The 676342-nt window shown below is 37.0% G+C and carries 668 protein-coding genes, 22 tRNA genes, 5 rRNA genes, 2 other RNA genes, 33 pseudogenes, 6 riboswitches and 3 other annotated features (2 of these 739 cut by a window edge); of the genes and pseudogenes, 554 read left to right on the forward strand and 176 right to left on the reverse strand.

Features of this window, described 5'->3' with window-relative positions; genetic code table 11:
- The 4 genes from BkAM31D_RS03340 to perR all read left to right on the forward strand — a co-directional run.
- Nucleotides 1–234 carry the 3' portion of a potassium channel family protein gene (locus BkAM31D_RS03340; RefSeq protein ID WP_066157654.1) on the forward strand. The gene continues 186 nt to the left of window position 1, outside the view, so 234 of the gene's 420 nt are visible here — the last part of the coding sequence; its start codon lies off the left edge, out of view; it ends in the stop codon at nt 232–234.
- Between the two features lie 63 nt (nt 235–297).
- Complete coding sequence (gene bcp, locus BkAM31D_RS03345) at nt 298–765, forward strand: thioredoxin-dependent thiol peroxidase (protein WP_066157651.1); 468 nt, start codon at nt 298–300, stop codon at nt 763–765.
- A gap of 132 nt (nt 766–897) precedes the next feature.
- Nucleotides 898–1197 carry a cyclic-di-AMP receptor gene (locus BkAM31D_RS03350; RefSeq protein WP_066157648.1) on the forward strand — a complete coding sequence of 100 codons (300 nt, stop codon included), beginning with the start codon at nt 898–900 and terminating at the stop codon, nt 1195–1197.
- A 90-nt stretch (nt 1198–1287) separates the two neighbouring features.
- Nucleotides 1288–1725 (forward strand): peroxide-responsive transcriptional repressor PerR, encoded by a 438-nt coding sequence (gene perR / locus BkAM31D_RS03355; RefSeq protein WP_066157645.1) that lies wholly within the window; start codon nt 1288–1290, stop codon nt 1723–1725.
- 72 nt (nt 1726–1797) lie between these two features.
- Here perR and BkAM31D_RS03360 read toward each other — a convergent pair whose 3' ends face one another.
- On the reverse strand, nt 1798–2157 hold the full coding sequence (locus BkAM31D_RS03360; protein ID WP_066157642.1) for a YgzB family protein: 360 nt from the start codon (nt 2155–2157) through the stop codon (nt 1798–1800).
- Between the two features lie 182 nt (nt 2158–2339).
- Here BkAM31D_RS03360 and BkAM31D_RS03365 point away from each other — a divergent pair, with 182 nt between their 5' ends.
- The 36 genes from BkAM31D_RS03365 (at nt 2340) to BkAM31D_RS03535 (ending at nt 22527) form a co-directional block, all read left to right on the forward strand.
- Complete coding sequence (locus tag BkAM31D_RS03365) at nt 2340–3224, forward strand: nucleotidyltransferase-like protein (protein ID WP_066157639.1); 885 nt, start codon at nt 2340–2342, stop codon at nt 3222–3224.
- Between the two features lie 265 nt (nt 3225–3489).
- Nucleotides 3490–5044: ribosomal RNA gene (locus tag BkAM31D_RS03370) — 16S ribosomal RNA — on the forward strand.
- A 266-nt stretch (nt 5045–5310) separates the two neighbouring features.
- Nucleotides 5311–8248 (forward strand): 23S ribosomal RNA (locus tag BkAM31D_RS03375).
- Nucleotides 8249–8349: 101 nt separating this feature from the next.
- Nucleotides 8350–8465 (forward strand): 5S ribosomal RNA (gene rrf, locus BkAM31D_RS03380).
- The 16S, 23S and 5S rRNA genes sit together here with 17 tRNA genes alongside, the layout of an rRNA operon.
- A gap of 6 nt (nt 8466–8471) precedes the next feature.
- A tRNA-Asn gene (locus BkAM31D_RS03385) sits at nt 8472–8546 on the forward strand.
- Nucleotides 8547–8549: 3 nt separating this feature from the next.
- Nucleotides 8550–8643, forward strand: a tRNA-Ser gene (locus tag BkAM31D_RS03390).
- Nucleotides 8644–8661: 18 nt separating this feature from the next.
- A tRNA-Glu gene (locus tag BkAM31D_RS03395) sits at nt 8662–8736 on the forward strand.
- A gap of 19 nt (nt 8737–8755) precedes the next feature.
- A tRNA-Val gene (locus BkAM31D_RS03400) sits at nt 8756–8831 on the forward strand.
- Nucleotides 8832–8856: 25 nt separating this feature from the next.
- A tRNA-Met gene (locus BkAM31D_RS03405) sits at nt 8857–8929 on the forward strand.
- A 9-nt stretch (nt 8930–8938) separates the two neighbouring features.
- Nucleotides 8939–9015, forward strand: a tRNA-Asp gene (locus BkAM31D_RS03410).
- 11 nt (nt 9016–9026) lie between these two features.
- Nucleotides 9027–9102, forward strand: a tRNA-Phe gene (locus BkAM31D_RS03415).
- Between the two features lie 3 nt (nt 9103–9105).
- Nucleotides 9106–9178 (forward strand) — tRNA-Thr (locus tag BkAM31D_RS03420).
- Between the two features lie 72 nt (nt 9179–9250).
- Nucleotides 9251–9335 (forward strand) — tRNA-Tyr (locus tag BkAM31D_RS03425).
- 7 nt (nt 9336–9342) lie between these two features.
- Nucleotides 9343–9416, forward strand: a tRNA-Trp gene (locus BkAM31D_RS03430).
- A gap of 19 nt (nt 9417–9435) precedes the next feature.
- Nucleotides 9436–9511, forward strand: a tRNA-His gene (locus BkAM31D_RS03435).
- A 12-nt stretch (nt 9512–9523) separates the two neighbouring features.
- Nucleotides 9524–9598 (forward strand) — tRNA-Gln (locus tag BkAM31D_RS03440).
- 2 nt (nt 9599–9600) lie between these two features.
- A tRNA-Gly gene (locus BkAM31D_RS03445) sits at nt 9601–9675 on the forward strand.
- 11 nt (nt 9676–9686) lie between these two features.
- Nucleotides 9687–9761 (forward strand) — tRNA-Cys (locus BkAM31D_RS03450).
- A 14-nt stretch (nt 9762–9775) separates the two neighbouring features.
- A tRNA-Leu gene (locus BkAM31D_RS03455) sits at nt 9776–9861 on the forward strand.
- 23 nt (nt 9862–9884) lie between these two features.
- Nucleotides 9885–9961: transfer RNA gene (locus BkAM31D_RS03460), tRNA-Arg, on the forward strand.
- A 6-nt stretch (nt 9962–9967) separates the two neighbouring features.
- Nucleotides 9968–10052, forward strand: a tRNA-Leu gene (locus BkAM31D_RS03465).
- Between the two features lie 129 nt (nt 10053–10181).
- Nucleotides 10182–11108 (forward strand): tyrosine-type recombinase/integrase, encoded by a 927-nt coding sequence (locus BkAM31D_RS03470; protein ID WP_066161012.1) that lies wholly within the window; start codon nt 10182–10184, stop codon nt 11106–11108.
- Between the two features lie 157 nt (nt 11109–11265).
- Nucleotides 11266–12165, forward strand: a complete 900-nt coding sequence (locus BkAM31D_RS03475) for a hypothetical protein (RefSeq protein WP_066161009.1) — start codon at nt 11266–11268, stop codon at nt 12163–12165.
- Between the two features lie 138 nt (nt 12166–12303).
- Nucleotides 12304–12453, forward strand: a complete 150-nt coding sequence (locus BkAM31D_RS23870) for a hypothetical protein (protein ID WP_169801174.1) — start codon at nt 12304–12306, stop codon at nt 12451–12453.
- Nucleotides 12454–12540: 87 nt separating this feature from the next.
- The gene (locus tag BkAM31D_RS03480; RefSeq protein WP_066161006.1) at nt 12541–12897 is read left to right on the forward strand and encodes a hypothetical protein; all 357 of its coding nucleotides are present in this window, start codon (nt 12541–12543) and stop codon (nt 12895–12897) included.
- Between the two features lie 451 nt (nt 12898–13348).
- Nucleotides 13349–13747, forward strand: coding sequence for a replication initiator protein A (locus tag BkAM31D_RS03485; protein WP_066161003.1), 399 nt, complete (start codon nt 13349–13351; stop codon nt 13745–13747).
- A gap of 17 nt (nt 13748–13764) precedes the next feature.
- Nucleotides 13765–13983, forward strand: a complete 219-nt coding sequence (locus BkAM31D_RS03490) for a hypothetical protein (protein ID WP_066161000.1) — start codon at nt 13765–13767, stop codon at nt 13981–13983.
- 635 nt (nt 13984–14618) lie between these two features.
- Nucleotides 14619–15839, forward strand: a complete 1221-nt coding sequence (locus BkAM31D_RS03495) for a phage portal protein (RefSeq protein ID WP_066160997.1) — start codon at nt 14619–14621, stop codon at nt 15837–15839.
- The gene (locus tag BkAM31D_RS03500) at nt 15817–16920 is read left to right on the forward strand and encodes a phage major capsid protein (RefSeq protein WP_066160994.1); all 1104 of its coding nucleotides are present in this window, start codon (nt 15817–15819) and stop codon (nt 16918–16920) included. The genes BkAM31D_RS03495 and BkAM31D_RS03500 overlap by 23 nt, the downstream gene beginning before the upstream one ends.
- Before the next feature lie 82 nt (nt 16921–17002).
- Nucleotides 17003–17305, forward strand: a complete 303-nt coding sequence (locus BkAM31D_RS03505) for a head-tail connector protein (RefSeq protein WP_066160989.1) — start codon at nt 17003–17005, stop codon at nt 17303–17305.
- Nucleotides 17306–17318: 13 nt separating this feature from the next.
- Nucleotides 17319–17651 carry a phage head closure protein gene (locus BkAM31D_RS03510; protein WP_066160986.1) on the forward strand — a complete coding sequence of 111 codons (333 nt, stop codon included), beginning with the start codon at nt 17319–17321 and terminating at the stop codon, nt 17649–17651.
- 22 nt (nt 17652–17673) lie between these two features.
- Entirely contained in the window at nt 17674–18075 is a 402-nt protein-coding gene (locus BkAM31D_RS03515; protein WP_066160983.1) for a phage major tail protein, TP901-1 family, read from the forward strand.
- Between the two features lie 62 nt (nt 18076–18137).
- A complete protein-coding gene (locus tag BkAM31D_RS03520; RefSeq protein ID WP_066160980.1) occupies nt 18138–18344 on the forward strand; it encodes a hypothetical protein in 207 nt (68 codons plus the stop codon).
- A gap of 469 nt (nt 18345–18813) precedes the next feature.
- Entirely contained in the window at nt 18814–20112 is a 1299-nt protein-coding gene (locus BkAM31D_RS03525; protein WP_066160976.1) for an SIR2 family NAD-dependent protein deacylase, read from the forward strand.
- On the forward strand, nt 20090–20581 hold the full coding sequence (locus BkAM31D_RS03530) for a hypothetical protein (protein ID WP_066160973.1): 492 nt from the start codon (nt 20090–20092) through the stop codon (nt 20579–20581). Before BkAM31D_RS03525 ends, BkAM31D_RS03530 begins: the two co-directional genes overlap by 23 nt.
- The gene (locus BkAM31D_RS03535; protein WP_066160970.1) at nt 20578–22527 is read left to right on the forward strand and encodes an AAA family ATPase; all 1950 of its coding nucleotides are present in this window, start codon (nt 20578–20580) and stop codon (nt 22525–22527) included. Before BkAM31D_RS03530 ends, BkAM31D_RS03535 begins: the two co-directional genes overlap by 4 nt.
- Nucleotides 22528–22610: 83 nt before the next feature.
- On the opposite strand, the gene BkAM31D_RS03540 is transcribed toward BkAM31D_RS03535, so the two are convergent.
- Entirely contained in the window at nt 22611–22832 is a 222-nt protein-coding gene (locus BkAM31D_RS03540) for a hypothetical protein (protein WP_066160967.1), read from the reverse strand.
- A gap of 264 nt (nt 22833–23096) precedes the next feature.
- Here BkAM31D_RS03540 and tnpA point away from each other — a divergent pair, with 264 nt between their 5' ends.
- The 3 genes from tnpA to tnpC are packed head-to-tail and all read left to right on the forward strand — an operon-like array spanning nt 23097 to nt 25396.
- Complete coding sequence (tnpA, locus tag BkAM31D_RS03545; protein ID WP_034751745.1) at nt 23097–23414, forward strand: IS66 family insertion sequence element accessory protein TnpA; 318 nt, start codon at nt 23097–23099, stop codon at nt 23412–23414.
- Nucleotides 23411–23767 (forward strand): IS66 family insertion sequence element accessory protein TnpB, encoded by a 357-nt coding sequence (tnpB, locus tag BkAM31D_RS03550; RefSeq protein WP_066161164.1) that lies wholly within the window; start codon nt 23411–23413, stop codon nt 23765–23767. The genes tnpA and tnpB overlap by 4 nt, the downstream gene beginning before the upstream one ends.
- A gap of 48 nt (nt 23768–23815) precedes the next feature.
- Complete coding sequence (gene tnpC / locus BkAM31D_RS03555; protein ID WP_066161162.1) at nt 23816–25396, forward strand: IS66 family transposase; 1581 nt, start codon at nt 23816–23818, stop codon at nt 25394–25396.
- 723 nt (nt 25397–26119) lie between these two features.
- On the opposite strand, the gene BkAM31D_RS03565 is transcribed toward tnpC, so the two are convergent.
- Entirely contained in the window at nt 26120–26779 is a 660-nt protein-coding gene (locus BkAM31D_RS03565) for a DNA alkylation repair protein (protein ID WP_066156172.1), read from the reverse strand.
- Between the two features lie 434 nt (nt 26780–27213).
- Between BkAM31D_RS03565 and BkAM31D_RS03570 the strand changes: the two genes are divergently transcribed.
- Nucleotides 27214–27618, forward strand: coding sequence for an integrase core domain-containing protein (locus tag BkAM31D_RS03570; protein ID WP_084372270.1), 405 nt, complete (start codon nt 27214–27216; stop codon nt 27616–27618).
- A 63-nt stretch (nt 27619–27681) separates the two neighbouring features.
- Here BkAM31D_RS03570 and BkAM31D_RS03575 read toward each other — a convergent pair whose 3' ends face one another.
- The gene (locus tag BkAM31D_RS03575) at nt 27682–28443 is read right to left on the reverse strand and encodes an IclR family transcriptional regulator (protein ID WP_066156170.1); all 762 of its coding nucleotides are present in this window, start codon (nt 28441–28443) and stop codon (nt 27682–27684) included.
- Nucleotides 28444–28971: 528 nt separating this feature from the next.
- On the opposite strand from BkAM31D_RS03575, the gene BkAM31D_RS03580 reads away from it, so the two are divergent.
- The 14 genes and pseudogenes from BkAM31D_RS03580 to srtD all read left to right on the forward strand — a co-directional run bounded on the left by BkAM31D_RS03580 (nt 28972) and on the right by srtD (nt 41728).
- Complete coding sequence (locus BkAM31D_RS03580; RefSeq protein WP_066156167.1) at nt 28972–29913, forward strand: fumarylacetoacetate hydrolase family protein; 942 nt, start codon at nt 28972–28974, stop codon at nt 29911–29913.
- 5 nt (nt 29914–29918) lie between these two features.
- A complete protein-coding gene (locus BkAM31D_RS03585; protein WP_066156164.1) occupies nt 29919–30407 on the forward strand; it encodes a DinB family protein in 489 nt (162 codons plus the stop codon).
- A gap of 18 nt (nt 30408–30425) precedes the next feature.
- Nucleotides 30426–31537 (forward strand): annotated as a pseudogene (locus BkAM31D_RS03590) (cupin domain-containing protein).
- A gap of 40 nt (nt 31538–31577) precedes the next feature.
- Entirely contained in the window at nt 31578–32786 is a 1209-nt protein-coding gene (locus BkAM31D_RS03595; protein ID WP_066156160.1) for an FAD-dependent monooxygenase, read from the forward strand.
- A 207-nt stretch (nt 32787–32993) separates the two neighbouring features.
- Nucleotides 32994–33734 (forward strand): GntR family transcriptional regulator, encoded by a 741-nt coding sequence (locus BkAM31D_RS03600; protein WP_066156156.1) that lies wholly within the window; start codon nt 32994–32996, stop codon nt 33732–33734.
- A 483-nt stretch (nt 33735–34217) separates the two neighbouring features.
- On the forward strand, nt 34218–35432 hold the full coding sequence (locus BkAM31D_RS03605) for a NupC/NupG family nucleoside CNT transporter (RefSeq protein ID WP_066156154.1): 1215 nt from the start codon (nt 34218–34220) through the stop codon (nt 35430–35432).
- A 62-nt stretch (nt 35433–35494) separates the two neighbouring features.
- Nucleotides 35495–36799, forward strand: coding sequence for a pyrimidine-nucleoside phosphorylase (locus BkAM31D_RS03610; RefSeq protein ID WP_066156151.1), 1305 nt, complete (start codon nt 35495–35497; stop codon nt 36797–36799).
- A 97-nt stretch (nt 36800–36896) separates the two neighbouring features.
- On the forward strand, nt 36897–37070 hold the full coding sequence (locus BkAM31D_RS03615; protein ID WP_066156148.1) for a XapX domain-containing protein: 174 nt from the start codon (nt 36897–36899) through the stop codon (nt 37068–37070).
- Nucleotides 37071–37100: 30 nt separating this feature from the next.
- A complete protein-coding gene (gene deoB / locus BkAM31D_RS03620; RefSeq protein WP_066156145.1) occupies nt 37101–38276 on the forward strand; it encodes a phosphopentomutase in 1176 nt (391 codons plus the stop codon).
- A 62-nt stretch (nt 38277–38338) separates the two neighbouring features.
- Entirely contained in the window at nt 38339–39115 is a 777-nt protein-coding gene (locus BkAM31D_RS03625) for a purine-nucleoside phosphorylase (RefSeq protein WP_066156142.1), read from the forward strand.
- Nucleotides 39116–39143: 28 nt separating this feature from the next.
- Nucleotides 39144–39524: a cytidine deaminase gene (cdd, locus tag BkAM31D_RS03630; RefSeq protein WP_371807194.1), complete on the forward strand. Its 381-nt coding sequence runs from the start codon at nt 39144–39146 to the stop codon at nt 39522–39524.
- A gap of 36 nt (nt 39525–39560) precedes the next feature.
- A complete protein-coding gene (gene deoC / locus BkAM31D_RS03635) occupies nt 39561–40238 on the forward strand; it encodes a deoxyribose-phosphate aldolase (protein ID WP_066156137.1) in 678 nt (225 codons plus the stop codon).
- Nucleotides 40239–40436: 198 nt separating this feature from the next.
- Nucleotides 40437–41009: a hypothetical protein gene (locus BkAM31D_RS03640; RefSeq protein WP_066156135.1), complete on the forward strand. Its 573-nt coding sequence runs from the start codon at nt 40437–40439 to the stop codon at nt 41007–41009.
- A 152-nt stretch (nt 41010–41161) separates the two neighbouring features.
- A complete protein-coding gene (srtD, locus tag BkAM31D_RS03645; RefSeq protein WP_066156132.1) occupies nt 41162–41728 on the forward strand; it encodes a class D sortase, LPxTATN-specific in 567 nt (188 codons plus the stop codon).
- 253 nt (nt 41729–41981) lie between these two features.
- On the opposite strand, the gene mobA is transcribed toward srtD, so the two are convergent.
- Both mobA and BkAM31D_RS03655 read right to left on the reverse strand, forming a co-directional pair.
- Nucleotides 41982–42557: a molybdenum cofactor guanylyltransferase gene (gene mobA / locus BkAM31D_RS03650; RefSeq protein WP_066156130.1), complete on the reverse strand. Its 576-nt coding sequence runs from the start codon at nt 42555–42557 to the stop codon at nt 41982–41984.
- Complete coding sequence (locus BkAM31D_RS03655) at nt 42554–43048, reverse strand: MogA/MoaB family molybdenum cofactor biosynthesis protein (protein WP_066156125.1); 495 nt, start codon at nt 43046–43048, stop codon at nt 42554–42556. Before BkAM31D_RS03655 ends, mobA begins: the two co-directional genes overlap by 4 nt.
- A gap of 132 nt (nt 43049–43180) precedes the next feature.
- On the opposite strand from BkAM31D_RS03655, the gene moaA reads away from it, so the two are divergent.
- From moaA to moaD, 5 genes are all read left to right on the forward strand, one after another.
- Entirely contained in the window at nt 43181–44197 is a 1017-nt protein-coding gene (moaA, locus tag BkAM31D_RS03660; RefSeq protein WP_276565216.1) for a GTP 3',8-cyclase MoaA, read from the forward strand.
- A 122-nt stretch (nt 44198–44319) separates the two neighbouring features.
- Nucleotides 44320–45612, forward strand: a complete 1293-nt coding sequence (locus BkAM31D_RS03665; RefSeq protein ID WP_066156122.1) for a molybdopterin molybdotransferase MoeA — start codon at nt 44320–44322, stop codon at nt 45610–45612.
- Nucleotides 45576–46094 (forward strand): molybdopterin-guanine dinucleotide biosynthesis protein B, encoded by a 519-nt coding sequence (mobB, locus tag BkAM31D_RS03670; protein ID WP_066156120.1) that lies wholly within the window; start codon nt 45576–45578, stop codon nt 46092–46094. Before BkAM31D_RS03665 ends, mobB begins: the two co-directional genes overlap by 37 nt.
- Nucleotide 46095: 1 nt before the next feature.
- The gene (locus BkAM31D_RS03675; RefSeq protein WP_066156117.1) at nt 46096–46569 is read left to right on the forward strand and encodes a molybdenum cofactor biosynthesis protein MoaE; all 474 of its coding nucleotides are present in this window, start codon (nt 46096–46098) and stop codon (nt 46567–46569) included.
- Nucleotides 46562–46798, forward strand: a complete 237-nt coding sequence (moaD, locus tag BkAM31D_RS03680; protein ID WP_066156114.1) for a molybdopterin converting factor subunit 1 — start codon at nt 46562–46564, stop codon at nt 46796–46798. Before BkAM31D_RS03675 ends, moaD begins: the two co-directional genes overlap by 8 nt.
- A 43-nt stretch (nt 46799–46841) precedes the next feature.
- Here the strand turns inward: moaD and BkAM31D_RS03685 are convergent, their stop codons facing one another.
- Nucleotides 46842–47066, reverse strand: a complete 225-nt coding sequence (locus BkAM31D_RS03685; RefSeq protein ID WP_235820479.1) for a group-specific protein — start codon at nt 47064–47066, stop codon at nt 46842–46844.
- A gap of 17 nt (nt 47067–47083) precedes the next feature.
- Nucleotides 47084–47875 carry a formate dehydrogenase accessory sulfurtransferase FdhD gene (gene fdhD / locus BkAM31D_RS03690; RefSeq protein ID WP_066156109.1) on the reverse strand — a complete coding sequence of 264 codons (792 nt, stop codon included), beginning with the start codon at nt 47873–47875 and terminating at the stop codon, nt 47084–47086.
- 386 nt (nt 47876–48261) lie between these two features.
- On the opposite strand from fdhD, the gene BkAM31D_RS03695 reads away from it, so the two are divergent.
- The 9 genes and pseudogenes from BkAM31D_RS03695 (at nt 48262) to BkAM31D_RS03740 (ending at nt 59537) form a co-directional block, all read left to right on the forward strand.
- A complete protein-coding gene (locus tag BkAM31D_RS03695; RefSeq protein WP_066156107.1) occupies nt 48262–49515 on the forward strand; it encodes an L-lactate MFS transporter in 1254 nt (417 codons plus the stop codon).
- 68 nt (nt 49516–49583) lie between these two features.
- Nucleotides 49584–49949: a Na-translocating system protein MpsC family protein gene (locus tag BkAM31D_RS03700; protein WP_066156104.1), complete on the forward strand. Its 366-nt coding sequence runs from the start codon at nt 49584–49586 to the stop codon at nt 49947–49949.
- Nucleotides 49950–50163: 214 nt separating this feature from the next.
- The gene (locus BkAM31D_RS03705) at nt 50164–52524 is read left to right on the forward strand and encodes an FdhF/YdeP family oxidoreductase (protein ID WP_066156102.1); all 2361 of its coding nucleotides are present in this window, start codon (nt 50164–50166) and stop codon (nt 52522–52524) included.
- Between the two features lie 220 nt (nt 52525–52744).
- Nucleotides 52745–53302 carry a glycerol-3-phosphate responsive antiterminator gene (locus tag BkAM31D_RS03710; RefSeq protein ID WP_066156099.1) on the forward strand — a complete coding sequence of 186 codons (558 nt, stop codon included), beginning with the start codon at nt 52745–52747 and terminating at the stop codon, nt 53300–53302.
- 176 nt (nt 53303–53478) lie between these two features.
- Nucleotides 53479–54306, forward strand: a complete 828-nt coding sequence (locus BkAM31D_RS03715; protein WP_066156095.1) for an MIP/aquaporin family protein — start codon at nt 53479–53481, stop codon at nt 54304–54306.
- A 26-nt stretch (nt 54307–54332) separates the two neighbouring features.
- Nucleotides 54333–55826: a glycerol kinase GlpK gene (gene glpK / locus BkAM31D_RS03720; RefSeq protein ID WP_066156092.1), complete on the forward strand. Its 1494-nt coding sequence runs from the start codon at nt 54333–54335 to the stop codon at nt 55824–55826.
- Between the two features lie 617 nt (nt 55827–56443).
- Nucleotides 56444–58122 (forward strand): annotated as a pseudogene (locus BkAM31D_RS03730) (glycerol-3-phosphate dehydrogenase/oxidase).
- Between the two features lie 89 nt (nt 58123–58211).
- The gene (locus tag BkAM31D_RS03735; RefSeq protein ID WP_066156087.1) at nt 58212–58718 is read left to right on the forward strand and encodes a ferritin; all 507 of its coding nucleotides are present in this window, start codon (nt 58212–58214) and stop codon (nt 58716–58718) included.
- Nucleotides 58719–58928: 210 nt separating this feature from the next.
- Nucleotides 58929–59537, forward strand: a complete 609-nt coding sequence (locus BkAM31D_RS03740; RefSeq protein WP_066156084.1) for a DUF3298 and DUF4163 domain-containing protein — start codon at nt 58929–58931, stop codon at nt 59535–59537.
- A 79-nt stretch (nt 59538–59616) separates the two neighbouring features.
- On the opposite strand, the gene BkAM31D_RS03745 is transcribed toward BkAM31D_RS03740, so the two are convergent.
- Both BkAM31D_RS03745 and BkAM31D_RS03750 read right to left on the reverse strand, forming a co-directional pair.
- On the reverse strand, nt 59617–60057 hold the full coding sequence (locus BkAM31D_RS03745) for a Dps family protein (RefSeq protein WP_066156079.1): 441 nt from the start codon (nt 60055–60057) through the stop codon (nt 59617–59619).
- 122 nt (nt 60058–60179) lie between these two features.
- Nucleotides 60180–60848, reverse strand: coding sequence for a B3/B4 domain-containing protein (locus BkAM31D_RS03750; protein WP_066156076.1), 669 nt, complete (start codon nt 60846–60848; stop codon nt 60180–60182).
- Nucleotides 60849–60923: 75 nt separating this feature from the next.
- On the opposite strand from BkAM31D_RS03750, the gene queG reads away from it, so the two are divergent.
- From queG to BkAM31D_RS03780, 6 genes are all read left to right on the forward strand, one after another.
- Nucleotides 60924–62063 carry a tRNA epoxyqueuosine(34) reductase QueG gene (queG, locus tag BkAM31D_RS03755; protein WP_066156073.1) on the forward strand — a complete coding sequence of 380 codons (1140 nt, stop codon included), beginning with the start codon at nt 60924–60926 and terminating at the stop codon, nt 62061–62063.
- 71 nt (nt 62064–62134) lie between these two features.
- Entirely contained in the window at nt 62135–62665 is a 531-nt protein-coding gene (locus BkAM31D_RS03760; protein WP_066156071.1) for a methylated-DNA--[protein]-cysteine S-methyltransferase, read from the forward strand.
- 168 nt (nt 62666–62833) lie between these two features.
- Complete coding sequence (locus tag BkAM31D_RS03765) at nt 62834–63709, forward strand: amidase domain-containing protein (RefSeq protein WP_174521920.1); 876 nt, start codon at nt 62834–62836, stop codon at nt 63707–63709.
- Nucleotides 63710–63898: 189 nt separating this feature from the next.
- Nucleotides 63899–64372 (forward strand): tRNA (uridine(34)/cytosine(34)/5-carboxymethylaminomethyluridine(34)-2'-O)-methyltransferase TrmL, encoded by a 474-nt coding sequence (gene trmL, locus BkAM31D_RS03770; RefSeq protein WP_066156066.1) that lies wholly within the window; start codon nt 63899–63901, stop codon nt 64370–64372.
- A gap of 296 nt (nt 64373–64668) precedes the next feature.
- Entirely contained in the window at nt 64669–65226 is a 558-nt protein-coding gene (locus BkAM31D_RS03775) for a DUF5366 family protein (RefSeq protein WP_066156063.1), read from the forward strand.
- Nucleotides 65227–65391: 165 nt separating this feature from the next.
- Complete coding sequence (locus tag BkAM31D_RS03780) at nt 65392–66042, forward strand: hypothetical protein (protein WP_066156060.1); 651 nt, start codon at nt 65392–65394, stop codon at nt 66040–66042.
- Between the two features lie 45 nt (nt 66043–66087).
- On the opposite strand, the gene BkAM31D_RS03785 is transcribed toward BkAM31D_RS03780, so the two are convergent.
- The gene (locus BkAM31D_RS03785; RefSeq protein ID WP_235820477.1) at nt 66088–67959 is read right to left on the reverse strand and encodes a transglycosylase domain-containing protein; all 1872 of its coding nucleotides are present in this window, start codon (nt 67957–67959) and stop codon (nt 66088–66090) included.
- 182 nt (nt 67960–68141) lie between these two features.
- Between BkAM31D_RS03785 and BkAM31D_RS03790 the strand changes: the two genes are divergently transcribed.
- The 19 genes from BkAM31D_RS03790 (at nt 68142) to BkAM31D_RS23445 (ending at nt 88745) form a co-directional block, all read left to right on the forward strand.
- The gene (locus BkAM31D_RS03790) at nt 68142–70037 is read left to right on the forward strand and encodes a PrkA family serine protein kinase (RefSeq protein WP_066156057.1); all 1896 of its coding nucleotides are present in this window, start codon (nt 68142–68144) and stop codon (nt 70035–70037) included.
- Nucleotides 70038–70219: 182 nt separating this feature from the next.
- Nucleotides 70220–70759 carry a signal peptidase I gene (gene lepB / locus BkAM31D_RS03795; protein ID WP_066156054.1) on the forward strand — a complete coding sequence of 180 codons (540 nt, stop codon included), beginning with the start codon at nt 70220–70222 and terminating at the stop codon, nt 70757–70759.
- A 290-nt stretch (nt 70760–71049) separates the two neighbouring features.
- The gene (yhbH, locus tag BkAM31D_RS03800; protein ID WP_066156051.1) at nt 71050–72219 is read left to right on the forward strand and encodes a sporulation protein YhbH; all 1170 of its coding nucleotides are present in this window, start codon (nt 71050–71052) and stop codon (nt 72217–72219) included.
- 322 nt (nt 72220–72541) lie between these two features.
- Entirely contained in the window at nt 72542–72820 is a 279-nt protein-coding gene (locus BkAM31D_RS03805) for a PilZ domain-containing protein (protein ID WP_235820475.1), read from the forward strand.
- A 137-nt stretch (nt 72821–72957) separates the two neighbouring features.
- A complete protein-coding gene (locus BkAM31D_RS03810) occupies nt 72958–75216 on the forward strand; it encodes an MASE3 domain-containing protein (protein ID WP_066156045.1) in 2259 nt (752 codons plus the stop codon).
- Nucleotides 75209–76204: a Gfo/Idh/MocA family protein gene (locus BkAM31D_RS03815; protein WP_066156042.1), complete on the forward strand. Its 996-nt coding sequence runs from the start codon at nt 75209–75211 to the stop codon at nt 76202–76204. The genes BkAM31D_RS03810 and BkAM31D_RS03815 overlap by 8 nt, the downstream gene beginning before the upstream one ends.
- Before the next feature lie 241 nt (nt 76205–76445).
- Nucleotides 76446–77363 (forward strand): proline dehydrogenase family protein, encoded by a 918-nt coding sequence (locus BkAM31D_RS03820; RefSeq protein WP_066156039.1) that lies wholly within the window; start codon nt 76446–76448, stop codon nt 77361–77363.
- A 94-nt stretch (nt 77364–77457) separates the two neighbouring features.
- Nucleotides 77458–78363: an arginase gene (gene rocF / locus BkAM31D_RS03825; protein WP_066156036.1), complete on the forward strand. Its 906-nt coding sequence runs from the start codon at nt 77458–77460 to the stop codon at nt 78361–78363.
- Nucleotides 78364–78404: 41 nt separating this feature from the next.
- Nucleotides 78405–79781 carry a YjiH family protein gene (locus tag BkAM31D_RS03830; RefSeq protein ID WP_066156034.1) on the forward strand — a complete coding sequence of 459 codons (1377 nt, stop codon included), beginning with the start codon at nt 78405–78407 and terminating at the stop codon, nt 79779–79781.
- Between the two features lie 140 nt (nt 79782–79921).
- On the forward strand, nt 79922–80365 hold the full coding sequence (locus BkAM31D_RS03835; RefSeq protein WP_066156031.1) for a MarR family winged helix-turn-helix transcriptional regulator: 444 nt from the start codon (nt 79922–79924) through the stop codon (nt 80363–80365).
- Between the two features lie 355 nt (nt 80366–80720).
- Entirely contained in the window at nt 80721–81674 is a 954-nt protein-coding gene (locus tag BkAM31D_RS03840) for an ABC transporter permease (protein ID WP_066156028.1), read from the forward strand.
- Nucleotides 81664–82614 carry an iron chelate uptake ABC transporter family permease subunit gene (locus tag BkAM31D_RS03845; protein WP_066156025.1) on the forward strand — a complete coding sequence of 317 codons (951 nt, stop codon included), beginning with the start codon at nt 81664–81666 and terminating at the stop codon, nt 82612–82614. The genes BkAM31D_RS03840 and BkAM31D_RS03845 overlap by 11 nt, the downstream gene beginning before the upstream one ends.
- Complete coding sequence (locus tag BkAM31D_RS03850; protein WP_066156022.1) at nt 82608–83366, forward strand: iron ABC transporter ATP-binding protein; 759 nt, start codon at nt 82608–82610, stop codon at nt 83364–83366. Before BkAM31D_RS03845 ends, BkAM31D_RS03850 begins: the two co-directional genes overlap by 7 nt.
- A 225-nt stretch (nt 83367–83591) precedes the next feature.
- Nucleotides 83592–84578, forward strand: coding sequence for a siderophore ABC transporter substrate-binding protein (locus tag BkAM31D_RS03855; protein ID WP_066156019.1), 987 nt, complete (start codon nt 83592–83594; stop codon nt 84576–84578).
- Between the two features lie 192 nt (nt 84579–84770).
- The gene (nfsA, locus tag BkAM31D_RS03860) at nt 84771–85511 is read left to right on the forward strand and encodes an oxygen-insensitive NADPH nitroreductase (RefSeq protein WP_066156016.1); all 741 of its coding nucleotides are present in this window, start codon (nt 84771–84773) and stop codon (nt 85509–85511) included.
- A gap of 222 nt (nt 85512–85733) precedes the next feature.
- Entirely contained in the window at nt 85734–86921 is a 1188-nt protein-coding gene (locus tag BkAM31D_RS03865) for a pyridoxal phosphate-dependent aminotransferase (protein ID WP_066156013.1), read from the forward strand.
- A 61-nt stretch (nt 86922–86982) separates the two neighbouring features.
- Nucleotides 86983–87894, forward strand: a complete 912-nt coding sequence (locus BkAM31D_RS03870) for a manganese catalase family protein (protein WP_371807180.1) — start codon at nt 86983–86985, stop codon at nt 87892–87894.
- A gap of 93 nt (nt 87895–87987) precedes the next feature.
- A complete protein-coding gene (locus tag BkAM31D_RS03875; protein ID WP_180319892.1) occupies nt 87988–88578 on the forward strand; it encodes a glycerophosphodiester phosphodiesterase family protein in 591 nt (196 codons plus the stop codon).
- Complete coding sequence (locus BkAM31D_RS23445) at nt 88575–88745, forward strand: hypothetical protein (protein ID WP_157108274.1); 171 nt, start codon at nt 88575–88577, stop codon at nt 88743–88745. Before BkAM31D_RS03875 ends, BkAM31D_RS23445 begins: the two co-directional genes overlap by 4 nt.
- Nucleotides 88746–88877: 132 nt before the next feature.
- On the opposite strand, the gene BkAM31D_RS03880 is transcribed toward BkAM31D_RS23445, so the two are convergent.
- From BkAM31D_RS03880 to BkAM31D_RS03895, 4 genes are read right to left on the reverse strand one after another with little or no spacing between them, the layout of a single operon-like run.
- Nucleotides 88878–91322, reverse strand: a complete 2445-nt coding sequence (locus BkAM31D_RS03880) for a glycogen/starch/alpha-glucan phosphorylase (protein ID WP_066156005.1) — start codon at nt 91320–91322, stop codon at nt 88878–88880.
- On the reverse strand, nt 91258–92754 hold the full coding sequence (gene glgA, locus BkAM31D_RS03885; protein ID WP_066156002.1) for a glycogen synthase GlgA: 1497 nt from the start codon (nt 92752–92754) through the stop codon (nt 91258–91260). The genes BkAM31D_RS03880 and glgA overlap by 65 nt, the downstream gene beginning before the upstream one ends.
- A gap of 24 nt (nt 92755–92778) precedes the next feature.
- Nucleotides 92779–93885 (reverse strand): glucose-1-phosphate adenylyltransferase subunit GlgD, encoded by a 1107-nt coding sequence (gene glgD, locus BkAM31D_RS03890; protein ID WP_066155999.1) that lies wholly within the window; start codon nt 93883–93885, stop codon nt 92779–92781.
- A 31-nt stretch (nt 93886–93916) separates the two neighbouring features.
- Nucleotides 93917–95065, reverse strand: coding sequence for a glucose-1-phosphate adenylyltransferase (locus BkAM31D_RS03895; protein WP_066155996.1), 1149 nt, complete (start codon nt 95063–95065; stop codon nt 93917–93919).
- Between the two features lie 238 nt (nt 95066–95303).
- Here BkAM31D_RS03895 and BkAM31D_RS03900 point away from each other — a divergent pair, with 238 nt between their 5' ends.
- The 9 genes from BkAM31D_RS03900 (at nt 95304) to BkAM31D_RS03940 (ending at nt 106617) form a co-directional block, all read left to right on the forward strand.
- Complete coding sequence (locus BkAM31D_RS03900) at nt 95304–95567, forward strand: chemotaxis protein CheC (protein WP_257391631.1); 264 nt, start codon at nt 95304–95306, stop codon at nt 95565–95567.
- Nucleotides 95568–95616: 49 nt separating this feature from the next.
- Nucleotides 95617–97158, forward strand: a complete 1542-nt coding sequence (locus BkAM31D_RS03905) for a bifunctional GNAT family N-acetyltransferase/carbon-nitrogen hydrolase family protein (RefSeq protein ID WP_066155991.1) — start codon at nt 95617–95619, stop codon at nt 97156–97158.
- 61 nt (nt 97159–97219) lie between these two features.
- Nucleotides 97220–97744: a FixH family protein gene (locus BkAM31D_RS03910; protein WP_084372264.1), complete on the forward strand. Its 525-nt coding sequence runs from the start codon at nt 97220–97222 to the stop codon at nt 97742–97744.
- Nucleotides 97745–98021: 277 nt separating this feature from the next.
- Nucleotides 98022–99758 carry a phospho-sugar mutase gene (locus BkAM31D_RS03915; protein ID WP_066155986.1) on the forward strand — a complete coding sequence of 579 codons (1737 nt, stop codon included), beginning with the start codon at nt 98022–98024 and terminating at the stop codon, nt 99756–99758.
- A 198-nt stretch (nt 99759–99956) separates the two neighbouring features.
- Nucleotides 99957–101372, forward strand: coding sequence for a SpoVR family protein (locus BkAM31D_RS03920; protein ID WP_066155983.1), 1416 nt, complete (start codon nt 99957–99959; stop codon nt 101370–101372).
- Between the two features lie 190 nt (nt 101373–101562).
- Nucleotides 101563–102264: a response regulator transcription factor gene (locus BkAM31D_RS03925; RefSeq protein WP_066155979.1), complete on the forward strand. Its 702-nt coding sequence runs from the start codon at nt 101563–101565 to the stop codon at nt 102262–102264.
- On the forward strand, nt 102261–104384 hold the full coding sequence (locus tag BkAM31D_RS03930; protein ID WP_085449731.1) for an ATP-binding protein: 2124 nt from the start codon (nt 102261–102263) through the stop codon (nt 104382–104384). Before BkAM31D_RS03925 ends, BkAM31D_RS03930 begins: the two co-directional genes overlap by 4 nt.
- 189 nt (nt 104385–104573) lie before the next feature.
- On the forward strand, nt 104574–105170 hold the full coding sequence (locus tag BkAM31D_RS03935) for a PepSY domain-containing protein (protein ID WP_066155971.1): 597 nt from the start codon (nt 104574–104576) through the stop codon (nt 105168–105170).
- Between the two features lie 238 nt (nt 105171–105408).
- Nucleotides 105409–106617, forward strand: a complete 1209-nt coding sequence (locus BkAM31D_RS03940) for an aminotransferase-like domain-containing protein (protein ID WP_066155969.1) — start codon at nt 105409–105411, stop codon at nt 106615–106617.
- Between the two features lie 103 nt (nt 106618–106720).
- On the opposite strand, the gene BkAM31D_RS03945 is transcribed toward BkAM31D_RS03940, so the two are convergent.
- The 3 genes from BkAM31D_RS03945 to BkAM31D_RS03955 all read right to left on the reverse strand — a co-directional run bounded on the left by BkAM31D_RS03945 (nt 106721) and on the right by BkAM31D_RS03955 (nt 109725).
- Nucleotides 106721–108013 carry a sodium-dependent transporter gene (locus tag BkAM31D_RS03945; protein WP_066156209.1) on the reverse strand — a complete coding sequence of 431 codons (1293 nt, stop codon included), beginning with the start codon at nt 108011–108013 and terminating at the stop codon, nt 106721–106723.
- A gap of 234 nt (nt 108014–108247) precedes the next feature.
- Nucleotides 108248–109123: a zinc metalloprotease HtpX gene (gene htpX, locus BkAM31D_RS03950; protein ID WP_066156207.1), complete on the reverse strand. Its 876-nt coding sequence runs from the start codon at nt 109121–109123 to the stop codon at nt 108248–108250.
- 50 nt (nt 109124–109173) lie between these two features.
- Complete coding sequence (locus BkAM31D_RS03955) at nt 109174–109725, reverse strand: LemA family protein (protein ID WP_066155966.1); 552 nt, start codon at nt 109723–109725, stop codon at nt 109174–109176.
- 202 nt (nt 109726–109927) lie between these two features.
- Between BkAM31D_RS03955 and iadA the strand changes: the two genes are divergently transcribed.
- From iadA to BkAM31D_RS04005, 10 genes and pseudogenes are all read left to right on the forward strand, one after another.
- Nucleotides 109928–111097 (forward strand): beta-aspartyl-peptidase, encoded by a 1170-nt coding sequence (iadA, locus tag BkAM31D_RS03960; RefSeq protein ID WP_066155963.1) that lies wholly within the window; start codon nt 109928–109930, stop codon nt 111095–111097.
- Between the two features lie 229 nt (nt 111098–111326).
- On the forward strand, nt 111327–112469 hold the full coding sequence (locus tag BkAM31D_RS03965; RefSeq protein ID WP_066155960.1) for an acyl-CoA dehydrogenase family protein: 1143 nt from the start codon (nt 111327–111329) through the stop codon (nt 112467–112469).
- A 16-nt stretch (nt 112470–112485) separates the two neighbouring features.
- Nucleotides 112486–113829 carry an acetyl-CoA carboxylase biotin carboxylase subunit gene (locus tag BkAM31D_RS03970; RefSeq protein ID WP_066155957.1) on the forward strand — a complete coding sequence of 448 codons (1344 nt, stop codon included), beginning with the start codon at nt 112486–112488 and terminating at the stop codon, nt 113827–113829.
- A 6-nt stretch (nt 113830–113835) separates the two neighbouring features.
- The gene (locus BkAM31D_RS03975) at nt 113836–114051 is read left to right on the forward strand and encodes an acetyl-CoA carboxylase biotin carboxyl carrier protein subunit (RefSeq protein WP_066155954.1); all 216 of its coding nucleotides are present in this window, start codon (nt 113836–113838) and stop codon (nt 114049–114051) included.
- 14 nt (nt 114052–114065) lie between these two features.
- Nucleotides 114066–114986 (forward strand): hydroxymethylglutaryl-CoA lyase, encoded by a 921-nt coding sequence (locus BkAM31D_RS03980; RefSeq protein WP_066155951.1) that lies wholly within the window; start codon nt 114066–114068, stop codon nt 114984–114986.
- Entirely contained in the window at nt 114983–115762 is a 780-nt protein-coding gene (locus tag BkAM31D_RS03985; RefSeq protein ID WP_066155948.1) for an enoyl-CoA hydratase, read from the forward strand. Before BkAM31D_RS03980 ends, BkAM31D_RS03985 begins: the two co-directional genes overlap by 4 nt.
- Before the next feature lie 12 nt (nt 115763–115774).
- Nucleotides 115775–117303, forward strand: a pseudogene (locus tag BkAM31D_RS03990) (acyl-CoA carboxylase subunit beta).
- Between the two features lie 16 nt (nt 117304–117319).
- Nucleotides 117320–119266: an AMP-binding protein gene (locus tag BkAM31D_RS03995; protein WP_066155942.1), complete on the forward strand. Its 1947-nt coding sequence runs from the start codon at nt 117320–117322 to the stop codon at nt 119264–119266.
- Between the two features lie 295 nt (nt 119267–119561).
- Complete coding sequence (locus BkAM31D_RS04000; RefSeq protein WP_034631054.1) at nt 119562–119771, forward strand: alpha/beta-type small acid-soluble spore protein; 210 nt, start codon at nt 119562–119564, stop codon at nt 119769–119771.
- A gap of 97 nt (nt 119772–119868) precedes the next feature.
- A complete protein-coding gene (locus BkAM31D_RS04005; RefSeq protein ID WP_066155939.1) occupies nt 119869–120114 on the forward strand; it encodes a hypothetical protein in 246 nt (81 codons plus the stop codon).
- Between the two features lie 89 nt (nt 120115–120203).
- Here BkAM31D_RS04005 and BkAM31D_RS23875 read toward each other — a convergent pair whose 3' ends face one another.
- The 3 genes from BkAM31D_RS23875 to BkAM31D_RS04015 form a co-directional block, all read right to left on the reverse strand.
- A complete protein-coding gene (locus BkAM31D_RS23875; protein WP_169801122.1) occupies nt 120204–120374 on the reverse strand; it encodes a hypothetical protein in 171 nt (56 codons plus the stop codon).
- A 50-nt stretch (nt 120375–120424) separates the two neighbouring features.
- Nucleotides 120425–120640, reverse strand: coding sequence for a YheE family protein (locus BkAM31D_RS04010; RefSeq protein ID WP_066155936.1), 216 nt, complete (start codon nt 120638–120640; stop codon nt 120425–120427).
- Nucleotides 120641–120743: 103 nt separating this feature from the next.
- Nucleotides 120744–121211, reverse strand: coding sequence for a hypothetical protein (locus BkAM31D_RS04015; RefSeq protein WP_066155934.1), 468 nt, complete (start codon nt 121209–121211; stop codon nt 120744–120746).
- Between the two features lie 152 nt (nt 121212–121363).
- Here BkAM31D_RS04015 and BkAM31D_RS04020 point away from each other — a divergent pair, with 152 nt between their 5' ends.
- On the forward strand, nt 121364–122509 hold the full coding sequence (locus BkAM31D_RS04020; RefSeq protein ID WP_235820467.1) for a DUF445 domain-containing protein: 1146 nt from the start codon (nt 121364–121366) through the stop codon (nt 122507–122509).
- Between the two features lie 85 nt (nt 122510–122594).
- Nucleotides 122595–122945, forward strand: coding sequence for a YlbF/YmcA family competence regulator (locus BkAM31D_RS04025; protein ID WP_066155931.1), 351 nt, complete (start codon nt 122595–122597; stop codon nt 122943–122945).
- A gap of 82 nt (nt 122946–123027) precedes the next feature.
- Here the strand turns inward: BkAM31D_RS04025 and BkAM31D_RS04030 are convergent, their stop codons facing one another.
- Nucleotides 123028–123225 (reverse strand): hypothetical protein, encoded by a 198-nt coding sequence (locus tag BkAM31D_RS04030; protein WP_157108275.1) that lies wholly within the window; start codon nt 123223–123225, stop codon nt 123028–123030.
- Between the two features lie 181 nt (nt 123226–123406).
- Here BkAM31D_RS04030 and BkAM31D_RS04035 point away from each other — a divergent pair, with 181 nt between their 5' ends.
- Nucleotides 123407–124249, forward strand: coding sequence for a Cof-type HAD-IIB family hydrolase (locus BkAM31D_RS04035; protein WP_066155926.1), 843 nt, complete (start codon nt 123407–123409; stop codon nt 124247–124249).
- Between the two features lie 232 nt (nt 124250–124481).
- Nucleotides 124482–126329: an LTA synthase family protein gene (locus tag BkAM31D_RS04040; protein WP_066155923.1), complete on the forward strand. Its 1848-nt coding sequence runs from the start codon at nt 124482–124484 to the stop codon at nt 126327–126329.
- 107 nt (nt 126330–126436) lie between these two features.
- Here the strand turns inward: BkAM31D_RS04040 and BkAM31D_RS04045 are convergent, their stop codons facing one another.
- Nucleotides 126437–126619: a YhzD family protein gene (locus tag BkAM31D_RS04045; RefSeq protein ID WP_066155919.1), complete on the reverse strand. Its 183-nt coding sequence runs from the start codon at nt 126617–126619 to the stop codon at nt 126437–126439.
- Between the two features lie 182 nt (nt 126620–126801).
- On the opposite strand from BkAM31D_RS04045, the gene BkAM31D_RS04050 reads away from it, so the two are divergent.
- The 6 genes from BkAM31D_RS04050 to BkAM31D_RS04075 all read left to right on the forward strand — a co-directional run bounded on the left by BkAM31D_RS04050 (nt 126802) and on the right by BkAM31D_RS04075 (nt 131911).
- Entirely contained in the window at nt 126802–127074 is a 273-nt protein-coding gene (locus tag BkAM31D_RS04050; RefSeq protein ID WP_066155916.1) for a M14 family metallopeptidase, read from the forward strand.
- Between the two features lie 66 nt (nt 127075–127140).
- Nucleotides 127141–127869, forward strand: coding sequence for a membrane protein insertase YidC (yidC, locus tag BkAM31D_RS04055; RefSeq protein ID WP_157076844.1), 729 nt, complete (start codon nt 127141–127143; stop codon nt 127867–127869).
- A 366-nt stretch (nt 127870–128235) separates the two neighbouring features.
- Nucleotides 128236–128919 carry a response regulator transcription factor gene (locus BkAM31D_RS04060; protein WP_066155911.1) on the forward strand — a complete coding sequence of 228 codons (684 nt, stop codon included), beginning with the start codon at nt 128236–128238 and terminating at the stop codon, nt 128917–128919.
- Nucleotides 128916–130283 (forward strand): sensor histidine kinase, encoded by a 1368-nt coding sequence (locus BkAM31D_RS04065; protein WP_066155909.1) that lies wholly within the window; start codon nt 128916–128918, stop codon nt 130281–130283. The genes BkAM31D_RS04060 and BkAM31D_RS04065 overlap by 4 nt, the downstream gene beginning before the upstream one ends.
- 171 nt (nt 130284–130454) lie before the next feature.
- On the forward strand, nt 130455–131414 hold the full coding sequence (yhaM, locus tag BkAM31D_RS04070) for a 3'-5' exoribonuclease YhaM (RefSeq protein WP_066155906.1): 960 nt from the start codon (nt 130455–130457) through the stop codon (nt 131412–131414).
- A 218-nt stretch (nt 131415–131632) separates the two neighbouring features.
- A complete protein-coding gene (locus tag BkAM31D_RS04075; RefSeq protein WP_084372261.1) occupies nt 131633–131911 on the forward strand; it encodes a sporulation YhaL family protein in 279 nt (92 codons plus the stop codon).
- A gap of 85 nt (nt 131912–131996) precedes the next feature.
- Here the strand turns inward: BkAM31D_RS04075 and BkAM31D_RS04080 are convergent, their stop codons facing one another.
- Nucleotides 131997–132893: a peptidylprolyl isomerase gene (locus BkAM31D_RS04080; RefSeq protein ID WP_066155904.1), complete on the reverse strand. Its 897-nt coding sequence runs from the start codon at nt 132891–132893 to the stop codon at nt 131997–131999.
- Nucleotides 132894–133087: 194 nt separating this feature from the next.
- On the opposite strand from BkAM31D_RS04080, the gene BkAM31D_RS04085 reads away from it, so the two are divergent.
- Nucleotides 133088–133171, forward strand: coding sequence for a YjcZ family sporulation protein (locus BkAM31D_RS04085; RefSeq protein ID WP_084372259.1), 84 nt, complete (start codon nt 133088–133090; stop codon nt 133169–133171).
- A 278-nt stretch (nt 133172–133449) separates the two neighbouring features.
- Here BkAM31D_RS04085 and BkAM31D_RS04090 read toward each other — a convergent pair whose 3' ends face one another.
- Complete coding sequence (locus BkAM31D_RS04090) at nt 133450–133629, reverse strand: hypothetical protein (RefSeq protein WP_066155901.1); 180 nt, start codon at nt 133627–133629, stop codon at nt 133450–133452.
- A gap of 114 nt (nt 133630–133743) precedes the next feature.
- On the opposite strand from BkAM31D_RS04090, the gene BkAM31D_RS04095 reads away from it, so the two are divergent.
- Nucleotides 133744–134337 carry a YpmS family protein gene (locus BkAM31D_RS04095; RefSeq protein WP_066155898.1) on the forward strand — a complete coding sequence of 198 codons (594 nt, stop codon included), beginning with the start codon at nt 133744–133746 and terminating at the stop codon, nt 134335–134337.
- A gap of 61 nt (nt 134338–134398) precedes the next feature.
- Here the strand turns inward: BkAM31D_RS04095 and BkAM31D_RS04100 are convergent, their stop codons facing one another.
- The 3 genes from BkAM31D_RS04100 to BkAM31D_RS04110 form a co-directional block, all read right to left on the reverse strand.
- On the reverse strand, nt 134399–134944 hold the full coding sequence (locus tag BkAM31D_RS04100) for a DUF3267 domain-containing protein (RefSeq protein ID WP_066155894.1): 546 nt from the start codon (nt 134942–134944) through the stop codon (nt 134399–134401).
- 150 nt (nt 134945–135094) lie between these two features.
- Nucleotides 135095–135685, reverse strand: coding sequence for an HTH-type transcriptional regulator Hpr (locus BkAM31D_RS04105; RefSeq protein ID WP_085449732.1), 591 nt, complete (start codon nt 135683–135685; stop codon nt 135095–135097).
- Nucleotides 135686–135872: 187 nt separating this feature from the next.
- Nucleotides 135873–136220, reverse strand: coding sequence for a YtxH domain-containing protein (locus tag BkAM31D_RS04110; RefSeq protein ID WP_066155888.1), 348 nt, complete (start codon nt 136218–136220; stop codon nt 135873–135875).
- Between the two features lie 75 nt (nt 136221–136295).
- On the opposite strand from BkAM31D_RS04110, the gene BkAM31D_RS04115 reads away from it, so the two are divergent.
- Nucleotides 136296–136487: a hypothetical protein gene (locus BkAM31D_RS04115; RefSeq protein ID WP_066155885.1), complete on the forward strand. Its 192-nt coding sequence runs from the start codon at nt 136296–136298 to the stop codon at nt 136485–136487.
- 29 nt (nt 136488–136516) lie between these two features.
- Here the strand turns inward: BkAM31D_RS04115 and serC are convergent.
- Both serC and BkAM31D_RS04125 read right to left on the reverse strand, forming a co-directional pair.
- A pseudogene (gene serC, locus BkAM31D_RS04120) lies at nt 136517–137601 on the reverse strand (3-phosphoserine/phosphohydroxythreonine transaminase).
- A 137-nt stretch (nt 137602–137738) separates the two neighbouring features.
- Nucleotides 137739–138175: pseudogene (locus BkAM31D_RS04125) on the reverse strand (HIT family protein).
- Between the two features lie 279 nt (nt 138176–138454).
- On the opposite strand from BkAM31D_RS04125, the gene BkAM31D_RS04130 reads away from it, so the two are divergent.
- The 3 genes from BkAM31D_RS04130 to BkAM31D_RS04140 all read left to right on the forward strand — a co-directional run bounded on the left by BkAM31D_RS04130 (nt 138455) and on the right by BkAM31D_RS04140 (nt 141360).
- Nucleotides 138455–139201 (forward strand): ABC transporter ATP-binding protein, encoded by a 747-nt coding sequence (locus BkAM31D_RS04130; RefSeq protein ID WP_066155877.1) that lies wholly within the window; start codon nt 138455–138457, stop codon nt 139199–139201.
- Nucleotides 139198–140409 (forward strand): ABC transporter permease, encoded by a 1212-nt coding sequence (locus BkAM31D_RS04135; protein WP_066155874.1) that lies wholly within the window; start codon nt 139198–139200, stop codon nt 140407–140409. The genes BkAM31D_RS04130 and BkAM31D_RS04135 overlap by 4 nt, the downstream gene beginning before the upstream one ends.
- 219 nt (nt 140410–140628) lie before the next feature.
- Complete coding sequence (locus BkAM31D_RS04140) at nt 140629–141360, forward strand: EcsC family protein (protein WP_066155871.1); 732 nt, start codon at nt 140629–140631, stop codon at nt 141358–141360.
- 70 nt (nt 141361–141430) lie between these two features.
- Here the strand turns inward: BkAM31D_RS04140 and BkAM31D_RS04145 are convergent, their stop codons facing one another.
- Entirely contained in the window at nt 141431–142147 is a 717-nt protein-coding gene (locus BkAM31D_RS04145; RefSeq protein ID WP_066155868.1) for a cytochrome c biogenesis CcdA family protein, read from the reverse strand.
- Nucleotides 142148–142425: 278 nt separating this feature from the next.
- Here BkAM31D_RS04145 and BkAM31D_RS04150 point away from each other — a divergent pair, with 278 nt between their 5' ends.
- The 6 genes from BkAM31D_RS04150 to BkAM31D_RS04175 all read left to right on the forward strand — a co-directional run bounded on the left by BkAM31D_RS04150 (nt 142426) and on the right by BkAM31D_RS04175 (nt 146781).
- Nucleotides 142426–142845 carry a hypothetical protein gene (locus BkAM31D_RS04150; RefSeq protein WP_066155865.1) on the forward strand — a complete coding sequence of 140 codons (420 nt, stop codon included), beginning with the start codon at nt 142426–142428 and terminating at the stop codon, nt 142843–142845.
- Complete coding sequence (locus BkAM31D_RS04155; protein ID WP_066155862.1) at nt 142826–143395, forward strand: PspA/IM30 family protein; 570 nt, start codon at nt 142826–142828, stop codon at nt 143393–143395. The genes BkAM31D_RS04150 and BkAM31D_RS04155 overlap by 20 nt, the downstream gene beginning before the upstream one ends.
- A gap of 102 nt (nt 143396–143497) precedes the next feature.
- The gene (locus tag BkAM31D_RS04160) at nt 143498–144334 is read left to right on the forward strand and encodes a DUF4097 family beta strand repeat-containing protein (protein ID WP_066155860.1); all 837 of its coding nucleotides are present in this window, start codon (nt 143498–143500) and stop codon (nt 144332–144334) included.
- A 14-nt stretch (nt 144335–144348) separates the two neighbouring features.
- Entirely contained in the window at nt 144349–145107 is a 759-nt protein-coding gene (gene liaF / locus BkAM31D_RS04165; RefSeq protein WP_066155857.1) for a cell wall-active antibiotics response protein LiaF, read from the forward strand.
- Nucleotides 145104–146171 carry a sensor histidine kinase gene (locus tag BkAM31D_RS04170; RefSeq protein WP_066155854.1) on the forward strand — a complete coding sequence of 356 codons (1068 nt, stop codon included), beginning with the start codon at nt 145104–145106 and terminating at the stop codon, nt 146169–146171. The genes liaF and BkAM31D_RS04170 overlap by 4 nt, the downstream gene beginning before the upstream one ends.
- Nucleotides 146149–146781 carry a response regulator gene (locus BkAM31D_RS04175; protein ID WP_066155851.1) on the forward strand — a complete coding sequence of 211 codons (633 nt, stop codon included), beginning with the start codon at nt 146149–146151 and terminating at the stop codon, nt 146779–146781. The genes BkAM31D_RS04170 and BkAM31D_RS04175 overlap by 23 nt, the downstream gene beginning before the upstream one ends.
- 82 nt (nt 146782–146863) lie before the next feature.
- Here BkAM31D_RS04175 and BkAM31D_RS04180 read toward each other — a convergent pair whose 3' ends face one another.
- Nucleotides 146864–147337, reverse strand: a complete 474-nt coding sequence (locus tag BkAM31D_RS04180) for an antibiotic biosynthesis monooxygenase family protein (RefSeq protein ID WP_066155848.1) — start codon at nt 147335–147337, stop codon at nt 146864–146866.
- Between the two features lie 139 nt (nt 147338–147476).
- Between BkAM31D_RS04180 and BkAM31D_RS04185 the strand changes: the two genes are divergently transcribed.
- From BkAM31D_RS04185 to hemY, 4 genes and pseudogenes are all read left to right on the forward strand, one after another.
- Nucleotides 147477–149618: a transglycosylase domain-containing protein gene (locus BkAM31D_RS04185; protein WP_066155845.1), complete on the forward strand. Its 2142-nt coding sequence runs from the start codon at nt 147477–147479 to the stop codon at nt 149616–149618.
- A gap of 230 nt (nt 149619–149848) precedes the next feature.
- Nucleotides 149849–150889, forward strand: a complete 1041-nt coding sequence (gene hemE / locus BkAM31D_RS04190; protein ID WP_066155842.1) for a uroporphyrinogen decarboxylase — start codon at nt 149849–149851, stop codon at nt 150887–150889.
- A 13-nt stretch (nt 150890–150902) separates the two neighbouring features.
- A pseudogene (gene hemH, locus BkAM31D_RS04195) lies at nt 150903–151834 on the forward strand (ferrochelatase).
- A gap of 6 nt (nt 151835–151840) precedes the next feature.
- A complete protein-coding gene (gene hemY / locus BkAM31D_RS04200; RefSeq protein WP_157076838.1) occupies nt 151841–153247 on the forward strand; it encodes a protoporphyrinogen oxidase in 1407 nt (468 codons plus the stop codon).
- Nucleotides 153248–153316: 69 nt separating this feature from the next.
- On the opposite strand, the gene BkAM31D_RS04205 is transcribed toward hemY, so the two are convergent.
- From BkAM31D_RS04205 to BkAM31D_RS04225, 5 genes are all read right to left on the reverse strand, one after another.
- Nucleotides 153317–153454 carry a YrzI family small protein gene (locus BkAM31D_RS04205; protein WP_084372257.1) on the reverse strand — a complete coding sequence of 46 codons (138 nt, stop codon included), beginning with the start codon at nt 153452–153454 and terminating at the stop codon, nt 153317–153319.
- A 130-nt stretch (nt 153455–153584) separates the two neighbouring features.
- Nucleotides 153585–153719, reverse strand: coding sequence for a YrzI family small protein (locus BkAM31D_RS04210; protein WP_084372255.1), 135 nt, complete (start codon nt 153717–153719; stop codon nt 153585–153587).
- Between the two features lie 406 nt (nt 153720–154125).
- The gene (locus BkAM31D_RS04215; RefSeq protein WP_066155834.1) at nt 154126–155130 is read right to left on the reverse strand and encodes an aliphatic sulfonate ABC transporter substrate-binding protein; all 1005 of its coding nucleotides are present in this window, start codon (nt 155128–155130) and stop codon (nt 154126–154128) included.
- A 52-nt stretch (nt 155131–155182) separates the two neighbouring features.
- Entirely contained in the window at nt 155183–155938 is a 756-nt protein-coding gene (locus BkAM31D_RS04220) for an ABC transporter permease (protein WP_066155831.1), read from the reverse strand.
- A complete protein-coding gene (locus BkAM31D_RS04225) occupies nt 155871–156716 on the reverse strand; it encodes an ABC transporter ATP-binding protein (RefSeq protein WP_066155828.1) in 846 nt (281 codons plus the stop codon). Before BkAM31D_RS04225 ends, BkAM31D_RS04220 begins: the two co-directional genes overlap by 68 nt.
- A 230-nt stretch (nt 156717–156946) precedes the next feature.
- Between BkAM31D_RS04225 and BkAM31D_RS04230 the strand changes: the two genes are divergently transcribed.
- From BkAM31D_RS04230 to pheA, 4 genes and pseudogenes are all read left to right on the forward strand, one after another.
- Nucleotides 156947–157477 (forward strand): Spo0B C-terminal domain-containing protein, encoded by a 531-nt coding sequence (locus BkAM31D_RS04230; protein ID WP_066155825.1) that lies wholly within the window; start codon nt 156947–156949, stop codon nt 157475–157477.
- Nucleotides 157478–157488: 11 nt separating this feature from the next.
- Nucleotides 157489–158772: a GTPase ObgE gene (gene obgE / locus BkAM31D_RS04235; protein ID WP_066155822.1), complete on the forward strand. Its 1284-nt coding sequence runs from the start codon at nt 157489–157491 to the stop codon at nt 158770–158772.
- A gap of 165 nt (nt 158773–158937) precedes the next feature.
- Complete coding sequence (gene thrR / locus BkAM31D_RS04240; protein WP_066155819.1) at nt 158938–159384, forward strand: transcriptional regulator ThrR; 447 nt, start codon at nt 158938–158940, stop codon at nt 159382–159384.
- A gap of 14 nt (nt 159385–159398) precedes the next feature.
- Nucleotides 159399–160258 (forward strand): annotated as a pseudogene (gene pheA, locus BkAM31D_RS04245) (prephenate dehydratase).
- 54 nt (nt 160259–160312) lie between these two features.
- On the opposite strand, the gene BkAM31D_RS04250 reads toward pheA, so the two are convergent.
- Together BkAM31D_RS04250 and BkAM31D_RS04255 are read right to left on the reverse strand one after the other, a co-directional pair.
- The gene (locus BkAM31D_RS04250) at nt 160313–160849 is read right to left on the reverse strand and encodes a transcription repressor NadR (protein WP_066155815.1); all 537 of its coding nucleotides are present in this window, start codon (nt 160847–160849) and stop codon (nt 160313–160315) included.
- Nucleotides 160850–160856: 7 nt separating this feature from the next.
- Complete coding sequence (locus tag BkAM31D_RS04255) at nt 160857–161984, reverse strand: cysteine desulfurase family protein (protein ID WP_066155810.1); 1128 nt, start codon at nt 161982–161984, stop codon at nt 160857–160859.
- A 123-nt stretch (nt 161985–162107) separates the two neighbouring features.
- Here BkAM31D_RS04255 and nadB point away from each other — a divergent pair, with 123 nt between their 5' ends.
- The 12 genes and pseudogenes from nadB to yajC all read left to right on the forward strand — a co-directional run bounded on the left by nadB (nt 162108) and on the right by yajC (nt 173850).
- Entirely contained in the window at nt 162108–163682 is a 1575-nt protein-coding gene (gene nadB, locus BkAM31D_RS04260) for an L-aspartate oxidase (protein ID WP_066155808.1), read from the forward strand.
- Nucleotides 163683–163693: 11 nt separating this feature from the next.
- Nucleotides 163694–164520, forward strand: a pseudogene (nadC, locus tag BkAM31D_RS23880) (carboxylating nicotinate-nucleotide diphosphorylase); the annotation flags it as partial.
- A 9-nt stretch (nt 164521–164529) separates the two neighbouring features.
- Nucleotides 164530–165633, forward strand: coding sequence for a quinolinate synthase NadA (gene nadA, locus BkAM31D_RS04270; RefSeq protein WP_066155802.1), 1104 nt, complete (start codon nt 164530–164532; stop codon nt 165631–165633).
- 284 nt (nt 165634–165917) lie between these two features.
- Nucleotides 165918–167114, forward strand: coding sequence for a SafA/ExsA family spore coat assembly protein (safA, locus tag BkAM31D_RS24650; RefSeq protein ID WP_066155799.1), 1197 nt, complete (start codon nt 165918–165920; stop codon nt 167112–167114).
- Between the two features lie 196 nt (nt 167115–167310).
- Nucleotides 167311–168507, forward strand: coding sequence for a YhcN/YlaJ family sporulation lipoprotein (locus BkAM31D_RS04280; protein ID WP_066155795.1), 1197 nt, complete (start codon nt 167311–167313; stop codon nt 168505–168507).
- A 202-nt stretch (nt 168508–168709) separates the two neighbouring features.
- The gene (locus tag BkAM31D_RS04285; RefSeq protein WP_157076837.1) at nt 168710–169270 is read left to right on the forward strand and encodes an intercompartmental signaling factor BofC; all 561 of its coding nucleotides are present in this window, start codon (nt 168710–168712) and stop codon (nt 169268–169270) included.
- A 99-nt stretch (nt 169271–169369) separates the two neighbouring features.
- A complete protein-coding gene (gene ruvA, locus BkAM31D_RS04290; protein WP_066155792.1) occupies nt 169370–169975 on the forward strand; it encodes a Holliday junction branch migration protein RuvA in 606 nt (201 codons plus the stop codon).
- Nucleotides 169976–169990: 15 nt separating this feature from the next.
- Nucleotides 169991–170992 carry a Holliday junction branch migration DNA helicase RuvB gene (ruvB, locus tag BkAM31D_RS04295; protein ID WP_066155789.1) on the forward strand — a complete coding sequence of 334 codons (1002 nt, stop codon included), beginning with the start codon at nt 169991–169993 and terminating at the stop codon, nt 170990–170992.
- A complete protein-coding gene (locus BkAM31D_RS04300) occupies nt 170989–171207 on the forward strand; it encodes a DUF2905 domain-containing protein (protein WP_066155786.1) in 219 nt (72 codons plus the stop codon). Before ruvB ends, BkAM31D_RS04300 begins: the two co-directional genes overlap by 4 nt.
- A 101-nt stretch (nt 171208–171308) precedes the next feature.
- A complete protein-coding gene (gene queA, locus BkAM31D_RS04305; protein WP_066155783.1) occupies nt 171309–172334 on the forward strand; it encodes a tRNA preQ1(34) S-adenosylmethionine ribosyltransferase-isomerase QueA in 1026 nt (341 codons plus the stop codon).
- A gap of 45 nt (nt 172335–172379) precedes the next feature.
- Nucleotides 172380–173518 (forward strand): annotated as a pseudogene (gene tgt / locus BkAM31D_RS04310) (tRNA guanosine(34) transglycosylase Tgt).
- 68 nt (nt 173519–173586) lie between these two features.
- Nucleotides 173587–173850, forward strand: coding sequence for a preprotein translocase subunit YajC (yajC, locus tag BkAM31D_RS04315; RefSeq protein ID WP_066155776.1), 264 nt, complete (start codon nt 173587–173589; stop codon nt 173848–173850).
- Nucleotides 173851–173911: 61 nt separating this feature from the next.
- On the opposite strand, the gene BkAM31D_RS04320 is transcribed toward yajC, so the two are convergent.
- Nucleotides 173912–174289 carry a TIGR04086 family membrane protein gene (locus BkAM31D_RS04320; RefSeq protein ID WP_066155773.1) on the reverse strand — a complete coding sequence of 126 codons (378 nt, stop codon included), beginning with the start codon at nt 174287–174289 and terminating at the stop codon, nt 173912–173914.
- A gap of 152 nt (nt 174290–174441) precedes the next feature.
- Between BkAM31D_RS04320 and BkAM31D_RS04325 the strand changes: the two genes are divergently transcribed.
- Both BkAM31D_RS04325 and BkAM31D_RS04330 read left to right on the forward strand, forming a co-directional pair.
- Entirely contained in the window at nt 174442–175731 is a 1290-nt protein-coding gene (locus BkAM31D_RS04325) for an ArsB/NhaD family transporter (RefSeq protein ID WP_066155771.1), read from the forward strand.
- 78 nt (nt 175732–175809) lie between these two features.
- A complete protein-coding gene (locus BkAM31D_RS04330; protein ID WP_066155768.1) occupies nt 175810–176463 on the forward strand; it encodes a DUF421 domain-containing protein in 654 nt (217 codons plus the stop codon).
- A gap of 202 nt (nt 176464–176665) precedes the next feature.
- Here the strand turns inward: BkAM31D_RS04330 and spoVB are convergent, their stop codons facing one another.
- Nucleotides 176666–178237, reverse strand: a complete 1572-nt coding sequence (gene spoVB / locus BkAM31D_RS04335; RefSeq protein ID WP_066155765.1) for a stage V sporulation protein B — start codon at nt 178235–178237, stop codon at nt 176666–176668.
- 193 nt (nt 178238–178430) lie between these two features.
- Between spoVB and BkAM31D_RS04340 the strand changes: the two genes are divergently transcribed.
- The 15 genes and pseudogenes from BkAM31D_RS04340 (at nt 178431) to BkAM31D_RS04400 (ending at nt 194035) form a co-directional block, all read left to right on the forward strand.
- Complete coding sequence (locus tag BkAM31D_RS04340; RefSeq protein ID WP_066155761.1) at nt 178431–178916, forward strand: COG2426 family protein; 486 nt, start codon at nt 178431–178433, stop codon at nt 178914–178916.
- Nucleotides 178917–178929: 13 nt separating this feature from the next.
- Complete coding sequence (locus BkAM31D_RS04345; RefSeq protein WP_066155759.1) at nt 178930–179205, forward strand: post-transcriptional regulator; 276 nt, start codon at nt 178930–178932, stop codon at nt 179203–179205.
- Nucleotides 179206–179308: 103 nt separating this feature from the next.
- Nucleotides 179309–180121 (forward strand): SecDF P1 head subdomain-containing protein, encoded by an 813-nt coding sequence (locus BkAM31D_RS24790; protein WP_371807181.1) that lies wholly within the window; start codon nt 179309–179311, stop codon nt 180119–180121.
- Nucleotides 180079–180612 (forward strand): MMPL family transporter, encoded by a 534-nt coding sequence (locus BkAM31D_RS24795; RefSeq protein ID WP_371807182.1) that lies wholly within the window; start codon nt 180079–180081, stop codon nt 180610–180612. The genes BkAM31D_RS24790 and BkAM31D_RS24795 overlap by 43 nt, the downstream gene beginning before the upstream one ends.
- On the forward strand, nt 180602–181546 hold the full coding sequence (gene secF / locus BkAM31D_RS04355; protein WP_085449734.1) for a protein translocase subunit SecF: 945 nt from the start codon (nt 180602–180604) through the stop codon (nt 181544–181546). Before BkAM31D_RS24795 ends, secF begins: the two co-directional genes overlap by 11 nt.
- A gap of 177 nt (nt 181547–181723) precedes the next feature.
- Nucleotides 181724–182635 (forward strand): cation diffusion facilitator family transporter, encoded by a 912-nt coding sequence (locus BkAM31D_RS04360; protein ID WP_066155755.1) that lies wholly within the window; start codon nt 181724–181726, stop codon nt 182633–182635.
- Nucleotides 182636–182639: 4 nt separating this feature from the next.
- Nucleotides 182640–182957 carry a LapA family protein gene (locus BkAM31D_RS04365; protein WP_066155752.1) on the forward strand — a complete coding sequence of 106 codons (318 nt, stop codon included), beginning with the start codon at nt 182640–182642 and terminating at the stop codon, nt 182955–182957.
- A gap of 55 nt (nt 182958–183012) precedes the next feature.
- Nucleotides 183013–185382 carry a single-stranded-DNA-specific exonuclease RecJ gene (gene recJ, locus BkAM31D_RS04370; RefSeq protein WP_066155749.1) on the forward strand — a complete coding sequence of 790 codons (2370 nt, stop codon included), beginning with the start codon at nt 183013–183015 and terminating at the stop codon, nt 185380–185382.
- 2 nt (nt 185383–185384) lie between these two features.
- Nucleotides 185385–185899 (forward strand): annotated as a pseudogene (locus tag BkAM31D_RS04375) (adenine phosphoribosyltransferase).
- 191 nt (nt 185900–186090) lie between these two features.
- Nucleotides 186091–188277, forward strand: a complete 2187-nt coding sequence (locus BkAM31D_RS04380) for a RelA/SpoT family protein (protein ID WP_066155742.1) — start codon at nt 186091–186093, stop codon at nt 188275–188277.
- A 32-nt stretch (nt 188278–188309) separates the two neighbouring features.
- Nucleotides 188310–188750 carry a D-aminoacyl-tRNA deacylase gene (dtd, locus tag BkAM31D_RS04385; protein WP_066155738.1) on the forward strand — a complete coding sequence of 147 codons (441 nt, stop codon included), beginning with the start codon at nt 188310–188312 and terminating at the stop codon, nt 188748–188750.
- An 80-nt stretch (nt 188751–188830) separates the two neighbouring features.
- A complete protein-coding gene (locus BkAM31D_RS23885) occupies nt 188831–189007 on the forward strand; it encodes a hypothetical protein (protein ID WP_169801121.1) in 177 nt (58 codons plus the stop codon).
- Nucleotides 189008–189066: 59 nt separating this feature from the next.
- Nucleotides 189067–189295, forward strand: a binding site (T-box leader).
- 159 nt (nt 189296–189454) lie between these two features.
- Nucleotides 189455–190735: a histidine--tRNA ligase gene (gene hisS / locus BkAM31D_RS04390; protein WP_066155735.1), complete on the forward strand. Its 1281-nt coding sequence runs from the start codon at nt 189455–189457 to the stop codon at nt 190733–190735.
- A 1-nt stretch (nt 190736) separates the two neighbouring features.
- Nucleotides 190737–192524, forward strand: coding sequence for an aspartate--tRNA ligase (gene aspS, locus BkAM31D_RS04395; protein WP_066155732.1), 1788 nt, complete (start codon nt 190737–190739; stop codon nt 192522–192524).
- Between the two features lie 63 nt (nt 192525–192587).
- Nucleotides 192588–192703, forward strand: a riboswitch (SAM riboswitch).
- A 90-nt stretch (nt 192704–192793) separates the two neighbouring features.
- The gene (locus BkAM31D_RS04400) at nt 192794–194035 is read left to right on the forward strand and encodes a homoserine dehydrogenase (RefSeq protein WP_066155729.1); all 1242 of its coding nucleotides are present in this window, start codon (nt 192794–192796) and stop codon (nt 194033–194035) included.
- On the opposite strand, the gene BkAM31D_RS04405 is transcribed toward BkAM31D_RS04400, so the two are convergent.
- Entirely contained in the window at nt 194007–194312 is a 306-nt protein-coding gene (locus tag BkAM31D_RS04405) for a hypothetical protein (RefSeq protein ID WP_169801120.1), read from the reverse strand. The genes BkAM31D_RS04400 and BkAM31D_RS04405 overlap by 29 nt on opposite strands.
- 199 nt (nt 194313–194511) lie before the next feature.
- Here BkAM31D_RS04405 and ssrS (BkAM31D_RS04410) point away from each other — a divergent pair.
- The 6 genes from ssrS (BkAM31D_RS04410) (at nt 194512) to BkAM31D_RS04435 (ending at nt 200891) form a co-directional block, all read left to right on the forward strand.
- Nucleotides 194512–194693, forward strand: a non-coding RNA gene (gene ssrS / locus BkAM31D_RS04410) — 6S RNA.
- Nucleotides 194694–194830: 137 nt separating this feature from the next.
- Nucleotides 194831–195592 carry a tRNA threonylcarbamoyladenosine dehydratase gene (locus BkAM31D_RS04415; RefSeq protein ID WP_066155720.1) on the forward strand — a complete coding sequence of 254 codons (762 nt, stop codon included), beginning with the start codon at nt 194831–194833 and terminating at the stop codon, nt 195590–195592.
- A 502-nt stretch (nt 195593–196094) separates the two neighbouring features.
- A complete protein-coding gene (locus tag BkAM31D_RS04420) occupies nt 196095–197873 on the forward strand; it encodes an L-lactate permease (protein ID WP_066155717.1) in 1779 nt (592 codons plus the stop codon).
- 134 nt (nt 197874–198007) lie between these two features.
- Nucleotides 198008–198730, forward strand: coding sequence for a (Fe-S)-binding protein (locus BkAM31D_RS04425; RefSeq protein ID WP_066155714.1), 723 nt, complete (start codon nt 198008–198010; stop codon nt 198728–198730).
- A gap of 14 nt (nt 198731–198744) precedes the next feature.
- Nucleotides 198745–200175: a LutB/LldF family L-lactate oxidation iron-sulfur protein gene (locus BkAM31D_RS04430; RefSeq protein ID WP_066155711.1), complete on the forward strand. Its 1431-nt coding sequence runs from the start codon at nt 198745–198747 to the stop codon at nt 200173–200175.
- Nucleotides 200172–200891, forward strand: a complete 720-nt coding sequence (locus BkAM31D_RS04435) for a LutC/YkgG family protein (protein ID WP_066155708.1) — start codon at nt 200172–200174, stop codon at nt 200889–200891. Before BkAM31D_RS04430 ends, BkAM31D_RS04435 begins: the two co-directional genes overlap by 4 nt.
- Nucleotides 200892–201075: 184 nt before the next feature.
- Here the strand turns inward: BkAM31D_RS04435 and BkAM31D_RS04440 are convergent, their stop codons facing one another.
- A complete protein-coding gene (locus BkAM31D_RS04440; protein ID WP_066155705.1) occupies nt 201076–201702 on the reverse strand; it encodes an RsfA family transcriptional regulator in 627 nt (208 codons plus the stop codon).
- Between the two features lie 193 nt (nt 201703–201895).
- A pseudogene (locus BkAM31D_RS04445) lies at nt 201896–203166 on the reverse strand (replication-associated recombination protein A).
- 231 nt (nt 203167–203397) lie between these two features.
- Here BkAM31D_RS04445 and BkAM31D_RS04450 point away from each other — a divergent pair.
- The 21 genes and pseudogenes from BkAM31D_RS04450 (at nt 203398) to BkAM31D_RS04550 (ending at nt 223531) form a co-directional block, all read left to right on the forward strand.
- Nucleotides 203398–204033, forward strand: a complete 636-nt coding sequence (locus BkAM31D_RS04450; protein ID WP_066155699.1) for a YczE/YyaS/YitT family protein — start codon at nt 203398–203400, stop codon at nt 204031–204033.
- The gene (gene cymR, locus BkAM31D_RS04455; RefSeq protein WP_066155697.1) at nt 203978–204397 is read left to right on the forward strand and encodes a cysteine metabolism transcriptional regulator CymR; all 420 of its coding nucleotides are present in this window, start codon (nt 203978–203980) and stop codon (nt 204395–204397) included. Before BkAM31D_RS04450 ends, cymR begins: the two co-directional genes overlap by 56 nt.
- Nucleotides 204398–204610: 213 nt before the next feature.
- Nucleotides 204611–205771, forward strand: a complete 1161-nt coding sequence (locus BkAM31D_RS04460) for a cysteine desulfurase family protein (RefSeq protein ID WP_066155695.1) — start codon at nt 204611–204613, stop codon at nt 205769–205771.
- Between the two features lie 20 nt (nt 205772–205791).
- Nucleotides 205792–206894 (forward strand): annotated as a pseudogene (gene mnmA / locus BkAM31D_RS04465) (tRNA 2-thiouridine(34) synthase MnmA).
- Between the two features lie 65 nt (nt 206895–206959).
- Nucleotides 206960–207613, forward strand: coding sequence for a tetratricopeptide repeat protein (locus tag BkAM31D_RS04470; RefSeq protein ID WP_066155688.1), 654 nt, complete (start codon nt 206960–206962; stop codon nt 207611–207613).
- Between the two features lie 12 nt (nt 207614–207625).
- Nucleotides 207626–209947 (forward strand): SF1B family DNA helicase RecD2, encoded by a 2322-nt coding sequence (gene recD2, locus BkAM31D_RS04475; protein ID WP_066155683.1) that lies wholly within the window; start codon nt 207626–207628, stop codon nt 209945–209947.
- Nucleotides 209948–209975: 28 nt separating this feature from the next.
- The gene (locus BkAM31D_RS04480) at nt 209976–210449 is read left to right on the forward strand and encodes a PRC-barrel domain-containing protein (RefSeq protein WP_066155679.1); all 474 of its coding nucleotides are present in this window, start codon (nt 209976–209978) and stop codon (nt 210447–210449) included.
- 16 nt (nt 210450–210465) lie between these two features.
- Nucleotides 210466–210672 carry a YrzR-like zinc ribbon domain gene (locus tag BkAM31D_RS04485; protein ID WP_174521918.1) on the forward strand — a complete coding sequence of 69 codons (207 nt, stop codon included), beginning with the start codon at nt 210466–210468 and terminating at the stop codon, nt 210670–210672.
- Between the two features lie 133 nt (nt 210673–210805).
- Nucleotides 210806–211870: an AI-2E family transporter gene (locus BkAM31D_RS04490; protein WP_066155673.1), complete on the forward strand. Its 1065-nt coding sequence runs from the start codon at nt 210806–210808 to the stop codon at nt 211868–211870.
- A gap of 43 nt (nt 211871–211913) precedes the next feature.
- Nucleotides 211914–212119, forward strand: a binding site (T-box leader).
- 54 nt (nt 212120–212173) lie between these two features.
- Nucleotides 212174–214813 (forward strand): alanine--tRNA ligase, encoded by a 2640-nt coding sequence (alaS, locus tag BkAM31D_RS04495; RefSeq protein ID WP_066155671.1) that lies wholly within the window; start codon nt 212174–212176, stop codon nt 214811–214813.
- A 96-nt stretch (nt 214814–214909) separates the two neighbouring features.
- A complete protein-coding gene (locus BkAM31D_RS04500) occupies nt 214910–215182 on the forward strand; it encodes an IreB family regulatory phosphoprotein (RefSeq protein WP_034746893.1) in 273 nt (90 codons plus the stop codon).
- Nucleotides 215179–215598 (forward strand): Holliday junction resolvase RuvX, encoded by a 420-nt coding sequence (gene ruvX, locus BkAM31D_RS04505; RefSeq protein WP_066155668.1) that lies wholly within the window; start codon nt 215179–215181, stop codon nt 215596–215598. Before BkAM31D_RS04500 ends, ruvX begins: the two co-directional genes overlap by 4 nt.
- A gap of 63 nt (nt 215599–215661) precedes the next feature.
- Complete coding sequence (locus BkAM31D_RS04510; protein ID WP_066155665.1) at nt 215662–215952, forward strand: DUF1292 domain-containing protein; 291 nt, start codon at nt 215662–215664, stop codon at nt 215950–215952.
- A 126-nt stretch (nt 215953–216078) separates the two neighbouring features.
- A complete protein-coding gene (gene mltG, locus BkAM31D_RS04515) occupies nt 216079–217218 on the forward strand; it encodes an endolytic transglycosylase MltG (RefSeq protein WP_066155661.1) in 1140 nt (379 codons plus the stop codon).
- A gap of 67 nt (nt 217219–217285) precedes the next feature.
- Nucleotides 217286–217924, forward strand: coding sequence for an O-methyltransferase (locus BkAM31D_RS04520; protein ID WP_066156194.1), 639 nt, complete (start codon nt 217286–217288; stop codon nt 217922–217924).
- A 17-nt stretch (nt 217925–217941) separates the two neighbouring features.
- Nucleotides 217942–218874 (forward strand): peptidase U32 family protein, encoded by a 933-nt coding sequence (locus BkAM31D_RS04525; RefSeq protein WP_066155658.1) that lies wholly within the window; start codon nt 217942–217944, stop codon nt 218872–218874.
- Between the two features lie 14 nt (nt 218875–218888).
- Nucleotides 218889–220151, forward strand: coding sequence for a peptidase U32 family protein (locus BkAM31D_RS04530; protein ID WP_066155655.1), 1263 nt, complete (start codon nt 218889–218891; stop codon nt 220149–220151).
- Entirely contained in the window at nt 220151–220786 is a 636-nt protein-coding gene (gene udk, locus BkAM31D_RS04535) for a uridine kinase (protein ID WP_066155651.1), read from the forward strand. Before BkAM31D_RS04530 ends, udk begins: the two co-directional genes overlap by 1 nt.
- A gap of 139 nt (nt 220787–220925) precedes the next feature.
- Nucleotides 220926–221402: a transcription elongation factor GreA gene (gene greA / locus BkAM31D_RS04540; protein WP_066155648.1), complete on the forward strand. Its 477-nt coding sequence runs from the start codon at nt 220926–220928 to the stop codon at nt 221400–221402.
- 152 nt (nt 221403–221554) lie between these two features.
- Nucleotides 221555–222160, forward strand: coding sequence for a YrrS family protein (locus tag BkAM31D_RS04545; protein WP_066155645.1), 606 nt, complete (start codon nt 221555–221557; stop codon nt 222158–222160).
- 75 nt (nt 222161–222235) lie between these two features.
- Nucleotides 222236–223531 carry an amidohydrolase family protein gene (locus BkAM31D_RS04550; RefSeq protein WP_066155642.1) on the forward strand — a complete coding sequence of 432 codons (1296 nt, stop codon included), beginning with the start codon at nt 222236–222238 and terminating at the stop codon, nt 223529–223531.
- A 75-nt stretch (nt 223532–223606) separates the two neighbouring features.
- On the opposite strand, the gene BkAM31D_RS04555 is transcribed toward BkAM31D_RS04550, so the two are convergent.
- Nucleotides 223607–224857, reverse strand: coding sequence for an adenosylhomocysteinase (locus BkAM31D_RS04555; protein ID WP_066155639.1), 1251 nt, complete (start codon nt 224855–224857; stop codon nt 223607–223609).
- Nucleotides 224858–225039: 182 nt separating this feature from the next.
- Here BkAM31D_RS04555 and BkAM31D_RS04560 point away from each other — a divergent pair, with 182 nt between their 5' ends.
- A complete protein-coding gene (locus BkAM31D_RS04560; RefSeq protein WP_066155636.1) occupies nt 225040–225276 on the forward strand; it encodes a YrhC family protein in 237 nt (78 codons plus the stop codon).
- Nucleotides 225277–225322: 46 nt separating this feature from the next.
- On the opposite strand, the gene BkAM31D_RS04565 is transcribed toward BkAM31D_RS04560, so the two are convergent.
- Entirely contained in the window at nt 225323–225943 is a 621-nt protein-coding gene (locus BkAM31D_RS04565; RefSeq protein WP_066155634.1) for an NUDIX hydrolase, read from the reverse strand.
- A 425-nt stretch (nt 225944–226368) separates the two neighbouring features.
- Between BkAM31D_RS04565 and BkAM31D_RS04570 the strand changes: the two genes are divergently transcribed.
- Nucleotides 226369–227517, forward strand: coding sequence for a M20 family metallopeptidase (locus tag BkAM31D_RS04570; RefSeq protein WP_066155631.1), 1149 nt, complete (start codon nt 226369–226371; stop codon nt 227515–227517).
- 102 nt (nt 227518–227619) lie between these two features.
- Here the strand turns inward: BkAM31D_RS04570 and BkAM31D_RS04575 are convergent, their stop codons facing one another.
- Nucleotides 227620–228009, reverse strand: a complete 390-nt coding sequence (locus BkAM31D_RS04575) for a YusW family protein (protein WP_066155628.1) — start codon at nt 228007–228009, stop codon at nt 227620–227622.
- A gap of 167 nt (nt 228010–228176) precedes the next feature.
- Nucleotides 228177–228725 (reverse strand): DUF3270 family protein, encoded by a 549-nt coding sequence (locus BkAM31D_RS04580; protein ID WP_257391632.1) that lies wholly within the window; start codon nt 228723–228725, stop codon nt 228177–228179.
- A 368-nt stretch (nt 228726–229093) separates the two neighbouring features.
- Between BkAM31D_RS04580 and sigK the strand changes: the two genes are divergently transcribed.
- Complete coding sequence (gene sigK / locus BkAM31D_RS04585) at nt 229094–229801, forward strand: RNA polymerase sporulation sigma factor SigK (protein ID WP_066155623.1); 708 nt, start codon at nt 229094–229096, stop codon at nt 229799–229801.
- 176 nt (nt 229802–229977) lie between these two features.
- Here the strand turns inward: sigK and mgtE (BkAM31D_RS04590) are convergent, their stop codons facing one another.
- The 3 genes from mgtE (BkAM31D_RS04590) to mgtE (BkAM31D_RS04600) form a co-directional block, all read right to left on the reverse strand.
- On the reverse strand, nt 229978–231342 hold the full coding sequence (gene mgtE, locus BkAM31D_RS04590) for a magnesium transporter (RefSeq protein ID WP_066155620.1): 1365 nt from the start codon (nt 231340–231342) through the stop codon (nt 229978–229980).
- Between the two features lie 31 nt (nt 231343–231373).
- The gene (locus tag BkAM31D_RS04595) at nt 231374–232084 is read right to left on the reverse strand and encodes an MgtC/SapB family protein (RefSeq protein WP_066155618.1); all 711 of its coding nucleotides are present in this window, start codon (nt 232082–232084) and stop codon (nt 231374–231376) included.
- 208 nt (nt 232085–232292) lie between these two features.
- Nucleotides 232293–233654: a magnesium transporter gene (gene mgtE, locus BkAM31D_RS04600; protein ID WP_066155615.1), complete on the reverse strand. Its 1362-nt coding sequence runs from the start codon at nt 233652–233654 to the stop codon at nt 232293–232295.
- 238 nt (nt 233655–233892) lie between these two features.
- Nucleotides 233893–234059, reverse strand: a riboswitch (M-box (ykoK) riboswitch).
- Between the two features lie 225 nt (nt 234060–234284).
- A riboswitch (M-box (ykoK) riboswitch) is annotated at nt 234285–234451 on the reverse strand.
- Between the two features lie 171 nt (nt 234452–234622).
- On the opposite strand from mgtE (BkAM31D_RS04600), the gene BkAM31D_RS04605 reads away from it, so the two are divergent.
- Together BkAM31D_RS04605 and crcB are read left to right on the forward strand one after the other, a co-directional pair.
- Nucleotides 234623–235039 carry a fluoride efflux transporter FluC gene (locus BkAM31D_RS04605; RefSeq protein ID WP_235820465.1) on the forward strand — a complete coding sequence of 139 codons (417 nt, stop codon included), beginning with the start codon at nt 234623–234625 and terminating at the stop codon, nt 235037–235039.
- Nucleotides 235036–235422, forward strand: a complete 387-nt coding sequence (gene crcB / locus BkAM31D_RS04610) for a fluoride efflux transporter CrcB (protein WP_066155610.1) — start codon at nt 235036–235038, stop codon at nt 235420–235422. Before BkAM31D_RS04605 ends, crcB begins: the two co-directional genes overlap by 4 nt.
- Before the next feature lie 75 nt (nt 235423–235497).
- On the opposite strand, the gene BkAM31D_RS04615 is transcribed toward crcB, so the two are convergent.
- The 8 genes from BkAM31D_RS04615 to pssA all read right to left on the reverse strand — a co-directional run bounded on the left by BkAM31D_RS04615 (nt 235498) and on the right by pssA (nt 243828).
- Nucleotides 235498–236262, reverse strand: coding sequence for a YibE/F family protein (locus tag BkAM31D_RS04615; RefSeq protein ID WP_066155607.1), 765 nt, complete (start codon nt 236260–236262; stop codon nt 235498–235500).
- Nucleotides 236259–237353 carry a YibE/F family protein gene (locus BkAM31D_RS04620; protein ID WP_066156191.1) on the reverse strand — a complete coding sequence of 365 codons (1095 nt, stop codon included), beginning with the start codon at nt 237351–237353 and terminating at the stop codon, nt 236259–236261. The genes BkAM31D_RS04615 and BkAM31D_RS04620 overlap by 4 nt, the downstream gene beginning before the upstream one ends.
- A 261-nt stretch (nt 237354–237614) precedes the next feature.
- On the reverse strand, nt 237615–238739 hold the full coding sequence (locus BkAM31D_RS04625) for a histidine kinase N-terminal domain-containing protein (protein WP_066155604.1): 1125 nt from the start codon (nt 238737–238739) through the stop codon (nt 237615–237617).
- Between the two features lie 187 nt (nt 238740–238926).
- Nucleotides 238927–239805 (reverse strand): SDR family oxidoreductase, encoded by an 879-nt coding sequence (locus BkAM31D_RS04630; protein ID WP_157076835.1) that lies wholly within the window; start codon nt 239803–239805, stop codon nt 238927–238929.
- Nucleotides 239806–239986: 181 nt separating this feature from the next.
- Nucleotides 239987–241426: a carbon starvation CstA family protein gene (locus tag BkAM31D_RS04635; RefSeq protein ID WP_066155598.1), complete on the reverse strand. Its 1440-nt coding sequence runs from the start codon at nt 241424–241426 to the stop codon at nt 239987–239989.
- Nucleotides 241427–241767: 341 nt separating this feature from the next.
- Nucleotides 241768–242574, reverse strand: a complete 807-nt coding sequence (locus BkAM31D_RS04640; protein ID WP_066155593.1) for a DUF2935 domain-containing protein — start codon at nt 242572–242574, stop codon at nt 241768–241770.
- A 109-nt stretch (nt 242575–242683) separates the two neighbouring features.
- Nucleotides 242684–242959 carry a non-specific DNA-binding protein Hbs gene (gene hbs / locus BkAM31D_RS04645; RefSeq protein ID WP_066155591.1) on the reverse strand — a complete coding sequence of 92 codons (276 nt, stop codon included), beginning with the start codon at nt 242957–242959 and terminating at the stop codon, nt 242684–242686.
- 329 nt (nt 242960–243288) lie between these two features.
- Nucleotides 243289–243828, reverse strand: coding sequence for a CDP-diacylglycerol--serine O-phosphatidyltransferase (gene pssA / locus BkAM31D_RS04650; RefSeq protein WP_066155583.1), 540 nt, complete (start codon nt 243826–243828; stop codon nt 243289–243291).
- 148 nt (nt 243829–243976) lie between these two features.
- Here pssA and BkAM31D_RS04655 point away from each other — a divergent pair, with 148 nt between their 5' ends.
- The 4 genes and pseudogenes from BkAM31D_RS04655 (at nt 243977) to BkAM31D_RS04670 (ending at nt 248794) form a co-directional block, all read left to right on the forward strand.
- A complete protein-coding gene (locus tag BkAM31D_RS04655; RefSeq protein WP_066155580.1) occupies nt 243977–244774 on the forward strand; it encodes a phosphatidylserine decarboxylase in 798 nt (265 codons plus the stop codon).
- Entirely contained in the window at nt 244771–245892 is a 1122-nt protein-coding gene (locus BkAM31D_RS04660) for a CdaR family transcriptional regulator (RefSeq protein ID WP_066155577.1), read from the forward strand. The genes BkAM31D_RS04655 and BkAM31D_RS04660 overlap by 4 nt, the downstream gene beginning before the upstream one ends.
- Nucleotides 245893–246036: 144 nt before the next feature.
- A pseudogene (gene glcD, locus BkAM31D_RS04665) lies at nt 246037–247448 on the forward strand (glycolate oxidase subunit GlcD).
- Nucleotides 247445–248794 (forward strand): (Fe-S)-binding protein, encoded by a 1350-nt coding sequence (locus BkAM31D_RS04670; protein ID WP_066155571.1) that lies wholly within the window; start codon nt 247445–247447, stop codon nt 248792–248794. Before glcD ends, BkAM31D_RS04670 begins: the two are co-directional and overlap by 4 nt.
- Before the next feature lie 81 nt (nt 248795–248875).
- Here the strand turns inward: BkAM31D_RS04670 and mnhG are convergent, their stop codons facing one another.
- The 7 genes from mnhG to BkAM31D_RS04705 are packed head-to-tail and all read right to left on the reverse strand — an operon-like array spanning nt 248876 to nt 254647.
- Nucleotides 248876–249235, reverse strand: a complete 360-nt coding sequence (mnhG, locus tag BkAM31D_RS04675) for a monovalent cation/H(+) antiporter subunit G (protein WP_066155568.1) — start codon at nt 249233–249235, stop codon at nt 248876–248878.
- Nucleotides 249222–249497, reverse strand: a complete 276-nt coding sequence (locus BkAM31D_RS04680) for a Na(+)/H(+) antiporter subunit F1 (RefSeq protein ID WP_066155566.1) — start codon at nt 249495–249497, stop codon at nt 249222–249224. The genes mnhG and BkAM31D_RS04680 overlap by 14 nt, the downstream gene beginning before the upstream one ends.
- Nucleotides 249497–249973, reverse strand: coding sequence for a Na+/H+ antiporter subunit E (locus tag BkAM31D_RS04685; RefSeq protein ID WP_066155565.1), 477 nt, complete (start codon nt 249971–249973; stop codon nt 249497–249499). Before BkAM31D_RS04685 ends, BkAM31D_RS04680 begins: the two co-directional genes overlap by 1 nt.
- Before the next feature lie 5 nt (nt 249974–249978).
- Entirely contained in the window at nt 249979–251460 is a 1482-nt protein-coding gene (locus BkAM31D_RS04690; protein WP_066155562.1) for a Na+/H+ antiporter subunit D, read from the reverse strand.
- Nucleotides 251453–251791 (reverse strand): Na(+)/H(+) antiporter subunit C, encoded by a 339-nt coding sequence (locus BkAM31D_RS04695; RefSeq protein WP_066155561.1) that lies wholly within the window; start codon nt 251789–251791, stop codon nt 251453–251455. The genes BkAM31D_RS04690 and BkAM31D_RS04695 overlap by 8 nt, the downstream gene beginning before the upstream one ends.
- A 1-nt stretch (nt 251792) precedes the next feature.
- Nucleotides 251793–252200, reverse strand: coding sequence for a Na(+)/H(+) antiporter subunit B (locus BkAM31D_RS04700; protein ID WP_066156185.1), 408 nt, complete (start codon nt 252198–252200; stop codon nt 251793–251795).
- 26 nt (nt 252201–252226) lie between these two features.
- Nucleotides 252227–254647, reverse strand: coding sequence for a Na+/H+ antiporter subunit A (locus tag BkAM31D_RS04705; RefSeq protein WP_066155558.1), 2421 nt, complete (start codon nt 254645–254647; stop codon nt 252227–252229).
- 336 nt (nt 254648–254983) lie between these two features.
- Between BkAM31D_RS04705 and BkAM31D_RS04710 the strand changes: the two genes are divergently transcribed.
- Nucleotides 254984–255208, forward strand: a complete 225-nt coding sequence (locus tag BkAM31D_RS04710) for a hypothetical protein (protein WP_066155556.1) — start codon at nt 254984–254986, stop codon at nt 255206–255208.
- A gap of 209 nt (nt 255209–255417) precedes the next feature.
- Here BkAM31D_RS04710 and BkAM31D_RS04715 read toward each other — a convergent pair whose 3' ends face one another.
- Nucleotides 255418–255558 carry a sporulation histidine kinase inhibitor Sda gene (locus BkAM31D_RS04715; protein WP_066155553.1) on the reverse strand — a complete coding sequence of 47 codons (141 nt, stop codon included), beginning with the start codon at nt 255556–255558 and terminating at the stop codon, nt 255418–255420.
- Nucleotides 255559–256075: 517 nt separating this feature from the next.
- Here BkAM31D_RS04715 and yqeH point away from each other — a divergent pair.
- The 8 genes from yqeH (at nt 256076) to BkAM31D_RS04755 (ending at nt 261560) form a co-directional block, all read left to right on the forward strand.
- The gene (gene yqeH, locus BkAM31D_RS04720; RefSeq protein WP_066155551.1) at nt 256076–257185 is read left to right on the forward strand and encodes a ribosome biogenesis GTPase YqeH; all 1110 of its coding nucleotides are present in this window, start codon (nt 256076–256078) and stop codon (nt 257183–257185) included.
- A gap of 35 nt (nt 257186–257220) precedes the next feature.
- On the forward strand, nt 257221–258066 hold the full coding sequence (gene aroE / locus BkAM31D_RS04725) for a shikimate dehydrogenase (protein WP_066155549.1): 846 nt from the start codon (nt 257221–257223) through the stop codon (nt 258064–258066).
- Entirely contained in the window at nt 258060–258353 is a 294-nt protein-coding gene (gene yhbY, locus BkAM31D_RS04730; protein WP_066155546.1) for a ribosome assembly RNA-binding protein YhbY, read from the forward strand. The genes aroE and yhbY overlap by 7 nt, the downstream gene beginning before the upstream one ends.
- Before the next feature lie 89 nt (nt 258354–258442).
- Nucleotides 258443–259057 carry a nicotinate-nucleotide adenylyltransferase gene (locus BkAM31D_RS04735; protein ID WP_066155544.1) on the forward strand — a complete coding sequence of 205 codons (615 nt, stop codon included), beginning with the start codon at nt 258443–258445 and terminating at the stop codon, nt 259055–259057.
- Entirely contained in the window at nt 259011–259583 is a 573-nt protein-coding gene (gene yqeK / locus BkAM31D_RS04740) for a bis(5'-nucleosyl)-tetraphosphatase (symmetrical) YqeK (RefSeq protein ID WP_066155542.1), read from the forward strand. The genes BkAM31D_RS04735 and yqeK overlap by 47 nt, the downstream gene beginning before the upstream one ends.
- A gap of 6 nt (nt 259584–259589) precedes the next feature.
- Entirely contained in the window at nt 259590–259943 is a 354-nt protein-coding gene (rsfS, locus tag BkAM31D_RS04745) for a ribosome silencing factor (RefSeq protein WP_066155539.1), read from the forward strand.
- Nucleotides 259943–260797: a CvfB family protein gene (locus BkAM31D_RS04750; protein ID WP_066155536.1), complete on the forward strand. Its 855-nt coding sequence runs from the start codon at nt 259943–259945 to the stop codon at nt 260795–260797. Before rsfS ends, BkAM31D_RS04750 begins: the two co-directional genes overlap by 1 nt.
- 19 nt (nt 260798–260816) lie before the next feature.
- Entirely contained in the window at nt 260817–261560 is a 744-nt protein-coding gene (locus BkAM31D_RS04755) for a class I SAM-dependent DNA methyltransferase (RefSeq protein WP_066155534.1), read from the forward strand.
- A 90-nt stretch (nt 261561–261650) separates the two neighbouring features.
- Here BkAM31D_RS04755 and comER read toward each other — a convergent pair whose 3' ends face one another.
- Nucleotides 261651–262484, reverse strand: coding sequence for a late competence protein ComER (gene comER / locus BkAM31D_RS04760; protein WP_066155531.1), 834 nt, complete (start codon nt 262482–262484; stop codon nt 261651–261653).
- Nucleotides 262485–262567: 83 nt separating this feature from the next.
- Complete coding sequence (locus BkAM31D_RS04765) at nt 262568–262822, reverse strand: DUF2533 family protein (protein ID WP_066155528.1); 255 nt, start codon at nt 262820–262822, stop codon at nt 262568–262570.
- 83 nt (nt 262823–262905) lie between these two features.
- Between BkAM31D_RS04765 and BkAM31D_RS04770 the strand changes: the two genes are divergently transcribed.
- The 4 genes from BkAM31D_RS04770 to BkAM31D_RS04785 all read left to right on the forward strand — a co-directional run bounded on the left by BkAM31D_RS04770 (nt 262906) and on the right by BkAM31D_RS04785 (nt 266496).
- Nucleotides 262906–263529 (forward strand): helix-hairpin-helix domain-containing protein, encoded by a 624-nt coding sequence (locus BkAM31D_RS04770; protein ID WP_066155523.1) that lies wholly within the window; start codon nt 262906–262908, stop codon nt 263527–263529.
- Nucleotides 263530–263600: 71 nt separating this feature from the next.
- Entirely contained in the window at nt 263601–264179 is a 579-nt protein-coding gene (locus BkAM31D_RS04775; RefSeq protein WP_066155519.1) for a ComE operon protein 2, read from the forward strand.
- Between the two features lie 80 nt (nt 264180–264259).
- Nucleotides 264260–266134: a DNA internalization-related competence protein ComEC/Rec2 gene (locus BkAM31D_RS04780; protein WP_085449736.1), complete on the forward strand. Its 1875-nt coding sequence runs from the start codon at nt 264260–264262 to the stop codon at nt 266132–266134.
- A gap of 47 nt (nt 266135–266181) precedes the next feature.
- On the forward strand, nt 266182–266496 hold the full coding sequence (locus BkAM31D_RS04785) for a ComEC/Rec2 family competence protein (RefSeq protein WP_085449737.1): 315 nt from the start codon (nt 266182–266184) through the stop codon (nt 266494–266496).
- Between the two features lie 57 nt (nt 266497–266553).
- On the opposite strand, the gene BkAM31D_RS04790 is transcribed toward BkAM31D_RS04785, so the two are convergent.
- Nucleotides 266554–266688, reverse strand: a complete 135-nt coding sequence (locus tag BkAM31D_RS04790) for a YqzM family protein (RefSeq protein ID WP_084372241.1) — start codon at nt 266686–266688, stop codon at nt 266554–266556.
- A gap of 403 nt (nt 266689–267091) precedes the next feature.
- Here BkAM31D_RS04790 and holA point away from each other — a divergent pair, with 403 nt between their 5' ends.
- Nucleotides 267092–268120 (forward strand): DNA polymerase III subunit delta, encoded by a 1029-nt coding sequence (gene holA / locus BkAM31D_RS04795; RefSeq protein WP_066155513.1) that lies wholly within the window; start codon nt 267092–267094, stop codon nt 268118–268120.
- Nucleotides 268121–268184: 64 nt separating this feature from the next.
- Here the strand turns inward: holA and rpsT are convergent, their stop codons facing one another.
- On the reverse strand, nt 268185–268451 hold the full coding sequence (gene rpsT / locus BkAM31D_RS04800; RefSeq protein ID WP_066155510.1) for a 30S ribosomal protein S20: 267 nt from the start codon (nt 268449–268451) through the stop codon (nt 268185–268187).
- 202 nt (nt 268452–268653) lie between these two features.
- Between rpsT and gpr the strand changes: the two genes are divergently transcribed.
- From gpr to BkAM31D_RS04815, 3 genes are all read left to right on the forward strand, one after another.
- Nucleotides 268654–269769 (forward strand): GPR endopeptidase, encoded by a 1116-nt coding sequence (gene gpr, locus BkAM31D_RS04805; protein WP_066155508.1) that lies wholly within the window; start codon nt 268654–268656, stop codon nt 269767–269769.
- A gap of 188 nt (nt 269770–269957) precedes the next feature.
- Nucleotides 269958–271130, forward strand: a complete 1173-nt coding sequence (gene spoIIP / locus BkAM31D_RS04810) for a stage II sporulation protein P (RefSeq protein WP_066155505.1) — start codon at nt 269958–269960, stop codon at nt 271128–271130.
- A gap of 13 nt (nt 271131–271143) precedes the next feature.
- Nucleotides 271144–271350: a hypothetical protein gene (locus BkAM31D_RS04815; RefSeq protein WP_085449738.1), complete on the forward strand. Its 207-nt coding sequence runs from the start codon at nt 271144–271146 to the stop codon at nt 271348–271350.
- Nucleotides 271351–271571: 221 nt separating this feature from the next.
- On the opposite strand, the gene BkAM31D_RS24800 is transcribed toward BkAM31D_RS04815, so the two are convergent.
- On the reverse strand, nt 271572–271685 hold the full coding sequence (locus BkAM31D_RS24800) for a YjcZ family sporulation protein (RefSeq protein WP_157076841.1): 114 nt from the start codon (nt 271683–271685) through the stop codon (nt 271572–271574).
- A 371-nt stretch (nt 271686–272056) separates the two neighbouring features.
- Between BkAM31D_RS24800 and lepA the strand changes: the two genes are divergently transcribed.
- The 10 genes from lepA to deoC (BkAM31D_RS04870) all read left to right on the forward strand — a co-directional run bounded on the left by lepA (nt 272057) and on the right by deoC (BkAM31D_RS04870) (nt 284224).
- Nucleotides 272057–273880, forward strand: a complete 1824-nt coding sequence (gene lepA, locus BkAM31D_RS04825; protein ID WP_066155496.1) for a translation elongation factor 4 — start codon at nt 272057–272059, stop codon at nt 273878–273880.
- Between the two features lie 84 nt (nt 273881–273964).
- On the forward strand, nt 273965–275110 hold the full coding sequence (gene hemW, locus BkAM31D_RS04830) for a radical SAM family heme chaperone HemW (RefSeq protein WP_066155493.1): 1146 nt from the start codon (nt 273965–273967) through the stop codon (nt 275108–275110).
- Between the two features lie 180 nt (nt 275111–275290).
- Nucleotides 275291–276322, forward strand: a complete 1032-nt coding sequence (gene hrcA, locus BkAM31D_RS04835; RefSeq protein WP_066155491.1) for a heat-inducible transcriptional repressor HrcA — start codon at nt 275291–275293, stop codon at nt 276320–276322.
- A 109-nt stretch (nt 276323–276431) separates the two neighbouring features.
- The gene (grpE, locus tag BkAM31D_RS04840) at nt 276432–276953 is read left to right on the forward strand and encodes a nucleotide exchange factor GrpE (protein ID WP_066156181.1); all 522 of its coding nucleotides are present in this window, start codon (nt 276432–276434) and stop codon (nt 276951–276953) included.
- Nucleotides 276954–277083: 130 nt separating this feature from the next.
- Nucleotides 277084–278916, forward strand: coding sequence for a molecular chaperone DnaK (gene dnaK / locus BkAM31D_RS04845; RefSeq protein ID WP_066155488.1), 1833 nt, complete (start codon nt 277084–277086; stop codon nt 278914–278916).
- A gap of 163 nt (nt 278917–279079) precedes the next feature.
- Nucleotides 279080–280189 carry a molecular chaperone DnaJ gene (gene dnaJ, locus BkAM31D_RS04850; RefSeq protein ID WP_066155485.1) on the forward strand — a complete coding sequence of 370 codons (1110 nt, stop codon included), beginning with the start codon at nt 279080–279082 and terminating at the stop codon, nt 280187–280189.
- Nucleotides 280190–280218: 29 nt separating this feature from the next.
- A complete protein-coding gene (gene prmA, locus BkAM31D_RS04855) occupies nt 280219–281154 on the forward strand; it encodes a 50S ribosomal protein L11 methyltransferase (RefSeq protein WP_066156178.1) in 936 nt (311 codons plus the stop codon).
- A 101-nt stretch (nt 281155–281255) separates the two neighbouring features.
- Complete coding sequence (locus BkAM31D_RS04860; protein ID WP_066155482.1) at nt 281256–282008, forward strand: 16S rRNA (uracil(1498)-N(3))-methyltransferase; 753 nt, start codon at nt 281256–281258, stop codon at nt 282006–282008.
- Nucleotides 282009–282013: 5 nt separating this feature from the next.
- Entirely contained in the window at nt 282014–283363 is a 1350-nt protein-coding gene (mtaB, locus tag BkAM31D_RS04865; RefSeq protein ID WP_066155479.1) for a tRNA (N(6)-L-threonylcarbamoyladenosine(37)-C(2))-methylthiotransferase MtaB, read from the forward strand.
- A 186-nt stretch (nt 283364–283549) separates the two neighbouring features.
- The gene (deoC, locus tag BkAM31D_RS04870) at nt 283550–284224 is read left to right on the forward strand and encodes a deoxyribose-phosphate aldolase (protein ID WP_066155476.1); all 675 of its coding nucleotides are present in this window, start codon (nt 283550–283552) and stop codon (nt 284222–284224) included.
- Nucleotides 284225–284287: 63 nt separating this feature from the next.
- Here the strand turns inward: deoC (BkAM31D_RS04870) and BkAM31D_RS04875 are convergent, their stop codons facing one another.
- Both BkAM31D_RS04875 and ymzB read right to left on the reverse strand, forming a co-directional pair.
- A complete protein-coding gene (locus BkAM31D_RS04875; RefSeq protein WP_066155472.1) occupies nt 284288–285574 on the reverse strand; it encodes an ATP-binding protein in 1287 nt (428 codons plus the stop codon).
- A 142-nt stretch (nt 285575–285716) separates the two neighbouring features.
- On the reverse strand, nt 285717–286073 hold the full coding sequence (gene ymzB / locus BkAM31D_RS04880; RefSeq protein ID WP_084372239.1) for a protein YmzB: 357 nt from the start codon (nt 286071–286073) through the stop codon (nt 285717–285719).
- A 353-nt stretch (nt 286074–286426) separates the two neighbouring features.
- Here ymzB and BkAM31D_RS04885 point away from each other — a divergent pair, with 353 nt between their 5' ends.
- On the forward strand, nt 286427–286918 hold the full coding sequence (locus BkAM31D_RS04885) for a hypothetical protein (protein WP_066156175.1): 492 nt from the start codon (nt 286427–286429) through the stop codon (nt 286916–286918).
- 54 nt (nt 286919–286972) lie between these two features.
- Here the strand turns inward: BkAM31D_RS04885 and BkAM31D_RS04890 are convergent, their stop codons facing one another.
- Nucleotides 286973–287905, reverse strand: a complete 933-nt coding sequence (locus BkAM31D_RS04890; RefSeq protein ID WP_066155467.1) for a Na/Pi symporter — start codon at nt 287903–287905, stop codon at nt 286973–286975.
- 208 nt (nt 287906–288113) lie between these two features.
- Here BkAM31D_RS04890 and BkAM31D_RS04895 point away from each other — a divergent pair, with 208 nt between their 5' ends.
- The 29 genes from BkAM31D_RS04895 to BkAM31D_RS05025 all read left to right on the forward strand — a co-directional run bounded on the left by BkAM31D_RS04895 (nt 288114) and on the right by BkAM31D_RS05025 (nt 313982).
- Nucleotides 288114–288677 (forward strand): TetR/AcrR family transcriptional regulator, encoded by a 564-nt coding sequence (locus BkAM31D_RS04895; RefSeq protein WP_066155464.1) that lies wholly within the window; start codon nt 288114–288116, stop codon nt 288675–288677.
- 221 nt (nt 288678–288898) lie between these two features.
- On the forward strand, nt 288899–289072 hold the full coding sequence (gene rpsU, locus BkAM31D_RS04900; protein WP_003323311.1) for a 30S ribosomal protein S21: 174 nt from the start codon (nt 288899–288901) through the stop codon (nt 289070–289072).
- A 22-nt stretch (nt 289073–289094) separates the two neighbouring features.
- Complete coding sequence (locus BkAM31D_RS04905) at nt 289095–289538, forward strand: GatB/YqeY domain-containing protein (protein ID WP_066155461.1); 444 nt, start codon at nt 289095–289097, stop codon at nt 289536–289538.
- Nucleotides 289539–289794: 256 nt separating this feature from the next.
- On the forward strand, nt 289795–290808 hold the full coding sequence (locus BkAM31D_RS04910; RefSeq protein WP_306807443.1) for an NfeD family protein: 1014 nt from the start codon (nt 289795–289797) through the stop codon (nt 290806–290808).
- Nucleotides 290805–291137, forward strand: coding sequence for an NfeD family protein (locus tag BkAM31D_RS24660; protein WP_306807444.1), 333 nt, complete (start codon nt 290805–290807; stop codon nt 291135–291137). The genes BkAM31D_RS04910 and BkAM31D_RS24660 overlap by 4 nt, the downstream gene beginning before the upstream one ends.
- 18 nt (nt 291138–291155) lie before the next feature.
- Entirely contained in the window at nt 291156–292157 is a 1002-nt protein-coding gene (gene floA, locus BkAM31D_RS04915) for a flotillin-like protein FloA (RefSeq protein ID WP_066155453.1), read from the forward strand.
- 36 nt (nt 292158–292193) lie between these two features.
- The gene (locus tag BkAM31D_RS04920) at nt 292194–292724 is read left to right on the forward strand and encodes a YqfB family membrane protein (protein ID WP_157076833.1); all 531 of its coding nucleotides are present in this window, start codon (nt 292194–292196) and stop codon (nt 292722–292724) included.
- A 145-nt stretch (nt 292725–292869) separates the two neighbouring features.
- Nucleotides 292870–293160 carry a sporulation protein YqfC gene (yqfC, locus tag BkAM31D_RS04925; RefSeq protein ID WP_066155447.1) on the forward strand — a complete coding sequence of 97 codons (291 nt, stop codon included), beginning with the start codon at nt 292870–292872 and terminating at the stop codon, nt 293158–293160.
- Nucleotides 293161–293214: 54 nt separating this feature from the next.
- Nucleotides 293215–294414, forward strand: coding sequence for a sporulation protein YqfD (yqfD, locus tag BkAM31D_RS04930; RefSeq protein WP_066155444.1), 1200 nt, complete (start codon nt 293215–293217; stop codon nt 294412–294414).
- Nucleotides 294415–294419: 5 nt separating this feature from the next.
- Nucleotides 294420–295388, forward strand: coding sequence for a PhoH family protein (locus BkAM31D_RS04935; protein WP_066155442.1), 969 nt, complete (start codon nt 294420–294422; stop codon nt 295386–295388).
- Between the two features lie 238 nt (nt 295389–295626).
- Nucleotides 295627–297822 carry an HD family phosphohydrolase gene (locus BkAM31D_RS04940; protein ID WP_066155437.1) on the forward strand — a complete coding sequence of 732 codons (2196 nt, stop codon included), beginning with the start codon at nt 295627–295629 and terminating at the stop codon, nt 297820–297822.
- Nucleotides 297806–298279, forward strand: a complete 474-nt coding sequence (gene ybeY, locus BkAM31D_RS04945) for an rRNA maturation RNase YbeY (RefSeq protein WP_066155434.1) — start codon at nt 297806–297808, stop codon at nt 298277–298279. The genes BkAM31D_RS04940 and ybeY overlap by 17 nt, the downstream gene beginning before the upstream one ends.
- Nucleotides 298280–298337: 58 nt before the next feature.
- Complete coding sequence (locus BkAM31D_RS04950) at nt 298338–298673, forward strand: diacylglycerol kinase family protein (protein WP_371807183.1); 336 nt, start codon at nt 298338–298340, stop codon at nt 298671–298673.
- A gap of 132 nt (nt 298674–298805) precedes the next feature.
- Nucleotides 298806–299546, forward strand: coding sequence for a DUF502 domain-containing protein (locus tag BkAM31D_RS04955; protein ID WP_066155428.1), 741 nt, complete (start codon nt 298806–298808; stop codon nt 299544–299546).
- Nucleotides 299543–299941 (forward strand): cytidine deaminase, encoded by a 399-nt coding sequence (locus BkAM31D_RS04960; protein ID WP_066155425.1) that lies wholly within the window; start codon nt 299543–299545, stop codon nt 299939–299941. Before BkAM31D_RS04955 ends, BkAM31D_RS04960 begins: the two co-directional genes overlap by 4 nt.
- Nucleotides 299934–300848: a GTPase Era gene (gene era / locus BkAM31D_RS04965; RefSeq protein ID WP_066155419.1), complete on the forward strand. Its 915-nt coding sequence runs from the start codon at nt 299934–299936 to the stop codon at nt 300846–300848. Before BkAM31D_RS04960 ends, era begins: the two co-directional genes overlap by 8 nt.
- 335 nt (nt 300849–301183) lie before the next feature.
- On the forward strand, nt 301184–301330 hold the full coding sequence (locus BkAM31D_RS04970) for a YqzL family protein (RefSeq protein WP_084372237.1): 147 nt from the start codon (nt 301184–301186) through the stop codon (nt 301328–301330).
- 40 nt (nt 301331–301370) lie between these two features.
- A complete protein-coding gene (gene recO / locus BkAM31D_RS04975) occupies nt 301371–302120 on the forward strand; it encodes a DNA repair protein RecO (RefSeq protein WP_066155416.1) in 750 nt (249 codons plus the stop codon).
- A 307-nt stretch (nt 302121–302427) separates the two neighbouring features.
- Nucleotides 302428–303318: a glycine--tRNA ligase subunit alpha gene (glyQ, locus tag BkAM31D_RS04980; protein WP_066155413.1), complete on the forward strand. Its 891-nt coding sequence runs from the start codon at nt 302428–302430 to the stop codon at nt 303316–303318.
- Nucleotides 303311–305392, forward strand: a complete 2082-nt coding sequence (gene glyS / locus BkAM31D_RS04985; RefSeq protein WP_066155410.1) for a glycine--tRNA ligase subunit beta — start codon at nt 303311–303313, stop codon at nt 305390–305392. Before glyQ ends, glyS begins: the two co-directional genes overlap by 8 nt.
- A gap of 146 nt (nt 305393–305538) precedes the next feature.
- Nucleotides 305539–306174, forward strand: coding sequence for a transcriptional regulator CcpN (gene ccpN / locus BkAM31D_RS04990; RefSeq protein WP_084372235.1), 636 nt, complete (start codon nt 305539–305541; stop codon nt 306172–306174).
- A 31-nt stretch (nt 306175–306205) separates the two neighbouring features.
- Nucleotides 306206–307021: a pyruvate, water dikinase regulatory protein gene (locus tag BkAM31D_RS04995; RefSeq protein ID WP_066155401.1), complete on the forward strand. Its 816-nt coding sequence runs from the start codon at nt 306206–306208 to the stop codon at nt 307019–307021.
- 349 nt (nt 307022–307370) lie between these two features.
- Complete coding sequence (locus tag BkAM31D_RS05000; RefSeq protein ID WP_066155398.1) at nt 307371–307886, forward strand: YaiI/YqxD family protein; 516 nt, start codon at nt 307371–307373, stop codon at nt 307884–307886.
- A gap of 7 nt (nt 307887–307893) precedes the next feature.
- The gene (dnaG, locus tag BkAM31D_RS05005) at nt 307894–309681 is read left to right on the forward strand and encodes a DNA primase (protein ID WP_066155395.1); all 1788 of its coding nucleotides are present in this window, start codon (nt 307894–307896) and stop codon (nt 309679–309681) included.
- Nucleotides 309682–309736: 55 nt separating this feature from the next.
- Nucleotides 309737–310855 (forward strand): RNA polymerase sigma factor RpoD, encoded by a 1119-nt coding sequence (gene rpoD, locus BkAM31D_RS05010; protein WP_066155391.1) that lies wholly within the window; start codon nt 309737–309739, stop codon nt 310853–310855.
- 121 nt (nt 310856–310976) lie between these two features.
- Complete coding sequence (locus BkAM31D_RS23455; protein ID WP_157076832.1) at nt 310977–311123, forward strand: hypothetical protein; 147 nt, start codon at nt 310977–310979, stop codon at nt 311121–311123.
- A 520-nt stretch (nt 311124–311643) separates the two neighbouring features.
- Nucleotides 311644–312021 (forward strand): cytochrome c550, encoded by a 378-nt coding sequence (gene cccA / locus BkAM31D_RS05015; RefSeq protein ID WP_066155389.1) that lies wholly within the window; start codon nt 311644–311646, stop codon nt 312019–312021.
- 135 nt (nt 312022–312156) lie between these two features.
- Entirely contained in the window at nt 312157–312864 is a 708-nt protein-coding gene (locus BkAM31D_RS05020; protein WP_066155384.1) for a tRNA (adenine(22)-N(1))-methyltransferase, read from the forward strand.
- Nucleotides 312861–313982 (forward strand): Nif3-like dinuclear metal center hexameric protein, encoded by a 1122-nt coding sequence (locus BkAM31D_RS05025; protein WP_066155381.1) that lies wholly within the window; start codon nt 312861–312863, stop codon nt 313980–313982. Before BkAM31D_RS05020 ends, BkAM31D_RS05025 begins: the two co-directional genes overlap by 4 nt.
- Before the next feature lie 367 nt (nt 313983–314349).
- Here the strand turns inward: BkAM31D_RS05025 and BkAM31D_RS05030 are convergent, their stop codons facing one another.
- The 4 genes from BkAM31D_RS05030 to vrrA form a co-directional block, all read right to left on the reverse strand.
- Nucleotides 314350–315291 carry a 4-hydroxy-3-methylbut-2-enyl diphosphate reductase gene (locus tag BkAM31D_RS05030; protein ID WP_066153646.1) on the reverse strand — a complete coding sequence of 314 codons (942 nt, stop codon included), beginning with the start codon at nt 315289–315291 and terminating at the stop codon, nt 314350–314352.
- 129 nt (nt 315292–315420) lie between these two features.
- Nucleotides 315421–315636, reverse strand: coding sequence for a hypothetical protein (locus BkAM31D_RS24665; RefSeq protein WP_306807447.1), 216 nt, complete (start codon nt 315634–315636; stop codon nt 315421–315423).
- A complete protein-coding gene (locus BkAM31D_RS24670; RefSeq protein WP_306807448.1) occupies nt 315633–315914 on the reverse strand; it encodes a CarD family transcriptional regulator in 282 nt (93 codons plus the stop codon). Before BkAM31D_RS24670 ends, BkAM31D_RS24665 begins: the two co-directional genes overlap by 4 nt.
- A 138-nt stretch (nt 315915–316052) precedes the next feature.
- A complete protein-coding gene (gene vrrA / locus BkAM31D_RS05040; RefSeq protein ID WP_066153652.1) occupies nt 316053–316697 on the reverse strand; it encodes a VrrA/YqfQ family protein in 645 nt (214 codons plus the stop codon).
- 223 nt (nt 316698–316920) lie between these two features.
- Between vrrA and BkAM31D_RS05045 the strand changes: the two genes are divergently transcribed.
- Together BkAM31D_RS05045 and BkAM31D_RS05050 are read left to right on the forward strand one after the other, a co-directional pair.
- Nucleotides 316921–318273, forward strand: coding sequence for a DEAD/DEAH box helicase (locus tag BkAM31D_RS05045; RefSeq protein ID WP_066153656.1), 1353 nt, complete (start codon nt 316921–316923; stop codon nt 318271–318273).
- 30 nt (nt 318274–318303) lie between these two features.
- Nucleotides 318304–319197 carry a deoxyribonuclease IV gene (locus BkAM31D_RS05050; protein ID WP_066153659.1) on the forward strand — a complete coding sequence of 298 codons (894 nt, stop codon included), beginning with the start codon at nt 318304–318306 and terminating at the stop codon, nt 319195–319197.
- 127 nt (nt 319198–319324) lie between these two features.
- Here the strand turns inward: BkAM31D_RS05050 and BkAM31D_RS05055 are convergent, their stop codons facing one another.
- Nucleotides 319325–319588 (reverse strand): DUF2624 family protein, encoded by a 264-nt coding sequence (locus BkAM31D_RS05055; RefSeq protein ID WP_066153662.1) that lies wholly within the window; start codon nt 319586–319588, stop codon nt 319325–319327.
- Between the two features lie 167 nt (nt 319589–319755).
- Here BkAM31D_RS05055 and BkAM31D_RS05060 point away from each other — a divergent pair, with 167 nt between their 5' ends.
- From BkAM31D_RS05060 to BkAM31D_RS05070, 3 genes and pseudogenes are all read left to right on the forward strand, one after another.
- Nucleotides 319756–320892 carry a two-component system sensor histidine kinase NtrB gene (locus BkAM31D_RS05060; protein WP_066153665.1) on the forward strand — a complete coding sequence of 379 codons (1137 nt, stop codon included), beginning with the start codon at nt 319756–319758 and terminating at the stop codon, nt 320890–320892.
- Nucleotides 320893–321199: 307 nt separating this feature from the next.
- Nucleotides 321200–321951, forward strand: a pseudogene (locus BkAM31D_RS05065) (metal ABC transporter ATP-binding protein).
- Nucleotides 321952–321962: 11 nt separating this feature from the next.
- Nucleotides 321963–322816: pseudogene (locus BkAM31D_RS05070) on the forward strand (metal ABC transporter permease).
- Nucleotides 322817–322932: 116 nt separating this feature from the next.
- Here the strand turns inward: BkAM31D_RS05070 and BkAM31D_RS05075 are convergent.
- Entirely contained in the window at nt 322933–325047 is a 2115-nt protein-coding gene (locus BkAM31D_RS05075) for an RNA degradosome polyphosphate kinase (protein ID WP_066153671.1), read from the reverse strand.
- Nucleotides 325048–325121: 74 nt separating this feature from the next.
- Nucleotides 325122–326675, reverse strand: a complete 1554-nt coding sequence (gene ppx / locus BkAM31D_RS05080) for an exopolyphosphatase (protein ID WP_371807184.1) — start codon at nt 326673–326675, stop codon at nt 325122–325124.
- Nucleotides 326676–326837: 162 nt separating this feature from the next.
- Here ppx and BkAM31D_RS05085 point away from each other — a divergent pair, with 162 nt between their 5' ends.
- From BkAM31D_RS05085 to BkAM31D_RS05105, 6 genes are all read left to right on the forward strand, one after another.
- Nucleotides 326838–327614, forward strand: a complete 777-nt coding sequence (locus BkAM31D_RS05085) for a metal ABC transporter ATP-binding protein (protein WP_066153677.1) — start codon at nt 326838–326840, stop codon at nt 327612–327614.
- A gap of 3 nt (nt 327615–327617) precedes the next feature.
- Nucleotides 327618–328475: a metal ABC transporter permease gene (locus BkAM31D_RS05090; protein ID WP_066153681.1), complete on the forward strand. Its 858-nt coding sequence runs from the start codon at nt 327618–327620 to the stop codon at nt 328473–328475.
- Between the two features lie 19 nt (nt 328476–328494).
- Nucleotides 328495–329322, forward strand: coding sequence for a metal ABC transporter permease (locus BkAM31D_RS05095; protein WP_066153684.1), 828 nt, complete (start codon nt 328495–328497; stop codon nt 329320–329322).
- A gap of 17 nt (nt 329323–329339) precedes the next feature.
- Nucleotides 329340–329750, forward strand: coding sequence for a Fur family transcriptional regulator (locus BkAM31D_RS05100; RefSeq protein ID WP_066153685.1), 411 nt, complete (start codon nt 329340–329342; stop codon nt 329748–329750).
- A gap of 276 nt (nt 329751–330026) precedes the next feature.
- On the forward strand, nt 330027–330191 hold the full coding sequence (locus tag BkAM31D_RS23460) for a hypothetical protein (RefSeq protein WP_157076799.1): 165 nt from the start codon (nt 330027–330029) through the stop codon (nt 330189–330191).
- A gap of 70 nt (nt 330192–330261) precedes the next feature.
- The gene (locus BkAM31D_RS05105; RefSeq protein ID WP_066153689.1) at nt 330262–330480 is read left to right on the forward strand and encodes a DUF1540 domain-containing protein; all 219 of its coding nucleotides are present in this window, start codon (nt 330262–330264) and stop codon (nt 330478–330480) included.
- A gap of 48 nt (nt 330481–330528) precedes the next feature.
- Here the strand turns inward: BkAM31D_RS05105 and BkAM31D_RS05110 are convergent, their stop codons facing one another.
- Nucleotides 330529–331107 carry a 5' nucleotidase, NT5C type gene (locus tag BkAM31D_RS05110; RefSeq protein WP_066153692.1) on the reverse strand — a complete coding sequence of 193 codons (579 nt, stop codon included), beginning with the start codon at nt 331105–331107 and terminating at the stop codon, nt 330529–330531.
- A 164-nt stretch (nt 331108–331271) separates the two neighbouring features.
- On the opposite strand from BkAM31D_RS05110, the gene BkAM31D_RS05115 reads away from it, so the two are divergent.
- Nucleotides 331272–331727 carry a DUF4190 domain-containing protein gene (locus tag BkAM31D_RS05115; RefSeq protein WP_157076800.1) on the forward strand — a complete coding sequence of 152 codons (456 nt, stop codon included), beginning with the start codon at nt 331272–331274 and terminating at the stop codon, nt 331725–331727.
- Nucleotides 331728–331776: 49 nt separating this feature from the next.
- On the opposite strand, the gene ispG is transcribed toward BkAM31D_RS05115, so the two are convergent.
- A complete protein-coding gene (ispG, locus tag BkAM31D_RS05120) occupies nt 331777–332871 on the reverse strand; it encodes a flavodoxin-dependent (E)-4-hydroxy-3-methylbut-2-enyl-diphosphate synthase (protein ID WP_180319901.1) in 1095 nt (364 codons plus the stop codon).
- Between the two features lie 143 nt (nt 332872–333014).
- Nucleotides 333015–333368 carry a protein YqfZ gene (yqfZ, locus tag BkAM31D_RS05125; RefSeq protein ID WP_066153697.1) on the reverse strand — a complete coding sequence of 118 codons (354 nt, stop codon included), beginning with the start codon at nt 333366–333368 and terminating at the stop codon, nt 333015–333017.
- Between the two features lie 125 nt (nt 333369–333493).
- Here yqfZ and BkAM31D_RS05130 point away from each other — a divergent pair, with 125 nt between their 5' ends.
- The 3 genes from BkAM31D_RS05130 to BkAM31D_RS05140 all read left to right on the forward strand — a co-directional run bounded on the left by BkAM31D_RS05130 (nt 333494) and on the right by BkAM31D_RS05140 (nt 336488).
- Entirely contained in the window at nt 333494–334564 is a 1071-nt protein-coding gene (locus BkAM31D_RS05130; RefSeq protein ID WP_085449739.1) for an MFS transporter, read from the forward strand.
- Between the two features lie 283 nt (nt 334565–334847).
- Nucleotides 334848–335723: a DUF1002 domain-containing protein gene (locus BkAM31D_RS05135; protein ID WP_066153703.1), complete on the forward strand. Its 876-nt coding sequence runs from the start codon at nt 334848–334850 to the stop codon at nt 335721–335723.
- A 117-nt stretch (nt 335724–335840) separates the two neighbouring features.
- Nucleotides 335841–336488: an NfeD family protein gene (locus tag BkAM31D_RS05140; RefSeq protein WP_066153704.1), complete on the forward strand. Its 648-nt coding sequence runs from the start codon at nt 335841–335843 to the stop codon at nt 336486–336488.
- A 9-nt stretch (nt 336489–336497) separates the two neighbouring features.
- Here BkAM31D_RS05140 and BkAM31D_RS05145 read toward each other — a convergent pair whose 3' ends face one another.
- The gene (locus BkAM31D_RS05145; protein WP_066153707.1) at nt 336498–337286 is read right to left on the reverse strand and encodes a DUF1189 domain-containing protein; all 789 of its coding nucleotides are present in this window, start codon (nt 337284–337286) and stop codon (nt 336498–336500) included.
- A 206-nt stretch (nt 337287–337492) separates the two neighbouring features.
- On the opposite strand from BkAM31D_RS05145, the gene BkAM31D_RS05150 reads away from it, so the two are divergent.
- The 6 genes from BkAM31D_RS05150 (at nt 337493) to BkAM31D_RS05175 (ending at nt 339799) form a co-directional block, all read left to right on the forward strand.
- On the forward strand, nt 337493–339118 hold the full coding sequence (locus tag BkAM31D_RS05150) for a Na/Pi cotransporter family protein (protein ID WP_174521906.1): 1626 nt from the start codon (nt 337493–337495) through the stop codon (nt 339116–339118).
- A 234-nt stretch (nt 339119–339352) separates the two neighbouring features.
- A tRNA-Asn gene (locus tag BkAM31D_RS05155) sits at nt 339353–339427 on the forward strand.
- Nucleotides 339428–339434: 7 nt separating this feature from the next.
- Nucleotides 339435–339508: transfer RNA gene (locus tag BkAM31D_RS05160), tRNA-Met, on the forward strand.
- A gap of 29 nt (nt 339509–339537) precedes the next feature.
- Nucleotides 339538–339613 (forward strand) — tRNA-His (locus tag BkAM31D_RS05165).
- A gap of 4 nt (nt 339614–339617) precedes the next feature.
- Nucleotides 339618–339694 (forward strand) — tRNA-Ile (locus BkAM31D_RS05170).
- Between the two features lie 12 nt (nt 339695–339706).
- Nucleotides 339707–339799, forward strand: a tRNA-Ser gene (locus BkAM31D_RS05175).
- A gap of 69 nt (nt 339800–339868) precedes the next feature.
- Here BkAM31D_RS05175 and BkAM31D_RS05180 read toward each other — a convergent pair.
- Entirely contained in the window at nt 339869–340681 is an 813-nt protein-coding gene (locus tag BkAM31D_RS05180) for an undecaprenyl-diphosphate phosphatase (RefSeq protein WP_169801104.1), read from the reverse strand.
- Nucleotides 340682–340948: 267 nt separating this feature from the next.
- Here BkAM31D_RS05180 and BkAM31D_RS05185 point away from each other — a divergent pair, with 267 nt between their 5' ends.
- From BkAM31D_RS05185 to BkAM31D_RS05200, 4 genes are all read left to right on the forward strand, one after another.
- Entirely contained in the window at nt 340949–341557 is a 609-nt protein-coding gene (locus BkAM31D_RS05185; protein WP_066153711.1) for a superoxide dismutase, read from the forward strand.
- A gap of 172 nt (nt 341558–341729) precedes the next feature.
- Nucleotides 341730–343049, forward strand: a complete 1320-nt coding sequence (locus BkAM31D_RS05190) for an MFS transporter (protein ID WP_066153714.1) — start codon at nt 341730–341732, stop codon at nt 343047–343049.
- Between the two features lie 61 nt (nt 343050–343110).
- Nucleotides 343111–343293: non-coding RNA, 6S RNA (ssrS, locus tag BkAM31D_RS05195), on the forward strand.
- 78 nt (nt 343294–343371) lie between these two features.
- On the forward strand, nt 343372–345459 hold the full coding sequence (locus BkAM31D_RS05200; protein WP_066153718.1) for a peptidoglycan D,D-transpeptidase FtsI family protein: 2088 nt from the start codon (nt 343372–343374) through the stop codon (nt 345457–345459).
- A gap of 47 nt (nt 345460–345506) precedes the next feature.
- Here the strand turns inward: BkAM31D_RS05200 and BkAM31D_RS05205 are convergent, their stop codons facing one another.
- Nucleotides 345507–345953, reverse strand: a complete 447-nt coding sequence (locus tag BkAM31D_RS05205) for a hypothetical protein (protein WP_066153721.1) — start codon at nt 345951–345953, stop codon at nt 345507–345509.
- A complete protein-coding gene (locus BkAM31D_RS05210) occupies nt 345946–346320 on the reverse strand; it encodes a hypothetical protein (RefSeq protein WP_066153724.1) in 375 nt (124 codons plus the stop codon). Before BkAM31D_RS05210 ends, BkAM31D_RS05205 begins: the two co-directional genes overlap by 8 nt.
- Nucleotides 346321–346718: 398 nt before the next feature.
- Between BkAM31D_RS05210 and BkAM31D_RS05215 the strand changes: the two genes are divergently transcribed.
- The 11 genes from BkAM31D_RS05215 to BkAM31D_RS05265 all read left to right on the forward strand — a co-directional run bounded on the left by BkAM31D_RS05215 (nt 346719) and on the right by BkAM31D_RS05265 (nt 358924).
- On the forward strand, nt 346719–347351 hold the full coding sequence (locus tag BkAM31D_RS05215; protein WP_066153725.1) for a DUF4912 domain-containing protein: 633 nt from the start codon (nt 346719–346721) through the stop codon (nt 347349–347351).
- Between the two features lie 10 nt (nt 347352–347361).
- Nucleotides 347362–350151: a 1,4-alpha-glucan branching protein domain-containing protein gene (locus BkAM31D_RS05220; RefSeq protein WP_257391633.1), complete on the forward strand. Its 2790-nt coding sequence runs from the start codon at nt 347362–347364 to the stop codon at nt 350149–350151.
- Nucleotides 350152–350169: 18 nt separating this feature from the next.
- The gene (locus tag BkAM31D_RS05225) at nt 350170–352584 is read left to right on the forward strand and encodes a sugar phosphate nucleotidyltransferase (RefSeq protein WP_066153728.1); all 2415 of its coding nucleotides are present in this window, start codon (nt 350170–350172) and stop codon (nt 352582–352584) included.
- Nucleotides 352547–353230, forward strand: coding sequence for a hypothetical protein (locus BkAM31D_RS05230; RefSeq protein WP_066153731.1), 684 nt, complete (start codon nt 352547–352549; stop codon nt 353228–353230). Before BkAM31D_RS05225 ends, BkAM31D_RS05230 begins: the two co-directional genes overlap by 38 nt.
- A 125-nt stretch (nt 353231–353355) precedes the next feature.
- The gene (gene rpmG / locus BkAM31D_RS05235; protein WP_066153733.1) at nt 353356–353505 is read left to right on the forward strand and encodes a 50S ribosomal protein L33; all 150 of its coding nucleotides are present in this window, start codon (nt 353356–353358) and stop codon (nt 353503–353505) included.
- 125 nt (nt 353506–353630) lie between these two features.
- Nucleotides 353631–354191, forward strand: coding sequence for a 5-formyltetrahydrofolate cyclo-ligase (locus BkAM31D_RS05240; protein WP_066153736.1), 561 nt, complete (start codon nt 353631–353633; stop codon nt 354189–354191).
- Nucleotides 354188–354976 carry a DUF92 domain-containing protein gene (locus BkAM31D_RS05245; protein ID WP_066153742.1) on the forward strand — a complete coding sequence of 263 codons (789 nt, stop codon included), beginning with the start codon at nt 354188–354190 and terminating at the stop codon, nt 354974–354976. The genes BkAM31D_RS05240 and BkAM31D_RS05245 overlap by 4 nt, the downstream gene beginning before the upstream one ends.
- A 34-nt stretch (nt 354977–355010) precedes the next feature.
- A complete protein-coding gene (locus tag BkAM31D_RS05250) occupies nt 355011–356027 on the forward strand; it encodes a ThiF family adenylyltransferase (RefSeq protein ID WP_066153746.1) in 1017 nt (338 codons plus the stop codon).
- A 36-nt stretch (nt 356028–356063) separates the two neighbouring features.
- Nucleotides 356064–357008, forward strand: a complete 945-nt coding sequence (locus BkAM31D_RS05255) for an L-lactate dehydrogenase (protein ID WP_066153749.1) — start codon at nt 356064–356066, stop codon at nt 357006–357008.
- A gap of 73 nt (nt 357009–357081) precedes the next feature.
- Nucleotides 357082–357285, forward strand: coding sequence for a protein YqgO (gene yqgO / locus BkAM31D_RS05260; RefSeq protein ID WP_066153752.1), 204 nt, complete (start codon nt 357082–357084; stop codon nt 357283–357285).
- Nucleotides 357286–357421: 136 nt separating this feature from the next.
- Nucleotides 357422–358924 (forward strand): rhomboid family intramembrane serine protease, encoded by a 1503-nt coding sequence (locus tag BkAM31D_RS05265; protein WP_066153757.1) that lies wholly within the window; start codon nt 357422–357424, stop codon nt 358922–358924.
- Here the strand turns inward: BkAM31D_RS05265 and BkAM31D_RS05270 are convergent.
- Nucleotides 358917–359792 (reverse strand): hypothetical protein, encoded by an 876-nt coding sequence (locus BkAM31D_RS05270; RefSeq protein ID WP_066153761.1) that lies wholly within the window; start codon nt 359790–359792, stop codon nt 358917–358919. The two genes, BkAM31D_RS05265 and BkAM31D_RS05270, sit on opposite strands and share 8 nt — an antisense overlap.
- A gap of 126 nt (nt 359793–359918) precedes the next feature.
- Between BkAM31D_RS05270 and BkAM31D_RS05275 the strand changes: the two genes are divergently transcribed.
- Nucleotides 359919–361382, forward strand: a complete 1464-nt coding sequence (locus BkAM31D_RS05275; protein WP_066153764.1) for a spore germination protein — start codon at nt 359919–359921, stop codon at nt 361380–361382.
- Between the two features lie 227 nt (nt 361383–361609).
- Here BkAM31D_RS05275 and BkAM31D_RS05280 read toward each other — a convergent pair whose 3' ends face one another.
- Nucleotides 361610–362008 (reverse strand): YueI family protein, encoded by a 399-nt coding sequence (locus BkAM31D_RS05280; protein ID WP_066153767.1) that lies wholly within the window; start codon nt 362006–362008, stop codon nt 361610–361612.
- Nucleotides 362009–362145: 137 nt separating this feature from the next.
- Between BkAM31D_RS05280 and BkAM31D_RS05285 the strand changes: the two genes are divergently transcribed.
- The 13 genes and pseudogenes from BkAM31D_RS05285 (at nt 362146) to BkAM31D_RS24680 (ending at nt 372651) form a co-directional block, all read left to right on the forward strand.
- Nucleotides 362146–362658 carry a hypothetical protein gene (locus tag BkAM31D_RS05285; protein WP_066153769.1) on the forward strand — a complete coding sequence of 171 codons (513 nt, stop codon included), beginning with the start codon at nt 362146–362148 and terminating at the stop codon, nt 362656–362658.
- 29 nt (nt 362659–362687) lie between these two features.
- Entirely contained in the window at nt 362688–362870 is a 183-nt protein-coding gene (locus BkAM31D_RS05290; RefSeq protein ID WP_306807469.1) for a YqgQ family protein, read from the forward strand.
- A 12-nt stretch (nt 362871–362882) separates the two neighbouring features.
- On the forward strand, nt 362883–363842 hold the full coding sequence (locus tag BkAM31D_RS05295; protein ID WP_066153778.1) for an ROK family glucokinase: 960 nt from the start codon (nt 362883–362885) through the stop codon (nt 363840–363842).
- Nucleotides 363843–363927: 85 nt separating this feature from the next.
- A complete protein-coding gene (gene aspA, locus BkAM31D_RS05300; RefSeq protein WP_066153781.1) occupies nt 363928–365346 on the forward strand; it encodes an aspartate ammonia-lyase in 1419 nt (472 codons plus the stop codon).
- A gap of 212 nt (nt 365347–365558) precedes the next feature.
- Nucleotides 365559–366674 (forward strand): YqgU-like beta propeller domain-containing protein, encoded by a 1116-nt coding sequence (locus BkAM31D_RS05305; RefSeq protein WP_066153784.1) that lies wholly within the window; start codon nt 365559–365561, stop codon nt 366672–366674.
- Between the two features lie 85 nt (nt 366675–366759).
- A riboswitch (TPP riboswitch) is annotated at nt 366760–366866 on the forward strand.
- A 149-nt stretch (nt 366867–367015) separates the two neighbouring features.
- A complete protein-coding gene (thiE, locus tag BkAM31D_RS05310) occupies nt 367016–367642 on the forward strand; it encodes a thiamine phosphate synthase (protein WP_066153787.1) in 627 nt (208 codons plus the stop codon).
- 3 nt (nt 367643–367645) lie between these two features.
- Entirely contained in the window at nt 367646–367843 is a 198-nt protein-coding gene (gene thiS, locus BkAM31D_RS05315) for a sulfur carrier protein ThiS (RefSeq protein ID WP_066153790.1), read from the forward strand.
- A 4-nt stretch (nt 367844–367847) separates the two neighbouring features.
- On the forward strand, nt 367848–368627 hold the full coding sequence (locus tag BkAM31D_RS05320) for a thiazole synthase (protein WP_066153793.1): 780 nt from the start codon (nt 367848–367850) through the stop codon (nt 368625–368627).
- A gap of 23 nt (nt 368628–368650) precedes the next feature.
- Nucleotides 368651–369760, forward strand: coding sequence for a glycine oxidase ThiO (thiO, locus tag BkAM31D_RS05325; RefSeq protein ID WP_066153795.1), 1110 nt, complete (start codon nt 368651–368653; stop codon nt 369758–369760).
- 152 nt (nt 369761–369912) lie between these two features.
- Nucleotides 369913–370719 (forward strand): bifunctional hydroxymethylpyrimidine kinase/phosphomethylpyrimidine kinase, encoded by an 807-nt coding sequence (gene thiD, locus BkAM31D_RS05330; RefSeq protein ID WP_066154526.1) that lies wholly within the window; start codon nt 369913–369915, stop codon nt 370717–370719.
- A 181-nt stretch (nt 370720–370900) separates the two neighbouring features.
- Nucleotides 370901–371536, forward strand: coding sequence for a hypothetical protein (locus tag BkAM31D_RS05335; RefSeq protein ID WP_157076801.1), 636 nt, complete (start codon nt 370901–370903; stop codon nt 371534–371536).
- A 23-nt stretch (nt 371537–371559) separates the two neighbouring features.
- A pseudogene (locus BkAM31D_RS24675) lies at nt 371560–372195 on the forward strand (DUF1385 domain-containing protein); the annotation flags it as partial.
- 123 nt (nt 372196–372318) lie between these two features.
- Nucleotides 372319–372651 carry an MTH1187 family thiamine-binding protein gene (locus BkAM31D_RS24680; protein ID WP_066154529.1) on the forward strand — a complete coding sequence of 111 codons (333 nt, stop codon included), beginning with the start codon at nt 372319–372321 and terminating at the stop codon, nt 372649–372651.
- 155 nt (nt 372652–372806) lie between these two features.
- On the opposite strand, the gene BkAM31D_RS05345 is transcribed toward BkAM31D_RS24680, so the two are convergent.
- From BkAM31D_RS05345 to BkAM31D_RS05355, 3 genes are read right to left on the reverse strand one after another with little or no spacing between them, the layout of a single operon-like run.
- Nucleotides 372807–373235, reverse strand: coding sequence for a GNAT family N-acetyltransferase (locus BkAM31D_RS05345; protein ID WP_066153801.1), 429 nt, complete (start codon nt 373233–373235; stop codon nt 372807–372809).
- A gap of 6 nt (nt 373236–373241) precedes the next feature.
- Nucleotides 373242–373757, reverse strand: a complete 516-nt coding sequence (locus BkAM31D_RS05350; RefSeq protein WP_066153804.1) for a YjcG family protein — start codon at nt 373755–373757, stop codon at nt 373242–373244.
- 18 nt (nt 373758–373775) lie between these two features.
- A complete protein-coding gene (locus BkAM31D_RS05355) occupies nt 373776–374507 on the reverse strand; it encodes an esterase family protein (protein ID WP_066153807.1) in 732 nt (243 codons plus the stop codon).
- A gap of 210 nt (nt 374508–374717) precedes the next feature.
- Between BkAM31D_RS05355 and BkAM31D_RS05360 the strand changes: the two genes are divergently transcribed.
- Nucleotides 374718–374903, forward strand: coding sequence for a hypothetical protein (locus tag BkAM31D_RS05360; RefSeq protein WP_066153810.1), 186 nt, complete (start codon nt 374718–374720; stop codon nt 374901–374903).
- Nucleotides 374904–375051: 148 nt separating this feature from the next.
- On the opposite strand, the gene msrB is transcribed toward BkAM31D_RS05360, so the two are convergent.
- The 3 genes from msrB to BkAM31D_RS05375 all read right to left on the reverse strand — a co-directional run bounded on the left by msrB (nt 375052) and on the right by BkAM31D_RS05375 (nt 376572).
- Nucleotides 375052–375489, reverse strand: a complete 438-nt coding sequence (msrB, locus tag BkAM31D_RS05365; protein ID WP_066153813.1) for a peptide-methionine (R)-S-oxide reductase MsrB — start codon at nt 375487–375489, stop codon at nt 375052–375054.
- The gene (gene msrA / locus BkAM31D_RS05370) at nt 375486–376025 is read right to left on the reverse strand and encodes a peptide-methionine (S)-S-oxide reductase MsrA (RefSeq protein ID WP_066153816.1); all 540 of its coding nucleotides are present in this window, start codon (nt 376023–376025) and stop codon (nt 375486–375488) included. The genes msrB and msrA overlap by 4 nt, the downstream gene beginning before the upstream one ends.
- 67 nt (nt 376026–376092) lie before the next feature.
- Complete coding sequence (locus tag BkAM31D_RS05375; RefSeq protein WP_066153819.1) at nt 376093–376572, reverse strand: hypothetical protein; 480 nt, start codon at nt 376570–376572, stop codon at nt 376093–376095.
- Nucleotides 376573–376877: 305 nt separating this feature from the next.
- Between BkAM31D_RS05375 and BkAM31D_RS05380 the strand changes: the two are divergent.
- A pseudogene (locus BkAM31D_RS05380) lies at nt 376878–378634 on the forward strand (BCCT family transporter).
- 45 nt (nt 378635–378679) lie between these two features.
- Here the strand turns inward: BkAM31D_RS05380 and BkAM31D_RS05385 are convergent.
- On the reverse strand, nt 378680–378982 hold the full coding sequence (locus BkAM31D_RS05385) for a hypothetical protein (RefSeq protein WP_066154532.1): 303 nt from the start codon (nt 378980–378982) through the stop codon (nt 378680–378682).
- Between the two features lie 186 nt (nt 378983–379168).
- Between BkAM31D_RS05385 and BkAM31D_RS05390 the strand changes: the two genes are divergently transcribed.
- From BkAM31D_RS05390 to BkAM31D_RS05405, 4 genes are all read left to right on the forward strand, one after another.
- Nucleotides 379169–379495 (forward strand): hypothetical protein, encoded by a 327-nt coding sequence (locus BkAM31D_RS05390; RefSeq protein WP_066153825.1) that lies wholly within the window; start codon nt 379169–379171, stop codon nt 379493–379495.
- 171 nt (nt 379496–379666) lie between these two features.
- Nucleotides 379667–380056: a spore coat protein gene (locus BkAM31D_RS05395; protein WP_066153828.1), complete on the forward strand. Its 390-nt coding sequence runs from the start codon at nt 379667–379669 to the stop codon at nt 380054–380056.
- A 166-nt stretch (nt 380057–380222) separates the two neighbouring features.
- Nucleotides 380223–380687, forward strand: a complete 465-nt coding sequence (locus BkAM31D_RS05400) for a spore coat protein (RefSeq protein WP_066153831.1) — start codon at nt 380223–380225, stop codon at nt 380685–380687.
- A 134-nt stretch (nt 380688–380821) separates the two neighbouring features.
- On the forward strand, nt 380822–381670 hold the full coding sequence (locus BkAM31D_RS05405; RefSeq protein ID WP_066153834.1) for a manganese catalase: 849 nt from the start codon (nt 380822–380824) through the stop codon (nt 381668–381670).
- A 275-nt stretch (nt 381671–381945) separates the two neighbouring features.
- On the opposite strand, the gene BkAM31D_RS05410 is transcribed toward BkAM31D_RS05405, so the two are convergent.
- Complete coding sequence (locus BkAM31D_RS05410) at nt 381946–382818, reverse strand: sulfite exporter TauE/SafE family protein (RefSeq protein WP_066153836.1); 873 nt, start codon at nt 382816–382818, stop codon at nt 381946–381948.
- 292 nt (nt 382819–383110) lie between these two features.
- Between BkAM31D_RS05410 and BkAM31D_RS23890 the strand changes: the two genes are divergently transcribed.
- From BkAM31D_RS23890 to BkAM31D_RS05435, 6 genes are all read left to right on the forward strand, one after another.
- Nucleotides 383111–383260 (forward strand): hypothetical protein, encoded by a 150-nt coding sequence (locus BkAM31D_RS23890; RefSeq protein WP_169801105.1) that lies wholly within the window; start codon nt 383111–383113, stop codon nt 383258–383260.
- A gap of 248 nt (nt 383261–383508) precedes the next feature.
- Nucleotides 383509–384327: a transporter substrate-binding domain-containing protein gene (locus BkAM31D_RS05415; protein WP_066153838.1), complete on the forward strand. Its 819-nt coding sequence runs from the start codon at nt 383509–383511 to the stop codon at nt 384325–384327.
- Between the two features lie 82 nt (nt 384328–384409).
- Entirely contained in the window at nt 384410–385066 is a 657-nt protein-coding gene (locus BkAM31D_RS05420) for an amino acid ABC transporter permease (RefSeq protein ID WP_066153841.1), read from the forward strand.
- Nucleotides 385059–385781 carry an amino acid ABC transporter ATP-binding protein gene (locus BkAM31D_RS05425; protein ID WP_066153844.1) on the forward strand — a complete coding sequence of 241 codons (723 nt, stop codon included), beginning with the start codon at nt 385059–385061 and terminating at the stop codon, nt 385779–385781. The genes BkAM31D_RS05420 and BkAM31D_RS05425 overlap by 8 nt, the downstream gene beginning before the upstream one ends.
- Before the next feature lie 153 nt (nt 385782–385934).
- The gene (locus BkAM31D_RS05430; RefSeq protein ID WP_066153847.1) at nt 385935–386903 is read left to right on the forward strand and encodes an aromatic acid exporter family protein; all 969 of its coding nucleotides are present in this window, start codon (nt 385935–385937) and stop codon (nt 386901–386903) included.
- 39 nt (nt 386904–386942) lie between these two features.
- Nucleotides 386943–387455 (forward strand): L,D-transpeptidase, encoded by a 513-nt coding sequence (locus BkAM31D_RS05435; RefSeq protein WP_066153850.1) that lies wholly within the window; start codon nt 386943–386945, stop codon nt 387453–387455.
- Between the two features lie 79 nt (nt 387456–387534).
- Here BkAM31D_RS05435 and prli42 read toward each other — a convergent pair whose 3' ends face one another.
- Nucleotides 387535–387624, reverse strand: coding sequence for a stressosome-associated protein Prli42 (gene prli42, locus BkAM31D_RS23465; RefSeq protein ID WP_157076802.1), 90 nt, complete (start codon nt 387622–387624; stop codon nt 387535–387537).
- Nucleotides 387625–387771: 147 nt separating this feature from the next.
- Between prli42 and mce the strand changes: the two genes are divergently transcribed.
- The 10 genes from mce (at nt 387772) to BkAM31D_RS05485 (ending at nt 398027) form a co-directional block, all read left to right on the forward strand.
- On the forward strand, nt 387772–388185 hold the full coding sequence (gene mce / locus BkAM31D_RS05440) for a methylmalonyl-CoA epimerase (RefSeq protein ID WP_066153853.1): 414 nt from the start codon (nt 387772–387774) through the stop codon (nt 388183–388185).
- Nucleotides 388186–388270: 85 nt separating this feature from the next.
- Nucleotides 388271–389392 (forward strand): M20/M25/M40 family metallo-hydrolase, encoded by a 1122-nt coding sequence (locus BkAM31D_RS05445; RefSeq protein WP_066153855.1) that lies wholly within the window; start codon nt 388271–388273, stop codon nt 389390–389392.
- Between the two features lie 136 nt (nt 389393–389528).
- Entirely contained in the window at nt 389529–390719 is a 1191-nt protein-coding gene (locus BkAM31D_RS05450) for a DNA polymerase IV (protein WP_066153858.1), read from the forward strand.
- Nucleotides 390720–390782: 63 nt separating this feature from the next.
- Nucleotides 390783–392909, forward strand: a complete 2127-nt coding sequence (locus BkAM31D_RS05455) for a hypothetical protein (protein ID WP_066153862.1) — start codon at nt 390783–390785, stop codon at nt 392907–392909.
- A complete protein-coding gene (locus BkAM31D_RS05460) occupies nt 392906–393202 on the forward strand; it encodes an EscU/YscU/HrcU family type III secretion system export apparatus switch protein (RefSeq protein ID WP_066153865.1) in 297 nt (98 codons plus the stop codon). Before BkAM31D_RS05455 ends, BkAM31D_RS05460 begins: the two co-directional genes overlap by 4 nt.
- A 61-nt stretch (nt 393203–393263) precedes the next feature.
- Complete coding sequence (fliS, locus tag BkAM31D_RS05465) at nt 393264–393689, forward strand: flagellar export chaperone FliS (RefSeq protein WP_174521907.1); 426 nt, start codon at nt 393264–393266, stop codon at nt 393687–393689.
- Nucleotides 393690–393706: 17 nt separating this feature from the next.
- Complete coding sequence (locus BkAM31D_RS24685; protein WP_085449740.1) at nt 393707–395671, forward strand: flagellin N-terminal helical domain-containing protein; 1965 nt, start codon at nt 393707–393709, stop codon at nt 395669–395671.
- The gene (locus BkAM31D_RS05475) at nt 395668–396120 is read left to right on the forward strand and encodes a flagellin (protein WP_085449741.1); all 453 of its coding nucleotides are present in this window, start codon (nt 395668–395670) and stop codon (nt 396118–396120) included. Before BkAM31D_RS24685 ends, BkAM31D_RS05475 begins: the two co-directional genes overlap by 4 nt.
- A 106-nt stretch (nt 396121–396226) precedes the next feature.
- Nucleotides 396227–396664 carry a YaaR family protein gene (locus BkAM31D_RS05480; RefSeq protein ID WP_066153871.1) on the forward strand — a complete coding sequence of 146 codons (438 nt, stop codon included), beginning with the start codon at nt 396227–396229 and terminating at the stop codon, nt 396662–396664.
- 124 nt (nt 396665–396788) lie between these two features.
- A complete protein-coding gene (locus BkAM31D_RS05485; RefSeq protein WP_066153875.1) occupies nt 396789–398027 on the forward strand; it encodes a benzoate/H(+) symporter BenE family transporter in 1239 nt (412 codons plus the stop codon).
- A gap of 67 nt (nt 398028–398094) precedes the next feature.
- On the opposite strand, the gene BkAM31D_RS05490 is transcribed toward BkAM31D_RS05485, so the two are convergent.
- A complete protein-coding gene (locus tag BkAM31D_RS05490; protein ID WP_235820403.1) occupies nt 398095–398700 on the reverse strand; it encodes a CPBP family intramembrane glutamic endopeptidase in 606 nt (201 codons plus the stop codon).
- Nucleotides 398701–398741: 41 nt separating this feature from the next.
- Here BkAM31D_RS05490 and BkAM31D_RS05495 point away from each other — a divergent pair, with 41 nt between their 5' ends.
- The 10 genes from BkAM31D_RS05495 (at nt 398742) to BkAM31D_RS05535 (ending at nt 406335) form a co-directional block, all read left to right on the forward strand.
- Nucleotides 398742–399173 carry an SRPBCC family protein gene (locus BkAM31D_RS05495; RefSeq protein ID WP_066153878.1) on the forward strand — a complete coding sequence of 144 codons (432 nt, stop codon included), beginning with the start codon at nt 398742–398744 and terminating at the stop codon, nt 399171–399173.
- 60 nt (nt 399174–399233) lie between these two features.
- Complete coding sequence (locus tag BkAM31D_RS05500; protein ID WP_066153881.1) at nt 399234–399485, forward strand: hypothetical protein; 252 nt, start codon at nt 399234–399236, stop codon at nt 399483–399485.
- A gap of 89 nt (nt 399486–399574) precedes the next feature.
- The gene (locus tag BkAM31D_RS23470) at nt 399575–399724 is read left to right on the forward strand and encodes a hypothetical protein (RefSeq protein WP_157108276.1); all 150 of its coding nucleotides are present in this window, start codon (nt 399575–399577) and stop codon (nt 399722–399724) included.
- A gap of 71 nt (nt 399725–399795) precedes the next feature.
- Nucleotides 399796–400344, forward strand: coding sequence for a DUF4097 family beta strand repeat-containing protein (locus BkAM31D_RS05505; protein ID WP_085449742.1), 549 nt, complete (start codon nt 399796–399798; stop codon nt 400342–400344).
- Between the two features lie 290 nt (nt 400345–400634).
- A complete protein-coding gene (locus tag BkAM31D_RS05510) occupies nt 400635–401342 on the forward strand; it encodes a phosphoadenylyl-sulfate reductase (protein ID WP_084372164.1) in 708 nt (235 codons plus the stop codon).
- A 52-nt stretch (nt 401343–401394) separates the two neighbouring features.
- The gene (gene sat / locus BkAM31D_RS05515) at nt 401395–402537 is read left to right on the forward strand and encodes a sulfate adenylyltransferase (RefSeq protein WP_066153892.1); all 1143 of its coding nucleotides are present in this window, start codon (nt 401395–401397) and stop codon (nt 402535–402537) included.
- An 18-nt stretch (nt 402538–402555) separates the two neighbouring features.
- On the forward strand, nt 402556–403632 hold the full coding sequence (gene cysP / locus BkAM31D_RS05520; RefSeq protein ID WP_066153895.1) for a sulfate permease: 1077 nt from the start codon (nt 402556–402558) through the stop codon (nt 403630–403632).
- Between the two features lie 192 nt (nt 403633–403824).
- Nucleotides 403825–404418: an adenylyl-sulfate kinase gene (cysC, locus tag BkAM31D_RS05525; protein ID WP_066153898.1), complete on the forward strand. Its 594-nt coding sequence runs from the start codon at nt 403825–403827 to the stop codon at nt 404416–404418.
- Between the two features lie 100 nt (nt 404419–404518).
- Complete coding sequence (locus BkAM31D_RS05530; protein WP_066153901.1) at nt 404519–406138, forward strand: nitrite/sulfite reductase; 1620 nt, start codon at nt 404519–404521, stop codon at nt 406136–406138.
- Nucleotides 406138–406335 carry a DUF3906 family protein gene (locus BkAM31D_RS05535; RefSeq protein ID WP_066153904.1) on the forward strand — a complete coding sequence of 66 codons (198 nt, stop codon included), beginning with the start codon at nt 406138–406140 and terminating at the stop codon, nt 406333–406335. The genes BkAM31D_RS05530 and BkAM31D_RS05535 overlap by 1 nt, the downstream gene beginning before the upstream one ends.
- Nucleotides 406336–406407: 72 nt before the next feature.
- Here BkAM31D_RS05535 and BkAM31D_RS05540 read toward each other — a convergent pair whose 3' ends face one another.
- From BkAM31D_RS05540 to BkAM31D_RS05555, 4 genes are all read right to left on the reverse strand, one after another.
- Entirely contained in the window at nt 406408–408270 is a 1863-nt protein-coding gene (locus tag BkAM31D_RS05540; RefSeq protein ID WP_235820405.1) for a S8 family peptidase, read from the reverse strand.
- A complete protein-coding gene (locus tag BkAM31D_RS05545) occupies nt 408267–408833 on the reverse strand; it encodes a GNAT family N-acetyltransferase (protein WP_235820407.1) in 567 nt (188 codons plus the stop codon). The genes BkAM31D_RS05540 and BkAM31D_RS05545 overlap by 4 nt, the downstream gene beginning before the upstream one ends.
- The gene (locus tag BkAM31D_RS05550) at nt 408817–409641 is read right to left on the reverse strand and encodes a divergent polysaccharide deacetylase family protein (RefSeq protein WP_066153909.1); all 825 of its coding nucleotides are present in this window, start codon (nt 409639–409641) and stop codon (nt 408817–408819) included. The genes BkAM31D_RS05545 and BkAM31D_RS05550 overlap by 17 nt, the downstream gene beginning before the upstream one ends.
- Before the next feature lie 123 nt (nt 409642–409764).
- The gene (locus BkAM31D_RS05555; RefSeq protein ID WP_066153913.1) at nt 409765–410070 is read right to left on the reverse strand and encodes a MerR family transcriptional regulator; all 306 of its coding nucleotides are present in this window, start codon (nt 410068–410070) and stop codon (nt 409765–409767) included.
- 284 nt (nt 410071–410354) lie between these two features.
- Between BkAM31D_RS05555 and cobA the strand changes: the two genes are divergently transcribed.
- Genes cobA through cobT form a run of 4 tightly spaced genes read left to right on the forward strand, consistent with a single transcriptional unit; the run spans nt 410355 to nt 414334 of the window.
- Nucleotides 410355–411824 (forward strand): uroporphyrinogen-III C-methyltransferase, encoded by a 1470-nt coding sequence (cobA, locus tag BkAM31D_RS05560; RefSeq protein WP_066153916.1) that lies wholly within the window; start codon nt 410355–410357, stop codon nt 411822–411824.
- A gap of 4 nt (nt 411825–411828) precedes the next feature.
- On the forward strand, nt 411829–412638 hold the full coding sequence (locus BkAM31D_RS05565; RefSeq protein WP_066153919.1) for a sirohydrochlorin chelatase: 810 nt from the start codon (nt 411829–411831) through the stop codon (nt 412636–412638).
- Nucleotides 412639–412648: 10 nt separating this feature from the next.
- A complete protein-coding gene (locus BkAM31D_RS05570) occupies nt 412649–413275 on the forward strand; it encodes a precorrin-2 dehydrogenase/sirohydrochlorin ferrochelatase family protein (protein ID WP_066153922.1) in 627 nt (208 codons plus the stop codon).
- 39 nt (nt 413276–413314) lie between these two features.
- On the forward strand, nt 413315–414334 hold the full coding sequence (cobT, locus tag BkAM31D_RS05575; protein ID WP_066153925.1) for a nicotinate-nucleotide--dimethylbenzimidazole phosphoribosyltransferase: 1020 nt from the start codon (nt 413315–413317) through the stop codon (nt 414332–414334).
- Between the two features lie 68 nt (nt 414335–414402).
- Here cobT and folE2 read toward each other — a convergent pair whose 3' ends face one another.
- Nucleotides 414403–415287, reverse strand: coding sequence for a GTP cyclohydrolase FolE2 (gene folE2 / locus BkAM31D_RS05580; protein WP_066153928.1), 885 nt, complete (start codon nt 415285–415287; stop codon nt 414403–414405).
- 209 nt (nt 415288–415496) lie between these two features.
- Between folE2 and BkAM31D_RS05585 the strand changes: the two genes are divergently transcribed.
- Complete coding sequence (locus BkAM31D_RS05585; RefSeq protein ID WP_066153930.1) at nt 415497–415784, forward strand: hypothetical protein; 288 nt, start codon at nt 415497–415499, stop codon at nt 415782–415784.
- A 257-nt stretch (nt 415785–416041) separates the two neighbouring features.
- A complete protein-coding gene (locus BkAM31D_RS05590; protein WP_066153932.1) occupies nt 416042–417412 on the forward strand; it encodes an aspartate kinase in 1371 nt (456 codons plus the stop codon).
- A gap of 173 nt (nt 417413–417585) precedes the next feature.
- Here the strand turns inward: BkAM31D_RS05590 and BkAM31D_RS05595 are convergent, their stop codons facing one another.
- The gene (locus tag BkAM31D_RS05595; RefSeq protein WP_066153936.1) at nt 417586–418407 is read right to left on the reverse strand and encodes an ion transporter; all 822 of its coding nucleotides are present in this window, start codon (nt 418405–418407) and stop codon (nt 417586–417588) included.
- A 149-nt stretch (nt 418408–418556) separates the two neighbouring features.
- Between BkAM31D_RS05595 and BkAM31D_RS05600 the strand changes: the two genes are divergently transcribed.
- The gene (locus BkAM31D_RS05600) at nt 418557–418784 is read left to right on the forward strand and encodes a hypothetical protein (protein WP_066153939.1); all 228 of its coding nucleotides are present in this window, start codon (nt 418557–418559) and stop codon (nt 418782–418784) included.
- A gap of 322 nt (nt 418785–419106) precedes the next feature.
- Here the strand turns inward: BkAM31D_RS05600 and proC are convergent, their stop codons facing one another.
- The 3 genes from proC to proB are packed head-to-tail and all read right to left on the reverse strand — an operon-like array spanning nt 419107 to nt 422314.
- On the reverse strand, nt 419107–419943 hold the full coding sequence (gene proC / locus BkAM31D_RS05605; protein WP_084372166.1) for a pyrroline-5-carboxylate reductase: 837 nt from the start codon (nt 419941–419943) through the stop codon (nt 419107–419109).
- Nucleotides 419944–419954: 11 nt separating this feature from the next.
- The gene (locus tag BkAM31D_RS05610) at nt 419955–421202 is read right to left on the reverse strand and encodes a glutamate-5-semialdehyde dehydrogenase (RefSeq protein WP_066153942.1); all 1248 of its coding nucleotides are present in this window, start codon (nt 421200–421202) and stop codon (nt 419955–419957) included.
- Nucleotides 421199–422314 (reverse strand): glutamate 5-kinase, encoded by a 1116-nt coding sequence (gene proB / locus BkAM31D_RS05615; RefSeq protein ID WP_066153944.1) that lies wholly within the window; start codon nt 422312–422314, stop codon nt 421199–421201. Before proB ends, BkAM31D_RS05610 begins: the two co-directional genes overlap by 4 nt.
- A 61-nt stretch (nt 422315–422375) precedes the next feature.
- Nucleotides 422376–422577 (reverse strand) — a binding site (T-box leader).
- 131 nt (nt 422578–422708) lie between these two features.
- Between proB and BkAM31D_RS05620 the strand changes: the two are divergent.
- Nucleotides 422709–423484 (forward strand): annotated as a pseudogene (locus BkAM31D_RS05620) (SDR family NAD(P)-dependent oxidoreductase).
- Between the two features lie 184 nt (nt 423485–423668).
- On the opposite strand, the gene BkAM31D_RS05630 reads toward BkAM31D_RS05620, so the two are convergent.
- Entirely contained in the window at nt 423669–423875 is a 207-nt protein-coding gene (locus BkAM31D_RS05630; protein ID WP_066153953.1) for a YqzH family protein, read from the reverse strand.
- 227 nt (nt 423876–424102) lie between these two features.
- On the opposite strand from BkAM31D_RS05630, the gene BkAM31D_RS05635 reads away from it, so the two are divergent.
- The 4 genes from BkAM31D_RS05635 to BkAM31D_RS05650 all read left to right on the forward strand — a co-directional run bounded on the left by BkAM31D_RS05635 (nt 424103) and on the right by BkAM31D_RS05650 (nt 429340).
- On the forward strand, nt 424103–425011 hold the full coding sequence (locus tag BkAM31D_RS05635) for an EamA family transporter (protein WP_066153956.1): 909 nt from the start codon (nt 424103–424105) through the stop codon (nt 425009–425011).
- 287 nt (nt 425012–425298) lie between these two features.
- Complete coding sequence (gene asnB, locus BkAM31D_RS05640) at nt 425299–427146, forward strand: asparagine synthase (glutamine-hydrolyzing) (protein ID WP_066153959.1); 1848 nt, start codon at nt 425299–425301, stop codon at nt 427144–427146.
- Between the two features lie 121 nt (nt 427147–427267).
- A complete protein-coding gene (locus BkAM31D_RS05645) occupies nt 427268–428272 on the forward strand; it encodes a DUF3231 family protein (RefSeq protein ID WP_066153962.1) in 1005 nt (334 codons plus the stop codon).
- A 330-nt stretch (nt 428273–428602) separates the two neighbouring features.
- Nucleotides 428603–429340 carry an SDR family NAD(P)-dependent oxidoreductase gene (locus BkAM31D_RS05650; protein ID WP_066153966.1) on the forward strand — a complete coding sequence of 246 codons (738 nt, stop codon included), beginning with the start codon at nt 428603–428605 and terminating at the stop codon, nt 429338–429340.
- Between the two features lie 72 nt (nt 429341–429412).
- Here BkAM31D_RS05650 and BkAM31D_RS05655 read toward each other — a convergent pair whose 3' ends face one another.
- The 4 genes from BkAM31D_RS05655 to BkAM31D_RS05670 all read right to left on the reverse strand — a co-directional run bounded on the left by BkAM31D_RS05655 (nt 429413) and on the right by BkAM31D_RS05670 (nt 432386).
- On the reverse strand, nt 429413–430933 hold the full coding sequence (locus BkAM31D_RS05655) for a SulP family inorganic anion transporter (RefSeq protein ID WP_066153969.1): 1521 nt from the start codon (nt 430931–430933) through the stop codon (nt 429413–429415).
- Between the two features lie 12 nt (nt 430934–430945).
- Nucleotides 430946–431539, reverse strand: a complete 594-nt coding sequence (locus BkAM31D_RS05660) for a xanthine phosphoribosyltransferase (RefSeq protein WP_066153972.1) — start codon at nt 431537–431539, stop codon at nt 430946–430948.
- 99 nt (nt 431540–431638) lie between these two features.
- Nucleotides 431639–431740, reverse strand: a riboswitch (purine riboswitch).
- 95 nt (nt 431741–431835) lie between these two features.
- Nucleotides 431836–432012, reverse strand: a complete 177-nt coding sequence (gene sda, locus BkAM31D_RS05665) for a sporulation histidine kinase inhibitor Sda (protein ID WP_084372170.1) — start codon at nt 432010–432012, stop codon at nt 431836–431838.
- A gap of 290 nt (nt 432013–432302) precedes the next feature.
- A complete protein-coding gene (locus BkAM31D_RS05670) occupies nt 432303–432386 on the reverse strand; it encodes a YjcZ family sporulation protein (RefSeq protein ID WP_066153975.1) in 84 nt (27 codons plus the stop codon).
- Nucleotides 432387–432797: 411 nt separating this feature from the next.
- Here BkAM31D_RS05670 and BkAM31D_RS05675 point away from each other — a divergent pair, with 411 nt between their 5' ends.
- From BkAM31D_RS05675 to BkAM31D_RS05695, 5 genes are all read left to right on the forward strand, one after another.
- Complete coding sequence (locus BkAM31D_RS05675) at nt 432798–433316, forward strand: PTS sugar transporter subunit IIA (protein WP_066153977.1); 519 nt, start codon at nt 432798–432800, stop codon at nt 433314–433316.
- A 112-nt stretch (nt 433317–433428) separates the two neighbouring features.
- Nucleotides 433429–434280 (forward strand): PRD domain-containing protein, encoded by an 852-nt coding sequence (locus BkAM31D_RS05680; protein WP_066153980.1) that lies wholly within the window; start codon nt 433429–433431, stop codon nt 434278–434280.
- Nucleotides 434277–435218 carry a carbohydrate kinase family protein gene (locus BkAM31D_RS05685; RefSeq protein WP_066153984.1) on the forward strand — a complete coding sequence of 314 codons (942 nt, stop codon included), beginning with the start codon at nt 434277–434279 and terminating at the stop codon, nt 435216–435218. The genes BkAM31D_RS05680 and BkAM31D_RS05685 overlap by 4 nt, the downstream gene beginning before the upstream one ends.
- 301 nt (nt 435219–435519) lie before the next feature.
- On the forward strand, nt 435520–436041 hold the full coding sequence (locus tag BkAM31D_RS05690) for a DUF8052 family protein (protein ID WP_066153989.1): 522 nt from the start codon (nt 435520–435522) through the stop codon (nt 436039–436041).
- Between the two features lie 4 nt (nt 436042–436045).
- Complete coding sequence (locus tag BkAM31D_RS05695; RefSeq protein WP_066153992.1) at nt 436046–437662, forward strand: carbon starvation CstA family protein; 1617 nt, start codon at nt 436046–436048, stop codon at nt 437660–437662.
- A gap of 141 nt (nt 437663–437803) precedes the next feature.
- Here the strand turns inward: BkAM31D_RS05695 and BkAM31D_RS05700 are convergent, their stop codons facing one another.
- Together BkAM31D_RS05700 and BkAM31D_RS05705 are read right to left on the reverse strand one after the other, a co-directional pair.
- Nucleotides 437804–438778, reverse strand: coding sequence for a TIGR03943 family putative permease subunit (locus tag BkAM31D_RS05700; protein WP_066153995.1), 975 nt, complete (start codon nt 438776–438778; stop codon nt 437804–437806).
- A gap of 16 nt (nt 438779–438794) precedes the next feature.
- The gene (locus tag BkAM31D_RS05705) at nt 438795–439820 is read right to left on the reverse strand and encodes a permease (RefSeq protein ID WP_066153999.1); all 1026 of its coding nucleotides are present in this window, start codon (nt 439818–439820) and stop codon (nt 438795–438797) included.
- A gap of 209 nt (nt 439821–440029) precedes the next feature.
- Here BkAM31D_RS05705 and BkAM31D_RS05710 point away from each other — a divergent pair, with 209 nt between their 5' ends.
- The 4 genes from BkAM31D_RS05710 to BkAM31D_RS05725 all read left to right on the forward strand — a co-directional run bounded on the left by BkAM31D_RS05710 (nt 440030) and on the right by BkAM31D_RS05725 (nt 443494).
- Complete coding sequence (locus BkAM31D_RS05710; RefSeq protein ID WP_066154002.1) at nt 440030–440584, forward strand: DUF2179 domain-containing protein; 555 nt, start codon at nt 440030–440032, stop codon at nt 440582–440584.
- A gap of 130 nt (nt 440585–440714) precedes the next feature.
- Nucleotides 440715–441668 carry a CobW family GTP-binding protein gene (locus BkAM31D_RS05715; RefSeq protein WP_066154005.1) on the forward strand — a complete coding sequence of 318 codons (954 nt, stop codon included), beginning with the start codon at nt 440715–440717 and terminating at the stop codon, nt 441666–441668.
- A gap of 70 nt (nt 441669–441738) precedes the next feature.
- The gene (locus tag BkAM31D_RS05720; RefSeq protein ID WP_066154008.1) at nt 441739–442377 is read left to right on the forward strand and encodes an SDR family oxidoreductase; all 639 of its coding nucleotides are present in this window, start codon (nt 441739–441741) and stop codon (nt 442375–442377) included.
- A gap of 181 nt (nt 442378–442558) precedes the next feature.
- Nucleotides 442559–443494, forward strand: coding sequence for an AEC family transporter (locus BkAM31D_RS05725; RefSeq protein WP_066154011.1), 936 nt, complete (start codon nt 442559–442561; stop codon nt 443492–443494).
- 58 nt (nt 443495–443552) lie between these two features.
- Here BkAM31D_RS05725 and BkAM31D_RS05730 read toward each other — a convergent pair whose 3' ends face one another.
- On the reverse strand, nt 443553–444386 hold the full coding sequence (locus tag BkAM31D_RS05730) for an undecaprenyl-diphosphate phosphatase (protein WP_066154014.1): 834 nt from the start codon (nt 444384–444386) through the stop codon (nt 443553–443555).
- A 171-nt stretch (nt 444387–444557) separates the two neighbouring features.
- On the opposite strand from BkAM31D_RS05730, the gene BkAM31D_RS05735 reads away from it, so the two are divergent.
- Nucleotides 444558–445073 carry a TlpA disulfide reductase family protein gene (locus BkAM31D_RS05735; RefSeq protein WP_066154017.1) on the forward strand — a complete coding sequence of 172 codons (516 nt, stop codon included), beginning with the start codon at nt 444558–444560 and terminating at the stop codon, nt 445071–445073.
- A 91-nt stretch (nt 445074–445164) separates the two neighbouring features.
- Nucleotides 445165–446238, forward strand: a complete 1074-nt coding sequence (locus BkAM31D_RS05740) for a DUF3866 family protein (protein ID WP_066154020.1) — start codon at nt 445165–445167, stop codon at nt 446236–446238.
- Here the strand turns inward: BkAM31D_RS05740 and mciZ are convergent.
- Nucleotides 446157–446381 carry a Z-ring formation inhibitor MciZ gene (gene mciZ / locus BkAM31D_RS24805; RefSeq protein ID WP_369692313.1) on the reverse strand — a complete coding sequence of 75 codons (225 nt, stop codon included), beginning with the start codon at nt 446379–446381 and terminating at the stop codon, nt 446157–446159. The two genes, BkAM31D_RS05740 and mciZ, sit on opposite strands and share 82 nt — an antisense overlap.
- A 70-nt stretch (nt 446382–446451) precedes the next feature.
- Here mciZ and BkAM31D_RS05750 point away from each other — a divergent pair, with 70 nt between their 5' ends.
- The 9 genes from BkAM31D_RS05750 (at nt 446452) to BkAM31D_RS05790 (ending at nt 454412) form a co-directional block, all read left to right on the forward strand.
- Nucleotides 446452–447000, forward strand: coding sequence for an NUDIX hydrolase (locus tag BkAM31D_RS05750; protein ID WP_066154023.1), 549 nt, complete (start codon nt 446452–446454; stop codon nt 446998–447000).
- The gene (locus BkAM31D_RS05755) at nt 446994–448151 is read left to right on the forward strand and encodes an endonuclease Q family protein (RefSeq protein WP_085449743.1); all 1158 of its coding nucleotides are present in this window, start codon (nt 446994–446996) and stop codon (nt 448149–448151) included. The genes BkAM31D_RS05750 and BkAM31D_RS05755 overlap by 7 nt, the downstream gene beginning before the upstream one ends.
- A 143-nt stretch (nt 448152–448294) precedes the next feature.
- Nucleotides 448295–448933: a stage II sporulation protein M gene (gene spoIIM / locus BkAM31D_RS05760; RefSeq protein ID WP_066154543.1), complete on the forward strand. Its 639-nt coding sequence runs from the start codon at nt 448295–448297 to the stop codon at nt 448931–448933.
- Nucleotides 448934–449083: 150 nt separating this feature from the next.
- On the forward strand, nt 449084–449536 hold the full coding sequence (fur, locus tag BkAM31D_RS05765) for a ferric iron uptake transcriptional regulator (RefSeq protein WP_066154029.1): 453 nt from the start codon (nt 449084–449086) through the stop codon (nt 449534–449536).
- Between the two features lie 254 nt (nt 449537–449790).
- Nucleotides 449791–450024 carry a YqzK family protein gene (locus BkAM31D_RS05770; RefSeq protein ID WP_066154032.1) on the forward strand — a complete coding sequence of 78 codons (234 nt, stop codon included), beginning with the start codon at nt 449791–449793 and terminating at the stop codon, nt 450022–450024.
- A gap of 30 nt (nt 450025–450054) precedes the next feature.
- A complete protein-coding gene (xerD, locus tag BkAM31D_RS05775) occupies nt 450055–450945 on the forward strand; it encodes a site-specific tyrosine recombinase XerD (protein WP_066154035.1) in 891 nt (296 codons plus the stop codon).
- Between the two features lie 135 nt (nt 450946–451080).
- Nucleotides 451081–452223 (forward strand): phosphopentomutase, encoded by a 1143-nt coding sequence (deoB, locus tag BkAM31D_RS05780; RefSeq protein ID WP_066154546.1) that lies wholly within the window; start codon nt 451081–451083, stop codon nt 452221–452223.
- Nucleotides 452224–452235: 12 nt separating this feature from the next.
- Nucleotides 452236–453054 (forward strand): purine-nucleoside phosphorylase, encoded by an 819-nt coding sequence (locus BkAM31D_RS05785; protein ID WP_066154038.1) that lies wholly within the window; start codon nt 452236–452238, stop codon nt 453052–453054.
- Nucleotides 453055–453110: 56 nt separating this feature from the next.
- Complete coding sequence (locus BkAM31D_RS05790) at nt 453111–454412, forward strand: pyrimidine-nucleoside phosphorylase (RefSeq protein WP_066154041.1); 1302 nt, start codon at nt 453111–453113, stop codon at nt 454410–454412.
- Between the two features lie 47 nt (nt 454413–454459).
- Here the strand turns inward: BkAM31D_RS05790 and BkAM31D_RS05795 are convergent, their stop codons facing one another.
- The 5 genes from BkAM31D_RS05795 to BkAM31D_RS05815 form a co-directional block, all read right to left on the reverse strand.
- A complete protein-coding gene (locus BkAM31D_RS05795; protein ID WP_066154044.1) occupies nt 454460–455470 on the reverse strand; it encodes a sodium-dependent bicarbonate transport family permease in 1011 nt (336 codons plus the stop codon).
- 168 nt (nt 455471–455638) lie between these two features.
- On the reverse strand, nt 455639–456010 hold the full coding sequence (locus tag BkAM31D_RS05800; protein WP_066154047.1) for a Na-translocating system protein MpsC family protein: 372 nt from the start codon (nt 456008–456010) through the stop codon (nt 455639–455641).
- A gap of 296 nt (nt 456011–456306) precedes the next feature.
- Nucleotides 456307–456663 (reverse strand): staygreen family protein, encoded by a 357-nt coding sequence (locus tag BkAM31D_RS05805; RefSeq protein ID WP_235820409.1) that lies wholly within the window; start codon nt 456661–456663, stop codon nt 456307–456309.
- A gap of 466 nt (nt 456664–457129) precedes the next feature.
- Entirely contained in the window at nt 457130–458278 is a 1149-nt protein-coding gene (locus BkAM31D_RS05810) for an acyl-CoA dehydrogenase family protein (RefSeq protein ID WP_306807452.1), read from the reverse strand.
- Between the two features lie 77 nt (nt 458279–458355).
- Nucleotides 458356–458850, reverse strand: a complete 495-nt coding sequence (locus BkAM31D_RS05815; RefSeq protein ID WP_066154052.1) for a L,D-transpeptidase family protein — start codon at nt 458848–458850, stop codon at nt 458356–458358.
- Nucleotides 458851–458996: 146 nt separating this feature from the next.
- Between BkAM31D_RS05815 and BkAM31D_RS05820 the strand changes: the two genes are divergently transcribed.
- The 5 genes from BkAM31D_RS05820 (at nt 458997) to BkAM31D_RS05840 (ending at nt 463253) form a co-directional block, all read left to right on the forward strand.
- Nucleotides 458997–459143 (forward strand): YycC family protein, encoded by a 147-nt coding sequence (locus tag BkAM31D_RS05820; RefSeq protein ID WP_084372174.1) that lies wholly within the window; start codon nt 458997–458999, stop codon nt 459141–459143.
- Between the two features lie 333 nt (nt 459144–459476).
- A complete protein-coding gene (locus BkAM31D_RS05825; RefSeq protein ID WP_066154055.1) occupies nt 459477–459977 on the forward strand; it encodes a DUF6773 family protein in 501 nt (166 codons plus the stop codon).
- Nucleotides 459974–460168 (forward strand): helix-turn-helix transcriptional regulator, encoded by a 195-nt coding sequence (locus BkAM31D_RS05830; RefSeq protein ID WP_066154058.1) that lies wholly within the window; start codon nt 459974–459976, stop codon nt 460166–460168. The genes BkAM31D_RS05825 and BkAM31D_RS05830 overlap by 4 nt, the downstream gene beginning before the upstream one ends.
- A gap of 198 nt (nt 460169–460366) precedes the next feature.
- Entirely contained in the window at nt 460367–461056 is a 690-nt protein-coding gene (locus BkAM31D_RS05835; protein ID WP_066154061.1) for a response regulator transcription factor, read from the forward strand.
- Entirely contained in the window at nt 461034–463253 is a 2220-nt protein-coding gene (locus tag BkAM31D_RS05840; RefSeq protein WP_066154064.1) for a sensor histidine kinase, read from the forward strand. Before BkAM31D_RS05835 ends, BkAM31D_RS05840 begins: the two co-directional genes overlap by 23 nt.
- A 151-nt stretch (nt 463254–463404) precedes the next feature.
- On the opposite strand, the gene BkAM31D_RS05845 is transcribed toward BkAM31D_RS05840, so the two are convergent.
- Nucleotides 463405–464367 (reverse strand): D-2-hydroxyacid dehydrogenase, encoded by a 963-nt coding sequence (locus BkAM31D_RS05845; RefSeq protein ID WP_066154067.1) that lies wholly within the window; start codon nt 464365–464367, stop codon nt 463405–463407.
- Between the two features lie 156 nt (nt 464368–464523).
- On the opposite strand from BkAM31D_RS05845, the gene BkAM31D_RS05850 reads away from it, so the two are divergent.
- From BkAM31D_RS05850 to sigF, 7 genes are all read left to right on the forward strand, one after another.
- Nucleotides 464524–464730, forward strand: a complete 207-nt coding sequence (locus tag BkAM31D_RS05850; RefSeq protein WP_066154070.1) for an alpha/beta-type small acid-soluble spore protein — start codon at nt 464524–464526, stop codon at nt 464728–464730.
- 122 nt (nt 464731–464852) lie between these two features.
- The gene (locus BkAM31D_RS05855) at nt 464853–465275 is read left to right on the forward strand and encodes an organic hydroperoxide resistance protein (RefSeq protein ID WP_066154073.1); all 423 of its coding nucleotides are present in this window, start codon (nt 464853–464855) and stop codon (nt 465273–465275) included.
- A 170-nt stretch (nt 465276–465445) separates the two neighbouring features.
- A complete protein-coding gene (gene hmpA / locus BkAM31D_RS05860) occupies nt 465446–466666 on the forward strand; it encodes an NO-inducible flavohemoprotein (protein WP_066154076.1) in 1221 nt (406 codons plus the stop codon).
- A 386-nt stretch (nt 466667–467052) separates the two neighbouring features.
- Complete coding sequence (locus BkAM31D_RS05865) at nt 467053–468213, forward strand: D-alanyl-D-alanine carboxypeptidase family protein (protein ID WP_066154549.1); 1161 nt, start codon at nt 467053–467055, stop codon at nt 468211–468213.
- A 146-nt stretch (nt 468214–468359) separates the two neighbouring features.
- Nucleotides 468360–468710 carry an anti-sigma F factor antagonist gene (spoIIAA, locus tag BkAM31D_RS05870; protein WP_066154082.1) on the forward strand — a complete coding sequence of 117 codons (351 nt, stop codon included), beginning with the start codon at nt 468360–468362 and terminating at the stop codon, nt 468708–468710.
- Nucleotides 468711–468713: 3 nt separating this feature from the next.
- Entirely contained in the window at nt 468714–469154 is a 441-nt protein-coding gene (spoIIAB, locus tag BkAM31D_RS05875) for an anti-sigma F factor (protein WP_066154085.1), read from the forward strand.
- A 12-nt stretch (nt 469155–469166) separates the two neighbouring features.
- A complete protein-coding gene (gene sigF / locus BkAM31D_RS05880; RefSeq protein WP_066154088.1) occupies nt 469167–469931 on the forward strand; it encodes an RNA polymerase sporulation sigma factor SigF in 765 nt (254 codons plus the stop codon).
- A gap of 140 nt (nt 469932–470071) precedes the next feature.
- Here sigF and mtnA read toward each other — a convergent pair whose 3' ends face one another.
- Complete coding sequence (gene mtnA, locus BkAM31D_RS05885; protein WP_066154091.1) at nt 470072–471112, reverse strand: S-methyl-5-thioribose-1-phosphate isomerase; 1041 nt, start codon at nt 471110–471112, stop codon at nt 470072–470074.
- Nucleotides 471105–472325, reverse strand: coding sequence for an S-methyl-5-thioribose kinase (gene mtnK / locus BkAM31D_RS05890; RefSeq protein WP_066154552.1), 1221 nt, complete (start codon nt 472323–472325; stop codon nt 471105–471107). The genes mtnA and mtnK overlap by 8 nt, the downstream gene beginning before the upstream one ends.
- A 91-nt stretch (nt 472326–472416) precedes the next feature.
- Nucleotides 472417–472527, reverse strand: a riboswitch (SAM riboswitch).
- A gap of 236 nt (nt 472528–472763) precedes the next feature.
- Here mtnK and BkAM31D_RS05895 point away from each other — a divergent pair.
- The 35 genes and pseudogenes from BkAM31D_RS05895 (at nt 472764) to BkAM31D_RS06065 (ending at nt 511757) form a co-directional block, all read left to right on the forward strand.
- Nucleotides 472764–473957, forward strand: coding sequence for a 2,3-diketo-5-methylthiopentyl-1-phosphate enolase (locus BkAM31D_RS05895; protein ID WP_066154094.1), 1194 nt, complete (start codon nt 472764–472766; stop codon nt 473955–473957).
- Complete coding sequence (locus tag BkAM31D_RS05900) at nt 473954–474607, forward strand: 2-hydroxy-3-keto-5-methylthiopentenyl-1-phosphate phosphatase (protein WP_066154097.1); 654 nt, start codon at nt 473954–473956, stop codon at nt 474605–474607. The genes BkAM31D_RS05895 and BkAM31D_RS05900 overlap by 4 nt, the downstream gene beginning before the upstream one ends.
- Nucleotides 474604–475227, forward strand: coding sequence for a methylthioribulose 1-phosphate dehydratase (locus BkAM31D_RS05905; protein WP_066154100.1), 624 nt, complete (start codon nt 474604–474606; stop codon nt 475225–475227). The genes BkAM31D_RS05900 and BkAM31D_RS05905 overlap by 4 nt, the downstream gene beginning before the upstream one ends.
- Before the next feature lies 1 nt (nt 475228).
- Nucleotides 475229–475768, forward strand: coding sequence for an acireductone dioxygenase (mtnD, locus tag BkAM31D_RS05910; protein WP_066154104.1), 540 nt, complete (start codon nt 475229–475231; stop codon nt 475766–475768).
- A gap of 292 nt (nt 475769–476060) precedes the next feature.
- Nucleotides 476061–477965 carry an asparagine synthase (glutamine-hydrolyzing) gene (gene asnB / locus BkAM31D_RS05915; protein WP_066154107.1) on the forward strand — a complete coding sequence of 635 codons (1905 nt, stop codon included), beginning with the start codon at nt 476061–476063 and terminating at the stop codon, nt 477963–477965.
- Nucleotides 477966–478108: 143 nt separating this feature from the next.
- Nucleotides 478109–478567 (forward strand): stage V sporulation protein AC, encoded by a 459-nt coding sequence (gene spoVAC, locus BkAM31D_RS05920; protein ID WP_066154110.1) that lies wholly within the window; start codon nt 478109–478111, stop codon nt 478565–478567.
- 13 nt (nt 478568–478580) lie between these two features.
- Nucleotides 478581–479585 carry a stage V sporulation protein AD gene (gene spoVAD / locus BkAM31D_RS05925; protein WP_066154113.1) on the forward strand — a complete coding sequence of 335 codons (1005 nt, stop codon included), beginning with the start codon at nt 478581–478583 and terminating at the stop codon, nt 479583–479585.
- A gap of 2 nt (nt 479586–479587) precedes the next feature.
- On the forward strand, nt 479588–479941 hold the full coding sequence (gene spoVAE / locus BkAM31D_RS05930; RefSeq protein WP_066154116.1) for a stage V sporulation protein AE: 354 nt from the start codon (nt 479588–479590) through the stop codon (nt 479939–479941).
- A 6-nt stretch (nt 479942–479947) separates the two neighbouring features.
- Entirely contained in the window at nt 479948–480523 is a 576-nt protein-coding gene (spoVAEA, locus tag BkAM31D_RS05935; RefSeq protein WP_066154119.1) for a stage V sporulation protein SpoVABEA, read from the forward strand.
- Complete coding sequence (locus tag BkAM31D_RS05940; RefSeq protein WP_066154122.1) at nt 480507–482000, forward strand: spore germination protein; 1494 nt, start codon at nt 480507–480509, stop codon at nt 481998–482000. Before spoVAEA ends, BkAM31D_RS05940 begins: the two co-directional genes overlap by 17 nt.
- A 371-nt stretch (nt 482001–482371) precedes the next feature.
- Nucleotides 482372–483691, forward strand: coding sequence for a diaminopimelate decarboxylase (lysA, locus tag BkAM31D_RS05945; protein WP_066154125.1), 1320 nt, complete (start codon nt 482372–482374; stop codon nt 483689–483691).
- A gap of 185 nt (nt 483692–483876) precedes the next feature.
- Nucleotides 483877–484646 (forward strand): annotated as a pseudogene (locus BkAM31D_RS05950) (DeoR/GlpR family DNA-binding transcription regulator).
- A 107-nt stretch (nt 484647–484753) separates the two neighbouring features.
- Nucleotides 484754–485512 carry a 2-dehydro-3-deoxy-D-gluconate 5-dehydrogenase KduD gene (gene kduD / locus BkAM31D_RS05955; protein ID WP_066154132.1) on the forward strand — a complete coding sequence of 253 codons (759 nt, stop codon included), beginning with the start codon at nt 484754–484756 and terminating at the stop codon, nt 485510–485512.
- A gap of 39 nt (nt 485513–485551) precedes the next feature.
- A complete protein-coding gene (kduI, locus tag BkAM31D_RS05960; RefSeq protein WP_066154135.1) occupies nt 485552–486382 on the forward strand; it encodes a 5-dehydro-4-deoxy-D-glucuronate isomerase in 831 nt (276 codons plus the stop codon).
- 169 nt (nt 486383–486551) lie between these two features.
- Nucleotides 486552–487955 carry a glucuronate isomerase gene (gene uxaC, locus BkAM31D_RS05965; protein ID WP_066154138.1) on the forward strand — a complete coding sequence of 468 codons (1404 nt, stop codon included), beginning with the start codon at nt 486552–486554 and terminating at the stop codon, nt 487953–487955.
- Nucleotides 487956–488104: 149 nt separating this feature from the next.
- Nucleotides 488105–488848, forward strand: a complete 744-nt coding sequence (locus BkAM31D_RS05970) for an NAD-dependent epimerase/dehydratase family protein (RefSeq protein ID WP_066154140.1) — start codon at nt 488105–488107, stop codon at nt 488846–488848.
- 185 nt (nt 488849–489033) lie between these two features.
- Nucleotides 489034–489714, forward strand: a complete 681-nt coding sequence (locus BkAM31D_RS05975; protein ID WP_066154143.1) for a rhamnogalacturonan acetylesterase — start codon at nt 489034–489036, stop codon at nt 489712–489714.
- Between the two features lie 11 nt (nt 489715–489725).
- Nucleotides 489726–491276, forward strand: coding sequence for a glycoside hydrolase family 28 protein (locus tag BkAM31D_RS05980; protein WP_066154145.1), 1551 nt, complete (start codon nt 489726–489728; stop codon nt 491274–491276).
- A gap of 11 nt (nt 491277–491287) precedes the next feature.
- Nucleotides 491288–492133 (forward strand): sugar phosphate isomerase/epimerase family protein, encoded by an 846-nt coding sequence (locus BkAM31D_RS05985; RefSeq protein ID WP_066154147.1) that lies wholly within the window; start codon nt 491288–491290, stop codon nt 492131–492133.
- A gap of 213 nt (nt 492134–492346) precedes the next feature.
- The gene (locus tag BkAM31D_RS05990) at nt 492347–494644 is read left to right on the forward strand and encodes a helix-turn-helix domain-containing protein (RefSeq protein ID WP_066154150.1); all 2298 of its coding nucleotides are present in this window, start codon (nt 492347–492349) and stop codon (nt 494642–494644) included.
- Between the two features lie 315 nt (nt 494645–494959).
- Nucleotides 494960–495901 (forward strand): pectinesterase family protein, encoded by a 942-nt coding sequence (locus BkAM31D_RS05995; protein ID WP_235820411.1) that lies wholly within the window; start codon nt 494960–494962, stop codon nt 495899–495901.
- A gap of 64 nt (nt 495902–495965) precedes the next feature.
- Nucleotides 495966–497519 (forward strand): extracellular solute-binding protein, encoded by a 1554-nt coding sequence (locus tag BkAM31D_RS06000; RefSeq protein WP_066154153.1) that lies wholly within the window; start codon nt 495966–495968, stop codon nt 497517–497519.
- Between the two features lie 404 nt (nt 497520–497923).
- Nucleotides 497924–498817: an ABC transporter permease gene (locus BkAM31D_RS06005; protein ID WP_371807195.1), complete on the forward strand. Its 894-nt coding sequence runs from the start codon at nt 497924–497926 to the stop codon at nt 498815–498817.
- Nucleotides 498818–498871: 54 nt separating this feature from the next.
- Complete coding sequence (locus BkAM31D_RS06010) at nt 498872–499747, forward strand: carbohydrate ABC transporter permease (protein WP_066154158.1); 876 nt, start codon at nt 498872–498874, stop codon at nt 499745–499747.
- 124 nt (nt 499748–499871) lie between these two features.
- Nucleotides 499872–500975, forward strand: a complete 1104-nt coding sequence (locus BkAM31D_RS06015) for a prenyltransferase/squalene oxidase repeat-containing protein (RefSeq protein ID WP_066154160.1) — start codon at nt 499872–499874, stop codon at nt 500973–500975.
- A 53-nt stretch (nt 500976–501028) separates the two neighbouring features.
- Nucleotides 501029–502231 (forward strand): MFS transporter, encoded by a 1203-nt coding sequence (locus tag BkAM31D_RS06020; protein WP_066154163.1) that lies wholly within the window; start codon nt 501029–501031, stop codon nt 502229–502231.
- Between the two features lie 15 nt (nt 502232–502246).
- On the forward strand, nt 502247–502567 hold the full coding sequence (locus BkAM31D_RS06025; RefSeq protein WP_066154166.1) for a cupin domain-containing protein: 321 nt from the start codon (nt 502247–502249) through the stop codon (nt 502565–502567).
- Between the two features lie 72 nt (nt 502568–502639).
- A complete protein-coding gene (locus tag BkAM31D_RS06030; RefSeq protein ID WP_066154168.1) occupies nt 502640–504169 on the forward strand; it encodes a glycoside hydrolase family 28 protein in 1530 nt (509 codons plus the stop codon).
- 38 nt (nt 504170–504207) lie between these two features.
- Nucleotides 504208–505227 carry a dienelactone hydrolase family protein gene (locus BkAM31D_RS06035; protein ID WP_066154171.1) on the forward strand — a complete coding sequence of 340 codons (1020 nt, stop codon included), beginning with the start codon at nt 504208–504210 and terminating at the stop codon, nt 505225–505227.
- 45 nt (nt 505228–505272) lie between these two features.
- Nucleotides 505273–506829, forward strand: coding sequence for a glycoside hydrolase family 43 protein (locus BkAM31D_RS06040; RefSeq protein ID WP_066154174.1), 1557 nt, complete (start codon nt 505273–505275; stop codon nt 506827–506829).
- 40 nt (nt 506830–506869) lie between these two features.
- A complete protein-coding gene (locus BkAM31D_RS06045; protein WP_066154178.1) occupies nt 506870–507979 on the forward strand; it encodes a glycoside hydrolase family 88/105 protein in 1110 nt (369 codons plus the stop codon).
- Nucleotides 507980–508109: 130 nt separating this feature from the next.
- Complete coding sequence (locus BkAM31D_RS06050; protein ID WP_066154181.1) at nt 508110–508643, forward strand: hypothetical protein; 534 nt, start codon at nt 508110–508112, stop codon at nt 508641–508643.
- Nucleotides 508644–508672: 29 nt separating this feature from the next.
- On the forward strand, nt 508673–509332 hold the full coding sequence (locus tag BkAM31D_RS06055; RefSeq protein ID WP_066154184.1) for a YesL family protein: 660 nt from the start codon (nt 508673–508675) through the stop codon (nt 509330–509332).
- A 161-nt stretch (nt 509333–509493) separates the two neighbouring features.
- Complete coding sequence (locus BkAM31D_RS06060; protein WP_066154187.1) at nt 509494–510783, forward strand: Gfo/Idh/MocA family protein; 1290 nt, start codon at nt 509494–509496, stop codon at nt 510781–510783.
- A gap of 20 nt (nt 510784–510803) precedes the next feature.
- Nucleotides 510804–511757, forward strand: coding sequence for a sugar kinase (locus tag BkAM31D_RS06065; RefSeq protein ID WP_066154190.1), 954 nt, complete (start codon nt 510804–510806; stop codon nt 511755–511757).
- A gap of 64 nt (nt 511758–511821) precedes the next feature.
- Here BkAM31D_RS06065 and BkAM31D_RS06070 read toward each other — a convergent pair whose 3' ends face one another.
- Nucleotides 511822–512808, reverse strand: coding sequence for a LacI family DNA-binding transcriptional regulator (locus tag BkAM31D_RS06070; protein ID WP_066154194.1), 987 nt, complete (start codon nt 512806–512808; stop codon nt 511822–511824).
- 135 nt (nt 512809–512943) lie between these two features.
- On the opposite strand from BkAM31D_RS06070, the gene BkAM31D_RS06075 reads away from it, so the two are divergent.
- From BkAM31D_RS06075 to spoVIF, 10 genes are all read left to right on the forward strand, one after another.
- A complete protein-coding gene (locus tag BkAM31D_RS06075; RefSeq protein WP_066154196.1) occupies nt 512944–513912 on the forward strand; it encodes a bile acid:sodium symporter family protein in 969 nt (322 codons plus the stop codon).
- A gap of 89 nt (nt 513913–514001) precedes the next feature.
- Nucleotides 514002–515498: a UxaA family hydrolase gene (locus BkAM31D_RS06080; protein ID WP_066154199.1), complete on the forward strand. Its 1497-nt coding sequence runs from the start codon at nt 514002–514004 to the stop codon at nt 515496–515498.
- A gap of 57 nt (nt 515499–515555) precedes the next feature.
- Nucleotides 515556–517079, forward strand: coding sequence for a tagaturonate reductase (locus BkAM31D_RS06085; RefSeq protein ID WP_066154201.1), 1524 nt, complete (start codon nt 515556–515558; stop codon nt 517077–517079).
- Nucleotides 517080–517106: 27 nt separating this feature from the next.
- On the forward strand, nt 517107–517742 hold the full coding sequence (locus BkAM31D_RS06090) for a bifunctional 4-hydroxy-2-oxoglutarate aldolase/2-dehydro-3-deoxy-phosphogluconate aldolase (RefSeq protein ID WP_066154204.1): 636 nt from the start codon (nt 517107–517109) through the stop codon (nt 517740–517742).
- Between the two features lie 133 nt (nt 517743–517875).
- On the forward strand, nt 517876–518310 hold the full coding sequence (locus tag BkAM31D_RS06095) for a peptidylprolyl isomerase (protein WP_066154208.1): 435 nt from the start codon (nt 517876–517878) through the stop codon (nt 518308–518310).
- 127 nt (nt 518311–518437) lie between these two features.
- Complete coding sequence (locus BkAM31D_RS06100; protein WP_066154211.1) at nt 518438–519346, forward strand: NAD(P)/FAD-dependent oxidoreductase; 909 nt, start codon at nt 518438–518440, stop codon at nt 519344–519346.
- A gap of 140 nt (nt 519347–519486) precedes the next feature.
- Entirely contained in the window at nt 519487–520188 is a 702-nt protein-coding gene (locus tag BkAM31D_RS06105) for a hypothetical protein (RefSeq protein ID WP_157076805.1), read from the forward strand.
- Nucleotides 520189–520319: 131 nt separating this feature from the next.
- Complete coding sequence (locus BkAM31D_RS06110) at nt 520320–520598, forward strand: hypothetical protein (protein WP_066154217.1); 279 nt, start codon at nt 520320–520322, stop codon at nt 520596–520598.
- A gap of 341 nt (nt 520599–520939) precedes the next feature.
- The gene (locus BkAM31D_RS06115) at nt 520940–521038 is read left to right on the forward strand and encodes a YjcZ family sporulation protein (protein WP_084138710.1); all 99 of its coding nucleotides are present in this window, start codon (nt 520940–520942) and stop codon (nt 521036–521038) included.
- A gap of 74 nt (nt 521039–521112) precedes the next feature.
- Nucleotides 521113–521373 (forward strand): sporulation-specific transcription regulator SpoVIF, encoded by a 261-nt coding sequence (spoVIF, locus tag BkAM31D_RS06120; protein ID WP_371807185.1) that lies wholly within the window; start codon nt 521113–521115, stop codon nt 521371–521373.
- Nucleotides 521374–521568: 195 nt separating this feature from the next.
- On the opposite strand, the gene BkAM31D_RS06125 is transcribed toward spoVIF, so the two are convergent.
- Together BkAM31D_RS06125 and BkAM31D_RS06130 are read right to left on the reverse strand one after the other, a co-directional pair.
- Nucleotides 521569–521943: a hypothetical protein gene (locus tag BkAM31D_RS06125; RefSeq protein ID WP_066154220.1), complete on the reverse strand. Its 375-nt coding sequence runs from the start codon at nt 521941–521943 to the stop codon at nt 521569–521571.
- Between the two features lie 280 nt (nt 521944–522223).
- Nucleotides 522224–522310 (reverse strand): YjcZ family sporulation protein, encoded by an 87-nt coding sequence (locus tag BkAM31D_RS06130; protein ID WP_084372178.1) that lies wholly within the window; start codon nt 522308–522310, stop codon nt 522224–522226.
- A 168-nt stretch (nt 522311–522478) separates the two neighbouring features.
- On the opposite strand from BkAM31D_RS06130, the gene BkAM31D_RS06135 reads away from it, so the two are divergent.
- The 11 genes and pseudogenes from BkAM31D_RS06135 (at nt 522479) to BkAM31D_RS06185 (ending at nt 538339) form a co-directional block, all read left to right on the forward strand.
- On the forward strand, nt 522479–524236 hold the full coding sequence (locus BkAM31D_RS06135) for a sensor histidine kinase (protein ID WP_066154223.1): 1758 nt from the start codon (nt 522479–522481) through the stop codon (nt 524234–524236).
- On the forward strand, nt 524229–524963 hold the full coding sequence (locus BkAM31D_RS06140) for a LytR/AlgR family response regulator transcription factor (protein WP_066154226.1): 735 nt from the start codon (nt 524229–524231) through the stop codon (nt 524961–524963). Before BkAM31D_RS06135 ends, BkAM31D_RS06140 begins: the two co-directional genes overlap by 8 nt.
- Nucleotides 524964–525091: 128 nt before the next feature.
- A complete protein-coding gene (locus tag BkAM31D_RS06145; RefSeq protein WP_066154229.1) occupies nt 525092–526534 on the forward strand; it encodes a carbon starvation CstA family protein in 1443 nt (480 codons plus the stop codon).
- 388 nt (nt 526535–526922) lie between these two features.
- Nucleotides 526923–529652, forward strand: coding sequence for a hypothetical protein (locus BkAM31D_RS06150; RefSeq protein WP_066154232.1), 2730 nt, complete (start codon nt 526923–526925; stop codon nt 529650–529652).
- A gap of 182 nt (nt 529653–529834) precedes the next feature.
- Nucleotides 529835–530059 carry a hypothetical protein gene (locus BkAM31D_RS06155; RefSeq protein WP_066154235.1) on the forward strand — a complete coding sequence of 75 codons (225 nt, stop codon included), beginning with the start codon at nt 529835–529837 and terminating at the stop codon, nt 530057–530059.
- A gap of 54 nt (nt 530060–530113) precedes the next feature.
- Nucleotides 530114–532714 (forward strand): annotated as a pseudogene (adhE, locus tag BkAM31D_RS06160) (bifunctional acetaldehyde-CoA/alcohol dehydrogenase).
- Nucleotides 532715–532918: 204 nt separating this feature from the next.
- Nucleotides 532919–533395 (forward strand): hypothetical protein, encoded by a 477-nt coding sequence (locus tag BkAM31D_RS06165; protein ID WP_157076806.1) that lies wholly within the window; start codon nt 532919–532921, stop codon nt 533393–533395.
- 12 nt (nt 533396–533407) lie between these two features.
- Nucleotides 533408–534178, forward strand: a complete 771-nt coding sequence (locus BkAM31D_RS06170; RefSeq protein WP_066154241.1) for a hypothetical protein — start codon at nt 533408–533410, stop codon at nt 534176–534178.
- Between the two features lie 148 nt (nt 534179–534326).
- A complete protein-coding gene (gene sigI / locus BkAM31D_RS06175; protein ID WP_066154244.1) occupies nt 534327–535037 on the forward strand; it encodes an RNA polymerase sigma-I factor in 711 nt (236 codons plus the stop codon).
- Entirely contained in the window at nt 535034–536161 is a 1128-nt protein-coding gene (locus BkAM31D_RS06180) for an anti-sigma-I factor RsgI family protein (RefSeq protein ID WP_066154247.1), read from the forward strand. Before sigI ends, BkAM31D_RS06180 begins: the two co-directional genes overlap by 4 nt.
- Before the next feature lie 165 nt (nt 536162–536326).
- On the forward strand, nt 536327–538339 hold the full coding sequence (locus tag BkAM31D_RS06185) for a methyl-accepting chemotaxis protein (protein ID WP_066154252.1): 2013 nt from the start codon (nt 536327–536329) through the stop codon (nt 538337–538339).
- Nucleotides 538340–538715: 376 nt separating this feature from the next.
- Here BkAM31D_RS06185 and BkAM31D_RS06190 read toward each other — a convergent pair whose 3' ends face one another.
- The 4 genes from BkAM31D_RS06190 to BkAM31D_RS06205 all read right to left on the reverse strand — a co-directional run bounded on the left by BkAM31D_RS06190 (nt 538716) and on the right by BkAM31D_RS06205 (nt 541321).
- A complete protein-coding gene (locus BkAM31D_RS06190; protein ID WP_066154255.1) occupies nt 538716–539141 on the reverse strand; it encodes a DUF2383 domain-containing protein in 426 nt (141 codons plus the stop codon).
- A gap of 79 nt (nt 539142–539220) precedes the next feature.
- Nucleotides 539221–539889: an NAD-dependent epimerase/dehydratase family protein gene (locus tag BkAM31D_RS06195; protein WP_066154258.1), complete on the reverse strand. Its 669-nt coding sequence runs from the start codon at nt 539887–539889 to the stop codon at nt 539221–539223.
- A gap of 88 nt (nt 539890–539977) precedes the next feature.
- On the reverse strand, nt 539978–540475 hold the full coding sequence (locus BkAM31D_RS06200) for a TIM barrel protein (RefSeq protein WP_066154261.1): 498 nt from the start codon (nt 540473–540475) through the stop codon (nt 539978–539980).
- A 135-nt stretch (nt 540476–540610) separates the two neighbouring features.
- Nucleotides 540611–541321, reverse strand: a complete 711-nt coding sequence (locus BkAM31D_RS06205; RefSeq protein WP_066154263.1) for a DsbA family oxidoreductase — start codon at nt 541319–541321, stop codon at nt 540611–540613.
- 176 nt (nt 541322–541497) lie between these two features.
- Between BkAM31D_RS06205 and BkAM31D_RS06210 the strand changes: the two genes are divergently transcribed.
- The 3 genes from BkAM31D_RS06210 (at nt 541498) to BkAM31D_RS06220 (ending at nt 544344) form a co-directional block, all read left to right on the forward strand.
- The gene (locus tag BkAM31D_RS06210; RefSeq protein ID WP_066154266.1) at nt 541498–542253 is read left to right on the forward strand and encodes a Cof-type HAD-IIB family hydrolase; all 756 of its coding nucleotides are present in this window, start codon (nt 541498–541500) and stop codon (nt 542251–542253) included.
- 301 nt (nt 542254–542554) lie between these two features.
- Complete coding sequence (locus BkAM31D_RS06215) at nt 542555–543760, forward strand: L-lactate MFS transporter (RefSeq protein WP_066154269.1); 1206 nt, start codon at nt 542555–542557, stop codon at nt 543758–543760.
- 395 nt (nt 543761–544155) lie between these two features.
- A complete protein-coding gene (locus BkAM31D_RS06220; RefSeq protein WP_066154272.1) occupies nt 544156–544344 on the forward strand; it encodes a hypothetical protein in 189 nt (62 codons plus the stop codon).
- A 144-nt stretch (nt 544345–544488) separates the two neighbouring features.
- Here the strand turns inward: BkAM31D_RS06220 and BkAM31D_RS06225 are convergent, their stop codons facing one another.
- Nucleotides 544489–545355, reverse strand: a complete 867-nt coding sequence (locus BkAM31D_RS06225; protein WP_066154275.1) for a 3D domain-containing protein — start codon at nt 545353–545355, stop codon at nt 544489–544491.
- Nucleotides 545356–545902: 547 nt separating this feature from the next.
- On the opposite strand from BkAM31D_RS06225, the gene BkAM31D_RS06230 reads away from it, so the two are divergent.
- From BkAM31D_RS06230 to BkAM31D_RS06240, 3 genes are read left to right on the forward strand one after another with little or no spacing between them, the layout of a single operon-like run.
- Nucleotides 545903–546172, forward strand: a complete 270-nt coding sequence (locus tag BkAM31D_RS06230; RefSeq protein ID WP_235820412.1) for a YkvA family protein — start codon at nt 545903–545905, stop codon at nt 546170–546172.
- Between the two features lie 47 nt (nt 546173–546219).
- Entirely contained in the window at nt 546220–546912 is a 693-nt protein-coding gene (locus tag BkAM31D_RS06235; RefSeq protein WP_066154278.1) for a protein kinase family protein, read from the forward strand.
- 54 nt (nt 546913–546966) lie between these two features.
- Nucleotides 546967–547434: a hypothetical protein gene (locus BkAM31D_RS06240; RefSeq protein WP_066154282.1), complete on the forward strand. Its 468-nt coding sequence runs from the start codon at nt 546967–546969 to the stop codon at nt 547432–547434.
- A 79-nt stretch (nt 547435–547513) separates the two neighbouring features.
- Here BkAM31D_RS06240 and BkAM31D_RS06245 read toward each other — a convergent pair whose 3' ends face one another.
- From BkAM31D_RS06245 to BkAM31D_RS06265, 5 genes are all read right to left on the reverse strand, one after another.
- Complete coding sequence (locus BkAM31D_RS06245) at nt 547514–548200, reverse strand: sporulation protein (protein ID WP_066154285.1); 687 nt, start codon at nt 548198–548200, stop codon at nt 547514–547516.
- 253 nt (nt 548201–548453) lie between these two features.
- Nucleotides 548454–549593: a dicarboxylate/amino acid:cation symporter gene (locus BkAM31D_RS06250; protein WP_066154288.1), complete on the reverse strand. Its 1140-nt coding sequence runs from the start codon at nt 549591–549593 to the stop codon at nt 548454–548456.
- 330 nt (nt 549594–549923) lie between these two features.
- A complete protein-coding gene (locus tag BkAM31D_RS06255) occupies nt 549924–550718 on the reverse strand; it encodes an ABC transporter ATP-binding protein (RefSeq protein ID WP_066154291.1) in 795 nt (264 codons plus the stop codon).
- Nucleotides 550705–551724, reverse strand: coding sequence for an ABC transporter permease (locus BkAM31D_RS06260; RefSeq protein ID WP_066154294.1), 1020 nt, complete (start codon nt 551722–551724; stop codon nt 550705–550707). Before BkAM31D_RS06260 ends, BkAM31D_RS06255 begins: the two co-directional genes overlap by 14 nt.
- An 80-nt stretch (nt 551725–551804) precedes the next feature.
- Entirely contained in the window at nt 551805–552851 is a 1047-nt protein-coding gene (locus BkAM31D_RS06265) for an ABC transporter substrate-binding protein (RefSeq protein ID WP_066154296.1), read from the reverse strand.
- 495 nt (nt 552852–553346) lie between these two features.
- On the opposite strand from BkAM31D_RS06265, the gene mbcS reads away from it, so the two are divergent.
- The 4 genes and pseudogenes from mbcS (at nt 553347) to BkAM31D_RS06280 (ending at nt 557233) form a co-directional block, all read left to right on the forward strand.
- Complete coding sequence (mbcS, locus tag BkAM31D_RS06270) at nt 553347–554933, forward strand: acyl-CoA synthetase MbcS (protein ID WP_066154298.1); 1587 nt, start codon at nt 553347–553349, stop codon at nt 554931–554933.
- A 173-nt stretch (nt 554934–555106) separates the two neighbouring features.
- Nucleotides 555107–556230: pseudogene (locus BkAM31D_RS06275) on the forward strand (NAD(P)/FAD-dependent oxidoreductase).
- 112 nt (nt 556231–556342) lie between these two features.
- Entirely contained in the window at nt 556343–556483 is a 141-nt protein-coding gene (locus tag BkAM31D_RS23895; protein WP_169801106.1) for a hypothetical protein, read from the forward strand.
- A 114-nt stretch (nt 556484–556597) separates the two neighbouring features.
- The gene (locus BkAM31D_RS06280) at nt 556598–557233 is read left to right on the forward strand and encodes an FMN-dependent NADH-azoreductase (RefSeq protein WP_066154304.1); all 636 of its coding nucleotides are present in this window, start codon (nt 556598–556600) and stop codon (nt 557231–557233) included.
- 92 nt (nt 557234–557325) lie between these two features.
- Here the strand turns inward: BkAM31D_RS06280 and BkAM31D_RS06285 are convergent, their stop codons facing one another.
- Nucleotides 557326–557679 (reverse strand): hypothetical protein, encoded by a 354-nt coding sequence (locus BkAM31D_RS06285; protein WP_066154307.1) that lies wholly within the window; start codon nt 557677–557679, stop codon nt 557326–557328.
- A gap of 117 nt (nt 557680–557796) precedes the next feature.
- Between BkAM31D_RS06285 and BkAM31D_RS06290 the strand changes: the two are divergent.
- The 4 genes and pseudogenes from BkAM31D_RS06290 (at nt 557797) to BkAM31D_RS06305 (ending at nt 560550) form a co-directional block, all read left to right on the forward strand.
- A pseudogene (locus BkAM31D_RS06290) lies at nt 557797–558788 on the forward strand (zinc-binding dehydrogenase).
- Nucleotides 558789–559066: 278 nt separating this feature from the next.
- Nucleotides 559067–559375 (forward strand): hypothetical protein, encoded by a 309-nt coding sequence (locus BkAM31D_RS06295; protein WP_066154313.1) that lies wholly within the window; start codon nt 559067–559069, stop codon nt 559373–559375.
- Between the two features lie 197 nt (nt 559376–559572).
- Entirely contained in the window at nt 559573–560154 is a 582-nt protein-coding gene (locus BkAM31D_RS06300; protein WP_066154316.1) for a YusW family protein, read from the forward strand.
- A gap of 108 nt (nt 560155–560262) precedes the next feature.
- Complete coding sequence (locus BkAM31D_RS06305; protein WP_066154318.1) at nt 560263–560550, forward strand: transposase; 288 nt, start codon at nt 560263–560265, stop codon at nt 560548–560550.
- Nucleotides 560551–560627: 77 nt separating this feature from the next.
- Here the strand turns inward: BkAM31D_RS06305 and BkAM31D_RS06310 are convergent, their stop codons facing one another.
- Nucleotides 560628–560876, reverse strand: coding sequence for an HPr family phosphocarrier protein (locus BkAM31D_RS06310; protein WP_066154319.1), 249 nt, complete (start codon nt 560874–560876; stop codon nt 560628–560630).
- A gap of 171 nt (nt 560877–561047) precedes the next feature.
- On the opposite strand from BkAM31D_RS06310, the gene BkAM31D_RS06315 reads away from it, so the two are divergent.
- Nucleotides 561048–561800, forward strand: a complete 753-nt coding sequence (locus BkAM31D_RS06315) for a DNA polymerase beta superfamily protein (RefSeq protein WP_257391665.1) — start codon at nt 561048–561050, stop codon at nt 561798–561800.
- A 62-nt stretch (nt 561801–561862) separates the two neighbouring features.
- Here BkAM31D_RS06315 and BkAM31D_RS06320 read toward each other — a convergent pair whose 3' ends face one another.
- Nucleotides 561863–563131, reverse strand: a complete 1269-nt coding sequence (locus tag BkAM31D_RS06320) for an L-lactate MFS transporter (protein WP_066154326.1) — start codon at nt 563129–563131, stop codon at nt 561863–561865.
- Between the two features lie 527 nt (nt 563132–563658).
- On the opposite strand from BkAM31D_RS06320, the gene BkAM31D_RS06325 reads away from it, so the two are divergent.
- The 10 genes and pseudogenes from BkAM31D_RS06325 to BkAM31D_RS06370 all read left to right on the forward strand — a co-directional run bounded on the left by BkAM31D_RS06325 (nt 563659) and on the right by BkAM31D_RS06370 (nt 570981).
- Entirely contained in the window at nt 563659–564471 is an 813-nt protein-coding gene (locus BkAM31D_RS06325) for a coiled-coil domain-containing protein (RefSeq protein WP_066154329.1), read from the forward strand.
- Between the two features lie 389 nt (nt 564472–564860).
- Nucleotides 564861–566113: pseudogene (locus BkAM31D_RS06330) on the forward strand (MATE family efflux transporter).
- 167 nt (nt 566114–566280) lie between these two features.
- On the forward strand, nt 566281–566838 hold the full coding sequence (locus tag BkAM31D_RS06335) for an HPP family protein (RefSeq protein WP_066154334.1): 558 nt from the start codon (nt 566281–566283) through the stop codon (nt 566836–566838).
- Between the two features lie 159 nt (nt 566839–566997).
- A complete protein-coding gene (locus BkAM31D_RS06340) occupies nt 566998–567561 on the forward strand; it encodes an FAD-dependent oxidoreductase (protein WP_066154337.1) in 564 nt (187 codons plus the stop codon).
- 59 nt (nt 567562–567620) lie between these two features.
- On the forward strand, nt 567621–567977 hold the full coding sequence (locus BkAM31D_RS06345; RefSeq protein WP_066154340.1) for a DUF2935 domain-containing protein: 357 nt from the start codon (nt 567621–567623) through the stop codon (nt 567975–567977).
- Nucleotides 567978–568011: 34 nt separating this feature from the next.
- On the forward strand, nt 568012–568329 hold the full coding sequence (locus BkAM31D_RS06350; RefSeq protein WP_066154343.1) for a DUF2935 domain-containing protein: 318 nt from the start codon (nt 568012–568014) through the stop codon (nt 568327–568329).
- Between the two features lie 197 nt (nt 568330–568526).
- Nucleotides 568527–568889: a TolB family protein gene (locus BkAM31D_RS06355; protein ID WP_157108277.1), complete on the forward strand. Its 363-nt coding sequence runs from the start codon at nt 568527–568529 to the stop codon at nt 568887–568889.
- Between the two features lie 113 nt (nt 568890–569002).
- Entirely contained in the window at nt 569003–569836 is an 834-nt protein-coding gene (locus BkAM31D_RS06360; protein WP_157108278.1) for a TolB-like translocation protein, read from the forward strand.
- 37 nt (nt 569837–569873) lie between these two features.
- Nucleotides 569874–570071 carry a hypothetical protein gene (locus tag BkAM31D_RS06365; protein ID WP_157076808.1) on the forward strand — a complete coding sequence of 66 codons (198 nt, stop codon included), beginning with the start codon at nt 569874–569876 and terminating at the stop codon, nt 570069–570071.
- 190 nt (nt 570072–570261) lie between these two features.
- Nucleotides 570262–570981, forward strand: coding sequence for an HAD family hydrolase (locus BkAM31D_RS06370; protein ID WP_174521908.1), 720 nt, complete (start codon nt 570262–570264; stop codon nt 570979–570981).
- Between the two features lie 76 nt (nt 570982–571057).
- Here the strand turns inward: BkAM31D_RS06370 and BkAM31D_RS06375 are convergent.
- Nucleotides 571058–571893 (reverse strand): annotated as a pseudogene (locus BkAM31D_RS06375) (manganese catalase family protein).
- A gap of 173 nt (nt 571894–572066) precedes the next feature.
- On the opposite strand from BkAM31D_RS06375, the gene BkAM31D_RS06380 reads away from it, so the two are divergent.
- Nucleotides 572067–573083: a DUF1835 domain-containing protein gene (locus BkAM31D_RS06380; RefSeq protein WP_066154351.1), complete on the forward strand. Its 1017-nt coding sequence runs from the start codon at nt 572067–572069 to the stop codon at nt 573081–573083.
- Between the two features lie 259 nt (nt 573084–573342).
- Here BkAM31D_RS06380 and BkAM31D_RS06385 read toward each other — a convergent pair whose 3' ends face one another.
- Nucleotides 573343–574248, reverse strand: coding sequence for a DMT family transporter (locus tag BkAM31D_RS06385; protein WP_066154353.1), 906 nt, complete (start codon nt 574246–574248; stop codon nt 573343–573345).
- A 179-nt stretch (nt 574249–574427) separates the two neighbouring features.
- Between BkAM31D_RS06385 and BkAM31D_RS06390 the strand changes: the two genes are divergently transcribed.
- The 9 genes from BkAM31D_RS06390 (at nt 574428) to BkAM31D_RS06430 (ending at nt 581762) form a co-directional block, all read left to right on the forward strand.
- Nucleotides 574428–575867 (forward strand): DHA2 family efflux MFS transporter permease subunit, encoded by a 1440-nt coding sequence (locus tag BkAM31D_RS06390; RefSeq protein WP_066154355.1) that lies wholly within the window; start codon nt 574428–574430, stop codon nt 575865–575867.
- Nucleotides 575868–576044: 177 nt separating this feature from the next.
- Entirely contained in the window at nt 576045–576383 is a 339-nt protein-coding gene (locus BkAM31D_RS06395; protein WP_066154358.1) for a DUF4181 domain-containing protein, read from the forward strand.
- Nucleotides 576384–576404: 21 nt separating this feature from the next.
- A complete protein-coding gene (locus BkAM31D_RS06400) occupies nt 576405–576971 on the forward strand; it encodes a GNAT family N-acetyltransferase (RefSeq protein WP_066154361.1) in 567 nt (188 codons plus the stop codon).
- Between the two features lie 118 nt (nt 576972–577089).
- On the forward strand, nt 577090–577416 hold the full coding sequence (locus BkAM31D_RS06405; RefSeq protein ID WP_066154363.1) for a hypothetical protein: 327 nt from the start codon (nt 577090–577092) through the stop codon (nt 577414–577416).
- 180 nt (nt 577417–577596) lie between these two features.
- On the forward strand, nt 577597–578361 hold the full coding sequence (locus BkAM31D_RS06410) for a polyphosphate polymerase domain-containing protein (protein WP_066154366.1): 765 nt from the start codon (nt 577597–577599) through the stop codon (nt 578359–578361).
- 1 nt (nt 578362) lies between these two features.
- A complete protein-coding gene (locus tag BkAM31D_RS06415) occupies nt 578363–579043 on the forward strand; it encodes a DUF4956 domain-containing protein (RefSeq protein WP_066154369.1) in 681 nt (226 codons plus the stop codon).
- Nucleotides 579044–579147: 104 nt separating this feature from the next.
- Complete coding sequence (locus tag BkAM31D_RS06420; RefSeq protein WP_066154372.1) at nt 579148–579330, forward strand: hypothetical protein; 183 nt, start codon at nt 579148–579150, stop codon at nt 579328–579330.
- Between the two features lie 137 nt (nt 579331–579467).
- The gene (locus tag BkAM31D_RS06425; protein WP_066154375.1) at nt 579468–580616 is read left to right on the forward strand and encodes a winged helix-turn-helix domain-containing protein; all 1149 of its coding nucleotides are present in this window, start codon (nt 579468–579470) and stop codon (nt 580614–580616) included.
- Nucleotides 580617–580760: 144 nt separating this feature from the next.
- Entirely contained in the window at nt 580761–581762 is a 1002-nt protein-coding gene (locus BkAM31D_RS06430) for an SIR2 family NAD-dependent protein deacylase (RefSeq protein ID WP_306807454.1), read from the forward strand.
- A 230-nt stretch (nt 581763–581992) separates the two neighbouring features.
- On the opposite strand, the gene BkAM31D_RS06435 is transcribed toward BkAM31D_RS06430, so the two are convergent.
- The gene (locus BkAM31D_RS06435; RefSeq protein WP_066154377.1) at nt 581993–582319 is read right to left on the reverse strand and encodes a hypothetical protein; all 327 of its coding nucleotides are present in this window, start codon (nt 582317–582319) and stop codon (nt 581993–581995) included.
- Nucleotides 582320–582580: 261 nt separating this feature from the next.
- On the opposite strand from BkAM31D_RS06435, the gene BkAM31D_RS06440 reads away from it, so the two are divergent.
- The 3 genes from BkAM31D_RS06440 (at nt 582581) to BkAM31D_RS06450 (ending at nt 584649) form a co-directional block, all read left to right on the forward strand.
- Nucleotides 582581–582997, forward strand: a complete 417-nt coding sequence (locus tag BkAM31D_RS06440) for a MarR family winged helix-turn-helix transcriptional regulator (protein WP_066154379.1) — start codon at nt 582581–582583, stop codon at nt 582995–582997.
- A gap of 66 nt (nt 582998–583063) precedes the next feature.
- Nucleotides 583064–584275 carry an MFS transporter gene (locus BkAM31D_RS06445; protein ID WP_066154382.1) on the forward strand — a complete coding sequence of 404 codons (1212 nt, stop codon included), beginning with the start codon at nt 583064–583066 and terminating at the stop codon, nt 584273–584275.
- 29 nt (nt 584276–584304) lie between these two features.
- Nucleotides 584305–584649, forward strand: coding sequence for a DUF1904 family protein (locus BkAM31D_RS06450; RefSeq protein ID WP_066154384.1), 345 nt, complete (start codon nt 584305–584307; stop codon nt 584647–584649).
- Nucleotides 584650–584709: 60 nt separating this feature from the next.
- On the opposite strand, the gene BkAM31D_RS06455 is transcribed toward BkAM31D_RS06450, so the two are convergent.
- Nucleotides 584710–585000: a hypothetical protein gene (locus BkAM31D_RS06455; RefSeq protein ID WP_066154386.1), complete on the reverse strand. Its 291-nt coding sequence runs from the start codon at nt 584998–585000 to the stop codon at nt 584710–584712.
- A 131-nt stretch (nt 585001–585131) separates the two neighbouring features.
- Between BkAM31D_RS06455 and BkAM31D_RS06460 the strand changes: the two genes are divergently transcribed.
- Nucleotides 585132–585461: a toprim domain-containing protein gene (locus BkAM31D_RS06460; RefSeq protein ID WP_066154388.1), complete on the forward strand. Its 330-nt coding sequence runs from the start codon at nt 585132–585134 to the stop codon at nt 585459–585461.
- A gap of 69 nt (nt 585462–585530) precedes the next feature.
- On the forward strand, nt 585531–585674 hold the full coding sequence (locus BkAM31D_RS23475) for a hypothetical protein (protein ID WP_157076809.1): 144 nt from the start codon (nt 585531–585533) through the stop codon (nt 585672–585674).
- 160 nt (nt 585675–585834) lie between these two features.
- Here BkAM31D_RS23475 and ybaK read toward each other — a convergent pair whose 3' ends face one another.
- Nucleotides 585835–586317 carry a Cys-tRNA(Pro) deacylase gene (gene ybaK, locus BkAM31D_RS06465; RefSeq protein ID WP_066154391.1) on the reverse strand — a complete coding sequence of 161 codons (483 nt, stop codon included), beginning with the start codon at nt 586315–586317 and terminating at the stop codon, nt 585835–585837.
- 138 nt (nt 586318–586455) lie between these two features.
- Between ybaK and BkAM31D_RS06470 the strand changes: the two genes are divergently transcribed.
- Entirely contained in the window at nt 586456–587928 is a 1473-nt protein-coding gene (locus tag BkAM31D_RS06470; protein ID WP_066154395.1) for a nicotinate phosphoribosyltransferase, read from the forward strand.
- A 100-nt stretch (nt 587929–588028) separates the two neighbouring features.
- Nucleotides 588029–589408, forward strand: coding sequence for a Glu/Leu/Phe/Val family dehydrogenase (locus BkAM31D_RS06475; protein WP_066154398.1), 1380 nt, complete (start codon nt 588029–588031; stop codon nt 589406–589408).
- A gap of 111 nt (nt 589409–589519) precedes the next feature.
- Here BkAM31D_RS06475 and BkAM31D_RS06480 read toward each other — a convergent pair whose 3' ends face one another.
- Nucleotides 589520–589954, reverse strand: a complete 435-nt coding sequence (locus BkAM31D_RS06480; protein ID WP_066154401.1) for a universal stress protein — start codon at nt 589952–589954, stop codon at nt 589520–589522.
- Nucleotides 589955–590201: 247 nt separating this feature from the next.
- On the opposite strand from BkAM31D_RS06480, the gene BkAM31D_RS06485 reads away from it, so the two are divergent.
- Both BkAM31D_RS06485 and BkAM31D_RS06490 read left to right on the forward strand, forming a co-directional pair.
- A complete protein-coding gene (locus BkAM31D_RS06485; RefSeq protein ID WP_066154404.1) occupies nt 590202–591056 on the forward strand; it encodes a hypothetical protein in 855 nt (284 codons plus the stop codon).
- A gap of 105 nt (nt 591057–591161) precedes the next feature.
- Nucleotides 591162–592574: pseudogene (locus tag BkAM31D_RS06490) on the forward strand (Na+/H+ antiporter NhaC family protein).
- 72 nt (nt 592575–592646) lie between these two features.
- Here BkAM31D_RS06490 and guaC read toward each other — a convergent pair.
- Both guaC and BkAM31D_RS06500 read right to left on the reverse strand, forming a co-directional pair.
- On the reverse strand, nt 592647–593630 hold the full coding sequence (gene guaC, locus BkAM31D_RS06495; RefSeq protein WP_066154408.1) for a GMP reductase: 984 nt from the start codon (nt 593628–593630) through the stop codon (nt 592647–592649).
- Nucleotides 593631–594000: 370 nt separating this feature from the next.
- Nucleotides 594001–594927: a S66 peptidase family protein gene (locus BkAM31D_RS06500; RefSeq protein ID WP_066154411.1), complete on the reverse strand. Its 927-nt coding sequence runs from the start codon at nt 594925–594927 to the stop codon at nt 594001–594003.
- A gap of 251 nt (nt 594928–595178) precedes the next feature.
- Here BkAM31D_RS06500 and BkAM31D_RS06505 point away from each other — a divergent pair, with 251 nt between their 5' ends.
- The 7 genes from BkAM31D_RS06505 (at nt 595179) to BkAM31D_RS06530 (ending at nt 602831) form a co-directional block, all read left to right on the forward strand.
- A complete protein-coding gene (locus BkAM31D_RS06505) occupies nt 595179–595568 on the forward strand; it encodes a GntR family transcriptional regulator (protein WP_066154414.1) in 390 nt (129 codons plus the stop codon).
- Complete coding sequence (locus tag BkAM31D_RS06510) at nt 595561–596460, forward strand: ABC transporter ATP-binding protein (RefSeq protein ID WP_066154417.1); 900 nt, start codon at nt 595561–595563, stop codon at nt 596458–596460. The genes BkAM31D_RS06505 and BkAM31D_RS06510 overlap by 8 nt, the downstream gene beginning before the upstream one ends.
- Nucleotides 596435–598441, forward strand: coding sequence for a DUF6449 domain-containing protein (locus tag BkAM31D_RS06515; protein ID WP_066154420.1), 2007 nt, complete (start codon nt 596435–596437; stop codon nt 598439–598441). The genes BkAM31D_RS06510 and BkAM31D_RS06515 overlap by 26 nt, the downstream gene beginning before the upstream one ends.
- Nucleotides 598442–598788: 347 nt before the next feature.
- Entirely contained in the window at nt 598789–598953 is a 165-nt protein-coding gene (locus BkAM31D_RS23480) for a hypothetical protein (RefSeq protein ID WP_157076810.1), read from the forward strand.
- Between the two features lie 29 nt (nt 598954–598982).
- Nucleotides 598983–601025 carry a CD3337/EF1877 family mobilome membrane protein gene (locus tag BkAM31D_RS06520; RefSeq protein ID WP_169801108.1) on the forward strand — a complete coding sequence of 681 codons (2043 nt, stop codon included), beginning with the start codon at nt 598983–598985 and terminating at the stop codon, nt 601023–601025.
- An 11-nt stretch (nt 601026–601036) separates the two neighbouring features.
- Entirely contained in the window at nt 601037–601666 is a 630-nt protein-coding gene (locus BkAM31D_RS06525) for a hypothetical protein (protein WP_066154425.1), read from the forward strand.
- Complete coding sequence (locus BkAM31D_RS06530; RefSeq protein ID WP_084372182.1) at nt 601653–602831, forward strand: C40 family peptidase; 1179 nt, start codon at nt 601653–601655, stop codon at nt 602829–602831. The genes BkAM31D_RS06525 and BkAM31D_RS06530 overlap by 14 nt, the downstream gene beginning before the upstream one ends.
- A gap of 1836 nt (nt 602832–604667) precedes the next feature.
- Here the strand turns inward: BkAM31D_RS06530 and BkAM31D_RS06540 are convergent.
- The 3 genes and pseudogenes from BkAM31D_RS06540 to hxlA all read right to left on the reverse strand — a co-directional run bounded on the left by BkAM31D_RS06540 (nt 604668) and on the right by hxlA (nt 607212).
- Nucleotides 604668–605655 (reverse strand): annotated as a pseudogene (locus tag BkAM31D_RS06540) (Gfo/Idh/MocA family protein).
- Between the two features lie 358 nt (nt 605656–606013).
- Entirely contained in the window at nt 606014–606571 is a 558-nt protein-coding gene (hxlB, locus tag BkAM31D_RS06545; RefSeq protein WP_066154431.1) for a 6-phospho-3-hexuloisomerase, read from the reverse strand.
- Nucleotides 606572–606573: 2 nt separating this feature from the next.
- On the reverse strand, nt 606574–607212 hold the full coding sequence (hxlA, locus tag BkAM31D_RS06550; RefSeq protein WP_066154434.1) for a 3-hexulose-6-phosphate synthase: 639 nt from the start codon (nt 607210–607212) through the stop codon (nt 606574–606576).
- Between the two features lie 204 nt (nt 607213–607416).
- Between hxlA and BkAM31D_RS06555 the strand changes: the two genes are divergently transcribed.
- Nucleotides 607417–607782, forward strand: a complete 366-nt coding sequence (locus BkAM31D_RS06555; protein ID WP_031538335.1) for a winged helix-turn-helix transcriptional regulator — start codon at nt 607417–607419, stop codon at nt 607780–607782.
- A gap of 197 nt (nt 607783–607979) precedes the next feature.
- Here BkAM31D_RS06555 and BkAM31D_RS06560 read toward each other — a convergent pair whose 3' ends face one another.
- Nucleotides 607980–610946, reverse strand: a complete 2967-nt coding sequence (locus tag BkAM31D_RS06560) for a Tn3 family transposase (RefSeq protein ID WP_066154437.1) — start codon at nt 610944–610946, stop codon at nt 607980–607982.
- Nucleotides 610947–611087: 141 nt separating this feature from the next.
- Between BkAM31D_RS06560 and BkAM31D_RS06565 the strand changes: the two are divergent.
- A pseudogene (locus BkAM31D_RS06565) lies at nt 611088–611660 on the forward strand (recombinase family protein); the annotation flags it as partial.
- 256 nt (nt 611661–611916) lie between these two features.
- Here the strand turns inward: BkAM31D_RS06565 and BkAM31D_RS06570 are convergent.
- The gene (locus BkAM31D_RS06570) at nt 611917–612369 is read right to left on the reverse strand and encodes a hypothetical protein (RefSeq protein ID WP_000701227.1); all 453 of its coding nucleotides are present in this window, start codon (nt 612367–612369) and stop codon (nt 611917–611919) included.
- Nucleotides 612370–612733: 364 nt separating this feature from the next.
- Here BkAM31D_RS06570 and BkAM31D_RS06575 point away from each other — a divergent pair, with 364 nt between their 5' ends.
- The 6 genes from BkAM31D_RS06575 to BkAM31D_RS24170 all read left to right on the forward strand — a co-directional run bounded on the left by BkAM31D_RS06575 (nt 612734) and on the right by BkAM31D_RS24170 (nt 615918).
- The gene (locus BkAM31D_RS06575; protein WP_000475617.1) at nt 612734–613432 is read left to right on the forward strand and encodes an N-acetylmuramoyl-L-alanine amidase family protein; all 699 of its coding nucleotides are present in this window, start codon (nt 612734–612736) and stop codon (nt 613430–613432) included.
- A 248-nt stretch (nt 613433–613680) separates the two neighbouring features.
- The gene (locus BkAM31D_RS24165; protein ID WP_235820415.1) at nt 613681–613845 is read left to right on the forward strand and encodes a hypothetical protein; all 165 of its coding nucleotides are present in this window, start codon (nt 613681–613683) and stop codon (nt 613843–613845) included.
- Nucleotides 613842–614753, forward strand: coding sequence for an endospore germination permease (locus BkAM31D_RS06580; RefSeq protein ID WP_257391634.1), 912 nt, complete (start codon nt 613842–613844; stop codon nt 614751–614753). The genes BkAM31D_RS24165 and BkAM31D_RS06580 overlap by 4 nt, the downstream gene beginning before the upstream one ends.
- 9 nt (nt 614754–614762) lie before the next feature.
- The gene (locus BkAM31D_RS06585) at nt 614763–615116 is read left to right on the forward strand and encodes a hypothetical protein (RefSeq protein WP_066154440.1); all 354 of its coding nucleotides are present in this window, start codon (nt 614763–614765) and stop codon (nt 615114–615116) included.
- Entirely contained in the window at nt 615104–615568 is a 465-nt protein-coding gene (locus BkAM31D_RS24940) for a Ger(x)C family spore germination protein (protein ID WP_439951165.1), read from the forward strand. Before BkAM31D_RS06585 ends, BkAM31D_RS24940 begins: the two co-directional genes overlap by 13 nt.
- Nucleotides 615508–615918 carry a Ger(x)C family spore germination C-terminal domain-containing protein gene (locus BkAM31D_RS24170; RefSeq protein WP_235820423.1) on the forward strand — a complete coding sequence of 137 codons (411 nt, stop codon included), beginning with the start codon at nt 615508–615510 and terminating at the stop codon, nt 615916–615918. Before BkAM31D_RS24940 ends, BkAM31D_RS24170 begins: the two co-directional genes overlap by 61 nt.
- 412 nt (nt 615919–616330) lie before the next feature.
- Here the strand turns inward: BkAM31D_RS24170 and BkAM31D_RS24810 are convergent, their stop codons facing one another.
- Nucleotides 616331–616423, reverse strand: a complete 93-nt coding sequence (locus BkAM31D_RS24810; RefSeq protein WP_371807186.1) for a DUF421 domain-containing protein — start codon at nt 616421–616423, stop codon at nt 616331–616333.
- A gap of 359 nt (nt 616424–616782) precedes the next feature.
- Here BkAM31D_RS24810 and BkAM31D_RS06595 point away from each other — a divergent pair, with 359 nt between their 5' ends.
- The 10 genes from BkAM31D_RS06595 to BkAM31D_RS23900 all read left to right on the forward strand — a co-directional run bounded on the left by BkAM31D_RS06595 (nt 616783) and on the right by BkAM31D_RS23900 (nt 621290).
- Nucleotides 616783–616989: a DUF1657 domain-containing protein gene (locus BkAM31D_RS06595; RefSeq protein ID WP_066154443.1), complete on the forward strand. Its 207-nt coding sequence runs from the start codon at nt 616783–616785 to the stop codon at nt 616987–616989.
- 132 nt (nt 616990–617121) lie between these two features.
- Nucleotides 617122–617559, forward strand: a complete 438-nt coding sequence (locus tag BkAM31D_RS06600; RefSeq protein ID WP_066154447.1) for a hypothetical protein — start codon at nt 617122–617124, stop codon at nt 617557–617559.
- Nucleotides 617560–617573: 14 nt separating this feature from the next.
- Entirely contained in the window at nt 617574–618053 is a 480-nt protein-coding gene (gene spoVAC / locus BkAM31D_RS06605) for a stage V sporulation protein AC (protein ID WP_066154450.1), read from the forward strand.
- A 1-nt stretch (nt 618054) separates the two neighbouring features.
- A complete protein-coding gene (spoVAD, locus tag BkAM31D_RS06610) occupies nt 618055–619071 on the forward strand; it encodes a stage V sporulation protein AD (protein WP_066154453.1) in 1017 nt (338 codons plus the stop codon).
- Nucleotides 619072–619127: 56 nt separating this feature from the next.
- Nucleotides 619128–619418, forward strand: coding sequence for a stage V sporulation protein AE (gene spoVAE / locus BkAM31D_RS06615; RefSeq protein ID WP_235820426.1), 291 nt, complete (start codon nt 619128–619130; stop codon nt 619416–619418).
- A 10-nt stretch (nt 619419–619428) separates the two neighbouring features.
- Nucleotides 619429–619638 carry a DUF1657 domain-containing protein gene (locus BkAM31D_RS06620; protein ID WP_084372187.1) on the forward strand — a complete coding sequence of 70 codons (210 nt, stop codon included), beginning with the start codon at nt 619429–619431 and terminating at the stop codon, nt 619636–619638.
- A 14-nt stretch (nt 619639–619652) separates the two neighbouring features.
- On the forward strand, nt 619653–619946 hold the full coding sequence (locus tag BkAM31D_RS24175) for a hypothetical protein (RefSeq protein WP_257391635.1): 294 nt from the start codon (nt 619653–619655) through the stop codon (nt 619944–619946).
- Nucleotides 619943–620512: a DUF421 domain-containing protein gene (locus BkAM31D_RS06625; protein WP_257391636.1), complete on the forward strand. Its 570-nt coding sequence runs from the start codon at nt 619943–619945 to the stop codon at nt 620510–620512. Before BkAM31D_RS24175 ends, BkAM31D_RS06625 begins: the two co-directional genes overlap by 4 nt.
- A gap of 86 nt (nt 620513–620598) precedes the next feature.
- On the forward strand, nt 620599–621087 hold the full coding sequence (locus BkAM31D_RS06630; RefSeq protein ID WP_180319894.1) for a DUF421 domain-containing protein: 489 nt from the start codon (nt 620599–620601) through the stop codon (nt 621085–621087).
- Between the two features lie 44 nt (nt 621088–621131).
- Nucleotides 621132–621290, forward strand: coding sequence for a hypothetical protein (locus tag BkAM31D_RS23900; RefSeq protein WP_169801110.1), 159 nt, complete (start codon nt 621132–621134; stop codon nt 621288–621290).
- A 308-nt stretch (nt 621291–621598) separates the two neighbouring features.
- On the opposite strand, the pseudogene BkAM31D_RS06635 reads toward BkAM31D_RS23900, so the two are convergent.
- From BkAM31D_RS06635 to BkAM31D_RS06650, 4 genes and pseudogenes are all read right to left on the reverse strand, one after another.
- Nucleotides 621599–622049: pseudogene (locus BkAM31D_RS06635) on the reverse strand (Pycsar system effector family protein).
- Between the two features lie 79 nt (nt 622050–622128).
- Nucleotides 622129–622683, reverse strand: coding sequence for a CBO0543 family protein (locus BkAM31D_RS06640; RefSeq protein WP_085449859.1), 555 nt, complete (start codon nt 622681–622683; stop codon nt 622129–622131).
- A 303-nt stretch (nt 622684–622986) separates the two neighbouring features.
- Nucleotides 622987–623457, reverse strand: a pseudogene (locus BkAM31D_RS06645) (Tn3 family transposase); the annotation flags it as partial.
- On the reverse strand, nt 623427–623618 hold the full coding sequence (locus tag BkAM31D_RS06650) for a hypothetical protein (protein ID WP_066154473.1): 192 nt from the start codon (nt 623616–623618) through the stop codon (nt 623427–623429). The gene BkAM31D_RS06650 and the pseudogene BkAM31D_RS06645, both read right to left, overlap by 31 nt.
- 332 nt (nt 623619–623950) lie before the next feature.
- Between BkAM31D_RS06650 and BkAM31D_RS24815 the strand changes: the two genes are divergently transcribed.
- The 10 genes from BkAM31D_RS24815 (at nt 623951) to BkAM31D_RS06695 (ending at nt 633533) form a co-directional block, all read left to right on the forward strand.
- Nucleotides 623951–624367 carry a recombinase zinc ribbon domain-containing protein gene (locus BkAM31D_RS24815; RefSeq protein ID WP_369692323.1) on the forward strand — a complete coding sequence of 139 codons (417 nt, stop codon included), beginning with the start codon at nt 623951–623953 and terminating at the stop codon, nt 624365–624367.
- A gap of 190 nt (nt 624368–624557) precedes the next feature.
- Nucleotides 624558–624995, forward strand: coding sequence for an Hsp20/alpha crystallin family protein (locus BkAM31D_RS06660; RefSeq protein WP_010891078.1), 438 nt, complete (start codon nt 624558–624560; stop codon nt 624993–624995).
- Between the two features lies 1 nt (nt 624996).
- On the forward strand, nt 624997–625170 hold the full coding sequence (locus BkAM31D_RS23905; protein ID WP_169801111.1) for a hypothetical protein: 174 nt from the start codon (nt 624997–624999) through the stop codon (nt 625168–625170).
- A 244-nt stretch (nt 625171–625414) separates the two neighbouring features.
- The gene (locus tag BkAM31D_RS06665; protein WP_066154479.1) at nt 625415–626779 is read left to right on the forward strand and encodes a spore germination protein; all 1365 of its coding nucleotides are present in this window, start codon (nt 625415–625417) and stop codon (nt 626777–626779) included.
- Nucleotides 626780–626798: 19 nt separating this feature from the next.
- Nucleotides 626799–627881 (forward strand): GerAB/ArcD/ProY family transporter, encoded by a 1083-nt coding sequence (locus tag BkAM31D_RS06670; protein ID WP_066154482.1) that lies wholly within the window; start codon nt 626799–626801, stop codon nt 627879–627881.
- Complete coding sequence (locus BkAM31D_RS06675) at nt 627874–628956, forward strand: Ger(x)C family spore germination protein (protein ID WP_066154484.1); 1083 nt, start codon at nt 627874–627876, stop codon at nt 628954–628956. Before BkAM31D_RS06670 ends, BkAM31D_RS06675 begins: the two co-directional genes overlap by 8 nt.
- Before the next feature lie 77 nt (nt 628957–629033).
- A complete protein-coding gene (locus tag BkAM31D_RS06680) occupies nt 629034–629465 on the forward strand; it encodes a cell wall hydrolase (RefSeq protein ID WP_066154487.1) in 432 nt (143 codons plus the stop codon).
- An 820-nt stretch (nt 629466–630285) separates the two neighbouring features.
- A complete protein-coding gene (zwf, locus tag BkAM31D_RS06685; protein WP_085449748.1) occupies nt 630286–631788 on the forward strand; it encodes a glucose-6-phosphate dehydrogenase in 1503 nt (500 codons plus the stop codon).
- 167 nt (nt 631789–631955) lie between these two features.
- Nucleotides 631956–632849 (forward strand): phosphogluconate dehydrogenase (NAD(+)-dependent, decarboxylating), encoded by an 894-nt coding sequence (gnd, locus tag BkAM31D_RS06690; RefSeq protein ID WP_031538333.1) that lies wholly within the window; start codon nt 631956–631958, stop codon nt 632847–632849.
- A 345-nt stretch (nt 632850–633194) separates the two neighbouring features.
- Nucleotides 633195–633533, forward strand: a complete 339-nt coding sequence (locus tag BkAM31D_RS06695; RefSeq protein WP_174521909.1) for a hypothetical protein — start codon at nt 633195–633197, stop codon at nt 633531–633533.
- Nucleotides 633534–633569: 36 nt separating this feature from the next.
- On the opposite strand, the gene BkAM31D_RS06700 is transcribed toward BkAM31D_RS06695, so the two are convergent.
- On the reverse strand, nt 633570–634907 hold the full coding sequence (locus tag BkAM31D_RS06700) for a glucose-6-phosphate isomerase (RefSeq protein WP_066154493.1): 1338 nt from the start codon (nt 634905–634907) through the stop codon (nt 633570–633572).
- Between the two features lie 561 nt (nt 634908–635468).
- On the opposite strand from BkAM31D_RS06700, the gene BkAM31D_RS06705 reads away from it, so the two are divergent.
- Nucleotides 635469–636035: a recombinase family protein gene (locus BkAM31D_RS06705; RefSeq protein WP_066154495.1), complete on the forward strand. Its 567-nt coding sequence runs from the start codon at nt 635469–635471 to the stop codon at nt 636033–636035.
- A 102-nt stretch (nt 636036–636137) separates the two neighbouring features.
- Nucleotides 636138–639059: pseudogene (locus tag BkAM31D_RS06710) on the forward strand (Tn3 family transposase); the annotation flags it as partial.
- 185 nt (nt 639060–639244) lie between these two features.
- Here the strand turns inward: BkAM31D_RS06710 and BkAM31D_RS06715 are convergent.
- The 3 genes from BkAM31D_RS06715 to BkAM31D_RS06725 form a co-directional block, all read right to left on the reverse strand.
- The gene (locus tag BkAM31D_RS06715; protein WP_066154501.1) at nt 639245–640384 is read right to left on the reverse strand and encodes a zinc-dependent alcohol dehydrogenase; all 1140 of its coding nucleotides are present in this window, start codon (nt 640382–640384) and stop codon (nt 639245–639247) included.
- 317 nt (nt 640385–640701) lie between these two features.
- The gene (locus BkAM31D_RS06720) at nt 640702–642024 is read right to left on the reverse strand and encodes a DUF4179 domain-containing protein (protein ID WP_066154505.1); all 1323 of its coding nucleotides are present in this window, start codon (nt 642022–642024) and stop codon (nt 640702–640704) included.
- On the reverse strand, nt 642017–642541 hold the full coding sequence (locus tag BkAM31D_RS06725; protein ID WP_066154509.1) for an RNA polymerase sigma factor: 525 nt from the start codon (nt 642539–642541) through the stop codon (nt 642017–642019). Before BkAM31D_RS06725 ends, BkAM31D_RS06720 begins: the two co-directional genes overlap by 8 nt.
- A gap of 315 nt (nt 642542–642856) precedes the next feature.
- On the opposite strand from BkAM31D_RS06725, the gene BkAM31D_RS06730 reads away from it, so the two are divergent.
- The 4 genes from BkAM31D_RS06730 (at nt 642857) to BkAM31D_RS06745 (ending at nt 647436) form a co-directional block, all read left to right on the forward strand.
- The gene (locus BkAM31D_RS06730; RefSeq protein ID WP_066154512.1) at nt 642857–643408 is read left to right on the forward strand and encodes a recombinase family protein; all 552 of its coding nucleotides are present in this window, start codon (nt 642857–642859) and stop codon (nt 643406–643408) included.
- A gap of 31 nt (nt 643409–643439) precedes the next feature.
- Complete coding sequence (locus tag BkAM31D_RS06735) at nt 643440–646388, forward strand: Tn3 family transposase (RefSeq protein WP_066154515.1); 2949 nt, start codon at nt 643440–643442, stop codon at nt 646386–646388.
- Nucleotides 646389–646565: 177 nt separating this feature from the next.
- Nucleotides 646566–646757 (forward strand): TetR family transcriptional regulator, encoded by a 192-nt coding sequence (locus tag BkAM31D_RS24065; RefSeq protein WP_218017031.1) that lies wholly within the window; start codon nt 646566–646568, stop codon nt 646755–646757.
- Nucleotides 646758–647004: 247 nt separating this feature from the next.
- Nucleotides 647005–647436, forward strand: a complete 432-nt coding sequence (locus BkAM31D_RS06745) for a cell wall hydrolase (RefSeq protein WP_085449749.1) — start codon at nt 647005–647007, stop codon at nt 647434–647436.
- A 242-nt stretch (nt 647437–647678) separates the two neighbouring features.
- Here the strand turns inward: BkAM31D_RS06745 and BkAM31D_RS06750 are convergent, their stop codons facing one another.
- Genes BkAM31D_RS06750 through BkAM31D_RS06760 form a run of 3 tightly spaced genes read right to left on the reverse strand, consistent with a single transcriptional unit; the run spans nt 647679 to nt 649422 of the window.
- Nucleotides 647679–648815: a zinc-dependent alcohol dehydrogenase gene (locus tag BkAM31D_RS06750; protein WP_066161124.1), complete on the reverse strand. Its 1137-nt coding sequence runs from the start codon at nt 648813–648815 to the stop codon at nt 647679–647681.
- 25 nt (nt 648816–648840) lie between these two features.
- Complete coding sequence (locus BkAM31D_RS06755; RefSeq protein ID WP_066161127.1) at nt 648841–649200, reverse strand: spore coat protein; 360 nt, start codon at nt 649198–649200, stop codon at nt 648841–648843.
- 15 nt (nt 649201–649215) lie between these two features.
- Nucleotides 649216–649422, reverse strand: coding sequence for a spore coat protein (locus BkAM31D_RS06760; RefSeq protein ID WP_066161129.1), 207 nt, complete (start codon nt 649420–649422; stop codon nt 649216–649218).
- Nucleotides 649423–649595: 173 nt separating this feature from the next.
- Here BkAM31D_RS06760 and BkAM31D_RS06765 point away from each other — a divergent pair, with 173 nt between their 5' ends.
- The 8 genes and pseudogenes from BkAM31D_RS06765 to BkAM31D_RS06805 all read left to right on the forward strand — a co-directional run.
- A complete protein-coding gene (locus BkAM31D_RS06765) occupies nt 649596–649802 on the forward strand; it encodes a hypothetical protein (protein WP_066161131.1) in 207 nt (68 codons plus the stop codon).
- On the forward strand, nt 649799–650095 hold the full coding sequence (locus BkAM31D_RS06770; protein WP_066161133.1) for a spore coat protein: 297 nt from the start codon (nt 649799–649801) through the stop codon (nt 650093–650095). The genes BkAM31D_RS06765 and BkAM31D_RS06770 overlap by 4 nt, the downstream gene beginning before the upstream one ends.
- An 873-nt stretch (nt 650096–650968) precedes the next feature.
- A complete protein-coding gene (locus BkAM31D_RS06775; RefSeq protein ID WP_066160830.1) occupies nt 650969–651673 on the forward strand; it encodes an SAM-dependent methyltransferase in 705 nt (234 codons plus the stop codon).
- A 160-nt stretch (nt 651674–651833) separates the two neighbouring features.
- Nucleotides 651834–652190 carry a hypothetical protein gene (locus tag BkAM31D_RS06780; protein WP_066160833.1) on the forward strand — a complete coding sequence of 119 codons (357 nt, stop codon included), beginning with the start codon at nt 651834–651836 and terminating at the stop codon, nt 652188–652190.
- A 120-nt stretch (nt 652191–652310) separates the two neighbouring features.
- A complete protein-coding gene (locus tag BkAM31D_RS06785) occupies nt 652311–652739 on the forward strand; it encodes a hypothetical protein (RefSeq protein ID WP_066160837.1) in 429 nt (142 codons plus the stop codon).
- A gap of 1145 nt (nt 652740–653884) precedes the next feature.
- Nucleotides 653885–655555 carry a tetratricopeptide repeat protein gene (locus BkAM31D_RS06795; RefSeq protein WP_066160842.1) on the forward strand — a complete coding sequence of 557 codons (1671 nt, stop codon included), beginning with the start codon at nt 653885–653887 and terminating at the stop codon, nt 655553–655555.
- Nucleotides 655556–655714: 159 nt separating this feature from the next.
- Nucleotides 655715–656929 carry a hypothetical protein gene (locus BkAM31D_RS06800; protein ID WP_066160845.1) on the forward strand — a complete coding sequence of 405 codons (1215 nt, stop codon included), beginning with the start codon at nt 655715–655717 and terminating at the stop codon, nt 656927–656929.
- 208 nt (nt 656930–657137) lie between these two features.
- Nucleotides 657138–657464 (forward strand): annotated as a pseudogene (locus tag BkAM31D_RS06805) (recombinase family protein); the annotation flags it as partial.
- A gap of 36 nt (nt 657465–657500) precedes the next feature.
- Here BkAM31D_RS06805 and istB read toward each other — a convergent pair.
- Together istB and istA are read right to left on the reverse strand one after the other, a co-directional pair.
- Nucleotides 657501–658265: an IS21-like element helper ATPase IstB gene (gene istB / locus BkAM31D_RS06810; RefSeq protein ID WP_025909801.1), complete on the reverse strand. Its 765-nt coding sequence runs from the start codon at nt 658263–658265 to the stop codon at nt 657501–657503.
- Between the two features lie 261 nt (nt 658266–658526).
- Nucleotides 658527–660083: an IS21 family transposase gene (gene istA, locus BkAM31D_RS06815; RefSeq protein WP_235820576.1), complete on the reverse strand. Its 1557-nt coding sequence runs from the start codon at nt 660081–660083 to the stop codon at nt 658527–658529.
- A gap of 135 nt (nt 660084–660218) precedes the next feature.
- Between istA and BkAM31D_RS06820 the strand changes: the two are divergent.
- The 3 genes and pseudogenes from BkAM31D_RS06820 to BkAM31D_RS06830 all read left to right on the forward strand — a co-directional run.
- Nucleotides 660219–660503: pseudogene (locus BkAM31D_RS06820) on the forward strand (recombinase family protein); the annotation flags it as partial.
- Between the two features lie 286 nt (nt 660504–660789).
- Nucleotides 660790–661482, forward strand: coding sequence for a dCTP deaminase (gene dcd / locus BkAM31D_RS06825; RefSeq protein ID WP_066160847.1), 693 nt, complete (start codon nt 660790–660792; stop codon nt 661480–661482).
- Nucleotides 661483–661836, forward strand: coding sequence for a hypothetical protein (locus BkAM31D_RS06830; RefSeq protein WP_066160850.1), 354 nt, complete (start codon nt 661483–661485; stop codon nt 661834–661836).
- 569 nt (nt 661837–662405) lie between these two features.
- On the opposite strand, the gene BkAM31D_RS23910 is transcribed toward BkAM31D_RS06830, so the two are convergent.
- Nucleotides 662406–662933, reverse strand: coding sequence for a hypothetical protein (locus BkAM31D_RS23910; protein WP_085449750.1), 528 nt, complete (start codon nt 662931–662933; stop codon nt 662406–662408).
- A 170-nt stretch (nt 662934–663103) separates the two neighbouring features.
- Nucleotides 663104–663379 carry an Eco57I restriction-modification methylase domain-containing protein gene (locus BkAM31D_RS23915; protein WP_085449751.1) on the reverse strand — a complete coding sequence of 92 codons (276 nt, stop codon included), beginning with the start codon at nt 663377–663379 and terminating at the stop codon, nt 663104–663106.
- Between the two features lie 69 nt (nt 663380–663448).
- Here BkAM31D_RS23915 and BkAM31D_RS06845 point away from each other — a divergent pair, with 69 nt between their 5' ends.
- A complete protein-coding gene (locus tag BkAM31D_RS06845) occupies nt 663449–663757 on the forward strand; it encodes a hypothetical protein (RefSeq protein ID WP_066160856.1) in 309 nt (102 codons plus the stop codon).
- Nucleotides 663758–663814: 57 nt separating this feature from the next.
- Here the strand turns inward: BkAM31D_RS06845 and BkAM31D_RS06850 are convergent, their stop codons facing one another.
- Genes BkAM31D_RS06850 through BkAM31D_RS06855 form a run of 3 tightly spaced genes read right to left on the reverse strand, consistent with a single transcriptional unit; the run spans nt 663815 to nt 665666 of the window.
- Nucleotides 663815–664588: a HipA family kinase gene (locus BkAM31D_RS06850; RefSeq protein WP_066160859.1), complete on the reverse strand. Its 774-nt coding sequence runs from the start codon at nt 664586–664588 to the stop codon at nt 663815–663817.
- Nucleotides 664585–664845 (reverse strand): glycosyltransferase, encoded by a 261-nt coding sequence (locus BkAM31D_RS24185; RefSeq protein WP_257391637.1) that lies wholly within the window; start codon nt 664843–664845, stop codon nt 664585–664587. Before BkAM31D_RS24185 ends, BkAM31D_RS06850 begins: the two co-directional genes overlap by 4 nt.
- A complete protein-coding gene (locus BkAM31D_RS06855) occupies nt 664824–665666 on the reverse strand; it encodes a glycosyltransferase (RefSeq protein WP_257391638.1) in 843 nt (280 codons plus the stop codon). The genes BkAM31D_RS24185 and BkAM31D_RS06855 overlap by 22 nt, the downstream gene beginning before the upstream one ends.
- Before the next feature lie 186 nt (nt 665667–665852).
- Between BkAM31D_RS06855 and BkAM31D_RS06860 the strand changes: the two genes are divergently transcribed.
- Both BkAM31D_RS06860 and BkAM31D_RS06865 read left to right on the forward strand, forming a co-directional pair.
- Entirely contained in the window at nt 665853–668054 is a 2202-nt protein-coding gene (locus BkAM31D_RS06860; RefSeq protein ID WP_066160866.1) for an RNA degradosome polyphosphate kinase, read from the forward strand.
- 156 nt (nt 668055–668210) lie between these two features.
- A complete protein-coding gene (locus tag BkAM31D_RS06865; RefSeq protein WP_066160868.1) occupies nt 668211–669923 on the forward strand; it encodes a sensor domain-containing protein in 1713 nt (570 codons plus the stop codon).
- An 80-nt stretch (nt 669924–670003) separates the two neighbouring features.
- Here the strand turns inward: BkAM31D_RS06865 and BkAM31D_RS06870 are convergent, their stop codons facing one another.
- Nucleotides 670004–670189 (reverse strand): alpha/beta-type small acid-soluble spore protein, encoded by a 186-nt coding sequence (locus tag BkAM31D_RS06870; protein WP_066160871.1) that lies wholly within the window; start codon nt 670187–670189, stop codon nt 670004–670006.
- A gap of 151 nt (nt 670190–670340) precedes the next feature.
- On the opposite strand from BkAM31D_RS06870, the gene BkAM31D_RS06875 reads away from it, so the two are divergent.
- The 5 genes and pseudogenes from BkAM31D_RS06875 to BkAM31D_RS06895 form a co-directional block, all read left to right on the forward strand.
- Nucleotides 670341–670931 (forward strand): histidine phosphatase family protein, encoded by a 591-nt coding sequence (locus tag BkAM31D_RS06875; protein ID WP_235820577.1) that lies wholly within the window; start codon nt 670341–670343, stop codon nt 670929–670931.
- 188 nt (nt 670932–671119) lie between these two features.
- On the forward strand, nt 671120–672121 hold the full coding sequence (locus tag BkAM31D_RS06880) for an LLM class flavin-dependent oxidoreductase (RefSeq protein ID WP_066160873.1): 1002 nt from the start codon (nt 671120–671122) through the stop codon (nt 672119–672121).
- 61 nt (nt 672122–672182) lie between these two features.
- Nucleotides 672183–673234: pseudogene (locus tag BkAM31D_RS06885) on the forward strand (LLM class flavin-dependent oxidoreductase).
- A 459-nt stretch (nt 673235–673693) separates the two neighbouring features.
- Nucleotides 673694–675249 (forward strand): 16S ribosomal RNA (locus BkAM31D_RS06890).
- A gap of 402 nt (nt 675250–675651) precedes the next feature.
- Nucleotides 675652–676342 (forward strand): 23S ribosomal RNA (locus tag BkAM31D_RS06895); it runs 2262 nt beyond the window's last position.

Raw genomic sequence — 676342 nt, forward strand, 5'->3', positions numbered from 1 at the left:
CTTTTAGGAATTCATGTATTGAATGAGGGAAGTACGTCTGTAGAAGGAACTGTTCCCCATCTATTAGAAGATATTATTTACTTTAGTGCTGTTACAATGCTTTCAGTAGGATATGGTGATGTTGTGCCAATTGGAATTGGGCGTTTTGTAGCTATCATTCAAGCTTTAATTGGTTTCCTTTTACCTGCAGCTTTTGTTGTTACATCCTTTTTACAGACGAAGAGGGGAGATTAGTTGTTTTTCTCAGAAAGTTAAGCTACGCTTACATAAACAAGGTATGGAAGGATGAGAAAAACAATGCGTAAAGAAGGACAAGAAGCACCGATATTTACATTACCAGCAAACGATGGAGAAAACGTGTCATTGGAATCATTCCGTGGGAAAAATGTAGTATTATACTTTTATCCGAAAGATATGACGCCTGGATGTACGACACAAGCGTGTGATTTTAGAGATAAAATTGAGGATTTCACGGCACTGAATACGGTTATCATCGGGGTAAGTCCAGATCCGGTTGCTAGACATGAAAAATTTATTGAAAAATATCAACTTCCATTTCTATTACTTGCTGATGAAGACCATCAGGTTGCAGAAGCTTATGGAGTTTGGAAATTGAAAAAGAATTTTGGTAAAGAATACATGGGCATTGAACGCTCCACTTTTATTATTGATAAAGAAGGAAAGATTGCTAAAGAGTGGAGAAAAGTTAAGGTGAAAGACCATGTAGAACAAGCTTTACAATTTGTGAAAGACGAGCTAGAGTAGCTTTTAGCAAGTTTAATTCCTAGAGGTTTCCAAATTAGTGCAGTTCGTTCTTTGGAAAACATCTATAGAAAAGGAACATCGGTCTTTCAAATCGAATATTTGTATAGTAAAAGATTTGCGGGAGGTGTGTTTGTGAAACTTCTAGTTTGTATTATAGATAACTTTTATGCGGATGAAATTGAATTAAAACTAAAAAAGAAGGGTTATCGAATGACGGAGCTAGCTAGTTCGGGTGGTTTTTGGAGAAAGGGGAATACAACGTTCCTTTTTGGTGTAGAGGAAGAAGATGTGCAACAATTAAAAGGAGTATTAAAAGCTACTTGCTTAGACTATGAAAAAAGAAAAAGACGTAAAAGTCAACAAGCTCATCGCTATACTTCTTTTTTGTTAGATGTAAAAGACTCTGCTCCCTTTTTAGGGTTACAAACATAGGAATAGTGGATACATTGACAGTTTTATTTGGTATATATTATACTAATTATAAAGTAAGAATGGTTTTTTCTGAAAGTGAGGTGCATGGCAATGTCTGATCATCGCTTACAAGATGCGCTTGATGCTTTAAAGAGCACCCGTGTGCGTATGACTCCGCAACGTCATGCGATACTGGAATTCCTATATGAATCAATGACCCACCCAACAGCTGATGATATATATAAAGCGTTAGAGGGGCGTTTTCCGAATATGAGTGTCGCTACAGTTTATAATAACTTGCGTGTATTCAAGGAAGCTGGGATCGTAAAAGAGTTAACATATGGTGATGCATCCAGTCGTTTTGATTCAGTAACATCTGATCATTATCATGTAATTTGTGGGGATTGTGGAAAGATTGTTGATTTCCATTATCCTGGATTAGATGAGGTTGAGACTTTAGCAGAGCATGTGACGGGGTTTAAAGTTCATAACCATCGAATGGAGATCTATGGAACTTGTCCAAAGTGTCAAAATGAAGCAAAGCATTAATGGGACGTGAGTCATTTCTAATAATGGAAGTGATTCACTTTTTTTGTGTTTTAAAGAAGTAGGCATCTTTGCCTACTTCTTTGCATTTCTCTTGCGATTGTAATTTTCATCAAATTCTTTACCTTCGAGTGTTTTGTCCATAGTGAGCGGCTCGTTACAATGCATGCAGGCATCTACGCGTCCTAACATTTTTGTAGCGCCCCCACAATTTGGACAGACAACTTGAATCGTTTTTGTGGAAAGCATCCCTATCCAAAAATAAACGACAGTACTTCCGATGATAAAAAGGAACCCGAGTAACATTGCAATTGTCATAACGACATAAGATTCTCTGAAGAAGATTCCGATATACATAATAAGAATTCCGACAAAAACAAGGGAAAGAGCGAAGGTTCTTATTTTGTTGATTTTGTTTGTATACTTTAGTGCCATTTTCGTCCCTCCTAAATCTAGTAGTAGTATAGCATAGTCTATTATAATTCTCTCAAGTAGGATGTTAACAGCTAATGAAGTTTTCTCATAATAAATTAAAGCAGGAGAAACACTCCTTTTGTAGAATTTGTATTCTACATTCCTATGAATGTTAGGGTTTTATAGGAGAGAGGGGTTGTAATATGGATGTATTAATACGTCAGTTATACCAAGATCGGGCTAGTCAGCCTGATACACTTGCTATTTTGGTTGTACAAAAAGATTTGCTGCCGTTATCAATTACAGATGGCTTCGATATAGTGATTCTTCTTATTAATAATAATCAAGATATTTACTGGCAAGTAAAGCATTATAAAATAGGTGAAAAAAGAGTTTCATTCCATTCATTAAGCCAGGCTATGATGCATCAAACTTTAATAGTGGGGAACCATCGTCGTTTAGTTGATTGGCTTGTTAACGGAAAGATTGTATTTGATCGAAATGAGTACTTGCAAGAAGTAAAAGAGCGAATTGAAACTTTTCCACCTGGAGATCGTAGTAAAAAAATGACCATCCAGTTCACCAAGACATTGAGAAGGTTTGAAGAAGGGAAAACCCTTTTTCAAAATGGTCATTTACTTGATGCGTTTAGTAATATGATGCATGCGCTTCATCATTTAGCTAGATTATCTGTAATCGAACATGGTTTTTATCCAGAGGTAACTGTTTGGGAACAGGTGAAACATATTGAACCTTCTACTTACAAGCTTTATCAGGAATTGCTTAAAAGTGAAGAATCTCTTGAACAGCGAATTGAATTATTAATTTTAGCTACAGAGTTAGCGGTTCATTCCAAAACGTTATCTGGAGCAAATCATTTTCTATCTTTAATTAGTGATTCTGAGCGGAGGTATTCAATTTCGGATTTAATGGATATTGTCGAAACGGAAGATTATCGTGTTGATTTAGAGCTATTAGTGCGCCACCTAGTTAGTAGAGGGCTAATTAATTGCTACAAAGAAGACACGAAAGCTCCAGGGATTATGAAAACCTATTATCAGTTCAAAAAAAATGAAAAAATACGTTGACGAAAAGAAATATAGATGATATATTATTACTTGTCGCTGACGAGGCGATTTACTTCCAAAAAACATTCCGAAAAAAAACATTTGACTTTATACGTTTCGAAATGTTATACTAGAAAAGTCGCTGTTGAGTGACAAGTAGTTCTTTGAAAACTGAACAAAAGCCAAGCGAAAAGAGAAAACATGATTTTCTCGTCAATTTTAAGTGATTTCGTAAAATCACAACGAAGTATCGTTAGCGATACGATTTGAGCACAAATCAAACACCTTTATGGAGAGTTTGATCCTGGCTCAGGACGAACGCTGGCGGCGTGCCTAATACATGCAAGTCGAGCGGACTGATTAAGAGCTTGCTCTTAATCAGTTAGCGGCGGACGGGTGAGTAACACGTGGGCAACCTGCCCTGTAGACTGGGATAACATCGAGAAATCGGTGCTAATACCGGATAATATCTGAGACCTCATGGTCTTAGACTAAAAGATGGCTCCGGCTATCACTGCAGGATGGGCCCGCGGCGCATTAGCTAGTTGGTAAGGTAATGGCTTACCAAGGCGACGATGCGTAGCCGACCTGAGAGGGTGATCGGCCACACTGGGACTGAGACACGGCCCAGACTCCTACGGGAGGCAGCAGTAGGGAATCTTCCGCAATGGACGAAAGTCTGACGGAGCAACGCCGCGTGAGTGATGAAGGATTTCGGTTCGTAAAGCTCTGTTGTTAGGGAAGAACAAGTATCGTTCGAATAGGGCGGTACCTTGACGGTACCTAACCAGAAAGCCACGGCTAACTACGTGCCAGCAGCCGCGGTAATACGTAGGTGGCAAGCGTTGTCCGGAATTATTGGGCGTAAAGCGCGCGCAGGCGGTCTTTTAAGTCTGATGTGAAAGCCCACGGCTCAACCGTGGAGGGTCATTGGAAACTGGGAGACTTGAGTACAGAAGAGGAGAGTGGAATTCCACGTGTAGCGGTGAAATGCGTAGATATGTGGAGGAACACCAGTGGCGAAGGCGACTCTCTGGTCTGTAACTGACGCTGAGGCGCGAAAGCGTGGGGAGCAAACAGGATTAGATACCCTGGTAGTCCACGCCGTAAACGATGAGTGCTAGGTGTTAGGGGTTTCGATGCCCTTAGTGCCGAAGTTAACACATTAAGCACTCCGCCTGGGGAGTACGACCGCAAGGTTGAAACTCAAAGGAATTGACGGGGGCCCGCACAAGCAGTGGAGCATGTGGTTTAATTCGAAGCAACGCGAAGAACCTTACCAGGTCTTGACATCCTTATGCCCTCCCTAGAGATAGGGATTTCCCTTCGGGGACATAAGTGACAGGTGGTGCATGGTTGTCGTCAGCTCGTGTCGTGAGATGTTGGGTTAAGTCCCGCAACGAGCGCAACCCTTGATCTTAGTTGCCAGCATTTAGTTGGGCACTCTAAGGTGACTGCCGGTGACAAACCGGAGGAAGGTGGGGATGACGTCAAATCATCATGCCCCTTATGACCTGGGCTACACACGTGCTACAATGGATGGTACAAAGAGCAGCAAAACCGCGAGGTCGAGCCAATCTCATAAAGCCATTCTCAGTTCGGATTGTAGGCTGCAACTCGCCTACATGAAGCCGGAATTGCTAGTAATCGCGGATCAGCATGCCGCGGTGAATACGTTCCCGGGCCTTGTACACACCGCCCGTCACACCACGAGAGTTTGTAACACCCGAAGTCGGTGGAGTAACCCTTTTGGGAGCTAGCCGCCTAAGGTGGGACAGATGATTGGGGTGAAGTCGTAACAAGGTAGCCGTATCGGAAGGTGCTGCTGGATCACCTCCTTTCTATGGAGTAATACTCTAGTCGATGTATGGTTTTAGAACCATATAACGCTTTGGTCTTTTGTTCAGTTTTGAAGGAACTCCCTTCAATTAATAGAAACTAACTTTGTAAGAAAAAAGTTAGTGACTTTGGTTCTTTGAAAACTAGATAATGCAATAGAAACAATGTTAGTTTTATCGGTATCTTATTTATAAGAGAAGATCAAACGAGCATGTCAAGAATTCAAGTGATTTTTGAAAAATCACATCCGAAATACCTTTTTTAATTTGGTTAAGTTAGAAAGGGCGCACGGTGGATGCCTTGGCACTAGGAGCCTAAGAAGGACGCGACGAACGGCGAAACGCCTCGGGGAGCTGTAAGTAAGCTTTGATCCGAGGATATCCGAATGGGGGAACCCACCATCCGTAATGGGATGGTACCCATACCTGAATACATAGGGTATGAGGAGGCAGACCTGGGGAACTGAAACATCTAAGTACCCAGAGGAAGAGAAAGCAAATGCGATTTCCCAAGTAGCGGCGAGCGAAACGGAAACAGCCCAAACCAAGAGGCTTGCCTCTTGGGGTTGTAGGACGTCTCATACGGAGTTACAAAAGACGAGCATAGGTGAAGCGATCTGGAAAGATCCGCAGTATAAGGTAACAGCCCTGTAGCCGAAATGTTCGTCTCTCCGAGACGTATCCTGAGTACGGCGGGACACGTGAAACCCCGTCGGAATCCGGGAGGACCATCTCCCAAGGCTAAATACTCCCTAGTGACCGATAGTGAACCAGTACCGTGAGGGAAAGGTGAAAAGCACCCCGGAAGGGGAGTGAAAGAGATCCTGAAACCGTGTGCCTACAACTAGTTGGAGCCCATTTACGGGTGACAGCGTGCCTTTTGTAGAATGAACCGGCGAGTTACGATATGTTGCAAGGTTAAGCTGAATAGGCGGAGCCGCAGCGAAAGCGAGTCTGAATAGGGCGCTTTAGTAGCATGTCGTAGACCCGAAACCGTGTGATCTACCCATGTCCAGGGTGAAGTTCAGGTAACACTGAATGGAGGCCCGAACCCACGCACGTTGAAAAGTGCGGGGATGAGGTGTGGGTAGGGGTGAAATGCCAATCGAACTCGGAAATAGCTGGTTCTCCCGAAATAGCTTTAGGGCTAGCCTCGAGGGAAGAGTATTGGAGGTAGAGCACTGATTGGACTAGGGGTCCCCACAGGATTACCGAATTCAGTCAAACTCCGAATGCCAAATACTTATCCTCGGGAGTCAGACTGCGAGTGCTAAGATCCGTAGTCAAGAGGGAAACAGCCCAGACCATCAGCTAAGGTCCCAAAGTATACGTTAAGTGGAAAAGGATGTGGAGTTGCCCAGACAACCAGGATGTTGGCTTAGAAGCAGCCACCATTTAAAGAGTGCGTAATAGCTCACTGGTCGAGTGACTCTGCGCCGAAAATGTACCGGGGCTAAACGTATCACCGAAGCTATGGATTGACACCTTCTGGTGTCAGTGGTAGGGGAGCGTTCTAAGTGCAGCGAAGTCAGACCGAGAGGACTGGTGGAGCGCTTAGAAGTGAGAATGCCGGTATGAGTAGCGAAAAGAGGGGTGAGAATCCCCTCCGTCGAAAGCCCAAGGTTTCCTGAGGAAGGCTCGTCCGCTCAGGGTCAGTCGGGACCTAAGCCGAGGCCGAAAGGCGTAGGCGATGGACAACAGGTTGAAATTCCTGTACCACCTCCTCACCGTTTGAGCAATGGGGGGACGCAGAAAGGTAGGGTAAGCGCGCTGATGGATATGCGCGTCCAAGCAGTTAGGCTGGAAAGTAGGCAAATCCGCTTTCCATAAAGGCTGAGCTGTGATGGCGAGGGAAATATTAGTACCGAAGTTCCTGATCCTACACTGCCTAGAAAAGCCTCTAGCGAGGTGAGAGGTGCCCGTACCGCAAACCGACACAGGTAGGCGAGAAGAGAATTCTAAGACGCTCGGGAGAACTCTCGTTAAGGAACTCGGCAAAATGACCCCGTAACTTCGGGAGAAGGGGTGCTCTATTAGGGTGCAAGCCCGAGAGAGCCGCAGTGAAAAGATCCAAGCGACTGTTTAGCAAAAACACAGGTCTCTGCGAAGCCGCAAGGCGAAGTATAGGGGCTGACACCTGCCCGGTGCTGGAAGGTTAAGAGGAGGGGTTATCGTTCGCGAGAAGCTCTGAATTGAAGCCCCAGTAAACGGCGGCCGTAACTATAACGGTCCTAAGGTAGCGAAATTCCTTGTCGGGTAAGTTCCGACCCGCACGAATGGTGTAACGATTTGGATACTGTCTCAACGAGAGACCCGGTGAAATTATAGTACCTGTGAAGATGCAGGTTACCCGCGACAGGACGGAAAGACCCCATGGAGCTTTACTGTAGCTTGATATTGGATGTTGGTACAGTTTGTACAGGATAGGTAGGAGCCTTGGAAGCGTGAGCGCCAGCTTACGTGGAGGCGTCGGTGGGATACTACCCTGACTGTGCTGACATTCTAACCTCGAGCCGTGATCCGGTTCAGGGACAGTGTCAGGTGGGCAGTTTGACTGGGGCGGTCGCCTCCTAAACAGTAACGGAGGCGCCCAAAGGTTCCCTCAGAATGGTTGGAAATCATTCGTAGAGTGCAAAGGCAAAAGGGAGCTTGACTGCGAGACCTACAAGTCGAGCAGGGACGAAAGTCGGGCTTAGTGATCCGGTGGTTCCGCATGGAAGGGCCATCGCTCAACGGATAAAAGCTACCCTGGGGATAACAGGCTTATCTCCCCCAAGAGTCCACATCGACGGGGAGGTTTGGCACCTCGATGTCGGCTCATCGCATCCTGGGGCTGAAGTAGGTCCCAAGGGTTGGGCTGTTCGCCCATTAAAGCGGTACGCGAGCTGGGTTCAGAACGTCGTGAGACAGTTCGGTCCCTATCCGTCGCGGGCGTAGGAAATTTGAGAGGAGCTGTCCTTAGTACGAGAGGACCGGGATGGACACACCGCTGGTGTACCAGTTGTTCCGCCAGGAGCATAGCTGGGTAGCTACGTGTGGACGGGATAAGTGCTGAAAGCATCTAAGCATGAAGCCCCCCTCAAGATGAGATTTCCCATGGAGTTAATCCAGTAAGACCCCTTAGAGATGATGAGGTTGATAGGTCTGGTGTGGAAGCGTGGTGACACGTGGAGCTGACAGATACTAATCGGTCGAGGACTTATCCAATATATTCTTGAGTTTCTATTACGCATTATCTAGTTTTGAGAGAACCATTTCTCAAATGTGAACGAAGATACTCTAAGGAGAATCCGATGTTCAATAAATAGTCTGGTGGCGATAGCGAAGAGGTCACACCCGTTCCCATGCCGAACACGGTCGTTAAGCTCTTCTGCGCCGATGGTAGTTGGGGGCTTCCCCCTGTGAGAGTAGGACGTTGCCAGGCAGATTTTCCACAGTAGCTCAGTGGTAGAGCAATCGGCTGTTAACCGATCGGTCGTAGGTTCGAGCCCTACCTGTGGAGCCATATGGAGAGCTGTCCGAGCTGGCCGAAGGAGCACGATTGGAAATCGTGTAGGCGGTGTAAAACCGTCTCGAGGGTTCGAATCCCTCGCTCTCCGCCAGGTACTTTTCCATAGGTTGGCCCGTTGGTCAAGCGGTTAAGACACCGCCCTTTCACGGCGGTAACACGGGTTCGAATCCCGTACGGGTCACCATATAACTTTAATATATAATGGAGGATTAGCTCAGCTGGGAGAGCACCTGCCTTACAAGCAGGGGGTCGGCGGTTCGATCCCGTCATCCTCCACCATTATAATATTTCTTATTTTTAGCGACGCGGGGTGGAGCAGTCTGGTAGCTCGTCGGGCTCATAACCCGAAGGTCGGTGGTTCAAATCCGCCCCCGCAATACCAAATTGGTCCGGTAGTTCAGTTGGTTAGAATGCCTGCCTGTCACGCAGGAGGTCGCGGGTTCGAGTCCCGTCCGGACCGCCATTATTATTAATGGCTCAGTAGCTCAGTTGGTAGAGCAATGGACTGAAAATCCATGTGTCGGCGGTTCGATTCCGTCCTGAGCCACCATTTGCCGGCCTAGCTCAATTGGTAGAGCAACTGACTTGTAATCAGTAGGTTGGGGGTTCAAGTCCTCTGGCCGGCACTCTATTAAAATACCTAAATTATTGATTGACATTCTTATGTGGTTTATATATTATAGGTATTGTGCTTGCGTGGAGGGGTAGCGAAGTGGCTAAACGCGGCGGACTGTAAATCCGCTCCCTCCGGGTTCGGCGGTTCGAATCCGTCCCCCTCCACCATTTATTTAGGGGCATAGTTTAACGGTAGAACAGAGGTCTCCAAAACCTCCGGTGTGGGTTCGATTCCTACTGCCCCTGCCAATTCATAATTAATATAATGGCGATTGTGGCGAAGTGGTTAACGCACCGGATTGTGGTTCCGGCATTCGTGGGTTCGATTCCCATCAGTCGCCCCATTTTTATTATAATGGGCTATCGCCAAGCGGTAAGGCAACGGATTTTGATTCCGTCATGCGGAGGTTCGAATCCTCCTAGCCCAGCCAATGCGGAAGTAGTTCAGTGGTAGAACACCACCTTGCCAAGGTGGGGGTCGCGAGTTCGAATCTCGTCTTCCGCTCCATTTTTATATATGGCGGCATAGCCAAGTGGTAAGGCCAAGGTCTGCAAAACCTTTATTCACCGGTTCGAATCCGGTTGCCGCCTCCATATTTTCCTGCCGTGCCGGGGTGGTGGAATTGGCAGACACACAGGACTTAAAATCCTGCGGTAGGTGACTACCGTGCCGGTTCAAGTCCGGCCCTCGGCACTTTTCTTATTTAAATAAAATGTGCGCCCTTAGCTCAGCTGGATAGAGTGTTTGACTACGAATCAAAAGGTCGGGAGTTCGAATCTCTCAGGGCGCGCCATTATATGCCGGTGTGGCGGAATTGGCAGACGCGCACGACTCAAAATCGTGTTCCTTCTGGAGTGTCGGTTCGACCCCGACCACCGGTACCACTAATTACATAAAAACCTAGTAAATACAAGGCTTCAACAGTAATGTTGAGGTCTTTTTTTGCGTTCTCTTAACACGACAAAAATAAGCCGAAATCGTGTGCTTCGAATCGTGTGCTTAGGAGGAAATAAATGAAAAGAAGAGGACAATTAACGGAAGAAGAATTGATGATTATTAGGAAAAAAGTCAATGATACGGAAGCTTTTGAGAAGTTCTTTAAAGACTGCTATTTGAGAAACTTGAGACCAGCAACAATTGAATATTATCAAAATGAGTTTCATGCAGCAAAGAAATTTAGTGACAAACAGTTGGTAGATTGGAAACAGTCAGACATTGAAAATCTGATTCTAGAAAGTAAAAAGATAATGAAAATTACAACTATCAACACTCGTTTGAGGGCACTTCGTTCGTTTTACAACTTTTTATTTAGAAATAAGTTAATTAGTAAAAACCCAATGGCAAATATTAAGTTGCTTCGTGACAGACAAAAGACCATTGAGACGTTTGATAGCAAAGAAATTGAAAAGTTAATAAGCACTATTAGAAAACAAAAGACATTTGTTGGTTTTAGGGATGAAGTTATTGTGCTTGTATTTCTTGATACAGGAGTAAGATTATCAGAGTTGGTGGGCATAGAGGTTATTGATGTAAAAGAAAATAAAATAATAATTAGAAAAACAAAAAACTTATTTGAGAGAATAGTTTATTTATCTGAGACAACTCAAGAACAACTGAAAAGATACATTAAAATTAGAGGAGAAATAGATACAAACAAATTGTTTATTAGTATAGATAATAAACCATTGAACCCTCATAGCATTCAAACAAGGCTCACTAGGTATGGAAAGGAAGCAGAAATTAATAAAAGAGTTAGTCCTCATACATTTAGACACACAATGGCAAAAAGAATGATCGTTTCAGGCGTTGATGCTTTTTCTTTAATGCACTTACTTGGACATACAGATATTACAGTTACAAAAAGGTACGTTAATTTATGGGGGCAAGATTTGGAACAAAAACATAAATTACATGGAGCATTAAAAGGGTTAAAATTATAATTTACGAACGTGTGTTTGTGTTATAAAATTATTAAAAGAGATGGCATTTGAGTTTGGCGGCTCTACCATCTCTTCATAAAAACCCGCAGAAGAATTAACTTCTATAATAAGATGATAGCAAGTCTTTTTCTTCTGTGTCAAGAAGGAGAGAAGGAAAATGAGTTTAATTTCAATCTTAAGTGGTAAAGGATTTGTAATGTTTAATAAGGATTTAGCACATGAAGTATCAGTTAATGGGGCAATTCTTTTTGGTCAGTTATGTTCAAGTTACGAGAGTTTTAAAAATAAGGACATGCTGACAAAGAAGGATGGAAAAGAATATTTCTTTCTAACAGGAGAAACTGTTGAAGAAGAAACAGCTCTAACTTACAAACAACAACTAAAAGCATTTAAAGAGTTGGAGGAAGCTGGTTATATAGAAACTGTTCTCATGGGTCAACCGAGAAGAAAATATTTTTATATTACAGATAAAATTTTTACTCTTTTCAGATCTGACAAAAGGGAAGAACTGAAAGCTGATATTAATACAAATGAACCTAAAGAACACCTAGAACAGCAACGTGATAATGACCAAAAGGGAAAATTGTTAAATGACAAAAGGGAAACACTAGATATGACAAAAGGGAATAACAAGCGTTTACCTTTGGGCATAGCATATAAAAATAAAAATAAAAAAGAACAATATAATAATAAAGAAATTTTTGTTAACAAAGGAGTTAACAACAAATTAAATAATATAGACGATACAATTCATAAATTATCTAATGAATATAGGTTAAAAGGTTTGAATAAAAAAGTCTGTGAACTAGTAGTTAATGAAGCATTGGAGAAAATTGACACAATTAATAATTTTGGAGCTTATTTAAGAATATGCTTTGAAAACACTCTATACAAAAGTAAACTTAAAAAAGGCGAAATTGATTTTGAAGAGAGATTTGGAAGAATGCCATTCTTTAACTGGCTAACTAAAGGAACGGAAGAAAATAATTTTGAAAAGGTATTCTTTCAAGCTGATTTGAATGACAATGTTGAGGGATATCAAAAGGAAAACAGATAAATAATAAAGACTTACCTTGGTAACATTATAATAATCATCAGAAGCCCCAGATTGTACCGTGTGGAATAGAAATCTAGTTTAAATATTAACACTTAGTAAATATAAAATTTAATCATATGGAAAGCGAGGTTTAACTAGATGAGTAGAGAAAAAAAGACAGCAATAGATGTTATAGAAGCTATTGAGTATATGGATAATGAGGAAAGATGGAAATTAATACATGAACTATATTTTAAATATTTCAATAAAGAAGGTCATGATTATCAACCGTTAGATTTAGATTATTAAAAAATTTTATATTTTGATTTACATTTTCTTTTTAGACGATATAACAACTCCGTAAGATGAATTCAAACTTATGGAGGTAATTGAATTATGTACATGAACGAAATAATTAAAGAAACTGATACTTTATTTAAGGGATGGCTATCGCAATTAACTGAAAAAGAAGAAGGTATAATGCAATTGCTATTACAAGTGGGGATAGATTCACGATATGAAACCTATACAACAGGAAATAAGAAAGCGTTTATGAGAAATTTAAAGTCTAAAATTAAGAAAATAAAACTACAAGGACCAACTATTACTTTTCAGCCAACTTGGAATGAAACATTAAGAACAATCAAGAAACTTGAACGCATCGGAATGATGAAAATTGATGAGGAAGGACTTCCAGTTTGGATGTACCAAGATATAGATAGAATTTTAGAGATGATTGAAGATCGGGCTTAAAGCTTGGTCTTTATTATTATCTTTTTATTAAATTTCATGTTGGAGGTCGACCACTTTATGAATATTTAGAAGTTCTAAGAAAGATTAAATCACTAGGTGGTACTGAATTTGATGAATACTGGGATGATGACCGAGCTTAGTGCTTGGTCTTTTTACTTAATAGTCCTAAATAAGAATAAATAGTTGTTCATTTATAGAACATCTCCAAGAATACAAACATGGTTTAAAATGAAACAACACTTGTTTTAATATGGTACTCACGACATGTTTCAAAATTGTACTCTATCTATACTTATAACTATACTTATTATAAAAACTTAATTTTGTTTCAAAGAAACAAGTTTCTTCGAAAAGAAAAAATATTCTTTATGTTGTTTACAAATGATACAAGTCAGATATAAAAAAAATATCAATTAGAAATTTTTCATTTAGTAAACAACGGAGGAATTATATGGAGAATAAATTTATAAAAGTTTATAAAGAAATATATCAACATGATAAGTATAGATGCTTAGACGGTGATTGTATAATTTATTATTCTTGGCTGCTTGATTTAAACGAACTCTCAAAGAAGAATGCAATAGATTATACAGACAGTAATGGTAGGGTATTCGTAATCTTTACAGAAGAAGATGCTTACAAATACTGTAATATAAAGAAAGGTAAGTTATATAGAATAAAAAAGAAGTTAAAAGAAGTAGGTTTAATTGATTATGAGGAACAAAAAGTAAAAAAATATGGAGTCTCAACACCAATTTATGTGACACCATATGAGCACTGGAAAAGAAAGTATGAAAATGAAGAATACAATTATACAAGAGTTGCTTTTGAAATGCCAGACTTTAACTAGTAAAAGGAAGTGATTAGGTGTTTAAACCAATAAATGCACATGGTTTTGGACAAAGGGTTAAATTAGATAAAACTTTAGAGTTGAAAAATCAAGTGACATTCATAAGAGTAGAAGTAGTCAAAGAAGTAGAAAATGAGAATGTAAAGAGGTTAAGAAAAACTTGGGAAGAATTGAAAAAAACGCAGCCTCCCGAACGTAAAGCGGGGACTTTAATTGACATGGACTCTTTAATCTAATCAAAAATTAATTTCTATATTTTGTTTCAAAACTTCTAGTTGTATATATATATTATAGAGGTTGCTAGATTAAGCAAAAAAAATTGGTAAAAACTGTATAAAAACTTCTAGTTGTATATATATATTATAGAGGTTGCTAGATTAAGCAACTCTCCCATTTCAACTTTTTCCATAAATTTTTTCTCCTTATTTTAAATCATTTGATATAATCATCAAAACGAATTACTTTTTTGGTAAAATCACCTCCGATTTGAGCTGGCTAATATCAGTTAGCTCTTATTTTTTTAATAAGACTACAATAGTAGTTATTATAAATTTGAATTAAATCTCTTTAATCTTATCTCTTTTAATCACTTTAGGGCATTGGCGGTCAAGGAGTTAGCTGATTTATTTCAGCTAACTTACATAAAGTAAATTACGCCTTATGGCGTGTAAATAAATAACATGTTTCATCTCCTTTCCCCTTTATAGTAGCATGAGTATGGTTGTTACATTGCATAAGTTCAGGAACCTAGTAATAGCTCCTGGACAATACATATTGGTGTACCCAATTGGGTATGCCTTTTTTATTTGCTCTTAAATTGCTAAATCTAGCAATTTTAAATATAAATCATTTCATAAAGGAGAGAAAATAAATGGCGAGTTTATTTAGATGGGGAAGTAAAGAAAAAGGTAAAGACTACTTCTCAACTGCTTTCTTTAATACCACTCCCACTGTTTTTCTTACAGAAGAACAAGTTATGAAAATTCCTGCTGTTAAAGCTTCTGTTGAGTTAATTAGTTCGTCTATTTCTCAACTACCTATTTATTTATACATTGAGCATGATGATACTTCTACTGAAAAAATGGACGATCCTAGAATTTCAGTTCTAAATCATGAAGCTAATGATTTTGATACTGCACAGGTTATAAAGAAGAAAGTTGTTCAAGATTACTTACTTCGAGGAAAAGCCTATTTATATCATAAAGATAATAAACTTCATCATCTTCCAGCTAAATCAGTTAAAGAAGAATTATATACCGAAGATGGAATTACAGTGGCTAAGAAACAATTCAACTATACTGGAATGAGTAATGTCACTCTTGAAGAAGATGAAGTAATAGTGATTGATAGTGGAACAGATGGACTATTAGTAGACGCTGGAGAGCTTCTAAAATCTGCATTAGCGCAACAAGAATATAGTCAATCTATTTTAAGCAACGGAGCACTTCCAGCTGGCATTTTACAAACAGCTACTCGATTAACTGAGAATGCAATGAGCCGATTACGAGAGTCTTGGAAGTCTCTTTATCAAGGAAGCAAACAAGCTGGAAAAACAGTTATTTTAGAAGAAGGCTTAGAGTTTAAGCCAATAACTCTTAAACCTGATGAAATGCAAATGACTGAAACTCATAAAATCTTAGTTTCTGAAATTGCTAGAGTTTTTAATATACCAGAGTCAATGATAAACAGTGCTGCTAATAAATATAACAGCTTGGAGCAAAACAACTTACAATTCTTACAAAATTGTGTTGGTCCTATTATTACTGCAATTGAAAGTGCCCTTGATAAGAACCTACTAACTCGTATCGAAAAAGATACGGGTTTTTATTTTAGATTTGATACTTCTGAACTTCTAAGAACTACTGAAAAAGAAAAAGTTGAAACAGTATCAAGTGCTTTAAAAGGTGGCTTAATCAGCTTTAATGAAGCTCGTCACAAATTAGATATGAGTCCTGTTGAAGAAGATTATTTTGTTCTTTCATTAGGAAATGTTCTTAAGTCAGCCAAAACAAACGAGCTGACTATTTTAAATTTAAACCAGACTTCTAATGGAGGTGAGATCAACAACAATGGACAAGAAGGAAAAGATTAAATATTTGCAAGAGCAAGCTGATAAAAAGTTGGAGTACCTCGAAACTCTTGAAGCAAGAGGTGTTCTTAAAAAGAACAAACAAGCTCGTTTAATTTATGAAAGAGAGAAAATTGCTCTCAGAGATATAGTTGATGAACTTGAATTGCTAACTCAACAAACAAAAGAAGAAGAAAGAGGTAATGAAGAAATGAAGAAAATGGAAGTAAGAAATAACGATTTTGAAGCTATTCTACGTGGTGAAACTCGTTCTCTAAATACTACAAATGATGGCGCTTCAGTTATTCCGGAAAATGTTCATGGTGAAATTATTGTAAAGATGGAAGAAATTTCACCAGTGTTCGCAAAAGCTAAAAAAATCAACTCTGTTTCTGGAACTTTAAAAGTTGCTCGTGAAGATGATAAAGTTCAAGCTGGATTTGTTGGCGAAGGAGAAAAAGTTCTTGAAGGTGCTTTAGGATTTACACATGTTGAATTAAAACAAAAACGTGTTGGTGCTGCAATTACTCTAGCAAATCAGCTAATCAATGACTCTGCTGTTAACATTCAAGATTATACTAAAAATCTATTAGCTCGTCGAACTGTTAAAGCTATTGAAAAGTCAATGTTAACTGGTCAAGGTGGAGTAGAATTCAACGGAATTATTCACGATGCTGATGTAGAAGCAGTTAATGTTGCTAACACTATTGAAATTGATCAATTACAAGCTCTTTACTTAGCAATCCATCCTGAGTTTTTAAGTGGAGCAAGTTTCGTAATGGCTCGTAACTTCTTTAATGAGATTGCTAAACTTAAAGATGGAAATGAGCACTATTACATTCAAAATGGTGTTGTTAACGGAAAACTAACTTACACTTTATTCGGTATGCCAATCGATATTACTGATGCTCTTCCTGCTGAAACTCCAGTAGTATTTGGAAATATCGAAGAAGCTTACTCTGTAATGATTAAGCAAGAAAGTGGAATTCAAGAAATTGTTGACTCTCAACAAGCTCTACGTGGTAGCAAAATGTTTGTATTCGATATGTATGCAGACGGAGTTGTAGTTAATCCTCAAGCTGTTGCAAAATTAGTTGTGGGTTAATTTGTGAATTTTTTCACGATTTAAGAAGTCGGAATATTCTGTATTCTGACTTCTTCTATTTTATTCAAAGGATGTATGTCTTATGAAAGACATTTTAATAACAGAACTTGATTTAGATTTAGTTAAACAGTATTTGAGAATTGACCACAACGAAGATGATGTTCTTCTAACTACCATGCTGTACTCAGCTAAAAGTTTTATCCAATCTTACTTAAATAAGAGATTTGAAGAATTCGAAACAATTCCAGATGAGTTTACTATTGCTTGCTTAGCTATTTTAGCGCATTGGTATGAACGACGAGAGATACAAGGTGACAAGGATACTCGTGGAGAGCTAAAGTACGTTTTTTCTGGACTACTGGACTTACATCGAAATTGGAATTAAAGAGGTATCTAACATGAGAAAAAACAAATATAACCCTGCTAGATTTGATAAAAGAATTCAAATTTTAGAATACACCAAGACTTCGGATGGTGGTGGTGGTTATGAAGAAGTCCTTATTCCAATTTTGAATGTTTGGGCTAATATCCACCCTCTTCATGGTCGAGAACTGTATCAAGCTCAACAAATTCAAGCACAAGTATCTCATAAAATTACTATTCGTTATTCAAACAAAGTTAATCGATCACATGTAGTTTTCTTTAATGATAAGTACTACAACATCCAATATATAGTGAACGTCAATGAGGCAAACAAAACTCTAGAGCTTCACGTTTTAGAAAGACAGTAATAATAGAAAGGAAGTAATATAAATGGCTAAGATGACAGGAATGAAATGCCTTGTAAAGATTTTAAAAGAAGGTACTGATCTTGTACTTGCGGGGCAAAGAAATGCAAGTCTTACTCGTTCTGCAGAGTCTATTGATGCTACTTCAAAAGATACTGAAGGCTTCTGGAAAGAGAGTTTACAAGGTTTCAAAGAATGGTCAATTGATGCAGATGGTGCTTATGTAAGTAATGATGCAGCTTATACTGAGTTAGAACGTTCATTCATTAATTCCGAGAATGTTGACGTACTAATCGAACTGCCAAGCGGAACAAAGTATGTTGGTAATGCGACTATTACTGATTTCTCTATGGAATTTCCATATGACGATCTCGTTACGTATTCTATCTCATTACAAGGTAACGGTGCTTTAGATATTGTCGAGTAATATTGGCTGAGAGTAACCCTCTCAGTCTGTATTACATACTTTTAAAAAGGAGCTGAAAAATTATGAAGGCAGAATTAGAAGCAGTCGAAAAAATTAAAGATACGTTTTCAGAAGATGACTATAAATCCATGGTAGCAAAAATTGCTATTCGATATTTAAAAGATGATGCTAAAAACAGAGTTGATCTTTATAAGAAAGTTAATGAGTTGCTAAAAGAAAAAGGGTTAGGTTCTGTCAGCTATAGTTTTGTCAGATATTACGAAAACTAAATAATTCACAATAAGATTTAGAGAGATAATTCCGTACTGCTTTTGAGATTAACTGCCAATGCTCCAATATATTTTTTATATCTGATTTATTTATCATAAGAAATTAAAGGAATGAGATTGAAAGTAAGTATTTTATTTTATTTATATCTTTAGTAAGTAGGCAATTCAATTCATTCAAATACTTCTCATCAATCCTCAAAGTATTTTAATTAGTAATACTTCACTTCTAAACTCCACAACTTATACCCGCCTACCTTTTTATAAAAAAACACCTCTAAAATAGAAATAACTGGCCACGGTGCGTTTTTTTTCACCGACCCAAAACGCCCAAATGGTGTTGAAACTTAAAGAATAAGGTACCAAATGGCCCAAAACTCGTTGTGAAATTGTTTTAATAGATATCATAATGAAAAGTTTGAATATTTAAGTTAAAATAGAAATAATAAACATATACAAAGAGGAGTAAATCATGAGTGCTCATATAGAAGAATTGAGAAAAGAATATCATGACGGAAATATAGTCCCTTTTATTGGTGCAGGTCTTTCTATCCCGTTTAATGTACCTTCCTGGGGAGAACTAATTGAAGCTATTGCGCAAAAGTATTCAATAGGAGAGTTGGAATGGTTAAAACAGGCTATCAAACTTGATTTAACGAAGTATGATTATTGGGGCGCAATTGATATGTTAAAAAAATATGGTGTTTTAGAAGAGGATATTCAAGAGGAAATTGTAGAACTAATATTACAAAAACAAATAAAAGTGAGTGACAAACTAAAGCATAATTATTATGACCTTAGTGAAATGAACTTTAATTTATATTTAACTACTAACTATGAAAATCTTCTTCAAAATCATCTTAATTTTGACCTTCAACCAATACTTTTAAAAGATATTGATTTTAACACACAAAAATTATTTAAGCAGAGAAGGGTTTGTCATTTACACGGAGTTATATCAAATGCTGGTTCTATTGTAATAAGTAAATCAAGTTATAATAAATTATATGATGATAAGAAGTATGATGAATTATTAAAATTAGTTACAGGGAATAGAACAATCTTGTTTATGGGCTTTTCTTTCGATGACCAGTTCATAAAGACTTTAATTAGAGAACATAAAGAGTCTTTTAAAGGTGTCCATTATATTCTATTAAATAATCCGGAAACTGCTACAGTAGATGAATTAAGGAAGGAATATGGATTACGCACTATTGAATATGATGCCAATAAATCCTCTCATTCAAATGAAATAAGGAAGATCCTTAAAGCCATTGCTGAACCAATAAAAAAAAAGAGTGATTTAGGTAAAAATATCGAATCATCAGTTATAAAAGGAGCGGGTCTAAAAGATTTTAAAAAAAGCTTAGAAGGAAACTTATTTTATAAAAAATTAAAGTTAGAAAATATAAATTCAGATTTAATTGAATTAAGCTCTGCTTTCTATGTGGCAGCAGAAGAGTACATCCGTGAAATGAAAAAATTAGGCATGCCAATAGATGTCATTGATATTATATTAGGGCAAGTCTTTATAGAATATAAAGACAAGTATATTGATACATATAAAGAAAGAGGCAATAGCGAAGAATTTCTAAAAGTTGTTCATAAGAGTCTGGAAACAATAGAATTGGGGCGGTATCAAGAATTATTGACAAATAATAAGTCAAACAAGAATGAAAATAGAGGGTTTGTTCATATTTTAGCTGATGACGAAACTGAAGAAATATGGTGGGGGAGGGAACGCTTTAATGGAAGAGAAGAAGAAAGGTAATATTCCCACCCCAATTTCAATACAATTACTATTTGAAAATCAAAAGCTAGAAATTATGAAAATATTATGTTTATTGAATACCTTATCTACACAGAGTAACAAACAAAGAAAAATAGAGGAAATACTGTTCTATTATAGTCTTGTAAACTATGATTTGATTAAAATATTTAATATTTCTTCTGATGAAAAAGTGGGTACTATTCCATCTCCAAATCAGTATTTTAGATTCCAAACAAGGGTTAGTGATATTTTAATTATTATGAGTAACTTAGGATTTATTGAAGTTAAGGGTAAATTGTCAAATAAATTTGATGATTTGAAAGTGAAATTATTACAACACGGAAGAGATTTTTATTCTGAGAATAAATCTGACTACTTAGATTCATTAAATCAAAACTATTTTGAAGTACTAAGAAATGTAGCTTACTCCAGAGAGAATCTACAAAAAATTAAGGAGGGACACTATTGAGCCGACTTATTCTCCTAAATTTAATAATTCAAGGTAATAATTATAAAAGAACAATCGAATTTAATAAGGGTCTAACAATAATAAGTGGAGAAAAGACTTCAGGAAAGTCACTTATACTAAGCTTAATAGATTATTGTTTAGGGAAGTCAAGTAAAATTGATTTGAACGTTCAACGCGAATTAGATGAAAAGTGCGACGAAGTATTTCTTGAATTGAAAATTGGTAATGAAGTACTTACTCTAAGAAGACTATTAAAGCAAAAACAAACTAAGATTAGTATTTATTTTTGTAATTATAATAATCTAGATGAATATACACCTAAAATACTTGATATTAAAGATGCAATGAAAATATTAATGAATAAATTAAATATTAACGAATATAAATTAATACGTCATCAAAAGCATAGTAATCAAAAAGAGATAGACACTGTTTCTTTTAGAGACATTTTTAGGTTTGTTTATATTCATCAGCATGAATTAGGAACAGGTGATTTTTTAGAGAAAAAAAGCACGTTTAAGGCAGTAAAAAATCCTCATGCTTTTAAAATGATGTTTAATCTAGTAGATGTGGATAAAGAAACTTTAAATGAACAATTGGTGAAAGTGCAAAATAACATAGACAAAACAAAAAGGGAGTTATTTGGATTAAATTCTTATCTTGAAGATTTAGATGCACTTGATAGAGTAGAGCTTCAATTAAAGGTGAAAAAACAACTTTCAGATATAGAAGATAAAAAGAAGTTTAAAGCTGACGTTTTAAATAAAAGTATTTCCAAAAGTAATGAGAACAACGAAAATAAGATGTATATAAAACTAAAAAATGATTTCAAAGATATTTCTAATAAGATTTATGAGTTACAAAATAAAAAGAGACATCTTCAAATTTCAGTACAGTCAAAACAAATATTAATCAAAGAATATGAGGATGAATATAAAGAAATAGAAGAAACTTTGGAATTGAATTATAAACTTATAATTCCAAATCAGAGCATAGAATGTCCATTATGCAGTTCTAAAGTATCAGGACATGTACATAACCAAAATGTTGCCCACAATGAGAATGCTGAAAAAACACTAAATAAAGTAAAAAAACAAATAGTAAATAAAATAAATCTCGTAGAAGATTTAATTGAAAAAGAATTAAAGCAAACAGAGGAAATCAATAAAGAAATTGTTATATTAACAGAAAAACAATCCATCTTTAATAATGCTTTAAAACAATACTCAAAAAAAACAGAGGTGCCTTACTTATCACAGATTGATAGTATAAACTCAATTATTACTAAATTATCTAAAGACTTAGAGTCACTAAAAGAGGGTTTAAGAATTCATAATAAAGTTGATGAAAAAGAGAAATTAATAACTGACCTAGAATTGGAAGAGACTCGATTACTAAAGGATATAGCAGCCCTACAGGTAAGCAATGAGAAGAAAGATAAAGTATTTAAATACCTTAACAAAGAATATAAGGCCTTTATGGAAAGATTAAAGTATGAAACAAAAAATGAAACTTTTATTCATCAGGAGCAAATGATACCATACTATAATGGAGCCAGTGTTTATGCTCATGAAAGTGGTGGATTATTAGAGTGTATGCAACTCTCTTTCATTGGAGCAATTTTGAAAAGTAAAACTGAAGGTTATTCCCCAGGTCACCCTGGATTACTACTTCTAGACTCACTTAGCAAATACGTGGGTACTTTGGCAAATAATGAAACTAAAAAAGAAGAATCTGTTTCAAATGAAAAAATTAATGACCCTGAAGTTTACGACGAATTTTTTAAGATTCTTATAGAGTTAAGCTCTGACCATCAAATTATTCTAGTCGAAAATACCCCACCCGTAAAATATGGTTCATCATATACAAAATATACATTTTACAGTGGTAAAAAAGGATTGATTGATGAAGAAAAGAACGAAATAAAAGATATCTTTAGTGAATAATATTAATTATAAAATATAAATTTTATAACATTAAAAGATCACCTTAAACAAAACAGGTGATCTTTTTTATATACCTCTATTTACTATTTAAGTCGACTTAGGTACATATCATGTACACCTAATTTGCTAGAACAATACTCTACATCTTGTTTTAACTTTTTTAATTCTTTATGTAGATTAACAATTAAGTCGATCTCTTTTTCAGTATGTTTGTCTGGATAATTTTTTATTGTTGTTACAAGCTTCCACCGTTCCGCGCTTTCCATTTCTGCAATTTCACTAATCATATCTTCTGCTGTTTTCATTAATTAATCTCCTTTAGATTGTTTGAAAATATTTTATCACCGCAATTGTCATTTGGAAATAAGGGGATATAAGAATGAAGAGGTGATTTGTATGTATCCAACTAAGCAACAACTAATAGAACATTTATCAGATAAAATGACAAATCAAGATATAGCGAATATTTACGACTTATCATTCCAAAAGTAAGCGTCAAATAATACACACATTCCATTAGCCCTGGTCCCATGCGATACTCTAATCAATAATGATGAAAGGGTGTCGCTATGAAACGTAAAGAAAAACACGATTTGTGGAAAAAACGCATGGAGGCATACGAAGCCAGCGGGGAGACGATCCCAAAATGGGTATCTAAACAAGATGACATTACAGAATATCAATTCCACTATTGGCGAAAGAAGATCAAGGAAGAAGGAAACTCAGATTCAAGTGATGAGGTAAGCCGCACCTGGACATCTTTTGATGTCCCTACCTTCACCACCACATCCATTGAAGTGAGACTAGATGATCTGTCTGTCTATATTCCTGAAAATGTGAGTGAAGAACATTTGTCTCGTGTACTACGCGTGTTGAGAAATGGATGATCAATCAACGCTCCATTGATAAAGTCTACCTTGCAAAAGGGAGTACAGACTTACGAAAATCCATTGATGGACTTGCGGCTATCGTACAAGAAAGCTTTCAATTAGATCCCTTCTCCCCATGTCTATTTGTTTTCTGTAATAGACAACGAGATAAGATCAAAATCCTTCACTGGGAACATAATGGATTTTGGCTCTATTATCGCCGTTTAGAAAAAGGTACGTTCCCTTGGCCAGAAGATTCATCTTCTTCTCCGCAAATGATTAGCCACCGTCAGTTCCGTTGGTTACTTGACGGCCTTTCTATTGATCAAAAATCTGCACATCCAAAAGTTACCGCACAGCGAGTCATTTAATGAATAAATGATAAAGCAAATCGATGAGAGGTGATGTATAATTAAGCTATGAAAACTACAGAAACCACCTCTCAACCTACAACTGAAGAATTAGAAGAACGTGTCTCATCACTTGAGGAACAAAACGCAGAGCTGACGGCAAAAATTAAATGGTATGAGGAACAATTCCGTCTTAGTAAGCAACGCCAATTTGGTACTTCAAGTGAGAAGACAAATGCTGATCAGTTAGAATTGCCTCTTTTTAATGAGGTAGAAATTACTGCTGACCCATCGATTGAAGAACCTACGGTTGAAACCATTACGTACGAACGTAAAAAAACCAAAGGTCAACGTGATAGTAAACTTGAGAACCTTCCGAAGGAAGTTATTGAGTATCGATTACCTGAAGAAGATCAGGTTTGTTTGTGCTGCAATGGAAAGCTACATGAAATGTCAACAGAAGTACGACGTGAATTAAAAGTCATCCCAGCGGAAGTGAAGGTCATTGAACATGTTCAACATGTTTATGCGTGTCGCCGTTGTGAACGTGAAAGCACTGAGACTCCTATTGTTAAAGCTTCTATGCCGAAATCTGTTTTTCCAAAGAGTCTTGCTTCGCCATCTGCGATGGCCTACATCATGAATCAAAAATATGTAGAAGGGCTTCCATTATACCGTCAAGAACAGCAATTTGCTCGTCTTGGTATCTTTTTGTCACGCCAAACATTAGCTAATTGGGTTCTTTATGGTGCTAATACATGGTTAAACCTCATCTATGATCGAATGTATCAATATCTGATGAATCTTGATATTGCTCATGCTGACGAAACGACGCTGCAAGTGCTACGAGAGCCAGATCGTCCATCAACAGCTACCTCTTACTTATGGCTTTATCGTTCAGGACAGGAAGGCCATCCGATTGTATTGTTTGATTACCAGCAAACACGAGCAAGTAAACATCCTAGAAAGTTTTTATCTCCTTTCCAAGGATACTTACATGTAGATGGATATGCTGGATACAATGGAATTCCAAACATAAAGTTAGTTGGTTGTTGGGCACACGCTCGTCGAAAATTTGATGAAGCTTTAAAGGCTTTGCCTAAAGAACAACAGTCGAAAGATGTCACAGCCAAAGAAGGCTTGAAGTTCTGTAACCAACTATTTGCGATTGAACGAGAAATCAAAGATTTGTCGTTCTCTGAACGTCATCAAGTACGTCTAGAAAAAAGTCGACCACTTCTTGACGCTTTTTCAGCATGGCTTCGCATGCAAACGCCAAAAGTATTACCAAAGAGTGCACTAGGACAAGCGATCAAATACTGTCGAAATCAATGGGATAAGCTAGAGGCTTTCTTAGATGATGGCAGACTGGAAATTGATAATAATAGAAGTGAGAGATCCATTAAGCCGTTTGTGATTGGCAGAAAGAACTGGATTTTTGCCAACACTCCGAAAGGAGCAAAGGCAAGTGCTGTGACTTATAGTATTGTAGAAACTGCCAAAGAAAATGGCCTCAACCCTTATCAATACTTAATGCACTTGTTTGAGGAGCTTCCCAATATAGATGTGAGTGATGAAAAAGCCATTGATCAATTGCTTCCTTGGTCAAACAGTCTTCCGGCTCACTGTCGTATTCAACATGATAAGTAGATTATAAGTTAATCCCCATCTCTATAATAGGTGGGGATTATTTGACGCTTACTTCCAAAAAGTGATACAACTTATTAAGAAGTATCAACTAAATCCTAACGAACTTAGAAGAGTTGATAAATTCGTTGTTTATGAACATTTGCTGAATAACGAAGTGATCTATGTGGGGAGTGGTGTTTGGTATCGTTGTAGAAGGTATACAAATAGGAGGAACGAAGAGCATAGGCAGTTAATGAAGGAGGGAAAGCTAAAATATAAATTTGTAGGGGAGTATGTGAGTGAAAAAGACGCAAGAAGAGCTGAAGCTAAGCTTATAAGAAAGTATAAACAATTAGGGCAAGCAAAGTTCAATAAACATACTCAATAAAACTTGACGTTTTATTCATCTGTAGGCATAATTTATAGTAATCGTGTTAACAGAAAAAACAAAAAGTCCAACAAACTGTTGTTGCAGTTGTGTTTTTTAGGATAATTGTCATTTTTGGTACTCAAAATCGTGTTCCTTCTGGAGTGTCGGTTCGACCCCGACCACCGGTACTTGAAAAGCCCATCAGGGCAACGGAAATCGCTTATTAGAGCGATTTTTTTATTTGTTTAAAAACATTCATAGTACAATTTGAATCAATCACCTTCTAAAATAAAAAGGTAGCTGTTAGCTACCTTTTTTTAATTTCTGGCGTAATACCAATGCCTGTTAGATAGGTGGGAGTTTCGCAGCTCTTTCTATTTCAAATGTTTGAGTGCTTCACGCTTGCTAAGGTTTTGAATTGCTGTTCTTTCAACAAATTCAATAACCGATTGTGGGTTGGTTTTGCCATGTTGTCTTAATGCCCAACCTATAGCTTTTGCGATAAAAAATTCTGTGTCATTTGCATGCTTTTCACAATAATAAAACAGCCGTTCTTCATCGGTATATTCCTTAAAGGATAATTGGTGCAAAATGGCTGTTCTCTTTACCCACATGTTATCATCTTTAATCCAACCATCCATTACCTTAGCTTGTTCAGGAAATGTTCTTACAATATATCCAACCACACCACTTGCGATTAAGTCGACCGTGTCCCACCATGATTTTACAGTTATTATCTCCTTAATTTGTGTTAAATCATCAGCAAATAAGTAGTTCTTTGATTTCCTTAAATAATCAACTCCAACATATTGATATTCCCTCTCGCTTTGTTCCCAAAGATCAAAAATGAATTTCCAGTCAATAGGTTTTTTACCTACTTCCCACTTTTTGAATAATTGGGCAGAAATCCTTCTTCTTTCAGGAGTTTGAATTCCTAAAAATTGAAACTGATTTTTCATATAGGCAGACATCACTGTTGCCTTTTCTTTATTCTCTATTTCTCTAAATTGAATGGTTAAGTCTTGAACTTGCACCGATTATCACTCCTGTATTTTTGATATGATTCCCAAACCAATACAACAGTTAGCATCTGAAATTTTATCCACTTTTTTTGATGTTATATTTTTTGAGCTTTCAAAAACTTTTTAAAAGCTCTACTTCGGTCGGATCAAAAGGTATCAAGATAAGTAAATATTGTATTCTGTATGGTTTAATTATAACCATAACAGAGATGGAACATCGCTGCTTGTGTCTTTTGTCTGACCAATTAAACCGTTCTATAGAAGAGAGAGTGGGGATTGTTATAAGGAAGCAAAATATAAACTTCCATGAGAAAGATTATGTAAATGAGGTTTACTATTGATTGTAATGGTACACTTAAACAAAGTACTTATTCGGAGGTGTTTTTGCATGGGCAAAAACGTATATCAACTGAGGTTACATTTTATACTTATCAACGATCATAGACTTGTTTAATAATCAAATCGTTGCTTATAAGCTTTATACTCATCAACAAATCCCTTTAGTGATTGATACCTTGGATGAAGCACTAGAAAAGCGAGGAAACCCTACTTATCAAAATCGGATTAAAGAAAAGAATTTAGTCAGTAGTATGTCACGCCGGGGAAACTGTTGGGGCAACGCAGTCATTGAGTCTTTCCATTTGAACCTAAAATCAGAAGAATTTCAGTATGTAAAATTCAATTCTTTGTTTTTAGAACAAGTAAAGGATCGTTTAGATCAATTTATGAGGTATTATAACAATGATCGTATCCAAGAAAAACTAGGCTGCCACACACCAATAGAGTTTGGTGAAATGGCAGCCAAGGAAGGTGTTTTATTACTGTCTCATATGATTAGGTCAGTCTATTAATTCAAAATATTAAAGCGGTGTTTAAACGTTTCTATTTGAATGGTTATTATTATTGTCTGAAAACTATGACTTGTAACCAAAAGTTGCAGAGATCTCTTTACTTAAGCGAATTAAGTACTGACTAAGTTCATCTTCTTCACCATTAGGGATCATATCAGAGAATCCTACAACTGTGACGGTTCCTAGAAGTTGTTTCTTATAATTAAAGACGGGGAAAGCAACAGAGGACACATTAGATACTAATGGTTCTCTAGCAAAAGCAATTTCTCTTTGTTTAATTGTTTGACACTCTTTTTTGAAATTTTGCATCTGTTCTTCTGATAAGTGTACAAGTTCTTTTTCAATCCATTCATCTACGACTTTATCCTCTAGGAATGAAGCGAATACTTTTCCATTTGCAGATAGAACGGGAAGTAATGTCCCGACTTGAGCTCCGATATTATATCCTTGTTTTAGATTTACCTCTTTAACAATCATTGGCCCACTATTAGTCCAGATAGAATAAAGTACAGTACTTAAGCATTTTGCATTTATTTCTTGCATATAAGGTGTAATTCGATCAATTACATTTTCCTCTGCAGTAGCAGCCATCCCATATTCTATCAATTTACTTCCTAGCACGTATGAGCCTGTTTCCTTGTCACGATATAGAATACCTGTTTGTGTTAGCGTATTCAAATATTTATAAAGATTGCTTTTTGTAATTTTTGTTAATTCGCAAATCTCGGTAAATTTAAGTGGTCTTCCTTCTTTAGCAATTAAATCTACGATACCAATACCAATTTGTAATGATTGAATCGTCGTTCCCTTTTTTGCTATCTCCATATGTATCCTCCTTATCCCACAGCGCGTTACCTAAAAAATATAGAATATACAGAAATCCCGTATTTTATTCAAATTTAAAATCGATTGTAAAGAGTATAACACTAGTATTTCATGTACCGCCATTACAATTTTAAGATTTAGACTTAGTCTATTAGATTAATGATAAAATCGATTGATAAAATACTGCTCCTTTAATCATAGATAAATCATTATGTAAATGACAGTTAAATTTTTAAAAATCAAATTAACAAATTTTATTGACAATTCGAAACAAAGAGATATATTATATAAATAGAGAACAGAGTTATCTATAAAGAGAACCTTTACTCGAGCTGTAATCCACTTATAAACCATTGTAGTTCCATTGAGATATGGTTGATTAAGAATGTTAAGGTGGCAAGGGTTGGTTCAAGAAAATATCAAGGCTATTGTAAATGTAGATTCAATGAAGCTAGAAAATGAATACGTTTACAGCTTGTGATAGTAGTTACTCTATAATGAAATTAAAGTAAAAGGAGTTTTTGGATAATGAAATTAATTACGTTTAAGCAAGCTGGAGTGTCACGTGTAGGGGCAATTGTTAATGAGGAAGTAATTGATTTACATGCATCTTATAAAGCATTACTTAAATCTGAAGGGAAGATCCGTGCTGAGCAAATTGCAGAGGCATTTGTTCCTTCTGAAATGACTGGTTTCTTACAGGGTGGTAAAGAAAGTTTGGAGCTAGCTAGGAAGGCGATTGATTTTGCGTTAACAATTAAAGAAGATGATGGATATAAGCTTGTTTATCCATACGAAGATGTAAAAGTAGAAGCACCTGTTCCAAAGCCAGGAAAAATCTTCGCTGTAGGACACAACTATAAAGAGCATATTTTAGAAATGGGACGTGAACTTCCTTCAAATCCAGTTGTGTTTGCTAAGTTTGCTAATACACTTGTTGGTCCACAAGATGATATTCCATTCCATCCTGTTTCAGAACAGTTAGATTATGAGGCGGAATTTGCATTTGTGATTGGAAAGCGTGCGAAAAATGTATCAGAAGAAGACGCACTTGATTATGTTGCTGGTTATGCGGTTGCAAATGACGTGACATACCGTGACATTCAACGTCGTACACTTCAGTGGTTACAAGGTAAAACAGTAGATGGTAGTTTACCGATGGGACCTTGGATGGTAACTGCAGATGAAATTAAGGATCCACAAACATTGGAAATGGTCCTAACAGTCAATGGAGAAGAACGTCAACGTACAAACACTGCTAACCAAGTGTTCACTGTTAAACATTTAGTATCGTTCTTATCTAACCTAGCAACATTAGAGCCAGGTGATATCGTTATTACAGGAACTCCTGGTGGTGTCATCCAAGCAATGGAACCTCAAGTTTGGTTGAAAGATGGAGATGTAGTTCGTGTAGAGATTGACCAAGTCGGTGTGTTAGAAAATACAGTACGTAATGTAAAAGGAGAGTAAGAAGCATGACACAAAGCAATATTACTTCCGTAAATGAATCTATTGATCGAATCATTGAAACCGTGAATGGCTTATCTGAAGAAACAATTCGCTGGAATCCTACAGAAGACGAATGGTCAATCATGCAAATTATGGCGCATATTGTTGAAGCATTGCCATATTGGGTTAATGAGATCCAACTACTTGTTGAAACACCTGGTAGAGAATGGGGACGTAATCATCTTCATGAGCCACGTTTGGAAGCGGTTAAACCAGAGACTGTTGATGCGATTAGTGTAGAGAAAATGGTTAAAGATTTAGAGCAAGTTAAAGAAACGGTTAGATCTGGAATTGAACATTTAACTTCTAAGCAATTAGCGGCCGTAGCGACAAGTGTTAATCCAAATTTCGGAACGAAACCAATGCAATTTATTATCGATCACTTAATTGATCAACATGTTAACAAGCATGAAGGTCAAATTCAGCGTAACTTGTCAAAAGTAGCAACGAATTAAACGAAAGGTGGGGTAAAAATGGCAGAGCAAAATGATTTCTTTAAAAGTAAAATCGTTAAAGATTTTACAAAGGATATTAGACAATATAACCTTGGACCACTTTGGGAAGCGATTCCAGAACTAATGCATAAAACACCTGAACCACATGCCCAAGCATATTTGTGGAAATGGGATTTATTAAAGAAGAAATTAGATGAAGCATCACAGATTTTCACTCCAGAGCGTGGTGGAGAGAGAAGAGCAATTTACCTTCAAAATCCAGGTCTTGATTACCGACAACCATGGGGTTGGGCTTCAACTAGCCAAACACTCTATGCTGCTGTTCAGTTGCTACAACCGGGTGAAGAAGCACCATCTCATCGTCATACGCAAAACGCTTTGCGTTTTGTTACACACGGTGAAGGGGCATACTCAATTGTTCAAGGTGAACGTATTTTCATGGAAGAAGGAGATTTCCTAATTACTCCAAAAGATCTATGGCATGGTCATGGACACTTAGGGACTGAACCTATGATTTGGATGGATGTTCTTGATATTCCTACTAAGTATATGCTAGGGGGAACATTCTTTGAGCCTTATCCAGAAAAGATTGAGCAACCGAGTGTTCCGGACAACTACGGTGCACAGCGTTACATGGGGGAATGGTTCGCCCAATCTCAGACCGTCATCCAATGAAGGCGCCACTTGGCTCATTTAAGTGGAATCAAACATTGGCAGCAATTGATGGATTGAGTCGTTTCGAGCCGGATCCATATGATGGATATGCTGTTGAATTTATTAACCCATCAACCGGTAAGACTGCTAATCCTACGATTGCAGCTTGGATGCAAAAGCTACCAAAGGGATTTCATTCAAAAGCACATCGTCACACACATTCTACAATTTATCAAGTACACAGAGGTTCTGGTTATTCCATTATTAATGGTGAGCGTTTTGACTGGTCACAAGGAGATTACTTTATTATTCCGAACTGGGCATGGCATGAGCATGTTGCAAGCGAAGATACTTTCTTCTTCTCAGTAAGTGACTTACCAATTATGGAACACTTTGATGTAGAGAGAGTAGAAGCATTAGAGCAAGGAAATGGACATCAAGTAGTTAAGAGTGAGTTTAAACCTGTACTAGTTTAATAGATTATTAAGATAACATATATACATGGGGGGTATAACAATGTTAAAAAAAGATTCAATGATTATTGTTGGTGGAGGAATAGGGGGGCTTGCAGCGGCTTTAGCAGCTGCCGAGGCTGGTCAAAAAACAACAATACTTGAGCAAGCACCTGAATTTGGAGAAGTTGGTGCAGGAATTCAAATGGCTCCTAATGCAATGGCTGTTTTGGATCGCTTTGGTGTAAGTGAGGAAATTGCTAAAATTGCTGTTTTTCCAAAACGATTAGTATTAAAAGATGTGTATACAGCTGAAGAGTTAACAACGTTAGACTTAGGAGACGAATTTAAAGAAAGATACGGTTTCCCGTATATCGTTCTACATCGGTCAGATTTGCATCGTGTCCTACTAGAAGCTTGTGAGAAGAGTCCTTTAGTTGAACTTGTTACAAACCAACATATTGAAACAGTTGAAGAGACAGCAGATGGTGTCGTTGTTACGAATGCTAGCGGAGAACAAATGATTGGTAAGGCACTAATTGGCGCTGATGGACTTAAATCTAAAACACGTTCGCTCTTCGTAGATGATGAACCGATTTGCTCAGAATATGTTGCTTATCGTGGAACGATTCCAATTGCTGAAATTAGTGATGATGCTAATATGGATGACGTCATTATGTGGATTGGGCCAAATCTTCACGTTGTACAATACCCAGTTCGTCGTGGCGAGCTTTATAATCAAGTGGTTGTATTCAAGAGTTATAACTACAAAGAGGGTATCGCTGATAGTGAGTGGGGTACTCCTGAGGAGATGGATAAAGTATTTGAAGGAGCTCATCCAAAAGTGGAAAAAGCTTTGTCATATATTTCTCGTCAAATCCGTTGGCCAATGTACGATCGATTACCGATTCCTAACTGGACAAAAGGCAATATTACACTTCTGGGCGATGCTGCTCACCCAATGCTTCAATATTTGGCACAAGGTGGAGTTCAAGCACTAGAAGATGCATCTTATTTAGCTGACATGCTCAATGAACATGGTAACAACTATGAGAAGGCATTTAAAGCATTTGAACAAGAACGTCAACCACGTACAGCGAAGGTTCAAAGAACTGCGCGTACATGGGGAGAAATTATCCATGCTGAAGATGAAGTTTCGATTTTGCTTCGTAACACAATCTTTAAACAACGTGAAGCAAACGATTTCAGTTACACGGATTGGTTATATGGCCAAAAGTACGGTCAAGGCACGAAAAAAAAAGTAACTAATTAATCTTTTTAAAAACCGTTATTCAAAGGTCTAAAGCCTAGGGTAACGGTTTTTTGACTTGTCTTACAATTGAATAAACTATACAATAATAAACTTTATACATAAAGGATCTTACAAACCTTCTAATAGAAAGCCCTATTGCCAGCTTTTAAAAAAGCTTGAAAGGGCTTTACTTAAACTGTAAAATAACCTCATACGGGAGGGCAAAGTATGAATTATAATTATCAAACGCCACGTTATTTAATTGTTATTGATCAAATAAAGAGTAAAATTAGAAGCGGAGAACTTGAGTGTGGGAAGAGGTTACCATCAGAAACCGATTTTGCAAAAGAATTACAGGTTTCTAGAAATACATTAAGAGAAGCGCTCAGGATATTAGAAGAAGAAAATATTATAATCCGTAAGCATGGGGTAGGAACCTTCGTAAATAGTAGGCCTGTTTTTTCTGGAGGAATTGAAGAACTATTTAGCATTACGGAAATGATTGAGCATGAAGGTAAAAAGCCTGGAACTGAATTAATGTTTTCTGGACTTGTTGAGCCACATAGCGATGATATTGAAGAATTAAACCTATCAAATCATGAACAAGTACTTCTTGTGAAACGGGTTCGTACGGCTGATGAGACTCCTTTAGTTTATTGTATTGATAAGATTCCAGGTAATCTGTTAAAAGCCGATTATAAGTTTGCTGAAGAATCTATGCTTCACTCTCTTCAAGAGGAAGCAGGGGTCACAATTAGTTATGCAAAAGCAGCTATTAGGACAATTGGCTATCACGATGAAATTTCAGAAATATTAAATTGTGATAAAAATACACCTTTATTAATATTAAGGCAAGTACATTATGATATGAATGATAAACCAGTGCTTTATTCTTTAAATTTCTTCAAATCAGATCAAATTAGTTTTAATGTTTTTAGAAAGCGCTCTTTTAAAGAATTTTCTTCATAAGCAAGAACGTAGTTAATGCAATCTTTTACTAGCATAAGTCAATATTTATTATAGTTGAACGTCTTTAATTATGGATGTTTTGTGACTACAATTATCAAAATCCCTTTAACTATTGGGATTTTATTTTTTTGGGAATATTAGGTTGTCGGTAAACGGTTAAAAACAGTTGACTTGTAAGACGTCCAACCTTATATTGATAGTGTAGACGATTTGCAAAGGCTTACAGTCTACATTAGATGTTGGACATCCTACAGATATTCCGGTTTTAAATGATGAGATTTTATTCTTTTGAGCGATTAAGTTGTAGGACATCCTACGAAATATCTTGACCGGTCAATGCACTGTCCTTGTCTTAGAGACTAACGATATTACTAAAGGGAGTTTGATTTATAGAAATTAAGATTATAAACGTTCAAGTGGTTGTAGAGAAATTTTTTTTGTGAGAAAGCAAGCGTTTTCAAAAAAGAAGGGTGAGTGACGTAGATGAATTTATTATGGGGGATCTTTGGGGTATTTGTTGTGTTATTCATTGCTTTTCTCTTTTCCAATAAAAAGAGCGCAATCAAACCAAGAACCATTTTGGGTGGCTTAGCGATTCAACTGTTGTTTGCATTTATTGTATTGAAATGGGAAACAGGGAGAATGGCATTACAGTGGTTTACTTTGCAAGTACAAAATATCATTGATTATGCCAATGAGGGAATTGGGTTTTTATTCGGTTCATTAGCAAATGGAGACGAATTTGGAACCATTTTTGCTTTTCATATTTTACCAGTAATTATCTTCTTCTCTGCATTGATCTCAGTCCTCTATTACTTAGGAATTATGCAATGGTTTATTAAGATCATTGGAGGAGGACTTTCGAAGTTATTAGGTACAAGTAAGTCTGAGTCAATGTCTGCAGCTGCAAATATTTTTGTTGGACAAACAGAAGCACCTCTTGTTGTTCGTCCGTTCTTAGGAAAAATGACAAACTCAGAGTTGTTCGCTGTTATGACTGGGGGATTAGCATCTGTTGCAGGTTCTGTATTAATTGGTTATTCGATGCTAGGTGTACCGCTTGAATATTTACTTGCAGCTAGTTTCATGGCAGCTCCTGCTGGATTGATCATGGCGAAAATGATGATGCCAGAAACAGAACAATCAGAGACTTCCGATGAGATAGTATTAGAGAGAGATACTGATACAACGAATGTAATTGATGCAGCAGCTAAAGGTGCATCAGATGGTTTGAAACTAGCATTAAATGTTGGTGCTATGTTACTTGCCTTTATCGCACTCATTGCTTTGATCAATGGGATTTTAGGTGGAGTAGGTAATATATTTGGGTTTGAAGGGATTACGCTACAAGGCATTTTAGGTTATATTTTCGCACCTATCGCATTTGCAATTGGGGTTCCATGGTCTGAGGCAGTAGTAGCTGGTAGCTTTATAGGGCAAAAACTAGTCTTAAATGAATTTGTTGCCTATGCAGCTTTTGCTCCTGAAATTGCGGTACTATCTGAGAAAACGGTCATTGTAGTCAGCTTTGCATTATGTGGATTCGCGAATTTAAGTTCTATGGCAATTTTATTAGGTGGTTTAGGAGGAATTGCTCCAAACCGACGTAGTGACATTGCAAGACTTGGACTTCGTGCTGTAGCAGCTGGAATGCTAGCATCGCTATTAAGTGCTTCTATTGCAGGTATGTTCTTTTAGAGATAACAGTAGATGATGTCAATAAATTAAAATAATATGTTCACTTTAAAGGATGATATAAGATGAGAATGGTAGATATTATCGAGAAGAAGCGAGATGGACACGAGCTCTCAAAAGAAGAAATTTACTTTGTAGTGAAAGACTATACAAAAGGTGAAATTCCAGATTATCAAATGTCTGCATTAGCAATGGCAATTTATTTCAAAGACATGACAACAACTGAAAGAGTGCATTTAACGATGGCGATGGTAGAATCGGGTGACCAAATTGATCTATCAGATATTAATGGGATAAAAGTAGATAAGCATAGTACAGGTGGAGTTGGTGATACGACTACTTTAATCTTAGCACCTTTAGTTGCAGCGGTCGGTGTTCCGGTTGCAAAAATGTCAGGACGAGGCCTTGGACATACGGGAGGAACAATCGATAAGCTTGAATCAATTGATGGATTTAAAGTAGAGATCGATAGCGAGACCTTTAACCGTCTAGTAAATGAGAATAAAATTGCAGTTGTTGGCCAAAGCGGGAATTTAACACCAGCAGACAAAAAGCTTTACGGCTTACGTGATGTAACTGCAACGGTGAATTCGATCCCATTAATTGCAAGTTCAATTATGAGTAAAAAAATAGCTTCTGGTGCTGATGCAATTGTTTTAGATGTTAAAACGGGATCAGGTGCTTTCATGAAGGATTTAGAAGAAGCGAAAGCGTTAGCTGAAGCAATGGTTCAAATTGGAAAAGGCTCAGGTAGAAATACAATTGCAGTTATTTCTGATATGAGCCAACCACTTGGATTTGCAATTGGAAATGCTCTCGAGGTTAAAGAAGCAATTGATACATTAAAAGGTGAAGGGCCAGCAGATCTTCATGAACTATGTTTAACATTAGGTAGTCAAATGGTTTATTTATCAGGTGTAGCTTCTTCTATTGAAGAAGGTCGAACAATGTTAGAAGAAGCGATTACAACTGGTAAAGCTTTAGAAACATTCAAAACCTTTATTTCCGCACAAGGTGGAGATGCTTCGGTTGTAGATAACCCAACGAAATTACCGACTGCTGCCTATACATTTGAAATTGAAGCAAAAGAAGATGGGTATGTTTCTGAAATTGTGGCAGACGAGATAGGAATTGCCGCGAGTATTTTAGGAGCAGGACGTACAACAAAAGAATCCACGATCGACCTAGCAGTTGGGTTAGTGTTGAATAAAAAAGTAGGAGATAAGGTTCACAAAGGAGAATCGCTCGTTACTGTATATAGCAATCATGAGTCCGTTGCTAGTGTGGTGGAGAGAATTGATCGCTCTTATCACATCGTAAAAAATAAGGTTGAATCCAAGCCATTAGTTTATGACATTATATATGGCTAATTCATAAATAGGGTCCAAAACTAGGACCCTAGTTTTTCAATCATAGAGGTTGGACGTCTAACGACAATGAGGATTTATAGAAAGAAGGAGAATAAATATGAAAGAAGTTATCTTAAGTTTATTTGCAGGAATTATTATTGGGATCGTTTTTAAATTTTTGAAGTTGCCTTTACCGGCACCACCAGTCCTAGCAGGTGTAATTGGAATTGTGGGTGTTTATTCAGGTGGATTAATTGCTGATTGGTTGTTTAAAACATTTTTTAACGCTTAAATACGACTGTATAGAAGGAGTGTGATAGGTATGAAATTTAAACGTGTTTTCTTAATAGTATTAGATTCGGTAGGAATCGGTGAGTCTCTTGATGCAGATCGATATAATGATCAAGGTGCTGATACATTAGGGCATATTGCCGAAGCTAGAAGAGGTCTTGCGATGCCTGTCATGGGGAAATTGGGACTTAGTAACATACGTGATATTGAGGGGATACTGCCAGCAGCTAATCCGTTATCCTATTTTACGAAAATGCAGGAAGCCTCAGCCGGAAAAGACACGATGACAGGTCATTGGGAATTAATGGGGCTGCATATTGATACACCTTTTCGAACGTTTCCGAATGGTTTCCCTGAGGAGCTAATCAAACAAATTGAAGAAAAAACAGGGAGAAAGGTGATCGGCAACAAGCCGGCATCAGGTACGGAGATTATTGAAGAGCTTGGACAGAGACATGTTGAGACAGGTGACTTAATCGTTTATACGTCAGCAGATTCAGTCTTACAAATATGTGCTCATGAAGAAGTAATTCCATTAAAAGAGTTATACGACATTTGTAAATACGTTCGAGAATTAACGAAAGCACCTGAGTATATGATCGGTCGTGTGATTGCTCGCCCATTTATTGGAGAAAAGGGAAGTTTTCAGCGAACCCCTAACCGTCATGATTATGCATTGAAACCTTTTGATCGAACAGTGATGAATGAGTTGCAAGATTCAGGATATGATGTCATTTCAATTGGAAAGATTTCTGATATTTATGATGGAGAAGGTGTTACAAAATCACTTAGAACGATTTCTAATATGGATGGAATGGATAAGCTGCTGGAGACACTAGACGAAGACTTTCAAGGGCTTAGCTTCTTAAATTTAGTAGACTTTGATGCAATTTACGGACATCGTCGCGATCCGCTTGGATATGGGGATGCATTAGAAGAATTTGATCAAAGACTTCCTGAAGTGCTTCAAAAATTAAATGAAGAAGATCTTCTTATTATCACAGCCGATCATGGGAATGATCCTGTTCATCATGGAACCGATCATACTAGGGAATATGTTCCATTACTCGTTCATTATCAAGGAATAGAAAAGGGGGAGCAGCTCCCAATTAGAGAAACATTTGCAGATGTTGGTGCGACAATTGCGGAGAATTTCAAAGTGAAGATGCCGAAATTTGGTAACAGCTTTTTAAAGGACATTTTATAAAAGGGATAGGTGAGAACGATGACAGCAATTAAACAAGCTGCTGATTTTATAAAAAAAAAAAAATAAATGATGCTCCTAAATTAGGTCTTGTCTTAGGTTCGGGACTTGGTGTTTTAGCAGATGAAATACAACAACGTGTTACGATTAAATATGAAGAAATACCGGGTTTTCCAGTTTCGACAGTAGAAGGACATGCAGGACAACTTGTTGTTGGGGAACTTAGTGGCATGAAAGTATTAGCGATGCAGGGAAGGTTTCATTTTTATGAAGGGTATCGATTAGACGAAGTGACTTTTCCTATCCGAGTAATGAAGGAATTAGGAATTGATTCCGTTATTGTGACAAATGCAGCTGGTAGTGTAAACCCGTCATTTGAACCTGGTGACTTAATGTTGATAACCGATCACATTAATAATGCTGGCGTAAATCCCCTTATTGGGACTAATGACAGCAAGTACGGCGTAAGATTTCCTGATTTGTCCAACGCATATTCAGAAGAGCTACAATTGTTAGCTAAGGATGCAGCTAAAAAGATACAAGTTGACCTAAAAGAGGGTGTATATGTTTGGAATAGTGGTCCAAGTTATGAAACACCAGCAGAAATACGGATGATGCATAAGCTTGGAGGAGATGCAGTAGGAATGTCTACTGTACCAGAAGTTATTGTAGCCCGTCATGCAAGTATGGACGTAGTTGGGATCTCTTGTATAACGAATATGGCAGCAGGAATCTTAAATCAGCCGCTCTCTCACGAAGAGGTTATTGAGACAACAGAAAAAGCGAGAGAAACTTTCTTACTATTTGTAAAAGAACTCGTGCAGCTTATTGCAGAGAATTAGGGAGGACGAACACTTGGTGGAAAAAGAGATGATTACAGAAGCTCTTAAAGCTAGAGAATTGGCTTATGCTCCGTACTCGAAATTTAAAGTAGGAGCTGCATTGAAAACAAAATCAGGGAAAATATACCACGGTTGTAATATTGAGAATGCGGCTTACTCTATGTGCAATTGTGCTGAGCGAACAGCTCTTTTTAAGGCATACTCTGACGGAGAAAGAGAATTTGAATTATTAAGTGTTGTAGCAGATACACATAGGCCAACTCCCCCATGTGGGGCTTGTCGTCAAGTCATAGCCGAGCTTTGTTCAAAAGACATGAAAATTGTTCTAACTAATTTAAAGGGTGATATACAAGAGACGACCGTAAACGATCTGTTACCTGGAGCGTTTTCACCAGCTGATTTAAAGTGAATAATAGATTGAAAAGATACAAAAGGTGGTTTTAAAATGGATATAAATTTGGCGAAGATGATTGACCATACATTACTAAAAGCAGAAACAAGAAGGGAACAAATTGTAACAGCTTGTGAAGAGGCGATAAAATATAACTTTTATTCTGTATGCTTGAATCCAACGTGGATAGAAGAAGCGTCTAATTTACTTAAAAATAAAGATGTTAAAGTATGTACGGTAATAGGATTTCCTCTAGGAGCAGCAACAACAGCGGTAAAAGCATTTGAAACAAGAGATGCTGTTGATAAGGGTGCAGACGAAGTTGATATGGTTATTAATGTTGCAAAACTTAAAGATGGGGATTATGTTGCTGTGGAGAAAGATATAAGAGCTGTTGTAGAAGCGGCAAAGGGCAAAGCTCTTGTAAAGGTCATTATTGAAACAAGTCTGTTAACCGACGATGAAAAACGAAAAGCATGCCAGTTGGCAGTAAAAGCAGGTGCAGATTTTGTGAAAACATCGACCGGATTTTCAACTGGTGGAGCTACGGCAACAGATATTCAACTAATGAGAGAAGCGGTAGGTCCAGGTATTGGAGTAAAAGCATCAGGGGGAGTTCGAGACAAGAAAACAGCAGTAGAAATGGTTGCAGCAGGAGCAACACGAATTGGAGCAAGTGCAGGTGTGGCAATCGTTTCGGGAGAAGAAACAAGCGAAGGAATTGATTATTAAGTATTTAAGGAATAATTGAAAATCAATTTTTAAATCCGTACCAATTACGCTTTCCAATAGGAAGGCGTTTTATTGATTTAGATGAGTAATTCTTTTTATTAATAGTAGGTTTCTAAGTGCTAAAACATAAAAACTATGATTAAATTAGAATACATTAACAATTATGTAAAAGCTATGAAATGATAAAGGCGGTAATGTATGATGAAGAAAGTTATCTCAGTTTTTATGATAGTGGTAATCTTAATAATTGGCACTTTTTTATTTAGTAAAGGTGAAGGGAATACAGAAGAAGCCGATTTAAATGAAACATTAATTGAAGAGGAACAACGTGAATTCGGTGTAGTCGAAGAAGAATTGAATGAAGTCACGGATAGTATCTATTCAGAGGTTTCAAAGATCGTTAATGGGGTTCATGACGTTCTAAATAAAATTACTGGCTTTGATTCACATGAACGGTATATTGATCCTGACAGTGAATTCTGGGATAGTGCTGTTTCACGTATGGAAACACAAATCAGAGCAATTGAACGGACGATTGAATTCGCAGAAGGAGATGTAAAAGCAGATCTAGAAGACTTTGTGAAAATTACTAAAATAGCTATAGCGAATCACGATCACCAGGCGCTCATATACTCACATAGAATTATTCATGATGTTGATACGATGTATAATGGATTAAACAAAAAAGTTTTTAATGCTGCTCGATTATCGAATCGAAATGAAGAAACAAGTACTATCATTCAATCTATTATTGACGAAGCTAGTTTGTAACTATCTGAACGATTATCCTAGTATAAGTGTTATGTAACTTGGCTTATTTAAAAAGTTAGTAAGGAGAGAGTTAAGAAGAAATAGACAAATATAGAAAAACGAAGAAATGTATAGATTATATCAAAATAGAAAGATCTGAAGGGGCGGTCTAGGTGAAACTTATAGCTCGAATAATAATTTTAGTAGGTATTGGTTTCTTGGCATATGGCGGGTATGAACTCTATCAATCCTCTAGTAAACAAAATCAATCAATGGCGGAAGCTAAGCAGATGCTTGAGAAAGCACAACCTGGTCAAATGTCAGCTGACGATATGGTTATTAAAGACGGTGATGTAATTGGTACTTTGTATATCCCTCGATTGGAAAAAGAAATACCTATTATTTCAGGAACGGATGAAGAAGAATTAAGTCGAGGAGTTGGGCACTACACATCAACCGTTCTTCCGGGGCAAAGCGATCAAATTTTATTATCGGGTCACCGCGACACGGTTTTTCGTAATTTTGGACAGCTAGAAAATGGAGATGAATTTATTGTGCATATGCCGTATGGTTCTTTTACTTACGAAATGTTTGAATCAAAAGTAGTGGATGCCAATGATCGTACTGTTATTCGATCAACAGCACCAAATGAAATCCTTACCCTATCAACATGCTACCCTTTTCATCTAGTAGGAGCCGCACCAGACCGTTATATTATCTATGCAAAGCCAGTTTATTAAGAAAAATCCCATTTGCGCAGAAATAGGTCAACCTTCTGTTCCCTATCAAATCATACAAAATAAAAATACAGACGGAGATTGAGATGTTCCGCCTGTATTTAGTTTGTCATAATGTTTGAGTAGATATGGTAGTTGCCGAAAAATATAAAACGAACCTTTAGAATCGCTTCTTGGACATGAACGATTTGTCTGTGAGGTAAATAACTTTCTTTTTGGCTATTTTTTGTTAACATGTTTAAGTAACTGCATAATACTATCTTTGCTCGTTCTCCCAGTCTATCTGGTAGTTTATATTTATGAAATCTTTCTGATCTTCTGGAAAGGAAAGAGATTTTGTCTTTACCTTTTGTAAAAGTGGTTTCATACTTTTTTCACCTTTAGAAAGCAGATCTTTGGCAACGTGATAGCAACGTTTATGATATAGAGCTAAGAGTGGTTGTAATCTGTCACCACTAACTGGAATAATTGCATCAACTTCTGAACGAGATATTTGATTGAGTAATGTATTAACGAATTCTTTTGACACAAAAGGAATATCTGCTGCAAGGACGAATAGCCAATCAGCATGATTAATCTCTTCAAATGCATAAGATAGCGCATATAGTGGACCTTTGTGCTGTTCCTTTTCAAGCAAGACTTCGGCTTGAAGAGGTTGGAAATGGGATGCTATTGATTCATTTGTCACAATGTAGACAGGTGACACGCCGCTAGTCACTAGTGCATTTACACTATGTTGATAAAAGGGGACACCGTTATATTGCTCAAACATCTTTGGTTTTCCATACCGTGAAGATTGGCCTCCTGCTAATACGACACCTGAAATCTTCATTTTTTCACCAGTTCCGCGGCAAAGTGAGGAAGAGTTGGTAAAATTAATTTTTCAAGCGCTAATGTAACGGCATTTGTTGAACCAGGTAGAGCATAGATGGCTGTTGCTCCGATACTTCCAGCAACAGCACGGCTAAATAAAGCTTTTGGGCCGACTTCCTCATAACTGAGCATGCGGAAAAGTTCACCAAATCCGTCCATTTGTTTATCTAGAAGTTCGGTTACGGCTTCATATGTAACATCTCGTGGAGAGAAACCAGTACCACCATTTAGAATAATTGCTTCGATTCTAGGGTTATCTACCCAACTTTTGATGGAATTTTGAATCTCACCAATTTCATCTTTTTTTATTTGATAATCAATAATGCTGTAATCTTTCGTTTCAAGTAACCTTTTAATCGTTTGTCCACTACGGTCATCTTCAAAATTTCTCGTGTCAGAAATCGTCAGCAACGCAATATTTACACTTTTGGAATCATTTATATGATGCATACTATTAATTCACCCTTCTTTTTTGTGTTAGAATGATTAATTATATCTAATAGTAACAGTTTTTTTTAAGTAGAACCAATATTCGTAAATACATCTAGATGAGTGTGGAGATAAGTTGATGAAGGGATGTGAATGGAAATGAACGAAATAACAGATCATTACTTGCGTCCATTGCAAGATTTGCGAATATCGATTATGGACAAGTGTAATTTCCGCTGTTCCTATTGCATGCCTGCAGATGTATTCGGCGAAGATTATGTTTTTATGAGAGAAGAAGAATTGCTCTCTTTTGATGAGATAGAAAGAATGGTAACTCAATTTACAACTTTGGGGGTAAAGAAAGTTCGACTGACTGGCGGCGAGCCTTTGTTAAGAAAGAATGTTTCCACTCTTGTGGAAAAGTTGGCTGCCATTAAAGAGATTGGGGATATTGCTCTTACGACAAATGGTGTTCATTTGGTGAAACAAGCACGAGCTTTAAAAAAGGCTGGGCTGATGCGAGTAAATATTAGTTTAGATGCCCTAGATACAACGATCTTTCAAGAAATGAATGGTCGAAAAGTATCTTCAGCTGTAGTGTTAAAAGGCATTGATGCAGCACTAGAAGCTGGTCTTCATGTGAAGATCAATATGGTTGTAAAAAAAGGAGTTAATGAAGGCGAAGTAGTTAAGTTAGCGTCTTATTGCAAAGACAAAGGCATTACTCTTCGTTTTATCGAGTTTATGGATGTTGGTCAAACAAATGGCTGGAACTATTCACAAGTTGTTACGAAGAAAGAGCTGTTGGAAAAAATTTCTACAATTGCTCCGCTTGAACAAGTGAAAAGAGATTATCTTGGTGAGGTAGCTGACCGATATCGATATAAAGGAACGAACACAGAAATTGGCATTATTTCTTCTGTATCTGATACCTTTTGTGGAAGTTGTACGAGAGCCCGGATTTCTGCAGATGGGAAAATGTACACATGTTTGTTTGCGGAAGAAGGGTTTGACTTACGTGCTTTAGTTAGGTCAGGTGCATCTGATCTTGAAATTAGAGCAACCATTGAAAACATTTGGCGTAAGAGAACGGATAAGTATTCTGAAGAAAGAACAGAACAAACGGTCAGAAAAAGAAAGAAAATTGAAATGTCTTATATTGGTGGATAGATTTAGTACTACAGTAGGATAGTCAATGTTCTGAGGTTGTCTCAAAAGGTCAAAGGACGATCTTTTGTGACAACCTTTTTAAGCTGTTAGATCATAAAAGAATGCTTAAGTGGAGGGATAACATGGTTGAAAGAAGAAAACCAATTTCAGTTGAAGATGCAGTAGCAAAGGTCAGTGCTAATTCGGTAATCAAGCAAAAAGAAACCATTGCGATTGAGGAGGCTTATGGAAGGTTTCTAGCTGAAGATTTAATCGCTTCGCATGATGTTCCAGCATTTGACCGTTCCCCCTATGATGGTTTTGCAATTCGTGCAGAAGATACGAGCCGAGCATCTGCAAATCATCCAGTATGCTTAGATGTAGTAGGGGCCATTGGAGCGGGGTTTGTATTTGAAGAAGAAGTCCAGGCTTTACAAGCAGTTCGTATCATGACAGGTGCTCCTATCCCAAAAGGTTGTAATGCAGTTGTGATGCTTGAATTAACAAAAGAGGTTACTAGTGAGAATGGTCAGCAGCAGATTCAAATTAAGCGTTCCTTTAATCAGGGAGATAACATTTCTAGGCAAGGAGAAGACACACAAAAAGGAACGATTCTAGTTGAAAAAGGGACTCAAATTAATCCAGGAATTGTTGCTTTATTAGCTACGTTTGGATATGCACAGGTAGAAGTAGCAATAAAGCCAAAAGTAGGAGTTATTGCAACTGGATCTGAACTGTTAAACGTCGAAGAACCTCTTGCTCCAGGCAAAATTCGTAATAGTAATGCTCATATGATTATGGCGCAGATTGCTAGAGCAGGGGGAGAAGCTATTTATTACGGTAAACTAAATGATGACTTTGATGAATGCCTTGTTGCAACGAAAAAAGCTCTCACTGAGGTAGATATGCTCATTACGACAGGTGGTGTTTCAGTTGGTGATTTTGATTATGTTCCAGCAATATTAAACGAGCTAGGTGCTAATGTACTGTTTAATAAAGTCGCTATGAGACCGGGAAGTGTCACAACCGTTGCTAATTTAGGAGAGAAAATGATCTATGGACTATCTGGTAATCCATCAGCTTGTTATGTTGGCTTTGAACTTTTTGTTAGGCCAATGGTCCGTAAATCATTATATAGTCATCTTCCTCATTTAAGAAAAGCCCAAGCGACTCTTGGTGTGGACTTCCCGAAGCCTAATCCTTTTATGAGGTTAGTAAGGTCTAAGGTAGATTTCATAGATGGCCAATTAGTTGCCTCGCCATCGGGTGTTGATAAGTCGGGGATTGTTAGCTCTTTAGGAGGAGCAGACTGTTTCATGGTGTTGCCAGGTGGCACAAGAGGGTACGAAAAGGGCATGACAATTGATGTGCTTTTGTTAGAAGATACTCAAGGAAGTGAGTGGCCGTGGAGCAATATTGTCGCATCTTACAAGTAGTCGGTTATCAGAATAGCGGGAAAACTACATTGATGGAAAAGGTAATAAAGGAATGCACCTCTTTAGGGTGGGATACCGCTACAATTAAACACCATGGTCATCATACGTCTCTAAAAAAAGAAATTGTCTTAAAAGATAGTGAGAGGCATGAGCAAGCTGGGGCTAGTATGACAGCGGTAGAAGGTGGAGGAGCGTTACAACTCCATATTAAAAATCAAACATGGTCGTTAAAAAAGCTCATTTTGTTGTATCAACATTTTTCTCCTGATGTCATTCTCGTAGAAGGCTTTAAAAAAGAGTCCTATCCTAAAGTAGTTCTAATAAGGGGAATAGAAGATGTAAAATTATTAGAGAAGTTAGAGAATATTGTTTGTGTCATCACTTGGAAGCCTGTTCAGCTTGAAACGAGACATTATCCCATCTATAATTTAGATGATTCTTCGGATTACCTTAACTATATAATACAGAAATTGAGTGATTAACATGGTTCAACTATTTGAGATTCAAGAGACCCCATTAGTTCTAGATGAGGTTGTCCAAAAAGTAGTTCGTAGAGAGTGTGGGGCTATTGCTACTTTCATCGGGACCGTAAGAGAGTTAACACACGGGAAACGAACATTGAAGCTTGAATATCAAGCTTACAAGCCGATGGCAATTAAAATGCTTGAACAAATTGGTAAAGAAGTTGAAGAAAAATGGCCAGGAGCAACGGTTGCTATAACTCATCGAGTTGGGACATTAGATATTACGGATATTGCCGTTATTATTGCCGTATCTACTCCACATCGTAAGGCGGCATATGAAGCGAATGAATATGCTATGGAGCGTATTAAACAAATTGTTCCAATTTGGAAGAAGGAATTTTGGGAAGATGGGACAAAATGGATTGGCGATCAACTTGAGAAAACTCCTTATCCAGAAGGTGTACCGAATTTGGGAGGGAAGAAAAATGATTAACATTTTACTATTTGCCGAACTTCAGGAAGAGGCAGGGGTTAATGAAATAAACGTCGAAAAAGCAGGTGTGACAGTAAGTGCGCTAAAGGATTGGCTAATAAAAGAATTTAAGCTTACATCTTTAAATGATACGATGATGATTGCGATTAATGAAAGCTATGCAAATGAATCCGATGTTTTAAAAGACGGTGATACAGTTGCATTTATTCCTCCCGTGAGCGGAGGATGAGAATAACAAATCCCCTTACCAATAGGTGAGGGGATTATTTAAATTAGACTAACTTGTTAAGTTGTTGATTTCTATTTTCTTTCTCTTCGGTTGACGCTAGGTCATATTTTTTTAATAAATGAAATAATTCATTTAACAGACTTTGCGATCGTGGTTGTGTTAGAAATTTCTCACAGCGCTTGTATAGGTCAGCTGGAAGAAAATCCTTTTGTGATTCAAGTTTCCTTTGCACATCCTCTAAAGGGTGATCAATTTTACAATGACTCAAAGTAATCTCTCCTTTCATCAGTTGAGAACGATTCGTTCGGGATGAGAATAAATATTAAATGATTGCCCGCGAATAAATCCTACTGCTGTAATATTAAGATCTTCGGCGAGTTTAATCGCGAGGTCTGTTGGTGCCGACTTCGATAAGACGACCCCGACACCGATCTTTGCAGCTTTTGTTAAAATTTCAGACGAGATCCTTCCGCTGAATACAAGTATCTTATCTTTAACAGGGATCCCATTTAAAAGAGAGTAGCCATATAACTTGTCTAAAGCATTATGTCTACCAATGTCAGAACGACTTACAATCAGTTGTTCTGCTGTACAAAGTGCAGCATTGTGAACGCCACCAGTATTCTTAAATACAATGCTATCATTTTGCATTTTTTTCATCAACTCAATGCATTGTTTGGCAGTAAGAGTAGTTTTGACCATGGAAGTTTTTGCCGTTCGTACATCATTCTGAAAATAAAACTGTCTACTTTTCCCACAACAGGAGCCTATGAATCTTTTTGAAAAATCTTGTTGGTTTCTTACTTCTTTTTTGTGCAATTCAATATAAGCAAATCCACAGTCTGCATCAATTTTCATTTCTTTAATTTCTTTTTTAAAACGGATGACGCCTTCAGAAGCTAAGAAGCCGATAACCATTTCATCAAGGTTTTCTGGGCTGCATACCATTGTGGCGAACTCTTCATTATTTATATAAATAGTTAAAGGGAACTCAATGACAATCTCATCTTCAGTTTCAACAAGTTGCTCAAGCTGATACTTATAAATAGATCTATTAATGCTTAAACTTTCTTCCATTAGTAAGTCTCCCTTCCGGTTCAATGCTTTAAATATAAACATAGATTTCATTTAGTGACAAGTAAGTAAGATCACAATAACTAATAGAAAAATATAAAAGTTTTGGCTGAAGTAACTATATAAATATATTGAAAAAATGTGAAAAACACGTTATGATTTATGTGTATTCATAAATTTGTAACATTTAAAGATATGAGATAGCGAACCTGTCATCAGTTTTAATTGTTACAAGTCTGTAAGCGATTTCTATTGGTATGAAAGTAGCGTAACCTGCTTGAGACTAATCGTCGCAGCTTTTTTGAGAGATACTTATGCATTCTTTGTGTGAGGATGACTCTTAAGAAAGTAGCGACGTTTTTTTTGTGGGGAAAAAGAGGAGTGAGAAAATGGGGAAAGTAAAGAATCGCTGGTTGATTGCATTATCAGCAGTCGGCATTCATATTTCAATTGGCTCTGTCTATGCGTGGAGTGTTTTTACAAATCCGATGATGGAGCAGTTTGGATGGGAACTAAGTTCCGTTTCTTTTACATTTAGTATTGCGATATTATTTTTAGGTCTTTCTGCAGCTTTTATGGGACATTTTGTTGAGAAATATGGACCGCGTAGGTCGGGGATTGTTGCCGCAATTTTCTTTGGAATTGGTTTGATTGGTTCTGGGGTTGCTGTTTCACTTGAGTCGATTTGGTTATTATATTTCACTTATGGAGTGTTAGGAGGCATTGGAACGGGAGTTGGTTATATTACACCGGTTTCAACTTTAATTAAATGGTTCCCAGACCGCCGAGGGCTTGCAACTGGCCTTGCGATTATGGGGTTTGGCTTTGCTGCCATGATAGCTAGCCCGATTATGGCAAATTTAATTGGGTCTGTTGGCATATCTAATACATTTTATATTTTAGGTACTATATACTTTATCATAATGATTAGTTCTGCCTTATACATTGAGAGGCCACCAGCAGGATACATGGAAAACATTCAAACATCAACTGGTAAAAAAGTTGTTAGCGATCTGTCGCAATTAACAGCGAACGAAGCTGTTAAGACTAGACGTTTTTGGTATTTATGGATCATGCTCTTTATTAATATTACTTGTGGAATTGCTATATTGTCAGTGGCTTCACCAATGGCGCAAGAGATCGCAGGTTTATCTGCAGCGGCAGCAGCTACCATGGTAGGGATCATGGGCGTGTTTAACGGCCTAGGCAGAATTGGTTGGGCATCGATTTCGGACTATATTGGGAGAGCGAATGTTTACACTGCCTTCTTTGCAATTCAGATCGGATCATTTTTCTTATTGCCAAGCATTACGCACGCCATAATGTTCCAAGTAGTGTTGTTCTTAATCTTGACTTGTTATGGAGGTGGATTTGCATCGGTACCAGCTTATATAGGAGATCTGTTTGGAACAAAACAATTAGGTGCTATTCACGGGTATATTCTAACCGCATGGGCAGCCGCTGGTCTAGCAGGTCCAATTATTGCATCATGGGTACGTGAAACAACTGATAGTTATGCAGGCACACTTTACATCTTTGGCTTTATGTTTATCGCTGCTTTAATTGTTTCTCTTCTCATTCGCATTGACATTAAACAGTTAAAGCAAGCTAACGAAAATAAAGAAAAAGCAATGGCGAGTTAAAGATTTGACTTTTGTTGTTCCTCCATCTACTCTTTAAAGGAATAAGAAGTAAGTGAGGGTAAACAAAGATGAATAAATATGAGGCGGAATTTAGCAATCTTGTACGCTCATTTCGAAAGAAGCATATGGGTAAAGGCCCGAGTAAGGTAAGTACAACTTTCTGCAAAAACTGGGCTATTTGTGAAATGGAAGGGAATTTATCACCTGTTGAAAAATTTATTGCAACAGCTGATGAAGGAAAGCAAATGCTTCGTGCAGCACGAACAGAGATGGTGAAAGACATGTATCGAAAAAATCCTCCAGCTGAGATGGAGGAGTTCTTACAGTGCAAGTTCCTAGATCTGTTTGTTGATATTGATCTTGAACGTGATTTTGGGATGTCCATTTTTGTTTTTGATGAAGACATCGAGGCCAAATTCTCTATCAAAAAGTAATAGCTGGTTCTGGCACTTAGCAGCGACCCTGCCAAAGACTAAACCACCGGATAATCCTTATTTTGTGTTGGGGATAAACGGTGGTTTTTTTAATGGAACATATATTTTTTGGAAATTGAAATACAAGTGAATTGTACTTCCGTCTTATATTTTCAACATGAATATTTTAGGGAAAACATAGATATGAAAAGAAATGAACAAGGAGTGACTTATCATGGGGAAAACAAAACACACTGGACCTATTAAATTGCCTAGCACACCAGCTCCTAAACATTGGGTAAGTAAGGTTCCGTTTGGACTTGGAAAAGTGAAGCCGAAACATATTAGAGAAACTATGAAAGTGGTTTGGAATAATAAAGATAATCTAAACTATGCAAAAAATATTATTACAAAGGGTGTTTGTGATGGATGTGCGCTTGGGGTAGCAGGTCTGTATGATCAAACTCTTGCAGGACCCCATGTCTGTACGACACGCTTAAATGTGTTACGTTTAAATACAATGCCAGCGATGAAAGAAGAAATTGTTCATGCTGATATTGATGAACTTCGTAAATATACAAGTGCAGAGCTACGGGAGCTAGGCCGTGTTCCATATCCATTGATTCGTAGACCAGGAGAGCGAAGATTCTCTCGAATTGAATGGGATGATGCGATGGAAATGATCGCGAATAAAATGAAGAAGTTAGATCCTAAAAACTACGGATTCTTTTTAACTTCACGTGGGATTACGAATGAATCTTATTATGTTGCAGCGAAAGTTGCTCGTTTTCTTGGAACTAATAATATTGATAATGCTTCTCGTATTTGTCACTCTCCATCTAAAACTGCGCTGAAACGTTCTGTTGGAATTGGAGCATCAAGCTGTAACTATAAAGATTGGATTGGTTCGGATGTCATCGTATTCTGGGGCTCTGTAGCGGCTAATAACCAACCGGTATCAACGAAATACATGTACGCAGCTAAACGTAAAGGAACAAAAATTATCTGTATTAACCCTTACCGTGAGCCTGCAATGGAAAACTACTGGATTCCATCTGTAGGGGAATCAGCCTTGTTTGGAACGAAACTAGCTGATGATTTCTACCAAGTTAATATTGGTGGAGATATTGCTTTCATGCATGGAATTATGAAGCACTGGTTCGAAATGGAAGAAACCAAACCAGGATCTGCTGTTGATCATCAATTTGTAAAAGAGCACGTTAATGGCTATGAGGAGTTAAAAGCAAAAGTACAGGAGCAGTCTTGGGATGACATTGTTCAATCTGCGGGAGTATCAAAAGAGAGAATCGGTGAATTAGCAGAGTTATTAGCGAATAGCAAATCAGGTGTATTTGTATGGTCGTTAGGGTTAACGATGCATACATTCGCGTCAGATAATATTTCACAAGTGGCCAATCTTGCATTACTACGTGGATTTTTAGGTCGTGAACACTGTGGTGTGATGCCGATCCGTGGACATTCAAGTGTTCAAGGAAGTGGAGAAATGGGGGCTGATCCATTTGTATTACCTGGTGGAGACTTTGAACCTAACAACATTGAGCGCATGGAGAAGCTATGGAACTTTAACATTCCTAAATGGCAAGGAGATGTACTAGGAGTTTCTCTTGAAAACTGCTTATTACCGGATGATCATGAACGTAAAATTAAGATGTATTATTTATCAGGTGGTAACTTCTTAGAAACAATGCCAGATCCACAATTTGTAGAGAAGGCATTATCAGAACTCGATATTCGCGTTCATCAAGATATTATTTTCAATACTTCGACACTGGTAGATGCAAAGGAAGCTGTAATTGTTCTACCTGCTAAAACGAGGTATGAACAAGACGGGGGCGGAACGTCTACTTCAACTGAGCGAATGGTATATTTCTCACCGAAGATCGAAGGGAATAAACAAATTGTTGAAGAAGCACGATCAGAATGGCAAATCTATATTGATCTTGCCAAACGTGTCAAGCCTGAAGAAGCTCATTTAGTAGAATTTAAAGATGGTCAAGCGATTCGTGACGAGATTGCTCTAGCCAATCCAAATTATGATGGAATTCAACACTTGAAGAAACAAGGAGATGTTTTCCAGTGGGGTGGAGCATGGCTCTGTGAAGATGGTATTTGTCCAACGCCAGACGGCAAAGGGAACTTAATTCCTGTTGATATTCCTGATTTAAATAAAGTGGCTGGAGATTTCTACGTCACAACAAGACGTGGCAAGCAATTCAACTCGATGGTATATAGTGAGCATGACCCATTTAATGAAGCGGACCGTTATGATGTTTTAATGAATGCAGAAGATGCCAAAGATTTGAGCATTACAGAACGTGAATTAGTTGTAGTTTATAACCAACATGGTGTATTCACTGGTAAAGCTAAATTTGTCGATATTGCAAGAGGAAACTTAGAGGTTCATTTCCCAGAAGGAAACTTTTTGCTTCCAAAAGGTGTTTATGAGAAACTCGCTAAGATTCCTAGCTATAACGTTGCGGTAAAAGTAGAAAAGGCTGAACGATTTAATGCACGTAAAGATACTCAGTATTTAGAGAAACGTATTGAAGATTTAGAGATGTCAGCTGAAGGTTAAAAATAGTGAAAAGAAACACTGCAATCTCCTGTGATTGCAGTGTTTCTTTAGCTTGAGATAAGCCAGTCCCATATATTCAAGCTTGCCGATTCGATTAGTATATTAGTCGATTGATAGAGGAATCTCAAAATCTCAATAATTTCTAATGTCGTACGAACTCTGTTTTGACAGCACGAATGAAAGTTGCTTTAATAAACAAATAGTGGAAGGAGATGAGGATATGACACAACATCATTTCATCAATCAGAAGATTTTTCCTGCGGCTAGGTCATTGAAGGAGTTTGAAAAATTACTCAAGAGTAAATTTGATGTGATTATTTTATTGAATAGTCATGTTAGTCAGCTTAAAAGTCTAATGAGAATGGCGAATCATGCTGGTAAAAAGGTACTTCTACATGCAGATCTTGTACAAGGATTAAAAACGGATGAATATGCAGCTCAATTTTTGTGTCAGGAAATTAAACCAGCTGGAATTATCTCTACTAGAAAAAATGTCGTACTCACAGCCAAAAAAAATTCAATTATTGCTGTTCAACGCCTATTTTTACTAGATTCAATTGCTTTAGAAACAAGTTACAAATTACTAGAAACTACGAAACCTGATTATATTGAGGTGCTGCCAGGAGTGATGCCTCACATTATTAAAGAGGTATATGAACGGACTAAAATTCCGATCATTGCAGGAGGATTAATTAGGGGAAAGATTGAAGTATTAAATGCACTGGAAGCAGGGGCTATTGGGGTAACAACGTCTAGGCGTGAATTATGGGATCTCTAAATGACTAAGAAAAAAGGTAGAAGGTGTAATTGACACCGTTTTCATATTGTGTTTTAATAGACTACAAGTTAATAGTTTGTGACGGAGATTTGGAGACGAGCATATTTGCCTATTTTTATATAGTAGGTTTATTTGCTCGTCTTTTTTTGTTGCAAAAAGAGAGGTAGGGGTTGTAGATGATGCCGTTTATCGGTGAGTTAATTGGGACAATGATTCTCATTATTTTTGGAGCTGGTGTCGTTGCCGGAAGTGTCTTAAACAAGACGAGCTCTCAGCAAGGCGGTTGGATTGTGATCACATTTGGATGGGGACTTGGCCTCTCTATTGCCATTTATGCAGTTGGAGGGATCAGTGGAGCTCATCTGAATCCGGCTGTTACGATTGGATTTGCCTTAATAGGTGAATTCCCTTGGACTAGTATCGCTCCTTATATCTTAGCTCAGCTATTAGGTGCTTTTATCGGGGCTGTACTCGTTTGGCTGCATTATTATCCGCATTGGAAGCAGACAAATGATAAAGGAGCAAAGTTAGCTGTTTTCTCGACATCGCCATCTATTCAACACAAGCCTTCAAACTTTTTCAGTGAAGTGTTTGGAACATTTATTCTTGTGATGGGCTTGCTAGCTATCGGTGCTAATGATTTTACAGAAGGATTAAATCCATTAATCGTTGGGTTATTCGTTGTTGTCATTGGTATGTCTTTAGGGGGAACAACAGGTTATGCAATTAATCCTGCACGCGACCTTGGACCAAGGATTGCCCATTTCTTATTACCCATTGATGGGAAAGGGAAATCAGGATGGACCTATGCTTGGGTTCCTGTTATTGGTCCTATAATCGGAGGGGGACTTGGAGCTTTAACGTATGCAGCTCTTTTTGAAGGTGTTGTTTCCTCTGCTTTATGGATCATGATCGTCTTATTTATGGTAACTTTGTATATATGTATTAGAACAGAAAGAAAATCACAATTACGTTTAAAGCATGTGCAAAAGTCTGCAATATGAAAACACTGAATAATGGGGGAAGCAATATGGAAAAAAAGTATATTCTTGCGTTGGACCAAGGTACAACAAGTTCTAGGGCCATCATATTTGATCGGCAAGGAAAGGTTGTCGGAGTGGAACAAAAGGAAATTGAGCAAATCTTTCCTCAGCCGGGATGGGTTGAACATAACGCAAATGAAATATGGGCTTCGATTCTTGCTGTTATATCTGGTGTTATGCTTAAGTCAAATATAAACCCAAAGGAAATTGCAGGGATTGGAATTACAAACCAGCGTGAAACAGCAATTGTATGGGATAAGCATACTGGAAAACCAGTGTATAATGCGATTGTTTGGCAGTCGAGGCAAACAGCTGATATATGTGAAGAACTTAAACAGAAAGGATACGAACAAATTGTAAAAGAGAAAACAGGCTTGCTAATTGATGCATACTTTTCTGGTACAAAGGTTAAGTGGATATTAGATCATGTGGAAGGTGCTCGAAAAAAAGCAGAGAAAGGAGATCTATTATTTGGAACCGTTGACACTTGGTTGATTTGGAAACTATCTGGAGGGAAAGTTCACGTAACAGATTATTCGAATGCATCGAGAACATTGCTTTATAACATTTATAATTTAAGCTGGGATGATGAATTACTGACCATGCTCCAAGTGCCCAAATCTATGCTTCCCGAAGTGAGACCGTCTTCGGAAATTTATGGGACAACAGTTGATTATCATTTCTTTGGAGCCGAAGTTCCGATCGCAGGGGCTGCAGGAGATCAGCAAGCGGCATTGTTTGGTCAAGCTTGTTTTGAAGAAGGAATGGCAAAGAACACGTATGGTACAGGATGCTTTATGTTAATGAATACAGGAAGTAAGGCAGTAACCTCTAATCATGGTCTTCTGACAACACTTGCATGGGGAGTGAATGGAACAGTAGAGTATGCATTGGAGGGGAGTATTTTTGTTGCTGGTTCTGCAGTTCAATGGCTACGAGATGGCTTAAGGATGATCAAGTCAGCAAAAGATAGTGAACAATATGCTAAAAGGGTAACCTCGACTGAAGGAGTGTATGTTGTTCCAGCTTTTGTTGGATTAGGAACTCCGTACTGGGACAGTGAGGTGAGAGGGGCTGTATTCGGTTTAACGAGGGGAACAGAGAAAGAACACTTTATTCGGGCAACACTTGAATCACTAGCTTATCAAACGAAGGATGTACTAACAGCAATGGAGGCAGACTCAGAGATTTCTGTAAAAACACTAAGAGTCGATGGTGGTGCCGTTGCAAATAATTTTCTAGTGCAGTTCCAAAGTGATATGCTTGGTGTTCCTGTTGAAAGACCAAAAGTACAAGAGACAACAGCGTTAGGAGCTGCGTATTTAGCAGGTCTAGCAGTTGGGTTTTGGGCAGATAAAGAGGAGATTAAGCAGCAGTGGGCCCTGGATCAGCGTTTTGAAGATGCGATGGATAAAGCAGAACAAGAGGACTTATATAATGGTTGGAAGAAAGCTGTAGAGGCTAGTCGGATTTTCAAATAACATTGAATAGTAATATAGAGAGAAGGTGACTGCTAGGCAGCCTCCTTCTTTTTAGTTATTTTCATAAATCCTCGTTATTTTCGACTTGAAGTCTTCTAAGTGTACAAATCTAGCTTCTCGCAAAACTTCTTTCCCGTTAACATGAAAAACTAAAACTGGTGCAGTAAATGCCATAAGGTAACCTGCAATCTCAGGAATCTTTTCACCATTAACTAGGAGAGATTGTATTCGCGGAAATTCCTTTAATACTTCCTCAACCTGAGGAAGGAGTGTGTGACATACTGTTCAATTGGGCAAATAGATGTAAATGAAACTTAATTCATTATTCTTTATAAACTCTTTAACTTCTTCAAGTGACTGAGCTTGCTTCATGAAGCGGCACACCCTTTCCTTTCTTATAAGTATACACTGTCTTTCTTCTTATAATCGTCTGTTGAAGATAAAATGAATTTACACAATATATCCCTTTATAAAAGCTTAACTATAAGTTATAATGATGGTAAGTTAATATTTGGTCGGAGATCAGGAGAAGACCACAACACTCTTTTTAGCAATTATGTTATTAAGAGATGTTGTGGTCTTCTTTTTTTTCTATTATGACCAATTAAAGAGGAGAGATTATGATGGGGAATTTTTCAAGTGATAATCGTCAAGCGATTTTAGAAGATATGAGTGAAAAAACGTTAGACCTACTTGTTATCGGAGGTGGAATTACAGGTGCTGGAATTGCACTAGATGCAAAAGTGAGAGGGTTGGGTACGGGTTTGATTGAAATGCAAGACTTTGCTTCTGGGACATCGAGCCGTTCGACCAAATTGGTTCATGGAGGATTACGATATTTAAAGCAGTTTGAGGTGAAGCTTGTAGCGGAAGTGGGCAAAGAACGAGCAATTGTTTATGAAAATGCACCACATGTAACGACGCCTGAGTGGATGTTACTGCCTTTAATTAAAGGTGGTACATTTGGCAAATTCACAACTTCAATAGGGTTGAAAGTGTATGATTATTTAGCAGGAGTAAGAAAGCATGAAAGAAGGAAAATGCTATCGAAGAAGACTGTCTTAAGTAAGGAGCCACTTATACGTAAAGAAGGTTTAAAGGGTGGTGGAATCTATGTAGAGTATCGAACCGATGATGCTCGATTGACGCTTGAGGTATTAAAAGAAGCTGTGAATCGGGGGCGAAAGCAGTCAATTATGCACAAGCAGTCGGCTTTATATACCGGGATGGAAAAGTTGTGGCGGTTAAGGTAAAGGATGTTTTGTCTGGTACTGTTTATGAGATTTATGCAAAGAAAATTGTTAATGCTGCAGGACCTTGGGTTGATACATTAAGAGAACAAGATGGCTCTAAAAAAGGAAAGTTTCTGCATTTAACAAAAGGTGTTCATTTAGTTGTTGATCAAAATCGTTTTCCTTTGAAGCAAGCGGTATACTTTGATACAGAAAAAGATGGACGCATGGTCTTTGCGATTCCTAGAGATGGGAAAACTTACGTAGGTACAACCGATACGTTTTATAAGGACGATCTTGTGAATCCTCGTATGACAAAAGAAGATCGAGATTACATCATTGCTGCTATTAACTATATGTTTCCTCAAGTGCAGTTAACAGCAGAAGATATCGAGTCTAGTTGGAGTGGGTTACGTCCTCTCATTCATGAGGAAGGGAAAAGTGCTTCGGAGATTTCAAGAAAAGATGAAATCTTCTTCTCAGATAGTGGCTTAATTTCTATTGCCGGTGGAAAACTAACTGGTTACAGGAAAATGGCTGAAAGAATTGTTGATATTGTCGCAAAGCAGTTAGGCAACAATCAACCTTGTACAACCGATTCAATTAAGTTGTCCGGAGGCGAAGTTGGTGGTTCTGTAAAGTATGAGTCTTTTGTAACGCGTAAGGCACTTGAGGGAGTAAAGTTAGGTCTTGAAAAACAAGAGGCAGAAAAAGTTATAAGACTTTACGGATCCAACATAGATTCTGTGTATCGATTCATAAGAGAAGACAAAGGAGAAGCAGAACAATATCAGCTTCCACCTTTATTGTTAGCTCAGTTAAAGTATGGGATGGAGCATGAGATGGTGACAACGCCTAGTGACTTTTTTAATCGAAGAACATCAGCGATCTTTTTTAACATTGCTTGGGTATTGAAGTGGAAAGATGCTGTTATTCACTATATGGCTAATATGAAAAAATGGTCAAGTGAAGTAAAAAAGCGTCATGAAAATAATTTAAATAATGAGCTTCAATGGGCTCAAAGTCCTTTAGAGGAAGAACGCCCTGAGAGTAGAGTCGGATAAAGAAGAGATGGTTCTTTGAGTTAAGAATATCATAACAAATCATGGTAATGTTATAATATAGTTAGACTTTATAAAAAAGGGTGATGAGTATGCTAAGTGATGAACTAGTTAAAGGGCTTAATGATCAAATGAATTATGAATTTTATGCGGCACATTCTTATTTAGCAATGGCAGCCTATTGCTCTGCAGAAAGTTATGATGGCTTTGCGAATTTCTTCTTAGTTCAAGCTGAAGAGGAACGGTTTCATGCAATGAAGTTCTATAACTTTATCAATGCATTAGGTGAGAGAGCAAAGATTCAAGCACTGCCAGAGCCTAATAATAGCTTTTCTTCTATTCTTGATGCATATGAGAAAGCATTGGTACAAGAGAAAGAAGTTACGAAAAAGATTTATCACTTATCTGACTTGGCTCTTGATGCAAGAGAGCATGCAACCATCAATTTTTTAAAGTGGTTTATCGATGAGCAGGTTGAAGAAGAAGATCTATTTGATAGCATTATTCAGAAGTTAAAACGAATTGAAAATGACAGCAATGCCTTTTTTATGCTTGATGATGAATTTTCTAAACGGTCATTTACACCTGAAGCAGAATAATAAAAAAAGTGGATCATTTGTGAGCAATCTCATAATGGTCCATTTTTTTTTGCTGTGTTATAAAAGGTAATTTTATTGCTAATGTTTAACGAAGCTTAAAGCAACAACCTCCGGAAAGGATTGTTTCATTTGTGCCTAAGGAAAAACAGTTTTTTTAGATAAATAATTAGTGGTGTTCGTTGCATATAGATTCTTAAGAGGGGGGATACGATGAACATTTCACAATTGCCAGCTGATATTATCTCCAGGCATATCGTATCAAATCGTTTAGATGTTTATTATCCACAGCTTCATCGATTGAAAGATTATACAGTACAAATGATGTTGAATGAGCGAATAAAAAAGCAAGTCATGACTATGATGAAAAAGCAGGGTTACAAAGAGAATCCTCAAACAACTATAACCGGAGGATATGAAATTAAGACTAATCAACGAGATATTGTAAGCCTTACCAATAGTCATTATTCTTATTCTGGTGGAGCGCATGGTGTTACCCTCTTAAAGTCTTTGACGATGAATATAAAGAACGGTTTCGTCTATTCATTAAAAGATTTATTTAAGCCAAGTACTGATTATAAGAATAGGCTCAACTTTTTAATAAACGAACAAATTAAAGAACGTGAATTGCCATTAATTGCTCCTTTTGAAGGCGTTTCATCCAACCAATATTATTATATTTCGGATAAAGCGCTTATTATTTACTTTCAACTATATGAATTGCTTCCTTATGCATGGGGATTTCCCTATTTTGTTATATCCGTATATGACATTCAAGACTTATTAATAGAGGATGGTGCACTCGGAAGAATGGTTTATTAACTAAGAGGTTTAGGCGATATAGGGAAAGAGGTCAAACCTTGTTAGGTTTGACCTCTTTCTAACTTTCCGTTAGGAAGCTTTATTTTAAGAATGAACGTAGCATCCAATTATGCTTTTCTAAAGATTGATGAATAGCTAATAGCATGTCCGCTGTTGTTTCGTCGCCTAAAGAATCAGCTGCTTCCATTCCATCTTTTAACTCATCGATAATTGTATTGAAATCTTCTACTAGTTCTCCAACCATAGATTCAGCGTCTTGGCTGCCTGTAGCTTCTTGGATGGATGAAGTTTCTAGAAATTCTTTCATAGTAGCAACAGGATGCCCTTTTAGAGCTAATAATCGTTCCGCTAATTCATCAATATGGGTAGACGCTTCATTGTATAATTCTTCAAATTTGTCATGTAATGTAAAGAATGCCGGCCCTTTGACATACCAATGGTAGTTGTGTAATTTAACAAAAAGTACACTCCAGTTTGCAATTTGCTTGTTTAAGATTGTAGAAACTTTTTCTTGGCTCATATCATAACCTCCTCAAATTCGCTTCACTTTACTTTTACCCATTTCATGAAAATTATAAACCATTTTTTTCATTTTCTTATAATTAAAGTTGGTAAAGTCTGTGAAAATGGCTGAGGTTTCCTTTAAGTGACAATAGTAAAAGTGGAAGTTCCGCCATGAACCTGTGTAAACATATTAGCAGCTGCTTGAAGGAGTTTATTTGCTTCATCTACATTCATCTCTGGTCGTAAATAGAATATATGTACGGCAGAGGTTGTCTGAGTCGTTACTTTTGTTCGATCTGAATCGACAATTGGACTACCGAAGGCCCCTTCGTTGTCAGCAACAATTAGCTTTCCGCTCATATCATTATTTCGACCATTAACACCTAAATAAGAGTCGCTTTCTTTTCCTAATCGTAATGAAATGTTCCCACTAATATGATCGCGATCATAAATCCCCATTGGAATACAATACTGCAAAGAAAAGAATGTATTTAAATCAACGGCAGAATGGACAAGCGGTAAGGAGTTACCTTTTTTAATTCGTCTAAAAAGTGATTCTTGAGAAGGGCGGTATCTCCCTGGATTCATATTAAGCGTTTTGAATATGTTTCTCCATTCTGCAATTCCTTTATAATCAATGAGCTCTTTAGTTTCTAATTCAAATCTTAATGTTTCTTGAAAAAACTGTAAACGTCCTTTTAACATTTGAGGTGAATCACTAATCACGATATGATTGTATAAGATTACTCCTAATTTAAACGTTGGAAGTTTAGAGGAGATGGATTGATCAATAATTACGTTTACCATATATAGGCCTCCTAGCATGTATTGCTTTACATTTTAGCATAAGGGAGGAAAAGGGAGAAGAAAGGTGATTGACCAATGACACTTGCCCAATTAAAGGATGAGCTTATTGCATATAGTAAAACAATAGGAGTCGATAAAATTGGTTTTGCATCTGCAGATCCATTTGCCGAATTAAAAAATCGACTACTAACTCAGCAACAGCTTGGGTATCAATCTGGTTTTGAAGAATCCGATATTGAAAAGAGAGTTTATCCTGAGAAGTTGCTTCAAGGTGCAAGAACCATAATATCGATCGCTCTTGCATATCCATCTAAGATGTCTAACTCACCTAGAAATACGAAAGAAGAACGGAGAGGGATATTCTGTCGTGCCTCGTGGGGAAAAGACTATCACGATATTTTAAGAGATAGATTGAAGAAACTTGAAATTTTTCTCAAGGAACGTGCTCCAGAAGCGAAGACCATTTCAATGGTTGATACAGGAGAGCTTTCAGACCGTGCTGTTGCAGAACGAGCCGGAATTGGCTGGAGTGGCAAGAACTGCGCCACTATAACTCCAGAATTCGGTAGTTATGTTTATTTAGGAGAGTTAGTAACGACTCTTCCCTTTGAACCTGATACACCAATGATAGAACAATGCGGGTCTTGTACGAAATGTATTGATGCTTGTCCAACTGGAGCCCTCGTTCAAGGTGGCCAGTTAGATTCAAATAAATGCATTGCTTTCTTAACACAAACAAAAGATTTTCTTCCAGACCAATATCGAAAAAAGTTAGGAAATCGACTATATGGTTGTGATACATGTCAGCAAGTATGTCCTGAGAATAAAGGAAAAGATTTTCATAACCACCCGGAGATGGAACCAGATCCCGAGATTGCTAAGCCCAAACTAATCCCTCTTCTTACAATAAGTAATCGTGAGTTTAAAGAGAGGTTTGGACACATTTCTGGTTCATGGCGTGGGAAAAAGCCAATTCAAAGAAATGCAATCATTGCCCTTGCTCATTTCAAAGATCAGCAAGCTTTGCCTATTTTAGCGGATCTCCTAAAGAAAGATCCTCGCCCCGTTATAAGAGGAACGGCTGCCTGGGCTATAGGTGTAATAGGGAGCATCGAAGAGAAAAGGCTGCTTGATGAAGTGAAAAACACCGAAAAAGACGATAAAGTGCTACGAGAGATCGATAAAGGACTAAATATAATGGAATATAAGGAATAGTCGTCTAGCACAAAACTGGTTTAATAATGTAAGATGAGGAATAGATTGGACAATCGGAAGGAAGGGATTAGATGACAACGCAAATACCTCATTATGTCACAGAAATGAATAGTCCCCTAGGTGCTCTTACGATCGTTGCAACAGATAAAGGCGTTTGTCATATTCATTTTGGCGAATTAACTAAATGTATGGCAACTTTAAAAGCCTGGCTAACAAAACAAGGCAGAAAAGGCGATCTTATTCCCTGTGAGAATACTTTAAAGCCTATCTGTGAGCAGTTACAACAATACTTCTCAGGTGAGAGAACAAGATTTAGTGTTCCACTTGATTTGTGTGGAACTGAATTCCAAAAGAAAGTTTGGAATACGTTAAGCGAAATTGAATATGGTGAAACGAAATCATACAAAGAAATTGCCCAAAAAGTAGGTGCTCCTAAAGCAGTTCGTGCGATAGGTGGAGCCAATAACCAAAATCCAGTCCCTATTATTATCCCATGTCATCGTGTGATAGGGAGTAACGGAAATATGGTTGGATATGGTGGAGGGCTTGATAAAAAAGAACTTCTGTTAAGTTTAGAAGGTGCAATTGAAAAAATATCGTAAGAAGAGTGAGCGAGTGAGCGCATCACTCCTTTTTTTATTTGTAAGGACTGCTTCTTCTAGAGATATTGTCGTTGATTGATGTAACTCCAGACCCTTTCTCTGCTTAGATTAGGATTACTAAAAATACCTAGGAAAGCATAGGTTTTTTAGTGGAAGGGGAAGTGATCTATGAAGAAAAACATAGTAAAACAATTACATGATCTTATTGAGAAACGAAATAGACAATATGTTGAAGAAAGCAGAGACGAAAAGGATGAAGTGGTTGAACGAAAAATTAGAATGCATAGGAAGAGAGGAGCTGAAATTGTTAAAGCGCGTGTAGAAGGAGATATTTTACGTAGTTCACGTATAGGCGATGAGCTTGTAGTCGATTATGGTCTACACTCTGAGTTTCTTATACAATTACATGATCAGTTGTACATTGAAGAACTAAGAGAAGGGAGGAGAGCTTCTTTTAAGAATGATGAACTAACATTGGATCAAGCTCATCACCATTATGAGGAAGAGAAACAAGCGTTAAAGTCACCAAGACAAAATATAGAGCACCGAAGTCAAGCTCTAAGAGCTTATAATCGAAGAGACGCGGTTAGATATGCAGAGCGTTGGTGGGATGATTATAATCCAGAATATAGGAAATTCACCGATAACTGTACCAATTTTATTTCTCAGTGTCTAAGTGCGGGTGGTGCGCAAATGGCTTGGCACTCAGATAGAGCAAAGGGTTGGTGGTATAGTGGTGACAATTGGAGTTTAAGTTGGGCAGTGGCTCATTCGTTTAGATGGTATTTAAGTGGTGCGAAAACTGGTTTCCGCGGTGAGGAAAGACAAAGTGCCTTGGAACTTGTACCAGGAGATATTATTTGCTATGACTTTGATGGTGATGGACGTTGGCAACATACAACCATCGTAGTCGCTAAAGATGCAAACGGGGAGCCGTTAGTGAATGCACAAACGGCTAATAGTAGAATGCGCTATTGGAAATATGAAGATTCAACAGCTTGGACCCCGAATATCAAATATAAGTTCTTTCATATAATAAATTAAAAATGAGGAATGCTTTAATAAAGTTTGTCATGAAATGCTTAAGAGAGCAATTTATGTGAACGAGCTGAATTAGAGCATTCCTTCTTTACGTTTCTTCTTTTCCTAAGAGGTGTTATAATGGATTTTGTCGTATTATAGGTAGGATGTAATAGCAAGAACAAAGTATGAGAGAAATTGAGGTGTATGCACGTGGGTTTACATATCGTGCTTTATCAACCAGAAATTCCAGCGAATACAGGAAATATCGCTCGAACATGTGCGGGGACTAATACAACTTTGCACTTAATTCGTCCTCTAGGCTTTTCTACTGATGATAAAATGTTAAAGCGAGCTGGTTGTGATTATTGGCCAAGTGTTACTATTAAGTATTATGACTCAATGGACGAGCTTTTCACATCATATCCAAATGGTGAGTTTTATTTTATTGAAACGTTTGGAACAAAGAACTATAGTGAATTTGATTATTCTAACAATGATCTAGATCATTTCTTTGTATTTGGGAAAGAAACAACTGGAATACCAAAGGAGATTGTTGAAAAGCGGATTGATCGTTGTTTTCGGATTCCTCAAACAGATAAGATTCGCTCATTGAATTTATCTAATACAGCAGCAATCGTCATTTATGAAGCGATTCGCCAACAAGGCTTTCAAAATTTATCATAATGTAAAAATCGACCAGACTCATAAGAGCTTGGTCGATTTTCAAAAAAATAAAGAGGTTGTTAGTTCTTGTGCGGATTGTCTTCATAGCCTGCAGTGAAAATAGCAGTCAAGAAAACAATACTAACACCAAGGATGAGTAATGTACCCATTTAAATTCCTCCTTGTCACAAATCATAAATTTATTATAAAGCAATTCTCTTCAGAAAGAAATGGGAAGAAGAGATTTGTATCTGATTAGTCATATTTCCACTGTGAAGGAGTTCGCTTCTAGTAATAAGTAGATAGGAGAAATATCTATGTCAAATCGCTATATCACAAGCCATTTTCCTCTAATATCTATTCTTCTCTATAGTTTGGCGTTTGCTATTTTTTCTCAAGGATTTATTTTAACACAATTGGTCGACCTAGGGATCTACAATGGAATGCTTGAATTTATTTCAGAGAGTGGCATAAAAATAACAATACTTTTTTTAATGCAATTATTTTTCTTTATGGTGTTTTCAGCGTTAAAATTAATTGCCGATACAATGATTGAGCTATCAATGCTCTTTTTTTCAAAGGATGAAGAAGGCAATGAATTAAATAAAGTGAGAGCAGGATCATGGATCTTTCTCGCCTCAAGTATTATTGCTCTTTTTCTTGCCCAGTATCTCTTGGTGCTAGTCGTTGTGTTTGTTATAGCGACCTTGGCGTACTTTATCTTCCTTGTATATAAGATCAGCGATACTTTGACTTTAGCTGGTTTAATAGGGTTTATCTTCTTTCAAATCATCTTTTGGAGCGTTTTTATCTTAGCTATTGTTCTTGCGATGGTAAAACTTTATAACAGCTTTATGGCTAGTTTGCCATTTTAGCTAACGTGATCAGGATGAAACCATTGGTTTCATCCTTTTTGAATATACAAATGATACATTCTTATTCTAAAGCCTTTTTTTGAAAGTTTGAGGACAAGCGCCAATTCAAAGTACATGCAATTATCATATCTTACTATTAAACGACAAATAGGGAGTGATAGTAGAATGGGAAAAAAGAAACACCATAAAAAAAAGGTAAAGGATCTTGGGAATATTAGTATAAATCAAGTTGTTAAAGTAAATTGTGGATGTAGTTCGAGAAAGAAAGTTGAAACGAAAGACAAAGAAGACAAAAGAGGAAAAGTTTGTAAGTGTAGTGGCTTTGTAAATGGAGAGTTTATCGTTGCTAATATATGTCCTGGTTGTAAACTTGATGGGAGTTTTGTTACGTTCACGTTTGACGAAGTTAACTTTACAGCTACAAGCATAAGTAAACCGGAATGTTTTACAATACAAAATGAAACCTATTTATCTACTTCTGGATTAGGAGTAGTTCAATTCAACGGAGAAATGTTTGACGTATTTTATACTTTTTCATTATCAGACTTACCCTCTGAGCCGGAAATAGCTTCTCTAATACTGACAGGTACGGATTCAACAGGCAATACTTTTCTCTTTGGGATCTTAGAAGAGATCTTTGGTGATGATTTATTGAATGTGACTCCTTGCCATGGTTCTAATTGCTCTTCTAAACATAGTCGTCCATCACACTATAAAATGACAAGAAGCTTTAAAAGAAATACAACAAATAAACCATGCGCGAGAATGGTTATTAGTCAGGGTGGGCAAATTGAAGAGTTTGATTTAACGAAATAGACAAAAGGCAAGCCGGCGAAAAGGCTTGCCTTTTGAATTAAATACCTAGTTCATTAACTCTCTCCAAATTTCCAAATGTGGGGCTCGATCAGAAATATGAGCAATACTCGACCATTTATCTTTTCCGACCCAAACGCCGGTTGTGTATTGATCGGTTAGGCCAACAAACCATAGATCAAAGTAATCGCTTGAAGTACCTGTTTTTCCACCTGAATAAGGTGTGTTGACTTGAGCCCTTCTAGCAGTACCAGTTGTCATAACTTCAGCTAATAACTTTCTCATTTTGTCATTTGTTTGTTTACTCCATACCTCTATTTCTTTTTGGTCCCAACTATAAAGCAGATTTCCTTCTTTGTCCGTTACTTGTTTGATTCCATATGCTTTGTGGTAGGAACCCTCATGGGCGAAAGTGGTATAAGCTCTTGTAAGTTCTAGAGGGGTTACTCCATACGTAAAGCCTCCTAATCCAGAAGCGAGTCGGTGTTCATCAGAATCAACTTTTGCGAAAGCAAACGGTTCTAGATAGGAAAAAGCAGTGTCAATTCCAACTCTGTCCATAATACGAACAGCAGGGGTGTTATAGGAATGTTTTAGAGCGGTTGAAAGTGGGACCACTCCGTATTGACCGCCTCCATAATTTTGTGGACAGTACGGTTTACCGTTCTCTTCTATACATAAGTTATCTGCATTGATCGTACTTTGAATAGGAACTTGATATTCTTCTAAATATGGTGCATACACAAGCAATGGTTTAATTGCAGAAGCGGGTTGCCGATACATTTGAAATCCGCGATGGAAATCAAATTTTTGATACTCTTTTCCTCCTGTTAAGGCAATGAGTTCATTCGTTTGATGATCAATGACTACAGCAGAAGATTGAATATCATGCTCTGGTACGTGACGATGAATGGCTTTAATAGCTAAGTTTTGAACAAATGGGTCCAGTGTTGTTTCGATGTGGATACCTTGTTGAAGTAGATCCTGGACACGTTCATTCAACGATTGCTCAATAAGACGTTTTTCATCGTCTGAATTTGTGCTGTTGAACTTGTGATTGAACCCTTCGCTTTCGCCAATTAAGTCAATAAATTCTTGATGAATGTATGTGACATAATCAGAATGTAAATCAATTTTTTGTCTGACAGTCAAAGTAACATTTTCCATAAGAGCTGCTTCGTATTGTTCTTCTGAAATAAAGGTTAACTCTAACATTTTTTGTAAGATCCAAGCTTGTCTTAAAGAAGTACGATCACTATGCTTAATTGGGTCATAATGGCTTGGGTTGTTAGGAACAGCACTTAAAAATGCAGCTTCAGCAAGTGTTAAACGTTCACTTGGTTTGTTAAAATAATATCTACTAGCAGCTTCAATGCCATAAACCCCATTACTGAAATAAACGGAATTTAAATAAAGCTCTATAATCTCTTGTTTTGAGTAATTTTTTTCAATTTCATGAGCGTATAGAATTTCACTCATTTTGCGGTTATAGGATTGTTCATGGGTAAGAAAAAGATTACGTGCAAGTTGCTGGGTCATCGTACTAGCGCCTTCTTCAATATTTTCATGTTTAGCATTAGAAGCAATTGCTCTTACAATGGCTATAGCATCATATCCTTTATGTTCAAAGAAGCGTTGATCTTCCGTAGCGATGAAGGCATCAATGACTAATGCCGGAAGTTCATCATAAGGCAGATACACTCGATTTTCGTCTCGGAAAATTTCGCTAATTACATCTCCATTACGATCTAGCATGAGACTGTTGCTTGAAAGAGTAATGTCTCTTACATTAACATGGTCATCTATAACATCTGATAAAGTTCTGATGTTTTTTACCTCTGCACTTACTTCGATAATTAAAAAGATATAAACTACAAATATAAGGCCAATAATTGTCCAACCTGTTGAAGATTTCATCATTTCACACACTCTTTTCGACATTTACTACACGTATTGTACCATTAAAAAATTTTTTTAGGTTATGGAAACAGTAAGGAAAGTCAAATTGTGAGGAAGAAATCAAAAAGTGATGCATGTTCACTTTCCTTTTTGCATATGGTTTATTAATCTCGCTCTTGACCACGAGGATGGAGGTACCTTACATGACTATATTAAAAAAGATTGAGCATTTCAGAGAAGAAGAGGAACGTTTAAAGTGGGAAGGAACATTTGCTGACTATTTAGACCTGTTGAAGGAGAAGCCGTGGGTTGCCCAAACTGCTCACTCCCGTGTTTATAATATGATTAAAGATGCTGGAGTTGAAGAAGTAAACGGTAAAAAAGAGTATACGTTTTTTAAAGATCAACTTTATGGTGTGGAAGAGTCGCTTGAGAAGCTAGTAGAGGAATATTTCCACTCTGCAGCAAAGAGATTGGATGTAAGAAAACGGATCTTATTATTAATGGGACCCGTTAGTGGTGGTAAATCAACACTTGTCACAATGTTAAAACGTGGGCTAGAGCAGTATTCAAGAACAGAAAATGGGGCTGTTTTTGCCATTAAAGGCTGCCCAATGCATGAAGACCCTCTTCACTTAATACCGAACCACCTTCGCAAAGATTTCTATGAAGAGTATGGAATTAAGATTGAAGGTAATCTATCACCGTTAAATATGATGCGGGTAGAAGAGGAATATGGTGGAAGAATTGAAGATGTTATCGTTGAGCGAATTTTCTTTTCTGAAGATAAGCGCACGGGGATTGGAACGTTTAGTCCTTCTGATCCGAAGTCTCAAGATATTGCCGATTTAACTGGAAGTATTGACTTTTCGACAATTGCTGAGTATGGTTCTGAGTCAGATCCAAGAGCGTATCGATTTGATGGTGAGTTAAATAAGGCGAATAGAGGGATGATGGAGTTTCAGGAAATGTTAAAGTGTGATGAAAAGTTCCTTTGGCATTTACTCTCGCTTACACAGGAAGGGAATTTTAAAGCGGGCCGTTTTGCTTTAATTAGTGCAGATGAGTTAATTGTCGCTCATACGAATGAATCAGAGTATAAATCTTTTATTGCTAATAAGAAAAATGAAGCTTTACATTCACGGATTATAGTGATGAAAGTCCCTTATAATTTGAAGGTTAGTGAAGAAGAAAGAATTTATAAGAAGATGATTGAAGAGAGTGATCTAGCTCATGTTCATATTGCTCCACATGCTTTAAAGGTTGCCGCCATCTTTACCATTTTAACAAGATTAAAAGAACCGAAGAAACAAGGAATTGATCTTTTAAAGAAAATGCGTCTTTACAATGGCGAAAGTGTAGAAGGCTTTAACTCACAAGATTTAGCTGAATTAAAGGTTGAAGATCCGGATGAAGGAATGAGTGGAATTGACCCACGTTACGTGATTAACCGTATTTCTTCAGCGATTATTAGAAAGCAGCTCACGTCTATCAATGCACTTGATGTGCTTCGGTCTATTAAAGAAGGATTAAGTGAACATGCTTCTATTACGAAAGAAGATCGTGAGCGTTATATGGACTTTATTGCAGTTGCAAGAAAAGAATATGATACGATTGCTAAGAAAGAAGTACAGAAAGCTTTTGTCTACTCTTATGATGAGTCTGCTAAAACATTGATGGATAACTATCTTGATAATGTTGAAGCTTATTGTAATAAGAATAAGCTTCGTGATCCTCTAACGGGTGAAGAGATGACTCCAGATGAAAAACTAATGCGTTCAATTGAAGAACAAATTGGTATTTCTGAAAATGCTAAGAAGGCTTTTCGTGAAGAGATCTTAATTCGTATTTCGGCTTATGCAAGAAAAGGAAAGAAATTTGATTACAATTCGCATGAGAGGTTAAGGGAAGCGATTCAGAAGAAACTATTTGCGGATCTAAAAGATATCGTGAAAATCACTACTTCAACAAAGACTCCTGATGAGTCACAGTTAAAGAAAGTCAATGAAGTTATTGCGAGATTAATTGATGAACATGGGTATAACTCAACATCTGCTAATGAGCTTCTTCGTTATGTTGGAAGTCTACTAAATAGGTAAACGAAAACAGACAGTTTCAAAAGTCTGTTCGGGAGCGTCTCAAATGGTCAATATCAGACCTTTGAGACGCTCCCTTTATTTAAGTGCCATGACTAATGGAAACATGTTACAATGATTGAAAGATAGAAGTGTCTCTTATTGATGAGATATCTGTACTATTTTTAGTCGGAGGGTAAAAAAACGTGAAAGAGAATAGTAAAGTTGTGTGGTGGGAATGGGTTAAAATATTCCTCATTGCCTTTACTTTTGCGACCGTTATACGAATGTTTTTATTTACGAGTTATGAAGTACAAGGCGAATCAATGATGCCTAATGTATTTGATGGAGAGCGATTCATTGTAAATAAGATTGGTTATGAATTTAAAGAGCCCGAACGATTTGATTTAGTTGTTTTTCATGCAAATGAACAAGACGATTATATTAAACGCGTGATCGGGTTACCAGGAGATACAGTTTATTATAAAGATGATATTTTGTATATTAATAATGAGGCGATTGACGAGCCATTTCTACAAGAAAAGATTGAAGAGTATAAATGGGGACCGTATACTCCTAACTTTGCTTTTCCAATGACTATCCCAGAAGGATTTGTTTTTGTCCTAGGTGACAATCGTCAAAATAGTCTTGATAGTAGAAGGTTTGGGCCGATTTCTTATGAACAAATAGTTGGCAAAGTTGATTTGCGTTTTTGGCCTCTGAATGAAGCAGGTGTTATTCAATAATAAGATGAGGGGATTGTCGTACTTTTTCGGCGATCTTTTTTTGTTTTTTAAAGAACTTTCTATTAAGATTTATTATTTTGCTTGTCCAATTTATGAAATCAGAAGATTTGTCAGAATTTATTAGCAACTCTCCTCCCTGTCTGCATAGGATAAAGTAAGCCACTTTATTAAAAGCTTACTTCTCTACCGCGACTCGAGACCATCTTATGCTAGTAAACTGAATTATGTGAATGTATTTACGTGAAAACTTTGAATAGGTGTTGGATAAGAAATAAAGGGAGGGGAATCACATGGCGAACAATAATCAACGTCAATTTGTCGTGTCACAAGAAAACTGGTCTCTTCATCGAAAAGGACATCAAGACCAGCGACGTCATCAAGAAAAGGTTCAAGAAGCAATCAAAAGAAACTTGCCAGATCTTGTCAGCGAAGAGAATATTGTCATGTCGAATGGTCGAGATGTGATTCGGATTCCAATTCGTTCTTTAGACGAATACAAAATTCGTTATAACTATGATAAAACGAAACATGTAGGCCAAGGCCAGGGGGACAGTAAGGTAGGCGATGTAGTTGCAAGAGACCCGAACGCAAAGAAACAACAAGGCCCTGGGAAAGGGCAAGGGGCAGGAGACCAAGCAGGAGAGGATTATTCGGAGGCGGAAGTTTCGATTATGGAGCTTCAAGAAATGCTTTTCCAAGAATTAGAGTTACCTAATCTCCAGAAGAAAGAAGAAGATGAAATTATTATTGAAGATATTGATTTCAATGATATTCGTAAAAAAGGTTTAATGGGGAATATTGATAAGCGTAGAACGATCTTATCTGCTATTAAAAGAAATGCGCTTGAAGGAAGACCAGGATTAATTCCAATTTATAATGATGATCTTCGTTTTAAAACGTGGAATGAAGTGACCAAACCAGAATCGAAAGCAGTCGTTATTGCTATGATGGATACAAGTGGCTCAATGGGACGTTGGGAAAAATATATGGCGCGCAGCTTTTTCTTTTGGATGACACGTTTCTTAAGAACAAAGTATGAAACAGTTGATATTGAGTTTATTGCACACCATACAGAAGCAAAAGTCGTATCTGAAGAAGACTTTTTCTCTAAAGGTGAGAGTGGAGGGACTATTTGTTCTTCTGCTTATCGAAAAGCTTTAGAAGTAATCGATAACAAGTATGATCCTAAACGATACAATATTTACCCATTCCATTTTTCTGATGGAGATAACTTAACATCTGATAACGCGCGTTGCTTAAAGTTAGTCGAGCAACTCATGGATGTTTCGAGTATGTTTGGCTATGGTGAAGTGAATCAATACAGTCGCCATTCGACATTAATGAGTGCTTATAAAAACATTGATGATATTCGCTTCCGTCATTACATCCTGAAGGAAAAAGGCGATGTCTATCATGCGATGAAGACATTCTTTAAGAAGGAAGAAGAAGCTTTGGCTTAAGAACTAACAAATAAAATACAGGGATGGATCAAAGTTGATCTGTCCTTTTTTCTTTTATTCGTAATCTTCTATGCGTTTGGATCTTTCTAAATGAATTGGTTCAAAACAATCTTTTAAAAAAGATCTATCATGGAGACTTCACAGTTTTGTTCGAACAAAAAAGTTTGATAAACTAAAAAGTAGGGAAACTTGTTAACAATTATTATGACATTAATAATTTGAATAGAAATGAAAGGAATTTTGTACGATGCTAAAGAGATATAATCGTAATGAACCTTTTAGGTATGAATTTGGGAAGCCTATTCGCTGCGAAGTGCTCGTTATGAATGAACCAGAACGTGTATATGATGCAGAGGTAATAAATATGAGTCCTAAAGGGGTGCAACTTTATATAAACAAGAATGTACTTGAAAGTGATCGTGTCAAAGCTATAAAAATCAAAGTTCAACTAAATTCAAATCTGTTACTTTTAGCGGGTGAGATTGTTTGGAGAAAAAATTACTTGAAAGGTCTTTTGTATGGAGTATCTTTAGAAAAAGGAGATACCGAACAAATCATTATTGAAGAACTGAAAAAGTACAGTAAAAGCGAAGGGAAATAATAAGAATGTCCATTATTAACACTCTATCCACTAAGGTAGAGGTTTTTTTATGTTCTTAATAGAGCCATTTTCTCATTGTAAAAAATGCCTATTCCTGTAATGATATAATAGTAGTACATTAGAGTCGGGGTGGAATCATGCAGCTAACAAAGAGTGAAAGATATACGGTGAGTTTAGTCCTGTTAGGTGGAGGAGGATTGTTTTTATTAGTTTTTCTCCAAGGGTTATATGCAGGGACATTTGAGGTGCAGAATCACCTAGTTCTACATACATTATTAGAATTAATCAGTATTGCTGTTTCCGTTTCCATTTTCATTTATGGTTGGTTAACCTATCCTTTTACTCAATCGAGAGTATTGCTATTTTTCGCTTTAACTTTTTTAATGGTTGCCATTTTTGATGTTCTTCACACTTTTATTTTTCCGGGAATGCCTTTTTTTCCTGATGAAAATACACAGGCGACAATTTGGTTGTGGATGCTAGCGAGGTTAACCGAATCTATTGCCTTTATTGTAGGTCTTTATTTATTAAAGAAAAGTAAGGCGTTAAGTAGGAAGTATCAGAAGTATACATGGTTAATGCTTTTTAGTTTTGTACCACTGATCAGTTCCTATTTCATAATTGTTTACGCTGAATATTTACCAATATTAATAACAAATGAAGGAACAACACTAGTAAAAAAAGCGTTAGAATTAGCTGTTGTCATTGTCCACTTAGGGGCAATTATTTTTATTTGGCGTGATTATAAAAGAAACAAAAGTATCTTTTTATTAAATTTAATGAGAGCTTGCTTCTTCCTAATCTTTTGTGGGGTTACTATGGTGTTGTATTTAACAATTGAAGATCTTACACACCTTGCTGGTCATGTATATAAAGTGGTAGGATACTTCTTTATTATGAAAGCCTTTTATTATGCCACTATAAAGTTGCCTCTTGAACATAAAAAGCAGACAGAAGAGAAACTGCAAGACATCGAAAGCGAATTAGAATCGCTTTTTAAAAATACCGATGATGCTATTTTTATCTATAATTTAAATGATAAAGTGTTGGTAAGGAGGAATCCTGCTTTTACAAAGATGTTCGGTTATGATGAGCATGAACCATTGACAGTGAATGAACTTATCCCTGAAGAACGAAACGAAGAATTTTTCCAATTAATTGAAGTGCTAAAGAGCGGAAAATCAATTATTGATTATAAGACTGTTCGTCAAGATAAAAAGAAAAGGCTAATTGATGTTAGTATGACTGTTTCTCCAATAAAAAGATTTGAGGGTGAAATACTATGCGCTTCCATTTTGCGAAATATTACAGAACAAACTAAAGCGCAAAAGGCTCTTCAAGAAGCGAGACAAGAGCTTCAAGAAACAATAGCGCAACATCACGGCATTATTTACAAATTCAAAAAAATAGACAATGAATTTATTATTACTTTAATTGATGGGAAACTACTCTCCGAGAATAATATTTTACCAGGTAAATTAATAGGGAAACCAATTGACATTTTATATAATGACTATGAAGCTGAGAGGTTATCTACATATAATGAAAGAGCTTGGCAAGGTGAGAAATTAGAATATCAATTTGAGCTTCCTTCAGATGACTTAATCTTTTTAGCAACTCTCGAACCGATCACACGAAATGGAGAGATTGTTGAAGTACTTGGAAATGTAATAGATATTACAACACTAATCAAAACGGAAGAACTACTTCGAAGAACGGAGAAACTATCAGTAGTAGGTGAACTTGCTGCAGGATTTGCTCATGAAATTAGAAACCCTTTAACGACGATTAAGGGATTCATTCAACTAATCGAAAAGGAAAAAAATGAGAAGAATGCAGAATATATTAACATTATGTTAAATGAAATCGATCGCCTTGAAATGATCACGAATGAATTTATGGTTGTTGCAAAGCCGCAAGTGATTAATTATCAAATGGAGTGTGTACAAGCTTTTATCAAAGATGTTACCCAGTTTCTTCAGCCGCAAGCGCTTTTAAAAAATGTAGAAATGAAACTAGTTGTTGATCAAGAAATTCCGCATATCTATTTTGATCGAAATCAAATGAGGCAAGTACTTATAAATCTCTATAAGAATTCAATGGAAGCAATGAAAAGTGGTGGTATGATTACAACACATGTAACAATTGTAGAGCAATTTGTATCAATTGCCATTGCAGACGAAGGAGCAGGCATTCCTGAGAACTTAATTCCACGGTTAGGAGAACCTTTTTATACGTTAAAAGAAAAGGGTACAGGCTTAGGGTTAATGGTTAGCAAAAAAATTATAGATACTCATCAAGGGAGTTTGTTAATAAAAAGTGAATTAAATGTCGGAACAACGATGACAATTATGTTACCGATAAATCGAAAAGCAACGGAGGTTAACGATGATTAGATTTGCAGTCATTGGAACAAACTGGATCACTGAAAATTTTATTAAAGCAGCAAGGAAAGTAGAAGGCTTTGAGTTAACGGCTGTTTATTCAAGGACAAAAGAAAGAGGGCAATTATTTGCAGACCAATATAATGCGCCTTTTGTCTATACAAGTTTAGAAGAAGTAGCGACAAGTAGTGAAGTAGATGCCGTATACATAGCGAGTCCTAATTCCCATCATGCAAATCAAGCGATTTTGATGATGAATAATGGTAAGCATGTCCTTTGTGAGAAGCCACTTGCTTCTAATACAGCCGAAGTAGAGAGAATGATTACCTGTGCAAAGGAAAATGACGTACTATTAATGGAAGCATTAAAGACAACGTTTGTTCCAAATTTTAATGAAATCAAAAAACATATCAAGAAAATTGGAACGGTTAGGCGATATGTTTCTAGCTATTGTCAATACTCTTCACGATATGATCGTTATAAAGCTGGTGAACAGCTAAATACATTTGATCCTCAATTTTCTAATGGTGCTCTAATGGATTTAGGCGTGTATTGTGTATATCCTTTAGTTGCTCTATTTGGAGAACCTAAGCAAGTTCTTGGGCAATCGTACATGCTAGAATCGGGGGTTGATGGTGAAGGAAGTTTACTATTGAAATATGATCAGATGGAAGCTGTAATCATGTACTCGAAAATTTCAAACTCTTATCTTCCTTCAGAGATACAAGGTGAGGAAGGAAGTATTCTGATCGATCATATGAATCCGCCTAAGGGACTGAAGATTCAATATCGTAATGGTACGTCTGAGCAAATTAGTTTGCCTCAAGATGAACATTCAATGTTGTATGAAATAGAGGAATTTATTTCATTAGTAAAGAATAATGAAAAGGAATCAAATATTAATACTTATGAGAATTCACTCATAACTGCTCGCATTTTAGAAGAGGCTAGAATGAAAATGAACATTGTTTATCCAGCAGATCGAGCCAATAAAGATTAATTACTGAAGCATTTTTTAGAGGAGGATAATTTTTAAAAGAGTAACTAACTTTTTTGAAATTATTCTCTTTTTCTATAGTCTAGAAAAGGCATGGTGATTGTTTAGAATACTAGAGCATATATTTATATTGAGCACCTTTAGTGTAATTTACATGAACTGATGACGTCGGGAACTTTTAGATACTTAGCGAATTGTATAAGAATCTGATAGCCTTTCTAAATAAGAAAAGGAGGGATTTGCGTTGGTTGAAAAGCTTACCAAGAACTTCTTTCTCTACTTATCAAAAAGCAAAGTACTGAATAAAGGTGCAAAGCGATGGGGATTACGATTGGGAGCTTCTCAAGTCGTTGCTGGAGTTTCTATAGAGAGCGTCATCAAATCTGTAAAAGAGCTCAATGACAAAGGATTAGTCTGTACGGTTGATCATTTAGGAGAATTTGTATTTAAGAAAGAAGAAGCAGTGCAGGCAACAACCGTTTGTGTGGATACACTTGAAGCAATTTCGGAAGCCGGTGTCAAATGTAATTTATCTGTAAAGTTAACCCAGCTTGGGTTAGATATCGATAAAAGGCTCTGTTTGGACAATATGAATCGTATATTAGATACGGCAAGACGGACAAATAATTTTGTGAGAATTGATATGGAAGACTATACCCATTACCATCAAACTCTAGAAATGCTTAAAGAGCTTCGTAGAAAGTATAATAATGTTGGAACTGTCATACAAGCTTATCTATATAGTGCTAAAGATGATTTGGAAAAATTAAAGGGGATTCCATTGCGCCTTGTGAAAGGCGCTTATAAGGAATCTGCTAAAGTGGCCTTTCAAGATAAGAAGAAAATTGATGCTAACTATATGAAGATTATTAAGCAACATTTATTAACAGGAAGCTATACGGCTATTGCGACACATGATCACAGAATCATAGAACAAGTAAAAGAGTTTTGCCATCAGAACAACATTCCTCGCAATCAATTCGAATTCCAAATGTTATACGGGTTTCGGAAGGAGTTACAAGAAGAGATTGCACGGCAAGGATATACAATGAGGGTGTATGTACCTTTTGGGAAAGACTGGTATGGGTATTTTATGAGGAGATTAGCAGAAAGACCACAGAATGTTTCGTTTGCTCTAAAAGGATTTCTTTCAAGAAAGTAGAATGATCATGAAAAAAGTTGTAACGATTGTTACGACTTTTTTCAAAATATGTATACGTACAAAGACGTTGTAGTTAACCGGAAGGGGATACGTTATGAATAAACATACTAAAGTTTCAGTTGTAGGAGTCCCGATGGATTTAGGACAAGTTCGTCGTGGAGTTGATATGGGACCTAGTGCAATGCGATATGCAGGATTAATTGAGGGAATCAAAGAATTAGGTTTTGATGTAGTAGATTATGGAGATATTACGATTCATCGTTCTTCGAATGGGAGTAAGCAAGAGCAGAACTTGAAGAACTTACAGGAAGTAATTAAAACAAGTGAGGAACTATGTAGAGATCTTGACCAAATTCTTTCAAAAGGAGGTTTCCCGCTTGTTTTAGGTGGTGACCATAGCATGAGTATCGGATCAATTGCAGGGATAAGTAAGCATTATAAGAATTTAGGTGTCATCTGGTATGATGCACATACCGACTTAAATACAGCAGACACGTCACCATCTGGTAATATTCATGGAATGCCACTAGCAATTAATTTAGGCTTAGGACATCCACTGTTGACTGAAATTGGAGGATATTCACCTAAGGTTAAGAGAGAGAATATCGTTATTATCGGGGCAAGATCGATTGATGAAGGTGAGAGGGAATTAATTAAACAAGAAGGTATAAAAGTTTTTACAATGCATGAAATTGATCGTAAAGGAATGACAGCTGTCATGGAAGAAGCAATCTCCTACTTGAAAGATCGAACAGATGGTGTTCACTTAAGTCTTGATCTAGATGCTTTAGACCCTGTCGATGCACCAGGTGTAGGGACACCGGTATTGGGGGGAGTTACATATCGTGAAAGTCATTTAGCAATGGAGATGTTAGCTGAGTCAGGGATGATAACATCAGCAGAGTTTGTTGAAGTGAACCCCATTTTGGACAATAAAAATCAAACCGCTGACATCGCTGTAGAATTAGTGGCTTCTCTACTAGGAAAAAAATTAATTTAAGTGTATAATTATGTTTCTTGTAAAGTGGAGGAGGTTTTATTTTGACAGGAAAAAACAGACAAAAGGTAAATACATCAGCGCAGAATAGGACTATCGCTAATTATTTACGATTCATTATTCCTTCCTTAGTGGGAGTATTTTTATTCATGGTTCCTTTAAAGGTGAACGGTGATATAACGATTCCTGTTGCCTTTTTGGCAAAACAAGTTGAAGGATTGTTACTACATGCTTTGCCGACAGTAATGACAGTCATTTTACTAATAGTAGCATTATTAACTGCATGGATGACTTTACTAAAGCCTTCTTTCATAGAAGATAAGCCTTTCATGAAAAGTCTTTTTCAAGTCCATCCATCATGGCTTTTCATTCGAATTCTAGGATTTATATTTGCGGTAATGACATTGCTTAAATTAGGTCCAGAGTGGGTCTGGTCAGGCGATACAGGTGGGCTTTTATTATTTGAATTGATACCATTATTGTTTACCATCTTTCTCTTTGCGGGATTATTCTTACCTTTGTTATTAAACTATGGGTTGCTTGAATTCTTCGGTGTCATGCTTAATAAGGTTATGAGGCCAGTATTCACGTTGCCAGGTCGTTCTTCCATTGATTGCTTAGCTTCTTGGATGGGAGATGGAACAATAGGTGTTCTGCTTACAAATAAACAATACGAAGAAGGTTTTTATACAAAACGAGAGGCCGCTGTTATAGGGACAACTTTCTCTGTTGTATCCATTACCTTTAGTATCGTCATTTTAACATATATGAATTTAGAACATTTATTTATCCAATATTATTTAACGATAGTATTAGCGGGTTTTGTCGCTGCTGTTATTTGTCCGCGGATTCCTCCTTTATCGAGAAAGCCAAATACTTATATCGTTGAAGGCAAACAAACGGAAACCAATGATTTAGGAGAGCTAAACTTGTTTCAATATGGTTTGAAGTTAGCGGTACGACGTGCGAGTGCAAATACAGGGGTTGCTAGTACTGTTAAAGGCGGAGTAAAAAATGTTTTCGATATGTGGTTTGGTGTTATCCCAGTTGTAATGGCTTTAGGTACCCTTGCTTTAGTCGCAGCTGAGCATACAATCATATTCGAGGTGTTAGGAGCACCATTTGTGCCAATCTTATCTGTTTTGCAAGTACCTGAAGCAGCACAGGCAGCGCAAACAATGGTAGTAGGATTTGCAGATATGTTTTTACCAGCTGTTATTGGCAGCGGAATCGAAAGTGATTTTACTAGATTTGTGATTGCTTGTGTTTCTGTAACTCAGTTAATATATATGTCAGAGGTAGGAGGGTTACTGCTTGCTTCTAAACTTCCGGTTACATTCCTCGATTTAGTAATCATATTTTTAGAGCGAACAATTATTACACTCCCAATTATCGTGTTAATGGCTCATATTATTTTTTAAAAGAGGTATTTTCAAAAGGCAAACATTGTCATTTTGGAAATGCCTTTATTGATAAGGGGTTTTAGCATGAATGCATCTTGCCTTATTCAAATTGTTCATGTACGATTTTGATTAGATGACTTGACATAAGGGGTACTCAGATGGCTTATGATAAATATATATTAGCAGAATCCGTAGGTTATAAAATTACAAACACGGCTAGGTTAGTTACTAACAGGCTAAATAACAATTTCAAGCAAAATGATTTACCGGTAACGAATGAACAATGGGCCATTATGATACGGTTATGGGAAGAAGATGGTCTAACACAAAATCGCCTCGCTTCTCTAACGAATAAAGATTCAGCTAGTGTTTCTAGGCTAATTAACAATATGATAAAAAGAGATCTCGTAACTCGCATTCCTCATCCTGTCGATAAAAGAACCAATTTAATTTTCTTAACAAATGCCGGAAAAAGTTTACAAGTAGCAATGATTGAACAGGCCCAAAAGACAGTAGAACAGATATCACAGAATATAAGTGATGAGGATATGAAGACATTTTTAAAAGTTTTATATCAAATAGATGAAAATTTATCAGATTAATCAACAAAGCACTTATTCTAATTGAGAATGAAGTGCTTTTTGTTTTATTGATACGGAATGCTATTGGTCCTTTGTTGTTTAAACAATTATATTGAATGTATATTTATATTGTAATATTTGACTTGCATGCCTTAAAAAATCTTTTTCGGAAATATAGTTGTTTAAACAATTATTTAATTAGATAGTATTGACAATCATTATCGACTAGCTTTAAAATGAAATTAGAGCGATAATCATTATCAATTTAATTGCTCTATTCTTTTGTTTCTTATTGAATATGATTATCATTTACGCTATTTATGAGGCTTATAGGAAACGAGATAAATCTGTAGAGATAGAAAGAGTAGGCCCAGTTATGCGAAAACGTTATCTAGTCATTATTTTGATTCTTTTATCAATTGCTTCTTTGTTCATAGGAGTGAGAGATATATCACCCTTGGATATTTTTCGGTTAAGCGAAGAGCAAATTCAAACACTTTTGATTGTTCGATTTCCAAGACTTATAAGCATTATTATTGCCGGAGTTGGGATGAGTGTCTGTGGTCTAATCATGCAGCAACTGACAAGAAATCGATTTGTTTCTCCAACAACTGCTGGTACATTAGATTCTGCTAGGCTCGGAATCTTAGTATCTTTGATCCTATTTACTTCTGCTAGCCCCCTTCAAAAAATGCTTGTTGCTTTTGCTTTTGCATTAATAGGGACGTTTATTTTCATGAAGATATTGGAGCGAATTAAATTCAAAGATACGATTTTTATTCCGCTTGTTGGTCTTATGTTCGGGAACATTGTTAGCTCAATTACAACTTTTTTCGCCTACCGTTTTGACTTAATTCAAAACATGTCTGCATGGCTACAAGGAAACTTTGCTGGAATTGTACGAGGAAGTTATGAACTTTTATACATAAGTATTCCCGTATTATTAATTGCCTATTTCTTTGCTAATCGCTTCACTGTTGCTGGAATGGGTGAAGAATTTTCAGTGAATCTTGGATTGAATTATAAACAGGTTGTGAATATTGGGTTAATTATTGTTGCATTAATAACATCCGTTGTTGTATTAACCGTAGGGATGATTCCATTCCTTGGATTAATTATTCCGAATATCGTTACGATTTATAAAGGTGATAATTTAAGAGAAAATCTTCCGTATACAGCCCTTTTAGGAGCAATATTTGTTCTGTTCTGTGATATTTTAGGGCGTTTAATTATATATCCTTATGAGATAGCGATTGGTCTCACTGTTGGAGTTATTGGTAGCGGTATTTTTCTTTATTTATTGTTAAGGAGAAAACGTTATGGGTTTTAAAGGGAAGTTAATATCGTTACTCGTTATAGCAGTTGGACTGACTGTTCTATATATGACGGTTGGGGCAAATGGTAACTGGGAATATGTCCTGCCAAGAAGAGGATATAAAATCGCAGCAATTATCTTAACTGGAGCAGCAATTGCATTTTCAACTATGGTGTTTCAAACAATCACCAATAACCGAATATTAACACCTAGTATTATAGGTTTAGATTCCCTATATATGTTAATTCAAACATTTATTATTTTCACTTTTGGATCATTGAGCATTGTGATGGTAAATAAGCATTTAAATTTTGCTGTATCTGTAGGGTTAATGATTTTATTTGCCGGTGTGTTCTTTAAACTACTTTTCAAAAGAGAAGGAAGTAACATTTACTTCTTATTATTAATAGGATTGATTTTTGGTACTTTATTCGGGAGTTTAACGACTTTTATGCAAGTTCTTATTGACCCGAATGAATTTCTAACGGTACAAAATCGTATGTTTGCAAGCTTCAATAACGTTAATACAGACATATTAGGAGCTTCATTGATTCTCATGATTCTCTTAACTCTATTCTTTTATAAAGATTTAAAGTATTTAGATGTATTAGCTCTTGGGAAAGAGCATGCGGTGAACCTAGGTGTCGATTATGACAAAGTGGTGAGAAGATTACTCGTTGTCGTTGCCATTCTTGTATCAATTGCGACAGCATTAGTTGGACCAATTACGTTCCTTGGCTTGCTTGTAGCGAATGTAGCTCATGAATTTATGAAGACGTATAAACATAATTATCTTATCGTCGGCGCTATTTTAATTAGTGTTATAGCTCTAGTTGGTGGACAGTTACTTGTAGAGAGAGTGTTTGCTTTTTCAACACCACTAAGTGTCATCATTAATTTCGTCGGTGGTGTGTACTTCTTATATCTTTTATTAAAGGAGACGAGAAAATGGTAGAAGTGATTAATGTTACAAAGCAATACGCATCTAAAAGTGTCGTGGAGAATGTCTCGGTTAAAATTAATAAAGGGAAAATAACTTCATTCATTGGACCGAATGGAGCTGGAAAAAGTACATTACTATCTATTGTTAGTCGATTGATTGCTAAAGATTCTGGTGAAGTTAAGATTGATGACATTGATATAAGCCAAACAAAAAGCAGTGAATTAGCTAAGAAAATTTCAATTTTAAAACAATCTAATCATTTATCTATTCGTTTATCAGTAAGAGATTTAGTATCATTTGGTCGTTTCCCTTATTCGCAAGGCAATTTAACAAAAGAAGATATTAAACATGTAGATGAAGCCATCCGTTATATGGAACTTGAAGATATTCAAGATAAGTTTCTTGATCAATTAAGTGGTGGACAAAGACAACGGGCTCATATTGCAATGGTTATAGCTCAAGATACAGAATATGTTCTTTTAGATGAACCATTAAATAATTTAGATATGAAGCATTCTGTTCAAATTATGAAAGTTCTTAGAAGAATGGTTGATGAGTTAGGAAAAACGGTTGTCATCGTTTTACATGATATTAATTTCGCTTCCTGTTATTCAGATTTTATCGTTGCGTTAAAAGATGGAAAGATTGTAAAGGAAGGACCAGCACAAGAAATTATCACGCATGACGTTTTAAAAAAGATTTATGACATGGATATCCCAATTAACTGTGTTGGAGATAAAAAGATTTGTGTTTACTTTGCCTAGATTAAACGATGTGATTAAAAATCCCTTTGTTGGGGGAAGGTCATCTCTTTAATAAATAGTTTTATAGAGGCTGGGACTTAACAGTTTTATTAAAAACAAGCTGTTTTGTCCCGGCTTCTAACAATGGGATCATCTCTTTTTTTTGTTTGATCATGATAATCTTTCTCATGATGATTGTCCTGTTGTAAGTCTACTTTAATCAAAATTATAGGAGTGAATTAAGAAATGAAGAAGTCATTGTTATTCGTTCTAATGACAGGATTGTTAGCATTATTTATCGCAGCATGTAGTTCAGAGACAAGCACAGAGCCTGAAAATGGAACTCAAGAAGAGCCAGCAGCTGAAGCTGAGACTGTAAATGAAGAAGACGCAGAGATAACAGTAACTCATCAATTCGGTGAAACTGTTGTTCCAAAGAATCCTGAAAGTGTTGTTGTTTTTGATTTAGGTGTTCTTGATGTGTTAGAAACTCTAGAAGTAGATGCTGTAACAGGTATTGGTGAACCAAGCGGTGGACTTCCTGAGTATTTAGCTGCATTCGGAGGAGAATATGAAGGAGCTGGCACATTGCATGAGCCTGATTTCGAGAAAGTTTATGATCTCCAACCAGACTTAATTATTATTTCTGGTCGTGCTCAAGAAGCGTATGATGAGTTAAGTGAAATTGCACCAACTTTATTTATGGCTGTTGATACAGCAAATTATATTGAGTCAATGACTGATAATGTTACTCTTCTGGCTGAGATTTTCGGCAAGGAAGCAGAGGCTGAAGAAGAACTTGCTCAAATTAGTGAATCACTTGATTCATTACAAGAAGAAGCTTCTACAAACGATACTGAAGGTTTAATCATCTTAGCAAATGATGGTTCAATTAGTGCGTATGGTCCTGGTTCAAGATTTGGAATTCTTCATAATGAATTTGGAGTAAAAGCAGTTGATGAGAATATTGAAGTCTCTAATCACGGACAAAATATTTCTTTTGAATATATTGCTGAGAAAAACCCAGAATATTTGTTTGTAGTTGATAGAGGGGCTATTGTTGGTGGCGAATCATCTGCTCAACAAACAATTGAAAATGAAGTAGTTAAAACAACGCAAGCTTATGAAAGTGGAAACATTATTTACTTAGATCCTGTCTACTGGTACATCACAAGTGGTGGTTTAACATCAACAGTTGGGATGATTGATGAAGTTAGTGCAGCATTACAATAATAACCGAGACTAGGTTATCAAATAACACATAGAGGGACAATAATGTGTTCTTCCTTTGAGGTCATCGCAATGCGATGGCCTCTTTAGTTGGATCTATTCCACGTGAATCCTTATGAATGGAGCTCAAACTTTCATTCATGAGACAAATCTTGTAAACTTATTATAGATTATCAAATAAGTGGAGGTATAAAAGTGGAACATAATACGGTTACTGATTTAATAAAAAGTCATCGATCTATTAGATCTTTTACGGAAGAAGATATTGCTGAATGGAAAGTAAATGAGATTGTGGATTCTGGACGATGGGCTCCTACTTCACATCATGTTCAAGCTTACAGTATTCTTGTTATAAAAGACAAAGAAATGAAAAAGAAGCTTGCTACATTAGCTGGTAATCAAACTTATGTAGAAACATGTCCTGTTTTTTACGTAATATGTGCTGATTACTATCGCTTGAAAATGGCAAGTGATATGCATGAGCAGCCTTTTGAAATAGGAGAACAAGAGCAAGTCATAGTTGGTGCGGTTGATGCTGCTCTCGTTGCACAAAATATGTTGCTAGCAGCCAGATCAATGGGACTTGGTGGCGTCATGATTGGCGGGATTCGTAATGAGCCCCAAGCGGTTTCGGAAGTGTTAAATCTACCAGAGTTTACATTTCCAGTTATGGGCTTGTGTGTTGGTTACCCGAATCAGGATCCGGCTCAAAAGCCTCGGTTACCGAAAGCGGCGGCAATTCATTATGAAAATTATGATCAAAGCAAAATAGAAAAGGCGCTCACTGAATATGATCAAATAATGGAACAGTATTATTATGAGCGAACAAATGGAAAACGGTCTGATAAATGGACTAGGCAAATGGCGGAGTTTACTTCAACAGCAAAACGCCCACAAGTAGGAAACTTTATAAAAAAACAAGGGTTCTTAAAATAAGAAGCTTTACTTGACAGAAGTGATGTCATCATCTAAGCTGTGAAAATAATAGGTGGATTTAGTACGAGAATTCTGAAAAGAGAGAATAGTCAAAGAGTCTATTTCTAATTAGAAATGGCTCTTTTTTAAGGTACTGTAATGAGTTACCGAAGAAACTAAGTAACGATCCTTACAGATAGCTTTTCGGTTTTCTTATATAAGACAAGAAGGTGGCCAGTAAAAGTGAAAACATTTAAACAATCGGATGCTTTAGAGCGTCTGCCAGAACAATTCTTTTCAAACCTTGTAAATAAAGTAATGAAAATAAAGGAAATGCATAATGATGTGATTAATTTAGGTCAAGGAAACCCTGATCAACCTACTCCTAAAGGTATTGTAGATAAACTTGAACAGTCAGCAAGTAATCCACACTATCATAAATACCCTCCGTTTGCCGGGTTTCCGTTTTTAAAAAAAGCTGTTGCAGATTATTATCAAAGGGAATATGGAGTAGAGGTTGATCCAGATACCGAGGTTGCCGTTCTAGCAGGGACAAAAACAGGGTTAGTTGAAATAAGCCAATGCTTTCTAAACAAAGGAGATATAGCTTTAGTTCCAGATCCAGGTTATCCTGATTACTGGTCTGGAATTGCTTTAGCTGGCGCTAAGATGCATGCGATGCCGCTTTTGGAAGAAAATCATTTTCATCCTGACTTTTCGATAATTGATGAGAATACATGGCAAGAAGCTAAATTAATGTTCTTAAATTATCCTAATAACCCGACAGGAGCAGTTGCAACGCCAGAACTCTTTAAGGAAGCAATTGAAGTTGCAAATAAATATGATGTTTGTGTGGTCCATGATTTTGCTTATGGAGCGATTGGCTTTGATGGTAAAAAACCTCTTAGCTTTCTTCAAACTCCTGGAGCGAAAGAAGTTGGTGTTGAGATGTTAACACTTTCTAAGACGTATAATATGGCTGGATGGAGAGTTGGTTTCGTTGTAGGAAATCCAAGTGTTGTTAAGGCAATAGAACTTATTCAAGATCATTATTATTGCTCTATATTTGGTGGAATTCAAGAAGCGGCTGCTTATGCTCTTTCAACGGACCAATCAAATGTTGAACAATTGATCAAAATGTATGAAAAACGTCGAAATACACTCGTAGAGGCAGCTAAAAAGATAGGATGGAATGTCAACGCACCAAAGGGGTCTTTCTTTGCTTGGTTCCCTGTACCAAAAGGCTATGCTTCAGCAGAATTTGCAGATTTATTACTTGAAGAAGCACGAGTTGTAGTAGCTCCAGGTATCGGGTTTGGTGATCATGGAGAAGGGTATGTTCGAATTGCTTTGTTAAGCGATGATGATATTTTGAAGGAAGCGATCAATCGTATTGGGAAACTAGAACCTTTTACTCAAACCCACAAATAATTATTAGGTATAGGACAATCGTTTTTCAACATATGAACATATTGAGTCCTAATTTGTTTGAATGGGGGGAAAACGATTGATTTTACGTCTTGATCGGTTACTTATTGATTTACCGAAGCCTGAACATCCTGATGCAAATGCGGCTGCAGCAGTTCAAGAATTACTTGGCGGTAAATTTGGCGAGATGTCGACATTAAATAATTATATGTATCAGTCTTTTAATTTTCGAAGTAAAAAGAAGTTGAAGCCATTTTATGATTTAATTGCAAGTATTACAGCTGAGGAATTTGGTCATGTTGAGCTTGTAGCTAACACAATTAATCATATGATTGAAGGAACAACTTTCCCTGGTGACCCTGACATTACACCAATGCAAAACGCGAAGGATAAGAGAATCACTCGACACTTTATTGAAACTGCGCAAGCGTCATATCCAATGAATTCAATGGGAGCTCCTTGGACTGGAGAAAATGTATTTAATAGTGGGAATCTAATATTAGATTTACTCCATAATTTCTTTCTTGAATGTGGAGCTAGAACACATAAGATGAGAGTTTATGAGATGACTGATAATCCGGTAGCAAGAGAAATGATAGGTTATCTTCTCGTTCGTGGTGGTGTACATGTCGTTGCTTACGCAAAGGCACTTGAAGTCGCTACAGGAGTAGATATGACAAAGATGGTACCAATACCATCTTTAGAAAACAAAGCATTTGATTATGCACGAAAATTTGAAGATCAAGGTATTCATCGGAAGCTATATACCTTTAGTCCGACCGATTATCAAGATATTGATAAAATTTGGAAGGGAGTGCACCCTGAAGACGGGCAGCCGGTAGAAGTCGTTCGGGGAGCGCCTCAAGGGGCTCCAATGCCAGACTATCCTGAAATACCTGAAGAGTTTGCACCAGGAATTTCTCATGACGATTTCTTAGAAATTGCGAAAAGACTACAGCGATCTGCAGGAATTTAGTAATTTCATTCTAGTTTGATTGAAAGATGAAGCGAAGAGGCTTCATCTTTTTTTCTACAAATTATCTAGGCAACGATGGAAGGGGAATGGCTTTTGATAAAAATATATGCTCATAGAGGATATTCAGACAAATACCCTGAAAATACTATGGTTGCTTTTCAAGCAGCAGTTGACTACGGAGCCGATGGCATTGAATTTGATGTGCAACTAACGAAAGACAATGTACCAGTTGTCATTCATGATTTAACTGTTGATCGCACAACGACAGGCTCTGGTAGAGTTAGAGACTTAACAGTAAGGGAATTGAAAGAGTTTAGCGCAGGGGCTTGGTTTGGGGAGCGATTTGACTCGCAGAAAATCTCAACTCTTGAAGAGGTACTAGCATGGGCAATGGGGAATTCTATCATGTTAAATATTGAACTCAAAGGAGTAGTTACAGATAGAGAAGAAATGATAGCCGCGATTCTCTCTATTTTGAAGAAATTCGACTGTGAAGATCGGCTTATTCTATCATCCTTTGACCATCCAACCATTCAAAGTCTCACAGAAGAGGCTCCTCTAATAGAAATGGCAATTATTGTAGCTTCTGCTTTATTTAAACCAGAGGAATATTTGAGAAGACTTAAGATTAGAGGTTATCATTTTTCGCATATTAGTTTAAGAGAAGAAGAGATAAGGGAATGATTTATAATGGTTTTCGTTTAAGGCCTTATACAGTGAATGAGGATCAGTTAATTAAACAGTTTATTAATAGTGGTTGTGATGCTCTATTCACTGATAAAGTAGAGAGAGCTGTTAAGATTAGAAATCGGTGGATCAAAAATAGAAGTTTTGTTAGAAGGAAAGATTGAAAAGAGTCTGCTATACTGTCTTTTTATAATGGCTATTTTCAAATGCCTCATGCTTAATTAATGATCCAATGTTAGCAATAAGTAAAAAGGGATTCGGAGTACTAATTTCAACTGTTCTCCGAATCCCTCTTTTTAGTTAATAATTAGGTTTCCAATTTTGGTAGGTTTAATTTGCCATATTTCCTCAGCGTATTCTTGAATAGTGCGGTCGCTTGAAAAGTTACCGGAATAGGCAATATTAATAATGCTTTTTTGTAACCAATCAGATTGTTGTTGATAAGTTTCTTGCACATTATTTTGTGCTTCTGTGTAATTGTCGAAATCTCTTAAGACGAAATACTCGTCGTTATTGTATAAAAGAGAATAAAAGATATCTTTAAATTCAACATCATCATCTGAGAAGTGCTGATTAACAAGTAAATCCATTACATTTCTTAACCGCCTGTCATTATTATAATAATCACGAGCCCGATACTCACCAGCTTGTTGATAACGGAATACTTCGTCTGATGTTAAGCCGAATGTGAAAATATTCTCATCTCCAACAAGTTCTCTAATTTCTACATTTGCACCATCTAGTGTTCCGATTGTAAGAGCACCGTTCATCATTAGTTTCATGTTACCTGTTCCAGAAGCTTCTTTGCTGGCAGTTGAAATTTGTTCGCTTAAATCGGCTGCTGGAATAATACGTTCTGCTAAACTTACAGAGTAATTTTCAAGAAATACAACTTTGATTTTCTTACTGACTTGAGGGTGGTGGTTTATTTTTTCTGCAACGGCGTTAATGAGTTTAATAACTTGTTTTGCAAAGAAATAACCAGGTGCAGCTTTTGCACCAAAAATAAATGTTCTAGGCGTTAACTCCAAATATGGATCTTCAATGCAGCGATTGTAGAGATGAATAACATGAAATAAATTAAGTAATTGCCGTTTGTAGCCATGTAGCCGTTTGATGTGAACATCAACGATTGAATGGTCGTCAATTGTAATATCATAGTGTCTCTTAATAAAAGAAGCCAACTTAAGTTTATTATCATGCTTTACTTTGGCTATTGCTTGTTGAAAAGAAGCATCTTCGGCAAATGGAAGTAATTTTGTTAATTCATTTGGAGTTCGAATCCAATTAGTACCAATTGCTTCTGAGATTACATTGGCTAACTCAGGGTTTACATTTAATAACCAGCGTCTGTGGGTGATTCCATTTGTTTTGTTGTTAAAACGTTCTGGAAATACAGTATAAAAGGGTTTCATTACGCGATCTTTTAGTATATTTGTATGTAACTTCGCAACCCCATTAATACTAAAGCTTCCAACCATAGCTAAGTGAGACATGTGTACGTGTTCGTAAGAGATGATCGCCATTTCAGAAATCTTCTCCCGTAACTTTGGATAATCATACCAAAGCATTTTACAGAAACGCTCATTGATTTCATGGATGATTAAATAAAGCCTTGGAAATAAGGTCTTGATCATTTCTTCAGGCCATTTTTCTAAAGCTTCACTTAATGTAGTATGGTTTGTGTATGCAACCGTCTTTTCAGTGATGGCCCAAGCTTCATCCCACCCGAGTTTCTCTTCATCAATTAACAATCTCATTAATTCAGGTACGACAAGGCTCGGGTGTGTATCATTAATTTGTACGACAACGTGCTCTGACAGTTGAGCTAAGGGCTTATTTCGTTTCTTAAATCGTTGTAAGATGCTTTGGAGACCTGCAGACACTAAGAAATACTGTTGTTTTAACCTTAGTATTTTTCCTTCATAGTAGGAGTCATCCGGATAGAGAAATTCAGAAATTTTTTCAATTGATCTTTTGTAGTCGAGATAGTGATAATAATCATGTCCGCGACTTGAGTGGAAGTGAAAGGAATTCGTAGTTGATTCAGCACTCCATAGTCTGAGTGTATTGACTGTATTATTATCGTATCCGACAATAGGTACGTCGTAAGGAACTGCCAGTACTCGTTCATAATCTTGGTGATGGAAGTGGAGGTGACCGTTTTCCATTGTTGTCTCAACAGTCCCTCCAAAACGAACTTCAATGGCTTTGTCACCTCGTTTTGTCTCCCACATATATTCATCTTTTAACCAATTGTCTGGTAACTCGACTTGATACCCATTCACAACCTTTTGTTGAAACAAGCCATATTTATAGCGAATTCCCATTCCGTATCCAGGTAACTGAAGGGAGGCTAAAGAATCTAAAAAGCAGGCGGCAAGTCTTCCAAGACCACCATTCCCAAGACCGGCATCATGTTCTTCTCTGAATACTTCTTCAGGATCAAAGCCAAGAGAAGTTAAGGTATCTTTATATAGGTCTAATAACCCCATATTTAGGAGGTTCGATTCAATTAACCTTCCTAGTAAAAATTCCATAGAGAAGTAATAAACTTGTTTACTCTCATTTTCATCGTATGTTTCTTGAGTCATTCTCCAATTAGCATTGATCGATTCTTTCATTGTGAGACAAATTGACTGAAACATTTCTTTGGTCGTAGCATCTTCTAAACTTTTACCGAATGACGAGGTGAGTTTCTCGCGTAACATCTGACTTAGCTGTTCTACTGTCATTGCCATAGTGTTCCTCCTCATATTTGGGGTTCAGTAGTTTCTTATAAATGTTCTCATATTTTGCGGCCGAATGTTCCCAGTTCAATTTGCTTTTGTAAACATTTTTTAAGATTTGATTCCAATGCTTTGGTTGGTGATATAAGTGAATCGCATAACGAATCGTATTTAAAAAGTCGTCTGCATTATAATTCGTGAAAGAAAAGCCATTTCCTTCTCCAGTGTATTCATTGTATGGTTTGATTGTATCTTTTAGCCCTCCTGTTTCCCTTACAATCGGTACACTCTCATAACGAAGCGCGATTAATTGGCTTAGTCCACAAGGCTCAAACCGTGAAGGCATTAGGAAAAAATCAGAAGCGGCATACAACCTTCTTGCCAGTCCTTCTTGAAAAACATTCATAAAACGACAAGTATTTGGGTAACGGTTAGAAATATCCTGGAAATGATCTTCGAACCCTGTTTCTCCAGTCCCCATAATAACTACCTGAACCGACTCAGTTGTTAACAATTCATCAATGATATGAACGAGTAAGGGGAGTCCCTTTTCTTCAACTAGACGGCTAATTACTACAAACATTGGGATTTCTTTTGAAACAGTAAGGTCCAACTCTTGTTGCATAATTCGTTTATTTTCCTTTTTGCGGCCATAGTGCTTTTTATAAGGGATAGAAACATACAAGTCTGATTCTGGATTATAGATTTCTTCATCAATTCCGTTAACGATCCCAGTTAAACTCGTTTGTCGTTCGTGAAGAAAGGTTTCTAATCCTTCGCCATAATAAGGGTCTAGTATCTCATTTGCATAGGTTGGACTTACTGTTGTAACCCAGTCAGCGTGTACGAGAGCTGATTTCATAAAATTAATGGTGCCATTAAACTCTAACCCTCCAAGATGGATCTGGTCTAAATGGAGCAACTCATCAAAGATAGTCAATGGGAAGATGCCTTGATATTTCAAATTATGGATTGTAAATACGGTTTTTACGTTTCTCTGAACAGCACCGGCTTTTATATAGGTTGGAATTAATGCAGTTTGCCAGTCATGGCAATGGATTAAATCTGGTTCAAGGTTTAAACGGTCTAATGCTTCAAAAAAGGCATGAGTAAAGAAGGCATAACGTTCTGCATCATCCATTTCTCCATACATTTGCATTCTGTCAAAATAGTATTCATTATCAATAAAGTAATAGGTAACTTCCTCAGTTTCATATGCCAAAATACCACAATATTGCTTTCTCCATCTAACATAAACATCAAATGAGCAGATGAATTTCAATTTAGACTGTATTTCATCTGGAAGATTACGATGTTTTGGTAAAACAACAGTAAGTGTATGGTCGTTATTTGCAAGAGCTTTTGGGAGGGCAGCAACTACATCTGCTAACCCTCCTGTTTTAAAATATGGTGCACACTCTGAAGCAGCCATTACGATATTCATAAGCAGAACTCCTTCTCTAGTAAATTACATTACTTTTCTTTTGGCAAAAACATAAGGGTTTTCGGGGGCTCCAATAAACGTTCGCTTTGGAGAAATAACAATGTCTTTATCTAATATGACATTTTCTAGAATTGTTCCTTCTTGAATTTCACAGCGTTGCATGATAATGCTGTTTCGGACAACTGCATTTTTATGGACATGAACACCGCGGAACAGAATACTATTTTCGACAGTTCCTTCAATAACACATCCATTAGCCAACAAGGAGTTACTTGTTTGTGCTGTTTTCATATACTTTGTAGGGGGTTCGTCTTTAGGTTTTGTATAGATTGGTTTACGGTTTAAGAAGAGCTGGGTGTAAACATCTATGTCTAGTAAAGAAATACTGTGTTTATAATAACTTTCAATGGAATTAATAACGGCTAAATACCCCTTATATTCGTATGTCTTAACGGAAAGGGTATTAAGGTTGGCTATAATGCCATCAATTAATAAATTCTCCTTTTGGCGTGCGATGCAATAGTCTACAAGTTCTAGTAGAAGAGACTTTTTGATAATATACATATCCATAAATAAGTTTGGGTTGTTTACATCAGTTGTTAGATTGGTTACTTCGCCTTTAGTATTGATTTCGAGCTTCTTTTCTAGAGCGTGCTCAGTTTCCAATGTATTAATGGGTTGGTAGATTGCTGTAACATCTGCTCCAGAACGGAGATGTTCCTGAAATACTTTCTCATAATTAATGTTACATATATGATGTGTACCCGTAATTAGAACATAATCTGCTATGCCGCGGTCAAAGAAATCACGATTATTATGAAAATGCTGTAATTCGCCTCTGGATAAATCTGTAGGATCATTCCAATCTGGGGGGAGAATAAACAATCCTCCTCGTTTACGATCTAGGTCCCATGCTTTGCCGTTTCCTAAGTGATCCATTAAAGAACGGTATTTTTCCCTTGTAAATACAGCTATATCCCGAATTTGAGAATTAACCATGTTTGAAAGGGCAAAATCAATTAATCGGTATCGACCGGCAAACGGTACGGCAGCTCCACAACGGAAATACGTAAGTTCTTTCAATAAATTTTGTTCACTATCTAAATGTATGACGCCCATCAATCTTTCCATTTACTTCTTCCTCTCACTATATAATTTGTTATTAAATAGAAACCTGCTTTTTTAGAGGAGTATCTTTATCAATGACAAGGATTTCGTCTTCTGATGAGGAAATCTCAGTATTGTCCGGTATCGTAACTCCTTCAGCAACAATAACTTTATTCAATTTCACATTCTGGCCAATTTTAGCATTTGGCATGATTACAGATTGCTCTATAACACTCTCGCAGCCGATTCCTACTTGATGAAAAATAATTGATTGAGAAATGCTGCCGTAAATTAAGCAACCTTCGCTAATAAGAGAGTTTGTGATTTTAGCATAGGGTGAAATATATTGAGGTGATTGACAAGCATTTACTGAATAAATACGCCAATTATATTCGTGGAGTTTGAGAGAAGGTTGTTTGGCGAGTAAATCCATATTAGCCTCCCAAAAGCTTTCTACTGTACCAACATCTTTCCAATATCCTGAAAAGGGATAAGCGAAAAGCCTTCTTTCATCTTGTAACATAGCAGGAATAATATCTTTTCCAAAATCATGACTAGATTCTAGTTGTTGTGCATCTTCAATTAAATATTCTTTTAAAACAGACCAGTTAAATATATAAATACCCATAGAAGCAAGATTGCTTTGAGGGTTAGAAGGCTTTTCTTCAAATTCAGTAATATGTCCACTGTCTGTTGCGTTCATAATTCCAAAACGGTTGGCTTCATTCCAAGGGACTTCTATGACTGAGATGGTAGCCTCTGCACCACGTTCTTTGTGATAATCAAGCATTAAACTATAATCCATCTTATAAATATGATCTCCTGATAAGATTAAGACATGTTCAGGGTCATACTGGTCAATGAAATGTCGATTTTGATAAATAGCATCAGCTGTTCCGGCATACCATGAGCCGCCTCTTTTCTCAACAAACGGAGGAAGGCAAGTTAAACCACCGCTATGTCGATCTAAGTCCCAAGGAGTTCCAATCCCTAAGTGTGAATTTAGGGCAAGTGGTTCATATTGGGTAAGCACTCCAACTGTTTCAATTCCTGAATTTATGCAGTTGCTTAAAGGGAAATCAATTATTCGATACTTCCCTCCAAAGTATACAGCAGGCTTGGCTAATTTTTTTGTTAGATTCCCTAGTCTCTTCCCTTCTCCGCCCGCAAGCAGCATAGCGACACATTCTTTACCTTTATTCATATTATTTACAGCCCCTGTCTAATTAGGTTTAAAAAATAAAAGAGAGCCCTTTTGGACTGAATCGTCTGATGTAGGAGCAGCTCCCTTACGTGGTCATGCCACTTTATTGATAACAGTCTATGCTTACAGGAGAGTAACATTCCTAAGAAATTGCCTTTCTAACTAATTCGTGTCTGTGAGTAAGAGATATTTTGATAGGACTAGAACAACAAAGCTCATTGGGACAATCATGGGTGGAATGGAAATTAATCAAATTGATGAATTAGGTTGGAGTGCTGTTCAAGAATTTGGGAATTGGATTGCTAGAACAACCGCTACTGAGTTATCAAAACTAGCATGTATCATTGATGTCACAACTCCAGTAGTAAGTGAAGGTGAATCTCGACTTCATTGTGGCAACCCATTTATCACCGTTCCGTTAGATTCAGAAATTGGAACAATAAATGTACATACTTCAATTCAGTATCAATGTAGTTTTCTTTGCAAAAGTGTGTTCATTTAAGCTGAAAACGGGTAAACTTCTTGAATGAAAGGGTAAAGGAGATGGTTACATGTCTAAGAAGATAGATATTTCTAAGTTTGAAAAAAAGATGATTATTCGTAACATCGAAGAGAAGGACTTTGATGCAATCATAGAAATGCAAAAAATATGTTTTCCTAATATGGAGCCTTGGGAACGGGAGCATTTACAAAGTCACCATGATATTTTTCCAGAAGGACAATTTTGTGTTGAATTTGATGGGGAGATTATAGGTTCTTGCGCCAGTTTAATTATAAACTTTGATGAGTATGATGACCAGCATACATGGGATGAAATAACAGACAATGGATATATAACAAACCATGATTATGAGGGTTACAATCTATATGGAATAGAGGTAATGGTACACCCTGAATATCGTCGAATGAAGATCGGGCATAGATTGTACGAAGCTAGAAAGGATTTGGCACGTCAATTTAATTTAAAGAGTATCATTATCGGAGGCAGAATACCTAACTATTATAAGTACGCCAAGGAAATGACACCGCGCCGCTATGTGGAAGAAGTGACTATGCATAATATATATGATCCAGTTCTTACTTTTCAGGTGATGAATGGATTCACTTTAAAGCGGATAAATCCAAATTACTTGGATGATGACCGTGCTTCGCTTAAATATGCAACGTTAATGGAATGGAATAATATTGATTACCGTCCAACAGTACCTAAACGTCAATTTAAGACCTCGTTTCCTGTCCGCATTACTACGATCCAGTATGCAATGAAGAAGATTTCCTCTTTTGAAGATTTTGCTGTCCAATGTGAATATTATACGGACGTAGCAGCAAGCTATCAGTCAGATTTCGCTGTGTTCCCTGAGATATTTACATTGCAACTATTATCTTTTTTACCGGAGAAAAGTCCAAGTCTAGCAATTAGGCGTTTGACTGAATTTACTGAGGATTATATTGAGTTGTTTACAAGCTTAGCTGTTAAATACAATGTCAATATAATCGGAGGATCGCACTTTGTAGAAGAGGAAGGGAAAATCTATAATATTGCCTACTTATTTAGAAGAGATGGTACGATTGAAAAGCAGTACAAACTTCATATTACTCCAAATGAACGCAAATTTTGGGGAATTTCAGGTGGCGATCATGTAAATGTATTTGATACAGACTGTGGAAAGATTGCCATACAAATATGCTACGATATTGAGTTCCCTGAATTGGCGAGAATAGCGGTAGATAGAGGAGCAAACATAATCTTTACGCCATTCTGTACAGATGATAGGCAAGGTTATTTAAGAGTCAGGTATTGTTCCCAAGCTCGTGCAATAGAAAATCAGGTTTACACTGTTTTATCTGGAACAGTAGGGAATTTAACAGATGTAGAAAATATGGATATTCAATATGCGCAATCAGGGATATTCAGTCCGTCTGATTTTACATTTGCTCGAGATGGAATAGTGGGAGAATGTCAGGCTAATATTGAGACGGTTGTTGTTGGAGATGTCGATTTGGAGAGTTTGCGACGTAACCGTAGAGCAGGAAGTGTGAATCAATTACGCGATCGTAGACACGATATTTACCAAATCAATTACAAGCAGTAATTCCAGACGTTTACCTCCTCATTAGTTTGGCAAAGCTGATGATGTAAAAGAGGAGGCAAACATGATGAGACTGGAACAACAGAATTCGTTAACCCGATCATTGCTTATGATTGCCATTGTATACTGTGTAAGTAGTATTATATTCTTTACTATTGCCATATTTGATAAAGAGGAGTTAGAAACAGATTGGTCGATATCTCTTGTTGACTCAGGTTCAATTTGGACTGGAGATGCAGTAGATTTTCACTTATACCTAGAAGATGAGCAGGGGAACCCTATTAACGAAGCAAACATGAAAGCGGTCTTTGATCGACCAGGTACGGTCCACCAAATTGAGAAAAGATTTAGTCGGTTAGAAAATGGGCTATATGAGACGGAAATTATCTTTTCAGTACCAGGTACATGGATTGCGATGGTTGAGAGTTCTAAAAATGATAAGATCTATCGAAATCAGCTGTTATTTGAAGTGCAGGGTACGATTGTATCGGATGTTGATCGTGACCCAAAGGATCTATTCCATTTAGAACAACCGTTGCCTCAAGATTTACAATTTGAAATAGAACGAATTCAAAATGTAAACCGTTAACGAGATAAAAATTCTTTATATCAATACAGGTGTTAAAGAACTTTTTGTGTCTCAAGGTTCCTGAAGTAGCTGCAGAACAATGCCGCAAAGCCTGGCACGAGAAGCTTAACGTACGAGGTTGTCATATAATATATTGCATAGAAGTCACTGGGGATAGGTGGAAACCGCACCTTTTTCAGTGGCTTTTATGTCTTCTTTTTTTGTGTGAAAAAAGGAAATCGCAGCAATGCCTAGAATGATATAATATATCTTTTTAGAGACAACAGGAGGAGATAAGATGAGTTGGAAGGAAGTTTACAACAAATGGGCTAGCTTTTCTGCATTAGAAGCAGAGTGGAAGGAAGAGTTAGAAAATCGAAAAGGTAATGACACTGAATTAGAAGATTGCTTTTATAAAGATTTGGAATTTGGGACAGGTGGCATGCGAGGGGAAATTGGCCCTGGTCCAAACCGAATGAATACATATACGATTCGTCGTGCAGCAGAGGGACTTGCGCGTTTTCTAAATAACAAAGGGATTGAAACAAAAGAACGTGGAGTGGCCATCGCCTTTGATTCACGTCATAAATCTAGAGAATTTGCATTAGAGTGTGCCTTAACGTTAGGCAATCATGGGATCCGTTCGTATTTGTTTCATGATTTGCGTCCTACTCCAGAACTGTCGTTCGCAGTGAGATATTTGAATGCATCTGCTGGAATTGTTATTACAGCGAGTCATAATCCACCAGAATACAATGGGTTTAAGGTGTATGGGGAGGATGGAGGACAATTACCACCTGGCCCTGCGGAGGAATTAATTAACTTTGTTAATGAAGTTGAAGATGAACTTCTCATAGAAGTAGCTGATGAATTAGAGCTTAAAGGAAATCGAACATTAAAAATCGTATCTGATGAAATTGATGAAGCGTACAATAATGAATTAAAAAGTATTCTTATTCAAAAAGAAGTAATTGAGCAGCATGGTAAAGATGTTAAAATTGTTTTCACTCCTTTACATGGAGCGGCAAATATTCCAGTAAGACGTGTTTTAGAAACGAGTGGCTTTACAGAAGTTACGGTCGTACTGGAACAAGAGTTACCAGATCCTAATTTTTCAACCGTTAAATCTCCTAATCCAGAAGAGCATGCAGCATTCTTATTAGCAATTGAGGAAGGGAATAAGATAGATGCTGACGTACTCTTGGCAACAGACCCTGATGGCGATCGGGTTGGAGTTGCAGTGAAAAACCCTTCTGGTGAATATGTCGTTTTAACAGGAAATCAGACAGGTGCATTAATGCTTGATTATATTCTCTCCCAGAAAAAGGAACAAAACATACTACCTGAAAATGGAGTTGTTCTGAAGACAATTGTAACATCAGAAATTGGTCGGGCAGTAGCCGAACATTACAATTTAACTACTGTTGATACATTAACTGGATTTAAATTTATCGGAGAAAAGATTAAGCAATATGAACAAACAGGGGAGCACAGTTTCCTATTTGGATATGAAGAAAGCTATGGCTATTTAATCGGTGATTTTGTTCGAGATAAGGATGCAGTTCAAGCTTGTTTATTAGCTGCTGAGTTGGCTGCATATTATAAATCACGCAAAATGAATCTTTATGATGGCTTAATAGAGCTGTTTGAAAAGTATGGTTATTATCAAGAAGGCCTTGAATCGCTAACCTTAAAAGGGAAAGCGGGAATTGAACAAATTAACCAGATTTTAACTTCATTCCGTGACACGCCACCTACTTTAATTGCAAACAACAAAGTAGTGTTAGCTGAAGATTATCAAGCTGGTGTTTCAACCAATGTCTTAACGAATGAAAAAACGAATATTTTGTTACCGAAATCGAATGTATTAAAGTATAAATTAGAGGACGGATCATGGTTCTGTATTCGTCCATCTGGCACAGAGCCGAAAATCAAGTTCTATTTTGGGGTAAATAAAGAAACTCTACAGACTAGTCAACAATCACTTCATGAGCTGAAGCAAGCGGTTATGGCACTTGTAAACGATCTTCTATAATAGACTAAAAAAGTTGAAATCAAGACGATTTCAACTTTTTTTCTATTCTAGCTGCTGAAAAAGGGTTAGATAAACGCTATTTAGAAGTCTATCTGCGGTTAAATAAACGGAAGATCTTATTGAAATATCAATTGTTGTACTCATCATTTCCGACTCCTTGTCATAAATTGAAAGAAAGCAGTTCGAGGAGGGGATCAAGTGTCAGCAGATAAATGGAAAGAACTTGAACATTCGATTGCTGAAATTACCGAGATAGCAGAGGGGTTTGGATTGGATTTCTATGAAATGCGCTATGAAATATGTCCAGCAGAAATTATTTATACATTTGGTGCGTATGGAATGCCAACAAGATACAGTCATTGGTCTTTCGGAAAGCAGTTCCATAAAATGAAGTTACAGTATGATTTAGGACTTAGCAAAATATACGAGCTTGTTATTAATTCAGACCCTTGTTATGCGTTTTTATTAGATAGTAATTCATTAATACAAAACAAGTTAATTGTTGCCCATGTACTAGCACATTGCGATTTCTTTAAGAACAATGTTCGTTTTTCTAATACTCGTCGTGATATGGTTGAAAGCATGAGTGCAACAGCAGAAAGAATAGCCCATTATGAGCACCTTCATGGTAAGGAAGAAGTAGAAAGCTTTTTAGATGCAGTATTAGCTATTCAGGAGCATATAGACCCTAGCATATTAAGGCCAAAATTGGATTGGAGTATAGAAGATGCAGAAGAGGAAATGAAACCAGTCAAAAAATCTGAATATGATGACCTTTGGGCTCTTGATGAAAAACAAACTGTAAAGCGCGAAAAAATAAAGAGGAAAAAGAATTTCCCTCCAAGTCCTGAGAAAGATATCCTTTTATTTATTGAAGAATATAGTCGCGAGTTAGAACCGTGGCAACGCGATATCTTAACAATGATGAGAGAGGAAATGCTTTATTTCTGGCCACAGTTAGAAACAAAAATTATGAACGAAGGCTGGGCATCTTATTGGCACCAAAGGATATTAAGAGAGATGGATTTAACAAGTGAAGAAACCATTGAATTCGCCAAGCTTAATGCGGGTGTCGTGCAGCCTTCAAAAACGACTATTAACCCTTATTACCTAGGGTTAAAGATCTTTGAGGATATTGAGGAACGCTATAATAATCCAACAAAAGATATGCAAGAGCGACAAGGTGTTAAGCCTGGAAGTGGACGAGAGAAAATCTTTGAAGTAAGAGAAATTGAATCAGATCTTTCTTTTATCAGAAACTATTTAACGAAGGATCTTGTTATGAGAGAAGATATGTACCTTTTTCAAAAGCAAGGAGCAGATTATAAAGTAGTGGACAAAGAATGGGAGCATGTCCGAGACCAACTAGCGCTATCGAGAGTGAATGGTGGTTTTCCTTACTTAGTCATTACAGATGGCGATTACTTAAAAAATGGAGAGTTATATATTAAGCATAACTTTGAAGGGACAGAGCTGGATGTTGGTTATTTAGAGAAAGTACTTCCATACCTTCACCAGCTTTGGGGACGCCCGGTTCATGTAGAAACAGTGATTAATGAAAAAGAGATATCATTTGTCTATGACGGAAAAAAGGTGCATAGGAAGTATCTATAAGATGAAGGAAAAAGAGACGGGAATCTAGATCTTCGTCTCTTTTCCATTTGTTTAGATTGAACATGTTAATGGAAACAATGTTATATTGAGAATGCGGACGTATTGGTAGTGGATCCAATGCGCTTTTTGTTGTGAAGAGAACAGTTATTATGTAAACTTGAAGCAAATAAACAGAGGAGATTAAACTACTATGGACTCTACTAGAATTTTAATTGTAGAAGATGAAGCGAAGATAGCTCGTGTAATCCAGTTGGAGTTGCAATATGAAGGTTATGAAACAGAGATTGCTGTTGATGGAGGAAGGGCCTTAGAATTATTGGAGAATCAAGAATGGTCCCTGGTTTTGTTAGATATTATGATCCCTATATTTAGTGGAATAGAAGTTTTGAGAAGAATGCGAGCGCAAGGTAATTTAACGCCAGTTATTTTGTTAACAGCAAGGGATACAATTGTTGATAAAGTTTCTGGTCTAGATCAAGGGGCTAATGATTATGTGACGAAGCCGTTTGAAATTGAAGAACTACTTGCGCGAATAAGAGCTTGTTTAAGGTCAACTCAAACGTTAAAAGTCAAAAAGGATACTGATGACTTGGAATTAGGAGGGTTGTTTGTTAACGAGAAAACGAGAATAGTGAAGAGAGAGAGTCAAGTAATTGAATGTACACCAAAAGAGTTTGATTTACTCGTCTATTTGTTGAAGAATGAAAATCAAGTTTTAAGTCGTGAGCAAATTTTAGAGAAAGTTTGGGGCTTTGACTATTATGGAGATACGAATGTAGTAGATGTCTATATTCGTTATCTACGTCAAAAAATTGATAAGCCTTTTGACTCACCTGCTCTTATCCAGACAGTAAGAGGAGTAGGATATGTGATGAGGGAAATAGCCAAATGAGTATAGCACGTCGAATTACCTTGTTTTCCTCTTTGTGGTTATTAGTTTTATTAATTGTCGTGAATAGCGGAATCTATTTGTTGTTTGGACAAATGACTGCTCGAGCAGAATTAGAAAGGGTAGGACTACAAACTCAAACAATTGCTGAAACAATTAGACCAGATCGTCTAGGAGTCGGGAACCCTGGGGATATTTTACGTGCTTACACGCCCAGTAATGGAATCATTCGAGTGATTAACGAGGATTCTCAACCTTTCATTGAAGCAACTAAATATCCTGAACTAAGAGAGATTCCTGTAACGTATTCTAGTAAGCAAGAGACTGAACAAATTCGTTTTGCAGACGATCGTTACGTTATTTCACGATTTCCCATTATTTGGAGTGATGGATCTGTTGTTACTCTCGAATATAGTGAACAAATGGTCACATATGATTCTACGATGGCAACTTTAAGACTAGTGTTATTTATTGCTTCCATTAGTTTATTACTGCCTGCCATCTTTGCTGGAAGAGCGTTATCTCGTATTATACTTTTGCCAATTAAAACGTTAACAAAAACAATGGAGAATATTAGACAAGATGGTACGTTTGAGCGAATTCAAGTACCTGAACAATCAAAAGATGAACTTGATCAGATGGGACAGACATTTAATCGTATGATTGAATTATTAGAAGAAAATTATAAAAAGCAGCAACAATTTGTCTCAGATGCATCACATGAATTACGAACGCCTCTAACCGTCATAGAAAGTTACACTAGTTTATTAAAGCGTTGGGGAAAAGCCAAGCCAGAATTATTAGAAGAGGCGGTAGAGGCTATTTATGAGGAATCTGGAAGAATGAAAGGTTTGACTGAGCAAATGCTCGCATTAGCAATAGGGAGAAATGATCAACCGACGAAGCTAAGTGAATTTGAACTTGGGAAATTGGTACACGATATTGCTAAGCGATTAGAACAAACCTTTAACAGAAAGATTCATGTCAATGTCAACGAACATTATTTTATATCGGCTGATGAAGCGCAGATCAAACAATTAATTTTTATTCTTTTAGAAAATGGATTAAAGTATAGCGACGATTCCTTGAGTGTAGATATCGTTGATGAAGATAGAGAAATAAGGTTAGATGTGAGAGATAAGGGGATTGGAATTCCAGAGAATGACCTTCCATATGTGTTTGAACGTTTCTTTAGAGTCGATAAAGCGAGAAGTAGACAAACTGGAGGAAGTGGTTTAGGTCTTGCAATCGCAAAATCTATTATTCAAGCTCATAGTGGTGAGATTACCGTACGTAGTTTGGAGAATATTGGTACTACTTTTACAGTGATCTTACCTAAAGGGAATAAAAGTGCAAAGGGGAGGATTATGCTGGAAAGTAAAAGGAAATGGGCGTTTGTATCAATTGCAGTGGTAGTTCTATTAATAGTTGTCTTAATTTTATCCTTTACAAGAACTGGAGCAGAGCCATTAGATGAAATTGAAATTAGAGACTTAATTGAAGGTCAATTTGGAGGTTCAATTCAATCAATAGCCCAAACGAACGTAAATGGAAAGACTGTTTATGAAGTCGAATTATTAGAAGCTGCTGGCTTGTATCAAGTCATTGTAGACCCTACAACGGGGGAAATTCTTTCCTTAGAACATGTTTTAGAGCGGGGGGAAGTTTCGGTTAAGCCCGAAGAATCAGTCGTAAATACGATATCTGTAGACGAAGTAGAGGAAAAAATTGAAGATTCATTTGGAAAAAACTATTCGGATCTGCATATTAATCTTGGAGAAAAAGCAGGAAAGCTGATCTATGAAATAACGGTTAGTCAAGAAAATAGCTATAGTGATGTTGAAATGGATGCACAAACGGGTGAAATTTTACTGATAACCTCTAGGGATAAAAAAGAGAGGGAATCTGAGACTGATTCTTCGCAACGTGCAGAGGTAATTGGAGAGCAAGAAGCGGTTAGGATTGCTTTGACACATGTTGCTGGTACTGTCGATGATGTTGAATTAGATGAGGAAGATGGCAGACTTATTTATGAAATTGAAATTGAGGTTGGTGATCTTGAAGCTGAGGTATACCTAGATGCGTTTACTGGTGAATTAATTACAATTAAGTGGGAAGATTAAAGCGAAAATGTCTCAGTCTAATTTAAGGCTGGGACATTTTTGTTATAGATAAGAGTTGATTTAGCGTAAAAAGCCTTGTAGCTTATAAAATAACAGTCACTATTTTCTCATCAATTTCTCATTTTTCTCTTTTCTATTCTTAAGATTCGTTGGGTAAGATGGAGTCAAAGATAACGAGGAGGAATTGAAATGAAAAAAATAGCGTTAATCACAATTAGTCTATTGCTTGCAGGTGGAGCAGTTATTGGAGTGTCCGCAGCAGATAATGAAAATGAACAAGTACAAGAGCCAACGCTCGTTGCTACCTATTCTATAAATGAAACAGGAGATGTAGTCGGAGGGGACAGTCAGGAAGAAATGATTACAGCCGAAAGAGCAAGTGAAATTGCACTCGATTTTTTAGGTAACGGAATCGTCGATGAAGTTGAATTGGAAAAGAAACAAGGGCGCTTAGTATATGAAGTTGATATCGATACCGAAATTGAAGATGGTGACATTTATGTTGATGCAATGACAGAAGAAATTTTATATGTAGATGATGACTTAATGAAAATGGTAAACAAGGCAAAGAGTGATGATCAAAAGGTAGCAGTAATAACAAAAGAGAGTGCAGGTGATATCGCACTCAATCATATTGGCGAAGGGGTCATTGATGATATTGAATTAGAAAGTAAACATGATTTACTGTACTTCGAAATAGAAATTGAGTTAGAAGATGATCGTGATGTAGATGTAAAAGTTGATGCGGTAACTGGAGAGATTTTAACTGTAACATGGGATAATTAAGAAAAGTGGACTGTGCTAGTCGGTGATGAGAACCTTCCAGTGCAGTCCTCCTTTTTTTGAACAAAGTATAATCAGATAGAGAAAAGGTACATTAATAACATCAAAAAGTTCTATCTTATTAAGAAAAGGAATATCTATTTATTTTTTCTTAATACTAATTTGTTGACTTTTCAAAGAATTAAGGTAGTATAAATATAATATTCTAAATTTTATAACAAGTAGATAGAGGTGCCAAATCATGAAGTATGCTTTTGCAAATCGCGTCCGTCATTTGCAATCTTCTGCAGTAAGAGATATTTTGAAAATTGTTGGTCAAGGAAATGTTATTTCGTTTGCTGGCGGTTTACCTGATGATGACTTGTTCCCGCTAGAAGGTTTGGAAGATGCATTTTCTAGAGTGTTCAAAAGTGGAAAAAAGTCACTACAATATACAGAAACAGAAGGATACCGCCCGCTGAGAGAAGTAATATTAGAACGTATGAGTAAGAAAGGTATATCAGGTTTTCATTCAGATGAGGTTCTGATTACTACGGGTTCTCAACAGGCTATTGATTTATTTTCAAGAGTGATGTTAAGTCCTGGTGATGTTGTTCTAACGGAAGATCCAACGTATTTAGCTGCACTTCAAGTATTTAAATCTTATGAAGCAGAAGTTGCTGCTGTTCAATCAGATGATGATGGGATGTTACCAGAGGATCTTGAGAATAAATTAAAACAATATAATCCTAAATGTATTTACGTCGTACCTACCTTTTCCAATCCGGCAGGTCGTGTCTGGTCATTAGAAAGGCGCAAGAAGTTAATTGACTTAGCTCATAAATATAAAGTTGTCATTTTTGAAGATGATCCTTATGGAGAATTGCAATTCACTGAGAATGAAGAATATACTCCACTGGCTGCTCTTGATGATGGAACGCGTGTATTATACACGAGTACCTTTTCAAAAACAGCAGTTCCAGCCTTGAGGACTGGTTGGATTACAGGGCCATATCAAATCATCCGTATGATGGCTCAAGCGAAGCAAGCTAATGATTTGCACTCTAATTCATTATCCCAACAAGCGCTTTATGAACTTTGTACTCATTTTGACCTTGATGCACATATTAGTCATTTAATTAAAGTATATAGAAGTCGAATGGAAATCATGGTAGATTGTCTTGAACGAGCTAACATTCCTAACTTGCAATACGTTAAACCAAAAGGGGGAATGTTTCTCTGGGTGCAAGTAGATGAGAGAATTGACCTTACTTCACTGTTGAATACGGCAGTGGAGCATGGAGTTGCATATGTTCCTGGAGAGCCTTTCTACGCAGGGACACCAAAGAAAAATACAATGAGATTGAATTTTACCCATTCTACTCCAGAGAAGATTGAGCAAGGTATGAATTTGCTTATGGATGTATTATCAAAAGAGATGGACAAACAATTAGTTAAATTAACCGATTAAATAAAGTGAAAAAAGAGTGATCTAAATGGTATGATTTAGATCACTCTTTTTTGGATGTAATGAAACAGGTAAAGAACATTCTCTTCTTGGTTCTGTGCTAATTCTAATTAAAAAGACCAATGGAACTTAAGAACACTAGTAAAATAGCAATCGGTGCTACAAACCGTAAAAGGAATAACCATATGTGTCCTAGAGCAGTGTCACCGAAATCTGAGTCGCGTAGTGCGTCCACCTTCTTAAAACCCCAGCCCATGAATAAGGCAATCATTAAACCACCAAGGGGGAGGAAGATGTTTGATGCAATAAAGTCAATGGAATCTAATATATCGCGATCGCCAATAATACGGATATTAGAAAGGGCCCCTTGACCTAATGAGGAAGGAATTCCTAAAACAAAAATAATTGAACCAATAATAACTGTTGCCTTCTTTCTCGACCAATCAAATTTTCGGATAAAGTAAGCAACCGCAACTTCCAAAAGAGATACTGCTGAGGATAGAGCAGCAGCTGTTAATAAAAAGAAAAATAACAAACCAAAAATTCCGCCAAAGCCAATATTATCAAAAACGTTTGGCATAACCATAAAAACAAGACCAGGGCCATCTGCTGGGTTCATTCCTAATGCAAAGACAGCAGGGAATATCATCAAACCAGCAATAATGGCGAAAAGTGTATCTAGCGTTGCAACGCTAGCAGCAGCTCCTGGTAAACGATCTCTCTTTGATAGATAACTTCCATAAGTAATTAAGGCACCCATACCTAAGCTTAATGAGAAAAAGGCTTGACCTAATGCAGCTAGATAAATTGAAGGATCTTTTAATGCAGACCAATCTGGCGTAAATAAAAAGGCTAGTCCTTCTTGAGCCCCACCAAGCGATAGACTATAGATTGATAATAAAATTAAAAGTACTCCTAATAATGGCATTAAAATTTTATTCGAGCGCTCAATTCCTTTTTTTACTCCGATGTAAACAATTCCAATAGTGAAACCCATAAATATAAATTGCCAAAACAATGGTTTAACAGGATCTGTAATAAAGGAAACGAAGAAAGACTCATATCCATCTGCCGGGGCGCTCCATAAAGAACCTGTTAAATAATTAATAAAGTAATAAGAGATCCAACCAGCGATTACTCCATAAAAAGATAAGATTAAAAATGCAGCCGAAACTCCTAACAAACCGGCAACTTTCCACGGCTTTCCTGGAGCTAACTTCTCAAATGAGCCAACCGCATCACTTTGCGCTTTTCGACCAATGGTGAATTCCGCCATAATAATAGGGATACCAATGAGAAGGATAAAAGTAATATAAATAAGTAAAAATGCAGCTCCTCCATTTTCTCCGGTAACATATGAAAAACGCCATACGTTTCCTAGCCCGACAGCAGATCCCATTGCAGCTAAAATAAACCCTAGCCTAGAAGCCCACTGCTCGCGTCCTGGTTCTAGCGACACGTTACATTCCTCCTTTAAATTGCTAAAATATTTTGTTAATATACTATATCACACAAGGTTTGAATTGAATAGGGAATTTTCAGATAAAGCAGATTTTTCGATAAGTTTGGAAGAAATTGTTTTGTTTTGTCGAAAAATGGCTACTCAAAAGGTGGAGTGCCTTTTGAGTAGCCATTACATTTGTCGCAAACGATGAATTCTTTCTTGTGGTTGTGGGTGTGTAGAGAAAAGATTTGCTGCTCTTTTTTTTAGGGGATCTGCAAAGTATAAAGGAGCAGACGTACTGGAAGCTTCTTTAACAGGAGTAGATATTCCTGTGATTTTCTCCAGAGCTGAAGAAAGTGCAATAGGATTTCGCGTTAGTTCAACAGCACTAGCATCCGCTAAGTACTCCCTATTTCTTGATATTGCAAGGCGAATAAGTGTTGCAACAATAGGTGATAAGAGTAACAGCACTAGAGCCAATAGGAGCAGGGCTGGATGTTGTTTTTGATTTCGGTTACTTCTAGAAAAAAACATCATTCTAGTTCCAAGGTCACTTAAAATAGCAACAGCAGAAACAAGTGCTACGGCAATTGTAGCCAATCGAACATCGAAATTACGAATATGAGCTACTTCATGTGCAAGGACCCCTTCAACCTCTTCGCGATTTAAGAGGCTCATTAATCCTGTAGTAACCGCTACAGCTCCACTTTTTGGAGAAATACCAGTAGCAAATGCATTTGGACTCGAGTCTTTGATAATATATATTTTAGGCATAGGTATTCTTGCTGCCATAGCTAAATTCTCAACTGTATGCCATAGAAACGGATCTTCATCCTTAGAAGTGATTTCTTTGGCATGGTTCATTCTCATGACAACCTTCGTACTTGATAAGAGCATTAAGATTGTATAGAATCCACCAATTACAAGAGCTATAATCATACCGCTATAAAAGTCTCCAGATGTGATATAAGTTAAGGAGGCACCAACTACTAAAATGAAAACAATAAATCCTGCAACAATAAAAGCAGTATTCCGTTTATTCCGTTCAATTTGCTTATAGAGAATCATTAACGCTTCCCCGTTTCTATAAATAGATCATTGTCTTTTGCTTATCTTTAAAACGTCACTTTTACATTTTCACGTTCTGCAGCAGGGGTTTCTAGCATGTCACGACTTGTAAAGTTGTGAACCGAGGCAATGATATTTGTTGGAATCGATTGAATCTTTGTATTGTATTCCATTACTGTCTTATTATAGAGCTGTCGTGCATATGCAATTTTATTTTCTGTTCCAGCGAGCTCTTCTTGTAACATATTAAAGTTATTACTCGCTTTTAGATCAGGATATGCTTCTCGTAACGCAAACAGCTGTCTTAAAGCGCCTGATAATTCATTATTAGCATGAATTTGTTCTTGTCGGCTATTTTGTGGAGAAGTAATTTGATTTCTGAGTTCAACGACTTTTGCTAACGTTTCTTGTTCATGTTTAGCATATCCTTTTACTGTTTCTACAAGGTTAGGAATCAGATCAAATCTTCTTTTTAGTTGAACATCAATTTGTGCCCAAGACTCCTCAACCCAATTTCGATATTTTACAAGTCTGTTATAGCTAGTGATCCAGAATATTCCGATCAGTACAATTAGTCCCAAGCCAATCAATAAACCCATAAGAACACCTCTCTAATGTTATTTATTACTATTACGAATAGGAAAGCGTATGGTTTCAAAAGTTTTTGGTACAATGGTTTTACATCCTGTTATTATTATGAACTTTATAAAGGATGAATACTTTTCTTTTTTACTCCTTTTTAAATTGAAAAAAAGTGGTTTAATCAATTAATGGATTACAAAAGTAGGAGGAATTAATAAAATGCTTACTGTGATTAGAAATGGTGAAGTTTATACACCAACATACATAGGTAAAAAGGATTTGCTAGTAGCAGGTGAGAAGATTATTGCAATCGAGAATTGTATTGATACGTCTTCTTTAAATATCGACATACAAGAAATTAACGCAGAAGGTCATTGTGTTGTTCCTGGCTTTATCGATAGTCATGTCCACATTATCGGAGGTGGTGGAGAAGGAGGGTATAAAACTCGCACACCAGAATTAATGCTTACACAAGCAACTACAGCGGGAGTGACAACTGTTGTTGGAGTAATTGGAACAGATGGTACTACGAGAACGATGAGTGACTTAATTGCGAAGGCGCGAGCACTGGATGAGGAAGGAATTACATGCTTCGTCCATACAGGTTCATATCAAGTTCCTATTAAGCCATTAACGGGTACGATTCAAAGTGATTTACTTCTAATCGATAAAATTATTGGTGTAGGAGAAGTCGCAATTGCGGATCATCGATCTTCACAGCCAAGCGCATTTGAACTTAGTCGAATAGCTGCTGAAGCTCGAGTTGGTGGGATGTTAGCGGGAAAAGCTGGGATTATCAATGTTCATCTTGGTGATGGAAAAGATAAGCTATCATTACTAGAAGAAATAATTAATACAACGAATATTCCTGTTAGCCAATTTGTTCCCACTCACATTAATCGAAATCCAGGTTTGTTTAAGGAAGGAATTACCTATGCTAAAAAAGGAGGTTTTGTTGATTTTACAACGAGTACAATTCCCCAGTTTCTAGAAGAAGGCGAAACAAAGTGCAGCAAAGGACTGAAGATCATGTTAGAAGAGGGGGTTCCTTTACAGCAGATTACATTTACTTCAGATGCTCAAGGAAGCTTGCCAGCCTTTGACGAAGAAGGTCAAATCAAGGGTTTAAAGATAGGGGATATGAAATCTTTATTCAATGAAATACGTGATGCAGTTATAGAAGAGAGTATTCCATTAGACATTGCCCTTCATGTTATTACGAAAAACCCAGCAGAACAATTAAAATTACAATCCAAGGGCGAACTTGTCGTTGGAAAGGACGCTGACATAGTATTTTTAACAAAAGAGTTAGAGATATCAACAGTTATCGCACGGGGAAAAGTGATGATCGAAAAACAAGAAGTTAAAGTGAAGGGAACTTTTGAATAAGAGGACTAGCACATTTGGCCAGTAGCTGAATGTGCTTTTTGTTTTAGATTTAGGTTGCTTTATATAATTAGGTTCTGCTTCTTAATTATCAGATTAGTTAGGTGAAAATACCCCATTATTGACAGCGCTTACATAGTTGTCATGAATATTCAAAATGTAACGTATGATGAATAGAGATCGTTATCTTGGAACTGAGCGAGCGTTCATTACTTGCGAAGGAGGAAGCTAAATGGACTTTAGCTTGTCGAAGGAACAACAAATGGTAAAAGAAATGGTAAGGGAATTTGCCAAAAAAGAAATTGCTCCTAATGCTGAAAAGTGGGATAAAGAATCTTTTTTTCCAGAACATGTTTTTAAGAAAATGGGTGAGTTGGGCTTACTTGGTTTACCTTTTCCAGAACAATATGGAGGAGCTGGAGCTGATACAATTTCGTATGCATTAGCTGTTGAAGAGGTAGGACGCGCTTGTGGTGGAACAGGTCTTAGCTATGCTGCTGCCGTCTCACTTGGGGCTAGCCCTATTTATTATTTTGGGACAGAGCAGCAGAAGAAAGAATTTCTTGTTCCTTTGGCACGTGGTGAATCGTTAGGTTCTTTTGGTTTAACAGAGCCTAATGCTGGGTCTGATGCCGGGGGGACTAGAACAACGGCGGTGTTAGATGGCGAAGAGTATGTAATCAATGGAGAGAAATGTTGGATTACAAACGCTGGATTTGCTAAATGCGTAATCGTCACAGCTAAAACAGGTGTGGATCATAATGGGAAAAATATTATTTCTGCCTTAATCGTTCCTACAGGAATCCAAGGTTTTTCCATTCGCTGTGACTATGACAAAATGGGAGTTCGTGCGTCAAATACTTGTGAACTCGTATTGAATAATGTAAGAGTTCCTAAAGGTAATATTTTAGGCGATCCGGCAAAAGGGTTTAAGCAATTCCTTCATACATTGGATGGTGGAAGAATCTCGATTGGAGCCCTTGCAGTTGGAATTGCCCAATCAGCTTTTGAGAAAGCGCTTGTTTACTCTAAAGAACGGAAACAGTTTGGCAAAGCCATCTCAAATTTTCAAGCGATCCAATTTAAATTAGCTGATATGGCCATGGAAATTGAGTTAGCGAGAACGATGGTATTGAAAGCAGCATGGTTAAAGGACAATGGGAAGTCTTTCTCAAAAGAAGCGGCCTTCGCAAAACTATTCGCTTCTGAAACCGCAACAAGAGTATGTAATCAATCTCTCCAAATTCATGGAGGCTATGGATATATGAAGGAATACGGAATTGAGAGAATGTTAAGAGATGCTAAGTTATTAGAAATTGGAGAAGGTACTTCAGAGATTCAACGTCTTGTTATTGCAAGACAATTAGGGTGTTGAGTAGGAAGGTGAAAAGATGTTCAAACGAATATTAATTGCAAATCGTGGTGAAATTGCTTTACGCATTCTTCGAACATGCAAGCGATTAGGTATTGAAACAGTTGCCATTTTTTCTGAGGCCGATAAAGAGGCATTACATGTAAAAGAGGCAGATTATATATATTATATTGGCCCTTCTAAAGTAAGTGAGAGTTATTTAAATATTAGAAAAATCATTGAAGTGGCAAAGGAAAGTGGAGCAGAGGCTATTCATCCGGGGTATGGATTATTATCTGAAAATGCAGAATTTGCAAGGCGTTGTAAGGAAGAAGAGATCGTATTTATTGGCCCGGAAGCTGAATTAATTGAGCTAATGGGGAATAAAGTTGCTGCAAGAAAGGCAATGCAAGCTGCTGATTTTCCGATTATTCAGGGGACTGACAAACCGTTAGCAAATGCTGAAGAAGCAATTCGTGCTGCAGAAAATATGGGGTACCCTGTTATGCTCAAAGCTTCTGCTGGAGGTGGAGGAATCGGGATGCAACTTGTTTCAAATGATGAAGAACTGTCGAAAGCATTTGAAACGAACCAAAAACGCGCTGAGATGTTTTTTGGAAATGGAGAAATGTTCCTTGAAAAAGCAATTGAAAATGCACGTCATATTGAAATACAGTTATTAGCCGATCAGTTTGGCGGAATGGTTCATTTATGGGATAGAGATTGTTCAATCCAAAGAAGAAATCAAAAAGTAGTCGAAGAGGCTCCGTCTCCTTTTTTGAGTGAAACACTTAGAGAAGAGATGGGAAAGATGGCAGTGAAAGCTGCAAGCTCTTTACAGTACACCAATGCCGGTACAATGGAGTGTTTAGTAGATGAGCATGACAATATTTATTTTCTTGAGATGAACACTCGCTTACAGGTCGAGCATCCTGTAACAGAAGAAATAACCGGAATCGATCTAGTTGAGTGGCAAGTAAGAATTGCATCAGGAGAACGATTGGGGTTTAGACAAGAAGACATAAAAAAAGAGGGCCATGCAATAGAAGTCCGTATATATGCTGAAGATCCAAAAACATTCTATCCCTCTCCGGGAACGATAAAAGAATTAAACCTACCTTTTGCTAGAAACTTTCGACATGAGTGTGCTGTAGAAAAAGGAAGTATAGTCACTCCTTTTTATGATCCGATGATTGCTAAGTTAATTGTCAGTGGTCGAACAAGAAGAGAAGCAATCGATCATTTGTTAGAAGCCTTATCGGTATATCAAGTAGATGGAATTAAAACGAATATTCCAATGTTAAAAGAAGTGATTAGTCACAAATCGTTTCAAGCTGGTACTTTTACAACGTCTTTTATACGAAATCATTATAAAAAAGGATGATAAAGAATGAATGTGATTAGAACGACAATGGCAGGTAACATATGGAGGATATTGGTTTCGGTTGGGGATGAGGTCCAAGCGGGTCAAGAAGTAGCAATATTGGAATCTATGAAAATGGAAATTCCTGTGGAAGCTTACAAAACAGGAACAGTAAAAGTGATCTTAAAAGGTGAGGGCGAGTTTATAGATGAGGATGAAGTGTTAATGGAATTAGACGGATAAGGCAGGGGACGTCATTGAATGAAAAAAAAGTAAAAATTCGCGAAGTAGGTCCAAGAGATGGCTTGCAAAATGAAAGACAGTGGATTGAAACGGAAGATAAAATCAATTGGATAAACCAATTAGCAGAAACGGGTTTAAGCTATATTGAATTAACTTCCTTTGTCCATCCAAAGTGGATACCAGCACTTGCTGATGCTAATGAGGTCGTAAAAGGGGTTAAAAGAAATAAATCCGTTTCATTTGGTGCACTTGTTCCGAATGAGCGTGGGTTGGAACGAGCACTACAGGTAGGCATTGATGAAGTGGCGGTTTTTCTATCTGCTAGTGAAACACATAATCGAAAAAATATAAATAAATCAATAAAAGAAACGATCAATATTTTGAAGCCTGTGGTCTATCAAGCTAAATTAGCGGACAAATCGGTTAGAGGATATATTTCAACTGTGTTCGGTTGTCCTTACGAAGGCAATGTAAATGTTCAACGAGTAATAGCCATTGCTCAAAGCTTGCTTGAGCTTGGAGTAGATGAGGTTTCTTTAGGAGATACGACGGGAATTGCTACACCAAATCAAGTCGAAGCTGTTTTACAAGAACTTGCTAGGAAGATCTCGTTAGAAACCATTGCTCTTCATCCACATGATACTAGAGGGACGGCTTTAGCAAATGTGTTTGCCGCCTATCGGTTAGGTGTTCGGACGTTTGATGGAGCAACGGCAGGGTTAGGAGGTTGTCCCTACGCACCTGGAGCATCTGGAAATGTTGCAACAGAGGATCTAGTTTACCTTTTAGAAGGGCTCGGTGCGCAAACCGGAATTCATTTAGAACGTCTAGTAAATTGCGGGAAATGGATTCAGAACAAGCTTAAGCGAAATTTACCTAGTCATCATTTACAAATAGCATTAGCTAGTGAGAATAAGGAGGGTTTCCATCAATGAAAACACTGCTTATTGAAAACAAAGGGAACGGCATTGTTGTCGCCACACTTAACCAACCGAAAAAAGCTAATGCGTTATCTTTACAGATGATCCGAGAGTTAAACGATTTTTTAGCAAGTGTAGAGAACGATGATTCCATTAGAGTTATTGTTTTTACAGGGAATGGCGATCGTGTTTTCTGCGCGGGAGCGGACTTAAAGGAACGAAAAGAAATGAATATGCAAGAAGCGAAATTTGCGGTACAAAAAATCAAACGAACAATTAATCGAGTTGCTTCGTTAAAGCAGCCTACAATAGCAGCTATGAATGGTACGGCGTTAGGTGGGGGTTTAGAGTTTTCATTAGCCTGCGACATTCGGATTGCAAGTACAGATGGAACATATGGACTAACAGAAACTTCACTTGCTATTATTCCAGGAGCAGGAGGGACGCAACGTTTATCACGTTTAATCGGAACGGGTAAAGCAAAAGAATTAATTTTTACAGCTGCTAAAATATCAGGGATTGAAGCGAAGGAAATCGGTTTAGTTGAACACGCTGTAAGGTTGAATGAAGTGAAACAGAAATCGATTGACCTTGCCCAAGTGATTGCAAGTAATGGTCCAGTCGCGGTACAAGAGGCGAAAAAAGCCATTAATTTAGGGATTGATGTTGATCTGAAAACATCTTTAACGATTGAATCGAATGCTTATGAGCAAACATTGATCACAAAGGATCGACTTGAAGGTCTACTCGCCTTCGAGGAAAAAAGAAAGCCGGAATATAAAGGTCAGTAAAGGAGGTAGAAAATGAGTTCAGATAAATCATACGAGAAATATGTTGAACAAATTTCACAAGGTGGATCCGAGAAGTATCACAGGATAAATAAGGACAAAGGAAAATTGTTTGTTCGTGATCGACTCAAGCTTTTATTTGATTTAGATATAGAAGCAGAAGATGGCTTTTTTGCTAACTCAATGGCTGAAGGGCTTCCAGCTGATGGAGTTGTAACTGGCATTGGAACTATTAATGGACAGAAGGTTTGTGTGATGGCTAACGATTCAACCGTTAAAGCGGGCTCTTGGGGGCTAGGACGGTCGAAAAAATTATTAGGATACAGGAGTCCGCAGAAAAGCTCCAGATCCCAATGTTGTATTTAGTTGATTCGGCTGGTGCAAGAATAACTGATCAAATAGAGATGTTTCCAGGAAGAAGAGGAGCCGGTAGAATTTTTTATAACCAAGTTAAATTATCAGGTAAAGTACCACAAATATGTTTATTATTTGGTCCTTCTGCTGCTGGTGGGGCATACATTCCAGCTTTTTGTGATTTAGTCATAATGGTTGACGGAAATTCATCTATGTATCTAGGGTCTCCTAGGATGGCTGAAATGGTCATAGGAGAAAAGGTATCACTTGAAGAAATGGGTGGAGCTCGTATGCATTGTTCGGTGTCAGGATGTGGTGATGTTTTGGCGACATCTGAACAAGAAGCCATTTTGCTTGCACGTGAGTACCTTCAATACTTTCCACCAAGTTACCGAGAAAAGCCTCCTATGGTTGAAGCGAAAAAGGTAAAGAACTTTGAAAAAAAAGTGGAAGATATCATCCCGCATAACCAAAATACTCCTTTTAATATGCATGACTTAATTGATCGATTAGTAGATGAGGATTCATTCTTTGAAATAAAAGCACTTTTTGCCAAAGAGTTGGTTACGGGATTGGCACGAATAGATGGAAAGACAGTCGGCATTATAGCAAATCAGCCAAAAGCAAAAGGAGGAGTTCTTTTTCCAGACTCGGCTGATAAAGCAGCTAAATTTATTACTCTTTGCGATGCTTATCATATTCCTCTTTTATTTTTAGCGGATATTCCTGGCTTTATGATTGGCACAAAGGTAGAACGTGCAGGCATTATTAGACATGGAGCAAAAATGATTGCAGCGATGTCAGAAGCAACCGTTCCTAAAATTTCAGTTATTGTTAGAAAAGCTTATGGTGCTGGACTGTACGCAATGGCTGGGCCAGCCTTTGAACCAGATTGTTGTTTGGCTTTGCCCCAAGCTCAAATTGCGGTGATGGGACCTGAAGCTGCTGTGAATGCAGTATATGCAAATAAAATTTCAGAGCTTAAAGAAGAAGAGCGTTCTGCATTTATTCAAGCAAAAAGAGAGGAATATAAAGAAGGTATTGATATATACCGATTAGCATCTGAATTAGTTATTGATGGCATTGTTGAAGGGAATAAGCTGAGAGAGGAACTTGTTAACCGTCTTAAGGCATATGAATCAAAAGATGTTAAATTTACCTCTCGAAAACATCCTATTTATCCCGTTTGATAAAGGAGGGAATCAAATGGCACAATGGAACCCTTCTGAAGAATATATTGAAAATACTAGGCTTTATAAATGGATGCAAAAATTAGGCTATAGTGAGTATGATTTATTTCATCAACAATCCATTAATGATGTTGAGTGGTTTTGGAGAAGAGTAGAGAAAGAACTTGGAATTCCTTGGTTAAATCATTATGACCGGGTATTAGATGTTGAGAAAGGAATCCAATGGCCAAAGTGGTATGTGAATGGAAAGTTAAATGCTTATGAGTTAGCACTGGGGCAATGGGCAAAAGACCCAATAATGACGCAAAAAGAAGCATTGATTTGGGAAGGTGAAGATGGAGAGGTAAGACGCTACACGTTTTCTTCATTAGCAACCGAAGTAAACAAAGTTGCTGCAGGTCTAAAGAAGTTGGATGTTAAACGAGGAGATGTAGTCGCTTTATATATGCCTATGATCCCAGAAACGATAATGGCACTTATGGCAGTCTCAAAGATCGGAGCGATTTTCACCCCTGTTTTTTCTGGTTATGGGCAGGAGGCTATTGCTACAAGGATAGCAGCTTCAAGGGCGAAGCTTGTAATAACGGTTGATAGCTCACAAAGAAAAGGGAAAGAAATCATGTTGAAAGATGAGCTGGATAAAGCTTTGTTGAATTGTCCTGAAGTAGAAAGTGTCGTTGTTGTAAGAAGAACAAAGACGAAAGCAGTACAATTGAAAGAAAAGCACATAGCATGGGAGGAGTTGTTAAGCCATCAGCCTTGTTTGGAAATAGAACCAATGAATAGTGATGAACCATTAATGCTTCTTTATACTTCTGGCACAACTGGAAAACCAAAAGGAACGGTCCATACTCATAGTGGTTTTCCTATTAAGGCGGGTTTTGACGCGGGAATTTGCATGGATCTGAAGCGTCAAGATACATTATTTTGGTATACCGATATGGGATGGATGATGGGCCCATTTCTAGTGTATGGTGGTTGGGTTAATGGTGCTACAATTATGCTATATGAAGGGAGCCCAGATTTTCCCAATGCTGATCGGCTATGGCAGTTGATTGACCGCTATCATATTTCTCACTTAGGAATTTCTCCGACACTGATCCGAAGTTTAATGAGACATGGTGATAATTGGCTTACGCAAAAATTGTCAAGTTTACGTGTGATTGCTTCGACAGGAGAGCCATGGAATGATGATGCTTGGTACTGGCTGTTTGAAAAAGTAGGAAAAGAGAAAATACCGATTTTTAATTATACTGGTGGAACAGAGATCGCAGGTGGGATCCTTGGAAATGTTCTCGTTCGGCCAATAAAAGTGAGTATGTTTAATGCCGCATTACCTGGGATGTCTGCTTATGTAGCAGACTGTTGGGGGAATCAAATGGAAAATCAAGTTGGTGAACTTGTTCTAACGAAGCCTTGGGTTGGAATGACGAATGGTTTTTGGGAACAACCAAAACGGTATTTAAAAACCTATTGGAGTAGATGGCCCAATATGTGGATACATGGGGATTGGGCTATCACTGATGAGGATGGATATTGGAAAATAACAGGACGTTCTGATGATATTATCAATGTTGCCGGAAAAAGAGTTGGTCCGAGTGAAGTTGAAACGATTTTGGCAAGTCATCATTATGTTCATGAAGCTGGGGCAATTGGTATACCTGATCATAGGAAAGGTGATGCTTTAATTTGTTTTGCCGTCTTACAAGAAAGTATAGAAATGACTAACACAGTGAAAGAAACGCTTCTCGACTTTCTAAGTGTAAAACTTGGAAAATCGCTAAGACCTAACGACATTCATTTTATTAGTGATTTACCAAAGACAAAGAATGGAAAAGTGATGAGGAGATTAATAAAAAATGCTTATCTTCACTTAAAACTCGGTGATATATCTTCAATTGAGAATCCTAATGTTCTTGATGAAATTGCGCAATTAAAAAGACCGGGACAAAAGAATCTTTAATGCAAAATCAGAATGGAATAATTGTCAATGCATAGCATCCGCTCCGGAAATATACTTCGGTTCCGCAGGCGACTGGTGAGCCTCCTCGTGCTAACGCACTGTGAGGTCTCACCCTTGCCTTTAACCCCTCAGAAGTCTACATATCGCTAAGGTAATTATAGTCCGTGCTTTTAATAAAACACTCCCAACCTCCTTCCTGCTTACCCTTTCCTTATTACCAAATATTTTCAATAAATAATCTACATAACAAATTTGAAATAAACCACACTATAAGTACACAAGGAGGTGAGACACAATGGCAAGTAACAACAACAGCAATTCAAACCAATTGCTTGTACCTGGTGTACAACAAGCACTTGACCAAATGAAGTATGAAATTGCTTCTGAATTCGGTGTTAACCTTGGAGCTGACTCTACATCTCGTGCAAACGGATCTGTAGGTGGCGAAATCACGAAACGCCTAGTTCAAATGGCTGAACAACAAATGGGTGGAACACAACAATAATAATTTGGCTTAAAGGGGTGAGCTCGCTCACCCCTTATTTTTCGTAAGAAGAAAAACAACGGTGAAGCATAGAGTATATGATACAAGGAGCAGAAAAATGGGAATGTGTTCAGTTTGCAATGGATTAGATGGATTGAATGAAACTTGTCAAAAGTGTCACCAAGCACTAATTGATTATGGACGAGTCATGGACTACTACGAAAAATATGAAGCGTATATGCCCATTGACTTAAATAAGATGAGCAACGGTATTGACCAAGATTTTGAAGACGAGCTTTGTCCTCACTATGTAATTTGCAGCCAGTGTGGAGAAACATCTGTTTATTTAGTACAAGAACAATAACTACTAGTTACAGATCTCCAATTAAAAAGCATGTCCTACTCAATGAAAAAAGAGTGAGTCATACTCACTCTCATCCATTTCATAATAGGTTAATTCTCGTTTGGCGGTGATTCATTTTCAAGGTCTCCACGTGACTCTTCAATTACCCCAGATTGCTGACCGTGTACAGTTCCTCCGCCAAGGCCTTCGTTAATCATACGATCAACATCAACATATTTTTTGTCACGTCCTTCATAATTTGAACCATTTTGTTTCTTCATTAAACCACCCCTTTTTTCATAGAGTGGCTGAGTAACACGAAATTATTCATTTAATGTTGTTCATATACATGGTAAAGCATCAAATCATGGATTTGAGGTTCTAGAATTTCTTTTTGGTTAGAAGTAAGGTTTGCTTCACCCCAATCAATCTCTCCATTTTTATGATAGATGCCCGTAATGTAGTTTCCATCAAAGAAAAAAGAAAAGGCCCATTCACGTCGAACTAAATTATTTCGAAGTTCCTTCCATTGAAAATGAGATAACAATTTGTTGTTCCCCCTCAGAATTAAAGCGCTTTCTAATATAGTATCATGAGGTGGGAGATTTTTGATATAGAAGTTACGGTTACGTTCAACAGGACATGCAGAACTAAGCTTCTTTTTCTGTAATGTCATTTGTGTGCCAATGACCGCCACCAAACCATAGGAATGTTTCATCTAAGGTGTTCTTAACATAAGCGAAGCAAACAAGACCTGCTCTTAGAGCATATTTGATTTTTAATTGATCATCATATTTAATTTTTGTATAGCATACACCGAGTTCATCAATTAATGAACGATATAAATTTATCTGCACTTGTGTTTTTGTATACTTTGGGGAAACAATTAAGGTTGAATGGGTGGTTCCATAATCACACACAGCAGCCACAGCTATTATTTTTCCTTCCCACAGTGCAACTTGAATACTTGTTCCGGGTTGGTCTAAATAACTTTTATTAAAATGAAAGAGCCAAGAGTAATTCGATTTATCGCTGCAAGCATCATAGCGCTTGACAAAGTTTAAAATTGACCTACGATATTTTTCCCATTGTTGGTTTTTTAATGAAATGATTTTCATGTTTTACCTCCTCTAGGGGACAGAAGCCCAATTTTAAAGCAAACTACAACCTCTGCTTTCTACAATAAAATGAGTGGGAAGTAGCGAGGAAAAACGACGTATCGTATACTATGTGATAGATGCCTAATTGGTGAAAGATAGAAGGAGTGTTAATGACATTGCAAACATTGTATCTTATTGGATTTATGGTATTAGTTGGTGCAATTATTGGAGGGTTGACCAACTCATTAGCTATAAAAATGCTATTTAGACCTTATCGTGAAATAAAATTGGGTTCTTGGAGGGTACCGTTTACTCCTGGTCTGATTCCTAAAAGACATGAAGAGCTCGCTGGACAGTTAGGGAAAATGGTTGTTGATTATTTAATAACAGCAGAAGGATTAGGAAAAAAATTAAAAAACCCTGTATTTACTGATGGTATGACCAAATGGCTAAGAATAGAAGTAGAAAAAATATTAAAGAGCGAAAAAAGTGCTGCTAATCTAATTGAAGAAAGCATAGGGTTAAAACAACCTAAACAAATCGCTTTAGCGAAGACAGAAGAACTTGTTCAAAAAAGTATGTCTACTTTTTTGACAAACAATAGGGAAAAAACGTTAGAGCAAGTGTTGCCAGAAACTTTGCTTAGAAAGGTTGACGAAACGCTAGAGCCTGCAACAACGTATATTTTGGAGAGAGGACAAGCTTTTATCGGAAGTGCGGAGGGAAAAGAAAAATTAAGCGTTATGATTGATCGTTTCCTTATTCAAAAAGGTACATTTGGAAATATGATATCAATGTTTCTAGGTAATGATCGACTTGTTGACAAAGTACAGCCAGAGTTGTTGAGGTTTTTACAAGATTCAGGAACGAAAAAATTGGTTTTTCAGTTATTAGAACAAGAATGGGTAAAGGTTAAGCAGAAACAATTAAAAGAGGTTGAAGAATATCTTAATGAAGAAGAGTTGGTCTCTGCAATCGTTCGTGGGTTAGAATCGAACGTAGCGATTTTCCAATGGATTGACCAACCGATGAAACAATGGAGTGGAACGTATCAAGAAACAATAATGAATACCTATATCCCAAAGGGTGTAGAGGTTATTTTAGATTTGCTTTCAAGCCATTTAGAAGAACTCTTAAAACGTTTCCATTTAGATGAAATCGTTAGTGAGCAAGTGAAGGGTTTCTCTGTGGAAAGATTGGAAGAATTAGTTCTCTCTATTTCGAAACGTGAATTTAAAATGATCACGTATTTAGGAGCGTTACTTGGTGGAATTATTGGGTTCATACAAAGTTTAATAGTAGGGATTATTGGATAACTTACTATAAGATGGGGATATTGGATGAAATGTTTACTGGAACATGTTATAGTCGGTTAGACAAATTTTTTAGGAGGACGTATTTATGTCTAATGTTTATGATAAGGCGCATGAATTAAAAAGAACGATAGCGGAAAGTGAAGAGTTCCAAACTCTTAAGTCTTTACATGTTGAGATTCAAGCGGATGAAGTAGCAACAAGAATGTTGAATAACTTCCGTCAGCTTCAGCTTGAACTACAACAAAAACAAATGCAAGGTATTCAAATCACTGAAGAGGAAGCTCAAAATGCTCAACAACAATTTGAACTTGTTCAACAGCATGAGTTAATTTCTAAATTAATGGAAGCAGAGCAACGTCTAAGTGTGATTATTGGTGATGTTAATAAAATCATTACAGAGCCATTAGAAGAGATCTATGGTACACCGGGTCAATAATTAAAACTTAATCTGAAAAAAGCTACATTTGATCATTTGCAATCATCTGTAGCTTTTTTGTATTAGTGGATAAAGCACCTACTTATTCTTCTTTTTGTGAGATGTTCTTCATAATAATTGTTACTAAATGCAGGACAAAACCACAAAAAAGACCGATCGCAACAGAAGCAAGTATTGTAACTAAAAAAGCAGTCAATGTAAATTCTGTTAATTGGGCTAAAGATAACAGTAGAAAAAAAACAACAGGCAAATAATAATAAGATAATACTTTTTTCATCATTTACTCCTTATTAAATAATAGAACTAGGGAAATTATCTTGAATACAGTGAGGTTAGTATAAAAGAGTTTTAACATTTCGTCTAGGTTCTAATCGTTCTTCAAGGTTCATAGTCTTATGTATAAAGAGCAAGCCCTTAGTGGTGCTCGAGTAGGACAACATGAAAAAAGGGGGACTTATACAATGTCATACAAACTGTTAGCCCTAAACATCGATGGAACGTTATTAAGAACGAATGCGAAGATTACAAAGCAAACAAAAGATGCAATTGAGTATGTTAAGGATAAGAGGGTGCACATTACCCTTGCAACTTCTAGACCCTTTCCTGCTGCAAAGAAAGTAGCGAAAGCTTTAAAAGTAGAAGGGCCATTGATAACTAGTGATGGAGCTTTTGTTGCAACTGCGGCAGATGAACCAATATTCGTTAGAAGAATTAAAGAAGAGAAAGCATTACAAATAGCTGATATATTAGAAAGGTACGAATGCCATATACGGATTATGCATGATTCCTATTCCATAGGGAATAAAGTGAGACAAAGAAATCAGCTCATTGCTCGAATGACAATTGGAATTGGTGACCCTTTATTTTATCCAATCACATTTGTAGACTCTATTTGTGATCAATTAATGCAACAGCCGATCGCTCCACCTAAAATTCAGGTTCAGTTTTTTAACAAAGAAGAAGAAAGAAAAGCGCAACAACAGCTAGAAGAAGTTGTAACAGGGATTAGGCTATATGAGTCGGCTCCAGGTAGAATGGAAATTGTTAGTGATGGAGTTTCAAAAGCAAGAGGATTACAAACATTGGGTAACTATTTAGGTATTCAACCGGGTGAAATGGTGGCGGTCGGCTCCCATGAATCTGATGTAGATATGATCAATCAAGTCGGACTCGGTGTTGCAATGGGAAATGCTCCTGCTTCTGTTAAAGAGGTTGCGAATTGGATAACACGGTCAAATGAACAAAATGGAGTTTCCTATATGATTAAAGAAGTCTTTAGAAAGCAATTACGTCTACACAGCTAAGATTGAGAATATTAATTTACCTTGCTATGTTTCAACCCATAGCAAGGTTTTGTTTTTCGATTTTTAAGTTGTCTTAAACGCAAGATTTTTATATAGATTGTGTTTTAAAGGCTTCACCTCACGAAAAGGTCAGTATGAAATTTTTCATTGACTTGCTAGAAGAAAGGTTTAAGATATTAGAAGGGAACATTTATAAATTGTAATTTTTTTGTAAATTGAGAGGGGAAGAAAGATGGCAGTCATTAAAGCTCAACTGGCTAAGCATAAATTCTTCTTGCTAGCAGTCTTGTTGTTAAGTGTCAAAACTTATCTTGTTTATAAAGTTGGATTTAATATTTCATCAGAAAATGTACTACAAGAGTTTTTGTTGTTCATTAATCCAATTAGTTCTGCAGTGTTTCTGATTGGTCTTAGTTTTTTCTTTACCGGTCTCAAGCGTAATGTGGTGATTGTAGTAACAAGTCTATTTGCCACGTTGGTGTTATATTTTAATTTACTCTACTTTCGCTTTTTCTCGGACTTTCTTACATGGCCCGTCTTATTTCAGACGAGTAATGCAAAAGATTTAACAGGAAGTATTACTGAGTTGATAAGGACTATCGATTTGTTGTTAATAATTGATCTTGTTATCCTCAGTTATTTAATCTTAAAGAAAATCGCACCGATCCAAGTGAAAGCAAAAAGAGAACCATTAATCGTTCTAGGTCTTTCATTTGTCATTTTTATCGTTAATTTAGGTATTGCACAAATTGAAAGACCACAATTATTGACCCGTTCTTTTGATAGAGAAATGCTTGTCAAAAATATTGGATTGTTAAATTATCATGTATATGATGGATATATCCAATCTCAATCAAGAGCGCAACGGGTGTTTGCAGATAGTTCGGATATGACTGAAATTCTTGATTATAGGAAAGAGAATTATAAGGAAGCTGATCAAGACTTATACGCAATTGCAGAAGGGAAAAATGTTATTGTCATTTCATTAGAATCTCTTCAAACATTTGTAATTAATGAAACTTTAGATGGAGAGGAAATTACTCCCTTTTTAAATAGCCTAATAAATGAAAGTTACTATTTTGATCATTTCTATCATCAAACAGCTCAAGGAAAAACGTCTGATTCTGAGTTTCTATTAGCTACTTCGTTATTCCCACGTGATAGTGGGTCTGTTTTCTTTACGCATGCTGGAAATGAGTATCATAGCTTACCAGAAATTTTAAACGAAGCGGGATACTACACATCTGTATTACATGCAAACAATAAGAGTTTTTGGAATAGAGATGTGATGTACGATTCATTTGGGTACGACCATTTCTTTGATATTGAATCTTATGAGGTAAATGAAGAGAATTCAGTTGGTTGGGGATTGAAAGATGTTGATTTCTTTAAGCAATCGATTGAACTATTAAAAAGCCAGCCTCAGCCTTTCTATTCTAAATTTATCACATTGACAAATCATTTCCCTTTTGAGTTAGGGGAGGAAGATAAATTTATTAATGAATTTAATTCCAATAGTAATACTTTAAATCGGTATTTTCCAACTGTGCGCTACATGGACCATGCTCTTGAGTTGTTCTTTGATGAATTAAAAGAAAATGGGTTATATGAAGATTCTATTTTTATTATGTATGGAGATCATTATGGAATTTCAGATTATCATAATCGCGCTATGAGCTTGTTTCTAAATAAAGATGAAATTACTGACTTTGATCAAATACAATTACAAAGAGTACCGATGTTTGTGCATATTCCTGGTCATTCTGATCATGAGTTAAAGCATACAGTAGCTGGCCAAATAGACCTGAAACCAACTATTATGCATTTACTCGGGTTGGAGACAAAAGACGATATACAGTTTGGCACAGATTTATTCTCGCCAGAGCGTGATTCGTTTGTTGTATTAAGAGATGGAAGTGTGATAACAGACGAATACGTCTTTACAAAAGGAAGCTGTTATCAAAAAGCTGATGGGGCAGAAGTGGACATAGAAGAGTGTGAATCTTTTAGAGAAAGAGGAGCACAAGATCTATATTTTTCTGATAAAGTCATTTATGGAGATCTCTTAAGGTTTTATTAATTTGATTGTTAGAGGCTGTACAAAGCATCATGCTTTGTACAGCCTCTTATCTATTTGCCCGTACCGTACAAAAGTAGTCAATAAGCATTCTCTAGAGGCTATAGCTTTTAGCGGTGAAAGAGTAGTAGCTTTCCTGAACGAGTCAATCGATGAGTAGTATCAATAAGTTGTTTTTCCGCTAGAATTGCTTCCCCTTTTTTCTTAGCCTGCTCGTCGCTTTCAGCTTCAAATCGTTCTTCATGAATGGTTTCACCATTATGCGAAAATACTGTTAAGTAATATTCATGCATATTGCATCACCTCTTTTACAGTGTAATTACTAATTAGCTTACTTTAAAGCGCTTACAATGACAAGAGTAGAATAATATAGAAAACAGTAAAATTTTCATTTCCTTGGATAAAATGTACAATTGGTAATGAGTGCATTTTATGTTATGATCTATTTACTAAAAGAGCAAAGGAGGTGGATGAGTTGATTGAGATCATTACGGATTTAACGTCATTATGGGTTAGTGTGGTTATGACAGTCTTACTTGTTGCTGCTATGACTAAGGCGAATATTCTTAGGTTTGAATGGGAACTTCATACTGGCTGGAAAAGAAAGTTTGTAGATGTTTCTGAGCAAGAGCCTGAAAACCCAATGCTCATCCATCTTAGTAGAATGAAATGTAAACCGAAAATTCCATCTACTAATGATCACAAAAATCAAGATGATGATGATGCTACTTCTATTGTTTTCATATAAAAATTGAAAACAATAGGGAGGAATTAGGAATTGAAAAAGCACTTTATTTTCTTGATTATTATTAGTATGACGTTGTTTCTAACAGCTTGCGGAACGGTGGAAAAGGTTCCAATTACGGCAGAAACAGAAGGAATTTGGAATCATTTTTTTGTATATCCAATGTCCTGGCTATTGATCAATGTGGCAGAGTTATTTAATGGTAGTTATGGATTATCAATTGTTGTTGTAACAATTGCGATTCGCTTATGTCTTCTGCCTTTAATGTTAAAGCAGCAGAAAAGTACTCGAGCAATGCAAACGTTAAAGCCTGAGATGGAGCGTCTTCAAGCAAAGTATAAAGAGAGTGTAAAAAAAGATCCGAAGAAACAACAAGAAATGCAAAAGGAACTTATGGCTCTGTATCAAAGTAACGGTGTTAATCCGTTGGCAGGGTGTTTGCCTATGTTTGTGCAATTACCGGTTTTAATGGCCTTTTATTTTGCAATAATGAGAACAGAGCAAATTGCTCTTCATACGTTTCTTTGGTTTGATTTAGGAAATCCAGACCCTCTTTATTTATTGCCTTTAGTTGCTGGATTGACGACGTTTTTGCAAGTTAAGATGACATCTTCGCAATTAAATGATCAAATGAAGCTCATTATTTATATAATGCCCGTGATGATTATTGTTGCTGGAATCACTTTGCCAGCAGCTTTATCGTTATATTGGGTTGTTGGAAATGTATTTATGATCATTCAAACATATTTTACCGTCACAAAGTTTGAACAAAGCTCAACAGAAATTAGTAAATCATAATCAGCAATTGCTAATGGGTTGGGTAAGTTCAAAAAGCTTCATCAGAGATTTGAGGATTGAGAGAAGGAACTTACTTCTTAAGGCTTCTAAAAAGATGTAGAGACTTCACTAATTGCTTCGAGGGCATCTCAAAAGGTCAAAAAATAGACCTTTTGAGATGCTCTCTCTTTTTTCGACATTTTTACCCGGGAAATACAAAAATTCAAAAGAAATTATATAAATGTTGTTGATTGAATATGAGAAACCATGTAAATATACTCGATAGTTGTGATAGTTAAGGGTTATAACTCGTGTCAGAGGTTAAAATAAGATACAATATGCGTAAATAGTTAAAAAATTGAGGTTCTTTATAAGGAGGAAAGAGGTATGAATGAATATCTCGTTTATCTCGTTGAAGATGAAGAAAATCTTTCTGAGGTTCTGAAAGCATACTTAGAAAAAGAAGGTTGGAAAGTTCGTGTTTTTAATGATGGAGACTTAGCTAGAGAGGCAATAAGTGATAAGCCTCACCTTTGGATTCTTGATATCATGCTTCCTGGAACAGATGGATATCAGTTATTAAAAGGGATAAAAGAACAAGAAGATACACCAGTTATCTTTATCTCTGCAAGAGATCAGGATTTAGATAGAGTACTTGGTTTGGAAATGGGAAGTGATGATTATCTAGCTAAGCCGTTCCTGCCACAAGAGTTAATTATTAGAGCAAAGAAACTATTAACCCGTGTTTATGGAACAACTTCTCAGGAACAGAAGAAAATTGAATTAAACCAATATACAATTGATCCAGTAGGTCGAACGGTTGTTGATGAAGAGGCTGAAGACGATTCATTAGTTGATTTAACAACAAAGGAAATGGACTTGATACTCCTCTTAACAGGTGATATTGGAAAAGCCTTCTCAAGAGAGAAGATCATTGAACATGTTTGGGGAGAGAATTATTTTGGTTCTGAGCGAGCGGTTGATGATGTGGTTCGTCGTGTTCGGAAGAAAATGCCTCGTATTCATTTAGAGACTTTATATGGATATGGATATAGGATTCTATCTTCATGATTAATGTGAATTTAACGCAGCGAATATGGCTTGCGTTTATTTCAATTATTGTCTTAGTTGGTCTTTCAATCATCATTATTTATCCGATTTCTATAAAAGGCACTTTAACAGAAGAAACATATCGAATTATAGAAACAGAACAAATTCGTATTGCGTATCCTTTATGGGATTTAATTAACCCTAGGAGTGAAAGTGAGTTTACTGATAGAGAGGCGGGTTCTGTAGGACATTTCTTTATATATGAGTCTCCACGAATTCCACCAGAGGGCAATCCCCCTCCTAAGGAAGTATTACAGGAAATGGCACAGAATGCGTATAAACAAGAAGGTTCAAGAGGCCGTTATGAAATTCAATATGGTGGGGCAACTGTTTTTTATGTAATAGCAAAAGCGCAAATTGATGAATACCCTGCATTCCATATCTCATATATGTGGGATACATATCGAGATGAAATGGTGAACCGTTTATGGGAAAGGTTATTGTATATACTTCTATTAACAAGTGCTTTGAGTTTATTACCAGCAATGTGGTTAAAGCACTATTTGAGACAACCGCTTATTGTACTTGGAAATCACTTAGAGCAAATTGCAAACCGCGAATGGAAAGAACCTCTTAAGTGGCAAGGGGATGAGGATTTTCAAAGGTTATCCGATCAATTTGAGAGGATGCGTCAAAACTTAAATTTATATGATCGTGCACAAAAAACGTTTATTCAACATGCATCCCATGAATTAAAGACACCTATCATGGTCATTAAAAGCTATGCTCATTCAGTGAAAGATGGCATTTTGCCTAAAGAGAATATGGAACAGACAATGGATGTTATTATTGAAGAAGCGAACCGAATGGAACGAAGAGTAATTGATATGCTTTATTATACGAAGCTAGATTCTTTAAAAGAAGAAACTCCTAAACATGAGGAAATTATGTTTGGGCAGATTGCTTTTAAAATAGAAGAAAGGTTTCGAGTTCAGCGGGAAGATGTAAAAATCTTAGTTGATGGAGCAAATACACATATTTCGTGTGATCCTGAACAATTTGAAGTTCTTCTGGAAAACTTAGTTGAGAATGCATTGCGATATGCGAGAGATCGAATTTGGATGTCTGCAAGTGCAACTGATGATGGTGCAGTTATTACTGTTGAAAACAATGGTGATGAGATTCAAGACAAAGACCTTCCACAATTATTTAATCCATTTTATAAAGGAAATAAAGGCAAGTTTGGCTTAGGTCTTGCTATAGTAAAAAGAATTGCTGAATTACATGGTGGAAGCCCAAAGGTTGAAAATACTGATGTTGGTGTTAAATTTACAATCAATTTTCCAAACAAAAAGCAAGGCAATAAACCGAGGAAAAAAAGATAAGATAGAGGTTGTCTAGCGGTCCCAAAGGGCACTTAGGCAGCCTCTTCTTCTATTCGATGTTATGAAACATTTATCTTATGCTATACTTGTAAGAGGTTGTTATTAGTGGATATCACCTCTTTTTACAACCTTACATTAACAATGAATCTAGTAAGTTGAGGTGACAATAAAATGAGCAAAGGAATTAAGTTCCAACAAGTTGGAGACCGTGTCGAAACTTATTATTTGATTAAATCAGCAACAAAAGCAATTGCTAGTAATGGTAAGCCATTTTTAACATTGATTTTAAGTGACCATACGGGAGATATAGAGGCAAAGCTCTGGGGCTGCTCACCAGATGATGAAACGACATTTACAAGTCAAGTAATTGTGTTTATTAATGGTGAAGTTAGTGATTATAGAGGCAGATTACAACTTAAGATTAGCAGTATTCGCCCGACGACAGCAATGGATCAAGTTAAGGTAGCTGATTTTATTCGATCTGCTCCTATTTCGCCATCCGATATGTTAGAAGAGATTACACAATATATCTTTGATATGAAAAATCCCAACATACAGCGGATAACTCGTCATTTATTAAAAAAACATCAGGAGGCTTTTTTAGAATCACCTGCTGCAACGAAAAACCATCATGAATTTGTTTCAGGACTTGCTTATCATGTGGTATGTATGCTTAAAGTTGCAAAAAGTTTAGCAAACTTATATCCAACGCTAGATACGGACTTGCTTTATTCCGGAGTGATTCTTCACGATCTAGGGAAGGTAAGAGAACTTTCTGGTCCAATTGATACTGCGTATACGTTGGAAGGAAAGCTACTTGGGCATATTTCAATTATGGTGACTGAGATTGCAGAGGCAGCAAAGGAATTAGCAATAGAGGGTGAAGAAATTCTAATGTTGCAACACCTAATCTTAAGTCATCATGGCAAAGGTGAGTGGGGAAGTCCAAAAGTTCCTGTCATTCGAGAAGCTGAAGTGTTACACATGATTGATAATATTGATGCAAAAATGAATATGATGGATCGTGCTTTAGAACGGGTACAGCCTGGTGAATTTTCTGAAAGAGTCATGGCGATGGACCACAGAAGTTTTTACAAGCCAAGCTTTCATGAACCGCCATTAGATTACTAGAGGCAGTAAATTGATTGTGAAAGCAACCAGAAGAACAATTGTTGAATGCGTAATTTACTCTTCTTAAGAGATGAGCGCTTATAAAAGCCATAATGGAGTGAACAATGCATAGAGTCAGGAAAAAAAGTTGAAGTTTAGCCTTTTTTTCCTGGCTCTTGTTCTATTTTTAGGTGCTTGTACATATGTATAGAGTAAAGTTTAAGCATGGAGGGGTAATAATGAAATCAAGTCAATCTCGTAAACGTTTAGCCTTTTTTCTACTAGCCGTCCTTGCCATTGGATTTGTGTTAACTCAAACTACCGTAGGGAGTTTCTTATTATCTAGTCCTTGGTGGGTGTATTTTGTTGTAGCCGGAATCATTTTTAGTGGGTATTTATCAGTGAAGTATGCACTTGAAGATAAGCGTACAGAGCAAGAATGGATTGAGAGCGAAGGGCAAGTGTATATGGAAAGAATCGCAGAGGAGCGGGAGAAACGAAATCTACATCGTGGATAAATGACAAAGAGGTTCGTTTCAAAATATTAGGGGCGCCACAAAGGTCAATAAATGACTTTTGTGGCGCCCCTTTAAAAGCTTTGGTTTATTCAGTTTCAGTTGAGAACAAGTCAGCAAAACGACTGTCCTTAACTTCAATATTAGCTTGTTCAAATAATTCGTTCATTACAGCTTCTGTTGATTTTGATTGTTGAGCAATCAGAGCTTGTTCAATTTCCTCTTCAAAATCTTCATAAGAATCTTTACGATCCGTCAGTTGGATAATGTGATAACCAAAATCAGACTCTACAGGATCACTGATTTCCCCAATTTCTAATGCGAATGCAGCTTTTTCAAAAGGCTCGACCATTTGTCCTTTTCCAAAAAAGTCAAGATCGCCACCACGTGCAGCAGAGCCATCTGTGGAATATTCTTGTGCTAAATCAGCAAAATCTTCTCCTGCTTCTAACTTATCTAAAACTTCTAAAGCAGTTTTTTCATCTTCCACCAATATATGACTAGCGCGTATTTGTTCGTCATATAATGCTTCGTTTTCTTCATAATAAGCCAGCTTTTCTTCTTCCGTAACTTCAACATCTTCTGTTGCTAACTTTTGTAGTACTAAATGCGGGCGTAGGTTTTCTTCAATAAACTCATCAACTGTCTCGAATGGTAAATTAAATTGCATTTGTAGCATATTTAATAACTCATCATTGTCTTGAACGCCTAATTCCGAGCGTAACGTACTTAGTTCTTCTTCTACCTCTTCATCTGTAACGCCAACCGTTTCAATTGCTTGATCTAACACGATCTCCTGTACAAGAAGTTGAAGAGTTTGTTCGCCATAGTGTTCTTTTAATGTTTCAACAAATTCTGCTTCAGTTATTTCCTCTCCTGCAACAATAGCTACAGTAGAACCGTTTGCCGTTGTGTCATCGTTGTTGCATGCTGCAAGCAATGTTATACAGGCAAGGCCTGCTGCAGCAAAAATCTTTTTGTTCATCGTATTCACTCCTCAGTATCATGCTCATTTTAGAGCCCGTATCATTCATAGAGATAACTATACCATATATTTGTTTTAGAGAGAAAGATAATCAAAGCTTTGTATATGGAAAATGAATAATTTATGTATTTGCCCAGTACGAAATAGAGATAAGTGCATAGAATATCGTAACAAAGCAATGAGGAGGTGTTAGTATGACTCATGTACACCACGGTGGATTTGCGTTAATTGTCGTGCTGTTTATCTTATTAATTATTGTAGGTGCAGCTTGGTTATAAAACCGTGAATCAACATCTCTTTTTCGGTAGTTTCAGAATAGAAAGGATAAAATGGCACCAAGAACGTGACGCTTATCCTTTTACTTGTGTAATACGAAAAGGAAGAGTGAGGAATATACGTCTCTCGCTCTTCCTTTGAATCGTTTTTTTCAAGTATTGTTCTTAGGGATAACATGAAGGGTTTTAAATATAAATTAGCCAGATGGACAAATGAATTTGTCCATCTGGCTAATTTACATTAAAAAACGGTCAATAACAAAAAAAGTTTAGAAAACAGCCTATGTAAATAAGATTTTTACATAAGTAGAAGTTAATAATATGGTCATTAAGATATTTATTGTACGAAAAAGCTTAGGTTGTTTTTCAACAGGGATTTCACGCTTTAAACATAAAGCATCTGTCATTGAGTTGATCATAAATAAGATAAATAATGCAAATAAAATAATAAAGAAGAGCATGTGGTTGCCTCCTGACAAGCAATGATAATTAAACTTTATCAAAACTTTTGAAAAAAAGATAGGTAAATGCTTAAATTAATTTAGGTATATTTACTTGAGGAAAGGTGTGAAGGAATGAAAGACCAAAATTTCGTTGGTTGGAAGGTGGCTTTTTTTTCTTTATTAAGCGTTATTCTGTTGCTAGTATTCATTACATTCCTTCTTTTCCAAAGAAATTTTCCTGAAGTATCGGAAGAACACTTTAACCAACAAGCACCAGGAACCGAAGACGCTATTTTTCTTATCCGAACTGATAAAGCAAAGTTAAATGCACTTATTCAGAAATATATCGAACAGGAGGACCCAGATCACCCTTATATAGTTGAAATACTAGTAGATAAAGTACAAATGAGGTCATTTGTAAAAGTATTAGGGAGGCATGTTCCCGTAACGATTAATTTTGCTCCAGAGGTTGTAAATACAGGAGATTTACTTCTAAAGGTCGAGACGTTTTCTTTAGGAAACCTTCATTTGCCAGTAGAACAAGTCCTTCAATTTCTAAGTGGTTGGATTGAACTCGCTGATTGGATTGTAACGTACCCTAAACAAAAATTAGTTGAAGTAAAGCTTAGTGAAATTACTGTAAATGAACATAATACGATACAATTTAGATTTACTATTTTTGATTTAGAACAAGATATTATTGAACTAGAAATGGCTTTTTCGTGACTTAAGAAACGATAAGAAAATGGGAGTGACATTGTCACTCCCGTGAAACGATGACATACACTTACATAGCTTGTTGTTTAATAAGAATGTGAAAGCCTTCATCATGGTCTTCGACGAAGCTTTTCTTTGGAGCTTTTATCAAATAGGAAGCATAGATCACGTCGTAAAAAGCAATTCCAAAATGAATAGAGCTTAAAATTGAAATAAGAGCTAAATACATTGGAAAGACAGTTATAGCTAATGCTCCGATCGAAGTCATAATAAATATTGGAGTGAGTAAAGCCAATAAGTATAAATTACGTGGCAAAGGCTTAGTTGTCTTAATAGATAAAATAGGGATTATATATAGCCAATGTACTTTTATAGTAGCCTTTTTACCACATAGCCATATAGGAAGTAAGTGAAGGCATTTATGAATATACACAATTGAAATTATACTCGTAATGAGAGCAAAAAAGCTAATATTTGTAAGTTCATTTGTAGGAATTACTGTACTAACAACTAAATAATAAAACAAAAATGATAAAAGCATTGTAGTTCCTGAATACATCATTAGGCGCAACGAACCGTAATCACGGGTTACACGTATAGTTTTCCAGCAGTTCATTGAAGTGCTGCACCTCCAATCTAAGTGATAAATTTACTCTCATTTTGAATAAAAATCAATAGAATCGACAAAAATAAAATGATTTCGACAATATCAATTTTTTCATACAGCAATTGAGATTTAAAGAATAGAAAAAAGAAGCCTAAATAATTAGGCTCCTTCTGTCGAGTAGCTCTTTTGGGCTTCCTCATTAAGCTTCGTTAAACGACCATTTACGTCGTTAAATTCATCATTAAACTTTTCTAGTGATTGTTCAAAAATATCAATAAAATCTGGTCCGTAAATATGTCTCAGTATACTAGTTATTTCTGACAATTCCGGGAATTTACCATAAAGGTCACGTATAGGTAAAGCACCTTCAAAAACTCCGTATGTGTCTGGCTGGTAAGCCTCTAGGGTTTTTAAAAATAAATCATGCCCGTCTTTTGTAAGACAAACATAAGTATTACGTTTGTCATTTTCTTTTTTAGAAAAATGAAGTAAGCCGCGTTCCTCTAATTTCTTTGAAAAGTTAAATGCTGTAGATACATGCATGACACCAAATTTGGCAATGTCAGATATAGATGCACCATCTAAATGATAGGAAATCCAAAGAATATGGTGTTCATTAATATTAAGGTCGAATGGCTTAATCCATGTTTGCCAATCTTTTTCTACAGATTTCCATAGAGCCTTACTCAACTGAGCTACCTTATGGCTAAACATAACAGATTGTTTCAATGAGCTTGGTAGTTGATCCATCTCTCTCCCCCTAGTTTTTCCATTTATTCACATCTCTCTCTATTTGGTGAACAATAATACTATTTCTGAATATTTTTTCTTCCCTATATTATGACAACAAATCGATAAAAAGAAAAGAGAAAAATTAGTTTATTAAAAACTTTTTGAAAATTAAGTAAGCGTATGAAGAAAGAAGATAAGCCTAAAATTAGGTTATCTTCTTCGTTTGATCAACAGATCTTTGCAATGCATCTATATCTTCTTTTAGTTGGATCAGCGTAGGTTCTATATCTTGTCTATAATCTTCAATGGTCTCTTTAATTTCTTCTCCTACTTTTGAAAAGGTTTCTTTACTTTCATTCACAGTTTGTTTAACTTGCAAGGAAGCATGTTTCGTATCGGTTGTTAGTTGATTAAGATTGCTTCGAAACTTGAGCATACCTGTTTTGCAGTTTTCTCTAAGCTCCTCACCAGACTTGGGTGTTGTTAGTAATGTTAATGCACCAAATATAGCAGAGCCCGCTACAATACCAGAAAATAACGCTTTTGCATTCATTTTATCAACTGCCTTTCATTATTGTTCTATTACCTCCTAAACTAACATATATATAGCGGATAAGGAGGGGGACTAATGGAGGCACTAATCCTGTTGTTAATCTCTGTATGCTTATTATCCTTGTACGGTCTTGTTTATGTTAGCTTTCGGTTGGTTGGCAATTCTAAAAATACAGTAGAAAAGAAACAATTTCGAAATTCTCTCGTTGCCATGTTAGCTTTGTTTGTCGTTAGTGGTATCTCTGTTATTTTGTTAGTTACATCTTAATGTGGTTAGGAATCTAAGATCCTAACCTCTTACGAATGCTCTTTACGATAAGAGTCCATAAATTCACGAAGAGCTATACAAGCTTCCATTGGCACTGCATTGTAAGTTGAAGCACGGCATCCTCCAACAGAACGATGTCCATTTAACCCGACAAAGCCAAGTTCTTTCGCTTTTGTAAGAAAACGTTTATTTTGCTCTTCATTTGGTAAATTAAATGTGATGTTCATCAAAGAGCGGGCTTCTTTTTCTGCATGTCCTTTATAAAATCCTTCACTTTCATCAATTGCATCATAAATTAATTTTGCTTTTTCAATGTTCTGTTTTTCGATTTCTTTTACACCACCTTGTTGGTTAACCCAGCTCAATACTTCATTGAGCATATAAATCGCAAAAGTAGGTGGAGTGTGATAAAGCGAATTTGTTTCAGCGTGAGTTTGATAACGAAGCATAGTTGGAACGTGGTCAACATTTTCGTTAAGTAAATCGTCACGTATGATTGCTACAGTTACACCTGATGGACCTAAATTCTTCTGAGCCCCCGCATAGATCAATCCGAACTTGCTTATATCGATTGGACGAGAAAGGATATCGCTAGACATATCAGCAATAAGCGGTGCATGTGAGATGTCCGGGAACTCGGTCCATTGTGTTCCGAAGATCGTATTATTTGATGTAAGATGAACGTATGCATCATTATTATTTAATTGTATGTCTGATAATGTTGGAATTGATTTATATTGATTCTCTTTCGTTGAAGCTGCAATTTTTGTTTCCCCGATTAGTTTCGCTTCTTTTAATGCTTTTTCTGACCAAGCCCCAGTTAAAATATAATTAGCTACTTTGCCTTTTTTTAAAAATTGAAGAGGTAGCATTGAAAATTGTAAGCTAGCTCCACCTTGAAGAAATAATACTTGATAATTGTCAGGAATATTTAGCAATTGTTTCAGATGGTTTATTGCACTTTGATGAACCTCTTCATATTCTTTACTTCTGTGACTAAGTTCCATCACAGACATTCCTGTCCCTTGAAATTTAGTAATTCTGCTTGTGCTTTCTCTAATACCGCTTTAGGCAAAGCAGAGGGTCCAGCATTAAAATTATAAATATTATTCACTTTCTCTACACTCCTTTATCTCTTCACCACGTTAATAACTTATATTGTCATTATCGTACCATAACTCAAATCTGAATGGCTTATTTTTTTTGTGTTTTCTGAAATTTAGCATTTGTAAAGAAGGATGATTCAATGAATCATCCTTTTTTAATGAAGGTTGAAATCTCTTTAGCTATTTGCTGTAAGTCCTCACTTTTATATTCGGAACTATGATCTTTCCAAACCGCTCCAAACCCATCTCCATTTCCATAACGTGGAATGAGATGAACATGGTAATGGAAGACTGTTTGTCCAGCTACTTCGCCATTATTGTTAACGAGATTTAACCCTCAGCTTCATATGTTTGTTTAATTGCTGTTGCTAATTTAGGTACAACTGAAAAAATGTGCTTTGATGCCTCTTCAGGAAGGTCAAATACATTCGTGTGATGATCTTTAGGAATTACGAGTGTGTGGCCTTTTGTTACTTGACTGATATCTAGAAAAGCAAGTACATGATCATCTTCGTATACTTTTGAAGTAGGAATATCGCCTTTTATGATCTTACAGAACACGCAATTTGAATCAATTGTCATCAAAATCACCTTTCCCAATTATTAATATAGACTCACTATACATTAGCGAGTGATAGCATTCAAGTTACAAAAAGGGAGGTGAATACGATCTTCACAAATTTGCCGTAATTACCAAACTTTATAAAAGTAATAATGAAAAATAGCTATTAGGTTATCTGTAATAGCTAGATTAAGATGCAGAGAGTAGAAAAGTGTGTCGAAGGAAGCAAGCCTTTGTCAATACAGTAGAGATTAATTCCTTTTTTTTGATATTATAAGGACATAAAAGGAGTTGTTATTATGGATGCTGAAGTGTTAAAGATTAAAGAATTGACTGGCGGTTATCATCCAAAGAAGCCTGTATTACATAACATTAACTTTTCTGTAAGGAAAGAAGAGATTGTTGGACTCATTGGTTTGAATGGAGCTGGAAAAAGTACAACGATTAAACATATTCTTGGATTGTTACAATCTGAGAAAGGTTATGTAAGTATTAATGAAATGACGTATCAAGATAATCTAAATGAATATAGACGTTCATATGCTTACATCCCTGAAACGCCAATTCTGTATGATGAATTGACATTATGGGAGCATTTAGAATTAACTGCACTGGCATATGGGTTAGAGAAAGATCTTTTTGAGCAAAGGGCAAATAGACTTCTAGAAGAGTTTCGGATGCAAAAGATGAAAAAGTGGTATCCGAGCCACTTTTCAAAAGGGATGCGTCAAAAGGTTATGATTATGAGTGCATTTTTAATTGAACCACCTGTCTACATTGTGGATGAGCCCATTGTTGGTTTGGATCCAATTGGAATACAATCGTTCCTAACTTTCTTAAGTGACATGAGAAAGAAGGGAGCTGCCATTTTGATGTCAACGCATATATTAGCTACTGCTGAGCGTTATTGTGATCGATTTGTTATTCTACATCAAGGAAGAGTTGTCTTAGAGGGGACTCTTGAAGAAATGCGTCAAAAGACCAAACTTCCCAATGCGACACTGGATGATATATATATTGAGATGACAAAGGAAGAACTTGTATGAATGATGGCATGACTTTATGGAGAGAACGTGTGAATGCGTATTGGAATATGGCAATTCGTTATTTACGTTTAATAGGAAATAGCGGCTTTTTATTCACTGTTTATGTGTTAATTATAATTGGAAGTTATTATTATAGTGTGTTTTTAGATTGGCTTCCTCATTCTTTCCCAGCTGTTTGGGTGTTTGTCGCCGTATTTGCGCATCTTTTAACAAGAAGTGACGTTCGTACCTTTGTTAAGCCGGCAGATGTGGTATTTCTCTTGCCATATGAATCGAAACTAGGAACTTATTTTAAAGCTTCTAAATGGTATACGACTGTCCTTCAATGTGCGGTTATCTTGTTAGTTCTAGTCATTCTATCACCACTATTTTCACAATACTTAGCAAGTGAAGCAGGGAGTCTTTTCCTCATCTTTGTCTTTCTAACAGTGGCAAAGATATGGAATGTGTTCGCCAGTTGGGAGGAGCAAAGATTTCAAGGAGACAGTGAAAGGCACTCTCACTTTTTATTGCGAGGGATCGTGAATATTACATTTACGTTCTTCTTATTCTCAGGTTCACATAGTTTGTTTATTGTAGCGACTTTATTTATTATGCTTGGCCTTTGGTTTCTCTATTATAAAAGGTTATCAGAGCGTCTAACTATTAAGTGGGATCATCTTATTGAAGTCGAGCAAGCAATGCTTTTGTCATTTTATAGAGTTGCAAATGCCTTTACTGATGTTCCTCAACTGAAAAATAAAGTACGACCGAGGCATTATCTAAACTGGTTGATTAATGGGTTGACCGATTCTAATAAGTCTGTTTATCACTATTTATTTTCTAAATCTTTCATACGCTCGAATGATTATGGAGGCATTTATATTAGGTTGGTATTCATAGCAGCCATTGTGATAATTGCTCTGCCGAGTGGTTGGCTGCAACTCGTTGTGCTACTTTTGTTTTTGCACATGATGACGACACAATTATCTACCCTTTGGTACCATTATGATACAAATATGTGGGTTGACCTTTACCCCGTTGACATCGATATGAAAAAAAATGCCTTAAGCCAACTTACTTTTCGCTTACTTATTATCATGTCAGGAGTCCAAGTAGGAGTCCTTCTTGTTACATCAACCTGGCAGATCACAGCAACGGGTCTTGTCATTGCAATAGCATACGCCTACATCGGCAGTCAAAAACTTGTTCATAAAAGAAGAAAGTGAAAGAGTCGCAGCTTGCTGCGACGGCATCCGACCAAAGGGAGGATCAGGGTTTAGAAAGAGTCGCAGCTTGCTGCGACGGCATCCGACCAAAGGGAGGATCAGGGTTTAGAAAGAGTCGCAGCTTGCTGCGACGGCATCCGACCAAAGGGAGGATCAGGGTTTAGAAAGAGTCGCAGCTTGCTGCGACGGCATCCGACCAAAGGTCACGTGGAAGGAGCGATGTTCATGTATGAATCACAGGTTGCAGAAGAAGTCATAAGGTGGAAACGAAAGTTAGAGAAGCGACCTTCCCTAACTGGGCGTTACACAAAGGGATTACAAGCAAAAATGAATAAAATGATTCCTGAAAAGCTACATACGGTTGTAACTACTAGTATAAAAAATATGGTTCACGCAACATTAGTAGGTTCCGAATATACGACGAAAAAGCAACCTGAACTTGCATTAAGTTTAAAGGAGAGAGAAGAGAAAGTTTATAGTTTAATAAAATCTTATAAAAGAACAGCAGCACTCGAGGGAGCAGGAACAGGGGCTGGAGGAATACTATTAGGAATGGCTGATTTTCCTCTTTTACTGAGTATTAAAATGAAATTTCTTTTTGATACTGCTTCGGCTTATGGATACGATGTAGGTGATTACAGAGAGCGCTTATTTGTCCTTTACTTGTTCCAGCTTGCTTTTGCTAGAGAAGAAAAACGGCCAATGCTAATTGAGAAGTTGGAATGCTGGGAGGATGAAAAAGAAAGATTGCCGGATAAAGATCAATATTTGGCTGAGTTTGATTGGAAAACATTCCAGCTTGATTACCGTGATTATATTGATTTACCGAAGATGCTTCAACTTATACCAGGATTTGGTGCGTTTGTAGGGGCAGCGGCCAATTATCGCTTTCTAGATATTCTAGGAGAAACAGCCATGAACGGGTATCGAATGAGATGGTTATCTGAATAATGATCGTAAATAAGATAGAGAAAAGCGCAGTGGTAAGTCACATTCCACTGCGCTTTTTTTATGCGATAAATCAAATAGTAAATGGTACAAATCGTGCCAAATAGGCAGAAATGATTGCAAATTGTCCAGTGAATAGCAAAATCCCAAGTGCAACCATGATGGCTCCGCTAACTTTTTGAATCTTTGGTAGCCATCTGTTTAGTCTTCTAATTTTATCAAGTGAGCGTGACCAAAGGAGAGCCACTCCAATAAAAGGGAGTCCTAGACCGATAGAGTACACAAGGAGCATAAACATCCCAGCCCATAATGTTTCCTCCCTACTTGCCAAAAGTAAAATAGAAGATAAAACGAGCCCAATACAAGGTGACCATCCGGTTCCAAATAAAAAGCCTAAAAGAACTGAATTTGCAAAGCTCTTTGTTTTCTTAGGTTTTACTTGTAGTTTCTTTTCACTTAAAAGCATTCGTATTGAAATAATCCCCATCATTTGTAACCCGAAAACGGTAATAATGATTCCGCCAATTTGTTCAAATAGTTGTCTGTTGCTCCAAAATGCTTGACCAATAACTGTTGAAGATGCTCCAAGTAAAAGGAAAATGGATGTGAAACCCATTACGAAGCCGAGGCTTCGAGACAATATCAAACGACGGTCTGCGGTCACTTGGTTATCAACAACATTGCTTCCAGTCAACTGTGCTAAATAGGCGGGAAGCAGCGGAAAGACACATGGTGATAAAAAGGAAACAACCCCTGCTAAAAAGGCCAACCATATCGTAACTTCAGTCATACCTAACACATCCTTAATCGTGGTTCAATCAAAAGCATAAAATCGATTCTATACATTCTATTCTAGTCCACTCGTAAGTTATGAATCAAATGTAATTCATTTTCTCATTATAGCTAAATCAAAATATTTAAGCAGTCGATAATGGAAAAGTTCACGGAAAGGACAAAAGAATGAGATTCATATCCGTCTAGAGGAGGAGAAAAAAACATGCTTGAGGTCGTCTTCAAAGACAGTTCTATTCTTTACAATAAAGATAGTTCAAAAAGGAGGAAAAAAACATGAATAATATAGGAAAGTTCATTGGTGGAGTGTTACTTATGTTTATAGGTAGCAGCATACTTCTTGGAATGTTAGGAATTAACATTGGAGGGTTACTCGGCTTGGTCATTGGAGGGTGTTTTCTTTACTGGGGATACACGAAGTATCAGGAGAAAAGGAAATGGACATTCAGCAGTATTTTGTTATTTGGGCTAGCATTTGTTTTTTTACTAGGGGGCCTAGGTGGGGTTATTAGTATAGCCATAGGGGCTTTACTCTTATATTTTGGCTATAAATTACTAGTACAAAATGATAATGACAAGGAGAATACAGTAAATGTTGTTTCAACTAAGAAAAGTTCAACTTATGAAGTAATCGATGAAGAGTTTGATCGTTTAATAAAAGAAGGAGGCTATTTTAATGGTCATGACAAGAATTAGTAATTTGGTGAAAGCATATGTTTATGAGGGGTTAGAAAGATTAGAAGATCCAAGCATTATGGTTAAACAATATATTCGAGATGTAAAAGATAAGATGATACAACTAGAAGATAGCCTTCAGCAGAAAAGAAAGCATGAAACGGAATTAATCTACAAAGTAAGAACAGCTAAGGAACTTATTTCACGAAGAGAACAACAAGCAATGATGGCTGTTGAAAAGAATGATGATGAGCTAGCACGTAAAATTTTAGTGAGTAAAAAGGAAATTGGGGAGCAACTAGTTTGTAGTGAGCAGCATCTGAAGGAAAATAGAGAGGAAATAAAGGGGAAGGAAGAAGAGTTAGAACGTTTAAAAGTGAAGTATGAACAATTAAAGGAAAGAAGCCTAGAGTTAATTGTACGTGTTCAAGGTATAAAAACAGAACATCTAGAGGGTCACTCCATTAGAACAATGCATTCTGTAACAGATGAATTTGATGAAGAATTAAATGAACGAAAAAGATCAGATGAAATAGAAAATGAACTTCAGTTGCTAAAAACAAAAAAATAATAATAAGTAAGAAGGCAAGGGAATGTAAAATATAATTCATTCCCTTTTTCCTAGGTTTAAGTAAAATGGACTATGTAGACAAAAGGAATAGGAGGGGGATAAATGAAGAAGCTATTAGGGATTTTTTTAATTATTGTTGGTTTAGGCTTTTTAATTGTGACAATCACTTCATGGTTTACAGCTAGTAATACAGTAAATCAAGGAAAAGATTTTTCCCAGGAAGTTGGATCGATTGAAAAATTAGAATTAGCAAGTACGAGTACTGATTGGTATATAGAAACAACAAATAGTGATGAAATCGTTATTAAATTAATAAATGCAGATAACCAAATGGACATCCATTCATTGCAAAGAGGAAACACACTTAAGGTGGAAGTTAAAGAGAGGAAATTTAAATGGTTGTCTTTTAATTTTAAAGGTCAGACGAAAGCAGTTGTTCAACTTCCAGTAGAATATAAAAATCATCTAGCAATTAATGCAATATCAGGTAATATTGGAATAGAAAATGAAATGTTAGCACAAAGTTTAACACTTAAATCGGTATCTGGTGATATAAGAGCAGAGAAACTTGAGTCTTCTAAGGTAAATGCATCAACGACTTCAGGAGATTTAATGTTTGGCGAAATGGATGTCAGAGAAAGTCAGTTCAATACTGTTTCTGGGAACCTTTCTGTCTCGCAGCTAAAGGGGGAAATCGAAGGGGAATCAGTTTCTGGAAATATGACAATTGAATTTTCTGAAGAAAATCAGCGTACAAAACTAAAATCAGTCTCAGGCGATGTAACGGTAGCGCTTCAGACAGGAAATCCTGAGGTGAAAGTGAAGAGTGTTTCTGGAAAGTTGCTTGTGGCTCCTAATTTTACTGGGAAAATAAATGAAGGGTCCGTCGGAATTGAAATTGAAACCGTTTCAGGAGATATACAAATTACTCAAAAATAGAAAGGGGTGGGAGCATGAAGAAGCAAATGTTATTTGGAATCATTATTGTCATCATTGGCCTTAACCTGTTATTTAACGCGATAAATTTATCAATAGGCAACTTCATTGCTCCATTAATCTTTTTCATTTTAGGTTTGTATTTTTATAAGAGAAAGCATACGTTCATTAGCTTACTTTTCTTTATCATTAGTGTAAGTATCTTTTTTGATCATCTGTTAGGTGTGAACTTCATCTCTCTACTCATCGCCGTTGTAGCTCTATATTACGGAATTCGCTTAGTTCGCGCTCCTTCAAGTATAGAAAAAAGGCGTAATAGGAGAAGGAAGGAAAAAAGAGAAGAACATAAGGAGGAAGTAGTTGATGAAGTTGTCTCGGTAAAAGGAGAAGAGCAAGTTGTATACACACCAACGATGCGTCGTAGCTTCATCGGTGATATTCATTATATGGGAGAGTCTTACGAGTTGAATGATTTGACCATTTGGAATGGGATAGGTGATGTTCGAATTGATCTATCTAAGGCGATTATTCCAGAAGGAGAAACGGTTGTCATTGTTCAATGTATGATTGGTCAAATTGACTTTTTCGTGCCTGAAGATCTAGCTGTCACCATTCAAGCATCAACGATCGTCGGAGAGATTTATTTGTTTCATGAGAAACATGAAGGGATTAATCAACAACTCAGTATAGCTACTCGTCACTACAAACAATCGCCTAGACGTGTCAAACTTGTTTTATCAACTGTGATTGGAGAAGTGAAGGTGAGAGCAGTATGAAGAAACAAGTAGCGAGGTTGCAATGGCAATTTATTCGACATAGTTTAGTTGTCACCGGACTGATCTCTTTTTTTATTTTGTTCTTTATTACGTATGGAGATCATAGAGGGATATTGCTTGTGATTGATCGGAAATTATTAGATATTCCTATTTTAATTTGGATACTGAGTGCGGTTTTTATTACTGGAGTGATAAGTGGTTATATTCAAACTGTTCCAATAAGGAAAAAACTGGATCAACTCATGCATGGGACTTTGCGATATGAACGAGGGACTTTTTCACATCGTGTTGAAGTAGAAGGTGATGATGAGATTGCAGAACTAGCTAGGCGTTTAAATGGAATGGCGCAAAACATTGAAAAGCAAGTAGCTTCATTGCAACGTCTTTCAACTGAACGAGCAGAGATGCAAGAGACGATAAAGAAGGCTGCTGTATCTGAGGAAAGACAACGCTTAGCAAGGGATTTACATGACGCTGTTAGTCAACAATTATTTGCTATTTCAATGATGACTGCAGCAATTAAACAGAATATTCAAGGTGATGAAACGGAAAATCAAGTAATAATGGTTGAAAAGATGGCGAATACGGCTCAAGCAGAGATGAGGGCACTGCTGCTGCATTTAAGGCCAGCACATCTTGAAGGAAAGAGTTTAGAAGACGGGGTTACACATTTATTTGATGAATTAAAGCAAAAGTATAATATGGATATACATGTTCTTTTCCAAGAAAATCTGTCACTACCAAAGGGAATTGAAGATCAATTGTTTCGGATGATTCAAGAAGCAATTTCAAATGTCCTACGCCACTCAAAAGCTAACCAATTAGAATTTCAGATAAAAGAAACAAAACAAGATGTGAAGGTTAAGCTGATTGACAATGGAGTTGGATTTGACCCGAAAGGTATTCAGCAAAATTCTTACGGGTTACATACAATGAGAGAGAGAATAACGGAGATTGGGGGAACGTTACAAATTGTTTCAGTTCCTAACAAAGGTACGCAAATTGAAGCAACGATCCCAATAACGTGGAAGGGGAGAGAAAATGATTACTGTGCTTTTAATTGATGATCATGAAATGGTTAGGATGGGCTTATCTGCTTATCTCTCAACTCAGCCAGATATTAAAGTCGTCGGTCAGGCAAGTAATGGGCTAGAAGGTGTGAAAATGGCAAGTGAACTTAAGCCTGACATTATTTTAATGGATTTGGTAATGGAAAAAATGGACGGGATTGAAGCAACCTCAGCGATCATGAAAGAGCTACCTTCTACAAAAGTAATCGTGCTTACTAGTTTTATTGATGATGAGAAGGTTTACCCCGTCATTGAGGCAGGAGCCTTTAGTTACCTGCTAAAAACATCTATGGCAGTTGAAATTGCTGATGCAATACGAAGTGCTTCTGACGGCAAACCAGTTGTTGAGGCTAAGGTCACAAACAAAATGATGGACCTCGTACGAGGAAAGAAGCAAAAACAATTGCACGACGCATTAACACCTAGAGAAAGAGAAGTTCTTGAATTAATTGGCGAAGGAAAGAGTAACCAGGAAATTGCCAAAACTTTGTTTATCGGGGTTAAAACAGTAAAAACTCATGTAAGTCATATTTTACAAAAACTAGAACTTGAAGACAGGACGCAGATTGCTGTTTATGCACATCGTTACGGTTTAGTTAAATAAAAGAGTAGGGCTGCTCGAAGGTAGAGAAACTCCCTTGAGACAGCCTCTTTATATTGCAATTGAATCTTTAAAAACTTCTATACTATTCGCTTAAAGTCGCAGAAAAAGTGGTTACAAATGATTTGCGCGGAAAGATAGTTGGTGTCAATGCTTGTTGAGTGCCACGCTTTTTATGTGCATTTTCATACGACTTTGATTTCTGCCAGTTTTGAAAGGACTCTTCGTCATCCCAAACGGTCATTACGGCATAGGTATCATCATTTAGAGGTCGTAAGATTCGAATAGCTTGAAAACCAGGTTCAGTCTCTACTAATTGAGCTCGATTTTGAAAGCGTTCTTCAAAATCTCCTCTGCCCTCTTCAGTCACTGGTATATTATTGATTACGACATACCCTGTCTCACTAAATTCACCAGTCTCGCTAAAGATTACATAGTGTTTGGCAGCTGGGTGAGCAATCTTTTCTTCTATATATTGATGTTTGTTAGTTTCCCCTTGCATAATAAGCCCTTTGACTGCTAATGGTTCAATTATTTCAACGATACTAGCTTCTCTCATTGAACACCCTCCTAAAAATGAATGTGAAACAAAATTGTACGTGTTACGTATATAAGTGTAGCCTACTATTGTTTTAAGCTGCAAGTGTTATGAACGGTTCCGAAAGGGTATAGTAGGAGGGAAGGAGGGTGAAAAGGATTTGAAAAAGAAAATACTGATTGCAGTTTCTAGTTTATTAAGTTTTGTCCTATTTGCTCTTATTATTTATTTATTTGTTATTTTAATTGGAAACTATGCAATTGATAATGAAAAGCTCGTTATGAAAGCAACTACGTCTTTAACCGATCAAAACGGAGAAGTACTAACACATCTTTTTATCGAAAACAGAGAACCGGTCTCCATTCAAGAGATTCCTAAGCATGTTCAGGATGCTTTTGTTGTCATTGAAGATGTGAGATTTAGAGAACATCAAGGGGTTGATTTCCGAGCAATTGGTCGAGCTCTATACAGAGATATTTTAGCTGGAGCAAAGGTTGAAGGAGGCAGTACGATTACGCAGCAACTAGCTAAAAATGTATTTTTAACGAATGAAAAAACATGGCTAAGAAAAACAAAAGAAGTTTTAATAGCGATGAATCTAGAACGGCGTTATAGTAAAGATCAACTGTTAGAAAAATATTTAAATAGTATTTATTTCGGACATGGTGCATACGGAATTCAAGCAGCTTCTACTCTTTATTTTAATAAAGATGTAGCGGATTTATCAATCGAAGAAGGTGCTCTTCTTGCCGGTCTACCGAAAGCGCCTAACTCATACTCTCCCATTAATAACCCTGACCGAAGTAAAGAAAGAAGAGATCTGGTCTTAACGGTGATGCAAAGGCACGAAGTTTTAGAGGCTGAGGAAGCAAAGCGCTTAAAAGGCAAGACTGTAGCGACTAATGTGAACCGCTTCGAAGAAAAAGAAGCTTTTTTAACCTACATTGATATGGTAATGGATGAAGCAGAAAGTAGGTATCACTTAACACAAGAGGAATTGTTAACAGGAGGATACCGCATTGTCACTCCCATTGATCTTCGGATGCAAGAAGTCACATATAAAAAGCTGAAGGAAAACCGCTATTTTCCAACCGAGAATGAGGATGCTGAGGCTGCGGTTGTATTAATAGATGCTCACACAGGAGGAGTCATTGCTGTACAGGGAGGAAGGGATTACGTAAGAAGAGGGCTAAACCGTGTTAATGTAAAGCGCCAACCAGGTTCAGCTTTTAAACCGTTAGCTGTGTATGCTCCAGCGATAGAAAACGGAAGGCATCCTTATACAATGTTGGTAGATGAGCTATTAGATTATAATGGGTATACCCCTCGTAATTATAGTCATCAGTACACAGGGTACATGACAATGTATGATGCGCTAACAATTTCAGCGAATGCACCAGCTGTCTGGTTACTAAATGATATTGGAATCGAGCGATCGCTTGAAGTATTAAATAGATTTAACATCACTATTGAAGATCGTGGACTTGCAATTGCACTTGGTGGGTTAACAGAAGGAATTACCCCACTTCAATTGGCTTCTTCCTATCACGTTTTTGCGAATGAAGGAGTTCGGGTTGAACCATACTTTATTAAAGAAATTTATGATAGAAATGGAAAGAGACTTGATGGCGAACCGTTAGTAGAAGAAGAGGTTATCGAGCCGCAAACAGCATGGTACATGACAAGAATGCTTGAGTCTGTTATCCAGAATGGAACGGGCAGGCATGGAGATGTTCAAGCGATGGTAGCTGGAAAGACAGGGACGACATCTTTTCCAGGAGTAGAAGGGGCAATTATGGATGCTTGGTTTGTTGGCTACAGCCCAGATGTTGTTGGTACGGTTTGGATGGGGTATGATCAAACGACAAATGAACGATATCTTCATGGTGGAAGTGCGTATCCAACTGTATTATTTAAAGACATTATTAATGAGCTTCCTGCTTCTTTACGCCAAACCACTTTTCAGAAACCAACCGCGGTAACCGAATTAGAGTCTCCTATTGAATTACCTGTTGTTACTGATCTTAAAGCGACATTTTCTATTGGAGGGAGAGGGATTTCTAGTATTCATTTAGATTGGACGGGACCCGAAGAGGAAAGAGTTTATTATCAAATTTATGAAGTAAATACCGATGGTCGTAATCACGTTGCAACCGTAGTTGGAGACACTCAATATTATATTGGGAGTTTGAACCCATTCACATCGAAAAGGTATGAAATTGTTCCATATGATGAAATTACAAAGCAGCCAGGCTTACCATCAAATATTGCTGAAGTGAAATTTAAGTTCGGGTTGCATTAAAAGTACTTTTCAGAGGGAAATTGATAATAAGTACTTGGATTTTGGTGATTTTGCACTGAAATAACTTTTTTTGGAAGTGTTTAGTCTTTAACATTCATCAAATTTATGACAGTTTAAATGATAGTCTATACACTTCACTAAACGGTCACTATAGTAAAAGTTGTATAATATGCATTTTCAAACGTAATCAAGTAAAATATGAGTATGTAGAAGGAAAAAGGAGTGGCAGAATGAATCAGAATGAATTTAACGATACATTTTTAAAAGCATGTAAAGGTGAAGCGCACGAACATGTACCTGTCTGGTACATGCGCCAAGCAGGGCGCTCTCAACCAGAATATAGAAAAATTAAAGAGAAGTACTCGCTGTTTGAGATTACCCATCAACCGGAGCTATGTGCTTACGTGACAAAATTACCAGTCGATCAGTACAACAATGACGCAGCAATTCTATATAAGGACATTATGACACCGTTGCCAGCTATCGGTGTAGATGTAGAAATTAAATCGGGGATTGGTCCGGTCATTGACAATCCAATTCGATCAAAAGCAGATGTCGAACGATTAGGAACGATCACACCTGAAGAAGATGTACCTTATGTTCTAGATACAATTAAACTTCTCCGTGAACAGTTGACAGTTCCACTTATTAGCTTTGGAGGAGCACCATTTACGCTTGCAAGTTATATGATCGAAGGAGGTCCTTCTAAAAATTATAATAAGACAAAAGCGTTTATGTATGCTGAGCCGGAAGCTTGGTTTCTATTAATGGACAAACTTGGGGAAATGACAATTACATATGTTAAATCGCAAATTGCAGCCGGGGCGCAAGCGATTCAAATCTTTGATTCGTGGGTTGGAACGTTAAACGTTGCTGACTATAGAACGTTTGTAAAACCAGTGATGAATAGAATTTTCGCTGAATTAAAACAAGAAAACGTCCCGTTAATTATGTTTGGAGTAGGTGCAAGTCACCTTGCTAATGAATGGAATGACTTACCGCTTGATGTTGTTGGTTTAGATTGGCGTTTATCTATCCAAGAGGCAAGGGACTTAGGCATTAAGAAAACCGTTCAAGGAAACTTAGATCCCGCTATCCTTTTAGCTCCTTGGGAAGTAATTGAAGAGCGAGCAAAAGCGATATTAGATCAGGGTATAAAAAATCCTAATTTCATTTTCAATCTTGGGCATGGCGTGTTCCCAGAAGTAAATCCAGATACATTAAAGCGTCTTACAGCTTTTGTACATGAATATTCTATGAACAAAATTTAAGAGGGTGGAAGAGATGACGAAGAGAAAAGTAGGATTACTTGTAATGGCATACGGAACTCCTAGAAGCAAAGAAGAAATCGAGCCTTACTACACTCACATCCGTAGAGGGAGAAAACCTTCAGATGAAGCTTTAGAAGAATTAACGGACCGTTATGAAGCAATTGGTGGAATTAGTCCCTTGCTAAAATTACAGAAGACCAAGCGTATGGTCTTCAAGATCAATTAAATAAAGAATTTAGCGACATTGAATTTAAAGCTTATTTAGGATTAAAACACATTGATCCTTTTATTGAAGATGCAGTTAAGCAAATGAAGGAAGATGGAATTACAGAGGCCGTTAGTCTTGTGTTGGCCCCTCACTTCTCTACTTATAGTGTGAAATCCTATAACGGAAGAGCAAAAGCTGAATCAGACAATATATCAGGACCTGAGATAGCAAGTATAGATAGTTGGTATGATGAGCCGTTATTTATTGATTATTGGGTCAAACAAGTACAGAAAACAATGAAGCGAATTGAGGACAAGGAGAAAGCATGTGTGATCTTCTCGGCACATAGTTTGCCAGAGAAGATCACACAAATGGGTGACCCTTATCCTCAACAATTACAAGATACGGCAGATTTAATTGCGACAAAAGCGGGGATTAAAAACTACACAATTGGTTGGCAGAGTGAAGGAAATACCCCTGATCCTTGGTTAGGGCCCGATGTACAGGATTTAACTAGAGATCTTTTTGCACAACATGGCTATACGTCAATGGTTTATTGTCCAGTAGGATTTGTAGCCGATCATTTAGAAGTCCTTTATGACAATGATATTGAATGTAAAGTAGTTACAGATGAATTAGGGATCAACTATTACCGCCCAGAAATGCCTAATGCTAAGCCTGAGTTTTTAGAATGTCTAGCGACAATTGTGAAAAAAAAGCTTGCGGAGAAAGAGTGAATACTTGTGGGTATTAAAGGAAAAAGAATTGCTGTCATTGGAGGCGGAATTTCAGGACTTGCAGCTGCTCATAGATTAGAAAAGGCAAAGAAAGATGGGGAAATCGGCGATTATGATCTATATGAAAAAGCAAACCGTCTTGGAGGAAAAATCCAAACAGAGAGAATGAATGGATTTGTGATTGAACGTGGTCCAGATTCGTATTTAGCAAGAAAGGAAAGTATGACTCGTTTAGCTAGAGAGGTCGGTATGGAGCAAGACTTGCTGTCAAATGATACAGGTCAATCGTTTGTATTAAAAGGTGATACACTTTATCCGATTCCGGGTGGGGCAATTATGGGAATTCCGACTGAGATTAAACCATTTTTGAATACCCGTTTATTATCACCTATTGGAAAAGTACGAGCTGCCGGCGATTTCTTCTATCCGAGGATTACGAGCAAAGATGAGGACATTTCTTTAGGGCATTTCTTTCGCAAACGCCTTGGAAATGAAGTGGTCGATCATTTAATCGAACCATTACTCTCAGGTATTTACGCCGGCAATCTTGATAAATTAAGCTTAAAAGCTACATTTCCTCAGTTTCAGCAAGTTGAACAAAAACACGGAAGTTTAATTCGTGGAATGAAAGGTTCAAGGCCGAAAAAGCAAGAACAGAAGGCTGATACGACGAAATCAAAAGGTCAATTTTTAACTTTTCGAAAAGGCTTAGGCTCATTTGTTGAAGCAATTGAAGCTAAGTTAAATCCTGACTCGATCCATAAGAATAGTCGTTTGATTAAGGTATACAAAGAAGATGGTCAATTCCAGTTATCTTTCGAAGATGGCACGATTAAAACATATGATCAAGTAATTGTTACAGCCCCTCCTAAAGTAACAGCACAATTACTTTCCGATTATCCATACTTTTCTTACCTTGAAAATATGGAGGCGACAACTGTCGCAACTATAGCAATGGCTTATAAGGAAGAGGACGTTGAAATCCCTCAAAATGGGACTGGTTTTGTTGTTGCTAAGAAGAGTAATCATGCCATAACGGCTTGTACATGGACACATAAGAAATGGGAGCATTCAACGCCTGACGGTTATGCCTTATTAAGGGCTTATGTCGGAAGGGCAGGAGACTCTGCTATCGTTTCACGATCAGATGAAGAAATATTAAGTGCAGTCTTATATGATTTAAAACAATTAATGAAAATTAAAGGAGAACCAGAGTTTTTTATCGTCACTCGCTGGAAGGAAGCAATGCCACAATATAATGTAGGGCATACCTTTAAGTTGAATAAAATTAAAGAAGATATTGCTAGAAATCTTCAAGGCTTATATTTAGCGGGTGGAGGTTACGAAGGCATTGGTTTGCCAGATTGTATTGATCAAGGGGAAGCTGCAGTTGAGCGAATTTTGAAAAGGTAATGATAGAGCAAGTTATTTAGGGATGATTCAAAGGCTAAGTTATATTAGACCTTGAATCATCCCTTTCGTTTACTTATTCTGTAGTTGCTGAATGCGTTCCTGACGTTCTTGTTCATTCTGTTGTTGTAAAACAAACTGTTCTAGTTGTTCACCACTGTATGTGCGTTTTTTAATCGTAATGGTAAATAGAATAAAATGAAATGTCATTCGTTATGGCCCTCCTAATCGTTATTCGTTAGTCAGGTGAGACCTTTCACCTGTTCATACCATCCTTGTAACATTAATCCTTTAAGAAAAATCATCATCATTACCTCCTTGTAAGTAAATTATGGTCCAGTTACATCCAGAACTTATGCTTTTGTTGATCGTAATGTTCTTCTAGTTTTTGTTGTCGTACGAGGCGTTCTAACTCTTCGCCGCTATAAGTACGTTTTTTGATTGTGATTGTAAATAATAAAAATGTAAATGTCATAGTATTTCTCACCACCTTTCTTTGGTAAGTTAGGAATTCCATTAATTGGTAATTGAAAAGAGCACAAAAAAACACAGGAGACGTTCCTGTGCCATGTTCGATAACTAGCCACAGGTTATACGTTCACCTGCGCTTATAGTAGTCAATTAATGAGATTACTAACTAGCAGCTTGGATTGAGGCTGGCAGGATATGAACGAATGAATGATGAAATTGTACTTGTGTTAGAATTGCAGTATTCATTGTTCAAACCTCCTTTTCACTCAATTTGCTTTCATTAGGAATTATATCCAAGTAATGGGAAAATGTAAACAAGAAATGTGAATTTTTTTTGCCTAATTAACCACTTTTATTGACATAGATAAAACCCGATATGATTCAACAGAATCTTATCGGGTTAAAACTAATTATTGGTTTAAGATAGCATCAAGACGAGATGTGTCTACAAATCCGTCTAAGTTCGGTTCTTTGTCCATGAATTTCAACTCATAAGAAGCATCTGCCCATGCTTGTAATGCATCAGCATGTGTTTCTGTTGTTACCGCCATACGAGACCAAGCATTTTCAAGTACTGTTTCAGGTAAACGGTTTTGAGTTAAGTCATATAAGTGATTATTAATTGTTTCAAGTGTATCTTCTGTATTTCCTTGAGTATAATCAACTGCTTGTTTATGAGCTCGTAATACAGCATCAACTGCTTCAGGATTTTCTTCTAAAAACTGTGTTGAAGTTACAACAACAACACTAGCTAAAGTTTGACCTAAAAAGACGTTATCCCACTCTGTTACTACATGTGCATTTAATTCTTCTACTAGATAAGTTCCCCAAGGTTCTGGAGCTGCAGCAGCATCAATCTGTCCTTGTTCAAACATAGCTACCATATTTGCAGGTGCAATTCTAGATTGGTGCTCAACTGTTCCACCGACACGATTAGATTCAAGACCTAATTCTTTAAGCATCATTTCAAGCTGAACATTATGTGTGCAACCGTTTCCTGGTGTACAGAATGATTTACCACCAAAGTCTTCAAGTGTTTCAATACCAGATCCTTCACGAGCGACTATTAAAGTAGCTCCGTTTGCTGCAGCTCCAAGAACGACGATATCGCCGCCAGTAAGAAAATAGTTAATAGCAGGACCTGGCCCTACATACCCAATATCTAAATTTCCAGTTTCAAGGGCTTCAATAAAATCATTTCCGTTTGGAAAATGAGTGAATTCAGCTCCTCTTTCTCCTAATTCTTCTTCAAAGTAACCTTTTTCTTTAGCTACAATGGCAGCTGCATGATCAAGGTTAGGAAAATACCCAATTCTTACTTCATCTTCTGTATTCGAACCACTTGTTGATGTTCCACAAGCAGTTAAAGCTCCAAGTACTAAGGCAATTCCTGTTGCTTTTAACCATTTTTTCATGTTTCTCTCTCCTTTGTTTTTAGAGTTTAATAGAAACTTAATAGAGTATTGCTTATTTTGCATATCCCCAGCGAGTCAGTACTTTGCGTTCAATAGGATTAAAAATACAATATTCTACAATTAAGCCAATCACAGCAATGATAATCATAATGGCAATGACTAATTCCATGTTGAAAAAGTCACGAGCATCTAATAATGTTCGACCTAGCCCGCCTCGGCCAAGTAATTCGGCTGCCATAAGTGCGCGCCACCCAAATGCCCAAGAAAGACGAACTCCAGTTAAAGCTGATGGGATTGAGGCTGGAATCATAACTTTCCATATTAATTCATAACCTTTATATCCCATCGTTCTTGCTGCCCGTATGAGCAGTGGCTGAACGTTTTTAATGCCCATTCGGACGTTCATGGTCATCGGCCATGTACCACCTAGAACAATAACAAATAGTATCGCAGTAGTTCCCCCTTGGAACATAACAAGCGCTAGTGGAAGCCAAACGATACTTGGTACAGATTGTAATGCAACGACAAGGGATCCAAGTGTTTCATCGGCTAATTTAGAAGTAGCTAAAATAATTCCAAGAATCGAACCGATAATAACAGCTAAGGCAAACCCTAATCCAATTCGTCCTAAACTAGTTGTTAATGCGACGGTTAGGATTCCAGTCTCGAAAAATCCTTTATACAACTCAATGAAGGATAGAATGGGAGACGGAAACATTCTTGTACCAAAGACATCAAGTCTATATATGATCTCCCATATTGCGATGAGAGCTGTAAAGAAGAGTAGCCTTCTGACTATGGTAATCATCACCCATTTCCTCCTTCATCACTTTTTCAATTTCACCAGCTAATTGCTGGCTAATTTCTTCTTCAAGTTGAGCAAATTCCTTATCTGCGGGCTTCCTAGGACGAGGGAATGCGACGTCAAAGATATTAATAATTCCCCCTGGTCTTACGCCCATTAGCACAATTCGATCCGATAACAAAATCGATTCACGAATGTTATGGGTAACGAAAATAATTGTCTTTCCAGTCTGTTCCCAAATGTATTGAACTTCTTTGTGGAGCATCGAACGGGTTTGCTCGTCTAAAGCACCGAATGGTTCATCCATTAATAATACTTCAGGGTCCATCGCTAATGCTCTTGCAATTGAAACACGTTGTTTCATTCCCCCAGATAGTTCATGGGGATAAGAATCAATGAACTTACTAAGATGAACAAGTTTCAAATATTCAATTGCTCGCTTTTTCGCTTCTTCCTTGCTGTAACGTTTCTTAATGGCAAACATTACATTTTCAAGTACCGTCATCCAAGGCATTAAAGCAGCTTCTTGGAAGACGACACCACGGTCGACCCCTGGCCCTTGTACTTCTCTATTACCAACAAGCACAGTTCCTGTACTTGCTTTATCTAGTCCAGCTACAATGTTAAGCAATGTTGATTTTCCACATCCAGAAGGGCCTAGTAATGAGACAAACTCACCAGATTTCACATGTAAGTCAATGTCTTCAAAAACGGTATAAGAAGTTTGTTCTTGTTTATTTTCAAATGTTTTTCCGACGTGATTGATTTTAACTTCTGACATTTTTACCCTCCTTAACAAAAAATAGTAATTTTATAATTCGCATCATTTTAGTTGGTTTTAACTGTATTTAGTATATGTAAGAGAAAGATATCTGTCAATCCTTAATCAAAACTAGAGAAGAAGAAGTAGATCTATTGCTTAGAATGGTTTATACTACGAAGTTTGTGGTAAGATAATCCATGTAAATAACATGAATGAGATTTTCTTTTAGGAACGAGGAGAGAACTGAAATGAAGAACCAATTAGATGTAATACAAGCGCTTAGGCAATCACGTCATGATTGGTTGAACATTATGCAGTTAATAAAAGGTAACTTAGCACTTAAACGATATGACCGCATCGAAGAAATTATTGAACAGGTGACGCAACAATCGATTTGCGAAAGTAAAATCTCCGAAATACAAGCATCAAGTGTTGCGTATTTTCTATTAACGTATAATTGGTTCAGCAATAAAATGAAGTTAGAAATAGATGTAGCTGGTGAAGTATTTTCACTTGAAAAAGAAGAAGTACGTCTTCTACGGTTATGTGAAGAAATAACGGAGAAACTAACAAATGATTGCACAATTGAAAACGAGAATAATTTACTCATTACATTTTTATTTACAGACTATGATTGTGAAGTGACTTTTGATTTTCAAGGTACATTAACGAAGAAAGAAGATTGGCATTCATTTTTAAAGCAATGGGAGTCAACGGTGAAACTTGTCGAGTTGAACGAACGTGAATGTGTGTTAACGGCAAGTTTTCCGAGAAATTGAGGTGAAAGTAGATGTTTGTAGATAAGGTAAAGATTTATGTAAAAGGTGGAGACGGTGGAAATGGTCAAGTTTCTTACCGAAGAGAGAAGTATGTTCCGGATGGAGGCCCTGCTGGAGGTGACGGTGGGCGCGGAGCAAGTGTTATTTTTGAAGTAGAAGAAGGCTTGCGTACATTAATGGACTTCCGTTACAAGCGACATTTTAAAGCAACGCGCGGAGAACATGGTCGTCCTAAAAATCAGCATGGGAAAAATGCAGAAGATATGATTGTGAAAGTTCCACCAGGTACGACTGTGATAGATGAACAAACAGGTCAAGTGATTGCCGATTTGACTGAGCATGGTCAAAGAGCTGTAATCGCGAAAGGGGGACGAGGAGGCAGAGGAAATACACGCTTTGCAACACCTAATAACCCAGCTCCAGAAATTGCTGAAAATGGTGAACCTGGACAAGAACGTGATGTAATACTTGAACTGAAAGTGTTAGCAGATGTTGGCTTAGTAGGTTTTCCGAGTGTAGGAAAATCGACGCTGCTATCGGTTGTATCTGCTGCGAAACCGAAAATTGCTGATTATCATTTTACGACGATTACTCCTAATCTTGGTGTTGTCGAAACAGATGATGGCCGAAGCTTTGTAATGGCTGATTTACCAGGTTTGATTGAAGGGGCCCATGAAGGTGTGGGATTAGGACATCAATTCCTAAGACATATCGAACGAACAAGAGTCATTGTACATGTGATTGATATGTCAGCTTTAGAAGGAAGAGATCCGTATGAAGATTATTTACTAATTAATGACGAGCTTAAACAATATAATCTACGTTTAATGGAACGTCCGCAAATTATTGTTGCCAATAAGATGGACATGCCTGGATCTGAAGAAAACTTGTCAGCTTTTAAAGAAAAATTAGAAGATAATTATCCTGTATTTCCGATTTCTGCGATTACAAAGCAAGGTTTACGCGACTTACTTTTAACAGTAGTTGATAAAATTGAGGAAACTCCTGAGTTTCCACTCCATGAGGAAACAGAGGAATCACAGCGTGTTATTTATAAACATGAAAAAACAGAAGTACCTTTTGTGATCACAAGGGATGACGACGGTACATTTGTATTATCAGGAGCCCCTTTAGAGAAGTTATTTAAAATGACCGATTTTTCTAGAGATGAATCGATTAGACGTTTTTCTCGTCAATTACGGGGAATGGGTGTAGACGATGCCCTAAGAGAAAGAGGAGCAAAAGACGGTGACCTCGTTCGAATTATGAAATTTGAGTTTGAATTTATTGATTAAACCGTGACTATGTTCGTAGATATCTTTAGTAAATTGAAACTGTCTCTCTAGAAGGGACAGTTTTTCGTTGTAAAAAGACATTTTTTTGTTAGGATGTGTTGTCAAAAAGTTCGGTCAATTTTATAATGAAAAGATAGTGCATCTTGAAAGAAGGTGAATATAATAATGACATCTCGTAAATCCTTTTATTTAGTTCGGGAAGATATGTTAACAGATGCTATGGAAAAAACATTAGCAGCAAAAGAACTTCTTCAATCAGGTAAAGTGAAGAAAATTAATGAAGCAGTTAATCAAGTGGGATTAAGCCGTAGTGCTTTTTACAAATATAAAGATGGTATATTTCCTTTTCATAAGATGGCAAGAGAGCAAATTATTACTCTTTCAATTATTTTAGTTGATCGTTCAGGTGCTCTTTCTCAGCTTTTAGGTAAAGTAGCTGAAACAGGTGCTAACGTGTTAACAATTAATCAAACAATTCCATTACAAGGAAGAGCGCATATGACATTATCCATTGATACAGCTCCGATGAAGTTAGAACTTCATGAGTTAATGGAATGGCTTGAACAAGTAGAAGCAGTGAAAAAAGTAGAACTAGTAGGAACGGGTTCTTAGGAGGAGTACTAGAAATGAAAATTGGTTATTTAGGTCCAAAGGGAACATTCACAGAAATGGCTGCTAGAGGGCTCTTTGAAATTGGAGAACTTGTTCCATATCGTACAATTCCCTCTTGTATGGATGCAGTAGAATCAAAAGAAGTGGATGTCGCTGTTGTTCCAATTGAAAATGCAATTGAGGGATCTGTTAATTTAACGATAGACTATTTAATCCATAAACAAAGGATTCCTATTGTAGGTGGGATTACAGTCCCTATTGAACAGCATTTATTAATAAATAGGGATGGTAGTCAGGAAGTAAACAAAATTATGTCGCATCCACATGCTATTGCACAGTGCCATGAATTTTTACAGAAAAAATATCCTGATGCAGAGTGGGAGTACATGAATTCAACAGGTGCAGCTGCAGACTTTGTGAAAAAAAATCCAGAACTTAAAGTGGCGGCAATTGCAAATGAATTAGCGGCAAAGGAATATGGGCTGCATATTAAACATGAGAATATCCATGACTTTTCTAACAATCGTACGAGCTTTGTCGCATTGAGTAATGATTCAGTTACATTAACTTGTAACGGGCCTCACTCTGAAGATAAAACGATGTTAATGGTGACATTGCCTTCTGACTTCCCAGGAGCACTACACCAAGTTTTATCAGCATTTGCTTGGAGAAAGCTAAATATGACGAAAATTGAATCTAGACCGACTAAAACAGGTTTAGGTAACTATTTCTTTATTATTGATGTACAAGGGCTAATGGATGATGTACTAATCCCGGGGTTGTTTCCGAGCTTAAAGCACTTGGGTGTGGAGTGGAGATTCTGGGCAGTTATCCATGCTATACGTTAAACAAAGCAAAAGTATCGACAAGATAAATGAGAGAAATAAGAGGTTGATTCAAAAGGGGTTCCCCTTTTGAATCAACCTCTTTAGTCTTTTAAGATGAATTGTTTCTGTTCTAGTGATTCGATTGCTTTTTCTAATTGGTGTAGGTTGTCTGCTTCAATTGTATGAAGGTGCACTCCGTTCGTCAACTCTGATAGCAAGGAAGAATTCGTTGTCTCAAGCTTTTCAAAAAACATTTCTACTTCTTTGCGAGTAGAAAGCATTAAGTTAGCGGTAATCTCCCCATAAATAGCATGTTCAACAATAACATCTCTAATCGTAACGCCGTGATCCACTAAAATAAACAATTCCTCTTTAGTTTGTTCGGGCGAATGCTTACAAGCAATAATACGAGTTACTTTTGTAGAAGGAGTGCTTTTAACTAAGATATATCCTTGTGCTGTGGCGATAATAGGGTGTTTTTTCGCCTTTAATATCGAAATGTCCTGAACGATGACTTGGCGACTAACATTTGTTCTTTTTGCTAGCTCTCCACCTGTTAACGGTTCATTACTAGTTGACAGCCATTCAACGAGTAGATTTCTTCGTTTATCGCCTAAAATCTTTTTTGTTTCGCTCACGGTTTTATCACTCTCCTTTTAAATCTGTTACGATTTGTTTTAATGCATCAATAAGTTTTAATACATCGTTTTCTGTAGTCCAACGTCCAAAGGTAATTCGAACTAGCTCGTGAGCCTCTTCTGTACTTCGACCAATACTTAACATGGTATGAGAAGGGTGAGTGTCGCCAACACGACATGCTGAACCAGTAGAGATAGCAAATCCTTTGCGATTACATTCTAGCATGACTAACTGACCTTCGACTCCTTTCAATCTGAAACTAATATGAAAAGGTAACCGATCAGTAGGGTGACCCTCAAAAAAGATTTCATCTTCATTTTCAAATGCGGTCATAACAAGGTCTCGCAAGAAGTTATATCGTTTTTTTTCACTAAGGGAAATAGATTGGTATTCTTCTACAGCTGCCGCAAAGGCTGCTATCCCAGGAACATCAACCGTTCCTGCCCGAAAACCTGCTTCATGAGTTGTTCCTTGAAGAAAGGGTCTCCAAGGGATGTTCTCTTTAATATAAGAACCGCCAACTCCTTTAGGTCCGTAACATTTATGCGCAGAAAATGTTGCGCTTGTTAATACATTAGCAGGAATGTCCATTTTTCCAAACGTTTGTACACAGTCACTATGAAAAAGTATACCATATTCTGACAAAACATTAGCCAAAGAGTTCAAGTCCTGAACGGTTCCGATTTCACTGTTAGCATGAGCTATGGAAACTAGTATTGTATCCTTTGTTATTGTTGAACGTAAAGCATCACAGGTGACTTGACCAAATTGGTTCACTGGAACATATTTTATCGTAAAACCATAATTGGTTAAATAATTCATTGTTTGATGAACGGAATGATGTTCTCCCTTTGTTGTAATAATTGTTTTTCCTTTATGGCTATGTCCAAATGCCAATCCAATCAAAGCTAGGAATGTTGCTTCTGAGCCGGAACCAGTAAAATACAGTTCGTTAGTCTTGACAGACAATAGATTTGCAATGGCTTGTCTACTTAAATTTAGTACATCCTCACTTTCTAGTCCTCTTGAATGCAAACTTCTGCTATTAGCAAAAAAATCAGTTGCAACTCGATGATAGGTTTCCAATGCATATGATGACATAGGTGTAGTCGCGCTATAGTCTAAATAAATCATTGATCGTTTCCCCCGCAACATCCAATATTTTCTTTCAATACTCATAAAAAAGCGCTTGTCACAATTATTATTTTATGTAAAGATAGGTGACAAGACAACTGTAAATATTATGGAGGAATGAAAATGGCTGATAAATCAGTGGATGTTATCGTCATTGGGAGCGGGATTGCTGGACTTATGACAGCTCATCTTTTAGCTGACCATTTAAATGTGATGGTTATCACAAAGTCTGATGTGCAAAATAGCAACTCAAGCTGGGCACAAGGAGGCATGGCAGCTGCAATAGGACCCAAAGATCATTGGCAAAAGCATTTAGAGGATACGATTAGAGCTGGCCAACACCATCATAATTACGAACATCTTAAGTTATTAGTCAAGAAAGCTCCGCAAATCGTTCACGCATTAAGTAGGTTAGGTGTCTCATTTGACCGAAATGAAGATGGATCGCTAGTACTTGGGATGGAGGGAGCCCATCAGCAGAGAAGGATCGTTCATGTGAATGGTGATCAAACGGGTGAAGCTTTTACTAAAGTATTATTACGTGCCGTTCAACAAAGAGCTACAGTCCTACAACATTCTCCAGTCTATGAACTTATTAATCATAAAGATAAAGTGATAGGTGTTAAAACAAATAAGCAAGTAATCCATGCAAAAGCAACCGTATTAGCAACGGGAGGCTTAGGACAGTTGTATCAATCTACCTCAAATGTAAAAGAAGCTACTGGAGATGGCTTTGCTTTAGCGTATCGCGCTGGTGCTGTCTTAACAGATATGGAGTTTATACAATTTCATCCAACATTACTGACGAAGGACGGCGTGAGTTTTGGTTTAATTAGTGAGGCGGTAAGAGGTGAAGGAGCAAAGTTAATTGATGAAGATGGTAATAGGTTAATGAAAGAGCATCCATTAAAGGATCTGGCTTCAAGAGATGTCGTTAGTAGAGAGATTCACCGTAAGTTGCAAGGAGGGACAAAGGTCTTTCTTGATTGTAGAGAACTTAATCATTTTGATCAAAAATTTCCTGGGCTTTCTAAGCGATGTGAGCTTGCAGGTATTACTCCAAAAGAGTCTCCACTTCCTATTGCTCCAGGAGCTCATTTCATTAGTGGTGGAGTTCAAACAGATGTAAATGCGCAAACAACTATTAAAGGACTTTATGCAGTCGGAGAAGTAGCTTGTACAGGAGTGCATGGAGCCAATCGGCTGGCTAGTAATTCATTGTTAGAAGGACTAGTCTTTGCAAACCAAGCAGCTAATCATATCTTATTACAGGAAAGTGCAAGTGAACCTAGAGTTGATACTCAAAGTATGGTGATTAAACGATTTAGCATACATTGTCATCTGCCTAACAAAGAAGAAATTCAATCAAGAATGACAAAATGGGTAGGGATTGAAAGAAGTGCTAAAGGATTAAAAGAGATGAGAAGGTGGCTTCAACCATTCTTGTTTGCAGCTCGTCATGTTCGTGATGATGATACTTATGCAGAAATTGAATGCAAGAATATGCTGTTAACTGCTGCTGTCATTACGGAATCAGCATTGAAAAGATTAGAAAGTCGCGGAGGTCATTACAGAGTTGATTATTCTGAAAGAGATGACCGCCACTGGCTAGGACGTCATATAATTTGTTCAAAGTCTCGAGGGTTCGTTACTGAATTTGAACCAATGCCAGAGCAAATAGCAATAGAAAGCCGATAGGGGGAAAAGAAATGAACACGATATTGTTAAAGGAAAAGCTTCAACAATTTTTTAATGAAGATTTAGGAGAAATTGATATTACATCTGAATCATCTTTTCCGTCGGATCGAAAAGGTAAAGCATATATTAAAGCGAAGGAAAGTGGTGTTATTTCTGGAACAAGCCTTTTGAAATATGGTTATGAAATTCTTGATCCGAATATTAAAGTAACCGTTCCAATTAAGGATGGAGAAGAGTTCAAAAAGGGAGACGTTGTAGCTGAATTCGAGGGTAACGTGAGAAATCTACTTGCGGGAGAACGGGTATTGTTAAATCTCTTACAAAGAATGTCCGGGATTGCAACGATGACAAATAAAGCTATAGGATTATTAGACGATTCTAAGATAAGAATTTGTGATACGAGAAAAACGACTCCTGGATTAAGGATGTTTGAAAAATATGCAGTACGTTGCGGTGGAGGATTCAACCATCGGAGGAGCTTAAGTGATGCTGTTCTTTTAAAAGAGAACCATCTAGTTGCCTGTGGGGAATTCGTGAAGCAGTGAACGTTGTACGTGAACAAGTAGGACATATGGTGAAGATTGAAGTAGAAACAACTAATGAGTTGGAAGTACTTCAAGCCATTGAGGCTAAAGTAGATGTAATTATGTTTGATAATGCTACACCCGATCAAATAAAACACTACATCAATTTGGTACCGAGTGAAATTGTAACTGAGGCTTCGGGTGGAATTAATCTTGAGACATTGCCTCTTTATAAAGGGTGCGGCGTGAATTATATCTCGTTAGGTTGTTTAACTCATTCAGTAAAAGCGATTGACTTAAGTTTTTTATTAGAGGGGATTATCATGAAGTTTCTTACTAAAGTTCAGTCTATAGAAAGTTTACCTGAAGTGTACAGAGAGATGACAACAGAAGAAAAGCGTTCTCGTATTTACGAAATTAAAAAACAACTTGGCAGGCGCTTATTTATTCCAGGTCATCATTATCAAAGAGATGAGGTTATTGAGTTTGCAGATGTGACTGGTGATTCGCTTCAATTAGCGCAATTATCAAAGGCAAATAAGGAGGCCGAATTTGTAGTTTTTTGTGGAGTGCATTTTATGGCTGAAACAGCCGATATGCTAACAACAGACAAACAAAAGGTAATTTTACCTGACTTAAAAGCTGGTTGTTCAATGGCTGATATGGCTGATATTTCACAAACTGAATATGCGTGGGGTGAGCTACAGAGTCAATTTGGCGATACTATATTGCCATTAACTTATGTAAATAGTACAGCTGCAATAAAAGCATTTTGCGGTAGAAATGGTGGAGCTACAGTGACATCATCGAATGCGAAGGCAATGGTAGAATGGGCATTTACTCAAAAACAGAGGTTGTTGTTTTTACCTGATCAACATTTAGGAAGAAATACAGCGTTTGATTTAGGGATAGAGCTAGAAGAAATGGCCATCTGGGATCCAATCCAACGCGAGTTAATTTATGATGGAAATAAAGAAAACATAAAAGTAATTTTATGGAAAGGGCATTGTTCAGTTCATGAAAAATTCACGGTAGCTCAAATTGAAGATTTGAGAAAAACGTCTCCAGATACAAATATTATCGTTCATCCAGAATGTACATTTGAAGTAGTGCAAGCAGCTGATTTAAGTGGATCAACTCATTTTATTATCGAAACGATACGTAACGCAGCTCCTTGGACTTCGTGGGCAGTTGGGACAGAAATGAATTTAGTTAATCGATTAGCTCAACAATTTTCTGATAAACAAATTATTTCATTAAATCCAAATATGTGTCCTTGTTTAACAATGAATAGAATTGATTTAGATCATTTACTTTGGTCGCTTGAAGAACTAGTTGAAGGGAAGCTACATTATCCGATTACTGTAGATCCCAAAACAACAGAGGAAGCAAATTTGGCATTAAAGAGAATGTTAGAGCGTGTCTAAAAATGTAAAATATGTAAAGAGGTGACTTAAAAGTTTTTGATTTAAGGGCACCTCCTTTTGTTTTTTTGAGATAGTGGACATGTCTTTCCCCTTTTTTCTTGGTAACACAGGCTTTTTCTCTTTCGTTAGGCATAAACCTATTTTTTCCGACATAAGCTGTGCTGAGAACCCTTGAATCTATAGTCTTTTCCTTTTTATTAAAAGCGTTGATTAGGTAAGTTTGCGTGTCAATTGGCCTAATGACACATAGGATGTAAAGAACGGTTTGAGGAGGGAAAATAAACGTGAAGATTCATATTGTACAAAAAGGTGATACGCTTTGGAAGTTAGCTGAGAAGTATGGTGTTGATTTTGAACAGCTTAAAGCAGCAAATACTCAGCTATCAAATCCTGATATGATTATGCCGGGAATGAAGATTAAAATTCCTACTGCAAGCGTTCCTGTTAAAAAAGAAGCACAGGTAAAAGAACAGCCAAAAAAAGAGGTGCAGGTTGCACCGCAGCCAAAAGAACAACCAAAAATGGAAATGCCGGTTATGCCACAAGTAGAAATGCCACCAATGCCTCAGCCAGTACAACAACCTGTAAAGAAAAAAATTGATGTGAATGCTTATCAGACAAATGTGTTTTTTCAACCACAGATTAAAGAAAAACCTAAAATGCCTACCGTTCAAAAGCCGCCTGTGAAGAAAAAGCCTACACCACCAAAGGAAATGCCTAAAGCAAAAGAGGTTAAACCAATAAAGAAAGAAACATATGTACCGAAACACTATGCGCCAAAACAACTAATGCCAGAAGTAAAGCCAGCGATGATGCAGCCGCAGCCAAGTATGAAGCCGATGCCTCAACCAATCATGCAACAGCCGTGCCCTCCTCCTTTTATGAAACCAGTTAGTCCATTAATGCCAGGTTGTGGGCCAACTCCGCAACCATGTGGACCAATGACGCCTTTCTCTCATGGTGGGCAACCGTATCATCAAGGCCAAATGCCAGATCAAGGTCAAATGCCAATGCAGCAACCATATATGCCAAACCAAGGTCAAATGCCAATGCAGCAACCATATATGCCAGATCAAGGTCAAATGCCAATGCAGCAACCATATATGCCAGATCAAGGTCAAATGCCAATGCAGCAACCATATATGCCGGACCAAGGTCAAATGCCAATGCAGCAACCATATATGCCGGACCAAGGTCAAATGCCAATGCAACAACCATATATGCCAGATCAAGGTCAAATGCCAATGCAGCATCAGCCGTATATGCCAGATCAAGGCCAAGCGTCATTTTCACCAATGCATCATCAACAAGCGTTTCCAACACAAGACTTAATGCCGTTTCAACCTCAGCAACAATCTAACTCAATGAATTGTTGTGGACCTTCTCAACCAATTACTTATGGGCCAAATGGACAGTTAATGAATGCTCAAGATCAATTCTTTATGCATGGGTATCATGAATCGGACGATTATGATGATTAAATAGAGGTTTTATGAAGATGCTTTGTAGCTCCTTTAAAGATTAATGTAGCTCTTTTTATACCTTGTTTGGGTTTTCCGACGGTCAAAATTAGACCTTATGGAAAACCCTTTTTTGATATGGAATCAAAACCAAGAACTAACAGAGTAAAGGTGAGCGCTAGAAGCCATGATAAATGGTGAAAGGGGGAAACAAAATATGAAAAAAATCGCGATGTCAGTAGCAGCAGCTACAATGCTTTTAGGTGGTCTTGCTGGTTGTGGGACCGATAATCAGGCAACAGATATGGGAGCAAATAATTATCAAGGTGCACGAGCACAAGATATGCGTGATGGAGGGGCTGTCACTGGCCGTCATCAGGGAGAAGGACCTATTACAGATATGATGACACGAGATGACCGTCGAGGAACGACTGGTTTAGGTACAAATCGTGCAGGGCGTACTGGTGATGGTGGATTATACGGCGGTCAAGGGCGTACTGGTCAGACAGGCCAAGGTTTATTTGATGGCACTGCTACAGACCGTGGCTTATTCAATGGCCGTGCAGGACAAACTGGTCAAGGTTTAACGGGACAAGGGCTAGACACAGGTCAAGGAAGAGCAGGTGGATTCTTTGGACTTGAACGAGATGGTGCTAGACAATCTCGTACACATTTAAATAATTATCCGACACGTGAAACAAACCAAGGTGGCGTTCATTATGGAGCTACTGGCCGTGATGCAAGAGGTACCGCTGATGGGTTATTTGGGACTCGTGGTGCACAAGGGATTCGTGGTCAAGGAGCAACAGATGAGCGAGCAGGTTTAACTGGTGGAAACCGTTCTGGTATGGTTGATGAAGACGGAATTCTACGAGGTCGAGCACGTGGAGGTACAGGTGCGTTAGGGACAACACCTGGTCATAACCGCCAAGGTCAAGGAGCTATGAATTTAGAAGGCCGTGATCGTGGTACAGCTGGTCAAACTGGACGTTATGGTACTGCAGAACCTGGGAACCGTACGGGTGTTAACAGGGCTCAACAGCGTACCGATAATCAAATCAACTACCATAAAGATTATGATGGGAAAACCGTTCGAAGAATGGTTGATCGTATCGAGGACGTTGAAGGAGTAAGGGAAGCACGTGTAATTGTACACAATGATGATGTTGTAATTGGGATCACGGCTAATGATGATGTTAATGATGTGAAAAAAGATGTAGAACGTAAGGCTAAACGTTTGGCTGATGGAAAAAATGTTCGTGTTGTAACGGATAACGATGCAGTTGGCCGAATTCGTACAATGGATAATCAGTTACGTGCAGGTACTGCCTTTGAGGAGATTGGTGCGACATTTACTGATATGTTGCGTGATTTAGGACGAGCAGCAGGCAGACCTTTTGAACGTTCGCGTTAATGAATGAACGAATGGAAAGAGCAGTGAAATTCACTGCTCTTTTTTTATTGCTATCATACTTATAACTTTGATGCCTTATTTCTGGAAAAGCTTCTTTATTTAAGCGAATGAATCCTTCCAAAAGTGGGCAAGATTAGTTTATGAATGGAAGTAGAATTAAATCAAGTGAAATTAAATTTTAAAACATGGTGGTGACGAGCTGATGAAGAAACTATATCATATTCAGCGAAGCATGTTTACCTTATTTGTAAGTGTTTTTTTTGTAGTTACGGGATCACTTATTTGGAATACAACGGTAATCGAGGGTAAGCTAAACACTAATAGTGAGGAGCAAGAAGCGATGCCTGCAGTGAATCCTCATACCATTGATGTGATTTTAGAACGTGTTTATTTAGATGGAGAAATGAGTCAAGAACGAATTAAGGAAACAATTTGGTCTATTGAGGATTTCTGGGCTTTTTATGACGACTGGGTACTAATTGACCAAAATGAAAATGAAATGATCTTTAGAAAAGAAATAAATGATATTTCTCCTTTGTTGAAAATGAATGGTTACTTTGGAATTACAGAAGATGGAACGTTATCGATTTATGAGGGAGAACCAAATAAAGACAAGATAATCCAATCTTTTTTTCAATTGGATACGACCAAACTTAAAAGCAAACAACGGATGGAACTAGTTAGAGGGATACCCGTTCAAGATTTAAAACATTATGAAGAAGTATTACAGGTATTCGCAGAATACAAATCAAAGCAGATGTAAAGAAAGGGTGGCTCATATCGTAAAGAATGAGTCACTCATTTTTTTGTTCTTATGCTAAAATAGAAATAAATGTTCGTATTAGAGAGGGAGAGCACACAATTGATTGAATATGTAAAGGGAACGTTAATCGATATAAGTACTCAATATGTAGTAATAGATCATCAAGGATTAGGCTATCAAATTTATTGCCCGAATCCATATGTATATCAAAGTGATCTTGAGAAGGATTGCTTAATTTATACGTACCACTATGTAAGAGAAGACTTAATTCGATTATACGGTTTTAAGACTAAGGATGAACGAGCTTTGTTTGAAAAATTACTAAATGTATCAGGGATTGGTCCAAAGGGGGCACTAGCTATTTTAGCTTCGGGGCAGCCTGAACATGTGGTTCAGGCAATTGAAGAAGAAGATGAAGCATTCCTTATTAAATTTCCGGGTGTTGGTAAAAAGACTGCACGACAAATTATTTTAGATTTAAAAGGGAAACTTGATGAGTTTGCACCAAACTTACTGAAACAAGAGGCCCTAACGTTTAAACCTTCTACAAAGGAAAATAACGAATTGTTAGAAGCGTTAGAAGCACTACGAGCCTTAGGATATGTGGAAAAAGAACTGAAAAAGGTGAAGCCGAAATTAGAAGAAGAAGAGATGACTATTGACGCTTATATTAAGAAGGCCCTGCAATTAATGTTAAAGGGGTAGCAAGGAGGGAGACACTTGGAAGAACGAATGATTTCAGCTGAAGCTCAGGGCATGGAAGACACACTTGACCAGTCGATTAGACCAAATAACCTTAAACAATATATAGGGCAAGAAAAAGTGAAGAGTAACCTTCATGTCTTTATGGAAGCAGCGAGGATGCGTGAAGAATGCTTAGATCATGTGCTTTTATACGGTCCTCCAGGTCTAGGAAAAACGACTTTGTCCAGTATTATTGCAAATGAAATGGGCGTTCAAATGCGTACTACATCAGGTCCTGCAATTGAGCGTCCCGGTGATTTAGCTGCCATTTTAACAGCGCTAGAACCAGGTGATGTGTTATTTATTGATGAAATCCACAGATTAAATCGGATGGTGGAAGAAGTACTCTATCCAGCAATGGAAGACTTTTGTCTTGATATCGTAATAGGGAAAGGACCTACTGCAAGGTCAGTTCGATTAGATCTTCCACCCTTTACGCTTGTAGGAGCAACGACAAGAGCTGGGATGTTATCTGCTCCTTTGCGAGACCGTTTTGGAGTTTTAGCGCGACTTGAGTATTATACTGAATCAGAATTGGCCATTATAATAAAAAGGACTGCTGAGATTTTCGAAACGGAAATAGACGAGAAAGCTGCAGTTGAAATTGCAAGAAGATCGCGTGGTACCCCTCGTATCGCAAACCGCTTACTTAGAAGGGTTCGTGATTTTGCACAAGTTAAAGGAGATGGAATCATCACGCTTGAACTAGCACAAAATTCTTTGGAACAACTACAGGTGGACCGTCTCGGTCTTGACCATATCGACCATAAATTACTTTTTGGCATGATTGAGAAGTATCGCGGTGGACCAGTTGGAATTGAAACAATTTCGGCTACAATTGGTGAAGAACCTGATACAATCGAGGATGTTTATGAACCATATTTACTTCAAATTGGGTTTATCCAACGAACTCCTAGGGGGAGAATTGTAACACCAGCATGTTATCAACATTTTAACATGGAGGTGCCAGGTCCATGAGTTTCTTCCCGAAGGTATTAATTGCAGTGGGTGCTCTTTGTATAATTATTGGCGTGCTATGGTTAGTGATTGGAAGGGTAATTCCTCTTGGAAAGTTGCCTGGGGATATATTAATTAAGCGAGAAAATTCGACCTTTTACTTTCCGATTATGACAAGCATTATAATTAGCATTCTTTTGTCATTGTTGTTCTTGATTGTTGGTCGATTTCGCTAATTTGTTGCATCATGAATAGAGTTCCGGTATGATAACAAAGATATGATTATGGACGGTTATTTAAGATTTTTAAAAATGAATTATAAAAGGTGAATTAAAACATGAATGTAGAAGACTTTTCTTTTGACTTACCAGAGGAATTAATTGCCCAGACGCCGCTCCCAGACAGGACGGCGTCTCGTTTGCTTGTACTTGATAAAAAGACAGGCGAGACAAAAGACTGCCAATTTGTTTCTATTATTGACGAGTTAAATGAGGGAGACTGTTTAGTTTTAAACGATACAAGAGTATTACCAGCGAGGTTATACGGAATTAAAGCAGATACAGGCGCTAATATTGAAGTCTTATTATTGAAGCAAGTAGAGGGAGATCTATGGGAAACTCTTGTTAAGCCTGCTAAAAGGGTAAAAAAAGGGACGAAGATTCAGTTCGGAGATGGAAGACTAGTTGCAGTGTGTACTGGAGAAGCAGATCATGGTGGACGCATTCTCCGGATGGAGTATAGTGGAATCTTTCATGAGGTATTAGATGCACTTGGTGAGATGCCATTGCCGCCTTATATAAAGGAAACACTCCCAGATCAGGAGAGATATCAGACTGTATTTGCTAAAAATAGGGGATCTGCGGCTGCTCCCACAGCAGGATTACATTTTACGAACGAACTACTTGAGAAAATTAAACAAAAGGGAGTACATATTGCCTTTATCACTCTTCATGTTGGACTTGGGACATTTCGACCGGTAAGTGTGGAGAAGATAGAAGAACACGAAATGCATTCTGAGTTTTATCAAATGAGTGCTGGAACGGCACAACTACTTCAGTCAGTAAGGGAAAATAATAAACGTGTCATTGCAGTAGGCACGACATCGGCAAGAACTTTGGAAACCATTGTGAGCGAGCATGGAGACTATAAAGAAGCATCAGGTTGGACATCTATTTTTATTTATCCAGGATACGATGTTAAAGGTTTCGATGGATTGCTTACAAATTTCCATTTGCCGAAATCGACTTTAGTTATGCTTGTAAGTGCGGTTGCAGGAAGAGAGCATATTTTGAATGCTTATCGTCATGCTGTGAAAGAGCGATATCGTTTCTTCAGTTTTGGAGATGCGATGTTCATTCGATAAAATAACAAATTTATATGCGGCAATGAATAAAAGGAGGTTTTCCAGTTGGCAGCTATAACGTATGAACATATTAAAACATGTAAACAATCTGGTGCTCGTTTAGGACGAGTTCATACCCCGCATGGTTCTTTTGAGACGCCTATTTTTATGCCAGTAGGAACATTGGCAACGGTTAAAACGATGAGCCCAGAAGACTTATATGATATGAATGCTCAAATTATCTTAAGTAACACTTATCATTTATGGTTACGCCCTGGTCACGATATTGTAAAAGAAGCTGGTGGACTACACAAATTTATGAATTGGAATCGACCTATTTTAACGGATTCGGGTGGATTTCAAGTCTTTAGTCTAAGTGACCTTCGTAAAATAGAAGAAGAAGGAGTTCACTTCCGTAATCATTTAAATGGGGATAAGCTATTCTTGAGTCCAGAAGGAGCAATGGAAATTCAAAATGCACTTGGATCTGATATTATGATGGCATTTGATGAGTGCCCTCCGTATCCTGCAGAATATGATTACATGAAAAACTCAGTGGAGCGGACAAGCCGATGGGCGGAACGTTGTCTTTCTGCACATGCTAGACCTGAAGATCAAGGATTATTTGGAATTGTTCAAGGTGGAGAATATGAAGATCTGAGAAAACAGAGTGCTAAGGACTTAGTGTCATTAGACTTCCCAGGATATGCGATAGGGGGCTTTCTGTAGGAGAGCCAAAAGATGTGATGAATCGGGTTCTTGAATTTACAACCCCCCATTTGCCAAGTGATAAGCCACGCTATTTAATGGGAGTAGGATCAGCTGATTCACTTATTGATGGTGCTATTCGTGGGGTTGATATGTTTGATTGTGTATTGCCAACTCGGATCGCAAGAAATGGAACGTTAATGACTAGTAAAGGAAGACTTGTGGTGCGTAATGCTAAGTATGCACGAGATTTTAGACCACTAGATGAAAATTGTGATTGCCATGTATGTAAAAATTACTCAAGAGCCTACATTCGTCATCTAATAAAATGTGAAGAAACGTTCGGATTTAGACTAACCTCTTATCATAACTTGTATTTCCTGTTAAACTTAATGGAGCAGGTAAGACAAGCAATTCGTGAGGATCGACTGCTCGATTTTAGAGAAGAGTTTTTTGAAATGTATGGTTTTAATAAACCAAATGCAAAAAATTTCTAAAAGAGAGTATCACAATAATCGTACGAATGAGGTGTCTAAACGTTTTATTAATGAAAGGGGGAAATTTAATGGAGCTTTTTGGAACTCTACTTCCGCTGATCTTAATGTTTGCGATCTTTTACTTCTTACTAATTCGTCCACAACAAAAGAAGCAGAAGCAAATCCGTGAGATGCATAGCTCACTACAGCGTGGAGATAAGATTATTACAATTGGAGGGCTTCACGGAACGATTGATTCTGTTGATGAAGATGTGATGGTCATTCTTGTTAATGATAATCGTAAGCTAACGTTTGATCGTGCAGCGGTTCGTGAAGTAGTTAATCCTGATTGATAATACATAGAAAAGCGCAAGCTATTAGCTTGCGCTTTTCTGTTGTTGTAGAACTTCTATTTTATTTATTACTCGAAAGGTTCACCCCGATGATACCTCCAATAGCAGCTGCAACAATGTAACCCCCGTGATACATATACTGCTCACTTGTAAAACTGTTGTTGTAGCCTAAATATTGAATTAAGAATGTCAAAAGTGAAAACAACAGTGCTGTTACTGCTCCAGCAATCCACCCTTTCTCCTTAGCTTTTCCACCAGAAATCATACCACCTATAAACATTGTGACAAATGCAACGACTGTAATGAGCCAGCTCACGGACTGTTCAGTAAGAGAAGTAAATGTTAAAACGAGAGATACAATCAAACTAAAAGAAAGGGCCACTACAAGAATTGTTGTTAAGCCAAATAATACTGCAGGAAGAAAACCTCTGTAAGCCATGCCTCCATCTCCTTTCAAAATTAAAAGTAGGCTTACTACAGCTTATTCGGGCTTGTTCATAATAGACTTATTATTTGTTTGTCTACTGAAATAGGACATGTTTCCAATTAGCTTGTCATAGAATGTAGAAATGCGAGGAGAGGAGAACAGACATGGGGGTAACCTTAGCTTTAATCATTTTTCTTTGCAGTTATTTTTTTATTATTACTGAAAAGTTAAATCGAGCAGTCATCGCCTGTTTTGGTGGTGTCCTTATGCTCGTTTTTAATGTGTATGAGATAAATGCTGCGTTCTTACAACATATTGATTGGCATACAATCACTCTTTTGCTTGCAATGATGATTCTTGTTTCAATTACAAGTCAAAGTGGTTTCTTTGAATATGTCGCTGTGTCTTTGGCTAAAAGTGTTCGTGGTCGGCCAGTTCCATTATTAGTAGCCATTTCATCTTTAACAGCATTTGGGTCTGCGTTCTTAAATAACGTTACAACGGTTTTATTAATTGTTCCAATCGTCTTTACATTAACATCATTATTAAAGCTTCCGGCGGTCCCATTTTTAATAACGATCGTGATGGCTTCAAATATTGGTGGAACGGCAACATTAATTGGAGATCCGCCAAATCTGATGATTGGTCAAGCTGTCAGTCACCTAACATTTAATGATTTTCTTATTCATTTAAGTCCTGTTGTTCTTATCATATTTGCGGTTGTTATTACGGGTTTGGTTGCTTTGTATAGAAAGCAGTTAATTGTTTCAAGAGAAGATCAAGCGAAAATACTTGCAATTGACCCAGCTACATATATTAAGGACTACAAATTACTCATAAAATCCGTATCTGTTTTAGCGTTAACAACACTTGGATTTATCATTCAGCCGTTTATTATGGTAGAGCTAACAAGCATTGCAATGGTAGGGGCTTTACTTCTTATGTTACTTACACATGAAGAGCAAGATATGGAAGAAGTGTTTAAATCGGTAGAGTGGGTAACGTTGTTTTTCTTTATTGGATTGTTTATGTTAGTGGGAGGATTAAAAGAAGTTGGAATTATTGATGAAATATCTAAATCGATCATTTATTACACAGAAGGAGATTTACCTAAGACAGCTCTTTTCATTCTATGGGGGTCTGGTATTCTTTCCGGGTTTGTCGATAATATCCCGTTTGTAGCGGCAATGATTCCAGTAATTTTAGAGTTTCAGGAGTTCGGTATGAATAATTTGGAACCTTTATGGTGGGCTCTTGCTCTTGGTGCGTGTTTAGGTGGGAATGCTACGATTATTGGAGCCACGGCTAATGTTATCGTTGCTGGGATGGCTGTGAAAGCCAAACATCCTTTTAGTTATTGGGAGTTTTTAAAAGTAGGTTTGCCGGTTGCGATTGTATCCTTTATTATCTCTACTGTGTATTTGTATATTCGTTATTTAAACCAGTTTATTTAATTGTCAAAAGCTTCAAATCATGTGTTCGTCTCCTTCGGTCATACTATGCTTAGATATGTCACAAGGAGGAGAATAACGATGGATTATATGACAATTATGCTCAGAACGATATTCATCTATTTTATCATTCTCTTTGTGTTGCGATTTATGGGGAAACGAGAAATTGGCCAATTATCGGTGTTAGACTTTGTTGTTTCCATTATGATTGCAGAGCTTGCAGTGGTATCAATAGAAAATATAGATGTCCCCATGATGTATTCAATTATCCCGATTGGCATTCTATCGGCCATTCAAATTATATTAGCCTTAGTCTCATTAAAAAATAATCAATTAAGAAAGTTAATTGACGGTAAGCCCTCAGTACTTATTAATGAAGGGAAGATAGACGAGCGTGAAATGAGAAAGCAAAGATACAATTTTGATGATCTTCTTGTCCAGCTAAGGCAAAATAAAATAAGTAAGCTTTCAGATGTCGAATTTGCCATATTAGAGCCTTCAGGTAAATTATCTGTTATTGAAAAGCAAGATAATGACAATCAACAGCCGATGATGCCATTGCCACTAATATTAGATGGTAAGGTACAAGAAGATCACCTGAAGCAAATTAATCAAACATCACTGTGGTTACGCCAACAAATGAGAAAGTTAGGCTATCGGGATATAAAGAAAATTTCTTACTGTGCATTAAAGGATCAAGATACCTTTTTTGTCGATTTAAAAGATGAAAGGTGATTAAGCTCTTCTCAAAAAAATGAGGAGAGCTTTTTGTGTTTCAAACCTCTCCCTCATATATGTTTGTTATAAGGCTATTGATTGTGAATTACACATGATGTCATCGACATGGTATGAATACGCAAAAAAAAACGCAAAAAAGGTGTCTCTCCAATAACTTGTTGAGACAACCTTGGGTCATATAGGATTGTTAAAAAGATACTTATGAACGCGGGAGTAAGGAGCTAAGCCATTTGCCAAACAGTGGAACGCGACTGACCTCTTCTTGTTTTAATAAACCGAGTACGAGCATTAATGTGCTATAGAAAACGGTTGTAACAATAATACCTAAAAGTGTTTGCCATAATTGTGGAAGTGATGTAAAAGCATAACCAGCCACTAGGAAACCAACCCATGTAGAAGCTGCGATGAGAAGAATGGATTTTACTATCATCTTAGTGTCTACAGTAAAGCTAATTGTTTTAGCAATCGAAGCAAAATGAAGCAGTGTCACTAAGACAAAACCAATAACAATAGCTAATGCCGCACCCATTATACCTAAATCAGGTCGAGAAGCAAGTACAAATATTGCAGTAATTTTAATAACATTGCCAAATAAGCTATTCATCATGGCTGCTTTGGCTAAATCTAATGCTTGTAAAGCAGCTTGGAGCGGGCTTTGAAAATATAGAAAAATGCTAAAAGGTGCCATTAATTTTAAATAAGTGGCTACAGTAGGAGTATCGTACATTAAATCCATTATCGGTTCTGCGTAAACATATAGGATTACTGCAGATATTCCACCTGATAACAAAGCTAAACGTAGTGCTTGATTAAGACGGTAATGAATCGTTTTATAATGTTTTTTTGCAGCAGCTTCACTAATGGCAGGAACGAGTGAAACTGATAAAGAATACGTAATAAAGGTTGGTAACAAAAGAACAGGGATAACAAAGCCAGCTAGCTCTCCGTATTGTTTGGTGGCAATAACGGTAGCGACACCTGCTAGGGCCAAACTTTGAGCAACTACTATTGGTTCAAAAAACAATGAAATTGAACCAATTAACCTGCTCCCGGTTGAGGGCAAAGCGATTGACATAAGGTCACGAAACGTTTTCTTTCCACCTTTTGCATAAGCGAAAAAGTCGCGGCGTAATTTAAATCGTTTTTTTCTTTTAAACATAAATATCATATAAATTAAGGAAGCAAGTTCTCCTATTACAACTGATAGCATCGCACCTGCGGCTGCGTATTCAATTCCTAAAGGTAAGAAGGCGGTTGTCATCACAGCAACTAAAGTAATCCGAACGATCTGTTCAATTACTTGTGAATATGCCGTTGGCTTCATATTTTGCCTTCCTTGGAAATAACCGCGCATCACGGATGACAGCGCAACAATTGGTACGATAGGAGTAATCGCGATTAGTGGATAATAAGCTCTAGCATCTGTTAAGAAGTTATTTGCAACTATTGGCGCAAATGCTAGCATTGCAATCGTGAAGAAAATGCTAAGTACACTAGTTACCGATAGAGATACAACTAGGATTCGTTTAATACGTTGTCGGTCATTGGAAGCTTCTGCCTCGGCAACTAGTTTTGAAATTGCAACTGGTAAGCCGAGTTGTGTCAGGGTGATAACAAGCATTAAAGTCGGGATTGCCATCATGTATAGGCCTACCCCTTCAGCCCCCATAATTCTTGCAACTACAATTCTATTCACAAAACCTAGAAATCTAGTAATTAGTCCGGCGATAATTAATATCAATGCTCCTTTGAGAAAAGTTTGCTTCGTCATGTATATAGCCCCTACCTTCATAAAAAAATGATGGATATTTTGCGTTATTATTTATATGCTTATTAGTGGGTCAAGCATGACAAGTACTTATTGATTATTAAAAGCAATGTAATTATTTAAGTTAACGTAATTAAGATGAAATTTACACACTAGGGGCTATTACACAAAACTTATGAATAGAGGGGATGGAAATATGAAAGAAACAATTAAACAGTTTATATTTGATCATTTTGGGTTTTTACCACCTGAGTTGCTCGTTGTATTTATTTCAGCTTTACCAATTTTAGAATTACGAGGTGGGATCCCAGTTGCTCACCAACTTGGTTTTAGTTATTGGGAAGCTCTTATTTATGGAATTGGGGGAAACTTACTTCCGATTGTTCCAATTCTTCTTTTGTTTCAACCGATTAGCAAATGGATGCTGCGCTTTGAGTTTTATAAACGTTTTTACGATTGGCTATATAATCGCACGATGAAGAAGAGCGATAAAGTTGAGAAATTTGGAGCGATTGGGTTAGTTTTATTCACTGCAGTTCCGTTGCCGACTACGGGTGCATACTCTGCTTGTTTGGCTGCGTTGCTCTTTTTTATTCCGTTTCGTTATGCTTTTTTCGCTATTACAACAGGAGTATTTATTGCAGGCTTTGGGGTTGCCAGTCTAATGTATTCAGTGTTCTAAAGGAGGAAGGAATATGGGGGAGAAACAACAGTTTGAAGTGTGGCGTATAGAAGTTGAACCTGCATTAGAGAGTAAGGTGGATGAATTCCACTTACTTGGTTATAACCGAGCAACTCCCGATGATGTGTGGGAGTGTGTGTTGTATCAATTAAGAAAAAAAAAGGAATTTACTCATCTTCATGAATTTGTTAATGAAATATTGACACTCCAATCTCATTCGTTTATGAATTGGTTAACAATTCGATCATATCAGGACCCTAAAGATTGGTTTGCTGAGTTTGAATCTTAGTAAAAATTGACAGAGATTTTTTTAAAAAGCTATAATGGATCTATTGTGTTAATAAGAGTTCGGGTAAGAAGTGTTGTTTTACATAAGGAGGAAGATAAGGAATATGGTAAAGAAAGGGCGGATTATTGCTTTTTTTCTTATTGTTGCAATATTAGCAGGGCTAATTAGTACAACTGTTTTTGGAGTTGCTAAGGAAATAAAATTAGGTCTTGATCTTCAAGGTGGGTTTGAGATTTTGTATCAAGTTGAACCTGCAAATGAAGGCGATACAATTAATAATGATGTGTTAAGGGCAACAGTAAGTGCATTATATCAAAGAGTTAATGTTTTAGGTGTTTCAGAACCGAATATTAGAATTGAAGGAGATGACCGAATTAGGGTTCAGTTAGCTGGTGTAGCTGATCAACAGACTGCACGTGAACTTCTTGCAACTGAAGCTAGCCTTACAATTCGTGATGTTTATGATGAGGTGTTAGTGGATGGATCAGATTTACGCCAAAATGGTGCTGGTGCGAGCTTCCATCCTGATACAAATGATCCAATTGTAACATTAACTTTAAATGATGCTCGTCAAATGGAACAAATTTCTAGAGATATGCTTGCAAGGGATCCAGCTGAAAACCTACTAGTTATGTGGCTTGATTTTGAAGAGGGTGTTGATTCTTATGCTGAAGAAGCAATGAAACAAGATCCAAAGTATTTATCTGCAGCCACAGTTGTAGATGTTATTCCTGGAAATACTGCTACAATAACAGGAAGTTTTACAGTTGAAGAAACTCAGTTTCTTGCAGAAGTACTAAATGCAGGATCACTTCCGGTTAAGCTTGAAGAGATGTATTCCAATTCGGTTGGGGCTTCTTTAGGGAACAAGCGATGCAAAAAACAGTTTATGCTGGCTTTATCGGGGTTGCTTTAATATTTATCTATATGTTGTTCTATTATCGCTTTATGGGACTAATTGCTGTCATTACATTAAGCACATATATTTACTTAGTTTTACTCGTATTTAATTGGATGAATGCAGTATTGACCTTACCTGGAATAGCTGCGTTAATTCTGGGCGTAGGAATGGCTGTTGATGCCAATATTATTACGTATGAACGTATAAAAGAAGAAATCAGATCAGGTAAATCTATTATGTCTGCGTTTAAAGCAGGAAGTCGTAGATCACTTTCAACTATTTTAGATGCAAACATCACGACCATTTTAGCCGCGAGTGTTTTATTTGCTTATGGGACAAGCTCGGTTCAAGGTTTTGCTGTTATGTTAATTGTAAGTATTTTAACAAGCTTTATTACAGCTGTTTATGGATCAAGATTGCTTCTTGGTCTATGGGTTAATAGTAAGGCTTTGAATAAGAAATATCGATGGTTCGGTGTAAAGGAGGGTGAAATCAATGAACTTTAATTTTCAAAATAAAGAAATCGATTTCGTCAAACACCGAAAAAAGTTTTTCATTTTTTCTGGGGCATCGATCATTATAGGGATTATTTTGCTTCTAACGCTCGGGTTAAATTTAGGAATTGACTTTGAAAGCGGATCGCGTGTAGATCTTTTAGCGCCTGAGCCAATAACCGCCGATGAAATTTATGAAGATTTCGCACAGATTGGTGCGGGATATACGCCGGATGATGTACAACTCGCAGGCGACAATAACCAAATGGCAAGTGTAGGATTTATCGGTGTATTAAACCCTACGGAAATTGCTGAAATACAGGCTTATTATAATGAAAAATATGGTGCAGAACCTAGTATAAGCACTGTTGATCCTATCATTGGACATGAACTTGCTCAAAATGCTTTGATTTCTGTTTTGATTGCTTCTGTTGGGATCATTATTTATGTCAGCATTAGATTTGAATTTCTATATGGACTTGCTGCTATCGTTGCTTTATTGCATGATGCGTTCTTTATTATCGCTGTTTTCAGTTTGCTTCAAATAGAAGTTAATGTCCCTTTCATTGCCGCGGTTTTGACAATTGTTGGTTACTCTATTAATGATACAATTGTTACATTTGACCGAATAAGAGAAAATATGAATTTAGCAAAAAGAGTGAAAGGGTTTGATGACTTAGCGGCCATCGTGAATAAAAGCTTAGTACAAACACTTGCTCGATCGATTAATACTGTATTAACCGTTGTTTTTGCTGCAGCAGCTATCTTTATTTTTGGTGGTGAGGCGATTCGCTCTTTTGCGTTTGCCCTCCTCGTTGGACTTGTTGCAGGAACATATTCTTCAATGTTTTTGGCCTCTCAACTATGGTTGATTTGGAAAACGAAGCAACTTAACAAAAAGAAATTCAGCTCAAAACAACAACCGGAAGGTGAACCGACGGTTTAAGAACGAGCTTAGCTCTAAACATCAAACACACTTGAGAGAACCTTCAAGTGTGTTTTTGATAAGGGAAGGAAAGCTGAAACAGAGTTTTTCTTGAAAAAGCGAATGGTGTTTGGGGTTGATGGTAAAATAAAGAGAGATTAATGTATTTAAATTAATGAATGTAAAGTAGGTGTTCGTGTGTCAGAAGCAGATGTACGTTATCAAAAGGTTCGATTTGCTGCCTGGGTGGGAATCATCGGTAATATCATTTTGGCTGTTATTAAAGCAGTTATTGGTGTAATGGCTAATAGTAGAGCTTTAGTGGCTGATGCAGTGCATTCAGCTTCTGATGTCGTTGGTTCTGTTGTTGTTCTAATAGGGGTTCGAGCTGCTAAGTTGCCTCCTGATCGGGATCATCCTTATGGTCATGGGAAAGCGGAATCAGTAGCTGCCATTATCGTAGCTGTATTATTATTTATCGTTGGCTTCGAAATTGCTTTAGGTGCATTTAAGTCTTTCTTTGAACCGGTGCAAGTTCCTAAGGTAATTGCAATCTATGCCGTTATTTTCTCGATAGTTGTTAAAGAATTAATGTTTCGATACAAGTATAACTTGGGTAAAAAGTACAAAAGTGAGGCTTTAATGACGGACGCGTGGCACCATCGTTCAGATGTTTTCTCTTCTCTAGCCGCATTAGTAGGTATTGGAGCTGCCTTACTAGGTGGATACTTAAATATTTCTTGGCTTGTCTATGGTGATGCTCTTGCTAGCTTATTTGTTGCAGTGTTAATTGGAGAAATGGCTTGGTCTCTTGGAAAGCAGTCTATACATAATGCACTAGATCATGTCCTTCATGAAGAGGATACTGTAGATATGGTTCAAGCTGCTCATGAGGTTGAAGGTGTATTAAATATTGATGAATTCTTTGCAAGAGAACATGGACATTATGTGATCATTGATATAAAAGTGGCGGTTGATCCGTTTATTACAGTGGAAGAAGGCCATGCAATAGGGAAAAGGGTGAAAGAGAGATTATTACAAGAGAAGCATGTTCATGATGTGCTAGTCCATATTAATCCTTACAAAGAAGGAGAGAAGAAGGAGGGCTAGAAAAATGAGGGGGCAATGGAGTTTAATAATTGGATTAATTGTAGCAATTTTAATAGCCGTATTTGCTGTCATAAACGTTGATCCTGTAAGAGTCAATTATTTATTTGGTACAGCAGATTGGCCATTAATTCTTGTTATTTTAGGTTCTGTTTTTATGGGAGCAATTGTAGCCGGAACGATTGGAATTTTACGGGTTTATCAACTTCAAGCTGAGATAAAGCGATTAAAGAAAGAAAAGCTGAATCTGGAAGGGGAAGAAATAAATAAAACGGGAGAACTTCCTTCTGCAAGTAAAAAGAAAGAAAAGGAAACGAAGCTCTAGTCGTTGTAACCCCTTGATAGCTCCTGTATAATGAGTTAGTTAAGGGGTGTTTTTGATGTTAAAATCTAAAGCGAGATGGAAAATAAAAGAACAAGCATCCAATCAAGTAGACCTACTAGTAAATGAGTTAAAGATCGATCCGTTAACAGCCAAGTTGTTAATCAATAGAGGGTTAGAAACGATAGAATCCGCTAGAGGATTTTTAAATAAAGAAGAAATGTGTTATCATGATCCCTTCTTATTAGATGATATGGATCTCGCTGTTCGGCGAATTCATGCGGCGGTGAGTAGAAATGAAAAAATACTCATATTCGGAGATTATGATGCCGATGGGGTTAGTAGTACAGCTGTTATGTACCTGGCGTTAAAATCAATAGGTGCAGAAGTAGATTTTTATATTCCAAATAGATTTACTGAGGGATACGGTCCCAATGAACCTGCTATTCGTAAAGCAAAGGAAGAAGGTTATCAGTTGGTTGTAACAGTTGATACAGGCATTGCAGCGGTTCATGTTGCTAATGTTGCCAAGGAAATTGGACTTGATTTCATTGTTACAGACCACCATGAGGCACCACCAGTTTTACCTGATGCTTATGCTATTATTAATCCAAAGAAGCCTGGTTGTCCTTATCCATTTAAAGGGTTAGCTGGAGTTGGAGTTGCCTTAAAAGTAGCACATGCTTTAATAGGAAGAATTCCAAGTGAATGGTTGGATATAGCAGTTATTGGAACCGTTGCAGACCTTGTTCCACTTGTAGATGAAAATCGCTTGCTTGTTATGGAAGGACTCCATGCCTTGCAATCAACCGATAAACCAGGCTTAGTTGAACTGAAAAAGAAGTGTGGAATTTTATCTCAGGTTATTCAAGCTGATCATGTAGGGTTTGGAATTGGACCGAGGATAAATGCGGCAGGACGGTTGGACTCAGCTGATCCTGCTGTTGCTTTGCTTTTAACTGAGTCTCATGAGGAAGCTGAGTTACTTGCTTCGGAAATCGATGATTTAAATAAAGAACGTCAAGCGGTTGTGAGTGAAATAACAGAAGCTGCTATTCAAGTCGTTGAAGACCATTATCCTCCTGATGAGAATGAAGTACTTGTTATTGCGGGAGAAGGATGGAATGCAGGGGTAATTGGAATTGTCGCTTCTCGACTTGTAGAAAGGTATTATCGACCAACAATTGTTTTAAGTATTGATAATGAAAAAGGACTTGCTAAAGGATCTGCAAGAAGCATAGAAGGTTTTGATATGTTTGCTGAACTATCTAAAAGCCGCGATATTCTTCCGCATTTTGGTGGACATCCAATGGCTGCAGGACTAACAATGAATGCTTCTGACTTAGGTGAATTACGAAAAAGGTTGTGTCAGCAAGCAAAGGAAGTTCTTACTGCTGATGACTTTACTCCAATTACAGCAATTGATTTAGTGGCTAGTGTCGATGAGGTTTCAGTTACTGTCATTAAGCAAATGGAGAAACTTGCTCCCTTTGGAGTAGCTAACCCAACACCTAAAGTACTTATTCAAGACGTCCATTTAGAGCAAATGAGGAAAATTGGAAGTGACGCAAATCATTTAAAAGTGGGTTTTAATCAAAATGGAGCTACATTAGATGGGATTGGGTTTCACCTAGGCTACTTATGTGAAGAGATCACATCAGCAGCTAAAGTTTCAGCAATTGGAACTTTGTCAATTAATGAGTGGAATGGGCATGTGAAACCACAATTAATGATAGAGGATGTTGCTGTTTCTGAATGGCAACTATTTGATTGGCGCAGTATCCAGCGCAATCGAATTGTTGAGAGGCTATTAACAATTCCAAAAGAAAATAGGATGTTAATTGCCTTTAAGGAAAACACTAAAATGAGCTTAGGTCTTGAGCAGTTTGACATTACTCATGTTTCAACTAACATGAGTAACACAACGGACCTTTCTGGTAAGTATGTTGTGTTATTAGATACGCCTGAGGAGAGACAACAGTTGAAAGGTTTATTTTCAATGAGTGAAACACCAAATCGTATATATACGATTTTTCACCATGAAAGTGATTCTTTCTTTACAAGTAATCCAAATAGAGATCATTTTAAGTGGTTTTACGCCTTTCTTTTAAAGCGAAAAATGTTTAATATGAAACAGCATAGTGAGGATTTGGCGAAGCATAAAGGTTGGTCAAAACAAACGGTTGATTTCATGTCACACGTGTTTTATGAGCTTGGATTTGTTACAATAGACGATGGAATCTTAACTGTAACTGAAAATCCAGAAAAGAAGAACCTGGATGAATCTAAAACATACCGGATGAAACAAGAGCAAGTATATATAGAAAATGATTTTGTATACTCTTCGTACATGGATTTAAAGCAGTGGTTCTCACAAATACTTCAAGAAAAAACAAGAGATGAAAAGTCGAGCAAGGAGACGGTGTAAAAATGGATTTTAAGAAATACATTCAAATTGTAGAAAACTATCCTAAAGAAGGTATTCGTTTTAAAGATATTACAACTTTAATGCAGGATGGTCCAGCTTATAAAGCGGCTATTAATGAAATGGCTGACTTTGCTCGTGACAAACAAGTAGATGTTGTAGTAGGACCAGAAGCAAGGGGATTTGTCGTTGGCTGCCCGATTGCTTATGCGTTAGAAACAGGTTTTGTTCCAGTCCGAAAAGCAGGCAAGCTTCCACGCGAAGTTATTTCTGTTGACTATGGTTTGGAGTACGGAAAAGATAGCTTAACCATTCATAAAGATGCCATTAAAAAGGGACAGCGTGTATTAATTGCAGATGATCTATTGGCAACAGGCGGAACAATTGAAGCGACTATTAACATGGTTGAACAGCTTGGGGCGAAGTCGTAGGCATTGCCTTTATGATTGAGTTAGGTTACCTTGATGGACGTGATCGTTTAGATAAGTATGATGTGTTCTCGTTAATGACATATAATTAATAGTCAAAAGGGTGACTCAAGTAAGGCTATGCTCTAAGTTAGAGGTCTATTTAGATCTTCTTTGTAGGGTATTTGGTCTAAAAAGAGTCGCCCTCTTTAATTATTCACATATTTTTCTTTCATTTCCCTTTACATAGGTGAGAAACTTACCCATAATATAAAGAAATATTGAATCGTAAATAGGTGATTCCATGACGATAGATCAAGTATTAGAAAATGCTAGCCGGTATTTGAATGATGAAGATGTGGCTTTTTTAAGAAAAGCTTATGATTTTGCCGAGCAAGCTCATGAAGGGCAGTACCGTAAATCAGGTGAACCATATATTTTACATCCGATACAAGTAGCAGGCATAATCGTAGGATTAGAACTCGATCCCAATACGGTCGCAGCTGCTTTTTTACATGATGTTGTTGAAGATACAGATGTCACGGTTGAAGAGCTAGAACGAGCATTTAATGACCAAGTTGCAATGTTAGTGGATGGCGTTACAAAACTTAAGAAATTCAAGTATAAATCAAAAGAAGAGCAACAAGCTGAAAATCACCGGAAGATGCTTATTGCAATGGCTAAAGATATAAGAGTTATCCTTATTAAGTTAGCAGACAGATTGCATAACATGCGCACGCTCAAATTTATGCCGCCAGAAAAACAACGAGTTACGTCAAATGAAACACTGGAAATTTTTGCACCTCTTGCTCACAGGTTAGGTATCTCTACAATTAAGTGGGAATTAGAGGATACTGCGCTTCGGTATCTAGATCCACAACAATATTACAGAATTGTTAATCTAATGAAAAAGAAGCGGGCTGAACGAGAGAAATACTTATCTGAGGTAATGGACACAATTAATGAGCATTTAACTGATGTGAATATTGAGGCGGAGTTGTCTGGACGACCAAAACATATTTACAGTATCTATCGAAAGATGATTATGCAAAATAAACAGTTTAATGAAATCTACGACCTCCTTGCAGTAAGGATAATGGTAAAGAGCATTAAAGACTGTTATGCCGTACTTGGTGTAATTCATACATGCTGGAAGCCGATGCCAGGTCGCTTCAAAGATTATATTGCGATGCCTAAAGCCAATATGTACCAATCTCTGCATACGACGGTTGTAGGTCCATTAGGTGACCCGTTAGAAGTTCAAATTCGTACTGAAGAAATGCATCGTATTGCTGAATACGGGGTAGCAGCTCACTGGGCATACAAAGAAGGGAAACAGGTTTCTCAAAATAAGAATACATTTGAGGACAAGCTTAGCTGGTTCCGTGATGTGATTGAATCCCAGACTGAGACGAATGATGCTCAAGAGTTTATGGAGTCACTTAAGTTGGATTTGTTCTCTGACATGGTTTTTGTCTTTACACCTAAGGGAGATGTTATCGAACTGCCAGCAGGTTCAGTTCCATTGGACTTCGCTTATCGTATTCATAGCGAAATTGGCAATCGCTGTATAGGAGCAAAAGTAAATGGCAAAATGGTACCTCTAGAGCATCGTTTGCATACAGGCGATATTGTTGAGGTATTGACATCAAAACATTCCTACGGTCCAAGTCAAGATTGGTTAAAGATCACAAAATCTTCCCATGCCAAAAATAAAATTAGGCAATGGTTCAAAAAGGAAAGACGAGAAGAAAATGTGGAGAAAGGGCGTGAACTAGTTGAAAAAGAAATTCGCGCACTTGACTTTGAGCCAAAAGAGGTACTAACAGCAGAGAATATTTCAGATGTAGCTCATAAGTATAGCTTTGCTGGTGAGGAAGACATGTTTGCAGCAGCTGGTTATGGTGGAATTAGTGTTAAACAAATCGTGAACCGTATGACGGAAAAGTTAAGAAGACAGCAAGATCAAGAACAAGAAGAAAAGAGTCTTGCAGCTGCGTTATCTGATGTCCAAACACATAGACCGAAGAAGAAAGTGAATTCAGGTGTAACCGTAAAAGGAGTCGATAATCTTCTTATTCGCTTATCACGTTGCTGTACACCTGTTCCAGGAGATGAAATCGTCGGATATATTACAAAAGGACGTGGAGTTTCCATTCATCGTTCGGATTGTGCAAATGTTCAAAATGAAGAAGCGCAAGGAAGGTTGCTCGAAGTTGAGTGGGAAGGCGATACGTATCAAAGCAAATCTTATAATGTTGATATAGAAATTTCGGCATACGATCGCAATGGTCTTTTAAATGAAGTGCTTCATGCGATAACTGAATCTAGAACAGTGATTAATGCTGTGTCAGGTAGAAGTGATCACAGACAGAAAGTAGCGACGATTCATTTAACAATTTCCATTCATAATATAGATCACCTTCACAAGGTCGTAGAAAAAATAAAGCATTTGAAAGATATTTATTCAGTACGAAGAGTGATGCATTAAGTTGTGCGCTTTTAAAGTAGTGAGGTGAAGAGATGAGAGTTGTTTTACAAAGAACGAAGAACTCTTCCGTAACAGTAAATGACAAGATTGTTGGTCAAATTGACTTTGGGTTGACATTACTTGTTGGCATTACCCATGATGATACAATTGAAGATGTTGAGTATGTCGCTGACAAAATAGTTAATTTACGTATCTTTGAAGATGAGAGTGGTAAGATGAACCATTCTCTTCTAGAAGTAAAGGGGCAGATTCTTTCGATTTCCCAATTTACGTTATATGGTGAGACAAAAAAAGGAAGGCGGCCTAATTTTATGGCTGCAGCTAAGCCGGACTTTGCAGAAAAGCTTTATAATCAGTTTAACGAAGTATTACGTTCGAAAGACATAAAGGTCCAAACAGGTATATTTGGAGCTATGATGGATGTGTCTATCGTTAACGACGGACCTGTTACACTAATCGTTGAAAGCAAATAATTAGAAAAAGCTCTTTCTAGATGTAAGTTTTTCTCCTTGTTTGGTCAAAATAGGAGAAAAGGCTAGAGAGGAATGGTTATATGCGTTCAAGTATGCGTCAGCAACTGCATCATAATAGTTTGAACCCACTTTTTAATATGGATTATCATAACTTTGTCGAAAGGGAAGGTCAGAATACAAACTTAGAATTGGCGTCTGAATTCGGACTTTCGTTAAGAGACGTAAAATTATTAAAAAGCAAACTTAATCGTAATTAAGCTATTGACAGTTGGCTTGAACATTCGTATGATTAGAAGCAACTAATTGCAAAACAAAGACAATTCCGACGAAGAGGCATAGTAATTAAGGTAGCAGATAGAAAGAGAGGAGAGGCCGTGGCTGAGAGCCCTCCATATTTGTCTTAATGAATGAACACCTCAGAGGAGTTTTTCTGAACATCATTGACTAGTAGGAAAAGACGTATACAGGCGTTAACTGTACAAAAGTGGAAGCAGCGTTTTGCTTCAATTTAGGGTGGCACCACGGGTTTAACTCTCGTCCCTGATGATTTTTCATCAGTGGCGGGAGTTTTTTAATTTCCAAAAGAAATCCATTCTCTTTGGAAATGAGTTTTTGCTCGTTCTAAGAGCTTCTCAATTAACGATGTTTGATATGGTGATAAGCTTTAAAGGTTAAATTTTAGAAGGAAGTTTGGAGGAAAGAACATGAGTATTCAAATCCCGCGTGGAACGCAGGATATATTACCAGGTGAAGTTGAGCTTTGGCAGTACATTGAAGATAAGGCTAAAGACATATGTCGGAGATTTAACTATCAAGAAATTCGAACACCGATTTTTGAACATACAGATTTGTTTCAAAGAGGCGTTGGCGATACAACGGATATTGTTCAACGAGAAATGTATACATTTGAAGATCGTGGTAAACGAAGCATTACACTAAGACCAGAAGGTACAGCTGGAGTAGCTAGGTCGTATGTGGAGAAAAAAATGTATGGACAAGCTAACCAGCCAACGAAACTTTTTTACAATGGTCCAATGTTCAGGTACGAACGTCCTCAATCAGGACGTATGCGTCAATTTGTTCAGTTTGGAGTGGAGGCAATAGGAAGCTCTGATCCAGCGATTGACGCCGAGGTATTAGCATTAGCTATGAGTATATATGAAGAGCTTGGTTTAAAAGAAGTAAAGCTTGTATTAAATAGTTTAGGCGACAAAGAAAGCCGTAATGCACACCGTCAAGCATTAATCGATCATTTTAAACCTAGTATAGGTGAATTCTGTGAGGATTGTCAGAATCGTCTAGAGAAAAACCCTCTTCGTATTCTCGATTGTAAAAAAGATCGAGAGCATCCATTAATGACAACAGCGCCATCTATTCTTGACTACTTAAATCAGGAATCAAAAGATTATTTTGAAAGAGTGAAAGGACATCTAGATCAGTTAGGAATTCCTTATGTTGTAGATCCTACTCTTGTGCGTGGTCTCGATTACTATTTCCATACTGCGTTTGAGATTATGGCAGAAGGAGAAGGATTTGGTGCCATTACAACTCTTTGCGGTGGCGGAAGATACACAGGTTTGGTTGAAGATTTAGGTGGACCATCATCTCCTGGAATTGGATTTGCTTTTAGCATTGAGCGCCTAATCATGGCACTTAAGGCGAAAGAATTGGCAGTTCAAAAAGCTCCTAGACTTGATTGTTATGTTGTCTCTTTAGGGGAAGCAGCTAAGGACAAGACAGTAGAGCTTGTTTATCAGCTTAGAAGAGCAGGTATTAGTGCTGATAAGGATTATTTAGATAAGAAGATGAAAGCTCAATTTAAAGCTGCAGACCGCCTTCAGGCACGTTATACAGCTGTATTAGGTGATGATGAACTTTCACAAGGCAAGATTAATGTGAAAGATATGGAAACTGGTGATCAGGTAGAAGTTGAACTTGCAGCATTTATAGATTATGTCAAAAGTAAAACTATGGGAGGTAAGTAACATGATAGGTAGAACACATCATTGTGGGACGCTTGGAGAAGAGCAAGTAGGGGAGAAAGTACAATTAAAGGGTTGGGTTCAAAAGCGTAGGGATTTAGGACAGGTTATTTTCCTTGACGTCCGTGATCGCTCTGGGATCGTTCAAGTTGTCTTTAGCCCTGAAGTGGCTCAGGAAGCACTAAGTGTAGCAGAACGAATTCGTAATGAATACGTCATTGAATTGGAGGGGGAAGTAGTAGCCCGTAACCCAAAAACAGTTAACGATAAACTAGCAACTGGAACTATTGAGGTTCATGCGCAAAAAGTGAACATTATCAACGCGTCAAAGCCATTGCCATTTCAAATTGAGGCGAATACAGATGCTTCGGAAGATGTTCGTTTAAAATATCGTTATTTAGATCTTCGTCGTCCAGATATGCAAGAAACGTTTAAATTACGTCACCAAACAACGAAATTAATTCGTAACTTCCTTGATGAAGAATTGTTCATGGAAATTGAAACACCAATGTTAACAAAAAGTACACCAGAAGGAGCGCGTGACTACTTAGTTCCTAGTCGTGTACATCATGGTGAGTTTTATGCATTGCCACAATCACCACAGCTTTTCAAACAATTGTTAATGGTATCTGGATTTGAGCGCTATTATCAAATTGTTCGTTGTTTCCGTGATGAGGATTTACGTGCAGATCGTCAACCAGAGTTTACTCAAGTCGATATCGAAACATCATTTATGGGTAAAGAAGATTTACTTGCAATGACGGAAAAAATGATGGCTAAGATCTTGAAAGAAACAAAAGGAATTGAACTTTCATTGCCGATACCTCGACTAACGTATGATGAAGCTATGAATCGCTTTGGTTCTGATAAACCAGATCTACGTTTTGGAATGGAATTAATTGAGTTATCGGAGGTCGTGAAGGATTCTGACTTCAAAGTTTTCCAAAGTGCATTAGCGAGCGGTGGAACCGTGAAAGGGCTAAATTTAAAAGGTGGAGCAGATAAGCTTTCTCGTAAAGAGATTGATGCTTTGACTGATTTCGTTAAGCAATATGGGGCAAAAGGATTAGCTTGGTTAAAAGTAGAAGAGGGCGGACTTAAAGGACCAATTGCAAAATTCTTTGAAGGCGAACTAGCAATAGCACTAATTAAAGCTTTAGATGCTGAAGTGGGAGACCTGTTATTCTTTGGAGCAGACAAAAAGCAAGTTGTGTTTGATAGCTTAGGAGCTCTACGATTGAAGTTTGGAAAGCAGTTTGATCTGATCGATCAAAATCAATTCAACTTCCTTTGGGTCGTTGATTTTCCACTAGTTGAATATGATGAAGAGGCTAAACGATTTGTTGCCTTGCACCATCCATTCACTAATCCTAAAAAAGAAGATATTGAATTATTAGCTACTGATCCTGCTAGTGTGCGTGCTGATGCCTATGATCTAGTTTTAAATGGATATGAGCTTGGCGGTGGATCACAACGGATTTATCAGCGAAATATCCAAGAACAGATGTTTAGTGCGTTAGGGTTTACTGAAGAGGAAGCACGTGAAGAATTCGGGTTCTTATTGGAAGCATTTGAGTATGGAACACCGCCTCATGGAGGAATTGCACTAGGATTAGATCGATTAGTTATGTTATTAGCTGGACGTAGTAATTTACGTGACACAATTGCTTTCCCGAAAACGGCTAGTGCGAGTGACTTGCTAACAAATGCACCGAGTGAAGTGAGTGTTGAACAATTAATAGATCTAAATTTATCGATTATCGGTAAAAAAGCAGAAAAAGTTAACGTATAATTGACAAAAATTAACTAATACCGTATAATCACGATAACTTAATAGGAACGTTTGAACAATTCAAACTTATCTAGAGAGGTGGAGGGAACTGACCCTACGAAGCCCAGCAACCGTTTTGCAAGCCATGTAAAAAAAGGTGCTAATTTCAGCAGAATGATGTCCATTCTGAAAGATAAGTAAAGGCAGCCAAAACCTTTCCTTATCGGAGAGGTTTTTTTGTTTTTATTTTCTTTTTGAAGAGGTCGGATAGAAAGTAGGAGGGGAAAGTGATGATAAATATAGGTTTAATTGGGTATGGAACTGTAGGTAGTGGGGTATATGAGAGGCTAATAGAAACGAAGGAGCAAATAGAAACATTATTGGGTAGTCAGATTCGAATTGCCTCTGTGTTAGTTAAAGACAAACAAAAAAAGCGTATAGTAGAGACGGATGCAATGGTAACAAGTGATTGGCATGAATTTTGTCAAGCCGCTGAGTTTGACATCATCTTTGAGGCAATTGGTGGTGTTGAACCAGCTTTTACATATACGTCGGAGTTGTTAAAAAAAGGCGTACCTGTAATTACAGCTAATAAGAAACTAGTTGCTGAAAAAGGGAATGTATTAGAAGAAATGGCAAAAGAACAATCAACCTATTATGGATATGAAGCCGCGGTTGCAGGGGGAATACCAATCATTAATGCCTTAAAAGGAACGTTAATGACGACCTCTATTACGAGAGTTGCTGGTATTTTAAATGGGACAACAAACTATATCCTGACAGAAATGATTGATAACCATCGTGCCTTTTCTGATGTGTTACTTGATGCACAAGAGCGAGGTTACGCAGAATCTGATCCTAGTGATGATATTGATGGCTTTGATGCATGGTATAAAATAAGAATCTTAAGTCGTCTCTGTTTTGGCGAATGGCCAAATGTGCTAGATATTCCACGAGTAGGTATTACAGAATTGGAAGATTGGCATGTAGAAATAGGAGAAAGATTTGGATTCAAAATTAAATTAATGGCTGAAGCTGTTCAAGAAGATAAAAAAATAATTGGGCGTGTTACACCTGCCTTTTTAACTCAAACAGAAGCATTAGCTAATGTTCAAGGTGTCTTGAATGCCGTTGTTCTTCAAGGAGATGCAATTGATCAACTGCTTTTTGTAGGTCCTGGTGCAGGAAAAAAGGCAACAGCAAATAGTATGGTAGAGGACTTTCTATACCATGAAAGATCGAAAGATACAACTAGACGATCAATCTTAAATAACGAAAAGTTATCAGCAAGCTCAATTGTTCATGAGTTAATGTTTATTAGACATGATCAAAGAGAACAAGCGTTAAAATGGGTAAAGTTAATGAACGTACATGTGTTAGATACATGTGACCACTATGAGGGTGAAGGTTGGATTATATGCAACAGTAACTCTCCTTCACCTTTCAAACATTACCCTATTTATGGTGACATCTCTAGTCGTAAGAGGTTGGAAGCAGTACATTTTAGCGAAGCTCGGGACGCTTTAATTTAAGTTGTTGGTAAGCACTTACTAAAGGTTTGGCATCTTCTTTAATGTAAAACGTTCGAACACCACGGTTTGTATGGAGATAAAGAAAACCCATAGCATTTCTCTCTTGTTTTTTACGATAGGAGATATCAAAAATCGAGGTTAATGGGAAAACTTCATCTTTAACATTTAGTTGATTATCAAACAGCTTTATATCGAAGGTCGTTTCAATGATACGCTTTTGTGTCCAACCAATTTCTTGATGAACCTCTACACATGTTTGAGTAGCTAGAAGCTTCAAAAAGGCACATCCTTTCATACACATAATTTTATAGTAAGTCTAACATAGAGATAGGGATGTTTCCAAAGCGCACTTAGAAATAGTCGATATTTATTGTTCAGTTAATTGTGGAACAAACATCGTTGAAAATAATGTTTCAATATTCAGATATATATATTGACCAAGAAAATGGTTTTTGTTAAACTGAATATAACAAGTAAGATTCCTAAGATGTACGTAGACATTTACGTTTTGAGCCAACAGTTTTTGTAAGGGAGTTCGAGTTGAAATTGTGATTACAAGCCTTCATTGTGTAGAGGAAGTAAAATCAATTTCGCAGGGCACCCACCTGCTTAGGAGCAGGTTCAAAACAATAAATAACACGGCATCATTGGGTTTCTTACGCTACATAGTATGAAAAAGCGACTTCTGACTAGGAAGTTGCTTTTTTAATGTCCTTACGAACCAAGCGCTTTTAGACTTTTGCTGATGGCTATGGTATATTCAATCCGTAAACCAGTTTGGAAGGGGTATAATGTATGCTGCATCAATTTTCACGTAATGAACTAGCAATTGGTCATGATGGACTAGATAAGTTAAAAAACAGCACAGTAGCCGTTTTAGGTGTTGGAGGAGTAGGCTCCTTTTCTGTAGAAGCATTAGCACGCTCAGGAGTAGGCCGTTTAATCCTTGTAGATAAAGATGATGTTGATATTACGAATGTAAATAGACAAATCCATGCTTTATTATCCACAGTTGGGAGACAAAAAGTAGAATTAATGAAAGAGCGGATAGAAGATATTAATCCTGACTGTGAAGTAATTGCTTTGAAAATGTTTTATACAGAAGAAACATATGAGCAATTTTTCAGTTATGATTTAGATTATGTAGTCGATGCAAGTGATACAATTGGCTACAAAATACATCTAATGAAACAATGCTTAGAAAGAAAAATTCCAATCATCTCAAGTATGGGCGCTGCCAATAAAATGGACCCGACTCGCTTTAGAATTGCAGATATTTCTAAGACAAGTTATGATCCGATAGCAAAAGTGATACGGACGAAGCTTCGAAAGGAAGGGATACATAAAGGAATAGAAGTCGTTTATTCTGATGAACAGCCGATTAAGATTAGAGAAGAAATTCGGAAAGAAATTGTGTCAGAAGCGGCTGAAGCAGGGAAAATTAGAAAAGCTAAAATGCCTCCTTCTTCTAATGCTTTCGTTCCATCAGTTGCAGGGTTAATTATGGCTGGTCATGTCATTACGAAACTGTTAAAAGATATTACGATAGAGCGGTAAATTGGCGGTATAACATGACTAAATAGTTATAAAGTAATAGTGATAGAATCTATAAAAGCAAATCTTCATTGTGAGTGAAAAATGAGGCTGGGGCTGGGACATGAATAAAGAGTTTTAATGAAAGTACGAACGATGACAAGCTATTAGGAGCGGATGCTATTATGCATCTACGGTCATTGCGTTCGGATTTTGTTAATTAAAACTCTTTTGTTTCGGCCTCATTTTTCATTACGTACCTATAGTCTCTATATTGGCGGCTTTCACATATTTTAAAATAATAGGAAAAACAGAGCTATGTACTTCCTATAAAGAGTATCAAAGTCTATAAATAAGATTATATTTTTGTGTATTCATACAAAATATATTGTTATTTATCTAAAACAGCTAGAAAAAGTTGAATATTTATTGAACATTTTATTATAATGAAAGCACTTACAGTTCAGGTCGTCTGATGACCTGAACGTTAGATATTTTAAGAGTTTGATCTTAGGGGGAGTATCAGATGAGTTTAGGAGCTTTAGCGTTATTAGCACTAGTTCCAATTCTATCAGTTTTTTTATTTTTAGTTTTATTAAAATGGCCTGCTAAACGAGCGATGCCATTAGCATTTTTAATTACAGTTATTGTGTCATTTTTTATTTGGGGAGTACCTGGAAATCAAATCGCGGCTGCGAGTATTCGCGGTGTCACGACTGCATTAGAAGTACTATTAATCGTTTTCGGAGCAATTCTGCTCTTGAATGCGTTAAAAGAAAACGGAGCGATACATACGATCCGTCAAGGATTTACCAATATTTCACCTGACCGCCGAGTTCAAGCCATCATTATTTGTTGGTTATTTGGCTCATTTATTGAAGGAGCATCAGGCTGGGGAACACCAGCTGCAATTGTAGCGCCGTTACTAGTTGCAATTGGATTTCCCGCAATGGCTTCAGTAGTCGTTGCCCTCATTATTCAATCAACACCGGTTTCATTCGGGGCTGTTGGAACACCTATTTTAATTGGTGTTAATTCTGGTTTAGGAGAATCTGCTCTTGTCCATGAAACGGCGGCCAACTTAGGGATGACCTATGATGCTTATATTCGTTCAATTGGAGGAGAAGTAGCAATTATTCATGGGATTGTCGGCATTTTTATCCCATTATTTATGGTTACAATGTTAACAACTTTCTTTGGAAAGAATAAATCAATTACTGAAGGATTAGCGATTTGGCCGTTTGCGATTTTTGCCGGTCTATCATTTACAATTCCTTTTGCTTTAGTAGCTAATATTCTAGGGCCGGAATTTCCATCTATGTTCGGTGGATTAATTGGTTTAGCAATTGTTATTCCAGCGGCAAAAAGAGGATTCTTAATTCCAAAAAACGTTTGGGATTTTGATTCAAAACAAAATTGGGATCCGGAATGGGTTGGAAGACTTAAAGTCTCAAATGCGAAACCACCGCGTAAGATTAGTACTTTTATGGCATGGTTACCATATGTAATTGTTGGAGTAATTCTAGTCCTAACACGCGTGAATGCGCTTCCTTTCGGTGATTGGCTAAAAGTTGTAAAAATCAATGTCACTGAGTTATTTGGTACGACCATTTCTTTTACAAGTACACCGTTACATTTACCTGGAACCATCTTAATATTTGTTTCTATCATTGTTTACTTTATGCACAGAATGAAGCCTGATGAGTATAAGAGGGCTACAAAAGAATCCTTTGGTACAGTCGTAAGTGCAGCGCCTGCTTTGTTATTTGCCGTACCGATGGTTCAAGTATTCTTAAACTCGGGTGTCAATTCTAGTGGATTTGAAAGTATGCCAATTGTCCTTGCGGAAAGTGTTTCTCAGTTACTAGGAGATAACTGGCCTGCAGTGGCACCAGCAATTGGTGCATTAGGAGCTTTTGTAGCTGGGAGTAATACAATCAGTAATATGATGTTTTCATTATTCCAATTCGGAGTAGCAGAAAATATCGGTGTAACAGGATCAACGATTGTTGCTCTTCAAGCAGTTGGTGGAGCTGCAGGAAATATGATCTGTGTCCATAACGTAGTAGCAGCCTCGGCTGCAGCAGGGTTGTTAGGTAAAGAAGGCTTAATTATCAGAAAAACCATTATTCCAACTATTTTCTATGTGTTTTTAGCTGGCGGTATTGGGTTTATTATATTAAATGGCGTTGGGTTTAATTTAGGTACAATAATGGTAGCAATCGTGATTGGTATTGTTGTATACGCATTCTCAAAAGGGAGTAAAAAGCGTAAAGAAATGGACAACTATGACCAAGCTGCTTAATTAGGTATTTGTAATCTATTTAAAACATATTATACTAGTGATAGATAAAAGTAAGCGGGTAACATATATGTTGCCCTCTTGCATTTTAATTAAGTCATCAGATGACCTGATCTGATTTAAGGGGAGAGAGATAGATGAACGTCTCATTATTTATAACTTGTTTATCCGATGTCTTTTATCCGGGAGTTGGAAAAGATGTTGTTGAAGTATTAGAGCGATTAGGTTGTAAAATAGATTTTCCTGCTTCGCAAATTTGCTGTGGTCAGCCAGCTTATAATAGCGGGTATCATCGTGAAACAAAGGAAGTTGCTAAAAATATGATTCGTGCTTTTGAACATTCAGAGTATGTGGTAACACCTTCTGGATCATGTGCATCGATGCTTCTTGAATATCCACATTTGTTTAAAGATGAACCAGAATGGAAAGAGAAAGCAGAAAAGCTTGCAGCCAAAACATATGAGTTCACTCAATTTATTGTTGATGTACTAAAGGTTGAGGATGTAGGTGCAAAGTTCCCTGTAAAGGCAACGTATCATACTTCCTGTCATATGACTCGTCTTCTTGGAGTAAAAGATGCCCCGTTAACATTATTAAAGAATGTACAAGGACTAGAATTTACTGACTTACCAAATAAAGAAAATTGCTGTGGGTTCGGAGGAACTTTTTCAGTGAAAATGGTACCAATTTCAGAACAAATGGTAAATGAAAAAATTAGCCATATAGAAAGCACTGAGGCTGAAGTTCTAGTTGGAGCTGATTGTGGATGCTTAATGAATATTGGTGGACGTATAAATAGGCAAGGGAAGCCTATTAAAGTAATGCATATTGCTGAAATTTTAAATAAACAAGCAAACTAGGAGGTGGCTTTAGTATGGCGATGAAGATTGGCAATGAAGAATTTTTTGGTCGAGTTGATAAAGGACTAAAAAATGATTTTATGAGAAATGCAATGGTATCTGCTCAAGAAAGGTTAAAAAACGCCCGCTTAAATGCCGCAGAAGAACTTGGAGATTGGGAAGATTGGCGAGAACTATCGGAAGAAATCCGTCAACATACATTAGAGAACCTTGATTTTTATTTAGAACAATTGACCTCAAATGTGACAGCACAGGGAGGGCATGTTTTCTTTGCAGAGACGGCGGAGGAGGCAAATGAATATATTAAGCGTGTAGTGAAAGAAAAAGAAGCAAAGAAGATTATAAAATCGAAATCAATGGTTACAGAAGAAATCAGTATGAATGAAGCTTTAGAAAGCATGGGCTGTGAAGTGATTGAATCCGATCTTGGGGAGTACATTTTGCAAATTGATGACCACGACCCACCTTCACATATCGTTGCGCCTGCCTTACACAAAAACAAAGAGCAAATTCGAAATACGTTTCATGATAAAAAAGGTTATCAACACTCATCGAAACCCGAGGAATTAGCGCTATTTGCTCGAGAACAATTGCGCCAGGAATTCCTTCAAGCAGACTTAGGAATAACAGGCTGTAACTTTGCTGTAGCTGAATCGGGCAGTATTTCCCTTGTGACAAATGAAGGGAATGCTAGACTTGCTACGAGTTTACCTAAAACACAAATTTCTGTCATGGGAATGGAGAGAATTGTTCCTACGTGGGAAGAGCTAGAAGTACTTGTCAGTATGCTCTGCCGCAGTGCAGTTGGTCAAAAGTTAACAAGTTATATAACCGGTTTAACAGGTCCAAAAGAAGAGGGCGATGTTGATGGACCGGAAGAGTTTCATTTAGTCATAGTTGATAATGGCCGTTCAAAAATTCTAGGAACAGAATTTCAATCTGCGCTTCAATGTATTCGTTGTGCAGCGTGTATTAATGTTTGTCCAATTTATCGTCATATTGGGGGACATTCCTATGGTTCGATATATCCGGGACCAATTGGTGCTGTACTTTCGCCTTTATTAGGCGGCTATGACGAGTATAAGGAACTGCCGTATGCTTCTAGTTTGTGTGCAGCATGTACGGATGCGTGTCCGGTGAAAATTCCTCTCCATGAATTATTAGTGAAGCATCGCCGTAACATGGTAGAAGAGCAAGGGAAGGCTGCATTTGGAGAGAAATTAGCAATGAAAGGCTTCGCATTAGCTGCTAGTTCACCTAAACTTTATAATGTAGGAACGAAAGTGGCGCCACAAGTAATGGGACCTTTGGTGAAAGATGGGAAAATCTCTAAAGGACCAGGACCTGTGAAGCCGTGGACAGATATTCGCGATTTTCCAGAGCCAAGTAAAGAATCCTTTAGAAAGTGGTTTAACAATCGTGATAAAGGAGGGGATTCAGAGTGACAACAAAAGGTACTGTTCATAATCAAGAATCCTTCCTAAATAATATAGCTAAAAGTTTAGGGAGAGAGCGACGTAAGCAGGTTAGCCGTCCAACTTGGAAAAAGCAACCGCAATATAATGTATTTAAAGGTGAGACCCAAGATCAATTAGTAGAAAGATTACGTGAACAATGTGATAGAATTCATACAAGTTTTCAAAAAACTACTATGAACGAACTGCCTCGTGTATTAGAGAATGTTATTTCTTTATTTGATGGAGAGAAAATAATCAATTGGAAAGATGAACGGTTCACACAATTTGGCTTAGACGAGTTGTTTGAGTCATTAAATCGAGAAGGTAAACAAATTCATACTTGGGATCCGGCACGTGGAGAAGAGAATGTTGTTCAAGCAGAACAAGCAGATATTGGAATTACTTTTTCAGATATGACCTTAGCGGAATCTGGGACTGTTGTCTTATTAAGTAATTCGGATAAAGGGCGCTCAGTGAGCCTTTTGCCAACAAGTTATATTGCCATTATTCCTAAAAGTACAATTGTTCCAAGGATGACGCAAGCTGCTAAACATCTTCATGATTTAGCCCAGCAAGAAGGAAGATTCCCTTCTTGCGTTAACTTCATATCAGGTCCTAGTAATAGTGCTGATATAGAAATGAACTTAGTTGTAGGCGTTCATGGTCCTATTAGAGCATGTTATATTATAGTGGAAGATAAATAGTTAGTTTAAGTTTTTAAGCAAAAAGTAATGTGGACTGTCTCAAAGGTGCAAAAGTGGCGCCTTCTGAGACGTTTTTTGTTGGCGTTAGAACAGAGTAGCTTGATAATGAATTCAAGTGAAAGGCGTCTCAAGGAGGGGAAGCAAACCTCCTGAGACGCCTCTTTTTCTTTATTCAAGATTACTATTATTTAGCTAGTTTCTCTAAATTGCCATTCTTGTCCATTTTGAATGCAGCATTAGAAAGGGAATCTTCATCTTCTAATATCGCCATTCTTCTAGCACGATTCATAATTTGAATAAGAGATTGATAATCCTCTTCAATGATACTATTATCCTGTTTAATTTTCTTTAGCTCGCGTTCTAATTCTTGATTACGCAATTGTAATTCTTTATTCTCCATTACTAACTTTTCATTTTCACGTTGTAGAGCTGGAGTTTTCGCATTTGATTGTACCAAAGTTTGTAAATACTGTACTACAGATTCTAACGACATCTCACTATCTAGCGATTGGTTCATCGTTTCCAAAGTAGGTTGCGGTGTCCACATTGGTCTCATCTGAGGATAATAAGAAAAAGTAGCTGCCCTTTTTCTTTCTTTGCGCTCTTTTTTAGCATCAGCTATCTGTTTCATATAACGGTTTCTAACGACAGCATTCCACCTGAAACCACATGCAGCAGAGGTACGATTTAATTCGTCTCCAACTTCATCGAATGCACGAAGTTGAGTGCTTCCTTCTTTAATGTGTTTCAAGACGGTTTCCGCTAATAATACATCATCTTCATGTGACCATGCATCTTGTCTTACTTTCATATTTTATCAACTCCTAATGGTTATTGTTTAGTTGATAAAAATTCTAACCAGATCTAACTATATTTATACAAGGATGATAGAAAAAGATGAAAGTAAATGATAAGAAGCTATTAAAGTCACAGTAAATCTAGAAAAATATAATTTCTCTTCAGAACAAGGATCCCATTAATCTGTTGAATAGAAAATGAGTTTATTACATTTTATTTTGAAGCCGTTCGTATATATCAGCTAACGTTTGTTCAAACTTTCCTGTTCGTTTTGGTTCATAATACTTTTTATTTTTAATTGTATCTGGTAAATACTGTTGTTTGACCCAACCATGCTCAAAATCATGTGGATATTTGTAATCTATCCCTCGGCCTAGTTGGGCGGCGCCTTGATAATGAGCATCTCGTAAATGTTTTGGTACAGTACCGACTTTTCCACTGCGGATATCAGCAATCGCAGCATCAAGTGCCTTATAGGCAGAATTTGATTTGGGTGAAAGACAAAGTTCAATGACTGCATTGGCTAAAGGGATCCGAGCTTCAGGAAAACCGAGACGTTCCGATGCCTCAATTGCTGATAAGGTTCTTGGTCCAGCTTGGGGGTTTGCAAGACCAATATCTTCATAGGCAATTACGAGTAATCGTCTACTAATACTTGTTAGATCACCTGCTTCAATTAATCGCCCAAGGTAATGCAAAGAGGCGTTAACGTCACTACCTCTAATCGATTTCTGAAAAGCAGAAAGGACATCGTAATGAGCATCACCATCTTTATCATGGTGAAAGCTTTTCTTTTGAATACTCGATTCGGCAGTGGAAAGTGAAATGAATTTTTCTTCGTTTTCATTTGGATAGGTTGAAAGTATTGCTAGTTCTAAGCCGTTTAATGCCGAACGCACATCTCCTCCACATGCATGGGATAAGTGAGTAAGAGCCCCTCTTCAAACGTAATCTTTTGCTTTCCAAAGCCATTGACTTCATCTTCTACTGCTCTTTCTAACGCTCGCTTGATTTCCTCTGGAGTTAGAGGCTCTAACTCAAAGATTTGGCAGCGACTTCTAATTGCTGGATTGATTGAATGGTATGGATTTGATGTTGTGGCACCTATTAAAATAATTAGACCATTCTCTAAATGAGGCAGTAAGAAATCTTGTTTGCCTTTGTCTAAACGATGCACCTCATCAAGAATTAGAATCAGTTGACCGTGCATTTTTGCTTCTTCAACAGCTATCTCCAAATCTTTTTTGTTGTTCACTACAGCATTTAATAATTTTGAAGGAGTACCTGTGGATCCAGCAATTGCACTTGCTATTGATGTTTTACCAATACCAGGTGGTCCATATAAGATCATCGAGGACAGCTGAGAAGCATCAACCATGCGTCTCAATAACTTTCCCTCACCGATAAGATGTTGTTGACCAATTATTTCTTCTATTTTCCGAGGACGCATTTTAAATGCGAGTGGCTGCTTTTTCATTTTAGACCTCCGTCATCAATGCTACTGTAAGTGTAATAGAAGAAATGCTAAATGCCAACTGATCAGAGTGTTATTGAGTTTTTCATAAAGGTATCAGTTTCAAGTGTCTTATACGCAAAAATGAGATGTTTCATGCTATAATGGCAAAGACTTAGTAGAGAGAAGGGATATCTCTTGGAATATGGTTTTGATAATAGAAAACGTACGTTTTTCCTTCGGTGGAGTACGTTTATGCTTGGGCTTATGGTAATGGCGTTTGGAATTGCTATGATGATCCGAGCGGAGTTAGGAGGAGCTCCTTGGGATGTCCTTCATTTAGGATTAACGATGCAATTTGGGTTAACAGTTGGAACATGGTCGATTATTATGGGGGCTATTGTATTAGGAGTCTCCGCGCTATTGACAAAGATATGGCCAAAGTTAGGGGCCTTCCTTAACATGCTGTTTCTTGGAATTTTTATTGATCTTTGCTTGTGGATGATTTCGACACCTGTAAATAGCTACTTACAATATTTAATGCTTGGAATCGGAATTATTCTAATTGGATATGGGATTGGAATTTATATAGCACCTAGGTGCGGCGCTGGACCACGGGATAGTTTAATGTTAGCTTTACAAGAAAGAACGGGTTGGAAAGTACAGTATGTACGGGGGACAATGGAAGTAATTGTTTTAACCGTCGGTTGGCTAATGGGCGGTAAGGTGTTTATCGGCACAGTATTATTTTGCTTTGGGATTGGTTCAGTTGTCGGTATAACGATGCCACAATGTCAAAAACTATTTGATTTTATAATGAAAAGAGGGAATGTAGATGAAAATATCAACGAAGGGTCGATACGGACTTACCATCATGATGGCATTGGCTAAACGTACGGGAGAAGGGCCAATTTCATTAAAATCAATTGCGAAGGAATATGACTTATCAGAGCATTATTTAGAACAATTAATTGCGCCACTCAGAAACGCAATGCTAGTTAAAAGCGTACGAGGTGCCTATGGTGGATATATGTTAGCAAAAGAAGCAAAAGATATTACTGCTGGTGATATTATTCGTGTGCTCGAAGGCCCTATAAGTCCAGTAGAAGTAATGGACGACGAAGAACCAGCCAAACGTAATCTATGGATAAAAATCCGTGATGCTGTCAAGGATGTACTAGACAACACAACCCTAGATGACCTAGCTAACTACGAAGACAAAGGCGAACAAGAATATTATATGTTTTATATTTAAGAGTCATTAGAAAAAGGGCGCACTTCCCTTTTTCTAGTGACTCGAAGCAATGAGCGAAGCCCCTGCAAGGTTTTAAGGTCTTTATGAGCGGTTTTCTCATAAGACCGCGCAGGGAGAGAAGCCATTGCCGGAACGAAGGAAAGCTAAAAAGATATTAAGGAAAAAAAGGGCGCACTTCCCTTTTTAAATAACTATTAAAAGAAGGTGAGTAACGTGGAGATGATCTATGTCGACCACGCTGCAACGTCTCCTCTACATCCAGAAGTTATTGAGGCGATGCTCCCATACTATCAAACAGTGTTTGGAAATCCATCTAGTATTCATCAGATAGGTAGACAAGCAAGACAAGCGATCGACCAGGCTAGAAGAACGATTGCCAAAAAGCTTGGCACTTCTGATCAAAATCTTGTTTTTACAAGCGGGGGAACAGAAGCGGATAACATGGCTATTTTAGGCTATGCTCTTGAACATGAATTAAATGGCAAACATATTATTACATCACAAATTGAACATCATGCTGTATTACATGCTTGTGAAGAGCTTGAAAAGCGTGGATTTGATGTTACTTATTTACCAGTGGATGAAACTGGGAGAGTGAGTGTAAATGATGTACAAGAGGCACTAAGAGATGATACGATTCTTGTTACGCTGATGTTTGGAAACAACGAAGTAGCAACTGTTCAACCAATTAAGGAAATTGGAGATGTTTTGAAGGGGCACCAAGCTGCTTTTCATACAGACGCGGTTCAAGCTTGTGGGGTTATTGAGTTGAATGTATCGGAGTTACCAGTAGATATGCTTTCAATTTCAGCTCACAAAATAAATGGTCCAAAAGGTATTGGTCTTCTATATGTACGTAATGGAGTGAAACTTCGTCCGGTTCTTTTTGGAGGCGAACAAGAAAGAAAGCGAAGAGCAGGGACTGAAAATGTCGCTGCCATTGTTGGCTTTGCTAAAGCAATGGAGATCGCTGTAGATTCTATTGAAGAAAGACAAGAGCTTTATCAACAATTTTCAAAGATATTAATCGATACTTGGACAAAGGAAGAAGTCATTTTCTCTATAAATGGACATCAACATGAGCGGTTGCCACATGTTGTGAACGTAAGTTTTAGAGGAGTTAATATTGAGTCATTGCTGATGAATCTAGATTTAACAGGAATTGCAGCCTCGAGCGGTTCTGCTTGTACAGCGGGATCAATTGAGCCGTCCCATGTACTTGTAGCGATGTTTGGTAAAGCAGATGAACGCATTCAATCAGCCATTCGATTTAGTTTTGGCCTAGGTAATACGGTTGAACAGATTCAACGTGTGGCCAATGAAACGGCTCAGATAGTAAAACGGCTTGGACAACAAAGTGAATTTATCAGCTAGATAAAGGTGGTGGGTGAAAAATGAATAAACGACCAGAAGATACAAGAGTTGTTGTTGGAATGTCAGGTGGGGTTGACTCGTCTGTAACAGCGTTGTTGCTCAAAGAGCAAGGCTATGATGTAATCGGTATTTTCATGAAGAACTGGGATGATACAGATGAGAATGGTTTCTGTACCGCTACGGAAGATTATGAAGATGTCATTCGAGTTTGTAACCAAATTGGTATCCCATACTACGCGGTTAATTTTGAAAAGCAATATTGGGACAAAGTGTTTACTTATTTTCTTGAAGAATATAAGGCTGGACGAACTCCTAACCCTGATGTCATGTGTAATAAAGAAATTAAGTTTAAAGCCTTTTTAAACCATGCGATGACTCTAGGTGCCGATTATGTTGCAACGGGGCATTATGCTCGTGTTGAAGAAAAGAATGGAGAATTTTTCTTACTACGTGGTGTTGATGATAATAAGGATCAAACGTATTTCTTGAATGCATTGTCGCAAAAACAATTATCTAAGACAATGTTTCCGATCGGTCATATCCCGAAAAAAGAAGTAAGGGAATTAGCGTTGAAAGCTGATTTAGCAACAGCAAAGAAAAAAGACAGTACGGGTATTTGTTTTATTGGTGAACGGAATTTCAAAGAATTTTTAAGTGAGTTTTTACCTGCACAACCAGGTGAAATGCAAACATTGACAGGAGAAGTCAAAGGAAAACATGATGGGTTAATGTATTACACACTAGGTCAACGTCAAGGGCTTGGCATTGGTGGTGCTGGGGAACCTTGGTTTGTTATTGGTAAAGATTTAGAGAAAAATGTCTTGCTTGTGGGGCAAGGTTTTCATCATGAAGGTTTATATTCTGAGGGCTAGATGCCATTGGTATGAATTGGATTGGCGGGAATCCGGTTGAAAAGGAAATAACGTGTACAGCAAAGTTCCGTTACCGACAAGAAGACCAAGAAGTGACAGTCTACCCTGGAGAAGATAATACAATTAAAGTGTATTTCCACGAGCGCCAGCGTGCAATTACACCTGGACAAGCAGTCGTTTTATACGATGGCGATGTTTGTCTTGGTGGAGCAACAATTGATCATGTAATTAAGAAGTGGGAAAATGCCTAGTGAGGCGTTTTCCTTTTTCAATTCGTGTCCGTTGTATGATAAGTTGATGAAATGAGGGATTATTTATGTTAAATGAAAAAGGCATAGCATATATGAATGAGCAAAAGTATGAAGAGGCTGCTAATATGTTTAATCAAGCGATTGAAGAAAACCCGAAAGATCCAACAGGGTTTATTAATTTTGGAAATTTGCTTGGACTATTAGGCGATTATGAACGTGCTTTAGTATTTTTTGATAAGGCAATTGGTCTTGATGAGCACGCAGCAACGGCTTATTATGGAGCTGGAACGATTTATTATAATCAGGATCAATTTGAAGAAGCTGCTAAGATGTTTAAGAAAGCACTAATGGAGAAGTTAAATGAAGTAGATGTCCATTTTATGTTAGGGATGAGTTATTATCAGTTGAGTGCTTTGCCACATGCCTTAGCTTCTTTTAAGACAGCGGTAGAACTTCAACCTAAAGACGTTGACGCTCGATTTCAATATGGCTTATGCTTAGCTCAATTAGAACAAATTGATGAAGCAATATTAGAGCTTGAACAAGTTGTTAAACTGGATGATCAACATGCAGATGCGTACTTTAACTTAGGTGTTGCTTATGCTTATCAAGATCGAACTGATGATGCATTAGAGGCATTTAAGCAAGCGCTTGTCATTCAACCAGATCATGCTTTAGCAGCGAATGGTAAGAAAACGATTGAACAAGCCATCAAGTAAGGATGATGACGTGTGAATGAGGAATCGATCTTGGAAGAAGAGAGAACTATTGAACGTGGGTTTATAAAAGGAAACGTTAATCATATTGTATTTCGTAATGAGGAAAACTTTTATACAGTAGCGCTTATTCGGGTCCAGCAAACGAATGAAGAATTCAAAGAGAAAACAATTACGGTAGTTGGAGTTTTACCTAAATTAGAACAAGATGAAACGTTTTTGTTTTTTGGTCAAATGATTCAACATCCTAAGTTTGGTGTTCAATATCAAGTTGAACAGTTTAGAAGGGATCTGCCACAAACGAAGCATGGAATTATTCAATATTTGTCTAGCGGCCGTTTTCCTGGTATTGGGTTGAAAACCGCTGAGTCGATTGTTGATGTGTTGGATGAACGAGCTATTACACGGATTGTGGAGGACCGTTCTGTTTTAAGTGATATTCCAAAGTTATCAAAGGAAAAAGCAGATAGCTTATATGAACAGCTTGTTGATCAGCAAGGGGTCGAGCAAGTATTGATGATGTTATCGAAGCACGGATTTGGAGTAGAGCTATCATTAAAAGTGTATCAAGCATATGGATTACAAGCTATTGATATTATTCAAACAAACCCTTATCAATTAATTGCTGATGTTGAAGGGATTGGTTTTAGAAAAGCTGATTTATTAGGCGCAGCAATTGGAATAACCGGGAATCACCCGGATCGGATTCGTGCAGGTTGTCTTTTTTTAATACAGGAACTTTGTCTGCAAGAAGGGCATGTTTTCATTGACAAATCGAGTCTTACCCCACATGTCATATCTCTGCTTTCTTCTTACGAATTTAAGGTTGAAGCACACGAAGTTGAACAACAAATTGAAGTGATGCACGAAGATGATCTCATCTTTTTAGAGGAAGAGAGAGTTTACCTCAAATCATTATATTTTGCTGAAAAAGGGATTGTATCAAGTGTTCGAAGACTACTTAGTGAAGAAATCGAGGAGGAATTTCCGGAAGCTGAATTTCTAAAAGCATTAGGTAAATTGGAAGAAGAATTCAATATAGAGTACGCACCGTCGCAAAAGCAAGCGATTCAAACGGCACTTAGTTCACCATTAATGATCTTAACGGGAGGTCCTGGAACAGGAAAGACGACTGTAATTAAAGGAATTGTTGAGTTATATGCAAGATTACATGGAATTTCATTAGATGAAAAGGCATATACGAAACAAAATCCCTTTCCGATCTTGCTTGTTGCTCCAACAGGGAGAGCTGCTAAGAGGATGAGTGAAGCAACAGAATTACCCGCTACAACCATTCACCGACTACTTGGTTGGAAGGGTGGGACTGGTGGTTTTGAAAAAGGAGATCATGAACCTCTTGAAGGTGATTTACTAATTGTTGATGAAAGCTCAATGGTGGATATATGGTTAATGAATCAGCTTTTGAAATCTGTTCCTAAAGGAATGCAGGTCGTACTTGTAGGCGATCAGGATCAGCTTCCATCAGTCGGACCTGGACAAGTATTACGTGACTTTTTAGATGCAGATGTTATTCCGATGGTACCTTTGGTCGATATTTATCGACAAGCAGAAGGGTCTTCTATTATTGAGCTTGCTCATGCGATGAAACAAGGGAAAATGCCTGAAAATCTGCCCAATCCTCAAAAAGACCGTCGCTTTTTTCCTTGTCAAATGGATCATGTACAACAAGTCGTTTCACAAATATGTGAAAATGCATTGAAGAAAGGCTATACTGCGAAGGATATTCAAGTATTAGCCCCGATGTATAAAGGTAGCGCAGGGATTACTGAGTTAAATCGGATGCTCCAACAATTATTTAATCCTCACTCGGATCAACGCCGTGAAATTAGCTTCGGTGACGTTGTTTATCGAACAGGTGATGTTGTTTTACAATTGGTGAATAATCCAGATGAAAATGTTTATAACGGAGACCGTGGAGAAATTGTTGCCATTTTTTACGCCAAAGAAAACCAAGAAAAGCAAGATCAGGTCGTGATTTCTTTTGATGGAATTGAAGTCATCTATCAGAAAAAAGATCTCAATCAAATCACTCATGCCTATTGTTGTTCTATTCATAAAGCACAAGGAAGCGAATTTCCAATTGTTGTGATGCCGGTAGTAAGGAGCTATGCGAGAATGCTAAGAAGAAACTTATTATATACAGGGATTACTCGAGCTAAGCAATTTCTTCTATTATGCGGAGATTTAAAAGCTATACATTCTGCTATCACACAAAAAGAAGAATTGCATAGAAATTCAATGCTTCAAATGAAATTACGAAATTTAACAGTGGAAAAAGCTAACCAACATAACTTAGAGGAAAAAGCCACAAACTAAAAGTGTTCGAAAAAGGTGGCGATTTGCTTTGCGAACATTTTCTACTGTTGAAGGATTACCAGTGATATCTTTGGCAAATGGACACGAATATGGTCATGTCATAGACCTTCTTTATGACGAAGGAACAGCCAAAGGGTTTGTTATTGATCCGAAAGGCTGGTTTGTTAAGCATCAGTTTCTCCCGATTAAATCAATTATGAGTATCGGGACAGCTGGAGTCATGATCGGGAATTCCCATGTTTTAAAACCACTAAGTCTTAATGAAAAAAAAGCAATTCCTCTTAAAACGGGGAAGCGACGTCTTCATGGGACTGCGCTACTTTCGGCTGAGGGGGAAAAATTAGGGCTATTGGAAGATGTATACTTCATGGAAGAATTGGGCACGATTATAGGGTATGAAGTGACGGAAGGGTTGGTAGCAGACCTAGTAGAAGGTCGTAAGGTCGTCAAAAGTCAGGGGAAGCTGACAGTTGCTGGTGGCCGGGCCATCCTAACGGAATAGAAGGGAGCCTATAATCATGCGTTGTCCAAATTGCCAAAGCAAAGATATCGGGAAAATTGGTACAAATCAATACTATTGCTGGAATTGTTTTGTAGAAATGAGTTTATTAAAGGGGCGACTTTCAATGCATCAAGTTGAAGAAGACGGTTCATTAAGCTCATTGGATGATCTGTTTGAAGAGAAGGACCTTCAAGTTGGGATGCAATCAACCGATGCGGTATAAAGAAGGGCCTCGTCTAAAGAAGGGAGTTACGAATTTTGATTCGTTCAAATTATGACTGAATCATTTCTCGTTTCCCTTCTTTTTTGTATGGATAAAAAATACCTGCACACACTAAATTTTGGGGTGTGTATGGATGAACAAGGAAATTCAGCAAAGATGGTTACATAGACTTATCCTGAGCTTATTGGCTCTATTAATTATATTCATGATTGTTCAACTAGCACCGTTATTATCGCCATTCGCGAACGTTATTAGAGCTTTAAGTTTGCCTGTTGGAATTGCAGCTCTACTTACTTATTTACTCCATCCATTGGTCGAAAAGCTGCATGAACTTGGTATGTCACGAGCTTTGGCTGTATTATTAATCTTTTTCTTTGTCGTTTTCCTGCTGGTTTTCTTAGCAATGATTGGATTACCAGCATTCATAAAGCAAATTCAACATGCATTCGAAACATTACCAGAACAATTTACTCAAATAGAAAGAGAAACCGATAAGATTCAGGACCAACTTAGTACGTTACCAGGACCACTTCAGGAGCAATCTCAAGAATGGAGATTGCAGCTTGAGCAAATAGGAAAAGGAATTTTTGATCAAATAGAAGAGATGGCCTTATTCTTAATGAAGTCCATGTTCTCATTTATTGTCATTCCATTTTTGGTGTTCTTTTTTCTAAAAGATCATGATCTTCTCCAAAAAGCAGCTTGGTATCTTACTCCTAGAAAATGGAGAAGCGGATTAAAACGCTATATGAGGGATGTAGATTATACATTTGGGAGTTATATTCGTGGACAGTTGCTCGTCTCGTTATCTGTTTTTATTATATCAACGATTGGCTTATGGATTTTAGGAGTTCCGTATCCAATTGTATTAGGTTTTTTCATGGGTGTCATGGATTTAATCCCATACTTTGGTCCGTTTATTGGTGCGATTCCAGCGGTAATTATTGCTTTCCTACAATCCTGGCAATTAGGCTTGCTTACGATCCTTTTAATTTTTATCATTCAACAAATTGAAGGGAATATTTTATCCCCTGTTATAGTAGGGAAAACATTGCACCTACACCCGGCTTTAATCATTTTAGCTTTGTTGGTTGGAGCTGAAGTTGGTGGTTTTCTCGGCATGTTAATTGCTGTTCCAATTTTAGCAATAGGAAAGGTAACTTTGCTGCATACTCGCCTGCACTTTATGAAAGATTGACATTTGCTGGTTCAATTTCTATAATATAAGGGCAAATACCGAAGTGAAAACGTAGAAGGAACAAGTATGAAGCAGTCCACTTTTAGAGAGGGATACCCATGGCTGGAAGGTATACTAAGTGAAGGGCTTCAGAAAGCTACTCCGGAGTGCAGATAATCTCTGCCGTGCGCCGCGTTAAGGCAGTTAAGTGATAGACAAGTTTGTCTATAATTAGGGTGGTACCGCGTGATGTTAACTCTCGTCCCTTTTTTGGGATCGGGAGTTTTTTGTTTTTTATTATACATAAATAAGGAGATGACTTTAATGAAAAAACTGACGTCTGCTCAGGTAAGACAAATGTATTTAGATTTCTTTAAGGAAAAGGGACATGACATTGAACCAAGTGCTTCTCTTGTCCCTCACGAAGATCCTTCCTTACTCTGGATTAATAGTGGAGTTGCGACATTAAAGAAATATTTTGATGGACGTGTCATTCCAGATAATCCACGTATTACAAATGCGCAAAAATCCATTCGTACAAATGATATCGAAAATGTCGGAAAAACGGCACGTCATCATACATTTTTTGAAATGCTAGGAAATTTCTCAATTGGGGATTACTTTAAAGAAGAAGCGATTGAATGGGCATGGGAATTTTTAACTAGCGAAAAGTGGATTGGATTTGAAGCGGAAAAATTATCTGTGACAGTTCATCCAGAAGATAATGAAGCTTACGATTATTGGAGAGATAAAATCGGAATCTCTGAAGAAAGAATTATCCGCTTAGAGGGTAATTTCTGGGACATTGGAGAAGGGCCAAGTGGACCTAATACTGAAATTTTCTATGACCGTGGTCCTAGTTACGGGAATGATGAGAATGACCCTGAGCTATATCCAGGTGGAGAAAATGAACGTTACCTAGAAGTATGGAACTTAGTATTTTCTCAATTTAATCATAATCCAGATGGTAGTTACACTCCATTACCGAAAAAGAATATTGATACCGGTATGGGGCTAGAACGAATGGTTTCGGTTATCCAAGATGTTCCAACAAACTTCGAGACAGACTTATTTATGCCAATTATTCAAGCGACAGAAGAAATCTCTGGTGTGACATATGGACAAGACAAAGAGAAAGATGTTGCTTTTAAAGTGATCGCCGATCATGTTCGTACGGTTACTTTTGCAGTTTCAGATGGTGCACTTCCTTCAAATGAAGGAAGAGGATATGTGTTAAGAAGATTACTTCGCCGCGCGGTTCGTTATGCAAAATTAATTTCGATTCACCGTCCTTTCATGTACGAGTTAGTGCCAGTTGTTGCTGAAATTATGGTTGACTTTTACCCAGAAGTTAAGGCGAAAACTGATTTTGTCCAAAAAGTACTAAAGAATGAAGAGGAACGTTTCCATGAAACGTTAAATGAAGGATTAGCGATCTTAGGTAAAGTATTAGATGAAGCTTTAGCAGCAGGAAAAGTTAAAATTGATGGTGCTGATGTATTTAGGTTATACGATACGTACGGGTTCCCTGTTGATTTAACAGAAGAATATGTTCAAGAAAAAGGGTTAGAAATCGACCGTGAAGGTTTCGAAACAGAAATGGAAGCTCAGCGGGAGCGTGCTCGTTCTGCACGTCAGGAATCTGGATCAATGCAAGTTCAAGATGAAATACTAGGCCAAATTACCGTGGAGAGTCAATTTGTTGGATATGATCATCTACAGATAGAGTCGAAGATCGAAGTCATTATTGCTGAAAAAGAAGTAAGAGATTCTGTAGCAGCTGGAGTTACAGCGCAAGTGATCTTAGATCAAACTCCTTTTTATGCGGAAAGTGGTGGCCAAGTAGCAGATAAGGGATTGATTCGCGGTAGCAATCTATTAGCAGAAGTGACAGATGTATCAAAAGCTCCAAATGGTCAGCATTTACACACAGTTGTCATTAAAGAAGGTGTACTAGAAAAGGATGATTATGTTACTTGTACTGTAGAAGAAACAGAGAGAACGTCAATCGTCAAAAATCATACAGCGACACATCTTCTTCATCAAGCCTTGAAAGATGTATTAGGCACACATGTTAACCAAGCTGGTTCATTGGTATCAGAAGATCGTCTACGCTTTGATTTCTCTCATTTTGGCCAAGTAACTGTTGAAGAGTTATCGAAAATCGAAGACATTGTCAATCAACAAATTTGGAATGCGCTAGAAGTAGAGATTTCATTGAAAAATCTTGATGAAGCAAAAGAAATGGGGGCAATGGCGTTATTTGGTGAAAAATATGGAGAGACTGTAAGAGTAGTTAAGGTTGGAGAATACAGTTTAGAGCTTTGTGGAGGTTGTCATGTCCGTAATACAGCTGAAATTGGACTATTCAAGCTTGTCTCGGAATCCGGAATTGGTGCTGGAGTACGCCGAATTGAAGCTGTAACTGGAAGAGGAGCATATGAACATATGAATGCTCAAATTCAGCTATTAAAAGATGTTGCTGTTAATTTAAAGGCGAAACGTGTACAAGACGTTCCGGCAAGAATTGAAGCTACGCAACAACAAATCAAAGATTTACAAAGAGAAAATGAATCTTTAACGGCAAAATTGGGTAACATGGAAGCTGGAAATCTTGTTAATGAAGCTGTGGCAATAAACGGTGTTAGTGTCCTTGCTAAAAAAGTTGATGCTGCTGATATGGATGGATTAAGAGGTATTGTTGATAAGCTAAAGCAAGATTTAACATCAGGTATTATCGTACTTGGAGCGGTAGCTGGTGAAAAAGTAAACATCGTTGCAGGGGTTACAAAAGACTTGAACGCAAAAGGATACCATGCCGGTAAACTTGTGAAAGAAGTTGCATCACGTTGTGGCGGTGGCGGTGGTGGCCGTCCTGATATGGCACAAGCTGGTGGGAAAAACCCAAGTGAATTAGAAGAAGCTTTAGCATTTGTAGAAGAATATGTAAATTCAATTTCCTAATTGAAACGTTATAGTGTACAATGAAAGTAGACAAGCTATTTGGAAATGTAATGAAAAAGAATAGTCAAATAGCAATGAATGAAAGAGGTGTTTGTGATGAGCTCTATGGACAAAACGATGCAATTTAATTTTCATGATGACACGGTTGATGTTGATGTCCAAGAGGTGCTTCTCTCTGTTTATGAATCACTTGAGGAGAAAGGCTATAACCCCATTAACCAGATTGTAGGATACTTGCTTTCAGGAGATCCAGCGTACATTCCTCGTCATAAGGATGCACGTACGCTCATTCGTAAGCTAGAACGTGATGAATTAATTGAAGAGTTAGTGAAATCCTATTTATCACAGCACCGTAAGGAGAATGAATGAGAGCACTTGGATTAGATGTTGGTACAAAAACAATTGGTGTAGCAATAAGTGATGAACTCGGATGGACAGCCCAAGGTCTTTCTACACTTAGAAGAGACGAAGAAAGTCCAGAGAAGGATTTTCAAGCAATTGTAGCATTAGTAGAAGAAAATAATGTTGATACAGTTGTCATTGGGTTACCTAAAAATATGAATGGTACAATAGGTCCGAGTGGTGAAAGAAGTCAGGCTTTTGCTGATACATTAAGTGAGCATGTAGCGTGCACGATAAAGATGTGGGATGAGCGCCTAACGACTGTCGCTGCAGAACGAATGCTAATTTCTGCAGATGTTAGTCGAAAGAAAAGAAAAAAAGTGATTGATAAGATGGCTGCAGTTATGATCCTACAAGGGTTTCTTGATCATAAAGGAAATTAAACTAAAAATAAGTCAACTTCCTTTGTGTCATACCCTATATTATTAAAATGAGGTGCAATTTAAATGGCAGAACAAGAAAAAGAACGTATTGTAATTCCTGATGAAAATGGTGATGAGCATCTATTTGATGAATTATTTAGATTCCATGTTGATGCGACGAATAAGTCTTACATTTTAGTTACTCCAGTTGGAGCTGATGAAGACGAAGAGGAAGAAGTAGAAGTATTTGCTTTCCGTTTTGAGGATCGTGAAGGGGAAGAAGATGATATTGCGCTATTCCCTGTTGAGACGGATGAAGAGTGGGAAATGGTTGAAGAAATGTTAAATACGTTTCAACCAGAGGATGAAGAGTAAGTTTTATCAAAACCAATTCCAAAACCAGGAATATTTTAAAAAAACCAATTCCAAAACCAGGAATTGGTTTTTTTCTTTATCTTTTAGAGAATTATAGTATAATTAGACGGTGGAAGGAGGAGAAAAATGTCTGATTCCAACGAAAAACCACGAAATGAATTATATGAAGAGCGGGTTTCACAGGCTCGTGTCGTTAGGAGAATTGTTTTTTTAAGCTTAATTGGTTTGGTTGTTATTGGTGCGATCGCTCTTATTAGTGTTTATTTTTATATAAATAATGCAATTGGACCAATGGATGAAAATAATCCAGAGGAGATTGAGGTTACAATTCCTATTGGGTCAACGGCTAATCAAATAGGTACAATCCTTGAGTCTGAGGGTCTTGTTCGTAATGGAACGATTTTTCGTTATTATGTTCGTTATCAAAATGAGTCCGGTTTTCAGGCAGGAGATTATTTATTATCAACTGCAATGTCTATGGATGAGTTAATTGAGGCTCTTAAGGATGGGAAGGTTCTTCAAGAACCAGAACTAATGTTTACGATTCCCGAAGGTAGATGGTTAGAAGATATTGCAGAAATCATCGCTAAAGAAACAGATCATTCTGAAGAAGAAGTTATTGACCTATTAACGGATCGAGATTATATTAATGGTCTAATTAGCCAATACTCAATGTTAACAGATGAAATTTTAAATACCGAACTTCGTTATCCTCTAGAAGGGTATCTATTTCCGGCTCGATATGATTTCATGGAAGGCAAGCCTTCTATTGAAATGATCATTCAGGAAATGTTAAACAGTACGCAAACGGTATATGACGAATTTCAAATTGAAATTGACCGAAGTGAATATAGTTTTCATGAATTATTAACACTTGCTTCTATTATTGAAAGAGAGGCACAAAAATCAGAGGATCGTTATTTAATTTCCGGTGTCCTTCATAATCGCCTTGAGCGAGGAATGAGATTGGAAGTGGATCCAACAGTTGCTTATGCTCACGGTGAGCATAAATATATGACGACGTATGAGATGTTAAGAATTGATTCACCTTATAATACTTATATGTATGCGGGAATTCCTGTTGGACCTATTGCCAATCCAGGGAAAGACTCTATTCAAGCAGCCTTAAAGCCTGGGGAGACATCAGCACTATTCTTTTATGCTCGGTACGGTGGGGAAGTTCTTTATAGTGATACGTATGAGGAACACAACCGTATTCACCAACAATATCGAAATGAATGGGTAGATGCGCAAGAAGAGAATTAAGACTAAAGGGGGAGGTGTTTACACACGCCCTCTTTTCTATGTTATGAAAAATGAATGGAGTGGAAAAATGATAAATGAATCTGTCGAGCAGTATTTAAAGGAACTAGTTCCTTTACGCTGTAAGTATATAGAAGCAATGGAGCAATATGCCAAAGAACATGAAGTGCCTATTATGGATTTAGTTGGAATGGAAAGTCTCCTTCAATTATTGAAGCTTCATCAGCCAAAAAGAATTTTAGAAATAGGAACAGCTATTGGTTATTCAGCGATACGAATGGCAGAAGCTCTACCTGATGCAAAGATTCTTACAATTGAACGTGACCAAGAGCGTTATAACGAAGCAATTAAAAACATTGGCCATTTGCAAATGACAGAGCGAATTGATGCGCGCTTCGGTGATGCCCTTGAATTAGTTCAAACACTTGAATCGGAACCCCTTTTTGATGTATTATTTATTGATGCTGCTAAAGGACAATACAAACGTTTCTTTGAATTGTATGGTCAGTTTGTTAAAAGTGGTGGCGTGATTTATTCTGATAATGTACTTTTCCGTGGCTTAGTAGCTGAGGAAGGCATTGAAAATAAAAGGCTACGAAAGTTAGCTCAAAAGATAGATGGCTACAATCAATGGTTAATGGAGCTTGAGGGTTTTGATACGAGAATTTTACCAGTTGGTGACGGGTTAGCTATTAGCTTGAAACAATAGAAGGAGGAAAGAGCAGAATGGGGAAAAAGCCAGAACTTTTAGTAACACCTAAAGATTTAGAAGCAGTCCAAACGCTTTTTCAAGCCGGGGCAGATGCGATCGTCATTGGAGAACAAAAATTTGGTCTTCGTTTAGCAGGAGAATTTAAACTTAATGATATAAGACAAGCAACAGAAATGGCACACAAAGAAAATAAAAAAGTGTATGTGTCTATGAATGCCCTTTTTCACAACGATAAAGTCGGTGAATTAGCAGGATATATTGAAATGTTAAAAGAGATCAAAGTTGATGGAATCATTTTCGGTGATCCGGCTGTGTTAATGGTAGCACGTGAAGTAGCGCCCGATATGAAGTTACATTGGAACACAGAGCAAACAGCAACCAATTGGTTCACAGCTAATTACTGGGGAACAAAAGGAGCAAAGAGAGCTGTTTTAGCACGTGAGATCAACATGGATGCGATCGTTGAGATTAAAGAAAATGCAGAAGTTGAGGTTGAAGTTCAAGTTCACGGAATGACAGCGATGTTTCAATCAAAACGAACACTTATTGGGAATTATATGCAGTTCCAAGGTAAAAGCTTAGAAGTGGAAAAGCGTGATAAAGAGCGTAATTTACATCTTTATGATGCTGAAAGAGAAGCTAGATATCCTATCTTCGAGGATGAAAATGGTACTCATATAATGAGTCCTAACGATATTTGTATCATTGATGAGCTTGAGGAAATGATTGACGCCGAAGTTGATAGCTTTAAAATTGATGGTTTATTGAAAACAACTGAGTATATGGAAGTCGTAACGACTCTTTATCGTGAAGCGATTGATTTATGTGTTGAGGATCGCGATGCATACGAAGAGCAAAAAGAAGAATATTTAAACAAAATAGAAGAGATTCAGCCGGTACATCGGAAGTTGGATACAGGATTCTTCTTTAAAGAAACGGTATATTAGGAAGGAGGCTTATAATGACGACAATTGCTGAACGTACAAAAGAGGGAAAACGAATCATTACAAAAAAACCTGAGTTACTAGCACCAGCTGGGAATCTGGAAAAGCTCAAAGTAGCTGTTCATTATGGTGCTGATGCTGTATTTATTGGCGGCCGTGAGTTTGGACTTCGTTCAAATGCTGATAACTTCTCACTTGAAGAAATGAGAGAAGGGGTTGAGTTTGCTAATAAGTATGGAGCAAAAGTATATGTTACAACAAACATCTTTGCTCATAATGAAAATATGGACGGACTTGAAGAGTATTTAAAATCTCTTCAAGATGTAGGTGTAACAGGCATTATTGTAGCTGACCCATTAATTATAGAAACATGTAAGCGGGTTGCGCCAAAAGTAGAGGTTCATTTAAGCACACAACAATCATTAAGCAACTGGCTTGCAGTGAAGTTCTGGAAAGAAGAAGGGTTGCACCGTGTTGTTTTAGCTCGTGAGGTTGGGCTCGAGGAAATGCTTGAAATGAAGAAAAATGTTGATATTGAAATCGAAGCTTTTGTTCATGGAGCAATGTGTATTTCTTATTCTGGCCGATGTGTATTGAGTAATCATATGACAGCTAGAGACTCTAACCGTGGTGGTTGCTGTCAATCATGTCGTTGGGAATATGATTTGTTTGAAACCAATGAAAATGGTGACAAAGCTTTATTTGAAGAAGGCGATCCTCAATATACAATGAGTCCTAAGGATTTAAATCTGATTCAAGCGATTCCTAAGATGATTGAAGCTGGAATCGACAGCCTAAAAGTTGAAGGAAGAATGAAATCAATTCACTATATCGCTACAGTTACAAGTGTATATCGAAAAGTAATTGATGCCTATTGTGAAGATCCTGATAATTTTCAAATCGATAAAGCATGGTTAGATGAACTAGATAAATGTGCAAACCGTGATTTTGCACCTCAGTTCTTTGAAGGAGCACCATCTTTTGAAGATCAAATGTATGGTCAACATCCTAAACGTACGAAATATGATTTTGCTGGCTTGGTACTTGATTATAACGAAGAGACTTCCGTCGTTACGTTACAACAACGTAACTATTTCAAACCTGGAGATGAGATTGAGTTTTTTGGACCAGAGATTTCAAACTTTATCCAGAAAGTCGGGACGCTTTGTGATGAGGACGGTAACGAAATTGATGCAGCACGTCATCCATTGCAAATTATACGATTTAAAGTGGATAAACCTGTCTATCCAAATAACATGATGCGTAAAGAGGTAAGGTAATGTCAAAGAAACCTATTGTTATTGGAGTAGCCGGAGGAACTGGTTCTGGTAAAACAACGGTAGCGAAAGAGATTTTCTATCAATTTAATGAACAATCAATTGTATTGATTGAGCAAGACGCCTATTATAAAGACCAAAGTCATTTAAGCTTAGAGGATCGCTTGAAAACCAATTATGATCATCCATTAGCATTTGACAATAATTTATTGTTAGAGCATTTGCAAAAGTTATCTGCCGGCTATGCGATTGAGAAGCCGGTATATGATTATGCTGCTCATACGCGTTCCGAGGAAGTTATTGACATTCAGCCAAAAGATGTCATTATATTGGAAGGGATTCTAATTTTAGAAGATGAACGTCTTCGAGACATGATGGATATAAAGCTATTTGTTGATGCTGATGCAGATATTCGGATTATTCGTCGCTTAGTAAGAGATATTGAAGATCGTGGGCGATCAATTCAGTCTGTAATAGATCAATATACATCAGTTGTGAGACCGATGCATTTGCAGTTTATTGAGCCAACCAAACGGTATGCCGATGTAATTATTCCAGAAGGCGGGCAGAATCGTGTCGCTATTGATCTAATGGTGACAAAAATTCGCGCAATTATTGAAGAGAAGGCAATTTTGTAATAGCATAAGAAGAAGGTCTAAAAGATTAGACCTTCTTCGCTAGATAAAAAAACTCGGATTTCCGAGTTTTTAGTCTACATAGAATATGAATTTGTAATAATTATTTTATCTTTATAGTAGCAGATGAGGAGTGAGTCAAATGGCAGAAGAAAAAAAGCATTATATGACGATGGATGGTAAGCAAAAGTTAGAAGAGGAATTGGAATATTTAAAAACGGAGCGACGTAAAGAAGTCGTTGAACGTATAAAGATCGCTCGTAGCTTCGGAGACCTTTCAGAGAACTCTGAGTATGATTCAGCCAAAGAAGAGCAAGCATTTGTTGAAGGCCGAATCGCTCAACTTGAAAAGATGATTCGCAATGCAGTAATGATCGAAGACGAGGAAGGCGCTGCTAATGTAGTTTCACTTGGGAAAACGGTTAAATTCATTGAACTTCCTGATGGTGACGAAGAAGAGTATACAATTGTTGGAAGCGCGGAATCTGATCCTGCAGAAGGTAAGATCTCCAATGATTCTCCGATGGCCCAAAGCTTACTTGGACGAGCGGTGAATGAAAAGGTAGTCGTAAATACTCCTGGTGGAGAAATGGAAATCAAAATTATTGATATTCGCTAGGTTCAAATGAAAGCTGCTCCATTGTAGAGCAGCTTCTTTGTATCGTTTAAGAGAAATGTCATGTAGCCGTCAAAATCTAGGTCGATCGTTTCTCGCTTAATGAGAAAAGATCTTGTATAATGACTGAAAGAAAGATTAAAGGGAGTGGGAGTATGCAAGGATTTCGTTATGAGCAACGTAAGAAAAAACGAATAAACAAAATATTAAATGTAGCGATAAGTATTGTAACCATTCTTATTTTATTTTTTGCTTATCAAATCATTTTTGATAATGACTCTAGTGAAGAGGCAATGACTGAAGAGGTAGAGGAAGCTATTGATTCTGATTCTAGTCGTGATACATCAGATGTAAGTCAAGAAGTTCCTATTACAACAGAAGATACAGAAGAAGAGAATATAGAAGAAGAAGGAAGTAATGAGGAGCAGGAAGAAGATGAACTAGCTGATGAAGAACTTGAACCTGTTCCTGATGGTGAGTGGCAGCCAGTAGGCACAGAGCAGACTGAATTCAGCCCAAATTTCTCAAGTGGTAGTACTAATCGTAATGAAATGGAAAAGGCATTACGATATGCGACTGGACTTGATCATAATATGACAGTATGGAGAATTGAAAATGGTGGATCCGAGACAAGAGCAAGAGGTGTTGTAAGTGGTGAGCATAACCACAACCAACCATACGAAGTCTATATTGAATGGATTGATGGTGAGGGTTGGATGCCAGTTGAAAGGAATCAACTATCTTCAAACCCATACAGATAAATTGTGAATGTATTAAAGTAAGTAGTTTAGAGGACGGTGACGTTGTTTGCTGTCCTCTACAAAAAGGAGTAAATCATGTCAAAGAAGATAATTGTTAACGGTACCATTATCACAATGGATCGAAGCAACACGTTAATTAAAAATGGAGCTGTCGCTTTTGAAGACGGAAAAATTACATATATAGGCGAAGAGCTCAATGACCTATCTATTTATGATGAAGTAATAGATGTAAAGGGAGATTATGTAATACCAGGGTTAGTAAATACTCATGGACATGCTTCAATGTCATTGTTAAGGGGTTATGCTGATGATCTGCCATTAAAGCAATGGTTAGAAGAGAAAATGTGGCCGGTTGAAGCGACATATACGAAGGACCATGCAAAATGGGGGACTTATTTATCGATCATTGAAATGCTACGCACAGGAACAACCACATTTGTTGATATGTATGATAACATGGATGAAGTTGCCATGGCAGTTGATCATTCGGGGATGCGAGCAAGACTTTGCCGTGGAATGATTGGTTTTGGTTCTGAAGAATTACGACAAAGTAAATTAGAAGAAGCGTCAAACTTTGTAAAGAATTGGAACAATCAAGCAGATGGTCGAATTACTACAATGATGTCTCCACATTCCCCGTACACATGTGGACCTGATTTCATTAAGAAAATCGTAGATAAGGCTGCTGAGTTGGACTCCCCGATCCACATTCATATGTCAGAAACAAGAGCTGAAGTAGAATTGAACGTAAAAGAGTATGGTGAACGTCCTGTTAAACATTTAGAGAATTTAGGAATGTTTGAACAGCCAACATTGGTTGCTCATGCAGTTCATGTTGAAGATTGGGAAATGGATATACTGGCAAAATATGATGTAAAAGTATCAAATAATATTATTAGTAATTTGAAACTTGCGAGCGGGATTGCACCGGTTCCAGAGATGTTAAGCAAAGGCATAACTGTTTCTTTAGGGACAGATAGTTCAGCATCCAATAATAATTTGGATCTGTTTGAAGAACTTAAGCAGGTTGCATTGCTTTATAAAGGGGTTCATAATGATGCCACTTTAATTCCAGCTGAAAAAGCATTGAGACTGGCTACAAATCATGGGGCTGAGGCAATCTGGTTAGAAAACCAAATTGGTAGCCTTGAAGTTGGAAAACAAGCGGATATAGTTGTAATAAACACTAAGCAAGCCTTTTATCAGCCTGCACATGAACCCGTTTCTCATTTGGTATACTCTGGAAGCGGCAGAGATGTGAAAGATGTGTATGTACAAGGCAAGCAAGTAATCAAAAATGGAGAGTGCCTAACGGTAGACGAAGAGCGGGTAATCTTTGAAGTCAATCGTTTAAGTAAAGAATTTGCCTAATCATTTCTAATGATAGAAAAAACAAGCGCATTGGGAAAACCATTACGCTTGTTTTTTTAAGATAAAGACTCCATATTAGTCAATTTTCCAACTTTCTAAATATACTTCTTGTTGTTCTGTTAATGAATCAATTGCAATTCCAAGTGCTTCTAATTTTAATTTCGCTACTTTCAGATCAAGTTCATAAGGAACTGTTACAATTTCGTTGTTCATTTCTTTGTAGTGCTCATTGATATAGGCAAGAGAAACCGCTTGTAATGAAAATGTCATGTCCATTATTTCAGCTGGGTGGCCATCGCCAGCGCCAAGGTTAACAAGTCTACCTTCTGCTAATAGATAAAGCTTACGTCCGTCTTCTAATACGTACTCTTCGATGTTTTGACGAACTTCACGTTTTGAGATAGCTAATGAGGCTAGGTCATGTTTATTGACTTCAACGTCAAAGTGTCCTGCATTTGCTAGAATGGCACCATCCTTCATATTTTCCATATGTTCTCGACTGATCACGTACTGATTTCCTGTTACAGCAATAAAATAATCTCCTCTTTTAGCAGCTTCAGTTAGAGACATTACCTCAAAGCCGTCCATATACGCTTCGATTGCTTTAATGCTATCAACTTCAGTTACGATTACCTTTGCACCTAAGCCTTTTGCACGAAGAGCCACGCCTCTGCCGCACCAACCATAACCTACAACGACAACTGTCTTACCAGCCACAACTAAGTTCGTCGTACGATTAATGCTATCCCAAACAGATTGACCTGTACCATAACGATTATCAAATAAATGTTTACAATAGCCGTCATTAACTGCAATCATTGGAAATGGAAGATCTCCTGTTTTTTGTAGTGCCTTATCTCGAATGACTCCAGTAGTTGTTTCCTCGCAACCACCACGAATATTTTTAATCAAGTCAGGACGTTCAGCATGAAGGAGTGTAACGAAATCACCGCCGTCATCTATGATAAGATCTGGTTCAACCTCGAGTGTCATTAGTAAATGCTGCTTAAATTCCTCTGGGTCTGGTTTATGTTTAGCAAAAACGGTAATGCCGTCTTCCACTAGGGCAGCACAAACGTCATCCTGGGTTGAAAGAGGATTACTTCCCGCGATATACACATCCGCACCAGCTGCTTTTATCACTTTTGCCAAGTAGGCTGTTTTTGCTTCTAAATGAAGACAAATGGCGACCTTTAAACCTTTAAATGGTTGAGTTTTTTCAAATTCTTCTCGAATTCGATTTAATACAGGCATATGTTCCTTTACCCAGTCAATTTTCAAATGACCACTTTTAGCAAGACTCATGTCGCGTACAATGCTTTTCATAGTATGAAATTCCTCCAATATATGTAGTTAAGCTCTTTACATATGATAACGTATAATTTATAGAGATGGAAGGACAGTTGTCTTCTTCCATTATGGCTAGGTTCTTCCTTAATTAGTGTACTTTACATCAGCTTTCATTCTAGTAAAGATGATAGAATAAAAGGAGATTAGGAGGAAGATAAATGGAAGATAAAATAAAACAACTTGAAGCAAAAGTTAGTGACTATAAGCAATATGGGTTTATTTTATTGTCATTAAGTATCTTCCTGTTTATAGGGCTAGTTATCCCAACAGAAAGTTCAGTTATGACAATGCCAGGTCTATTTATTGGTGGTATATTTGTTACATTAGTGGCTGCCGTTCTATGTCATCGATTAGCAATGAAGGCACAAAAAGAACTCTATGAAGAAAAGCAGTAATAGATAATGAAATAAAAGGGTAAAGGATCAGGCACCAGCCTATCTTTTACCCTTTCACTGCTTCAAGAAAATGAGTTAAAATTTTAGCTGTTAAACCCCAAATGACATAATCCTCAAAGTAATAAAACGATTCATATAAGTCGAAATGACGTGCTGAATAAGATTCGTTGTTGGCGATCTTTTTAAAAGGAAAATCATCTCCAGGCTGCATATTCATACGCATTAAATGTTTTTGGGGTTGGTAGTTTTCAAAGAAAGATAATGGAACAGTGAAGATGTGATCAACTTCATTTTTGTTTATTGCTAAGTTGTCCAGATCTTTGATTTTTCCTAAAAATGGATAAATGATACCTCTGAATGGTGTAACCAATACATCGAGAGGAGCGATTATTTCAATCTCATCTTTGACACCGATCTCTTCGGTTAGTTCACGAATAGCAGCTGCTTCAGCTGATTTATCATCAGGATCAATTTTACCGCCAGGAAAACAAATTTCTCCAGGTTGTTTATTTAGCTTTTTTGAACGTACTTCAAAAAGGATTGATAGTTCATTACGTTCGTTAAATACAAGGGGAACAATAACAGCTGACTGCATTGCCTCCGATGCACCTAAAATGCCTGGTTCTCTCTTTTGAAATTGCCTTTCGATTTGTTTTAAGTTTCTCATAATCATACTCCCCTTCATTATGATTAAGACAATAGGTTTAGTTTCTAATAAAAGACTAGCAGTAAGTGATCTTTTAAGTGTAAATAAGCAAATACAGTATATCATATATTAAAAAGGCAGTTTAGAAATGGAATCCTTATATTCCTTGTAAGATGATTTAACAAAGTTACTGTTAATTTTAACAGAGTACGGTACATTAATAACAGGAAAGGTCATTGACCTAGCTTCCAAAATGTTCTCTCTACTCTCCCCCCATTGCGAGTGGTTCATTTAATGAACTGCTCATTTTTTTTATTTATTTCCATGGAAATGACAAAATGTGACAAAGGAGTTAGATTACTTGTATTATCTAAAACGGTACTTGCAAATTTCTACAAAATCCTTAACAATTATATAAAGTAAGAAGGAAGAAGGTTAAGGGTAAGATGGAAGTTAATTTGAATGAGATGCTTACACTATTAGAAAAATTGGTAAACATGGACAGCGGTTCAAATGATAAAGAAGGAGTCGATCGAGTGGGAAGAGAACTGCTTCCCTATTTTGAACAACTCGGTTTTCAAGTGAAAAGAATCAGTCAAAAAGAAGTTGGAGATCATTTCGTTATTAAACACCTTAAGAACCCCCACCCACCAATTTTAGTTGTTGCTCACATGGATACTGTGTTTGAAAAAGGAACAACAAAAGAACGACCTTTTACAATCAACAATGGAAAAGCCTATGGTCCTGGTGTCATTGATATGAAGGCAAGTCTTGTAGCAGTCATTTATGCTCTTCGTTATTTGAAAAATAAAGGTTCTAGTGCCTATCAACAAGTAGAAATAATTTTAAATAGTGATGAAGAGATCGGTTCTGTGACCTCGCGAGAATTAATCGAGAAAGAAGCGCTAGGAAAGTCGTTTGCTTTAGTTATGGAACCGGCAAGACGTGACGGTTCAGTTGTGACTGAGAGAAGAGGAAGTGGACGATTTACTATTGAAGTTCATGGGAAAGCAGCCCACTCAGGTATAGAACCTGAAAAGGGAAGAAGTGCCATTGAAGAGTTGGCTCATAAGATAGTAAAGTTACATGAATTAAACGATCATGAGCATGGGATTTCTGTGAATGTAGGCATGATAGAAGGTGGAGATGCAGTGAATACAGTTTCTGCTACGGCAACGGGACATGTAGATGTGCGTGTTGCAACACTAGAACAAGCAGAACAAGTCGAGCACAAAATTGAGGAGGTTTGTTCTTCCTCCGATGTAAAAGGAACGGAAATTGAACTCACTGGTGATATGAGGAGACCTCCTATGTTAAAAGATGAAAAGATTGAATCACTCTTTCACATAATTAAAGAGGTCGGTGCAGAGTTAGGTATAGAAATTAAAGATACGAAAACGGGTGGGGGATCAGATGCATCGTTTACTTCGGCGATGGGAATCCCGACTGTTGATGGGCTTGGACCAATTGGAGGGAATGCGCATAGCGATCGAGAGTATTTAGAAATTTCCTCATTAACAGAGCGGACATTGCTTTTAGCTAAAGTTATTGAACGGTTAGCACTTGAAAAGGAAGTTTATGTTCAGAGTGAATAGCAAGAAAAGATTACAACATAGGCAGGATAACAATGCTGAACAGTTATCCTGCCTATTTCTATAAATTATACTATAGCCAAGAAGTAATAAATGAAACAACTATCAATCAATTTTTACTTTTTGACCATTATCAAATTTTATTTCTAATTCAAACTCATCAATATCATTTACATTTACCTCAAAGATTGAGAGGGTTTGCGTTTTTAATTCTGCCCCATTGACATTTGGGGTTAATTTTAATTCTTTCAATAATGGTTCAATCATGACTAGTGCATCTTGTCCATATTTTGTAGCGGAACCTGGTACTTTATATTTTGCTTCAATTTTATTGTTTTCAACCTCATATTCAATATCAATCTTAGTATGATCCTTCAATTCAATTTCTAATTCAAAATCAATGACATTTGGTGCTGCATCAACTTTAGTAACCCCGATAGTACCTAACACTACTAAACAGCTAACAAAAGCGGTAAGGATAAAACGCATTTTCATTTTTTATTCCTCCAATTTAATGTTGATATGGTTACTATATCCAAAAGCAGTTAAAGCATTCAAAATGTTGGTATTTTAGATAGTAATAAAACCAAGAATCAATAGTAAGGCAGTTTCGAGAATACACCAAAGGAAAAGTGATGGAGTAAGAGGAACGAATGAAACAGTTACCACTGAAAAAAGAACTTTAGCGACATTGTGATCGTTGTGTAGACGATCACACCAGTAGCGAAAGTCGGAAAGTGTGCTTCATCATCTGGAGGTAGTTCATATTTTAAGACATTTAAAATCATAGCTCCTGAAATGAAAGCAAAAATAATGGATTCTGTTAGAGGAGTTAAGTTAACGGCTACTCCCATTATCCAGCCTGCTACGATTCCCAGTGCAAGAACATAGCGACCTACTTGATTATAAATATCTGAGTATTCTCTCCATAGGTCATGAGCGACTGCGATAAAATGCAGCCCGACTGCTAACCCGTAAAATACGGCCTGTACACCGAAAACATTATGTGAGATGACCGTGTATGCAACCAACATATTGTATAGACCAAAAAAGGCAATCTGTAACCAAAATAATGTTCGGGCCTTATGAGTTTTATCATTAAGTTGAGCTTTTCGGACAACTTTCTGAACGCCATAAAACATTAAAACCCCAAGCAAACCAATAAAGTATAATTCAGATTCCATTGTGAAATAGTCACCATATTTTTTCACTAAAATTTGTTCCTTATGTAAGGTAGGAAGAACATAGACAAAAACATAAGAAACTGCTAGCCCTCCAGAAAAGGAAAACCATTTTAAGCGATGAATTCGATTTGAAGGAATCAATTCATTTGCGAATAAATGAATGAATATAAAGACTCCCCCATGATAAAAACATCAATAGACATATGTGTGGCTCCTTCAACATTAATTACGCTTAGATTATCCAACTTGTAAAAGAAGCACTCATTAGATCATTTCCGTTGTGAAGAATGATTGTCGGCAAATAATTAAGAAAGAATCACTTTATTTTAGTCGTACAGACACGACCAAGCCCAAGTTGACATAAGGATGAAGTAACGACATTTGGGGGTGATTTCGTGTCAGCTTTAATTGCAGCTATTTCTTATTTATTTAAAGAAGTAATTGTTTTTGTATCCTACGTTAAGAATAACGCCTTCCCACAGCCACTCAAAAAAGATGAAGAAAGAAAATACTTAAAACTGATGCAAGAAGGCGATGAAAAAGCACGTGACCTTCTAATTGAACATAACCTAAGGCTAGTTGCTCATATCGTAAAGAAGTTTGAAAATACGAGGGAAGATACAGAAGATCTTATCTCAATAGGTACAATTGGCTTAATTAAGGCGATTGAGAGTTATTCTGATGGAAAAGGGACAAAGCTAGCAACCTATGCAGCTCGGTGCATTGAAAATGAAATTCTCATGCACCTTAGAGCATTAAAAAAGGTTAAGAAGGATGTTTCCTTACATGACCCAATTGGAACGGATAAAGAAGGAAATGAGATTACTTTAATTGATGTGCTGCAAGAAGAAGGCGAAGATATTGTAGATGTAATACAAACGAATATGGAGAAAACACAGATATACAAATTTATTCATGTGTTGGATGATAGGGAAAAAGAAGTGATTGTAGGACGATTCGGGTTAAATTTAGAAGAAGAGCGAACCCAGCGGGAGATTGCAAAAGAGCTTGGAATATCGAGAAGTTATGTTTCAAGAATTGAGAAAAGGGCGTTAATGAAGCTATTTCATGAATTTTATAAGCAGAGTCAAGGGAAAGGTTAGTAAGATTCGGGCATCTTTTGAATGTTAAACAGGGGATGCCTGTATATCCTGAGATAATAAAAAGTAAAATAAGGTTGCTAAAATAAACATTCCAACATAACTTACTAATTGAAATGTAAATGATTTAAAAAGGGAGAAGAAGAGCTTCAGTATGACTAGCTACTTCTTCTCTTAGTTTATAAGTAATGAAGCAGAGAGGTAGCAATGGAAAAATAAACAAATAAACCAATAAAGTCATTGATCGTTGTGATAAAAGGTCCAGATGCGACAGCTGGATCGATCTTGAACTTATTAATTACTAAAGGGATGATTGTACCAGATAAGGTTGAGAAAAGGATTGTTACAAAAAGTGATACACCAATGGTAAAACCGAGGATTGGACTACCGTTTGGAATAAGCATTCCAATACCTGAAACGAATACTCCACATACAAATCCCATCATTAATCCAGTGGCCGTCTCTCTTTTTATTAATTCTAAAACGGTCTTTTGATCGAATTTATCTAACGCTAATCCCCTAACAACAACGGCAAGTGATTGAGTACCAGTATTCCCTGCCATGTCTGCTATAAGTGGTATAAAAACAGCTAAAATAGCTACTTCAGCTAATGTTGCTTCAAAGGTACCAATCAGTCCTGCTGTAATCATACCGATAAATAACAATAGTATTAACCAAGGTAACCTTTTTTTAGTCGCAACAAAAGAACTAACGTCAAGGTCTAGAGCTCCTTTAACAGCTGCAAATTCACCAATATCCTCAGTTGTTTCTTCTTCCATTACGTCCATTACATCATCGACTGTGACAATGCCAATGATTTTTTCTTCTGATGAAATGACAGGTACAGCTAAAAGGTTATAATTCTTGATTATTGTAAATACCTGTTCTTGATCAGTTGTTGGAAAAACAGAAACGACTTGTTCTTTCATTACTTGATCAACGGTTATTTCTGGTGAAGTTATTATCAATTCTCGTAAGGAAACGACGCCAATTAGTTTGTCTACATCATTGACAATATAAATATAATAAATGGTTTCGGCATCTATCCCTTCTAAACGTAATAGATTCATTATTTCTGATATCGTGTCGTTAGGTGCAACTTTAATAAATTCCGTTGTCATAAGGGAACCAGCAGAATCGTCCTTATACGTGCGGAGAAGCTTAATGTTATCGGCTTCGCTCTTTTCCATCTTCTTTAACAAATAAGTTGTTATGTGATTAGGAATCTCATTAAAGAAATCGGTGATCTCATCAGCTGGTAATTCACCTAACATTTCGAGCGCAAAGTCATCTTTGAGTTCTGTGAAAACTTGTTTTTGTTCATGTAATCTAAGCCCTATAAATAGATTGGCAAATTCGTTAGCGGTTAAATAGTGATAAACCCTCTTTCGTTTGTCTTCGCTCATTTGTTTGAAAATCTCAACTTGATCGGTAGGGTGTAAGTCTAAAAATTCCTCTCGAAATAGATTCTTTTGTTTGTTTTTTAAATACAAAAATAAATAATATGTGTATTCTTCTCGATTTTTCATGCTTATTTTTTTCATGAGCGGTACCTCCTTTCTAAATTAGGAAGGATTAATGTTCAATTTCAACTGAGATGACATTATCAATTTTTTTTAACAGATAATAAATCTCTGTCGTATATTGCTTTTCAGGTGCAGATAGCTTTAAGTCTATTTGTTGGTTGCCATTATCTAGATCTTTCAATTTTAAATTCCGAATGATAATATCGCTCTTTTCATGATGATTAAGACCTTGCCCTTTGCGCTCAATAGCTTTTACCAACTCGGTTATTTTAAAATTAGGCTCCATCACAACTTTTACAAGAACATCACGTTTGCTTAAGGCTGCGGGCCCTACTTTTTTGATAACCAATGGTATAAAGTTAATCGCTAAAATAAATAAAATGACCGCAACTGAAGGCAATAAATAAAACCCAGCACCAACAGCAATCCCAAGTCCAGATGCTGCCCAGATCACAGCTGCACTTGTTAATCCAGAAATAACATCATTATTTCTACGTAAGATTACTCCTGCTCCTAGAAAACCAACACCACTTACAATTTGTGCAGTTAGACGCATTGGGTCCATTGCGTGATAAGTTGGAGTTGCGAACTTATGAAATGATTCTATTGAAACGATCGTAATCATACAACTGGCAACGCAAATGATCATACTTGTTTTTAAGCCAAGTGGCTTGTGTTTAAGTTGGCGATCAATGCCAATTAACATCCCAAAAAATAACGCAAGGGATAACTTTAGCACTAATTCAAATTCATTCATCATTATGTTCACCTTCTTTGCTTTTGACATGTTTATATTGCCCATAAAAGCGAAAGACACCCAAAAGCAAAAGAATTAAGGGTGTCTTTCTAACGATACTTTATACATTTTCAATGCCCTATAGTACTAGCACTGTATGTCAGAGGAAACATCCCGTTAAAACCACCACAACCTATTCAATCAAGAGCTCACAAAATGAGTCTATATTTAATTACAAGTAGTCAAGTAACGCTGTTGCGATAGAGAAGTAGATCAGTAAACCAAGAATGTCATTAACGGTTGTTATGAATGGGCCTGATGCAATAGCAGGATCTAACTTTAACTTATTAATAACAAGTGGTACAGTTGCACCAATAACTGTTGCGATACTAAGTGTACAAAAGATAGAGAAACCAACAATTAAAGCTAACATCCAATGACCGTGAATGATTGTTACGGTAATCCCTAACACAACCATACAAATTAACCCTAACATTAATCCCGTTCCAAACTCGCGTCGTATCATCTTTCCTACGCTACCTTTTTTAATCGTACCAAGTGCCAAACCACGGACAGCTACAGCTAAAGACTGTGTACCTGTGTTTCCTGCTGAGTCCATAATTAGAGGAATAAAGGCTGCAAGCAAGACAATTGCTTCTAAAGTATCTTCGAATTGGCCAATTACTTCAGCTGTGATAAGTCCAAAGAACATTAGCATAATAATCCATGGTGAACGTTTTTTTGCAGCTGTAAATGCACTAACATTAACATCAGTTGCCCCTTTTGCAGCGGAGATCTCACCTAAATCTTCTGTTGCTTCCTCTTCGAGAATATCAATGACATCATCAAACGTAACAATTCCAACTAAATGATTTTGTTTCGATACAACTGGAGCAGCCAAGAAGTCATATTTTTTAATTAGTTTTGCTACATCTTCTTGGTCCATATCATCTTGTACAGATACGACTCGAGTGCTCATGATGTTTTCAATGACTTCAGTTGGTTGAGCTGTAATGAGATCTCTTAGTGAGATAACACCAACTAATTTCTCTAATTCGTCGACTACATACAAATAGTAAATGGTTTCTGCATCAGGTGCCTCATTTCTTAATTTTTCAATAACATTTGAAACGATATCAGTTGAAGAGATACTTACATATTCCTTTGTCATGACAGCTCCGGCTGTTTCTGGAGCGTATGACATTAATTCTTTGACGTCTTGTGCTTCTTCTTGATTCATCTTTAGTAAAATGTCTTCCGCTTTTCCGCCTTTCAATACAGCTAAAAAGTCAGCAACATCGTCTGCAAACATATTGTTGAACATCTCTGAAGAATAGTTCTCGTCTAGCTCATAATAAATGTTCTTTTGCTCATCAATTTCCAAGCCTTCAAAAATATGTGAGAAATCTTCTGGAGATAAATAATCATATATTCTTTTACGAGATTCTTCGTCGATCTTTACAAAAATATCGATTTGATCGGTTGGGTGAAGTTCTAAAAATGTCTCACGAAATTGCTTTCGATCTTCAGCTTGAAGTGTATCTAAAATCAATTGCTCATATTGTTCACGGTTTTGTTCATTTAATTTAACCATTATGAATCCTCCTCAAATTGAGAGTCCACATAAGTTGAAGTTAGTGGAATGGACTCCCATCATTCGTATTGTTTTTCTAAGTGATTGACTTATACATTTCGACTCAGGTTCAGGACCACTATCCTTTTCCATTCCACATCACCTCCTTAAAAACTAAATAGAAAAAACACCTTACATGAATGGAAGGTGTTAAAAGTGCGTATAAGGGCACGCTTAATTAGCGATGCTTTCAATCCGCAACATTCCTCCATTCGTAGAGCTTTAGCACTGTGCGGCATAGGATTAAATCCAGCTACATTAAAAACCACCTTATGTCGATGGTTCCTGTTGACCCATTGGCGTCTTTGGACGTTTTTGGGCAGCAGCGTATCTCCAGCACAGGAGCCTCACCTAACGAGGACCTATTAAGTTAGTTCAATTAGCTTGATTAAAAGTTGTACTTGATAAAATATATGTCGCTAATACAAATTTGTGAATCTGATAGCTTAAGGTAAGAAAGGGCTAACCTACATTGATAGAAAACTATTAAAGATGGCATGAAAAAAGACACCTTCATGAATGAAGGTGTCTTTAATAAGCTAAATTAGGCAGTATCGTACTATAAAAGTACAGACACAGCAAAAAAGCGTCCAGTTTCCTCCATTCGTAGAGCTTTAGCACTGTGCGGCATAGGAACAAATCCAGCTACATTAAAAACCACCTTATGTCGATGGTTCCTGTTGACCCATTGGCGTCTTTGGACATTTTTGGGCAGCAGCGTATCTCCAGCACAGGAGCCTCACCTAACGAGGTATTCAATTAACAACAATTACGAGGTTACAGGATAGGGTGTAATTTGTCAACAGTTATTTCTCCTAAGTACAAAAAAAATTTTTGGATGTCTACGCTGTTGTTCTTAGAGGAAAGGTCATTTACACTATGATGTAAATCAACTTATTTTGGACTTTTAAAAAAAGGGAGTAATGAGCGTGACAGAACACTGGAAAACTCTTATTGCTATTGGGGTTGGTTCAGCCATTGGGACCATTGGTCGTTATTCATTGAACCTTCTTACGTTAGAGACCGGTTATCCATTTGGAACCATTATCGAAAATCTTTTTGGAAGCCTTCTTTTAGGATTTTTAACAGCGTGGTTTCTCGTCTATGTCCCAAAGGAGTGGTTAAAAGCAGGCTTAGGTGTAGGTCTTTGTGGAGGTTTTACAACAATGTCGACACTTGCAGCGGACGCAACATTTTTATTTCAAACCTATAAACCATTTGAAGCGGTTATGTACGTAATAGGATCGGTGTTAGGCGGAATATTGCTTGCTTTAGTTGGATACTTTGCTGGAAGCTTTTTAGCTAAGAAAATAAAAGAGAGAAATAAAGAGGTGAATTCAGCATGAATCTAATCTTACTTGCACTTGGTGGCTCGATTGGCGCAATATCGCGCTACTTACTTGGATTAGCCATTATGAAGCGATTTCCGTCTCCTCCTTTTCCGATCGCGATGTTAATTGTTAATTTACTAGGGGCGGGCGGCCTAGGAGGCTTTTTTGGAATTTATTATAAGTCGATTCCTTTAGCAGCTTATGAGGATCCACTCTATCTAACTATAGGAATTGGCTTTTTTGGCGCATTTACAACTTTTTCAACCTTTAGTGTGGAAGCAGTACAACTCTATAACAAAAAGAAATGGGCTAAACTAGGTACATATGTATTCGTTAGTATAGTTGGATCGATTATTTGTTTCTTAATTGGTTTCAAGTTGGGAAAATTGATTGTCTAACTCAGATAAATCTATGATTAACCAAAACAAAGCGAAAGTCCCTCATATAGTTGGAGGAGGACTTTCGCTTTCATTTTACGCTTTTTCTCTTGCTTTCACTAAAACATAGGCTGTAATCCAAGAGGTAATAGGGATGATAAGAGCTACTCCTATTCCAGCGCAAAGAATTGTAATCATCTCAGCACTAAAAATCTTGGAATTGACGATTTGACCAGCTGTGTAAGATAAATCTTTATACCAAATGAGTAAGGCCATATATCCACCAAAAAAAGCAAAAAATAACGTATTCGTACTTGTTCCTAAAATATCTCTGCCTATACTTAATCCTGATAAGAACAACGCTTTCCTAGTAATGTCAGGGTTGTGATTAGATATTTCACGCATAGGGGAAGAAATGGATATTGCTACATCAATAATGGCACCAATTGTACTCATAATAATCATAGCAGCACCAATTTTAACAAAGTCAACTCCGACATAGAGTGAAAAGATGCTAAGCTCCTCAATTTCTTCTTCACCAAAACCTTGTATCATAGCATGGTCTGTAATCATGACAATCAAGATAAGGAGAATAACTGTAGTTATAATCGTTGCAACAAAAGCTGTAGCCGTCTTAATGTTAACATTATTAATATAAAATAAGTTAATGCAACTAATGACTGTACATGCAAACAATGTCAGAGCAATTGGACTTGAACCAGGGTTAGACATAAAAAGAACGGTTAGAAACAATACACCAAAATTAAAAAATAATGCAATGAAAGAACGTGCTCCTTTTTTTCCACCGACCCAAACCATTAACAAAAATAAAATAATGGCTAGTACTAATAAAGTATTCATCGTTTTGCCCTCTTCCGATTAATAAAGAAAATAGTAATGTATAGGCCGATTGGAATGGCTAATACAATTCCAATCCCGCCAGCTAGAGCTCGAGCCAATTCCAATGAAAGATTAATTGAGAAAGTATAGCCAAGCGGAGAGGCATTATTTAGATAAAGGATAAGCATAGGGATAGAACCACTTATATAGGCAAAAAACAAAATATTTGTCATCGTACCCATGATGTCTTTGCCGATTTCCATCCCTGATTTTTTCAGAGCTTTATTCGAAATAGTATTGTTTTTTTCATAGAGTCCGAAGAGAGAGGAAGACATTGTAATTGCTACATCCATGACAGCACCTAACGATCCAACGAGCACACCTGCCATAAACACCATTTCATGAGGTCGAGTGAGAAATTGCATTTCTTCATATCGTAGTCCTCTTCCGGAAGTAAACGATATAACAATATAGGTGATTAGAAGTATGCTAAATGTTCCTAGTAGTGTAGCAACAATGGCTGCATAAGATTTTTCATTAAAACCATTTACAAGTAATAAGGAGATAATGGTAAATAATATGACAGCAATTCCGCAAATGAGAACTAAACTAATGTTCGATGTCCTAACATATAGATCTAATGCCAGAGATAATAATAAAGCAATAATGATGAGACTTATGATCGAATAAAGTCCTTGCTTTTTTCCAACGAGTAATAAAGTAAATATAAAAATCCATGTTATCAGTAAAAGGTACTTATCCCTTTTTACGTCCTCAATGGTTCCATTTAAAATGTCGCTGTCTAAAGTGTTAGGATCAATCCAGACAAACAATTCATTCCCGATTTGATATTGCTGGTCATAAGCACCAGAAGAAGAATATTGATTTGTTAACTTAAGACGTTCTCCTTTGTGTTCTCCATTCTTTACTTCTGCGGTTATTTCTTGAATAAATAATTGATCTTCATTAGAATACAAATCTATTAATTCAGTAGTTTCCACTAAACTTGTCTCGAACACTTGTGCTATCGTACGATCATAAAAAGAATGATTATGGTGAACAAAGAAAAGAGAGGAAGCAAAAAGTAAAAACAAGATGGTGTATCCGATCATTTGTTTATAAGTTATTTTTTTTAAGTAGTTTAATAATAAAATCAAAATAAATCCTCCAACAGTTGTTGACGTTCTGTAGGCTATTAATTTTTTAACAAAAGGCATTTTACCATTAATTCTATGAAAAGTGTATGGTTCTATTATAAACAGATAATTTCACATACTAAATTATGTAATGGAATTTCGTGCAGTGTAATAAAAAGAGGTGACTAAATGAAAAATCACATTTAGCCACCATATTTGAATATGAGGGATTAGTATTTATTTAGACTTTGCAGGCAAAGAGATCAGAAAAGTCGTTTCTTCTTCGTTTGAATCACAAGTCATAATTCCTTGGTGTTTTTCAATAATATTTTTACATACATATAATCCAATACCAGTTCCAAGGTCTTTCGTTGTAAAGAAGGGTTCGAAAATGGTTTCGCGAACTTCTAAAGGGATAGTAGGTCCGTTATTTGATATTTTAATAATGACCTCTTCGTGTGTATTTTGTTCAACGGAAATATTAATGATTCGGGGCTTCACTTTTTGTCTTAGGGCTTCTATGGAGTTCATCAATAAATTAACAAAGACTTGTTTGATTTCATCTTTATTGGCTTCGATTTCAATGTCCTCACTAATAGATAAGTTCGTTTGAACATCAACATCAACAAAACTAGGGTAAAGGAAGTTTAAGATGTCTTCAAGTAGCTCTCTTAACTTCATCTTTTTATTGCTGTCACCTAGAATATCCATTTTAGAGGTGTGTAGAAATTGTGTAATCCTAAATTTAAGCTGATCTAATTCGAGTTCCATAATATCTAAGTATTTTAAGTTTGGATATTCATTTCGTAATAATTTGTTAAAGCCAATAATAGAAGTTAACGGGTTGCGAAATTCATGAACGAAACTTGAAGACATTTGCCCAAGGATAGCTAATTTATCTTTATGAACTTGGTTAATATGGAACTTCTTTTGTTGCAATTCTTCATTTTTTATATCTGTATACATAGTGACGGCTTGATAACAAAAGTCATCAAATAAATTATTTATTTTAGTGATGGTTAGACTTAAATTTTCTAGGTCAATTCCTGATTTAAGAATAAATTTAATGATAATACTTCTTCCGACATTTACGTTGTAGACAAAACTTCCAATGTTAATGTTTGCTTCTACTCGCTCATTCGCAACCTTACCGGCTAACGTAATCATATGTTCTTTAACGTCTTTACCTGTAATTGTTTGTTTAACAAGTTCAAACATTTTAAAGCCATTTTGGCTGACATTGTCTTTAAAAGGGTCTTCGGGATCTAATAAAATTTGACTGGTCCACTCTTCAATGAAGCGAGATTCCTGTTGTTCAAGGTAATCATATAATTCGCTGTTTGATTGAATGGAAGGTTGCATGTCATCACTACTTTCTACCTTAAATAATTATATTATATAGTTATTTGACAAAATGAACTCTAATCCCTTTATTTCTGACAAGGAAGAATTTGAAAATTCTCTAATAATGACTAAAGGTAAAGAAAGAGGGCGTCTCAAAAGGTCTGGTTTAACCTTTTGAGACGCCCAAACTTTTGAAACATTTTCGTTACCCGTTGATGATGCTTCCGCCATTAACATGTAAGACTTGCCCTGTCACATAGGAAGAGTCATCAGAAGCTAAATAAACATAACTCGGAGCTAATTCACAAGGTTGACCTGGTCTCCCCATAGGGCTTGTTGTTCCGAAAGAGGCAACTTGATCGGCAGGAAAGGAAGATGGAATTAATGGAGTCCAGATCGGGCCAGGTGCCACAGCATTGACTCTTATGCCTTTTGAAACAATGCTTTGAGATAGCGATCTCGTCAGGGCAATCATGGCACCTTTTGTTGAAGAATAGTCCATTAGTACAGGGTTCCCTTTATAGGCAACAATGGAAGCCGTGTTGATTATCGTACTGCCCTTTTTAAGATGAGACATGGCAGCTTTTATTAAATAAAAACATGAAAATATATTTGTTTTGAAAGTACGTTCAAGTTGAGATGCGCTTATATCCTCAATGTTTTCTTGATAATATTGCACAGCTGCATTGTTGATCAGGCAATCCAATTTCCCGAACGTATCGATCGTTTGTTTGACGGCTTGTTGACAAAATGACTCGTCTCCAATATCGCCTGCAATCAGTAAACATTCACCTCCATACTTTTCAACTTCCTCTTTGGTTTGATTAGCATCTTCATGTTCGTTAAGATAGATAATTGCAAGCTTTGCTCCTTCTTTTGCAAAAGCAATGGCGACGGCTCTACCAATTCCACTATCTCCGCCGGTAATAAGAGCGATTTTTCCTTTTAGTTTATTACTCCCTTTATAATTTGCGTCATCGTAAATAGGGAGCGGCTCCATTTGACTTTCAATACCTGGTTGTTGATTTTGTGTTTGTGCGGGCTGCCCATTCGATTGAATAGATTCTGCTCTTTTATAATCCAAGTTGATCACTCCTTGTTTGTTCTCTGTAATAGGATTTCAAAAAGAAGTGGAATTAATCATTTTTACTAAAAGAGAAGGCTGCTTCAAAAGGAATATATACTTTTGAAGCAGCCTCATAAGGTGAAAAAAGGATGCTGATGTTTTTTATTTGGTAGGTTTTATTTAAGCTTCCTTTTATGAATTAAGCAACATGGTCTACATTTTCATTTTCAATAAATCTTTGTTTGCTCTTTTTGATTTTAACTACGTACCAAAGTGCAACAATGGTCGTAATGATAGCCCCGATTAGTAAAGAAAGGTTATAGGATAACGCTAATCCTTCTGGAGCGTAAAGAAAATAAGTAGAAACAACTGCTGTCATAAAGAGAGCTGGAATTCCACAAATCCAATGGAACCTGCGCGCTTGTAGCAGATAAATAGCACCTGTCCAAAGCATAACAGTGGCTACTAATTGATTAGTTCCACCAACATATCTCCAGAGGAAAGTGTAATCGATTGTTGCTAGGTAAAAGGCAGGAATCGTAACAGGGATAGTTGTTAGGAATATCCCTTTTAGTCCCCTTACCTTAAAGTATTTGTTAAATAGTTCTGTAACCATCATTCGAGAAGAACGTAATGCTGTGTCACCAGTCGTGATCGGAAGAATAATTACACCAAGGATCGCTAGGATTCCTCCTAAAGTACCAAGTAAGGATACGGAAATTTCATTGACAACTCCTCCTGGTCCTCCTGTTGCTAATGCTTCTTGAAGACCACCTGTACCACCAAAGAATGTCATACCAGCAGCCGCCCAAATTAATGCAATAATTCCCTCTGCAATCATCGCGCCATAGAATACTTTTCGACCATCAGATTCCTTTTTTATCGTACGAGCAAGAATTGGGCTTTGTGTGCTATGAAAACCAGAAATCGCTCCGCAAGATATGGTTACCATTAACAATGGCCAAATAGGCAAATCACCAGGGTGTAAATTTTCGAGCGTTAGGTTAGGGATAGATTGGTCTGTAGCAACTAATGCAATAGCAATCGATACAGCCATGAAAATCAAAATAGCTCCAAAAATTGGATAGATTCTACCGATGATACGATTAATCGGTAAAACAGCTGCAATTAAAAAGTAAATGAAAATACCAATGAGGGCAACTGTATAGGACAAAGGCGTAAGACTTGAAATTAATTGGGCAGGTCCTGCAGTAAAGGCAGCTGCTACAAGAACCATGAGAATGATTGTCACTACATTAATAAACATTTTCATTGCTTGTCCTAAATATCGTCCTACTAGGCTCGGAAACTGTGCGCCGTTGTGACGCAATGACATCATACCTGAAAAATAATCATGAACAGCACCAGCAAAGATACACCCAAGAACAATCCAAATAAATGCGACAGGACCATAAAGTGCTCCAGCAACAGCACCAAAGATTGGGCCTAATCCTGCGATGTTTAATAATTGAATTAAACTTGCCTTCCACCAAGGCATCGGCGAATAGTCAATGCCGTCCTGATTTGTATAAGCGGGTGTTGTAGTTTGATCGTTAATAACAAATATACGTTCGACCACTTTAGAATAAATGAGATATCCTACAATGAGTAAACCAATTGAAAGAAAAAATGTTAACATAATAAAGCCTCCAACTATTCAGAAAAATCTAATCATGAATAGTATTGTAACAATATCTTACAAATGAATCAATTTATTTTTCTGAAAAAACAACCAATTCTATTAATTTAACCGCTTCCAATTTATAGATCTCATAATAATAATGAAAATACCTATGTGTGAAAAACATTCTCCGATTGTCTCGCTAAAACTTTATTCTAATACAACTATTTACATTCAAATCTATGGAAAAAAGAATTTAGAAGTCAAAATGGTAGGGGAAGTCAGAAATTATCTAGATAAAGTAAAAAAGACACCTCGATCTCTAGAGTGAAGAAGGTGTCTTGTGCAGATTGCCTCGTTTAATCTTTAGAACGAGGTTCTGTAGGATCGCAATCAGGTGTTTCTTGATGAGAAGATTGGGCGAGTTTCAGCAAATAATAACACTCTTCTCGAGCCATATGATCGGCCATTAATGCATCTAGAGTACCAAGTAAGCGATTGTTCATTTCCATTTCTTCAAGTTCATCTAAGAATGTCTTAAATAAGACAATCTCAATTTTTACATTCTCATTAAAGCGATCTAAGGCAGGGAAGAGATGGGCGTTTGAGCGCAGATAGCCGGTCATTTCTACTGCTTTAATATAGAACTGTTCAAAGCGTTTTGTGAAAGCCTCACTTTTTTCTTTTAGTTCTTTTTCAACTAAGTCAAGGTCATCTGTGATTCCGCCTGCATGTCCGGCAGCGTCCAAAAGCCATACTAAATGATGATGCAGGGGATGCGATAAAGGTGGAGATTGTTGTTTCAATAAGTATGATAAGACGCGGATATATTCTTCGACTTCATTTACCATATGATTTAAAAAAGTAGGAGACAGACCAATACTTATATCGCCCGTTAGATGTTCTCGAATGATCTCAAGTTTAAATAAACGGATTTCTTTCGCTTGTGTATCCGCGACTTCAGTAAGTTTTATAAGATCTTCCATGGAAAGCTCTTGTCGACTCTCCTGTAAAAGAGAATCAAAAACTTCAATGAATTGGACGGCTTTTTTTACAAACAATGTCTCAGTAGGAGAAAGTGTATCGCGGATAAATCTAGCGTGGTCACCAAGTACTTGTAGCCAAAAGCGGTGTTCGAATAATGCATTCTCATAATAGGAATTCATGATGTCCCCCAATCAAGCATAGTCTTTCCAATTTATGATTCGATTTGGGCTATTATGAATGGAAAAAAATAAAAAACGATGAGAGCTTGTCTCATCGTTCCGAAAAATATTACTCGTTTACAGCATCTTTAAGTTGTTTACCTGGCTTGAATGCTGGATTTTTAGTAGCTGGAATCTCAATTTCTTGCCCAGTTTGAGGATTACGACCTTTACGAGCAGAACGCTCACGTACTTCGAAACTTCCAAATCCAACTAATTGAACTTTGCTACCTTCAACTAGTGCAGATGTAATGCTGTCGAATACAGCGTCAACTGCTTTAGAAGCATCCTTTTTAGAAAGGTCTGCTTGCTCAGATACCGCATTAATTAAATCTGTTTTGTTCATGAAAAAAACTCCCTTTCATACCTTGTTTTGAAAAACACGTCATCTGTTAGACAAAGTGTTCGTTCTTCATTTTTGATACGTCTTGTCTTTTCGACAAGCTAAAAATAAAGCTGCCAACTTAATTTAATAATGAAACCCCAGTGGTGTCAAGACTTTCCACGGAAAATAAACCTTGTAAACCCATATTTTTCACTCTTTTTGACAATCTAACGTCAATTTTTGTAATCTTAATGCGAGAATTGTCACATTTATAACGAAGTATGTACGCTAGAGAAATAAAAAAGGTGAATCAATTGCATCAATTTCGCATTTCATTCACCATACCAATATTACATTTTATTAACTTTGAATGAACTGATCATACAAATACCTAGAATTAGGGGAACAAACATGAAAAATGGAGCTGGTATAAATGGAACTAATAACATATGAAATGTTAAAATACACCCAGCAGCCGTAATTGGAAGCCCTATAAAAAATCCTGGATTTTCAGAGATGTTAAATCGAGCGAGTCGTATAGCGCCGCAAGCAATAAAGAAGATAGTGAGAAGCATTCCAGGTAAACCGAATAGAAAAAGAACTGCTTGATAAAGTAAAAAAGCTGGTGCAACTCCAAATGAAATAATATCGCTCAAAGAATCCAACTGTTTTCCGAATTCAGAAGTACTATTAAAGCGTCTAGCAGCTGCACCATCTAAGCGATCGGTTAGTGCAGCAATCGTAATAAAAAGGAGTCCTAATCGTAATTCATTTTGTAAGATAAACATAATTGCAAAAGCACCTAGGCCTAAGTTCAAGATTGTTAAAGCATTCGCGATTTGCCCTTTTACTTTTTTGAGGGTATGATCCAAATGATGCAATAGGAACATGACATCGACTCCTTGCACGATTGTAAGTGGATATACAAATCGAATTTTTATCTTCTTAAATAAATATCATATCATACGTTTTCCGATACGACTAGAGGCTAGAGAGCTCTTCCTTCTAGAACGTGTCACGTAATTGGAGGAATATAAATTGAAAAAAGCTTTATATAGATCCTGTATTGAATTAACGAATCACCGTCTATCTTCGTACCTTCTTAGAAGCTTCTCAAGATCAAGACTAAGCAAGCCTTTTATTAAACCTTTTGTTAAAACATTTCAATTAAATGAGTTAGAAATGGACAAATCAATAAAGCAATACAGCCACCTACATGAATTATTTATAAGAAATCTTAAAGAAGGAGCTAGACCGGTTGATTCAAGTTCAAGGGCTTTTGTTAGTCCTGTAGATGGTGTTGTTGCCCAATATGGCGTACTAGAGAATGAAACACTCTTCCATGTTAAAGGTCAAACTTATAACATAGAAGAAATGCTTGGATCAAAAGAAGCCAGTAAGCCATATTTGAATGGTCGATACTTTATCTTATACTTAAGTCCGAGTCATTATCATCGAATTCATAGTCCAGTTGCTGGAAGCATTATAAGGCAATGGCAATTAGGTGGTAAATCATACCCAGTAAATGAATTAGGTCTCCGGTATGGCAAGAAGCCTTTGTCAAGAAATTATCGCCTTATTACTGAGCTTGAAGTGAGTCAACGCCAGTTGGCTCTAGTAAAAGTTGGAGCAATGAATGTCAATACAATTGAGGTGACTCATTCAGATAATGAACTTCAAAAAGGAGACGAAATCGGCTATTTCTCTTTTGGTTCAACGGTAGTCTTGCTTTGTGAACATGGTCTCATTCAAGACGTCTCAGTCCATGAAAATGCAGAGGTCAAAGTCGGTCAGAAAATTGCTGAACTCATGGAAGTCGAAGGTGAGAAGAAATGAGGTTGCTTAAACATGTTGCTCAAAGAATCGTGAATGAGGTTTCAAAGGTAATTGAAGAAGAAGTCATTGTCATAAATACAGAGGGAATTATTATTGCGAGTAATGATACAAGTCGAGTAGGCTTCTTTCACGAAGGTGGAAAAGAAGTCGTTAAACATAAAAAAAAGCTTATCATTACAGAAAATGAGCTAAAGAGGTTAAAAGGGGTTAAAATTGGCTTGAATTTGCCTATCCGGTTCCAAGATCATGTTATTGGTGTCATTGGTATTACGGGTTCACAAGCTTCAACGGTTAGATACGGGGAATTAATCCAAAGGTTAACGGAATTAATTATTCAAGAGTCGTATGCAGCAGAGCGGCTTGATTCGAAGTTGAGAGGGTTTGAAACATATGTCTATGAATGGCTCCATACAGAAACATTTTCAGATGAGTTCAAAGAGCAGGGGGAAATTCTTGGCATTCATATGAATGAGGGGCGTTATTGTGTCTTGATTCAACTAGAAAAAGACGAGGATGTCTTCCCAGCCTCTGGGATAGAGCATGATGTGTTAGAAAGAATACGTAGCTTTTTACCGAATGAAAGCAGCGATGTTGTTGTTAGGTGGGGCAACGATCGATTTGTATTGCTCCTCTCATCTATACTTCATAATGAAAAGGAAATTCATCATCTCCTACTAAGACTCTCATCACAATTGGAACAAGCATATTCTACAACTGTTAAAGCTGGGATAAGTTTAAAGCACGATCATCCTAGCACACTGCACCTTGCTTATAGAGAGGCATCACAAGCTCTTAATGTAAAAAATTCCAAACTAAAGATTATATTTTATGATTCTTTAACTTTAGAAATTGCACTTGGAGAAATTAGTTTAGAAACTCGAGCAAAAATTGTTAAAGAAGTATTAGGTAGGCTAATGGAAGAGCCCGAATTACTAGAAACACTTCAATCTTACTTTCATCATCAGTTATCAGTCAAAGAAGCAGCGGCATCATTGCATATTCATATAAATACTCTACATTATCGATTGAAACGTATTCAAGAACTGACAGGAATGCAACTTAAAGAAACGAAAGAATTAGTAACTATGTTTATCGCATTATGGTATCTTCAAGAATAAATTAGATAAAAGCATAAAAAAACAGAACGGAAACGTATTTATTTTGTGTATTTATACATAGAATAAGCCGTTTCTTTTTTTTATACTTAGATAAGTGAATAAAGCGCACTTTATATTAATTCAAGCGGGAGAGTGAGTGAAAGCATGTTAACAAGTGAAGTCAGGAACAGGCTAGCAACGATCGTAGGGGAAAAAAACGTTCTTGATTCAGAGGAGAATCGAGTAGTTTATTCATATGATGCTACACCTAATTATCAAGCAATGCCTGATGCTATTATAAAACCTCATAATACGAAGGAAATTCAACAAATTGTTAAAGTGTGTAATGAGTATAAAATACCTATTGTTCCAAGAGGGTCAGGTACGAATTTATGTGCAGGTACATGTCCATTAGAAGGTGGAATTGTCCTTCTATTCACACATATGAACAACGTGCTTGAAATTGATGAAGACAACTTAACAGCTACCGTTCAGCCTGGTGTAATTACACTTGATTTGATTCAAGCCGTTGAGGAGAAAGGATTATTCTATCCACCTGATCCAAGTTCTATGAAAATATCGACAATAGGTGGGAATATAAATGAAAACTCAGGAGGACTTCGTGGGTTAAAGTATGGAGTTACTCGTGATTATGTAATTGGTTTAGAAGTTGTCCTACCAAATGGCGAAGTAATACGGACGGGGGGAAACTAGCAAAAGATGTTGCTGGATATGATTTTACAAAGCTGATGGTAGGTTCTGAAGGAACGCTCGGTATCATAACTGAAGCCACCTTAAAGCTGATCCCCATTCCAGAAACGAAAAAAACAATGCTTGCCATGTTTGATACTTTAGAAGGTGCAGGAAAAGCAGTATCTTCGATTGTAGCTCATAAAATTATTCCTGCCACTCTTGAATTTCTCGATCAAGCGACACTAGAAGTAGTTGAAGACTTTGCTCAAATTGGTTTGCCAACGGACGTCGGAGCTGTTCTATTAGTCGAGCAAGATGGCCCGATTGAAGTGGTTGATCGAGATATTAAAGAAATTGCAGATATTTGCACTCGGGCAGATGCCAAATCAGTCCAGATTGCTCAGACAGTTGAGGAGGGAGTAGCTCTTACATCAGCAAGAAGGTCTGCACTGTCGGCCCTTGCGCGGAAAAAACCTACAACTATTTTAGAAGATGCTACTGTTCCTCGTTCTAAAATAGCAGAAATGGTCAGAGCGATTAATGAGATAGCCCAAAAACATAATGTTGAGATTTGTACTTTTGGTCATGCGGGTGACGGGAACCTTCACCCAACATGTATGACAGATGCTAGAAACACAGAAGAGATGCATCGTGTTGAAGAAGCATTTGCAGAAATATTCGCCAAAGCCATTGATTTAGGTGGAACGATAACAGGAGAACATGGAGTAGGAGTTATGAAGTCACCTTATTTAGCGTGGAAACTTGGAGAAGAAGGGGTTAATGCAATGAAGACATTAAAGTTTGCATTTGACCCTAATAATATTATGAACCCGGGTAAATTATTTGCAAAAGAAACGAAAAAACGGGTGGTGGTTCAAAAATGAAAAACAAGGTAAACCACAACATAATAGCTGAAGATTTTAAGGATCGTATGGATTATGATGAATTAATGAATTGTATGCGCTGCGGGTTTTGTTTACCTTCATGTCCAACTTATGGAGAATCGGAACAAAGTGAAGCAGCATCTCCAAGAGGAAGAATTGCTTTAATGAAAGCTGTTGTGGATGGCAAAAAGGCCCCTGACGAAGATTTTGAAAAGCAACTTAACCTTTGCCTAGGTTGTAGAGCTTGTGAACCCGCATGTCCTTCTGGGGTTAAATACGGTCATTTGCTAGAAGAGGCACGTGATATATTAAATAAACATAAAAAACATAGTCTTCCAGTTAAAGTAATACGAAAATCCGTGTTTAATGGTTTGTTTCCATATCAAAACCGTATGAGGACTTTAAATGGGATGTTATGGCTCTATCAGAGATCGGGTGTTCAGAAGGTCGTTAGAGGTTCCAAAGTATTACATTTAATGCCGGGCAATATGGGAAGGATGGAAAAGATCCTACCCGAAATCCCCTCACCAAACGAGATGAAACAACGCCCAAAACATGTAAAACCAACTGGAATAGTTAAAAAGAGAGTGGCTTTCTTTTCAGGTTGTCTTATGGATACAATGTTTATGAAGACAAATGATGCGACGCTTTACTTGCTTGAAAAAGCAGGCTGTGAGATTGTCATCCCAGAGGAACAAAATTGTTGTGGCGCCTTACATGCCCATTCAGGAGAAAAGGAAAAAGCTCGTGAGTTGGCGAAACGTAATATTTTAGCCTTTGAAAAAGCTGAGATTGATTACATTATTTCTAATGCAGGGGGATGTGGAGCCTTACTGATTGAGTATGACCATCTGTTAAAGGATGAGTCAGCAGAGTGGCAAGAAAGAGCTCGTCATTTTGCTAGTAAGGTAAAGGATATTGCTACAGTTTTGTTAGAAGTCGGTTTGCCTAAGATGAAACTGACTGAACAAATAGTTACGTATCAAGATTCATGCCATTTAAGGAATGTCATGAACGCAGGAAAAGCTCCTCGGCAGTTGCTTAAGCAAATAGAAGGAGTGGAATTTACAGAAATGAAAGAATCGGATCGCTGCTGTGGTTCGGCAGGTGTCTATAACATTATTCAACCGGACATGTCTACTCAAATTCTAGACCATAAGATGGTACATGCAAAAGCTACAAAGGCGACAACGATTGTCACATCCAATCCAGGTTGTTTGCTACAAATGAAGTTAGGGGTGGAGCGTGAAGGCCTCTCTGAAGTCATTCGCTCTGTTCACATTGTTGATTTATTGGCAGAGGCGGTGAAATACGCCGAGTTAGACAACAGTAAAGCAATAGACTAAGAAAAGCCTTCTATGAGAATTCTCATAGAAGGCTTTTGGTGTAGGCTATACAATAATTATAGCCAGGTTAGAAAATAGTAACTATTGAGGTTCATTTAGTTTCTTTTCATAAACTTCCTTCAAATCATCTTGCACACTTTTCTCCCAAAGTGGAACCCCAGTCCTGTAAGCAGAGCGTCCGATCATTAAAGCCGCTACAGGTGCTGTTAAGAACACGAATAAAATAGCGAGTAAGATCTTTCCAACAAAGAGTCCCTCAATAAGGAGGAAGAACAGAAAAGTTGCAACCATAATGGAAATAACGCCGAGTGTTGCGCTTTTTGTTGCTGCATGTGTACGGCCATACACATCTGGGAAGCGAATTAACCCGATCGATCCAAGGAGACTAAGAAAAGCTCCTAATAGAATAAAGATACTTAAGATGATCTCAATCGCGGTCAAAAACAACACCCCTTTCAATGAACTTAGATAATGCGATTGTTCCGATGAACGCTAGAATACTAATAACAAGGATAACCTCAGAATAAGCAATTGTTTCTTGAACAATCATGAGGATTCCAATAAATCCAATTAAATTAATTCCAAGAGCATCAAGTGCAACAATACGGTCTGGCATACTAGGTCCAATAACAGTACGTATGAAGCAGACGAATAATGAAATCGACATAACTGCTAAAGTTATCATTAAAATCGTATGAAACATTATTTCGTCACCTCCAGAATGGCACGTTCAAACGTATCTTGAATTTGCTTGATCATTTCTTCTTTATCTGGAACATGGATTGCATGGATGTAAATAAACTTGTTATCGTCTGAAAAATCCATTGATAGCGTTCCTGGTGTTAAAGAGACTAATGCGGCAAGCAAAGTTAATTCCCAATCCGTCTCAAGTTTCGTGGGCACAGCTACTATACCTGGTTTAATGTTTAACTTTGGGCTTAGGATGATTTTAATTACATCAATATTAGCCTTAATTAATTCTTTAAAGAATAGTAGCGTTAACTTGATAAACGCCCACACACGACGGAAATAAAAATCAAATTTAAGAAATCTCCTTAATACAAATAGAATCAGGATCCCTATTACATAACCAACAAGAAAATCAACGCCGGTATAACTATTTTGAAGAAAGGCCCAAATGAGCGCGATGACGATATTTAATAATATTTGATAGGCCATAGCAACTACTCCTTAAGAACAGATTCGATGTAGATCGATGGATCTAGGATTTGTTCTGCCACTTGCAATGAATAGACGAAAATTGGCTCTGCAGCGAATCCGAGTATAATTGTCAGCGCAACAAGTGGTACGATAGGTAATAATAATTTTCCAACTTTAAAGTTGGCTTGCTCTTCTGTATGCTTTTGCTCTCCCCAAAACGCATAAATGAAAATTTTCATCATGGAGAAAAGGGTAAGAAGTCCAACGGCAAGAGCGACACCAGCGATTACATAATTTCCTTCTTCAAAACCAGCTAATATAATTGGAAACTTACTAAAGAATCCACTTAAAGGTGGAATACCAGCAAGAGAAATAGCAGAAATAAAGAACATCCACGCTAATAACGGGTGTGTCTTCAGTAAGCCGCCCATCTTCTTCAGGTCTGTTGTTCCCGTTATTTTTTGGGTTGCACCAGCAAATAAGAATAAGGCTGACTTAACAATAATGTGATGGGCAATGTAATAAATTGCACCAGCAATAGCAAGTTGTGTGTAAATTCCAAGGCCCATTACCATGTAACCGACCTGGCTGATAATGTGATAGGAAAGGATACGTTTAAAGTCAAACTGTGATACGGCTCCAAGTACCCCGAAAATCATCGTAAAACCAGCAATCGTTACAATTAGGAAATGAGTAAAGCCTGGATCGTGGGTGAAAATTAATGTAAACGAACGAATAATGGCATAAATCCCAACCTTCGTAAGTAACCCACCAAATAACGCTGCAATCGCTGCAGGAGGTCCAAAGTATGACCTAGGTAGCCAGAAATAAAGAGGGAATAAACCACCCTTCATCGCAAATACAACAAAGAAAAGTACAGCAATTACATTTATAACTCCAACTTGCTCAAGTTCAGCTACTCGTTCAGCAATGTGAGCCATATTTAGAGTCCCTGTGACAGCGTAAATATACGCTACACCAACGATAAACAAGATTGAAGCGAATATATTTATGGCAACATATTTAAACGATTCACGAAGCTGATATTTCGTTCCACCCATAACAATCAGGATGTATGAAGAAATTAGCATAACTTCAAAGAAGACAAACAAATTAAATAGATCACCTGTTAGAAAAGCTCCATTAACCCCTGCTAGTAAAAAGAAATAAAACGGGTAGAAGAAAAACTTTTCTCGTTCTGCTGAAATTGTTTGAAAGGCAAAAAACAAACAAACAACGCCAACTATACTTGATAAAATAACCATCATAGTTGCAAACATATCAGCAACAAAGACAATTCCAAATGGAGCTGACCAGTTACCAAGTTCTAAAACGGTAATTCCGTTTTGATAAACAAAGACAGCTAAATAAATCGAAAGAGCAAGCATACCGATAGCAGTAATTCCACTAATTACGCGCTGAATCGTATGTTGTTTATTAAATAAGATCAATATTGTTCCAATAATAAATGGGATTAGAACCGGTAGTATAATTAAGTTATTCATCAGCAGATCCCCTTAATTGGTCTAAATCATCTGTTTTGTGCTCTTTGTACGTTCGATAAGCAAGAACAAGTAAGAATGACGTGACCCCAAAACTAATTACAATCGCTGTTAAAATAAGGGCTTGAGGTAGTGGATCGCTATAAGCTTCAGACCCTAAACTTAACAACGGTGGTGTTCCTCTTTGTAAGCCTGCCATTGTCAATAATAACAAGTGGGCACCGTGTGATAGTAACATAAGCCCAATGACAACACGTAACAAGCTTTTCGTTAAAATCATGTACGTTCCAACCATAAAGAGGACACCGACAACGATGGACATTAAAATTTCCATTTTATGCATCATCCTCCGCAATCGTTAGAATGATCGTTAAGGCAATGGCCACAACGACTAAGTAAACACCAAGATCAAATGGCAAAGCAGTAGTTAGTTCTGTCTCGCCTAAAATTGGAATTTGATAATACTCAAAAAATTGAGTTAGAAATGGATAACCAAATAGCATACTCGATACGCCTGTCGCAATGGCGATTAATAAACCTACTGCTATCATCGATGTATAGTTAAATGGCAAAGCTTTTTTCATGCTTTTCATGTCAAAGCCTAAATACATTAATAGAAGAGCACTGGCCGTCATTAACCCTCCAATGAATCCTCCGCCGGGATTGTTATGGCCGGCGAAGAATAGGTATACCGAGAAGGCGAGGATGATGAAGGTAACAACACGTGTTAATGTATGAAGCATTACATCATTTGATTTAATTTGTTTCTTCACACATCTTCCCTCCCTGTCATACGTAATTTAATCATTGCTACAACCCCTAGTGCAGCAATTCCTAAAACTAATACTTCAAGTAAAGTATCAAGTCCACGGAAATCAACAAGGATAACGTTAACCATGTTGTATCCACCAGCAAGTTCTTTTGAGTTTTGGATAAAGTATTCTGCAATGGATTCAAAACCAGCTTCATTTCCAAGAGCAGAAGCGCTAAAAGCAATAACGGTTACGAATAGACCAACAGCAACCGAAATAATTAAATTGACAATATTAAAGCTTGGCTTAAACTTCTCTTTACGCAATTCTGGTAAGTGATAGAAAGCAAGCATTAATAAAACAACTGTAACAGTTTCCACAAGAAGTTGTGTAAGAGCTAAATCTGGAGCTCGGAACACAACAAAGAATAATGCTAATAAAAATCCAATTACACCAACGACAATTACTGAAGTCATACGGTTATTTAGAAATGGTATAACAAGTGTTGCTGCGATGAATACAATTGATAGGATCCACATAAACGGATCAATTCCGGTTACATTGACGGTATCAATCGCAAATGCATCGTAACGATACATTGTATAGCCGAATAAAAGAATCATAAACACGCACATATATACAAAGTAATCACGAAGTAACCCAGTCATTTGAATACGTGTTACGAACTGAGAACCACTAATTAACCCAGATAATGAATTATCATAGAATAAGTTGAGTGGATCGCGTTCTTTTAAATAAATGGCTGTTTTTGACCATTTCTTCATTGAAAGGAAGATAATAGTACCGACTAACACAACTCCAATAGTCATAAACAATTCTGCATTGAAGCCATGCCAGTGGTAAATATCGACATAGAAAAATTGGCCTTCAGCAAGTAGATTTGGCAATATCGCCGCCATAGCAGGTTCGATTAATGTATAAGCAAGTAAATTAGGGAACAAGCCGAACACAACAACAAGTGATCCTAATATGATTGGACTGATTAACATTCCAATTGGAGCTTCGTGTACATGAACGTCATAGTTTTCAGGTTTAAATTTTCCTGTAAAGGTTCTGAAGAACATGATCATACAGTAAACAAATGTAAACACACTCGCGATCCATGCTATAACTGGGAATAATAACCCCCATGTTTCCATGTTGAAAATTGATAGCTCAGTTGCTCTTAGTACTCCTGTAAAGAACATTTCTTTACTTAAGAAACCATTGAATGGAGGCAAACCTGCCATCGAAGCAAGACCAATCAAAGAAATTGTAAATGTGATTGGCATAATCGTCATTAATCCACCAAGCTTACGAATATCCCTTGTACCTGTTTCATGATCAATAATTCCAGCAGTCATGAATAGGCTACCTTTAAACGTTGCATGGTTAATTAAATGAAAGACAGCTGCAAGTATTGCCAGTGTAAAATATTCGCCAGTCTCTGATCCAAACCCATAATAGAGCGATGCTGACCCGAGTCCTAATAAACTCATAATTAAACCGAGCTGACTAACTGTTGAAAAGGCAAGAATTGATTTGAGGTCTTTTTGCCGCACTGCAGAAATGGAACCCCAAAACAAGGTGACAATCCCGAAAATGGATAGAATCCAAAACCATTCAGCAGACCCTCCAAATACTGGAGTAAGTCTAGCTACTAAGTAGATCCCAGCTTTAACCATCGTTGCAGAGTGTAAATAAGCACTGACTGGTGTAGGAGCTTCCATCGCATCTGGTAACCAGATGTGAAATGGAAATTGTGCAGACTTAGTAAATGCACCTAACAAAATTAACAGCATTGCAGGTAAAAAGAGTGAGCTTGTTGTGACTAAATCCACACTAGCAATGATCTCACGGATACTAAACGTACCGGTCATTACGTAAAGAAGTGAAAAACCACCAAGCATAGATAAACCACCGAATACAGTGATCAACATTGATTTTTGCGCACCGTACGTTGATTTTTCACGGTGGAACCAATAACTAATTAATAATGCAGAAGCTAAACTCGTTAATTCCCAGAATACATAAAGTACGATCAGGTTATCTGATAATACAACCCCGAACATCGCACCCATAAACATGAGTAAATAGACATAAAAATTGTTTAACTTCTCTGTTTTCTTTGACAAGTAGTAAATAGAATAAAGTACTACTAACGTACCGATACCTGAAATAAGTAAGGCAAACAGTAAACTTAGTCCATCAACATAAACAGTAAAATTGATCCCAAGAGAAGGGACCCAAGGGACGGTGTACTCTACTACTCCACCACCAGATGTAATTGGCAAGTAGCGAATAAAGTAAATAAATAAACCGAGCGGGAGTACAAGGACGAACCACCCCGTATGTATCGGTCTAGCGTACTTATACAAAAAAGGAATCAAAATGGCTAACAAAAATGGGGAGATTGTAGCCCAATGTAAAACCGTCAAAATACATACCTCCTTCTTTCTTTCATTGTTCTTAAGTTGTGAATATTATCCTCTTTTTACCCTTTTGCTTTTTAGTTCTGTAATCCAACAAAATTACAACATAAAAAATTATAACCTAATTTTCAGACATGTGCATCCTAGACGCCTTTAGCTTTCACCGTTTTTCCAAAACTTATTAAATATGTAGAAAACGAGTGAAAATGGGCAAAAAAATTTTTTTATTTTGTATAAGCACAAGTGAAAATGGAAAAAGTATGTATATTTTCTTCATTGGTACGACACTCTATAAATAACAAACCTCTTTCCATACGAAAGAATGTTGCAGGAGTGACTACAATGAATAATAAACAAAAGGGGCTAGCGGGGATCTGTATTTTCCTTATTCTTTTTTCAGGTGGTTGGTACGCAAATGAGTTTAACAATCGCACGATACATGAAAAAGGATTGGATCAACCAGATGCTTTTAATGTCCAGCAAGTAGATGATCATCATATTATTGAACCTATGGCACCATTTCAACCAAGAGAATATATACGAATTGGAAATAGAGTTCCAAATTAGACAGAACAATAATTACAAGAAAACGTATATATGTGATTTGTTACAGCACTTAATTTTAAAATAAGAGAGGTTGTCCTTTAATATAAAAGGAACAAACCTCTCTTATTTTTCTTGTGCAATCTTAACAAAAAAATAAAAGCCCCCAAGCAAGAGGTGTTAGAGGTAACAGATAGTTACTCTAGTAAGACCTCTACTGGAGACTAGGTTATTTAAGAAGATAGTTTTATTTTGTCTAAGAGGGAGCGTTTGGCAATCTCTAGTCGGATTAGTTCGATGAAATCATGGTTTAAATTTAATTCTACAGCCTTATAGTATGTTTCAATTAATAGTTCATCTGATAGATTTTGCATATGGGCCTGTCTAGTAAACGACAGGTTCACCTCCTCCTACTTTGTTTGTCGAATTTTTCTTGCATATTCATTAGTTTATAGGAATATTTTAGTAAGTTATTTTGTGTGAATTCATCGTAACACGTCTTTTAAAATAGAACAACTGTTCTACTTATCCACACTTACTAGTGGATAAGGTGTTGATTCCCTGTTTATTACCAGATGAAACCCCTTTGTTTATGAGGGGATAACGTGTATAAAGTTATCCACAGCTGATGAGAGGTGTGTCTTTTTGTCGAAAACTTTTTTAAATTGAGGAAAATGGTTGAATCAGTGACAAGAGGCGGCAAAAAGTGACAATGATTTCTACCACGTATTGAAAAAAAGAGGGAGGAAATGTATAGTTAAAGTTTGGTAAGTAGCGATAATAAATAGACATTGGAAAGTCCGTTTAAACTAAGTGATATTTGGAACATCAAAATAAGATAAATAGAAATAACTACAATTAGAATTAAGGTAGAATAGATGGAGGTATAATATGGAAGAAAGAGAACCGATTTGTTCTGGCTGTGGGATTGCCATTCAAACTGAAAATAAAGAAGGGTTGGGTTATGCGCCACCATCAGCATTGGAAAGGGACGTTATTACATGTCAACGATGTTTTAGGTTAAAACATTATAATGAAGTGCAAGATGTCTCCTTAACCGATGATGACTTCTTAAAGATCTTAAATGGGTTAGGGGAAAAGAAAGCTTTAATTGTAAAGGTTGTTGATATTTTTGACTTTACGGGGAGTTGGTTACCTGGACTCCATCGTTTCGTAGGAAACAATGAAGTATTGCTTGTTGGAAACAAGGTTGATTTACTACCGAAATCATTAAAACAATCTAAATTAATTAATTGGATGAAAAAGTCAGCCAAAGAACTTGGGCTAAAGCCAGTTGACGTTATGTTAATGAGTGCAGAAAAAGGACTCTCAATTAAAGAGGTTGCATCAGAGATTGATCGTTTAAGAAAGGGAAAGGACGTTTATGTAGTTGGGTGTACCAATGTTGGAAAATCAACCTTTATTAATCAAATGATAAAGACATTTGGTGGAGATACAGAACAATTAATTACTACTTCGCACTTTCCTGGAACAACTTTAGATATGATTGATATTCCTTTAGAGGATGGAAGAGCGCTTTTTGATACTCCAGGAATTATTAACCACCATCAAATGGCGCACCATATCGACAAGCAGGAGTTAAAAATAATTACCCCGAAAAAAGAAATTAAGCCAAAGGTGTTTCAGTTAAATGAAGGACAGACATTATATTTTGGAGGCTTAGGCCGCTTCGATTTCTTGCAAGGAGAACGGACGTCATTTACTTGTTTTTTCTCAAATGAGCTAACTATCCATCGTACCAAACAAGAAAAAGCAGAAGAGCTATATCAAAACCATCTAGGAGAATTGTTGACACCTCCAGGTCCGCAAACGAAAGAATCACTTCCTCCATTAGTGAAACACTCGTTTCAAGTTAAGTCTAATAAAGTAGACATTGTTTTTTCAGGACTTGGGTGGGTCACTGTTAATGGACAAAATTTAAAAGTAGAAGGTTATGCTCCTAAAGGAGTTAGTGTCACAATTCGAGAATCTATTATATAAAGAGTTAAATTTGCATGCTTGGGAGGAGAAGCTAGATGGAGAAAGTGTTTGGGATCCTAGGACACCCGGTTGGACATTCAATGTCACCAATTATTCATAATGATGCATTTGAAAAAATAGGAATTGAAGCAAGGTATCATGCTTTTGATGTTGATCCAGATCAAGTGAAAGAAGCGATTGAAGGCATAAGAGCATTGAAGATTACAGGATGTAATGTAACGGTTCCGCATAAAATAGCGGTAATGAAGTATTTAGACGAAATTGATTCAGAAGCTGAGCAAATTGGAGCTGTGAATACAATTGTCAACCAAAATGGTAAGCTAGTCGGATATAATACGGACGGCCGAGGGTATGTGAAGTCATTGCTTGATGAAACCTCGATTGACTTAGCGAATATGAAGGTATTAGTCATCGGAGCCGGTGGTGGTGCTAGAGGAATTATCACTGCGTTACTGCGACAAGGAATAGGGCACCTTACTATTACGAACCGTACGATATCAAAAGCTGAGCTTCTTATAGATCTTGCTGCGACTTTTGATACCCCAGCTGAAGCATTAGAAAAGCAGGTAGTGGAAGAAAAGTTAAATGAGTTTGACGTTATTATTAATACAACATCAGTAGGAATGAGCCCAAATGTAGACGAATCGCCTCTCTCGCTAGACCGTCTAAAGGAAGAAACCATTGTAAGTGATTTAATTTACAATCCACTAGAAACAAAGCTGCTTAAAGAAGCGAAAGCGAAAGGTGCACAAACATTAAATGGAATTGGAATGTTTGTCAATCAAGCAGCTCTATCTTTTGAACATTGGACTGGACAAAAACCAGATGAAATACAAATGAGAAAAATCGTGTTACAACAATTAGGAGGACCATCATGTTAACTGGTAAACAAAAAAGATTCTTACGTTCGAAGGCACATCATTTAAACCCTATATTTCAAGTTGGAAAAAGTGGGGTTAATGAAAATATGGGATTACAAATTGAAGAAGCTCTTGAAGCAAGAGAGTTACTTAAAGTAAGTATTTTACAAAACTGTGAAGAAGATAAAGATGAAGTAGCTGAAAAGTTAGTTGCATTGACCGGTGCAGATCTCGTACAAGTTATTGGTCATACCATCGTCTTATATAAAGAATCAAGAGAAAATAAGCAACTTGTTTTACCGTCTTAATCGTTAGCAATATCTTTATAGGAGAGAATCATTTCAATTGATTCTCTTTTAAATTTAGATCTTATTAGACGAAAGGAGGAGGGAATTCGGTGAAAAAAGTCGGATTGTTTGGTGGTACTTTTAACCCGCCACATATTGGTCATTTATTGTTTGCTCAAGAAGCATTGGTGTCTTTTGAATTAGATGAAATTTGGTTTATACCAGTGAATGTACCTCCTCATAAAGAGAATAATGAACTAGCTTCTAATAATGACCGAGTCGATATGTTAATTAGTGCAACCAAACATAACGAACGTTTTCATGTATCCACGATTGAACTTGAAAGAGGAGGCCCCTCCTATACAATTGATACGATAAAGCAATTAAAGCAATTGTATAAAGAACATCAATTTTATTTCTTAATTGGTGGAGATATGGTGGAATATCTTCCTCATTGGCATAAAATAGATGAACTCCTTGATTTAATAACATTTATTGGGGTTCATAGACCTGGAAGTACGGTGAAAGCATCTCGTTATGCGGATCAAGTTCTTTTAATGGAGATGGTACAAGTTGGCTTTTCTTCATCCCTTATTCGGAAGCGAGTTCAAGAAGGGAAGCCGATAACGTTTATGGTTCCGTTTGAAGTGGAAGCATTGATGAAAGAGAGGTCATTATATGAACCAAGAACAAGCGTTGTTAAAGGTCAAACCCCACCTTACTGAACATCGTTACCAACATACGTTAGGCGTTGTAGAAGCTTCACTGGAACTTGCAGAGCGTTATGGAGCAAATAAACAGAAAGCGATGTTAGCAGCTGTCTTTCATGATTATGCGAAGTTCCGTGAAAAGGAAGAAATGAAACAGCTCGTTCTGGAAAAACTAGAAGATAAGACATTCCTGGATTATGGTGATGAGCTTCTTCATGCTCCATGTGGTGCCTATTATGTCGAACATGAGCAAGGAATTACGGATCAAGACATATTAAATGCCATTCGTTTTCATACGACAGGGCGTCCAGGCATGACTTTGTTGGAAAAAGTTGTTTTTCTTGCTGATTATATTGAACCTAATCGGCAATTTAAAGGAGTCGAAGACGTCAGGCAGATAGCCCGAGTAAATTTAGATGATGCCATTATTGAAGCGTTGAAAAATACAACTATCTTTTTAATGAAGCGAAATCAACCGGTTTTTCCAAAAACAATCGCAACGTATAATCAATTGATTCAAGATAAGAAAAAGGAGAAGTGATGTGTAGTGAATGAAACACCTATTTTAGAGTTGGCGGTTAAAGCTATAGATGATAAAAGAGCAGAAAATATTGTTGCATTGAATATGAAAGGTGTATCTTTAATTGCCGATTATTTTGTCATTTGTCATGGTAATTCAGACAAGCAAGTACAGGCGATTGCATATGAGCTTAAGAAGGTAGTACAGGAAAAAGGAATTGAAATTAAACGACTAGAAGGTTTTGATCAAGCACGTTGGGTACTTATTGATTTAGGTGATGTCGTTGTTCATGTGTTCCATAAAGATGAACGTGCTTATTATAATTTAGAAAAATTATGGGGAGATGCTCCTGTAGTCGAATTAGCAGGAGTTTTAGGTTAATGGAGCTTAAACCAGGCTATAGTGTTAATCTTGAAGTGGTTCGAAAGGCGAGTTTTGGTTACTTTGTTAGTGATGGCAAAACAGATGTCTTGCTTCATCAACGGGAAGCTCAGGAAGGCATAGAGATTGGTCAACGAGTTGAAGTATTTTTATATCATGACCATCAAGGTAGATTGGCAGCAACAATGGAAGAGCCTTTATTAAAAATAGGAGAAGTTGCTTGGTTAGAAGCTGTTGAAGTAAAAACTGGACATGGTGTCTTTTTTAATAATGGAATTTCACGTGATCTCTTTTTATCGATGGATGAGCTTCCTTATGATCGCTCACAGTGGCCGCAGCCAGGAGACAAACTTCCTCTTTCCTTAACTTGGGATAAGCGAGGGCGCTTAATGGGAAAACTGGTCAAAGGTGAGCCGGTTGAACGTCATGCAAAAAAAGCTGGGGCAGAATTAATGAATCAGGACGTAAGCGGCTATGTCTATCATTTTTTAGATGAAGGTGCACTTATTATTACAGATGAAGGCTTTATTGCGTTTCTTCATAACGATGAAATGGATGATGTGCCACGTTATGGTGAGCATGTAAACGTTCGAGTGCATTTTGTTCGTGAGGATGGGCGTATTAATGTCACAATGAAGCCGAAACGTTCTGAACAACAAGAAGAAGATGCAGAACGGATTTATCGTTTTCTTGAGGAGCGAGGCGGATCAATGCCTTACTGGGATAAAACACCACCAGAAGACATAGAATTACGTTTTTCAATTAGTAAAGCAAAGTTCAAACGGGCATTAGGGAAATTAATGAAAGAGAATAAAATTGAACAACGAGATGGTTGGACACATATAAAAAAATAGAGCCACTAAAGGAGTTATTATGAATTATCAAGCTTTTGCTGCTCTATATGATTCTTTGATGACAGACGCCCCATATGACAAATGGATTGCATACCTTCAAAGAAACGTAAAACAGGATTTAAAAGGTGTTTCGATCTACGATGTCGGTTGTGGTACAGGAGAATTTCTAGTTCGTTTACACAATAGTGGTGCAATAGTATCAGGAGTGGATTTATCTGCTGATATGCTCTCTTTAGCTCAAAAAAAATGTGAGCAGGCAGGTTTTTCCCCTCCTTTATATCAGCAATCTATGACAGAACTTGAGTCTGTTATGAAATTTGAAATTGTAACGATCTTTTGTGATTCCTTAAATTATCTAGAAACAGAAAAAGACGTTCTTGAGACATTTAAGCATGTTCATCAACTGTTAGAAGAAGGTGGGGTATTCATATTTGATGTGCATTCTATTTCGAAAATCAACGATGGCTTCATAGGGCAAACATTTGCGGAAGATGCAGAGAATATGGCCTATATTTGGAACTCTTTTCAAGGTGAGCACCCCAATAGTGTAGAACACGAAATGACTTTTTTCTTAGAGGAAGAAGAGATAGGGATGTTTCAACGCTTTTTTGAGTTGCATAAGCAACGTACATACTCAATTGATCAATATAGAGAGTGGCTACATGATGCAGGCTTTTCGAATATAGTCGTTAATGCCGATTTTGAAGATGTAGAACCAACAGATGAAAGTGAACGAATTTTTTTCTGTGCAAAAAAGAGATAGAAGCAGGACTTTTTAGAAAAGGTGCGAATTAAAAAGAGAGTGAACCGACATTTATACTGGTTTCACTCTCTTTTTAAGTATAGTACTTGACTATTTCAATGACTTGTTAGAAAAAGCATCAACGATTAGTTCTTGATCTTCATAGTATTTTGCATGAGTTTTCTGGAACAAATGATCAAACATCGATCCGATTTCATCTTCTAAGACTTTAATCCCTTCTCCAGTAATTCCTCCCGGTACACATACACGCTTTTGCAGTGTAGGCAGTGTATAATGCCCTTTTTCAAGGAGTTTTCCCATCCCGATTATCATGTTGGTAGCAAGAGTTGTTGCATCTTCCTTAGAAATATTGGTTTGTCGAACGGCTCCATCAATGAATTGTTGAATGATGTAACTGAAGAAGGCAGGTCCGCAACTGACAATGTCTGAAGAAACACGTGTAATATTTTCTTCAATTACAAGTGGTTCTGAAATGGCAGACATCAATTTCTTTAATACCTTTTTATCTTCATCCTGGCATCGTGAGCCAAAGCTTAATAAAGAAGAACCGGTTAGTGCTCGGTTAAGAATGCTAGGTATCGCTCTAGCTACTTTGCATTCAGTGACTTCTTCTAATTGATCTACTGAGATAGGGCTCGTAATAGAAATTAAGAATTTACCCGAGTGGCAAGCAGGTTTGATTTGATTGAGAACTTCTGGGAATTGTAAAGGCTTTGTGCAAATGAAGATAACTTCAGATTCATGAGCTACTTCAAGTGCATTTTCTCCAATGGTTACCTCTGGAAAACGCTTCTTCAAAACCTCAGCTTTTGTTCTATTTCGATTTGTGATCATAAATTGGTCTGGAGAAATTTCACCAGATTCAATAAAGGATTCAAGTAAAATCGTTCCCATACTTCCCGTTCCGATGATGCCTATTTTCAATGTAGCCCCCTCCTTTTCATGTCTAAACGCGAAAACACTCGTTATGACTAAACGTATGTAGAAAGGGACAGTGTTATGACTTTTTAGCGCATGTTTACGTAATCTTCTATCATTTCTTGTGTCACGAGCTTACGTGGTGGAAATTGAAACTTCATTGCAATCTTATTCATTTCTTCTGTAATTTGGTTAATTTCCGTTATCTGAAACTCTTTTCCACTTTTTGCTAAATCTAATACTGTTTCAATTGCACGTTCTCTCGCAGCATCTAAGCTTAAAAATTGTTTTTGTGCTTCTCTGTGCTTTTTAACTTGTTCAGCAATTTGTAAATGTACAGCCATTTTGTCATTCGACTCCTTTTGTTCTCACTTGAAGTGGTGGTTTATCACTTATTATAACTCAAAATTAGAAAAGGGTGTGCCTGATGAAAACAATATTCCGAAAAAAACAACTAATGACAGCTGTAATCATTGTTTTTTTAGTTTTGATCATTTTATTTATGCATTTTCGGAGCGCGAAGGAAGAAGTTGAAGTAGCTCATTTTTATGAACAAAACCAAGAGTTTTTGAATGGAGGATCGGAGGAATCTATGAAAGTTGTGGAAGAAGTTAGGGACATTGTTATCGATGTTAAAGGAGCGATTGCTCGTCCAGGTGTTTATAAGTTGCAAGAAGGGGATCGTATTCATCAAGCGCTAGAGAAAGCTGGGGGGCTATTAGAAGGTGCTGATGAAACAAAGTTGAATTTTGCACAATTGTTACATGATGAAATGGTTGTTTATGTTCCTTTGGTCGGAGAGGAAGAAGGTAGCGTAGAGGTGGGAAATCTCACAACGCCTCAGGGTGAAGAAAATGGGAAGATCCCAATTAATCGAGCAGAAGCTGGTCAATTGCAGCAACTTCCGGGTATTGGTCCCGCTAAAGCAGCGGCAATTATTAGTTATCGTGAGGAGCATGGTGCGTTTAAAGATATAAATGACTTACTCAATATTTCGGGTATTGGTCCTAAATCAATTGAAAAATTGGAGGAAGCTATAAGTTTCCATTAAATTAATTTTGAAATTGACGATACAAAAGCTTTTCTCTAAACTGACAGTATAGTAGGTAGGAGGAATTAATGATGGAAAGAATTTCATGGAATCAATATTTTATGGCGCAAAGCCACTTGTTGGCACTAAGAAGTACTTGTACACGATTAATGGTAGGAGCTACGATTGTTCGAGACAAAAGAATCATTGCAGGTGGTTATAACGGTTCGGTCTCAGGAGGGGCTCACTGTATTGATGATGGATGCTATGTCGTAGATAATCATTGCATTCGGACGATTCACGCTGAAGTTAATGCATTATTACAATGTGCAAAATTTGGTGTTCCGACAGAGGGCGCTGAGATTTACGTCACTCATTTTCCTTGTGTACACTGTACTAAAGCAATCATCCAAGCAGGCATTAAGTCTATGTATTATGCTAAGGATTATAAAAACCATCCTTATGCCAAACAAATGTTGGAAGACGCAGGTGTCGAAATCATGCAAGTTGAATTGGATGAGGAAAGTCTTGACCAAACACACCATCAAAAGAAACAATTTGTTGAACACTTGTTGACTAAACTTGAACACCTTACAATTGAACAAGAAGAAGTTCGTCAATTAAAAGAGCAAGCAAATCATTTATTTACTCAAAGTTTCTTAAAGGGGTGAGGGAGATCAGTCCGCTGTTCTTCTTCATCCCCATTTCAGCAACCCTCGGTCTATTCCTCGCGCTTCGAGAGCCGAATACTATGTATTTTGGTATCTTGATCACTTTCTTAATTTTTTGTTTTACTCATCGTACATTTTTTAAGGAGAAGGTTCTGCTCGTAACGATCCCGTTTGTTTTATACTATCTCATAGGGTTGAATGCAGTTGAGCAAAATCAAACGAGCTACGAAGAAGGAAGTCAGAATGTTTACGGAGTTATTCAGACGATTCCGACCATTGATGGTGACTCTATGTCAATGAGATTGAAAAGTAATACAGGTGAGATGATTCAAGTTCAATCTTTTATCTATCATCAAGAAGATCAGCTAAAAATGAAGACTTTGGCTCCTGGTGATGCTTGTATGATTACGGGAGATCTTTCTAAACCACTTCCGCCAACAAACTTTAGTCAGTTCAATTATAAGCAATATTTGTTAAATCATAATATCATTTGGATTTTGAGACCTGAGCAGGGTGGGATCGCTTGTATCCAGGGACGCGCTGAATTACTCAATTTATTTCAACGTTTTAGACAAAAGCATATGATGCGAATAGTTGATGAAGTGGATCCGAGCTTTAGTGGAATTATGAATGCATTAGTGTTTGGGGACCGTAACAACTTAGATGGTGATCTTCTCAAGGCGTATCAGCATCTTGGGATTATTCATTTATTAGCTGTATCAGGTTTGCATGTTGGAATGCTTGTATCTATCCTCTTTTATGTATTGATCCGATTTGGTCTGGCAAGAGAAAGAGCTATGGAGATTATGATTGTGATTTTACCTGTCTACATTATTTTTGCTGGTGCCGCTCCTTCCGTAATAAGAGCTTCAATAATGGCTATGGTTGTTTTGCTTAGCATGCGATTTAGAAAAAAACTTTCGCCGATAGCAGGAATTTCCCTTGTGTATCTAGGATACTTAGCAATTAATCCATTAACCCTTTTTCACCTGGGTTTTCAGTTGTCTTTTTTAATCTCGTTTGGTCTTATCATCTCAGCACCAACTATTATACAGAAGTATCAACACCCAATTTCACAATTGATAGTCATAACATTTTTAGCACAATTGCTTTCATTTCCACTGATCTTGTATCATACATTTGAATTTTCATTGTTGAGTCTCCCCCTAAACCTTGTTTATATCCCCGTGATCACAACAGTTGTATTACCTTTAACCCTTTTAGCATTTTTGCTTTCTTTCTTCCTTCCAGCTGGTATTAATTTGCCCTTACTCGTTCTTGAACTCGTGTATTCTACTTTTCACCCTCTGTTACTTGAGGTTTCGGATTGGTCTTTGGCAACTATTGTTTTTGGAAGACCTTCTGTGATTTTCGTTGCTGCTTTCTACGGTGTCATTCTAATTGGATGTATAAAGTGGGAGAATGGAACACGAAATTGGTGGGTAGCTCCAGTTACAATTTTTGGTCTTTTGTGTTTTTGGCAATTGAGTTCGCCTTATTTCAATCCAGAGGCAAAAGTAACGGTTATTGATGTCGGGCAAGGAGATAGCATTCTAATTGAATTACCTTTTAGAAGAGCAGTTTATTTAATTGATGCAGGTGGTACAGTTTCGTTTACAAATGAGGATTGGCGAAACAAGAGAAAGCCTTTTGATGTAGGGGCTGATATTGTCATCCCTACCTTGACAGAAAGGGGGATAAAGAAGTTAGATAAGTTAGTCTTAACGCATGGTCATTTAGATCACATTGGTGGTGCGATGGCTTTGGTTGATGCGATTAAAGTAAAGGAAGTTTTATATGGGAAAGGACCTGTTGAAGGAGAATTTGAGCGTGATCTCCTTCTCCGTTTTATAGAAAAAGGTACGCAAATCCATTTTGTTGAAGATGGAATGAGTTGGAGCAAGGGGCGGCCTATTTTTCAATCCTTTCCCCAAAAGGACAAGAACATGATTTGAATGAGAGGTCGATCGTTATATATAGTAATATCGAAGGGATCTCTTTTTTGTTTACAGGAGATCTTGAAGAGGAAGGCGAGAGGCGTCTGCTTTCGAGGTATCCGGGGTTAGAAGTCGATATATTGAAAGCTGGTCATCATGGGAGTCGGACTTCGACAACAGAAATTTTTGTTAAGCAATTAGAACCACAACTAGTGCTCATATCTGCCGGTAGACAAAATAGATTCGGACATCCACATCCAGAAGTAACCGATCGGTTACAGGAGTTTGAAATTCCCGTTTTACGAACTGATTTAAATGGAGCTATTGAATTAAGGCTAAACAAAGAGCAACTAAAAGTTCGAAGTGCTTTAAACCCTTAAGAAAAAGGAGGATGACATCTGTCATCCTCCTTTTCTAAGAGTGTCAGGCTCTTTTGATTACATAGCACTAAATACATCAACAATATTCGCGATAATAAATAGTGTAGCAAAGAAACCAAAAGGAATGATAAACCCGACAGCAGAATCAATAGCATCGTTTCGTTTACATTGTACTTCTTTTTCAAAATGCATCAGACATTCCTCCTTTATCAAATTAAGTATACGGGATCGGTCGAAAAAATACTAGGTAGATTCACTTGTTCCTGAACAAAATCTAGGATGTTCAAGAAATTGTTAGAAAGTGACTTTTTGATTGGTATGACTGTAAAGAGTTGTCACCTATAGTTTTGAACTGCATAGGATATTATAAATAGTGAAGGCGGTCATGATTATCGTCATAAATAAGAATACCTGGGGTCTTATTTTATGGCGTTTATCATAAATGGGATCTGGCATTTTCGGGCTAGATCCTTTTTCATTTCTCTTGTCAAGTGCTTTGAGATTGTCTATTCTTAAGTGGGTAGACAAGCAATAATCTAAAGCGTAGCTTGCCCATATTTAATGTAGTTATACCAAATAAATGAGGAATGAGAATATGTCATATATTGCTATAAAAAAAGAAGTAAAACGGGGCGATGTCAGACCTGTCTACTTTATGTATGGAACGCAAAGTTTTTTGATGGAAGACTTACTGTTGGACATAATTAGGCAAACAGTTGGTTCGCAAGATGATCCAAATGTTATAACATATAGTTTACAAGATGTGTTATTAGATACTGCGGTTGAAGAAGCGGAAACCTTCCCATTCTTTGGAGGAAAAAAAATCGTTATCGTTAAAGAATTCTCTCTTGTAACGGCTCAAAAACAAGACTCTAAATTAGATCATGATGTAAATCGTTTATTACAATACATAGCAAGCCCGGCGCCTGAATCTATTCTGATTTTATTAACACCATTTGAGAAATTAGATGAAAGAAAAAAATTGACAAAAGAGCTAAAAAAAAGAGCGGCTGTAGTAGATTGCTCCCCTTTTGATGACAAATTATTGTTGCAGTGGTTGGATGCACAAGCTCATGCTAAAGGTTTTACCTTTTCTCCAGGTGGAAAAGAGCGGTTGCTTGAACGTTTAGGGCCACAATTATTACAGCTTGTTTCTGAGATGAATAAATTAGCATTGTATGTTGGCGATGGTGGAGTTGTGGATCAAGAAGTAGTGGATTTATTAGTTGCGCGTTCCCTTGAACAAGATGTCTTTGCACTCATTGACTATGCAGTAAAAAAACAACTTGATAAAGCTTTGGTAATATACCATGACTTGTTAAAGCAAAAAGAAGAGCCGTTAAAGTTACTTGCTCTCATAGCGAGGCAACTTCGAATCTTCTATCAAGTGAAGGAGATGGGGCGTCGCTCCTATTCTCAGAAGGATATAGCATCACAATTAAAGCTTCATCCTTATGTGGTAAAGTTGGCTAGCCAGCAAGTGAATAAATTCCAAGATAAACAATTACTGCATTTGCTTGAATCAGCCGCGGATGCAGATTATGCTATTAAGTCAGGAAAAATGGAAAAGACTCTGGCTGTAGAATTGTTACTAATGAGGTTATCATCTTTGGATCAAAGTTAACCCAAATATAATAGTAAAGAAAAAAACACACGAGTCGATCGTGTGTTTTTTTCTATCAGGCTTATTATGCAGAAAGACCGTTTAGCTTTTTAGCAAGACGAGACTTTTGACGAGATGCTGCATTTTTATGGATAAGGCCTTTGTTAGCTGCTTTATCAAGCTTTTTGCTAGCTTCAACGAAAGCTGCTTTAGCTACTTCAACGTCACCAGCTTCAACTTTTGTTTCAAAGTTTTTAATTGCAGTACGTAGAGCAGACTTAACAGAAATGTTCTGTGCACGACGCTTGTCAGTTGTTTTAACGCGCTTAATTGCAGATTTAATATTTGGCATATCATTCACCTCCTAAATAAATGTGTTTGAGGTTTGATCCCGGTCCATCTATTATGAACGGTTTCGTTTCTTGTTCATGTATCATACATACAACAAATTGCATTCTACCAAATCCAAGAGGAAAAAGCAATACCAGAATGAAAACAAGCATGCTCGGAAACACTACAATCACAAGAGATTCTAAAGTAGGAGAGTGGATTAAATGTCTGAAGAACTTAATTTAGAACAATATCAAATACGAACGGATTTAGCGGTTGAAGCTCGTCAAATGGTGTTAGAACAAGAAGAAAGGAAAGGCAACCCTGTTAAAGATGTAAGTGGCGTACAGGTAAAGGAAGAAGAAATTGACGGAGTTTCTGTTACTCGTGTGTCGATAGATGAAGTTGGGGCAAAAAGACTTGGTAAGAAAAAGGGGAATTATCTAACCTTTGAATCACTTGGAATACGTAAAAAGGATACAGAAATCCAAGAGAAAATGGAACGAGTTTTTGCTCAGAAGTTTCATGAATTCATGGTTGAAATTGGAATTAAGGATACAGATACTTGTCTAGTCGTCGGCCTAGGTAATTGGAATGTAACTCCGGATGCATTAGGACCGATTGCAATTGAAAACTTACTGATCACAAGACATTTATTTCAATTGGCGCCAGAACAGGTGCAAGAAGGTTTTCGACCAGTAAGTGCTGTTACACCAGGTGTTATGGGATTAACGGGGATTGAAACAAGTGATGTTATCTATGGAATTATTGAAAAAACGAAACCTGATTTTGTCATCGCGATAGATGCATTGGCTTCCCGTTCAATTGAACGCGTTAATGCAACCATTCAAGTGTCGGATACAGGGATTCACCCAGGGAGTGGTGTTGGAAACAAACGAAAAGAACTAAGTCAAGATGCCTTGGGTATTCCGGTTATTGCTGTTGGAATACCAACTGTCGTAGACGCAGTTTCGATTACAAGTGATACCATTGATTATGTATTAAAGCACTTTGGGCGTGAAATGAAAGAAGGAAAGGCACCTTCGCGTGCTCTTGCTCCTGCAGGCATGACATTTGGCGAGCAGAGAAAACTTACGGATGATGATTTACCAGATGAAACAAAACGAGAAACGATTATGGGGATGGTGGGGAACTTACCAGATAATGAAAAGCGCCAACTTATTCGTGAAGTGCTCGCTCCATTAGGTCACAATTTAATGGTAACACCTAAGGAAGTAGATGTATTTATTGACGATATGGCTAACGTCATTGCTACTGGCCTGAATGCAGCATTGCACCATAGTATTAATCAGGATAATGTAGGTGCCTATACTCACTAGAAATTATCGCTTAAAATACACAAAAACTTAATGGTCACTAAAAGCGCTTCGTATGAGGCGTTTTTTTCTTTTTTTTGTTCTATTACTCTTTATCCCGGCATACAACTGGTTTAGAAGCTCCTAACAATCTAATAGTGGACAAGTATAAGAATTGAACTCAACTTAAAAGTAGGAGAAGGGATGAGGCCATGAAAAAGAAACAATTTCGCAGCTTCACGGTTTCAATTAATCGGACGAGCTTAAAAAAACTAATCGTCATGACAATTATCGCAATCATGGCATTGTTTATTTTTACTGGCATGCTAACATCATTTGAGCCTGGTTATGGACTCGCATCAAACCAAGTGCATGAGTGGGCAACAGGTATTAAAGGAGAAGACTTTGTTCATGTACTGGGGATGGAGAATAAATATTTTACTGAGGCTTTACCTGATGGGAGTAAGCCACCAAGTTTATCCAATATAGCTTTTCAAGTAGCGACTAGTATCAATCCTGATGATCCCCGAAGTTTACTAGGGAGAGAGCTACCTGGATTTGCGTTATTTGATGGACAGATTCTAGTAGCCGGGGAAGGGACAGACTATACGAATTTACCTGTAGAGTCAGCTCCTCCAATGGACGTAATTATGGCAGAAAGAGAAGCAACAAAAGAAAGTTTAGCTAAATTAGAGCAACTTGAAAAAGAAGGGGAGCAAGTTCATGGTTCTACAGATGGCAAGCAAGTTGTCCATATCATACATTCACATAACTATGAATCTTTCTTACCGGAGTTAGAAACAAATAATCCTGATGAAGCTCATCATAGTAAAATCAATATCACTCTAGTAGGGGAGAAATTATCTCAAGAATTAGAAAAGCGTGGAATTGGGGTTGAAGTAGAGAAACGAGATATACAAGGAAAGTTAAGGGACCGCGGTTGGCAATATAACAAATCCTATGATGCTTCTAGAGAACTTGTTGAGGAGGCGATGGGCAAAAACGGAGATTTAGAGTTCTTCTTTGATTTGCATCGGGACTCCTTGCCTAGAGATCGAACAACCGTAACGATTAATGGAGAAGAGTTCTCCAGAATTGTATTTGTTATTGGAGGCAATCACGATAACTATGAACAAAATTTCAAATTAGCTGAGGATCTTCATAATTCATTAGAAGAGAAATACCCAGGATTAAGTCGTGGTGTTATTTTAAAACAAGGACGCTTAACAAATGGACGCTTTAATCAAGATTTATCAGATCGGGCCATTTTAATGGAGTTTGGTGGAGTTGGAAATACGCTAGAAGAAAATTATCGGTCGGCAGAAGCTGTTGCTGAAGTATTCTCTGAATACTATTGGAATGCTCAATCAGTAGACGGTCAATAAGGAGAGGAAAACAATGAAAAAGCTGGTTGTGAGAACTCTGTTAATAGGTGTTTTGTTATTACTTGGCGCATTATTTGGCGTACAACAAATAAATGAAACGCTGGGAATATCACAGCCAGAACCTCTTTTAACAGAAACGAAAGAATCAATTGAATCCAATCAAGGAGAAGGGGAAATCAAAAAAAAGAAAAGTACATTCCTAATATTCAAGCTGAACTAGCAGAAAAAAAACAAAAAGTTCAGGACTCGGAACGATTTAACTTTTTTTCAGATATGGGCAGTCAATTGGCTGAAGGGTTTAATTATGCTAGTAGAAGTTTATTGACTCAGATTATGTCGTTTGTACACAATGTGTTAAATGGAGAAGGAAATGAATAAACTATAAAATTTTGGCTGTTGAAAAGCGACTCCACCTTTCAACAGCCTTTTCTTTGATTAAGATTAATCGAGGGGAGAGACCCAAGTAGAGCCAATAATAATTAACAAAATAAATAGAACGACGATTAAGGCAAAGCCTCCTCCTGCAAACTGGGCACAATGTCCTGTAGTGGGCATTCCATATCCGTAAACAGGAGCAATATGACCAGTTCCGCAACCACAATCTCCTATTGGACCCATATGATCCATTCCATATCCGTATTGTGTCATCGGCATTGAATGCCCAGCTTCATATCCATAATCAGTCCCTGCTGCACCGGTTCCAAATGAAGCTCCAGTCATAGAGTCTCCAAAATATAACATTTAGTAAAACCACCTTTCAAGAGGATACTTTACTCTATGCAAATGCCCGTTATCGGAGATTGGGAATCAAGCCCAAATTAAAAGAAGTGAAATAAGAGTGAAACTACGAGGAATTGTTGCCTGAGTCTACTCAGATTGGTATAATCAACAATAGTGTACATTGTACGAGAATGTAGGAGTGATCAATTATGAATAAAGAACAAAGACTAGCGCGCCAGGCGAAGATTCGTAACTTTTCAATCATCGCTCATATTGACCACGGTAAATCAACACTAGCCGATCGGATATTAGAAAAAACGGGTGCATTAACGGAACGAGAAATGAAAGAACAAACGCTTGATGCTATGGACCTAGAGCGTGAACGTGGAATAACAATTAAGTTAAATGCTGTTCAGCTTACTTATAAAGCAAAAAATGGTGAAGAATATATTTTTCATCTAATTGATACTCCGGGGCATGTGGACTTCACTTATGAGGTTTCACGTAGTTTAGCGGCTTGTGAAGGGGCGTTGTTAATTGTTGATGCAGCTCAAGGGATTGAGGCGCAGACGCTTGCAAATGTTTATTTAGCTCTTGATAATGATTTAGAGATTTTACCAGTGATTAATAAGATTGATTTGCCAAGCGCTGAACCAGAACGTGTTAAACAAGAAGTAGAAGATGTGATCGGACTTGACGCTTCAGATGCTGTATTAGCTTCTGCTAAAAATGGAATAGGAATTGAGGACATCTTAGAGCAAGTTGTTGAGAAAGTACCAGCACCAACTGGGGACCCTGAAGCCCCTTTAAAAGCGTTGATTTTTGATTCGCTCTATGATCCATATCGTGGAGTTGTAGCGTATATCCGAATTGTTGAAGGAACAGTTAAACCAGGACAAAAAATTAAAATGATGGCAACTGGCAAAGAGTTTGAAGTAAATGAAATTGGTGTGTTCACACCGAAAGCAGAAAAAAGAGATGAATTAACAGTAGGGGATGTTGGTTTCCTTTCAGCTGCAATTAAAAATGTTGGCGATACACGTGTCGGGGATACGATTACTAGTGCAGAGCGTCCGGCTGAAGAGCCATTACCTGGTTACCGCCGGATGAACCCAATGGTTTACTGTGGTCTTTACCCTGTTGATACGAATGAATACAATGACTTACGAGAAGCATTAGAGCGCCTTGAATTAAACGATGCCTCATTACAATATGAACCTGAAACATCACAAGCTTTAGGGTTTGGTTTCCGTTGTGGATTTTTAGGTCTTCTCCACATGGAAATTATTCAAGAACGAATTGAACGTGAATTCGGTATTACTTTAATTACAACTGCGCCAAGTGTTATTTATAAAGTGACGACAACAAGTGGAGAAGAAGTCCAGATTGATAATCCAGCAAACATGCCAGAAGCACAAAAGATTGAATCTGTTGAAGAGCCTTATGTTAAAGCGAAAATCATGGTTCCAAATGATTTTGTTGGTTCTGTTATGGAGCTTTGTCAGAAGAAACGAGGAATTTTTGGCGACATGCAGTACTTGGATGAGAACCGAGTACAAATTGTTTATGAAATCCCATTATCTGAAATTGTTTATGATTTCTTTGACCAATTAAAGTCAAATACAAAAGGATATGCTTCATTTGATTATGAATTAATTGGCTATAAGCCATCGAAGCTTGTGAAGATGGACATCTTATTAAATAGTGAAAAAGTTGACGCATTATCAGTCATTGTTCACCGTGATTTTGCCTATGATCGTGGCAAGATTATTGTTGAAAAATTAAAAGAATTAATACCGCGTCAACAATTTGAAGTGCCAGTTCAAGCGAGTATTGGTCAAAAGATTATCGCCCGATCTACAATCAAAGCTATCCGTAAAAATGTGTTGGCTAAATGTTATGGTGGAGATATTTCTCGTAAACGTAAGTTACTTGAAAAGCAAAAAGAAGGTAAGAAGCGTATGAAAGCTGTAGGGAATGTGGAAGTTCCACAAGAAGCCTTTATGGCAGTTTTACGTATGGATGATTAAGTTGAATGAAACCGCAGGACTACTCCTGCGGTTATTACTTTTTAATCCTTATATTATAATTTACAAAAGTTGGAGGGACGAATATTGGTTAAAGCAGCTTATGTCCACATCCCATTTTGCGAGCATATATGTCATTACTGCGATTTTAATAAAGTTTTCTTAAAAAATCAGCCAGTCGATCAGTATGTCAACTCGTTGCTTCTAGAAATGGAACGAACGTTAAAGAGAGAGCCGACTCGTGCGTTAACTACAGTTTATATCGGTGGGGGAACACCAACGGCCCTATCAGCTAAACAATTAGATGTATTACTTGAAGGTATGAGAAACATCTTGCCGATTGAAGAGGTCATTGAATTTACGATTGAGGTTAATCCAGATAGCATCGAAGAAGATAAGTTGGCGGTATTAAAAAAACATGGTATTAATCGATTGAGTATTGGTGTTCAATCATTTGATGAAGAGCTTTTAAAAGGGATCGGGAGAACTCATTCTCGTACGAGTGTATTAGATGCTGTCACAAGAAGTAAATCTCTTGGCTTTGAGAATATATCGCTAGATTTGATGTTTGGTTTGCCAGGTCAAACACCGGAGGCTTTTAAAGAAACGATTCATGAAGCGATTGATCTTGGGGTAGAACACCTATCAGCTTATTCATTGAAAGTAGAAGAGAAAACAGTCTTTTATAACCGGCAACGTCAAGGGAAATTAATCTTACCGCAAGAAGATGATGAGATATCGATGTATGAAATATTATTAGAAGAAACGAAAAAGGCTAATTTCTCACAATACGAGATTAGTAATTTTGCGAAGGCAGGTTTTGAAAGTAGGCATAACCTCGTTTATTGGAATAATGAAGAATATTATGGTTTCGGTGCAGGAGCTCACGGTTACGTTAATGGCATTCGTTATCAAAATCACGGTCCTTTGCCAAAATATTTAAAGGCAATTGATGCGCATACAGCTCCTATTTTGAACCAACATGAAGTTTCTCCTGTTGAACGAATTGAAGAAGCAATGTTTATGGGGCTACGGAAACGTAATGGGGTTAACCGTGATGAATTCAAAGGTTTATATGGAAGATCGGTTGACGATTGCTTCGGTGAACAAATTGACATGCTTCAAAAACGAGGGCTGTTAGTTGTAGAGAATAACCGAGTGAAGATAACTGAAGAAGGCTTATTGTTAAGTAATGAAGTTTTTGAACAGTTCATTGCCGTTTTAGATGAGTAATGAAGCGACAGTCAGCTAGGAAATAATTGATTTGATCGTTCACGGGTAAATTCCATATTTTGTGCTTTTATTTTTAGAAAGAATAGAGCTTCGATTAGTTGACAAAGCGCCGCCTTTTTGATAATTTATCATTAGATTTAGCACTCGGATGCGGTGAGTGCTAACAGAGGTGGTGAGGGGATGTTAACAGATAGGCAATTGTTGATTCTACATGCTATTGTTGATGATTATATCCGTTCTGCAGAGCCTGTGGGCTCAAGAAGCATTTCCAAAAGAGATGATATTACGTTTAGTCCGGCAACGATTCGTAACGATATGGCAGACTTAGAGGAATTAGGCTTTTTAGAGAAACCGCACAGTTCGGCTGGTAGAATTCCATCACAAAGAGGGTATCGCTACTATGTCGATAATCTATTATTGCCACACCATTTAACTGCTGACGAAGAGTTGGACATAAGATCTATTTTCTCAGAGCGAATTCGAGAGGTTGAGGAAGTCATTCAACACTCAGCTCGAGTACTTTCAAATATGACAAGTTATATCTCTCTCGTATTGGGACCCGAAATGTTTGAATCAACATTAAAAAATATTCAGATCATCCCTCTTGGGAAAGGATCGGCTATCCTTATTCTAGTAACAGACACAGGACATGTTGAGAATCAAACGATTGTTGTTCCCGAGTCGATTGATGCTTCTGACTTAGAAAGAACTGTTAATATTCTTAATGAACGATTAATGGGTGTGCCACTTTATAAGTTAAGAGATAAGCTTCAATTTGAAATCAAAGATGTACTACGTGAACATGTAGGGAATTATGAGCAAGTTGTTAAGATGATTGACCCTTCTTTGCATATTGAGAAAGAGGAAAAAGTATTCTACAGTGGGAAAACAAATATCTTGTCTCAACCTGAATTCCGCGATGTTGAAAAAGTACGAATGCTACTTAATATGTTAGAAGAAGATAAAACGATGAACCAAATTCTTCGAACACCGGTAACAGGAATACAAGTCAAGATAGGCCAAGAAAATAAATTAGAGGCTTTTGACAATTGCAGTTTGATCACTGCATCTTATTCAATTGCTGGCAAGCATATGGGTACGATTGGTATATTAGGTCCAACTCGTATGGAGTACCGAAGGGTGATTGGAGTTGTTGACACATTGTCAAAGGATCTTACGAAACTATTAACAAACTTGTATCAGCAAGGTTAGAAATGGTAATATTGACAATTAGTTGTAGTTTACTAATTGTCATGCTACATAGAGCTAGTTTAATTTTACTAGGAGGTGAAATGAGTTGACAGAAAAAGAAACACAAACAATGGAAGAAGAAGCAATTGAACAAGAGCCGAATGCAGAAGAGATCAGTGAGGAAGCTGAGCAAACTGAGGAACTGTCTACTGAAGAATCTCATCAAGCAGAAGTTACTGAACTTAACAATCGTCTTTTACGTGTTCAAGCAGATTATGATAATTTCCGTCGTCGTTCTCGTGAAGAAAAAGAATCGGCTGCGAAATATAGATCACAAACCGTTATCGAAGCTTTGCTTCCTGTCATCGATAACTTTGAGCGTGCTTTACTTGTAAAGCCAGAAACTGAGGAAGCAAAGGCGCTATTACAAGGCATGGAAATGGTTTATCGTCAATTCCAAGAAGCATTGAAGAGTGAAGGCGTTGAAGTGATCGAGACGGTTGGTCAAACGTTTGATCCTCACTTGCACCAAGCGGTCATGCAAGTTGAAGAGGAAGGGTTTGAATCAAATCAAATCGTGGAAGAATTACAAAAAGGGTATAAGTTAAAGGATCGCGTAGTAAGACCATCTATGGTTAAAGTAAATGCGTAATCCTACATAACCTATTTTGGGAGCGATGAGAAGCTCGTTCTATTAGTTTTAGGTACAATTATGTGATACTTAACTTCACTTATTATAAAAAAGAGCTGGTTTAAGCAAAACTTGAATTGGAGGAAGAATCATGAGTAAAATCATTGGTATTGATTTAGGTACAACAAACTCTTGTGTAGCCGTTATGGAAGGCGGAGAAGCAACAGTTATTCCTAATCCAGAAGGTAACCGTACAACTCCATCTGTTGTAGCATTTAAAGATGGTGAGCGTCTTGTAGGGGAAGTGGCAAAGCGTCAAGCGATCACTAACCCAAATACAGTTATGTCTATTAAAAGACATATGGGAACGGATTACAAAGAGGCAGTTGAGGGCAAAGACTTTACACCTCAAGAAATTTCTGCAATTATCTTACAAAAGTTAAAATCAGATGCTGAGGCATACTTAGGTGAGAAGGTTACAAAGGCTGTTATTACTGTGCCGGCTTACTTTAATGACTCACAACGTCAAGCAACAAAAGATGCTGGTAAGATTGCTGGTCTTGAAGTTGAGCGTATTGTCAACGAGCCAACGGCAGCTGCACTTGCTTATGGTTTAGAAAAAGAAGAAGATCAAACAATTCTTGTTTATGACCTTGGTGGCGGTACTTTTGATGTATCTATCCTTGAATTGGGAGATGGGTTCTTCGAAGTTAAAGCAACTTCTGGAGATAACAAGCTTGGTGGAGATGACTTCGACCAAGTAATCATTGATTACTTAGTCGATCAATTTAAGAAGGACAATGGCATTGATCTTTCACAAGATAAGATGGCTATGCAACGTCTGAAAGATGCAGCTGAAAAGGCAAAGAAAGATTTATCTGGTGTAACACAAACACAAATTTCTCTACCTTTCATCACAGCTGATGCAACTGGCCCTAAGCATTTGGAAGTGAGCATGAGCCGTGCAAAGTTTGAAGAGCTATCTGCTGATTTAGTAGAGCGTACACTAGAGCCAACTCGTCGTGCTCTATCTGATGCTGGACTTTCAGCAAGTGAAATTGACAGAGTCGTATTAGTTGGTGGATCTACTCGTATCCCTGCTGTTCAAGAAGAAATTAAGAAATTAACAGGAAAAGAACCGCATAAGGGAGTAAATCCAGATGAGGTAGTTGCATTAGGTGCGGCTGTTCAAGCTGGTGTCCTTACAGGTGATGTAAAAGACGTTGTTCTTTTAGATGTAACACCACTTTCATTAGGTATTGAGACAATGGGTGGAGTATTTACAAAGTTAATTGAACGTAATACAACAATCCCGACGTCAAAATCACAAGTTTTCTCTACAGCTGCTGATAATCAGCCATCGGTTGATATTCATGTACTTCAAGGTGAGCGTGAAATGGCAGCATACAATAAAACATTAGGACGTTTCCAATTATCTGATATTCCACCAGCACCACGTGGTGTACCTCAAATCGAAGTATCTTTTGATATTGATGCGAACGGTATCGTGAATGTAAAGGCAAAAGATCTTGGAACGAATAAAGAACAATCTATTACGATTACTTCATCATCAGGTCTTTCTGACGATGAAATCGAAAAAATGGTTAAAGACGCTGAAGCAAATGCAGAAGAAGACAAAAAGCGTCGTGAAGAAGTTGAACTTCGCAATGAAGCCGATCAACTTGTTTTCCAAACGGAAAAGACACTTAAAGACTTAGGTGAAAATGTCGATGCGGCAGAGAAAGAAAAGGCTGAAGCGGCAAAAGATAAACTAAAAGCAGCGATTGAGTCTGATAACACAGACGAAATTCGTACGGCTAAAGATGAGCTTCAAGAGATCGTGATGGCATTAACTACAAAGATGTATGAGCAAGCGGCACAAGCGGCTCAAGGAGCAGAAGCAGGGGATGCTGGCGCGAAGCAAGCAGACGATAATGTTGTAGATGCTGAATACGAAGAAGTAAAAGAAGAAGAAAAGAAATAACATAGAACATTTGTAGAAAAGTCAAAGTCAGCGTTTATGGCTTTGACTTTTTCTACGAATGTCTACCAAAAAGAGGATATTGAATCTTCAATTGTGTTTGTTGCGAAGTACAATAAAATGATGATAAGATGAACGTTATGGAATAGAGTCGGGAGTGGATGACATGAGTAAACGAGATTACTATGAAGTCCTTGGTGTCGATCAAAATGCTTCTGTTGATGAAGTGAAAAAAGCGTATCGTAAATTAGCGCGTAAATATCATCCAGATGTAAATAAAGAAGCTGATGCTACGGATAAATTTAAAGAAGTAAAAGAGGCGTATGACACGTTAAGTGACCCTCAGAAAAAGGCGCACTATGATCAATTTGGTCATACAGACCCTAACCAAGGCTTTGGTGGAGCTGGAGACTTTGGTGGGGGTTTTGGGGACATCTTTGACATGTTCTTTGGTGGTGGCGGACGTAGAAATCCAAATGCACCTCGTCAAGGAGCCGATCTGCAATACACGATGACTCTTGAGTTTAAAGAGGCTGTCTTCGGAAAAGATACAGAAATTGAAATTCCTCGTGAAGAGACATGTAACACTTGTACCGGTAGTGGGGCAAAGCCTGGAACTAAACCAGAAACTTGTTCTCATTGCGGTGGGGCAGGCCAATTAAACGTAGAACAGAATACACCATTTGGACGGGTTGTAAATCGTCGCGTTTGTCATCACTGTGATGGAACAGGTAAGTTTATTAAAAACAAGTGTACGACATGTGGTGGAAAAGGAAAAGTACGTAAACGTAAAAAAATAAGTGTGAAAGTTCCAGCGGGTATTGATCACGGTCAACAATTACGTGTTTCTGGTCAAGGAGAAGCTGGGGTTAACGGTGGGCCTCCTGGAGACCTATACGTTGTCTTTAATGTGAAAACTCATGAATTCTTTGATCGTGATGGTGATGACATCTACTGTGAAATGCCTTTAACTTTTGCGCAAGTAGCACTTGGTGATGAAATTGAAGTACCGACATTGAGTGGCAAAGTAAAACTGAAAATTCCTGCTGGGACACAGACTGGGACTAATTTCCGCCTTCGTGGAAAAGGGGTTCCGAACGTTCATGGACGTGGTCAGGGCGATCAGCATGTTAAGATCAGAGTCGTTACACCTAAAAACCTAACGGACAAGGAAAAGGATTTAATAAGAGATTTTGCTCAAATGTCTGGCGGACAGCCTGATGAGCAAAATGACAGCTTTTTTGCAAAAGTAAAACGCGCCTTTAAGGGAGAATAGCAATCTAAGGATGGAGTTGGAGATTTATGATGAAATGGTCGGAATTTAGTATTCATACGACAGAGGAAGCGGTAGAGCCGGTTTGTAATATATTACATGAAGCTGGTGCAAGTGGTGTCGTTATAGAAGATCCCTTAGATCTAGTAAAGGATTGGGGAGATAAATTCGGTGAGATCTACCAACTCTCTCCAGATGATTATCCTGAAGAAGGAGTTATTATTAAGGCTTATTTCCCTGTTAATAGCTTTTTATCTGAAACTATTGAGGAAATCAAAGAATCAATCAATGGCTTGCTTTTATATGATATTGATCTTGGTCATAATAAAGTTCAATTGATAGAGGTTCACGAAGAAGAGTGGGCAACTGCGTGGAAGAAGTATTATAAGCCTGTGAAAGTGTCAAGTTCGATTACTATTACTCCTACTTGGGAGGAGTATCAACCTACAGTTGGTGAAATGGTAATAGAACTTGACCCTGGAATGGCTTTTGGGACAGGAACACATCCAACGACCGTTCTATGTATTCAAGCTTTAGATAAATATTTAAATGGTGGAGAAACGGTTGTAGATGTTGGAACTGGCTCAGGGGTATTAAGCATCGCTGCGGCAAAGTTAGGTGTGAAAAGTGTATTAGCGCTTGATCTTGATTATGTTGCAGTTGAAAGTGCTGCGTTAAATGTCAACTTAAATCGTGTTCAAGACGTCGTAACAGTCAAACAAAATAACTTACTAGAAGATGTTGATGGACAATATGATATTGTTGTAGCGAATATCCTAGCGGAGGTCATTGTTCGGTTTGTTCAAGATGCGGCAGCGGTTCTTAAACCAAATGGATTATATATAACTTCTGGTATTATTAAACGTAAGAAACAAGAGGTTAAAGATGCTCTATTAGCTGGTGGATTTAACATTGAAGAAGTAATTGAAATGGATGATTGGGTAGCGATTATTGCTCGTAAGCAATAAAAGTCTAGAATATGCTTTTTTGAAAAATTAGCTCACTCAGTTCGTCATGTAGCTATTTTACGTAGTATTCACTACATTAATAAAATGTGAGGAAGATGAACATGCAGCGTTACTTTGTTGCGAAAGAGCAAATGACTAAACATGAAGTTGTGATTACAGGTGAAGATGTTAAACATATCTCACGTGTAATGCGAATGAATATTAATGATGAAATCATTTGTAGCAATAATGAATCTCGTACGGTTAAATGTGTCATTACAAGGCTAGCAGATCAGGAAATTGTAGCTAAGATTGTACAAGAAATCACACCCAATACGGAGCTACCAATAGAGGTAACGATTGCTCAAGGGTTACCTAAAGGGGATAAATTAGATTTAATTATCCAAAAGGGGACGGAGCTCGGAGCCAGTGCGTTTATTCCTTTTTCTGCTTCCAGGTCAATTGTAAAATGGGATCGTAAAAAGGCTGGAAAAAAAATCGAACGTCTAGAGAAGATTGCTAAAGAAGCTGCGGAGCAATCCTATCGAGAAAGAATTCCTGTAGTTCACCAAGTCCTTGCTTTACCAAAATTATTAAAAGAAATGGCTACCTTCGATCGTGTGATTATAGCTTATGAAGAATCTGCGAAAGAGGGCGAACATGCTCAACTTGCACGGGTATTAAATGAATTGTCTCCAGGTCAAAAGCTTCTGTGTATCATTGGACCTGAAGGTGGTCTATCTGAAGAAGAAGTAAATCAATTAAAACAAGCAGGTGCCATTCCTTGCGGATTTGGTCCAAGAATATTGCGTACCGAAACAGCTGCATTATATGCACTTGCTGTAAGTTCGTACCATTTTGAATTAATGAGGTGAAGACAATGCCTACAGTGGCGTTTCATACATTAGGCTGTAAAGTGAATCATTATGAAACAGAAGCGATTTGGCAGCTGTTTCAAAAAGAAGGCTATGAAAAAGTAGAGTTTGAATCGACGTCGGATGTCTATGTAATTAATACGTGCACAGTGACGAATACAGGTGATAAGAAAAGTCGTCAAGTCATTCGTAGAGCCGTTCGTAAAAATCCTGATGCTGTCATATGTGTAACCGGTTGTTATGCTCAAACATCACCAGCTGAAATTATGGCAATTCCAGGAGTCGATATTGTTGTTGGTACGCAGGATCGAGTGAAGATGCTGGAATATATTGAGCAATTTAAGCGTGAACGGGAGCCTATTAATGGTGTAGGAAACATTATGAAGTCTCGCGTATATGAAGAACTGGATGTTCCTGCTTTTACAGATCGTACACGTGCTTCTTTAAAGATTCAAGAAGGTTGTAACAACTTTTGTACATTCTGTATCATTCCTTGGGCTCGTGGCTTGATGCGCTCGCGAGATCCAAAAGAAGTAATTAAGCAAGCGCAACAATTAGTTGATGCAGGCTACAAGGAGATTGTTTTAACGGGAATTCACACTGGTGGTTATGGTGAAGATCTTAAAGATTATAGCTTGGCTCGTTTACTAGAAGATTTAGAGCAAGTTAAAGGCTTAAAGAGAATTCGTATATCTTCAATTGAAGCAAGTCAATTAACAGATGAAGTCATTAATGTAATTGACCGTTCTGAAAAAGTAGTCCGTCATTTGCATATTCCACTTCAATCAGGGTCGAACACGGTTCTTAAAAGAATGCGCCGTAAATATACGATGGAGTTTTTTGGAGAGCGTCTAGACCGATTAAAAGAAGTGCTACCTGGACTAGCTGTTACATCTGATGTTATCGTTGGGTTCCCGGGCGAAACAGAAGAAGAATTTCAGGAAACATTTGATTTTATCGCTAAACATAAATTTAGTGAACTTCATGTCTTTCCATATTCGAAGCGTACGGGAACTCCAGCTGCGCGAATGGAAGATCAAGTTGACGAAGAAGTGAAAAATGAAAGAGTGCATCGTTTAATTGAATTATCGAATCAATTAGCGAAGGAATATGCTTCATTGTTTGAAGGAGAAGTTCTTGAAGTGATTCCAGAGGAACAAGATAAAGAGAATCCTAATAGCGGTCAATATATTGGATATACAGATAATTATTTAAAAGTGAAAGTACCAGCCACTAATGATATGATTGGAAAGCTTGTAAAGGTTAAGATTACAAAGGCTGGCTATCCTTATAATCAAGGTGAATTTGTTCGTGTAATGGACGATGTTCCTTTAAAAGCAGTTGTGGGTAGATAATAAAAGCATCAAGGTGCCACTTTTTAAAGTGGGCCTTGATGCTTTTTTATAAAGGCATGTAAAAGAAAATAGTGGGAAGAATAAGTACAGGTATGGAAAGGTATTGAAGCGTGATGTATCTTTTGCAATTTTGTGATACGATAAGAGAGGTACGGACAACTTACATATTAGAGAGGATGTTTTAACTTGATTCAATCAATTGCAAATTATATTGACCATACAGCATTAAAAGCAGATACAACTAAGGAACAGATCTTAACATTATGTGATGAAGCGAAACAATATAAGTTTGCGTCAGTTTGTATTAACCCTACTTGGGTAAAAGTAGCAGCTGAACAATTAAAAGATGTTGAAGAAGTGAAAGTTTGTACAGTGATTGGCTTTCCATTAGGAGCCAATACACCTGAAGTGAAAGCATTTGAGACAAGCAATGCGATAGCAAATGGAGCAACAGAAGTTGATATGGTAATTAATATCGCGGCACTAAAAGATCTAGATTATGAATTTGTTGAACGTGATATTCGTGCTGTCATTGATGCAGCAAAAGGCAAAGCACTAACTAAAGTTATTATTGAAACAAGCCTTTTGACGGATGAAGAAAAAGTGCGTGCTTGTGAGATTGCGGTTAAAGCAGGCGCTGATTTTGTCAAGACGTCAACAGGTTTCTCGACTGGTGGAGCGACGGTTGAGGATATAACTCTTATGAGAAAAACGGTCGGACCTACGATTGGCGTTAAAGCTTCAGGTGGAGTCCGTGATCTAGAAGGAGCAAAAGCGATGATTGAAGCAGGAGCAACACGAATTGGTGCTAGTGCTGGTGTTTCAATTGTAAATGGTGAGACGGCAACAACAGATTATTAATGAAAGGGAGAGGGTGTATCAAAAGGCTTATTAATGACCTTTTCATACACCCTCTCTTCACCCTTATTGTTGGATTGTTTCTTCTTTTGTTACGAGTGGTATGGAGATATTAAAAGTGGTACCATGACCAGATTGACTTTGTATAAAGATTTCCCCCCTCATTGCTTTTATAATACTAAAGGAAACCATTGTACCAAGGCCTGTACCAGTCGTTTTAGTGGAATAATATGGAGTCCCTAATCGTCGAATTTGATCCTCGCTCATTCCAATCCCATCGTCAGTTATCGAAATTGAAACGGTACCCTCCAACTTCTTCACTGAAAATGTTAATGTTCCACTTTCTAGCATTGCTTCAATGCCATTCTTCGCTATATTGATTAAACTTTGATGTAGTTTCTGTTTCTCCCCAGCAATAAAAGCTTCGTCAGATCTTTCAAATTCAATATGTACATCCTTCATTGTGGCATAAGGAGTTATGACTTTTAATACGTATTGAAGTTCCTTATTAATCTCTAAAAGTTCGATGTTCTCCAAAGATGGTTTGGCGAATGTTAAATAATCAGAAATAATGACCTCTGCTCGTTCTAGTTCTTCTAAGGAGAGTTTAATATAAAATTCTTTTTTCTCTTGTGATAAACTATGGTCTTGTAACAACTGAAGAAACCCTTTCGTAACTGTAAGAGGATTCCTTACTTCATGTGAGATGCTAGCTGCGATCTCACTGACAACTTTTAACTTTTCTAATTCTTTTAATTCGCTCAAAATGATACTTTCTTTTTTTGCTCGTTCAATGAAATGAATGAATAAGAACATAACAATAAGTTGCATAAAGTAGAAACTAGAAAGAGAAAGCCATTCATTCCTCGATAAGTTGATGCCAAATAGATAAATTACTGACAATAATATTAATACGCCAATAAAATGAGTCGTTAAGGCAAGAGTTAATTTTCTTTTCTGTTGTGTTGATTTCGTGAAAAGTGGAGATACGAAAAATAAAATGAAATAAAGTAAGCTATAAATAACAAGTGAAGAATAAAAGCCACTATCATAACTAATCATGAAGCGATACGTTAGGATAACAAGAAGAAGGAATAATCCAACTCTCCTCCCGCCATATAGGGCACCGATGATTAAAGGAATTAGGCGATAATCGAATATAAAACCAGGATGTGGTGAAAACGTAAAAGACATACATAGGATAATGGATAAGGATGATATAATTGCAATCAAAATTTCATTTGAAACTCGATTAATTTTTCCCTCCATGTATTTATGGTAAATAAAAAAAAGAAGAAATATAAATGTAAGGTTTAATAAAAAGATTTGTAGATCGAATAATAGCCCGTTCATATTTCCCCTCTTTTTGTCGAATTAAAGTATTACTTAGACATTCTCTATTTTTGGATTAATCCCTTCTTAACTTTCGAATTATTTTTTAAATAAAAAAGATAAAGGTGGTTAGAATATAACTCCTTTATCTGTAAGTTTGTTGCTAGATCGTTTTTATAATATTATATATTGCTTTTTCTGTTTCAACTTTTAATCCGCTTGTCCCCTTTGAAGTAGTAACGTTTCCAGTAAGAGGTATTTCATATGCATTTTGGGGCAAATTTGCTGTTCCTTCAGTACTTTGAATAGTTCCTTCGCCGTGGAGGATTAGTTCGTTACCGGGAATATAATCATCAATACTACCTTCATTCGTTACAAGTGAAATATGGTCAAGGTTAAGAGTTACTTGATCTATATCACTTATGTGTTGTAGGCCTGTTGCTAACTCTTCCTTTCGAATTTGCAAGGTTGATCCTTTATGAGTTTCTAACCATTGTGTTAGTTGTTCGATCTGTTCCACGTTCATCTACCTCCTTATATCTATTTGTACTGTTCCCATTCAAGATTACGATCATTCACAGGCGGCAATTACCTTTTGGTTGGCTAGATAATATTGGCATGGTCTAAATCAAATATAATGATGAATTAAGATTATAATAACTCGTGTCCTATAAATTTCATTTAGGATAGGGCTTTTTTTGGAGGTGCATTACCATCGATGGAATGTTATTCTTCCTTATGCTTGGACTTGTTGCCGTATTAGCGTTGACTATTTTCATGAAAACGAAACGCGTTCCGGCACCGGCACCAGTTCCTATTGATCGACCTAATCAAAATGTACCTAATCAGAATGCATTTAAGGAGGAGTTTGCTATGGAAAAAACGACAAAAGACGTTGTGGAAGCTGTTGCAGAGCGCAAAGCGGAAGAAGAGATTGGTGAAGAATTAAACCCTTTAAGAGGACACTTAGAAACAATGCAGTCGACATTAAGTCAACTTCAATCAAGTCAGCAACAAGCTAGCTCTATTATGAATGCATCGAACCAAGATCAACAACAAACGGATCAATTGCTTCAACAAATGCAACAAATTAGCACACAAGCACAACAACAGCAACAAAAGGCCTTTCAACAACTGCAACAGTCTATTCAGCAAGCTACACAGATGTTAGGCGGAGTCAGCCAATCGATTCAATCCATTAATGTATTGAATCAAATGCAGCAACAAATTAATCAATCACAGCAACAATTACAACAACAAACGCAACAACAGCAACAGCAGCAACAAGAACTTCAAAAGTTACAACAAATGCAAACTCAACAAGGGATGGACATGAGTAACCAATCTCAATCATATCAGAACTAACGGAAAAGGGGCGTCCCAGAAGGTTAAAACATACCTTATAGGACGTCCCCTATTTTATGCCTTTTCTACATGCAACCATTCCACAAATCTTGCAAAATATGTAGCAACTGGAAGCATTAAAAAAGAGCAAACTACATTGAAAATTAAGCTTGCGTGTGCAAGTTGCATCATAGGAGAGGAAGTGAGGCTAATTGCAACAGAACTTAACCAGCCAATAAGTGGAATAAATAAAAGAACTCCAAAGACATTTAACCAAATATTTGCATAAGCAACAAGTTTTGCACTTCGTCCTGACCCGATGCTGGCTAAATACGCAGTAATACATGTTCCTATATTAGCACCTAACATAATAGCAATACCGGCTTGAAGATTTAAGACGTGATCGGTCATAAATCCCATAGCGATAGCGGTCGTTGCTGTACTTGATTGAATAATTGCCGTTAGAATTGTTCCAATACCAACTCCTAACAATTGATGTTCGTTTGTAAGATCGAAGAACGAATGAACAGAAGGAATAGAAGCTAGTGGATAGGCTAATTTTTCAAGTCCATCCATTGCTATAAATATGCATGCCAAACCAAAAGATAGACAACCAAGTGAATAAGCCTTTGTACTTGGCATTAACAGGGCAATTAACCCGATTAACAATAACGGGATGATGAACATAGATAAATCAAGAGCAAGTAACTCAGTCGTCATAGTTGTTCCAATATTCGCTCCTAAAATGATCCCGATCGAGTGTCTGAAAGCAAGAAGTCCTGTTGCAACCAGTCCTACCGTCATGATAATAATAGCTGAACTACTTTGAAGAATAGCTGTTGCAATGGCTCCGACAATCATACCTTTCCACGCTGAATTCGTTAATCGATGTAGAAACTCCTGAAAGCGCGCTTGTCCTAATTGAAATAGACCTGCTCTCATCACAACCATACCGAATAAGAATAGTGCGATAAAAACAGCTAATAATGAAAATAGTTCTTTGACCACTGTGATTCACCTCTCATAATCAATCTATGGACAAATGGATACAAGCATGACTAAATTCAAATATTTATTGTGGAATATTAGACTATACTAAACTTTTTAAAGGAAAACAGGGGGAAACTCTAACTCTTTCTTGAATCGATAGAAAGTGATTCGGCCATTTATGTTATACTAAAGCGGATGATTTTAGAGAGATTGTGAGGAATGCAGCATGAAGGAGAAAATTGTTGAAACAAGTATAGACTTGTTTGGGAAAAATGGATTTACAGAAACGTCTATTCAAGACATTGTAGAAGCACTTGGTGTTACAAAAGGTACATTCTATTATTATTATAAAAGTAAAGAAGAGCTTCTAATGGAAATCCATCTCCGTTATATAGATGACTTAATACTAGGTCAAAAAGAAATACTAGAAAAGAAATTATCAACAGAGGAAAAGTTATATCAAATTGTTTACATGATTATGAAATATATAGAAGGGCACGGACAAAGTGCGAGAGTATTTTTCAGAGAGATGCAACATCTGAATGAAGAGCATCTAAAAGATATTTTTAGTAAAAGAGATAAGTTTAGAAAAGGGTTAAACAACGTGATTCAAGAAGGTATTGACACAGGTGAATTCAGGCAAGACTTAAATGTTAACATTGTCTCATTAGCGATTCTTGGTGCTGTGAATTGGAGTTATCATTGGTTTGATCCTAAAGGTGAACTGGACGAAAAAACAGTTTCGACGATTTATATTGATTTTATGTTGAATGGATTAAAAGCAACTTAGTCTTTCGCATGAAGACAAATGATTCAAAGTTATGAGTGGTTATCAAATAACAAGAGGAGGTTTACCAGAGCAATTTAGCCGCTAATAGGCATCTTGTTCAAAATAACGGAATCGTAGTTTTTTGGTTGACCTTTTTAAAGCTATATATTATAATTCAAAAAGACGTGCAATCACATAGACTGTACGTCCTGAGTTGGTTGTTTCGGAGGGAGGGAAATTAAATGGCAGAAACTCGTGTTCGCAAAAACGAATCGATTGATGCTGCACTTCGTCGCTTCAAGAGATCACTCTCTAAAGAAGGAACGTTGGCTGAGGTTAAAAAGCGTAAGCACTATGAAAAGCCTAGTGTTAAGCGTAAGAAGAAATCTGAAGCAGCAAGAAAACGTAAGTTCTAATTGAAGTGAGAGGGTGCTTTCATTGAATCTTCTTGAACGTTTAAATCAGGATATGAAGACTGCGATGAAGAACAAGGAAAAGGATAGACTCTCTGTCATCCGTATGGTAAAGTCGTCATTGCAAAACGAGCAAATTAAGCTTGGACGTGAGTTGACGGACGATGATAGCCTTACGGTGCTTAATCGCGAGCTGAAACAACGCAAGGATTCCCTCCATGAGTTTGAACAAGCTAACCGTGAAGATTTAGCTTCCAAGTTGCGTGCAGAAGTTGCCGTACTTGTGGACTATATGCCAGAACAGCTTTCTGAAGAAGAGGTATCGACAATTGTAAAAGAAACAATTGTTGAAGTAGGCGCTTCAACCAAAGCAGACATGGGTAAGGTCATGGGAGCAGTCATGCCTAAGGTTAAAGGAAAAGCTGATGGTGGTCTTGTGAATCGTCTTGTACAACAACATTTATCATAATGACATAAACGTCTCATCTCTGACTTATAGAGATGAGACGTTTTTTTATTGAAGATAGTTGTTTATCATTATTTCTAAATTGGCATTATAATAGGGACTTTCGAGTTTACAGTAGATTATTAACAGCTTTACTAGTGTTTCGGTCTACACTCATGATAAGATTTATATGAAAAAGTTATAAATTTTTTGGGAATTAGTGAAACCATTCGACGCTAATTTTCGTAAAAAGGACATAGCAATAGAGGGGAGGTTTCGTATGGCAACTAGACGTTGGAGGTTATTTTTTTCCTTTACGTTTGTGATCTTAGCTTTATTACTGATTCCGCTACAAACGATGGTACACAGTGAAAGGGAAGCATCGGGTGAGGAGCTAATTTATTATATTCCAGTTGAACAAACGGTTGAAAGAGGCCTTGAGGCATTTATGGCCCGCTCGTTTGCAAATGCAATCGAGGAAGGTGCTTCTCATATTATTCTCGAGATGGATACACCAGGAGGAGCAGTAGATGCTGCTGGTAATATTGCACTTCTTATTCAAGAAACAGATATACCGGTCATTACTTATGTAAAGAACAAAGCTATTTCAGCTGGTGCATATATCGCGTTAAATACAGATGAAATTGTGATGGCTCCTGGTGCGACTATGGGATCTGCAGCGGTAATTGATGGAGCTGGAAACGCGGCTGAAGAAAAAACTCAATCCTATTGGCTTTCAGAAATGCGCAGTGCTGCTGAATTAAATGGTCGCGATCCGCAATACGCATTAGCGATGGCTGATAATCGTATTGACCTACCGGAATTAAATGCGCCTGAAGGGGAGTTACTTACCTTAACGGCCCAACAAGCGATGCAAGTAGGTTATGCAGAAGCGATTGCTTCTAATCGAGGAGAACTGCTTGAATATTTAGAGCTTGAAAATGCAGTTGAAATAGAAATGCAAGTTAGCTTTTCTGAGCAAATTGCACGTTTTGTAACCCATCCCGTTGTGATTCCGATATTATTATCAATTGGTAGCCTAGGTCTTGTTCTTGAGCTGTATTCACCTGGATTTGGTGTGCCTGGTATTATGGGTATTTCTGCATTGCTGCTATTTTTCTTTGGTCATATGTTTGCAGGGTTTGCAGGTTGGGAATCGATGATCTTGTTTGTAGTTGGCTTTTTGTTAATTATAGTTGAAATATTTGTCCCGGGTTTTGGAATTTTTGGTTTGCTTGGAATCGGAGCAATCATTGGGGGATGCTTCTCGCATCTTTTTCGACGGCTTCAATGATAATTTATATAGCGATTGCATTAGTCATTACCACAGTAGCGGCGATTCTGATATTCCGTTACTTTGGTCATCGTGGCCCGATGCGCAAAGTCATTCATACTGATTCAACAAGTACTGAAAAAGGCTATATTACTAATGAAACAAGAAAAGAACTTTTGGGGCAAATAGGAGAAACTTTAACCCCTCTTCGACCATCAGGGTCAGCCGTTTTTGTAAAGGAACGCCTTGACGTTATCTCTGAGGGAGGCTATATTGAACAGGGTAAGAAAGTTGAGGTTGTGTATACAGCCGGTTCTCGTATTGTTGTAAGAGAAGTAAAAGAAGATTAAAAAGGGAGGAAATGAATTATGGCATTAGATGCTGGGAGCATTAGTTTGTTGATTGGTCTTGCGGTTTTATTAATTTTACTTGCGGTATTATTTACGTTTGTACCAGTAATGCTTTGGATCTCCGCTTTAGCAGCAGGAGTTCGAATTGGGATTTTTGAATTAGTTGGGATGAGGTTACGTCGTGTTATTCCTGCACGTGTTGTTAACCCATTAATTAAAGCTGTTAAAGCAGGTCTTGATTTAAGTACTTCGAAATTAGAGGGGCACTATCTTGCAGGTGGTAATGTTGACCGTGTCGTTAACGCGTTAATTGCTGCTCAACGTGCTAATATTGATCTTAGCTTTGAACGTGCAGCGGCAATCGACTTAGCGGGTCGTGATGTACTAGAAGCGGTACAGATGAGTGTAAACCCGAAAGTAATTGAAACTCCATTTATTGCGGGGGTAGCGATGGATGGAATTGAAGTGAAAGCAAAGGCTCGTATTACTGTTCGTGCCAACATTGATCGTTTAGTCGGTGGTGCGGGTGAAGATACAGTTATTGCTCGTGTTGGTGAAGGGATTGTATCTACAATCGGTTCAGCTGAAAACCATAAAAGGGTATTAGAAAATCCTGATATGATTTCTCAAACTGTCTTGTCAAAAGGACTAGATGCAGGTACTGCATTTGAAATTCTATCAATTGATATTGCAGATATTGATATCGGTAAGAATATCGGTGCAGAACTTCAAACAGACCAAGCGGAAGCAGATAAGAAGATTGCTCAAGCGAAGGCTGAAGAACGCCGTGCGATGGCTGTTGCGAAAGAACAAGAAATGAAGGCGAAGGTTGAAGAAATGCGTGCTAAGGTTGTAGAAGCGGAAGCGGAAGTTCCAATGGCACTTTCAGAAGCACTTCGTCAAGGACATATGGGTGTTATGGATTATATGAACTATCAAAATATCATGGCAGATACGGATATGCGTGGGTCGATTAGCAAGGCGACTGATGAGGACTCAAGTAATCCAAAAAATAATTAATTATGAATCCTCCCAAAGGTTTGAAAGGAGGAATGGATGATGTCATTAGATCAGATTATTGATCTTATCATGCAGAATATTGTATTTATCGCAGTTGTGATAGGTGGTCTTATAAGTATGTTCGGTAGGTTAAGTGGCGCCAACCAGCAAGAGAGTCAAGATCAGCGAAAAAGGCGTCCCCATTCACCACCTTTAAACGAGCAAAGAGAAGAGCAGGTTGATTGGCGTGAAATTTTCAAGCAAGAAGAAAGAGAACCTGAGCCGCAACCGACTCAAACAGCTAAATCAATTGAACCTTCTTTATCTACAGTTTCTGAAGAAGTTTCGAGTAGACAACAACAACTACAGGAACAATATGAAGAAATGCGTCGTAAAAGGGAAAGATCATCTAGACAAACTAAGGAAATACGTAATGTTCCAAAAACAGAGGTCACTTCTGATGATAAGCTAGATTTAGGTTTAAATCGATTATCAAATAAAGAGGCGATGAAAGCTGTTGTATGGGCAGAAGTGCTTGGAAGTCCACGAGCAAAGCGTCCGCATCCGACTTTTTCAAAAAGAAGATAAAAGTAAGCAGTACCTATTAGGTACTGCTTTTTTGTGTCTTATTTTTGAAAAGGTTACCAAGATTAATAAATTCTTTCTTTCTCAACGATTCGTTGTGATAACGAGGAATTGTTGAACATAAAGATTAAAGAGAGGGGGTCACAACATGAAAAAAGTGAGACAACAAATGAAAGATTGGATGACAAAGCAAATGCAACTTCCTGCTGATGTCATGATGGACCTGCCGCGAATTACAATGATTGGTCAACTACATATATATATTGAAAACCATCGCGGTGTTTTACGATTCTCGAATCAAGAGCTCCGCTTGTTATTAAAGCAGGGTCAATTGTTAATTAAAGGTGACCACTTTGTTATTAAAACAATATTGCCTGAGGAATTGTTGCTTGAGGGACGTATTGACGAGGTGGTGTATTTAGATGAAAAACAAAAGTAGACAAAGAATAACTTGTTTAAGTATACAGGTGTTTGGAAGGGGGAAAACATAAAAATGAATAATTATTGGACTAACCATCTAAATGGTTATGTGCGAGTACGAATTGATGGGGATTATCCGGAACGCTTTTTAAATAGGTGTATTGAACATGATATTTCAATTTGGCAAATTAAAAGAATTGGTGATAAACGAATTGTATGTTATATGGATGTTGAAGATGCCAAGCGAATCCGTCCATTATTAAGACAAACGAGTTGTAAAGTAACTTTTGTACAAAGGCGAGGGGTGCCCTTCTTACTCAAACGGATACTAAATAGGTCCGGTTTTGTTGCAGGAATTGCTGCTTTTTTAGTTGTGATGTTTGTGTTATCAAATATGGTATGGAATGTTGAAATTAAAGGGGCCTCTCCTCAAGTGGAACACGAATTGAGGCAAGTTGTGTCCGAAATGGGGATCAAAAGAGGTACCTTTCAATTCTCGTTACCAAGTGTAGAGTTAATTCAGCGTGATGTAACAGAGCTAGTTCAAGGAGCTACTTGGGTTGGAGTACGTCAAAAAGGGACGACCTATGAGTTTGAGGTTGTTGAACAGCAGTTACCTGAGGAAGCTGATCGTTACAGTCCAAGGCACCTAGTTGCATCAAAGAAAGCAATCATTCATAAAATATTTGTTGAACACGGGCAAGCGGAAGTTAAGCCTAATGATTTTGTTCGAAAAGGAGATAGGCTTGTTTCGGGCTATATTGGAAAAAAAGATGCAGAAGATGAAGAAAAACAATTAGTACCAGCCCAGGCAGTCGTTCTTGGCGAGATTTGGTACAAGTCAGACGTGTCTGTTCCACTTGATACTCTTTTTACAACTCTTACTGGGGAAAAGAAAGTCAAAAGTTATGTTGAATTATGGGGACTAGATATACCTATTTGGGGGTTTGGGAAAACAGAGTTTCCGGAGTTCACCGAATTCACTCATCAACGTCCTTTTCAATTTTTTAAGTGGACTATGCCTATATCTTACAAAAGGGTTGAATTACTTGAAACTTCACAATATGAGAGAACGTATACAAAGGAAGAAGCAGTTCGAGCCGCAAGAGAAAGAGCGCGTGATGATCTTAGGAAACATTTACCGAAGGATGCGGAAATCATTGGTGAAAAAGTTTTGCACGAAGACGTGGAGAATGGTAAAGTTAACTTAAGGATACATTACCAAGTAATAGAAGATATTACATCGGAGCAGCCGATTATTCAAGGAGACTGAGTCTATTGACAGAAACGAAAACAATACAGCTAGAAGTCAAGAATGCCAATGAGACACAAGCGCTGATTGGACCTCATGACAGACACCTTAAGAGAATGGAAGAATTGCTAGGCGTTACAATTGTCACACGAGGTGAAGAGGTACAAGTTACTGGAGAAGATCAGAAGACGGAAATCGTTGGCAATGTTATTGCTACCTTAATTCAGTTAATCCGAAAAGGTATCTCAATATCTGAGCGTGATGTAGTATACGCAATTCAATTAGCAGAACAAAACAGACTTGAAGAGTTATTGGAATTATATGATGAAAAAGTAGCAACAAATGTAAAAGGTAAACCGATTATTGCAAAAACACTTGGCCAAAGGCATTATGTAAGTGCTTTAAGAAAGAAAGACATGGTTTTTGGTATCGGACCAGCCGGTACTGGTAAAACGTATTTGGCTGTTGTTATGGCTGTTACAGCGTTAAAGGAAGGGCATGTCAAACGTATTGTACTTACAAGACCTGCGGTTGAAGCGGGAGAGAGTTTAGGCTTTTTGCCAGGTGACCTTAAAGAGAAAGTTGATCCTTATTTACGACCGTTATATGATGCACTGCATGATGTGTTGGGAGTTGAGCAAACAGCCCGTCTAATGGAAAGAGGAACGATTGAAGTTGCTCCTCTAGCCTATATGCGTGGTCGTACGCTTGATGATGCATATGTTATTTTAGATGAAGCTCAAAACACGACAAAAGAGCAAATGAAGATGTTTATAACTAGATTAGGATTTGGCTCAAAGATGGTTATAAATGGTGACTTGACACAAATTGATTTACCAAGAGGAAAGAAGTCAGGTTTAAAGGTAGCGATTGAAATCTTATCTAATATCCGAGAAATTGCCTTTATTTATCTGCAGCAATCGGATGTTGTCCGCCATACACTTGTACAGCAGATTTTACAAGCATATGAAGAGGATCCAAATGAGAACGAGTAGAAAGTAACGTAAGTAAGGAATGGATGATAAGCCTTGACCAAGAGGCGATAATAGGAGGGGCTGTCCCAAAAGCATGATAAAGCGTAGTACAGGCACCTTTATGAGAGAAAATCATAAACGGTAATGAAGCGGCTACACTTATTGCTTCGAGGTTGTCTCAAAAGGTCAAACAAGCGACCTTTTTGAGACAGCCTCTTCCTTTATAAATGAAAAAGTTGACGATTGTGAGGTGAAAACATTGAGAAGACAGTCATCCATTGATCAACAAATTTGGTGGAAGCGTGTCAGGGATCATCGTTACATAAGGAGTATCCTCTTTTTTACGATAGGGATAGTTCTCTATATTTTATTGGTTGGCAATGTGATTCCTGAGAAATTAGAAATTGAATTATCACAAGTGGCTGACCATGATATAAGATCTCCCATAACGGTTGAACATAAAACAGCTACAGAAGAACGGAGAAGTGCTGCTGTAGATGAAGTAGGTCCTGTTTATGAATTAAAAAGAGAGTATTCTCAAAATCAAGTAAGAAAAATTCATGACATTTTTGACTTGGTCAACCAAGTTCGAACAGAGGAATTAGTGGATGAAGATGAAGAGACCGGCGCTAGTCCTGAAGAAGAGAGAGAGGCAGATGATGCTTTGTCAGATCAAGTTGAGTTTGTCAAAGAAGTTTTATCTCCTAGGACAAGCAATGATATATCTGATCAAACATTAGAAACATTTTTACAAGCAAGTGATTCACAGTTGCAAATTGCGCGTGAAACAACAACGAATGCTGTGTATGAAATCATGAGTGAAAGAATCTCTACTCGTGATTTACCGGAAGCTAAAGAAGAAGTCAGAAACCAAATCTCAATATCAACTGTTAGTAATAATCTCCTGGAAGCGATGCAAGAGGTCGCTGAATTTGCAATTATTCCTAACTATATATATGATGCCAATGCGACTGATCAATTAAGACAAGAAGCGGCTGAAAGTGTTGAACCAGTTCTAATAAGAGAAGGTCAACTTCTTGTAAAAGAAGGGGAAATGATTAATCACGACATTTATGAGCAATTAAGAGTTGTGGGTCTATTGGATGATTCGTTTAATGTGTTTCCTTATATAGGTCTAGCGATTCTAATAGGACTAATCATAAGCATGCTTTCGTACTACCTTAATGAAGCGCAAACGTCGGTACAAAAAAATAATAGTCATCTGCTGATGTTTACAATTATTTTTATCTTGACCGTTATAATAATGAAAATCACAAGTCTGCTAGAAGGGCTAGAGGTTCAAGGCGTAGGCTTTGTTGTACCAGTATCAATAGGAGCTATGCTCATAACCGTTTTAATTCATACACGTGTAGCTTTGTTTACGAGTATCATGTTTGCTGTCATAGGGAGTATTGTATTCAACAATGAAACAGTAGGTACTTTTCATTTCAGTTATGGGTTCTATATTCTTTTTAGCTCATTTGCTGGAGCGTACTTTCTTAGTAAATCAAACCGGTTGTCTCGGATTTTAAGGGCTGGACTATTTATTTCATTTGTGAATATGATTGCGGTTTTATCGCTATTGTTTATGCGAATGGTGCAAATCGGTTGGGTGGAAATTGGGATGCATATGGCGTTTGCTTTTCTCTCAGGATTTATTGCAGCTGTTTTAACGATAGGATTGTTGCCATTTTTTGAAGCGGGCTTTGGGATATTATCAACCTCTCGATTAATTGAGCTATCAAGTCCCAATCACCCTTTGCTTCGAAAGATTCTTGTTGAAGCTCCGGGAACGTATCACCATAGTGTTGTTGTTGGGAACTTATCAGAAGCTGCATGTGAATCTATAGGTGAAAATGGCTTATTAGCTCGTGTCGGATCTTATTATCACGATTTAGGTAAAACGAAACGACCGCACTTTTTCATTGAAAATCAAATGAAAATGGAAAATCCGCATGATAAGATTTCTCCTCAGTTAAGTAGAACCATTATTATTGCTCATCCTTATGATGGGGCAGACTTATTAAGAGAATATAAAATGCCAAAGGAAATAATTGATATTGCTGAGCAACATCATGGTACTACTTTATTAAAGTACTTTTATCATAAAGCAAACAAAGAATCTGAACAGGAAATACCAGAGTCACAATTTAGGTACCCAGGACCAAAAGCGCAAACAAAGGTTTCTGCGATCGTAGGAATTGCAGATAGTGTTGAAGCGGCAGTACGTACTATTCAAAAACCGACTCCGGATAAGATTGAAACACTAGTAAGAAAAATCATTCAAGATAAACTAGAAGATGGACAATTTGATGAATCAGATTTAACTCTAAAGGAGTTAGACCAGGTGGCTGTGTCAATCTGTGAAACACTTAAAGGTACATTTCATCAAAGAATTGAGTACCCGGAGGACGTTAAAGGTAAAGGAGATAAGAAGCATGAACGTAACAGTTGATTTTCATGATGAAACGAATGAACTTTCAAACGAGCAGCAAAAACTTGTAGAAGAGGTAATTATAAAGGCAGCAGAGCTTGAAGGATTAAAAGGTGAAGTTGAGGTTTCTATTACCATTGTAGATGAGCGCCGAATTCAAGAAGTCAATCGAGATTATCGAGGAAAAGATACACCGACAGATGTGATTTCCTTTGCTTTAAATGAACAAAGTGAAGATGAACTTGCAATCGAGACAGATCCAGACATGCCCAACGTTCTAGGAGATATTATTATTTCATTAAGTCATATTAAATCTCAAGCTGAAGAGTATGGACATACATTTAATCGTGAATTAGGCTTCTTAACTGTTCATGGGATGTTACACTTACTTGGCTACGACCATTTGACAGAAGCCGAAGAGAAGGAAATGTTCTCAAGGCAAGAGGACATCTTATCAGCTTATGGGCTTACAAGATAGGAATAAAAAAGGGTTCAGAAGATTATTAAGGTCATTTAAATATGCAACAGAAGGATTAATGTATGTTTTGAAGAACGAACAGAACATGCAAATTCACCTGATAACAGCGGTATGTATTCTTGTAGCAGCCTACTTTTTTCAATTACCTTTGAATCATTGGCTCATTTTACTTTTAGTGATTGCAGGAATGTTTTCACTGGAAATAATGAATACAGCTATTGAACGAACGGTAGATTTAGTTACAAAAGATTTTCACCCATTAGCTAAACGAGCCAAAGATATTGCTGCTGCAGCAGTATTTGTTTATTGCTTATTTGCCGTCATTATAGGCTTACTCTTATTCCTTCCACCAATATTACAATTCTTTCAAAAAGGTCAATTATTGCCTTTTTGAAAGAATTAAAGCAGAGAGTGTAGCCGATACCCGTAGGTAAGTCATTGTTTCTTATAGCGTCCTAGAGGGCGAATTATGTTAATAACCGTTTTGAACGAATATTGAGATTGGTTGAGAGGAGCTCCCACGAATATGTGGAAAAGATTTCAGAAGAATATCATAGCTGGGATTATCTTCTTGTTACCGGCTATTGCAACAATCTATGTTATTCAATTCTTATTTGGCCTAGTTGACGCCTTTCTCGGCTCATTTATAACTGATTTCTTAAAAGCCATTAACGTTATTACCGTTGAGGAAGGACGAATTTATTTTCTTGGTGTGTACACACCTTTTTCTGAACGCTTACTTGGAATTGGATTTGTTTTGACGATTTTGTTAATTACATGGGTAGGAGCGATGAGAATTCAAGGGAGAGGGATTAAAATTTTTGGCACAATAGATCGGACGTTCCGACGAATCCCTATTGCAAATTCTATTTATACATCGGTTGAACAAGTTATTCACGCATTTGCTCAAGAGCGCTCATCATTTAAGAATGTTGTATTAGTTGAGTATCCTAGAAAAGGACTTTATACCGTCGGTTTTCAAACAGGTGAATCAAAAGGTGAAGTACAAAGAGTGACATCCAAAGAATGTATTAATGTATTTCTTCCGACGACTCCTAATCCTACTTCTGGTTGGTTAGTTCTTGTTCCGCAGCAAGATGTTATTGTCTTAAATATGACCGTTGAACAAGGATTGAAATTTATTATATCTGGTGGTGTGGTTGTTCCTCCAGATCCGGAAGCAATAATGGATAATATTGAAACAGAAGTGGACCATAACAATATGGTTGTACATGTTCGTTCAAGAAGAAAGGATGAAAATAATTGAGAAAAGAACAATTGATTGAAGAAGCTAAAAAAGCAAGAGAACAGGCCTATGTCCCGTATTCAAAATTTCCAGTAGGTGCAGCATTGCTAATGGAAGATGGAACGGTCTACTTGGGAGCTAATATTGAAAATGCTTCTTATGGGTTAACGAATTGTGCAGAGAGAACAGCATTGTTTAAAGCTTATTCAGAAGGTAATCGTAAGGTGAAGATGGTTGCAGTTGTTGCAGGGACAGACCGACCAGTACCGCCTTGTGGGGCATGTCGCCAAGTAATGGTTGAGTTGTGCGGGGCAGATACAAATGTTATACTTACTAATTTAAAGGGTGATATAGAAGAAATGACGGTAGCAGATTTGTTACCGGGAGCATTTACAGCGGAGGATATGAATGAATAATAATCAAAAAGGCTTTAAGTCAGGTTTTGTTTCAATTATTGGGCGACCTAATGTAGGGAAATCAACTTTATTAAACTATGTGATTGGTCAAAAAATTGCAATTATGTCGGACAAGCCCCAAACGACAAGAAACAAAATTCAAGGTGTTTTTACTAATAATGAAGCACAAATTGTGTTTATAGATACCCCAGGAATTCATAAACCTAAGCACAAATTAGGTGATTTCATGATGAAAGTCGCTCAAAATACTTTAAGAGAGGTTGATCTAGTTCTTTATGTGGTAGATGCTGCTGAAGCATTTGGAACTGGAGAAGAGTTTATTATTGAGCGATTGAAGGGAACAAAAACCCCTGTTTTTTTAGTAATTAATAAAATCGATAAAATCCATCCAGATGAGTTACTTAAAGTTATTGAAACGTATCGAAATAAACATGAGTTTAAAGAAGTTATTCCTATTTCAGCTCTACAAGGGAATAATGTTCCGACATTAATGGAACAGATTACAGAATACTTAGAGGAAGGCCCGCAATATTATCCGAGTGATCAAGTGACAGACCACCCAGAAAGATTTGTTGTCAGTGAGCTTATTCGTGAGAAGGTATTGCACCTAACAAGAGAGGAAATTCCTCATTCAATTGCTGTGAATGTTGAGCAAATGAAACGACGTGACAATAGTGATACAGTTTATATTGGTGCGACAATTATCGTTGAACGCAGTTCTCAAAAAGGGATTATTATTGGTAAGCAAGGTTCAATGTTAAAAGAAGTAGGAAAAAGAGCTAGGGGCGATATTGAAGCTTTACTTGGCTCAAAGGTGTTTTTAGAAATATGGGTTAAGGTTCAAAAAGATTGGCGGAATAAAGCTGCTCATTTACGTGATTTTGGTTTCCGTGAAGATGAATATTAAAAGGTATTTCAAAAGGGTTTCTGACCCTTTTGAAATACCTTTTTTATTTCTCTCACTAAGCTAAGGTAGCAGTTGAAAGATTATTGCTGTAAGGTTACTACCCTTAATAAAATTGAACATAGTAAGTCGATGTTAGTCCTGTCGTCCATTGGGCGTATATCCATTGTTTTTTTTACTTTGAAAGCTTATGATAATGATAACAACATGTTTTGGAGATTGTGAAAAAGTCAAGGGTTTTTAATTAGCAATTTTTCCATAACATGATTTCAGAAAAGAAGGTCATCATACAAGTATAGAGCGTTGCAGTCTTATGAAGAAGAAAGGTGGATTCTGATATGCTCGATTTTTCATGGAAAGTCTTTTCAATGACAGGTAATGTGGATACGTATTTATTGTTGAAAGAACTAGAGCGCGATTCAGAGGAACAATTCGGACAAGAAGACGTACAGGAGATGGAAATATCAGACGCTCCGACGCATTAGTCGTATGTTGACACCTCACAAGGATGTGTGGTGAAAGAAAATGATTCATAAAGTTGAGGGAATAGTAATTCGGACTACGGATTACGGAGAGTCAAATAAAATAGTTACTTTATTCACAAGAGAATTAGGAAAAATTGGTGTTATGTCAAGAGGAGCAAAAAAGCCGAAAAATCGCTTTTCGGCTGCTTCTCAACTATTCATGTATGGAACTTTTGTATTTCAGAGAGGTTCTGGCTTAGGACAGTTAAATCAAGCGGATATAACAAACTCATTTCGAGAGGTACGAAACGATCTATTTTTAGCCTCTTATGGATCGTACATAGTTGAGTTAACAGATAAGTTAACAGAAGAGAGTCAAAGAAATCCTTTCCTTTTCGAATTGCTTTATCAAACTCTTCATTATTTGGATGAAGGGATAGACCCGGAAGTGTTGTTAAGAATATATGAACTTAAAATGCTAGCTGTTGCTGGAATCAAACCAGAATTAGATCAATGTGTAAGTTGTGGTTCTCAAGAGTTACCTATAGCGTTCTCGATTCGACATGCAGGTTTTTTATGTAGAAGCTGCTTATATAAAGATGAAAGAGCATTCAAGCTTTCAAGTCATGCTGCTCGTTTATTAAGATTGTTCTATTACATTGATTTAACAAGGCTTGGCCAAATTTCGTTAAAAAAAGAAACGAAGCAAGAGCTAGAGAAAGTAATTTCTGCTTACTACGATGAATATTCTGGGCTGCGTTTAAAATCAAAAAGATTTCTAGAACAAATGCAAAGAATGGGGTTTGATTGATCGTGTGTTGACAGTGAAGTTGAATTTAAGTATGATGCTAATAATAGTATATGGTGCATAGAAGGAAAGGAGTATTTACACATCTTTGAGAAAGCGAACCTAGGGTGGTGAGAGCTAGGGCTCAAACGTGTAAAGAAGGCATTCTGGAGCACATTCGTTGAAAGTGATTGAAGCTAACCTTCAATAATTAGGGTGGAACCGCGGGAAAAACTCTCGTCCCTATGTCTTTTTGGACATAAGGATGAGGGTTTTTTTATGCTTTTAACATGTGAATGCATCATATCAAGAATTGAGGAGGTAGGAAATAGTGAATGTTCAAAATATGATTTTGACTTTACAAGAATTTTGGTCGAAACAAAATTGTATGATTATGCAAGCGTATGATACGGAAAAAGGGGCTGGAACGATGAGCCCATTTACTTTATTGCGTACGATTGGTCCGGAGCCTTGGAATGTTGCATATGTCGAGCCGTCTAGAAGACCAGCGGATGGAAGGTATGGAGAAAATCCAAATAGACTTTACCAACATCACCAATTCCAAGTCATTATGAAACCTTCTCCAATTAATATTCAAGAGCTGTACTTAAAAAGCTTAGAAGCTCTTGGAATTAACCCTTTAGAGCATGATATTCGCTTTGTAGAGGATAACTGGGAGAATCCAACACTGGGCTGTGCAGGCTTAGGGTGGGAAGTTTGGTTAGATGGAATGGAAATAACGCAGTTTACGTATTTTCAACAAGTTGGTGGATTGGAAGCAAACCCTGTATCGGCAGAGATAACATATGGCCTTGAAAGACTTGCTTCATATATCCAGGATAAAGAAAATGTATTTGACCTTGAGTGGGTAGAAGGTTTTACGTACGGTGATATTTTCAAACAACCTGAATATGAACATTCAAAATATACATTTGAAGTTTCTGACAGTCAAATGCTCTTCTCTCTTTTTGGGACATACGAACAAGAAGCCAAAAGAGCGTTAGACGAAAACCTGGTTTTTCCAGCGTATGATTATATCTTGAAATGCTCACATACTTTTAACCTTCTTGATGCAAGAGGAGCAATTTCGGTTACAGAACGTACAGGGTACATTGGACGTGTAAGAAATTTGGCGAGAGCAGCAGCGAAACTTTACTATGATGAGCGTGAAAGACTTGGTTTTCCTATGTTGAAAAAGAAGGAGGGAGAAATCAATGGCTAATAAAGACTTTTTATTAGAAATTGGGCTCGAGGAGTTACCAGCCCGCTTCGTAACAGATTCAATGAATCAATTAGAAGAAAAGGTAAAGGCTTGGTTATCGGCAGAACGCCTACAATATGAAGGTATTGAAGCATTCGCAACACCAAGGAGATTGGCAATTTTAATAAATGGCCTTGAACAGAATCAATCAGATATTGAAGAAGAAGCAAAAGGTCCAGCAAGAAAAATAGCATTTGATGAAGAAGGAAATTGGTCTAAAGCGGCAGTTGGTTTCGCGAGAGGCCAAGGGGTAAATACAGATGATTTATTCTTTAAAGAAATAAAAGGTGTTGAATATATCTTTGCAAAGAAATTCATTAAAGGGAAGAAAACGAAGGAACTTCTCCCTGCCTTAAAAGATATAATCACATCTTTGCATTTCCCTAAAAACATGCGATGGGGAAGCAATGATCTTCGTTTTGCTCGACCAATTCGATGGCTAGTTGCCTTGTATGGTACGGAAGTAGTTCCTTTTTCAATTACATCAATTGAAACAGGTGCGAAGACGTATGGACATCGATTCTTGGGAAAAGAAGTAGAAATCTCAGAACCGAAAGAATACAGCTTAGCTTTATTGGGCCAATATGTACTAGTAAATCCTGATGAACGAAAGATAGCAATTCGGAATCAAATTGAGGCAATGACTGAAGGAAATGGATGGATTGTCCCAATTGATGAGGATCTACTAGAGGAAGTTACACATCTTGTAGAATACCCGACTGCGCTTTCTGGGAGTTTTGACGAAGATTTCCTGACGCTTCCGAAAGAAGTCTTAATTACATCAATGAGAGAGCATCAACGTTATTTCCCTGTCGAGAATGAAAAAGGTGAGTTATTGCCTTATTTCATTACTGTTCGTAATGGTGATCATCAGCATTTAGAAAACGTCTCAAAGGGTAATGAAAAGGTTTTAAGAGCGAGATTATCGGATGCTGCATTCTTTTATAGTGAAGATCAAAAATTAGCTATTAACGATGCTCTTAAGCGTTTAGAGCAAATTGTTTATCATGAAGAATTAGGTTCAATTGGAGACAAAGTACGCCGTGTTGGAGAAGGTGTAAATAAGCTTACTGAATTGCTTTTGGTTGATGCTAACACTAAGCAAACCGCTAGTCGCATTGCTGAAATAGGAAAGTTTGACCTTGTCACACAAATGGTGTACGAGTTCCCAGAACTGCAAGGCCGAATGGGTGAGGTTTATTCGGAGCTTGCAGGAGAACCGAATGAAGTAGCAAAGGGAATTAATGAGCACTATCAACCTAGATTTGCAGGCGACAATAGCCCTTCAACATTAGCGGCTACCATTGTAAGTTTAGCTGAAAAATTAGATACAATTGTTACATGTTTCGCAATTGGTTTAATACCGACGGGCTCTCAAGATCCTTATGCTTTAAGAAGGCAGGCAGCTGGAGTAGTTCAGATGGTTAAAGATTACTCTCTTGATGTAAAAGTAGAGCAACTGCTTGAAATTAGTTTAGAAGTTGCAGAAAGTCGAAATTTATTAAAAAGAGAAACAGAAGAAATCAAAGTAGATCTTATTGATTTCTTTAGATTAAGAGTTAAAGCTTTGTTACAAGAAGAAGGGGTACAATACGATGTCATTGATGCAGTGTTAACTAATGAAATTGGTCATGTACCGACAATCATTAAAAAAGCATTGTTAATTTCTGAAGTGAGAGAGCAGGAATCGTTCAAAAAGGTTGTAGAAGCATTAAGTCGTGTTACGAATATATCCAAAAAAGTTACTGATAAAGGAGAAATCAATCCAAAGTTATTCGAGAAAAACGAGGAAAACGAACTTTATCAGCTGTATATTGATTTGTCTTCTAAGGTTAAGCAAGCTTTAAAAGAAAATAATGTACAGGAAGCGTATGATGCACTTGCAAGTTCTGAACCTGTGATTAATCAATACTTTGATCATATTATGGTAATGGCTGAAGATGAAAAATTACGTAATAACCGCTTAAATCAGATGAGTGCCTTGGCTGAAATCATTCGATCATTTGCTCAATTTCAAGCGATTGTTTTTGCTTAATCGTACATTAAGTTCATCCTATTTAAGCTATACTAAATTAATAAAAACAAAAAAATGAGTGATATCACTTTTCATAGGGGCTTTCATTCGTATATAATAATCTCGTATTAGTATAGCACTTTGGGTGCTAAGGATGGTGAAATCCAATCGAACTGACAAGCCGGCAAGAACAAATTATTGAAATTGTAAAGCATAATGGTCCAATTACGGGTGAACAGATAGCAGAACAGCTATCTCTTACTCGTGCTACGTTAAGGCCCGATTTAGCAATTCTTACTATGGCGGGATATCTAGATGCAAGACCGCGTGTTGGATATTTTTATACCGGAAAATCTGGTAGTCAACTATTAGCAGATAAAGTTAAACATATTACAGTTAATGATTATCAGTCACGTCCTGTTGTCGTACAGCAATCTGTTTCAGTTTATGATGCGATTTGTACGATGTTTCTTGAGGATGTCGGCACGCTATTCGTAGTCGATGCAAATAATACGTTAGTTGGGGTACTCTCAAGAAAAGATTTATTACGTGCAAGTTTAGGAAAGCAAGCGCTTGAATCTATCCCTGTAAGTATTATTATGACGAGAATGCCTAATATAACTGTATGCAAGAAAGAAGATTTAATAATTGAAGTGGCCAATAAATTAATTGATAAACAAATTGATGGTTTACCAATTATTGAAGAAGTTGACCGTGGATCTGGATTTGAAGTAATTGGTCGTATTACGAAAACGAATATTACAGCGCTACTTGTTGATTTAGCTAACGACGAAGTGATTTAAGGAATTTGAGTAGTAAGGAGGGGGAAGGTGAATGGAAGAGTTTAAGCAGCGTCCTGTAGTGTATGTCGTTTCTGATTCAGTTGGAGAAACTGCTGAACTCGTTGTTAAAGCAGCTGCTAGTCAATTCAGTAGTGCAGGACTCGAAGTTCGAAGAATTCCATATGTAGAAGATAAGCAAACAATTGAAGAGGTGGTCATTCTGGCAAGCAAAGCGAAGGCACTAATCGCCTTTACTCTAGTTGTTCCAGAGATTAAAGACCACCTGACAGCTTTAGCTAAAGAGGCTGAGGTAGAAATAGTAGATATAATCGGTCCAATGATAGAAAAGATTGGACAGTTAACAAATAAATCAGCTCGATATGAACCGGGATTAATTTATCGTCTTGATGAAGATTATTTTCGAAAAGTTGAAGCTATCGAGTTCGCAGTGAAATATGATGATGGTCGAGACCCAAGAGGGATTGTGAGAGCAGATATCGTACTTATTGGTGTTTCTAGAACTTCCAAAACACCATTGTCTCAATATTTAGCTCATAAGCGTTTAAAGGTAGCGAATGTCCCACTAGTACCAGAAGTTGAACCTCCAAAAGAGTTGTTTCATGTTTCACCGAAAAAGTGCGTAGGGTTAAAGATTAGCCCTGAAAAGCTTAATGATATTCGGGCTGAACGTTTAAAGGCTCTTGGTCTAAAAGCACAGGCTAATTATGCTAATCTTGATAGAATTAAAGAAGAATTAGCTTATGCAGAGAAAATTATGGATAGGATTGGTTGTCCTGTTATTGATGTCTCAAATAAGGCAGTAGAGGAAACGGCTAATCTAATCTCGAGTATGTTCTTGAAAAAATAATCATTGATTAGAGTATCTTGTGCAAACAAGGTGCTCTTTTTTAGTGAAAACAAAATCAGGAAAAGTAATTTATCTCTAAGTATGTGATAAACCATTTTACTTCATAAAATGACCAAGAATGACTAAATGCTTTGCAAGAAAGCAAAACTTGCGTATAATAAAGAATTGTGATTCTAGAGAATTTTTTTTGTCATAAAGAAAAAAAGAACAAATAAATTTTAAAAGTCAAGACTTTTTCTTCGTTTTTTGGTAATGATAGTAAGGATAAAAAAACAAATCAAGTGGCATTTGTTTCGTTCGACAAATATCTACGAAATTCTTTAAAATGATAGCAGGATTTTTGAGAGGGATGTTGAATTCAACTAATATGAATCATATAGTTCGAATAGTATATGTTGATGCTGACGCATGTCCGGTAAAAAATGAAATAGTGGAAGTTTGTGAGCAATTCAAAGTAAAGATGGTCTTTGTGTCTTCTTACTCCCATTTCTTAACATTGCCGTCTTCAGTAAAAGTTGTCACTGTCGATAATGAAAAAGAGGCTACAGATCTTTATTTGATGAATCATGTCAAAAAAGGGGACGTATGTGTGACCCAAGATCATGCTCTTGCTTCGATTTTGTTATCAAAAGGGGTTGAAACATTATCTCCTAGGGGATTACTCTATAACGAAGATACAATCGTTCAAATGCTTGATGCACGGTATTTATCACAGAAACAGCGGAGGATGGGTGGAAAAACAAAAGGGCCTAAAGCCTTTCAACAAGAGGATCGTTTAAAATTTATTAACCAATTGTCAAAAATTCTCTCAAAAAAAGAAGGATCTTCGCAAAAAAGCTCGAATTTTAAAGACTTAAGATGGTGATGACATAATGAGCATAAGGATACCAGATGAGAAGGTTGATCTAATTAGACGCTCATCAGATATTGTCGAAGTAATAAGTGATTATGTACAACTAAAAAAGCAAGGTCGACAATATATTGGATTATGTCCCTTTCACGGTGAAAAATCACCTTCATTTTCTGTCTCACCTGATAAGCAGTTATATCATTGCTTCGGCTGTGGGGCAGGCGGTAATGTTTTTTCCTTTTTAATGGAAATTGAAGGGATTACCTTTATTGAATCTGTTAATAAATTAGGTACAAAATTGAATATCGAGTTGCCTGAATCAGCTAATTCGGCAACAAAGCCTGCAGATGGGCCTCGCGAACGAATGAAATCTGCTCATGAGATTGCTGCAAAGCTGTATTATCATGTTCTTACATTAACGGAGCAAGGAGCAGATGGACGTAATTACGTGAAAGAAAGAGGATTTACTCGGGAACAGATTGAGCGATTTCAAATTGGATTTGCTCCTGATCGCTGGGACTCTCTTACAACGATTTTAAGTAAGCGGCAATATTCTCTTGATTTAATGGTTGAGGCGGGGTTAGTAGGAGAAAGAGAATCCAAGGATGGATATTTTGATCGCTTTAGAAACAGACTTATGTTTCCGATATGGGATGGTCAAGGAAGGGTAATTGCTTTTGGGGGCCGAACTATATCTGATGAGAAACCAAAGTATTTAAATAGTGCTGATACACCGATTTTCCATAAAGGACAGACGTTATACGGCTTGCATCTAGCACGACCTTCTATACGTAAGGAAGGTACGGTCATTTTATTTGAAGGATATATTGATGTAATAGCTGCTTGGGGAGCTGGCTTTTCAAACGCTATTGCTACTCTTGGTACTGCTCTAACGGAAGAACAAGCTAAAATAATAAGGCGAAATGCTGAAACAGTTACCATTTGTTACGATTCCGATCAAGCTGGAATTAATGCAGCTTTTAAATCTGCAAATATTTTAGAACAGGCAGGCTGTGTAATTAAAATTGCTGATATGCCTGAGGGCTTAGACCCCGATGACTATATCCGTACATACGGTGCTAATCGATTTAAATCGGATGTAATAGGGGCAAGCTTGACATTTATGTCTTTCAAAATGCGTTACTTACGTCGCGGGAAAAATTTAGCAAATGAATCGGAGCGAATGCGCTATATTGAGGAGGTTCTTTCTGAAATCTCATCGCTTCCTCGAGCGGTAGAAAGAGACCACTATTTGCGTCAAATTGCTGATGAATTTTCATTGTCTCTTGAAGCTTTAAAACAAGAACAATACCAAATTTACCGGGCTAATAGGAAAGAAAAGACTTACTCTTCCGAAAAGAAAGTTACACCCCGCAGGTCGTTTGAGACTAAAAAGTTATTACCAGCTTATCAAAATGCCGAACGATTGTTGCTCGCGCATATGATGAGAAATGTTGAGGTAGCCGAAACTGTTCAAGAGCAGATTGGTGGTGCGTTTAACATTGAGGAACATCAAGCAATTGCTGCTTTTCTTTATGCCTTTTATGGAGAAGGGAATGAAGCTAACCCTAGTCTGTTCATCCAAAGCTTAAAAGATGAAAAGCTGATTCGAATAGCGGCAGAGCTTGGAATGCTTTCGGTAAATGAAGAATATCACGAGAAAGAAATTCAAGACTATATGAAACAGATTGAAACTTATCCAAAGCGGGTACAAATACAGAAGAAAGAACTTGAAATGAAACGGGAACAAGATCCACTGCAAGCGGCAAAGTTGTTAATGGAGATCAACCGTATGAAACAAGAACTTTAACAGAAATGTACGAGGCAAGAGGCTTTGGTTTTGAACAATGGAAGGAGGGGATCGAATGGCAGATAAACCACTACGCCCATTAGCAGAAGGTGAATTGTCCATCGATCAAGTAAAAGAACAATTAGTGGAGATAGGTAAAAAGCGTGGGGTCCTATCATATGCAGAAATTACAGAGAAACTAGCTGCATTTGATCAGGATTCAGATCAAATGGATGAATTTTTCGAATACCTTGGTGAACAAGGGGTTGAAGTTCTGAATGAAACAGACGATGTTCCGAATCTCCAGCAAGCAGCAAAGGATGAAGAAGAGTTTGACCTAAATGATTTAAGTGTACCGCCAGGAATAAAAATAAATGATCCTGTTCGTATGTATTTAAAAGAAATTGGTCGTGTTCCCCTTCTTTCAGCTGAGGAAGAAATTGAGCTTGCCAAACGTATAGAACAGGGAGACGAAGAAGCGAAGAGAAGACTAGCTGAAGCTAACTTACGTCTTGTTGTATCGATCGCAAAAAGGTATGTAGGTCGTGGGATGTTATTCCTGGATTTAATCCAAGAAGGAAATATGGGGCTTATTAAAGCTGTTGAGAAGTTTGATTATGAAAAAGGATATAAATTTAGTACGTATGCTACATGGTGGATAAGACAGGCGATTACTCGTGCAATTGCCGATCAAGCCAGGACAATTCGTATTCCGGTTCATATGGTTGAAACGATTAATAAATTAATTCGAGTTCAGCGCCAGCTTCTACAAGATTTTGGTCGTGAGCCTACACCGGAAGAAGTAGCTCAAGAGATGGACTTAACTCCAGATAAAGTGCGAGAAATCTTAAAGATTGCTCAAGAACCAGTTTCTCTTGAAACGCCAATCGGTGAGGAAGATGACTCCCACCTAGGTGATTTTATCGAGGATCAGGAAGCTCTTGCTCCTTCAGATGCAGCTGCTTATGAATTGTTAAAAGAACAATTAGAAGATGTTCTTGATACTTTAACAGATAGAGAAGAAAATGTATTACGTTTACGTTTTGGTCTTGATGATGGACGGACTAGAACTTTAGAAGAAGTTGGGAAAGTATTTGGAGTTACTCGTGAACGAATTCGTCAAATTGAAGCGAAAGCTTTAAGAAAACTTCGTCACCCTAGCCGAAGCAAGCGATTAAAAGACTTCCTTGAATAAAATTTAGAGCTTTATTTAAACGTTTTAGATCGCTAGCTATTAATTCAAATTGGTCTTGTTCAATATAAATCATTTTGATTTTGAGAACAGGCCTTTTGATTTTTTTTGTGCGGAGGCAAGGATGGACAAGCATAGAAAAGAGATTATTATTAGAGAAATTCAATATTGGAAAAAGTCTAAGCTCTTGCCAGACCATTACTGTGATTTTCTTCTCACGCTTTATTCCGAAGGAGAACAATACAAGATGAGTCAAATCAATCTAAGATAAACGTTAAAAGTGTTTATCTATTGATAGCCGTAAAACTTTTATTTCTTTTAGCAGTTCTTGTCATTTATTTTACTGATTTTTCCTTAGCAATGCAAATAGTGAGCATCAGTTTTATTCTGTTAACAACTATCATAATTGCTAAAAATACGCCAAATACCCTTTTATTTAGTTTATACTCTATCATTTCGGCCATTATTTTATTTTTGTTATCGATTAACATTGTTGTTGTATTGACAGATAACTCATTCTATTTACTAATGACAATAATCGGGCATGCCCTTACCTGGTTCTATGTTGGCCGGAAATGGTCTATGCGAATCTTTACGATATCAGCTATTTTAGCTATACTTTTAATAATGATTTTTCTTTTTCGTTAAAAGAGTGACAAAAAAAGCAAAATCAATAAGTAGCCCTTTTCATTAAGGATGATATAAAGTAGAATGATAAGGGAATCTTTAACGTCTACATAGTTGTTTGACGATATGTGTTGATCCGATATAACGTAAAGGAGGATATGACGATGAAGGGAAGACCACTTTTACCTTTTGCTGTCACTGCAATTGTTGGAATCTTACTTATGATAGCACTTTCTTTTGTAGGGCTGAACCAACGTGAAGCAATGAATGCAGATGAAGCAGAGGGAACAGAAGAAGTAACAGAATTTGAAGATCCAGTTACAGCTGGACAAGAACTTGCTCAACAGTCATGTATTGGCTGTCACGGTGGAGATCTTGCTGGTGGTGCTGGGCCAGCGCTGACAGACCTAGATGGAGTTTATTCTGCTGAAGAAATCACTGACATTATTTTAAATGGATATGGTGCGATGCCTGCTATTTCTAACTTAAATGATGTTGAAGCCGATGCAATTGCTCAGTACCTTCTTGCAGGAGCTGAATAATAGTTTGAAGACGAGAGTGATGGCGCTCTCGTCTTTTCTTTTAGTTTACTAAATTGTCACGCATGGCTATAGAGTTGAAATTAATATTTTTTATGAGTAGTATGAAATAAAATGAATATAATGTAGGGTGATAAAATGAATGAGAAGCAGTTATCCGAGAGGCTCGTTCGAGTAGCCAATTACGTTCCGAATGGGGCAAAAATAGCTGATATTGGGTCTGATCATGCGTACTTACCTTGTTACTTATGCATACAAGATGACAAAGTAACAGCGATTGCTGGAGAGGTGAATGAAGGACCTTATCAGTCAGCGAAGAAACAAGTGGAAAAAGTAAATTTAGAAAACCGCATTGAAGTTAGAAAAGGAAATGGTTTAGCTGTAATAGAAAAAGGGGAAGTTGATACGATTACGATTGCTGGGATGGGAGGAGGATTGATTGCGACCATTCTTGATGAAGGAAAGGATAAGTTAATAGGTGTAAAAAAACTAATCTTACAACCCAATGTCTCTGCAGATCTAATTAGGCTATGGTTAAGGGAACATGGATGGTTACTTATAGCGGAAGAGATAATTGAAGAAGATGAAAAAATCTATGAAATACTTGTAGCTGAACCTGGTGACGATACAGAATTATATGCAGAAAAAACTAAGGAAAAGCTCTTACTTGGACCTTTCTTAATTCAACAACGAAATGAGACGTTTAAAAAGAAGTGGAGTTATGAAATCGCTAACTGGAAAAGAATATTACAGGAATTCGAAAAAGCAACTGAAACAGATCAAGTAAAGCAAAAACGAAACGAGTTAAGAGAGCAAATTCAGATGGTTGAGGAGGTAATAAAATGAGTAGATACATAAATGGTCAAGCGATTATTCAATACTTTGAACAATGGTCTCCGAAGTCTTATGCAGTTGAAGGTGATAAAAATGGCTTAATGATTGGAACATTAAATAAGCCTATAAAAAAAGTGTTAATAGCCCTTGATGTATTGGAAAACGTGATGGACGAAGCGATTGAGGAGCAGGTTGATCTCATTATAGCTCACCATCCATTGATCTTTAGACCATTAAAGAAAATTGATATTGGGACACCGCATGGAAGAATTGTAGAAAAGGCAATTAAACATGATATCGCAATTTATGCAGCTCATACGAATCTAGATGTGGCTCAAGGTGGAGTAAATGACATGATGGCTGATGCACTCGGACTGAAGCGAACGGAAGTGCTTTCACCTACTCAATCTGTTGATTTGAAAAAGGTCGTTGTCTTTGTTCCTGAAACACATGTTACACAGTTGAGAGACGCTCTAGGAGAAGCGGGGGCAGGTCATATAGGTAATTATAGTCATTGCACGTTTAACAGCAAGGGGACGGGAACTTTTAAGCCAGAGGAAGGAACAAATCCTTATATTGGTCATCAAGGAGAAATGGAGTTTGTGGAAGAGGTTAAGGTCGAGACAATTATCCCGAGCCACCTTCAAAAAAGAATCATAACAACTATCTTAAAAGCACATCCATATGAGGAACCAGCTTTTGACATTTTTCCTTTAGATAATAAAGGAGAAGTATTAGGATTAGGAAGAATTGGGGAATTGGAAGATGAAATGACTCTTGCTCAATTTGCAGACCATGTAAAAGCAGTTTTTGATGTTAAAGGAGCTCGCGTCGTAGGCGACTTACAAACGAGAGTAAAGAAAGTTGCTGTACTAGGTGGAGATGGTAATAAATATATGAACACAGCAATCTTTAAAGGAGCAGATGTGTTTGTGACAGGTGATGTTTATTATCATGTTGCCCACGATGCTATGATGGACGGCCTAAATATCGTTGACCCAGGTCACAACGTCGAAAAGATTATGAAAGAAGGCGTAAAATCCTATTTAGAACAATATCTAACCAAACAAAACTACCAAACAAAAGTAATCGCCTCAAAACCAAACACCGACCCCTTCCAATTTGTATAAGAGATCTAGAAAAAAGGTCGCCTTTTACCTTTTTTCTAGATCTCGTAGCATTGAGCGGAACCGCTGCCAGGTCTTAAGGGCTCTGAGTGGTTTTCTCAGAGACCGCGCAGCGAGAGAAGCCAATGCAACATCCTTGAATTGACTTAAAAGAAAAAAGGTCGCCTTTTACCTTTTTTCTAGATCTCGTAGCATTGAGCGGAACCGCTGCCAGGTCTTAAGGGCTCTGAGTGGTTTTCTCAGAGACCGCGCAGAGAGAGAAGCCAATGCAACATCCTTGAATTGACTTAAAAGAAAAAAGGTCGCCTTTTACCTTTTTTCTAGATCTCGCAAAAAGGCCCATGATTAATCATGGGCCTTAATATTTTTATTATTTTTGTTTCACTTTAGGAAGTATCTTTTTGAGTGTTACTTTATGTTCGATTTCCCATGTTGATTCATCTTCTGAGTCATAATTTTCAAGAAAAGCGATAACTTCCTTTGTTATTGGAGTGGGGGTTGAAGCACCAGATGTTACACCAACAGTTTGTACACCTTTTAACCATTCCAATTTCAACTCAGAGAGATCACCAATTCGGTAAGCTGTTGTTCCTGCTATTTGTTCTGATACTTGAGCTAAACGATTTGAGTTATTGCTCTTAGGATCGCCTACGACAATGACTAGGTCGCATTCTTTTGCTTGTTCAGCAACAGCTTCTTGACGAACTTGAGTTGCAAGACAAATTTCATTATGCACTTCAGCGCTAGGGAATAATTCCATTGCCTTTTTCATGATTTCACTTACATCCCATTGACTCATAGTTGTCTGATTTGTGATAATAATTTTGTCATTTTCGATTGATAAACTTTCAACGTCAGAAATTGATTCCACAAGGTGAACAGCATCCGGTGCTACGCCGATTGCTCCTTCTGGCTCTGGGTGACCTTTTTTACCTACATAGATGATTTCGTATCCATTCGCAACTTGTTCACGTATTAAGTCGTGTGTACGTGTTACATCTGGACATGTTGCATCAACTACGGTCAACCCTTTTTCCTTCGCAAGTTTCCTAACTTCAGGTGAAACACCGTGCGCTGTGAAAATGACAGTTCCTTTATCAACTTGCTTAAGAATTTCCACGCGGTTTGGACCATCTAATGAAACGATCCCTTCATCTTCAAAAGCATCTGTTACATGCTTGTTATGAACAATCATACCTAAAATATAAATCGGTCTTGGTAAATCCAAGTTAGCTGCAGCTTGTCTAGCTAATACCATTGCATCAACAACACCATAGCAATATCCCCTTGGAGAAATTTTCTTAACGTTCATGAAAGGCCTCCTACTAATAGAACTACATTAAGTGTTCTTTTAAAAAGAATAGCACCATTCGTTAATACGAATGGTGTATGTTCTTAACCTATTATTTAGTATAAAGGAGTTTCTAATCACTGACAATCCTTACGCTTCTTTTAACTCGCTAAGTGCTTCATCAATGAATTCGTATGCTTGCTCCTCTGTCATATCATTGACGAGAACTAACTCACTCGCGATCATTTGTCGAGCTTTTTGTAAGTGATTACGATCTTGGATGTGGAGGCCATTTGCCCGTTCTGTTTGTTTCTTTGAAAGAGAAGAAATCAGATGAGCTGCATCAATGATGCTCCCGCTCTTCAATAGATTTTCGGTCTCACGTGAGAAGTGACTTGTAGAAGGGGGATCTCAGGTCCATTTTGTAATGCATCTACAAGATTATCTAACTCTGATTGCTCTATCACCTTACGTAAACCAGAATCGTTGATTTTAGTTTCTGGAAGCATAAGTTTCACATCAACTAGTGGAAAATTCAGAATAAAATAAGAGTGTGTTTCTCCTAACACATCTTTTTCTTCGATGTCTTGAATTGTTCCAGCACCGTGATAAGGATAGACTACGTGATCGCCAACTTTAAACATGGGCATTCCTCCAATCGGGTAGTAATCACAGTATAACATAAAAGAAAATAAAAGTAAATTTTACTATTTTGCTCATACTGTTGTCAATAAAAAATGTTGGAAAATGTGTTCGCGGTAGTTAGTTTACCCTACTTTTGTTTAAACATACAATTTTGGTAAAGGAATACCATCAACTTTTTTTGGTTTGAACATAGTACCAGACTTCTGCCGACTTATGTTTCTTTGAGAATTTGTTACTGAATCTATAGGCTCGGATTCGGTTACTTCAGCAATCGGTATGTGAGTAGTTTCTACCTCATTATTATTCCATTCAGAGGTATGAATAGGTTCTGAGGTTGCATTTACTGATGTTTCTGGTTCATCAGTGTTAAATGAGGAGCTTTCGTCAGTTGAGTTGTTACTTCTCATGATCTTTAATATAGCTGGAGCATTTCGAATCAGTGGACCATATTGATGAATCATAGGAAGAACTTGCTGTGTTAAACCTAATACTTTCTGTGCATTCGTTAACATATTTGCAAGATTTACTCCACCTGAAGCTGCTGAAGATAGTCCTCCCATCATAGGTCCAGAGGCTGCAGTTGGTGCCCCTCCTAGACCGCCTCCGAGTCCGCCAAGTAATCTAGAAAGAAAGCCACCTCCTCCTCTCATTGCTTGACCTCCTAAGCCTGTCATCGCAGATTGCATCGGAACTCCAGAAAACATTGTGCCTGCTTGTGACATGCCTTGTAGAGGAGCCTGCATTGGCATTGAGCTAAATGGTGGTCCAAAAAATGGCTGCATGTAAAAGTCTCCTTTCAAAAAATCAATCCTATTAAAAGTGTACTGGCTGTTTTTTTGGGGAAAAATAAAAATAAATACAGTTAAATGGTCTTTATATGTAGATATATGCATGAGAAGCTTTTACGGTGAAAGATATAAAAAGCAACGAAAATAGCTTTAAACTGTCAAAGTATGATAAAATGAACTATTGCACAAGGAACTCGGAAGGAAGTTGATTATTAAGATGATAGCAGAAAATTTCAAAAGATTTGAACTGCAGCCTTTTTTAATTGAGGCACTAAGTGAGCAAGGGTTTACACTGCCCACTGATATACAAGAAAGGCTAATCCCAGCAATTCGAAATGGGAGAGATGTTATTGGGCAATCACAAACAGGAACAGGGAAAACACTTTCATTCCTGTTGCCAATCTTAGATCGGATTGACACGAAAAAAAGTGAAGTACAGGCAGTGATCACTGCACCGACTCGAGAGCTAGCAGGGCAATTATTTGATGAGTTAAAGAAATTAATTGCTTTTTGTCCTGAGAATGACCAGATTCATGCTAAATTGTTAGTAGGTGGAACGGATCGGGCTCGTGCCATTGAAAGCTTGAAGGTTCAACCTCATATTGTAATTGGTACGGCAGGACGAATTGGTGATTTAATGGATGATCAAGCTTTACAAGTTTATACAGCTTCAATGCTAGTTGTGGACGAAGCTGATCAAATGCTTGATATGGGTTTTATTGCTGATGTAGATAAGGTTGCTTCAAGGATGGCAGAGGATTTACAGATGATGGTTTTCTCGGCAACGATACCAGAAAAACTACAACCTTTCCTCAAGAAATATATGACTGATCCTCGCCATGTCCAAGTGGAACCAAAACATGTTACAGCAACTAAGATTGAACATCGTATCGTTCCGCTGAAGCATCGTGAGAAGATTAAATTTGTAGTCGAAATTGCTCAATCGATTAATCCATATTTAGCAATCGTTTTTACAAACACGAAAGAACAGGCGGATGAAGTTGCTGATGCAATGACACAAGCAGGGTTAAATGTTGAACGTCTTCATGGAGGTCTGCAACCAAGGCAGAGAAAACAAGTGATGAAACTTGTAAAAGAAGTAAAAGTTCAATATTTAGTTGCTACAGACCTTGCTGCTCGTGGGATTGATGTTAAAGGGGTAACTCATATCATTAATTACGGCTTACCGAAAGATTTGGACTTCTATATTCATCGTGTAGGACGTACAGCACGTGCTGGAATGGATGGAATTGCCTATACAATATATGAAAACCACGATCAAACTGCTGTTGAAAAACTTTTAAAACGTGGTGTGAAGTTTACTTATTACGATTTCAAGCAAGGAGATTGGATAAAGCTTGACCGTGCTCCATTAGGTGTACCAGGAAAGAAAAAAACAAGTAAACAAGCAGCAGATAAATCAGAACCTAATAAAAATAAGGAACAAAAACGAACTGGTGGTAAAGCAGTAGCGAAAGCTAAAAAAGTAAAACCAGGTTATAAGAAAAAAGCTCGATTTAAGCAAGCAAAAGAAGAACAAAGACAAAGACGAATAAAAAAGAAAAAATAATAGTTAGAATGAAAAAGGGAGAGAGGGAAAATGACCGTTAAATTGGGTTCCCATGTATCCATGAATGGGAAAAAAATGCTTCTAGGGGCGAGTGAAGAAGCTAATTCTTATGGAGCAAATACGTTTATGATCTATACAGGGGCTCCTCAAAACACAAGGAGAAAAGCTATTGAAGAATTAAATATTGAAGCAGGTTTTGCTCATATGAAGGAGAATGGACTTGCCGATATTGTTGTACATGCTCCGTATATTATAAACATTGCAAACACAACCAAGCCTGAAACATTTGAACTGGGAGTTCGTTTTTTAAGATCAGAAATTGAGCGTACAGAAGCATTAGGATCAAAGCAAATTGTTTTACATCCAGGTGCCCATGTTGGTGCTGGTACTGAAGCTGGCATTAAAAAGATCATTGAAGGATTAAATGAAGTATTTGAAGAAAAACGTGATGTCCAAATTGCGCTTGAGACGATGGCAGGAAAAGGATCTGAATGCGGAAGAACCTTTGAAGAGTTAGCTGCAATAATTGACGGTGTTACTCATAATGAACGTTTATCTGTTTGTTTTGATACTTGTCATACTCATGATGCTGGTTATGACATTGTTTCAGACTTTGACGGTGTATTAGATTCGTTTGATCGTATGATCGGAATTGATCGCTTGAAAGTCCTTCATATTAATGATAGTAAAAATGAACGTGGAGCTGCAAAAGATCGTCATGAAAACATCGGGTTTGGACATATAGGGTTTAAAGCCCTTCATTATATTGTTCATCATCCCCAGTTAAGAGAAGTTCCTAAAATTTTAGAAACGCCATTTATAGGTGAAGAAAAAAAGAATAAAAAAGCCCCTTATAAGCATGAAATTGAGATGCTTTTAGGTGGGGATTTTGATGAAGATATTCGAACTAAAATGCTTATATGAAAATAAAGTGAAATCGAAGAAGAGGCTTTTTTGAAAGTCCTCGGGGGCGTCTCAAAAAACTAGGCCTTTTGAGACGCCCCCTTTTCTTTAAGTATGAGAGCCTATCTTCTATTGATAAAGTGGAATGCTATAGGTATTGGCTAAATTGACTTAATAATTGTTGAATAACAGATGAAACATGAGGATCTACCTCTGTTTGAAGACGTTGTATGATTCTATGAACCTGCGCTTGATTAGCCACATCAATTTGCTCTGAACGAATAATTGTTATTACTTTTTCTGCCTGTTGATAAGTTAGTGGGATATTGTACTGAGAAGCTAAATCTAAAAGTTCTTTTGTAGTAAGTGAATTAACCTTGTTGTTTACGAGTTGCTGCATTATTACATTCATGAAAGCACCCCTTTTCGTCAGTTAACATAATCACAGTTTATGAGAATAAAAAGAAAATGTGCAGAAAAAAGAGGAACTACTGTAATATGTAGCGAATATTGAAGGTGCAGAATTATTAAATAATGGGAATTTATTCAAAATGGCAGAAATAGAGGGGGTGGGGCCTTATGAATAATAGGCACCTAAATCCAAAAGAAACCCCAAAAGGGAGTAAACAATTGTCTGTAGGTCCGAAAATACATCCAAAAGCAACTGCTATCTTTTCGACTTTAACAGCAGAGAAAATGTTAGAGAGACATCTACTGATGGATCAGCTTGGAATCCCTTTTTTAGAGGTAGATCAACATTTACATATATTAAAATGGAATCAGCCATTTTTAGAAATGACTAAGAGTGACGAAGCAGATTTACAGCTGTTTTCTTTAAAAGAACTCAGTCTAATTAATTCTTTTTTCTTAACTAGTTTATCAATTGCTGAATCTGCATTAGAAAGTAATTGTAGTGAAGAAAGAGATTTTGAAGTAGATGAATTTTTATATAAAATTAAGGCAATTCCATTTAGTGATGAAAAGGTTGTTTATCTAGTCTTTGAAGATCGTTCTTTACAGAAACAGTTTGAAAACATGCTAACCTTCCATCATCAAATGGAAGCTGTCTCTCATATTGCGGCGGGGGTAGCTCATGAACTACGTAATCCTTTATCAGTAATTAAAGGGTTTTTACAATTGGCTAAGCTGACAAATGATCATAATAAATATTATGATACTGTAATGACTGAATTAAATCGGATGAACGGTATTCTTGAAGATTTTCTGTCCGTTTCTCGAAGAAAAATGGAACGACGTTGGCAATCCCCTGTTCAAATCATGAACTCCCTAGCTGAGATTATTAAAGCGGAATGTTTGCTACACGATGTACAATTTCATTTGCAAGTATGTGAAACAGAGCAACTTGTTTATGTGAATGAATCAATGGTCAAACAAGTGATGTTAAACATCCTTAGAAATTCTGTTGAAGCTTTTGGAAAATCAAATTCGAATCGGTCGTTAACGATTGAAACGATGATTGAAAATAATTATTATGTGATTGAAGTAAAAGATAATGGAAAAGGAATGCCTGAATCTGTTTTAAACCAATTAGGAAAACCCTTTTTTACGACAAAGTCCAAAGGTACCGGAATAGGTGTCCCACTTTGTAAGAAGATTATTGAAGACCATGGAGGTATTTTTCAAATTCAAAGTACGTATAATGTTGGTACGAGTGTGAAGATCTCGTTGCCATTAGAGGGAGAAAAACGAGAATGACTCAATGTTCACACATTATGAGTTATTCTCGTTTTATTCGTTTCGCTAAATAAACTATTATTTACAAGATTTCATATTCAGATTATAATGATTTTAAGCTAAAAGTTTCCCTAAGTAAACTTTTGTTCCCTGTCCTAATTTTGCACATATTTTAGGTGTAATCCGTAATATGTTGTGATGATGGTAAAAATAGAAGAAGAAATTAGTAAATAGAGTGAAAGCTGTATAAAGATAACAGCTCCTCTGTTCTTAAAAAGTTGCCTTATGGCAAAAGAAGTTGTTTTTATGGAGATGGGAGGAAGACTACATGACGGATGTTTTAAAAGTTGAATCACTCTCTGTGTTCTATGAGAAGAATCAAGCAGTTAATAATATTAGCTTTCGAGCTGAAGAAGGAAATTTAATAGGGATTATTGGACCGAATGGGGCAGGTAAATCAACGTTAATAAAAGCGATTCTAGGATTAGAGAAGGCAACCGGGAATGTTTCTGTATTTGGTGAGAATGTAAACGATATGAGAAAAAAGATATCATATGTTCCTCAACGAAATCAAATTGATTGGGATTTTCCCGTACTTGTTGAGGATGTTGTAAAGATGGGAAGGTTTACACATATTCCTTGGTATAAAAAGTCCGGAAAAAAAGATGTAGAGATCGTTATTGAGTCTTTGGATAAAGTAGGTATGCTTGATTACAGAAAACGCCAGATTGGAGAATTATCTGGGGGCAACAACAGCGTGTGTTTATTGCTCGTGCACTCGCTCAGCATGCAGATTTGTTCTTTTTAGACGAACCTTTTGTTGGGATTGACGTTACCTCAGAAGAAATTATCATCAATTTGTTACGTCAGCTTAGAAATGAAGGAAAAACTGTTTTTGTGGTTCATCACGATTTAAGTAAGGTCGAACAATATTTTGATCAATTGCTTCTAATAAACAAAGAATTAATTGAGTTTGGGGCGGTCAAAAAGGTTTATCAGCCTGAAATTCTATCAAAAACGTACAAAGGCAGTATTCAGTTATTTGGAGCAAATGAAAATATGATGGTGGTGAGTGATTAATGGGTAACATTATGATGTTCATTGACCAAGTTACACGCTATGCTTATTTGCAGCAAGCTCTAGTTGCAGCAATCTTGGTAGGTGTTATTTGTGGAGTCATTGGCTGCTTTATAATTTTGCGTGGAATGGCGTTAATGGGAGATGCGATTTCTCATGCTGTTCTACCTGGTGTAGTTATAGCTTATATGTTAGGGGCAAATTTCTTCATAGGGGCGACAATCACAGGCGTGCTAACAGCATTGGCCATTGGTTATGTGTCACAAAATAGTCGGATTAAAGATGATTCCGCAATCGGAATTATGTTTACAGCTGCTTTTGCGTTAGGGATCGTACTTATCACTGGTCTTCGTGGTACTGGGGTAGACCTTTGGCATATCTTATTCGGTAATGTATTAGCTGTTTCAAGAAGTGACTTATATGTTACGTTAGGGATCGGTGCCTTTGTACTCGCAATGATTGTTTTATTTTACCGACCGTTGCTGCTAAGCACTTTTGATCCGGTTATGGCGAAGGCGACAGGAATTCCAGTACGATTGGTTCACTACTTACTAATGCTTTTACTATCATTGGTAACCGTTGCTTCTTTAAAGACTGTAGGAATTGTCTTAGTAGTAGCGATGTTAATTACACCAGGGGCTACAGCCTACTTACTAACCGATCGTTTGCCTGTAATGCTTTCTTTATCAGCTGTTTTTGGAGTGTTATCAGCTGTAATAGGAATGTATTATTCTGTAGTTTATGATGTGGCTTCTGGGCCTCAATTGTACTTGTTGCTTCCATTTTCTTTGGTTTGGCCTTCTTCTTCTCTCCGAAGCAAGGAGTTATTACAAAAAAGCTGCGTTCGCGTCAAGTACAAAAAGCATAGCTACTCTTTTAATTCTATTCAAAGTGGAAGAGCAGGAAACCATATAATAAATGGTTCCTGCTCTTTTACTTTCTAGGTGCTTACGCATTCTGGACTATTGGAGTACTGAATTTAGATCACTCCTCACTTTTAGTGAAGCGTGAAGCGAGTTTGTGAAATTCCAATTGACTTTGAATTGGTTGCTCATGATGTTGCTTTTCTACATAGTTATAACTACCATCTGAATTTTGTTCGCGTGCTTTTTTATTATCAGCTAAAGTTAGTGTAAGGATTTCTTTAATGCGCTGCTTATTTTGAGTGCTTAGAATAGGGAATAAGATCTCGATTCTCTTTTCCATGTTTCTAGTCATCCAATCCGCCGAAGATAGAAACATCTCTTCCTCACCGTCATGATGAAAATAAAAAATACGACTATGTTCTAAAAAGCGATCAACAATGCTTAAGACACGGATATTTTCACTTACACCTGTAATTTGAGGACGAAGACAACAAATCCCTCTAACAATTAAATCAATTTGAACTCCAGCTTGAGAAGCTTCATACAACTTTAAAATAATAGGCTTATCCGTAAGCGAATTCATTTTAGCGATAATATGACCCTGCCCATTTTGCCTGTGATACTCAATTTCTTTGTCAATGAGATTGAGGAATTTGCTGCGTATTTCAAAAGGGGCAATACTTAAGTGATGCCAAACTGGTTTATCGCTATAGCCACTCAAATAATTAAAGAAATTGGTTGCATCAATTCCAAAAGGCTCTTTAGCTGTTAAAAAGCCAATGTCTGTATATAGCTTTGCTGTAGAATCATTATAATTCCCTGTCCCTAAGTGAACAAAACGTTGGATTTGATCATCGTGATGTCTGACAACAAGGGTGATCTTGCAATGAGCTTTTAGTCCAGTAATCCCATAAATGACATGTACACCTGATTTCTCCAGTTTTTTGGCCCATTGAATGTTATTTTCTTCGTCAAACCTTGCCTTTAACTCAACTAATACAGTTACTTGTTTTCCGTTTTCTGCAGCACGAGCAAGCGAGTGGATAATAGGAGAATCACCGCTTACTCGGTATAAAGTTTGCTTAATAGCAAGTACATAAGGGTCTTCAGCGGCACGATCAATAAAGTCAATAACCGGTTGGAATGACTCGTATGGGTGGTGAAGAATCATGTCTTTTTTCAAAATAGCTTTAAAAATATCCTCTTCACCAATTAGGTCTTCAGGAGGCTGAGGTATTAATGACTCGTTCGCTAAGTGTTCATGCTCTTTTACAAGTTGTGTTGCTAACTTCGATAAAAATGTAAGATCGATAGGCCCTTCATATGAATAAACATCATCTTGCTGAAGCTCTAATACATCTAATAATAAATTGAGGACATTTCGATCCATTAGGCCTTTTTGCATTTCTAATCGAACAGCAGCTCCCCACTTTCTTTTTTTTAGTTCTTTTTCGATTTCAAGGAGTAAATCACGAGCACCTTCTTCATGAATAGTCATGTCTGCATTACGAGTAATACGGAAAGGAGAAACCGACTTTACAGCAAACCCACTAAAGAGTTCATTAATAAAAAATCCAATCACATGTTCCAATAGGATAAATTGTTCTTGCTCAGATGATGTACTAGGCAGTTTGATAAAACGATTTAACACAGCAGGTACTTGTACAATTGCTAGTTGTTCTTTTTCCTCCCAATTCCCTAACTTTTTAAGAACAACAGCAAGATTTAAGCTTTTGTTTAATAGCATAGGAAATGGACGATAGGCGTCGATGGCCATCGGTGTTAATACTGGAAAAATATAGTGTTGAAAACGATCTCTAAGAAAATCAATTTGTTCTGCAGTGCAGTTCTCAATATCCATAAAATGAAACCCTTCGTGAGATAGCATTGGGATAATTGTTTTTGTGTAGACCGTATCTTGAAGGTGAACTAATTTGTGATTCTTCTCAGAAATATGCTTTAGTTGCTGTTTTGGAGTAAGTCCAGCTTTATTTTCAGGCTTATTGTATCCTGCTTTTACCTGATCCTTTAGCCCTGCAACACGAACCATGAAAAATTCATCAAGGTTTGAGCTGAAAATAGCCAAAAACTTTAGGCGTTCAAGAATCGGGTTCCGTTCATCAATAGCCTCTTCTAGAACGCGCTCATTAAAAGCAAGCCAACTCAACTCTCGATTGTTATAAAAGGTTGGATTATTGAGATCAATGTTTTCCTGAATAAAATTTTCATTCATTGTACTCAACCTTTCCATTCATTGTACTTTTCATTTAGAAGTTAATTGTAAATTTTATGATCCATTTGTAATTCTCAGAACTCATTTACAGGTAAGTATTGAAGATCCACTGTATGTTTAAGGATTTTTTCAATATGCTTTTTATGTTTGCTAATCTGAATATTCTCAAAAAATGGATCTTCTTGGTAAAAGAGAGGAATCAACAGATTTTGGTCTTTTTGTTTAACAGGACCTATTCGAGCGATCGCTCTCCTTCTAGTGCGGTCCAAGGAATACGCAATTTTCATAATGGACCCGAGGTACTCATATAATTTTAAATCATTTTTCTCTAATAATTTGTTATATGGTTTCGCATATTGTAACATTTTGGATTTAGATTTAAATGATGAGATTAACGCTACAGCCAAACGTTCCTTATGAGACAATCCTTCAATTGTCATATTAGTAAGCAAATAAAACGTGTTTTGACTACTTGCTTCATTATTAATTGACTCTCCTATATACAAGACCTTTGCACTTTGGGCTAGCAACATTATGGCATAGTCATTGTCAAAATCCACTTCAGAAAACGGAGCAAGCTCTTGATGTAGTTGTTTCGCAAGAGTGGAAATATGTGTCACATTTTCTTGGTTGATTTGGTATTTTTCGGTGATTTGATAAAAACTTTCCTCAACGACATTTGGAAAACGGTCTGCTTCCATACTCTTTAACAATTGCTCATAAAAAATACCGTCTCGTAAACCTTTACTGCTCATAATGAACGATTCTGATTGTACATAATCAGTCAGTGATTTAATAACTTCAACCGCCGGAATAATGATTTCTACCCTATCTTTTGAAAGTCCTTCTAAATGCATACGTTCTTCTAAAGTTGATTGTTGCAACATTTGATTTATCTCTATTAATTCTTGTTGTGGGATTTCGTATTGATGTATACCAGCTAGGGGATACTCAGTTTGATATTGGTGAATAAGAGAAAGGTTACGGGCACTACCGCCGATACCAATTACAGGTAAAGTTTCCTTTTCTTTAAGCCAGGGAAGTGTATCTAATTGCACTTTAATAAATTGCTTAAGTGATGTTATAGATTCATTCGTTCTTCCATTTTGAAAAAATGTTTGGTATAAAGTAATTGCTCCAAATGGGAAACTATGGTAATGCTTTAATTCACGATCTTTAAATAACGTTATTTCTGTACTCCCCCCACCAATATCAACGGTAAACCCATTTTTAAAAGTGGTTGAATTTACAACAGCTAAATACCCGTAATAAGCTTCCTCATACTCACTTAGAATACGAATGTTCATACCAAACTTATCTTTTATTTTTCTAACAACTTTGTCCCGATTGCTCGCTTTTCTCATAGCAGCTGTTGCAATGACAACGACTTTTTTTACTTGATGATAAGTAATGATATCTTTAAAACGCTCGAGCGTATCAATTGTTATATTTATGCCTTCACCAGAGAGGTCTCCTTTTTCTGTTATGAAGGTACTTAGCCTTGCTACTGTTTTATAGTTATGTAATTCTTTATATCGTCCATTCTGATCAATTTGGTTAATAACCAAGCGGAACGAATTGGAGCCCATGTCAATAATTGCATAATAATTGTTCGACAAAAAATACACCTTCTATCTTGTGAGATTGTCCTGATTATATCAAAATTCATGACAAGTACTCAAAGGTAGACAGAATAAAAATAACCTTTATAATAGAAAAAGCAAGGTGATATATAAATCGTAATTGTTCTGATAAATACAAGGAAATAAATAAAAGGAAGGGGAGAGATCATGAAAAAAGCTATCCAAATAGAGGCTATCGAGATAGAAGGACTTTCGTTTTCATATGGAAACCAAAAAGTTCTTGAAGATATAACTTTATCTATTCAAAAGGGTGCATTTTTAGGATTGGTTGGGCCAAATGGATCTGGGAAATCAACATTAATTAAATTATTACTTGGTTTATTACAACCACAACAAGGGAAAATAAAATTATTTGGTGAGAGAGTATCCAAATTTCGCCATTGGGAGAAAGTCGGTTTCGTTTCTCAGAAAGCAAATAGCTTTAATAGTGGATTTCCAGCCACTGTGTTTGAAGTTGTATCAATGGGTTTATATGGTAAATTAGGCTTGTTTCGCTTTATGAATAAAAAACATAAGCAATTAGTAAAAGAAGCGATTGCTCAAGTAGGTATGAGTGATTTTATAAATAAAAATATCGGTGAGTTATCAGGAGGACAACAACAAAGGGTCTTTATTGCTAGAGCGTTAGTGAGTGAGCCAGAATTACTAATTTTAGATGAACCAACAGTTGGTGTAGATGCAAAGAGTGTTCGTCAGTTTTATGATATGCTTGACTATTTAAATAAAGAAAAAGGAATAACCTTAATTATGGTCACTCATGATATTGGTGCAATGACGGATCATGTAACAGATGTAGCGTGTTTAAACAAAACTCTTCATTTCCACGGAAATACAGCAGATTTCGAGGCGAATCAAGATTTATCGACATTCTATGGCCATGATGTGCACTTGCTAACTCATAATCATAGTCATGGAGGACATTAACAAATGATAGAAGCATTTTTTCGCTATGAATTTCTTCAAAATGCCTTTTATACAGGCGTTTTAATAGGATTGTTAGCTCCCACCCTTGGAGTGTTTTTGGTTGTAAGAAGGCTGTCTTTAATAGCGGATGCTTTGTCTCATATTACTTTATCCGGTATTGCAGCAAGTTTATTACTAGCTAAACATGTGACATTTTTTCAAGCGCTCAATCCTCTTTACATGGGATTGTTTTTTTCAGTTGCTGGTTCTCTATTAATTGAACAGTTAAGAGGTGTTTACAACTATTATAAAGAAATTGCGATTCCGATTATCTTATCAGGAGGGATAGGAATTGGTGTTGTTTTCATTTCGCTAGCTGATGGGTTTAATAATGATTTATTTAATTACTTGTTTGGAAGTGTAATGGCCGTAAGTCGTTCTGACTTATGGACAATTAGTATCATTACTTGTATTGTAGTAATTATTTTAATTTTACTGTATAAGGAACTATTCTTTCTTTCATTTGATGAAGAGCAAGCGGTTGTCTCGGGTATCAATCGTCGCCTCATTAACTTTATTTTTATCGTTATGGTGGCATTGGTAATTGCTGCTTCTATGAGGGTCGTTGGAATCTTACTCGTTTCATCCTTGATGACTCTTCCTGTGGCAGCTGCAATGAGAATTGCGAAGGGCTTTAAACAGATGTTCTTCTATTCTATTTTACTTGGAGAGATTTCGGTTATTGGCGGTTTAATATCAGCCTTTTATTTTGATTTGGCTCCAGGTGGAATGATTGTTATGATAGCAGTTTTCTTATTGCTCTTAACTATTTTTATTGAAAAAGCGAGTGTTAAAATAAAGAGTGTAAAGGAAATGTATTAGTTAGGGGCTAAAAGATAAGATGGAACTTTTAAATCAATTAACCTTTATTGAAAGAGGCGTTGTCGCTGGGGTTATTATAGGAGTGATTGCCCCGATTGTTGGTGCTTTTTTATTAGTTCGAAGGGTATCAATTATTTCAGAATCGATTTCTCATATTACATTAGCAGGTATTTCAGCTGGTGTTTTTATTGGTACGATAGGACCGGTATTTGAATCAATCAATCCAATGTATTTTGGGGTATTATTTGCACTTCTTGGTGCTTTAGTTACGGAACAATTAAGAAATGTATATCGTCATTTTCAAGAATTGGCCATTCCCATTATCTTATCAACAGCTGTTGGAATGAGTGCAATTTTTATTTCATTAGCTAGAACAGGATATAATGAATGGTATTCATATTTATTTGGAAGTATTGTCAGCGTAACAGTAAGTGATTTACAATTTATTATGATGACCGCTTTACTCGTTATTCTTTTAATAGGATTATTTTATAAAGAATTTATTTCCATCTCTTTTGATCAAGAGTTCGCAAAAGTTTCGGGAATATCCATTAAAATAGTAAATTTTGTGTTTGCATTATTAATTGCCCTAGTGATTTCAATGTCAATGAAGATTGTAGGGATTTTACTTGTTGGTGCGCTTGTCGTTATACCTGTAGCTACTAGTATTCAGTTAGCAAGAAGCTTCAAGCAGCTGGTGGGGTATGGGATTGTTTTTTCTCAGGTAGCAATCGCATCTGGTTTATACTTTTCTTATCAGTATGCGATAGCTACAGGCGGAATGATTGTATTAATGAGTGTATTGTTACTAATGGTAATTCTAGCTTTTAAAAAAGTAAGAGGGTAACCAATGGAGGGCTTAGTATGAATGTAACTGAAGCGATGGAGCTCTTAAAGGAGAAAGGGTATAAACATACTGATAAGAGAGCAGATATGTTACATCTATTTGCATTTGAAAAACGCTATTTATCGGCAAAAGATGTACTTGAACATATGCAAAATGATTATCCAGGAATGAGTTTTGATACGATTTATCGGAACCTTTCTCTCTTTTCGGAATTGAATATTCTCGAAGAAACTGAACTAGATGGAGAGAGGAAGTTTCGTTTTAGTTGTTCAGTATCTAAGCATCATCACCATTTAATCTGTTTAGAATGCGGAAAAACGAAACACATTGATAATTGTCCAATGGATTCACTTCAACAAATATTTCCAGATTTTGAAGTCACTGGTCATAAATTTGAGATTTATGGTAAGTGCCAGGAGTGTAAATAAGAAAAGAAGGAGCAAAAATCAAACTTTTGATTTTTATGCTCCTCTTTTAGGTATTTTCTCCTTTGGCCATTTCTTACTAATTGTTGTTTGAAGTGTCAAAATTAGATCAAGTTTAAGAAAATATCTTTTCTTTAATTTGAAAGCGTTTACTTTCGAGAGGGGAAGGTATAGAATAGAAGAAAGAATTATTTGACTTTTGTTAATGTTATGTTTTGATTTGGTTAATTTAATCAATTCGGTCATAAAATGAGTTAACTTTATATTTGAGGTGATAACATGGAAACGAATGTAAATAAATTATCTGAGGTCTTTGAAGTAAAATTAAACAGAGCTTTAAAAGATAACGAGATCGAGTTGATTAAATGGATGGTTAAGAATGATGAGAAGCATTTAATTCCATATTCCAAGAACAGTGACCTCAAAATGGAAATACAAAGCTAAAGTGACCAGGTATTATAAAGAATATAATCATCTATTCGTTCAATCCTAATGTTTAGGAGGGGATGATAAGATGACAAAGCCGCTTGTAAAATGTAATGTTGCCAATTGTACATTTTGGGGTGAGGGCAATAAATGCCAGGCAGAATCAATTCTTGTCGAAATTGATTCTCATGCAAATCGTGATTATAACATGGAAGCTGGAGAAGAACCTTATGAAAGAGCAGAACATAAGGATGCAGCCAACACGATAAAAGAGACATGTTGTCATACCTTCCAGCCAAAAGAGTAATTTTAAATGGGTTCAGAGAGAGCATTCTCTTTGAACCCATTTGTATGCTCAGCTATTCTCTTTAATCCAATTATTTACCCATTCCTTCGCTTCAACCCAGTTGTTTGCACGAACAACGGTTTTGGGAGCAGGAAGACGGTTATATGGTGTGTCCATTAAAATAACTGGTATATTAAATTCTTCGGCGATTGCAACAGCATTATCATGTTTATCTTCAAAGAAAATATCTAATTTGTGGTTTTTAACCGCTTCAATTTTATCGTGTTTTCCGACTAATTCAATATGGTCATAAGGAATTGATTTTTGTGTAAACCATTTTGTTGTAACATCAGCTAAATGATTACGGCGTGCAGTAATATAAATCAAATCATGGGATTTAGTCCATTCATGTAAGGTAGTTTCTGCACCTTTCGCAAGCTCAGCCTCTTCATATATAATTCCCTCGTTCTCTCCCATCCATTCCCAAAATTGTTTTTCTGAGATGCCTAAAACGGAAGTTAGGTCGTATTCAGTTATATCTTCTAATGTGAGTGATTTTTTAAAATGCTTATTTAAGTAGGGTATAAATGTAGTTGGGCAAGTAATTGTTCCATCAATATCTAGGCCCATTCGTTTTTTTACTGACATATTGTAAATTCACCTCATAAATGCTGTTTTTCCTTACATTACACGAAAAAGAGAAGCCGGTCTAGTGAACCCTTCCTTAATAAGAAAAGATTAACACCGATAATTCTAAATTAGTAAGTCATACTAAGTACTGTTCCCCGAAATAAAGAAAGTGAGGGATTTGTATGGCAGATCGAGAACATCCGAAAGATGAACCGATAAGGTTAGTTGATGAAGATGACCGTTCGTTAACATTAGTGAATAACCATGTAGATGGAAAGTATGAAAACGGACGAAGTGACACTCGAGATCTTGAATTAACAGAAGAAGAGAGAGAACCTGTCGTAACTGATTTCCAAGAAGAAACAGCTGCAGAATATGGAGTTATGAATGACAGGTTCGAAAGGGAAGAGACTGCTCGTGCAAATGAAGATGACGTCACTGCAGGCCGTGGTGTTGGAACCTTTGCGATCGTGTTGTCTATTCTATCCCTATTCTTCTTACCGGTATTGCTTGGAGCAGCTGGTATAGTAGTTGGATTTGTTTCACGTCGTTATGGCTCAACAACGCTTGGAAACTGGGCGATTGGTATTGGTGCTATTTCGATTCTCATGACCGTCTTTTTCTCCCCATTCTTTTAGCTGATTGAGGAGGACGGGGAACATAAGAAAAGCATAGGCTCAAAAGAGCTTATGCTTTTTCTAATTCTGGCTGATTCTTTTGATATTCTGCAGCAATTTTATCAATTTCAATCTTTAATTCTTCGACCATCGTTTCCTCGGGTACTTTTCTGACAATTTCACCTTTCATAAAGAGCAACCCTTCACCTCTTGCTCCAGCAATACCAATGTCGGCTTCTCTGGCTTCTCCAGGACCATTAACGGCACAGCCTAGAACAGCTACTTTAATGGGTGCTTTAATTGAAGAAATGTACTCCTCAATTTCGTTAGCAATGCTAATAAGGTCAATCTCAATTCGGCCACATGTTGGGCATGAAATAAGTGTGGCTGCATTTGAAGCAAGACCAAAAGATTTTAGTAGCTCACGCGCAACTTTCACTTCTTCAACCGGATCTGCACTTAATGAGATACGAACGGTATTACCAATCCCTAAATTCAAAATGGCACCAAGTCCTGCCGCACTTTTAATGGTTCCAGCAAATAAAGTTCCTGATTCTGTAATTCCTAAATGGAGAGGGTAATCAAATGCTTTCGCTGCTTTTTCATAAGCTTCAATTGCTAAGTTCACATCAGAAGCTTTCATCGATACAATGATGTCATGAAAGTCAAGATCCTCAAGGATTTTTATATGGTGCAAAGCACTTTCCACCATGCCATCAGCTGTTGGATAACCATATTTTTCAAGAATGCGTTTCTCTAAAGAACCAGCATTTACTCCAATACGAATCGGAATTCCTTTTTCTTTTGCAGCTTTCACAACTGCTTCAACTTTATGGCGTTTTCCAATATTCCCTGGATTGATACGAATTTTATCTGCTCCACCTTCAATTGCTTTAAGCGCAAGCTTATAATCAAAATGAATGTCAACTACTAATGGAATATTAATCTGAGCTTTAATATCTGAAATCGCCTCAGCTGCACGCATGTCAGGACAAGCTACGCGTACAATTTGACATCCAGCTTCTTCAAGGCGCTTAATCTCAGCGACAGTAGCTTCAACATCATGTGTTTTTGTCGTTGTCATACTCTGGACAACAACTTCATTATTTCCGCCAATCGTTAAGTTACCTACTTTAACTGGTCGAGTTTTTGTACGATGTGTAATTTCGGTCATAGACCCAATCGCTCCTTTATTTCGAAGAGTTAACTCTTCACCTAGTCTCATAAAGAGAATCGTATTCATTTTATCAATGTAGGCAATTGTTTGGCAAGGATAAAGTAAGAGTCTACAAGTAGAAGTAAAAGAAATCAGTGATAAACAGGGAATAGGTAGGTCTTTCCAATTTGAATATCTTCAGGTTTTAATCCGTCATTTAGTTCTTGAAAATCAAAAACAATTTCTTGAATTGATGCGGAAATAGGTCCTTCATGTAAATGTTCTACAATCGAAAGGACGGTTTGGCCTGGTTCAATTGTAACCTCTTGAAATGGTTCAAATTGTACGAGGTTTTCTGACTCGTCACTGAGAGATTCCGTTGTCATTTCGTCGATATTGGTTTCAGCTGCTTCTGTTAAACCGTTGGGTAAAGTTCCGATCGTTAGATCATAATAAGTACTATATAGAATAACGAGGATTATGAGAATCGTTCCGATACGTTTCATTAGCTTGTCCTCCTAGTTTTTAGTTGAACTAATTCATTTAAAGTATATGTTGTTTCTTTGTTAATATGACAAAATGAGGAAGATGTCTTGGAATAATTTTCTTTAAAGGCTGGGAGTGAATAGGAATGGGAGCCCGTCCAGGATACATAATGTTTTTCATTGGCTTGCTACCAATAATCATGGTAATAGGAAATTCGATGTTTATACCATTGCTTCCACAGATGCAAATAGATCTAGCTATTACGACTGTTGAAGGTGGATGGTTATTAACGAGTTTTTCTATTCCGGCAGCTCTTCTTGTACCGTTAGGAGGAATTTTATCGGATCGATTTGGTCGAAGAAAAATAGCGCTTATTGCCTTGCCGATAATTATGATCGGGTGTTTCATTTCAGCGATTGCGACTATGAAGGCGGAGGTGACAAATGCATTTCAGCTTATGTTGATTGGGAGAGTGATACAAGGAGTTGGGGCTGGTGGTGTTACTCCGTTAGCTATGGCATTTATTTCTGACATATATCATGGCGAGCAAAGAAATCGTGCCTTAGGAACGATAGAGGTGTTTAACGGCATAGGTAAAGTTATTAGTCCGATAATTGGAGGGGTTGTTCTTGCTTTATCATGGTCACTAAGCTTTGTATTCTTGTTTGCTATTTCACTATTTGCTTTAGTGGGCATACTTCTATTTGTTCAAACAGATGCTACAGTATCAATTGATCAAGTACCATACCAAAAAAGAAAAAAGAATATTACTTATTTATTTAAAATTCATTGGAGGTGGTTACTACCGATTTTTTTCACCGGAGTAATTGGTATGTTTTTATTGTTTGGTTATTTATTCTATTTTTCGTATTTATTAGAGATGACAATCGCAAATTCTTTATGGAATGGGATTTTCTTAGCTGTTCCTTTATTCATGTTGACAATTTTTTCTTATATGACAGGCAGGGGACTTAAAGGCAAAGAAACACAGTACAAAAAAGTCTTTTCATATGGCCTTCTGTTCATGCTGATAGGCGCGCTAATGATTGTTATTTTGCCTCTTCAATGGATGGCTTTTTTGTTGTCATTGATGTTTTTTTCAGCAGGATTCGGGATGTTGCTACCTGCGGCTAACTCAGCTTTAGCTTCTATTGTTACGAAGGGAGAGAGGGGACAGTCTTTTCGTTTTACTCGATGTTGCGGTTTCTCGGTGTAGCGTTAGGTCCGCTCTTCTTTGGGATTTGGATGATGAATGAAGAACAAATGGTATTTAGCGCTTTATTTCTCATATGTTTAAATACTGTGGTTGTACTCTATTGTTGGCCATGCTTTCCAGTTGGAAAAGAATGTAAGGGAACAGAATTGTCACGTTTATAAATTGAAAACGTGACTTAAGTCCCTTTTATTTCTTTTGAAAAAAGTGTTTCTTAATTAGTATAGCTCTCGTCTTACATGAGAGTGACTTGGTATGACCAGTCGTAAAAGGAGAGTTGATTGAAATGAAATCGTTATGGAAAAAGTTAATTAGTGTCACGTTAGTGCTTTCTTTATTAGTGCCAGTGTATGTGATGGCAGATGCAGCTCCCGGAGATGTTGTCATTACTCTAGGTGAAAATTTATCTGAGACACAAAAGCAAAGTTTGCTTAGTGAAATGGGAGCAACGGATGAAGATCAAATCATTTATGTAACAAATGCCGAAGAACATCAATATTTGGGAAATTACATTAGTGCATCTCGCATAGGAACGAGAGCTCTGTCATCTTCTAAAATTACGTTAAGAGAAGAGGGTGCTGGACTTACCGTCCAAGCTAATAATATTGATTGGGTTTCTGAGGAAATGTATGCAAATGCTTTAATTACAGCAGGTGTTGAAGATGCGGATATTTATGTTACAGCCCCAATAAAAGTATCCGGTACAGCCGCACTAACAGGCTTAATTAAAGCATATGAAGTTGCAGCAGAAGTCGTTATACCAGAAGAACAAAAACAAATTGCCAATGAGGAAATGGTACGAACTGGGGAACTTAGTGAATCAATTGGTGTTGAAGAAGCAACAGAATTAATGAACAGAATTAAAGAAGAAATCGCAAATAACGCGGTTGAAACAGAAGATGACCTACGGGAATTGATTCGCCGTATTGCAGCAGAATTAGGTGTAACACTAACAGATGAAGAACTAGATGGTTTAGTGTCTCTATTTATGAGGATGAAAGATATGAATATCGATTGGAACCAAGTCCAAAATCAAATATCAAAAGTTCGCGATAATTTAGGCGATTTTCTAAACAGAGAGGAAACGCAAGGTTTTATTAGAAGCTTGTTGGACCTATTAAGTCGTCTTATTGATTCACTTCGTAGCTTATTTAGTTCATAATAAGAAAGAGAGGAATACCCTCTCTTCTTTTTGTTTACCTTTTTTATGAAATGTAAATGTAAAAAATGTGAAACATCTCTTGATTTGAATCGTATGAAATACAAAGGAGGTTTGCATATGGAATGGTTAAATTCTGCTAGTATCGGCTTTTTAGTTGTATTTTTAGGAACTTTATTTTTGATTGGCGAATTGCTAGTTCGTGTTAAAGGTTTATTTGCAGTGCTTGGAATTGCAATTATGGCTATGTATTTTTCGTTTCACCTATCAGGAGATGTAGGTTTGTGGGTTGTTATTTTGTATGTTGTAGGCTTAGTGTTAATTATAATTGATGGAAAAGTAATAACTGATGGAACAGTTGCTTTGCTAGGTGTCGTACTTATGATTATTGGATTGGCTGTCCCAGCTCCTAACTTTATATACGGTGCCCTAGTTTCGATGGGATTCTTAGTTGGCGCATTTAGTTCCGCCTTATTTTTGAAAGTGTTTCCTTCGCGTAACCTTTGGGCAAAAATGACTTTGAAAGATCGATTAACAAGTGACATCGGATATAATTCGATCAATGATCGTTATCATGATTTAGTTGGTAAACAAGGTCAAACAATTAGCTCGTTCCGTCCTACTGGAACAGTTGAAATTGACGGTGAGCAATATAGTGCAACAAGTGGTGGTCATTGGTTAGAAGCTAATATGCCTGTCGTCGTGACATCTGTAGATGGAACGAGAATTGTAGTGAAGAAAATAGAGGAAGAGTCAAAAAGCGAGTAAACAATTTGTTTATCTCGCTTTTTGTTTTGGTTTTGGAATGGACCAAACTGCTATCAAAACAATTATTAATGTTGAAAGGAAAAAGGCACTGAATGGTATAGGGAATAATAATGAATCCATCCAATATAGTAAAATGACAGGTAAAGTAAGGGCGTGTGCGGTAATTGACCACAACTGTCGATATTGTAATGAGGGACGGTTTCCTTTCAAAACTAAAGCAAATACTGCAAGTAGAGAAATCCCTAGATAAGCAAGGCCGGCAAGTCCCGAATAAAGCAAGCCTGTCAAAATAACTAATAAAACAGGCAGGAACGATTGTAAATCAGAAAAACGATTAGAAAGATCGTCTTTAGATAATTCATTTAAACCAAGTAGTGTATAGGAAATGGTTTGGGTTGTTCCGTTGGAGACAAAAAAGAATTGATCCCTTTGCAAGACAACCGCTTCAGAAAGTTGTATTAATTGCTCTTCTGAAAAAGAATTTGTTGGATCAATAATGACAACACCTTCATTAAGCTCATCAGAGTAATAATAATCGTCTATATCGGCTTGTAAACGACCGTCTGAAATTTGAAAAGCCGGCAGGTCATCTAAAAGTAGATTGTTTAATTTTTCAACTGCAGAGTAAGTGGTTGTATTGAAACTAATAAAATAAGGGACGCTTGCCACAAATACAATGAATAGAACATATCCAATAGTCGTAGTAATCGGTCGGAAACGACTATATGCAATTACTTTTTTATTATAAAAAGATTTAATAAACCATTCCCAAAAATTCAGGGTAATCACCTCTTTCATTTCTCTGCTATTTTAACGAAAGTCGCATTGAAATGCTATGAACTTTTCTTGAGTATTTTAAGACGATTTTCCCTCAAAGATAATTTTTATTTTTTATTGTTTACAAAACGATTATAAATGCTTAATAATAGACAGAGTGTCCATGTTGATGTTTGTCGAAATTGGGCCTAAAAATGTACCTTATGAAGATGAAGGGATGAGGATTTGTGGATTTACAAACGCTCTTGTTCATGTTTTTCGGTGGTCTTGGGATCTTCCTGTTTGGGATCAAATATATGGGAGATGGACTACAGAAAGTCGCTGGAGAAGGTCTTAGAGATTTACTAGATAAATTTACGACTAATCCACTTATGGGAGTTATTGCGGGGCTTTTTGTTACTGTCCTCCTACAAACGAGTACAGGAACAACAGTCTTAACGATTGGACTTGTTAATGCCGGGTTTATGACGTTAAAGCAAGCGATTGGTGTTATTATGGGGGCAAATATTGGAACGACTGTAACGGCCTTCATTATCGGAATCAAAATTTCAGCTTACGCGTTACCTATTATCGCTCTAGGGGCAGCGCTTATTTTCTTTTTCAAAGCAAAGAAAATAAACAATTATGGGCAAGTTGTGTTTGGTTTTGGGGCTTTATTTTATGGTTTAGAGTTAATGGGGACAGGTTTAAAACCGCTTCGGGAATTAGAAGCTTTCGCGGAGTTAACGGTTAGCATGAGTGATAACCCGTTACTTGGTGTTTTAATTGGAACCATTTTTACTGTTGCTGTACAAAGCTCAAGTGCATCAATAGGTCTTCTTCAACAGTTATATGATCAAGGAGCAATGGGGTTAAGTGCTGCCTTACCAGTTTTATTCGGTGATAATATTGGAACAACGATTACGGCAATTTTAGCTTCGATTGGAGCATCTGTTGCTGCAAAACGAGCTGCTTTAACCCATGTTATCTTTAACTTAATTGGGACGATTATTGTTTTAATACTCTTCCAACCGTTCCTACAATTAATTGGTTACCTCGCAGTAGAGCTTGGATTGAATCGTCCAATGACGATTGCTTTTGCTCATGGTATTTTTAATGTGTCGAACACATTAATTCAATTGCCTTTTATTGCTGTGCTAGCAATAATTGTAACCAAACTAGTTCCAGGTGAGGAGTACAGCATTGAATACAAGGCAAAGCATCTTGATCCTAGATTTATCGGGAGTTCACCGGCCATCGCGTTAGGTCAAGCGAAACAAGAGGTTTTACGTATGGCTGAGTTTGCTGAAAGAGGGTTAACTGAAGTCAGTCAATACTTAGAAAATGGTCAAAAGCGACATGCGGAAATGTCTGTTCAATTTGAAGATGCAATAAATAATTTAGATAGAAAAATAACAGATTATTTAATTCAAATTTCCTCACGATCTCTTTCCGCTCAAGATTCAAAAATGCATTCAATCCTGATGGATACAGTTCGAGATATTGAGCGAATTGGTGATCATATTGAAAACATTGTTGAGTTAAAAGATTATCAAAAAGCGAATAAAGTCGTTATTTCTGATAAGGCACTTGAAGATTTGCGTGAAATGTCAGAATTGACACTCTCAACCTTAAAAGAGTCTATCAAAGCATTGGAACATGTTGATGGAGATTTAGCACGTTCGGTCTTAGAAAAAGAAGAACAAATAGATAAGATGGAACGTAAGTTAAGAAAGCAACATATTAAGCGTGTGAATGAAGGTAAATGTTCTGGTGCAGCTGGAATCGTGTTTGTAGATATTGTCAGCAATTTGGAACGAATTGGTGATCATTCAGTAAATATTGCTGAAGTAGTTATTGGTGAGGAGAATTAAGCAATACTTTCTTAAGAGCCATCAATAGCAAGTGCTTCATCTCATAGGTGTCCCAAAAGATCTTTGACGTTTTGGGACACCTTTTCTAATAAAAACTCTTATGAAGAAAAGTGCTTGTATAGCAAGATCATGTGTGTTACATTGAATCAGTACTGACTGAAAAAGTTTTTTAGTGAAAGGTATTGACGAGAGTTTGAAGCCGTGATATTATAATTCTTGTCTTTAAGAAACTATTCCACAGTAGCTCAGTGGTAGAGCAATCGGCTGTTAACCGATCGGTCGTAGGTTCGAGTCCTACCTGTGGAGCCATAATTATGGCGGCGTAGCTCAGCTGGCTAGAGCGTACGGTTCATACCCGTGAGGTCGTGGGTTCGATTCCCTCCGCCGCTATTATTTAATTGAATAAGTTTACTTTTATGGCGATTGTGGCGAAGTGGTTAACGCATCGGATTGTGGTTCCGACATTCGTGGGTTCGATTCCCATCAGTCGCCCCATAAAGGACCCTTAGCTCAGTTGGTCAGAGCAGTCGGCTCATAACCGATCGGTCGTAGGTTCGAGTCCTACAGGGTCCACCATTTAGTTTATTCGGAGGAATACCCAAGTCCGGCTGAAGGGATCGGTCTTGAAAACCGACAGGCGGGTTAAACCGCGCGGGGGTTCGAATCCCTCTTCCTCCGCCATTACTTACATATATAAAAGGATCTGCACAAGCAGATCCTTTTTTTAATACATTTGGAAAGTTGTGTTTCTTATAGTGAAGCCCAATATAATGAACCAAATGCTATGCAGAAGCAAGCAAAGAAAGTTAACCTCGTATGCTCTACTAAAGAAATAATCCACTTTATCCCAACTAAAGCAGACAAAAATGAAGTGATGAAGGCGATAGATAAGGCCAGTAGTTGGGTCTCCTTATAACTTCGTATAAGTTCTGGTAGCTTAACAATACTCATGCCGAAAAAAACAGGAATGGAAAGAATAATTGTGTAACGAAGTGCCGTTTGTTTATTTATTCGAAGTGAGAGGGCTAAAAATAATGAACTCCCAGTCCTAGATATACCTGGAATGAGGGAAGCTACTTGACCGAAGCCAATGATAATGGCATCCTTCCATGTTAAATCTTTATGCGAACGATTCCCAGGAGAAAGGCCGTGTTCTATAAGGATAAGCAGAAACCCAGAGGTAATTAACGAGACGGCTACTGTTTCAGGTGTTGTAAACGTCTCTCCAATATTAGTTTCTAAAAATGTCATTATACCAATAGTTGTGATGGTTGAAATGAAAATGAGGATTGTGAATTGGTAATTTGATTTTGAATCATTATTTTTTTCTTTACTATATGACCAGAAATCTTGGAGGATATTAAGAAGTTCTTGTCGAAAATAAAAAATAACGGCTAATACGGAGGCAATATGTAGAAATGTCTCGAAAGCAAGTTTGAAATCTTCACCAATACTAATATCAAGTAGCCTCTGAGTCATTAACATCAGAGCGGTACTAGAAATTGGTAAAAATTCAGACAGGCCTTGGATTAAGCCCAGTAGGAATGCCTCAAAATAACTCATGTGAAAGTACCCTCCAATACTTTTGATCTTAAACGTATCATACTTTTCATTTATAAGAGCTCTAACCATATTTATTAACATGTCCATTTGTTATGACTCGTTTATTTCAAGTGTTTAAAGGGTAGAGTAATCTTGTCTGCATTGCTGAAAAAATAATAAGCATATTGATTGCAACAATGCTCAAATTTTGGTAATGTAAGAACTGGAAGACTTATGAAACATTTGTGTTGAAAAAGTCAACATATCATTTTAGAGGAGGAATTACAAATGGCATACGAATTACCACAATTACCTTATGCAGCAAACGCACTAGAACCACATATTGATGAGGCAACAATGAACATTCACCACGGTAAGCATCACGCAACTTATATTGCTAAGTTAAATGCAGCTTTAGAAGGACACGAAGAGCTTGCTGGAAAGAGCATTGAAGAGTTAGTTGCTAACTTAGATGCTGTTCCTGAGAACATTCGCGGAGCTGTCCGTAATAATGGAGGAGGACATGCGAACCACTCATTATTCTGGCAACTTCTTAGCCCGAATGGAGGAGGAGCTCCTACAGGCGAACTAGCAGATGCAATCAATTCAACATTTGGAAGCTTAGAAGCATTCAAAGAAGAATTTGCTAACGCTGGTGCTAACCGTTTTGGTTCAGGTTGGGCTTGGTTAGTTGTTGATGGTGGCAAACTTGCTGTTACTAGTACTCCAAACCAAGATACTCCTCTTATGGAAGGTAAAACACCGATCCTTGGACTAGATGTGTGGGAGCATGCTTATTACTTAAATTATCAAAACCGTCGCCCTGATTATATTAACGCATTCTGGAATGTTGTTAATTGGGATGAAGTTGCAAAGCTTTATAACGAAGCAAAATAAATACTTAGAAAAGGACCTGAGTTAATTCTCAGGTTCTTTTTACCTTTTATAAACTTTTTTTATCTTAAACCCGTATCGTTAAGCGACTGGTTATATCTAGAAAAAACATACTTTCAGGAAAACTCTCCTGTAGTAGCTTTTTTTGAATAACCGATATTCATGGTGACACACTATGGTTAAGGGTGGTGGAGTCGTGAATAAGTCTGTGCTAAAGAAAGTGATTGGTGATATAGAAGTTACAAGAGACTTAACACTATTGCTTGTAATTGGCGGGCTTTATGCGTTAAGTTTTGCTCTGTCAAATACGTTTGTAAATGTTTATTTATGGAAGCAGTCAGGAGAATTTGTTGATATTGCCCTTTATAATTTAGGGTCTGTCGCTATGCAACCTCTGGCTTTTATCGTAGCTGGTAAGATAGCTAAAAAGGTCGATCGTGTCATTGTGTTAAGGACAGGTGTTATTACACTTTCTATTTTTTTTACTACAGTGTTATTTCTCGGTGAAAATGCCAATCAGTACCTAATTTTATTGGGTGCTTTAATAGGGACTGGGATAGGGTTTTATTGGCTCGCTTTTAATGTCTTAACCTTTGAGATAACGGAGCCGGAAACAAGAGACTTTTTTAATGGCTTTTTAGGGTTGTTGACTTCTTTTGCGGGAATGATTGGACCAATATTAGCTGGGTTTATCATAACAAGGATGGAACAGTTCACAGGTTATACGGTCATTTTTACCGTTTCTTTAGCTTTATTTGTAGCGGCCGTTCTCACGTCCTTTTTATTACAGAGACGTTCAGCGGAAGGGCAGTTTTACTTCAAGAGAATTTTACATGAACGTAAAAATAATCCTAATTGGCGACAAATACTAAGAGCGCATTTTTTTCAGGGATTAAGAGAAGGTACATTTGTGTTCGTAATTGTTGTGTGGGTCTATGTTGCAACAGGCAGTGAGCTTGCTATTGGTACATATGGTTTAGTTGCATCTGCTGTACAATTTGTTGCGTATTATATTATAACTCGAATGATTAAACCAACCTTTAGGAAGAAGTTTATCTTGGTTGGAGGAATGATTTTATATGCAGCTATCTTTTTGATTGTACTTGGTGAGTTAACATTTGCCAAATTGATTATGTACGGTATCGTAGTATCTGTTGCTTATCCGATGCTTTTAGTCCCTTATATATCATTGACATTTGATGTTATAGGAAAAGGTTGGAAGGCTGCAGAGATGAGAGTAGAGTACATTGTTGTTCGAGAGTTGTTTGTAAATTCAGGACGAATTGTTTCTGTCCTTGCTTTTTTAGCAACGGTTACGTTCTTCTCAGAAGAAAGAGGAATTCCTATTTTGCTTCTTATTATTGGGGCTGGTCATGCTGTTATCTTTTTCTTTGTTCGGCATGTGAAGTTTAAAGATGGGAACGGGGGAGAAAGTTATACGTTTGCTAGGCAAAAAGGAGGAGATGGAGATACAACAGGTGGCTCAACGGTTTAGTATTTTGGATTGCTTTCCCTTTTGACAATAAAGAGTGATATGCTATAATGAAGTCAATAAAAGTTGCCTGCCGTGTTAGTCAGCTTCTACTTGTTTCGAACCTTGATTTTTTTAAGGGAGTTCTATATTGAAGCACAGCCAACAGGCCAGCATTTGTTCTGGACGTTGAACGGGCTTCTGCGAGCACCCACCTACGAGAGTAGGTTCATGAAACAACTGAAGCAACGGCATACGCGGGTTACCATTATCTGAAAAACATTCTAGGCACCTCTTACAGGTGCCTATTGTAATTGAAAGGGTTTGTGAGAGGGGTAACACTACGTTGGGAAAAACTAGACAAAAAAAGAAGCACCATGTTCCGATACGTCTTAATGTCCTTTTCTTTGCAGTGTTCATATTATTCTCTATATTGATACTCAGGCTAGGAATGGTTCAGATTGTTGAAGGAGAAGATTTTAGCAAAGAATTAGATAGAACAAGTAATACTACGGCTAGAATAGATGCACCACGTGGCATTATGTATGATCGTTTTGGAAATGTTGTTGTAGACAATGAACTTGAACTTTCTGTTACATACACCAATCCATCTAGGGCTACAAACTCTCAAACTATATTAGAAATAGCGCGAGATTTAGAGGAATTGATTGATGTTGAAACAGAGCGGATAACAGAAAGGGATAAGCGTGATTATCTCCTGTTGTTAATGTCTGAAGAAGAACGTTATGAACTTGTTTCAAGGGATGAGCGAAAGAAACTGGAGAGTTCTAGTGATGAATATCGGTTAGAAGTAGAACGTATATCTGATGAAGCAATCGAAGGATTAAGTGAGAAGGATTTACGTGTGTTAGCTATTTACCGTGAAATGTCACGTGGCTATGCTAATGCACCACAACGAATCAAGCGTGGAATTACTGAAGAGGAAGCTCATCGCCTAAGTGAAAACTTATATAGACTACCTGGCGTTGATATTTTACGTGATTCTAGAAGAGCTTATGTCTATGGAGATTCATTCAAAGACGTATTTGGTTCTACAGGTTCTATTCCGCGAGAGAAGCTAGATTATTATTTATCTAGAGGCTATGATCGATCAGATATTGTGGGGACAAGTTTCTTAGAATTACAGTATGAAGATGTTCTTCGTGGTAAGAAAGCTGTAATGGAAAGTATCACGACTTCGACTGGAAATTCTTTAGAAAGTTCTGTAAATGAACGTCAAGGACAACGTGGGAATGACCTCGTGTTATCACTAGATATGGAGTTGCAGCAAGAGCTGGAAGAGATTATTGATGAGGAAATGAGAAAAGCTGGTAATTCATTTATTCTTGACCGGTCTGCTTATGCTGTATTAATGGATCCTAGAACAGGTGACGTATTAGCAATGGCTGGTTTTAACGATCCAGCTGACCGAACTCGTCCTAGTAATGCCGATCATATCGGAAATGTTATGAAAGCCTATGAGATGGGCTCTTCGATTAAAGCTGCTTCGGTTTTGGCTGGTTTCCAATCAGGGGTGGCATATCCGGGGAAAATGTTTAACGACCGTCCGATCCGCTTACCATCAACACCAGAAAAAAAATCGGTACGAAACTATGGTTGGGTAAATGATATACGCGCACTTGAAGTATCTTCTAACGTCTATATGTTTGAAATGGGGATGTTAATGGCTGGGTGTCATTATCCTACTAATTGCCGTTGGTCGAATTTACAAGGTGCTTATGATGAAGTAAGGTATAGCTTTAGCCAATTTGGTTTAGGTGTTGACACGGGTATTGATTTACCATCAACTTCTAGTGGATTAGCTGGGGGAAGTGTTATAGCAGGTAACTTACTCGATTTAATGATTGGACAGTATGATACGTATACTACTTTACAACTGGCTCAATACATTTCGACGATTGCGAATGATGGGTATCGAATGCAGCCGCGTCTTGTAACAGAAATAAGGGAACCTGTTTCTAATCGAGAAGAGCAAGGGGCTGTCATTCAAAAATTTGAACCGACCATCTTAAATCGAATAGATATGAGTGATGAATACATTAAGCGAGTGCAGCAAGGGCTTAGAGGAGTTGTGACAAGAGGAACTGCAAGTAGTCGCTTCTCCAATAAATCCTATCAGCCTGCAGGCAAAACGGGAACGGCTCAGGTTAACGTAGCGGTAGGAGAAGGTGATAACCGTAGACTTGTAAGTGGAAATACACAAACGTTTGTTGGGTATGCGCCATTTAATAATCCGGAAATTGCCTTTGCTGTTGTCGTTCCTAATGTTAAGCTTGAAAGAAACGGTGGACGTACAGGAATGGCTCAAGAAATAACTAGTAAGGCATTGGATGCCTATTTTGATATGAAAGAAGTACGTAATGGCCCGACGAAGGCGGATCGGCCAATTTTAGAACAACCTGATACGGATTAAATGCAGAAAAGGCGATTTGAGGGAACCACTCAAATCGCCTTTTCTTATTATGAAATGATCTGAACGATCTCATCAATGGACATATCACTTCGAACTTCGTAGAAGCCCGTTTTTAACGATTTCGATAAGCGTAGATGTTCTACTTGCTGTAAAAAGTCTTCTCGATTGTTGATGATCTTTCCTGCTAAAAGCAAATCAGCTACATCATAACTACTCATTCCTGGGACGATTTCAAGGAAGAGAATATAAATTGTTTCTTGCTCATGTTCATTCTTTTCTGAGTGAAAGATCTCTTTTTTTAATTCTTTTAACTCTTCTGCTGGAACAACCAAATATCCATTTGTTTCAAGTTCTTCTCTCATTTCTGCAACCGTTAATGGAGGATTTATTTTGATAAGTTCTTCATTCTCGGTGCTGTATAGATATACCGCTAACAATCCGGTTGTTGCAAAAAATATTCCACTAGCAAATAATTGTAATCCTTTACTACTCAATGAAACCGCTCCTTTGATCCAGTACTGAATTAAGCAACCGTTTTACTTCATCTATTGATAATCTCGTTATAGAAGCGATTGATTGAATAGAATGCCCTTTTTTATAAAGTGTCAATATTTCTGTTAATAGCTGTTTATGTGCATTAGAGTGACTTTGTCTAAGAATTGCCGATTGATCAGAGCTTATTAGCAGCTCCTCCTCTAAAGAACGCATTTTCTTTTTTAATTGATACATCTCTTGCAAATAATTCATTGACAGTTGTTCAATTTCTTTTTCTAGTTTTACTGTTTTATCTTTTTTGATAAAGGACAAAAGAAAGAGAATGGATGCTAATGAAAATGAACAAATAAATGCCACTTCTAACATTGTAATACACCTTCTTTCGCAGTTAGCTTTTACTCGCATTATACATTGAATCAAGTGAAACTTACATCTCGTTTGTCATAGTTTGACATTTGAAAATCGACAAATTCATAAGAATATCCAACGTTTTCAGATAATATTGCTTTATTCTACAAATTCACCTATTTAATGACTGTGAAAAAACGACAAATTCATCTATCGAATAAAGGCGAATGATTTTTTTTGGAGCTGTAATACGTAACCGGTAAAGACCCGACAAATAGAGACAATTTCGCCTTCTTGTTCATAGAAATAGGGGTTGTATGATTAAATTAACGAAAAAAAGTAGGTATTTTTTTGATGAGAAGAACATAAAGAACTTACTTTGATCTAACAATTGATATTTTTAGGAGGTGAAGGTAGTGATTGAACAAATCTTAGCTCTTCGTGAAAAAGGGTATTCTTTTCGAAAGATTGCCGATCAACTTAACACAACAGTAGGGAAAGTGCAGTATCGTTATCAAAAGCATCTTCAAGCGAAAGAAGAGGCAGTACAAGAAGAATCTATTGATTTCACTCATAGTGTACCAGCAAGTTATGAACGGGATGAAATCACGTTATTACCACAAAGTCCAACTGTGATTTACACCTTTTGGGAGATAAGTGCTTCATTACGACAAATGTTCGAACATCAGTGCAGAGCGCCTTGGCATGATTTAAGAAAACAGCTCAGAATCTATGATTGCACAATGATTGAATTTAATGGACACAATGCACACCGCTATTTTGATATCGATCTTCCTGAGATGACAAATAATTGGACGATTCATAACATCCAACCGAACAGAACGTATATCGTTGATTTTGGTATTAGAACAAGACAACAATCGTTTCTTTCACTCCTTCGATCTAATGCGATAGATACACCACGCTTTGATGAGGGAGATAAAGGAATACATGTAGAGTCTGTAAATGAATGGAAAAATGGGGAATCAATTGAGCCAAAATGGCTCGAGCATTTTAGTACGTATTCTTATTATGAAACGGTTAAATAAGGGGGGAATTATGTTGAAAGAAGGTTATTATTCATTGGTTTTGCATGCACACTTGCCATATGTAAGACATAAAGAAGAAGGGCGTCTTGAAGAAAGGTGGCTATTTGAAGCTATCACGGAATCTTATATTCCTCTCCTTTGGGAATTGAATGAAACGAAGGTAAAAGAAGCTTTAACGATTTCTTTTTCTCCACCAGTAATGGAGATGTTAGCGGATCCGATTATCCAAGAGCGTTATCTTGATTATTTAATTAAGACAGAAGAACTTCTTCTTAAAGAGGCGGAGTCAAACACTCAAACAAATGAAGAGGAAAATTTAATTAATTTTTACAGGAACAGATATCAGAAAATTAAAAATACATTTCTTGAGTTAGAAAAAAATATATTAAATGGATTCCGTCAATTGATGGAGAAAAATGTAATAGTTTGCATAACAAGTGCGGCAACTCATGCATTTTTACCTTATGTGAAAACAAAAGCTGCGATTCGATCTCAAGTAGTTGAAGCGGTTCGTTGTTTCGCAAAGCATTTTGGACGTAAACCAAAGGGATTTTGGCTACCAGAGTGTGCCTTTGCACCTGGGGTAGATCGAATTCTCGTTGAGGAAGGTATTACATATTCTTTTGTAGATGAACATGCACTAAAAGATGCCGATCCAAGCCCCTCAAAAGAAACAGGTGCACCTATTTATTCTCCGCACGGATTAATTCTCTTTCCGAGACATACAGATCTTTCGAGCAAAGTTTGGAGTTCAACATTAGGATATCCAGGTGATGTTGATTACCGTGAATTTTACCGTGATATTGCATACGAAAGAGAGTGGGAATACATTAAGCCTTATGTACATGAGGAAGTGCGGATTGATACAGGGATCAAGCATCGACGTATTACTGGTCAAGGTGAACATAAAGAAATTTACGTTCGTGAATGGGCAGAAGGGAAAATCAATTCCCATGCTGATCATTTTCTTCAAAGCATAAAAGAAGAAATAAATAAACATGGAGACCAATGTTACCCACCCTATTTAATGGTTACACCATTTGATGCAGAGTTGTTTGGCCATTGGTGGTTTGAGGGACCAGAGTGGATTGGACAAGTTTTGAAAAAAGGGGAGAACCAAGTTAATTTCATTACCCCGGAGAGTTACATTGATCGACATTATCAAGATTTTGATACAGCTCATGTTTCTTTCTCGACATGGGGAAGAGATGGATATGGTCACGTTTGGGTAAATGAAAAAAATCAATATTTATACAGACACCACCATAGAATGGAGACAGATTTAGCATCATTGGTTGCGCTAATCTCCAAGCCGACTGAAATTGAAAAGCGTGCTCTGCAACAATTAGTTCGTGAATGGATGCTTGCAGTAAGTTCTGATTGGGCATTTATCATCGATGGTCAGAGTGCTGTTCAGTACGCAGAAGAGAGGTTTTCGACCCACTTAAGCAGATTTGATGCCATTAAAGAAAAATTAATTCTCGGTTCCCTTGAAACAGATTGGTTAACTGTCATTGAACAAGGGTTTCCGTTCTTACAAGAGATTGATGAGAGAATCTTTTGCTCTCCACATGATTCTTATATACAATCACTGAATTTTGAGGAATCAGAAGATAATGAAAATAGACGTTCTATCTTAATGTTAAGTTGGGAGTTTCCGCCGATGATGGTTGGTGGTTTGTCTCGTCATGTGTTTGATCTTTCACGAGCGTTAGTCGAAAAAGGACACGATGTACACGTTGTGACCTCTTATGTGGATGGTTATCCAGATTATGAAGTGAATCAAGGAGTACATGTTCACAGAGTAAAAGGTTTGCAACCTCATTCTGAGCAATTTTTTGATTGGGTTGCTAGTTTAAATTTGGCAATGGTTCAGTATGTAAATAAGCTTGCTAGAAAGCAATCTTTCCATATCATTCATGCTCATGATTGGTTAGTCGGCGTTGCAGCTACTGCATTAAAACGTTCATTAGATATTCCGTTATTAGCTACGATACATGCAACAGAGCATGGCCGGAATAATGGGATACATAGTGAATTGCAATATGAGATTAATCAAAAGGAATGGGAATTAACTTACGAAGCTGATCACGTCATTGTGTGCAGTGAGTATATGAAAAACGAATTACAGTTCATTTTTGGTTTGCCAGATGAAAAGTTGTCTATTATTCCAAATGGTGTTGATTTTGAATTAATTAAACCACAATCACATTCACCTATCTCCATTCAAACGAATGATGCATTTACCATCTTTTCTGTTGGAAGAATGGTAAAAGAAAAAGGATATCAAACGGTAATCGATACTGCTGCCATGATAAGAGAAAAAGGTTTGAATATACGATTTGTAATAGCGGGGAAAGGACCTATGCTTGAATCTTACAGACAACAGGTTGAGCAAAGACAGTTACAATCTTTCATTACATTCTTAGGATTTGTTAGTGATGAAGAAAGAAACGAATGGTTTTCACGTTGTGACGCAACGGTTTTCCCTAGCTTATATGAGCCATTTGGAATTGTTGCTCTTGAAGGGATGGCTGCTGGAAAAGCAACGATCGTTTCAGATACAGGTGGGCTATCAGGGATCATTCGTCATAACGAAAACGGCTTAAAAATTTTCCCTGGTGATGAAGAAAGTTTATTTAACCAAGTTCTATATTTATACAATCATCCTATTTCGAGGGAAGCATTGGCAACACAAGGTCTTCGTGATGTAAAGACAAAATTTGATTGGGGCACGATTGCTGGCCAAACAGATAAAGCGATTAATAAGTGTTTAGGAGAAAGTGTAGTAACCATATAACTAGGGAGGTTTTTTTGAATGAAAGGTGTCATCATGGCTGGAGGAAAAGGAACGAGATTACGCCCATTAACTTGTAATGTACCAAAACCAATGGTCCCATTAATAGAAAAGCCAGTTATGCAGTATAGTATTGAATTACTGAAGAAATATGGAATTACAGATATTGCTGTAACAGTGCAATATTTACCTGATAAGATTCGTGATTACTTTGGTGATGGATCAGAATTAGGCGTGAATTTAACGTATTTCGAAGAAACGACACCTTTAGGCACAGCTGGAAGCGTCAAACAAGCTGAAGAATTTTTAGATGAACCTTTCATTGTTGTTAGTGGTGACGCTTTAACTGACTTTAATTTAGAGGATGGAATCAATTTTCATAATGAAAAAAATAGTGTTACAACTATTTTTATGAAACAAGTTGAATGCCCGTTAGAATTTGGTGTAATTATGACGGATGAAGAAAATCGAATCATTCGCTTTTTAGAAAAGCCAAGTTGGAGCGAAGTGTTTAGTGACACAGTTAACACAGGTATTTATATTATGGATCCAAGTATTTTCTCTTATATCCCTAGTGATACCGTATGTGACTTTAGTAAAGATGTGTTTCCACGTTTATTAGAGGAGGAAGCTGGTCTTTTCGGTTATGCAGCAAACGGGTACTGGTCTGACATTGGAAATTTAAAGCAGTATCGTCAAGCGCATAGCGACCTGTTAAATGGAGAAGTCAAAGCAGAGATTAGTGCAACGGAAATTGAACCTACAATATGGGTTGGAGATAATGTCATTGTTGAGCATGGAACTAAGCTAGAAGGACCTGTAGCGATCGGATCAAATTCAATTATTCGTCAAGGAGCATATGTTGGACCACATAGTATTCTAGGTGCAGGAACGACAGTTGCACACGGGGCATCTTTAAAAAGGTCTGTTGTTTGGGCGGGGAATTACATCGGAGAAAACAGTGAATTAAGAGGAGTAACCTTATGTACTGGTGTAACGGTTGGAGCAAAGACTTCTTTATTTGAAGATGTAGTCATTGGAGATCACAGTACAGTTGGTGAAGGAGCAATTATACAACCGGATGCAAAAGTATGGCCATACAAAAGAATTGAACCATTTCAAACAGTGCAACAGGCTTTGGTTTGGAATGAAAATAGTGCAAAATCCTTGATGAGAGGTCACAAAGCAGAAGGAATTGCTAACATAGAATTGACTCCAGAAGTTGGAACGAAGTTAGGTGCAGCTTACGGAAGTATGTTAAATCAAGGAGAAAGAGTTATATTAGCTAGTGATGGATATGCTTTTTCAAATTTAATGAAATTATCAATCATCCAAAGTTTGCAAGCCGCAGGGATTCATATTATTGAATTAGGTGAAACAATGTTGCCAGTATTAAGGTATAGTGTGGAAACCGAAGATGTGCAAGGTGGTATCTACATCAGACTTTCTGGTCGGGGCGAAGAGAAACAAATGGTCATTGAATTCTTTGATGACAAAGGATTACCAATTGATTCTTCCAAACAGCGTGAAATAGAACAAATTATCTTATTTCAATCTTATCGTCGAGTTGCATTTAATTATATAGGACATTTAGAAACGAACACAGTATTGGAAAAGAGTTATGAAAAACAATTGGTTCAGTCTGTTAATTATCACAATATCATTGATAAAAAATGGAAAATTGCATTACAAGATGAAGGTATAAATCAACTTTCGTTATTACCCTCGCTATTAAAAAATTTAGGTTGTGAAGTTTATCATTTACCACAAAACTATGATATCGAATCAACTAAGAATTATGTGCTCTCGCAAAACATCGACTTTGCAATACTGTTAGGGGAGAGCGGTGAGTTTATAAGCATGATGACAGCTGAGGGTAAGCTCTTAACGGAAGAAGAACAGTTAACTTTATTTATTCTAGCGCAGCTTGAAAAAGGAACAAAGTCATCATTAGCTATTCCGCTATATGGAGGAACAGCACTTGAAGAAATAGCAGCAAGTTACGATAAAGTAGTTGTTCGTACGAAATCATCTGCAAGGGCAATGATGGAGTCAGAAGGAACCGTTCAAATGATGCATTATGATGCTCCATATGCGATTGCACATGTACTAGAGTATATCACGGAGCAAAATACATCTTTGGAAACCGTTTTAACAAAGTTACCAATTCAGGGTATTTATAAGGAAGAAGTACAATGTAAAACAGAACAAAAAGGATTGGTTATGAGAAAGTTAATGGAGTCTTTGAAAGGTAAGGAAGTTGAACTTGTTGATGGAATGAAAGTGTATCAAGAGGGAAGTTGGACTTTCATAGTGCCAGACCAAGAGGATGGTAGATTTACTGTATATGCTCAATCAAAAGACAGTGAGCATGCTAAACAACTGGCGGGTGAATACATTGAACAAATTAACGATATTAAGCAGCAAACATCGTAACAATACTTTATTTGATCAGATGAAACTCCTAAAAAGCATAGGGGTTTGGCTAGAAGGAAAGTGCTCTTGGCTAAATGATCAAAGTGATTGGGATCTCTCACCTAAAGTCAGAAGCAGCTTTTCTCCTGTAGAAATCTTGGTCGCGTATCATAAACGGTGGGGACTGGAGCTTACAATTCTCCAAGAAAAGTCGTTCAAAGAAGAAGACAATGTCATTACAGTTATCATTAAAAATCAAACAGAACTAAAGAAAGAACTTAAATTAGTTTATCATCGTCAACTTCTTAATCAGGATTCTTCCGAGAATGTTATATTCGTTTCTCCATCTGAGAAAGCTATTTTCCAGCATAGCGGGAGTCTCTTAACATTGGTGTCATCTAAGTTTACAAGAGAAAAAAATAGTGAATGCGCAGTGGGAAGAAAAGACTCTATATGGTCGGAGGCTGAAGGAGCTCTTGCTTTCACTCCTCTTTGCGGTGAAGGAAGAGAATGCATGATTGTGACGAAGATTGAACTCGAGCCTTGGCAAGAAACATTTGGACGTATTTGGGAGATTACAGGTTGTTCTGAAGAGGAAGTCTATCATCGTCATTTTCGTCATCAATCAATCGATCAGCATTCACAAGGAATTAAGCGAACATTATAAATTTAGCTAATACCTTATATTACCTTGTCATTAAAGTTGGTTGTAAAGAAAAAACACTTGATTGCAAGTTGAGAATTTGCTATCATATTCAAGTATGAAGTAAGCATAGTTTGGAGGGATAGCAAATGCGTGTACAAGTAACTCTTGCTTGCACTGAAACAGGAGATCGTAACTATATTACAACAAAAAATAAACGTACTAATCCTGAGCGTATTGAATTAAAAAAATACAGCCCAAGATTAAAGCGTCATACTGTGCATCGTGAAACAAAGTAAGCAGCTGGATTATCCGCTGCTTTTTTTTTTGAAGAGATTTGGGATTCGTGTAAATTATTCGAATGTGATGTCTCATTTTGTTAAGCAAATTATCATTGAATATAAATGAGAGCGGGTGAATAAGAGTGAACGAAAAAGGAAAAATACGCAAACAAATTTTAGATAATTTAAACAACTTAACGAGTGAGCAGCTTTTCAATAACTCAAAGAATATTCAACATCACTTAGTTCATTCAAGTTATTGGAAAGAAGCGTCGATAATAGGGCTAACTATTTCACGTGATAAAGAAGTTCATACATACGAAATTATTGAAGAAGGTTGGAGGCAAAATAAGAAAATTGCTGTACCTCGTGCTAATTTTAAAACAAAGGAAATGACTTTTTTTGAAATTACTAGCTTTGAACAATTAGAAGAGAGTACATTTGGTTTGAAGGAACCGCTACCTTATTTATGCCCTGTTATGAAACCAGAATCTATCGATTTGATGATCGTTCCAGGTGTCGCCTTTGATAAGGAAGGGTATCGTTTAGGGTATGGAGGAGGCTTCTACGATCGATATCTCCCTAAAGTTCAAGCCTCGATGATAGCGCTAGCCTACGAATGCCAATTAATTGAAAGGGTTCCACTAGAACAACATGATAAAAAAGTAGATCGAATTATTAGTGAGAAAGGCTTTTATCGATGATTGTTATATTACTGGTAGCTGTGGTTTTAATAGCCGTTATTGCCTATTACAAACAAAAATTAACGTTATCAGGAATGATTGCAGCTTTGTTTGTAGGTAGCCTAATTGCGTTCAGTTTACAAATATACGGTTTGCTCCTATTAGGTATTTTTTTCGTGACTTCTACTTTTTTAGGTTCTCTAAGGTCAGAATCAAATCGTTTAGAGATCACTGCAAAAGGTGAGAAAAGAGACGCGATACAAGTACTTGCAAATGGAGGTGTCTCTGCACTATTCGCTGGGTTATATTACTTCATTCCATCTCCTCTATTACTTTGCGGGTTTGTTGGGAGTTTAGCTGCTGCTAATTCGGATACATGGGCTTCTGAAATAGGATCGTTTAGTAAAAATCGTCCATTTCACATTATAAAAAGGAAACGTGTAGATGTTGGTACATCTGGAGCGATAACGGCGTTAGGCACGGCAGCTGCTTTTGCTGGAAGTTTTGTGATCGTTGTGTTTGCTATTTTATTTTGGTCGGGAAGTTTTTATAATAGTCATATCTTATTAATAACTTTGACATTAATCGGATTTATTAGTCATTTTATTGATAGCCTTCTAGGGGCAATGTATCAAGTGAAGTATCGTTGTCCGGCATGTGAATTGGAAACGGAGCAAACTCGACACTGTGGGCAAAGTACTGAAAAGATTGAAGGGACAGCATGGGTAAATAATGATGTAGTGAACTTGGCTTGTACAAGTGTCGGCGCACTATTAGGTCTTTTAGTTGGTGTGCTACTTTTTTAATAATGAAGGTAAATGAGTGGAAGGATGAAGTAAGTTGGAAAAGTCATTAGAGAGGTATTCAAGACAAATTCGTTTTTCACCTATAGGGGAAAAGGGACAATTGAGGTTATCGGAAAAATCAGTGCTAATAGTAGGGATTGGTGCACTTGGGACAGTACTTGCGAATCACCTCGTTCGTGCTGGTGTTGGACTCGTTCGAATCGTTGACCGAGATTACGTTGAAATGAGTAATTTACAAAGGCAAATGTTATTTGATGAGAAAGATGTGAATGATAGTCTACCTAAGGCAGTTGCCGCTGAGCAAAAATTGAAACTAATTAATTCGGATGTTGAAATTGAAGCGATTGTAGCTGATGTAACGGTTGAAACCCTACCCGATTTAATAGAAGGGATCGATCTTGTCTTAGATGGAACAGATAATTTTAGAACCCGCTTTCTTCTGAATGACGTGTGTTTCAAAAATGGGATCCCATTTGCATATGGTGGAGCAGTGAGTGCAAGAGGCATGTCTGCTTTATTTATCCCTGGTAAGACTCCATGTTTGCGTTGCTTTATAAGTCAAGGAGAAGGAACTGGTCAGACGTGCGATACAATTGGTGTTATCAGTCCAGTTGTCGATATTGTAGCTTCTTATCAAGTGATTGAAGTATTGAAATATTTGGTGGGAGATGAAGCTGCTCTTAGAGGAACATTGCGAAGTTTTGATGTATGGAGAAATCATCAATTTGACCTGAAAATGGATTCTTCAAAGGATGGTTGCCCAACGTGTCAATTAAAAGAATATCCCGCATTAGTAGAAGAGGAAGATCATGTGACCACACTTTGTGGAAGAGAGACTGTACAAATTCAACGCTCAGAAAAAACTGATTTAAAGCTTTGGGCCAAAAAACTTGAAAAGGTTGCTGCAGTTCACAATACCCCATTTCTTTTAAGAGTACAATTAGATGAAGGAGAAAGACTTGTTTTGTTTCCTGATGGAAGGGTTCTTGTACAAGGGACAGAAGACATAGCAAGAGCTAAATCTTTGTATAGTAAATATATAGGTGGGTAAACTCAGGGTGTATCTAAATGAGGAGCTGATAGGACAATGCTAGAAAAAGGAAAGGGAACGAGGATCGTAGTAATAGGGACTGGATTTGTTGGGTCAAGTTATGCATATGCACTGCTTAATCAGGAAGTTGTTGATGAACTTGTGCTATTGGATTTAAACAAGGAAAAGGCAGAAGGAGATGCAATGGATCTCAATCATGGAATGCCGTTTGGGGCTCCAATGAAAATATGGGCAGGTTCCTATGATGATTGTAAAGATGCAGATATTGTAGTGATTACTGCAGGAGCTAATCAGGCACCGGGCGAAACGAGGCTAGACTTAATTGAAAAGAATGCAAAAATTTTTCATACCATTGTTGGAGCAGTAATGAGTAGTGGTTTCGATGGAATTTTTGTTATAGCAACCAATCCAGTTGATATTCTTTCTTATGCAACATGGAAGTTTTCAGGTCTTCCAAAAGAACGTGTAATCGGTTCAGGGACGATCTTAGATACGGCTCGTTTTCGCTTCTTGCTCGGGCAACATTTTAAAGTGGACTCTCGAAACGTTCATGCGTATATAATGGGTGAACATGGAGATACAGAATTGCCTATTTGGAGTCATGCAGATATTGCTGGAAAGCCTATACTTAGCTATAGTCAAATAGACATGAAGGAACTGGATGATATTTTTATGAAAGTACGTGACGCAGCTTATCATATTATCGAACGAAAAGGTGCTACTTATTATGGAATTGCCATGGGGTTGGTTCGATTAACGAAGGCGATTCTTAGAAATGAAAATTCTGTCCTGACAATTTCAACTTTGTTAGAAGGTGAGTACGGACTAAATGACGTTTATATTGGAGTTCCTGCTGTTATTAATCGACAAGGAGTTCGAGAAATTATTGATTTAGAATTAAATGACGAAGAACATGAAAAGTTGCATCATTCAGCTACTGTATTGCAACAAGCCAGTAAGCCGGTAAATGATCTAACTTAAAATGCTATCATTCTGAAGGAAGCTAGGATAAAAAGCTTACTTGAAACACAAGCTATTCTTAGGAGGGATGATCATGATACAGCGAATCATTTCAATTTTATCATTTAGCTTTTCAATGTATTTTGTTTATAAGTATCGCTATCGTGTACTTAATGCTGTATTGAGCCGTCGTATGCTTCGAAAAGTGGCTGTGATGATGGCTATGCAAATACCATTTGTTCGTGATAAGGTACTTGGTTCGGTCCTTCAATTTAACCGCCCTCAACAAAATATGTGAAGGCAGAGAGTCTGTGTTTTCTTCCATTAAGGAAAACACAGACTCTTTTTATATATGGTCTATAATCGAGCATTACTTCTGAAAAAGGGAATATTTGCTATAATAGATAGAAGGTGTTACACAAAGGGGAGGTTATATGGAGGGATTACAACAAGATTATTTCTTTTGGCGGTTGATTCATCATTTTGTTCTTAATAAGAACTATCGTGTTCTTGAGCAAACTAGAAGAGAGGTTTGGCTCGAGGATGAAGAGGCTAATCCACGTCGTATATTGAGAATCGTTAGAAGGGACTTAGACTTTTCAAGTTGGTTAAAAAGAGACGTTGTGGAATCAGTAGAGAAATTTGAACATATTAGAAGACAACTACGTTTAAGAAAATTGGTTGGAGAGAATATGTATGTGACTGATTATCCACCAGTTGATTCATGGGATGAGATGGGTAAGCCGTTTTTTGAAAGCAAAAAAAAGCGAACTACCGTTCATACAGTATTTATTGATTATCAGCAAGCACTTACATTCGAACTTCCAACTACTCCTCCTTGTCACAGTATAGAAGAAATGGATTTAACGATTGCACACTTAAAGCAACAAGTACGTCAAGTTCAGGCTGAAAGAGACGAAAAGGTCAAGTCTTTGTTTTTTTATGGTAAACCTGTTGCTACGAATATATTGCTTATGAGTATTGCTGTAATGTTTTATTTATTGGAAACAAAAGGAAGCAGCACTTCGATATTGACGTTAATAGAATTTGGAGCAAAATTTAATCCTCTTATTCTCGAAGGGGAATGGTGGCGACTCGTTACTGCTATGTTTTTACATATAGGTTTTCTTCATGTATTGATGAACTCGTTAGCGTTGTATTATTTGGGTTCTGCTGTAGAAAGAATGTACGGTACAGTACGTTTTATTTTTATTTATTTTGTTGCTGGCTTAGCAGGTTCTGTTGCTAGCTTTGCCTTTAATGAGCAAGTAGCAGCTGGTGCATCAGGAGCTATATTTGGGTTGTTTGGAGCACTGTTATATTTTGGGGTTATTCATAAAAAGCTGTTTTTGCGTACGATGGGGAAAAGTGTAATAACGATTTTACTTATAAATTTAATCATTGGCTTTTCGTTGCCAATGGTTGATAACGGAGCACACATTGGAGGATTGCTAGGTGGTTTCCTTGCTTCAAGCATTGTGCAATTACCAAGAAAACGCTTTGTAGTAAAGCAACTATTATCGTTAAGTCTTACAGCTTTATTTATATATGGATTATTTTGGTATGGGACTATCAATGAAAATAAACTAAGTTCTCCAATGATTGACTTGCAAATAGGTCAAGAATATCTACAGTTAGAAGAATTAGAAAAAGCATACCCGTTTTTGCAACGGGCAGTTGAGCAAGGAGCAGACTTACCAGAAGCAACCTTTCTACTTGCTTATTTAGAAGCGATGTTCGGCAATTATTCAGTTGCGAAAGAATTGTTTCTAGAAACAATTGAAAGAAGGCCAGAGTTTGATGAGGCTCATTACAACCTTGCTCTCATATACATGGAGCTAGGTCAAATCGAGGATGCCCGCGCATCAATTGAGCGAGCTGTTAATCTCAAGCGAGATGAAACATACCTCGATTTACAAAAACAATTAACTAACTAAGTGTTTGCATTAATTGGATAGGTTCACCGTCTGCCGTTCTAAAAAGAACAAAGAAGTGATCGGTTGTTTTAGGAACTAAAATAACGGGGACTGTGCTTCCAACCGGGCTGACGGTTGAACCATCTTGCTTTGTAATACCTAACACATAATTTTTGTACAAGCCTTCCCACAAACCGCCAAGAAATTGAGCGGTTTTTTCTTTTGTTAATCCAGGGATTGGTTTTTCTTCATAAAGAGCAAGATCTGTTAATGGGATGCGAAAATAGTCTTCTTTAGGTAGATTATAATATTCAAATAATGAATCCCAATCATAGTCTTGTTGTTGCATGAGAATATAATCTAGAATTCGTTTACTCTCTTTTTCTTCTTCGGTGGAAGGGATTCGAAATGCATGAAGTGGACTCAATGGAGAGTCAATCACATAAAGTTGATCAAAGCTTAGTTTTTGGGCACTTTTGATCTCATCATTATTATAGTGTAACTCGGAGTGATGAAATGTCACGATTCGATAATGTCCACTGTCATCAGAGGTTACATCTTTTTCCATATTAATTGTAGACGTATTTTCCTTCCAAATGGATAAAGTATCTTTTAAATACCCATCTTCAAATAAAAGCGAAACATCCTGACGTAAATAAGCATTTTGATCCAAAACCGATGAGGTCTTCCAATTAAGTGTATACTCATCTTCATCATCCATTGTTTGAAATTCAATGTGAGACTCTGCTTCTAAATATGATGCATTAGGATCGATCGGGAAGAAAATCAAAGCATCACGTAATGGTTCAGGCTTTATAGAAATGACAAGAAAAAGTCCAACACAAAAGGATGTTATTAATAATGTTATTGCGAATTTCCACTTACTCATCCTAGACCCTCCAATGGACAAACTATTTGCACCATTTATATGAGTGACAAAACCAAAATATGACTTTACATGCATGGTTTTAAATAAGAAAGCAAATAATGTTAATGGAATAGAGGTGTGGAATTAATGAGCAATAAAAATATAAAAAATCCTGTTACGATTATTTACGAAGATAATGTTGAGTTTATTAAAAGGGAATTAGATGTTGATACAAGTTTCGATCTCATTCATTTAGAGCTCGAGCATGGCGATCGTGAGATGTCTCTCTTTTTAGTTGATGGCTTTGGAAAAGACCAAGCCTTGACTCAGATTCAAAGAGAACTTTTAAGGATAACAGATACTGATCTTGCAAAAAGACCACTTGAGAAGTTGATTAAGCACTATATTCCGTATGTTGAAATTGAAACAACGGATGATTTAGACAATGTCGTTGATCAAGTTCTTGCTGGGCCTGCTGCATTAGTAGTCGAAGGGCTAGATCAGATTATCTTAATTGATACTCGAGAATATCCTGTTCGTGGGCCGGAAGAGCCTGATACAGAGAAGGTCATTCGCGGTTCAAAGGATGGTTTTGTCGAGACTTTGGTCATGAATGCAGCACTTATTAGGCGTCGAATTCGCGATCGCACGATGAGGGTTGAGTATGTCCAGGTTGGGAGAAGGTCTAAATCTGACTTAGCCATTACATATATAGCAGATATTGCTGATAAAGAATATGTTGAAAAGATTAAACAAGCTCTTGAAAAGTTAGACACAGATGGGTTACCTATGGGCGATAAGACGGTCGAAGAGTTTATTTTTGGTCATAATTACAATCCTTACCCTATGGTTCGTTACACAGAAAGGCCAGATGTAGCTGCATCACATCTGTTTGAAGGACATGTGATAATTATGGTAGATGGATCACCGAGTGTGATGATTTCCCCAACTACTTTTTGGCACCATATGCAGCATGCGGAGGAATACCGTCAGAAACCGGCTATTGGAGTGAGTCTACGACTTGTTCGCTATTTAGCCGTATGGGCGTCTATTTTTTTAATCCCAATTTGGTATTTATTAGCGACTAATGAACAGTTTCGACCGGAAATAGTAGCATTTATTGGGGCTGAAGAGGAAGGGACGATTCCTTTATATGTCCAGTTTCTAGCTGCTGAAGTGGGGATAGAAATGCTTAGGATGGCAGCCATTCACACGCCTAATGCTTTAGCAACCGCATTAGGCTTAGTAGCCGCTCTATTAATTGGAGAAGTTGCAATAAATGTAGGTTTGTTCTCACCTGAAGTTGTTCTTTATTTAGCAGTAGCGGCTGTAGGAACATTTGCTACACCTAGCTATGAGATGAGCTTGGCCAATCGAATGATTCGGGTGGGATTATTAATCGCAACCGCAATATTTGGAGGACCTGGTCTAATAGTAGGATCAACAATTTGGCTGCTTATTCTTGTTCACTTGAAGCCACTTGGTACTCCTTATATGTGGCCGTTTATTCCATTCAACGTAAGCGCGTTAAGAGACGTACTGTTCCGTACGCCTATGCCATTAAAAAAACAACGACCTTCTGCTATTCATCCAAATGATCCGGACAGATAAGTAAGAAATCTAAACACTCCGGGGCAGTGGGTAACGATTCGGTTCGCTTAATTAGGTGGTGTCTTAGAGGTCAAAAAAGACCTGTAGGGCACTACCTTTTCTTTTTGTAGGCTCCTCTTATTTTAGAAATTTGTTGCACTGTTTTTAGACCGTTAACTAGCTTAAGGCTAGAGCGGCCTAGTAGCAACTAAAAACACAACCAATAAAAAAGGGAGAAGGATTTACGATCATCCTTGCTCCTCCATCTCTAATTCATATAATTCATCTTTTATAAATGGGTCAACAGAATCTATGGCGTTTGATTCATTCGCTAAAACAAGCCCAAATGGTGTCGTTTTTTGCGGGGTTACGATTGTAAAACGGATACCTTGTTTATTAGCTTCTTGAATATAGTTGGAATAATTACTGTAATTTAAATGCCCATTTAAATATAAGTGTAAATTCGATTTAGTCTTCATCATGTTAACGACTTCTGGATACATCCCTTTATGAATCACTTGCTTTTTAGTTAAAGCAAGATGAATGCGTTCTAAAAGTGTAGTTAAGAACAGGTTGCGTTCTTCGGGTTTGGTCTCGGGGTTTCCATATAAGGCACGGTCGATAACGTCTTGGATCTTTTCACTCATTTTTAAATTACCTCTCATTCACCTATACTTTGTCCTTCTTAATCCTATTTTTCGAACATATCATAACATATCAGATGTTAGATTCATGTGAAAATGCTCACGAATTCATCGAAGTTCTAAAAAGGATGGTGTTAGAAATGTGGCTCATCTTCATTGTCTTAGTATTCGTATTTACAATTGGTTTAACCGTAGGAGGTTTATTAGTTGCACCGAGAGAGCCTGTAAAACCTTTACATCTCATTTTATTTTCCATATTCTTTTTATTTTTATGCTATTTAGGAATGATAGCTGGAATGTTTATTTCAGGTTGGATAGCTATTCGTATTATTGAAATTGGTTTATGTATTTTAGCTCTTCTTTTTATTGTCGCTTGTTTTAGCAGATTCCATCCAACTTTAGGTTTTTTTCATCCGGAAGATCGTGTTGTACTAAGTGTATTAGCAAGTTTGTTTTTTTTAATGGGATTAGAGTGGGGCGTATTAGATTTCCGTACATTCTTCACGATCGGTGCTGGCCTTTTATTTACGGTTGCACTTACTATTGGAATTTTTATTCAGATGCAAATTCGCCAAGCACTATGGCGTTATTCGTACGCTGCCTTCGCTCCTCTAGTTTGGCTTCTTTTCGTAACCGTGCTGAAGCTGTTATAATAACTTTGAGGTGGGCGAAAGTGCAAACGATGTATGATTTAGGAAAATTGTTAAAAAGACATGGAACGATTATTTATACACGTGACAGAAAGCTTGATCTTGCTTTAATGGAGGACGAGTTACGGGAACTGTATGCGATGAAGCTAATTGACACAAAAGAATTTCAAGAAGGTCTGCTCATCTTACGTAAAGAAAAAACAAACTTGAACTGAAGGTGGAGAAGCATGGGAAAAAAATGGTATGTAGGTGCTGATATTGGGGGAACAACAATCAAGTTAGCATTTGTTTCTGACGCAGGAGAAATCGTAACAAAGTGGGAAATACCAACGAATAAAAAAGATGCTGGAAAGCACATTACTACAGATATAGCACATTCAATTGAGCAGAAAGTAAAGGATTTAGGGTTTACTCGTGAAGTACTATTATCAATAGGTGTCGGAGCGCCAGGTTTCATTAATATGGAAACAGGTTTTATTTATCAGGCGGTTAATATTGGATGGGTGGACTTTCCATTAAAAGAACAGTTAGAAGCCGAGACAGGTTTACCCGTAACCGTTGATAACGATGCTAACATTGCTGCTCTTGGAGAAATGTGGACAGGAGCTGGAGAAGGGGCAAAAGATCTCCTTTGCGTCACGTTAGGAACTGGAGTTGGCGGTGGTGTAATCTTAAATGGGAACATTCAACATGGTGTTAATGGAATGGCAGGAGAAATTGGTCATTATACATCTCTTGCTGAAGGAGGTGCTCCTTGTAATTGCGGGAAAACGGGTTGTTTAGAAACGATCTCGTCTGCAACGGGAATCGCTAGGTTAGCCGTTGAAGGAATTCATTTATACCCTGATAGTGGCCTAAATAGTGTCTACCAAACGAATAACTCTATTACAGCAAAAGACGTTTTTGATGCTGCAAAAGAAGGAGATGAGTTTGCAGAAAAAGTAGTTACAGAAGTTTGCTTTCATCTAGGCTTAGCACTAGCAAACCTCGCTAATGCTCTTAATCCGGAGAAAATCGTTTTAGGCGGTGGTGTGTCAAAGGCAGGGGATTTACTTCTAAAGCCTTTGAAAAAACAATTTGAACGATTTGCTTTAGGAAGAGTTGCAGAAGGTTGCGAATTTAAAATTGCTACATTAGGAAACGATGCAGGTGTGATCGGTGGGGCTTGGCTAGCAAAGCAAAAGTAATACACGCAACAAGATACTAAGCACATAAGATAAAGAGAGAAGGACAATCTTATTGTAATAAGATTGATAAAGGAGATAGAACTGGATGTCAGAACAATATAGAACGGAACGAGATCTACTAGGTGAAAAACAAGTTCCTATAGAAGCGTACTATGGAATTCAAACAATGCGGGCTCGGGAGAACTTCCCAATTACAGGTTATCCTCCACACCCTGAATTAATTCGTGCTTTTGGCTTCGTTAAAAAAGCTGCTGCAATGGCTAATCGAGATGTAGGAGTCTTACAAGTTAATATTGCTGATGCCATTATTGAAGCAGCAGAAGAAGTGATTGATGGTAAGTTAAATCAACATTTTATCGTCGATGCCATTCAAGGTGGAGCTGGAACTTCATTTAACATGAATGCCAATGAAGTGATTGCCAATCGTGCGATTGAGCTGTTAGGTGGAAAAAAAGGAGAGTATATGCGTGTTAGTCCAAATACGCATGTAAATATGGCACAATCAACAAACGATGCTTTTCCAACAGCTATTCATATTTCTGCATTAAGGTTAGCCGATGGATTAACAAAAGAATTAGATGCATTAATCGAAGTACTGAAGAAGAAGGAAAAAGAATTTGATGATGTATTAAAAATGGGGAGAACGCATTTACAGGATGCAGTGCCTATCCGATTAGGGCAGGAATTTGGTGCGTATCGTCGAGTGCTGACAAGAGACTTTGGGCGAATTAAACGCTCTGTTGATCATTTATATGAGGTCAATATGGGAGCGACAGCAGTTGGAACAGGATTAAATGCAAAGCCAGAGTATATTGCAAAAGTTTCTACTTATTTAGCGGATATAACAGGCTACCCATTTAAGACCGCTGAAGATCTAGTAGATGCTACACAAAACACTGATGCCTATACAGAATTATCAAGTTCATTAAAGATTACGGCTATCAATTTATCTAAAATTGCAAATGATTTGAGGCTTATGAGTTCAGGGCCGCGAACAGGTCTCAATGAAATAAATCTGCCTTCACGTCAACCAGGCTCATCAATCATGCCAGGAAAGGTGAACCCGGTAATGTGTGAGGTAATTAATCAAATTTCATTCCAAGTGATTGGTAACGATCATACGATCAGCCTGGCTTCTGAGGCTGGGCAACTCGAACTAAATGTTATGGAGCCTGTTCTAGTTTTCAATTTATTGCAATCACTTTCCATTCTACAAAATGGTATTCGTGTATTTAAAGATTATGCAATCGAAGGGTTAACAGCTAATATTGAGCGTTGTCGCGAGTTAGTGGAAAAAAGTGTGGGTATTGTTACAGCGATAAATCCTCATGTTGGTTATGAAGTAGCTTCAAGAGTTGCAAAAGAAGCGATTCAATCTGATCGTCCTGTTAGGGAGATTTGTTTGGAGAGAGGAATTCTTACAGAAGAAGAATTGAATGAAATACTAGATCCAAAAGAAATGACGAACCCTGGTATAGCAGGTGCTCGCTTTATTCAAGGATAAAATATTAAAGGATTACTCATTTAAATTTGCTTAAAGAAATTTAGTGCAGAAAATGGTACTTTCGCGCTATAATGTGATCTTGGGGCAAGCGAAATGAGTAATCTTTTTTCGTTATTTTCCGAAAATGTGAAACATTTGTGTGGATCTATCCGTCTAATACATATGTAGGGAGAAAATATTGTAACATATATACTATGGAGGAGGGGAAGGCTGTGAGAATAATACTAGTAATCATAACTGTGTTTATCCTATCAGCCTGTACGAATGGACCTTTAGAAATACAACCTTCACCGAAAAGTTATAGTAACATCCCTGAAAAAAAAGAGGTCCCACTTTCTTTTTATACAGGATCTGCTATACATTCTATCCAATCCACTAAACGTGTTGTAGAAGTATTGAATTGGTTTGATGAGGAGAATATTTTATTCTTGGAAGAAAACATTGACGGTTCTACAATCTATAAACATAATTTTATTACTGGTGAGTCATTTGTTTTTTTTGAAGAAGCAGGTTGGATTATAGACGTCATTGCGAATGTCGACGATTCTTACTTTGCTATTCAAGTATTTAATAAACAAGAGGAAGTAGAAGTAATCATAGTTAATCAAAATGGTGAAAAAGAACTACAAATTAAAGAATTTGGAGAAGATTATACAATCTTCTGGAATGAGTATGAGCCAGATCAATTTATGATGATTGCTTACTTACCAAATTGGGATTATGAAACATTTTTTGTGGAAGTTGGAGCTGGGAAAATTAAGCCAATCGAACTAGAACAATCCTATATTCAGTGGATCTCTTCAAATACTGTCGCTTTTATCAAATGGAATGAATATGAACCAAGTTTCCATGCTCCATTAGTTAAAACAAACATTGAAACAAAAGAGACTACATTATGGAAAGAAGATGTGATTGCTTATATGAGCTTTCCAGATGGACTATCATTAACAGTACAGCTAGATAATGAATCAGATCTTTTTTCGACATATAGATTTTATCGGAATGAGAAACTTATAAGTGAATTAGAAATACCAATCTTAAATACATTTTCAGAACAATGGTGGATTCCATACTATTCATATGATGATAAAAATGAAATCTTTTATTTCTTACGTCCTAAGTCTAGTGGTGACTTTATCACGTATAGTGATGGTTACGATTTAATTGGTTATCATATTGGAAGTAATTCTGAACAAAAAATAACTACATTGGACCAGCATGTTCCTATTAAAGTTTCTCCGAACGGTTCAATGATCCTAATGGGAGAACGCTTTGAAAACGTATTGGATATTCATGACGGTTTGACCATCCCGGTTTGGGAGGAATAACCATTTACAGTCAGTCCTTTTCTAGACTCTTTCTTTTTTAGAAATAGTCTGTCATAATGAAGATAATTATAATAGAATCATCAATAATCAAGACTAGGGGTGCCCATTTAAATGGGCTGAGAAAAAGGAGAGCCTTTTACCCTTGTACCTGATCTGGATAACGCCAGCGTAGGGAAGTCGCCTTAGTAGCCGTATTCCGTATGTTTGGAATATGGCTTTTGTTTTTATATCATCGGATATTCCTCAAGGAGATTATGTTTCTATTTGAACATTAATACCTTAAGCAAATTTGATTTATTCGTTTCTAGAACACAATAATCATTAATAAAGGTGGTAAAAGTATGAAAGATTTTAAGTTATATGCAATAACAGGGGAAGAATTTCATCCTGGACGTGATTTAGTTGAGGTAATGGAGGAGGCAATCCTTGGAGGAGTTGATATCATTCAGCTTCGTGATAAAAATAGCAGCAAAAGAGAAGTCCTTAGAAAGGCACAAGCTCTAAGAGAACTCACTAAAAAATACGGGGTAACATTTATAGTGAATGACCATATAGATGTCGCTCTTGCAGTTGATGCTGATGGAATTCATATCGGTCAGGATGATTTACCACTTAGTGAAGCGAGAAAGATCGTCGGAAATAAAATCATTGGGATTTCTACACACAAAATAGAAGAAGCACGTGAGGCAGAAGTTGGAGGTGCTGACTATATTGGAGTGGGACCGATATTTCATACAAATAGTAAAGTTGACGTCGTAGATCCCGTTACAACCACTTATATAAAACAAGTTGCTTCTGAAATTACGATTCCGTTTGTAGCGATAGGTGGAATCAAGCTTCATAATGTTGACCAAGTATTACAAGCTGGTGCAACGAGAGTTTGTATGATAAGTGAAATTGTTGGAGCTGAAGACGTAAAAGCAGTTTGTGAGAAGTTTACAAAGATATTAGATGGTAAAGGAGAATAAATCATGCTTTTATTGATTAATGGTGAGGAGCATCAATTAGACGTAGTCACTCTTGAAGATGTAGTTACACACTTTAGCCTCGAGCCTCATTTAGTTGTTACAGAAGTGGATGGGATGATTGTTGAAAGAGCTAGCTGGGGTGAGACTAAGTTAACAGACCGAATGAAAATTGAATTAGTCCAATTCGTTGGTGGGGGATGAGTATATGAGAAATAAGAAATTAACAATAGCTGGAAAAGAATTATCATCGCGCTTTTTCCTAGGTACAGGTAGGTATCCAAATCCATTTGTACAAAATGAGGCGATTAAGGCTTCTGAAGCAGAAGTACTAACCTTTGCTATTCGTCGGGTAAATTTAGGTGCTCCCAATGAAGATGCAATTCTACAGCATTTAGAAGGAATGTCCTTCACGTATCTTCCTAATACATCAGGGGCGACAACAGCAGAAGAAGCGATTAGAATCGCTAGGCTTGCAAGAGCTTCTGGATTGAGTGATTGGATCAAAGTGGAGATTAGCGCAGATGAAAAAACACTCTTACCAGATCCAATTGAAACGTTAAAGGCGACTGAAACACTGGCGAAAGAGGGATTTGTCGTATTACCTTATACATCAGATGATCCGATTTTATGTAGACGGTTAGAAGAAGCTGGAGCAGCTGCTGTTATGCCAGGAGGAGCGCCAATCGGAACCGGGTTAGGAATTCTTAATCCCTATAACCTAGAATTAATTGTTGAACAAGCGAATGTACCTATTATTGTCGATGCTGGACTAGGGTCAGCAATGGATGTTGCTCAAGCTATGGAACTAGGGGCAGATGGGGTATTAATGAACACGCCAGTAGCAAAAGCAAAGGATCCAGTTAAAATGGCCAGTGCTATGAAACATGCGATCGAGGCAGGACGCCTATCATATGAAGCAGGTAGAATTCCTAAGAAAAAATATGCGACCGCAAGTAGTGGGTTTGCTTCTTTTGTTTCCAAATAGAGTAGATACTAGGGGAGGATTTTGTGCAAGAACGAGTGCTCATTCTTGGAGGTGGAGTTATTGGACTTGCGACAGCGTTTGAGCTGAGCAAGCGCAATTACAACGTTACGATTTTAGAGAAAACAACTTGCGGAGGACAAGCTTCAGGAGCAGCAGCAGGTATGCTCGCTCCTTTCTCGGAGATCGGAGAGGATCCTGATGATTTCTTTCAATTATGTTTAGATAGTTTACGAATGTATAAACAATGGCAAGCTGAAGTAAAAGAAGTGTCTAAAGTAGATTTTGAGTTTTCTGAGAGCGGTAGTCTCCATGCCGTTTATCATGATGCTGACGTACTTGCGTTGGAAACGAGACAATCATGGCAGCGTGAATGGGGAGCAGAAGCAGAATTAATTAGCGGAGATCGATTATGGAAAATGGAACCCGAACTTTCTAGAAATGTGAAAGCGGCCATGTATTATCCAGAAGAGAGCCATGTCTTTGCTCCTGATTATGTCAAGGCTCTCGAAGCAGCTTGTCGGCTTAATGGTGTTACCGTCGTTGAGAAACTTGAACATGTAGACGTGGTCGATTGGAAGGAAACCATTACAGTACGCGCTCAAAGTGGCCAACAATTCACTGGGGATAGGTTGGTTGTCTGTTCTGGCGCATGGTCTGGAGAATTAGAAGAGATATTTGGCATTCGAATTCCGGTTTATCCAATCAGAGGCCAAATTTGTGCATATAGTACGTCAATTGAACGTATTAAACATATTGTTTACACAAGCCAAGGTTATTTAGTGCCAAAAGCAAATGGAACATTAGTAAACGGGGCATCTGAAGATATTGCCGGTTTTCAAACAGATGTTACGGAAAAAGGAATTGCTCGGTTGACCAATTGGAATAAGCTTGTGTTTCCATTCTTAGAAAAAGAAACTCCATTTCATACATGGGCAGGATTACGTCCAGCAACTCAAGATGGATTTCCTTTGATTGGAAAGCTAAGCGAGGGATCTCAAGTAGTGTTTGCAACAGGACATTACCGAAATGGAATTCTTCTTAGCCCAATCACAGCTGTTGCTGTAGCTAACCTTCTGGATGGTAAACATGAATATCAACCGCTTCAATCATGTATTCCCGAGAGGTTTTCGTAAAAAGAACATGTAACCATTTTAAGAGCTGTAAAGATGAAGAAAGCTAAAAATTAACTAATAAAGATGTCTATACGCTTGACAATTGGTTGAAATCACTTGTGCTTCCTAAAAACGAGTTAGCTTTTATAAATACCTTAGAAAGGGTGAAGCAATTGCCTATTGCTAAAGCGTTAACGATTGCTGGTTCAGACAGTGGAGGCGGAGCTGGCATTCAAGCTGATTTAAAGACTTTTCAAGAACTTGATGCATTTGGAATGAGCGTCATTACAGCTTTAACCGCACAAAATACATTAGGTGTTCATGGGGTTTTCCCACAAACACTTGAAGCGATTGAAGCTCAGTTAGAGGCTGTATTATCAGATATTGGAGCGGATGCTGTGAAGACAGGAATGTTATTCTCTCCTGAGATTATTTCGCTTGTTGCCCAAAAATTAACAGAGTATAAAGTGAGCAATATAGTAGTAGATCCTGTAATGATTGCTAAGGGTGGAGCATCGTTATTACAAGAAGAGGCTATCCGAGCACTTATAGACGATCTTCTTCCAATTGCAACTGTGATTACTCCTAATTTACCAGAAGCCGCCAAGATTCTTGGAATAGAAGAAATGAAGACCTTGGATGAGATGAAAGAAGCTGCAATTAATCTTCATAAACTTGGTCCGAAATATGTTGTTTTAAAGGGTGGTCATCTCATGAATGGACCAGCTATCGATTTGTTATTTGATGGAGAAACAATTTATGAACTTAGAACAGAACGGATTGAAACTACACACACACATGGGACAGGATGTACTTTTGCTGCCGCCATTGCTGCCGAATTGGCTAAAGGATCTTCTATTAAATCTGCGGTAGAAACAGCAAAAGCATTTATCACGGCTGCCATTACTTCATCTCTTGCAATCGGAGGAGGGATTGGTCCTACTAATCACTCTGCTTATCGCCGTTTAAGAGAGGAATAACGATGATAAAGGGAAATCGAGTATAAATGTAGAGTTTATACTCGTTTTTTCTATTGAGAAAATAAGTGAGCGCATACTATTAGTTAAAAAACTTTTAACCATTACCAGTATAAAAGCCTATTTAACTCACTTTGAACTTCATTTGTCCCTTCCTTTTCTCTATGAGGAGATCTAGGTTATAATGAGAACGAAATACTTTATTTACGTAAAGGAAAGGGAGAGTATATTCATGTTCCGTGGGAATAAACCAGTATTGATCTTGCCCGGCATACTTATGCTTATCATGTTTGTGGGAGGATATCAATTTTTAAATGGGTCTGATCCAATTACGAATGAGGAGCTTCAAAATGTAATGAGTACTGATGTTGATGTAGCAGAAACGGTAGAAGGATTGCAAATAAAGGCATCCTGGGATTGGACAGTGATGCCGGTTGAAGGCTTGTATGGAGAAGACTATATTGGAATTTATGTTGTGGACCCAGCAACCGAAGCAGTAAGAACTGATATTGAAATTGAAGACGCTCATTTAGAACTTCACTATTCTGATACGGTAATTGAGAACGATGAAGGCGTTATTGTTGATAATGGCGTGATCTTTGCTTTTTCTAATAAACTAGTTGAACATGAGAGTTTTGGTAATCTTGGACAAGTATCAGCAAAGATAAAAGGAGATCATCTTTCCGTTAGCGACATTAGAATTCATTTATTACACACATGGACAGAACATGCCCCACTTGAAAAGGTAGATGCAACTTTTCAAGATCCGAACTTTACTGGTGCAGCGAACGTTCCGCACTGGATTAGGACATTTGAATAATTCGATGAAAGAGGGCTGATTGCGTGAAAATAAGAGGTCTTTCTTATCAGAGAGGAATTTTCTACATTGGAGAGCAACATGTTGCTTGTGCCTATCATGAAAAGGGATTATTGAAAACCTGGTTAAAGCCAATGAATGCTAGTACATTATTGATCATGATGAAACAAGTTATGTTATCAATGCCATTATGGTTTAAATGTTTTGTGATGGTTTGCTTAGGTTTACTATTTGTTCCGAAGATAGTAGCAATCTGGTATCCGACAATTTGGAGTGGATTGCCGTTCTATACAGTTTTTTACTTAATGTTTGGTACACATTTTTTGTTTCCGAATGAATTAAAAAAGTATCATGGGGCTGAACATAAAGTATTTAGTGACCGCGGTGTCATTCGAAGAGCACGTTTGTTTCAAATTAGAAAGGCTGCTATTACGAATCGATATTGTTCAACTAATAGTGTAGTTATTTATTTCTTGAGTGTAATGATTGGTTTAATCTTACTTGTTTTCTATAATGGACAGTGGTCCTCTTCTTTAGCTGTAGCTTCCTATGTCAGTTTATTATCTGTCGTTGTTGTACCAAGGATAATGGAAGTGAAAGCTTTGGGGCTTCTAAAGACACTTATTTTGAGAATTTCTTATTGGTTACAGTTACATGTAACAACGGCTGAACCAGATCGAATGCACCTGATTGCTTCAATCGAATCTTACCGGAAATTAGCTGAAAAAGAATTTCCGGAACGATTGATAGTCAAACGTAAAAGAGTACAGGAGGAGGACAAACAAATGGCAATTGTTGACATCACTGTTATTCCAATTGGAACAGAAACACCAAGTGTAAGCAAATATGTAGCAGAGATTCAACAAGTTTTAAAGACTTACGAAGGAAAAGTTACATACAAACTCACACCAATGAGTACTTTAATTGAAGGAGAATTATCTGATTTGTGGGAGGTCATCCAAGTCATTCATGAAGTCCCATTTAAACACGGGCTTGAGAGAGTGGCAACAAATATTAGGATTGATGATCGAAGAGATAAAAAAGCAACGATGTCAGGAAAACTTGAAGCTGTTGAGGCTCATTTAAAAGAAGCCAATTCAACATCAAATACTGAATAGTTTTGTGCGCTTTACAGTCTAGTATAAGCTTTAGGACAATACATTGCTTAGGTCACTTAACCATTCTTTCGTGCTGCTGATTACTGTTGCGATCAATTGCTGAATAGATAGTAAAAAGGTCGCCGAGATTTTTTTCGGCGACCTTTTTGCCTTGCTTACGAAATGCTTTTTGTCATCGTAACATGAGGAATTCCAGCATCGAGAAACTCATTAGAAACTGTTTCATAACCTAACTTCTGATAAAAAGGTTGTGCTTGTATTTGGGCATTTAACTTAAGTTTCGTGGCTCCTTGTTGCTTGGCGATTTCTTCAATTTTTTTCATGAGAATACGGCCAACACCAGTTCCACGCTGACTTTTGACAATACATATTCTTTCAATCTTACCATATCCGTCAACAGAACGAAGGCGACCTGCACCAATGGGAGCATGTTCTTTGTCATAGATGACAAAGTGAGTAGCTTCTTTCTCAAATTGATCTATTTCCTCTTCCATAGGTACTTTTTGCTCCTCTACAAAGACTTCTGTTCGAACTGTAAAGGCATCATCCAGTTGTTTTTCTGTTTTGACAATTTCAACATTCATTATAAATTAACCATCCTTTCCTAAACGAAATGTTTCATATACACTCCATGATCCATTCTCTAATTGATAAAGCAACTGCATCCGATCAATTACTTCTTTATGCTCAATTTGTTTCATTTTTAGTCTGCCGACAACATCAGCGAGCTCGTCATCTGAAAGGTCTTGGCCGACAGTTAGATGCGGGATAAACCCGTACTTGAAATTAGGAGAGAAGGGGTCACTATGAAGTGCTTCATATAAAAATGTTAAAGTTTCATGTTCTCTAATCTTAAAAAAGATCGTATTCGATTGCGGAGCGAAGCTGTCAACTTTATAAACATCGATTACTGCAGGCTTTGCTTCTAAAGCAATCTTACGTAAATGTTCAATTATTTGTGGAAGTTGCTCGCCAGTGATATCAAAAGTTTCCTTGATTGTAATATGAGGTGGAATCAACGAATAATGGGAGTCATAACGCATACGAAGAGCATTTGCTCGATCTTGAAGTTCTTTTGAAGGAAAAAGGGCAATTCCATAGTTCATTTAAACTCCTCCTCTATTCTATGATAATAAAGTGGTTAACCCATTAGGTAAGTCCTTTTGCCAATACGTCCATGTATGATCACCGTCAAATTCGTTAAACGTGTATGAAAAGGACTTCTTACTTATAACCTCGTACATTTCTCTATTTGGTGTTACAAAATCCAATATGTTTCCATCTGTTGTTTTTACATGAGTTTCCTTTGTTCCTATTACATGGTAGAGTACAATATCTTCTGGGCTTTTACAAGAACGAATCTCTTCAAGAACCTTATCATCTACATAAGGTGAATGCATCATTACTTGTGAAAATAGTTTTGGATAACGTAGGGCAGTGATAAGTGACACGGTTGCAGCTAGAGAGTCACCAGCTAGAGTGCGTGCAGAAGGAAGCTGGTGAGTCGGATAAGTATTTTCGATATAAGGTAGAAGTTCGTTTGCTAAAAAACGAATGTAAGCTTCTACTTTCTCTCCACTTGGATGATAACGTTTTCTTCTTTCTCGGACGGATGGATAAGGAACTCCAATTACAATTGTTTCTCTAATTTCTCCTTCAGTAATTAATTCCTCGACAAGTCTGGGAATTCGACCGATTTGAAAATAATCATTCCCATCTTGGCAAATTAGAATATCGTAAGTTTGTAAAGGAGTAAAATTAGGAGGGGTATAAATTAATAATGGAATGTCTTCATTTAGTTCACGACTGCTAATTGTAGCATCCGATATGGTTCCCTCTAATGTTCTTCTAGCCAATCTACTCAATTCCTTTCTTCAAATACTTTTTTATATTTTACCTAATGAATGGTAATAATGCTATGTTAACCTACGTATCATTAGCTGTTATTTGTGCAAATTGATTAAATTTTGTAAGATAGAAGCTAGTCATAAAGGCTTGTAATTAAGGATGGCTTTTGAATAAAAAGGCTTCTAACAACTGCAAAGATGGAAAGGTAGAGGGAAAGCATGAAAAAGGTACCTAAATGGATATATTATAAACAAGTTTTTCGTTCGAAGTTCCAAGCTGGATGTGTAAAAGCTAAAATCGAAGACAACTGGATGAACGGTTATGAGGTTGGTCCCCTAGTGGAGATAAAAAAATTACGAACAGATAAATATGTAGTTAGATATACGTATGATGAAACAATGTAACGAAAAAAAGAGACCGGGACAAAAGAGATTGAAGTAACGAAAACCCTGGCGTACTAGCATAGCATTCGCTCCGGAAATATACTTCGCTAAAGTTGTAGGTTCGTATATTCATTAAAACTGTTATGTCCCAGCCTCTTATACCGTATTTTTAGATTTCAAATAGTTTGAGATAAGCCCGGTATCCCTCTTTCTCTAGATCTTCTTTAGGGATGAAGCGAAGAGCAGCCGAATTAATACAGTATCGAAGGCCGTTTGGTCCTGGGCCATCGTTAAATACATGACCAAGGTGTGAGTCACCGTCTTTGCTGCGCACTTCTGTTCTGATCATAAAATGGCTATAATCTTCTTTTTCAATTATCTCCTCTTCAACGATTGGCTTTGTGAAACTCGGCCAGCCACAACCTGCATCATATTTATCAAGAGAACTGAACAAAGGTTTTCCTGAAACAATGTCTACATAAATTCCTTCATCTTCCGTTTTGTAATATTCGTTTTGAAAAGGTGGTTCTGTACCATTTTCCTGAGTTACATGGTATTGCATTGGTGTAAGGCGTTGCTTTAATTCAACCTTAGATGGTTTACTCATTTTGAATCACTCCAATGTTTGTTGATAAAAGCTTCTCGACCTGAACCGATTCGATATCTTTGATAGTGAGTAGAATTTTTTTTGTAATAATCTTGGTGGTAGTCTTCAGCAGGATAAAAAGGCTTTGCAGGTAAGATTAGAGTGGCAATTGGTTGGTTGAATTTACCACTTTCATTTAACTCTTTGAAAGATTTCATAGCAGTTAGTCGCTGTTCTTCTGAATGATAGAAAATAGCTGTACGATAAGAGTTACCTCGGTCAAAGAATTGACCTCCCTCATCAGTTGGATCAATTTGTTGCCAAAACAGTTCTACTAACCTCTCATAAGGATATATGGTAGGGTCATATGTAATTTGTACAGCTTCAAAATGTCCAGTTGTTTCTGAGCATACTTCTTCATAAGTTGGGTTTACAACGTGGCCTCCTGTATACCCTGAAACAACCGACTCGATTCCAGGTTGTTCATCAAATGGCTTTACCATACACCAAAAACACCCTCCGGCAAATGTTGCATATTCAAATTGTGGAGTGGTCATGTTCTAGCCTCCTTTTTTTGTCCTCTTTCATTATACCAATTGCTTACTAAATATTAAAAAAGGATGCTTAGCTATTCTCCGTAGAAACATCTGAAGTTTTGATAAAAAGGGCTCTAATTCCTAAACCTATTATGTATCCGATGAGTAGAAAGAGAATAGGGAGCCAGATTACACCGAGAATATGACCTGCAATCGCAAAAGATTGTGAGTAAACAACACCAACTGTTCCACTATAAGCTGCAAAAGCAAAAGGAACCGCAGCGTATCGGACGTCTTTTCCTCCAGCATCTCTATAGGCGTCATACATTGAAAATAAGTATAGACAAGGGTAAAACATAATCCACTGATAATTTACTAAAGAGTTTGCCGTTTCTCCCTGTCCATAAAAACTAGGAATGATCGCTAAATTTAGTCTTGCTTGAACATTGACAACAAATTCTAATACAACAAATAAAAAGCCTTTTGCATATTTTTGATTTAAAAACTGTCCAAAGCCAGGAAAGGCAATACTCCAAAATATTGCTTCTACTTTACGCTCTCTTTTCATCAACAACAACCTTTCAATGACAATTAGTGGTGTATAATATAAAATGGTACCTATTGGGTAATATGGCAAATCAAATTCGGTGAAACAATATTTAGGTATTTGTAGTTTATCTTTTGAATGTACTTTTTACCCAAAATTTTTTACAGAGATTTGGAAATGAGGTGATTGAGATACCATTTGCATATTACACCCTTTAGTGAAGCAAATTATCGATAAGAGGTTTGAATGTCAATTAGTAGGGTATAACCAATATGATGTATACATATTAAGTGATGAATTGGGCGTAAAAAGAAAGGAAGTTAATAATGAAACAAACAGAAACGAATCAAAAGGCAAGTCCTGTTCTAATTGTTTCAGCTATTATAGTTGGATTATTTGTTTTATGGGGAGCTTTGTCTCCAGCTTCATTAGACGCAGCAGCTGGTCAAGGCCTTGGATGGATGTTAGATAACTTTGGCTGGTTTTACATGTTGTGTACGGCATTTTTTGTATTATTTGTTATTATATTGGCAATTAGTCCATACGGAAGAATACGACTAGGAAAACCAGATGAGAGACCTGAATATTCATGGTATTCATGGATAGGAATGTTGTTTGCGGCTGGAATTGGTGTTGGGTTTGTCTTTTGGGGCGTGGCAGAACCCGTACTGTATTATTTTGACACACCAGTAGGATTTACTTCAGAGACACCTGAGGCAGCAGTTGCTGGGTTAAGGTATGCGGTCTTTCATTGGGCGTTGCACCCATGGGCAATTTTCTCTATTGTTGGTTTAACGTTAGCGTACGTCCAGTTTCGAAAGGATCGACCTGCCTTGATTAGTTCAGCTTTTTATCCATTAATAGGAGAGCGAGTGAATGGTTGGCTAGGAAAATCAATTGATATATTAGCAGTAATTGCAACATGTACAGGTGTAGCGACAACATTTGGTTTAAGTGCTCTTCAAATAACAGGAGGACTTTCCTATATTTCGCCTATTCCCAATTCAGTTGTGACTCAAACAACCATTATTGCTATTGTCACATTTCTGTTTATGTTCTCGGCTGCTAAAGGGGTAGACAAAGGTATTAAAAGGTTAAGTAATATCAATTTGGCAGTAGCAGGAATCTTACTAGTGTTTGTCATCATTGTAGGGCCGACCTTATTTATTGCCGAGAGTTTTGTAACAACACTAGGTGGTTATATTACAAATGTAGCGTCAATGAGTTTAACGATGACGCCATTTACTGAAAGTGCTTGGCTTGGAACGAACACCATTTTCTTCTGGGCTTGGCATATTGCGTGGGCTCCATTTATGGGAATCTTTATCGCTAGAATTTCACGCGGGCGTACGATTCGTGAATTTATGGCCGGTGTATTGCTTGTTCCTTCATTACTAGCAGTCATTTGGTTTACAACATTTGGAGGAACTGCATTAAATCTTGAGATTGCTGGAGCTGCACCAATTGGTGATTTAGTAATGAGCAATGTTGAGCTAGCATTATTTGCTACACTTGGGGAATTACCTTTAAGTGCCATTACAAGCTTTATTGCAGTTATTCTAATCTTAATCTTCTTTATCACTTCTGCTGACTCAGCTTCATATGTATTAGGAGCAATGACATCTAATGGCAGCTTGAATCCGAGTTTATTTGTAAAGATGTTATGGGGAATTTTGATTGCTGGTACAGCGAGTGTCCTTTTAATAAGTGGAGACGGGGGCTCGGTGCCCTACAAACGGCTTCCATCATTGCAGCCTTACCTTTTGCGATCATTATGACGATTATGATCATCTCTATCTTAATTATGTTAGGGAAAGATTTTAAATTAGAAGGAAGCAAACGACGTAAAAGAAATCGTAAAGAATTTAAAGCTGAAATTCGTGAGGAAATGTATGATGAAATAAAGGAAGAAGTTCTTGAGGACATGAGAGAAGAAGTAATTGAGGGTTTCAAAGAAGAGGTTTATGAGGAAATGAAAGAAGAGTTAAAAGAAGAAGTGTATGAAGAAATGAAGGAAGAACTAAAAGATGATCTCATTGACGAATTTGACATTGGTCAAGAAAATGATCAAAAGAAGAAATAAATTCAGTTTTAAAAAGAGTAAGAGAAAGGTGTAATACCTTACCTCTTACTCTTTTTCTTTAATCTTGTCATGAATGCTTTCTAATTCTTCTAAAGATAATTCACCAAGTGATTTCTTTATTTCTTCTTCGATTTTCTTCCGATTGCTTTCACGATATTGATCCCACCACTCTCGTAAGCCTTCTGTATTTGTCAGCAAGTATTCAATATCAATTTCTTCAACTTCATCATCAGATAGATAATCGAGTACAGAAGCCAAGAGGCGATTCAACTTTTCAATTTCTTTTTCATCTCCGGCGGGATTGGTTTGTACCTCATTAACTTCCGTTGATGTGGATTTTTTTGGCATTATTTCTCCTCCTACATAGTTCGGATTTTTTTTAGTATGTGCTAAATGATGCTTTGCAATAATGAAACGAGTTAAGTAATGGAGATCCTGCCTAATCTCTGGTTTAAGCAACACATCTTCAGCGCTTGTATCATAACCTAATAATGCCATTTGGCTACAAAAGTAAATGAAGAAAGGATGCATCTTATGGGAGATTTTCAGCAAGAACTTATGGATATTATGGTGAAAAGAGTGTTGAAAAAGCACAATGTTAAGCCTGCTTCCGATTTATCTGAAGAGGAAAAAGAACGGGTTAAGAAAGTAGTTGGAGAAATTCAGTCGGAAGTTGAAAAATTTCTAGAAAACCAGAACAAATCTGTTAGTGAACAGGATTTTCCGAATAATGAGCAGAGTTCAGTTGAATCAACAGTATCTGCAAATGAATTTAAGCCTGAAGTTAAAAAGAATCTTAAGAAGCTTATGCAAAGTAATAACGATGTTAGCAAAGCAAAAACATTTTTCAACAAAGAATAACAGTTATTAAAATTGCTCAATGAAAAAAGCCGCTGAAAGAGATGTGTATTCCTTTTTCAGTGGCTTTATGAAAAAAGAGCTATTTTTTATGCGTTTGTCTTAAGACAAACAACCAAGCAAAATTGACCTATTGGTAATAGTCTAAAGTAGAGACGAAAGGAGGAAGGGAAAATGAGTCATTTCTTTTCAGAGATTTCTCAGGAGACTGATCAAATCAACAAATTGTTACAACAATCACAAGAACATATTATTATTAAGGATTCTTGTGAGATTAATGTAAGCACAACAGATACAAAAGCAGCAGTATCATTGCAAGCATCGTTACAAGCAGCCATTGCTTTACTCATTAGTATTTCGGTATTAAGTAGTGATGAAGCAGAAAGCATTACTCAAGAGCTGTTACAAATAACGAAAACAAAGCAAATAAATATACAGAAAACGGTTATTGAAAATTCTAAAAATATCGATGTGACAACAATTGATACTCAAATTGGAGTGAATATTCAACTCTTACTGCAAGTCTTGTTAGCGTTGTTAGTCAATTTAGATATTCTTTCTTAATAGAACCGAATTTTAAGGGCGGTGACTCATTTAAGTGAGTTACTGTCTTTTTTTGTGTATTGAGCATTACTAAAAAAAGAAATTAGACCTTTACCCTCCGGCATTAGACCAAGCAAATAATCCATGAGACACATAATGTAGATTAGAACGGAAAGGAGGAAGTGAAATGAATCAAGATGTTTTTTATTCATCAAAGAAAGATAAAGATGACTCAAGGTGGTCGGCTCTTGATCCAAAAGCATGCCATCCGAAAGATGATAGTGATGTAGTTCAAGATGCTGTACAAATTGATAAGACGTTACAGGTATCAGAAGAGTATATTTTTATTAAAGATTCTTGTGATGTAACAGTAAGTTCAACAGATACAAAAGCTGCGGTGTCGTTGCAAGCTTCATTGCAAGCTGCAATCGCGTTGGTGATTAGTCTTTCAGTTGCAAGTGCAGACCAAGCAGAACAAATTACACAAGAGTTACTGCAAAGCACTAAGACGAAGCAGTTAAATTATCAAAAAACGGTTATTGAAAATTCGCGTAGCGTAAATGTAACAACAATTGATACTCAAATTGGAGTGAATATTCAGTTGTTACTTCAAGTTCTTCTAGCGTTATTAGTAAACATTGATGTTCTATAAAATGATTGGGGTGGGAGCTTCCTACCCTTTTCTAGTTGGTCATACATACGATTTCGAAATGGGTTAAAGAACCTATTTACAGTTGTTTGAATAGAGTATACATGAACCTAAATTTACGTAGGGAGTTGAATAAAATGTTTTATCATGTAGATCAATTACAATATCATGCCAAGCCAGCACGTCCTGACGCTGTGTATGCAAAGAAGCTTCAAGAAATTTTAGGTGGTCAGTTTGGAGAAATTTCAGTTGCACTACAGTATATGTTTCAGGGATGGAATGTCCGAGGTGAAGAGAAGTATCGAGATCTATTACTAGCAACAGGTACAGAAGAGATGGCGCATGTTGAGATGCTTGCAACTATGATTGCTCGGCTATTAGATAATGCTCCTGTTGGAGATCAAGAAATGGCTGCGAAAGATCCAGTTATTGGAGCGGTATTAGGGGGAATGAATCCTCAGCATGCAATAGTGAGTGGGTTAGGTGCGATGCCAGCTGATAGTGTCGGAAATCCATGGACTGCGAGTTATATTAATGCAAGTGGGAACTTATTAGCGGATTTCAGATTAAACTTAACAGCTGAATCTCAAGGAAGATTGCAAGCAGTTAGGTTATATGAAATGACTACTGATCCTGGTGTAAAGGATATGCTTTCCTTTTTAATTGCGCGTGATACGATGCATCAGAATCAATGGTATGCAGCGATATGTGAATTAGAAGAAAAAGAGAATATTGTCGTACCAAGTACTTTTCCACGCGAACTTGAAAAACGAGAAGTCGCCTATGATTATTATGATCTGTCAGGAGGAACAGCTAGTAAACACGGTAGGTGGGCACATGGACCAAGTATGGATGGTTTAGGTGAATTTAAATATTATCATAACCCTAAACCTTTTGGGAAAATACCTAATTTACGACCAGCTCCGCCGTATATCCATAATACAGTTCTTCCAAAAGGACCTCATTTGCCGCCACTTCTAGGATGATCTAATAGCGCTTCTCTTTTTATTTTTTTGATGATGATCAGGGACTTAAAAGCGATGATAAGTTAGTATTAACGAAAAATCCATACGTATTAAATGAATAGCATCCGCTACTCCGTTAAATATACTTCGCTTTCTGCGGGAGGCTGGTGAGCCTCCTCATGCTAACGCACTGTGGGGTCTCACCGTTTCCTTTTAATCCCGCAGGAGAATTCCTCTGCTAAGGTTGTCATGGTTCGTATTTTTAATAAGCCACTTTAGTTATATTAAAGCCTTAGCTATTCTTCTATCTTAGTATTCGATCTGACCGCTCTCTTACTATAAGTCATGATCAGAAGGGTTATAAAAAACAAAGTGAATGCGGAGATGATCGTTAATCCTACAATAGGCAACTGAATGGCGTTAGCAATAACGCTAGCAATCATGCAAACATAAAGAGCACCAAGTAATTTCTTCATTTTCTTTTCAGAGTAATAGATGGTCGCCTTTGCACCTAAAGGAGCTCCGATAAAAGTTCCTATTATAAGGAAAATCCCTACTAAATAGTTGAGTTCAGTAGAAAAACTATAAGTGATCAATCCTGTTGCAACGATAAAGACGACAGAAGCTAAAGCGGTTCCTACTGCATGTGCTGCTTGAAAATGGAGCAAAGTGATAAGTAAAGGAACAATAAAGAAACCTCCACTCACTCCTAGAGCGGAAGAAATGATACCGGTCCCTAACCCGATGAGACAAATCATAAAAGTTGGAGCTTGGGTTCTGTTTTCAACTTGACTTTTGTTATGCGTCTTGCGTAGGAGTGTATATGCAAAAAATCCAAGTAACGCGACATACAAAAAAGAGATAGCAGTTTCTGCAAAGCCACGGTCATCTAATTGAAGCATAATGGGGTGTGAAATTTGTGTCCCCACGATTCCAAAGATGTTAATAATAATTACATAACGCCACTTTATATTTTTCATGCGTAAGTGGGCAAAGGCGCCTGTAATCGAGGTTCCTAAAGAAAGCATTAGACTTGTTCCAATGACCATTGTAGGAGGAAATCCAAGTAATAATAAGAATGGAGTTAGAATAATTCCTCCACCAATTCCAAAAAAACCAGAAAAACAACCAATAAGTAATCCTAACAGTATAAAAGGTAATAAATCCATGTAGTCCTCCCTTCGTTATTATAAGGGAAAAGGGTTAATATAGATAGTCTCGACAAACTTAAGAGAACTTCGAGGAATCTGCTTTTGAGCTATTGGAATTGACTCCTGTTTGACAAATCAAAATAAAATCTACAAAAATGACTTACTTTCTCGCTGAATCTCAAATATTTTTGTTAAAATTTGTAAAAAAAGTAAATCACCTTCTAACGATCAATGCAGTTTAGTATGATGGATACAGTTGGAAGCGCATCACAAAATCAAATTCCAACCCAACTTAAAGGAGGAATTTAAGATGAGCAAGAAACTACTTTATACGATTTTAGCAGGAGCATTATCAGTGAGTGTCTTAGCAGCGTGTGGAGAACCAGTAGATGAGAATGCACCATTAGAAGAGGACCCAGCTGCAATTGATGAGCCAATTGACGAAGAAACAACTGATTAATACTTACGAACAACATTGAATACTTACTAAATTATGGAGTAACCCAATAGAAGGAATATTGGGTTACTTTTTTCGTTAAAATAAAGAAAGAATCTAAAATGTATAAAAAACGTTAAGTAAAGAAAATTCTGTATATATTTGTTTTAAATAATTTCGTAGAAAAAGTATTTTCAATTATTAGGCTATGTGTTATTATGCATTTAAAAGAATAAATATTATATCAGTAGATAATTATGGGGGTTTAAATAATGAATAAAAAATGGTGGATGTTAGGAGCATCAGCAGTATTGTCAGTTGGTTTACTAGCTGGTTGTGGTACCAACGAAGAAGATACAACAACGAGTGAAGATCCTGTTGATACAGGAGACACTGAAGAGGCAGTTGAAGATAAAGGCGTATTAATTATGGGAACTTCAGCTGATTATCCCCCTTATGAGTCAATTGACTTAACGACACAGGAAATAGTTGGATTTGACGTTGATATTGCGCAATACATTACAGATGAATTAGGATATGAACTTCAAATTGAAGACATGGACTTCAATGGTCTTATTCCAGCAATGGAATCAGGACGAGTTGACTTTGTTTTAGCTGGAATGACTCCTACAGAAGAGCGTAAACAAAATGTTGACTTTTCTGATGTATATTATGAAGCAACAAATCTAATTGTATCAAAAGAAGACCAGAATTATACTACTCTTCAGGACTTAGAAGGTTTAAAGGTTGGCGTACAGCTTGGTTCCATTCAAGAAGCTGAAGCAGAAGACCTTGCAGAAGAATATGGATTTGAAGTAGTAAAATTAAATCGTATTCCTGAAATTATGCAAGAATTAATTGCTGGCCGTATTGATGCTATTTTGATGGAAGATACGGTTGCAAAAGGCCACTTAGAAGCTCAACAAGATCTAGTTAGCTTTGCTGTTCCTAGTGAAGGTGAGTTAGGCTCAGCGATTGCTTTCCCTAAAGAAAGTGAATTGGTTGAACCATTTAACGAGAAGTTAAATGAATTAATTGAGAGTGGACAAATGGATGAGTTAATTTTAAAATGGTTTGATGCTGAAGAATAAAGATTTTTTACTATTACACCCGCGTGCAGATGTATGCCGCGGGATGTATTATGTTACTAAAAGATAGGAAGGATAAATTGGCATGAATTTAGATTTTAGCCAAATTGTTCCCCATATTCCTTTTCTACTACAAGGGGTTGGGGTAACATTACAGTTCGTTTCCGCTGCATTGATTTTAGGGCTGGTATTGGGAATTATTTTATCGATTTTTAAGATTGGTCGTTTTCGGCTATTACGTTGGGTGGCAAATGCCTATACGTCTGTTTTCCGAGGTACGCCGTTAATATTACAGTTATCAATTATCTATTTTGGTGTTCCACAATTTGGGTTTGATATATCCGCCTATGTGGCGGGGGTACTTGCCTTTGGTTTAAACTCGGCTGCTTATGTTTCTGAAATTATTCGTGCCGGTATTCAAGCGGTCGATAAAGGTCAAAAGGAAGCAGCGGAGGCACTCGGTATTCCGTACAGACCTACAATGCTCCGTATTATTTTGCCGCAAGCGTTTCGTAACATTTTACCGGCGCTGTTCAATGAATTCATTAATTTGACGAAAGAATCAGCTATTGTTTCAATTATTGGTGTAATGGATTTAATGCGTCGTGCTCAAGTATTGAATGCTCAAATTTATAGATATTTTGAAGCCCTCCTTTTCGTTGGATTGATTTATTACTTGCTTGTTATGGTGTTGACGATCATTGGTCGACTCATTGAAAGGAGATTACAACGTAGTGATTAAAATAGATGATCTTCATAAGTCATTTGGGAAGATTGAAGTATTAAAAGGGATTTCTACTGAAATCAATAAAGGTGACGTTGTAGCAATCATTGGTCCTTCTGGTTCAGGGAAGTCTACCTTGCTTCGTTGCATGAATTTATTAGAGACACCAAGTTCAGGCCAAATTTGGGTGGGGGATGAGGAGTTAACCAATCCTAAGACAAACGTTCTTCGGGTACGGCAAAGAATTGGAATGGTTTTCCAACATTTTCATCTTTTTCCTCACATGACAGTTTTGGATAATTTAACCTATGCCCCCATGACAGTAAAAGGAATTTCAAAACAAGAAGCGATTGAAAAAGCGGAAACCCTTTTAAAAAAGGTTGGATTGTTGCAGAAACGTGATGAATATCCAAGTCGCCTTTCTGGCGGGCAGAAGCAACGAGTAGCGATTGCGCGTGCTCTAGCTATGGAGCCAGAAGTAATGTTGTTTGACGAACCAACTTCCGCTCTAGATCCAGAAATGGTTAAAGAGGTATTAGAGGTTATGAAGGATCTTGCTATGTCAGGAATGACAATGGCAATTGTAACGCATGAGATGGGATTTGCGCGTGAGGTGGCTGATCGAGTACTGTTTCTTGATCAGGGAATTCTTATGGAAGATGCAGAGCCTAATGAATTCTTTAATGCTCCTCGTTCCGATAGAGCAAGGGATTTCTTAGAAAAGGTTTTATAATGAAACTGCTGCTGAAGTGGCTGTTTCATAACGGAGGTTGTTCTACTTGAACAGCCTCTTTTTTGACGTTTATAGGAGATTTCATTCATATAATTGAAGGTTCTATGCTAAACTAATTTAATAAATTACGCACTAAGTAGATGGGGGGAATTTATGTCATTGAAGATTGGTTATCGAACGCTAAAAACAGCAGTTGGAGCTGGCCTAGCTGTGGCGATTGCCCAAGCGCTGCATTTAGACTTCTATGGTTCGGCCGCGATTATTACAATTCTGTGTATCTCAGTTACAAGAAGGGACTCATTAAAAGTTTCTTGGGCACGCTTTGTCGCTTGTATGATTGGTATGTTACTAAGTGGAATGTTATTTGAATTGATTGGTTATCAGCCTTGGACACTAACCCTTATTATTTTAGCATTTATTCCTATTGTCGTACGTTTGAAAATAACGGAAGGGATTGCTACAAGTTCCGTTATTATCCTTCATCTCTATACGGTTGGGGAGATGTCCTTCTCTCTTGTTATTAATGAGATTTTAATAATAACAATCGGGATTGGTGTAGCATTATTAATGAATCTGTATATGCCTAACAGTGATCGTGCATTACGTCATTATCATAAAGAGATCGAGCTTCATTTTAAAAAAATTTTGCATGAATTATCGGTTTATTTAAGATATGGAGAAAGTGATTGGGATGGAAAGGAAATACCTGAAACCGTAGAATTGTTAAGTAAAGGGAAAAACCTTGCGATGAGAAATATTCAAAATCATATTCTCCGTTATGAAGACCAATATTACTACTATTTTAAAATGAGAGAGAAACAGTTTGAGATAATAGAGCGGTTGATGCCTTATGTGTCTAAAATTAATAAAACGGTTGAGCAAAGTGAAACGGTTGCCGACTTCCTCGATGAAGTCAGTGATGCGGTGAGTCCGATCAATCGAGTACCATATTTTTTAGATAAAATAAAAACAATGAAGCAAGGTTTTGAGGAAATGCCGCTGCCAACATCAAGAGAAGAATTTGAAGTTCGTTCATCTTTATTATATATCATGCATGAACTTGAAGAATATTTGCATATCAAGGATCGTTTGTGGAATCACGTGGATAAAAAGAAATTGTAGTGACAAACTAATGAGAAAAAGTAGAGGGAGGCATTAGTAATGAAACTCTCGCTTTTATCTCTGTTAATGTTGTTCATCACATCACCGATTTGGCCTATAGGTCAGAATCCAATAGTTGGAGACCCTTTATTAATTGTAAATGTTTCTACGAACGAACTTGCTTACATTGACCAAGGGGAGATTCAGGAAGTTCATAAAGTGGCAACTGGTAAATTAGGAGACGAGACGCCAGTTGGGCTTTTCACAATTGTTGTGAAAGCAAAAGATCCTTATTATCGAAAAAAAGATATTCCGGGAGGCGACCCGAACAATCCGCTTGGTTCCCGTTGGTTGGGGTTTGATGCCAATGATACTGATGGGAGGATCTACGGAGTTCATGGTACAAATCGTCCTGAATCTATTGGTTATTCCATTACATCGGGTTGCATCAGGCTACCAAATGAGATTGTTGAACAAATGTACGATGAAATTCCGATTGGGACCAAAATTTATATTACGGATGCGGAAGAAGCTTATTTGGAAATCGCCCAAAATATCGGAGCTATCAAGTAAGTGTGTGTCAATATAAACGTAAATAGACCAAATCTTTATAGATTTGGTCTTAAATAGTTAAGTAAAGGTAAACTCATTCTTAGAAGAAAGAGACACCCATTAATAGGGTACCAAGAACCATAGTAATAATCATAAGGTAAATGATTGCTTTTTGAAATTTGCGTGGCATAAGAAACCCTCCTCTACAATACCTCTTTTTATTTTACTTTGTAAATGACATCAGGACAAGCAAAAATGTAGAAATACCAGATAAAAGAAGGTTTTCAATGTAGAATTCAAGAATTAAAAGTAAACGCTTACGAAAAGGGTGGAAACGATGGACTTAAATAAACCAAAAAAAATTGACCATATTGGTATTGCTGTTCATTCCATTGAGGAGGCTTTGTATTTTTATCGTGATGTTTTACATATGAACTTATTAGGAGTAGAAGAAGTTGCTTCTCAAGGAGTGAAGGTGGCCTTCTTAGAAATAGGGGAGTCAAAAATTGAATTGCTTGAACCACTAAATGAGGATAGCCCAGTCGCACAATTTATAAAAAAAAGAGGAGAAGGGATCCATCATGTTGCTTTAGGTGTCGAGAACATTGAACAAAGAATCAAAGATATAAAAGAGAAAGGAATAAAGATGATTCATGACCAACCAGTTGATGGAGCTGCTGGAGCAAAGGTGGCGTTTCTCCATCCGAGATCTGCAAAAGGAGTATTGTATGAGCTTTGTGAGAAGCGCTGACTATTATCAAACTTGCGATTTTTAAAAGAGAAGAGTACCATTTAAATGAGACTTTTTAAACAGAGATTTGGAGGCAAACATACATATGGTAAACGAACAGCGATTAGTAGATGAGTTTCTTGAACTTGTGCAAATCGATTCAGAAACAAAGCATGAAGATGTCATTGCACCGATTTTAAAGAAGAAGTTTGAAGAATTAGGTGTACATGTATTAGAAGATGATGCTGCAAGTAAGACTGAGCATGCGGCAGGTAATTTAATTTGTACGCTTGAAGGGACAAAAAGTCATGTTGAGACAATTTATTTTACGTCACATATGGATACGGTTGTACCTGGTGTCGGGGTAAAACCATCAATTAAAGATGGGTATGTCGTAACGGACGGTACGACCATTTTAGGGGCTGATGATAAAGCCGGAATTGCAGCGATGTTAGAGGCAATTCGTGTACTTAAAGAAGAGAATATCGAACACGGTACGATACAATTTATTATTACAGTTGGTGAAGAATCTGGCTTGAATGGAGCTAAAGTACTTGACCCTGCTCACCTAAAAGCAAAATATGGATTTGCACTTGATAGTGACGGCCCAGTAGGGAATATTATTGTCGCTGCACCAACACAAGCAAAAATTAAAGCGACAGTTCTTGGGAAAACTGCACATGCAGGTGTTGCACCTGAAAAGGGGATTTCTGCAATCACAGTTGCAGCTAAGGCGATCTCGAAAATGCCGCTTGGACGTATTGATGAGGATACGACAGCTAATATTGGGCGTTTTGAAGGTGGAACGCAAACGAACATTGTTTGTGATCATGTAGCTATTTTGGCTGAGGCAAGGTCATTAATTGCTGAAAAGATGGAAGCTCAAGTGGCAAAAATGAAAGACGCGTTTGAATTAACGGCAAAAGAAATGGGAACAAAAGCTGAAGTAGAAGTGGAGATAATGTATCCAGGCTTTAAACTAGGTGATGGTGATGAAGTTGTTGAGGTTGCCAAACGAGCGTTGACATCAATTGGAAGAGAGCCGAAGCTTTTACAAAGTGGTGGCGGAAGTGATGCAAATATTTTCGCTGGCCATGGTATTCCTACTGTGAATTTAGCAGTGGGCTACGAAGAAATTCACACTAAGAATGAGCGCATGCCGATTTCTGAATTAGTCAAGTTGTCAGAAGCGGTAGTTTCAGTCATTAAAGAAGTGTCTAATAAATAATAAAATAACTGTAAATCAGTTTGTATAAAGAGCTCTGAAAGATCACTAACACAAAAAGGTTAGTGATCTTTTGCTGCTTTTGCCTTACTTTTTTGACGAACGTACTTTCTGTATAATAATTTCAGGAGGGCGAAATATGAATAAAGCGCGTGTGATTTTTCATTTAGATATGAATAGTTTCTATGCTTCAGTTGAAGTTGCTCATAATCCAAGTTTGAAAGGGAAGCCAGTTGCAATAGCAGGGAATCCAGAAGAGCGACGTGGGATTATTGTTACCAGCAGTTATGAAGCAAGGGCAAAAGGAGTGAAAACGACTATGCCTATTTGGCAGGCAAAAAAGCTTTGTCCGAACCTTATTGTGTTAAGTCCTAATGGGGAGAGGTATAAAGCAGCCTCAAAAGCATTATTTGAAATATTATTCTCATATACACCTTTTGTTCAACAAGTTTCAATTGATGAAGGCTATCTAGACTTGACGTCATATTTGAAAGAAATTCACCCTGTCAAACTGGCTCAGTTAATGCAAGAGCGAATTCAAATGGAATTAAATCTCCCGTGTAGCATAGGTATTGCCCCGAATAAATTTTTAGCTAAAATGGCAAGTGATATGAAGAAGCCTAACGGGATTACTGTACTTAGGAAACGCGATATAGAAAAGATGCTTTGGCCAATGCCGATCGAAAAGATGCATGGAATTGGCAGAAGAACGGTTGATAAATGGAAAAAGTACGGCGTCAATACGATTGGTGATTTAGCAAAAGCCGATCGGCTCTCTTTAATTAAAAAATTTGGAGAGCACGCACTACAATTAAAAGAAAGAGCAAATGGCCTAGATGATCGTACTGTTAATCCTCATGCTTATGGTGAATTTAAATCGATAGGAAATTCAACGACATTGCGAACGGATACGAAAAATGTTGTTTTCCTTCAATCGACTTTAGAAAATCTTGCAATGCGTGTACATGAAAGATTGAGGTCAAAAGAAGTCTTTGCTAGGGGAATTCAAATTACGATTCGGTACTTTGATTGGAAAATGGTAACGAAAAGTAATAAATTATTAAATCCAATACAAACAAAAGAAGAAATTATGAAGGAAGCGTTCAATTTATTTCGGCAGATTTGGAATAAAGAAGCGGTTCGTCTATTAGGGGTAAGTACGTATGATTTAATAGAAAAGAAATATGCTTATAAGCAATTAGATCTATTTACTTATAAAGAAGAAATAAGGCGCGAAGAGTTAAATGAGACGCTGCAACAATTACGAAATAAATTTGGAGACGACATTGTGAAAAAGGGTTGGAAGAAACAAGAAGGTGATGAGCATTAACAAATCCCTTTTATTAGCCGATATATACAGTAAGAATGACTAAGAGCGGAGAGTGACCATTCCATGCAAATTCAACATCAGCATACACGAACTGGACAACAAATAGACAGACAACAACCGATTGCAAATGGGGAAACCTATCCTGCAACAATCAAAGAACAAACAGGGAGGAAAGAAGCTATTCTTGTTGTTCGCGGGCGAGAAGTGAATGTGCAATTTGAAGGAGAGGTGCCGCAAACTAAGCGGGTATTCATTCAAGTAACTGATCAGAAAAGGGATGTGATCCAAGTTCGAGCTGTTGAGGAATCACGTCAAATAAGTTCTGATACACATATCCCGGAAAACAGGTTGAGTCAGGCGATAAGGCAACTCGGAGTTTCACATCCATCACCAGAGTTGAATAAAGCAGTATCAATCTTAATTAAAAAAGGTGTGTCTCTTTCAAGGGATTCCATTGGTGAGTTACAACGGTTTATGAATGAAGGAAATGTCCATGAAAGAATTCAAACAGTACAAGCGATTGCCCTTAAGAAGCTTGAGGTGACGCGAAATCACCTTGATGCTGTTCACGAAGCTTTGCATGGGAAACCATTAAATAAGGTTTTATCCACTCTAGTAAATGAGATGGATGAAGATTTTAATATAGAGCGAGGAGACAAGGAGCGGCTAAATCGTTCCTCTGAAGCAATAAAAGATCAACTAAATCAAATTAATGAAACTGAGTCCTCTAAAGTGTTGATTGAAACAAGAACTGAATCTAGAACTCCCGATATACTCGAGTTAGTGAGACAGAGTATAAAAATTTTACAGAAAGAAGCAAACTTTGATCAGGCACTTCAAAGAATACAATCAACTTGGATGAATCAGCAAGGATTAACAGAAGAGTGGAAATCAGAGTTGATCCGAGTGATAGAAACAGCCAATACCTTTTATCAGCAAGGTCGAGAGTTAAAAGCAAGACAAGAACTTGCGGCAACACTTGATCTAATTGAACAAAACGTACAGCCAATTCCTGTTACCCTTTATGAGGGACAGGAGCAAATTCAAATGTTTACTGAGACGAAGAGTAAGACAATAGCTGTTACAACCGTAACTGAAAAAGTAGCACAATTGACTGCTGATTTTAAGCATTTACAGAGAGATATTACAAGAACGTTGGACCAGGCAATTCGCCAACTAGAACAGTTTCGTAATTTAGCACAATCTATTGCAAAACCACTATTGGAAACGACAATTAAGAAATTAGATAATGCTATTTTAAAAAGTGAAATGATGCTCTTTGCAGATATGAAAACGGAACGTCTGTTAATGCAAGCTAGTAGTCAGTTAAATGAGGCAAGGAAACTACTTAGTCGAGGAAATCATGAGGAAGCACAAAGAATTGTACAAGGTGTAAAGCAATTGATTGAGAAATTAAACTTTCAACCTTCGGAAACGAAAGTGAAACATTATACGTCTATTAATGAGAGAACATTTCGGGATGCACAAATGCCATCTCAATTATTTTTGAAACATGTAAGCGATACGGTACGTGGTCCAATGCAAGAGGGGTCTCCGCGAGCGATGTTTGAAACAATTCGGAGCTTAGGGTTAAACCGTGATAGTGAAACAGCACAGTTTCTAGCTTCCGGGCGTGAGCCTAATTATGAGCAAACCCAAAGAAATATTAAAACGTCACTAATGCAATTAAGTAGTACGCAAGAGGAAGGTACACACCTTCATCGATTAGCTAACCAAGCTCTAACGAATGTAACAGGTCAGCAATTATTGAATCGAAGTGACCAGCAAGGGAACCTACAAAGCCTTTTCTTCCAACTTCCATTTTTATTAGAGAATAAAGTAGAAAACTTGCAAGTGGTTGTGAATTCTCGTAATGAAAATGAGAAAGTGGATTGGGAGAATTGTAGTTTGTTTTTTTTAATGGAGACACCGAAAATGGGTGAAATCGGAATTGCCGTTGCGGCTAAGGACAGGCAATTGTCTGTAACGATAAAAAATAATAGGGAAGATTTTCAAATGAAGATGGCGCCTTTAGTCCAAATTGCTGTAGATAAATTATCAGCTATCGGTTATGCAATTAACGAGATAAAATATGCAAAATTACACGGAGAAATTGATCATACTTCAAGGGCAAATCAATCACATCAAAGGCCTGTTATGACTGAGAAAGGATTTGATTTTAAAATATGATGGTATCTAGGCATTTTAACCATAAGCAGCGTAGACAGATCAATGGCCCGACTGCAGCTGTCATTCGCTATGATGAAGCGAAGGAAGCGCCTAGAGTTGTAGCGCAAGGCAAAGGACAAGTTGCAAATCAAATAATTCAGTTAGCTAAAAAAAATAATATTCATATGCAGGAAGACCCTGTTCTTGTTGAAAATCTGCTAGATATGGATTTAGGTGAAAATATTCCACCGCAATTATATTCGGTAATGGCAGAGATCTTACTGCTAATTGAAGAAATGGAGAAAAACTATTAAACAATTGTCGAGTAGTACCGATAGTAATAGTAACTAGAATAGATAAATGGAGGTGGGAGATTTGTCTATGTTCTTATCGAACGAAGTACTCCATATGAAAACATCTCAAGAGTTAACGTCATTACTTTATGAAGCTTGTGTAACAAATTTAGAAGAAGCGATCACTCTAATACTTAAAAAAGATTATATCGGTGTAAATCAAAAATTACAAAAAGCGAATGATATTATTCATAGACTTGGTGCTGGAATCAATTATGAAGCAGGAATAATCGCTGATCAATTAGAGCAAGTTTATAACTATATAGCTGATAGACTAGTTGAAGCAAATGTTAAGAAAGACAAGAAAATAATAGAAGAAGTCATTCAACTTCTATCAATGATTATGTCTTCATGGAATCAAGCAATGAAATCGAAGCGTGATGTGCAATCGAAAGTCATCAAGAAAAAAACAAGTGCTTATGAGAAGTATTCCATGTACGAGGGGTAAAAGGAAGGAAGACAATAATGAAAATTAACAATAATATTCAAGCTTTAAATGCGTATCGGAACTTGCATAAGAATCAGTTTAGTACTTCAAAAAATTTGGAGAAGCTATCGTCTGGCCTTCGGATAAATCGTGCTGCTGATGATGCAGCAGGACTAGCAATCTCTGAAAAAATGCGTTCGCAAATCAGAGGATTAAAGATGGCTGAGCGCAATGCGATGGACGGGATTTCACTGTTGCAAACAGCAGAAGGTGCCATGCAAGAAGTTCATGCAATGTTACAAAGAATGCGAGAATTAGCTGTACAGGGAGCTAATGACACGAACACAGACCAGGACCGTGCAGAGATTCAAAAAGAGATTCGTCAGCTATTAACGGAGATTGATAGCGTAGCAGAAAAGACAGAATTTAACACTCGCAAATTATTGAATGGTTCAAGTGCGGTGCTAAGCGTTGTGAACCAAAATTTTGCTGGTTTAGTCGGATTGCCAGAAGTAATTGATCCAGCAATTAAATCAGGAAATTATGCAATTGATGTAGAATTAGCAAGTGGAATCAAAGCTAATGAGCATATAAAGTATCAAATTACTCAGCCAGCAGCAGGCCTAAAAGATCCTGGGCATGTTGAATTGGATTTCAATATACAAAATCAAAGCTTTGGAGAGTATACAATTAACATTCGAAATTTTAATGCTGATCATTCTAATGCCGGTAATACAGGAGCGACTATTGAAGTGATTGGACCAAACGGTTTACCTATTGAAAAAAGAGCTGTTGCGGTAGGGGAGTCGGTTCCAGCGAAGGAACAATATCAAACGATTGGCGGACTAAAGATTGATACGTCTGCAATAACAGGAGCAGGAACAGTTAAAGTATCGGTTGAACTTGAAGCAACTTTTACGGTTTCTGTTGACCGAAATGAAGAAGCTCCTTCTATTAAAAAAGCAGAAGTAGATATAAAGAATTACTCATTAAAAGTACCAACTACGACAGTAGGAAGTGTAGAAGCGGATACGACCGTTTCTGATCTTATGGAAGCAGTTGGCCCAGCGAATGCAATTGGCTTAGAAAGCTTTCCAGCTGATCGAGTTGCTGTACTATCAAAAGTTCAAATTACGAATGAATTAGATAAAAATGCAAGCGGAGCTGATGTGCTTTTACAAGGTTCTGCTGCACCGGTAAATGGATTTGTCAATGAAAACAATCTATCAGAAGTAGCTAATGCAATAATTGTAGACACATTTACTGTGGATCATAATGAGGTTGCGATCAATAAGAATGCTTTAGCAGAAGTAATTGTTCAAAGTACTTTAACTGCTGCCCTTGCAGGAAAGACAAATCAGCAAATCACTGATGCTACTTTTCAGAATGCGGAAGCTTATTTAGCTGATCGTTATAAAAATGAAGGTATTACAAAGGCTGATATTGACAACATTCTTAATAGTGTAGAGCTGGATGAGTCGATATATAGTTATATAAATAGTCATGGAGTTACTGTAGAAAATGTAACATTAATACAAGCTGCTAAGCAATCGGTCGAAGTAGCAGCTAGTAAAGTGACTAATAGGGATAAACCTGAAGCTACCTATTTCACTGTTACAAATGAAGATGGAACAAAGCGTGTATTCCGAATAGCGGAAAATGAGTTAGGAACTTATCCAGGGACAGAGAAGGCAACGGTATTAAGTACGGAAGGGGTTGGACTGGTCTCCGTTAATTCCAGTCAACAACCGGTTACATTAGCGGATATTCGAGAAGCACTTGCTTCTGTAGGTTATTCTGGAATTGAGGCGTGGAAAGTAGAAGGAGCTGGCCAACAGTCTGCATCGGTTACGCGTGATATGTTGCTTATTACAAACGACCCTATTAACGGAAGTGCGCCAATTTCAGATCGCCCTTTTACAATAGACACAACAGATTATCAACCAACCGCATTTAAGAAGACATTACAGACAAAAAATGGTTCTGTTGAACATGGGGGATGACCTTCACATTTGATAGTAGTACAAAAGCTGGAAAAGCAGAGTTTTCTGTAATCAATAATGCTCTTGCTTTCCAAATAGGACCAAATACTAATCAAAATGTTATGATCGATGTTGCTGAACTTAATACTGTTCGTCTAGGGATTGAAGAAGGCAGTGTAACAACACAGTCAGAAGCTAACAAAGCGATTTTTGCCTTAGATCAAGCTATTCAAACCGTATCTTCAATTCGTTCAAAACTAGGTGCAACGCAAAATAGAATGGAGCATACAATTAATAATCTTCAAGTAACCCACGAAAATTTAACCGCTTCTGAATCACGTATCCGTGATGCAGATATGGCACTTGAAATGACGGAATTTACACGTAATAACATTCTAAATCAATCAGCTACAGCCATGCTTGCTCAAGCAAATCAATTGCCGCAAGGGGTCTTGCAGTTGTTACAATAATAGCAATGAAAGGACGAGGAGGAAGACCTTCTCGTCCTTTTTATAGGTCAAAAAAAATATGTTACACTACTATGAAAAGACTGCTTTGAAAGTAGGTTAAAATAGAATGGATGTACAAAGAATAGGGAAAACGGGTTTAAATAGACTAGAACCAAAAAAGACAGGCCCTGAGGCGAAGGTTTCTTTCCAAGAAGTAATGGGTAAACAACGTGACGAAAAAGCTTATGAACGTTTATCACAACTAATGGCAAAAATTGATGATCAGGGCAAGGTGTTAGCTGAAACGAGAACGGTTGATGAATTAAGAAAATACAAACAGCTTGTAAAGGAATTTATGGAAGATGCTGTTCAATTCGGTTTAAGCCTTGAAGAGCGGCGTGGCTTTAATAGAAGAGGTAGAACGAAGATTTATAAAATTGTTCAGGAAGTAGATCGTAAATTGTTGGATCTCACCAATGCAGTTTTAGAAAAGCAGAAAAGAGGTTTGGATATTTTAAATATGGTTGGTGAGATTAAAGGGCTGTTAGTTAATATTTATGCATAAACGATTAATAGGAGAAGAGAACTCGATAAAACTAGGTTCTCTTCATTTTTCATTTACTTATATTAAGAAGGGTGTATAATGAGTTATTATTAATAGATTTACAAATAATTGAAGGGGAATAAAGATGAGTTTACTTAGAAAGTTCTTTGGCCATAGAGGTGATTCTCACCCTCTCAAAGATCTTAATCAACAAAATATTTCAGCTGGACTTGTAGCTAGCCTTTTAGTGATGACTGGTCCTCCAGTCCTGTTGCTCCAAGCGGCAGCAAACGGAAGTTTTACGATTAATCAGACGATTATGTGGATGTTTTCTATCTATGTCATTGGTGGTATTTATAGTATTTTGCTTCCTCTTTACTATCGAATTCCAATTGTTGGAGCTCACACGATTACTGGAATAGCCTTTTTAGCAACGGTAACCTCTCAATTTTCGTATTATGAACTTTTGGGAGCGTATCTTTTTACTGGGTTGCTTATGTTTCTTGTTGGGTATTTTGGCTTGTTTGCAAAATTAATTAATTATGTACCTAAAGAGATACTTGCAGCGATGTTAGCCGGAATGATTATGAAGTATATGGTTGACTTTATTGGATCGATACAAGAAATGGCTTTAGTAGGAATTCCAGCTCTAGTTGTTTTTTTTGTTGTTAGCAAGTGGGTAAAGCAAATTCCACCGATGATAGCGTCAGTGTCGACAGCGTTTATTATGCTTCTATTGACACAAACTCTGAGTCCTTTAGAAGCTCAGGCTTCTTTTGTATACCCGATGGTACAACTTCCTGAATTTAATCTAGTAAGTTTTTTGTCTGTTTCCATTCCTCTAGCCCTTCTAATCCTTAGTAATGATGCTGCTGTTGGGATAGGAGCATTAGAACAAAATCAATATCGGCCGAGAATAAATAGAATTATTTCTTCGAGTGGGATTTTTTCTATGATAACGAGTTTCTTTGGTGGGCAATCGGCTAATATTGCTGGAATGATGACTGCCATTTGTGCGGACAAAGAAGCAGGACCAAAAGAGAAAAGGTACATGGGAGCTGTCGTTTCTGGGATCGTCATTATTTTATTTGGAATCTTCTCTTATAAATTAGTTCCATTTATAGCGTCATTGCCCGAAGCGTTTGTATCAATTTTAATTGGCTTTGCTCTAATCACTGTATTTGCCAATAGTCTACTAACAAGTTTTTCAAACGGCTCGATGAAAGTAGGAGCAGCTTTTGCCTTTATTATTGCTGTTTCGAATATTAGCGTGCTTCATATAGGCGCTCCTGTCTGGTCTTTGGTTGTAGGGACATTTATTGCAAGGTTTTTTGAGAAAGATGTTGTAAAAGCTTCAAGTGGACAGAAAAAACGGACAGCTTAAAGAAAATATCTTATAGATGAAACGCTCTGTTTAGAGCGTTTCACTTTTTTAGGTTGTCAATAAAAGCTTATAATAATGGAAAAAGGATTAGTAAAAATAAATTGAAAACTAAATGCGAAAGGATAGGCAACCAAATATTTCTTGTTTGAGTATACAAGAAGGACCACGCTAAGCCGGCGAAAAGTGCGGCTAAAACTAATAATATACTCCCTGTCACTAAATGAGCGGCAGCATATAAAAGAGTACCAAGAATCGTTGCTTGTATATTTGATACATGCTTCATTAATCTTTTTACTACATAGCCACGCCAAAACCATTCTTCCCCTGGAATGATAATTAGAAATAGCCACAAAAAGTGTAGAGGTTCCGTTGGTTGCACAACGTTATAGAGCGACTCGAGTTCGTCAAGTAAGGGCAAGTTAAGGAAGGTGAGAAGCCACTTTCCAATTGCAAATAAGCCGTATAAAAAAATGCCGCTTCCTACTGCATATATAAAATGACTAAAAGTTGGTCTTTTTAGCTCGTGTTGTTCAAATATAAAACTCCAACCAATTAAGAGAAGCAATGATAGAGGAAATAAGACCCAAAAGTCTATCGGTTGCCATGAGAAGCTACTAAACAACAACAAGAATGCAATTAATAAACTTAAATAAAAATCTGTGTTTTTTTTCATGTTTTTCAGTCCTATCATAAAAATTAAAGTTGGAGGCAAAAATGTCTACTCTCCTTGTTTTTACTTATAAGACAATTATAGATGCACCCATTGAAAAAGTTTGGAGTTTTTTCTCTGATGCTCATAATCTGACTGAAATTACAGGATTTCCAAAAGTGAAGATCTTATCAAATTCTAAAACGATTGAAGGAAATGTAATCATAATGGAATTGCGTTTTGGGCTTTTGCAAACCAATTGGGTTTCTGTGATAGAAGGTGTTAAAGAGTTTGAACGGTTTACGGATCGTGCTATTATTCTGCCATTTCCTTTTCGTGAATGGAAGCATGAACATACATTTAAAAGAGATGGCAATCGAACCGTAATGGAGGATAAGGTTTATTTTTCTTCTGTATTACCTAGTGTGGTAACGAGATCAATCTTAACTCAAATGTTTAAAGGGAGAGAGAAATCGATTCAGTCTCTTCTAGATTAGCTCTTTCATGTTTTAATCATCGTCCTTTCTGGGAAAGATAAACGGAAAGGAGTGGCAAAGATGCATTCGAAACAAACGGTTAAATATATTTGCAAAGAGTACCCATCTGGGAATCACTATTTTTACAAAACAGAATTGATTACTCACGATTCTTGGGAAAAGATAGAATCGTTAATGTGGTCGGCATTAAGACCTATTTCTGAAACCACTTTTCAAAAACGCAAAAGAGAAGGCTATAAAGTAGAGTACATAAAAATGAAAAAACAACCAGCCGAAATCCTTCCTTTCGTGCCAAAAGTGACTAATACGTGAAATAGTCTGTTTGTGTGTATATTCTATTGGCGTCTAAGATAGGTTTTCTGTAAACTAATAGGGTATGCAATATAGACAGGAGAGATATAATGATAAGAATACAATTTAGCTTGTTCACAGTTATTGCTTGTATGTTACTAACAGGTTGTAACATACTCACATATGAGCATGAAGAAACGTATATGGTAGATGCGACTGACATTTCAGGTTTTTCTATAAATCATGATGAAGGGATGTAAGCATCGTTGGAGTTGAAGGTAGCAATGAGATTCATGTAACAGCAGTTTTCACTGCTTGGAGTGATGAGAGCATGGATCATGCACAATCTTTCAGTGAGAGGTTCTTGGATGTTGAATTATCAGTTGAAGAGGATCAAGCCAATCTTACCACATCAGTTAAACGTGGAGCAGAACCAGAACAAGGATTCATTCACTTGACAATTGAGATGCCAAATCAGATCCCTTTAAATTATATACAAAGTGAAGGCCAGTTAAAAGTGGAATCAATGCGGTCGAACTTAACTATTAAACATGGAACAAATCAGTTGTCTTTATACGATGTCCAAGGGGATGTTCAAATAACGGATGGGGCAGGAGATCTATTATTAGAGGAAGTAACCGGAGAAATAGTGATAAATAATAATGCAGGAACGACGAAGCTAACCAATACTAATGGTTCTACAAATATCATTGCTGGATCTGGTCATGTTGACATTGCCGAACATCAAGGAAATGTTGTGATTCGAAGTGGTGTTGGAAATATTGCCGTAAACGATGTAAATGGTGATGTAACGATTGTAGAAAGTCGTGGTGGTACTTCGACAATAGAAGCAGTGACGGGAACCGTCACACAACCGTAAACGTTAAAACAGCCAAACTTTTTGGCTGTTTTTTTTATTTTAACATTTTACTTTGCTAGAGAAGTAAAAAGGAAACCTTTTGCCCATTTTTTTGTTAATTTACGAAACATTTATTGACTTTTTAGAAAATGATGGATAGAATACTATTAAACTAATAATTCATATCAAGTTACACGGAATTAACTAAGGAACTGTTAGAACAACTATTTATTAATGATTAGTAAAACCTATTTGTTTTATAGGGATTATAAATAGACAATTAAATGATATGAACAAAAAGGAGTGAAATTATGAAACTCAAATATGAAACGCTGACAAAGCAAGATTATGAAACAGTCAATCAAGAATTAGGAAGCAAGGATTCAATTGAGATTTTAAAGTGGGCATATAAGACATTTGGAGAAAAGCTCGTTTATTCCTGTAGTTTCGGCGCAGAAGGTATGGTTCTGATTGATTTAATTAGTAAAGTCAAAAAGGACGCGACGATTGTCTTTTTAGACACTGACTTTCATTTTAAAGAAACGTATGAGTTGATTGATAAAGTAAAGGCTCGATATCCTTCATTGAATATAGAAGTAATGAAGCCTGAATTAACTCCCGCGGAACAAGCTGAACAATATGGTGACCGACTTTGGGAGCGCGATGCTGATGCTTGTTGTAAGATTCGCAAGTTAGAACCATTAGAGAAGAAGTTAAGTCAATATGATGCGTGGATTTCAGGTCTACGTCGTGAGCAATCACCAACTCGTGCCAATACTCAATTTGTCAATCAAGACAATCGATTTCAATCGATTAAGATCTGTCCTTTGATTCATTGGAAGGAAGATGAAATTTGGATGTATATTAAGTTACACAAGCTTCCTTACAACGAATTACATGATCAAAATTATCCTAGTATTGGTTGTGAATATTGTACAAAAGCAGTTGCTGAAGGAGAAGATCCAAGAAGTGGACGTTGGGCCAATTCAGCTAAAACAGAATGTGGGTTGCATAAATAAGACTCAGCGACAGCGAGTCTTACATAAATGTTTAATATAAAGGGAGAGGAAGATGACAATGATTCAAGCACATGGAGGAACATTAATACAAAAATATGATTCAAATTACAATTATGCTGATATTACAAAGGAAATTGAATTAGATTTGTTTTCGCTTTCGGACTTAGAGTTAATTGGAATAGGGGCATTCAGCCCACTAACAGGTTTTCTTGGAAAGGAAGATTATGAATCAGTTGTTTCAAACATGCGGTTAGCAAATGGAACAGTATGGAGCATCCCTATTACATTACCAGTTACTGAGGAAAAAGCAGCAGAGCTTGCAATTGGTGAACGTGCAAAGCTTGTTCATAACAAAGAGGTATATGGTGTAATTAAAATTGAAGATGTCTACACACCGGATAAGAAATTAGAGGCAGAGAAAGTGTATCGTGCTAGTGATGATGCTCATCCAGGTGTAAAGAAAATGTTTGAACGTCCAAATGTTTATGTTGGCGGAGAGATCATCTTAACTAAACGTGTCAAGCATGACCGATTTAATTCTTATTACTTAGACCCTTCGGAAACGAGAGCGAAATTTGAAGAGCTTGGCTGGAAACGTATTGTTGGTTTCCAAACACGTAATCCTGTTCATCGTGCGCATGAATACATTCAAAAATCAGCATTAGAAATTGTCGACGGTTTGTTCTTAAATCCTCTTGTAGGTGAGACAAAATCAGATGATATACCAGCTGATGTCCGTATGGAAAGTTATGAAGTGTTACTTGAAAAATATTATCCAAAAGATCGGGTATTTCTAGCAGTATTTCCTGCTGCAATGCGTTATGCTGGTCCACGTGAAGCAGTGTTTCATGCGATTGTTCGCCAAAACTATGGTTGCACACACTTTATTGTTGGTCGTGACCATGCTGGTGTCGGTGATTATTATGGCACATATGATGCGCAGCTCATTTTCTCAGAGTTTGAGGAAGGCGATCTAGCAATAAATCCATTGTTCTTTGAGCATAGCTTCTTCTGCAAAGCATGCGGAAATATGGCTTCAACAAAAACGTGCCCGCATAGCAAAGAAGATCATGTTGTTTTATCTGGGACAAAGGTGCGTCAGATGTTATCAGAAGGAATCGTTCCTCCGCCAGAGTTTAGTCGTAAAGAAGTTGTTGAAGTCTTGATTCGTGGTATGCAAAAAGTGCATGCCTAAGAGGAAGGAAGAGAGTATATGCTAACCATTGTCGCGATTATCATTGCATGTTTTTTTGCAATGAACATAGGAGCAAGTGGTACGGCTGCGGCAATGGGACCTGCTTACGGGAGTGGAGCAATTCCAAAAAAACGCAATGCGATGCTGCTTGTTGGATTATTTGCTTTTTTAGGAGCTTTAGCTGGTGGAGAGGTTGTCAGAACTATCGGAAATGGGATTATACCTTCTTCGATTGTAGATGTAGAGATTGTTATTATTATATTAGGATCAGCTTGCTTGTCCCTTTTTATAGCAAATTTACTAGGGATTCCGTTGTCCACTAGTGAAGTAGTAGTTGGTGCAATTGTGGGTGCTGGAATTGCCTATCAAGCGATTTACTTTGATAAGCTAATTGTGATTGTTTCTTTCTGGGTAATCGTACCGATTGTCGCATTTTTACTTGCTTATGGTTTTGGCCTCCTTGTACGTAAACTAGAAAAGAAGTATCCGAATTTAAAGGGTCATGGCAAATGGAAGAAACCGCTAGTAATTTTATTGATTGTTAGTGGATGTATGGAAGCTTATGCAGCTGGAATGAATAACGTTGCCAATGCTGTTGGACCTCTAGTTGGTGCAGGGTTACTTGAAATTACACCGGCTATATTAATGGGTGGTTTTTTCGTAGCGATAGGAGCCTTGTTACTCGGTGGCCGGGTGCTTGAAACGAATGGGAAACGAATCACCAAATTAAGTCTCTTGCAAGGTAGTACGGTCTCTTTAACAGGTGGCTCACTCGTTATCACAGCATCAATTTTTGGGTTACCGGTGCCGCTAACTCAAGTTACTACATCAGCAATCATCGGTATAGGAACAATTAATGGAGGATTTCGACTCTGGCAAACAAGCATTCTAAAGCAAATCTTAAAGGTATGGATCGTGTCACCGTTATTTTCTTTAGTGTTATCATATGGTTTTATTCTTCTATTTAAACAAGGAGATTACTATTCTCTATTCGTATTGATTAGTGTATTAATTGCTACAGGTGGTGCATATAGCATGTATCAAACAGCGAAGCGTGAGAGAAGAGCGACTTTTGACGACGGAGCTGGGATCTAGGATAAGCATTGGATTTTAATTGGAAATCGTAACAAGGTAATCTTAGCCCTATGATGTAAATAGAACTTATAGGGCTAAGATATATATAATTTGAATTTTTCTGAAACTCAATTGACAAAGAGAAGGAAGACACGTATCTTAAAACATAGTAAACTATCAGAATTTTTTGTAGGTTGAGAGGGGGAGAGCGTAGTGAGTCAAAATATTGTTTGGCACGAAACGACGATAAAAAAAGAAGAACGTCAAGAAAGAAATGGACATCGTAGTGCGATATTATGGTTCACAGGACTTTCAGGCGCAGGTAAATCTACGCTTGCAAACGCACTTGAACAGCAACTATTTAAGCAAGGTAAAAATAGTTATGTGCTGGATGGTGACAATGTCCGCCATGGTTTGAACAAAGGATTAGGGTTTAGCGATGAAGATCGTAAAGAGAACATTCGTCGAATTGGTGAAGTAGCAAAATTATTTGTTGATGCTGGTACGATTGTTTGTACAGCATTTATCTCGCCTTTCAAAGAAGATCGTGATCGAGTTCGTGAACTCGTTGAAGATGGAGAGTTTATTGAGGTATATGTTCGCTGTTCTTTAGAAGCTTGTGAACAACGTGATCCTAAAGGATTATATAAAAAGGCAAGAGCAGGTGAGATTCCTGAATTTACAGGGATTAGCTCTCCTTATGAAGAGCCAAATGCACCTGAAATTATCGTTGACTCTGATAAGCAAACGGTTGAGGAATCTGTTGAAGTCGTTTTAGCGTATCTAAAAGAAAACGGAATTTTGTAGGGTCTTAATGCTTATAAAAATGGTAATTTAAGGGCACTAGCTGACTTAAGCTAGTGCAACACTTATTTAAGGACAAGTTACAAGGGGGCAAATGTACATAATGGCGTATGATAAAGTTTGGGCAGCTGAGCCTGAGAAGTTAAACAAAGACGAATTGAGAAAGTTAGAGAAAGATGGATTAGACATTTTAAACGATATTGAGACATACGCAAAAGAAGGTTTTGCGTCTATTCCAAAAGAAGACTGGAGCTTATTTAAATGGGCTGGTCTTTATTTACAGAAGCCGAAAGAAGATGGCTATTTCATGATGCGTGTTAATATTCCTTCAGGTGTAATCACAAATGAGCAAGCCGAAGCATTAGCGGGAATAGGTCGAGATTATGGTCGTGATGTAATCGATATTACCACTCGTCAAGCTATTCAGTATCATTGGCTGACAATAGAAAGCTTACCGGATATTTTTAAACGGTTGGAGTCTGTAGGGTTATCTTCCGTTGGCGCCTGTGGTGATATTCCTCGTACGATTATGGGGAATCCACTTGCTGGAGTAGATCCCAATGAATTACTAGATACGAGAGAGATCGTTGAAGATGTCTATCGCTTCTTTCAAAGAAATCCTGATTTTTCGAATCTCCCTCGAAAATTTAAAATGTCAATTTCATCAAATATTCATAATGCAGGACATGACCGAATTAACTGTATGTCATTTACTCCAGCAGTAAAAGTAATAGATGGAGAAGAAGTGATTGGGTTTCATGTGAAAGTAGGGGGAGGATTATCTGCAAAGCCTTATCTTGCTGAGGAACTAGATGTTTTTGTACGACCAGAGAGAGTGAAGGATGTTGCAATTGCCATTACTTCTATTTATCGTGATCACGGATACCGTGAAAAACGCCATCGTGCTCGTTTAAAGTTTCTAATTGCTGATTGGGGCGTTGAGAAATTCAAAGAAAAATTAGAGGAATATACAGGGGTACTTCCTACGAAGGGGACCTGTAAGCTTGAAAAATGGAATGGCGGCTATTTTTATGGGGTTCACCCTCAGAAACAAGAAGGCCTAAGCTATGTTGGGTTTAATGTTCCTGTTGGTCGTATGAATTCCGAGGAATGGTTTAATCTTGCTCGTATTGCAAGAGATTATGGAAATGGAGAAATTCGTACATGTAATACGCAAAACTTAGTTATTCCAAATGTTCCGAATGCGGAAGTACCAGCTTTGCTACAAGAATCTTTATTCGAACGTATTAAACTAGAGCCAAAGCATTTCATTGGTTATTCTGTATCCTGTACGGGAATTGAATACTGTAATTTAGCTCTCGTTGAAACAAAAGAGCGTATGAGACGTGTTGCAGAGTATTTAGATGAGCATGTTGATATTGACGTACCTGTTCGTATTCATATGATTGGCTGCCCGAATGCATGTGGACAACGTCAAATAGCTGATATAGGTCTTCAAGGTGTCTTAATGAGAAATAAAGAAAAACAGATGATTGAAGCGTTTGAGTTTTATGTTGGCGGTACATTAGAGACTGAGGTTGCTCAGTTTAATAATAAATTAAAAGGTAAGATCTCAGCAGAAGAATTAGCTCCGGCATTGGCATCTCTCCTTCGTTATTTTGAAGAGAATAAAGAGCCAAACGAAGTTTTCTTTGATTTCTATAGTCGAGTAGGTCATGAGGCGCTTCAAACAGCACTTGATGAGATCCTCGCACCAGCATAATGAATTTGTATCGCTTTGAAGTTGAGTTAGAAGACACTAGTGTTGAAGTTATAGTAGCGGCAAGCGCGGACGAAGTGGCGTTTGATACTGCTGAAAAAGAGGTAGAGAAAAACTACTTGAAACTGCCAATTATTTCTTCTATTACTTTATTGGAGAAAAAACCGATAAAAAAAGCGGTAGGATTTGTAATAGAATAAATTTGTGGGGATGTCTCAAGGGTCTGTTTTGACCCTTTGAGACGTCCCTCTTTTGTTTAATGAATAATATGCTTAATTCGAAGCAATGGATTTTAAAGCATTGGCAACATCAATTTCCCCAAATCCATAATATGGATCATGCCCTTCTGTTCCTAAATCTTTTGCAGTTGACCTGATTACTTCATAAACTTCGTTATTTGTAAGATCGGGTCTTAAAGAACGGATCAGTCCTGCAAATCCTGCGACATGTGGAGCAGCCATTGATGTGCCTGACATGACAACATAATTGTTATCTGGAAACAAACTTGGAATGTGTTCACCAGGAGCTACGACATCAACATGTTCGCCATAATTTGAAAAGAAAGCACGGTTTCTAGCATCATCGACTGCTGCAACAGTCAATACTTCGTCGTATAAGGCAGGATACATTGGATCTGCTACATTATCATTACCTGAAGCGCCAATTAAAATAACATCTTTATCGTAAGCGTACTTAATTGCATCGTAAAGCAAGTCAGAGGAGTAATAATCGCCAAGACTCATATTGATTACGTCAGCACCATGATCAACTGCCCAGTAAATGCCTTTTGCGACCTCGTAAGACGAGCCTTCACCTTCATCATTAAGAACTTTGACAGGCAAGATTGTACTATTAAAGGAGATCCCTGCAATACCGGTCACATTATTTGTGAGAGCAGCCGCAACCCCTGCGACATGGGTGCCGTGACCATGAGCATCTTGAAAGTTGTCAGAATCATCAATAGCATTATAGCCAGAACCGAGCTGATCTTTAATGTCGAGATGGTCAGGGTCGACTCCTGTATCCAGAACAGCTATTGTGACACCTTGCCCATCAGTGAATTTCCAACCCTCGTCGATTTCAATCTGCTCAAGATTCCATTGATAAGGTTCAAAAAATTCATCATTTGGGAGACTTGTTAAAACAGTTTGTTTCTCTTTAGGTTGTTGCTGTCTCTGCGGTTGAGTTCGGCGTTCTGTCCTTTCATTTGGAACGGTTGAGAAGATAGTAACTTGTTTTGAGATAACATAATTCGGCTCAACGATCGCTAAATCATAGTCCCGTCTTAAGCGACGAATGAGTTGTTCTGTTGATTCGTTTTGTGATTCAATAACAAATAATGGATTATTTGTTTCTAAAATAGTTAATTCAGGATGATCATTAAACCAGTTATTAGCTACTTCTGGGTGTTTGAACTTAATAACTGCTTGATTTGAATGATAAGGATGCTCTAACTGCTTTGGTCGTTGGTCATCGGAATGGACAACGATTTGCCAGCCTAATTCAGGGACAGTTTCAGACTGTAAATTTTCAGGGAGATCTTCTGTTGTTTCCCATTCTATTTCTGGATTTGCTCCTGAGACGAAAAAGGTACCGGTAGAATCAGCTACAGAAGCCATGTCTTTAACAAAAGATTTAACAAATGTTAAATCAACTTCGCCGACCACTGTTCGCCCGTCATCGAGTTTCTCACCCATTAACATGTATTGTTTGCCATCCACTGAGTATGGGTCAGAAAATTCACTTTTCATATGGTGATGAGTCAGCTTGGCTAAATCGAAACGCTTGACATTGCCTACTTGCTCAACGATCTCGTCTTCTTGCACGATTGCAAATCCGTTAAAATGAGGGTGTTCTGCTACTTCTTCTTTAAAGCGAGCTCTCATTTCATCTTTTTCTAAATCAGCATCAGCCCATCTTTGCATTTGGGCTGAAAGTTGTTTTAAAAACATAGAAGTTGTTAAGGAAAGATCCTCAGCCATTAGGTGATCCATAGCCGAAGTTTCTAAGCTCTCTGGAATCTGTTTCGTTTGAATAGAGTAATTATTGTCATCAATCAATGCTCGACCAATTATAGCGAGCCCGATTCCAACAAGCCCAACTATTAAGACGGTTTTCGCCATTCTCCACATCATTGGGTTTTCTCATCCTTTCTATTTCTAAAAAAATAAGCCATAAAAATTTCGTCGTCGTAATGGCTATTTATAATGACTTGTTCTTTTTGAATTCCTTCAACGACGAATCCTGCTTTTTCATATAGATGTTTTGCAACCTCATTTGAGGCGAACACGGTTAAACAAAGTTTGTGTAAGCGAGCGCGCTTACACCACTGCAACGTATAATCCATAATTTGTCTTCCAATCCCTTTACCTTGGGCATCTTCATGTAACCATGTTCGAAACAAGCCAGTGTGCCTCTTCATCTCTAATTCTCCGCGTATCACTCTGGCAATCCCTTTAACGACTCCATTGAGTTCGACCACAATATACATGTTTTCATCTCTTAACATTTCTTGAATAAAAGTTTGTTCTTCTTCTAGAGTTCTAGGTCTTTCTTTTTGAATTGATGCTCCTTCTTTAATAATAGAAGCCACTGCCTCAATTATTTGGGATGCGTCTTGTTTCTGAACTGGACGAAGAATAACAGTTGATGAATCCTTAGCTGTAAAGACTTTACTTAACTCATTTAATTTCTCCAATTGATTTCTCCTTTCTAGGTTTCCAGAATTCAGCAGGGTCATGATCAATATCGGTATCTAGAAGGTGTGAAAGAGGGACGATATCGATTTGTTCTTTTGTGAAAAGAGGAACTGTCCTCTCAATACCGGCATACGTTTCATTGCCCTTTATCCCGACATGTCCAATTCCTATCGCTTTTTTATTTTTCTTTGCTAATTTAAGTAATGAAGTCATTTGTTTTTGTACGTGTTGACTTGAAGAATGTGTATCATCTAAGAAAATACTGCGTGTTGCATAAGGGATCTTTAATTGTTCAGCGAGTGCTGGAATAACAGATTTAGAGCTCGTGCCACTGTCGACAACATATAAATGATTGTCTTTCGCTGTTTGAAGAATGAGCTTCATTATTCGTTCATCCTCCACAATCTTTGACCCCATATGGTTGTTAATCCCTTTAGCATGAGGAACGTTATCAATTGCCGCTTCAACTCTGTTAATAACTTCTTCATCGGAGAGGTCACTAGTAATCGCATTTGGACCTAGCCAGGAGGCTTTGCCTTTTTTAGGTTCCATCGGCATATGAATCATAACCTCAAGTCCAGCGTGGTGAGCTTTTTCTGCTTGTTCTGTCGAGTGTTCCATAAAGGGCATTATTGCAACGGTAATGGGGAGATCACCTTTTAAAAATGATTCGACCCCTTTTACATCTCCTCCAAAATCATCAATAATAATCGCTGCCAAGCCATGTTCATTCGCCCAAGCATTTGGAATCGTACATAAAGTGAAAAGGGAAATTAAGCTGGTTAAAAGCAACGCATACGAACGCATACGAACACCTCATTTAAGATATTTTACGTATAGTTTGTCAAAGAAAATAGGTTCTATGTTACAAAGATGAAAATACACGAAACATAAAAAAACATGTATAACGAGTAATCTCTGTTATACATGTTATTTACGAATATTAAATGCAGCATTCAATTGACCTCGAAGCATGCGATCTCGTACTTCTTGTTTTTTCATTTGTTTCTGTTCCATTTTGCGAATCTCAAATGTTTGCATACCATCTTCCATTTTATTAGCGATATCAAGTAAACGTTCAACATCCAAAAAGGAATATTTACGTGTTCCTCCTTTTGAACGTTCAGGATAAATTAATTTTCTTTCTTCGTAATACCGTATCTTTCGTTCAGACAATCCAGTCAATTCACTTACAATACCAATCGTAATTACTTTTTTATCTTTATATGAGGACACCCATTCCACCCCTTATTAAGTTAGAATGTTCTGATCTTTTTTTATCATAGCACAGCTTTATGTGGGAAACGACTGGGAATGTAAGATAATCTGACAAAGTTTATTGCAGGTTTAACAGTTCTTGTAAATGTAAGCACTTACGTTGAATAGTAGTAATTGTGATTAAAGCATTCTTGTATTATAATTTATTAAACATATCAAAAAACTCGGAATATAATTGACTTATGAAAGACGATTTCTTGATGTAGAATAGGGATAGATAGAATGATCAAAGGAGCGGAATAATGAAAAGAGGTTATGTATATTTAGTAGGAGCAGGACCTGGTGATATTCGATTGATTACAGTTAAAGGACAGCAATGTTTAGAAAGTGCTGATGTAGTATTATACGATCGTTTAGTCAACCCATTGTTACTGGAAAAAACAAAACCAGGAGCCGAACTTGTTTATTGTGGAAAGTTACCTGATCGTCATCTATTAAGGCAAGAGGCTATTAATGATTTACTTGTGCAATATGCGTTAGAGGGTAAGACAGTCGTTCGCCTTAAAGGTGGTGATCCTAGTGTATATGGTCGAGTCGGAGAGGAAGCGGAAGAGCTTGAGAAGCATGGGATCGATTATGAAATTGTTCCAGGGATAACAGCGAGTATTGGGGCGTCTACTTATGCTGGTGTACCTGTAACACATCGAGATCACGGTGCATCATTTGCGGTCGTAACAGGTCACGATAAATCACCAGATGGACAACCTTTAATGGATTGGAAAAGTCTAGCTAAGGCGATTGATACGATTGCTTTTTACATGGGAGTGAAGAATCTTCCTTATATTTGTAAGCAATTGATTGATAATGGACGTGATAAAGATACACCTGTTTTACTAATTCAGTGGGGAACATTAGGAAAGCAAAAGACGTTAAAAGGAACATTGGGGACAATTGCTCAGCTAGTAGCAGAACATAAATTTTCAAATCCGGCTGTCACGATTGTTGGGAATGTTGCTAACCTAAGAAAATCAGAAAGTTGGTTTGAGCGCCAACCTCTATTTAGTAAGCACATCTTATTCGGTCGAACATCAGGTGGAGAGAGCTCTATTGCTACTGAATTAACACGTCTTGGAGCAAATGTATTTGAATATCCACGCTTTGTTACGAAAGAACGCTTTTTTTCTAAAGTTGATTTTACAAAGTATGATGAGATTATTTTTCACTCACCGGAAAGTGTAGACGTATTTTTCAGAAAACTGAACAATGATCAGGTAGATATACGTACGATCAACGCTTCTTTCTTCGGCGCTTCATTAAAGTCGATAAACGCACTAAAAGCATATGCTTGTCTAGGAAAAGGCATTGAACAGTCTAATAAGGCGAGTAGAAAGGTAGTTATCGGTTCAATTTCGTTAGAGGAACAACCCGAAAAACGAAATGAGCTATATGGTGACCATGATTTTCTTGTTTCACACGAATCTGAGATTGTCGAGCAATCTAATTATACTTGTCAACGAATATTAGATGAGGATCGGATTGATACAATTGTGTTTCCTAGTGCTCAAGCTGTGAAGGTTGTGACAGAGCAGATTAAAGCATGCAATGAAACGCCTGAGTCATTATCAAGACGAGCAGATATAATATGCTTTGGTGAAGCGACGTTTGAAGCTGCAATAAAATCAGGCTATAAAGCTGACATTAAGTTAGAAGAACCATCAAAAGAATGTTTAATTAAGCAATTAACAAATTCTAATTTAATAAAAAGTGGGTGATGAGATGCAAGCTATTTTGTATATCGGCCACGGGAGTAGAGTTAAAGACGGGAATGTAGAACTTCAGCAATTTGTTGAGAAGGCAAAGTCTTCTCACCCTACTATTTTCATACAGGAATGCTGCTTTCTTGAATTGGCAGAGCCTACAATTGAAGAGGGAGTAGAAGCCTGTATCAAAAAAGGTGCAACAAAGATAGCTGTTGTACCCGTTTTATTGCTTACAGCAATGCATGCAAAGGTAGACATTCCCGAAGCGATCGATAGGATGAAGATAAAATACCCTCATATAGTTTTCACTTATGGAAGGCCGATAGGAATTGATAAAACAGTGATCTCCATTGTGAAGGACCGTCTAAAAACAGCCGGTTTACACATGGTTGATAAGCGACCTGATTATAATGAGCGCCAACCTATCTCCATCCTTCTTGTCGGAAGAGGGAGCAGCGACCCGGACAATACGAGTGATTTAATGAAAATAGCGAGATTAGTCTGGGAATTTACACCTGTTATGGATGTCGATGTTTGTTTTATTGCGGCAACGAGACCGAATGTTGATGAAGGGTTAGCACGTATGAATCGCATTCCAAATGACAGGGTTTATGTTGTACCATATTTATTATTTACAGGGGTATTAATGAAAGGTTTGCAGAAACAATTGGACGAATGGTCAAAGCAATCGGATAAAGAGTTTATTCTATGTGATTATTTAGGGTTTGATGATCAATTGGTTTCAATACTTGCTGATCGAGCTAAGGAAGTGCTAGAAGAAAACGTAAAGATTAACTGTGATACATGTTTGTATCGTCAAGCATGAGGAGTGGAAAATGAGCAACCTTCCATTGAATTTTAACTTGAAAGGGAGAAGAGCTGCTGTCATAGGAGGAGGAGCAGTCGCTTCTAGACAAGTTCCTAAATTACTTGAAGCAGAAATAGACGATGTTTTGGTCTATTCACCGGAACTTCATCAAGATTTACAAGCTTATCTTCCTAGAATAAAGTGGGTACAGGGCAAGGTTAATGAGGATTCTACTTTTGATGAAGACCTTCTTTTACTGACAACAAATGATTCTTCTTTACATCTAGCAATTTTTCAACAGCGAAAATCGTATCAACTTGTTTATCTGGCTGACAATCCTGAGTTAAGTGATTTTAGCTTTCCGAAAACGATCAGAAAAGGCCCACTAGCAATTTCAGCATCAACTGGTGGGGTGAGTCCATCCTATCTAAAACAACTTATGACTGACATAGAACAATTGATGGATTCTACGATTGAAAATGATTTACGTTTTTTAAAGAGCGTTAGAGAGCAAGTGTTAAACAGTCGATTACCCGCAAGTGATAGGAAACGACTATTGAACTATGTAGCTACGAAAGATTTTTTGCGAAGTCAGGATAGAGATCTTCTATTTAACCAACTGTTAAAGACCTATCTAGAACATATAAAAGAATAGAAATTTTGTTGTTTAAGTAAGCAGGAGAGAGGAATTAAGATGAAGATTAAACCTTTTAATGATGAGGTCATTGCAGAGACAACGGCTCATTTAAATCAACTAGCAAAACCGTTGGGAAGTCTTGGAAGGGTTGAGAAATTAGCTATACAATTGGCTGGAATAACCGAGGAAGCAAAGCCAGTCATAGAAAAGCCGGCAATTCTTGTAGCGGCGGCAGACCATGGAATTGTAGCTGAAGGTGTTTCGGCATATCCAAAGGAAGTAACGGCGTTAATGGTAGAGAACTTTGTTCGCGGCGGAGCCGCCATTAATGTATTTGCTAATCAAATTGGTGCCGAGGTGGCTGTTATTGATGTAGGTGTCAATGCAGATATTAGTACTCAACCTATTATTCATGAAAAGTTAAGATGGGGGACACGAAATTTTCTACATGAAGATGCAATGACAGAAGAAGAAGCCTTAACTGCTTTAACGGTGGGAAGAGAAGTAGCGGGAACATATATTGAAAAAGGACACCGGTTGCTTATTACTGGTGAGATGGGCATAGGCAATACGAGTGCCTCGAGTGCCTTAGTTGCAGCATTGACCGAAGAGCCTGTGGAAAAGGTAGTTGGAGCTGGAACTGGGTTAACTGAACAAGAAAGGCAAAAGAAAATTAAAGTAATAAAACAAGCACTTGAAAACCGCAAAGTTAATTCCAATATGTCACCGCTATCGGTTTTAGCAAAAGTAGGAGGCATCGAGATCGCGACTTTAGCAGGAATCATTTTAGAAGGAGCTGCCAGACAGACTCCTGTTTTAATTGATGGTTTTATATCTTCAGCTGCAGCTTTAGTCGCACTCAAATTAGAACCGGCTGTTCATCCTTATTTAATCATCGCTCATCAGTCAGTAGAAGTTGGGCATGAACGTTTATTGAAATATTTAAACATTGAACCGATATTGCAACTGAATCTACGTTTAGGCGAAGGGACAGGTGCTGCTCTTGCGTATCCAATTGTCGAAGCTGCTTCAAGAATGTTGAGAGAAATGGCAACATTTGAAGATTTAGGATTGTAATAAGTTCCTTACTAAAAAAGGGTGTCTCAACAGGTCTATGTTGACCTAGTTGGACACCCTTTTTGTGTTTACTTCGTGAATGATAATTTCGCGATTGCGTCATGTTGGTGAATAGACTCTTCGTTCCGACATTCAACTGTAAATGATTTGACTGCCTCATTTTCATAAAGGTCAGCAGCAACAAGACGGACAAGGTCCTCGACAAAACGAGGGTTCTCGTAAGCATGTTCCGTCACGGCCTTTTCATCAGGACGCTTTAATACTGGATAAAGTATAGAGCTAGCATTAGATTCTGCAGCTTCTAACAATACAGTTTTCCAATCAGCATCATGTCCTTCATCTACTGTAGCACTCATGGTTACAAAACTACGTTGGTTATGTGCACTGTATTCACTGATTTCTTTGGAGCAAGGGCAAAGTGTCGTAACAGCTCCTGTTAAAGTAATCACTGATGTATATCCTTTTTCTTCATCAAAAGATACATCGTATTTAACCTCAGCATGAGCCATGCCTTCTTTTTCCATAGCGGGGCTTGTCTTAGTAAAGAACCAAGGGAACGTTACTTGAACGTTTGCTGCACGTTGTTTCATCTCTCTTGCTAAGATGGCTGTGAATTCTCGTAACGTTTCATCTGTTAACAAGTGTGCTTGGAAGAAATTATGCAGTTGTTCGGTTAAACGACTCATATTTATTCCTTTGAAATCTTGTTCTAAGCTTGTTGTTAGTGCAAAGGTAGCTGTTGTCGTTTGAGTTGTAGGTGCAATCAATGATTCAATCATAACAGGATATTTCACGTCAGAAATTCCTACTTGTTGAATTGGAAAATAAAAATCAGCTGGTTTATTTTGGAGGTCGGGCATTTTTTCTTTTTCTGTTGGTTTCGTACCAATAATTGGCTCCACAGATCCAAAATGACGATGACGCTCTGCTTTTGGTGGTAAAGAACGTTTCATTTATTAATCACTCCTGAGTATTTAGTTCGAAATAAATTTGGCATAACTTATATATTAAAGAATCAAATCGTTTTTCTGACGGGTAAAAAAGTTGCTAGTTATGCTTCCTCCATATTACACTACAAAGGGAAAAGGAGACAAGAAAGTTGATTGAAAGCTGTCTACTTTAACTGATTATTGTTGAAATATGGAAAAAGGTAGGGGTTAAAATGAAAAAAGGGGCAAAACTTCTCATTGGGTTAGCTGTTATCTTGCTCATTTTGGGATTTGTTATTCCTGTGACGGTCAACCCGTCTAATGATACTAGAATCATTCTGGATCATACTAAGGAAGTTTATAGTACACCAGCATGTTTTGACCAAGCGGAGTTAACAAATAACTTAGAAGAGACAACGCTCGGATTTGCAAAAGAGATGAATTATGTAGCAGAGTCAGATTGTACTGAAACTGATTTAGTTGGTGAAAGGGAACCGTTTTTAATAAGCATATTTAAATAAAGAAGCAGGGATGACTTGAGGGGGAATTTACCTTTAAAAGTCATCCCTGTTTTTCAATTTAAGAGGCATTGACAAGAAATTGCGTGTATTGAATGTATCTCAGTGTTGAGTTTCCCTCAGGAAGAATTAGGAGGTAATGTCAGCTTATAACGTATTAGAATCCCTTTGCAGATCGAGTGAGATTATGTTATATTGGGAATGTTCTAAAAACTTGAAATCAAGAGATAATTGAAGAATAAGGGAGCTGGAGACAACAAATGAAGGTAGCGAAATTTGGAGGAACATCAGTTGCGAGTGCGGAGCAAATTAAAAAGGTAGCTGCCATTGTTGCAGAAGATCAAGACAGAAAAGTGATCGTTGTATCAGCACCCGGAAAAAGGGACAGCGAAGATACAAAGGTTACTGATCTTCTCATTCAATTAGGTGAAACAGTATTACAGAAAGGGGAAGCAGAAAAAGAGTTACAAGAAGTTATAAACAGATATGATGATATCGCAGAAGGGTTAGGATTAGGAAAGGATATCATAGCTACAATTGAGGCCGACCTGAGAGAAAGAGTCCAGTTTGATTTAAGTCGACCAGAATCATTTATGGACTTAATCAAGGCTAGCGGGGAAGATAATAACGCAAAGTTAATTGCAGCTTATTTCCAAAAAGAAGGATTAAATGCAATTTATTTAAACCCACTAGATGCAGGTCTATATGTGAGTGATGAGCCAGGGAATGCTCAAGTATTACCTGAAGCTTACGAACACCTAAGTAAGTTACGTCAGCGTGAAGAAATTATTGTATTCCCAGGGTTTTTTGGTTATTCAAAAGAGGGGACACTCGTAACATTTTCGCGTGGAGGTTCTGATATAACGGGGTCAATTCTTGCAGCAGGTGTTAAAGCAGATTTATATGAAAATTTTACAGATGTCGATTCGGTTTTTGCAGCCAATCCGAAGATTATTGATAATCCAGTAAAGATTAAAAAAATGACATATAGAGAAATGCGTGAATTATCGTATGCAGGATTTTCAGTTTTTCATGACGAGGCACTTTTCCCAGCATTTAGAAACGGTATTCCTGTATGTGTGAAAAATACAAACAATCCCTCATCTTCTGGTACAATGATTATTGCTGAAAGAGAATACTTCTTAAATCCAGTTATAGGAATTGCTGCAGATGAAGGTTTTGCAACGATTTATGTAAGAAAATACTTAATGAACCGGGAAGTTGGTTTTGGACGTAAACTTCTGGAAATTCTAGAAGATGAAGGCCTATCATATGAACATATGCCTTCTGGAATTGATGATACTTCTGTCATTCTGCGTCAAGAACAATTAACAGATGAGATAGAAGAAAGAATTACTGCACGCATTAATGACGAGTTATGTGTTGATGATGTGTATGTTGAGCGTGATTTTGCCATGGTTATGATCGTTGGTGAAGGAATGCATAATACAATTGGAATTTCTGCTCGTGCAACAGCAGCATTAACACGTGCAAATGTTAACATTGAGATGATTAACCAAGGTTCATCGGAAGTGAGTTTAATTTTAGGAATACATGCTTCAGATGCAGATCGAACTGTTAGGGAGTTGTACCAAGAATTTTTCGGTGGTGCAGATGAAACGGTACAATAATGAATGTTTAGCTATTAAAGCAGAACGATTTCCGTTCTGCTTTTTTCTATGTGGAAAGCAACCATTTTTCTTGAAAACTAGAAGCCCTTGCCAACAGATAAACATCAGCAAGGGTACATAAAACAAACAGACAATCCACATTTGCATTTTGAACGAGGCCTTTTTTGAGAAGGCTACCCTCGTTCGGTCAACTTTTGTATCATTGTCTTAAGTTCTTTGATTTCAGATTTAAGCTCTTTTAACTCATTGTTTTCCTCTTTTGCATGTTCCTCTTCATTTGCTTTTTCTACATTATTAACAATTACCCCGATAAATAAATTGAAGACAATAAAGGTTCCTACTAATATGAAAATGACGAAATAGATCCAGGACCATGCGAGTTCTTCAAATATTGGACGCATGACTCCGCTAGCCCATGATTCCAGAGTGACAACTTGAAAGAGAGTCAGTAGAGATAATTGTAAGTTTCCAAAATACTCTGGTGCCGTTTCGGCAAAAAGCATTGTTCCCATAACGGCAAATATATAGAAGATGATACTCATAAGGATCATAATGTTACCAAGAGCAGGGATTGTCATTAAGAGTGCGTCTACAAGTCGTCTTAAGGACGGTATGACTGAAATGGCCCGAAGAACCCTTAACACCCTTAAAATACGAAGAACCGTGATAAAATGAGCACCAACAAAAATATGCCCGGCAGCAACAATTAAGAAATCAAACCAGTTCCAACTACTTTTAAAAAAGTTTTTAGTTGGTTTCGTAGCGATAAATCGCATTGTAATCTCCAGCGTGAAAATCCAAAGCAAAATATAGTCAGCTAGAAAAAACCATTCTTTATACTCAATATATAAAGTGGGGTAGGTTTCTAAGCCGACAAGAATAGCATTAACAATGATAAGGCCTATAACCGCCATTGTAAAGGCACGATGAAAGACAATTCGTTGTATGGGACGAACAAATCGATTGTTCGATAACTCGGTATTGGAAATCTCCATAGGTAAATTAGGCTCCTCCTAAACTGCAATCTATCCATTATTTTACTAGATTTTTTTCAACTAAAAAAGCATTATTATAAATCGAACACTTGTTCTTGTTTTGTTGATTGTAATTGTGTATGATGTATGTAGGTAAAGGGGGAATAAAAATGGAAATACTGTTAAAGCGTAGTGTAAACAGTGCCCTGAAATTAGAAATGATTTATCAAGCAAATGATGGTTGCATTTCTCAGAGAGTCATCACTGTTCGTTCTTATAATGAGCAACATCTAATTGCTTATTGTCATGTACGCAAACAAAAAAGGATGTTCCGAAGAGATTCCGTTTTGTCTTTATCAAAATATGATCTAAGGGATTCGTCTCGAATGGTGAACTGATTCAATAGACGGAATCTTCAAAATAGCCTGATTAAAAAGTTCCCTTTCTAATTCCCATTTTAAAATTTCACTTACTGCTTCCGTTGCATAACCTTTGTTTTGGGCTGAGGGTTTAATTCCGTACCTACTTCAACAGTATAAGCATTGGGCTTACCTTTAAAACAAATATCACCAATAATAGTATTGTCTTTTTTATTGACAAGAAAATAATTGATAAATTTACTTCTATCAATTGCTTGGAAAAAGAGATAATAGAGAATATATCGAAGTTCCTAATAAATAGGTGGACAAAAAAGTTTTGATTTTGTCCACCTATTTCTATTTATTTATTTGTATTAAGAAAAACCGATCCAAGTTCTTTTGATCGTTCAATTGCTCTTGTAATAGCGTCTGTAACAGCTTCTTGGGTCTGGCGTTCTTCTAAGACTTTAATACCTGCTTCCGTTGTTCCGTTGGGACTCATTACTTCTTGATACAATTCTCTCGAAGATTTCTTTGTTGATTGTAGTCGTTTTCCAACGCCTACAATCGTTTGAGAAATTAAAGTAGCTGCTTCCTCCTTCGATAAACCTGCTTGCTCTGCCGCTAGCTCCATTGCTTCCACAACATAGTAGAAATAGGCTGGGCCACTTCCTGCAATACCTGTTACTGCATCTAGTTTATCTTCTGTTACGACGGTAACCGTTCCGACCGCTGAAAATAGTTGTTCGACTTCATTTAATTGTTGATTGGTTGCATAAGAACCTTTGCAAATACCAGTTGCAGAAGCCCCAACTTTAGCAGAAGTATTTGGCATGGTTCTAATGACGCCCGCTTGATGTCCAAGTAAGTCTTCAATATAAGAAGTAGGGATACCTGCGAGAACGGAGACAAACAATTGACTTTCGTTCGTCATAGACTGTACGGCATCGATAGCATCTTTAACATGTTTTGGTTTCATAGCTAAAATGATAATATCTCCTTCTTTAACCGCTTCTGCTCGGTTAGAGTTTGTTCGGATGCCATATTCTTGTTCAAGATAATTAAGCTTTTCTTGGTCGCTTAAATTAGTCGCAATAATTTGTTGTGGAGCAACGACTTGAAGCCGCACAAGTCCTCCAATGACAGCTTCTGCCATTGATCCAGCTCCTAAAAAAGTAATCGTTTTATTCTCTAACAATTGATCCTCACCTAGCCTTTCACTTGCCCGCTTCCTTGGACGATGTATTTGGTTGACGTTAAGGCTTCTAGCCCCATTGGTCCTCTTGCATGAAGTTTCTGTGTGCTGATTCCAATTTCAGCTCCAAAACCAAATTCGAAGCCATCTGTGAAGCGTGTAGATGCATTGTGATAAACAGCTGCCGCATCTACTCTGTTTAAAAAGGCTACAACATTGGCTGCGTCTTCACTAATGATGGATTCAGAGTGCTTTGTGCCGTATGTGTGAATGTGAGTAATAGCTTCTTCCAGCGTATCAACGATTTTTATTGCTACTATTAAGTCAAGAAACTCATTTTCCCAGTCAGCTTGTTCCGCTTGTTTAATGCGATTATCCCATGTTTGTGTCTTTTCATCACCGACGAAGGACACATTTTTTTCAGCGAGGGCATCAAGTAATTCTTGAAAATGTTCTTTTGCCCATTGTTGATCAACTAGAATGGTTTCTATTGCATTGCAAACAGATGGACGCTGGGTTTTCGCGTTAACAGCAATGGAAATCGCCATCTCCTTTTTAGCTGATTCGTCAATAAATAGGTGGCAGTTACCAACACCTGTTTCAAGTACAGGGACAGAAGCGTTTTTAACAACTGATTGAATAAGAGAAGCTCCTCCTCTTGGAATAAGAACATCTAAATACTCATTTAATGTAAACATCTCTGTTGCAGTATCACGACTTGTGTCTTCTAGCAATTGAATAGCTTCAATTGGAATATTCGTTTGTTCAAGAGCACGTTGTACAACTTTAACGAGTGCAGTATTTGAATGAATTGCAGAAGAGCTTCCACGTAATAAAACGGCATTTCCTGCTTTTAAGCATAAGCTTGAAGCATCAATCGTAACGTTTGGTCGTGCTTCATAGATCATTCCGATGACACCGAGTGGGACACGAACTTTATTTATTTGAAGCCCATTTGGACGTGTATGGCTAGAGAGAACTTCTCCAACTGGATCTTGTAAAGAAGCTACTTGTTTTAATCCTTCAGCCATATCGTGCAATCGTTCAGACGTTAATGTAAGACGGTCAATTAAACCTTCCGGAGTTCCATTGCTACGAGCAACTTGGATATCCTTTTCGTTCTCTTCTAATAAGTATGCCTCTTCTTGAAGAAGTTGTTTTGCAATTTTGTTAAGCGCATTATTTTTTTCTTCAGTCGTAAGTGTTGAAAGGAATCGCGCGCATTCGCTTGCTTTTTTAGCTTTTGATAATAGTTCACTCATCGTTTCATCGTCTCCTTTAAATATGGGACCCACTCATTTCGGTGAATCACCACCGGTTGTTTATGTTTTTCGGTATTTTCCTTTGTGGCACGGAGCTCGTTCACTTCTTCTAATGGAATATTGGCTTTACCTCTTCCGAGAACTTGTTTCTTAACATTGCACACTTCAATGACATCCCCTGATGAAAAAGATCCATTTATTTCTATGATGCCAACAGGTAATAAACTTTTGCCGCGATGTAAGATTGCTTGCTCGGCTCCTTCGTCTATCGTCAAGCGAGCGGCGATGGTTGAATGAATAGCGATCCATTGCTTCGTAGTTGGCATAACAGCTTCGTGTTGAAAGGAACCAATGTACGTGCCGTCACCTTTTCCACTTAAGATGTCTATGAACGTCTCAGGGCAATCACCTTTGCCGATAAAGACATTAACACCTAGAGTTAATGCGGTTTGAGCTGCGCTAACCTTAGATTTCATTCCACCTGTTCCAACTTTTGAATTCGAGTCACCAGCCAGAGCCAAGAGGTTATCTGTTACATAAGGTAAATAATTAATTTTTTTAGCTTGTGGATTTTTCTGAGGATTGTCATCGTACAAGCCATTAACGTCGGTCATAATGCAAAGAGTATTTGCATGAATTAACCCGCTTACTAAGGCGGACAACATATCATTATCCCCAAAGGTTAACTCTTCAATAGAAGTTGAATCATTTTCATTAATAATAGGAATCGCGCCTCTTTTTAATAATTCAGTTAATGTAGAGTAAGCATTTCCGTAACGTGTTTCATCTGAGAAGTCTTGTCTAGTCAGTAGAAGCTGGGCTGGCGTCAATTGAAAATAAGCGAATTGCTCTATATAAGCTTGCATAAGCATTGCTTGGCCAACTGCCGCAGCGGCTTGCTTTCCTGCAATGGTAACTGGACGGCTTGGATAGCCAATGGCTTTAAAGCCTGCAGCAACAGCTCCAGAAGAGATGACAATGACTTCATGACCAGCTTCTTTTAGCTGAGCAATTGCTTTGACAAATCGTGTGACTTTCTCGATACTCAAGGCCCCTTGATTTGTCGTCAATGAACTACTACCAATTTTTACAACTAGCCGTTGTCGATTCATGTTCTCTCCTCTTTCTTTTATACATAATGCATGAAAAATATAAAAAACTCATCCGTCCTTATAAAAGGACGGATGAGTTACATCCGCGGTACCACCTTTGTTGGCGTAAAGCCCACTCTTACCCGTAACGTGGGGAACGGTCAACCTCATTGACTAGCTCCAGGGCAGGTTCAACAATATTAGCGGTGATGACCCTTTCAGCCGGTGAGGTCACTCTCTTTTCACATAATGAATTGTTTACTAATCCCTATCAACGCTTTTTCGTATTGTTTCTATTAATTATATGAGGGAGAGGGGGATAGAGTCAACTAAAGATTTGATTTAGGGTGGTGAAAAGGAGTTACAATCTTGTAAGATAAAGGTAGTAAGAACTGATGGGAGAGTATGCGGAATAATGAAAAAAACAGTTTGGGTAACAGGTGCTTCAAGTGGATTAGGGTGGAACATCGCGCTAGAAGCAGGAAGAAAAGGCTATCGAGTTATTTTATTAGCAAGAAATGAGAAAAAACTACATACATTAAAGGAACTCATTGAAGGTGAGGGGGAGAAGCTGTTGCTTTTACATTGGATATGAGTAAGGCAGCTGAAATGGAATGTTTAGTGGAACAAATCATGGAAAAAGTGGGACGAATAGATGTTCTAATAAATAACGCTGGCTTTGGTGTGTTTGAAAGAGTTGAAGAAACAAAGGTCGAGATTATTGAAGAAATGTTTTCGGTTAATGTCGTTGGACTCATTGCCTTAACAAAAGCTGTACTTCCTTATATGTTCAATGAAGGTCAAGGACACATTATCAATATTGCTTCTCAAGCAGGGAAACTCGCTACACCAAAGTCAAGTGTGTATGCCGCAACAAAACATGCCGTCCTTGGCTTTACAAATGGATTAAGAATGGAGTTGATTGACCGAAATATTACGGTCAGTGCAGTGAATCCAGGTCCAATCAAAACTCCTTTTTTTGACCGGGCAGACCAGGAAGGGATGTATGTGAAAAATGTGCGGAAATGGATGCTTGATCCACAAAAAGTAGCAAGTGCTACAGTCAGGTTGATAGAAAAGCCGAAGCGTGAATTGAATTTACCTCAGTGGATGAATATGGGCTCAAGATTCTATCAGTTGATGCCAACATTGGTTGAGAAAATAGCTGGAAAGAAGTTGAATCAAAAGTAGGTGGGGATTTAATGAAGAACAGGTATCATTGTTGTGCGACATGCCGTCATTTTGCTGTTCTGAAAAAAGAGGGAGGAGGTATTCTTTATAAATGTGTAAGATTAGGTTTTGAGACAAAAACGACTTACACCTTTCATTGCTGGGACCCAAAGGAGCATATTAGAGCTCGTATGAAGAAAGAAGGTTACTCGTCGTCTTGACCAGCAAAGAAGGAGTAAACAACATCGTGAATCACGTCTCTAATTGGCTCTTTGTTATCGTTCATAATTTTAGAAAGTATCTTTTTAGTTAGATCCTCTTCTTCTTCTTGTGATAAAGGTAGGCCTATGTCTTGTTCGGTATAAGATTTTGTTACAGAATGTATTTGTTTTTTAATTAAGGTAATGTCCATAATTCCTCCTAGAGTTGCTATCATGATTCATTATAATATCTAAGCAGAAGCAAATAAAGTGTTTGACTTTTGAAGTATCAGCCCTTTAAAATAAATGCGGATATAAACTAAAACCCTATTTTGCTAACCTTAGCGGTAGGGAGTGGACTTTTCTAGAGAAATCTATTTTCACCACACGTAGCTTTTACGTGTGGTTTTTGTTTTGCATTGAGAGAGGGAGGATATGTATGAAAAAGTGGCATTATGCACTAATCGTCTTAGCAGGAGGCTGTTGTTATGGTATTTTATCAACCTTTGTGAAACTCGCATACTCGGTTGGTTTTTCCCTTACCGAAGTCGTGGGTGGGCAATTTATCATCGGTACAATATGTATAAGTTTATTAGCATTGTTTTCAAAGCGGATACGGTTAACGGTGCGTGAAAAGTTGTTAATTGCTACTGCAGGTGTTCCGATGGGGTTAACTGGAATTTTCTATTATCAATCGCTTCAGTCATTAGATGCTTCATTAGCAATTATTTTTTTATTTCAATTTATTTGGATTGGCTCTTTTCTCGAATGGTTAATGGAAAATAAAGGTCCGTCCAATCAAAAGCTATTATCAATATTTATCTTATTATTAGGATCAATTTGTGCTGCTGGTTTGTTAACAAGGGAAATCAGCTTCAATGCTGTAGGGGCAGGATGGGGCTTAGGGGCTGCTCTTATGTTTGCGGTTTTTATATATTGTAGTGGTACGGTGTGCAGGCACGTTCCGCCGATTCAAAAGAGTGCTTGGCTTGCATATGGAGGGTTAGTCATTGTAATGCTTATCCTACCTCCTATTTTTTTAGTGGAACAATTGGTTATTGTAGAACTTGTACCGTATGTTTTTGTTCTAGGACTCTTTGGAGTTGCGCTCCCACCTTTATTATTTTCAATTGGTATGCCGCATGTTGGTGCTGGACTTGGAACTATTTTGTCAGCTTCTGAATTACCTGTTGCAATTATACTGTCCGCTTTTGTACTGCGAGAATCAGTAGATTATATGCAGTGGACTGGTGTATTAATGATCTTGATTGGTATTGCAATAGGAAACAAAACAAGGAGTGAAAAGAACCATCATAGTCGAAAAGGAGAATCAGATGTAGGGTTCTAACACAATAGTACGAATGACTGATAATTAATAAGGCGGCAGAAGGTTCCTTCTAAATTGAACATGTTTATCCGGACTTCATCCAACATAACGTCCTCACTATCGACATAATTATAAGAGTGAGGATGGTTTTCTCTGAGAATATCACATTTGCCTACATTCTGAATAGAATAGTTTATGGGTTTAGGCCTGATCTGGGGCGATATGAGTATGTGAGAACGAGAGTATGGGTGAGATAAAAAAAGAAGCTTAGCTCTCATAGAAAAACTCCCAAAGGGGCTGATGGATACATGTGTGGTATTACAGGATGGATTGATTGGCGTCAAAGTTTAAAGAATGAAGACAAACAAATAAGAACTATGGCCGAGACGCTTAATCGTCGTGGACCAGATGACATGAATGTTTGGACGACAACACATGCGGCATTTGGGCACGCACGCTTAGTAGTAGTTGACCCGGAAAACGGAATTCAACCAATGAGTCGTACTCATAATGGAAAAACGTATACGGTTGTTTATAACGGAGAGTTATATAATACAGAGGATATTCGGAAGGAATTGCTAGCTAGAGGGCATGATTTTAAAGGACATTCAGATACGGAAGTTTTATTGAAATCGTATATTGAGTGGGGCTATCAATGTCTTGAGAAGTTTAATGGCATATTTGCTTTTGCAATTTGGAATGATCGAGATGAAAGTCTATTTATGGCTCGAGACCGTTTAGGAGTGAAACCACTTTTTTATACGGTTCGAAACGGGTGTATGCTATTTGGTTCTGAATTAAAAGCGTTGCTCGCCCACAGAGATATTGAACCTATTTTGAAATCAGAAGGTGTAGCTGAAATTATGGGATTAGCTCCATCAAGAACTCCTGGTCATGGTGTATTTGACGATATTCAAGAGCTAAGACCTGCTCATATGTTAATTTATGATCGTAACGGTGCTAAAATTAGCCGCTATTGGACGTTAAAAAGCAAAAAGCATGAACATACATTAGAGGAAACCGTTGAGAACGTACGCTACTTATTAGAAGATACAGTTGAAAGACAGTTGTTTGCAGATGTACCTGTAGGAATGTTTCTTTCTGGTGGAGTTGATTCAAGTGCGTTAACAGCGCTCGCGGCTAAAGTGTATCAAAAGCAAGGGAAAGGTCCAATTAAGAGTTACTCGATTGATTATGATGAGAATGATAAGTACTTTAAGGCGAATGATTTTCAACCGAATTCCGATGCTCCTTGGGTAAAGGTTGTTGCTGATGCACTCGGAACGGAGCACCATAATAAGATCATCTCCATTGATGAGCTTACCAATCGTTTAAAGGAAGCTGTCGATGTACGTGATTTACCAGGAATGGCTGATGTAGATTCTTCACTACTTTGGTTCTGTCATGAGATAAAGGGAGACGTTACGGTTGGATTATCAGGGGAATGTGCAGATGAAATCTTTGGTGGTTATCCATGGTTTCATAAGCCTGAGGTTATGAATTTCGATGGCTTTCCTTGGATGCGTTCGATTGAGGAGCGAGAAAATCTGTTAAGTGATAAGTGGAAACAAAAGATTGACTTGAAGCAATATGTATATGATCGCTATAAAGAAACGATAAAGGAGACTCCACGATTTGGTGGGGATAGTCCTGAAGAGGCTAGAAGAAGAGAAATTTCTTACTTGAACATTATTTGGTTTATGACGAATCTGTTAGATCGTAAAGACCGCATGAGTATGGGCGCAAGTCTTGAAGTCCGTGTTCCTTTCTCTGACCATCGTTTAGTGGAATATGTATGGAATATTCCTTGGGAGATGAAGCAACTAGAAGGAAGAGAAAAGGGGATTCTGCGAAAAGCATTAGAAGGACTTTTACCAGATGATGTTCTTTATCGTAAAAAAAGTCCATATCCGAAAACACATCATCCTAAATATACAGAGGCTGTTCAAAAAGGGATGCAAGATGTCTTATCACAAAAAGATGCGCCTATCTTTGAATTAATCAACAAAAGCGCTTTGCAAGAAATAGCTAAAACAGGTGGTTTACCTACTGGCCAGCCATATTTTGGTCAGCTGATGGCAGGTCCACAACTCCTTGCTCATTTCATTCAGATGGATTATTGGTTAAAGAAATACAATGTAAAAATAAAAGAGTAACCTTATGTTTAACCGAATGGGATAAAATTCTCAATTCGGTTTTTTTGCATGGTTAAAATAAATGTGATTGAAGGAAGGTGGGCATAGTAAGAATAGTTAATTTTTCTAGGGGGAATCACTAATGACAGAAAAACCGGCGCTATCATCATCTGAACTTGGTACGATTTGGTTAACGTATCAGCAAAAGACAATGTTACATCAAATGTTGGACTATTTTATTGAGAGGGCTACCGATTCAGAAGCAAAAGCGATCATGACGAATTTGCAAAAGGAAGTTAGGCAATACATCGATCAATTGACAAAGATCTTTGAACAAGATGGTACTGTGGTTCCGATGGGTTATACAAAATCAGATGTTCATATTAATGCACCAGCATTGTATGATCATGATTTTGATATTCTTTTTGTTAGAACAATGAAGTCCATCAGCGGTGGAATGCATGCTTTGAATTTAACGATGTCTTATAGAGAAGATATCATTAAGTTATATCAAGAGCTAACAATAATGACGCAAAAATACTATTCTCAATGTACAACGTTTCTATTGAAGCGGGGATCTTTAGTTAAACCGCCTCATATCACGATGCCAATAGAAGTTGAATTTGCTACTAATCAAGATTATCTAAAAGGAATCAAAATCATTGGCGACAAACGATCACTGAATGCTGTCGAAGTAGCTCATTTGTATAGTGCAATTGAGAATAATATCGTTGGGGCTAATTTGATGATGGGCTTTGCGCAAGCAGCTCAAAATGATGAAGTGAGAAAATACTTTGCTCGAGGAAAAAGTTTAGCGAAAAAATTGGTAAAAGATTTAACTCAAATTTTAGCTGAATCCGAAATCCCGGTTCCAGCGCTTGAGGGAGGAACGGTTACTTCGTCTGTTGCTCCACCTTTCTCAGATAAAATCATGATGTATTGTACTAGCTTGCTTTGCAGCTTCTCATTTGGTAGCAATTCGTTTGGAACGACATTTAGTTTGCGTAATGATATTCCACCAGTAGTAGCATTAGCGCTAAAAGACATTTTTGAATTTGCAAGTGACGGTGCTAAGATTATGGTGAAACATGGTTGGCTGGAAGAGCCTCCTCAAATGATTGACCGAAAGCAACTCATAAATAAGTAAGCTTGTCTGGCTAAATTGAAAGAGAGTTTTCAAGAGGTGCGCCTTTTGGAAACTCTCTTGTTTTAAAAGTGACATTCTATGTTGGATTGAACATAAATCGACTAAATGCATAAGGTATAACGAAGGTACTGGTGTGGCCGAACCAGTACTTCGCCCTAGGGATGTCGAAGGAGTGATTTGGTTAAATACTAAATCACTCCAAGTTACCCATCTTTGTAGGAAGGACTTTAGTAAGGGAATGACGAAAGCTAAAATACTTGAGTACATAGAACTGATGTAAAATTTCATGTAACATAAATGAAAGACCTTAATAAGCAAGGAGAGAATAACATGGATGAGCGGATCGTCATTGTTACTGGAGCTGGACAAGGGCTAGGGGCAGCTATTGCAAAAGAATTTGCTACAAATGGGGATATTGTTATTGTGGCAGATGTGAAGGAAGGGAAAGCGAGAGAGGTTGCAAATGATATTGTCAAAAATGGTGGAGAAGCTCATGCAATCCTTTGTGATGTGAAAAAGGAAGAACACATTGTAGAGCTTGTTAACCATGTTGAGTATCAATTTGGAAATATAGACATTCTTGTCAATAATGCAGGTATATCTCGGTTTAAACCTTTCTATGAGTTGACTGTAGAAGAATGGGATGAAGTACAACACACAAATGTCCGAAGTGCTTTTATCTTTTCAAAAGAAGTGGCAAAAGTAATGAGAAAGAAAAAATCTGGTTCTATCATTAACATTGCGTCTACACGTGCAAAAATGTCTGAAGCTGATTCTGAAGCATATGCAGCTTCCAAAGGAGCGATGTTAGCGTTGACTCATGCGCTGGCTGCCTCTTTGCAAAATGACTATATTCAGGTGAATGCAATTAGTCCAGGATGGATTCATACAGGCGTTCAAGAGGAACTTAGTGAACGCGATCATGAACAACATTTTTCAAAACGAGTGGGGAATCCAGGAGATATTGCAAGAGCTTGTTTATTTCTCGCCGATGAAAGAAATCAGTTTATTAATGGTGAAAACCTAGTCATTGACGGTGGTATGACAAGAAAAATGATTTATGAGTAATTTTGCAAATTATCTTCAATACGAGCATTAGAAAGGAGGACATTGAATTCAATGTCCTCCTTAGCTATTTTATTAAGAAGCTTTCTTCATTTGTGATTGATTTGGTGTAGACTGCGTATGGGCACGTTGTTTAAATGATGCATAGAAGAAGAAAACAGCTACAAGCAGATAGCCAATTGTAAAGTCTTGTGCAGCATTTATTGCTAATTCAGGTGCATGCATGAAGCCTATAAAAGATAGGAATGCTGCTATAAGTGAAAAGACAATTGCTTGTTTGAAGTTTTTATCGATGATTGCAACGGTCATCGCTCCTAATAAAATCGCTGTAAACATAGCACCTTGACCTAATGGTACGATCCCTGTAGAGATATTAGCAACAACTTCACCTGCTGCATTATTAAATCGAGTCATTACATAGTTGGCTAAATATGGAAGCATTGCAATCGCAACTGCAGGATAATACTTCTTCTCGTTTGATAAGAATGCAGTACCAACCATAGACATTCCGACAAAAACGAGTATTGGTGCTACAGCAGCTAATGGAATAATGGCAGAGAAAGCGGCAATTACACCAAATATAGCTGCTAACCCGAATACGATTGCGTTTAATATACTATAACCACGACCAGCTCCCATTTGCTTTGAACCAACTGTTGCAATGTAAACAGTTGTTGGAAAGAGACCTCCGAAGAAGGCGCCGATCATTGTTCCGACACCATCTACTGCTTGGCATTCTCGTACATCATAAGAATCTCCAGCAGCAGCCATAGCGTCGACATTATTCATTGTTTCAATTGCGTTATAAAGTGTAATTGGAATAAGAACAGCTAAAATACCTATAAGTCCACCGAACAAATAACTTAGCCCTTCAAAAGGAGCTAGAGTAGGTAATATCGGATAAAAACCAATGTGAGTTAATCCTTCTGTGATCTGACCTGAAGATTGATAGCCAAGAACAAAAGCTAAAACTGTACCAGCCAAAACAGCGAAAAGAGATGCAGGAATCTTAAAAGGCATAGAAATTTTCGCAACGATTCCTACTAAAATAATTGCTAAAGATACAAGACCAACTACTGGTATTGAGAAAGTATTAAAAAGCATTTCACCTGCAACAAATGTTAAGGCTACACCTGCTATTGCTCCTAGCATAGCAGCGCGAGGCAAGCGGTCACGAACCCAGTTTCCACTGAAACTTACTAACACTTCTACTAAACCACTTAGAAGTGCAGCTGCAACACCGATCTTCCACGCGAGTTCAGGGTCACCTGTTAAGGCATTGGCAGGGGCTAATACGCCAAATAAAAAGACAAACATGACAGGAGTACTTATTCCATATGACAATGCAGTTACATCTGATCTGCCTTCTTTTTGAGCTAACCGTTTTGCCATGTGAGCATAATAAAGGTTTCCGACCATAACAGCTACGGCAGCACCAGGAATCACTTTCCCGAAAACAATACTCGCTGGAAATCCCATTCCTGACATTGTGACAGCGATAATGACAAAGTTGGCTAAGTTATTTTGGAATAATGCGAAAAATGCATCAGTGTCACCTTTTTTATATAAAGGATAATGAATAGTCTTAGTCGTCATGATGTTCTCCCCTTATCTATTGTTCATTACTAATTCATCAACGAATGTAACTTTGCCATTTTCTAAAGAATGAATTCTTGCAAGTGATTCTACCCTATAACCAGATTTCTCTAATTGTTCGCGTCCATTTTGAAAAGATTTCTCAATAACAATACCGAGACCGGCAACTTTTGCTCCTGCTTGTTTTACGATATCAATTAAACCTAAAGCAGCTTGCCCGTTTGCTAGAAAATCATCAATAATTAATACGGTATCGTTAGAATCGATGAAATCCTTTGAAACTGTAATTTCATTCGTTTCTTGTTTAGTAAACGAGTACACTTTGCTAACATAAACATTTTCATTCATTGTTAAAGATTTCTTTTTTCTTGCAAAAATGAGCGAAGAATTTAATTGTGCTGCTGCCATATAGCTAGGCGCGATTCCGGAAGATTCAATAGTGAGAACCTTTGTAATTCCTTCATTTCGATATAATCGAGCAAATTCTTCCCCAACAGCTGTCATTAGGTTGACATCCACTTGGTGATTCAAGAATGTATCAACTTTAAGTACATCATTTGAAAGTACATTTCCTCTTTCTCGTATTGCTTGCTTTAATTGTTCCATTTTAAATAGCCCCCTCTTTTAACCAATAAAAAACCCGAATATCAAGGTACATAGATAACGAGTGACCTTGACATTCGGGTTTATGAATAGGATAAAACGAAATGTCATTCCATCACTCGTAGTCAAGCCATTTACGGTAGCTTGGTAGAAACTTTCGGGCCATATTCCCAATATTATACGAGTTGAATATTAAATTGTTTGGTTATAGGGGTAATTATAGATGAGATTTCAAAAAAAAGAAAGGTTTTTTTGTGAAAAACACGAACGAAATTATATTTTCTCTTTCGTTCATCCGTTTATTGTAGATTGTTTGAGGAAAAAGGGGGAGAGATAGATGAAGGGTGAGTTGAGTTTAAAAGATTCCGTATCATTAATTCTCTTCTAAGCAGGGTGAGAAACTCTTCATCCAATTGATAGTTAATTGAATGGTAGTATGTTTCTAATAAAAATTGATCATTTAATAATTGTAGCATAATTATCCTCCTTTCATAAGAGATAATGCTGATGCATTATGTATTTTACTTTATATAAGAGTTGGCAACAGGATTAATGTACGAAATTTTAACAAGTAATTTAAATATTTGTTTGTAGATCAGATTCGAGTAGAAAAGAATTTTATCAATAAAAGATCAAAATGAGAGGAGGTATAGCTCTGTTTGCTTAGGTGCTATTAGAAAAGCATTCTTAACTTCACTCATTGCTTAAAGGGCGTCTAAAAGGTCAAGAATAGACCTCTTTAGACACCCTTTTCAAATTTCAGTCATTAGCAAACGTAAGCTGCCCCAACAATGATTAACAAAATGAATAATACTACAATTAAAGTGAACCCTCCGTATGCATAACCCATTCTTACTCAGCTCCTTTCTTAAGAGTCTATATATCATATGTTTTTTTAAAAACGGTGGTTTGGGTAAAAGCGGAATTATCTTTGAAATTTGGTTGATTTTTTATCGTGTTTATTACCTTTTTAATCGGGTAAGGATAAGTGAGCCCTTTGATTGACAATGATATTCCTACCGTTTAAAATATAAACGTATATTTCAAACTTATATTAAGATTGTTACTGACCAAGATCAGGCAAGACTTAAAATCATGAGAGGGCTTTTCAGAAGTGCTTTCAGTTTTTAAGTCTTTTTTTTGATGTATTGAAGGTTTTTCATTTAAAAAAGTGTGAAAACTAGGTAGGGATTTGTTTTAACGACATCATCTAGCCTGTTTTGTAAAGGGAATTTGGAATTTAGAAAGGAAGTAATGGATAATGTTTAGAAAATTATTTGGTCTTGATAAGAAGGAAGCAGCACCTATACAACCAAAGGAAGAAGTGCTTCATGCGCCATTAACGGGTAAAACGGTTGCGATTGAAGAAGTGCCGGACCCAACATTTGCTCAGAAAATGATGGGAGATGGTTTTGCGATTGAACCGACGGAAGGAAAAGTCGTTTCTCCTGTCAGTGGAGAAATTATGCAAGTGTTTCCTACTAAACATGCGATCGGTATTAAAACAGAAGCGGAATTAGAAATTCTTATTCATATCGGCTTAGAAACAGTTGGGATGAATGGAGAAGGGTTTACGGCTCATATAAAAGAAGGGGACCGAGTCCAGGTTGGAGATTTACTTGTTGATTTTGATATCGATTTAGTGAGAGAGCGTGCAGCAAGTACAATAACACCAATCGTGATTACGAACATGGATCTTCTTGATAGTATTGATAAAGAGCTCAATATTGAAGTTACTGCGGGTGAAACTCCAGTATTAACGGCTAAATATAATCGTTAATACCGTTTAGAGGTTTGTCAGTGATGATGCTTAGGTGCTCAGCAGCTATGAGTTGCTGAGCTTTTTGTACAAATTCAGCCTCTTTTAATGTAAATGGTTGGGGGTCAAGGATATGCGAATTAACCGTGTATTAAATAATAATGTTGTCGTTGTAAAAGAAGGCGATGAAGAAATCATTGTGATGGGGTCTGGTATTGCTTTTGGAAAAAGAAAAAATGATATTATTTCAACCGATAAAATCGAAAAAGTATTTGTGATGAAGGATGAGAGGGAATATGAAAAGTTTACTCAAATCATCGACCAATTACCTGAAGCTCATATTATTTTAGCAGAAGAGATTATTACTCAAGCAGAAAATGAGTTGAAAACCAAGTTGAATGAACACATTCATGTAGCCTTAACTGATCACATTTCCTTTGCCATTGAACGATTTAAGCAAGGTTATCAAATTCACAATAAACTATTGAATGAAATTAGAGTATTATACTCAACAGAGTTTGAAATTGGACTTTGGGCCATAAGACATATTGAAAAGCAGATAGGAATCAGACTCCCTGAAGATGAAGCGGGCCATATCGCACTGCATCTTCATACAGCTAAAGTAAATTCAACTTCAATGAATCAAGCGATAAATACAACAGCTTTATTAAATGAATTAATTGAATTGATTGAAGAGAAACTTGACGTTAAAGTGGAGCAAGAATCAATCTCATATCAAAGATTACTAACACACTTAAACTTTGCCTTAAGGCGTGTAGCAGAGGGAGAGGCTTTCCAAGATGTAGATGAAGATATGCATCAGCTAGTGAAAGAGAAGCATCATATCGCTTATAATGTTGCAGTGGAATTAGCTAACTATCTGGCTGAAGTTCATCAATATGATCTACCGCCTTCAGAGCTCGTTTATTTAACTCTTCATATCCAAAGAATTCAGCGAACTAAAATAGACGAGGTGGGACAATGAAAGGAATTATTTGTTTAGGAGAGGCACTCATTGACTTTATCCCTTTAGATAAAGAGAATATCACTTATCAAAAGAGTCCTGGCGGTGCCCCTGCAAATGTTGCAGTAGGCTTAGCAAAGTTAGGGGCAAAGACAAGTTTTTTAGGGAAGGTCGGAGAAGACGTTCTAGGACATTTTCTTAAGGAAACGTTAGATGGTCATGGTGTAGATACAAATGAATTGTTCATGACAAATCAAGTAAGAACTGGTGTAGTGTTTGTCACCCTTGATCAATCAGGTGAGAGAAATTTCAGCTTTTATATTGATCCGAGTGCTGATCGCTTCTTAACAAAAGATGAGTTGAACCCTGCAATGTTTACAGAAAATCGAATCCTTCATTTTGGTTCGATCTCAATGATTAGTGAACCGAGTAAATCAGCTACAAAAGCAGCCGTTCAATTAGCAAAAGAAAATGGCTTAATTGTGTCTTATGATCCTAATTTAAGATTAAGTTTATGGCCTTCAGTAGAACAAGCAAAAGAGACAATTACTTCAATGGTAACTGAAGCAGATGTAGTAAAAATCTCAGAGGAAGAACTTGAATTCTTAACAGGAGAAACCGAATTAGATAAAGGTATTAATAAATTAGCAAGTTATCACATTCCTGTTTTACTTGTTACTCATGGTGGAGAAGGAAGTTACCTCCATGTAAATAATCAAACGATACATGTTCCTGCAATGAAGGTTGAAACGGTGGATACAACAGGTGCGGGTGATGCGTTCGTATCTGGAATTTTATATAACCTAAATGAATGTGACGAGAAAATTGAAAACTTAACAATTGATAGTTGGAAAGAAATTGTTAAGTTTGCTTCTGTATCAGGCGCCCTTGCAGCTTCAACACGTGGTGCTATGACCGCTTTACCTACGCTTGAAGAGGTAAAGAAATACTTGAGTTAATGAAAGCGATGCTCCTAGAGAGGGCATCGCTTTATTTACTAGTTAGAATTTTTTTAGAATAACAAATAAATGCATATAAATTTTTGTCGAAACAGAAGGGAGAAGGGGTGAGAATAAGTTGTATATTTTCTCAAAATATGTATAATTAATTTAAGAATTATGTGAATATTCCCACTAAACATCTTTAAGACTGAATAGAATTGGGTAAGAAAGGAGGGAAAAGTAAGAGAAGCACAATAGAAAAGGAAAAATTATCCGCTTAGTATTCGGAATATTCGAGAAATGGATAGGGTGATTGAAGATGGCTGAAACAAGGATAGAAACTTTTATAAACCATATGGCAAATCGCTATACTACAAGTTTTAATGTTTATCGTGATGAATCCATAGGGGCGATTCCTCTAAATTTCTATGCAGAGTTTCAGAGACGCGATGAGAAATATTTAATGACGAAAGCTATTAAAGTATGGGGGGTTGAAACACAGCAATATACGTTTGTAACTCATCAGACTGTTGTGACGAAGGAAACTCTTATGCATCTTGCTAAAGAAATTGACCGTCATATACCGTCTTTTGTTCCGAAGAAACAAGAGCATATGTCTACTTATTTTGTAGGTGTTATCGTGACAGATCAGTCAATTGAGAAAAAGGTGGAAAAACTAGTAAGGGGAATGAGAAAGATTAAATTCTTAAAGTATGGCTGGCACGGTTGGGCAGATCGTTATATTGCAGTTGTTAGTTTAAAAGATAGAGAAGTCTATATTCATAAAAAAGGGGAAGATTTTATAAGCACATTTAAGAATGCGCTTACAGAAGGGGGATGACGTGATGAATTTTATAACATTATTATTAATTTGTGGAGTTATTCTTTTATTAGCCTATCGTATATATGGAAAGTTCTTGGAAAATGAAATGAAGGTTGATCCAAGTCGACCAACACCTGCTAATGTAGTGAATGATGGTCAAGAGTATGTGCCTGCTAAAAAACCCGTTTTATTAGGACATCATTTCGCGACGATTGCAGGAGGAGGACCGATAACAGGACCAATTGCAGCTGTAGTATTTGGTTGGTTACCTGCTGTAATTTGGATTATTATTGGTAGTATATTTATTGGAGGAGTTCATGATTATACCTCACTGCAAGCTTCGATCAGACATAAAGCACGTTCAATCGGTGGAATTATAAAAGAATATATGGGTGGCAGAGGGCAGGTTCTCTTCTTAACGTTTTCGATTGCAACCCTTATTTTGGTAGTCGGTGTATTTATGATCCTAGTTGCTAACACATTCGTATCGGTACCTGAGGCAGCAACGGCATCGGTGTTATTTTTAGGAATTGCTATTATATTTGGTTTTCTAGTTAATCAACTTCGTATGAATCTTGTTATTGCTAGTATTGTAGGTGTTATTGCAATGCTTCTATCGATCTGGGTGGGGATTAATTTTCCGATACACTTAAGTGCAACAACTTGGTCCTTAATCTTACTTGGTTATGCATATGCTGCATCTGTTATGCCAGTATGGTTACTATTGCAGCCACGCGATTATTTAAATGCTTTTTTGTTGTATGGGATGATTATAGGCGCAGCAGTTGGGATTCTTATTGCTTCTCCGTCCATTCAGCTACCAGCATACACAGGATTTAGACATGAAACAATGGGCTTTTTGTTTCCTATTCTCTTTATTACTATTGCCTGTGGTGCGATATCGGGTTTCCATTCACTTGTCTCTTCTGGAACAACAGCAAAACAACTTGATAATGAGAAGAATGGTAAGTTTATTGCTTATGGAGGAATGTTGTTAGAGGCCTTTTTAGCCATTATTGCGATTGGTTCTGTAGCTTATCTAACTCAAGCTGATTTTGCTGCTAGGATGGATGCGTTAGGTGGTCCTATTGGAACGTTTTCTGCAGGGATTGGTTATTTTATGTCTCATTGGGGAATCCCGGAGGCAACAGCTGTAACATTTACAGCTTTAACAGCTTCTGCTTTCTTACTAACAACGCTTGATTCAGCGACTAGATTAATGCGTTATGCTGTACAAGAGATTACAGAAGATCGAGCTCCTAAAATGTTTCAAAATAGTCACGTTGCAACGGCAACGGGGTTAGTTGGAGCGGCTGCTTTAGCTTTATCTGGAACGTGGGAGCAAGTGTGGCCATTATTTGGTTCTGCTAATCAAATGCTAGGTGCACTAGCGCTACTGGCAGTTGCAGTTTGGCTAAAGAAGACAGGGGCAAGAACATTTTATGTCGTTATTCCAATGATTTTCATGTTCTTTGTCACTGTTGCAGCACTCGGGGTATTAATGTATAACAACTTCACAGCTGGGAATTACTTTTTATTTGGTTCAGCGTTTGTATTGTTTGTACTATGTATTTTCTTAGCGGTTGAAGGATGGAGATCTATGGCTGAAGACGATGCTGATACAACTGTGAAAATGTAAAAAAACCTATAACAAGCAGTGATATTATTCGCTGCTTGTTTAGCTTTATAAAGTTATATAAAAAACAATGACGATGCTCGCTCTGGTCTTCTGAAACCAGAACGACAATGGTCATTGTTTCAAGGAATATGAGAATGCTGTCTAAAAACTAAAACGAGGGAAGACGTAAGGACTATCTGGCTGTTCAACTACTTCAATCTCTGTTAATTGAACAAGTGGAATACGGTATTCATAGTAGTTAGTCTGATCAATAACTCCTGTTACTCGAACCCAAGTGTCGTTTTCCAATTGACTGGCTTCCTCTGCTTGAATCATGGTCCCATAGACGGATGCATCAGCGACACAACAAGTCATTCCAAAGCGAGCAACAACAAGTTGGTCATCTTCAAATTCAGGCTCACGATAGACAAAGCCAACAATCTCAATTGTTTTACCAATGAAATGTTCTAGTTGCAGGTCTAAAACAGTCATCATATCAAGGTAGTTTTCTTCCGTTACAATAATGTGGTCTTGGGCTAACAGTTCTTTAGTAAGTTCATCATAATACTGATTAAAGCCTTCTGTTGTATAAAATTCTTCAGCTGTCATATCTGTGTTGTGTTCTTCTGATTCATTGCTAGTACCAGCTTCGAGGCTTTCGTAGTAAGCATCTGGATCATTTAAAAATGCTTCGGCTCTTGAAGTGTCACCAGGCTGGCTTGTTTTGGGTTCGACGCTTGCTTGGTCTGCAACAATCCCTGAACCAAATTGAATTCCGCGATTTGCAGCTACAGAACTATCTAACAATTTATCTGGGAGCACAAAGCCAAGTACAATTGGCGTTACGAAAATAGAATAGATGACAAGTTTTGTTATGGATGACCCGTTAACGTTATGGTCGGTTCCGCAATCACAAAATTGTTCTTCCTCTTGTCCCTTTGACGTGCTCCGAATAATTTGTACGACACCAAGTAATAAGAAGACGACGGTTGCGAAATAAATAAAGGGCATCATTGTAGGTGCGATATAGTAAGTAATGTTACCAGTGATGATAAAAGCGAGCATCAATAAGGCAAAGCCAATTAGGATAATTCCACGAATGTAAGCATGAAATCCTAGATCTGAACTTTTCTCCATTATCATTCTCCTTCCATTAAATGATATTTATAAGCTGCAAGGTTACGACCGCTAAAAAGACGACTATTGTAACTACTCCAATGAAGTAAAGGACGAATTTAGCTTTAAAGAAAGCAAAAAGCATGATTGTATTTTTTAAGTCAATCATTGGTCCATATACTAAGAAGGCAATTAATGATCCGGTAGTGAATGTACTTCCAAATGAAGCAGCAACAAAGGCATCTGCTTCAGAACATAGAGATAGTAAGAAGGCAAAAGCCATCATAACCGCAGTTGAACTCCATTCATTACTTCCAATGGCCAGTAAGACACTACGATCTAAGAAAGTCTGGAATAACGCCGCAATAAATGCTCCTAAAATAAGAAACTTTCCCATTAAGAAAAATTCATCAGCCGCATGATAGAGTGTTTGTTTCAAACGATTCATTTTTCTTGGTGTAACCTTTGAGTCAATAACAATTTGTTGACCGACAAGCTCATCTTTTGTCCATTTTAATTGGTCACGATTTTTAAATATAGCATACAAAATGGCGCCAATAATGATTGATAGAATAAAAGCAAGTCCCATCCGTGCATACAGAACAGTTAAGTCTGTTCGAAAAGCAAAGAAGGTTGAGGCAGCAACAACTGGATTTAAGATTGGAGCTGCTACGAGAAAGACGACTCCAACATGAAGTGGCATTCCTTTTTTTATTAAACGACGTACAATCGGCACTATCGCACATTCACAAATAGGAAAAATCGCTCCTAAAACAGCAGCGGGTAAAAGAGCTGCATATGCATTTTTCGGTAAGTAACGATGGATGATCTCTTCTTTTACATAAATTTGAATGAGAGCTGAAACAAACACTCCTAATAATATAAACGGAATAGCTTCAATAACAATTCCTAGAAAAATTGTATTCACATTTAACCATGAATCGGGAACAGTGAATCCAGCCTGTTCATTTTTAAATGATTCAATGTTAAAGAACAGAAGTAAGAAAAACACTAGTAAGATGAATCCTAAAAAGTCTTTACTAAATGAAAGAATCTTTGACATTATCAATCTCCTTATCAAGCACTAAGAAATAATCCTTTTGCTATTTTAACACAGATAATGTGGAGAAAGTATGGACATTGCTATCTGTAATGTGATTGCAAACTATTGCCAAAAAGCCGGAAAAATCTGTTGTTTATATAGGCTAGCTTTTTTGGTTATTTGTCTGTTACACTACGAAAGGTATCTTAGATAGAAAGTAGGTGTTGGATATGCTACAAGCTTTAATTATTTTTGTCGCACAATTAATTTATGTTCCTGTTTTAACACTACGTACGATTACAATGGTGAAAGGAATGAAAGGAAAAGCCTCGGCGTTAGGTACACTTGAAGGGGTTATTTATGTTGTAGCAATAGCGATTGTTTTTAGTGATTTATCCAACTACTTAAATATGGCAGCTTACGCAATTGGTTTTGGTGTAGGCCTCTATATAGGGCAAATACTAGAACAGAAGCTGGCGATTGGTTATGTAACAATTGAAGTTAATATTATGAATAAAAATGAAGCTTTAACAGATCGTCTTCGTGAAGTTGGCTTTAGTGTATCGACAGCTGAAGTTGAAGGAATGAATGAAGCGAAAAGGTTTCGGCTAGATTGTACGGCAAGACGTGATCGCGAACAAGAGTTTATAAAAATTGTAAGTGAATACGAACCGAGTGCCTTTATTGTTTCATATGAACCACGAAACTTTAAAGGTGGATATATTACTAAAGCGATGAAAAAACGTAAAGAAAAATTTATGAAAAATAAAAAGAATGTTTCTTAATTAAAAAGCATTGACAATAGAACACTCTATTTTCAATGCTTTCTTTACGGAAAAACACAAATAAGAATGCTTCTGATTTGTGGCTGTTCTTATAATATGTTAACGTAACATGTAAAAGGAGGGGAAACGGTTGAATAAACAGATATCTGTTTTTATCTTGACGGGATTCTTAGGGAGTGGTAAGACAACGATCCTCAAGAAAATGTTGGTCCATGAAAAGGCAAAGGGCAGGAAGCCTGGAATCTTATTAAACGAACTTGGATCTGAAAATGTTGAAAAGGAATCTTTTGCAGATGAATCGATGATAGAACTCTTAAATGGGTGCATTTGTTGTACGATTCAAGACGATATGAGAACGGAGCTAACGACCTTCATAAAAAATGAAGAAAATATTGATACATTGATAATTGAAGGAACAGGCATAGCAAATCCTGAAGAGATTGTTGAAGCTCTTACACATCCAGATTTAATTGATCAAGTAGATATTCAATCAATTATTGGACTCGTTGATGCAAGCCGTTATTTGGAATATCAGAGTTTGTTTCAAAGTTCAAAAGAAATAAGAGTAATGCTGAAACAGCAATTAACAGCGAGCAGCTTAATTGTTGTTAATAAAATAGATTTACTAGATGAAAGAAAATTGAAAAAAGTAACAAATAAAATTGAACAAACAACGTCTGGATATACTCCATCAATTGTTTACACTTCTTTTGGAGAAGTAGAAACAGAAGTACTATTTAAAAAGCGGTTCATGACGGAGAACTTTGATCTAGTAAAGGACTCACCTAAGCAGCAAAATCATCACCACCATCATCATACTCATCCATTTCAGGCAATGAAACTATCTGGTTTTGGTAAGGTTAGCAAAAAAGACTTTACAGCTTGGTTAAAGAGCCAACAATTGTTGCGTGCAAAGGGGTATATTCGCTTTGAAGAAGATGATACAATCTATGCTTTTCAATATGCATCAAGACAGTTGGAAATCAAACCGATTGAATCTGCAACTTCTTGTCTAATTATAATTGGTACAGACCTGAATCAAGAAGAGTTAAAAAAGTCTTTTGAAAAGTTACAAGCAACTTAATTGATTGAACGATTTATTTGTTTAACAATAGAGAGGGTGAGGAACAATCTTATAAAAGGAGCTGTTTGATGTGAAAGTTCTTGTTATTGGTGCTAATGGACAAGTCGCAAGACATACGCTAAGCAAGTTAAAGGAAGAAGGTCATCAAGTGGTCGCGATGATTCGTGATTCCAGTCAAGCTGATGAACTAGTAAAATTAGGGGCGGATGAAACGGTTGTTGCTGATCTTGAAGCTTCATTTGATCATGCCTTTGATCATGTAGATGCGGTTATCTTTGCTGCTGGTTCTGGTGGGCATACAGGGGCGGATAAAACAATTCTCATTGATTTATGGGGTGCTATTAAAGCGATCGACACAGCAGAACGTATGGGCGTCAAGCGTTTCGTTATGCTAAGCTCAATGGGAACGGTTGACCCCGATAAGAGCGATCGTATTCGTCATTATTTAGTAGCGAAAAAATTAGCTGACGATCACCTGAAACGCTCAAATCTAACTTATACGATTGTTCGTCCTGGTAGTTTAACAAATGAACAGGCCGAACAAGTCATTAAATTAGAAGAAGAAATTCAAATTAGAGACAATGCGATTAAACGTGAAGATGTGGCGATTGTATTGGCGCGAGTCGTTAACCTTGAAAACACTTTTGGCAAGACCTTTGAGATTTTAAACGGAAAGACAACCATTAACGATGCTCTAGCTAGTATATAAAGATAAAGGTGACGGAAGTTCATTACTTTCGTTACCTTTTTTATTTTTATAAAGAAAATGCTCGTAAACAAAACATGTAAGGGTTCACATGATGATCTTATGGCATATATAGAAAAAAGGAAACTCTAATTTGGGTTTTTGCTCGGAGAGATTTTTGCTTTCGATTGATGGGGGAGGTAAAATGGATGCTGTTTTTGGTTTAGCTCAAGAGATGCTAGTGCTTTTAGCCATTGCATTGATTGGGTTGATAATGAGAAAAGGAAATGTACTGCCACGGGAAACTAACTTTGTGTTGACGCAAGTCATTTTATACATTACGTTGCCTTGTTTAATCATTTACTCAATGGATATTGAATTTTCGTTAGCGCTTTTAGTCGAATTCTCGTGGTTAATGGGAATGTCGTTATTTTCATTATGCTTAGGGTCAGTTATTGGGTATTTAATGAGAAAACGTTCTAAGTTGGAACAAGAACGTCAAGGGGTATATGAAGCAACCATTATTTTTGGTAATCAAGGCTTTATAGGGTATGCTATTGCATTCCTATTATTTGGTGAACTAGGGGTTCTATATGCAGCATTTTTTATGATCTTCTATCAATTTTATGTTTGGACGTATGTTATATACGTCGTTGCTAGAGTAGGACAAAAAATAACTTGGCAACAGCTAGTCCTTAATCCTGGTGTCTTGGCAACTACCGTTGGCTTTCTTGTTATGTTACTCCCGTTTCGTTTACCTGTAATGTTTTCTGATGTTCTAGCAGATATAGGTATGATGACACTTCCATTATCAATGATTTTAATTGGAAGCTTATTAGCCGCAATTGATTTCTCTTCGTTTAAAAAACTGATGAAAAATAAGTACATTTGGTATGCAACAGGTGCGAAGTTACTCTTGATTCCGTTTTTATTGACACCGTTTCTATGGCTACCGGTTTCAACAATTATTGTAGGTGTAGCTCTACTGGTGACTGCTACACCATCTGCACCAACTGTTTCCATGTATGCACAAAAATATGGAGGCGATGCGACTTTTTCTTCTGTGATTGTTGCAATAACTACTGTGCTATGCATAATCACCATTCCGCTTTTATACGCTTTAATCTTGTTTGTGCGGTGAAAGACAAAAATACCCTCAAATGATAGAAAAAGTCTATCGTTTGAGGGTGCATTATAACTTATAATTCAATAATTAAACTATTATCTAGAAAGAAATAGACGAAAATAGCTGCGACGAAGCAGTAAATGGCGAAATAAACAAGTTTACTCTTCTTAAGAAACTCAATAAGCCAAATAATTCCTAACCAAGAAAAGATAAATGTCGCAATAAAAGATACGAGTAAAGCGACGACTCCTACTTCAGCAACTAATGTTCCTTCTGTAAAATCACCAAGTGCTAACACACTAGAACCTAAGATCACTGGGATTGAAAGTAAAAATGAGTAACGAACAGCTGTTTCGCGACTTAATCCGGCAAATAATGCTGTTACAAGTGTTGCACCAGACCGAGAAATCCCAGGGATAACAGCTAATGTTTGACCTAATCCTACTAAGATTGAATCTTTAAAGGTCATGTCTCTTTCTGTACGCTTTCCATAACGAACAAAACGCTCAATAATAATTAAGAACAATCCAGTTACAGCTAATGCAATCGCAATGAAAGGTGGTGTTTTTAAAGAAGCGCCAATAAAACCTTCTAGGAGCATTCCAAGTACACCTGTAATTCCCGTTGCAACAATAATATAGACACCGAAGTAGAACTGCGTACGGTTGTAACTTGAACGATTCGTGAAATAATTAAAAAATCCTCTAATGACTTCAATTAAATCTTTCCTGAAATAAATCATGACAGCTAGAATAGAAGCAAAATGTAAATATATTTCAAATCCGAACCCTGGGAATTGGTAGCCTAATAGAATTTGTGTTATGACGATATGGGCAGTACTTGAGATAGGCAAAAATTCCGTTATACCTTGTACAATTCCAAATATTAATGCTTCAATGATTGACATAAATCATAAACCGTCCTTTCTATACTAAGGAAAACTCTAGAAAAATTATACTGATTCATTCTACCAAAATAACCTGTCATAGAAAAGAGTATTATTCGTGTCTTGCTTGCGTTTTTCAGATTTTCATACATATAATTGTGATAAGATGTTGTGAATATGGAGGAAAATGATATGAAACGAACTACAACCATGCTTGTGTTGGCTGTAGCGATTGTTCTTGTTATTGGAATTATCTTTTTTCAAGAACGCAAGCAAATTGGTAATGAACCTGGTATGATTGCTGAAAATTTTACCTTACCAATGCATAATCAAGCGGCGAGTGAGCTCAATGACTATCAAGGTGATGTAATTATACTCAATATGTGGGCTTCTTGGTGTGAACCATGTCGTGATGAAATGCCAGATTTAATGGATTTACAAGCAGATTTTCAGAATGAAGGCTTAACGATTTTGACAGTAAACATGCAAACATTTGAACGAACTTTAAATGATGCACCTAACTTTATTGATGAATTAGAAATTTCATTACCCGTCTTCTTTGATGAAAAAGGGCTTGTCGCAGAGCGCTACAACATAATTGGTATGCCAACGACTTATATTATCGGAAGAGATGGAACAATTGAGCATTTGATTCGCGGAGAAGTACATTATGAAGGGTTGGAAGCGTTAATCGAACCATTGCTCTAAATGCCTTCTTCTAACGAAATGAATAATCGCCTTCTACTTATGGCTAAACTAACAGTATACAATGATATCCAGTTAGTGAAGGCGTGAGACGATGTATAAACAATTACAAGCGAATGTTCTAGCTATTCAGTTTGAAGATCGTAACATTCAAAAGTTATTGACTACGACAGGGGCAAAGCGTGCGATTCTTTACAAGCAATTAACCCCACGTGTAGATGTTGGAGCAAATATCCTTATCAATGTTACAGCTACAGAACTCAATCTTGGCACTGGCGGCTGGGATATTGTATGTGGGGTGGATCCGGGCGTTGATTGGCAAACTGATGAGAATAATGGTCACATAATGAAAGGCCGCTATACCCCATTTCAACATAGTGTGTTAGCGATTGAGTCTCAGGAGAGTCAATATCACGATCAATTTACAAAGCCGTTTTCCCTTCAAGGAAGCAAAGTTTGGCTTGCGGAATTACACAGCATGGTTCCGCTTTTTTATTTTGTGTCCCAACAAATAAAAAGGGATAGTAAATGCTGTGTTATTTTTGATGACCAAGCAGCCCTAGCTTTATCAATAAGTGATCAACTTCGAAGTCTTCATCAAGAAGAGAGATTTTACTCAATTTCTGTTGGTCAAGCTTTTGGAGGTCAATTTGAAGCTACTACAATCGCCTCTGCCTTACAGTATGCCAAATTAATACTAGATGCTGACTTTATTCTTATTTCAGTCGGTCCTGGTGTTGTTGGAACTGGAACTCGCTTTGGTTTTTCTGGAATGATTATGTCTCATTGGTCCCATACAGTTAGTGCTCTTGAAGGCATACCTATATGGATTCCTAGATTATCACTTGCAGACTCGAGAGACCGTCATCAAGGGCTTAGTCATCATACGCTAACTCCACTTTGTCAATTTACTTTTAAAAGAGCAATTCTACCAATTCCCTTTTTAGATGAAGAGCAGCGCGATAGAATCGAAGGTCAACTGAATCAATATAGGCCGTTTCAAGCCGAACACGATATTTATTTTGCAGAGGAAGACCTTGTCTCTGAGCTCATAACAGATGCATTAGCAAAAGCAACGTTGCCAATTCAAACAATGGGACGTAAGTATGAAGACGATCCACTGTTTTTCTCTGCTGTCGCGGAAGCAATACGTTTTGCAGAAGGATGATTTTGTACCGCATGAACCCAATCTTCAACTAAATGATAAGATTTTTGCGCTTGTTTTAATTTAGCTTTGATTTCCCATGCCTTACCAGCCATAATAACTCCTTGATTATGAACGTAGATTTTCATATATGCTCGTCCTTTCATTCTAGTCGTATGCTACACTTCTATGAGAGGAAATGGAAAAAAAGAACAAGTTTAGTCAGAGGAGGAGAAAATGAAACATTTAATTGAAAAAACGATAAAAACAACAGACGTCTTTAAAGGTCGAGTGATCGACTTACAAGTAGAAGAAGTAGAACTGCCGAATGGAAAAACTAGCACAAGAGAAGTGATTAAGCACCCTGGTGCCGTTGCTGTGATCCCTGTAACGAGAGAAGGCAAATTAGTTCTTGTAAGACAATATAGAAAAGCTTTGAATAAGGTGATTGTTGAGATTCCTGCAGGAAAGTTAGAACAAGGAGAAAATCCACTAGATTGTGCTAAACGAGAACTAGAGGAGGAAACAGGGTATAACACAAATCAGTTACATTTTTTGCTTTCATTTTACACATCACCAGGATTTGCAGATGAAATCATTTACTTATATCTAGCAGAAGAACTAGGAGAAGGAACGAGTCAAACAGACGAAGATGAATTCCTTGACGTTTTAGAAGTGACTTTAGATGAAGCGGAAAAGATGATTAAACAAGAAATCATTCATGATGCTAAAACAGTGTATGCGGTTCAATACTTAAAAATGAAAGAGTTGAGTAAAGGATGGTAGAGTTACGAGAGTATGTCGCTGATTTACATATCCATATTGGACGAACGCGTTTAGGAGCAGCAGTTAAAATAACTGCTGCTTCTTCATTAACCTTAAAATCTATTATTCAGTATGCTTCAAATGTGAAAGGAGTCAATTTTATTGGTGTAATTGACTGCCATGTAGTTGAAGTAATGAATGAAATTGAAGAAGACATTAAATTGGGGAAAGCTCTTCAATTAGAAGAAGGAGGGATCGCATATCAAGGGGTGACGCTATTGCTCGGTTCAGAAATTGAACTATATGATGAGAACTGTCAAGGGCCAATTCATATACTTGCCTTTATGCCAACTCTTAAGTCAATGAGTGAGTTTAGTTTATGGATGGCAAAACGAATGAAAAACCCTACCCTTAGCTCTCAAAGGATTTATGAAAATGCACAAGTGTTACAAAGAAAAGTAAGAGAGTTAGGAGGGTTGTTTATACCAGCCCATGCTTTCACTCCTTTTAAAAGTTTGTATGGAAAAGGAGTAAGGGAAAGTTTAACGGAAGTTTTTGATCCGAAGCTCATTGATGCAATTGAACTTGGATTAAGCAGTGATACGAATATGGCTGACCAAATTAAAGAAATTCATCAATATCCTTATTTAACAAATTCTGATGCCCATTCTTTAGAGAAAATAGCAAGGGAATATCAAATCATAAAACTAAGGGAGCCTTCGTTTCATGAAATTCAGTTAGCGCTTAAGAAGAAAGATGGAAGAAAAATTATGGCTAATTATGGGTTGAATCCATTATTAGGAAAATATTATCAAACAATATGTGCCAGATGTGCGACACAGACAACATTGGCAGTTTGTCCTGCTTGTGGCGCAAACAGTAAAATAAAAGGTGTATCAGATCGCTTAATGGAACTGGCGTCGGTCACATCAAAACAAATAGATAGACCTCCATATGTACATCAAGTTCCGCTTGAGTTCATACCGAAGCTAGGGAAGAAAACACTGGAAAAGCTCAGGAATCATTTTGGTACAGATATGAACATTATTCATCATGTAGAAGAAAGCCAATTACGACAAGTCGTTCCTGAAGCAATAGCCGCTTCCATTATCGCAGCTAGATATGGGAAGCTTTCTATTAAAGCTGGTGGAGGGGGGCTTATGGGAAAGTAGAATGAAAAGTATGAATTTTTGTTCTTCATCACAATTTGATAGTGCTAAAAGAACCTTCATTTGAATCTAGAGAAGTTCACTGTCATAGATTTTTAGCTTGTCTCATAGAGTGAAATAAGAGCAAATGAGGAGGTATTGATGTGATGAAGTACGGTATACGAGAGGTAATAGCCTCTCATTTAGAAGAGAACCGAACGATCTATGTCTTTACGACGATTCTATTTTTAATTGGAATTGTATTTGGAGCGATCATTGTTAATAGTTTAAGTTTAACTCAAAAACATGATCTATATATGTATGTCAATCAATTCTTTGGTCACATGCAACAAGGAGAGTTAGCCCAACCTTCGGCCATCTTTAGTCAGAGTTTTGCTCACTATGCAAAATACTTTGGATTAATGTGGATATTAGGTTTATCGATTATCGGTTTACCAGTCATCTTAATACTACTCTTCTTAAAAGGGGTTGTTGTTGGTTTCACTGTTGGCTTTTTAGTAAATCAAATGGGTATGTCTGGTTTCTTCTTATCATTTGTATCTATTATGCCGCAAAACTTCATCCTCGTGCCTGCTTTTATCATTGTTGGAACGGTGAGCGTTTCATTCTGCCTTAAAATGGTAAGACAACAATTTATGAAGCGAGGAAATATGCCAATTTTCCCACAATTTATGAGATATTCCTTACTGATATTATGTGTGGGGTCAGCTCTTACATTAGCTTCTGCATTCGAGGCATATGTTTCACCAGTATTAATGAAGTGGGTCATCACAACAATGATTTAATTATCATATAATAATTATTATTATATTGGTTTTATTATTAAAATAAAATGGGTTTACTGTGATAAACAAGAATCATTATAGATTGACACTGATTTTTCGAATGCTTATAATAAAAGGAGGTAAAAGGTTGTTGGAGGGGAGGCATAAAGGATGGAGAAGCGACTCGAACGAATAAAAAAACATCTGCACTCACAAAGCTATAAGCTGACACCCCAAAGAGAAGCGACAGTAAGAGTGTTGCTAGAACATGAGGAAGATCATTTAAGTGCAGAAGATGTATACCTCCTAGTAAAAGAAAAATCACCAGAAATTGGACTTGCTACTGTTTATCGAACGCTAGAACTATTAGCGGAATTAAAAATAGTAGATAAAATAAATTTTGGAGACGGTGTCTCACGGTTTGATTTACGTCAAGAGGGAGCTGCACACTTCCATCATCACCTCGTTTGTATTGAATGTGGTGCAGTCGATGAAATTCAAGAGGATTTATTAGGTGATGTAGAGGAAGTTGTTGAACGAGATTGGAATTTTAAAATTAAAGATCATCGTTTAACCTTTCATGGTGTTTGTCATCGTTGTCATAGTGAGGATAATCAAGACTAAAAAGTTTAGTGAGAGATTTACTTTTAGGACGTTCTTAAAGGTAAGTCTTTTTTGCTTACATTTAAGCTTCTTATAAGATTTACAGCTGATTAATCCAGCCTGTTTGATTTAGAAGTCGACCTGTTTTACGGTCAAAAGAAGAAGTATGATAATGAAAATCGGCTTTTTACACGACTCTGGTATATTCTCTATGGTTTTTGGCATAGCTTGTAGTAAGGGCTTGACTATAGTTGTCAAATGCGGAGGTATGTCCGATGAGATCGTGGTTTCAATTAGTCATTCAAACGTTAAAAGTATTTCTTTTATTTATGGGATGCACTCTTCTTTTTTATTATGGTATTCTATGGGTAAGTCAAGAATATGAAAGCTACCATCGGTATGATGAGCCTCAAGGAAAGGCTATTAAAGTATTTCAGATGGATACTAGCGGTGAACATTCGCCTTCTTGGGTTGAAAGGTTATTGATGTTTTATCGGGAAGGAGAATAATAGTTAACCATAATAGGAGCGATTTGCTACGTGGAGAAAGAAATGAATGAATTTCTACATTATATTCAAGTAGAGCGGGGCTTGGCGAGAAATACAATACAGTCTTATGAACGTGACTTAAAAAAGTACAAGTTTTATTTGAAAAACACTGCAGGAAAAGAGCATTTAAATGAGGTTGACCGTCAGCTGATTGTCGATTATTTGTATGGATTGAAAGAGCAAGGATTAGCAGAGACAACAATTGCTCGAACAATTGCCTCTATAAGAGCCTTTCATCAATTTGCATTACGTGAAAAACTCGCTGAACGTGATCCATCTGTCCATCTAGAAATTCCGAAAAGAACAAAACGGCTTCCAAAAGTACTTTCTATGAAAGAAGTAGAAGACTTGCTTGCGGTCTCTAATGGTACTGATCTATTTTCCGTTCGAAATCAGGCCATGTTAGAAACTCTTTATGCTACTGGAATGCGTGTGTCTGAACTAATTCAATTAACCGTTACCGATACGCATTTAACGATGGGCTTTGTCAGGTGTATTGGAAAAGGAAATAAAGAGCGGATCATTCCGTTAGGGAGCAAGGCAACTGAAGCTCTTAAGCGGTATCTAGAACAAAGTAGACATAAATTGATGAAACAGAATCGGCATGATATCTTGTTTGTAAATCATCATGGAAGAGCCTTATCGAGACAGGGTTTTTGGAAGATCTTAAAACAGCTAGCGGAGAAAGCAAATATAAAAAAAGAATTAACACCGCATACGCTTAGGCACTCATTTGCCACTCATTTACTTGAAAATGGAGCCGATTTAAGAGCTGTTCAAGAGATGCTTGGCCATGTAGACATTTCTACAACTCAGATTTATACGCAAGTGACTAAAGCAAGAATGAAGGACGTCTATGCTCAATATCATCCAAGAGCATAGAATTTTCTTAATGAAAGAGGTCAGACTTCTGACAACTTAAGAGTCAACAAAATGTAATCGTTTTTGGGCATAGTATATAAAAAGGGGAATGTAGCATTGGGTAAAAAACAATTTAAACGTATCTTTTTAATTGTAATGGATTCTGTTGGTATAGGAGAAGCTCCTGATGCCGCTGCATTTGGTGATGAAGGATCTCATACATTAAAGCACATTGCTGAAAAAATGAATGGGCTAACAATGCCAAATATGGCCAAATTAGGCTTAAGTCATATTGATGAAATACCAGGAGTAGAAAAAGTTGACAAACCAGCTGCACATTTTGGCATGATGCAAGAAGCATCAAGTGGAAAAGATACAATGACAGGTCACTGGGAGATAATGGGTTTGAAAATTGAAGAGCCATTTCAAGTTTTTCCTGACGGATTTCCGCCTGAACTCGTGTCAGAGCTCGAAAAGCAATGGGGACGTAAAATGATTGGCAATAAAGTTGCTTCTGGTACAGAAATACTAGATGAACTAGGGGAAGCGCATGTGAAAACAGGAGACTTAATCGTCTATACTTCTGCTGATTCAGTTCTCCAAATTGCTGCACATGAAGATGTCGTTCCGTTAGAAGAATTATATGATATTTGTGAGAAGGCACGTAAGCTTACTCTAGATCCTAAATATATGGTAGGACGTATAATAGCTCGACCTTTCATTGGCGAAAATGGAAAGTGGGAGAGAACCCCTAACCGACACGATTATGCATTAAAACCTTTTAGTCGTACAGTAATGAATGAATTATTAGATGGAGGATTTGACTCGATTGCTTTAGGGAAAATATCCGATATTTATGATGGCGAAGGAATTTCTGAAGCAATCCGAACGGTTTCAAACGATGATGGAATGGAGAAACTTATTGAGACGATCCATAAGCCATTTACCGGATTGAGCTTTTTAAATTTAGTTGATTTTGATGCAAAGTTTGGCCATAGGCGAGATCCGATTGGGTACGGTCAAGCACTTGAACAATTTGATCGTCAGATGGCGCAGGTGATTCAGGAGTTAGGGGAGAATGATTTATTAATCATTACAGCAGATCATGGTAATGATCCTACTCATCCAGGCACAGACCATACTCGAGAATTAGTTCCGCTTCTTGTTTACAATAAAAATCAAAAAGAAGGTAAAGATTTAGGGACACGTCAAACATTCGCTGATATTGGTGCGACTATTGCTGATAATTTTGGAGTTGAATTACCTAAGCACGGAAAAAGCTTTTTAGAGGAACTTTAGGAGGGAATTATGATGTTAGATCGAAATGTAATTGAACAAACAGCAACATTTTTAAACGATAAGATTGATGGTAAACCGCAAATCGGTTTAATTTTAGGTTCTGGTTTAGGGATACTAGCTGAAGAAATTGAGAATCCGGTTCACGTACCTTATGAACAAATTCCAAACTTTCCTGTTTCGACTGTTGCTGGGCATGCAGGACAATTGGTGTTTGGTACGTTAGAAGGAAAACAAGTTGTCGCTATGCAAGGAAGGTTTCACTTCTATGAAGGTTATAGTATGGATGTTGTGACATTCCCAATCCGTGTAATGAAGGCAATTGGTGTAGAACAGATCATTGTTACGAATGCTGCTGGCGGAGTAAACGAGGCTTATGAGGCGGGTAATTTAATGATTATTAGCGATCACATTAACAATTTTGGTCAAAACCCATTAATTGGCCCTAATGATGAAGAACATGGAGTTCGTTTTCCGGATATGTCATCGGCATATTCTGAGCGTCTGCGAAAGCTTGCAAAAGAAAAAGCACAGGTATTACAAATTGATGTCAAAGAAGGTGTTTATGTTGGAAATACTGGTCCAACGTATGAAACGCCAGCGGAAGTTCGAATGCTTCGAATTATTGGAGCCGATGCGGTAGGAATGTCAACAGTACCAGAAGTTATTGTTGCTCGTCATGCTGGAATAGAAGTATTAGGAATTTCTTGTATTTCTAACATGGCTGCGGGGATTTTACCTCAACCTTTGACACATGATGAAGTTATGGAAACGACTGAACGTGTGAAAGCCGACTTTTTATCCTTAGTAAAGGCAATTGTGAAAGATATGTAACTTCAAAAAACTACATACATTTAGAAGTGTGTTCTTAAGAAAAGGAGTGACGAGTGATGCGCATGGTTGACCTTATTGAGAAGAAAAGGGACGGCAATGAATTAACGAAAGAGGAGATTCGTTTTGTCATTGAGGGCTATACATCAGGAGATATTCCAGATTACCAAATGTCAGCGCTGGCTATGGCAATTTTCTTTCAGGATATGACAACAGAAGAAAGAGCTGAATTAACAATGGCAATGGTCGAATCGGGCGATCAGATTGACTTAAGCGCAATCGAAGGAATAAAAGTAGACAAACATTCTACTGGAGGAGTTGGGGATAAAACAACAATTGCTCTTGCACCACTTGTTGCTGCTGTTGGCGTACCAGTAGCAAAAATGTCTGGGCGTGGTTTAGGTCATACTGGAGGGACGATTGATAAGCTTGAAGCAATTCCTGGTTTCAGTGTTGAAATTGATACAAGCAAATTTACCAAACTCGTCAATCAAAATAAGTTAGCTGTTGTTGGACAATCAGGGAACCTTACTCCAGCTGATAAGAAACTGTATTCGTTAAGAGATGTAACAGCTACTGTGAACTCAATTCCACTTATTGCTAGCTCGATCATGAGTAAGAAAATTGCATCAGGAGCCGATGCGATTGTATTGGATGTGAAAACAGGATCGGGAGCCTTTATGAAGAAGCTTGAACATTCAAAAGAACTTGCTGAATCGATGGTAGCGATCGGGAAGAATCTTGGGCGGGATACGATGGCAATCATCTCAGACATGAATCAGCCATTAGGCCGAACGATAGGAAATGCTTTAGAAGTTAAAGAAGCGATGGAGATGCTTCGTGGAGAAGGTCCAGATGACTTAAAAGAGCTTTGTTTAACATTAGGCAGCCAAATGGTATACCTTGCAAAGAAGGCATCTTCTATTGAGGAAGCTCGTATAAAACTTGAAGAAGTAATTGGCAATGGAAGAGCATTAGAAACATTAAAAACGTTCATTGAAGCGCAAAATGGCGATCCTTCAATTGTCGATGATCCTACTAAATTACCGACTGCCCAACATATCATTGAAGTTGAAGCGAAAGAATCTGGAATGATTGCTGAAATCATTGCAGACAAAATTGGAACTGCAGCAATGTTGCTAGGCGCAGGTAGGGCAACAAAAGAATCTACGATTGATCTTGCAGTAGGAATTGTTCTAAATAAAAAAATCGGTGATCACGTTGAAATTGGCGATTCACTTGTGACAATTCACGCTAACTCAGAGGATGTTAGCGAAGTTATCGATATTGTAGTAGGAGCTTATTCAATTGCTAATCAAAAAGTTGCGAAACCGACATTAATCTATGATGTAATTCATTGATGAAATAAGCACCGAAGAAGGGTTTAACCCTTTTCGGTGCTCTATTATTATAAAAGCCAGCTTGCAAATTGATAGTATAATGGAATGCCGATAATTAGATTAAAAGGAAACGTAATACCAAGAGCTAATCCTAAATAAATAGAGGGATTCGCTTCTGGAACGGACGTACGGAGTGCTGCGGGTGCAGCGATATAGGAAGCACTTGCTGCGAGTACAGCCATTAACGTCATTCCACCTAATGACAAATCAATGATATAACCGGTTAAAACACCAAGGATTCCACCTACGATTGGCAGGATAATTCCAAATAGTAACAACTTAATGCCGTGTTTTCGAACTTCTGGCAATCGCTCACCAGCTACAAGTCCCATACTAAGTAAAAAAAGAATCAGTACACTGCTGTATAAGTCAATGAATAATGGTTGAATGACAGGGATTGCTGTGTCTCCTGTGACTAGTCCGATTAGTAAAGCTCCTAATAGTAATAGGATGCTTTTGCCAAAAAAGGCTTCTTTTAATACCTCTTTGTCTAGAAAAGATGTATTAGGAGAGGCAAATGCGATTTTTTGTGACGAATAAATGTCTTTACCCATTTCCTTCCGTTCTAAAAGCTTAAGGACAATGAGCGAAACGATGATAGCGGGACTTTCCATTAAAACGACCATAGCATTCATAAACCCTTCATAACTTACCCCGGTATGATCTAAAAAGGAAATCGCAGCTCCATACGTAACAATGCTTACAGAACCATAAGTGGCAGCGAGACCAATCGCATTTTTTGTATCAAGCTTAATCGTTTTAACGAGGGTAAGAACGACGATCGGCAGAAGGGATCCTAGTGCAATCGTTGCAACTACTGGTCGGTAGACTTCTTCTAAAGAATACTTAGAAAGTTCAATCCCTCCTTTTAAACCGATGGCGATTAATAAGAAAATACTTAGTGTTTCAGTTAAAGCTGTTGGAAACTTAAGATCTGATTTAACAAGGGCAGCAATTAAACCTAACACAAAAAACAATACAACTGGTGACAATAAATTTGAAATTATGATCTCAGACATTGGATACTCCTTTCCTAATAAAAAAAACCGACAATTAACGATCAGCCCTAAATAAGAGCTGTATCTGTAAATTGTCGGTTTATCTTTAACACGCTTTGGCTTTTTAAAGATCTCCCATTAAGCTAATGCATTTATATATAATCTATTAATTAATAACTAATACTAGAACTATTCTAACGTTTTTTCGATGTCGTTGCTAAGCCGAAAGACCATGAGGCGTTCGCCTGTTTTGGTGCTTATATCCGTGTGAAAAGTGATGACTTCTTCACCGACTAATTCTTGAAGTAAGTCACCTAATTGGTTTCTTCCTGACTCAACAAGCTCACAGCGGATTTTTTTTATAGAAAGACGCCCTTCATCTTTTTGGCAAAGAGCATATTCGGCAGGAGTAAGTATCCCTTTAAGAGTAACAATGACCATATCTCGTAAAATGTCGGTTTTTACAGATACTGGGCCTCGTCCTAAGAAGTCTTTTTCCCACTGTGTTAATGCTTTTGAGATTGTGGCTTCTAATACTCCTTTTTTTCTAATTTCTGACACGATGTTTCCTCCTCAAGAAGTTATCCGATGGTGAATAAAAAAATCGGCATATCCCTAGACCAAACTTGTGTCCAAGAAATACGCCGATTTATCAAGTACGTTTAAGACAGAAGTTGAGGTCTCTTTTTCTTATTACCGAACCATTCAATAATAAGCTAAAGAAAAACTACTGTTATCTTATTCGCTAGATCTCTCGGTAAATTTCATTATTTAAAGCATAGAGCGTGAACCTATATTTGTCAATGAGTATTTACAGAAAATTAGCTTTTTTATTTTAAGACCTCTGAAAAATCTTCTTAAGTAGAGTACTGAATAAGCTTTAAATATTTTATTGGTGTACCATAATAAATTATTCGTTGAAACTCTGGATAAATCGATTTATACATAATATATATAGGTGCATTGAGTAGTGTGGGATAATTTGCGAAGAATGGTTGATCACCGTAAAATATTCCTTTTAAGGCGGTACTCATTTCTTTTTGAAAGATGCTATATCGAAACTGAGACTGTTCTTTAGTAAATTCGCCTTCATCTATATATGCTACCCCAACATAGCGTGGTCGATTTAAACGATCTACTTGTAATTCTACTATTACTTCATCACGTAGCTCCCAATCAATTGCTTTACAATTAACAATAAAACCTATATCCAAAAACAATTCACCTGTAACATCTGAATGGGTTAGAGTGTATTTCCGACCTTGAATAGGTTGAAAAAAGTAGCAGGTGGAATCAGGTTAGTTTGTAACTTTGTTGAATCAAACATAGAAATTTATGTTGCCTCCTTCTGTAAACGTATGCTTCTATATAGATTATGAGTTAATGCAATAACAAGATTAGGTGTATACACAAATACCTTATTTCTGTATCAAGATTATTTTATATTAACTCGTGTTAAATCTATCACATGGTATTCATAAATTTATTTTCCAATAGTTCTTTTTATAGGAGTGATGAATTCGAGTATAAAGTCCTATTAATGATCAAAGAGAAAACGTACCAACTTTATGCAAAGTGGTACGCTTTCTCTCTTTTAACCTATTTGAATCTGCCTCTCTTGAAGCTAAATTCATGCCTATTCTTCTTACTAAAAATATTGTCTATCCAATCGTAAAAGCATTATTCTTTTAACGCATTGATTCCTAACGTTGTTAATGTTCGGTCATCCATAGGTGGATTATGAAGACCGGCTCTTACATCGCGATAAAAACGTTGAAGTGCATGCTCCTTAAACAAGCTTTGTGCTCCAACAACTCGCATCGCCCGATCGACAATTTGAACGGCTGCATTGACGATTTGATACTTAGCAGCACCTAGTTCTGCTTGCATTAACATTCTATCTTCATCGGTACTTCTATCCCATTTTTCGGCGACACCATAAAGAAAATAGCGTGACTGAATTAAATCGGCTTCATTTTCTCCAATTTTCATTTGAACAGTTGGGAGATCTTTAATCGGAGAATTTAAGCTATTTGGGGCATAGGAATTAGCGAAATCGATCGCAAAATTCTGAGCTGCTTGGGCAATTCCTAAATAGCAAGCTGGAATATGTAATAGCCAACCAGCTGGACGTTTGCTTCCAGGTTGAATCATTTCTAAGAAATATTCATTTGGAAGTGTAACTTGATTTAAATGTAAATCATGACTAGCTGTTCCTCTCATAGCGATTGTATTCCAAGTTTCTATAATTTCAACACCAGTTTGAGATTTTGGAATAAGGAAGTTGCCAACTTGTTCATCTTCTAAAGTTGCTGAAACGATAAAATAATCAAGTGCTGGTGCCATTGAGGTGAAACTTTTTCGGCCCGTAATGATCCAATAATCATTCTTTTTCAGAGCGCGTGTAGTAGGCTTTCCTCCACGTGTAGGACTGCCTGTTTCGGGTTCTGAAGCAGCAGCGTTGATAAGAGAATGGTTAGTAACGATTTTTTTAAGAATCCTTTCTCTAATGTGATGAGGCCAATTTGAGCGTTCGCCAATTTGAGTAGTAAGTCCCATATGCCAGCCAATTGAGAGTGCTGTAGAGCCGTCAGCTTCTGCAATAATTTCTTGAAGTGGCAACCATTCTGAAATTGAGAGACCTTGTCCACCGTAGCTCTTAGGGACCGCAAGGGAGGTATAGCCTATTTGTTTTAAATCTTCAATGTTTTCCACTGGAAATGAATTTTCTTCATCGTGCTTTTGAGCACGTTCTGCAAAAGCAGATGCTACTTGTTTAACGATCTTTCTTCTTTCTTCTTGCGTGTTACATTTATGAAGATGCATCATATTCTCCTCCGATCTTTCTTTTATAAAAGTTTATCATAAAGAGGATAAAAGGAAGAATGATCAGCTTTTTTACTTGTTCACGGTCTAATAAAGACAGCGGTCCCATTTGGTACAATTTGAGCTAATTCTTCAACATCTTCGTTAAACATTCGGATACAACCAAGAGAAACGTAGTGACCAATAGAAGCAGGATCATTAGTACCGTGAATGCCATAGGACTTTTTTGATAAACTTAACCACATCGTTCCAAATGGGCCACCGGGATTTGGCGCTCTATTCACGATAATAAAGTCACCTACAGGGGTTTCGTGGAGCATACGGCCCACTCCGACAGGATAAACTTTTAAAATGGTATCCAGGTCCATTAGAGTAAGTGTTCGGTTATTAAGAGAAATATGGATTGTATAGGGAATGGTATCTGGAGAAGGAAGTCCAGGTATTCTAATTCTTTGTCCTACGATTATCATGTTAGGGTCAATTCCAGGGTTTGCTGCAATAAGAGCAGAAAGCAGAACGCGATAATCTTCAGAAATGGAAAATAACGTTTCTCCCATTCTAACGGTATGAATCATTTCGTACCCCCCATTTATAATTTGTATTATCGTATTGTTCAGATCTCTTTTTAGAACCAAGTATTTGAAGGGTATTTACTAACGGATAATTGGCGACGCCTTTAAAATATGTTTAAATAAAAGATATAAATCGTTGGAGGGATATAATGAGACCATTACAAATATCTGCGGAAACTGCTCAAAAGCTTGCGGAATCTTTAAATGTGCCAATTGAGCAAATCATGCACATGCCGCAACATATTTTATTAGCGAAATTAGCAGAGCTACAAAAAGAAGATAAAAATGATAAATAAATAAGAAGAGTCGAATAAACTTTTTTCCGTTTATTCGACTCTTCTTATTTTGAATAAATGGCTGTTCCACCGGGCACGGTTGCAATGAAATTCATGCTTTTATGAAAATATTCACGAGAGATGACAGGAGGTAGTTTTTTAGAATTGGATTAAACAATCCCATGGTAGGACCAGTCTGGCATTCAAGTATTTCCTCCTTAGGTTAGTAGATTAAGTCCATTGTACTACTAAAGGGACTTATCACCAAAATGTTAAATATATATTATTTTATGCAATATATATTTGACAAATTAGAGACGTGTGGAATATGATGGAAAAAAGGAGGGGAGGAAAATGAACATTTTTAGGAAGAATAAGATACAGGATGAACGCATCATTCACTCACGTAATCAAATTTACAAAGAGGTTTATTATTTAGTAATGGCAATTTGCATTCTATCAGTTGCTTTAAAATATGGAATTTACGGTCCAAATGTTGAGTTGGTCATTACGGAGTTAGCGATTCTCATATTAGCAGGAATTTACTATACAGTTCGTACCGTTCAATTAGGAATCTATGCGGATGAGGTAGAACTTCATGATCGGTCTAACAAATGGTCAATGAAAAGTAAAAGTTTTCTTTTGAGTTTTGGTTTTGGAGTAGCTATCTCATTATACTTTGGAGTGAGAAGTTCAATTCTCTATGGGGATGAATCTACTCATATATGGTTTTTCCTCAGTGTTTTTGTAGCTTCTTTAATGATTTATGTACCTATTCTGCTGTTGTTATTTTTCGGGGGTCATGCGTTTTTTGAGAAATGGAGTAAGAATAGACAAAAGAGTGATTCCCAATGAAAAACATGCGGTTAAAAGTAGCTAGAGTGGAAAAGGAACTGTCTCAAGTAGAATTAGCTAAAAGAATTGGTGTCTCAAGACAGACGATTGGATTAATTGAAGCAGGAAAATATAACCCGAGTTTAAGCTTATGCATTGCAATTTGCAAAGAGTTATCAAAGACATTGGATGATTTATTTTGGGATGAATAAGAATTTATTCGTAAGAAAAGTGGTAGCTGAGGCTACCACTTTTTCTATGTGTCATGATTTTCTCAGTATTAATCATTTAATGTATTAATTTAAGAAATTCTTAAGATTTTCAGTAAGTAATTGTTAAGATTTGTTGCTTATGATGTATGTAATCTCAAATAAAGATGAGTGATATAATTTGGAAAGGAGGGTAAGGAAATGGATTATAATGTTTTAGTTGTAGATGATGAAAAGGAAATTCGCGATGCGATTGAAATTTATTTGAAAAACGAAGGAATTACTGTAATAAAAGCAGTTGATGGGCTAGATGCTTTAGATAAGATCTGTGAAAATACGATACATTTAATCATTTTAGATGTGATGATGCCGCGGCTCGACGGAATGGCCACTACTTTTAAAATTCGAGAACAAAAAAATATACCAATTATTATATTAAGTGCCAAAAGTGAGGGTACAGATAAAGTTTTAGGATTACAAGTTGGAGCGGATGATTACATCACAAAGCCATTTAATCCATTAGAGCTAATAGCGAGAGTGAAATCTCAATTAAGAAGGTATGTCACACTCGGAACTTTTGAAGGTGAAAATAAAGTACTGAATTTGAATGGATTAACCCTCGATTGTGAGGCGAAACAAGTGCAAGCACATGGAGAAATTGTTAAATTAACACCGATTGAGTATAAAATTGTCGAGTTATTAATGATAAATGCGGGTAGGGTTTTTTCCATTAATGATATATATGAACGAGTATGGAAAGAGCCTAGTTATAATGCTGAGAATACGGTCGCAGTTCATATTCGAAAGATACGTGAGAAGATCGAAATCGATCCGAAAAATCCAAGATATTTAAAGGTGGTTTGGGGAGTTGGGTACAAAATGGAAAAATAAAGTAAAAATAGGTGTTTGGCTATTTTTATTTACATTTGGCTTAAGTGGTGTGATTTCAATATTCACACAAGGGACGGATTATCTAAAAAATTATTTTCATACGGATCAATTTGAATATCAATTAGAACAATTTATTTCGAATTTAAATATATATGAATTAAATAATTTATCGAAAGAAGAGGTGAAATCGTTACTCACTGTTTCCGATCAAGAAATAGAAGAGCATCGTTACAGGTATGGTGACCTAAGCGAACAAATAGTAAATATTCAAGCACAATACGAAAGTCGAATAGAAGAGGCATTGGCCAACGATAATGAACAAGTTGCCGAACTTTTAATTTCTGAGAGGGATGAAAAGATTGAGGATATTTCTAAAAACTTTAAAAGTGATGAACATATCCGTGAAAAAATATTGATAGAGAAGGAACAACAGGTCGATGAATACTTTCACCAGTTAGACAATGACCGTTCAGAGTTCTTGAAACTGAAATCAAGTTTTATATATTATTTGCGAGATACTGAAACTGGTGAGGTGTTTACAAACGTAGCGTTAGAAGCTGAAGAAGTTAATGATATTTTTACAAAGCAGGATTTACACTTCATACGTACGTATCCTTCTAATTCTCACGGTTATTTAGTCTTACCGACTTCATTAAATAATGCAGGCTTTGCTTTCGACGATCAAATGTTTGCTTATACAGAGATATCTTTGAATCGAACTTATGAAGGAAAGGTTGCTGTACCGAATCCAATGTCGGTTAATAGTCCAATTAAAAGTGATTATGATGGTTTCCAGCAATTGAAATTCATATACGTGACTTTTGGTACGATAGGTGGAATGGTGCTACTTCTATCACTCTTTATATTAAAGAGAAAGTATAGTACTGTTCGGTTAGAAAGAGGGAGTCACGTTTACGAGAAGATACCAATTGATCTTCGGCTTATCCTGTTTTTGATCTCGATCATTATTTCGCTTTCGATCTTATCGGCAAATATTTATCGATATCCTAACATATTCGAATATTTCATTAGCTATATCGATGATTTTCTTATTCATTTATTTCTGTCCATGCTCTTTGTAGGGTTAACGATTATACAGGCCTTGTACTTAAAAGAAACAATGAAACAGCAGGAAACGTGGCCTTCTTTATGGAGAAGTTCTTTTACTTTAACATTATTAAGAATGGTACAGGGATTTTTTCTTAATCGACGTACAGGTACTCAGGTATTTGTCTTACTCTTTGTTGTATTTAGCTTTGGTTTTGGATTTCTATTAGTCTTCTTAAATCCAATATTTTTGATTCTATTTGCAATCGCTTTTCTCTTTGTTGGATTACCAACTGTAATCATCATTATGAGAAGGGTTGGCTACTTTAATCTCATAATGAATAATGTTGAGCAAATTAAGCTTGGGCGTACTGTTATTGAGGATCTACCTGAAAAAGGGAAATCTCCATTAGCTACTTTAGCTGCGCAGATTAATACAATGAAGCGTGGAGTGAAACAATCTCAGCAGGAGCAAGCTAAAAGTGAAAGACTAAAGACGGAGCTTATTACAAATGTAAGTCATGATCTAAGGACACCCCTTACTTCTATTATAACGTATACTGAATTATTAAAGTCACAAGAAGTAACGGAAGAGGAAAAAAATCAATATGTTCAGATTATTGATCGTAAGTCAAAACGTTTAAAAGTGTTAATTGATGACTTATTTGAAGCATCTAAGATGGCTAGTGGTAACATTGAGCTTGTCAAAGAAAAGGTTGACCTCGTTCAGCTCCTTCAACAAGCACTAGCAGAGTATGATGATACAATTAGCCGCTCTACTCTACAGTTTCGTATTACGAATCCAGACGCATTACCTGCAGTAGTTGATGGTCAAAAAATGTGGAGAGTGTTTGATAATATTATTAGTAACATTTTACGTTATTCATTAGAGCACACGAGAGTTTATATTTCAGCTGTAAAAAAAGAGGGTCAGGCAGTCATTACCTTTAAAAATGTGACGAAATATGAGTTAGGGGATGACATTGATGAATTATTTGAACGCTTCAAAAGAGGAGATGCCTCAAGACATACAGAAGGTTCCGGTCTAGGACTTGCTATTGCTAAATCAATTGTTGATTTACATGATGGACGTTTAGATATTGAAGTAGATGGTGATTTATTTAAAGTTATTGTGGTTATTACTTTATAAGCTGCTTACCTTTATTTTTAGACGAGGTTATTTCATATTAATTTGACAAACTTGTTGCTAAAAAAAGAGTCCTTATGTTTAGAAGGATTAAAGATCAGAAGCCAGTAAAAAGGTAAAATGTGGACCTTTAATGGCTTCTGAATCCTTTTTACTAATATCCCTTCTTATAATCGACTACATTAATAGAAAGTGGCTGGCCCTCAATATATTGTTTAAGGTTTGGAATGAAAATCTCCTCAACTACACGTTTGTCATAAAATTCGGTAGAGCCTGACGTGTGAGGAGTGACTATTACGTTGTCCATCTCCCATAAAGGATTATCCTTTGGTAATGGTTCAGTAGTGAATACATCTAATCCAGCTCCGGCGATTTGGTGCGTTTTAAGCGCATTGATTAAATCAGATTCAATCACTATTTCACCACGACCAATATTAATAAAATAGGAAGAAGGTTTCATAAGAGAAAATTGTTTAGATGTAATCATGTGTTTTGTCTCATTTGTCAGAGGCAAAGTAACGACTACATAATCGCATTTAGGAAGCAGTTGATCGAGTTGATCGGGTGTATACATTTCGTCTACATATTCAGTAGGGTGCCCTGAGTGTCGAACACCTAACACATGCATGCCGAAAGCTTTTGCAATCTTAGCTGTTTCTTTACCAATGGCCCCAACTCCAATAATTCCGATTGTTTTTTCATGCATTTCCAGTTTCATATTGGAATGGTGCCATGTTTTTGATTGCTGATTTTTTACATATGTATGGATTTTCCTTGTGAGAGCTAACATTAAGGCGTAAATTGTTTCTGAAATAGGATAGGAATGGACTCCATTGGCGCTCGTTAATTGAATCTTTTTTTCTTCCAGTTGTCTAAGAGGTAAACTGTTAACACCTGCAGACCATGTTTGGATCCATTGGAGTTTGTTGGAGCTTTCTGTAATTAAATCTTTCATGTCTTTTTTCCATCCAGCAATAACGTCTGCATCAAGAATGTGTTGGTGCCAAATCTCTTTATCTCTGCCTATTATTAATTCCCAATCTGGAATGACATTTGAAATTTGTTTACTTAATGTTTCACTCAAATTTTGTGTAATAACTAACTTTTTATTTACCATAGGTTCACCTTCTTTATCAGACTTAATTTAGTTTTTCATATTTCTTTGATTTTTTCAACAATTTCTACGGTATACTTTTCCAGTAGAAAATCTGAATATGATTCTGTCATCCTCACACAATAATCATTGAATAAGAACAAAGCGAGGTGAACAGAAATGGTAAACAACAACAACAACAGTAATCAATTACTGGTTCCAGGAGTACAGCAAGCATTAGACCAAATGAAATACGAGATTGCTTCTGAATTCGGTGTTGAACTTGGTGCAGATGCAACAGCACGTGCAAACGGTTCTGTTGGCGGAGAAATCACCAAGCGTCTCGTTCAACAAGCTGAATCTCAGCTTGGAGGTTCACAATTTTAATTTATTGTTCTTAACCACAAATGATCGATTCCCCTTGCAATTTGCAAGGGGTTTTGTATGTTTAGGAACACTCTTTTTAGTGAATAGTCATAATGAAGTAAAAAAATAGGAGAGTGTTAGTAATGTCAGATGTATTATTTACGGCGCAAGCGAAGGCAGTTGGAGGAAGGAATGGTCAAGTTTCTTCGAATAATGGGGTATTAGAACATAAGTTAGTTATGCCTACTGGTGGCGCATCAGCAAGTGAAGGAACAAACCCAGAACAACTTTTTGCTGCAGGATATGCTGCTTGTTTTGATGGAGCGTTAAATTTAGTTGCTTCAAAAGAAAAGAAAGAGGTTGAATCTGAGATTAATGCGCAAGTAAGCCTAATGAAAGACCCAAGTGACAATGGGTATAAAATCGGAGTTGTGCTCGAAGTCACTTTAAATGGTGTATCACAGAACGAAGCAGAAAAGCTTGTTGAAAAGGCTCATGAAGTTTGTCCTTACTCAAAGGCAACAAGAGGGAACATTGAAGTTAAACTTCATACTAAAGTAAAGTAGTAAAAAGAAACCTCCCTATCAATTGGGAGGTTTCTTTTGTGATGATTTTATTAAAAATTCAAAATTTAAATGTGGCTAAAATATTAAAGATGTATTTTAAATATTGCTTTAATGTTTCTCTAGGAATATCATAAAGATGTATTTAAAATACTTGTTTTGGGGGAATGAACATGTTATCTAATAAAACAATTGAAATTGTTAAAGCAACTGCACCTGTGCTTGAAGTTAAAGGAAAAGAAATTACGACAAATTTTTATAAATCAATGTTTGCAGCTCATCCTGAGTTGTTAAATGTTTTTAACCATGCTAACCAACAAAAAGGAAGGCAGCAAACAGCCCTTGCCAACACTGTAACTGCAGCAGCTCATTATATTGACCGTCTAGAAGTACTAGTTCCTGTCGTTAAGCAAATTGCTCATAAACACAGAAGCTTAGCTGTTAAAGCAGAACATTATCCTATTGTTGGCGAATTTCTATTAAAAGCAATTAAAGAAGTGTTAGGAGATGCTGCAACAGAAGAAATTCTAGAGGCTTGGGGCGAAGCATATCATGAAATCGCTGCAATATTCATTCAAGTTGAAAAAGAAATGTATGAAGAAGCTGAAAGACAAGAAAATGGATGGAAGGATTTTAAGACATTCAAAATTGTAAAGAAGGCAAAAGAAAGTGGCAACATTACGTCATTTTATTTAGCTCCAGTGGATGGCAAGAAGCTGCCAAGTTTCAAGCCAGGGCAATATATTACTGTTAGGGTTAAGATCAATGGAGAAGAATTTTTACAAAATCGACAGTATAGTTTATCAGATGTTCCAAATGATGAAGCGTTTCGAATTTCAGTTAAACGTGAGGATGAACAAACGCCTGCAGGAAAAGTCTCAAATTTCTTACATGAAGCGCCTAACGGCTTAGAAGTAGAAGTAAGCCCACCAGCAGGAGACTTTATATTAGAAGAAGACGAAAAGCCAGTTTATTTCCTAGCAGGAGGCGTTGGTATTACGCCGCTATTAAGTATGTTGAAAACGTCTGTCACAAGTCAACCTAATAGAAAAGTAACCTTTATCCATGCTGCGAGAAATAGTGATGTACTGGCATTTGAAGTTGAGGTAAAAGAGGCAATCAAGGTAACCAAAGAAGGAAAAAGTTATTTGTGTTACTCAAACCCAACAAATAAGGATCTAAAACTTAGAAACTTTGATCATGAAGGATATGTCGATCGAGCATTTTTAGAAGAAATAGTGGAGGAAAAAGACGCTCATTTTTATGTGTGTGGACCAGTACCGTTCTTGCAAACAGTTGTTAATGAATTAAAACAACTAGAAGTAAAAGAGGAGAATATTCATTATGAGTTCTTTGGTCCAGCAATGAAGTTAGAAGAAGCTACAACTGTATAAGTATAGAAAGATGTGCTTGGTTCAGGTAGAACCAAGCCTTTTTTATCAAGATTAATTTCCGCGTATATACACTAAAGGACAAGCGACTAATTAAGCGAATTAACAAATAGAGTAGAACTTACTTTTCTCCATGCGATCATCAAGGATAACCACTACTCTCCTCTCCTAATTCCATATTATTCCTATTTTGTTTAGCCTACAATCCTAATAGTACACAAGTTAAAGAACTAGATTGTTGAAATTTAGATAAATTAATTTATTTATGTATAAAAGCTTAACTAGTGGAAAAAATAGGAGGTAGCCAACCTGGGTAGGTTTTCCTAATTTGGTTAAGTGAAGAAAATACCTAGGGACGACTATGAAAATGAGATGGAGGTCGGATGGAGATGAGGAAAGTTCTATCCAGTATTTTAAGCGCAGTCCTTGTTTTAAGTTTAGCGGCACCTATGGCTAGCGCAGCAGAACCAAAAGCTAAATTAGCAGAAAAGGCATCTTCAGCTATTGTAATTGAACGAGATACTGGGGAAGTTATTTTTGATAAGAACAGTCAAGAAAAGCTCCCACCTGCAAGTATGACTAAAATTATGACAATGCTTTTAATAATGGAAGCTATTGATGAGGGAAAACTTGCTTATGATGATGTTGTTCGGACAAGTGAATATGCAGCTTCAATGGGAGGTTCACAAATCTTTCTAGAGCCCGGTGAAGAAATGTCAGTAAGTGATATGTTAAAAGCAATTGCTGTAGCTTCAGCTAACGATGCATCTGTAGCGATGGCTGAACATCTTGCTGGTACTGAAGATGAGTTCGTCGCAATGATGAACGCGAAGGCAAAAGAACTTGGGCTTGAAAATACAAATTTTCTAAATACGAATGGTTTACCAGCGGAAAACCATTATACGACAGCTTATGATCTTGCTATGATTTCAAAAGAGCTATTAAAGTATGATGATATTACTAAGTTCACTGGAATTTATGAGGATTATCTAAGAGCTGATACGGATGATAAATTTTGGCTTGTTAACACAAATAAGTTAGTGAAATTCTATCCTGGTGTAGACGGATTAAAGACCGGATATACAAGGGAAGCGATGTATTGTCTAACAGCAACAGCGGAGAAGAATGGTATGCGTGTCATTACCGTCATTATGGGAGCTCCATCGCCAAAGGAACGAAATGCACAAATTACGTCAATGCTTGATTATGCCTTTAGTCAATATCAAACACATAATCTTTACGACCGTCAGCACATTTTAGCAGATGTTGAAGTAAGTAAAGGTGATAAAGATACTGTTCCTGTCGTTACTTCTGAATCAGTTTCAATTTTAACTAAAAAAGGTGTCAAAATTGACGATGTCGTAGAGCGTTTAGAAATTGATGCAAATCTACAAGCGCCTATTAAACAAGGAGATGTAGTTGGAACGTTATTCATTGAACGTGAAAATGAAGTTCTTAGCGAAACACCGCTAGTAGCTGGCGACGATGTGTATGAAGCATCATGGTGGAAATTGTTCAAGCGCGTTTTCGCTAAATTTGGAGCAGCATAAGGCTGTTTTTGACAACTTTCTTCGAATGAAGACTAGTTTTGTCAGCTGGCAGGAAGTAGGAAGGGCGAAGGCGAAATTCTCTCTAGCAAATAAAGCACCATTTGATAACTCATATAGGTGAGCTAACTAGAGGGAGTGATAATAAAATGAGTTTACGAATTGATCTAGAACAAAAAGGCGGTGTCTTACTCGTCCGCCTTGAAGGTGAGTTAGACCACCACACAGCAGAAGAACTTAGAGGACAGGTTGAGCAAAAGCTAGCCGACGGGCAAGTAAAGCATATTGTCTTAAATCTTGAATTGTTAACATTTATGGATAGTTCAGGTTTAGGTGTCATTCTTGGCAGATATAAACAAGTGAAAGCGAATGACGGTGAAATGGTCGTTTGTGCTATTTCATCATCAGTGAAGCGATTATTTGAAATGTCTGGCTTGTTTAAGATTATTCGTCTTGAAGAAAGCGAACAATTTGCTTTACAAACTTTGGGGGTGGCTTAAACGATGCAAAATGTGATGGATTTGAAGTTTTCTGCTCAGAGCCAAAACGAGTCGTTTGCACGAGTTACGGTAGGTGCATTTATTGCTCAGCTTGACCCAACTATGGATGAGATGACAGAAATTAAAACAGTCGTTTCGGAGGCTGTAACTAATGCAATTATTCATGGGTATCATAATCAACCCGATGGGATGGTTTATATTCATTGTAAGTTAGACAATGGCACAATTGAATTAACCATTCGTGATGAGGGTTTAGGTATTCAAGATATTGAGGAAGCGCGTCAACCATTATTTACAACGAAGCCAGAACTTGAACGATCAGGGATGGGCTTTACGATAATGGAGAATTTCATGGATGAGCTTCAAGTTGTCTCTGAACCGATGATTGGTACAACAGTCTTTGTAAAAAAAACACTTACAAATAGCAAAGCTATGTGTAATTAAGGAGTTTTGCCTATGGATGTCGAGGTAAAACAACAACAGAAGAAGAAAGCTCATTTCACTGACGCAGAAGTAAAAGAGCTGATTGCAAGAAGTCAAAACGGAGATCAAGATGCACGAGACATGATTGTTAATCGTAATACGAGACTCGTTTGGTCAGTCGTTCAGCGTTTTATGAATCGTGGGTATGAAGCTGATGATTTATTTCAAATTGGATGTATAGGGTTAATTAAATCCGTTGATAAATTTGATTTATCTTATGATGTTAAGTTCTCGACATATGCTGTACCTATGATCATTGGAGAAATTCAACGCTTTCTCCGTGATGATGGAACAGTTAAAGTCAGTCGCTCAATAAAAGAGTTAGGCAATAAAATACGGAAGATGAAAGATGAGATGACTAAGTCTCTTGGGCGAACGCCTACGGTTAATGAAATTGCAGAGCAATTGGAAATTACGCCGGAGGAAGTGGTGTTTGCTGGAGAAGCTAGTCGATCTCTTTCTTCCATTCATGAAACAGTCTATGAAAATGACGGAGATCCAATCACTTTACTAGATCAGATTGCTGATCAATCAGAAACGAAGTGGTTTGATAAAATTGCTCTCAAGGAAGCGATTCGAGATCTGGATGAACGAGAGAGACTAATTGTATATCTCCGTTATTATAAAGATCAAACGCAATCAGAGGTGGCAGCAAGGCTTGGGATTTCTCAAGTGCAAGTTTCTAGGCTTGAAAAGAAAATATTAGAACAAATGAAGATAGAAATGGGAGATGCCTAAGTATTTCTCTTATCTTAATCATTTTAATAAAGGCCATACAGAAGGTTAATCCTTTCTGCATGGCCTCTTATTACTATAGTTATACATGATTGAAAGGCTCAGACTCTCCTGATCATTGTGAATAGTCAGTCCTACTAAAGTCAGATAAATAAACCTTCAAGCTTCGTTTTGTAATCACCTGATACAATTCCTCTTTCTGTAATAATCCCAGTAATGAGTTCAGCTGGTGTGACATCAAAGGCAGGATTAAACACTTTCATATCAGCAGTTGTAACAAGCTGTCCATTTAACTTACGAATTTCATCGGCATGCCGTTCCTCAATCTCAATGTCTTCACCAGAAGAGGTGGCTAAATCAATAGTAGAGAGAGGGGCAGCCACATAAAATGGAATTTGTAACGCTTTTGCTAGCAATGCTAACCCATATGTTCCAATTTTATTTGCGGTATCTCCGTTTGCTGCGATCCGATCGGCACCAACGATTATAGCATTTATACCTTTCGTTTTTATTGTATGAGCAACCATGTTGTCTGTAATTAACGTAACATCTATACCGAGTTGTTGTAATTCCCAAGCAGTTAAGCGAGCGCCTTGTAAAACAGGGCGTGTTTCCGATGCAAAAGCTTTTAAATGGATCCCACGCTCTTTGGCAATATAAAAAGGTGCTAAAGCAGTTCCATACCGAGCGGTTGCGATCCCGCCTGCATTACAATGGGTCAGTAACGTATCCCCATCTTGAAATAAATTAATGGCATGTTCGCCAATGGAGCGACAGACATCTTCATCTTCTTTGGCGATTACGTTCGCTTTGTCTAGTATAGCCTCTTTCGCCTTTTTAATAGTAGAAACTCGTTCAACAACTGATAATATACGTTTGATTGCCCAAAATAAGTTCACGGCAGTAGGTCGAGATGTTTCCAAATATGCAGCCTGCTTCTTTAGGTCTTCACAAAATTCGTTGAAATGATCATGTTGACTTTGTTGAGCCCACAAAGCTAGACCGTATGCGGCTGTTATTCCAATGGCTGGAGCGCCTCTAACTTTTAGTTCAAAGATGGCTTCCCATACATCTTCAATTGCTGTAAGCGTAATAAATTCTGTTTGGCTTGGTAACAACCTTTGATCAAGTAATGTAATATGATCGTTGCTCCATTCAACAGATCGGATCGGTGTATTAAGCATATTTAGTCACTACCTTTACTAAGTGTTCGATTGATGAAATATCTTTTCTATTTAAAATGATTTCTTTTCCAAGGCTAAGTGCTCTCTGTTTAACCTGATTTCGTACTTTTAGGTCGATAATCGCCTCAACGTCTTCGACTCCAGCTAGGCCAATCATTCTGCGAATCACCTTACAACCAGCAAAACCAATCATGTCCTTGAATATTTGATCCAATGTTTGTCCTAGGTAACCGTTCGTATTCATAAAAGCATCTTGCGGATGTTTATTCCAAAGAACCGTAAATTCTTCTTCGAACACATTCCAGGTTTCTGTAATAACTGTAAGTAAATATTTTTGGAATTCTGCTTTTTTATCAGGATGATCAGCTAAATGTACATCTTGAGATAAGTAGTTAAGGATAATATTAGCGACGAAAGCTCCTATATCAAAACCGATTGGCCCGTAATAAGCAAATTCTGGATCAATGACAACAGTTTCATCATCATTGGCAAAGATACTTCCTGTATGTAAATCGCCATGTAAAAGTGTTTCAGCTTTTGTTAGAAATGTTTGTTTCAGCTGTGCTACTTCGAGTTTTAAAGATTGATCGGCCCAAATGGTTTCTGCAACAAATGGTTTAAGTTGTTCATCAATATTATTTGTATCATGATCAAAGAATGGATCTGTAAACACGAGGTCTTCTGTAATTTTGCAAAGCTCAGGGTTGATAAATCGACCACTTTGTATTTTTTTCTCTTGTTGGTTTAAACCAAAATCAGAATTATAGAAAAGAGTATGGGCTAAAAACAATCCAATGTCTTTTGCTAATTTAGGATACTGGACTGCTTCGATCAATCCTTTTCTGACAATCGTCAGATGGGAAAGGTCATCCATTACTGTGACAGCTAATTCAGAATCACTGTAATAAACTTTAGGTGTGTAATTAGGAACAAGTTGATAAGTCCGTTTTAAAGATTCGCTTTCAATTCGTGAGCGGTCAAGGGTGAGTGGCCAACTTGTTCCAACTACCTTTGCATATGGCAAGGCTTGTTTAATAATGATCGATTTCCCAGTTAATTCTTCTTGAATACGGAAAACTAAATTTAAGTTGCCGTCACCGATCTCATGTGCGAAGAGGAGATCATCTTCGTTAAAAAGTTGTAAATCTTTGCTAAGTTTAATAGCTGTATCAGTAGTTAAAGGTTCGTAAGTTGTGTCTTTAAGAGTTGTCATTGATATCCCTCCATGTTTGTTCCCTGTTATAAAAATAAAAAAATCCTCTTGAATATAGATCAAGAGGATTGAAACAATGCGTTGTTCGTTCCTCTTATCTGTCAGAATTCATTCATTCTGTTGGAAGTAGCACCATTGCTTTTAATAAAGCCGGTTGCCGGGCGTCATCGGTCCAATTCCCTCAGCCTTCTCGTGATAAGAGTTATCAAGTTTAAAGTTGTTTGAAATTATCTTACACAGGGATATCTTACTATGTCAACTGATTTTTTAGAAAATTACGTGTTTGTTTAGCTTGATAAAATGTTTATTTTGATATACTACTAGAGATAGGCAAAAAAGATTGACGCATTAAAAAAATGCTGTCATAATTCAAAACTATCTAAATTGCAAAACTCTTCTAAAAAAGTATTGTATGTGTAATGATGGAGGTAGAGTGTAGTGAGTGAAGTTCAAGCAACATATCTTCTTGAGGCAGAACAAGCCAACTTAAATAAAAAAGCTGAAGCAATTGCATTGGGATTAACAGTAGGTTCGTGGACTAACCTTCCTGCTGTTGAACAAGAACAACTGGCAAAACATAAGGGAAGGGTTGTTGAAGCTAAGATGATTGCAGAGGGTAAAGCAATCATAACAGTTGGCTATCCAAGTGCTAATTTCTCAAATGATCTTCCCGCTGTTTTAACAACGACTTTTGGGAAGTTTTCACTTGACGGGAAAGTTAAATTATTAGATTTAACGTTTAGCGATGATATAAAACATGGATATCCCGGACCAAAATTTGGATTGGAAGGAATACGGCAATTAACAAATACATATGATCGTCCTTTATTAATGAGTATTTTTAAAGGAGTTATCGGACGCGATCTCCATTCTTTAAAAGAACAGATGAAAGCCCAAGCGTTGGGTGGAATTGATATTGTTAAAGACGATGAAATTTTGTTTGAAAATGATCTAACACCACTTGAAAAACGCATTCCAGTTTGTCAAGAGGCGTTACGAGAAAGCTATGAAATCACTGGAAAGAGAACCCTTCATGCTGTTAACCTCACTGGGAAGACGATGGAATTAAAAGAAAATGCATATAAAGCGGTGGAGTTGGGAGCGGATCTGCTTTTATTTAATACATTTGCGTATGGGCTAGATGTAATGCAGGCTCTCGCTGAAGATCCAAACATTCCTCTTCCGATAATGGCTCATCCGGCGTTTTCAGGAACGATGATTTCTTCACCGGACTATGGTTTAGCTCCCGGACTTCTTCTAGGTAAGTTAGCACGTATGGCTGGAGCGGATTTAGTGTTGTTCCCTTCTCCATACGGTTCGGTAGCAATGGCTAAAGAGGAGACTCAAGCGATTGCCAAACATTTGACTGAAGATGACCAGTTTAAGAAAGCTTTTCCGGTTCCTTCAGCAGGTATACACCCAGGTTTGACTCCGAAGTTAATAGCTGATTTTGGTGTTGATAGTATTATTAATGCTGGTGGAGGAATACACGGCCATCCAGGAGGGGCAGCTGCTGGTGGAAGAGCTTTTGTTCAGGCTATTGATGCGGTTTTAGCGAATCAACCTTTACATGATGCCGCTAAAGATTACGAAGAGCTCGCCAAAGCCCTTGAGTTGTGGGGTGGAGAATGAGTACGAATCCAATTATTTTCTGTGATTTTGATGGCACGATTACGAACAATGACAATATTATTGCGATCATGAAAAAGTTTGCGCCATCTGGATGGGAAAACATAAAGGACGATATTTTAGCACAACGTATTTCGGTAAGAGAAGGGGTCGGTAAACTATTTGGACTCCTCCCTTCCTCACTTAAAGAAGAGATGACTGAATATATTCTAAATGATGCAGAAATTAGAGAGGGATTTGGGGCATTTGTTGAATATGTCAAACAACATCAAATTGACCTAGTCGTTGTTAGTGGAGGCATGGATTTCTTTGTTCAACCATTATTAAAGCAGTATGATCTGCCCATTTATTGCAATGAGGCAAAATTTGATGAGGAGACAATGCGAGTTGAATGGCCCCATCTATGTGACGAAAAGTGTAACAATGAATGTGGGTGCTGTAAGCCTTCCATTTTAAGAAAAATTAGTCAAAATCGTTTTAAAATTGTCATTGGAGATTCTATTACGGATCTTAAGGTCGCACAGCAAGCTGACTTCGTAATTGCAAGAGACTTTTTGCTAGAAAAGTGTCAACAATTACAGCTTCGCCATGCTTCCTTTGAGACATTTCATGATGTCATTCAGACATTGAGAGAACTTGAGGTGAAGAGATGAATTCACAATGGAATGAATTAGCTGCTATTAAGCGAGAGCTTGCAGCAAGAGATTGGTTTCCGGGAACGAGCGGAAATTTATCTATAAAGGTTAGTGAGGATCCCTTAACATGCTTGGTAACAGTCAGTGGCAAAGATAAATACAAAGAAACTGAATCAGACTTTGTCCTAGTAGATGAAGATGGAAGGCCGCTTACAGATCAAGGGAAACCATCCGCTGAAACCGTTATTCATCTAGAAGTATATAAAAAAACTGACGCAGGTTGCAGTTTACACGTACATACATTAGATAATAACGTCATTTCAGAGCTCTATGGTGAAAAAGGTTCAATTACGTTTCGAAATGTTGAACTTATTAAAGCTTTAGATATTTGGGAAGAAGATGGTGAATTTACGATTCCGATCGTTGAAAATTGGGCAGATCTCCCTAAGCTCGGGAAAGCAATTAGTGAAAAGATTAAACCGGATACAAAAGCAGTTCTGATCCGTAATCATGGAATTACCGTTTGGGGAAGAAATGCATTTGAAGCAAAAAGACATCTTGAAGCATGTGAATTTTTATTTTCATATCAATTAAAATTATTGCATGCAAAAGCTGCAAATCTGAAGGAGGTTTTATAACGTGGCAGTTATTAAAGTGAGAAACAGTGGGGAAGTAATTGAAGGGGTAGACAAAGTACATGAATTTTTAGAAGCGCAAGGTGTCTTCTTTGAACGCTGGGACATCGGGAAATTACCAGAGCATTTAGTAGAGAAGTTTGATTTAACAGATGAGGACAAAGCAAACATTTTAAACGTTTATGATGAGGATATTCGTTCATTAGCAGAGCGTAGAGGATATGTGAATTGGGATGTCATTGCATTATCAGATCAAACACCAAATATTGAAGAATTATTAAAAAAGTTTGAGCAAGTGCATACACATACAGATGATGAAGTTCGTATCATTACAGCTGGTCATGGAATTTTCATTGTAAAAGGTGATGAGAAAACAGGATATTTTAACATTGAACTTGAAGCTGGTGACGTGATTTCCGTTCCAGAGAATACTCCACACTTCTTCACGTTAATGGATGATCGTCAAGTTGTTGCTGTTCGTCTATTTATTGATACGGATGGCTGGGTGGCGCATCCATATGAAGAGAAAGAGCATCAAATTTAAAGACTCCTATATGTTTAAAGAACGAGGCTAGGACATAACTAAAGTGTTTTATTGAAAATACGAATGATGATAACGTTAGCGAAGTATAATTTCCGGAGCGGATGCTACACTATTACGTTTGAATTTTTCGTTAATAAAACTCTCTTGTCCCGGCTTCGTTTTTTATTTGGATATATATGGGCTAAGGCTGAAACGATTTGACACCTTCTTACGTTTTATCCATGCATAATTTAGTAGATAGTTACCAATACTAGTTAAAGTTTGGAAAAATGTGAGCAAAGTAGGTGTCATGATGTGCGGGTTTGTTGCAGGAATATTTACTAATGCAAAAAAACACTATGATGATAGATTAAAAGCTATTAATGATTTAATTACCCATAGGGGACCTGACCAAGAAGGCTATATGAGAGGAGAGCATGTCGAGTTAGCGTTTAGTCGATTGAGTATTATTGATTTAGAGGGTGGATATCAACCGCTTTCCTATGAGAATGGCCGGTATTGGATTGTGTTTAATGGTGAGATCTATAATTATTTAGAGTTGAAAGCTGAGCTTCAGGAAAAAGGGAAAACTTTTGTAACCAATTCAGATACGGAAGTCATTCTTGCTCTTTATAGTCAGATTGGTGGAGAAATGGTGACTCGTTTAAGAGGGATGTTTGCATTTGTTATTTGGGACAACTTAAAAAAAGAAGCGTTCGCAGCAAGAGACCGATTTGGAATAAAGCCACTTTATTATTTAGAGAATGATGATGAAGTGTGGTTTGCATCAGAGAAGAAGAGCTTATTGAAAGAGGAGGAGAATGTGAATCAGCAAGCACTACAACATTATCTGTCCTTTCAATATGTTCCCGAACCTTTAACGATGACTGAGTCAATTTTCAGAGTTGAACCAGGAAGCTATGTTGTAAAGAAGGTAGGAGCGAAAGCGTGCATAACTCACTATTTTAAACCGGAGTTTAAACCGATTAATCAAACGGAAGATTATTGGAAAATGAATATTCGTGAGACGATGTATGAATCGGTTGATAAGCATATGAGAAGCGATGTTCCCGTAGGGGCATTTTTATCTGGAGGAATTGATTCAACCATTATTGCTGCTATAGCCAAGGAAATAAATCCAGCCATTAAGACATACTCTGTTGGGTTTCAGCAAGAAGGGTTTAGTGAAATTACAATAGCGAAAGAGAGTGCAACGAAATTAAATATTGAAAATCATAGTAAGATCATTACCGCTGAAGAATACCGAGATGAATTGCCAAAAATAATGTGGCATATGGATGATCCACTTGCGGATCCAGCATGTGTTCCGCTTTATTTTGTTGCGCGTGAAGCAAGAAAGCATGTGAAAGTTGTCTTATCAGGAGAAGGAGCTGATGAGCTGTTTGGTGGTTACAACATTTATAGAGAACCTCAAAGTTTAGCTTGTTTTCAATATGTTCCTGATTTACTTAAAACACTTTTAAATCGTTTAGCGCAAATCTTGCCAGAAGGGGTTAAGGGCAAGAGTTTTTTAGAGCGTGGGACAACGCCGCTTGAGTCAAGGTATATCGGAAATGCGAAAATGTTTAATGAAGAAGAGAAGAAGAAATTAGTCAAAAAGTACAACCCTGAATACACAAATGATTTAATTACGAATCCAATTTATCAAATGTCAGTGAATCAACACGCTGTAAATAGAATGCAACATCTAGATATGTACACATGGCTACGTGGAGATATTTTGGTAAAAGCGGATAAAATGACGATGGCACACTCGTTAGAACTTAGAGTTCCTTTCTTAGATAATGAAGTATTTAGTCTCGCTACAAAAATTCCAGTTGAGAGGAAGATAGCGCAGCAGACGACCAAATACATTCTTAGAAAAGCATTTGAAGGAATTGTCCCAGAACATGTATATATGCGAAAAAAGCTAGGGTTTCCTGTCCCCATTAGGCATTGGTTAAAGAGTGAATTATATGAGTGGGCAGTTACTGTTATTTATGAAAGTGCAACAGATGAATATATTGATAAGGGATATATTAGAAAATTACTCGAGGAACATTGTCAAAATAAGATGGACCATAGCAGGAAAATTTGGACTGTTTTGTCCTTTATGGTTTGGCATCAAGTTTATATTGAGAAAAAATATGATACGAGCCGTTGGCATACGAGACGAAGAAGATCAGAAGAACAAGTAATAGAAACAGAAGTGATGTAAAGGGAGACTGTCTAAGGTCAAATGACATTTAGACAGTCTCTTTTCCTTTTTCTAAGGAATAAGGAAGGATTGTTCAGTCATACTAACAATAAACCAGTTTAAGCGAGAGGATGTTGGAGTTTGGTTAAAAGGGGGCAGCATTGGTGAATACAGATGAACAAAAACAGTACCAAAAAAATATAAAGCTATATCAGCCAAAAAGCCACTTTTTAAGGAATGGATTGAAAGCATTTATAGTTGGTGGTTTAATTTGCACGCTCGGTCATGGTATTAGTCAAATCTACATGCATTTTCTTCCTATCACGCAAGAAGAAGCAATGAGTCCTACATTAGCGACATTAATATTGTTAGCAGCACTTGCAACGGGTTTTGGCGTATATGATAAGCTCGGACAATTTGCAGGCGCTGGTTCTCTTGTCCCTGTTACGGGGTTTTCTAATGCGATGACAAGTGCTGCATTAGAGCATAAAAGTGAAGGACTTGTTTTTGGTATTGGAGCAAATATGTTTAAGCTGACTGGCGCGGTCATTGCTTTTGGCGTACTTTCTGCTTATTTGGTTAGTTTAACGCGGTTGCTTGTTGAAATGCTGATTAATTCGTAAAGGACGTGTTGGGATGGAAAGACGAGGTAAGCAAACGTGGCATTTCCAAAGTCCTGTCTACATACAGGGAACTGGAACTGCTGTTGGTCCTGAAGAGTCCCAAGGTCCCCTTGCTGATAGTTTTGATATTAAATATGACAATTTGTATGCCGGTGAGGAAAATTGGGAATTAGCGGAGAGGCGATTAATGAAGGATGCTGTTGAAACAGCATTAAAACAGGCTGAGAAAAAAAGTGAAGAAATTGATTATTTTCTTGCAGGCGACTTATTAAACCAGATTGTCACATCAAATTATTATGCGAGAGAGCTTGAAAGACCTTATTTAGGATTATTTTCAGCTTGTGCTACATCAATGGAAGCCTTAGCGCTCGCTTCTTTATTCATTGATACAGGTGTGGCTAATTTAGTGCTAGCGGCAGTTAGTAGTCACAATGCAACAGCAGAAAGACAATTTAGAAATCCAACTGAATTTGGAGGTCAGCGTCCTGATACTGCGACTTTTACTGTTACAGGAGCTGGTGCCATCATTGTTGGAACAAAGCCCTCTTTAATTCGCATTACAGATGCAACAATCGGAAGTGTGAAAGACTTAGGAATCAAAAATCCTTTTGATATGGGTTCGGCCATGGCCCCAGCTGCAGCTGATACGATAATTACGCATTTGAAAGAGACGAAACGTGACGCTTCTTATTACGATGTCATAGTTACGGGTGACTTATCACGCGTAGGGAGTGGGATCTTGCGCAAGTTAGTATTAGAGAAGGGAGTACAGTTAGATCGTTATGAAGACTGCGGAGTAATGATTTATCACCAGGAACAACCTGTTTTTGCTGGTGGAAGTGGTGCTGCTTGTCCAGCGGTTGTTACATTTGGACATCTCGTAAAGGAAATGAAGAGGGGAAGTATTAAGCGTATGCTAGTAGTTGCTACTGGTGCTTTACTAAGCCCGTTAATGATGCAACAAAAAGAATCCATCCCTTGTATCGCGCATGCGGTTTCATTCGAACGGGAGGAGTAAACATGTTTGATTATTTTGCAGCTTTTGTCGTTGGTGGAATCATTTGTTTTATCGGACAAATGTTAATGGATGTTGGAAAGTTGTCACCTACACATACACTTAGCACACTCGTAGTGGCGGGTGCTTTACTTGATGGATTTCATCTCTATGACCGGTTAATTGATTTTGCTGGTGCAGGGGCAACGGTTCCGATTACTAGTTTTGGACACTCATTAGTTCATGGCGCTATGTCAGAAGGAGATCGATATGGATTCTTCGGTGTTGGGATGGGGGTATTTGAGGTCACTTCAGTTGGAATCTCTTCTACGATTTTGTTTAGTTTTTTAGTAGCAATTTTTTTTAAACCAAAGGGGTGAAGGAATATGGAGAGACGAAAAATTATTCTTGTAACAGATGGTGATGAGCATGCCAGAGATGTAGTTGAATTCGTTGCGCGTGAGATAGGCGGAAGATGTATTAGTTATTCTTGGGGCAATCCAACACCAATAAACGGCGAGGAAATCGTCTCTCTTATTTTAAAAACTCCGCATGATCCTGTTTTAGTTATGTTTGATGATTGTGGTCAAAGAGAGTTAGGACTAGGAGAAAAAGCGATGCAATATGTCGCGACGCATCCTCAAATTGAAGTGTTAGGAGCGATTGCAGTTGCTTCTTCTACGCACTCACTAGAATGGGCCCATGTTGATGTTAGTGTTGATCGATATGGGAATTTAACAGAATTTGGAGTTGATAAAGAAGGATTACCAGATCTTGAAAGAGGAAGGATAAACGGCGATACCGTCTATATATTAGATGAACTAGATATACCTGTTGTTATCGGCATAGGCGATATAGGAAAAATGGCGGGCTTTGATACATTAAAGAAAGGTGCGCCAATTACGAAACAAGCAGTTGAAATTATTTTGGAACGGAGCGGATATCATGAGTCACGAAGATGAAAAGAAAGAGACCCCGATATCACGAAATATTGTTGAAAATGAAGCTGAGATTAAAAAAAGACTTGGTTTTGGGAAGTCTTTTGACGTAGGTGTTCGAACATTTTCAATTCTTGATAAACATATTCAAATGTATTTTGTCAATGGTTTGTGTGACATTCAATACGTAATTGAATTGTTAAAAGAATTGATGGATTTAGATTCTAGAGGTAGAAAAACAGAAACAACAAGTGCGAAGCAAGCGATAACCAATCATCTTCCTCACGTCCAAGTAGAATATACCGATACATTAGAAAATGCAATTACCCAAATGTTATCAGGTCTTGTCTTTATTCTAGTTGAAGGTGAAGATCAGGCAATCATTATTGATGTTCGAACATACCCAGGTCGTGGACCTGAAGAACCTGATACAGAGAGGGTTGTCCGCGGTGCCAGGGATGGTTACACTGAAAATATTATTGAAAATACAGCATTAACTCGTCGGCGAATTCGTGACGAAAGATTAAGACATGAGATCATGCAAGTAGGAGAGCGATCGAAAACAGATATTTGTCTTTCGTATATTGAAGGAATTGCTGATCCTAAGATGGTTGAAATTTTAAAAAAGGAACTTGAAGCGATAAACATTGATGGGTTATCTATGTCAGATAAAATAGTTGAAGAATATTTAGTGAAACAGGGGTTTAATCCTTTTCCGCTCGTAAGATATACAGAGCGACCAGATGTGGCAGCCAATCATTTATTCGAAGGACACGTGTTAATTATCACGGATACATCTCCTAGTGTAATTATTACACCGACAACTTTCTTTCACCATGTACAGCATGCTGAAGAATACAGGCAGGCTCCTTTTATCGGGACCTTACTTCGATGGACAAGGTTTATCGGTATCATTTTTTCTTTGTTTGTTTTACCATTTTGGCTCTTGCTTGTGATGCAGCCAGATTTACTTCCAGCTGGTCTTGATTTTATCGGGCCGAATGAAACGAACAATATTCCGATCTTTTTACAAATCGTCTTTGCGGAACTTGGGATTGAATTATTGAGGATGGCAGCGATCCACACGCCTTCTCCACTTGCTACCGCTCTCGGTTTAGTAGCAGCTCTATTAATTGGAGAGATTGCCATTCAGGTAGGGTACTTTACGCCAGAGGTAATCTTGTATGTTGCCATTGGAGCGATAGGTATGTTTGCAACACCAAGTTATGAATTAGGGGTCGCGCTAAGAGCTGTACGAATGATCTTAATTATCATTGTAGCAGCATTTAAAGCACCTGGGTTTATTATTGGTACAACTTTGTTCGTGTTAGCTTTAACAGCAATAAAAACATTTCAGAAGCCTTATCTATGGCCTTTTTTACCATTCGATCCAACAGCTATGTGGCAAATTCTTGTTCGTTCATCAGTTCCGAGTATACGTTTTAGACCAAGCATTGTTCACCCGCAAGATCCAATTAAACAAAAGGTTAAATCAGAATAGGTATAGCAAGTTGTTTCCAATGGGCTACAAAAGTCTTTTGGAAACAACTTTTTTTGGGGTTTTCGTTCAGGTTTAGATAAACGAATAGGCTAAATACATGAAGGTTTAATGGCCAGACTGTTTGCGGTTATAGCTGTCCATCAGCTCTTGAACATATGTATTTAGTATGATAAAGTTATACTCATAATTTTTAATAAATTCTAAGGCATTCAATAGATAATAATCATGTGTAACCTGACCATTGGATTGCGCTACAAAGATTAGGTTACCTACTTGTTTAATAAGCAGCTAGTGTACCGATACTAGCTGCTTATTTTAAGAATAGCCGCCTTGCGGATTTCTTATTTTGTATGAGAAAGGAAGACACATAAATGTATACACATGGAACAAGTCGGATAAATGAATTAGGTCATTTAGAAATAGGTGGCGTAAACACTGTTGACCTTGCTAAACAATATGGCACACCATTATTTGTCTATGATGTTGCCTTGATTCGAGAACGTGCTGCACAATTTCAAGAAGCGTTTAAATCTGAAGGTGTACCATTTCAAGTTGCCTATGCGAGTAAAGCATTTAGTTGTATTGCCATGTTTCAGCTTGCCGATGAGCTAGGTTTAAGTTTGGATGTTGTGTCTGGTGGTGAATTATATACAGCTATTCAGGCGGGGTTTCCGATGGAGCGAGTTCATTTTCATGGCAATAACAAAAGTTTAGCTGAGCTTGAGATGGCGGTTGAAGCAGGAATTGGTTGTATTGTTGTAGATAACTTTTACGAATTACGTGAACTAAGCCGTATTTGTCGTGAGAGGCAGCATAAAATGGACGTGTTGCTTCGAATTACACCAGGAGTAGAAGCTCATACACATGATTACATTTCAACAGGTCAAGAAGATTCGAAATTTGGATTTGACTTAGTAAGCGGTCAAGTTCATGAAGCTGTTTGGCAAGCGAATGAAGATGAGTTTTTGCAGTTGCTTGGAGTCCATAGTCATATTGGTTCACAAATCTTCGAGACGACTGGTTTTGTAATGGCGGTAGAGAAGATGTTTGAATTAATTGGCGAGTGGAAAGAAAAGTTCAATTTCACACCAACAGTCTTAAATCTTGGTGGTGGGTTTGGTATTCGATATATTGAAGGTGATACACCACTTCCGGCAGGAGAATATGTAAAAAAGATGATTGAAGTTGTTAAAGATAAAGCGGCAGCTTATCAGTTAACAATGCCTGAAATATGGATTGAACCAGGTCGCTCTCTTGTTGGTGATGCAGGGACAACGCTTTATTCAATTGGGTCTCACAAACATATTCCTAATGTGCGAGACTATTTAGCTGTAGATGGTGGGATGAGCGATAACCTACGCCCAGCGCTATATCAAGCTGAATATGAAGGAGTACTTGCTAATAGAGCGAATGAAGAAGCGACAGAAACATTCTCCATTGCTGGAAAATGTTGTGAAAGTGGAGATATGTTAATTTGGGATTTACCTCTCCCTAAGGCTAATCATGAAGATGTACTTGCTGTCTTCTGTACAGGTGCTTATGGGTATGCAATGGCGAACAACTATAATCGTATTCCGCGTCCTTCTGTTGTTTTTGTTGAAAACGGAGAAGCCTTTGAAGTAATCCGACGTGAACGATATGAAGACCTTGTCCGTCTTGATTTGTCGTTACCAAAAAAAGTTGTAAAATAAATAATAAATAGTGAAGGAGAGACTAATCATATTGATTGGTCTCTTTTTTTAGTAGAATTTGTTTTTATTTAGATCAGTAGTTACGCTGATAAAGTGGCTCTCTATCTTTATGTCAAAAAAAATGTTTACAAATGTTCGTTTAGGTTTGATAATGAGAATATACTTAAAATGAACTGGAGGATCTTATGTTATCTGTTGAGCGATATGAACAAATCTTACGAGAGCTTGAAATAAATAAAATTGTTAAAGTATCAGAATTAAGTATGGCTCTTGGGGTGACTGAAAAAACGATTCGAATTGATTTAGAAGCTTTAGAGAAAAAAGGTTTATTAAAAAGAGTACATGGGGGAGCGGTGTTACAGGAAGAAGAGGAAAGGATCTTTCCGATCGAAGAAAGACAATCTAGGGTGAGTGACCGAAAAATTGCTATTGCGACAGAAGCTAAAAACAGAATTAAACCAAATGAAACCATTTTATTGGATGGTGGGAGTACCACTTTACAAGTAGCTAAATTGTTAGGTGACTTTCCGGTAACTGTTATTACAAATGATATTAAGATTGCTCACGAATTAATTGATAAAGAGAAGGTACAATTGATGGTTTTGGGGGGAGTAGAATCGGGGCTTCTTCTTCATTATATGGGGTTCAAGCGTCTGAAATGTTAAAGAAGATCAGAGTGAATCGGTTATTTTTTGGTGCGACGGGTGTTTCCATTGAACATGGTTTAACTGTACTTAATAGTTTTCATGTTGAATGGAAAAGCCAGATTGTAGCCTGCGCTGATTGTGTGACATTACTAGCAGAATCATCAAAATTTGGAAAGGTTGGCCTTATCCAATTTGCCACCATTGATAACCTAGATGAAATCATTACTGATTATCATTTGGAGAGAGACATAGAACAGGAACTGATGAAACGAGGGCTTTCTCTAACTATTTGTCAGAAAAGTGGTTAAAATTCAAAAGCTATCTTGAAACAAAACATTACAGGTGCTATAATCGAACTGTAACGAACATAAATGAACATTAAAATACTTAGTTAGCAAGACTTGGAGGTAATCTAATGGTGGGATCTTCATTTCAATTGGATGGAAAAGTTGCACTAGTTACAGGAGCGAGCAGAGGTCTTGGTCAAGGAATGGCCATTGGTTTAGCGGAAGCTGGTGCTGATGTTATTGGTGCAGGTATTAGTGATATGAGCGCAACGCGTGAACAAATAGAAGCGCTAGGCCGTAAGTTTTATCAAATTAAAGCAGACCTTTCTCAACCAGAAGCAGCGAAACAACTAGTTTTAGATGCGGTAAGAGAAACAGGCAAGATTGATATACTTGTTAATAATGCAGGAATTATTAGACGAGCAGAGGCAGAGGTTTTCACGGACGAAGATTGGACGGCTGTCATTGATGTTAATCTAAATTCAGTTTTCCAATTGTGTAGAGAAGTGGGCAATCATATGATTGAGAATGGTTCTGGGAGAATTATAAATATTGCTTCTATGCTCTCGTTCCAAGGCGGCTTAAGAGTACCTGCATACACTGCGAGCAAGCATGCAGTTGCGGGTTTGACCAAATCATTAGCAAATGAATGGGCGAGTAAAGGAATTAATGTAAACGCTATCGCACCTGGATATATGGAAACAGACAATACGGAGGCATTACGTGCAAACGAAGAAAGAAATGCTTACATTACTTCTCGTATTCCAAAAGGGGAATGGGGAAAACCAGAAGACCTAAAAGGCCCCGTTGTATTTCTAGCTTCTGAAGCATCAAGCTATGTTAACGGGCATGTATTATGTGTTGATGGTGGATGGATGAGTTCATAATAAAACTATAATTCTAGTATTTGGAAGGGGACTATTAAGATGGAAATCAAGTATGCAGCAAATCCAAAAGATTCGAAACAATACACAACAGAGAAATTAAGAAGTGAGTTTTTAATTGAGTCACTTTTTGAAAGCGGTAAAATTAACATGGTTTACTCACATCATGATCGAGTGGTTGTAGGAGGGGCAATTCCAACAAGTCAAGCTTTAGTTCTTGATGCAGGAGATGCTTTAAAAACGGACTTTTTCCTGGCTAGAAGAGAAATTGGAATCGTTAACATTGGACCTAAGGGTAAGGTCATTGTTGATGGAGAAGAATTTGAGTTAAATAAGCGTGATTGTTTATATGTTGGAAGAGGGAAAAAAGATGTGACATTCCATAGTGAAGATGCTAATAATCCAGCTCGATTCTATCTCGTATCTTCACCTGCCCATAAAGAGTATCCAACGAAAGTGTTACCAATTGCTGATGCTGAACCGACGAAGCTGGGATCAGACAGTGAATCTAATAATCGTACTATTTATAAATACATTCATGATGGTGGTCTTCAAAGTTGTCAATTAATGATGGGAATGACCTTACTTGAACCAAACAATATGTGGAATACAATGCCAGCACATGTGCATGATCGTCGAATGGAAGTTTATTTATACTTTGATATGGACGAGGATTCAAGGGTGTTCCACTTTATGGGCGAACCTAGTGAGACACGTCACTTAGTTGTAAAGAATGAGGATGCAGTCATTTCGCCACCATGGTCTATTCATTCCGGAGTAGGGACGAAGAATTATACATTCATCTGGGCAATGGCAGGAGAAAATTATACATTCACAGACATGGACTTTGTGAAGATGGAAGATCTTAAGTAATTTAAAGTTAGGACTGACTTGAATTCTACTCTTAAAAAGATAGATTTAGTCAGTCTTTCTTTTTAATAGTTGAATGAGAGAATAAAATCCTGTATGATTAAATTGAATGTAAGCCTTTACTTACTTTAAAATAACAACGTTGTTATTCTTGTTAGGAGGATTTGAAATAATGAAACCGTTCATTCATGATGATTTTATGCTGAACAGCGAAGCTGCCAAAGTACTCTACCATGAGTATGCGAAAGATATGCCTATTTACGATTATCATTGCCACTTAAGTCCGAAAGAGATTGCTGAGAACCGTTCATTCAAGAACTTATCAGAAATTTGGTTGCATGGTGATCATTATAAATGGAGAGCGATGAGAACTCTTGGGGTCGATGAAGAGTTAGTCACTGGTGGAGGCACAGATAAAGAAAAATTTATCGAGTGGGCTAAATCAGTGCCAAAAACGATTGGGAATCCACTATACCACTGGACACATATGGAGTTAAAACGCTATTTTGATATTGATCTACTATTAAATGAAGATACAAGTGAAGAGATTTGGAATCACTGTAACCGTTTATTAGAGACCGAGGAATTTACTACTCAAAAAATGATTGAAAAGTTTAATGTGAAGGTTATTGGGACAACAGATGATCCAATCGACACATTAGAATATCATTTAGCTATTAAGGATAATCCAGATATAACGGCTAAAGTTGTACCTACATTCCGTCCTGATAAAGCAGTCGAAATAGCTCGCCCTGGATTTATTCAATATGTTGAAGCTCTAGGGGAAGCTTCTGAAATTGAAATTGTAAATTATGAAAATCTCCTTGCTGCACTGGAAAATAGAGCACACTTCTTCCATGAAGTTGGTTGCCGAATTTCAGATCATGGCATCGAGAATATTCCTTTTGAAGAGTGTACGTTTGAAGAAGCTTCTGTCATCTTTCAAAAAGTAAAGACTGGGGAAGCTATTACGAAGTCAGAAGAAATGAAGTATAAAACACATACTCTATTGTTCTTAGGAAAACTATATGCATCTTTAGGTTGGGCCATGCAATTGCATATTGGTGCAATCCGTAATAATAATGAAAGAATGTTTTCAAAGTTAGGACCAGATACCGGCTTTGATTCAATCCATGATCTTGATTTAGCTAGACCATTAAATGCTTTTCTAAATGAGCTTGACTTAGAAGATGAACTTCCTAAAACAATTTTATACCATTTAAATCCAATTCATAATTACGTAATTGGGACAGCGATTGGAAACTTCCAATCAAGTGGTACGAATGGGAAGATTCAGTTTGGCTCTGGATGGTGGTTTAACGATCAAAAAGATGGTATGGTGAAGCAGATGACGGATCTTGCTAACCTTGGCTTATTAAGTAGTTTCGTTGGGATGTTAACCGACTCTAGAAGCTTTCTTTCCTATCCAAGACATGAATATTTCAGAAGAATTCTTTGTGATATAATCGGAGGTTGGGTTGAAAGCGGAGAAGCACCTCGAGATTATAAATTGTTAGGAAAGATGGTTCAAGACATTTGTTTTAATAATGCTGAACAGTATTTTGAAATTAATTAATAGAAGAAGGCTGGCTCATAAGAAAATCTCTTATTTGAGCCAGTTTTTTTATTGTGAATCATCCGGTAAATACGTCTATACATAATTAGAATTAAGTTAGGAAACCCAAGTTATTATTGTTACAAAGAGAAAGGAAGTTTGCTCACATTATGAAAAAAATTGTAATCATCGGCGGGGCTGGAACAGTTGGTACCATTTTAACAAAAGGCCTGTTGAAGGATTATGAAGTTACGGTTTTGGATCATAAAAAAAATGAAACACTCGATGTACCTTTTATAAAAGTAGATGCAACGAGTTTGGATGATTTACTGTTACTGGTTCCTGAAGCAGATGTTCTTATTAATTTGTTAAATACAGACACTTCACATGCAATAGAAGATGTACAAACTTTTGAACAGATGACAACTACTTTCTTTAAGGCAACTTATTACATTCTTCATACGGCTCGAAAGAAAAACATTCCTAAAGTGATCTTTGCCAGCACTAACCATGTAACGGATGCTTATGAAGAAGAAGGACGTTCTTTACTTGGACGAGAAATTACAATTGAAGATAAGCCTTCATCAAGAGGATTGTACGGCGTACTTAAATATGCATCAGAACAAATTGGTCAATTATTCTCAATAGAAGAAAATATCTCCGTTATTAATATTCGAATTGGATCAGTGCCAAAAGGAGTGACAAAGCAAACGATTGAAGAAAATGACAGGTTAAAAAAGACTCTACTGTCACATACTGATTTAATTCGTCTATTTACTGCAGCAGTTGAAACAGATCGTTCATTTGGTACATATTACGGGGTATCAGATAATCCTGGGAAACCATGGGACATGGCAAATGCAAAAAGTGAACTTGGATTTGAGTCTCATGAGGACACAACGGATATATTATAGAAAGAGGTTATTTTAGGATAGTCAGTCATGCCTTTCCTAAGATAATCTCTATTTTGTTTACATACCAGAGGGAATGAGTATGTGTTTTATAAGAAGTTATCAATGGTGTAAGAGATACCTAATCTAATGATTATTTACGTACTTAGTAAGCATTTCCTATAATCACCTTAAATGGAGGTGAGCAGATGGAGAAAGTTCGTATTTTTATTGCCGGTGATTCGACAGCATCGAATTACGATCAATCAAAATTTCCAAGAGCTGGCTGGGGACAAGTAATAGGTTCATTACTAACAAAAGAAGTAAGTATTCATAATCATGCTTCGTCTGGGAGAAGTTCTAAAAGTTTTGTGGAAGAAGGAAGACTAGAGAAAATAAGTACTAAGTTAGAAAAAGGAGACTTTTTTTTCATTCAGTTTGGGCATAACGATTCAAAACAGGACGAGAAGCGTTATACAGACCCATTTACTTCCTATAAAGAATACTTGAGACTTTATATTGAAGAGGCAAGACAAAAGGGAGCAAACCCAATTTTGTTGACTCCGATCGAGCGCAGAGGGTTCCATTCAGATGGTAGTTTGGTAGAAACACATGGTTATTACCCAACTGCGATGAGAGAACTTGCAAAGGAGTATCATGTGCCACTTATTGACATAACGAAGAAGAGCAAAACATTATTTGAAAAATTAGGACCTGAAAAAACAAAGGAAATTTTTTTGTGGATTAAACAGGGGGAGCATGTAAATTATCAAGAGGGTGTAAAAGATAATACTCATCTTTCTGAATATGGCGCAAAACATATAGCAAGATTAGTACTTGAAGGTTGTAAGGAGAAGCAAATTCTTATAGCTAATTACATGATTGAGTAGCGGAGGGGCAAATGATTACTGAGAATCAAGAAATCAAACAACCTATAATACCAAAAAACGTGTTTCATATTACAGATTTTGGGGCTATAGGAAATGGAATGTATGATAATACGAATGTGTTTCAAGTTGTAATGAAGAAAATTCAAGAGGTTGGAGGTGGCAAAGTTATTGTTCCAGCAGGAATTTGGCTTACCGGACCGATTCAACTTGTAAGCAAGCTTAATCTTCACTTTGAAGATGGGGCTATTTTGCTATTCAGTTCTAATTTTGATCAATATCCATTAATTCTCTCTAGCTTTGAAGGAGAGGAAACTATTAGATGCAGGTCACCGTTAGATGGAGAAGAGTTAGAAGATGTCGCCATAACTGGAAGCGGTGTCATAGATGGTTCGGGTAGTGCGTGGCGTCCGGTGAAGCGTTATAAAATGACGGAGATGCAGTGGGAACAATTAATTAACTCAGGTGGAATTGTAGACGAAGAAGGAGAAGTTTGGTGGCCGAGTGAGCAAGCGTTAAAAGGGAAACAAGTATTTCAACAGTTACGTAATAGCGGTTCAAGAAATGTAGAAGATTTCAAGTATATAAAAGATTTTCTTAGACCGAACTTAGTTAGTTTAAGAAGGTGTAAGAGAATATTATTAGACGGACCAACATTTCAGAACTCCCCAGCATGGTGTGTTCATCCTTGGGTTTGTGAACAGATAACGATAAAAAACATTACTGTACGGAACCCTTGGTTCTCTCAAAATGGTGATGGATTAGATGTTGAGTCTAGTCGATTTGGTTTGATCGAAGATTGTATCTTTGATGTAGGAGATGATGCTATTTGCATAAAATCAGGAAAAGATGAGGCAGGGCGTCTTTTAGGAGTACCATGTGAGCATATAACGATTAGACGCTGCCAAGTATACAGCGGTCATGGTGGGTTTGTAATTGGTAGTGAAATGTCAGGTGGAGTTCGTGATATTACGATTAGTGATTGTTCTTTTTTTGGAACCGATGTTGGACTACGCTTTAAGAGCACACGTGGTCGAGGAGGCGTTGTCGAGAACATTTACGTTGACCGTATTACAATGAATGATATAAAAAATGAAGCAATTGTTTTTCAGATGTTCTATGAATTAGAAGGTGAAAAGGTTTTAACGGATGAGAAAGTAACGGAGAAAACACCTATATTCCGTAACATTACCATTACGAACGTTTTATGCACTGGTGCACAAACAGCAATTAAAATGAAAGGCTTGCCAGAGATGCCCTTACAAAATATAAACTTTACGAATATAACGATTAGTTCGTTTGAAGGGATTTGCTGTTCCGAATGTGTAGAGCTCAGTTTTTCTAATGTGAAATTAAACATAAAGAACGGACCTTTAACTCAATTAGAGAATTGTAAGCAAGTGGTGTTAGATCAGGTAATAAGCACTGAACCATTAAATTCTTTCTTAAATATAACTGGAAATAAGAATATCACAGTAAAAGGAGAGAGGATCAAAGAGGGGGATTTTGTTTCGGTAAGTAATGAAGTCGATTCAAATGAACTGAAACTAATTAAATCACAATAGGAGGAACAGGAATGACTGTTGGTGCATTGGCTCATTTATTTGGAAAGTTGCCGTATAAGGAATTGGCAGAGAGAATTGGCTCAAAAAAGATTGAGCATGTTCAATTAGCGATTTGGAAAGCGTTAAATGATGAAGATTTTACACAAGTAGGAAAGTTAAACCCTGGCCTAGTAAGACGCATTAAGAAAGAATTCGATAAGCATCAAGTTTCCATATCTGTTCTAGCCTGCTATCTCCATTTATTTGATCGAAATATAGAAAAAAGACAAGAGAATTTAGCGCGCTTTAAAGAGTTGCTTCGATATGCACCCTTGTTCGGAGCGCCAATTGTTGCTGTGGAAGTAGGTAAGATGCCTATACAAGAAGTAACAGATCAGGATTGGGAAACATTGAAGAGTTCTTTAAGCGAATTAATATATGAAGCTCAAAAATGGGGAGTTACAATTGGAATTGAACCAGCCAATGATCATTTAATTGGTAGTGCAAAATCACTTAAGAGAATGCTAGATGAGTTACCATCAACTCATTTGGGTGTAGTTTTAGATCCGGGGAATTTATTAACAGCGGACAATTTTCATAAACAAGATGAGGTTATACAAGAAGCATTTGATCTGTTAGGAGAAAGAATTGTTGCCTGTCATGCAAAAGATAGGATGATTGATGAACATGGGGAAATTCAAACGGTTACCCCGGGGACTGGTCAAATGAATTATGATCTCTACTTATCCTTATTACAATCGTATAAGCCACAATGTGACATTATTATGGAACATACGCCTCCTAATAAGATGAGTGAAGTTAAGTCTTTTATTGAAGGAAAAAGAATCGAAACAATAAAGCGAGCTGCGAGAGCGTAATCTAAAAGAGATAATGAGAAGAGTCTATTTTTTAAGTAAGATGAAAATAGACTCTTTTTAATTCTTACATAATGATAAACATGATGGAGAGTAATTATGTTATAATAAACGACATATTCTGCATAATTGCAACAATTTGAAACCTTTAATAAGTACGAATGAAAACCCTTTCATTCATTTGAGTGATAGGGGGTGTTGAGAGGAGGTCGGTAAATGAAAAGTAAAAGCTTACTGACGAAATTAATAATTTTCGCAAGTGTTGCGAGTGTAATCCCGGTTATTATTGTAGGAATATTTGCTTATGTTCAGTCGTCTAAACATATTCAAGAAAAAGTAAACCACGAGAAAATTCAGATTATTAGGCAAATTCAGTCGAACATTGAACAAGTTCTAGTAACCGTTCATCATAGTGTTAGTAGAACGATTGACTCCCCATTAATGGATTCAGTTATAAGACGCCCGTTAGTAGGAGAGGATTTCTCTATCTATAGAGAATTAAGACAAGAGCTAAGTAATCTACGATCATTTGACACGAAAGTCGATGAGGTTGTTCTTCTGAATATTCAAGAAGACTGGTTAGTAAACAATGCTGGCTTGTCAAGATTGAACGAACATCCAGACAAAGATACATATTTGTCTTATCTTGATTTGGAATTTAATACGACATGGATTCTTTTAGAAAATGAGGCCTTTTCAGAACCGATCTCTGGTCGGAATTGTCCTCATACTATTAGTCTAGTAAAAAAATTACCCCCGAAATTGAGTTCAAAATATGGACTGGCATTTACAAATATCGCAACTTGTAGTTTAGCAGAAATGATAAATGTTGATGAGCTGTCAGATGATGTTATGATTACAGATGAAAATTTCCGGATAATCGTCCATCGAGACCCAACTTTAATAGGGGAATTCTTGGATGATACGAAATATATTGACACACTAAATGGCTTTTCAGAAAAGGCAGGTCAATTCGAGATTGAATCTAGTGACTTCCCGTATACTGTTACGTACCAAAGATCTGATTTTAATAATTGGAATTATATTTCTTTTACTTCAATTGATATGTTAACAGAGGAAAGTAAAAAAATAGGGTGGTTTACGTTTTTTGTCATTACGTTTATTGTGTTAACTTCTATTTTATATATTTGGATTATCAGTCGAAGATTATATTCCCCGGTGAATAAATTGGTCGGTTATATTGAAGAACGACTGCCAGACCGAAACAGAGATCGCAATAACAGAAATGAGATAGAGATTATTGAGGAACATATCAATGACTTATTCTCATCTAAATCAAATTTGGAAATGGAACTGCGAGAACATACTCAGCAAATCAGGTCATTGTTTTTAAATCGATTGTTTACAGGGAATTTTAGGTCGAGTGAAATCACACAAAACTTATCTTATTATCAACTGGACGAAAGAGTAGCTAGTTGGAAGGAAATGACTGTTTGTACATTGCACATCGATAATACCGAAAAGAAAAACTATGATTCAAATGATCTTGAAAAATTATCTTTTGCTGTTCGAAATATAGTTGAAGAGTCGATTGCAATAGACAATCGATTACCTACGGTATGGATTGAAGACACGTTAGTGATTTTGCTAGGGTATGAAGACTCTACAATGGATCATGTATATGAGGTAACAGAAAGTATACAAAAGGTTATTAAGAATTCATTGAATTTATCGGTTAGTATCGGTGTAAGTATGTCTTTCCATGAGATTAAAGAAGCTAAACGAGGGTATAGAGAAGGCATTGAAGCATTAAAACACAGAATGCAACTTGGGGCAGGCGTTATTATTCACTTTAGTAGTATTAACTCTGGAAAACATACAGTTCTTTTCGATTATCCGAAGAGAACAGAAGAAGAATTGCTTGTTGCAATAAAATTAGCTGACGAAGAAAAAGTGTTAAGCCATTTATCTGCTTGGATGTCAAAAGCATTTAAAAATGCACAATCCCCAAGAGAGTATCAAATTTCTCTTATGAGATTGTTAAACAGTTTGCTAATGGTTAAGCAAGAAAGTGGAGTCAGTTTTCAACAAATTGATGTTTATCATGCATCTTTATATGAGGAGCTGCTTCAACTTCATATGAAAGAAGAAATAGAGGACTGGTTTAAAGGTCGATTGATTATGCCGTTACTGAAAGTGTTTAATGATCGGCGAGAATCTCAATTTCAAAATCTTTCGGAGAAAATCATTGATATTATTCAGAATCAATATGACACTGAGGTTACTTTAGAGGAATGTGCTGCACAACTTCATTATAATGCTAATTATTTAAGCAGTGTCTTTAAACAAGAGACTAACTATACGTTCAGTGAGTATTTAGCTATGTATCGTTTTAAAGTTGCGAAGCAGTGGTTAATTGAAACAAATATGACGGTTAAAGATATTGCTGAAAAATTAAAGTATAAAAACTCACAGAACTTTATTCGTTCGTTTAAAAAGCAAGAGGATATGACACCTGGGCAGTATCGCGAAAAGTACAAAGAAACGTCGTAAACATGTGATATGGCACTTAAAAAGGTGAGCGAGCCTTTTCTAAGTGCCATTTCTTTTTGGAGTGTAAACATAATATGAAATGTTACGTAGATAATCATTAGATCAGATATCGACGAAACCATTGGTAACACAACGTGTAAGTGCTTACATTATGAGTATTTGATTATATACTTCACTTAGTAAGTAGCATACGATCAACTTAGATTTCTTAATCATGTATGCATAATCAACATGATTGATTTGTTTTTGGAGGTGATTATGAAAGGGCTTACAGATGTATTATCCATTTCTTACTAAGTAGGCGGTGGATGAACAATGAAACAAGGTTTAAAGATGACAGAACCTTTGTATCTAGTTGTATCAAAGGATGGAAAGGGAGACTTTTTCTCAATTCAGGAGGCTGTTGAAGCAGTCCCCGAGCAGTGTCCATGTGTAATCTATGTAAAAAAAGGGATCTACAAAGAGGTTGTTTGGATTCCATCGTCAAAACCCTTTATGACAATAAGGGGCGAAGATGCATTTGAAACGGTTATAACCTTTGATAACTATGCCGGAAAAAAAAGTGAGTGCGGCAGAGTATATGGTACGAGTGGAAGTGCTAGTTTGTATGTTTTTGCTGATGATTTCAGAGCAGAACATTTAACGATTGAGAATTCTTTTGATTACTTAGAGGATGTAGAGGGGAAGCAAGCGGTCGCTGCTTATACATGTGGTAAGCGGTTGGTGTTTAAAGAAGTTCAATTTCTCGGACATCAGGATACGTTATATGCTAATACTGGCACTCAGTATTTCGATCATTGCTACATTAAAGGACATGTCGACTTTATTTTTGGGGCAGCTCAGGCTGTATTTGAAGAATGTGTTATTGAATCTATTGATCGAGGCCTACAAGTAAATGGTTATATTACAGCCGCCAGTACATTAGTCAACAAGCGCTATGGGTATTTATTTCTAAAATGTAAATTAATTAGTACGGCAGAATGTAATACGGTTTATTTAGGACGTCCTTGGCACCCAGGTGGGAATCCAAATGCTGTGGCCAACGTTGTATTTATGTATTGTTACTTAGGCTCACATATTCATTTAGACGGCTGGACGGACATGTCAGGATTTAAAGCCAAAGATGCACGTTTTTATGAATATAAAAATGTTGGACCAGGGGCAAGTGTTAATGCATCTAGAAAGCAACTCACAGATGAGGATTCGAGGAAATATAGCAAAGCATATATCTTAGATGGCTGGGAGCCAAAAAGATAGGTAGAATTCAGTTAGCATTGCTTCAATTATAGTACTATCAAATATATTAGATGGGGGTTAGTAAATGTTTAAGTCTAAGAAGGTTTTTGGTTTAGTCTTTACCTTTGCTTTATTTGCAATGTTACTTTCTGCTTGCAGCAATAATGAAAGCACTTCAAGTGGTGACACTGACTCTTCTGGAAGTACGGGAGATTCAAGTGATGTCGATGTTAACTCAATAGAACCGATTGAGTTTTCTATTATGACAAACCTTCATACAGCAGAAACTCCTGATAAGAAAATTCAAGAACTAATCGAAGAAAGAACAGGCTACACGTTAGATATTCAATGGGTTCCAGACAGTAGTTATGAAGAAAGATTAAACACGGCATTTGCTACAGGTTCTTTCCCAGAAGCTGTTCGTGTTGGATTCCAACATTTAAATCAATTTAAAGATGCAATTCGTAACGATCAGTTTTGGGAGATTGGACCATATCTTGACCAATTTGAGTACTTAAGTAATTTTAATGATGAAATTCTAGCTAATACAACAGTAGACGGAAAAATTTATGGTATTTACCAGGGTAGACCATTATCTCGTCAAGGAATGATTTACCGTAAGGATTGGGCTGATAATTTAGGTCTTGAAGCACCAACAACAACAGACGAATTTATGGAAATGGTGAGAGCCTTTACTGAAGATGATCCAAATGGTACTGGGCGTAATGATACGATTGGTTTAGCAGATCGTAGTGACCTAGTATATGGTGGGTTTAAAACAGTTGCGTCTTGGTTTGGAACACCACATGAGTGGGGCGAAAAAGATGGAGAATTATTACCAGAATTTATGTTCCCTGAGTTTATGGAAACGTTAGACTTCTATCATGAAATGCATTCAAACGGTTATATTAACCAAGATTTCCCTGTAACAAGTAAGCAAGACCAAGTAGCTTTATTAACAAATGGTACAGCTGGTGTGTATGTTGGTTCAATGGAAGATGTGACAAGTCTTTATAATGATGCAAGTGCATTAAACCCAGATATTGAATTTGATGTTCATAACTATGTCGAAGGACCGCATGGTGAATTTGGGGTCTGGGCAATTCCTGGATTTAGTGAATTAGTAATGTTTCCTAAATCTGCCGTTGAGTCAGAAGAAAAGCTTCTTAGCATTCTAGGTTTTTATAACGAGCTTATGAATCCTGAGATTGCTAACATTCTTTATTGGGGAATTGAGGGAGAGCATTACGAAGTCATTGACGGAAAAGCTTCTGCAATTACAACAGATCAACAGAAAATAGATAGAGAGATTCGTCCATATTTAACACTAGAAGTTGGAGAGCCTGCGACGAATGGTCGTTACACCATATATACGGATTATGAAGTAAGACAAAAGGCAGACCAATTAATCTTAGAAAACAATGATTATTTAATTACAGATCCAACAATCATCTTAGATTCAGAAACATTTATACGCGATGGCGATAGATTAAAGCAAATGATTGATGATGCAACAGTTCGCTACATTCTTGGTCAAACGGATAAAGAAGGATTCGAAGCAGCGGTTGAAAACTGGAAATCACAAGGTGGAAACGCTGTTATTGAAGAATTCAACGCTTCATATCAAGAACAAAATTAACAACAAGAAGAAGGAATGGCGTTAACGCCATTCCTTCTTCTTGTTAGTATGTAAACTGAGAGATTCCCTTTTCAGGAAGAAATTCAGCTTATAATGTGATCACTGATAATGGTTATGTCACTTATACTCTGGAAACGAATCTCTACGAAACAATTACTAACTTGTCTAGTTATTTGATAATCACCATCTCAGTCGCTACTAAAAAACGTTGAAATATCAGTGTTTTTAAACCTTTTATGGCGTAATGATTATAGCTGTAATCAAACATTACTATTAGTATTTATCTTAGAAAGCGGTTACATTAATGTGATTTCACTCAGAAAGGAAGTTGTTAAATGGAGAATAATGTTGGACTAGAAAAATCTAAGACGCCATTACCGAAGCCCGATAGACGGGCTGAGTTAATGAGAAGCATTAAAAAAAATAAGTGGCTTTATTTAATGATAGCCCCGGGGCTTTTATACTTTTTTGTCTATAAGTATATCCCGATGTATGGCCTAATTATTGCGTTTCAAGACTATAAGCCTTATTTAGGAATTACAGGAAGTGAATGGGTTGGCTTTCAACACTTTGAGAGGTTATTTACAAGTCCTGAGTTTTGGATGATCTTCCGGAACACACTCGTCTTATTTGCCTTACAAATATTAGTGTTTTTCCCGATTCCCATTATTATTGCTCTAATGCTTAATGAAGTACGAAATCAAATGTTTAAGAAAAGTGTTCAAACGTTAATTTATATCCCACATTTTATGTCATGGGTTGTAATCGTTTCAATCAGTTTCGTCATGCTGACACTTGACGGGGGAATTATCAACTCTGTTATTGAAGCTCTTGGTTTTCAAAAGATTAATTTCTTAATGAATCCAGATACTTTCCGTCCAATGTATATTTTACAAGTTATTTGGAGAGAAGCAGGATGGGGAACGATTATATTTTTAGCTGCAATTGCGGCTGTTGATCCTCAGTTATATGAAGCGGCAAAAATGGATGGAGCAAACCGTTTGCGCCAAGCGTGGCATATTACACTACCAGCAATTCGCAGTGTCATTGTTGTTCTATTAATCTTGAAAATTGGCGATGTGTTGGAATTAGGTTTTGAGCATGTGTATCTTTTGCTAAATGCTTCGAACCGTGAAGTCGGGGAGATTTTCGATACTTATGTTTATACAGCTGGTTTAAAACAAGGTCAATTTAGCTATAGTACTGCAGTTGGTTTCTTCAAAGGGATTGTTGGATTAATCCTTGTTATGTTCGCTAACTGGTTAGCGAAGAAAGCTGGAGAAGAAGGAGTTTACTAGGGTTTTTAATAATAGAGAACAAATTAGGTTAGATCCATTTAAGGAGGAAGCATAATGGTTGGAGACAAGTCATTTGGCAGTCGTCTATTTAATTTTACAAACCTTACACTTTTGGCAATCATCGCGTTGCTTTGTGTCTTGCCGTTTATTCATGTATTAGCTGCTTCATTTACAACTAGTGCAGAATTAGCAGAAAAGCGATTTGTATTATTCCCTACAGTTTGGAGTTTAGATGCATATAGATACATTTTCTCTACAGACACCGTAATGAGATCAATGATGATTTCCATTGGAGTAACGTTAGGTGGAACAGCATTTAGTATGTTCTTATCGACACTCACAGCATATGGACTTTCGCGACAGGATCTAGTTGGTAGAAGATTTATCATGTTCTTCATCGTTTTCACGATGTTATTTAATGGAGGGATGATCCCGACATTCTTAGTTGTTCAACAAACGGGCTTACTAAATTCATTAGCTGCTCTCGTTATTCCTGTTGCTATTAATGCCTTTAATATGATTATTCTAAAAAGTTTCTTCCAAAATCTTCCTGCGGGTTTAGAGGAGTCAGCAAAGATTGATGGTTGTAGTGATTTTGGAATATTATTCCGAATTGTTATCCCATGTTCGATGCCAGCGATTGCAACAATCTCTTTATTCTATGCGGTAACTTATTGGAACACGTATATGCATGCAATTCTTTATCTGAGTGATTCGTCTAAATGGCCTGTACAAGTTTTATTAAGACAAATCGTTGTTTTAGCTAGCGGATTAAACTATGACGGGGCAGAGTTCACAAGTGTTCCACCACCTGAAATCACAATCAAAATGGCTGTAATTGTTGTTGCGACGATTCCTGTATTAATTGTTTATCCTTTCTTACAGAAGTATTTTGCTAAAGGTGCTTTAATTGGTTCAATGAAAGGTTAATAGGTCAAATGGATGCAGCATGATAAGTAGCTAGGCTTTTGAGAGATAAATTGGTACTTTTTATTTCCTAGCTACTCATCTTACTTCCTAGTGAAATGTTATGAAAGTAGGTGGGGATTTGGGGATGAGTTCAATAAACTTTCAATCTATTTTGGAGAAACTGGATCATCATTATCATGGGTTGCTCCGATGGTTAGGTGGTCAATACGATCCAAGCACAGGCGGCTTCTACTATGCTAGGAGCTCGATAGCAGATCATCGTTTTAGCCCTGATATAGAGTCGACTGCACAAGCCTTAAATATACTGCTTCGGAATGATTTAGTAAACGAAATGCCACAACAGATGAAACAGCAAATGGTTCGCTTTTTTCAAAATAAACAAGTGGAGAAAACTGGTTATTTTTACGATGAAAATCCATTAATGGAAAAGGATGAAGTAATGGTTCATCGAGCAATTAATTATGCTGTGAATTCACTGAACAGGCTTGGTAGTACACCTCTTTATCCTTTACCACTGAAGGCGAAGTCGGCTCCAGATTACGTTGAAACACCTAAGACCTACTTAGAAAAATGGAGAAGCATTGATCTTCGCAATAGTTGGAGAGGTTGTGATCTTCTCGCAACTTCCTGTGTTTATATCGGTGAAATGGATGAGGAAAAACAAGAGACATATTTAAAAGAGGCTGTTAGTTACCTTGAATCAATTCAAGACAAAGAAACAGGTCTGTGGGGAGAAGGGAGCTTGTATGTTCAAATTTCTGGAACGTTTAAGCTTCATACATTTTATAGTAAATTTCAAATTCCAATGCCTAACACCGATAAAATTTATCAAAGTATCTTAACATGTCTAAGAACTGAAGAAGCTGAAGATATGTGCTACATCAGGAATCCGATTGATTTACTATCTTACATGAACTGTTCGCTACCGAAAGGAGACTTAGCTGAGATCCTTGAAATTACGGCTCATAATCTTAGTAAGTTAAAGAGAGAAGATGGCGGATTTTCTAGGGAAATAACTTCTTCTCCACCAGCACCGAATGTTGCTCAAGTAAAAAGAGGAGAATTCTATCCAGGAATGCCTGAAGCCGTTTTATTAGGGAAAGGGCTTTATGAGGGGGATATGAACGCTAGTACACAAGCTACATTGATTCGACTTCAGTGTTATCGTTTAGCAGGTATTCATCCACAGCCACTTAAGGATGCTTCGAAATTCTATTCATATTTTTAATGAAAAGGGTTGATTGTTTTAAGTAATCAAGTAGAGAGAAGTGTTGTAAAAGCATGAAACTACTTTCAGTGCCAAAAGAAAAACGGTTATCAAAACAAGCAGTTATTACGCTTGTGAATCATACAATTTTTCAATTTGGGAACTCTTTATCATTGATTTTTATTAACTTGTATTTATGGCGCTTAACAGAAAGTTTAGTAGTTAATGGTTTGTTTAATTTGACTGCTATATTATCGCAAGCAATCGCAACTTTAGTAATTGGGAAAATCGCAAAGCAAAAAGGACATCTCGTCATTTATCGGTATGGCATTTTTCTAACAGCATTGTTTTACTTATGTATCGTCGTTACTCAAGAGAATATGGTTCATTATTTTATGTGGTTTGCTTTATTAAGAGGTATTTCTCAAGCGACTTATTGGTTAAGTTATTTTACGCTTGCGCATGAAGTATCTAGCAATCAAAATCGGCATCGTTATCTAGGCTGGAACCAAGTTCTAATGGGATTAGCGAATTTAGTAGGTCCTGCTGTTGCAGGGGTTGTGATTAGTTGGCATACAGAGCTTACAGGGTATGTAATTGTTTTTTCTGTTGCGTTTATCATGTTTATCATCGCGACGATTGGTAGTGTCAGGATTGAAAAGGTAGAAACTCACCATAAAGAATATTACATGAAATATATTGGTCAAATCATTAAGAAAAGAAAAGGATTTGGAAGATCGTTATTTGGATGGTTTATTATTGGATTTCCACAAGGAATTTTAATGTATATTCCTCCGATCTTATTGTTTACAATTTTTCCTAATGAAAGCTTTATAGGATATATGAATGTTTTATTTCTAAGTTTATCAATTCTTGCTAGTTATATTATTTCACGAATTGCAAATTTGGAATCAACAAAGCGCTATTTATATATTTCAGCAATTGGAATGTTAGTTTCTTCAATGTTTTTACTATCGGAGATTTCGATTTGGACAGTCGTTTTGTTTATGGCTATTCAGTCATTATTTAAGCCGTTACAAGCAAACACATACGCAGTCTACTATTTTCAATGGCTTGATTTTATTCCGTTAAAAGAGAATTTTCGTGTAGAATCCGTTGTGTTACGTGAGGCACTTATCAATTTAGGCAGAGGTTTAGGTATTGTCTTATTTATGGTCTTTTCAACTGAAATAAATCCAGAGACAATACCGTGGATACTTGTATTTGTTATGGCGATTCAAATACTTATTCCGAGTCTTGCAAAAAAACACAATTAGAAGGGTGAGTTAACTGTGACAACAATCGGCAAGTGGGAAATTGTAGACAAAGGGGTCAAGAGAAAGATTCACCAACCTGGAAAGCAGTTAATGATGATGGAGGTTGAATTTGAAGCTGGTGGAATCGGGGTGGAGCATAGTCATCCACATGAACAATACACATACTGTCTTTCTGGAAAATTTGAATTTAAAGTCGCGGGCGAGACCATTGTACTAACAAAGGGAGAAACCTTATATATACCAGGTGAGGCCATACATAGCTGCCTTGCACTTGAAGATGGCTCACTTCTTGATACATTCACACCACTAAGAGAGGATTTACTTGACTTTTCATAAAGTCATTTACGAGCCGAGGAGTTATTCGATTAGAACATAGATCTACGTTATAAATTCTAGGAGGTTCCACACATGTTGGTTTATGATATTACTCATTTTGGTGCAAAAGGAGATCGGTTAACAGACAACACGAAAGCAATCGCAGATACGATACAGGCGTGTCATGAAGCTGGTGGAGGAACGGTGTATATTCCAGCAGGTACTTTTTTAACAGGGCCAATCGAGCTTAAAAGTGATATGACATTGCATATTGAAACGGGTGGTGTGGTGCTGTTTCATACTGCTTTTGATCAATATAAGCCTGTTCAAACAAGATGGTCAGGTTATGAATGTTATGGTTATTCACCACTTATCTATGGAAATGGCCTGAAAAATGTCATGATTAGAGGAAATGGAATATTTGACGGTCAAGGAGCCGCGTGGTGGCAAAAGTATCATGACATAAAAAATGGAGAACTGTATTCCTCATCCGTAACGAAACATTTAATGGAATTGAATGTTTCAAAAATTGATATGGCTACAAATTTAGTTGAATGGAAGACTCAATTTTTACGACCACCTTTGCTTCAACTCATTCATTGTGAACAAGTTACACTTGAGGGAATCACATTGCAAAACTCGCCATTTTGGAATACGCACTTAGTCTATTGTAATCATGTCTCAGTACGAGGAGTTACGTTTAAAAATCCTGCTGATACACCAAACGGAGATGGATTTGATATTGATTCATGCTCGAATGTGCGTGTTTCTGATTGCCATTTTGATGTAGGTGATGATTGTCTTTGTTTGAAATCTGGAATCAATGAAGATGGAAGAAGAGTGGGGCGTCCGACAGAAAATGTCACCGTCACAAATTGTACGATGCAAGCTGGTCACGGTGGGGTTGTAATGGGAAGTGAGAATTCTGGTGGGATAAGAAATGTAGTCGTGTCTAACTGTGTGTTCATTGGAACAGATCGTGGCATTCGAATTAAAACGAATCGAGCGCGTGGAGCTTATATTGAAAACATACTAGTAAATAACATCTTTATGGATAATGTCCTATGTCCATTAGCAATTAATTCTTTTTATCGTTATGGGATTGATGAAGCCGACCCCCTAATGACAAGGCAAGAAGCGATTCCTGTTACGGAAAAAACACCGAAAATCAAACATATTCAAATCAGCAATGTCACAGCTAAAAATTGCCGTGCTTCTGCCGGATTTATTTACGGCCTACCTGAAATGCCGGTGGAAGATGTATCGTTGCGTCATGTCACGTTCGAAACAACACTTGATCCAAATGAGCAAGGTGGAGAACCGGATATGGTGAAAGAGGAGATTCATATGGCGGGAGAGGGGATTTATTGCAAGCATGTTGATGGCATTGAATTTCACCGAGTAAGAGTTGAAACAAGACAAGGGCCCGCATTAATGATGGATGATGTTCGGAATGTCGATATTGACCATTTACTTATGAAAAACCGTCATACGAATACACCTGTTATCGAAATTGGTGGTGTTAAGAATATTTACCTTTCAGGCCGTCAAGTTAGGCAGTTAGGAGACGATTATATTTCTGCACAAGATAGTCGATATCTAGAAAGTATTGTAAGAAGTTAACGGTATGTAGGTCTAATTTCTAGTTGGAGGAAGAAGAAATGTGGTCGCCTGATCTTTTTTTAAAGCAACTATATGGAGATTTACTAAAAAAACATAACAATTATGATGCACATTGGAAAACAAGATTAAAAGGCCATCTTCAAAATTCGTTAGGTGATTTTTCTCATTTGCGAGCAGAATTAAACCCAATAACGCTAGGAAAAGTAGAGTATGAAGATTATTTTCGTCTAAGAGTTGAAATAACAACATCTCATTCTCTTAAGATGCCGATTTATGTGCTAATACCAAAGATGAGAAAAATAGTGAAGCGCCCAGCTGTGTTGGCTCTACATGGGCATGGGTATGGAAGCAAAGAGGTTGTCGGTTTGCATCCTGGTGGTTTGGAGAACAAAGGCAATCCAGGTATTCATAAGAATGTAGCAGTTGAATTGGTAAAAAAAGGAATGGTTGTCATTGCTCCTGAGCTTGTTGGTTTTGGAGATCGAAAGTTAACTCGTGATAAAACGAAAGAACTTGCGACGGACAATTCTTGTTTTGAACTATCTAGCCAACTTTTATTAATGGGCAAAACATTAGCAGGGCTTAGGGTGTTTGAATGTCGCAGGGTACTTGACTATATGGAAACAATGGAAGAGATTGATTCCGCTCACATAGGCTGTATCGGACTTTCAGGCGGTGGATTAGTTGCAGGTTTTACTTCCGCATTAGACCTTCGAATTAGAGCTACGGTTATTAGTGGATATACAAATACATTTAAAGGAAGCATTATGGCAAGAAGGCATTGTCTTGATAACTATTTACCGGGAATTCTTATTCATGCGGAATTACCAGAGTTATTAGGCTTAATTTCACCGAGGCCATTATTTGTTGAAGCAGGTATTTGGGATCACCTTTTTCCGTATACAGAAGTGAAAAATGCTCTACGAACGATAGATAGTATCTATAAAAGTGACGACGCTTCAAGTCATTTATCGGCTCATTTCTTCGAGGGAGGACATGAAATTTGTGGTGAAAGGTCTTATGACTGGTTAATTCAACAACTTAATATTGAAACGTAGAGATAAGGTGATTAATTTTACGGATATAATAAAGGAGAGATCTAGGTGGAGACCTTTAAGAACCCCATTTTACCAGGATTTTATCCAGATCCGTCCATTTGCCGGGCAGGTGAGGATTATTATTTAGTTACATCGTCATTTGAGTACTTCCCTGGTGTTCCGATTTTTCATAGTAAAGACCTTGTGAATTGGCGTCAAATTGGGCATGTACTCGATCGCCCATCACAATTAAATTTAGAGAACATTCCTTGTTCAAAAGGAATCTATGCTCCTACAATTCGCTACTGTAATGGCGTATTTTATATGATAACGACATTCGTAGAAAGTCAAACTGGGGAAAGAAGAAACTTTTATGTAACAGCAACCGACCCAGCTGGAGCTTGGTCAGAACCAATTTGGTTAGAGGATGCACCTGGTATTGATCCTTCTTTATTTTTTGATGAAGATGGGAAGGTCTACTTTACAGCTAATCGAGTTCCACCAGAAGGACAGCAATATGCAAAACACATGGAAATCTATTTACAAGAATTAGATTTAGAATCTCAAAAACTTGTAGGGCCAAAATATAGTTTGTGGGACGGGGCTTTGAAGCAAATTCATGCACAAGAAGGTCCACATGTTTACCGGGTGGATGGGATGTACTATTTACTAATTGCAGAAGGAGGAACCGGGTTCACTCATTCTGTCACGATAGCAAGAAGTGAAACGATTACAGGCCCATATGAAGTGTGCAAAACAAATCCAATTTTAACGCATCGTCATTTAGGAAGGCAATATCCGATTATCAACGTAGGGCATGCAGATATGGTTCAAACGCAAACCGGAGAATGGTGGATGGTTTGTTTAGCATCACGTCCGTATGGCGGCAATTTCAGTAATCTTGGAAGGGAAACGTTTTTAGTTCCTTTTGTTTGGGAAAAGGGTTGGCCAGTTGTAAATCCAGGCAAAGGCATTATAGAGGAAGAAATGCCTCGACCGAAATTGAAATTACACCGCTGGTCAGTTGAGCCAGCATGTGATCATTTTGATGGAGAGCATCTGGGACAGCAATGGAATTTCATTAGAACTCCTGAAGAAGAATTTCATTCATTAAATGAGCGCCCTGGCTGTGTAACATTAAAAACAAGGCCTGAAACCATTATGGAACAATCAAGCCCTAGCTTTATCGGAAGAAGACAGCAGCATATGAATTTTGTTGCAAGGACGCTATTGGAATTTAAACCAAAGTCAAATGAAGAGGTAGCTGGGCTCGTTTTATTACAAAGCAAGGATTTTCAAATTCGGATGGAGTGCACACAAATAAATGATGAGCAAGTTATTCGTTTAATTAAAAGAGAAAAAGGTGAGGACAGTACTTGGTCAGTTAAGAAAATAACATCTGAAAGAATCTATCTAAAAGTTGAGGCTTATGGCCAAGATTATAACTTCTATTATTCAGAGAAGCCAGAAGAATGGAAGGTATTAATTGAAAATGTTGATGGACGCATTCTTAGTATGGAAGCTGATGGGGGCTTCGTCGGGACGTATATCGGCCTCTATACTAGTAGCAATGGACATCAATCAGATAACTCGGCTTATTTTCACTATTTTGAGTATCTGTAATGAATCTAATTAATAAACAAGACTTTAAGGAGGAATTGTTATGACAAATCAAACGGTAATAAACGGAAAAAGTGCATTAGAGTGGGCAAAGAAAGCAAGTGAAAGTCTGATGAAGCAATATGAGCCAATTATGCTACCTCCGGCCAACCGTTGGCATTATCACCAAGGTGTGTTTTTATGTGGGCTCCACAGTGTTTGGCAGGAAACAAATAACCAAGACTATATTCAATACTTTAAGGAATATGTTGATAAATTAGTTGATGAAAATGGCAACTTTTATTTTGAGCGTGATCAGTTAGATGCGATCCAGCCAGGCTTACTATTGCTACCTTTGTATCAACATACTGGTGAAGAGCGTTATAAAGTGGCAGCAACGAAACTTCGCAATCTGCTAAATACAATTAATATAACGAGTGAAGGAGGCTTTTGGCATAAAGACAAGTATCCTTACCAAATGTGGCTGGATGGATTATATATGGCAGGGCCATTTACCTTACAATATGGTCAGCAATTCAATGAACCAGAATTAATTGATCTGGTCCTACACCAAGAAGCTTTAATGAGAAAAAATACAAAAGATCATCGTACGGGACTTTATTTTCATGGATGGGATGAAAGTGGTAAAACACCTTGGAGTGTACCTGAAACTCATACAGCTCCAGAGATTTGGGGCAGATCACTAGGTTGGTACGGTTTAGCAGTAGTAGACCTTATTTCGTTGTTACCAGATCAGCATCCGAAGAAATCAGAGCTTATCGAAGTTCTTCAAAACCTAGTTGGAAATTTAATTCGTTATCAAGATGCAGAATCGGGTTTATGGTATCAAGTAATTGATAAAGGGCACCTTGAGGACAATTGGTTAGAGAGTTCTTGTTCAAGTCTATTTGTTTATACGATTGCTAAAGCAGTGCGACTTGGATATATTGACGATAAATATTATGAAAATGCGAAAAAAGGTTTTGAAGGTATTATTACCCATGCCATTAAATTAGATGAGCATGATAATGTAATCTTAACAGGAATATGTATTGGCACGTCCATTGGTGTATATGATTATTATGTTGAACGGGAAACAAGTGAAAATGATTTACACGGAGTAGGGGCATTTATTCTCGCAAGTATGCAAATGTATCAACTAGAAAAGAAATAAGCTTACCATTCTGTCTGAAGCTTCTCGAGCAGGAGGGAAATAATAGGTTTTCCCTCCGAAGAAGCTTTGTTAGTGATATAGTAAACATATACATTCAGCTAGAGCAGTACTGGAAGGAAGGTAAGAGATTATGAGATTGACGTTGAAATTACTATTACCTATTGTCTTCATTGTTATTATAAGTGGTTGTAATAACAATGAAGACACTTTTGATTTATTGATTTTCTCCGAGATTCAAAATAGTAAAGTTGAAGAAGTAGAGCGTTTCGTAAAGAAAGCTGATGTATTTGAAGAAGATAAGTTTACCGTTCAGATGCATCCTGTTACTTACGAGCGACTAATTGTTGAGATTGCCTCGCATAATGGGGATCTATATTTGTTAGATGAGGAGCTTATGTCAGCTGCCTATGACCCTATAGGTTTATATCCATTGGATGAAGCGTTAAATGAGGATTGGTTTCTCAAGACGCCAAGAGAATACAAGGCATTGAATCCTGAAGAGGGGATTGAGAGCGTCTATGCTTTTCCTTTAGGGAATCAATCAAACCTTTTAAACTCTTTAGGGGTACAATTAGAAAAACCATTAGTAGCGATCATACCGATCTACAGTGGAAATAAAGCGTTTTCAATAGAGCTTCTTCAGTATATAATAGAGAGTAACTAGAATTCTAGTTCGTGAAAGGAGGCATGACTATGGAAATGAATGGCTTTATGGGAAGTTTTTATAGGATTAGCATATTTATTTCTCGTCTTGCTTATATTAATTTTTTATGGATTTTATTTACGCTTATGGGGGTCATCATTTTTGGTTTCATGCCTGCAACAGTAGCAATGTTTGCTGTAACAAGGAAGTGGGTAAATGGAGCAGAAGATTTTCCGATATTTAAGACATTTTGGCAATTTTATAAGGAAGAATTTTTAAAGGCTAATTTATATGGACTATTTTTTGTTTTTACTGGTTACATCATTTATATTAATTTTCTATTAGTAGCCGATCAAGTGTTGTGGATGACAATTGCAAGGTATATTCTGCTTGTTATTAGCATTTTATTTATTGTAACGGTATTAATGTTCTTCCCAGTATATGTTCATTTGAAACTGAAAGGTTCTGAATATTTGAAAACGGCTTTATTTCTTGGCCTTGCTTATCCCCAGTATACAGTCATTATGGTGTTTGGGATTGTTGGGATCCAGTATTTAATGATGTTTCTACCTGGATTGATCCCGTTCTTTACTGCCAGTTTAATGGCTTATTTATTAGTACGGATAGCTAATATTATATTTAGAGTTGTAGAAAGAAAAAATCAAGCGATTGAAGAAGATCAAATGGCAAAAGAAATTCAAGTTTACTAGAAAAAGAGGTTTGGACATAAGTAAAGTGTTTTATTGAAAGTACGAACAATGAGCTATGCATCTATTACGTTCGGGTTTTCGTGTATTAAAACTCTTTTGTCCAGCCTCATTATTAAAACACCAAATAACAACGTTGTTATCGAGTGAGAGGAGTAAAATGAATGAAGAAAATTGTTGTTTGTGGTTTGAGTAATAGAGCACTTGATATGTTTATCATGCCGATATTGACGAAATTTAATGACATCAATCAAATTGTTGGTTTGTTGGATCGTGATATGAAAAGAATCGAATTATGCAAAGAGCGTTTTCCTGAATTAACAAATGTACCGGCTTATACACCGCTTGAATTTTCTCATATGGTTAAAGAGACAGAAGCGACAACCGTTATTGTTACGAGCCGTGATGATACGCACGTTGATTACATTCTACAAAGTTTGGAACATGACTTAGATGTCATTAGTGAAAAACCAATGGTTACTACGAGTGAAGATGCAAAAAAAGTAGTGGAGGCCGAAGGAAAAAGCAAAGGTCGTGTAACGGTTGCATTCAATTATCGTTATAATCCGTTTCATCGAAAGATCAAAGAAATAATTCTAGAGGGCAAAATCGGGAGAGTGACATCTATTGATCTGAATTGGTACATTGATACGTACCACGGAGCAAGTTATTTTAAAAGATGGAATCGTATGAGAGAGTTCTCAGGTGGACTATCTGTCCATAAATCGACCCATCACTTTGATTTAGTTAACTGGTGGATTGACCAGAAGCCGGAAGAGGTTTTTGCATTTGGAGCTCTTAACTATTATGGGAAAGACGGTGAGCTTAACCCGAGTTCGGTTAATAATCGCTATTGCGGTACTTGTACCGAAAAACAACTATGTGATTATTATACAAGGTGGTCAAATCGATCAGACTCCATTTTAGTGAACGATGATCATATTAGAATGGAAGCAACACAAAACTATACCGATTATAGACCAGATGCCTGTATTTTCGATCATGAAATTGACATTGAAGATACTTATGTGGCTACGGTTAAATATGATCGTGGTGCTTTATTAAGTTATTCAATTAACTTTTCGGTTCCTTATGAGGGGTATCGTCTTGCTATAAATGGAACCAAAGGTCGAATTGAGACACAGGAATTTCATGAGTTAAGTCGAGTTCCTTTCCCAGTCCCTACCCAAACGATTGATTATTTTCCTTTATTTGGTTCAAAAGAGGTTATTCATGTCGTTCAAACAGAAGGTGGGCATGGTGGAGGAGATCCAATTATTCAAGAAGATCTCTTTTTAGGAGTCGATCCTAACAGACCATATGAAATATTAGCAGGCACAGAAGCGGGAGCTTATTCAATTGCAGTGGGAGAGGCAGTCTGGAAATCGAGCAAACAAAATAAGTCAATATCAATAAATGAGTTATTAGGAAATTATATTTTAGAGAAAAATTAATCATGTTGGAGGGTTTTAGAATGGATGTAGTAACAATTGGAGAATCAATGGCTGTATTTAGTCCAGAATCAACACCATTAATGAGGTACGCAGCAACTTATTCGAGAAAATTCGGGGGAGCAGAATCAAATGTCGCAATCGGTTTAACTAGATTAGGGCATCAAGTTGGTTGGATTAGTAAAGTAGGGAATGATGAACTTGGTAAGGGCTTACTATCGTTCATAAGAGGTGAGGGAGTCAATGTCGATCAAGTAAAAGTTGATGCCAGTGCTCCTACGGGGCTTTACTTTAAAGAGGTAAGAAGTGCGAGTAATGTTCGTGTTGAGTATTATCGAAAAGGATCTGCAGCTAGCCAACTCACTCCTAATGATTTGAATGAGGATTACATTGCAGGAGCACAGTTTCTTCATATTACAGGAATTACACCGGCATTAAGTGAAAGTTGTTATGAAACGATTATGCACAGTATCTCCATTGCAAAGGAAAATGGTGTAAAGGTTGTTTTTGATCCAAACTTACGTAAGAAATTATGGTCAGAAGAGCGGGCGAGACAAGTTTTACTTGAGATTGCAGCAAAATCTGATGTTGTGCTCCCAGGTGTAGCAGAAGGTGAATTTATGTTTGGAGAGCAAGATCCAGAAAAGTTAGGGGAACTGTTCTTAAATTATGGTGCTTCATTAGTCATTATTAAAGTCGGAGCAAAGGGAGCCTATTATTTTACAAAAGAGGAGCAACAGTTAGTTCCTGGATTTCCTGTTGATCAAGTGATTGATCCTGTTGGAGCTGGCGACGGGTTCGCAGCAGGTGTGATTTCAGGGTTATTGGACCAATTAAGCCTTTATGAAGTAGTTGAGCGTGCAAATGCAGTCGGTGCTTTGGCTACACAAATTCCTGGTGATTTTGAAGGTTTGCCAACAAGAGAAGAAATTGACCAATTTTTGAATGCTACTGATGTGGAAGATATTAATAGATAATAGTTTGTTTAAAGGGCCCAAATTATGTGATTTGGGCCCTTTTCATTTTAATAAATTTGTTAACTCACGGTAAAGGTGCACAAGAATCTACTATGCTTAATTCTGGTTCGAGAATAATCGAATTTTCAGCCGTCTCTCCCTCTATAATAGTTAATAAGGTTTGACTAATGTGTTGGGCAATCCGAGTTATAGGCACTCCTACAGTTGTCAATCGCACATCTAGATTTTCAGCCTGAGGAATGTTGTCATAGCTAATGATCGATAAATCGGTAGGAATCGTTAATCCTATTTCGCTGGCAGCCCGTAGAATGCCACGTGTTAAATCGTAACTTCCACTTACAATTGCTGTAACCTGCTTGTTTGATGATAAAAGCGATTTTGCAGCAAGATAACCATCATGTACTTCTAGTCCATTTGTCGGAACGATAAACTCAGGTGAGTCACTTGGTCGCTCAATACCCATAGCTTCTAAAAAACCTAAAAGTTTGTCTTTTTGCATAGGGTCGGTAGAAGAAAGATCTCCAATAAACGCAATATGTTGATGGCAAATTGTTTGTAAATAATCTACTGCTATTTTAATCGCAAGACGTCTATTTACATCAATAGTAGGAAAGCTAGAATGTTGTTCAATTCCATAGTAGAGGATCGGTACGGTTGATTGGATTTTCAGATTATTTATTTCCTCTTCGGTTTCACCGAACACTAATATAGCATCTACTTGAAATCGGTTAAATGTCGCAATGGCCGACTCCAGCTTATTAATAGATAATAAAGTCGTATAAGAATGTTCTTCAAGAAGGTCATTAATTTTCGTAATTAAGATAGATGGAGCGACTCTTTCAACACTTGGCCAAGCGACTCCAATTGTAAATGATTTCTTTTGTACGAGACTTCTCGCTGCAACATTCGGTTGATAACCTAATTCTTCTGCAATTTTTAAAATCTTCGTTTTTGTAGGCTTTTTTACTAGGGGACTATCTCGTAAAGCCTTTGAAACGGTTGAATAACTAACACCAGCATGTTTGGCAATATCTTTTATTGTTACGCTCATACATAAGCCTCCATTACAATAACAACGTTGTTAATCTATTTACTTATTATAGCAAAGTAAAGTAAGATTTATAAGAGGTTGACTGATTCCCGAAGAGAAGTTCCATGACCAAATTTTGATATAGGAGTTTATCCGATGCTTAAAACAATTAATTCACAATTAGAAAAGAAAATGCCTTATTTGACACCGATAAGTGTTATCGTTGGGTTACTTTTAGCAGATGCGATAAGTTCATGGGTTATTATTGTTCCGTGGATTTTTGCGTTTATTACACTATCAAGCAGTGTTGGTGTTAAATTAGAAAAAATGAAAAATGCCCTTTTGCATCCTGGCCCGATTTTGCTGTCATTAATCATTATTCAAGTGATCATGCCTTGTATTGCATATGTGGTGGGGCATATGTTCTTTTCAGGCGAGTATCTTACAATTGTCGGCATCATTATTGCGTTTGTCATTCCTACAGGTGTCATTAGTTTAATGTGGGTATCAATCTATAAAGGTAATACATCTGTGACGTTGTTAATCGTTTTAATTAATACGTTGCTTTCCCCTCTACTCATTCCTTTTTCGCTTCAAGTACTAGTTGGAGCAAGTGTTGAGGTAAATACAACGAGTTTAATGTCGAGTTTGTTTTTTATGATTGTCGTTCCATCTTTACTCGGAATTGCGCTAAATTACTTCCCTTTTACGAAGCAGAGGGATGTGAAATCAACGTTAGCCCCTTTTTCTAAAGTTGGCTTAATGTTAGTTATTGGAATTAATGCCTCAGTTGCTGCACCTGTCGTAACGTTTGATACAGGCTTAGTGAAAATTGCATTTGTGATCTTTCTTCTTGCCTCGTCAGGTTACTTACTGGGAGTGTTGGCTGGGAAAATGTTAAAAATTAATAATGACGTTGTCATCAGTCTGCTATTCAATTGTGGAATGAGAAATATTAGTGTTGGTGCTGCAATTGCCATTTTATATTTTCCACCGCAAGTTTCTGTTCCTGTTGTAATGGGAACTCTGTTTCAACAAACGCTTGCTGCGATATATGGGCGAATTCTAGTAACTTATCTAAAGAAAAAAGAATCAACAAAACAAGCTCTTAAAATAGTAAATTAAAAAATTGACAATTGAATGAAGCTTCTATAAAATTAAAAATAACAACGTTGTTATTTTATTAAACTCTAATATTACTAAAGGAGGTCAGCATGAATTCTACTTATATTTTAGTAAATAAGGCTGATAATGTAATAGTTACACTTAAAGATTACAAAAAAGGGGAAACCCTTACATTTGAAGATAATGAAATCGTGCTACAGGAAGATGTAGCCGTTGGTCATAAAGTAGCAATTAAAGGAATTGAACAAGGACTGGATGTGGTCAAATACGGTTTTCCGATTGGTCATGCAACAGAAGCCATTCAGGTAGGTCAGTGGGTACACACTCATAATACGAAGACGAACTTATCTGGAACGTTGGAGTATTCGTATTCACCAGAGACTACTTCTTACTCACAGAAACCTGTACAAGAAAGAACGTTTAAAGGGTATGTCCGCACAAATGGTGAGGTTGGAATTCGTAATGAAATTTGGATTGTTAATACAGTTGGTTGTATTAACAAAACAGCAGAACTTTTAGCAAAGACAGCAGACCAATCTTTTAGAGGAAAGGGAGTCGATGGAGTTTATCATTACCCGCATCCATTCGGGTGTTCTCAGCTCGGTGACGACCTTACAAATACACAGAAAATATTAAGTAATTTAGTGCACCATCCTAATGCTGCTGGAGTACTCGTGCTTGGATTAGGCTGTGAAAACAATCATATCAGTGAATTTAAAAAGGTGATCGGTGAATATGATGACAATCGAGTCAAATTTCTAGGTGTTCAAGAAGCATCGGATGAATTAGAAGACGGGTTAGAGTTAATAGAGCAATTGGTCACATACGCACAATCATTTGAGCGTGAAGAAGTCCCTGTTTCAAAGCTAAAGGTTGGATTGAAATGTGGAGGTTCAGACGGTTTTTCTGGTATTACAGCTAACCCATTAGTCGGTTCGTTTTCAGATAAATTGATTGCCCATGGCGGCACTTCCGTTTTAACAGAAGTACCTGAAATGTTTGGCGCTGAAACAATATTAATGAATCGGGCAAAAAATGAAAAGGTTTTCAATTCGATCGTTGAATTGGTGAATGGCTTTAAGGAATATTTCATTAAACATGATCAAGTTGTTTATGAAAATCCATCGCCTGGAAATAAAAAAGGTGGAATTACCACTTTAGAAGAAAAGTCATTAGGGTGTGTACAAAAGGGTGGATTTGCACCAGTGAACGATGTCTTGCCATATGGTGGACGGGTAACAACTCCTGGCTTAAATTTAGTTCAAGGACCGGGAAATGACCTAGTTTCCGTGACAGCTTTGGCAGCTTCAGGAGCTCACATTGTGATTTTTACTACGGGTAGAGGAACGCCATTCGGTGGCCCAGTTCCAACGGTAAAGATGTCTACAAATACACCGCTTTTCGAGAAAAAGAAAAATTGGATCGACTTTAATGCAGGAGAGCTCGTAAATGGAAAAGAGTTGGACACAGTAACTGACGAATTATTTGAATACATCATTCAAATCGCTTCTGGTGAGGAACACACCAATAATGAAAGATACGGATTTAAAGAAATTTCTATCTTCAAAGACGGTGTTATTTTATAAGTATCTCTTACAGTAGTATGTTTTGAAAAAGGGAAACAACTAAAGGAGTGAAGAAATGTGAAACAATTAAGCCGTTCGATTACAGCAGAACTATCAGCTAATGTCAAATATGAGAAGCAAGACGATTTACCGGAGAAAATTATTCAGTTTGGTGAAGGGAATTTCCTTAGAGGATTCGTTGACTGGATGGTTCATGAGATGAATAAGCAAGGCTTATTTAATGGAAAAGTAGTGGCGATTCAACCAACTCCACATGGAAAAGTTGTTCCTAAACTGAAGGCGCAAAATTGTTTGTACACGTTAGCGCTAAGGGGAATTGAAAATGGTCAAGTAGTTGAAAGCAATGAAATCATCTCATCAATATCTAGAGCAATTAACCCATATAGTGATTGGGAGCAGGTACTGAAAGTAGCTGAATCCAAAGATCTTGAGTTTGTCTTTTCCAATACAACAGAAGCTGGTTTAACTTATTTAGAAGAAGCCTATAATCCAACGAGTTCACCTTTATCCTTTCCTGGTAAAGTAGCGGCTTTCTTGTATCATCGGTATCAAGTGATGAATGGCAGTCCTGATGCTGGGCTAGTAATGATTCCTTGTGAATTAGTTGAAGGTAATGGAGATGTTTTGAAAGAGCTTGTCGTTCGTTATGCAACAGACTGGAAATTATCAACTGATTTTATTCAATGGGTGGAGGAGTGCAATCAATTCTGTAACACTTTGGTTGATCGTATCGTTACGGGCTACCCGAAAGATAACATTGATCAGTACAATGAGCTTTTAGGTTATGAAGATGTTTTGTTAACAGCAGGGGAGCCTTATCACATGTTTGCAATTGAGGCAAATGAGGATGTTTCAATGCGGCTGCCTTTTGACAAAGCTGGTTTAAATGTTAAATGGGGAGACGTTACCCCATACAGAGAATTAAAAGTACGTCTTTTAAACGGCCCACATACAATGATGTTCGCAGCTTGTTATTTATCGGGAGTTGATACGGTCTTAGAGGCGATGGAAGACGAAAATTTAAGTGAATTTATTAAGCAAGGTATCTATGAAGAAATCTTACCAACTGTGAAGATGGAAGACTCAGAGAAAAGACAATTTGTCGATTCGGTTATCGAACGATTTTTAAACCCTTACAATAAGCACTATTTGGCTGATATCGGTATGAATGCTGTTTATAAATTTAAATCGCGTTTAATTCCATCTTTATTAGACTACGTAAAGGCAGAGAATAGTTTGCCTCGATCAATCGTCTTCTCACTTGCAGCTCTTTTTGTTTATTACCGTTCAGACCGTACAGAAGGGGAATTTTTAATTGGAAAAAGAGAAGCTGATGAATATACGATTCGAGATAATAAAGAAGCAATTACTGCTTTTTCAAATGCTTGGAATGACTTTGATGGTAGTGAGTCTGGATTAGAAAATTTAGTTAGTGGATTACTTGAGAGAAGTGACCTGTGGGGCATGAACTTAAATGAGATAATCGGATTACAAGATATGCTTGTTGCATTTTTGAGTAACATTTTACAGGATGGAATGAAAGAAAGTGTAAAGAAGAGAACTGAACTAGCAACAAAATAAGAGACAAAAGTCGGATTGGAGAAAAAAATGGGATTATTGGAACAAATTACGGAGAGTGGGATTGTAGCTGTTATTCGTGGATCTAAACCGGAAAATATTGTAGAAATCGGAAAAGCACTTAGAGAAGGAGGGGTAAAAGCACTTGAAATTACAGTAGAAACGCCACGTGCGATAGAAATCATTGAAAAAGCGTCCGTTGAATTAGCTAGTGAAGATGTTATCATTGGTGCAGGAACGGTCTTGGACGCTGAAACTGCTCGGGCGGCTATTCTTTCGGGTGCAAAGTTTGTTTTTTCCCCGACAGTTAATATAGATACAATTAAAATGTCGAAAAGATATGGTGTATTAAGTATTCCGGGAGCATTTACGCCGACTGAAATTTTGACCGCTTACGAAAACGGAGCCGACTTGATTAAAGTCTTCCCAGCTGGGGTTGTAGGACCAACTTATATTAAAAATGTTAAAGGACCGCTACCACATATTCCACTAATGGTCACAGGAGGGATTGACCTAGATAACGCTTCTGATTATATTAAAGCAGGAGCGGTTGGACTTGGTGTAGGAAGTACTCTTGTTCCTACCAACATAAATGATGAAGCACTGCAAAAAATTACAGAAAAAGCAAAGAGTTTTGTTGCCGCAGTTCAAGAGGCTAGAGGGTAAGAGAAAGGCTGTTTGAGTGAGTCTCAAACAGCCTTTCTACTTTAAGATGAATTTGCAAAGAATACTTTCAATTTCACTTTGGAAACCGAATCGTGTACAATAAAGTGAATCTATAAAATTGGAGGCTATACATATGAAAAAAGGTTCTATTACTTTCGAGAATGGTGAAAAAATCGTTATTGAATTTTACCCTGAGGCAGCACCTGGGCATGTTGAAAACTTTGAGAAATTAGCTAATGAAGGCTTTTACAACGGTCTAACATTTCACCGTGTCATTCCTGGTTTTGTTGCACAAGGTGGTTGCCCAATTGGGAACGGTACAGGTGGCCCAGGTTACTCCATTAAATGTGAAACAGAAGGGAACCCTCATAAGCATGTAGCAGGTTCACTATCAATGGCACACGCTGGTAAAGATACGGGCGGAAGCCAATTCTTCATCGTTCATGAGCCACAACCTCACTTAGATGGTGTTCATACTGTTTTTGGACAAGTAGTTGAAGGTCTTGATTCGGTATATCGTATTAAGCAAGGCGATACGATGCAAGAAGTAAAAGTTTGGGAAGAATAGAATAAGCGATTATAAAAGAGGCAGACTAAGTCTGCCTCTTTATTTTTGCTTTTTTTGTTTCAACTAACAACATAATCGAGAATTAATTTTGGGAAAATGGATTAGCTTCATAGTAAGGAGTGAAGAGATGATTCAAAAAACGGTTGATGTAGTCATTATTGGTGGTGGACCAGGGGGATTAAATGCAGCTTTAGTACTAGGACGTTCACGACGTAGCGTAGTATTAATTGATGCGGCTCATCCTAGAAATGAAGTAACTTACGAGTCTCATGGTTTCTTGACTAGAGATGGAATTAAACCTTTTGAATTAAGAGAACTAGCCCATGAACAAATGAAAAAATATTCGAATGTTACACTTATTCGAGGGGTAGTAAAAGACGTTCTAAAGGAAAAACAACAGTTTAAAACAATGACTGAGACAGAGGATGTTATTTTTAGTAGGAAGGTCATTTTTGCAACCGGATTAAAGGAAGATATTCCGAGCATTGAGGGACTTCAGGACGTTTATGGAAAAACCGTTTTTTCATGTCCTTATTGTGATGCTTGGGAACATCGTGACCAACCGATTGTTCTTATAGGTAATACAAAGCAATTAATTCATCAGATCAGATTGATTTATAATTGGAGCAAGGATCTAATTGTTGCGACGAATGGACCAGCAATGTTAAATCAAAAAGAGAAATTAGAATTAAATGATCACAATATTCGCTTAATCGAAACACCTATTGAGAAGTTCAAATCGCAAAATAGCATGTTAGAGCATGTAGTGTTTACAGACGGGGAAATGATTCATCGTAAAGCAGGGTTTATTATAAATACTGGTGCAACACAAGCTTCAATGTTACCTCAAAAATTAGGTGTGAAACTTAATGAGAAGCATGCCTTTGAAACACAAGAGCATGGAAAAACAAAAGTAAGTGGTTTATTTATTATTGGTGATGCAGCCAAGCGTTTTACAGGTTTAATCGGTGCGGCAAGTGAGGGCTATGAAACGGCTGTGTTCCTAAATAAAGAGCTAGTAGAAGAAGATTGGTAATTAAGGGAATGACAATGTGATTTCAATATATAGCTATGGCGATGTTAGTATGATAATCTAAAGGAGAAAAGCATAGATAATAGTCTTTGGAAGAAAACAAGAAGGCAGATCCTTTATTTAGTACTAGGACTGCCTTCTTTGTGAAATGTTTCTATACGAAAGTAGGTGTTACATTGTGTAAATATAAATATCCTGATTATTGGAAACTAAAAGTCCAAGAAGGTGATGGTTGGTTTTCTTCCATTAATCAAATTTATAAACCAAATGACTTAATCTTCATCGGTCAAATTATCAATCGACAATCCGGACAAAATGAATCAATTCGTTTGTTATTCCCTGATATTAAAGCGGTTACAGGGTTTGTGCAGTACGTATACTTACCTACTGTATTCATTGGCTTTCTGAAAATCGATGGAATTGATCCAAAGATGATTATGGTTGGAGATGAATCGTTTGCTTCTGTGATAGAAGCGTTACCAATTAGAGAAGAATTTGATCAAGAAGTAGTGTTAAAAATAAAAAAGATGTTATCCATATTAGAGGCTAGTTGGGATTCGAATGAAGCTGAAATGTCCAAAAAGCTCGAACAAGTATTGAGAATACTGGAATCACTCACAAATGAACATGTGATTACAGCTTTTAACGTTTTGAAGTCGCCAACCCGATTAGCGAGTTGGCTAGTAACTGAGTATGAAAGTGAACCAGTTTTGGGAATTGACTCACTTGAAAAAGAAGTAAAGATGAAGGTTGATGAATTTATCGAATTAAGCAAGGAAGCTGAATCTAAGCCGTTTCAATCAAAACGGTTCTTTAATAGTTTGGACAATGTCATGATCTTATAACGAATCATATTGGTAATTACACTAAACCCTGGGCCATTTTCCCAGTCGATTAAAAATACCTAAAAACCCAAACATAAAAGCGACATGTTCCATAATGTATTACCATATCTTAATGGTAAAGGAGAATGAATATGTCGATGAAACGGGCACCAAAAAGCGTTCCGCCTAAACCAGAAACATTTAAGCCTGAGAAAGAAAATAAGAAAGCAGAAGAAGCAGTAATGAAGAAAGTGGAAGCAGACACTCCAAAAATGGATAAAGAAGAAGAGAAAGTGGAAGAGAAAAAAGCTGGGATGTATGATCCGTGGGCTGACATTCTTTTTGGGCGACCAGCACCGTCTAAGTCGGTTGACTCAAAAGATGCAGATGAAATGAAAGAACAAACAAATCGGGGGTTTTGGTGGTTTTAAGTCTGCTTTTATAGTTTTTTCAGTGAACGTTAAGAGGAACGTAAATGTTTGAACTCTATGCTCCCCTAAAGGTAGACTCTGTCTACCTTTAGGGGATTATTTTTTATTTAAAAGGATATTTCGTAAAGCTTGTTGGTATTGAAAATAGTTCCTTGCAATGGAACGAACATGAGAAGCATTTTTAATCACAATGGCAACAAAGTATACAAAAACAGCAAAAAAATCAATTAAGTTTCTTTAGAAAATTAAACATTAACCCAAACCAGTGGAAAAAGATTTGCATATAGTAACGAAGAATAGTAGCAAACCTGCTATTCATAATGGTTAAGGAGGTGTTCTACATGTCTGGATATGCACACGGAGGTGGCTTTGCGTTAATCGTAGTATTGTTCATCTTGTTAATCATCATCGGCGCGTCATACGTTGGCTACGGCTACTAATATGACTGACATGTAGGAATTGTTCCATGTATTTGGAACAATTCTCTACCTACCTACTATGAGGAGGATTTCATTTGTTTGGAAAAGGTTTCTTTCAAAATATGGAAAATAAAACAGGCGTCAAAATGACAGATGTCCTCAAATTGGCTAACTCATTTCAAAATGCGAACTTTCAAGACGAGAAAACGGTCAGACGAATTATCCAAGAAGTAAGCACAGTTGCTAATAAAAAGGTAACAAAGGAAATGGAAGATCAAATCGTACAGACTCTCTTAAAAGACTCAAATTCAGTCAACTTTGACACAATTTCTAAAATGTTAAATCAAAAGAAATAATGTTAAAAATCTTGTAACAGGTGTTACAAGGTTTTTAACATTGAACGTAATTGTGTTGTTATTGGACCGTCACCAAGAAAGGCTTGGCGAACGGTCCAATAGCTTAATACAACACTTTTATTGAGTATAGTTTTACCTTTTATATCGATCAAGAAATGTCAGAGGAGATGAATTAAGTCAGGGCATATCATTCTGTTATGATTTCTTCTTTTTTTTCTTTTTCTTCTTCTTCTTTTTCTGATTCGGTTGTTTCATTTCTTGATCAAGGTTTTCAGTTTGTTGTTGATTAGTAGCCTCTTTTGGCGTGTCTTCAACAGTAGAGACTTCTTCTACATCTTCTGTATTTTCTACATCTACTTCTTCAACATTAGGAGTTGGAGAAATAAAGACTTCTTCTGACTGATTTTCATTTTCAGCAAGGCTTAATTTGGCTTCTTTTTTCTTCCTTAACTTTTGTAGACATAATTCAATAAATCGTTCATGGAAGTCTCCTGGTATCTCCTTTTCATCTAAGTCAAGATTAAGATCAAAACCAAGATCATAATCAAACTCAATTTTTTTCTTGCTCATTCGCCGCTCCTCCTTTCCTTTCAACATTAGTCTATTCAGAATGAAGGAGAGTGAGTGGGGAGATGTCACAGAAATAAAAAACTAATTCTATGTTATTTTCCTATTGAAGAAAAGAATATTTTAAAATAGTGTAAAGGAAAAACTCTGTGGGAAAAGTAAAGCTATCGGAAGCAAATATAGAAGGACCTTAGGAATAGGGGCTTGGCCAAGAATGAAGAGGATAGATTAAAAGAGAGATCTTTTTTTATCTACCCTCAATGAATGTTAGGGAACTACTTACCTAACATAAATAGGCTGAACCAACAATCACTAATAAAATAAATAAAACAACAAGTAACGCGAAACTCATGCCAGTTGTGTGAGTCATAATAAATTCCTCCTTTTTGTTATTACAAGATATACTTATGCCTAGAAGCGTTATTTGGGATGGGCGTTTATCATTGGTTATGAAAATTAGGCGAATGCCACCTTTACCGAGATCTTTTAATGAAAGCTATATTTTGTTTGAGCTGTTGCTTTCACAGGAGGCTATAAGATGTGGGAATTAATAGTAGTAATGTTAGAGCGTTTAGGGATTATCGTCACAGTCGCTTTTGTCATGACTCGATTACCCTTTATACGTCAGTTAATCGAGAAAAGGGAGATTTCAAGGAAGAATCACCTTAGTATTATTTTCATGTTCGGTTTCTTTGGCATTATTGGTACATATACAGGGTTAACGATTAATGCAGTAGAAGCAACGTATTCTCGTTGGGTGTTAGACATAGGAGAAGGAGAAGCTATTGCTAACTCAAGGGTGATAGGAGTCGTTGTTGCTGGTTTATTAGGTGGCTGGAAGATTGGCGTCGGTGCCGGAGTTATAGCGGGCGTACACCGATATCTCCTTGGTGGTTTTACTGGCTTTGCATGTGGATTATCGTCTATTGTCGCAGGGGCCATTGCAGGATATTTTTATAAGAAGAATAGAAACAACCGGATCATTTCCTTGCAGACAGCTTTAGTAGTAGGGATGTTAGCAGAAGCTGTTCAAATGGGGATTATTTTACTTGTAGCACGACCGTTTGAACACTCAATAAGACTTGTTGAGAGTATTGGAATTCCGATGATTATTGCAAATGGTATTGGAACAGCTCTTTTTATTTTAATTATCCGTAATGTTATTCATGAAGAAGAGAAAATGGGATCACTCCAAGCACAAAAAGCGTTAAAGCTTGCGGACTTAACTTTAAAGTATTTACGCAAAGGGTTAACACCGCAATCTGCAGTACCGACATGTAAAATTTTATTAAAAGAGCTGCCTGTTGATGCGGTATCCATTACAAATAAAGAGAAAATTATTGCATATGTCGGTACGGGGAGTGATCATCATCTAATAAATGAAGAGATCAAAACAGTTGCAACGAAACGAGTTTTAAAAGAAGGTGAGCTTGTAATTGCTAGTTCAAAGGAGATTCATTGTAATGTAGAGCATTGTCCATTACATTCAGCAATCATTGCTCCATTAAAAATAAAAGATGAAACAATTGGTACATTGAAATTTTATTTTAAGACAGAAAAAAGTCCTTCACCGACAACAATTGAATTAAGCAAAGGGTTATCAACATTACTAAGCCATCAGTTAGAACTATCTGAAGTGGATCGACATCTTGAACTGGCAAAACAAGCAGAAATTAAGGCGTTGCAAGCACAAGTAAGTCCCCATTTCTTATTTAATGCCCTAAATACAATTGTCGCCCTTGTTCGGACGGATCCAATGAAAGCTAGAAAATTGCTAGTAGCACTTTCGCATTTTTTTCGCTCCAATTTAGCTGGAACAACGGCAACGGTAACGACAATTGAGGAGGAATTGAAGCATGTTCGAGCCTATTTAGAAATTGAGCAGACTCGATTTGTCGATAAGTTAACGGTTCATTATGATGTTGATGATGCGGCTTTCTATGCCCAATTGCCACCAATGACGTTGCAGCCAATTGTTGAGAATGCGATTAAGCATGGGGTGAAGGAGTTACAAAGCAATAGTGAAATTACGATCCAGGTGAAGAAGCTTTCTAACTCGGTTCTTGTGGCAATAAAAGATAATGGAAAAGGGATTAGAAAAGAGAAGATTGAAGAGCTTGGAAAAGATAAAGTCAGGTCACATACAGGTACGGGAATAGGGCTTTTTAACGTGAATCGTCGTTTGGAAATGATGCATAGTGTAGAAGCTACGTTGAATGTGAAAAGCGAGGAAGGAAAAGGGACAACTGTTTCGTTTCAGCTCCCGCTTCTAAACAGGAGGGAACACAATGAATAAAAAAATAAGAACAGTCATTATTGATGATGAACCTTATAGTCGTGATGAATTATCCTTTTTACTAAAGCAATATGAGAATATTGAAATACTTGGCGAGGCCGATTCAGGCGAAAGAGGATTAGAAGTCGTTATGAAGAAAGAGCCGGACGTTGTATTCGTTGATATTGAGATGCCGCAAATGTCTGGATTAGAGTTAGCTAACACACTTAAAAGCTTAAGAAAAGTTCCTATCATTATTTTTGCTACTGCCTATCCTGACTATGCTGCTAAGGCATTTCGTGTTCAAGCTTTGGATTATTTGGTTAAGCCCTTTGATGAAGATCAGCTATCGGAAACAATGACTAGGGTCCAAGAAAGATTAGCGCTAGAACAAGGGGGTGAACAAAAACCTGTCAAAATTGCAAGGCTTGCTGTAGAACATGAAGGACGTATTATATATCTTTCTCCACTAGAAATCTCATATGTTTTTCGCGAAGAAAGAGATACGATGATATGTACAAGTAATCAAATATTTAGTACGAAGACTCCATTAAAAGAGTTAGAAGAAAAGTTGAATGGGTTTCCATTTTTTCGAACTCACAAAAGTTATCTAGTCAACCTTGATAAGGTTGAACAACTAATTCCATGGTTTAATGGTGCCTATCAAGTCAAAGTTGTAGGGAGAAAAGAAGAAATACCTGTAAGTAGAAATTATGTGAAAGCGCTGAGAGAGCAATTAGAGTTGTGACGTTACATCTAGGACATGATTTTATACATGTTAGTAGGCTCTTCAGACATGTTATCACAATTTAGACACAAATTGATTGTGTCTAGTTATAATGAAAGCGTATTCATTAAATGAAAGAGGTGTTCTTCATGATCACATTTTTAGTATCGATTGCTCTTTTAATTATAGCTTATTTCACATATGGTAAATTTATAGAAAGAATGTTTGGGGTGAAAGAGGCTAGACCTACTCCTGCATATAGTATGAAGGATGGAGTCGATTATATTCCAATGGGGACAAATCGAAATTCGTTAATTCAGCTATTAAACATTGCTGGTGTTGGACCGATCTTCGGACCTATTATGGGTGCATTGTATGGACCTGTAGCTTTTATTTGGATCGTTGTCGGTTGTATATTTGCTGGAGCCGTTCATGACTACTTAACAGGTATGATCTCGATTCGAAATAAAGGTGCTCACTTGCCTCAGCTTGCTGGGAAATTTCTTGGAAAATTCATGAAGCATTTTGTCAACGTAGTAGCTGTTCTTTTGTTACTACTAGTTGGAACCGTTTTCGTGACAGCGCCTGCTGGTCTTTTATATAATTTATTTAATGGTTGGGTTGCATTAGGTGTGATTACAGCAGTCATTTTTATCTACTATATTTTTGCGACAATGCTACCGGTTGATAAAATTATTGGAAAAGTATATCCGATCCTTGGTGCCTTACTTCTTGTTAGTGCGATTGGTGTAGGTGGGATGTTACTAGTAACTGGTGCCGAGATTCCTGAATTAACACTTGCAAATATGCATCCTGCTGGAACAGCAGTTTTTCCAATATTATTTATTACGATTGCCTGTGGGGCTGTTTCTGGCTTCCATGCGACCCAATCACCTATTATTTCACGTACTTTAGAAAATGAACAAAACGGTCGTAAGGTTTTTTACGGAATGATGATTGTTGAAGGAATTATTGCGATGATTTGGGCAGCTGCGGCAATGAGCCTTTTCTATGGAACTGATTTAAATGAATTAATTGCGACTGGTGGGGCTGGTTTAGTCGTTAGTGAAGTAGCCTTTACGTTACTTGGTGCGATTGGTGGAACATTAGCTGTCCTTGGTGTTATCGTGTTGCCGATTACTTCAGGAGACACTGCTTTCCGTTCAGCTCGTATGATTATTGCAGATTATGTAAATGTGTCACAAATGAAGATTGCTAGTCGTCTTTGGATTGCATTACCATTGTTTGTTGTTTCGTTTATATTGACTCAAATGGACTTCACTCTTTTATGGAGATATTTTGGTGTAACAAATGCTGCACTTAGTGCAATTGCGTTATTTGTCGGAGCAATGTACCTAGCAATTCAGAATAAATTTCATTGGGTTGCTACGATTCCAGCTACTTTTATGACAATGGTCTCTTTAACATTTATCTTTAGTGCACCGATAGGATTTGGTTGGGCGATGCCAACAGCTTATTTAGCAGCATCAATTGGCACAATCCTAGTGCTTGGTTTATTCGCCTATAAAGTAAAACTAAACCGTGCAATTGAGAATTTCGAGTTAGATGAAGAAGTAAATAAAGCTGCTTAACAGTCAGACAAAAGGAGAAGGGTGTCTAAAAGGTCATAACAGATCTTTTAAGGCACTCTTTTATTTTTATTACTATAAAGTTTGAGATGAGCGTACTCAAAGAGAGAATAGCAATTTGTTATAGTAAAATTAACTATGGTTGTAGTACAGTATTTAGTAAGTGAAGATGGGTGCTAGATTGTTAGCATTCCTGAAATATCTAAAAATGTGTAAAAATAATTAATAGGAATGACGTTTTGTAGCAAAATTGAAATATAACTGAAACTTATAAACTAAAAAAGTTTGTTACAATATCGGGATAATGCTACGTATGTTTTAATATAGTCAATATGAGGAAAAGAAAATTGGATCTCATTTACTTATTACACCGGGGGAAGGAAATGAACGTATGAATTTAGAAAATGAATTAATCCAAAAGAAATATTATAAAAGATTTTTGAAAGAGAATGAAAAAGCAGATATCGTTGAAGTGTTGGCCGATACTGCTCTTACTGAATTAAAGAATGAATTGCCTGATCTGTCCTCTATTCGATTCTCACAAGGAGAAGTGTACTACCACTATAAAGATTATGAAGCAGCCATCTTTAAGTGGGAAAATATTCATAATGATTTACAGCCTTGGGCTAAGAAAAATATGGCCGATGCCTATTACGAGCTTGGAATGCTTCAAGAAGCCAAAGATATCTATTTATCTATTGAGTATGCTGATGATCTGACTCTACATACAGAAGTATTCCTTCAGCTGTTCTCTCTTTATATGGAGCAGCAACAACTTGAAAAGGCAGCAGAAATCATAAAAAACACAGTAGAATTAAACCCGGATTATCCAAATGTAACGGCTATTGCTCGCTCTTTCTTTGAAGAATACAGAGACTACAGCAGTGTAGTTGACCTTGCTGTGAATGAGGCATTGAGAACGGGTGAAATTGAATGGTTTGATGCTTTAAATGGTTATGTGAAGCAGCGATTCACAAAGACAACGGAACCTAGTTATTTTACAGAAGTCATTGTGAAACTTGCTACAGTTGATCAAAATAGAACGGAACAGCTGATCTTATCATTCTGGAAAAGCTACCAAAATGGGCCATATTATTTTGATTGGATTATGACATTTAATGACTTGTTTGAAAAGGTTGAGGAAAATAGCTCCTTGAACAATTGGATAGACCTTTCAAAGCAATATCATGAAACGTATAGTGACCTTATTGGTGGTACTTATTATATTAACGAAATTAAAGATGTGATTCCATCGCTTCTCTCAAATTGGTTAAAGGTTTCCCACACACCACTAGTAACTGCATCTGCGGTTTTGGCATGGGAAGAAACGTTTCCATCAAGTTTAGATGATGAAGCGATTCACGCGGCAGAAGCGTTGATTAAACAAACAAATATTGAATCTGTTGAATTAGAGCAAAGTTTAGAGTTGTTTGAGTCAATCGAGAAGTGGGCAGTTCATCATCAGTTAGAAATAGGATATCAATTAAAATGGATTGTCCAGCAACTAATAGATGAAGATACTCATCACGTATTAGTTGCGGGAACCTCTGGTAATGGAAGGTCTTCTTTTATAAATGAAATTCTAGGGCACTCCATTGTGGAGGGTTGTCATGCAAATATTCTATTTAGAAATGACGAGCAATCGCAAATTAATAAAGTTACAGATGCTAATATTGAGAAAGATCTATCACTTGAAGAATTTCAGACCATTACAGCGTTACGTCGTCCATCAATCATTGATTTTAAGATGCCGTCACCTTTTTTAAGAGACAATCATCTATCAATCATTCATGCTCCTTCGTATAATGGAGAGCAAGAGATTAAAGATTCTAATGTGCTTCATATTGCAGATGGCCTTTTATTTGTTCTAAGTGCAAATACGCCATTTACAGATGAAGAAAGGAAATTGATTTTAAACATTCAACAGTTAGCTCCTAATCTTCCAATCCACTTTATTTTAAATAAAATTGATGTCTTTAATGAACAAGAGGCGACGCGGATATTAGAGGAAACGAGTGAGAGAATCCACACTTATTTTCCGAATGCTAATGTTCTAGCCTTTTCATCTAGAGCTAGTAAGCCTCATTTAAGAGGCTTAAATGAACTAGTTAGATCAATCTTTGCTAACCGAGATATGAATCAGGAAAGAAAAGAAAAGCGATTACTATTTATCCGTAAAACGATCACACACTTATTACAAAAGAGAGTAGAAATGGAAAATGAACGAATTGAAGCGGTTCATTGGTATGAGGAAGCTGTGACAAAATTGAATGGAGCCATTCATCAGTTAGAGGATGTTGAAAAAGAAAAGATTCAAGTGATTAAACAAGCTTATCACTCTATTAAGATTGAGTTGAGAAGAAAACTTAAAGCTGCTATCCCTAGCTTATTAAAAGAGTGTTCCAGTCTAGTCAATGAAACGAGCGATTTCCGTAAGCTTCATCTGGATTTAAATCAAGAAATGAATCGAAAAATACATGAATATATTGCCGACTCATTACTACCAGACTTTCAAAATTCTATCCAACAATGGCTTGAAGTTTCTAATGTTGAATTTATTCGAAGTCAATCTTACTTAAATGAGATGAGCGAAGGTTTCAATGCTTTATATGGAGAAGAACGATTCAAAATGAGTTGTGATTTTCGTGTATTAGATGACTGGCATCGTGATATTGACAGAATGACAACCGGAGTTCATCTAGATGACGTAAATGTGTTATTACGATTAACGCCATCACAATTATTACTAAAAAGCTCAGGAAAGTTATTTGGAGCTCTTCCTTCGAACAAAAACATGATCTTAAATATGTACAAGAAATTTATACAAAATGAGAACTATGAGCAAGTGACAGAAACAATTACGAATCAGTTTATGATGCAGTTTGAATTGTTTGAAAAAGGCTTAGAACGTGATATTTCAATGTCATTCAGAAGTCCTTTTACAGTACTAAATGAAACCGTAAAAGAGGCAGAAATGCAAATCGACGAAAACAATGAACAATTAAGGAAATTAAAAGCTAACCCAGAAATTCATGTCGATCCATTAACTTTGTTTAAATTAAAGTTGCGTCAATTTGAATTAATGGAAAAAAGAGAAAGAACGTTACAACTAGTGTATTAATCATTATGCTCACCTCTTAGCGAAAGGTAAGAGAGTGAGTTTTTTTATATTTTTGATGTAATAGCCGGCTAAAAAAGTGAACAGGTCGTGATGAGAATCACTTCTAAAACAGACAAGTATAACTATAATAAAAGCAAGAATTCGAATTCAAATTCAAAATGATAGAGAAGGGAGAATCTGAGATGATTGTATGTGAGTGGAAAGATTTTTCGACAGACACTGAAGTTTATACACAAAAGATTTTTGAGGAATTAGTCAATGATGAGTTTGAAGCAATGATGTTTATTGATCACTCAATTCCGGATTATATATGGACAAGTAACTTTGTTTGTATCATCAAGAGAGGTACAAGAATGATTGATGAAATTTCAATTACGAAAATTCCTAGAAATCCAGTATGCCAGTAATGTTATTTTTTTTATATGACTTTGTGAAATTATTCACAAATAGGAGGTATTAAGGTGATCGAACAAAAACAAGTAGTAGATAAAGAAGAGGTCTTAAAAAGTGTTCATCAATTAGTTGAACAGGCAGAGCAATCTTTGGAACAATTCCTTCAACTTGATCAAAAGAAGATTGACGAAATCATTGAACAGATGTCACTTGCTGCTTTAGAGAACCACATGCCATTAGCGAAGGCAGCTGTAAGAGAGACGAAACGTGGAGTTTATGAAGATAAGATCATAAAAAACTTATTTGCATCTGAGTACGTTTATCACAACATCAAAGATAATAAAACCGTTGGAGTTATTAATGGCAATAAATATGAAGAAATGGTAGAAATTGCAGAACCAGTTGGGGTTGTTGCAGGAGTAACTCCTGTTACGAATCCGACATCTACAACGATATTCAAAGCTTTAATAGCAATAAAAACAAGGAATCCAATTATTTTTGCTTTTCATCCCTCGGCACAAAAGTGTAGTAGTGAAGCGGCACGAATCCTACGAGATGCTGCGATTCTAGCTGGTGCCCCTTCACATTGTATTCAATGGATTGAAGATCCATCGATCAAAGCAACTCAAGCTTTAATGCATCATGAAGGAGTGGCTCTCGTCTTGGCAACAGGGGGAGCAGGAATGGTGAAATCTGCATATAGCACTGGTAAGCCGGCGCTTGGTGTTGGACCAGGAAACGTTCCTTGTTACATTGAGAAGACTGCCGATGTAAAGCGAGCTGTGAATGATCTGTTGCTTTCAAAAACATTTGATAATGGAATGATCTGTGCGTCTGAACAAGCGGTTATTATTGACGATCTGATTTATGACCAAGTGAAACAAGAACTTGAGGAAAACCAGTGTTATTTCTTATCGGATAAAGAGGTCAAAAGATTAGAAAAATTGGTTATCAACGAGGAGACGTGTAACGTAAATGCTGAGATTGTTGGGAAATCGGCTTCTTATATCGCCAAACTCGCTGGTATCCATGTACCAAATGAGACAAAAGTTTTACTTGTTGAATTAGAAGGAGTTGGAGAGGACTATCCATTATCTCGGGAAAAGTTAAGCCCAGTTTTAGCATGTTATCGTGTTCATTCAACGGAAGAAGGAATAACACGTTCTAGTGAGATGTTGAATTTTGGTGGCTTAGGCCATTCGGCAGTCATTCATTCCAAAAATGATGAAGTCATTCAGCAATTTGGCATGAGAATGAAAGCTTGCCGAATTATTGTTAATGCTCCTTCTTCTCAAGGTGCAATTGGTGATATTTATAATGCTTATATACCGTCTTTAACCCTCGGCTGTGGCTCATACGGCAAGAATTCCATTTCTACAAATGTAGGTGTTGTCCATTTACTCAATATAAAGAAAGTGGCTAGGAGACGAGTCAATATGCAATGGTTTAAAATTCCTCCAAGAATTTATTTTGAAAAGAACTCTATTCAATACTTATCGCAGATGTCTGATGTTTCAAACGTTTTTATCGTCACGGATTCTGGTATGTTGGAGCTTGGCTATATAGATAGAATCCTACACTACTTACGTATGCGGCCAACCCCAGTATAATATGAAGTTTTTGCAGGGGTCGAGCCAGACCCTTCAATTGAGACAGTCGAAAAAGGTGCGGCGCTTATGAGAGAATGTCAACCTGATTGCATCATTGCACTTGGTGGTGGTTCAGCGATGGATGCAGCGAAAGCAATGTGGTTGTTTTACGAACATCCGCATACAAATTTCGCTAGTTTAAAACAGAAGTTTTTAGATATTAGAAAAAGAGTTTGTAAATATCCGAAGCTTGGAACACTAGCGAAGTTCGTTGCGATTCCGACAACTTCAGGAACAGGATCTGAAGTTACTTCATTCTCCGTTATTACAGACAAGAAACAAAATAGTAAATATCCGTTAGCAGACTATGAGTTAACTCCAGATGTAGCAATCATCGATCCGCAGTTTGTTGCTTCTGTGCCACCGCATGTTACAGCAGATACAGGCATGGACGTGTTAACTCACGCTATAGAAGCGTATGTATCAATCATGGCTAATGACTACACAGATGGGCTAGCAATGAAGGCAATTGATTTAGTATTTAAGTATTTATCAAGAGCATATCGAAATGGGGATGATGAAGAAGCACGTGAAAAAATGCATAATGCATCAACGATTGCAGGTATGGCGTTCGCCAATGCGTTTCTTGGAATAAATCATAGTTTAGCTCATAAATTAGGCGCTGAATTTAAGATTGCTCATGGGCGTTCCAATGCAATTTTGCTGCCACATGTCATTCGTTATAATGCTATAAAACCTACGAAATTTGCGGCTTTTCCTAAATACCAACATTTCAAGGCTGATGAACGCTACGTAGAAATTGCTAAGATGTTAGGGTTATCAGCTAAAACGACAGAACAAGGAGTAGAGAATCTCGTACAAGCCATTATAAGCCTAGCTAAGGAACTAAATATTCCAATGAGTATTAGAGATCATCATGTTGATGAACAAGTATTTGAAAGCAAAGTAGACTACTTAGCTGAACGTGCTTTTGAAGATCAATGTACAACAGCTAATCCAAAGCTCCCGTTAGTAAAAGAGTTAGCAGAAGTGTATCGGGCAGCATACAAGGGAGTTTAATAGAGCAATAGAGTCTGTCTCAAAAGTCTGAGAGCGTCTCAAAAGGTCAAAACAAAACCTTTTGAGACGCTTTCTTCTTTAGTTATGAACACTGACGATTCCATAAAAAACAAAAAATTGTTTAAAGACCCCTAAAACGAGTAGAACCCTACGTAAAGATTAAGGATCTAATTTTGTGTACATAGAAAATGGGGTGTTATCGGTTTGCTAAAAAGGTATTTACTGGCTATAGCGGTTATAGGCATGTTTGTAATCGCAGCAGCATGTGAAGCGAATCCGGCTGAAACAAAAACAGTTATTTACGAAAATAAAGAAGCGGGTATTGTAATTTATCAATCCAGTAATTGGGAATTAGAAAAAGAAGTTTCAATTGACCCATTGAATGCAGCATTTAAACAAGACCATATGAGGGCCATTGTTTCAATAATCCCGAATGCAAAAACAGTTGAGCAAATTAAAGCTGAATTAAATTTAGAAGGCGACTTTGTTCAAATGATTGAGGAGACAGAGGATAGTCTATCTTTTAAAATTACTCAAACAGAAGAGACTAGATCTGATATTTTTGTGAAAACAGCAGATCATGAGACGATTATTGTTACATTTTTCACCCCATTAAAAAATTATCAAACAAACTCTGAAAAGATAGATGATTTTAAAGATAGCATCGCAAGGATCTACTAGGGAGGACTAATTATGAGAAAAGTGCTTTTATTATTCGCTGCAGGTTTCATGATGGTGGCAAACTCAGCTCAAGCAGAAGAAGTGTCAATTAAAATGGAAGAACCCATTATTATTAATGAAACAGCAACAGATGAGAATTTCATTGATGACGATCTCGTTGATTATGTCAATGCTTTTAAAGAAGTAGCGCTTGATTTAACCGAGAATGAGGCAGATAAAATGTTGTTGCTAACTGAATTTATCTCTCACTCGAATGATAAACTTGAAGTTTTGCTTCATTCAGAAAGAGTCGAAGAAGCGGCAATTATACTAAATACCTATAATGAGGATATTGAGAAAGTGAATGACTTTCTTGAAGAGTCCGCTTTAATGGAAATAGTAGAGGAAGACATGATCGTTATAACGGAGATAGAGGAAGCGCTGATTGAGAGCACGTCAATGCGTAGCGTCAATTTAGAGGCGATGCTAGAGGAAGAGAATCTTCCAGCGCCCGCATTAGCAGGTATAAAAAAGGCTTTAGATAATCAAGCAAGAGCTCAAGAAAAGCGCCAACAATCAAAAGGCTCTTCAGGAGAGAAAGAGAAGAAAGCTAGCGGTAAGAAGATAAACGCTGAGAAAATAAAAGAAGATAAAGGGAAGAAACAAGAAGTAAATAAAAAGAAAGAGCGACAAAAAGGTAAAGATAAGTCTAATAGAAATGAAAAAAAAGAGAATAGAAATAGTCAGAAGGGCAAAGAAAGAGCTGAAAAGGCAAAGGAAAGAGCAGGAAAAAAAGGGGATTAAAAAGAAAGAAAAAAACACATCCACCTACTAAAAAGAAGAATTAGATGCTAGGTAATAGCTTACCTAGCAGTTGTTACCTATTCTCTAGAGCTTTTAAACATGCTATCTTAGAAGGACCAATAGAAAGGTCACTAAGTAGGTGTCAGTAATGAAATCGGATGAATTACAAATTATTTTGCAGCAAATAAGAGACGGTGATGAATTAGCGCGTGAGCGAATGATTCGCCATTATAAACCATATATCATAAATGTCGCAGGGAAAGTTTCTAAAAAATTTGTCTCGTGGAATGACGAAGAATCAAGTATTGCACTATTGGCCTTTAATAAGGCCCTTGATCATTTTGAAGAAGAAGCGGGAAGAACTTTTTTAAACTATGTTTATCTGTTAATTCATCGTGATCTCATTGATTATTATCGTAAGGAGAATAAAGAAACCCATTTTTCTTATCAATCGACTTCTGAAGATGAAAAATCTATTGATCATGAGAGTGATCTTGCGATTGCACAATACGAAAAGGAAATTCAAGCACATGAACTTATTGAAGAAATATTAGAGCTTGATTTGACATTGCAACAATATAAAATTGCATTTGAAGAATTAGAAAAACATTCACCAAAACATCGGGATACAAGAGAAGACTTGTTTGACATTGCCCATACAATTGCAGAGGATGATGAATGTACAGATTTATTAATTAGTAAAAAGAAGTTACCAAGCTCATTAATCGTTAAAAAGTATGGTTGGAAGAAGAAGACATTAGAGAGGCATCGTAAATACTTAATTACACTAATTGTAATAGCGCTGAATCCACAATGGGAACAACTTTCACAGTACGTAAGAAAGAAGGGGACAGAATGAAGAGGCAAAGCATAACTGGTACCGTTGTTAAAGTAACGGAACAGCAAATTGTATTGCTTACACAAGTTGGGACTTTTCAAAACGTTCCTTTAGAAAGGGTAGAAGAAATACCTTTAATTGGACAGGAATATACGTATATTGAAAAGAAAAAGAATGTACAGTCGTTTATGAAATATGGAGCACTGGCTGCTGTTTTCGTATTATTCGTCTTCTCTTCTTTCTTGTTGCCATTTAATAGTCAGGCTGAAGAAGCTTTCATTTTCACCATTGATATTAATCCTAGTATTGAGATTGCAACAGATGACGAGTATCAGGTTATTCGAACAGATGGATTAAATGAGGAAGGGAAGGAACTATTGGCTTTAATTGAAAGAGAAGGCCCTCTCGTTGAAGTGTTAGAACAAATTATTAGCGAAACGGTGACAGCAGGATATATCGTAATGGAAGAACCTATCATTGCAACTTCAGTTGTTGCTCTTGAGGAAAATACAGAATCAGTCATTCCGGAATTATCAGAAGTTATTCAAGATTCCCTTGAAGATTTTCAAATAGATTCAGAAGTAATTGTAACAAATGATGAGGTTGATTTATATGAAGAAGCAAAGCAGAACAATCTCTCTGTTAATTACCTAAAAGAATATAAAGTACTTGAAGCAAGCGGAATAGTAAAGAAAAAAGAAGACATCAGTGGTAAGTCTCTTGCAGAATTGAAGCAAATGAGAAACCAAGCTCGTAAAGAAGAGAAAGTAGAATCAAATAAACCAAAGAATATGGAAAAGCCGGTAAATGAGCGTGGTCAGTCAGAAAAGAAACGTCAAAATGAAAAAGGAAACCGGGAAGCAGCAAAAGAAAATCGTGAAAACGCTAAGAAGCAAAAGAAAACCCAAAGTGATCAGGCTAATAAAGGAAATCAACAACAAGGAAAAAAAGAAAACAATCATAAAGGAAATGAAAAAAAGGAAAATCGTAATCAAAAAAGAAATCAAGAGCAAAAAGGGAATCAAGAGCAAAAAGGTGCTCCGAAACAAAAGGAAGGACCAAGAAATAACAATGCCAATAATGGGAACAACCATAACAAGAACAAAGGACCGAACCACTCAAATGAGCGTGGGGGTCGGAATTAATAAGAAAGAGCTAAATCATTATGATTTAGCTTTTTTGATTTTCAGATAAGCAAATGTCTTTGTTGTACAGTAAATATAATTTGAAAAGAGGACTGAATCTAGCATTTTTCTGATATAATAAGTTTTGTTTGTTTTGTGAAAAAATAGAAAAAGGGGAAAGTGCTAATGTTTCAAAAAATACAACATAAAGTGATGGCATTAATTGCAATTGTGTTAGTAACGGCAATTACAACAGTTTCATCCGTTACTTACTTTCAAACGAAAGATGTAATTGATCAAAGTACACGGATCGAAGCGAATAATGCTGTTAATGAGATTACAAGATATACGAATCAATATTTAAGTCAAATTGCTAATCAAGTAAATTTATATAGTACAGATGCTCGAGTTATCGATTACCTTAATGAATTACATAATGAAGATTCTAATCTTATTACTCAGCTTGAGCAATCAATTGCAACTAGTTTTATCGATTATACTAAGTTAATGGGTAGCGTTGAGCTTATTTATATCGGCAGTGAGACGAAAACCATGAATGTGACGCCTTTAATTCCTTTACCGGAAGATTTTGATCCAACCGGGAGACCTTGGTATATTGAAGCCCAAAATAATCCTGGTGAAGTCATTTGGACCGATCCATATGAAACAGAAGGAGAAGAGGGAGGTTTTGTTGTAACGGCAGCAAAGGCTGTTTTTGAGCCGCGGACAGACCAGCTTTTAGGTGTAGTAGGAATAGATCTTTCTTTAAATGATCTAGCAACAATTATTCATCAAGTTCAAGTGAATCATGATGGGTATACATCCCTATTCGACGCAAGTGGTACGGCATTAGTACATCCATCACGTCAAGGGGAGAATCTTTCAGAAGATAAAGCGATTGAAATGATGTTGAGTCAAGCTGATGGAAACATTGATGATCAAATTGATGGACAACAGCGTCTTATTTATTTTAGCACGGTTCAAGAAACAGGATGGAAAGTCAACGCTATTTATAATTATCATGATATGCTTAAAGAATTGTATGACATTAGAACAAAAGTCATTATTATATCGGTCGTAATGTTAGTGTTATCATTAGTGATCGCCTACTTTGTTTCTCGTAATATCACAAAGCCGATTAAAAATTTGAAAGAGCATGTAAGTCAAATCTCTCAAGGAGATTTGACGGTTAAAGCTGTTTCATCTTCAAAGGATGAAATCGGACAACTTACAATGGATTTTAATGAGATGGTTGACCAGATGAAACAGTTGATTGAATCTGCTCAACATTCAGCAAATGAAGTCAACATGTCTGCCGAAAGTTTAAGCGCACTGTCTGAAGAATCGACCGCCTCTAGTGAAGAGGTAGCTGCAGCAGTAACAGAAATCGCAAATGGAGCAAGCAATCAGGTTGAAGATGTTGAAGATACGAAGAAACGAACATTTGTGTTATCAGGGCAAATAGAAAAAGTGGCAACTGAAACACATCATATGCAAAAGATTGCTGTAAGTACAAAGAATATTAGCAAAGATGGTACGATGAAAGTTGATACTTTACTTATAAAAACAAATGAAGCGAATGAAGTCTTCGCTACCGTTGATCGTGTAATTAAAGATCTTTCTGGGAAAATTTCAGAAATTGACCAGGTGATTGATACCATAAATGGAATTTCGGAACAAACGAATTTATTGGCTTTAAATGCAAGTATAGAAGCTGCTAGAGCAGGGGAGCATGGAAGAGGTTTTTCTGTTGTTGCATCAGAAGTTCGGAAGTTAGCAGAACAATCCAGAAAAGCAACAGAAGGTGTACGTAAGACGATTAATGGTATTGTGTCACAGTCTGAGAAAGTTTTAACTGAACTTACTACAACGAAAGATATTTTTCAGCAACAGACAGAAGCTGTAGATGAGACTCAGTCATCTTTTAAGCAAATCGTCATTTCAGTTGAAGAGATTGTTACTTCATTAGCGCTAATACGTACAGAAGCTGAACAAATGTCAGACCAAAAGAACTTAGTTGTAGATAGTATTCAAAATATTGCTGCTGTAGCGGAACAAGCTTCGGCTTCAGCGCAAGAAGTAGCGGCAGCTGGGGATCAGCAAATTGATGCATTAAGCCAAGTGGCAGTATCAGCTGAGCAATTAAATCACTCTAGTTTACAATTATTAGAGTTAATTAAGAAGTTTAAAGTGAAGTAATGTGAAAAGGTTGTCCTAGTAAAGTCAGTGATTTGACTTATTGGACAACCTTATTTTTTTAAGCAAGTTTAAACTTCCATTGACAATTAGTCATGCAAACTTATTATGTAAATAAAAATAAAAGTTAATGAAAACATGGTTTATCTGGTGTAAGTAGGGGGTAATGCATCTATGTATGATAGATGCATGGAGGGTAAGTGATGAAAAGATTTATAACTGCAAATGTTGTAATAACGATTCTTTTTTTAGGTTTCTTTTATTTATCAGAAAAAATAAAAGTCAAATCAAATGAAGGAATAGTATTAGAAGAGTTTTTATGATGGCACATGATAAAATTCATGGTAGGAAGCATAGTAGACGATAAGTAGTGTTTCCGTTAGTGAAGCAGTTGATCAAGTCGTTCAATATGTTCTGTATCTTTGTTTAAAATATCTTGAACTAAATCTAAACTCTCCTTATCTAAATCACCTTCAAGTATTTGTTTAGATTTGTCAATTCCACGTTGTTCACCGACTTTGGCATCTTTTATAATAGCGATTGGATCATAGGTTGTCCCTTTTAGTTTAATAAAGATTTCAGCAATGTTACCTCGTAAGCCTACATCGTCTACAGGAACTCCACCAAGGTTTTGAATTCTCTCAGCAACTAACATAGCATGTTGTTTATGTTCTTGTTGAAGCTGTTGGAGGGTTTGTTTCATCATCGCATTATCAATATGTTCAATGTAATTTTCATAGGCATGAATGGCCATGAAATTACCTTCAAGAAATTGATTTAGTTCTTTAATAGTCTTCGTATTCATTGTCTATCTCCTTCGTTTTTCTTATAGGATTTGAACGATTAGGAGAAATATACATAATAGAGAGTTAAACACCCACAGTTCAACGTTTAGCCCGCTCCTCGATTTTGTGAGAAGGGATGACAAATATCCCTTTTTGAGGGTTATTTGCGGTTTTACACATGGCTAAAGCAACGGTCTCTCCTGCAATGGCTTTGTATTTTTTGAGTGATCCGATAAAGAGAAAGGGGAGAAGGGAATACATCATTGCACCTGCCTTTTCCCCTAGTCGAAATTCAGTTCTAGAACCAAGAAGAAGAGAAGGGCGGAAAATAGAAACGGTTTGAAACCCAATTCTAGTCACTTTTTCTTCTAATTCACCTTTTATTTTAGAGTAGAAGATCTTCGATTGAGCGTTTGCGTTTAAAGCGCTGACTAATAAAAAATGGTTGGCACCTAATTGCTTTGTCCATTTTGCTACTTTTAAAGGATAATCGACATCAATTTTTCGCATGGTTTCCTTTGTTCTCGCCTTTTTAATCGTTGTTCCTAAACAACTGAACACATCATCAATTGGTATGTTTATTGTTCTGAAGTGATCTTCTAAACGATCAAAGTCAAGAACATGTTCTTCTAGTTTCGGGTGAGTTGTCTGTATAGATTTACGGGTAAAGACAATGATCTTCTTATAGGTAGGTTCGGCAAGCAGAATTTGAAGCAAGTGACTTCCAATTAGACCTGTTGCACCAATTAGTAATGCTGTTTTATCCATAATATCCTCCTTATCAAAACGGTTATCCAATGAATAAATTTTACTATAGGGAGGAGAAAGGTGTTAAGAAAAATGATTTATAACAATGTTAATCATTTACCCATTCCTTCATTAGTAATAGTTCAGATGTAATTCCCATATCATTTTGGGTACCAGCATTATTTTCGATTAAAATTTTTGCATCACCATCCCAAATAGATAAAACATCATTTAGTAAATCAATCATCTTCCGATATCCTTCAAGAGGTTCCAGTTGTGATGTTGCACCGAAATGGACAACAACACCGATAGAACCACATGCTTCAACGATTTCTAAATCGTTTATGATAGATTTAATCATTTTTTCTTTGGAGACTTCGTTGTCCGAAATGAGCTTAGTAGGATAAGGGGCGTGAGCAATAGAAACGATGTTATGTTTGAGACAAAAATTTGAACATTCCCGTGCATCTGTATAATCAAAATCTTTCACATTTATGCTCCTTGGATTTTTAGGGAAAAATTGAAAGGCAGTTGCACCTAGTTGATGAGCGGTTTTGGCTGCATGTAAATAACCATCGCGAATACTAACATGACTCCCAATAAACATAGTCAGAACCTCCAAACAAAGGGTAGTATCCTTTGTATCCCCGTTATTGATTCAATTATGTATACCGGTAATTGTTACGGATAAGAAGAAAAACAAACACTTGGATAAGAAGCACAAGTGTTTGTAGTAAGAATGTTATTCAGATTTAGGTATGTCACAACCTTCGTCAGTACAAGTATTTGTACCGTCAATTGGTTGGAAAGTTACTTCAGATTCTTCTTTTAAAACTTTTTTTATGGTTTCCTGGAAAACAGTGATTGGTTGGGCACCAGAAATGGCATATTTCCGATTAAATACGAAAAATGGGACACCTTGAACACCAATCTTCCGGGCTTCCATTTCATCAAATCGAACATCTTCTTCAAAATGAGAACCTTCTAACATCGTTTTGACTTCGTCGCGATCCAGGTTTAATTCATCTGCAAGGGTAATTAAGTCATTGTGATTACTTAGTTGTTTGTTTTCAGTAAAATAGGCAAGTAATAGACGCTCTGTCATTTCATGGGCTTTGCCTTTTGTTGCAGCAAACTTTGCTAAACGGTGGGCATCGAAAGTATTAGTAAATTTCATATTATCAAAATTAAATTGCAAGCCTTCCTCAGCAGCTTGTTGTCCTATACTATTGTTCATCCGTTTTGCTTCTTCTAGTGATGTTCCATACTTTTTAGCTAATGCTTCGTGAATCGTTAAAGTCGTCTCCCGTTTAGCATTAGGGTCAAGTTCAAAACTTTTATATATTACGTCAATGTTTTTTCTTTCAGGTAGAGATTCCAATGCCTGCTCTAACCTGCGCTTCCCTATATAACAAAATGGGCAAACATAATCTGACCATACTTCTATTTTCAATTAAACACACCACTTTCCTGTTGAGTTACTCATACAATAGCACATTATTTAGGGGGTAGCTAAATAAATGAACTTCCCCAGTTTGGTCGATTTTATTTTTGTTCTTGTTTATAAGGACAAGACATAGAAGGGTTTGATTGTTACAATGAAACTAATTAGAAAAGGGAGGGTGGAGAATGGTTAATAATAGACAAATTAAATTAATTGCCATTGATATGGACGGGACATTGTTAAATGACTGTCATGAGATTTCAATGGAAAATAGAAAGGCAATTCAAGAAGCTGAAGAAAAAGGAATTCACGTTGTTATTAGTACTGGAAGAACTAGAATGTCATGCGATGAGTTGGTCAATTCTTTGGCGCTCCATGCTCATTTGATTACAGTCAATGGCAGTGAAATTTGGGATGAAAATAGAACTCTTATTGAACGTCAATTGCTTGACCTGCAACACATCGAACAGATGTGGGGGCTTAAGCAGCAGCATGATGCAACTTGCTGGGCGGCTACGGTAAATAAAGTGATAAGAGAGGAGTTTCCTAGTGACTTATCCTCACATGAGTGGATGAAGTTTGGTTTTGATATTGAAGAGGATGACACGAGAAAGAAGATCTTGGCTGAGCTTCAGAAGAATAAAGAACTTGAAGTGACCAATTCAAGTCCAACTAATATAGAAATAAATGCAGCTGGGGTAAACAAAGCAAATGCCTTGAAGAAAGTCTGTGAGCGGTTAGGCATTACAATGGATCATGTTTTAGCAATGGGAGATAGTTTAAATGACTTAGCCATGATTAAAGAGGCGGGAATTGGGGTTGCCATGGGTAACGCACAACCATTCGTTAAGCAGTCTGCCGATTGGATAACGGCAACAAATGTTGAAAATGGTGTCGCAAAGGCGATTCAAAGATGGGCATTACGTTCTAGCAGTCAGTAATGTAAGTTTTGGATAGCTGATTTACATGGGTGTTTGACCTAACGAGGAAAGTGACTTATAATGAACAACGGCAATGATCGCTTTCTTCAATGTGATGAACAAGGAAGTAAGAAATCATTCTCATAGTTTTTTAGTGGAAAATAAATGTTTCTTTTTAAAATGATAGAAGGTTGCTTACGTAAACACAGAATGTGAGTGCATAAGAGACCAACGTTGATGTTTTTTATCACCGTTGGTCTCTTTTTTTGTGAAAATTTATTATTCTGACAACTTTGCGAAGAGCGCAAGAGGAGGCTATATAATGAATCGCTGGTTAGTTGTTTTAGGTGCTGTATTAATTCAAATTAATCTAGGGGCTGTGTATGCATGGAGTTTATTTAATCAGCCTCTAATAGATAAATTTGGCTGGAATAGAGAAGATGTCGTTGTAACGTTTTCCATTACAATTGCAACGTTTGCGTTAGCAACCATTTTTGCAGGAAGGCTTCAGGATCGAATTGGTCCTAGATGGGTTGCAACAATTGGAGGTTTGTTATTAGGAATTGGGCTAATATTAGCTAGTCAAGCGTCCACTCTCCTTCAACTTTATTTTTTTTATGGTGTAATTGGAGGAATCGGGATTGGGATGACGTATGTTTGTCCACTTTCAGCTTGTGTGAAATGGTTCCCGAATAGAAGAGGTTTTATAAGTGGTGTGGCAGTCGCTGGATTTGGATTAGGAGGTTTAATTTATAAACCTGTAATTAGTTCCTTAATAGAAATGACAGGTGTCTCTTCCTCTTTTCTTTATTTAGGAATTATATATTTAGTGCTAGTTGTAGCAGGGGCACAATTGTTGAAAAATCCGCCTAAAGAAGACTCTATTTCTTCGAATCTAGAAAATGTTTCTAGTGATGCAAACAATGATTTCACACCGAAACAAATGCTTGGAACCTACCAGTTTTACTTATTATGGTTCATGTTTTTATTTGGTAGTGTATCTGGGTTAATGGTTATTAGCTTTGCAGTTGATATTGGTATCGACTTGGTTCAAGTAACATTAGAACAAGCTGGTAATGCAGTTATGGTGATCGCATTGTTCAATGCAGCAGGACGTATTGTATTAGGTAATCTTTCAGATCGGTTAGGTCGTAAGAAGACATTAATTATGATTTATAGTTTAACAGCTATTATTATGTTTTATATGAGTACTGGTTTTATGAACTATTCGACATTTTTAATTGCTGTTTCGCTTATCGGTTTTTGTTTTGGTGGTTTCCTTGCTCTTTTCCCATCTGTAACAGCAGATTATTATGGGACTAGATATATTGGAAGTAACTACGGTTTTATGTATCAAGCTTACGGTTTATCAGCTTTTGCTGGACCGTTAATCGTCAAAGTTCTTCCTTTTACACAAGCCTTTGTGTTAGCTGGTCTAATTTGCGTACTAGCAATCATAATGGCTAAATTAGTTGTTGTACCACAGAAGGCAACGGTTACTAACTTTAAAGAAAAACAAGCGTCATAGAATGATAAAGTCGAATTGGACATCGGTGAATGTTCGATTCGACTTTATTTTATTGAAATATAAAAAAGGGTTCATCATTGGATGATATAATATGTTAATGATTTAATTCAAATAGTTAAAGGGTTTTGATCAATTATATCGAAAAAATTGATATGTCTTTAATTTTTGATGTTTTTTCTGTGAATCTTGTTTTAAGGAAAATAAAATGGGGTAATAGAATAGGTGAAGTAAGTAGTTTTTACGAGAATAATTGCATAAATTATAGAGAAAGCCAATTTTAGGTTGTTGAAAAGGAATAGCAACATATGTATATATATAGGAATAAAAATAGCAAAGACATTGCTTCCAGATTATACATTGACTTAAAGAGGTGAAAAATAAAGGAGGCTAAAAAAATGGACTATCTCATGTTTTGTGATTATTGTGGAATGCCCAAACCGATAGAAGAGCACATCATGAGGGAGTACTTTTGGATTGCGAGCCATGTCTATTGTAGTCATTGTGAAATAGCAAATGTGATACCAGATGAATTACAATCTTTAGCTTTAGAAATGAGAGATGACCGTTACGGCAGCAAAGATTAGATGATTATGGAGTCTGAATTCATGAATGGCAGGCTCCTTTCTTACATAAATTAAAATTTGAAGTTTGAATTGGAAACTGATAGGGAATTGTATGTTACATATAAAGAACCAAATCAGCTATTGCTGAATTGGTTCTAATAAATATTACTTATAAACAGTTACCTTTACGTCTTGGACTCCCCAGTTAATGGCTTCATCTTTGTTTGGAATGAATATGTCAATTTTATTACCGACGATCGCTCCACCTGTGTCGCCAGCAATTGCATGTCCATATCCTTCAACATAAACTTCAGATCCTAATGGTATTACAGAAGGGTCCACGGAGATAACCTTCTTGTCTGGATTGTCTAACAGATTTATTCCTGTTGCAGTTATGCCAGTACATCCTTCACAAGTAGCTGTATAAGCAGTGGCTGACATCGTTAGTTCTTGAGCTACTTCTTCATTAACAGGTTCTTCTGTTGTAGAAGCAGATTCTTCTGCAGGTTCTGCTGATACCGTGCTAGGGACTGATTCTTCGTCTGAAGAAGAATTGTTTTCTTCTGTGTTCGGTTCTTCGTTTGTTTCCAACTCTTTTTCAACAATTTCAGTTGTTTCTACTGATTCTTTTATGTCAGTAGAAGCTGGAGTAGAACTTTTTCCTTTTCCTTGTATGTAAATGTCCAAGGTTTGTCCAATGACGATAAGATCTGAGTCAAGATCATTCCATTCTTGAATCATCTTCCAAGTAACACCATCATACTGTGATGCGATACAAGATAATGTATCCCCTTTTTTCACTTCATACGTTTCTTTATTGGCAACTTTAAGGCGATCATTTGGGAAAATGAGTTCACTTGAAAGGTTATTCCAATCTTTTAAATTTTCAACTGATATATGATGCGTATTGGCAATTCCCCATAGTGTATCTCCTTTTTCGACAGTTACCTCATGTGCTGAGGCGTGAAAGCCAAAACCTAAAGTTCCAGTAAGGGCGGCAACGGTTGCTAATGATAGAATGCTTTTCTTCATGTTATACCTCCACAAAAATTTTGTTGCTTTTGTCTTGCGATTTAACTATATCACGGTTCTTTCCGAGACAAAGAACAGGCTAGTAACAATTTCATTACACAAATAACAGAAAGATGTTAATCGTATTACGGGCATTACGAGATTTCACATAAATCATGTTTAGTAGGCCTGATAGTTACATAGCTTTGTGAGTAAATGTGGGAAAAGAGAGGAATAGGAGAGAGTTCTATCCCAGGTCTCATCTAAGTTATGAACAACATCAATAGAGAATCGGAAGGAAAAACGAGAAGAAAATATAATTGACGAAATGAGAATCGTAGCTTATGATAAAGAAAATAAATTGAAAATTCCCAAAGGGGAGTAGCTTTAACAGCAAAGTCGTCATTACGGAGCATAGACCTCTCGGCTTTGTTGGCGGCGTATAGACGTTGTTAGCAAGACCTTTACACTAATGGTAAAGGTCTTTATTTGTCTTTTTTGTAACCTTTACCAAAGCAGTGGTAAAGGTTTTTTGTTTTTAAAATGGTAATTAAGGGTGGGAAACAGGTTGAAATACGCAAAAAGGTTACTATTTATTCTAAAAGTAAAAAAGTTCCTTCCGTTTATGAAGGAATTCTTTCAATCATCAGAAGTGAAAAGATCAAAGAAGGTATTGGGAATTAGCTTTATATTAGCTTATCTTATTTTTCCATTTGATTTAATTCCTGATTATCTCGTATTTTTCGGAATTCTTGACGATCTCATGCTAGCTACATTTGTGTTAGAAAGAATGGTTTATCTAGCTCCACCTTCATTAAAACAAAAATATCAACTGTAAAGGTAAACAATATAAGAATTGACTGAATGCTAGAAAGGGTGAGGGAGATGTCTTTTCTATTAGAAAATGTAGATGAAAAAATAAAACAAATACAGTTGTTTTCTCGCAACAATAATCAAATTGTGACAGTTAAAAAGGTACCAAAAGGAATAAAGTGTATAGGAATGGGGACAGATGCTGCAGTGTTTCAATTACTTGATGCCCCTCAATTTGCATTTAAAGTCTTTAGTCAAGATAAACTCAAGAAATTGGAAAGGGAAAAACAGGTGTATACGTTATTAGGTGATTCCAATTATTTTCCTTCTTATTATAGTAATGGAACAAATTATCTTGTTTTAAGTTTTGAAGAGGGGTTAACTTTATATGAATGTTTATTGAAAGGTGTGCGGATTCCCGAACAGGCAATTGTAGATGTTGAGAGGGCAAGAGAATTTGCAAGAAGTAAGGGCCTTAATCCGAGAGATATTCATCTAAAGAACATTCTATTGCAGGGAGGAAGAGCTGTTGTGTTAGATGTCTCTGAATATTTGAACGAAGGAAATGATCATCGCTGGGAGTACTTAAAAGAGGGTTACTATGAATACTATACATTAATTGCTGAAAAGAAAGTTCCTTATTGGGTAATTGAAACAGTCAGGAAGTGGTATAACCAGTCACACCCAGGGCGATTCCAACTCCACTCTTTTGTTCAGAAGGTATTAAAAATAGTTCATATTGAATCAGAAGAAATGAAACGTTAGCAAATATTCTTTCGTTTTTATAATATAACGAAGCGTTGGAGGTGGGAGGAGAGCGTGATAGTTACATTGTTAATGCTTGTTATCTTTATAGTGTTTATATGTTTTGTGACGTTTGGTGTTAAGCAATCAACCATTAAGTTAACTGAAGAGGAGCGCGAAGACATGGTGAAACAAGTTTATCAGTATGCAGTTGCTTTCATAACTTTGATTATGGTCATTGGGGGCGGAGTCTTTGCATTTATGTCACTAGCGGATTATGTATCCCCTAGTCCTTATTTGGAAACATTTGAAGAATTTAAGAGTATGAGGGAAATGAAAAGCGAAGAGCAAATGAACGAAAATCAGCTAGATGAAGAACGTTTGCAAAGGCAATATGATGCTATGGTTGAACAGCAAATAGCTGGCAGCAAGCAAAGGGCTTTGAATAGTTTTATTAAAAGTTTAGGTTGGATTCTGATTCCTCTTCCGATATTTATCTTTTTCCAAAGAAAGATAAATCGGGATAGAAGAGATCGTATTTAGTTTGAAAATGATCTGAAAAGGTCACTTAATGATAGGACCTTTTCAGATGATCAAAAGAGAATTACAGATTGAGATTTTGTTAGATAGCTACAGGTAGTGTGAGTAGCTGTTCATCGATACTTAGATCCCTTTTGATTTCGTAATGTTTCAAATGATTATTCTCTTGGACATATAGATGAATATTTTGATCATTTCCGACAAAGTAAACCTCTTTACCTTGATCATTGGTCAGATGAAATGCTTGTAAGCAATGAGTTGGATTGCTCTCTGTTGGGAGCTTATAACGACATTGGCCACTTTTGAAATTATGATAATATCCACGTTCGATTAAATATTGATTAAGAAGATCGATTAGAGGGTCAATTACTTCAAAATCATGTGTTTCAACAGGATGATTAAAATAATTTATATCAAGTTCTGTTTGAATATGAATCGTTTGTTCTTTAAATGTAACAGGTGTGTAGTACGGTAACGTAAAAGAAAAAGGAATTTTCTTTTCTTCGTTTGGTTGAATGACAAAAGGTTCGGTAATTTTAATTTCTAAGATTGGTTCTGTTACATCACGAAATTCCGTCATTTCATCATCAAAACGATGAAACTCTGTGTCAACATGAATATAGATTTCAGAAATGGTTTGGGCTGCTTTTCCTCCAAACACATGAACCTCACCTTGAACTTCTTTGTTACGTTCAATCTTGTCTTGGAAAAGTACCGTATTCACTCTTGTAGATCCAATTCCAATAGAAGAGAAAAGTCTCTCAAACATAACTCCATCTCCTTCCAAAGAAGCATTTGTTTAGTATTTTTATTATTATATGCATGGTGTAAAAAAATTCTTGTATTCTATTGATAGAATACCAACTTTTGATCAATTAAACTACTGAAATATGAAAAATAATGTATTTATTTAGTGGAGAAGTTAACAAAAGCTGACAAAAGAGGCGTTTCAAAAGGTCTTTCTTGTCCTTTTGAAACGCCCAGTTTCTAATGAAGTCAAAGGAACGAATTCCTTTTTTGTTTTATTGTTTTGACCAGCGATCAATGAGGATATTTACGGCCCCATCACCAGTTACATTGGTTGCTGTACCAAAGCTGTCTTGTGCCATATATAAAGCGATCATTAGGCCGATTGCAGCCTCATTAAAGCCAAGCATAGAAGTCAAAACTCCTAATGCGGCCATAATAGCTCCACCTGGAACTCCAGGTGCTGCGACCATGATTAATCCAAGCATTAATATAACTGGAATAATCTCAATAAAGGTTGGCTGAACCATTTCAGGGGAGAGTACCATTACAGCGATAGTGCATGTAATAATCGTAATTACACTACCTGATAAATGAATCGTAGCACAAAGCGGTACCCCAAAGTTTGCGAGATTATCTTTTACACCATTTCGTTTAACAGATCGTAATGTGACAGGTATCGTTGCTGCACTGCTCATTGTACCAACAGCTGTAAAATAGGCAGGCATCATATTTTTAAGTAATGAAAAAGGATTCTTCCGAGCGACAGTTCCAGCAACTGAATACTGAATTAGAAGCCAGATCCAATGCATCACAATTGCCAGCAATAAGACAATCCCGAATACTTTAAGTGTTTCAAAGACAGTTCCTTCAGAAGCCATTTCGGCAAAAATTCCAGCGATGTAAATCGGCAACAAAGGAATGATGATTTTGGAAATGACTAATTCGATAATTGCTTTTCCTTCATCAAAGAATTTCTTTAGCCACTCTGCGTTTGTTTTAGCCACTCCGATTCCGAATACAAATGCCGTTAAGAGAGCCGTCACTACACCCATTAACGGAGCAATTTCGATTGTTAAGAAAGGTTCTAATGCAGTTCCTTCAGCAACATTCGTTGCTTCTGTTGCTACGTTTGGGATAATGGCCGTAGCAAATAAAAATGCAAGTAGTCCTGCCACAATCGTTGATAGATAAGCTGTTCCTACGGTCATTCCAACAAGCTTGCCAGAGGATTTTCCTAGTCCTGCAACCCCGCTTGCAATAAAGAATAAAATAATAAAAGGAATAATAAATCCAATAAAACTACCGAATAAAACTTTCATTGTGATCAGTACACGTATGAAGAAATCAGGAGCGAATAGCCCTAATACAATTCCTGCCACAATTCCAATAATTAACTTTACAATTAAATTCATGTCGATTCTCCCTTTGTTGTTGTATGTTCACTGTAAAAATACAAATGTATACTGCTATTCTACACAAAATAAAACTTAATACAATGAATTTTCTATTTTTCAGAATAATAAATTTTCTTTTGGCGGATTCGAGCTCTGTCTTTTTATAAGGCTGCTTTGTGAAATTTTGCTTTGGGCTGCTGGCCTAAGCTTTTGCCTGGTTAACGGCCCGACCATTTGAGGGAAGAGCTCTAACTATTACTGGATAAAAAAAGTCATTTCAACCATCGAAATGATTGAAATAACCTCAGTGAAAAAGGCCCTGTATTTCGACAAGGGCCAATATTGATGTTAGGATAGCATCGCTCGATCACTATCCATTTGTTTTCCGCGAATTCGTTTGAATTCTTGTAAAAGTTTATCGATGGTCAATTTTTGTTTTTCTTTTCCTTTTACTTCTAAAATAATTTGACCGTTATCCATCATGATTAAGCGATTCCCTAAATCTAAAGCTTGTTGCATATTGTGCGTAACCATTAAGGAAGTGAGTTTGAATTTATTAACAATCTCACCAGTTAACTCAGTGATTAATTCAGCACGGGATGGATCAAGTGCGGCTGTATGTTCATCTAGCAATAAAATTTTAGGCTCTGTAAAAGTGGCCATTAATAAGGATAATGCTTGCCGCTCTCCACCTGAAAGTAGTCCAACTTTGGCTGTAAAGCGATTCTCTAGTCCGAGATTGAGCGTTTCGAGGTATTCTCTAAACATTTCTCGTCTTTGTTTGTTTACTCCAATACGGAGCGACCTCTTTTTGTTTCTGGAATAGGCCATTGCAAGGTTTTCCTCGATCGTCATGCTTGGTGCAGTGCCTGCCATTGGATCTTGGAAGACACGTCCAATTAAAGAGGCGCGTTTGTATTCAGGAAGATGGGTTACATTCTTTCCATCAATGATTACATCCCCGACATCCGTCAGAAGAGAACCTGAAATTGCGTTCATCATAGTTGACTTTCCAGCCCCGTTACTGCCGATCACAGTGAGAAAATCACCAGGTTCAAGGGAAAGGTTAATTTGTTGAAGGGCTTTCTTTTCATCAGGAGTGCCTTCGTTAAATGTAATGCTAATATTGTTAAGATGTAGCACTTGATTTCCCTCCTTTTTGTTGATGATCGAGCTTTAGTTTCTCAGATAATTCTTGACGCTTGCGTAAACGGCGTTTCTTTTCACGTTGTGCGTCAAGTAATTTTGGCGTGACTAATGCAGCGATTACAATGACTGCTGTAATTAATTTCATATCTCCTGTTTCAAGGAAATCTGCACGTAATGCTAGGGTAACAACGATTCGATAAATAATTGCTCCGCCAATAACAGCTAAGGTAGTCCGTGCAATTGTTTTCGTACCAAAGAGTGCTTCTCCAATAATTACAGAAGCTAAACCAATAATTATCATTCCAATACCCATACCGACATCAGCAAACCCGCCATATTGAGCGATAAGAGCACCTGATAAAGCTACTAGTCCATTGGAAATACCAAGACCTAAAATGATGAGCCAATCTGTATTGGCTGCAAAGCTACGAATCATACGTTTGTTATCGCCCGTTGCACGTATAGCTAGCCCAATTTCTGTTTTCAAAAAATAATCAGTCAAAAACTTGATGAGTAATGTCACGATCAACATTACACAAACAATGGCCCATGTTCTTGGTAACTGGCTCGCACCAAATATTGTTAAGATTGGGTTAAAAAGCGAATCAATTCCAAGACTTTGCCAAGTCGCTGTTAATTTTGTGAAAAGGGTTTCTTCATTTAATAATGGTAAATTGGGTCTACCCATAATCCGCAGGTTAATCGAATAAAGGGCGATCATCATTAATATCCCTGCTAGTAATGGGTTGATTTTCCCCTTTGTATGTAAAATACCAGTTACACATCCAGCTAAAAAACCAGCTATGACCGCAAATAAAGTAGCAACTAAAGGAGAAAAACCATTGATAATACTAATTGCAGCAACGGCAGCTCCAGTTACAAAGCTCCCGTCAACTGTTAAATCAGGGAAGTCTAATATACGAAATGATAAGTAAACACCTAATGCCATAAGGGCATAAATAATTCCAGATTCAATTGAACCAAAAATTGAAATCAGCACAAACCATCAGCACCTTTTCTAAAGTATAAGAGGATGACTCATAGGGAGGTCTTTGACCATTTGAGTCATCCTATCTCTGTTTAGTCTTGATTTACAAATTCAGCAATACTATCCCATTCCTCGTTCCATGTTACACCTTGAGCTTCTGCATTTTCTTTGTTAATCATCAAAGTCATGCTCGGTGGAATCTCAACAGGAATGTCTGAAGTTGTTTTTTCTCCTTTTAAAATTTCAGCTGCCATTTCTCCGGCACGGTAACCGATTGTATAATAGTCAATTCCGTATGTTGCAAAACCGCCGCGATCTAACGAATCAGGCTCACCGACGATTAATGGAATTTGATAATCGCTTCCAACAGCAGCTACTGTTTCAAGAGCTGAAACAACTGTGTTGTCTGTAACAATGTAAAATAAATCAATATCGCCTACAAGAGTTGTGGCAGCTTGTTGCACTTCAGCCGAAGTCGATACGGTACGAGTTACTAACGTTAAATCTGTACCCTCAATCGCAGCTTCAACTGCTTCAATCTGTGCAACTGAATTTTGTTCACCAGCGTTGTAAATGGTCCCGATTGTTGCCTCAGGGAAATTGGCAGAAATAAACTCAATCGTCATTTCAATGGACTCTGGATGTAAGTCAAGTACACCAGTAATGTTTTCCCCTGGTTCATCTAGGGATGACACAAGTCCAGCTCCAACAGCATCTGTAACGGAAGTGAATACAATTGGAATATCATTAGTAGCATTTAAAGCTGCTAATGAGCTAGGTGTTGAATTAGCAAAGATAAGGTCTACTTGGTTACCGACGAAGTTAGTAGCAATTGTATTCGCGTTGTTTTGGTCCCCTTGAGCAGATTGAAAATCATATGTAGTATTCTCACCTTCAACAAATCCATTGTCTGCTAACGCAGATTTAAAGCCTTCAAAAGCGGCATCTAGGGATGGATGTTCAACAATTTGGCTAGCTCCAATTAAGATTTCTTCCGTTCCCTCGGTTGCCGGTGCTTCTTCTGTTGTCTCATTTGTTTGATCGTCTGCTTCAGAACCCGACTCTTCTGCTCCACATGCTGTTAGTAGTACCATTCCAGCTACTAACGCACCCATACTTTTAAACCATCTCTTTTTCATTGTGTTGCCCCCTTATATAGTTTTGGTTATATTAAATCGCATCCAATTTAGTTGAAAACGAATTAATGTCAATTAGCTTTATTGTCTTATTAAATGCCTGAGTCTAAAGTTGTGATCGAGAGGATGAAGAAGTCAGACATTTAAATGAAAAAGAAAAATTTAGCCCTTTTCACATAAATATTAGAATTGTTTTTATTTTTTGTCATATTATCATGATGGCTGAAAATTGACAATTATTAATTTATGAGAATAATAGTTTTACTAGTTAATCTAAGGGGAGAGGCAATGGATTATTCCATGTTAAGCAGTGGAAAGTTATAAGCTTTTTACTTATTTTAAAAGGAATGAGTGATTTATGAGAATTTTATAAAAGTTTAATCAATTAATTCTATTTGAAGAATAAAAGTAGAAGGATGCAAATCAATTTTAGCGAATGTATAGAGAACATCGTAAATTTGTAAGCGCTCACCTATAAAGGAAGAAGGGGAGAAGAAAATGAATCAAAAACATTTAATAGCACCCGAATATTATAATATTGCTCAAGATATTGACAAGTATGCTGATGATCCTAACAAGTTAGCTTTAATTTGGGAGAATGAAATAGGAGAAAAACGACAGGTCACATATCGGCAGCTGCGAAAAGAGTCTAATCAATTTGCTCATGCTCTGGTGAATCTTGGTTTAAAAAAGGGAGATAAGGTGATGATTACGTTGCCAAGGATCCCAGAAACGTATGCAATCTATCTTGGGGCCCTTAAACTAGGTCTCATTATTTCACCGGGCTCTGAAATGCTTAGAGAAAAAGATATATTGTATCGTGCTGAACATTCACAGGCAAAAGCGACGATTTGTTTTGCTGAATTGACAGAGCGATTTGATTCAATTCGCGCGCAAGCAAGCAGTTTGACTTGTTTTATAACAGTAGGAAATGAGGTTGATGGTTGGCTTAATTATCACCGTTTAATAGATGGAATAAGTGGTGATTTTGAAATTGTAAAAACAAAATGTGATGATCTTGCTTTTTTAAATTATACTTCTGGTACAACAGGGAATCCAAAAGGAGTCGTGCATGCACATAGTTGGGCATATGCTCATCAAGCTGTAGCTGCCAAGCATTGGCTTGATGTAAAAGAGACTGATCTTGTATGGGCAACGGCTGCCCCTGGATGGGCTAAATGGAACTGGACACCTTTCCTTGCAACATTAGGGTCGGGAGCAACTGGCTTTGTTTATGATGGTAAATTTGATCCGGAAAAATATTTATCATTATTAGAAAAATATAGTGTCAATGTGCTTTGCTGCACTCCAACCGAATATCGATTAATGGCAAAATTAGATAATCTTAGTTCTTACAATTTGCCTTATCTCCGCAGTACTGTTAGCGCGGGAGAACCGTTAAATCAAGAGGTGATAGACACATTCAGAAAGCATTTTAATGTGCAAGTACGTGATGGATATGGTCAGACAGAAAATACTTTATTAATTGGAACATTGATGGGGATGAAAGAAAGAATTGGATCAATGGGGAAACCGACACCAGGTAATCAAGTCTCAATTATTGATGAAGAGGGCAATGAAGTACTTCCGGGAGTAGTAGGAGACATCGCAGTTCATCGGAGTACACCAGCTCTGTTTAAAGGATATTTAAATGATCCGGAACGAACATCACAAGCGTTTCGTGGAGATTGGTATTTAACAGGAGATCAAGCTTCTATGGATGATGAAGGTTATTTTTGGTTTGAGGGCCGTTCTGATGATATTATTATTAGTTCTGGTTATACAATTGGCCCTTTTGAAGTAGAAGACGCGCTTGTGAAACATCCTTCTGTCAAAGAATGTGCAGTTGTTGCTTCTCCTGATGAGATAAGAGGGTCTATTGTCAAAGCATATGTGATCTTAAAGGATTCTAGCTCATCAAATGAGGCATTAGTAAAGGAATTACAGGAGCATGTGAAACAATTGACAGCCCCTTATAAATATCCAAGGGCAATTGAATTTATTGAAGAGTTACCAAAAACGACTTCAGGAAAAATACGAAGAGTTGAACTTCGTCAGTTAGAAAAGAGTAAAAGTTCTTTATAGGATTGGTGTGAAATTGGAATAAGTAGCGGGGGTGTTTCAAAAGATTTGTTTATAATCTCTTGAAACACCCCTAAAGCTGCTTTTTAAGAGTATTTCTTTCTATTTCTTGAGTTCGGGTAACCTCAATGGGTAAAATGAAGGTGGAAAAGTATAAGAATTGAAGGTGTTTTTTGATGAATACATACATTATTGTTGGAGCGGGGATTTTAGGAGCCACGACAGCCTATCAACTAGCAAAGGAAGGGGCTAAAGTAACATTAGTTGACAGAAATGAGCCTGGAAAAGCAACGAATGCTGCGGCGGGAATTGTTTGCCCTTGGCTTTCACAAAGAAGAAATAAAGCATGGTACCAATTAGCTAAAGGAGGAGCAAAATATTATCCAACGCTTATCAAACAATTAGAAGCTGAAGGGGAAACAAAGACGGGCTATGCGAAAGTGGGAGCACTTAGCCTTCATACTGATGAGGGAAAGCTCGATAAATTGGAAGAGAGAGTTCGAAAACGAAAAGAAGAAGCACCGGAGATTGGAGAAATTACGCGATTATCTCCAAAAGAAACAAGAGCGTTCTTCCCACCGCTTTCTGAAGAATACGGAGCGGTACATGTTAGTGGTGCAGCGAGAGTAAATGGAAAGGAACTTTGCGACGCTTTAATTCGCGCAGCGATCAGAAATGGGGCAACGTATCTGACAGGGGATGCGGAGCTGATGTTTACAGAAGAAGCAGTGACAGGGGTTTGTGTTAGTACAGAGAAAATAACGGCTGATCAAGTGATTGTGACAGCAGGAGCTTGGTCAAAACAACTACTAGAACCATTAGGTATTCATTTTAAAATTGAGCCACAAAAAGCACAAATTGTTCACCTTGAAGTACCTGGTCTAGATACGAGTGCTTGGCCAGTTCTCATGCCTCCATCAAACCAATATTTACTTGCATTTGAAGGGGACGTATTGTCGCAGGTGCCACACATGAGGATGAAAAAGGTTATGATCTGCGTACCACACTCGGTGGCTTACACGAGATCTTTGATAAGGCATTAAAGGTCGCACCAGGATTGGCCGATAGTACATTAGTTGATACAAAAGTTGGCTTTCGTCCAGTAGCACCGGAATTTCTTCCGATCATTGGTCCAGTGCCAAACATTAAAAGGCTTTTAGTAGCCAATGGACTAGGTTCTTCCGGTTTGACAGTCGGCCCTTATTTAGGGAAAGAGTTAGCAAAATTGGCATTAGATCAGGAATTGGAGATTGATCTTTCACTTTACGATGTTGCTACTGCAATTGAAGCGCAAGTCTAGAGATAACGGAATAGAATTGTAAGATAAAAATCTCTGAATTTCAAAAAATTACTACAACTAGTACTTAATAATTAGTAAAATAGTGGTAAATAGTAATAGTGGAGGTGTTGAAATGGAAGGGAAACCTAATCATTATGATGGTAGTGGTCAAAATGATGATCGTATCGAAGCAGAGAAGGAAACATTTAAATTGACTGAAGAAGCTAGAACGAACATTAGTGGGAACCCGTTTTTTATTTCAGAAAATGAATAGTACACATTTGGAAGAGGTGTCTTTAATAGGACAGCCTTTTCTTTTTGCTAAACGAATAGAACCCTTTTTTTCGCAGAACCTAAGGTGTATATCCATAGAAGAGAGGGTAAGTTAATGACAAAAGTCCTATATATTACAGCACATCCACATGATGAAACAGCATCTTATAGTATGGCAGTTGCAAAAGCTTTTATTGACACTTATAAGCAAGTCAATTCAGATCATGAAATCATAACGATTGACCTTTACAAAGAGGAAATCCCTTATATTGATGTTGATGTTTTTAATGGTTGGGGCAAACTTCAATCTGGTCAAGCGTTTGAAGCACTATCAACTGATGAAAAAGCAAAAGTAGGGCGATTATCCGAATTATGTGAGCAGTTTATAAGTGCTGATAAATATATTTTTGTAACACCATTATGGAACTTTTCATTTCCACCTATTATGAAGGCTTACATTGATGCGGTCGCAGTTGCTGGAAAAACATTTAAATATACAGCACAAGGTCCAATTGGTTTATTAACGGATAAAAAAGCGCTGCACATTCAAGCAAGAGGTGGAATCTATTCTGAAGGACCGGCAGCTCAAATGGAAATGGGTCACCGTTATCTTGATATTATTATGCAGTTTTTTGGTGTTCCTTCCTTTGAAGGCTTATTTGTAGAAGGACACAATGCAATGCCTGAGAAAGCCGGAGAGATTAAAGAAAACGCTATTGCCCGTGCGAAAGATTTAGCTCACACTTTTTAATGAAAACATTCTGGAAAACAAGGATTGGCTTCAAGCTCAATCCTTGTTTTCGTGAGTTGGATGCGGTGCCGCGCAAATAGCCCTTTATTTGTTTAAAAACCATCATCTCCAGCTGTGTAAGGGATATTTAAGTTTCTTTCAACTGTTCGAAGACGTTGATTAACTCGATTTAGTCGGCCAGTATGAAGCTCATCATTACGATTTAATCGAATAATTTCATCGTTTACTCGATTTAGTTCACCATTTAGACGTACGATCTCTTCATTAAGGCGTGTTAATTCTTGAACTTGTTGTTGATTTTGTTGTTCAAGCTGATTGACTCTTTGTTCTAAAGTTTGCCTGCTATCATGCTGGCGTATAAGTTGTTCATTTGGGAAAGCATTTTGATATTGTTTGTAAGAAGGATTTTGTTGTGGATAAAATTGGTTATAATAATATTGGTTCATTAGGAAACCTCCTCTTCGTTTTGGGTTGGATGATTACCCTAATAACCTATGAAAGATTAACGTGAAATGACAATAGTAAATTAAGTGGGAAGAAGCAAACAGATTGGAGTGGTTAGGGTGAAGGCTGTTGTGCATAAAGGGAAAATAGGGTTTGACGGACTCAAATATCGGGAGATTACGCTAGATGCACCAAAAAAAGGTGAAGTAAAAGTAAAGGTAAAAACCGCTGGCTTAAATCACCGTGATCTATTTGTTTTGAATCGTCATCAACCAAATGAGCCTGCCCTTGTGATCGGCTCTGATGGTGCTGGGATTGTTATAGAAGTTGGCGAAGAAGTAATCGACGTTAACATTGGTGATGAAGTCATCATAAATCCTGGACTTGGTTGGAAAGAAAATAGTGATGCTCCACCTAGTGGATTTGAGATTGTTGGATATCCTGATAATGGAACTTTTGCAGAAGAGATCATTGTATCAGCCGAAAACCTCCTTCCAAAACCTTCTTTCTTAACTTGGGATGAGGCAGGGTCTTATCACTAGCTGCTTTAACTGCTTATCGTGCTTTGTTTACAAGAGCAAAGATACAACCGGGCATGAAAGTATTAATACCTGGAATAGGAAGTGGAGTAGCAACGTTTTTATTACAATTCGCAAAAGCAGTAGAGGCAACAGTGTATGTAACATCGCGTTCAAGAAAAAAGTGTGAAAATGCTATTAAACTAGGTGCAGATCAGGCTATTGATACTAATAGTGATTGGGAAAAAGAGCTTAATGGTGAGAAAATGGATCTTGTTATTGAATGTGTTGGGGCTGCGACCTTTAATAAATCCTTAGAGCGAGTTCGACCAGGTGGTACGATTGTGACTTTTGGAGCTTCTGCCGGTGATGACGTAGAAATTAATATTAGACAGTTTTTCTATGGACAGTATAATTTGCTCGGTACAACAATGGGGAGTACTGAAGAATTTAGAGAAATGCTTGAATTTATTCAAACGTATCAGATTAAACCAGTCATAGATGAGATGTTTCCTCTTGAGCAGTTCGACCAAGCCTTTAAGAGGTTGGCAGAAGCAAAGCAATTAGGGAAGATCGGATTCCGCATTTATTAAACAAGCAATTCCTACGTGTCTTGATGAGAGTAGATTAAAACTAAATAAATAAAAGAAAGGTTTTTACCATTATGTAAAAGCCTTTTTGCTCGGTTAAAGTATGAAAAAATCAAGTTGAAAGATCAAAGAGTATGCATGAAATCACCAAGAGCTGTTGCAAACGTTGTAAAAACCTCCTGTTAAAATGGTAAAGCAGTGGAAAGTCTATACATGAAAAAGCAAACACGTTACGATGACAATTGTAAACAAGAACAAAAACTTTTTAGGAGGTTTTTACTTTGAAAAAAACTTATTTAACAGTAGCAACTGCAATTCTTTCTGTGGGAATTCTAGCAGCATGTGGAGATGGTGAATTAGACGATCCAACAATGGGTGAAGAACAAGAATTTGAACAAGAGATGGATATGGGTACTGAAACGGATGGTTTCGACGAAACAAATGGTATTGAAGAATTTGAAACGGACGTAGATACAGAGTTTGATGAAACAGAAAATGATTTAGATACAGAGTTTGACACAGAAGAATCAGAAGAATTTGATGCAGAAATGGAAACAGAAATGGAAGATACAGAAGAGAACGATATGTAATAGGCATTCTCTCCCCCGAGAGTTTATATATATTTAGTTGGTGACCGACTGCTCTTTTTTAAACACTCCCCACTCTATTAGAGTGGGGAGTGTTTAACGTTAGAATTCATAGGTAGATTTACTTGTGTCTTCTTGCATATTGTTCTTTTGCCATTTTTCTTTATAATCTTTAGGTATGTTTAGTTAGGGGAGGAATTATGCGAAAATTTGGCTACATGGTGATTGGCGGAGTGTTTACTTTAATTATTTCAATGGGACTGATTACATTTGCAGATACAAGTAGTTCAGTAGAATTAGAGTTGAGCAATGATAATGATAAGGATCTTGCAGAAGTGGTTGAAGTACAGCAAGTCAATGAATCACCTGTAATTCTTACTGGACCTTTAGAAGAAGAAGAAGAAACGACTCAACTTTCAGACGAGCAAGACAGAGAACATATTTCAGAGCCTAAATCTTTTCTAAAAGAATTAGAAAAATTAGAAGTTAAATTAGAAAGTGATCAAACGAAAATTGAAATTAAACAAGAGAGAAAAAAGAATAATATCAAGTCCGAGGTAGAGATAGAATTAAAAAATGAAAAAATGAAATTAAAAGATCAAAGGGCAGAGGAGTTTCTTGAAGAGCTTTTTGCTACGATTGAGATCGAATCCAATAAGGATTTAGAGAAAATAGCAGATCAACTTCTTAACGAGTTTCAAATGAACCCCCACGCTGTGGAGATCGAGTTGAAAGTAAAGAACTTAGACGGTAGAAAATATAAATTAGAAATAGAAAATTAGTGAAAAGCGAATGCAGATAGTGCTGTGTTCGCTTTTTTTTCTTGTGTATAGTCTTGAAGAGAGAGAAGGTGTCCATAATAGAAAAAAGAGCAAACAGTAGGTGATTAAATGAAAAGTATTTTTGCTATATTGATTGTGGTCATTCCTCTTATGATGTGGGTAATTGAACGGAAATGGATTCGAGCTAGGACTCTATTTAATGTATTAGCATACTTCTCTACTATCATTTTTGGTTATATTATCACAACAACCATTTATGAAGTTTTGAGTTTGCAAGAGGTTTTTATGACAAGTATTCATGGGATTCTTCTTAATCAGCTTTTTTTAGTTACAGGAGCCTATATAGGTTCTTATTTTCTATATCGTATCGTCATTGTCACTTTGCATGATTTTTAGCTGTATGATTAGGTGCTTGACGAATGTTAAGGAGAGCAGGAAGTGGCTCCTTAAACCTTTTGAGCCACTGCTTGTTATTAATTCAGACGTTCGAATACACCAGTAGCTAGCAAGGCGTTTGTGATTTCGTCTTTCCTGCTTCCTATAATCTGTATTTCGATAATATCTCCTATTTCAAGAGAGATGGAAAGCAAATCGAGTAGATTTTTCGCATCAACTGACAATTGTCTTTTCTTTATTGAAATCTCTTCAGGAAATTCTCTAGCTTTATTAATAAGAAGACAAGCCGAATCCGCTAGGAGTGGCTTTATCACTTTTACTTTCATTTATATATCCTCCTTGTTAAAAGGTCTATTTCAAGATCATAATATGTTGAATAGGTAAGGAGAGTATTAGACGAATTCATTGGTTTGTGTTTGTTGCAGATGTATAAGTGTTAAATGGAACTAGTTGAATGGTAGTTTGGAATGAATGAAGGAGCGATGATTTTGAAGCGTATGGTTGCTTTTAAAGCGTTAGTAGGATCGGCCAATTATAATCTTGCCACACCAGAGTCAGATCAAGATTATAAGGTTTTTGTTCTTCCTACTTTTGATGATTTATATCATAATTATATTTTTACGAAAAGTAATGTCGGCAGTAGTATAGATGAAGAATATCACGATATTCGTAAGCTTATTGGCTTATTATGGAAATCGAATGTGAACTTTATGGAAGTGCTCTTTTCGATTGATGTGATTCAGAGTGATAACAAATTAATACGTGAAGCAATGGATCAGCTATTTAAGATGAGAGATCAGATTGCTGCGATGAACCTTCCCTACCTTTATAAAGCTTGTAAAGGGATGTATGTAAGTAAGGCGAAGTACATTGAAGAGGGAAATAATGCTACAAAGGAATTTGTCCATCTTTTTGGTTATGATACGAAGTCTGCTATGCATACCTACCGTATACTCGATTTTATTGAACGATTTGCAAACAATCGATTTACAAATTTTAAAAATGCGATAACGTATAGTCATTCAGATAGAGAATTTCTTTTAAGCATCAAACATGGTGCATTCACGAAAAGTCAAATATTGAGAATAATCGATGCGAAGCTGCAAATTTTCGGTGAACTTGAACAGACGTATTTGAAGCAAAAACCAAAGGAAGACGTTAAAGAACAATTGGAGAAAATCATTTATCAGTTAACTGCTAATGTGATACGCAATCAATTGGTGAAAATATCCAATAACAAAGACAACTAAGCAAGTTACACTTAGTTGTCTTCAGACCGACCGGTTAGTTTCTAGTTTTCATGATAAAAAAATTAAGAAATTGCGTGTTGATTTTGCTTCGCTTGTAATTCTTTTTCGCTTCTTTTAATATCTAACTTCATTAAGATTGAAACAATGAAACCTAATAGAATTAACGCAGTGAAAACGTAGAATACAGGAATGTAACTGTCTGTTCGTTCTCTAATTTGTGAAACAATCATTGGTCCAAACACACCGCCAAGCGACCAAGTAGTTAGTAAGTAACCATGTATCGCGCCAAGTTGTTTTGTCCCAAATAGATCTCCAACAAAAGCAGGTAAATTCGAGAATCCTCCGCCATAACAACTTACCACAAGCAAGATCATAATTTGGAAGAGAATAATGCTTGTAATAAAAGGAAGTGTTAAGAAGGCAACTACTTGGATGGAAAAGAAAATGATAAATACGTTTGAACGCCCTAAATAATCAGATGCAGCGGCCCAGCCAAGTCGACCCCCACCGTTAAAGATCCCCATAATACCTACTAATGTTGCTGCAGCAGCTGCAGATAATCCAACTACTTCTTGAGCCATTGGCGAAGCAACGGAAATCATCATAATACCAGCAGTTGTATTAATGAGCATCATCGTCCAAAGCATCCAGAAGCGTCTTGTTCGAACAGCTTCTTTAGCAGATAGTTGTTGTAAATCTTTTTTTATTATTTTCTTTCCTGATGCAATATCTTTTTTCATTGAAGCAGGCATCCAACCTTCTTGAGGAGGAGCAATATAAGAGGCACCAAGAATCATTAGGATAAAGTAACTGCTACCTAGTAAATAAAACGTATTTGAAATGCCTATTGCTACCATTAGATTTGCTGCAACTGGTGCGGTAATTAATGAACCTGCACCAAAGCCTAGCACGGCCATTCCTGTTGCCAATCCTCTTCGGTCAGGAAACCATTTAACTAATGTAGACACTGGTGAAATATAGCCGATTCCAAGTCCAAGCCCGCTAGCAACGCCGTATGTAAGTAGAAACAACGGAAGTGATCCGATTGCGATCGCAACACCTGAACCTGCTTGCCCAATTCCAAATAAGACTGCAGCAACGATCGCTGATTTCCTTGGTCCATTACGTTCTACAAATTTTCCAAATAAAGCAGCAGATGAACCAGCAAGTGCCATCATAATTGTAAAGGCAATTGTTACCTCAGTAGCAGACCATCCCATTTGATTACTGACCGGATACGTATAAACACTGTATGCGTACGCTCCACCAATGGAAAGGTGAATAGCAATTGCAGACAATGCAATGAGCCATCTGTTTTTTGTTGTCTTCATAGACTTCCTCCTTTTTTAATCATCTCTAATTGTAAGCCCTTACATGTATAATAATGGTTAATGAGCAAAAAATCAAACTAATAAAAAAATTCTTATATTAAAAATTACCAAAATTTATTCAATTGGCCAATTTAGAGGCATAATTTGGCTCACTTTTTTAAATAAAAAAGCAAAAGAAGCCAGGATAAAAGAGTTTTTATTAATGAAATCCGAACGTAATAGCATAGCATCAGCTCCGAAATTATCCTTCGCTAATGTTATCAACATTCGTATTTTTTAATAAAACTGTTATGTCTAGCTTCTTTCATGAGAATTATGTAAAAAATCCAGTGCGCCGACACTGGATAGATGATTGAATCAGGTGGCGCTTGACCACTGTGTATATAGACTACCATATCAACCGCCGAAAAAGATAGCGTTAAAAAATACCAACATCACTCTAGATAAAGGGTTCTTTCACCTAATGGGTTCATTCCTCATAAACTAACGATAACAAATATAAAATATGTAGAGGAAGGAGTGGGAATATGAAGAGTAACAAATTATTTCCTGGTATTCCAAAAGTATTTGTGAAAGCACAAAATAATGATGTGAATCAAACAGTATTTTATAAAAATACAAGAATGGAACGGATTGGAAATCAAATGAATGAAATAAACGACTCACTCAAAACGCATGATCGGCTTTATACTTCTACTAATAGGAGATTAGAAGCTCAAGAGCTCTGTTTAAGTAAGGTCCAACAGATGCACGATGAGCTTAAGAATTTTGTTACATTAAAGAGTGAGTTGCAGAAAGAGTTAAAGGAACGAGTGGATGTTATAGAAAAGCAGGAAAAGGAGTTAGAGGAAGAGCTAGTACAATTACATGACAAAAAAGATTGTTTGACAAAGCAGGTAAGACAGTTAGAAATTGCAAAACAGTATTTGGATGATGAGGTGAAACGTCAACAAAGTCAAATAATCAACACTGATTTTCATGTTAAACAGGTAGAGAAAGATCAAGAAAATTATAAAGAGCAGCTAGAACAATTAGCTCAACTGGTCGGAGTACAGTCGATTGACCACGAAGATCTGTTGAAAACGGTTAAAGAAAATGAAGAAGAGCAAAAGCAAATGCAAGTCGAACTGGATCAGTTGATTACTAAAGTGATAGCTTTATCTTTGCAACATCGTGAACAAGAAAAGCTACATGTAGATTTATATACACAAGTAACCCAATTAAAAGCTGTTTCATATGAGACAACAAAGCAACTGAAACAAGCAATTTCAAGGCTACATTCAGAGTTAAAAGAAGTTGATTTCAAAGTGCTAGAAAAAAAAGAAAACAGAGTACATTAAGAGTAGATCAAAGGATTGTACAATTGGATTTCAATTGTACAAAGACTACGGTGTTTGCACGAGATGATCGAAGAAAGGTCGTAACACGATCTTGCATTCGATCATCTCGTCCTTTTTTATTGGACGTTTTAATTATGGAGGTGTATAGTATAGTGATATTTGTTTTAAAACATTTTACAATGGTTGAATGAATAGAAGTACTTTTGTGATAGGGTCTTAGTTTGCTTTTGCTGAGGCGAAAATCCTATTGTTCAAAAATAAGCATGGGGGAAAGAATGATGCATCATGCAGAAACATGGAAAGAAAAATTGAAACTTTTTTTAGCTATTTTATGGCCGATTATGGTGACTCAAGTTAGCTTATTTGCAATGAATCTTGTAGATACAATGATGTCTGGTCGGGTGGGCACAGATGATTTAGCTGGTGTTGCAATTGGAGCGAGTTTATGGATGCCGATTTTCTCAGGAATCAATGGGATCTTACTTGCGGTTACACCTATTGTTGCCCATTTAATTGGAAGTGGAAAACGTGAAAAAATTGCCGGTTCAGTTGTACAGGGCTTGTATTTATCTATATTGCTAGCACTAACAGTTGTAGTGTTCGGGGATTTCTGCTTAATCCTATTTTAACATTGATGAATTTGGAACCAGCTGTTAATCATATTGCTTTTCACTATTTAGTTGGACTAGCTATTGGGATCATCCCATTGTTCGCATCTAGTGTCCTTCGTTATTTCTTCGATGCACAAGGATTTACACGGATCACAATGATTATTACAGTTTTGGCTGTTCCCTTTAATGTCGTTTTAAATTATGGGTTTATTTTCGGTAAGCTTGGTTTACCAGCTTTAGGTGGAATCGGGGCAGGGTATGCTACAGCGATTACGTATTGGATTATTTTCTTTTTTAGTGTATGGATGACATTTAAAGTAGAGGCAGTAAGAAAGTATCGATTATTTGTTCAGTGGGCCTATCCTTCTTGGAAGGCAATGAAAGAACAATTATCGATTGGTGTACCAATTGGTTTATCGATCTTCTTTGAGTCAAGTATTTTCGCTGTAGTTACATTGCTGATTGGTATGATGTTCACAACCGTTACGATCGCTGCGCATCAAGTAGCATTGAATTTCACTTCACTTATTTTCATGATTCCGTTAAGTATTTCGATGGCGTTAACGATCGTAGTTGGTTACTCAGTTGGTGGGGGGAAATTTCAAACAGCTAAGCAATATGGTCGGCTTGGTGTATGGGGTGGAATAGGAATTTTATCAGTAGGGGCAATCTTCTTATATTTATTTAGAGAAGAAATTGCTTCGCTCTATACTGTGGATCCAGAAGTTATTGCTTTAGCTGGTCAATTTTTTATTTTCGCCATAGTGTATCAAATCTCTGATGCTGCTCAAGCTGGTCTTCAAGGTGTGTTAAGAGGATATAAAGATGTCAAAGTACCGTTCATTACGGCATTTATTTCTTATTGGATTATCGGCATTCCATCAGGTTATTTGCTTGCTGTGTTCACTCCTTTTAATGCATTTGGATTTTGGATTGGGATCATATTGGGGCTAACTTGTGCTGCGATAGGGTTCTTTGTACGATTGAAAATCATTCAGAAGCGTGTAATTGGTCAAACGGTAGCTGAGTAGGGGCTGTTTCAAAAGGTTGGTTTTGGCCTTTTGAGACGGTCTTTTTCTTTTTGAAATAAAACATGTATCTTATTTACCTAATTAAAAATTCGGTATATAATGAATTTTGTGTGAACAAATCTAACAAAGGTTAGTGTTTTATATTTATTGAGAGGGGGAGGTTTTCTATGCCTGAAAAAGAACTTAGGAAAACCGCGGATGTAAACTCAAGCTTCCGATTCTCTACATATATCAGCAAAATGAAAGGTGAGGCGAAAGAGAATACGGCTCTGCATATGAGCGAATCTCTTATATCTGCAGGTGGAAGTTTAATTGCAATGACCATCATTAGTTTACTAGCCGTCACGCTAGGATATCCAATGGCATTAGGGCCAGTCGGAGCAAGTTGTCTACTCGTATTTGTTGCTCATTCAAGTCCATTTTCTCAACCGCGTCAAGTTATTGGCGGTCACGTTATTTCGACTTTTGCAGCTTTATTAATTTGGGATATCTTTGGTAGGACTCATCTCACAATCGGGGTAACGATTGCCGTCGTTATCTTACTGATGCTGTTATCAAATACAATGCATCCGCCCGCTGCTGCAAGTGCAATTGTAGCGCTTAATTCAGGAGTAGGCTGGGGAATATTTTTAACAATAGCGTTAAGCGCTTGTTTGGTTGTACTTAGTTCTGTTGCTTATAATAATTTGTTTCATAATCGTCATTACCCGAAAAGGTGGCTATAATACTGAGAGGCAAGGTGGAAAAGAGAATTTCTACCTTGTTTTTGTTTTTAGTAAGATGAACTAGGGACAAGCGTATAAATTGATTTCATAATCGTTTTCATTTATGATAATTTTTGAAAATTTAGTAATTAACTAACGATAGTAAAGGAGAGTTTAATAATGTATGATATCGCAATTATTGGTGCTGGACCAGCCGGAGCAAGTGCTGCTTTAATTGCCGCGAAAGCGGGGAAGAAGACGGTGCTATTAGATTATGATAAAAGTATGACAAAAAGAGCATGGATTGAAAATCATTACGGTATTATGGAAATTACGGGACCTGAATTAATAGAGATCGGAAAAAAACAAGCTGAAAAGTTTGGAGCAGAGGTAATGGCAACGAATGTGATTAATTTAAACAAAACAGATTCTAGTATTCATGTGGAAACAGAAGACACTACCTACGAAGCAAAGCATGTAATTGTCGCAACGGGTGTAGCTGCTAACCTAGCTGAAGGAGTAGGGATTAAGACGAAGGACGGTACAGAACCTCGAATTAAAACGATTTTCGATGTTGATGCCAAAGGAAAAACGAATATTGAAGGGATTTGGGCTTGTGGCACAATCGCTGGAGTAAGTGTCCATACAATTATCACTGCAGGGGATGGTGCTAAAGTTGCGATTAATGTTGTAAGTGAGTTAAATGGAGAACGTTATGTTGACCATGATGTACTAAAATCTTAACAGGTAGTATTTCAACAAGTATATACATCCTACTAGAATGAGATGATGATTCGAATGAAATGGCCCAACAGTATATTGATGCATTTGGTCATTTACGACAGAAATTGATTCATTTCAACAAGCAAGAAGCCGTTACGTCCTCACGTATGATGGAATTTGCAAAGGAAGTATATCAAGTAGCTGAAGGTTATTATCAATTTGAAGGAAAAATGCAAAGTTTACGAGTTCAGAATCAAATTAATCTAAACTTAACCCCATCGTATTTGAATGGAACATTAAGTGAAAACGAGGAATATCTCAGAATTCTTACCTATTATATGAATGGTGAGAATTATTCTCCTTTGCCTCTAGTAGATTTGCTAGATTTATGGTTGGAAGATCAATTAGGTTTGCTGTTCTTCTTCGTAATATTTTAGACCCTGTTGAATTGCAAACCATTGCACAGACGATTTGTATATTCAGCAATTTCAAGCTTTTATTGTTCAAAATGAGCAAATGAAAGGACATCTGCGCTTTTCTCCACCAGGAATTTCAAGGCAGCATCGTTTTTCTAGAGAAGTAGGACAGACAACGATTAATATGTATAACTTCATTGTTAATGTTGTAAAAATGTATATGGAGACTGAAATATTCAATAGAACGACTTTGCGTTTTCTTGAACATCATTTCCCTGAGAGCTGTTATTTCATTCGAAAACTAAGCTTTTATGCACCTGAGTTAAGCCAACAAGCCGGAAATTGTCCTTTGACGAAGCCGTCATTTGAATAATAGGAAATACTCTATGCCCAATTCGAGAACATGAATCGTATTGGGCTTGTTTGTGTGGCTGGAACAGTAGTTGTTTTCTAATCATCGATTTTGAAACGGGAATTCAACTAACTTTTACAAATAATGATCCAAATACAGAAGGTGGATTTTAAAAAATATATATATGGAATATAATGGGAGAGAGTGAGGGGGATTTAGTGAAGCGAAATAAAACGTATTTAGTAATAAGTGCAGTGCTGTTTGGTCTATTGCTTGTGACAGTAGCTTATGAATTGTTTGGTAACAATGATCCGTACAAATTCCATACGGGGATTGGAGACCACTTTTCACTTTCATCTGATGATTCATCTGTACTCTTTTCCTACTATCTAAATGGAAGTGAAGCGATTTATCGTGCCGATCTAAATGGAAGCAATGTAGAGCAAATAACTGGACATACTGATCAAAGACACCGAAGCCCAGATCATTCAGCCGATGGAAATTACATTCTTTATTTATCGAGAAATAAGGAAGGCGTGCAAACGCTTTATGTAGCAGAGAGGATGGGGGGAATCCGTTAAAGCTTACCAATGAAGAGCATCATGTCATTGATGCTGTCTTTTCACCGGTTGAAGACCGTATTTATTATGTTGCAATGTCAGCTTCAGATTTAAATAAAGCTGAAGGAGAATCAGTGAGTGGAAGCAACATTTATACGGTAGATCTTTTAGGAGAGCATCATGAACAGTTAGCAACAAGTATCCAACCGCATATAAACACTCTTGTATTTTCAAAAGATGGCGAGGAATTATACTATAGTGTATTTACCGGTAATCGAGATACAGTCTATGCTTTTTCAATTCATGATCAAAATGAAAAATTAGCTGATTTTAAGCATTTGTTTCCAAGGGATACCTATTTAGCCTCTTTTGATGTGTCAACAGATAAAAACTCAGTCCTGTATACAGGAATATCTGAAGCATCATTAACTAGTAATCTATTTAAATATGAATTATATATGAAGGATATTGCTAGCGAACAAACAACCAAACTGACAGAGCTAGATTCGCTTGTTCATGCTCCAATCTTTTTTCATCAATCTAATACAGTCGCCTTTTTGCAAGATTTAAATTGGCCTATAAAGCCAGAAATGTATCGTTTTATGACATTGGATCTTGAGACGAAAGCGTTACAACAATTAGAGTTTGAGTTACCTGAATCAGTAGTAAAGTATTGGTTTTTCAAGACGGTCGATCGTGTTATAAATGGTTGGACAGTTGCTTCCTTATATGTTTTATTTATAACTGCTCTTACTCTTCATTTTCATAAGAAGCAACGAAGAACTTATATACCTACGATGACTAGTTTTGGTGTATCTATCTTTTTATTTCTTAGTAGTTTTGTTGTAGCAGGCATGACGAATCCTTGGTATGGAATAGGGATTGCAATGTTGGCAGGAGCTATGTTTTTCTGTACTTTTATCGTGTTATTATTTGCCTTTATATTAAGAAAAAGAATGAAGAACTAATGATTTTTTATCAATTTGAAAGGAGGGAGGCTCTTTGTTGAAAAACAAAGTGGTTTTGTTAGCGGCAATCTTACTAATAGTCGTCGCTGCTGTTATACGGTTCAATCAAATCCAGGAAAACCACGAAGCTAATAAAGTTATAGCAGAAAATTGTATAGATAATGAAGGTACTGTTATTATTCAAGAGGGACTGTTCTTTACATTGACTTCGGTAACTTGCGAAGAAGGATTATAGGAAAGATGAAAGATGTGTTTATTGAAATGATAAAGTGTAAGTTATAAAGTGGAATTCTTCCTTCCTAACCTTTATGATTTATAAAGAGATTGAATAAGTAATGTGGGTAGTCAATTCGTTAAATTGGAAAAATCTGATATAATTGGAATGGTTATTTCGGAGAACGAAGAAAAGGGTGTGAGGTGTGATCATGGTAAAAGTATTATTATTTGATTTAGACGGAACGTTATTACCAATGGATACAGAGAAATTTGTGAACCATTACATAAAAGAGTTAGCTCCGAGAGTCTCCCATATTTTAGATCCTCAAGTATTTGTGAAAGCCTTGCTGACGGGAACGGATGCAATGATGAAAAACCTTGAACCTAACAAGACAAATGCACAAGTGTTTGAAGACACGTTTCTACCGCTTGTTTCCTTACAAAAAGAAGAAATTTGGCCAGCGCTTGATGAATTTTATGAAAAAGTCTTTCCGACATTTTCCCACCTATCAAGTCCGACTCCGCTCGCAAAAAAATTGGTAGAAGAAGCATTAAACCAAGGATTTCGCTTGGCGGTAGCGACGAATCCTGTTTTTCCTAAAGCTGCCATTTACCATCGCTTAAAGTGGGCGGGGATCGATGACATTCCATTTGAAATAGTCACTGTTTATGAAGAAATTTCTTTTACGAAACCACATAAGGAATACTATCTAGAAATTGCTAATCGCCTTGGGGTAGAACCAAATGAATGTATAATGATTGGAAATGATAAGCAAGAAGATATGTCAGCAAGTAGCATCGGAATGAAAACATTTTTAGTTGAAGGACATGTTATTGATCGTGGTCAACCTCAATTTCGAGTAGATGAACAGGGGACATTAGAGCAATTGTACGAAAAGGTGAAAAATAGACAAGGGTTGTTTTCATAATAGTAGTGCCTGTGCTATTGTTCTTATAACACAGGCACTTTCTATGCACATTAATCGTTCTTTGTTTTGGCTTTAATTAAGAATTCAAGTCAGATAGGCCAGGGCTATGTTCATTAGGCATCTCAGGAAGGTCAGGAACAGGGTAGCCTTCAGGTGGGGCGATAACGTGCAATTCATTGCTGTTTCGACTAGGTGATTCTCCTTTGAAAATGTCGCCAATTTGCGTCTGATCTAGTCTAAAATTGAATTGGGCATTATGGAAGCCCATGTCAACATATTAATATCATAATTTGGAATTGGGAATAACTTGCCCCAATCAACTCCAAGTGTCTCGAGTGCTTTGGCAAACGCGTTTTGATGTGCATTGTCACGCACGATTAAAAAGGCTAAAGTCTCTCTAAATGTCTTATTTGAACTCATTTCGTAAATTCTCGATTTTTGTAGGACGCCGGTTGATTCAAGAACCAAATTATCTAGCAAGTCACTAATTAGGTTTCCATGGCTGTATACATATGCACCTGTCCAAGGATTACCTCCTGCATCTACAGGTAGCGAAGATTGTGCCCCCATTATGTAATGGTGCGGGTTTGCATGTTCTTTAACAGCATCTTCTAAAGGCGCACCATCTGTTCCAACATTCCCAACTCCCTCTTCCCCAGAACCATTTAGTAATTGATTAATCGTTGTTTGAACAAGTTCGACATGACTAATTTCTTCTAAAAAAATACCTCTAATTAAATCTCGGTAGGGTTTAGCTTTTCCGCGAAAATTAGCACTCTGAAATGAAAATTGCATCATTGTTCTCATTTCACCGAAACGTCCACCAAGAGCTTCTTGTAGTACTTTTGCTGCAGCTGGGTCAGGTTTATCAGGTACGATCATGTTAATTAGATCTTCTTTATAAAAATACATGTTTTAACCTCCTATTTTATAAACAAACCAAGTATTGCTAAGTTATTATTTTGAAAAATATGTTATTTTATTCACTTAATTTTGAGATTTATATAAGTGAGAAAGGGATTTTATACGAGTTGTTAGAATAAAGAAAGGATAAAGCCACAAAGATGTTGAGGGAGGGTTTAAACATGATAAATGAATTAAAGAAAAAAATTGAGCATTTACATGAAGAGGAAGCAAAAGAGCTTTTGTTTCATCTCCTTCTTAAAATGAACATGTTAGAGTCAACATCTAGCTTTCAAGAGGTACAGCTCACAGAGCTTAAAACTTTCTATCAAGATCTATTAGAAAAACAGGGCTCTTCGATCGTTGAGTCCCAATACCAAAAAGCGCATATTGTTTTCGGCGATTCTGCATCTGGATGCTTAAAAAGTGTATTAGAGCAATTAGGAAAAGAAAAAGAAGAGGTTATAACTTTTTCTGATCAGTTCTCGATTGGACCTTTGTGGAACCTAGAAGAAGAGGTAGGGAAAGTTAATCGTTATGAGTGGTTGAAGGATCATATTAATTATCATGAAAAATACATTGACTCTTATTTGAAGCGTTTTGATAAGACAATAGAGAAAGTGAAACGTATTCCTAACAATAATCCGATCTTGATCTGGTATGGTGACAACGCTCATGAGCAAACGGGTTTACGGTTTGTTCTATATTTATTAAAAGGAAGACAAAATGAAGTGGTGGTTCTAAATACATCGAAACTTTATCCTGTCGATTCAAATATCGCTTACCGCCCTTTGTATACTGGAGAGATAAGTCCCGAGAAGGTTCAAATGATTTATGAACATTCAAATAGGCTCCGATTTTTAGAAAAGATGGAGCGTCAACAATTTGAGGAGGAATGGGAAGAATTAGCAACTGCACATGATGTTCTACGAATTTGGAAAGGGAATGAAGTCTTAAGTGTAAGTGAGGATTTCTATGATGATTATATCGTTCAGAAAGCTCGAAACTTACATTATGAACAAGTGAATAAGTCGTTTATAAAAGCGGCACGAGTAATAGGAGAAGTGATAGGACATGTCAACCAATATATTGGTGATGAATATATTGAGTATCGACTTAGATCGTTAATTATGAACGGAGTGTTTGAGATAAAGGGTGTTCCTAAAGCATTGAGGTATTATAGTGTGAAAATTCGATAGACATAAGTTTTGGGAGAGGCCGAAACAAAAGAGTGTTTATTAACGAGAAATCCGAACGTAATAGCATAGCATCCTCACCGGAAATATGCTTCGCTTTCTGCCGGACGGCTGGTGAGCCTCCTTATGCTAACGCATTGTGGGGTCTCACCGTTTTTTTTTGCCCCGCAGGGATATCCCTCCGCTAAGGTTGTCGGTTTTTGTATTAGAAATAACACATTTAATAATCTTCGGTCTCTCATTTTACTTTTTTGCTAAGCATCTATCCACTAGCTGAAATCGACGTCTCTTCCAGCTTTTTTCTCTCCTTAGTAGTTAGGTAAACACCAAAAAGAATCACCAAGCCTCCAAACAACTGATTTAAGGAAAGTGGTTCATCAAGGAAGAAGACTGCGCCAATGACCGTGAAAAATGGAAGAAGGTTTAGAAAAATAGATGCCCGAGAAGGTCCAATAGTTGCTACGCCAATATTCCAGAAAATTAGTGCAATGACAGAAGGGAAAATTCCTAAATAAAGAAGTCCAGCTAGTAATTGCGGTTGTAATAAATTTGGAATGCCGGCTTTCCATTCGTATAGGGCGAATGGAAGCAAAATGACTAAAGATAAAAACAACATAACAACCAAACTTCCATAGAGAGGAATATAACTATGTTGTTTAATTAATAACGAGTAAATAGCCCATGCGAACACAGCGATTAATACGAGAATGTCTCCAATATTAAATTGAAAATGTTGAATGACTTGCCAATCGCCTTTTGAAATAACCCATAATGCCCCTACTAATGACAGGGTGATCCCACTAACTTGTATTTTCGTTAACCGTTCCTTTAAAAAGATCATTCCAAGTAACAGAGCAAAAACAGGAGTACTTGTTTCAATGACTGCTACATTTGTAGACGAAGTGAATTGAAGCGAAGCGTACAAAAACACATTAAAGACAATGATCCCACTTACTGATAAGGAAAGGAGAGCCTTCCACTCTTTCAACCAAAGTGTTTGATTGTTTTTTAGTTCTCGAAAACCGACAGGAAATAAAATGATCAAAGCAATCAAACAACGAAAAAATGTCATTGTAACGGGAGGAACTTCGCTTAGTAGTTTTCCAACTAATATATTCCCTGAAAATATGATGATTGTAATTGTTAATAATAGGTAAGAACGTATCATGTTTTCATCTCCACCTTTTCCAATGGCTATTGTATCATATATGGATTGGTTATTTTTCCTGAAAATGTAAATGTAATTTAATATAAAAAGGATAGATTAATCCTTGCATTTCGTTTAATCTGTATTAGTGTTATTTCAAATATTTACTTAGGTACATATAGAGAGAAAGAGGGAATTTGATGGACTCAACAACGAATTATAATAAAACAACAATTGTTGCTTTATTACTTGCAGGATCCTTTATTGCAATCTTAAATCAAACATTAATGATTACGGCCATTCCACCGATTATGGCTGAAATGAATGTCACGGCGAATAGTGCGCAATGGTTAACGACGGTATTCATGCTCGTGAATGGTATTATGATTCCAATTAGTGCATTTCTGTTAAATCGCTATACGACAAGACAATTATTTATCGCAGCAATGAGTATTTTTGCATTTGGAACTTTAGTTGCAGGGGTAGCTCCTAATTTTGAAGTGCTTCTACTCGGTAGGGTTATACAATCAACAGGAGCTGGTGTGATGCTGCCACTTATGACAACTGTGTTTTTGATGATTTTTCCGATCAATAAGCGCGGTGCAGCAATGGGATTGATTGGTCTTGTTATTTCTTTTGCACCAGCAGTCGGACCTGCTTTGTCTGGGTGGGTTACAGGCAATTATTCTTGGAGACTGTTATTCTTCATCATTTTACCAATCGCTTTAATCGATATTTTAATAGCAGTTTTTGCTTTGAAAAATGTTACAGAGGTTACGAAACCAAAAGTAGACGTACTTTCAATAGTATTCTCTTCTTTGGGATTTGGTGGACTTCTTTATGGTTTTACGAGTGCTGGCAACCACGGTTGGTCTGACATGATTACGTTGATCACCATTGGAGTCGGTGTATTATCACTATTTCTATTCGTCACAAGGCAATTAAAGCTTGAACAGCCAATGCTAGAATTTCGTGTGTTTAAGTATTCGATTTTCCCATTTGCAGTCGTAATAGGGATGATTTCATTTATGGGGTTAATTGGCGTAGAGACACTCATTCCGTTATTTATGCAAAACATGCGAGAGTTTACCGCTTTTGAAGCTGGTTTAGCGCTATTGCCTGGTGCACTCATCACAGGTTTGCTTTCTCCAATAATTGGAAGGGTTTTTGATAAAGTTGGTGCTAAGTGGCTTGTTTTGGTTGGTTTGACGATTTTAACATTGTCTTCTTTCTCGTTTACAAATTTAGGACTTGAGACGTCTTTTGCCTATATTACAATAATGTATTCAATCCGAATGTTCGGTTTGGCACTTGTTATGATGCCGATTCAAACTGCCGCATTAAATCAATTGCCTAAGAAATTAATACCTCATGGTGCTGCATTGGATAATACAATGAGAATGACAGCTGCATCTGTAGGTACAGCAATATTAGTAACGATTATGACGACTAGTGCCACTTCTGCACAGCAGCAACCTGCGATCGCACATCCTGATATATATGGAGCGAACATTGCTTTTATTGTCCTGGCTGTACTAACATTAGGTACGCTTATCCTTTCTTTCTTTATTAAATATGATAAGCCAGCAACAGAAGAAGTAACGGTTATTAGTCAGGCAAAAGCAAGTAATGATTATTAAAAAAGATGAAGCTGATATCACGTAGATGTCAGCTTTATCTTTTTTATTCGCAGTATAAAGCAAGATGAAGAAAAATATAGCACTAGATTAATTGTTTGCAAAATAATTTCTAGAAAATCCCAGATTAAGTCATCTGTGATAAAATGATCACAACTTAGACATTAAGGATGGTGAGATATGGGTTACATCTTGATTGTAAGTATATTCGTCCTTGCCGTTAGTACCCATCTGTGGGTAAGAGGAAAGCTACAAACAGCAAAAAGAGGATGGTATAAGCACCAACATAAGGTGTTCCATGCGATATTTTATGCCCTTCTAAGCTTATTTTTAATTACGAGTCTTCTGCTTGAAGTAATTGGTTTCCTATTGGCCTTTTCCCTTTTAGGTGCTTTTACCAATTTGCTTTTTGGTTTCGAAAAATGGAAGTATGAAAAACAAAAAAAGCAATATGTGCATTATTTATTAGACTCTTTCTTTTGGTTACTAATTAGTATAACAATTTATCTATTTATCTAAACAATCACAAAGGAGATTAGAATGTTTATTCATAAAATTGACGATGAACTATCCTTAAAGCTTATTGATATAAGAGATAGCGAAAGGATCTTCCATCTAACAGAACAATCACGAGCTTATTTACGCCAATGGCTTCCATGGCTAGATCAAACGACGGAGCTTGAACATACGAAAGGATTTATAAAAGGTTGTGTAACAGCATTTGCTGAAGAAAAAAGTATGAATACAGTTATATTGTATAACGATGAAGCCGTAGGTATTGCAGGATATAACGTTCTTGATTGGAACAATAAAGTGGGTCATATTGGCTATTGGCTTGCAAAAGATTTCCAAGGAAATGGTATTATGACGAGGGTGGCTAAAGCGTTAACAGATTATGCCTTTGATGAATTACGTTTAAATAAAGTTGAAATTAGAGCCGCGGTTAACAATCAAAGAAGCCGTAGTATTCCTGAAAGGTTAGGTTATGTAAAAGAAGGAGAGATAAGACAAGCAGAGTGGTTATATGACCATTATGTTGATCATGTTATTTACGGTGTACTCGTATCAGAATGGAAAGAAGAAAGAAATAATTTGAAGAAGAGATAAACACGATAAGTCCAAAGTAGTTATATTAAGAGTCTAACCTTTTTTGCCCCACGTTAATATCTTATAGAGATTATTTAATTCATAAAAAAATTGATTCAATAAGATAGGAGTGGTAATCGTGTATTATGCACGTTTAGTACAATATCAATTAGGTCGTAATAAGAGGTTAGATGCAGAAAGAATTACACAAAAACTTGATAAAATAAGTAGGACTTTATCAGGTTTTAGAGGCAATGTTTATTTTTTTGATGATACAATTGGAGAGTATCGTGCATTAAATTATTGGGACACAAAATTGAATGCACAACAAGCTCATAAAGTGCTATGCGATAAACTAGAGAGTGAACTTCAGCTACTTAGTAGCGAAAAGCCAACCTATAAATTGTTAGAAGTTTATGACCCGCCACAGGATGAGGAATGGATCTCGTCGCATATTCAACTGTAAGGAATTAAAGGAAGTAGTCGCTTAGATGGCGACTACTTCCTTTTTTAGAGAAAGTCTTTAGCTAGTGCTTCTTATCATAAGCTTCATTTATTCTCAGCATTTTCTCATTTCCTTATAAACATTTCTTCAGATTTGATCTGTAGTATGTAGTTACAACGAATAAGTGAGGGGATGATGCATGTGGCATTAGAGATATTTAGCCGCAGAGAGCAAAAGTATTTAATTTCAGTGCATCAATACGAGCAATTAGTGAAAAAGATGAATCCGTATATGCGCTACGATAAATTTGGAGATGAAGGTCGTTATAGTGTAACAAGTTTATATTTCGAGACGCCAGATCAAAAAATTTATTATGAAACAAAAAACAAATTAAATTTTCGTCAAAAGCTTAGATTGCGTATTTATGATGATACGTCGATTGATGGCGATGCTTTTTTTGAAGTAAAGCAGAAATATAATAATGTTGTTAATAAAAGGAGGATGGTCATCCCGCTTCGCGAGGCGTATCGCTATTTGGAGAAACATGAGAGTGACTCGGTTTTAGATTATCAAACTTCAAATTATCAAGTATTGAAAGAGATTGATCATTTTCGGAAGTTTTACAATCTAAAACCTGAGATGGTGGTTAGTTATGATCGTCATGCATTTCATTCAATTACCAACTCAGATCTTCGTATTACATTTGACTTGAACTTACGGTGCCGAAAGAATGATCTTCGTATTGAAAATGGTCCATATGGGAGCAATTTCATTGATGCTAATTTAGTTGTACTTGAAGTGAAGGTTACGGATAGTGTACCGCTCTGGTTAACAAGAATGCTACAAGAATTAAATTGTGAACAAAGAAGCGCTTCAAAATTTTGTACGAGTGCGGAGCTATTAAGTAACAAATGGCTGTCCGGTAGTCATGTAAATAAAGAGAAGGTTATGATTGGAGGAATGTAACATGCAAGAATTAAATCAACTTTTTACAAGTGGAACCATAGAGCAATCATCTTATCTGATGACCGTTTTTGCAATGATGGGCGCAGCAGGGCTGAGTTTAATCGTAACAAAAGTGTATCAATTAACCTTTTCTGGAGAGCGTTACTCTCAATCATTTGTTCATACAATTATTATGATGAGTGTATTGGTTTCTGTTGTTATGAATGTAGTTAGTAATAATGCAGGAGTGGCATTAGGTCTCTTCGCAATCTTCTCGTTGATTCGTTTTCGAAGTGCGGTAACAGAAGCGATTGATATTGCTTATATTTTCTTTGGACTTTGTATCGGTATGACATGTGGATTGTTTCAAATTGAGTTGGCGATTATTTTGACGATATTTGCTAGCATTGTTTTTTATTTGCTTTATAAATTTGATTATGGCAAGGGCAAGGATACACAAATTTTAAAAGTGACCGTTCCTGAAAACCTAAATCATGAGAATATGTTTGATGAGATATTTGCTACACTAACCGATTACCATGTTTTGAGGCAAGTGGAGACGACCAATCTTGGTACAATGATTCAATATACGTATGCAATTAGAAGCAAAAAAGAAGTAAAGGACCAAGAGTTATTGAATGTGATTAGAGAAAAAAATGCAAACTTAAAGGTATCCTTGTCTTATTTTCCAACAGCAGATTAGGAATAATCTTTTCTGGAAATTCTCATTTTAGGCATACTTTTTCTTCCCTCTGATATTGCTCTGACATACACGGCTTAAAGTAGTGTATAGAAGGAGTGATACGAATGAACATGTATGAATTATTTATAAATGGGCAAGAGGTTATGCAGAAAATAAAGGAGCAACAAGAAGGACATCAGTACACAAAAATAAAAAGAAAAAGGCCGCGAAAGTGGGATTTAATTATGAAAGATGTATTTACTCTTATAAAGCGAGACGCAAGATGGTGGAAGAATATTGTGAAGTAACAAGATTCTCCGTTACGATAAAAGAAGAAATCAAAGGTCCATTAGATCTTTGATTTCTTCTTTTTATTTTTTGGGAATTTAGTAGTTAATGGGGGATTCTCCCTTATGATAAAGGAAGAAGAGAGGGGGAGTTCTTATTGACTATTGAGTTAAATGAGGCAGAATTCTTAGTAACGGTTGAGAATGAAAGTGTTCAATTGCTAAGAAAAGAGTTTTTGCTTTTTGCTTACCTTTATCGGCATAAAGAAAAAACGTTCACACGCGAGCAGCTTCTTGATGCTGTTTGGCGATTAGAATCTCCTAGTGACCGGACAGTAGATGATCATATTTACCGTCTTCGGAAAAAACTCAACCGTTGGTGCAACCTTTTTCGAATTGAAACGAAAAAAGGTTATGGGTACTGCTTGAAGATAGTTGAAGTTCCAGAAAAGTCTAATCCCCTTATGAACAATAGAGAATTTATTGAACAGACGAATAAATTATTTCGTCTGTATTACATGTATGGACAAGGAAAAGCAATTGAGACATTGATATCTTCTCCTTCCCTTGCCGTTCCTCTTGATCCTAAGCAACAATTGCTATCAATGATCATAAAAGGAGAATATAAAAAAATTCTAGAGTCAGAGCATTTGTCCGAACTGGATAAAGTTTATATTTATATTGATCTATATGTCCATCTTGAGGGGAACTTAGATGACTCAATTGCTGTTACGAAAAAAGTATTAGCAACAATGAAACTAGAATCTGACTTACTAGATGAATTGATGTATATCAGTTTACCTATTCAATATTTACTAAATAATCAGATGGACGAAGCGACAGAACAGATTGAGCTGGCCAAAAAAAAAGTGAACACGCCAGACAATGGATTTTACCCAATTGTATTAATGATTGAGTTCATGTTGTACTTACGTAGAAGACAGTTGGTAGTAGCTAAAAAGAAAATCGAAGAAGTGGAGCAATTGTTGATCGAGCGACCTTATCAACGTGAACTTGGAATGGCATCGATCTTGAGAGGCTTGCTTCTCTTTGCGGAAGGAAATGCAAAGGAAGCGAAAGAAAACGTGAATGTTGGATTAGAGATCGTTCAAGGAACAAAAAATGAATATTACTTTTTATTTTGTTATACAGTCATTATTTCTTTTTTAAACGTATATCAAGTTGAACAAGTACATGTCCGATTTTATCAAGCTCTCCAACAAAGTTATTTCAAAAGACATCACTTAGATGAGCTAAAGCCAATAGTCGTGAGAAAGATATCTCACTTATTGACAGCGCGGGCTTAGATCATTTGATAGTAGGTGAAAAGTGGAGGTTCAACAAACCTCTGCTTTTTTTTATCAAATTCTACGTTTAAGAATAGAAGTAATGAGGAATTGGAAAGGATGTGAATAAAACAACATTAAGATTTACATAAAGGAGACAGATTAATGAAGAACTGGGAAACCGTTATGCAGTTGGTAGGAGATGGAGAAAGCGGAAGGATCGAGATTCTAAGAGGTCAAAGTGAAGATAATGAGTGGGTGTTTAAAACAAAGGAACGTGAAGAGGCAAAGCAGTATCCTAATTTCCTTGAGGCATTTAAAAGCCTTCGTACTGTTTGGAATCACGTAACACCTTCCTTTCTCAATTCTTTATATAGAGAGCAAGTATGGGATGAGTTGACAAATGAGGGTCTTACTAAAGAAAACCTCAAGCCATGGGCAAAGAGTTGTCTTCCTGAAATGTTTCAAGTTGCCGAATACATAAAAGCCTCATCTAAAACAGTAGTTTTTACGGGAGCTGGTATGTCAACGGAAAGTGGCATTCCTGATTTTCGATCTCGTTCTGGTTGGTGGAAACAAGTAGATCCTAGAACAGTTGCCACGATAGAAGCCCTTGAGCAAGATTATCCTCTGTTTCATGAATTTTATAGCATGCGAATGAGATCCTTACAAAAGATTAAACCGCATGATGGTCATAATATTCTAGCGGAGTGGGAGAAGAGGGGCCTAGTCCACCTTGTGGCAACTCAAAACGTTGATGGACTTCACCAGGAAGCAGGAAGTCAGCATGTTGAAGAACTGCACGGCTCTATAAAGCAATTGAAGTGTCAACAATGTGAAAAGGAAGCTACAACCGATGAATTTCTAGAGGGTAAACCATGTTCGCATTGCGGCGGAAAGTTGCGAACGTGCGTGGTACTTTTTGGTGAGGCGTTACCTCAACAAGCATGGAAGCAATCGTTTGAGACGATTAAGGAAGCTGATGTGGTGATTGTAATCGGAACGAGTCTAGAGGTTTATCCGGCTGGTGAACTTCCATTTCTTTCAAATGGAAAAACCATTCTAATTAATCTTGAAGAAGTCGAGAATGATTTTGATGTGACGATTACTGGGAAAGCAAAAGAGACATTACAAAGAATCAACGAATTGCTCGTAATTGTTGAGTAGAAAGTAGGTGCCGCTTGGACATAACTAAAGTGTTTAATTGAGACAACCTTAGCGGAGGACATATACGAACTCCTGCTGGATCAAAAGACAAGGGTGATACTCGACAGTGCGTTCTTACGATGAGGCCCACCATCCGCTCCAAAAAAGCGAAGTGAAATTCCGGAGCGGATGGCTATGCTACTACGTTCGGATTTTTTATGATAAAAACTCTTGTGTCCCGGCTTCATTTTTTAATTGTTCCAACCATCAAAAGGATATTTGTCAACGAGGGTAGCTGGAGAGCTTTTTTCCGTTTCATGATTATTAGAAATGAGATTGACAACAATTCGCTGATCCTGTTTAATATCCGCTTCCTCTTGTAATTCAACCCAAATTTTATTAATGCTAGTTGGAGCTTTATTGGAATGAATAAGAAGCAATACATGATTCCCGCTTACATCCATTATTCTGCCTTTTAATTCACTATCTGTATAAGCTTGATTGCCAAAAGGCGCTTTTTCGATAAAGCTTGCAACAAGTAACAATAGCAAAGAAGTTATAAGAAAAGTTTTTAACAATTTGATCAGCTCCTTATAAGGGTTGATAACGCTTTCTCTAGGTATCTTACTATTAGGTATTTTTCTTTGTAAATAGAATGATGAAAAGAAATTGTGTAAATTTTTACCAAATCAATCTAATCGTTGCTCAAAGCTTTTGTATGTCTATTATTTATACAAAGTGCCTTTTCTTTAGAGAGGGGAAATAGTTTGAAAAAGTTGATTTAAAGGTTTATAATTACCTAGGTAAGTAATTGAGGAATAAAGAAGGAAGGTATTTCTATGACATTGTTATATGGTCATGTTACTAATCAGTTGGCTCGCAAATTTAAGAAAAAGTGGGATGAACAGCTTTCGCCAACTGGTCTGTTTAGTTCACAGTGGGCAATTCTTTACTTTTTATTTAAGAAGGGGAAAGTAACACAGATTGAAATTAGTAAGTATTTGAACGTTGAGGCACCGACGATTACGAGAACGTTGAATCGTCTAGAAGAAGATGGTTGGATAAATAGAGAGTCTGGAAAGGATCGCAGAGAGCGCTTTGTTTGTCTTACGGATAAAGCACGTGAACATTATCCAGAACTATTAAAGCTTGCGCAAGAGATAGAAAATGAAACGATAGCAGGAATTAGTGAACAGGAGCTTTATATTTTCAGACGAGTTGTCGAGCAAATGCATGAGAATTTAGATCGACTTTAATAGTTTAGAGTAATTAACATGTGAGAAATAGTTACCTAGGTAATTATTGGGAGTTAGGAGAAGATAATGGCTAATCAAGCGCTCTGGTCAAAGGATTTTATTTTCATTACAATTTGCAATCTTTTGGTCTTTTTAGGTTTTTATTATTTAATTGTGACTATGCCGATATACACTCTTCAGGAGTTAGGAGGAACTGAAGCAGAAGCAGGATTCGTTGTTACTTTGTTTTTACTTACAGCGATTGTGATTCGCCCTTTTGCCGGAAGGTGGGCTGAAGATTATGGACAACGAATCGTCTTATTTAGTGGTCTTGCTATTTTGGTTTTAGGGTCATTCTTGTATGTACTTGTCGATTCAATTTTTGGATTAATGGTTGTTAGGTTATTTCACGGAATTGGGTTCGGAATTGCGACTACGGCAACAGGAGCCATTGTAGCTAATATCATCCCTGAAGCGAGAAGAGGAGAAGGAATGGGCTACTATGCATTATCATTTAATATTGCCGTTGTTTTAGGTCCATTTTTAGGATTAACAGCGATTCGTGACTGGAGCATGATTACGTTATTTGTAATCGTTATTTTTTGCAATATACTTGCTGTGTTGTTTGCGATGCTTCTTGGCAAGACTAGAACCAATGCCGCTGAAGTGGAGAAGAGCGTGAAAAAACGTAGATTTGAATGGGTGGAAAAAACAGCTGTTCCTATAGCAATAGTAGCTGCTTTATTTGCGATCATATATTCATCGGTATTATCATTTGTTCCGGTATATGCTGAGGAAATTGGACTATTGCATATTTCAAGTTACTTTTTTGTTGTTTATGCTGTTGCGATGGTTATCTCTAGACCATTTACTGGCAGGGGATTTGACCGCTTTGGTGCAAGTATGATTGTCTATCCCTCCATTGCTTTTTTTGCTGTAGGGATGTTGCTCTTAAGTGTTTCAGAGACTGCATTTCTGTTCTTAGTAGCTGCTGCTTTTATCGGATTAGGGTGGGGGACTCTGTTTCCAACTTTTCAAACAATTTCTGTTCAAAGAACGGCTCCTAATAAGCGGGGGTTGGCCCTCGCATCATTTTTGTCCATTTTTGATCTTGGTATTGCGTTTGGATCGCTTATCGTAGGGATCATCGTTGCAGAGATAAGCTTACATTCCTTTTATTTCTATTCATCCTTTGTCCTTTTATTAGGAATGGCGGTGTATAATGTAGTTTATGGAAGATATGTAATGAAGAACATGCAGCATCAAATAAAGAGAAACAATCGTGCCAGTAATCTTTAAGGCTATTTCAAGCAAAGGAGATTGATTCCATGCCATTTGTAAGGTTTAGAGGCTTTGAAAAACAAGACCTCGAACAACTTAGTCCTTATCTTGTTGAAGAATTTGCAACTATTGCTGAAATTCCGATGGAAATAGTAAAAGTAGAACTCCTTCATGCGGAACAGTTAACAAATAACCCGCCTCTTGTTGAAATTTCAATGTTTCAAAGAGATCAGAGTACCCATGATGCTATAGCAGCAATGATATATAGATTGGTAAATAACTATGGTTATAAAAATGCACATATCTTTTTTGTCATTTTACAGCCTGGACTTTACTATAAAGAAGGGGTCGCTTTAAACGAAATCCCCAAAGTTGTTTATTCTAAAAGTTAGCAAGCAATATAGAAGGAAATGAAAGACCTACCCCTACTGCCAAGAAGGGATAGGTCTTTGTTAGATTGAAAAACTAATACCACCATGCTCACTAATTTCGACTGTTGAATAGCTTTTAAAAGGCTCAACCGTAGTAATTTCTTCTGTCGAACTTGAAAGATTTTCGATGTATTCTTGATAAGCATCATAATCTTTAATAAGGTGATAATAATAGACCTTCTCCCCTTCAATCACATCGCTATCCTTTAGGACAAATCGATCACTAAATAAGCTTTTAAACCATGACTGGGCTTCTTCATGACTTCTAAAGTCCGGCATTTGATCATAAATAGTTGTTAAATCAATCTTCAAGGTAACCCGCTCCTTTCGATACGATTTAGTATGAGCGTCATTTATTAATCTATTCGAATATCGCTATACAAAAACAAAAAGTACGATAAATTTATTCAGATTGGTCAAAGTAAAAAGAGGGAGTGAAAGCTATGGAGGAGAAAGTGTTAATTGTAGAAGGAACAAGTGACCGCAAGCGTGTAAAAAAAGTACTTGTTGAGCCTGTAGAAATTATTTGCACATATGGAACCTTGAGTGATGAAAAATTAGAAAACTTAATCTATCCGATTGAAGATAAAGATGTATATGTGTTTGTTGATGCTGATGATGCTGGAAAGAGTTTAAGAAAACAGTTGAAAAGGGAGTTACCTAATGCGACTCATCTTTATACCTTGAGTGAATATGGACAGGTTGAAACAACTCCATATGATTATTTAGCTCAAGTACTGCGAGCCTATTTTCAGGTAAGGGAGCGTGTTTAATCAAAAGATGAGCATAAGAAATTTGTTTGGACTAATAATATACATCTAGATGTAAAGGAGGAAGGATAAATGAAAAAGGAAAAACAATTCAATCAGCAAAGACAGGTAGAGCAGGGTAATCAAATTCCTTCAATAAAACAGGAAAAAGAAAAAATGAAGAACGTTGAAAAAGACGGCTTTCGTTATGATTATGACGACTCTTCTAATGTATAAAATTGGGCCTGTTAATTAAAGAGCCACTGAAAAAGGGATGTGTGTCTCCTTTTTCAGTGGCTCTTAAGACTTCTTAGGAAATAGGTGAAGCAGTTCTGGTAAACTAATAATTATTTCAAAATACTAGAAACCGTTCTTGTTTACATTAATATTTGCATGCTTAATCTCCTTTTATGATTGGTGCTAATGTTGCACCTGTGACGTCGATTAAATTTTCTACTGTTATCTCAATTTGGACACCAATCATTCCACCACTAACAATTATTGTTTCAAGTGTTTGTGCTTCATGAGCGATAAAAGTAGGAAATGACTTTTTCATACCGATTGGTGAGCAGCCACCGCGAATGTAGCCTGTTACTTTTACAATGTCTTTAACTGGGATCATTTCTATTTTCTTTTCTTCGGCTGCTTTTGCAGCTTTTTTCAAATCAAGTTCTGCTTCAACTGGAATAACAAACACATAAAAATGTTTACTACTACCTTGGGCTACGAGAGTTTTGTATACATATTCTGCTTGTTTGCCAATTTTGTTAGCAACAGAAACGCCGTCTATTTTCCCATCATTCACGTGATAGTTTATGATCTCATATGCGATCTTTTGCTGATCCAAACTCCTCATAGCATTCGTTTTTGCTTTTTTCACCCTGTCACCTCTTTCTAGTAATTCTCATTATTTTATTATGAATTGGTTTCTGTTTAAAGCATAGTACAAGATAAGTTTTCTTTTAGATAATATAATTAAGGAAATACTTATTTACTAATAGTTATTTTCAGGAGGTATATGATGGAATTTAAAGATGATAGCTTAGCACTACATACAGACGCTTATCAAATCAACATGACTGAAACGTATTGGCATGATCATATGCATAATCGCAAGGCCGTGTTTGAATTATATTTTAGAAAGTTGCCATTTGGAAATGGATACGGCATGTTTGCTGGGCTAGAGCGTATTATTGAATATGTGAAGGGATTTCGTTTTAGTGACAGTGATATTGAGTATTTACGTGACTCGATCGGATATGAAGAGGACTTTCTTCAATACTTAAAGTCACTTACATTCACGGGCACGATTCGCTCAATGCGTGAAGGGGAACTCGTATTTGGGAATGAACCAATTCTGCAAGTAGAGTCAACGTTAGCGGAAGCGCAATTATTAGAAACTGCATTACTGAACATCGTTAATTATCAAACGCTTATTGCAACAAAAGCATCGAGAATTAAGCAGGTGATTGGGAAGGAGAAGGCACTTGAGTTTGGCTCGCGCAGAGCACAAGAAATGGATGCAGCAATTTGGGGAACTAGAGCCGCTTTTATTGCGGGATTTGATTCAACTAGTAATGTGCGGGCAGGGAAGAAGTTTGGAATTCCTGTGTCTGGAACGCACGCGCATTCGATGATACAAGTGTATAAAAGTGATTACTTAGCTATGAAAAAATACGCTGAAAGCTGTGTGCGGAGGAAAAATAAAGTCTTCATTCCCCTTGTCGATACGTACGATGTTCTCCGTTCAGGAGTGCCTGCAGCGATTAAGGTAGCAAAGGAATTCAAAGGAAAGGTCGAGTTCTTAGGTGTACGTCTAGACGGGGGAGATATGGCCTATCTTTCAAAGGAAACACGAAAGATGTTAGATCAGGCGGGCTTCCAACAAACGCAAATTGTCGCGTCCAGTGATCTTGACGAACAGACCATTTTAAGTTTAAAAGCTCAGGGGGCCCAAATTGATGTTTGGGGGATTGGGACAAAGCTAATTACAGCTTTTGATCAGCCAGCTTTAGGTGCAGTGTATAAAATTGTTGCCATAGAAAACGAAGAAGGCGAGATGGTCGATACGATTAAGATTTCTTCTAACCCAGAAAAAGTAACCACGCCTGGTATGAAGAAGGTGTATCGAATTATTAATACACTTAATCAGAAGTCTGAAGGGGATTATATCACTCTTGAAGATGAAGAACCTCAAAAAGAAGAACAATTAAAAATGTTTCATCCTACTCATACGTTCATTAGTAAGTATGTATCGAATTTTGAAGCGCGTGAGTTGTTAACAAATGTATTTGTTGATGGAGAGCTCGTTTATAAGAATCCTGACATTTTTGCAATTCAACAATTTGCTTTAGAAAATCTGAATGTACTTTGGGAAGAATATCAACGTACTTTAAACCCTGAAGAATATCCAGTTGACTTAAGTCAAAAGTGTTGGGATAACAAAATGGATATTATTCATGAAATAAAGGCAGAGCTAAAAACTAAATGATTACACTTTTATAGAATAAAAAAGAAGAAAACGTTTTATATATTGTTGTGAGGGTATTTATTAATTAGAAACATCCAAGAATGCAATAGGAGGTTTTGTAATGGGAAGTCAAACTGGAGAAATTGTACAAGCATCGTTAAAAGCATTATTGGAGGATTCCTCTTTTCTGCCAGAGCTACAAAATCAGGATAGAAATCAAGCCTTTGCCTCATTGGCTGCTATTTTATCAACACCAAACAAAGTACATAAGGCTTTTCTACGAGTCACGTTAGACGATGGAAAAGTTGTTCGGATTCCAGCGTTTCGTGTACAACATAATAATACACTTGGCCCTTACAAAGGTGGAATTCGTTTTCATGAATCAGTTAATGAAGAAGAAGTGATGAATCTTGCTGCTTTGATGACATTGAAAAATGCACTACATGATGTGCCGTTTGGGGGAGGGAAAGGTGGAATTATCGTCAACCCTCGAAATCATTCTGCGAAAGAAATAAATTTGATCTGTCAAAAATATGTTCATTATTTTAGTGATATTTTAGGACCAGATAAAGATATTCCAGCTCCAGATATGGGTTCTGGAGACAGGGAAATGGATTGGATGATGGCCGAATATAAGAGCATAAGACCTGGAGAAGCCTATCTTGGCAGCTTTACGGGTAAAAGTGTTGTTAATGGTGGATCATTAGGCCGAAGAGAAGCAACGGGTAAAGGAGTGTATTTCTCTTTTCGTTACATGGTTCATGATTTCTTGCAGGAGAAGCAAGCTTTTTTAAGAAAAAGTGATAATCAGTTCGCTCAAACCTTGCTTCATTATACAGATAAACCACTAAAGCTTGCGGTACAAGGGTTTGGTAACGTTGGTTCAGTGGCCGCTCTTGAAGCGTATCACTGTAAAATGCTACAAAATAAAGTCGTAGCAGTTAGCGACCGTAACGTTATGCTTTATAACTCAGAAGGGCTTAACATACCAGCTCTGATTGAATTCACGTCAAAAAACCGCGGAGACTTGCCGACATCGGAGGAACAATTAGCTCATTGCGGAGTAAAAGCTGACATTCATGACCGGGATCAAATTTTAACACTTGATGTCGATGTGTTAATGCTTGCTGCATTAGAAGATCAAATTCACAAAGACAATATGGAGCAGATCAAAGCGAGAATAATTGTGGAAGGGGCCAATGCACCGGTCACGGGTGAAGCCGATCGTTATTTAAGTGATAAAGGGGTTATCATCATTCCAGACATATTAGCAAATGCCGGTGGTGTAATCGTTTCATATTTTGAATGGCTTCAAGGCCGTGAAACACAATTCTATACGGAAGAAGAAGTGTTCAAGTTGCTAGTTGGAAAAATGACAGGAACCATGGAAATGATCTTACCACAATATTTTGGTGACCCTTTTACATTACGCCAGAATTGTTTCATTCATTCTGTTATGAAACTGTCTACCGTATTGTATCGCCAAGGAAAATTATATTAAAGTTTCTTTAAAGCTGTGTTGGATTCAATTCAATGCAGCTTTATTTCTCGAGTCCTAAAGGGTAAAAACAAGGTTTAAGTGCTCATACTTAAACCTTGTTTCTAGTTCTTTCTATTCATTTCGAACAATAATGACATCGCATTTAGCCCTTCTAACGATACCTTCTGAAACACTTCCCATTAAAAATCTCTCAACGGTATTTAATCCTGTTGCTCCAGCTACAATTAAGTCAACTGAGTGTTTTTCAGCGATTTCTTTAGGAATTTTCGCTCGTGGCGAGCCGTAACCAAGGTCTGTTACAACTTCTTTCACACCTGCTTCTAATGCAAGTGTTTGAGATTCGTCAAGTAGGGCTTTTCCATGTGCTTCTGTTCTTTCTGTAAAGGTGCGATCATAATATTCAAGGGTGCCCGTTGTGCGATTATCAATTACATAAGAAATAACAAGCTTTGCTTCATCATTTTTGGCAAGATCAATGGCTCTATGTAGAGCGCGCTTCGCTTCATTTGAACCATCTACAGCTACAAGAATCGTATTATAACTCATTACCTTCACTCTCCTTAGTATCTAACATGTCTTCTTGTTTAGAATAATCGATCTATTCAGATTATAATGTGATGTTCGTCACAGTAAAAGGGAATTTTTGAAATCTTGGTGGATGAAAGTCGAACTATCCCTCTTGCTATGCTCCATTTTAAAGCGATTCCAGACGTTTTTTCCAATTTTTGATTTCGATTATTTTATCATTAAGAGACTAATACTAAAACAAAATGCTAAATGGAAGTGACTTCAGATGAAACTTCGTAGGAAACCTAATAAGATTCCATTTCTGATCTTAGGATTGATCCATATATTCATGCTTGGCTATACATTTTATAAAAGCAATAATCGAAAAAGGGATATCGTTCTTTTATTTAATTTTACAGGCTTTGCCTATTGCTTAGATTATTTAGTTGTTACATTGTTTAAAGGGTATGTATATAAACCCAAATTCTCGAACCAGAAAGAGATCGATAATATTGCTGGCTCGATCATGTCACAGTTCTTTTATGTTCCTATAACGGCCTTATTCATAACTGTATTTGGGTTTGGTTGGAAGGCGAAGTTGTTATTTAGCTCTTATTTTGTACTGATTGAACGGATTTTTACTAAATTAGCTGTGTATCAAAATAAGTGGTGGAAAACAACCTATACGTTTAGTTTTATTTTCTTATCCTTTCTATTAAATGATTATTGGAGCCGTAAGTTAACTAAAGGGAACGAAACAATTTTAAATATTTCATTCTATAACATGATTCAAATGACTTGGATGAATATTATTTTTGTATTAGCGTTACTTGGGGAAATTAGGTATGGGGCGAAAAATTTATCGTGGAAGCAGCATTTTAAAGTAGCTCCTTTCATTGGGTATTTCGTTTCAGCTTTAACCTTTTGGACGTTCAAAAGCAACCGAATGTTATCTAAAGCTAAATTGTTTTTCTCATTTTTAATAGTTGATTTTATCTTAATTAAAAAAGGTGTATTGAAAGTTCGAAGCTGGTTCGTTTTGCCGTTAATATATTTGGTGGTCATTATTTCATCCAGTTATTATCGGAATTGGGTCATTTCAATACCAAATGATGTAAAGAATGATTATGCAATAGACTAGACTAAATGAGCGAAAGCAAAGCGAAAGTATAATATTGGAGCTCCATCACATGCTAACAAAGAAGGGTTTTATTAATTCGTTGAGATCTGAAGGTAGGTGATGGTAATGGAAGCAAGCTGGCTATCGATCATTCCGTTTTTAGTCGTGATCCCCGTAGCTATATATACGAAACAAGTACTTCCGGCTCTTTTTCTAGGTTTGTTAGTTGGATCTTACTTGCTTGAGCCTACAATTATCGGTGGGATCCAAACGATGTTTATTTATGTTGTACAAGCACTTATTGATCCAAACAATATTAAAATTATTGTATTTCTGTACGCCTTTTCTGGACTTGTCGGCATGATTAAAATGACAGGGGGATTAGAGGCTTTGTTGAAAAAGCAGCAGAGAGAATTCAGACAAGAAAGCAAGCTTTGCTTTTAACATATGTCTCTACAATCGGAACATTTGCTTCTCCTACATTCAGGTTTGTTACAATTGCCCCGATTATGAGAGCATTGTTAAAAAAAGTGAAGATGACTACTGCGGAGCTTGGTTTTGTAATAGAGACGACGGCAACTCCAGTTATTGTATTGATTCCAGTAGCTACAGCATTCGTTGGATATATGGTTTCGATTATTCAAATTGCAACTGAGAATCAAGGGCTGGAGATAGATCCGTATTCATTGTTTATTCAAAGCATTCCTTTTAACTTTTTTTCCATAGTTATGATTGTATTAGGTGTCTATTTGAGCTTCTTTCACCATTCTAAAAAGAAGTCGAATGCTCCAATGCAGATTGAAGAAGAAACGGTTGAAGAGGAAGAGGATTGGCATGATTGTCATCCGTCCGTTTCGAAAGAATTGCCAATAAAACCGCTCAATCTTTTATTGCCTCTCGTTCTTGTCATTGCACTCACCTTATTTTTGACATGGTGGGATGGGCACGTACAAGGATTTGGTTTCTTAGAGGCGTTTATAAAAGCGGAAGTCTTAGATGCAATGGTTATTGGTCTGTTAATTACCGTATTAATTTCTTTTGCGATGTACCTATTTCAACGTTTTAAGTTAGAAGAGTTAATCTCAGGTTTCATAGCAGGTGGCAATGAGTTAATGTCTGTTATTTTGCTTTTATCTGTTGTTTGGGGACTTTCATCAATTACAGATGACTTAGGTTTTTCAAGTTTTATTGTTGCCCATACTGGTTGGATTCCACAAGCGTTTATTGCGCCGCTTATATTTGTGTTTGGGGCAGCTGTCTCTTATTTTATTGGCTCAGCTTGGGGACATGGGGATTTTAATGCCACTTGGTGTATCACTTGCAATGGTAAGTGAAGTGTCTTTACCATTAGTGATAGGGGCAGTATTTGCAAGTGGATCGTTTGGGGCATTTTCTTCGCCACTAAGTGATGATACTAATACAATAGCAAAAATATTAGGTTTATCAGTGATGGAATATGCCAAATACAAATTAAAACCAGCTTTAATTGCAGCTGCCATTACGACAGGATTATATGTTGCTGTGATGTTTATTTTTTAAAGCCTCTATAAGTAGAGGCTTTTTTAAGTTCCAAATAGAGCCCCCTTTCAGTCTGAAAGGGGGCGTAATTAATTAATATACTTTATCACCGTTAAAGATCGAATTTTTCACGACAACGTAGTCTACGTTTCGAATCGAGTCTAATTTCTTTCCGCCAGCGTAAGAAATTGATGATTGAAGGTCTTGCTCCATTTCCACTAATGTATCTTGTAAAGAACCTTTGTGTTGAACGAGCATTTTCTTCCCTTCAACATTTTTCTTCTCACCTTTTTGGAATTCCGAAGCAGATCCGAAGTATTCCTTGAAAAGCTTTCCGTCTTTTTCAACCGTTTCACCTGGAGATTCTTCATGACCCGCGAATAAAGAGCCAATCATAACCATTGAAGCACCAAATCGAATGGACTTAGCAATATCACCATGTGTACGAATACCACCGTCAGCAATAATTGGTTTGCTAGCAGCTTTTGCACACCAACGTAAGGCAGCTAACTGCCAACCGCCAGTTCCAAAACCGGTTTTAATCTTCGTAATACAAACTTTCCCTGGGCCGATTCCAACCTTTGTTGCGTCAGCACCAGCATTTTCTAATTCTCTAACTGCTTCTGGAGTACCGACATTTCCAGCGATGACAAAACTATTTGGTAAATGTTTTTTAATATGTTGAATCATTTCAATAACAGCATTGGAATGGCCATGAGCTATATCGATTGTAATGTAATTAGGACAGAGCTGTTCAGCAACTAGTTGCTCAATGAAATCATATTCTTCAGTTTTAACTCCTACACTGATTGAGGAGAAAAGTCCTTTTGACTGCATATCTTTAATAAAGTTAATTCGTTTTTCTGGTTCAAAACGATGCATTATATAGAAGTAACCATTCTCTGCTAAGAAAATTGCGATTTTTTCATCAATAATTGTTTGCATATTTGCAGGCACTACAGGCAACTTGAATGTATGTCCACCTAGTGTAATGCTCGTATCACACTCAGATCTGCTGTTTACTACACACTTTGCGGGAATCAATTGGATATCTTCGTAATCAAATACATTTTCCATGTTGCACACTCCTAAACACGAATATTGTGTTGGCTCACTTTTCAAATCGTTCGCCCATTTGGTAATATACATGAATTTTATTAGGTTGTCAAAGTTTTTTGAAAAAGATTCATTATTTTCTTAGTAAAATAATGAATTTGATAAAGGTGTTTGCTTGTCCGTCCATTAATACGGTTTCCATTTGTTAGATATAGCATTCGCTGCTTGTACTTGAAAAGAAGGAAGATATTGTAGAAAAGGAGGGGCAAAGAAAAGAGACTAGTGACTGGAGAAGATCAAAAACTGATCCGGTTAAAGTCACTAGTCTTCTATTTATAGCAAACGTAGTTCAGCCTAAAAAGGAGTTTGCTGAATTGATGGACAAGATAAGTCATACAAAAGAGACAGTCGGTTCCACGACAGTTAAGCGGTTCTCGGTTGTATTCAAGTTTACAGTTGCACCAATTGGAATTGTTGCTTTATACAGTCCGTGTCCTGTAGAAAGATTGATCATAAGTGGCTTTCTTAATGGAACTAAAAACTGATTAATCAATTGCTGGTAAGTCGTTCCCCAAGAAACGAGGCAGTTGGTGCACTCTCCCATGATAATCCCAAGACAATCCTGAAATTTTCCTGCCATTTGTAATTGAGCGAGGTACCGATAAATCATCGTGGTAGGGGAGTTTACCTCTTCTAAGAAAAGAATCTTACCCTTCGTGTCGATTTCATAAGGAGTTCCAAGCGTATTTACAAGAGAGGTCATATTTCCGCCAATGATAGGAGCGGTTACATTTCCTGGGACTAAGCTCACTTGTGGGAAGTTTGGTGGATTCTGAATCACTCTCGGTGAAACTCCCGTTGAAGTTGCTTCAAAAAATTGATTGAAATTATAAGTAGGCGTGTCTGGTCGAAAGTCACCAAGCATCAAACTGTGGAACGTAATTAAATCAGAAGATTGATACAAAGTATTTAAAAGGACAGTAATATCACTATAGCCTGATATAATTTTAGGGTTTTGTCTGATGATGTCATAGTCTAAAAAAGGCAGGAGTGTTTGTACACCAGTCCCTCCGCGGGTTGCTAAAATCAATTTAACTTGAGGATTTTGAAACATAGTCATAATATCTTCTGCTCTTTGTGGAGCTGGAGCAGAGACAATCCCATCAAAAGAATACATATAACGACCATACGCGATGTTAAATCCCATATTCATTAACGTTTGGATTCTAGCGTTAATAATATTTGCATCAAGAGGACTTCCTGGAGTAACCAAGCCAATTGTGTCTCCACTTTGTAATGCTGGTGGTTTTATCGCCATAAGCTCCTCCTTTTATCGTCAAAGTTATACCCCGAGTATAGTAATTAATATGAAGGAGAAGAACTTTTATTCGGCAATATTTATAAGACGAGGTCTGAGGATTTGTTTACGGTGCCTGTTGATCTTGTCATGTGAATAATGACAATAACGAATTGATTATTTTTTTAAAAAAGTCTTGCCAACACTGTATTAACCGTATTATTATTTATAGTACAGTTAATACAGTTATTTAGTGTTGAAAGGAGGATTATATGTTTCAATTAGACATCAGAAGTAGAGTCCCAATTTATGAGCAATTAGTGGAAAAGTTAAAAGAACTTATCATTCATGAAGTGTATCAGCCAGACCAACAATTACCTTCTGTACGAGTTCTAGCACAGGAATTAACCGTAAACCCTAATACGATTCAAAAAGCTTACCGTGAACTGGAACATCAAGGATATATTTATTCCATTCCGGGAAAAGGAAAGTTTGTTGCACCACAAGCAACAACGACAAATGAAGAGAAGGTGACAAAGATGAAAGAAGAGTTATTGAAATTATTATCTGAAGCTCTGTATCTTGGCATCGATAAAGAAGAAATACTCGAGCTAATGAAGGTTGCTGAGCAATCAACGAAAGGAGAGAGTGAAGTTGATTAAGGCAAATAATCTTTGTAAAGAATTTGATGGTAGTTTGGCTGTCGATGGAATTACCCTTAGTGTTGAAAAAGGATCCATTTTTGGCTTACTAGGTTCAAATGGTGCTGGGAAAACAACGTTGCTGAAAATGCTCGCCGGTATATACAAGCCTGACACAGGTGAGGTTCGTATAAACAATGAGCCAGTCTTTGAAAATGTACATAGGAAGCAAAAGATGATTTTCTTAGCAGATTCGTTGTTTTTTTACCCGAATACAACTATTCAACAGGCAGCACAGTTTTATCAATCGATGTATTCGTTATGGAGTGAAGAAAGATTTGTTGCTTTACAAAATGTTTTTCAAATTGACCCTAAGAAAAAGATTCACCGTCTCTCAAAAGGGATGCAGCGTCAAGTAGCATTTTGGTTAACGCTTTCCACGATGCCAGATGTTCTAATCTTAGATGAACCATTAGATGGCTTAGATGCTGTTATGCGAAAGAAAATCAAGAACCTCCTGATTCAAGACGTAGCAGAAAGGGAAATGACGATCTTGATCTCCTCTCACAATCTTAGAGAGGTAGAAGATGTTTGTGATAATGTCGGAATCATGCATGATGGAAAAATGATTATTGAGAAAGATTTGGATGATTTAAAATCAGATGTTCATAAAATTCAAGTGGCATTCAAACAAGAGGTACCTCCATCCTTTTTAAAGAAACTGCCTGTTTTATATAAAGAAGTAAGGGGAAGTGTACATCTTTATATTGTCAGAGGAAAAGTCGAGGAGATTACAAATCATGTGCGTGCTTTTAAGCCGGCTATCTTTGATATCCTTCCATTAACGTTAGAGGAAATATTTATATATGAAATGAGGGATGTTGGCTATGAAATTGAAAACATCATTGTTTAATCGCGGACTCTTTACTCAAGACCTGCGAAATGTTGGTTGGGTTAGTGTAGGATATATGCTTTGTTTATTGTTTGCACTTCCTCTTCAGCTTTTGATGCTCTACACAAATCAGGATCCATATCGACAATCACAAGTTCCAGAAAGTTTATTTGCAATCTCAAGTGAATTTCAGATAATGATGACGTTTATTTTTCCAGTACTGTTAGCCATTTTTCTATTTCGTTATATACATGTAAAACTAGCAAGTGATTTTATTCATAGCTTACCTATCACTAGAGGACATCTTCTAAATCAGCATGTTGTAATTGGCATACTTATATTGCTCGCTCCTATTTTAGTAACAGGAGTTAGTTTACTAGTTTTAGGTCAATTTCTCCCTTATACAGAACTTCTGACTTTTGCAACCATATTTCAGTGGGGAGGGGTGATGATTCTTTTTAGCGTATTTGTCTTTTTAGCTGGGGTATTTGTTGCTATGTTTACGGGGATGTCGCTTTTACAAGGTGCGTTTACGTACATTCTGTTTGTTTTTCCTGTTGGAGTGACTGTTTTGTTCCTATCTAATCTCGAATTTTATTTATTTGGTTTCACATCACATTACTATCTCACTCAACAGTTTGAACGAATGATTCCGTTTATCCGGATGACTCAATTAGACCAGCACCCATTAACTTATATAGAAGTAACTTCTTACATTGTGATTAGTCTTTTGTTTTATCTTTGTGCCTTACTCGTTTATAAAAAGAGACAGTCAGAATCGGCAACGCAAGCGATTGCTTTTGAGAAATTACGTCCCATTTTTAAATTTGGTGTAACATTTTGTTCCATGTTAGTTGGGGGAATCTATTTTTCAAGCTATGAAGCGGGACTAGGATGGATTCTATTTGGGTACATTACAGCATCCATTCTTGGTTATATTGTAGCTACAATGATCTTAGAGAAAACATGGAGAGTTTTTGACAAGTGGAAAGGGTATGTTGTCTACGCTGTTATCATTACGATATTAGGTATGTCTTTCCAAATCGATATTTTAGGTTTTGAGAAAAAAGTACCGAATGTCGATGAAGTGCAAGGAGTGTATTTTGGTGACTCGATTTTTTACATCTTGGATCCAGACCCTGTTCAGTCTCATGATTCAATGATGGAACGAGTCAATTATATTGAGGCGAGCTATTACTTTGAAGAGGCAGAGACAATTGAAAACATTGTGAAGTTACATGAACAAATCATCCTAGAGAAAGAACAACTTCAAACAACGGCCGATCGAACCAACTCGGTAGCCATTCGGTATGATATGAAGAACGGGGATCAAATTGTTCGTTATTATCAAATGCCGATTGAACCATACCAAAAACTGTACAGAGCGATTATTGAAACGGAAGAGTATAAGAATAAACAAAACCCTATTTTACAAGTGAAGGATCTATCGAATCTGAATAGGATTACGATCGACTCTTACCGAACAGGTAAGCAAGTGACTATAACGGAACGTGAAGACATAATTGAATTTCATCTATTGTTACAACAAGATGTAGCAGATCAATCAATTGAGGATCTTAACGACGATCGTTATTGGTCATCGGAAATCAAATATGAATTCAAGGAAAATAAGTGGCTTAGTCTAAGTTGGAAAAAGTCATATACACTTATTGAAGATTGGCTTGAGGAAAAAGGAATGATCACTCAAGCTAGACAAACTCCAGAGGATATCAGCTATGCCTATGTAATAAAAAATGAACAAAATAGGGATATGTATGATATGGTCTATTCTTATCATTTAGAGCATAACTTTGCCGGCCAAGATAACGTCATTAAGGTTGAGGACAATAAGCAACTAGAGGAACTACTCAGGCAATCAGGTGGCGACCACCGCGGTGACTATATTATAGGCTATTTTTATAAGCAATCTAGTTATCCAGAGTTTGAAACATTAAAAGAAGGACAGGTACCAGGTTTTATCCTCGAAAAGATAAGTGAATAAATAATAAGAGAACCTAGTCAAAAAAAGACTAGGTTCCTTTAATGATAAGTATATTGAGGAATTATTACGAAAAGAAAATGGTGAATGTTAAAGCCACTAATGTAAACATTCCTGGGTTTTTCAGTTTAGCTGACATGTTCATTCCTCCTAAGGCTGTTTGTTTTGGTAATTTCATCATATCAACTTGTTGTACACATGTATCGCTTCTCGTAAGATTTCATTACAATAAATAAGCTTTTAAAATACTTCTTTAGTTTTAAAGACTGTAATGGATGCATGAAAATAATATTGAAGTAAAAAATACGAGTATAGTGGCAGTTCGTAATAACAAGAAGGTGTTAACTTACATGCAGATTCATAAATTGTTTTTGATTGTTGTATTAGCGAGTGTGCTATCAGCTTGCGGATTAGATGATACAAAAGGTACAAATGAAACAGTAATTGAGGAAGAACAGGCTCCCCCAGACGAGACAACTGATTATAGAAATATCATTGCAGAACTAGAAGAATAATGATCAATATTATATGGGTTTTCTTTGTGATGAATGTGGTTGAACAGGCTTTTACGTTAGACTTCGTTGGAAGTGTGGTTTCAATTATATCTGAATCGGTCCGTTCAATCGCTGGTTTTGATAATGGCTTTCAAGATGGCGGTGTATGGGGAGCTTTAGTGCTTTTCATTTTAGTGTTAGTCGGCACATGGGCCGCTTATGTTGGAATTGTGAAACGAGAATCTTCTAGAGCGTTATCAGGCATTCTTTCATCTTTTGTTATTTTTGTCTGTGCATTGGGTTTTTTCGCTAATGCCGACAGGATATTAACGATGATCAATGATGCGTCAGCTGATTTGCAAAACTCTATTCTTTCCTCAGTTTCCAGTATCGTTTCACCTGGATTAAGCTATTCTCAGGGAGAAGGCATTGCGGCTATGAGAAATCAAATGCATGATATTTTAGTGGAGCGTCCCTATTTATTAATGCAATATGGTACTTCAAGTCGTTCTGATATAGAAGCTACAGGAGAAGGCAGAGTCCATAATCTATTATCTGTTAGTCCATATTCCGAGGAAAGAGAAGAATATGTAAATCGTGAAGTAGAGCAACACGATAATACCATGATGACGGCTGGTGGTCTTGTTGATCGTTTATTGTTTTTACCATTAATAGGTATTTCAAATCTATTAATAGGTGGGATGTTACTCATTATTTCTTGCATGATTATCATGTATCAAATTCTTTTCCTTGTATTAGTATTGTTTGCGCCGGTTCCGTTACTTTTAGGTATGATTCCAAGTATGCAGACGGCAGCTACGAACTGGGTATTAAAAGTTATTCATGCGCAGCTGATGAAAATTGGTATCGCGCTACTATTGACGATTTTATTTACCGTTTCGACTATATTGTATCAAGCAGCTGATGATAGCCAAGTCGGTTACTTGCTTATGATGGTCATTCAAATTCTTTGTTTTGTTGGCATTTGGATGAAGAGAAGAGACCTATTCGGTCTTATTACGCAAGCGAGTGGCGGTGTTATGAGCTCTGAGGGTAATACTGGGCAACAATTGAATCATTACAGAAGGAAAGTACAAAATGCTATGCAGAACCGCTCTATGAGGAACTTATTAGGTCATAAAGGCGGTGCGGTAACTGCAGGAACAAGAGCATATGGATTAAAAAGACGAGCAACCGGTATTAAGGGCCGTATAGAGGCTTTAAAAGAACGACCAGGTGTTGGTGTTTACTCAAAAGATGACTTAGCTGAACGGCGGAAGAAGAAAGAAGAATCTAAGACAAAACGTCATGAAAAGGCTACAAATCAACCATATCAACGTCAAATGGCTGAAGGTCAAGCTATGGCTAAAGAAATGACAGGTCGGGAGTTCGAGAAAAAAGCAGAAGAATTGGGTCTTCAACCTAATCATTTAAAAGGATTAAGTAACAAAGAAAAAAGAGCAGAGGTTGACCGTATGAAAGAGCGGAATGCTGGTCAACAAAAACCGGATGAACGACTTCGGGCTAGTGGTCAAAATGAAATGGCTGCTACTAAGGATTATCAGCGTACCCAATCTGGACTATCAAAAGGTACATTAGCAAAGCGTGATGTAAAAGGGGAAAAGCAAACAGTACTCCCAAAACAAGGTCAGAAGATTGAGCAAGAAGCGCAGACCGAAACGCAACAGGATATACGAACAAAAAATACACAGCATGTAAAAACGAACGAAGTTCAAGATAACTTAGTGAAAGAGGATAGAAAAGCCCACGTTCTTGACCGAAAAGAACGTACGAATACAGAAAGTAAGAAGAATGTGAATTCGGTAGCTAATCGAAATCAAGTCGAAAACACAACAAAGATAGAGAATGAAAATAATAGGATGAATCGCAAAGAAATCGTTTCAACTGAAACAACCTCTGATCGAAAAAGTGTGACAAAACGAGTAGAGAGAAATGAAGATCACAAAGAAGATGTCCTTTCACGAACTTCTAAAAATACAGTTAGTAGATATTCAAATGAGAAAAGGGATAAGCATATTACGCAATGGGAAGCTCAGCAACAAATTAACGAAAGGAACCGTAAAAAAAGATAGGAGGGGAGTAAATGTTTGGATGGAATTTTGAAAATTCAGGCGATCGAAAAAAATTGTTTGTTTTGCTCTTCTCCTTGTTTTCGTTCGGTGCGGTTTCTATTTGGTGGATCACTGGTGCTTTATATGAAAGAGGGAGCAATGAGTCACTTGAAACAACAGCAGAAGAGACTGACCTTGAGTGGGGAGAGGTTTCCAATGGAGATAGCGAAGGTTCAGAAAAAGGTGTCACTTCTTCTGAACCATCTCCCCCAACAGATGAAAAAGACGAAGAAGAAGCAAAACAAGTTGCTCAAGACTTTGCGGAAGCTTTTTACGCTTATGATGAAGTGGATCCGATGGGCCACATTGAGAATAGCAGAGAATTTATGACGGATCCCATGTATTCTCGTGAAAGACGGAATCAAGAGCAATCAAGAAGTACATTGGCGAGAGTGAAAGCTGAAGTAATCGAAACATCTTTAATGGAATCGGCTCATCATAGAGGGACCGGTAATGTTGCATGGGTCGTTATGATTCAAGGTGAAATAACCGATGTTGAAGGAAATAAAAGAGAAGATGAAAGTTGGTATCATGTAGCTTTAACACAGAATGAAGAACGTGGGTGGTTAGTAACGGAGGTGAGGATTGATGAGTCAACATGACTTTAACGATCAAGAACCCCAGGAAAATAAGCCATCTAAAACGAAAGAAGTTGGTAAGCAAGTAGGGAAAATACTTGTCAAAAAAGCTGCTGTTAAGGGTGGAGCTACCACGCTTTTCAATCCTTATGTATTAGGTGGAATTGCCGTTGTATTTCTCGTCCTTTTCATGATGATTGCTCTGTACGCTTTTGTGATTTTTTTCAGTACAAGTCCGGAAGATCAAGGATATGATGGCTATTGGGGAGGGGCTTTGTCTGAAATTGGAGAAAATGAAATCCCAGCTGAATTTATCCCGATTTATCAAGCGGCTGAACAAGAATATGGTGTGCCATGGAATCTTCTAGCAGCCATACACCGAGTAGAAACTGTTTTTTCTACCCTAGATCCGATGCAGTCACCTGTAGGAGCAGAAGGTCACACCCAGTTCATGCCTTGTACGTGGGTAGGGTGGAACCATCCAAGTTGTAGTGGTCTAGGGGCAGGAAATATACCTGATCATGTAAAAACAGATCCGGCCATGATTGAAAAGTATGGAGGATATGGAGTTGATGCGTCTGGGAACGGCATGGCTGATCCATGGGATCTTGAGGATGCGATCTTTTCAGCAGCCAATTATTTAGCAGCGAATGGCGCCGCTACCGGAGATTTTGAAGGAGCCGTGTTTGCTTATAATCGTGCAAGCTGGTATGTCGATGATGTTCTTTCCTATGCTGATCGTTATGTAGATGGATTTGTGGCCCTCGATTTTGATTATCTACCGAGTGGTGTTACAAATGAGCTAGTTCAAGTTGGTACAAAATGGATTGGTAGCTCAACGTATGTGTTTGGTGGTGGGAGAAATCAAAGTGATATAGCCGTTGGACGTTTTGATTGTTCAAGCTTCATTCATTGGGCTTTTAATCAGGTTGGTGTAGAGGTGGGACCGTTACATTCGGTTACGACAGATACGTTAAAACATATGGGACAAAGTGTACCACCTAGCGAAATGAAGCCAGGTGATCTTGTATTTTTTGATACTTATAAGATTGACGGTCATGTTGGGATTTACGCTGGTGATGGTCAGTTTATTGGAGCGCAATCAAGTACAGGAGTAGCTTTTGTAGATATGACTTCTGGATATTGGGCGAATGTCTTTAACGGTCGTGTTCAGAGGTTTGGTTCATAAAAGAAGAAGCTTGGGTTAAAGCTTCTTCTTTTTTAGCTAAAGCTAATAGTTAAAAAGGAAAAAGATGTTTAAAAATTCCAATCATGTTACTCATGGTACTCTTTTAAAGGGCCAGATTGTTTAACAAGGCATTTGGGTGTAAATGCAAAAACGTAGATGGTTTTGCGAAAAGATACTTAGTAAGGGAAATAAGTAAATAGCAATACGGAAGAAGAGGTCATTATAATTACTGCGTAGTAGACGGATACTGTGCAGCAAACTATTAGGATTAAATTATATATTTGTAATTCAAAAGCATGAACTCAAAAAGGGTTTTCGCCATTAATATGTTTGAAGAGGTATTCCCATTTTTTATGAAAAAATAAGAACAATATCCGTTATTTTTGGTATTATTGTGAAGATCTATGAGATTGTGAATAAATTCACTTAAACTAACGAAGCAGGTGTGCGGCCGAGCCTAGGTCGTATCATATAGCGGGTGGGATTCCCGTCGAGTAAGAACTAGCCATTCACTCGTAGCGAGTCTTGGAGGACTAAAGGTAACTTTAGTCTTTAAGCGTAGACAGTTAGGTAGCGGGCCGAAAGCCAAATGGTTGAAGGGATTGAGCCCCATAATGTTAGTAAATCGAGAGGGCTGATGTCTTACCTGCGATAGAAAGCAACATTTCATTCTTTGTAAATGGCAAGAGGAATGAAACCTCTCTGGGGTCAGAGACCTTGGCACGTTACACATTGATATGATACGGCAACTCGGGAGACCCTATCAGTCTTTTCTTAAATAGAAGAGTATGGTGTACAAGCGATAATAAGCAAGGAAACCAAATGCTGGTTAGGGAGTCGGATAGCAGCGTAGTACCAATGAAGTTGGGTAATGCCGATGGAGGAAAGGCTGCTACCTTATTACCACCCTTGCTAGGGAAACATTTACTACACGCAGAGGTAGACCTACACTCAGAGGTAGGACGATTAAATGGAAACAAAACTAGTAAGGATAGCAGGAATTGCAAGTTATTTTTGTGAATGGTAACTAGGAGGAGCCGTGTGCGTGAGTAGCGCAAGCACGGTTCTGTGAGGGGGAGAACACAATCAACCGAAAGGTGGAGAGGTTCTCTTCTACTCGACTAATGGTGCGAAATGTTTCTAGCGTAAATGGAGGATGGTCACATCACTCTGGTAAAGGCTAGACAGTTCCTTCTGGGAACTGAAGGATTATATCGAAGAGTCAAATGATAGAGTAACGTCTTGAAGGGCTCTCTCTTAGTCGATTAGCACTGAAATTAGTAAGAGTCGCAGTGTTATAAGCTCGGCAAAAAGGCGTGAGAATTTACCGTAACAGTGATTATGGCTGACGAAATCCTACCCGCGGGGGTGGTGTAAATCATGATGCTTGAGTTGATTGAATATGGTGAGGATGCTTAATATGGGGTACGACCGAGGTACTTGTAAAAAAGGGTCATAGCATGGATTTTTTTTACATTTACAACCCTTTTTACTCTGTAGGGTAGGGTGGGGTCAGAAAAGTGCGGTTGTTGGTAGGATCCTAATAGGGGTAGTGTCATTGTCGCTACTCCTATTAAGGAATACTTAAACTAAATCACAAATTAATAAGAAGAAACACATCTTAAAAAATGAGCATTGAACCTTTGCATAATAAGCAAAAGTCCTTTAAAATTTGTTAGCCGGGTAGAAAATGCTATAATGCTCTTATAAAAAAGAATGGATGCAAAATAGTTTAGGTAAGTTCTAAAACGATTTCTTTTATTCTTCGACAAACAGGCCAGATTCGTAATTTCTCAAGAGAATAATACAAGTCGCTGTAGGGGTTTTTGTGTTTTTTCACTTATGATCACTTTGATATACAAGACCTATTTCATCTCTCACTTTATCCAACACTTGTATCGTGGTGTATGAATTTTTATATGAGTTAGTATCAGACTCTGTTTTTCCTCGGTTGATTAATTCAATAAATTCTTTCACTTCGTAATACATAGCTGGATGAGATTGGTCGACTGTTAATTGTTCAACCGTGCCGTCAGTGTAGTGAATTTCTACTTTTTCAGCCGTATGAATCTTATCAATCATGATACTTCCTTTTTCGCCTTGAATTTCGCTTGGTAAATAAGAGTTCGTTATTTTGGAATACATCACAATCGCATCTTTATCATCATATTTTAAGATGACGCTACCTTCACCATCCACACCCGAATCAAGCATAATGCCAGTTGCCTTCACTTCTTTTGGTTCACCAAATAATGTAATAAGTGGATACAAACAATAGACACCAAGGTCCATTAATGAACCGTTCGCAAACTCTGGATTGAAGGCATTAAGGACAATTCCTTCTTTGTATTTATCATAACGAGATGAATACTGACAATAGCTTGCAAAGTATCTACGGATAGGACCAATTTTATGTAAATTATCTTGAATGACCTTGAAGTTTGGAAGTAAGGTTGATTTCATTGCTTCCATTAATAGGGCGTTATGATCTTTTGCGGCTTGAATCATCCTCGCTACTTCGGTTGCATTAACAGCCAGTGGCTTTTCACATAACACATGTTTGCCATTTTGCAAAAATAAAATAGCTTGTTCTGCGTGATATGAATTGGGAGTAGCCAATGTACACCGCGTCAATTTCTTGACTAACTGCCATTTCTTTTAGGTTTGTAAATATTTTTGTTACTCCATATTTACTTGCAAATTCTTCTGCTCTACTAATCGTGCGAGAATAAACAGCAGTTAGTTTAAAATCTTCTACATCATTTGCTGCTTCAAGTAATCTTTCTGTAATCCAATTAGTACCGATTACGCCGAATTGAACCATTTATTCAACCTCATTCCTTTGTTTTATAAAACGAAGAGTTTTGTTTACTACACTTATGAAGCGTTTTTCATCGCCAATAGGATTTTATTTTCCCATAAAAAAACTTATATAGACATGGGGCCTACCAGTGAAATATTGGTGATAACCCAAATAGGGCTCATACTGTGAGTGATGGCTAAATTCTTGGCTGTGCCCCACCCAATAATGATCTCTGATCCGGCCATAGAAGGGACTGAATCAGAGGCTATTTTTTCTTTCCTGTATGGACTGTGTTATTTGTAATATGCAGTAAAGACCGCAATTCATAAAAGAAATAAATGCGGTCTTTACGATGTTTCCATATTTTTTAAAGTGTACTCTATTCGAGATTGGCATGTTTGCCGTACATTTTAGTAGAGTCTAAGCCTTTTTTTTCCATAAAACGCAAGATCAATGCATCATAAAATAATAACATCGTTTGCTCAAAAAGTGACCCCATTGGTTGTATGGTCTTATATTCACTTTCAGATTGATCTTTCGGTGATCCAGGCAATTTAATGATAATATCAGCTAATTTTCCAATCGTGGAGTCAGGGGAAATCGTTACAGCTGCGACCGTCCCACCTAAACTTTTTGCTTTTTCAGCGATTGAAACCAAGGTTTTCGTTTCACCTGAACCTGAACCGATGATCAACAAATCATCTTTTTCTAAATTTGCTGTTACAGTTTCACCGATTACATAAGCATCGATCCCCATGTGCATCATTCTCATCACGAAAGATTTGCCCATAAATCCAGATCTGCCCGCACCTGCAACAAAGATTTTTTTGGATTCCAGAATCTTATTAACCAACTTCTCTGCTTCTTCGTCAGAGATTAAGTCGACTGTCCGACTTAATTCTTGAACGACTTCAGCTAAATATTGAGTAGTTTTCATAGTTATAATGAACCTTGTTTAATCAATTCTTGCATTTTAGCTGCAACTGCTTTTTTATCGTCTTTGCTTGTGATACCGCCACCTACGATGACAAGATCTGGTTGTACTTTAATCACATCTGGAAGTGTTTCTAATTTGATTCCGCCTGCAATAGCAGTTTTCGCATTTTTTACAACGCTCTTAATGGTTGCAAGGTCTTCGAAAGAATTTTTTCCTACAGCTTGAAGGTCATAACCTGTGTGAACGCAGATATAATCTACTCCTAGTTCATCCAGTTCTTTCGCACGACCTTCAATGTCTTTAACTGCGATCATATCAGCAAGGATTTGTTTACCTTGTTTTTTTGCTTCTTCTACAGCACCTTTAATGGACTCGTCTTCAGCTGTACCAAGAATGGTGATGATGTCAGCGCCTGCTGCAGATGCTTGGCTAACTTCATATCCAGCTGCATCCATGATTTTAAGGTCAGCTAATACAGTTAAGTTAGGGAAGGCAGCTTTCACTTCCTTTACTGCTTTAAGGCCTTCATTAATCACAACCGGCGTGCCGATTTCTACAACATCTATATGATTTTCTACTTCTTTCACCAATTCAATGGCTCCTGGAATATCTACAAGATCTAATGCTAATTGTAATTTCATTTATTACTCGCTCCTTATATAATAGTATAATTGTGCCGTATAGCTTTCTTTTGCACAGTGTTATTGTATCCAATTGATAGCTATTTACTAACGGTATGATACTCAGTATACTGGGTATGTTACTAAATTAAAAGTATGCACTTTTTTATCATATAGTAACAAAAAGTATACTATGGGACATAATAAGGGTTGGAGGTGAAATGAATGCCGAATCTTGGGGAAAAAGTGTTTAATTGTGAAAAAGAATTGACTCTTTCGATTATTGGTGGAAAATGGAAAATGTTGGTATTGTGGCATCTAGGAAAAGAAGGAACCAAACGTTTTGGTGAACTAAAGGCCCTCATGCCGGGTATCACTCAAAGAATGCTTGTTAATCAATTGCGCGAACTTGAAGACCATTTGATTGTTCATCGTGAAGTCTATCCTGTCGTTCCACCAAAAGTTGAATACTCACTCACTGAGTATGGAAGAAGTCTGATGCCTATTCTGGATGCTATGTATGACTGGGGTAAAGATTATATTGAAAATGTATTGGAAAAAGAAACAGAAAACAAATCGTCTATTCAGTAGAAAAAAGAGTTTCTCCTAGAGGTTCGAAAAAGTGTAAAAAAGTTCATATACTAACAAACCACGGTTAGCTATCTTAATAAAGATGCTGTCCGTGTTTTTTTATATCTCTACGTATTTAAAAGGTGGGGTACAGTCAGGAAAATGCGGATTTACAACGCTAAGCCCATTTCCCCGACTATTCCCCAGTTTTAACAACGTTAAGAAAGTTTCAAGGGTCTTAAAGAATCTAACGAGACCATTTTCTCCGAATTAAAATGGTATTCTCCAAGTAAATTAATATGTTCCCAACCTAGAGGTGACATATGGTGCAATAATTCTTCATTAAAACTACCTGACCGTTTTTGATATTCAACTGCCTTTGTTAGATGTAAAGTATTCCAGATACTGATGGCATTAATGATTATATTTAAGGCACTGGCCCTTTGCAATTGATGCTGTATGGTTCGTTCCCTAAGCTCACCTTGTTTTCCAAAGAAAATAGCCCTTGCCAATCCATTCATGGCTTCTCCTTTATTCAATCCTCGTTGTATTTTTCTTCTTAATGATTCATCCGATATATAATTCAAAATAAAGATCGTTTTTTCTATTCGGCCCATCTCACGTAAGGCGGTAGCTAAGCTGTTTTGTCTTGAATAGGAACCTAGTTTCCCCATAATAAGGGATGCTGAAACTGTTCCTTCCCTTATAGAATGAGCTAATCGCAAAACATCTTCATAATTTTCTTTAATGACCTTTGTATTTATTTGTCCACGTAAAATGGCTTCTAATTTTGGATATTCGCTTGCTTTATCTATTGTAAATAATTTTGAATCTGATAAATCTCTTATTCTTGGAGCAAATTTAAATCCTAATAAATGAGTCAATCCGAAAATTTGGTCTGTGTAACCGGCTGTATCTGTATAATGCTCTTCTATGTTTAAATCCGTCTCATGGTGCAACAAACCATCCAAAACATGAATCGCATCCCTTGAATTAGTATGAATGATCTTTGTGTAGTAAGAAGAAAATTGATCACTAGTGAAACGGTAGATGGTGGCTCCTTTCCCCGTTCCATAATGTGGATTTGCATCTGCATGTAGTGATGAAACTCCTAGCTGCATTCTCATACCATCTGACGAGGATGTTGTGCCGTCTCCCCAATAAGAAGACAATTGTAGCTTGTGATGAAAATTTACTAATACAGCTTGGGCTTTATTCATTGCGTCTTCATACATGCGCCATTGAGACACATTGGCTAGTTGCTTATATGTAAGCCCGGGTGTTGCTTGAGCCATTTTGCTCAAGCCAATATTCATTCCCATTCCTAAAAGAGCAGCCATAATAATGATTGTTTCTTCTTTATCTGGTTTTCGTTTGTTAGAAGCATGTGTAAATTGCTCATGAAATCCTGTTATATGGGCAACATCCATAAGTAAATCGGTTAATTTTATTCTTGGTAGCATCTGATACAGGCTTGCACTAAATTTCTTTGCTTCTTCTGGAACATCTTTTTCTAATCGTGAAATCGACAGCTTTCCTTTTTCAAGAGAAACTCCATCTAACTTGTTGGAATTACCAGCTAACCAATGTAACCTCCCATTAAGGCTGCTAGTTCTCTCTGTAATATAATCCTTGAATGATAAACTAACCGATAATCTTGTATTCTCCTTCGTTTGATTCCATGTATCTTCGGAAAACAAATATTCCTCAAAATCTCTATATTGTCTACTGCCCACAATAGAAACATCACCAGCCCGAATATGCTCCCGAAGTTCTGTTAAAACAGCCATTTCATAGTAATGCCGATTGATTGTTGTACCATCATCCTCGTATAAATGCTTTTTCCACCGTTTTGAAATAAAATCCAAAGGTGAGTTATCAGGTACTTTTCGCTTCCCAGATTCGTTCATTCCTCGTATAATCTCTACAGCTTGTAAAAGTGGCTCATTCGCCTTTGTGGAATGAAATTCCAATACCCTTAATAGGGTTGGCGTATATTTTCTAAGAGAATAAAATCGTTTTTGCAGTAAGTCTAAATAGTCATAGTCGGCAGGACGTGCAAGCTCTTGAGCTTCTTCCACTGAAGAAACAAAAGAATTCCATTCAATAACCGATTCTAAAACCTCAAAAACGTCTAGTTTTTCCCGTTTTGCTTTGATTAAAGCTTGTCCGATGTTCGTATAGTGTATAACCTTCTCATTCAGCTTTTTCCCGTTTTGTTTCTGAATTTCTTCTTGAGCCTTACGGCCTTTTGATAACAGACTGAGTATTTGTCTGTCATGAATTTCAAAGGCTTTATCCGTTAAATCCTGAGTAAGGTGTAATAAATAGACGGTTAAAATCGAGTATCGTTTATTTTCTTGAAAGTCACGGAACGCATAAGGCTCATATCTTGAACCTAAGCGGGATAGCTGTAACAAGCGATTGCGATGCAAATGATTAATTTGTACCGTTTCTAATTCCATACCTCGTATGTATTCGAGTCGTTCTATTACTTTTAGAAATGTTTCGGATGAAGGATGACCCGGTGGTTCCTTTAACCAACCCAATATCGTTTTATTGGAATCGGATGAATGTTGCGAAGTAATGATTTCTTCAAGCTTTTCTTTTTGCTCACTTGTTAGAGATTGACTAACTGTATTAAACAGCTTCTTTTCAGCCATTTCTCTCGCCTCCCACACTATTCTTTCAAGTGTAGTGATAGCAGGCAGTATGATTTTGTTTTTTCTTAGAAAATCTATGCATTCATGCAGTAGATGAATGGCATCACCATTTTCCAAAGCTAATTGATGAAGGTGCTTAAATGTCATTCGATATTCACTCAAGGTAAAAGTTACAAAGTCGTATTCACTTCGAATTTCTTTCAAATGATCCCAAAGTGTATTTTCCCTTTGAGGATAATAGCTAAGCGAGGATGGACTAGCACTGATTTGTTTCGATATATATTGTATAACCGAATCTGGGATGCTTTTAATATGAGTGTATGGCCAACCGGGATACCGAAGAATAGCTAATTGAACGGAAAACCCTAAACGGTTTTCTTCCCTCCTTCTCTTATTAATGATTTCTAAATCACGTTTGGAAAAGGTGAAGTAGGTCCCCAATATCCATTCATCTTCAGGAATTTGCATAAAAGCCTGTCTCTGTTCCGGTGTAAGCAATTCTCTACCTCTAGCAATTTTCATTCAGTATCAGCCCATTTCTGTATTTTTCAATTTATTAGCTCAATTATATATCAATAGAGTGTACTCTATTGATACAAGTAGACTGATAAAATCATAGTTAAGAGTGTCTCATAAGACTTGTCTCAAAAACGAGGTGAAATTTTGCAGAAAATCGGTTATGTACGCGTCAGTTCGACTAGCCAAAATCCTTCAAGACAATTTCGGCAATTGAACGAAATTGGAATGGATATTATTTATGAAGAAAAAACTTCAGGAGCCACAAAAGATCGTGAACAACTTCAAAAAATGTTAGAGGATTTACAGGAAGGTGACATTATTTATGTTACAGATTTAACTCGGATCACTCGAAGTACGCAAGATTTATTTGAATTGATTGATTTAATACGAAATAAAAAGGCAAGCTTAAAATCACTTAAGGATACATGGCTAGATTTATCAGAAGATAATCCATATAGCCAATTCTTAATTACGGTAATGGCTGGCGTTAACCAATTAGAGCGAGACTTTATTCGTATGCGTCAGCGTGAAGGAATTGAGCTCGCAAAGAAAGAAGGGAAGTTTAAAGGACGGTTAAAGAAATATCATAAAAATCACGCAGGAATGAATTATGCAGTAAAGCTATATAAAGAAGGAAATATGACTGTAAATCAAATTTGTGAAATTACAAATGTATCTAGAGCTTCTTTATATAGAAAGCTATCGGAAGGAAAAAATAAGCATTCATTACTTATATTAAAAATTTCCGGGGATTGTGAAACAACGTACCTAACCAAGCAGGCTATTTCTATAAGGAAGTATCAATATTTGTTTATCTAACTAGGCACGATCATCAAAGGGTTCCGAGTACATTTTAACGGAGATATACGCTAAACTCAGATTTAAAGCAAGGCTGTATTTTCCGAGAACACTTTATAAAAAACAACCTTAGTCAATCACAAACGAAGGTTGTTTTTATAAAGTCATGGTCTAATTAAAACAATTGCTGTCCCAAGAGCATACTTGAGACTGAAAAGGCACCAGCAGGTGGTAAAACATTAGTATATATGGGAGGTCCCAAACGGGGTGTAAAGGTTGTAGCAATCCAATTTCCATATTCACCAGCCAGCAAAGAGGGAGGTTTCATTATAAACCGTCCACTTAAAACGAAATGCCGAATGCTTATAGCGGTCTCATCAAATATTGTCAAGTTGCCAAAAAAGGAGGCATATGGTGAATCGAAACTTATTTGTTTAGCGCTTTCGTCCCAATACCCATTAATCGGAATAGGTATACCACGAAAATTAACTGTACCTACTACTTTGTTGTCTACAATGGAATCAATGGTAAGTATACCTCTAATAATGGATCTCCCCGCAATAGAAGCATCAATCCCCCATACGGATGGAAAGGGGATACTAACTTTGGCTGTCTTTGGAATTTTCAAAATTAACCTCTCCTTGATTATTTTATGTATGGATTGAGTTGTATTTAATCATAATCCTGTAGTAATGATACAGTATATGCACAGAGAATCACTTAGGTGTTTTGTTAAGAAAGAAGCATCAATAATCAATCAGCCTACTGTCTAGATGAACAAGAGTTTGCCTGACCCACGAAAAATATGGAACATTAATTCCTGCTGCTCATACATATGGTCTCGCATTTGGAAAATTTCTTAGATTTAAAATAAATCATCTGATTCAATGAAATGTAATGCCTATCATCACCTATTTTTATATGTACCTCAGACGAATTCCTATACCTCCGTTACTCTTCGATCATATTGTATTTGTACGAGGTGGTGTAAAATGTTTAAATTATATTTAGATCCTGGTCACGGGGGAGTGGACCCAGGAGCTATTGGCAATGGGATGCAGGAAAAAGAAATTACCTTAAATATTTCCCATAGCATCCGAAATCTCTTGGAAAACCATTATGAAGGCCTGCAAATTAAAATGAGTAGAACAGCAGATATTACGCGCAGCTTGAAAGAACGTACAGATGATGCGAATGCTTGGGGTGCAGATTATTTTCTATCCATCCACGTTAATGCATTTAACGGTTCAGCTCATGGGTATGAAGATTATATTCATAACAGTTTGTCTGATTCATCGAGAACAGCGTTAATTCGGGACATTATGCATGAAGAAATTGTCAAAGTAAATAACTTGCATAACCGTGGTAAAAAAAAGGCCGATTTCCATGTACTGCGAGAAACCAGAATGCCCGCTTTATTAACGGAGAACGGATTTATTGATCATGCAAGCGATGCCCAAAAATTAAGAGACCCGAATTGGCGGCAAGCGGTTGCCCAAGGGCATGTTAATGGGTTAGCACGCGCGTTTAATTTGAAGAGAAAATCGACTAATCTGAAAAGCAATATGGCTATTAAACGTGTAATTGTTGACGGTGTGCAAGTAGGTGCTTACGCAGAAGAAGAAAATGTGTTGAGAACTGTAAAACGCAACCTGAGAACAGCACAAAGGATTATTATTGAAAATGTGTAGTTTCGTTGGGAAAACGGTTGCTTGACTGCGAGCACGTTAAAGTTTTATCAAAATGGATAACTAGGCTGGATGAACAAAATATACGCTAAGCCTTTGATGTGACGGGCTTAGCATTTTTTTCTTGCTCTAAGTTAGTCCGGCCGATATAAGCCAGGACTAGCTTAATATCAGATGAATAGAACGAAGTTGTTGAGGGAATTATAGCTCATGATGTTTCTATTTCCAATTGTTGGATTTGAGGTGAGTTTTTGCCTAAGATTACTCCTATTCAGTCATACATGATTATTATGCTTTCGGTTGGATTAATGAACCACGTGATTATTATCCCTTTACTACTCGAAGCATCAAAGCGAGATGCCTGGCTCGTAGTGCTTCTTGTTTTTGTCGCTTCACCTGTTTGGATTGGTGCTTGAACTACATCATTCAAAACACGAACAATCAACACATGAAAAAGTGGCTAGATCAGCACTTTGGAAAGTTTTTATCTGCAATCTTAGTAATTATTTATAGTTTGTTATTATGGCTCATGGGCTTTATTTCCTTAAAAGATACTCTAACATGGACAATCGCATCTTACTTGCCGCAAACACCGATACTAGTTCTTGCGGGAACCACACTTGTTGCATGCTTCTTTGCTGCTTTTCAAGGACTCCGTACAATTGCAATTGTGAGCGGAATATTGTTGCCATTTGTTGTTATTCTAGGTCATCTTGTGGCGATTGCCAATTTTCAGTTTAAAGATTATACCCTGCTTTTTCCTTTGTTAGAAAACGGGACAACTCCATTATGGAAAGGTGTTCCTTACGTTGCCGGGGGATTGCTGGAGTTGTCTTTCTTGATGTTGCTGATTCAGCACAAATTAACAAAAAAAACAGGATTTAAAAGCTTGATGTTGATGTGCTTCATCCTTACAGGACTTACGTTAGGACCATTAATGGGATCGATTGCTATATTTGGCCCTGATGAAGCGGCTAACCAAAGATACCCCGCTTACGCTCAATGGAGAATCGTGAGACTGGGAGAAGATGTGAAGCATGTCGATTTTTTTTCGATTTATCAGTGGCTATCCGGTACATTTATTCGTGTGTCCCTTTCTATCTATCTCTTGGGAGAATTGTGGAATTTACAAAAACGCAGATGGTTACCCGTGTTATTTGGCGCATTGGCCATGCTTGTTGCCATTTTGCTGCCGATGAGCGACATGGCTTTTCTAGACTCGTTAGGAAGATTTTATTTTCCTTCATTTTGTATCTTTACAGCAGGGACCTTGATCCTGTATATCGGTCGAATAATCATCTCAAGAATTAGCCAAAAGGAGTGACTAGCTAGGATGAATAAACTATTCCGACGAATGATAAGATTATTTGGAAATCAGGGGGCAGAAAGCAAGAGGCCAACGCCTAATACAGAGGCAACCGTCTTGCAACCACTTAATGAACAATCACTCATCCAACACTTTAAAATGTGTCAAGATGTTAAGCACCATGTTTACAAATTAAACCCTAATGATGAACAATCGAGAATCCTGTTGCTTTATTATGAGGGTTTAAGTGACAACCAAACGTTCATTCATGAAACTGCGCTTCCTCATTTGACCCGATTTTATGAAAACAATGGTTTTCATCATCAGGAGGAAATAGCCGATTCGAGTCAATTACAATTAGAACTCAAGTGCTGGAATTGATCAACCGTTATCGTGAAATAAGATACTTGGCCTGGCTGTTTAGTATAAGAGAGCCTCTTGAAGAAATCTTGCTGGCAACTCCATTTTTTAGATTATCGCCAAAGGCATCCATTCTTCACAATCCCGAGCAAAGTTTCAGACAGTTCTCTATCCTTGCTCCGGTCCGCCTGCAACAATTTGTACTGGACTCAAACGAAAAGGCTAGAACCAGTTATATACCGGAATTATCGCTTCGCAAAGGTCAATGGCAGGAAAGTAATAAACCAAAAGAGCTGCTTAGATATTCAGGCGTACAAGTATATGATCTAAACAATTATTATGGACGAATGGATCTTAAGGATTTGTCGGGAATGCCCTGGCTAAGTACTCACACGATCCGAGTACTCTTGATTTGTTTACCGAAGAGAAGCTTGCGGCTGTTCTTGTCGCAGAAAAACCCAAATATGAAGTGACTCCTATTGTGAAATTGAACAAGGCGTATTTCGATATTTCAGTAAAAGTGAAGGCGGGGATCAATGAATTGCATACGGACCTTACCGAAAAGGAACTCACACAAATGGCTCAGGAAAAAATAGAGGAGCAAATCCGCAAAACGTATCAAACTGCTTTTAAAGAGGGTATAGATATTTACAATTTGGGCGAATCTTTGTATCGCAAACATCCACATCAATGGAAGAGCATTGCCACAGGAAAACAGCAACTCGTTTTAAACCAAGATTCCCTGCGCCATGTAAAGGTTGAGGTGAATATTGTTTACCCTGGAAGATATAAATTACATGAACATGGTGAATCCACCTCGTGATTCTGGCAAGTGAAATTATTAACTCACCTTGCTTCTTCTGCTTAGCGTTGGGGAAGCAAGGTTTTTGTTTCCCAAAAAATAGTTTAACGTTGTAAATCCGCATTTTCCTGACGGAACCCCTTAGAGAAATATGTATGGTTCTTTAGTGCGTACTTAAAGACCATGAGCTATTAAATTAAGATCTTACTTAAAAAGGAACAGAGTAAATATAATCTGTTCTTTTTTAGTGTGTTAAGCAAAAAAACAAGAACCTTCCTCGTAATAAATCGAACAAATTTATAGAAACCTTACCTTCTTATTCACTGTCGACTCTTCCGTTTTATTCATAAAAGTGAGATTGTTATGTTTAATTCTACTGCAATGATTATCGGTAAATTTGGATGATCAGGATTTATGTTTAAATCTTTAGGTGTTAAAGCACGTATATAATTTTAGGGATTACACATAGTTGACCATTTAGTTCTAAGATAGCATATTCTATACCTTTAATATCTGGATAACCCAAAGAACAAATGCTCGATAATAATTCCGTTATAGAATAGCGAATTTGTTTTCAAGTTTTTTTGAACAATCTCTCCATTTTTTATTTAAATGGTCGGCTCCCCAAGGATCAAGCGAGATAGTGCTTCACATAGACTTAACCTAGATAGCATTATATAAAAAAATAACATAACCTTAATTGGAAAGTTTTTCATTTTTTCTCCTTTTGTAAAATCATTTCTGTATTTTATCTCGTTTCAAATAATAATATTCATAAATTTTTTTATAATAATTTGCTACAAATATCACCAATATAATCTCATCAATATAAATTGAAGTTATCACACTTCAAAATTCGTATTGAACCCCAAGGAGGATTTCCAAATGACAGTAGCAGCAAAAGTAAAACAAACATTAGCTGGATTAAAGAGCGCTCAGGCAAGCCTAGAAACGTTTGCACTTGAAACAGAAAATGAACAGGCAAAACAGCTTTTCCAACAAGCCGCCCAACAAACACAAGGAGTCGTTGATGGCTTGGAGCCTCGTCTTCAGCAAATTGAAGAAGAAGAGCCTCAATATAAACAAGAATAAGTTATTAGGGTGACTCAAACAAAAAAGGTCTGGTCGCATTTTTTTACAATAGTGAGCGTTATGCACAATTGTGTGTGGGCAGACTCTTTAGAGTCACCCTTTGTTATACATAACTATTATGAGAGGAGAAAAATGATGAAAGGGATAATCAACGGAATAATTGTGGTAAGCTTGTTAGCCGGTTGTCAAACATTAACAGGGACTGGATATGATGTAAGGCCAATCCAGTTATCAGAAACAGTCATTATTGATCAAGAACGCGCTGATGAAGCAAAGATAATTGTCCTCTCAATGGAAGAAGTAGTCGAAATTAAAGGTGTTTCAGATGAAGACAATATTTATTTGGCCCCAAAAGTAAAGCACTTTGACCGTTTCAGGTTAAAAAAAATTCGCAAACAAAGTCATGATGCTGTAAAAAAACGTTATCCACAGGCAACCGTTCATGTATCAACGGATCAAAAGATATTCATGGAACTTGAAAAACTAGAACAAGAGCTACAAAAAAGAACGATAAGTGAAAAACGATTAAAACAAAAATTAAAAAAGCTTGATGAAATGATGAAAGGATAATGAGGTGAACATAGATGTCTTCGAGTAAAAAGAAAAATGTAACTCCTGCTCAAGAAAAGTATCAGAAATTAGCGAGTAACTACGAAAAAAAACGTCCAGTTGTTCAAAACTGTATTCGAGCTTTTTTTATTGGTGGCCTTATTTGTTTAATCGGACAAGGCTTTCATGTGTTTTATTACACTTTCTTTGATTTCACTCAACGAACTGCAGGCGATCCAACAGTAGCAACGCTAATCTTAATTTCCGTTTTATTAACTGGATTTGGAGTATATGATCGATATGCGCAATTTGCTGGTGCTGGTACGGCAGTGCCTGTCACAGGATTTGCCAATTCAATTGCATCGGCTGCTATTGAACATCGAACAGAAGGTTATGTCCTTGGTGTAGGTGGAAAAATGTTTAAACTCGCTGGATCCGTTATTGTGTTTGGTACAGTGGCAGCCTTTTTTATTGCTATTATAAAGACGATTCTCATTCAATGGGGAGGGTTGTAGGATGCTAAGAGGCCATCAAACATGGGAATTCGAGAACCAACCAGTTATACTTTCAACCGGTACTGTTGGTGGTCCTTTTGAAGCCAAAGGTGAATTAGCCGACGATTTTGATTTATTACATGAGGATTTATGGCTTAAACAAGATTCTTATGAAAAGGCCCAAAAAGTTTTAATTGAAAAATCTATTTCGCGTGCCATTGAAAAGTCTGAATTACGAAATGAAGATATTCAATTTATGTTTGCTGGGGATTTAATTAATCAGATAACCCCTTCTAGCTTTGCCAGCAGAACTCTCGCTATTCCTTATTTGGGTCTATTTGGTGCTTGTTCAACATCGATGGAAGGGTTAGCACTAGCGGCTTTTCTCGTGAATGCTAAAGGTGCTGAAAGAGTGGTTACGGCTGCTTCCAGTCACAATGCAGCTACCGAAAAGCAATTTCGATATCCAACTGAATATGGAGGACAGAAACCCCCTACTTCACAATGGACCGTAACGGCTTCTGGTGCTGCTATTATTTCTAATGTTGGAGATGGTCCCGTTGTAACATCAGCTACGATAGGAAAAGTCATAGACATGGGTTTGTCAGATCCATTTAATATGGGCGGAGCAATGGCGCCTGCTGCAGCAGATACCATCGTTGCTCATTTTAGAGATCGAAACCTTCCACCAGACCATTACGATCTTGTTGCTTCTGGGGATTTAGGTGAAATTGGCCTTCCCATTGCAAAAGACCTTCTGAAGCAGAAAGGGTTGGATTTACCAGAAGATACGTTCCAAGACTGTGGTTTGATGATTTATCGTGAAGGACAACCGGTCCTTGCTGGAGGTAGCGGTGCTGGATGTTCAGCGGCAGTAACATATGGCCATTTATTAAATCGGATGAAAAGAGGCGAACTAAATCGAATATTAATTGTAGCAACAGGAGCATTATTGTCACCTCTATCCTATCAGCAACAGGAGACGATTCCTTGTATCGCTCATGCTGTTTCAATTGAGGCAGGAGGTGGAATGACGTGATTTTTATAACGGCATTTGTTGTTGGTGGCCTTATTTGTGTCATCGGACAAATCTTAATGGATGTATTTAAACTAACACCAGCTCATACGATGAGTGCGCTCGTTGTATCAGGTGCTATTTTGGATGGCTTTGGATTATATGAACCATTAATCGATTTTGCTGGTGCAGGTGCGACTGTACCTATTACAAGCTTTGGTAATTCACTTGTACATGGGGCCATGGCTGAAGCGGAAGCTAATGGCTTAGTAGGTGTAATTACAGGGATTTTTGAAGTGACAAGCGCTGGGATTTCCGCAGCGATCATTTTTGGATTTATTGCTTCACTTATATTTAAACCAAAAGGATAAAGGAGTTGAAATGATGACAGTAGGAAGTCAGGTTCAAGGATTACTTATTTCATTACAATCAATTGATGCGATCCTTTCATCACTAGCGATAAAAACGAAGGAACGTGAAGCAAGTGAAGCTTTTCATCAAGGTGCATTAAAAACCCGAAAAGTCATACAAGAAATCCAAAAAAGAAAGGGTCAAATTGAATTTGAGGAGCCACAATATCAACAAACGTAAAAGGAGGGATTAACATGCAAGGTTGGATTGAGGTTGCACTTCGAAGTTTCGTTGGTTTTATATTGTTAATTGCCATAGGTAGAATTTTTGTCAGAAAGCCCATTGGAGAAACATCGCAACTAGAATTTGGTCTAATTGCTGCGGTATCTATTATTTTAGCAATCGGTTCAATCCAGCTAGCGATACCGATCTCATACTTATTAGTTGCGTTACTCATTTGGGCCGGGGGACGATTGGAATTGCATTTTTCAGTCTTAAAAATGCCTCTTTCCGTTCAACCATTTTTGGGAAAGGTATTCCTATTATGAAAGATGGAAAAATTCTTGAGGATAACATGAAAAAGCATCAGTTAACTACTGACGAATTACTCCGAAAACTTAGAGCAAAACAAGTGTTTCAGGTGGCGGATGTTGAATTTGCTGTTCTAGAAGGGAATGGTGAGTTAAATGTTCTTGTTAAAAAAGAACAACAGCCCCTTACTGCGAAAATGTTGCATCATCATGTACCACCCGTTAAGGAACCTGAAACGGTTATTATGGATGGGAAAATCCTTCATGAACCATTGGCTACAAGAGGATTAAGTCAGGAATGGTTAAAAACGGAGTTAAAGAACATGGATGCCATTGTTGAAAATGTCTTCATGGCACAAATAGATGAATATGGTCAGTTAACAATTGATTTATTTGATGATATTCTTCAAGTACCACAGCCAACTGAATTACCATTGCTTGAAGCAAGCATCAAAAAAGTAAATGCCGATATGGAATTGTTTGCCCTTGATACAGAAAATGTACAGGCTAAAAAAACATATAAATGGTGTGCTGAACAAATGAAACAAGTTCACGATATGGTTTCTCCCTTTATAAAATCGTAGGTTATTATGTTGGGTTAGTAGAAGGATATATTTCACCTTTTCGTGTGACGTTGGAATATGTGATTTCGTTTATTAAAGCGCTAGGTATGTTTATTGTTGGGCTTACAGCTTTCCGTTTAATGGGCAGTCAAGCCGTTGGCAGATTAACTGATTTTGATCTAGTAGTAGCAATTGCTATTGGTGCGTTAATCGCTAAACCACTATCAGACCCGGATTTAAATCTGTGGATTTCAGTGGTTGCTATTTTAGCACTCGTTATCGCCCAGATCGTTTTTAGTTGGCTCTCCCTTAAAAGTATAGCCTTTGAAAGAATCGTCGCAGGAAAGCCTATCAAGGTGATTGAAAATGGTTCCATCATTATGAAAGGGTTACATAAAGCAAGATTAAGCAAAAATGAATTGAACGAAGAATTACGAGTAAAAGGATTTAAATCCCCTCAGAAGTCCAACAGGTATTTTTGGAACCCAATGGTAAGATCAGTGTGTTCGAGAAATCAAACCAGGAGCTGTCAAGCAAAGATCATGTTTAATACCTTTGCAATTCTGTATAAAATACAAAAAAACCGAAGAAAATAGGATTCTATTCTATTTACAAATTTTGATTTGGAGGAACTAGCAACATGTTAACGAATTATGAATTCTTTGTACCTGTACGAGTAAGACATAAGCAAAAGGAATTTGATGTGGAGCAGCTTTTTAACAACCCATTGATTCATCGACAAATTAAAGGCGATAAGGTCTATATACCTTTAGATACAAAGAGATTATGGGGATATTAATTTTAAAAAGAGCTTTAAATAATATATTTAGGATAGATAGGTGAAATACTAGAAAATAAAAGGACCACACATTTTAGGATAGTCTAATATGTGTGGTCCTTAATTTAATTTCTTATTGAACTAACGCGCCCTATTCTGGAATAAACAAAAATTATTATTCGTCATATTGTATCAAACCTGTCCTTTACTATGCCAAAACCAGTTAATACGGAAAGAGGTTTTTCTAAATAAAAAACCATTATCCATATATGATAAAAAACAAAGCAAATTAAAGACAACTTCAAAGTAGTAATACCCCTATTGTAATACTATTTTTGGATACAGATACAGCTATTAATATAAATTTGTGTCATCATGTCTTGCTTCCAATCTTTATCACAAGAATTATCTAGACGATATTTATAAGAGTCAAAACTGTTTTTCGATATATCCCCAAAAAATATTGGAAGGGGAAACCATTTGAGATTGGTGATACTTTTTTGAGTTTATTTTAGCCTTTAAACCATTCTGAAAAAACCATAATGATGTTACTAATAAGGCAACAGTTACACCAAAGAGTAAAAAAATAAGTGATTCATTCCAAAACATTAAAGTTTTTAAATGTTTCTTTAATGTTTTTCCTAGGTCCTGATTTGACAAAACGAATCCTAATAATACGCCTGAAGCGCCTAAGGCGACAGAAATTTTTGTATCCAAATTATTTATCCAAAATGAAATTTTTTGATATTCCTGTTCCAATTCTTCTTTTAAAACAAGCAAACTAAGTATTCAAGAAAAAATAAAATGGTTGGACTTTAGATCTAATATTGATTATTTCACTTTACTTAGTTGTAAAATCTTAAGGTTTAGATAAAGAGGCTAGTTTTAGTATGAAAGCACGAGTTACAATTCCAACAATGATGTAATACATGAATGAATATCTGTATCTCCACTCTACATAATTAACAAGATTGAACCACTCACAAAAAGGTTCACCAATAAAGGCATATGTTAGTGCCATAATAACCTGGGCTAAAATATAAAATTTCCATGTTCTAAAATATTGATATAACAACATGTAAGCTACAGGTACCATTTCAAAAGGAAAGGCCCAAGGAATAATCGGTAGGAATGCAATGGGGTAATCCCAAAAACTATATTGTGCACCAACTACATCTAATAAGGTTGTTATCATCATAATTATGGTACCAAATAATAAAATTTCTAAAATAATGTTCCGTTTAACAAGTTTAACCCATATAACCCAAGGCACAATTAAAAAACCAACTAACATCCACCATTCCCAAGTTAAAAACTCATTTTTTAGCCAACCATTTAACTCTAAATGATACAGCTTATCTTCTAATAAACGGATTTCTTTAAGATTTTCAACTATATTATCTATTGATATCACCACTATATTTTAATGAAAATTCATTACATTCCTAGCTCCGTTATAGTATGCCCTTTTTTTGTCATGTCTTTTCTTCTTAAATAAAAATTCCGTGCTAAAAGTTCTTTTAACACGGGTTTACTCCTTTTTAAAATGTTAAAAATCTAGATTTAAGATATATTAATTTATAATAATGGAGAAAGAAGGCGAGCACCTTGCTCAATAGGGGTCCTGCCGACAAAACGCGGATATTATACGGTAAGACATTTTATGGAAGTTAAAACCTTGATTTTTCTCCTTAGCGTAGAAAAATCAAGGTTTTATTTATATTCTAAGTGGGCGCAGGGAATGGACAGAGTTTGAAATCTCAGGTTTAAATGAATATTCACCTAAGAAGTTAATGTATTCCCATCCCAAAGGAGATATATGAGGAAGTAATTCCTCTTTATATTTTCCTGTTGTTTTCAAATGTTAAATTTCTTGTGATAGATACACGGTATTCCAAGTACTAATAGCATTTATAATGAGGTTTAAGGCGCTGGCACGTTGTAATTGATCTTGTAATGCTCTTTCTCTAAGTTCCCCATGTTTCCCAAAGAAAATAGCTCGTGCCAAGGCATTCATTGCTTCACCCTTATTTAATCCACGTTGGATTCGCCGACGTAATGTTTCGCTAGAAATATAATCTAAGATAAACAAGGTTTTATCTATACGTCCCATCTCCCTTAAAGTTGTTGCAAGGCTATTTTGACGAGAATAAGAACCTAGTTTTCCCATGATGAGAGAAGCAGAGATCCATCTTCAAAATTAACCCCATCTAATTCTGTAATATTAGCTTTAATCCATTCAAGCCGATTATGTAATGCATCCATTTTCTCTTCCAAGTATTCATCAACAGAAGGAGGTGCGATAAGTTCATTAAGATGCTTGTTTTGCTCCCATGTTTCTTTTGCCACTAAATAATTATCAAAATCTTGGTGTTGACGACTTCCTTTAGGGGTTCCGTCAGGAAAATGCGGATTTACAACGTTAAACTATTTTTTGGAAACAAAAACCTGCTTCTCCAACTCTAAGCAGAAGAAGCAAGGTGAGGTAATATTTTCACTTGCCATAATCACGAGGTGGATTCACCATGTTCATGTAATTTATATCTTCCAGGGTAAACAATATTCACCAACATGTGGGAAGCGGTGCAGCTTGAAATGGAAAGAAAAAAAACTTTGCAGAAAAACATGGCATTTCAAAGATTGATTATGCAACAGTAGACAACCCATTTGCAGGAAAAGTTATTTGTGGGCATTGTGGTAGCCCATTTGGAAGAAAGGTATGGAACTCTACCGATGAAAGGCTTAGAAGAATTGTCTGGAGATGTAATGGAAAATACAGTGTCAAAGGTGAAAAAAGCTGTCAGAACAAACATATTGACGATAAAGTCTTATACCAAGCTTTTATTAACACGTTTAATGCCATCATAGAGAACAAAGATTATTTTTTAGAAAAATGGCAGCAGAACATAGATAGTGAAGATTATTTACAAAAATATAGAGTAAGACAGTTTATTGAGCTCATTGAAAAAGCAGAGCCAATAACAGAGTTTGATTTGGAGTTATATTTTACATTGATTAGAAAGTTTACTGTATTTGAAGGGGAAAGAATTGTTGTGAGTTTGTTAGATGAAACGGAAATAGAATGTGAGATTGAGTAGATTATTATTGGTCTTGAAGGGTTTGTATTCTGCTATTTGGGTTGATTCTATGGAAGTTGTGTTAAAAGAAACACTCTAAAAATTGGTACAGATACGAATCCATTTGTACAGAACGTAAAGTAAAGGATTTATGAATAAACGTATACAAAATGGGAATAATATCTTTGAAAATAAACAAGGAGGATTGAATATGTCATTAGTACCTTATGATCCATTTAGACAATTATCAAATATGAGAAGAGAATTCGATCGTTTCTTTTCGGAATTACCAATTTCGTTTGACAATGAACATGGTATAGGTGGGATTCGAGTAGATGTTCATGAAACTGAGAATGAGGTTGTGGCAACATGTGATTTACCTGGTCTTGAAAAGAAAGAAGATGTAGATATTGATATACAAAATAACAGATTAAGCATTAGTGGTTCTATCAAGCGTACCAATGAAATAAAAGAAGAAAATATGTTAAAAAAGGAACGCTATACAGGTCGTTTTCAACGTATGATAACACTTCCAAGCCCCGTTTCACATGATGGGGTTAAAGCTACCTACAAAAATGGAATACTTGAAATAACAATGCCAAAAGTGGCGAAGGACGTAAAAAAGAAGATAGATGTAAGTTTCCAGTAACATGAGTAAATTGCTACCGGTCATGAAAGATTTCGGGTATGACTACATGCAGGAATTAGCTAAAGAAAGTCCTGATTTGGTGGATTTGATAATTTTAACTATTCATTCACCTGAACAACAAAAGAAAAAGGTCATTTCTGAGTTAACAGATAATATTAAGAAAAACTTTTTATAAATCTGATAAGGATCATAGGCTTTATATAAGCTAATAAATAATCATTATAGTACCTAAATTGTAATTAATTCATCGAAAGAGAAAGACAGGTTAAATAACTTGTCTTTTTTGTTTTACAATTAACAAAAGATTATTTGGTCAATTTTTGTAATAACATGTTTTCTATAACCAACATAAATAATTATGAATAACAATACCATAATTTTGTAATGCTAACTGTAAACTAACATTTTGAGAGGATATTATGTACATAAATAAAAACTTATCTGTACATGTCAAAGATCGATTAGATTATTGTGATGACTTAGTAATTAGGACATTTCCAGAGTTGAAAATTGAGGTATTATATTTTGGTCATCTAGTAGGGGAAGAAGAGTTGAAAAATAACATTTTACAACCTTTTTCAAATACAAATGATGAGGAAGTAAAAATTATATTAAGAAGAAAACAATATCAACAAGAAGAAGATATTAATTTAATGGTTAAGGGAGTACTTGAAGGAAAAGCATTAATAATATACCAAAATTCACTTGCGTATGTAGTGGATATTTATGTTCCTAAAACAAGAAGTGTCACTCCAGCAGAAATGGAAACAGTAATTGTAGGATCGAAAGAAGCCTTTATAGAAGATATTGGAACTAACTTGTCTATGATTAGGAGAAGGGTTAAATCAGACTATTTAAAAGTTATTAGTTATAACATAGGTACCATCACACAAACGAAAATGTATTTGTTATATATTGAGGGGATCACTTCTCCTATATTAGTTAAAGGATTGCAAGAAAAGATCAAAAACATTGATATAAAAGGAGTTAATGACTTAAATCAAGTGATACAGTATTTAGACAAGAAGCCGTTATCTGTTTTTCCGCAGTATTTTACGACGGAGAGACCAGATGTCTCGACATCTAAGTTACTTGAGGGCAGAGTTCTTTGTTTAATGGATGGCAGTCCCTACTCATTATCAACCCCAACAAATTTCTTTGAATTCTTTCAATCGCCAGATGATTATAATCAACGGTGGTTACTTGGTACTTTATCTAGGTTATTAAGATTTGCTGCACTATTTATAACATTATTCGCTTCCGCTTTTTATGTAGCAGTGTCAATGTTTCATTATGAGATTATCCCTGTTCAATTACTTCATGAGTTTATTCGATCAAGAAGTAAAGTACCATTTAATCCAGTAATTGAGGCATTAATTATTGAAGGTATTATTGAATTGTTAAGAGAAGCAGGAGCAAGACTGCCTTCTAAAATTGGACAAACAATTGGCATAGTTGGGGGAATAGTAATTGGTACCGCGGCAGTAGATGCTGGTTTTTCAAGCAATGTTCTAATTATTGTAGTTTCTATATCTGCCATGTCATCTTTTGTAGTACCACATATCATAATGACAGCATCTTTAAGAATTACTCGATTTTACTTTATTATTCTTGCATCCATTTTTGGTTTTTTTGGGATCATTTTTGGATTTACTATTTTAGTGATTCACCTCTGCAGGTTAAAGAATTTAGGGGAGTATTATTTAAAGCCTATATCCCCACTATCTTTGAAGGATATAAAAGATACCATCATTCGTGCTCCTTATCAGTTTTTTAAGAAATAGGTTAAGGAGGGAGCCTTATATGCAAACTGAAAAATTGAAACCGTTCTATCTCTTTTTTATTACTTATATGACTCAAACGGGTATAGTGCTCTTTATGTTACCTAACATGATAGCCAATTATTTTGGATATAATGGTTGGTTAATGATTATACCCATTTCAGTTTTTGCTATGATTCAAATTGGATTAATTGCTGGAATTTATTATTTTAATAAAGGAAGTTCAATTTTTCAAACAATCGAGACTTCTTTTTCAAAGGTGAATATTATTGCCAAACCTTTGTATCTTTGTTTGAGTATATTTTGGTCCGTTTTTTCCATTACAGTTGCAAAACAATATGTACATGTTATGAAGTTTTTATACTTTCCACAAACAAATATACAATGGTTTTTACTGTTAACATTAATTCTTACGTATTACCTTGTGACAAGTGGAATCGTAACAATTGCTCACGTCTCTACATTGTTTTTCTTCTTATCAGCACCAATTATATTGCTTTTAATTTATTTTGTTCCCGATTTCTCTTTTTTGCGATTTTCTACCTTTGTTTTTAATGAACATAATGACTTTTATGGAGGCATGATAGAGGTATATACAGCATTTCTAGGGTTTGAAGTAACACTATTCCTGTTTCCTTACATAAAAAAAGAGAAAAAGATTTTTAAATACGTGTTTTTGGGGCACCTGTATACGACATTACTATATTTGAGTTTAACGATTTTTTGTTACGGGTTTAATAGTTTCCAACAATTAAATTATCAAGTTTATCCCGTAATAAATTTATTGCAGTATATAGAATTTGACTTTATTGAACGATTGGACTCCGCATTTTTTATATTATTTTATTTGAAGTTAATAATTACTATAACGATGTATATATGGATTAGTTTAGTTACGTTTAAAAGAGTTGTTATGTGGAGTGCTCAACGTAGTGCTTTTGTATTATTGGTAGTTGGATACTTAGTGACATTACCATTTGTCACCAAAAATGAACTTACTTCTTTGTTATCTTTATTAGCAAAAGTTCAAATACTAATATCCATTTTCTTACCACTGTTAGTATTGACAATTATATTTTTAAAAAGAAGGAGAAAACATGTCTAGAATCTTACTAATTATTCTAATATTGTTGGTACTACCGGGATGTAGGGACCAAAAAATTGTAGAAGAGTTAGGGTTTATTCATACAATAGGTTATGAGTTAATTGAAGAAGGAGAAAATTCAGGGAAACTTGAAGTGACAATATCTCTACCAGTAGCAGAAACCTTAAAACAAAAGACAATCACTACAGTGGTTGAAACTCCGAAGGAATCTCCTATATTTTTAAATAAAAAAACAGCTAAAAATTTAGTTTCCGGGCAAGTTCGAAGTATTTTAATTGGAGAGAAACTAGCAGAAAAGGGAGTATGGGATTTAATTGACACATTTTATCGAGACCCTGTTTCAAGACCTACAGTAAAACTGTCAATAGTAAAAAGCAATCCAAAACAATTATTATCAAAGGACTATTCAGAATATCAAATGGTTGACATTGTAATCGAAAATATTCTAAAAAAAGAAGCAAGGTTAAATACAATTCCTGAAATGGATATACATAAATTTGCAAAAGATTACCTAGACGATGCTATTGATCCTATTGCTCCTATTATTTTACAATCGGAAGACGGAATAATGTCGGACGGAATAGGGTTATTTAGTGGTGACCAGTTAAAAACAACCATACCAGCCATACAAGCAAGAATCTTTTTTTTACTAACTGGAGAGTTTAAAGAAGGTGATTTATTAATTAAAAACGAAGAAGAAAAAGTATTATTTAGTTTTATAACGAATAAAAGAAGTATAGATGTTACACTAGGAGATAAAGAAGAAATAGATGTGAAGTTGTCAATTGATTTTAAAGGCTTCTTACTGGAATACCAAGGAAATAAAGACATCACTAATGAAAAAGAAATAGAAGCATTAGAGAATTACATTCAAGAAAATATTGAAAATCAAATACGAGATATATTGGAAACTATGAAGGAACATCAAATAGATAACCTCGGTTTAGGAAAGTATATAAAACAAAAAATGGATTATCAAACATGGAAAAACTTGGACTGGCCCAAGACAATTGACAGGTTGAATGTTACCCCTAGTGTTACCGTTAAAATAATTGATACCGGGATGGTTAAATAAAAAAATTTGCTGAGTATTTATCATGGCTTTAATGAATAGTATTTAAGTACGACTTAGTTTATGCAAAGGAGGGCATCATGGCTGTAATAAAGGCAAGTTATAATGATAAAAGACTTCTAGCAAGACTTATCCGTGCGGAAGCAGAAGGTGAAGGGGAGCAAGGAATGTTATTAGTCGCCAATGTTTGTGTAAATAGAGTACGAGTAAGGTGTTTAGATTTTGTTGATATTAATTCTGTAGAACGAATGGTTTGGCAGTCCCCTGGAGGATTTGAAGCCGTACACCATCCATACTTTTATCAAAGGGCAAGAGAAAAAGAAATCAGATTAGCAGAACGAATAATTAATGGTGAAAGGCATCATCCAGCAGAACGAGCACTATGGTTTTTTAGACCGAATGGCACTTGCCCTGCCCAGTGGTGGAATCAGTGGAACAGTGGCCGATATAAACTTCATTGCTTCTACTCACCTGTTGAATCCGAATGTCCAGATGTATATAGGGTTTATTGAATATAACAATAATCTCTAAGAAAATTGTAAAGAAAAATAAACAAAAGAAACTTAAGCAAGCTTAAGTCAGACTGTAGACAAACTCATGAAAATTGAGTTTGCTTACAGTCTTTTTTGATTTAAACTTGTATTAAGAAAATCTTGAGGTGATAAATATGGGGTACCGTCAGGAAAATAGGCTTAGCGTTGTAAATCCGCATTTTCCTGACGGTACCCCAAGGTTGAAAAAACACAACATTTAATAAAAGAATCAGTTACTAAAAAGCCAAGGGCAGCGAATCTTGTATAATCGCTGTCCTTGGCTTTTCACGCTTGGTATTGGATTCAAGTTTATAGTATTATTTTTAACACTATGTTATACGAATGTATCTATATGTTAATAAAGTGCGTACTTTCAAAAGTATAACATACGTAATATACTGATTTTGCTCAAGTAATAGCGAGCTTAAAAAATACTACCAAACCTTAAGGGAATACTGCTACAAGTATGGTGAGATGAAGTGAAACTTCATTTAATAATTTATACATGTTGTTGCTTTTTACGAAAGGAGAGGTCCGCATGGGAAAGTTCAAAACTAAGCAGCGAAAAGTTTGTGAAAGATGTCTAACCATCACCATAAATAATGAAACCTGTCCAAAATGTGGACATTCTCAATTAAGAGATATCATTATTACCGGACAAGCTGGGAGAAATAAACGAATCTTACATCCAAAAGTAGGATAACGCAATAGCGAAAATCCCTGTTGTTTTGTAGGGAAAACGAAGAAAATCAGGCATTTTTCCATTTAAAAATGCTTTGAAAAAGTGGAGGAATGAAAAGTGGATTCTATGACGTTTGTCTTATTTGGGGCAACTGGGGATTTAGCTAAGCGAAAAATCTACCCTGCCTTGTTTAATTTATATTTGAATCAAAAATTACCAGATTCTTTTTTGATCATTGGTGTAGGAATAGACGAAATGTCTGATGTTGATTTTCAAAACCATGTAACAGACTCGCTATACACTTTTTCTAGACACTTGATAAATGATAAATCCGAAAAACAAGAGTTTGTAAAGGCATTTCGTTATTGCCAATTAGATTTCACGAATGCTGAAGGGTATAAGAAGTTAGTTGAAGTCGTTCAACAAAATGAAAAAGACCAGAGTATTGAAGAGAATCGAATGTTTTATCTTTCTGTTGCTCCTGAATTCTTTGATGTAATTGCTTTAAACATAAAGAAGAGTGGCTTAGGTTCGACAAAGGGATGGAAACGATTGATTATCGAAAAACCATTTGGGTATGACTTAAAATCTGCTGAAGATTTAAACGAAAAATTAAGCAAAGCTTTTGAAGAAGACGAAATTTTTCGGATTGACCATTATCTCGGAAAACCAATGGTTCAAAACCTTGAAGCCTTGGAATTTGCCAATCCTGTACTGCAATCACTTTGGAACAATCGGTTTATTGCCAATGTGCAAATTACGGCTAGTGAAACGGTTGGTGTAGAAGAGAGGGCTGGTTATTATGACCAAGCAGGCGCTATTCGTGATATGGTTCAAAATCATATGCTACAGCTGTTGATGATGACAGCCATGCATCTCCCAAAACAGATTAGTGCAAAAGATATCCGTAATGAGAAAAGAAAAGTTATGGAATCTCTGCGACCATTACAGAAAAATACTGTAGGTATCCACGTCGTTCGTGGCCAATATGGATCAGGTGAAATAAACGGTACACCAGTAGTCAGATACTTAGAAGAACCTGGCGTTGATGCTTCTTCTAAAAACGATACATTCGTCGCTGCTCGTCTATGGATTGATAATTCCTTCTGGGACGGGGTCCCATTCTATATCCGGACAGGAAAAAGAATGACGGAAAAATTAACGCGGATTGTGATTGAATTCAAAAACCCATTAAAGAATTTGTATACCAATGAAATCCAAAATGCTGAACCCAATCTATTAGTTATTAATGTAAGTCCTAATGAAGGTGTTTCGTTGCAGTTAAATAGTAAAAACCCGATAAATGGAAAATTAGAACCTATTGTTGTTGATTTTTCAGCGAGTAAAAAAGACGTGCCCGAAGCATATGAACTCTTAATATTTGATGCTCTGCGTGGGGACTCTACCTTCTTTGCTCATTGGGACGAAGTTGAATTATCTTGGAAATGGGTACAGCCCGTTTTAGAGGCGTTTGAGGAAAATGCCCTTCCACTCCACCTATATCAAGCCGGTTCGATGGGGCCACAAGCTGCTTCGCAATTATTGGAGGAGGATGGTTTTAAATGGTGGGAAACTAGGGGGGAGTTTAATCCGCACCTCCCTGGAAGGCTATTGGTATGAAGAGAGCAAACCGAGGTTGGATTTGACAGATAATTGTTACGCGATTTACCCAAGGAACTTAAAGTATTTGTTGAATCCTTATGGTTCCATAAGGAGACCATGAAGAACAACAAATGGGTAGCATAATAATACAGGCTATTTTTTGTAATTTAAAGGAGGAAACTCAAGTGAAAGTAGGATTAATTGGATTAGGGAAAATGGGTATGAACTTAGGAAAAAACTTAATTGACAATAAACACCGTGTAATGGCGTTTGATCTAAATACAAATACTATTGAAGAAATTAAAAAATACGGAGTTGAAGGAGCATCCAGTTTACAAGATCTTGTTCAATCATTAGAAAAGCCACGAGTTGTTTGGATAATGGTCCCACACTCAGTCGTTGATTCAGTTATTAGTGAAATCACACCATTTCTAAGTGAAGGAGATATCGTCATTGAAGCTGGTAATTCGCATTATAAGGAATCCATTCGTCGTTACGAACAGTTGAAGAAAGTTGGAGTGAGCTTTATGGATGCCGGTACTTCTGGGGGGATGGAAGGTGCTCGCTATGGTGCTTGTTATATGATTGGTGGAGATCCTGAAGCATGGAGCATTGTCGAGCCGATTTTTAGAGATACAGCTGTAGATAATGGGTATTTATATGCTGGGAAATCTGGTAGTGGCCACTTCTTAAAAATGGTCCACAATGGAATAGAATACGGAATGATGGCCGCCATTGGTGAAGGATTCGAAGTCCTGGAAAAAAGCGATTTCGATTTTGACTATGAAAAAGTGGCACGGGTGTGGAATAACGGTTCTGTCATCCGCTCATGGCTCATGGAATTGACAGAACGCGCATTTTCTAAAGATGCAAAATTAGATGAAATTAAGGGCATTATGCATTCTTCTGGGGAAGGGAAATGGACAGTTGAAACCGCTTTGGATCTTCAAACAGCTACCCCTGTTATCGCTATGTCTTTACTAATGCGTTACCGTTCATTAGACAATGATACATTTACAGGTAAAGTGGTAGCTTCCCTTCGTAATGAATTTGGCGGACATGCTGTGGAAAAATCATAAAGTCATCTGCTGTATATGTCTTTCGTTAAAATGAGCCGGAAATTCATTGGATTTTTAGTTTGGTATATCCCAAAAATTGGTATATTTACTTAAGTCGTTGATAGTGCTAACTATGTTGATTGAAGCGGAAGGAGCGAGACTCCTCGAAAATGCATTCACATTTTCTCGTGCGGTGCCTATTCACGGATGATGATTCAACGTCCTGCGGGAAAAACATGACAAGGGAGACCCGCAGCCGCACAGCGCCGAGGAGGCTCCCGGCTCGCCCGCGGAAAGCGAGCACCTGGAGCCAACAGACAAGTTTAACAGAGCCAAAAAAATAAAACAATATTGAGGTGTGACATCATGAACGTATTGGATGCAAAAATCATTAACACACAATATGGTTTAGAAACCTATTTAGACATGGTGAAGAATATCGAAGTAAAAGAACTCCATTCTCCATCAGATAATGAGCCCTTTTATGAAATAGTATTAGGGATAGAGTATTTTCTTCTAAGGGACGGAAAATATTATGATAGTGAAAGGAATTATTTTCGGATTCAAATGAGCGAAGATTTTAATTCAATCACGTTAAGAGAGACAGATACCGAAAGTTTATTTGCTGTCAAAACCGAACACGAGAGAGACTCAACTAAGCTACTGGTTGGAGAATGGCTTATAAAAACCAATGGTTTTTGGTAACAATCTTTTTATTAATACAAAACCAATCAGATATAATTATTTTGATAAACGCTCCATGAGAGTAGCTTTTTCTGCTTCAAAACCAGGTTTGTCAAGTAAAGCAAACATATTCTTCTTGTATGCTTCGACTCCAGGCTGGTCAAATGGGTTAACTCCTAATAGATGGCCACTAATCCCACATGCCTTCTCAAAAAAGTAAACCATCTCACCGTAAGTGTATTCATTCATTTCATCCAGTTCAATCACGAGATTAGGTACTTCTCCATCTATATGGGCCATAAGGGTACCCTGAAATGCACTTTTGTTGACTTCATCCATCGTCTTACCTGCCAGGAAGTTTAATCCATCAATATTTTCTGGATCCTCCTGAATAGTCACTTCAATTCGAGGTTTCTTAATCTGTAAAACCGTTTCTAAAAGGTTTCGTCGACCTTCTTGTACATATTGCCCCATGGAATGCAAATCCGTTGAAAAATCAACGGAAGCAGGGAATAGCCCCTTTTGATCTTTTCCTTCACTTTCCCCAAACAGCTGCTTCCACCATTCCGATACGTAGTGAAGGGAGGGCTCATAGTTAACAAGCACTTCAATTGCTTTTCCCTTATTGTAGAGTACATTTCGGACCGCAGCATACTGATAGCTCTCATTTGTCAATAAATCAGGATTGTTGTATTTACGGGCTGCTGCTGCTGCCCCTTCCATCATATGATCAATATCAAGTCCTGCTACGGCAATTGGTAAGAGACCAACTGCTGTTAGCACAGAATACCTTCCACCTACATCATCCGGAATAACAAACGTTTCATATCCTTCTTTGTCCGCAAGCTTTTTTAATACGCCTTTTTCCTGATCTGTAGTGGCAAAAATACGTTTTCTCGCCTCTTCTTTTCCGTATTTTTTCTCCATATAGTCACGAAAAATACGGAAAGCAAGGGCTGGCTCTGTCGTTGTTCCTGATTTGGAAATGACGTTAACAGAGATATCTTTCCCCTCTAATAGTTCAAATAAATGAGATATATAAGTAGAACTGATATTGTGACCGGCAAAATACACTTTTGTCTTATCGTTCATTTGGTTATGAAAGCTATGGGACAAAGCTTCTATAGCTGATCTTGCACCCAAATACGAACCACCAATACCAATTACAACCATTGCGTCTGAATGTTTCTTGATTCTTTCAGCAGCTTGTTTAATTCTTTCAAATTCACTCTTATCATAGTTTAGTGGCAAATCGACCCAACCAAGATAATCAGAGCCGGGGCCTGTTTTTTCATGTAGCATTTTATGAGCCACTTTTACAAATTCACTTAGATTATCTACTTCACTCTTTTTCATAAATGCTAATGCATTGGAGTAATCAAACGAAATAGTCATACATTACTTCCCCTTTCAATCAAATTTAGCTTAGCTGCTTCAATCGGAGATCCTTCTCCGTAAAAAAGATCTCTCGGCATAGTAAAACGTTTCATGTTAGTGCATTCTCCTTTTCTACAGTATATAAGGGAAGTTTTTAAAAACACATTTAAACTCCCCCTTTTCAATTTTGAAAAATCCTTAGTGGGACCGTGTAATTATCAATAGCGTACATTAAAAGATAGTTAGTATTAAGAAAACTCAATGGTCCCTCTCTACATCGGCACTTAGTATGTCTTCTGTTTTGATTTCAAGTAATATTTCCAAGAATCTTATCGTTCCTAATACTTTTCGAGTGTCTCCCTCATTTTGAACATTCTCCATTTTCTTTTGTTGGATCAGTTCACTTATTACTTGCTTGAAAGCATATTTTTTGTAACAATATTTATGAGAAATACTGATGCTTGATTTTACTAATTATATAGGTTACCAAAAATAATTACCAAAAGTTTTACCAAATACTTTTACAAAAATGATGTCTCTTGTACAATTAGATTATTAAATTGTGCAGGAGGCTTCTTTATGATAATCGGTTATGCTCGAGTTTCGACAGTTGACCAAAATTTAGACCGACAAATTATATTACTTTCTGAGTACGGCTGTGAAAAAATGGTTCAAGAGAAATTTACTGGGACTACAAAGGATAGAGATGGACTTAACTCATTGCTAGATGTAATAAGGAAAGGTGATACCGTTGTAGTAGAAAGTATTTCACGCTTAGGGAGAAAAACACTTGATATTCTTTCTATTATTCAGCAATTCGAGGATACTGGTGTAAAGTTCGTTTCTATTAAGGAGAACATGGATACAAGAACATCAACGGGAAAAGCCATGTTTCAAATGATGTGTGTCATCGCAGAGTTAGAAAGAAATTTAATTGTAGAAAGAGTTAAAGAAGGGTTAGAAGCGAGTAAAAGAAGAGGAAAAAAACTAGGAAGGCCTAAAGTGGATCAAGGGAAAATTGAAATAGCCTTGAGGATGTATGACAGTAAAGAATACTCGGTAAAAGAAATTGTAGAAGGTACAGGACTTTCACAGGGATCATTATATCGAGCGATTAATAAAAGAAAACTAGTAGAAGCAAATTAATAATCTCTTATATTTTTAGGGAATTATGTGACGGACTAGGGCAGCTACTCTGTCACCACCCCCAACTTAATTTGAATGGAGTTGGTAATTTGTCATCTATGAGAACGTACGGCTTATCCAAGATTTAAAAAACGTCCTACTTCAAAAGAACTTCGTGATGTTTACTCCCCTACACCTGAAGAAAACCAATTTGCGCATAAAGTTGCTAGAGGACCTGTTTCAGTTCTAAGTCTATTAGTTATGTTAAAGTCTTTCCAACGACTTGGTTACTTTCCTCCACCGAAAGATATTCCTGTAGAGATCATGATTCATATTCGGACCTGTTTGAATCTCTCTGCTAGTGTTGAACCGAATTACAATAGTAAATCAATTTACCGACATCAAAAAGCAATTAGAGATTACCTCAATGTACGTCCTTATGGAAAAGAAGCCTTACATATTGCAACTACTTCAATTTATAAGGCTACACAGGTAATGGACAATCCAGCCGATCTTATCAACGTATCCATTGAAATATTAATAAAAGAAAGGTGTGAATTACCTGCTTTTAGTACATTAGATCGATTGGCTCGTCGTATAAGAACATTAGTGAATCACCAGTTATTTAATTCAGTATTTTCAAAATTGACTCCTTAAATTGAGCGAAAATTAGATCAATTACTAGTTACTAAAAATGATAATCGGACTTCTGAATATAACTTATTAAAAGAAATTCCAAAAAGCGCAACACTTTCGCATATGAAAGAAATACAAAATAGGTTACTTCTGTTAACTGATTTTATAGAAGAAATTGATAGCTTACTAGAGGATATTCCAAATTTAAAAATTAAACACTTCGCTTTAGAAGCAAAAGCGCTTGATGCATCAGAATTAAAAGACTTTAATTTAGCTAAAAGATATATGCTGCTACTTTGTATGATTTATCGCTCAAAAATTTCAGCTATAGATAGTTTGGTAGAGATGTTTCTCAAAAGAGTCAGAACTATACATAACAAAGGCAAAGAGGAGCTAGAACTTCTTCGAGAAAAACATAGATCAAAAACTGAAAATCTTATATCTGTTTTGGCGGAAGTCTTAAATGCCACAAGTATAAATGAGAACGATACCTTGACTGGTCAGAAAATAAGGGAGTTATTAGGGAGAAGAGGTGGTATCGACGCATTAAAAGAAGATTGTGAATCAATTTCATCATATAATGGCAATAACTACCTTCCTCTTTAAAGCCACAGGAAAACTCTTTTTAGATTGATTAGTATGATTGAAATTAATTCAACCACACAGGATCAATCACTTTTAGAAGCTTTACAATTTTTACGTGATAATGAGAACCGAAAAATTGTAAAGCTACAAATAGATTTGGATCTTTCATTTGCTAGTGAACAGTGGAAAAAAACGATTTATGTACCTAAAGAAAATAACTTAATCCATCGTAAACACCTTGAAATCTGTATTTTTTCCTATCTTGCAAGCGATTTAAAAACGGGAGACCTTTGTGTAAAAGGATCAGAGAATTTTGCTGATTACCGTGAACAGCTCCTTTCTTGGGATGAGTGTAAACCTATGGTAGATGAATACTGTAAGGAACTTGGCTTTTCTTCAAATTCAGGGGATTTTGTTCAACAATTAAAGCTCTGGCTAGGAGATACTGCACAAAAAGTAGATTTAAACTACCCTGATAACGGCCAGGTAATCATTAATGAAAATGGAGAACCAACGTTGAGAAAAATAATGAGAAAAGAACAACCTCAGACAAGTAAGGCGTTAGAGGTAGTTATTTCTCAACGGTTACCTGAACGAAATGTCTTAGATATTCTTTGTAATGTAGAACATTGGACAAATTGGACACGGCATTTTGGACCATTATCTGGTTCAGATCCTAAGCTTGAAAATGCAATGGAACGTTATATCATTACTTCTTTTGGATACGGATGTAATTTAGGACCAACACAGACTTCTAAGCACATGAAAAAAGCAGTAACCCCACACATGATTTCATTTGTAAATCGGCGACATATTAATGCATCTAAAATAGACGAAGCTATTCGTAATATTTTAAATCAATACAATCAATTTAGTTTGCCTAGACTATGGGGTGATGGAAAAACGGCTGCTGCAGATGGAACAAAATTTGATCTCTACGAAGAAAACTTAATCTCTGAATACCACATTCGATACGGAGGTTATGGGGGGATTGCATATCATCATGTTTCAGATACTTATATTGCACTCTTTAGTCACTTCATTCCATGTGGAGTTTGGGAAGCAGTTTATATTATTGATGGTTTGCTGAAAAATAAATCAGACATTCAGCCCGATACGTTACATGCTGATACGCAAGGTCAATCAACGCCTGTTTTTGCACTTGCACATTTATTGGGGATTAATTTAATGCCTCGTATTCGAAATTGGAAGGATTTAAAATTTTACAGGGCTGATAAGGACACAAAATATCACCACATTGATCAGTTGTTTAGTGATACCGTTGACTGGGACCTAATTGAAACACACTGGCAAGATCTGCTCCAAGTGGTTCTTTCTATAAAAGCTGGTAAAATATTACCCTCTACACTACTTAGAAAACTAAGTAACTATAGTAGAAAAAACCGATTATATCAAGCTTTTAGGGAATTAGGAAGGATTGTAAGAACTGTATTTTTGCTTAAATATATTTCTGATATAAAACTAAGAGAGCAAATTGGTGCTAGTACAAACAAAGTCGAAGCATATAACGGCTTTTCCAAATGGCTATTTTTTGGTGGCGATGGGATCATTTCAGAAAATGATCCAGAAGAACAAGAAAAGCGAATTAAATATAATGATTTAGTTGCCAACGCAGTAATATTCCAAAATGTATGTGATATAACACTTATTTTGTGGGAACTTTCTAAAGAAGGCTATGTATTTTCAAAAGAAGATATTGTCATGCTTAGCCCTTATCTGACTAGGCATATAAAACGTTTCGGAGACTATATGATCGATTTAGAAAATATTCCACAACCAATCGAGGAAGATATTCCTGTATAGTATATAAGAAAGTAAAGAGCAAGAAAGGGTTATAAATGGTAAACAATACCATACTATGACCCTTTTTTACATGTATCTCGGTCGTACCCCAATATAGCATTATTTTGTAAGTACACACTTTACTTTTACATAGTGATAAAAAGTATACTATTGGTTATAATACAATCTGGAAGTGTATAGTAAGATTAGGGTTGAAGAATGACTTTGACACACTCATCTTCGTGATCATTAAAGATTTGATAGGCTTCGCTCGCCTGGTCTAGACGCATTTTATGAGAGACGATTTCTGTTGGGTCCAACTCTCCCGACGTAATCATTTTAAAGAGCATTGGCATGTAATGTATGACAGGTGCTTGGCCCATTTTTATTTGTACATTTCTTTCAAATATATTCCCTAAAGGGAACTGGTTATATTTGGACCCGTAGACCCCAGTCAGCTGCAACGTTCCAAATTTTCTCACAGCATTCATACCGATTTTGATCGGGCTAATTGTTCCACCAATAAGCTTCATCTTTTGTTCGGCAGCTTCGAGGGGTGTTTTTTTACCATCCATCCCTACGCAGTCAATGACTGCGTCTACACCGCCATTTGTGATTTCTTTAATATGGGAACCCATATCATCAAATTCATCAAAATTATAAATTTCAACATTGTTCATTTTTTTGGCACGTTCAAGCCTATATGGAAGATTATCGACCGCAATGACTCTTTTTGCGCCTTTCATCCATGCAAACTTTTGCGCCATTAACCCAACCGGTCCACAGCCGAGTACGGCAACTGTATCCCCTTTTTTTACCCCTGCACTTTCAATGCTCCAATAAGCAGTTGGTAGTACATCAGACATAAACAGTAATGCTTCATCTTCAAGTTCAACAGATTCAGGAATTACAAAAGGCATAAAATTCCCATAAGGAACACGCAAATATTCAGCTTGTCCACCTGGATGATTACCGTAACGCTCCGTAAATCCAAAATATCCGCCTGTATCAATTTCTGGATTTGGATTAGAATTATCGCATTGGCTCTCCAAATCATGCTGACAATAGAAACAGCTGCCACACGAAATATTAAACGGTATGACAACTCTGTCCCCTTTCTTCACTTTTGTTACCTCTGGCCCTACTTCTTCTACAATACCCATAGGCTCGTGGCCAACTACGTAATCTTTTTCAGCTGGCAGGGCACCTTGATAAATATGTAAGTCAGATCCGCATATCGCTGTTGATGTAATGCGCACGACAATATCGTCTTTTTGTTGAAGCTTCGCATCTGGAACTTCTTTCACTTGCATATCCTTGGAACCTTGAAAAGTAACTGCTTTCACAAGTAAAACCTCCTACTATAAATTGATATAACTTGTATATAATATACCCATTGAAGAAATTTATATGTTTTTTTATTTATTTTTAGTTCTATTTGACTAAATAGGGCGTTTGCTTCAGTTCGACTCCCGCTTTGACATTAAAAATGAGATGGAAAAGGGGTACAGCCAACATTTCGGAAATTTTGTACGCTAAGCCTTTAAAAAGCCGATTTCCATTAATTGAAGGAATCGACTTTTTATTTTGTCTTACTCTACTAAATGCATTCATTAAGGACCAAGTTACTATACATATACCTTTTCTTACTTTCCATTAATCATTAAAAATCTATTTTTGTACCGTCAATATTAATTGATTCAATTTTTGAAATATCTAAAGGCAAAGAAGATAAGAATTTTGCTTTAACCTTTTTGTTCTCACTAAAACTGGTCATAGAATCCAATGTTTGAACACTACCATCATTCATTTTTGCACTTACTACGATTTTATTTGAATTATTAAAATCACCGTTTCCATATAAAGTTATTCCCAATGGTGAAACGGTAATTCTATTCGCCCTCCACGTCCCAAAGTTCTTACTAAAGTCCATTTTTTTTTCTTTATCTACAGATTGTATTTTAAACGTAGTATTCCAATTACCTTTTGTATGATTGCCATTGGATACAAAGTCCCCCATTAAATTTAGCCTATTTATGTCTAAATTATCAATGTCAAAGATGTATTCTATATATTCGTTTCCGTAATTTGTATTACCTAATTTATCTACCCCGAAATAAATGTTGGAAGCGTGTATTTTATTTCCTGAAGTATCAATTAAATATAAATCTCCATGACTATCTATATCATCCCCTGTCCATTTAGTTTGGATGTGAAGGCGATTATTAATAAAACCTAAATTTGATATATGCATAAAATTTATTTTTTGAAGGTAGAGCTCAGTTTCATCTGGCTTTAAAACTTGGACTGTTCCCTGTTCCTTTAAATCTCCAAAAGTTTTTCCTCCACCACCTGAGATATTATTCATATCCAATGGTATTGTTTTGGGAATATTGTCTTTTATCTTCATAAGATCGGCATCAACCTTGATTTCTTCAAATTTGTGTTTATGACTTAGGAAAGAACTGATATGAAAGTTTATTTTTTTATTGTTAAGGGCCTTTCCTCCATTGGCTTGAATTCGTAAGGTAGCAGTATTAGTGGTTTCATCGTAATCTACAATTTGACTATTAAACATATGACCTTCAGTCAATGAGTAATCATAAAGATCAAGAGTTTTATCTATTCTATTACCTGTCAAATCTTGCATTGTAACATAAATGACTGCCATTTCATCATCATTCATTGCAGCGACCACTTCCATTTTAATACCATCATCTTCACTACTAGTTTCAATAGGTTGGAGAAATAAAGCAGTTTGGGGACTAACAATAGATAATAAATTATTAAAACTTGGAATAGTAGCTGCCCCTACCCCAACTGAAAATACAAGAAATAAAGATGCTACCAATGGAATTGTAACTGTTTTTTTGAATCTTCTTTTTGGCTGTTCCGATTTCGCCCTTTTTACCCCTAGTTTCGCCCTCATGTGTAATTCTTTTGGAATTTCAATCCTTTCTAATTCTTGTTTTACTTTATTATTCACAAATATCAGCCCCCTTAGCTTGTTTTCGAAGTTTATCTAACGCACGATATAATATTGATTTTGATGTCCCTAATGGAATATTTAACAACTCAGCTATTTCTTTAAATGAATACCCCTCATAAAATTTTAAAATAACGATACTTTTTTCATTTTCATTTAACTCATCTAATAATTGATGAAGTGATAATGAAAGGGGGATATCTTCAACATCTGAACTAATAATCTCTTCATATTCTGGTTTTAGTTGAACCACCTTTTTGTTTTTTCTTAAACAATCAATAGCACAACTAATGGTGATTTTGATTAACCATGTTTTAAAATACTCTGGTTTTTTTAATGTATCTATTTTTTTAAATGAACGATATGCTACTTCTTGAACGATATCTAATGTATCATCTTTGTTTTTGACATATACATAAGCCATTCGATAAATATCTTGTTCATATTTTTGGAAAAGCTTTAAAAAGGCTTTATCGTCACCCTTTTGGGCTTTTTTTACTAATCTAATAATCGAAATTCATCCTCTCTACTTTTTTCCCTTATACCTATTAGACAAAGTAGTTTAGTATTTGGCTTAAATTAAATGAAATTTTTATAAAAAAAATGAGGGATATCCCCTGTTTCATAATATCATTCCTCTTGAACTATCTTCATAAATACTGTTCCACAAACGACCGTTTATGGTACTGATAAATATTTTAAAAAAAACAACCTATTTCTATTAATCTATAGAACCAAAACTCATTCCCAAAATCAAAGTAACATTTTTAATATCTAATGCCTTTTTTGGTGCTAATATAGGGTTATAAATTACTTTTGCAGGTGATGAATGATGATATTTGGTTATGCACGAGTAAGTACGGAGGAGCAAAACTTGGATATGCAAGTTGATGCCCTTACAAAATTTGGAGTAGAAAAAATTTATAAAGAGAAATTGACCGGAACTAGAAAAGATAGACCCCAACTAGAAGAACTCCTTAAAGTCTTACGCAGTGGCGACAAAATTGTTGTATATAAACTGGATCGTATTTCACGTTCTACAAAACATCTAATTGAACTTAGTGAATCATTCAATGATATGGGCGTAGATTTTGTCTCTATTAATGACAGTATTGATACTTCAACTGCAATGGGGAAGTTTTTCTTTCGTACAATGGCAAATATTGCAGAGTTAGAACGAGATATTATTAGCGAAAGGACAAAGTCAGGGCTTCAAGCAGCAAGATCCAGAGGAAGGAAAGGTGGCAGACCATCGAAGAAAAAGGACAAAGTTGAAATGGCAATAAAAATGTATAAAAGTAAGGATTATACAATCAACGAAATTACAGAAGCAACAGGAATCAGTAAAACCTCACTGTACAGATACTTAGACAAATTAAATTAGTCTCAAAATTAATTATAAGGATTGATATAACTTGAGTGTGAAAGAACTACTGACACAAGAACAGCGCAAGGAAATTTTAAACCTTAATAATTTATCAGAATTTGAAGTTACTTCTTATTACAGTCTATCTGACTATGATATTGATGTTATAAACCGTCATAGAAGAGATCATAATCGCTTAGGGTTCGCACTCCAATTATGCATTCTTAGAAACCCCGGTTGTTCTTTAATAAATATGTTAGAAATACCCGAAAACCTTATTAAATATGTCGCAAATCAAATTAATGTAGATCCAGAGGTTTACTCTTCATATGCTCAACGTGATACAACTAGACGTGAACATTTAGAAGAAATACGTCAAGTTTATGGATATAGAAACTTTAATAACAGTGATTATCGTACGATTTCTAATGTTCTTTTAAAATCCGCATTGGAAAATGGAAATTCGATGTATCTAGTACGCACAGCAATTGATTTATTAAGAAAGGAAAAAATAATCCTTCCTGCCATACCAACAATCGAAAGGATGGTTTGGCTGGCAAGAACGCGTGCAGAGAAAAAAATATATGCCATACTAACAAGTAATCTTTCCGAAAGACATAAGCGTGAACTAGAAAAGTTAATCGATTTAACGGTAAACAATAATAAAACCCAATTAGCTTGGCTTCGAGAAATTCCCGGACAGTCGTCACCAGATTCTTTTTTAAAGGTCATAAAAAGATTAAAGTACATTAAAGAAATGAATATTGCAGCCAATACGGCATTAATACACCCCAATAGACTTTTACAATTGGCACGAATTGGGGCAAGATATGAACCCCATTCTTTTAGAAGATTTAACGAAGATAAAAGATATGCATTATTAGTCTCTCACTTAATCACTCTTTCCCAAGACTTAACTGACCATGCCATTGAAATTCATGATAGACAAATGATGGTGTTACAAGCGAAAGGCAGAAAAACTCAAGAAGAGATGCAAAAACAAAATGGAAAGTCAGTAAATGAAAAAGTTGTGCATTACGCAGATATAGGAACGGCTTTAATTAAAGCCAAAGAGGAAGGGATCGATCCCTATGTGGCACTAGAGCAAGTAATGCCGTGGGATAAAATTGTAGAATCGATTGAGGAAGCTAAATTATTATCAAGACCAATGGATTATGATTACCTTGATTTAATAAAAACTCGATATAACTATTTAAGGAAATATACTCCAAATCTGTTGGATTCTTTAGTGTTCAAATCTACTAAATCAGCAGAGCCTTTATTGAAAGCATTAGATACCATACGTGAATTAAATGATTCTGGAAAAAGGAAAATCCCTGATGGCTCACCTTTGAGTTTTGTTCCTAAACGTTGGCAAAAACATGTTTTTGATGATGAGGGTAATATTAACCGTCAATATTATGAAATGGCTGCCTTAACAGAACTCAAAAACTATATCCGTTCTGGTGATGTTTGGGTTGAAGGTAGTCGATTACATAAGTATTTTGAAGAATATTTAGTATCAAAAGATGATTGGGGAAAAGCAAAGAATAAAGGGACTAATATAGCTGTTAATGTAAGTTTTGAACAGTATATACAGGAAAGATGTGAAACTTTAAATACTAAACTTCAATGGATTTCCAAAAATATTGATAAAGTTGAAAGTATCAACATTGAAAAACAAAAGATACATATTGAGAGACTTCAAGCTGATACTCCTGAAGAAGCTAGAAATTTCAGCTTATCGCTTTATAATATGCTTCCTAGAGTTAAACTTACTGATTTATTAATGGAGGTAGCTGAATGGACTGGATTTGAAGAATCATTTGTTCACGCTTCTTCAAATCAACCGCCTAAAGGTGAGGAAAAGTCTATTGTGATGGCTTCATTAATGGCGATGGGGACAAATATTGGATTAACTAAAATGGCAGAAGCAACTCCTGATATTTCATATCGCCAGATGGCCAATGTTATGCAATGGAGATTACATGAAGATGCGATGACTCGCGCTCAAGCTACACTTGTAAATTATCAGCACCGTTTATCTTTAGCTACATATTGGGGAGATGGGACAACATCTTCTTCAGATGGTATGCGTGTCCCTGTTGGAGTATCATCATTACACGCAGATGCAAATCCGCATTATGGAACTGGGAAAGGTACGACCATTTATCGTTTTACAAGTGATCAGTTTTCTTCCTTTTATGCAAAAGTTATTAATACAAATGCAAGGGATGCCGTACATGTGATAGATGGATTATTACATCATGAATCTGATCTTTCAATTGAAGAGCATTACACTGATACGGCTGGTTACACGGATCAAGTTTTCGGATTAAGCCATTTGTTAGGGTTCCGTTTCGCACCAAGACTAAGAGATATAAGTGACGCAAAATTATATACTATTTCTTCCCCTACTGATTTTCCAAACATTAAAGGCATACTTCGGGGTAAAATTAACACAAACGTTATTAAAGAAAATTTTGATGATGTACTAAGGTTGGCACATTCGATTCGAGAAGGAAGAGTTTCTGGATCATTAATCATGGGGAAATTAGGTTCATATGCAAGACAAAATAAAATAGCTACAGCTCTTCGAGAGATTGGGAGAATTGAAAAGACAATCTTTAGTCTTGACTATATAACAAATGAAACGTTAAGAAGAAGGATACATCGTGGGCTAAATAAAGGAGAAGCCATGAATGGATTGGCTAGAGCTTTATTTTTTGGTAAACGTGGTGAATTTAGAGAGCGTGGCATACAAGATCAACTACAGAGAGCCAGTGCATTAAATATATTGATCAATGCAATTAGCGTATGGAATACTGTGTATTTAAGTGAAGTAACAAAGGAGTTTAAGAAAAATAATGTTCTAAGAGAAGAATTGCTTCCGCATATTTCACCTTTAGGATGGGAACATATTAATTTTCTTGGAGAATATAAATTTGATTCAAATAGATTACCAGCTAATTCGCTAAGGCCCTTAAATAAAAACTAATCCATAACATAAGCCAAATCCCTTAGCGTACAGGTATTTGGCTTTTTTCGTGTCGAATTTTGCTTACCGTACAAAATTTCCGAAATGTTGGCTGTACCCCGACTATGGCTAAATTCACTGAATTAGAGAAAGAAAGTATTAGAAAGGAATTACTAGAAGTAGCATATCGTTTTTTCATTGAAAAGGGTTTTAAGAGTTACTTCTCTTGAGAATATTACTTCATCAGTCGGCATTGCAAAGAGTACTTTTTATGTATTTTTCAAATCGAAAGAAATGCTGTATATGGAATTGTTAGCAAATGAAGGAGAGCAAATTGAAATGCAGGTTGGCCCAAGGTTATGGCTACTGAGGATATATGTTCAGCTATAAAAATATACCTAAATATGATGGCTTCGGAACTGGAAACGAAGATTTTAACTTAAAGGCTGGTTTACGACCTTGAAGAGTACAAACTTGTATCTAGAAAGCTAGTACATTTTTCAACTACAAGCAAGATAAATTAGGTTATCAACATCATATTAAATTTCCCACTTGAAACAATCCGAAATGTTTAAGTATTAAAATTATATTTCGACATATAATTTTATAAATTTCTCAAATCAAGGAGGAAATTTATTTGGCCGTCATAAAAACTAATGCAAATGACCGGAAATTGCTCGCAAGATTAATTAGAGCAGAAGCTGAAGGTGAAGGTGAATTAGGCATGTTGCTTGTAGCAAATGTTTGTGTTAACAGGGTTCGAGTAGGTTGTTTGGATTTTGTTGACATTAATTCAATTGAAAGAATGGTTTGGCAATCTCCAGGAGGATTTGAAGCTGTTCATTTTCCTTATTTTTATCAGCGGGCAAGAGAAAAGGAAATTCGATTAGCTGAGAGAGCTATCAACGGAGAGAGACATAGGCCAGCTGAATTTGCTTTATGGTTTTTTCGGCCAGAAGGTCCGTGTCCAGAACAATGGTGGGGCCAATGGAATTCCGGGCGTTATAAGGAGCATTGTTTTTATATCCCAATTGAATCTGATTGTCCCGATGTATATGGTGTTTATTAAAATTGAAAAATTGTAGCGAAGTTCAAATAAAGAAGGGGAGTATAGACGAGGTATTCACCATCGTCTTTTTACTCCCTTAATTATTGAATTTATTTTTATAATAAAGAAAATCAACCCTTTGTTTAGTGTTCATTAACAGTGTAGTTAATATTGCTGTATAAACACTTGTTAAGAGTATTGCGAATATTCCTAATGAATTGTTTTTTCGGGTCATGACGGAACCTCTCTTTTACATAATACTTTTATGGTTTTAAGACAACTTTAATACAATTATCCATTTTCGTGTCAAAAATCTCATACCCATGCTTCGCCTGATCTAGAGGCAAAATATGTGTAACAACATCCCCGGGGTCTACTTTCCCGGATGCAATTAAGTCATGTAAATATGGCATATAGTGAATTACAGGTGCTTGACCTGTTCTAATATTTACATTGCGTTGGAAAATATCTCCTAATGGAAAACCGTTATACCTAGATGAGTAAACACCTGTGATTTGAATGTTTCCACCTTTTCGTACAGCTTGACTCGCCATGACCAGTCCACTCATTGCACCACCGTGCAGCTTTAACCCTGAGGCTAAAAATTCAATGTCGGTCATCTTTCCACTCATTCCAACACAATCGATGACTACATCTGCTCCACCATTAGTTAAATCGTGTAAATAGGAACCGACGTTTTCGTAATCCTCAAAATTGACCACTTCAACATTATTCGTACGCTTAGCGTGTTCTAAACGATAGCCTACGTAATCAACGGCAATAACTCGCTTTGCCCCTTTTAACCAAGCAAACTTTTGGGCCAAAAGTCCAACTGGTCCGCAGCCGAGAATGATTACGGTGTCTCCTTCTTTCATCCCGGAATTATCAACACTCCAATATGCCGTTGAACCAGCATCAGCAAGTAACACTAATTTCTCATCTTCTACTTCACTATCCTCAGGAATCTTAAATGGGGTAAAATTTCCATATGGTACACGCATATATTCTGCTTGTCCCCCAGGATAACCCCCTGTTGTTCCTGAATAGCCAAAATAAGCTCCCATCTCACCATTATCGTTAGCAGTGTCACATTGGCTTTCTAGCTCATGCTCACAGAACCAGCATTTACCGCAGCTTACATTAAACGGGATAATAACACGGTCACCTTTCTTTAGCTTTGTAACTTCAGGACCGACTTCTTCCACAATCCCCATTGGCTCATGTCCAATAATATAATCTTCTTGTAAATTCGGTATCATTCCATGTATTAAGTGCAAATCAGATCCACAAATGGCTGTATGCGTTAATTTGACGATTATATCATCAGGTTTTTGGATACTTGGTGCCTTTACATCTTTAACGATAATATTTTTAACACCTTGAAAGGTAACTGCTTTCATGAATAATCCTCCAATATTTTCATAATCACTGTGGCGGGGTAGGGAATAATCCTTTACGATTTGTATTACCTGGGAAGAGATTAAGACCGGCAATATCCACTGCTGTTTGGGCGGCCTGAAGGTCCAATTTCTTTTGTTCAGATATGTTATAAGGATGGAACCACTTTTTCTTCATCATCAGTTTCGATACTTCTTCGTGGTAATCAATCGCTAATTCCATTTGATTACGTAATGTCAATCTAAGCTCTGGGCTCGCAGCTTCCGTCAAGGCAATAGCATAATTTCTAACTGCTTCTTTTGCTGTTAATAATAAATCAAGCGCGATTCCTGAATCCGCTTGCTCGGGCATCCCAACCGAGTTAATTGGATCTAAATAATCATTCACTTTCTATCACCTCACTTAATGAGTTTTTGCCAGTTGATAAAGGGCTTGGAGTTCTTGTATATCTTTTATTGATTGTTGAACGTTTTTTTCCATCATCGCTTTGAGATCTTGATCAAATACGATCCCTTGCATCATTTTAGATTTAAGTAAGCCAACGGTTTTAAAATTTAATAGCTCGTGTGTCTCCATTGTTTCGTGGTATGCAAGATTTCCTGGTTGCATGATTTCACCTCCTGTCTTGACAAAGTATATTTTATCTCTAAATGTTTGGGAGTATCCGGATAAAGTTATATGGAAATTTCCTGTCACCATATGTCGACCTAAATTTTTGAATAATAAAAATAAAAATACGTAACATAATCGAGCATAAACCTTTTAACATTAGGAGTGAGAAGATGACTACAAAGTATGCGCTTCATGAAACTTTAGAATTACATGAATTACTAACCTTTAAGAACCTTTGTTTGACGAAGTCGTCAACGATGAGTAGTTTGGTTAAGTGTGAAGAATTAAAAGCCATTTTAACAATGGATGTCACAACAGGAAAGCAACATATACAACAATTACAAGAATTACTACAAAATGGGGGTTCTAATCTATGACGAATTTGCTGCAAAATATGGCTGGAATGGCTGCAATGACGGATCAAGTGATTGCTACCGATTTCTTAATTTCTGCAAAAGCAGGGGTCAGAAATACAACGTTTGCTTTAACGGAAGCAACCACCCCGGAAATAAGAACGGCATTGCGTCAACAATTAAACGACGCGATTGAGGCACATGAAAAAATATATCAATACTTGATATCTAAAGGATATTATCATCCTAGTGATTTAAAAGAGCAGTTAAAGGTGGACCTAAATGCTTCTGAGATTGCAATGAATTTATTAAATTAATGTTGTATGGAGAACTTAAATGGTTCTCCTTTTTGGTATTATAAGAAGGCCACTTATAACAGCCTTATCTTAGTTACATAACAGGTTGATTCGGAAGAAATTAATCTTGAGCAGCGTATGGATGAGGTTAGAGGCAAAGTTTGGTGTAGGTGGGAATTTATGAAACAGATGGCAAAAATGGATTAATGATGATGAAATGTGGCCTAAAGTAGTATCAACAAATTTTTAGAATTGGGCACCAAACTTGGCACCAGTTTATCAACTATAAATATGACTAGAAGTTCTAAGTAATTTTACAAATCAAAAGCTCAAATTATTGGAGAGTTGTTTCGAAAAAAATGCGAGGACTATTATAATGTCTTATTCAGTAGCAAAGTCTAAAACAAAAGTATAGATAAATGCTTCAAAAAATTTGAGGATGATTTCTCAAGTGAGGTGAGCTGTCACCGCAAACGGAACGTTCTTTAGATTGCATAATAAATTCGGGTAGGAGCTTTTGGTAGTCTGAACTAACCAGGTAGAATAGTCCTTCACGATTTACTTTTATGTATTGCCCTAGTATTGCTAACGTAATTGGAAATAAGATTGTTCTAATTGGAAACTACAATTGAAAAACTTAACGTTATGCAATAATTTGGCGCTTTCCTATGCTAAGGATAGCGTCTTTTTTGTCTAGTCATAATTGTGGAATAACTCTTGTAGTACGTATTAGACTCATACTGCGCAACAAAGTTCTTCATTTTTAAAGGACTTTGTGAAAGAATATACTTAAGCTAACGAGCAGGTTTGTTGAATAAGAACAGTAAAAAAGGTTAACATTACCACTTTTTTCGTGGTACTATTAATGTAATCTTTTAGAAGAGGTGAGTTTAGTTGAGTAAAGTTGAGCAGAGTACAAAGTTAGATTTAGAGCGAATTGTTTTTATTGGGAGAACCTTTGGAGAGTATTTTGATATGTTCTCGCTTTCAGAAGAAGAACTAGAAGGAAAGAAAATACTCGATTGTCCAGCAGGAGCTTGTTCATTTACTGCTGTTGGTAACAAATCAGGTTTAGACGTAACAGCTTGCGATATTGCCTATTATCATTCGGGTGAAGACTTAAAAAATAAAGGTCTCCAGGATATTGAACACGCGATGAAGCATATGCAAAAAGCCCAAAACAATTATAAATGGGATTATTTTAAAGATATAGAAGGTCTTAGAAACCATCGTTTAAGTGCCTTACAAGATTGTGCCAAAGATATGAAGGAATCTAGCGAAAGATACATTCCTGTTACATTACCTTCTTTACCGTTTAAGAATGAAGAATTTGATATTCTTCTCTCTGCACATTTTCTATTTATGTATGCGGATAGATTAGATTATCAATTTCACATAGAAACGCTAAATGAGTTATTGAGGGTTACGAAAGAGGAAGTTCGTATTTTTCCTTTAGTTGATTTAGAGGGGAAAAGATATGAACATTTAGATAAATTAATAAGTTATCTGGCTGACAATGGCTGTACAGTTGAAGAATTGAAAGTTCCGTATGAATTTCAGGCAAATGCTAACTCGATGTTAAAAATAAAAAAAGGGTAGTAATGAAATGGGTAACGTAGAGACGTTGCCCATTTTATTGTACTAACGGGTGGCGATTACCCGCAAGGGTATTCGCCTTTCTTTGTTGAGGTAACGGGCAGGATAGCACAACAAGAGAAACTAAGTTTAAATCATATAACTCAGTTGGAGGGGATTAATTTTGAGAAACATTTTTTACGGATTGGTTATTTCAATAGGAATTTATATACTTATCGGTTTGATAACATTTTTAATTACTCGTGAATTCCCCCTCGAAATAATAAAGATGATAGCGTTTGGAGTAGCGATAGTGTTGTTTATTTCTGCTTTCCCATTATATAAAACACTTTATCACGGTAGCAGGGTAGCCAATCCAACTTACACAGCGTATACACCTCCAGATGAGCATCATCAGCAAAAAATCCAGAATGACTACGAGTCTTATCTAAAGAAAACAAAAAGCACCCTTGGAGGAATATTCATTTGGGCTGCCACGTTAATTATAATATTCACAATGCTTTTGACGGTACTCTTTTGACTTTTTACTTGTTTACCATCAATTTTTTGTTGAAGTAACGCAGGCGATTGTGGAACAAGCAGTCGCTTCTTGTGCTTTGAAGTAGAAGAGTTGATGTAAATATATTACAAAGGAGGGCTTATGCACCCAACAGAAGTAATAGAGTTTATGATTGTAGGTATTGTTATTGCAATAATCATAATTATTTCATTTATTTTAAAAGGTAATTGGAGAATGTTTGGATTGGTATTTGCCACAGTCATTCTTGTGGCATATAGCGTATTTTTTACAGCTCACCCCTATTGGATTGATGTACACATTGAGAAAAAAGTTGAAATGTTAGAACCATATTTAGAACAACAGTATCCGAATGAAGAATGGATGATTACAACGGTTCCTCATAGAGAAGATGGTTTTAAGCACCTTAATCCCTATTACATTGGGGTGGTTTTCGAAGACGAGCCAGAAGTAACATATCATTATTGGGTAGAGAAGAATAACATTTACCAAGTCAGCTTTACGACTAAAAAAGAAAATTTAGACGAGTTAAAGTATAAAGAAAGCGAATAAGCTAATGTTTTAACAACATTGTGCGGATTAACCTATGTTTCACTAACGGGTGCAAGAGTTGAAGGTCCGACTTGGACGGCAGCTCTTTTTAATAGCGAAAAGAAGCAGGTTTACAATAATTAAATCCTGTATGTTTGGAAATGGTAATAATTACGAGGTGAAAGAATGACATTTAAAAAAGAGATATTAAAGTTCTTACTTTACATTATAATTTTTACTGTCAGTAATTTCATTCTAAAAACAATTCTTATCCCCGATGATTTGAGTGCTTTTGATATAGTTTCTACCATAATAACGGCAGGTATAATCTCTATTGGTATTTTCTGGGTTGAATATTCAATGAAAAGGAAAAGTTAATTACTTTTTATTAAGCTAACGGGTGCTTTAACACAATAAGCAAAATGAAAAAGTCGGTTCTTAAAGGATCGACTTTTTCATATTCCTAACGCAAAATAGCGATTAAAACGAGTGCAAAATAACATCTAAAGTGACATGCTGATAATAGCACTCTAGCAAATCGGTGTCAATTCTTTTAAGTAATGATTCCGAAAGCGGTGAATTCTGGTCTTTATTTTTCTTCTTTAGTACTAATGCTTGCTATAACCATTTCTATGACTTATAACTGGTGGAAATCAGGGGAGATACAGCTGTAAGTGCTATGCAAGAATTGGAGTAAAAAGACCACCTTTTATAAGCTAGTTAAGGAGTATGACAAATCATTATAAAAATAGCTATATATACTATAGAAGAAACACGAAAAAAAGTGAGCAATTGCCTTATTATCTTCCCTTTATAGTAGCTTTAGCTACTGTTTTTGTTTTGAGAAAAAGCTGTTTATCAAGTTGTTTAACATTTTTAGGACGATTAAGAATTCGTTCTTTTTCTATTTACTAAATAGGGGTACGGCAACATAAGCATGCGTATACGTTGATTCATCAACGATCTATAAAGGATATTTAGTAGATTGAAAGAAAAATTGTGTCTTTTCGTCTAGACAATATAATAAAAATATGAATTTCTAGTTGAAAATTACTATAAAAGCCTAACTCTTTTAGTCTATAATTTGGGTAGTTATAAAACAATTACCAAATATTGAAGGTAAAAGGCTTATATGTGATCCAAATTGTAAAGGAGCAAGTCAAGAAATGATGAAATGGTTGTTTACCGCACTCGCTTTTCTTATGCCAATAGTTATAGGTATTGAAGCAAATAGTAAATTAAAAGATGAATGGTATTACCTACAGAATTTAACTACTTTTTGGATTGGCATAGCTCTCCTTATCTGCTATGGAATCTATATCATAGTTAAAGTTATCATTGAATTTTTAGATAAAAACAAAAAAGAATTTCAAAGGTTACATGATGAATTAGCTAAAGTTAATGATACAAGCCTAGATAAAACTATACTGGAGGAGAAGAATGAACAATTACAGACTAACAAGGTTGATAAGGAAGATAATGAACATAAAAGTGAAATAATAGAAGATAAAGTCGAAGAAGATAAGTTAAGTAAGCTCCTTAATGCCTGGACTGACAATGATAAAGACAGAATGACAATGGCTTATGAGGAATTACAAAATGAAGAGACAGTTAGTAGTAAAAAAATTAGGAACGAATCGTTATATTACAGTTTACTTTATCAAATAGGAGAAGACTCAACCCGTAATTTTGAAACTATTGAAAACAAGGCTGAAGGCACTGAGGTATTTGGGGATGTAATGAACATAATTGCTAAAGCTTATGAATCAACTCACAATTATGAGATTGCCAAATCATATTATGAAAAAGGGTTGAAATTTGAAAATAATAATGACACAAACGGATATTTAAAAAGGGGATTAGCTAATTCTAATTTTATGTCTGGTAATAAAAAAGAGGCCTATAGATTGCTAATATCAGCTTTAAACTCTACAAAAAATTCAGAAGAAAGATTTGAGTATTTAAAGAGACTAGCAGAACACTATAATAAGGATAACAACATAGATTCTCAAATCTCTGCGTTAGAAAAAGCTTTAGAAATTAAACCAAATGATAAAAGTTTACTATTTGATATAGCTTATGCTTATTCAAAGAATAAGCAAGATAAATTAGCTATATTATATTATAAAAGCCTAGTAAATATTGAGCCAACTCATAAAGATGCATTAAACAACTTAGGAGTTTCTTATGGAAGATTAAATTTGCATTTTAACGAAGTGAAAAATTATAAACTAGCTTTTGAGTTAGATAACACATTAGCTGCTTCAAACTTAGCGAAACAATATACAAGAGCTGGCTTTGAAGGAGAAGCCAGGAGCATCCTAGAACAGGCTAACTCTCAAAAAGAAGGCGTTCATGAGTTAGTTGGACAAACTCTTGTAGACCTACAGGAAACATTAAAACAAGAAAAAGAAGAAGAACAGAAAAAACTTAAAGAAGCTAAAGTTGAACGAATGTTTCAAAGGAATTTAGCATCAGCTGAATTTGATTTAATATCAGATATAGAACTATCGATTCTAATCGGAAAATGGATATTGGACGCAAAACATGAGTCCGAGATCGAGATTCAAGATAACATTGTAGTAATTAATTGGACTAAGTTTTCTAAGAAGTATAAATTTGAAGGGGAAATTCGTAATCGCTTTCTATCCCTAAATTATTACGAGATGGATTATAAGTATCCAAATCTTTCGAAAGAAGAACAAGGCTTTAAAAATAAAGGAATGGCAATAGGATATATTGAGGAGGATTCCAAAATACAGATCAGGATAAAAGATCAGGATAAATTAGATTATTACGAATTTCTAAGAGTAAAGGAAGAAAAGGATAATAAATAATTTTGGGAGTTTTACATGAAAATCCTTGAAATCCGTTCCCTAAATCCTTCCCTAAATGATCCATGAATTTTTGAATCTTTACAGACATTAACCATTCACGTAAGTAAGTGATAATTAGGTTTTTTTCAATTTTAACAAATAAGGGGAATCAGGGATATTATGATCTGGCCAAGAGAGAAAGCAAATTTTGAATTTGTGGAGAAAAATAGTTTACATATATTAAAAGTGAAAAACTCCGATGATATCCAAAAGGAATTTTACTTATACTCTGAGAATTTTTTATCATCCGCAAACTTATTAATAAATCATGCTTTGAATACAAATGAAAATAGAAAAAAAGATTTTTGGCTCTTCGGAATAGTTTACTTATACAGGCAAAGCTTAGAACTTTTATTGAAATCCATAGCCTTTAAATACCTAACTGAAGTGGATGATAAAAAAGAATTTATCGGTAATGTTAGACATAATTTAAAGGATGCATATGCATATGATGAAATAAGTGTATTGTTACAAGAAGATGATATTACTTTGAGTGACAATGAGGGTAAATGGTTAGATGAATATTTAACAGATATTTCGGAGCTTGATGAACAGTCTGATATGTTTAGGTATCCATTTAATTTTAAAATGGCAAGATTTTTTAAAGTGCAAACACATATCAACTTACGCGCGCTGGGTACCAACATGAATTCAGCTTATAAAATGTTAACGGGTATGTTATATCAAGTTAAGGAAGGTAAGCAGGATGAATTAATAGTATACAAACCTAAATTTCTTATTGAAGATGGTAGCTATTATGACCAAGGTGTGATCTGGAAGGGTTTTAGTAATGATTTTTATCCTTATATTGAGGGCTATATGGAAGGTGCTAATTATTTGTGTAAAATGATAATGGAAAACAAAAAAGATTATCTTTTTCTTCCAATGTGTTATATGTATAGAAATGGAATTGAATTAGCGTTAAAACGAATTTTGGTTGAAGATTGTCAATTTGATTTCAAAACCGTTTCCAAAAAATTGAAAAATAGAAAACATAGCATAGAAGGTCTTTGGAATGTAATAAAAGATCATATTGGATTACGAGCAAATGCTCCAGATGACGATACAACTCTAATTATTGTTGAGCTTTATATTAAACAATTGCACAATATAGATACTACATCAAGCAAATTTAGATATCCGATTGATAAGTATTTAAAATTACATTTCAAAAAAGAAAAGAAGTATGATGTAGTCAATATATCTTTATGCTTCAATGAACTATTTAGATTTTTAGATGCTGTAGATGGTATGTTAACTTCTCAAAACGAAGCTTTAACAGAAATGGCGTTGGAAGCACAACAAGCAAGTGAATGGGATTATAATCCTTATTGATATCATATATTCTGTACTAAGGAAATACATACAAGAACCCCCCGTTCGTAAAAGTACACTTTTACGAACGGGGATTATTTATTTAAAATAGGTTATATATAACGTTCATAAAAGTCCTTAAGTTATTTACGGACGTTCGTCGTTTTGTATATACTTTTACGGACGGTTTTGGTAGAATAATAAAAATAATAGGGAGGAGAGTGAAAAAATGGATGTTCGAAAATTTGGATACATACGAGTGAGCAGCAAAGATCAAAATGAAGGTCGACAATTAGATTTTATGAAAAAAATGGGAATGGATCCTCGGGACATTTTCATCGATAAACAAAGTGGGAAAGACTTTGATCGAGATCAATATCAATTGTTAAAACGTATGATACGAAAAGGAGATGTGCTCTATATTCATTCTCTCGATCGTTTCGGTCGTAACAAAGAGGAGATTCTACAGGAGTGGAATGACATCACAAAAAATATTCAGGCAGATATTGTCGTTTTAGATATGCCATTATTAGATACTACTCAATTTAAGGATAGTTGTGACCGTCAAGTAGAATGAAACAATTTTTGCTCGTTATTTTGAAACACTTTGTTCCCCAAATATTGTAGAACGATGCTTCATACGATAACTATCTTCATTTAAATGAATGATTTCTACTCGGTGAAGAATCCTATCTAGAATTGCTGTTGTTATAGCTTGATCACCCAATAATTCTCCCCATTCTTTTGGTGCCTTATTAGAGGTCAAGATAATGGAAGACTGATTATACAGGTCGTTAATTAAATGAAAGAACATATTAGCTTCTTGTTGATCCATTGCCATAAACATTAAGTCATCTATTATGACTAAATCAGCCTCTCTAATTCTTTTCATTCTTGCTTTTGACTTTCGTGTGATTTCTTCTGTTTTCAGGTTATGAATTAAATCTCCCATTGATGTGAATATCGCTTTATACCCTTGGTTAATAGCCTCTATTCCTAGGCCTACGGCCAGGTGAGTTTTACCTACACCTGGTGGCCCTAATAAAATCAAATTGTACAGCTGTTCTATCCAAGTTAAATCTTTTAATCTATTTAGTTGTTTGTTGCTTAAAGACTTTTGTTCTTTTAAATTAAACTCCTCAAGTGTTTTGCTGAAAGGAAAAGTTGCCCACTTTAATCGGTTGTTTAGTTGCTTTTCTTCTCTTCGAGTTTGCTCATAAGAAGTGACATCTAACAGGAATTGAGTAAATGAAAGGTCTTTTTGCTCAGCTTCTCTAATCAAATGGGGGAGATGCTTGGCAGTTTCAACGAGCCTTAATCCTTTCATTATGTCTTGTAATTGTTGGATTTGGCTCATCGCTATTCAACCTCCATTAAAACCGTGTAAGTATCTACTTTTCTTTTGTATGCTTCTGTTTCTAAAACCCATTCCGATAGCCTGTTCAAAGTCTTAACTTCTTTCTTTTTATCAATAACTGTTTCATGTACCTGGCGCTGACGTTTCACATATGCAATGATTGTTTATGGCATTTAATAAATGTGTCTTTTGGCAATTAAGCGTATGCACCAATTTATGAATAAGCGCAGCTTTACACGGAGAGGTGGTCATGATAGGCTACTATGCCTGGCAAGCTACAAGCTTGCCGTGTTGCCAAATTTCATGGCCATAGAGGCTCCGTGTCAAGCTCATCGCGTATGGATAAAGATACGGATTTTCGTATTCCCTTAATTGCCATTTCATACAAAAGTTAATTGCCAAATACACAATGATATCGCCAAAATCAGTTGCACTGTATAAATTCCTTTTTAAACACTCTGCTAACGCTTTAGTCAGTACTTCGTTATCGCTACCTTTTGTTTCGCGCAAGATGATTTGCAACTGGTCTTTAATGTAACGAGGATTTTTTTCCCTAACCATCTCTAAATATTTAAAGGCTAGCTCTTTATCTTCAAATCTCTCAGCCACTGTATTAATGAATGCTCCAACACCTTTTGTACGATCCCTACTATGTTTTTTATCTTTTATTAACAGCCCTTTCCCTTCGGGAATTGAATGTTTTGCAATGATTTCGCCAGTATCAGGTATATAAATAACTAATTCTTTAGTTTCTGTTTCCTTGATACATACTTTTTCATATTTGTTATAAGTTCCAAGTGGAAGAGAGTACCGATTAGATTGGTAACGAATAGTATTGTCCTTATGAACACATCTTGCTATACTTATCTCATAGTTATTTTGAATATCTATATTTTTGGAGACCGGTTTTAAGTGTTGCTTTTCCAGGAGGAACACTTCGAATGGTCTCTTTTTTGTTGTATTGTGTATTTTATAGTTACCCGTTCTGTTCAGCCATTCCCATCCTTGCTCATTCCAAGAGTCGATGTCATGAAACACTCTATGTTTGGCATAGTTTTGTTTGATAAATCCAACTACATTTTCTATTTTTCCCTTACTCTCAGGGTCAGCTTTTCTACAAACCCGAAGGTTTATTCCTCTGGATTCTCTATACTGCTGAAATTCTTTAGTTAAAATTAGATCTCCACCATTTTCGCTAACAACAATTAAACTATCTTGGTCATAAACGATCTCATTGGTCATTCCTCCATACCATTTAAACGCGTTCTCATGGGCTTGTATAACATCCCGTGTTGTAAATGGTCTATCCAACCACTCTTTATACTTTTGTCTAGAATGTGATAAGACAAAAGCTATAAAGTTGAGTTTAGCTTCCTTATTATCAACAGTTTTTTGTCTCGTATGACCAAAATCTACTTGCATTTGTTCTCCCATTGGTGGATCAGGAATTGCCTCATACATTCGAGGAGATGTTTCCTTATTTATTTTGTATTCTTCTCTTAATGCTTTTACATATGTCCTTACTGTACTTTCTCCAACAGTTAGATCTTTATATTTCTCTAAAAGCCAATCATAAACTTGTGCTGCTGACATATCCGGATGCATCCTCAACCAAGATAAAATCAGTTCTTTATATGGATCTAATTTCTTCTTTTTATACTGAAGAGAATCAACCCATTCCGCCATCTCCGAAGGAGATCTCTTTAAGTGCCTGTAAACAGTTGTTCGAGAAACCCCTAACTTTTCAGCTATCTTTGTCTGACTAAATCCTTGCTTTAATAATTGCTTTATCTCCATGTACATTTCCCACTTATCCACCTTCGCTAACCTCCACTGTAAGTATGAACTATGATCATTTTACAGTGATAGGTTGATATTTTTTGCTGGTATATTTGGGTAAATAAGCGTTTCATCTTTTCAAGCAAAAACTGTACACTTTATTCTAGCAGTCACAATAGTTTAGGAACCTTCATCGCAGATCTTGTCCTACAAATACTTTCTTGGATGGCAGAAGAAGAGAGAGAACGAATCCGAAAACGCCAACGAGAAGGAATTGATTTAGCTCTGCAAAAAGGAGTTGCTTTTGGCCGACCTAAAGTTATGGTTACAGAAGAGTTTAAGAATGCTTATAACCGGTGGAAATCAGGGGAGATAACTGCTGTAAGTGCAATGCAGGAAATTGGAGTGAAAAAGACGACTTTTTATAAGCTGGTTAGGGAGTATGAAGCAGCGTTATAGAAATAAATATAATAGAAGAAATGCGGCAAGCACAAGATCATTTTCCGTAATGCTTACCTTTGTTTTCATATGCTAAAGTTCGACGTCCTATAGGTTAAAGTAACTTTGTCAAAAAATTCAGAGGAGTTAGCATAGGATTCAGTTAATATAAGAGCGGAAAACGCGAAGAAGTATTTTTTTGGAATGCGACGTAAGGTTAGTCGATAAGGTTCACATGTTCCCTCTTGTATTTTTTATTTTTTATGTCAATATTAAGTTAAATAAGAGTTGGAAAGGGGAGGAAGAAATGTTAAGTGACCGTGAATTACACAAGTTAGCGATAGAGGAAGAATTAATAGCACCATACAATCCGGAATATTGCGAAGAGGCAACGATAAATTTAACGTTGGATCCGCTTGTTAAACAGTATTCTTCTGATGAACCTATTGTGCTAGGAAAAGAAGTTAATGATGATGAGCATTATGACAAGATTGATTTAACTAGTGATGAATTCAGCATTCCACCTAAAGGGTCAGTCTTAATTCAAACTCATGAGTTTATTAAAGTGCCAAACAATATGACTGCTCGTATTTATGAGCGATTTGGCGTTCAATCGTTAGGTTTAATGATTAGTCCGGGTCATTATATGAATCCTGGTTATCGTGGAAAGATTAGTTTAGTTGCATTTAATACTAATTCGGTTCCGTTTAGACTAGTACCAGGAATAAAGATTTGTCAAATGGGTTTATTTGAACTTAATACAGACCCGTTAAAACCTTATGAAAAGCAGGATGCAAGATATATGGATTCTACAGATGTAAGCATATCAAAGCTTCATTTAGACCAGGAAATTCAAGAGTTTTTAAAAGAAAAGGGAATAGCTAAAGTTTCAGATGAGATGGCTGGGGATTTAGGGAAGCATCTTATGTCACACATTAAATTGGCTGCTAAAGACTTGGCTGAGTTAGCTATGGAAAAGTTAGATAAAGGTAAGATTTAAATGAGTAATATACGTGATATTGTTAGAAGGCATATTGAATCTGAAACTATAAAAGAACTAAAAACTAAAGGGATTCCTGATCCAAACATAAGCAGTGTGTTAGAAGTATTAAGAAAAGAAGGGCACATTGATAAAAAAGTAAATGGAGTACTAGATGCTTTTAGAGATGAAATAGAGAAGGAATCACCAAGAAAAAGAAAACAAAGATGGAATAAAGGTTTTTATGCGATCTTAAACCTAGCATTAACTATCCTTATTGCTGTTGCAGTTAACAATGAGGTGTGGATTTTTGTTTGGGGATTAGCTGCAATAAATGTGATTGTACATCTTTATTTTACGATATTCACTGAATAAGAAAACAGGAGTCTGCACATAGTGTTGGCTCTTTTATTTTATCTGGAAGGAAGAAACTGATTTCGCGAGATTTTGTAAGTGTGTTTTTGGGCCTAAATGAACATTTATTGTAATAGACCTTTAGCGACTTGTCTTTTGACGCTAAGTTGCGATACCGCTTTATACCTTGATAACACTCCTCCAGAAAACCTGTGCTAAAAGTGTTAAGTTATTAAGTTATGACACTAGCATTGTGAAGAAACCTTTAGATAAAAAAATTGCCACGTAACCCGCAAACCTTTTATTATCAAGGTTAACAAGGCTATGTGGCTTTATTTTGAGGACTTACGGTACCGCCCCTGGGGTAGATTATATTAATCTACTGTAATTTGTCCGTTCATTAAATAAATTTTTCTTAAATATGTTTATGAATTCATTCTCTTCAGTAGTAATACTGTAGTTTTACATGCCTTGGTATCTTTTTATTACTGTCATTTTATTGCTCCTGTATTATGCAACTTATTCTCTATCATATGGGTTTTGAATAATATTATACAGATAGTTTTTCTCATATACAGTTTATGTAAATGTTATTTCTCATAATTGTGTATTCTCGAATCAATGTATTGCCATTCTTCCTCCGTAATACTCCACATTTCACACAACATTTCATCAGTATACGAGCCTGAATAATTACCCAAGTGTGGTACAAACTTATACTTGTCACGAATTACATCTTGTGAAGCAACACATTGCAGTAACAAGAATCTAATCACTTTCGTAAAAAGGTATGTCTTAAATGAAAGCACTTCATCCTTAGAATCTGATGCAAATAATACAAGAAAGGATTCTGTACAGCAAGTTCCAGGCGGTACAATACGTATGTTGCCTTCATAGTAAAACCCTACAGGTTTTGTAAAATCCGTTTGACCTGCGATGGGCGATCGGGGTGCTAATAATTTCCATTTATCCAATAAACCCCAGTTGTCTTTGACATCTTTAGGATCAGCATACTTTAAACCAATTTTTTGAATAAATTGGCACGGCACTCCTGATTCTTTTGGTATATAAAAAGTCCTTAAACCGAATGGTTTTGATGCTGAAACAACTGTATCCATAAAAGCACCTTTATGATTGTGCAAAGTTTTTCTTACAATGGATATAGCTTTATTAGAGCGAATAAAAACATCAAATTCATTCAGATATCTTTTTAATGCAATTCTTGTATCGTCTGCACAATTTACAACTTCACACTCACCTTGAGTATTCTTATCCCATAAAAAGTAACTTACCCCCCCGCAATATCTACGGTCGGGAATACGTCATTAGAATTTGGAAAGTCAATCAAGCGTGTAATATGATTATCATTGAGCATAGATGTTCTAAAAGAATCTAGCCCTTTTCCTCCAACATACCATCGTGCTGGTGTAACCATAGATATATATTTAGGATTTAACGCTTTTGAAGATTCAACAAATTTGTTATATATTGGTGAAGCACTCGTCTTTGTACCTCCATCCATTAGTTGATAAGGTGGATTCCCGACCACAGCATCAAACTTCATTTCTTTGCCCTCCTTTTTCCAATAGTTTGGCTTTAAAACTCTGTCAACAAACTGGACGGAAATGAGGAGATGCAAGTTTATCACGTTGAGAATCAAACAGCTGCTTATAGCAGATTAGTGAAAATAGAAGTTGATAGTGGTGTAAAAGAAACAGTCTTGAGTCATGCATTTAAAGATTGGAACTATGATTTTGAGATGGTTGAATTTCAATATGATAATCAAATGGATGCTTATAGGCAAATTCAAAGTTTGCAACTTGAAAGCAGTGAGGAAGAGAAAATCTTAGAAGAAGCGAAAAGGAAGTGGGGATCAGATTTTGAAATGGTTCTGTTTGAGTTTGAAAACGAGTTAGAGGCATATAATAAGTACATGAGTTAAATTATGAGGGCGTCTAAGAAAGGTGGTTACTGACCTTTTGAGACGCCCTTCTATCCGTTACCTAGTCTTCGGATCTATAAAATGATTAATAAACGTTTCAATTAGTTTCGGAAGAATGTTATGGCTTCGGAACCGTAATGCTTTACAAAGTTCCTTTCTTTCTTCTTTCGCAAGCTGCCATTCGTCTGGCATGAGTGAAAGGATTTCTTCTATTAGTAGAGACGGGATCGATTGAATGGTTGTGATTTGTTCTTTAAACAACTGTTTATTATCAATAAATCGTGCCAACATTTGATGAGTGCAACTTTCTATTAAATTAGTTGAGAGACTATGGAGATCTAAAGCGTTCCAAGAAGTAGAACCAAATGCCTCGGCATGATTAATAATATAAAGTTCGTATTTCTGCTTCTTCTGCTTTTCTTTTAATAAGATATTTTTTCGAGTTCTGTCTAGATTAGAGATCCAATAATCAAATGTAATAATCCCTGGGAGTTGCTCCTTGTTACAAATGCTATCAATCGCAAGAACAGAGGAGGCATTCACATAATGAGCTTTGTAAAGAGAGGCAAAATGATGCTTTGAATAAGGGATCGGTTGCAATTCGGGAATCGTCTGATAGAAGTCTTTGGAGATTTCAATGATTTGTGATGGTAGTACCGGTAATTGAAGGTACCTTGCAAGGCAATAGCCAAGCCATTCATTTACTAACGCTTTTGAATGGTTTGGTAAAGAAAATTTAACCGCATAGTCTTTTCCATCATCGAATGTAATGACGTGAACATTCTTTTTCTTGCTGTCGAGTCGAGCCTTATAATGCTTAGCAATGATCATTCGTTTGCCTCCTTTACAATTGTTTGAATTAACTCCGCATAGTAATCACCACAGATCGAAATAGAAAACTGTTCCGTTACTTTCTCTCGCGCAGAGTATGACTTGGTTAAGTAGCTGGTAGTATCGTCTAAAATGCTTGAAATCCCCTTGATCGCATCTTTACTATTCTCTTCTTCATACAAATAGCCCGTTTTCCGATCTACTATTTCGGGTATAGCTGAATGATGTGGCGCAACTACTGGAACGCCGCACGCCATTGCTTCGATAAAGGTGTTTCCAAATGACTCTCCTTTTGTTGTTGCAAGCGTACATCCCCAGAGATTCTAATTTTAGAGTAAACTTCTGGCATTTGTTGATAAGGGATGACGGGAAACCATTTAATATTTTTGGTTAAGTCCAGTGCCTGCCATTGAGCGGTGAATTTCTCTTTTTGTACACTTTTGGCTCCTCCAATTAACCAAAATTCAAGATCATCTCGCTCTTTCAAAATTCGTTGTGCAATTTTTAAGAATAGCCTCCAATTTTTTCTTTTATCAACACGTCCAATCCAACCAATAACTTTTTTATTTTCAGGTAAAAAAGGTTCTTGTTCAGTTGAGTAGGACGAAAGAGGCTGAAAGAAAGACGTATCAATTCCATTGTTAATCACTTTAATTGGGATCTTGTCTATCAAGATCGATACGAGTCTTTTTTGATGTTCGGAAGGGACAACAATCACTTTTGGTTTTACATCATGAATTCTTTCAATATGAGGCTTCAGTTTAAGAATCTCAGGTGTACGAGCTTCAATAATAATAGGGCCAGTATAGTTTGCTTGTATAATCCATTGGTAAGCATCTTTTGTATCGACAATAATAATGGCATCGTAATAATTTGATTGAATAATTTCATTAATTTCCTGTTTATTTTTTGTGAGATAAACGTTTGCAATGTCACTCATAATGTGCAATCCACCAAGATCTTTTGAGTATAAAAACTCTGTCTCAATTCCATATTTTTTGAAGTGGATCGCTCGATTTCTCCAACCAGCATTCACCCCGCCTACCGTTAACAATCGCCAAATCACTAGTATTTTCATGATAGCCTCCTGCTTTGTTTTAACAATTTTAGTAAATGTCGCATAAGGTTAGATAGTTCCTTAATGTTTTGTTAAGTACCAAAGGACGATTTTACGAAAAATTTACAATTTATTCACCTAGATTTCATAGTATTTTGATAATTTAATAGGTAATCGTGTCGAATTGTGCAAAGGGGATGTAGAATCATGCAAACAACCAAACATACAACGTTAACCGTTAACTTAGACAATCCTTCTCTTTATAATAATCGTGAGTTGAGTTGGCTTGACTTTAATAATAGAGTTTTACAAGAAGCTGTTGATGAACGTAATGCATTGCTAGAACGTTTGAAGTTTTTGGCGATTTTCAGTTCGAATTTAGATGAGTTCTTTATGGTTCGGGTCGCTGGGTTACTTGATCAAGTGAGGGCAGGATTTAATAAACCTGAGAACAAAGCTGGGCTAACACCAAAAGAGCAGCTGAATGCCATTTCAAAGGTGACACATGAGTTGGTAAAGAAACAGGATGAAGTGTACTTACAAGAGCTTTCCCCTCTTTTAGTGAAAGAAGGTATAAATATACTTGCGATTGATGATGTGTCGGATCAAGAATTAGGTTTTCTTGAAGATTTTTTTGATGAACAAGTATTCCCAGTGTTAACACCAATGGCCATTGATGCCTATCGTCCTTTTCCTATGCTGTTAAACAAATCTCTTAATCTAGCAGTGATTGTTGAAGAAAAGTCTAAGTTAAGTGGAAATCTAGTTATTGTTCAGGTGCCAGCTGTAATAAACCGATTTGTTGAACTAAGGGGAGTGGGGAGAGGTAGAAGGTTCGTTCTATTAGAAGAAGTAATTGCAAAGTTTATTGATAAACTACTTGTTGGTTATCATGTTAACTCAGTAACGTCCTTTCGAATTACTCGAAATGCTGACTTGACCATTCATGAAGATGAAGCAGAAGATTTATTACACGAAATAGAAGAAGAACTGAAAAAGAGAAAATGGGGAGCGGCTGTAAGGTTAGAGGTCCAAAAGGAATGTAACCCTCAGATCATTGAGTACTTAACAGCAGAGCTAGAAATTCATAGCAATGATGTCTACTTTGTGCAAGCTCCTTTAGATTTAACATTTCTTTTTCCTTATTGCAAAGCAATTCAAAAAACGCATGAATATTTAGCGACTGAATCTTTTATTCCACAACCACCGAGAGATTTAGAAGGGGGAGGAAGCATCTTTGATAAAATACAAAAAAAAGATGTGTTTCTTCATCATCCATATGAATCTTTTGAACCTATTGTGGAATTTATTTCGAAAGCAGCAGATGACGAAGGAGTTCTAGCGATAAAGCAAACGCTTTACCGGGTCAGCGGTGATTCACCAATTATAAAAAGTCTTAAGCGCGCAGCAGAAAATGGAAAGCAAGTCACGGTTCTAGTTGAATTAAAGGCGCGCTTTGATGAAAAAAATAATGTGCAGTGGGCAAAAGAACTAGAGAGAGCTGGATGTCATGTCATTTATGGAATGACCCATTTAAAAACACATAGTAAGATCACACTCATTGTTCGTCGTGAAGAAGGGGAGATAAAAAGATACGTTCATCTAGGTACAGGTAATTATAATGATGCTACAGCTAGAGTATATACAGATATGGGTTTGTTAACAACAAATCAAAAAATTGGGATTGATGCGACCAACTTTTTCAATTATTTAAGTGGTTACATGAATAAACCAAATTATCATTATTTACAAGTCTCACCCTTTGGAATAAGAGATCATTTTATTGAGTTAATTGATCAAGAAATTGCGTATCACAAGGAATCGGGCAATGGGCAGATTATAGCGAAGATGAATTCTCTGACCGACAAAATTATAATAAAAAAACTCTATGAGGCGTCAATAGCAGGGGTTGAGATCGAGTTAATTGTTAGGGGGATTTGTTGTTTACGTCCAGGAATTGAAGGTGTAAGTGAAACAATTAAAGTCCGGAGTATAGTTGGAACATTTTTAGAACATACGAGGATTTTCTATTTTCATCATAAAGGTAAGAAGAAAGTCTTTTTATCGTCAGCTGACTGGATGACAAGAAATATGGAAAATAGAATTGAGATTTTATTTCCAATTTTGAAAGAACATATTAAACAACGTATTTACGATAGTCTCGTTTTAATGTTGAATGACAACTGTAAAGCACGAATCCAAGATGGTCATGGTCGTTATTTCTATGCTAAGAGAGAAGAAGGTCAAGAGGAAATTGAAAGTCAACGCTTATTGTGTCAAGAAGCTTATGAGTTCAATATGCTATCTGATAAAGTCAATCGTTCACCGCAAACAATAAAAAATAAACTAACGAAGCTTGGAAACATTTATTTTCATAAACTACGAAAAATGTATACTGCGATGTTGTAAAAGAAGGGGAGGCTTAAAAGTTGCTCGTTGACCTTTTGAGCCCCCTTCTTTCCTGTGGAAAGGTTTGTTCCAATTAAAAAGTGATATAAATCACACCCCCTCTGATTATTTCTCCTTATACTAAAGGTAGTTGCATTAGGAAAAGAGGATGGGAATATGACTACTAAAATAGAATTTGAACAAACATTAAAAAAGCTGAAAGATATTGAAACTGCTTTAAATGAATCCTCAATTGTAGCGATAACCGATCAGAAAGGGATTATCCAATTCGTTAATAATAAGTTTTGTGAAATTTCTCAATATCATTATGATGAATTAGTAGGAAATGACCATCGAATTGTCAATTCTGGTTTTCATAGTAAAGAGTTTATGAAAGACTTGTGGAAGACGATAGGAAACGGAAAGGTATGGCGAGGGGAATTTAGAAATAAAGCAAAAGATGGTTCTTACTATTGGGTAGATACGACTATCGTTCCATTCTTGAATGATCAAGGAAAGCCGTATCAATATATTTCAATTCGTCATGATATTACAATAAGGAAGAATATGGAAGAAGAAATTAAATGGATGGCTTATCGTGACACACTAACTTCTTTGCCGAACCGTAATTATTTAAGTCATTGGATTAAAGAAGAACTAAACGACAAGAACAATCATAAACTGGCTGTCCTTTTTTTAGATTTAGATCGTTTCAAATCAATTAATGATACGTTAGGACATGACGTTGGAGATTTATTGTTGCGAGAAGCGAGCCAACGGTTAAAGAATTGTCTTCGTAAATCAGACTTTATAGCGCGTCTAGGTGGCGATGAATTTGTTATCGTTCTAAAAGATATTGAAAACCAGAAAGACGTTGTGACTGTCGTCAATAAAATTAAAAAGCAACTGCACTTGCCGTTTACGATTAATAAGGAAAAATTAGTGATTTCAACAAGTATTGGAATTAGTATGGATATTTTAAGTGGAGATTCAGTAAACTTTAATCGATTTATTGAAACATTAATGAAGAAAGCTGATATTGCTATGTACCATGCTAAGCAAAAAGGTGGCAATACTTACTGTTTTAATACGGATAATCAAACAAATGAGTTAGAGCGCTTTTATCACATTGAGCAAGAAATAACAAAAGCATTGGAACAAAATCAATTTTCTGTTGTTTACCAACCGTTAGTTAACTTGAAAGACTCTAAGATCGTTGGTATGGAAGCGTTATTACGTTGGTCTACTCCAACCTTAGGGAGTGTTTCTCCAGATGAATTCATCCCGATCCTAGAACAACTTGGGTATATTAACGAAGTTGGGAAATGGGTGTTACATGCTGCCTGCAGGCAAATGAAGATATGGCTAGATAATGGGCTTGAACTAGAAAGAATTTCTGTAAATGTATCTCCTGTTCAATTTAGCTGTGAACACTTCCTTGAAAAGATTAAAGAAACATTGATTGAGACAGGTTTAGAAGCCTGCTTCTTGGAGCTGGAAGTTACGGAAGGGACAATCTTAAGTATTAAAGAATCTTTAAAAACGTTGAATGAGCTTAAATCAATGGGTGTTAAGATCTCTATTGATGATTTTGGAACAGGATATTCTTCATTAAGTTATTTGAAAAACCTCCCTATAAGTTCGTTGAAGATCGATAAATCATTTATTAACGACCTGGATATCGACTCAGAAGTCATCGTTAATACAATCATAAATCTCGGGAAAAATTTGAATTTCACAGTTATCGCGGAAGGGATTGAAAATCAAGCACAGCTGTCTTACTTGCAACATCAACATTGCCAGTTAGGACAAGGATACTATTTTAGTAAACCGGTAAGAGCCGAGGAGATTCCTCGCATCATAAAGGAATACCAAGTTGTATCGCGTTAATTGAGGTTTCAGTGAAGGTAGTTGAAAAGGGCGTCTTAAAATGGTCAAAACTAGACCTTTTAAGACGCCCTTTTCTTTCGCTATTGATTCCGTAGTTGTTCTTCTGCCATCGCAATGAGACGCTTAGTCATTTCACCACCAACAGAACCATTCGCACGAGCAGTTGTATCCGGTCCTAGTTCAACTCCTAATTCATTCGCAATTTCTTCTTTCATTTGATTTAGAGCATTTTCTACACCTGGAACTAATAATTTATTTCTGGCCATATCAAACACTCCTTCTGAATGGATTAAGAATGGTGAACACCGAATCGATGCTCGTGGATAGAATGCCCAATGAATAGCGAATCATTCTTCCGTGTTCGATGGTACTGTTATTAGGCGCTTGACATACAGTAGTACAAAGGAGTGATAGGAGTTGTTAAATAATACAAGTGTAAATATATTACACCAAAGGCAAAATTCTTTAACAGATCCTTCGTTGTTAAGTTTGCTTCAGGGAGGAGGGTTGATTTTTTACGTTAGGCACGCAGAAGCTACGGTAGGAGAAGATCAACCGTATTTAAATTTTAATGATTGTTTGACACAGAGAAACTTATCAAATTATGGGAGAAGGCAGGCCTTGATGTACGGTGACGTTTTAAGAAGAAATCAGATCCCTGTCATGTATCCTGTTCATACAAGTCCTTTTTGTAGAAATAGAGAAACGGCTGCTTTGGTGTTTGGTGAACAAATGAGTCAAGTTGACTCATTTTTGTTTGATATCTACAGACTAAGCTTTCCATTAAGTGTAACAGAGCGAGATAGAATAGTAAGAGAATTACAAGCTGTTTTAGAGTTGCCTCCTACTTCTGGTACAAATAAAGTAATTATAGCTCATAGCTTCCCGCAAGGAGTTGGATTTGGACCAATACCAGACATGGGGACCGTTGTGATAAGACCTCGAGGTCAAGGGAACGGGTTTGAAGTTGTCGCACAATTAACATTAAATGATTTTATTCGTTTATAAATAGAAAAAACATGAGAGTATTTCTTTCATGTTTTTTTGTGTAGAGAAGAAAGGGTTAACTTGCTTATAAATTGCTAGCAGAGGGGAAGGGAGTTATAAGCATTAAAGTTTTGTTTTGAAGAATAAATTGTTACTATATTAATGTAAGTGTGTGTAATTGTAATTTTATTAGAAAGGACAATGATTATATGTCTACTATACAAATACCTGTTTCTGTCCTTAATTTGGCACCAATCCGAAAGGGCCAACAAGCTAAAGAGGCAATTGATTCAATGGTTGATTTAGCTCAAGCAACGGAGGAAATGGGTTATAAACGATATTGGATTGCAGAACATCACAACACGCCTACACTTGTTAGTTCTGCAACGGCGATTTTAATTAAACATACATTAGAACATACAAAGAGCATTCGTGTTGGTTCTGGAGGCATTATGCTCCCAAATCACTCTCCTTTAGTGGTTGCGGAACAATTCGGTACGATGGCTACTATATATCCTGATCGTCTCGACTTAGGGTTGGGGAGAGCACCGGGGACAGATATGATGACAGCAAATGCGTTACGACGTTCAAAAAATGATTCTGTCTTTACTTTTCCGGATGATGTAAATGCTCTATTAACTTATTTTGGACCGGAAGATGTCCAAGATTATGTGAAAGCATATCCAGGAGTTGATACGAATATTCCGATTTATATATTAGGATCCTCAACAGACTCAGCGTATCTAGCAGCTAAATTAGGGTTGCCTTATGTATTTGCTTCTCATTTTGCACCAAGATATATGGAAGAAGCGATATCGATTTATCGGAATCGTTTTGAACCATCTGAATACTTAGACTCTCCTTATATGATGGTATGTTTGAATGTTATTGCAGCAGAAAGCAACGAAGAGGCCGAAAGAGAAAGGACAACGATGCAGCAATTCTTTTTAAATGTTGTACGAAATACAAGAATGCCGTTAATGCCTCCTGTTGAAAGTATGGATGGAATTTGGACTCCGTCAGAAAAGGAAATAGCTACATCGATGTCTAGTGTCACTTTACTTGGCGATAAGGATTCAGTTCGTAAGCAATTGACAAGCTTCCAAGATAAATACGCCGTAGATGAATTAATGGCAGTATCATACATTTATGATCCGAATAAACAAAAGCGTTCGTATGAAATCTTAAAAGAAGTGGTTGATGGGTGCTAATAAGAGGACTAATTTCTTTTGCTAAAAACGAAAAAAGAATACATATTTCAGGAGGGTTATGATGGAATTAGGAGTGAGTACTTTTGTTGAGACTACACCCGATGTTAAAACTGGGCAAGTCGTCAGTCATGCTGAGCGTTTACGTGAAGTAGTAGAGGAAATTGTTTTAGCAGATCAGGTTGGGTTAGATGTCTTTGGTGTCGGAGAACATCACCGTGAAGATTTTGCTGCATCTTCCCCTGCTGTTGTACTTGCTGGAGCGGCAACGCTAACGAAAAGAATTCGTTTGACAAGCGCTGTAACGGTGCTTTCTTCTGCTGATCCAGTCCGTGTATTTCAAGATTTTGCAACAGTTGATGCACTATCAAATGGACGAGCAGAAATCATGGCAGGGCGTGGTTCATTTATTGAATCATTCCCTCTGTTTGGCTATGATTTAAAAGACTATAACGAATTATTTGATGAGAAGCTAGAACTGTTATTAAAAATAAGAGATTCAGAGAAGGTTAATTGGAGAGGGGGCATCGTCCTTCGATTAATAATTTAGGTGTTTATCCACGTCCTGTTCAAGATCCTTTTCCTATTTGGATTGGAAGTGGAGGTAATACAGAATCTGTTATACGCGCAGGGTTGCTTGGGTTACCTTTAGTTCTGGCAATTATTGGTGGAAGACCGGTACAATTTGCGCCGCTTGTTGAATTATATAAGAAAGCAGCTAATAAAGCTGGTCATGATGTTTCAAAGCTTTCGGTAGCTTCTCATTCCCATGGTTTCATTGCTGAAGATTCAGAAGTCGCTGCAAATAAATTCTTTCCTTCTACGCAGCAAGTAATGAATAAACTCGGAAAAGAGCGTGGTTGGGGATTATATGAACGGTCCACCTTTGATGCAGCCCGTACTTTAGAAGGTGCGTTATATGTAGGTGATCCAGCATATGTTGCTGAGAAAATCATTCATCTACGTAAAAATGTCGGCATTACTCGCTTTATGCTCCATGTTCCTGTAGGCTCTATGCCTCATGACGAGGTTATGAAAGCAATTGAACTGTTAGGGAAGGAAGTGGCACCGATAGTTCGTGAGGAAATAGCAAAGTGGGAAGCTGAAGGAAACTAATCGAATAGTCTCTTGAATCTTTTTTATGACGAGCCAACTATGATCGCTAATTAAGCTAAGTAGTTGGCTTTCTATTTATAAAACAAAAAAGCTGATTAAACGAAAGTATTGATTATTAATCTGATCTATGGTAAATTATTAGATCTAGTCACAAAAAACATTTTCGGTTAATTATTGCGTGGAATTGTTTTTGGTGGTATAGTATCACTTGTCGCTTTGATTATGACACTCTTAAACAAATAACTCATTCAAAAAACATTTCAAAAAAAGTGTTGCGGAGAATAAGTGATTGTGTTAAGATGATAAATGTCGCCGCTGATAAGAGCGACAAACGAGTTCTTTGAAAACTGAACAAAAGCCAAGCGAAAGAGATACATGATATCTCGTCAATTTTAAGTGATTTCGTAAAATCACAATGAAGTATCGTTAGCGATACGATTTGAGCACAAATCAAACACTTTTATGGAGAGTTTGATCCTGGCTCAGGACGAACGCTGGCGGCGTGCCTAATACATGCAAGTCGAGCGGACTGATTAAGAGCTTGCTCTTAATTCAGTTAGCGGCGGACGGGTGAGTAACACGTGGGCAACCTGCCCTGTAGACTGGGATAACATCGAGAAATCGGTGCTAATACCGGATAACATCTGAGACCTCATGGTCTTAGACTAAAAGATGGCTCCGGCTATCACTACAGGATGGGCCCGCGGTGCATTAGCTAGTTGGTAAGGTAATGGCTTACCAAGGCGACGATGCGTAGCCGACCTGAGAGGGTGATCGGCCACACTGGGACTGAGACACGGCCCAGACTCCTACGGGAGGCAGCAGTAGGGAATCTTCCGCAATGGACGAAAGTCTGACGGAGCAACGCCGCGTGAGTGATGAAGGATTTCGGTTCGTAAAGCTCTGTTGTTAGGGAAGAACAAGTATCGTTCGAATAGGGCGGTACCTTGACGGTACCTAACCAGAAAGCCACGGCTAACTACGTGCCAGCAGCCGCGGTAATACGTAGGTGGCAAGCGTTGTCCGGAATTATTGGGCGTAAAGCGCGCGCAGGCGGTCTTTTAAGTCTGATGTGAAAGCCCACGGCTCAACCGTGGAGGGTCATTGGAAACTGGGAGACTTGAGTACAGAAGAGGAGAGTGGAATTCCACGTGTAGCGGTGAAATGCGTAGATATGTGGAGGAACACCAGTGGCGAAGGCGACTCTCTGGTCTGTAACTGACGCTGAGGCGCGAAAGCGTGGGGAGCAAACAGGATTAGATACCCTGGTAGTCCACGCCGTAAACGATGAGTGCTAGGTGTTAGGGGTTTCGATGCCCTTAGTGCCGAAGTTAACACATTAAGCACTCCGCCTGGGGAGTACGACCGCAAGGTTGAAACTCAAAGGAATTGACGGGGGCCCGCACAAGCAGTGGAGCATGTGGTTTAATTCGAAGCAACGCGAAGAACCTTACCAGGTCTTGACATCCTTATGCCCTCCCTAGAGATAGGGATTTCCCTTCGGGGACATAAGTGACAGGTGGTGCATGGTTGTCGTCAGCTCGTGTCGTGAGATGTTGGGTTAAGTCCCGCAACGAGCGCAACCCTTGATCTTAGTTGCCAGCATTTAGTTGGGCACTCTAAGGTGACTGCCGGTGACAAACCGGAGGAAGGTGGGGATGACGTCAAATCATCATGCCCCTTATGACCTGGGCTACACACGTGCTACAATGGATGGTACAAAGAGCAGCAAAACCGCGAGGTCGAGCCAATCTCATAAAGCCATTCTCAGTTCGGATTGTAGGCTGCAACTCGCCTACATGAAGCCGGAATTGCTAGTAATCGCGGATCAGCATGCCGCGGTGAATACGTTCCCGGGCCTTGTACACACCGCCCGTCACACCACGAGAGTTTGTAACACCCGAAGTCGGTGGAGTAACCCTTATGGGAGCTAGCCGCCTAAGGTGGGACAGATGATTGGGGTGAAGTCGTAACAAGGTAGCCGTATCGGAAGGTGCGGCTGGATCACCTCCTTTCTATGGAGTAATACTCTAGTCGACGAACAACTTCGGTTGTTTGACGCTTGTGCTTTGGTTCAGTTTTGAGAGAATTCGCTCTCAATTTAAGATAGAAGAAACTGATTTGATATCAAATAGATCAGTGGCTTTTGGTTCTTTGAAAACTAGATAATGCAAATAGAAATAATGTAAGTTTACCGGAATCTTATTATTAAGAGAAGGTCAAACGAGCATGTCAAGAATTCATGACATTTTCTCAAAAATGTCTTAAACGACTTTTTAAAAAGATCGTTTTTGGCAAAGAGCTTCGAGCAGTTCGAGGAAGCGAGTGGTCGAAAGAATGGAACGTACACCCGTACGTGACATGACTGAGATCCACGAAGCTGACGAAGAAATGCGAAGAAGATCTGCAGCCAAAATGGTTAAGTTAGAAAGGGCGCACGGTGGATGCCTTGGCACTAGGAGCCTAAGAAGGACGCGACGAACGGCGAAACGCCTCGGGGAGCTGTAAGTAAGCTTTGATCCGAGGATATCCGAATGGGGAAACCCACCATCCGTAATGGGATGGTACCCATACCTGAATACATAGGGTATGAGGAGGCAGACCTGGGGAACTGAAACATCTAAGTACCCAGAGGAAGAGAAAGCAAATGCGATTTCCCAAGTAGCGGCGAGCGAAACGGAAACAGCCCAAACCAAGAGGCTTGCCTCTTGGGGTTGTAGGACGTCTCATACGGAGTTACAAAAGACGAGCATAGGTGAAGCGATCTGGAAAGATCTGCAGTATAAGGTAACAGCCCTGTAGCCGAAATGCCCGTCTCTCCGAGACGTATCCTGAGTACGGCGGGACACGTGAAACCCCGTCGGAATCCGGGAGGACCATCTCCCAAGGCTAAATACTCCCTAGTGACCGATAGTGAACCAGTACCGTGAGGGAAAGGTGAAAAGCACCCCGGAAGGGGAGTGAAAGAGATCCTGAAACCGTGTGCCTACAACTAGTTGGAGCCCATTTACGGGTGACAGCGTGCCTTTTGTAGAATGAACCGGCGAGTTACGATATGTTGCAAGGTTAAGCTGAATAGGCGGAGCCGCAGCGAAAGCGAGTCTGAAT

Source organism: Halalkalibacter krulwichiae (assembly GCF_002109385.1).
In the GTDB taxonomy this organism is placed as follows: Bacteria; Bacillota; Bacilli; order Bacillales; family Bacillaceae_D; genus Halalkalibacter; species Halalkalibacter krulwichiae.

Excerpts from the sequence above, each read along its gene's own strand:
- bcp (WP_066157651.1), top strand. The coding sequence starts at position 298 with ATGCGTAAAGAAGGACAAGAAGCACCGATATTTACATTACCAGCAAAC.
- perR (WP_066157645.1), top strand. The coding sequence starts at position 1,288 with ATGTCTGATCATCGCTTACAAGATGCGCTTGATGCTTTAAAGAGCACC.
- BkAM31D_RS03360 (WP_066157642.1), bottom strand. The coding sequence starts at position 2,157 with ATGGCACTAAAGTATACAAACAAAATCAACAAAATAAGAACCTTCGCT.
- BkAM31D_RS03365 (WP_066157639.1), top strand. The coding sequence starts at position 2,340 with ATGGATGTATTAATACGTCAGTTATACCAAGATCGGGCTAGTCAGCCT.
- BkAM31D_RS03470 (WP_066161012.1), top strand. The coding sequence starts at position 10,182 with ATGAAAAGAAGAGGACAATTAACGGAAGAAGAATTGATGATTATTAGG.
- BkAM31D_RS03475 (WP_066161009.1), top strand. The coding sequence starts at position 11,266 with ATGAGTTTAATTTCAATCTTAAGTGGTAAAGGATTTGTAATGTTTAAT.
- BkAM31D_RS23870 (WP_169801174.1), top strand. The coding sequence starts at position 12,304 with ATGAGTAGAGAAAAAAAGACAGCAATAGATGTTATAGAAGCTATTGAG.
- BkAM31D_RS03480 (WP_066161006.1), top strand. The coding sequence starts at position 12,541 with ATGTACATGAACGAAATAATTAAAGAAACTGATACTTTATTTAAGGGA.
- BkAM31D_RS03485 (WP_066161003.1), top strand. The coding sequence starts at position 13,349 with ATGGAGAATAAATTTATAAAAGTTTATAAAGAAATATATCAACATGAT.
- BkAM31D_RS03495 (WP_066160997.1), top strand. The coding sequence starts at position 14,619 with ATGGCGAGTTTATTTAGATGGGGAAGTAAAGAAAAAGGTAAAGACTAC.
- BkAM31D_RS03500 (WP_066160994.1), top strand. The coding sequence starts at position 15,817 with ATGGACAAGAAGGAAAAGATTAAATATTTGCAAGAGCAAGCTGATAAA.
- BkAM31D_RS03505 (WP_066160989.1), top strand. The coding sequence starts at position 17,003 with ATGAAAGACATTTTAATAACAGAACTTGATTTAGATTTAGTTAAACAG.
- BkAM31D_RS03510 (WP_066160986.1), top strand. The coding sequence starts at position 17,319 with ATGAGAAAAAACAAATATAACCCTGCTAGATTTGATAAAAGAATTCAA.
- BkAM31D_RS03515 (WP_066160983.1), top strand. The coding sequence starts at position 17,674 with ATGGCTAAGATGACAGGAATGAAATGCCTTGTAAAGATTTTAAAAGAA.
- BkAM31D_RS03520 (WP_066160980.1), top strand. The coding sequence starts at position 18,138 with ATGAAGGCAGAATTAGAAGCAGTCGAAAAAATTAAAGATACGTTTTCA.
- BkAM31D_RS03525 (WP_066160976.1), top strand. The coding sequence starts at position 18,814 with ATGAGTGCTCATATAGAAGAATTGAGAAAAGAATATCATGACGGAAAT.
- BkAM31D_RS03530 (WP_066160973.1), top strand. The coding sequence starts at position 20,090 with ATGGAAGAGAAGAAGAAAGGTAATATTCCCACCCCAATTTCAATACAA.
- BkAM31D_RS03540 (WP_066160967.1), bottom strand. The coding sequence starts at position 22,832 with ATGAAAACAGCAGAAGATATGATTAGTGAAATTGCAGAAATGGAAAGC.
- tnpA (WP_034751745.1), top strand. The coding sequence starts at position 23,097 with ATGAAACGTAAAGAAAAACACGATTTGTGGAAAAAACGCATGGAGGCA.
- tnpB (WP_066161164.1), top strand. The coding sequence starts at position 23,411 with ATGATCAATCAACGCTCCATTGATAAAGTCTACCTTGCAAAAGGGAGT.
- tnpC (WP_066161162.1), top strand. The coding sequence starts at position 23,816 with ATGAAAACTACAGAAACCACCTCTCAACCTACAACTGAAGAATTAGAA.
- BkAM31D_RS03575 (WP_066156170.1), bottom strand. The coding sequence starts at position 28,443 with ATGGAGATAGCAAAAAAGGGAACGACGATTCAATCATTACAAATTGGT.
- BkAM31D_RS03580 (WP_066156167.1), top strand. The coding sequence starts at position 28,972 with ATGAAATTAATTACGTTTAAGCAAGCTGGAGTGTCACGTGTAGGGGCA.
- BkAM31D_RS03585 (WP_066156164.1), top strand. The coding sequence starts at position 29,919 with ATGACACAAAGCAATATTACTTCCGTAAATGAATCTATTGATCGAATC.
- BkAM31D_RS03595 (WP_066156160.1), top strand. The coding sequence starts at position 31,578 with ATGTTAAAAAAAGATTCAATGATTATTGTTGGTGGAGGAATAGGGGGG.
- BkAM31D_RS03600 (WP_066156156.1), top strand. The coding sequence starts at position 32,994 with ATGAATTATAATTATCAAACGCCACGTTATTTAATTGTTATTGATCAA.
- BkAM31D_RS03605 (WP_066156154.1), top strand. The coding sequence starts at position 34,218 with ATGAATTTATTATGGGGGATCTTTGGGGTATTTGTTGTGTTATTCATT.
- BkAM31D_RS03610 (WP_066156151.1), top strand. The coding sequence starts at position 35,495 with ATGAGAATGGTAGATATTATCGAGAAGAAGCGAGATGGACACGAGCTC.
- BkAM31D_RS03615 (WP_066156148.1), top strand. The coding sequence starts at position 36,897 with ATGAAAGAAGTTATCTTAAGTTTATTTGCAGGAATTATTATTGGGATC.
- deoB (WP_066156145.1), top strand. The coding sequence starts at position 37,101 with ATGAAATTTAAACGTGTTTTCTTAATAGTATTAGATTCGGTAGGAATC.
- cdd (WP_371807194.1), top strand. The coding sequence starts at position 39,144 with ATGATTACAGAAGCTCTTAAAGCTAGAGAATTGGCTTATGCTCCGTAC.
- deoC (WP_066156137.1), top strand. The coding sequence starts at position 39,561 with ATGGATATAAATTTGGCGAAGATGATTGACCATACATTACTAAAAGCA.
- BkAM31D_RS03640 (WP_066156135.1), top strand. The coding sequence starts at position 40,437 with ATGATGAAGAAAGTTATCTCAGTTTTTATGATAGTGGTAATCTTAATA.
- mobA (WP_066156130.1), bottom strand. The coding sequence starts at position 42,557 with ATGAAGATTTCAGGTGTCGTATTAGCAGGAGGCCAATCTTCACGGTAT.
- BkAM31D_RS03655 (WP_066156125.1), bottom strand. The coding sequence starts at position 43,048 with ATGCATCATATAAATGATTCCAAAAGTGTAAATATTGCGTTGCTGACG.
- moaA (WP_276565216.1), top strand. The coding sequence starts at position 43,181 with ATGGAAATGAACGAAATAACAGATCATTACTTGCGTCCATTGCAAGAT.
- BkAM31D_RS03665 (WP_066156122.1), top strand. The coding sequence starts at position 44,320 with ATGGTTGAAAGAAGAAAACCAATTTCAGTTGAAGATGCAGTAGCAAAG.
- BkAM31D_RS03675 (WP_066156117.1), top strand. The coding sequence starts at position 46,096 with ATGGTTCAACTATTTGAGATTCAAGAGACCCCATTAGTTCTAGATGAG.
- moaD (WP_066156114.1), top strand. The coding sequence starts at position 46,562 with ATGATTAACATTTTACTATTTGCCGAACTTCAGGAAGAGGCAGGGGTT.
- fdhD (WP_066156109.1), bottom strand. The coding sequence starts at position 47,875 with ATGGAAGAAAGTTTAAGCATTAATAGATCTATTTATAAGTATCAGCTT.
- BkAM31D_RS03695 (WP_066156107.1), top strand. The coding sequence starts at position 48,262 with ATGGGGAAAGTAAAGAATCGCTGGTTGATTGCATTATCAGCAGTCGGC.
- BkAM31D_RS03700 (WP_066156104.1), top strand. The coding sequence starts at position 49,584 with ATGAATAAATATGAGGCGGAATTTAGCAATCTTGTACGCTCATTTCGA.
- BkAM31D_RS03705 (WP_066156102.1), top strand. The coding sequence starts at position 50,164 with ATGGGGAAAACAAAACACACTGGACCTATTAAATTGCCTAGCACACCA.
- BkAM31D_RS03710 (WP_066156099.1), top strand. The coding sequence starts at position 52,745 with ATGACACAACATCATTTCATCAATCAGAAGATTTTTCCTGCGGCTAGG.
- BkAM31D_RS03715 (WP_066156095.1), top strand. The coding sequence starts at position 53,479 with ATGATGCCGTTTATCGGTGAGTTAATTGGGACAATGATTCTCATTATT.
- glpK (WP_066156092.1), top strand. The coding sequence starts at position 54,333 with ATGGAAAAAAAGTATATTCTTGCGTTGGACCAAGGTACAACAAGTTCT.
- BkAM31D_RS03735 (WP_066156087.1), top strand. The coding sequence starts at position 58,212 with ATGCTAAGTGATGAACTAGTTAAAGGGCTTAATGATCAAATGAATTAT.
- BkAM31D_RS03740 (WP_066156084.1), top strand. The coding sequence starts at position 58,929 with ATGAACATTTCACAATTGCCAGCTGATATTATCTCCAGGCATATCGTA.
- BkAM31D_RS03745 (WP_066156079.1), bottom strand. The coding sequence starts at position 60,057 with ATGAGCCAAGAAAAAGTTTCTACAATCTTAAACAAGCAAATTGCAAAC.
- BkAM31D_RS03750 (WP_066156076.1), bottom strand. The coding sequence starts at position 60,848 with ATGGTAAACGTAATTATTGATCAATCCATCTCCTCTAAACTTCCAACG.
- queG (WP_066156073.1), top strand. The coding sequence starts at position 60,924 with ATGACACTTGCCCAATTAAAGGATGAGCTTATTGCATATAGTAAAACA.
- BkAM31D_RS03760 (WP_066156071.1), top strand. The coding sequence starts at position 62,135 with ATGACAACGCAAATACCTCATTATGTCACAGAAATGAATAGTCCCCTA.
- BkAM31D_RS03765 (WP_174521920.1), top strand. The coding sequence starts at position 62,834 with ATGAAGAAAAACATAGTAAAACAATTACATGATCTTATTGAGAAACGA.
- BkAM31D_RS03775 (WP_066156063.1), top strand. The coding sequence starts at position 64,669 with ATGTCAAATCGCTATATCACAAGCCATTTTCCTCTAATATCTATTCTT.
- BkAM31D_RS03780 (WP_066156060.1), top strand. The coding sequence starts at position 65,392 with ATGGGAAAAAAGAAACACCATAAAAAAAAGGTAAAGGATCTTGGGAAT.
- BkAM31D_RS03785 (WP_235820477.1), bottom strand. The coding sequence starts at position 67,959 with ATGATGAAATCTTCAACAGGTTGGACAATTATTGGCCTTATATTTGTA.
- BkAM31D_RS03790 (WP_066156057.1), top strand. The coding sequence starts at position 68,142 with ATGACTATATTAAAAAAGATTGAGCATTTCAGAGAAGAAGAGGAACGT.
- yhbH (WP_066156051.1), top strand. The coding sequence starts at position 71,050 with ATGGCGAACAATAATCAACGTCAATTTGTCGTGTCACAAGAAAACTGG.
- BkAM31D_RS03805 (WP_235820475.1), top strand. The coding sequence starts at position 72,542 with ATGAATGAACCAGAACGTGTATATGATGCAGAGGTAATAAATATGAGT.
- BkAM31D_RS03810 (WP_066156045.1), top strand. The coding sequence starts at position 72,958 with ATGCAGCTAACAAAGAGTGAAAGATATACGGTGAGTTTAGTCCTGTTA.
- BkAM31D_RS03815 (WP_066156042.1), top strand. The coding sequence starts at position 75,209 with ATGATTAGATTTGCAGTCATTGGAACAAACTGGATCACTGAAAATTTT.
- rocF (WP_066156036.1), top strand. The coding sequence starts at position 77,458 with ATGAATAAACATACTAAAGTTTCAGTTGTAGGAGTCCCGATGGATTTA.
- BkAM31D_RS03835 (WP_066156031.1), top strand. The coding sequence starts at position 79,922 with ATGGCTTATGATAAATATATATTAGCAGAATCCGTAGGTTATAAAATT.
- BkAM31D_RS03840 (WP_066156028.1), top strand. The coding sequence starts at position 80,721 with ATGCGAAAACGTTATCTAGTCATTATTTTGATTCTTTTATCAATTGCT.
- BkAM31D_RS03845 (WP_066156025.1), top strand. The coding sequence starts at position 81,664 with ATGGGTTTTAAAGGGAAGTTAATATCGTTACTCGTTATAGCAGTTGGA.
- BkAM31D_RS03850 (WP_066156022.1), top strand. The coding sequence starts at position 82,608 with ATGGTAGAAGTGATTAATGTTACAAAGCAATACGCATCTAAAAGTGTC.
- BkAM31D_RS03855 (WP_066156019.1), top strand. The coding sequence starts at position 83,592 with ATGAAGAAGTCATTGTTATTCGTTCTAATGACAGGATTGTTAGCATTA.
- BkAM31D_RS03870 (WP_371807180.1), top strand. The coding sequence starts at position 86,983 with ATGGGGGGAAAACGATTGATTTTACGTCTTGATCGGTTACTTATTGAT.
- BkAM31D_RS23445 (WP_157108274.1), top strand. The coding sequence starts at position 88,575 with ATGATTTATAATGGTTTTCGTTTAAGGCCTTATACAGTGAATGAGGAT.
- BkAM31D_RS03880 (WP_066156005.1), bottom strand. The coding sequence starts at position 91,322 with ATGGCAATGACAGTAGAACAGCTAAGTCAGATGTTACGCGAGAAACTC.
- glgA (WP_066156002.1), bottom strand. The coding sequence starts at position 92,754 with ATGAATATCGTAATGGCTGCTTCAGAGTGTGCACCATATTTTAAAACA.
- glgD (WP_066155999.1), bottom strand. The coding sequence starts at position 93,885 with ATGGAAAGATTGATGGGCGTCATACATTTAGATAGTGAACAAAATTTA.
- BkAM31D_RS03895 (WP_066155996.1), bottom strand. The coding sequence starts at position 95,065 with ATGAATAAAGGTAAAGAATGTGTCGCTATGCTGCTTGCGGGCGGAGAA.
- BkAM31D_RS03900 (WP_257391631.1), top strand. The coding sequence starts at position 95,304 with ATGGAAATTAATCAAATTGATGAATTAGGTTGGAGTGCTGTTCAAGAA.
- BkAM31D_RS03905 (WP_066155991.1), top strand. The coding sequence starts at position 95,617 with ATGTCTAAGAAGATAGATATTTCTAAGTTTGAAAAAAAGATGATTATT.
- BkAM31D_RS03910 (WP_084372264.1), top strand. The coding sequence starts at position 97,220 with ATGATGAGACTGGAACAACAGAATTCGTTAACCCGATCATTGCTTATG.
- BkAM31D_RS03915 (WP_066155986.1), top strand. The coding sequence starts at position 98,022 with ATGAGTTGGAAGGAAGTTTACAACAAATGGGCTAGCTTTTCTGCATTA.
- BkAM31D_RS03925 (WP_066155979.1), top strand. The coding sequence starts at position 101,563 with ATGGACTCTACTAGAATTTTAATTGTAGAAGATGAAGCGAAGATAGCT.
- BkAM31D_RS03930 (WP_085449731.1), top strand. The coding sequence starts at position 102,261 with ATGAGTATAGCACGTCGAATTACCTTGTTTTCCTCTTTGTGGTTATTA.
- BkAM31D_RS03935 (WP_066155971.1), top strand. The coding sequence starts at position 104,574 with ATGAAAAAAATAGCGTTAATCACAATTAGTCTATTGCTTGCAGGTGGA.
- BkAM31D_RS03940 (WP_066155969.1), top strand. The coding sequence starts at position 105,409 with ATGAAGTATGCTTTTGCAAATCGCGTCCGTCATTTGCAATCTTCTGCA.
- BkAM31D_RS03945 (WP_066156209.1), bottom strand. The coding sequence starts at position 108,013 with ATGGGATCTGCTGTCGGGCTAGGAAACGTATGGCGTTTTTCATATGTT.
- BkAM31D_RS03955 (WP_066155966.1), bottom strand. The coding sequence starts at position 109,725 with ATGGGTTTATTGATTGGCTTGGGACTAATTGTACTGATCGGAATATTC.
- iadA (WP_066155963.1), top strand. The coding sequence starts at position 109,928 with ATGCTTACTGTGATTAGAAATGGTGAAGTTTATACACCAACATACATA.
- BkAM31D_RS03965 (WP_066155960.1), top strand. The coding sequence starts at position 111,327 with ATGGACTTTAGCTTGTCGAAGGAACAACAAATGGTAAAAGAAATGGTA.
- BkAM31D_RS03970 (WP_066155957.1), top strand. The coding sequence starts at position 112,486 with ATGTTCAAACGAATATTAATTGCAAATCGTGGTGAAATTGCTTTACGC.
- BkAM31D_RS03975 (WP_066155954.1), top strand. The coding sequence starts at position 113,836 with ATGAATGTGATTAGAACGACAATGGCAGGTAACATATGGAGGATATTG.
- BkAM31D_RS03985 (WP_066155948.1), top strand. The coding sequence starts at position 114,983 with ATGAAAACACTGCTTATTGAAAACAAAGGGAACGGCATTGTTGTCGCC.
- BkAM31D_RS03995 (WP_066155942.1), top strand. The coding sequence starts at position 117,320 with ATGGCACAATGGAACCCTTCTGAAGAATATATTGAAAATACTAGGCTT.
- BkAM31D_RS04000 (WP_034631054.1), top strand. The coding sequence starts at position 119,562 with ATGGCAAGTAACAACAACAGCAATTCAAACCAATTGCTTGTACCTGGT.
- BkAM31D_RS04005 (WP_066155939.1), top strand. The coding sequence starts at position 119,869 with ATGGGAATGTGTTCAGTTTGCAATGGATTAGATGGATTGAATGAAACT.
- BkAM31D_RS23875 (WP_169801122.1), bottom strand. The coding sequence starts at position 120,374 with ATGAAGAAACAAAATGGTTCAAATTATGAAGGACGTGACAAAAAATAT.
- BkAM31D_RS04015 (WP_066155934.1), bottom strand. The coding sequence starts at position 121,211 with ATGAAAATCATTTCATTAAAAAACCAACAATGGGAAAAATATCGTAGG.
- BkAM31D_RS04020 (WP_235820467.1), top strand. The coding sequence starts at position 121,364 with ATGACATTGCAAACATTGTATCTTATTGGATTTATGGTATTAGTTGGT.
- BkAM31D_RS04025 (WP_066155931.1), top strand. The coding sequence starts at position 122,595 with ATGTCTAATGTTTATGATAAGGCGCATGAATTAAAAAGAACGATAGCG.
- BkAM31D_RS04030 (WP_157108275.1), bottom strand. The coding sequence starts at position 123,225 with ATGATGAAAAAAGTATTATCTTATTATTATTTGCCTGTTGTTTTTTTT.
- BkAM31D_RS04035 (WP_066155926.1), top strand. The coding sequence starts at position 123,407 with ATGTCATACAAACTGTTAGCCCTAAACATCGATGGAACGTTATTAAGA.
- BkAM31D_RS04040 (WP_066155923.1), top strand. The coding sequence starts at position 124,482 with ATGGCAGTCATTAAAGCTCAACTGGCTAAGCATAAATTCTTCTTGCTA.
- BkAM31D_RS04045 (WP_066155919.1), bottom strand. The coding sequence starts at position 126,619 with ATGCATGAATATTACTTAACAGTATTTTCGCATAATGGTGAAACCATT.
- yidC (WP_157076844.1), top strand. The coding sequence starts at position 127,141 with ATGACGTTGTTTCTAACAGCTTGCGGAACGGTGGAAAAGGTTCCAATT.
- BkAM31D_RS04060 (WP_066155911.1), top strand. The coding sequence starts at position 128,236 with ATGAATGAATATCTCGTTTATCTCGTTGAAGATGAAGAAAATCTTTCT.
- BkAM31D_RS04065 (WP_066155909.1), top strand. The coding sequence starts at position 128,916 with ATGATTAATGTGAATTTAACGCAGCGAATATGGCTTGCGTTTATTTCA.
- yhaM (WP_066155906.1), top strand. The coding sequence starts at position 130,455 with ATGAGCAAAGGAATTAAGTTCCAACAAGTTGGAGACCGTGTCGAAACT.
- BkAM31D_RS04075 (WP_084372261.1), top strand. The coding sequence starts at position 131,633 with ATGAAATCAAGTCAATCTCGTAAACGTTTAGCCTTTTTTCTACTAGCC.
- BkAM31D_RS04080 (WP_066155904.1), bottom strand. The coding sequence starts at position 132,893 with ATGAACAAAAAGATTTTTGCTGCAGCAGGCCTTGCCTGTATAACATTG.
- BkAM31D_RS04085 (WP_084372259.1), top strand. The coding sequence starts at position 133,088 with ATGACTCATGTACACCACGGTGGATTTGCGTTAATTGTCGTGCTGTTT.
- BkAM31D_RS04090 (WP_066155901.1), bottom strand. The coding sequence starts at position 133,629 with ATGCTCTTCTTTATTATTTTATTTGCATTATTTATCTTATTTATGATC.
- BkAM31D_RS04095 (WP_066155898.1), top strand. The coding sequence starts at position 133,744 with ATGAAAGACCAAAATTTCGTTGGTTGGAAGGTGGCTTTTTTTTCTTTA.
- BkAM31D_RS04100 (WP_066155894.1), bottom strand. The coding sequence starts at position 134,944 with ATGAACTGCTGGAAAACTATACGTGTAACCCGTGATTACGGTTCGTTG.
- BkAM31D_RS04105 (WP_085449732.1), bottom strand. The coding sequence starts at position 135,685 with ATGGATCAACTACCAAGCTCATTGAAACAATCTGTTATGTTTAGCCAT.
- BkAM31D_RS04110 (WP_066155888.1), bottom strand. The coding sequence starts at position 136,220 with ATGAATGCAAAAGCGTTATTTTCTGGTATTGTAGCGGGCTCTGCTATA.
- BkAM31D_RS04115 (WP_066155885.1), top strand. The coding sequence starts at position 136,296 with ATGGAGGCACTAATCCTGTTGTTAATCTCTGTATGCTTATTATCCTTG.
- BkAM31D_RS04130 (WP_066155877.1), top strand. The coding sequence starts at position 138,455 with ATGGATGCTGAAGTGTTAAAGATTAAAGAATTGACTGGCGGTTATCAT.
- BkAM31D_RS04135 (WP_066155874.1), top strand. The coding sequence starts at position 139,198 with ATGAATGATGGCATGACTTTATGGAGAGAACGTGTGAATGCGTATTGG.
- BkAM31D_RS04140 (WP_066155871.1), top strand. The coding sequence starts at position 140,629 with ATGTTCATGTATGAATCACAGGTTGCAGAAGAAGTCATAAGGTGGAAA.
- BkAM31D_RS04145 (WP_066155868.1), bottom strand. The coding sequence starts at position 142,147 with ATGACTGAAGTTACGATATGGTTGGCCTTTTTAGCAGGGGTTGTTTCC.
- BkAM31D_RS04150 (WP_066155865.1), top strand. The coding sequence starts at position 142,426 with ATGAATAATATAGGAAAGTTCATTGGTGGAGTGTTACTTATGTTTATA.
- BkAM31D_RS04155 (WP_066155862.1), top strand. The coding sequence starts at position 142,826 with ATGGTCATGACAAGAATTAGTAATTTGGTGAAAGCATATGTTTATGAG.
- BkAM31D_RS04160 (WP_066155860.1), top strand. The coding sequence starts at position 143,498 with ATGAAGAAGCTATTAGGGATTTTTTTAATTATTGTTGGTTTAGGCTTT.
- liaF (WP_066155857.1), top strand. The coding sequence starts at position 144,349 with ATGAAGAAGCAAATGTTATTTGGAATCATTATTGTCATCATTGGCCTT.
- BkAM31D_RS04170 (WP_066155854.1), top strand. The coding sequence starts at position 145,104 with ATGAAGAAACAAGTAGCGAGGTTGCAATGGCAATTTATTCGACATAGT.
- BkAM31D_RS04175 (WP_066155851.1), top strand. The coding sequence starts at position 146,149 with ATGATTACTGTGCTTTTAATTGATGATCATGAAATGGTTAGGATGGGC.
- BkAM31D_RS04180 (WP_066155848.1), bottom strand. The coding sequence starts at position 147,337 with ATGAGAGAAGCTAGTATCGTTGAAATAATTGAACCATTAGCAGTCAAA.
- hemE (WP_066155842.1), top strand. The coding sequence starts at position 149,849 with ATGAATCAGAATGAATTTAACGATACATTTTTAAAAGCATGTAAAGGT.
- BkAM31D_RS04205 (WP_084372257.1), bottom strand. The coding sequence starts at position 153,454 with ATGACATTTCATTTTATTCTATTTACCATTACGATTAAAAAACGCACA.
- BkAM31D_RS04210 (WP_084372255.1), bottom strand. The coding sequence starts at position 153,719 with ATGACATTTACATTTTTATTATTTACAATCACAATCAAAAAACGTACT.
- BkAM31D_RS04215 (WP_066155834.1), bottom strand. The coding sequence starts at position 155,130 with ATGAAAAAATGGTTAAAAGCAACAGGAATTGCCTTAGTACTTGGAGCT.
- BkAM31D_RS04220 (WP_066155831.1), bottom strand. The coding sequence starts at position 155,938 with ATGATTACCATAGTCAGAAGGCTACTCTTCTTTACAGCTCTCATCGCA.
- BkAM31D_RS04225 (WP_066155828.1), bottom strand. The coding sequence starts at position 156,716 with ATGTCAGAAGTTAAAATCAATCACGTCGGAAAAACATTTGAAAATAAA.
- BkAM31D_RS04230 (WP_066155825.1), top strand. The coding sequence starts at position 156,947 with ATGAAGAACCAATTAGATGTAATACAAGCGCTTAGGCAATCACGTCAT.
- obgE (WP_066155822.1), top strand. The coding sequence starts at position 157,489 with ATGTTTGTAGATAAGGTAAAGATTTATGTAAAAGGTGGAGACGGTGGA.
- thrR (WP_066155819.1), top strand. The coding sequence starts at position 158,938 with ATGACATCTCGTAAATCCTTTTATTTAGTTCGGGAAGATATGTTAACA.
- BkAM31D_RS04255 (WP_066155810.1), bottom strand. The coding sequence starts at position 161,984 with ATGATTTATTTAGACTATAGCGCGACTACACCTATGTCATCATATGCA.
- nadB (WP_066155808.1), top strand. The coding sequence starts at position 162,108 with ATGGCTGATAAATCAGTGGATGTTATCGTCATTGGGAGCGGGATTGCT.
- nadA (WP_066155802.1), top strand. The coding sequence starts at position 164,530 with ATGAAGTTTCTTACTAAAGTTCAGTCTATAGAAAGTTTACCTGAAGTG.
- BkAM31D_RS04280 (WP_066155795.1), top strand. The coding sequence starts at position 167,311 with ATGAAAAAAATCGCGATGTCAGTAGCAGCAGCTACAATGCTTTTAGGT.
- BkAM31D_RS04285 (WP_157076837.1), top strand. The coding sequence starts at position 168,710 with ATGAAGAAACTATATCATATTCAGCGAAGCATGTTTACCTTATTTGTA.
- BkAM31D_RS04300 (WP_066155786.1), top strand. The coding sequence starts at position 170,989 with ATGAGTTTCTTCCCGAAGGTATTAATTGCAGTGGGTGCTCTTTGTATA.
- queA (WP_066155783.1), top strand. The coding sequence starts at position 171,309 with ATGAATGTAGAAGACTTTTCTTTTGACTTACCAGAGGAATTAATTGCC.
- yajC (WP_066155776.1), top strand. The coding sequence starts at position 173,587 with ATGGAGCTTTTTGGAACTCTACTTCCGCTGATCTTAATGTTTGCGATC.
- BkAM31D_RS04320 (WP_066155773.1), bottom strand. The coding sequence starts at position 174,289 with ATGGCTTACAGAGGTTTTCTTCCTGCAGTATTATTTGGCTTAACAACA.
- BkAM31D_RS04325 (WP_066155771.1), top strand. The coding sequence starts at position 174,442 with ATGGGGGTAACCTTAGCTTTAATCATTTTTCTTTGCAGTTATTTTTTT.
- BkAM31D_RS04330 (WP_066155768.1), top strand. The coding sequence starts at position 175,810 with ATGGATTATATGACAATTATGCTCAGAACGATATTCATCTATTTTATC.
- spoVB (WP_066155765.1), bottom strand. The coding sequence starts at position 178,237 with ATGACGAAGCAAACTTTTCTCAAAGGAGCATTGATATTAATTATCGCC.
- BkAM31D_RS04340 (WP_066155761.1), top strand. The coding sequence starts at position 178,431 with ATGAAAGAAACAATTAAACAGTTTATATTTGATCATTTTGGGTTTTTA.
- BkAM31D_RS04345 (WP_066155759.1), top strand. The coding sequence starts at position 178,930 with ATGGGGGAGAAACAACAGTTTGAAGTGTGGCGTATAGAAGTTGAACCT.
- BkAM31D_RS24790 (WP_371807181.1), top strand. The coding sequence starts at position 179,309 with ATGGTAAAGAAAGGGCGGATTATTGCTTTTTTTCTTATTGTTGCAATA.
- BkAM31D_RS24795 (WP_371807182.1), top strand. The coding sequence starts at position 180,079 with ATGCAAAAAACAGTTTATGCTGGCTTTATCGGGGTTGCTTTAATATTT.
- secF (WP_085449734.1), top strand. The coding sequence starts at position 180,602 with ATGAACTTTAATTTTCAAAATAAAGAAATCGATTTCGTCAAACACCGA.
- BkAM31D_RS04365 (WP_066155752.1), top strand. The coding sequence starts at position 182,640 with ATGAGGGGGCAATGGAGTTTAATAATTGGATTAATTGTAGCAATTTTA.
- recJ (WP_066155749.1), top strand. The coding sequence starts at position 183,013 with ATGTTAAAATCTAAAGCGAGATGGAAAATAAAAGAACAAGCATCCAAT.
- BkAM31D_RS04380 (WP_066155742.1), top strand. The coding sequence starts at position 186,091 with ATGACGATAGATCAAGTATTAGAAAATGCTAGCCGGTATTTGAATGAT.
- dtd (WP_066155738.1), top strand. The coding sequence starts at position 188,310 with ATGAGAGTTGTTTTACAAAGAACGAAGAACTCTTCCGTAACAGTAAAT.
- BkAM31D_RS23885 (WP_169801121.1), top strand. The coding sequence starts at position 188,831 with ATGCGTTCAAGTATGCGTCAGCAACTGCATCATAATAGTTTGAACCCA.
- hisS (WP_066155735.1), top strand. The coding sequence starts at position 189,455 with ATGAGTATTCAAATCCCGCGTGGAACGCAGGATATATTACCAGGTGAA.
- aspS (WP_066155732.1), top strand. The coding sequence starts at position 190,737 with ATGATAGGTAGAACACATCATTGTGGGACGCTTGGAGAAGAGCAAGTA.
- BkAM31D_RS04400 (WP_066155729.1), top strand. The coding sequence starts at position 192,794 with ATGATAAATATAGGTTTAATTGGGTATGGAACTGTAGGTAGTGGGGTA.
- BkAM31D_RS04415 (WP_066155720.1), top strand. The coding sequence starts at position 194,831 with ATGCTGCATCAATTTTCACGTAATGAACTAGCAATTGGTCATGATGGA.
- BkAM31D_RS04420 (WP_066155717.1), top strand. The coding sequence starts at position 196,095 with ATGAGTTTAGGAGCTTTAGCGTTATTAGCACTAGTTCCAATTCTATCA.
- BkAM31D_RS04425 (WP_066155714.1), top strand. The coding sequence starts at position 198,008 with ATGAACGTCTCATTATTTATAACTTGTTTATCCGATGTCTTTTATCCG.
- BkAM31D_RS04430 (WP_066155711.1), top strand. The coding sequence starts at position 198,745 with ATGGCGATGAAGATTGGCAATGAAGAATTTTTTGGTCGAGTTGATAAA.
- BkAM31D_RS04440 (WP_066155705.1), bottom strand. The coding sequence starts at position 201,702 with ATGAAAGTAAGACAAGATGCATGGTCACATGAAGATGATGTATTATTA.
- BkAM31D_RS04450 (WP_066155699.1), top strand. The coding sequence starts at position 203,398 with ATGCTTGGGCTTATGGTAATGGCGTTTGGAATTGCTATGATGATCCGA.
- cymR (WP_066155697.1), top strand. The coding sequence starts at position 203,978 with ATGAAAATATCAACGAAGGGTCGATACGGACTTACCATCATGATGGCA.
- BkAM31D_RS04470 (WP_066155688.1), top strand. The coding sequence starts at position 206,960 with ATGTTAAATGAAAAAGGCATAGCATATATGAATGAGCAAAAGTATGAA.
- BkAM31D_RS04485 (WP_174521918.1), top strand. The coding sequence starts at position 210,466 with ATGCGTTGTCCAAATTGCCAAAGCAAAGATATCGGGAAAATTGGTACA.
- BkAM31D_RS04490 (WP_066155673.1), top strand. The coding sequence starts at position 210,806 with ATGAACAAGGAAATTCAGCAAAGATGGTTACATAGACTTATCCTGAGC.
- alaS (WP_066155671.1), top strand. The coding sequence starts at position 212,174 with ATGAAAAAACTGACGTCTGCTCAGGTAAGACAAATGTATTTAGATTTC.
- BkAM31D_RS04500 (WP_034746893.1), top strand. The coding sequence starts at position 214,910 with ATGAGCTCTATGGACAAAACGATGCAATTTAATTTTCATGATGACACG.
- ruvX (WP_066155668.1), top strand. The coding sequence starts at position 215,179 with ATGAGAGCACTTGGATTAGATGTTGGTACAAAAACAATTGGTGTAGCA.
- BkAM31D_RS04510 (WP_066155665.1), top strand. The coding sequence starts at position 215,662 with ATGGCAGAACAAGAAAAAGAACGTATTGTAATTCCTGATGAAAATGGT.
- mltG (WP_066155661.1), top strand. The coding sequence starts at position 216,079 with ATGTCTGATTCCAACGAAAAACCACGAAATGAATTATATGAAGAGCGG.
- BkAM31D_RS04520 (WP_066156194.1), top strand. The coding sequence starts at position 217,286 with ATGATAAATGAATCTGTCGAGCAGTATTTAAAGGAACTAGTTCCTTTA.
- BkAM31D_RS04525 (WP_066155658.1), top strand. The coding sequence starts at position 217,942 with ATGGGGAAAAAGCCAGAACTTTTAGTAACACCTAAAGATTTAGAAGCA.
- BkAM31D_RS04530 (WP_066155655.1), top strand. The coding sequence starts at position 218,889 with ATGACGACAATTGCTGAACGTACAAAAGAGGGAAAACGAATCATTACA.
- udk (WP_066155651.1), top strand. The coding sequence starts at position 220,151 with ATGTCAAAGAAACCTATTGTTATTGGAGTAGCCGGAGGAACTGGTTCT.
- greA (WP_066155648.1), top strand. The coding sequence starts at position 220,926 with ATGGCAGAAGAAAAAAAGCATTATATGACGATGGATGGTAAGCAAAAG.
- BkAM31D_RS04545 (WP_066155645.1), top strand. The coding sequence starts at position 221,555 with ATGCAAGGATTTCGTTATGAGCAACGTAAGAAAAAACGAATAAACAAA.
- BkAM31D_RS04550 (WP_066155642.1), top strand. The coding sequence starts at position 222,236 with ATGTCAAAGAAGATAATTGTTAACGGTACCATTATCACAATGGATCGA.
- BkAM31D_RS04555 (WP_066155639.1), bottom strand. The coding sequence starts at position 224,857 with ATGAAAAGCATTGTACGCGACATGAGTCTTGCTAAAAGTGGTCATTTG.
- BkAM31D_RS04560 (WP_066155636.1), top strand. The coding sequence starts at position 225,040 with ATGGAAGATAAAATAAAACAACTTGAAGCAAAAGTTAGTGACTATAAG.
- BkAM31D_RS04565 (WP_066155634.1), bottom strand. The coding sequence starts at position 225,943 with ATGAGAAACTTAAAACAAATCGAAAGGCAATTTCAAAAGAGAGAACCA.
- BkAM31D_RS04570 (WP_066155631.1), top strand. The coding sequence starts at position 226,369 with ATGGAAGTTAATTTGAATGAGATGCTTACACTATTAGAAAAATTGGTA.
- BkAM31D_RS04575 (WP_066155628.1), bottom strand. The coding sequence starts at position 228,009 with ATGAAAATGCGTTTTATCCTTACCGCTTTTGTTAGCTGTTTAGTAGTG.
- mgtE (WP_066155620.1), bottom strand. The coding sequence starts at position 231,342 with ATGAAAAAAATAAGCATGAAAAATCGAGAAGAATACACATATTATTTA.
- BkAM31D_RS04595 (WP_066155618.1), bottom strand. The coding sequence starts at position 232,084 with ATGATGAATGAATTTGAATTAGTGCTAAAGTTATCCCTTGCGTTATTT.
- mgtE (WP_066155615.1), bottom strand. The coding sequence starts at position 233,654 with ATGGTTAAATTAAATGAACAAAACCGTGAACAATATGAGCAATTGATT.
- crcB (WP_066155610.1), top strand. The coding sequence starts at position 235,036 with ATGAATCTAATCTTACTTGCACTTGGTGGCTCGATTGGCGCAATATCG.
- BkAM31D_RS04615 (WP_066155607.1), bottom strand. The coding sequence starts at position 236,262 with ATGAATACTTTATTAGTACTAGCCATTATTTTATTTTTGTTAATGGTT.
- BkAM31D_RS04620 (WP_066156191.1), bottom strand. The coding sequence starts at position 237,353 with ATGATCGGATACACCATCTTGTTTTTACTTTTTGCTTCCTCTCTTTTC.
- BkAM31D_RS04625 (WP_066155604.1), bottom strand. The coding sequence starts at position 238,739 with ATGCAACCTTCCATTCAATCAAACAGCGAATTATATGATTACCTTGAA.
- BkAM31D_RS04635 (WP_066155598.1), bottom strand. The coding sequence starts at position 241,426 with ATGTTAACATTTTTTCTTTCAATTGGTTTACTCATTGTAGGATATCTC.
- BkAM31D_RS04640 (WP_066155593.1), bottom strand. The coding sequence starts at position 242,574 with ATGAATTCCTATTATGAGAATGCATTATTCGAACACCGCTTTTGGCTA.
- hbs (WP_066155591.1), bottom strand. The coding sequence starts at position 242,959 with ATGAACAAAACAGATTTAATTAATGCGGTATCTGAGCAAGCAGACCTT.
- pssA (WP_066155583.1), bottom strand. The coding sequence starts at position 243,828 with ATGTTCCTATTGCATCATTTGGATCATACCCTCAAAAAAGTAAAAGGG.
- BkAM31D_RS04660 (WP_066155577.1), top strand. The coding sequence starts at position 244,771 with ATGAGGTTGCTTAAACATGTTGCTCAAAGAATCGTGAATGAGGTTTCA.
- BkAM31D_RS04670 (WP_066155571.1), top strand. The coding sequence starts at position 247,445 with ATGAAAAACAAGGTAAACCACAACATAATAGCTGAAGATTTTAAGGAT.
- BkAM31D_RS04680 (WP_066155566.1), bottom strand. The coding sequence starts at position 249,497 with ATGTTTCATACGATTTTAATGATAACTTTAGCAGTTATGTCGATTTCA.
- BkAM31D_RS04685 (WP_066155565.1), bottom strand. The coding sequence starts at position 249,973 with ATGGCCTATCAAATATTATTAAATATCGTCATCGCGCTCATTTGGGCC.
- BkAM31D_RS04690 (WP_066155562.1), bottom strand. The coding sequence starts at position 251,460 with ATGAATAACTTAATTATACTACCGGTTCTAATCCCATTTATTATTGGA.
- BkAM31D_RS04695 (WP_066155561.1), bottom strand. The coding sequence starts at position 251,791 with ATGGAAATTTTAATGTCCATCGTTGTCGGTGTCCTCTTTATGGTTGGA.
- BkAM31D_RS04700 (WP_066156185.1), bottom strand. The coding sequence starts at position 252,200 with ATGCTTCATACATTAACACGTGTTGTTACCTTCATCATCCTCGCCTTC.
- BkAM31D_RS04710 (WP_066155556.1), top strand. The coding sequence starts at position 254,984 with ATGAATAATAAACAAAAGGGGCTAGCGGGGATCTGTATTTTCCTTATT.
- BkAM31D_RS04715 (WP_066155553.1), bottom strand. The coding sequence starts at position 255,558 with ATGCAAAATCTATCAGATGAACTATTAATTGAAACATACTATAAGGCT.
- yqeH (WP_066155551.1), top strand. The coding sequence starts at position 256,076 with ATGGAAGAAAGAGAACCGATTTGTTCTGGCTGTGGGATTGCCATTCAA.
- aroE (WP_066155549.1), top strand. The coding sequence starts at position 257,221 with ATGGAGAAAGTGTTTGGGATCCTAGGACACCCGGTTGGACATTCAATG.
- yhbY (WP_066155546.1), top strand. The coding sequence starts at position 258,060 with ATGTTAACTGGTAAACAAAAAAGATTCTTACGTTCGAAGGCACATCAT.
- yqeK (WP_066155542.1), top strand. The coding sequence starts at position 259,011 with ATGAACCAAGAACAAGCGTTGTTAAAGGTCAAACCCCACCTTACTGAA.
- BkAM31D_RS04750 (WP_066155536.1), top strand. The coding sequence starts at position 259,943 with ATGGAGCTTAAACCAGGCTATAGTGTTAATCTTGAAGTGGTTCGAAAG.
- BkAM31D_RS04755 (WP_066155534.1), top strand. The coding sequence starts at position 260,817 with ATGAATTATCAAGCTTTTGCTGCTCTATATGATTCTTTGATGACAGAC.
- BkAM31D_RS04765 (WP_066155528.1), bottom strand. The coding sequence starts at position 262,822 with ATGGCTGTACATTTACAAATTGCTGAACAAGTTAAAAAGCACAGAGAA.
- BkAM31D_RS04770 (WP_066155523.1), top strand. The coding sequence starts at position 262,906 with ATGAAAACAATATTCCGAAAAAAACAACTAATGACAGCTGTAATCATT.
- BkAM31D_RS04775 (WP_066155519.1), top strand. The coding sequence starts at position 263,601 with ATGGAAAGAATTTCATGGAATCAATATTTTATGGCGCAAAGCCACTTG.
- BkAM31D_RS04780 (WP_085449736.1), top strand. The coding sequence starts at position 264,260 with ATGTATTTTGGTATCTTGATCACTTTCTTAATTTTTTGTTTTACTCAT.
- BkAM31D_RS04790 (WP_084372241.1), bottom strand. The coding sequence starts at position 266,688 with ATGCATTTTGAAAAAGAAGTACAATGTAAACGAAACGATGCTATTGAT.
- holA (WP_066155513.1), top strand. The coding sequence starts at position 267,092 with ATGTCATATATTGCTATAAAAAAAGAAGTAAAACGGGGCGATGTCAGA.
- rpsT (WP_066155510.1), bottom strand. The coding sequence starts at position 268,451 with ATGCCAAATATTAAATCTGCAATTAAGCGCGTTAAAACAACTGACAAG.
- gpr (WP_066155508.1), top strand. The coding sequence starts at position 268,654 with ATGTCTGAAGAACTTAATTTAGAACAATATCAAATACGAACGGATTTA.
- spoIIP (WP_066155505.1), top strand. The coding sequence starts at position 269,958 with ATGAAAAAGAAACAATTTCGCAGCTTCACGGTTTCAATTAATCGGACG.
- BkAM31D_RS04815 (WP_085449738.1), top strand. The coding sequence starts at position 271,144 with ATGAAAAAGCTGGTTGTGAGAACTCTGTTAATAGGTGTTTTGTTATTA.
- BkAM31D_RS24800 (WP_157076841.1), bottom strand. The coding sequence starts at position 271,685 with ATGCCCACTACAGGACATTGTGCCCAGTTTGCAGGAGGAGGCTTTGCC.
- hrcA (WP_066155491.1), top strand. The coding sequence starts at position 275,291 with ATGTTAACAGATAGGCAATTGTTGATTCTACATGCTATTGTTGATGAT.
- grpE (WP_066156181.1), top strand. The coding sequence starts at position 276,432 with ATGGAAGAAGAAGCAATTGAACAAGAGCCGAATGCAGAAGAGATCAGT.
- dnaK (WP_066155488.1), top strand. The coding sequence starts at position 277,084 with ATGAGTAAAATCATTGGTATTGATTTAGGTACAACAAACTCTTGTGTA.
- dnaJ (WP_066155485.1), top strand. The coding sequence starts at position 279,080 with ATGAGTAAACGAGATTACTATGAAGTCCTTGGTGTCGATCAAAATGCT.
- prmA (WP_066156178.1), top strand. The coding sequence starts at position 280,219 with ATGAAATGGTCGGAATTTAGTATTCATACGACAGAGGAAGCGGTAGAG.
- BkAM31D_RS04860 (WP_066155482.1), top strand. The coding sequence starts at position 281,256 with ATGCAGCGTTACTTTGTTGCGAAAGAGCAAATGACTAAACATGAAGTT.
- mtaB (WP_066155479.1), top strand. The coding sequence starts at position 282,014 with ATGCCTACAGTGGCGTTTCATACATTAGGCTGTAAAGTGAATCATTAT.
- BkAM31D_RS04875 (WP_066155472.1), bottom strand. The coding sequence starts at position 285,574 with ATGAACGGGCTATTATTCGATCTACAAATCTTTTTATTAAACCTTACA.
- BkAM31D_RS04885 (WP_066156175.1), top strand. The coding sequence starts at position 286,427 with ATGGAAAAAACGACAAAAGACGTTGTGGAAGCTGTTGCAGAGCGCAAA.
- BkAM31D_RS04895 (WP_066155464.1), top strand. The coding sequence starts at position 288,114 with ATGAAGGAGAAAATTGTTGAAACAAGTATAGACTTGTTTGGGAAAAAT.
- rpsU (WP_003323311.1), top strand. The coding sequence starts at position 288,899 with ATGGCAGAAACTCGTGTTCGCAAAAACGAATCGATTGATGCTGCACTT.
- BkAM31D_RS04910 (WP_306807443.1), top strand. The coding sequence starts at position 289,795 with ATGGCAACTAGACGTTGGAGGTTATTTTTTTCCTTTACGTTTGTGATC.
- BkAM31D_RS24660 (WP_306807444.1), top strand. The coding sequence starts at position 290,805 with ATGATAATTTATATAGCGATTGCATTAGTCATTACCACAGTAGCGGCG.
- floA (WP_066155453.1), top strand. The coding sequence starts at position 291,156 with ATGGCATTAGATGCTGGGAGCATTAGTTTGTTGATTGGTCTTGCGGTT.
- BkAM31D_RS04920 (WP_157076833.1), top strand. The coding sequence starts at position 292,194 with ATGATGTCATTAGATCAGATTATTGATCTTATCATGCAGAATATTGTA.
- yqfC (WP_066155447.1), top strand. The coding sequence starts at position 292,870 with ATGAAAAAAGTGAGACAACAAATGAAAGATTGGATGACAAAGCAAATG.
- yqfD (WP_066155444.1), top strand. The coding sequence starts at position 293,215 with ATGAATAATTATTGGACTAACCATCTAAATGGTTATGTGCGAGTACGA.
- ybeY (WP_066155434.1), top strand. The coding sequence starts at position 297,806 with ATGAACGTAACAGTTGATTTTCATGATGAAACGAATGAACTTTCAAAC.
- BkAM31D_RS04950 (WP_371807183.1), top strand. The coding sequence starts at position 298,338 with ATGTATGTTTTGAAGAACGAACAGAACATGCAAATTCACCTGATAACA.
- BkAM31D_RS04955 (WP_066155428.1), top strand. The coding sequence starts at position 298,806 with ATGTGGAAAAGATTTCAGAAGAATATCATAGCTGGGATTATCTTCTTG.
- era (WP_066155419.1), top strand. The coding sequence starts at position 299,934 with ATGAATAATAATCAAAAAGGCTTTAAGTCAGGTTTTGTTTCAATTATT.
- BkAM31D_RS04970 (WP_084372237.1), top strand. The coding sequence starts at position 301,184 with ATGCTCGATTTTTCATGGAAAGTCTTTTCAATGACAGGTAATGTGGAT.
- recO (WP_066155416.1), top strand. The coding sequence starts at position 301,371 with ATGATTCATAAAGTTGAGGGAATAGTAATTCGGACTACGGATTACGGA.
- glyS (WP_066155410.1), top strand. The coding sequence starts at position 303,311 with ATGGCTAATAAAGACTTTTTATTAGAAATTGGGCTCGAGGAGTTACCA.
- BkAM31D_RS04995 (WP_066155401.1), top strand. The coding sequence starts at position 306,206 with ATGGAAGAGTTTAAGCAGCGTCCTGTAGTGTATGTCGTTTCTGATTCA.
- BkAM31D_RS05000 (WP_066155398.1), top strand. The coding sequence starts at position 307,371 with ATGTTGAATTCAACTAATATGAATCATATAGTTCGAATAGTATATGTT.
- dnaG (WP_066155395.1), top strand. The coding sequence starts at position 307,894 with ATGAGCATAAGGATACCAGATGAGAAGGTTGATCTAATTAGACGCTCA.
- rpoD (WP_066155391.1), top strand. The coding sequence starts at position 309,737 with ATGGCAGATAAACCACTACGCCCATTAGCAGAAGGTGAATTGTCCATC.
- BkAM31D_RS23455 (WP_157076832.1), top strand. The coding sequence starts at position 310,977 with ATGGACAAGCATAGAAAAGAGATTATTATTAGAGAAATTCAATATTGG.
- cccA (WP_066155389.1), top strand. The coding sequence starts at position 311,644 with ATGAAGGGAAGACCACTTTTACCTTTTGCTGTCACTGCAATTGTTGGA.
- BkAM31D_RS05020 (WP_066155384.1), top strand. The coding sequence starts at position 312,157 with ATGAATGAGAAGCAGTTATCCGAGAGGCTCGTTCGAGTAGCCAATTAC.
- BkAM31D_RS05025 (WP_066155381.1), top strand. The coding sequence starts at position 312,861 with ATGAGTAGATACATAAATGGTCAAGCGATTATTCAATACTTTGAACAA.
- BkAM31D_RS05030 (WP_066153646.1), bottom strand. The coding sequence starts at position 315,291 with ATGAACGTTAAGAAAATTTCTCCAAGGGGATATTGCTATGGTGTTGTT.
- BkAM31D_RS24670 (WP_306807448.1), bottom strand. The coding sequence starts at position 315,914 with ATGTTTAAAGTTGGCGATCACGTAGTCTATCCTTATCACGGTGCTGGA.
- vrrA (WP_066153652.1), bottom strand. The coding sequence starts at position 316,697 with ATGCAGCCATTTTTTGGACCACCATTTAGCTCAATGCCAATGCAGGCT.
- BkAM31D_RS05045 (WP_066153656.1), top strand. The coding sequence starts at position 316,921 with ATGATAGCAGAAAATTTCAAAAGATTTGAACTGCAGCCTTTTTTAATT.
- BkAM31D_RS05050 (WP_066153659.1), top strand. The coding sequence starts at position 318,304 with ATGACCGTTAAATTGGGTTCCCATGTATCCATGAATGGGAAAAAAATG.
- BkAM31D_RS05055 (WP_066153662.1), bottom strand. The coding sequence starts at position 319,588 with ATGAATGTAATAATGCAGCAACTCGTAAACAACAAGGTTAATTCACTT.
- BkAM31D_RS05060 (WP_066153665.1), top strand. The coding sequence starts at position 319,756 with ATGAATAATAGGCACCTAAATCCAAAAGAAACCCCAAAAGGGAGTAAA.
- BkAM31D_RS05075 (WP_066153671.1), bottom strand. The coding sequence starts at position 325,047 with ATGAATGAAAATTTTATTCAGGAAAACATTGATCTCAATAATCCAACC.
- BkAM31D_RS05085 (WP_066153677.1), top strand. The coding sequence starts at position 326,838 with ATGAAAAAAGCTATCCAAATAGAGGCTATCGAGATAGAAGGACTTTCG.
- BkAM31D_RS05090 (WP_066153681.1), top strand. The coding sequence starts at position 327,618 with ATGATAGAAGCATTTTTTCGCTATGAATTTCTTCAAAATGCCTTTTAT.
- BkAM31D_RS05095 (WP_066153684.1), top strand. The coding sequence starts at position 328,495 with ATGGAACTTTTAAATCAATTAACCTTTATTGAAAGAGGCGTTGTCGCT.
- BkAM31D_RS05100 (WP_066153685.1), top strand. The coding sequence starts at position 329,340 with ATGAATGTAACTGAAGCGATGGAGCTCTTAAAGGAGAAAGGGTATAAA.
- BkAM31D_RS23460 (WP_157076799.1), top strand. The coding sequence starts at position 330,027 with ATGGAAACGAATGTAAATAAATTATCTGAGGTCTTTGAAGTAAAATTA.
- BkAM31D_RS05105 (WP_066153689.1), top strand. The coding sequence starts at position 330,262 with ATGACAAAGCCGCTTGTAAAATGTAATGTTGCCAATTGTACATTTTGG.
- BkAM31D_RS05110 (WP_066153692.1), bottom strand. The coding sequence starts at position 331,107 with ATGTCAGTAAAAAAACGAATGGGCCTAGATATTGATGGAACAATTACT.
- BkAM31D_RS05115 (WP_157076800.1), top strand. The coding sequence starts at position 331,272 with ATGGCAGATCGAGAACATCCGAAAGATGAACCGATAAGGTTAGTTGAT.
- yqfZ (WP_066153697.1), bottom strand. The coding sequence starts at position 333,368 with ATGAAACGTATCGGAACGATTCTCATAATCCTCGTTATTCTATATAGT.
- BkAM31D_RS05130 (WP_085449739.1), top strand. The coding sequence starts at position 333,494 with ATGGGAGCCCGTCCAGGATACATAATGTTTTTCATTGGCTTGCTACCA.
- BkAM31D_RS05135 (WP_066153703.1), top strand. The coding sequence starts at position 334,848 with ATGAAATCGTTATGGAAAAAGTTAATTAGTGTCACGTTAGTGCTTTCT.
- BkAM31D_RS05140 (WP_066153704.1), top strand. The coding sequence starts at position 335,841 with ATGGAATGGTTAAATTCTGCTAGTATCGGCTTTTTAGTTGTATTTTTA.
- BkAM31D_RS05145 (WP_066153707.1), bottom strand. The coding sequence starts at position 337,286 with ATGAAAGAGGTGATTACCCTGAATTTTTGGGAATGGTTTATTAAATCT.
- BkAM31D_RS05180 (WP_169801104.1), bottom strand. The coding sequence starts at position 340,681 with ATGAGTTATTTTGAGGCATTCCTACTGGGCTTAATCCAAGGCCTGTCT.
- BkAM31D_RS05185 (WP_066153711.1), top strand. The coding sequence starts at position 340,949 with ATGGCATACGAATTACCACAATTACCTTATGCAGCAAACGCACTAGAA.
- BkAM31D_RS05190 (WP_066153714.1), top strand. The coding sequence starts at position 341,730 with ATGGTTAAGGGTGGTGGAGTCGTGAATAAGTCTGTGCTAAAGAAAGTG.
- BkAM31D_RS05210 (WP_066153724.1), bottom strand. The coding sequence starts at position 346,320 with ATGTTAGAAGTGGCATTTATTTGTTCATTTTCATTAGCATCCATTCTC.
- BkAM31D_RS05220 (WP_257391633.1), top strand. The coding sequence starts at position 347,362 with ATGTTGAAAGAAGGTTATTATTCATTGGTTTTGCATGCACACTTGCCA.
- BkAM31D_RS05225 (WP_066153728.1), top strand. The coding sequence starts at position 350,170 with ATGAAAGGTGTCATCATGGCTGGAGGAAAAGGAACGAGATTACGCCCA.
- rpmG (WP_066153733.1), top strand. The coding sequence starts at position 353,356 with ATGCGTGTACAAGTAACTCTTGCTTGCACTGAAACAGGAGATCGTAAC.
- BkAM31D_RS05245 (WP_066153742.1), top strand. The coding sequence starts at position 354,188 with ATGATTGTTATATTACTGGTAGCTGTGGTTTTAATAGCCGTTATTGCC.
- BkAM31D_RS05255 (WP_066153749.1), top strand. The coding sequence starts at position 356,064 with ATGCTAGAAAAAGGAAAGGGAACGAGGATCGTAGTAATAGGGACTGGA.
- yqgO (WP_066153752.1), top strand. The coding sequence starts at position 357,082 with ATGATACAGCGAATCATTTCAATTTTATCATTTAGCTTTTCAATGTAT.
- BkAM31D_RS05265 (WP_066153757.1), top strand. The coding sequence starts at position 357,422 with ATGGAGGGATTACAACAAGATTATTTCTTTTGGCGGTTGATTCATCAT.
- BkAM31D_RS05270 (WP_066153761.1), bottom strand. The coding sequence starts at position 359,792 with ATGAGTAAGTGGAAATTCGCAATAACATTATTAATAACATCCTTTTGT.
- BkAM31D_RS05275 (WP_066153764.1), top strand. The coding sequence starts at position 359,919 with ATGAGCAATAAAAATATAAAAAATCCTGTTACGATTATTTACGAAGAT.
- BkAM31D_RS05280 (WP_066153767.1), bottom strand. The coding sequence starts at position 362,008 with ATGAGTGAAAAGATCCAAGACGTTATCGACCGTGCCTTATATGGAAAC.
- BkAM31D_RS05285 (WP_066153769.1), top strand. The coding sequence starts at position 362,146 with ATGTGGCTCATCTTCATTGTCTTAGTATTCGTATTTACAATTGGTTTA.
- BkAM31D_RS05290 (WP_306807469.1), top strand. The coding sequence starts at position 362,688 with ATGTATGATTTAGGAAAATTGTTAAAAAGACATGGAACGATTATTTAT.
- BkAM31D_RS05295 (WP_066153778.1), top strand. The coding sequence starts at position 362,883 with ATGGGAAAAAAATGGTATGTAGGTGCTGATATTGGGGGAACAACAATC.
- aspA (WP_066153781.1), top strand. The coding sequence starts at position 363,928 with ATGTCAGAACAATATAGAACGGAACGAGATCTACTAGGTGAAAAACAA.
- thiE (WP_066153787.1), top strand. The coding sequence starts at position 367,016 with ATGAAAGATTTTAAGTTATATGCAATAACAGGGGAAGAATTTCATCCT.
- thiS (WP_066153790.1), top strand. The coding sequence starts at position 367,646 with ATGCTTTTATTGATTAATGGTGAGGAGCATCAATTAGACGTAGTCACT.
- BkAM31D_RS05320 (WP_066153793.1), top strand. The coding sequence starts at position 367,848 with ATGAGAAATAAGAAATTAACAATAGCTGGAAAAGAATTATCATCGCGC.
- BkAM31D_RS05335 (WP_157076801.1), top strand. The coding sequence starts at position 370,901 with ATGAGAACGAAATACTTTATTTACGTAAAGGAAAGGGAGAGTATATTC.
- BkAM31D_RS24680 (WP_066154529.1), top strand. The coding sequence starts at position 372,319 with ATGGCAATTGTTGACATCACTGTTATTCCAATTGGAACAGAAACACCA.
- BkAM31D_RS05345 (WP_066153801.1), bottom strand. The coding sequence starts at position 373,235 with ATGAATGTTGAAATTGTCAAAACAGAAAAACAACTGGATGATGCCTTT.
- BkAM31D_RS05350 (WP_066153804.1), bottom strand. The coding sequence starts at position 373,757 with ATGAACTATGGAATTGCCCTTTTTCCTTCAAAAGAACTTCAAGATCGA.
- BkAM31D_RS05360 (WP_066153810.1), top strand. The coding sequence starts at position 374,718 with ATGAAAAAGGTACCTAAATGGATATATTATAAACAAGTTTTTCGTTCG.
- msrB (WP_066153813.1), bottom strand. The coding sequence starts at position 375,489 with ATGAGTAAACCATCTAAGGTTGAATTAAAGCAACGCCTTACACCAATG.
- msrA (WP_066153816.1), bottom strand. The coding sequence starts at position 376,025 with ATGACCACTCCACAATTTGAATATGCAACATTTGCCGGAGGGTGTTTT.
- BkAM31D_RS05375 (WP_066153819.1), bottom strand. The coding sequence starts at position 376,572 with ATGAAAAGAGAGCGTAAAGTAGAAGCAATATTTTGGAGTATTGCCTTT.
- BkAM31D_RS05385 (WP_066154532.1), bottom strand. The coding sequence starts at position 378,982 with ATGCCAAAAAAATCCACATCAACGGAAGTTAATGAGGTACAAACCAAT.
- BkAM31D_RS05390 (WP_066153825.1), top strand. The coding sequence starts at position 379,169 with ATGGGAGATTTTCAGCAAGAACTTATGGATATTATGGTGAAAAGAGTG.
- BkAM31D_RS05395 (WP_066153828.1), top strand. The coding sequence starts at position 379,667 with ATGAGTCATTTCTTTTCAGAGATTTCTCAGGAGACTGATCAAATCAAC.
- BkAM31D_RS05400 (WP_066153831.1), top strand. The coding sequence starts at position 380,223 with ATGAATCAAGATGTTTTTTATTCATCAAAGAAAGATAAAGATGACTCA.
- BkAM31D_RS05405 (WP_066153834.1), top strand. The coding sequence starts at position 380,822 with ATGTTTTATCATGTAGATCAATTACAATATCATGCCAAGCCAGCACGT.
- BkAM31D_RS05410 (WP_066153836.1), bottom strand. The coding sequence starts at position 382,818 with ATGGATTTATTACCTTTTATACTGTTAGGATTACTTATTGGTTGTTTT.
- BkAM31D_RS23890 (WP_169801105.1), top strand. The coding sequence starts at position 383,111 with ATGAGCAAGAAACTACTTTATACGATTTTAGCAGGAGCATTATCAGTG.
- BkAM31D_RS05415 (WP_066153838.1), top strand. The coding sequence starts at position 383,509 with ATGAATAAAAAATGGTGGATGTTAGGAGCATCAGCAGTATTGTCAGTT.
- BkAM31D_RS05420 (WP_066153841.1), top strand. The coding sequence starts at position 384,410 with ATGAATTTAGATTTTAGCCAAATTGTTCCCCATATTCCTTTTCTACTA.
- BkAM31D_RS05430 (WP_066153847.1), top strand. The coding sequence starts at position 385,935 with ATGTCATTGAAGATTGGTTATCGAACGCTAAAAACAGCAGTTGGAGCT.
- BkAM31D_RS05435 (WP_066153850.1), top strand. The coding sequence starts at position 386,943 with ATGAAACTCTCGCTTTTATCTCTGTTAATGTTGTTCATCACATCACCG.
- prli42 (WP_157076802.1), bottom strand. The coding sequence starts at position 387,624 with ATGCCACGCAAATTTCAAAAAGCAATCATTTACCTTATGATTATTACT.
- mce (WP_066153853.1), top strand. The coding sequence starts at position 387,772 with ATGGACTTAAATAAACCAAAAAAAATTGACCATATTGGTATTGCTGTT.
- BkAM31D_RS05445 (WP_066153855.1), top strand. The coding sequence starts at position 388,271 with ATGGTAAACGAACAGCGATTAGTAGATGAGTTTCTTGAACTTGTGCAA.
- BkAM31D_RS05450 (WP_066153858.1), top strand. The coding sequence starts at position 389,529 with ATGAATAAAGCGCGTGTGATTTTTCATTTAGATATGAATAGTTTCTAT.
- BkAM31D_RS05455 (WP_066153862.1), top strand. The coding sequence starts at position 390,783 with ATGCAAATTCAACATCAGCATACACGAACTGGACAACAAATAGACAGA.
- BkAM31D_RS05460 (WP_066153865.1), top strand. The coding sequence starts at position 392,906 with ATGATGGTATCTAGGCATTTTAACCATAAGCAGCGTAGACAGATCAAT.
- BkAM31D_RS24685 (WP_085449740.1), top strand. The coding sequence starts at position 393,707 with ATGAAAATTAACAATAATATTCAAGCTTTAAATGCGTATCGGAACTTG.
- BkAM31D_RS05475 (WP_085449741.1), top strand. The coding sequence starts at position 395,668 with ATGACCTTCACATTTGATAGTAGTACAAAAGCTGGAAAAGCAGAGTTT.
- BkAM31D_RS05480 (WP_066153871.1), top strand. The coding sequence starts at position 396,227 with ATGGATGTACAAAGAATAGGGAAAACGGGTTTAAATAGACTAGAACCA.
- BkAM31D_RS05485 (WP_066153875.1), top strand. The coding sequence starts at position 396,789 with ATGAGTTTACTTAGAAAGTTCTTTGGCCATAGAGGTGATTCTCACCCT.
- BkAM31D_RS05490 (WP_235820403.1), bottom strand. The coding sequence starts at position 398,700 with ATGAAAAAAAACACAGATTTTTATTTAAGTTTATTAATTGCATTCTTG.
- BkAM31D_RS05495 (WP_066153878.1), top strand. The coding sequence starts at position 398,742 with ATGTCTACTCTCCTTGTTTTTACTTATAAGACAATTATAGATGCACCC.
- BkAM31D_RS05500 (WP_066153881.1), top strand. The coding sequence starts at position 399,234 with ATGCATTCGAAACAAACGGTTAAATATATTTGCAAAGAGTACCCATCT.
- BkAM31D_RS23470 (WP_157108276.1), top strand. The coding sequence starts at position 399,575 with ATGATAAGAATACAATTTAGCTTGTTCACAGTTATTGCTTGTATGTTA.
- BkAM31D_RS05505 (WP_085449742.1), top strand. The coding sequence starts at position 399,796 with ATGGATCATGCACAATCTTTCAGTGAGAGGTTCTTGGATGTTGAATTA.
- BkAM31D_RS05510 (WP_084372164.1), top strand. The coding sequence starts at position 400,635 with ATGAAACTCAAATATGAAACGCTGACAAAGCAAGATTATGAAACAGTC.
- sat (WP_066153892.1), top strand. The coding sequence starts at position 401,395 with ATGACAATGATTCAAGCACATGGAGGAACATTAATACAAAAATATGAT.
- cysP (WP_066153895.1), top strand. The coding sequence starts at position 402,556 with ATGCTAACCATTGTCGCGATTATCATTGCATGTTTTTTTGCAATGAAC.
- BkAM31D_RS05530 (WP_066153901.1), top strand. The coding sequence starts at position 404,519 with ATGGCGTATGATAAAGTTTGGGCAGCTGAGCCTGAGAAGTTAAACAAA.
- BkAM31D_RS05535 (WP_066153904.1), top strand. The coding sequence starts at position 406,138 with ATGAATTTGTATCGCTTTGAAGTTGAGTTAGAAGACACTAGTGTTGAA.
- BkAM31D_RS05540 (WP_235820405.1), bottom strand. The coding sequence starts at position 408,270 with ATGATGTGGAGAATGGCGAAAACCGTCTTAATAGTTGGGCTTGTTGGA.
- BkAM31D_RS05550 (WP_066153909.1), bottom strand. The coding sequence starts at position 409,641 with ATGCGTTCGTATGCGTTGCTTTTAACCAGCTTAATTTCCCTTTTCACT.
- cobA (WP_066153916.1), top strand. The coding sequence starts at position 410,355 with ATGAAAAGAGGTTATGTATATTTAGTAGGAGCAGGACCTGGTGATATT.
- BkAM31D_RS05565 (WP_066153919.1), top strand. The coding sequence starts at position 411,829 with ATGCAAGCTATTTTGTATATCGGCCACGGGAGTAGAGTTAAAGACGGG.
- BkAM31D_RS05570 (WP_066153922.1), top strand. The coding sequence starts at position 412,649 with ATGAGCAACCTTCCATTGAATTTTAACTTGAAAGGGAGAAGAGCTGCT.
- cobT (WP_066153925.1), top strand. The coding sequence starts at position 413,315 with ATGAAGATTAAACCTTTTAATGATGAGGTCATTGCAGAGACAACGGCT.
- folE2 (WP_066153928.1), bottom strand. The coding sequence starts at position 415,287 with ATGAAACGTTCTTTACCACCAAAAGCAGAGCGTCATCGTCATTTTGGA.
- BkAM31D_RS05585 (WP_066153930.1), top strand. The coding sequence starts at position 415,497 with ATGAAAAAAGGGGCAAAACTTCTCATTGGGTTAGCTGTTATCTTGCTC.
- BkAM31D_RS05590 (WP_066153932.1), top strand. The coding sequence starts at position 416,042 with ATGAAGGTAGCGAAATTTGGAGGAACATCAGTTGCGAGTGCGGAGCAA.
- BkAM31D_RS05595 (WP_066153936.1), bottom strand. The coding sequence starts at position 418,407 with ATGGAGATTTCCAATACCGAGTTATCGAACAATCGATTTGTTCGTCCC.
- BkAM31D_RS05600 (WP_066153939.1), top strand. The coding sequence starts at position 418,557 with ATGGAAATACTGTTAAAGCGTAGTGTAAACAGTGCCCTGAAATTAGAA.
- BkAM31D_RS05610 (WP_066153942.1), bottom strand. The coding sequence starts at position 421,202 with ATGAGTGAACTATTATCAAAAGCTAAAAAAGCAAGCGAATGCGCGCGA.
- proB (WP_066153944.1), bottom strand. The coding sequence starts at position 422,314 with ATGAATCGACAACGGCTAGTTGTAAAAATTGGTAGTAGTTCATTGACG.
- BkAM31D_RS05630 (WP_066153953.1), bottom strand. The coding sequence starts at position 423,875 with ATGGACATTACCTTAATTAAAAAACAAATACATTCTGTAACAAAATCT.
- BkAM31D_RS05635 (WP_066153956.1), top strand. The coding sequence starts at position 424,103 with ATGAAAAAGTGGCATTATGCACTAATCGTCTTAGCAGGAGGCTGTTGT.
- asnB (WP_066153959.1), top strand. The coding sequence starts at position 425,299 with ATGTGTGGTATTACAGGATGGATTGATTGGCGTCAAAGTTTAAAGAAT.
- BkAM31D_RS05645 (WP_066153962.1), top strand. The coding sequence starts at position 427,268 with ATGACAGAAAAACCGGCGCTATCATCATCTGAACTTGGTACGATTTGG.
- BkAM31D_RS05650 (WP_066153966.1), top strand. The coding sequence starts at position 428,603 with ATGGATGAGCGGATCGTCATTGTTACTGGAGCTGGACAAGGGCTAGGG.
- BkAM31D_RS05655 (WP_066153969.1), bottom strand. The coding sequence starts at position 430,933 with ATGACGACTAAGACTATTCATTATCCTTTATATAAAAAAGGTGACACT.
- BkAM31D_RS05660 (WP_066153972.1), bottom strand. The coding sequence starts at position 431,539 with ATGGAACAATTAAAGCAAGCAATACGAGAAAGAGGAAATGTACTTTCA.
- sda (WP_084372170.1), bottom strand. The coding sequence starts at position 432,012 with ATGCTACAATTATTAAATGATCAATTTTTATTAGAAACATACTACCAT.
- BkAM31D_RS05670 (WP_066153975.1), bottom strand. The coding sequence starts at position 432,386 with ATGGGTTATGCATACGGAGGGTTCACTTTAATTGTAGTATTATTCATT.
- BkAM31D_RS05675 (WP_066153977.1), top strand. The coding sequence starts at position 432,798 with ATGTTTAGAAAATTATTTGGTCTTGATAAGAAGGAAGCAGCACCTATA.
- BkAM31D_RS05680 (WP_066153980.1), top strand. The coding sequence starts at position 433,429 with ATGCGAATTAACCGTGTATTAAATAATAATGTTGTCGTTGTAAAAGAA.
- BkAM31D_RS05685 (WP_066153984.1), top strand. The coding sequence starts at position 434,277 with ATGAAAGGAATTATTTGTTTAGGAGAGGCACTCATTGACTTTATCCCT.
- BkAM31D_RS05690 (WP_066153989.1), top strand. The coding sequence starts at position 435,520 with ATGGCTGAAACAAGGATAGAAACTTTTATAAACCATATGGCAAATCGC.
- BkAM31D_RS05695 (WP_066153992.1), top strand. The coding sequence starts at position 436,046 with ATGAATTTTATAACATTATTATTAATTTGTGGAGTTATTCTTTTATTA.
- BkAM31D_RS05700 (WP_066153995.1), bottom strand. The coding sequence starts at position 438,778 with ATGGAGAAAAGTTCAGATCTAGGATTTCATGCTTACATTCGTGGAATT.
- BkAM31D_RS05705 (WP_066153999.1), bottom strand. The coding sequence starts at position 439,820 with ATGTCAAAGATTCTTTCATTTAGTAAAGACTTTTTAGGATTCATCTTA.
- BkAM31D_RS05710 (WP_066154002.1), top strand. The coding sequence starts at position 440,030 with ATGCTACAAGCTTTAATTATTTTTGTCGCACAATTAATTTATGTTCCT.
- BkAM31D_RS05725 (WP_066154011.1), top strand. The coding sequence starts at position 442,559 with ATGGATGCTGTTTTTGGTTTAGCTCAAGAGATGCTAGTGCTTTTAGCC.
- BkAM31D_RS05730 (WP_066154014.1), bottom strand. The coding sequence starts at position 444,386 with ATGTCAATCATTGAAGCATTAATATTTGGAATTGTACAAGGTATAACG.
- BkAM31D_RS05735 (WP_066154017.1), top strand. The coding sequence starts at position 444,558 with ATGAAACGAACTACAACCATGCTTGTGTTGGCTGTAGCGATTGTTCTT.
- BkAM31D_RS05740 (WP_066154020.1), top strand. The coding sequence starts at position 445,165 with ATGTATAAACAATTACAAGCGAATGTTCTAGCTATTCAGTTTGAAGAT.
- mciZ (WP_369692313.1), bottom strand. The coding sequence starts at position 446,381 with ATGAAAGGACGAGCATATATGAAAATCTACGTTCATAATCAAGGAGTT.
- BkAM31D_RS05750 (WP_066154023.1), top strand. The coding sequence starts at position 446,452 with ATGAAACATTTAATTGAAAAAACGATAAAAACAACAGACGTCTTTAAA.
- BkAM31D_RS05755 (WP_085449743.1), top strand. The coding sequence starts at position 446,994 with ATGGTAGAGTTACGAGAGTATGTCGCTGATTTACATATCCATATTGGA.
- spoIIM (WP_066154543.1), top strand. The coding sequence starts at position 448,295 with ATGAAGTACGGTATACGAGAGGTAATAGCCTCTCATTTAGAAGAGAAC.
- fur (WP_066154029.1), top strand. The coding sequence starts at position 449,084 with ATGGAGAAGCGACTCGAACGAATAAAAAAACATCTGCACTCACAAAGC.
- BkAM31D_RS05770 (WP_066154032.1), top strand. The coding sequence starts at position 449,791 with ATGAGATCGTGGTTTCAATTAGTCATTCAAACGTTAAAAGTATTTCTT.
- deoB (WP_066154546.1), top strand. The coding sequence starts at position 451,081 with ATGGATTCTGTTGGTATAGGAGAAGCTCCTGATGCCGCTGCATTTGGT.
- BkAM31D_RS05785 (WP_066154038.1), top strand. The coding sequence starts at position 452,236 with ATGTTAGATCGAAATGTAATTGAACAAACAGCAACATTTTTAAACGAT.
- BkAM31D_RS05790 (WP_066154041.1), top strand. The coding sequence starts at position 453,111 with ATGCGCATGGTTGACCTTATTGAGAAGAAAAGGGACGGCAATGAATTA.
- BkAM31D_RS05795 (WP_066154044.1), bottom strand. The coding sequence starts at position 455,470 with ATGTCTGAGATCATAATTTCAAATTTATTGTCACCAGTTGTATTGTTT.
- BkAM31D_RS05810 (WP_306807452.1), bottom strand. The coding sequence starts at position 458,278 with ATGATGCATCTTCATAAATGTAACACGCAAGAAGAAAGAAGAAAGATC.
- BkAM31D_RS05815 (WP_066154052.1), bottom strand. The coding sequence starts at position 458,850 with ATGATTCATACCGTTAGAATGGGAGAAACGTTATTTTCCATTTCTGAA.
- BkAM31D_RS05820 (WP_084372174.1), top strand. The coding sequence starts at position 458,997 with ATGAGACCATTACAAATATCTGCGGAAACTGCTCAAAAGCTTGCGGAA.
- BkAM31D_RS05825 (WP_066154055.1), top strand. The coding sequence starts at position 459,477 with ATGAACATTTTTAGGAAGAATAAGATACAGGATGAACGCATCATTCAC.
- BkAM31D_RS05830 (WP_066154058.1), top strand. The coding sequence starts at position 459,974 with ATGAAAAACATGCGGTTAAAAGTAGCTAGAGTGGAAAAGGAACTGTCT.
- BkAM31D_RS05835 (WP_066154061.1), top strand. The coding sequence starts at position 460,367 with ATGGATTATAATGTTTTAGTTGTAGATGATGAAAAGGAAATTCGCGAT.
- BkAM31D_RS05845 (WP_066154067.1), bottom strand. The coding sequence starts at position 464,367 with ATGGTAAATAAAAAGTTAGTTATTACACAAAATTTGAGTGAAACATTA.
- BkAM31D_RS05850 (WP_066154070.1), top strand. The coding sequence starts at position 464,524 with ATGGTAAACAACAACAACAACAGTAATCAATTACTGGTTCCAGGAGTA.
- BkAM31D_RS05855 (WP_066154073.1), top strand. The coding sequence starts at position 464,853 with ATGTCAGATGTATTATTTACGGCGCAAGCGAAGGCAGTTGGAGGAAGG.
- hmpA (WP_066154076.1), top strand. The coding sequence starts at position 465,446 with ATGTTATCTAATAAAACAATTGAAATTGTTAAAGCAACTGCACCTGTG.
- BkAM31D_RS05865 (WP_066154549.1), top strand. The coding sequence starts at position 467,053 with ATGAGGAAAGTTCTATCCAGTATTTTAAGCGCAGTCCTTGTTTTAAGT.
- spoIIAA (WP_066154082.1), top strand. The coding sequence starts at position 468,360 with ATGAGTTTACGAATTGATCTAGAACAAAAAGGCGGTGTCTTACTCGTC.
- spoIIAB (WP_066154085.1), top strand. The coding sequence starts at position 468,714 with ATGCAAAATGTGATGGATTTGAAGTTTTCTGCTCAGAGCCAAAACGAG.
- sigF (WP_066154088.1), top strand. The coding sequence starts at position 469,167 with ATGGATGTCGAGGTAAAACAACAACAGAAGAAGAAAGCTCATTTCACT.
- mtnA (WP_066154091.1), bottom strand. The coding sequence starts at position 471,112 with ATGCTTAATACACCGATCCGATCTGTTGAATGGAGCAACGATCATATT.
- mtnK (WP_066154552.1), bottom strand. The coding sequence starts at position 472,325 with ATGACAACTCTTAAAGACACAACTTACGAACCTTTAACTACTGATACA.
- BkAM31D_RS05900 (WP_066154097.1), top strand. The coding sequence starts at position 473,954 with ATGAGTACGAATCCAATTATTTTCTGTGATTTTGATGGCACGATTACG.
- BkAM31D_RS05905 (WP_066154100.1), top strand. The coding sequence starts at position 474,604 with ATGAATTCACAATGGAATGAATTAGCTGCTATTAAGCGAGAGCTTGCA.
- asnB (WP_066154107.1), top strand. The coding sequence starts at position 476,061 with ATGTGCGGGTTTGTTGCAGGAATATTTACTAATGCAAAAAAACACTAT.
- spoVAD (WP_066154113.1), top strand. The coding sequence starts at position 478,581 with ATGGAAAGACGAGGTAAGCAAACGTGGCATTTCCAAAGTCCTGTCTAC.
- spoVAE (WP_066154116.1), top strand. The coding sequence starts at position 479,588 with ATGTTTGATTATTTTGCAGCTTTTGTCGTTGGTGGAATCATTTGTTTT.
- spoVAEA (WP_066154119.1), top strand. The coding sequence starts at position 479,948 with ATGGAGAGACGAAAAATTATTCTTGTAACAGATGGTGATGAGCATGCC.
- BkAM31D_RS05940 (WP_066154122.1), top strand. The coding sequence starts at position 480,507 with ATGAGTCACGAAGATGAAAAGAAAGAGACCCCGATATCACGAAATATT.
- lysA (WP_066154125.1), top strand. The coding sequence starts at position 482,372 with ATGTATACACATGGAACAAGTCGGATAAATGAATTAGGTCATTTAGAA.
- kduD (WP_066154132.1), top strand. The coding sequence starts at position 484,754 with ATGGTGGGATCTTCATTTCAATTGGATGGAAAAGTTGCACTAGTTACA.
- kduI (WP_066154135.1), top strand. The coding sequence starts at position 485,552 with ATGGAAATCAAGTATGCAGCAAATCCAAAAGATTCGAAACAATACACA.
- uxaC (WP_066154138.1), top strand. The coding sequence starts at position 486,552 with ATGAAACCGTTCATTCATGATGATTTTATGCTGAACAGCGAAGCTGCC.
- BkAM31D_RS05970 (WP_066154140.1), top strand. The coding sequence starts at position 488,105 with ATGAAAAAAATTGTAATCATCGGCGGGGCTGGAACAGTTGGTACCATT.
- BkAM31D_RS05975 (WP_066154143.1), top strand. The coding sequence starts at position 489,034 with ATGGAGAAAGTTCGTATTTTTATTGCCGGTGATTCGACAGCATCGAAT.
- BkAM31D_RS05980 (WP_066154145.1), top strand. The coding sequence starts at position 489,726 with ATGATTACTGAGAATCAAGAAATCAAACAACCTATAATACCAAAAAAC.
- BkAM31D_RS05985 (WP_066154147.1), top strand. The coding sequence starts at position 491,288 with ATGACTGTTGGTGCATTGGCTCATTTATTTGGAAAGTTGCCGTATAAG.
- BkAM31D_RS05990 (WP_066154150.1), top strand. The coding sequence starts at position 492,347 with ATGAAAAGTAAAAGCTTACTGACGAAATTAATAATTTTCGCAAGTGTT.
- BkAM31D_RS05995 (WP_235820411.1), top strand. The coding sequence starts at position 494,960 with ATGAAACAAGGTTTAAAGATGACAGAACCTTTGTATCTAGTTGTATCA.
- BkAM31D_RS06000 (WP_066154153.1), top strand. The coding sequence starts at position 495,966 with ATGTTTAAGTCTAAGAAGGTTTTTGGTTTAGTCTTTACCTTTGCTTTA.
- BkAM31D_RS06005 (WP_371807195.1), top strand. The coding sequence starts at position 497,924 with ATGAGAAGCATTAAAAAAAATAAGTGGCTTTATTTAATGATAGCCCCG.
- BkAM31D_RS06010 (WP_066154158.1), top strand. The coding sequence starts at position 498,872 with ATGGTTGGAGACAAGTCATTTGGCAGTCGTCTATTTAATTTTACAAAC.
- BkAM31D_RS06015 (WP_066154160.1), top strand. The coding sequence starts at position 499,872 with ATGAGTTCAATAAACTTTCAATCTATTTTGGAGAAACTGGATCATCAT.
- BkAM31D_RS06020 (WP_066154163.1), top strand. The coding sequence starts at position 501,029 with ATGAAACTACTTTCAGTGCCAAAAGAAAAACGGTTATCAAAACAAGCA.
- BkAM31D_RS06030 (WP_066154168.1), top strand. The coding sequence starts at position 502,640 with ATGTTGGTTTATGATATTACTCATTTTGGTGCAAAAGGAGATCGGTTA.
- BkAM31D_RS06035 (WP_066154171.1), top strand. The coding sequence starts at position 504,208 with ATGTGGTCGCCTGATCTTTTTTTAAAGCAACTATATGGAGATTTACTA.
- BkAM31D_RS06045 (WP_066154178.1), top strand. The coding sequence starts at position 506,870 with ATGACAAATCAAACGGTAATAAACGGAAAAAGTGCATTAGAGTGGGCA.
- BkAM31D_RS06050 (WP_066154181.1), top strand. The coding sequence starts at position 508,110 with ATGAGATTGACGTTGAAATTACTATTACCTATTGTCTTCATTGTTATT.
- BkAM31D_RS06055 (WP_066154184.1), top strand. The coding sequence starts at position 508,673 with ATGGAAATGAATGGCTTTATGGGAAGTTTTTATAGGATTAGCATATTT.
- BkAM31D_RS06060 (WP_066154187.1), top strand. The coding sequence starts at position 509,494 with ATGAAGAAAATTGTTGTTTGTGGTTTGAGTAATAGAGCACTTGATATG.
- BkAM31D_RS06065 (WP_066154190.1), top strand. The coding sequence starts at position 510,804 with ATGGATGTAGTAACAATTGGAGAATCAATGGCTGTATTTAGTCCAGAA.
- BkAM31D_RS06070 (WP_066154194.1), bottom strand. The coding sequence starts at position 512,808 with ATGAGCGTAACAATAAAAGATATTGCCAAACATGCTGGTGTTAGTTAT.
- BkAM31D_RS06075 (WP_066154196.1), top strand. The coding sequence starts at position 512,944 with ATGCTTAAAACAATTAATTCACAATTAGAAAAGAAAATGCCTTATTTG.
- BkAM31D_RS06080 (WP_066154199.1), top strand. The coding sequence starts at position 514,002 with ATGAATTCTACTTATATTTTAGTAAATAAGGCTGATAATGTAATAGTT.
- BkAM31D_RS06090 (WP_066154204.1), top strand. The coding sequence starts at position 517,107 with ATGGGATTATTGGAACAAATTACGGAGAGTGGGATTGTAGCTGTTATT.
- BkAM31D_RS06095 (WP_066154208.1), top strand. The coding sequence starts at position 517,876 with ATGAAAAAAGGTTCTATTACTTTCGAGAATGGTGAAAAAATCGTTATT.
- BkAM31D_RS06100 (WP_066154211.1), top strand. The coding sequence starts at position 518,438 with ATGATTCAAAAAACGGTTGATGTAGTCATTATTGGTGGTGGACCAGGG.
- BkAM31D_RS06110 (WP_066154217.1), top strand. The coding sequence starts at position 520,320 with ATGTCGATGAAACGGGCACCAAAAAGCGTTCCGCCTAAACCAGAAACA.
- BkAM31D_RS06115 (WP_084138710.1), top strand. The coding sequence starts at position 520,940 with ATGTCTGGATATGCACACGGAGGTGGCTTTGCGTTAATCGTAGTATTG.
- BkAM31D_RS06125 (WP_066154220.1), bottom strand. The coding sequence starts at position 521,943 with ATGAGCAAGAAAAAAATTGAGTTTGATTATGATCTTGGTTTTGATCTT.
- BkAM31D_RS06130 (WP_084372178.1), bottom strand. The coding sequence starts at position 522,310 with ATGACTCACACAACTGGCATGAGTTTCGCGTTACTTGTTGTTTTATTT.
- BkAM31D_RS06135 (WP_066154223.1), top strand. The coding sequence starts at position 522,479 with ATGTGGGAATTAATAGTAGTAATGTTAGAGCGTTTAGGGATTATCGTC.
- BkAM31D_RS06140 (WP_066154226.1), top strand. The coding sequence starts at position 524,229 with ATGAATAAAAAAATAAGAACAGTCATTATTGATGATGAACCTTATAGT.
- BkAM31D_RS06145 (WP_066154229.1), top strand. The coding sequence starts at position 525,092 with ATGATCACATTTTTAGTATCGATTGCTCTTTTAATTATAGCTTATTTC.
- BkAM31D_RS06150 (WP_066154232.1), top strand. The coding sequence starts at position 526,923 with ATGAATTTAGAAAATGAATTAATCCAAAAGAAATATTATAAAAGATTT.
- BkAM31D_RS06155 (WP_066154235.1), top strand. The coding sequence starts at position 529,835 with ATGATTGTATGTGAGTGGAAAGATTTTTCGACAGACACTGAAGTTTAT.
- BkAM31D_RS06170 (WP_066154241.1), top strand. The coding sequence starts at position 533,408 with ATGAGAAAAGTGCTTTTATTATTCGCTGCAGGTTTCATGATGGTGGCA.
- sigI (WP_066154244.1), top strand. The coding sequence starts at position 534,327 with ATGAAATCGGATGAATTACAAATTATTTTGCAGCAAATAAGAGACGGT.
- BkAM31D_RS06180 (WP_066154247.1), top strand. The coding sequence starts at position 535,034 with ATGAAGAGGCAAAGCATAACTGGTACCGTTGTTAAAGTAACGGAACAG.
- BkAM31D_RS06185 (WP_066154252.1), top strand. The coding sequence starts at position 536,327 with ATGTTTCAAAAAATACAACATAAAGTGATGGCATTAATTGCAATTGTG.
- BkAM31D_RS06190 (WP_066154255.1), bottom strand. The coding sequence starts at position 539,141 with ATGAATACGAAGACTATTAAAGAACTAAATCAATTTCTTGAAGGTAAT.
- BkAM31D_RS06195 (WP_066154258.1), bottom strand. The coding sequence starts at position 539,889 with ATGGATAAAACAGCATTACTAATTGGTGCAACAGGTCTAATTGGAAGT.
- BkAM31D_RS06200 (WP_066154261.1), bottom strand. The coding sequence starts at position 540,475 with ATGTTTATTGGGAGTCATGTTAGTATTCGCGATGGTTATTTACATGCA.
- BkAM31D_RS06210 (WP_066154266.1), top strand. The coding sequence starts at position 541,498 with ATGGTTAATAATAGACAAATTAAATTAATTGCCATTGATATGGACGGG.
- BkAM31D_RS06215 (WP_066154269.1), top strand. The coding sequence starts at position 542,555 with ATGAATCGCTGGTTAGTTGTTTTAGGTGCTGTATTAATTCAAATTAAT.
- BkAM31D_RS06220 (WP_066154272.1), top strand. The coding sequence starts at position 544,156 with ATGGACTATCTCATGTTTTGTGATTATTGTGGAATGCCCAAACCGATA.
- BkAM31D_RS06225 (WP_066154275.1), bottom strand. The coding sequence starts at position 545,355 with ATGAAGAAAAGCATTCTATCATTAGCAACCGTTGCCGCCCTTACTGGA.
- BkAM31D_RS06235 (WP_066154278.1), top strand. The coding sequence starts at position 546,220 with ATGTCTTTTCTATTAGAAAATGTAGATGAAAAAATAAAACAAATACAG.
- BkAM31D_RS06245 (WP_066154285.1), bottom strand. The coding sequence starts at position 548,200 with ATGTTTGAGAGACTTTTCTCTTCTATTGGAATTGGATCTACAAGAGTG.
- BkAM31D_RS06250 (WP_066154288.1), bottom strand. The coding sequence starts at position 549,593 with ATGAATTTAATTGTAAAGTTAATTATTGGAATTGTGGCAGGAATTGTA.
- BkAM31D_RS06265 (WP_066154296.1), bottom strand. The coding sequence starts at position 552,851 with ATGAAAAAGAGATGGTTTAAAAGTATGGGTGCGTTAGTAGCTGGAATG.
- mbcS (WP_066154298.1), top strand. The coding sequence starts at position 553,347 with ATGAATCAAAAACATTTAATAGCACCCGAATATTATAATATTGCTCAA.
- BkAM31D_RS23895 (WP_169801106.1), top strand. The coding sequence starts at position 556,343 with ATGGAAGGGAAACCTAATCATTATGATGGTAGTGGTCAAAATGATGAT.
- BkAM31D_RS06280 (WP_066154304.1), top strand. The coding sequence starts at position 556,598 with ATGACAAAAGTCCTATATATTACAGCACATCCACATGATGAAACAGCA.
- BkAM31D_RS06285 (WP_066154307.1), bottom strand. The coding sequence starts at position 557,679 with ATGAACCAATATTATTATAACCAATTTTATCCACAACAAAATCCTTCT.
- BkAM31D_RS06300 (WP_066154316.1), top strand. The coding sequence starts at position 559,573 with ATGCGAAAATTTGGCTACATGGTGATTGGCGGAGTGTTTACTTTAATT.
- BkAM31D_RS06305 (WP_066154318.1), top strand. The coding sequence starts at position 560,263 with ATGAAAAGTATTTTTGCTATATTGATTGTGGTCATTCCTCTTATGATG.
- BkAM31D_RS06310 (WP_066154319.1), bottom strand. The coding sequence starts at position 560,876 with ATGAAAGTAAAAGTGATAAAGCCACTCCTAGCGGATTCGGCTTGTCTT.
- BkAM31D_RS06315 (WP_257391665.1), top strand. The coding sequence starts at position 561,048 with ATGGTTGCTTTTAAAGCGTTAGTAGGATCGGCCAATTATAATCTTGCC.
- BkAM31D_RS06320 (WP_066154326.1), bottom strand. The coding sequence starts at position 563,131 with ATGAAGACAACAAAAAACAGATGGCTCATTGCATTGTCTGCAATTGCT.
- BkAM31D_RS06325 (WP_066154329.1), top strand. The coding sequence starts at position 563,659 with ATGAAGAGTAACAAATTATTTCCTGGTATTCCAAAAGTATTTGTGAAA.
- BkAM31D_RS06335 (WP_066154334.1), top strand. The coding sequence starts at position 566,281 with ATGCCTGAAAAAGAACTTAGGAAAACCGCGGATGTAAACTCAAGCTTC.
- BkAM31D_RS06340 (WP_066154337.1), top strand. The coding sequence starts at position 566,998 with ATGTATGATATCGCAATTATTGGTGCTGGACCAGCCGGAGCAAGTGCT.
- BkAM31D_RS06345 (WP_066154340.1), top strand. The coding sequence starts at position 567,621 with ATGGCCCAACAGTATATTGATGCATTTGGTCATTTACGACAGAAATTG.
- BkAM31D_RS06370 (WP_174521908.1), top strand. The coding sequence starts at position 570,262 with ATGGTAAAAGTATTATTATTTGATTTAGACGGAACGTTATTACCAATG.
- BkAM31D_RS06380 (WP_066154351.1), top strand. The coding sequence starts at position 572,067 with ATGATAAATGAATTAAAGAAAAAAATTGAGCATTTACATGAAGAGGAA.
- BkAM31D_RS06385 (WP_066154353.1), bottom strand. The coding sequence starts at position 574,248 with ATGATACGTTCTTACCTATTATTAACAATTACAATCATCATATTTTCA.
- BkAM31D_RS06390 (WP_066154355.1), top strand. The coding sequence starts at position 574,428 with ATGGACTCAACAACGAATTATAATAAAACAACAATTGTTGCTTTATTA.
- BkAM31D_RS06395 (WP_066154358.1), top strand. The coding sequence starts at position 576,045 with ATGGGTTACATCTTGATTGTAAGTATATTCGTCCTTGCCGTTAGTACC.
- BkAM31D_RS06400 (WP_066154361.1), top strand. The coding sequence starts at position 576,405 with ATGTTTATTCATAAAATTGACGATGAACTATCCTTAAAGCTTATTGAT.
- BkAM31D_RS06415 (WP_066154369.1), top strand. The coding sequence starts at position 578,363 with ATGCAAGAATTAAATCAACTTTTTACAAGTGGAACCATAGAGCAATCA.
- BkAM31D_RS06420 (WP_066154372.1), top strand. The coding sequence starts at position 579,148 with ATGAACATGTATGAATTATTTATAAATGGGCAAGAGGTTATGCAGAAA.
- BkAM31D_RS06430 (WP_306807454.1), top strand. The coding sequence starts at position 580,761 with ATGAAGAACTGGGAAACCGTTATGCAGTTGGTAGGAGATGGAGAAAGC.
- BkAM31D_RS06440 (WP_066154379.1), top strand. The coding sequence starts at position 582,581 with ATGACATTGTTATATGGTCATGTTACTAATCAGTTGGCTCGCAAATTT.
- BkAM31D_RS06445 (WP_066154382.1), top strand. The coding sequence starts at position 583,064 with ATGGCTAATCAAGCGCTCTGGTCAAAGGATTTTATTTTCATTACAATT.
- BkAM31D_RS06450 (WP_066154384.1), top strand. The coding sequence starts at position 584,305 with ATGCCATTTGTAAGGTTTAGAGGCTTTGAAAAACAAGACCTCGAACAA.
- BkAM31D_RS06460 (WP_066154388.1), top strand. The coding sequence starts at position 585,132 with ATGGAGGAGAAAGTGTTAATTGTAGAAGGAACAAGTGACCGCAAGCGT.
- BkAM31D_RS23475 (WP_157076809.1), top strand. The coding sequence starts at position 585,531 with ATGAAAAAGGAAAAACAATTCAATCAGCAAAGACAGGTAGAGCAGGGT.
- BkAM31D_RS06470 (WP_066154395.1), top strand. The coding sequence starts at position 586,456 with ATGATGGAATTTAAAGATGATAGCTTAGCACTACATACAGACGCTTAT.
- BkAM31D_RS06475 (WP_066154398.1), top strand. The coding sequence starts at position 588,029 with ATGGGAAGTCAAACTGGAGAAATTGTACAAGCATCGTTAAAAGCATTA.
- BkAM31D_RS06480 (WP_066154401.1), bottom strand. The coding sequence starts at position 589,954 with ATGAGTTATAATACGATTCTTGTAGCTGTAGATGGTTCAAATGAAGCG.
- BkAM31D_RS06485 (WP_066154404.1), top strand. The coding sequence starts at position 590,202 with ATGAAACTTCGTAGGAAACCTAATAAGATTCCATTTCTGATCTTAGGA.
- guaC (WP_066154408.1), bottom strand. The coding sequence starts at position 593,630 with ATGGAAAATGTATTTGATTACGAAGATATCCAATTGATTCCCGCAAAG.
- BkAM31D_RS06500 (WP_066154411.1), bottom strand. The coding sequence starts at position 594,927 with ATGGCGATAAAACCACCAGCATTACAAAGTGGAGACACAATTGGCTTG.
- BkAM31D_RS06505 (WP_066154414.1), top strand. The coding sequence starts at position 595,179 with ATGTTTCAATTAGACATCAGAAGTAGAGTCCCAATTTATGAGCAATTA.
- BkAM31D_RS06515 (WP_066154420.1), top strand. The coding sequence starts at position 596,435 with ATGAAATTGAAAACATCATTGTTTAATCGCGGACTCTTTACTCAAGAC.
- BkAM31D_RS23480 (WP_157076810.1), top strand. The coding sequence starts at position 598,789 with ATGCAGATTCATAAATTGTTTTTGATTGTTGTATTAGCGAGTGTGCTA.
- BkAM31D_RS06520 (WP_169801108.1), top strand. The coding sequence starts at position 598,983 with ATGAATGTGGTTGAACAGGCTTTTACGTTAGACTTCGTTGGAAGTGTG.
- BkAM31D_RS06525 (WP_066154425.1), top strand. The coding sequence starts at position 601,037 with ATGTTTGGATGGAATTTTGAAAATTCAGGCGATCGAAAAAAATTGTTT.
- BkAM31D_RS06530 (WP_084372182.1), top strand. The coding sequence starts at position 601,653 with ATGAGTCAACATGACTTTAACGATCAAGAACCCCAGGAAAATAAGCCA.
- hxlB (WP_066154431.1), bottom strand. The coding sequence starts at position 606,571 with ATGAAAACTACTCAATATTTAGCTGAAGTCGTTCAAGAATTAAGTCGG.
- hxlA (WP_066154434.1), bottom strand. The coding sequence starts at position 607,212 with ATGAAATTACAATTAGCATTAGATCTTGTAGATATTCCAGGAGCCATT.
- BkAM31D_RS06555 (WP_031538335.1), top strand. The coding sequence starts at position 607,417 with ATGCCGAATCTTGGGGAAAAAGTGTTTAATTGTGAAAAAGAATTGACT.
- BkAM31D_RS06560 (WP_066154437.1), bottom strand. The coding sequence starts at position 610,946 with ATGAAAATTGCTAGAGGTAGAGAATTGCTTACACCGGAACAGAGACAG.
- BkAM31D_RS06575 (WP_000475617.1), top strand. The coding sequence starts at position 612,734 with ATGTTTAAATTATATTTAGATCCTGGTCACGGGGGAGTGGACCCAGGA.
- BkAM31D_RS06585 (WP_066154440.1), top strand. The coding sequence starts at position 614,763 with ATGAATAAACTATTCCGACGAATGATAAGATTATTTGGAAATCAGGGG.
- BkAM31D_RS06595 (WP_066154443.1), top strand. The coding sequence starts at position 616,783 with ATGACAGTAGCAGCAAAAGTAAAACAAACATTAGCTGGATTAAAGAGC.
- BkAM31D_RS06600 (WP_066154447.1), top strand. The coding sequence starts at position 617,122 with ATGATGAAAGGGATAATCAACGGAATAATTGTGGTAAGCTTGTTAGCC.
- spoVAC (WP_066154450.1), top strand. The coding sequence starts at position 617,574 with ATGTCTTCGAGTAAAAAGAAAAATGTAACTCCTGCTCAAGAAAAGTAT.
- spoVAD (WP_066154453.1), top strand. The coding sequence starts at position 618,055 with ATGCTAAGAGGCCATCAAACATGGGAATTCGAGAACCAACCAGTTATA.
- spoVAE (WP_235820426.1), top strand. The coding sequence starts at position 619,128 with ATGGATGTATTTAAACTAACACCAGCTCATACGATGAGTGCGCTCGTT.
- BkAM31D_RS06620 (WP_084372187.1), top strand. The coding sequence starts at position 619,429 with ATGATGACAGTAGGAAGTCAGGTTCAAGGATTACTTATTTCATTACAA.
- BkAM31D_RS24175 (WP_257391635.1), top strand. The coding sequence starts at position 619,653 with ATGCAAGGTTGGATTGAGGTTGCACTTCGAAGTTTCGTTGGTTTTATA.
- BkAM31D_RS06625 (WP_257391636.1), top strand. The coding sequence starts at position 619,943 with ATGAAAGATGGAAAAATTCTTGAGGATAACATGAAAAAGCATCAGTTA.
- BkAM31D_RS06630 (WP_180319894.1), top strand. The coding sequence starts at position 620,599 with ATGTTTATTGTTGGGCTTACAGCTTTCCGTTTAATGGGCAGTCAAGCC.
- BkAM31D_RS23900 (WP_169801110.1), top strand. The coding sequence starts at position 621,132 with ATGTTAACGAATTATGAATTCTTTGTACCTGTACGAGTAAGACATAAG.
- BkAM31D_RS06660 (WP_010891078.1), top strand. The coding sequence starts at position 624,558 with ATGTCATTAGTACCTTATGATCCATTTAGACAATTATCAAATATGAGA.
- BkAM31D_RS23905 (WP_169801111.1), top strand. The coding sequence starts at position 624,997 with ATGAGTAAATTGCTACCGGTCATGAAAGATTTCGGGTATGACTACATG.
- BkAM31D_RS06665 (WP_066154479.1), top strand. The coding sequence starts at position 625,415 with ATGTACATAAATAAAAACTTATCTGTACATGTCAAAGATCGATTAGAT.
- BkAM31D_RS06670 (WP_066154482.1), top strand. The coding sequence starts at position 626,799 with ATGCAAACTGAAAAATTGAAACCGTTCTATCTCTTTTTTATTACTTAT.
- BkAM31D_RS06675 (WP_066154484.1), top strand. The coding sequence starts at position 627,874 with ATGTCTAGAATCTTACTAATTATTCTAATATTGTTGGTACTACCGGGA.
- BkAM31D_RS06680 (WP_066154487.1), top strand. The coding sequence starts at position 629,034 with ATGGCTGTAATAAAGGCAAGTTATAATGATAAAAGACTTCTAGCAAGA.
- BkAM31D_RS06695 (WP_174521909.1), top strand. The coding sequence starts at position 633,195 with ATGAACGTATTGGATGCAAAAATCATTAACACACAATATGGTTTAGAA.
- BkAM31D_RS06700 (WP_066154493.1), bottom strand. The coding sequence starts at position 634,907 with ATGACTATTTCGTTTGATTACTCCAATGCATTAGCATTTATGAAAAAG.
- BkAM31D_RS06705 (WP_066154495.1), top strand. The coding sequence starts at position 635,469 with ATGATAATCGGTTATGCTCGAGTTTCGACAGTTGACCAAAATTTAGAC.
- BkAM31D_RS06730 (WP_066154512.1), top strand. The coding sequence starts at position 642,857 with ATGATATTTGGTTATGCACGAGTAAGTACGGAGGAGCAAAACTTGGAT.
- BkAM31D_RS06750 (WP_066161124.1), bottom strand. The coding sequence starts at position 648,815 with ATGAAAGCAGTTACCTTTCAAGGTGTTAAAAATATTATCGTTAAAGAT.
- BkAM31D_RS06760 (WP_066161129.1), bottom strand. The coding sequence starts at position 649,422 with ATGCAACCAGGAAATCTTGCATACCACGAAACAATGGAGACACACGAG.
- BkAM31D_RS06765 (WP_066161131.1), top strand. The coding sequence starts at position 649,596 with ATGACTACAAAGTATGCGCTTCATGAAACTTTAGAATTACATGAATTA.
- BkAM31D_RS06770 (WP_066161133.1), top strand. The coding sequence starts at position 649,799 with ATGACGAATTTGCTGCAAAATATGGCTGGAATGGCTGCAATGACGGAT.
- BkAM31D_RS06785 (WP_066160837.1), top strand. The coding sequence starts at position 652,311 with ATGCACCCAACAGAAGTAATAGAGTTTATGATTGTAGGTATTGTTATT.
- BkAM31D_RS06795 (WP_066160842.1), top strand. The coding sequence starts at position 653,885 with ATGATGAAATGGTTGTTTACCGCACTCGCTTTTCTTATGCCAATAGTT.
- BkAM31D_RS06800 (WP_066160845.1), top strand. The coding sequence starts at position 655,715 with ATGATCTGGCCAAGAGAGAAAGCAAATTTTGAATTTGTGGAGAAAAAT.
- istB (WP_025909801.1), bottom strand. The coding sequence starts at position 658,265 with ATGAGCCAAATCCAACAATTACAAGACATAATGAAAGGATTAAGGCTC.
- dcd (WP_066160847.1), top strand. The coding sequence starts at position 660,790 with ATGTTAAGTGACCGTGAATTACACAAGTTAGCGATAGAGGAAGAATTA.
- BkAM31D_RS06830 (WP_066160850.1), top strand. The coding sequence starts at position 661,483 with ATGAGTAATATACGTGATATTGTTAGAAGGCATATTGAATCTGAAACT.
- BkAM31D_RS23910 (WP_085449750.1), bottom strand. The coding sequence starts at position 662,933 with ATGGATACAGTTGTTTCAGCATCAAAACCATTCGGTTTAAGGACTTTT.
- BkAM31D_RS23915 (WP_085449751.1), bottom strand. The coding sequence starts at position 663,379 with ATGAAGTTTGATGCTGTGGTCGGGAATCCACCTTATCAACTAATGGAT.
- BkAM31D_RS06845 (WP_066160856.1), top strand. The coding sequence starts at position 663,449 with ATGCAAGTTTATCACGTTGAGAATCAAACAGCTGCTTATAGCAGATTA.
- BkAM31D_RS06850 (WP_066160859.1), bottom strand. The coding sequence starts at position 664,588 with ATGATCATTGCTAAGCATTATAAGGCTCGACTCGACAGCAAGAAAAAG.
- BkAM31D_RS24185 (WP_257391637.1), bottom strand. The coding sequence starts at position 664,845 with ATGGCGTGCGGCGTTCCAGTAGTTGCGCCACATCATTCAGCTATACCC.
- BkAM31D_RS06855 (WP_257391638.1), bottom strand. The coding sequence starts at position 665,666 with ATGAAAATACTAGTGATTTGGCGATTGTTAACGGTAGGCGGGGTGAAT.
- BkAM31D_RS06860 (WP_066160866.1), top strand. The coding sequence starts at position 665,853 with ATGCAAACAACCAAACATACAACGTTAACCGTTAACTTAGACAATCCT.
- BkAM31D_RS06865 (WP_066160868.1), top strand. The coding sequence starts at position 668,211 with ATGACTACTAAAATAGAATTTGAACAAACATTAAAAAAGCTGAAAGAT.
- BkAM31D_RS06870 (WP_066160871.1), bottom strand. The coding sequence starts at position 670,189 with ATGGCCAGAAATAAATTATTAGTTCCAGGTGTAGAAAATGCTCTAAAT.
- BkAM31D_RS06880 (WP_066160873.1), top strand. The coding sequence starts at position 671,120 with ATGTCTACTATACAAATACCTGTTTCTGTCCTTAATTTGGCACCAATC.